Genomic DNA, 804,764 nt, shown 5'->3' with positions numbered 1-804,764 from the left:
GTAGTCGAAGGTGGTCTGCTGGAGCTGCGGCAATATCTGCGTTGTGCTGAACAGCACCGCGCCGACCGCCATCATCACCAGGAAGGATGTGCCGAACTGGCGGGTGAAAACCAGCCGCATGTCGACGATCGGATCGCGATGGCGAAACTCCCAGGGGATCAGGAAAAAGAACGAGACGGCCGAGATCACGGCGAATGTCGTGATGAAGCCCGACGCAAACCAGTCGTTGCGCTGGCCCTCGTCAAGGAAGATCTCAAGGGATCCGAGCGCCAGCACGACGAAGATGAAGCCGATCCAGTCGATCTTGAGGCCATCCTTCAGCCTCTCCTGGCGCTCGCGCTCCAGCACGTCTGGTTCGACCAGCAGCCATTGCACAAGGGCCAACGACATGATGCCGAAGGGCACGTTGATGAAGAAGATCCAATGCCAGGAGAAATGGTCGGTCAGCCAGCCGCCGATGGTCGGCCCGACCGTCGGTGCAACGATGACGGCGATGCCGTAGAGCGCGAAGGCCTGCGAGCGTTTTTCGGGCGGGAAAGTATCGGCGAGGATCGATTGCTCGCTGGGCGCCATCCCACCGCCGCCCAGCCCCTGAAGGATGCGAAACAGGATCAGCATTTCCAGGTTCGGCGCGAGGCCGCAGAGCAGCGACGCGAGGGTGAAGGTAGCGACGCAGATCATGTAGTAGCGTTTGCGGCCGATCACGCCGGCGAGCCAGCCGCTGATCGGGATGATGACGGAATTGGCGACCAGATAGGTGGTGATGATCCAGGTGCTTTCGTCCATTCCGGCCGCGAGGCTGCCGGCTATGTTGCGCAGCGCCACATTGGCAATGGACGTATCGAGCACCAGCATGAAGGTGGCGATGGAGACGACGATGGCGATAAGCCAGGGATTGCGCCCGCCCGCGGCGGACCGGCTTTCGCCGGCTTGCGCGGTCGCCTGGCCGGTCATCGCACCTTGACCGTCGGCACGACGGACATGCCGGGCCCGAGCAGCAGGCCGGTCTTCTTGTCGAAGACGATCTTCACGGGCACGCGCTGCACCACCTTGACGAAATTGCCGGTCGCGTTCTCTGCGGGCAGCAGGCTGAAAGCGGTTCCGCTGCCGGCCTGGATGCTGTCGACGTGGCCCCTGAAGGTCTGCTCCGGGTAGGCGTCGATATCGATCTCGACGGGCTGGCCAGGCCGCATAAGGTCGAGTTGTGTTTCCTTGAAGTTGGCCTTCACCCACACGTCCTCGGGCACGAACATCATCAGCACTTGCCCCGGTTGGGCATATGCGCCCACGGCGGCGGATATGTTCGTCGCCCGTCCGGCCACCGGAGCGGTGATCGAGGTGCGGGAAAGCGCGGTGCGGGCCTGCTCTTCGCTGGCATGGGCCTGGTCGAGTTTTGCCGCCACGCTTTTGCGCTGGGCCTCGAGGACGGCGACTTGTCTCTGGGCCGCCACGACGTTCGCCTGCGAGCTGTCGAGCGTCGCCTGGGCCTGGCGAAGCGTCGAGGCAGCCTGTTGCGCCTGCTGCAGCGTTCCGGTTCCCTTGGCAAGCAATTCGCTGTTGCGCTGATTTTCGGCTTTCGCGAAATCAAGCGCTGCCCGGCCTTGCGACACCTGCTTCTGGGCTTGGTCCACCTTGGCCTGCTGCGCTTCGATCTGGGCTGCGATGTCAGCGGTTTCGGCGTCGGCCTGCGCCACCTGCGCCTGAACCTGCTTGAGGGATGCCTGATAATCCCTGTCATCGATGCGCAGCAGGACATCGCCGGCCTTTACGCTCTGATTGTCGGTCACCGCCACATCGGTGATGCGGCCGGCGATTTCGGCACCTATGGTTACGGTACGGGCGTCGATGAAGGCATCGTCGGTCCATTCATACTGTCGCGCCTGGAGCCACCAGATTATCGCTGCGGCCGATGCCAGCAGCAGAACAAGGATGACCGCCGCGGTGACGTAGGGGTGCCGCCTGAGCGAGCCGAACAGGCCCTCTTTGTTCCCGGCGGAAGCATCGAGGTCCTGTTTCGGTTGTGGGCGCGACGAGGCGCGCTTCGGTCGTGCATCGGGGCGACGTTTTGTTTGAGGTCTTTCGTCGACCGGTGCGACGTCTGGAGAATTCGTGTCCACGTTAGCGGTCCGCGGTAGGGTTGGTGCGGCAAAAGCCGCGTACTGGAAGGACGTAATCAACGGACCCGCGTCCGAAAAAGTTCCTGTTTCAGATTGAGGGTTTGTGGCCGGCCGCGCTAGGCGAAGTGCAGCAGCATCATCACCAGCACGATGCCGACAAGTCCCGCAATGAAGATGATACGGCGCGTTCGCGTTCGCAGGATAATCTCGCCTTGCCGCGCATCCTCTGCGGAAAAACAGGCCCCTCCTTGTCGGGATCGTTGCTCATGAGCTGCTCCTTCCGACGAATTTGGAGTGTCTCAGGCAGCTAAACCTGCTCATCCCGGCAAGGTTCCCCAGAAATCACGGGAGCTGACGGCCGGGGTCACGCTTTGCCAGCCGACAAGCGCAAGCCAGTCCGGGCCACGCCGGGCGCGCCATCAGTCGGCCGGCAACGCATAGGCGATCACGTCGTCGCCGACCTTCGTCTCCATGAAATGATGACCGCCGGGCGCGATGACGACATATTGCCGGCCGCCGACCTCATAGGTCATCGGGGTGGTCTGGCCGCCAGCGGGCAGATCCGTCTGCCAGACCACCTTGCCGGTCTTGATGTCGATGGCGCGCAGCTTGTCGTCCGTCGCCGCCGCGATGAAGATCAGGCCGCCGGCGGTCACGAGCGGCCCGCCATTGTTTGGCGTGCCGATATCCAGCGGCAGCATGGACGGGATGCGCCAGGGGCCATTCTCGACCGCCTCGCCGAGCGGCTTGTCCCAGAGCGTCTTGCCTGTCTTCAACTCGATGGCACGGATATGGCCGTAAGGCGGCTCGGAACAAAGCAGCCCCGTCGAGAGGCGCCAGCCCGCGTTGACGGCAATGGCGTACGGCGAACCCATCTGCGGGTCACCCATGTCCTTGGCCCTTTTCGAAGCGCCGCCCTGTTCGATCGACCTGAAGCCTATCTGGTCCGCCTTTTGGCGCGGTATCAACTGATCATAGTTGGGCATGTCGTTGTAATTGGCGACCAGGATGCCGGCATCGGTGTCGACGGCGACGCTTCCCCAGTCGGAGCCGCCATTGTAGCCGGGATATTCGATGAAAGGCTTGTCCACCGTGGGGGGCGTATATTCGCCCTGGTAGGAAGCCTGCCGGAACTGGATGCGGCAGTAGAGCTGGTCGAGCGGGCTCATGCCCCACATATCCTTCTCGGTCAGCACAGGCTGGTCGAGATGCGCATAACCGGAATAAGGCTGCGTCCTGGACAATTTCTCTGGTTCGACGCCGCCCGACGGCACCGGCCGTTCTTCGACCGGGAACAGCGATTTTCCGGTCTTGCGGTCGAGCACATAGATCTGGCCCTGCTTGCTGGGCACGATGATTGCGGGAACCTTTCCATTGACTGACGGAAAATCGACGAGTGTCGGCTGCGAACCGAGGTCATAGTCCCAAAGGTCGTGATGGACGGTCTGAAAATGCCAGACCGGCTTGCCCGTCGTGACATCGATGGCGACGATTGAGGAATTGTATTGGTTTTCGAAGTCCTTGCGATCGACGCCGTAATAGTCGACGGCGGCGTTGCCGAGCGGCAGGAAGACATAGCCGAGCTGCGGATCGGCGGCGGCTACGGTCCACATGTTCGGCGTGCCGCGCGTGTAGGTATCGCCCTGGGGCGGTGCGCCCGTGCGGTCCGGATGGCCCATGTCCCAAGCCCAGACCAGTCTCCCCGACATCACGTCATAGCCGCGCACGACGCCTGACGGCGCATCCTCGGCCTGGCCGTCCTGCACCTGGGCGCCAAGCACGGCAATGCCGCGCACGACGGTCGGAGGCGCCGTCACCGAATACCAGCCGGGCACGGTCTTGCCGAGCCCCTGGGTGAGATCGACGACGCCCTGCTGGCCGAAATCGCCACATGCCTTCCCGGTCCTGGCGTCGATGGCAATCAGCCTTGCATCGAGCGTGCCCCACAAGATGCGTGTTGCGCATGGTCGATCGGCGCTTGCGCCTGGAACGGCGTAGTAGGCGACGCCCCGGCAACTGGCGCCGTATGGGATGGCGGCGTCGGATACCTTCGGATCATAGCGCCACTCCTCCTTGCCGGTTGCCGCGTTGGCCGAGATGACGATGCCCTTGGCCGAACATGCAAACAGGTGCCCGTCCACTTCGAGGGGGGTGTTTTCCGGGGAGTATTTGTCGGTCGCCGCCTTGCTTGGCATATCGCCCGTGTGGAAATCCCAAACTTTGGTCAGCTTCGCGACGTTGTCGGCGGTGATCTGTTTGAGAGGCGAATAGCGGGTGGCAAGTTCCGAGCCGCCATAGACGGGCCAATTCGGTCCAGCCTGGTGTATCGCGACATCGGGCTGAGGGCTGACCGGAGACTGACCAGATGCGCTTCCTGCGGCGGGTGGCGTGACCGGGGTAACCGGGGATGCCTCCTGGGATTGTGCCGAGGGCGTGAAATGCTGAAGCCCGATCGCGCAGCCGACAATGAAAAGGGCAGCGGATGCGGTTGCGCAGCCGCGGTCGCGAACCCGTTTCGCGTGCCCGGCGCGAAAGGCAGGCAAGGTCAAAAGAACGAAGATCAGGATGACCGTCGGCGCGAGCACCCGGGGCATCAACCCCCAGCCGTCCATGCCAACTTCCCAATAAGCCCAGGCGAGCGTCGCGATCCAGGTCAGGACGTAGAGCCAGACTCCGGCGGCATTGCCGCTCAAAAGCAAAACACCCGCCGCCAGGAGAGCCACTCCGGTGGGCAAATAGTACCAGGAGCCGCCCAGCGCGACGAGCCAGGCGCCGCCTGCGCCGATCAGCAGACCAAGTATTGCCAGCAGCACACCCACGAACATAGTCCACCAGAAGGCGACGCCGGAGCGACGCCTGTCCGCGAGATTCGGATTGGCAGAAGTCATGACAGCATTTCCATTACGACAGGCTCATGATTGTTTCGAACGCTGGCCGTCCCGCATGGTTGCGATCGGCCGCGGTTTTCGAGGGTGCTCCCAACTCACCATTTTGTGAGCATTCCGCGCCGACGGAACCTTTGTCGCTTTGCCGCCGTTAGGCGCTCGATCCAAAAGCTTGTTCCAAGCGAAAAATCGGCGAGGATGCCGCAGGTCTTTTCCAGCAACGCCAATGGGATTGCCCGCTTCTTTCTGTGGGGTGTTTGCTGTTTCGCGCTTCTGGCGGCCGTCGGCGGCACGGCGTTTTTGCGTTCAGGGTTCGTTACCGGCGTGGGGCAACCGGTGGCCCAGGCCGTTCCGTTCAGCCACAAGCATCATGTCGGCGATATCGGACTGGACTGTCGTTATTGCCACAACGGGGTCGAGACATCAGCCTCGGCGGGGCTGCCGGCGACAGAAGTGTGCATGACCTGTCATTCGCAGCTCTTCACCAATGCCGAGATGTTGGCGCCGGTGCGCGCAAGTCTCGCCTCGGGACAGCCGCTGCAATGGCAGCGGGTCAATTCGGTGCCGGATTTCGTTTACTTCAACCACTCCATCCATATCGCCAAGGGCATCACCTGCGAGACCTGCCATGGCGCGGTCGACGAGATGCCGCTGACGCGACGGGCGCATTCATTGTCGATGGAATGGTGCCTTGGCTGCCACCGCGACCCCGGTCCCAACCTTCGCCCGCCGCAAGCCGTTTTCCTGATGCACTGGAAGCCGCCTGACGACATCGAGCAGATCCGGCGTTCCCTGATCAGCGTGCTCGACATTCATCCCGAGACCATGACGGATTGCTATGTCTGCCACCGTTGACCGAAATCCGGCTTTCGATCTTGCGGCATTGCGGGTCGCCGCGGCGGGGCGCGAGCCATGGCGAAGCATGGACGAACTGGCTGACACGGCGGAGTTCCAGCGCTTTGTGGAGGCGGAATTCCCCGCGATGGCCGATCCCCTTCAGCCTGGCTTCGACCGGCGCACCGTCCTGAAACTGATGGGTGCATCGCTGTCGCTGGCCGGACTGGCCGCCTGCAGCGAGGCCGAGAGCATCGTGCCTTATGTCCGCCAGCCGGAGAACATCATTCCCGGCCGGCCGCTCTACTACGCGACAGCCCTCTCCAGCGACGGCTACGGCATCGGAGCCGTGATCGAGAGCCATGAAGGCCGGCCGACAAAGGTCGAGGGCAACCCGGATCATCCGGCATCGCGCGGCGCCACCGATGCCGTCATGCAGGCGGCGGTGTTGTCGCTGTTCGATCCCGAGCGATCTCGCACGCCGCTCAAGCTGGGCGAGCCCGCAAGTTACGATGAGTTCCTGAAAGATATCGCCGAACTGGCTGGTGGATTCCTCGCTTCAGGCGGGCAAGGGCTGGCATTGCTGCTCGAGGCGACGACATCGCCGACGACGAAGGCGCAGATCGCGGCGCTGAGGGTGCGCTATCCCAGACTTCGCGTCTTCCGCCACGATCCGCTTGCGGCCAATTCCGGTGAACAGGGAACGGGTACATTGTTCGGCAGGCCGTTGACGGCGATCTACCGTTTCGACCGCGCCGATGTGATCGTCAGCCTGGATGCCGATTTCCTGGGCGATGGTCCGGGGCGCCTGGCCTATGCTCGTGATTTCGCGCAGCGGCGGCGGGTGCGCAAATCTACGGACACGATGAGCCGCCTCTATGTCGTCGAGACGACTCCCACCATCACGGGTGCTGCCGCCGACCATCGCCGAGCTATCAGGCCAAGCGCCGTCGCAAGCGTTGCGGCGGCGATCAAGGCCGCCCTCGATGGCGACAATGCCGCGGCCGGCTTGTCGCCGCTCGGTCCGGAATGGACAAACGCGCTTGCCGACGATCTGCGCGGCGCCGGCCGCAATGCGCTTGTGGTGGCCGGAGCGCACCAGGCACCGTCCGTGCATGCCTTGGCCCTAGCGATGAATGCCAGGCTTGGTGCCCTTGGCAACACGCTGCAATTGATCGAGCCGCCTGATGCCATGCCGGTGGATGGCGATCTTGCAACGCTCTGCGGGGCCATCACGGATGGTTCGATCGACAAGACCGTCGTGCTCGGCGCCAATCCCTTGCACACGGCGCCATCGGACATCGATGCACGGAAGGCTTTTTCGAGCCTGAAGCTTCTTGTCCACTGGGGACTCTACCGCGATGAGACGGCGTTTCTGGCTCGCTGGCATATCCCAGCCGCGCACGAGTTGGAGAGCTGGAGCGATATCCGGGCCTATGACGGTACGGTTTCGATCGTGCAGCCGCTCATAGAGCCTCTGTTCGGTGGCAAGAGCCTGCATCAGTTGCTTGCCGCGCTGGGCGGTGAATTCGGCGCCAATGCGCAGGCACCGGTGCGCCGGACGTGGGCCGCCATGGACGAGGTGGCCTGGCGCAAGGCGCTGCGCGACGGCATCGTGCCGAACACTGCTGCTGGTCCCGCTGCCGTTTCGGCACCGCCGGATAGCGATGGCTCGGCACCCAATGCCGCCACCAAAGGGTTGGAGGTTCGCTTCGTCGCCGATCCCTGGCTTCGCGACGGCCGCCACGCCAATTCATCCTGGCTTCAGGAATTGCCCCGGCCGTTAAGCAAGCTCGTCTGGGGCAATGCGGCGCTGGTCTCGCCAGCCACCGCGCAGCGCCTGAGGCTCGAAAACGGGCAGGTGGTCAACCTGGCGCGGGACGGCAGGACGCTGGACGCACCCGTCTGGATCACGCCGGGACAGCCTGACGACACAGTGACGCTGTCGCTCGGTTTTGGACGCAAGGCCGGCTCGGTAGCGGCACTCGCAGGCGGCTACGATGCCTTCGCGATCCGGACCAGCGATGCGCCATGGTTTGCCGACGATGTCGTCCTGAGCCCGCGCGGCGGTTCGGCGCGTGTAGTCACGACCCAGCATCATCAAGCGATGGAGGGCAGGGCGATCATCCGCCATGCTTCGCTCGATGCGTTCAGGGCAAATCCCCATTTCGTGCGCGACCACGCGCCCCCAGCGCCCATGGAATCGCTCTACCCCGACTGGAGCTACGACCAGGAAGCCTGGGGCATGTCGATAGACCTGTCGGCCTGCATCGGCTGCATGGCCTGCGTGTCGGCCTGTCAGGCTGAGAACAACATCGCAACGGTGGGGCCGGACGAGGCGGCACTCGGACACGAAATGCACTGGCTGCGCGTCGACCGCTACTATGCGGGCGGGCTCGACGATCCGGACATGTTCTTCCAGCCAGTGCCGTGCATGCATTGCGAGAAGGCCCCCTGCGAGGTCGTCTGTCCGGTCAATGCGACCATCCATACGCATGACGGTCTGAACGCGCAGGTCTACAACCGCTGCATCGGCACGCGCTACTGTTCGCAGAACTGTCCCTACAAGGTGCGGCGGTTCAATTTCCTGGAGTACCAGGAGTTCGACAATGACAGCGCGGGACCGGAGCAGGCCGTCCACAATCCCGATGTCACCGTGCGTTCGCGCGGCGTCATGGAAAAATGCAGCTACTGCGTACAGCGCATTTCGCAAAAACGGATCCGCGCCCAGATCGAGAACCGGGAGATCGAGGACGGTGAGATCGTCACCGCCTGCCAGCAGGCGTGCCCGACAAAAGCCATCACCTTCGGCGATCTCAACAGGAAGGATTCGCAGGTCGTCCAGGAAAAGGCCTCGCCACACAATTACGCGCTGCTCGAAGAACTGAACACAAGACCGCGCACCACCTATCTGGGCAAGGTCAGCAACCCTAACGACAGGCTCGCCGCGACATCCGGCTCGGAGGGCGGCGATGGCTGACGTGGCCGCCCGCAGGACGAGCAAAGGCATGACACCTGTGCTGCGCGGGCGTCACGATTTTCCAGAGATCAGCGGCCGTATCAGCGCGGTGGTCCTGCAAGGGAAGTTGCCGCGGTTCTTCTGGTCGGCGTTCTTCGTCTGCTTCGCATTCGTATTGCTGTTCCTCTATTCCATCACCTACCTGGTCTCGGTCGGCGTTGGCGCCTATGGGGTCAACATTCCCGTGGTCTGGGGCACGATGATCTCGAGTTTCGTGTGGTGGATCGGCATTGGCCATGCCGGTACGCTGATCTCGGCGGTGCTGCTGCTGCTGCGCCAGCCCTGGCGCGCCTCGATCAACCGCTTCGCCGAGGCGATGACGCTGTTTGCCGTGGCGATGGCCGGCCTCTACCCTATCCTGCATCTTGGCCGGCCGTGGTTCTTCTATTGGCTCCTGCCCCTGCCCAACACCCACATGCATTGGCCACAATGGCGCAGCCCGCTGGTCTGGGACTTCGCCGCGATTTCCACCTACGCCACCGTCTCGCTGCTGTTCTGGTATACGGGATTGCTGCCTGATCTCGGCGTGCTGCGCGACCGGGCGAAGTCGCGTGGCGGGCAACTTTTCTACGGCGTCCTCGCGCTGGGCTGGCGCGGCTCGGCCTATCATTGGGCGCGATACCGAACGGTCTATTTCCTGATGGCGGCACTCGCAACACCGCTGGTCGTTTCGGTTCATTCGATCGTCGCTCTCGATTTCACCTTCGCCATCACGCCGGGCTTCCATTCGACGATCTTTCCGCCCTATTTCGTCGCCGGCGCGCTCCTCTCCGGCTTCGCCATGGTGCTGACCATAGCCATTCCCTTGCGCTGGGCATTCGCTGTGGAAGACCTGATCACGCCGCGCCACATGGACAACGCCGCCAAACTGATGATCGCGGCCGGCATGGTCGTCATTTACGGCTATACATCGGAAGCGTTCTTCTCCTGGTATTCGGGTGAGCCTTACGAGCGCGCGATGATGGTCCAGCGCGCCGTCGGCCCTTATGCGCCGCTGTTCTGGACCATGCTCTTCTGCAATTGCGCGGTGCTGCAACTGCTTTGGTTTCGCCGTGTGCGATCCAATATGCCGCTGCTGTTTTCGATCGCTCTGGTCATCAACATCGGCATGTGGCTGGAGCGCTACATCATCGTGGTGACCGGCCCGAGCCGCGACTACCTGCCGTCGTCCTGGGGCGAGCAGTCGCTGACCTGGCTCGATTTCGGCATCCTGTTCGGATCGATCGGCACCTTCTTCGCGCTGGTCTTCCTGTTTATCCGCATCCTGCCGGCGATAACCATCTTCGAGGTCGAGGAACTGGCCGAGCAGAAAGGCGGCGCGGCATGAGCGTCCATGGCGTCATCGCGGCTTTCGCCGATCCGGATGCGCTGACCAGGGCGGCGCAAGCGATGCGCGACAAGGGGTACCGGCATATGGATGCGTTCTCGCCGTTCGAGGTGCACGGCCTGACAGACATATTGGGCATGCGAAAGACACGGCTGCCATGGGTCATGCTGGCGGGTGGCGTCGCCGGCGGCGTGCTGGTCTATGCATTGATCCTTTATTCCGTCGAGATCGACTATCCGGTCAATGTCGGCGGCCGGCCGCTGCATTCCTGGCCGCCGTTCACGGTCATCGCCTTCGAAGCCGCGATCCTGGCCAGCGTGTTTGCCGGCTTCTTCGGCATGCTGGCCGAGAACCGGCTGCCGCAATATTATCACCCCGTCTTCAACGCCGAGAGCTTCACCTACGCGAGCGGCGGCAAGTTCTACCTGCTGATCGAGGCCACCGACCCGAAATACCGCAAGGGCGTCACCAAGGGGCAGCTGACACGGCTTGGCGCCGAGACGGTCGAAGAGGTGGCGATATGAACCCGCGGCTGCTTTTGCCGGTTTGCCTGCTCCTCGGCGCCTGCAAGCAGGACATGGCCGACCAGCCTCGCTACGATCCGCTCGAAAACAGCAGAGAGTTCGCCGACGGCATGTCGGCAAGGACACCGGTCGAAGGCACGGTGACGCGTGACGCCGACCTGGCGGCGACGCCGGACAAATTCCCGTACCCGATCACCATGGCACTGCTTCAGCGTGGGCAGCAGCGCTTCGACATATTCTGCTCTCCCTGCCACGGCCGCACCGGCGACGGGCACGGGATGGTGGTCAGGCGTGGTTTCCCGCCGCCTCCGACCTACCATCAAGATGCGCTGCGCAAGGCGCCGGACCGGCATTTCTACGACGTCATCACCGACGGTTACGGTGCAATGTATCCCTATGCCGCGCGTGTCGAGCCGCGGGACCGCTGGGCGATCGTGGCCTATATCCGGGCGCTGCAATATTCGCGACATGCTGCGGCCGGCACGCTGCCCGAGTCCCTTCGCGCGAAACTCGACGCCGAGGCGGCACGATGAAGCGCGCCGCCCGGCCCGACGGCCATCTCGTCCTGCTGCTCGCAGCGGCCGCCGCGGGGCTCTGTCTGTGCGCGGCCGGGCTGCTCGTCGCCGCGCGCGCGACACTGGCCGGCTGGCTGACGATGGTGGTGTTCCTGCTCGGATTGCCGCTTGGCGCAATGACCCTGGTCATGGTGCACGGGCTGACCGGCGGGCGCTGGGGCGACGCGTTGCGGCCGCCGCTGCGCGCGGCCGTCGCGACCTTGCCTGTCGCGCTGCTGTTGATGCTGCCGGTGCTTGCGCGGCTCGATCTGGTCTTTCCCTGGGCAGGGGCCGACCCGGCGGCGCTGACGGAAGCGGTGCGCCAGAAACTGACCTATCTCAACGTACCATTCTTCGTCGTTCGTTTCATCGCCTGTGCTCTCGTCTGGCTGGCGCTGGCCTGGCTTGTACTTGGCTGGACGGCGCCCGGTTCTGCCGCAAGCAGGACCGGCGGCGGCTACGCCATCGGGCTCGTCGCGCACGGCTTTGCCGTGACGGTGTTTGCCATCGATTGGATGATGTCGATAGAGCCGGATTTTTACTCCACCATCTATGCGATGCTCGAAGCGGCGGCCGAGGTCGTCGGCGTGTGCGGGCTGGCGCTGGCGGTGCTTTCGGCGGGCCGTGCGATCGAGTCGGCGCCGGGTGGCGAGGAGGACGTGGCGCTCGGCGAAGACCTCGCCAACATGATGTTCGGCTTCATGCTCATCTGGGCGTATCTGGCATTCATGCAGTGGCTGGTCGTCTGGGGCGGCGACCTGCCCGACGAAATCCATTGGTATGTCATCCGTGGTCGAAATGGCTGGCAGTATCTGCTTTGGCTGCTGATCGCGCTGCAATTTGCCTTGCCCTTCGCCGGTTTCCTGAACCGCTCCGTCAAGCGCAGCCGCGTTGGCCTGATAGGGCTCGGCGCGTTCCTGCTGGCCGGACATTTCGCCGATGTCGCCTGGCGCGTCCGGCCGGCTTTGTCCGCCCTCGGTGCAGGAGTGTCGTGGCCGGACCTCGCGGCAATGGTCGGCGCGGGCGGCGTCTGGTTCGGGTGCTTCGTCTATATCTGGACCAGGCCTGATCGCATCGTCGTCTGGCGCGGGAGACTGGCCCGTGGCTAAGGTCGTGCGTCATCCCGAAACACGCGATGTCTGGCCGAGGGCGCTCGTGCTCATTGGCCTCGGCCTGCTTGTCTTCCTGGCGCTCGCCGCGCTTGGGCTGAGACTGATTTTCGATACGGCCCCGTTCTGGCCACTTGCGGGCACGCAGATGAACGGCAGCGCCGCAGGTCCCGCCTTGCAGGATTTCCCCGGGGCCGATCTTGCCGCGTTCCGTCAGCAGGAAGATCGTGAACTCGGCATGCTTGCATGGGTCGACCGCAATGGTGGCATCGCGCGCATTCCGATCGACGACGCCATGAAGCTGATCGCCGCGCAGGGACTGCCGGAGGCGGTAACGCCCGCTGCGGCCGGTGAGGACTGCGCCTTGCTCGAAGGCCAGGTTCCGCGCGCGCCGCAGGCCGGCATTTGCCGCGCCCGAGCGGACGCGGCGCAGCCAAACGCCAGGGCGCCGCAGCAGGGCCAGGCCGCACCGGCCATGGGGGCGAGGCCATGAGGCGTTTGGTCCTGCCGCTCGTGCTCCTGGCTGCAATGACCGCCAGCGTGCGCGCGCGGCCGGTTTTCGAACCGCAGATCGGCGCGCAGCTCAGCCTCGACACAGTCTTCCGCGAGGCTTCGGGCGGACGGCAGACGCTTTCCGGCATTCTCGGCGGGCGGCCGGCGCTGCTCATCTTCGGTTACGACAAATGCCCCAACCTCTGCGGCGTGACCCAGCAGGCGGTTGCCTCGGATCTGAACAAGACCGGCCTCGATCCCGCGACCTACCACGCTCTCTTCGTCTCGATAGATGCTTCCGAGACCGTCGCGGATGCGGCGTCCATCCAAGCCGAAGTCGGGCGGTCCGCCGGTCAGGCAGGGTTGTCCGCGTGGCGCTTCTTGACCAGCGAGGATGGCGCTGGCGCCGCCCTTGCCGTGGAGGCCGGCATCACATTCGACCGGCGCGACCGGATCTCGCAATATGTCCACCCGATCGCGGTCATCGCGCTGACGCCGCAAGGCCGCATCGCGCAAGTACTTCCGGCGCTGAGTTTCGAGCCGCGAGATCTCAGGCTTGCCCTGGTCGAGGCGTCGGCCGGGCGGCTTGGCTCCATCGCCGATCACGTCTTTCTGCTGTGTGCCGGCTTCGATGCATCAAAGGGCCAGTACACGCCAGCGGTCTGGGCAGTCGTGAAGGTGACTGGCATGGCGACGCTGCTTGGCCTTGGCGCCACCATCCTCGTTCTGTCGCGAAGGAGGCCGATTTGACGTTCGGCATCCCTTTTACGCCGCCGCAGGCCTCCTCGATTGCCGGCAGTGTCGACGCCCTGTTCTACGTGCTGCTTGCCTTCACCGTCGCGCTGGGCGTCTTCCTGACCAGCCTGGTCGTTTTCTACGCCGTCAAATATCGCGCCGGCTCCAAGGTGGAGCGAACGGGGGAGCGTGCGCGCAGCACGCCGCTCGAGGTGACCTGGACAGTCGCCAGCCTGCTGATCGCTTTCACCATCTTCGGATGGGGAGCCGTGCTGTTCCTGCGCCGCGAACACCCGCCCCTTGACGCACTCGAGATCGCCGGCCTTGGCAAGCAATGGATGTGGGAGTTCCGTCATCCTGGCGGCCAGCGTGAAATCAACGAACTGCATGTGCCGGTCGGCAAGGCGGTGATCGTGTCGCTGGCATCGCAGGACGTGATCCACTCATTCTTCGTACCTGCCTTCCGGGTCAAGCAGGACGCGGTGCCGGGGCGCACCACGCATGTCTGGTTCATCGCCAGCGAGCCCGGGCGGTATCATTTGTTCTGCGCGCAATATTGCGGCACCCAGCATTCGGAGATGGGCGGCTGGGTGACCGTGATGCCGCCGCAAGAATATGCGGCGTGGCTGGGCAACCAGGGCCAGGGTGAAACGCTTGCGGCCGACGGCGAAAAACTCTTCCGCGCGCTCGGCTGCTCCGGCTGCCATGGCAATTCCAGCAAGGTGAGGGCGCCGGATCTGGCTGGGGTCTTCGGACGGCCGGTGGTCTTGGACAATCAACAGACCGTCATTGCCGACGACCGCTATTTGCGCGATTCCATCCTCAATCCGAAGAAGGAGATCGCCGCCGGGTATGAACCCGTGATGCCGAGCTTTGACGGCCTTGTCGACGAGCAGGAGCTACAGATGCTGCTGGCGTATCTCAAATCCCTGTCGCCGCGAGCAACCAGGGAAAGCGGGGCGACCCAATGAGCAGGCAAGCCTTGGCGCCTTCGAGCTATCTGCATGGGGAGGCCGGACCTGCCGCCTGGCTCTTGACCACCGACCACAAGCGCGTCGCCTGGCTCTACCTGATGTCGCTGACGGCGTTCTTTTTTCTTGGCGGTGCCTTTGCCGTGATGATCCGGATCGAACTCGCGTCGCCTGCGGGCGATCTGGTATCGGACGATGTCTATAACAGGCTGTTTTCCCTGCATGGCATCATCATGGTGTGGTTCTTCCTGGTGCCGTCGATCCCCGCGACGCTCGGCAATTTCCTGCTGCCGCTGATGATCGGCGCGCGCGATCTCGCTTTTCCGCGGCTCAATCTTGCCAGCTGGTACGTGTTCATCTTCGGCAGCGCCTTTGCCCTGGCCGCGGTGCTCGCCGGCGGTGTCGACACGGGTTGGACCTTCTACACGCCGCTCTCGACGCTCTATGCCAACGGCTTCGTTTCGATGGCCGCGCTGGGTGTCTTCATCGTCGGCTTCTCGACGATCATGACCGGCATCAACTTCATCGTCACCGTCCACACGTTACGCGCGCCGGGGCTGACCTGGTTCAGACTGCCGATCTTCGTCTGGACGATGTATGCGACCGCGCTGGTCATGGTGCTGGCGACACCGGTGCTGGCCGCCTCGCTGATCCTGATCGTGCTGGAGCGTGCCTTCGGTATCGGCATCTTCAATCCCGCTCTGGGCGGCGACCCGCTGCTGTTCCAGCATCTGTTCTGGTTCTACTCACATCCCGCGGTCTACATCATGATCCTGCCCGGCATGGGCGTGGTTTCCGAAGTGCTGCCCTGCTTCAGCAAGCGCCCGCTGTTCGGCTACAAGGCGGTGGCGATGTCTTCGATGGCGATTGCCGTGTTCGGCTTCCTGGTCTGGGGTCACCATATGTTCGTATCAGGCCAGTCGGCCTATGCCGGCATCGTGTTCTCGTTCCTGTCGTTCTGCGTCGCGATCCCCTCGGCGATAAAGGTGTTCAACTGGACGCTGACGCTGCGCAAGGGCGAAATCACTTTCGAGACGCCCATGCTTTATGCGCTGTTTTTCCTGGCGCTGTTCACTTTCGGGGGGCTGGCCGGCCTGTTCCTGGCCGCTCTCGCCGTCGACGTCCACGTTCATGACACCTATTTCGTCGTGGCGCATTTCCATTACATCATGGTCGGCGGCATGGTGACGGCCTACATGGCGGGGTTGCATTTCTGGTGGCCGAAGATCACCGGCCGCGTCTATTCCGAAACCTGGGGCCGTATCGCCGCGACCGTGACCTTCCTCGGCTTCAACCTGACTTTCTTCCCGCAATTCGTGCTCGGTTTTCTCGGCATGCCGCGGCGCTATCACACCTATCCGCCGGAGTTTCAGTTCTGGCACGTATTGTCCTCGGCCGGCGCGGTCGTTCTGGCCGTCGGCTATCTTATGCCGCTGCTCTATCTCGGCTGGTCGCTGTTTCGCGGGACGCGGGCGCCGGCCAACCCGTGGGGCGCGACCGGCCTTGAATGGCAGACGGCTTCGCCGCCGCCCCCGCATAATTTCGACACCATGCCCGTGGTCAGGCGGCAGGCCTATGACTATGCCATGAAAGGCCTGAGGCACGAGACGTTCAGCCCGCACAGGGACGAAGCCTCATGAGCGGGCCGACCGAAAGCATTGCCTTCGATACACGGGCCCGCGAGAAGGCGGCCGATGCGTTCGGCATGTGGATTTTCATCGGCTCCGAGGCGATGCTGTTCGGCGCGATCGTGCTGGTGTTCCTCTACGCCCGATTGAGCTATGGCGCGGCATTCGCCGCGGCGTCGCAACATCTGTCATTGCCGCTCGGCACGCTGAATACGGCGGTTCTGATCACCAGCAGCTTCGCGATGGCGCTTGCCCATATGTTCACGGCTGCCCGGCGTTGGCGGCCCGCCTTCTGGGCCTTGATGTCCACGAGCCTGCTTGGCTGCATCTTTCTGGTGATCAAGGCCGTCGAATACAGCAAGGAATTCAGCGAGGGCCTGGCGCCGGTGCTCGGCGCGCCGTTCCGCTTCGCAGGCCCAGATCCGGCCCATGCCGAATTCTTCTTCGCGCTCTATTTCGCCATGACATCGCTGCACGCGCTGCATCTGATAGGCGGCATCGCGGTGATTGCCGGCATGCTGTTGCTCTGGCCGAGGACCGCGCAGGCGAGCCGGGCGCGCCGCGTGCAGGCGATCGGACTCTACTGGCATTTCGTCGACATCGTCTGGGTGTTCCTGTTCCCGGTCCTCTATCTGATCAACCGGGCCTGACGACGATGAGCGACCTCGCCAAGCTCACATTCGCCTATCTCGCGCTGCTCGCCTTGCTGGCGCTTACCGTCGGCTCTTCGTTTGTCGACCTCGGTGGGTTCAATTCCGCGATCAACCTTGCCGCGGCGGCTGCCAAGACAGTGGTGATCGCGCTGCTGTTCATGCATCTGGCGGGCGAGGGCATCCTCCCCAGGCTCGCGGTCGCGGCGGTGGGCCTGTGGCTGGCCATTCTCTTTGGCCTGACCCTGATCGGGCAATAGCCTGCGGGGCCTAGTGTGGCGCGCGTCATCAACGTTCGCGCGGATTGCCCAGGGCTGGATCACGGCGCCTCGTGTAGCCGTCGACGCGGGGCAAGCCGTCGGCCATGTCGATGAATGGCAGGTGCATATCCCAATAGGCCTGTGCCTGTGGCGGAAACCGCTCCGGCGCGTCCATGAAGCCGATCGAGACATAGAGTTCGTCACGCAGGCCTTCGTCGGCATAGAAGATCGAGGTACCGCCATCGGCGCAAAAGGAGCGGATGACCCCCTTCGTCTTCGAAAAGGTCTTCGGCTTCCCGGCGGTCAGCTCGACCTGGTGCGGGCGATAGCCGATCCAGATGGTCATCGGTCCGCCGGTCGCCCGCCGGCAATCGTCGTCATGATCGAAGCAGATCCAGAAAGGCTCTCCTTCCATCACCGCCATGACGGCACCGCAAAAACAATGTCCGCGCTCGATGCGAGCCATGTTGCTGTCCGTTGTCAGAGACTGTCGGTCGTCAGGACGGCGCTTCCGCTGCGGTCGAGCATGAATTTTCTCCGAAGCTGTTGGGGGATCTGATCCTGCGGGGTCAACGCAGCGCCGCCAAATTGGTTTCCGGCCATAGGAGCGGCGGCGGATTCAAATCTGCGCTTCCGGCCTAGCCGCTGGAACCTGCCGGTCGAAACCAGGTTATGACTGTGCCAAAGGAGGACCGGCCATGACTGGAAGCGAAAATCGCCGCGAGACTGGTGCCACCAAATATCCGGCCAGGAGCGACGGCGATCCCGCCGATTCATTCTCCCAGGACGCCGCAGGCAACAAGCCGCCGGCGTCCGGGCAAGGCCTGACGCGCCCTTCAGGCGAGGTGAATGAGAAAACGCATCAGTCCGAGGGGCAGAATCCATCCCGGCGGGCGCCCCCCGACCAGCCGCCAGAAAAGGCGCCGGCTCAGCCACTTCCGAGCACTCAAAAGACGGCCAAGTGCCGCCCGGAGGCCGGGAGCCTGGTGCGTTCGACAAGGAATGAACGATTCACAATTGACAAGCCGGCGGTGCTTGTGGATTAGTGAGAACGTTCTCAGAGAACGTTCTCACCGCTGCGGCGGACTTACCTTTTGGGAGGAGGTATGGGTACCGACGAGATCCGGCTGGCTGTTCGCATCGCGAATATTGCAAAATCCTACGGACCCACAGTCGCACTCGATTCCGTCTCCATTGATCTGCGGCCAGGGGAAGTCCATGCGCTGTTGGGCGAGAACGGCGCCGGCAAATCGACGCTCGTGAAAATCCTCAGCGGCGTCGTGACGCCTGACGGCGGATCCATGTCGATCTTCGGCAAGCCTTATGCGCCGCATGGCATCATCGATGCGCGGGCGCAGGGCGTGGCGACGGCCTTTCAGGAACTCAGCCTGCTGCCGAATCTCAGCATCGCCGAGAATCTCGTGCTGCCGAAAATGCCGAAGGGCAAGCTAGGTCTCGTCTCGCGCCGCACCGCCAAGGCATCAGCTGGCAAGGTTCTTAACGACTACGCTCTCTCCCACTTTGATCCTGACACGCCCGTCGGCGTGCTTTCGCTTTCGGATCGTCAGCGGCTTGAGATCGTGCGCGCCTTCACCCATGCCTCGAAGCTCTTGATCCTCGATGAGCCGACGGCCGCGCTGGCGGACGTCGAATGGCTGTTTGAGCTCGTGCGCCGGCAGAAGAACCTGCAGACCGCCATCCTCTACATTTCCCACCGCCTCGGCGAGGTGCGCACCCTGTGTTCGCGCGCCACCATCCTGCGCAATGGCCGCAGCATCGGCACCGTCGAGTTGTCCGGCGCTTCGGACGAGAACATTTTCGAGATGATGGTCGGCCGAAGCGCGCGTGAGACGACCGCCTCGCAGCCTTTGGTCGCCGACACCGCGCCCGTCGCGCTCAGCGTTCGGGGCCTCTCCGGCGGCATTTTGCGCGACGTGTCGTTTGATGTCAGGCGAGGTGAGATCGTCGGCATCGCCGCGCTCGAGGGGCAGGGCCAACGCGACCTGTTCAGGACGATGATCGGCCTCTCCAAGGCGAAAAGCGGCGGCATCGAGATCGACGGCGTGCCCGCCCAGATCGCCAGCCCGGGCGCCGCGCTCCATTTCGGCAACGGCCTTGCCTACCTGCCGGAGGACCGCAAGTCGGAAGGGATTTTCGCCGGCCTCAGCACCGCCAGCAACATGGTGTTGCCTATCATTTCGCGTATCGCGCAGGGTGGCGTCGTCTGGCCGGCCAGCGAGCGTCGCATTGCGAAAAAAACCGCTGAGGCGGTCGAACTGCAGGAGCGCTATCTGCAGTTCAAGATCGATGAGCTTTCCGGTGGCAACCAGCAGAAGGCGCTTCTGGCGCGCGTCATGATGACGGGTGCGCGCACTCTACTGCTTTTCGATCCGACGCGTGGAGTCGATGTCGGAACCAAGCAGTCGATCTACGAGGCGATCCGGAAGTTCGCTGCCGATGGCGGCTCGGTGCTCTTTTACTCGTCCGAACTGCCGGAACTCGTCCATCTCGCGCATCGCTGCATGGTGCTCTATGGCGGCCGCGTCTTCGCCGAATATCAGGGCGATGCCATCGATGAGCCAACTATCGTCGGCGCGCTGATCGGCCACGCTGCGGGCGCGGTGAATGGAGTGGCCGCATGACCGCGGTCCAGGCAAATCCCGCGCCCCGCCGCTCCGCGTTATGGAGGGCTGTCATCAGCGGCACCGGCATCGTGGCGATGATCTATGTCCTGCTTTATGCGCTCTACGCGTTCTGGCAACCGGATGCGCTTTCGGTCTACACCTTCACCGATCTCGTCAACAACTCGACGCCATTGGCGCTCGCGGCAGCGGGCGAGACGCTGGTCGTCATCAGCCGCGGCTTCGACTTGTCCGTCGCAGGCGTCGTCTCGCTGACCAATGTGCTGATGGCGGTCTATCCGTTCGGTGGTCCGGGCGGTGCGCTGGCCAGCCTCCTGATGTGCTGTGCGATCGGCGGTGCCGTCGGCGCAATCAACGGCATTCTCGTGGCCAGGCTTGGACTGCAGACCATCGCGGCGACGCTCGGCACGATGATCGTCTGCCAGGGACTTGCGCTGGTTATCCTGGACGCGCCTGGCGGTATGGTTGCCGACTTCGTCACCTATACGCTGACCGACACCCTGTTCGGTATCATCCCGATCGCCGGGCTGTTTCTGGTTGCCGCCATCGCGCTTTGGCTTGCCTTCCGGCGGACCAATACCGGGATCGGCCTCTATGCGATCGGCGCCGACGAGCAGTCGGCTCGCTTCTCCGGCGTGCCCGTGGCAGGGGTACGCATCACGGCCTTTGTCGGCGCCGGCATCCTTTACGGCGTCGCCGGCTTCATGCTGAGCGCCCAGACGGCGACAGGAAATCCGACAGCCGGCACGCCATTCCTGATGCTCACCTTTGCCGCAGTGGCGCTCGGCGGCACGCCGTTGAGTGGCGGCCGGGGCAGCCTCGTTGGCTCGATCCTGGGCGCCGGTACGCTGATGCTTTTGCAGAAGGTGCTTTTCTCGGGTGGGGTCTCGTCCTTCTACACCGGCATATTCCAAGGTTTCGTGCTGGTGCTTGCGATCGTGTTCGGCAGCGCCGTGGCGCGCCTGCTCAAGAAGGAAGAGATCCGGTGAACGCGCATAAGGACGTCGCAACGCGTTTCGAGGCCAATTCCGACCGGCGCGGCAGGCAAAGGCTCGACCGGGAGGTGATCAATACGCTTGTCGTGTTTGGGCTGAGTATCGTGCTTGTGGTGTGCTCGCGCTTCATCAGTCCGGCGCTGGGTTCCTGGGATCAGGTGCTGACGGTTCTCATCCTCGCGTCCTTCCTGATCGTGTTGTCGTTTGGGCAAGGGCTCGTCATCCTGATCGGTGGGCTCGACCTATCGGTCCCCGCCCTCATCACGCTCGGCGGCGTGTTGACGACGACGTGGATTGGTAGCGGCGATGCCGGCATCTGGTACATGCTGCCGGCCATTCTGGTCATTTGCGCGCTGGTCGGCACGATCAGCGGACTGGGAATTGTCTGGCTGAAGGTTCCTCCCTTCATCATGACCATGGCGACCTCGATCGTCGTGGCATCGGTGGCGCTGGGCTACACCAGCGGGACGCCGCGCGGCGGTTCTCCGTCCGCCTTGCTGTGGCTGATGAAGGAATGGTTCCTCGGCGTGCCGCTGGTCATCTACTTCACCGTCGCTTTCATCCTGTTCGGCTGGTTCTTGCAGAATTTCATTGCGCTCGGCCGCCGGCTCTACGCCCTTGGCACCAACAGGAACGCCGCTCTCATCGCCGGCGTCGCTGTCAATCGGCTCGAGCTCGTCCCCTATGCGATCAGTGCCGCTTGCGCAGGCTTCGTCGGCATGATGCTGGTGGGCTATTCGAACGGGGCGACGCTGAGGATGGGCGACAGCTACATGCTGCCTTCCATCGCTGCCGTCGTGGTCGGCGGCTCCTCGATCCTCGGCGGCAGCGGAACTTTCATCGGGACGGTCGGCGGCGCAATTCTTCTGACGACGCTTGGCACCGTTATCTCCGCTATCGGCCTCAACGAAGGATGGCGCACCGTCATAGAGGGCGCAATCATTGTCGCCGCCCTGCTGGTGCTGCGCGGCGAATTCCTAGCCGATCTCGGAAATCGAATGCTGACGCGGAGGAAGTGACCATGCCTGTGCGTGAAATGGGTTTTGTCCAATTGTGAGAACGTTCTCACAAGCTCTGGTCCGGCACCTGCAAGGGCCAAATTCCAACGGGAGGTTGATCGAAATGAGGCTGTTAAAAAGACTGGGACTGGCCGCGTCGCTGACGCTTGCCACCGCCATGGGCGTTGGGGCGGTTGTCGACCATGCCCAAGCGCAGGACAAGAAGTTCAAGATATATCTGTCGCTGAGCTACAGCGGCAATTCGTGGCAGTCGGAGGCCGCGAACATCGTCAAGGCGTTGGCGCAGACGCCGCCCTACGACAAGACGGTGGAGCTGAAGGAAGTCATCTCGGGAACCGACCCCCAGGCTCAGATCTCGGCCTATGAAAGCATGATACAGGCTGGCGCCGACGGCATCATCAGCTTCCCGATCTCGTCGACGGCGCTGAACCGCACGGTCCATCGCGGCTGCCAGAAGGGCGTGCTCTTCTTCATGTACGACGCCACGGTGACCGAGCCTTGCGCCTACAATGTCAGCTATATCACCGCAGGCTTCGGCGAGAACACCGCCCAGGCCTTGGTCAATATCCTGGGAGGCAAGGGCAAGATCTTCCTGAGCCGTGGCGTCCCGGGCAACTCGGTGGATAAGCGCCACACCGACGGCGCGATGCACATTTTCAACCAGTATCCCGGCATCAAGGTCGTCGCGGAATACTACTCCTACTGGGATGACCGCACCACGCAGCAGGAGACAGCCAAGGCTCTCGCGGCGCATCCCGACGTCGACGGCATCTGGGCTCAGGCAGGCGAATATGGCGCCGTACAAGCGCTGCTCGACAAGGGCAACAAACTGGTTCCGATGACCGGCGAGAACTCGGACGGTTTTCGTCTCGGACTGGCAGACCCGAAGATGCAAGGCATGGGTCTCAAGGGTGTATCCGCCGGTTCGCCGCCCGCTACGTCAGGCTATGCCTTCAAGCTGATGATGGAGATCCTGACCAAGAAGCGCGACCTGAAACCGATGAACATCGAGTACCCGTTGCCTTGGGTGCCAGCGGATCAAGTCAAGCCTTGCAAGGGCGATACCTTCGCCGACGGGTGCAACGTTTTCCCGTCCGACAAGGTTCCGAGTTCCTTCGTCACCGAGGTCTTCAATCCCGATTTGCTGCCGGAACTGTCGCTGCAGTCGGCGCTCGAGGGCAAGCCAACACCAGGAGCGACCATTCAGGCATTGCCCGCGGACGTGAAGCAGGCGCCCGATGCCCCTGGCATCAACTGCTCATCGTGCAAGGCTCCGGCCGACGAATACAAGCTCACCAAGATCGAGCCGACGGTAAAACCCTGACGATCAGCAATGCAACAGGTGGACGGCATCCTGCCGCCCACCTGACTCAACATAAGGATGAGAATATGCCGACTTTTCTGAAACGGGGCAGGGATCCCGAAGCTGTCGCCCAGAGCGATGCGGCCGTCCGGACGACCGTCGAGACGATCCTTGCCGACATAGAAAAGCGAGGCGATACCGCTGTCCGGGAGTTGTCGGAGCGTTTCGACAAATGGTCGCCGCCAAGCTTCCGGCTCAGCGACAGCGAGATCGAGCAGGCGATGTCCAAGGTGTCGGCAAGCGACATCGAGGATATTCGCTTCGCCCAGGCCCAGGTTCGCAATTTCGCCGAGAAGCAGCGCGCCTGCCTCCAGGACCTCGAAGTGGAAACGCTTCCCGGCGTTGTCCTCGGCCACAAGAACATTCCCGTGGAAACAGTCGGCTGTTACGTGCCGGGCGGGAAATATCCGATGGTCGCCTCCGCGCATATGAGCGTGGTGACGGCCAAGGTCGCCGGCGTGAAGAAGATCATCGCCTGTGCGCCGCCATTCCAGGGCGGTCCGCATCCGGCTATCGTGGCCGCAATGCACATGGCCGGCGCGGACGAGATCTACGTTCTGGGCGGTGTGCAGGCCGTTGGCGCCATGGCGCTCGGAACCGAAACCATCGGGCGCGTCGACATGCTCGTCGGTCCTGGCAATGCCTTCGTCGCTGAGGCCAAGCGGCAATTGTACGGCCGTATCGGCATCGACCTGTTCGCCGGCCCGACCGAGACGCTGGTCATCGCCGACGACAGTGTCGACGGCGAGATCTGCGCGACCGATCTGCTCGGCCAGGCCGAGCACGGTCCGACCAGTCCCGCCGTGCTTCTGACAAATTCGGAGAAGCTCGCGCGCGACACCCTGACCGAGATCGAGCGGCAGCTGAAGGTCCTGCCGACCGCCGAGATCGCCGCCAAGGCATGGGCGGACTATGGCGAAGTGATCGTCTGCGCTTCCTATGAGGAGATGGTCGCCGAGGCCGACCGGATCGCATCCGAGCACGTCCAGGTCATGACGCGCGATCCGGACTACTTCCTCGACAACATGCACAATTACGGCGCTCTGTTTCTGGGAGCGCGTACGAATGTTGCCTATGGCGACAAGGTCATCGGCACCAACCATACGCTGCCGACCAAGAAGGCGGCCCGTTACACAGGCGGTTTGTGGGTTGGCAAGTTCATCAAGACCTGCACCTATCAGCGCGTCCTGACCGACGAAGCGAGCGCCATGATAGGCGAGTACTGTTCGCGCCTGTGTGTCCTCGAGGGGTTCTATGGGCATGCCGAGCAGGCGAACATCCGGGTCCGCCGCTATGGAGGTCGCAACCAGGCCTAAGCCAGCGCGCCAACGGAGTTTTCATGTCGATCATCGCCCGCAACAAGAACAGCAAGCCCCGCCTGACCGTGAAGGATCTGGCGCGCGATCTCGGCATGTCTGTTTCGACCGTATCCAGGGCCTTTCACGCCGATGCCGTGATCGCCAAGGATACGCGAGACCTGGTGCTGAACCGTGCGAGGGAGATCGGCTATTCGCCGAACCCTTTCGCGCGCAGCCTCATCACCAAGAAGACGCGTATCGTGGGTATCGTCGTCGCGGACATCAAGAACCCGTTCTATCCGGAAGTGCTGACGCGGCTGACCACCGCCCTTCGCGCCATCGACATGAACGTGATGCTCGTCGCCGCCGACCAGTCGGGAGACGTCGACCAGGCGCTGCGTCTGCTGCTCAACTACCAGCCAGATCTTGCCATTATCCTGGCGGCCACCTTGTCTTCGGCGGCCGCGCAGGAATGCCGTAGAGCCGGCACTCCGGTGATCTTTTTCAACCGGCTCTCGGCCGACGACCACGCGTTCGGCATTTCCTGCGACAACATACTCGGCGGCCGCAGCATCGCCGACTATCTCGTCGATACCGGCCACCGGCGCCTGGCCTACATCGCCGCCTTGCCCGATGCCTCCACCAATGTCGCACGCCACAGGGGCTTCAGCGAACGCGCCGTCGAGCGTGGCCTCGCCGCGCCGATAGTTATCGAGGCAGGCCAGTTCAGCTATCACGCCGGCTACGAAGCGGCGCGCAAGCTGCGTGACCTGAAAGAGGTTCCCGACGGTGTCTTCTGCGCCAACGACATTCTCGCCATTGGCTTTCTCGACGGCGTGCGGCGAGAGCTGGCGCTCGGCGTGCCGGACGACATTTCGATCGTCGGCTTCGACGATATCGAGATGGCCCACTGGCCTTCGCACGGGCTGACGACCGTCCGGCAGCCCATTGACCAGATGCTCGAGGCCACGGTCAGCCTGGCGAAGGAATTGAGCACGAATTCCGGCCGGGAGCCGATCGTTCAACTAATCCCGCCCGGCGCGGTGATCGAGCGCGCGACGACGCGAAAAAGGCACCATGGCTGATATCCCGGGAAAGCGCTTCTTCGAGCGGGCGGTAAGCGTCCACCGCTATGACTGCGAGGTCGTCGCGGCGCCCCATGTCTCCGTCACCGGAAGCGAGGAACCCGTCGCCACCGTCAACGATGCCGCGTTGGCCGACGAAGCCATCGTCCGCTACGTCGTGGCAACCCGCCCCGTCTACGAAGGCCTGCGCCGGCTGATCGGCCAACTCGCTGGCCTGCTGGTCCTGGCTCAGGCCGGCGGACGCCGCGACGTGCTCGATCTGCCTGACATTCCGGTGGCCCGCGAACGGTGGACGGAGGTGGAGCAGCGGCTGGGCGCCTTGCAGGCGCCGCATGGGCTCGAAAGCCATTGCGCGCGTCTGGGGGCCGCTCATGCAACGCTGGGCGAGGTCCTGGACGATTTCGGTTCGGCCCGACTGCGGCGCGACTGGCAGCAGGAGCTCGACCGGGCCGGGGAGAGGATCAAACGCGCCTACGCCGGGCTGCAGGCGGCGTCGGAACCGCGGGCCGGTATGACGCCGGTCGATTTCAATCACGCCTGCTGCAGCTGTGCGCAGCGTTGGCGACAACAGGGAGGAAGCAATGAGCCAATATTCGATCTGGGTGCTTGAGTACAGCTACGTCAGCAACTACCACAAGAGCGGCGTGCTCTACGGCGCCCACAACCAGGGTTACGTCAAGCTTCCCTACTGCTACGCGCTGATCAAGGGCAACGGTCGCGTTGCGATGGTCGATGTCGGCTACAACAACAAGGACTACGGCAAGCATCTCGCCGACAAATTTGGCGTCGAGAACTGGCACTCGCCCGAGGCCGTTCTTGGCGAAATCGGCCTCTCGCCAAAGAGCGTCGACACGGTTTTCGTCACGCACGCGCATTTCGACCATTTCGGCAATGTCGAGGACTTCCCGAATGCGACCTTCTACATCCAGGAGAGGGAGATCGCGAAGTGGGTCTGGGCGATGTCGCTGCCGGATCGCATGCGCTGGATGAACGTAGCCGTCGACCCGGGCGACATCGTGCGCGGCGTCGACCTGGCCCGTCAGAAGCGGTTGGTGACGATCGACGGAGCGAAACAGGACGTCCTGCCCGACATCGATCTCCATGCCGCCTTTGACAGCCATACCTACGGATCGATGTGGGTCACCGTGCGCAACGGCAAGGACGACACCTGGGTGCTGGCTGGCGATCTGGTCTACGTCTTCGATAACATCGAGGGCTCGGGAGCTGCCGTCGATATCGAGACGCTCTACGTTCCGGTGGGGCTTGCGGTCGGCAGCCAGACCAATCTCGTTCTCGCTACCGAGGAGATGATGAAGCAGGTGGGCCACGAGGCACGGCGGGTCATTCCCATCCACGAAGAGCGGTTGAAGGACCGGTTCCCATCCCGCATCACTCAGGATGGCCTGCGGATCACCGAAATTTGCCTCGCGGACGGCGAGACGTCACGGGTGCAATGATGGATGCAATCCGCAAAGTCGCCATTGTCGGTGCCGGACTGGTCGGCCGTGGCTGGGCGATCGTCTTCGCCCGGGCCGGCCATGATGTGACCATCTATGACGGCAGCGCCGACATCCGCGCCGCGGTGCTCGACAAGATCCGGGCCAGCCTTGCCGATATGCAAGAGGCCGGGCTGGTAGATGCCGTCGATGCAGTCATGCGGCGGCTGAACGTTGTCGATACGCTGGAGGGTGCGGTAGCGGATGCCGACTACATCCAGGAGTCGGTGCTGGAAGTGCGCGACATCAAGGAGGCGGTCTGTCTGGAGATTGACCGGGCGATGCGGCCCGACGCGGTCGTAGGCAGCTCCAGCTCCGGCATTCCGGCCTCGGCCTTCGCTGGGTCCTGTGCCAACCGCCGGCGTTTTCTTGTCGCTCATCCCGTCAATCCACCGCATTTGATCCCGTTGGTGGAACTGGTCCCGGCGCCCTGGACCGACGCGGAGGCCGTTGCGTGGCTGCGGGTGCAGATGGAGGCCGTAGGGCAGGCTGCCGTGATCGTGCGCAAGGAAGTCGAAGGGTTCGTCCTCAACCGGCTTCAGGGGGCATTGCTGAACGAAGCCTGGGCCCTGCTCGAGGAGGGCGTGGCAAGTGCCGCCGATATCGACCTTACGGTGTCGCATGGGCTCGGCTACCGGTGGTCCTTCATGGGGCCTTTCGAGACGATCGATCTGAATGCGCCCGGCGGGATCGCGGACTACGCGAGACGTCTGGGACCGCTCTACCATTCGATCGCCCTCGCCAGGCGCGATCCGGCCCCCTGGTCGGAAGGGCTGGTTGCCAAGGCCGAGGAAGCGCGCCGCGAAAAGTTGTCAGCATCCCAACTCGCCGAACGCAGCGCCTGGCGCGACCGCAATCTAATGGCGCTGGCCGCCCATAAGCGAAGCACCGGGGTTTGACACTCAGGAGACGGCCATGACAGCCACACTCACAGGCAAGGTTGCCCTGGTCACTGGAGCAACCGGCGGCATCGGCGCGCGGATCGTATCCAGGCTTGCTGCGGAAGGGGCTTCGGTTGTCATCGGCTACAACCGTTCGCGGCAGGCGGCCGACGATCTGGTTTCGTCATTGGCGTACGGCGATCACTTCGTCGCCGAGGCGACCGTGACGGACAGCGATTGCCTCGCGCGCCTCGCTGGTCAGATCGAGAAAAGCTTTGGCCGGCTGGATGTCCTGGTCAATTGCGCCGGGACAACCCGCTTCGTGCCACATCCGGACCTCGACAGCCTGGACGATGAATTGATCGACCGCATCTTCAGCGTCAACGTGCGCGGTGTGATTGCTGCGACGCGGGCCATGCGGCCGCTGCTCGACCGCACCGGCAGCGGGGTTGTTGTCAACATCTCGTCGATCGCAGGGGTCACCGCCATGGGCAGCAACGTCGCCTATTGTGCGTCGAAAGCCGCTGTCGATAATCTGACCAAGTCGCTGGCGCGTGCCCTAGCCCCGAGAATCAGGGTCGTTTCGGTCTCGCCCGGCGTGGTCGACACCGACTTCATCAAGGGCCGTGACGAATCCTGGCGGGACGAACAGGCAAACCGAACGCCGCTGGGGCGGCTGGGCACGCCCGACGATGTCGCCGAGGCGGTTTTGGCGGCTGTGACCCATCTCCGTTTCGTGACCGGCGTTATCATCCCGGTCGACGGTGGTCGGCCCCTGGCCTAGAGCCCGGGACGGATCAGATCGAACGGACTTCCTTTCGCCATCATCGATCTGCGGTCAAGAAGTGCCTGCTGATTGGTCTAATCCTCCAGCAGATAGCCTGTCCGGTGGGCGAGGGGCTTTTGGCCCACCACCTTGGCAATGACCTGATTGGCGGCGACGAGTTTCTTCAGCCTTCGTGTCACCACGAGCCCGTCGGTGCGCGCCCGTACCGTCACGCGCGCCTCGCGGCCCAGCGAAGAAGGCACGATGATGTCCGCGATCGGCTGTCCACAAGTGACGCGTTCACCCAGTTCGGCGCGGTAGACGATGACACCGAAAGCGGGCGTGCGAACCACATCGCACGCATCGAAGCCGGTGATCTCGCAAAGCGCGGCGGGCGGCAGGCCCGCTTGCCCCGCGAGGTAGCCGCGGCGGCGAAGCACGTTGAGCAAGGCGGAAGCGTCAGCCGACGCCATCTCATCACTGATGTCGATGAAGCCGCGCAGTTCCACCGTCGCGGCGAGGCAGCCGATCGGGATCACCTTATCGGGAAGGGCAGCCGCAAGCCTGATCCAGGGCTCGACGCTTGCTTCGGCGAAGGTTGAGCCGCCCGACGAACCCTGTGAGAACACCGCCCGGCAACCGAGTTCCCGCGCAAGGTCGGACAATTCGGCCGAGATCTCGGGCCGCACGAACAGATGCATCAGCCCTTCGTCGTCGCAGTGCAGATCCAGCACAAGATCGGAATCGAAAGCCTCGCGTGCCAAGGCGGTGTAAAGGGAATCGACAGGCTGCCCTGCGCCGCGTTCGTCGAGAATTTCGCGAATCGTGCTGCGGATGAGCACCGTGTTGTCGTCGGCGCTGCTTCCGAGCCGATCGGCAAGTCGGATGGTCAATTCGCCGGCGACATCAGGCCATTTGCGGTTGAAATTCCGGCCGCTGGCCAGATCGTAACGCCCCAGATGATCGCCATTGACGAACTGCGCCAGGCCGAGCGGGTTGGCGTAGGGAACGACGACGATCTGGCCCCGGATTTCGCCGCGCGCGTCGGCGGCGTCAAGCTGCTCGACCAGATGGTGCAATACCAGCAGCCCTGGCGCTTCATCGGCATGCAGCGCGGCATGTATGTAGGCTTTCGGGCGCGCGTCGGCGGCACCATACCGGATGATGCGCACGCTGTGTTGGCTGCCCGGCGTGCCGTTTGCAAGAGGAACATCGAGAATTTCACGAGACATTGGTGGCTCCGGCGAGCGCACGTTCCGATAGCGGGAAGTGGCAATTGAAGACATGGCGGGGATCTTCCCGGTCGGCTGCCCGGGACGGGAAGACGCTTTTGCAGATGCCCTGCGCATAGCGGCAGCGGGTGTGAAACTCGCAGCCGGTTGGGCGCGTCATCAGGCTCGGCACCTCGCCGCTGAGCTCGACCCTGTCGAGCACGGCGTCCGGGTCGGGTTCCGGATTGGCCGACAGCAGCGCCTCCGTATAGGGGTGGCGCGGCTGCGCGAATATCCGCTCGGTCGAGCCGACTTCGATGAAGCGGCCGAGATACATGATCGCCATGCGATCGGTCATGTGGCGCACGACATTGAGATTATGCGTGATGATGAGAATGGCGATGCCGAGTTCGCCCTGCAAACGTCCAAGCAGATTGAGGACTTCACCCTGAACGGACACGTCCAGTCCCGCGGTCGGCTCGTCGGCGATGATAAGATCGGGTTGCAATGCAAGGGCCCGCGCCACGCCGACGCGGCGCGCCTGGCCTCCGGAAAGCTGGTGTGGATATCGCCGCCCGAAGTCGGCGGGCAGGCCGACCATGTTGAGCAGGCGTTCCGCTTCGGCGGCGGGGTCGCGGCCGGTAACGCCGTGAATGCGGAAAGGCTCCATCAGCAGTGAGCGTACAGTGAGTCGCGGCGACAGCGATCCGACCGGATCCTGGAACATCATCGCCATGCGCCGAAGATGCGGCTTGCGCTCCGTCGGGGCGAGGCCGTTCAGCACCTGACCATCGAAGCGTATCGTGCCGCCCGTTGGCGGCCGCAGGCCCATGATGACGCGGGCGATGGTGGATTTTCCCGAACCGCTTTCACCGACGAGGCCGAGCGTTTCGCCCTTGCGGATCTCGAAGGAAACGCCGCAGACGGCGTCCACGAACGGGTTCTTAACGCCGCTGGCGAGCGCCTTCAGCGCGCCCATGGTGCGGAAGCGTACGCGAAGATCCTCGACTGAAAGCAGGGGGCTCATGCCGGCGCCACCAACGTGTCGTCGAGGCGATGGCAGCGTGCGGTGTGCGTTGCGCCGATAACGCACGGGACAGGACTGTCATCCACGCACCGGGTAAAAGCTTGCGGGCAGCGCCGACGGAAGATGCAACCCGCCTGGGTACCGAGGAGGCTCGGCACCTCGCCTGGGATCGTCGGCAACTGGCGGGTGCGTTGCCGGATGCGTCCGGGATCACATTCGAGCAGCGCGCGCGTATAGGGATGCCCCGGTCGGCGGAAGATGTCGCGCACGGTGCCGTATTCGACCACCTCGCCCGCATACATGACCGCCACCCGGTCGCAGAGCTCGGCGACAGCGCCGAGGTGGTGAGAGACGAACAGGATCGAGCAGCCGATCTCCTTTTGCAGCTCTTTCAACAGATGGATGATCTGCACCTCCAGCGTCGCGTCGAGCGCTGTGGTCGGTTCGTCCGCGATGAGCAGCGCCGGCTTCACCAGCAGCGCCATCGCGATGCAGATACGCTGGCGCATGCCGCCGGAAAACTCGTGCGGATAGCCGCCGATGCGGCTCTCCGGGTCCGGAATGCCGACCCGATGAAGCATATCCAGGGCGTGCTGGCGCTTGGTCCGGTGCGAGCCGCCCTCGTGATGCTGGATATCGATCATCTGGCTTTCGATGCTGCGCACCGGGTTCAACGCCGTCATCGGATCCTGGAAGATCATCGACATGCGGTTGCCGAGCAAGCCGCGCCGCTCCGCCGGAGGCATGCCGAGCAGGTCGCGCCCCTCGAACAGGATGGCGCCGTTCACCATCTCCGCATTTTCCGCCAGCAGCCCCATCACGGCATAGGCGAGCGTCGATTTGCCCGAACCGCTTTCGCCGACGATGCCAACCACTTCGCCCGCCGACACGTCGATATGGATATCGCGCAGTGCATGGGCGCGACCGCGCGGCGTGCCGAAATCGAGAGACAGACCGCGGATCGCCAGAAGCGGGTCGCGGTTTGGAGAATGTCTTGCCTGAGCGCCGGTGTTCATAGGTCTTTCCGAAGCTTGGGGTCGAAAATGTCGCGCAGCGCCTCGCCGAGGAAAGTGAAGCCCAGCGTGGTTATGACGATCGGGATGCCGCCGGCGATCACCAGCCACACCGTCTTGTGGATATAGCCATAGCCGTCACTGAGGATGGTTCCCCAGTCCGGCGTCGGCGGACGGACACCCATGCCTAGGAAGCTCATGCCGGCCTCCAGCGTGATGACCAGCGGAACATCCATGCTGACCAGGATCAGCAGCGGCCCGATCACATTGGGCAGCACGTGCACGGCAAGGATGCGCACGATGCCGGCGCCCATGGCGCGCTCCGCAGTGATGAACTCGCTCTCGCGCACTGCGTGGGCCTGCGTGCGCACCACGCGCGCATAGATCGGCACGGACGTAATCGCGACGACGAAGATGACGCTGGCAAGGCTCGGCCCGAGCAGCGTCACCACTGCCAAGGCGAAGATGATGACCGGAAAGGAGCGGATCGTGTCGAAGACCAGCAGCAGCAGATTGTCCAGCCAGCGCGGACCGAAGGCGGCGATGAGGCCGAGCACAAGCCCTGCGCTGAGCGAGGCGCCCAACGAGACGAAGGCGACGAGCAGCGCGATCCTTCCGCCCATGACGACCCGCGAGAAGACATCGCGTCCCAACTGATCGGTGCCGAGAAGAAAATGCAAAGAGGGCGGCGCCAGCCGGGGCCCAACCATGATCTTGATCGGATCGTAAGGCACGATCCAGGTGGCGAAGACCGCAGTCACCACCATCAGCACGACCAGCACGGCGCCCATCATGCCGAGCGGAGACTTGCGCAATTGCCGCAGGAACATGGCGGCCGCGCTCTGCCCGCTGCGTTCATCGACCGCCTCGCGAATGAGTTGAACTTCGGACACGCTACAAATTCTCGCGGATTCTTGGATCGAGCGCCGCGTTTACGAGGTCGGCGAGCGTCGTGGAGATGACGAACAGAACGGTGGTGACGAGGACCGTGCCCATGACGATCGGATAGTTGCGCGAATCCACCGCCTTGACGATCAGAGCGCCGATGCCGGGCCGGGCGAAGACCACCTCGACGAAAACCGCCGCCGAGAGCAGGTGCGCCATGCCGACGCCGATGATCGTCACTGTCGGCAGGATCGCGAGCGGCAGCGCGTAGCGCGCCACGATGCGCCGCTCCGAAAGGCCGAAGGAGCGCGCCATGCGAATGTGGTTCTCGCCAAGAATCTCCAGCATGGAGGCGCGCACGATGCGCGAGATGTAGCCCACCCAGCCGATACCGACGACGAAGGCTGGAAGGATGAGATGGACGAACCCGTCGCGGAAGCCTGAGCCGGCGCCGATGGCCGGCAGCCAACGCAGGCCGACCGAGAAGATCAACAGCGCATAGATCGCCATGACGAAGGACGGGATGGCGATGGTTCCGACCGCGAATACACCCACGACCTTGTCGATCACGGAGTTGCGGCGCAGCGCCGAATAGCAGCCGAGCGGCACGCCGACGATAACGGCCCAGGCGATCGAAACCAGGATGAGTTCGATCGTGTAAGGCAATTGCTCGAAAACGATGGCCGCGACAGGGCGCTGGGTAAAGACATCGGTGCCGAGATTACCGTGCAGCAGCCCCCCGAAGAATGAGACGATCTGCACGGGCAGCGGCTTGTCGAGGCCCATTTCTTCGTGCAATTGCGCCTTCAGTTCCGGCGTCGCACGCGGTCCGAGCAGGACCGCGGCGGGATCGCCGGGAACGGCCTGGATCATCAGGAACAGCAGCGTGACGGCAACGACGACAATTGCCGCCGCCAGCACGATACGCTTGCCAAGATATAACCACATGTTTTGACTCAGCCTGTCCCAGCGACCGCGTCAGAGCGGTTCAGCGGCTGATAGAATCGCCGACCCGCTCTAACCCTTTGTTTTTTCGCAATTCCGGACGGAAAACCGCTACGCACTTTTCCTAGAATGCCCTAGGCCGATTTCGGCTCAAAGCCGAGATAGAGCGGCCGCCCGTCTGGGCGCGTCTCGGCCTCGAGTTGCGTCGTTCGGTACATGATCGGCGAGCCTTCATGGGTGAGGAACCGGTAGGAGCCGGAATCTTCCATGATGTCCTGCATCTCATAATACATCTTGGCCCGTTCCTGCGGGTCTTCGACGGTTACCGCCTTGGCGTTGAGCTCGTCGAAGCGCTCGCTGCGGAAGCGCTCCCAGTTCCACACACCGACCTGGTCGCGCACGAAAAAGGTGGTGGCGTAATAGGGATCCGGCACCATCGAGAAACGCTGCACGATCAACTGCATGTCCTTCCAACGTTCGCCTTCCGATTCCATGCCGATGGTCCAGAACGAACCGGAATCCTGAACATTGACCTCGACCGTGATGCCGATCTGCGACAGCTGCGCCTGGACCATTTCCGCGATCGTGGAGAAGGTGGTCACGTTGAGCGCGTCGATGGTGAGGCTGAGTTCGGTGATGCCGGCCTTCTCAAGATACTGCTTCGCCTTTTCGAGATCGCCCTCCGGCGGTATCAGCGCTTTTTCCCGGTGTCCCACCAAGCCCGGAGCGATAAGGCCGGTGGCGACCTGGGCCTGGCCTGAATAGGCCGCGTCCATGATCTGCGGCACATTGATGGCCCATTGAATCGCCTTGCGGACATTGACGTCCTTCAGCTTCGGATGGTCCGAGTTCATGCCGATATAGACATAGTAGAGCGAAGGCTTTTCTTCGATCTTGGTGTTTTCGGGCGGGCTGTCCTTCAACGTGGCCAGCGAATCGAGGCTGAAATCGGTGAAATCGATGTCGCCGGCCTGATAGGCGCGCTCGGCGGTCTTGATATCGCTCATCGGCAGGATATGAATTTCGTCGAAGCCCGGCCTGGGGCCTTTCCATTCGGGATTTCGGGTCAACAGGACGAGCTGGTTCGGCTTCCAGTCCGACAACACGTAGGGACCTGAATAGCAGGGCGGCTTCATGCCGAAATCGCCGCCGTCGGCAACTGCCTTCGTCACCGCTTTTTTCGAGACGATGTGGCCGCAACCATAGGGAAGAGTGATGTTCCAGAGCGGCACGAAAGGCGTCTTGAGCACGATCACGCCAGTATGGTCGTCCTCGATCTCGATGCGGTCGAGCGGACCCCAGTCGCCCTTGACCGGAGAATTGTGCTGGATGACGCGCTCGAACGAGAACTTCACGTCCTCGGCGGTCATTTCGCCAAATCCGCCAGTGAAATTGATGCCCTTCTTCAGGCGGAAGCGGATGTGCGTCGGATCGATCTGCTCGACGGATTCGGCGGCCTCGAGTTCCCAGCCCCACTCCGAACCCGGTTTATAGCGCGTAAGCTTGGTGTAGATGCAGTTCATGACGTCAACATTGTACGCGTTCTGGTAGAAGCCAGGATCGAGCTTGTCGATATCGGAATAGGCGCGGGCCTTGAGTACCTTGCCTTCGGCCGCCCATACGGCCTGCGACAAGGGCAGGCCGGAGGCGATGATCCCCGCACCGAGGCCGGCGCCTGCCTGCAGGAAATGCCTGCGATTCAATTTCATTCCATTCACGGTTTCGTTCCCCTTTCAACTGAGCGGGTTTCCCGGCGATTGCCGGGATCCCTCCTTTTTGGTACCGCGCCGCCTGATGGGGCCGCGAGTTCGGACGGCGCATTCTTCAATTCAGCCGGCAAGCCGGTCAATTTCGCTGCCGACGCAGATGTGAGCGAGATTAGCGTCAGTTCGCGAATGTCACAGCAGGCGACGCTCTATCGCCTCGGTCCATTTCTGTTCGTGGACAAGCTCGTCGCCTTCCCATGCCTCGAGATGCGCCTCGACGTGGAAGTGCGATGGCGTCGCGGTCATGGTCGTTTCGGTCAGAGAACGCATGCGCCAATCAGCGCGCGAAAACTCGAACTCCCATTTCGCCTCGGCCCTGGCCGACCCGAAATCGTCGCCGCGGAAGGAATAGCGTTCGCGGCCGAGCGAGGTGATGGTTAGGTCGTTTTCGACGATGCGATAGGTGCCGGCGCCTTCGCCGATCTCAACGACAGTCGAAGCGTCTGCCAGATTCTCCGTGATCGCCCAATCCTTTTGCGGCTTCGAGATCGTCTCCACCCGTAAGGGCGACGCCCCTTCGGGTTCGGCAAAAGGTGCCGGTGCCGGATCTCCGGCGCCTCCGACGCGGACCGGAAGTTCAAGGCGGCAATCCGTCGGATGGACGGTGAGCGTGACCGGCTCGGGCGAAGGCCAAGCGATCGGGAAGTAATTTGTCGAGATGGCAAGGCGTATGCGGTGCCCCGCGCTGAAGCGCTGTGCTACGTGCTTGAAGGGGACAGAGGCGCGGTAGCGCCTTGCCGGTTCGAGCGGTTCGGGCCTCTCATGGCTATCGCGATGCGTCAGGTTCAAAAGGCCGTAGCTGACGCGCGTCGTCGCGCCATCGGGGGCGACATCCGAAAGACGGACGGCCACCATGGCGACGGGCCTGTCGCTTTCGAAGACAAGATCGAGCATTGCGTCGCCCGCGATCTCAACATCGTGCGCCAGCTCTTGCGTCTCATAGACCAGACTGCCGGCATCGTCGCCGCGCTGGTCAGCCGGCTGGTCGCCGGGCACGGCATAGGAGCACCATTTGCCGCCGCGCAGGCCAACCGACAAGGGCGAGCGGACCGTCTGCATTCCGGCCGCATCGTCTGCCCGACGCAGGGACAGGCGCCCATTGCCGGAAAGGAAGAAGGACTGCCGCTCGATGTTCGGCGATGGCCATGCCGGCTCCGTGACCCAGCGTCCGGCGCGCGTCTCGTAGGAAGTTTGCGGCGGGGCGCTATCCTGCATGAACAGGCGCAGCATCGGCTCGTCCATGATGCCGGTGTCACGGCCCTTCAGCCATTGATCCCACCAGCGGACGCATTCCTGCAGAAAGCCGATGGCAGGACCAGGCTTGCCGATATGGGGATAAGTGTGCGCCCATGGCCCGACCAGCCCCTTGCGCGGGCCCTGCAGCTTTTCCATCAGGCGGAAGACCGAGCGGCAATAACCATCGGCCCAGCCGCTGACGGCGTAGACCGGGCAGGTGATTGCACCGAAATCCTCGCAGACCGAACCGTGTTTCCAGAACTTGTCGCGGTGCTGGTGCTCCAGCCAGTTCTTCAGCCATAGCCCGCTTTCCTTCAATCGACTGTGCCACAAAGCGCGCCAATTGTGCGGCTTGTTGCGTGGGTCGGGCGGCAGCGTGTTGCGCCCGAACATGATCGCCGCCCAGGAGAGATTGTCGATGAGCAGCGTGCCACCCATGTGGTGGACATCGTCGGCGTAGCGGTCGTCGGTCGAGGCGCAACTGATCACCGCCTTCAGCGCAGGCGGCCGCATGGCCGCGATCTGCAATCCGTTGAAGCCGCCCCAGGAGATGCCGATCATGCCGACGTTGCCGTCGCACCAGGGCTGGGAGGCCAGCCATTCGATGACCGAGCAGCCATCGTCAAGCTCCTGCTGAAGGTACTCGTCGAGCATCAGCCCTTCGGAATCGCCGGTTCCGCGCAGGTCGACGCGCACCACTGCGTAGCCGTGGCCGGCCACGTAGGGGTGCATGACGACATCACGCGCGGCGGTCAGATCGTTCTTGCGATAGGGGATGTATTCCAGGATAGCCGGCACCGGCTTTTGTTCGGCACCCTCGGGAAGCCACATGCGCGCCGCAAGCCGGCAGCCGTCCGGCATCGGAATCTCGAAATGGTCGACCGAGCGGATCGGATGGGGGAAGTTGGACACTGTGCGCATGACGAGGCCTCTGTTGGAGAACGCCACCTTGGGCAAATCGGCGGTGCCGCACAATTTCGCGACCCTTCGCGACTTGACACTGTTCTGGCGTCAGTATGCATTAGGTCATGCAGACCGAACCGCTTCCCCAGAACCTCGCCTTCCTGTGCAGCTATTATCCGTCGATTGCCGCCGTGTGCCGGCGCCTGCAGATCAACCGCCAGCAGTTCAACAAGTATCTGAGCGGCCAGACCTGGCCGTCCCGCCGCAACATGCGCAAGATCTGCGATTTCTTCGGCGTGAGCGAAGGCGAGCTTTTGATGGACCAGCAGCGCTTTGCCGAGATCGTCGGCCTGCGCCGCCGCCCGCTCGGCGTCCATGCGCCATCGGACATGCTGGTGCATATGGAGCAGCTCTATCAGCGTTCCGGCGATCTCGGGCGCTATGTCGGCTACTATTTCCGCTATTTCTACTCGTTCGGCTATGCCGGCAAGATCATCAAATGCCTGGTCGTAATCTATGAAAAAGAAGGCCGCTATTTCTGGAAATGCATGGAAAGGCTCGTCCATTTCGGCAAATATGGCGTAAAGACCTCGAAATATTCGGCCGCCCTGCTGCTGCTCGGCGATCGCATATTCGCGCTCGAATCCGAAACCCTGCTCAAGACCAGCATCACCCAGGTGATCCTCTATCCGACCTACCAGACGAGCGTCGCCTATCTGGTCGGCATCCAGACGGGCATGCCCCTTTTACGAGGGCGGAGACCCGCAGCCTCGGTCGTGCTTCTGGAATATCTCGGCCGCTCCGTCGACCAGCGCAAGGCGCTGCAGGCCTGCGGCCTATTCGATGAAACTGACCCCGCCATCGATGTCGGCATCCGCGCCATGATCACCAACCGCATCCCCACCGGGACGTTCGTGCTCGAGACGGAAGAGGTGTAGACGTTCCTCCCAACGCGACCCGCATCGGCGCGGGCCTGTCCAACCCGTTCAGCACGAGGTTGTCACCCATGTCCCCGGGCTGTACAGGTGAGAGGTGGTAGCGGGAGAGCGCTACATCGCGAGACCCACTATCGAAGAAGCACTCTTCTGCTATCGGAGGCACGCGGCTTAGTCCGAAACTTTCCAATTTGGAGGCAGAGGTTAGTCATTGCCCTCCGAAAGCAGAGGCCACATGTTCGAATCATGTCGGGTGCGCCACTAAACTCATGTAATCTTTGAGCTTAATCACCGGATGGCGATTAATTTGCCTCGCATGCGAATGTCGGGGTAACACCAGGGTAACACCTAGCAGGCTGTTGAAGAAGTGCTGGCGCGGCTGTTTGGGTCGTGATTCACTGATTTGGGGATTTTTGGATGCGCGGCTCAGACGAACGGACAGGTTCGCTGTTTTCGTATGTCGACCTTGAAGCGCGAGTTCGCCGCGACCATCCACTGCGAGTGATACAGGAGATCGTGAACGCGGCTCTCATTGCGATGGATCGAGATTTTGCTGGGTTCTGTCGGCCTGGGCTCGGCCGCCCGTCGATCGCGCCGGAACGGTTGCTGCGTGCGATTCTATTGCAGGCGTTCTACGTCATCCGCTCGGAGCGTCAATTGATGGAGCGGATGGAGTTTGATCTTCTATTCCGCTGGTTCGTGGGGCTTGGTGTTGACGAACCGGCCTGGGATCATTCGAGCTTCACCAAGAACCGGGATCGGCTGTTTGCACAGCCGAGGGTGAAGCGGCTGTTGTCGTCGGATCACTTCTCGGTGGATGGGACGCTGATTGAAGCCTGGGCTTCGATCAAGAGCTTCCGCCGCAAGGACGGGGGCGACAACGACCCGGATGGAGCGGGTCGCAACGCCGAGCGCGGCTTTCATAAGGAGAAGCGCTCCAACGACACCACCAGAGCACGAGCGACCCGCAGGCACGGCTTTACAAGAAGGGCGACGGGCAGCCGGCGAAGCTCTGCTACATGGGGCATGCGCTGATGGAGAACCGTCATGGGCTGGCTGTCGACGGCGGCATTACCCATGCGACAGGTACGGCCGAGCGGGAGGCCGCGCTCGCCATGTTGGACCGCAGACCGTCGCGGCGGCGCATCACACTGGGGGCCGACAAGGCCTATGATGTGCGCCAATTCGTCAAGGACCTGCGCGAGCGCAAGGTCACACCGCACATCGCCGTCGACGGCCATCTGAGCAAAACCGGCAAGCCTCGCGTAACAGCGATCGATGGCCGCACGCGCTGCCACGCCGGCTATGCGGTCAGTCAGCGCTGCCGCAAGCGGATCGAGGAGGTGTTCGGCTGGATCAAGGCCTCGGCCGGCATGGCCAAGGTCAAGCTGCGAGGATGCGCCCGTGTGGGCGCGGCCTTCACCTTGAACCTGGCGGCCTAAAATCTGATCCGCTTGCCCAAGCTTTTGGCAGCACCGGCATGAGCGTCATCGGTCGCTGGCGAATCGTTGCGATGCCCGACTATGTCGGGGACTATCGCGACATGATGGAGCCCGCCTACATTGAGTTCGCGGACGATGGCTCCGGCGAATTCGCCTTCGGATGCGTCACCGGCCAGATCTTCGGCTCGGGTGACGGCAACAATGTCGCCTTCTCCTGGCAAGGCAATGACGAAATGGACGAAGCCCAGGGCAATGGATGGGCTGAAATCCAACCAGACGGCTCTATCAACGGACAAATCTGCTTTCGTCGCGGCGACGAAGCAGACTTCGTCGCTCACAAATGGACTTCTTCAACAGCCTGCTAGCCTAAGTTTTGGCGTCGGCGCACCCAACTGTAGTTTTGCGGTTCCACCAGCCAGAAAACTAGCGACCAGCACTTGGTCTCGCCCCGGGGACGCCTTTACGGGACCGAGGCAACCGCTGCACCGTTTCCTTCTTTCTGATGAGGGAGCAGACCGTCTCATTGTTGGATCAGCTCGATCAGGTCGGTGCGGCCCTCATCGTGGCAACTAGGGAATCACGGATGCGCAGGGCGAATTTCATTTGGCGAAATTGTTGGAAACATCGATTGATCGGCCGATCGCTGCTGCTAGCGTTACGCGGCGTTCTAGGAGCGCTGTGCTTGTCCCGGAAAGACGCAAATCCGACGGTGCTGCAACGCGCTTGAAAAGCGTCCCATAAATCTCCGGTGATGAGCGCTGAATGTATAATGACATAATACTTTCGGCTCGGGGACTTGGAAAAGACTTTGCTGGTTTCCGCGCTGTCGATCAGGTGGATCTCGATATCCGCCGCGGCTCTGTTCACGCATTGATCGGGCCGAATGGCGCGGGCAAGACAACCCTTTTCAATCTTCTTACAAAATTCCTGCAACCTTCGCGTGGCACGATTTCCTACCGCGGGCGCGATATCACCCGGATGCGCCCCGCAGATGTCGCGCGTTTGGGCCTGGTTCGTTCATTTCAAATCTCGGCCGTTTTCGGCCATATGACGGTCCTCGAGAATGTCCGAGTCGCGCTGCAACGCAAACGTGGCGATAACTTCGATTTCTGGCGGCCGCAGAAGGCGCTCCATGCGCTTGACGCAAGAGCCGTGGAACTGCTGGAGGCGGTCAATCTGGCCGACGTCGCAGACAGAGCGGCGGCCGAACTGCCCTATGGGCGAAAGCGCGCGCTGGAGATTGCGACCACGCTGGCGCTCGATCCCGAATTGATGCTGCTGGACGAACCGATGGCCGGGGTCAGCCAAGGGGACATCAAACTAATCGAGGACCTGATCAGGACATCTTCGGCAAATCGGACAATTCTGATGGTCGAGCATAATCTCTCGGTGGTTGCTGCGCTGTCGGACACCATCACGGTTCTGGCGCGCGGCGCAATCCTGTCGCATGGCGACTATGCCACGGTGTCGGCCGATCCGCGTGTGATCGAGGCATATATCGGGGCCGGTCATGTTTGATATGGCAGCAGATTCAGCTTCCCTGCCACCTGCTCTTTTGCAGGTAAGGGGCCTTGAGGGGGGCTATGGCGATGGCTCAGTCCTGCATGGTGTGAACTTCGATGTTCATGCAGGTGAAGTCGTTACCCTACTTGGACGCAACGGCGCCGGCAAATCCACTATCATGCGCGCGCTGATGGGTATTCTTGCCCATTCTAAAGGGTCGGCCATGTTTGGCGGGGTGGAGATGATTGGGCTTGCCTCGCGCAAGATTGCCTGTTTGGGCATCGGATATGTGCCCGAGGAACGGGGAATATTCTCAAGCCTTTCTACCGAGGAAAACCTCCTTCTGCCACCGCAAGTGAAACGTGGCGGCCTGACCGTCGAGCAGATCTACGAGTTGTTTCCCAATCTTGAGGAAAGAAAAAAAAGCCGCGGGACGAAGCTGTCTGGGGGCGAACAACAGATGCTTGCACTTGGGCGCATTCTGCGCACCGGCGCAAAGCTGCTTCTTCTGGATGAGCCGACCGAAGGGCTAGCTCCGTCATCGTGCAGCAGATCGGCAAGACCATCGAGTGGTTGAAGCAGGATGGCTTCACCATCCTTTTAGTCGAGCAGAATTTTAGGTTCGCGCAGACGGTCGCCGACCGGCACTACATCGTGCACGAGGGGTTGATCGTCGAGACGCTCGTCAACGATGAAATAGAGGACAATCTGGCCAAGCTCCATTCCTATCTTGGAGTTTAGCATGGATGGAGGCCGTATGGCCGGTCCAGGGCCAGCGGAAGACTGACAGCAAAGGGAGGGAAGATAATGAAACTCATGTTACGATCGTTGATCGTCGCATCGTTTATCGTGGGAAGCGCTTTAGCCGCTTCGCCAGCAATGGCGGCCGGCGGGCCTATTCGGATTGGAGTTCTGGGAGATCAGTCCAGCAACTTCGCTGACTCCGGTGGGCCCGGTTCGGTAACCGCCACGCGCATGGCGGTAGAGGATTTCGGAGGAAGTGTTCTCGGCCGCCCGATCGAGGTGCTCGTGGCCGATCACCAGAACAAGGTCGATGTCGGTGTCGCCATCGCACGCGAATGGTATGAGAAAGAGGGCGTCAACGTCATTGTCGATTTCGCCTCCTCCGCAATCGCTTTGGGCGTGCAGGATATCGCGCGTGAGCTCGACAAGATAGCGCTTTACACAACGGCAAGCTCGTCCGATATCATCGGCAAGGCCTGTTCTCCGAACGGCCAGCAATGGGGCGCCGAAAACTGGTCGAACAGCGCGTCGCTGATGACCGCCCTTGCATCCGACAAGCCGGGAACCACCTTCTTCTTCATTACGGTGGACTACAATTTCGGGCATCAGCTTGAAGACGTGTCGCGCGCGGCGATCAAGGCGGCGGGTGGCGAAGTCGTCGGCAGCGTATTGGTGCCACTTAACACCATGGACATGTCGTCTTATCTGCTTTCGGCGCGGGCCTCTGGCGCCGATGTGATCGTGTTGGCTCAGTCGGGGACAGACCTCGTCACGTCGATGAAACAGGCGACGGAGTTCGGCATCGCCGCCAAGCAGAAAATCGCGGCGCCAATCCTGTTCCTGACCGATATCAAGGCTATCGGGCTGAAAAATCTGGCCGGATTGCAGTTTATCCAGACTTGGTACTGGGACCAGGACGAGTCCAGCCGTGCTTGGGCTCATCGATATTTCGACCGCATGAAGAAGATGCCGAACGAAAGCCACGCGGCGCTTTACGCGGCGGTCACTCATTATCTAGAGGCGGTGAAGGCTGCGGGCACCGACGAAACCCAGGCGGTCCTGAAGCAGATGAAGGAAGCTCCGATTGACGGTCTGATCTCTGAAAACGGTCACATCCTTGAAAACGGCAGGGCGGCCTTTGATCGCTATCTCGTCCAAGTGAAGACCGAGGACGAGTCGAAATACGATTGGGATTTGCTCAAGGTGGTGTCGCGCATTCCCGCCGACAAGGCTTTTCGTAGCGCCACCGACGCTGGCTGTGTGATCAAGTAGCCCTTTTATTGAAACCGATCCAGGCGACGGCCATCGGGGTGTTCCATGCCTCGATGGCCCCTTGCCCGTAAGGACAAAGCAAATGGATGCTCTCCTCGCTCAATTGACCGTCGGTCTGATCAACGGAGCATTCTATGCTATGCTGAGCCTTGGGCTCGCGATCATCTTCGGTATGCTCAACATCGTTAACTTCGCCCACGGGGCGCAGTACATGTTGGGCGCGTATATTTCCTGGATGCTGCTGAACTATCTTGGGCTCGGCTACTGGTGGTCGCTGCTTCTTGCGCCGCTGCTGGCCGGTGCCTTCGGCATCGGGCTTGAAAGGATACTTATCCGACACCTCTACGATAAGGCCCATCTCTACGGGCTTTTGCTGACCTTCGGGCTGGCGTTCATCATTCAGGGCCTGGCCCGCGTTTATTTTGGCAGCGCCGGCCTTCGGTACGAAATTCCCGCGGAATTTTCCGGTATCTGGGATTTCGGTTTCATGATTCTGCCCATCTATCGCGGCTGGGTCATCGCATTTTCTCTGGCGGTCTGCTTCCTCGTGTGGCTTGCGATCGAGAAAACCAAGCTCGGTTCCTATTTGCGGGCGGCGACAGAAAATCCGGTTCTTGTTGGCACGTTCGGTGTGAATGTGCCACTGCTGATCACACTGACTTATGGCGGAGGAGTGGCGCTTGCGGCACTTGCAGGCGTTTTGGCAGCGCCCATTTTCTCGGTTAGCCCGAATATGGGCGTTGAGATCATCTTGGTCGTGTTTGCCGTCGTAGTCATCGGCGGCATGGGCTCGATCGGCGGCGCGGCGATAACCGGCCTGTCGCTTGGTCTCATCGAGGGACTTACCAAGTACCTCTACCCGCAGGCAGCATATGTCGTCATTTTCGTCGTGATGATCGTGGTGCTGGTGGCGCGTCCGGAAGGACTGTTCGGCAAGATGGGGGGCATGAAGATCGATGCACATCTGGAGCGCCCAGATGGCGAGCGTTGGTGGCGCGAACTTTCAGCCTCGACCAAGAGATTGTCTTGGTATGGTCTTGCCATCATCGCGGTGATTGCTCCATTCTTTGTCTATCCCATATTCGCGATGAAGATTCTTTGCTTCGCGCTATTTGCGTGCGCCTATAACCTTCTGCTCGGTTATGGAGGACTTCTTTCATTTGGTCATGCGGCCTATTTCGGGGCTGCGGCCTATGTTGCCGGTTACCTCCTAAAAGAATGGGGGCTTACGCCCGAACTGGCAGTTCTGGCGGCGACTGCATCCGCGGCGCTGCTTGGGCTTGCGTTCGGGGCCTTGGCAGTCCGGCGTCTCGGCGTCTATTTTGCAATGATCACGCTGGCATTGTCCGAGCTTGTGTATTTCATCTGCAATCAGCTTAAAGCTACAGGTGGCGAAGACGGCTTGCAGGGCCTGCCGCGCAACAAGCTATTCGGTTTGATCCCGCTTGAGAACGACCTTCTTCTCTACTTTATCGTCCTGGCCGTTGTCACGGCGGCCATTTTCGCCACCTACCGGATCGTGCATTCGCCGTTCGGTCAAGTTGTCAAGGCGATACGAGAGAACGAGGATCGCGCGGTGTCGCTTGGCTATCGCGTCAATCATTACAAGATCCTTCTCTTTACCCTGTCGGCCGCGCTTTCGGGCTTGGCGGGCAGTCTCAAATCGGTGGTCTTTCAGGTGGTGTCCCTGGTCGATGTTGTCGGCACCACCTCGGCCGAAGTTGTCATGATGACGCTGGTCGGCGGCATCGGAACAATGTTCGGTCCGATCATCGGTGCGACGGTCGTGACGACCATGGAATACTACCTCGCCCCGTTCGGCGCCTGGGTGACGATCATCCAAGGCATGATCTTCGTGGTCTGTGTCATGAGCTTCCGCGAAGGCATCATCGGTATTATCGGTTCATTGACGACGGCGTTTCGCCGGTCGTCCCGGCCGCTGCGGCGCAATCGTGAATCATAAGGCAAAGGCTTTTGCCGGGTCTATCGGTCTCGGATCGTCGACGCGCTGTTACGACAACTCTAGGGTGCGCCTTATGACGCCGTCGAATATGCAAGACGGTCATGCGGCCGCTGCAACGCTATATGCGGTCTTTATCCGAGAACCGACGGCGCCAGGTGTTCATCGGCCAAAGGCCGGCCGGCGGTTGCGGCCATTTCCGCTACTTTCGCGACACGCTCCGCATTGCTGACAGCCAGCTTGCCATGAGCGTCGACTATCGCATTCTCGAATCCCACACGGACATGCCCTCCCATTTCGATCACGGCTTCCAGGCAAGCCATTTCCCCGCGACCGAAAGCACAAGCCATCCATTTGCCCTGGGCTGCGAGACCTTCCGCGCTCAAAACGCGGTAGAGGTCGTCGACCATATCCACGGTGGCGTCGTCGATGACACCGTACCGACCGGCGACAAGCAGGGTACTGGGCTGCCGATCGTCATCGAAGAGCCGCCCGCGCAGGCCGGAGAGGGTGCGAATGTCTTCGGCCGAATAAAGAATGTACTGGATAGAGATTTCGGAAGCGATGGCGCGCTGGACGATTTCGATCGCCCTTTCTTCACCGTCACGCAAGATCTCCGCTATGGAAACCGATGCATAATGCGGTTTGAGCTCCGAAAGGACCCGCTGTTGATCGCACACCGTGCAAATGGACGCCGCTTCTGTCGTGACCTGTACCGTAAGGTGGGGGACCGCCGTCGAAACCATCCGCACGGCCTCGGCGTATCCGGAGACGTCGAGACTATGCCTGCCGAACGGGTCTCGTATATGAAGGTGCATGGCTGCGGCGCCTGCCGCACGGCATTCGACGGCAGTGCTTGCCAGTTCATCGGCTGAAATCGGGAGCGCCGGGTGGTCGGCCTTGGTCCGGCGCGCACCGTTCGGCGCCACCATCACGAACAACGGCTTTACTAATATCTGAACCAATATCTGGCTCCCGACAACCGTTCGTCTCCTGCCTTTCCTGCGATCCAGCAGGCGTCGCAAAAGGCGCGACTACTCATCGATGATCCGGGCATTGCGCCTTTTCAGGATCAGCGCCGATGCGCCGCCGCGCATCGAAAGGGCAACAATCATAAGGCTCAGAACGATGAACGTGCCGCTGATCGGCTCCTGCAGGAAGACGAAATAATCTCCATCCGAAATCAGCAGGGCGCGTCGGAAATGCTCCTCCAGGATGGGGGACAATATGACCCCCAGTATGAGAAGCGCCGGCGAATACCCGAAGGAAGAGCATATGTAGCCCAGGATTCCGAATATCATCATCGTGTAGATGTCGAAGACGTTGTTGTTGACGCTGTAGACACCGATACACATCACCAGCAGAACGATGGGGCTCAGGATGTGCGAAGGCACCGAAAGCAGTCTAACCCATATGCCGATGAGCGGAATGTTCAGGACCAGCAGCATCACGTTTCCAACCCACATGCTGGCGACCACCCCCCAGAAAATATCCGCATGCTGCACCATCATCAGCGGTCCGGGCTGGATTCCATGAATCATCATCGCGCCCATCAGCACCGCCATGACCGCGCCGCTCGGGATTCCGATGCCGAGCATGGGGATGAACGAGGCCTGGACCGTCGCATTGTTGCAGGCCTCGGGCGAAGCGATCCCTTCGATCGCGCCGGTGCCGAATTTAGACGGATCGCGGGAAATGCGCTTCTCGATCGAGTAGGCGATGAAGGTTCCCAAAGTGGCGCCCATGCCAGGCAGCAGTCCGATCACGGAACCCAGAACCGAACCCCGCAGGGTCGGCATCGTCGCCTCCCGCACCTCCTGGCGTGTCGGGATGAGTGAGCGGAGCGTTACCCGCTCGGGCTTTGAAGCGCCGTCCTCGTGCAGGTAGGTAGAAATGATCTCCGACACCCCGAACAGCCCCATCATCATTGCTACGAGATCGACACCGTCGATCAAGGACGGAATGCCCAGCGTGAAGCGTGCCTGCCCTGTGGTGACATCCGTCCCGACCATGCCGAGCAGCAGTCCTACCGCGACCATGGAGAAGCCTTTCACCGGCGACCCAAGCCCGAGCATCGACGCCCCAATCAGGCAGAAGAGAATGAGCGCAAAGTAGTCGGCCGAGGAAAAGCGCAGCGCGATGCTCGCCAGAAACGGCGTGAAGCAAACCAGCAGGATGAGCGCAAGCGTCCCACCCACGAAAGAAGCGCCAGCCGTAATGAACAGGGCGGCTCCCGCGCGACCTTTCTTGGCCATCGGATGCGCATCAAGGCAAGTGATCGCGGTTGACGGCTCACCGGGGAGGTTGAGCAGGATCGCCGTGATCGACCCGCCATACTGGGTTCCATAGAAAATGCCGGACAACATGATGAGCGCGAGCAGCGGATCGACATAATACGTCAACGGCAGACTCAGCGAGATTGCGGCTAGCGCGCCGATGCCGGGCAGAACGCCCACAAGCGTGCCGATCGTTACACCGATCAGGCAGAATAGAAGAGCCTCAGGAGTCAGGGCGTGCCCGAAGCCATGCATAAGATTTACAAGGGAATTCGTCATCGCATCACCAGGCAATAGCGCGCAGGGGAAGCTCGAACCCCTCGATGAAAATCACCACGGAGGCAGCCGAGGCGATGAGCGCGGTGAGGATCATGGCTCGCATCCTGACCTTGTTGCGCCCTAGCGACCCGAGAATTACGAGCAGCATAGAACTTGGAAACAGCCCGATGTGCTCGACCAGGAGAGCCCAGGTCAGGAGCGCCGAGAAAACGCAGATGAAGGCCCGCCAGGGAATTTCGGGCGCTGGACTGTCCGAGTGCCGGACCTCAAGCAAGACCACGATGCCGGCAACCGCAGTGATAATGCCAAGGAGGACCGGGAAATACCCGGCCCCCATATTTTCAAGAGAGCCAACGCCATAGAAGCTCCCGAAACATGCCATGGCGATGCCAAAAATAACAATGGAGGCAGCTACGGCGCATTCCGGTTTATTCAGTTTCATTTTCGAAACTCTCTGGAATCATGGACGATGTCATGCGATTTTTGGATGTCAGAATATTTTCTTGTAAACTTCTTCTTGCTTCGCGAGATACGCTGTCAGATCGGGGGAGTTCATATATTCGACGCTGGCACCGATCTTTTTCATTGAATCAAGGAAGTTTTCGCTTTTCACGGCGCTTGCAACCGCGTCGGAGACCTTGGAAACAATTTCGGCAGGCGTGTCCTTCGGCATTCCCACACCTCGCCAGGTGGCGATATCGAGTGGATAGCCCAGTTCGGCCGACGTCGCCACGTCGGGAAGCTCAGGGTATCGCTTCGTTCCCGCCACCGCGAGCATGCGTAGCTGTCCCGATTGGATATAGGGCAACGTCTCGGTGACGCCGTTGACGGTGCTGTCGATATGTCCGCCAAGCAACTGAACGATGGCTGCCGGTCCTCCGTCGAACGGCACGTGCTTGAACTTCACGCCCGCGGCTTCCTCCAGATTGCGGGCAAGCATATGGAAGCTGCCGCCCTGGCTGCCGTTGCCAACCGTTATCGAGCCTGGATCGGCCTTTGCGGCGTCCAGAAACTCGGGCAGCGTCTTCCACTTGGAACTGGTCTGGACACTCAGGCCGGCATAGTCAATCGTCAGCATCGCCACGGGCGCGAGGTCCTTGTAGGACGTTTTCATCACGCCACGCAGGTTCGCCGTGATCAACTGCGCCGTGAGAATGCCGAGCGTATAGCCATCGGGTTTTGCCGCCTTGATGTCCTCGAAGCCGACAACGCCGCCACCGCCCGCGCGATTGACGACTTGCACGGGCACTTCAAACTGCTTTGAAAGTTCATCCGCCAGCGCCCGCGCCAGAAGATCGGTGCCGCCTCCCGGCGCAAACGGAACGACCAGTTCGATCGGCCGGGACGGCCATTGCTCGGCAAGCGCGCCTGCCGAGGAAAAGAGCGCCAGCGCCGCCGCCGATCCAAGTATCACGCTACGCCGGGTTGGCCGGCTGCGGTTGATCGCGTCGATTTCAGTCTTGTCGTTCGTGCCCATAGTCTCCCTCCACTCTTGAACGTTTTCTGCTTCCGGGCTGGACTGCCCTTCCCACGTTTCTGCTCTTTACTTCCGTGGTCGATGCGTCGGTGATGGCGACGGCGCGCCATTTCGCTGTGGTCCGACGAGCAGCGCGGGCGCGCCTGGTCCACCTGAACCCCCTCAGGTTCGATAAGCGGTGAAACTCGCGGTAGTGGACTGCGCACGCCAGTCAGTCACGACGTTGATGACGGCGGTTTGCCCCTTCGAGACTGCCGCGGCGCCACGTTCGAGAGCCGGCCTGATGTCTTCTGGACGCTCCACATATTCGCCATAGCAACCAAGGGATTCGGCCATCTTGTCGAAACGCGTGTAACCGAGATCCCGGCCAGGCTTGACCTTTGTAGGATCGGCTGTCCACCCTCCGTTCAGGCTGATGACGATGAGGAGCGGCAGGCCATGCCGGGCCGCTGTGTCGAGTTCCATCGCATTGAGGCCAAACGAGCCGTCGCCGTGCAGCACCACGACTTGAGCGTCGGGTCGCGCCGCCTTGGCGCCCACGCCGAAGGGCATACCCACGCCCATGGTGCCGAACGGCCCCGAGTTTAGCCTGTGGCCTGGCCGGTAGGTTGGAATTGTCTGACGGCCGAAATTGAGAATCTCCTGGCCGTCCACAACCAGTATGGCGTCCCGGTCGACGAAATCGCGAACCTCCTTGCAAAGCCGGAGGGGATGAACAGGCGTCTGGTCGGTAGCGATGGCGTCCTCGTGCTTCGGCGCCCGCTTGCGCTCCACCGTGGCAAGTTGCTCCCGCCATTCTGCGAACCCGTCCGGCGTGAGCGACGACTTCACGGCATCGCGGAGTTGTTCCAGCACTGCGGCGGCATCCGCCACGATGCCGATATCGACCCGGTCGCTTGCTCCGACGGCATCGGCGTCCGTGTCGATCTGAACGATCGTCGCGGTTCCCGAGAAACGTGGCGGGCGGGCGTGAGAAATGACGTAGTTGAGGCGAGTACCGACAACCAGCACGAGGTCGGCTTCTTTGAAGGCTGTGGAACGCGCGTGAGCGTAGAAATAAGGATGGTCTTCAGGGATCACGCCGCGGCCCTGAGGCGTGGTGTAGAATGGAATGCCGGTCGCATCGACGAAGGCGCCAAGCTGCTCGGAAGCCTGCGACCACAGGATGCCGCTGCCTGTCACGATGACAGGGCGTTTTGCCTTTGCAAGCGCGTCGGCGACCTTGGATAACGTAGCCGCGTCGGCAGCCGGTCTGCTGCGTGCCGCACTTGCCGGCGTCTTGGGCCATACAACTTCGGCCTCGTCCACTTCGGCATAAAGCACGTCTCCGGGTAGATCGATATAAACCGGGCCTGGCTTGCCGGCCATGGCGCGCCGGAGGGCAATGTTGACGTACTCCGGAATGCGTCGAGCGTCATAGACACGTTCGGCCCATTTCGTGACCGGCCGCATGATTGCCAACTGATCTACCTCCTGAAACGAGCCCTGCAGATACTGCCCAACTGGGCTTGCTCCTCCGAAGGCGACGACGGGCGCACAGTCAACCAGTGCATTGGCGAGGCCCAGGGTAAGATTGATCGTTCCCGGCCCGGATGCGCCCATGCATAAGCCAGGCTTGCATTTTACTCGCGCGTAGGCCTGCGCGGCCATTGCAGCCGCCTGCTCGTGCCGGGTATCCACCATGCGCACACCGCCGCTGATGGCAGCCTTGACCGCATCGTTTATCGGTCCTCCCATGATGTAGAAGCCAGTTTCTACACCCTCTCTCGCGAGAGCTTCGCCAAACAACGTATATCCACGGACCATTTTCGTCTTCTTCTGTTCAGGGGCAGGAAGTGGTTAGATCAAGCTGTCTAGATCGCGCCAGCTTCCTGCAGGCGCGAGATTTCATCTTCGGGAACGCCAAGCAGATCCCGATAGATCTCGATATTGTCGGCGCCGAGCAAAGGTGCGGGTTTCACCGGCACGTGGCTGGCCGATAGCTTGATCATGGCTCCGGGGAGAACAAATTCGCCACGCACTGGATGATCGACCGTAACGAACGTGCCTCGCTCGCGCAGGTCTGGATCCTGCGAAAGCTCGACAGTGTCGAAGGTGGCACTGACCGGGATTCCGGCGTCGCCGATAAGCTGCATGACGGTGTGTTTGTCATGCTGGACGGTCCAGGCCGATATGACTTCGTCCACGCTGCGGAAATTGGCCGCACGGGATTTGGCGTCGATGAAACGCGGATCGTCCAGGAGATCATTGCGGTTCACGACCTCCAGCAGGCGATGCCAATGGGCATTGCTGGCGCGAGTCGTGTAGACATAGCAGTAATCGTTGGGCCCGCCGCCCTTGCAGGGATAAACCTCGCTCGGCGACGTACCGGCGATGATGCTCTGGTTGCCGCACCGTGGCGCGGGGGCGCCGAACATATATTGCGCCGCATAGGCGATGCGGCCGAAATTGATGACGGCGTCCTGCATCGTGACTTCGATGCGCTGGCCCTTGTTGGTTGTGTGACGTTGATGCAGCGCGGCCAGAATGCCGATCGCGCAGTGAAGCCCCGCTCCGGTATCACCGATGTTCGGCCCTGGCTTCAAAGGGCGGCCGCCGTCTTCACCCGTGATCGACAATGCCCCACCCGCGGCCTGGGCTATCGGATCGAATGCGAGGAAGTTCCTGAACCGACCCGTCGGTGCAAACCCCTTGATCTGCGCATAGATGATACGCGGGTTTATCGAGCGCACGTGTTCATAGTCGAAGCCAAGCCGCTCGATCGCGCCGGGCGCGAAATTCTCGATGAAGATGTCGGCCTGCGCGATCAGCTTCTCGATCAGCTTACGGCCTTCTTCCGTCTTCAAATTGCATGTCACGCTACGCTTGTTTGCATTGAGCAGAAGGAAATAGGGAGAGTCGGAGCCGAGCTTGTCGGTGGTCGCGCCGCGACCCTGTTCTCCGCGCTTCGGCGGCTCCACCTTGATGACGTCCGCGCCAAGCCAGGCCAGGGTTTCGGTGCAAGACGTTCCCGCCTCAAATTGCGTCAGATCCACGATCCTGATGCCGGCCAACGCCGGTTTGCCGGTGCCTGCTTCTTCCGGGTTGGACGCATTGTTGCTCGAACTCATTACCCCTCCCAAGGCATTAGAATATTAAGGAATGACGAGTCTCAGCCGAACGAACTCGAGACAGATCAGCCGCTTGAGGCTAGGTTCCAGTAGCCCGCCTGTCCGCGTACCCGGCCGCTGCTTGCAGGATCGAATACTTCCTCGCAGGGCCGGATAGCAATGCGGACTGTCTATAATTTCAGCAAGTGAAATTATATCGGCGATCGGTGGCAACGATTTTGGCGGCCACGCCGCAGTGGCCTCGTCATGGTTGTCGATCGTCAATGGCTGCCGAAAGTGCGGCGGGCCGACCTTTCACGATCAATCCACCGAGAAGATGCTGCGGGCTATGTAGCGCACGCCGCCCGCACCCCAAAGAGTGTCGACCGGCTTTACCTGGATGGGATCGTTAACATCGTTGTAGTGGTAAACCGTTCCAACCCTGCCCGGCTCAACCTCCCAAGCGCGCGGATAGCCGATATCCCAACTGCCGCCATCGCCACGGATGATGATTTCCGGACCCCATGTCTCTCCCTCGTCCTCGCTGACAATGGCGCGCATGCCATAGGGCGGCAGCCGATAGGTGTAGACGACCACCAGGCGCCCGTCGTTCAGCAGCACAGGGGAGCCTGGCGCCCCGAAATCGTTGACTCGCGAAAGGAACTGCCAGGTCTGCCCGCCATCGTCGCTCTTGAAAGCTTCGGTCCACATGTCGCCTGACCAGTTCCGATCGACACGCAACGTGCAGAAGATTCTGCCGCTCGGCAACATGATGCCGCGCGGATACATTCGCTGCATTCCGCTGAAATCGGGATCGTCTCGCGGGGTTATGAAGGAGAGAAAGCGGAATTCGGCGCCATCTTCAGTACTGCGGTAGACAAGTGGCCGGTTGGGCGCGCCGTGTTCGGGCCCGGCAGGGAACCGGTTGTGCTGTCCTTCGCTGGTCTCGCCGCCCGTCAGGAAGAGCAGACATCGTCCATCGGGTCGGACCAATGAGGATTCCACGGCACTTAGCGAATAGAGGCCGTCGAGCGGCAGCATCGCCGAGCGCGACCATGTCTGGCCAGCGTCTTTTGAAATGCGGAAAAAGACTTGGTTGTCCGGGGGGCCGAAAGCGGTGGTCAGGGTCGGCACGAAATCCCTGATTTGTGGATCTTCCTGTGTGTACTGGTAATAAAAATTCGAGACGAGGACATCCCTGTCGGTGAAGTCGATCGGCCCGATTTCCGCCAAGCCGCCGGGCTTCCCGTCTATCCCCGGCTGCGGGCATCTAACGTCCATCCCGGGGCGGTTCCTGTCCTCGTTCCAAATATGCCATGTCCGGCCCCGATCCTCCGATCGAATCGTGACGCCACGCCTGCCGCCCGGATTCTTGATCAGATTGTGGTGGGCGAGGCCGCGGGGGTCTCCGGAATAATCGGCGGCGGCAACCGAAAAATTGCAGATGAGATGGCCCGCCGCGGTTTCCCAGAAGCCGCGGGAAAAGGGGTGGCTCGCAAACTCGTTTTCACGCCGGTAAACGACGGCGTGCTCGGTATCCGTGGCGAAGCGTGGAGGAAGCAATTTCTTGATCATCGGTATTCCCGGAAGACGCGTGGCTCGGCTCTTGAATCGAACAAGGCGTTCGAGCCAGACGGAAATTATCGATGGAGGCAATAAGCACTATCGTCACTTTCAGCGAATGAAACTGGAGCATCCGAGGCTCCGGTCATCCACCGGAGCACCAGCCGCGTTGAGCATTCGGCGGTTCAGCCCCAGTGTGCAGGTAAGACACGGAATGCGTTCGATCGGTCTTTCGGAAAGGCTACATTCTGCGCCTTATCGCGTCGGCGGCGGATGAAGCTTCCGCACGAAGCGCATCGGCCATGACCGTGATCTGCGAACGTTTAACGACCCTTCGAAAGTAGGTTACACCGATAGTGGCAACGACGTGCCCGGGCTCGACTACGATTGGCACCGCCAATGAATTCGTGAAAGGATCGGCCCTCGAAAGTCGACTTGCATATCCTGTCTTGCGCGTCATTCGCAGCGCTTTGCGCCACTGATAGTTGGTGCTGACGATCTTGTCTTCTTCGAAGTCGCGCTCCAGTGCGAGCCTCAGGAGCAGGGTTCTTTCGCGGCTGCTGCAGAATGCCATATAGGCGAGCCCGTGAGCCCGACTGATCAGGGAGGCGCGCTTGTGCAGCGTGCTTCGCACATGTGCCAGCGGACTAAGCGGAATCGAGGAGTATTGGACAACCATCGCATTGTGCTCGAGCGTCGCCGCGGCAAAGGGCCAGAGATATTCCTTCGTCAGGGCGTCCACGGCAGGCTTCACGACCTCGACGATCAGTGATTTGCTGTGATAGCCGGCGCTGAGCGCCTTGACCTTGGAGGTGAGCGAATATCCGCCCCGCCGCGAAACATGTTCAAAATAACCTTCCGCGCAAAGCGTTTCGAGGATGCGTACGACGCTGCTGGGCGGGATCGCGCATTCGTCGCTGATCCGTTGCACCGTGATCAATTCAAGCCGGTTGGCGCATTCCAGCACCGCCAGCGTTCGCTGCACCAGGCTCACATCCGCGTAGCTGCGCCGCTTCGAAGAGCTGGGAGACTCTTCGTCGGTTTCCTGTGGCTGTGGGGTTACCAGTGGCATGGGAAAACAGCTTATGTGGCCTGCCATTTTTCAACAATCCTCATATCCGGGTCACAACCCAGTCCTGGGCCGGCGGGAACAACCGTATGTCCGTGAGCGACCACGGGCATCATGGGGAAGGGAGATTCCTCCAGCTCGACATAGAGGCGTTCCACCGGAATTTCCGGCTGTAGCGATGCGACGATGTGCAGGTTGGCGAGATAACCGGAACCCATGTATCCGCAATGGGGGATCGCTTCGACGCCATACTTATCCGCCATCGTCAGTATTTTGAGCATTTCGGTGATGCCGCCAACCTTGCAGACGCTGGGTTGCAGGATATCCACCGCTTTGGCGGCGAGGAGCCGTTCAAAATCGTCGATGGATGCCGTGTTCTCTCCGGCGGAAATCGGCGTCCCGGCCCCGCGCAGGCGCGCAAGCCCGGCATAGTCGTCCGGCGGCCATACGGGTTCCTCTATCCATCGCAGGTTCAGGTCGCGGACCGCCGCAAGCACTTCCTTCGACTGTTCGACGCTCCACGGGCAGTTCGTATCGACCGCCAACGCGGTCGGTTCGCCGAGGCTGCGCCGAGCCAGCCGTATCCGTTCAAGGGTGATCTCATGCAGCTTGACGGTTCCATAGCCTTCGCCCAGCGCGCTGGAACAGGTTTTCTCCAAGGCCTCGTCCGACGAACACCGCAGGAAACTTGCATAGACCGGCAATTCATGCCGCCTCTTCCCGAGAAGGTCGGACACTGATTTGCCCTCTCGTTTACCGCGGAGGTCCCACAGGGCGATGTCGATGCCTGAAATGGCGTAGACCGCCGGTCCGCTGAGCCCAAACAAATGGATCTTGCGGCGGACGCTCTCCATCAGTGTGCCGATGTCGCGCGCGTCTTCGCCCACCAGCAGCGGCGCCACCAAACTGTCGATCATGGATTTTGTCGCGACCGCGCCGGCGTGGCCAAAGGCTTCGCCCCATCCCGTCAACCCATCCGTGGTCCTGATTCGGACCAGCAGCATCGCAAGCGCATTCGACGGCCGGCCGGCAATATAGTGAAAACCTCCGCTCGTCCGGTACGGCAGGGAAAGCATGAAACTGTCGACGGTTTCGATCTTCAAGTCGTCCTCCTCATGGTTCCGCTTCCTTCTATCACGGGCGTGCGCGGCGGATCGGATTGCCGATTTGAGTTTCAGTGGTCGAAATTGGAGTGCAAGTCGTTTGCGTCTGGAGGGTCTCTTTGCTGAATTCGGGCACCAATAACCTCCAAGCGGGCGTTTGCCCGGCAAATCATCGGCGGGCATCAGGCAGATTCAACGCGGCCAATATTCGTGGCGCGCCGTCAATAACGAGAAAGGTGCGGGATTTGAAAATCGCAAGTGTGAAAGCAGCGGGAGCCGATATCCTGGTTACCGAGGGCCCTGACGGTCGGATTGCAAGTCTCGCGGACGCCCTGAAGGCTTTCACGGGCGCTTCGCCGGCCTGGAGCGGCGACATGGTGTCGTTGATCGAGGCAGGCCCGGCTGCTCTGCAAGACCTGGCAAAGGTCCACGACGCCTTCTCGGCCAATCCCAATGCGATACCGGCGATAGCTCCGGAGGCCATTCAGTGGCACCCGCCAGTCCGCAGGCCGTCAAAAATCTGTTGCCTCGCGCTCAACAACAGCGCCAATTCGGAGCGGATCCTCTCGGGTCCGAACCATCCGGCGATCTTCGTGAAAGGCGCGAACGCTTTGGTAGGGCACGGCGAATCGATTCTGGTCAAGGAGCATTACGGACGTGTCCACCCCGAGCCGGAACTGGCGCTGGTTATTGGCAAGACGGCAAAGGACATTCGCGCCGCCGAGGCAATGGATTATATCTTCGGCTATACAATCCACAACGACATCACATCTCCCACCATGCGGGCCGAGGATACGTTTCACTATCGTGCGATCCATCCGCGCAAGGACGACGATACGGTGATCGAATATGTCGACACCTTCGTATCCTATTCGGGACGCTACAAATGCAGCGACACGTTCTCCCCCATGGGGCCTTGGATCGTCTTGCGAACCCAGGTGCCTGATCCGCATGCGCTTTCGGTTAGATGCGACCATAAGGGCGAGCTCGTCACGGAAGACAGCACCCGCAATCTTACCCACAAAATCCCCGAAGTCCTGGAGTTCATCTCCGGCTACATGACGATGGTGCCGGGTGACATCGTCTCAATGGGAACCGCACTACAGCGCGCGAACGGAACCGGTAGGGCTGTGCAGAATGTCGATCTGCGCACACTGGGGGGGCCGGTTTCCGTCTCCATCGAAAAAATCGGGACTCTCTCTAACACCGTAATAGCGATCGGCTAGAATGACTGCCATGGACTTTCGCAACCTGCTCTTGCTGCGGCTCGAAATCGAGGCCCTGAACGCGGAGTTCGCCTACCGGATCGACCACGATCAGTCCGAACGGGTCGCGGACCTGTTTACCGTCGATGGCGTCTATGGCCGTTCGACGGGAGGCCGCAGCGTTGGCAGAGAGGCAATCCGCAACAGCTACAGTCGCCGCAAGGACAATGGGCCGCGCACGGCGAGACACATCTTTAGCAATCTGCGCTTGACGCCTCTCGATGATGGCCGCGTGGGTGGATCATGCGTCCTGACGCTCTTTGCCAAAGACGGCCTGCCGCCGCATCCCGCCGACCCGATGGTCGTGGCCGACTACGACGACATTTACGAGTGCGGGGACGACGGGCGCTGGCGTTTCAAGGAGCGCATTATAACCTGGATTTTCGTGCGCGAGGGCGCGTCGTCTCCACTCGCCTTGGGTGCCGGGCAGGAGAAACGCTGATGTCCCCTCGCAGCCATCCCGCCGCGCCCGGCGAAACTTGCGACTACCTGATCATCGGTGGCGGTTCTGCCGGTTGTACCTTGGCTTCCCGGCTCTCCGAGGATCCGAACGTCTCGGTCGTGCTGGTGGAGGCCGGCAAGAACGTGACCAGTGAGACCGCGTCCGACGACGTGCTTTCCAACTATCCGGGCAAAGCATATTTCAATCCGGACTACACATGGCCCGGATTGAAGGCGCGCCTGGGCGGCGGCCGGCGAAACGATCCCGAAGCCGGGCGCATCGCCCGCTACGAGCAGTCGCGGCTTTTGGGTGGCGGCTCGACGATCAACGGTCTCTGCGCCAACAGGGGCGCGCCATCCGACTATGATGAATGGGAGCGCCTCGGGGCGGGCGGATGGGATTGGGAGTCCGTTCTGCCCTATTTCCGCAAGCTCGAACGCGACCTGAATTTCCACGACGACCTGCACGGTGCCGATGGCCCGGTGGCGATCAGCCGCTTTCCCACGGATGACTGGACAGGCTTCGTCCGGGCGGTGACGGGCGAACTCGGCCGGCAAGGCTACGGGCTGGTCGACGACCAGAACGGCGCCTGGCGCGATGGCTACATGCCGGTGGCGACTTCAGTCGATGAAAACGGGCAGCGCGTTTCCTGCGCCTATGCGTATCTGACGCCGAGCGTGCGTGCGCGATCCAATTTGTCGGTGCTGACGGAGACGATGGTCGAACGGATCGTGTTCGACGGCAAGGAAGCCACGGGCGCCGTCCTGCGGGACGGCCAAGGCCGGCATCACACCGTTGCCGCGCGCGAAACCGTGTTGAGTTGCGGAACCATACACAGCCCCGCAATGCTTTTGCGTAGCGGCATCGGGCCGGCGAGCGAAGTTGCCGCGCTGGGCTTGAAGGGCATCGCCGATCGTCGTGGCGTCGGGCGCAACCTGATTGAGCACCCGGTCATCTCGGTGTCGTGCCTGCTCGACCGCTCCGCCCGCATGCACAATCCCTTTCGCCATCATACCCAAGCCCATCTCAGATACTCGTCCGGGCTGGAGGATTGTCCCGACGGCGATATGAGCCTCGCCATAATTGCCCGCTCCGGCTGGCACGCGATGGGATATCGGATCGGCACGCTCTATGTATGGGTCAACAAATCCTATTCCCAGGGAAGCGTGCGATTGGCCAGCGGCAGCGTCGACGCTGAGCCGATCGTTGATTTCAGGATGCTTTCTGACGATCGCGACATGCAAAGGTTGAGAAAGGCATTCCGCTTCGTGGCGGCGCTGGCACAATCCGAAACCGTCTCGGGCATTTCCAGCATAGCTTTCCCCGCCAATTATTCCGATCGGGTCCGGCACTTCTCCGTGCCCGGTATGCGCAACCAGGCGGTGATGCAGATCTTTGCCTCGATGCTTGACGCCCTTCCGGCCATGCGGCCGTGGCTTGTCAGGAAATTCGTGACCGAGGGGGCAACGCTTGCGGAAATCCTTTCCGACGACACGGTCCTCGACAACTATTTGACCGAGTGCGTGACGGGGGTCTGGCATCCGGTGGGTACCTGCCGGATGGGCAGGCAGGACGATCCGCTGGCAGTGACGGACAACGGTGGCCGTGTCTACGGCGTTGGAAGGCTGCGCGTATGTGATGCATCTGTGATGCCGTCCATTCCCCGCGCCAACACGAATATACCGACGATCATGGTCGCCGAACGCATGGCGGATCTGATCAAGAAGGAACGCGCCGCCAATACGGTTCATGGCGAAGCTTCGGCCGCCTGATATGAGGAAACGATGATGCTTGTGGAAGCCACGACCGCATTCCTGCTGGTCATTGACGTCCAGGAGCGGCTGCTTCCGGCGGTCGCAAACAATGTCGCGGTGGAATGCAACTGCGCCGTGCTCTTGAAGGCTGCAAGCGAAATGGAGGTTCCCGCGGTCGTTTCGGAGCAGTATCCCAGAGGGCTTGGAAAGACGGTTCCGGCTCTCGCGGAGCTTGTCGGTGACGATGCCATCTTTGCCAAGGTGGAATTCTCCTGTGCGCGCGACCTGGGCCTCATGGCGCATATCGAGGGTTTGGGGCGGAAGCAGGCGATCCTGTGCGGCCTGGAAGCTCACATCTGCGTTCTCCAGACCGCGCTGGAACTCAAACGTCGAGGCTTCGAGGTGTTCGTTGCGCTGGACGCCATCGGCTCACGCGCCGATTCCAGCAGGGAGATCGCCCGCGACAGAATGAATGCTGCGGGTATAGCGATTGTCACGGCCGAAATGGTCGTGTTCGAGATGATGAAGACGGCCGCCGCGCCCCAATTCAAGCTCCTCAGCAAACTGATCCAGTAGTGCTGGGGAAGCGCTGCGCCGCAAACCAAGGACTGACAGATTATGGGTGAAACGGTTCAACTTTATATCGACGGCATGTGGCGCGACGGCGCGACGCGCGAGACTACCGATTTCTGGGATCCGGCAACCGGGGCCACGGCGGGAGCGGTGGCCGTGGCGACCTCCAAGGATCTCGAAGAAGCTTGCAGCGCCGCCGACAGAGGCTTCCGGCTGTGGCGGGCGAAATCGGCCGTCGAACGCAGCGGCCTTCTTCGAAAGGCATCGGCGCTGATCCGTGAGCGAAGCGCCGTCATAGCGCCTCTTCTGACCCGAGAGCAGGGCAAGCCCCTCGTACAAGCAAGGCAGGAGGTGGAATCTTCCGCCGACATCTTCGAATGGTTCGCGGAGGAGGGGCGCAGGGTCTATGGCAGGATCATTCCGTCTCGGGCTCCGGATGTAAGGCTGTCCGTCACGCGCGAGCCGGTCGGTCCGGTGGCATCGTTCAGCCCGTGGAACTTTCCTCTCGCACAGGCTGCCCGCAAGATCGGCGCAGCGCTTGCCAGCGGCTGTTCCGTGATCCTGAAGGGACCGGAAGAAGCCCCCGAAGCGCTTGCCCGGATCGTCGGCGCCCTGCATGACGCGGGTATTCCCGCCGGCGTCCTCAATCTGGTCTATGGCGTGCCGAGCGAAATATCGTCGTTTCTCATCCCCCATCCAGCCATCCGTAAGATTTCCTTCACGGGATCGACCGTCGTCGGCAAGCAACTCGCCGCCATGGCCGGTGCGCACATGAAACGCGCCACGATGGAACTCGGCGGACATTCGCCCACGCTCGTGTTCGAGGACGCCAATCTCGAGCGTGCCGCCGACCTGCTCACGGCGTTCAAGTTCCGGAATGCCGGCCAGGTCTGCACCTCGCCCGCGCGCATCCTGATCCAGGACAAGGTTTACGGTGAGTTCAAGTCCAAGCTCGTCGAGCGAGCGGCCCGGCTGAAGACCGGCAATGGCTCCGACCCCGGCACGGACATGGGGCCTCTGGCCAATCCCCGGCGCGTGCAGGCGATGGAGGCTTTCGTGCAGGATGCCACGGACCGTAATGCTTCCGTCGCCACAGGCGGCCGCCGAATCGGCAACCAGGGAAATTTCTTCGAGCCGACGATCCTGGAGGACGTTCCGCAGCCGGCAAGGATCATGAACGAGGAGCCCTTTGGTCCGATCATGACGCTGCAGCGCTTCGCCGATTTCGACAGCATGGTCGAAGAGGCGAACAGGCTTCCCTATGGGCTGGCCGCCTATGCCTACACGCGTTCCGCACGCACGGCAGCCATGGTGAGCGATGCGGTGGAGAGCGGGATGGTTTCGATCAACCATCATGGCCTAGGTCTTCCGGAGACGCCGTTCGGCGGCGTGAAGGACAGCGGCTACGGGTCCGAGGGCGGCTCGGAAGCGATGGAGCCATATCTGGTTTCCAAATTCGTTACCCACTCCTTGGTGGACTGACCACCCGATGGTGATCACAGGCTTCGAGGTTCTGCTGCTCGGCCTACCGGTCGATGAGCCTCTCGCGGGCGGACCATCCAGACCGAACGCGAGCAGGCCCACGGTGCTGCTTCTGCTGCGTACCGACGAAGGCGTGGAGGGTATCGGTTTCACCTTCCTTGGCGCGGGTCTTTCTCGCGCATTGAAAGTGGCCGTGGAAGACATGGCGGAAATGTGCCTCGGGCATGACCCGCTTGATCCTGCGCCACTATTCGAAAAGATCAGCGCCCTCGCGGGCGGCTCTGGCCCAGCGGGTATTTTCACGCTTGCTCAGGCGGCTCTCGATATCGCTTTGTGGGATATCAAGGGCAAGGTGGCGGGACAGCCGCTATGGCGATTGCTTGGGGCGAAGGGCACACCGGTGCCGGCTTATGCCAGCGGAGCCATGATGCGGGATTTCGATCTCGACATAGTCCTGCGGGCATGCCGTCGCCTGACCGACGACGGCCACCGGCAGGTCAAGATGCAGCTTGCCCTGCCTGGCGCTTACGATCGGGACAGGGAGGTGGATCGAATTCGTCGGGTTCGAGAGGCGCTCGGCGAGGATGTCGAACTGATGTGCGACGTCAACCAGCGCTGGACTGTCCAGCAGGCGATCGAAATGGGCCGTGCGATGGCTGAATTCAACCTTTGCTGGCTCGAGGATCCGATCGCCCATGGCGACCTGCGCGGGCAGGTGGCGGTGAACGGCGGGCAGCCCGTCCCGGTCGCGACCGGCGAATTCATCTATCGGCTCAACGGCTTCGACCAACTCTTGAATGCCGCGCCGCCGGACTACGTGATGATCGATCCGTTTCGCGCAGGGGGAATAACGCCGTGGCTCGCCATCGCGGAACTGGCGCAGGTTCACGGCAAGCCGGTCGTAAGCCACCTCGCGCCCGAGGTGCAACTTCATCTCGTCGCCGCGATTCCAAACGGCCGGACGGTGGAATACATGCCATGGTCCATCGCCATGTTCCGGGAAGTCCCCTGGCCGCGAGATGGATATCTGCACCTGGGAGAAGCGCCCGGGCTCGGTCTGGACATCGATGTCACCGCTGTCAAACGATATCGTTTGTAAGGTCGCGACGGATATGTGCGTGAGCTTGTTCTTTCCCCTCGGGTTCGAGTATGCGGAGGAAACATGCGTATTTGGCTCGTAACGGGGGCCAGCAAGGGGCTTGGCTCAGCTATCGCCCGTGCCGCGCTCGCTCGTGGAGACCGGGTGGCGCTGGCGGGACGCACAATGTCCCCGGCAGACCCGGTATTTGCTGAATTTCCAGACACGGCATTGCCTGTGGCGCTTGATGTCAGCAACTCCGAAAGCATTCGTGCAGCCGTTCGCAAGGTGGAACAATGGGCGGGCCGCATCGACATATTGGTGAACAATGCGGGGCAGCGAATTCACGGCGCGATCGAGGAGACGTCCGACACGAGCCTGCGCGCCCTATTCGACGTCAATTTCTTCGGAGTCGCTACGCTGATACGCGAAGTGCTGCCTTCGATGCGCGAGCGCGGCAGTGGGTTCATCATCAACATTGGCTCTGTGGCCGGATTTGTCTCAAATCCCGGAACTGGCGCGTATTGCGCCACCAAGTTTGCGCTGGAAGGCTTAACGGAAGCACTCCGCAAGGAGGTCGCCAGCATGGGCATCAGGGTGTCTATGGTCGCGCCGGGCGGAATGCGCACCGGTTTCAACGGTCCTTCGATCTGGCAGGCGGATGTCCGGATGGAGGCCTATCAGGCGACCGCCGGCGCACGCACGGACGAACTTGGGCGCAATGCCGCTCGCAGGGGCAGCGACGTACGCGCCGTGGCAGCGGCCGTATGGAACCTGGCGAGCGAGGCGGATCCGCCCTTGCACCTTATCCTCGGCGCGGATGCCATCGAGCGGATCGACGAGAAGCTGTCGCTCCTGCGATCGCAACTGGCGAAGGCCAACCCCCTGACGGAAGATTTCAGTGACAACAGCAGCAACGCGTCCTCTTGTGGCACGGTCGATCCCGGAGTTGAAAATGAGCACACTTGACGTCCTGTTGGCAAAGGATGCCATCCGCGAAGCGATGGCGAAATACTGCCATAACCTCGATGCCTGCAATTTCGCTGGAGTCGCCTCCCTGTTCGCCGAGGATGGCTTATGGGAAACCGATTATGGCGCCGCGACGGGGCGAGGCGAGATCGAAGCCTTCCTGGCGACGGTCGTTCCAACGAAGGGAAACGGTCCCCAGCGCAAGCACTACATCTGCAACACCGCGATCGAGGTGGCGGGCAAGGAGGCATCCGCCGTTTCCGATTACCTCATCGTCAGGGAATCGGAAGCTGGACTGATCCCGGTGATGGGCGGCACCTACAAAGACAGCTTCAAGGAAGTCGGCGGCCAATGGCTGTTCAGCAGGAAATTCCTCATCCACGACATTGCAGGCGACATGGGGCTGCTGAACAAGCGCTGACCTCAATTGGGTCGGTCGCCCGGGCGCAGAAGTCGCGAGGCCATTTGAGCCGTGCCTGTCTTGCGCCTGCCGTCGGCGCGTAGGCATAGAGCAATGGCGAGCACGTTTGTGCCCGAAGATGCGCTGGAGCGCATCGGCGCCGTGCAAATCGCGCCAGATCCGAAACTCCCTCACTCGGTCCTAGACATCTGGCCGGCCCAGGCGATGGCCGAATTCATATCCGTGCAAAGTGAGCGACGTGATCTTTTCTGAACCGGGGCAAGGACGCCGCGCCGGGGCCGGTGGGCTATTTCCAAATCTGGTTGAATGCAGGCCAATTTCATTGTCCGGAATTCGGCGGATTCAAGCGCGCAGGCAAAGGCCGCTGCTTGGTATGATTTTCACATCAGACTGAAGAGCGCCTTGGCGCACTTTCACCATCGGGAGGGGGTGTAATGTCGATGATATCCAAGAATTCGATCCACAAAACCGTGACGCGCCGACAGTTTTTGAGAAACTCGGCAGCGGTGGGCATCGGTTTGGCCGCGCCAAGTCTACTGACGACCCGCTCTCGGGCCGCTGAATCTCTTGTCTATATCGGATATGGCGGTTCGACGCAGGACGTAATCAACAAGGTATTCATCGAATCGTTCACCAAGGAAACCGGCATCGAGATCATCTCCAATCCCGGCGCAGACCTGGCCAAGTTGAAGGCGCAGGTGCAGACCGGAAATATCGAATGGGACCTTGTCAATCTTATCGGGCCGCAAGCGTCGGCAGCTGGCAATGATGGGCTGCTGGAGGAGATTGATTATGCGGTTGTCCACAAGAACGGGCCGCTTGAGCGGGGCCAGTCCAAATTCTTCAACACCTATTATTTTTCCCGGGGCGGCATAGGCTTCAATCCCGAGAAATTCCCCGCCGGCAAGCATCCGACCGGTTGGGCGGAATTCTGGGACATCGAACGTTTTCCCGGCAGGCGGGGACTGCGCTCGCGGCCCGAAGACAATTTGGAGATGGCCTTGATAGCAGATGGCGTCGCTCCGCGGGATGTCTATCCCATCGATGTCGGTCGCGCGTTCGCGTCGCTCGACAAGATCAAGCAGAGCGTTGCGCACTGGATCGCGGAAACGCCCCAGACCGTGTCACTCCTGCAGAACAATGAGGTGGATTTCGTATTCACCTACAGTTCACGCATCGAGGCCGCGCAGAAGCAGGGGTCTTCGGTCGATTTTGCCTACGGGCCGAACTTCCTGACGCCGGGAACGCACGTAATCCCCAAGGGGACAAAGAAGCGCGACATCGCCATGCAGCTTATGGGGCATTTCCTGCGGCCCGACCTGCAAGCCGAATTCTGCAATCAGACCGGTTCCACTCCTATACATCCGGGCGCGGTTCCGCTCATGAAGGCGGAGGTTCAAGCCAATCAGCCGAAATTCGACGATCCAGAAGTCATGTTCGTGGATGTCGACTGGTGGGCCCAGAATTACGTCGAGACGAGCCGTCGCTTTCTCGAGTGGCGCTTGACGTGACGTTCACATCCACCCGGTCGGTGACGGCGTTCGCGTGAGTGCGGCCGAATGATCATATTTGTCCTTCCCATCGCGGCATTCTTTGTCGTTTTCTTCCTGCTGCCGCTCGGGATGGTCGTTCTGGCCAGTCTGTTCGATCCGGTCCTGACCGGGTCGAACTACCAGGAACTGTTCACATCGCTGCTCTACGTGCGAGTTCTGCGTTCGACCCTTGAGATCAGCGGCCTGTCGACGATCGTGACGCTTCTGATCGCCTACCCGGTGGCCTATCATCTCTACAAGCAGCCGCCGCGGCGACGTACAATGCTGATGACGTTGGTCCTGCTGCCGTTCTGGACCAGCATTCTCGTCAAGAGCTTCGCCTTCACCGTGCTGCTAGGGCAGGACGGCGTCATCAATACCATTGCCCGCGCCCTGTTCGGCCCCGAGACCGGATTGAAGCTGCTCTTCAACCGACCGGGGGTTATCATAGGTATGGCTCACTACCTGCTGCCCTTCATGATCTTCGCCATACTGACCAGCCTGATGGCCCAGAATCCGGATTTACGAAGAGCGGCCGAAGTGATGGGAGCGGGCCGGCTGAAGATATTTCGCAGCATCACGCTGCCGCTCAGCCTGCCGGGCGTCGGCGCCGGCTGTCTCATCTGTGTCGTCCTGTCGCTGGGGATGTTTGTGACGCCGGCGCTGCTTGGCGGGCCGAAAGACATGATGCTGGCCAATCTGGTGGAGATGCATATCCGGCAGACGCTGGACTGGGGCTTGGCTGCCGCCCTTACGGTGATGCTGATCGTCATGACGGCGGCATTGAGCGCTCTCATTTCGCGTATCAGGGGCGGGGGGCTGGGAAATCATGGCTGAACGACTTCCCGGCGCCGCATCACTCGCGGAACGCTTCCTTCCACGTATCGGAATCGCGGCGGCCATTTTCGGCTACGTGTTTCTCGTCCTGCCGAGCCTGATCGTCATTCCGATGTCGTTCGGCACAGGAAGCGAACTCGTATTCCCGCCCCGTTCGTATTCGCTCGAACTCTACCGGCAGTATTTCCAGGAATCGACCTGGATGGCTGTCACCGCGCAAAGCGTGAAGGTAGGCCTGGCGACCATGGCCGCGTCGCTAGTATTGGGATTTTCCGCCGCGTACGGGATCACCAGGGCCGATTTCACAGGCAAGGGACCGCTGACGATCCTGCTGCTCAGCCCGATGTTCATGCCCCACATCGCCATTGCGCTCGCGATGTATCTCTACCTGTCACAGCTCGGCTTGGTCGGCACCACTTTCGGACTTGTCGCGGCCCATACCGTGGTTACGGTTCCCTTCGTCATAGTCACCGCCTTCACCGGCCTTCGCTACGTGGACCGCAACCTTGAACTGGCCGCGCAAACGATGGGAGCGGGCAGACTGCGCATCATCTGGAAAGTCGTGCTGCCGCTGGTCGTGCCTTCGCTTGTCGTGGCAGGCCTGTTCGCCTTCCTTCTGTCGTTCGATGAGGTCGTTATTTCCTACTTCATCTCGAGCGTTCAATCGGAAACGCTGCCGGTGAAGATGTACAGCAGCATCCATTGGGAGATTTCTCCGGTTCTCGCGGCGATTTCGAGTCTGCTGACTGTCCTGTCGTTCGGCGCGTGCGTCGCGATGTCCTTGCTGCAAAGGAATGACCGATGACGGAAGCGATGGTCCGGCTGGACGCCGTCGGGAAAGACTATGGCGCCGTGCGGGCGCTGTCTCCCACGTCCCTGGAGATTGCCAAGGGTGAATTCCTGACGCTGCTCGGACCGAGCGGTTCCGGCAAGACCACAATCCTCAACCTGATATCGGGATCGATCGCCGCTTCAGCGGGGACGATCTGGATAGGAGGGCGCAACGTCACCGGATTGCGGCCCAACCAGCGCGAACTTGGCATGGTGTTCCAGAACTATGCGCTGATGCCGCATATGACCGTGTTCGAGAATATCGCCTTTCCTCTCAGGGTGAGGAAATGCTCCGAGACGGAAATAAGGAAAAAGGTGGACGAAGTTCTCGATGTGATCCGGTTGGGCGGCTACGGGGCGCGCAAGCCGAAGGAACTGTCCGGTGGTCAGCAGCAGCGCATCGCCATTGCCAGGTGCCTCGTCTACAATCCGGATCTGATCCTGATGGACGAGCCGCTCGGCGCGCTCGACAAGAAGCTTCGCGATCAGTTGCAGCTCGAAGTTAAGCGCATCCACCGGACACTGGGCGTCACTCTGCTCTATGTCACGCATGACCAGAGCGAGGCGTTGGTCCTGTCCGACCGCATCTGTCTGATGAACGGGGGCCAGGTGGAGCAGATCGGGACCCCTGATGATCTGTATTTCAGGCCGCGGACCGTCTTCGCCGCCGATTTCCTCGGAGAATCCAACATTCTCGACGTTTCTGTCGTCTCCAGTGGAACAGAGGCGAAGCTGTCTACCCGGAGCGGCTTCCAGATAGCGGGCGTTGCGACGTCCTTGTCCGCGCCCACGGCCAAGATCATGATCCGCCCGGAATCCTTCGCCCTCGCAACGGATGGCGAACAGGGGCCGAATACCGTTACCGGTGCGGTGGAAGATGTTACCCTTACGGGTGGTGTCGTCGATATCCAGGTTCGCCTGGGCGATGCCGAGACGGTCAATGTGCGGCGACTGACGACCAGGGATTTCCGTGCGATGGAGCGTGGCCGGCCTATCACGCTCAGCGTCAAGCCAAGCGACGTGATGGTGCTGGAGTGATCGACCGGAATCTCCGGCACGTATTGTGCGACGAGCAATGCCCGTCGCACAATTTTTCGGCAAGGTAAGACTATCTATGGAGAGCTCGCGGCGAGCGCGGCCGCTACCCGCCCTGATGTTTCCGCCCCACGAAACTGGGACTGTATTCAGAAGAACCTGTGCACCTGAACGGCGAAGGTCGCGACTTCGGGAGCTTCCTGTTCGAGCCGGGCCGCATTCGCGACGACTGACCTATCGTCGCGAACCCATAGCTCCGCCAGGGCGCTCACCCCGAAGCCGATGAATGGGACGGCACTACTGGGGGCCGCTCCCTGCTCGAGGATAGTATGCGAGATCGAGCCAAGGACGCCATCGAGCTCGGCGATGACGTCCGGCAGGGCGAAGACTCCCCTGTCCCCCGGGACCAGAAGAAGCTGCTTGATCGCGGTTTCGGGTCCGGCCGGCGCCTGCGCCCCACCATCGTCGCTGATCACCCGTGCGACGGCGCCGATGAAAAAAAGGGAATCCTTGTTGCAAGCCGCCATTTCGGGCGAGCCATGCGACAAGCGACGGCTTTCCGGGCTGTCGAAGGCAAGCACGGGAAATCCATCGACGCGGAGCCGGCGTGCCACGTCATTCGTTCCGGGCGCGTCGGCAACTACATGGTTCTGGTCGTATTTGCGCGCGCCGGGCAATTTCGCCGTCAATGGCCCATGAGGATCGAGCCAATGGCTTTTAAATGCGGCGGGCGAAATGTCCTCCCGGCGGCGGATCAGGCTGGTGGATATAATCATTTCGAGGTTTTCGGAAGATTTCTCAACGGCTTGCGGTGGATTTCAGTTAACTGGCAGCCGCCGCCAGGTCGTCGAAGAACGGGTCCGCCGCCACCGCCGGTACTTTCAGGAACTCATCGTGCCAATCGGCCAGTGCCTGACGCCCCGTGCGCCAGTCGAGCGTGCCAAAACGAAAATTCGAGTAGGACAGGGCCGTGCCGATGGCTGCGTGGCCGATCGAGAACGGCGTCGCGATCAGGTCGGGTACTTCGTCGTTCATCCGGTCCAGGACGTTTTGATGTTTGGTCTCCAGCGCGGCGACGAATTCAGGTGACTTCAAGGCGCCCGGCCGGTTCCGCTCCGTGAACCAGGCCAGAAGCAAGTCGATCGTGCCGTGGCCCAGCGCCAAGCGGCGCAACGCCTCCACGCGCGCCTTTCCTTGCTCGGGAAAGAGACGCGGCCCTTGATGGCAGCCGTCGAGATATTCGCAGATGACACGTGAATCATAGATCGCGCTGCCATCGTCGAGAACCAGTGTCGGAATCTTGGTCAGCGGGTTGTCCCGCATCAGATCCGGCAACGGTCGGTAGATGTCGACGACCGTGTTCATCAATTTGATGCGCTGAGCCAGACCCGCCCAATGGATCGCAACCATGACAAGACGCACATATGGAGAGCGGTGGGAATAATAGAGTTTCATCGGTCGCATCCTTCGATCGGGCTAGGCTTGGCTCAACACGCGACGCTTTAAGAAGCCGTCGATCGCGTCGGCGATTTCCTCAGGTGTCTCGACCGTCTGGTGATGGCTCGTCTCGATGGTGACGAACTCGACGTCCGGGATGGAACGCATGACGTTGCGCACATATTCGGGGGAGCGGAACACATCTAGCGTGCCGCCGATACCAAGTGCCGGGCATCGCACGGCCTCGACGTAGTGGGCGATGTCCATGTCGATCAACAATTCGTAGTGAGCGACGAAGCTGTGAGGGTCATTGCCGAGCCAGCGCGCCCGGAAGGCGCGGAATCGTTCGGGATCGCGCTCGCGCAACACTGGCGGGTATCCGCTTGCCATCGCACCGTCGACGATGGATTGCATCCCGTCACGCAATACGTTCTGGAGCATGGCGCGCCGGCTGGGCCGATCTTCCGGCTTCATGTCGATCGCCGGACTCATCACGACGACTGCCGACGTCCGTTCCGGAAAACGCGCGGCGAACGCGAAGGCCGTCGCCGCGCCCAGGGCGCATGCCGCGAGCGCCACCGGCTCCCTCAAGCCGAGCGCATCGAGGAGCGCCAGGAGATCGTCGCTCAGCAATTCGACCGACAGTTCGCCGCCTACCTTCGCCGACAGGCCGCAGCCACGCGTATCGTAGCGGAGAACCCTGAACCTCTGCGCAAACCGTGGCGCGACCATATCCCAGTTCTCGATCATGCCTCCCATCTCATGGATCATCACCAGGATGGGGCCGCTCGCGCCATGCAGGTCGTAGCGCAGCGATGTGCCATTGACCTCGATATAGTCCATTTCCGTCCTCCCAGGCTGTGAAGCCCCATAATCACTATTCCGCGGGATGCGGCTTTGTCCGTGCGAGCGGCGCGGTACGCTCGATCGGAAGGCAGAGCAGGATGACGATCGCGACGCAGCCGAGCCCGGCCAAAGCCAGCAGCCCGCCTTCGAAACTCCCGGTCAGCGTCTTGACGTAGCCTACGATGTAAGGCCCGGTGAACCCGGCTACGTTAGCGATGGAATTGATGGCCGCTATGCCCGCGGCGAGGGCCGGTCCGCGCAGGAAGGTGTTCGGTATGGCCCAGAACGGGCCGAGATAGGCAAACATGCCGAAGCCGGCGATCGATATGGCGGTGATCTTTAGAACGGGATCCGACAGCATAGTGGAAACGATCAGGCTGATGACGGCCACCGCGATGGCGATCGCAGTGTGTATCTTACGCTCGCCGCGAGTATCCGAACGCCGTCCCCACCAGATCATGCCAACGGCGCCCACGACATAGGGCAGGGCTGCGACGAAGCCGGTCGCAAAGGCGGACAGGCCGAAGCCGGATATGATCTGCGGCAGAAAAAAGCTGACGCCGTAATTCGTGATGACTGCTCCGAAGCACACGAGACCGAGGGCCAGGACCCTGGGGCTTTTGAGAGCCGCGGCGATGCTGTGGTGGCCGCCCGCGTCCTCCTTGTTCTCGGCATCCATGCGGGCCTGCAGCCAGTTGCGCTGGTCCGGTTCAAGCCATCCCGCTTCCGCGGGCCTGTCGGTCAGATACCAGAAGACAATCACCGACAGCACGATCGCGGGCACCGCTTCGATGATGAACAGCCATTGCCAGCCGGTAAATCCGAGCATGCCGTCCATTCCAAGAATTATCCCAGAGAGAGGGGCTCCAATCACTGTCGAGAGCGGAATGGCTACCATGAAATAGCTGGAGATGCGCCCACGATATCCGGCAGGGAACCAGAGAGACAGATAGAAGACGACCCCCGGGAAAAAGCCGGCTTCGGCAATGCCGAGCAAAGCCCGCAGGATGTAGAAACTGGTCTCGCCGGTCACGAATGCCATGGCGCCCGAGACCAGGCCCCAGGTCAGCATGATCCGCGCGATCCAGCGCCTCGCGCCCACCTTTTCCAGTATGATGTTAGAAGGCACCTCGAACAGGGTGTAGGTGATGAAGAATATCCCGGCGCCGAAACCATAGGCCGCTGCCGAGAGGCCGAGGTCAGCGTTCATTCTTATCGCGGCGAAACTGACATTGACGCGATCGAGATATGCGATGAGATAAGCTGCGATCAGCAGCGGAACCAGGCGCCACGTCACACGCGCCATCGTGGCTTGTTCCTGTTCCATGCCTTCCTCTCGGTGTCGCAACCGTTCATCCCGCCGGCTACGTGATCTTCGCGGAGTCAAGCCATGCCACCGCCACGATCGCAGCGTTGGGCTTCTGCCCTGAAGCACGGCCAGCTTGTTTGAAGTGCCGGGGCGAATGCTTGCACGGCTGTCTTGAGCGGACAATAAATCTTGCCGGTAATTTCAATGGATGAAAGGGCGCGAGCATAAGCGATCCCTGTCGCCGCAAACGGCAAGCGCGGTTTGCTTTAATCCACGTCCCTCAATCGCCGAACAGTTCGAAATCTGGTTCTGTTGCAACGTTTTGAATACCGGCACTGCGGCAAGGATTTTTGATGCCTACTCTGCCGGTCGAACCCCACGAGACCTAGCTGGTGATCTCAACGCGATGGGATAGCGCCGCCACGAGGAACACGCTGGAACGGCTCCACCATCAATGGAAATGCCCAACGCGGGGTGGGTCTGCTCTTTAACGAACTCTACGTTGGTCGAATTATTTGGAACAAGATCCGAATGGTGAAAAACCCCGATACTGGCAAGCGCGTCTCCAGGCCAAATCCGAAGGACCAGTGGCAGACGAAAGAGGTTCCGCATCTTCGCATTGTCAACGACGACGTCTGGCAAAAGGCACAGGCACTCAAAGTCGCGAGGGTGAACGCATCCTTTCATTTCAAGCGTCGCTCGGCTCACCTGTTATCCGGCCTACTTCGCTGCGGCATCTGCGGATCGGGCATGTCGGTTCATGATCGTGACAAGACGGGCAAAACGCGCATCAGGTGCTCCGCCGTTCGTGAAAGCGGAGCTGCTCCAATCGGCGCATTATTTACCTGCCCGAGATCGAGAGGGCAGTCCTTGATGGCATGCGCGAGCAGCTGAAAGCCCGGGACCTGATTGAGGCATACATCCGCAAATATAACCAGGAGCGCCGAGAATTGGCGGCTCGGGCGAACTCGATGCGCTCAGCGCTAGAAGGCAAGCGCGATCGGGTAAAAGGCGAACTTCAGCGGACGATCGACCTTGTGATCAGGGGCGTGATTGCTGAAGAGGATGCCAAGCAGCGGATCGCAGGACTCAAGACACAGCTTTCTCGGATCGAAGGGCAATTCGGTGGTCTTGATGAGCCACCACCAACCGTGGCTCTCCACCCGGCGACCTTGCAGCGGTATGTCAAAACCGTCGACGATCTTTCGACCGCGTTGGCCGACCACGCGACTGCTCCAGATGATCGTGGCCCGCTCATCCAAAATTTTCGGCAACTTGTTCACAGCGTCACGTTGCACCCAAAACCTGCACGTGAAGGCTTCGAGATCGAGATCGAGATCGAGATCGAGATCGAGATCGAGATCAAGGGCAAGCTTGCCGCCCTTGTTGGCGGAGCAGCGTTCCCTACAGCACGGTATATCGGAAAGCCCATCCCAATAGCCGGCCGCTGTGATGCGGCGGTCGGACACGATAGTGGGTGAGCGACCCGAGACATAGGTGACGTTTTGTACCGGACACATGGGTAACACTTTTGGCTTTTGGCCGGAGGTGTTGATGCCGTGGAGAGAGTGTTCGGTGATGGAGGAACGTCTATGCTTCGTGGCCCGTCTTCTGGACGGGGAAGGCATGAGCGATGTGTGCCGGGAGTTCGGCATCTCGCGCAAGACGGGCTACAAGATCTTCAATCGCTACAAGGATGAGGGCCTTGAGGCACTGACGGACCGCTCTCGGCGGCCGGTGCGTTATGCCAACCAACTGCCGGTCCAGATCGAGCGGATGATTGTGGAAAACAAGCAAGAGAAGCCGCACTGGGGCGCCAGGAAGATCAGGGAGTTGCTGATCAGGAAACTGGCCGGCGACGTGCGCATTCCGGCCAAGAGCACGGTTCATGCCGTGCTCGACCGCCACGGCCTTGTGAGCCAGGCCCGCAAGAGGAACCGGGCGAACAAGGCCGCGGGCACGCAACTGTCACAGGCGATGCAGCCCAACGATCTCTGGTGCGCCGATTTCAAGGGCGAGTTCAAGCGCGGCAACGGCCGCTACTGTTACCCCCTGACCGTCACCGACCAGGCTTCGCGCTATCTGCTGGCCTGCGAAGCCCTTGAAGCGACAAAGGAGGTTCCAGTCATCGAGGCTTTCGTCCGGCTCTTCAAGGAACGTGGCCTGCCGGAAGCGATTAGAAGCGACAATGGCCTTCCCTTCGCAAGCCCCAACGGCCTCTACAATCTATCGAGGCTGTCGGTGTTCTGGCTGAGGCTCGGCATCGCCATCGAGCGCATCCGGCCTGGCAACCCGCACGAGAACGCTCGCCACGAGCGCATGCACCGCACGCTCAAGGCCGAAACGACCCGGCCGCCGGGCATGAACACCCTCCAGCAGCAGGCCAGGTTCGATGCTTTCATGAGCGAATTCAATGACGAGAGGCCCCACGAGGCCATCGGCATGAAAGTGCCAGCCGAGCTCTACAGAGGCTCTTCAAGAGCCTATCAAGGCCTCCCCGGGCTGGAATATCCCTTCCATGACAAGGACATTCTCGTCACCGCCTGCGGCCGCATCTGCATGCACAGGAAGAAGATAAACATCTCCACCGTGCTCGCCGGCCAGAGGCTCGGCATCAGCGAAGTCGACGACGGCATTTGGCTCGTCTCCTTCATGCACTATGATCTGGGATATATCGACCTGGAACAGAGGACCTTGCAGACCATCGACAACCCGTTCGGCACGAGGTTGTCACCCATGTCTTAGGTACATTCTGTTACCTATGTCTTCGGGCCGTCCAATCGTAATTTTCTTGGTTGCCAGACTAGGCTGAACTCGCCACCATTGAAATGATTGATGATTTTCATGCGTTCGCCATCCGGATTGCAACTGTCGCCACATAAGTCTCGATTCCCGATGGCCGTCGCCACATGAGTTTCCACTCATTGCCGGAGCAGTTACCAGAACACAACTGCAAGGTTGTATTGGCTATGCTGATCGATAGCGTGGTTCGTAGTTCGAAGTCGCTGACTGACATTGTGCTGGTCGAGATGTCAGCGTGCGGCTATTAGCCGTCAGAGTTCGTCACCACACCAAGGCAAGAAATCAATGGCTCAGGAATTCCTCGGGAGCACTATCCGTTCGTTCGCGGTCGCCGGATTTACAGGGTCACCCGCTGCAGTGGGTGTCGTGTTGGTCGACTATCAGGACAGCCGTCACACATGGCTGTTTGACAAGGCCTCAGCTCGAATCTTCAGTGATAACTTGCTGAAACATCTCGGTCGGCATTTCACAGATATTCGCGGGCAGCTTCAACAACTCGACCACGATTCCCTTGAGCGGCTAAATGCCATTGCCGAGGATTACGCCAGGTTCAAACCGACCGTCGAAGCGTCGGTTTTGACGGTCGCGAACAGAGGCACCTACAAAAAGTTCAGCTCATTCGATGCAGTGAACGACGGCATTGTAGTCGATATCACTGGCCTAGATGACGCCACGGAGCGCTTTTCCATCCTTCCGCATCTTGCTTTCAAGTTGGCGGATGAGGTTCGAGCCGCGGAATCCAGAATCTGAAATCCTGCCGTCGAATCCCGGAGAGATCGAGACCTGGAACGTCACGCTCCCAAGTTCGGCCGCCAGCCCTGGATCGATGGATTTCGCGGGTGAGATGATGTCGACATGACTGTCGAGCAGCCTGCGAATGTTGCTGGCAAGATCGGCTCGTCCCGTGACGTTATTTGCAAGCATCTGTCGCCTCCACATCCCTGAGTAGGATGTTCTCGATTTTCGGTCGGCGCAATCAGGAACGGATATCTGCGTCGACACCTTCGGATTGATACCTGCGGATCGGTGCCTTGATTGCGTTGGCTAGCGCCCAGCCGGGCGACTACTCCTAAGAGCGGCATCTACCTTTTCAGCGAGGGTAGCAAGCATCTCTACGTAGGACGCTCAAACCGGATTGCCGAGCGGTACCGACTCCATTGTGGGCCATCGGCCAAAGAAAATCAGGCTTCCTTCGCGTGGAAGCTCACCGCCGAAGTTATGGAACACAAAGCCACCTATCGGAAGGGCGAAGGGCGCAAGGACAAAATCGTCATCCCGGAATTTGCGGATGCATTCCGGCTCGCCAAGGAGCGCATACGCGCTATGGAATACAGGTTTGTCGAGGAAGCCGACCAGACCAGACAAGCCTTGCTTGAAGCCTATCTGCGTCGACGGCCGATCCCTCGAAAAGTGCCTCGAATTCCTTCCTGGCAAGAAGGCCCGCCGCGCTTGACTGAGGAGACGGTGCAGCCGCCTTGGGAAAACGTCGCCTTGAGGCTGTGAAAAGCGGGCATGACAAAAGGTTTCGCAACCGCAGCCCCCTCTAGCGTCGTAAGATTCATGGCGATCTTCAATTAAGGAACGGATTCATGGATCGAGAACCCGCCGACATTCAGCAGGCGCACCGCGTTTACATCACCGCTGTTGAACGGCTGCAACTTGTCGCACATTATCTCGACCGCGCTCATATGGGGCGATCGGCGACCGATTCGGAGTTGGCAGACCTTCATGGTCGGCGCAAAGCGAAAGAGACGGCGCTCCGCAAGATTTGCACGTGGCCTTGTCCAGACTTTGCAACGCTGCGCAGCAAGGCAAAGATCCTGCACGGAATACTGGCGAGCGGCGAGACGTTGGGAGGGAACGAACAGAAGGCCTTGGTGCAGTCGATCTTGCAGATGGATACGCAAGGGTCGACTCCGGCCATTCGGGACAGTTCAGTGGGCCGTGAAATCCAAGGCCGAAGTGCTCGAATTAATGTGGCACAACGTCAAGATAGGCGACCCGCCAGATATTAGGCAGATCTAAACAATTGCACGGGTGGTAAGCCGACACTGCTCTGCGCAAGGCCCATCATAAGGGTCGGCAGACAACGCACATGCCCTAGTTCCCGAAAACTCCTCGCAGAAAGGCACGGACATCGTTTTCGGATTGATCGGCCGCAGCCGCATTGTACTCCACCCGGTGACCATACTCCTCAGTGCCGGTCTTCAATCCTCGGGATGTAAATGCGTGACGAGCGCCCTTGAAGACCTCAAGCTGCACGGCGCTTCCCTTGGCGTAGCTATAGTCAGCCGAGCAGGCCGGGACCTCGATCGTGGTCTTGCGGTAGGGATCCCAGAGCCATGCGCGCCCGAGATCGCCAGGATCGCGCACCACCCTGTATTTGGTGCCCCTGTGCCGACCCTCGCCATCCTTGTGGGCAGGATTCGCGGTAACAGCCAGAAGCTCGTCCGACTGATAGAAAATGTGGTCGAGCCGGATACCAAGTGACTGGATGGTGCAGTAGTTTACGTCGCCCGCGAGGCGGACGAAGATTCCTCAAGCTGTCGGGCCTGGCGGATCCGGACAAGGTTGCCGACTTCTACCACACGTCGGAGGGCAAGATTGGCCGTGTCATGAACCGCATCATCGACGCTGCCCTGACGCTCTTGTCACTCCAGTGATCATCCAGGTGATCGACAAAGTCCTTAATCCACGGTCGGAAATGCCACCCCTTGATGTCGCGATAACACTTCGCAGAAAGTACCACGAAGGGGTTCGCCTTCTCGAATTCGAAGCGCCCTTCCCTGACAACATGCACGGTGTGAAATCCGTCGGTCTCGTCGAGGGCGGAAAGGACGAGGACCAACTCGCGTCCAAGCACCGTCTTCGCGAACTTGTGGAGCGCCGTTTCGCCGGAGGAGATGCAGGTGCGGCCTTCGATGCGCGCCTCGTGCTGGAAATGCTGTCGGCGACTGCCGCGGTGAGCCACCATTCTCCGCTCGCAGCCTGGACAGATGCAGTTGCAGGCCAGACCTGACAAGGCATTGTAAATATGGACGGGTTCGCCAGTATCGGCGGCGTGGGCGACCAAGCGCTTGCCGTCGGACGTGCAACTCATCAATTCGCTGAGGGTCGTCCGGTGCATCGGCATCCCTGTTCACGGGACGGCGATGATCCGTGATTTGGCTGCGCCAGGCAAGCATGCCCCCTGACGGTGTCAGCCCTGCCGACTTGGGAACTTCGCCAGCAATCTTTCCAAGATCGTTGTTTCCAACGCTCCTGGCGGTCACAACATCAGCCTAAATGACCCGCCAGACCTTAGTGAGTTCTAAATGGCTGTAGTTGGTGGAAAGCGGCCATACCCGTGCTACACCCCAGCGTGATAACCGCGCGAACCAAGCGGAGTGTTGCGATGGCCCAGGTCATTTTTCTTCATGGTGCATCAAGGGATCCGCCGTTCACGGCAGACCGGGTTCTCTGCTGCCCTCATTTCGCGCGAGGTGTTTATTTAGCGAGGCGACGGCCCCAGCGACGACGATATGTCGGCACTGCTAGAGCGCTATGGAAATTGAATACGCTGAGCGAGCCTGACCGGTCTTTGCTGGTGCTGTGTCTCGGCCCGGTTCGCCTGCCGAAGGGCGAGTTGAAGCAGAAGGATGTCGAGCGGCTTTGGATATCTGACCGGAAGGCGCTGATTGAGTGCGGCTCGCGGCTGAAGGTACTGCGCGATTTCTACCATGATCGCGATGCTTCCTTGCGCGGCGGGAAGCAGAAATGATTGGCGCCGCCGTGATTCAGGAGCGCGTGACCACTGGCGTAGCCGCCGCCGCGACCACCAACATTCTTTGGCTTCCATACTTTCAGGACGGAGCGTCGCTCACGCTGACCGTGCTTGGTATCGTCTGGCTTGCTGTCCAAATCTATTACAAAGTCTGGCGCGGCAAGTAGCGCCTTCAATTAGCCCCTCGTGCTTCGGCATGGGGAGCTTTTTTTGCGTACTCCGGCGAAGTCACTTCATGGGGGGAGGCTTGAAGCGCAAGGCGACCGCATGCCGGCTTCACCTTTGACACCTGAACTCCGCGCAACCGCGCTAGCTTCCGCAGTTGTCCAATTAACGACCTTGAGCGATAGCAACCAACCCGTGCTTAAAGGCTTTACTCCCTGCGCTTCTCAATTCTTAGTTCAGTTCTTCAGTTTCCTTGAAATATGCATGGCCATCATAGAAATTAACCAGATTCTTGTACATTGGCACGCCAGGCTTTGCGTCGGGATAGACATAAAACTCCTGCGGCCGCTGTTCGAGATTTTGACACGGCCCGATCAGGCATTTCTTCAACGATACGCCTGCCACCGATACACCAGGCGTGTGTCCGATCAGGTCCATAATCGTCGGATACACATCTATGAGTTGGGTCTTGATTTTGGAAAGAGTAAGATTGATCGGCGAATTGACCGGCTTGATCATTAGCGACGCCATCGATCGCGCCTCAAAGGCGCTAAGCCGGCCACCAAAAGCCGTGACGCCTTTAAAGGCCGGATCGCCATCGCGATACGGATGTTTATGCTCCCTTGTCATGGGGTCGACTGTTTCGTATCCTACCCACCCCGAGCCATGATCCGAGAGCACCACAACAAGCGAGTTGTCGTAACGCCCAAGCGCTTTGAGCTCTCTCAAAAACTCCCCCATCAGGCTGACGGCGCACAGCGTGTGCGCCTTGTAAGCTTTCTTGAGAGAGCCAACCTCGACCCGACGGAATTTGCAGTGATTGTCCAACGTATAGGGCGCATGGGGAAGCAGCGCCTGCATCAGGACATACCTGCCCGTCGCGCTTTGTTGTGGTTCTTCCTTCATCATCTGCTTGAAAGAAATAACGGATTGGAACGGACTAAGTCCCTGATCTATGGTTTGCGGAATGTCAGCCGGCACATATTGCTCGAACACGCTGCTTACCTTGACACCAAGCGACTGCCCCCAACGCAATGCCTCGTTGGTGACTAGGTTTGGCATCGTCTTTGCCAGCCAAAGCCCCATGAAATCGGCCAATGTCGGATGCTTCAGCAAGGACACTTCCTTGTAGATATCTTCCGGCGAGCGGAAAGAATCCGCTTGATTGGTCTGCAACTGGTAAGGCAGGCCAACGATCTCTACAAAGTATCCAAGAGCCTTAAGGTCTTTGATCTGACCTTGGTCGAACGATCTGGTCCATTCGATAAAATCACCGCCTTGGTAAATAGAACTGGTCAAATAACTCGGAATGGAGGCCTGCGTGTAGGGATAATTGGAGATGTTGTCCGAAAAGAAGGTGAAGCCCTGAAATTCGGGTTCAAGGCCAAGCTCTCGTATAGCCGCAAGCGCATAATCGGACTGCATCTCATCGAGGTGAAACTGATAAATGTTTGGAAGGTCGCTCCGTGGAGGCGCCGCTATCTCAACTTTAATATCAGCAGGCTTCACAGCTTGTTGACTGTGCGGGGGTGGCCCCGGCGCATAAATATAAATCCCGACAACAGCGAAAAACAGCGCAGCACTGAGCGCAGCAAATAGATTTATTATGCCCGCGCGATGCCTAACGGCCACCAGCAGCACCACGATGGCGACCGCAATGGCAAGCTCGATCAGCGTGTTGATTAGTGGCTCGGCACTTCCTGCGCTGGTTCCGTCCAGTTTTGTCAACTGGAGGGGCGAAAACACATCGGCCAGAAGCACGAATGCGCCTAAGCCCCAGAAAAAACTGACCGTCCCCCGCGAAATGCGAACAAAAGCGCTGAGGGCGAAAATGAGCAGGCAAATTGTCGCTCCACTCATGAAAAACAGATGCACCAACCAGACGTCCAACTCCAGCGCCTGAGCATTTTTGCTGTACAGATCGACCGGAAAAAAACCCATGACGACAAAAACAGGAAAGCAAAGAGCCAGCGCTAAGAGTAGTTTGTGCTTCATCGTATTTGTTTGCCCGGCTTTGTGTGGCCGACCGCAGCCGACAATTTCCCGCTATTTACGCTCGAATTGGAACAAGGTTCGGCCCGAGCTTGACACTTGTTGCTTTTGCGTAATCCGCGCCACCGTTTCCAACGAGGCCACGAACAACTCTTCCCCGTAACTCGCGAAAACGTCCTCGCGTAGCGCGAGCATCTGCTGAACGGTCGGATCTGATTTAGGGACGAATTCGATTATGCCCACCGGCGCGATGGCAACGATCCACGCCACCGCCTGGCTCATCGGAATATTGCGACCGATTACCAGGTGATGTTCGAAAGCCAGCGCTACGACAGCATCCGCCTTGACGCGGGAAGCAAAGCCCTTGCGTTCGGCCTGTCGCCAGCCCTGATCCGGACTGGGATTGGCGGCGTCCAACCACAGCGGCAAGAAATTGAGGCCGTTCTCCGACGCTCTCGAAAAGGCCAGGTCCACGGCGCGATGATCGAAATCAAATCCTACGACCGAAGTTGCGCCCCCGACGAGGGCTGCCACCGAAAAGTCTCCCGAATTGCAGCCCAGATCGACGAAGGTTGTCGGCTTTACGGCAGCTGCGAAATCCTGAACGATTTTTCTTTTCAGAGAAGATTCGTCATCAGAATAGGTGTTTGAGCCTGCGTAGTCTCCCCAGATGGTCTTGCCCGTATCCGCCGGTTGCAACTTGGCGATCCAGTTGCGCAACTGCGTAAGTATGCCGTTGTAACCGGCACGCGAAAGCCGCCGCGCCCCCTTCACGCGCTGAACTGCGTCCTTGGGACTGTTGAGGGAGCCCTGCTCTAAATTGCTTTGCAAGACGACGTGGATCAGCGTCCTCCAGGAGAATTTATTGCGGAGCGAAATGATCCGGGAGAGATCGCGCGTCGAAATTCCCTCCAGGCCGCCCCGGAACCAAACGTTGTGGGGAACACCCTTCAGCGCCCTGAGAAGAAGCGGATTCAAAAACTGTTCGCAAAACTGTCTGTGCCCCAGCCAGTATTCGCCGGGTTGATACGGCCTGACGGAGAGAGTATCGATAAAGATCGGCTTAGGCCCGATGAACTGAATATTGTACGCACTCGCATCCGAGAGTGTGAACCCCTCGGCAAGCAGTTCGATTTGAAGATCCAGATGGTGAAGCGCAGCAGCTTGTAGAGCGAGAAAAGACCACTCATACGGGTATGTAACGATGGGCACCCGGCTGTGTTCAAGCACATAGGCGGCCGCGTTGACGGCCCTTGGCCATTCAGACCGCGGCAGCTCTTTTACCGAGATGGTTTTCCCGCTGGTCTGATAGCGCGTGTATATGCCGGCATCTCGGGCAGCCTCATAGTTGGCTCGCCCGGCTTCCGTCACTTGCCGAAAAATCCTGCCGCCAGATTCAAACACTTGACCCGAAGGATCGCGAAACGAACCTTGGTCCAACAACACTGCCTTGTTCACTGGTTGTCAGCGCTTGTTGCGAGCCAACAAATTGAAGATGAACGTCTTAAGACGTTGATAGTACACCGTCAGGATAGTCGTGGCCGTTGCGATACCAGCAATGAGCCCTTGCAGCAGCATGCTGCCTGTACCCGGATCCAAGTATGCATAGGCCGGCACAGCAAGTGAAATGAAGTACGCACACGAAAGTGCTAGTGTAAGCTTCATGCGATTCATCGAGGCCCCCTCTATATGCTAAGCCGCATAACGGATGCCGCAGCCCTCTGCAAGGCCAAATCGGACAAATTCGCTGGGTCAAAAGGCGAAAAAATATTCTGCGTTCGGGCCATCCATTAACTGAACGCAAGTATAAAAAACGAGTTTCCAATTATATGAATGAGCTGATGCCACAAATTTCCTCAAGGACGCCATGTCTCCGGAAAATGATTGGAAGTACGGCCTCGTCAATCGCGTTTGGTGCATCGGTAGGCATCTGCTAAACCCGCGATTTCGTGGGATAGTCCTCATAGCCGATCTACCACCCACTACCACCGCTTTCTTCCCTGCAGCCAGGCAATCTGCTGTGGCCCGCCGGCGCAGAAATGAACCCAGTGCGTCAACTTATTGCCTCGTGAGTACTCGTGGCATCAATTTCCTGCACAACTGGATCAACAACAACGTACCCGTAACAGTCGGTGCCGACGCCACCTCCGTGGGCGAACTGACCCAGAAACTGTTGAGGCCGGTCTACCCGGACCCGGCACAACATGCTCGTCAAGGCGGAATGCATCTGCGGGAATGTCCGCTACTGCCGTTCAGCCGACTTGATGATGGTCTACGGCGGCGGCGTCGACCCGATGGCACTGAAGTTCGATTGCAGCCGGTGCAACCCCCAAGTGACGATCACCCTGCTTGAAGTGCATCCCGAGCACCTGCCGAAGCGCCTGATGATCCACAAGCCGATGAAAGTCGATGGCAAGATCACCTGGCACACCGAGCGGTTTCGGGGATGACAAGGGCCAGCCCTGATCCAGCCCGGATGGAACATTAGCTATTGCTAATAGTTGACGTGCGCGGCAGGTGGTGCCCCCCATCGCCTGCCGAAGATCGGCCCCCCGATCGGGCCCGTGTCCTCCGCCAGAGGCGCGGGCTTTCGCTTGCCCAAGCGAAGCGCCCTAAGCGCTCCCGTCCGTTTCGCTGTCCTCATCGATTTGGCGAACCGGCAGATACGCGTTGGTTTCCAGCCACTCGCGCAACACAATCTGAATGAGATCCGACCGGCTGATCTTCATATCAGCCGCAATCGAGTTGAGCGTATCGTAGGTCGCAGGCTCCAGCGGGACGCCAGCTACGTTTCTGAGCATCAGGGCAGCGCGACGAAGGATGATTTGAAGATCCGGCCGCGACATGTCCGCAATGCGGTCGGCTGCACTTTCTAGCTCTTCGGCGAAGGATGCTCGGGTCATAGGTTCGAAGGGCAGGGGTCAGTTTCGCCTCAGGCGGCTTTGGCCTTCCGTTTCGCAGGAGCCTTCTTCTGAGGGGTCGGCTTCCGCCCAAGACCCGAGGCCTTCGCCAACGCTGATCGCGTCGCGGCATAGTTCGGCGCCACCATCGGATAGTCGGCCGGCAGCTTCCACTTAGCGCGATACTCATCCGGCGTCATGCCGAGCCCTGCGAGGTGACGCTTCAGCGATTTGAACTTCTTGGCAATTCGCCGGCTGGCACCGGGTTGTTGCTAACATATGCGGCGACAACGTCCGCCGTTAGCTCGGTAAGTGCCGCTGCGCGGTGATCTGTTTCTTCGGTCATTGCTTGTGCATCTTCCCATGTTTTTTGGCAGTTGCGGTCGTGGTCGCTTCGATGCGGCAACCAATGCGATGCAAAATGCGATCAAAGTTGTGTATGTGTAAAGCCGACCGTTGATTACCGTCAACTTTGTAACCAGTGTGGTGACACCGAAACGGGAGGTGGCGCTAACCACCTCCCGTCTGCCCGTGCCAACTGGCACTCGGGGTTTGCGGCCATGTCATTTCCAAGGTGACACCGCAAACCCCATCCAGCGTTTTCAATGTACAGGCAAACCGAATCCCGCGTCCGTCGTGGCTGGCTTTTCCCACAAGGTTTTTGTTCCCTGTGCGTTCTGGATCGGTGCTGCCGCTTTAACCGGCTAACGCCTCATGTGTCGCACGCCTACGACGTTTTCGGCTTCGGCTTCGCGAGAGGAACCGGCGCCACTGTCGTGGCCGCACCCGCCGGGGCCGCGGAGCAATCATATTGTACCTCAAACTGCGGCTGGACGATCAGGAAGGCCTTCTTTGACACGCACGTTCTGCCCGTCGATGCTAGATACTCGACCGCGGCTTGCTCGAACAGAATTTCAGGTGGCGTCGTATCCATCAAGGTCAAGCCTTTCAGTGCCCCTTGCCCCATCGCATTTCCAATGGACGACGTGATCATCAGGCGATTTTCTGCTGGCTTGTCGAAGATGCGATATCCGGTTTTCTGGCTCGGACTCGTAAAAGAGACGACTTTAACATTCGTGTAGTTGTCCATCGCGTATTGCATGCCGGCGCAGCCCGACAACGATAGCGACAACGCTAGACTTATAAATCTTTTCATCCCCAGCCCCCCAAGGCAAAATCCAGCATCACTCGATATTTGGAGTTGCGCAAGGTTTTGATGCCGCCTTCTTGACGCGGAAATCCTCTAGGGCTTTCCGTTTCTTCTCCTTCCAGGCATCCGCATTGGCTTTAGATCGAGCCTTCTTCTCGGCTCGCTCCCGCTGATAATCCTCCCATCTTTTCTCCGTCTCCCGACGGTTCTCCTCGCTGCGCACGGCAGCGACACGGTATTGAACCGCGTCGGCTTGTGGCACATGAAGGGCGGTATAGAAAAGCTTTATGAGGTGGACCGATCGGCCAAAGTGCGCGTGGTCAAAACGTGGAAAACCATGGGCTTCAAGCGCCGGAAGCATGGTCTTCTTCCAGTGCGAGGCGTGCTGTTTACCGACGATCGCCACCGCGATCTCCAGATCGCTGGCGAACAACGGAAGTCTGTCGAGAGCCGCGTTAGTTACAAGGTGGGCTGTGTCGGTCATTCGGCGTCCCCGTTCAATCGTGCGAGCCGCTCTAGCCGCAAGCGTTTCTTCCGCTGATCTTTCCAATAAGCCGGATCGCGATTGTTGACGTCGAGAGGTTCGGAATCCGCCGCAGCGTGCTGTGCCGCCTTGGCCTCTACCGCAGCTGTCCGTTTGGCTACTCTCGCGGCGAGTTTGTCTCGTGATGCCTGTCGCTTTACCTCCAGGCGACGCTCGCGTTCGGCCGCCTCGCGTTCCTTGCGCAAACGTCGTTTCTCATCTCGTTTTCGTTGGTCAGTACGGAGGAGATCCTTGTAGGAAGCGTCCGATGTATAGAATGCAATAGCGCTGGCCGTGACACGCTTAGTAGCCGTAGCCGGCGCGCGCATAATCTGCCAGATGTCGAGCAGATCCTGCTCTGAAAACAGCGCGTTTCGACCATTGATAGAGCAGCAGCCATACCGTTTGCCGATCGTTATCACGCCTCGCTGCGTCATCTTCAGCCGGCCGGCAGCTTCCTTCGCGGTGTAGATGGTGCTGAGTTGAGTTGGCTTCGGAAAATCGTTCATTCACAATGGAGTCCACAAAATGGTCCTGGAGTCCATATGGAAAAAGTATTATTCGACAGGTTACGACGGTGGAAATGCCTATTTGCATTTTACTTGCTACAAGAAAGGCAAACGTGCATTTGACGAAACCTAGGTTGCCAACCCCAAATTTGGCAATATACTCTGCGCTTGGTATGGCGGATCTGGCATGCTGGTACGGGGAAACGTTCTTATTCGGCGGCGCCTTTTGGCAGGAAGCCCTTCGCTTCCAGGTCCGCGATTAGGATGATTTCCACATAGGAGGCAACAGTACGGCGGTCAGCCTTGGCCGCGCGCTCGAGCGCTTCTTTCACTGCGGGTTCAATTCTCAGTCCGAGAGGTGCCGTGCGCGCCATGCCCATTTACTCCCTGTCTGCGATTGTTAGCAGATGCTAGTTGACAGTCATCTAGCATCGTTATACCAATGCTAACATCAACTAGCAATGAGGAGGCGGACCATGGATATCCATACGGTTAATGAGGCATGGCAGTTCGAAATCGGTGCCTGGATCACCCACAAAGACCGAGCGATGCCTTCGCTTGTCCTGAGCAGGGTCCGCACTACCAAGGGCGTTGAAATCTACGGCGTCCGTTCGTTCGCCGAAGTGGATCCGAACCGAGATCGGATGATGTTGGGCGAGGTGCTAAAGCCGCTTGACGATGCAGCCAAGGCGATCAGTCTGGCGCATCAGGCTGGTATCGCCTAGACATGGGCAAGGGCTCATATCGCCCTGAGTTGCGGGCTGTCCTGCGGAAAAAGCAGGACAGCCGCTGCTGCTACTGTGGTGTGCGGATGCGCGTCACGTTCAAGACCAAGATGCGGCCCGACTCCGAAACACTGGAGCATCTAGACCGGCGAGCCGATCGAGGCACCAACAACCGCGGCAACATCGCGCTAGCTTGCTACCGCTGCAACAGCGGGCGAGGGGATGTCGACTGGCTGACGTACACGACGATCAAGCGTGGTGAGCACTACGAAATTGGCAAATGGTGATTCGCTTCGCTTTGGCGTCAACTCTTTTATTTTCGAAATGTCAAATAAATTCGTGGCACTGGAAGGCGAATGAGCATATTATGGGGGTATTGGCATATCCCGCCTAAGTGAACGGCGGCCCTAACCGATTTCCCATTCATCATGGTCTGAATAGCACTGGCGCAGTCGCGCGAGTGTGGTCGTGTGCGCCGTCGGCGCTTTGGAGGAGGGATACATGAGCATCTATCGTTCTGCTGCACATACGGGGAAACGCCTGAAAGGCTTGTACGCCATAACAAGCCCATCGAATGAGGTGCTGGCGAGCGGGCTTACCGGCGAGGAGGCTGGACTTATTGTTCAAACGCTCAACGGCCATGGTAATGTCGCTGAGTTGAAAGAATGGTCACGCACTGAGAGGGCCGACAGATTCGCTCACCGTGTGGTGGAGATCGTCCGTGAACTCGACGTCGCCCCATGAGCAGCGTCTCGTCAACCGCATCTCAGCCCAATACGGCGGCGACAGCGCTTCGTGAGTTCGTCTGCGCCTTGGCACGTCGTCAAGCGCGTATCGACTGCAAGCTAGTTGCTGCAAATGACAACAGGCTGTCTGCACAATGAGGCGGGCAGCCATCTACTCCCGCTTTTCGACAGACCTGCAGAATGATCAGTCAGTGGAGGATCAGGAAACAATTTGCCTGGCCTATGCCGCGCGGATTGGCTGCACGGTCGTGTCGAAGTTCCACGACAGGGCGCGCTCCGGCGCCTCTCTGTTTCTTCGCGACGGGCTAGCGAACCTGATAGCATCAGCGGATGCTGGCGGCTTCGACGTTCTAATTTCTGAAGCGCCCGATCGTATCAGTCGCGATATGGCTGATCTAGCCGGACTCCATAAGCGCCTCGAGTTTCGTGGCATCGAAATCAATTGCGTGAACAGCGGCAAGATGGATTCTTTGCAAATCGGCGTTCACGGTCTCGTGGGCCAGATGCAGAGAGAAGAAGGCGCCAAGAAAGTAAGGCGCGGGCTTATTGGAGTTGTGAACGATGGCCGCCATGCTGGCGGGCGGGCCTTTGGATATCGCCCTGTGCTCGGCAGGCCAGGGGAGTTGGAAATCGTCCCTGAAGAGGCCGAAGTGGTTCGAGGCATCTTCAGGGACTATGCTTCCGGTGCTTCGCCGCGAACGATAGCGGCCGGGTTGAATAGCGAGGGAGTGGCGCCGCCACGTGGCTCGCGCTGGAACGCCTCAACGATCAACGGAAATGGTAGCCGCGGCTACGGGATATTATTGAACCCGCTCTATGCGGGCCGCAATGTCTGGAACCGAGTTCGGATGATGAAGGACCCGGCCACTGGCAAGCGAGTTTCACGGTCAAATCCTGAATCGGAGTGGCACACAAAAGAGCTTCCGCACCTTCGCATCGTGGAGCAATCAACCTTTGATGCCGTTCAAGTTCGGAAGGATAGCAGGGGAGGACCGCACGGCAAGCACTTGCCAAGGGCCAAGCGGCCCCTGTCTGGCCTTTTGAAATGCGGTTGTTGCGGTGGAGGCATGACCATAATCGGGAGCGACCGCAGCGGCCGACGCATTCAGTGCAGTACCTATAGAGAGAGCCGCTCGTGCACCAACGCCGCGCGCTACTATGTCGAAAAGCTGGAGCGCTTGGTCGTTGACTCTCTTAGGCATCAGTTGGCCAGCCCTGAACTCATTAGCGAGTACGTCGCGGCCTACCGAGATGAGCGGAGGAAAATTGAGGGCGAAGCCAGGCGCGGTCGTGCTCAGGCGCAAACCAAACTGGCGGGCGTCGAAGATCGCATAAGGCGTCTCATTTCAATGGTCGGTAAAGGGTTGGTTTCTGAGGACGAGGTCGCGGCGGAGATCGGACCTTTGCGGATCGAGAAGACCCGCTGGCAGGGCGTACTCGACGCGGCGGGCGACGACACTAACGTGGTCGAATTGCATCCGCCGGCAATTGAGAAATTCCGAGCCAATCTAGAAGAGTTGGCAGTCCTAATTGCCGATAAGAATTCTCTACTAGACATTGATGTGACAGGGACATTCCATCAACTGGTGGAAAGCGTCATTGTCAACCCACGCAAGGCTGGTGAAGAATACGAGGTGACCATCCGTGGTCACCTCTCAAGTCTGCTTGGCGCCGAAGTGTCGGCTATTGTGATGGTAGCGGGAGAGGGACTTGAACCCCCGACCCCAGGATTATGATTCCCGTGCTCTAACCAACTGAGCTACCCCGCCAGGGCGGCGAAAGGCCCGAAATCCGCCTTAAATCGCAAGGCATTTCGAGGCGTTCGCCAAGGTCGCGCGGATATAAGGTTGGGAGGGTGAGCCTGTCAAGCTTCGAACCGCTCGGCAGGGGCGCTTATTCTCGCTGCCGAAAAGCTTTGCCGCGCCGATAATTGGTTGCAGCCGCCGGGGTTGAGTTCGAAGAGGCACGTCGCTATGTCTCGGCCACGAGTTTTTAGAGTTTGAGAACAGATGAAGCCGCGCATTGCAGTCCTCGGTTGCGGATACTGGGGCTCCAACCACATCCGCACCCTCAAGGCGCTCGGCGCGCTGCACGCGGTCTCCGACGCCAACCGTGCCCGCGCCGAAGGCTTTGCCAGCGAACAGGACTGCCTCGCGATCGAACCGGACCAGTTGTTCGTCCGCAATGACATCGACGCCATCGTCATGGCGCTGCCGCCGCAATTTCATGCCGAGATGGCGGTGCGCGCCACCGAAAGCGGCAAGGACGTGCTGGTGGAGAAGCCGATCGCGTTGACGGTTGCCGATGCCGAGCGCTCGGTGCAGGCGGCAAAGGACAAGGGCCGCGTCTTCATGGTCGGCCACGTCTTGCGCTTCCATCCCGCGTTCGAGACGCTGAAGGCGCTCATCGACAAGGGCGAGCTCGGCGATGTCCGCTACATCCATTCGCACCGGCTCGGCCTCGGCAAATTCCACACCGAGAACGATGCGCTATGGGACCTGGCGCCGCATGACCTGTCGATGATCCTGGCCATCACCGGCACCGAACCGATCGAGGTGCGCGGCGAAGGGGCGGCGCTGCTCGACAATCTCAGCGACTTCGCGCATCTGCACATGCGCTTTCCCAACGGTTTGCGCAGCCATCTCTTCGCCTCGCGGCTGAACCCTTACCGCGAACGGCGGCTGACCGTGGTCGGCACCAAGGCGATGGCTGTCTTCGACGATGTCGAACCATGGGAGCGCAAGCTCGCCGTCTATCGCCACGCGGTCTGGCAGGACAGCGGCCAATGGGCGTTCACCACCAATGAGCCCTCCTATGTCGCGGTTGGCCAAGGCATGCCGCTGACGCGCGAACTCGAGCACTTCATCCATTGCATCGAAACGCGGGCCGAACCGCGCACCAGCGGCGAGGAGGCAATCCGGGTGCTGCGCATCCTGACCGCGGGTACGGTCACGCACACCAAATCCAATCCCTGAAGAAGATCGGGCCGCGTCGCGGCGGAGAGATCGTTGCCTACTCGGCGGGAACCTGCGCCGGTGACGCGGCAAGTCGGCTCAACATCGCCTCGGCCTCGGCGCCGCGCTCGGAGCGTTCGATGAAGCCGCCGCCGAACACGCGGGCCTCGTTGCCGTCGTCGGAATAGAGCACGCAAGCCTGTCCAGGCGCGATACCGGACTCGCCATCGGCCAATTCGACCGATGTGACGCCCGCCTCGTGACGCAGCATCGCCGGGCGTGGCGGCCTGGTCGAGCGGACCTTGGCGAACAGTTCCAGCCCGCCCGCGGGCATGTCGGCCAGCGCGCCGTCACCAAGCCAGTTCATGTTGCGCAGGTAGATCTTGTGCGTCTCCAGCGCCTCGCGCGGCCCGACCACGACACGGGCGCGCTCGGCGTCGAGATGGACGACATAGAGCGGCTCGCCGGAGGCCACGCCGATGCCGCGGCGCTGGCCGATGGTGTAGCGCAGAATGCCTTCATGGCGGCCGAGCACACGGCCATCGATATGAACGATGTCACCCGGATTGGCGGCGGTCGGCTTCAGCTTGGCAATGATGTCGGAATATTTGCCCTGGGGCACGAAGCAGATGTCCTGGCTGTCCTGCTTGGCGGCTACCGTCAGGCCCATCTCCTCGGCAATGGCGCGAACCTGCGGCTTCGGCAGGCCGCCGAGCGGAAAGCGCAGATAATCGATCTGCGCCTGCGTGGTGGCGAAGAGGAAATAGCTCTGGTCGCGATCGGCGTCGACCGGCCTATAGAGCGCGCGATGGGCGCCATTGGCGCCGGAGCGAATGTAGTGGCCCGTGGCCAGCGCGTCGGCGCCGAGATCCTTGGCGGTGGCCAGCAGATCAGCGAACTTCACCGTCTGGTTGCAGGAAACGCAAGGGATCGGCGTCTCGCCGGCGACATAGCTCTCAGCGAAGGGATCGATGACCGCCTTGCGGAAGCGCTCTTCGTAGTCGAGCACATAATGCGGAATGCCGAGCGTCTCGGAAACGCGGCGGGCGTCATCGATATCCTGCCCGGCACAGCAGGACCCGGCCCGGTGCGTCGCGGCGCCATGATCGTAAAGCTGCAAGGTGACGCCGACGACATCATAACCCTCGCGCTTCAAGAGACCCGCGACGACGGACGAATCGACGCCGCCCGACATGGCGACGACGATACGGGTGTTTTCGGGACGTCCGGGAAGATCGAGGCTGTTCATGGTTCTTTCGTTCTGCGCGGCGCTTGCATGCCAATGACGCGAATATAGGTCAAGCTTGGCGGCTGCGCCAGCTTGCGGGACCGATCGGCGGGCAACTGCCGGCCCGGTGACCGCGCAGATTTTTCGAGCGAATCCGGAACTTCCCGGCAGATATTTCAAATGTTTGCGAAAAGACTAACGCGGCGTTCATGATCATTACCTAGCTGTTAGGGTCTGCTTAGGCAATTTTTAAAGCTGTGGCGGTAACGTGGTGGGGATTGGGTCTTTGAGTTTTTTGTAGAGAGTACGATGACCGATCTGGTTAGACCGCGAGTCAAATATGTTATCGGGCCTGACGGCAGCCCTCTCACAATTGCCGATCTGCCGCCGACGAATACACGTCGCTGGGTTATCCGGCGCAAGGCGGAAGTGGTTGCAGCGGTGCGCGGCGGGCTTTTGAGCCTCGAGGAGGCATGCCAGCGCTACAAGCTGACCACCGAGGAGTTCCTGTCCTGGCAGGCCTCGATCGACGAATACGGCCTCGCCGGGCTGCGCACGACGCGCATCCAGCAATACCGGCACTGACGCTCAAGAATCTGCAAAAGGGCGCGAAGTTCGCGCCCTTTTGGGTTCTTGACAGCATTTGCGCGTTTCAGACCGTCAGCACCACCTTGCCGACCGGCTTGCTGGCGAGGAAAGCGTGCGCGGCGCCGGCCTGTTCTAGCGGGAAGGTCTTTGCCACATGCACGGTAAGCTTTCCCGCATCGACGAGCCTGCCAAGTTCCAGCAGGCCTTCGCGGTCGGGAACAACGGACATGCGTTCGACGCGGATGCTTCGCGCCTTGGCATCCGCCCTGGTCTTGTCGCTGATGTCGAGCAGTGACACCAGCACGCCGCCGTCCCTGAGCACCTTCAACGATTGATGGGCGTGCTCGCCGCCCACCGTCTCGAGCACCAGGTCGATGTCCTTCGCCTTGTCGGTAAAATCATCCTTGGTGTAGTCGATGACCTCGTCGGCGCCGAGCTTGTGGACGAAATCCAATTTTTTCCGTGCAGGCGGTGGCGGCAACCCAGGCGCCGCCCGCCTTGGCGACCTGCACCGCCAGATGGCCGACGCCGCCGGCCCCGGCGTGCACCAGCACGCGCTGGCCGGCTTTTATCGCGCCATGACGCACGAGGCCTTGCCAGGCGGTGAGGCCGGCCAGCGGCAATGCGCCTGCCTGGACGTAATCGGCGTGCGCGGGCTTGCGCGCGGTTTCATCGGCGGGCACCGCGGCCAGTTCGGCATAGGCTGCCGCCTGCTTTGGGAAGCGCGGCATGCCGAACACCGCGTCACCTGGATTCAGGCCGCTGACACCAGGCCCCAGCGCCTCGACGGTTCCCGAAAGGTCCCAGCCGAGGATGAAGGGTGGTTCGCCGAGCAGCGGGTAATAGCCGGCGCGCACGGCGCCATCGACCGGATTGATCCCGGCCGCCTTGATGCGGACCAGCACTTCGCCGGCGTTGGGCGAGGGCGCCGGGCGCTCGGCGATGACAAGGACATCGGGTCCGCCGACGGAATTCTGGATAATGGCACGCATAAGATTTCTCCTGATTGACCGGTCCCACTATCATTTGGAGAGTAATAGTCTCTTGTCCAGTATATACCGTTTTGATATATAGGCACCGTATGGATAGTGATCTCGACTCCCCCTACGGCTTTGATGCGTTCCGGCGGACCTGTCCCTCGCACACGGTGCTGGAGACGCTGGCCAGCAAGTGGGTTTACCTGGTTGTTTGTGCGCTGCGCCAAGGCCGGCAGCGCAATGGCGAGCTTGCCCGCAAGCTCGAAGGCATTACGCCGAAGATGCTGACGCAGACGTTGCGCGTGCTCGAGCGCGACGGCCTGGTGCGGCGCGAGGTGTTCGCGGTCGTCCCGCCTCGGGTCGAATATGAATTGACCGAACTTGGCCAGAATCTGGCGGGATTGCTCAACCAGATCAGATCCTGGTCGGAACAACACGTTCCCGACATCAAGGAGGCCCGGGCGCGAGCTGCGGCCGTGAATGAAGGGGAGTGGGCCGTTTAGCGCTCGCCCAATGCGTTGCGCGCCCGCTTGGACGTGCTCAAAGACGCGGATATCGGGCGGTTCAGCCGATCATCGCGCTACGACCGCCAGTTTCGGCCTCGCGAATCTTGGTGTCGCGCGATTCGAGCATTTCCGCCTTGGAAAGCTCCGCTTCAGCTTCGCCGAGTAATGATTCGGCGGCGCTTCGCTGCTGGGCGAGGTCGCCTTGCGAATTTCTGAGGTTGTCGCGGCGCAAACGGGCCGCCTTGGCGAAGGTCGGATAGGCGAAATGATTGATGTCGGTGATACCGGCCTTCTTTTCCTCGGCGCTGATCTGAAGCTCCAGCTCGGCGGCCATGCGTTCGAATTCGGCGATCATCATGTCGAGCTGCAGCAGCTGCCGCCGCTTCTCATTCACCTGAAACTGTTTCAGCCGAACGAGGTTTTCACGTGACTTCATGATTCGGTACTCCCGGAAACGCACACCTGCACATATCGTCCAAACCACTTGGAAAGGCCCAAGCGCTGCCCGTGTCCACCGGCTTTCCCCGCACTATGGGAAACAAAACCCTAAAGTTTTTTGCCGACGGTAACCATTCGTTTACGGGCATTGTTAATCATACGGGTCAGGACTTAAGGCCGGGTAAAAATCCGGCTGGCGACATGGAAGCGATGTCGATGAGTCCCTGGAGTCACTTAGTCCAGGTTTTTAATGTGTTGCATTAGCGGTTTGGCCCTGTGATTCGTTATTAAATTCAAGAGGGTGTAGAAAGTGGTTAAAAAATCTGGTACCGTCATCGACGCGGAATTAGGTTTTGTTAACCATTCCATGGCAGCCTCTGCACCAGGCAATCACTGCTCCGGTCCCGGATGGGTCGCAAGATGGTCCGGCAGCAGAAAAGGGGAATGAAATGCGTGTTCTGCTGATAGAAGATGACAGTGCAACCGCACAAAGCATCGAGCTGATGCTGAAATCGGAAAGCTTCAACGTCTATACGACCGACCTCGGCGAAGAGGGTGTCGATCTGGGCAAGCTCTACGACTACGACATCATCCTTCTCGACCTCAACCTACCCGATATGTCCGGCTACGAGGTCTTGAGAACGCTTCGTCTCTCCAAGGTGAAGACGCCGATCCTCATCCTTTCCGGCATGGCTGGCATCGAGGACAAGGTGCGCGGCCTCGGCTTCGGCGCAGACGATTACATGACCAAGCCTTTCCACAAGGACGAGCTGGTGGCGCGCATCCATGCCATCGTGCGCCGTTCGAAGGGACATGCCCAATCGGTCATCACCACCGGCGACCTGGTGGTCAATCTCGATGCCAAGACCGTCGAAGTCGGCGGTCAGCGCGTGCACCTTACCGGCAAGGAATACCAGATGCTGGAGCTGCTCTCGCTGCGCAAGGGCACCACGCTCACCAAGGAAATGTTCCTTAACCACCTCTATGGCGGCATGGACGAGCCGGAACTGAAGATCATCGACGTCTTCATCTGCAAGCTGCGCAAGAAGCTCGATGCTGCGTCCGGCGGCCAGAATTATATCGAGACGGTCTGGGGCCGCGGCTATGTGCTGCGCGAACCTGAAGACATCCGCGTCAGCGCCTGAGCGACGGCCGATCGAAATTCCAGACAAAAACCCGGCGGCAGCCGGGTTTTTGCGTCATAGACCGGTGGTAACCGCGATCCGACGGATCAGGCAGCGATCTTCAGGGTGCGAAAGCGCTCGAGTAGCTGCGGGCGGTTGAACGGCTTCAACAGATAGCCTTGGGCGCCGGCGCGTTTGGCTCGCATGATCGAGGCGATGTCCAGTTCGACCAGCGAGATCAGGATCTGCGGCTTGGTCGGGCTTTCCATGGCGCGCACGCGCCGGATCAGGTCGACCGCCTGTACATCCGGCAGTGCACCGTCGACGACGATGATATCAGGCATATCGGCGGCGCACATCTCCAGCGCGTCAAGCCCGCTGGCGGCTTCGATGACCATCATGTCGGAACCGCCCAGGATGCGCTTCGCAACTTTCCTGATGACGCTAGAATCGTCGACGAACATGCAGCGTTTCATTTCCGGGTCCTCTTTGCCTTGTGGCAATCCGGTCGCGTCGGGGTATCTGCGGCACAGCATAGGCCGATCTGGTAAAGAAGCCGAAAAGCCATTAGGTAAAATTTTTGCAAAGATGCCAGTTTGCAAGGTTTTTCTTGCAGATGCTTTGACCCGCGCTGTCAGACGAAGTTCATCTTTCGTCCGCAGGTCCATTCAACCAATATTACAGCGCTGAAATACTTTGCTGCTGGTCTGCGCGGATCTCAGGCCGCCGAAAGCACGATCTCTTCCGCGGTCGCATGGATCGATATCGTCATGTTGGCCTCCCGCGCCAGAAGCAGCGTATAGTAAGGCTGCACCGAATGCGCGTCGATCGGTTCTTCCGGCTTGTGGCCGGAATGCAGTTCGAGGAATTTCGGCGGCACCCGCAACATGGGGCCGCTCGCCGAAAGCGCGAAGCGAGGCTCGGTCTCGAGATTCTCCAGCGTCACCGAAAGCTTGCCGCCGCGTGGAATGGCGGCGTTGGCGACCAGGATCAGGTTGAGCAGCAGCTTGACCTTGTTCTTGGGCAACAGTGCACGGGTTCCATTCCAGATGAGTTCCGGCTTCTCGTTCTTGAGGAAGGCGATAGCGACGGCTTCGGCATCGCCGGTGTCGATCAGCATGCCGGCGGAACCAGCCGCGCCGAAGGCGATGCGGGCGAACTGCAGGCGCGCCGAGGCGTTGCGGGCGCTCTGGCGGATCAGCTTCATGGCGTCCTCGTCGGCGCCGCCTTCATCGAGCAGTTCAAGCCCGTTGTTGATCGCGCCAACAGGCGAGATGATGTCGTGGCAGACCCGGCTGCACAAAAGTGCCGCCAGATCGGGTGCGGAAAGGGTGAAAAGATCGGACATCGGCGAAAATCCCTGCAAAAATCCCATAAATCATGGCCGCGCGATCGATCGACGCCTGCCCACGCGAATCACGCTCTCTTCCCGAGCTTTCTGAATACACAGCGCCCGTGCGTGCAGCAACAAACCCTAAATCGCCGTTGGGGCCTATGGCGCGTTCACGCAGGCTGCTTGCCTGTATGAACGACCCCAACAGCCTTCGAACCGCCATCTTCATGTGCGAGTTTAATGGTTGAAAAAGGATTACGGCATAGTTTGCCCCTAACAGCCATCCTTAACGGCCGCCTAAAGAGCCGTACGGGTGCGAGGCGTCGGCGAAAGTGCTCCCTGACGGAGATTGGAAGCATGTTTTCCCGATTCTACGGCCGGAGTTTTCTCCGTGTCCTCTCAATGGCGATCACGCTCATGGGCGTTCTCGTCTTCTCGACATCGGCCCTGCGGGCCCAGGAGTACACCGCTCAGGAGATTGTCGATTCCGGTCACAAGTTCTTCGGCGCGACATCGGGCGGCCTTGCCACAGTCGTGGAGAAGATTTTTGCTTCCTATGGCTTGCCCAATGGCTATCTGCTTGGCGAGGAGGGATCCGGCGCGCTGATCGGCGGCCTGACCTATGGCGAAGGCACACTCTACACCAAGAATGCCGGCGACCATAAAGTGTTCTGGCAAGGCCCGTCGCTCGGCTGGGATTTCGGCGGCGAGGGATCGCGGGTGATGATGCTCGTCTATAATCTCGATGACGTCGGCAATCTCTACAACCGTTATGGCGGCGTCGCCGGCTCGGCTTATGTGGTGGCGGGCGTCGGATTCAATGTGCTGAAGAACAACAATGTGCTGCTGGTGCCGATCCGCACCGGCGTCGGCGCCCGGCTCGGCGTCAATCTCGGCTACCTGAAGCTTACCGAACGGGCGACGTGGAATCCGTTCTGACCCGAGGTCACGACCGGAATGTGTATACGCTTCGATAAGAATCCAGATCCGATGACCCATATGCGCCGCGGCGAGCCCTTGCCGCAGCGCCTGATTTCCGTCATGCCAACAGAGTAACGGTCAAAAGTCGCGACGGCTTTTGATCCTCGTATTGTTGCATGTCGGCGCGCGATAACGGATAGTCACTTGGTTCAGTCGGTCCTGTTCTTTGCTCTCGGCTTTCTCTGCGCCGGCTTTCTGGCGCTGATGGTGGCTCCGGCCATCTGGCGGCGGGCGGTCGCTCTGACGCGCAAACGCATCGAAGCCTCGATCCCGCTGACGCAAGCCGAAATTGGGGCCGACAAGGACCGGATCCGGGCGGAGTTCGCCATGGCGACGCGCCGCCTCGAGATGAACGTCAAGGCGCTGCGCGAGAAGTCGACCGAGCAGCTCATCGAGATCAATCGCGGCCGCGAGGCCCTGAAGGGGCTGGCGATGGAGCGCATGGACAAGAACCAGGTGCTCGATGAACTGGCTGCCAAGAACGCGGCGCTGCACCAGCGCGAGGATGAACTGCACCGGTTGTCCGAGCGACTCAAGGAGACCGAACGCAAACTGGAGAAACGCGCGCTTGAGCTTGAGAAGCTGGAACGCATGTATGACGACGCCAGCTTCTCCTCCAGCAGCCGCCAGATCGAACTTGTGGCGCGCGAATCCGAGTTGCAGAAGCTCGCCAGCGATATCGCGCTGCTGCGCGGCCAGCGCAAGGAGGCGGACAGGCGCAATCAGGAGATCGCGGCCGAAAGCAAGGCCGCGCGTGAGGCGCTGAAGGCCGAGAGGAAAAAAACCGCCGAACTGGACAAGAAAGTCGAACGGTTGCTCGCCGCGCTTGCCGACCGAGAGGAGAAGCTCGAACGCCGCGAGAAAGATCTGGCGCGGCAGCGCGAAAAAGCGAAGGCCGAGGACGGCGCGTCGGCCTTGCGGTTGATCAGCGGGCAGGTACAGGCGGACAGGCGCGACGACGTCGAAAAGGCGATCGCCAGGCTCGATGCCGACCGTGAGCGGCTGGAGGCCAGACTGACGGCACTGGCACGCGAGAACAAGCGGCTGAAGGCGGATCTGTCCGCCGCCGAGGCCGCCGGCCCGCAGGGCGATACACGCCACGCAAGTTCCATGCTGCGCGAACAGATGAATGACCTGGCGGCGGAAGTCGTCAACTTGACAGCCAAGCTCGAAGGGCCGGGGTCGCCGATCGCCAAGGCGCTGGAGGCGCAGCAGGATGCGCGGCCGAACAGCGGCGGCCGCAGCCTTGCCGACCGCGTGCGGGCGTTGCAGAAGGCGGCTGCGGCAGATTGAAGTCAGGCACCACCGGCGCAGAAATGATGCAGGGCGATGGCGGATGCGGCCGCGACGTTCAGGCTGTCGAAGCCTTCCGACATGTTGATCCGAACAGTATTGAGACGGGTGAGCAAGCTTTCGGGCAGGCCTTGACCCTCGGTCCCGAGGTAGAGTGCCAGGCGTTCGGCCGGCTTTGCATCGCGTATGTCTGATGTCCCGCGCGGCGACAGCGCAAATTGGGTAAAGCCACGCCGGTCGAGCGTCGCGGCGAACCGCGCGGTGTCGCTGAACGAGGCGAACGGGACCTTCAAGGCCGCGCCGACCGAAACGCGGATCGCCTTGCGATAGAGCGGATCGCAGCAGGTCGCATCCAAAAGGATCGCATTGGCGCCGAACGCGGCGGCGTTGCGGAAAATCGAGCCCATGTTGTCATGATTGGCGATGCCGACGAGCACCACGATCAATGCTCGGGCAGGCAAGCCGTCCAGCAGGGCCTCGGCCGGCTGGGGCGTCTCCTTGCGACCAATGGCAAGGATGCCGCGATGCATGTGAAACCCGGCAATGGCATCCATCACAGCTCCGGCGGTGACATAGACCGGCAGGTCAGGAGACGCCTTGTGCAGGATTTCTTCGAGGCCGGCCAAGCGGTTCTCCAGAACCAGCACCGATTCGGCGCGGAAGCGCGCGGCCGACAGTAGCATGTCGAGCACGACCTTGCCCTCGGCAATGAAGCGGCCCTGTCGACCGGCGAGATCACGCTCGCGGATGTCGAGATAGGCGGCGACGCGCGGATCCCGCGGATCGTCGATGTGGACAAGGGTCATCTGAGCCTCGGCTGACAATCGGAATCGGTTGCCAAGAACATGATGCGCGGATGCAGTGTCAAAGTGTATTTGCGCGCCCAGGATGGACGCACATTGCCGAATGCCGCTGGTGGCGTAAACGTTTACGCGACCAGCCGTTCAAGTTCCGGCGCGGCGCAGCCTTTGTGCCATCTGGGACAGATCATCCTTGCCGCTGCCGAAAATGCCGTCGAGCGTGGCAAGCAGTTCGCGCACGGCGTCGGATTTGCAGGAATAGTAGATCATCTGGCGATCGCGGCGGGTGTCCACAAGGTCCAGCGCCCGCAACTTTGCCAAATGCTGCGACAGGGCGGACTGGCTGAGCATCACCTTCTCGGCGATGGCTCCGACCGACATTTCACCGTCGATCAGATAACTCATGATCAAAAGCCGTTTTTCATTGCCCATCAGCATCAGAAATTCGGCCGCCGATCCGGCGTTGGCGATTAGCTTTGTCGAGATCATCGATCCCCCATGCTCTTTGCTCATCGAGGCACCATGGGGGCAATGGTGCCTGAATCCATAAACTCAGTTGTGAATGGTCGCCAACGAGTCAGCGCCACAGCCAAAGGGTAGAACATTTCATTCAAATCTCAAGCGTTGCTTTTGATCAAACGTAATTTAAGTGCGGTTATTTGGCGACGTTGCCGCCCGGCCGCTCTTGGCCATGTCGACCAAGACGTGCCTCAACTCATGCGCTGTGACCAAGGGCTGCGGAAAGAAGACCCTGCCGGCATCGTCGCCAGAGGCCAGATCCATGCCGTCGGCATCGAATCCGGCGATGACCCAGCCGTCGCCGGATGCCCGGGCAAAATGATGCGCGTAGAGGGCGACGGCGTCGAGATGGTCCGCATTCATGTGGTCGATCGCGGATTGCTCGCTGGCTGCCAGTTCCTCGACGATCGGCCCGTCGGTGATGAGATCGGTGCGGTCAAGCAGGTAGGCCTTGCCGAAGCCGCCGTTCAGGCTGGCGCGCTGCGGTTCGAGACGAAAGATCGAAAAGTCGCCGAGGCCGGCATAGAGGCTGGCCTTCGGATTGTGGTTGAGATAGCGGCGTTCGGCGCGTGCATGCGCGTCCGATCCGCGCTCGATCCGCGCTGCCCGGCAAATCAGCGTCAACCGGGGATGCGCGAGCGGGTCGCCCTTGCCCGGCTCGCCGAGCAGTAGCGAACAGCGCGGGTCCGCAAGTATGGCGGGCGTATGGGCCGAAAGCTGCGACACCAGGATCAGCGGCGTGCCGTCGATGTCGGTGGCGACGCCGACCCGACTCGCCAGCGGCGAACCCGTTTGCGGCTCCAACACCGCCAAGGCGCCGAAGCGGGCGCGACGCATGAGTGTCTTGGCCTGCCGGATCGCCTCGGCGTCGGTCTCGCGGATCACGTCCTTCGTTCGATCGGCCAAATGCTCGCCCTGCTAAGTTGATTTGGCTATTCCACTTATCAGACGATGGCGCCAGGCTGGCAAGTGCTACTTCGGAGCCATGCGAATGGCGCCATCGAGACGAATGGTCTCGCCGTTGAGCATCTGGTTCTCGATGATGTGCAAGGCAAGGGCCGCATATTCCGACGGCTCGCCGAGGCGCGAGGGGAAGGGCACCGCGGCGCCCAGCGAATCCTGCACCTCCTGCGGCATGCCGGCCATCATCGGCGTCCTGAATATGCCGGGTGCGATGGTGCAGACCCGGATGCCGGAACGGGCAAGATCGCGCGCCACCGGCAGCGTCATGCCGACGACCCCGCCCTTTGATGCCGAATAGGCGGCCTGGCCGATCTGGCCGTCATAGGCGGCGACGGATGCGGTGTTGACGACGACGCCGCGCTCGCCGCCCTGCAGCGGGTCGAGCTTTGCGGCGCGGTCGGCGACGAGGCGGATCATGTTGAAAGTGCCGATCAGATTGACTTCGATCACCTTGCGGTACTGATCGAGCGAATGGGGACCATCCTTGCCGATCGTCTTCACGCCGATGGCAATGCCGGCGCAATTGACCAGGATGCGCGGTTCGCCCAGCTTGGCCGCGACCTCGGCAAGCGCGGCAACACCGCTGTCGGCGCTGCCGACATCGCATTGGACGGCGATGCCGCCGATCTCGGCCGCCACCTTGGCCGCCCGATCGACGCCGATATCCAAGATGGCGACGCGGGCGCCCCTGGCGGCCAGCGCGCGCGCCGTCGCCTCGCCAAGGCCGGAGCCGCCGCCGGTAACAACCGCGACCTCGCCGTTTGGATTCATGGCGTCATCCTTTCACATGAGAGTCAGGCGTGGATCAGGCGCGCAATCGGCGCGAATGGTCAAGCCATCGCGGCAAAGTGCTCGGCGACCCTGGCCTGGTCGGCATGGCAGACCTCGCCCGTGAGCCTTGCAACCGCGCCCGGCATGATCTCGTGCGACAGCAGCCTGTCGAGATCGACGGGGCGTGGCATCGATATCTGGCCGCGCGGGATACGCTTGAAGCCGAGCGGTCCATAATAGGGCTCGTCGCCGACCAGCATGACGGCGGGCGCTCGGGCCTTGGCGGCCGCTTCCAGCGCGATCGCCACCAGCCGGCGGCCGATGCCGAGATTCTTGAAGGCCGGCCGCACCGCGAGCGGCCCGAGCATCAGCGCGCGTCCGGCGCCTGCGGCGATGCGGGTCATGCGAACTGATGCGACCACGAGATCGCCGTCCATGGCGACGAAGGACAGCGCGCGTTCATGCCCGCCGGCCTCGCGGATCTTGTAGGCGGCCAGCACAAAACGGCCGGGCCCGAAGGCTTCGTCATTGATGGCTTCGATCTGAGGGTCGTGCGCCGGAGTTTCCGGCAGGTATTCTACGTCGGCAAGGCTCATGGTCTTTGCGTTCCGGTACAGGAGGAAAGGTTTGCTGCAAACGGCAGCATTCGCCAATCAGCGCTTTATCAAGCGTGGGCGCCCTTTCGTCGTCGGTCGAACCGGATCAAAGCAAAATCGAACATGCGGAGTGTCCGCTAGCATCAATTTCCCGCCGCTGCAATCGGCGGTTTTGCAGGTAGAGAGCAACGGGCGCCGCGACGTGCTTGACGATCTGTTCAGCGCCCGGCGATTCCATGCAACGACTTGGAGCCCTACATGATGTACTAGACAGGAAAGGACAAGCGATGGGATTGCTGGTCGAAGGCAAATGGCAGGACCGCTGGTACGACACCAAAGGCAGCGGCGGCAAATTCGTGCGGGCGCAGTCGCAATGGCGCGACTGGATCACTCGTGACGGGGCGCCTGCCGAAGGCCGCGGCCGCGGCCGCGGCTTCAAGGCGGAGCCCGGTCGCTATCACCTCTATGTCTCGCTTGCTTGTCCCTGGGCGCACCGAACGCTGATCTTCCGGGCGCTGAAGAAGCTTGAAGGCATCATCTCCGTGTCGGTCGTCCATCATTTCATGGGCGCCGATGGCTGGACGTTCCTGGCGCAGGACGGAGCCACAGGTGACACGCTCTATGGCCTGGACTTCCTGCACCAGATCTACACCAAGGCCGACCCTAACTATTCCGGCCGGGTCACGGTGCCGGTGCTGTGGGATAAAAGGGATGAGACCATCGTCTCCAACGAATCCTCCGAAATCATCCGGATGCTGAATTCAGTTTTCGACGCTTGGGGTGACGCCAACCTCGACTTCTATCCGCAGGCGCTACGCGGCGAGATCGACGCGGTCAATGCACTGGTCTATCCTGCCATCAACAACGGCGTCTATCGCGCTGGCTTCGCCACCACGCAGGCCGCCTACGAGCAAGCGTTCGGGGAGTTGTTCGCCGCGCTCGACACGCTGGAGCATCGGCTGTCGAATCAGCGCTATCTCGTCGGCGAGCGGATCACCGAAGCCGACTGGCGGCTGTTCACCACGCTGGTGCGCTTCGACCCGGTCTATGTCGGCCATTTCAAATGCAATCAGCGCCGCATCGCCGACTATCCCAACCTGTCGAACTATCTGCGCGATCTTTACCAGGTGCCTGGCGTAGCCGGCACGGTGAACCTCAATCATATCAAGTCGCACTATTACGGCAGCCACGAAACGATCAACCCGACGCGTATAGTGCCTGTGGGGCCGGAAATTGACTACGGCGCGGGGCATGACAGGGCACGGTTCGCCAAGGCGGCTGCCTGAACTACCAATAGGGTGACGGCGGCTTCCCGCCAAAAACCTCGGCGATGCGCCGCAGCGTTGCCGGGGTCGTACCCTGGGGCAAACGGTCGAGCGGAAAGAAACCGGCCTCGGCGATCTCGCGGTCCGGCAGTTTCGGGGCCGCCTGGCTGAATTTTTCGATCAGGTACAGGCCGACATGGTCGCGGCGGCTGGCGCGGCGGTTGAAATGCATCGAGCGCAGCACCGGCGGAGCGGTCAGCGTGATATTGCCCTCTTCCGCCAGTTCGCGCGCCAGCGCTTCGGCCATCGTCTCGCCGATCTCGACCCCGCCACCGGGAAGCTGCCAGCCCGGCACATAGGTGTGGCGGATGAGGAAGAGGGAGTTGGATGCCGTTTCGTGGATGAGCCCGCGCACGCCAAGCGTCATTGGCCGCCGCAGCACAAAGTAGAGATGGAACAGCCTGGCTCGCAGCCCCGGCCAGCCGGTCTGGCGCAAAGTGCTCTCGGGATCGGTCGTCATCAGTCGCGAAACCGTGGGTGGAAAGCCGCGTGCGCGTCGCCTATGAAAGAGAAATGTTCAGGCTCGCACATATTTCCGATATCCATTTGGGGCCACTCCCTGAAGTAACCTATCGCGATCTCGCCTCCAAGCGGGTGCTGGGCTACGTCAACTGGCAGCGCAACCGCCGCCGGCACATGCACGATGCGGTGATCGACACCATCGTGGCCGATATCAAGGCCAGCGCGCCCGATCACCTCGCGGTTACCGGGGATCTCGTCAACCTGGCGCTCGATGGCGAGATCGAGATGGCCAAGCACTGGCTGGAGACGCTCGGCTCGCCGCATGACGTGTCGGTGGTGCCGGGAAATCATGACGCCTATGTGCCTGGCGCCTTCGACAAGGTGTGCCGGTCCTGGGCGGCATGGATGACGGGCGACGGCGTCAACAGTCCGGTCGATCGCAATTCGTTTCCCTATCTGCGCGTGCGCGGCAATGTCGCGTTGATCGGCATCACCACGGCGCGTGCCACGGCACCCTTCATGGCCAACGGCTTCTTCATGGAAGGCCAGGCCGAGCGGCTGCGCAAAATACTCGATGCGACGGCGAAGCAAGGATTGTTCCGTGCGATCATGATCCATCATCCGCCGGTGCGGGGCGCCGTCCCGCAGCACAAGCGGCTGTTCGGCATCGCCCGCTTCCACAAAATCATTCGCCGGCACGGTGCCGAGCTCGTCCTGCATGGCCATTCACATCTGCCGTCGCTGTTTCAGATCGGCCCGCGCGACGCCAAGGTCCCGGTGGTTGGCGTCGCCGCGGCCGGCCAGGCTCCCGGCGGCAAGCCTCCGGCGGCGCAGTACAATCTGTTCGACATAGACGGTGAAAAAGGCGATTGGCGCATCCGCCTGACGCGGCGCGGCTTGACGGGGCCGGCGATACCGCCTTCGGATCTGCAGACGCTCGAGCTCGGGGCGCAACCGGCTATGGCCGCAAGCTGAGCCCCAGCGCCACGATACGGTCCCAGAACAGCACGATCGAAACCGCCAGTCCCACCAGCGCGCCTGCGGCGATCAGGCCAAGGCCGGACAGGACGGCCGACCAGCCCTTGCTGCGCGGCGGCGATCGCAAAGGCGGCTCGGCTTCCGGCACCACGTGCCGCTTCATCCCGGGAACGGCAGCCTCGACGCCACCCTCCATCATTCTCTGACGTTCGACGATCCGCTCGGCGACATAGCGCGTCACGGAATCGGCAACCGGCTTCATCTCGCTCGATTCGGCCAGCACCACACGGCCGATGCGGGTGTCCTTCAGGAAACGGTAGGTGCGGCGGTCGCGCCCCATGGCGACATGGCTGACGGCGTCGATCCACAGGCGCGGCTGCAGACCGGACGAGACGACGAAGTCGAAACTGTCCATGTCGGCGGGAACGTCGGCAAAAACGGGCGCGAGTTCGGTGGCAAGAAGGTCGAGCCGCATGCGATGCGCCTCGCGCATGTCGACGACGACGTCGTCGCGATCGGCAAAGGCATTCTTTACATCGCGAATGGCATCGGACAATTTTCTCGACGGGTCGATGATCTTTTCGCCTGCATCCTTCATGGGCGTGGCCTCGCGGGTTTGGTTAACATGGAGTTAACACAGCCGCCGGCAAAATGCACTGGCGAGATCAATGCATCAAGGGTCGCCGTTGGCGGCGCAGACGGAAGAAGTCAGCTGGCCGCGGCGGACAGTTTCACCCGTTGCGGCCCGACGCGGCGATTGCTGTTGCGGCGAATGATCTCGGCGATCAGGTCGGGCGCTTCCTCGGCCAGCATATGGCCGGCCTCCAGCACATGGTGCACATGGAAGCGCTCCGGCGGGTCATCCACTTGGGTAAAGGGTAGAACGGCGTCATCCGATCCCCACGCCACCATCACCGGCATGTTCAGCGCATCGAGCCGCTCGCGCGGGATGACGCCCTGTCGATCGCTCCTGGTCATGGCGGCCGCGATCTCGACGAGCTTTTCGGTTTGTCCGGGGCGGCCGCGCATTTCGCACAGCAATTCGGCCATGCGACGCGAGGGCGCGGCTCGAGGGCCGGACATTTCGGCGAGGCAGGCCTGGACTTCGGCCAGGTCCTGCGCGCGGGCAAAGCGGCGCAACAACGGTCCATTGATTTCGGGGCCAAAACCGCCCGGCGCCAGGAGCGTCAGCGAGGCGACTTTTGCCGGCTCCGCCAACGCCATCAGCGCTGCAACCGCGCCGCCCATCGAATGGCCGACGAGGTGGACGCGCTTGATCGCGCGTGCGGAGAGGTCGGCAAGGATGGCGTTTGCCGCGACCTTGGCCGGTCCGGCCGACGGAAAGTCGAGCGACAGGCCGTGTCCCGGCAGATCATAGGCCAATGTGCGTACGGAAGGCGGCAGCAAGGAGATCACCTCGCGCCAGACATCGTGGCTGCCGCCAAAACCATGCAGCAGGACGATGGTCTTCGAACCCACACCCCGTTCGTCGGCATAAAGTGATGAAGTCATGAAAGATTGAGGCTTTATTCGAGAAGGCGCGATGGAAATGTGGCTGAATTGCTCCTAGTCCAGAGCATTCGCCAGTAAAATTTTCGCGATTAGGCGATTGGCCGAACAGCGAGCCGGCTGCTGGTGGATGCCGCTCCCAAAAGCGACCTCGATTTGGGCGAACGACACGCACGAGCAAAAAGACCTAAGGCGTGTCGCATGAATCCGTTTCGACGCGAAACGCTTTTGGGCCTTTCATTATTCGATGGACTCGCTGTCCGCTTGAAGTCCTCATTTTCACGCAACTCCGGAAGGGAACCCGACACTAGCTGCCCTGGAATGGCTCACATCTAGCTCGCGTTGAAGAGCCCGGCGGCACGCAAGGCGTCGACCAGCCGCTCGGTCAGATCGGCGGGATATTTTCTGTCGATAAAGGTTGCGCGCGGATTGGCGGCGAATTTCGGAAATTCGGTTATCAGCTCATCAAGCAGCCTGCGTGCCTGGTTGTCCCGACCGGCGATCTTGGCGCCGATCAGACGGGCGGCGAGATAGTGCGATTTCGCCGCAGTGGTTCTCAGAGCGCTGCTGGCTATCGCTGCCTTGCTGGTATCGCCCAGCATTAATTCTCCGGCGAAAAGCCCAAAGTCCCACCAGGTCGGGTGGCCGCTCGAGGCATCCACGGCATGCGCCAGAAGAGGTGTTCCTTCGGCGTACCGGCCGGCGAAAACCAGCCCGTAGCCATAGGCGGCGGCCATGGCGAGATCGTAGGGGTTAAGATCATGGGCCTTCCGCATCCATCGCAGGGCCTCGTCGGCATTGCCGAGGCGCGAATTGATGTAGCCGTAGGAGCGATGTGCGTACGGGCTGGTCGGCCCCATCTGCACGGCGCGATGGGCAAACGTCATCGCCTTCTCGATCGTTGCGTCCGGCGGGTAGGCGTAGTGGTCGGTCACGGCCTCCAAATGCAATGAGGCGAGTTCCGAATAAACCAGTGACGATTTCGCGCCACTGTTGGCAAGGGCTTCGAGGCAACGATAGGCGGTCTCGTGAGTCCTGGCGTTCTGGTCGAGATAGTATTTGTCGTTGAGCAGCAGGCACTGCGTCAGGCCGGTCTCCGCGCCGGACTGCTCGATGTAATTGTAGATGGTGCCAGAAGCGGGAAGTGCCGCACTGAGAATGCTGGATATGCGATCCTCGACTACGGTTGGTGCGCTGTCGGCGGCGGTCAGGTTGCGCGACAACAGCACCCGTCCGGACGCCAAGCTTTGCAGTTCGATGGTAACGTCGCCCGCGTCTGGTCCAGGCAGGATATCGAAAATGAAACTCGTCGCATCGGCGACCGGATCGGCTTTGTTGACGGTGTTGCGACCGATGAAGTCGATCGTATCAAAGCCGCTCAGGCCGGCACGCAGCGATGCGGCGACGCGACTGGCATTGGGAGTGTTGGCCCTGAGGGCGATGTAGACGAGCGGCAGCGCTTCGACCATGGGAGACGGCGTGATGCTGCCGGTTTCGCCGGCGGTCTCGAACGTTGCCGGGATGTCGCCTCCCGCCAGCAAGGCACCGCCGCCCTGGCGCAGGATCAGAACGCCCAACATGGCGATAACCACGGCGATCGCGATCCAGAAGAACCTGAGATGGCGCGTCACCGAGAGGCCCGCCGCAGGAACCTGGCCGAGCAAGGCCGCCATGGGTGCGGCATCATCGGCGGCACCGGACTGTTCGGGCAGGCTGGCTGTCGGCTCTGCGTGACTGGCGGCTTCCGCTGCTTGCGGCAGGCGGATGGCATTGAGTTCGTAGGCCGGGACGTAACCGCCGCGCGGAATGGCTATGCGGACCGGCTCGGCAATGCCTTCATTGGCGAAATAATGTTGCAGCAGTTCGCGCAGGCGGCCCGCCTGCACCCGCACGACGGCATCGGTGGACGGATCGAAATCGCCGTCCTTGCCGAAAACATCCATAGCGATGGAAAAGCCCTTGAGCCTGTCGGCTTCCCCGGCCTGCTCGCGCTCGACGAGATAGCGAAGCAATTTGCGCGCGCGCTCGGATCTCCCGAACGTTTCGCTGGCAAGCAGTCGCTCCAGTGTCTCGCGCACTGCGGGGGCGGCAGGCGTGGCATGCTGCAAGTGTCGATCCTCTCGAAGTCGGCACAGGTTGAGGCGCGATCATATCGTTACCGCACCACCGTACAAGCATACACGTATTATGCGATCGCGTACCACACCGGATAATTTCCCGGTGGTTAATGACACAAAAGTCGGGACCAATCGCTAAACGACGATGGTCCCGAATTCGTTCCAGGCCTGTATCAACCGGCTCTTTTGCCGATAATCCGGTTGGCGGCGGACACCACGGCCTCCAGCGAGGCAGCGACGATGTTGGTGTTGATGCCTGCGCCGAACAGCTTGCCGTCAGGATGTTCCATCTCGACATAGGAAATGGCCGAGGCGTTCGAACCGCGCTGCATCGAGTGCTCGGAATAGTCGAGCACCGACATATCGACGCCGACATGGCGCGACAGCGCATCGACGAAGCCGTCGATCGGGCCTGTGCCTGTGCCTGATATCGTCATCTCCTTGCCGTCGTCGATAATGACCGCCTCGACAACGCGCCGGCCCTTTACCTCGGTGTCCGGATAGGTGTGGTGATCGAGGAATTTCAGCCTGGCGCCCGGCTGGTCGACATAGGTATCGAGGAAGCGCTCATAGATGCGCCTGGCCGGCACTTCCTTGCCTTCGGCATCGGTGATCGCCTGGATTGCCTGGCTAAACTCGATCTGCAGGTTGCGCGGCAGGTTGAGCCCGTAATCCGCCTGCAGCACATAGGCGATGCCGCCCTTGCCGGACTGCGAGTTGATGCGGATGATGGCTTCGTAGCTGCGGCCGACATCGGCCGGGTCGATCGGCAGGTAGGGAACCTCCCACACTGGCGTGTTGGCCTTCTTCAGCGCCTTCATACCCTTGTTGATGGCATCCTGGTGCGAGCCGGAAAAGGCGGTGTAGACGAGTTCGCCCACATAGGGATGGCGCTCGGGAATCTTCAGCTGGTTCGAATATTCGTAGACATCCTTCATCCGGTTGATGTCGGAGCAGTCCAGCTTCGGATCGACGCCTTGCGTGTACATGTTGAGCGCCAGCGTGACGATGTCGACATTGCCGGTGCGCTCGCCATTGCCGAACAGCGTGCCTTCGACGCGATCGGCGCCGGCCATCAGGCCGAGCTCGGTGGTGGCGATGCCGGTGCCACGGTCATTATGCGGGTGCAGCGAAATGATCAGGTTCTCGCGCCTGTCGAGATTGCGGCACATCCACTCGATGCGGTCGGCATAGATATTGGGCGTCGACATCTCGACGGTCGACGGCAGGTTGATGATGAGCTTGTTGTCAGGCGTCGGCTTCACGATCTCGGTGACCGCGTTGCAGATCTCCAGCGCCACCTCGAGCTCGGTGCCGGTGAAGCTTTCGGGCGAGTATTCGAAACGGTAGCCGCCGCCGGCACCCGCTGCCATGTCGGTGATCATCTTGGCGGCATCGGTGGCGATGCGCTTGATGCCGGCGACGTCCTTCTCGAAGACGACGCGGCGCTGCAACTCGCTGGTCGAATTGTAGAAATGCACGATCGGGTTGGTGGCGCCCCTGAGCGCTTCGAAGGTGCGGGTGATCAGTTCGGGCCGGCACTGCACCAGCACCTGCAGCGAAACGTCGGCCGGTACGCTGCCCTCTTCGATGCACCAGCGGGCGAAGTCGAAATCGGTCTGCGAGGCCGAAGGAAAACCGATCTCGATCTCCTTGAAACCCATGTCGAGCAGCAGCGCGAACATGCGCGCCTTGCGTTCGTGGCCCATCGGGTCGATCAGCGCCTGGTTGCCGTCGCGCAGGTCGACCGAGCACCAGATTGGCGCCTTGTCGATCACTTTCGAGGGCCAGGTCCGGTCGGTGAGGCCGACGATTGGGTAGGGTTGGTACTTGCGGGCGGCGTCCGGCATGCCGCCGTTCTGCTGGCCCGCCGGGGCCTCGCTTACGCGGATTTCTTCTCGTGCGTTCATCGTCGTTTCTCCCGGCGACCCTCGAATCCGCCTTCAGGCGGATGGGTGGCGAGTGGCGCCTTTACCAGATTTTCGTTCGCTTGATGTGACTGCCAAGGAGCATGCGCTTGCGCGGCGGCTCGACCGCCGGGCGCTCCTTCAGCGAACCCGGCGATCGCCGATAAGGCCGAGAAGAAGCAGCGTCGAGGCAAGCGCGCGCACGGTCTCGCCGGCAAAGCCGGTCTGACGGGAAGCGGTGGTGGCGCGCGTGTTCATGGCGGTTTTCATACAGGAGCGGCCAGCCGGAGGCAAGCCGTACCGAAAGCCATGCCGACAGCCGGGCGCGTGCCGGGCCACGTTCCGTCTGACGTCGCCGACGTGCGTGCCCTTCCAACAGGCCGAGGCCGGACCTGGCCGCCAACGGGACGTAGCGGTTCAATATATAAGATGACTTATGTATTCAAGTTTCTGTGGAAACTTCGGAACGTCTATGGCATGCCGCTGCCGGCGCGGCCCTCCTGCGGCCGATTGCTTCAAACCGTTTCGAAAGACGCGAACGATGGACCAACTGCGAGCGCAAACCCGGATCAGCGATGCGGCGATCAGGTCGGTGATGGACCGGCTGCGCACCGAGCACAGCGAATTCGAGGTCGAGACCGGTGTTGCCGATCGATGGGAACTTCGCCTGTACTACGGTTCGCTGAGCGCGGCACTCGAGGGCGACTCCATGCTGATCCGCGTCTCGGCCGTAGACGAAACCTGCCTGTCCTACATGAAGATGACGGTCGCCGGCCACGTCGCGCAGCACCTTGGAACGACGAGCGGACTGCGCTGGCAAGGCGACGGCAGCGACACCGGCACCCCAATCTTCTTCCGCGAAATCACGGTTGTGTCGTCAACGCGGATTTCTCCGCATATGCAGCGCCTGCGCTTTGCAGGCGATGATCTTGGCCGGTTTACTCATGGCGGCCTGCACATCCGGCTGCTGCTGCCGCCGCGGGGCAGGCCGCCCGTTTGGCCCTCGATGGGCGCCGACGGCCTGCTTGTGTGGCCTGCCGGTGAGGATGCGCTCACCGTCCGCATCTACACGATCCGGGCGGTGGATCCGATAAGCGGTTGGCTCGATGTCGATTTCGTGCTGCACCCCGACCATGACACGCCCGCTGCCACATTCGCGCAGAACGCGGTGGCGGGAGACGTGATCGGCATGATCGGGCCAAGCGGCGGCGAGACGCCGACGGCGCCGACCCTGCTGCTGGTCGGCGACGACACAGCGCTGCCGGCAATTGGCCGGATTCTGGGGGAACTGCGGCCGTCAACCCGCGTCGAGGCGCTCATCGAGGTCGATGGCCCGGACGACCGCATCGCGCTGGCGCAAGGCGACAACATCGAAATCACCTGGCTTTACCGGCACGACCGCGCGGCCGGCACCGCCGGCCTGCTGGCGGCCGCCCTGCGCGAGCGCAGCCACATGGCGCTTGCCGATAACCTCTACGTCTGGGCCGGATGCGAGTTCACGGACTTCCGCGAGATCCGCAAGATCGTGCGCAAGGAGTGGGGCCTGGGCCGCGACCGGCACCTGGTAACGGCCTATTGGCGTCGCGACGCGCAGGCCGAGGGCGACGACGAGGGTTAGGATCGATCCATAAGTATGCCGGCAGCCGGGGCGGAGCAGCCTATTCCTTCACCGCGCGCGCTACCAGCCGCGCGATGCTCGGGCCGACAAGCAGCACGATCAGGAAACGCGCCGACTGGAGCGCCATGATGAAGGAGATGTCGACGTTCTGGGCGGCGGCGGCGATGATGGCGACGCTGTCCATGCCGCCGGGGCTGGTCGCGAGATAGGCGGTCAGCGGATCGATGCCGAGCAGATGGCTGATCATGAAGGCGAGGCCGCCGCAAAAGGCGATCAGAGCCACGATCGAAGCGACGATCTGCGGCAGGGCCCGTGTCGCATGGCGCAGGATCGGCCTGGTGAAGTTCAGCCCGATCGACCATCCGACCATGGCGTAACTGACAGCCAGCAGCCAGGGCGGCAATTGCATCGGCACGCCGAGGCCAAGTTGGATCAACGCGCCGAAGATGAAGGTGCCCAGAAAGGAGGGCGAAGGCAGCCGGCAAAGCTTTCCCGCCAGCCCGCCGACCAGCGCGATGCCAATGGTTGCTGCTAAGGCTTGAGCATCGATCGGCGGAAACCAGATAATCGGCGGGATTTCGACGCCTGACGTTTCGACCCACATCTTGGCGACAATGGCCGCCGTCATCGAGACGAAGATGACACGCAGATACTGCATGAAGGCGACGAGGCGCTGGTCGGCGCCAAAGGCGCCGGCCATCAGCACCATTGCGGTGGCCGCGCCTGGGGAGGATCCCCAGACGGCGGTCGTGCCGGGCAAGATGCGCCACCGGCTGATCAGCCAGCCGAGCAGGCTGGACGCCGCGACGGTGGCTGTCACTGCGCCGAGGAACAGCGGCCATTCGGCGTAGAAGACGCGAAAAATGTCGGCCGAGATCGAAGCGGCGATGAGGCAGCCGACGATCGCCTGGGCGGAGCCGAACAGAAGCCGCGGCACGCGCACGGTGGCGCCGTTGGTGCCGGCGACGATGGCCGCCAGCATCGGCCCGATGAGCAGCGCCGCCGGCAGCGCGGCCAGTTCGAGCGCACCGGCAAACAGCACGGAAATGACGAGGAGGGCCAGCCATTGCCAAGGCTTGCGCATGCGCGCCATGCGCTCGACGGCCGGCTGGCCAGGAGACGGCTGCTTGGGCGAGGAATCCATGTTCTGGTCTTAGACTGAGCGGTAAGGGATGCGAACCCCCGCTGCATCGAAAAGCGGTCGCCTCAGATGTCTGTGCCGAACAGTTGCTCGATTTCTCCACCGCTCATGCGATCGAAACGGTCGGACACCGAAAACTGACCAGCCATAAAGCCAACCCGTCGCGATTATACCGGCTCCGATTGATCCATAGGAATGACCTTGACCAATGACTTGCCAGCCTTGGCGATCATGAAAGGTTCGCCGTTGGCGGCTCGCTGAACGAGACGTGAAAGATTGGCCTTCGCATCGCTAATGTTTACGATCTGCGTCGAGTCGTCCACCCGGATCAGCCCGTCTTGTCGTCAGCCAATCCAAAGCCGCCGACGGGGTTGGTTTCCACCTGGAACTCGAAGCCGGCGATGAAGGGCCTCGCTTTGGCGATGGCCGCCTGGACTTCGGGAAGCTGCAGCGAGGCTTTGTGGCTTGCCTGGTCAGTCCACACTTCTGTGACCCAGATGGCATCGGCATCGGCCGGGTCGGTGGCAACGATATAGCTCAGGCAGCCGGGCAGGGCGCCGGTGCTGGCGCGCAGGACGTCCATGACAGCGTCGCGCTGGCCGCGGGCCGCCCGCATCTTGCCGATCAGACCGTACATCCCTTCGTCTCCCTTCAGCGTTTTCGACAAGAGTATACCGTTCGTCAGTATGCAGGTCGCGGCTCAAGGCATCAACTGGCCACCATTCACCTCGATCACCTGGCCGGTGATGTAGCCGCTCAACAGATCGGAGGAGAGGAACAGATAAGCACCGACGCAATCTTCAGCCGTGCCGGCGCGCCCCTGCGGAATGGTGGCAACCATGCCCCTGATCTGCTCTTCGGTCGAGTAGCGTTCGTGGAACGGCGTGAGAATGGTGCCGGGTGCCACCGCGTTGACGCGAATGCCGAAGCCGATCAGTTCCTTGGCCATGCCGCGCGTGACGTTGGAGACGAAAGCCTTGGCCGAGCCGTAAAGCCCGGCGCCACCGCCGGCGCCGTTGCGGGCGGCGATCGAGGAGGTGTTGACGATGAAGCCGCCTTGTCTCTTCAACCACGGCATCGCCTTGCGCGAGGCGGTCAGCACCGAACGCGCGTTGAGATCCATCACCGCGTCGTAATGCGCCTCTGTCTGCTCGGCGTAGGGCACGCGGCCGAGCATCCCGCCGGCATTGTTGACCAGCCCGTCGAGGCGGCCGAAATGCTGCGCGCTGTCCTCGACGACGCGTTCGACGTCGGCGGCCAGGGAAAAATCGCCCTGGACGAGAAGCACCTCGCCGCCATTGTCGCGAATGGCCTTGCCAAGTTTCTCGGCGGCGTCACGGCTGGAATTGTAGTGCAGTGCGACCAGACATTTCTGCGCCGCATAAGCCAAGGCGAGCGCCGCGCCGATGCCGGTCGAGGCGCCGGTGACCAGCACCGCCTTGCCGGCGAGATCGGGAATGACAAGCCCGAGGGGAGTGGTTGTCGCTGGCACTGTCGTTTCTCCGGGATTTCGCGGTTCTTAGCTGGTCTTGCTACCCTTGCATTCAGTCCATGCAGCTTCAAGGCCTGAGATAGGCATAGCCCTGGCTTTGCAGTTCGGCGAGCTTGACGACGCCGCCACTGTCGGCCGCATGAAAACCGTCGAGCAGGTCGGCGAGCGAAATATCCATGCCGTGCATGGTGTTGGCGCAGGCATGCGGATCGAGCCCTTGCTGGACGAGACCGGTGAAACGACCGGAGATCGCCGCCGATATGCCCTTCGACTTGAAACCGGCAAGAGCCGGACCATGGACGACCAGCGCGATATCGACATTGCCGCCGGTGCCTTCGTAATGGTTCTTGATGTTGCCCAGCACGAAATTGACCTTGTCGAGGTCACTGAGATGATAGGCGACCTTCAATCTCGTGGCCTCGGTGGCCGCGGCTTGCGCCACCCGCAGTCCAATCAGCGTGCCGGCTCCGACGAGAATCGCGCGGAACATGTCGCGTCGACGCATGGCGATGGTTCCCCCCGGGTTGACAGATGGCCGCGAATTGCGTGGCCGCGACGCCGAGTGTAGCATAAATCGGCGTCGCGTCCTGCCGATGCGGAGGGTCACATGGCGTTCGAACAGAGACTGGCAAGCGTCCTGTCCGGAGCGGCCTTGTTGAGCCTGCTGGGCGCGACGGCTTTCGCCGACGAGGCGGCCAAGCTCACCGAACTCAGTCCCAACGGTCAGGACGCCTGTTTCGGCCGCATCTACGATGCCAACCACCTCAAGGCGCATCCGGAGCAGAAGGTGGCCCGGATCTTCTTCTACTACGGCCATGATCCGGTCAGCAGGCCGAACGAGGAACCGGCCGCGAATGCCGGCACGTCCTACAATGGCTTCGTCACCACCACGGTGCGTGGCGCCAAGGCTCCGGAATGGGCCGGCGGCTGGTGTAGTCACCAATCCGAGGATGGCGCATCAAACCCGATCCATTGCGGCATGGAATGCGACCGCACGCTGGCGTCGCTGAAAGTCGACCACAAGGGCCGGCTGATCCTTTCGGACCTGCAGCCCGATGTCTATCTCGATGCCGGTTCCGAGGAGGAACTCGGCACGACTGAATACAACAGGCAGGCGCTGGGGTCGCGGGACGACAATTTCCGTCTCGACCCGATGCCGGCAGCGACCTGCAAGGCGGAGTTCGCCCGCATCGACCCGATCGACCCAGCGATGGGTCCGCCGCTGCGCGACCGGCTGAAGCCCGACCAGGCCTTCTGCTACGGACGCGACTACGATGCCGCGCATTTCGGTTCGCATCCCGACCAACTGACGCAGTCGATCCGCGTGTTCCGTGGGCCGGTCGAACTGGCTTCATTCGCGGCGGGCGGCGACCTTGCCAATTGGCCTGACGGCGCCGACATCGCCGTTTCGGTCACGACGCGGCAACAGTCGGGCAAGGTCACGCAGGTCTATTCCTGCCAGGGCGAGGCCGACCAGTGGCGCTGCGCGGCGAGTTCGAAGATGAGCGATTTCTCCTGCGATATCACGCAGAAGGAGATTTTCCTCAAGCGCGGCGCCAATGGCATGATGATGCTGGCCAATCCCAACAACAGCCTGGCGATCGTCGATTTCTGTTCACAGGCAGCCGACGGCAAGACGAAGTCGGACGATAAGATCTACCGGCTGGAACCGATGCCGCAATCGGCTTGCGCGCCTTGAGCGGAGCCCTGTTTAGGTCAGCGCGAAGGGATATATCTTTGCTATATCTCATTTGAGGATAGCACGATGGACAAAGCAAAAGTGTTCTGGTCAGGCAGGTCCCAAGCCGTGCGCCTGCCGAAGGAGTTCCGTTTCGACACAGAGGAGGTCTCGATACGCCGTCACGGGCAAACCGTCATCTTGGAACCGCTTGCGCAGGACTGGGCGTGGCTCGACCAAGTGATTGGACCGCTTGATAATGATTTCGCAGAGGCAGCGCTGGAACGTCAGGACGGGCAGGATCGAGCTGCCTTGGGCGACGTCTTCAAGTGATCTACCTGCTCGACACCAATGCCGTCATCGCGGTCATGAAGGGCGATGAGGGTCTGCTTGCCTGCTGAAACGGCATAGGCCGCAGGACTTTGCCGTCTCGCCTATCGTCGTGCACGAACTGTACTATGGTGCTGAAAAGAGCTAGCGACGGGTCGAAAATTTGGCGCGTATCGAGGCTCTGCAGTTTCCTGTGCTCGAATTCGATCGGGAAGACGCGAGACATGCCGGAGAAATTCGGGCAACGCTTGCCACATTGGGAACTCCAATTGGTCCCTACGATGCGTTGATTGGTGGGCAGGCGCGCGCGCGATCTTACGCTGATGACCCGCAATATCCGGGACTTCGAGCGGATCAAAGCTCTGTCAGTCGAGACGTGGTGAACTGCCTCACGCGAACGGCACCGCCGTCGTGCCCTTCGGCAGCTTGGCCTCATCATCGGGCTCGACATGGATGGTGACGCGCACGGAAGGGATTTCCGCCTGCAGCGCATCCTCGATGCGGTCGCAGATGACATGGCTGGCGCCGACCGACATGTCGGCATCGACGACGAGATGGAATTCGATGAAGGTGGCGCGGCCGGCGATGCGTGTCTTGAGGTCGTGCACTTCGAGCGCGCCTTTGCAATTGGCCGAAATGATGTCGCGGATGCGCATATGCTCCTGGGTGTCGACTGCGCGGTCCATCAGCCCGTTCATCGACGAGCCGATAACATGCCAGCCCTGCCAAAGAATGTTGAGCGCGACGATCACGGCCAGCGCCGGATCGAGGATCTGCCATCCGGTCAGCACCGCGCCGACAAGGCCGGCGAAGACGCCGACCGAGGTCACGACGTCGGTCATGATGTGTTGGCCGTCGGCGACCAGTGCCGGCGATCTTGCGTTGCGCCCTGTACGGATCAGCGCCCAGGCCCAGAAGGCGTTTATGACCGTCGCCACACCGTTGACGGCAAGCCCTTCCCAAGGCTGCTGGAGCGGGACGGGGTGGAGCCAGGATTGCCAGACCTCGTTCAGGATCAGGAGTGCCGCGACCACGATCAGCACGCCTTCCAGGACGGCCGAGAAATACTCGGCCTTGTGGTGGCCGAACGGATGGTCCTGGTCGGCAGGCTTGTAGCTGACCTGGATCGCCCAGAACGCGGCGGCCGAGGCGATGACGTTGACGATCGATTCCAGCGCGTCCGAATAGAGTGCGACGGAACCGGTGATGTACCAGGCGGCAAGCTTGAGTGCGAGCACCACACAAGCGACGACGATCGACCAGAAGGCAAGCCTTGCGACCTTGCGCCTGGTCGCCGCCTTCGCCGCGACCGCCATCGTGTCCCGCGTTTCGACCATCGTCTCTAGGCGGCCTTGTCCTTGGCCTTGCGCGGCAGGTGGGCGACGATGTTCTCGATGATGCGCATGCCGGCATTGTGGCCGAGCGTCATGATCGATTCCGGATGGAATTGCACCGCGGCGATCGGCTCCTTGCGGTGCTCGAAGGCCATGATGACGCCGTCTTCGGTCTCGGCGGTGACCACGAAATCGTCGGGTAGCCGCACCGGATCGGCGAAGATCGAATGGTAACGGCCGACGGTGACTTCCTTGGGCAGGCCGGAGAAGATGATGCCGGGCTTGGAGACGCGAATGCGCGACGGCTTGCCGTGCATCGGCACATGCAGCTGCCGCAATTCGCCGCCATAGGCCTCGGCCAGCGCCTGCAGGCCGAGGCAGACGCCGAAGATCGGCAGCTCGCGGGCGCGCGCTCGTCCGATGGTGGCGGCGCAGTCGAAATCCTTGGGCGTGCCGGGACCAGGCGACAGCACGACGAGATCCGGCTTCAGCCGGTCGAAAACTTCTTCCGGCACGGGGGTGCGCACGGTCGAGACATTGGCGCCGGTCTGACGGAAGTAATTGGCCAGCGTGTGGACGAAGCTGTCTTCATGGTCGACGAGCAGGATGTTGACGCCGTCGCCGACGCGCGCGGTGGTGCGCTCGGTGCTGGCGGCATTGCCCGTCTTGGCGTCGCGGATGGCGGAGAGCATGGCGGAGGCCTTCAGTTCGGTTTCGGCTTCTTCTTCCTCGGGAATGCTGTCGAACAGTAATGTGGCGCCGGCACGCACCTCGGCAATGCCGTCCTTGATGCGGATGGTGCGCAGTGTCAGGCCGGTGTTCATATCACCGTTGAAATTGACCATGCCGATGGCGCCGCCATACCAGGCGCGCGGGCTCTTCTCGTTCTGCTCGATGAAGCGCATGGCCCATAGTTTCGGCGCGCCGGTGACGGTCACCGCCCAGGCGTGCGAGAGAAACGCGTCGAAGGCGTCCATGCCTTCGCGCAGCCTGCCCTCGATATGGTCAACCGTGTGGATAAGCCGCGAATACATCTCGATCTGGCGGCGGCCGATGACGCGCACCGAACCCGGCTCGCAGACGCGCGACTTGTCGTTGCGGTCGACATCCGAGCACATTGTGAGCTCGGATTCGTCCTTCTTGGAATTGAGCAGCTTCAGGATCTGCTCTGAGTCGGAAATGGCGTCGTCGCCACGCTTGATCGTGCCCGAGATCGGGCAGGTCTCGACACGGCGGCCGTTGACGCGCACGAACATTTCGGGCGAAGCGCCGATCAGGTATTCGCCTTCACCCAGATTGATGAAGAAGGAATAGGGCGAGGGGTTGATTGACTTCAGCTTGCGCGAAATCTCGGAGGGTTGGGTCTCGCAGCGTTCGTAGAACATCTGCCCGGGTACGACCTCGAACAGGTCACCGCGCTTGAAGCTGTCCATCGCGCGGCGCACAAGATTGGCGTATTCGCCGGGTTCATGGTCGCCGCGCGGCGGGATACGGTCGGCAGTCTTGAACGGCTCGGCGATCTCGTCGCGCGGCAGGCCTTCGGTCGAAAAACCCTTGCCGGCGTAGTCATATCGATCGGTCCAGGCCTTGGCCGAATAATGATCGACGACCAGGATCTCGTCGGGCAGGAACAGCACGAGATCGCGCTGGCTTGGCTTGCGTTCGAGCTTGTAGTCGACCGGATCGAACTGGAAGGCGAGGTCGTAGCCGAAGGCGCCGTAAAGGCCGAGATTGGCGTCTTCGGCGGTCTTGAACAAGGCGGTGATGGCGCGCAGAACCGTGAAGACGGAAGGAACGCGGCTGCGTTCTTCTTCGGTGAAGACACGGCCCGGCTTGGCGACGTCGAGGCGGATCAGCTTTTTCGACGCCTCGGCGATCGTGATCTCGGCGATATCGCCGAGCGTCTTGACGATGACCGGCAGAAGCACCTCGCCCCGCCGGTTCAGCGCCTCGATGCGCATGGACCGGCCACGCGCCGAGATCACCAAAGGCGGGTCGATGATGGCGGTGTCCCAACGCGTATAGCGGCCGGGATATTCATAGTTCGAAGAGAACACCGCGCCCCGGCGCGCATTCAGCCCGTCGACATAGGCGTCGATGGCGCCTTCATAGGGCCGGTCGTGGCGCTCGCGGGTGATGGTGATGCCACCCCCGGTCACAAAACTCTCTGCGCCGTTGTCCAGAACCTTCATCGTCATTGCCGTCTCCATCAGCTTCTTGGGCAACGGACCCGGGAATGGCTTGGAAAAAACAAATGGCCGCCCGGACATTCCGCTGCGGCCACCCTCTCTTTTCACGCGCACGCGTTCGAACAGGCCGCTGTCAGCAGGCCCACCACCAAACGGTCTTGATCGAACGCATGTTCATGGCGATTCCCATAGCGGCGATTGAGCGACCGCGCAACTGGATTCGGTGGAGGCTCAATCTTCCAGTGTGCCGGACCTTGCGTCGGCGCTCTTCCTGTCGCCCACCAGTTTCAACAGATCCTCGCCGGCGCGGATGATACGGCGCGAGCGCCGGGTCAGGACGATGCCGGCCTGCGGCGCGAACACCTCGGTGCGGCCATCGGCTTCGCCCGGTGCGTGGACGATGACGGCAAGCCGCGTATCCTTGGCCACGCGGTCGCCGGGCTCCACGTCGTAAAGCACGGCACCTGCCCGGGGCGCCGGCATCATGTCGATGTTTTCGAGCGGTGCGACAACCCCGGTGAAGGCACCGGGTGAGGGCAGGGCCGGGTCGGCGACCACGCCGCGCGCCACCAGCAGCCGGTAGAGCCCCGCGGCGTCCGACGCCGCGAACGCGCCATCGACATCGAGGATGCCGCGATATTCGACCGTCGTGACGACGCGCCGGCCGAGCTTCGCCACATCGGCGGGAACGTTCTGATAGGGCATGATCGAGGCGCCCTCGAAAGTGCCGTCCGTGTCTTCACTCCACAGCACCACCGCCTCGACGCCCATGGCGGCGGCGCAGTCGGCCATTGCCGGCCACAGGCTGGTGTGGACATACAGGTAGGAAAGACCCTCGTCGTCGCAATGCAGGTCGAGCACGATGTCGTGGCCGAGTGAAAGCTGCACCAGTCTCGTCTTCAGCCGCTGGTCGGGCGTGCCGTGCGCGGTGTCGGGCAGGAGTGCCGTGTCGGGCGCGGCGAGCAGCGGAAAACCGCGGTTGAAGTTGGTGCGCGTGCCCAGATGAAAACGGCCCTGATGTTCGCCGAAATGATACTGGGCGCGGCCGATCGGATTGGCCCAGGGCACGATGGTGATGTCGCCCTTGATGCGCCCCTCCGCCTCGGCCCTGGCCAGCATCGGCATCAGTGCATCAATGGCGACGACTCCGGGCAGTTCGCCGGCATGGAGTGCTGCCTGCAGATAGGCCGAAGGCGCGGATTTGTCGGTTCCAGCGAAGCGAAACAGCGGGAATTCATAGGAAACGCCCTCGCTGTCGCCGGCTATGCGTTCGATCGATTTCTGCATGGTCTTTTCTCCGTCGAGAGGCGAGAAGGACATGCCTCTTCGATCGTGCGCTTGTCGATTGGTCCAGGCTGTCGCGCTATGGGCGCAAGCAGCTACTACGCGGCAGGCTGAAGAGCGACGGCCGGAGCGCGCCGGTCCAGTGCCTGCGAGGCAACGGCCACGGCGACCGCCAGCAGAGCGAGTGCCGCGCCCACCAGCGGCAGGTTGGCATAGGAAACGCCCCAGGAGAGCGCCACGCCGCCGATCCAGGCGCCGCTGGCGTTGCCGACATTGAAGGCGCCCTGGTTCAGCGTGGCGGCAAGGTTCGGTCCCTCGGAAGCGGCTTCCACGACACGGATCTGCAACGGCGGCACGACGACGAAGACGAGCATGCCCCACAGGAAGACGATGCCTATGGCGACACTGGCGATAGCGCCGAACTGCATGAAGCCGACAAACAGGACCGCCAGCAGCAGCAGCGTGCCGATGACCGTCGGCATCAGCTTCCAGTCGGCCAGCCGGCCGCCGATGATGTTGCCGATGGTCATGCCGGCGCCGAACAGCAAGAGCACCCAGGTGACCGCTGAAGTCGAGAGGCCGGACACGTCGGTGAGATAGGGTTTGATGTAGGTGAAGACGGCAAACAGGCTGGCTGAGGCGAGCGCCGCGATCAGCATGGCCAGCCACACCTGCAGCTTGCCGAGCACGCGCAATTCGCCGCGCAAGCCGTCGCCGCTTGGTTCAGTGACATCCGGCGGCACTAGCCAAGCGATCGCCGCGACCGAGATCAGCCCGATGCCGACCACCGCCAGGAAGGTGGCGCGCCAGCCGAAGGCTTCGCCAAGCGCCGTTCCGGCGGGAACGCCGAGGATGTTAGCCAGCGTCAGGCCGGCGAACATCAGCGCGATGGCGCTGGCACGCTTGTTGCGGGGCACCAGGCTGGCGGCGACGACCGAACCGATGCCGAAGAAGGCGCCGTGGCCGAAGGCGGTGAAGACGCGCGCGCCCATCAGCATCCAGTAATTGGGCGCGATGGCGCAGAGCAGGTTGCCGACGACGAACAGTGCGGCCAGTCCGACCAGCACCGGCTTGCGCGGCAGATGCGCGGTGGCCATCGCCACGATTGGCGCGCCGAAGACCACGCCCAGCGCATAGCCCGTGACCAGCAGCCCGGCCGCGGGAATGGTCACGCTAAGGTCGGCGGCGACCTCCGGCAGCAGACCCATGATGACGAATTCGGTGGTGCCGATGCAGAAGGACGCAATGGCAAGCGCAAGGATCGGCAAAGGCATGGGAGGTCCAGGCTGAATCGGTTCAAATGGAAACTGCGCGAGCGCCCCATGGCGCACAAGCGCCATTGCCGCAATGCAGCAATGCAGAAAGCGGAGAGCAAAGAGGCACTGGCAGCGGTGCTTGTGCCGTGCCCTGCCGGGCTAGACGACCCTGACCGAACCCGCCCGAGCGGCCGAACCGACCGGCTGAGCCGGAGTTCAGACCAGCGGCTTCAACTCCTGGGCGATGGTAGGCAGCAGTTCCGAGACATTGGGGTGGATGTGCATGGCGCGCGCCAGCGTGTCCACAGGTGCCTTGGCGTACATCAGGTCAAGCACGCAATGCACGGCTTCATCGCCGCCGGGGCCAAGCACGCAGCAGCCGAGGATTTCCCTTGTGTCGGCGTCGACGAGGATCTTCATGAAGCCTTGCGTCTCGCCTTTCTCGACGGCGCGGCCGACGCGGGTCATCGGTCGCTGGCCGACCAGCGCGCGGCGTCCCGACTTCTTCACTGACGCCTCGGTCATGCCGCAGCGGCCGAGCGGCGGGTCGATGTAGAGAGCGTAGGCCTCGATGCGGTCGCTGACCTTGCGCGGATCATTGTCGAGCAAATTGGCCGCGACGATCTCGTAATCGTTGTAGGACGTGTGGGTGAAGGCGCCCTTGCCATTGCAGTCGCCCATCGCCCAGATGCCGGGCACGCTGGTGCGCAACTGGTCGTCGACGGTGATGAAGCCGCGTTTGTCGACTTCGATGCCGGCCTTGTCGAGGCCGAGATCGTCGGTATTGGGCGTTCGCCCCAGAGCCAGGAGCACATGCGAGCCGACGGCCGGCGGCTTGCCGGCGGAGAAGGCAACGGCAATATCCTCGCCCTGCCTAGCAAAGCTTATGGCGTCGGCGCCGAGATGGACCGCGATGCCTTCGTTTTCGAGGATCGACAGGATGGCGTCGGACACATCCTCGTCTTCGCGGCCGATCAGCCGCGAGCCCTTTTCGACAATCGTGACCTCCGCGCCGAAGCGGCGGAACATCTGCGCGAATTCGAGCGAGATGTAGCTGCCGCCGACCACCACGAGGTGGCGCGGCAACACGTCGAGGTCCATCATCGAAGAGTTGGTGAGAAAGTCGATGTCGTGAATGCCGGGCAGATCCGGTACCGATGCGCGGCCGCCGGTGTTGAGAAAGATCTTGCCGGCGGTCAGGAGATCATCGCCGACGCGCACCATGTTGGCGGATTCGAAACGCGCATGGCCGCGATAGAGCGTGCATTTATCCATGTCGGCGATCCAGGTTTCCAGATTGCCGCGGGCGTCGTTCGACACCTTGTCCTTGCGCGCCTTGACCTTGGCATAGTCGACGCCGACCGGGCCGGAGAGGGTCACGCCATAGTCCGCGGCGCGCCGCGCCAGATGCGCGGCATAGGCGCTGGCGACCATGGTCTTGGTCGGCATGCAGCCGGTGTTGACGCAGGTGCCGCCGACCAGCTTGCGCTCGATCAGCGCCACGCTCGTGCCGGCCGCGGTCAGCCGGCCGGCCAGCGAAGGGCCGGCCTGGCCGGCACCGATGACGATGGCATCGAAGGTTTTCGCCGTCATGCCACCGCCGCCACGATCAAGAGGCCGCCAACGATCGCGACCGCGTCCTCGATGAAGGCCGCGGGCTGGTCCTTGCCGAAGGCGGCCGCCAGCCGGCCGCGCGCCTCCGCGCCGCCGAGCGTGCCGATAACGGCCCCTATGGCGCCGGCGATCAGGCAGACGATGGTGGCGCCGCCAGTGGCGCCGATCACGGCGCCGCTGAAGGCACCGAGCAGGATGCGGGCGCCGAATTGCTGCGGCACCTTGCGGCTCGGCGTCGACGGCAACTGATCGGTGACCAGCTCGACGATGGCCAGGATAGTGAAAATGCCGACAGCGGCCCAGTGGCTCATGAAGCTTGCCCAGGTGCCGGCAACCGGCAGCCAGCCGAGCCAGGCGCCCCAGGCGACGGCGGCCGGCGCGGTCATGGCGCGCAGGCCGGCAATGACCCCGATCAGAAGTGCAAGAATGTAAAGCATGTTGATCCCCCTCGATCCCGGGCCGGGACAGCCCTGAAAAGGCAGGCTACCATAGGTCCGGTATTTGGCCAGTACTTGCATAGGCGCTCTCTTACGCCGCAACCGTGCGTGGCAATGATGACGGAGGCACCGCATGGCTGAGAGCGAACGCGCAAAAATGGCGGCGGGCGAGTGGTATACGTGCATGGATGACGAACTGGAGGCGCTGCGCGGCGTGGCTGCGGGCGCCGTATTCGAGCACAATTCGCTTGCGCCCCGTCAGCGCGGCAACATCGGGCCGACCTTGCGGGATCTGCTCGGCGGCGCGGGCGAGGGCGCCCGCATCGAGGCGCCGTTCCACTGTGCCTATGGCTTCAACGTCTTCCTCGGCGACGGCGTCTTTCTCAATGCCGGCTGCATCATTCTCGACACGGCAAGCGTGCGCATCGGCAAGGGAACGCTGCTCGGCCCCAATGTGCAGATCTATTGCGCCGAGCATCACAGGGAGGTCGCCGGGCGGCAAGCCGGACTCGAAGTCGCGCGGCCTGTCGAGATCGGCGCCAACGCCTGGATCGGCGGCAGTGCCGTCATCCTCGGCGGCGTCAGCATCGGCGAGGGCGCCATCGTCGGCGCCGGCGCCGTGGTGACGCGCGACGTGCCCGCGAACATGACGGTGGTCGGCAATCCGGCGCGGGCGGTCAAACGCGGTTGAGTGCCCGGCGGGCGCTCAGTGCGAAAGCGCGTGCGGCGACCGGTCGCCCTGGTCGGCCCGCCTGGAAAATTCACGCCGGTATTGCGCCGGGGAGGTCCTGAGACGCGCCGAAAAATGCTGGCGTAGCGAAGCGGCGCTGCCGAAGCCGGCCTCGAAGGCCACGACGTCCATCGATTTTTCCGTCGCCTCGAGCAGACGCTGCGCCAGTTCAAGCCGTTGCTCGATCAGCCAATCGCCGAAACTGGTGCCGATCGATTTCTGGAAGCGGCGGGTGAAGGTGCGCCGGGTCAGGCCGGCGGCTTCGGCGACGCGGTCCAGGCTGTGCGCTTCGCCGAGTGTCGCACGCACGGTGTCGAGTGCTTGTGTGAACCTGTCGGTATCGGCGCTCCTCGCCAGCGGACGCTCGATGAACTGCGCCTGTCCGCCTTGCCGGTGCGGGGAGAGCACGATCTGCCGCGCGAGCCGCAGTGCTGCCTCGGCGCCGTAGCGGGCGCGAACGATATGGAGGCAGCAGTCGAGCCCGGCCGCGACGCCGGCCGACGTCACCACGTCGCCATTGTCGACATAGAGCACCTCGGCATCCACCGCGATGTCGGGATGAAGCTTCTGAAGCCGCTCGGCATAGGCCCAATGCGTGGCCGCACGCCGACCGCCAAGCAGTCCGGCAGCAGCGACTGCGAATGTTCCCAGGCAAAGGCCGACGATCAGGGCACCATTGCGGTGGGCCCGCCGCAATGCTTGGCTCAGCGGTTCCGGCAGCGGATCTTCGAGATCCCGCCAGCTCGGCACGATGACGATGTCGGCGCCATCGAGGCCCTCTAGCCCATGGGGCGCGGCGACGCTCAGCCCGGCCTCGGTGTGGACGGGCCCGGCCTCGATCGCGCAGATGCGGAAGTCGAAGCGCGGCAGGCCGAACGATGTGCGATCCTCGCCGAACACCAGGCAAGGGACGGAGAGATGGAACGGGCTGATGCCGTCGAAGGCGAGGACGGCGACGATCGGGTGGGTCATGTCTGTGCCAGGGATTTCTGCGCGGGTTATGGCGGATTGTCCCAATTCTTTCGAATGATGTCAATCGGGCCACTTTCGTCCGATGGTGGCGGACCTATGCTCGGGCATCACATCAAGCCTCAAAGGAATGCATCATGTCCGAACCAGCCAGCAAGACGCCGCGCCGCGCGCTCGTCGTCGTGGACGTCCAGAATGACTATGACGGCGGCAATCTCGCCATCCAGCATCCGCCGTTCCGCGACAGCGTCGTCAACGTGGCGCGCGCCATGGACGCGGCAGCCGCGGCCGGCATCAAGGTGGTGGTCGTCAAGCAGATGGCGCCGGAGACGTCACCAATCTTCGCCAAGGGCAGCCATGGCGCGGAATTGCATCCCGAGATATCGAGGCGGCCACGCGACCACTATGTCGAGAAGACGCTGCCTTCCGCCTTCACCGGCACCGATCTCGAAGAGTGGCTGCGCGCCAACGCTGTCGATACGATCGTGGTGGTCGGCTACATGACGCATAATTGCGACCTGTCGACCATCATCCATGCCGTGCATATGGGCTTTGCCGTCGAGTTCCTGTCCGACGCGACCGGCTCGGTGCCTTACGCCAACAGCGCCGGCTATGCCTCGGCCGAGGAGATCCACCGCGTGGTGACAATCATCCTGCAGTCGCGCTTCGCCGCCGTGCTCAAGACCGCCGAATGGATCGAGTGCCTGAAGACCGGCACCTTGCCGGAACGCGATACGATCTTCGGCTCCAACCAGCGGGCGCTGTCGCGCAACGCTGCGTAGGAATTTCCGGAAACAGAAAGGGCGCCGCATCGCTGCGGCGCCCTTAGCACTTTTTGGAATTGAGGATTTCTAGAACAGGCCTTCGATCTGGCCGGCTTCGTTGAGGAAGATCTTTTCCGACGACGGCGCCCTGGGCAGGCCGGGCATGGTCATGACCTCGCCGCAGATGATGACGACGAAACCCGCGCCCGCCGAAAGCCTGACCTCGCGCACCGGTACGGTGTGGCCGGTCGGCGCGCCGCGCAGGTTCGGGTCGGTCGAGAAGGAATACTGCGTCTTGGCCATGCAGACCGGCAAGTGGCCGTAGCCGGCCTGCTCCCAGGCGTGCAACTGGTCGCGCACCGACTTGTCGGCGATCGCTTCCGAGCCGCGATAGATGCGCTGGACAATGGTGTTGATCTTCTCGAACAGCGGCATGGCGTCGGGATAGAGCGGCGCGAACTGCGAGGCACCGGATTCGGCCAGCGCCACCACTTTCTTGGCGAGATCCTCGATGCCGGCCGAGCCGTTGGCCCAGTGCTTGCACAGGATCGCCTCTTCGCCCATCGAGGCGACATAATCCTTCATCGCCTGGATTTCGCCATCCGTGTCGGAGTAGAAGTGGTTGATGGCAACTACCGCCGGCACGCCGAACTGCCTGATGTTCTCGATGTGGCGGCCAAGATTGGCGCAGCCCTTCTTCACCGCCTCGATGTTTTCCTTGCCGAGGTCTTCCTTCTTGACGCCGCCATTCATTTTCATGGCGCGTACGGTGGCGACGATGACCGCCGCCGCCGGCTTCAGCCCGGCCTTGCGGCACTTGATGTCGAAGAATTTTTCCGCGCCGAGGTCGGCGCCGAAGCCGGCTTCCGTCACGACGTAGTCGGCAAGCTTGAGCGCCGTCGTGGTGGCGACCACCGAGTTGCAGCCATGCGCGATGTTGGCGAACGGGCCGCCATGCACGAAGGCCGGATTGTTCTCCAGCGTCTGCACCAGATTCGGCTGCATGGCGTCCTTGAGCAGCACGGCCATGGCGCCGTCGGCCTTGAGGTCACGGGCATAGACAGGCGACTTGTCGCGGCGATAGGCGACGATGATGTCGCCCAGGCGCTTCTCCAGGTCCTTCAGGTCGGTGGCGAGGCACAGGATGGCCATGACCTCCGAAGCGACGGTGATGTCGAACCCGGCCTCGCGCGGATAGCCGTTGGCGACGCCGCCGAGCGAGCAGATGATCTCGCGCAGCGCCCGGTCGTTCATGTCCATGACGCGGCGCCAGGCAACGCGGCGGGTGTCGATGCCGAGCTCATTGCCCCAATAGATGTGGTTGTCGATCAACGCCGACAGGAGGTTGTGCGCCGTGGTGATGGCATGAAAGTCGCCGGTGAAATGGAGGTTCATATCCTCCATCGGCACGACCTGCGCGTAGCCGCCGCCGGCCGCACCGCCCTTGACGCCGAAATTCGGACCGAGCGAGGCTTCGCGGATGCAGATGATCGCTTTCTTGCCGATGCGGTTCAGGCCGTCGCCGAGGCCGACGGTGGTGGTCGTCTTGCCTTCGCCGGCCGGGGTCGGGTTGATGGCGGTGACCAGGATCAGCTTGCCGTCCTTGTTGCCCTTCACCGATTTGATGAATTCGGCGGAGACCTTCGCCTTGTCATGGCCATAGGGCAAAAGGTGTTCGGTCGGGATGCCGATCTTGGCGCCGATCTCCTGGATCTGTTTTTTCTTCGCACCGCGGGCGATCTCGATGTCGGACTTCACTTCTGCCATGACGGCTTTCCTCTGGATTGGACGGTGGAGGGGACGGGTTGATCACTGGTGCATGTTCGATACGCCGCGCGGGCAAGGGCATGTTCTAGCCCTCTCGCTGCCGTGGCGTCAACTTTCATGCAACTATGTTTCCTATGAAGAAAATTCCTCTGCGGCGGGCCGACCTGCCTCCGGTTCTTTCTGGCTCCGCTTGCCGCGCCGTATAGAAGCCAGAGCGGGGACGCGTCCGCCGTCTCAAAACAGCCGCGCAATGCACGGAATGCGACAGACACGGCGGCGCAAATCCGCCATCGCCGGCCTAAAGCGCATCGCGCTTCAGGCATTTGTTTCCATGCATATCGTTCTTCCCAGGCCGGACCACTTTTGGGTGACATGCATTGGGCCGACCGGCCCTACTGCGTCAGCACGTTGCTGATTTCGACCATGTTGGAACGCACCCTGAGCACATAGAAACCCATGGTCGTCAGATGCGTGGGCAGCAGCCAGCCGTCCTCGCGGCCATTGGCGATGATGAAGGGCTGGATGCGCAGCGCCGAGACGAACTGCGCGTCCATCGTATCCCACAGGCTCTGCAGGTGCTTTTCCTTGATGACGTCCTCGAAGTCGGCCTGCGCGCCCTTCATCAGTCCGTAATAGGCGTAGAGCTGGCCATAGGCGAACCAGTAGCGGTCGTCGGCGCGGAAATCGAACCAGCCATTGTTATGGTTTTCGGCACGTTCCTTGAGGATGGCCGAGGTCGAGCCGATATCGCTGGCGATACGGTCGATATATTGCTTCAGATTGTCGGCACGGGCATCAAAGGTGGCCTGGCAGGTGGCGAGGCGGGCGTTGAAGGAGCGCAGCTTGCGCACGGCGTCGCGATAATAGCTCGGGGTCGGCGTCTTCGGGCCGAACGGGCTTACACCGAAATACCAGGTGTACTCGTCGAACTGCAGATTGCCGCGCGCATCCTGCAGGTCGGCGTCGATCTGCGATGTCGTGCGCACACGGCCGAGATTGTCGGCGAGCTCGGTCGCGGTGCGGCGCACCGCCTGGTTGATGCCGCGCTGGAACGAGGCCTTGTTGTCCATCCACGGCGTGTTGTCCCAGCTGATGCCGAACAGGCCGAGCTTGTAGAGGATCATCGACGAGATCCAGGCATTCTGGTTAACGTTGAAGTCGGTCAAATCGGCGGCAATCTGGGCGATGCCGGAGTTGCCGCAGGTCCTGGCAGTGTCGGCACCGGCACCGGCGGCTACCTGTTCGCCCGCCGAGATATTGCGCTTCTCGAACGTGTAGGTGTCGGGATAGCTCGGGTTGAAATTGTTCCACCACTGTGTGGCGTAGAAGAAATTGGCATAGAGGCCGAGCAGCACGAGCAAGGCGAGGCCGAGCACGGCCTTGAGGATCCAACCGCGCTGCGTATACCAGCGCCCGGCCCAGATGAACGGCCACAAGATGACGCCGATCAGAAGCCCGATGCCGCGGCCGATCCATTGGAAAATCCTGACGAAGAAGTTCACGATCGGATCGAGCATGGCTGTGTCACCCCTCAAGGCATAATGTCAAAAAGTTGCGGACCTTTTGGATAACATCATGCGCCAAAACAACCAGTTAGAACGAAATGACGGCCGGTTTCGTTCTAGTCAGTCAGGCCGTAGAGGCGCGTACGGAACGCCACCTTGTCCTTCAGATATGTGGTTTTCAGAATGTCCACAACATGCGATCGCCAAGCGTCGCTGAAGTCCTCATAGTCCTTGTAGAAGCCCTGTTTGTTGAAGACGTAGCGCGAGACGAAGTCCGACGGCACGAAATCCGAGATCAGCCGGTTGGTCAGCCAGGCGTCGGGATGGTCGGGCTTGGCGCGGACCACCAGGAAGCGCTGCTGCGGGAACACATCCTCGATCTTGAGATGGCCGAGCTGGGCAATCTCGCGCTTGGCGGCATTGAGGAAGGGGAAGTTGCCGTCCTTGGCGATCACGTCGGCATGGCTCTGGATCCAGGTCTGCAGCCAGACCTTGTCGACATCGGTCAGATTGCGATCCGGCTCGGCGTCGCGGATCAGCGCACGCACCACCATCTCGGCGCGGTGCTCGAGATAGCCCGAGGCTTCGATCCAGGAGGCGCGCGGCAGTTCGATGCGGCCGGTGGCGGCGAGAAACTTGAACACCTTGTCGGCGTCCTTGATCGAGAGATAGCTTACCTGCCACGGCCGCGAGCGGCGGAAACCGGGGGCCGCCGGATCGCTGATGACGGTCGTCATGTCGGGGTCGACGAACACGTAAAGCCCGCCAAAATGACTGGTCCAGTAGGCGTTGTGGCGGAAGATTACCTGGTCGGGCACCAGCGCGTTCTCGCGGATGTCGCCGCAGATCTTGGCCAGTTCCACCATGCGGGTGAGCATGGCGTTGTCGCGCCAGGCGTCAGGCTCCTGTTTCAGGCGATCGACGAGCTTGCCGAGCTCGGCGGCCTTGCCCAGCACATCCTCGGCCGACAGCACCTTGAACTCGACCTGGTTGATCGACAGCAGATCCTCGATGTCGTTGACCTTGGGAATGGAATCCTCGATCTCGCCGTAGATGACGTCCTTGATGGTCAGCGCGTCTATGGCGCGCTGGTTCCTGGACATGAACTCGAACATCAGCTGCGAGGTGTTGGAGAAGGCGGTGTGCACCACCGGCAGATCGATCTGCGACGGCGTCAGGATGATGAAGCGGCGGTTGACCTCATTGGGATCGAGGTAGCCGTAGTCGCCGCATTCCTCCGCCACTTCCGGCGAAAAACCGGTGCGGTCGATCTGGAAGCTCTTCAGCTTGGTGGGCTCGAGGCCAAAGGCGGCAAGCGCCTTGTTGTAGCGCTCGATGAGATGCGGCTCGTCGACGACGAGCAGCCGGCCGTAAATGAGCTCGTTGTCGCGCAGGAGATCGGGTTTGCGGGCGTTCATGTCGAAGAGCCCAAGAGGCTTTGCTTGGTAAGGCGAAGCGCCAACGCTGACGCCCCCCTCTCCCCGTCCTTCACGGGGAGAGGGTAAGGGTGAGGGGCGGCGCTGACGGTCAAGGACATGTCTCCCCATAGCCTTTGGCGGCGATAAATCGAAGATTGTTCGTCTCGATATGGCGATCGAGGCGCCGTTCGATAGCCGCCAATATGGTCTCGAGCACCGCGTCTCGTTCCTTTAATACTTCCGCGTTCCAAAAGCGGAGTACAGACCAATCATTTGAAACCATGAATTGGTCACGGACCCGATCATATTTGTTGTCAGCGTGTTGACTGCCGTCCACTTCGACAACCAGCTGGCATTCTCTGCAGGCAAAATCAGCAAAGTAGCTGCCTATCGGAAACTGTCGCACGAATTTGTACCCGTTCAGTCTGCGGTCGCGCAATTCCATCCAAAGCGCATCTTCGGCGTCATTGTCCGACTGACGCAATCGTCTTGCTCGCTTCGTCGTCTCGATTAATGGTCCACGCATGCGCTGCCCCTCACCCTTACCCTCTCCCCGTGAAGGACGGGGAGAGGGGGGCGTCAGCGTTAGCGCCAAACCTTTCAGCACCTGCTGGCTTCGAAGGAAGCTCAAGCATTCCACAGCCCCTTTTTCTTCATCTCCTCCATCTCACGCGCTGCCCGTTCGCGCAGCCGCGCGTCACGCAGTAGCTTTTCCACGGCGGAGTCGTCGGACTTGTCGGAGTAGCGGAACTCGCTGTCGGCGTAGCGGTTGATCTCCTGCATGACCATGTCCATCGAGAACGGGCCGCGCAGTTGCTCGATCATCACTTTCTTCTCGTCATAGCTCTTGTGCATGAAAACCTCTGGTTTTTCGAACCAGTCGTCGGGAAGCTCGATGTCCATGGCGCGCATCTTGATGGCGTCGGTGACGTTCTTGATGGCGCGGCCGGTGAAGCGCGGCTCGGCCTGCTTGATCAGGTGCAGATAGGTGCCGATGTCGGCCATGGTCTTGGGCGCGCCATTCTCCTTCATGTAGCGCTCATGGACCCGGATCAGCCCGTCCTCCTGCGGCTTCTTGTGCTCCTCATAGGCTTCGGCCACGGCGCGCTGGATCTCCTGCGCGGCGTAGAGTTCGTGGTCGCCGAGCGGGATCTTGTGGTTCTTGCCGGCGAGCAGCACGAAAATGTCGATGTAATCGTCACGGGTCTGCGGCCCGTCGACCAGCCAGCGGGCGCCGGCGCGCTGGCGCAGCGCATCGTCGACATTTTCGGGATAGTTGGAGAACATGCCGAACGAGCAGTTGCCGCGCACCACTGTGGCGGCACCGGCGAAGGCGTCCATCAGCACGCCGGTGATCTCCTGCTGGCCGGCCGAGGCGCGGTCGTCGGAACGGCGCGCCGCCACCTGGTCGATGTCGTCGATGGTGCCGAAGCCGATGACGCGCGGGTTCAACACATTGTTGATGAACTGGCGGCAGTTCTGGCCGGACTTGCCCTGATAGGACGAGATCTGGTCGACGCCGAAGTTCTCGTAGGCGAAGGGATATCCGGCGACCTGGCAGTAACCATTGACGAGACCGGCAATCATCTGGATCAGCGTCGTCTTGCCGGTGCCCGGCGCGCCGTCGCCGATGAAGGTGAACAGGAAGCCGCCGAGCTCGACGAACGGGTTCAGCTCGCGCCCGAAATCATAGGCCATCAACATCTTGGCGAGCTTGACCGACTGATATTTGGCGATGTGGTTGCCGACGACCTCTTCCGGCTTCTTGAAGGTCATCACCAGCGGCTTGGAACGCTTGCCCGGCGCGACGTCGAAGCCGTCGAGCGTGAAATCGTCGGCATCGATGCGGATATGCGCGTTCTCGAACGGGCCGATGCCGTCGAAGCGGCCTTTTCGTGCCAGGAGGCCGTCGATGGCGACACGGGCGAAGGCGCGCGCCCTGGTCATCAGGTCGGCATCGTCGGATGCACCCGAAATCGCCCCGTCTAGGCCGGCCAGGATCGACTTCACCGCGTCCTGCGGCGTGTGGAAGAGGAAATCCGGCTCGGGAATGTCGTTGGGCGCCTCGCCGTCGCTGTCGATGAGCTGGAACAGATAGGAGGACAGGCTGAAGGCGGCAATGTAAGCCGAGGCCGACAGAAGCTTCTTGAACGTGGCGGCCTCGTCGCCTTCGAGCGGAGCGCGGGTGTTCCTGGCCTGCAGGCTTTCGAGATCGGAGCCTTCGGCGAAAACATCCGATATGGCGAGCGCGAGCGCCGTGCCGCGCCGGGCGCGAAACAAAAGTGTGTGCTGCGGGATGGTCAGCAACTGGTCGTCGGGGTGAACGGCGCCGACGGTCTTCGCCAGCTCGACCTCGCGCGTGCGGCGCACCGAACCGACAGAGACGGTGGAGACGAAGCGGCGATTGGTGCCGGCAAGCGCGGTGCCGGAGGAGCTGGACGGGTCTTCCAGCACGACGATGCGGGTGATGAAGCTCTGCGCGGTGGCGCGGTGCTTCTCGATCGCCGCTTCCGGGATGGTGGTCAGGCCGGTATCCATGAAGGTTGCTCCGTGGTGTGACGGTCAGACGTCCGAGATGACCTGCCCATTCGACAGGATGTGAACCTTGTAGCCGGAAAAGATCTTCTGCGCTTCGCCGGCGGCATAGAGCGCCTGGTAGGCCTCGTGCGGGATCAATGCGTGGTTCTCATAGCTCGACACGCCCTGGCGCGCGGCCTCGAGGTCGTCGGTGTTGATGAAGAACTCCTGCGTCGTCTTCTCGCTCGAAAACAGCCCCCTGCGGCCGGGTTTTTCGCCCTTGGAGTAGACCTCCTGGATGGTCCAGGTCAGCAGCCAGGCGTTCTCCGGCTTGCGCACCTTGGCCAGAACCTCGGTCACCGTAGAATTGTTGTCGGTGATCCCGGCCGAATAGAAGGGGCCAAGCACCACGCGGCGCAACTGCTTGGGGTGGAGCGGTTCGAAATCCTTGTCGAGGTTGACCGCGATCGTTGCCGGCGACAGCGTATAGGCCGAGTTCTTTTCGGTGAAATCGTCGAAGCGATGGGCAAGCTCGGGATTGAGCAGGCCATCGACTGGCAATGGAATGTCGATCTGGTCGTTGAGCTTGCCATTGCGGTCGACGAGCTGGCGGATCATGTCTTCGGAGGAATCTTCCACCGTCACCATGTAGACCAGCGGCAGGTTGGCGCTGCCGTCGAAGGTCGCCCAATGGACCAGGTAGTAGGGCCGCGCCGTCTTCGGATTGACGGAAACCTTGGCCGTCTGCGCCAGGGTGAAGGGGCCGAAGGTCTGCTCGCTCTTGACGTCCTCGAGATAAAGCCTCTCGGCCATCGACTTCTGCAGCGCTTGGGGGAATTCCTTGTGGCGCAGGATGAAGTCGGCCATCTCCTCGCGCAATTCGTCGGCCAGCGGGATGTTGGCGAGCCGCGTGTCAGCCTGGCGGCGGTCATTTTCGAGCTCAAGCAGGTTCTGGAACACCGGGAATCCGCTTTCGGCGCGCGAAATGCGGAACGTGTCCATGAAGCCCAGCCGGTTGCGCCAGCAGGAGAACGACTTGTCGAGCCGGGCGATGTATTCGGCGACGATCTTGGCGACGATGCCGTGCCGGTAGAGCGGCGAGCGATCGTCGCGCATGAACACTTCCAGCCCGCTGAGCGCTGCCGTGATTGCCGAGAAATACCGCGCCGCCGCGTCGTTTTCGGAGGTCATGCTATTGGCCATGGCATTGTCGCACCGGTGCGGGCGGCAATTACGACTGCACGTAATTGGCCGAATTGTGCTTCTTCAGCACTTCGTCGAAACGGCGGGCGAAGGCGTCGTCGGCCAGCTTCTTGCGGCGCTGGATGTCGGCGGTGGCCACCATGTTCTTCTCGTGCATCTCGAGCAGGTCGCCAATGTGCTTCTGCGAGGCGGCACCAATGCCGGCCATGGTCTCCTCGGCGGTGTTGTCGACCTGGCTGCCCAGCGTGTTGATCTTGTGGGCGACGTCCTGCTGAGCCGCGGTTTTCAGCGAATCCTCCAGCGCCTTGTAGAGAACGATGCGCTGCTCGGTGTCGATGGTCAGCTTGTTGATCAGGGTCGACTGTGCGGCGATCTGGTTGTTGAGCGAATCGACGAAGGTCTGGAACATCGAGGTGTAGCGCTCCAGCGTCTGGCTCTCGGCCAGCAACTCCTGTTCCTTGGCCTGCTTCTCATTGTATTCCGTGGCGAGCTTGGAACGTTCGCCTTCGAGCTGCGTGCGTTCCTTCTGGCTGGTGGAGGCCGCGATCTTGTTTTCGATGTCGAGCAGCATCGGATTGAGCTCCTCGATGCGCTTCTGCACGGTTTCCAGGTTGGACATGGTGGCCTTGCGGCGCTCGATAACCTGCGACAGGCTGGTCTCGGAGGTCTTGTAGCGCTGGTCGAGGACTTCTTTCTGCGCCTTCAATATGCCGACGATGGTGTCGGACTTGGCCAGCAATTCCTGCAGGTTGCCCGCCAGTGACATGTTGCGGACGCGGTCGGTGCGCAGACGCTGCTTGCGCTGGCTGGAGAAGATGCCGATGAAGTTTTCCCAGCCGGTGTAGTTCTTCATGCTCTCGAACTCGGCGCCGAAAACGTTGGTGGCGTCCTCCAGCCCGATGATCAGGTCGGCAATATTGCCTTCCATCACCTTCTGTTGCTTCAGCACGTCTTCGATGCGGGCGTTCTCGATATCGAAATTGGCGTCGCCGATCTTCTTGTCGGCGGTGGCAAGTTTGTCGAGCACGGCGCCGGACTGGTCTATCTTGGTGCGCATGTCCTGGACGACCTGCTTGGTCCTGGCAATTTCGGCATCGAAATTCTGCAATGTCGCCATAAGGGCCTCCCGCTCCGGCATCAGGTCGCTGATTGCGAACAGCGGCGAATATATGTGGGGCTTCAGGGGATTGAAAGACGTGAAGACAGGGGCGCTTCGAAAACAAAAACCTTGCCCACGCCCTTGAAACGCAATCGATCCGCGATCATGGCGAAAGGATCGTTTGGAATACGCGTGGTTCAACTGTCATTGAACTTCAACGTCGGCGGATGTCGGCCAGGCATTCAGTCCCCCCGCTGCCACGAATGCCTGAAATCCGACGGAGCATTGAGCGCGGTGAGGACGGTGGCAGCTCGGCGTCCATCGCGGGGACGGAATAATCCTGGCTCAGGGCTTGGGATCGGCCTTCAGATAAGCGATGACATTGGCGATGTCCTCGTCGTTGTTCAGGCCGGCAAAGGCCATCTTGTTACCGGGCACTTTTTGCCGCGGCGCCTTCAGATACTCGGCGAGGTTGGCCTCGTCCCAGACGAGACCGGCGGCGCCTGCACTCTTCATCGCTTCGGAGTAATGGCCGAGGAAGCTCTCGGCACTGCCGGCGGCGCGGCCGACGACACCCATCAGATGCGGGCCGACCTTGTCGCGGTCGCTCGCTGCTTCATGGCAGGCCATGCATCGGTTGAAGACCCTCTTGCCCAGTGCCGGATCGCCGCCGGCATGGGCGGCAAGGACGCCGGCAAGCAGAAAGGCTGCGGCAGACGAAGCGGCTCGAAACATGGCTATCCCCGACGAGTTCTGGCTGGAACGAGAGGACGCAGAATAGGACCGGGGCCTTAACAAACGCTGCATCGTGGCGGGATCGCGAAAGCCGATCGATGGCGGCAAGTGTGGCGGCCGTGATGCCACAGCCCGGTCAAGGCGCGACAAAGCCGATGAAATCGTCGGGGGCGGCGCGACCCATTTCTTCTTCCCAATGGCGACGGCAGAGCGAGACATAGACGTCCTTGCCGATCGCCACCTGTTCGCCCTGCCGAGCGACCTTGCCGTCGGGGCCGAGGCGCACCACCATCGTCGCCTTGCGGCCGCAGCGGCAGATGGTGCGCACTTCGCGCAGCTCATCGGCTATGGCCAGCAACGCGCGCGAGCCGGAAAACAGCTTGCCCTGGAAATCCGTGCGCAGGCCATAGCACATGACCGGAATGTCGAGCCGGTCGGCGATCCGGGCGAGCTGCCAGACCTGCTCCTCCTCGAGGAACTGCGCCTCGTCGACGAAGACGCAATGCACGGCACCGTGCTGATGATGTTCGGCGACGCGGGCGAACAGGTCGTCGCCGTCACGAAACATCTCGGCTTCCGTTTCCAGTCCGATGCGTGACGAAATCAGGCCGGTGTCGCCCTTGCGGTAGTGGCCGGCGACGAACAGCATCGTCGTCATGCCGCGCTCGCGGTAATTGTACGACGCCTGCAGGAGCATCGTCGTCTTGCCCGCATTCATCGTCGCGTAGTGGAAATACAGTTTGGCCATGGCGCCCTTTTAAGCCCACTTGGCCGGGCCCGGGGAAGGCCCCTGGCAGGCCTTCCACCAAAAAAGCCGGCTCGCATGGAAAAAGCGGCTGACGTGTCGCTGATCGGCCAGCCAGCGCCGTTGATCGTGATTGCCTTAATGCTTGAAACCGCACGAGAATGGTGTTTGGCTGACGAAACAAGGCGGGCACAAAAACCGTGACTTCGCCTCGCCAAAGAATCGAAATGGGAGAAAGTTCATGTCGCGTATGAATTCCTTCGTCGCAGGCCTCGGCCTTGCGGCTTTCTTGTCGACGAGCGCTGCCTTCGCCGGGGATCCGGCTAGCTGCAAGGCGGTACGCCTTTCCGATGTCGGATGGACCGATATCCAGGCGACGACCGGCATCGCCTCGGTGCTGCTCACGGCGCTCGGCTACGAGCCGCAGGTAATCCAGCTGTCGGTGCCGGTGACGATGGCGTCGCTGAAGAACAAGGACCTCGATGTCTTCCTGGGCAACTGGATGCCGTCGATGACCAACGACATCAAGGACTACACGGCCGACGGTTCGGTGGAGACCATCAGCACGAACCTGACCGGCGCCGGCTACGGCATCGTCGTGCCGACCTATGTGGCGGATGCCGGCGTCAAGACACTGACCGACCTCGGCAAGTTCAAGGACAAGTTCGACGGCAAGATCTACGGCATCGAGGCCGGCAATGACGGCAACCGCATCATCCTCGACATGATCAAGAACCCGAAGGACAATCTCGAAGGCTTCGAACTGGTCGAATCCTCGGAGGCCGGCATGCTGACGCAGGCCGAGCAGTCGATGAAGAACAATGAGTGGATCGCCTTCCTCGGCTGGACGCCGCACCCGGTGATGGGCGCCATGAAGATCACCTATCTCGACGGCATGGGCGACAGCGGCTTCGGTGCCGCCACCGTCCACACCAATGTGCGCAAGGGCTACACCACCGAATGCCCGAACGCCGGCAAGCTCATTGCCAACCTCAAGTTCAACCTGGACATGGAAGGCCAGTTGATGGACGCCATCCTCAAGGGCGGCGACGCCCAGACTGTCGCCACCGACTGGCTGAAGAAAAATCCGGATGCCGTGACACCCTGGATCGCCGGCGTGACCACCTTCGACGGCGGCGATGCGGCAGCGGCCATCAAGACCGCACTGGGGAGCTGAGCCGACTGACTTCGGCATGCACGCGTGAGAACAAAAGGGCAGCCACTGGAAAAGGCTGCCCTTTTTCATATGCTGTGAGAAGATGACGTGACGACAGCGGACACCGCGGCAAAGCGATGCCGGTAGGAGAGGGGGCAAGATGGATCCGATTTCCAAATTCCTGGTCAGCTACAAGATTCCCATCGGCCCATGGGGCAAGGCGTTCTTCGGGTTCCTCACCGACAATTTCGACACCGTCTTCAGGGCCTTTTCCAACGGCCTGAACTTCATTCTCGACAGCCTGGTCGACCTCCTGCTGGTCGTGCCGCCGGTGCTGCTGGCGCTCATCATCGCCATCATCGCCTGGTTGCTGCAGCGTTCGCGCCCGCTCGCCATCGGCGTCTTCCTCGGCCTGATCTTCATCATCAACCAGAACCTGTGGAAGCAGACGGTGCAGACGCTGGTGCTGGTCGTGGCCGCCGCCGCCATGGCGATGGCCATCGGCGTGCCGCTCGGCATCTGGGCGGCGCACAAGCCGAAGGTCTACCGCTTCATGCTGCCGGTGCTCGACCTGATGCAGACGCTGCCGACCTTCGTCTACCTGATCCCGGTGCTGACCCTGTTCGGCCTTGGCAACGCGCCCGGCCTCATCGTCACCATCATCTTCGTCATCCCGACCGCGGTCCGGCTCACGCATCTCGGCGTCGTCTCCGTGCCCAAATCGATCATCGAGGCCGGCGAGGCGTTCGGCGCCACCAGGAGCCAGCTGCTGTGGAAGGTCGAACTGCCCTCGGCGCTGCCCACCATCATGGCGGGCCTGACCCAGTCGATCATGCTGTCGCTGTCGATGGTGGTGTTCGCAGCGCTGATCGGCGCCGGCGGGCTCGGCACCGAGATCAACCGCGCGCTCGGTTCGCGCCGCATCGATCTCGGCCTCGAGGCCGGGCTCGCCATTGTCGTGCTCGCCATCGTGCTCGACCGCATGACCCGCATTGGCGTTGGAGGCAAGAAATGACCGTCGCCGTCGATTTCAGGAACGTCGATATCGTCTTCGGCGCCGACCAGGCGGGTTCGCTGGCGCTGATCGACAAGGGCGCGACGCGCGCCGAGATCCTCGAGCAGACCGGCAATGTGCTCGGTTGTGCCGGCGCCAGCCTTACCGTGCATGAGGGCGAGATTTCCGTCCTCATGGGTCTGTCCGGCTCGGGCAAGTCGACACTGCTGAGAGCGGTCAATCGCCTGAACGTCGTCTCGCGCGGCCAGGTTCTGGTCAAGGATGGCGACCGCACCGTCGATGTCGTCACCTGCGACGAGGCTACCTTGCGGCGCCTGCGGCAGAAGCAGGTTGCGATGGTGTTCCAGCAGTTCGGCCTGCTGCCGTGGCGGACGGTGGAAGAGAATGTCGGGCTTGGCCTCGAACTTGCCGGCGTGCCGGATGCCGAGCGCAAGGAGCGCGTCCACAGGCAGCTCAAGCTGGTCAATCTCGAGCAGTGGTCGAAGAAATACGCGCATGAGCTTTCGGGTGGCATGCAGCAGCGCGTCGGGTTGGCGCGCGCCTTCGCCACCGAGGCGCCGATCCTTCTGATGGACGAGCCGTTCTCGGCGCTCGACCCGCTGATCCGCACCAAGCTGCAAGACGAGTTGCTGCAGCTGCAGGCCGAACTGAAGAAGACCATCATCTTCGTCAGCCACGACCTCGAGGAAGCGCTGAAGATCGGCAGCCACATCACAATCATGGAGGGTGGACGCATCGTGCAGACCGGCGCGGCGGAGGACATCGTGCTCAAGCCCGCCAACGATTATGTCCGCGACTTCATCGCCAATGTGAATCCGCTGTCGGTGCTGACCGCCTGGAACGTGATGCGCGATCGCCGCGATCTCGAACAGGGCAAGGACGGCTGGGTGTGGCTCGACCGGCGCAAGACGACGCGCTTCAAGATCGACGACCATGGCCTTGTGGCGGCGGCTGAGCGTGACGGCAAGCCGGCGGTATGGGTGTCCTGCGCCGACGTCGAAGGCCAGCCCGAGGAAGCGGCCCAGGTGTTCTGGGCCAATCCCGGAACGTCGCTGAAGACCGTGATGCTGGCCATGCACCGGTCGCAGACTGCGCCCGTGGCGCTGTTCGATGACCAGTCGCGCTTCGTCGGCGCGATCGGCATCAGGGACGTGCTGAGCGCGGTGCTGCGGCGGTAATCCCTCAGTCGCGTCTCAAGTCGCCAGCGGCAGGCGCAGCTCCGTCAGCAGGCCGCCGTCCGGATGGTTGGACAGGCGGATCTCGCCGCCGGCGGCACGCGCGATGTTGCGGGCGATGGTGAGGCCGAGGCCGAGGCCGCCGGTCTGGCGGTTGCGGGACTGTTCCAGGCGCACGAAAGATCCGAACACGGCGTCGATCTGGGCTTGCGGAATACCCGGCCCCTCGTCGCGTATGGCCAGCGTGATCATGTCGCCCGACCGGTACAGGCTGAGATGCGCCTTCTTGCCGTAGGTAACTGCATTTTGCACAAGATTGGTGACGCAGCGCTTGAGCGCGACCGGTCGCGCCATGCAGATCAGGCCGCGCGAGCGCGTATCATCATTGTCGAAGGAGACCTCGGCGTAGCCGTCGGCGATCGATTCCACCAGCGACCAAAAGTCAATGCGCTCGCTCTTTTCCTCGTTCACCTCGAAAGTGGCGAAGTCGATGACCGAACTGGCGATGCTCTCGACATCGGCGAGATCGTGCGCCAGCGCCTCGCGAACCGCCGACTTGCGCAACAGTTCCAGGCGCAGCCGCATCCTGGTCATCGGCGTGCGCAGGTCGTGCGCCAGCGCGGCGGCCAGGTGCTCACGGTCCTCGACATATTCACGCAATCTCGCCTGCATGGCGTTGATCGCCTTGGCGGCGGCGCGCACCTCGCGGCTGCCGCTTTCGGCGATCGGCGGGCTCTTGAGGTCATTGCCGATCCGGTTCACGGCGGTTTCCATCATCCGGTAGGGCGCGGTCAGCCGGCGCAGCGACCAGATCGACATGATCACCACCAGCCCCGCTATCAGCGAATAGAGCGGCAGGCTGTCGAAGCTCAGGATCGGGCCGACCGGCGTGATCGGCTCGGTGAAGTTCAGCCATTGGCCGTCGGCGAAGCGCAGCGAGGCGGTCAGCTTGTCACTCTGGGCGAAATTCGCCGCCAGCACCAGGAGATCGCGTTCCACCTGGCCGACGTCCCTGTTCATGACCTCGCCACCGGGGCTGTCGGATTCCTGCGTCGCCGGATCGCGCCGGACGCGCGCGTCGGTGACGCCGAACTTCGACAGCCGTCCAACGAGAATGTCTTCCAGCTCGGCGAGTTCATCGTCGCCGGCGATCGACGAGGTGACCGCGGGGGTGTCTGAAACCGTGAGAGCGTAGGTGGCGTTGAACAGGCCGGATGCGGTCGCCTTGCGCTCCTCGGGCGTGGCGGCATGCATCAGCTGCACCAGCGAATAGGCGCGGTCGTTGAGGCGGTAGAGATCGACCACGTCATTGGCGGCCGCGCGGTCGCGCGACACGATGTAGAGCGTCGCGACCTGACTGATCAACAGGCCGGCAATGACGATCAGCAGCACCCACACAGGCAGGGTCTGCGGCAGGAAACGTCTCATTCGGAAGTCGTTTCGGGGAGGAACTGATAGCCGCCGCTGCGCACCGTCAGGATCAGCTTGGGCGTCTTGGGGTCATCTTCCATCTTGCGCCGCAGCCGGCTGACCAGGATGTCGATGCTGCGGTCGAAGGAATAATCGCTATCGCCGCCGGAGAGTTCGATGAGCTGGTCGCGGGTCAGCACGCGCTGTGCGCTCTTGACGAAGGTCTGCAACAGATTGAACTCCGCCATGGTCAGTTCGACCCTGACATCGTCGGGCGCGGTCAGCCGGCGCCGCGAACAATCCATCGTCCAGCCGGCGAAGCGGTAGATCTGCTTCGATGTGACGCGTTTGGGCTCGGGGGCACCGTTGCGCCGCAGCACGGCGCGTATGCGGGCCAGCAATTCGCGGGGGTCGAAAGGTTTGGGCACATAGTCGTCGGCGCCCATCTCGAGGCCAACCACGCGGTCTGTCGTCTCGGTGACGGCGGTCAACATGATGATCGGCGTCGAATACTGGGCCCGGATGTCACGGCACAGTTCCAGCCCGCTCCTGCCGGGCAGCATGACGTCGAGCACGATGAGATCGACCTGTGCACGGCGCAGGATCGTTTCCATCTCGGTGCCGTCGGCGGCAACCGATGTGTGCAGGCCGCGCTTCTGGAAGAACTCCTGCAGCAGGTCGCGAATGCCCTTGTCGTCGTCGACGATCAGTATGTGTGCGTCGGATTTCACGGGGATCCTGTCTTCGTTGACCTGCCAAGCCGGCAGGCGGCCACCCACACGATAGAATTCGGGCCATATGTTGGCCAGTGCCTTGGATTTCAAGGCAAGGTAAATCTGGCAATCTCCACACCGAATGCGCTGGAGGCCTCCCGCCGGGGCGCACAGACACAATCCAGAAACAAAATTCTATAATCGGGAAAAACTCCTGAAAAACTAGGCCGGCATAACGGTGCCGTGGCGGTCAGGTCATTTGGCCGCGACGCAAGTCTCCGGGTTCACGGATTAACCGATGCCAAGGTTGTCGATCAGTTTGTTGGGTGCGTTGATGGGCATTTCGCTCGTCACAGCCGCTGCTGGACAATCGGATGCAAAAGTGACGCCCACCACCCGGACCGAGCGGTGTGCCAATCTCAGCCACCAATTCGATGAAGCCCTCGAAACCCATGCCACGGCAACGCAGGTCACCGCGGCAAAGGCACTTCAGAGAAAGGGCAACCGGTACTGCGCCGCCAAGAAACAGGCACAGGGTATCCGGATGCTCGCCAACGCTTTGAAGTTGCTGGGGGTGACACCGAACGACCCGGTTCAGTGACACTCGAAACCCGACCCGCATGAAAAGGAAATGAAGCCATGAAAAAGTCCATCCTCTCCGCCACCGGTCTCGCCGTTGCTCTCGCCTTCGCCATGCCGGCTCTCGGCAACGCCGCTGCCACCACGACCGCCGCTCCGGCTGCTTCCTCGACGACCACCGCTCCGGCGACCACGACCGCCAAGCCTCCGGTGAAGAAGGTCGTTGCCAAGAAGCACAAGAAGGCGAAGAAGACTGTCAAGAAGACCGACAAGAAGGTCGCTCCGAAGGCTTAATCCAGGTCGGGCACACTGCCTGCCTTATGACAAGGCCGCTCCAGTCGCGTTTTGCTGGAGCGGCCTTCTTCCTGTCCGAAAAAGCCGAAGGCCGTGTATCGGCAGTGAAGCGAACGGACAGGTCCGAACGATGTGGCCGAAGCCGGCGCCGGCGGCTTTGTCTCGATCGGCCTTAACCCGATTGCAAGGCCGGCGCCGTAGGACAATCCGCATGAAGAGGCGGCTTTCGTCCATTCTGCGCTCGATCGTGTTCGGCAGCCTGGTCGCCACCGGCGCCGCCCGGCTTATGATCCTGTTCACCGCCAGTCCCGTGCCGGATCCGGCCAGCGGCCGCACCGAGCCGTCACTGTTCGCGCCTGTGATTTCCACCGACTGGGATTACATCACGCCCGCGCAGACCTGGCTGCTCATCGCACTTGCCAGCGTGACGCTGATCTGCGTCGTCGCCTGGCCGGTCGCATCCTGGATGGAACGCCGGTCGGATGCTGCCGGAAACTTGCCCTCCCGGAGCGGCTTCGGCCGCCAGGGCCGTTGAACCGCGGGCCGCACTTCCCACATAGCTCTGTGATTGGACGCTCGCTTTCGCCCGTGCGAAAATAGGGGCGTAGCCGAGGCTCGCGCAATTGCCGGTTCCCATGCCTGAAATCACGACAAAACCCCGTACGCAGACCCTACCCAAGACCGAGCGGCCGAAGCTCTACAAGGTCATCCTGCTCAATGACGATTTCACGCCGCGTGAATTCGTGGTGACGGTGCTGAAGGGCGAGTTCAAGCTCAGCGAAGACCAGGCGCATCGGGTGATGATCACGGCGCATCGGCGCGGCGTCTGCGTCGTCGCCGTCTTCACCAAGGACGTCGCCGAGACAAAGGCGACACGGGCCACCGACGCCGGCAAGGCCAAGGGCTATCCGCTGATGTTCACGACGGAGCCGGAGGAGTAGAGCAGGGCTCCTTCATAGCCTTGGCTCCCTTCGCAACGCCGATAATTGGCGAAACCATCCGCGACAGCGTCTTTCTCCCCGTATAGTGACGGGGAGAAGGAAGCTACCGCCCTTCGCGGTACCACATCGAACCCATCGCCAGCAGCAGCAGGCCGAGACCGAGGAAGCCGCCGAACAGCGGCACGCGCGAGACCGCCTTGAGTACGCTGTCGTCGGTGGTGCGCAGGCCGATCCAGTCGGCGCCGGACGCTTCGCCCGAGGACCGTACGGGGACGATCGAGGGCAAGGTCACGTCGCCGCCTCCAAGGGTCGATCCCGCAAGCCTGCGAACGCTGCCGCCGGTGGCTTCGGCGGGAGCCTTCAGCCGGTCCTGCGTGGAAACGACGTCGGCGAATTCGGGTGCGTTGACCGGCCCGACATGGGCGAGCGCGGTAAGGTCGCCATTGCCGACCTGGTAAAGGCCGATCTCGGAGGTCTGGGCGCTGCCCAGGAAGACACCGGGTTCGGATTTCTCGAGCTTGACGGTAATGGTCTTGCCGGAGGGCGTAATGATCTGGGCCGGGCCGGGGTCGTCGGCCATGGTCTGGCGGCGGATTTCCAGCACCATGCCGCGCCCGTCGGCGGTCAGCCGTTCCTCCTCGAGCTCTGGCTCCTTCATCAGCCAGTGGGCGATGCGGCGGTAGAGCTGGACATGCGGGCCGCCGCCTTCGAAGCCGCGCGCCCACAGCCAGCCCTGGTCGGACAGAAGCATGCCGACGCGGCCTTCTCCCTTGCGGTCGAGCAGGAGCAGCGGCCGGTTGTCGGCCCCCTTCATCACCACCTCGCCTTCGGGATTCTGCACGCCTATGGTGCGGAACCAGCGGCTCCAGTGCGGCGGCTCGCTGGCAGAACCGTCGAGACCGCGCGTCACCGGATGGCGCTGGCCGATGTCGGTGAGGCGTGGGTAGAACGCCTTGTCGACGACCTCGCCGGTCGGCATCGCCGGCAGCGCCGACATCAGCGGCGTGCGCGCGATCGAGCTTTCACCGGCATATTCGGGTCCGGCCGCAATCAGCAGCGCGCCGCCTTTTTCGACATATTCGGAGATGTAGTCGTAATAGAGGATCGGCAGCACGTCGCGGTGCTGGTAGCGGTCGAAGATGATCAGGTCGAAATCCTTGATCTTCTCGACGAACAGTTCCCGCGTCGGGAAGGCGATCAGCGACAATTCGTTGATCGGCGTGCCGTCCTGCTTCTCCGGTGGCCGCAGGATGGTGAAATGGACGAGATCGACCGAGGCGTCGGATTTCAACAGATTGCGCCAGGTGCGCTCGCCCGCATGCGGCTCGCCAGAGACGAGCAGCACGCGCAGGTTCTCGCGAATGCCGTCGACCAGCGCGATGGCGCGGTTGTTGGTGTCGGTGAGCTCGCCCGGCTCGCGATCGATGGCGAGTTCGATGATGTTGCGCCCAGCGCCGGGAATGGTCACGTGCAGCGGCATGGCCTGGCCGACGGTGGCATGCTCGACAGCGACCTGCTCGCCATTGACCGAAACGCGCACATCGACCGGCCCGGTTTCGTTGCTGGTTGAAATGACGCGATAGGTCATATCGAGCGGCTTGCCGACGAGGGCGAAGCGGGGCGCGTTCTCGAAACGTATGCGGCGATCCTTCTCGTGGTCGTTGCCGGTGATCAAGGCGTGCAGCGGGGCATTGAAATCAGGCGCGCCGGCGGGTGCGTCATGCACTTCGCCATCGGTTATCATGACGGCGCCGCCGATGCGCGAGGGCGGCACGTCGCGGAAGGCGTTTTCGAGCGCGCCGAACAGCCGCGTTTCCGTGCGTTCCTCGGCGGCTTCCGACTTGCCGGCCTCGACGACGCGGACGTCGAACTGCTTGAAGCGGCCGAGGCGCTGCTCAAGCCCGGCCAGCGCCTCGTCGGTCTGTTTGGTCCGTTCACCGATGTCCTGGCTCTGGCTCCGGTCGACGATCAGGGCAACCACGCTTTGCTGCGGCTCGCGCTCCTCGTTGAGGAACACCGGATTGAAGAGAGCGGCGGCGAGCGCCAGCAATGCGACGAGGCGCAGGACCGCGCCGCGCTGGCGAAACCACAGGCCGACGGCCGCGAGCAGGGCCAGCGGCACCAGCACCAGGGCCAGCAGCGGCCAGGAGATCAGCGGTTCGAAGGAGATCGACCAGTTCACGTCTTACCCTCCCCCTTGCAGGGAGGGCCGATCCGCGGGGCGGGCGCAAGAAGGAGCGTCATCTTACTGGCCCAACCGTTCAAGCAATATGGGCACGTGCACCTGGTCGGATTTGTAGTTGCCGGTCAGCATGTACATCATGATGTTGACCCCGGCGCGCAGCGCATAGATGCGCTGCATCGGATCGTTGGGCACGGTCGGCAGCAGCGGGTCGCCATTCTCGTCGACGGCCCAGGCGCCAGCAAAATCATTGGCGGTGATCATGATCGGCGAGACGCCGTCACCGGTACGCACCGGCCGGTTTTCGGCATTGCTGGCGTCGAGCGATGCCTCGACCCAGAGCGGGCTGCCGGCGAAGCGGCCAGGGAATTCGGGCAGAATGAAGAAGGATTTGGTCAGAACATGATCCGACGGCACCGGCTCCAGCGGCGGCACGTTGAGGTTGCCGAGGATGTCGCGCAGCCGCTCGGTGGCGGGGCTGGTCGAGTCGGCGCCGATGCCGTTGGCGAACTGGTCGCGCGTGTCGAACAGCACGGTGCCGCCCTGCTGCATATAGGCATCGATACGGGCAATCGCGGCCTGGCTGGGCATGGCTGCGGCCGGATCGATCGGCCAATAGATGAGGGGAAAGAACGAAAGCTCGTCCTTGGAGATGTCGACGCCGGCCGGCGCGCCCGGCTCGAGCGCGGTCTTCTCGATGAGGAAGCGGGTCAGGCCCTCGAGCCCGGCGCGACTGATCGAATCGTCGCCGGGCACGCCAGTCAGCACATAGGCTATCCGGGTCTTGGAGATGTCCTCTATCGCGGCGGTGTCGCCAGGCTTGGCATCGTCGGCGCGCGCGGGGCCGACATGGCCGAACAGCGCGCCGAGCCCGATCAGAATGGCCGCCATGGTGGTTACGGCCGCAGCGCGGCGCGGCCTGCGCGTCAACAGGCCGCCCATCCAGAACACCGCCAGCGTATCGAGCACCATCAGCGCCAGCGCGGCGGCCACCAGCGCGCCCTTCAAATTACGCGATTCGTCAAAGGCATACTGAATTGTGGTGACCGGGACAGTGATTTGCGGGCGCGCCAGCGGCGCAAGCGTGCTTGTCGCATCGAGCAAATTGTGGGCGAAAACGCCGGCTTCCGAGCCATAGAGGCCGGGCGGGTTTTCGAAGGTCACCGGCAGTGTACCGGCGCCCGGCACCAGCGGGCGCGCATCCGGCGTCGGCGGCACCAGCATTCCGTCGGCCGCTATCATGCGGTAGGGCGCCAGCGAGGTGGCGGCGGCTTCGGCATTGGCGATGGCGGCTCCCTGGTTGCGCGACAGCTGCACGATGCGGCGCAGCATCTCGACGAAGCTGCCTGAGATCGGCAGGTTCGACCAGGTTGCTTCGGGCGTGACGTGGAACAGCACGAGCGTGCCCTTGCCCTTCTTCAGGCCGGTGACCAGAGGCGTGCCGTCGGCAAGCGCTGCCCAGGTGCGCTCGACGATATCGGGCGTCGGTTCGGCCAGCACCTGCCTGGAAACGGTCACCTCGGTCGGCGGCGCCAGATCGGCGAAGGGGCCAGCCTTGGGGAATTCGGTGACCGGCTGCGGCGTGGTCCATGACAATGCGCCGCCGAGCGAGCGTTCGCCGGTGCGCAGACGCACCGGCAGCAGGTCGTCGTCATTGCCGGCGGCGGCCAGCCGCGACCCGGCGAAACGCACCAGGGTGCCGCCCTTTTCAACCCAGTCGACGAGCCTTGGCCTGATCTGTGCGGGAATGGTACCAATATCGGCCATGACGATCATCGCCGGCTTCTGGTCGAGGATCTGCGGAATGGCGTCGGCCAGGTCGGCGCTGGAAGGTTCGACCAGGTCGGCGAAGGGCTGGAGCGCGCGCCTGATATAGTAGAGCGGCGATAGCAGCGGCTGCGCCTGGTCGGCCTCGGCCTGCGACAGGAGCCCGACACGGCGGCGCTTGGAGCTTTCGTCCAGCACGCGCACCGCGCCCGCCTGACGCTCGCCATCGAGCGCGATCGAGGCGAAATCGTTGCGCAGCTCGAACGGCACCGCCATGGTGCCGGTGGCGGTGGATTGGCCGGGTGCGAAAGTCAGCGTCGCATCGGCGATGCGGCGGCCCTTGTCGTCGAAGGCGCCAGCGGTGACTTGCGCCGGGGCCGCATCGCCGGGCGCGCGGATGGCGGTGAGGGCAAAACCGTCGACGTCGTTCTCGGCGCCTGTCAGGCCGGTCAGCGACATCCGGTCGGCAACGGCCCACACGGCGCGGGCGGCGTTTTTGGACAGGAGCGTGTTGAAGGCGGCCTCGTCGCCCTTCGCCGCCAGTCCGTCGGCCAGCACGGCGACGCTGGCGCCCGGCAGGCGCTCCAGGGCGGCGGCGACGCGGGCGTAGACCGCCGGCCGGTCGGTCGGGATCGGCCGCGGCTTTGCCGCGCGCAGGCGGTCGAGCGCCGCGGCCGCATCGAAGGGGCCGATCTCGGCATTGGGTTTTTCGGCGGTGAAGGCGATGATGACCGGCACGCCGTTCGAACCGGCGTCGGCGATCAGCCGCTCGGCGGTTGCGATGCGCTTGTTCCAGTCGGCGGCGCTTGCCCAGCCATTGTCGACGACCAGCGCCAGGGCCGCGCCCTCGGCCGGCAGTTTCTCGCGCGGATTGAAGACCGGTTCGGCAAGGGCGGCGACGATGAGCGCCGCCATCAGCAGCCTGAGCAGCGTCAGCCACCAGGGGCTCTGCTGCGGGGTTTCCTCGCGCTTCAGCACGCGCGCCAGGATCTTCAGCGGCGGAAACACCTCGGTCTGCGGCCTGGGCGGGGTCAGCCTGAGCAGCCACCAGATCACCGGCAGCGCCAAAAGACCCCACAGCAGCATGGGCGCGCCAAAGGAAAGCGGCAGCCAGCTCATGCGACGGCCTTTCCTGGCTGATCGCCACCAGCGATCATGCCGCCACGATCGCCAGCGATCGGCCTGGGCTGATCGCCACCGGCGATCATGCCGACGTGGCCAATAGCGGTCAGCCCGGGCTGACCGCCATCCGTCATCGCCATGTGCAGGCGTACCAGGGCGTCGGAAGCCAGCCGATCGGTGTGGTTGACGGTGAAGCTCCAGCCGAGCCGTTTGCACCAGCTGGCCAGTTCCTGGCGTCGGGCGCCATAGAGCAGGCGATACTCATCGGCCAGCATCTCGGCGCGGCCGGCGGTCAGCTTCTCGCCGCTCTCCGGGTCGGTGAATTCGGTGCGGCCGGCATAGGGGAATGTCTCCTCGGCCGGGTCGGCGACCTCGATCAGATGCGCGCGCACGCCATGGCGGGCGAGCACGTCGAGCCAGGCCATGGTTTCCTCGACCGGGTCGAGGAAATCACTGGCGATGACGATGTCGCAGAAGCGGCGGATGCCGGAGAGATCGGGCTTGGCCGGCAAGTCGCCGGCATGCATGAGCTGGGCGGCGATGCGCTCGGCGCCGTTGCGGGCGGTGAACGGATCGGTAAGGCCGGGCCAGGCGATGCGCTCTCCGCTGCGCGACAGCAGCTCGGCCATGGCCAGCGCCAGCACCAGGCCGCGCGATTGCTTGGAAACGGCGGCACCGGTCGATTTGTAGAGCATGGACGGTGAGGGGTCGGCCCACAGCCACACCGTATGGGCAGCTTCCCATTCGCGGTCGCGCACATAGGTGTGGTCGTCGCGAGCCGAGCGGCGCCAGTCGATGCGCGAGGAATCGCCTTCGACATAGGGCCGGAACTGCCAGAAATTCTCGCCGATGCCGCGCTTGCGGCGGCCATGCCAGCCGGCGATCACGGTGTTGACGATGCGGCGCGCCTCGACCAGCAAGTCGGGCACGAGCGAAGCCCGCAACCGGCCGCGGGCGAGCGCGTCGCGCGTCGCTGCCGGAGCCTGGAGCTCGCCGATGCGCGCCATCAAATCCCTTTCACGAGCTTGGCCACCACATCGCGCACGCTGGTGCCTTCGGCGCGGGCGGCGAAGGTCAGCGCCATGCGGTGCTGGAGCACCGGCTCGGCCAGAGCACGCACATCGTCGACCGACGGCGCCAGCCGCCCATCATAGAGCGCGCGCGCCCTCGTGCACAGCATCAGTGCCTGGCTGGCGCGGGGACCCGGGCCCCAGGCGACATGCCTGTCGGTTTCGGCATTGCCCTGGCCGGGGCGCGCCGAGCGCACCAGGGCCAGGATTGCCTCGACCACGCTTTCAGGCACCGGCATGCGGCGGATCAGCGTCTGAATATCCCTCAGCCGCGCCGGCTGCAGCACATTCTGTGCCTTCGCGTCCTCGACCCCAGTGGTTTCCAAAAGGATGCGGCGCTCGGCCTCGAGTTCGGGATAGAGGATGTCGACCTGCATCAAAAAACGGTCGAGCTGTGCCTCGGGCAGCGGATAGGTGCCTTCCTGTTCCAGCGGGTTTTGCGTCGCGAGCACATGGAAAGGCGAGGGCAGGTCGTGGCGGGCACCGGCAATGGTGACGTGATACTCCTGCATGGCCTGCAGCAGCGCCGACTGGGTGCGCGGCGAGGCGCGGTTGATCTCGTCGGCCATCAGCAACTGCGCGAAGATCGGCCCGGAAATGAAGCGGAAGGAGCGCTTGCCGAATTCGTCCTGCTCCATCACCTCGGAGCCGAGAATGTCCGAGGGCATCAGGTCGGGGGTGAATTGGATGCGGCGCGAATCGAGGCCGAGCACGATGCCCAGCGTCTCGACCAGCTTGGTCTTGGCGAGGCCCGGCACGCCGACCAGCAGCGCGTGGCCGCCGGCCAGAAGCGCCACCAGAGCGCGTTCGACGACACTTTCCTGGCCGAAGATGATGCGACCGACCCCGTCGCGGACCCTAGAAATGTCGGCCAGCGCCTTCTCGGCCTCGGCGATCATGTCTTTTTCGCTGATCGGGCTTTCCTTGACCATCACGCTCATGCAGCATCGATCCTTGTGGTTGGAAATACCAGCTTGACGCAGAATGCCGCGATTCGGCTCCGTCTGGCGCCTGCCTTCAAATTTAAATCACAGAGTTAGGCTGACAAGCGCAACAACAGTGACTATTTCGTGACGATGGCAGAGGGCTCCGAACAAAGACAGCAAAGCCTGGCGGCCGCGACCGAGGCGCGCGGCCTGGAGGCGCTGATCTCGCGTGCGGCCCGCGCCGGCAAGGGGCCGGCCCCGGTGGAGCGCTGGAATCCCGACTTCTGCGGCGATTTGGATATGGAAATCAAAGCTGACGGCACCTGGTTCTATCTCGGCACGCCGATCGGCCGCATGCCGCTGGTGCAGCTTTTTTCCTCGGTGCTGCGCAAGGACGCGGACGGCAGGACCTATCTGGTGACGCCGGTGGAAAAGGTCGGCATCCGCGTCGCCGACGCACCCTTCATCGCCGTCGAGATGGATGTCTCGGGCAGCGGCGAGGGCCAGATCATCACGTTTCGCACCAATGTCGGCGACGTCGTCGAGGCCGGACCGGAGCGGCCGCTGCGCTTCGTCGACGAGCACGAGACCGGCGGGCTGAAGCCTTATGTGCTGGTGCGCGGGCGGCTGGAGGCGCTGGTGGCGCGGCCGGTGATGTACGAACTGGTCGAGCATGGCGAGGAGATCGAGATCGGCGGCAGGTTGATGTTTGCCGTTCGTTCGAAAGGCCAGGCCTATCCGATCATGCCGGCCGACAGGCTGAGGCAGCTGAGCGCGTGACGGACAGTTCATGATGGACCAGGTGACGCCGACGCCCTTTTCCATTGCCGATCTGCGCGCGCGCTTTGCCGCGCAGCCGCAGGCGCATGCCGGCGAGGACTATGGCGATCATCGCTTCAATCCAGGCCATCCGCGCCTCCACCGGGCGAAACCGCTGCGCGAAGCGGCGGTGCTGATCCCGATCGTCGATCACCAGGACGATGCCACGGTTCTTTTGACCAAGCGGGCCGAGACGCTGCGCAACCATTCCGGGCAGGTGGCCTTTCCCGGCGGGACGATCGATCCGACCGACGCCAGTCCGGAAGCGGCGGCGCTGCGCGAGGCTTTCGAGGAAATCGGCCTTGGCCGGGACCATATCGAGGTCATCGGCCGCATGCCCGATTACGTCGCGGGCAGCGGTTACAGGATCGCGCCGGTGCTGGGCATCGTGCGGCCGCCTTTCCAGTTGACACTCAATGCCGAGGAGGTCGACTTGGCCTTCGAAGTGCCGCTGCGCTTCCTCATGGATCCGGCCAACCACATCAGGGACAGCCGCATTTGGAACGATCTCGAATGGTTCTTCTACGATATGCCCTATGGCGACCGGCGCATCTGGGGCGTCACCGCCGGCATCATCCGCACGCTCTATGAAAGGCTCTATGGGTGAAGGTCTCGATCGCTGACAGGGCCGACTGGCTCGGCGACAAGCATCTGCAGCGCCTGCTTGCCATTCTGGCGAGCGGCGGCGAGGCAGCGCGGGTCGCCGGCGGCGCGGTGCGCAACACGCTGATCGGCCAGCCCGTCGCCGACATCGACATCGCCACCACCTGCCTACCGCAGGAGACAATCCGCCGCGCCGAGGCGGCGAGGTTCAAGACGGTTCCGACCGGCATCGAGCACGGCACGATCACCGTGATTGCCGGCGGCAAGCCTTATGAAATCACCACGCTGCGCGCGGATATCGAGACCGACGGCCGCCGCGCCAAGGTGTCGTTCGGGCGAGACTGGAAGCTTGATGCCGAACGGCGCGACTTCACCATCAATGCGCTCTACGCGGAAGCCGACGGCACGGTCGTCGATCTGGTCGGCGGCGTCGCCGACATAGAGGGGCGCCGGCTGCGCTTCATCGGCGATCCGGAAGCGCGTATCCGCGAGGACTATCTGCGTATCCTGCGCTTTTTCCGCTTCTTCGCCTGGTATGGCGAAGGCCGGCCGGACGCCGAGGGGCTGAAGGCTTGCGCCCGGCTGAAGGGAGGGCTCGTGCAGCTCTCGGCCGAGCGCGTCTGGTCCGAACTCAAGAAATTGTTGTCGGCGGCCGATCCGTCCCGCGCGCTGTTGTGGATGCGGCAGGCGAGCGTTTTGACCAGCGTGCTGCCGGAAAGCGAGAAATGGGGCATCGACGCGATCCACGGCCTGGCCAAAGCCGAGAAGGATCTGGGCTGGACCGCAGAGCCGCTGCTCAGGCTGGAGGCGATCGTGCCGCCGGATGCGGCGCGCATGAAGACGCTGGCCGAGCGGCTGAGACTGTCGACGGCGGAAGCAAACCGTTTGCGCGACTGGGCGCTTACGCCGGGGATCGCGCCGAAAACGACCGAAGGCGAACTGGCCAAGACGCTCTACCGCGGCGACCGGCAGGGGGTCGTCGACCGGCTTCGCCTGTCACTCGCAGCGGCACGGGTGCGCGCGGTGGACCAGACCAATGCGCTCATCGAGGCAGGCGGCTTTTCCCGACTTCTCGCCTTCGCATTGAGATGGGAAAGGCCCGTGTTTCCGCTCAAGGGCGCCGATCTGACGGCGATTGGGGGGATGCCCGGGCCAAAACTCGGCGCGATCCTCAGGAATCTCGAAGTGGAATGGGTCGATGCCGGGTTTGGGCCCGATCGCGACGCGCTGCTCAAGCGCGCCGCGCAGGCCCTGAAGGCCGGATAGAGCATTCGTCAACGCAATCCGGGCGGAAATCGCCGCGATTTCCGGAACTTGCTCCAAATCAGGCGGCGTCGCGGACCTTCTCGATGCGCGAGCGGATCGCTTCGATCATCGTTTCGCGGATGATCGTCTCGCCATGCGTCTCGCGCATATGTTCGACGGCACGGCGCATGACCTCGGCTTCCTCCTCGGCGCGCGTGTGCCATTCACAACCTGGAACGAGCGAGCCGCAGTGGAATTCCTTCATGGGATTTCTCCTTTTCCTCCATGGAGTCCGGTCGACCGTCCTGCAAAAGGCGGCAGGGACTCCGCATCTTCTTGGCACGTTGTCCGACCTTGAGACCGGTTGGACCGCAAGCGGGTGAAACCATAACACAGATGGGGTGGCATTGATTGCCGTCAACGGCAAAAAAGGCGGAGCAGCGCTGCTCCGCCCTCTTACGCCAGCCCTATGGGCAGGTCATCACTTCATGATCTTGACTGCCTCGGCAACCTTATCCTTGCCGCTCATGTCCCATGAAACTCTGACCTTCTCGCCGACCTTCAGGCCAGGATCCTTGAAGGTCCGGGGGAGCGTAAAAGACGATCCATTGTCGAGAACCAGGCTATTGGCCGCCGTATCAAAGGTCTTGATCGTGCCGGTGGTGTGCTTGACGGCGGCGAATGCCACCGAACCGGAAGCAAGAAGGGCAGCCGCTGCGGCCGAAACAATAATCTTGCGCATTGCGAAGTACTCCTGGAAAGCGCGGGCACCCTTTTGGCAGAGGTGTCCCGCATCGTCCTGGGCCGTCCGGTTGCGTCGAGTCGCGATCCGCTTCGTTCTGACGCAATTCCGAACGGAGCACCGCTCTGCACTCCTGGAATTGCGCAGGCGAACCGCCGGCGCTTCCCGACCCGTCCCGACAAATAGCCCAGTCTTTTCCGAAGCCTATTAGACGAAAAAGAAACTTTGCGACGGCTCCCGCGCCACATTCGATGCCCATTTCGAAGCGAATGGGACATCAATGCGGCTCACGGCGCGCTCACCATCTTTTTACGGCCAGCGGGCCTCCGGCGGCAGGCTGGAGAGGATCGAGGCGACATTGCCGCCGGTTTTCAGGCCGAAAATGGTGCCGCGATCATGAAGCAGGTTGAACTCGACATAACGGCCGCGGCGGATGAGCTGTTCGTCGCGGTCGCCATCGGTCCAGTTCTCGTTAAAATTACCCCGCACCAGATGGCCGTAGACCACGAGAAAAGCGCGCCCGACATCCTGGACGAAGTTGAAATCGGCATTCCAGCCGCCTTTGTCCTCGCCCGAATGCAGCCAGTCGAAAAAGATGCCGCCGGTGCCGCGCGGCTCGTTGCGATGCGGAAGGAAGAAATACTCGTCGCACCAGGCCTTGAATTTCGCATGGTCGGCGACGCCGGCATTCTTCTCGCAGGCGAACTGCATGGCGCGGTGGAAGGCCATTGTGTCGGGGTCGTCCTGCATGCGGCGCCGGTCGAGCACCGGGGTGAGGTCGGCGCCGCCGCCGAACCAATGGCGTGAGGTGACGACCATGCGCGTATTCATGTGCACGGCCGGAACGTTGGGGTTCCAAGGGTGCGCGATCAGCGAAATGCCGGATGCCCAGAAGCGCGGGTCCTCCTCGGCGCCGGGCATCTGCTTCCTGAATTCGGGCGAGAACTCGCCGTAAACCGTCGAGGTGTGGACGCCAACCTTCTCGAAGACTCGGCCGTGCATCATCGACATGGTTCCGCCACCACCCTTGCCGGAATCACGCTCCCACGGCGTCCTTTCGAACCGGCCCGGCGACCACGAAGCGAGCGGGCCCTGGAGATCCTGCTCGATCTGCTCGAAGGCGCCGCAGATGCGTTCGCGCAATGCCTCGAACCACAGCCGTGCCTTCATCTTCTTTTCTTCGATGTCGGCGGGCAAGCCAGCCGGTATTTCAGGTCGTTCCAAGTGCTGTCTCCGGTTTCGGGGCGGCCGGCCCCTACAAATGACTCGTCTTTTGCCGGCGCGATCCCTAATCTCTTAGGGGAAAGGGTCAAGTCTGATCTGATCGGAGCAAGGAGACCTTCGTGCGCACCCCGGCAAGACCGCCGCTGGATGGCCTGAAGAAAAGGCTCGATCAAAGCCGGGCTGAACGCGCGCGCATGCCGCGCGACGGATTTTTGCGCGAAACCTTCGTCCTGCCGCGTTCGGACGCTCGCCTCAAGGCAAAGGAATGGTTCGAGCGCTTCCCCAAGCAGGCTTACTGGACCGAGATCGAAAGCTGGTTCGAACGGCCGGGCGATTTGATCGAATTCACCATAAGGCGCCTGCCGGCGGCGGATTAGGATTTCCTCGCCCTGTTTACGGGGACAACCCAATACAGGCGCCGCCCCTCGTATCCGCCTTCACTACGCTCAGGCACCGTCTCTCCGTGAATGGGCAGAAGGAAGAACCAGCCTTCTCGCCCCTGTTCCTTCCCTGGCCAGCCGGTCATCCTTGTTGCGGAGCGGACATTTGTCGATCGACATGCAGCCGCAGCCGATGCAGTCGGTCAGCCCGTCGCGCAATTTCTTCAATTGACCGATCTTGCGGTCGAGCCCGTCGCGCCAGGCGGTCGACAGCAGGCTCCAGTCGTCGCGCGTCGGGGTGCGGCCCTCGGGCAGGGATTGAAGCGCCGTCGCTATCTCGGCCAGCGAAATGCCGACCTCCTGCGCGATCTTGATGATGGCAACGCGCCTTAGCACGTCGCGGCCGTAGCGGCGCTGGTTGCCTGACGTGCGGTGGCTGCGGATCAGGCCGCGAGCTTCGTAGAAATGCAGCGCCGACACCGCGACACCGCTGCGCGCGGCCACTTGGCCAACCGTTAATTCCGCTGCTGGCGCCATCTCGCACTTTTCCGCTTGACCTCAAGTTAAGTTGAGCTTGTAGCGAAGAAGCCATCGACATGCAAACGACAGGAGATGGCGATGTGCGCCTGGGTGAGGATGACGGGCGAGGGCCGTGTCGCGGGCGCCGGCGGGACCGTGGCCGCCGCTTCAGCGGATGGCATTCTGGCCCAGTTGTCGCGTGGCTTCGCCGGCCACCATGGCGGCGGAGAGCGCCACATTGATGCTGCGCGCACCGGCCTGCATCGGGATCGTCAGCCGCGCGTCCGCCGCCTCATGGACCGGATCCGGCACGCCTGCGGATTCACGGCCGAACAAAAGGATGTCGCCAGTGGCGAAGTTGAAGCTGGTGTATGGGGTCGCGGCCTTGGTCGACAGCAGCACCAGCCGGTGCGCGCGGGCCTTGCGCCACTCCTCGAAGGCGTGCCAGTCGACATGCCGGGTCAGGGCAGCCATTTCGAGGTAGTCCATGCCGGCGCGCCTGAGCGCTTTATCGGAGAGCGGAAAGCCGGCCGGTTCGATGATGTCGACGCCGATCCCGAGGCAGGCGGCGAAGCGCAGGATTGTGCCGGTGTTGCCGGCGATGTCAGGCTGGTAGAGGGCGATGCGGAGACGGTCGTTCATTTCCGCATCCTTCTATTAAGTGGCAAATCGGCCACAGCGGCTTCGCGGTTTTGGAAATTGCTGGACCTGCGGGTGGCCATTTTCTGCGAAGTCGGGTATACAGCGTACATTGTCAACCCGAACCGAAGGAGGGGTAATTCATGATGACCATGCACATCCAGCACCCTCTCCGTGGGCTTACATGCCCGGTGGCGGTTTCGGTACGACGGTTCTCCTGATCTCTTAGACGCTTCCGCACCGATTTCCGCCGAAACCATTCCCTGGTCTTCGAAGGAATCCTGCGATGTTTTTCAAGCTGCCGAAGGGGCCGATGGCCCCGCCCCAACGCGTCTCGACTGATCAGCCGCCGATCCCGCGGCAGGACGTCGAGCACCCTTTTTATCTCTATTTTCACACGGAGGACGGACCGATGTTCGATCCCTACAGAATACCGGGCTCGAGGAGCCTGCATATCCACCGGCTGCCGACCTGGGCGCTGCTGATCGGCGAAACCTATTCGTCGGCGGTCCACGCCGAGGTTCGCCGGCGTCCGCATCGCGGCATGCTGCCCGATGTCGATTTCTCGCGCGCGGTTCCCGACCCGAGCCGGCCCTCGTTGGTGCGCCGTATCATCCGGGCGATCCGGCCGGGCGCGAAGATTCGCCTTGTCGACACCGCACCGTCAGGATCAACAAAAGAGCCTGTCGGCGAAAAGCCCGCGAACCCCTATATAGCGCGAAGCAGGGCCGACGGTCCGGATGATTCCGGACCGTCGGCCCTCGGCGCCATGCGGTCCGAGGACTTCGTACGTTCACGCGCCGCGTGAGCGGAAACAGATTTCATGAGCATGACCTATGTTGTTGTTTAGCTGGTTTGAAAAAAGGCTCGATCCGTTCCCGGGCGCGGAGCCGGTCGAGCCGCCCAAGACGCTGGTTGCCTTCTGCCTGCATTACACGCGCGGCGCATGGCCCTATATCCTGGTCGATGCGGTGCTGGTGGCGGCAATCGCCATCGCGGAAGTGTGGATGTTCGGCTTCCTCGGCCGCATCGTCGACTGGCTTTCGGCGCAGAACCGCGAAACCTTCCTGCAGACGGAGGGCTGGAAGCTCGCCAGCATGGCCTTTATCGTGCTGTTCGCGCTGCCTGGCACGGTATGGCTGCATTCGCTGCTCAACCAGCAGACGCTGATGGGCAACTATCCCATGCGTATCCGCTGGCAGGTGCATCGCTATCTGCTCAAGCAGTCGATGAGCTTCTACCAGGACGAATTCGCAGGCCGCATCGCCACCAAGCTGATGCAGACGGCACTCGCCGTGCGCGAATGCGTGATCAAGGTGATCGACGTCCTGAACTACGTCATCGTCTATTTCCTCGGCATGCTGCTCATCGTCGGCTCGGCCGACTGGCGGCTGGCCGCACCGCTCGGCGTCTGGATGGTCGGCTACATCCTTCTGCTGCGCTATTTCATTCCTCGGCTGGGCAAGGTCGGCGAGGAACAGGCCAATGCGCGCTCGGTCATGACCGGCCGCGTTGTCGACAGCTACTCCAACATCCAGACGGTCAAGCTGTTCAGCCATGCCCGCCGCGAGGCCTCCTTCGCCAAGGAGGGCATGATGGGCTTCCTCGACACGGTCTACCGGTCGATGCGGCTGGTGACGGTGCTGTTCGGCTCGCTCTACATCCTGAATGCGCTTCTCCTGTTCTCGGTTACCGCCATCTCGTTGTGGCTGTGGCTGGGCCAGGCGGTGACGATCGGCGCGGTCGCCGTGGTCATCGGCCTGGTTCTGCGGATGTGGGGCATGTCGCAGTGGATCATGTGGGAAATGTCGGGCCTGTTCGAGAATATCGGCACGGTGCAGGACGGCATCGCCTCGATTTCGCTGCCGCGCCTTGTCGAGGACAGGCCCGGTGCGAAGGAGATCACGGTCTCCAAAGGCGAGATACGCTTCGAGGACATCCGCTTCCACTATGGCAAGCAGAAGGGCGTCATCGAGAACCTGTCGCTGGTGGTGAAACCGGGCGAGAAGGTCGGCATTGTCGGCCGCTCCGGCGCCGGCAAGTCGACGCTGGTCAACCTTTTGCTGCGATTCTACGACCTCGAAGCCGGCCGTATCCTGATCGACGGCCAGGAGATCGCAGCGGTGAAACAGGATTCGCTGCGCGCCCAGATCGGCATGGTCACGCAGGACACCTCGCTGCTGCATCGTTCGGTGCGCGAAAACATCCTCTATGGCCGGCCCGACGCCAGCGACGACATGCTTGTCGAGGCTGCGCGGCGCGCCGAGGCGCTGGACTTCATCGGCGGGCTTTCGGACCATAGCGGCCGCAAGGGATTCGACGCCTATGTCGGCGACCGCGGCGTCAAACTGTCCGGCGGCCAGCGGCAACGCATCGCCATTGCTCGCGTTATGTTGAAGGACGCGCCCATACTTATCCTTGACGAGGCGACGTCGGCGCTGGATTCCGAGGCGGAAGCGGCCATCCAGGAGAACCTCTACAAGCTCATGCAAGGCAAGACCGTCATCGCCATCGCCCACCGGCTGTCGACCATCGCGGCGATGGACAGGCTTGTGGTGATGGACCAGGGCCGTGTCATCGAGGAAGGTTCGCACGAGGAATTGGTGGCCAAGGGCGGGCTCTACGCGCAGCTCTGGCAGCGCCAGTCGGGCGGTTTCCTGCTGGATGACGGCCCGATCGGTGCCGCAAACGACGTTGTTGCCAATGACGTTGGCGCAAAGGGACAAGCCGCTGAATGATGGCCGCCGCCGCATGATGACAGCCGTCTATCGCTGGTTCGAGAACTGGGTCTATCCGTTCAGGGAGCCCACGAATCTTCGGCCGCCGTCCGGCGTCGCCGGCTTTCTCTGGCACTATGTCGGCCAGGCCAAGTTCGCCTTCTTTGCCATGCTGGTCATCGGCGGCATCGCGCCGCTGGTCGAGGCCGGGCTGTTCTACTTTGTCGGGCGGCTGGTCGACATCCTCGACCAGCTTCCCGGCGAACGCAGCTGGCATGCGCTGTGGACGGCCGCCGGGCCGGAACTTGTGTTCATGATCGTCGTGGTGCTGGTCGTCCGCACCATCGTCGTCGGCCTGTCGGCCCTGGTCGACGAGCAGACGATCACGCCCGGCTTCTACAATCTGGTGCGTTGGCAGGCGCACCGGCACGTGTCGCGCCAGTCCTACTCCTTCTTCCAGAACGATTTCGCCGGCCGCATCGCGACAAAAGTCTGGCAGGCCGGGCAAGCGACCGGCGACCTGATGGAAAGCTTCATCGAGGTCGTCTGGTTCATGATCGTCTATACGGTGACGACGCTGGCGCTGGTCGCGGGGCTCGATATCAGGCTCGCAGTGCTGGTGGTGATCTGGATCGCGGCCTTCGCCTGGCTGGCCAGGCTCTATCTGCCGGCAATCCGCAAACATGCCGAGGCGACCGCCGAGGCGGGGTCGATGATCACCGGCCGCATCGTCGATTCCTACTCCAACGTACAGACGCTGAAACTGTTCTCCGCCGATGGCGACGACCGCTACATCAGGAGCGGCTTCGACATCTATCTCGACGCGTTGCGCCCGTTCACGCGCCGGCTGACCGGCGTGCGCATGGCGCTGACGACGCTGTCGGGCATCATGATCACGGCGATCGGCTGCTTTGCCGTCTATCTCTGGGTCGAGGGCTCGATCACCGTCGGGGCGGTCGCCTTCACGCTATCGCTGGTGCTGCGGCTCAACATGCTGCTTGGCCGGCTGATGATGCAGCTCAACAGCATCCTGCGCAATCTCGGCGTGCTGGAGAATTCCAAGGCGCTGATCTCGCAGCCGCTCGGTCTGGTCGACGCACCCGACGCCCGGGAACTGGTCGTGGCCGGCGGGCGCATCGAGGTGAAGAATGTCGAGTTCCACTACGGCAAGGGGTTCGGCGTGCTCAACGGCATCGATCTCGTGGTGCGGCCGGGCGAGAAGGTCGGGCTGGTCGGGCCGTCCGGCGCCGGCAAGACCACGCTCGCCAACCTTATCCTGCGGCTGTACGAACTCGAAGGCGGAAAGATCGCCATCGACGGCCAGGATGTCTCGCAGGTGACGCAAAATTCGCTGCGCGCCAATATCGGCGTCGTCAGTCAGGACACAGCACTTTTCCACCGTTCGCTGCGCGACAATATCAAACTCGGCATGCCCAACGCCACCGACGCGCAGGTGATCGCGGCGGCCAGGAAAGCCGAGGCGCATGATTTCATCCTGACCTTGCGCGACAATCGCGACCGACAGGGCTACGAGGCCTATGTCGGCGAGCGCGGCGTCAAACTGTCGGGCGGCCAGCGCCAGCGCGTGGCGATCGCGCGTGTCTTCCTCAAGGATGCGCCGATCCTGATATTGGACGAGGCGACCTCGGCACTTGATTCCGACATCGAGGCGGCGATCCAGGAAAACCTGACGCGGCTGATGGAAGGCAAGACGGTCATAGCCATCGCCCACCGGCTGTCGACGATCGCCGCGCTTGACCGCCTCGTCGTGCTCGACGGCGGCCGCATTGTCGAACAAGGCACGCATGACGAACTGGTGGCGCTCGACGGGCTCTACGCGCGGCTGTGGAAGCGTCAGTCCGGCGGCTTCCTCTATCACGAGGAAGCCGTGCTGGAAGAGACGCGGCCGGCGGAGTAGCGGCATGGGCGCGACGCATGAGACCGACTATCTGCTGAAACGGCTGCGGCCGACGACACCGGCCTTCGATGCGCTGATGGAAGAGAGCCGGCGGGAAGGCTACTGGATGCTGGTGCGGCTCCGCGACGGCTGGACAAGCGGCCGCAACAAGTTCCTGAAACACGGCGAGGCACTGTTCGGGGCATGGCACGGCGGCGAACTCGCCGGCGTGTGCGGGCTGAACATCGATCCCTATTTCGAGGGCAGGAACCATGGCCGGGTCCGGCATTTGTTCGTCGGCGCGCGCCATCGGCGCACGGGCCTTGGCCGCATGCTGGTCGAGACCGTTGTCGACAGGGCACGCCACTATTTCGCCGTGCTCAACACCCGTGCGCCGCAGGAAGCCTTCGGCTTCTATGAGCGGCTTGGCTTCGCGCCGGTGGCGGGCGAAGAATTCGTCACGCACCGGATGATCTTCGAGAAAGGAGGTTGAAAATGTCCCTGCGCCCGCCGTCCCGTCTGACCAGCGCCTCGGCCGCCGAAGCCGCCTTCGACGCGCTCGGCCATGAAGTCCTCGCCGAGAAGGCGGCGGCACTCGGCCGCGCCGGACAACGCGTCGAAGAAACGCTGGCCCGGCTGCGCAACAATGGCGACGAGCAGTTGCGTCCCCGGCTGCTCAAGGAGGCGGCGGTGGCGGTGCATGGCTACTTCATCCAGCGCGAACTGTGCGGCCTTCGGAAGCACGATGCCGTCATCCGCGAATACAACATCCCGAAGGCCGTTCTGGTCAGGCTTGGCGCGATGTAAGGCTGGCGCTTGCTGCACCGATCTCTCTGTGGAATCTCGCCAGGCGGGCGGCGAGCGCCTCCGGGTTCTCATCGGCGATGAAGTGCCCGCTGTCGGCAATGATGTCGCCCTCGATATTCGAAAGCCCGGCGGCCCTGAGGCCCTCGACATAGTCGCCGACATCGCCGGACTCGGCCGAGCCCCTGAGATACAGCACCGGAATCGCTGTCGGCGTCGCGGGCCGCGCGGCATTGGCTTTGGCATCTTCGGGGAAGGCGCGATACCAATCGAAACCGGCCTGGAGGCTTTCAGGCCGGGAATAGGCTCTCGCATAGATTTCCCTGGCCTGCGCCGGGATCGATGTCCGATCCTTCGAAAGCACATTGAAGAAGAAGTCGAAATAGGTGCTTTGGTGGCCGCTCACCAGCGTTTCCGGCAGCGCCGGGACGGCATGGAAGGCAAAGTGCCAGATCCGCGGATTGCGAATGACCTCTTCCCATGGCGCGACACCCGGAACAGCGACATCCATGATCGCCGCGCCGGAAAGGATCTCGGGATGGTCGCGCAGCAGGGCGAACACGATCTGGCCCCCGACATCATGACCGGCCGCCAAGAGGTGCCGCAGCCCGCAGGCCTCGGCAACGCCTCTCATCAGCCTCGCCAGAGTTCTCTTGTCGCCGGCCTCAGGCATGCCTTGCGAGCCGCCGATGCACGGCAGGTCAGGTGCGACGACACGGTACTCGGCAGCCAGCCGGCCGATCACCCCTTCGAACGCATAGGAGCTTTGCGGCCAGCCGTGCAGCAGCAGGAATGCAGGCGCTTCAGCCGGGCCCGCCTCGCGGATCGCTATGCTAAGCCCTTCGATTTCGATGTTCGAGGTTTGCATGTCCTGACCCTGCCGGCTGCCTATGCCATAGATCTAGGCGGCGATCGGAAGACCGACAGGGCTGGATTGTTTGACCCGTTTGCGGACGGAAACCGTTTCATACTTTTCCAGGAATTGCGCTTTTCCAGGAATCACCTGATCCTGGATCACTCCAGCCACTGGGTAATGAAAGTGCCGTTCTCGTGGATGTCGGTCGTCTCCAGCGGGCCGGGGCCGAGATTGGTGAATTTGTGCGGCGTGCCGGGCGGCACGATGACGATCTGGCCGGCGGAGGCCTCGATCTCCTCACCGCCGACCGTGAACAGGCCGATGCCCTGGCGGATGATGAAGATCTCGGCGTAGGGATGGGAATGCAGGCGCGGTCCGCCGCCGGTCTCCGGCAGGTAGTTGAAGATCAGGCAGGAGTTGGAACCGTAGGGGGCACATTGCAACTCGCCCTTCCAGCGGTCGGGGCGAACAGCCCATTCCTCGCGGTCTATGACATGCGACATGGGGGCAGGATAGACCCCCCGGAGCCAGGTGTCGAGGCGAAGGTGGCCCCCGGATTCGCTACTGTTTCCCGGCTGTTTGGCGGTGTTTCACGGTCATCCGCCGTCTTGTCGCGCGGTGCCGGATTTCGTCCCCGCGACAATCTGCCCTTGTGCCTTCACCCGTCTGGACAAAAACGGGCTTCACGCATAAACCGAAGTCCAAATGCCGGAGGAGTTCGCTAGCCTGTTCGCCATGCGCTGTCGGGTTGGCGTGAATGAGCGGGGAACAAGGCTCGCCCACCGGCACGGAAGAGGCGAAAGGATCAGGCACCCGTGAGCGCAACCGACACCCAGGATCCCAACCGTCGAGATTTTCTCTACGTCGCCACCGGCATGGCCGCCGTGGTCGGCGCCGGCGCCGTCGCGTGGCCGTTCATCGACCAGATGCGCCCCGATGCCTCGACGCTGGCGCTCGCCTCGGTCGAGGTCGACGTCTCCTCGCTGACGCCGGGCATGTCGCTGATCGTCAAGTGGCGCGGCAAGCCGGTCGTGGTGCGCAACCGCACCGAAAAGGAGATGAAGGACGGCGAGGCCGTCAATCTCGCCGATCTCAAGGATCCGATCGCCCGCAACGCCAACCTGCCGGCCGACGCGCCGGCGACCGACGCCAACCGCACCACGCCCGGCAAGGAAGCCTGGATGGTGATGGTTCAGGTCTGCACGCATCTGGGCTGCATTCCGCTCGGCCAGGAAGGCGATTTCGGCGGCTGGTTCTGCCCGTGCCACGGTTCGCAATACGATACCGCCGGCCGCATCCGCAAAGGCCCGGCGCCCGAGAACATGGCTGTGCCGGTATTCAAGTTCATTTCCGATACCAAGATCCTTATCGGTTGAGGCAGGGGATATTTCGATGAGCGAGGGACACTCGACCTATACGCCCAAGACCGGTATCGAGCGCTGGTTCGATGCGCGCATGCCTCTGCCGCGGCTGATCTATGACAGCTTCGTCGCCTATCCGGTGCCGCGCAACCTCAACTATGCCTGGACCTTCGGCGGCATCCTGTCGATCATGCTGGTGGCGCAGATCCTGACCGGGATCGTGCTGGCCATGCACTACACGTCCGACACCAATCTCGCTTTCGATTCAGTCGAAAAGATCATGCGCGACGTGAATTCCGGCTGGCTGCTGCGCTACATGCATGCCAACGGCGCGTCGTTCTTCTTCGTCGCGGTTTACATCCATATCTTCCGCGGGCTCTATTACGGCTCCTACAAGGCGCCGCGCGAGCTGCTGTGGATCCTCGGCTGCATCATCTACCTCCTGATGATGGCGACCGGCTTCATGGGCTACGTGCTGCCGTGGGGCCAGATGAGTTTCTGGGGCGCCACCGTCATCACCGGCTTCTTCAGCGCCATTCCACTGGTCGGCGACTGGATCCAGCAGCTTCTGCTCGGCGGTTTCGCGGTCGACAATCCGACCCTCAATCGCTTCTTCGCGCTGCATTACCTGCTGCCGTTCATGATCGCCGGCGTGGTCGTGCTGCACATCTGGGCGCTGCACGTGGTGGGCCAGTCGAACCCGACCGGCATCGAGGTGAAGTCGAAGACCGACACCGTCGCCTTCACCCCTTACGCGACCATCAAGGACGCGTTCGGCATGATCGTGTTCCTGTTCTTCTTCGCCTATTTCGTCTTCTACCTGCCGAACTATCTCGGCCACCCCGACAACTACACGGTCGCCAACCCGCTGAAGACGCCGGCCCACATCGTTCCGGAATGGTACTTCCTGCCGTTCTACGCGATCCTGCGCGCCATCACCTTCAACATCGGGCCGATCAACTCCAAGCTCGGCGGCGTGCTGTGCATGTTCGGCGCCATCGCCATGCTGTTCCTGGTGCCGTGGCTCGACACCTCCAAGGTGCGCTCGGCGGTCTACCGGCCCTGGTACAAGCTGTTCTTCTGGCTGTTCGTGGCCGATGCCATCCTGCTTGGCTGGCTGGGCTCGCAGCCGGCGGAAGGCAGCTACGTGTTCATGGCGCAGATGGCGACGCTGTTCTACTTCGCCTTCTTCCTGATCATCATGCCGGTGCTCGGCCTGATCGAGACGCCACGCAGGCTGCCGAACTCGATCACCGAGGCGGTGCTCGAGAAGAACAAGGGCGGCAGCGGGCATCCGGCGGGCGCCACGGCCGCACCTGAGACCAAGGGCTGAGCGGTAGAGAATCTAAGGGGATTTGGCATGAAAAAGATTCTCACCTCGTTTGCGCTGATCGGCCTTGTGGCCGCCGGCCTTGGGGCCACGGGCACCTGGGCGACCGCGGCCGAAGAGGCGCATAACGCGGCGGCGCCGACGCATTTCCCGATCAACGAACCGAAGGAAATGGACTGGAGCTTCACCGGCCCGTTCGGCACCTACGACAAGGCGCAGCTGCAGCGCGGCCTCAAGGTCTACAAGGAAGTCTGCTCGGCCTGCCATTCGATGAACCTGGTGGCATTCCGCACGCTTTCGGACCTCGGCTATTCCGACGCACAGATCAAGACGCTGGCGGCCGAGTACACCATCCATGACGGCCCCAACGACGCCGGCGACATGTTCGACCGTCCCGGCAAGCCGTCGGACCATTTCCCGGCGCCGTTCGCCAATGAGGAAGCCGCGGCAGCCTCGAATGGCGGCGCAGCCCCGCCCGACATGTCGCTGCTGGCCAAGGCGCGGGGCGTGGAGCGCGGCTTTCCGCAGTTCGTCTTCGACATCTTCACCCAGTATGATGCCGGCGGCCCTGACTACATCCACTCGCTGCTGACCGGCTACGACCAGACGCCTCCGGCTGGAATGGTCATCCCGGAAGGCACGCACTACAATCCGTACTTCATGTCCGGCGTGTCGCTGAAGATGCCCAAGCCGCTTTCCGACGGCCAGGTGACTTATGACGACGGCGCGCCGCAGACCGTCGACCAGTACTCCCGCGACGTCGCCGCTTTCCTGGCGTGGGCGGCTGAGCCGCATATGGAAGCCCGCAAGAAAACCGGCTTCCGGGTGCTGGTGTTCCTGCTCCTGTTCGGCGCACTGGTCTACATGACCAAGCGCAAGGTTTGGGAAGCAGTCGCGCACTAAGCCGCGCGGCCGGAGATTGAAGAAAGGGCGCCCGCGAAGCGCCCTTTTTGCTTGCCGAAGAGGCTGGCGCGTGAGGTGATCGCTTTGTTGTCGAACAAGCCGGTTGGCAGCGCGGCAGGCGATTGCTATTCGACGCCCCGACGGCGGCGAAAGCTTTGCCGCCTATAGGGCGTTTGGGGTTCCATGATGCGGCTCAGCGACTGCCACAACTTCTCCGATTTCCGCCGCATGGCGCAGCGGCGGCTGCCGGGGCCGATCTTCAACTACATCGACGGCGCGGCGGACGACGAGATCACCTATCGCCGCAACACCGAGAGCTTCGAAACCTGCGATCTCGTTCCCAACGTGCTGCGCGGGGTGAACGAGATCGACATGTCGGTGACCGTCATGGGCCAGAAGCTGGCGATGCCGTTCTACTGTTCGCCGACCGCTCTCCAGCGGCTGTTCCACCATCAGGGCGAACGGGCGGTCGCCAGGGCCGCTGCAAAATACGGCACCATGTTCGGCGTTTCCTCGCTCGGCACGGTCAGCCTTGAGGAAGTGCGAAAAATCAGCAGCGGCCCGCAGGTCTATCAGTTCTACTTCCATCGCGATCGCGGCCTCAACCGGGCGATGATGCAGCGGGCACGGGAGATCGGCGTCGAAGTGATGATGCTGACCGTCGACAGCATCACCGGGGGGAACCGCGAGCGTGACAAGCGCACCGGTTTTGCGATTCCCTTCAAGCTCAACATGGCGGGAATGGCGCAGTTCGCGATGAAGCCTGCCTGGGCGATCAACTATTTCACGCATGAGGCGTTCAAGCTGCCGCAACTGGACGAGCATGTCGACATGGGCGGCGGCACGATGTCGATCAGCCGCTACTTCACCGAAATGCTCGATCCGTCGATGACGTGGGACGACGTCGCCGAGATGGTGAGGCTTTGGCCGGGACGGTTCTGCCTCAAGGGCGTCATGTCGGTGGAGGATGCCAGACGCGCCGTCGAGATCGGCTGCAAGGGCATCGTGCTGTCGAACCATGGCGGCCGGCAACTGGACGGTTCGCGCGCGGCTTTCGACCAGCTCGCCGAGATCGTCGATGCGGTCGGCGACCAGATCGACGTCATCATGGATGGCGGCGTGCAGCGCGGCACGCATGTGCTCAAGGCGCTGTCGCTCGGCGCCAAGGCCGTCGGCGTCGGACGCTACTATCTGTTTCCGCTGGCGGCGGCGGGCCAGCCGGGCGTCGAACGCGCACTCGAGCAGATGCGCATCGAGATCGAACGCGGCATGAAGCTGATGGGGTGCAGCTCGATCGAACAGTTGACCCGCCGGAATTTGCGTTTTCGGTGATGGCCATTGCTTCGATGCGAAAGATCGCAGCGCAGGCAGAGGCAAGCCTTTGGATGTATGCGCTCCTTTTGCCGGATGCGCTTGTCTCGGCCGCCACATCGCGCTAGCCGTTGTCGGTCGCGCCGGGATAGGATTTGGCGCTGCGCCATTTCACGCCTTTCCGCCGAAACTGGACCACCCGGAGCCGCCTCATGAAACCTTCGCTCGAAGACACGCTGCTGGCGGCGATCCGCACTATCCCGGACTATCCCAAGCCCGGCATATTGTTCCGCGACATCACCACGCTGCTCGGCAATGCGCGCGCTTTCCGCCGCGCCATCGATGAGCTGGTGCATCCCTATGCCGGCGAGAAGATCGACAAGATCGCCGGCATCGAAGCGCGCGGCTTCATCCTCGGCGGCGCCGTCGCCCATCAGCTCTCGGCCGGCTTCGTGCCGATCCGCAAGAAGGGCAAGCTGCCTTACGAGACGGTGCGCGTCGCCTACAGCCTGGAATACGGGCTGGACGAGATGGAGATGCACAAGGACGGCGTGTCGCCGGGCGAGAAAGTAATTCTGGTCGACGACCTGATCGCCACCGGCGGCACGGCGGAGGCGGCGGTGAATCTCCTGCGCCAGATCGGCGCCGATATCCTTGCCGCCTGCTTCGTCATCGACCTGCCGGATCTCGGCGGCCGCGCCAAGCTGGAAGCGCTCGGCGTGCCGGTGCGGACGCTGATCGGGTTCGAGGGGCATTGAGAGAACAGTTCTTCCTGGGGAGAAGGAAGAGGCGCCTACTCCACCTTGACCAGCACGGCGCTCTCGAACTCCAGTACCTTGTCGCCGGTCGAATCGAAGGCTTCCGAGCGCAAGGTCAGCACCCGCCAGCCCGGACGTGAGGCGATCGGGCGGTGGGAAAGGGCGGTGCGGGTGAAGGTCACGGTCTGCCCGGCATAGACCGGCTTCAGCCATTTCAGGTTCTTGAAGCCAGGCGAGGGGCCGAATTCGGGCGTCGGGCCAGGGCCGGTCCACTCGGCGTCCATGCGGGTTTCGAGGTTGAGCTTCATCCAGGTGGCGGCGGTATGCCAGCCGGACGCACACAGCCCGCCCAGCACGCTCTTCTTCGCGGCATCCTCATCGACGTGGAAGACCTGGGGGTCGTATTTGCGGGCGAAGGCCTTGATCGCCTCGGCTTCGAACGTATGCGAGCCCAGCGTGACGGTGGTGCCGACGCGGAAGAATTCGTCCAGCATCATGCAAGGCTCCCTGCGGCATTGCGCGTGAGGAACATGACGGAATTCTCGAGCTCGAAGACGCTTTCGCCGCGCTGGTTGAGCAGCTCGCTGCGCATGGTCACGAAGCCGAGCTGCGGCTTCGATTTCGAAGGACGCTTGGCCAGGACGACGAGGCTGCCGTTGAGCGTGTCGCCGGCCAGCACCGGCTTCTTCCATTTGACCTGATCGACGCCGGGTGCGCCCTGGCAGGTCGAGTCCAGCAGGAAGGCATCGCATAGCATGCGCATGAACATGGCGCAGGTATGCCAGCCCGAGGCCGAGAGGCCGCCCAGGATGCTTGCCTTGCCGGCCTCCTCGTCGAGATGCATCGGCTGGGCATCGAATTCGCTGGCGAACTCGATGATCTCGGCCGCGCTCACCTGTTTGGTGCCGAGGTCGAACGAGGCTCCTTCGACGAAGTCCTCATAGGCCCATGTCTTTCCAGTCATGGCGTGGAATCCGGTTGCAGAACGCGCGATCCACATGGATCGGCAAACCCGGATGCAGGCCGGACGGCGTTTGGTCAAGCCCTTTCTGGTGAGCCAGCCGCGGGCGCCCGGCCGGCCGTTGCGATCACAGCCAGCCGCGGCGGCGGAAATACCAGAAGGGCAGGATCGCCGAGAGGACCATCATGGCGATCGCGAACGGATAGCCGAACTCCCATTTGAGCTCGGGGATGACGTCGAAATTCATGCCGTAGATCGAGGCGACCAGCGTTGGCGGCAGGAAGATGACGGCGGCGACCGAGAAGATCTTGATGATGGCGTTCTGCTCGATCGAGATCATGCCGAGCGTGGCGTCAAGCAGGAAGGAGATCTTCTGCGACAGGAAGGTGGCGTGGTCGGCAAGAGAAAGCACGTCGCGCGACAAGGTCTTGATACGGGCGCGGACGTCCTTGCTCATCTTGGCCTGGGTCGCGACATGGGCGAGGAAGCCGGCCAGCCGCTGCAAGGAGATCAGGCTGTCGCGCACGGAGGAAGCGATGTCCTCCTTGCGGCCGATGCCCTTCAAGAGTTCCTGGAAATCACGGTTGCGCTTCGACACCTTGGTCGATCGCGCCTCGAAAATGTCGCGCGAGATCGCTTCGACGTCGCGGCCGGCGCGCTCGAGGATGTCGGCGAGCCGGTCGACGATCGCTTCCAGCAGGCCGATCAGGATGGTGTCGCCGCTGGTGCAGCCAGTCGCCACCTTCTCGGCGCGCAAAGGGAAGGTCTTGAACGCTTTCGGTTCGTGATAGCGCACGGTGACCAGCCTATTGCCGGCGAGCGCGAAGGTGACCGGCGAGATCAGGGGATCGTCGACGTCGGTCTGGGCGGGCAAGGTGGCGGTCATGAAGTAGGCGCCGTCCTCGATATAGAGGCGGCTGGAAATCTCGATCTCCTCCATCTCCTCGCGGGTCGGAATGGCGATGCCGAGCCAATTCTCGATTGTAGCCTCTTCGTCCTTGGTCGGATTGAAGAGATCGGCCCAGACGACCTTGTCGCCATTGGCCAGGAGATCGTCCGTGAGACGCAGGCGATCATTGTCCACGACGAAAGCCTTGATCATCGCCAGATCTCCTTGCCGGAAAGCGCGTTCGGATTGCTGCGTCGTATCGGATCGCACTAGCCTTCGTGCGCCGAGCCTGTGCCCGCCGCTTAGACTTGCGGCATGACAAAATCAAGACAAGCCGGACTTGGGGCCGACACCAGGGGCGCTCAGAAAAATTCGTCGAGCAGCCGGCAGCATGAAAGCTTCGACGGGTCGGGTCATCGACCGCGCTTCGGGCTTATCGAGGAGAGCAGGCCGGACCCGCGGGGGCCGGCCTGCGAATGCCCCTATCGGGCGCTCGGCAGGATCTGGTGCAGCACGATGGCCCAGACGGCGCCAAAGGCGATGGACGAGCCCAGAATGTACTGCACGATATCGGGAAGCGTCTTGACGAAATCCGGCGGCGCAAGCGTAGCAAACAGGGCCATCAGGATCGGCAGGCCGACGACCAGCATGTTCCTTTCCGTCAGCGGCGTGCCGCGCACGACGCGGAACCCGTTCATGGCGATGACGACGCAGAGCACGCCGAACACGCCGCCGATGACCGGGCCCGGGATCGAGGCGATCACCGCCGACAGTTTGCCGATCAGTCCGAACAGGATCAGGAAGATGCCTGCCGCGGCGAAGGCGGCGCGGCTGGCGATACCGGTGATGGCGATGATGCCGGCATTCGACGAATAGCCGGTGACCGGCGTGCTGCAAAGCAGTGCGCTGACCAGGCAGCCGAGGCCTTCGCCGGTGGCGCCCCTGTCGAGCTGTTCGTTCGACAGGGGCTTGTCGATGACGGCGCCGACCGCGAACCAGGTGCCGGTGGTTTCGGCGAGGACCACGATATAGACGATGAGCATCGTGAGCGTCGCCGAGAGCGAGAACGTCACGTCAAGATTGAGGAAGGAGATGCGCGGCATCGAAAACCAGGTCGCCTCGGAGACCGCTCCCATGTTGAGTTGGCTCATGGAGGCGGCGGCCACGCAGCCGGCCACAAGTGCGATGATTACGGAGAGCAGGCGCAGCCAGGCGCCCTTTGCGCCGAGTGCCATGCCGGTCAGCATGCAGCCGACGAGCACCGCCGCCGCAACAAAGGCAAGGATGATATTGCCGCCGACGGTGGCCGTGCCGTGGACCGCGAACACGCTTTCGCGGAGTGCGACCGGCATCAGCGCGATGCCGACGACGATGATGATGGCGCCGCCGACGATGGGCGGAACAAAGCGGTCCACCAAGCGATGGAAGATTCCCGTGGGCGAACCGAGCAGCATGACCAGTATGGCGCCGGGAATGAGCGCTCCGATCACCGCGGAAAGACCGGCAATGCCGCCGCCGGCGCCGAAGGCGATAGCCAGCACCGCGCCGATCGGCACAAAAGACGGCCCCTGCACCACCGGCAGGCGCATCAGAAGCTGCGACTGGATCAGGGTGGCGATGCCCGCCGCGACGAAGGCCGACTGGATGAAGGCGCCGGCATCGCCCGCGCTGAAGGCCAGGACCGATGCGATGATGAACGGCACGATGTAAACATCCATCGCCAGCACGTGCTGGAGGCCGAGCAGGGCGGCCTTGCCCAGTGGCAGCGGATCGTCCGGCTGAGCAATCAAAGTGATTTCCGGTGCAGTGCGTTCCATGATGTCCCCTCTGGAATTTCCCGGCCGATCATGGGATCAGTCGGCGCCAAAGGACAGCGGCGCAAAGGTTTGCCAACTGTTTTCTTGCGCGCCATGCAATAACGGCCACACGCGCCAGCGCAACCGGAGCGATCCATGACAAGAGAGGCCTTCACGCTGCTTGGCACCGCCTTCCACACGCCGGAGCGCGGCCGGCTGGAGGTGCTGAAGGACCATCTGATCAGCATCGATGCACAGGGACGGATCGCGGAGATTCTCGCACCCGGCCATCCCGAATACGCGGCGAGGAAGACCGATGCCCGCCAGGCGGGCAGCCTAGTGGAGCTCGGCGAAGGCCAGTTCCTGCTGCCCGGCCTGATCGACCTGCACATCCACGCGCCGCAATGGCCCCAAATGGGCAAGGCACTGGACGTGCCGCTCGAGGTCTGGCTGCAAAAATATACGTTTCCGCTCGAGGCGCGCTATGCCGACACCGGCTACGCCCGCGAGGTCTATGCCGACCTGGTCGACAATCTTCTCGCCAACGGCACCACCACGGCGCTCTATTTTGCCACCGTCCATGTCGAGGCCAGCTTGGCGCTTGCCGAGATATGCCTCGAAAAGGGCCAGCGCGCTTTGGTCGGCAAGGTGGCGATGGACGATCCCGAGCAGTGCCCGTCTTTCTATCGCGATGCCGACGCGGCAAGCGCCATTTCCGACACCAGACGCTTCATCGAGGCGGTCAGATCGTTGGATACCGGCGAAAGACCGCTGGTCCGGCCGGTGATCACGCCGCGCTTCATCCCAAGCTGCACGGATGCGGCGCTGCAAGGCCTGGGCGAACTCGCAACGGAATTTAGCTGCCACGTGCAGACACATTGCTCGGAGAGCGATTGGGCAAGGCAATTCGTCGAGACGCGCTTTGGCTGCACCGACGCGGCGAGCCTCGACGGTTTTGGCCTGCTGACGCGCCACACCATCCTGGCGCATTCGAACTTCATCGACGGGCGGGATATGGACCTCATCAAGGGGAAGGGGGCTGGGGTCGCGCATTGCCCGCTGTCCAACTTCTATTTCGCCAATGCGGTGTTTCCGCTGCGCGACGCACTTGACCGGCACATGCATGTCGGGCTCGGGACGGACATTTCCGGCGGCTACAGCCCGTCGCTCTTCGACGGCTGCCGGCATGCGCTGTCAGCCTCGAGGACGCTGCAGAGCGGCGTCCATGCCGGCATGGACGCAGCGCAGCGCGGCGCGCCCGGCGCGCCGATCACGCATCAGGAGGCGTTCTGGCTGGCCACCGCCGGCGGTGCCGAAGCGCTCGACCTGCCGACGGGCAGCTTTCGCGTCGGCCATGAATTCGACGCGCTGCTGATCGACACGACGGCGAAGGCCTCGAACATCCACATCATCCCGGCGGACGACACGCTCGACGATGTCTTCCAGAAGATCGTGCTCAACGCGGCACGCGCCAACATCGCCACGGTGTGGGTGAGCGGAAGGACGGGGGCCGGGCAGTAGCCACGTCGCAGTCGCAGATCTGGCCCTATGCGCGCGATGGTTCCTCGGTAAGAGATTGTTTTTGCACCTTCAGCAACATGTCCTTGGCAGCGATCACCGCGCCGACCGTGATCAGGACGCAAGCGAGCGCAACAGACCAGTGAAAGATACCGAATCCGGCCAGCAGCAGCACGATCACCGAGAACAGCGGCGCGGCATAGGAAAGCGCGCCCAGGATCATGATGTCTCCATGCTTGCAGCCATAGTCCCATGCGTAGAAGCCGGCGCCGAGCGGTATCACGCCTAGAATGACGATAGCGCTCCATTGCGTCATTGTCTGCGGCCAGACAGTGATCTCGAGCGCGAGATGGAGAGTGAAGGCCACGGCCGCGGTGATCAGGCAGTACACCGCCACCACATCGGTCGGCACCTGGCCGAAACGGCGCGACAGGACGGAATAACCGGACCAGACGAAGGCGCAGAACAGGGCAATGACGTGGCCCGGCTTCACGCCGTCAGCAAGGCCCACGCTGCCGCCTTTGGTGATGACGACGATGGCACCCGCCAGGCCGAGCATCACACCGGCTATGTGGTGAGACCTCAGCCGCTCTCCCGGCAGGAAAGCGGCGAAGACGACGATCAGCAATGGCCAGAGATAAGCAATCAGGCTCACCTCGACCGGCGGGGCGGACTGGATGGCGAAAAAGTACGCGCAGTGATAGATGCACAGCCCTGCCGTGCCGATTGCCCAGACCTGCCATGGCTGCCGCAGCGACTTGAGCGCCGACGGGCGGACAATCCAGCTGGCCGCCCCGACTGAGCCTCCCAGCAGAAACGTCATTGCCGCCAATTGAAAGGGCGGGATCGGCCCCGCGGCGGTCGAAAGCAGCGCGAGGAACGACCAGGTCAGAATGGCCGAGAAACCGATCAGGGTCGGGATGGTCCTTTTCATATGGTCCCCTTCCGCGTTCACTGAGCCAATAGCGGAAAGGCCTAGCGAGGGCAGCCCGTGCACGGCCTTACCCTGTCGGGAATGCGACCCGGCCTGGTCTGTTCACGCTCCGGTCTGTGGTCCCTGCGGAGATGACCGAAGGATCACGTATTAAACTTGAACAGCATGATGTCGCCGTCCTGGACGACATACTCCTTGCCTTCGTCGCGCGCCTTGCCGGCTTCCTTGGCCGCTACTTCGCCGCCCAGCGTGACGAAATCATTGTAGGCGATGGTCTGGGCGCGGATGAAGCCGCGCTCGAAATCGGTGTGGATGACGCCGGCGGCCTGCGGCGCCTTGGCGCCCTTGTGCACAGTCCAGGCGCGCGTCTCCTTCGGCCCGACGGTGAAATAGGTGATGAGCTGCAACAATTCGTAGCCGGCGCGGATCACCTTGTTCAGGCCGGGCTCGTCGAGGCCGAGCGAGGACAGGAATTCCATCTCTTCCTCGTCGGAGAGCTGCGCAACCTCGGCTTCGATCGCGGCCGAAATAACGACGGTGCGTGCGCCCTGCGCGGCGGCCATCTGCTCCACGGCCCTGGTGTGCTCGTTGCCGGTGGCCGCGTCAGCCTCGGCGACGTTGCAGACGTAGAGCACGGGATGCGAGGTCAGAAGGTTCAAGCCTTGCAGAATGCGCAGGTCTTCCGCCGAGATGCCGTTGAGCAGGATGCGGGTCGGCTTGCCTGCCTGCAGAAGCTCAAGCGCTGCCTCCATCATCGGCAGCACGGTCAAGGCTTCCTTGTCCTTGCCGGACGCGCGCTTGCGGAATTGCGCGATGCGGCGTTCGAGGCTCTCGAGGTCGGCGAGCATCAGCTCGGTCTCGACCGTCTCGGCGTCGGCGACCGGGTCGATGCGGCCCTCGACATGGGTGATGTCGTCATCCTCGAAGCAGCGCAGCACATGCACGATGGCATCGACCTCGCGGATGTTGGCGAGGAACTGGTTGCCCAGGCCTTCGCCCTTCGAGGCGCCGCGCACCAGGCCGGCGATGTCGACAAAGGAGATGCGGGTCGGGATGATCTCCTTCGACTTGCCGATCGCGGCGATCTTCTGCAGGCGCGGATCGGGCACCGCCACCTCGCCGGTGTTCGGTTCGATGGTGCAGAACGGGTAGTTGGCGGCCTGCGCGGCGGCCGTCCTCGTCAGCGCGTTGAAAAGCGTCGACTTGCCGACATTGGGCAAGCCAACGATGCCGCATTTGAAACCCATTTTGTCCGGTCCTATCGGGAATTTGAGATTTGGTGAGGGCTATGGGCGATAGGGGTGATGAACGTCAAGCCCTGTAACGCCGTATGGACCCGAGCTCAGTCCTTGTTGCCGAACAGCTTCTTCAGCATGGCGGCCATCGGGCCGCTCTCCGGCAGCTTGGCGGGCGCCTGTTGCGGCCGTGCCTGGCGGATGTGGCTTTGCTGCTTGGGCGCCGGCTTTTCCGGTTCCACGCCGGCCTTGCCCTGAAGGGCGAGGGCGGCCTTGTTCATGAAGCCGGATTCGTCGCCCTTGACGATCATCGCCGCGTTGTCGGCGACCGCGTCGAGCAGCGGGTCCAGCCAGTCGCGGTCGGTCTTGCCGAAATCGCCGAGTACATGATGCTGCACCATCTCCTTGACGCCGGGATGGCCGACACCGATGCGCACACGCCGATACGCGTTGCCGACATGGCCGTCGATCGAGCGGATGCCGTTGTGGCCGCCGGCGCCGCCGCCGGTCTTGATGCGCAGCTTACCTTCGGCAAGGTCGATCTCGTCGTAGAAGACGGTCAGCGCCCCGGGGCCGAGCTTGTAGAAGCGCAGCGCTTCGCCGACCGACTGGCCGGACAGGTTCATGAAGGTCTGCGGCTTGATCAGGATGATCTTTTCACCGCCGAGCGTGCCCTCGGCGATCAATCCCTGTAATTTCTTAGACCAGGGCGAAAAGGAGTGGCGGCGGGCGATCGCGTCCACCGCCATGAAGCCGACATTGTGCCGGTTGGCGGCATATTTCGCGCCCGGATTGCCGAGGCCTGCAAAGACAAGCGGCATCGTCAGCTCCGGGCGTGAAAAAGTTACTTCTCTTCGGCGGCGGGAGCCGCCTCAGGTGCAGCCTCGACCGTCTCTTCCGTCTCCGGCTTCATCGCCGACGAACCGGCGACGGTCGCGATGGTGAAGTCGCGGTCGGAGATGACGGGCTTGACGCCGGCCGGCAGCTTGACCGACGAGATATGGATCGAATCGCCTATGTCGGCGCCGGTGAGATCGACGGTAATGAATTCCGGGATCGCATTGGCCGGGCAGTGGAACTCGACCTCGTGACGCACGATGTTGAGCACGCCGCCGCGCTTGATGCCGGGCGACTTGTCCTCGTTGATGAAGTGGACAGGCACGTCGACATTGACCTCGGTGTCCTTGCCGATGCGCAAGAAGTCGACATGGACAGGGAAATCCTTGACGGGGTCGAGTTGGAAGTCCTTCGGCAGGACCTGGATCTTCTTGCCGTCGACATCGATCGTGGCGATCGTGGTCAGGAACCCGCCGCCGTGGATCTTGTAGTAGATGTCCTTGTAGGTGAGAGCGATCGCCAGGGGAGGCTGCTTGTCACCGTAAATTACTGCAGGCACTTTACCGTTGCGGCGAACTGCACGGGCGGACCCCTTACCGACCTGTTCGCGCGCTTCGGCCTTGAGCTCGTAAGTATCGTGGCTCATGGCACTTCCTTTCGCGTTGTTCTGGAGCGTTTGCGGTTGGCAATGGGCCTGGACCGTAAACGTCGAAAGCCGCCGGGTGAGGCGGCCTTCCGCCGCGTTGCCTCCAAGGGTGTCTACGCGGGTGGCGGCTCTATAGCGGAAGGCGGCCGGAGGTGCAAGCCAAAGGCAGTCATCCAAAGGCAATGGTCCGGGACGGGACGCCTCGCCCGGCCGAAAGCGCTCGAGGCTTCACGCCGGCGCCGGTCCAAGGTTGTCACTGGAGCGGTTCAGCGTCGATAGGATCGCCGACCCGCTCCAGTTCTTTGTCTTAGGCAATTGCCCGGGAAGGCGCTACGCACTTTCTCCGGGAAAACCGCTGCACATTTTTCCTGGAATTGCCCTATCCGCGCTTTTCGATGACGCCATACAGCACGTTGCGGTTTTCGCCAAAGAACACCTGCGCCTCGACGGTGTTGCGGTCGACGCTGGCATTGATGATGTTCCACATGTCGGCCTCGGAGCGCAGCAGCAACACCCAGTCCATGAACGTTTCCCTATAGCCGGCGTCGGGATTGCCCTCGGCGTAGTTGGCAAAAAGGAACCTGCCGTTCGGCTTCAGCATCTGCAGGCAAGTCTTCGTGAGTTTCACGGCGACGTTGTGCTGGAGGTAGTCGTAAAGACCGGAGGCGTAGATGAGGTCGAACTTGCCCAGCTTGTGGCCCCTGGTGAGCACAGTCCGCACCGAGCCGTCGACGGCCTCGACCGCGGTGCCCTGGAAGTCTCGCGCGATCAATCCAACGCTCTGGGGATCCTGATCGAGCGCAACCCAACGCTTGAGGCGGCCCTCAGCCAAGGCGGTCGAACGATTGGCCTCGCGCAAATGACCGGCGGCGATCGCCAGGACCTCGGCTTGCGGTCCGCTCTTGTCCGCCGTCTCGTCGACATACCGGGTCAAGAGATCGCGCCGTTCCCGCGCCGCCACGCAGGACGGTACGTCCTTGGTATGGCTGTAGAGTGCCTTCCCTGTGTCCGAGGCGCTCGCCACGCTTTCGGCCACGTGCGGATCACAATAGATGTAGTCAAGCAACTGCGCGTCGCCGGAATAGCCCCTGGGCTTGGTGAATGACCACCGGGTGAGCGGGTCCTGGAGAAAGTAGTCAAGGATCGGATGGTTCTGCGCCACCGGGATCAACGACTGCCAAACGTCGGGGTGAACCTTGGCCCGCAGGGCGTTAAGATAGGACAGCAGGCGACGAACGATCTCGGCAGGGTCTTTCTCTTCCTCGACCTGCTGGTGTGTCGCATGGAGAATGAGCGCGAGTTCCGCGCGGGCGGTTTCGAACGCCTCGCCGTGATGCTCCGGCTTTCTTCGAGGAAAACTGCCGGCAATCATCTCGGCAGTAATCAGGCTTTTGCCATCAAAGACACTTTGCACTCGAGCACTCCATAGTTAACAGTCAGTTAACTTATTGCGTACAATGCTCGATTTGCCAATGTCGTCCCGAACGCATTTTAACGGTATGCTTAATTTCCCGCCAACCATGTTCGCGCGTTAAAACCTGCCGCATTGGATTCCCGGCCTGAATTAACCGAAATTTGTTTCGCGCCGTTGCATTGTCGTGCGAGGTGCGCAGTCGCCGTCGCGTCCAAGGAGTTGGCCCGCGTGGGGGCAGAAGCCAAAAAAGAACTTGGAACGCAAAATCCCCTTCAACCAGGATTTGTCGAGAGCGAACGCGTGTCATCCAGACTGGCCGACATGGCGCATGTAGAGCCGTACGAAGCCCGCTACGAGCCGGGGCCCGACGAGCTCCGCGTCCTTTACCGAAGGGAAGCCCAGGCGAAGCGAAGACTGGAAGCCCGGCCTGGGCTTTGGATCGCCGTGGCCATCTATCTCCTGTTTTCGGCAACGGATCTGCTGCTGATCCCGGACGTGGCGGCCTATACGATCATGGCGCGCTTCGCCGTCGGCGTGACCGCACTGTCGATCCTGGAGGCGCAACTTCGCCGGGGAGTGGCCACGGAATGGCTCGACGTGACTTGCGCCGGGGCCATCATTTTCGGCTATATCGGCTGGTTGTTCCCGGCCTTTATGAGCGCGGACAAGGAAAGCGTCGCCTACTATATGGTATTCGGCACCATCTTCATGATGAGTGCAAATCTATTCTTCACATTCAGTTTCAATCTATCGATCGTGACATCAACCATCATCATGTGTGTCTTGTATGCCGTGAATTATTTTGTGCCCGCCACGGTAACATACAAGATGGTATTTGGCGCCTTCTACGTTTCGTGTTTCACATTCACGTCCTATGTGAACTGGAAGCTGAACGAGGAGCGCTACAACGTCTTCCTGAACGCGCTGGAAGCCAAAATCCAGCACAAGGAAGCCACCGAACGCGGCAAGGCCCTGCTGCGGCTGTCGCGGACCGATCCGCTTACGGGTCTGGAGAATCGACGGGCGATCGATGAAAAGCTCAGGGACTACTGGGGGGAGTGGCAAAGGGTCGGTACCAGTTTCGTGGCGATGCTCATCGACGTGGACTTCTTCAAGAAGTTCAATGACTGCTACGGCCACCAGGAAGGCGACCGTTGCCTTATCCATGTCGCCAATGCCCTCCGGGATATGATCAGGGAATACAATGGCTCGATCGGCCGCTACGGCGGTGAAGAATTCATCGTCCTGGCCCGCATGGAGAACAAGGATCAGATCATAGATATCGCGGAAGCCATTTGCCGCACCGTCGAGAACCTGGCGCTTACCCACGAATTGCGGCGCGACGGTATCTCGGTTGTGACGGTAAGCGTTGGCGCTGCATTCACCAGGACGCAGACCGGTGCCAAGCTGGAGAAGATCATCCACGAGGCCGATCGCGCACTCTATCTGGCAAAGGCAGGCGGTCGAAACTGTGCCCGGCTGTTCGACCCAACCGATCCCCAGAGCAGCGACGAGAGCGAGAACATTGCGGCTTTGCTGAAGATCGCGATCGGCCAGGATCTCGTTTCACTCGTTTATCAACCTATCCAGGATGTCGCGACGGACCGGGTTGAAGCGGTGGAGGCCCTGATGCGCCTCAAAATGCTGGACGGCACATCGGTTCCGCCGAGCCTGTTCATTCCCGTAGCGGAGCGAACCGGCGCCATCCTGGAACTCGGGCGCTGGGCCATCAGGACTGTTTGCGCCGAGCTCCTGGCGCACGATCATGTGCGCGTCGTCAGCGTCAACGTCTCTCCGATTCAGCTCAAGACCCCCGGCTTCGCGGCGTCGGTCGCGACCATCCTGGGCGAGACCGGCGTAACCGGCAACAGGCTGGCCTTCGAGATCACCGAGGGGCTGGAGATGGAGATGCACTCGGACATTCTTCGCTGCATCAGCGACCTGAAGCTGCTGGGGATCAAGATCTGGCTTGATGATTTCGGCACCGGCTTCGCTGGCCTCTCGTGGCTTCGCCTGATCGATTTCGATACGGTGAAGATCGACCGCTCCTTCCTTCACGACTGCGCCACCCCGAACGGCAAGGCAATGCTCCAGGACATTGTCGCCCTGGTCCGAAACCGCGGCCACAAAATCCTGGTCGAAGGGGTGGAAACGGACGAGCAGATGGCTCTCATGCGCGAATTCGGCATCGACAAGGTCCAGGGTTTTCATGTCGGCCGTCCCGCTCCGGCCGGGAGTTTCCAGGTTAAACGGACCGTCAAGCGCCCATTCACCGTGCTGAAATCCGCCTGATCAGTCTTGGCTCAGGTCCCGCCGACCCGCACGGCGGGTCGTCGATTTGATCCTCGCCCCGCACAATTCACCGTCGGAACGGCTGCCAGGCGCGGGTGTGGCCAACGATCGCTCGTCAACGCCGCGCACAGCGCCTGGATCTCTCGGTTCAGGCATCGAGTTCGGCCAGCGTCATGCCCGAGCGTTCGGTCGGGGTCTCATTCGGGCGTTGCAGTGGACGGGCAGCTTGCGGCGGCGGTCGGGTCGACCTGTATCTGTCGCTCGTCGGCCTGGCGTCCGAGAATGGCGACGCCCTTGGCCGAAACCGCGCATCTGCCGAACCACTGAAGGGCGCCGCGGCGCAAACTCAATCTCTCTATTCCGCCAGTTTTGAAATCTTCTCGCTCATTTAATTCTACAAAATCGGTAGTCTTAATGAATAAGGACCGCGAGGAGAGCCCGATGACGAACAAGCTGGTGGTGGGAATATCCGGCAACCTGACCCGCCCATCGAAGACCAAGGCCTTTATCAGCCATATCGCCGGCGAGACGGCGAACCGCATCGGGGCGACCTCGGCTATATACGACATTGAAAATCTCGGTCCGTCGCTGCCCGCGGCTCGGCGCCTCGGCGATCTCGATCCGGCGGCCCGCGCCATCATCGAACAACTGGTCGGCGCCGACGTGCTGGTCGCGGGGTCGCCGACCTTCAAAGGCAGCTATACCGGGCTCTTCAAGCATTTGTTCGATCTGCTCGATCCGTCGTCGCTGCGCGGAAAACCGGTCATCCTTGCCGCGACGGGCGGCGGCGAACGCCACTCGCTGATCGTCGAACATCAGCTGCGGCCGCTGTTCGGTTTTTTCGAGGCGCTGACCGTGCCGACCGCGATCTACGCATCGGACAAGGATTTCGCCGACGGCGTCCTGGTGTCGGAGGCCATCCATGCCCGCGCCCGGCAGGCGGTTGCCGAGGTTTCCCGCGTCGTCGGGACGGCACGCAGCGTCGGCCTCGCCGCCTGAACTCCAAATGGTTTTCGAACAGAGGGACCCAGCCATGACCATCAAATCAAGACAGATCAAGCTCGGCGCCTTTCTACCCGGTGGCGGCCAGCATGTCGCCGCGTGGCGCCATCCCGACGCTCCGGCCGACGGCGCGACCAATTTCGAGTTTCACAAGCAGCTCGCGCTGACCGCCGAACGGGGCCTGTTCGATGCCTATTTCCTCGCCGACAACCTGACGGTCGGGCTTGGCGCCCGCGAAGGCGGCAACGCCAAGATCGCGGGTTTCGAACCAGTGACGTTGTTTGCGGCGCTGGCGCCGCTGACGACGCATCTCGGATTCATCGCCACGGCCTCGACCACCTATGAGGAGCCCTACACGCTTGCCCGTAAATTCGCCTCGCTCGACCTCTTGTCGAATGGCCGGGCCGGCTGGAACGTCGTCACCTCGGCGGGCGACGACACGGCGCGCAACTTCAACCGCGACATCCAGCCCAACCATGCCGAGCGCTACGCACGAGCGCATGAGCATGTCGAGACGGTCAAGGCGCTGTGGGACAGCTGGGAGGACGACGCCTTTATCCGCGACAAGAAAACGGGCCGCTTCTACGACAAGGACAAGCTTCACGACATCGACCACAAGGGTGAGCATTTCAGTGTCAAAGGGCCGCTCAACGTGCCCCGCCCGGTGCAGGGCCACCCCGTGGTCGTGCAGGCGGGCCAGTCCGAGGATGGGCGCAAGCTCGCGGCCGCCTCGGCCGAGGTCATCTTCACCGCGCATCAGAACCTTGCCTCCGCGCAGGAATTCTATCGCGACATCAAGGCCCGCGTGGCGGCGGCCGGGCGCGATCCCGAACAGGTGCTGATCATGCCGGGCGTGGCGCCCTTTGTCGGCCGCACCGAAGAAGAGGCGCGAGCCAAGTATCAGCAATTGAACGACCTGATCCTGCCCGAGGACGGCGTCGCGCTGCTTAACGGACTTGCCGGGCAGACGCTCGATCTCAGGGGCTATCCGCTCGACGGACCGCTGCCGCCGAGCCGCGAAACCGAAGGCATGAAGAGCCGCCAGGCGCTGATCCGCCAGATCGCCGACGAGCACAACTTCTCCATCCGCCAGCTCTATCAATGGGTCGCGACCGCACGAGGCCACTACACCGTGATCGGCAGCGCCATTCAGGTCGCCGACCAGCTGGAGGAATGGTTCAGCAACGAAGCCGCCGACGGGTTCAACATCCTGCCGCCATGGCTGCCCGGCGCGCTAGACGATTTCGTCGACCTGGTGGTCCCCGAATTACAGCGGCGCGGCCTGTTTCGTACCGCTTACGAGGGCAGGACGCTGCGCGAGAATCTTGGCCTCAAGCGGCCGCAGAACCCCTGGACGGTTGCCCGTTCGACCGTGCTCGCCGCCGAATGATGCGTTGAAGCGAAAGGCATGACGATGACTTTGCAGCACATTGAACGGCCGACCGGCATCGGCGCGCATGAAAACGGCAACGGGCTCGGCGCCGATATTCTGAGCCTGGCTGGCCGAACCCTCACGCGTCTGCTGTCGCGCTATGGCGTGCTTTTGGGGTTCCTGGCGCTCTGGCAGGCGGCGGCGAGTGGCGGCTGGGTCAATGCCGCGGTATTGCCGCCGATCGACATGATCGTCGTAGCGCTCTGGAAGGGCCTCGCCGGGGGCAGCCTGCTCGGCGACATCGCCATCAGCCTGCAGCGCGCCGGCCTCGCCTTCGCCGCGGCGGCTACGGTCGCCATCCCGCTCGGCCTCGTCATGGGTCAGACCCGCAGCGTCGAGACGGCGCTCGATCCGATCCTGCAACTGTTCCGGCAGACCTCGGCCCTGGCGCTCTATCCCGTCTTCATCCTGCTTCTGGGGCTAGGCGAAGCCTCCAAAGTGTTCGTCATCTTCTGGGCAACGCTGTTTCCGCTGCTGCTCAACACGATCAGCGGCGTCAAGGAGGTCGATCCGAAGCTGCTCGAAATGGCGCGCGTCTACGGCGCCCGGCGGCTGACCATATTCCGGCGCGTCGTGCTGCCGGGCGCCGTGCCTTCGATCTTCGTCGGGTTGAGGCTCGGCGCGACCACCGCGCTGCTGCTGCTGATTGCCTCGGAAATGATCGGCGCCAACAAAGGCATCGGCTTCCAGGTGATGAACGCGCAGTACAATTTCCAGATCCCGCTGATGTTCGCGTCGATCGTCATCCTGGCCGCGCTCGGCCTGATCGCGAACCAGGTGCTGGTCAGCCTGCAGCGGCGGCTTTGCCGCTGGAGCAGTTCCGCCGGCTGAACAGCCGCCCCCATCATCGTCATTTTTGAAAAGTGAAAGGCCGGATCATGACCATCACACGCCGCTCGCTGCTTCTGCGCGCCCCTCTTGCCGCCGGCATCATCGCCGTCGGGCTACCATCGATCGCGCGCTCGCAGGCCGCTTCCGTCAAGATACGCTATCTCGCCAGCCGCGGCAGCATCTCGCCGCATGAGCTTGCCGACCAACTCGGCTACTTCAAGGGCCTCGGCATCGAGCTCGAGAATGTCGGCTATGCCGGCGGCGGCCCGGAATCGCTGTTTGCGCTCGCCTCCGGCAGCGTCGACCTGGGTTCGGCCGCCACGCCGGCCGTGATCAACTCGATCGCCGGCGGCAACGACTTCGTCGCCGCCTATCCGAGCAACGGCATCAACAGCCAGGTCAAAAGTGTTTTCTATGTGCTGGAGGACAGCCCGATCAGGTCGATCGCGGACGTCGCCGGCAAGACGATCTCGGTCAACACGCTCGGCGCCCATCTCGACTACGCGGTGCGTGAAGCGCTGCACAGCGTCGGCCTGCCGCCGGACGCCGCCAAGCTCGTCGTGGTGCCCGGGCCGCAACTCGAGCAGACGTTGCGCTCGCATCAGGTCGATGTCGCCGGGCTCGGCTACTGGCAGGCGACTTTCGCCGGTGCCCTGGTGGCCAATGGCGGTGTGCGCGGCGTGTTCAACGACGCCGACGTGCTGGGCGAGATCGCTGGCGGCTTCGTCGTGCTGCGGCGGGATTTCATCGTCGCCAATCGCGACGCCGCCAAGAACTTCGTCGAACAGTCCGCGCGTGCGGCCGACTGGTCGCGACAGAATCCCGACGAGGCGCGCAAGGTGCTGGCCGAAATCCTCGACAAACGCGGCGAGAACGGCGAACTGGCGCGCTACTGGACGGGTTTCGGCCTGCGTGAGAAGGCGGTGGCGACCGACCGCGACATCGACTTCTGGGTGGCTGTGCTCGAGCGCGACGGCCGCCTGCCGAAAGGCAAGCTCAAGGCTGCCGACATCCTCTACCGACCAGGCGAAAGCAAGACCAATTGAGCAAGGAGGCACCCAGCATGGCCACCGCACGCGGCGAGGTCACGATCCGCGACCTGTCGAAGTCCTTTGCGCTCGGCGGGCGCTCGCTCGCCGTGCTGCGTTCGCTCAATCTCGACATCCGCTCCGGCGAGTGCCTGGTCATTGTCGGCGCCAGCGGATCGGGCAAGACGACATTGCTGCGCATCCTTGCCGGGTTGGAAACCGCCGACGAAGGCGCCGTTGCGATCGACGGCAAGCAAATAAAAGGCGTCGGCGCGGAGCGGGCGGTGATCTTTCAGGAACCGCGCTTGCTGCCCTGGCTGAGCGTGCTTGGCAATGTCGCCTTCGGCCTCGAAGTTCGCGGCGTGCCCAAGGCGCAGGCCGAGCAGAGGGCGCGCTTCTACATAGCGCTGGTCGGTCTTGCCGAGTTCAGCGATGCTTACCCGCGGCAGCTTTCGGGCGGCATGGCGCAACGCGTCGGCATCGCCCGGGCGCTGACGGTGCAGCCCGAGATCCTGCTGCTCGATGAGCCGCTCGGCGCCCTCGACGCCATGACCAAGATCTCCATGCAGGAGGAACTGGCGCGCATCTGGAGCGAGGAAAACGTCACCATGGTCATGGTCACCCACGACCTGGAGGAGGCGATCTATCTCGCCGACAGAGTGCTGATCCTGCCCAAGGAGAAAGGCGGCGCGGCGCGTCTGATCACCGTCGACCTGCCGCGCCCCCGTGATCGCAGCGAAAGCCGCTTCGTGCGCCACCGTGAAGAGTTGCTGCGCGAATTCGGCCTGCACTGAGGCCTCGACGCGCTCGCACGTGTCGAGGCGCTTTCCCAGGCTAGGCCTTCCGTGCTTCCTTCATATTGGGCAGGAACACCGTCAACAGGCCCAGGAACGGCAAATACGAGCAGATCTGGAAGACGAAGTCGATGCCCTTCATGTCGGCCACGATGCCGAGCACGGCTGCCGCTATGCCGCCGACGCCGAAGGCGAAGCCGAAGAAGATGCCGGCGATCATGCCGACGCGGCCCGGCACCAGTTCCTGCGCGAAGACGACGATGTTGGAGAAGGCCGACGACAGGATCAGGCCGATCAGCACCGTCAGCACCATCGTCCATTCCATGTTGGCGTAGGGCAGCGCCAGCGTGAAGGGCAGCACGCCGACGATGGAGAACCAGATCATCGCCTTCTGTCCGTAGCGGTCGCCGAAGGGACCGCCGAGCAGGATGCCCAGCGCCGAGGCGCCGAGGAACAGGAACAGCATGACCTGCGACATCTGCACCGAAACGCCGAACTTATGGATGGCGTAGAAGGTGTAGTAGCTGGATAGGCTGGCGATGTAGGCGTTCTTGGTCAGCACCAGCAGCGTCAGCACGGCCAGGGCCCCCATCACCTTGCGGCGCGGGAAGGGCGAGACGAAACTGGACGTCTTGCGGTTCGCCTGCGTGGCGCGCAAGCGGCTGTACCAGCCGCCGACCTGCCACAACACGACGATGCCGATCAGCGAGCCGACGGCGAACCATGAAATGCTGGTCTGGCCGAAAGGCACGACGATGAATGCCGCCAGCAGCGGTCCCATGGACTGGCCGAAATTGCCGCCGACCTGGAACAGCGACTGCGCCAGGCCGAAGCGGCCGCCTGAGGCGAAGCGGGCGATGCGCGAGGATTCCGGATGGAAGATCGCCGAGCCGATGCCGATCAGCGAAGCGCCGATCAGGAGCAGCGTGTAGTGGCCGGCATAGGCAAGCACGATCAGGCCGATCAGCGAAGAGGCCATGCCGTAGGGCAGGGAATAGGGCATTGGCCGCTTGTCTGTGATCATGCCGATCACCGGCTGCAGCAGCGACGCGGTCACCTGGAAGGTGAAGGTGAGAAGGCCGATCTGCCAGAAATCGAGGCCGTAATTCTCCTTCAACAGGGGATAGATGGCCGATAGCAGCGACTGCATGATGTCGTTGATGCAATGGCAAAAACTCACCGCCAGGATGACGGTGAAGGCCGTCGCCTGGGCTGAAGCATGGCTGGCGGTCGCGGGAGGGGCGACGGCTGTCGTATCGGTCAAGGCAGCTCCGTAGTCTTTTTGGCGGGCATACCCGCGGGCAAGCTGGCGGACGCTCCTGCGGCCGCCTTGGGAACGGATGGCTTATAGGCCGCTTGCGGGACGACTTCTTTCGTGGTTTGGTCCAATAGTTTCGCAAGTGGGCCATAGCTTATGCCGCACGGCAGGGAAATTTTTCACGCTGGTAGTGCCGACCTCGAGCAGTTGCACGAGCGTCGCTGGCTATGGCTGGAGCAAGTGGCCGGGCCGGCGGTGGCGTTACCGACCGAATATCCCGACGGCTACCATGTGCCGCGGCACCGCCACAGCCGCAGCCAGTTGCTGCATGCGCTGGTCGGTGTCGTGCTGGTGACGACGCGGCACGGGCGCTGGATGGTGCCGCCCGATCACGCCATGTGGATTCCCGCGGGCACCGAGCATTCCGTCGAGATGCTGGGCGATGTCTCGATGCGCTCGGTCTATGTCATGCCGGGAGCGATCCCCGGACTGCCGGAAGGCCTGCGCGTCGTCGGCGTCACCGACCTGATGCACAGCCTGATCGTGGAATCGGAAAAACTGCCGCAAGGCGGCGTGCTGGAAGGGCGCGGCGGGCTGATCATGAATCTTCTGCTGCACGAAATCCCGACTTTGCCGGAGCGGCCGCTTGGCCTGCCGTTTCCGTCCGATCCCAGGCTGGCCGCGCTGTGCCGGCGTTTTGTGGCGGCACCGTCGCCGCGCGCGACGATCGACGAGTGGGCGGATGCCGCCGGCATGAGCCGACGCTCCTTCACGCGCGCCTTTCATCGCCAGACCGGACTGTCGCTATCGACATGGCGCCAGCAAGCATGCCTGTTCGCGGCGCTGCCAAGGCTCGCCGATGGCGAGCCGATCACCCGGGTGGCGCTCGATCTCGGCTATGACAGCGTGCCGGCCTTCATCACCATGTTCAAGCGCATGCTGGGTGCCTCGCCGCGCGGCTATATGCGCGGCGCGCGAGATGCCGGCGAAAACCCGCGGCGCATAGGCGGTCCGATCGCCGCTTGAGGCATGCCGATGGCATCAAGCTGATGCGGCAACCCTCGGTCTAAGGTCCATTGCAGGAGCACTGATTGCACGTTGTAATCTGTTTTGCTGCGCTACGCGCCCGCCGGGATCGACAATTAGTCGAACAGGCTCGACACCGATTCCTCGGTTGCCGTGCGCGAGATGGCTTCGCCCATCAGATCGGCGATCGAGATGACGCGGATATTGGGGGCGTCGAGCACGCCCTGGGTCGGCTGGATGGAGTCGGTGATCACCAGTTCCTGCAGCTTGGAGCCGCTGATGCGGGCGACCGCGCCGCCCGACAGCACGCCATGAGTGATATAGGCGGTGACGCTGGTGGCGCCGTTGGCCAGCAGCGCATCGGCGGCGTTGCACAGCGTGCCGCCGGAATCGACGATGTCGTCGATCAGCAGGCAGTCCTTGCCGGCGACCGCGCCGATGATGTTCATGACCTCCGATTCGCCGGGACGCTCGCGGCGTTTGTCGACGATGGCGAGCTGTGCGTCGAAGCGCTTGGCCAGCGCGCGTGCACGCACCACGCCACCAATGTCGGGCGACACCACGACGACGTTGCCGAGCTGCTTGTATTTCGCCTTCACATCGCGGGCCATGACCGGCACCGAGAACAGATTGTCGGTCGGAATATCGAAGAAGCCCTGGATCTGGCCGGCGTGGAGGTCGAGCGTGAGCACGCGGTCGACCCCGGCGCGGGTGATCATGTTGGCGACCAGCTTGGCCGAGATCGGCGTGCGGCCGGAGGCGCGGCGGTCCTGCCTGGCATAGCCGAAATAGGGGATCACCGCCGTGATGCGCTTGGCCGACGAGCGCATGAAGGCGTCGATCATGATGAGCAGTTCCATCAGGTGATCGTTGGTCGGAAAGGAAGTCGACTGCAGGATGAAGACATCCTCGCCGCGCACGTTTTCCTGGATCTCGACGAAGATTTCCTGGTCGGCGAAGCGCCTGACGCTGGCCTTGCCCAGCGGGATGTTGAGATAGCGGGCGACCGCCTCGGCCAGCACCCTGTTGGAATTGCCCGCGAAGAGTTTCATGCACCGTTCCTGGTGGAGGATGGAGAGCCCCAACAGACTCGCCTACGCCCTTTAACCGGGCTTTTAGCGGCCCGCGCGGCTATTGCAAGCACCGTGATTGGAAATCCGCCGGCTAATCCTGGGAAATGTTCGCGCCATCGCGTATGGGCAACACCGGGCAGCGGACCCGGCGCCGCTGCTCCTTCCCCGTGTTCAAGCATCGGATTTCCCCGCGGCCGTTTCCATTCGGGTCCGATGGTCTAGCCCGCCTTGCCGCCAAGCCATGCCGCGAACTGGTCGATGGTCTGGTCGGCGATCGCCTGCATGGTGGCTGGCGCCACCGCTTTCCAACTGTCGCCGCCCGCGCTGGCGCCGGAATTGGCCGAAGCCGCCTTCTGCTGGCCGTTGATGCGATGCAGGCGGTTGCCCGAGGGATCGTAGACGTCCCACACATAGATGACGGTGGTGTCCTTGCCTTCGGAGATCACCGAGAAATAGCCTTTGAGCACATGGGTCGCGGTCTGGTCGGCGCTGCCGGCCAGCGTGATGCCGCGCTGCCTAGCGCGCGTCTGCAACTCCGCCGTCAGCGGCGTCGCCGCTTCCACCGAAGCGCCGACGATCGGCGCGATCTGCAGGCGCGTCCTGGCAAGGATTGCGGCTGTCTGTGCGGGCGTGGCTGACGTCGTGGTCGTTGCTGGAGCGCCCGCCGTGGTCGTGGCAGGGCCAGCGGGCGCCGGGGTGGCGGCGCTGCCCTGGGCTGCCGGCGTGGCCGGCGCCGCGGCCGTGGGCGGGGTGATGGCGGAGGGTTCGAGGACGTCTTTTGCGTTGGTGCAGGCGGCGAGCGCCAGGACCACGAGCAATGACACGGTCGTCAGCTGCGATCGTCTCATTTGCCTTCTAACTCCTTGGCGAAGAACGCCTCCCATCGTGGATTCACTGTACGATCAAGTCGAGATCATGGCGGGAAAGCGGCTTCGGCTGTGATTCGGTCGTGAGATAGGTGCGGCCAAGCGTCATCGCCGTCTCGGTTTCGGAATCCATGATGATCATGTGGGCGAACAACGTCATGTTCGGCGCGATCGGCTCGGGATTGCCCTGGTAGAACATCGGCATGTCCATCCAGGACGGGGTGAAGCGGGCGCCGACCGAGTAGCCGCAGGCATTCAGCCGATGCTTGGTCAGTCCACGTGCCTCCATGACACGGGCATGCGCGTCGAACACATCGCCGAAACTGTTGCCCGGCGTCATCGCCTTCTCGACCGCCAGCAGCGCGGCACGGGCCGCGTCGAACAAGTCCTGGTGACGCTTCGAGGCCTTGCCGGTCAGCACCGTGCGCATCATCGGCGCATGATAGTGATGAAAGACTCCCGCCCATTCGAGCGTCAACTGGTCGTTCTTGGTGAGCTTGCGGCGACCGGCCTTGTAGCGGCACAGCAGCGCGTCGACGCCGGAGCCGATGATGAATTCGTTGGCCGGATAGTCGCCGCCACCGGCAAAGATCGCGCCTTGCATGGCGGCAAGGATCAGCGCCTCGTCACCGCCCTGCTTGATCAGCGGCAAGGCCGCATCCAGCGCGTCGTCGGCCAGGTTCGCCGCCTTCTCGGCCTTGGCGATCTCGGCCGGGCTCTTGAACAGGCGCAGCCGACCGACGATGCCGGATGCATCGGCGATCTGGCCGAAGGTCTGCAGCTGCTCGTCGAGGCGGCGGCCATTATAGGCGGTCAGCCCATGAGTGTCGTATTCGACCCCGATGCGGGCGCCGAGCAGGTCGAGCTCGTTCAGCAGATTGCGCAGGTCGACGGCCGGATTGGCGCCATCGCGATCGGTCCACAGCACGATGTTGTCGATGATCGAGGTGTGGCGCGCCTGACGCAGGTCGGCCGAGCGGGTCAGCAACACCATGGACCCGTCGGCTTTCACCACCAGGCACTGGAAGAAGCAGAAACCGAACGTGTCGTAGCCGGTCAGCCAATACATGCTTTCCTGCGCGAAGAGCAGGATGGCGTCGAGCTTCTTCTCGGCCATCTCGATCACCAGCCGGTCGCGGCGCGCGTCGAATTCGGATCGTTCAAAATGCAGCGCCATTATTCACTCTCCAAAACGATTGCCGATATCTGCCGGCCGTAATCGGGTTCCTTGCGGTGCGTCGTGCGCCGGTAGGAGTAAAACAGATCTTCCTCGGCATAGGTGCAGCGGCCGAGACCTTGCGCGGTCACACCCGCCCTGTCGAGCCGGTCCACCGTGTAGCGGTTGAGGTCGAACATCGAATGACCGGGATTCGCCGAAGGCGCGAAATATCTGTCATTTTCGCCATCAGCCTCGACGAAGCGGGCGACGAATTCAGGCCCGACCTCGTAGTTTTCCGGGCCGATCGAGGGGCCGAGCACGGCGACGATGTTTTCACGCCTGGCGCCGAGACTTTCCATGGCGGCAATGGTGTTCTCGAGCACCCCCGTGAAGGCGCCTTTCCAGCCGGCATGCGCCGCGCCGATGATACGCGCCGCGGCATCCGCGAACAGCACAGGGCCGCAATCGGCGGTCGAGGCGCCGATGGCGATGCCCGGCCGGTCGGTGACGATGGCGTCGGCCTTGGGACGCTCGCCTGCAAAGGGTCCCCTGGCGACGACGACATCAGGCGAATGGATTTGCCAGGCGGTCAGGAGATGGTCCGCCGGCACGCCCATCCAGGCGGCGACACGGCGGCGGTTCTCGGCGACCAGCGCCTGGTCGTCATCCGAGCCGGTGCCGATGTTGAGGCCCTGATAGATGCCGGTCGAGACGCCGCCGACGCGGGTGAAATAACCGTGGCGGATGCCTTGTGCCTGCGCCAGGTCCAGCAGCGGCGACCGCACGGGATCCAGTTTGGTCTGATTCAGCATGTGGGCGTTGTTGTCCGTGTGGGCGGTTTCGTCAAGAAAAAGTCCGAAGCGAGACGGCCGGCGTTCAGCCGCTCTTTTACCGGACGGGAGATTGGGAGGGGTGACGATGAAAAGTCAATCCGGCGTGGCGAAGGGGCAACGCAACGAATCCGGGGTAACGGTTCCTTCGCCGCTGCGCGGTGAGGGAGCATTGAACGGAAAAACCCGCCTGTGCGGCGGGTCCCTGGCGCAACTCAGCACCATAACCAAATATCTACCATAGTTGCCTTCACCCTGTCAAGAAAAAATTCCTATCATGAGAAGTTGCCGGCCATGAAAAGCTACCGACACAACCGGACTGGCCGTCGTCACGCCTTGTCAATCCGAGCTCGGAGCCTGGGCAAAGGGGCGAACGGCAACGCCGCGCGGCACTATGGCAAGCACCTTGAACAGGTCGCCCATGGCCTGCGGCCCGGCGAGGCGTTCGACATCGCCAGCGATCTTGTCGCGTGCCGCCTGGCTGGCGTCGGCGCCAAGCCGGCCGGCGCGCTCCAGAATGCCCAGGCCGAGCAGGAAATCGCCCTGCGTCGATAGATGGGCGTCCAGACCATGCGCGCGCACCACCCCGGCAAGGGCGGCGAAATCGACATGGGAGGTGAGGTCGGCTTCGCCGGGATTGGCCAGCACATCTTCGTGATCATGACGGCGCAGGGCCTGCAACGTGTCGCCGACACCCGGCCGCAGATGGCCATAGTCGACAAACAAGCCGGAGCCGCCATGAGCGGCTATGCGCTCGGCGATGGTCGCCATCAGGGCGCTGCGCGCCGGCGCCACTTCGACGATCGCGCCTTGCGGTGCCTCGCCGGCATCGGCGGGCAGCAGCGTCGGGTCGAGCGAGCCGGCGCCGGCGAAGAAGGTAAGATTGTCAGCGCCGTCGAGGCCGACCACGCGCTCGCGCCAGCCAGTGCCGACGCGGACGAACTGGCGGATGGGGATGGCGTCGAACAATTCGTTGCCGACGATGAAGAGCGGCTGTGGCAGCAGCGTATCGATGGTCTCGTGCCAGCGAATCGAGAACGGTGTGGCGCCGAGCGTCTGTTTCTGCACCTCGGTCAGGCGCGGGCTGGTCTCGATCATGGCGAAAGCGGCGTCGTTGGCCAGTGCCGGTTCAAGCCGCGACAGGGTGCGAAGCATGTCCTTCATCAGCGTGCCGCGGCCAGGGCCGATCTCGCCGATGGTGACCGGCGTCGGCCGGCCGACCGCCAGCCAGGCCTGGTAGAGCCAAACGGCGACGAGCTCGCCGAACATCTGGCTGATCTCCGGCGCGGTGACGAAATCCCCGGCGGCGCCGAACGGTTCGCGCGTGGTGTAGTAGCCCGCCTCGGGATCGAACAGGCACAATGCCATGTATTCGTTGACCGGGATCGGCCCCGTCGCCTCGATCAGATCGACGATGCGTGCCTTCAGCCGCGTCATGTCGCCTGCGGCCGTGACTGCGGCACCGGCTTGGCTGTCGTCATCGCCCAAATGCCGGCCAGCACCATCGGCGAGGACAGGATCATGCCCATGGTCAGCCAGTTGGTGCCAAGGAGATAGCCGAGCTGCTGGTCGGGCTCGCGGAAGAATTCGACTGCTATGCGCGACAGGCCATAGCCGCAGATGAAGGCGCCGCCGACGAAGCGCGGCGTTTTCAGCTTGAGGCGAGAATGGGTGAGGAAGCGCAGCACGAGAAAGAGCACCAGGCCTTCAAGCAGGGCCTCGTAAAGCTGGCTCGGATGGCGGGTAAACGGCCCGCCATTGGGAAACTCGATCGCCCATGGCACGTCGGTTGGCCGGCCCCAGAGCTCGGAGTTGATGAAGTTGGCGACGCGCACGAGGCCAAGACCGACCGGCACGCCAGCGGCCACGACGTCGAACAGCGACCAGGTGCGGATGCCGCGCTTGATCGAAAACAGCGTCATGGCGAGGATGACGCCGAGCAGGCCGCCATGGAACGACATGCCGCCCTGCCAGACGGCGAAGATGTCGAGCGGATGCGCGATATAGCGCGGCAGGTCATAGAACAGCACGTAGCCGGTGCGCCCGCCCAGCACGACGCCGATGGCCGCCCAGATGATGAAATCATCGAGGTCCTCCGGCTTCATCGGCAGGATGCCGTCGGGCCAGAGTTTCGGATTGGCGGCGAGCCGCTTGGCGTACCACCAGGCGAACAGGATGCCGACGATGTAGCCGACGCCGTACCAGTGCACCGCCAGCGGCCCGATCTGAATCAGCACCGGGTCGATGTTGGGAAAGGGCAACGAGGCCAGCGGCAGCAGGAAATATTCGTTCAACGGGGAGCTCTCGGTTGCGTTTGGCGCGGACCATGCGGCAGGGTTTTGGCGGGGTCAAGGCAAGGTGGTCGGCGTCAAAGATCGGATCGGATCACCGCTTGCAGGCCCATCGCGCCGTGCGGGCGGTGAGCTCAATCCCTTGGCTTGGCGGCCACCAACTGCCGCAACGCGTCGTTGATCCTGTCCTGCCAGCCGGGGCCATCTTCCTGGAAATGATCGAGCACGGCCCGGTCGATCCGGATCGAAACAAGCTCGCGGACGTTCGGCGCGGCCGAAGCTTCGCGAATTGGCGGTGCCGGCTTCTTCACCGGTTTGAAGGCAGCTTCGGCGGCTGCCATCGGATTGGTCGGTCGGCGCGGAGGGGTTGCCATTGGTGACCTGACTGAAGTGTGCTTGAGGCAATACGAGACGAGAACACAATAGGCGAGCTTGCGCCCTCAAGTACAGCTCTGGCGCCGTTCGGGAGCTTCTTACAGGAATGGCACTGCCATGCGCCACAGCAACGCAGATGGAACGGCAACCCTCAACGTTCTTGCATTCGGCGCGCGGCACTACTAACTCAATTTCAGCAACCGAGGATTTGCCATGTCGACCGGACCGAACCGCATTCTCGACGAATTCGCCAAGCTGATGACCGATGCCGCGGGCGCCGCGCAGGGCGTGCGGCGCGAGGTGGAGACCGCCTTCAAGGGACAGGCCGAACGCATCCTGAATTCGATGGACGTGGTGCAGCGCGAGGAGTTCGAGGCCGCGCGCGAGATGGCCGCCAAGGCCAGGGAAGAGAATGCTCGCCTTGCCGACCGCATCGAGGCGCTTGAGGCCAGGCTTGCCGAACTGACCGGGCAGGCCACACCTGCGGCTTCCGCAAAGCCCAGGCCGAAAAAATAATTCGTTAAACTTTTCCACAAAGCACCAGCCTGAAAAGCGCTTTGCCGTGAATCGCTTACCGGCATTGCGTGACTCTGTGTGACAGCGCCTTTCCACATGCGAATGACGCAGCGCGAAAAATTGGGCTGTTCACGCGACTCCCGATCAATAGACTGAATTTGTTGCATGATTCGGAGCAGGGTCATGCGCCGGGCGGTGGGGTCCGGTCTGGGGTCTTTGCGTCGAGAAGTCCTGGCCGTCCGAGTTCTAGATCAGATTGTTCGTCGTGTGTGCCCCGCGGAGCGTGTGGCGCTCCCCTGAACACAGGAAGCATTCCATGGAACTTCTCGAACTCGAATTCTCCCGCGAAATCCATCCGGTGGATGTCATTGAGCAGGTGGCCCACAACAATGATTGGTCCTTCGAACGGGCCGGCGACGACGAAATCTCGATCTCGGTCGCCGGAAGCTGGACCGATTATCACGTCTCCTTCTCCTGGATGGAGGATTTCGAGGCGCTGCATCTGGCCTGCGCCTTCGACATCAAGGTGCCGGAGGCCCGCGCGCTGGAAGTGATGCGGCTGTTGTCGCTGATCAACGAACAGATGCTGTTCGGCCATTTCGACCTGTGGGAGCAGGAAGGCGCTATCATGTTCCGCCAGTCGCTGCTTCTGGCGGGCGGGGTCGAGCCATCGAGCCAGCAGGTCGAGGTGCTGCTGTCGTCGGCGCTGGAGGCCTGCGAATGCTACTTCCAGGCGTTCCAGTTCGTCGTCTGGTCCGGCACATCGGCCAAGGACGCGCTGGCGGGGGTGCTGTTCGAGACTTTCGGCAACGCCTGACCAAGATGTTTTCGACATGAGTTCAAGCAGCGAGCGCAAGCCCGAGATCAGTTTCGCCGATTTCGATCGTGTCGACATCCGCGCCGGCACGATCCTCGAGGCCGAACCGTTTCCGCAGGCACGCAAGCCGGCGTTCAAGCTCAAGATCGATTTCGGGCCCGAGATCGGGGTGAAGAAATCGTCGGCGCAGATCACCAAATATTATACGCCCGAGACGCTGATCGGCCGGCAGGTGTTCGCGGTGGTCAATTTTCCGCCGCGCCAGATCGGGCCATTCATGTCGGAAGTGCTGACGCTCGGCTTTCCCGACGAAGAGGGCGCCGTGGTGCTCGGCGCCATCGAGCGCAAGGTGCCGGACGGCGGGCGGCTGTTTTAGCCGAGAGGTAGCGTCAGGCCGCCAGTTTCCGCGTCGTGCCCAGCGCCTCCTGGACCGTATCGAGAAACATTTCCGCGCAGGCTTTCCAGCTGTAGCGCATAGCGCGTTCTCGCGCCTGGGCGCGGTCGACATCGAGGGCGGCGAGCGATGCCGCGCGCAGGTCGTTGGAGACCGCGCCGCCGAAGCCGTCGCCGACGATGTCGATCGGTCCCGTGACCGGAAAGGCGGCGACCGGCGTGCCGCTGGCCAGCGCTTCGATGATGACGTTGCCGAAGGTGTCGGTGCGGCTCGGAAAGACGAAAACGTCGGCCGAGGCGTAGATTTCGGCCAGTTCATCGTTGGGGCGGTGGCCAAGAAAATGCGCGGCGGGGTAGCGCGCCTTGAGCTTCGCCAGTTCCGGGCCCTCGCCGACAATCACCTTGCTGCCGGGCAGGTCGAGATCGAGGAAGGCGGAGAGGTTCTTCTCGATGGCGACGCGGCCGACACAGAGGAACAACGGGCCGGGGAAGCCGAGATCCTTCCTCTTGTCGGGCCGGAAATGATCGGTGTCGACGCCGCGCGTCCATGGCCTCAGCTTGTTGAAGCCGCGCGCTGCAAGATCATCCGCCAGCGACTGCGTCGCGACCAGCGTGCCTTGGCCGGAATTGTGGAAATCGCGCAGCCAGCGATAGGCCCAGCTTTCCGGCACCGGCAGCCGGGCGCTGAGATATTCAGGAAAGCGTGTGTGGTAGCTGGTGGTAAACGGCCGGCCGGCATTGCGGCAGTAGCGCCGCGCCATGATGCCGAGCGGACCTTCGGTGACGATGTGGATGTGGTCTGCCTTGTAGGCCTCGATCAGGCGCGCGACATGACCTGGCGTGGTCAGCGCCAGGCGGATATCGGGATAGGTCGGCAAGGGCAAAGTGTGAAAGATGTTGGGTGTCAGGAAATCCACCGCGACGTCGAACGATTTCAGCGTCTCGGTGAGCCGCTCCAGCGTGTGGACGACGCCATTGACCTGCGGGCGCCAGGCGTCGGTGACCATCAATATGCGCATGGCGGGCCTTTGCTCGAAAGGTCGGCGGTTGCCTCGATACGATGCCGGGACGGCGACCAGCCTGCGGCCCTCGCTTCGCTCCAGCGCACCCGGGCGGGCACGGGATCGAAGTGAGACGGCGGGCTCGAATCAAGTGAGGTCGCGCGCTTCATGCGCGCTCTTCAGCATGGTTTCATGACGCGCCAATGAAATCGGCCGAACATGACCTCGTCCGGAAACGGTTTCCGCTTCCCGCGATTAAGTCCCTGTCAGGCCGGAACCTTGATCACGGCGCGCAAGCCGCCGAGCGGGCTGACATCGAGCGTGATGTCGCCGCCATGGCTGCGGGCGATGTCGCGGGCGATCGACAGGCCGAGGCCAGTGCCGCTGGCATCGAGATTGCGGGCCTCGTCGAGCCGCATGAAGGGTTTGAACACCTCTTCGCGCTTTTCGGCCGGAATGCCCGGACCGTCATCGTCGATGGTGACCACAAGCGAGCCGCGGCCATGATTGGCGGCCACCTCCACCGTCTTGGCGTAGCGGAAGGCGTTGCCGATGACATTCGACATCAGCCTGGCGAAGGCGTTCGGCCGCACATGCACGGTCGGATCGCCGGAAAGCGTCGTCGACAATTTGCATTTGCGCAACCGAGCTTCCTCGCTCAGCTTCTGGAAATAGGCTTCGAGATCGAAGCGCCCGGTGTCTTCCGAGGCCTCGCCGCGGGCGAAGGCAAGATAGCCTTCGAGCATCGACTGCATGTCGTCGATGTCCTGGTTGAGCGCGGCCTTCGTCTCGGCCTTGCCGCCCGCCAGCGCCAGCTGCAGCTTGAAGCGGGTGAGGATGGTTCTGAGGTCATGGCTGACGCCGGTGAGCATGGCGGTGCGCTGTTCGATCTGGCGCTCGATGCGCTCGCGCATCTGGATGAAGGCAAAGCCGGCGCGGCGGACCTCCTCCGCGCCGCGCGGGCGGAAATCACGCGGCATCGGCCGGCCCTTGCCGAAGCTTTCGGCGGCTTCGGCCAGCGTCAGGATCGGCCGGATCTGGTTGCGCAGGAAGGGAATGGCGATCATCAGCAGCACCAGCGAGGTACCGACCATCCAGATCAGGAAGATGTGCGTGTTCGAAGCATAGGCCTGACTGCGGCGCACGAAGACGCGCAACACCTTGCCTTCGAGCTGGACGCGCACCTCGATGATGTTGGAATTGCCGACCGTGTCGATCCAGAACGGCCGGTTGATCTGGCGGGTGATCTCGGCGGAGAGAACGTCGTCGAGGATGGAGAAGAACGGCTTTGGCCCAGGCGGCGGCAGCGGGTCGGGCGGCAGGAGGTCGACCTTCAACTGCATACGGTCCTGGGCGATGCGGATGATGTTGGCGTAGTCGGCGTCGTGCGGATAGGTCTCGATAAGGTCGATGATGGCGGCGATGTCGCGCACAGTCGCCTGCGACAGGCGCTGCGTCACGGTCGCCCAATGCCGCTCCATGAAGACGAAAGCGACCACCGATTGCAGCAGGATCATCGGCGCGATGACGATGATCAGCGAGCGCGCGTAGAGGCGCTTGGGCATATAGAGCGAAACGAGGCGCCAGAACCGGTTCCAGACGCGCGGAACCCTCTTGAGCAGCCGGGCGGAGCGCGTGCTCAAGCCGTCAGATTCCGGCTGTTCCAGTTCCGTGGTCGCCATTCACCTTTCGCTCGCTCCGTGGCCGTCAGGCAGGCCGAAGGCGGTAGTCTATTCGACGCTGAGCCGATACCCAATACCGCGGACCGTCTGCAGCCAGACCGGATTGGAGGGATCGCGCTCGATCTTGCGGCGCAGCCGATTGATCTGGACGTCGATGGTGCGCTCGCCGACATCCGATTCGTCGCCGACCAGTTCGTGGCGCGGGATGGTTTCGCCGGCGCGCGCGGCGAATATCGCCAGGATCTCCTGCTCGCGATCGGTCAGCTTCAGCGCCTCGCCGCCACGCTTCAATTCGCGCCTGGCGATCTGGAACGTGTAGGGGCCGAAGACGAGCTGCTCCACCTTGGGCGTGGTCGCAGGGCCGCCGCGGCGCAGGATGTTGTTTATGCGCAGGATCAATTCGCGCGGATCGAAAGGCTTTGGCAGGTAATCGTCGGCGCCGGCCTCCAGGCCGGTGATGCGGCTGTCGGTTTCCGATAGCGCCGTCAGCATCAGGATCGGCACGTTCTTCTCGGCCCGCAGCGCCTTGGTCAGGTCGACGCCGTTTTCGCCGGGCATCATCACATCCAGCACAAGAAGATCGAAGTCGAGGCCGGCGAGCTTGCGCCGGGCCTCGCCCGAATTGCCGGCGACGGTGACGCGAAAACCGTTTTCGGTCAGATATTGCTTGAGCAGGTTGCGGATGCGGGTGTCGTCATCGACCACAAGCAAATGCGGCGCATCGTCGTCCGGTGCGGCCGCGTGATCAGCGCGTTCAGTGCTCTCCATGGCTTTTCCCTGACATTTTTGCGGACCCAACGTCGATCTGGGCTCTCAGTTCCGGATTGACCATTGCTTCGAGGAAGCGTTCCACCTGGGTCCGTTCGGCGGCTCCGGAATCTTCCAATGCAGCATGGATGCGGCGCGACTGTGGCCGTGCCAGCGCCAGCGCCAGCGCGCGGCCCTTGGCGGTCGGATACAGTTCGCGCTGGCGACGATCGCGCGGCCCTTGCAACTGCACGACATGGTCGGTGTCGATCAGCTGCTTCAGCACGCGCGCCAGGCTCTGCTTGGTGATCTTCAAGACATCGAGCAGTTCGGCGACCGTCAGGCCCGGCCTGCGGTTGACGAAATGCAGCACCCTATGGTGGGCGCGGCCGAAGCCATAGTCGGCCAGGATCTGATCGGGATCCGAGGTGAAATCGCGATAGGCGAAGAAAAACAGCTCGATGAGGGCGAAATCAATGCCATCCTCGATTGACATCGCGGTCCTGATCGGTGTCCCGGCTGCTCGGCTTCGATCCGTCATCTTTTCTCCATGAGTAGGGAAGATTATGTCAGTACTATTGACGTAATTTCCCTGCAATGGTAATTTTTGACAAGGTTTTGGGCGGATTGCGAACGAAAAGGCAAGACAGGCCGGGTTTTCCGGAACTTCCTGAGTTTGCCAGAGCACGATTATCCGCCTACCTTTCCAGACAGCGGCAGGCGCCCCAACCAGTTGGCGCGGCCGACAAGAGCACGCAACGAACAACGATATGCGGGCTGCCGCCCGCGGGAGGTTACCATGGCATCCGTTCCCTTTGATCAACTGGACGGCTTCATCTGGATGAATGGCGAGTTCGTGCAATGGGGCGAGGCCAAGATCCATGTGCTGACCCACGGCCTGCACTATGCCAGCGCGGTGTTCGAGGGCGAGCGGGCCTATGGCGGCGAGATCTTCAAGCTCAACGAGCATACCGAGCGCCTGCATGAATCGGCGCGGCTGCTCGGCTTCAAGATCCCCTATTCGGTGGCCGAGCTCAACGACGCCTCCAGCACCCTGCTGAAGAAGCAGGGCTTCAAGGATGCCTATGTCAGGCCGATCGCCTGGCGCGGCAGCGAGCAGATGGGCGTTTCGGCGCAGAACAACCGCATCAATTGCGCCATCGCCATCTGGCAGTGGCCTAGCTACTTCGATCCGGCGCAGAAGCTGAAAGGCATACGTCTCGATATGGCTGAGTGGCGCCGGCCCGACCCGCGCACGGCGCCGTCCAAATCGAAGGCTGCAGGCCTCTATATGATCTGCACCATGTCCAAGCATGCCGCCGAGGCCAAGGGCTATGCCGACGCCATGATGCTCGACTGGCGCGGCCAGGTCGCGGAAGCCACCGGCGCCAACATCTTCTTCGTCAAGGACGGCAGGATCCACACGCCAAAGCCGGACTGCTTCCTCGACGGCATCACCCGCCGCACGGTCATCGGCCTCGCCAAGGACCGCGGCCTGGAGGTGGTGGAGCGCGCCATCATGCCGGAAGAACTCGAGGGCTTCGAGCAGTGCTTCCTGACTGGAACGGCAGCGGAAGTGACCCCGGTTTCGGAGATCGGGCCGTACCGATTCGAGGTCGGCGAGATCGCCAAGACTCTGATGAATGACTATTCTGCGGCCGTTCAGCCGAAGCACGCGATCGCCGCAGAATAACGAAAGTCACAGCTTTTCACGCAAGCAGGGGCGGTTTTCGGGCCGCCCCTTTTATTTCAGCGTTTCTGCATTTGACTTTCGCCGAATTCAGCGTCTCCATGATGGTGTCGGCCCGGGAGGCTGGCAGCTATGGAGGGACTGGTAAGATGGACATGAATACGCTTCTTCCGATCATCGTTCAGATCATTACAGGCATCATCGGTGGTCAGGCGGTCGGCGCGGCGATCAAGACGGCGGCGCTGGGGCAGCTTCCCAAGATCCTGGGCGGCGCCATTGGCGGCGTCGGCGGCGCGGCGATCCTCGGCAGCCTGCTCGGCGGCACAGTCGATCCGGCAGCGGCTGCGGCAGCAACGAGTGGTCTGGGCAGCGCGCTCAACCTGCAGAACATCGTCGGCGGCGCCGGCGGCGGCGCGATCCTGACCGGCATTATCGGCGCGGTCATGGGCGCCATGAAGAAGTAAGCCTGCGATCTCGGGCTGGCCAAATGGGCGGCTTCGGCCGCCCATTTCTGTTTCCAGAGCGCGCCGCATGAATGCGTTTCGACGCGACGCGCTTTGGAACGACCGATCCCAAGGGTGGACGCCCTTCGCTCGCGCCTCTACATCACGGCGTGAACATCGAAAGGACGATCATGGGTCAGCTCAATGCCGGCATCGTGCCGGTCACGCCTTTCCAGCAGAATTGCACGATCCTGTTCGACATGGACGACAAGCACGGTGTCGTCGTCGATCCGGGCGGCGATATCGACAAGGTGCTGGCGGCGCTGAAGGACAATGCGATATCGGCCGGCGCGATCTGGATCACGCATGGTCATATCGACCATGCCGGCGGCGCGATGGAGTTGAAGGAAGCGCTCGGCGTCGAGATCATCGGCCCGCACGAGGCCGACAGGATGTTGCTCGACAATCTTGAGAACCAGGGCGAGCGCTATGGCATTGCCGGCGTGCGCAACTGCGTGCCCGACCGGTTTCTCACCGAAGGCGAGACGGTCTCGTTCGGCTCGCATCTCTTCGAGGTGCTGCATTGCCCCGGCCACGCGCCCGGCCATGTCGTCTACTACAATCGCGCGGCCAAATTCGCCCATGTCGGGGACGTGCTGTTTCGCGGCTCGGTCGGGCGCACCGACCTGCCGGGCGGCGATCATGCGGCACTCATCGCCTCGATCAAGGACAAGCTTTTGCCGCTCGGCGACGACATCGGCTTCATCTGCGGCCACGGTCCGGGCGGGCGTTTCGGCGAGGAGCGGCGGAGCAATCCGTTTTTGACGTGAAGCGCGTCGCGCCGAAGCCGGTGCCGGCTTGACAAAAAAAGCGCCGGCCTTGCGGTCAGCGCTTTTTGTTGAGGCAGGGAAGCCCTTGATCAGTTAGCGGTGCAGAAATGCTGCTCGCCGTCATTGCCGGTGAAGGTGCCGGTGCGGGCGTTGAAGGTGCGGTACCGGTCGGAGCAATAGTCGTACCAGCCGCGCGTCCACGGTTCGGCATAGCGGTCGGCGTAGACCACTTGCGGTTCGGCATAGTAGCGGCGGACCGGCGCCGGGCGAATCCGCACATCGCGATCGTAATAGCCATCATCGTAGTAGTCGCGGGGCGGCGGCTGCTGGTTGGCCAACGCACCGCCGATCAGCGCGCCGGCCGCGAGGCCGAGGACGCCGGCGGCAATGGCATCGCCATGGTCATGATGGTGGCGGTGACGCCAATCGCCCGCATTGGCCGCGGGCAAGGCCGCGAACGTGGTGGCAACCACTGCGGCGGACAGCACGGCTGTCTTGAAAATTCGGTTCATGTCGATCTCCTTCGTGCCGGCCCGTAAGAATTCCGGGGATGCGGTCCGGCTTTACGAAAGATTAATATGAGACCGTGGCTGAACGGGGGCTGAACGAATTTTTGCCTGACCGGAGGGCACGGGCATCAACTATCGAACGCTCCAGGGAGCGAAGCTGTCCTGCCAGAACAGCCGCCGTTCCGGAGCAGGCTCAGCCGATCGACAGGTTGACGGCCTTGGGACCCTTGCCGCGCTTGTCAGGCTCGGTGTCGAATGTCACTTTCTGCCCATCCTCAAGACCGGGAAGACCCGACGCCTGCACGGCCGAAATATGAACGAAGACATCCTTCGCGCCATCATCCGGTGTGATGAAGCCGAACCCTTTGGCATGGTTGAAGAATTTGACGGTGCCGGTCTGCGGCATGGGAAGCTCCTTTGATCCCATAAACTCCAGTCTCGGGCCGGCAAATGCCCGAATGGAAATTTGTCCTTTATTTTAGCGTCATCGGCAAGAGAAAGTTTTGCGGGCACTTAAAGCGCGTCGCGCTTTAAGTTTTCATTATGATGCATGTCGTTGACCCGACACCGGATCCACTTTGGGGCGACAGCATTTTTGCTGCGCTGCGACATGAAAAAGGCGCGACGAAAATCGCCGCGCCTTCAAAATTCGTTTGCCTCTTCCGAAGTCATTCAAGCTTCGGAGCCTCAGTCGCACGGCCAGGAAGGGCGTGCTGCTGGCCGATGGCTCAGGCGGCGCGGAGGTTGACGGCCTTGGGGCCTTTGCCCATCCGATCCGGCTCGACGTCGAAGGTGACCTTCTGGCCGTCGACGAGCGTGCGCAGGCCCGAGGCCTCGATCGCGGAAATGTGGACGAATACGTCCTTGGCGCCACCGTCGGGCGTGATGAAACCGAAGCCTTTGGTCGCGTTGAAGAATTTAACGGTGCCGGTCTGGGCCATTGGGGAAACTCCTTCACCCGTTCAGTCTTGATGGTCCTGCCCGCCACCTCGCGTCGAGGGCAGTTCCCGGTGGTAGCTTTCGGCAGTCATGCATTGGCGCATGGTCAAACCCCCCGCCGAAAAACGGGGCCGTCAGAGATTCACAGTATCGGGGAAAGGTCGTCCAAAACGTTCCGCTCTCCGGGTCGCAAATGCCCGAACACGGAATTTATCGCACGGAAAAGTGAAGGTTGCAAGATAGCGCCGCGGGCCGCCCCCGATGGGCGCGTCCCGACGCATGAATCGACCAATCCGAGCATCGACGCGCCGCAAATAGGCCTCGTTGCCTGAGGGGTCATCGGCCACAGCCCCGTCACGCATGGGCCAGCGGCGGCGACGGCTGGCGGTGCGAGGCGCCGGGATAATCCAGGCGACGTTCTTTTTAGCAGCCGGCTGCAAACGAGGGTTGCAATCGGCGATGGAATGCGGAGGATCGCAACAGCGCGACTGGTTTGAGCCTTTGCTTCGTGAATATCATTGTCCCGAACAGCTGCGTACTTGGAGCGGCACGCAGCGAGGCGAGGATCGAGGGAGAGACGATCATGAGGTTTCTTGCGGCAATCTTCTCGCGACAGGGTTTTGTCGTCCTGTTCCTGTCGGCTGTTCTTGCCGCCTGTACAGTGGTCGTCGACGACGGCCCGGGACCGCGGCCACGGCCGCCGCGGCCGGGACCGCAATTCTGCACCAAGCAGTACGAGCCCGTCTGCGCCAGGCGCGGTGACGACCGCCAGACCTTCGCCAATGCCTGTCTTGCCGACCGGGCGGGTTATGGCATCGTGCGCGACGGTCCCTGCCGTGACGGCGGCGAGGGTGGCGGCGAGCAGACTTTCTGCACCCGCGAATACGCGCCGGTCTGCGCCCGGCGCGGCGGAGAGTTGCGAACCTTCCCCAACGCCTGCGAGGCACGCGCCGCCGACTACCGCATCGTTGGCGGGGGCCGCTGCTGAAAGGCCGGGTGTTCGTCTTTTCCGCACCTTGGGAAAACGCGGATGCCGTCTAAAACAAATTTCGGGGACGTGTGACGGTCACAACGCGGATGGATAGGCGCCGTCGGCCGGCCCGGAGTAAAGCTCGCTGCCGTGCTCATCGCAGATGCGCACGCGATCGGGGATTTGCGGCATTGCGAGCGTATGGAAGAGCGCGGTGGCGCCCTGCCAGGCTGCGCGCAGGGTAGGGGCTTCCAGCGACACCTTGTCGAGCGTCGCTTCCTCGGCTTCGCGCGATCGGTAAAACTCGATGACGAAATTCAAGGACGCCTCCATGATGCGTTGTTCCGCCAGGGAGATTCTCCGGCAGGAGATTCTGCGGCAGGGATGGGCGCGGAAGAAGTCGTCCGCGATCAGCTCTTCGATTTCGGCTTCAGGCCGCTCTCGGCCTGCTTGACCGACGAGCCGAACGGGGAGGCGGGCTTGGCCACCACCTTGTCCTTCTTGGGCTTTCGTGTTTCGCGGTTGCTGCGCTGTTGACCCTTGGCCATCTTGTCTGCTCCTCGTGCTGGTGGTCTGGCGGCGCCGGGGTCTCAGACCGCCGGATTGTTGCCAACAGTCGGATTGTCACCAATCGGATTGTCGGCTGGTTCGAGATTGTCTTCCGTGGTGACCCGCTCGTGGGTCTCCTGCTCGCTGCGGATGCGGTACTGCGGGGAGCCGTCCTTGACCGGCAGCCTGCTCTTGATCTCGAACAGTTCCGTTGTCTTGTTGAGGAGCCCTGTGCGGCTCTTCATGCGCACGGTCTGGCCGACGGCGAAGAGATGCGAGGGCGTGTCGGTGCGCGGACGCGCATTCTGCTGGAAACGGATCATGCTGCATTCTCCCTGTCGCGCTTCAGCGCTGTTTCGAGGTCCAGGTAATCGATGGCGACGAGTTGACTGGTGGTCGGGTTTTTCACCGCCCTTGCCGGCAAATGGATGAAGGTGGCGACGCGGCGCCAGGCAAGCCGCGACATGCCCTCGATCAGCTCTTCGTCGTGATCGATGTCGTAGTCGCCCGCCGGCAGTTGCCCTTCCAGCCCGCCGAGTACGAAAGGAGCCATGAAATGTGCGACGGAATGGGTCGTGCGGTCCGGCATTGTCCTGCCTTGATGTTTTAAGCCCTGTGGCGACATGCGAGGCGGAGAGCCTCAAAGCAAAAAAGCGGGGACGAGCCCCGCTTTCCTATTTCCGGCAATCGCTGGAAATAAGCCATTTTCGAGAGCTGCCAGTACATCCGTGGTCAGCGGTCATCGAATTCGGCCGGATCAGATCAGTTGCAAATTGGCGGCCGACTCGCGGCCCTTGGCATCACGCTCCAACTCGAATTGCAGCTTCTGGCCTTCGGCGAGGCCAGGAAAGCCCGCGCGTTCCAATGCGCTGACGTGGACGAAAACGTCCTTGCCGCCGTCGGTTGGTTGAATGAAGCCAAAACCCTTCTGGCCATTGTAGAATTTCACGGTTCCGGTGTTCATGGGTGTCTTTCGAAGAATGAGAACGGTCGCGGAGCAAATGCGCCGCGCTGCCGATATCGATGATTTGGAGTGAGATTGGCGGGTCGAGAACCTCTGACGCCGCGAAATGCCAATTCTGGCCCAAACGCTCGTATATATGTAGCTCGACTTTGCATGATTTTCAAGAAGATTTGGAAAAATAAGTAAGCCAAAGGAAAAAGATTGCTGCGTTCATTTGAAAAACTCTGCTATGGTTTGATGATATTTTCCAAAAATTCTCAAAAAATCATTTTGGGGTCCACTCCCGAAATTTGCGTTTTATTTCTCCAAAAAGGACAAAAACCATGGTTTCTGCGAGAAGCTCAAGAGGTAATACCACAGCGATCAACCCGCCCATCAGGCCGGCCACCGCATATGCCGTCGCCATCGGGCGTACCGGCAAACCTATGATCGTCAAGTCGGCGCGGCTGACCGTCAGGAGCGACGAGGCTGAAAGGCGGACGATCGCCGATACTGACGGAACGGTTCGGCGCGCCAGGCAGACGGCCGAGACCAACCGGCTGATTTGATCTTGTCCGCGCCGATGGCAAGCGCAAGAAACCAAGCAAAGCCTTGAACCCGCCGCGCCAATGGCCTAGATCGCGGCAGGCGGACAAACACGGCAGGTTTCCCATTAACAGAGATCAGAGACGAGCGGCGGGTGCTGGCGCCAACTCCGGCTCGGGCGGACAGCCGCCGTCGAGTCTCGACCAGCATGTGCAGAGGGCGCTGCAACTGCATCAGGCGGGGCGGCGGCAAGAGGCCGAGGCGCTCTATCGGCAAGTGCTGACGCACAAGGTCAACCATGCGGCGGCTGCGCATTTTCTCGGTCTTTTGCTGCACCAGACCGGGCGCAGCGCCGAGGGGCTCGGTCTCCTCGAGCAATCGGTGCGCTTGCAGCCGAAGAATCCGGATTTCCTCAACAACCTCGGCACGGTGATGCGCGATCTCGGCCGTGTCGCGGCGGCCGCCGACTTCTTCCGCGGCGCGGTGGCGCTGCGGCCGGACCAGCTAGCGGCGCGCGACAATCTCGGCTCGTCACTGAAACAGCTTGGGCAGTTCGAGGGCGCCGAGGAGATCTATCGCGGCACGGTCGCGCGCAATCCCTTCCATTTCCGCGCCCGCATCGGGCTTGCCGAAACCTTGCAGGAAGCGGGGCGCCTGGACGAGGCGCTGGCCGTCTTTCGCGAGGCGCTGTCGATCCGTCCGAAGGACGCCGAACTGCTGCACGGGCTGGGCGTCGGGTTGATGGAAAAAGGCGAGCTCGACGAGGCGGCCGAGCTGTTCCGGCAGGCGCTGGCGGCCGATCCCGGCATGGCGCGCGCCTGGCTGATGCTGACGCAGGTCAAGCGTCAGAAGGAGCGCGATGCCGAATTGACCGGGATGGAGGCCCAGCACGCCAAGGCGCTGCCGGACAGCCTGGCGCGCATGCAGCTTGCCTTCGGCCTCGGCAAGGTCAATGACGATCTGAAGGATTATAACAGAGCCTTCGACTATTTCGCCGAAGGCAATGCCATCCGCCGCAAGGGCATCGACTACGACGCGGAAAGGACACGCGCCGAATTCGAGGCTATGAAAACGGTGTTCGACAGGGATTTCTTCCAGAAGCACAGGCCCAGCGCGATCTCCGACGATACGCCGATCTTCGTCGTCGGCATGCCTCGTTCGGGCACGACCCTGGTCGAGCAGATCATCGCCAGCCATCCGCAGGTCTACGGGGCCGGCGAGCTCGGTATCCTGAAAACGGCGGTCGGCAGGCAGTTCCCGGCGACCATGCCCGGCGGCTTCCCCTGGGGCGTTTCGGATGCGCCCGATACGGATTTTGCCGAGGCGGGACGCGCCTATCTCGACATGCTGCATGCCCGCTATCCGCACATGCGCCACGTCACCGACAAGATGCCGGGCAACTTCCTGCTTGTCGGCTTCATCCACATGATGATGCCAAAGGCCAGGATCATCCATTGCGCCCGCGATGCGGCGGCAACCTGCCTTTCGATCTACAAGGTGCATTTCCGCGGCGACAGCCACCGCTACGGCTATGATCTGGGCGAACTCGCCGATTTCCACAATCTCTACACGGACATCATGGCGCATTGGCACAAGGTGCTGCCCGGCGTCGTGCACGATGTGCGCTACGAGGATTTCGTCGCCGACCAGGAAGGCCAGAGCCGGGCGCTGATCAACTATCTCGGGCTGCCATGGGACGATGCCGTGCTGTCGTTCCACCAGACCGACCGGCCGGTGCGCACGGCTTCCGCCGCGCAGGTGCGCCAGCCGATGTATCAAGGCTCGGTCGACCTGTGGAAGCGCTACGGCGACAGGCTGAAGCCCCTGCTGGACAGACTGGCTTAATGCGGCTCGGCATTTCCGGCGGAGCGCTCCCGCTCCGCCCAAGTGCGTTGCCTACAATTCCATGAACGTCTGGAATCCGCCGAAGATCATGCGCTTGCCGTCGAACGGCATTGTCGACATATCCGGCTGCAATCGTGGATCGGCCATCACCTTGGCCATGACCGCGTCGCGGTCCTGCCTGGATTTGTAGACGATCCAGGAAAAGATGACGACTTCGTCGTCCTTGGCCTGCACGGCGCGTGGAAACGACGTGACCTCGCCATAAGGCACATCGTCGCCGACGCACTCGACATAGGCGAGCGCGCCGTGTTCCTTCCAGACGGCGCCGGCGGTGTTGGCCAGCTTCTTGTAATCGTCGAGTTTTGCCTTTGGCACGGCAAGCACGAAACCGTCGACATAGGACATGGCAATCTCCTTGTTTGCTGCATCCGGCGCCGGGCCGGCAGGGATGCGACCCGGGGCAAGTGGGCGCGCACTTCTCGCCGAGAGTGCTGACGCCCGCTATCGAATTGCGACGGTTATTGCTCCACTGGAGCGTTCATCGCCCATGCGACTCCGAAAGGGTCCTTCACCTGGCCCCAGCGGTCGCCCCAGAACATCACCTGCAGCGGCGTCACGATCTCGCAGCCGGCGTCGACCGCGCGCTGCCACCAGCCGTCGATCTCGTCGCTGCCGAGATGAAGCTGGAGCGTATAGCCCTGCGGCGCCTGGTGCGGGTGGCCGTGCTCGGGATAGGCGTCGCCCAACATCAGCGTCGAGCCGTTGATGTGGAGGTGGACATGCATCGTGCGGCCTTTTTCGTCTGCGGGGTAGGCAAAGGCCTGTTCGGCGCCGAACGCCTTCTGGTAGAATTCGGCAGCCTTGAAGGCGCCGTCCACCTGCAGATAGGGGGTCAATCCGCCGAGCACTTTCGCCTTGGGCTGAACAGGGGTCTGGTCGGTCATTGCGTGTTCCTCTTCACGTTTGATTTGGCCTTGCGGACATAGGACGCGTGAGGTGACGGCGGTCCTACATGGGCTTGAAATTTTTCTCGTGGGCCGGGCCCGGACTGGCCGGGCGACCGGCGAACTCCAGCAATAGACGCATGGCTCGGCCGTTCATATGACCCTGGCCGGGACGGCGGCTGAGCGGCGGCTGTTCTGCGCGTCGAAGAGTTCCGGAAAGCCGATGTCCTTGCGCAGTTCGACGGGCAGCGAAAGCAGGATGCGCTCGCTGCGATGGCGGGCACGCGCCGCCGCATATCGGGTTGCGATGCGGCCGATGGAGGAAAGGACGGACATGATGCATTCTCCCTGGGTTGGCGCCGGCATCATCGTGTCGGCATCCCAAGGACGAGGCAGGTTCAGGCGATCCGACAGGTCGTCGTTTTTTTTCTCGCAGCGTTTAATTTCTCATTCGAGCGCCACGGCCTACGCAACCTTGAGCGTCGGAATAGCCGAAACATCCACCTCACGTTCGGCATGCCAGGCATCGAAAGCTGCCTGCATGCGAAGCCAGATCGCGGTCCCGTCGCCGAACAGCTTCCCAAGGCGGGCGGCTACAGCCGGTGAAACCGGCTTCTTTTCGCGGATGATGTCATAGAGCTGCTGCCGGGAGATGCCGAGCAGGTTTGCAATTTCCACCTTGGTCTTTCCAGTTGCCGGGATAATGTCCTCAAGCAGCGCTCCCGGGTGGGAGGGACAGCGCTCGATAGGACGCGTCGGCTCGTGCACGCTCATAGGTCGAACTTCTCCAATCTGGCCGCCTCAGTGGTATTGCTCGAAATCGACGCGGGCGGCGTCCTTGCCGTCGAATTCAAACGTGATGCACCACGGGACGTTGACGTGGACCGTGTAACGGATGGGATCGAAGCCTCTCAGCGCATGGAAGGCAAAGCCAGGAAGGTTCATCTCCTCCGGCTTTTCTGAAGCTTCCAGGCGGTCAAGCCGGACAAGAATGCGCTTGTGCATCTTGGCGTCGATCTTGCCGGTTTTCCCGGTTTGAAAGAGCTCTGACAGGGCCTTGTTCCTGAAAGACTTGATCATGACGTATGTAAACAGATCGCTTACAAGATTCAAGGACCTGTAAGCGGATAATTTACAATCCGATCTATCCCGCCCCTTCAGCCACTGAGCGGAAGAACTCCTTGGGATCGTCGACTTCGGTCAGCCGCCGCCTCTCGATCAGCCAGAAGCGGTTGCCGATGGCACGGATGAAGGAGCGATCGTGCGAGGCGAGCACGCAACTTGCCTGGTGCTTGAGCAATTCCTCCTCCAGCGCTTCCTGGCCGTCGATGTCGAGATGGTTGGTCGGCTCGTCGAGCAGATAAAAATTCGGATTGGCGAGCCTCAGCGCCAGCATCATCAGCCGCGCCTTCTGGCCGCCGGACAGCACACCGATCCTGCGCTCCTGCATCTCGATGCCGACGCCGGCGCCGGCAAGCAGAGAGCGGGCGCGCTGTTCGCCGACATCGTAACGGCGCGACACCATCGCCAGTGGCGTATCGTCGCCGCCGATGCCGGACAGCGCCTGGTCGCTGTAGCCGAGCACCGTCGACGGCGTCACCTTCACGTTCTGAACCGTGTCGGGTTCGATAATGGCGTTGCGGATCAGGGTGACGAAGCGCGACTTGCCGACGCCGTTGCGGCCAAGCAGCACGATGCGGTCGCCCTGGCAGATGTGGCGCTTGCCGGTCCTGAACAAGAGCGTGCCGTCGGGCGTTTCCACCGCCGCGTCGTCGAGCGTGATCAGCACCTTGGCGTGCGTGCCGCGATTGGCCAGCCGGATCGCCCCCGCCGATTTCTCGTGATGCGCCGGGGCCGCCGCGTCCTCAAGTCGCTCCGCGCGCTGCTTGAGCTGCTTGGTCTTGACCGTGAGAAGGTCGCTGCCCGAATTGATGCCGATATTGTTGAGCTTGGCGGCCTGGCGTCGCAATTGCTGCGCCACCTTCATGTCGCGCTGGAATTTTCGCTCCGTCGAGGCATCGACCTCATCGAGGGCCTGCCGGGCGCGGGAGTAGGGAAGGGAAAACACCGGCGACTGGTCCGGGCGCAGGAACAACGTGCGGTTGGTGGCGGCGTCGAGAAAGGCGCGGTCGTGGCTGGCGATCACCACCGGCACCTCTCGCGGTAGCGCGTTCAGCCAAGTTTCGAGCTGGCTGATGCGGGCAAGGTCGAGATGGTTGGTCGGTTCGTCGAGCAGCAGCATGTCGGGATCGGTGACCCAGACACGCGCGATCAGTGCCAGCCTCTGCCAGCCGCCGCTCAGCGCCTGCATCTCTCGCTCGCGCATCGCCTCAGGAACGTCGAGCGAATCCAGCACCACATTGACACGCCATAGTTCGCTTTCGGCTTGCTCGGGCGGCAAAGCGTCAGCCACCACCTGATGAAAGCTGCGGCCAAGCAGGGCAGCAGGAACGGACTGCTCGACATGGCCGACGCGCAAGCCGCGCGTGCGGGTAATGTCGCCGGAGGTCGGCTCCATCTCGCCGGCCAGGCATTTGAGCAAGGTCGACTTGCCGCGACCGTTGGCGGCAACGATGCCGAGCCGGTCGCCGCTGCCGATGGTGAGGTCGAGATTGGAAAAGAGCGGCGCACTCATCGTGACGCCGAGGGATTTGAGGCTGATCAGGGCCATGTCGATTTCTCTGGTCTATCCGGAAAGTCCGGCTCAATGCACTTTGTCAGTGCGCAAGCGGCCATCAGGCTCGGCAATGCGCACCACGAAGGGCAGACCAAAAAATCGAAGCGGGAAAAACCCGGACCGTCCCTGGTCAGCCCTGCAAGCAAGCTCGCAGGGCGGAAATCGGGCCACGCTGACGATGGTGATCGATAAACACGCAGCCCTCCTTTCAAGACGTTTGAGTGTGGGGACTGAGTACACCAAAGGTCATGCGCTGGGCAAGAGGAGGGTAGTGTCGAGCGGGGCGCTGAAGCTGCCAATCTCCCCACTCGTGGGGGAGATGTCCGGTCCACCCTCCGCAGCTGCAGCGCAGCTGCTGCGGAGGACGGGCAGGACAGAGGGGGCGCCGTCCAGCCGGCATTTCGAACGAACTACTTTCCGGGCCTTCCTGTCTTTGCGGGCCGGCGCTTTTCGCGGCGGGCGTCGCCGGGGTCTTCATAAGAACCAATGCCGGCGCGTTGGCGCACGACGGGTTTGTCCTCGCGTTCCTTCGCGCCCCCGTCTGTCCTGCCGGCCCCAACAACGGGGGAGATCGGCTGAGGCTTCGCCGGCACTTTTCCCTCGACCGGTTTCTCGGTGCGGCGCACGGTCATCTCGTCGAGAGAGTTTTTCTTGAACAGCGGTTTGGTCGGCTCGCCGGGAATGCCGAAATCCGAGCCGTGTGCTTCGGACGCCGATTGTTTCTTGAACAGCGAGCGCGACACCGCACCGGCCGGCGTCGGCATGTCGGTGCCGGGACCCATATCGTCGATCGACGGTTTGGCGAACAGCGGCTTCTTCACCGGCACCGCGCCATCGGCACCCATCTCGTCGAGATCGGGCTTGCGGAAGAGATTGGGCCGGGCAGCCTTGGCTGCCTCTTCGGCGGCGCGTGCTTCGTCGAGCTTGCGGAAACGCTCCTGTTCCTCCGATGTACGATGCCTGGCCACGCCCTTGTTGTGCTTGCCTTTTTCGCGGCCCGAGACCGGACTTTCCATATCGGCGTATTTGGCCAGCGGATCGTCGGAGATCGACATCTCCATCTCACGCAGCCGCTTGATCTCGTCGCGAATGCGGGCCGCCTTCTCGAAATCGAGGTTGGCGGCGGCGTCGCGCATCTGCTTCTCCAGCGCGTCCAGATGGGCCTTGAGGTTGTTGCCCATCATGGCGCCGGCGCTGTCGGTGAACTGTGAGATGTCGGCGCGGACATGGTCCTTCTCGTAGACCGAATCCAGAATGTCGGAGATGCGCGACTTGACCGATTCCGGCGTGATGCCGTTGGCGGCGTTCCACTCCATCTGCTTTTCGCGACGGCGATTGGTCTCGGCCATGGCGCGTTCCATCGAGCCGGTGACCTGGTCGGCATAGAGGATGACCTTGCCATCGACATTGCGAGCGGCGCGGCCGATGGTCTGGATCAGCGACGTCTCCGAGCGCAAAAAGCCTTCCTTGTCGGCGTCGAGTATGGCGACGAAGCCGCATTCGGGGATGTCGAGGCCTTCGCGCAAAAGGTTGATGCCGACCAGCACGTCGAAGGCGCCGAGGCGCAAATCGCGCAGGATTTCGATACGCTCCAGCGTGTCGATGTCGGAGTGCATGTAGCGCACGCGCACGCCTTGCTCGTGCAGATATTCGGTGAGGTCCTCGGCCATGCGCTTGGTCAGCACGGTGACCAGCGTGCGGTAGCCGGCCTTGGTCGTCTCCCGGATCTCCCCGACGACGTCGTCGACCTGGGTCTTGGCCGGGCGCACCTCGACCGGCGGGTCGATGAGGCCGGTCGGTCGGATGACCTGCTCGGCGAACACGCCGCCGGACTGCTCCATCTCCCAGCCGCCGGGGGTTGCCGAGACAGCGACCGAGAGCGGGCGCATGGCGTCCCATTCCTCGAAGCGCAGGGGCCGGTTGTCCATGCAGGAAGGCAGGCGGAAGCCGTATTCGGCAAGCGTCGCCTTGCGCCTGAAGTCGCCGCGATACATGCCGCCGATCTGCGGCACGGTGACGTGGCTTTCGTCGATGAAGACCAGTGCGTTGTCGGGGATATATTCGAACAGTGTCGGCGGCGGATCGCCCGGCTGACGTCCGGTGAGATAGCGCGAATAGTTCTCGATGCCGGCGCAGGAGCCGGTGGCTTCCAGCATTTCCAGGTCGAAGCGGGTGCGCTGCTCCAGCCGCTGCGCCTCCAGCAGGCGGCCGGCGCGCTCGAGCTCGACCAGACGGTGCTTGAGCTCTTCCTTGATCGACTTGATGGCCTGGTTCAGCGTCGGGCGCGGCGTCACATAGTGCGAATTGGCGTAGATCTTGACGCTTTTCAGCTCGCCCGTCTTCTGGCCGGTCAGCGGGTCGAATTCGGTGATCGCCTCGATTTCGTCGCCGAACATGGAGATGCGCCAGGCGCGATCCTCAAGGTGGGCCGGGAAGATCTCGATCGTGTCGCCGCGCACGCGGAACGAGCCGCGCACGAAATTGATGTCCTGGCGCTTGTATTGCTGGGCGACGAGGTCGGCGAGCAGAGCGCGCTGGTCGAGCCGGTCGCCGATCTGCATCTGGAAGGTCATAGCCGTATAGGTCTCGACCGAGCCGATACCGTAGATGCAGGAGACCGAAGCGACGATGATGACGTCGTCGCGTTCGAGCAGCGAGCGCGTCGCCGAGTGGCGCATGCGGTCGATCTGCTCGTTGATGGAGGATTCCTTCTCGATGAAGGTGTCGGTGCGCGGAACGTAGGCTTCCGGCTGGTAATAGTCGTAGTAGGAGACGAAATACTCCACCGCATTGTCCGGGAAGAATTTCTTGAACTCGGAATAAAGCTGCGCCGCCAGCGTCTTGTTCGGCGCCAGGATCAAGGCGGGACGCTGCGTCTCCTCGATCACCTTGGCCATGGTGAAGGTCTTGCCCGAGCCGGTGACGCCGAGCAGCACCTGCGTGCGGTCGTTGTTTTGGACGCCCTCGACCAAGTCCTTGATGGCGGTCGGCTGGTCGCCGGCCGGCTCGAAATCCGACACCATCTTGATGATGATCCCGCCCTCGGACTTTTCCGGCCGGGCAGGCCGGTGCGGCGTCCACAGCACGCCGTCCTTGTGCAGCGGATTGCCGGATTCAATCAATGCCGAGAGAGCCGCCACCGTCGCGGTGACGCCGCTCGACGTCATCGTCTCGGCTTCCTCGAGCGAGACGTCGAGGCCGGCGACGGGATTGAGGCCGGCCGCCGCGCGCTCGCGGGCTGTCGCCGCGCCGCCCATCGAGGTGCCACGCGCCGTGCGCCCGGGCGCTGCGGAGCGCTCGGGGATCTTCTTCGACGGCTTCGGCGACTTGCCGCCGTCCTTGCCGGCCTGGCGCCCTTCGCGTTCGGCTTCCTGCTCGATCTGCTCGGCCCAGTCCGCGACCGAACCGGTGAGCGGCGTGCCCGACAGTTCGGGCTGCGGCATCTCGGCGAAGCCGCCTTTGTGCAGCGGTTCCGAGGCGTCGAGGAAATCGGTCAGCGGGCTGCGCCGCTTGGGCGCGGCGCGGTCGTCATTCGCCGTCGACGGCGTTCTCTTTTCGGTGGATTTGACCATGGCCGGAATATGGGAGGTCTTGGCGAAAATGGAAAGAGCGCGATCAGCCGAGGCGCATCTCCAGATGCAGCTCCTGACAGAAGGCTGTCAGGAGGAGGCAAGTGCCGGTGATGCCTGCCTATTGCGGTCAGGCGCCGCGTGCGTTGTCCGCCACGCGTGTCGGCGATCCGTTCAGGCGCGGCACCACGACGAGGCGCTTGATTTTGCCCTTCTTGAAGGCGGCGAGGAAGCGCGCATAGTCCTTGAAGGCGACGCATCCACTGGACTGTGCGTAGCGGCCCCGAAGCAGGTAGGTGTGGGCCAGCAGCCCGTCGCGGTTGTATTTATTGCGGCCATCGACGGGTGTCAGACGCAAAGCCTCGACACCATGAAAGCGCGACTCGCGCAAGGACAGATTGTAGGTGTTGGGCGGTGTCGGTCCGCGGTTCTTCTGATCGGCATAGCGCGGCTGGTCCGCCATGGCGCCGATGCCCGAATGCGCTTCGAGCCTCGAACCGTCGGGCATGTAGACGGTCTTGGCGCTGATGTCATAGATGGCGACACCGCTGCCGGCTCCGCTCCTGGAGCCGCCCGGCGCGTTGAACAGGTTCCTGAACGCCTGGCCGAGGCCGCCCGAAGGCGTGTCTGGCTTTGCATAGGCCAACGCGTCGCCGCCATCCGCCGGCCGGCCCTGCCGGGCCGGCTTTGCCGGCTGGGCTTGCTGGATCGGCTTTGCCGGCTGGGCTTGCTGGACCGGCTTTGTCTGAGGTGCCGGCTTCTGCTGCACGACCTTGGGCTGTTGAGTCGGCTTTTCCTGCTCCACGGACTTCAACGGCTCCGGCGCGTCGAATTGCGGCCGACGGGTCGGCAGCGGCACGTCATCGGTGAGCGCGTCGGGCAAGGCCGCGGCATCGCCCGGCTGTTCCTGCTGGGTTTCGACAGGCGAAACCGCGACATCGGCCGAAGAGTCCGTCATCGGCAATGGCGAGGCGAATGCCTCGTCCTCGACAGGCAGCGAGCGGGCAAGCGCGAGGGCCAGTTGCGAATTGTCCGGCGTGCCGGCATCCGGCTGGGCAAAATGCATCGGCTGCGGCGCTGTCTGGACAACCACCGAGCCGGTGTCGATCCGGGCGAAGCGCTCCGCCGCGGGTGCCGGCAAGTCTTCAGACAGGCTGGCGACGAGCTTGGCGCCCGGCACCAGCGATGCCTCGGCGACCTGTGGAGCGGAGGTCGAGATGATAGGACGGGCGGGTGCGCCGGCCGTGGCCACGGGCTTGGCCGCGTTGGCGAAGGCGGCGGCGAGCTTGCTTGGCGAGAGAGATGCTTCCATGCGCTCGAAGCGCTCCTGCGAGGTCGTCTTGGCGACCGGGACCGGGTGTGCCGTGGACGCGGCCACGAGGCGCGCCGACTTTTCCGCTCGAGGAGCGAGCGCGGCCAGCCTGAAGCATCCGGAGCCGCATTGCACGGCGTGGTTCTGCAGCGCCTGCGTGCCGCCATCGGCGTTGGCCAGTGCGAATGGCGCAGCGGGCATCAGAAAATGCTGTTTCAGCGGATCGGCAAGAGCGAGCGAGCCCGGCATGGCCAGCCTCTGTGGCAGGACGCTCGACGTCGACGACAGCGAAGCGCCGACGGAGCTCAGACCAGCCATTGTCCCGACCAGCCACAGGCCAACGGCAGCGCTGACGCCGGGCACGGCGACCCAGCGGACGATCCGCTTAGAGTTGAAGGATGAGGCACGTGACGCGTTGTCGGCAGCTTCGCCGTCCCAACGCCTGTCCCCGACAATTTTCTTACTCAAGAACGCCATTCAACCAATCTTGCTCCAATCGGCTCCCACGTCCGCGGCTGTGATAGCCGCGACGACCATTCTGTGAGTGATCCCAGGTGGTCCCCGACGCGTTTGCCGCGCCTGTCTTTGGTTGCCGATTGCTTCAAAATATGGACAAAGTTGGTTAACCAATCCCTCTCAAAACCAACCGAGAGACGTGGACTTTGTGCCAAAAAAGGCTCGTCCACGACCATGAACGCGGTATTGCAGCCCTTCCAAGAGTATTTTGCTGCCTGCTTTTAACGGCCGAGTCAAGCAAAACAGCTCTTGCTAATTGAAGCGAATGGCCGCTTCAGCGGGGCCGCGACGGTGGCGCGTGTCATTCCGTACTCCCGAGAAGGCCCAGCGCGTCGCCCCAAAACTGCTATCCGCCCGCAGCAGATAACCGGCCAGTACCGCGGTTTCGCGGCGACCATTGATCGGCCACCGTGTTGGCGCGGCGGTTCGCGCCGGAGGAGGCGGAAGCGGTGCTGTACCAGGGCGCGATTTTCTAGGGTTTGCAATGGAGCTTCTACCTCCCCCTTGTGGGGAGGTCGGAGCGCAGGTCCGGGTGGGGGGCTGGCGCCGACCGCCCAGGAACGCAGCCCTGTTAGGCCGTCAATTGAACCACAGCGCAAACGTCAGGAAACCACCGCCGCCGAATTCGCTCTGGATCTGGTCGAAATCGTCGCTGGTCAGGATTGTGCCGCTTTCGAGATACGGCGCGATGGCCGGGCCGGTGATCGACAGCACCAGGTCGAACGGTTTCGGCTCGTCGAAGAAGCGCTTCATATTAATGCCCTTGCCGGTGATGCGGAAATGCGGCAGCAGCACGCGGCCTTGGAGCAGGTCCTCGGCCATGGTCAAGGTGGCGAGCCAGGCCGCGACCTGCTGCTCTCCGACTTCGAGGCCGGTGAGCGGGTTTTCGCCCTTCTGTTGCGGTCCCGGCAGCCATTCGCGGTCATTGTCGGTCTCGGCGCGGATCGCCTTCCAGTCCTCGCGCGACAGCCGGATCATCTCCAGCAGGGGACGGCGCGCCGCCTGCCGCCGCTCGGGCTCGACCACCGGCCAGTTGACGAGATGCACCAGCGAGATGAAATCGGCGATGCGCCATTCCGAGGAGAAGATGCTGCTGCCCATGTCGCCAGCCGGCGGAACGAGGATGTCCTGCAACGGCAGTTTTGCGCGCGGGAAGAGCATGTGGAAGGAACCGTCGAACGTGCTCCTGAAATCGTGCGCCAGCCAGAAATCGGCCTGCGCCATCAGGAACTCGGCATAGCCCTGCAGCCAATAACCGTCGGCGCGGTCGAAGCGGAAGGTGAGCGCAGGCGCGGCATCGTCGGGAGCCACGCCGCCGCGCGACAGCGAGGCCATTATGGCGGCCATGCTTTCGTCCGGCGCGATCGTGCCGTCCTCGTCGAGGTCGATACCGACCTGGGTGAGGTCGATGACAATGCCGATATCGGCATCGGCAGGCACCGAGCCCAGCGTGGCTGCGGATTTCTCGAGCCGGTTGCGGAAGGCGACCAATATGGCGCGGAACTGTTCGTAGGTCAGCGGTTCGGGGTTCGGGTTTTCCGGCACAGGCAGCCGCATCAGCGGCAGCATGAAGGATCGCGGGCTCTCGAAGCCGTGGCGGTGCAGGCCGCTGGCCAGCAATTCCAGCGCGGTGAAGAATTCGCCGGCGCCGGCGGCATAGGCGGATGCCGGGTCGGTGGATGCGGCTGCCTCCAGCGTCGAGAGCGCCGTGTCGCGCGCGACCACGGTTTTGGCCTCGAACAGAGCGGCCGCGGTTTCGGGCATGGCGGCCTGCGCCGAAGACATCGGCAGAACCAGAGCAAGTGCCAATGCCAGCAGACTTGCCAGTGGTGTCATTTTCCCCCTCCCATGCGCGTCGTGCCGGCAATCATACACGCATTTGCAATGCCGCGTCTGCCGGGCGCTGATGCATGATTGCCATTGGCTGGCTTCAACGCGCCCGGCAGACGGTCTACACAGGGCAAACGATTGGACATCGCGTGTCGAACTATCCGCTCTCCTACAAACTGTCGTGGCTGCCGCGATTCCTGAAACCGTCGCTGTCCGGTGGTGTGCAAGGCTTCGCGCCCGTGGCCGGAACGATGGTGGATCGGGCGCCGAAACGGACGGTGCGGCTCGCCTTCGTCGGCGACATTTCGGCGGTGGCCAACCGCAGCGCGCCCGACTGTGATCCGGTGATCAAAACGCTGCTTGGCGCGGCCGACCTGGTGATCGGCAATTGCGAAAGCCCGATCGTGGACAAGCCAAGCGCCGTGCTCGGCACCAGGCTCGGCACCCATCACGCGATGAGCGAGCGCTTTCTCGGCGACGCGTTGGCGGCAGTCGGCATCTCGCGTGAAAGACTGGTGCTGTCGCTGGCCAACAACCATGTGCTCGACCAGGGCGTCGCCGGTTTCGATGAGACCGTGGCGGCGCTGAAGCGGCTCGGTATCGGCACTATTGGCCTCGCCGGCAACAGCCCGGTGCAGCCTGTCGAAGTCGGGCCGCTGACTGTCGGGTTCGCCGCCTTCACGCTGTGGCGCAATGCGGGCGAGGACCTGTTCGCCGACCGCGTTTCGATGGCCGGCGATATTGCCCACCTGCGAGGTGACGGGTTCGATCTCCTCTGCGCCGTGCCGCATTGGGATTGGGAGTTCCGCCACTTTCCGCGCGCCGAAACGCGGAGACTGGCGAGGCGCCTGGCAGGGCAGGGCGTCGGGCTGATCGCCGGCCACCACGCCCATGTCGTGCAGCCGGTGGAGTGGATCGGCGATACGATTGTCGCCTATGGACTTGGCGATTTCCTCGGAACCGCCCTTATCCGCCAGCCTTGGCCGGGACGCATTGGCGGGATTCTTGTCGCCGACGTCAGCGCCGATGCGGGAACGCGGGGGTCAGTCATTTCCTACCGGATGCATCCCTTTGTGCGGCTGCGCGCCGGGGATCATGAGCGGCTGGCGCCGGTGGAAGGATTGGAGGGCCGCATGCGTGACAAGGTGGAGAGGCGGTTGAGCGCGGTCTTTCCGTAACTACAGGTGGTGGACATTGGCCAAGATCGCCATGTCGGCGCTTTTCCAAGCGCTGATGATTGGCGAATGAAGAGGCGGCGCAAGCATCTGTTGAAGAGGCGCTACAGTCGATACTTCAGACAAAACCGGCTATCATGAACCGGTCCAGGCAAGCGGGGGTGGCGGTGGAAACAGCGGATTTCATACCTGGCGACGCCGTGGTTGCCGGCATCCGGAAAAACATCGAGGCTTATGAAGCGGCGCGGGCCTCCGTGGTGCGGCAGGTACGCTGGCGGGTGCCGCTGTTCGTCGGTTTGGTGCTGGCGACGGTGGTGCTGATCGCCTGGCTGTTCAACAAGGTCGCCGATCCCAACGAGCAATGGTTCTCGACGCCGCATGTGTTCCTCTATGTCGTCGGTTTCGCAGCTTCGATCCTGCTTTATTTCCAGGCGATGAAGCCGGCGACGCGGCTGCAGCAATCATTTCGCCAAACACTGCTGCCCATCATCTTCGGCTTCATCCGCGACGTGCGCTACGCGCATGGCGGGCGGCCAAATTCCTTCGACCGGCTGCCGCGCGAGGCGGTCGGGCCGTTCAACCGGGAGTCGTTCGACGATGTCGTTTCCGGCCGCTACGAAGAGTTTTCGTTCGAGCTCTACGAAGCGGAACTGCGGGAAGGGACAGGCAAGGGCTCATCGACGGCTTTCAAAGGCGTGATCGTCGCCTTCGAAGCCATCGAACCGTTGCCGGGAATCCTGGTGGCGACGCGGCGGACCAATGCCGTCGTCGGCTTCTTCCGTGGCATGTTCGCCAGCAAGATGCAGGAACTGTCATCCGGCGTGCCGGAACTCGATGCCGCCTATGAGTTCCGCACCGACAATGCCGAGGCGGCGCAGCCATTGGTGAGCGGCCGGTTGGCGCAAGCGCTGAAATGGCTGGGCGAAACCTGGCCGGAGGAACCGGCGCGCGTGGCCCTCAACGGCAGCGACGGTTTTCTGCTCCTGCCGCAGGCGAAGAATTTCTTCGAATTGCCCGCCATTTCGGTGCCACTGGACTACCAGACCCATGTCGCGCCGATGATATCGGATATGGGCGCGATGCTGGCGACGGCAGCGCTGGTGCGCAAGATCGGCGCCAGGGACGAAGCGGCTTGATCAGCCGGCGTTCCCGTCAGCAATCGAAGCCGTACTTTTCGCGCATGTTGTCCGCCTCTTCTTTCGACATTCGCTTGAACATCACGCAGATCGTGAAGCTGCCGACCTGATGGCCGTCCCGCGTATATCCCCAGTCGGAAATGTCGTCCCTGGTGAATTCTATGTTCTGGCCGAGCACGACGTTGTGCACTGCCTCCGGCTCATTGGCCAATATGCCGACAAACCCTGTCCCGGCACGGCGGAACGGTATGACCCAGAAGTGCTCGGTGACATGCCCATCCCGCACCTTGACCTTCAACTTGAACCTACCTGTGCCGGAGGGAGGCATTTCGGACAGTGCCAGGAATTCATCGAGGCCGGCGAGCGCCTGCGCGGTCGCCGCCGCCATGTCGGGATCGCCCGGAGCGAAGATGATCCCCTTGTCGTCACCCGGATCCACGCCTTGCGCGCCGACCGATCCCGGAGCAAGCGCCAGCATCAAGGCTGCCGCAGTTCGAACCGCTGGTTTCATGGAAGGCCCCCCTTCATCGTTGCGGTCGACACAATGCTGCATCCCCATCCGGTTTGCAACCTTTGCGCGAGTCTTGTCTCTTCAGGTCCAAGGTGGCGGCGACCGTTGATGACAGACCGGGATGGTGACGCCGGTGAAGAAAGTTTCGTCCCTACAGCTTGCTCGGCACCAGGCCAGCCAGCCAGTTGGCTGACCGCTTGGCCATGTCGGCGGTCGCCGATACAGCGCGGCCAAGATCGGTCTTGACGACGGCATAGCCGTTTTTCGTACGATAGAGCACGCCGGTGCCGCCATCGACCACCTGTTCATAGGCGACCGGCCGCGCGGCGGCCGCTTCCATCGCCGTCGTCGGCGAGCCGACCGGGACCGTCGGCCTGTGGCTCAGCTCGGGCGGCAGCGTCGGTTCAACGGCGCGGCTGGCGGGCCTCAGCTCCGGGCGCGAAGCGGTCGCGGCCAGTTGCGAGGAGGACGCGGAACCTTTCGCGCGGCAGATGCCAGAGACGAGCGGATAGTTGAAATTGCGCTCGTGCAGCATCTGGCTCTTCATCGCCGCTTCGCACTCGGCGATGGTCGACCACTTGGCCGGCGTCTCGCCGATATATTCGCAAAGCTTGGCGTCGCAGTCGCAGCCGACGATGGTCATGGCGACAAGGGCGGTCTTGATCACGGTCTCGTCCCCTCGATGTGCCCCTCGGCAGCCCATTCAGGTGCATGTCGCTGTCCAAACCGGTCCCTGAGCGGAGCCCGCGGGCACGCTTTGGGCGACATGCGACAGTCCATCGCGCGCGAACAAGGCGGGATTTGGCCGCGATTGTGAAATGAGCGTGGCGTGGCGCTCGACACGGCCGTTCTCCGCGCAGCGTGGCCGAAAGGCCTCAGTAGTCGTAGACGTGCTCCAGCCTGGCGCCTGACTTGATCAGCGCCGGCAATACCAGATGCAGCCTGGGTACGGCTACGACCATGCCGGTGCGGCGTGTCGATGGATCGGCCGGCAGCGGATAGCTGAACAGGATGCGCATGCCTTCGGGGACGGCGATCGAATCCGTGGAGAGCACGGTGATCATGATCTCGTCGTTGCCGCCGATCTCGACGAATGAGACGCCCTTGTCGATCAGGCGCGGAATCATGTCGGTGAACATCTGGTAGCGCTTGGTGACGAAAACGGTGCCGTCGGGGCCGTAGTCGCGTTCGAGCAAGGTGTCGGCTTCGTTGCGCGTCGCTTCGCCGACCGGTCCCTTGGCCCAGACGTGGATGTCGAGCAAGGCCGGATCGGACGTTGCCGCGAGTGCCTGCCTGATCAGGCTGGCATAGAACTGCTTGATCGTGTCGGCGAGGCCGAAGGCAAGCTTTCGTTCGCTGGAGCGCACGGCGCTGTCGCCCGGCGCCGGCTGGACCGCGAAAAGCCCGGCGCGCTTCTCGGCATAGGGAAACTGGTACCACGGCCCCTGGTCGAGGAAGGCGGCGTATTCGGCCGCCACCTTGCCCTGGTAGATGTCAGTCGCCGTGCGCCTGCCCGCAATCGCCTCGGTGATGCGGCCGACCGTGTTTTCATAAGCCCATTGCACGGCATGCTCGATCGTGTGGCTGGTGCCGATGACGACCGGCATCTGGTGGTTGGCGTAGTTGAACTTGTAGGCGGAGCTGGCGCGGATCACCATGGCGTAGTCCTGCCAGAAGCGGCCGACATAGGCGAAATAGGGAAAGCCGCTCGGCTGGTCCTTGGCGACGAAGCCGGCATATTCGCGCGCGGCATAGACGATGGCCCATTCCGGGTAGGTGAGGAAGGTCGATTCCTCAGGTCGCTGGTAGCCGGGGATTTCGGCGCGCACCCTGGCGGCGAGCGCCGGCTGCGGTGCACCTTCGGCGATACCCGGCAACGGTGTCTTGTCCAGCGACGGCGTCGTCAGGAAACCGTAGGCCAGCCCGGCGATCGGGATCAGGACAATGATGACGATCAGCCAGAGGATCGTCCTGATGATACGCTTCATGAAGCGAAACAGGACCATGGCCGGTCAGGCCGTGGCGGCGGCAAGCTTCTGGATCAATGTCATGAAGTATCCCCCTTCAGCGAATCCGCCAGCGCAAACGGACTCTAACAGGGCAATACTAACCGATTTTGGCGCGCGGTGAAGCGGCGCCCGCAACTTCGCCGGGAAGGCGCTTGAGCGGCAGGGAAAAAGACAGTCGGCGCCGGGATTTCTCCCAGCGCCTCCCTGTCAGACCAGGACACGGTCACGGCAGCAACTCCCCTAAAGTCGTCGCACCAAGCCGGCCTTGATTTTGACGGTCCTGCCAGTCGCCGCCCGAAGGCCGCGCCCGTTCCAGACCACGCCGGTCTCCACCCTTGCGGGCTTTGCCCTGCGGCCATCGAAGGTTTTTGCCGTCCTTCATGGCAGCATCGGTCCGCCGTCGGCGTTGGCACGCTTTCCGCGGCCCCGTAGGTCTCGGCTTCCGTCCCTCGAAGCAGGCGAGCCTGCTCTCGCTTCGGGCCGTACGGGCCTCAGGAAATCCGCCTTTCACCTTCGCCTTTCGGCTGGGCGATCGGTAGCCGCCTGAGATGGGTTAAACTTACGCCGGCCAAGGATGTTGGGGAATGCCCGCGGGCCTGTGGATAGCGGGATTATCGGGGACCATTGCCACAAGCCTCGGAATTTCAGGCACCAAGGCCTTAGACAGCCTGCCCTGCTTTTTCGGCACGCGAACCGAGAGCGCCTATTGCTCCGCCAACGGGCGCGGGCTTCAATGCCGGCAAAGGATCGGGCAGTGCGTGCCCGGCGCCTTGCGGGGAGGGATGCGCATTGAAGGTCGGGGTGGTGCTCAATCCGATTGCCGGCGGCGGCTGGCTGAAACGGCACTGGTCCGAGGTCGCCGCCTCGTTGAAAAATCACTTCGGCGATTTCGAACTGCGCGAAACGCAGGCCGAAGGCGATGCCGAAAGGCTGGCGCTCGACCTCGCGGCAAACGGGTTCGACCTGGTGATCGCGGCCGGTGGCGACGGCACGGCCAGCGAGGCGGCCGACGGCCTGTTGCAGGCGTCCAAGGAAAACGGCCGCGCGCCCGAACTCGGTCTGCTGCCGTGCGGCACGGGTATCGATTTCGCGCGCGGGCTCGGCCTGCCGAAGGAGGTGGACGCGACGCTGAAGCGGATCGCCGGGGCCAAGGGCAGGGCGGTCGATGCAGGGCGCATCTGCTATATCGACGACCATGGCGCGCTGGCCAGCCGGCACTTCGTCAACATTGCGAGCCTGGGGCTCTCGGGCGCTACCGATCGCGCCGTCAACGCCGACAAGCGCAAGGGCAAGGTTGCGGCCAAGACGTTGTTCCTGTGTCGCACCGTGGTCGAATTCGCCCGCTACCGGTTCCAGGATGTAACGATTTCAGTCGATGACGGCGCGCCGGTCGAGGCGCGCATGGCGCTGGTCGCGGTGGCCAATGGCAAATTCTTCGGCGGCGGCATGATGATCGCGCCGGACGCCGAACTGACCGACGGCCAATTCGACATCGTCATCCTGCGCGCGGCCAGCAAGCTGAAGCTGATCTGGGATATCCGCCTGCTCTATGGCGGCAGGCATCGCAACCATCCGGCCATCACCATCCTGCGCGGCAAGAAAGTGGTTGTCGAACCGCTCGGCGACGTGGAAAAGAACGGCGCGCTGGTCGACATCGACGGCGAGTCGCCCGGGCGCATACCAGCGACCTTCGAGATCCTGCCCGGCGCTCTGACGCTCAGATATTGAATCAAGACGTTGCGGCTTTGATTCAGGTCGCTCCGGTCCTGATTCCAGATGAGCGCTCAACCTTTTGAAACCGCTTCAAGTTTCCCGGATTCAGATTTCCAGTTTGGACGGAAAACCGGGCGCGCGCAGGTCGGCGCCGACAGCGTCCTCGAGCAATTTGACGATCTGGGTCGACCAGGCGCCGCCGCCGTAAGCCGCCTTGCCCTGCTCGAAAATCGCATTGACGCGCGATGCCAGTTCCACCGGCACACCGAAATCCCGACCCATGCCCAGCGCGAAGCCGAGGTCCTTCAGCGCCAGGTCCATGGTGAAGCCGATGTCGTAGGAGCCGTTCAGGATGAGTTGGCTTTCGGTTTCGTGGACGAAGCTGTTGCCGGAGGAGGCAACGATGGCGTGATAGGCTTGGGCGAGGTCGAGCCCGCCTTGCCTAGCCAGCATCAGCGCCTCACCGGCGGCGACGAGATGGATGAAGGCCAGCATGTTGGTGATGACCTTGATCACCGCCGCCGAGCCGATCGGGCCCATCAGGAACGACTTCGCGCACATCGCATCGATGGCAGGGCGATGACGCTCGTAGAGGGCGGCATCGCCACCGACCAGCGCGGTGATTTTCCCGGCCGCCGCCAGATGCACGCCACCGGTGACCGGGCATTCCAAGGTCTCGATTCCCCTGGCCGAGGCGAGGCCCGCGAGGCGCACGATCTCGTCGCGGCCATTGGTCGACATCTCAATCCAGGTGCCGCCGGCGGGGAGGCCGTTGAGCAGTCCAACAGGCCCGGCGAGAACCGCCTCGCTGGCCTTCGGCGACGGCAGGCAAGTTATGGCATTGCCCGCCCGCTCAGCCGCCTCGGCGGGGCTGCCGGCAGCAATAGCGCCGAGCGCCACGAGGCGCTGGACGGCGGTGGGCTCCCGGTCGAACACGGTGACGGCAAAACCGTTGCGCACCAGGCTGGCGGCAAGCTTGCCGCCGAGATGGCCAAGGCCGATGAAGGCGTAGCGTTCGCTCACGGCATCAGCGGCGTTTGCATCATCTGCAAATGCAGGTCCTTGCCGGTGTAGGGATAGGCGTCGCAGACGTCTTCATTCAGTTCGACGCCGAGGCCGGGCTCCTTTGACGGGATGACATTGCCGTCCTGCCACTCGATCTTCTTCTTGAGCAGCGTCGCGTGAAAACCGTCCCACTGCTTCAGCGATTCCAGGATCAGGAAGTTGGGTAGCGTTACCGCCAACTGGATGTTGGCGGCGCCGACGATCGGGCCGCAATAGCAGTGCGGCGCGATCTGGATGTGGTAGGCCTCGGCCATGGCGGCAATCTTCTTGGTTTCCAGAATCCCGCCCGAACGGCCGAGGTCCGGCTGCAATATGGTCGCGGCGCGGTTCTCGATGACGCGGGCGAATTCGAACTTGGTCGTCAGCCGTTCGCCGGTGGCGATCGGGATGGAGGTCGCGCGGGCGACCTGCGCCATGACTTCGGGCATATCGGGCGGCACCGGCTCCTCGAACCACAAGGGGTCATAAGGCTCGATGGCGCGCGCCAGGCGCAGGGCGCCGGAGGCGGTGAACTGACCGTGCGTGCCGAACAATATGTCGGCACGCGTGCCGACCGCCTCGCGGATCGCCTTGATCATGCGGGTCGAGACATCAATGTCGAGCAGGCGCGGCTGGTGGCCGTCAAAGGCGGTGTAGGGGCCGGCCGGGTCGAGCTTGACGGCATTGAAACCCTGCTCGACATATTCGAGCGCGCAGGCCGCCGCCATTTCGGGGTCGTTGTAGACATTCCTGCCGTCCGGGGCGTCCTCGGAATGGACGCTGCCGGTATGCGGATAGAGATAGGTGTAGGAGCGCAGCGTCTCGTGCACCTGGCCGCCGAGCAGCTTGTAGACGGGTTTGTCCGCTTCCTTGCCAATAATGTCCCAGCAGGCCATTTCCAGCGCCGAGAAGCAGCCCATGCCGGACACGTCGGGCCGCTGCGTGAAGCCGGAGGAATAGGCGCGGCGAAAGAAATTCTCGATGTCGTGCGGATCGCGGCCGAGGAGATAGCGCTCGGCCATGTCCTCGACCATCCTGGCCGTGACATGGGCGGAGAAGGTGGCGTTGTAGGCCTCGCCGTAACCCACCACGCCGCCATCGGTGGTAAGCTTGACGAAGATGAAATACTTGCCGCCGATGCCGGGCGGCGGATTGCCGACAACCCAGGTCTTGACGTCGGTGATCTTCATTCTTGGTCCTCCAGAACCAGTTCGGCGCCTTTCCATCCGGTCAGGATCGAGGCGGCGTTGGTGTTGCCGGTGATGTTGTCGGGAAAGATCGAGGCGTCGATCACGCGCAAGCCTTCTAGCCCATGTACCTTGAGCCGCGGATCGACCACGGCGCGCGCGGGATCGGGTCCCATGCGGCAGGTCGAAACCGGATGATAGACGGTGCCGGAGCGTTTCCTGAAATCCGTGATCAGGTCGGCGTCCGAAGTGATTGATGGGCCTGGCAAAACCTCCTCCGCGATGATCTCGGCCATAGCCGGCATCGAGGCGATCTTGCGCACGAATTTCACCGCCGCCAGCATCTCCTCGACATCGGCATTGGTCGAATAGGCGTTGGCGACGATCTTGGGATGGTCCAACGGATTGCTGGAGCGGATCATGATCTCGCCGCGGCTCGACGGGCGGCAGTTGGACAAGCCGATGGAGAAGCCAGGCCAAGGGTCCGGCGTCAGGATCGGGCGCTCGCCACTCTTCGGGATGACGGTCGAAAACGCCTGGAAATAGAGCTGCATGTTGGGGCGCGAAAAGGCCGGGTCGGTGCGGAAGAAGCCACCGCCGTGGTTCATCGACAGCGACAGCGGGCCAGAACGCGTCAGGATGTATTGCATGCCGACCATGAGCTTGCCCCACCAGGGACGCAGGATCTGGTTGAGCGTCGGCAGCCTGCCCTTGAAGGTGTAGTTGATGCCGACATGGTCCTGCAGATTGGCGCCGACATTCTCGTTGGCGTGAATGACCGGGATGCCAAACCCGTTGAGCAGCGCCGCCGGGCCAATGCCGGAGAGCTGCAAAAGCTGCGGCGAGTTGATCGAGCCGGCGGACAGGATGATTTCGCGGCCGGCGCGGGCCGTCTTCGTCTGGCCCTTCTGCAGATATTCGATGCCGACCGCACGCTTGCCTTCGAAAAGGATGCGGCTTGCCAGCGCGTTGGTCTCGACACGGACGTTTGCGCGCTTCATCGCCGGGCGCAGGAAGGCGCGCGCGGCCGACATGCGGCGGCCGTTGCGGGTCGAGATCTGGTAGACGCCGACGCCTTCCTGGGCAGCGCCATTGAAATCGGAGTTGAACGGCAGTCCGGCCTGCTGGCCGGCGGCGAGGTAGCGCTTCGCCAGCGGGTGGACGGCATCAGACGTATCGCTGATGTGCAGCGGGCCACCTCTGCCACGCCATCTATCGGCCCCGGCTTCATTGTCCTCCAGCGCCTTGAAGGCCGGCAGCAGGTCGTCATAGCCCCAGCCGGGATTGCCCGCGTCGCGCCAGTCGTCGAAATCCTCGCGCGCGCCGCGGATCCACACCATGGCGTTGATCGAGCTGGACCCGCCAAGCAACTTGCCGCGCGGCCAGTGGTCGACATTGCCGCCAAGACCGGGATCCGGCTCGGTCTTGTAGTTCCAGTTGACCGTGGGATCGAAGAAGGTCTTGCCGTAGCCGAGCGGCATCTGCACGTAGAAGCGGCGGTCGCTGCCGCCGGCTTCGAGCACAAGCACCGAAAAGCGGCCCGAGGCCGACAATTTATCGGCGAGCACCGAACCGGCCGAGCCGGAGCCGACGATGATGAAGTCGTAGGTCTGCATGATGGGTATGGCCGGCTCCGGAAATCTGGCCGCAGCCTAGACGGGGCGGGCTTGCCGCGTCGCTGGGCCTTCCGGCATGCGTTGTGAAAAAAGCGACCGCGATGCCGGATCCAGTTGCGGGGAACCCTTAACAATCCCGCTTGATACGCATGGGGTCGACAGCTTATGCGAGGACATCGGCCAATCTGCGCAAGGCAGGAGATCCCATGCGTGTCCTGTCGGATGCTTTCATTCCCGAACTGCCGGGTCACTACAAGGGCAAGGTCCGCGAGAATTACGACCTCCCGGACGGGAGGCGCATCATCATCGCCACAGACCGCCTCAGCGCCTTCGACACCATCCTGACCTCGATCCCGTTCAAGGGCGAGGTCCTGACGCAGACGGCGCGGTACTGGTTCGAGGAAACCGCCGATATCTGCCCGAACCATGTTCTCGAATATCCCGACCCGAATGTCGTCGTCGGCACCAGGCTCGACATCCTGCCGGTCGAGGTCGTCGTGCGCGGCTATCTGGCGGGCACCACCAGCACCTCGATCCTGACCCGCTATCGTCGCGGCGAACGGGACATGTATGGCATGCGGCTGCCGGACGGCCTGCGCGACAATGAGAAGCTGGCCGAACCGATCATCACGCCGACCAGCAAGGCCGCGCATGGCGACCATGACGAGCCGCTGTCCAGGACCGAGATCATCGAACAGGGCCTGCTCACCCAGGCGCAGTGGGACACCGTCTCGGATTACGCCTTGAACCTGTTCGCCCGCGGCCAGGCGCGTGCCGCCGAACGCGGCCTGATCCTCGCCGACACGAAATACGAATTCGGCATCGACCAAAACAGGACGATCATCCTGGCCGACGAAATCCACACGCCCGACAGCAGCCGGTACTGGATCGCCGGGAGTTACGAACAGGCCCTGGCGAACGGCACTCGGCCGGAAAGTTTCGACAAGGATTTCATCCGATCGTGGGTGACGGCGCGCTGCGATCCCTACAGGGAGCCTATTCCGGAAATCCCGGATGAGATCGTCGAACAGGCCTCCAAAGTCTATGCGCAGGCTTACGAGGCCATCACCGGCAAGACGTTCGTCCCCGACGTTTCCGGGCATACTGTTCTGGATCGCATTCGAGCGAACCTCGAGCGCTATTTCTAGAAGGCCGCGAGCCCTTGCGGGGGGACTCGAAATGAAGGTCCGAGCCGTGGATCGCGATCGTCTCGCGTTGACGCGTTGGCGCCTTGACGATACGGGATCAGGGCAGTCAATCTCTGGGGATAACTCGCATGGCGCATTACGCGGACGGGCGGCCGGTCGGCGATCTGACGCTGCGCACGCTGGCCATGCCTTCGGATGCCAATGCCGCCGGCGACATTTTCGGCGGCTGGGTGATGGCGCAGATGGACCTGGCCTGCGGCATCCGCGCCGCCGAGCGCGCCAAGGGCCGCGTGGTGACGGCGGCGGTCAAGGAGATGTCCTTCGCCAAGCCGATGAAGATCGGCGATACGCTGTGCATCTACACCCATGTCGAGCGCGTCGGCCGCACCTCGATGACGCTCAAGGTCGAGGCCTGGGCGCAGCGCTATCTCTCCGACCTGATGGAAAAGGTCACGCACGCCGATTTCGTCATGGTGGCGCTGGACGGCGAGGGCAAGCCGAAGGCCGTTCCGGCCGAAAGCTAAAGCCTGGGACCGCTGTGAAACTGTCTTTCAGCCCTGCGGCGGCGGTGCGGACACGAAGACAATCAGTCAATGATTGCTGAACGACTGTAGAATTTCAGCCATGCAGGCCATCGAATTTCGCACGCGCGGCCCGCACGCGCGTGGTGTTCCTGCGCGCCCATTCGCCGAGCGCGCTGACGGGGACCAGCAGTTCATGGCCGAGTTCGGTCAGCTCGTAGTCGACGCGCGGCGGAATGGTCGGGAACACGGTGCGGGTGACGAAACCGTCGCGTTCCAGCCCTCGCAAGGTGGTGGTCAGCATCTTCTGCGAGATGCCGCCGACAGCCGCGCGCAGCTCATTGAAGCGCAGCGGTCCGTCGCCGAGCTTGCCGACGACGAGCACGGTCCACTTGTCGCCGACGCGCTGCAGGATTTCCGAAACGGCACGGCAGTCTTCGGTGTTGTGCGGGTTCCTCAGTAACAAAAAGGTGCCTCCTTGCGCATGAAGTTGACAGGAACTCATATAGCCCCGGTATCCAAACGATACCAGTCTTACCTGCCCAGGAATTGCTTACCAGGAGAGCCCCTATGTCCAAACCCAAGATCGCCATCATCGTCGGTTCGACACGCGCCGCGCGCTTCGCCGACGTGCCCACCCAATGGATCGCTAAGATCGCCAAATCGCATGCCGATATCGAGGTCGATGTCGTTGACCTGCGCGATTTCCCGATGCCCTTCTTCGACGAGGTCGCATCCTCCGCCTGGGTGCCATCGACCAACGAGGTGGCGCAGCGCTGGCAGAAGAAGGTCGCCGAATATGACGGTTTCATCTTCACCGCCGCCGAGTACAATCACGGCCCGACGGCCGTGCTGAAGAACGCCATCGACTACGCCGCCAATGAATGGAACAAGAAGCCGGCCGGCTTCGTCGGCTATGGCAGCGTCGGCGGTGCCCGCGCTGTCGAGCAGCTGCGCCTCCACGCGGTCGAATTGCAGATGGCGCCGGTCAAGTCGGCCGTCCATATCGCCTGGGGCGATTTCCTCGCGGTGCGCCAGGGCGAGAAGAAGCTCGAGGAGATCGAGCACCTGAACCAGGCCGCGACCGCGCTCGTCAACGACGTCGCCTGGTGGGCCAAGGCGCTCAAGACCGCGCGCCAGGCCGACGCCATAGACGAGGAAATCAAGGCGGCCTGACCGCCTCGAAATCATCCTCCCAAGGATGTGGGGCGGCGCTTGCGCCGCCCTTTTCAATTGCGAAAGGCTGCTTGCTCGTCCCGCCCTGGCCGTGGCCGGATGACGCAGTCGGCAAGGCGATGCTTTTCGTTCAGTTCGTCGGCGTGGTGCTGGCCCCATTGGCACAGCGCCAGCAGGATGGGCTCGAGACTGAGGCCGAGCGGCGTGGCGGAATATTCGACGCGCGACGGCACTTCGGCGAAGATTTCGCGGCTGACGAGACCGTGCTCCTCCATTTCGCGGAGCTGCTGGATCAGCACTTTCTGGGTGATGCCCGGCATCAGCGCCTTGAGTGCGGTCAGCCGCCTTGGGCCGTCGAAGAGATGGTAGAGGATGACCGCCTTCCAGCGCCCTGCGATCACTTTCAGGGCACGCTCCGCCGGCAGCAACGGCAGTCTCTTGGTTATTCCGGCCATGGTCACCACCTGGTCAGCAGGGGACAAATAAGTGTGTAGTCGAGGTCTCGCAGATAGTGGCAAACTGCGGCCGATGCCATAGCGATCGGAGTTTGCCATGAAAGCCGCACAATTCAGCCGTTTCGGCGGCCCCGAGGTGCTGGAGACTGTCGACCTGCCGACACCGGAGCCGCAGGCCGGCGAGGTGCTGATCCGCGTTCATGCCGCCGGCATCAACTTCTTCGAGGTGCTGATGCGCGCGGATCGTTATGCGGTGACGCCGCAATTGCCGATGGTTCCCGGCGTCGAGGCGGCGGGGGTCGTGGAGGCCGTCGGGCAAGGGGCGGACGATACGCTGATCGGGACCCGGATCGCCGCGCCTTTGTTTGCCTCGACACGCTCTTTTGGCGGCTATGCCGAGTATGTGACGATCGACGCAGGCTTGGCAGTGCCCCTGCCGGATCCGCTTTCGTTCGAGGAGGCGACGGCGTTGATGGTGCAGGGGCTGACCGCCTTTCATCTGTTGCGGCAAAGTCCGCCGGCGAACAGGACGGTTTTGGTTCCCGCCGCCGTGGGCGGGGTCGGTTCGCTGCTCGTCCAGTTGGCGAAGCGCCAAGGCGCGCGCCGGGTCATTGGGCTCGCCGGCGGCAAGGCCAAGCTCGACGTCGCCATGTCGCATGGTGCCGACATCGCCATCGATCGTCATTCCGGAGACTGGGTGGCCGAAACCAGAGACGCGGCGCAGGGTGGTCTCGATACGATCTATGACACCGTCGGCGGAGCGATGACCGGGGACTTCCTCGATATCCTGGCGCCCGGTGGCGAGCTCGTGTTTGCAGCACTTGGCCGCTATGCGCTTGGCGTTGCCCGGCTTGAGGCGATGATCGGCAGGAATCAGTCGTTGAAGGGCTTCGCGCTGCTCCCGCTGCTGTCCCCTGGAGTGCTGAGAGCGAGCCTTTCGGAGCTTTTCGATCTGGCTGCCAGCGGCGACATTGTCGTCACGACTGGCGGGCGCTTTCCGCTCGACCAAGCCGGCGAGGCGCATCGCCTGCTCGAAGAGCACCGCTCGATCGGCAAGGTCGTGCTGATGCCTTAGTGTCGGGCTGCAGGGCAATCCGCTGGGGATGGAAATAGCCTTCGGCCCAAAATCGTGCGTGTCAAACGCCGGCGATCGCGAACAGCCAGGCGAGGATATCGAACAACAAAAGAACCAGCGCGATCTGCAATGCTACCCGAAGCCGCTGGATGATGCGCCAGTTGCTGGCCATGTCGGCCTTGATGCGAAGGGCAAGCGCGCGCTGCATGGCCGATATCTTCAGCGGCCTGTCGCCATCGACATATTGATGGAGCAGCTCTTCCGGATCGAAGCGGAACGTGTATTTGTGATAGGGCCAAAGCAGGAAGACGATCAGTCCGCCGATGCCGAACAGCAGGGCCACTGCGATCCAATCCCAGAGCCCGAGCCCGTCGGAAAGCGCCCTTGCGCCAAGCAACGAGTTTACAAACGCGGTGGCGAAGATGAGGCTGCCCGCGCGCGTGTTCATGTTCTCGACGAGATTCTGCTGATGATTGAGGCCTCGCACCGCCTCCTGATAGATAAATGCCAGGCGAGGATCGTCGTCGGCAGGATCGCTTGCGACTGCCGTGTTGCTGTCTCCGGCGCCGGTACGTTCAGTCATGAGAATGCTCTATGCCGCATCGGTGATGCGTCACCTTAGCTCAAAATCCCTTGGCGCTAAAACGTGCCGGAGCATCAGTGGCGAGGTGAAACCACTTGGCGTCGCAGAAAAGCCGAACCAGGCGGGAAACGCCATGCACGTTTCCTGGAGTTGTTCTAGCCACCCCATGAAAGCGCGAAGCGCCGATCATTGTAGTCTTTGAGATATCGGGAGTGGATCGGCGCGGCGAGATGCCGGGATTTCATGTAGACATATGCCGAGACAGGCGGCCCGCCATCGACAGGCTCTGCTTCGATCAGCACGCGCAAATTTCCGGGCTTGCCAACGGATTCGATCCTGTCGAGGTTTGCCAAGGCGCGATCGTCCACGGCGTATAGTTCGCCGCCGACCTGGAAGCCGACGCCTGGTTCATTGAACATCATCGGAGCGAAGCGAGGTCCAGCGATCAGCATCGGGAAGCGCTCTCGCGTCCTGTAGGCGCCCAGAAATGCGGCTTATCCGGGCTGAGGCGTGGAGCTGTGAAGGTTGCTTTCGCGCGATGCCGGACCGATACGGGTTGGCCCTCCATATGGGCGGAGCTGCCATCTGGCTCGGCCGTTCTGCCCTGATATATCCGGCCGCGATCCAGCACATGAGCAAAGCCCCGTGAAGTCATCCAGCCTGGCAGGCGTCGTTTCCCCCATGATCCCGGTGCTGGTGTGCGCGCTCGGCATCTTCCTTCTGTCGGGGATGGATGCAGCGATGAAGGTTCTGGTCATTGCCGTGGGCGTCTACAACACGGTGCTATGGCGCAGCATGCTGGCAACCGTGGTCGCGGGCGCCGGCTGGTCGGCAGGGTCGCGTTCATTTCCCGCCCTTTCCGTGTTGAGGCTGCATGCGCTGCGTGCCGTTGTTGTCGGCATTGTCTTGCTGTCGTTCTTCTGGGGGCTTGCCAGGCTGCCGCTGGCGGAGGCGATCGGCCTCAGTTTCGTGGCGCCGCTGTTTGCGCTCCTGCTGGCCGCACTGTTGCTGGGCGAACGGATACAGCGACAGGCGATCTGGGCATCGCTGGCCGGCATTGCCGGCGTCGCAATCATAATAGCCGGACAGTTCGGGCATGCGACCTATGCCGAGGATGCCCTGCTCGGCACGGCCGCCGTGCTGGTATCGACGGTGTTCTACGCCTACAATCTGATCCTCGCGCGGCAACAGGCGCTGCTGGCCAAGCCGATCGAAATCATGCTGTTCCAGAACCTTTGCGTTGCCGTCATCCTCGGTCTCGCGGCACCCTGGCTTGCCATTGCGCTGCCAAGCGAGCTCTGGCTTCCTCTCGCCGGGGTGACGGCGCTTTCGCTCGCCGGCCAATTCCTGATGAGCTGGGCCTACGCGCGCGCCGAAGCGCAATATCTGATCCCGACCGAATACTCCGCCTTCATCTGGGCGATTGCGCTTGGGTGGTTCTTCTTCGACGAGGCGGTGACCTGGACCACGCTGGCGGGAGCGGGCCTCATCGTGGCCAGTTGCCTGATCGCCTCGCGCTCGAACCCGAAGCTTTCCGAACCGATCGAAGCCGCGGTTTGACGGTGTTCCCCTGCGACAAATAGCAGGCACTGCGCCGCCGGCCCGAGGCCTGTTCCCTCGCTCGATGCGCCAGCCCTCGAATTCGCCCATCGCTCCAGAGCGGCAATGTTACGGCCCGCCAGAAAGCCGGAATCGCTTTTTTGTGACCTACGCCAGGCGTGGCAGCAAGTATATCGCCGTTTTCTCGGTATAAGCGAAAATTTTATTAAAAGTTTTACTGACTTCATTACGATTTATAGACCATTTCTTGGCCTCTAGTGCTTTCGTTTCGAAAAATGTCACCCAACAGTCGATGTAATGCTGAACTGTGTGGCAAGCTCCTGGAACGACATCGTGCATGGCAACGTTGCTCCGTAAGCGGTTGCCGTTTCGAATGACCTGAACAGGCGCGAGGAAAGGATTTCCTGATGAGCACCGTCGTGAACGCCAAAGGCATCCCTCTCCCCTACACGGGCACGTCCACCCATTGGTTCTCGGCGACCGGATCCGGGCCGGAATTGCACGGCACCTCCGGCAACGACTCCTTCTGGGGGGACGCCAGCGTCAACGTCACCATCTATGGCGGCGCGGGCGACGACTACTATCACCTCTATTCCACCAACAACAAGGTGGTGGAGGATCCCGGGGCTGGCATCGACACGATCGACACATGGATGAGCTACAAGCTCCCCGACAATTTCGAGAATCTCGTCGTCACCGGCAACAATCGCTATGCGTTCGGAAATGCGTTGGACAACATCATCAAGGGTGGCTCGGGCCATCAGACGCTGGATGGCGGTCAGGGCAACGACGTGCTGATCGGCGGCAGCGGCGCCGACACTTTCATCATCACCAAGGGCAATGGAAGCGACCTGATCACCGATTTCGGCGCGGACGACACGGTCCGCCTCAATGGCTACGACTTCATGTCTTTCGACGACGTCAAGGCACATATGACCCAGGCAGGAGCGAACCTTCTGCTGAACCTCGGATCCGACGAGGTGCTGGTCTTCAACAACACGACGGTGGACAAGCTGGCGCCCAGCCAGTTCGAACTGCCGATCGACAAGTCCGGAATGACGCTGTCCTTTTCCGACGACTTCAACACGCTCAGCCTTTGGAACGGCCATGATGGCACCTGGAATTCCAACTTCTGGTGGGGAGCGCCGAACGGAAGCACGTTGAGCAGCAATGGGGAGCTGCAATGGTACATCGACGCCAATTACGGCCCGACCAGCTCAGTCCACCCGTTCAGCGTGGAAAACGGGGTGCTCACCATCACCGCGGCGCAAGCGCCCGAAGACATCAAGCCACTGATCAACAATTACGAATACACCTCGGGCATCCTGACGACCCACGAAAGCTTCTCGCAAACCTACGGCTATTTCGAAATGCGGGCGGACCTGCCCGAAACGGCCGGAGCCTGGCCGGCCTTCTGGCTGCTGCCGGAAGACGGCTCGTGGCCGCCGGAACTGGACGTCCTGGAAGCGCGCGGGCAGGATCCGAACACGCTCATCATGACGGCGCACACGAACGAGACGGGACAGCACACCAAGGTCTCTTCCTCGGTGAATGTTTCGGACACCGACGGCTTCCATACCTATGGCCTGCTGTGGACACCGGATACGCTCGTCTGGACCTATGACGGCGTAAAGGTCGCCGAAGCCGCGACGCCGTCCGACATGCACACGCCCATGTACATGCTGGCCGATCTAGCCGTCGGCGGTTTTGCCGGCGCGCCTCCCGACCATCTCGCCACGCCGGCGGAGATGAAGATCGACTATATCCGCGCCTATACGCTGGATGACCTGCAGCACCACCCCCTGGACGTTGCGGGCGACCACTCGGTCTGAGCGCCGATGTCTCGGGACATGAGCCGCCAAGGGAGCGCGGGAACGATGGGACAGTCAGGTCTGCGGGCGGTCTTGTGGCGCGCCATCGCCGATGTCGGCGTTTTCTCGTTGCTGATCAACGTCCTGCTGCTGGTGATCCCGCTCTATCTGTTGCAGGTGTATGATCGGGTCCTGCCTTCCTCCAATGTCGAGACGCTTGTCTACCTGTCGGTCATCGCGGTTCTCGCGCTGGTCTTTCTGGGCTTTCTGGACGCGGTGCGCTCCATTTACACGCAGCGCGTCGCGGCCAGCATCGACAGCAAGCTCGGGGCGGAGACGTTCGCCGCTTCGCTTGGCGCCGACCACGCCTCCGCAGGTCTGTCGCCATTGCGTGATCTCGCCTCGGTATGCGCCTTCATCAGGTCGCGCGGCGTGGCGGTCCTGTTCGACCTGCCGTTTGCTCCGTTCTTCCTCGGACTGCTCTACCTGATCCATCCCGTCCTGTTCTGGCTCACCCTGGCTGGCGTGGCGATGCTGCTTGCACTGGTCCTGGCAACCCAGCTTGCCATCGGCAGGAACGACGCTTTGTTTTCACGACGTTCGGCGGTCGCCAGCCAGTCGGAGCAGGCCTTTGCCCGCGACGCCGAGACGCTGCGCGCCATGGGCATGGTCCAGAACGCCGCGCGGGCTTGGGGAAAGCACGTCGCCGAAGCGCTGATCGTTCACGACCGCGCGTCGACGGCTAATGCGATCTTCAGCGGAACGTCGCGGGCGGTGCGGATGATGCTGCAGCTGGCGATACTGGGCGTGGGTGCGTGGCTGGTCCTGCAAGGCAAGATGACGGCCGGGATGATATTCGCGTCTTCCCTGGTATCGTCGCGCGCGCTGCAGCCGCTCGACCAACTGATCGGCTCGTGGCGGCAGATCGTCGACGCCAGACGATCGTGGAAACGGCTGGAGGCAACCCTTTCGGCACGTCCGTCCGCGGTGCAAAAACTGGCCTTGCCTGATCCGTCAGGCGCGATTTCGGCGCAGGATCTGATCTACGTCGCGCCGAATACGCCCGGCGGTCCGCCCATCGTCAAGAGGCTGAATTTCCACATCGGGGCCGGCGAGGCGGTGGCGATCGTCGGCCCGAGCGGAGCCGGCAAATCGACGCTCGCCAGATTGCTTGTCGGTGCGCTCCAACCGGTCAGCGGCTCGGTCAGGATCGACGGTGCCGATCTCAGGACCTGGGACGAAAAGCAGCTTGGAAGGCATATCGGCTATCTCGCGCAGGAGGTGGAACTGTTCCCGGGATCGATCGCGGAGAACGTCGGCCGCTTCGACCCCGACGCGGATGACGCCTCGATCGTCGAGGCGGCAAAGCGTGCCCAGGCCCATGAACTGATTTTGACGCAGCGCGACGGCTACCAGACGATGATCGGTCTCTCTGACAGGGCGCTGTCGGGCGGCGAGCGCCAAAGGATCGGGCTGGCGCGCGCCCTGTACGGCAACCCCAGAATTCTCGTCCTGGACGAGCCCAACGCTCATCTCGACGGCGCCGGCGAAGCGGCGCTCGAAGCGGTGCTCTCGGATGCGCGGTCGGCGGGGATTACCTTGATCGTGATCACGCACCGCCCTTCGATCGCAGCGGCCTGCGACCGCGTGATGCTGCTGCGCGACGGCGCGATCGAAGCCTTCGGCCCGAGCAGCGATTTGCTGCGGCAGCCGCTCGCCGGCAATTCTTCCCGGCAGAATACAGTGGTGACGGGGTCGTTCGCCACGACCCTCCGCAGCGCCCCGCAAAAAACCCGCTTTGGATCGTAGATGATGGCAGTGCACAGCCTCGCCGGGGAACGCAATCCACGCACCGACACAGGGCGCGTGGCATTCGGCGGCTATGCGGCGATAGCGATATTTGCAGGTTGCTTCGGCTATTGGGCGGCCTATGCCCCCTTGTCCGGCGCGGTGATCACGCAAGGCACGATCTCGGCGATGGGCGGGAACATCCTCATCCAGCACCCCGAGGGCGGCATCGTCCAAGAGTTGCTGGTCCACGAAGGCGATCGCGTGCGGCAGGCGCAGGATCTGATCGTGCTGGATCCAACCGCCGCGCAGGCCGAGCTCAACCGGCTGACGAGGCAGTCGATCGCGCTCAGGGCAAGTGCGGCGCGGCTAGAGGCGGAGCGGGACGGGCTGGACAGGCTGGCGCCGATCACAACAGCGGCGCCGGCGCCGCTTCAGCACGATTTCGAAATGCTGGTTCGCGAACAGCAGAAGGAATTCGACGCCAGGCTCGCCCGGTTCCGGTCGGAACGATCCATCCTCGCGCAGCGGGTCGCCATGCATCGCCAGTCCGTGGTGGGATTGAACGCCCAGAAACAAGCCATCCAGCAGCAGGTAGACGTGGTGAAAAAGGAGCTCGGCATCAAGACCAGCCTTTTGGACAAAGGCCTGACCAACCGCACCGAATACTCCCAGCTTCTGCGCAGCGAAGCCGACCTCGTCGGCCAGGCGGGAGCGCTGGAGGCCAGTCTTGCATCGGCCAGCACCCAGATCGTCGAGGCGCAGGAGCAGACCGAGCGCTTGACCACGCAACGGGTGGAGGAGGCGCTGACGAAGTTGGACGAGGTTCGCTCCAACCTGGCCGACGTCGAGGAACAGATCAGGGCGGCCGCGGCGGTGCTGCGGCGCACGACAATCAAGGCGCCGGCAGCGGGCATCGTGGTGTCGTCGACCTACAATTCCAAGGGCAGCGTAATTGCCCCGGGCGAAAAGATCATGGAAATCCTGCCGACGGCATCGGGGTTGGTCGTGGACACGAAGCTGCGGCCGAAGGACATCGATCAGGTACGCGTCGGCCAGCCGGCGAAACTGCGATTGTCCGCCTTGAACGCGCGGCTCACGCCCGAGGTTCCAGCCACCGTGACACAGGTTTCCGCGGATCGGCTGATCGACGAGGCTACGCGTGAACCCTATTTCCGGGCGAAGCTGAAGATCGACGCCCTGCCATCCCGCGTGAAGCCCGAGCAGCTCTATCCCGGGACGCCGGTCGAGGCGTTCATCAGCACCGGCGACCGGACTTTCCTGGAATATCTCGCGCGGCCGATGCTCGATTCGTTCGCCCGCGCCTTCACGGAGCAGTAGGCGCGGACGGACGGCCAATGACCGCTTGACTCGAGGCAACGTTCGAACAGTCAGCGCACCACTTCGCGGTGGCCGCTGGGCAGGCGCGTGGCGATCAGCTTGTCGATGCGGCGGCCGTCGAGATCGACCACCTCGAAACGCCAGCCTTGCGCGTCGACGCATTCGCCGGTCGCCGGCAGATGGTGCATGTGCGACAGCACATAGCCGGCGACGGTCTCGTAGTCGCGGTTTTCCGGCAAGTCGATGCCCAGCACCTCGGCCATCTCGTCGGCCTGCATATAGCCGGCAAGCAGCCATGAGCCGTCGTCGCGCTTGACGGCATTCTCTTCCTCGCCGGCTTCGAGGTCCGAACGGAAGACGCCGGTGATGGCCTCCAGGATGTCGGCGGGTGTGACGATGCCTTCGAAATGGCCGTATTCGTCATGCACCAGCGCCATCGGCACGTCGGATTCCTTCAGCGTCTGCAGCACGTCGAGCGCGTCGGCCTGATCGTGCACGATGGGCGCGGTGCGCACGTGCCGACGCGGGTCGAGCGCGCGGCCGCCCAGCAATGCCGCGAGCACGTCGCGCGTCTGGACGACGCCGATCATGGCGTCGACGCCGCCGTCGCCGGCGGGCAGGCGCGAATGCTGCGTGTCCATCAGGAGCTTGCGGATGGTCGCATCGTCGGACTGGAGGTTGATCCAGTCGACCTCGGTGCGCGGCGTCATGACGGCGCGCACGGCGCGGTCGCCAAGCCGCATGACGCCGGCGATCATGCGGCGCTCGTCGGATTCGATGGTGCCGTGATGCTCGGCCTCGGCGACCAGCATCTTGATCTCCTCGTCGGTAACCTTCTCCTCGCTCTCGCCGCGCTGGCCGAGCAGCCAAAGCACGGCGCGGCCCGAAATATCGAGCAGGAAGACCAGCGGCGCCGAGACGGTGGCGAGGACGGTCATGGCCGGGGCGGCGCGCACGGCGACCCGCTCGGGGTCGCGCAGCGCGATCTGCTTGGGCACGAGCTCACCGATGATCAGCGAGGCATAGGTGATGATGGCCACGACGATGCCGACGCCGAGCGGATCGGCGATGTTTTCGCGGATGCCGTTCGAGGCCAGGAACTGCGCCAGCCTTTCACCGAGCGTGGCGCCGGAAAAGGCGCCGGACAGCACGCCGACCAGGGTGATGCCGATCTGTACCGAGGACAGGAACTTGCCGGGGTTGGAGCCAAGCGCAAGCGCCCGGCCGGCGCCCTTAACCTCGCGATCGATCATTGCCTTGAGGCGGGCCGGCCGCGACGAGACGATGGCAAGCTCGGACATTGCCAGAAGGCCGTTCACGCAGATGAGGACGACCACGGTGGCGATTTCAACATATAGCATCAGGGGTCAATAGCATTGCCGTGCTGGATTGGAAAATAGTCAGCAGCCGTTTTCAGGAAGATGACAGCGCATGCGGCCCCGTCAGGCGGCATCCCAGGGCGGCGCCGAAAAATGCTCGACCAGCGCATCGACTACGACGCGGACCTTCGGCGTCACTGCTCGCGTCACCGGCCAAACGGCGTGGACGGCAATGTTTTCGACGAGGCGGTCCGACAGCACCATTTCGAGCGCACCGCTCCTGAGGCTGTCCGCCGCCAACCATGTCGGCAGGAAGGTGATGCCGCAGCCGGCAAGGGCGGCGTCGAGCATCGGCTCGCCATTGTCGAGGACCAGCCTTGCCCGCGGTGTGAACTTTCCGATTTGGCCGTCGGCGTGCCTTATGGTCCAGGGATGGGCGACGCCGTTACGGGTGTAGCCGATCAGCTTATGAGCGGCGAGCTCCTCGATCGTTCGCGGCCTGCCGTGCTCCTCGAGGTAGGCGGGGGCGGCCAATACGCACGAGCGTTGGACATAGAGCCGCCGCGCCGCGAGCGACAGGCTGTCATCGAGCTCGCCCATGCGAACTGCCAGGTCGATGCCTTCTTCGATGAGATCGACGCGACGGTCGTTGAAGGAGATCTCCATCGCCAGATCGGGGAAGCGCTTGGAAATGTCGAACAAAACTGGGGTAACGCAGCGCTGGCCGAAGGCCGACGGCAAATCGACCCGAAGCCGGCCCGAGGGCACTTGCCGGTGCGCGGCAAGCAGCGACTGGGCGGCTTCGATTTCGGACAGCGCCCTGACGCAGGCTTCGTAATAGCTGAGGCCTTCGCTTGTCGGGCTCAGGCTGCGGGTGGTGCGATTGAGCAGACGCACGCCAAGCCGATGCTCCAGCTGTGCGATCGATTTGCCGACCGCCGATTTCGTCACGCGCAGCCGTTCTCCCGCACTGGTGAAGCTGCCGGCTTCGATCGTTTGAACGAAGGCGACAATGCCCTGCAGATCGGCGGATTCCATGGCTGTGCTATTGTAGAATAATGATCTTCAATTCGTTTCCAATTATGCCACATAGAAGCACTTTTTTCCATAGTGGAATGACGTAAAGATCTCGCCAGCAACTCAATCCGGAGCAGACGAGATGAACAGGGACATCAACAGATCCTGGCAAATGACCGGTTTTGGCCTGTCCAAGCTGCAACCGGCGCAGGGAAAGGTACCCGCACCCGGGCCTCGTGAGCTGCTGGTGCGGATCAAGGCCATATCGCTGAATTACAAGGATCGAATGATCCTAGACGGGGTGCTGATCCCGGACCTCGTCTTTCCCTTCGTGCCGACATCGGATGCGGTGGGCGAGGTCGTGGCGGTCGGCGGCGGCGTCAGCCGCTTCCAGGCCGGGCAACGCGTGCTGGGCCAAGTGATCGCCGACTGGCCTGACGGCGATGCGCCGCCGGTGCTTCACCAGCACACGCTGGGATTGTCACTGCCCGGCACCTTGTCCGACTACGTGCTGCTTCACGAGGATGCCGTCGTGCTGGCGCCGCCTTCGCTCAGCGACGCCGAGGCCTCGACGCTGCCGATCGCGGCGCTGACGGCGTGGTTTGCGTTGGCGGAGGCGACGAAGCCGGTGCCCGGCCAGACCGTTCTCATCCAGGGCACCGGCGGCGTGTCGCTGTTTGCACTGCAATTCGCGGCTGCTTTCGGCGTGCGCGCCATCGTTACCTCGAGCAGCGACGACAAGCTTGAGCGGGCCAGGAAACTCGGCGCCTGGCAAGTGATCAACTACCGCACCCAGCCGGCATGGGACGAAGCCGCGCGTGACCTGACGGGTGGAACCGGCGTCAACCATATCCTGGAGATGGTCGGCGGCGACAATGCGCGGCGATCGCTCGATGCCCTGGCCGCCGACGGCCGCCTGTCGGTCATCGGCCTGCTGGGCTCGATGGAACTCAGCTTTCCGATCGTGCCGTTCCTGCGCAATCGCATCGTCGTGCAGGGCATATCGATCGGCCATCGCCGCGCCTTCGAGCGGATGAACCAGGCGATCGAGGTGCTCGGCATCCGGCCGGTGGTCGACAAGGTCTTCGGTTTCGAGGAGGTGGCGCAGGCCTTCCAGCATCTGGAGAAGGGACCGTTCGGCAAGGTCGTGATCGCCACGAGCTGACTTCAGGCATCATGGCAGTTGCTTCAACACGCCGAGCACGGCCTTGCCGTCGGTGAAATAGGGGTCGCCGCCGCCATTGCGCCCGTGCGTGGTGGCGCCGATGCCTTCCAGGTCGCTGGTTGAGATCAGCATTCCGGCGGCAGTCAAATCCTGGATAAGAAAGTCGCGTTCGGCATCGATGTCGGGGCCGATATGATGGGTGATGGCGCCGGTGTCGTGGCTCAGGCCCACGCCACGGTCGAAACTGGCCGAGCCCAGCCATAGCGGACGGCCATCGTCGCCCGTGGCATCGGTCTGCCAGAAGCGCACATGATGACGGCGGTCGGCGCTGCCGCCGACCGGCTTCTCGAAAGCAAGATCCTGGGCGCGGCCTTCGAACAGCAGCCGGCTGACGGGCGCATCGGGGTAGGGGCGCGAGAACAGCACGCTTTCGCCGATGTCGATCGCTGTCCTCAATGTAATGGCGTCGGCCGTATCCCAGCCGGCGACGGCGAAGGCGTGGACAACCTCTTTTTGCGTGCCGATCAGGCCGATATTGATGGGGTCGCCCGGAATGCCTTGCGGCGTGTGCGTCACCATCTCGAAGCTTTGGCTGCGAAAGCCGCGATCGTGAAACGTCCAGAATTCCGGCGCGGCGACATAGGCGAGCCCCAGATAGGTCGCCATGAGCAACACCAGCCAGGTCGCAGCGCGTCGTCGGAAGCTTCGTTGGCTCATCGATGCCGCTCGAGTTCTACGACGTCACTGTACGCCGCGAAGCCGCCGCCAGGCAAAGGGATCAGCGGCAGGCGCGATAGCCGCTCTTGCGGTTCTTGATGTCGAAGTGGAAATGGTTGCGGTGGTCGTAGTTGTAGCCGGGGCCGAGCACGGTGGTGAAATACTGGCAGCCGTCGGCGCGCACATTGTTGAGGAAGCCGCGGGTGCGGAAGGCGAACAGGCCGGGCTTGCGCACGTCGATGTCGTCGCCATTGTTGAGTTCGATGCTCATCACGTCGAGCGCGTTGCCCTTGCCGTGTTCCGACAGCACGCCTTCGCCGGCGATGTTGCGGCAGGAATAGCTGGAACCCTGGTGGATGGTCCTGACGCCGGAGAAGTAGCGCCAGCGGGCGGAAGGAACGAGCTCGTTCTTCGTCCACGCGGCGAAGCTGGCGGCCATGTCGCAGGTCAGCGTCGCGGCGGGGTTCATCTCGACGCTGCCGATGGCCGAAACCTTCACCGGATAGTCGATGCCGCACTGGCCTTCATGGATCGGCGCCAGGTCGGTGAAGGTGACGCCGAGGCGCCTCAGCTGCTGACGGCAGTCGGTCTCGCTGGCCGGCATCTGCTCGACCGGCGACATCGGCTCGTCCATGCGTGGATAGGCGGCCTGCGTCATGTAGGGATTGGAAGGAACCAGCCGCTGCATGCCTGAATATTGCGGCACGGCCGCGGTCTGCGCGCCGACATCGACGGCCGGCTCCAGTGCCAGCACGTTGCCGGTGTTGCAGGCCGACACCGCGGCCAGCGCAAGCAGGGCGGCCACCCCGCCGGCAGCGGCGCGCGCGCGTTTCGATTGCCGCGCAAGCGCCAGCGCGGCACGAAATATCCCGTCCATAGGCAGTCCCTTTCCCGATAGGCGGGATTTTAACGATCAACGGTAAAGGAAAAATCAGCGCCGGCGTTCATGCCTGCGGCCGAATTGCGGCATCGCTTCTGAGCCGGCCCTACTGGCAGAAGGTACCGCCGTGGCGGCGCGGCTCGAGGTCGAGGTGCAAATGCAGCGAATGATCGGCATCGCTGCCCGGGCCCAGCACGGTCTTGAACGGCCCGCAGGCGGCCTTGCGCACCGCGTCGAGGAATTTGGCGTCCTTGTCCGGTGGCGCCGGGCCGACCTCGATCGTCCTGCCGTCCGCAAGTGTGAAGCTGGCAATATCGAGCGCATTGCCGAAGGCATGTTCGGACAGTTTGCGCGTGCCGTTGCGTGGCCGGCACACAAAGGCCGATGCCTGGCCGATCGATTTCAGGTCGGTGCCGAATTCGGCTTTCGCCGCCGGCTGGATGACGTTGCCGGCAAAGCGTGCCGCCGCCTCGGCCATTGCGCAATTGAGCTCGGCGCCCGGGGCAATGGCGATCGACTTGCCAAGGCTCTTCAGCACCAGGGGATAGGGGATCGAACAGCCGATATCGCGATCGCTTTCAGCCTTGTGCTCCTCGAATTCGACACCGAGACCCCTCAGCCGCTCGCGGCAGGCGACTTCCTCGGCAGGCATTTTCGCGTCTGGCAGGTCAGCCGAACGCGGATCGGGAAGCATCTCCTTTTTGTCCGCGTCCGCCGGCTTTGGCGGCGGTGGCGGGGCGAGGGCCGGCGGCTCAACCTCCGGTTCCGCAGTCTCAGGCCTTTGTGTCGGCGTCGGCGCCACGGCTGGCGGCTCCGGTTCGCCTTTCGCATCGGCTGGCGGCTCGGGCCGGGCTTGTTGCTTCCGAGGGGATCCTTCCTCCTGAAACCGGTCGGATGTTGCGGCTGGATTTTGCGTGTTCGGTTCTGGCGCGTCAGCGGGGCGCGGTTCAGGCACGGGGACATCCGCACGTACCGGCTTCGGATTTTGCGTCCTCTGCCGTGCCGGCTTCGGCTTGCGATGCCTTTCGCCGCGCGGTTTCAGCTGCCGGTCAACCCGCGGCGTCAGCGGCTGTTCCACCCGTGGTGAAAGCGGCTCGTGATGCCTGTGACGATGCCTGGCATCGGCCGGCGTCACCAGCAGTGCTGTCACGACCATGACCAATGCAATCCTGTATTTTCGGGAAAAGCTCAGTGTTGCCATCGCCTCGAAACGGTGCCGGGATGCTCGAAGTTGCCTGGAAGGCGCTTAGGCCCGATCACAATCGATTACCGGCGCGTTACGCACCGATCGCTTCCAGCCCTTCCTCCAGCCAATCGGCGAGCAACGGCAAGCCGAGCAGGTATTTGGCCGTGTGCTTGTTGGCGCGCTCGCGCGCGGCGGCGACGGCGTCGGCCCATTCCGAGGCATCGTAGTCGCCACGGCCGACCCAAGCGAGTGCGACGAGCTCGGCCGCCTCGTCGACATTGAGGTCGTTGATCAGCTCGCGCAGTTCCTCTTCGGTCAGGTTTTCCGAGCTTTCCTCGGCGAGTCCGTCATGATGATGATTGTCACGGGTGTTTCCATCGAACTCGATTTCGTGTTCGGCGCCGTCGGCATAGTCTTCATTGATCGCGGCGCTCAACGCCTTGCATTTGAGGATGAACAGCCGCACGGTGTCGGGCCCGATCGTCAAATCCCAGTTCTTTTCAAGCCGTCGCTGCACTGGCGGTCTCCGCTGGCTCAGCTTTCATCGCCGCCGATGATAGCGGATTTCGAGCATCCGTCACCTCATGTTAGCCCCTTGCTTTTTTCCGGGATGAAACCGCCGACACGCTGCGTTAGTGTTGCATTCTCACCCCTCCAGGAGGCTCCGATGCATAAAAGAGTGCTGATCCAGGCGGCGAGCGCGCTTCTCGCTCTGCAGTTCCTTGCCGTTCCGGTGTTTGCCGCAGGCAGCGGTGACGACACCAGTACGACCACCAAATGCAAGAAAGGCATGGTCTGGGACAAGAAGAAGAACAAGTGCGTCGCACCCCAGGAAGGCATGCTGGACGACGACAGCATCTATGATGCCGGGCATGACCTGGCGATGGCCGGCCGCTATGACGAGGCGATCGCCGTGCTCAGCCTCGCCGCCAACAAGCAGGACCCGCGCATCCTCAACTATCTCGGCTATTCGCACCGCCATTCCGGCCGCGTCGCCGTTGGCCTCGGCTATTACGAGGAAGCGCTGCGCATCGATCCCAACTACACGCTGGTGCGCGAATATCTCGGCGAAGCCCATCTCCAGATCGGCGACCTGGCCGGCGCCCAGCAACAGCTGATGGAGATCGAAAAGCGAACCGGCAAGGGTTCACGCGAATACGGCATGCTGGCCGAACAGATCGACCATTTCATGAGGAGCTGACCCCCCTCAATGCCTTTTCGAACCGGCCGCGAGCAATCACGGCCGGTTTTTTGTTGCCATGCCGGCTCCTGCGACGGCGCGCGCGAAAACGGTGATGATTTCTTCAGAAACCGATTTTTGCGCGTGAAAAGCCCGCAAAGATTGCTATATTCAGGGAAATTGCGGTGAACGGTTCCGTTAGCCCGAGGCTGCCGGACCGTTTTCTTTTTGCACCATCGATAAGGCTTTCCCCGAAATGCGGGGGTGGCGGCAGGAAAGGTCAGGTATCATGAACAAGGTCCCGATGACAGGCGAGGGGTTCGCGTCATTGAAGGAAGAACTGCGCTGGCGCCAGCAGGAGGAGCGGCCGCGCATCATCGAGGCGATCTCCGAAGCGCGCTCGCACGGCGACCTATCCGAAAATGCCGAATACCATGCCGCCAAAGAGGCGCAGAGCCTCAATGAGGGCCGTGTCAACGAGCTCGAGGATCTCATCGCCCGGGCCGAAGTCATCGATGTCACCAAGCTCAGCGGCGACAAGGTCAAGTTCGGCGCCACCGTGGTGCTGGTCGACGAGGACACCGAGGAGAAGAAGACCTACCAGATCGTCGGCGATCAGGAGGCGGACGTGAAGTCCGGCCGCATCTCGATCTCCTCGCCGATCGCGCGGGCGCTCATCGGCAAGGAAGTCGGCGACGCCATCGAGGTCAACGCGCCGGGTGGTGCAAGGGGATACGAGATCGTCCAGGTGCAGTTTATCTAAGGGGTTCGAGGGGCGCTGATCTGCGCGTTTTTAGCCAAGGTTGGCGCCGCCCCTCATCCGCCTGCCGGCACCTTCTCCCCGTATAGTGACGGGGAGAAGACGGCTGAACGCGAAGTCGGCGTCTATTCTGCAAACGCTTAAAATTGGCGCAGTCATCGGTGAAGGTGTCCTTCTCCCCGGCAGGGCGATGAGGGGCAGCGCCAGCTTTCCGATTGAATAGATCAGTTCTTGCCAGCGCCGGCCTGACCATGCGTCTGGTGCTCCAGCAGCCTCTCAGCCTCAGCCACCACCCTCGCGGGCGACACTCGCTCACCGGGCGCGGCCTGCAGCGTCGATGCATAGGGGCCGCGCGGGCCGGTCAAACCCGGCTCCGTGGCTAAAAACACCGCGACCGTCGGCAGGCCGAAGGCGCTGGCGAGATGCGTGAGCCCCGTATCGGCGCCGATTACCAGCCTCGAGCTGCCCAGGATCGCCGCGATGTCGGCCAATGGTGATTTTGGCACGATGCTCGTCGATGGAACTGCCCGGGCGATCGCTTCAGCCACCGCCTGTTCGCGCTCGTCCGACCAGGTCGTGACCGGCGTCATGCCGCGCTCAACCAGCAGGCGGCCGGTTTCGATCCAGTCTTCAACAGGCCACTTCTTGTCCTCGCGGCTGGTGCCGTGCAGCAGGAAGGCCGTGTTGCCGGCTATGCCGGTCAGATTGCCGGGCGGCGGCACAATGCCCGAATCCAGTATCGAAAGATCGGGCCGGTAGCCCAACGCCTGCCCGAAAAGCCGTCGCGTCCGCTCGATGGCGTGCAGGTTGCGGGGGACGGCGTGGCCGACGTCGTAAAGCAGCGTTGCCGAAGGCTCGCGCGCGCTTGAGCGGTCGAAGCCGGCGATCGGCGCCTTCGCCTGCCTGGCCACCAGCGCCGATTTCAACAGGCCTTGCGCATCGATGACCAGATCATAGCGGCACGCACGCAAGGCGCGTCGCAAGGCGGTCGCCTCGCGCCAGGTGGCCTTGTCGAAGAGATGTTTTCGCCAACGCCGGATGGCGACCGTGTGGATGGTTCCGACTGCGGGGTGCAGCGCGACGATGCCGGCGAAAGCCTCCTCGACGCACCAGTCGAAGGCAATATCGGGCCGTGCGCGGCGCGCATCCTGGAGCGCCGGAAAAGTGTGGATGACATCGCCCATCGACGAGGTCTTGACGATCAGCACCTTCATGCGGAGGCCGGGATGTCCAGCAGGCGGTCCGCCGCCGCCATGACCCGTGCGACCTCGAGCGTCTTCAGGCAATTGAGGTGGCCGAGCGGACAGATCTTGCGGTGGCAAGGCGAGCAGGAGAGGCCGAGCCAGACCAGTTCGCGCCGTTCGGCCAGCGGCGGCGTATTCTGTGGCGAGGTCGAACCATAGACGGCGACAACCGGCGTGCCGACCGCCGCCGCAACATGCATCAGCCCGCTGTCGTTGGAGACCGCCAGCCGCGCGGCCGCGATCAGGTCGATGGCGTCCTCCAGCCGCGTCTGGCCGGCCAGGTCGACCACGCCAGGAGCGAGGGCTGCGATCTCCGCGGTCACGTCGCGGTCGTTCTTCGACCCGAACAGCGCGACCTTGAACCTTCTGGCCATGAACTCCCGGGCAAGCCCGGCATAGTGTTCGCTCGGCCAGCGCTTGGCCGGGCCGAACTCGGCACCTGGCATCAGCGCCACGAATTTCTGCGGCCCCAGGCCGAAAAGGTCGAGCAGGGTGGCCTGGTTATTGGCGTCCACCGTCAGATGAGGTGCCCGGAAATCGCCACCCTGTGCAAGGCCGAAATAGGCCTGCGCCGTGCGCCGTTTCACGGCCTCCGGCAGCGGAACGATGTCGGTCAACAGGCCGTAGCGCATTTCCCTGAGATGGCCGAAACGCCGCGGAATGCGGGCAAAGAACGGGATCAGCGCCGACTTCCAACTGCCCGGCAGGATATAGGCGCTGTCGTAACGGCCGCGCAGCAGGCGGCCGAAGCGGCGCCGATGTGCGAATTCGAGCGCGCCGGGTTTCAGCGGGAAATCGATCTGCTGGCGGACCTCAGGCATGCGCTTGACCAAAGGGGCCGCCCAGGCCGGCGCCAGCACGTCGATGGCTGCATTTGGATGAAGCTCCTTCAGCGCCGAGAACAGGCACTGCGCCATCACCATATCGCCCACCCAGCGTGGGCCGATCACGAGGATCGCTGGGCTTTCAGCCATTCGACATAGTCTCTGACGCCGGTTTCGACGCTGCGGAATTGCCCGTTGTAACCGGCGGCGCGCAGACGCGACATATCAGCTTGCGTGAAGCTCTGGTAGCTGCCCTTGAGGTGGTCGGGAAAGGGGATGTACTCGATCTCGCCCTTGCCCAGCGCGTCGATGACGGTTTCGGCAATGGCGCGGAAGGGTTGCGCCCGGCCGGTGCCGCAGTTGAAGATGCCGCTCGCGCCGCGCTTCCACAGCCACAGATTGACATCGGCGACATCGCCGACATGGATGAAGTCGCGGCTTTGCTCGCCCGGACCAAAGCCGTCATGGGCGCCGAACAGCTTTGGATTCTCGCCACGCCCGACCTGGTTGAACAGATGAAAGGCGACCGAGGCCATGGCGTCCTTGTGCGCCTCGCGCGGCCCATAGACGTTGAAGTAGCGCAGGCCCGCGACCTGCGAATGATCGGTATCGAAGACATTGCGCCTGACATAGTCATCGAACAGCTTTTTTGAATAGGCGTAGACGTTGAGCGGCCGCTCAAGCTCCGCGTCCTCGCGGAACTCGGAGCCGCCGCCATAGACCGATGCCGAGGAGGCGTAGAGGAAGGGCACGCGCAGCGCCAGGCAGGCATGCAGCAGCCGCTTCGAATAGGCGTAGTTCACCTCCATCATGAACTTGCCGTTCCATTCGGTGGTGGTCGAGCAGGCGCCCTGATGGAAGACGGCCTCGATGCGGCCGAGCCCGCCGTCCTCGAGGCGGGCCAGGAAATCGTCCTTGTCGAGATAATCGGCGATCCGCAAGTCAGCAAGGTTGGCGATCTTGTGGCCATCGCTCAGGTCGTCGACGACCAAAATGTCGTCGTGGCCCTCCGAATTGAGCGCGGCGACGATGTTGGAGCCGATCATGCCGGCGCCGCCCGTGACGATGATCATGAACGCCTCTGGTTGCTTGCGATTCCGGCCCTTATAAGGGAGGCTTGCGAAGCTGTCGACAAAGCAGCGTTGCCGGGCGGCACTGGGATCCGCAAGAACAATCGAGGGGTGGACCCGCCCGCGATTGTCCTGCACGGCACAGCGCGCCACAGTGGCGCCGCAAAGCTGACGCTTCAGTCGGCTCGCGCCGCCGGACGCGATCATGAGGGCCAGGAATGCCATCGACAGAGCTGCTCGTCGCGTTTTTCGCCACCACGGCGATCTTCGCCTATATTCCAGGCCCGGCCATGCTCTATGCCGCCGCGCAGACGATGGCGCGCGGCCGCTGGTCCGGCCTGACGGCGGCGCTCGGCATTCATCTGGGCGGCTATGTTCACGTCTTTGCCGCCGCCGCCGGCCTGTCCGTGCTTTTCCACGCCGTGCCGCCGCTCTACATGGCGGTCAAGCTCGTCGGCGCGCTCTACCTGATCTGGCTCGGTGTGGCGCTGTTCCGCAAGCGCGCGGAAGGCGACATGGCACTGCCGGCGATCGAGCGGAAATCGGCTTACCGCGCCTTTTTCGAGAGCATCGCCGTCGAGGTGCTCAATCCGAAGACCGCGATCTTCTTCATGGCCTTCCTGCCCCAGTTCATCGATGCCTCTGCCGCATTCCCGGTCTGGCTGCAATTCGTCGTGCTGGGCACGACAGTCAACCTGATGTTCTCCTCGGCCGATATCGTCTGCGTGTTCCTGGCTGGTGCCGTGATCGGCAGGCTGCGCCGCTCCAGCAGCGCCCAGCGCATGATGCAGCGAGCCGGCGGCGCGGTGCTGGTCGGGCTTGGCGTCCATGTCGCCTTGCAGAAGAGTTGACGAGGCCAGCCGGCGTTGCGCTGGCTCGAATTGCGGTATATCGGCATCGCCATGAACGACCGATCCCGGCCAATTTGTCCTCCATGCATCTTCAAAACCGGTTTTTGCGCGTTGCCAGTGACATGACCAAGCACGACCCACTTTCCCCCGAGCCCTTGCACCGCGCCATCGCGCACTTCGGCCAGGCCACCGTGCTGGTGGTCGGCGATCTCATCCTTGACCGGTTCGTCAACGGCATCATCGAGCGGATTTCGCCTGAAGCGCCGATCCCGGTGCTCCATGGGCGCGGCGAGAGCCTGGCGATGGGCGGCGCCGGCAATGTCGTGGCCAACATCATCTCGCTCGGCGCCGCCGCCATTCCGGTCTCGGTGATCGGCTCTGATACGGCAGGCGACAGCCTGGTGCGCATGCTCGGCGAGCTTGGCGCCGACACGACAGGCCTGGCGCGGGAGCGCGGCCGCATGACGTCGTCCAAGAGCCGCTTCAGCGCGCTCAACCAGCAGGTGCTGCGCTTCGACGAGGAAGAGATCAAGCCGCTCGGCGCGGCGGAGCGCGCGGCGCTGGTCCGGCATTTCCGCGCCGCGCTGGCGCACGCCGACATCGTCATCCTGTCGGATTACGGCAAGGGCATCCTGCTCGACGGCGTCGCCGGCGAATTGATCGCGATCTGCCGCGAGGCGGGAAAGCCGGTGCTGGTCGATCCGAAGGGCCGGGATTATGCACGCTATGCCGGCGCGACCGCCATCACGCCCAACCGCAAGGAACTCGGCGAAGCGGTCGAACGGCCGGTGTTCAGCGATGACGAGATCGTGGCCGCTGCGCGCGAGCTGCTTGCGGCGCATGGCTTCGACTTCGTCGTCGCCACGCGCAGCGAAAAGGGCATGAGCGTCGTCAGTCCGACGGAGGCGCGCCACATCGCCACGCAGGCGCGCGAAGTGTTCGATGTGTCGGGCGCCGGCGATACGGTGATCGCGACCTTCGCGCTGGCGCTTGCCGCCGGCGCCGATCCGGCCGCGGCCGCCTCGATCGCCAATGCAGCCGGCGGCGTTGTGGTGGGCAAGCGAGGCACGGCGCGGCTGACGGTCGAGGAACTCAACGGCGCGCTGTTTCGATCGCACGGTCCGAGCGTCCACAGGGATGCCATCCTCGACGCCAAATCGGCCGCACGGCTGGTGGCGGCGTGGAAGGAGGAAGGCCTCAGCGTCGGCTTCACCAATGGCTGTTTCGACATCCTGCATGCCGGCCATGTCAGCCTGCTGCACGCGGCGCGCAGCCAGTGCGACCGGCTGGTGCTCGGCCTCAACAGCGATGCCTCGGTGCGCCGGCTGAAGGGGCCGGAACGGCCCGTCAACGACCAGCACGACCGCGCCTGCGTGCTGGCGGCGCTCGCGTCGGTCGACGCGGTGGTGGTCTTCGACGAGGACACGCCGCTGGCGCTGATCGAGGCGCTTCTGCCCGACATACTCGTCAAGGGCGCTGACTACACGGTCGACACCGTGGTCGGCGCGGACGTGGTGCAGAAAGCGGGCGGGCGCGTGGTCCTGGTCGATCTCGTCGCCGGCAAGAGCACGACCGGCACCATCGGCAGGCTGCGCTCGGCCGGCAACAAGAATTGAGGGTTTCATGTCCGAACTGAACGATTACCTGGTCCGCTCGGCGGCCGCGATCACGGCGCTGGTCGAGCGCGATCTAACAGGCGCGATGGAACGTGCGGCGAGCGCGATCGTCGCCGCCCTTTCGTCGGGCAAGGCGCTGCTGATCTGCGGCAACGGCGGTTCGGCCAGCGACGCCATTCACATCGCCGGCGAACTGGTCGGGCGCTTTCTCAAGGAGCGCAAGGGCTACAATGTCATCGCGCTGCCGGCCAATGCCGCGGTGCTGACCGCCTGGGGTAATGATTACGGCTTCGACACCGTTTTTTCGCGCCAGGTCGAGGCGCATGGCGCGGCCGGCGGCGTGCTTCTGGCGATCTCGACCAGCGGCAATTCGCCGAGCATCCTGGCGGCCGCCGAACAGGCACGGACCATGGGCATGACGGTGATCAGCCTGACAGGCGACACAGGCGGCAAGCTCGCGCCGCTCACCGACATCCTGCTCAACGTGCCCTCGACCTCGACGCCGATCATCCAGCAGGGGCATCTGTGCCTCTACCATCACCTGTGCGAGGTGGTGGAAGCGCGCCTCAGCAATGGCTGACAAGGCGCCGCACCCGTTGGCCGAGCCGGGCCTGTGGGTGGAGCGGATAGGCGGCAGGGTTTTTCCCGCCGGCCAGCCGGCGCTGTTCCTCGATCGCGACGGCACCATCAATGTCGATACCGACTATCCCAGCGATCCGGCCGAGATCGAGCTCCGGCCGCAGATGCTGCCGGCGATCGCCGCCGCCAACAATGCCGGCATCCCGGTCGTGGTGGTGACCAACCAGTCCGGCATCGCGCGCGGCTATTTCGGCTGGAGTGCCTTCGCCGATGTGAACCGCCGCGTGCTCGAGCTGTTGCGCGATCAGGGCGTTGTCGTGGACATGGTGCTGGCCTGCGCCTACCACGAGGCTGGCGTGGGGCCGCTGGGCATATCGGATCACCCGATGCGCAAACCCAATCCCGGCATGCTCTTCGAGGCGGCGAAACGCCTCGATCTCGATCTCCGGCGGTCGGTGATCGTCGGCGACAAGCTGGCCGACATGGAGGCAGGCCTGGGCGCCGGCCTGCCGCAGGGCTGGCTCGTCGACGGCGAGGCGCAGCTTCGCTCCGGCTTCGTCATCAGGCCCTTGCGGGACAGCAGCGACCTCGACGGTCTCATCGCCGCCATAGGGCGGCTCGATGGCCGGGATAAGCGGTCTTGATCCGGACCTGACCGCTCACGCCGGTTCGCTGCCTTGCGAGGCCTCATACAGTTTGGCCTCGGTGGCGAAGGAATAGATCATCACCGACATCGAATAGACGAAGCCGTGCCGGCCGCACAGGAAGTAGCGCTTGGCCAGATAGAATTTCAGGAAGTTGCCGAGCGGCGAAAGCACCAGCCGCACCAGGCCCGGCTTCTTGCCTTTCTCGACCAGGGTGGCCGCCTTGAGGCTGGAATAGGCATTTGCCCGGGCCAGATCCTCCTCGACCGATATTTCGCGGCGATGCAGCAGCACGCCGCTTTCGATCGTGCTGGTCTCGCCGGAAACGCCGAAGGATTCATGGACCCGCGCGGTCACGTCCATGGTCGCACCTTCCCGGCGGAAAAGCCGCAACAGCCTGTTGTGCAGCACCCAGCGATGGGCATAGCCGTAGCCCTTCAGCCAGTCGCGGCGGCGGATGTACCATCCGCTGATGCCGGCATTCGCCGTCTCGACCGCCGCCACGATCGACTGCCGCAGCCGGTCGTCGACGCGTTCGTCCGGGTCGATCGAAAGACACCAGGGCTGCGTGGCGTGGTCGAGCGCGAATTGCCGCTGATGCGGAAAACCCGGCCAGCCATTGTGCAGCAGCTTTATCGGATAGCCCTCAGCGACAAACTGCCGAACGATGTCCAACGTGGCGTCGGTGGAGCCTGAATCGACGATGACGATCTCGGCGCAAAAATCGATGCTTTCGAGGCACGGGCCGATCATATCGGCCTCGTTCATGCAGATGATGAGCGCCGAAATCGGGCTTGCAAACCTGGTCATGGTCCCTTCCACGGCGGATTGTCCTTGGAACTTACGCTGCTTGGGCAAGGAAACCAATCAGGCGCCAAATCGCACAAGACGATCCGGCTGCCTGCGCCTGTCCGTTATCAACGCGGCGGCGATGTGGCGAAATTCCGGAATTCGCTTTGGCCGGGCGCCGCAATCGATCGGCGTCACGGCCGCTCGAACGAGACCAACCCTTCATCCTTGACCCGGCGGATGGTGAGGGCTGTGCGCACCGTGTCGACGTTCGGCGTGGAGGTCAGTTCCTCGATGACAAAGGTCTGGAAGGCGCCGAGGTCGCTTGCCACGCAGTGCAGGAGGAAATCGGATTCGCCCGACACCATCCAGGCATCGCGTACGACCGGCCAGCCGCGCGTGCGCTCAGCGAAGATGCGAAGCTCGGCATCGGCCTGATGGTGCAGGCCGACCAGGCAGAAGGCGACCACGTCGAGACCGAGCGCCGGCGCGTTGAGCAGCGCCCGATAGCCGCGAATGATGCCGGCTTCCTCCAGTCGCTTGACGCGGCGCAGGCAAGGCGGTGCCGAAATGCCGACGCGGTTCGACAGTTCGACATTGGTCATGCGCCCATCTGCCTGCAATTCGCGAAGGATCTTCCAGTCGATTGCGTCGAGGTCGGCCTTGAGCGGCATTTCGGGGCTTTCGATGATTACGGGTGGCGAAAGAATCTTGCGGGATTTTGTAATTAAACGACTTTGCTGTCCACGCCATCCCCCACGCGGAAATCCACGCAGCACCAGAGCGGTTCGCCCGGTGCGACAAAGCTTTCCGGGGACGAGCGCCAACTTGCCTTGCTGGTGTCGTGGGCAACACTTACATTACGCGCGACATCGACGAGTTTTCCATGCCGCAAACGCCGGCAGCCCTCCGCAGAGGCTTTTCATGACCACCAAGCACGCGCCTGTCCTCATCATCGGTTCCGGCCCGGCCGGTTATACCGCGGCGATCTATGCCGCCCGCGCCATGCTGAAGCCGATGCTGGTCGCCGGCCTGCAGCAGGGGGGCCAGCTGATGATCACCACCGACGTCGAGAACTATCCCGGTTTCGGCGAACCCATCCAGGGTCCGTGGTTGATGAGCGAGATGCTCAGGCAGGCAGAACATGTCGGCACCGACATCATCGCCGACATCATCACCGAGGTCGATCTCAACGTGCGGCCGTTCCGCGCAACGGGCGATTCCGGCACCGTCTACACGGCCGATGCCCTGATCATCGCCACCGGCGCGCAGGCCAAATGGCTTGGCATTCCGACCGAACAGGCGTTCATGGGCTTCGGCGTATCGGCTTGCGCCACATGCGACGGCTTCTTCTACCGCGGCAAGGATGTCGCGGTGGTCGGCGGCGGCAATTCGGCAGTGGAAGAAGCACTCTATCTGTCGAACCTCGCCAAGAGCGTGACGGTCATCCACAGGCGCTCGGACTTCCGCGCCGAACGCATCCTGCGCGAGCGGCTCTTGAAGAAGGACAATGTCCGCGTCATCTGGGACACGGTTGTCGACGAGATCACCGGCCGTCCGGGCAAGACGCCACTGCCGCCTTCGGTCGAAGGGTTGAAGCTGCGCAACGTGGTGACGGGTGTCGAGACGCAGCTCGAGGTCGACGGCGTGTTCGTCGCGATCGGCCATGCGCCGGCGGTCGAGCTGTTCGTCGGCAAGCTGAAGCAGAAGCCGAACGGCTATCTGTGGACGGCGCCGGATTCGACCCGCACCGACGTGCCCGGCGTGTTCGCCGCCGGCGACGTGACCGACGATATATACCGCCAGGCGGTGACTGCGGCGGGGCTGGGCTGCATGGCGGCGCTCGAGGCGGAGAAGTACCTGGCCGGCATCGAGGTGCATCGCGAGGCGGCCGAATAGCGGTTCGCAAACTGTTGAAAGAACGGCTTAGAAATGCCGTGTAAAAGCCTGATTTTTCATTCAGACGCCAAACAGGAACGAGGGGAATCATGGCGTTGGACTGGGACAAGCTACGCGTGTTTCACGCTGCGGCGGAAGCGGGGTCGTTTACACATGCGGCCGAGACGCTGCACCTGTCGCAATCGGCGATTTCGCGCCAGGTCAGCGCGCTCGAGCACGATGTCGGCGTGCCGCTGTTCAACCGTCACGCCCGCGGCCTGGTGCTGACCGAACAGGGCGAGATGCTGTTCCGCACGGCGCATGACGTGCTGATGAAGCTCGAGACCATCAAGTCGCGGCTGACCGAGACCAAGGACCGCCCCTCCGGCGTGCTCAGGGTCACGACCACGGTCGGGCTCGGCGCCGGCTGGCTGACCGAGCGCGTGCAGGAGTTCATCGAGCTCTATCCTGAAATCAGCCTGCAACTGATCCTCGCCAACGAGGAGCTCGACCTCACCATGCGCCAGGCCGATTGCGCCATCCGGCTGCGCCAGCCGCAGCAGCCGGACCTTATCCAGCGCCGCCTGTTCACGGTGCATTTCCACCTCTATGCGTCGCCAGGCTATATCGCCAAGCATGGCAGGCCGGCTTCGGTGGCCGAGCTCAAGGCGCACCGCATCGTCACTTTCGGCGTGCCGGTGCCGGCGCATCTGTCGGAGCTGAACTGGCTGGAGACGGTCGGCGATTTCGAGGGCGGCCAGCGCGTGCCGACGCTGCAGATCAACGATATATTGTCGATCAAGCGCGCGGTGCAGGGCGGCGCCGGCATCGCCATGCTGCCCGACTATGTCATCTCCAAGGATTCCGGCCTGGTGCAGCTCCTGCCGGAAACGGAGGTGCCTTCCTTCGACACCTATTTCGCCTACCCGGACGCGATGAAGAACCAGGCGAAGCTGCACGTATTTCGCGACTTCATCATCGCCAAGGCGCGGAGCTGGTCGTATTGACCCCGGAGATCGCGCAGACTCTCACCCCCGCCAGCGCGTCAGGCGGGGCAGCCAGGCGGGCACGTTGCGGCGGTAGGTTTCGTATTCATCGCCATAGCGGCGTGCGAGCGTCGGCTCCTCGTACAGCTTGACGAAGGTGGCCATGGCCGCGGCTGCCATGGCGGCGTAGGCGACAAGCGTCCAGCTTGAAAACAGCAGTGCCTGGCCGATGATGATCGACAGCACCGCCACATACATCGGATTGCGGACATGGCGGTAGAGCCCGCCGACCACCAGTCTCTCGGTCGGAGCGACCGGAGCAGGCGTGCCGAGGCCTTCAAGCGCAAAGCAGGCGAATGCATGCAGCAGCGCCGCCACGGCGACGGCGATGAGGATCCAGCCGAGCGGGGCAAGACCCGGCAGGCTCGACCATGGCCGGTCCCAGCGATCCGTCAGCAGCCACGGCACGAGGCCGGCGACGATACAGGGTGCCGCGATGAAGAACGCAGCACTGCCGGCGATCGCCGAAATGGTCCGCATTGCTTGTCTCCCGCCTGAAGCATGTCACGCCCAAACCGATTCCCGCGACGCGCTCAAGTCTTTGTTGTTCACGTCGCTGCCGAACCGAGGACACTTTGCGCGACATGCATTAGTTGCCTCGGAAATAAACGCCTGCTGCCTCATTCCACGCCATTGCGCGTTTTTGACATTTCGGGATGAAAACCGAGCGTGATTCGCGATTCCGCCGTGACAATTGTCTCATTGCGGGTTCCGCTTCGGTGATTCTGCTGGTCCTATTGGGTCCAGAAATGGCTTAGACCACAGCCTGCGTCTTTTTGCATGCGTGTGTTGCAAAATAGATGCTTGTTTCTTGGGCATGATGAGCACATATATAGTTCATCTCCTGGGCGCGTTCTCCTCCCATTAGCGCCCTCGAGTGTTCCCCTCTGGAGGTTAGCCTTAACAGGCACTTCCAATCAAACTCAGCCGGATCTTCATTGATCCGGCTTTTTTGTTGCCCGGACGCTGCCGGAAGGGCGGGAAAATCCACCGAAATAGCCACGTAACAGTGACATGTAACCTCTGGTAACATGTCAAAGGCGCTCGGCTCCTGCTAAGCAGATCATAGGACGCGGTGTGGTCGGACGGGAGATGGGGGCATCACTCGGACGATCCGGGCTCAGGCGGCTACCGCGTCCGAACCTTCTTCCGCCGAAGCGGCGACTTCAAGATGCGGCGGACCTGCCGTTTCTCCTCCCAAGAAAACGGTCCGCAAACAAAACGGCGTCCGGCCCCCCCCGGGCGTCGTTTTTTGTTTTTGTTTGCGCCCTCTCGAACAAGATTCGAGAGGGCACTCACCCAAATCTTTGTGGATGTCGATGTCCCAAAGCCGAGATCACTTTAGACGACATGCATCAGTATCAGGCTGCCTTGCCGTTGGCATTCATCGCTTCGTCGGCGAGCCGGCCGGTGAGTTCGGCCATGTGGTCGAAGACGGCGCGGTAGCTGGCGACGCCCGAGGTGGCCGAGCGCAGCTCGATGATCAGATCGCCGATCTCGGATTGCGGCATGGTCGCCTCGACGACATCCCATCCTGGCCAGCCGGGCCGCGCGTCGTAGCCGAGGATCTGGCCGCGCCGCTGCGGGATCAGCGCGATGATCTTCGAGGTCGCATCGGAGGGCGTCACGATCTCGACCTTCATCACTGGCTCCAGGAGCACGGGCGAACAGCCCGCCATGCCTTCCTTCATGGCAAGCTTGGCCGCCATCTGGAAGGCCATGTCGGAGGAATCGACCGCGTGGTAGGAGCCGTCCGACAGGTTGACGGCGACGTCGACGACGGGAAAGCCGAGCGGGCCCGACTTCAGGTAATCGCGTATACCGCTTTCGACCGACTGGATGTAGGTCTTGGGCACCACGCCGCCGGTGATGGTATCGGTGAACTGGAAACCTGCGCCGCGCGGCAGCGGCTTTATCTCGATCACCACATCGCCGAACTGGCCGTGGCCGCCGGACTGCTTCTTGTGGCGGCCGCGTTGCTGCGCCGATTTGCGGATAGTCTCGCGGTAGGGCACCGCCGGCGGATGGCCTTCGACCGGAATCTGGTTCTTGCCCTCGAGCCGTTCGCGTACGACGCGCAGGTGCATTTCTCCATGGCCCGACAGCACGGTCTCGGCCGAGTCCTGGTTATGATGCAGGCTGAGCGAGGGATCTTCTTCGGCCAGCCGTTGGATGGCGGCCGACATCTTCACCTCGTCCTTGCGCTCCTTCGGCCGCAAGGCGAAAGCGAAGACAGGCTGCGGCGGCTCGAACTGGAGCAGCGGCTTCATGCCGCCCTTGGCCGAGGTCAGCGTCTGGCCGGTCTTGACCGCGTCCAGCTTGCCGAGCGCGACCGTGTCGCCGGTCTTCGCCGCGGTGAGCTTCGACTGGTCCTTGCCAAGCATCCTGTAGATGCCGGACACCTTTGCCATGTCGCCGCCGGGCAGCCAGAGCTCGGAGCCATCGGCGACCTGTCCCGAAAGGATGCGCGACACCGACAATTTGCCTCCGTGCGGCGTATGGATGGTCTTCATCACCTGAACCACGGTCGCGTTGCCTTCGGGAGCGCCGAGCCGTTTGCGGGTCGCGTCGATGTCGGGCGCATCATGGCGGATCGCCTTCAGGAGACGCAGCACGCCATTGCCTTTCTCCGCGGTGCCGATCAGCACCGGCGTGACGGCGCCGTCGCGCAGGTCGGCGGCAAGATCATCGAAGACCGCGTCCTTGGGCGGCTCGATCTCCTCGAGCAACTGTTCCATCAGCTGGTCGTCATGGTCGGCCAGCCGTTCCAGCATCGAAAAACGGGCTTCCAGCTCGCGCGCCTTTTCGTCGCCAGGGATCTGGGCCACCTCGCTCTCGGCATATTCGCGGTAGATGTAGGCGCGTTCCAGCGCCAGGTCGATCGAGCCAATGACGACGCCGTCCTTGCGCAGCGGTATCTGGCGCAGAAGCAACGGCACCGCACTTGCAGGCTGCAGCATCTTCAACGTGTCGCGCACGCCCGCAATCGCCTTGTCGACCTTGTTGAGAAACAGGATGCGCGGCACGCCGAGATCGTCGAGCTTGCGCATGATGAGCTGGAGGGCGGGGATCTTCTTCTCGTCGGCCTCGGCGACGACCACCGCGAGGTCGCAGGCGGCCAGCACCGGTTCGGCCTCGAAGGAGAATTCGATCGATCCGGGACAGTCGACGAAGGTGAACTGCTCGCCCATGAATTCCGTGGTGGCGAAGGTCGCCTCGACGCTCATGGCGTGCGCGCGCGCCTCGGGCGAATGATCTGAAACGGTGTTTCCCGAGGAAACCGGGTTCTGGCGGGGAATGGCGCCCGTGCGGGCCAATATGGCTTCGAGAAGTGTCGTCTTACCGCTTGCGAAGGGACCGACTATGGCAATGCATTTCGGTCCCGTGCGTCGTCCTCCGGCGCGATTACCCATGACTGACCTCCACTCAGGCGTTTCCCTGGAGACCGACTGGCATTCATGGTTCAGGCCAAGGTCAGTCGGTCCTGAGCGGCGGCCGGCCTGTTCGACCGTCGCGGGCGGGCTTGTCTTCAACCGGCCCAAAGGTATCGTCCCACTTGTTTGCCGGCAGGGCAAGGAAAATAGGTAGCCTCAGGGGCTGAGCGCGCGGGGCGGTCACCGCTGCCTTGCAAGCCGAACAGACCCGGTTGCGTCGCCGGCCATATCGGCCGAAACTAGGGTCTCGAAAGAGGAGCGGCGTCGCCGCCGCCCGCATCGCCACCAGTTCCAGGGATCGAACGATGAAGATCATTGCCTGCGGCAGCACGCCGACCGTCATCGCACCGGAAAAGTACTTCACCGGCCGGGTGCTGCAGACGCCGATCATCGAGAAGGAGGCTCCGGCACGGCTGCGGGCGACATTGGTCAGCTTCGAGCCGGGCGCGCGGACCCACTGGCACACGCATCCGCTTGGCCAGACGCTGTACGTCACGTCGGGCGCCGGCCTCGCCCAGACCTGGGGCGGTCTCATCCAGGAGATCAGGGCAGGGGACGTCATCTCGTTCGCGCCAGGCGAAAAGCACTGGCATGGCGCCGGGCCGAAAACGGCCATGACGCATATAGCCATGCAGGAAGCGCTCGAGGGCGTGCATGCCGACTGGCTGGAAGCGGTGACGCCGGCCCAATATGGCGGCTGAGTACCGTGTCGAGCCGATCTAAAAACCCGGCGTTTGGCCGGGTTTTTGTTTTCACGATCAGGTCAGTGATGCCGTAAAGCGCTGGATGCGCGTGCACGCCTCCTCCAGCAGCGTCTCCGACGTGGCGTAGGAGATGCGGAAGTTCGGACCGAGGCCGAAGGCCGAACCGAATACCACCGCCACGCCCTCGGCCTCGAGCAGCTCCGAGCAGAAGGCCTCGTCAGTGTCGATCACCTTGCCGGCCTTGGTCTTCTTGCCGATCAGCTGGGCGCAGGACGGATAGACGTAGAAGGCGCCTTCCGGCGACGGACAAGAGATGCCGCGCGCCTGGTTGAGCATCGAGACGACGAGATCGCGGCGCCCCTGGAAGATCGCCTTGTTCTTGGCGATGAAGTCCTGCGGGCCGTTCAGCGCTTCGACCGAGGCCCATTGCGCGATGGTGCAGGCGCCCGACGTCTGCTGGCCCTGGATCATGTCCATCGCCTTGATCAGCTGGACGGGACCCGCGGCGTAGCCAATGCGCCAGCCGGTCATGGCATAGGCTTTCGACACGCCGTTCATGGTCAGCGTGCGCTCATAGAGTTTCGGCTCGACCTCGGCGATGGTCTTGAAAACGAAGTCACCATAGGTCAGATGCTCGTACATGTCGTCGGTCAGCGTCCAGACATGCGGATGCCTGAGCAGCACGTCGGCGAGCGACCGAAGCTCGGCCTCGGTGTAGGCGGCACCCGACGGGTTCGACGGCGAGTTCATCAGCAGCCACTTTGTGCGCGGCGTGATGGCCTTTTCCAGTACTTCTGCCGTCAGCTTGAAGCCGTTGTCGATCGAAGTGTCGGCAAACACCGAGGTGCCGCCGCAGATCGCCACCATCTCGGGATAGCTGACCCAATAGGGGCGTGGGATGATGACCTCGTCGCCGGGATTCAGCGTCGCCATGAAGGCGTTGAACAGGATCTGCTTGCCGCCAGTGCCGACGATGGTCTGCTCCGGCTTGTAGTCGAGATTGTTCTCGCGCTTGAATTTCTTCGCGATCGCTTCGCGCAGCGGCGCGATGCCCGACACCGGCGGATATTTGGTCTCACCACGGCGGATGGCCTCGATCGCCGCATTCTTGATGTTGTCGGGCGTATCGAAATCCGGTTCGCCGGCACCCAAGCCAATGACGTCGCGGCCGGCATTTTTCAGCTCGCGGGCTTTCTGCGTCACTGCGATGGTGGCGGAAGGCTTCACGCGGGAAAGGGTGCCGGCAAGGAAGGCCATGACCTTTTTTCTCTCCAGAAAGGATCAGCGCGGCCAGGAGCGGCCGCGGCGCTTCTCATGTCGCATCATTCCCGTGAGTGCAAGCATTGTCGGCTGGGCCAGTGCCGCAAGGAGGTCAATGAGCCGTGATCGGCAACAGAAAGTTCATTAACGGGCGGTAGAGGCTTGCGTGGCAGGATCGTAACCCAATTGCGCCAGTTCGCGGAGCGAGGAACCTTGTCGCGCAGCATCGGGCTTGCCCATATCATCCGTCATGATGACGGCACCTCGTCAGGTGTCTGGGGCATTTATACGTTGCAAAGCGCCTTCCAGCCGATCTTCGCCTTCAGGGAAGGCAAGCTGTCGGTTGCCGCCTTCGAGGGCTTGATCCGGCCGTTCCGCGACGGCGAGCCGCAATCGCCAATGAGCTTCTTCAGCACCTGCCCGGCCGCCGACCGGCTTCATGTCGAGGCGCTGACCAGGACGCTGCATCTGCTGAATGCCGGCGCCTGCCTGCCGCAGGAAGCGTCGATCTTTGTCAATTTCGATCCGTCGGTGTTCACCGAGCGCGCCGTTGCCGACAATGCCTTGCGCGAAATGCGCCTGGTGCTGCACGAGGCCGGCATCGATCCGGGCCGTGTCGTGTGCGAGGTGACCGAGCAGCGTCCAGCCTCGCAGGAGACCCTGCACGGTTTCGTCGCGGCGTTGAAGGGCAACGGCTTTCGCATTGCCGTCGATGACTATGGCGCCGACGATTCCGACATCAACCGCATCAAGGAGTTGAAACCCGACATCGTCAAGTTCGATGCCCACTGGATCACGCAGTTGATGGAGTCCGGCGCCGGCTTCGCGCTGCTGACGTCCATGGTGAAAAGCTTCGAGGCACAAGGCATCCGCACCGTGTTCGAGGGCATCGAGGAAGGCTGGCAGCTGGAGCTGGCCGAGAAATCCGGGGCTTCGATGGTCCAGGGTTTCGTGCTGGCACGGCCGGAACTGGCGCCGACCAGCTTCCGCGTCTTCGGCGAGGACGGGCCATCGCCTGCCGCCGACAGTGCATCTTCCGTCCCGGCAGCCGCGCCGCATACCGCGCGGGCGGCGAAAGCCTTTGGGCGCAGGGGCACACGATGAGGCCCGAGCGACGGCGCGATGTCGGCGATGCGATCTTCATGGACGAGGTCGGTATCGAATATGGCGTTTATGGCGACTTCCGCCTGCGCAGCGCCTACCAGCCGATCTTCGCGCCGCGCGGCCGCTTCCTGCACGCAATCGCGGTCGAGGGCCTGATAGAGCCGCATCGCGCCGGCCGGCCGGGCGCCGCACGGGCGTTCTTCGAAGGCGTCGCGGCCGAGGACCGGCTGTTCGTCGAAACCATGTGCCGCGTGCTGCATCTCAGGAACTTCCGCAACATCGGCGTCGACGGGCTCGATCTGTTCTTCAACTACAATCCATTGGTCAACGCCCATCGGGGCCGGGCCTTGGCCGAAATCCGGCTGATGAGCAGGCATCTCGGCGAGCTCGGCCTGGCCCCCGGCATGCTGGTCTGCGAAATCACCGAACAGGCGGCCGACGACACGCTGCTGGCCAGGCTGGTGCGCGAGATGCGCCGCGACGGCATCCGCATCGCCATCGACGATTTCGGCACCGGCCACTCGACCGAGGAGCGGGTCAGCCTGCTCAAGCCCGATATCGTCAAGATCGACGGTGGCTGGTTCGCGCAATTCTGCCGCCACGCCGCCGCCGAGCGGTTCTTCCGCCCGCTGGTCTCCAGCCTGCACGACCGCGGCGCCAAGGTCCTGGTCGAGGGCATCGAACAGCCCACCCATCTGCGCGTCGCGCTCGATGGCGGCGTCGACCTGCTGCAAGGTTTTCTACTCGCCCGGCCGGCGCTGGCCGGGGTGATCGTCGACGAGCGACCGCTCGCCATCGACGCGCTGCTGGGCAGGGACAGCAAGGTGGTGCCGCTGTTCGGGTAGCGCCGTGTGCTACACATCAGCGGCGCTGATCGTCGCGCCAAAACTAATCATTGGTGAGGACGGCGCGGCTACGATAATCGCGTCTGCACATGGCAGCGCTCGGGGACCAGCGATGATACTTTACAGCATGATCGATAGCGGCAACTGCTACAAGCCGCGCCTGCTGATGGCCAAGCTCGGCCTCCCTTTCACCACTGTCGAGGTGAGTTCGCACACGGGCGATACGCGAAAAGCGGATTTCGTCGCCAAGAATCCGAACGCCATGGTGCCGCTGCTGGAGCTCGACGACGGAAGGCGGATCGCTGAATCCAACGCCATCCTGCTCTACCTCGCCGAGGGCACGCGCTTCCTGCCCGCGGACAAGTATGAGCGCGGGCTCGCCTATCAATGGCTGTTCTTCGAACAGTACAGCCACGAGCCCTATATCGCCGTGCGCAAGGCGCTGCTGACCTTTCCCGAAAGGGCCAAGGACGCGACGCCGGAGCGGCTGGCGGTGACACTGGAGCGCGGCAACAAGGCGCTCGGTGTCATGAATAAATACCTGGAGAACAACGCGTTCTTCGCCGGAAGCGCCTACAGCGTCGCCGACATTGCGCTCTACGCTTATACGCATACGGCGGAGCAGGGCGGCTTCCAGCTCGACGCCTACCCGGCGGTGGCTGCGTGGCTAAAACGAGTGGAAGCGGATCCGGGGCATGTGCCGATGGAGTGGGTGGGGTAGCTTTATCCTCAACCTCGTCGCCGCCTCGCGGCTCTTTGGGGGCGGGGCACGCGTCAACAGGCGCGAGGCCCGGCCGCCCATCGTCCGGGAAGCTGCGCGGGAGCTATTTCAACAGATGGTCGTAGTCGGCATAGGGTGCCGATCCAGAACCAGATCACATCTTCATTGTTGCGTATGGCAACAGCCGGTAGTTTCGTCGACCCGCGCCGACCAATAGCAACCGACCTGCTTGAAATGTAAGGAGGGATGAAAAGGATCGGAACGCAGTCTGAGAAAACTCCCTGTCCGCCTTTGCTTTGATCGACGATGACAGTTTTTCATAAGCCTTCCAGAATGATGGAGAGGCGCCGTGATTCACAGAGGGCGAGTCCGGCCGGCGCGATGGTCAGCCAATGCCTGTTCGGCAAGCTTGTCCAATCGCCCCGCCCTCACGTCGGTCTCGATCTGCCGATCCCACAGGTCCGCCTGGAGCGCCTCGAACCATGCGGCAAACGCCTTCAGCTCCTCGGGGCTCAGTTCGGTGATGGACTTTTCGATTTGCTCAAGCTTGGTCATGGCCGGATAATACCACTCTAGTGGTACCACAGGTGGGACTCCAGGTTCGGCTTTACATGCCTGGAATCCAGGCAAATAAAAAGGCGGGACAATGCCCGCCTTCCCATTTCGGTAGCCTGATCGGGAGCGTCCGGTCCGGGCTGGCAGCTATCTGCTGATCCGGCTTGTCGGGTCTTTCCGCTCCGGCGCGCTTCTCGCGCGACCGTCAGTACATCCGTGACTTGCCGCGCGCCCCGGGCTGTCGCCCGGCGCGCGCCATTTTCAAAATCAGGCTGCCTTGCTCAGAGATCCAGCGGACGACTTGCCAGTGCGGCGGTCCTGCTCGATCTCGAAGTTGATCTTCTGGCCTTCGACCAGGGTCGACAGCCCAGCGCGCTCGACAGCGGAGATGTGGACGAAAACGTCCGCGCCGCCCGCGTCAGGCTGGATGAAGCCGAAGCCCTTGGTGGCGTTGAACCACTTGACCGTTCCAGTTGCCATAAAAATAGTCCTTCACATTTGCTTTGGTTTGACCGAACCGAGGTCCAGCCGGTGTGCATCGAGATTTTGGAGATAGACGTCAGCAAACGCGAAGATCGCGAGGCCCGGATCGATCGGCCGAAATATCAATGGGGCTGATATAGGCTGCTTTCGCACGAAATACAAGACTGCGTGAGAAAGCCGTGATCGAGGGACCGCCCAATGGCCGCCCCAATCCGGTGAAACCGTTGCGTCAGATGGCGCTGTCCGTGAGCCGCGCATCAGGGGAGAGGACCATGAAGACCATTCTGCTGGCAGCATGCCTGACGCTGATTGCCGCCGAGGCGCAGGCGATCTCGCGCTACGATCCGACGCGGATGGAGTGTGGCCGCGTGCAGGCGACGATCGCGCGGCAGGGCGCCGTCATCCTGCGTTACCAGTCGAGGCGGGTACCGGGACTGCCACTCTACGACCGCTATGTGCAGAGCCAGCAATTCTGCACAACGGGCGAGGTGAGGACACGCGCCTATGTGCCGAGCGCCGATACGAAATCCTGCCCGGTCTATAATTGCAAGCGCCCGGACAACGATCGGCATTTCCGCCGGCGGTTTTTTCATAACGACTAGGCCATAGCCTGGCGCGGCGGCTATCGTTTCAAAATCCGAATGAGACCTGCGCGGGCGGCGGCGGGCCGACGCGCACGCCTTCCATGGCCAGCATCTTTTCCTTGGTGGTCGAACCGCCGGGCGCCGAAAAGCCGCCGATCTTGCCGCCGGCCGCGAGGATACGGTGGCAGGGAATGACCAGCGGCACCGGATTGGCGCCAAGCGCGGCACCGGTTTCGCGCGGCAGGCCGGCATGGCCGGCGCGCTTGGCCAGTTCTCCATAGGTGGTGGTTTCGCCATAGGCTAGCTTTCGCGCCGCGCCATAGATGGCGAGGCGGAAATCGTCGATGCCGTCGAGATCGACCGGCACGCCGGAGAAATCGATATCCTCGCCCGCCGCATAGGCCTTGATCGAGGCGATCAGCTCGACCACCCACGGCGGCTGCACGGTAGCGGCCGAAACGCCGGCGTGGCGCATCAGCCGCCGCTCGACCGCCTCGCGGCTGCGTTCGGGCAGGCAGAGCCGGATCAGGCCCTTTTCGCTCCAGGCAATACCCATGAAGCCGATCACTGTTTCTAACACTGCGTGGCCGGCTGTGATCTGCGACGGCGTTTGCATGGCGTGCTCCTTTCGCAAAATAGCCAGAAACCGGCATTCGTGCCGGTACATATCAGGAACAATATGGCATTTCGGCCCGAGTCTCGCCACCCGAAAACCACCTGAGCGCCCCGATTGCTCGCCAGGAATCGCTGGTGTAAGGGATTTCTTAACATCCGACGAACCGGACCCGAACGCGGCTTGCCAGCAAAACAAACCCTTATCGCGCTCGGCGTGATCGCGGCCATGGCCTGCGTCAGCGGTTGCACGTCGACATCGCAGATGAAATCCGCGTCTTCCCTCACCGAAACAGCGACCGTCGCCGGCACCGATGCCGGCTTCACCATACCGTTGCCGGAGACGGTTTCGGTGCTGCCGGAACCGTCGGGGATTACGCCCGTTCAAACCGCTGAATTGCCCGCCGGCCCGACCACACAGGCGGCCGTGGCAACCGCGGCCTTTGCCGGAGCGACCCCAACCGCGCCGGCCGTGATGACCGCCAATGCGTGGCAGGCGCCGCCGCCGGCTGGCGCCGGCGCACCAATCAAGGCGGCAGCCACCTACGCCACCGCCGGGCTCATCGTGCCGGCGATCGCCAGGAACGATCAGAAAGCCATGCCCGGCGTGCAGCAGGCGGCCTATGTTGTGCCGCAGAATCCAGCTGCCCTCGTCCAGTTTCCTGCCGCTCCGGTGCAGGAAGAGCATGCGACCGGCGTGCGCGGCGATATCGACCGGCTGATCGTAAAGTACGCCGCGTTCTATCAGGTGCCGGTCGACCTTGTGCGCCATGTCGTCAACCGCGAAAGCACCTTCAATCCCAAGGCCTACAACAACGGCCATTGGGGGCTGATGCAGATCAAGCACGCGACGGCGCGCGGCATGGGCTATGACGGACCGGCCAGGGGCCTGTTCGATGCCGAAACCAACCTGAAATACGCCGTCAAATACCTGCGTGGCGCCTGGCTGGTGTCGGACGGTAACGCCAAGCGCGCCGACTGGCTCTATCAGACCGGCTACTATTTCGACGCCAAGCGCAAAGGCCTGCTCGAGGCGACCGGCCTCGGCGTCGACCGCAAGCGGCGCCGCCTGCTGCCCGACGCCTGAGCGAAATGCCCGAACCGCGCCCGCCGGCTCCGAACGACATCCGGCTGCGCAAGATCCTCAACGAGACGCTGGTTCCCGCGCACTGGTCGGATGGCTTTGTCATGCGCACCCTCGAGCCCGGCGATGCGCCGGCCTTGCATGCGCTGCTGACCGAAGTGTTCGACGATGGCGCCGACGGCCCGTTCGACGAATGGTGGCCACGCATCTCAGGCGACCCCGAATTCGATTCTGCGCTCTGTTTCCTCGTCATCGACGCCAAGGGCCTGCTGGTGGCGGCGGCGCTGTGCTGGACGAGCGCCTTCGTCAGGGATCTCGCCGTGCATCCGCAGGCGCGCGGCAGGGGCATCGGCGAGGCGCTGATGTGGCACGCCTTCGCCGTCTTTCGCGAACGCGGCGCAGACCATGTCGACCTCAAGACCAACACGGTGGAAAACGCCGCCGCTGTCAGGCTCTATCAGCGGCTTGGGATGAGCCCTGTCGCCTGGGAAGGCTGAAGCCGCGGCCCGGCCCACCGCCGCTCGCGGGCATCGCTCGGGAACCCAGAGCGCCGCTCCGCATTCAAAGAATGGTGGAGGGGTCCGACGAGCTTCCGGAGCCTCGAAGGCTTGCGTCGCCGTTCCGAAAGGAGATCCTCCGCCGCCATGAGGCTCTTTCACGCATTTGCCACGTTGGTCGCTGCAGCGATGATTGCGGCTGTGCCTGCGCGAGCCGTCGAATTGTCGATCGTATCGGGCGACACAGGAATCGGCATCAAGGTGCTGCGTGAAATCCTCGACCGCTATGAGAAGGACAGCGGCAACAAGGTCAGCATCGTCGTCATGCCGGCATCCGGGACCGACCAGTTCGGCCAGTACAGGCTGTGGCTTGCCGCCGGCAATAGCGATATCGACGTCTACCAGACCGATGTGATCTGGGCGCCGCAGCTCGCCAGCCAGCTTGTCGACCTGACCGCGGCGACCAAGGATGTCGTCGGCGCCCATTTCCCCTCGATCATCCAGTCGCAGACCGTCAACGGAAGGCTGGTGGCGCTGCCGATCTTCACCGATGCGCCGGCGCTCTATTACCGCAAGGACCTGCTCGACAAATACGGCGCCCAGGTGCCTGCCACCTGGAAGCAGCTGGCCGACACCGCCAGGCTGGTCATGGACAAGGAACGGGCTGCCGGCAACAAGGATATGTGGGGCTTCGTCTTCCAGGGCAATGCCTATGAGGGGCTGACCTGCGACGCGCTGGAATGGGTGATGTCGAACGGCGGTGGCCAGATCATCGAGCCGGACGGCACCATCTCGATCAATAATCCAAAAGCGGCGGCAGCGCTCGACACGGCCAAAGGCTGGGTCGGAACCATCGCGCCACCCGGCGTGCTGGCCTATCAGGAAGAGGAATCGCGCGGCGTGTGGCAGACCGGCAATGCGGTCTTCATGCGCAACTGGCCCTACGCCTATGCACTCGGCAATTCCGAAGGCTCGCCGATCAAGGGCAAGTTCGACGTAGCGCCGCTGCCGGCCGGCACCGGCGAAGGCGCGCGTCCGGCGGCGGTGCTGGGTGGCTGGAATCTTGCCGTGTCCAAATATTCCAAGCACCCGGACGCGGCGATCGGGCTCGTCAAATTCATCGCCTCGCCCGCGATGCAGAAATACCGCGCGCTGAGGAACTCCAGCCTGCCGACCATCCAGGCGCTCTATGACGATACCGACATCGCCAGACAACAGCCGATCGTTCCGCGCTGGAAGCAGATCTTCCTCAATGCGGTGCCGCGTCCCTCGGCCGCGGCCAGGATCAAGTACAACGAGGCGTCGAGCCAATTCTGGAACGCCGTCCACAAGACGCTGTCGGGCGATGGCGCCGCGGGCGACAATCTGGCCGACCTCGAAGCCATGCTGACCAGGCTGAAGGGGCGTGGCTGGTGACGCCACAACGCGCCTCCATGTCCCGCCCGGCGCGAGGGATGACAGAAGCGGAGCCGAGGACTGAAGCCGTCGCGACCCGCCGCCCGCGCTCGCGGCTGATGCGCCAGCGCGTGCGTTCGGCCTGGCTGTTCCTGGCGCCGATGCTCCTGGTGCTCGCCGCCGCTGCCGGCTGGCCGCTCGCCCGCACCATCTATTTCAGTTTCACCGACGCTTCGCTGGCCGATCTCGACGCCCGCCAGTGGGCAGGTTTCGCCAATTACTTCTCGGTGCTGCGCATGCCGAGCGGCCGGGTGCTCTATGATGGCGTGCTGGCCGATCCGGTCTGGTGGAGCGCCGTCTGGAACACGGTGCGCTTCGCGGTGATTTCGGTGACTTGCGAGACGATCCTCGGCATGGTCGTCGCGCTGGTGCTCAATGCCGAATTCCCGGGCCGCGGCATCGTCAGGGCGGCGATCCTCATCCCCTGGGCGATCCCGACCATCGTCTCGGCCAAGATGTGGCAGTGGATGCTCAACGACCAGTTCGGCATCATCAATGTGGTTCTGCTCAATCTCGGCCTGATCGACACCAAGATCGCCTGGACGGCCAACGCCGACACGGCGATGGCGGCCGTGCTGGTCGTCGACATCTGGAAGACGACGCCGTTCATGGCGCTGCTCATCCTTGCCGCGCTGCAGATGCTGCCGCGCGAGATCATCGAGGTCGCCAGGCTCGACGGCGCCAATCCGTGGCAGATCTTCTGGCGGGTGACCTTGCCGCTGATCCGGCCTGCGGTGATGGTGGCGGTGATCTTCCGCGCGCTCGACGCGCTGCGCATCTTCGACCTAATCTATGTGCTGACGCCCAACAATGTGCACACCAAGTCGATGTCGGTGTTCACCCGCGAGAACCTGTTCGAGTTCGACAAGTTCGCCTACGGCTCGGCCGCCTCGACGCTGCTGTTCCTCATTCTTGCCCTTCTCACCATGGCCTATATCCGGATCGGCCGGATCAGCCTCGAGGGGGGCCGCTGAGATGTGGATCCTGAAGCGGACGGCTCTCTACCTGCTGGTCGGGATCATCGTGCTGGTCGCGGTATTCCCCTTCTATTACGCCATCGTCACCAGCCTGAAATCGGGGACCGAACTGTTCCAGGCCGACCTCTGGCCGAAGACGTTCAGCCTCGGCAATTACAGGAATGTGCTGACAGAAGGCGCTTTCGTGCGCAATCTCATCAACTCGCTGGTGGTCTCCGGCGCGGTCGTCGCGCTCTCGCTGTTGCTCGGTGTCACCGCGGCTTACGCGCTGGCGCGCGTGCGCTTCCGTGGCCGCTCGGCACTGATGCTCGCCATCCTGTCGGTGTCGATGTTTCCGCAGGTGGCGGTGCTGGCCGGGCTGTTCGAACTGGTGCGGATGTTCGGCCTCTACAATTCGCTTCTCGCGCTGATCTTCTCCTACATGATCTTCACCTTGCCGTTCACCGTCTGGGTGCTCACCGCCTCCGTGCGCGACCTGCCGGTCGAGGTCGAGGAGGCGGCGATCCTTGACGGCGCGACGCCGTGGATCATCATCACGCGCATCTTCCTGCCGCTGATGTGGCCGGCGCTGGCGACCACCGGGCTTTTGGCGTTCATCGGCGCGTGGAACGAGTTCCTGTTTGCGCTCACCTTCACCTCCAACAACGCCCAGCGCACCGTGCCGGTGGCGATCGCGCTGCTGTCGGGCAATTCGCAGTTCGAGATCCCGTGGGGCAACATCATGGCCGCATCGGTGATCGTCACCGTGCCGCTGGTGCTGCTGGTGCTGATCTTCCAGCGCAAGATCGTCTCCGGCCTCACCGCCGGCGGCGTGAAGGGGTGAGGAGAAAATGTCGGAACCGGCCGCAGCGGCGCGTCCTTAGGTCTTAGAGCAACCGCGCCGGGACGCCGGCGCTGTGACCAAGGAGCCGATCATGATCACCTTCCCCAACGAATCCGCCAGATACCGCGCCGCCCGCGAAAAGCTGCTGAAGAAGGAAATCGAGCTGCGCCGTGCCATGGAGGATGTGGCCGTGGCGCGCCGCGCGTTGCCGCCGGGCGGGCTGGTGCCACAGGATTACGTGTTTGATGGGCTGGATGCCGAGGGCAGGGCGGCTGAGATAAAGCTGTCGCAACTGTTCGCACCCGGCAAGGACACGCTGATCCTCTACCAGATGATGTTTCCGCGCCATCCGCAGGAGACGCGCGACGTGGCAATGACGGGCGGCACGGCGAAGCTGGCTCGGCCGGACCAGCCATGCCCGTCCTGCACGGCGCTGCTCGACCAGTTCGACGGCGCCGTCGGCCATCTCCAGGCGGCCGGCTTCAACTTCGCCGTGGTGGCGAAAACGGCGCTCGAAAACCTCGTCACGCTCGGCCGCGACCGTGGCTGGAAGAACATGCGGCTGGTGTCGTCGGCCTCCAACAGCTTCAAGCGCGACTACAACGCCGAGGATGCCGACGGTGCGCAGATCCCGCTGCTCTCGGTGTTCCACCGCGACGCTGACGGCATCAGGCATTTCTGGTCGTCCGAACTCGGCTTCGCGCCGCCCGAACCCGGCCAGGACCCGCGCGCCATCGGCACCTGCGAGATCCTGTGGAACCTGATGGATTTCACCCCGGAGGGCCGGTCGAACTGGCACGAGCAGCTGCAATATGGCGAGGCATGCTGCCATTGACGGCAAGGCGCCCGGCGCAACTTCCGTGCATCTGCGGCGTTGGAATCCCGAGGGAACCATTCCGATCGGAGATTGCAGATGAAAACGCTTCTGACCATGACCGCCGCGGCCTTGCTCGCCGCCGCGCCCGCCGCGCTTGCCCAATCCACCGCCCAAACGACGCCGCTGGCGGCCGACAGCAAGGTCGACACGCAGACCTTCATCAAGACGGTGCCCGGCGCCAACGAGTTCGAGATCCAGTCGAGCAAGCTCGCCGAGCAGAAATCGGCGTCGGCCGACGTCAAGGCCTTCGCCAAACAGATGATCAAGGACCACACCAAGGCCGGCGAGGACTTCAAGGCGGCGCTCGCGCAGGGCCAGACCACCGCCTCGACCAAGCCGGCCGGCCCGGCGCTTCAGCCGAAAGAACAGGGCCAGCTCGACGAACTCAAGGCCGCCAGCGGCAAGGACTTCGATACCAAATACATCATGATGCAGACAGCAGCTCACAAGGACGCCGTCGCGCTCTTCAGCACCTACGCCCAATCGGGCGATGATCCGGCGATGAAGGAATTCGCCAAGAAGACGCTGCCGACGCTGAAGATGCACGAGAAGCATGTGAAGGAACTGGGCGCGGCGCATCAGGGGTGAGGGTGTTTCGACAGGAGCTGAACGGCAGACGATAGCATTCTACGGCGCCCCCCTTTGTCCTGCAGGACATCTCCCCCTCAAGGGGGGAGATTGGCTGTTGCGAATGCTTTCGCCAAATTTTCGGCGTGGGCAGAAAGAGCGCCGGGGCCGAAGCTGCCAATCTCCCCCCTTGAGGGGGAGATGTCCGGCAGGACAGAGGGGGGCGCCGTAGGGCGCGACGGCTCACATATCGCAACAGGGTTCTTCCCAGGCATGCGTGGCACTACACTGCCGCACCACCACCCCGAGAGCACCCATGCCCAAACTCGGCCTCGCATCCCTGCCCATCCGCAAGGGCTCGGGCTACCCCGCGCCCTTCGATGCCCCTTGCGTCGATCGCACGCGCCGCCGGCTTGGCGATGCCGGCGGGCTCACCGATTTCGGCGTCAACCTGATGACGCTGCCGCCCGGCGGCTGGTCCAGCCAGCGCCACTGGCACAGCCACGAGGACGAGTTCGTCTACGTTTTGGAAGGCGAGCTGACGCAGGTCGAGGATGGCGGCGAGACGCTGCTCAAGCCCGGCGACTGTGCCACCTTCGCCAAGAACAGCGGCAACGGCCACCATCTCATCAACCGGTCATCCACGACGGCGCGCTACCTTGAGGTCGGATCGCGGAACCCGGACGATGTCATCACCTGCTCCGACATCGACATGATTAGTCCGAGTTCGGATGGACGCTTCCTGCACAAGGACGGCACGCCTTATCCGGGGCAAGGGTGAAGGCTGGACAACGCGTCGGCGCCAGCCCCCCTCCGTCCCGGCTTCGCCGGGCCACCTCTCCCCCACCTTGTGGGGGCGAGGAACCCAAGCGTTCCGGTGTCGCGACCTCAGTGATTGGCTTTTCCTCGCCCCCATGAAATGGGGGAGAGGTGGCCCGGCGAAGCCGGGACGGAGAGGGGGAGCGCCCGACGAGATTTCGCAGGCGAGGGACGAGTTCCGGCTCTGGACTGCGGGTCGGCGCTGGCGTTCCCCGGCCGGCACTATAAGCTCCCCCAAACCCAGGGAGCACCACCATGAAGAAAGAACTCATCGAAGTGCCCGTCATGTCGGCCAAGGTGCGGGCGCTCGGCCTGCCCTGTTCGACAGCGGTCAAGGCCAACGGCTTCGTGTTCATCTCGGCGACCCCGCCGGTGGACATGGTGACCGGCGAGATGGTGCGCGGCGACATCGAGACGCAGACCGAGGCATCGCTCAAGGCGCTGAAGCACTGCCTGGAGGCGGCCGGCACCTCGCTCGAAAATGTGGTGATGGTGCGCATCTACGCCGTCAATTCCGGCTTCTACAACGCGATCAACCGGGTCTATGCGAAGTACTTCAGCGTGAACCCGCCAGCGCGGAGTTTCGTGCCGGTGGCTTCTTGGCCGATGGAGTTTGACATCGAGATTGAGTGTGTGGCGGTGGGGTGAGGGGAAATTTTTCTGTCGGGTGCAGGCTGTGAGTGAATAGGATTACCCTCGTTCTGCCTTGTCAACCCGCGCCATAGCCTAAATGGTTGGCAGAAAAGCTTGCCGGTGGACGAGCTTGCCTTCTTTCAACCGAGATTGCGGCGCTTCGGTCCCCTCGCTATGGTGACTTGCAGCAGAGCAGAGACGTTGCGCAAATGGGGGCGGATAGTAAATCTTGATGTATTTGGTCTGAATTCTCAAATGAGCCCAGATGAGAATAGGCTTATTAAGAAAAGAGATCTAAGAAATCTATTGACTTCGTACGCGGATGAGGCAGACGTTTTTACAGAAATAATTCAAAACGCTATGGACGCGATAAGGACAGCTTACGATACAGGTCTTTATCAAAATAGGTCGCCTAATCTTACGATATTTCTTGGGCGAAGGAGTAACGAGTCTCATTATTTTGCAGTCCAAGATAATGGGATCGGCATGAGTCCCGAGACTGCGGCGAAATTCACAGCTCCCGGTTTTTCATCCTTGAAAAAGATGGGCAAAACCGTTGGCTACAAGGGAGTCGGGGCCTCTTTTTTCTTCGCGGCGTCCAATCGAATAAGTTTTCGTACAGTCGATCCTACAGGGACCGCCAGTGCTGCTGGCATTATCGGTTCGCTCCAATGGGTCCTTAACGATACCGCCCCGTTGCCAATAGTGAATGGGGAGTTCGATGCTCCCCAAGCCGTTGTCAATCGAAATTCGGCGGAGCATGGCACTGCAGTTGTCTATTATTTTGACCCAGCATGGAAACCTTCAAGCCTAACTTACGTCGTTCGGAAAGAGGATGACGCCAATCTAGAAATAGAGCACTGGGCTTTTTTCCTTTGCTGTCGAACATCTCTAGGGCGCACCCGCTCGGCCGGTGGTGTAGAGGTAGAGATTGAAGTTGAGTTTGTGCTGGATCGCGGAGACGGAGATGTGCATTCTGCGACGTGGCGTACAGGAGAATGGAATCCGCAGGAAAAAAAGCTAGGATATCCGTTCCCTCACAAGGTTTTAAAGGTTGCTCATTCCATAAAAGATATCGAAAATACACCGGATCATTCTAAAACAAGACATAATAGAAAGTATCAGGCTGTACATGAGGTTCTGGCAAAAGATCAGATACTTAACATAGAACCTAAAATTGATTTTTCAGATGATGAAGTAAATTTCATAGAGGATCACCTGGATTTCGTTGAGATATTCTTTGCGTACTCGACGGACGTCCTAAAGGAGATCAATAATAGAAGCGGCTGTCGGGCCGCGCCTATAAGATATGGATTAGGCTATCTGTAGACGGTGTTCCTCAGGGCCGTTCCTTGGATTTTGACCTCACATCCAATCAAGGACTTGGACGCCAAGCCCATTGTGTTATTGGATTTTCGAGGTTGGAGCTGGATGTTGGTCGAAAGATACCTGCCAATGAGTCCGTTGCCGAAGTCGTGAGAAAAATTGGCGTTCGTATGATGACTGTCGTCAGCGAGTTCCGATGGGCTATGCGAATTAAGGATCGCCCGGACATCGCGACCGATCTATCCGCATGGCTGTCGAGTGTCGAAAACCGTTCCAAGCAATCCATTGTGCGCCATTTATTCAAGCTTGCGGATTCGCCTTCACCCCTTGAAGTGGATCCGGATAGCGAAAATGACGTTATTTATTTGTTTGGCGCGATGATAGCTAAGCAGTTCTTGAAAGGTTATCGGGTCAGGGCACTATCGGGCTCTGCGCGATATGACGGTTTGCTCGACGTTAATCATGGAGACGGCACGGATTCATACAGTGATCCGCTTTCACGGAGAGATACGGAAAACACCGTTGATGGCGTGGGCAAGGTGCTCGAGTTCAAATATGCATTTTCGGCATTAATTGATGATTTTGAGAGTAAGAAGAAAAACCCCAGAGAGATAGACATTGCAGTAGTATGGACGCTTCCAATACTTGGTGTTAACCGTGGATCCATAGAGTATTGCTATGGTGACAAGGAAGATGTTCGGCCAATTTATGGCGGAACACATATCTGGCGAGATGAAAACGATACCTCAAGAATTCCGATAATCTGCCTCCAGCATGTTTGTGCTCTCTTGTCGAAGATTTTGGAATCGAAGGACCGAAAACCGGGGTTTGGAACGAGTGTGTACGAGAAGTTCTTGGAAGAGGATCGAGATCAATCGATATGAGCGCTTGAAGTAAGCGACGTAACGTAGGTTGGGTGGATAAGTTAGCGCCCAGTCTGGGCCTTGATGGCTCCTCACTCGGATTTTTTAAGCCAGCTAATCCTCAAGCAAAATACTCCTGCAGCGGCCGCACCTCCAGGCTCCCCGCCTTCAACGCCGCAATCGCTTCCGCCACCGCGGCGGCACCCGACAGCGTGGTATAATACGGCACCTTCTGCATCAGCGTTGCCCTGCGCAGCGACTTGGAGTCCGACACCGCCTTCTGGCCATCGGTCGTGTTGAAGACGATCTGGACCTGGCGGTTGCGGATGGCGTCTTCGATGTGGGGGCGGCCTTCCAGCACCTTGTTGATCTTCTCGGCGACGACGCCGTTTTCGGCGAGGAAGCGGGCGGTGCCTGAGGTGGCCATCACCTTGAAGCCGAGGCCGGCGAGGCGCTTGACCGCCGGTAGGATGCCTTTCTTGTCCTCGTCGCGCACCGAGACGAACAGCGTGCCGGAGCGGGGCAGATCAACACCCGCCCCGAGCTGGCTCTTGGCGAAGGCCAGGGCAAAATCACGGTCGAGGCCCATGACCTCGCCGGTCGAGCGCATTTCCGGACCGAGCAGGATGTCGACTCCGGGGAAGCGGGCGAAGGGGAAGACGGCTTCCTTGACCGCGATGTGGCCAGGATTGCGCGGGTCGGGCATGGCGCCATAATGGGCGAAGGCGTCTTCCAGGCTCTCGCCGGCCATGATGCGGGCGGCGATTTTCGCTATGGGACGTCCGATGGTCTTGGCGACGAAGGGCACGGTGCGCGACGCGCGCGGGTTGACCTCCAGCACATAGACCGTGCCGTCCTTGATCGCGTATTGCACGTTCATCAGACCGCCGACATTGAGCGCGCGGGCAAGGGCCGCCGTCTGCCGCTCCAACTCGTCGACCAGCTCCGAAGGCAGCGAGTGAACGGGGAGCGAACAGGCCGAGTCGCCCGAATGGATGCCGGCCTCCTCGATATGCTCGAGAATGCCAGAGACAAAGGTCGCCTTGCCGTCGCAGAGGCAGTCGACATCGACCTCGATGGCGCCACTGAGATAGGTGTCGAACAGCAGCGGGTTCTTGCCCAGCAGCGTGTTGATCTGGCCGGTCTTGTCGTTGGGGTATTTCTGCTTGATGTCCTCCGGCACCAGGCCGGGCACGGTGTCGAGCAGGTAGGATTGCAGCATGCCCTCGTCATGGATGATCTGCATGGCGCGGCCGCCCAGCACATAGGAGGGGCGCACCACCAGGGGGAAGCCGAGCTCGCCGGCGACGAGGCGGGCCTGCTCGACCGAATAGGCAATGCCGTTCTTCGGCTGGCTGAGGTTGAGCTTGTGCAGCAGCTTCTGGAAGCGGTCGCGGTCCTCCGCCAGATCGATCATGTCGGGCGAGGTGCCGAGGATCGGGATGCCGGCCTTCTCCAGTGCGTCGGCGAGCTTCAGCGGCGTCTGGCCGCCGAACTGGACGATGACGCCGACCAGCTCGCCCGACGCCTGCTCGGCGCGCAGGATCTCCAGCACGTCCTCCGCCGTCAGCGGATCGAAATAGAGCCGGTCCGAGGTGTCGTAGTCGGTCGACACCGTCTCCGGGTTGCAGTTGATCATGATCGCTTCGTAGCCGGCGTCGCGCAGCGCAAACGCGGCGTGGCAGCAGCAATAGTCGAATTCGATGCCCTGGCCGATGCGGTTCGGACCGCCGCCGAGGATGACCACCTTCTTGCGCGACGACACCTGCGCCTCGTTGGCGAGCGCGCCGGCGAAGGGCACTTCATAAGTGGAGTACATGTAGGCGGTCGGCGACGCGAACTCGGCCGCGCAGGTGTCGATGCGCTTATAAACCGGATGAACGTCGAGCTTTTCACGAATCTTCTGAACGACTTCCACGTCGCTCTTCGTCAATGAGGCGAGGCGGGCGTCCGAAAAACCCATGGCCTTCAGCATGCGCAGATTGGCGGCGTCCTCAGGCAGGCCGTGCTCCCGGATGCGGGCTTCCATGGCGAGGATGCCTGCGATCTGCTCGAGGAACCACGGATCGATCTTGCACATAGCGTGCACGTCTTCCAGCGAGGTGCCCATGCGGATCGCCTGCGCCACCATGCGCAGCCGGTCGGGCGTCGGCGTGCCCAAGGCGGCGCGGATCGCGTTGCGGTCGTCGGCGCTGTTGGCGGAGCCAAGGCCGGGGATCTCGATCTCGTCGAGACCGGTGAGGCCGGTCTCCAATCCACGCAAAGCCTTCTGCAGGGATTCCTGGAAGGTGCGGCCGATGGCCATCACTTCGCCCACCGACTTCATGGCGGTGGTCAGCACCGGCTCGGCGCCGGGGAATTTTTCGAAGGCAAAGCGCGGGATTTTCGTGACGACGTAATCGATGCTCGGTTCGAACGAGGCGGGTGTGGCGCCGCCGGTGATGTCATTCTCCAACTCGTCCAGCGTGTAGCCGACGGCTAGCTTGGCGGCGATCTTGGCGATGGGGAAGCCGGTCGCCTTGGAGGCCAGCGCCGAGGAGCGGGAGACGCGCGGGTTCATCTCGATGACGACGAGCCGGCCATCGGCCGGATTGACGGCGAACTGCACGTTGGAGCCGCCGGTCTCGACGCCGATCTCGCGCAGCACCGCGATCGAGGCGTTGCGCATCATCTGGTATTCCTTGTCGGTCAGGGTCAGCGCCGGGGCGACGGTGATCGAATCGCCCGTGTGCACGCCCATCGGATCGATGTTCTCGATGGAGCAGACGATGATGCAATTGTCCGCTCTGTCGCGGACGACCTCCATCTCGTACTCCTTCCAGCCGAGCACGCTCTCCTCGATCAGCACTTCGGTGGTCGGCGAGGCGTCGAGGCCGGACTGGACGATGTCGAAGAATTCGGCCCTGTTGTAGGCGATGCCGCCGCCGGTCCCGCCCATGGTGAAGGAGGGGCGGATGATGGCGGGCAGGCCGACATGGTCGAGCGCCTGGGCGGCGATCGCCATGGCGTGGCTGATGTAGCGCTGCTTGCGGTCGCCTTCGCCGAGGTTCCAGCTTGTCTCCAGCGCGTCGAGCGCGGCGTCGAGATTGTCGGGCTTTTCGGCCTTCAGCGCCGCGCGCTCGGCCTCATGCGTCTTGCGGTCGGCATTCTTGACGTCGGTGGCGTTGGCCAGCATCGACTTCGGCGTTTCCAGGCCGATCTTCTTCATCGCCTCGCGGAACAGCGCCCGGTCCTCGGCCTTGTCGATGGCCGTGGCGTCGGCGCCGATCATCTCGACATTGTAGCGCTCCAGCACGCCCATGCGGCGCAGCGACAGCGCGGTGTTGAGCGCGGTCTGGCCGCCCATGGTCGGCAGCAGCGCATCCGGGCGCTCCTTGGCGATGATCTTGGCCACGACCTCGGGGGTGATCGGCTCGATATAGGTGGCGTCGGCCAGTTCCGGGTCGGTCATGATGGTGGCCGGGTTGGAATTGACCAGGATGACGCGGAAACCCTCTTCCTTCAGCGCCTTGCAGGCCTGGGTGCCGGAATAGTCGAATTCGCAGGCCTGGCCGATGACGATGGGGCCGGCCCCGATGATCAGGATCGACTTGATGTCGGTGCGTCTTGGCATCTTTATGAATTCCGTTCGGCGAGCGGCTTGCACGAAAAACCGGGACGGGAGACCCGGCCGGTTGTGCTTGCGATTCTGGTATCAGGCTAGGAGGGCCTTATAGGGAAGAGTTTTGCGGGATGTAACCCCGAAAATGAGGGCAGTAGGGCAGTAGGGCAGTAGGGCAGTAGGGCAGTAGGGCAGTAGGGCAGTAGGGCAGTAGGGCAGTCACTCCAGGCACTTCACATATTGCCTTACTGCCCCACTGCCCTATTGCCTTCCAAACTAATCCCCAAACGCCACCGCGTCCGTAATCTCGAATCGCTCCGAGATGCCGACGCGGATCATGCTGAGGCTGCCTTCGCGGGTGAAGCGGAAATCGCTGTCGCCGTCGGAACCTGCGGGCAGGCCGCCGTAGAAGGAGATGACGCGGCTGCCGCCGTCCGGCCAGGTCACGGTGACGTCGGCCTTGTCGCTGCCCTTGTGCTCGACGCTTGCCGCGCAAAGGGTCATCGGCTGGCCAACATTGCGCGCACAGGGAATTTCAATGGCGGCGCCTCCGGCGCTGGCCTCCGCCTGAGGCGGATTCTCCCCAGTGGGCGGCGGTTCATTCGCCACCAGCGCCAGGCCGTAAGCATCCTGCATGGCAACTGCCGCCGCGGATTTCGGCGTGGTTGCAGCCGCGTTGTCGGCTCCGCCCAGCCTCGCCGTCAGGTCGGGCGGCAACGCGGGCGGCGGAGCGGCCGTCGGGCCGGCCGTTGCGTCGAGCGCCTGGCCTCCATCCGCCTGATCCGGATCGGGCGGCGAAGCCGGATTGACGGGGTTCAGGTAGCGGGCAGGGGTCCAGCCGCTGATTTTCGGGTTCTCGGCCTCGACCTTGCACCATTGCCGGCCGTCTACGTCGATGCAGCCGAGATTGTTCACGCTGGCGCCATTGGCCAGCCGCGCCTCGGTCTTGCCGATCGGCGACGGATGGGCGCGGACGTTGAGGAGATCGTCGGGAGCGAGGCCGGTGACGATGGAGATGAACGGCCCATCTTCGGCATGGGCCACCGTCAGAAGCACAGGAGCGGCGATCAGCGCGAAGAGCGTCGTTCGGAACGTAGACCGGCGTTTCATCGCTTCGCCGTGGCCGATAGATTGCATTGCCAAAGGCACCGCCAGATACGAAAACGCCGCCACACGCGAAGCCGATTTTATAGGCGACGACGCTGCGCCATGTCCAGAAGCGAGATTTTCTTCCGGCAGGGACGGATCTGCGTGAAGGCGATCATCGGAGGAGCGGGGAGAGAGCAGCCTGGCGGCATGAATGCGAAGAGCATTCAGCCGGGCATGAAGCCGGTTCGCAGCGCATGGGCCCATTCGGGCCGTCCCGCCTGTTCGGCCTGGCCGGCGGCCGCCTCGTGATCATAGTCGACGGCGATGGCCTCGAAACGGTCGGGCCGGCCGGGCTCGCCTGAAGTGACGATGCCGTAGCGCGCATGCGGCGCGCCCTGCTCGGAGGAATGCGCCGGCGGCGTCGAGTCTTCATAGGCGGGACAGCCGACGCTGCCCGGGTTGAAGATCACCGGACCGCCTGGCAAGCGGATCAGTTCGGCCCGGTGGCTATGGCCGCACAGGGCCAGGCGGCAGGCCGGATCGAGCGCCTTCAACCGCCGCCGGATCGCCGCCAGCGGCGCACGCACCAGCCGGCCATCGGTGATCGCATCGAGCAGGTATTTCTCGTCATGATCGGGCCTGGCATGGAAAGCGATCACGCCGGGCGCGATCTCCAGCGTCAGAGGCTGCGCGAACAGCACCTCGCGCTGCGCTCCGGTCAACCGTTCCCGCGCGTAGATGTCGGAGGCCCACATGGTCTCATCGGCCGGATCGGCGGCGATGCGGCGGTCATGATTGCCGCGCACGGTCGGCAGGTTCAGCGCTTCCAGCCGCGCAAACGTCTCGCGCGGCCAGAGCGGACCCGAAACGCTGTCGCCGAGATTGACTGTGAGGTCGGCACCGCCGCGCCGCTCGAGGTCGGCGAGCACGGCGTCAAGCGCCAGCACATTGCCGTGGATATCGGCGAGGACAGCGATGCGCATGGGGAGCTCCGGTTGTGAGGCAGCGTTTCCTCTCCCCACTACCGTGGGGGCGATAACCCAGATCCCGCGAGTCAGGCCGTCACTTCGATATCATGGCCGCCGACCGCCGGCAGCGCCGGATCGTCGCCTGCGGCGGCAATAATGCTGTCGAGCAGGCCGGGGAAGCGGGCATCGAGATCGGCGCGGCGCAGCGTGATCATGCGGTTGGTGCCGGCCACTTCTGCGCGGGTCACGCCGGCCTCGCGCAGCTTTGCCAGGTGGTAGCTCAGATTGGTCTTCGAGGCGAGATCGAGGAATTTGCTGCAGTTCAGCGGCACGCCTTCCTTGCTGGCGAGATAACGCACGATCGCCAGCCGCGTCGGGTCGCCGAGCACGGCGAGCACGATCGGCAGGCTGATCTGGTCCGTATTGGGATGTGGCAGGCTCATGGCTGCAACCTAAGCACAGTTCCGGCCGATTTCAACGCACCCGCTCCGCGTCTGCCGTGCACACCGCTCTCCCTTTCACGACCGTGCTGACACAGGGCTGTCAGGATGGTTGTGCTATTTTTTCCTGGCTTCATTGACATCCTGCCGGGTTATGTCCAATTGTTCAATAACCTTTGAACTAAGGACACATCGCCATGGACAAGCGGATCTTCTGGCTTGCGCTCGGATCGTTTGCGATCTCGACCGAAGGCTTCGTCATCTCCAGCCTTCTGCCCGACATCGCCAGGGATGCCGGCATCTCCGTTCCGCTCGCCGGCACGCTGATCACCGCCTTCGCGCTCGCCTATGCGGTCGGCACGCCGATCCTGGCGACGCTGACCGGCGAATGGGACCGGCGCCGCGTCATCCTGTGGACGCTGGTGTTCTTCGTCATCGGCAACGTTGCCGCGGCCTTGAGCTCCTCCTTCGAAGTGCTGCTCGCCGCGCGCATCATCATGGCGCTGTCGTCTGGCCTGTTCGCGGCGACCGCGCAAGGCACGGCGGTGGCGCTGGTCGATGACCATCACCGGGCCCGCGCCATTGCCGTCGTCGTCGGCGGCACCACGGTGGCGGTAGCGGTGGGCGCCCCACTCGGCGCGCTGGTCGCGGCGATAGCCGGCTGGCGCGGCACGTTCTATGCCATCGCAGGCCTTGGTGCGCTCGCCGGTGCCATCCTCTGGTATCGGCTGCCGCGCGGCATCATCGGCACCAAGCTGCCGCTGAAGCGCCGGCTGGCGGCGGCAATGCGTCCCGGCGTGATGCCGATCCTGGTGACGACCACACTTGCCCTCATCGGCGCCTTCACCGTGTTCAGCTTCATCGCGCCGCTGGCCATCGAAGCCAGCGGGCTCTCCCCGATAGCGCTGCCCGGCATGCTGCTCGCCTTCGGCGTCGGCGCCGTCATCGGCAACATCGCCGGCGGCCAGGCCGCGGACCGCTTCGGCGCTACGCGCACCGTCGGCTGGTCGCTGGCGCTGAGCGCTGCCATGCTCGTCACCTTCTCGCTGATCCCGGCCTTTCTGCCGCATCATCTCGCCGGGCCGGCGCTGATGGGCATGATGGTGCCATGGGGCATCGTTGGCTGGGCCTTCCCGCCGGCGCAGGCGAGCCGCATCATCAAGCTCGCCCCCGACGCTGCCCCGATCGTGCTGTCGCTCAACGCCTCGGCGCTCTATCTCGGCGTGGCACTCGGCGCGGTGGTTGGCGGCGCCGTGCTGCGCTATGGCGGTCCGGCCGATCTCGGCCTCATCGCGGCCGTCTTCCCCGTCGTCGGGCTCGGCATCGTGCTGGCCGGCCGGATGCTGGCGCGGCCGGTCGCCATGCCGGCGGAGTAGAGGGCGCCGAGCTTTTCGTCACTGGTTCTTTCGCGGCCGCTTCAGCTTGAGGGAGCGGCCGCCGGCGTTTCGAGATCCAGAGAGGCCACATCATCCAGCGTCGCACGCAGCTTCGCGGCTTGCTCCGCGCCGATCATCTCCTCGAAGCGCTGCTGGGCGACACTCCACAGCCTGATCGCCTCTTCGAGCTTGGCCTGGCCGTGCGGCGTCAGCCGGACGCGCTTGACGCGGCGATCGTCCTTATCGGGGAAGGTTTCGACATAGCCGTCGCGGACCAGCGGCTTCAGCGTATGGCCGAGCGCCGAGAGATCCATGATCAGCGCCTCGGCAACGGTCCCCATCGCCGGTTCGCTGCTGGCACTGATCTGAAAGAGCAGGCCAAATTGCGTGCCTTTCAGCCCGGAAGGCGCAAGCGCGTCGTCGTAGAAGCGGCCGAGCCTGCGCGCGGTGCGCCGCAAGGTGGCATTGTTGCACCGGCTGAATCCCGGTTGCTGAAGATCGGTCATGTCAACTCCTCGCTGGCAAAGCCTGTGCCAGCCTGCCGCAGAAATAGTTTTCGCGGCCGCCGTTGACAAGATAGTGGCATATACCTACTTCGCCGAAAGTGGCATATGCCACCAATTGACGATCGAGAAGCTCGGCAGCCGGCGCATCCGTCGAAGCCGAACCAGAGCGAAGAGCGCGAAAGGAACAGGACAATGAGCAAGAATGAGAACAAGGGCACCGCCGTCATCACCGGCGCTTCCTCCGGCATCGGCGCTGTCTATGCCGACCGGCTGGCGGGGCAGGGCTATGACCTGGTGCTGGTGGCGCGCCGCGCGGACCGGCTCGAGGAATTGGCTGAAAGGCTGCGATATGCCTACAGCCGCAAGGTCAGCGTGATCAGTGCCGATCTGGCCGACGACGATGATGTGCGGCGGGTGGAGCGGGCGGTATCGACGGATGACAGCGTCACGCTGTTGGTCAACAATGCCGGGCTTGGTGGTGCACAGGTGGTTGCGACGGCGGACGCCGATGCGGCTGAACGCATGATCAAGGTCAATGTCATCGCTTTGACGCGCCTGACCCGCGCGGTGCTGCCGGGATTTCTGGCGCGCAACCGCGGCGCTATCGTCAACATCGCCTCGGTGCTGGCCTTCGACACCTCGTTCGGCGGCATCTACAGCGGCACCAAGGCCTATGTCGTCAACTTCACCGAAGCCCTGCAGCGCGAGGTCGCCGGCACCGACGTCCAGGCGCAGGTGGTGCTGCCGGGGGCGACCCGGACCGATTTCTGGGAAGTCGCGGGAAGCGATATCGACCAGCTTCCGAAGGAAATCATCATGACCGCCGACGATATGGTCGATGCTGCCCTTGTCGGCCTGGCCAGGGGCGAAGCCGTCACCGTGCCCGCGCTTGCCGATACGGCCAAGCTGGACGCCTTCCTTGGCGCCCGGCAGACCTTCTACGGCAGCCTGCACGCCGACAAGCCAGCCGCACGCTACGCGGCTTGACAGGATTCGGGTTCCTCGCCTCGCCTTGCGGGGGCGAGGAACCCAGGTTCTGCAGGCCCATCTTACGCCTGCCGCCACATCGGAATGATCGATGCCGCCAGCACCAGGCCGAGCAGGATATTGAGCGCGCGCCATTGCTGCTCGGTCTTCAGCAGCCGGGCGAGCAGCATGCCGGCCACACACCATAGCGACAGCGAGAAGGCGGCGGTGAGGCCGAAGGTGGAGCCGAGCAGCAGGGCCAGCCGCGCCGGCCCGTCGGCGAGTGCGGCGAAGGATGCCGCGGCTCCAAGCCCCATCGCCCAGCCCTTGGGGTTCAGCCACTGAATGCCGGCACCGCCGAGAAAACTGTTCGGTTTGATCATCGTCACATCGAGCTTGGGCGCCCCCGCACGGCCGATCTTGAGCGCCAGCCAGACGAGGTAGAGCGAGCCGGCGATCTTCATGGCAAGCTGCAAGGACGGCATGGCGAGAAGCAGGCCGGCCAGCCCGGCGGCCGCCGCCCCAGTGACTGTGGCTAGGCCGGCCGCGCTGCCGACCACCAGCGGGATGGAGCGGCGAAAGCCGAACTGCGCGCCCGACGCCGTCGACAAGGTGGTGGCGATGCCGGGCGTGCTGGTCGCCACCAGGGCGAACAGGATCAGCGGGATGACGGGTTGGAGCATGCGGCGTCCTCTGTCGAAGGCCCCATGTTAGATGCAGCCGCATATCAGTAAATGCAATGTTTACGATGACAGGCATTAGCATCTATAATGCAGGACATGATCCGCAACCTCGATACGACGCTCATGCGCACCTTCGTAACCGTCGCCGACAAGGCCAGCATGACGGCGGCGGCCAATGCGCTGCACCTGACGCAAGGCGCCGTCAGCCAGCAAGTCCGGCGGCTGGAGGAGGCGCTCGGCCGCAGCCTGTTCGAGCGCGACCGGCGCGGCTTGCGGCTGACCTCTGCCGGCGAGCGGCTGTTCGGCAAGGCAAAGCTGCTGCTCAGCCTCAACGACGAGATCTGGGCCGAAATGGCTGCCAATGTCGTTGCCGGCCAGGTGCGGTTCGGCGTGCCTTACGACCTTGTCGGCACGACGCTGGCGCCGGTGCTGAAGGCCTATGCGCAAACCTATCCGCAGGTCGAGATATCGCTGGTCTGCGCCTCCTCGCCGGAATTGGCCGCGGCGCTCGCGGCCGGCACCATCGACCTGGCGGTCATCGAGGAACGGGTAGGGGCATCGGATGGCGAGTGCCTCGCCATCGATCGGCTGGTGTGGGTCGGCGCCAAGGGCGGTGTCGCGCGTGCCAAGCGCCCCTTGCCGGTCTCGATGGTCGCCGACAGCTGCGCCTTCCGGCCGGTGGTGCTTTCGGCGCTCCACGAGCATGGGCTGGAATGGCGCACCGTGTTCGAGAACGGCAATATCGACGCGACGACGGCTACGGTGCGTTCCGACCTGGCCGTCACCACCTGGCTGGCCTCCGCGGTGCCGGCCGATCTCGACATATTGCCGTCCGGGTCCGGCCTGCCGCCGCTGCCGAATTTCTCGATCAACCTGCATCTGCCGAGGCACGGCGTCGGCCCGGCGGCGCAAGCGTTCGCACGGCACATACGCGACGGGCTGGCGCGCCGGCCGCAGGCGGCTTGAGGGACTTCTCAGAACCTGGTTCCTCTCCTCCACGTTCGTGGAGGAGAGGAAAAGAAGCGTTTACTTCCAGGTCCTGCGCCGCTCGAGCTCGGCGTCGGATGGCTCCCCCGTGACAAAGGAACCGGTCTTGATTTCGCCGGCGCGCTCGTAGATCGCCATGATGACGCCGGTGCTGGAAGTCTGCGAGCGGGTCAGCTTGAAGGCAGCCGGCATCGCGTCATCGCCGAACAGCCGCTTGCCCTTGCCCAGTAACAGCGGGAAAATCATCAGCCGAATTTCGTCGATCAGCCCATTGGCGAGCAGGGTCTGGATCAGATTGGCCGATCCCTGGATGAGCAGATCAGGTCCCTCTTCCTGTTTGAGGCGGCGCAACGCCGGGACGATATCAGGCCCAAGCGATTGCGTGTTCTGCCAGGTGAGCGAACCCGGATGATGCGTCGCTACGTATTTGGTCGCAGGATTGAAGGCATCCGCGATCGGATCTTTCTGGTACGGCCAGTACGCGGCGAATATGTCGTAGGTTCTGCGGCCGAGCAAGAGGGCGAAGGGCTTGGAGAATAGTTCATCCATCGCCGCGCCCGCCACTTCGTCAAAATAGTGGAACGTCCAGCCGCCGAACTTGAAGCCGCCGACGGGATCCTCCTCCGGGCCGCCCGGCGCCTGCATGACGCCGTCGAGGCTGACGAATGTCGCCGCTATGATCTTTCTCATGGGATGCTCCTCCTGTTTCGATCCATGCCGTCAGGGCCGGACTTCAGTCCAAGGACGGATGACTGGCTGGCCGTCCGACAGGGCGTGCCGAATTTCGGTTCGTCAGACCCGAGGCCGCGCATCGAGGCTGCGTGACGAAAACCAGACATGCTCAAAGATCGCGGTGGCGGTGCGGTCCGGCAACTTGTCCGCCGTCAGCCAGATCGAGCGACTGCGCGCGGCCTGGTCGCGCGTCGGGATTTTTGCCGCGAGACTTGCAACCGATGCACCGGAGCAAGGGATGAACCAGGAGCGCATGAAAGGGTCGCAGGCAAAACCTTTTTCGGTGCGGGTCACCAGAGCGGCCAAGGGAACGCGCTCGGCCGGGCGCCACGGGAAGATCATGCGGCCGTCCGGCTTCAGCGCCTTGAGCCAGCCGGGTGGAGGTGCCGCGACGCCGGCATTGACATAGATGGCATCCGATGGCGGCAAATCCGATGTGACGGCATCGCCAGGAATGACAGTGACGTTCTCGTAGCCCGCAAGGTTTGCCTTTGCCCGCGAGGCAAGATCGGCGTCCAGTTCGAAGGCGGCAACGGTGCCGCCAGGTGAAACCAACCTGGCCAGCAAAGCCGTGTAGTAGCCGGTGCCGGCGCCGATGTGAGTGACAGCCTCGCCGGGCCTGGGCGCGAGTTTCCCGATCCACATGGCGTGCAGGAACGGCTCGCCATTGTTGATGCCCTTGTCGGCATCGAGCACCACCAGCACGTTCTGATAGATGAAGCGCGGGTCGGCGCTCGGGGTCTCGACCGCGCCTTGGCCGGCGACGATCATCCATGGGCCAGGACCGAGAAACGCCTCGCGCGGCACGGCCGCGAACACCTCTTCAAGACGCGGATCGGCGGAACGCGCCTGCGCAGCCATCAGCTTGGCATAGAAGCTTCGAGATTGGGCTATCGTGGTCATGATCGACCGAGAAATAGCGCGGGCCGCGTCTTTGTCGCGGCCGATCTCAGCCGATCCCGAACAGCGTGTCGTAGAGCAGCTTGAAGTTGAGCACCAGGATGATGGCGGCGACCACCCAGGCGAGCGCCGCAACGCCGCGCGGGATGGCAAGGCTGCCCATCTTCTTCCTGTCAGAGACGAACTGGACCAGCGGGATTACCGCGAAGGGCAGTTGCATCGACAGGATCACCTGGCTGAACACCAGCAACTGGCCGGTGCCCTTTTCGCCGTAGAGCGCGGTGACGACCACCACGGGGATGATGGCGAGGCCGCGCGTCAGCAGGCGCCGCGCCCATTGCGGAATGCGCAGGCGCAGGAAGCCTTCCATGACGATCTGGCCGGCAAGCGTGGCGGTCACCGTCGAGTTCAGGCCGGAGGCGAGCAGCGCCACGGCAAACAGGATCGAGGCGATGCTCAGGCCGAGCAGCGGCGACAGCAGTTCGAAAGCCTGGCCAATCTCGGCGACGTCCTGGTGGCCGGTGTTGTGGAAGGCGACCGCCGACACGATCAGGATCGAGGCGTTGACGAACAGGGCCAGCATCAGGGCGATGGTCGAGTCCGTCGTTGCCCATTTGATGGCGTCGCGCTTGCCCTCGTCGGTGCGTTCATAGGCGCGGGTCTGCACGATTGAGGAGTGCAGATAGAGATTGTGCGGCATGACGGTGGCGCCGATGATGCCGATGGCGATGTAGAGCATCGCCGGATTGGTGACGATTTCGGATGACGGCACGAACATCGAATGCAGGATCGTGCCGGCCGGTGGCGCGGCGACGAAGATCTGGATGGCAAAGCAGCTGAAGATGATGACCAGAAGCGCGACGACGAAGGCTTCGAGATAGCGGAAGCCCTTGTTCATCAACAAAAGCACCAGGAAGGCGTCGAGCGCGGTGAGCATGGCGCCGCCGATCAGCGGAATGCCGAACAGGAGCTGCAGCGCGATCGCGGTGCCGATCACTTCGGCGAGGTCGCAGGCGATGATGGCGAGCTCGCAGGCGATCCACAGCACGAAGTTCACCGGACGCGGGTAGTAGGCGCGACAGGCCTGGGCGAGGTCGCGGTCGGTGGCGATGCCGAGACGCGCGGCCAGCGCCTGCAGCAGAATCGCCATCAGGTTGGACAGCATGATGATGAACAGCAGCGTGTAGCCGAACTGGGCGCCGCCGGCGAGGTCTGTCGCCCAGTTGCCCGGGTCCATATAGCCGACCGAGACCATATAGCCCGGCCCCATGAAGGCAAACAGGCGACGGAACCAGACGCCCGAATTCGGTACGGCGATCGAGGAGTTGACCTCGCGCAGGCTCGGCTGCTCATCGCCTGGCCTGTCGAACCGCCACGCTGGTCTGGCTATGGCGGTGGCGTCGGTCTCGGACATGGCGAATTCCGCGTGATGCAATGGATGATGTGTCCTATCTATGCCACGGCTCAACATTATGCAATATGCTATATTTCATTGATCATGCTTTTGCGATGCGATCGATCGTGCTCCGACGCGGCGGCGATGCGGTTGCGCCTGGGCCCGAATGCAAATAAACGCCAGGATTGTCGGGGCCCGTGCTATGAATGCGGGCCGATTCAATCTTCGGGCAGCCAAGGAGGAGCGCATATTGGCGCTGAAGAACAGACCGGTCCCGCGTGAGCCGCTGCCCGATGCCGATGTCCATTCGGAAGGGTTCCGGCAGACGCGCGAAGCGCGCCGCAGCGCGCTGGTCGAGGACTATGTCGAGTTGATCGCCGACCTGATCGAGGACGGCAACGAGGCCCGCCAGGTCGACATCGCAGCCAGGCTGGGGGTCGCTCAACCGACAGTGGCCAAGATGCTGACCAGGCTGTGTGCCGACGGGCTGGTCTCCAGAAAGCCCTATCGCGGCGTGTTCCTCACCGAAGCCGGTCGCAAGGTCGCGGAAGAGAGCCGCATTCGCCACCAGACGGTGGAGGCTTTTTTGCGTTCGCTCGGCGTCAGCGCCGAGACGGCGCGCATCGATGCCGAGGGCATAGAGCACCATGTCAGCGCCGAGACGCTGGAAGCGTTCCGCAAGGCGATGACGGCGGGCTAGGGACTTTGCCAAGACGCCGGCCCCGTTTCGCCGGCGATACCATAGACATTCCACAGTCGCGGCCAGAGCAGTGGAGCCATCATGCCAGCACGGCCACGGCCGCGAAAAATGCTGTGACTTGGCGCAACCATTGAGATAATTGTTCATGAGGTGGAGCCGGCCTCGCGCCGGATCGACCAGTAAATTCGCAGCGCGGGGAGTTGCCATGCTCTGGAGAGGCCGTCGTCAGAGTGACAATGTCGAGGACCAGCGCAGCAGCGGCGGCGGCGGATTTGGTGGCGGCGGACCCGGCCAGTTCCGCATTCCGATCGGCGGCAGAAGCGGCGGCGGCATGTCGATCTCGACCATCATCATCCTCGTCGTGCTCTATTTCGGCCTGAAAGCCTTCGGCATCGATCCGATCCAGGTGCTGAGCGGCGGCGGTGGAGGCCTGCTGCCTGGCGGCGGCGAGATAACGGACAACAGCGGCGGCCAGGACGGCGGCACCGGTGCGCCGGCTTCCGACGAGATGAAGCAGTTCGTGGCAACCGTGCTGGCCGAGACCGAGGACACATGGACCGGCATTTTCAAGGCCAACGGACTGACCTATGAGGACCCTAAGCTAGTGCTGTTCAGCGGGCAGATCCGCTCGGCCTGCGGCTTCGCCTCGTCGGCGGCCGGACCCTTCTATTGTCCCGGCGACCACAAGGTGTATCTCGACATGACATTCTTCCAGCAGCTGGACCAGCAGTTCGGCGCCTCGGGCGAGTTCGCGCGGGCCTATGTGATCGCGCATGAGGTCGGCCATCACGTGCAGAATCTGACCGGCATCATGTCCAAATTCAACCAGATGCGGCAAAGCATGGGCGAGGCCGAAGCCAACCAAATGTCGGTGCGCGTCGAGCTTCAGGCCGACTGCTTCGCCGGCGTCTGGGCGCATTACACGGCGCAGAAGGGCATATTGGAGCAAGGCGATATGGAAAGCGCGCTCAATGCCGCCAGGCAGATCGGCGACGATACGCTGCAGAAGAAAATGCAGGGCTATGTGGTGCCGGAAAGCTTCAACCACGGCACGTCGGCGCAGCGGCAGACCTGGCTGGCGCGCGGCTACAAGAGCGGTAAGCTTTCCGACTGCGACACGTTCAACAACCCGATCTGAGCGTCCGGTTCTTTCACGGGTGACCTGACGGCAAGGATATCGTCAGGGGATGTCAGGATGCGAACGTCCTGCTTGTTCCCTCATTGTTCCTGACGGCGGGCTCGCCTATAAGTGCCTCCGCCTGCGCGCCAGGCGCCGGGAAGGAGCAGACGAGCCCATGATGGATCCCAAAACCGCCAAGCGGGGCCTTGCGCTCGTCTTCACGACGCTGCTCCTCGACATCATCGGATTCGGCATCATCATGCCGGTGCTGCCGGCCTATCTGCAAGAGTTGACCGGCGTCGGCGTCTCGCAGGCTGCGATCGAAGGCGGCTGGCTGTTCTTCGTCTATGCGGCCATGCAGTTCTTCTTCGCGCCCATCATGGGCGGGTTGAGCGACCGGTTCGGCCGGCGGCCGATCCTTCTCGCCTCCGTGCTGACGTTTTCCATCGACAATCTGATCTGCGCCATAGCCTGGTCCTACCCGATGCTGTTCATCGGGCGCGTGCTGGCCGGCATTTCAGGCGCCAGCTATTCGACCACATCAGCCTTCATCGCCGACATCTCGAACGATGAGAACCGGGCCAAGAATTTCGGCCTGCTCGGCATCGCCTTCGGCGTCGGCTTTGTCATCGGGCCGGTCCTTGGCGGGCTGCTCGGCACCTTCGGGCCGCGCGTGCCGTTTTATTTCGCCGCCGGACTTGCCTTTGTGAACTTCCTGATCGCGCTGTTCCTGCTGCCCGAAACGCTCGATGAAAAGCACCGCCGGCGCTTCGAGTGGAAGCGCGCCAACCCAGTCGGCACGCTTCTGCAGATGCGCCAATATCAAGGCATTGGCTGGATCGGGCTGGTCTTCTTCCTGATGACGCTCGGCCACATGATGTATCCGGCGGTCTGGTCGTTCGTCTCCAACTATCGCTATGGCTGGAACGAGCAGCAGATCGGCCTTTCTCTCGGCGCTTTCGGCCTGTGCGGCGCCGTCGTCATGGCAACGGTGCTGCCACGCATCATTCCCAGGCTTGGCGAGTGGAGGACGGCGGTGATCGGTCTTGCGTTCACGGCGCTCAGTGCTTTCGGCTACGCCTTCGCGACGCAGGGTTGGATGATTTATGCGGTGATCGTCGTCGGCTGCCTGGAAGCGCTGGCCGACCCGCCGCTCAGGAGCCTCGCCGCCGCCAAGGTGCCGCCTTCGGCGCAGGGTGAATTACAAGGCGCGATGACGTCGATCTTCTCGATCACATCGATCGTCACGCCGCTGCTCTATACCGCGATCTTTTCCTGGTTCACCGGGCCAAGCGCGCCAGTGACCTTCGGCGGCGCGCCTTACCTGGTTGGCGCGGTTTTCCTAGTGCTGGCGCTCGTTGTCTTCGTTACGAAAGTGGCGAGGCCCGCGGCACTCGGAACCGTCACCAAAGGCGTCGCGGGAGATGGGGCACGAGTATGAGGATCTGTCGGAACTAAGCCCGTTCGGCCAGCAGTTCCTCGCCGCGCTTTTCGCGGATCAGGTTGACGAAGCGGCGGAACAGATAATGCGAATCCTGCGGGCCGGGCGAGGCCTCGGGGTGGTGCTGGACCGAGAACACCGGCCGGCCTGTCAGCGCGATGCCGCAATTCGAGCCGTCGAACAGCGAGACATGGGTTTCCTCGACGCCTGACGGCAGCGAGTCGGCGTCGACGGCAAAGCCGTGGTTCATCGAGACGATCTCGACCTTGCCTGTGGTGTGGTCCTTGACCGGATGGTTGGCGCCGTGATGGCCCTGATGCATCTTGGCGGTCTTGCCGCCCAGCGCCAGCGCCAGCATCTGGTGGCCGAGGCAGATGCCGAACACCGGAATCTCGGTCCTGAGCAGGTCCTGGATGACCGGCACGGCATAGGCGCCGGTGGCTTCAGGGTCGCCGGGGCCGTTGGACAGGAAGATGCCGTCCGGCTGCATGGCGAGGATTTCCTCGGCGCCGGTCTTGGCCGGAACCACGGTCACCTTGGCACCAAGCCCCGCAAGCAGGCGCAGGATGTTGCGCTTGACGCCATAGTCGATGGCGACGACATGCATGGAGGGCTCGTCCTGTTCGCCAAAGCCCTCGTCCCACACCCAAGGCGTCTCGCGCCACACCGAGGACTGGCCTGACGTGACCTCCTTGGCGAGGTCGAGGCCGATCAGGCCGGACCACGCGGCGGCGCGGCGTTTCAGGTCGTCGAGATCGAAGACGCCGTCGGTCGCATGCGCGATAACGGCGTTGGGCATGCCCTTTTCGCGGATCAACGCGGTCAACGCGCGGGTGTCGATGCCCGAGAGGGCGACGATGCCGCGCTTCTTCAGCCATTGATCGAGATGGCCGGCAGCGCGGTAGTTGGAGGGATTGGTGACATCGGCCTTGAACACGGCGCCGACGGCACCGGCGCGAGCAGCCGGATTGAGGTCCTCGATGTCTTCGCCGTTGGTGCCGATATTACCGACATGCGGGAAGGTGAAGGTGACGATCTGGCCGGCATAGGACGGATCGGTCAGGATCTCCTGATAGCCGGTAAGCGCGGTGTTGAAGCAGACCTCGGCGACCGCCGAACCCGTTGCGCCGAGACCGCGACCCTCAATGACGGTGCCGTCGGCCAGCACCAGCAATGCCGTCGGTTTCTCGGTGGCCCAAGCGGGGGTGGACGCGGTGTCGGCCATGGCGGCACTCCTATCAGGCCGCGCGCTTCAAACAGGCCCGGCGGGCTATTTGCGCGGCAAACGGCGCGAGCGGCGAATTCGCGGCCTCCACGCACTCAAGCTTCAGTTCATGCAAGGCCCAGTACATAGGGGAAGGGGGCAGGTCGGTCAATGATGATGGGAAATGCCGCTGCGATTTATTTCATTGAGCAATATCATAGGCTTGCCTCGACATATCAGGGTTTGCGTTGGCCTGCACCCGGCGCTATTGTCCGCGCCGACCGAAGGAGAGAGCACGATGCGCGCAAAAATCGCCGAATCCCTGAAGAGCGCGATGAAGGCGCAGGACAAGCACCGGCTGCCGACATTGCGGCTGATACAGGCCGCCATCCACGACCGCGACATCGCCAATCGCGGCGCCGGCAAGGAGCCGGCCAGCGACGAGGAGATCCTGCAGATCCTGGCCAAGATGGTGAAGCAGCGCGAAGAATCGGCCAACGCGTTCGAGGACGGCAAGCGGCCGGAACTGGCCGCGCAGGAGCGCGGCGAGATGGAGATCATCCGCGATTTCCTGCCGACGCAACTGGACGATGCCGCCATCACCGCTGCGGCACGCGAGGCGATCGCGGCGACCGGTGCCGCCAGCCAGAAGGACATGGGCAAGGTGATCGCGGCACTGAAGCAGAAATATGCCGGCCAGATGGATTTCGGCAAGGCAAGCGGCATCATCAAGGGACTGCTGCAGTAGCCGGCGCGACCGTCGGTGCTTGCCTGCCCTATGGAACAACCTTCTGGGGCTCCAACGCGCGGCGCAATGCCGGCGCCTCCTGCTGGACATGATCCCACAAACGGTTGGCGACCGGCCCGTGGGGACGGTCGCGGCGGCGCGCCACCACCAGTTCGTCGGTGCGGCCCGGCATATGAGGGCCGGCGATGGACCGCAGGCGTCCATCACGCAGCTCCTCCTCGATCAGGAAGCGTGGCAGGTGGCCCCAGCCGAGGCCCTGCAGGATGATCTCCTTCTTCATGCCCTGGTCGGCGACCAGGCATTGCGGCGCGCCTTCGACCATGAAGTAATCTTGTTGCGGTGAATGGCGGGCAGTGTCGCGCATCACGCATTGGGTGAGCGCCTGCATCTGGTCGGGTGTGATCGGCGGCTCGATGCGCTCCGGCAGAAAGCCCGGTGCCACCACGGGAATGAACGGCACCTTGCACAAGTCGATCCATTCCACCCGCGCATCGCCTTTGTCGATCCAGTGCAGGACCAGATCGGCCTCGTCGTCGAAAAGACGCTCCCAAGGGCCGCCGACGGCCTCGAAGTGCAGGTGCAGACGCGTGCCGGGACATTGCGCGAAGAACCGCCCGAGCAGGCCCAGCACCTGCGGTCGTGGGCAGAGGTCGCCGATCACCACATGGATTTCGCTTTCTTCGCCGATCGAGAGCTGGGCGGCATGCACGCGCAGGCCTTCCAGTTCGCGCAGCAGCGATTGCGCCCGGCGGTGGAACGACAGCCCGGCCTCGGTCGGGCGCACGCGATAGCCGCTGCGGTCCAGGAGAACGAGGTCGAGCTGCCGTTCCAGCTTGGCGACAGCGGCGAATACAGCCGGGTGTGAACGATGCAACAGGGCCGCCGCCGGCTGAAAGCCGCCGGTGCGGATCACGGCGTCGAAGCACTGCAGGTCGTGCAAGGTGAAGTCAGCCATGTCAGCTTTGATTACAGAGATTGTCCTGACTTTGTAATATCAACAAAACAACGACATGGCTACGCTCTGTCTCATTCAACCCTTCCAGAAGGATCTTTCATCATGAATGAGCTGAATTTCGTAACTGTTGGCGATGGCACGCGCATCGCCTACCGCTTCGACGGCGATGCGGCAAAGCCGGTGCTGATGCTGTCGAACTCCATCGCCACCACGCTGCATATGTGGAATGGACAGGTCGGCGAGTTGTCCAGGCATTTCCATCTTCTGCGCTATGATTTTCGCGGCCATGGCGGATCGAGCGTGCCGGCCGGCGCCTATTCGCTCGATCGGCTCGGCGGCGACGTGATCGAACTGCTCGACGCGCTCGGCCTTGGCCGCGTGCATTTCCTCGGCCTGTCGCTGGGCGGCTTCGTCGGGCAATGGCTCGGCATCCACGCGCCGGAGCGGATCGACCGGCTGATCCTGAGCAACACCTCGTCCCATCTCGGACCGGCAAGCTATTTCGACGAGCGCATTGCCGCCGTCCGGCAGGCGCCCGACATGGCCGAAACCGCCGAAACGTTCCTCAACAATTGGTTCCCGGCAAAAATGGTGGCGGCCAACGAGCCCGTCATCGAGGAATTTCGCGCCATGCTGCTCGCCATCGACCGGCAAGGCCTGGCGGGCCTCTTTGCGGCGGTGCGCGACGCCGACCTTCGCCGCACCGTGGCGCTGATCTCGCGGCCGACGCTGGTGATCGCCGGCGAGCACGACACGGTGACGGCGGCCAGCCACAGCGAACTGATCGCCGCGGCGGTGCCCGGCGCGAAGCTGGTCGTCCTGCCGGCGGTTCACCTGTCGAATGTCGAATATCCATCCGGTTTCATGCAGGCGGTGTTCGATTTTCTGCGCTGAGGGATGCGATCCCGTAGACCCCGCATCCCCGGAGCCGGGACGGACCTCAAGGCTCCTTGCAGATCGGCACCGGCTGCGGCGGCGGTGCCGGGTGGTCCTTCCTGTATTGGGCGATGATCGGCTCGAGCGTCTTTCGCGGCCAGAATTTCGGAGAGCCGATTTCCTTCAGGCAGGATGCGTTCCAATAGGGCCCAGCGTCCGACGGCGAACGACCCGCCGCCACGATTTGCGCGACGGCGGCGATGTCGCGCGATTCAGGGTAGATGTAGAGCGTCGTCGGATTGTCCTTCACCATCGGGATGATCTGCCGCGCATCTGCCGCCGACCAACTGGTGCAGCCATTGCTGCGGCCGCCGGCATAATCCACCAGTTTGCCGAACGGCACGTAGCCGTCATGGTCGGCATGCGAGCTGGCCGGGTCTTTGCGAAGACACATTCCCTTCAGCACTTCCGCCGGATGCCCGCCGATCACGCGCTGCCTGGCGTTCGCGGCCTCGCCCTCGCCATCGAACTGCACGAAGGTACGCATGAAAGCCACGTCCTGCTTCGCCGCGGTACGATAATAGCCCTTGAACGAGGTTTTCGCCTCGCCGGTCATATAGGCGCCGCCGGCGGTCAGTGACGAATCCAGCGCATTGCCGAAGTTCTTCGCGCAGCGCTTGCCATTGGCGAAATCAGCGACGCCCTTCAGATTCCGGCCGCTGCCGTGGCCCGCCGAAACGGCGCGAAACGCCTGGCTGGCCTCGCAGATGATGTAATAACGGTGACCCAGTTTGTTGTTGCCCAGATCGCTAGGGCGCGTCGCATCCATGGCGAAGTAGCAGGGATTGTTAACGGCTCCTGCGCCGACTTTCTTCAGGTAAAGCGCTCGGGCCCGCTCCAGGACCACAGCTGAGATCTGGCCATCACCTTCGCCGACATGGGCCTGCAGCCAGGCCGGAATGGCCGAGGGCGCTGCAAAGGACCGTGCCGTCAAAGCGACGACAACGAGGAAGAGGCTGGCGACGACACCCAGCGGGATAGATATCAACCGCACCAGACCCGTTCTCCTGTCGAAGCGTTTGTGTTTTGGCGGTGAATCACCCCCGGCACGATCATAAATCGGCTTATGCCGGCCGGCGAAACACATCTTGTTCAGCATTCCCGGCACGTATGCGCGTTTTCGACCCGTCAGCATTGGGGTATTGTCTGATTCCGGCGCGCCCACGCCTCCTCCCTCCGTCGGGAAAGCATCATTCATGCGGGGCAATCCGATCATCGAACCGACTGTTCGAGCACCAGGCATAAGGAGGGGTTGCGAAGACTGCTCGCACCAGGAGGTTTGCGATGATTGCGCCCATTTACCATCTGAAGCGTCAAGCCAGGCTGTTGTCGCGCGAGGAGAAGATTCCGCTCCATCAGGCGCTCGACCGTATTGCAGCACGCGAAGGTTTTGCGAGTTGGAGTCTGCTTGCGGCGAAGGTGGTCGAGAACAAATCCCCCGGCAGGCTGTTCTCGCGGCTGGAGCCTGGCGACCTGGTTCTGGTCGGTGCGCGACCAGGCCACGGTAAGACGCTGATGAGCCTCGAACTCGCGGTCGAAGCCATGAAGCGTGGCCATCGCAGCGTGTTCTTCTCGTTGGAATACACGCATCGCGATGTGCTGGACCGGTTTCGCGCCATCGGGGCGGACCCCGCCCAGTTCGACCGATTGTTCGCGTTCGACACTTCCGATGGCATCAGCGCCGACTACATCGTCGAGGTGTTGGGATCGGCGGCGCGCGGGACGCTCGCTATCATCGACTATCTGCAACTGCTCGACCAGAAACGGGACAATCCGGAGCTGATGGATCAGGTGCGCACGCTGAAGGCTTTTGCGCGTGACACGGGCGTGATCCTGGTCTTCATCTCGCAGATCGACCGCTCCTACGATCCGTCGACGAAGCCGTTTCCCGATATCAGCGACGTTCGGCTACCGAACCCGCTGGATCTGTCGCTGTTCAGCAAAGCGTGTTTCCTCAACAAGGGCGCGATCCGCTTCCAGCCCGCTTGAGCGTTCCAGTGGCCATCGCTATGCCTGCTTGGCCTGCGAAGGAGCATGGATCATGATCGAAATTGTCAAGCCCGGGCTCAAGCATCTGGCGTCCTACAAGGCTGCGCTCGAGCGCGGCTGGTCGCCCGACAATGTACGGCTCATGGAGGCAGCTCGCGAGCAGCTTGCCGCAATCGAGGAGGATCCGGCGGCGTTCCTGGCCGGCCTCGATGATCCCGAGGCCAAGGGGCCGCCGATCACCTTGCCTGACGGCAGACAGGTCCCGCGCCTGCCGGGGTTCAGGCGCTGGATGTGGGACGGCGAGACGTCAGGCTCGATCGGCCTGCGCTGGCAGAAGGGCACGTCGGCGCTGCCGCCGCACGTGCTTGGCCATATCGGCTACGCCGTGGTGCCGTGGAAACAGCGACGCGGCTACGCGACGGAAGCGCTGCGGCTTATGCTGGATGAGGCGAGGGCGGTCGGCCTGGCTCATGTCGACATCACCGCAAAACCTGGCAATCCGGCCTCGCACAAAGTGATCCTGGCCAATGGCGGCAGACTGGTCGAACGTTTCTTCGAGGATGCCGCCTATGGCGGAGCGGAGAGCCTGCGGTTCCGCATCGATCTGTAATGCGTTGGAGCTGCGCAGCCGCCAGGCGAGACATGACTGTTCATCGCGTCGTGCTTGCGCCGGTGGACGCCCGGATCAGGCATGATCGGTGGTGGATGTCGTGGCGCGGGTAATCTACTCCGCCGCTGCCGTCAGTGGTGGCGTGGCGTTGCTGCGCCACTCCCAGATGTGCGAGGCGAGCGCCACCGCGACGGCGATCAGCATCGCCAAGGCGCCAAGCAGTGGCAGGCTGCGATAACCGTAACCGCCATTGAGCATGGCGGCACCGAGCGATGCCGCGAGCGCTATACCGACATTGAAGCCGGATGGGATCAGCGAGGAGGCCAGGTTCGAGGCATCCGCAGTCCAGGACAGGATGCGGGTCTGGATCGGCGTACCGATGGCAAAGTTGAGGCCGCCCCAGATGACGATCGCCACGACCATCGGCACGGGATAGGGGCTGACGGCATAGATCACCGCAAGCGTCACCGCCTGCAGGGCCAGCATGGTGATCAGCGAGGGCATCAGCTTCCAGTCGGCTAGCCTGCCGCCGAGGAAGACGCCAAGCGTGGCGCCGACACCGTTGAGCAAGAGCACCCAGGGCACCAGGTTCTCGTCGAGGCCGGTGATATCGAGCAGTGTCGGGGTGATGTAGGTGAACAGGCCGAACTGGCCGATCATCAGCATCAGCATCAGGATCAGCGAGGTCCAGACCTGCTGGCGGGCAAGCACGCGGACCTCGCGGGCGAGGCCGGCGGGTTTGGCCTGATAGCCTGCGGTGCGCGGCAAAAGGGCTGCCATGGCAAGCGTGGCCGCCACGCCCAATGCGCACATAACCCAGAAGGTCGCGCGCCAGCCCCAGATGTTGCCGATGGCAGTGCCCGCTGGCACGCCGATCACGTTGGAGACAGTGAGGCCCGACAGGATGACGGCCACCGCCATGCCGCGCTGGTCCCCGCGCACCAGCCCGACCGCAACCACCATGGCGACGCCGAAATAAGCGCCATGCGCGACTGCGACGGCAATGCGCAGAAGCAGCATCGAGGTGAAGTCGGGCGCCAGCGCGCAGGCCGCCTGACCGATGGTGAAGGCGACCGCGAGGCCGAGCAGCAAGGTCTTGCGCGGCAAGGACTTGGTGGCAAGTGCCAGAAGCGGACCGCCGATGGCGATGCCGCAGGCATAGCCGGAGACGAGATAGCCCGATGTCGGAACCGAAACGCCAAGCCCTTGCGCCACCTGCGGCAGCACGCCGGCGATGACGAATTCGGTGGTGCCGAAAGCGAAGGCAGCGATGAACAGGGCGATGAGCGGAAGCGACATGGCGGGAATTAATCCTCGAATGCAGGCCTCAAACCACGGATGCGCGCTGCCGGCAATCCAGAAATTTTTGTCGCCGCTTTAGCTTTTCTTGATCTCCGGGTTCAAAATCTTGACCCCGGGTTCAGAACGGGGTCTTGCGTCCATAAGGAACCTTCAGCCATGCCCGCTCATGAAAATAATAGAGCAGCGACTTGGTGAAGACTTCTGTCACGCCGATGGCGGCCGCCAGCTTGACGCTTCCGGTCACCACCAGCGAGATGATCATCGTATCGATGGTGCCGGTCACGCGCCACGAAAGCGCCTTGGCGAAACTGCGCGAATGGGTGTCCATCGATCTCCTCCGAAAGCTTTGGCTGATATGCCTAGCCCGAGCGATGGAAACGCGGCAATGGCAATTTGCCGCCGAAGGACCGACGCCATGCAATTCTGCCGCAATACAATTTTTTCGACAGAGTGCGGCGCTCTTCCTTCTGCCCTTGTTTGTTGGGAGGTGGCGTCGCAAAGCGAGGTGGGATGAGGTGTCTCAAAGAAGGGAGAGATGTCGTTGATCAGCTCGCCTTCAACCTGGATCCACCGAGGAGGCCGCGTTCTTCCAGCACGGGATAGGCCATCGATGCCAGCAGCGAGTTGATCTGTTTGAGATCGCGGATGGTGTCGAGGTGGATCGAACTGGTCTCGACGCTTTTGGCAGTGCCTTCGCGCAGCCGCAGGAAATGGCTGGCGCTGGTCTCTTTTTCGGCGTCGCGCAGCCGTTCCTTCTCCAGCACCAATTGGCGAGCCGTCTCGGCATCGCGCGACACCAGCACGTTGAAGGCAAGCCGCGCATTGGCGAGCACCGAAGCGTGGAAGGCGCACAGCTCGCTCCAACCCTCGTCGGTGAATTCCAGTCCACGGTCGAACTTCTTCTTCACATGTACCAACATGTTGCGCACGATGATGTCGCCGACCTGCTCCAGCTTGACGCAGGCGCCGATCAGTTCCTGGCAGCGCAACGCCTCGTCCTCGGTCAGCGGGTTCTTGGTGACCTTGGCGAGGTAGAGCTTGATCGCCGCGTGCTTGCGGTCGACGCGGTCGTCAAGGGCGGCCAGCGCCTTGATCTTGTCGGCATCGGCGCTCTCGTAGAGCTCGATGATGCGCTTGAGCATGATCTCGACCGTCTCGCAGACCCGCACCACCTCGCGGGTGGCATTGGCCAGCGCCTGGCTCGGCACGTCGAGCGCGCTTTCGTTGAGCGCCGAGAGTTCGACGACGTCGAGCGTGGCGGCTGGCGTCTTGGTGCCGAGCGCGACGATCTTCTCCGAGGCGCGGTAGACGAGACCCGCCAGCGGCAGGCCGGCGAGCAGGATCAGCACATTGAACAGGATGTGGGCATTGACGATCTGGTCCGCTGCCGTCGCGCCAAGGAACGCGAAATGCGGCCTGAAGATCATGACCAGGATCAGCATGACCAGCGAGCCAAGCCCGCGCATCAAGAGGTTGCCGATCGGCACGACGCGCACTTCGGGGCCGGAGGAGCGGGTCAGCATGGGCGCGATGATCGACGAACCGAGATTGACGCCCAGGATGAGGACGACGCCGAGTTCGGGCGTGATCAGGCCGCGGCCCGCCAGCGTCGCCATCAACAGGACCGCGGCGATGCTCGATTGGAACAGCCAGGTGATCAGCGCCGCCAGCAGATAGGCGGTGATGGAATCGCCGGAGAAGTAATTGATGATGACCGGCATCAACTGGCTGTTGCGCAGCGGCTCGGATGCCTGACCGATCATTTCCAGCGACAGGATCAAAAGGCCGATGCCGACCAGGATGCGACCGGTCTGGCGCCAGTCGCGCCGCTCGGTGGCCATGAACATGACCGTGCCGGTGATCAGGCAAAGCGGCACCAGCAGCGTGAGATCGAAGGTGAGCAGCTTGACCACCAGAGCCGAACCGATCTCGGCGCCGCGCACGGCCAGTTGCCCGGCCGCGCCCGAGACGATGCCGGAGCCCGCGAAGGAGCCGACCAGCAGCGTGACGGCGGTGGAGCTCTGCAGCGCTATAGCGAGGCCGGTGCCGGCCAGCACCGCCATGACAGGATTGCGCATGGTGGCGCGCAGCTTGTGGCGCAGCACGTCGCCATAGGCGCGCTCGACGCCGGTCTTCACCATGCGCGTGGCAAACAGCATCAGCGCCACGGCGCCGGCCAGATGCAGGAGAACCACGGAGCCGCTCATTGCGGCGCACCGATACGGACAAAGCCGGCGACACGGGCAGCGCGGCGGCCGGGGGAAGGACGAGGGGTGCGAATCATGATCATGGCGTTGGCCGATAATAGCTCGAATATTTTAGCCGGATAATAAAAATTTGTCGATTTCAAGGGCTGCCGGCGCGCGACGGGGCGTGTCGGAGAATGGACGGATGCCGAAATGGTTGCATGAGCCCCGCCGCCCTGACGCAGCGGATCGGCCGATGTTGCCCCCCGCCCTTCGCCCGGAATTTGCGAGGATGTTCAACCAATCGGCCTAAAGCTTCGGATTTATTACGGAATTGTAATGCTCATGTTCAGTTTCGGTTCATTCTTCGACGGCTATTTCTGCGGCATTGACAACCAAGGAGATTCCTTCATGAAGCGCATTGTTCTTTCCGGTCTTGCTTTCTCGATGCTGGCCGCCACGTCCCTGACGGGCCAGGCCGCACCGCTCAATGCGCCGGTCGCGCCGCAGTCGAACTATACCAATGTCGATTGGCAGAAGCCCACCAACCGGGATGTGAGGAAGCGCGTCATCCAGAAGCGCGTTATCCAGAAGCGTATCATTCAAAAGAAGGTCGTCGTGAAGCGGAACAACTGGCGCAATGGCCAGAAATATTCCGGCTGGCGGCAGCATCACCCGGTCCGCGATTATGGTCGCTACGGCCTGCATCGTCCTGGCCGTGGCCAGGAATGGATCCGCGTCGGCAACGACTATGTGCTGGTCGGCGCCCTCTCCGGCATCATCTTTGGCGCCATCGCCGCGCAGTAAAGTCCCGATAGTGCCAGACTGGAGGAAGGGCGGCCCGCAACGGCCGCCTTTCCTTTTGCCCTGTGGAAACCGGGCATCGTCAGCATTAGGGGTCGCCGGACTTCGCGGGCATGATTATATGGGGGATAAACGAGTTCCCCGATGCGCTTTCCGCCCGCCTTCCTCGACGAGATACGCGACCACGTGCCGATTTCGCAGGTCATCGGCCAGCGCGTCGCCTGGGATCGCAAGAAGACCAATGCGTCGCGCGGCGATTATTGGGCCTGTTGCCCGTTTCATGGCGAGAAGAGCCCGTCCTTCCATTGCGAGGACAAGAAGGGCCGCTATCATTGTTTCGGCTGCTCGGTCTCGGGCGATCACTTCAAGTTCCTGACCGAACTTGACGGACTGAGCTTTCCCGAGGCGGTCGAGAAGATCGCAGACATGGCCGGCGTGCCGATGCCGGTTCGCGACGTGCAGGAGGAGCGGCGCGAGAAGGAACGCGCCAGCCTTACCGACGTCATGGAAATGGCGACTGCTTTTTTCCAGGAGCGGCTACAGGGCGCGGAGGGCGCCAAGGCCCGTGCGTATCTGCGCGACCGCGGACTGACGCCCGCGACGCAGCATGCGTTCCGGCTGGGCTATGCGCCCGACAGCCGCAATGCGCTGAAGGAGCATCTGGCCGCAAAGGGCGTGCCGAAGGCCGATATCGAGGCCTGTGGGCTGGTGCGCCATGGGGATGACATTCCGGTCTCCTATGACTGGTTCCGCGACCGCATCATGTTCCCGATTCCGGATTCGCGCGGCAAGATCATCGCTTTCGGCGGGCGAGCGCTGGCGCCGGATGCGCTCGCCAAATATATGAACTCGCCCGATACCGAGCTCTTCCACAAGGGCAACGTACTCTACAATTTCGCCCGCGCGCGAAAAGCGCTGGCCAAGGGCGGCACGGTCATCGCCGTCGAAGGCTATATGGATGTCATCGCATTGGCGCAGGCCGGCTTCGAGAATGTCGTGGCGCCACTCGGCACGGCGCTTACCGAAAACCAACTCGAACTGTTGTGGCGTATGGCCGCCGAGCCGGTGCTGTGCTTCGACGGCGACAAGGCCGGGCTGAAGGCCGCATGGCGGGCCGCCGACATGGTGCTGCCCGTAGTCCAAGCCGGGCGCACGGCGCGTTTCGCGCTGCTGCCGGAAGGCAAGGATCCCGACGACCTGGTCAAGGCGGAGGGGCCGGATGCCTTCCGCGCCGTGCTGGCGGAAGCGCGTCCTCTTGCCGATCTGTTATGGATGCGCGAGACGGCGGGCGGCGTCTTCGACACGCCGGAGCGGCGGGCCGAACTGGAGAAGCGGCTGCGCGAACTGACCAGCCGCATCCGTGATGAAAGCCTGCGATATCACTACCAGCAGGAGATGCGCGAGCGCGTGCTGAGCTTCTTCGGTTCTCAGCGCGCAACGCGGCAAGGTCGTCCGGACTGGAAACCGGGGCAGGGCAAGGCGCCCGCTCCCGGCGGACAATTCGCTAAAGCCGGCGGTGGTCGCATCGCCATCACGGAAAGTCTCGGCCAGTCGGCACTGGTCAAGCGCGGCAACGAAGGAATGTCGGTGCGCGAAGCGACGATCATCGTGGCACTGGTCAACCACCCGGCGCTGATCGACGAGAATTTCGCCCATGTCGAGTTCCTTGATCTCGCCAACCCCGAGCTGAGGCGGCTGCACGGTGCCATCCTCGACGCGATGGCACATGACATGGCCAATGACCGCCACGCCGTGGTGGCGACGATCGAGCGCGCCGGCTGCGCCGAGATCTGGGAGCGTGCCGTCAGCCTGATCAGGCGGGCGCGGCAGTGGCCGGCGCTGGAGACGGCGGCGCTCGAGGATGCCCGCGACGCTCTGAACCAGGCGCTGCACTTGCAGCGTAGCGCGCGCACCTTACATAAGGAGCTGAAACAGGCGGAAGCGGCGATGGATGCGGATCCTTCGGACGAGAATTTCCGCCATCTGATCGAAATTCAAGCGCAATTTCGGGATGTACAAGCGACGGAAGCGCTGATCGAAGGTTTCGGTGTTTCGTCGGGCAGGGCTGGTCGGGCCTGAAGCATGGTTCCGAAAAGCGGGACCCGGTTTTCGGGAACGATCATACTCCAGCAGAAGAAAGGCGGAGCTCATTTCGGCCCGAGGGTTGGGACGGGCTCATGCCAGCAAGTGCAGGAATGACGGCGTTGTCATGGATCTTCTAGAGCCGGACCGCGCTAAGTCGGGTAATTGATTCGCTTTTTTCATGCGAATCATGCGAGAGGCGCTTGACCTTCCGGCAGAATGGCGGAATCAGGACGATTCGAAACGTTAACCCGCACCCGCGTCGACGGGAAAAGCAGCGATGTGAGGTCTTGGTCACTGGACAGGCAGCCAGCCTGCCACAGATATCAGGGTTAATCTGGACTTAATGCATGTCGCCCAAAAATGGAAACCGGTTTTGGGCGACGACAGGGCACCAACAAAGAGATGATGCAGTTATTGGCCCGGTGAAGCGCGTTGCAAAAGCGAGCCCAGCCGATTTGACCGGTCCGACAGCTTGCGCGGCCTCGATGTCGGGCCGCTAGGAGAAGATAAAGACTATGGCGACAAAGGAAAAGGAAGAGGTCGAGACCGAACGCGAAGGCGCCACCGATGGCCCTCTGCTCGACCTTTCCGATGATGCTGTCAAGAAGATGATCAAGGCCGCCAAGAAGCGCGGCTATGTCACCATGGACGAGCTGAATTCGGTGCTGCCCTCCGAGGAAGTGACCTCCGAGCAGATCGAGGACACGATGGCGATGCTGTCCGACATGGGCATCAACGTCGTCGAGGACGACGAGCAGGGCGAAGAGGCCGAGGCCGGCGACACCGCGGCGGATGCCGAGGAAGACGCCAACGAGCTGGCCGAGCAGACCGGCACCGCCGTCGCCGCCACAACCACGAAGAAAGAGCCGACCGACCGCACCGACGATCCGGTGCGCATGTACCTGCGCGAAATGGGTTCGGTCGAGTTGTTGTCGCGCGAGGGCGAAATCGCCATCGCCAAGCGCATCGAGGCCGGCCGCGAGACGATGATCGCGGGCCTGTGCGAAAGCCCGCTGACCTTCCAGGCCATCATCATCTGGCGCGACGAGCTCAACGAATCCAAGATCCTGCTGCGTGAGATCATCGACCTCGAAGCCACCTATGCCGGCCCCGAGGCCAAGCAGGCGCCGGTGGTGGAGCGCGTCGAGGAAGCGCCCAAGGTCGAGGAAAAGCCGCGCCGCGGACGCGACGATGAAGACGACATCACCAATGTCGGCGCCGACACGCGCGGCATCGGAGATGACGACGAGGAGGACGAGGACGAGGCCAGCCTGTCGCTGGCGGCAATGGAAGCCGAGCTGCGCCCGCAGGTCATGGAAACGCTCGACGTCATCGCCGACACCTACAAGAAGCTGCGCAAGCTGCAGGATCAGCAGGTCGAGAACCGGCTGGCCGCGGCCGGCACGCTGTCGCCCAGTCAGGACCGCCGCTTGAAGGAGCTGAAGGATCAGCTCATCAAGGCGGTGAAGTCGCTGTCGCTCAACACGGCGCGCATCGAGGCGCTCGTCGAGCAGCTCTACGACATCAACAAGCGCCTGGTGCAGAACGAGGGCAAGCTTCTGCGTCTCGCCGAAAGCTATGGCGTGCGCCGCGAGGAGTTCCTGAAGGAATATCAGGGCTCCGAGCTCGACCCGAACTGGACGCGCTCAATTGCCAATCTGACCTCGCGCGGCTGGAAGGAGTTCACCAAGAACGAGAAGGACGCGATCAGGGATCTGCGCGCCGAGATCCAGAATCTGGCCACGGAAACGGCCATCTCGATCCTGGAATTCCGCAAGATCGTCAACCAGGTGCAGAAGGGCGAGCGCGAAGCGGCTATCGCCAAGAAGGAAATGGTCGAGGCCAATCTGCGCCTCGTCATCTCCATCGCCAAGAAATACACCAATCGCGGCCTGCAGTTCCTCGACCTGATCCAGGAAGGCAATATCGGCCTTATGAAGGCCGTCGACAAATTCGAGTATCGCCGCGGCTACAAGTTCTCGACCTACGCGACATGGTGGATCAGGCAGGCGATCACGCGTTCGATCGCCGACCAGGCGCGCACCATCCGCATTCCGGTGCACATGATCGAGACGATCAACAAGATCGTGCGCACCTCGCGCCAGATGCTGCACGAGATCGGCCGCGAGCCGACGCCGGAGGAACTGGCCGAGAAGCTCGCAATGCCGCTCGAAAAAGTGCGCAAGGTGCTGAAGATCGCCAAGGAGCCGATCTCGCTCGAAACGCCGGTCGGCGACGAGGAGGATTCGCATCTGGGCGACTTCATCGAGGACAAGATGGCGATCCTGCCGATCGACGCGGCGATCCAGGCCAATCTGCGCGAGACCACCACGCGCGTGCTCGCCTCGCTGACGCCGCGCGAGGAGCGTGTGCTGCGCATGCGCTTCGGCATCGGCATGAACACCGACCATACGCTCGAGGAAGTCGGCCAGCAGTTCTCGGTCACCCGCGAGCGTATCCGCCAGATCGAAGCCAAGGCGTTGCGCAAGCTCAAGCACCCGAGCCGCTCGCGCAAGCTTAGAAGCTTCCTGGATAGCTGAGGCCTACCGATTGTGAAGAGATCAAGGGCGCCCATCGTGGCGCCCTTTTTCTTTGGCGCTCGCCATTGCGGCACGCGCCCTTAGGGAGGATAATTTCGTGTCGGATGCATTTTTCTGGGCGACAGCCCGGGAAGCCCGCCCCGGTCGAGGCCGTGTCGACATCGCCATGGCCTGAGCACCGTGCTCCGTGGCCCCGGAGGAGGCGTGCCATGACGACTTACATCATGCTGATGAACTGGACCGAGCAGGGCGCGAAGAACGTGCGCGAATCCCCCAAGCGCCTCGATGCCGCCAAGACGCAGCTGGGCGAGATGGGGGGATCGTTCAAGTCGTTCTACCTGACCATGGGCGAATTCGACATGGTGGCGGTGGTCGAAGCGCCCGACGATGCGGTGCTGGCGCGTTTCGCGCTGATGCTGGCCGCGGGCGGCAACGTCAAGTCACGGACCCTGAAGGCTTTCCCGGAGCTTGCTTACCGCGAGATCATCTCGTCGCTTGGATGATGCAAATCGGGACGTTCCGGAGCCGATGAGCAGGTGCCGGCTCGACGGCGCCTTGCGGCAAGACGGTGCGCTCCATCGTGATAGAGTGCAGCCAGCGGAGATCGCGATGAAGAAAGTTTCGATATTGGCTATCAGCCTTGCCGCGTGGTCGTCGATGCCGATCGATGCCCACACTGCCCCGCAAAAACCGGTCGGCATGTCCAATCCCGCATCGGTCCATTGCGGAGAGATCGGCGGGCGCCTGATGATCAAGAAGGACAAGGCTGGCAATGAATATGGATTTTGCCGCTTGCCCAATCGGCGGCTGTGCGAAGAGTGGGCGCTGTTTCGCGACAACAAATGCGTCGGGTCGAAGACGGCGATGGGCCTGAAGTGATCGATAGCAGAACCAGGCCATTGCTGACCGTCTGGTACAACACGCGCTGCCCGGTCTGCGATGCCGGCATTGCCAGGCAGAAGCGGCGGTTGATCGAGGCGGTCAAGGCCGGGCGGATCGAATTTCGCGACATCAATCATGAACCGGCAGCCTTGGCCGGATTTGGCGCTTCGCTGGAAGACATCCGCCGCCGGCTGCACGCGACCGATGCTCAGGGCAGGCTGCTGGTCGGCGCCGATGTCGCCATCGCCGTGTGGGCGCTGACGCCGGGCGAGGGCTGGCTGGCAAAGCTGCTCGGCAACGCCCTTACGCTACCGCTCGCTCGCTTCGGCTACGACCGCTTCGCCGACCTGCTCTATGCCTGGAACCGGCGCAACGGCCGCTGGTAGCGCCGGCTACTCCAATCATGATGAACGCATGTTCGAGCGCGACCGACGGATCGGCGTCCGACAGATGCTGTTCGCTTCCGGCCCGATACATCGTAAGATATATCTTGACTCCACGCTGACGTGTGCCTAGCTAAGATATGTCGTAAGATATAACTCAAGGAGCAATCAATGCACGGACACAATCATTTTGGCGATCGCGCCGAGCGCGTCTTCATGCACATGGCCGGCAAATTTGGCGGCAGAGGCGGGGGCGGCGGCTTTGGCCCGTTCGGCCATGGCAGGGGCGGCGGACGCGGCGGCCCGGGCGACATGTTCCGCGCCGGGCGCATGCTGGCCGACGGCGACCTCAAGCTGATCACGCTGTCGCTGCTGGCCGAGGCGCCACGCCATGGCTATGACATCATCAAGGCCTTGGAGGAGCGCACCAGCGGCATCTACAGCCCGAGCCCGGGCGTGGTCTACCCGACGCTGACCTTCCTGGAAGAGGCAGGCTATGCCGTGTCCTCGAGCGAAGGCAACAAGAAGGTGTTTTCGATCACCGAGGCCGGGCAGGCGCATCTTGCCGACAACCGTGAGATGATCGACGGCGTGCTAGACCATCTCGAGCGCTTCGGCCGCAAGATGGCCAAGGCGCGCGACTGGTTCGGCTGGAACGACGATAGCGAGGATCGGCGCGACGGCCGAGGCGGCCGTTCGGAAAAGCGCGACGAATTCCGTGCGCTGCGCCACCGGCTGCGCGCCGCGCTGAGCGACATCGTCGATGCGCCGGCGGACAAGCAGGCCGAGGCGATGAGCATCCTCGAAGACGCCGCCGCGGCGCTCGAAGCGCTGTCGCGCAAATAACCCGGCTTCGGTCCAACCGGCACGGCCCTTGCCCGTTCAGGCAAGGAGCGATAGTGAAATTCATCCCGCGCCAGATTATGTGGTGCGGGATGAATGCTGTTGGAGGAAGTCCGATGTCTTTTCTGAAGCGTCTTTTCGGCGGTGGCGGTGATGAAGCGGCCGAGCCAAAGAGCGCCGCACCGGCCAAGCAGGTCGAGCACAAGGGTTTCACGATCAGCGCCACGCCCTACAAGGCCGATGGCCAGTACCAGACCTGCGGCGTCGTCTCCAAGGATGTCGACGGCGTCCTGAAGGAACACAGATTCATCCGCGCCGACCGCTTCGCCGGGTTGGACGATGCCGTCGACATCTCGATCAAGAAGGGCATCCAGCTCGTCGACGAGCAGGGCGAGCGGATGTTCGGGTAGGCGCCGACGAACAGCTCAAGAATTCGACAGACCCGAGGGCCGGCCCAGATCCTGGGCCGGCCCTTTCGTTTGCTCCGCTATGCCGGCTGCAACGCTCTGCGCGGCAGTGGCGGGAAGGCGATGGCGATGCCTGCCGCACCCAGCCCGATGAGGGCCGAACCGATGAACAGCCAATGGTAGTTGGCGTAGGCGTCGAACACCATGCCGCCGGCCAGCGGGCCGAGCGCCATGCCGAGGCTGGACAGCATGGTCGCGGCGCCGAACACGGTGCCCAGGATGCGCTGGCCGAAATATTCGCGCGCCAGCACCGCGTAGAGGGGCATGACGCCGCCATAGGTGGCGCCGAAGATGACGGCCAGCATGTAGAACTGGTCGAGCTGGCTGACCGAGAGATAGGCGGCGATCACCACGGCCTGGATCAACAAGCCGGCGATCAGCACCGGCTTGACGCCAAGCCTGTCGGCGAGCACGCCATAGAGCAGACGCCCGCCAAGCCCGGCAAGGCCCTCGACGCTGTAGATCGAGACGGCGGCCATGGGCGCCACGCCGCACAGCATGGCATAGCTGACCATGTGGAAAATCGGCCCCGAATGCGCCGCGCAGCAGGCGAAGAAGGTCAGCCCCAGCACGATGAATTGCGGCGAGCGCAGCGCTTGGCCGACGCTCAGGCCGGCGCCCTCGGCAACCGGCGAGGAGCCGGTGTCGGTCACGACAGGCTTCGGTGGCTGGCGCACCAGAAGCACCGCCGGCAGGAGCAGCACCCAAGCCATGATGCCGATGTCGAACATGGCGGTGCGCCATTCATAGGCCGAGATCAGCCAGCGGGCGAAGGGCGAGATCGTCATCGGCGCGACGCCCATGCCGGCCGAGACCAGCGACACGGCAAGGCCGCGATTGGTGTCGAACCAGCCTGTTGTAAGCGCGATCATCGGTGCGAAGAAGGCGCTGGCCGCGAGCCCGACGAGCACGCCAAAGGTGATCTGGAAGGTGACAAGCGAGCCCGCGCGGCTGGCCAGCACCAAGGCCAGGCCGAGAAGCAACGCGCCGATCGTGACGACGATGCGGGCGCCGAAGCGGTCCGACAGCGCGCCCCAGGCGAAGCCGCCAAGGCCCATGACCAGGAAATTGAGCGTCATCGCGCTCGATATGCCGGCGCGTGACCAACCGGTATCGAGCGCCATCGGCTCGAGGAAGATCGCCAGCGAAAACATGGTGCCGATGGCGACACAGGACATCAGCGCGCCGGCCGCGACAATGACCCAACGATAGGAAAGGTTCATGGTTTTCTCCCATGCCGTAAGGCATTTGTTGTGCGGCACGGCCTGACTTGGCCTGCCGCTTGCGTCCGAAGGACGCCGGCGCCGGCACCAATCCTACAATCCGGTTGCATTTTTTATCCAGTCCGGGATGGGCCATTCCCCGGCGCCTAGATCGGCAGTTCCGATGTGTATTTGATGGTCTGGCTGGGAACGTCGGTCTTGACGTTCTGCACGCCCCTGATGCGGCTGAGATGTTCCGACTGGAAACGGCGGTAGTCGTCGATGCCGGCCGCCACCACGCGCACCATGGCGTCGCAGTCGCCGAGCATCAGATAACATTCCATCACCTGCGGCAGCTTGGCCACTTCGGTGGCGAAATGCTCGATCGTGTCTTCGTCCTGCGCTTTCAGCCAGATGCGGGTGAAGAAGGTCAGGCCCTTGCCGATGCGGGCCGGATTGAGCACTGCGACGTAGCGGTCGATGACGCCGGCCTCCTCCAGGAGCTTGACGCGACGCAGGCACGGCGACGGCGACAGGCCGACTTCAGCGGCCAGTTCATTGTTGGCCATGCGCCCGTCGCGCTGCAGTGCCCGCAGGATGCGCCTGTCGATCTCGTCAAGTTTCATGGCTCTAAATTCCGTTTATCTGTTGATTCATGGCATAAGATGCCAAAATCTGGTAAAAGACAACAATCTTCGCAACCAAATTGCGAGGCCTGGCGGCTATGGTTGCCCTGACATCAGCGGCATCCAACGGAACCGGCAGAGGCGGCCGCGCGGCGCGGCCGGAGGAAGATCATGAGCATTGCAGAGACCAGATCGGCGGCGGGCGGCGGACTGAACTCCGAGTTCCGGCGCGGCGTGGCCTCCTGCGCGCCCGTGCTGTTCGGCACCATCCCTTATGCGCTGGTGCTTGGTGCACAGGCCACACAAAGGGGGCTCAGCACCGCAGAACTGTCGCTGCTGACGGGACTGAACTTCGCCGGCGGCTCGGAATTCGCGGCGATCCAACTGTGGACGTCGCCGCCGCATGTCCTGCTCATCGTCGCCATTACCTTCCTGGTCAACAGCCGCCATCTCCTGATGGGGGCGGCACTGGCGCCGTTCCTGCGCGACCTGCCGCGGCGCAAGGCGTTTTCCGCGCTGTTCTTCATGTGCGACGAAAGCTGGGCGCTCGGCCTGGCCGACGCCAAACGGCGCGCCGCCGACGGCGTCGCGCCAGCCTTCAGCCCGCGCTACTATATGGGCGCGGCAGTGGCGATGTACCTGACCTGGGTGGCCTTCACCACAATTGGCGCCTTGCTCGGGCCGGTGCTGGGCGAAGCCGAGACCTACGGCTTCGACATGGCGTTCGCGGCCGTCTTCCTGGTACTGCTGCGCGGCATGTGGAAGGATGTTGCCGCTGCGCGGCCGTGGCTGGTCAGTCTGATCATCGCGGCGCTGACCTACCTTTTCGTTCCCGGCGCCTGGTATGTAGCGGCGGGCGCGCTGGCGGGGCTGGTCTCGGCCTGGCTGTTGTGGAGGGATGAGGCATGATCGACGCGCAGACGCTTCTCACCATCGTGCTGATGGCCGGTGTCACGTACCTCAGCCGCGTCGGCGGCTATGTCGTGCTGCGCAATCGGGTGCTCAGCGCGCGGGCAACGGCCGTGATGCAGGCGGCGCCCGGCTGCGTGCTGATCTCGGTGATCGCGCCTGCCTTCGTCTCGAAAAACCCGGCCGATCTTCTGGCTCTGGCCGTCACGCTGATTGCCGCCACGCGATTTTCGATGCTGCCGACCGTGCTGATCGGGGTCGCTTCGGCGGGACTGCTGCGGCACATCATTGGATAGGCCAAAAAAGGCAGGCGCGGGCGCCTGCCTTCGATCTGGTTGGCAATCAGAGCTTTTACGCGGCTGCCGCGACATCCCGGCTGGCAGCCACCACGGCGTCGACCTTGGCGGTTGCCTTGGCGAGCGCTTCGCTGACTGCGTCAGGACCCTTGGCGACGCCTTCGATGCGGATGACGTCGACGTCGGTCATGCCGATGAAGCCGAGCACCGAGCGCAAATAAGGAACGGCGTGATCGAACTGCACAGCCGCGCCTTCCGAGTAGATGCCGCCGGATGCCAGCACGATATAGACCTTCTTGCCGGTGACGAGGCCTTTGGGTCCATTTTCGCCGTAAGCAAAGGTTTTGCCGGAGCGGGCGACATGGTCGACCCAGGACTTCAGCGTCGAGGAGATGTTGAAGTTGATGAAGCCTGTCGCCAGGATCACCGTGTCGGCGGCAAACAGTTCGTCGAGCACGGCATCCGAGACTCCGACCACTTCGGCCTGACGCGGCGTGCGGGCTTCGGCAGGCGTATATATGCCGGTCGCATAGTCGGTATCGATATGCGGCAGCGGATTGGCGACGAGGTCGCGCACGACAAGCGTGTTCGACGGGTCGGCGGCGAGCAGCTTCTGAGCGAATTCGGTGGCGATACGGGTCGAGTGCGAGGCAGCGCCGCGCGGGCTCGACGTGACGAGAAGAATGGACATGTTGGGTCTCTCCAGTGGAATTGGATTGTCCCGCTACATATGGGCCTTCAACCCATCAGATAAACTGGTATATTTTCTATATGATCCATCCATTAATTAGATAGAATGATGCAGCCTAACCCAACACTCGACCAGCTTCAGATCCTCTTGGCCGTTGCCGACACCGGAAGTTTTTCCGCCGCCGGCCGCAAGCTCAACCGGGCGCAATCCGTCATCAGCTACGGCATCGCCAATCTCGAGGCGCAACTCGGGCTGAAGCTGTTCGAGCGCGAGGGCACGCGAGAGCCGCAGCTGACCGAGATCGGTCGGGCGATGCTGGAAGACGCGCGGCGGATGATCAGCGTGCTGCACCGCATACGCTCGCGCGTCGATGGTCACCATCGGGGGCTGGAGGCGGAAGTCGCGCTGTCGGTGGATGCGGCGCTGCCTTCGCCAGTGCTGGTGCGGGTGCTCAAAGCGTTCGAGGCGCAATTTCCGACCGTGATGCTGCGCCTGCACATCGGCACACTCGGCCTGATCCCCGACCATGTTGTCGGTGGCCAGGCCGATCTCGGCATTGGCGGCCTGCTAGGCGATGTCGACGTCCACTTGGTGGGCATAGGCTTCATGTCGATAGTGCTGGCGGCCGCGCCCAGTCACCCGCTGGCGCTGCTGCCCAAACCGGTAGCGATCGAGGACGCGCGCGAACACACGCAACTCGTCGTCACCGACCAGTCGGAGCGTACCAAGGGGCGCGATTTTGGCGTTTTCGCCTACCGAACCTGGCGACTGACGGACCTGCGCACCAAACATATGTTGATGCGTGAGGGGCTGGGCTGGGGCGGGCTGCCGCGTTGGCTGATCGCTGACGATCTGGCTACCGGCCGTCTCGTGGAACTCGACCTCGAGCCTTTCAGGGAGGTGCGTTCGCCGCTCTATGCCATGCACCGCGCCGACCGCAGCCCGAAGCCGGCGGCGGCCTGGCTGATCGACCAGTTCAAGCGCCAACTTGGCTGCTTCAACGAGTTCGAGCCGGGCGAGGTGCCCGACGAAGAGCCGGAAATTTCCAGCGCACAGATTTGATTCCAACCTTTGCCCTGGATCTCATCGGCGGGAAGCCTCGGATCACGCGCGGGACAACCCATCGATCAGTGCCGTGAGAACGGTGCGGTAGTCTTCGGCCGAACCGCCCGCCTCAATGGCAAGTGCCGCGCGGTCGAAGGCGGCGGCGAGCAGGGCGGTCGTCGCTTCGGCCGGAAGCTTCTTTATGGTCCGCGCCCGCATCGCCGCGACCAGCCCTTCGCGCAGCGAGCGATTGCCATGGCGGTTGTCGATGGCGTCCATTTCGGCGCGGCCGAGCACGGCCGGGCCGTCGAGCAGCAGTAGCCGCGTGCGGCCGGGCGCGCGCATGGCGGCAAGATAGGCGTCGGAGCCGGCAATGAGCGCGTCGCGGGCATTGAGCGAAGGCGGCGCTGCGCCCTCGATCTCCCGCGCCACGGCCTCTGCCTCCTGCTCGACGACGGCGCCGAACAGCGCCTGCTTGTCGGAGAAGTGGTGGTAGAGCGCGCCGCGCGTCACGCCGGCCGCGGCGACGATCTCTGGTGTGCCGGTCTCGGCGTAGGATTTTTCGATGAACAGTTTTCGCGCCGCGGCGATCAGATCGGCGCGTGTCGCCTCGGTGCGGTCACGGTTGGAACGGCGCGCTGATCTCTGTTGCATACATGCAGCCTGTATGTTAATTCAATTTACATGCAGACTGTATGTTGCTTGACGGGAGAAGGAAAGTTGAAGACGACCAGCTATTATCCGGTGCTGATGACCGGGGACGTTGCCGGCACAGCGGCGTTCTATGTCGAACATTTCGCCTTCCGGCCGCTGTTTACGAGCGACTGGTACGTGCATCTGCAATCGGTGGAGAGCAAGCGCGTCAATCTCGGTATCGTGCAAGGCGACCATGAGACGATCCCGGAAGAGGGACGGGGTCGGAGCTCGGGCCTGCTGATCAACTTCGAAGTCCGTGATCCCGATGCGGTCTATGAGCGGATCACAGCCGCCGGCCTGTCCATCCTTCGGTCCCTGCGCGACGAGCCTTTTGGCCAGCGCCATTTCATCACCAGGGATCCCAACGGCGTCCTGATCGATGTCATCAAGCCGATCCCGCCAAGCGAGGAATTCCTGGCACAGTATGCGCAGGGTGCAGTGAGCGCCTGAGTGGAAACTCAACCAGCCCTTGCCACTGGCGTCACTGTCACCTGGCTGACACCGGTGCGGCGCACCACCGTGCACCGCGTCTCGCGGCCGATCCGCTCGGCGTCGAGCAAACGCACCAGGTCGTCGACGCCGGTGACCGGTCGGCCGTCTATCGCGGCGACGATATCGCCTTCCCTGAGGCCGGCCCTGGCCGCAGGGCCCTCCTTCTCGACGCCGCGCAGCCGAACCGCGGTCTTGCTCGACACTTGCGACAGAAGGGCCGCGCGACGGGGCAGGTTCACGGTGTCGGCCGACACCCCGATGAAGGCGCGGCGTACGCGGCCGAAACGGATGATCTCCGAAATGACGAAGTTGGCGGTGTTGGAGGCGACGGCAAAGGCAATGCCTTGCGCGCCATGGATCATGGCTGTGTTGACGCCGATCACCTCGCCCGCCGAGGATACCAACGGTCCGCCGGAATTGCCGGGGTTGAGCGCGGCGTCGGTCTGGATGACGTCGTCGATCAGCCGCCCGGTGGAAGCGCGCATCGAGCGGCCGAGCGCCGAGACGACGCCCGAGGTGACGGTCCATTCGAAGCCGAGCGGGTTGCCGATGGCTATGGCGATCTGGCCGCGCCGCAGGCGCTTGGAATCGCCCAGCGGAGCGACATCGGCAAAGCTGCCGTCGGCGCGCACCAGCGCTATGTCGGTGTCGGCGTCGCGGCCGAGCACGCGGCCTTCGCTGGAGGCGCCGTCGGGCATCGACACGCGCACCGTTCTGGCATCGCCGACGACGTGGAAGTTGGTGACGACGAGCCCATCATGCGCAATGACGAAGCCCGACCCATGCCCGCCCTGGCCACCGATGCGCTCGATGCGGCAGACAGCCGGGCCGATGCGGTCGACAGCATCGGCCACCGTCGTCGAGTAGGCGTCGAGCAGCGCGTCGTCGGATTGGAATTTGGCGGCAGCAACGGCCATTGGCAGGCTCCATGTTTTCAGGCGCAACGATGACTATATGTGCGGAGCGGCTTCATCCGCCGCGACCTGACCAGATGGCCAGTCGCCCGGCCGACTAGCCGTCAGGCGAGTATCTCCAAGCGCGCTGCCGCGCGATATCTGGGGCATGGATGAACCCAGGAGACTGCTATGAGCGAATTCAATCTAAGTGCCTTTTCGGAAGCCATTGCCGATCTGGCAGCCAAGGCGGCGCCGGCGACCGCGAGCTTCACCACCCACAATCATCGCACAGCGAGCGCTTTCCATTGGCGCGACGGCTACTTCGTTGCCGCCGAGGAAGCCGTCGAGGCCGGCGAGGAGATCGAGCTGACGCTGGCTTCGGGCGAGACGGTGAAGGCCGATCTTGTCGGCCGCGATCCCTCGACCGGCGTCGCCCTGCTCAAGCCGGCCGGTGCTACCAATGCCGAGCCGTTGGCCAGGGCGGATGCGGTGCGGCCCGGCAACATTGCCGTCGCCATCGGCAACAGCCGGGGTTCGGCGTTGGCAGTTTCAGGCTCGGTCGGCGAAGTCGGCCCGGCCTGGCGCTCAATGCGCGGCGGCACCATCGACCGGCGCATCAACCTGGCGGTGGGCGCCGGCGGCCGTTTCGAGGGCGGCCCGGTGCTCGATGCCAAGGGCGCGCTGATCGGTATGCTGTTGTTCGGGCCGCGCGGCCGCGCGCTGGTCATGCCTTACGAGACGATCGAGCGGGCGGTCGCGACGCTGCGCGAAAAAGGCCATGTCGCCCGCGGCTATCTCGGCGCCGGCTTGCATCCGATCCGCGACGGCGAGGCCCGCGGCGCCATCGTCATGAGCCTTGATGACAACGGTCCGGCCAAGGCCGCCGGCCTTTCCCTCGGCGACATCATCGTCGCCTGGAACGGCGAGGCGGTGAGCGGCCCGCGCGAGCTGATCCGCAGGCTCGGGCCCGACAGCGCCGGAGCTTCGGTTACGCTCGGTGTCGTGCGCGGCGGAGAACAGCGCGACGTGGCGCTGACGGTCGGCGAAAAGCCGCTCAGCTGAGAGGATTAATGGACGCGATCGCGACAGGCGAGATGACGCAAAGCGGCACCGGCGAGCGGCAGCTGGTCGTGCTGGTCGCGCTCGGTGATGCCGCGCGCGCCGAGCGGCTGTCCGCGTCGCTTGCCGCGACCGAGGATCTGCTGCCGGTCACAGCCGGCAGCAGCGAGGCGGCCGACGTCGCCATCGTCGATGACACGGCCGGCCCCACGGGTGCGGGAACAGGGAAGGGCGACGCCGTTCCCGCCGCGACCGCGCGGGTGCTGTTGTCTTCGCAGGCCGGCCTGGCACGGCCGCAGGGGCAGGTGTTCGCCGTGCTGCCGACGACGGCGGATGCAATGCTGATTGCGGCCGCCGCCAGGCTGGCGGCGGCCGGCTACCGCGTCTTTGGCGACAGCGGATCCGTTCCTGGCCGCCGCGATGATTTCCAAGGCGGCGATATTGGCGGCGACGGCCTTTTCGACGAGGAGCATCCCGACGAGCATGCCGCCCGCCCGGCGCTGTCGCCGCGAGAAGCGGAAGTGCTGGCGCTGCTGGCCGAAGGCGCGCCCAACAAGGTGATCGCGCGGCGGCTTGACATTTCCGTTCATACAGCGAAGTTCCATGTCGCCGCGATTCTGATCAAATTGGGCGCTGCCAACCGCACCGATGCCATCGCCATTGCGATGCGGCAGGGGCTGGTGCTGGTCTAGGATGACGTCTCAGCCAGGATTTGACGATCATCGTCAAAGTGAGCGCTGCCCCTATAGCTCCAGATCATTTGCAGCGGCAAGGAACGGACCCTCCGCAACGTCACCATCAGCCGTTGCCGCAAGCTCTTGTATCCGGGACCGCCACAGGCAAGGATCGCGCTACGAGACAAGCAAGCGGAGGAAAAATGTCGCTCAAGGGAAAGACGCTGTTCATCTCCGGCGGGTCGCGCGGCATCGGGCTCGCGATCGCTTTGCGCGCCGCGCGCGACGGCGCCAATGTGACGATCGCGGCCAAGACCGCCGAGCCGCATCCGAAGCTGCCGGGCACGATCTACACCGCCGCTGAAGAGATCGAGCAAGCCGGCGGCAAGGCGTTGCCGGTCCTGTGCGACATTCGCGAGGAGGCGCAAGTGGCCGAAGCGGTGTCCAAGACGGTCGAAAAATTCGGCGGCATCGACATTTGTGTCAACAATGCCAGCGCCATCCAGCTCACCGGCACGCTGGAAACCGACATGAAGCGTTACGACCTGATGCACCAGATCAACACGCGCGGCACGTTCCTCGTTTCCAAAATGTGCATTCCGCACCTGAGGTTGGCCGGGAATCCTCATATCCTGAATCTGGCGCCGCCGCTCGACATGAAGCCCAAATGGTTCAAGAATCACGTCGCCTACACCATGGCCAAGTTCGGCATGTCCATGTGCACGCTGGGCATGAGCGCGGAGTTCGCCAAAGACGGCATCGCGGTCAATTCGCTGTGGCCGATCTCAACTATCGATACCGCGGCGGTGCGCAATCTTCTGGGCGGCGCGACGGTGGCCGCGATGAGCCGTTCCCCCGACATCATGGCCGATGCCGCGCATGCAATCTTCATGCGGCCATCGCGCGAAGCGACCGGCAATTTCTACATCGACGAGGAAGTGCTGCGCGCCGAGGGGACCAGCGATTTTTCGGTCTATGCGCCGGATGCGGCCGGGCCGTTGGCCGGCGACTTTTTTGTCCCGGACGAGGTGTTTGCCAATTCCGGCACGAAGATCAGGACGGCTTTCTAAGCTGTCTCGAGGCGCAATTCCGGATGAAACTCGGTTTCAGATTTTCCTGGAGTTGCTCTGAGCAAAAAGCCCCGCCGGAGAGGGCCGGCGGGGCTCAGTGCGTCCCGCTGGAGTCGGGACGGGGCAGGGAACGCCCGATCCTGAATCTGGGGTAGGCCACCTCGCGATTCAATGAGCGGGATCTAACGCCAGGACAATTCTTGTTGAACTTGGGGCCGTTGCCCGCGATCTCGCCCATCCCGGTTTAGCCGGGATGGGCCTTTTACCGATCCGATTCCAGAAGCCTGCTCAAGCGTCTGGAAATGCAGACATTTGATGGATCATGATCTTTTCCGAAAGCCGGTTTCCAGCTTTCCCGACCATGGTCAGTTGTTGCTCGCCACCGGCGCCACCAGCGAGGTGATGCGGCGGATGGCGACACGCCGGTTCTCGCGGTTGGGGCCTGAGGTGTCGACCTTCAGATATTCCTCGCCATAGCCCTGCGTGGTCAGGTTTTCAGGCGGTATGCCGAAGGCGTTGGTCAGCGCTTCGGCCACCGCTTCGGCGCGGCGGTCCGACAGAGCGAGGTTCGCCTCCGGTGTGCCGACAGCGTCGGTGTGGCCTTCGATCAGGAAAGTCTCGGCCGGGTTTTTCTTCAACAGCTTCTCCATGGCCGTGGCGACACCCTCGAGCTTCTGCACCTCGGCATCGGAGATCGAGGAAGAGCCGAATTCGAAGTTCAGCGTGTCAAGATCGATGCGCCGGGCAATGTCGCGCACCCGTGCGGAACGCTTGACCTCGTTGATCGAATAGAGGCGCTGCACCTTCTCCACCGGCGGTTGCTCGAGGAAGGTGTAGTAGTCGTCCGGGCTTTCGACCTCTTCGGAGTCAAGGATGTAGTCCCGGCGCGGAATGGTCAGCCGCATCGGTGGTAGGTCGTCGCCCGGATCGCGCCAATCGTTATCGTCGTCGTAGCTTCGTTCGTCGACATAGCTCAACACATACTCATGACCGTCGGGCATGATGCGCGACCGCTGGATGATGTCGCCGTAGCGGTTGCGGATGGTGACGATCTGCACGCCGTTGTCGCGCTCGACTGTCTCGCGCGTGCGGCCTTGCGACAGATCCTCATAGTAGACATCCTTGGCGCCGCGGGTCAGGCGCGGCCGGTCACTGCTCTGAACGTATGTCTGATCGTTGAGCTGAATGATGACGCGATCGCCGATCTCCTTGAGCACGTCGACACCCTTGGGGCGGCGGCGGTCGCGGATGTTCTCGTCCGGTGCGCGCTCGAGGCGTTTGCCCTTCTCCTCGGTAACCGGGACGATTTTTTCCGGTTTGATCTCCTGCTGAGCAGCTCTATCGTCGGTCGGGGGCGGACCCTGGTCGACGGGAGCGACCGCGGGTTGGCGGCCCTGAGCACCGCCCTGCCGGGCGTTTTGCCCACCATTCTGCTGCTCGCCATTTTGCTGCTCGCCATTCTGGTTGGCGGGGTTCCTGCTGGCCTGGCCGTTCTCGCCGCGGCCGCGGCGTCTGGCATCCTTCTGGCTGTCGAGAATGGGGGCAGCGTTCTTGTCGGCGGACGTCTCGGCCTGCTCGGGGTTTTGCCCCTGGACAGGCGCGGCCTTGCCGGCACTGGGCTGTTCACCCGTGGCCGGCTGCTCGCCCGTTGCAGGCTGCCTGCCGGTTTGCTGTTGTTCGCCATTGGCCGGCTGCTGTTCGCCATTGGCCGGCTGCTCGCTAGCCGGTTGTCTGGCGTTCTTTTTCCTCTTGTCCTGGGGTTGTTCGCCCTGGGCTGCCGGCCTCTCGCCTGAGGGTGCCGGTTCTGCCTTGGGTGCTTCTGCGGCAGGTGCTTCCTTCGGTGTCGGCACGGCGCTGGGCTCGGCCTGCTGCTCCTGTTTGCGCTTCTTGCGCTGGTTGTCGTTGGCAGGTTCCGTTTGGCCCGCCGGTGCCTGTTCGGTCTGCTGTTGTTGGTCGCGCTTCTTCCTGCGCGGCTGCTGTTCCTCGGTGGCGGGTGCTGCCTCACCGGCTGGCGCCTGCTCGGTCTGCTGCTGCTGGTCGCGCTTCTTCCTGCGCGGCTGCTGTTCCTCGACAGCGGGCGCGGCTTCACCGGCGGGCGCCTGCTCGACCTGCTGCTGGTCGCGCTTCTTCCTGCGTGGCTGTTGTTCCTCGGCAGCTGGTGCGGCCTGCTGCGCGGGGGCTTGTTCGGTCTGCTGTTGCTGATCGCGCTTCTTCCTGCGCGGTTGTTGTTCCTCGACGGCGGGCGCGGCTTCACCAGCGGGCGCCTGCTCGACCTGCTGCTGATCGCGCTTCTTCCTGCGTGGCTGTTGTTCCTCGGCGGCTGGCGCGGGCTGCTGTGCGGGTGCCTGTTCGGTCTGCTGTTGTTGCTGATCGCGCTTCTTCTTGCGTAGCAGTTCCTGATCGCTCTGCTGTGCATCGTCAGTCTGGGTGTCCTGGGCCAGGACCAGCGGCATTGCGCTGTCTCGCATGGGGCCGAACGCGGCACTTCCCTGAAGCGGGGATGCGCCCAACGGCGCGGATGCCATCAGCAGGCCGAGTGCGGTGCCTGCCAGAATCCGTGGTTGGCGTTTCATCGAAATTCTCCTTGTGGGGTCCCATCCTTGCCGAAACCGATTTTAACGAAATTGGTTCCGGCGGCTCATGGTTAGGGACCGTACGGGGCGATTGGCCGGCCTTTTGAAGGCAACTTCATGTCTTTCGACGGGGGTGCCGCCCCATTCCAGCCTTTGCCCTGCTTGACCTTCGCGGCGGCTGGGGCCACATGCCGGAGATGGAAACGCCGTTCTGGAAAACAAAGACGCTGGAAGCAATGAGCCCGGCCGAGTGGGAATCGCTCTGCGACGGCTGCGGCAAATGCTGCCTGTCGAAGCTCGAGGACGAGGATACTGGCGACATCTACTGGACCAGCGTCGGCTGCCGCCTGTTCGACGCGCAGACATGCCGCTGTTCGGACTATCACAACCGGCTGGCGCGCGTTCCCGATTGCGTCGGGCTGACGCCGCAAAATGTACGCACCATCAGTTGGCTGCCCAGCACCTGCGCCTACCGGCTGGTCGCGGAGGGGCACGATCTCTACTGGTGGCACCGTCTGGTGTCGGGCAGTGCCGAGACGGTGCATGAGGCCGGCATGTCGATGCGCGGCCGGGTCAAGGCCAACGAGACGGATCTGGCCGAGCCGGAGGATTATTTCGACTATATGCTTGACGACGAGCCATAAGCTCGCATCGGGATGGCGAGCCATGGCTCGCATCGGGATGCGGAGCCTGGCTCGCATCGGTATGCCGAGCCCTGAGGCCGGTGTCCGCAAGGGCGCGCAGGAACCAGGAACCATGCGAGACGTTTGGGGCACATTGTTGGAAAACCGGCAGAAGCTTCCTTTTTCCGCCACATGAACCGCGGATGAACGGCGGGTTCGTAAATAGTTCAGACAGGCGGGTGCATTCTCCCATCATCGATTTCAAGAGGACGGGCGAGAGCCCGCAACAAGGAGAGAAGACCATGTTCAACACGGTGAAAACGGCAGCCCTTTCGGCCCTCGTCGGCCTCGGTACGCTGGCGGCCGTTCCCGCCCATGCCGACAGCCTTTACCTGGGCTTCGGCAACAACAACGATCCGCGCTTCGGCGTCTATGCCGGGGATGACGGCTATCGCCACCGCCGTGATGAACGCCGCGACGACTGGCGCCGCGGCTGTTCGCCCGACTGGGCCCTGAACAAGGCCGAACGCATGGGGCTGCACCGTGCCCGCGTCGTCGACGTCAGCCGCCGCACGGTCAAGGTGATGGGCCGCCAGTATGGCGACCGCGTCGTCATCGTGTTCGCCAATGAGCGTGGTTGCCCGATCATCAACCGCTGAGCCTCTTAAGGCGCGACCTTCTGCGAGGGTTGGTAGCGGCATGATCCTCTGCGGGGTCAGTCGCAGACACCACCCTCTGCGAAGATCCGTCTGGAGACATGATCCTTTCAGGATCAGTCTGGAGACACGACCTTCTGCGAAGGTCGGTCTGGAGTAGTGGAGCCGCTTTCCTTCGGGAAGAATGCGGCTCAAAAAACCCGCGGGAGCGATCCCGCGGGTTTTTCATGCACCACGGCGGACGGTTCAGGGTCGGGCTCGGCCATGGACCATCGAAGACGCTTATTTCAGTTCGAAGGTAACGGTGACCTGGACATTGTAGGCGTTCTCGCCGGCCTGCACCGGAGCAGCACCGACGGCCGCGTCGAAGGCCTTGGCGTTGATCGGTATCGGTGGCGGCGCGATGTTCTGGTCAGTGATTTCGATCACCCGGCCTATGCTGACGCCGGCGGCTTCCGCCAGCGTCTTGGCCTTGGCCATGGCATCGGCCACCGCCTTTTTGCGCGCTTCGGTGACGGTGGCAGCCGGATTGTCGTTGGTGAAGACGATGCCGCCGCCCTGGTTGACGCCCAGCGATACCGCCTTGTCGAGTATCTCGCCGGTCTTGTCGACGTCGCGCACGCGCACCGACAGCGTGTTGGTTACCTGGTAGGCAATCAATTCGGCCTCCTGGCCGCCGTCGGGCTTGTTTGTGTAGTTATAGCGCGGATTGATCTGGATGCCCGCGGTCTGGAGGTCGCGGTCCTTGATGCCGGCCGACTTCATCGCGGCGATCACGGCCGCCATGGCGTCGTTGTTGGCATCCAGTGCGGCGCGCGCCGTCTTGGCTTCGCGCATGACGCTGAGCGTCAGGACCGCCAGGTCGGGCGCTACGGTCGCCGCCCCTTCGCCCGAAACCACGATACGGGGCGGTGTCGGCGACTCAGCGGCCGCGGCCAGCGCCGGAAAGGCGATGGCGGCGGCGAGTGCGAGGGGCAAAAGAGGTCTGGTCATGAAATCTCCTCGGGTAAGCATATCCGCGCCCAGCGGGCGCACGCGGCTCCTTATGGCGCGATTATGGGCTGATTTGGACGATTGTGACCAGCGGTCCCGGAAAGCCTTGTGCCGCGATGCGAAAAACATTAATCCAGCCCGCGTGGGGCCTGTAGCTCAATGGTTAGAGCCGGCGGCTCATAACCGCTTGGTTGGGGGTTCGAGTCCCTCCGGGCCCACCATTATCGTTATTGTACGGCCCGGAGACATAGGTAACAGAATGTACCTAAGACATGGGTGACAACCTCGTGCCGAACGGGTTGTCGATGGTCTGCAAGGTCCTCTGTTCCAAGTCGATATATCCCAGATCATAGTGCATGAAGGAGACGAGCCAAATGCCGTCGTCGACTTCGCTGATGCCGAGCCTTTGGCCGGCGAGCACGGTGGAGATGTTTATCTTCTTCCTGTGCATGCAGATGCGGCCGCAGGCGGTGACGAGAATGTCCTTGTCATGGAAGGGATATTCCAGCCCGGGGAGGCCTTGATAGGCTCTTGAAGAGCCTCTGTAGAGCTCGGCTGGCACCTTCATGCCGATGGCCTCGTGGGGCCTCTCGTCATTGAATTCGCTCATGAAAGCATCGAACCTGGCCTGCTGCTGGAGGGTGTTCATGCCCGGCGGCCGGGTCGTTTCGGCCTTGAGCGTGCGGTGCATACGCCCATGGCGAGCGTTCTCGTGCGGGTTGCCAGGCCGGATGCGCTCGATGGCGATGCCGAGCCTCAGCCAGAACACCGACAGCCTCGATAGATTGTAGAGGCCGTTGGGGCTTGCGAAGGGAAGGCCATTGTCGCTTCTAATCGCTTCCGGCAGGCCACGTTCCTTGAAGAGCCGGACGAAAGCCTCGATGACTGGAACTCCTTTGTCGCTTCAAGGGCTTCGCAGGCCAGCAGATAGCGCGAAGCCTGGTCGGTGACGGTCAGGGGGTAACAGTAGCGGCCGTTGCCGAGCTTGAACTCGCCCTTGAAATCGGCGCACCAGAGATCGTTGGGCTGCATCGCCTGTGACAGTTGCGTGCCCGCGGCCTTGTTCGCCCGGTTCCTCTTGCGGGCCTGGCTCACAAGGCCGTGGCGGTCGAGCACGGCATGAACTGTGCTCTTGGCCGGAATGCGCACGTCGCCGGCCAGTTTCCTGATCAGCAACTCCCTGATCTTCCTGGCGCCCCAGTGCGGCTTCTCTTGCTTGTTTTCCACAATCATCCGCTCGATCTGGACCGGCAGTTGGTTGGCATAGCGCACCGGCCGCCGAGAGCGGTCCGTCAGTGCCTCAAGGCCCTCATCCTTGTAGCGATTGAAGATCTTGTAGCCCGTCTTGCGCGAGATGCCGAACTCCCGGCACACATCGCTCATGCCTTCCCCGTCCAGAAGACGGGCCACGAAGCGTAGACGTTCCTCCATCACCGAACACTCTCTCCACGGCATCAACACCTCCGGCCAAAAGCCAAAAGTGTTACCCATGTGTCCGGTACAAAACGTCACCTATGTCTCGGGTCGCTCATAACTAGGTTACTGGTTTTTTTCATCTATTATTTCTTTGCCCACGTCATGGACTCGAACCTCCGATAAAAGTTAGATCGGATTGCGTTCGAGAGCGATTTCGGGCCCTGTCGCGAAGTTCACTTTCAAGCCGTTCCGGATCACTGGATCGGATTGTGATTTGCGGGTCTGACTTGGAGCCAACCTACCCTAGCCCCCAAGAGGCGTCTCGGCTTCGTGCAGGACTTCGACCCCAGGAATACGGCAACCATTCCCTGCGTCGCACCAAGGCTTCGATTATCTACAAAGCGGTGGGAAATCTGGGAGCCATCCAGACTTGCTCGGTCATAGCAAGATCGTGAACACGGTCCGCTACCTGGGAGTCGATGTAGAAGATGCTCTCGAACTTGCCGAGGCAACTGAGGTGTGATCAAGAGCGGCTCCACTTCACGAGTGGAGCCGTGAACAATTTGCGCGTGCATCTCGGCCATTTGGTGAACGCTGCCAGTGGCTGAAAGCTGGCATTCGACGCATGCAGAGAAGGCTTTCTGCTCATCGTTCGTCATGTGATAGGGTGATTTCAATTCGATAGGAAGATCATCCTTATGGCTGCGTCGCCGCTCGTGAGGTCCCGCCGTAGCCGGTGAACAGACATGCACGCTTTCAACTATCCGAGCTGGAACAGGATCGTCTTCGACCGCAGCCGTGGCACGCCGTTGAACGAGCAACTTTTCGAGCAGTTACGCCGCTGGATACGGGATGGCATCGTGGCGCCAGGAGCGCGCCTGCCGCCAAGCCGCGTCATGGCCGAGGAACTCGGGCTCTCGCGCAACACCGTTGTCCTCGCCTATGAGCGACTTGCCACGGAGGGCTATGTCGCACGTCGGATCGGCGCCGGCACCTTCGTCGAAACCATGCTGCCGGAAGACAATCACCCCCGAGCCGAGACGGCGGTCATACCGGTGTCAGGTCCAAATGCGCTCCCGGCACCCTCGCGCCGCGGCCAGGCGCTGCTCGACATGAACCTGCCAGCCGAACGCATCGAGACCTACGATCTCAGCGCCGGCGTGCCGGCGCTGAACGAGTTCCCCTATGACGAGTTCGCTCAGATCGCTAGCCGCCGCTGGCGCGAGCACGCCAGCGCCCACACCGGCTATGACTATTCGCGCGGCGCGCCACTGCTGGCCACCCGCATCGCGGGCTATCTGGCGGAGGCTAAAGCGATCAACTGTCGTCCCGAACAGATCATCGTCATCGGCAATACGCTGCAAGCGGCCGCTCTCGCGTCTCATGTTCTGCTCGACCGCGGCGACACCGTTCTGGTCGAGGATCCTTGCCACATGCCCGAGATCGCCACGCTGGAAGCCTTCGGCCTTGTCACCGTTCCCGCCCCGCTCGACAGGCAAGGCTTCGATACAGAAGCCGCCGGCGTGATGGTCCGAGAGGCGCGTATGGCCGTTGTCTCCCCGACCGAGCAATGGCCGTTCGGCTGCACGATGACATCGGATCGCCGGCAAAAGCTGCTTGATTGGGCGGCGGACCGGCCCGGCTGGATATTCGAGGATGATTCCAATAGCGAGATCCGCTGGTCGGGCGAAGCGCAGACGACGCTCTACGCGCGCGATCCGCGGCGGGTCATCTATGCCGGCTCGTTCAACCGCATGCTGGCGCCCGGCCTGCGGCTCGCCTATTTGATCGCGCCGATGCCGCTGGTCGAGGCGTTCGCCCTCGCCCAGCGTATTTTCTCCTTCTACGCACCGCTACCGGACCAGGCGCTGGTCGCCGACTTCATGGACCAGGGGCGACTCGCCTCGCACCTTCGGCGTATGCGCACCATCTACCGCGATCGCGCCGCCTGCCTGACACAATGCCTGCGCGCAAAGCTGCGAGACGGCTTCGACGTTCCCGACGTTCACGCCGGCCTGCACCTGACCGTCCACGCACGCGAACCGTTTGACGACGTGGCCGTGTCGCGAACACTGCTCCAGAAGGGGCTGGACTGCCCACCACTCTCGCGCTACGCACGCCGGGAAACCAAGCCGAGGGGTCTTGTGCTGGGCTTCGGCAACACGTCGGTCCGCCGCATCCCGCGTTGCGTCGACATCCTCGCGCAGACTATCCTCGAACACGGTTGACGACGCATTCACAGCCCACGGGACTGGAATTGGTCCGCTGCCCGTCGGCGAAATTGGCTCTTTGGGCAGCCGCGCTTCCGGGACAATCTCCGTGTCCAGCCGATCGGGAGGCAAGGGCACCAAGTGGACATGGACCAAAACACCGTCCTGCGGGCAAATAACATCCGTAAGAGCTTCGGCGCTCTGGAAGTCTTGAAAGGCGTCGACCTGGTCGCCCATGCCCATGACGTGATCACCATGATCGGCGCCAGCGGGTCGGGCAAGAGCACCTTCCTGCGCTGCATGAATCTTCTGGAAATTCCCGACGCCGGCACGATCGCGGTGGAAGGCGAGGAATTGACGCTGGATCGCAGTTCGGGGCGCGCGAAGCTGAATGCGCGCCAGATCAATCGCATCCGCAGCCGCATCGGCATGGTCTTCCAGAGCTTCAATCTGTGGAGCCAGCGCACCGTGCTCGACAACGTGATGCTTGCACCGATGAAGGTGCTCGGCCTGTCCAAACAGGAGGCCCGGCAGCGAGCCGGGGCCTATCTCGCCAAGGTCGGGCTGTTCGAGAAGCGCGACCACTACCCCGCGCATATTTCCGGCGGCCAGCAGCAGCGCGTCGGCATCGCCCGCGCGCTGGCGATGGAGCCGAAGCTGATGCTGTTCGACGAGCCGACCTCCGCGCTCGACCCGGAACTGGTCGGCGAGGTGCTCTCGGTCATGCGCACGCTCGCCGAAGAAGGACGCACGATGATCGTCGTCACCCATGAAATAGGTTTCGCGCGCGAGATCTCGCGCGAGGTGCTCTTTCTCCACCAGGGCATGGTGGAGGAGCGTGGCCCGCCGGGACAGGTTCTCGGCGATCCGCAATCGGCGCGCTGCCGGGCCTTCCTGCAGCGCGTTCTTTGAACAGGACAAACAACAGGGGAACATGATGAAAAAACTTGTCTTGATGCTTGCGGCCGGCCTCGCCGCCTTCGCCACGCAGGTCTCGGCGCGCGACCTGCGCGTCGGCAGTGAATGCACATACCCGCCGTTCAACTACAAGGACGCGAACGGCGAGTTGCGCGGCTTCGACATCGATGTCGCGAAGGAAGTTGTCAAGCGCCTCGGCGCCGACGCCTCCTTTGTCTGCATGCCTTTCGATTCGCTTATTCCGGGCCTTGTCGCCGGCAAGTTCGATCTTCTCGCCGCGTCGATGTCGATCACCGACGAGCGCAAGAAGAGCATCGACTTTTCGATCCCGTACCGCTCCTCCACCGCCCGGTTCGTCGGTCCGGACGGAAGCGATGCCAAGCCGCTGACGGACGACGGCAAGCCCAACCCCGATGGTCTCAAGGGCAAGACCATCGGGATCGAGCGTGCCTCAACTTACGAGAACTACATGCGAGACAACTTTCCTGAGGCCACGATCCAGCTCTACGACACGGCCGACAACATGCTGCTCGACCTGACCTCGAAGCGGACCGATCTCGTCTTCGCCGGCCCGATCAAGCTCGCCAACGACTTCCTCAACAAGGACCGAGGCAAGGGTTACAAATTCATCGGTCCGGAGATCAAGGACGTGAAGTATTTCGGGCCAGGCGTGGGCATCGGCATGCGCAAGGACGATGCCGGCCTTCGCGACGAGCTCGACAAGGCGATGAAGGCCATGATCGACGACGGCACGTTCAAGACCATCAACGACAAGTACTGGTCGTTCAGCGTGCTGCCGGCATCGAACTAGGCCGAGCCGTACGGTTCATCGCCGGCCATTTCACCCGATGGCCGGCGTCTTTCTTCTTGCCACCGCAGGAGCGGCAGATGGACATTTTCCAGGGATGGGGTTTGGAGGTCGCGCGCGGGCTCATGACCACCGTCGAGGTCGCGCTGCTGTCGCTGGCGGTCGGCCTCGTTTGGGGCATTCTCGGCGCGCTGGCACAGCTCTCCTCGAACTGTGTGCTGCGCGCCATCGGCCGGGGCTTCACTCTGGTCGTGCGCGGCACGCCCGAACTCCTCATCATCCTCATCGCCTATTTCGGCGGCACGGTGGCCCTGACCGGCTTGGCGAAGATGATTGACCCCAGCATCCGCTTTCTCGAAGTGCCGGCGATGCCGGCCGGCGTCTTCGCGCTCAGCCTGGTCTTCGGCGGCTACGCGGCCGAGGTGCTGCGCGGCGCCTATCTCGCCATTCCCAAGGGCGAGATCGAGGCGGCAGATGCCTTCGGCATGTCGGCCGCGACCAGCTTCATCCACATCCGCCTGCCGCTGATGTGGCGCTACGCGCTGCCCGGCCTCGGCAACAACTGGATCTCGCTCATCAAGGACACGTCGCTTATCTCCATCGTCGGGCTGGAGGAGCTGATGCGCATCTCCACCATGGCGACGCAGGTCAATGGCGAACCCTTCCGCTTCTACCTCGCCGCGGCGCTGATCTACCTCCTGCTCACCATACTGAACACCTCGATTGTCGACGCGCTGGAACGGCGTGCGACGCGCGGCGAGAGGAAGCTGGCGCGATGAACTTCGAGCTTATGGTCGAGAGCCTGCCGGCGCTGCTGTCGGCCACCGTCACGACGATCGAACTGCTCGTCGCCTCACTCTTCTGCGGCATGGCGGTGGCACTTCCCGTCGCCATCCTGCGCGTCAGCGGCCCGGCGCCGGTGCGCCTCCTGCTGCACTGGTACATCTACTTCTTCCGCGGCACGCCGCTCCTGGTCCAGATCTTCCTTGTCTATTACGGTCTCGCCCAGCTCGAGGTCGTTCGCGACAGCTTTCTGTGGCCATATCTGCGCCAGGCCTGGGTGTGCGCCATTCTGACCTTCAGCCTGAACACGGCCGCCTACACCGCCTACATCCTGCGCGGCGCCATCGAGGCGGTGCCAGCCGGTGAGATCGAGGCGGCGCGTGCCTGCGGCATGTCGACGGCGTTGACCTACCGCACGATCATCCTGCCGGGCGCCTTCCGCATCGCCCTGCCGGCTTACGGCAACGAGGTGGTCAGCATGCTGAAATCCACATCACTCGCCTCGACCATCACCGTCATGGAGCTGACCGGCGCCGCCAACACGATCGTCGCCCGCACCTTCGCGCCCTATGAGCTCTTCATCACCGCGGCGCTTATCTACCTCACCATTACCTACGTGCTCACCACGGCGTTGCGCGCCCTCGAATACAGGCTTTCACGACACACGCGTCCTCTGGACGAACCCGCAACCCCACTCATAGAGGGAGCCGACAATGCCGGCATCTGACCCCAAGACCTTTACGGCTTTCGCCGGTTCGCTGGCAGACGTCAGCCGGGCGACAATCCAGGAAGCGCTCAGCGAGCAACACGGCTTCGTTTCCAAGGGCGATGCAAGCCCTGTCACCGCGGTAGACCGGGAGGTCGAGGAGAGGCTGCGCGCGCGCATCCAGGAGGCGTATCCCGACCACGGCATCCTCGGCGAGGAATTTGGGTCCGTCGGCCTCGACGCGGAATGGGTCTGGGTCATCGATCCGATCGACGGCACCAAAGCCTTCATCACCGGCATTCCGACCTTCGGCACGCTGATCGCGCTGGCCCGCAACGGCGTTCCCATGCTCGGGGTCATCGACAATCCCGTCACCAACGAGCGCTGGCTGGGCGCCGACGGTTCGCCGACCACCCTCAACGGCAAGCCCGTACGCACGCGCGCCTGCCAGGACCTTAGCGAGGCCCTTGTCGGCAACGGCAACCCGGAATCCTTCGACGACAAGGATACGGCCGCCTACAAGAGGCTGCGCCGCCAGGTGCGCTGGAGCGTCTATGGCGGCGGTTGCCATGCCTATGGCCGCGTCGCCGACGGCGCGCTGGACATCAATGTGGACGGGGGGCTGGACGCCTTCGATTATTGCGCGCTGATCCCGATCGTGCGTAACGCCGGTGGCGTCATGACCGACTGGCAGGGCGGCGAGCTGACGATCCGTTCCGGCCGCCGTTCCGTCGTGGCCAGCGCCACACCTGAGTTGCACAGAACTGTGCTAGGCATCCTGGCCAACGCGACCTCACCGGCCCGCGCGGCTTCCTGAAGAAGAGGAATCGTACACACATGCAGATCGAAGAATTCACCCTCGAACGCATCCAGTCGCTCTACGAGAACATCGTCGAGTACAACCTCTCCGATAGCGGGGTACACCCCTATTCGCTCAACGAACTGCTGAGCCCGGAGGAACGCGAAAAGGTGCTTGCCGCCGAACTCGGTTACGGCTGGACGAACGGTGCCGTCGTCCTTCGCGAGGCGATCGCGGCCACATACAAGAATCGTACGGTCGACGAGGTGATGGTCACCAACGGCTCGGCCGAAGCCAATTTTCTGATGGCGATGACGCTGCTGGAGCCGGGCGACGAGATCATCGTCGTCGTCCCCAACTACCTGCAGATCAGGGGATGGGCGAAGGCGCTCGGCGCGGTGGTACGTGATGTGCCGCTGCGCGAGGAACTGGGCTGGCTGCCCGATCCGGCCGACATCCGCGCGGCGATTTCGCCCCGCACCAAGGTCATCACGCTCTGCACGCCCAACAATCCGACCGGACGCGTGGTGCCGGCGGACCTGCTCGGGGAAATTGTGGCCATCGCACGCACCAACGGCATCTGGCTACATACGGACGAGGTCTACAAGGGAGCCGAATACGGTACCCTCGAGCCGCCGAGCAGCGTCGACCTTTATGAGAAAGCCATCGTCACCAGCGGCTTGTCGAAGGCGATGGCGATGCCGGGCCTGCGCATCGGCTGGCTGGTCGGCCCCGCTGCCGAGATCTATGCCTCCTGGCAGCGCAAGGACTATACCTCCATCACTACCGGCGCGGTCAGCGAACTGGTCGCGTCGATGGTGTTGCAGCCGGCGCGCCGCAAGGCGATCCTCGACCGCAGCCGGGACCTCCTGTCACGCAATGTCGACATGATGGTGCGCTGGGTCCGCGCCAACGAGGGGCTGGTCTCGCTGGCGCCGCCGCAGGCAGGCGGCATGGCATTCGTGCGCTATCACTTGCCGATAAATTCGACCGAGCTGGCGCATCGCGTCAAGGACGAGCAGGGCGTGCTTGTCGCGCCGGGCGACGTCTACGGCATGGACGGCTATTTCCGCGTCGGCATCGGCGCGCCGGCGCATGTCCTGGAAGGCGGGTTGGAACGTGTGCAGCTCTTCCTGCGCGGCCTTGCCCGCTCGGCGGCCTGAACGGAACGACCATGGCTAGGCCAGCCGCAAACATGCCGCTCATCCTCGACCGAGCGGAGATCCTGCGGCGGCTCGACCACGCCGCCGGTATTGCGGCCGTTCGCGAAAGCCTCGTCGCCTACAGCGCCGGGGCAGTCCAGCAGCCGCCCGTCGTCCACATGGGATTCGCGGCGGCGAACGGCGATTGCCATGTGAAATGCGCCCATGTATCGGGCGCGTCGATCTTCGTCGTCAAAGTCGCGACTGGGTTCTACGACAATCCGACCAAGGGCCTTCCAAGCGGCAACGGCATGATGGTGGCGCTGTCGGCCACGACAGGCGAACCGGTAGCGCTGCTGTTCGACCAAGGCATGCTGACCGACTGGCGCACTGGCTATGCCGGCGCGCTGGCGACCCGGCTGTGCTGGCCCAAGGGCGCGACGCGCCTCGGCATCGTCGGCACCGGAACCCAGGCACGCATGCAGTTACGCGCGCTGCGAGCGCTGGCTCACGGCGAGCCGCTTTCGGTCGCGGTATGGGGCCGCTCCCCAGCGGCGGCGGGACGCTTCGCCGCCGACGTGGCCGACCTTGGCCTCCAGGTATCGCCAGTCGGCTCGCTCGCCGGCCTTTGTTCCGATTCACAAGTGATTGTCACCACGACGCCCGCGACCGCGCCGCTGGTGCGCGCTGAATGGATCGCGCCCGGCACGCACATTACAGCCGTCGGAGCCGATGCGCCCGGCAAACAGGAATTGGAGAATACGTTGGTCGCGCGCGCCGACACGTTGCTCGCCGATTCGGCCCTGCAGAGCATCGACCATGGCGAGTTCGCTCATGCCATCGCGGCCGGCCTCGTCGAGCCAGAGCGGATCGGTGAGATCGGCGTATCGCTGCGGACTGGCTCATTGACGCGCAAGCCTGGCGACATCAGCATCGCCGACCTGACCGGCCTCGGCGCAGAGGACGCGGCAATCGCCAGCGCCATCCTCGCGAGCGCCGGCACAGCCGCAAACTCTTGACCCAGGACAGAACCATGTCGAACGAAGGTGACATCGCCGCCGCTGCCGCGCGTTCCGTGCGGGCGCATGCCCGCATCCGCGGTCATATCGCGAAGACGTCGCTGCTGGGCGCGTCCGCCGTCGGCGACGCGATCGGTAGCACCGTTTTGTTCAAATGCGAAAATTTCCAGTTCACCAACTCCTTCAAGGCGCGAGGCGCCTTCTCGAAGCTGACCGCGATGGACGATGCGACCGGGGGCCGGCCGTTCGTCACCGCCTCGTCCGGCAACCACGGCATAGCCTCCAGCTTCGCGGCGTCGCGCCTGTTCCGAAAATTGTCGGTCGTGCTTCCGCACAATGTCACGAAGGCCAAACTGGCGCGCATACGGTCCTTTGGCGTCGACGTGATCCTGCATGGCGACGAAAGCGGCCAGTCCGAGGCGCACGCGCGCCGCCTGGGCGAGGAGAAGGGACTCGTCTACGTATCTCCGTACAACGATCCCGATGTTGTTGCTGGCCAGGGCACGATCGGGCTCGAACTGCTGGAAGAGCATTCGCATATCGACAATGTCTTCATCGCCATGGGCGGCGGCGGGTTGATCGGCGGCATCGGCGCCGTGATGAAGGCCTTCAGTCCGCGCACGCGGATCATCGGCTGCGCGGCCGCCAACAGCATGGCGCTGGCAGCGTCGATGGAAGCGGGCAAGGTGATCGATGTCGAGCACTTGCCGACGTTGGCCGACGGCGTCGCCGGCGGCATGGATGAGGATTCAGTCACGCTCGGCCTCGCCCGGTCGGTCGTCGACGATGTGGTCATCTGTTCCGAAGCCGAGATCGCCGGCGCGCTCGCCCGTCTCGCGATCGAAGAGCATCTATTGGTCGAGGGTGCAGCCGGCCTAGCGCTGGCAGGGCTGATGAAGCACCCGGAACGGTACCGCGGCCAAGTCAATGCGATCGTGCTGTGCGGCGGGAATTTCGACTACGACGAACTGACGGCCGCGATCGCGGCGGTGCGACCGACCTGAAAGGGAATTCCATGACGACTGGACGATGGGACATCGAGGCGGTGCGCGGGGCCTTCCCGGCGCTGGCGATCACCGACGACGGCAAGCCACGTATCTATCTCGACGCGCCGGGCGGCTCGCAAGTACCGGCACGCGTGGTCGAGCGCATGAGCGAGGTGATGCTGCGAAGCTGCGCCAACGAGGGCGGTGCCTTCCACACCTCGCGTGATAGCGACCGCATCTTGGTGGGAGCGCATGCAGCGGCGGCCGCCTTGCTCGGCGCACAGCCGGACGAGATCGTCTTCGGCCTCAACAGCACCTCGCTGATCTTCCATTTTTCGCGCATGGTGGCACGCGACTGGAAACCGGGCGACGAGATCGTGCTTACCCGCATGGACCATGATGGCAATGTCGGCCCGTGGATCATCGCAGCCGAGGAACGTGGCGTCACCGTCCGCTGGCTCGAGTTCGATACTGAAACCTTCGAATATCGCTACGACATGCTGGACGAACTGATCGGCCCACGCACGCGTCTGATTGCCTGCAATCACGCGAGCAACATCTTCGGCACCGTCAACGACGTTGCCCGTATCGTGGCTGCTGGTAAAGCTGCCGGCGCCGTCACCATGGTCGATGCCGTGCAGTCGGCGCCGCATTTGGCCCTCGACGTGTCGGCGATCGGCTGCGACCTGCTCGCATGCTCTGCCTACAAGTTCTTCGGTCCGCACGCCGGGGTCATGTATATACGGCCGGAGCTGCGCGACCGGCTCACGCCGCTCAAGGTGCGGCCCGCCTCCTTCGACATGCCGTGGCGCCACACCCCCGGCACTCCCTCCTTCGAGGCGCAGGCCGGCACGCAGGCGGCGATCGAGCACATCGCTTGGCTCGGCGAGCAGTGCGCCGGCGTCGACGTTGCCGCGCCGCTGCGCCAGCGCATCGTGGCGGGATTGGAGGCGGCGACCGACTACGAAGCCGGACTGATGGACCGGTTCCTGGCGGGTGTTGCCGGCATTCCCGGTTTCAAGCTCTGCGGCATCGCCAGCCGCAACCGGCTGGACGCCCGTGTGCCCACCTTCAGCTTCCGGCTGGCCAAGAGGTCGCCGCAGGAGATCGCAGCCGCGCTGGCGGGCGAAAACATCTTCGGCTGGGCCGGCGATTTCTACGCTTATGAAGCCTCCGGCCTGCTCGGTCTGCGCGAGCAAGGCGGAGTCGCTCGGCTCGGCCTATCGCATTACACCACAGCAGACGAGGTCGACCAGGCCGTTTTGGCCGTCGCCCGGCTGGCAGCCTGACGGGGGAAAGCATGGACTACGCACGCATGGTGATCGAGAAGGAATCACCGGAGGAATACGGCTATGACCGCATTCGCTTCAACCTGTCGGAAAGCTCCGTACGAGACCGTAAGCTGTCCGATTTCCATCTCTCCGTCCCTGACCTGCTGCTGCCCTATGGTGAGCATCGCGGCGACCCTGAGCTTCGGGCGTTGGTAGCCGCGCAGGGCAAGGGCCTCGGTCCCAACGACGTTTTGGTGGCCGCCGGCGCGGCCGGCGCGCTGTTCATCATCGCCACCACGCTTCTATCGCGCGACGACCATCTTGTCGTGGTGCGGCCGAACTATGCCACTAATATCGAGACGCCGCGCGCCATCGGCTGCGGCATCACTTTTATCGACCTCAATTTCGACAATCGGTTCGGCCTCGACATCGATGCCGTCGCGAGCGCGCTGCGCCCGAACACCCGCTATGTCAGCATCACCTGCCCGCATAACCCGACCGGTACGATGATCGGCCGCCCTCAACTTGATGCGCTGATCGCCTTGGTCGAAAAGGCGGGATGCAGGCTACTGGTGGACGAAACCTACCGCGACCTGACCCATGGCGAGATGCTGCCCCCCGCCGCCTCGCTCAGCCCCGCCGCGATCAGTGTGGCTTCGCTGTCCAAGGCTTACGGCGCGCCGGGCATCCGCGTGGGCTGGATCATGACGCGCGACGTGCACTTGATGGAGCGCTTCCTGGCGGCGAAGGAGCAGATCGGCATCTGCGGCAGCGTCGTCGACGAGTGGATCGGCGCCCGCATCCTGGAAGGCCGCGACGCCTTCCTCGCCGCGCAGGCGCCAGTGCTGGCCGGACGCCTTGCCATCATGCGCGATTGGATTGAGAGCGACGAGCTGATCGAATGGGTCGAGCCCCAGGGCGGCGTGGTCTGCTTCCCCCGTTTCCGTCATGGTCCGGGATTCGATTTCGACGACTTTTACGCCGACCTGCTGGAAAGCTATGGCACCTATGTCGGTCCGGGCCACTGGTTCGAGATGCCGCGCAACCACATGCGTATCGGCTTCCTCTATCCTCTTGAGGACGAACTGCGGGGTGGCCTGGCGGCGATCTCAGCAGCGATTCGCAAGCATTCTTCCCGGCAAAGGTCGTGACATATACGGCGAGGTCCTGCCGCCGAAGGCAGATGTAGTCCCGCCTCTGGGACGTGGCACGCTTTTCAGAGCCCTTTGGAAACTCGATCCAAGGCTTGTCGGCCTACCAGCCGCTCCAAGGCTGCGATCCGCGCTCATACGTCTGCATCGTGTCAGCCGCCGCCACGTCTCGTCGAAGGAGCCGGCCTCGTAATTCAGGACCCAGATGCGGATCAGGTTTACGCGGCAGTTCGTGCCGCCTGGCGAGACCATGCAGCGTCTCGCCAGAGAGGAACTCCTGCACTACTTGACGTTTGAACTCGATGCTGTGCGTGCGATAAGTCACCATCGCTTCCATCCTTCGAAAGCCCGGCTTCCAAGTCAATTCTGCTGTTCAATTTGTCCGGTCCCAGGGGCGAACTCCAGATGGAACGCGAATTTCCGCAGCCTTGGGTGCGATTCAGTCAGCTCGTGACATTCGTGAACGCGCTCAGCAAAGAGACCGTTTATTCTCGGGGCATCCCGAAACGGTCGCGAATTGTCCTTAACGGGTACCGCTTTTGACGATCTATCTACTCGCCATCCAGGAGCATAGATTGCAGGAACGGCAGATACTCTCGGATCCGCCACTCTGCGTGTGCAGCTCTACGCACGGGCGAGATCATTTCGGGTCACTTAGGCAGGGGGCGGCGTGGCTATTGCGTGAGTTTTCGAACACCAAGTCCGCCAGGGGCGAAAGGAAAATACGCTATGGGCTGTCGCACAAGGAGAATGGATCGGCCACCTAAGAAGGCCGCGCGAGGGCCGTCCAGTGTGCGTGGCCCCAAATGTTAGTGAGCCGGACAGCGGCCGTTTAGCAGTACATGCAGGGCTCAGAGGCCGGGTGACAGTGAAGGGAAGTGGCCGCACCAAGGGGAGTTGTTCTACGAGCAACTCACAATGTCCTACTCACGCATTTGTGGCTGTCATTATCCCTGCCTACAACGCAGAACAATTTATCGAACGCACCTTGGCGTCGGTGATAAACCAGACCTACAGAAACATCGAAATAATAGTCGTTGATGACGGTTCGACTGATGAAACTGCATCAATCGTCCGCCGACTATCCAATGACGACCCGCGTATCAAGCTGCTCCAACAGAAGAACAGTGGCGTCGCGTCGGCGCGGAATACGGGGATACGTGCAAGCAAGGGTATCTATATAGCACCTATAGACGCCGACGATCTCTGGCACCCAACCAAACTCGAAAAGCAGCTGCGTGTTTTCGCTGCAGCAGGCAATGATGTTGGGCTTGTCTATACGCTTTACCGGACGATTGATGCCGATGATAAGGCGATCATTACGCCTAAGCGCATGCACCCGCACGGATGGGTATTCATGCAGCATCTCGGACAGAACTTTATCGGTCACGGAAGTTCGGCAATGTTCCGGCGCGATGTCTTACTCGAAATGGGTGGCTATTCCTCGCGACTGCGCGAAAACGGTGCGGAGGGTTGTGAGGACTTCTTCCTCCAATTGAGTATCGCCTCGAAATACCGATTCGATGTCGTCAAGGAGCACTTGGTCGGATACCGCCGAACGCCAGGAGCCATGTCGCAAGATTTCGTCCGAATGCTCATCTCGCGTCGGATGGTGCTCGAGAGCCTCTTTGCTCGCTGCAGCGAGATGGTGAGCCCGATCCTATCGGATGTGATGTTCCGTAACGATGTCGAGATCGCCAGGCTCGGGCTTAAAAGGCGCCGCTTTGCTGCCGTCGGCATGAACTTCGCCAGAGTGCTCTGGCGATCGCCCTCGCAGTTCGCGAAAGTCGTCGGTGCGACGCTTGCCATTTTCCGGCGCAAGGCGAAACAAGGAACCAAACTGGAACGCGAAGGCCGCAGCTCGGGGATCGGGAAACCGTTCTGGGACTACGCTGTCGATGAGCTTTTCGATCGCGGCGAGAATACCGATTACCGTGCCTTGCTCAACAATCTGGCTGCAATGGACAGCAAACTTGGACCCTGCGGAGGCTATTTGGCGCAGCATCCCGAACGAGGAACCTTTGCAATGCCCCAAGAGGGCAGCGGCTCAGACAGCCCGTTTCTCCTTAGAGGCTTGGAATGAAGAAGCTGCTGCTGTCGGAAGAGCAGATGTCGTCGGGCCGCAATTTGGCTCAGACGGCAGAATGCACTTTTGAGCGGACAGTGAATGAACCGACGGTCAGTGTGACCGTGCTCATTGTCACCTACAATCACGCTCGCTACGTAGCGGCAGCGATCGACAGCGTTCTCATGCAAGATACGGAATCCGGTGTCGAGATCCTGATCAGCGAAGATTTTTCGACGGACGGTACCCGGGAGATCGTGGAGCGGTATGTATCCGATTATCCCGAAAGACTATCGGCGATCTATTCTGGCAGCAATTTGAGATCCAACGAGGTCGTTGCGAGAGGACTCCGGGTTGCGCGCGGGCGCTATGTCTCGATCCTTGATGGCGACGACCTGTGGACATCCAAGACCAAGCTGCGAGATCAGGTGGCCCATCTTGACGCGCATCCTGAGCTCTCGGCCATATTTTACAATGCGCTCGTGGCGCACGGCGACGAGATCACGTCGCGGCGGTGGACGCCACGGGATCAGAAGCCCTTAATCACACAAAGGGAAATTTGGGAAGGCAATCCCTTCGCCACTTGCGGCGGTATGATGCGAACCGCGTGCGTTCGGGATGTACCGTCTTGGTATGCAGATTTCTTTCCGATTACTGATTGGCCGCTGTATGTGCATTGCGCAAAGACAGCAGACCTCGCCTTTGTCGACGAGGTGGCGGGTATCTATCGTCTGCACCCGGGTGGGCTTGTATCGGCGCTGCCAAGCCCGCTCAGGCTTGATGCGATCGAGGGATTCTACCGGCGAATGGCGAATGTCATGGATGCCCGTGGGGCACAGTTTGCCCGTGGCGGCTGTTCCCGCTACTTTTACGAATGGTCGAAGCAGTATCTGAACGGAGGTGACTTGCCGTCGGCCAGATCGTGCTTCCTACGATTGCTGCGAAGCGGCACTGGCGGAAACAACGTGCCGAAACGCGATATCGCGCGGTTGGCACTGCTCCTGCTGAAATCCTCGGTGCTCGGGAGATGACGGCTTTCCGCAACTTCGAGAATCGCGATCCGGTCCCGTCATTGCCACAGGCGGCTGTTCGTCCGAAGTGGTCGGTGATGATCCCCGTCTATAATAGCGCCCGCTTTCTTGCCTCAACGCTGCAAAGCGTGCTCGCGCAAGCCCCTGACCCGGCTCATATGCAGATCGAAGTGGTTGACGATTGTTCGTCCGACGATCCGGAAAAAGTCGTGAACGAAATCGGGGGAAGGCGTGTCGGCTTTTTCCGCCAGCCGCAAAACCTCGGCCACATCGGCAACTTCCATACCTGTCTGAGCCGAGCCCAGGGGGAACTTGTCCATCTCCTGCACGGCGACGATGCCGTCCGACCAGAATTTTACGAATTGCTCGGTCGGGGTTTCGATGCGGATCCGAGAGTAGGAGCGGCGTTCTGCCGGACGGTCTTCATGGACGCCCACGGACAGCAGTTGTCGATCGAACCTGCAATGCAGTCAATCTCCGGAAGGCTTGAGAATGCGGTGGTCCGATTGGCGCTCGAACAGCGCATCATGACGCCGTCCATCGCGGTCCGACGCGCGGTCTACGAAGAACTCGGCGGCTTCGACCGGCGGCTGAAATGCAGCGAAGACTGGGAGATGTGGATACGCATCGCTTCTCGTTTTCCTGTCTGGTACGAACCGCAAGCCCTTGCGCTTTATCGGATGCACCCGCAATCGAACACAGGGCGCCATATCCGGAATGCCGCGGACATGGCCTACACGCGAATGGCGATTGATATTTTCAAGAGCTATCTTCCAAGCGAACTCGCGGACGATGTCGCCGCATCGGCTCGGCGGACTTATTCGCAAAGCGCTCTCGAAACCGGACGGCGACTGCTTGGCTCTGGTGATTGGGCTGGATGCCTCGCGCAAATGAGTGAAGCCTTCCACCTCGATCCGTCGCTCAAGACAATTGGACGTATGCTGCGGCTCGTTGCGAAGCAGGGAGGCGAGATTGTCCGCCCAAATTGAAACTGTGCAACGGCAGCCGGCACGGCTGCGGCAAGGTGAGCCTGTCCGTCTCGTTTTGGCCGGATGTGGCGCCGTCACGAAGCTCTACTATGCGGAAGCGCTGTCGCGCCTTCAAGGCAGAGGCCAGATCGCAGTCGCAGCCATCTTTGATCCCGAAGCGAAATCCGCCGCGGTCGTACAGGCGCGGCTGCCCGGAGCGAAGGTTGCAGCCAGTTTCGACGGCCTTCTGGCTGTGGGCGCCGATGTGGCGATCATCGCTTCCCCGCCTCGATACCATCTTGATCAGTCGATGCAGGCGTTGCGGGCCGGCATGCATGTTCTATGCGAGAAGCCGATGGCCACGAGCAGCTCCGACGCGGACCTTATCCTCGCGGTAGCGGCAGCCAACAATCTGCATGTGGCAACAGGCCTCGTCAGAAGGCAGTTCCCTGCCACCCGATCGATAAAGGCCATGGTCGAGGGCGGATTGATCGGAAAAATTCAAGGTGTCTGTTGTTTTGAGGGTGGCCCTTTCCAGTGGCCTGTCGCTTCGACGAGCTATTTCAGCCGCGCGGAATCCGGCGGTGGCGTGCTTCAGGACATAGGCACGCATTGCCTTGACCTCCTGACCTGGTGGTTCGGAGAGCCCCATGAAATCCACTACGCCGATGACGCAATGGGCGGCGTCGAGGCGAACTGCCTTGTCCGGTTAGGTTTTGGCGGCTTCGAGGCAACGGTCCGGCTGAGCCGTGATTGGGCTCGTCCCAACCTTTACCGTCTTGAGGGCGAACGTGGCTCGATTTCTTGGGCAGTCAATGAGACTGAGCTTGTAGAGATCGCCTTGAAAGGATGCCGCACGGCAGCCACCGCCTCCTTCACCGACACCGACGACCGGTCGCGCGATTTCGTCGACGCGTTCTGCGATCAGATTTCGGACTTGGTCGACACGGTCCGAAATGGAACCCTCCTTTCCGGGTCAGCCACAGCGGGGCGCAACGTGCTCAAGCGAATCGAGGAATGCTATGCCAGACGGAAACGGCTGGACATGCCTTGGCTCGGAGCAGAAGACTTTCGCCACGTCATTGCTTCCGCCGAGACCAGACAATGACCGGCACTGTTGCCGTGCTTGGCGCCAACGGCTTCATAGGTTGCCGGACAGTGGAGTTGCTGCATCTTTCCGGCTGGGCTGAGGTGAGGCCGATCGTTCGCAGGCCAAGTGCTTTCGCCAGCCTGTCCCGCTTTGCGATCGATGGAAGGGTGGCGGACGCGCATGACGTTCCGGCTCTTACTGCGGCCCTTCTTGGCTGTCAGTCCGTTGTTCATGCAGTTGCCGGTGATAGTCGCACGATCGTCGATGCCGTCGAGCCTGTCTATCGTGCCGCCGCCGCTGCGGGCGTCGTTCGCCTGGTCTACCTCAGCAGCGCATCCGTTCATGGCCAATCGCCGCCGCCCGGAACGGACGAAACGAGCGCGCTGCACGACGGCCAGACGGTCGAGTACAACAATGCCAAGGTTCGTGCTGAACGTCGTCTCGGGGAATTGTCACGGGACGGTGCAGTCCAGGTGGTGGTGCTGCGGCCCGGAATTGTCTTTGGCCCGCGCTCCAGCTGGACGGGGGGCTTCGCCAACGATCTCCTCGACGGCTCTGCCTATCTGGTGGATGGCGGCCATGGCATCTGCAACAGCGCTTATGTCGACAATGTCGTTCATGCGATCAAGCTTGCCATCGAAGTGCCCGAGGCGGCTGGGCGAACCTATCTGGTCGGGGACCGCGAAAGGATAAGTTGGGCAGATCTTTGCCGCCCGATCGCCGAGGCATTGGGCTTCGACCTGGCTGCGATTTCGGTTTCCGCGCCATTGTCATTCGCGCCGAACTGGACACAATGGCTGAGAGATGGCGACCTTTACCGGCGGCTTGTCCGAAGCCTCCCGAGACCCGTTCGTAGCGGACTAAAGGTAGGCTATGCCGAGTGGCGGAAATCAGGGCTCGATCAGAGGCCACCTATGGCTCCAAAGATCAAGGTATCTGAAGAACGTGCGCTGTTGCACCGGTGTCGGGTGAAACTCCCGTCGGCCAAGGCCGAGCGCGAGCTCGGATACCAGCCGGTGGTCGGCTTCGAGGAGGCATGTCGGCGCTCAGTCGCATGGCTAACCTTTGCCGGCTACCCGACTGCGCAGAGCCAAGTGGGCGAAAGATGACCGCCAGACCCGCCCCAGCCTGTGTCTCGGTTGTCATTACGACCTATAACCATGCTCGATTTCTCGCGGAAGCGATCGACAGTGTCCGGAACCAGAGCGTGCGGCCCGATGAGATCATCGTTGTGGACGATGGTTCGTTCGACAATCCCGAAAATGTTGTTCGCCGGTATGTCGACGTCCACTACATCCGCCAAGAAAACCAGGGTTTAGCCGCTGCCCGCAATACGGGAATGAAGGCAGCACGTGGCGAATTCATCGCGTTCCTGGATGCCGATGACAGGCTGCGCCCGACGGCGCTCGCTACCAATCTTGCTTTGTTCCATGACAGTCCGGATTGCGCCTTGGTCTATGGAGCCTATTGCTACATCGATGAGGCCGGCGCAGTCAGGAATTCAGTTCCGCTGAGGCCGGTGGGAGAGGACCCGTATGCCGGATTCTTGACCGGCAACCTGATTGGAATGCATGCGACAGTGCTCTATCGGCGTAGCACATTGGATGCCGCTGGCGGATTTGACCGATCCCTGCGGGCTTGCGAGGACTACGACGTCTACCTTCGCCTGTCTCGGGCAAACAAGGCCGCATGCACCCCGGAGTGTCTCGCAGATTACCGCAGGCACGCAACGAATATGTCCAACAGCAATCCGATGATGTTGCGCGCGGCGCTCAAAGTCCTTGGCCGGCAGAGGAATCTTGCGCGGACCAATCCAGACTGGACGGCCGCCTACCATCAGGGCGTCGAAAATTGGAAACGCTATTATGCGCACATGCAACTGGGACAGCTTAGTACAGCGGTTCGATCCCGTTCTTCGCTCGGCGGTCAGCTCCTGAACACCATTGCCGTTTCGCTCGCAGCGCCATTGCAGACCACCATGATGCTGCGGCAGCGTTTCAAGGGCTGGTCAAGTCGGCGCCGATCGGGCGTCCGGTTCGGTGACCTCAGCCGCCCGCTGCCCTTCAGTACAAATTTCGGTTTTGATCGCGGCAAGCCAGTGGACCGCCGCTATGTCGAGACTTTCCTCGCATCATGTTCGCTGAACATATCCGGCAGGGTTCTGGAGATCGGGGACAACGCCTATACGACCCGCTTCGGAGGCAGTCGAGTTGCCAGGAGCGACGTTCTAAACCGATATGAAGGCCACCCGCTGACGACCTTCGTTGGCGATCTGGCCAACGGCGACGACCTGCCGCTCGAGACATTTGACTGCATCGTGCTCACCCAGACCCTGCACCTCCTTTTCAACATGCCTGTCGCGGTTGCAACCCTATGGCGGATGCTGAAACCGGGAGGCGTGCTTCTGGTCACGGTCCCTTGGGTAAGCCCGATTGACCGAGGAGAATGGGGCGAGAGCTGGTTCTGGTCGATAACCCCGGCGGCGCTGGGCCGGCTTCTCTCAGACAGGTTCGGGGTGGAGAATGTCGAAGTCCGCCACTATGGAAACGCCTATTCGGCTACCGGGTTTCTCTATGGCTTGGCGGAGCATGAGCTGAATTCGGCAATGCTCGATGTGCATGACCCATGTTGCCCGGTGATTGTCGCCGCGCGCGCTTTCAGGCGACGAGCGGCGTGACAGTGCGTGAAGCTCTTAGCAAGCTCCTGCGACGGGGCCGATTGCTTGCCGGTTACAACCGGCCGCTCGTGCTGATGTATCATCGCGTCGGAGAACCACGCGTCGATCCTTGGGAACTCTCGGTCTCGCCACAAAATTTCGCACGCCAAATCGAAATCCTGACAAAGGCGCGCGATATTGTTCCCCTGCAATGGCTGGCACAACGGCTTCGGGACGGAAAGCCAGCGAGAAATGCCGCGGCAGTTACCTTTGACGACGGTTATGCGGATGTCGTGCAAAATGCCGTGCCGGTCATGCTACGCATGAACGCTCCTGTGACCGTCTTCGTCACTACCCACGCGCTCAGCGACCCCTCAGTGTTCTGGTGGGATATTCTGTCGCGCATCACTTTGGAAACGCCTGCTCTCCCGGAGAGGCTCGCGATCCAGATCGCAGGCCGAAACTATGATTGGCTCGTGACGGAGGACGCCACGCGCGCGAAATCGAATCTCGTCATCAGCCGCACGGCGCTCCATTTCGGCTTGCACGCACTGCTGAAGCCGTTGAGAGTTCACGAACGGAGGAGGGCGCTGCAGCAGCTGGCAAGATGGGCAGGAACCGACGCCAGCCCCCGAAGGCGTGACCGCGCCATGACTCATTCGGAGCTGCGGCATCTCGCCGACACCGATGGCGTTTCGATCGGTGCCCACACCTGCACGCATCCATCCCTGCCGTTGCTGAAACGGGACAGTCTTGAACGCGAGATCTCTGCTAGCCGCCAACAATGCGAAGAGATTACAGGGCGGAGGGTGGCGGGATTCGCATACCCCTTCGGAGACTTCGACGACAGCACCGCCGAAGCGGTAAGATCTGCTGGCATGGACTATGCAGTAACCACCCTGCCGCGTGAAGCTGGGCTCAGGGTCGACCCTTTCCGACTGCCGCGGGTCACGGTCGCTGATTGGGGTGAGATAGAGTTCCGGCGCTCGGTCCTTTGCCATGGCTGACCATGCATGCCGAGAACCGCGCGTCACGGGAATCATCGTCGTGTTCAACGGCGAGAAATATCTCCGAGAAGCTATTGACAGCGTTGTAGGTCAAAGCTTCACCGACTGGGAACTCCTCGTCGTCGACGATGGCTCGACGGACCGGTCATCTGTCATCGTGCGCGACTATGCGCAGCGCTTGCCAGGCAAGGTGCGACTACTCTCCCATCCCGACAAGGGCAATCATGGTATTAGCGCGTCGCGCAACCGCGGGCTGGCCGAGGCGCGGGGCGCCTATGTCGCGTTTCTCGATGCAGACGATACATGGCTGCCCGAAAAGCTGTCCGAACAAGTCTCCATCATGGAAAACGATCCGACGCTCGGTCTAATCTACGGCCGGACGTTGATCTGGCATAGCTGGGCAAAGCTTGCTGGTCGTGCGGACTACTATTACCCGCTCGGAGTCGAACCGAACGCCCGATACGATCCGCCCGTGCTGCTGGAACTGCTGCTGCAGAACCAAGCCCAGACGCCGACAACTTGCAACGCCCTGATGCGTTCAAGTTTGTTGGCAACGCTCGGGGGATTCGAGAACAGCTTCCGCCTGATGTTCGAAGACCAGACCTTCTTTGCGAAGGCGCTCGCATTCGCGCCCGTCTACGTGTCCGGCCAGACCTGGGCGAGATACCGCCAGCACGTCGAAAGCTGCTCTGCCGCTTCTGCCAGGGCAGGCGCTGACGAAGCCGCGCGTATCACGTTTCTCAGATGGCTGAATGGGGTGATGGCGGATCAGGGCGCCTCCTTCCGCATTCGTTCCGCAATCTGGAAAGTGCTCGCGCGCGAAACCTGGAAGACGAGCAAGCGAAGCATCGTAAGACGGCTGCAGCGATGACTTCCGTGCCGCGGGTGACGATCATAACCCCCTTCCTCAATGCGGCGTCAAATCTGGGTGAAGCGATCGCCAGCGTCCGGGCCCAGACGATTGCAGATTGGGAGCTCTTGCTGGTTGACGACAATTCGACGGACGACAGTATCAGGATCGCCAATGATGCCGCGGCAATCGATCCTCGAATTAAGGTGCTGCGCAGGCCTCCCGGATCCAAGCGTGGCGCCGCGGCAGCGAGAAACGCCGGAATAGCGGCCAGCTGCGGCGATTTGCTTGCCTTCCTGGATGCAGATGATTTGTACGAGCCGCATATGCTGCAGACGGTCCTGGCGGCAGCCGATGCCAACCCGGATGCCGCAATGATTTTCGGGCCGACCAAATGGTGGTACCCGGATGGAGCGCGCTCCGACTGGGTCGAGCCGACGGATGGACTTGCCGCACGCTTACATCAGCCTCCCCGGCTTTTGGGTCGGCTGCTGCTGATGCAGGACGGCCACGTGCCGTGCACCTGTTCCGTGCTCTTGCGGAGAAGCGCGATTAGCACGGTTGGTGGCTTTGAGGAGCACTTTGAGCTCTATGAAGACCAGGCTCTGTGGGCGAAGCTATTCCTGCGATTCCCAGCCTTTATCACTCCTGTAACTCTCGCACGTTACCGGCAGCATTCCTGTTCGGCCTCGGCGATTGCCACTCAGCGAGGGCTCTACGATCGGATGGGGAAACACCCCGCCCGCGCCGCTTTTCTGGACTGGATCGCGGAGCATATGATGGAAAGTGGAACGCGGGATTTCCGCCTCCAATTGGCGCTGCGGCTGGCACGCGCGCCCTATGTCACGCCTGCAACGATCGGAAGCAAAGCCGAACGGCTTGCCCTGAAGATCATGATGTGGACAGCAAAGCAGCGGCGCAGGGTTTGGCGACAGCTTGCGCACGTGGCCAGGTGAAAACAGGCGTCACTTCCTGACCACCCATCGATGCGGGAAGCTGACATTGCCAAAGCCAGGCTGGGCGCTGACCGGTCGATCGTCGAGCAAACCGGGCATGACATCGAACACAGCGGCCGTCTCGACATGGTCTTCGACCACCCTGTCGTCCGCCACCAGCGCTACGTCAATCCTGTAGCGCCCTGGTCTCAGCATAAGGCTGTCCACATGTACCGTGTAGACTTCGCCGTGACGGTCATGCAGGGAATGCTCCCGGCTATCAAAGGAGGTCACAGGATCCCCCAGATCATCAATGATAGTCACAAGGCACTGCAATGTTTCGCGCGGCCCATCAACCTGAAGCCGAAAAGTTGCCGGCTGCCCGGACGCGACGGGACCCATTTCATTGAAAACTTCGATGCCGACCACACGGAGGCGGCCGCGCCCGGTGCGCGTGGATCGCACACTCAGATCGGTTCCTGCGCGGGCCTCAAGCGTCTGGAGATAATCCCGGACCACGTCCTGAGTCGGACCGTCCGCCTGGATCGTCCCGCCGTCGATAAGGATTGCGCGGGTGCAAAGTCGCTGCAGAACCGGCATCTGGTGACTGACGATCAGCACGGTGCGGCCTGTCCCGGCGATGCTCGCTGCCTTGGCGATGCATTTCTTCTGGAACGTGGCATCGCCGACGGCCAAGACCTCATCGACCACCAGAATGTCGGGATTGACGTGGGCGGCAATCGCGAAGGCCAGACGCAAGTACATGCCGCTTGAGTATCGTTTGACAGGCGTATCGAGAAACGGCTCGACCCCGGAGAAATCCACGATCTCGTCAAGCTTGGAATTGATCTCGATGCGCCGCATGCCGAGTATGGCCCCGTTGAGATAAATGTTCTCACGGCCGGTCAGTTCGGCATGGAACCCCGTGCCGACCTCCAGCAAAGCTCCCAGCCGTCCATGTATCGTCGCGCGGCCGGAAGTCGGCTCCACGATCTTCGCCAGTATCTTGAGAATGGTGCTCTTTCCTGCACCGTTGGGACCGATCACGGCAAGGACTTCGCCTGCGTGCACCTCGAAGGAGACGTTTTTCAACGCCCAGAACGGCTCGTCCGCACCTTTGCGGTGGCTTGTATCGGCCTCCCCGCGAAGACCCCGCCTTTTGCTGGCGAGCGCGTCTCGCAGCGTGGGGAAGCTGTTGTTCGCCACACCAAGTCTATACGCCTTGGAGAGATTGGCAGCCTGGATCACGATGTCGGTCATCACTCAGATCAGGTCCGGAAACGCGCGTTCGGATTTTGAGAAGATAGTCAGTCCGGCAACGAGAAGGGCTAGCGAGGAGAGCGTTGATATCGAGATCATGAGCCAGTCCGCAGGCGTGCCCAGCACGCTCCAGCGGATGGCCTCGACTGTCCCAACCATTGGGTTCAGACTATAAAGCGGCCGCCACAATTGAGGGACGAGATTGGCTGGATAGACGATCGGGGTCATGAACAGAAGTATCTGAAGGCTGAACGGCAACAGATAGCCCACATCGCGAAAGCGAACGTTGATCGCCGACAATGCCACGCCCACTCCAGTCGCTGACGCAGCCATTACGAGCACGAACAGCGGCAAGAAGACTGCTTGTGGTGCCGGCCAGTTTCCGAATGCCAGCATGGCGGCGAACAAAAGAGCGAAGCCGACGAGCATATCGGTCAGGCATGAGGCCATCGTGGAGATGGGAATGATCAGACGCGGGAAATAGACGCGTTTCACCAGTTCCTGGTTTCTGACGAGGCTGCCCGTCATGCTGGCGACGGCTCGCGAAAAAAAACTCCATGGCACAAGCCCACACAGAACAAATAGCGGGTATGGCGCGCCGTTGGACGAAATGCCTGCGAGCTTGCCGAAGAAGATGCTGAAGACCGACATAGCAACGAGCGGCTGCAGCATTGCCCAAAGGATGCCCAGATAAGTCTGCCGGTATTTGACCTTGAAATCACGCCAGGCCAGGAAGAACACAACTTCCCGATATCGCCAAAGCTCGGAAGGTTCGAACAGTCCTCGCTTGCGGGACGGATCGATGATTGTCACGACAGCTGATTGCGCGCCTGTCCGATCTGACACGATGATGGCGTCCGCCTCCCTTGACAGCCCCATTGAGGCCTACATTTCCGCGCAGTGCAATCAGCACTTTTGATGGTGCCTGCCGTTCCACGAACCTCACCATTCGAGAGCGCAAGCAGCCGCCCTTAATGCTCGACCAGATCCTCCGGGGGCGCGAGATCGCGCCACATATCCCCGTTGTTCGATAAGAAGGAGGGCATTTCTCGCACACGGACTTTACGTTCGATCCGGATGCGAACGAACACCTGCCCGGGCCGTCTGAGTTTCTACCGCTACTCTCCCACCTGTGCTGGGTTTGTCGAGGATACATTTCCCATTGAACTTGTGGTGATGTTATGCCCATCGAAGATAGTCAGGCTACAGAAATCTGTCGTTTTTACAGTGTAGTGTATGCACTGCACCGCTGGTGACAGGGTCCTTAAGATGTGCCATTGTCCAATGGGGTGGTACTATTTGCGCGGATTAGGGTTGTTCGGGCGATGCGCGTTGCGCGAACCATCATTGCGTGGAGGGAGTGACATCTCATTGGAAATTCAGACGGCTTGACGAGTCAGCGTTCATAGCTCCTGAGCAAGCTGCAAAGCTTTGGGTCGGAAATGAAAAGTGTTCTTGTCGCGGGAGCAGCCGGGTTCATCGGATCCCACCTGGTTGATCGACTGTTGTTAAGGCAAGAAATCAATCGAATTGTTGCTGTTGACAATTTCTGGACTGGTACGCGTGCCAATCTGGATCATATCGCCGACCCTCGCTTGGTCGTGATAGATGTGGCTGTTGAAGATTTTCAGCAGGGGAGCCTTTTTGACGAGATCTATCATCTCGCCTCGCCTGCTTCGCCTCCCTGGTATATGCAAGATCCGGTACGAACCATCTCGGCCAACGTAATAGGAACTATGCGGCTTCTGACCCTTCTTCGCGCCGGGGGCCGCTTCTGTTTCACGTCCACGTCTGAGGTTTACGGCGATCCGCTGGTAACGCCGCAACCGGAAACTTATAGGGGCTCCGTTGATTGCACCGGGCCGCGTTCATCGTATGACGAAGGTAAGCGTTGCGCCGAGGCCCTGCTTTTTGAGAGTAACCGATTGAGCGGGCTCGACATTCGAGTTGCAAGATTGTTCAACGTCTACGGACCTAGGACACGACCTGACGATGGACGTGCAGTATCAAATTTCATCACGAATGCGCTGTTCGGCAAACCTATAATCGTTTTTGGCGACGGCTTGCAGTCGCGGAGTTGGGGATACGTCAGCGATATCGTGGACGGCCTAGAACAATTCTTCTGGGGGAAGGAGCATGGTTATATTGGTCCCCTGAACATCGGAAACGATCGTGAGATTTCCGTTGTCGATGTTGCCCGTTACGTCGCTGGCTTGGTGCCAGGCACCAAAATCGTGCATGTTGATCCGATTCCCCAAGATCCGACGAACCGCTGTCCGGACTTAACCCTAGCGCGGAGGATCATCCCCGGCTGGGCCTGTCAAATACCTCTTGAAGAGGGTGTGCGCCTCACCCTGGACTGGTTTCGCCGCCAGCAACAGAACGACTTGTCCAGTGTCTCCTCGGACTCGATGGTTGCCGCATCGGTGTGAGTGGGATCCGCCCCGATAAAATGTGACCGAAAAAGGGGAGAAATGTGCTCGCCGCAATCCGGATTCTTCGACCAACGTCGCGGTATGCTCAACCGGCCAGTTCGATGCTGTGAACGCGCGCTTCCGCGCATCGTTCAGGGCCACCGAAGGCGACATACAAGTGCGGAAGGCTCCTCCCGCGGCAATGCATGCTTCCCCAGCAACTCCTCCAACGCGTGGTCGGCAACCTTATGGGTGTTCGAGCGGCGCGGATGGTCTCGGCGACGATCCCAGTTCGTGATGGTCACTCACATCTTGCGCTGGCAGGTAATAAAGCCCGTACGATCGGAAGGCTGGGCGATCAGAGGCAGTGGCATGTCTTGATCAGGAAGATTACTCCCACGGAGTAAGGCAGGGCTAAAAGCCCCAAGGCGATCCAGAAGCCGGATTCGGCCATTGCGGCGAGATCTGACAGAAGTTGCTTCATGTCGCCTCAGTCCTCGCCCCTGATCGCTCCGCATCCGATCCACAAGGAAAGAGCCCGCTCTTGAGGGAGGGGGAAGCGGGCTCTTGGCTGGGGCTTATGACCCAGCAGCACGGCGGACTTGAATTTGTACTGTGCCGGCTGCTGTCCAAACCATAATCGGGCAGCTTTGTTCCCCGGTCGTCGGCTATGGTCCTGGGCACAGCCCGTGATCCCGCCGAGGCGGCGGTCTATCTCAAAGCATAGAGATAGGCGGCGATGTCACGCGCTTGCTGCTCGGTGATGCCGGTGGAGGGCATGGCGGTGTGCGGATTAACGTCCCTTGCTGATCGTATCCAGCGGATCATGTTCTCCGGATTGTTAGCCAGCACGCCGCCAACATAGATCCTGTCAGATAGACTGGCGTCTAAGCGCGGGCCGACGTGGCCTACCGCACCGGGTACACCGGTGATGGTGTGGCAGCCGGCGCAGCCATTCGCCAGCATGATCGGTACCGCACGTGCGCCGACGCCGCCGGTAGCGGCGTCCGCCTCTTGCTGCACCCGATGGGCTCGGTCGGCCCACAATGCGAGCGCGCCGCCCGCGACGACCAGCAGAATGCACACGGCGATGATCAATTTAGATGGGCCAGGGCGCATGCGCGACCTTCCTGGTTCCGCTCGTCGTTATCCAGAGGCCGGCCAGCAATAGCGCTGCCCCGCCATAGATAAGGCCGGCCGGGACCCACATAACGAGCCCGGCAAGCTGCTGGTCTTCGATCGGGCTTAAATTCCACACTGCCGCCCCGGCAGCATTCTCCGGGTACCAGAGCTTCGGCGATAGAAGAAGCAGGACGCCGAGCAGGCCGGTGTGCAGGGAGGTGAAGAAAAGATGCATCACGGCACTTCCATAGGCCTGCTGTTGGCCTTGGCGCGGCAGCAACGCCCACCAGAAGAGCAGGCCGGTGCCGAGGAAGCTCGCATGTTGCGCATAATGCAGCACGCCATGCTCGAGCGCTGCCTCAAACAGGACCGGAATGTGCCACACCCATATCGCGATCCCGTGAACAATCGTTGCGGTGACAGGCCGGCTCGCAAAGGTCCAGAGCGTTCGCAGCGATTTGCCATGCCCGACCGTGCCCAGGGCGCGCCGGAACGTTACGGGAAATGCCCACAGCAGAGCAGGGGCGGGGCAGGCGATGACCAGCAACGGCGCCGCCACTGCCATCAGCAACTCGTGCTCGATCATGTGCGCGACAAACAGCCGCTCGCCGAGAGCATGGATCGGACTGACCAACGCTGCCGTCAGTACGCTCCAGCCGGCGGCAAACAGCAGCGCCTGACGCATCCGTAGCGGACGGCCGCGAGTGCTGCGGCGCCACAGCCGCATCGCACCGGCCATGTAGATGAGCGCGACGGCCGTCAGCGGGGCCGTGATGGGAAGCGCAAGTGTCCATCCGGCCTCGGGCGCGCCGGAGCCATAGCAGATCGAGGTGGAGAAGAGAGTGGCCAGGTTCATCGCAGACACTCGTCCAGGATAAGTGCGGCGCTTCCCTGCATGATGATGACCAGTGCAAACAGGAGAGCCGCCAGCATGCCGAGATCGGCGACGAAATGCTCGGTACCGCGCGTGCGTTCTGCTTTGAAAGCAGCGCCGCCTTGCCGCTTTGCCTGCCAGGACAGAGCACCGCCCAGAAGCGAGAACAAGGCCAGCAGCAACGCTAAGGGAAGCACGACCGGCACCTGGTGATTGCATTGCCAGGGAACCAGCGAGTAGTTCAGTTGCGTCGAGACCGCCCAAGCCAACGGGCCCGACAAAAGCCCACCCCAGGAAGTTCCCAACCGGACCGCGCGCATGTCAGCCGAGCCTCGGTACCCAGTAGATCAGCAGATAGATCGGAAGCCAGGTTGCGACCACGAAATCCCAATAGAAAACATTGTCGCCGACGTCGCCGAAGCGTCGCCCGCTATAGCCATGGCGCGTGAACATCAGCACCGTCAGCACGATCGTATCGCCGACATCTGTTATCAGATGCGTGGTGTGGAGCCCGAGCAGCACCCAAAGCATCGAGCCGTAGGCGTTCGTATCCCAGTAAACGTTCAAGGCCGGAAACTCGAACCAGCGCACAAGGAGCGGGGCGAGGCCGAGCAGCGACATGACAACCAGTCCGATCCGCACCGGCACGATGGCGCATTGCTTGGCATAGCGATCGAGGATGTGGTTCGGCACCAGGCTGGCGATCAGCAGCAGCGTGACGATCGTTCCTGGCCAATGGTTCGGCTGCGGTGCACTCAACGGCCATTCAGGCCAAGAGACCGCCAGGTAGAGATAGGCGGCTGCGGCGAGCGCAAAGCCGGTGCCCTCCAGAGCCATGAAAGCGAGCGTGCCCCACCAGGTCGGGCTGCGCGAACCATGCCCAAAGGTGGGGAGACCGGAAACATCTGTGACGGGACGCTCGTTCATTCCTCGTCCTCCAGATCACCTTTTGGCCAGAACCAGCCGATCAAGGTGACGGCGATTGGCAGGGCGCCCCACACGATGGCCCAGGGGGTGAAGATCGAATAGAGAAACGTGCCGCCTACGGCGAACGCTGCAAAGAGCGGCCAGATCGACGGTGTCGCCGATTTCTCGCGAATGTCGGGATGCGCTTCAGCGACTGTCGAGACCAGCAGCTCGCGCGCGTCGACGCGAAGCCCGGTCGCTACGGGAAGAGCGTCGCGCTCGGCCCAGAGTGGCTCCGCGTTGGTGACGACCGGAATGCGCGCGAAATTATAGCTCGGCGGCGGCGAGGGCGTTGCCCATTCCAGGGTGCCGGCCTCCCAGGGATTGTTGCCTGCCGCTGCGCCTTTCAACGCGCCATGCACAAGATTGAAGGTGAACAGGACGAAACTCAGGAAGAAGACCACCGCACCTGCTGTTATGAACAGGTTGATGTTCCCCCAGCCAAGCTCGGCCGGATAGGTGTAGACCCGTCGCGGCATGCCCCACAGCCCCACGATGTGCATCGGGAAAAAGGCGGCGTTGAAGCCAATGAAGGCCAGCCAGAAATGCAAGCGGCCCAGGCGCTCGCTCATCATGCGGCCGGTGATTTTAGGAAACCAGAAATAGGCCGCACCCAGCAGCGGGAATACCGATCCGCCGATCAGCACATAGTGGAAATGCGCGACGACGAAGTAGGTGTCGTGCACCTGCAGATCCAGCGGCACGGAGGCCAGCATGACGCCGGTGAGACCGCCGATGACGAAGATGAAGAAGAAGCCGAACACGAACAACATTGGCGCGCGGATCACCGGTCTGCCGTCCCACATCGTTGCCAGCCAGCAGAAGATCTGTACGCCGTTGGGAATAGCGATCATCATGCTGGAAGCGGTGAAGAAGCTGGCGCCGAGCTTGGGCAGGCCTGTCGCGAACATATGGTGGACCCACAGGCCAAAGGACAGGAAGCCGACCGCGATCAACGACAGAACCATGCCGAGATGGCCGAACACCGGTCGGCGGGCGAAAGCCGGGATGATCGAGGAGACCATGCCGGTCGCCGGCAGGAAGATGATGTAGACCTCGGGGTGACCGAAGAACCAGAACAGATGCTGGAACAGCAAGGCATCACCGCCTTCGGCCGGGTTGAAGATGTGTGTGCCGACCAGCCTGTCGAGGATCAGGAATGTCGAGGTGATCATCACCGCCGGCATTGCGAAGACGACGACAAAGGAGGTGACCAGCATCGCCCAGACGTATAGCGGGATCTTGTCCAGCGACATGCCGGGAGCACGCTGCTTCAAGATCGTGACGATCGTCGCCACTGCCACAGCCAGTGAAGACACCTCGGTATAGGTAATCATCTGCGCCCAGACGTCGGCGCGCTTGCCAGGGGCGAATTCGGGACCGGACAGCGGCACATAGGCGAACCAGCCGACGTCCGGCGCCATGTTGAGAGCGAAAGACACCCAGGCGAACAGGCCGCCCGAAACATAGACCCAGTAACTGAACGCATTCAGCCGCGGAAACGCAATGTTGCGGGTGCCGACCATCAGCGGCACGAGATAAATGCCGGTCGCCTGCACGATCGGTACCGCGAACAGGAACATCATCGTGACGCCGTGCATGGTAAACAGCTGGTTGTAGAGGTCCGGCCCGATCAGCCCACGCTGTGGTCCCGAGAGCTGAACACGCATAGCCACTGCGTTGAGCCCGCCCAGACACAGAAAGATAAAGGCAGTGATCAGATAGCGCCTGGCGATCACCTTGTGGTCGACGCTCGAAAGCGCGCCGACGATGCCGGGGGGCGTACGCCAGGTGCGCTCCAGCCGCCGCTGGAGATCGGCTTGCTCCATGCCGGTATCGCGCGGTCCGTCATGCTCGGGAGCGAGATCTCCCTTTGCTTGGGCTTCCGCCCGCAGGTCGCGTCCGCTCGTCAGGTCGGCGCTGGTCATTTCAGCCCCTCGAGGTAAGCGACGATGGCATTGAGCTCGTCGCCATTGAGAGCCATTACAGGCATGTGGGAGCCGGGCTTGATGCCTTGCGGATCGGCGATCCAAGCGGCGAGATTGCCGCGGCTCATCGTCAGCGTTCCGGCTGCGAGAGTTTGCCGGCTGGCTATATGGGTAAGATCGGGCGCTACCGTGCCGCCTGCGGGTGTGCCGCCGATCCTGTGGCACATCACGCAGGGCCGCTGGAGGAAAAGATCCGCGCCGGCCTTGGCTTCGGCATTGGTCGGAGCGGCGGCAGGCCGCAACTGGTCGTCCAGCCAGGCATCGAACTGCGGCCGCGGCTCGGCAATGATGAAGGTGCCCATGTTGGCGTGCTGCGCGCCGCAGAACTCAGCACATTGACCACGATAGACGCCTGGCTTGTCAGCCCTGATGTCCAACACATTCATATGTCCGGGGATGAGGTCGAGCTTGCCGGCAAGGCTCGGCACCCAGAAGGAGTGGATTACGTCTGTTGAACTCAAAAGAAGCCGAACCGGCTCGCCGGCCGGAATATGGATCTCGTTCGCCGTCGTCAGGATGCGGCTTGGCTGAGCATTCTCGTAGCGCACTTCCCACCACCATTGGTGGCCGGTCACGCGGACCGTCAGCGCCTCGTCCGATCCGATCCCGGCAAGGGTCCGGTTGGCGAAGAAGCTCAGCAGGGTCAGCCCAATTAGGATCGCCGCAGTCACCCCAACCGCGGTCAAGACCACGCGCATTTTGCGATGTTCGGAAGCGAGGTCGAGCACGAGCGGATCTTTTCCTGTTCGAACTCGCTGGAACAGGGTGGCGACCAGCACGACCATCACCAGCATCCACACGGCCGCGCACAGGGCAGTGAAAAACCAGATCAACCAGGCGAGCTCGCCCGCGGCCGGGCCTTTCGGATCGAGAGCGGACTGCCAGCCGCTGCAACCTGAAAGCGCCAGGAGAGCGGCTGCGCAACTCGCTTTGGGAAAAAATCGTTTCACGGCGATTTCCCCAGCGTCGCGGCATCGGGGAGGCGATTTTCCGACGGATGGACCATCATGTCGTCGTTACGCTGCGGTGCGGCGGAGGAGGGGGCGTTGCCGCTCAGCGAACGTACGAAGGCTGCAAGCTCCCAAATCTGATCATCGGGTATCTTGTTTCGGAAGCTAGGCATGCCGTTAGGCCGCCCGTCCCGGATCGTTGCGTGGATACTCTCGATCGAGCTGCCGTAAACCCACTTCTCATCCATCAGCGCCGGTCCCATGCCGCCGCCGCCATTGGCATGGCACCCCGAGCAATTGAACCAGCTGAACAGGCGCTTGCCCTCGCTGAGATGAAAGGCGTTGGCCTCGAAGCTGGCAGCCTTGTTGTCGCTCGGGAGCGGCCTTTGGCCGCCTGGCTCCAGTGCAGTCACCGGCGTTGGCTGTTGGCCGGACCCAAGGGCCGATTGCGGACGTGTGTCGCGCTCTTCCCGCTGGCAAGCGGCAAGGGCCAGCATCGCCGACAAGAGCACGGTGAGGTTCCGCCTCATCGGTCCGCGCTCCCGCCGATATCAAGGCGCGGCACACCGTATCGGGCCAGGGTCGCGTCGATCTCAGCCTTGTGCTTGGCAAGGGCTGCATCCACTTCGTCGCGCAGCGCGTCGTCCCCGCGTCGGACGCCCATGGAGATGTCGTAGACCATTGGCAATTGAGGCCCGTCGATTCGAGGTGTCACGGGCGTGATGCGCAGCGGTGTCTTCTGCTTGGCGGCGAAATAACCGGCGAGCGGGCCCCAGACGACGGCAACATCGATCTCGCCGCTGGCCACCGCCTCGACAATGCGCGCGGGCGGGTTGGGAGCCGAATAGTCGCCATAGACTGGATAGCCGACGAGATGACCGACAATGCCGCGGCGGCCGAGTGCCTGGGCCGGTGGGGAGTTGGCCCCGTCATCGCCGATGAGCTGCACGCCGATGCGCAGAGTGCGCAGGCGTGGATCGTTGAAAGACGTGATCTCGGGACTGTCCCGCCGCGTCACGAAGACATAGGTCGAGCGGTAATAGGGAGCGGTGGCGCGGAGAATTTCGAGATTGGCGGGAGTGCCAGGTATGAGATCGCACAGGCCTGCCTTGAGCGTGTTGCGAACGAAACCGCGGCGTTGGGCCCACCAGGTATAGGAAAGTCTTGCATCCAGCTCTTTGGCGATGATCTGGGCAATCTTGTTTTCGAAGCCCTGTCCAGCGGCGTTGGAAAACGGCATGTTGTTAGGGTCGGCACATACCTTGAGTTCACGTGCGTCGGCGGCAACCGCGAAGAGCAGCGAGGCAAACGCTACCACCGCGACCACAAGACGCCCGTTCGCCTCGCGTCTTCGAACTGCCTTCAACTCGAAAGCATCAGGGGAGCCGGAACACATAGAGCGTGCCTCCCGCCGTGGTCGCGTTCTTCAGGTCTTTCATCGCATTGACGAAGCCGAGCGCGGCGGTAGCGTCGCGCGGGTCGAGGTCGCCCGATACGATCGCGCCGGCCCAACCGCCGACGCCCGACAGGATCGCGACGTATTGGTGCCCGTCGGGGCCGCGATAGGTGACCGGCTGGCCGATGATCCCGGACGAGGTCTTGAACTGCCAAAGCAATTCCCCTGTCCTTGCGCTCACAGCTTTGAACCAGCCCTCCATTGTGCCGTAGAACACGACGTTGCCGGCGGTGGCGACCGCGCCACTCCACACCGGAAAATTCTCTTTAAGGTTCCAAGCTGGCTTTGCGGCCGCGATGTCCCAGGCGGTGAAGGCACCGCGGTTGCCACCCGGGCCCGGGATCATGCGCACATTCATGCCGACATAGGGGGTGCCGGCGATGTAGTTCACCTCGAGGCCTTCTTCGTCCATGCACAGATTGTTGTGTGGGATGTAGAGCAGTCCTGTCTTCGGCGAGAACGCAGATGGCTGCCAATCCTTGAGCCCGGATGCTGTCGGGCAGATATCCCGGATCACCCTGCCGGTGCCGGTTTTCTTGTCCGGGTTTTCGATCAGGCGCCCGGTTTTCAGATCGACGCCCTTGCTGGAATTGACGACCCCATAGGGTGTCGCTGACAGGACTTCCCCGGTGGTCCGATCCAGAATGTAGAGATAGCCGTTGCGCTCCGGGCGGACGAGCACTTTGCGCGGCTTACCCTGCCAATTCATATCGAGCAGGATCTGCTCGTTGATGCCGTCGTAGTCGTGCAGGTCGTGCGGGCTCCATTGGTAGAACCATTTCGCGGCTCCGGTATCGGGATCGCGCGCGAAAATCCCGGAGGTCCATTTGTTGTCGCCGGGCCGAAGGTCCGGATTCCACGGCCCTGGATTGCCGGTCCCGTGATAGATCAAGTTGAGGTCCGGATCGTAAGAGATCCAGCCCCACATGTTGCCGCCGCCGATCTTCCAGGCTTCCGGCGGCCATGTGGTCACGCCAAGGTCCTTGCCCTTGTCCATGTCGTAATGCGGCTTGAAATCCGGCCCGATCAGCACGTCCTTGTCCGGTCCGGTGCCGTAAGCCGTCCAGACGACATGTCCGTCCCCCGCGTCCAGCGCCTTGACCCAGCCGCGCACACCCATCTCGCCGCCGGAATTGCCGACCAGCACTTTGCCCTTCACCACAAGCGGCGCCATGGTTATGGTCTCGCCGATATTGATGTTGCCGACATGCGCGTTCCAGACCGGTTGGCCAGTGGCGGCATCCAGCGCGATCGTGTGACCATCCAGCGTGTTGAAGAAGAGGCGCCCGTCGGCGAAGACCGCACCGCGGTTGACCACGTCGCAGCAGGCAACGCCCTGCGCGGCAGGCTCAGGATTTGGCTCGTACTTCCATTTCATCGGCCCGCCCGGTTTGGAAAGATCGAGCGCGTAGACGATGTTTGGAAAAGGTGTCACGATATACATCGTGTTGCCGACGACGAGTGGCGCCGCTTCCTGACCCTTGTTCACTCCGGTCGAAAAAGTGAAGGCAACTTGAAGGTTCTTGACATTGTCCTCGTTAATGTCCGCCAGTTCGCTGTAGCGCGTCGAGGCATAATTCTTAGCCGGCATTGTCCATTGGCCGTCATCAGGTGGCGCGGCCGCGGCGGGCGGTGTGATGGCAGGTGTCACCGCGGACTGCGCGGCCGCGGCGTTCAGCAATGAGCAGCCTGCGGCCAGCACCAGCCACTTCAACGGCCTAAAGCCGAAACCGCGGCCCCTTTCCGCTCCTCGGCCGTCTGGTGTCGCAGATGCGTATTTCCCCGCCACTTTCAGAGATCCCCTCATTTGCGGATCGAACCTCCCACTCCGGCGCCGAGTTCGGCCGCGACGTCCGCCTCGGTTCCCGCGCACAACGGATGACCCCAGCCGGAGGCGCTCTTTCCGCCAGGATCGAGATCGTAGACGATGGCGTCCTTGGCGTTGGGGTTGACGCCCGCCGGAACCTTGTCCAGGCCCAGGGCCGCACGCAGGCGCCAAGCGACATTGTGATCGGCGCAGGAGGAGTCGCCGCTGATGCCAAGCCCGCCGACAATCGTTTTGCCGTCGTAGAGAGCAAGGCCGCCGCCAAATGCCACGACGCCGCCGATCGGCTTGCCAATCAGCGGATCGCTCGCACTCCCAAAGGTCTTGCTGTCGCCGGCATAAGCGGCTGCCTGGTTGACAGGATTGGTAAGCTGCAAGCCGAACAAGGGGCCACCCGGCTGAACAGAAGCATATAGATTCGCCGTCGAGAGAGCCATCTGGGCAACGCTGAGCCCGTTGGCCGTGCTGGCCTTTTCGGCTGCGATCAGCCGGCTGCCGGGCCACTGCGCATCGCTGGTGGGGCCGCTGAAAGCAACGGCGCAAACTGTCCCGTCACGCGTAACGATCGCCGCCCATTCATTGGTCTCGAAGCCGCCATTGGCGGGGCCTCCGCTTGCTTTGACGTTTGCCTTGAGGGCAGCCAGGAGCTTGGCGTGGTCGGCGGGGCAGGGTAGCTGTGCCCAGGCCCTGCTTTGCAGCAATGCACAATTAACGAGTACCAGGAGGCTGAAAGCCAGGGAGGAAAGCTGTGGGCGACCCATGATCCGGAGCATTCGTTGAACACAATGTGGAAAGTGGGAGCGCTCACAGAGCAACGAATCCTCGCCCGATCCCTTGGCAAACTGAGCTATGTTCCCACACTTTCAATGGAACTCGGACGAGGCCCCTATGTTCCTAGTTCCTGAAATTATGATGGAAGGCACAGACGTTGCGACCATGGGCAGCAGCTCATTCTGCCGCCGACCGTGAGCGGGCCGATATAGACATTGCCGGGCCAAACAGCTCGCCAGCTCCTCACCGCTCTCCGCACCTATGGATTTTCGACGCCTGAAAGTGCAGACGCTATGCGCAAGGTAACCGAACCGACGGACAGGCGGTTTTGCGCCCAGGCCACAGACCTGGAACCGCGTTATGGCATCATGTGAGCCTGGTGCGCATCCATCGCTCCCATGTTCTGGCTGAGATGATTCATGATCCACACCGAGCCCAAAACGACCAAGGTCACGATCAGCACACCGAAAGCGAGCGCGAGCACGTTGTTGGTGTTGTCAGGTCCTGTCGTCAGGTGCAGGAAGAAGACGAGATGGACGCCCATTTGTGCGATGGCAAGCACCGTCAGGGCCGAGATCACGGCCGGCTGGTAAATTAGATCGGTTTGTGCCGCAATGAAGGACGCCACTGACAACAGGATTGCCAGGCCAAAGCCCAGCAGATAGCCGGAAAGGCCTCCCGCCACCTCGTGTTCCTCGCTGCGTTCTTCGCCTGGTGCGGAATCGCGGCGGTCAAGCATGTCCTCGTTCCGGCTGTCCATTTCGCTCATGATGACGCTCCCAGCAGATAGACCAGGGTGAAGATGGCGATCCAGATGATGTCGAGCGCGTGCCAGAACAGGCTGAAGCAGTGAAGCCGGCGCAATATGTCGGGACGAAAGCCTTTTATCCAGAGCTGCGCCATCATGGTGCCGAGCCAAAGCAGGCCAAGTCCAACATGGGTTCCGTGGCAGCCCACAAGGGCGAAGAACGCGGACAGGAAGGCGCTGCGTGATGGGCCCGCCTGCTCATTCACCATGGCCGCGAATTCCTGCACCTCCAGGAACAGGAAGGCCGCACCAAGCAGGCCGGTCACCAGCAACCAGAACTGGGCGGCGGCCATTGACCGGCGGTGGGTCGCGAGCATCGCAAGGCCGCCAGTGAAGCTCGAGGTGAGCAGCAGCGCCGTCTGTGCCGCGACGCGCGTCAACTCAAACAGCTCCTTGCCTGTTGGCCCGCCCGCCGCCGAATTGGACAGGACGGCATACGCGGCGAAGAAAGCCGAGAACATTATGATGTCCGACAACAGGAAGATCCAAAAGCCGTAGGCAACCGTGACGAACTTCGAGGCCGGGCCACCCTCGCCGTGGCCGGTCGCCGAGAATACGTGGTGGCCATGCCCTGCGGTGCGACCCAGCCGGTAGGGATCGCGCGTTGCGGTGCCGGCGGGGATGTCGCTCATGCCACACGCTCGCGTCTGCGCATCCAGGCACGCTGGGCTGCCTTTCGGTCAAGATCGATGCGGCCGACCTCGTCGGCAGGGATCTCGTAATCGCCATGCTCGCGCCAGGCGAATACAACGAAGGTGGCATAGGCCCCGATGAAGCCGACAACCGCCAACCACCAGATGTGCCAGATGAGCGCGAAGCCAATCAGAGTGCTGAAGAAGGCGGTGACGAAGCCTGTGGGGCTATTGCGCGGCATCTCGATCGCCTCGTAGTCCTCTTCGGTCTCCTGACTCTGCTCGTCCATTGCCCTTTGCTTGATGGTCCAGTAGGGCTCCTCGTTTTCGACATGCGGCAGCCGCGCGTAGTTGAAGACGGGCGGCGGCGAGGATGTCGACCATTCCAGCGAGCGCCCGTCCCAAGGGTCGCCGGTCTCGTCGCGCAACTCGTCGCGATGCCTGATCGAGACGACGAGCTGCGTGATCTGGCATGCGGCGCCGACGATCATCACCACGATTCCGAAGGCCGCCACGACAAGCCACGGCGCCCACATATCCATGTCGATATGCTGAAGGCGGCGGGTCATGCCGAGAAGGCCGACGATATAGAGCGGCACGAACACCAGAATGTAGCCGGCAAGCGTGACCCAGAACGCCGCCTTGCCCCAACCCTCATGCAGCCGGAACCCGAAGGCTTTCGGGAACCAGTAGGTGAAGCCGGCAAAGGCCGCGAACAGCACGCCCGAGATGATGACGTTGTGAAAATGCGCCACGAGAAAGAGCGAATTGTGCAGCATGAAATCGGCCGGCGGAACGGCGAGCAGCACGCCGGTCATGCCGCCGATGATGAAAGTGGTGACAAAGCCTAGCGCCCACAGCATTGGCGTTTCGAAGCGCACGCGCCCGCCATACATGGTGAAGAGCCAGTTGTAGATCTTGACCCCGGTGCCGACGGCGATAACCGAGGTGGCGATGCCGAAAGCCGCATTGACATCAGCGCCGGCGCCCATGGTGAAGAAGTGGTGCAGCCAGACCATGAAGGAGACGATGCAGATGAACATCGTCGCCGCAACCATCGAACGATAGCCGAACAGCGGTTTCGACGAGAAGGTCGAGAAGATCTCCGAATAGATCCCGAAGGCGGGAAGCACGAGGATGTAGACCTCGGGGTGACCCCAGGCCCAGATGAGATTGACGAACATCATCTGGTTACCGCCGGCTTCGTTGGTGAAAAAATGGAAGCCGAGATAACGGTCGAGGGTTAGCATGGCCAGGGTTGCGGTAAGGATAGGGAATGCGGCGACGATGAGCATGTTGGAGGCAAGCGAGGTCCAGCAGAACATCGGCATGCGCAGATAGCCCATGCCTGGCGCACGCATCTTGAGGATGGTGGTCGCCAGGTTGACGCCCGTGAGCAGGGTGCCGACGCCGGAGATCTGGATCGACCATAAATAGTAGTCGACGCCGACGCCTGGCGAGTAGGTCGTCTCCGACAGCGGCGCATAAGGCAGCCACCCGGTGCGCGCGAACTCGCCGACGACGAGCGAAATGTTGACAAGCAGCGCGCCGGTCGCGGTCAGCCAGAAGCTGACTGAGTTCAGCGTCGGGAAGGCGACGTCGCGGATGCCGAGCTGCAGCGGGATGACGAAATTCATCAGCCCAATGACAAAGGGCATCGCGGCGAAGAAGATCATGATCGTGCCGTGGGCCGAAAAGACCTGGTCGTAGTGCTCCGGCGGCAGGTATCCCGGCCCGTGGATGGCGAGCACCTGCTGGGTGCGCATCATGACGGCGTCAACGAAGCCGCGCAGAAGCATCAGCGCCGCCAGCACGATATACATGACGCCGATCCGCTTGTGGTCGACGGAGGTTATCCACTCATGCCAAAGATAAGGCCAGTAGCCTTTGATCGTTACCCAGATCAGAACGGCGGCGGCGGCCAGGAAGACGATCAGGGCCGCGCCGAGCGGAATAGGCTGGTCAAAGGGAACGGCCGACCAGTCGAGCTTGCCGAGCATCGTCATCCTCCTTCATCGTGCTGGTGAGCCATGGGCGGCGCTCCCGCCTTGGGCTCAGCTTTCGGGCTCACCTGCGGCTCTCCGGCGGCGGTTCCAGCAGGTCCCGGCCCCGGAGGTAGCGTCTGGTGCACGACCGCATCGAACAAGCCCGGCTGCACATGGCCGAACGAGGATGCCGGCGCGTTGATGCTTTGCCTGGCAAGCTGGCGATAGGCGCTGGCGTTGAGCACGCCGCCTCCGCCATGCAAGGAGGAGGCCCAACTGGCGAAGGCGTCAGCCGAGACTGCCCTGACACGGAAATTCATGTCCGAAAAGCCATCGCCACTGAAATGCGCCGACAGGCCGAAATACTCGCCCTCGCGATCAGCCTGCAGGTTGACCTCGGTCTGCATGCCGTTCATGGCATAGACCATGCTGCCGAGCTGGGGCACAAAGAAGGTGTTCATGACGCTGGCCGAGGTCAATCTGAAACGCACCGGCATGCCGGTTGGAATAACCAGCTGGTTGACCGTTCCGACACCTTGATCGGGATAGAGGAACAGCCACTTCCAGTCGAGCGCCACCACTTGGATTTCGAGTGGCGGCCGGCTGGAGTCGATCGGCTTGCGAGGATCGAGATGGTACGATCCATAATAGATCAAGCCACCGAGGAAGAGGATGGTCAGCGTCGGAATCGACCAGACGATGAGCTCGATCCGGCCGGAATAGGTGAACTCTGGATCATACCGAGCCCTGCGGTTCGAGGCACGGAATATCCAGGCGAAGGCAAGCAGCGCGACCAGCGTCGGAATGACGATGACCAGCATGACGGCCAGTGAGTTCAGGAGGATCGTGCGGTTCCCCGCGCCGACCGGTCCCTGCGGGTCGAGCACGCCCCCCGCGCAACCCGACAGGGTTACCGCCGCGAAAATCCAGAGAAGCGATAGGCCTCGACTACAACGGTGTAACACTGGAAAACATCTTAGCCAGCCGCCGTCCCGGGGATGAGTACCTGCATAACTGAGGCGCGGGCTGCTTGTTCCGCAAAGATGCGCTTTTGTCTCCAACGGCGAAGGGCGCTGCATCGAGATGACGGAGCGTCTCGCGCGCCCCATGCTCCGATCTCAACTTGTTCTACGTCAGCGTTACGGCAAGCTGGCGCCCGTGTGGTCGGCCTGCCTTGTCGGCCACGCAATTCGCCTCAACATTTCGCGAAAAGAGACTGCGCCTAACGTGCTGCAGGCTGGATGCTTCTCCTGCGGAAACGGACAGCAAATGTCCAACTCGGGGGTACCGCCGGTGCTACGGCGAACGCGAGCCCTACAAGATGCAACCCAACCTCGGGCGAGACGCCGTTGCGCGCTGGGACGTTTCGCGATCACGCAATATCGGTTGGCTTGGCTCTTAAAGGTTCCGCCCCCGTGTGCTCCTCCCCGGCGAGCTGTTGAGCCCGCGGCTCGCGATCCGCGTCGGCACGTCTCCGATTGCCTGCTATGTAGGTGCGATTTCAGGCAACCAACTCAAGCTGCCAGCATTGATTTGGGATAGTCTCGGGAGAAATGCCATGCTGCAATTCAACCTGCCTCGAGAAGTTGCAATCGGTGATGAAGTTGCCCTGACGAGTACGGTCATGGACATGCTTCCCAGTGGACGCGCCAGGGTGAGCATCCCCTCCTATGATCGTCCTTATGCGATCGATGCGCCCCCCAGAACTCACGTCGGAGACAAAGTCGTTCTTGTTGGGGACGTCACTCGGGTCGATCCCGCAACCAACAAGCTGAGCGTACGGATTGACTGTGGCGGTGTGGTTACCGTCCACAAGTCGGCGATCATAAGGCTCAAGAAGAATTGCGCGGCCCGAAATGGCTGACGCACCACCCTGCGACGTAAAGCTCGCCAACGAGGCCGAGCTCGCGGGATGGGATTATCCACGCCATCTCACCGCGCCAGCCTTACCGACGGGCTGCGCTCGATGAAGCTTGACCCCAACCCGCGCGCTGTATCGGCTACGGGAAGCCCTGTGCGACGAGCCGTGACAGGCATGATCGAGATAGGTCGCGACGCTCCGCGTCCCATATGGCGTGACTGGTGAGGGGAGATGCCACACTGGGTTCGCGGTACCTGGATTCTCTTGAAGGACGCCGTCACCGGCTTCATCGACGATAATGCGTTGAGCCACGGGGCGGCGGTGGCTTTCTACGCCACGACATCGCTGGCGCCGATCCTTCTGATCGTCGTGGCGATCGCCGGTCTGGCCGTGGGCAAGGATGCGGCCCAGCTCGCCCTGTCAGCGGAGATATCCGGCGCGATGGGCGCGCAGAGTGCCGATCTGCTCAAGGCGACGATCGAGACGGCTTCGCACAGATGGTCCGGGACGCTTGCCACGCTCATCGGATTGGTGACGCTCTTCTTCACTGCCTCCGGTGTTTTCGGTGAGATGCAACAGTCGTTGAACGAGATCTGGAAGGTAAAAGCCGACGGCCTGTCGCTTTCGCGCCTGGTGCGGGCGCGGGCGGCAAGCCTCGGCCTGGTTGCCGCGTTGGGCTTCATGCTGCTGGTATCGCTGGCGGCAAGCGCAGCGATCACCGCGCTGAGCGATGTCATCAATCACCACCTGCCGTTCGGCGAACTGGTGCTCGGCACCGTCAACACCGTTGTCTCTTTCTTGCTAATTGGGCTGCTCTTCGCCGCGATCTACAAGGTCTTGCCGGATCGCACGCTCAAATGGCGCGATGTTGCCGTCGGTTCGGTGGTTACTGCGTTGCTGTTCACCATCGGCAAGTCGCTGATCGGCTGGTATATCGGCACCAGCGCGATAGCGACTTCCTACGGAGCGGCAGGCGCGCTTATGGTGGTGCTGCTTTGGGTCTACTATTCAGCGCAGATATTCCTCTTCGGTGCAGAAATTACGCGCGCTTACTCGGTCAGGCGCGGAAGCCGGCCAGACCTTGCGCCGGTAGTGGCGTTGAGCGGCGACAAGATAGACACGCCGCGCCGGCCTGAGGTGCATGACGGCGAGATCGGCGCATGGATTGTGGTAAGCAGCCTGATCACCGCGCTGCTCTCGCATTTGTCCCGGCGAAAGCAGGATTGACGCCGCGCGGGGGCACCGTTGGCATGGAAAGCCGCACCATCCGTGATGCGATCGCGTGCGTCGATGCTGATCAGGCGGGCGGAACGGAACGATCGGGCTGACGTTTGTGCCAAGGATCGGCGCGACAGGAGGACTGCATGGCGGCCCCACGAGCAGTTTGGAAAGGGTTTCTGAAAGTCGGGTCCGTGTCGTGCGGAGTGAAGCTTGTGGGTGCAACCAGTGAGGCATCGAAAATCCACTTCAAGATTTTGAATCGGAAAGATGGATTGCCCGTCAAGGCTGCCTATGTTGACGAAGAGACGGGCGATGTCGTCGATAGCGAAAACCAAGTCAAAGGCTACGAGGCAGACGCGGGCGATTTCATCAAGGTCGAACCGGACGAGATCAAAAAGCTAAAGATGACGTCTGAGCACACGCTTGAGGTCGACGAGTTTGTCGCCATCAAGGATATCGATACTCGCTACCTGGAAAAGCCTTATTACCTGATCCCTGCCGACGGTGCTTCCACCGAGGCCTTCTCCGTGCTGCGCGAAGCGATGGCCAAGAAGGGCGTGGCGGCGCGGTCCTGCGTGGTGCTGTACCAACGCGGGCGCGAAGTCGTGATACAGCCATATGGCAAGGGAATGCTGCTTACCGAGTTGCGGACCCATGACGAGATGATCTCGGAAGAGACCGTATTCAAAGACCTGGAAAGCCATGAATATGACCAGGAACTGCTCGAAATCGCAGGCCTGCTGATCGACAAAAAAGTGACCAAGTTTGATCCGTCGAAATTTGAAGACACCTACGAGGATGCGCTCATCGCGTTGATCGACGCAAAACGCAAGGGCAAGCAGCCGCCCAAACCGGTGCTCCCGCCCAAGGAGAACGTTATCGATCTGGCGTCGGTTCTCCGCAAGAGTCTCGCCAAGGAAGGGATCAAGGACCGCCCCAAAGCCAAAGCCGGACGCAAATCGGCATAGTCGCGGATCTGGTTGTCTGCTTTCTTCGAATTATGACCGAAAACGATCCTGTGCCGGGATCAGAAAAGATCGATTGGTCGCTCGGGCTCGGGGCTTCCGCCCGAGTCATTCGCGCGGTGCAGGGGCGCGTCGCCTTTAACCCCAAGATGCACGTCCCATCGACTGCGAAAAGGCGGGCTTTGCAGACAGGCGGTGACGGCTGCCGCCCCTCCAGTCAATAATGTGCTTCTTTTCACATGGAGATACTCACCGAAAGATACATTGATCAAATCATATTGTTCGATTTTGGGGTCGAAAGGGGAATCGCCAACATATGCACGTCGCAATAAGGAGAATTGGACGAGATGCAATTCATTGGGATAAATTGCATCGACCCCTTTGCGGGATAAGACAGAGATACCACGCGCATTAAAAACTAGTGCTCCTCCCGGTCCTTAGGTTCGCCAGACCATACCAGAGAATATGAAGGAAACGGGTTGCCGAACCGTCCGCTAACGTGTTGACTTCCAGTAGAAAACGTCGACCCTCCGGGCCGACCATTGTCGTTGCTTCGCGCTTCGACTGGCGAAGGTCCCTAGGGAAGAGATTGTCTCGAGGGTCAAGGCGGCGGCCGAAATCCTTGGCCTGCAGGATCTGCTTGGCCGCATGCCGCGGCAGTTGTCCGGCGGCCAGCGCCAACGTGTCGCCATGGGCCGCGCCATCGTGCGCGATCCAGCCGCTTTCCTGTTTGATGAGCCGCTCAGCAACCTCGATGCCAAGTTGCGTGTCAAGATGCGCGCCGAAATCAAGAAGCTTCACCAACGGCTCGGCCGAACAAGCATCTATGTCACGCATGACCAGACCGAGGCGATGACGCTCGCCGACCGCATCGTGGTGTTGAACAAAGGCCGGATCGAACAGATCGGCAGCCCCTCCGAGCTCTACGAGAACCCAGCCAATCTGTTCGTCGCAAGCTTTATCGGCTCGCCGGAAATGAACCTGATCGAGGGCCGCATCGACAACGGCGCATTTGTCGCCGATCAGGGCTTGCGCTTACCCTTGCCGGCGGATGCTCGGATGGGCGACAGAGATGGGGTAGTCTACGGGATTCGTCCGCAGCACATTTCGGTTGGTGGCAACCACTCTCAGGCGAGGGTGCAAGTGGTCGAACCGACCGGTGAGGCCCAGGAGCTTACATTAAGTGCAGGTGGAGTCGACCTCGTGGCCGAGGTGCGGGATCAGCCGCCCTTCAAACTTGATCAAGAGGTTGGGTTGGAGATCATCGTATCCAAGGTGCATCTGTTCGATGCTCGTAGTGGCACCAGGATTGCTTAGGGCGCGCTGACGGGCGAAAAAGCAGCCCATTCCATCGCGAAACCACCGGTGATCGCCGTTTACCCATCGGCCGTCACGGCAATCGCCCGCGGCGCTCCGGCATGACCAGGGATCTCGGCACCACGCGTTGTTAGGCCACAGAGGAACGGACCGCGTCAGACATAGTGCGGGCGTCGTCCTCGTTGCACCCCGGGCCATTCCGTGCTCCGTTAGCGCAGCGCCGCCGTTGCGGGCACCAAGCTTGCCGGACCGGCCATATCGTCCACACCGTTCGAGGCAATCATATGACCCAGAATATGGAAACCGATCCCTTCAACGTCTCCATGCGCAAGTTCCTGAAGCAGGTCGGCGTGACTTCGCAGCAGGCAATCGAGAAAGCCGTCGCGGAGAAGGGCCTGAAAGGACAGGGCCGACTGACCGTGAGGGCCGTCATCACCTCGGAGCCGGCAGGCTTGCGCCATGTCGTCGAGGGCGAGATCGATCTTGGATGAGAGCTGCGGCTTGATCGGGGTCGGCGGCTATTTGAAGAACCGTATCTGCCCGGCCGGCGATGGATCGTATCCGCAAAGCTCGGCGGCGCGGCTGGCGAAGATTTCCTGCCGCAGGAAACGCAGGAGCGCCTGGATCGGTTGCTGGAAGTAGGTCCGCTGCCGCATCAGGAGATCGAAACTTTCCCAGGCCAATGGAACGAAATCGAGGCCAGCGGCGCGTGCGGCCGCGCGCGTGGCAATTCCGCAATCGGCCCTGCCAATGCGCACGGCAGCCGCGAGATCGGGTCCGGTCAGGCAGGGCGGCTCCAACCGGTTGACGTCGTCTTGTTTCGCGCCGGAGTCCGCCAGCAATTGCGTGAGCAGCATGTCCGCGCCTGCGCCGCGTTGACGAACCGCGATGCGTGCGCCGGTCGCAAGGACGTCGGTCAGGTTGTTGAGCGATTTTGGATTGCCTGGCGCGAGCAGCAGGCCTTGCTCGCGGCGGGCGAATCCGACCAGCACCGCATCGTAAAGCCGCGGTCTGGCCGCAATCGCGGCGACATTCGGGTCCGGGTCGGGGCTGTGGAAATGGATCGCGGCGACAGACACCTCGCCGCGCAGCAGGCGTGTCACGCCGGCTTCCGTGCCTTCCGTCAGAAAGGCCAGGCCGGAGCCTGATTGGCGGAGAGCCCATTCGAGCAGGTCGTCCTGGCTGCCACCGACGATCGGCGGCGGCTCGGATTGCGTCATTCCTGCGGGCCGGACCAACCCCGACATGACCCAACGGTCGAGTTCATGCCGTGGAAACAGCCACTTGCCCGCCACCTTGCTGCACGGGACACGCTCCTCCGCAATCAGCTCATAAAGCTTGCGCTCACCAATGCGCAGATAGTCGGCGGCTTCGGACGTCGTCAGCAAATCCATCCTGCATTGATATGCATATTCCTGTTCAGGTTCAAGGATTTGACAGTGACGGAGGAGTTGCAGGACATTGACACGGGACAGGACTGCGAGGAGCAATGTCGGAAGGGCTGGGCGCATGGCAACTGATCGCGAGCGGCGACGCCACGCTGTTTGCCATCGTGCGCCTGTCGCTCGCCGTGAGCCTTTCGGCTGTCGCGATCGCCATGATCGCCGGCCTTCCGCTGGGCGCAATTATCGCGCTGGCGCGCTTTCCCGGTCGTTCGGCGATCGTCGTGCTGCTGAACGGTTTCATGGGCCTGCCGCCGGTGGTGGTCGGGCTGACGGTCTATCTGCTGCTATCGCGATCCGGGCCGCTGGGTGAATTCGGCCTCTTGTTCACACCCGCCGCGATGGTCATCGCGCAGGCGCTACTGGTGCTGCCCATCATTGCCGCGCTGACTCGCCAGACGGTCGAGGATCTGTGGCGCGAGTATCGTGAGGAACTGACTGCGATGCAGGTCGGGCCGGCGGGCCTGGTCGCCACGCTTTTGTGGGACGGCCGCTTCAGCCTCGTCACGGCTCTGCTCGCGGGCTTCGGCAGGGCGGCGGCCGAGGTCGGCACCGTGATGATCGTCGGCGGCAACATAGATGGCTTCACCCGCACCATGACGACGGCAATCGCACTTGAAACCTCGAAGGGAAACCTGCCGCTCGCCATGGGGCTCGGCCTGATGCTGATTTTCCTCATCTTGCTGATCAACGCCGCCGCCTGGGGCGTGCGAGTTTGGTCCGAGCAACGGGCTGGCTAGGGATGCGGGCTGCTCAGAGCGATCTTCCACTTGTCCTCGATGACGTGTCGCTGGTCGCCGGTGCGACGACCATCCTGGACCGGGTGAACCTGACGATCGGGCCGCGCGCGCCGACTCTGGTCGTCGGCCCGAACGGGTCGGGCAAAACCTCCCTGCTGCGGCTCTGCATGGGGCTTGTTGCACCTTCTGCTGGAACCCTGACTTGGGGGGGACGAACGTTTTCCCCGCCGACACGGCGTGCAATCCTGTTCCAGAAGCCGGTGATGCTGCGTCGCTCGGCGGCCGCGAATGTCGCCTATGCACTGGCTCAAGCGGGCTGTCCGCGTCGGCTCCGGGCCCCGCGCGTGGAGGAACTGCTCGAGCGCGTCGGTCTTCTCGATCTCGCGGCACGTCCGGCACGGCATCTCTCCTGTGGCGAGCAGCAGCGGCTGGCCCTCGCCCGGGCCCTGGCGCGCCAGCCCGAAATCCTGCTGCTCGACGAGCCGACAGCCAGCCTCGATCCGGCGGCGACGCGTTTTGTCGAGCAGATCATCATCACGGCTGCCCAATCGGGCACGAAAATCATCATGGCGTCGCACCATCTCGGCCAAGTGCGCAGGATCGCGGCAGACGTCGTCTTTCTGCTCCGGGGGCGCGTTTGCGAGCATGCCGACGCCGACGACTTCCTTGACCGCCCCGCGACCCCGCAAGCCGCTGCCTTCGTGCGCGGCGAGCTCGTGCTTTGATCAACTGGACCGAGATTGAGATGCTGACCCGCCGAATATTCTCTGCGCTTGTGGTGCTTCTGATGCTAGCAGGCGGCGCGCCTGCCCAGGACCAGTCGATAGTCGTGGCGTCGACGACCTCGACGCAGGATTCCGGCCTGTTCGATCACATCCTGCCGCTGTTCGAGAAGAAAACCGGCATCGGCGTGAAGATTGTCGCTCAGGGCACCGGTCAGGCGCTCGACACCGGTCGGCGCGGCGATGCCGACGTGGTCTTCGTCCACGCCAAGGCGCAGGAGGAGAAGTTCATCGAGGAGGGCTTCGGGGTGAAGCGCTTCGACGTGATGTACAACGACTTCGTCCTCGTTGGCCCCAAGAGCGACCCGGCGGGCGTCAGCGGGACCAAGGACATCGCAGCCGCGCTGATTGCCATCAAAGCCAAGAAAGCGGCCTTCGTGTCGCGTGGTGACAGGTCCGGCACCCATTCGGCCGAATTGGGTCTGTGGAAGACGGCCGGCATCGACATCGAGGCGGCCAGGGGCCCGTGGTACAAGGAGATCGGGCAGGGCATGGGGGCGGCGCTCAACGCCGCGGCAGCCATGAACGCCTATACGCTTTCCGATCGTGGCACCTGGCTGTCGTTCAAGAATCGTGGCGAGTTGGACATCGCTGTCGAGGGCGACAAGCGGCTGTTCAATCAGTATGGCGTGATGCTGGTGAATCCTCACAAGCATCCAAGCGTCAAAGTGGAGGCCGGCCAGCGCTTCATCGATTGGCTGATTTCTCCGGAAGGCCAGAAGGCGATCGGAGAGTACAAGATCGACGGCCAGCAGCTCTTCTTCCCGAACGCGCAGCGCGGGCGTTCCTGAAGCTGGTTGCAAACAGGCTCGCGTCTGCTTCAATATCGCGCCATGACGAGAACGTTTTCTTCGACGGGCCCGCTGACTCTCCTGGAAGCGGCGCTCGACGCGCTGCTCGATGGTGTAATGCCCGTCACCCCCCGCTTGGTGCCGCTTGAACAAGCCTTGGGCTATGTCGCTGCCGGGATGCCGGCTGTCGTGCCGGCTCAGCCTGCGCGAGACATCGCTGCCATCGACGGCTGGGCGTGTCGCTCCCTCGACCTCGTGGGGGCATCAGCCTATTCGCCCTTAGTTTTGCCGGTCGCGCCGATCTGGGTCGAGACGGGTGAGGCCATGCCTGAAGATCGCGACTGTGTGCTGCAGGCCGGCCTCGTCGATTGCAGTGGACCGATGATCCAAGCAGCAGCTGAAGCCGTGCCCGGTCAGGGTGTGCGCCGGGCGGGCGAGGATATGGCGGCGGCCCGCCCGCCAATGCTTGAGGGAAAGGCGATCGGCGTCGCCGACCTGCTGGTCGCCCGCAAAGTGGGACTGAGCCAGCTTGCCATACGGAGCCCGCGAGTGCGCGCAATCGATGTCGCTGCCGACAGCCACGAGACATTCTCCATGCGGCTCGTGGTCGAGAGCCTGAGTGCCTCGGGCGTTTCGATTGCCGGTATAGAGACCGTAGAGCGCGACGCGGCATCGATCATTGCCGCTCTTGATGGCGAGGCCTGCGATTTTCTGCTCCTGATCGGCGGTACTGGTGACGGCCACGCCGACGTGACCGCCGAGGCTCTTGTGCGGCGCGGGGTGTTGATTGGGCACGGCATTGCCTTACGGCCCGGAGGGACAACGGCAATAGGCCGGCTCGGCAAGACACCGGTGGTCGCATTGGCCGGATCGCCGCACCAAGCCTTCGCTGGGTTCCTTGCGCTTGTCCAGCCAGTCCTGGACCGCCTGTCGGGCAGATCTGAACGGTCAGGCATCATCTTGCCGCTCTCGCGGAAAATCTCATCCGCGGTCGGACTTTACGAGCTCGTTCTGCTCGGGAAGGAACGGGATATGTGGACGCCGCTCGCCGTCGGCGACTTTTCGCTGGACGCCATGCGGCTTGCCGACGCCTGGCTTGCGGTCCCGGGCGATAGCGAGGGGTATGCCGCCGGCACGCCTGTCTCCGCCTTTCCGCTCCGCAACTTTTGATCGAGTGAGCCGCTATGACGAATTCTCCATCATCGGCCCGGCAGAACAGCGGGCAGGAGCAGTTCCTGACGATATTGTCGCGCGAAGCTGCGCTGGCGCGCTTCGAGGCAGCGCTGTTTCCCCGCCCGTTGCCGACCGAGACGCGGACGCTGGCCGACGCGCTCGGGCTGGTTCTTGCCGAGGACGTGGCGGCGCCGGTCGACGTGCCGCCCTTCGACCGCTCCAATGTCGATGGCTTCGCGGTACGTGCGGCCGATCTGGCTGCCGCCTCTGAAACCCGTCCCGTTCGGCTTGAGCTGAATGCGGAAGCGATTGCCTGCGGCACGGTTCCGCAACTCCCCGTTCTGACCGGAACCGCCACGCCCATCGCAACCGGCGGGCCGCTGCCGCGTGGCGCGGACGCCATCATCATGGTGGAGCATACGCATCCGGTGGGATTGAGTGCCATCGAGGTGGGGCGCGGCATCTCGCCCGGCCAGTTTGTCTCCAATGCAGGATCCGACATGGCGGGAGGAGAGGTCGTGCTGCGCACCGGAACGCAAATCGGCTCGCGCGAAATCGGCATGCTCGCCGCGTGCGGAATCGCGCAAGTGGCCGTGGCGCGCAGGCCAAGCGTGGCTGTGCTCTCCACTGGCGATGAACTCGTTCAGCCAGGCGAGCCGCTGCGGGCGGCCGGCATCTATGATGCCAACGGGCCGATCATCGCTGCGGCTGTCACTGAAAATGGCGGCGAAGCGCATTTTCTCGGCGCCTTCCCGGACGACGAGGCAACGCTTGAGACGGCTATGCGCGAGGCGCTCGCCGCCCACGACGTAATGATCCTGTCGGGCGGCACGTCCAAAGGGGCAGGGGATGTCACGCATCGCATTATCGGCCGACTGGGCAAACCCGGCATCATCGCCCACGGCGTGGCGCTGAAGCCCGGAAAGCCGCTTTGCCTGGCGGTGTGCGGGGGCAAGCCGGTCATCGTCCTGCCGGGATTTCCGACCTCGGCCATGTTCACCTTCCATGACATGGTGGTACCCGCCCTGCGGCGCATGGCGGGGCTGCCGCCGCGCGTCGATGCTCAGATCACCGCAAGCCTTCCGTTGCGGGTTCCTTCAGAACTCGGACGGACCGAATTCGCGATGGTCTCCCTTGTGCAAGGGCAGGGAGGATTGACGGCCTATCCGACTGGTAAGGGCTCGGGAGCGATAACATCCTTTACCCAGGCGGATGGCTTCATCCGCATCGAGGCCCTGGCCGATCACGTGCCTGCCGGTGCCGACGTAGCGGTGACGCTGTTCACGCCGCGGGTCCGCGTTCCCGACCTCGTCGTCATCGGCAGTCATTGCGTCGGCCTCGATCTGGTCGTTGGCGAACTTTCGCGTCGCGGGATTTCGGTGCGCTCGCTGTCTGTGGGAAGCCTGGGCGGTCTTGCGGCGGCCAAGCGCGGCGAGTGCGATCTCGCTCCCATCCATCTCTTCGACCCGAAGACGCGGAACTACAACGCGCCCTTCCTCGGTGACGGTCTCGAACTCGTGCTAGGCTGGCGGCGCATGCAAGGTTTGGTGTTCCGCCGAGGGGACGAGCGCTTCGAGGGCCTCGGCGCGGAGGACGCGGTCCGTGCCGCGCTCGCCGATCCCGATTGCATGATGGTCAACCGCAACCAAGGCTCGGGAACGCGTATCCTGATCGACCAACTCCTCGGCGCGGAACGCCCGGACGGCTACTGGAACCAGCCGCGCACACACAATGCCGTGGCCGCGGCGGTAGCGCAGAAGCGCGCTGACTGGGGCGTCACCATTGCGCCGGTCGCGCGTGCGGCCGGGCTCGGTCTTATCCCGTTGACCGAAGAGCACTACGACTTCGCGCTGGTTTGCGCGCGAAAGGATCGGCCCGCGGTGCACGCGTTTCTCGAAGTCCTCCAGACCGACGAGGTGCATTCGGCGCTGGAGCATGCGGGGTTCAGCCGGCCGGGTTAGCGGCAAGCAACGCGGCCAGCCGCTCGGCTTCGGCGAGGTCCTCGACTGTGTTGGCGTTGAAGAACGGGTCCACCGGCTCTGCCGGCCAGGATACGGTGGCAAGGCCGTAGCGACTGGTCCACCGGTCGATCTTGCGCAGGCCCTCGTTGGTCAACGCATGCCGCAATTCGCCCCGCAGGGCGACTTTCCAGAGACCTATGACCGGATGCGCCTGACCGCCAGATGCCGCCACCGCCAAATCCGCCCCCTCGGTCATGCGCGCCCGCTGGAGGCGTGCAACGAGGTCGCGCGGCAGGAAAGGACAATCACCGGCGGCGCTGACCACCCACTCGACGTCGGGCCTGTTGTCCGCCGTCCAATCGAGCGCGGCGAGCATGCCGGCGAGCGGCCCAGGATAATCCTCGATCGTGTCGGCAACGACTGGCAGGCCAAAACGGGCAAAGCGAACGGGGTCGCCATTGGCATTAAGCACGAGCCCCTCGCATTGAGGTCCTAGCCGTTCGATGACATGCTCGAGCATCGTGCGTCCGCCGATCACGCGCGTCGGCTTGTCCCCGCCGCCCATGCGCCGACCCAGACCGCCGGCGAGCACGACGCCCAGCGTCATGGGCCGCTCAGTCGTCATGCTCGGCACCCTTGCGGCGGTGGCGCGGCGCTTCCTCATCGACCGAAGCGATATCCTGGTCGAAGACGATCCGCTCCTGGCCCGAAAGTGCGGTGAAGCGCTTGCCGCGCGCCCGGCCGACCAGCGTCAGCCCCACTTGGCGGGCCAGCGCCACGCCCCAGGCGGTGAAGCCGGAACGCGAAACCAGGATGGGAATGCCCATCCGAACCGTCTTGATCGTCATCTCGGAGGTCAGCCGCCCGGTCGTGTACATGATCTTATCCCCCGGATCGATGGCGTGGCGGTACATCCAGCCGGCGATCTTGTCGACAGCGTTATGGCGGCCGACGTCTTCCATATAGCAGATTGGCGTGCCCTCTCCGCAAAGGACGCAGCCATGGATCGCGCCTGCCTCCAGATAGAGCGACGGCATGGTGTTGATTTTGTGCGTCAGCTCGTAGAGCCAGGAGGTGCGAAGCTCAGCGGGCGGGAGCGTGATGTCTTCGATCGCCTCCAGCACGTCGCCGAAGGCAGTGCCTTGGGCGCAACCCGAAGTCTGCGTTCGCTTTCTGAGCTTCTGCTCGTAGTCGGTGTTGCGCTCGGTGCGAACGACCACGACCTGGAGGTCCTCGTCATACTCGACGTCCGTCACCACATCGGTGGGCAGAAGCATGTTCTGGTTCAGCAGATAGCCGAGCGCAAGATATTCAGGGTAGTCGTTGACGGTCATCATCGTGACGATCTCCTGAGCGTTGAGATAGAGCGTCAGGGCACGTTCGATCGGTACGCGGACCTCTACCGTCGCGCCTGTTTGGTCGATGCCCGCAACCAGCTCCGTCAGCCGTTGGTCTTGCGGATCGGGTGTGATGATGGCGTGTTCCGGTTGGCGTAGCATCAAAGGCATGGCAGTCTCCTGACGTCGTATTCTGGCTCGCGCCTGCGCTAGCTTGCCGTATCTTACAGGCTGTTCAACCGAAGCTGATTAAAAAAAGCCGGATTGATGCGATTACGAAGAAGCCGACACGCTCGTAGAGTGGGAATATAAATGGCGCAAATCTCGGATGACTGCTTCGCTTTCGGCGGACAGATGCGGCCCATCGACGAGACTGCCGCGCTGATCGCCTCGAAACTCAGCGCCGTAGAGGAGGTCGAGACGGTCCCGCTCTTGCTGGCGGATGGGCGCGTCCTGGCAAAAAAGATGGTGGCATCGCTGCCGCTGCCGCCCTTCACCAATTCCGCGGTCGACGGCTACGCCGTGCGAGGGGCAGACCTGCCGCAGACTGTCGAGACGGCGTTCGCCGTTGCCGGGAGGGTTCAGGCCGGCATGGCGGCGAATGAACCTGTGCGGCCGGGCCAGACGGTACGCATCTTCACTGGCGCTCCAATGCCCGACGGGGTCGACACGGTGTTCATGCAGGAAGACGTGAGCATCGACGGCTCCGGCAGGATCCTTCTCCCGCCCGGCCTGAAAAAGGGTGCCAATGTACGCCCTGCGGGGGAAGATGTCGCATTGGGCGAGGCCGTCCTTCCGGCGGGCCACCGGATGCGGCCGCAAGATATCGCGCTCGCCGCCGCATTGGGGTTCACCGAACTACAGGTCAGGCGCAGGATACGCGTCGCAGTGTTCTCGACCGGGGACGAAATCGTCGCGCCGGGAGACATGCGCGGACCGGCGCAGCTTTTCGACTCCAACCGTTTCATGCTGACGGCGATGCTCGCTCGACTCTGCTGCGACATCACCGATCTCGGTATCCTCGTGGATGACAGCAGACTGATCGCTGAAAGGCTGAGCGAAGCGGCATTGAGCCATGACCTGATCCTGACTTCGGGCGGTGTGTCGACGGGCGAGGCAGATTGCGTGAAGGCCGCCGTCGAGAGTGCCGGAACCCTGGTGTTCTGGCGCGTCGCGATCAAGCCGGGCCGGCCGGTCGCCATGGGGGTGATCGATGGAACCCCGCTGATCGGACTTCCTGGCAATCCGGTGGCGAGCTTCGTCACCTTCGCGCATATTGCCCGCCCGGCAATCCTCGCCCTTGCGGGGGCCCTCCAGCAACCACCGACCCCGATCGCTATGCGGGCCGCCTTTTCCTATAGCAAAAAGCAGGGACGGCGCGAGTATGTGCGAGCAAGCGTACGCGCGGCCGCGGATGGATGCTACGAAGCGACGAAGTTTCCCAGGGAAGGCGCAGGACTGTTATCATCCCTGGTCGCGACCGACGGTCTCGTCGAGTTGGGAGAGGAGATAGTCCGTGTCGAGCCAGGTCACACGGTCCAGTTCCTCCCCTATTCCAGTCTTATGTGAGCGCCGTCGGATCGCGTCCTCGAAACGAGAGCCGCAACCCAGGCTCGATTGACGCGGCCAGGTCCCGTCGGGCATCATGCCGACCATGATAACCACGACGAAGTTGGATCTGACCGGGCTTAAGTGCCCTTTGCCAGCATTGAAGACTCGTAAGGCGCTGAAAGCCTTGAAGCCAGGCGAGCGGCTCGAGGTTCACTGCACGGACCCGCTGGCGGTCATCGATATCCCCAATCTGCTCAACGAGATGGGCGAGCGACTTGAAGCGACGGAACGCGACGGCGATCGCGTCGTGTTCATGATCGAAAAGACGCAGCCCGCGACGATGTGACGAGTTGCACCCCGTCGGCGGCGGTCCCAAGATTTGCGAGGCAATGCTTGCGCTGGTCGTGCAGGGGACATGTCGTGCCTCATAGTCGACATCCTGGTCCGCGGGGTATCGTTAAGAGGTAAGGGCGTTTCACTCGGGGAGGTGAGCACATGACGATCCAGGAACGACGGCCGCGTGATCGCGGACCAAAGGGCAGGGCGCTGGATGACGCCGCGCTCGCCGAGGTCCAGGCGCTCCTGGGCGCGCGCCAGCGACGGCGCGACTTGCTGATCGAATTCCTTCATCTGATCCAGGACCGATATGGCTGCCTGTCGGCGCGGCATTTGCGGGCGCTGGCGCAAGATATGCGCTTGTCGCAGGCCGAGGTCTACGAGGTGGCGACCTTCTACGACCATTTCGACGTTGTGAAGGAAGGCGAGATGCCGCCGGCGCCGTTGACAATCCGCGTGTGCGATTCAGTGAGTTGCATGCTGGCGGGCGCCGACACGCTCCTGGCTGAATTGCAAGCGGGCGCCGATCCAGCGGCGATCAGGGTCATGCGCGCGCCCTGCATGGGCCGTTGCGCTGGCGCGCCTGCCGCGCGTATCGGTGATCGCGAGGTCGACCAGGCAACCGCCGAGGGCCTGAGGCGCATGGCCGCGGCAGCGGAGACCGGTGTAAGCGTGCCCGATTATGTCGGGCTGGAGGCGTATCGGCAGGCGGGCGGCTACCAGCTTTTGCAGCGGGTACGGATTGGGGCGCTGACCACGGACGAGCTCATCGCCACCGTGGGCGATGCGGGCTTGAGGGGTCTGGGCGGTGCGGGTTTTCCCGCTGGCAAGAAGTGGCAGTTCGTGCGCTCCTATCCGGGCCCGCGTCTGATGTCGATCAATGGCGACGAGGGTGAGCCCGGCACCTTCAAGGACCGCATCTATCTCGAGCGAGATCCGCACCGTGCCTTTGAGGGTGCATTGATCGCGGCGCACGCCGTCGAGGCGGAACGGATCTATCTTTACATGCGTGACGAATACCCTGCGGTGCTCGCCATTCTTCGTCAGGAGATCGCCGCGCTCGAGGCCACCGGCATCGTCAAGCCGGGCTTCATCGAGCTCCGCCGCGGCGCTGGTGCGTATATCTGCGGCGAGGAGAGTGCGATGCTGGAAAGCATCGAGGGCAAGCGCGGCATGCCGCGCCACCGCCCCCCCTACATCGCCGAGGTCGGCCTGTTCGGACGACCGACGCTCAACCATAATGTCGAGACGCTCTGGTGGATCCGCGACATCGTCGAAAAGGGCGCGCAATGGTTCGCTGCGCAGGGCAGGCCCGGCCACCCCGGCATCCGCTCATGGTCCGTATCCGGCCGGGTGAAAAATCCCGGCGTCAAGCTGGCGCCGGCCGGCGTCACGGTGCGCGAATTGATCGACGACTATTGCGGCGGCATGGCGGACGGTCATGAGTTCAAGGCCTATTTGCCGGGCGGCGCCTCAGGCGGCATCCTGCCAGCAGCACTGGGGGACATTCCGCTCGATTTCGGCGGCGATCTGGCCAAGCAGGGCGCCTTCGTCGGCTCCCATGCTATAGTCGTGTTCTCGCAGGCCGACAATATAAAGCAGGTCACGCTCAACCTCATGAAATTCTTCAAACATGAGAGCTGCGGGAAGTGCACGCCTTGTCGCGAGGGAACCGAAAAGTTGGTGGCCATCTTGCAGGAACAGGGCCCGATGCCGGAAGATAAGATTCGCGACCTCGAAGCCGTGATGCGCGATTCGTCGATCTGCGGCCTGGGCCAGGCGGCGCCCAATCCGATCAACCATCTGCTGACGCATTTCCGGAGTGACCTCTGATGGCCGAGAGCGTGGTATTCACCCTCAATGGGCAAACCGTGAGCGCCGCCCCTGGCGAGACTATCTGGGATGTCGCCAAGCGCCAGGGAACAAAGATTCCGCACCTGTGCCATGTCGACATGCCGGGCTATCGTCCCGACGGCAATTGCCGCGCCTGCATGGTCGACATCGAAGGCGAGCGCGTGCTGGCTGCCTCCTGCGTTCGCCAGCCTTCCGCCGGCATGGTCGTGAAAACCGATACCGAACGCGCCCGCAAATCGCGCGAGATGGTATTCGAGCTCCTCGCAAGCAACATGCGACCGGCGAGCGACGGTCCAGACAACCAGTCGGCATTCTGGCAATGGGCCGGTTCGATGGGGATTTCGGGCAGCCGATACCGTTCCAAGTTCACCGAGGAGGGGCTAGCGCCAGAATTCGACATCACCAATCCGGCCATTGCCGTCAATCTCGACGCGTGCATCACCTGCGGCGCTTGCGTGCGCGCCTGCCGCGAGGTGCAGGTCAACGACGTGATCGGCATGGCCGAGCGCGGCAATCACTCGATTCCTGTCTTCGATATGCACGATCCGATGGGCCTGTCGACCTGCGTCACCTGTGGCGAATGCGTCCAGGCTTGCCCGACTGGTGCGCTCTACGAGAAATCGCTGATGGACGAGACCGGCAAGACACGTGTCGTTCAGGCGTTCGACAAGGTCGTCGACACGGTCTGCCCGTTTTGCGGTGTTGGCTGCCAGACGCAGGTCGCCGTCAAGGACAATAAAATCGTCCAGGTCGACGGCCGCAACGGTCCGGCGAACGAGAACCGGCTCTGCGTCAAGGGCCGCTTTGGCTTCGACTATGTGATGTCGCCCGAACGGCTGACGAAGCCGCTGATCCGGCGCGACGACGCGCCGAAGGCCGGCGACATTGATCTGCGCAATGTCGACCCGCTGACAGTGTTCCGCGAGGCCAGCTGGGAAGAGGCGCTGGAGCGCGCTGCCAGCGGGTTGAAACGCATCCGCGACCAGCATGGTGGCAAGGCGCTGGCTGGCTTCGGCTCGGCAAAGGGGTCGAATGAGGAGGCCTATCTCTTCCAGAAATTCGTCCGGCAGGGTTTCGGCACCAACAATATCGACCACTGCACCCGGCTCTGCCACGCCTCTTCCGTGGCCGCTCTGATGGAGGGCGTCGGCTCTGGCGCGGTCTCGGCGCCTTTCATGGACGCCATGAAGGCCGAATGCGTGATCATCATCGGGGCGCGGCCGGCGACAAACCATCCAGTGGCCGCTACCTATTTCAAGCAAGCGGCAAAGCGCGGCACCAAGCTGATCGTGATGGATCCGCGCGGCCAGGAACTGATGCGCCACGCCAGCTATGCGCTGCGCTTCAAGCCGGGCAGCGACGTGGCGATGCTCAACGCGCTGCTGCACGTCATCATAGAAGAGAGGCTCTATGACGAGCAGTACATCCAGGCCAATGTCTCCGGCTTCGAGGCATTGAAGGCCAAGGTGAAGGATTTTTCGCCCGAGGCGATGGCTCCCGTCTGCGGCATCGAGGCCGGTGTACTGCGCGAGGTGGCGCGCACCTATGCCAAGGCGGAGCGCTCGATGATTTTTTGGGGCATGGGCATTTCGCAGCACACCCACGGCACGGACAATTCGCGCTGCCTGATCGCGCTGGCGCTGATCACGGGGCATGTCGGGCGCGCCGGCACAGGCCTGCATCCGCTGCGCGGCCAGAACAATGTCCAGGGCGCCTCGGACGCGGGCCTCATCCCGATGTATTTCCCCGACTACAAATCGGTGGAGAATGCCGATATCCGCGGCCAGTACGAGAATTTCTGGGGCCAGACGCTCGACCCCAAACGCGGCTTGACCGTCGTCGAGATCGTCGACGCGATCCATGACGGCGAGATCCGGGGCATGTACATCATGGGCGAGAACCCGGCCATGTCCGATCCGGACCAGAGCCATGCGCGCGCCGCACTCGCCAAGCTAGAGCATCTGGTTGTTCAGGACATCTTCCTGACCGAAACAGCGTGGCATGCCGACGTGGTGCTCCCTGCCTCCGCGCATGCTGAGAAGCTCGGCACTTACACCAATACCAATCGGCAGGTGCAGATCGGCCGGCCGGCCGTCAACCTGCCGGGCGAGGCGCGGCAGGATCTCGATCTCATCATCGAGCTTGCCAGACGCATGGGGCTGGACTGGAACTACGGGCACGTTTCGGACGTCTTCGGCGAAATGGCGCAAGTAATGCCGTCGCTGAAGCACATTTCCTGGGAGCGCATCGAACGCGAGGAGTCCGTCGTCTATCCTGCCGATGGTCCTGATGTTCCTGGCAACGAGATCGTCTTCACCACCGGGTTTCCGACCGCGGATGGCCGCGGGCGCATCGTGCCCGCCGACCTCCTGCCTCCCGACGAGGTGCCCGACGACGAATATCCTCTGGTGCTAACCACCGGGCGCCTGCTGGAGCACTGGCACACGGGCGCCATGACACGCCGCGCCGGGGTGCTCAACGCGATCGAGCCCTACGGCATTGCTGCAATGAATCCCTACGAGATCAAGCGCCGCGGCCTGGCGCAGGGAGACGTGATCAACGTGGAGACGCGGCGCGGCATTGTCGAAGCCATTCTGCGGGCCGATCGAGAGGTCGCCGATGGCATGGTGTTCATGCCGTTCTGCTTTAATGAGAGCCCGGCCAACATGCTTACCAATCCTATGCTCGATCCTTACGGCAAGATCCCCGAGTTCAAATATTGTGCCGCGCGGATCGTGGCGGCATCGAGATCGGTCGAAGCTGCCGAATGACGTTTGGAACCTGCCCGCGGAGGTAGTGTTGGGAGACGGCTGACTTGAGGAAGTCCATTGCTCGACGGCCGCCGGAATAGTCGGGCAGGCCGTCGCGAAGGCTCGCGACAGGTGGGAGGGGCTCTGTCGGCGGCCAGATGTCAGCCATAGTTGTGCGGAACGCCCTCAATTCGGCGTTCTTCTCGCGAGGTTTGATTTGGCTGAAGGCGACGCGAAATGCCATCACCGGCCGACCAGCAGCAGCCTTCTGACGAGTGCTGCTGTTAGAGTGTTTCGTTAGGATAGACGCCCCAAAGGCGGGTTTGCCTGACGAAACCTGCCAGCGACTTGACCGCGACCCTGCACCATTGCCCGTCGCAGCGCACCAGTTCGACAATTACTTCCGGCGCCAGCCAGGCGGTGACGAGGCTGGAAACCGAAGGCTTCCCGCGCAGCGCGATCTTGTCCTTGCTCCATGGGGCGGTTACAGCGGTCCTTCGCCCCGAAAGAAGCGGACCGAAGACCCAGCCGGATGTTCCCTGCCAGTCTCGCACGCGCCGCCAGTTTCCATATTCCTGGTAGATTTCAAGCGGAATCCTGGGCCGGACATAAACCCATTCGACGTCATATTGGGTGCCCGGTCCGACCCGCATATTCACAGGAGAACTCTTCAACGACGCGAAGCGGGGCAAGGCAATCCCATTGGCGGCAGCTTGAGGGCCGGCCTTTGTGACAGTTGCAACACATAGTGCAGCGATGAGGCAACAACGAAGGACGCTACCCGTGACGAAAAAGCCGCAACCGGTGTCTTGATAAGTCGACGAGACGACGTTGCTCCGAGGCGCACAACCGCGGCGTCTCACAGCGAAGCCCCATGCGAAGGATTGAAGAGGGCTCGAGGACATCTTTCGATATTGCCGCGTGGTCCTGGTGAGACAACGTCGGGAGAGGCGAGTTGCAGCGTTCGCATGGGCGTTCGATCCCACCTACCGAGTGAGCGCGTAGCAATCGATTTTTTTGAGCGCCAGTCGCCCGCAAGCGCGCCACGCTTCCGACTTGTTATCGAAGCCGGCATATCGGGCGCGGTAGTACACATCGCCATCTTTTTCGAAGGCCTCGGTAAAAGCAGAAGTGTTCGAAAGCAGTTTTGGCGCTTTGCGAGCCGCGAGTGAAAGGATTTCACGAGCTGCGGCCTTGCTTGGCATCGATCCAATCTGGATGATCCATTGACCTTCTTGGGTGGAAGCGGTGCTGATCGGATCGATGGCATTGGCAGACAAGGCCTGCTCCCTGGACACATCGCCCATCGCCTCAGCGGCGAAAGCGGCTCGGGAATCGGCCACCCGGGCTGGCTTCCACGTCGGAGTGGGCACCGATGCGTTCGAAGCCGCGGAGGCGACCAATGCGCTTTCTCCGCCACGATCGATCCTGAACCGGTCCGGACCGTTGGAAGCCTTAGCCAGATAGCGGCTGATGAGACGCTTCATGCGTGCATCTCGGCTCCTGACCGTATGTCCGCCCATCACCACCGCGACGATGCTGCGGCCCTGCGCCTCGACGGAAGAAACCAGGTTGAAGCCCGAGGCATTCGTGTATCCCGTTTTGATCCCATCCACGCCCTTCACCCGGCCGAGCAGATGGTTGTGATTGCCGAAGCGCCGACCTTTGTATTTGAAGGATCGGGTGTTGAAGTAGGAATAATAGCCAGGGTGATGATCCCTGAGCGCCAGGCCAAGGCGTGCCATGTCGCGCGCCGTGGTCTTCTGGGCTGTGTCGGGCAGTCCGTTAGCGTTCCTGAACGTGGTGGAGGTCATTCCTAACTGTCGTGCTTTTTGCGTCATGAGACGTGCGAAGCCGGCCTCCGACCCGCCGAGGAACTCGCCAATGGCCGTCGCGGCATCGTTGGCGGACTTCGTTACCAGGGCCAATATGACCTGTTCGACGGTGATCGTTTGACCCTGCTTCAGTCCGAGCTTGGAGGGCGCCTCGTTGGCAGCATTGGCCGATACCGGTATTGCCGTGCCTTTCGAGATCCTGCCGCTCTCGAGGGCGTCGAAGATGAGGTAGAGCGTCATCATCTTGGTGAGAGATGCTGGATAGCGCGGAGCATCCGCATGATCCCTGTAGAGGGTCTTGCCGGTCTTGGCATCGATGACAATGGCTGAAAATCTGGAATTGGCCTGCACGGCGGAAGCAAAGGCGGCGCAAAACACGATGACGACCGAGATCCTCAAGGCGAATTTCAACAATGACGCCGGCAAGGCGACAAGCTTCTCCAATATCAGATACATCCGCCCGCCCGTCGCCGCTCCGTGTAAAATGTGGCCGGGCGAGCCGGCCATCGGATCACGAAGCTAGGCAGGCACCGTTACCAATTGGTTATCGCATTCTTAACGAGAGGCCTCAAATTGTCTCGGCTCTATCCCTCGATTCCGCACCAGATAAGGTCGGCCGCCGTGACGGTTCGCGGAACGCCGCACGGCTCGAGGCGCGCATCGATTGCGGCGCCGACTACCAGGATGCTTCCGCGGAAGACAAGCCGATCTTGCTAGAAGATTCTATTCTACATCCTCAGGTCCGTACCCTAAGCGCTTGCTCCAGCCTGTCGGCGATTTGTGTGACGATATAGGCAATCACCATGTAGATCACGACGGCAATTACGAAGGCTTCGAGATAGTAGAAATTCAACGCGGCGGTCAGCTGTGACTGCGCGAAGATATCGACAACCTCGATGGCGAATCCGAGTGAAAGCGCCTTCATGATAACCATCATCGAGGTTGTCAGATCGGGAATTGCTGTCAGGGCGACCTGGGGAAATAGCACTCGTCGGAACAGTTGGCCCCTTGTATAGCCAAGCGAATAGGCTGCATCTGCCTGACCGGTGTCAAAGGCGTTGAGGGCTCCCTTGATAATCTCGGCCTGGAACGCCGCGACACAGCCGGTCACCGCAATGACAAGGATAACCCAATTGGGCGTTTGGTGGGCGTTGAAGTCTATGCCAACCAATGAAAACAGAAACTGAAGCGCGGGGGGAAGACCGAAATAGGCGAGGAAGATCACGATCACCATCGGAACGCCCTTGAAGACGACCTTGTAGGCCATGACGAGCTCTCGCAGTGCGGGAATCCGTCTATATTCCACGAGCGCAAACAGGCTGCCGACCATCGTCGAGAGCACGAAGATCGTGAGGGCCATTGCAAGCGTTACGGGTACGGCGCCCAGAATTTCCCGCGAGTCTTGGAGCAGGATATCGGTCTCAAACATGGTCAAATACCCTTGTTAGGTCACACGCTCGCGATCAGTGTGTTCTTGATCTGAGCAGGTGACGTAGCCTCTGGTGCCTGCATCGGGGAACGAAGCTCGAAGAAGCGGACGATGAGCCATGCGATCAGGCACATCACCGAATAGATGACCGCCAGCACGAGATAGGTTTCGAACTGGTACTGATTATAGTCGCGCTCCATGATCAAATGCGCGGTCGCCATGACATCCGCCGCCCCGATGTACATCACCAGCGCAACGTTATGGATCAGGTAGATGACGGAGTTCCCGTAGCCCGGCAATGCGAAGTGCACTGCTTGTGGCCCGATGACCCGCGTGATTTTCTGGCGAAAGGTATATCCAAGACTGTCTGCCGCATCATGCTGGCCGCGATCGACGGCCAGATATGCAGGTCGCAGGACTTCTGACAGGTAGCCGCCGTGATAAAAGCTCAATGCCACCATCGCAGCGATCGTCGGCGAGAAAAAATCTTCGGAGCCGAACAGGATTACCAGCAAGGGAAGCCCGTAAAACGCAACGAACAATTGGAGGACGACGGGAACACTCCGGGCATAGGATACGTAGAGATCCGCCAGGTGACTGATCACTGGCACCCTGCGGACCCGGAGTGTTGTCGCAAGGAGAGCTAGGCAGAACCCAGCAATGAGGGCCGTAAAAGTGATGGCCAGCGTCAGCGGCAACGCCGAGAGCAACTCGGGAATCATAGCAGAAACGTCCACTTGGAACACTCCTTCTTGCAGTTCTGCCTCAACGCCGGCTGTCCAGATGCAGCTGAGGACGCCTTGTTACTTCATGTATTTCACGATGTCCTCGCCGAACCACTTCTGCGAGAGCTTGTCGATCGTGCCGTCGTCCTTCAGTTCCTTGAGCACCTTGTTGACCTCCTCGGCCAGGATCTTGTTTTCCGCTGACCGGTGAATCAGCATGTACGTGTTGTTGCTGTAGACCGGATCGGATGCGACGATATCGAGCTTCTTGTTGTCGATGACCGCCTGCTCACCGAGGTTAGACGGTAGAACCAATGCGTCGAACTTGCCGTTCTGAACTTCATCCAGGCGGTTCGGGTAGGGGATCCCGGCGCTCGATGCCGTGACGTCGAGCTTATATTGCGGATTCTCTTTCTGCCAGTTCATGATGAACTTGTAGGTTCCGCCACCTGCCGTGGTCGGAACGATCCTCTTGCCGACCAGGTCCTTCATTTCCTTTATGCCGCTGTCTTTCTTGCTGTAGATTTTCATCAGACTGGCGCCCATCGGGTTCTCTGGAATGATGAATTGCTTCTCTCGCTCGGGCGACTTGTAGTAGCCACCTACGGCGATGTCGTACTTCCCGGTGGCAAGGCCGGTTTCCTGGGCGATGTCAGAGACACCTTCCATTTCGAACTTGTACTGCGGCAGCTTCGCATTGATCGCCCTCAGAAGATCGGGCTCATAGCCTTGCGGTTCGACGCCGATCGCGCCCCAGGCCAGCGGCTTGGACTCGGCAGACGTCGCGATCTTGACCGTCCGGACGGCCTGACCATAGCTGATCCCAGCGGTTGCGAGGGTAATTGCGATGCCACCAGCGACGGCCAGGACATAGCGGCGGGAAAAACCGGATGTGATTGCAGACATTTCTTGGGTTCCCTACTTGTTGAGCTATTGAAAAGCGAGTTCTGACTGCAGGAATTGAGCCAGTCGTGGACTGGAAGGCGCGTCGAAGATTTCAGCCGGACTGCCGTCGGCGGCAACCACGCCACGGTCCATAAAGACGATCCGGTTCGAGATGTTCTTTGCGAATTGCATCTCGTGGGTCACAAGCAGCGACGTGATCCCTGACGACGTGACATCCTTGATCACCTTCAAAACTTCACCGACAAGTTCAGGGTCCAGCGATGACGTAGGCTCATCGAAGAGGATGACGTCAGGACGCACCGCCAGCGCGCGTGCGATGCCGGTGCGCTGGAGCTGGCCGCCCGAGAGCTGGGATGGATAGCTGTCTCGCTTCGACGAGAGACCGACCCGATCGAGCTCTCTGAGCGCGATTTCCTGCGCCTCTTCCCTGGATTTGCGCTGCACCACAACGAGCGGATCCATCACGTTCTGGAGGACCGTCATGTTCTTGAAGACGTTGAACTGCTGAAAGACCATCGCGGTCCTCAACCGGATCGCCTGGACAGCGGCCTTGTCGGCACGCTGGTAATCCATCCGAATCTGATCGAACGCGATGGTTCCTGACGACGGCTTGGCCAGATAGTTGATGCATTTCAGCAGCGTGGTCTTGCCGGTGCCGCTGGGGCCGATGATCGACACCACGTCACCCCGCTTTACCGAGAGATTGACGCCGTTCAGGACCTGCGTGCTTCCGTAAGACAGCTTTATATCTTTGAGTTCAAGCATTGCTGGTTGCCCTTCGGAAAGTGTGGGACGGACTGGCTTGACCGTATGCGACGTCATCACTCGCTCTCCGCATGGCCCAGGACATGCATCAGCCGGTTTGCCCAGCCGAAGATCGCTATGGCGTGGACGAGGTCGATGATCTCGGCATCATTCATGCCGACTGATCGCAGCGAGGCGACGTCGTCTGCCGTCGCTTCCGACGGCGCCGTCGACAGGCGGCGGGCAAAGTTGTAGATTGCCGCATCGCGCGACCCGAGCTTTTCAGGTTTGTCGAGATACAGCGCCGTGACCACTTCATCGCTCTTGGTCAGCTCTGCATGCCGGCGGGCGTGAACAACGGCACAGAATTTGCAGCCATTGACGATCGAGGCACCCAATGCGCCAAGCTCGCGGTCGGGACGGGCAAGCCCGCCCTCGACGTACATGATCGCGTTGAACAACACCGTGCGGGCAAGATAGCTCTCGGGATCATGCACAAGGGTGCGCACATATTCCGAAACTTTCTTGGCCGACGGCGTAACCTTCATCGCTTCGAGCTGTTCCGGCGTTGCCTCCGATAGCTCGACCGGTGCGATATAGGGATGCCAATTCAGCGGCTTCAGGCGCACCGAGGAAATCATGCCCGCCTCATCAATCGCAAGCCGGTTGCGACCCGGGTCTGGAAGTTGATGAAGGCAATCAATTCGGAGAGCGCAACGATCTGGGGATTGTTCAATCCGGCTTGGGCGAGCAGAGCAATGTGGCTCGCCTCCGCCTTTTTCGGCGTCAGGGTGATCAGGTCAACATGTCGGGCGATGGTCGCCAGAGGTTCATTCAAATCCGTTTCCCCCCGGGCCAAGGACAGAAGCTGCTCCGTGGGACCAAGCTGAGCCAGTTGCACCTCATATTCGGCCATCAGGACGGGATCGGCGTTCAGAGCTGCCATGCGACGGGCCAGAGCGACCCGCAAATTCGGCGCCAGCCCCTGGTCGTTTGCCGGCTGCAGGACGGAGAGGCGACATTCCTCGGCCCCTCGCACGAATTCGGGCCGAAACCGCCGTGCAGCAAAAAGGGCATCGTCCGGTGAAAGACCTGCAGCCTTGTCCATTGCGTCGATCACAGTGCGGCCTCCTTATGCAACAAGGGTGTTGAATCGACCCATTCGTCGCCCAGAAGTTCCGGGGTGTCATAGGCGATCAGATTGGCGAAGTGGGTTTCGACGTCTTCGGCGAACAGCGACGCGGCAATGCCGCGGACCAGACGGTCGGCACCGGCGCTGACGGCCGGGATATCGCCGGAGACCTTACCATGGGTCAGCATGGCGGCGTCGTTGAAGCAGTGGACATGCGCCAGCATCGGGCAGGAACCGGGGACGCGCTCGCGAAATTCGAAAGCGGGGCCGAGATCCGGTGCCTCCAACATGCCTGCGCGCGGCGGCCCCATGTCCGGCGTATATCGATCATCCGACCAGGTGCGAATGTGTGGGGCGAGGGCAGCGAATTCCGGGCGACCACTGAAGTCATTTGAAAAGCCGGTCGCAGCGATCATGAAATCGTAGCGCATCGGCCCTTGCGTGGTTTCGACCAGAAGGCCTCCGGCATCTTCCTTTACCGCGACTACGCCACAGTCGAGAAAGAAGCGGGCATTCGCATGACGAGACACGCGAAGCGTCGATGAACGCGGCGGCGGCGTCTGGGTCGAGGCGGTGTAGTCGAAGAATCTCCACTTCCAGGCGTCAGGCAAATGATACATGCCGAGGATGACACCCTGGCTGCCGATCCCGGTCAGCTTGTTGATCCGCGGCATTTCCTTGCGCCGGATCAACATGTCGACTGAACCGGCGCCCGCCTCGAGCGCCGTCGCGGCATTGTCCATCGAAGAGGCGCCGGCGCCGATAACCGCAACACGCTTGCCCTTCAGTGCATCAAAATCGATGTCGTCGGCAGAATGGGCCCAATAGGAGCGATCGATGCCCCTGAGGAAATCGGGCACGGCAAAACCGCCGAGACCGGACCGACCGGTGGCTAGAACGAGACGACGGGTGAGAACCCGGCCGGTTTCCGCGCCCTCGACATCGATCGCAATCAGATCGCCAACGGCTGCAACGCCTGTCATGCGCACGCTGTTGCGCACCGGCAGACCAAGAACGTTCCGATACCAGACCAGGTAGTCCATCCACTGGCCTTTGGGGATTTTGTCCAGCGACCGCCATGCCTCAACGCCCCATTGTGCCGTGAACCAGGCGCGGAATGTCAGCTGCGGCAGGCCGAGCGACGGACCGTGCAGCGTTTTCGGCGACCGGAGCGTTTGCATGCGGGCAAACGTTATCCATGGCCCTTCGAAGCCGGCCGGAGCCGCGTCATAGGCGACGACATTGGTTATCCCCGTCAGCACCAGCTTTGCGGTGGCAGCAAGTCCGCACATGCCGGCGCCGATCACAACGACGTCACGAACCGGCACGCCATCGCGCGAACGCGCGGGAACCCATGGCTTGGCAGGCAGTTCGAGAAAATCGAGGTCCTGAGCAAGTTGTGCTTCAAGCGCGGCTAGACCTCTCAGGGGGAGCGAACTGGGGGTGTGCTTCATATTCCCGTTCCGTGATTTGTGCCGGAGGCAGGATCGGTCACCAATTGGCCGGCCAGGGTCGGATCGAGTTTCTTGAAGCCAACGATCGACCGTTCAGCCACCGCCTCGACCGCATCCACCAACGCCTGCGCGACTGGACGAAGGGGGCGTTTTTCGGCAGCCACAACACCCCAATAAAAGAGGACGGTTACGTCGATCGGGCGGATGACGACCCCAGGCAAGCCCACGCCATAGGCGGTGAGGGGATCGATGACAGCCGCAACACCAGTCCGGCGTACGATCTGCAACGCGCCATAGGCGGTATTCGTGCGGATTACTGGCCCGGTGTCGATGCCCCTGGCCGCCAACGCCTTGGAGACATGCAACTGGAAACGCAGCGGGTTGAGCAACGTGGCGACGCGGCGGCCGGCAAAAGCGGAAAGCGGTATGACATCTAGTTCGGCCAGCGGGTCATTCTCCCGCACGGCAGCAACATCAGGCGCCGAATAGAGCCGCAGGACATCCAGACCGGGCGTATCGAGCGGCAGGCTTGAAAACCCGACCTCGGCACGTCCGCTGCGCACTTCCTGAGCGACGGTCGAGGGAAGAAACTGCCCGAGATGCGTCTCGTGCGGAAGCTCGGCACCTTGGAGTTCAGCCAAGGCCGTCGGGATCAAGCCGGTGCCGATCGCGGAGGTGGTGACGATCTGCAGGATTCGCCCTCTGCCGGCGGCGATCATCTTGGCCCGCGCTGCGAGTTCGGTGAAGGACATCAGCAGGCGTCGTGCTTCCTCCTCGAACGCGACTCCTTCTTCAGACAACTGCACCCGTCGACCGATCCGATGCAGCAATTCGAAGCCGAGTTCGGCCTCGAGCTCCTGAATGGTGCGCGTCACCGCAGGCTGGGAACGTCCGAGCATGTCAGCCGCCCTGGTGATGCTGCCGCTGGCAGCAACCGCAAGGAAGGTCTGAAGGTCCCGGGTTTCCATGTTTCTCCTACATGCGTAATCCGTATGATTGACATCGTCTCATTCGTTTTTGATATATGTCAAGCGGAAACGAATGTTCGTTACGGGCTTTGTGCATATGCCGGCTTCAGCGCCAGAATCCGGGTCGGAGGCGGACAGGGACGTCAGACGCCGCTCCAGCTTGCGAAGCCTCCTGAAGAAAGAATTCAGGTGACGGCGGCAAGGATTCTCGAACCACAAGGCCTGCGACAGGAGGAATATTATGCGCGTGAGTATTCTGGGCGCCGGAGCAATTGCTTATGGCCTTGCCGCCTATTTGGCAGGATCGGGGCATTCGCCAATGCTTTGGTCACCGTCGGGGCAGCGCACCAAGGGGTTGGCTACCGGCGAATTGTTGAAAGCGACGGGGGACATCGCGGCGACGGTACCGGTGCGCATCGCCAAGGATTGCAAGGATGCCATCGCCAACGCGGACGTGGTGGTGATTGCACTTCCGGCTTACGGCCACAGGATGGTGATGGATGCTGCTGTCCCCCATCTGATCGATGGAATTCCGGTCATCATCAGTTCGCATTGTTCGTTCGGGGCACTGTATCTCTCCAGGCGGTTGGCGGAGCGCAAGGTCAGCTTGCCAATCGTTCTTTGGGGCACAACACTGTTGACCGGGCGGCAACTCGGGCCAACCGAGGTCCATGTCACCACCATTCGCCAGAAGCTTGATGTCGCGACGCTGCCTTTCAAAGCTCAGGATGAAGGATACGGATTTTGCACGAGCCTATTTGGTGATCGTTTCGTCAAGCGCGACGGCATGCTTGCGATCGCGCTCAGCAACCTCAATCCGCAAAACCACTTGGGAATTGCCCTCCTCAACCTGACACGCATGGAAAAAGCCGAGCAATGGAGCCAGGGGGGAAACGTCACCCCTGCCGCTGGTCGCCTTATCGAGGCTCTGGATGCCGAACGGCTAGCCATCGCGGCCCATTTTGGTATCGCGGTTCGCACCGTCCAGGAGCATTTTTCATTGTCGTTTCATGTTCCGAAGGGAACCGTTTCGGAGATGAACCAGGAGATGGATCGTCAAGGCCGTGGCGGCTTTGGTCCGACAACAATCGAAAGCCGCTACATTCTCGAGGATGTTCCGTTTGGACTGCTGCCGACCGTATTGTTGGGTAAGATCACCGAGAAACCGGCGACGCTCCACGAGTCTGGAGTTTCGATATTATCGGCGGCTTACGGTCGCGATCTCAAGGGGGATAACGATATTCTTCCCGCGCTCGGCCTCGAGGGAATAGCAAAGGCGGATCTTGAAAACCTTTGCCGCACGGGGTTTTGAGTGCGCCCGCAGCCGATACGGCATGATCACATTTAGGGGCGCCGCGCTACGTCATCGCGTCGGTGCATTTTAACAGTGGTGCGCAGCGTCAGGGCGATGTCGCTGGCGCCGCGATCGCCAGAACCAGCCATGCAACCGTCGAAAGTAGCGTTCGGGACGCCGCGGGGAATCGAGCATCCTGAATTGACAATATCCCCTCCGGGGGGATAGCACTTCAGAATGAAAGAGCGTCCCCACATTCACGAGACCCATCCCGACATCGTCAAACGGCTGAAGCGGGCCGACGGTCATCTGAGGGGCGTTATTGAGATGATCGAAGCAGGCCGGCCTTGCCTTGACATTGCCCAGCAGCTTCATGCCGTCGAAAGGGCTGTTTCCCAGGCCAAGAAGACGCTCATCCAGGATCACCTAAACCACTGCCTGGAAGATGTCGTGGGGCCGCTGCCGCGTGAGCAGCGCCGCTCGATCGATGAATTCAAGGACATCACCAAATACTTGTGAGACACGCTCCATGATGGACGGCATTCGCGGCTGGTTCGGCTTCGGCCCGGCAGCTCAAGGCTTCGGCGGGCATGGCCATGACCATGGCGAGGGCGGACACGGCCACACGCATGGCGTGGTCGATCCCACAATCGCGACGACCACACGCGGCATCTGGGCGATCAAATGGTCGTTCGTGCTGCTAGCCCTCACAGCGGTGCTGCAACTGGTCATCGTATTCCTCTCGGGCAGCGTGGCGCTGCTTGCCGACACCATCCACAATGTCGGCGACGCGGTCACCGCCATCCCGCTGTGGATCGCCTTCATGCTGGCGCGGCGCAAGCCCAGCAAGACCTTCACCTACGGCCTTGGCCGGGTCGAGGACCTGGCCGGCATCATCATCGTCCTGATTATCCTCTTCAGTGCCATCGTCGCCGGCTATGAGGCGATCGACAGGTTGATCCATCCCCAAGCCATCAGCTTCCTCGGCTGGGTTGCCGCCGCCGGCCTCGTCGGTTTCCTGGGCAATGAGGCTGTCGCGGTATTCCGCATCCGCGTCGGCCGCGAGATAAACAGCGCGGCCCTGATCGCCGACGGCTATCACGCCCGCACCGATGGCTTCACCAGCCTTGCGGTGGTGCTTGGCGCGGCCGGCGTCTGGCTAGGCTTCCCGCTCGCGGACCCGATCATCGGCCTTTTGATCACTGTGGCTATCCTCGCCATCGTCTGGCAGTCCTCAAAGGCGGTGCTGACACGCATGCTGGATGGCGTCGAGCCGGGCATCGTCGAGGAAATCCATCATGCGGCTGAACATGTGAGGGGCATCCAACGGGTCGCCCAGGTGCGGGCGCGCTGGATCGGCCACAGGCTGCATGCGGATATCGCCATCAAGGTGGCCGAGACAGCGAGCGCAAAGGATGTGGTCGGCATCGCGGAGGCTTTGAGAGGGGAGCTGTTCGACCACCTGCCGGCGCTCTCGGAGGCGAACATCCGTCTGGAAGGCGAAGGCGGATCCGTGGCGGGCGGTTCGGCCCACGCCGATCATGCGCCGGAGCCTTTCAAGGTCGTCAGCGACCTGGCAACGGGAACGCTCGAAATCGTCGATACGCCCGCTGGCGAGCGCTTGCGTCTCACCATCGACAGCCATGCCGACGATCTGGGGGCGACCGTGATCATCGACCGGTCCGAAGGTCCCGAGACGCTTTCGCTCGGGCCTGTCGCCGGCAATCACCACCGCCGTGAAAGCAGCGTCGCCCCCGCCGAGCCGCACGAGTTCGAGGCGAGGCTGATCCTGACCTCTAAGGGCAAGCAACAGGTCCTGCCGTTCAAGATGGTTGAGCCGGAAGGCCACCAACACTAGGACGGGGCAGACTTGCGCGACTTGACGCGTTCGCTCAATCGGTGTCGCGTGACGCGGGTCGATGACAGATCTCGCCGCTCACGCAGCTCTGTTCTTCTCAGCAAGGTCCGCCCCCGCTGGAGGTTGCCACAGGTTGGCCAAGTCCGAGCTCATTTAGGGTTGCGCCGCACAACGGTGCAGGAGCAGCACTGCCGGTTTGGCCAGCTAGGCTATTCGCAGACAGCGATCAAAGCCGCGCCTTGGTGCTCCGGGGTGTCGCCAACAACAGGCTGGTCTCGCTGCCGGTGATGCCGGGGATCAGGCGGATGCGCCGCAGCACGGCGTCGAATTCGGTCAGTGTCTGCGTCCCCAGCTCTATCACCAGGTCCCAGCGGCCGTTGGTGGTATGGATCGTCGAAACCTCCGAGAAGCCGCCAAGAGCGCGGATCACACGATCGGCGGCATGCCCTTCGATTTCCACCATCATGATGCCGCGTACACGCTGGTCGACGGCATCGGCTCGCAGGATGACGGTATAACCGATGATCGCACCGGCTTTTTCAAGGCGCTCTATGCGAGACCTGACCGTTGCCCGCGAGACGCTGACATCCATGGCAAGGTCCGAGATGCTGCGCCGCGCGTCATGCCGCAAAAGCGTGATGAGCTGTTCGTCAAGCTGATCCATGGCTCAGAATGCAATCAAATCATTCCATTTTGATAGCTCATTTCGACAAATTTGCCAATTTGATATGTTCATCCTGCCAGTTATCCGCGCTCCAATGACGCCTAGAAAACGCGCGGGGAAATACGGATGCATTGTACGATCGTCGGGGCACCGATCCAGGTCGGCTCGGGCCGGATGGGTTGCGAGATGGGGCCTAGTGCGCTGCGTACCGCAGGCCTGGCGGCCGCGCTCACTGAACTCGGACATACGCTGGCCGACCTTGGCACCGTCGCCTCTGCCGATATGCGCCCGATCAGCCACGGCAATGCCGCCTTGAAGGCGCTGCCGGAAATCGTCGCATGGACGGCGGCGATCACCGAGGCGGCCTATGCAGCCAGCGCCGGCGCCCTGCCGATCTTCCTTGGTGGCGACCACAGCATTTCCGCCGGCACGCTGGCCGGTATCGCCCGCCGGGCGGCGGAAGCCGGCCGCCCGCTGTTCGTGCTGTGGCTCGACGCACATCCTGATTTTCACACGCTCGACACCACGACCAGCGGGAATTTGCATGGCGTGCCGCTGGCTTATGCCAGCGGGCAACCCGGCTTCGAAGGCTACTTCCCCAGCCTGGCGGCTTGCGTGGATCCGGCCCGTATCTGCACACTGGGCATCCGCAGCGTCGATCCGGCGGAGCGCGAAGCGCTACGCAAGGCGGGCGTCACCGTGCACGACATGCGGATGATTGACGAATACGGCATGGCCCCGCTGCTTCGCGCCTTTCTCGAGCGGGTCAGTGCCGAAAACGGCATGCTGCATGTCAGCCTCGATGTCGATTTTCTCGACCCTTCGATCGCGCCTGCCGTCGGCACCACCGTGCCGGGCGGCGCCACCTTCCGCGAGGCTCATCTGGTGATGGAGATGTTGCACGACAGCCATCTCGTCACCAGCCTCGATCTGGTCGAGCTCAATCCCGCACTCGACGAACGCAACCGCACCGCAACCCTTCTCGTGGACCTGACCGCGAGCCTGATGGGCCGGCGGATCATGGACCGTCCCACACGGAGTTATTGAACTGTGACCCCCCGTCTGAACATCGTGCCCTTCGTCAGCGTCGATCACATGATGAAGCTGGTTCTTGCCGTCGGCATCGATCGCTTTCTCATCGATCTCGCTGCCTATATCGAAGAGGATTTCCGACGCTGGGAATTGTTCGACAAGACCCCGCGCATCGCTTCGCACAGCATCGACGGCGTCATCGAACTGATGCCTACGAGCGACGGACAGCTCTACGGCTTCAAGTATGTCAACGGTCATCCAAAAAACACGCGCGACGGGCGCCAGACCGTGACGGCGTTCGGCGTGATGGCCGATGTCGGCAATGGCTATCCGATGCTGCTTTCGGAAATGACCATCCTGACCGCGTTGCGCACGGCGGCGACGTCGGCCGTCGCGGCCAAATACCTTGCTCCCAATGCGGCGGACTGCATGGCAATCATCGGCAATGGCGCCCAGTCGGAATTCCAGGCCATCGCCTTCAAGGCCCTGCTCGGCATCGACAGGCTTCGCCTCTATGACATCGATCGGTCGGCATCCTTGAAGTGCGCGAAAAACCTTGCGGGGTTCGATTTCGACATCGCGATCTGCGCTTCGGCGCAGGAGGCGGTGGAAGGGGCTCACATCATCACGACGGTCACCGCCGACAAACGCTCCGCGACCATCCTGACGGACAACATGGTCGGATCGGGCGTGCACATAAATGCCGTCGGCGGCGATTGCCCCGGCAAGACGGAATTGCATCGCGATATTCTGCTGCGCTCCGACATATTCGTCGAATACCCGCCGCAGTCGCGCATCGAGGGTGAAGTCCAGCAACTCGAGCCGGACCATCCCGTGACGGAGTTGTGGCAAGTGATGACCGGCAAGGCCGCCGGCCGCCGGGATGCCAGCCAGATCACCTTGTTCGATTCCGTCGGCTTTGCGATCGAGGACTTTTCCGCGCTGCGCTACGTCCGCGACCAGCTTCAGCGCACCGGCCTCTACGAGGAGCTCGATCTGCTGGCGGACCCGGATGAGCCACGCGACCTCTTCGGCATGCTGCTGCGCGCCGACAAGGCCGCCCAGATCACGGCCGTATCCAGCTGAGTTTTCGCAGAACCTGCCGACAAGGCCGCCCAGATCACGGCCGTATCCAGCTGAGTTTTCGCAGAACCTGCGGCCGAATGTCCGCCTCGCAATAGCTGCGGCGCCGAGCGGCGCGCGGCTCGATATCCTAAAGCGGTTCATCGTTCGATGGAAATGACGAAGCGCTCTATCACTTTTATGCAATTCTCCAGGGAAAGCGCTACACGCTTTTCCGGGAAGACCGCTCTACACTTTTCCTGGAATTGTTTTAGCTCTTCGGGCTCAAGCCCACTTCAAACCACTTCTTCGACATCTGCGCGAGCGTACCGTCCGCGGCCATCTCGCCGAGCGCCTTGTTGAGGATCGCCTGAAGCTCGGGCTCCTGCTTGCGGATGCCCAGGCAAACATTTGACGCCATGATGGCGCCGACGAGACGCGGACCGCTTGTGATCAGCGTGCCGTTGCTCTTTGCCGCGCGGTCCCTCGCGAAGACGACATTGTCGGTCAAGGCAGGCTGTTTCGTGGCTTGCGCGCCATTAGCAAGGCGGCGGGCGCTGGTGTGCGCCAGACGACTTGATAGGCTTCTACTACATTGCTGGCCGTGACACTGAGCCCGGGAAGCGCGATCCAGGCCGGCGGCTGGCGTTCGAGCAGGCCGAGAATTGTGGCAATGCCCGTAGCAACGCCCTGATCGTGAGGCAGTTGCGCGGCGATGCCCTTGATCAGGCCTCCACCAACGAGGTCCGTGGCGACGTCGTTGCCGAGGTCGACTGTCGTCACCGGAATAGCCTTGCCCGCATCGCGGATCGCCGCGACGGCAGCGATTGCCGGCACGTCCCAGACGGCAAACAGTCCGGCGAGCTCCGGATTGGCCTGCAGCAAGTCGGCGGTCGCGGCTCTCGCTTGCGACACGTCGGCAAACTTGCCGCGAACCAGCGTCAGGTCGGGACGTCGAGCAGCCATCCATTTTCGGAAAGCAATCTCGCGCTCATGCGTCGCGAAGAAATCGATGCCATAGGCCAGAACGCCGACCTTTCCGCCCTGTGGTATATGTGGCGCCAGGAGTTCTGCGCCGATCTGACCGAGACCGAAATTGTCGCTGGAAACAACGCTGACGTAATCCTTGCCGGGCAGCATGCCGGTTGGGGCATTGTCGAGCAGCAACAGCTTCTTTCCGGCCGCCGATATTGCACGATGCGCGTCGGCGGCACGGTTGCTGCCGATTGGAATGGAGACCACCGCATCCACGGCTTCGCCGGCCAGCCGTTTCAGTTCCGAAATTTGCCGCTCGATGTCGAAGCCGCAGTCGACGACCTCGACCACCGCCGCTCCGTAGCGGCCAAGCGTGGTGACGATCCCGGCCAATTCCTCCTTAGCCCAGTCGCTCTTGGTGGTGTGGAGAACGATGGCGACCGAGAAGCGCCGGTTGCGGGCGAGATCGGCGTCGGCATTCGACAACCCGACCTGGTCGGCTGGAACCGCCCGTTCGCCATGCGGCCCAAGGCCGGTGATCGCCATTCCTCAACCCTCCCCAGGTTCACGCGGCCCGGCCGACTTGGCGATGCTATGCAAGCGCTCCTCCCGGTGGCCGTGGCTTTGCCGGGCGAGCGCTGGTTCCGAGTGCGGCCCGCGCGAGAAAATCCTTGAATTCCGGATGCTCACGCGGTGAACCGAGCGTAATCCACCCCTGCAGAAATTTCGCATCGAACAGTGCTTCCGCAACGACTTGGGCGGCGCCGACCAGTCCGGCCGAGCCGCCCATCTGCGAACGGACGATGCGCAGGTCGCGGGTGACGATCGGATGCGACTGGCGATAGACCGCCTCGCGTACGGCTGCCAACAGTATGTCCCCGGTCTGGGCCACGCTGCCGCCGAGTACGATCAATGACGGGTTCAGCAGATTGGCCAATGGCGCCAGTACCTCGCCGACCGCACGGCCGCAACGCCCGAGAAGGTCGATACAGAACGGATCGCCCAATTGGGCGCCGTGGCCAGCGTCGGTGACCGTCACTTCGCCGGCGCGCGCAAGCATCTCGGCCAGATAGGGGCTGCTCCCGCTCTCGGCCGCCTGGCGGGCCTCGCGTCCGAGCGCTTCGCTGCCGGCAACAGCTTCGAGATTTCTGCCCTCGATGAAAGTATGACCGATCATGCCGGCAGCGCCCTGCGCGCCACGGTGCAACGCTCCCTCCGAAACCACGCCGGCGCTGATCGAGCGGCCGAGCTTGACGAAGATCATGTCGGCGAGGCCGCTGCCGGACTTCAGTTCGCCCATCGTCATCGTCTGGACGCCGCTTCGCACCCATACCGGCGCGCCGACAAGCGTGGCCAACTGCTCGACGAAAGGGAATCCATCCCAGTTCTGGAACGCATTCAGCGCCGGCGCGAACAGCCGCTGATCATCGCATTTCTCAACGGCTCCGGGCACCGCCAGCCCGATGCCCCAGATGCTGGCCTCACTGCCATGCTCTTCCAGCATCCAGGCAAACAGCGTTGCTAGCCGCTGGACCACCGGCTCGGGACCTGCGGCCAGTTCCACCGCTTCGTGATGTTCGGCCAGCAGGCGGCCGGACAGGTCTGATACACCGACTGCCAGCGAGGAATGATCGAGCACGGCGGCCAGGATCATGCCAATGCGCGGCCGGAAGCGGACATGGCGTGGTGCGCGTCCGCCGATCGCCGGGCCGAGTTCGCCTTCTTCTATCAGCCCTAGCCGAAGCAGCGTGGCGAGACGATCCGTGACGACGGCGCGCCCCAGTTCCGACTGGTTCTCTAGCTCCTGGCGGGTCGTTGCCGCCTCGGTCCGTATAAGGTTGAGCAGCGTGGCCAGGCTGCCATGCGCGGATTCGCTGGCACGCGGCCGGCCGGCGGCGCGGCGCGGTTGGTCCGACTGTACGGGGTCTGTGGCGCTGCGCTCGTCCATAGTCTTGCCGAGGCTCATCTCCCGATCTCTATCGCTGCCGGCTCAGGGTCATCACGCCGTTAGCCATGGGTACCGTGGCCTCATTTACGGATCAAGCAGGAACTTATGTATTTTACAAACAAAAGTATGCCGACTTTTGCATTTTAATGATTGACGAGCGGCGAAAGGCGGGCATAAGTATCAGCCAGGCTCGGAGGAGGGCTCCTAACGTCGACAGCCCTCGCGAAGGCGAAGGATGTCGCACGTCCGTTGTCCGAATTCTTCTCCAGCCAAAGATGCCGGCCCGCGCTGCGCGCGGTGATGCATCGGCTACAGGCAGGGAGGATACGAGATGCCGGTGAAACTGGCCTATCACGCCAATTGCTGGGGTGCGCTCGGTGGCAACGCCGTCGGCGTCACTTCGATCACCCAGCTTACCTATCGCACCTTCGGTGACATGGAGCAGGCGATCCGCGACATTGGATCGGCCGGATATACCGGAACAGAACTCTTCGACGGCAATCTCCTCGACTATCAAGGACGCAATGGCGCGCTGCGCGCTGCCTTGGACCAGTCCGGCGTCGTGCTCGTGGCCGGCTACTCCGGTGCCAACTTTATCTTCGACGATATCCTTGGCGAGGAGTTGGCGCGGATCGAACGCGGAGCGGCTGCCGTGGCCGAACTCGGCGGCGAGCATCTGGTCGTCGGCGGTGGCGCCAAGCGAGCCAAAGGCCGGCAGCCAGATGATTTCAAGCGCCTCGGCGCGGCGCTCGACAAGGTCATCGACATCGCAGCCAAGGCGGGCTTGCGCGCGCACTATCACCCGCATCTGTCGACCATCGTCGAAGGTCCCGACGAAGTTCGCGAGATTTTCAAACATACCGCGATCGATTTCTGTCCGGACACCGCGCATCTGGCAGCCGCTGGCGGTGATCCGGCCGCGCAGATTCGCGAATTCAGCAAGCGCATCAGCTATGTGCATTTGAAGGGCTGGCAGCGCGATCCCTTCGCCTTCACGCCGCTCGACCGCGGCGACCTTGATATGGAGCCGATCATCCAGGCGCTCGAGGACACCGGATTTTCCGGCTGGATCGCAACCGAGCTGGATGCCTGGCCAGACCCCAAGCAAGGGGCGGAACTCAGCATGAAATATCTGAAGAGCGCTTTGAAGCAGAGTTGAACCGACAGGTACCAAGCCTGTCATCAGGGAGGAGACCCAAATGACACGTTTCAACACAATAGCCGGGACGTTCACGGCGGCATTGCTGGCCGCCAGCCTCTATACCGCAGCTCCCGCTTTCGCCGACCCCGATTCAGCACTCGCCGAACTGCAGAAGACAGTGCTCTCCAAGGGGCCGAACGGCGAAGCTCCAGCGTCGGCGGCGTCCGTCAATCTGACGCAGGAGGAACTGGCCAAGATCAAGGACATGAAGGCGACGGCGGCGATCGTCATGCACTATGGCGGCAATGACTGGTCACGCGCGCAGATCGCCGGCCTCAAAGACCAGTTTGGCAAGATGGGCATCGAGGTGATCGCCACGACCGATGCCGGATTCAAGCCGGAAAAGCAGGTCGCCGACCTCGAAACTGTGATGGCCCAGAACCCCAAGATCATCGTTTCGATCCCCACCGACCCGTCGGCGACGGCGTCCGCGTACAGGGCAGTTGCCGATAAGGGCGTGAAGCTGGTGTTCATGGACAACGTGCCGGCCGGCTTCGTCGCGGGCAAGGATTACGTCTCCGTAGTCTCGGCCGACAATTATGGCAACGGCGTCGCCGCAGCGCATCTGATGGCCAAGGCGCTGGGGGGCAAGGGCGACATTGGTCTGGTCTTCCACGCCGCCGACTTCTTTGTCACCAAACAGCGTTATGATGGCTTTAAGAAGACGATCGCCGACAACTACCCCGATATCAAGATTGTCGCCGAACAAGGCATTGGCGGCCCGGACTTCACCGGCGACGCCGAAAAGGCGGCATCGGCCATCCTCACTTCCAACCCTGCCATCAACGGCATCTGGGCGGTGTGGGACGTGCCGGCCGAAGGCGTCATCTCGGCGGCCCGCACCGCTGGTCGCGACGACCTTGTCATCACCACCTGCGACCTCGGCGAGAACGTCGCAATCAATATGGCGGGCGGGGGCTTCGTGAAGGGCCTGGGCGCCCAGCGTCCGTTTGACCAGGGCGTCACCGAAGCCCTGCTCGCAGGCTACGGTCTGCTCGGCAAGGAGGCTCCGGCCTTCGTCGCCTTGCCGGCGCTGCCCGTCACCAAGGACACGCTGCTCGAGGGTTGGAAAGCCGTCTATCACGCCGAGGCGACCGACAAGATCAAGGGCAGCATGTAGCGCGCCCTGCGGCCGGCGCACTCCCAGCCGGCCGCACCTCTTCTCAATTCGACAGGAGACCATCATGACCAAGACGCTCAACGTGGCGATGATCGGCGGCGGCTTTATGGGTAAAGCCCATGCGCTCGCTTATGCGACGATGCCGATGTTCTTCTGGCCCGCCCCCGCCATCCCCGTGCGCAAGGTGGTGGTCGACATCACCGAGGCACTGGCCGACGAAGGCCGCCGTCGCTACGGATTCGAGGAATCATCCGCTGACTGGCGTTCGGTGGTGACGCGATCCGACATCGACGTCATTGACATCGTCACCCCGAACGACAGCCATGCCGCGATCGCGATCGCGGCCGCTGAAGCCGGCAAGCACATCATCTGCGAAAAGCCGCTGGCGCGCGGCGGCGACGAGGCAAAGACCATGCTCGACGCGGTGAACAAAGCCGGCGTCATCCACATGGTTGCCTTCAACTATCGTCGCACGCCGGCAGTGGCGCTTGCCCGCCAGTACATAGAGGAAGGCCGCATCGGTAAGATTCTCAACTTCCGCGGCACCTATCTGCAGGACTGGTCGGCCGATCCGGATTCGCCTCTGTCCTGGCGCTTTCAGAGGAAGATCGCCGGGTCCGGCTCGATCGGCGACATCGGCACCCATGTCGTCGACCTTGCCCGTTATCTGGTCGGCGAGATCGCCGAGGTCAGCGCGTTGGTGCGCACCTACAACAAAACGCGACCGATCCAACGCGGCAATCTCGACAGGCTCGGCGCGGCAGAGAGGAATACCGATACCGAGCGGGCTGAGGTCGACGTCGACGACGAGGTGATGACGCTGCTGAAATTCGCCGACGGCGCGATCGGTTCGCTGGAGGCGACCCGCAACGCCTATGGCCGCAACAATTTCATCACTTTCGAGATCCACGGCACCAAAGGCTCCATTGCTTTCAACTACGAACGGCGCGACGAATTGCAGGTGATGTTTGCCGATGATCCTGCGGATGCACGCGGCTTCAGGTCCGTCTATTCCGGTCCGGCGCACCCCTATGGGTCGGGTCTGTGGCCAATCCCGGCGCTCGGCATCGGCTATTCCGAAACCAAGATCGTGGAGTGTTTCGATTTCTTCTCGGCTATTGTTTCGGGCAAGCAGCCCTTGCCCAATTTCGAGGATGGCTACAAGACCGAGCGGGTGGCCGACGCGCTGATCGAATCCGGCCAATCCGGCCAGTGGACCAAGGTCCGACCATGACAATCGCGGCGCCTGTTCATGCGGTGGAAATGAAAGGCGTCACCAAATCCTTCGGCGGCGTCAAGGCGCTGGTCGATGTCGACCTGCGGGTAGAGAAAGGCGAAATCCACGCATTGCTCGGTGGCAATGGTGCCGGTAAGTCGACCATCCTGAAAGTGTTGAACGGCGTTCATGTGCCGGACACCGGTACCATTCTAGTCGATGGCAAGCCACTCGCCGAAATCTCGCCCGAAGCTTCAAGGCGGGCGGGCATCGCCATGATCTTCCAGGAAATGAGCCTCATCCCCACGCTGACCGTGGCGCAGAATGTTTTCCTGACCCGCGAAGCCAAGGTCGCGTTCGGCCTGATCGACGATCGCACCGCCGAAAAGCGCGCCAAGGACCTGTTCGACATGCTGCAGGTCGAGGTCGATCCGAAAGCGACGGTCGGCAATCTCGGCGCCGGCCAACGGCAGTTGACGGAGATCGTCAAGGCGATCTCGCAGAATGCGAAAGTGCTGGTCCTGGATGAACCGTCGACGGCGCTGGCGGTATCCGATGTCGAGCGGCTGTTTGCCTTCCTGCGCAAACTGAGATCGGAAGGCGTCGCCATCATCTATGTCTCGCACCGCATGGACGAGATAGCCCGCATCGCCGACCGCGCCACGATCTTGCGCGATGGCCGCAACGTCATCACCGCGCCGATGTCGGAACTGCCGATCGAAACGATGATTGAGCATATTGTCGGCAAACGCTCGCGTGGTCTGTCCGACGTGGTACGCGGCGAATCGAATGTCGGGGCGCCGCTGCTTGAGCTCGACGGTGTTTCAGGGGTGGAGAAACCGAAGAACGTCAGCTTCGTCGTCCACAGCGGCGAAGTGGTCGGCCTAGCCGGGCTGCTGGGCTCCGGGCGGTCGGCGATCGCGCGCGTCATCGCCGGCATAGATCCGATCGTCGAAGGCGAGATCCGCATTGCCGGCGAGCCGGTGGCGATCGCCAGACCAAGTGACGCCATCGAGGCCGGTGTGGCGCTGGTGCCGGAGGATCGGCTACGGCAGGGCGTCATCGCGGAGCATTCGGTCGCCTCCAACATGACGCTCGCCGTGCTCGACCAGTTGAGCAGCAAGGCCTTTGTGTCGACGAAAAAGATGCGCGAGCTGACTGATCGCCAGATCGCCCAGCTGCGGATCAAGACTGCATCGCGCGACAGCCCGGTGCGCACACTTTCGGGCGGCAACCAGCAGAAGGTCGTCATCGGCAAATGGCTTTCGAGGAATCCGGAGATCCTGGTCCTCGACGAGCCGACCTCCGGCATCGATATCGGTTCGAAGTCGGAAATCATCCTGCTGGTTCGCCAGCTCGCCAACGCCGGCAAGGCAATCATCATGATCTCGTCGGAGCTGTCCGAGATGCTGTCGGCCTGCGACCGTATCATCGTCGTCTCCGAGGGGCGCGTCGTGAACGATGTCAGCCGCGCCGATCTCGACGATCCCTCGGCGCCAAAGAACGATCCGGTTGCGCGACTCCAGGCGGCCGAGCGCAAGCTGCAGATCGTCATCCAGAAAGCGCTGAGCAAGAGCCAGGGAGGAATACATGTCCACTAGTCAGGCTGCCGCGTCCCAGTCCTCGCTGGCAGCGAGGCTTGGGCTCACCAACTGGCGGCAGAACATCATCTACATCGGTTTCGTCGTCATCTTCATCATTTTCGCGATAACGTTGTTCGACAAGGGCTTCCTCAACCTCAACAACCTGCTCAACATCGTGCGGCAGACGGCGATGATCGCGGTGATGGCGATCGCCATGACCTATGTTCTGTCGGCAGGCGAGATCGACCTGTCCGTTGGTGCCGTCGCGGGTCTCGCCTCGGTGACGACGGCGATGGCGATCGACGCCGGCGGACCGATCACCGGTGTGATGGCGGGGCTCGCCACAGGCGTCGTCGTCGGCACCTTCAACGGCCTGTTGACGACGCGGGTCGGAATTCCATCCTTCCTTACCACGTTGGCTATGATGGGCATCGCTACCGGCACCGCAATGTGGATCAGCGATACGGCTGCGGTGCCGATCATCTCGAAGAGCTACTCCTGGATCTTCGGCGGCGGCAATGTCGGGCCGGTGCCGGTGCTGCTGATCTGGATGCTGGTGCTGGGAGCCGTCGGCCACGTCGTTTTGAGGCGAACGAGCTTTGGCCGCCGCGTGCTGGCCACCGGCGGCGGCGAGATCGCGGCGCGTTATTCCGGCATCGACACCAAGTCGGTCAAGTTCCGCGTGCTTACCATCTCGGCCATGGCGGCGGCGCTGGCCGGAATGCTTTACGCCGGCCGGCTGCAATCGGGGCGCTTCCAACTCGGCCAAGGCGACGAACTGTCGGTGATAGCCGCGGCGGTGCTTGGCGGCACCAGCCTGTTCGGCGGCTCCGGCACGGTGATCGGGACAATTGTCGGCGCGCTGATGATCGGCCTCATCAATAACGGCCTGATTCTGATGGGGTTGGAGTTCAGCCAGCAGCTAATCGCGCGCGGCGCCATCATCATCCTTGCCGTTGCACTCAGCCAGGGGAGGAAATGAGATGACGGTTCCCTATACGGTCATCGGCACCGTGGTTGCCAAACCCGAAACCCGCGATGAACTGCAAAGAATCCTGTCGGGCCTCGTCGAACCGACACGTGCCGAGGAGGGCTGCATCAACTACGACTTCCATGTCGACCCGGCTGACCCCTGCGTATTCATGTTTTACGAGAACTGGCGTTCGAAGGACGATCTCGACAGGCACCTCTCCATGCCACATCTGATGCCGCTGTTCGGGAAGCTCGACGACCTCGTTGCGCGGCCGGTGGATGTCCGTCAATTCGTCATGCTCAGCCAGCTGGCGCTGGCATCGCATGAGCGATCGTTTCCAACCCCGCGCGGTGAGAGCAGATCCGATGGAGACAGGTAAAGCGCTCGGGACGCGGGTGACAGCTGAAAGTGCCAGCTTTTGACGGAACGCCAATGGCCTCAGCCGGAAACCAGGTTTGTCAGCATGGTTGCCGCCTCGGTGCCGGCCAAGCCGAGGTCGAGAACGCTGCTCATGTGATTGGCTCCAGGAAGGGCGGTCTGCGAGACCTGTAGTCCCTGCTCCTTCAGATGCCGCGTAAACGCCTCGGCCTGGCTGTGGAATGGCGGCGTTTCATCGGTGCCGACAGCGATCTCGACCGACACCGACGGATCGAAACGGCGGGTGAGCGGCGAGAACCTGGCTGCGTCCTCGTCCGTTATCGCGATCTCGGCGGCAAGGAAAGAGGTCTGAAGGGGCTTCAGGTCGTAGAGACCGCCAAGCAGCAACGCGCCTTTGATTGTCGAAGTCCGGCCGTCGTCATTGAAAAGCATCGTCGCAAGTTGGGCGCCGGCTGAATGTCCGCTCACGGTCAGGCGCTCGGTATCGCCGCCGTGATCGCCGATATGGTCGAGCACCCAGCTTTTGGCGCGCCGCACCTGGTCGACGATCGTGGCCATCCTCACAGCCGGCATCAGCGCATAATCGACGATGACCGCGATTGCGCCGGCGCGCGTCACCGTCTCGGCGACATAGGAATAGTCGCGCTTGGAGAACATGCGCCAGTAGCCGCCATGGATGAACACATGGACCGGCAGGCGGTCGCGTTTGCCCTCCGGAAAGAACAGGTCGATGGTCTCGGTGGCATCCGCTCCATAGGCGATGTCGGCAACCATCGGTATTGTTGCGCGCACCTCCGTGCTGCGACGAACGATCTCGGCGACGATGTCGTCGAACTCGGCGACGTGGTCGCGGATGCGGAAAGGATCATTCTGCATGGGGTGCCCGTTCACATGGTCACGGCGATGTACTTCGCCTCCATGAACTCGGCAATGCCGTGCTTCTGTCCGCCTTCGCGGCCAAGGCCGCTCTGCTTGACGCCGCCGAAAGGTGCCGCCGGATCCGACATCAGGCCGCGATTGAGCGCGACCATGCCCGTTTCGATCTTCGATGCCACGTGCATGCCCCTGGCCAGATCACGCGTGTAGATGTAGGCGGCAAGGCCGTATTCCGTGTCGTTGGCGCGCGCGATGACTTCGTCCTCGTTCTCGAAGCGGCTGATCGGGGCCACCGGACCGAATATCTCCTCCTGCGCCATCTCGGCATTGGCGGGCACGTCCCGAAGGACGGTCGGCGGATAGAAATAGCCCTTGTCGTCGGCGACCGCGCCGCCGCACAGGATCCTGGCCCCACGGGCGACCGCGTCCTTGACCAGCCGATCGATCTTGTCGACGGCCTTCCTGGTAATCATCGGACCGCATTCGGTGTCCGGGTCGGTGCCTGAACCGAGCTTGAGCGCGGCCATGCGTTGGCGCAGACCTTCGGCAAAAGCGTCATGGATGCCGGCCTGCGCGTAGATGCGGTTGGCTGCCGTGCAGGCCTCGCCGGCGTTTCGCATCTTGGCGACCATCGCGCCGTCGAGGGCCGCGTCCAAATCGGCGTCATCGAAGACGATGAACGGGGCGTTGCCGCCGAGTTCCATCGAGCATGAGATGACGTGCTTGGCGGCTTCGGCCAGCAGAACACGACCCACGCCGGTCGAACCGGTGAAGGATAGCTTCCGGACGCGCGGGTCGGCGAGCATGGCGGAGGTCACTGGTCCGGGGTTCGAAGTGGTGAGCACATTGACGACGCCGGGAGGCACACCCGCCTCCTCGTACAGCGCGGCGAGCGCGTAGGCGGTCAGGGGCGTCTCGCTGGCGGGCTTCAGAATGACGGTGCAGCCGGCGGCCAGCGCCGGCGCGATCTTGCGTGTCGCCATGGCGGCGGGGAAATTCCAGGGCGTTATGAGCACGCAGATGCCGATCGGATGATAATCAACGACGATCCGGTTGGCGCCTGACGGCGCCAGGCCGAACTCGCCGCTGATGCGCACCGCTTCCTCGGCATTCCAGCGGAAGAATTCAGCCGCATAGGCGACCTCGCCGCGCGCGTCGCGCAGCGCCTTGCCGTTCTCCAGCGAGATCAGCGCCGCCAGCGTATCGGACCGTTCGACCATCAATTCGAAACAACGCCGCAGTATTTCCGAACGCTTGCGCGGCGCGGTTGCGCGCCAGCCTGCCGCCGCCTTCGCAGCCGCCTCGACGGCAGCGGCGGCATCGGCAATCGTGGCGTCCGGGACAGCCGCAATCACGGCCTCCGTGGAAGGATCGATCACCTCAATGAGACGACCGTCGGAAGACCGTCGCCAGTGTCCGTCGATATAGAGGCCGTGCGAGAATGTGGTGTAGTCGAACATGTCCGGATCTTCGTTGAATTGCCCTTGGGGTATATTCATCTCATCACCTCTGGTCAGACTGAGCTTGCGGCCATGTCGCCGTCATAGGCAGCCCTCACCAGCCGCCGCATCGCGGCGATGTCGAAAGGACGAGGGTTGTTCTTGATCAGCCGATCGATGCCGAGCGCCTGCTCGGCGGTCCAGTCGATCTTGTCGTGTGGAAGACCCAGATCGGCCAGCGTGCGGGTGATGCCGATCGCCGCGAACAGCCGGGCCACCTCATCGATGGTGGCGCGCGCGGTCGCCTCGGCGCTCTTTGTCTCCGTCACCCCCAGAGCGGCGCCGACCGCCGCTATTTCGTCGGTCGCGGCGGGCAGATTGTAGCTCATCACGTAGGGAAGCATCGTCGCCACGCCCAATCCGTGCGGCGTGTGGGTAAGCGCGCCGACGGGATATTGCACGGCGTGGGCAGCCGCCGTTCCGGCCGTGCCGAAAGCGCAGCCGGCCGCCAGCGCTCCCATCATGACATCGGCGCGTGCGTCTTCGTCCGAGCCGTCCCTGTACGCCTTTTCGAGACTGCGGCCCAGGAGCTGGATGGCCAGCAGCGCGAAATGATCGGTCAGGGCGCTCTTGCCGACGAAGACATGCCGCTGCGGCAAGTGCGGATCGGCGCCGCGTTTGGCGGACGTAAAGGCTTCGATCGCGTGGGTGAGCGCGTCGGCTCCGGCGATTGCCGTGAGGGAGGGCGGGCATGTCGCGGTGAGTTCCGGATCGCAGAGCGCGACCGCGGCAATGAGATGGGGACTGGAAATGCCGACCTTAAGCGTCCGCTCCGGATCGGAGATCACCGCCACCGGCGTCACTTCCGAACCGGTGCCGGCGGTGGTCGGGACCGCGATTACCGGAAGCGTGGGGCCGGGCACCTTGAACTCCCCGTAGTAGTCCTGAAGCGACCCGCCGTGACTGATCAGCAGCGCGGCGCTTTTGGCCATGTCCAGGCAACTGCCCCCACCGATCCCGATCACCATGTCCGGCTTGAAGTCCTTCGCATGGGCGGCACAGACGGCAACGCTGTCACGAGGAACATCCGGGAGGATGCGATCGTACACGAGCGTTTCGATCGAGCCTGCTCTCAGTGCCGCGCTGATCTGCGCGAACATTGGCGTCCCGGCGAAACGCTCATCCGTGCAGATGAATGCGCGCCGGCCATATTTGGCGGCAATATCAGGCAGCGCGTGGCGCTGGCCTTTGCCGAAAAGAATCTCATGCGGCAACCGGGCTGCTGCAAATAGCGTCATGAACTGTGTCCTTCGAATATGGATTGGCGAGCGGGGGATCGGAGATCATCGCTTGCCCAGCGTGCGTGGCGTGGTTCGGGCAAGGCACGGGCCGGAGCCGTCGAGTTTTCCTGCCTCATTAAATATCCTCTATAAAATCGTATAGGATATAGGATTGAATTGCGCGGAGCATCGTGTTAGAGGTCGCTCCTGTCAAGAGGCAAAACATGCAGAATCCAGACCTTACCGTCGACAATGACGCTCGGTTGGCGGGCCGCATCCAGCGCGCCAACAGCCTGTCGGGCGACGTCTACGAGGCGATCTTCCAGCAGCTGATGTCGCTGAAGATAGCTCCGGGATCGCGGATCACCGTCGATAACCTCGTCAAGGAGTTCAACGTCTCGCATACGCCCATCCGCGAAGCTCTTGGGCGGCTGGAAGGCGAGGGCCTGGTGGTGAAAACCCATCTTATCGGGTACCGGGCCGCGCCCCAGATCACACGGCGCCGTTTCGACGAACTCTATGAACTGCGCCTGCTGCTCGAACCCGCAGCCGCCGCCAAGACAGCCGCTGCGCTCGATGAAGCCCGGCTGATGATTTTGCAGGAGGCGGCTGGCGTGATGGCCAGGCGGGTGGGCAAGGACGAACGCCTGCGTTATTCGAACTTCGCCCGCCAGGATGCTATCTTCCACGACAAGGTCATGGAGTTCGCGCAGAACGAGCTCATCCGCGAAACGCTGAACCACCAGCACACCCACTTCCACATTTTCCGCCTGATGTATCACTCGCGGGTCACCGAGGAGGCGCTCGACGAGCACGAAGCCATCCTCGCCGCTTTCGCGGCCAGCGATCCGGTTGCCGCCGAAAAGGCGATGCGCGTGCACATAGAGAATTCGCGGGACAGGCTCCTGCCTGCATTCGAGTAGGCCGCGATGTCAGTTGCCACTCGCATCGACGGAAGCGTCACCGCTTTGCCGCCGGAGCCCACACCGGCTGTGGCTCCGGTGCTGCGCGCGGAAGGGCTTTGCAAACAATACGGCCCGGTGACCGTGTTGTCGGACATCACGCTGGATATTTTCCCTGGCGAGATCCATGCCGTCATCGGCGAGAATGGCGCCGGCAAGTCGACGTTCATGCGCTTGCTTTCCGGTTACATCGAGCCAACCGCCGGCAGCCTGTCCATGGCCGGTGACCGCGTGAGTTTCAGGACACCTCACCAGGCGCAGGCGGCAGGCATCGCGCTGGTGCATCAGGAAATCCTCCTGGCCGAAGCGCTCACGGTGACTGACAATCTCTTTCTCGGCCGCGAGCTCTCCAGGCGCGGAATCGTCGATGATGGCGCCATGCGCCGCATAGCGGCCGCGAAACTGGCCGAGATCGGTTGCGAGGTGTCGCCGACCGCGCTGGTCCGAGACATTTCGCTGGCGGATCGCCAGCTCGTGCAAATCGCCCGCGCGTTGCTCGACGACCACAGGGTCGTCATCTTCGATGAGCCGACAGCGGTGCTGACCGGTGGGGAGGTCGAGCGTTTGCTCGCCATCATCTTCGGGCTCAGGGCGCGGGGCATCGCCGTTCTCTACATCAGCCACCGCCTCGACGAGGTGCAGCGGCTGGCGGACAAGGTCACGGTCCTGCGCGACGGCAAGATGATCGGCACCTATCCCGGCCATGCGTTGAGCCAGGCCGACATGGCGCAGCTTATGGTCGGGCGCGAACTCGCCGCGCTTTATCCTCACAAGCGCGAGGTCCAGACGAGCCGGCCCATGCTGACCGTCAGAAACGCGACTGTTCCGGGTTATGCACGGGACGTGTCCTTTACCGTTCACAAAGGCGAGATTCTTGGCTTCGCCGGAATGATCGGGGCGGGGCGAACCGAGTTGTTCGAAGGCATTGTGGGGCTTAGGCCGGCGACGGCTACGATCGAGCTCAACGGGTCGCCGATACAGATACGTTCGCAGCGCGAGGCCATAGAGGCGGGCATCGGCTATCTGACGGAAGATCGCAAGGGCAAGGGCCTGCTTTTGCAGGAGCGGCTGGCGCCGAACCTGACTCTCTCGTCGCTTGACCTTCTGCATCCGGGACTGCTGGTTCTGCGCGGTCGCGAATCCGAGGCGCTCGCCCGGGCCGTCTCCAGCTACGACATCCGGGTGAAGAGCCACAACGCCAGGGCAGGGCAGCTTTCGGGCGGAAACCAGCAGAAACTTCTGCTGGCCAAGGTGCTCCTGACCAATCCTTCGGTCGTGATCATCGATGAGCCGACGCGCGGGATCGACATCGCCAACAAGGCGCAGATCTACGCCTTCATCCAGGAACTCGTGGGCCAAGGCAAAGCCTGCATCGTCATCTCGTCGGAGATGCAGGAACTGGTCGGCATCTGCGACCGCGTCCTGGTCATGCGCGAAGGCAGGATCAGCGGCGAGGTCTCGGGCGAAACGATGATCGAAAGCAACATCGCGCTGCTGGCGACCAGTGACAAAGGCCATGGCACGGCCCAAGGAGGAAGACAGTGACGGCGCTTACCCATTCCATGTCTGCCCGAAGCGACAGGCAGCACCATTTCTCGTGGACGGATGCCGGCCCTTTCCTCGCATTGTTCGCACTGCTGGTGGCGGGATTCCTCATCAATCCGGATTTTCTTTCCGCGACAAACCTAGGCAACGTGATCACGCGCAGCGCTTATGTCGCCATCATAGCCGTCGGCGCCACATTCGTGATCTCATCAGGCGGGCTCGACCTTTCGGTCGGCTCGATGGTCGCCTTCATCGCCGGCGTCACGATCATGTTCATGAACATGATGGCCCCCAGCCTCGGCCTTTGGGCCATCCCGGCAGGCATGGTGATAGCAGTCGTCGCGGGGCTTCTATGCGGCCTCGCGAACGGTCTCATCGTCACGGTCGGAAGGATCGAGCCGTTCATCGCCACGCTCGGCACAATGGGTATCTTCCGCGCACTGATCACCTACATGACCGACGGCGGCACGATCCCGATCGATCGCTCGCTGCGGGACGCGTACCGGCCGGTCTATTTCGGCGCCGTCGCGGGCATTCCGGTGCCGATCCTTCTGTCGGCGCTCGTTGCGGTGGTCGGCGCATTTGTCCTCTACAAGACCAAATATGGCCGCAAATGCGCGGCGGTGGGCGCGAACGAGGACGTCGCCCGCTATTCGGGCATCTCGGTCGTCAAGACGCGCACCATTGCCTATGTCATCCAGGGTGCATGCGTGGCGGTCGCCGCCATCTGTTACGTGCCTCGTCTGGGAGCCGCCACCCCGACCACCGGACAGCTTTGGGAGCTGCAGGTGATAACGGCCGTTGTCATTGGCGGAACGGCGCTGCGGGGCGGCAAGGGCCGCATCTGGGGCACCATCGCCGGTGCGGTGATCCTGGAGCTGATCGCCAACCTGATGGTGTTGTCGGATTTCGTTTCCGAATACCTCGTCGCCGCGGTGCAGGGCGTCATCATCATCATCGCCATGCTCGTGCAAAGATTTTCGAAATAGCTCGTCTTCGGACCGGACGGGCGCCTGTTGTGTGGTCCATATCTCTGGGAGGTATTTATGTTTAGCAGGAAATGGGTTGCCGTTGCGGCAGTCGGCGCACTGATGGTGGCCGGCCAGGCGCTTGCAGCCGACAAGAAGGTGGTCGCGGTGTCGATCCCGGCGGCGGATCATGGCTGGACGGCCGGCATCGTCTATCACGCGCAGGCCGCCGCAAAGGAAATCAACGCGGCCTTCCCGGATGTCGAAGTCGTCGTGAAGACGTCGCCCTCGGCGGCCGACCAGGTAAGCGCGCTGGAGGATCTGTCGGCCAGCCGCAAGCTGGATGCGCTGGTGATACTGCCCTACACCTCCGAGGAACTGACCCAGCCGGTGAAAGCCATCAAGGAGATGGGTACGTTCATCACCGTCGTCGACAGGGGATTGACCGACCCTTCCATCCAGGACCTGTATCTTGCCGGCGACAACATCGCGGTTGGCACCAACACGGCGAAGTTCATGATCGACAAACTGGGCGGCAAAGGTGACGTCGTCGTGCTGCGCGGCATTCCCACCGTCATCGACGACGAGCGCATCAAGGGCTTCGAGGATACCATCAAGGGCACCGGCCTGAAGGTGCTCGACATGCAGTATGCCCACTGGAACAGCGACGAGGCCTTCAAGCTCATGCAGGATTACCTGGCCAAGCACCCGCACATCGATGCGGTCTGGGCCAATGACGACGACATGCTTCTCGGTGTGCTCGAGGCCGTCAAGCAGTCCGGCCGAACCGATATCAAGCTAGCGCTCGGCGGCAACGGCATGAAGGACATCGTGAAGAAGGTGATAGACGGGGATGCGATGACACCGGTCGAGACGCCGTATCCGCCGGCGATGATCAAGACCGCTATCTACATGACCGTGGCCAACTTGATCGGCCAGGCTCCGGTTCGCGGTGCCGTCAAACTCGACGCCCCGCTCATAACCCAGGCCAACGCCAAGGAATATTACTTCCCCGACTCCCCATTCTGAGGCCCGCATCCGAATGAGGCAAGGCGCGTGATGCGCCTTGCATGCCAACAACAGAGAGGAAGAGCTATGCCAGGCAAGAAGATATTGATGCTGACCGGTGAGTTCACCGAGGAATACGAGATTTTCGTTTACCAGCAAGCGATGGAAGCCGTTGGTCACACGGTCCATGTCGTCTGCCCCGACAAGAATGCGGGCGACCTGATCAAGACCTCGCTGCACGATTTCGAAGGGGACCAGACCTACACCGAAAAGCTCGGGCACTACGCGCTGATCAACAAGACGTTCTCGGATGCGGAAAAGCAGCTCGACCAGTACCACGCGGTCTACTGCGCGGGCGGACGCGGACCGGAATACATCCGCACCGACAAGCGGGTGCAGACGATCGTTCGACACTTTCACGAGACCAAGAAGCCGATCTTCACGATCTGCCATGGCGTGCAGATCCTGATTGCGGTCGACGGCGTCGTGCGCGGCAAGAAGGTCGGGGCGCTGGGCGCCTGCGAGCCGGAAGTCACTCTCGCGGGCGGTACCTATATCGACCTCTCGCCGACGGAAGCCTATGTCGATGGTACGATGGTGTCGGCCAAGGGATGGACGGCGCTGGCCGCCTTCATCCGTGAGTGCCTGAAAGTGCTCGGCACGGAAATCCGCCACAACTGAGCCGCTAACCAAGGCGGAGGCCGGCGCGCTGCCGTGGCGTGTCGGCCTCCACCAGTGATGCCGAGACCTTCGCCGATGCGGACGACTGTATCGAGCGTCGTGCAAAAGGTATGCGCGCGGTGAGTCCTGCCGGTTTAGCGGCCGACAGGATCGCCGGACAGGTCCAGCTTTTTCCTTACGCAATCGCGAGCGGAAAAACGTTACGCACTTTTCCTGGGGTTGCTTTAACGCGCGGCGGCAATCCAGTCGGCAAGGCTGCGGGCGAAGCTTCGCGGCACGATCAGGTCGCAGCTGCTCTCGCCCGTTCGCAGATAGAGCGCCGGCACGTGATGGACGGACGTCTGTACGGCACGGCCGGGAGCCGAAGCGGCGGACGACCAGTCGACCGGCATGCAGGCAGAGAGAATGTCCTGAAGACGCGCACCCTCCATCCTGAATCGCACCCGGCCTTCGCCGAGCAGAACCGAGCAGCCCAATTCAGGATCGATCGCAATGGCCGGCGGTTCCGCACCTGTCTCGACGATCAGCCAAAGACGGCGGGGCGCGATCCTGACGATGAGGGCGCCAGCATGCCGAACCGTCTCGCCGACGTCGGCAGGAAGCGTCGCGCCCAAGGCCTGCGAGACGCTCGTTTCGAATCTTGTCAGCGTTTCTTCCCAGCCCTCGATCTGAACGATCGGGCAATCGGAGGCCCACAGGTTGAAGTCCTTCGACAGCACAGGTTCAACCATGCATGCGCTCTCCCTTGGGATCGAGGAAGACGGAGGGCACGACGCGGGCGCGAACCGTCTCTGTCCGCATCGGGTAGACCGCGGTGATCTCGTCTCCTTCGGCCGGGGCATTGCCGGCGAACAGCGCCAGTCCGACATAGTGGCCGAGTTCCGGGCTGAAGGTGACCGACGTGATCCGGCCGCGCCCGTGGCCGGTGACGGCATCGCCAGGCAGGAACAATATGGCGCCTCCGCGCAGCCGCTTGCCGTCCTCGATGCATTCCAGCCCGATGAGGCGCTGGCGGTCGGGCGCCTGAAACGCCGGGCGGCGTCGGAGGACGTCGCCGACGAATCCGCTGCGTTTGCCAACCATGCGGCCGAGGCCGAGATCGTCGAGCGTGGTGCGGCCATCGATCTCGGGCCCGGCGACATGGCCCTTTTCGACGCGCAGCGCACCAAGCGCCTCGACGCCATAGGGCTTGAGGCCGAACGGCGCGCCTGCTTCGATGAGACGGCTCCAGGCCTGTTTGCCGGCGCTGGCGCCGACATAGATCTCGTAGGCGCGCTCGCCGGAATAGCTGAGGCGAATAACGCGCAGGGCCCGTCCGTCGAACCCGGCTTCGATGACGCCCATATGCGGCAGCGTCTCGTTGGAGACATCGAGCGCGGGAAAGGCGGCGGCAAGGACATCGCGGCTTCGTGGCCCGGCGATCGACATCGCCGCCCACTCGTCGCTTACCGATGAGACCGCGACACGCAAATCCGGCCAGGCGGTGTCGAGCAGAAATTCCAGCCGCGACAAGACGTCGGCGGCCTTGGCGGTAGAGGTGGTCATGAAGAAGCGATTTTGCGACAAGCGCGTGGTGGTGCCGTCGTCGAAGACGATGCCGTCGTCGCGCAGCATGACGCCGTAGCGCGCGCGGCCAACGGGAAGCTTGGCGAAACCATTGGCGTAGACGCGGTCGAGGAAGATGGCCGCGTCCGGTCCCTGCACGTCGATCTTGCCGAGGGTGGAAATGTCCATCAGCCCGGCGCCGCCGCGTACGGCCCGCATCTCCGCGACATAGGCTTCATTCACGTCGCGTCCGGCATCGCGATAGAAATACGGACGCATCCAGAGGCCGACCTCGAGCATCTCGGCACCGTTTGCCAGGTGCCAGTCGTGCATCGGCGTGCGGCGGACCGGCTTGAAATGATGACCGACGGCACGGCCGGCCAGCGCGCCGATCGCGAGCGCCGCGTAGGGCGGGCGGAAGGTCGTGGTTCCGGTTTGCGGGATCGTTGCCCGGCGCAGCGCCGCCATGGCGGAAAGTGCTGCGAAATTGCTGGTTTTGCCCTGGTCGGTCCCCATGCCGAGCGTGGTGTAGCGCTTCAGGTGTTCGACCGATTCATAGCCCTCGCGATGGGCGAGCTCGATGTCCTTGGTGGTCACATCCATCTGTAGATCGACGAAGGCCTTGCTGCGCCCCGCGGAAGAGATCGCACGAAAGGGAGCGGCCGGGGCCCCTTCGAGATCGAGTTCATCCGGCGCCGGCATGGCCGCCGGTTTTCCACAGAAGCATGCCGCTTCGACGCCGGCGCGGTGGCCGTCCTCGATCGCGTCGGCGGTCGAGAAGCGCCCCATCATCGCGCCGGCGCCGAACTGGCCTGCCGGAAAGCCGCCCGGAACGAAGCCGTCGATGTCGTCGCGATAGACGGGCCTGACGCCAAGATGCGAGGTGAGATGCACCGTCGGCGACCAGCCGCCGGAGACGCAGACGAAATCGCAGGCGATTTCCGATTTGGCGCTCGGGCCGGCAAGCCGTACGGCCTTCACCGCATGGCTGCCGCGCAGATCGGCGATCCGGGTTCCGGAGCGGATCTCTACGTTCAGGCGTCCGGCTTCCGCCGCCAGACCGGCGGGCGGAGCGCCGCGCTGATCCGCGACCGTCACCTGCGCGCCGGCGGCGGCGAGGTCGAAAGCAGCGCGATAGGCGCCGTCGTTCATCGTGGCCACGAGGATATTCTTCCCCGGCAGCACGGCGAAGCGGTTGAGATAGGTCCGGGCGGCGGACGCCAGCATGATGCCTGGCCGGTCGTTGTTGGAGAACACCAGCGGCCGTTCGATAGCACCGGCGGCAAAGATGATCGAGCCGGCGCGAAGCACGATGAAAACCTGCCGAGCAGCGCCTTGCGCGACCTGGCCGTCATGCCTCTCGATCAGCCCCAGCGTGTTGCCATCATAGGTACCGAACGCCATTGTCTTGCGCATCAGGGTGACGTTGGGCTGGCCTGCAAGCTCCGCCTCGATCTTTGTCAGCCAGGCTGCCGCCTTGCCATCGGTGCGCTCGGCAAGAAGTTGGCCACCGAGCAGAAAGTCCTGTTCGACGAGGACGACCCTGGCGCCGCTGGCTGCCGCGGCGCGCGCCGCCGACAGGCCGGCAGGGCCGCCGCCGACGACTGCAACATCGGCAAATGCATGCCGGGTCTCGTAACGGTCGGGATCGGGTTCGGTGCCGGCCCGGCCCAATCCCGCGGCTTTACGGATGAAATGCTCGTAGAACATCCAGGCGCGGCGGGTCGGACCCATGAAGGTCTTGTAGTAGAAGCCGGCGGAAAGAAGGGGCGCAAACAGGCCGTTGACGCTCTGCACGTCGAAGGCAAGGGACGGCCAGCGATTCTGGCTTTCGGCAGTCATACCTTCAGCCAGTTCCAGTGTCGTGGCCGGAAGGTTCGGTTCGCGCCGTCCACCGCTTCCGAGCGTAACCAGCGCGTTGGGTTCTTCCGGGCCGGCCGAGAAGATGCCGCGCGGCCGATGGTATTTGAAGCTGCGGCCTGTCAGCATGAGCCGATTGGCAAGCAGCGCGGAAGCAAGCGTATCGCCTCGATAGCCGCCCAGCTCGCGGCCGTCGAATGTGAAGCGGAGCGGCTGCGTGCGGTCGATGCGGCCGCCGGCGGCCAGACGATTTCCAATCATTTTCATGCTGGCATTTTCCTGGCGAAGCCGACCGATGCGATAGCGTGGTTCCTCGTGTCGCGCTCGATGACCAGCCATTGCCGGCAGCCGGTCACGTGCTGCCAGAATTCACGGTGCGGTCCCGCCGGGTTCTTGCGCACGTAGACATAGCGATACCACGCCTCCGGATCGGGATCGTCATGCGCCGGACGCACCGCGGAAGCGTCGCCGCCATAGCGGAACTCGTCATGGTCGCGCGGGCCGCAGCATGGGCAATCGATGCGAAGCATTTCTCTCGTTCTCTATTGCAGCCAGGCCGAGGGGCCTGCGCCGGCCTCGTCGAGCGTGTGGCCGGTCCGGAAACGGTCGAGCGTGTAGGCGGCGGTCAGCGGATGCGGCTTGCCGGTGGCCAGCATATGGGCAAAGCACCAGCCGGAGGCCGGCGTCGCCTTGAAGCCGCCATAGCACCAGCCGCCATTGAGATAGAGCCCTTCTATCGGGGTCGGGCAGATGATCGGACTGGCGTCCGGCGTCATGTCCATGACGCCGCCCCAATGGCGCAGCAGCCTGACACGCGAGATGCAGGGCATCAGGGCTATCGCCGCCTCCGCCACTTCGCGCACGACGCCGAGATTGCCGCGCTGGGCGTAGGAATTGTAGCCGTCGAGATTGCCGCCGAAGACCAGCCCGCCCTTGTCGGACTGGCTGACATAGAAATGGTCTGCGCCATAAGCGACGACGTGATCTACCAGCGGCTTGAGCGGCTCGGTGACGAAAGCCTGGAGCACGTGGCTTTCGATCGGCAGTTCCAGGCCGGCCTTGGCGGCAAGGAGCGAAGTATGGCCTGCGACGGCGAGGCCGACCTTGCCGGCGTCGATGCGGCCCTTGCTGGTCTCGACGCCGACGATCCTTTCGCCGTTGCGGACAAAGCCGGTCACCTCGCAATTCTGGATGATGTCGACCCCGTGGCCGTCGGCAGCGCGCGCATAGCCCCAGGCGACGGCATCATGGCGGGCGGTGCCTGCGCGGCCTTGCAAGATCGCACCATGGATCGGAAATCGCGCGGTTTCGGAGAAATCGAGATAGGGTACCAGCCGGCGCACAGCGTCGCGGTCGAGTATGTCGGCGTCGATGCCGTTCAGACGCATGATGTTGGTGCGATGGCTGAATGTGTCGAGTTGATCGGCCGAATGGGCAGTGACGATCTGGCCGCGCTGCGAAAACATCACGTTGAAGTTCAGCGCCCGCGACAAGCCTTCCCACAGCTTGACCGAGAATTCGTAGAACTGGGTGTTGCCGTCAAGCAGGTAGTTGGAGCGGATGACGGTGGTGTTGCGGCCGACATTGCCGCCGCCGACATAGCCCTTTTCCAGAACGGCGACATTGCGGATGCCGTGGTTCTCGGCGAGGTAGAAAGCCGTCGCAAGGCCATGCCCGCCGCCACCGACGACGATCACGTCATAGGCGGGCTTCGGCTCGGCCGCGCGCCAGGCGCGCCGCCAGTTCTTCTGGCCGGAAAGGGCATTGCGGAAAATCGAAAACGCCGAATAGCGCGCCATGTTCATGGTCTAGCGGACGATCGGGCCGGCCGGGGTGCGGGTCAGCACTTCGGCCCCCGCATCGGTCAGCAGCACGGTGTTGGAGATGAAATGGTCGCCGCGGCCGGTGCCCATCAGCCAGGACAGGATGTGGAAGCTCATCCCGGTCTCGATTTCGAGATCGGAATCGTGCCTGAGGCCCGTCACCGAATTGCCGCCGGTCCATGAGGGCGGCTGGCCGATGCCGACGAGATAGCCGCAATGATGGCGGCGATAATGCGACAGGCCGGCCTCGTCGGCGACGCCTTGCCAGGCGGCGTAGACATCGCGCGCCCTGGCGCCTGGCTCGAGCGCCCTGACGACGGCCTCGAATGCCTTGGCCGTGACCTCGGCCATGGCGGCATCTTCGTCCTTGATGTTGCCGATGCGGATCAGCCGGCCAAGCGGCGCGTGATAGCGCGAGACACAGCCCGACAGTTCGACGAAGACCGGCTCGCCGCTGCGATAGATGCCGTCGCCCCAGGTCGTGTGCTCCTCGCCGAGCCGGGCGGCGGGCCGGATGAACGGGCCGAAGCCCGGCGCGTGGCCGCCGGCGCGCACCATCGCCGCCACGCATTGGGCGGCAACCTCCTGCTCGGCGGCGCCGTCGGAGATGGCAGCGATCGCGGCACCTGCCGCAGCATCCGTGACCTTGGCGGCGCGGCGCATCAGCACCTGTTCCTCGGCGCTCTTCACCAACCGCATCTTGTCGACCAGTCCCGAGACGTCGCTCCACTTGGCGTCGGCCTGCGCCTCAAGCTTCAGGGCGAGGCCGTGGCTGAGGCCGGAGGTCCAGTTTTCGATGCCGATCCGTTTGCCGGCCAGGCCGAGTTCGGAAATGACGCGCGCGGCGAGGTCGGCCGCCGTCTCGCTGTCAGAGTGACCGCGGAATTCTGCTGCCTTCACCTGATTCTCGATCGTCACCTTCTCCATCGACCGGGTGACCAGGATAGGGCGCCGGTCGAGCGTGACGATCAGGAGGTGCGGCGCGAAATAACCCCAATGGTCGAGGCCGGTGAGGTAGAAAACAGTCTCCGGCGAGGCGAAGACGGCGGCGTCGAGCTTGCGCTCTGCCAATGCCGTGCGAACTTTCGACAAGCGGCCGGCGATCTCGGCTTCGGAAAAGGGATTGCGGTCCATTGAGGTGTCCTTGAGTTGCCGGTCCTGGGCTGATGGTCAGTCGATGAAGATGGGATCGCGGGTCACGTCGCAGAGCCGCTCGCCGCCGCCTTCGCTGGCGCTGGGATCCTGGCAGATGATGAGATCGAAGCCGGCCTTTGCCATGCGTTGCTTCACGTCGGCCAGGCGCCGCGCGTATTCCGCCTTGGTGGGCCCGCCCGACGCGTCCAAAGCCGTTTTCCTTCCTGCCCTCATCCAAAGGCGGTTCGTATCCGCATCGAGAAAGCACACCTTAATTGTGCACAACTTGCGCATCACAAAGCCGCACAATCAACCCCAATGGCGATTTTTCCAGATTCGTACAGTGCGTCTTGCGATATGTCCAGATGAGTTGTATACGTCTTAGTGCGCTTGACGCGATGGTGGAGAAACATCGTTCGAGCCCGATAATTATCGAAGAAGAAAAGGGGAAAGCATGTTCACGTCACAGATATCCCGCCGCGCGCTCGTGAAGGCCGCCGCCTGTCTTGCGCTCGCCGCGACCGCATTCACGTCACTGCCGGCCCATGCCGAAACGACGCTCGAACGCGCCAAGAAGGACGGCTATATCCGCGTCGGCTTCGCCAATGAGGCGCCGTTCGGTTTCGCCACGCCTGACGGCAAATTGACCGGCGAAGCGCCGGAAGTCGCCAAGGCGGTGCTCGCCAAGATGGGCATTGCGCAGGTCGACGGCGTGCTGACCGAATTCGGCTCGCTCATTCCGGGTCTCAAGGCCGGCCGCTTCGACATCATCGCCGCCGGCATGTTCATCAATCCCAAGCGCTGCGCCGAGATCAATTTTTCCGAACCGTCCTATGGCATCGGCCAGGCCATGCTGGTCGCGAAGGGCAATCCGAAAGGCGTGAAGGACTATTCGAGCATCAAGGACAATCCCGATCTCAAGCTCGCCGTGATGGCGGGCGCCGTCGAGGGGGGATATGCGAAGGACGCCGGCGTTGCCCAAGGACAAGTCGTTTCCTTGCCCGACCAATCCAGCCTGGTCGCGGCGGTCCAGTCTGGCCGTGCCGATGCTGCCGCGCTAACCGCGCTCTCGATCGCCGACATGGCCAAGAAGGCCGATGGCGTCGAATCGACCAAGCCCTTCGGTGAAGTTGCCGGCAAGTCGGTGAAGGGCCATGGCGGCTTCGGCTTCCGCAAGGAGGACACCGATCTGCAGGAAGCGTTCAACGCCGAACTGAAGAAGTTCCTCGGTACGCCGGAGCATATCGCGCTGGTCGAGCCGCTCGGCTTCGGCAAGGACTATCTGCCGAACAAGACGACTGCAGAGCTCTGCAAGGGCGAATAAATTCCCAACTGCTGGGCGGCGTGAAAACGCCGCCCTCTTTTTTCCTCGGAGAAGCAGATGGGGATCCGCACGCTCGTTGCCATGCTGGTCGTTTCGCTGGCCGTGATCGCGGCGCTTGCGACGCAGGAGACGTACAGGCTGTTCCTACCGGGACTATTGCAGGGCGCCGTCCTGACGATCGAGATCGCTGTTCTCGGCAGCCTGCTGGCGGTCGTCATGGGCGTGCTCGCCGCGCTAGCGCGCATGTATGGTCCAGCGCCGCTCAGATGGCTGGCGACTGTCTATGTCGAAGTCTTTCGCGGCACCTCGGCGCTCGTGCAATTGTTCTGGCTGTTTTTCGTGCTGCCGCAATTCGGTGTCACGCTCGACGCGTTTCCCGTCGCGGTGCTGGCGCTTGGTCTGAATGTCGGCGCCTATGGATCCGAATGCGTGCGCGGTGCAATCCAGTCGGTCGCGCGCGGCCAATGGGAGGCGGGAACGGCGCTCAACATGAGCCGCGCGCAAATGCTGCGCCGGATCATCCTGCCGCAGGCCTTCGTCGCCATGATCCCGCCCTGGGGCAATCTTTTCATCGAGCTTTTGAAATCGACGGCGCTGGTTTCGCTGATCACGCTCACGGACCTCGCCTTCAAGGCGCAGCAGATGAACCAGAACACCTTCAAGACCATTCCCATCTTCACGCTGGTGCTGCTGATGTACCTCGCCATGTCGCTCACCGTTTCCATCGGCATGCGGCTTCTCGAAAGGCGGGCCTCGCTCGGCCTGGCGCGGGGGAGGGCGGCATGATCTGGGATTGGAGTTTTGCCGCGGAGATCCTGCCGGTGCTGGCACGCGCCGCCGTCGTCTCGATCGAGGCGACGCTGCTCGGCTTCGTCATCGCGGCTTTGCTCGGCCTGGTACTTGCGGTAATCCGTATCGCGGTGCCCTGGACCGGCTGGACGATCTCGGTGCTGGTCGAACTGATCCGCTCGACGCCGCTGCTCATCCAGATCTTCTTTCTCTATTTCGTCTTTCCGAAATTCGGCGTCGTGCTCGACGCATTCACGGCCGGTGTTCTGGCCATCGGCATCCACTACGCCGCCTATTGCTCGGAGGTCTACCGCGCGGGCTTCGACAACATCCATCGCGGCCAGTGGGAAGCCTCGATCGCACTCAACCTCTCCTCCTGGACGACCTTTCGCGACATCATCATCCCGCAGGCGATACCGCCCATCGTGCCGGCGCTCGGCAACTATCTCGTCGCGCTGTTCAAGGAGACGCCGCTGCTGTCGGCCATCGCCGTGCTGGAACTCATGCAGACGGCCAAGATCATCGGCTCCGAAACCTTCCGCTACACCGAACCGATCACGCTGGTCGGCCTGTTCTTCCTGGCCATGAGCCTGGTTTCGGCCGCGCTCATCCGTGCCCTCGAACGCCTGCTCAACCGAAGGACCGCGCGATGACCGAACAACCGATGGTCCGTTTCGACAATGTCTCGAAGCGTTACGGCGCGCTCACCGTGCTCGACGGGCTGAACCTCGAAATCGCGCGCGGCGAGAAGGTTTCCGTCATCGGACCGTCCGGTTCCGGCAAGACCACGGTCCTGCGCATGCTGATGACGCTGGAGACGATCAACGACGGCGTCATCTGGGTCGAAGGCGAGCCACTGACCCATATGAAGCAAGGCGGAAAGCTGGTGCCCGCCAATCTCGCCCACATCCGCCGCATCCGGGCGAAGATCGGCATGGTGTTCCAGTCTTTCAACCTGTTTCCACACATGACGGCGATGGCCAATTGCATCGAGGCGCCGATGACCGTGCTTGGCATGAAGCGGGCCGATGCCGAGGCACGGGCGGCCGAGCTTCTCGACATGGTCGGGCTGTCGCAGAAGAAGGATCATTATCCTTCACAGCTTTCCGGCGGCCAGCAACAGCGCGTCGCCATTGCAAGGGCGCTGGCGATGCGGCCCAAGATAATGCTGTTCGACGAGGTGACGTCCGCGCTCGATCCGGAACTTGTCGGCGAAGTGCTGCAAGTGATAAGGCAAATCGGCCGCGAGCATGATCTGACGATGCTCATGGTCACCCACCAGATGGGCTTCGCCAAGGAATTTTCCGATCGCGTCTGCTTCTTCTATCAGGGCAAAATTTGCGAGCAGGGGCCGCCGGCAGAGCTTTTCGGCGCACCCAAGAATGAGCGGACGCGACAGTTCCTGCACGCTGTCCTGGAGGCTGGATGACGCTTGATACGGATGCCTCGGCCAAGACCGTGCCGCCTTCGCGTCCGCTTTCGGCGCGCGAACGGTTCGAACGCATCTACCTGATCCTGCGCGACCGTATCTGCCTTCTCGATTATCCGCCGGGGAGCCGGCTCTCCGAGGAAGAACTCGCCCAGGAATTCGAGATCAGCCGCACACCGGTCCGACGCGTGCTGGCGCGGCTCGAGGCCGAAGGGCTTGTGCAATCGATCCACGGCGTCGGTACGATCGTTACCGACGTCGACATCGAGGAGTTGCAGCAGGTCTATCATCTGCGACTGGAACTCGCGCTGCTTGTCGGCAAGCTTTCGCCAATTCCCCGAACGGCGGTCGACCTCGATCGCATCCGAGCGCTCATCGCGCGCTGCGATTCCGATATGCTCAACCCGGATCAGCGTGCCTTTCTGCAGCTGAACATGGACTTCTTCACTGAACTGTCCGGCATGACCGGGAACCAGCCCCTGCGCGAAATAAGCGAAAGATTGTATTTTCAGGTTGCGCGCGTAGTCCTCAAGATGATGCCGCAACTCGGCCTTGTGGAGGAGTTCACGGCCTTCCGGCGCGAAATGGAGGAAGTGCTGGCCGCGGCGGAAATCGGGGATTGGGAATCGATCGGGCACATCAGGCGAGCCCATATCTCGATGAGCTTTCGGCGCATGGTGCGCCATGCCGGCCGACATGATGAATTTGACGGCAAGACCTGACGGTCGTCCTTTGGCACGGTGACGCAGCTTGTCATCCCGGCGCCGAGAAGCGCTGCTGCTCCGTCCTCTTATTTAGGGTGCCGCCGTTCAGCCACGGCATCAGGCACCACCACCAGCTTGCCGACGAAATCCTTGGCGATGAAATCGGCTTGGGCGCGGTGGAAATCGGAAAGTCTGTAGACGCCGCCGACCAGCGGCCGGATCTTGTCTTCCTCGATACAGCGCACGATACGGCGGAAATCCGCGCGTGTGCCCTGGCTCGAGCCGTGGAGCTGAAGCTGCTTGAGATACATGGTCCTGAGATCGAGCTGGACGACCGGGCCGGCGATCGCGCCTGCGGTGGTGTAGCGGCCCTCGGGCCTCAGGATGCGCAACAGATCGTTGAAGATCGCGCCGCCGACAAGGTCGGCCACGACGTCGATGGGCTGGCCGCCGGTCGCCTTGATCACGGCTTGCGGCAGGTCGGCCACGCCACGGGTGATCACGGCTTCGGCGCCGATGTCGAGCACTGCCTGCTCCTTGCCCTTGCCGACGACGGCATAGGGAATGGCTCCGCGCGCCCGCGCCAATTGCACGATGCCGGAGCCGACGCCGCCCGAGGCGCCGGTGACCAGCACGCGTTCGCCGGCCTTGAGCCCTGCACGTTCCAGCATCTGCTCGCCGGTGAGATAGGCGCAGCAGAAGGTGGCGAGTTCGACATCGCTCAAGTCAGTGTCGACGACATGGGCGTTCTCGGCCGGTACAGCCTGGTATTCGGCGTAACCGCCGTCGCGGCCGTGACCCATATAGTCAATGTCGGCGAGCGAATCGTCGTCGCGATTGTAGATCGAGAAATCGACCATCACTCGTTCGCCGATGCGTTCCGGCGAGACCCCTGCGCCAACGGCAGCGACGGTGCCGACCGTGTCGGTGCCCTGGATACGCGGAAAGGTCAGGGTGTTGCCCTGGCGCCGCCATGTCGACACGGCCCCTGCGTCCTCCTCCGTGCCATAGGCGCCCTGGCGAACCCAGACGTCGGTGTTGTTCATGCCGCAGGCGCTGACCTTGACCAGCACTTCGCCGGCGGCGGGCACAGGCACTTTCACGTCGGTGCGGTAGACGAGCTTTTCCGGGCCGCCGTGGCCGGTAAGCTGCACGGCCGCCATGGTGGCGGGGAGGGTGGGATGAGAGGTCATCGCGTTCACTTCCGAATACTTGTAGGTGGCGCTGCCCCTCACCTTTACCCTCTCTCCGTGAACGACGAGAAGGTGCCGGCAGGCGGATGAGGGGCAGCGCCGATCTCGGCAATTAGAGATTGGCGAACACGCTCTTCACGGCATCGGCGGTCTTGGCCACCACGGTGTCAGCCTCCTCGCGCGTCAGGCAAAGCGGCGGGGCGAAGCCCAAAATGTCGCCCTGCGGCATGGCGCGGCCGATGACCCCGCTTGCGGCGAGGGTCGTGGCGATCTGCGGTCCGATCTTCTGCGCCGGATCGAAGAACACACGGTCGTCCTTGTCGGCGACGAACTCGACCGCCGCCAGCATGCCGTCGCCGCGCACCTCGCCGACGTTTTTGTGGCCGCCGACGGCCTTGGTCAATTCGGCGCGGAAATAGGCGCCGGTCTCGCCGGCATTCCTCACCAGATCCATCTCATCGATCAGTTCGAGGTTGGCCACACCCGCGGCGACGCAGATCGGATGCGCCGAATAGGTCCAGCCGTGCCCCAGCGAGCCGAGCTTGTCGGAGCCCTGCACCAGAACCTGCCACATCTTGTCGGCGACGATGACGCCCGACAGCGGCGCGTAGGCGGAGGTCAGGCCCTTGGCGATGGTGATCAGGTCCGGCTTGATGCCGTAATGGTCGGAGCCGAACATGGTGCCCAGCCGGCCGAAGCCCGTCACCACTTCGTCGGCGACCAGGAGCACGTCGTACTTCTTCAGCACCGCCTGGATTTTCTCCCAGTAGCCGGCGGGCGGCGGCACGATGCCGCCAGTGCCGAGGATCGGCTCGCCGATAAAGGCGGCGACGGTCTCGGGGCCCTCGGCCAGGATCATCTCCTCGAGCTTGTCGGCGCAATGCTGCGAAAATTGCTCCTCGCTCATCGAACGGTCGGCGCGGCGGAAATAGTAGGGCGCCTCGGTGTGCAGGATCGGCGCGCGCGGCAGGTCGAAGGCATTGTGGAAGAGATCGAGCCCGGTCAGCGACCCCGTCATGATGCCGGAGCCGTGATAGCCGCGCCAGCGCGAGATGATCTTCTTCTTCTCCGGGCGGCCAAGCACGTTGTTGTAGTACCAGATCAGCTTGATGTTGGTTTCGTTGGCATCCGAACCGGAGAGGCCGAAATAGACCCTCGACATGCCCTTCGGCGCACGGTCGATGATCATCTTCGACAGCGTGATCGAGGCCTCGGTGCCGTGGCCGACATAGGCGTGGTAATAGGCGAGGTTCGTGGCCTGGGCGGCGATGGCGTCAGCGATCTTCTGGCGGCCATAGCCGACATTGACGCAGTAGAGGCCGGCGAAGGCATCGATACTTTTTCTGCCGTTGCTGTCCCAGACGGTGACGCCTTCACCGCCGGCCATGATGCGCGTCGGCGATTCACCGCGCGCGTGGGTGCCCATATGCGTCGAGGGATGGAAGAAGTGATCACGATCCCAGGCGGCGAGTTCGTTGGACTGGTCGAGCATTCTTTTGACTCCTTGAGGAACGTGGACGCGGCTTAAGCGACGTCCAGGCAAAGATATTTGAGATCGGTGAAAGCTTCGAGCCCCTGACGCGAACCCTCGCGGCCAATGCCCGACTGCTTGACGCCGCCGAACGGGATCGGCGCACCGGTGATCTTGACGCGGTTGATGGCGACCATGCCGTAGTCCAGCGCCCTGCCCAGGCGCTGCTGGCGGGCGCCGTTCTCGGTGACGACATAGGCGACCAGACCATATTCAGTGGCGTTGGCGCGCGCGGTCACCTCGTCCTCGCTGTCGAACGGCGTCACGGCTGCGACCGGACCAAACGTTTCTTCGCGCATGATCAGTGCCTCGTCAGATACGTCAGCCAGCAGCGTCGGCTGGTAAAACAACGGGCCGGCCTGGTGCCTTATGCCGCCAACGAGGCAGCGGGCGCCATGGGCGAGCGCGTCGGTGACCTGCTCCTCGACCTTCGTGACGGCGCGCTCATGCATCAGCGGGCCGATGTCGCTTTCGTCGGCAAGGCCATTGCCGGTCCGCAGCGCCTCGATGCGCTTGGCGAAGGCGGCACAGAAACGATCATAGATCGGCCGCTGGACATAGATGCGGTTGGCCGCGAGGCAGTCCTGGCCGGACGTGGCGAATTTGGCGTCGACGGCGATGCGCACGGCCTTGTCGAGATCGGCGTCGGCAAAGACGATCAGCGGCGCGTGGCCGCCAAGTTCCATAACCAGCCGCTTCATCGTCGGCGCGCTCTGGGCCGCGATCAGCCTGCCGATCTCGGTCGAACCGGTGAAGCTCATGGCGCGCACGCGCGGGTCCTCGCACATTCGCCCGACAATGATCGACGCCTTGCCTGTGACGACATTGAAGACGCCGGCGGGCAGGCCGGCGCGCTCGCCGAGTTCGGCCAGCGCCAGCGCCGAGAGCGGCGTTTCCGAAGAAGGGTGGGCGACGATGGTGCAACCGGCGGCAAGGGCCGCAGCCGCCTTGCGGGTCAGCATGGCGGACGGGAAGTTCCACGGCGTCACGACGCCGACGACGCCGAGCGGCTCGCGCCGCACCGTCATTTCCGCGTTCGCCAGATGGCTGGTTACGCTTTCGGCGTTGAGGCGCTTTGCTTCCTCGGCATACCATTCGACGAAGGAGGCGGCATAATCGATCTCGCCGAGCGATTCCTTCAAGGGCTTGCCCTGTTCCAGCGTCATCAGCAGAGCGAGGTCATCCTTCGCGGCGATGATGAGGTCGAACCATTTGCGCAGGATTTTCGAGCGCTCCTGCGGCAACAGAGCCCGCCAGGCAGGGAAAGCGCGCGCCGCCGCGTCGATCGCACTTGCCGTCTGGCGGCCATCGAGCGCGGCGACGAAGGCCACCGTGGCGCCGGTCGCGGGATCGGTGACCTCGAAGCTCTCCGCCGCCTCGCTTGCCGTCCAGTGCCCGTCGACATAGGCAAGCTCGCGCAGCAGCCGGCGGTCGGCGAGGCGGTCGAGCGCCTCATGGCGGTGCGAACGGGCAAAGTGCGCGGACATCATCGATTGCTCCCGATTGGGGTGACGCCGCAAGACTAGGGGCGTCGGCGCGAAGGATGAGGCTGTTTAGGTGCAGCTATATAGAGAGATTCTCTCTATTCGGCCGGAGAGCAGGACGATCTGTCTAGCCGCAGGGGTGGGGCGGGTGCTTTCGCGCGTTCTCCGAGCGTACGGTGCCAGATGAACGCTGGTTTCGATCTCAGGACTGCACCGGCAACAGATCGGCAAGCGGTAGCACGGTCTCGTCCTTCACCGTCTTGATGACGATGTAGGTGAAGTAGCGATCGATGCCGATTTCGCGTTCGAGCAAGGCATCGACCAGCCGCTGATAGGTATCGATATCGCGCGCCATCACCTTCAGAACGTAGTCGACGCCGCCGCCCACCGACCAGCAGGCTACAATCTCAGGTATGTCGCGGATGACACGCTCGAAGCGGTCGAAATCGGCCTGGCGATGGCTGGCCAGCGTCACCTCCATCAGCACGGTGGCGACGGGTGCGACGACGCGCATGGCAATCGAGGCATGATAGCCGGAGACGATGCCGGCCTTTTCCAGCTTGCGCAGCCGCATCCAGCACGGCGTCGGTGACAGGCCGACCTTGTCGGCCAGCGCCAGCTTGGTGATGCGCCCGTCACGCTGGATCGCGTCGAGGATTCTGAGGTCGATCGGGTCGAGTTTCGCGGCGGCCATCTGTATCCACTTTTTGGTCCCGCCGTACCATGACGGCGCATTATTTCGATTGTCAATTGCATTGATTTCGATCTCTAATAAGTCATGACATTATGGCAACCTGATCCCGCGCTCATCCGGCGGCCCGCCTACCAGTCGCTGGCCGACCAGTTCGCACGCGCCATTCATGATGGGCGGCTCGCCAACGGCGCGCGGCTGCCGACGCATCGCCGGCTGGCCGACGAGTTGAAACTATCGGTGCAGACGGTCAGTCGCGCCTATGAGGAACTGATTCGCCGCGGCCTGATCTCGGGCGAGATCGGCCGCGGCAGCTTCGTCCAGACGCAGCGGCGCGAGCCTGAGCCGCCCTATCTGCCGGAGCGGCTGGGCGAAGTGATCGATCTCTCGATCCTGAAGCCGGTCTGCGAGCCGATGCATCTGGAGCGGCTGAAGGAGGCGCTGGGCTGGCTGGCCGACAACCTGCCGTCGAGTTCGGCGCTGTCGTTCCGGCCCAACATGGTGTTTCCCCGTCACCGCGCCGTGGCGGTCGAGTGGCTGAAGCTGTGCGGTCTCGATGCCTCGCCGCAGAATATCAGCCTGACCAATGGCGCTACCGCCGGCATGACGGTGGCGCTGATGAGCGTGGCGCCGCCCGGCTCGACCGTCGCCACCGAGGCGATCGGCCACCATACGCTGGTGCCGCTCGCCCGCTATCTCGGCTTCAACCTCGAAGGCCTGCCGATAGACGGCAATGGCCTTATCCCGGAAGCGCTGGACGAGGCCTGCCGGATCTCCGACATCCGCGCCGTGTTCGTGCAGCCTTCGGTGATCAACCCGACGGCGACGCTGATGGATGCGGCGCGGCGCGAGCAGATTGCGGCGGTTGCGCGCAGGCACGACATAGCCATCATCGAGAACGATGTGTTGGGGCCGCTGGTCGAGGACCGGCCGCCGCCGGTCGCCGCCTTCGCGCCTGAACGCACGCTCTACGTCACGTCCTTCACCAAGATCGTGGTGCCGGGCCTGCGCATCGGCTATCTCGCCGCCCCCGACCGCTATGTCGCCGCGGTCGCCAACCGGCATCTGGTTTCCAACTGGATGGCGACGCCGCTGGTGGCGGAGATCGCCACCAAATGGGTGACCGACGGCACCGCGATGGAACTGGTGCGCTGGCAGCGCACAGCATTGCGGCGACGCCAGGACATCGTCGCCGAGGTGCTGGCCGGCGTCGACTATCGCACCCGGCGCGACGGACTGCATGTCTGGTTGCAGCTGCCCGCCGACCGTGCCGAGGAGAGCTTCGTCGCCCAGGCGCGCCTGCAAGGCGTGGCGATCGCGCCCGGCGCCTCCTTCCGCATCTCGCAAGCGCCCTGGCAACCGGCGGTGCGCATCTCGCTGGGCTCGACCACCGAGGGGGAACTGCGCGCCGGCCTCGGCGTTGTCACCAAGCTGCTGCTAGGCGACCCCGAGCATCTGCTGCTCGCAATCTAGCGAGATGTGCCGCTATCCAGACGATGCCGACCGCCAAAGGCGTCCCCGGTGCTGTCATTTTCGGTTCGACTTGATTTCGATCTCGGCACATTGCTAGGCACTGAATGTCTAAGAATTGTGCGGGATCAGAATAATTGTCATGATATTATTTTCCCAATTGACATGATTTGGCGGGTTCCGCATCGTTAAGGGCATAGGCTTCTCCAGCACGGGAAATTCGTTTGTCCGCATCCGCGCCTATCATCAAGGTCGATGGCATTTCGAAAAGCTTCGGCACTTTCAAGGTGCTGGACGGCCTGTCCATGCAGGTCATGCCCGGCGAGAAGCTGGCGCTGATTGGCCCGTCCGGCTCGGGCAAGACGACGATCCTGCGCATCCTGATGACGCTGGAGCGCATCGATGGCGGCCACATCCAGATCGACGGCGAGCATCTTTATCACATGGAGCGAAACGGCCAGCTGCTGGCTGCCGACGAGCGGCATCTGGCCAGGATGCGCCAGAAGATCGGCATGGTCTTCCAGCTGTTCAATCTGTTCCCGCACAAATGCGTCATCGACAATGTCACGCTGGCGCCGATGCTGACCAAGGGCACGCCGCGCGCTGCCGCCGAGAAGCGGGCGATGGAATTGCTCGACATGGTCGGCATGGCCGACAAGGCCAAGGCCATGCCGGCACAGCTTTCGGGCGGCCAGAAGCAGCGCGTCGCGATTGCCCGCGCGCTGGCACTGTCGCCCCGGATCATGCTGTTCGACGAGGTCACCTCGGCGCTCGATCCCGAACTGGTCGAGGAGGTGCTCAACGTGATGCGCAAGCTCGCGGCCGAAACCGACATGACGATGCTGCTCGTCACCCATGAAATGGGCTTTGCCCACGACTTCGCCGACCGGGTGCTGTTCTTCGACCGCGGCCGCATCGTCGAGGAGGGCAAACCCGATGAGATTTTCCGCCATCCCAAACAGGAGCGCACGCAAGGTTTCCTGAAGAAGATCATCGCGGCCGGACATCGCGTCTGACCGCCATGCCAGAGGCGGCGACACCGTCCGCAAGGGCGGCATTGCCGTCCTGAAATGACTGCAACCAAGAACACAAACATGGAGTTGGGAACAATGAAAAAACTTGGCATTCTGGCCGGCGTCGCCGGTCTTGCGCTGACCGCGGTGCTCGCGGCCTCGAACATCGGATCGGCCGACGACAGCAAGCTCGAGCAGCTGAAGGCGCAAGGCTTCGCCCGCCTCGCCATCGCCAACGAGCCGCCCTACACGGCGGTCGCCGCCGACGGCAAGGTTTCGGGCGCCGCGCCCGACGTGGCGCGGGAAATCTTCAAGCGGCTGGGCGTCGCCGACGTCGCCGCCTCGATCTCGGAATATGGTGCCATGATCCCCGGCCTGCAGGCCGGCCGCTTCGACGTCGTCACCGCCGGCCTGTTCATGAAGCCGGAGCGTTGTGCGGCGGTTGCCTATTCCGAGCCGGTGCTGTGCGACGCCGAGGCGATGCTGGTGAAGAAGGGCAATCCGAAGGGCTTCAAGAGCTATGAGGATGTCGCCAAGGACACCTCCGCTACCATCGGCGCGCCCGGCGGCGGCACTGAGGAGAAGCTCGCGCTCAACGCCGGCGTGCCGCGTGACCGCGTCATCGTCGTGCCCGACGGCCAGAGCGGGCTGAAGATGGTGCAGGACGGCCGCATCGACGCCTATTCGCTCCCCGTCCTGTCGATCAACGATCTGATGAAGAAGGCCAATGACCCGAGCCTCGAAGTCATAGCACCCGTGCAGGGCGCGCCCGTCTATTGCGACGGCGCCGCTTTCAAGAAGGGTGACGAGGCGCTGCGCGACGCCTTCGACGTCGAGCTCGCCAAGATGAAGAAGTCGGGCGAGTTCGCCAAGATCATCGAGCCCTACGGCTTCTCGGCGGCGGCGGCGATGTCGACGACGCGCGACAAGCTCTGCGCGGCGAAATAAGCGCTTTTCCCTTCTCCCCGTCCACGGAGAGAAGGTGGCTGAAGGGCCGGATGAGGGGCAGCGCGCGTTTTTGCGAGCTTGGAGCCGCGCCTCATCCGCCTGCCCGTCCTTCGCGGCAGCTGCGCTGCAGCTAAGGAGGGTGAACCGGCAACTTCTCCCCGTGAGAGAGGAGAAGTTGCTAAAACCAAACGTTGGAAGCCTCTGATACATGACCCAATGGTCCGGCTATCTCGGCCTGATATTGCAGGGAGCGCTTGTCACCATCGAGCTGACGCTGATGGGGTCGGTGCTGGCCCTCGTGATGGCCTTCCTGGCCGGCATGGGGCGGCTGTCGCGCTTCTTCGCGTTGCGGGCGCTCGCCACCGCTTATATCGAGTTCTTCCGCGGCACATCGATTTTCGTACAGCTGTTCTGGGCCTATTTCGTGTTGCCCCTGGCGGGCGTCGAACTCACTCCGCTGCAAGCCGGCGTGCTGGCGCTGGGCCTCAATGTCGGCGCCTATGCGGCGGAAGTGGTACGCGGTGCCATCCAGTCGGTCGGCGCCGAGCAGTACGAGGCCTGCACGGCTCTCAATCTCGGCCGCTGGCAGGGCATGCGCCATGTCATCCTGCCGCAGGCGCTTCTTGTGATGCTGCCGACCTTCGGCAACAACGCCATCGAACTGCTCAAGGCGACATCCGTCGTCTCGCTGATTTCGCTCGCCGATCTCACCTTCCAGGCGCAGGTGGTGCGCTCGCAGACCGGCAGCACGCTGATGCCGTTCACCACCATCCTGGTGATCTATTTCGCGCTCGCGCTCGTCATCTCCTGGGGCGTGCGGTCGCTGGAGCGGCGCATGGCGCGCGGCCTCGACGGAGTGCGCGTCTGATGGATTGGGCCCTGTAATGGATTGGGACTGGGATTTCGTCCGGCAGATCCTGCCGACGCTGATCGAGGGGGTGAAGATCACCATCCTGGCGACGGTGCTCGGCTCGGTGCTGGCGGCAATCGTCGGGCTGGGCATCGCACTGGCCCGCCGCTCGCCGAACAAGATGATGTCGCGCACGGTCGGCTGGGCGGCCGAATTCATCCGCGGCACGCCGCTGCTGGTGCAGCTCTACTTCATTTTCTACGTGCTGCCCGATTTCGGCATCCTGCTGCCGCCGCTGGTGGCCGGCGTCATCGGTCTTGGGCTGCACTACGGCACCTATACGGCGGAGGTCTATCGCGCCGGCATCGAGAACGTGCCGCGCGGCCAGTGGGAGGCGGCCAAAGCCTGCAATCTCAGCGCTCGCCAGACCTGGACCCACATCGTCATACCGCAGGCAATCCCGCCGATGATCCCGGCGCTGGCCAATTATTTCATCGCCATGTTCAAGGAGACGCCGCTGCTGTCGGCGATCACCGTGCTGGAGCTGATGAACCAGGCCAAGAGCGTCGCCAACACCTATTACCGCTATGTCGAGCCGATGACGCTGGTCGGCGCCTTCTTCCTGATCATCAGCCTTTTCTCGGTTATGCTGCTGCGCTGGCTGGAACATCGCTACGGCAAGATCGAAAGGTAGTTCCCATGAAGCCGCTTCCCGAAATCAGGCTGATGCCGACAAGGCCCGCACTCGAGGTGCGCCCGTTGGAAAAGCGCGTCGGCCTGATCATCCTGGCCACCGACCACACCAGCGAGCCGGACTTCCGTCGCATGGTGGCGAGTGAGAGGATCGGCATCTATGTCGCCCGCATCCCCTATAAGAATCCGACCACACCTCAGAATCTGCGCAAGATGCAGCCCGAACTGACGGCTGGCGCGGCGCTGATCCTGCCGGACGAACCGCTCGATGCCATCTGCTACTCCTGCACGTCGGCCTCCGTGGTGATCGGCGATGCCGAGATCGAGGCGGCGATCCAGGCGGCCAAGCCTGGCGTGCCCGTGGTCACGCCGCCGATGGCGGGCGTGCGCGGACTGAGGGCTCTGGGCGCGAAGAGGATCAGTATTCTCACCCCCTACACCGTCGAGACGAGCCGGCCGATGGCGGCCTATTTCGCCGAACGCGGCTTCGAGATCGCCAGCTTCACCTGTCTCGGCTTCGAGGATGACCGCGAGATGGCGCGCATTGCGCCGGCAGCCCTCGTCGATCTGGCGTGCGAGGCGACTGACCCGCAGGCCGAGGCGTTGTTCGTGTCCTGCACGGCGCTGCGCTCGGCGCTGGCGGTTGCCGCGATGGAACAGGCTATCGGCCGCCCGGTCGTCACCAGCAACCAGGCGAGCGCGTGGAATTGCCTGCGACTGTGTGGCGATGATGTGCCGCGTCCGGAGTTCGGGCGGCTGACGACCTTGCCGCTTGGACAGTAAGGTCATGTCCTGCATGCACGAGCGACCCATGACGCACGCCGTCGCCCTTTCAGACATCCGCGCCGCGCGCCAACGCATCACCAGCAAGGTCGAGCCGACACCGGTCGTGCCATCCGAGAGCCTGTCGGAGCGGCTCGGCCTTCCCGTTCACCTCAAGCTGGAGCACCGCCAGATCACGGGCAGCTTTAAGCTGCGTGGCGCCTCGAACGCCATTGCTTCGCTCAATGCCGAGCAGCGGGCACGCGGTGTTGTCGCGGCTTCGACCGGCAATCACGGCCGCGCACTCGCCCATGCCGCCAGGCTCGAAGGCATGCGCGCGGTTGTCTGCATGTCGCGGCTGGTGCCTCGGAACAAGCTCGATGCCATCCGCTGCCTCGGCGCGGAAATCCGCATTGTCGGCGACAGCCAGGACGACGCGCAGCAGGAGGTCGAGCGGCTGGTGGCGCAAGAGGGTCTCGTGATGCTGCCACCCTTCGACCATCCCGACATCATCGCCGGGCAGGGCACGCTCGGGCTGGAGATCATGGAGCAGGTTCCTGACGCCGCTCTGGTGCTGGTGCAGCTCTCCGGCGGCGGGTTGGCCTCCGGGATTGCCGCAGCGGTCAAGGGCGTCAGGCCGAGCACAAAGGTCGTCGGCATCTCGATGGCGCGCGGCGCGGCGATGAAAGCCAGCCTCGATGCGGGGCGCCCGGTGCAGGTGGAGGAGCTGCCGACGCTGGCGGATTCGCTCGGCGGCGGCATTGGCCTCGACAACCGGCTGACCTTTTCCATGTGCCGAGACCTGCTCGACGACGTCGTGCTGCTTTCCGAAGACGAGATCGCCGCCGGCATCCGCCATGCCTATGAACAGGAGCGCGAGATCGTCGAGGGCGCCGGCGCGGTCGGTATCGCTGCGCTGCTTGCCGGCAAGGTGAAGCCAAACGGACCGGTGGTCGTTCTGCTTTCCGGTCGTAATATCGATATGAGCCTGCACAGAAAGATCGTTTGCGGCGAAGTAGTTGCGGAGCGCGCCTGATGAACCGGATGACCATCCTTACCGAGAAAGAACTACGCGAGATCGTAGCTCTCGATCTCGACGCCGTCGCTTGCGTCGAAAACGCCTTCCGGGCGCTCGCTACCCTGCCGGTGGCGATGCCGCCGATCCTGCGGCTCGACATCCCCGAGCATCGCGGCGAGGTCGACGTGAAGACCGCCTATGTGCCTGGCATCGATGGCTTCGCCATCAAGATCAGCCCCGGCTTCTTCGACAATCCCAAGCTCGGCCTGCCCAGCGTCAACGGCATGATGGTGCTGCTGTCGGCAAAAACCGGTCTGGTCGAGGCGTTGCTGCTCGACAATGGCTATCTCACCGACGTCCGCACCGCAGCCGCGGGGGCGGTCGCCGCAAAACATCTGTCGCGGCCGGATTCATCCATTGCCGCGATCTTCGGCGCCGGCGTGCAGGCCGGATTGCAGCTCGAGGCGCTGCGCCTGGTGCGGCCGATCGAAGAAGCTCGCATCTGGGCGCGCGACGCGGCCAAGGCGCAAGCCGCGGCCGGCGCCTTGAGCGAAAAACTGGGCATCGTGGTGCGCGCAGAACCGGATGCGGCCAAGGCGGCCGCCGGCGCCGACATCATCGTCACCACCACGCCCTCGACAGAACCATTGATCAAGGCCGGCTTCGTCTCGGCCGGCCAGCACATCACCGCCATGGGCTCGGACGCCGAGCACAAGAACGAGATCGCACCGGCAATCCTGCGCATGGCCGATCTCTATGTCGCCGACAGCGCAAGGCAGACGCGCCGGCTCGGTGAATTGCACCATGCCATCTCCGCCGGCGTGATGGCGGCGGACGCGGAGGTGGCCGAACTCGGTCAGATCATCGCCGGCGAACGGCATGGCCGGCGTGCGGCGGACGACATCACCATCGCCGACCTGACCGGCACCGGCGTGCAGGACACCGCGATCGCCACGCTAGCCCGTGACCGGGCCCGGGTCGCGAAAGCCGGAACCATTTTTGAAAGTTGATGCTGGCCGCAAGAGCATGATCCGGAAAAGTGGGAACCGGTTTTCCGAGGAGATCATGCTCAAACAAAAAATTACCTGGAGCCAGATTCAACGGAAGTTGAAGCGGGTTCCAGGGCCCAACAAACGAGGACCAACAAAATGCAACCGAATTTGAAATTCTCGCGAAGCGAGTATGCGGATCGCCTCGCCAAAACGCGGAAAGCCATGGCGGCGAAAGGCGTCGATCTGCTTATTGTCAGCGACCCCTCCAACATGGCCTGGCTCACCGGCTATGACGGCTGGTCCTTCTACGTGCATCAGGCCGTCATCGTGCCGCCGTCGGGCGAGCCGGTCTGGTATGGCCGCGGTCAGGACGCCAACGGCGCCAAGCGCACCGCCTATCTCGCGCATGACAACATCGTCGGCTATGCCGATCACTATGTGCAGTCGACCGAGCGCCATCCGATGGATTTCCTGTCGAGCGTGCTTGCCGATCGCGGCTGGGGCAAGCTGACCGTCGGCGTCGAGATGGACAATTACTGGTTCTCGGCCGCCGCCTTCGCCTCTTTGCAGAAGCACCTGCCCAATGCCCGTTTCGTCGACGCCACCGCGCTGGTCAACTGGCAGCGCGCGGTGAAGAGCCCGACCGAGATCGACTTTATGCGCAAGGCCGCCCGCATCGTCGAGGCGATGCACCAGCGCATCGTCGACAAGATAGAGGTCGGCATGCGCAAATGCGATCTCGTCGCCGAGATCTATGATGCCGGCACGCGTGGCGTCGACGGCATCGGCGGCGACTATCCAGCGATCGTGCCGCTGCTGCCGTCGGGCGCCGACGCCTCGGCGCCGCACCTGACCTGGGATGACAAGCCGATGAAGTCGGGCGAGGGCACGTTTTTCGAAATCGCCGGGTGCTACAACAGGTACCACTGCCCGTTGTCGCGAACAGTGTTCCTCGGCAAGCCGACACAGGAATTCCTCGATGCGGAGAAGGCGACGCTCGAAGGCATGGACGCGGGGCTCGCGGCAGCCAAGCCCGGCAACACGTGCGAAGACATCGCCAACGCCTTCTTCGCGGTGTTGAAGAAATATGGCATCGTCAAGGACAACCGCACCGGCTATCCGATCGGCCTTTCCTATCCGCCGGACTGGGGCGAACGCACGATGAGCCTGCGCCCCGGAGACCGCACCGAGCTGAAGCCCGGCATGACCTTCCATTTTATGACCGGCCTGTGGCTGGAGACGATGGGGCTGGAAATCACCGAATCCATCCTGATCACTGAGACGGGCGTCGAGTGCCTGGCCAATGTGCCGCGCAAGCTGGTGGTGAAGAATTGAAACCGATGTCCGACCTTCGTCCGTCGCCGGTCTCGCCCTCGGTCGATTTCGATCGCGACGGCGCACAGCACGGTTTCCTGCGCCTGCCCTACAGCCGCGACGATTCGGCGTGGGGCTCGGTGATGATCCCGATCTGCGTCCTGCGCAACGGCAAGGGGCCGACGGCCCTTCTGACCGGCGGCAATCATGGCGACGAATATGAAGGGCCGCTGGCGCTCTATGATCTGGCGCGCACGCTCGATCCCGCCCAAGTCAGCGGCACGGTCATCATCGTGCCGGCGATGAACTATCCGGCCTTCCGCGCCGGCACGCGCACCTCGCCGATCGACAAGGGCAACATGAACCGCAGCTTTCCAGGCCGGCCAGACGGTACGGTGACGGAAAAGATCGCCGATTATTTCCAGCGGGAGCTGCTTCCCCGCGCGGATATCGTGTTCGACTTCCATTCCGGCGGCAAGACGCTGGACTTCGTGCCGTTCTGCGCCGCCCATGCGCTGCCGGACAAGGCCCTGGAACAAAGGGCCTTCGCGGCGGTCGAAGCCTTCGCGGCGCCGTTCTCGATGCGCATGATCGAGATCGATGCCGTCGGCATGTACGATACCGCCGCCGAGGACATGGGCAAGGTGTTCGTCACGACCGAGCTCGGCGGTGGAGGCACGTCGAGAGCCGAGACGGTGCGGATCGCCCGGCGCGGCATGCTCAACGTGCTGAGGCATGCCGGCATCGTTGCCGGTGAGGTCGAAAAGACGCCAACCCAATGGCTCGACATGCCGTCCGGCGATTGCTTTGCCTTCGCGGAGGAAGACGGCATGGTCGAGACGATGGTCGATCTCGGCGAGCCCGTCGAGAAGGGCGCGGTGCTGGCACGCATCCATTCCACCGGCCGAACCGGCATCGCCCCTCAAGAGATCCGGGCAAAAATGTCGGGCATGTTGGCGGCGCGGCACTTCCCCGGCCTGGTCAAGGCCGGCGACTGCGTCTCGGTGGTTGCCGCATTGGTCGATTGACGGAAGCCCCCCGCCTTCAGGCAAGTTCGGGCCTATCCCGCATTTTTCCATCCTGGATCCAGATAGCGGCCGGCGAGCCAGCCGGCCGCGCTCACGGCTCCGGCCGGCGCGCTGCGGAGGCGCGTGCCTTGCCAGGGCCTCAGACATCCAAAGCCACCGTCATCGAAGAGGCGATGGCGCGACGACTTGTTCCGGCGCGAACTCGGGTATCAAAGAGTATGACTTTGCTGCCATACTCGCGATAAAGAGGGTGTCGGAATGCAACAAAAATGGGATTTCTGGATCGACCGCGGCGGCACGTTCACCGATGTTATCGGCCGTGATCCCGAGGGCGGCCTGCATCCGCGCAAGCTTCTGTCCGAAAATCCCGAGGCCTATGCCGACGCAGCCATCCAGGGCATTCGCGACCTTCTCGGGCTGCGCCCCGGCGAGCCTATCCCCGCCGGGCTGATAGGCGACCTAAAGATGGGCACCACGGTCGCCACCAACGCGCTGCTGGAGCGCAAGGGCGACCGCGTGCTTTTGCTCATCACCAAGGGATTTCGCGATTCGTTGAGGATCGCCTATCAGGCGCGGCCTGACATCTTCGCCAAGGAGATCGTCCTCCCCGAACAGCTCTACGAGCGCGTCATCGAGGTCAACGAACGCGTGCTTGCCGACGGCTGCGTCGAACGGCTGCTCGACATCGCTGCCTGTCGCCCGGCAATCGAACAGGCAAAGGCGGACGGCATTGATGCGGTCGCCATTGTCTTCATGCACGCCTGGAAATATCCCGATCACGAAAAGGCCGTCGCAAAGGTCTGCCGCAAGCTCGGTTTCGGCCAGGTTTCGGTCAGCCACGAGGTGTCGCCGCTGATCAAGCTGGTCGGCCGCGGGGACACCACCGTGGTCGACGCCTATCTGTCTCCGATCCTGTCGAGATATGTGCAAAGGGTAGGCCAGGAACTCGGCGTTCTCTCCCCCCTCGAGGGGGAGATGTCGGCGAAGCCGGCAGAGGGGATCGCCGCAGAAGGCACCACCAAGACGTCGAACCCCGTCGACCCGACCCGACCCGGCAGCTTCGCCGCCACTCTCCCCTCGAGGGGAAGGGAAAATCCCCGCCTGATGTTCATGATGTCCTCTGGCGGGCTCACCGCCGCGGACCTGTTCCAGGGCAAGGATGCGCTGCTGTCTGGCCCGGCCGGCGGGGTCGTCGGCATGGTCGAGACGGCCAGGCTCGCCGGCTTCGAAAAGGTGATCGGTTTCGACATGGGCGGCACCTCCACCGATGTCGCCCATTATGACGGCGAATATGAGCGCGCCTTCGATACCGAGGTCGCAGGCGTGCGCGTGCGCGCGCCGATGATGCGCATCCACACCGTCGCGGCCGGCGGCGGCTCGGTCCTGCACTACGAAGCAGGCCGCTTTCGCACCGGCCCGGACTCCGCCGGCGCCAATCCAGGCCCCGCCGCCTACAGGCGCGGCGGCCCGCTCGCCGTCACCGACGCCAACGTCATGCTCGGCAAGCTGCAGCCGGATTTTTTCCCGGCCATCTTCGGCCCCGGCCAGAACGAGCCGCTCGACGCGGAGATCGTGCGCCAGAAATTCACCGCGCTCGCCGCTAAAATCGGCGACGGCCGCTCGGCCGAAGCGGTGGCCGAAGGGTTCGTCACAATCGCGGTGGAAAACATGGCCAACGCCATCAAGAAGATCTCGGTGCAGCGCGGCTACGACGTCACCGAATATCTTCTGAACTGTTTTGGCGGCGCAGGCGGCCAGCACGCCTGCCTGGTCGCCGACGCACTCGGCATGGAGGCGGTGCTGATCCATCCGTTTTCCGGCTTGCTGTCGGCCTACGGCATCGGCCTGTCTTCGGTCTTTGCCTCACGCCAGCAGGCCTTGCTTGCACCGCTCGCGGAAGAATCGAGGCCGGCAATCGAAGGCCTGATCGCGGCCTTGCAAACCGCCGTTGTCGCGGAACTCGCCGCACAAGGCATCGCCGAGGACGCGGTGACCGCCAGACCGGCGTTGCAGATCCGTTATGACGGCACCGACACCGCACTTCCGGTGCATTTCGACCATGGCTCGATGTTGCGGGCGAGGGCCGATTTCGAGGCTGCCCACAAGGCGCAATTCGGTTTCGTCTATGAGGACAAGCCGATGATCGTCGAAGCTGTGAGCGTCGAGGGGACGGAGGCGGGCGGCGAGCAGAATACCGAAGTCTATGCGCAGGCGGGGCAGCCATCAAAAGCCAGAGCCGAGGAGGTCCGGCGGATCTATACGGAAGGAAAATGGCACGAAGCCGACGTCTGTCGGCGCGAGGCGTTGCGGCCGTCCGATCGGGTCGCTGGCCCCGCACTGATCATCGAGCCCAACCAGACTATCGTCGTCGAGCCGGGCTGGCAGGCCGAGATCACGGCCAGGAACCATGTGTTGATGCGGCGTACCAGCAAGAAACGCCGGCAGGCGGCACTTGGCACCGAGGCCGATCCGGTGATGCTGGAAGTGTTCAACAATTTGTTCATGTCGATCGCCGAGCAGATGGGCGTGACGCTGCAAAACACCGCCTATTCCGTCAACATCAAGGAAAGGCTGGATTTCTCCTGCGCCGTTTTCGACCGGAACGGCGCGCTGGTCGCCAACGCGCCGCATATGCCGGTGCATCTGGGCTCGATGGACCGCTCGGTCGAGACCATCATCCGGCTGAATTCCGGCGACATTCATCCCGGCGACGTCTTTGCCCTCAATGCCCCCTATAATGGCGGCACGCATCTGCCCGATATCACGGTGGTAACGCCGGTTTTCGAGGAAGAGCGGCCGATTTCCCCCACAAGAGGGGAGATTGGCCAATCGCCCAAGATCCTCTTCTGGGTGGCGTCGCGCGGCCACCACGCAGATATCGGCGGTACCGCGCCGGGCTCGATGACGCCACTTGCCACCACGGTCGACGAGGAAGGCGTGCTGTTCGACAATTTCCGTATCGTCGATCGCGGAAAGTTCCGCGAGAATGAGCTGCAGACGCTGCTCACCGATCACCGCTATCCGGCCCGCAATCCGCACCAGAATATCGCCGATCTCAAGGCGCAACTCGCTGCCAACGAAAAGGGCGTGGCGGAGCTGCGCAAGATGGTGGCGCATTTCGGGCTCGATGTCGTCGAGGCCTATATGGGCCATGTGCAGGACAATGCGGCCGAAAGCGTGCGGCGCGTGATCGAGCGGTTGCCGGATACATCGGCCTATGAATATCCCACCGACACCGGCCAGGTGATCAAGGTGAAGATATCGGTCGACCGGCAAAAGCGTGAGGCGACGGTCGACTTCACCGGCACGTCGCCGATGATGAAGAACAATTTCAACGCGCCAGAGCCTGTCGCCCGGGCCGCGGTGCTCTATGCCTTCCGCGTCATGGTCGAGGACATGATCCCGATGAATGCCGGTTGCCTGAGGCCTATCAACATCATCATCCCGGATGGCTCGATGCTGAAACCCGCTTATCCCGCCGCCGTCGTCGCGGGCAATGTCGAGACCTCGCAGCACGTCACCAACGCCCTGTTCGGCGCCATGGGCGCCATGGCCAATGCGCAAGGCACCATGAACAATCTGACCTTTGGCAACAGCAAGTACCAGTATTACGAAACGATCTGTTCGGGTTCGCCCGCCGGCCAGATGAATTCCGGCCGCGGCTTTGCCGGCACGTCGGGCGTTCACACCCATATGACCAATTCGCGTCTTACCGATCCGGAAATACTGGAGCTGCGCTTTCCGGTGATGCTGGAGGATTTCCACGTCCGCGAAGGCTCCGGTGGCAAGGGCAGGTGGAATGCCGGCGACGGCACGAAGCGCACCATCCGCTTCCTGGAGAAGATGGAATGCGCCATCCTGTCCTCGCATCGCAACCGGCCGCCGCAAGGGCTGGACGGCGGTGGCGATGGCGAGGCCGGCTCGACCAAGGTGCGCCGCAAGGACGGCACGGTCGAGGTGCTGAAAGCCTGCGACCAGACGGTGCTTCAGGCCGGCGACGCCGTCATCGTGACGACGCCGACGCCCGGGGCGTTCGGAAGGCCGGAGCCAGGGCCGTCCAACGTTTGATAGAATCGCGGAACCGCTCTATCCGTTTTTTGGAATCCGCATTTCCCTTGCCTTTCACACGGGGCCTTCGCCATGCCAAGCAAATCCCCATTGAAGACACTGGCGCCCGATGGACTCGGGCCGACCGTCACCGTGGGCGAGATCCTGGTGGAGATCATGGCCACCAGCCGTGGCAACGGCTTTCTCGAGCCCATCGCGCTGACCGGACCCTATCCGAGCGGGGCGCCGGCGATCTTCGTCGACCAATGCGCCAGGCTTGGCGGGCGGGCCGGCATCATCGCCTGCGTCGGCGACGATGATTTCGGCAGGATCAATGTCGAGCGCCTGCGCCGGGACGGTGCGGATGTCTCGGCCATCGCCGTCAGCCCAGACTATCCGACGGGCAGCGCCTTCGTGCGCTACCGTGAGGACGGTTCGCGCGACTTCGTCTACAATATCGGCAAATCGGCCGCGGCGCGGGTCGGCTTGACCCCTGAGGCCAGGGCGCTGCTGGCGCGTTCGGGCCATTTGCACGTCATGGGCACCGCACTCAGCATTCCCGTCATTTGGGAGGTGCTCGACCATGCCATCGATGTGGTCAAGGGACGTGGCGGAAGCATCTCGCTCGATCCCAATCTTCGCAAGGAACTGCTCGGCCATGGCCAGACGCGCGAGCGCTTCGCGCGGCTTCTCGACATTGCGGATCTGATCCTGCCGTCGGGTGAGGAACTCCACACCGCTTCGGGCAACGACAATGAAGCCGACGCGCTCGCCTCGCTGTTTGCCCGCGGCGCCGGCGAGGTCGTCGTCAAGCGCGGCGCGTTGGGCGCGTCCCTGTTCGGCGCCGACGGCAGCCGCGTCGAGTCGCCCGGCTTCCTGGTCGAGGAGATCGATCCGACCGGCGCGGGCGACTGTTTTGGCGGCGCCTACATCGCCTGCCGCAGGCTCGGCATGCCTGCCGTGACCGCGCTCGATTACGCGAATGCGGCAGGCGCGCGCAACGTCACGCGGCAAGGCCCGATGGAAGGAGCCGGTACGCGCGCTGAACTCGATCTGTTCATTGCCAACACGCCGAGGCGACGCCCGTGACCGATCCATTGCTGAAACTTGCAAATTCCCGGCGGCGGGGCGCGGCGGAAGGCATCACCTCCGTCTGCTCGTCCCATCCGGTCGTGATCCGGGCCGCAGTGCGCGACGCCGCGCTGTTCTCGCGGCCGCTGCTGATCGAGGCGACCTGCAACCAGGTCAACCAGTTCGGCGGCTATACCGGCATGCAGCCCGCCGACTTCGTCGCGGCGGTGACCGCTATTGCCGGCTCCGAAGGCCTTGCGCCCGAGCGGGTCATCTTCGGCGGGGATCATCTCGGTCCCAATCCATGGCGAAAGGAAGATGCCGGCGCGGCCATGGCGAAGGCCGAGGACATGGTGTCCGCCTATGTCCGGGCCGGTTTCCGCAAGATCCATCTCGATGCCTCCATGGGATGCGCGGGCGAGCCGGCGGCGCTGGATGACGCTACGATTGCCAGGCGCGCCGCCCGCCTGGCGCGCAAGGCCGAGGACGCCGCCAGCGGGACCGACCGGCCACTCTACGTGATCGGCACCGAGGTTCCGCCGCCGGGCGGAGCGGATCATCTCATCGGCGAAATCAGCCCCACAAGCCTGTCCGCGGTCCAGCACACACTGGCGGTGCATCGGCAGATCTTCCACGAGAACGGCCTCGCAGACGCCTTCTCGCGGGTCATCGCCGTGGTGGTGCAGCCGGGCGTGGAGTTCGGCAACGAGAACGTGGTCTTCTACGATCGCGCCAAGGCGCTGCATCTGCGCGAATTGCTCGACCAGGAAGCGGGCCTGGTCTACGAAGCCCATTCCACCGACTATCAGACGCAAGCGGCCCTACGCGAACTGGTCGAGGACGGCTTTGCCATCCTCAAGGTGGGGCCGCAGCTGACTTTCGAACTGCGCCAAGCGCTCTATGGGCTGGACCTGATCGCCTCCGACCTGTTGCCTGGCTACGGCGCGCGCCCGCTTTATCAGACCATGGAAGCGCTGATGACGGCCGATGCCAAGGACTGGCACAGCCACTACCACGGCTCTGCGGCGCAACAGCGCGTGCAGCGGCACTATTCGCTGTCGGACCGCATACGTTACTACTGGAACCATCAGGAGGCGATGGAAGCTGTCCAGCGATTGACGGCCGCCTTGTCGGGCAAGGCCGTGCCGGTGACGCTGTTCCATCAGCATCTGCCTGCGCTCGACCGCTTCGCCGGGCAGCCGCTCGATCCGGAGGCGGTGTTGGTGGCCGCGGTTCAGCAGGCGCTGGAGGGCTACCGCTTCGCCTGCAGCGGGTGAGGCGGACGATATCCGGGCGCGTGCAAACGGGGTCTCCGTCCGATCGTTCCGACGACTTGTCGGCTTCCTGCTTGAGGTGTGCCGGCGCCGGAGTAATAGTCGCGGCGGAATTGCGAGGAGGAGAAGATGACGCTGAACTTCGACCCGAGGGCGAAGGCCGCGACGCTCTACCATGGCGAATTCCGGCCGATGTTCATCGGCGGCAAGTGGGTCGCGGCGCAGTCCGGACAGGAGATGCAGGCGCTGAACCCGGCGACAGGGCAGGTGTTGGCGACGGTACCTCGCGGAGGCGTCGCCGACATCGACGCGGCGGTGGCGGCTGCGCGCACCGCTTTCGAAGGCCCGTGGTCGGGATTTTCTCCTTACGAGCGGCAGTGCGTGCTGCTCAGGATTGCCGATCTCTTCGAGAAGAACTGGGAGGAGCTCTGCGTCTCCGACACGCTCGACATGGGCCTGCCGATCACGCGCACGCTTGCCAACCGGCGCCGCGTCATCGGCATGCTGCGCTTCTATGCCGGGATGGCGACCGTGCTGCATGGCGAATCAATCGACAATTCGATCCCGGGCGAGATCGTCACCTTCACAAGGCGCGAACCGGTGGGCGTGGTCGGCGCCATCATTCCCTGGAACGCGCCGACCGCCGCCTCGATCTGGAAGATCGCGCCGGCCCTCGCCACCGGCTGCACCATCGTGCTGAAGCCCTCGGAAGATGCGTCGCTGACGCCGCTCTTGATCGCGCGGCTGATGCAGGAAGCGGGCGTTCCCGACGGGGTCGTCAACATCGTCACCGGAACCGGGGCCGAAGCCGGCGCGCGGCTGGCCGAACATCCCGACGTCAACAAGATCGTCTTCACCGGCTCGACGCTCACCGGCCAGGTCATCGCCCGGGCGGGTGTGGCCAATCTCAAGCGCGTTTCGTTGGAGCTCGGCGGCAAGTCGCCGTTCATCGTGTGCCGCGACGCCGAGATCGACAAGGCCGTTCCGATCGCGGCGATGGCCGTCTTCGTGCATTCGGGCCAGGTCTGCATCGCCGGTTCGCGACTGTTCGTGGCACGCGAAATCCATGACGAGTTCGTGCGCCGGCTCGCCGATTTCGCCGGCAGGCTGCGCATCGGCCACGGCATCGAGGCCGAAACCGAAATAGGGCCGCTTATCAATGCCAGGCAGGCCGGCAAGGTGGAGGGCTACATCAAGGCCGGCAGCGAGGAGGGCGCGGAACTGGTTGCCGGCGGATCGCGGCTGACCGGTGATCTCTATGACGGCGGCAACTTCATCGCGCCGACCGTCTTCGGCGCAGTGTCCGACCAAATGACCATCGCGCGCGAAGAGATCTTCGGGCCGGTTATCTCGGCAATGCCCTTCGATACGCTTGACGAAGCCGTCGCCCGCGCCAATGCGACGCCTTATGGGCTGGCCGCCGGCATCTTCACCAGCCATCTCGGAACCGCACACAAGCTCGCCCGCCGCGTCAAGGCGGGTTCGGTCTGGGTCAACATGTACCACGCCATCGACCCCGCCGTGCCGTTCGGCGGCATGAAAATGTCGGGCTACGGCCGCGAGGGCGGCATCGAACATCTGCACGAGTATCTGGAGACCAAGTCGGTATGGATCCAGACCGACTAAGGCCTTTGTCGGTTGTCAGGCGAGCCGGCCTGCGCCGCCGGTTCCCAGGCTGCCGCTCATGCACGCCGGCTGCAAATCAACCGGCGCCCGTTCTCAAGAACTTTTCTTTATCCGGCGATTTTTGGATATAAGATGAAATCCGGTTGGCCAGGAAGGTGTTGTCGATGACGACGAAACGCTTCGCGATCTGCGCTCTCGCCCTTGTGATGGGCTGCGGCATCGTCTCTTCGGCGTCCGCCGGGGCCAGGCACCGCCACCACCAGGGCGAACCCGAACGCTATGTTCCCGCTGACGGCGATATTATCGACATACTGTTCGGCGGCCCGCGCTACTATGACCGGCAGCTTGTCACGACGGCCGCCGGCGCCTGTTCCTACCACCGGGTGGGGCCGGATGCGAATGCGCTGAACAAGATCAACGATCACCATTGCGGAAAATAGCGGGCCGACCGCTCCGCAAGCAGGCTCATGACGCTTCCCATCCGGGAAAGCGGTCCGGCCGCAGCCATGTCTGGGCTGGGCTGCCATTGCCGGAAAACACGGCGTCAACCAGCCAGCGCGCGGTGGCGGGGGCGGCATGCATGCCGATGGAACCCATGCCGCCATGCACGAACAGGCCCTCGACGGCCGTCCTGCCAGCGACCGGCAAGCCATCGGACAGCATCGGGCGGTTGCCGGGATAGACGTTCCTGACCTGCGGCGCGCCGAGGCCCGGCAGCATGCGCAGCGTGCGGCTGGCGATCCGGCTCGCCATGTCGGTGTTGCGGACGAGATCGCGGAAGGCCGGCTGGACGGAGGCGCCAAGCCTGGCATCGCCGCCGCCCATGGGGTTGAGGCAGATGGCTTCCACCGCCGGCTGGTCGTCGCGCTGCGCGGCGACATCGGCTAGGCCGTCGAGCCTCATGCGCCGGCCGAGCTCTTCCTGATCCGGCCAGGTCAATTCCTCGACGATCCAGGGCAGCTCGAAGTCGAGTTTTCCCAACTGGATCAACCAGCCGCGGCCGGCGGTGAAGGGCAGGCCGGGCAGCGGTCCGTCGCCGACGGTGCGGCGCAGAAGGTCCGACATCCACAATCCGTTGGCGATGAAGACGAGATCGGCGGGAACGATCCCCTGGTCGGTCAAGATACCCTGGACCTTGCCGCCCCTGGAGAAGATCTGGGCGACGCGCAGGCCAGTACGGATCGTCGCGCCGGCCTCACGGGCGGCGTGGGCGAAGGCATGTGTCCCGCCCATGGGTTCCAGCGTCCATGCACGGCCGACGGAATAGGCGCCTGCCACGTTGAAGCCGACACGCGGGTGGTCGCGCGCCAGTTCCTTGCCCGTGATCTTTTCCATCGCCACGCCGGCTTCCCTGTAGCGGTCGGCCACGGCGGCAGCCGCCTCGAAACTCGCCTCGTCTTCGGAAATCAGCAGATGTGCGATGGCGGCGAATTCGAAGGGAACGGGTCCGTCGGCAAGCTCGGCATAGATCGCGACGCTGGCGTCCAGCAGTTCGACGACCTCTTTCTGCGGGCCGGTGAGCAAGGTGCCGGTGTTTCGTCCTGAGGACTCGGCGGCGATCATGCTCTGCTCGAGGATCGTCGTCTTGAGACCGTGGCGGGCCAGTTCATAGGCGAGCGTGCAGCCGGCGATGCCGCCGCCGATGACCACGGCATCCATTGGTGTCTGGACGCGAGTCGAGTTGAAGGACATGGAGCGCAGCCTCCTCCCAATGAAAGTATCTCGTATACTCGTATACGAGATACTTTTCAAGTATGCCGTCCACGACTGCCGCAAGTGCCGCCACGATATCGTCTTCGGTCCGAGCCGGGCGCAGGCCAGCCGGCGATTTCCTCAGCCAAAGGCGGGTAGCCGAAAGCTGCCTTTTCAACGACTTGCGGTTGGATCCGCAAGTTCGGCACGAATCTCCGCACCATGTTCGTCGTGTGCCGGACTTTTCGCCGGTGCCTTTGCCGTCCGTTTGGAAAAACGGGGGGCAGAGGCAGCTTGGAGGGCGCCATTCTCGACCAACCAGGAGCCGCGTGCGGCCATGTGCGGATGCAGCGCCGCCTCATGCGGGCTGAGCACAGGCCCGACGCAGGCATCCGTTCCCTCGAACAATTTCATCCACTCGTCTCGGGATTTTTCGGCAAAGATCGCTTCCAGCCGGCTGCCGAGCTCAGGCCAGAGGCCGCGGTCGAACTGAGCGGCGAACTGCGGATCGCCGCCCAGGCCAAGCCTGTCGAGGAACAGCGCATAGAATTTCGGCTCGACGCACTGGACGCTGATAAAGCCGCCATCTGCCGTGCGGTACACGCGGCACCAATGCGGTCCGTCCAGAAGACTCCGGCCACGCTCGGCGGCAAGCACGCCGGATTGTGCGAGGGACATCAAAAGATTCATCATGTGGGCCGAGCCGTCGACGATCGCCGCGTCGACGACCGTGCCTTCGCCACAGGCGCGGGCGTTCATGATGGCGGCCAGCATGCCGATCACCAGATAGAGCGCGCCGCCGCCTATGTCGCCGACCAGCGTCGGCGGCGCCATTGGCGGCTCGCCCGGCAGGGAAGCATACCAGAGTGCGCCCGACACGCCGGTATAGTTCATGTCGTGGCCGGCGGTGCGGGCGAGCGGGCCTTCCTGCCCCCAGCCGGTCATGCGGCCATAGGCCAGGCGAGGGTTGGCGGCCAGACACACATCTGGACCAAGCCCGAGACGCTCCATCACGCCCGGCCGGAAGCCCTCGATCAGGCCGTCGGCGGTGGCGATCAGGCGCATCAGCACGGCAACGTCCCCGGCATCCCTGAGGTCGAGCGCGATAGAGCGCTTGCCGCGATCGAGCAGCGAGCGCTCGGGAAGGCCCGGCACGGATGCATGCTTGCGGTGGACGACGATCACGTCGGCGCCGAGATCGGCGAGCAGCATGCCGGCAAAGGGCGCCGGCCCCAACGCCTCGATCTCGACGATGCGGATTCCCCTGAGCATCCCACCCTCCACGGCATTCAAACTTTCGGTAAGGCGCACTTGGTGTCACGCAGGGGCGACGGTGTGTAACCCTGCTCTTTTGGCATTGAAGCACGTGTCGCCGGTATATACGTCAGGGCCATGAAAAAAATCGGTTTCCTGTCATTCGGGCACTGGACGCCCTCGTCGCAGTCGCAGGTGCGCTCGGCGTCGGACGCGCTGTTGCAATCCATTGATCTCGCCGTCGCGGCCGAGCAACTCGGCGCTGACGGCGCGTATTTCCGCGTCCACCATTTTGCCCGACAGCTCGCCTCGCCATTTCCGCTGCTGGCGGCGGTCGGCGCCAAGACCAGCCGCATCGAGATCGGCACGGCGGTCATCGACATGCGCTACGAGAATCCGCTCTACATGGCGGAGGACGCGGGTGCCGCCGACATCATCGCAGGCGGGCGCCTGCAGCTCGGCATCAGCCGGGGCTCGCCCGAACAGGTGATCGATGGCTGGCGCTATTTCGGCTACGCGCCGCAGGAAGGCAAAAGCGACGCCGACATGGCGCGGCATCACGCCGAGGTCTTCCTCGACACGCTGCGCGGCGAGGGCTTCGCCCAGCCCAATCCGCGGCCGATGTTTCCCAACCCGCCCGGCTTGCTGCGCCTGGAGCCGCATTCTGAAGGCCTGCGCGAGCGCATCTGGTGGGGTGCCGCCACCAACGCCACTTCGGAGTGGGCGGCGAAGCTGGGCATGAATTTGCAGAGCTCGACCCTCAAATTCGACGAAAGCGGAAAGCCCTTCCATATCCAGCAGGCCGAGCAGATCCGGATCTATCGCGAGGCCTGGAAGGCGGCCGGCCATGAACGCGAACCGCGCGTCTCGGTCAGCCGCAGCATTTTCGCGCTGGTCGACGACCGGGACCGCGCCTATTTCGGGCGCGGCAATGAGGGCCGCGACCAGATCGGCTTCATCGAGGAAAACACGCGGGCGATCTTCGGGCGCAGCTATGCCGCCGAGCCGGACGTGCTGATCAAGGAGTTGGCCGAGGACGAGGCGATCGCCGAGGCCGACACGCTGCTGCTCACCGTGCCCAACCAACTCGGCGTCGACTACAACGCCCATGCCATCGAGGCGATCCTGACCCATGTCGCGCCGGCGCTGGGTTGGCGCTGACAGCCGAGCCGTGTAACCATCGCTGCTGCGGACAGTTCAGGAGGTTCACTGCATGGCAAAGAAGGCCTTGATTGCCTGGGGTGGGTGGGAAGGCCATACGCCCCAGCGCAGCGCCACTGTGGTGCGCGACATGCTGGAGCGCAATGGATACACGGTCACGCTCGGCGAGGGCACGGGGATGTTTGCCGATCCGGAGCTGAACTCATTCGATCTCATCGTGCCCGTCATCACCATGTCGAAGATCGAAAAGTCCGAGCTGCAGAATCTGACGCGCGCGGTTCGACAGGGAACGGGACTCGGCGGTTTCCACGGCACGATGGGCGACAGTTTCCGCAACGAGCCGGACTATCAGTTCATGACCGGTGGCCAATGGGTCGCGCATCCCGGCGACATCATCGACTATCGCGTGGTCATCACCAAACCGGACGATCCGATCACGAGAGGCATTAGCGACTTCGCCTACCGGTCGGAGCAGTACTACATGCATGTCGACCCGAGCAACGAGGTGCTGGCGACGACCACCTTCACCGACGAGCATTTCCCGGGCATCGGCGGCGTCGACATGCCGGTTGTCTGGAAGCGAAGATATGGCGCAGGCAAGGTCTTCTACAGTTCGCTCGGACACACGGCGGATGAGTTCGCGATGCCGGAAATGGCTGTCATCGTCGAGCGTGGTTTGCTCTGGGCCGCGCGGGGGTAGCTGCCCACTGAAACCGCGACAGCCTACCAATCGGCGACGCGATCGCCGCCTGTGAATTGCGCGCTCTTGCCGGTGTATTCGAACAGTTCGATCTTCACGCCGTCGGGGTCGCGCAGCCAAGCCTGATAGGTGTCGTCGCAGGCGAGTTTTTTCGCGGTGACCTCCACGCCCCTGGACGCGATATGCGTGATCGCGGCGTCGATATCCTCCACCTCCAGGCAGAAATGGTTGATCTGGTTCGTCTCGCTGAACCGCGCACCCTCTTTGTGAAAAACCTCGATATGGCTGCGGCCGCCGCAATTAAGGTAGAAACCGAAAATCTTTCCGTCGCGCAGGAAATTGAACTGGATATCCATGCCCAGGACATCCTCGTAGAAGCGCCGTGTCTCGTCCAGATCATTGGCGAAGATGCAGACATGGGCGAGTTGTTTGACCTTGATCATGGCTGGCTCCTCATAATTTCGCAGGTTCACATAGCCCGGCGCGAAATTGGCCCGCGTGGGCTCATCGTCATTCAATCCCGCCGGTGACCACATAGGCGCCCGCGCTGCGTCCATCCCGCAGCCGCATCACCGCCGTGACGATCGAGCCGTAGGGGCCGCGCCAGACGCTGTGGATCCGTTGATGCTCCGCGGCCGGGACAAACGCCCGGCCGGTCAGACACGCGCCGGCTCGGCGCATCGCGACGGCATCTCCGTTGACGTGCACCTTGATGCTGGCGTGCTCCGTCTCGGTTGCGTCGACGGGGAGGTCGAGCGTGATGACGATCTCGTCCTGATCGCCGCTGTCGCGCGTCTCGGCCGCAAGCTTGATCGCGAGCGCAGGCGCCTTGCCATTGCCGGCTTGATTGGCCCGGCGCGAAAATACATCGTCGGCGAGTTCCGGCGTGCGCGGCGGCTGGGTGCGGCGCTGCGTGGAGCGTTCGAAGTCGCCGGCCATGCGCAACAGCCTTTCATCGTCATAGGCCTTGCCGGCGAAGGTCAGGCCGACCGGCATGCCGATGTCGGCCATGGTGCCCATCGGCACGGTAACGGTCGGGATGCCGAAATGCCGCCACACCAGATTGCCGTTGGCGACCCAGGTGCCGTTGCGCCAGGCAAGCGCCGCGGAGGCCTCAGTGATGTCGGCATCGGCGGGCCCGACATCGGCGACGGCAGGCAGCACGACGGCATCAAGCCTGTTCGCGTCCAGCCAGTCCTCGAAATCGAGCCGCCGCGTCGCTTCCAGCCCTTTCAGCCCGTCCTCCATCGTCGGAATGGCCCGGAACGGCGTGACGCCTGATTTCGCGCGCTCGACATACTGTGCCAAGTCGAAACCGCCTTCATAACGGTCGGGCAGCGTGCCCGGTGGCTGCGGAAAGATTTTCGGGCCGTCGACCGAAACGAGATCGGGAATGTTCAGATCATCGTTCGCGCGCAAAAAATCATCCCAGGCTGAGATGCAGAGGTCCCAGATCTCGCGATCGGCGAAGTCCGGCGGCACCAGAGCGCGGTCGACCATGGTGCGCGCGCCGGGGCGATCGCGCTCGTAGTTGGAGACGACAGGAAAATCGACCTCCATCACCTCGGCTCCAAGCCGTCTCAGGTCCGCCGCCGCTTGCTCCCAGAGATCAAGCACGGAGGCGCGGGTTTCGATCCGCCGGTCGGCGCCGCTGTCGCGGCCGATATACATTCTGGGTACGCCAAGCCGCATGCCTTTCAGCGACCCCGCTAGCGCCAGATCGGTATAGCGCGGCGGTCGGATTTCGGAACTCTTCGGCAGCGCGATCCAGGGCTGCGCGCGCCAGAAATCGCCCCGCGTCTCGGGATCGTCGGCGACGATCACATCCAGCAATTCGAGCATGTCGGGCACGCTGCGCGTGTGCGGCACGACGACATCCATGGTCGGCACCAGGGGCCAGTTGCCGCGCACCGAAATGACACCGCGCGACGGCGTGTAGGCTACCAGCGCGTTATTGGTGGCCGGCGCACGGCCGGACGACCAGGTCTCCTCCCCAAGCCCGAAGGCGCAGAAGCTCGCCGCCGTAGCGGTGCCAGAGCCGTTCGAGGAGCCGGACGCGAAGGCGGCGGTCAGGTAATCGGCATTGTAAGGGCTTTCGGCGCGGCCATAGACGCCGCGCTGCATGCCGCCATTGGCCATGGGCGGCATGTTGGTGAGGCCGATCAGCACCGCGCCGCCGGCGCGCAGCCGGGCGATGGTGAAGGCGTCCTCGTTGGCGATGAGATGCTCGAAGGCCGGCGAGCCGGCGGCAACAGTCAAGCCGGACACCTTGTAACTGTCCTTGGCGGTGTAGGGAATGCCATCGAGCGGGCCGAGCGTCTTGCCCTGGCTGCGGCGCCGGTCCGAAGCCGCGGCGTCCTCGAACATATCAGGATTGAGAACCGGGACCGCATTGAGGCTGATGCCGTGCCGGTCGAAATGCGCGATGCGCCTGAGATAAGCGCCGACAAGTTCGACGCTGCTCACCGTGCCGTCGTCGAGCGCGCGCCGCAACTGTTCGATCGTCGCTTCGACGATGTGAAGGCTGGCATCGGTCATCTTCTGGCCCCTGGCGATCGTTTCCAGGCATGGATGAGCGAGGCCGCCGGCTTCGGCAAGGGCCAATCGCGATTGACGGTGGTCCTGGCGCGGGTCAGGCACGGTGCCGCGGTTGCATATCCCGACTGGCAAAAAGCGGCTGACCGATGCAACCTCTAATAGAGACGGCGCGTCAGGTGCCTTCTGGAGCGGCGAGGTCCGGATCCGGCAACGAGGAGTTGCGCCTCTGGTGCAGTCCGTGGGCAACTATTCGCCAAATAGTGAATATCAGTCCCTCAAAACGACTTGCAAGCGTAAGCTGAAGCTCGCAGAAGTTGCGGCAGAAGCATGCATTGAAGAAAACTCATGCCGCCACCCCAGCATGAAAGGGGGATCATGCCTGACCAGAATGCCCTAATCCGCGCTGCCATAGGGCGGCTGCTCGCCGAAAAAACCGGGGTTGCCGCCATTTCGATGAAGGAAAGCATCGAGGAATTGCTGGAGCGAACCGGCGAGACGGTGACCGAGGACAGCCTGCAGGATCTGCTGCTCGAGATGGCCGAGGTCCGTGGAATGACGGTTGTTCTCGACGTTTAGCGAAGCCGTTCCGCCACAGCCCGGGCGTGGCGTGCCGGCTCGCCCCGATCGGCCATCCGGCCTATTTCACCCCAGCAAGTTGCGCGCCGTGCGCATGAAGATCTTCGACCCGATCGGGATCAAATCGTCGGGGAAATCATAGTCGGGATTGTGCAGGGCAGGGTGGCGCTCGCCGGCGCCGAGGAAGAACATGGCCGACGTCGCGCTGTGGCCGAACAAGCCGAAATCCTCCGAGGCGCGCATCGGCAGGGCTTCTTGCGTGTGCGCGACGCCCTCTTCGTCGAGGGCGCGTTGCAGATGCTCCACCGCGTCCGGCGCGTTGACGCTGGCGACGAAGATCTCGTGGTAGTCCCAGCTTGCGGACAGGCGATGCTGGCCCGCGATCTTCGTGACCAGCGCTTCCGCGGCGGCGCACAGATCCGCCATGCGCTCGTCGCGCCTGGTGCGCAGCGTCGCCCATACCTCGGCATGGGCGGGCGCGATGCCGAACACGGCCGCGCCCATCTCGGCGTGGGTCACGGTGACCATGCCGAAATCGTCGTCGGCGAAAGTTCCGCGCCCGAGCGCGGGCAGGGCAGGCATCAACGCGCTGATCGCCGGCATCGGCGAAATTCCGGTCTCGGGCATGGAGGAATGCGCGGTCTTGCCCTCCAGCACGATGCGCATGCCGCGCGAGGCACAGTTGACCACGCCGGGCTTGAGCCGCACCTCGCCGAACGGCACGCCGGGCAGATTGTGCAGCGAAAAGGCGAAATCGGGCGCGATCTCGCCGAAGCGGGGATCGGCCACCACCCCGGCGGCGCCATTGCCGGTTTCTTCCGCCGGCTGGAACATCAGCACGACGCGACCGCTTGCAGGCCGCTCGCGCCCGAGCTGGCGTCCGAGCGCCGCCAGGATCGCGGTGTGTCCGTCATGGCCGCACATATGCGACTTGCCCGGCACGCGCGAGGCATGCGGCACGCCGGACAGTTCCTCGATGGGCAAGGCGTCGAGTTCCGAACGAAACAGGACGGTTGGTCCGTTTTTGCCGCTGTCGTAGACGGCCGCGACACCATGTCCGCCCAATCCGGTCAGCACCTTGTCGGGATTGGTATCGGCGAGGAAGTCGACGACGGCTTTCGCCGTCTTTTCCTCCTCGTTCGAGATTTCCGGCTGCTGGTGCAGCTTGCGCCGCCACTCGGTCAGCTCGACGATGTCCCGGTTGGTGAGAGTCATGATTTTGGCCTCCGCTGTATCGCTCACGACGCGCCTGATCGACCGGGCGCGTCGGAAGGATAGCTAGCGGCAAATGGCTGAGACCGCCACCGTCTTGACCTATTGATTGATCTCGGGTTCGACGAGTTTTGCCAGGTTGCGGAGCGATTCCTGCCAGCCGAGATAGCAGGCCTCGACCGGGATGACGTCGAGAATGCCGGCCTGGGTGATGTCGATCTCGGTGCCGACAGACACTTTTTTCAGGGTGACGGTCACCTGGATCTCGCCCGGCAGATTGGGGTCGTCGAACCTGTCGGTGTAGCGCAGGCGCTCACCGGGAACGAGTTCGAGATACTCGCCGCCGAAGGCATGGCTGTCGCCGGTGGTGAAGTTGCGGAACGACATCTTGAACGTGCCGCCCACCTTGCCCTCGAAGTGATGAACCGTGCAGGTGAAGCCGTTCGGCGGCAGCCACTTCGCCAGCGCGTCGGCCTCGACGAAGGCGCGATAGACTTTTTCCGGGCTGGTGGTGAGAACACGGTGCAAACGTACGGTGTCGGGCATATCATATCCTTTCATAATGCCTGTTCGATGCCCCAAGGACGAGCGGGGCCCGGCCAGTCCGACACCGGCTCCTGGAATTTTTTCAGAGCCTCGGCCGCGGCCTGCGCGACTGGCCTACGCCAGTTCAGCCCGCTTTGGGACTCGATTTTGCGGCGGCTGGCCCAATCGTCGAAAATGACGAACCGGATAGCCATTATGAGGAGACTGTTTATAACGGTCGCTGAAATCGCTGTGACCAAGGGGAGACGATGCGCTACATACGTCCACTTTCAATCGAAGATGCCGTTGGCCAGTTGGCCGGATCGGCCGGAACGGCGGCCATTCTCGCCGGAGGCAGCGACCTGCTGGTGAGGATGAAGGGCGGCTTCATCGAACCCGAACTGATCGTCGACATCAAGGCGATCGCGGCCTTGAGCGAAATCAGGGAAACGGCCGACGGCTTCAGCATCGGTGCGGCGGTGCCCTGCGCGGTGCTGGGAGAGAACGCGGCCCTGAAGAAGGCCTGGCCCGGCGTCGTCGAGGCGGCCAAGCTGATCGGCTCGAAGCAGGTGCAGGGACGCTGCACCATCGTTGGCAATCTGTGCAACGCCTCGCCGGCGGCCGACAGCGTGCCGGCGCTGGTGGCGGCCGGCGCCAGGGCGGTGATCGTCGGGCCCGCGGGCCGGCGCACCATTGCGGTGGAGGCGGTGCCGACCGGACCGGGCAAGACGTCGCTCGCCAAGGGCGAGATCATCGAGGCGATTCTGCTCGACAGCCAAGCGCCGCGCTCGGGCGACGCGTATCTCAGGTTCATTCCCCGCACCGAGATGGATATCGCGGTGGTCAGCGCCGGCGTGAACCTGACGCTCGACGAGCAAGGTGTCGTCAAGGCGGCCCGCGTGGCGCTGGGCGCCGCCGCGCCCACGGTGCTTCTGGTGCAGGAGGCCGCCGAGGCCCTCATCGGCAGGACGCTGGACGAAGCAGCCCTCGAGCGGCTCGCCAAGGTCTGCTCCGGGGCCTGTCGGCCCATCGACGACAAGCGGGGCACGATCGAGTTCAGACGGAAAGTCGCGGGCGTGCTGGCCAGGCGGGCCGCCACGTCAGCCTACAAGCGTGCAGGAGGCAAGTGATGGCCGGTGTAGCAGTTTCAACCACGATCAACGGCGACAGCGTCGAGTATCTCTGCCAGCCCGACGAGACGCTGCTCGACGTGCTGCGCGACCGGCTCGGGCTGACCGGCGCCAAGGAAGGCTGCGGCACCGGCGATTGCGGCGCCTGCAGCATCATCCTCGACGACCGGCTGGTGTGCTCGTGCCTGGTGCTGGGCGCGGAGGCGCAAGGGCGCCGCGTGGAGACCGTCGAGGGCATGGCGCATGGCGAGCGGTTGCATCCGCTCCAGCAGAAGTTCCTCGAGCACGCCGCGCTGCAATGCGGCGTCTGCACGCCGGGCTTCCTGATCGCGGCGAAGGATCTTTTGGCCAAGAACCCCGACCCGACCGAGGAGGAGATCCGCTTCGGCCTCGCCGGGAATCTCTGCCGCTGCACCGGCTATGACAAGATCGTGCGCGCCGTCCAGGACGCGGCAAGCGTGATGAAGGGAGCCTGACGATGAATTTCGATCCGCGTTTTTCCAATCGCAATTTCGCTTCGGTCGGCACGCGTCCCATCCGTCCCGACGGCGTCGACAAGGTGACCGGCCGCGCCCGCTACGGCGCCGACTTCAACATGGCCGGCCAGTTGGTCGGGCGTGTGCTGCGCAGCCCGCACGCGCACGCCAAAATCAGGAAGATCGACACTTCGAAGGCGGAAAAGCTCGCCGGCGTGAAGGCGGTGATCACCGCGGCCGACCTGCCGGACCTCACCGACGGCGATGCCGCCATGTACGACATCCTCGACAATTGCATGGCGCGCACCAAGGCGCTCTATGACGGCCATGCGGTGGCCGCTGTCGCCGCGATCGACGCCCGCACCGCCAGGCAGGCGCTGAAGCTGATCGAGGTCGACTACGAGGTGCTGCCGCATGTCACCGATGTCGACGAGGCGATGCAGCACCATGCGCCGCTGATCAACGACGCCGTCTTCACCGAGGGGCTGGAGGAAAAGCCGGTCAAGCCGTCCAACGTCACCAAGCGCAGCCAGTTCGGCCATGGCGACGTCCATCAGGGCTTTGGCCAGGCCGACTTCATCGTCGAGCGCTCCTTCAAGACCGAGCAGACGCACCAGGGCTATATCGAGCCGCATGCCTGCGTGGCCAATGTCAGCTCCGACGGCACGGCGGACCTGTGGGTCTGCACTCAAGGCCATTTCGTCTACCGCCAGCACTGCGCCCAGCTGCTGGGCATGGAGGCCTCGAAGCTGCGCGTCACCTCCTCCGAGATCGGCGGCGGCTTCGGCGGCAAGACCCATGTCTGGGCCGAGCCGGTGGCGCTCGCTCTGTCGCGCAAGGCCGGCCGGCCGGTGAAGCTGGTGATGACCCGCGACGAGGTGTTCCGCGCCTCGGGCCCGACCAGCGCCACCTCGATCGACGTCAAGATCGGCGCCCGCAAGGACGGCACGATCACCGCCGCGGAAGCGACGCTGCGCTACACCAGCGGCCCCTATGCCGGCACCTGGGCCGAGATCGGCGCCATGACGGCGTTCGCCTGCTACCGGCTGGAGAACGTCAAGACCGTCGGCTTCGAAGTGCTGGTCAACCGGCCGAAGACCGCGGCTTACCGCGCGCCGTCGGCGCCGATGGCGGCCTTCGCGGTGGAAAGCGCCGTCGACGAGCTCGCCAAGGAGATCGGCATGGACCCGGTCGACTTCCGCATCAGGAACGCGGCGCAGGAAGGCACGCGATCGTCCTACGGCCCGGTCTATGGCCCGATCGGCATCGGCCCGACGCTGGAGGCGGTGAAGAACCATGCCCACATGAAGGCGCCGCTGGGTAAGAACCAGGGGCGCGGCATGGCCTGCGGCTTCTGGTTCAATTTCGGCGGTCAGACCTGCACCGACCTCAACATCGGCATGGACGGCTCGGTCTCGCTTGCCGTCGGAACCGTTGACGTGGGCGGTTCGCGCGCCTCTCTGTCGCTGGTGGCGGCGGAGGAGCTCGGCATCGATTATTCGCAGGTCAAGGCCGTCGTCGCCGACACCTCCAGTCTCGGCTACAACGACATGACGGACGGCAGCCGCGGCACCTTCTCCTCCTCCATGGCGACCATCTCGGCCGCCCGCAACGCCATCAAGGTGCTGCGCGAGCGCGCCGCGCAGATGTGGGACATTTCCGTCGACGACGTGGTCTGGGAACAGGGCCATGCGGTGGCCAAGGGCGAGAAGCACGGCAATCTCGGCAAGCTGTCGCTGAAGGAGATCGCGGCGCAATCTGGCAAGACCGGCGGGCCGATCGCCGGCCATAGCGAACTCGTTGCGGACGGCGCCGGCGTCTCCTTCGCCACCCATATATGCGACATCGAGGTCGACCCCGACACCGGCTCGACCAGGGTGATCCGCTATACCGTGGTGCAGGATGCCGGCAAGGCGGTGCACCCGACCTATGTCGAGGGCCAGTACCAGGGCGGTGCCGCGCAAGGCATCGGCTGGGCGCTCAACGAGGAGTATATTTACGGCAAGGACGGGCGGCTGCAGAACGCCGGCTTCCTCGACTACCGCATCCCGGTCTGCTCCGACCTGCCGATGATCGACACGCAGATCCTGGAAATTCCCAACCCCAACCACCCCTATGGCGTGCGCGGCGTCGGCGAAACCTCGATCGTGCCGCCGCTGGCGGCGATCGCCAATGCGGTCTCGAACGCCGCCGGCGTGCGCATGACCCACATCCCGATGTCGCCGCCGCGCATCCTGGCGGCGATCGAGGCGGAACGGGAAGGCTGATGGTCCAAGTGACGCTCTGGGGGGCGCTTGCCGCGACCGCCGGAGGCCAGAGCAAGGTCGAGGTCGAGGCCAAGGACATCAGGGAGCTGTTCAGGAAACTGGCTGAACAGTATCCCGGCCTCGAGCCGTTGATCGATAGGGGGATCGCGGTGGCGATCGACGGGGTGATTTATCGGGATACGTGGGGGAAGAAGCTGCCGCCGGGGGCGGAGATTTTTTTGTTGCCGCGGTTGGCTGGGGGGTGAGGAGAAAAAGATCCGCAGCCTCGATGTCAGCGAGCTGGCCGGGGCGCAGAGTTGGGGACGGCGCCAAATCAGCACTTGTCCTCTGCGATGTCCGCTTCTAACCCACAGTCGGGATTGCTACCCAGTCGTCACCACCTGGGCCACTTGTCACTGCTGGATTTCCGGGAAGCGGGCTCCTGTCGGTTGCCGGCATCTTCCCACAAACTGCTTGGTCTCGCGGGCTGGCTTCAGCCCTTTTTAGCATAGCCTGCAGTGGCGATCGACCGGACGAGCTATCGGCATACATGGTCACGCTACACCTGGACGCGGCTACGAGGCTTTACAGCCACCCGGCTGAGAATCTCGTCATAGATCGCCGGATTATCCTCCATCGTGACTGTGACAGCCAAACCATAGGAAATGGCGTCATCGAGAGCAGGACCCTGATCCTTCTCTCTCTGGATTTGGAACGAGATTGAACTGCCTGCAGCTAGGTGCCCGAATGCTTGGCCAGACCACCGGCGATGGATTAAGGTTCCAGCCTCGGTTTGCGTCCACGGTGGTTCGACGGCTGGTGCTACGCCCACTGCGCTTTTCACATTATCCGAAAGTGGGATTACTCGGAGCTTGGACGCCCTGTAGGATTGATGGCCTGGTCGCGTTGGCGAGAACCACGCAAGTGTTGCCCTGACAGCCCGAAGCGCAGCGGTTCCACTAAAGTCGTTAGGCACTGGTAATCGATACTCGACTGCTCCCTGGGGCAATAGACGGCCAGCCGCCCATAGCGTTGCCCGATCAGCGGCGCAACTCAACGCGTCGGGTGGCCATACGAACCCGTAACCGAGATGACGGGACACCTCTCTACGCATTTGGTTCCAGTTCACCTGAACTGGAAACTTTGTTGCGATGATGAACTCGTCAGAGGTGTTCCACGTCGCGGGATGGGCAAGAAGGGCTTTAAGCAGCACGGCCTTTTGCGAGTTGGGCAAAGCCGTGAACGTATCGCCATACTCTCGCTCAAGGACCTCATAGATCAAATGAGCAGTGTGGGTTGCGTATGCAGCTGAGGCGCTCGATCCAAGTGTCCACGCGCTATAGTCTTGAGCTTGGCCCGGAAGGCTCGGTGCAGCGACACGAATGCCGCCGAAGCGTGTACCTCGTGCGTTAGGACTTACATTCACGGGCTGATTGGCGGGAGCCAAAATGAGATGCTCGCGCCCTCCCGGAAACAGTACATCGGGCTTAACTGCGCTCTTGTGCCCATGCCCCAGCGCTGATGACACGTTCGGCATATCGCACTCAGGAAACCCGATGTAGCGCCCGTTTGGCAACGGCAGCGCATCGAGGCTGTCTCGGTGCCATGCTCCAACCGACAAAGCGTTCACACTCTCAGCGGGTGCGAGCAAACGCCGATCTGCCTTCACCCCGTCCAGAGCTCGAAGCAACGCAGACCTGCGTGAAGCGTCGGTCGATGCACGGAAATTGTCAGCATGCTGATAGTCGTGAAGCTGTAACGACCTCCCAACATTCCCGCTCGAGATAATGAACAAGACACCATATCTAAATGAAAGGTAATCAATCGCCCGCGCCCACGCTGAAACTCGACCACTGTACTGCTTATTTGGATCGCCAAGCGATAAGTTCACGACCACGATTTGATCGTGGCCCTCTTCCCGCATGGTCCTGACCGCCTCAACCATAAGATCGATCACCAGTCGGTCATCGACGAAGCGCTCCCGCGAGTTACCCAATGGGTCCGGCGCTGGCCCATACATAACGGCGCGGAAGTACAGTTTTCGGCCTATAGGCTGGGAGACGACATTACGATCACCATGAACAACGATAGAGGCCATAGCAGTACCATGGACCCGAGGCCCAACTGCTAAAGCCTCAAGATCCTGCGGATCGGAAACGCTCAGCCAATTGGCAATCCAAGGGTGAGATTGCAGGGGAACAGCGTCGAAAATTGCCACAACAGGCTGCTCATTCAGCTCCGGCTGCTCAAAAGCATCGGCCTGTTCTCCTTCACCCGGCTCGATAGTCGTGCTGCTGCTCTGGGGCATGATGGACAGTACTGGATCCAGTCCGGCCAAGCTGTTGTCTTGCAGCGCCGCAATTCGAGCTACCTCATCACGGGGTAGATCGATTAGGAGCGCGTGATAGTCGAAGTCTACGTGTCTGGCCTCACTCACAACTTCACCGCCAGCTTCCGCAATGGCGGTTCGGACAGTCGCAACTGCCATTTGAGCGGTCTCAGTCGCCCGCCTAAAGACTAACTCGCATTCCAATCTAATCAGTTCGCCGGGCAAGGCTGCTTCGGCAGCGTCCGCAAGCAGAGACTGATCGATGGGTCGGACTCGATCTCGGGGACCCCACGGTCGGATGTCTCTCAGACGCAAAAACAGCTGCCTCCACGGAGCAAACCCGTAGGGTAAAACTGCCCCGCGCTGCCAAATTTGCCAAAGTGAAACTATCTGGCGCAACGCGGCGAGATCCGGCACCAATAGATAGACCTGCGGGTCTTCATCTAGCTCGTCGGGGTCGAGAAGGTCCTCACCCGCAAACGTCAGGCCTTCGATCTTGCCAACAGCCTTCACGAAATCGGTTACGGAACCCGTGACTTCAAAAACAAGTAGACGCTCGGGAGCAAGACCGTCGGGCTGACCTTGGACGGGCTGCGGCGCACCGTCTAAGAAGTCCCGCAGGCGTTGGAACTTCGGTCCTAGCCGCTCACCTTGCGCATCTGCCTCGATTGTGCGCGACGGCTTAGCGTTTCCGTGACCCGGTTGCCTGACGCTTTCCTCTGGATTGTCGAGCTTGAGGATCGGCTTTGTTGGATCGGCCTGCACTTGTTGTTTGCCCCACCCGTTCCGACCAGTGCTGTGTCTCCTGTCGGATTATTGTTTCCAGTGACCTCGATCCAGCAGATAAAATGTGTCCGCGCCGGACTGTCTGGCAGAACTCCACTATCTCAGCAAAGCTCGCCGGTTCAAGTTGTTTAGCCAACGCCTCAGGCGAAATTGACAGCTTTTCGTCCCAGGTATCGAAGTATCTGGCGATCAGAACTGCGACCTGTCGCCAGTCGGGCTGCGGAACATGTAGTCGCATTTGAAATCTGCGCCAAACCGCGCTGTCCAATAATGCATGGTGATTAGTGGCAGCTACAGCGACGACGTAGCTCGGAAGCTGATCAATCTGCATTAGAAGAAAAGACACGACGCGCTTGATTTCACCGGTCTCGTGGGTATCGCCTCTTTCTTTGCCGATGGCGTCGAACTCGTCAAAAAACAGTACGCAGGCCGTTGTCCTGACGTAATCAAACAGCTTGCGTAGTCTTGTGTTTGTTTCGCCGAGATATGACCCGACCAATGCATCGTATCTGACAGTGAACAATGGAAGGGCGAGAGCTTCGGCGATAGCCTCAGCAACCGAGGTCTTTCCGTTGCCGGGAGGACCAGAGAGGAGCATTGTGTGACGTGGCTGTACGCCGTGCGACCTCAGAAGGTCCGCTCTGCTCTGCTCCTCAACTAAGTTTCGCACCTGTTGGGTGACAGGGAGCGGCAAGATGAGTTCAGATAGTTGACGCTGCGGAATGGTCTCGAGAATGATGTCGCGACCGGGCGCGAGGGGCTGCCGGGCTTCCAATTTACCAACGGCAGGGACCGAGTTTATTACACGCTGAAGGCGGTCGGCCAGAATGTTGTGCTGCTTGGATTTTTCCTCGGCAACCAACGCTTCCACTGACGCACGCAGGGTTGCCTGATCGCCCTCAGCGCCTGCCCGGACAATGGAAAGTAGTAGGTCGCTTCGCGCCATCAGCTCAACTTTCGGCCGTACTGAGCCTCTCAAAAATTGGTAAACGAAGCCCTGCATAACATGGCGTTCGTCCTGCCGGTCGCAACGCGAATTGGAACGCAAACTCCGGAAAGAGGACTGGTGCCGACAGCCTAAGGGGATTTGCGCCGGATTGCCATGCGATATTTCGTCAAACTCACAGCTCCTGACACGACGGCTTTTTGACACGCGAGGAAGCAGTCTTTCCGCTCCCGGCCAAATCAGACAGTTGTCTTCAGCTAAGTCGGGTCACTATCAGACTTAATTTATTCAACCACCACTCGTTCGTCCCTACACCCCCAGCGTCGGCTCCGTATTCACCTCCAGCGCCTCCTCCGCCTCGTCCTCCTCGCCAAGCACCTCGCCATGCACGCCCAGCGCCCGCCCGATCCAGATTGGGTCGACCAAGTGGTCGCGTTTGGGGTTGGTCGTGTTGGGGTGGATGAGGATGCTCAGGCCGCCATGGTTCAGCATCAGCCAGGGAACCAGCGTAGCGAAAATTTCTGTGGCGAAGGAGATTTGGTACATGGCCTGCTGATGCGGGCCGACCGGATCGTCGCGCCAGTTGCCCAGGCGCACGCGGAAGCGTTCGCCGATGCGCTGGCGCAGCCATTCGGCGTGCTGTCGCTGCGCCTCTCCGTCATAGTAGATGTGGGCGTGATAGCTGGCGATCTCGGCGAGCGGCCTCGGCTGCCCGGCCGGCGTTGAACTGGCTTTGCTCATTCCGGTGCTCCCTTCGCCTGTTGCCTGGCGAAACTCTAACCGAAGCACGGACGCCTTGTCTGTAGCCGTGATCAGCCGGCGCGTTTCCAGCAGGCGATGACAAGGCCCGGTCCGACCTTCTCGTTGGCCACAGGTCCGCCGCATGGCGGTGGATGCCAGGCCGTGCGAGTTGGCGGTCCAGACTGCGGTCGCTTGCAGCGCCTACAACGCCATGCCGCATTCAGATGTCTGCTTTTGGGTAAGCGCAATCAACGTCGTGCGGCCGGCTTGCAGCGCATCTTGTCCATCCGGCCGTCAACTGACGAGGGCAATGACCGGCGCTAGCTGCATTTAGCTTCGCAGCCATTGCGTGATCCCCCTCGGTGCGCTTCTATCCGTGCCGGGCCATCGGGGGTAATCATTTGTCTGCCAGGAACCAAACGTCGACCGGTCACGAAGCGAGCGAGGCCGGGTGGCTCGATCTTCATTTTGAATCGTCGCGGCCCGAATATGAGGCGGCCTTGCTCGACGCCGGCATCCGCCCGGGCTGGCGCGTGCTCGATGCCGGTTGCGGCAGCGGCGGCTTCCTGCCGCTCATCGCCAGCGCCGTCGGCCCTTCCGGCTTCATTGCCGCGCTCGACCTCGCGCCCGAAAACATCGCCCGGGTCGAGGCGCTCGCGGGCACGCTGTCCGAGCCGCCGGACATTGCCACGCATGTCGGCAGCATCCTGTCGCTGCCGTTCGCCGACGCATCGTTCGATTGCGTCTGGTCCGGCAATGTCATGCAGTATCTGACGCCGGCCGAGTTCGAGCTTGCCGTCGGCGAGGCCAGGCGCGTGCTGAAGCCGGGCGGCATCTTCGCGGTCAAGGATTTCGATTCGACCATCCTGCAGATCCTGCCCATGGACCGGGCGCTGCTGGCGCGCTTCATGGCAGCCAGGCTCCAGGGTTTCCGCGACCGGGGCGTGCTCGGCACCGATTGCGGTTCGACGCTTCCGGCGCGGCTGCGCCAGGCGGGCCTGGAGGTCGTCAGCCGCAAGGGCTGGCTGGTCGAGCGCTGGGCGCCCGCGCCTCGCTTCACGCGAAACTATGTTCGCGACCTGCTGGCCTATTTTGCAAGCGTCGCGCCGGGCTATGCCCTGCCTGATGCCGACCAGGCCTACTGGCAGGAGCTGAAGCAGCGGCCGGATCGCCTGCTCGACGATCCGGACTTCTGCTACCGCGAGTTCTTCGTCATGGCGGTTTGCCGGACATAGCGCTCCGCCGCGACGGCCGAAGCCGCGGCGCTGCGCGAGGGTGCAGGCAAACCCGTTTCCGAGATCGAGGCCAAGCCAAGCCGCATTCGCCAGCCCTCCGCTCAAATGGCCGGCTTTCGAGCGAATTTCTTCGCGAACCGTTAATTCGGCCGTGCTGTTAATAAGCATCTGCTAATGAACTGGTTCGCGCGGGGGTACGCAATGACCAAGAATCTCGGCAATGCACGCTATGTGCCGCCAAAGGAGCAGCAAGGCTCGGTCCTCGGCAAGGTCGCGCCGGCCTTGTTCCCGCTGGCCGTGGTGGCGCTGGGTTATATGATCGGCAGGCAGTTCTTCGGCCTATAGGCTCCGCCATCAGGCGCCGGTTTCGGCCGCGGCCTCAGGCCTTGCTTCGGCGCGGATGCGGTCGCTTGCCACGAGCACGACCGGGCAGGGGACGGCGGCCAGCACCGCCATTGCGGTGTCGCCGAAGAACAGTTCCTCGCCCGGCCGCTGCGTGACGCCCATCACCACCATCGCCGCCCCCTTGGCCACTTCCCTGGCGATCGCCTTGTCGGGCGTGGCGCGGGCGCGGATGGCGGTGTCGACGGCGACGCCGTAGCGGTCGGCGAGATCGACGACATCCTTGAGCACCGCCTCCTCGCGACGATGCGAAACGGTGCCTTGCCGGGCGCCTTTGCGCGCCTGCGAGACATAGAGCACCTTGACCCGCGCCCGGTGCGGCCTTGCCAGCGCCAGGGCGAAATCGGCGGCGCGGCGCGACACTTCCGTGCCGTTGACGGGCACCAGGATGGTGGTTCCGGCGCGCAGCACCGGCATCTTGCCCCCGGCGCCGGCACCGTTCAGCACCAGGCAGAGCGGACCGTCGAAGCCGCTGGTCATGTCGTTGAGTGCTTCGGTGAAAGATCCCTTCTCGGTCAGCATGGCCTCGAGCCCGACCAGCAGCAGGCCGTAGCCCTTGCGCGCCTCCTCGGCGATCGTTCGTGCGGTGGCTTCGCGTTCGCTGCGGGCGGTGAGATGCACCTTCTCGACCGGCGTGTCCTCGGCCTTGCTCACCGCCTTGGCGCTTCTGGCGGCGCCCTTCTTGACCTCCTTCAAAGCACGCTCCGGGCCCTTGTCGCGGGCCGGGCCGGCAAGCCTGCCGTCCTTGAGGTGGAGAAGCGTGGTCGGCATGCCGCTGCCGCCGCCGACCAGGCCCGCGAGATAGGCGGTGAACTTGCCGACCGGGCTGTCGTCGACCAGCAGCAGCAGCCGCTCCAGCTTGGAGACGAAGCCGCGCTCGTCGAGCAGCTCGCGGTCGACGCGCTGCTTCTCGGCGTCTTCGACGGGCAGCCGGCCGAGCGCCCAGCGCAGCATGGGCGGCATGGCGAGCGTGGTGATGACAGCCATGGTCACGATCATGGTGAACAGATTGTGGGACAGGATGTTCATCGACAGGCCGATCGAGGCGACGATGACCTCGGTCGAGCCGCGCGCGTTCATGGCGCTGCCGACGGCGGTCGCCTCCTTCAGCGTCATGCCGGCGAAGCGGCCGCCGATGAAGGCGCCGCCGAACTTGCCGATGCTGGCGATGAGCACCAGCGCCAGCGTCAGCAGCGCCAGCGTCGGGTCGGCAAGCACGGTGAGGTCGGCCGAAAGCCCGGCCATGCCGAAGAAGATCGGCATGAAGAGCGCGGTGATGACGCCGCGCAGCTGGCTCTCGATGTGGCTGGACAGGATCGGGGATTCGCCGACCAGTATGCCGGCGACGAAGGCGCCAAGCACGGTATGGACGCCGATCAGGTTGGTGATCAGCGCCATCACGCCCATGATGATCAGGATGACCGATATGACGGCGTATTCGCTGCGGAAGGAGTCGTTGCTCCAGCGGATCAGCGTGAACACCAGCCGGCGCCCGATGGTGAAGGAGAACACCATGAACAGCGCCACTTCGGCCACCGTTACCACCAGCGGCACGATTTGGAGGCTGCCATTGGTGGCGATGCCGAAGGTGACGGCGATGATCAGCCAGCCGATCGTGTCCTCGATGATGGCCGAGGAGATGATGACCTGGCCGAGATTGCGGCGCATGAAGTTCATCTCGCGCACCACCATGGCGACGATCTTGACCGAGGAGATCGACAGGGCCGTGCCAACGAAAAGCCCGGCGACGATGCGCTCGCCGGGGTCGGGCAGCAGCGTGTCTGGCAGGAACTGCGCCAGCGCGAAACCGCAGGCAAAGGGCACGACGACGCCGGTGACCGAGATCGAAAAACACGCCGCGCCCACCCGGCGCACCAGGCGCAGGTCCGTCTCCATGCCGGTGAGCAGCAGGAGCAGCAGGACGCCGAGCTGGGAGACCGCCTCGATCATGCTCTTCTGCGCGGGGTCGGTCGAGAAGATCAGCTGCTGCGCGCCGGGCCAGAGCCAGCCGAACAGCGAAGGCCCGAGCAGGATGCCGCCGATCAGCTGGCCCATGATCGCCGGCTGGCCGTAGCGCTGGAAGATTTCGCCCAGGCCGCGCCCGACCAGAAGCAGAAGCACGATCTCGGCGACGAAAACGCCCTCCGCCGAGCCGCCCATGCCCGCGGCGTGGCTGCTTGCCTGGGCTGCCCAGGCCGGGCCTGCTAAGGCAAGGACGGCGGAAGGGATGAGAATGGCAGGAAGAAATCTCGTTTGCGGCCAGTGCCTAGTCATCCAACCCCTCAACGCGGATCAAGTCCGCTGCGCATAAACGTGCAATGCCGCGCAAGGTTGCGGCAGGTCGGGCCAATCTGTTCCGGCCGATCTGTTGGGGTAAGTGCCGACATAAAAGACAGCCCTCTTCTCCCCGTCTCTATACGGGGAGAAGGTGCCGGCAGGCGGATGAGGGGCAGCGCCGACATGGGAAAAATACAGGATCCAGATGGTATTTGCCGAAACCTTGGCGCCGCCCCTCATTGTCCTGCCGGACATTTCTCCCCGTATAGGACGGGGAGAAAGGCCCATCTACCGGCTGGACGCCTCCGCAGATTGCTTCGCCAATTGTCGGCGTAGCGGCCGCGATCGGCGATCTAGCCCGACTTCTTGGCGCCCTCCGGCAAAGCACCCTCAGGCAGCGGCTCCGGGCCGAAGACGCTGCGGCCGCCGAGCAGATGCGACTGGTCGAACTCGCCGGCGACGATCTCCTTCAGGCTCGGGCCGGTGACGTAGCGCTCCAGTCGCCGCGCCTGGCCGTCGAGCCGCTGCAAGGCGGCTAGCTCCTCCTCGCGGCCGAGCTTGGCCTTGGCGACTGCCGACTTCATGACGGCGATGGTTTCGTCATAGACCTTCAGCGGCACCGGAAAGGGATGCCGGTCCTTGCCGCCATGGGCCAGCGAGAAGCGCGCCGGGTCGGAAAAGCGGCAGGGCGCGCCATGCACCACCTCCGCCACCATGGCCAGCGCCCGCACCGTGCGGGCGCCGACGCCCGGCACCAGCAGCAATTCGGGAAAGTCCGTCGGACCGCTCTCGATGGCGGCGGAGATGTTGCCGTGCAACCGGCGCATGACGATGTCGCTTTCGCGCACGTCATGATGCGCCGGCATGACCAGATTGGGCAGCATCGGCTGTGCATTGTCGCGCTTTGCCGAAGCCGTCGCCGGCTCGATGGCGGCGAATTCGTGCACGATCCGGTCGGGACCAAGCTGGCGCAGAAGATCGAGCTGGCCGCTGCGCGAGGCCTCGGCGCGATGGTCGGTGAGGTTGACGATCTCGCCCTGCCGCTCGCCCTCGATGGCCGCGTGCGGCTGGTCGACGAAACTCTTCAACCCTTCCGACAACCAGTGGTAACGGCGCGCCTGCCTTCTGTCGCCGTTCATGCCTTGCTGGACGACCACCCAGCGGCTGTCGTCGGTGACGATGAAGCCGTGCAGATAGAGGTCGAAACCGTCCTGAACGGCGGCGCTGTCGACCTTGGCGACCAGGCGGCTGGCGGTGGCAAGGGCCGCGCCGTCGAAGCCGACGCGTTCGCCGATCATCTCCAGCTCATGCGGCGTCTTGCGCGAATGAGCGCCGCGGCCGCCGCAGACATGGATGCCGAGCTCGCCCGACAGCGGCGTCAGCCCGCGCTTCAGCGCGCCGATGACGCTGGTGGTGATTCCGGACGAATGCCAGTCCATGCCCATCACCGCACCGAAGGACTGGAACCAGAAGGGATGCGCCAGGCGGCGCAGCAGCTCGTCGCGGCCATAGTGGTGGACGATCGCCTGGCACAGCACCGCGCCGAGCCGCGTCATGCGGTCGCCCAGCCATTTCGGGACCCGTCCGCCATGCAGCGGCAGGTCGGCGCTGCCGCTTCGCTGCGTCACTTGTTTCGATGCTCCGTGGCCGGCCGCCCAGAGGCCGGCTCTGTCCCTCTAGATGGCATCCATGCGGCTATTCTCCAAGCCGGCACACAGGCGCTCATTCGCGGTTTGATTCAGGATGGCGTCTCACCCGGTTGTTCGCAAAGCGTTTTTGTCCATCGCGGACTAGACATGCACGTCGCCGAAGGAGAGTTCGCCGTTGTCGTCGGGCGTCAGTAAGGCCGCGGCCAGCAGGCCGGCAAAGAGGACCGCGACCAGCGTGACGATGACCAGGCCGGGCACGGGACCCAGGGCGGCGGCGCTGACGGCCTCGCGCAATGTGCCGACGAAACCCACCGGCGCGGCCCGATCGAGCAGGCTCGGCGTCGATAGTTTGAGGATCCAGGCGAGCAGCAGGATCAGCATCATATGGATGTAGTTGCGGCGCAAACGGCGCGCCAGCGCCACCCGCTGCGAGACCAGGAATTTCGGCGTGCGCAGGCTTTCGCCGACGATCAGCAGCCAGTCCGAGGCGAAGTCCGGCTGCGGCGAGAAGATCTGCGCGAAATAGTGGCGCTCGAACTGGCGCACGCGGGCGCGGTAGACGTCGAAGAAGCGGTAGCGCCGTGCCTCGATCCACAGCAACAGCAGCACCAGCAGCATGGCGAACAGCAGCACGCCGTGATGGGCACTGGCCGTCGACAGCGACACCGACAGCATCGCGGCCACGACGGTGATCGCCCAGTTGCTGGTCCTGTCGATACGGTCGCGCCATCCCGCCATGCGGGCAATCTCGGCGCGATGGAAATGCGACATCACGGTGACCATTTCGCTGGGCGAAAGCGTCCTGCCGATGGGCGTTGCCGGCGCATCGTTCATAGTTCCCTCCCAACCCAATGAAACGCGTGGAAGGCGATCTCGTTCCGCGGACGGCGGATGGCGCCGACCCAGGTGGACTCGCGGCCAATTCTATCGCGACGGCGGTGCGCCGAGGCTTTTCAAACGCTTGGGCAGGTTCGCTCAGCTTCTGAGTCCGCGTCCGAGTGGCCCTGGCTCTTGAGAATCCCTTTGCCTTGGGCAACATGGCGGCAAGGCTGGAGTACGAAGATGAACAGTCCGATATCCGCCGCACGTTCACAGTCCACGTCGCGAACCGTGGCGATGGCGCTGACGGAGGCGCTGGTCGCCCGCACCTTGCGCGCGGTCGAGGATGCCGGGCCGACGCCGGGTATGGTCTACATGACCGATGCCGACTATGCGCGTTTCAGCGACGAAATCCTGGCCGATGCGCCGGCCGGGCCGCTGAAACTGTTCGCCTATGGCTCGCTGCTGTGGAAGCCGGCGGGCGAGGTAAGGGGCGGCGAGCGCGCGGTGGCGACCGGCTGGCACCGCTCCTTCTGCTTCACCGTGCAGCGGTTTCGCGGCACGATCGAGCAGCCCGGCCTGATGATGGCGCTCGACCGTGGTGGCCAATGCCAGGGCATGGTGTTCGAGATCGCGGAGCCGGTTGCCGACAATCTCGAGGCGCTGCTGCGCCGCGAGATGACCATCCTGCCCGCCGTCAACGTGCCGCGCTGGCTGCGGGTCAGGACCGAGGGCGGCATGTGCCGCGCGCTCGGCTTCGTCGTCGATCCCGCCAATGCGCGCTATGTCGGCAGGCTGGACAAACGGGCGATCGCGGCGACGCTGGCCCGGGCCGCTGGCCATTGGGGCTCGGGCGCGCAATATCTGTTCGAGACCATCCGCCACCTCGACGCCTGCGGCATTCGCGATCGCAACCTGTGGCAGTTGCAGGCGCTGGTGGCCGAGGAGATCAACCGCGTCCACGCCACGGCTTAGCGATCGGCGTCCCAGCGCAACGCGATCCGGAAGTTTCCAGACGCTTTCCCGCCCCTCCAAATCTTCCGCTTGACGAATACATATCCCGACGGTTATACGTCCATCAATAGCCAACGGGTTATCGATTAAATGCCGGATGCTCATGATGCGCTCTTCAGGACGCTCGCCGACCCGACGCGGCGCGCCATCTTCGAACGGCTGTGCCGCCAGGGAGAGCAGACGGTGGGAGCGCTGACGATCCAGTCGGGGGTCTCGCAGCCGGCCGTGTCGAAGCATCTTGGCGTGCTGAAGCAGGCCGGGCTGGTGCGCGACCGCCATGAGGGCCGCCAGACGCATTACAGCGCGCAGCTCGGCGCACTGGCGCCGCTGATGGACTGGACGCGTGAGATGGCCGGGTTCTGGGAAAGCCGGTTCGACGATCTCGAGGATCTGCTCAAAAGGATGGACCAGTGAACGACAGTGCCGCCGAGACCCGCACTGTCGTCGTCGAGCGGCAGATTTCGCATCCGCCGGAAAAACTCTGGCGCGCACTGACGCAACCGCATCTGATTGAGGAGTGGCTGATGAAGAACGATTTAAATCCGGTCGTGGGCCATCGCTTCAATCTCAGCACCGCCTGGGGCGGCGTGCTGGATTGCGAGGTGCTTGCCGTCGAGCCGCACAAGACGCTGTCCTACACCTGGAACCTCGCGCACCAGGACCCGGCCTTCGATCTCAGGAGCGTGGTGACCTTCACGCTCACCCCGACGCCTGCCGGGACCCATCTGCGCATGGAGCAGTCCGGTTTCCGGCCCGAGCAGAGGCGGGCCTATGGCGGCGCCAAGATGGGATGGCCGAAATTCCTGGAGAAGCTGGAAGAGCTCCTGGCACGGACGGACTGAAGTCCGCCGGCCGGGGTTCATGGCAAGGCTGTTCGAAGGCGGCCGCCGCAACAAAACCTATGGAGGACATGCGATGAAGATCAAATTGACCCGCGTCTATGTGGACGACCAGGAGAAGGCACTTGCCTTCTACACCGACGTGCTGGGCTTCACCAAGAAGGCCGATTTCAGCAACGGTCCGTTTCGCTGGCTGACAGTGGCCTCGCCGGACGAGCCTGAGGGAACCGAGCTGCAGCTTGCGCTGTACGACAACCCGGCGGCCAAGGCCTACCAGCAGGCCTTGTTCAAGCAGGGCCAGCCGGCGCTGATGCTCTTCACCGACGACATCAAGGCCGATCACGAGCGCATCAAGGCGCGGGGCGCGGCCTTCGCCATGGCGCCGACCGAAGTGACCGGCTCGACCATTGCGCAGCTCAACGACAGCTGCGGCAACCTCATCCAGATCACCCAGCTGGCGCGCTGGTAAGCGGCCTTTCGTTCATTTCCAGGAGGAGGTAGCATGGATTGGAACAAATGGGTCCGGCAAACGCATCGCTGGCTGTCGATCATTTTCACGGGGACCGTCCTCGCCAACTTCGTCGCCATGGGCTTGGGGCAGCCGCCTGCCTGGGTGGTCTATTCGCCGCTGCTGCCGCTGTTCCTGCTGCTGTTCAGCGGCCTCTACATGTTCGTGCTGCCATACGCCGCCAAGCGGCTTAACGGGCGGCAGCCCGCGAGCCAGTAAGGACGGGATGGATGGCGAAGAGGCAGGGGCGATCAGCCAAAGGCGCCGCCAGGCCAGCAACCGCCGGTCCGGTCCTGCTTTCTGGCGGCAACCCGCAGATCGCCAAGGGCGAAGGCAACGCCCCCGTGCAGGCCTATATCGCAGCCATGCCGGACTGGAAGAGCGAGGTCGGCGGCCGTCTCGATGCGCTCATCGAGCGTGCCGTGCCTGATGTGCGCAAGGCCGTCAAATGGAACTCGCCCTTCTATGGCGTGGAAGGCGAGGGCTGGTTCCTCAGCTTTCATTGCTTCACGAAATACATAAAGGTGGCCTTCTTCCGCGGCATGTCGCTGGACCCGGTGCCGCCTGGCCAGTCCAAAAGCAAGGACACGCGTTACCTTGACATTCATGAGGACGACGAGTTCGACGAGGCCCAGTTCACCGAGTGGGTGAAGCAGGCGAGCCGACTGCCCGGCGAACGGATGTGAGATTTGCGCGCCGGGCCCGGATTTGCCGCGCGCAACAGAGCGCCTATGATCGGGCGGACGGGCGGTGACCGCCCTCAAGGCTGAAGGAGAACGGACATGACGAAGAGCGGGTCGCCAGAAGGCAGATCTCCTTCGCAGCTCATAGACGGCAGGATCGAGGAACTCGGCGACTGGCGGGGCGAGATGCTGAGCCGGCTGCGCGGCCTGATCCGGCAAGCCGACCCCGAGATCGTCGAGGAGTGGAAATGGCGCGGGGTCCCGGTGTGGGAGCATGCCGGAATGATCTGCACCGGCGAGACCTACAAGAACGTCGTCAAGCTGACCTTTGCCAAGGGTGCGGCGCTGCCCGATCCGTCGCGCCTGTTCAACTCCAGCCTGGAAGGAAACACCAGGCGCGCCATCGATTTCCAAGAGGGCGAGGAGGTCGACGAGGAAGCGTTCAAGGCGCTTATCCACGCCGCCGTCGCTCTGAACAAGTCAAAGGCCCGGCGATAGGCTCCGTGTAACTGGCACCGAAGAACGCGGCGGGCAGAACGAAGCCTGTCGCGCTCCTTCGCGCCCTTCTGGCCTCATCCGTCCCTCAGCCATACCAGCATCTCGCCGGGCTCGCGGTTGGCGGCCAGCCGCATCGCCACGCTGGCTGGCGTTCGGCGCGCTGGTCAGAGGCTGTTCGCCGCAAGCGACAATTTAATGAGTTGAAAGTAGTTCTGGTCCAACGATGACTTGAACACCGGCGAAGACGCGGTGGAGCGTGGGCCAACTATGAGATCTTCCACCGGAGAACATTATCCAGCACTGGACCATGTCCGCTGCCTGGCGGCTTTTTTGGTCTTCACCTGGCACTTCCTTCATCAGTCCCCTGAGGGTCCGGTATCGTATGGTTTCGTGCCGACTCTGCCCATATTTAGTGTTCTGGATGAAGGGCATACCGGTGTTTCATTGTTCATGGCGCTCTCCGGCTATCTGTTCGCCAAGCTTCTCGACGGAAAAAAGATCAAGTATCTGCCCTTCTTCGCCAACCGGGCGTTAAGGCTGCTTCCGCTTCTGCTGGCCGTGATAAGCATCGAGGCGTGCCGCAGATATCTGGCTGGCCAGTCCCTGCACGAGTATTTCACCGACATCGGCAAGGGCCTTGTCTTTCCAACCCTTCCGAATGGCGGCTGGTCGATAACCGTTGAAGCTCATTTCTATGCATTGCTGCCGTTTTTGCTGCTGGCATCCAAGCGGTTCCTATTCGCCCCCTTGCTGTTCATTGCAGCGGCTATATTGCTGCGGATTGGCCTCTATGAGCAGCTCGGCGAGGTGCAGTCGGCAGCGTACCGGTCCATCATAGGACATCTGGATCAGTTTCTGGCCGGCATTCTTGCTTTCCATCTTCGTGGTCACACGAAGAACCGGCACTGGCTGGCGCTGGCCGTGCTGGCGGCATTTTCAACCTTCTTCTGGTGGTTCGATGCCGCGGGCGGAATGTATCAGCTGGAGCGCTATCCATCACCACATTGGATATGGATCATCTTGCCGACCCTGGAAGCGGCAGCCTATTCTTTCGGCATCGCATACTACGATACGAGCTTTTCCAGCAGGCGAACTAGTCTACCTTTCAAGATCATCGAAAAGGCAGGGTCCTATAGTTATTCGATCTACCTTCTGCATCTGTTCTTCGTCATGCAGTTGGCTGCATTCATAGACACGAACGTCATGGACATCAGCAATTTCTATGTCGCATGCCTCTGGTCCTTGCTGTGCTTCCTGGCAACGATCCCAATCGGCCATCTCAGCTATGCGTGTATCGAAGCGCCATTTTTGCGCCTGCGCCTACGTTATTTGAACAGCAAGCCGGATGCGGTGGATTCGATCTCCCCCGGCATGCGATCGGCAGTTGCCACCGTCGACACACGCTGAACGGCCTCATCCGTCCCTCAGCCACACCAGCATCTCGCCGGGCTCGCGGTTGTCCCAGGCGAAATAGGGAATGGCGGTCAGCCGCGTCTGTCTGGCAGCGGGCGGATCGGTGCGGTAAAGCCCGTTTTGCCAGCCCTCATCGGTATCGGCCAGCGCTGTGGTCGAAAGCGCCACCACGCCGCCCAGCAGGTCCGGCTCGTCATGCGCCTCAATGCTTGCGGTGCGCGGCAATGCGATGCGGTGCAGGCTGCCGTCATTGTCGGTCGCCTCGACGCAGTAGATCAGCGGGCCGCGCGAGAGCGCCACGCGGCCGGCGTCCTGGCGCACCTGCGGGTTGGCGTAGAGCCGTTCGATCGGCATTTCGAGATCGAGGCGGACGCTATCGCCCTTCTTCCATGTGCGCCGGATCGCCGCGTAGCCATCGCTGGTGACGTCCTCGAGCTTCACCGTCTCGCCATTGACCTTGAGCGCCGCGCCGGCGCTCCATGCCGGCACGCGCAGATGCAGGGTGAACGCGACCGGCGCCTGCGGCTCGATGGTGATGGCGACCGCCCCGTCCCAGGGGTAGCGGCTCGCCTGCGTCAGTGCTACCGGCACGCCCGCTATGTCGAAACGAGCGGTGGAATCGCCATAGAGATGGACGGCAAGCGCGTCGTCCGCCAGGCTGTAGAAATAGCTGCCGATGGAGGCCACCATGCGCCCGATATTGGGCGGGCAGCACGGGCAGCGGTGCCATTTCCATCTGTTGTGCCGGCCCCGGCTTTCCAGCGGGTTTTCGTAGAAGAACAACGAGCCATCGAGCGACAGGCCCGAGATCGAGCCGTTGTAGAGCGCCCGCTCCATGATATCGGCATAGCGGGCGTTCGGCCCCATGCCGAGCATGCGGCTGGCCCAGAACACCAGGCCGACGGCGGCACAGGTCTCGGCGTAGGCGCTCTCATTGGGCAGGTCGAAATCGCTGGTGAAGCCCTCATTGTGCGCCGACGGCCCGAGCCCGCCGGTGATGTAGAGGTTCTTGCTGGTGAGATCGTCCCACAGCCGGTCGAGCGCCACCCGCAAGCTGTCGTCGCCATATTCGGTGGCGATGTCGGCCATGCCGGAATAGAGATACATCGCCCTGACCGCATGACCGACGACCTTGTCCTGCTCGCGCACCGGAATGTGCGACTGGCTGTATTCATACGTCTTGAAATGATAGGCCTTGGGATCGGTGCCGCGGGCGCGCGCCTCCTCGTCGAAATAATGCGGTTGCTGGCCGCGCTGGTCGATGAAGTATTTCGCCAGCTCCATGTATTTGTTCTCGCCAGTCACGCGCGCCAGCTTCACCAGCGCCAGCTCGATCTCCTCATGGCCGCAATAGCCTTTCTTCTTGCCCGGCTCGGGCCCGAGCACCGAGGCGATATGGTCGGCATAGCGGCACATGACGTCGAGCAGCTTGCGCTTGCCGGTCGCCTGGTAATAGGCGACGGCGCCCTCGATCAGGTGGCCGGCGCAATAGAGCTCGTGGCAATCGCGCAGATTGGTCCAGCGCAGGCCGGGTTGGATGCGCTGGTACCAGCTCGAGAGATAGCCGTCCGGCTGCTGCAGCTTTTCGTAGAGGTCGATGGCGGCGTCGATCTTCTTCTCCAGCTCCGGGTTCTTGGCGCGGTAGAGCGAATAGGCCGCCGTCTCGATCGTCTTGCCCCAGTCGGAGTCCCAGAACATCTGCGTCGTCACCGTCGAGCCGGTGAAGCCGGGGGAAGCCGCCTCGTCGGGCGAAGGGGAATGGAACGGGATGACGACGCCGGGCGAGGGCCGGTCCGGATCGATCTGCTCCAGCATGCCCGCCTCGACGCAGCGGTCGTAGAGGATATCGGCGGTGCGCGCGGCGACTGCATCGGCACGGTCGCCCCAGAAGCCGTGCACGTCGACCTGCGGCACCGGTAGCGGCCGGAAGGCGAGTTTGGGCCTGGAGGCGCTGGCAGGCCTGGCAGAAGACGATGCGGTCATGAACTTACTCCATTCGATCGATCACTTGACGGCCCCGGCCATCAGGCCGCGGATGTAGAAGCGCTGCAAAGCCAGGAACAGGATCAGGCACGGCACCATCATCACGGTGACGCCCGCCTGCACCGCGCCCCAGTCGATGGCGCCGAAGCGGCCGGACTGGAGTGCGGTCATCATCACCGGCAGCGTGAACTTGGACTGGTCGGTCATCAGCACCAAAGCGGCGAGGAACTCGTTCCAGGCGCCGAGAAAGGCGAACAGCGCGATGGTGACGACGCCCGGCCAGACCAGCGGCAGCATCACCTTCAACAGCATGGTGGCGTTTCCGGCGCCGTCCATGCGCGCGGCCTCCTCGATCTCGCGCGGCACCGCGTCGAAGGCGTTGCGCATCATGAAGATCGAGAACGGCAGTTGCAGCGTCACATAGACGCCGACCAGCCCGGTCAGCGTGTTGTGCAGGCCGAGCTTGGTGAGCACCAGGAAGATCGGCGTCAGGATCGACTGGAACGGGATCATGATCGTCGACAGGATGAGGACGAAGAACAGGTCCTTGAGCGGAAATCGGAAACGCGAGAAACCGTAGCCGGCGAGCACGGAGACGACGACCGAGACCAGCACCGTCATGACAGAGACGTAGATGCTGTTCTGCGCCGAGACCCAGAGCCCGTCGCCGAAGGTGTTGAGCGTGGCGTAGTTCTGCAGCGAGAAGCCTGTCGTCGGCCAGGGCGGCAACGGCGGCTGGCGCGCCTCCTGCGCCGGCTTGAAGGCCGACAGCGCGGCCCACACGATCGGTGCCACGAACAGCACCGAGGCGACGATGCCGGTCGAGTGCCTGACGACGCTGGCGGCGAGCTTGCCTTGAGCGGACATTGCCTGCGCCATCAGTCGAGGCCCTCGGGCTTCCTCAGCAGCCAGAGCTGCACGAGGCTGAGCGCCACCAGGATCACCAGCAGCACCATGGAGAGCGCCGCGCCATAGCCGAGCTTGAACGACACGAAGGACTGGTTGAAAATCCAGTACACCGCCGTCAGCGTCTGGTTGCGCGGGCCGCCGCGCAGGATGATGTAGAACTGGTCGAAGGCGAGGACCGAGCCGGCCACCGACAGGATCAGCGCCAGCGCCAGCGTGCGGCGCATCAGCGGCAAGGTGATGGCCCGGAACCTCGCGAACGGGCCGGCGCCGTCGATGACGGCGGCCTCCTGCAAATCCTGCGGGATCGATTGCAGGCCGGTCATCAGGATGATCATGGTGAAGCCGGCGACCTTCCACACCACCATGGCGATGATCGACCAGAAGGCCGGCTGGAAGGTGGCCAGAAGGTTGAATTTCCTGTCGATCAGGCCGAGGTTGTAGGCGGCCGGGCTGAACAGGCCGGAATCGACGTTGAGCAGCCATGACCAGAGCAGGCTCGCCGAGGCGAAACCGACCACCGCCGGCATGAAGAAGGCGGTGCGATAGAGATTGGTCAGCGGGCGCGGCCGCTCGATGAAGATGGCCAGCGGGAAGGCGACGGCGAAGATCGCGATGGTGACGATCACAGTGTAGTAGCCGGTGAATTTCAGTGCGTTCCAGAACCTGGTGTCGCGCAGGATCGCGGCATAGTTGTCGAGGCCGATGAAGGAGTGCCCGCCCATCAGCGGCCAGTTGTGCAGCGACATCCACGCCGTCATGCCGAGCGGGATGACGAAGAACACCATGACCAGCGCCACGGCCGGCGCGACGTAGATGAGACCGATCCATTGCCGTCGCCCGGCGCCGACGAGTTTTCGGGCGCGGGGCGGGGCGGTGGTTGCTGTGATGGTGGTCATGGCTGGCCCGCTTTTCCTTCTCCCCTTGTGGGGTGAGCGGCCGGTTCGCCGGAGGCGAATTCATCGTGCCAGTGGCACGATGAAAGGCCGGCGAACACCGGGACGCTGCGAAGCAGCGGGGACCCGGCAGAGTGGATCGGCCACCACCCGGCCCTTCGCAGGCTCAGGGCGTTCGAAGCTCGAAAAGCCAAGCAGTTGGCTTTTCGTCCGCTGCGCGGACCGCTTCTCACCCCACAAGGGGAGAAGGGGAGGCGAAGTGCGCTAGGTCCCAAGCTGTCGATGCTAGTGAGTCTTCTCAACGCGATAGCCCTGTATCTGAACCAAACAATATCCGGCCACCCGCTCAGGGAGACAGGCGGGCGGCCGGCAGGCGCCTATTTCTGCGGCGCCTGGTCGATGATCGACTGCATAGTCTCCTGCGCATTGGCGATGGCGCCGTCGACGTCGTCGCCGAAGAACACCTCGTTGACCATCTGCGTCCACGGGCCGTTGGCGGAGTTGATCAGGTCGTTGAAGACCACCGAATAGGGCGTCTTGCCCTTGGCCATGGCCTCGGCTGCGACCTGGTAGCGCGGGTCGAGGTCCTTCAGCGCGTCCTTGGCGATGTCGCCGCGCACCGGCAGGCTGCCATATTTGGCCAGGATCGTCTGGCCTTCCAGCGAATAGGCGAAGTCGAGGAACTCCTTCACCACATCGATCTTCTTGGTGCCCTTGGTGACGACGAAATTGTCGCCGCCGGCAAAGGACGACCAGCCGCCATCCTTGCCCGGCAGGAAGGTGATGCCGTAGTCGATATCGGGATACTGGGTGTTGAGCGCGCCGATAGCGAAGGCACCCGACGGCGAGATGCCGATGTTGCCGCCGGCGAAGGCGGCGAAGAAATTGGCGCCGGTGTCGGTCTGGGCGCCTTCCGGCACCAGGCCCTTCTTGACCATCGAACGATAGAGATCGATGGCGCCGCGCAGCTGCGGGCTGTCCAGCGTCGCCTTGGAGCCGTCCTGCGAGAGGATGTCGCCGCCCGAGGCCCAGACCAGCGGCGTGAAGGTGAAGATGTTGCAGCCGCCGCAATTGCCGGAGAAGTAGAAGCCCTTGATGTTGCCGCCGAGCGCGTTGACTTTTTCGGCGTCGGCTTCGATCTCGGCCCAATTGGCTGGGCCCTTTTCGGGGTCGAGGCCGGCCTGCTTGAACAGCTTCTTGTTCCAGATCAGCACCGAGGCGTCGGCGGAGAAGGGCAGGCCGTAGATGCGGTCCTTGTACGTGCCGGTCTTCACATGAGCCGGCGACAGGCTGGCGAAATAGGGGAGCGACTTGGCCCAGTCGGTGATGTCCTCCAACTGACCGGCGGCAGCAAAGGAGGGCGTGTAGATCAGGTCGAGCGATAGCGCGTCGGGCGCCGTGCCGCCGGCGGCGGCAGCACCGTATTTCGGAATGATCTCGGCGTTGGGGATGATGTCGAGCTTGATCTGGTTGGTGTGGCTTTTATTGTAGGCATCGACGATGCGCGGCATGAAGTTCGAGCCGTCGGCGCGCACCCAGATGTTGGCGGTCTCGGCGGCGGCAAATTGCAGCCCGCAGCCGAATACGGCGGCCGTCAAGGCCAGCCTGGCAATCAAAGTCCTCATATTCTCCTCCTCCACGTTTTGGCCGCGACGCGCGGCTTGCCGCCGATTGCGGCGTTTGGTTCTTCAGCCGTCCGGCAGGCGGCCGCAGGACTGACGCACCACCAGCCGGCACGGCAGTTTCCGGATGCCTGGCGCGGCGGGCTTGCCGCCGACCAGGGAAAGCAAGGTCAGCCCCGCTTCGCGGCCGAGCGCAGCTAGGTTCATGTCGACCGAGGTCAGCGGCGGGCGCGTCGCTTCGGCCACGATCTCCCAATTGTCGAAACCGATGACGCCGACATCGCCGGGCACGTCGAGACCGCGTTCGCGCAAGGCATCGATGACGCCGCGCGCGATCTGGTCGTTGCCGCAGAAGACGGCGTCCGGTCTTTCGCTTGCGTCCTCGGCCGCGCTGTCGAACAGCCTCGCCACGGCTTCGTGTCCCCAGGCCTCCGACCACGAGCCGAGCAGCGGCTCGGTGACCGACAGGCCGTTCTCGGTCAGAACATCGCGATAGGCCTGGGCCCTGGCGTGCACCACGGCAAAGCTCGCCGGTCCCGAGACATGGGCGATGCGCCTGCGGCCGAGCCGACAGAAATGCTCCACTGCCAGCCGCGCGCCGCCAGCGTCGTCGGAGACGAAGGCGACGGCGTCGGGATCGGGCTGGGTGAAGGCATAGATCACCGGAATGCGCAGATTGGACAGATCGACCGGCAGAAGACGGTCGATGCGCTTGCCGGTGGCGATGATGCCGTCGACGCGCTTGTCGAGCATGGCCTCGACATGGAGCTGGCCGAGACGCGGATCCTCCTCGACATTGCACAGGAACACCGAAACGCCGGCGTCGACCAGCGCGTCGGAAATGCCCGACATCAGCGGCAGCGAGAAGCGGCCATAGGTATCGTTGGTGAGCAGGCCGACGGTGAAGGAGCGTCGCCGCAGCAGGCTCTGTGCCAGGCTGTTGGGCCGGAAGCCGAGGCGCTGCGCGGTCTCGCGGATGCGCTCGCGGGTCTCGGCGGTCATGCGGCCCTGGTCGTTGAGCGCCTTCGAGGCGGTGGCGACGCTGACGCCAGCCTCGGCCGCCACGTCACGCAAGGTGACGGGCTTGGGAAAGGCTGGCTGATCGTCCAATGCCATTGCGGCGAAAATCCCGATTGGGAAAAGGTTTTCTCTTACAGGCCGGAATGACCCGGCCAATGGCCGAGCCCGCTCGGAAATGTTTGGAAAAACCTTTTCTCAACCCAAACTAGGCCAGATCCAGAGGCTGTTCAAGAGGAAAAGTGGCTGGTCCTCCGGTGGTGCGAAGTGGCCGCCGGAGGGCGGGCTCACGGGCTCGGCGCCCGGCGAGTTCATCAGGCGAATTCCTGATCGGCAGCCGTCAGTGCTGCCCACGGCGCGAGCCGGCCAAAGCAGCAATCGGCGACATGTCTACAAACGACTCTTCGGTCTTAACGCTTGCGCAAATATTATCGGTTAGTTCGCTAGTCATGGCCTCGTGGCGGAGCGGCTACGCTGGAGACGGCAAATCTCTGAAGCCTCGGTTCGATCCCGAGGCGAGGCCTCCAAAAATCATATGACGTAGAGCCTGCGTCGGACCATCAAGGGCGATGGGTCTTGCCAGCTTGCATTTGCGGCCTGGGCCGGACAGGTCCTCGTCTTCGTTGTGACGCTGACGCGCCGGCAAGAAGACTGCTACCCAGCCGACTTGCGCGCTTTCAGCATCTGACGATCGGGGTCACGTGGCATGCGGCCGGCGTTAAAGCAGCCTATTTGCATTTGGCATGCAGGGCACTCGCCAAAAGAGTGCTATGGAAGGGCGAGAGCTTGCCCGCTCCGACTTTCCCCGACATTCGAGGCCATTTTCGTGCGTGAACCGTCGCTGTTGCCCGTCTTTGGAAAACTTGGCGCCAAGGGACCCCGTGTCGTCGCGGTGGAACCGGTCCCGTCGGCAGGTATCGCCCCACGGCTGCGGGAGGCCCTGGCCGCCCATGGCGGCATGGTGCTGAAGCTGTCGGTCGTCGCCTGGACGATATCGGTCCTGGGCATGGTCTTCTTCATGTTGCAGGGCTGAGGCAAATGGCCAACCGCTACGCACTGCGCATGGACTTGCCCCAAAGCTGGGCCATCATCGACGTCTTCACCGGCCAGCCCGTCGTCGTCAGGCAAAGGGCGATGGTCGGCATGAGCCCGCGCGACGCCAACGCCATGGTCGATCAGATGAATGTCCGGGACGTCAAGCGCCGGGAGAAGGCGGAGCGTAAATCCTGATCCAGCGCCGTTCGCCTGTCGTCTCAGCGGAAGTCGTCGGCCGTCAGCACATACATGCTCTTGCGCGTGCGGTCATAGGCCTTTGACGCTACGTCCCGGATGACACTGCTCTCGGTGTCGAAGGTGGCGAGATAGCCGGCTTCATTGGCTGCCGTCGCCGGCTGCATCCTGGTCATGGCATCGGCGGCGACCGAGAAGGAAATCTGGAACATGCCGTCATAGCCGACGAACCGGATGCGCTTGCCGGCTTCGTCGTAGCTGCGGCTGCGGTTGGGGAAGGTCAGGCTCATGATTTTGCCTCCGTCGTTTTCTTCACCGCGCGTTTCTTCTTCGGCGTCGGGTTCAGGGCCTCGGCCACGCGGTCGGCTTCTTCCTTGGCCAGCCGCAATTGCCTCAGCCTTGCCGTCTTGATCTCCCTGGCCCTCGCTTCGGACATATATTCGGCGGTTGCCTTGTTGCGCTCCGCCGTCTTCTTCTGCTTGTCGACAAAGCGCGCTTCAGCTTTTTCCATGATCGTCTGGTTGCCGTCGGCCATCGAGGAAATCTCCCTTGCGTCTGAAATCGTGAAAATGAACTTGTCCGATAAATAGGCACTCTGCCGGGAAAATTCAAATTTTTGAAATATTTGGTCGTTTTCCGACCCGATGAAACCGGGCGCCGAAATAATACTATGGTTATTCAATATCCGCTCGGAATAAATTTTGGCACTCCTATCTATCGAGTGCCAAAGAGCCTATAGAAGGGGGCGGCCGCCTATGCCGGCCCCAGAAAGAAGTTCTCATGAAATTTCGGCCACTCCACGACCGCGTCGTCATCCGGCGCGCCGAAGGCGATATCAAATCCAAGGGCGGCATCATCATTCCCGACAATGCCAAGGAAAAGCCGCAGGAAGGCGAAGTGATCGCGGTTGGTCCCGGCGCCCGCGACGAAAACGGCGCACTTGTTCCGCTCGACGTCAAGGCCGGCGACTTGATCCTGTTCGGCAAATGGTCGGGCACGGAGGTCAAGATCGACGGCGAGGATCTTCTGATCATGAAGGAAGCCGACATCATGGGCGTTATCGAAAAGAGCATCGAAGCCAAGAAGGCCGCCTGACTGAAGCGCCGCGCCTCTGCGCGGTGACGGCTCCACTCCAAATGCGAACTGGATAAAATCATGTCTGCCAAGGAAATCAAATTCTCCACCGATGCGCGCGACCGTATGCTGCGCGGCGTCGAGATCCTCACCAATGCGGTCAAGGTCACGCTCGGCCCCAAGGGCCGCAACGTCATCATCGACAAGGCCTATGGGGCGCCGCGCATCACCAAGGACGGCGTCACCGTCGCCAAGGAAATCGAGCTTGCCGACAAGTTCGAGAACATGGGCGCGCAGATGGTGCGCGAAGTGGCCTCGAAGACCAACGACCTCGCCGGCGACGGCACCACCACTGCCACGGTGCTGGCCGCCTCGATCCTGCGCGAAGGCGCCAAGCTGGTTGCCGCCGGCATGAACCCGATGGACCTCAAGCGCGGCATCGACCAGGCCGTCGCGGCCGTCGTCGTGGAAATCAAGGCGAAGGCCAAGAAGGTCAAATCGTCGGCCGAGATCGCGCAGGTCGGCACAATCGCCGCCAATGGCGATGCCAGCGTCGGCGAGATGATCGCCAAGGCGATGGACAAGGTCGGAAATGACGGCGTCATCACCGTCGAGGAAGCCAAGACCGCGAACACCGAACTCGACGTCGTCGAAGGCATGCAGTTCGACCGCGGCTATCTCTCGCCCTATTTCGTCACCAATGCCGACAAGATGCGCGCGGAGCTGGAAGAGCCCTATATTCTAATCCACGAGAAGAAGCTCGGCAATCTGCAGGCAATGCTGCCGATCCTCGAAGCGGTGGTGCAGAGCGGCAGGCCGCTGCTGATCATCTCCGAGGACGTCGAAGGCGAGGCTCTGGCGACGCTGGTCGTCAACAAGCTGCGCGGCGGCCTCAAGGTCGCGGCCGTCAAGGCGCCGGGCTTCGGCGACCGCCGCAAGGCGATGCTGGAAGACATCGCGGTGCTCACATCCGGCCAGATGATCTCCGAGGATCTCGGCATCAAGCTGGAGAACGTCACCATCGAGATGCTCGGCCGCGCCAAGCGCGTGCTGATCGAAAAGGACACCACCACGATCATCGACGGCGCCGGCACCAAGGCGACCATTCAGGCGCGTGTCGCCCAGATCAAGGGCCAGATCGAGGAAACCACCTCCGACTATGACAAGGAGAAGCTGCAGGAGCGGCTGGCCAAGCTCTCCGGCGGCGTTGCCGTCATCCGCGTCGGCGGCGCCACCGAGTCGGAAGTCAAGGAAAAGAAGGATCGCATCGACGACGCGCTGAACGCCACGCGCGCGGCGGTCGAGGAAGGCATCGTGCCGGGCGGCGGCGTGGCCCTGCTGCGTGCCAGGACGGCGCTTGCCGGCCTGAACGGCGCCAATGCCGATGTCACCGCCGGCATCTCGATCGTGCTCAGGGCACTCGAAGCGCCGCTCCGCCAGATCGCCGAGAATTCGGGCGTTGAAGGCTCCGTTGTCGTCGGCAAGCTCTCCGACAGCAAGGATCACAACCAGGGTTTCGATGCCCAGAACGAGGCGTATGTCGACATGATCAAGGCGGGCATCGTCGATCCGGCGAAAGTGGTGCGCACCGCGTTGCAGGATGCCGGCTCGATCGCCGCGCTTTTGATCACCGCCGAAGCGATGATCTCGGACATTCCGGCCAAGGATGCCGCGCCTGCGGGCGGCGGTGGCGGCATGGGCGGCTACTAGGATTCGGCCGGCTCGCGAAGGTGGTTTCATAAAAGCCGTCTTTCAGACCTGATCCGTATCTCGCCGAACCGGCCTTTGCCGCAGGCGAGACGACTATCGCCGGGGGATTCTCCCCCGGCGCGCAAGCCTCTGGCCCAGGAGATCGATCCATGATCGTGTTCGTGCAGAAGCCACAGACGGTCGTCACGACCGAAACGACAGAGGAAAGCCGCTTCGACCGCATCCGCAGGATTGCCGCCGACAAGCACAAGAAATCCGAGCCCGACCCGGCAACGCCACAAAAGGGCGACCCCAAGCGTCCGATGTAATAGCGGCGCCGCCGCCGCTACATTCCGCTCAACCTCAGCACCACATCGCGCGTCAGCGGCGCAAGTTCGACGGAATTGGTCGAGCCGGGCTCCAGCCAGATGATCTCCTCGATCTCGGCGGCGGCTATCGGCTGGCCGTCGATGGAGAGCGCGAACAATTCCGCCTCGACCGTGCTGTCCGGCTCGTTGGCGGCCGTGGCCGAGAACAGGCCGAGCCAGGAGGTGGTGGCGGGGTCGACCGCCAATCCGAGTTCCTCGCGCAGTTCGCGCACCAGGGTGTCGAGCGGGGCCTCGCGCGGCTCGATCTTGCCGCCGGGCTGCATGAAGGCGCTGGTGCCGCGCTTGCGCACCAAAAGCAGCCGGCCCGACGCATCCGCGATGACGCCGGCAGCGATCCTGATCTTGCGGCTTTCGTGGCGGGTAGGATTCACGGTAGACTGTTCCGGTGGTCGTTTGGTGCAGAGCGCCTGCGGAAAACGGAACCGCGATTCTCAGTTCGGAGACAAGCCATGTTCGCAGCCAAAGCCATCGACACTTCGGACAAGGCCGCGTTCTACCGCGATCTTGCCGCGCAACTGAAGGCGCTGCTCGAGGGCGAGGGCGACTCGATCGCCAATGCCGCCAACACCGCGGCGCTGATCTTCCAGATGGTGCCCGATCTCAACTGGGCGGGCTTCTATTTCCTGGCCTCGGACGAGGAATTGGTGCTGGGTCCGTTCCAGGGCAAGCCGGCCTGCGTGCGCATTGCCGTAGGCAAGGGCGTATGCGGCACGGCGGTCGAACTCGGCACCTCGATGCTTATCAAGGACGTGCACGATTTCCCCGGCCACATCGCCTGCGACGCCGATTCGCGTTCGGAACTGGTCGTGCTTCTCGAAGACGATGAAGGCGTCTTCGGCGTGCTCGATCTCGACAGCCCGCTGCCCGGCCGCTTCGACAAGGCGGACCAGGCCGGCATCGAAACACTGGCCGCGATCTATGTGGCGGCGAGTTCGTTCGAGGATTAGGCGCTTTCCTGCCGGACAGAAGGGGCGCCGTAGAGCGCTACCTTTGGGGCCTAGGCCAACTTCACCAGCATCAGACTGAAGCCGCCGATGAATAGGAAGGCCGAGAAGGCGAGCGCCAGCGGGCGCAGGCCGCGCGAGCGCAGCTGCGAGATATCGGCCTGCAGGCCCATGGCGGCCAGCCCCATGGTCAGCATGATGGTGGTGGCGAGCGCCATCGCCGATTTCACTTCGGCGGGTATCGCGACAAGGCTGTTCAGAGCCACGACGGCGACGAAGGCGGCGACGAACCATGGCATGGGCGGGCGCGCCGCCTGCTGGTCGCTGCTGCTCTTGCGGCGCGCCATCAGGCCCAGCGCGATGACCATCGGCGCCAGCATGGCGACGCGGGTGAGCTTGGCGACGGTGGCGATCTCGCCCGATTGGGTGCCGTTCTGGAAGCCGGCGCCGATGACCTGCGCCACCTCATGGATCGAGGCGCCCGCCCACAGGCCGAAAGCATGCTGGTCGAGGCCGAGCAGCGGCGCCAGCAGCGGGAAGCCGAGCATGGCGACGGTGCCGAACAAGGTGATCGAGGCGACGGCGTAGGTGACGTCCTCGTCGCGCGCGTCGGTGACGATGTTGGTGGCCACGATTGCCGAGGCACCGCAGATCGAGGTGCCGGCGGCGATCAGCTGCGCCAGTTTCGCGTCGACGCCAATCAGCCGGCCGAGCGTGATGGTGAAGACGAAGGTGGCACCAAGGGTGGCTGCCACGATGCCGACACCGCCGGCGCCGATCGACACCACCTGGCCGAGCGTCAGCTGGAAACCGAGCAGCACTATGGCGAAGCGCAGCAGCCGGCGCTGCGAAAACGCGATGCCGGCCTTGGCGTGCGTCGGCGTGCCGAGCACGTTGGAGTAGATCATGCCGGCGACGACGGCTATTATCATCGGGCTGAACAGGGCAAAGCCGGAGACGTTGCGAGCCGAGAAGGCCACCGCAGTGATCATCGCGACCAATATCATACCGGGCACGGGTCCGGCCTTGGTCGAGTCGAGCGCCTTGCGGCGCTGCGCGGGTTCGGCGGAAGTCAGGCTTTTTGGAATATCGTTCGCAATGTGGGATAAGGAAGACAACGTCATGCTCCAGGCGACTTCGCCCGGGGAATGCCATTCCCCAACTAATCTTTCCAATGAATTATTTTCGTTAGAATGATCGATTTTTCAGGACGGTTTTCCGGCTTACGTGACCAAAATGCGGTCGTCGGCCAGGGCCGATACGGCATGCCTCTAATCAGGGTTGGTGAGGCAGCGCGGTAAAGAGGCTGGGGCACCGCCAGAAGGTGGCTTGGCGTTACCTTGACGGGCCACTCATGCTGCGCCAGCTTGGCGCCATGTTCGTTCTTCCCCGCGCCAATGTCATGCGACGCCGAACCTGTACACTGCGAGGCGGCATGATTGCGCGACGACGAGGAGTGGCCCGTTAATTCCGGTTCGTTCTTCCCAGCCCCGCCCGCGAAACCGCCGGCGGGCTTTTCATGTCTGGAGCCTCTCGATGAGCATCAATCCTTCCATCCAGTTCCGGCAGGCCGGGCCGGCGGACGCCACCGCCATCCGGGACATCGTGCGCTTGGCCTATGTCAAATGGGTGCCGCTGATCGGCCGCGAACCGCTGCCCATGCGTGCCGACTATGACATAGCCGTTGCCGAGCATGAGTTCGACCTTGCGATCGAGCAGGGCGAAATCGTCGGCGTGATCGAAACCATGCCGGCCGACGATCATGTCTGGATCGAGAATGTCTGCGTGGCACCGCATGCGCAGGGAAGGGGGATCGGCCGGCTGTTGCTGGAGCGGGCTGAACGCAAGGCGGCCGAAGCGGGCCGCAACGAACTTCGCCTGCTGACCAATGGCGCCTTCGCGGCCAATGTGTCGCTTTACAAGAGGCACGGCTATAGGATCGACCGGGAGGAGCCGTTCATGAACGGTACGACTGTTTATATGAGCAAGAGGCTCGCTGGATAGACCGCAATCGGAGTTCGACAATGGCTGCCAAAATCAGGCTGAAGCAACTGCCCGGGCTGTACGCGATTTCGCGGCTCGAGCCTGGAGCGAGCATTCCCGGTTGGGCGGACGGGCCAGGCTTCGTCAGCATCACCAGAACCGAGGATGAACTTTCGATCGTCTGTCTGCAGGATCGCGTTCCAGATGCCGTCAAACGGGATGACGAGTGGGTCGCCTTCAAGCTCCAAGGACCTTTCGCTTTCGATGAAACCGGCATCGTGTTGTCGATCATCAGGCCACTGTCGGAAAACGAGCTGGGCATTTTCGTGGTGTCGACTTTCGACGGCGATCACCTGCTGGTGAAAGCCGCCGATCGGGTCGCGGCGACACGGCTTCTGGGCGAAGCCGGGCATACTCTGCTTTAACTCGTTCTATTCCAGCTATCGCCCGCCCGGCTGGTTCAACCGCTCGCGGCTCGCTCACCAGTTCGGGGTTGCGTTTGACACCGCCATTCGCGCATCGTTATTTCTAACCAGATATCACGCCGGACGGCTGTGCGGCGCCCCTCAGGAGAAATCATGTCACACAATCTGCAGTTCTACATCGATGGCGCGTGGGTCGATCCTGTCGTGCCCAACACGATCGATGTCATCGATCCGTCGAACGAAGATAGCTTCGCGCAGATTTCGCTTGGTTCCAAGGCCGACGTCGACAAGGCGGTGGTCGCCGCGAAGCGGGCCTTCGGCACATTCGGCTTCACCTCGGTCGAGGAACGGCTCGACATCCTCAACCGCGTCATCGAGGTCTACAAGAAGCGCAGCCAGGACCTTGCGCTCGCCGTGTCACGCGAGATGGGCGCGCCGCGCCGGATGGCGCTCGACAGCCAGGTCGGCATCGGGCTCGCGCATCTGGCCAAGATGGCGGAAGTGCTGAAGAGCTTCCAGTTCCGGCAGGTCAAGGGCTCCTCGCTGATCGTCAAGGAGCCGATCGGCGTCGTCGGCCTGATCACGCCATGGAACTGGCCGCTGAACCAGATCACCTGCAAGGTGGGTCCGGCGCTTGCCGCCGGTTGCACCATGGTGCTGAAGCCATCCGAGATCGCGCCGCTCGACGCCATCATCTTCGCCGAGATCTTCGACGAGGCCGGCGTGCCGAAGGGCGTGTTCAACCTCGTCAATGGCGACGGCCCCGGCGTCGGCCAGGCGCTGTCCAGCCATCCCGATATCGACATGATGTCGTTCACCGGCTCCACCCGGGCCGGCATATTGGTGGCCAAGGCCGCCGCCGACACCGTCAAGCGCGTGCACCAGGAACTTGGCGGCAAGTCGGCCAACATCCTGTTCCCGGATGTCGACCTCGCCACCGCCGTGACCAAGGGCGTCGCCGGCTGCTTCAGCAACAGCGGCCAGTCCTGCAACGCGCCAACCCGTATGTTCGTGCCACGCGACCGTCATGACGAGGCGGCTTCCTACGCCAAGGCGGCGGCGGAAAAGTTCGTGGTCGGTCCGGCCGACGCTCCCGGCACCAAGCTCGGCCCTGTCGTCAGCCAGGCCCAGTTCGACAAGATCCAGGACATGATCCAGAGCGGCATAGACGAGGGCGCCACGCTGGTCGCGGGCGGCCCCGGCCGTCCGGCCGAACTCAACCGTGGCTACTATGTCAGGCCGACCGTGTTCGCCGATGTCACCCACGACATGCGCATCGCGCGCGAGGAGATTTTCGGGCCGGTGCTGGCCATCATGCCCTACGACACGGTCGAGCAGGCGGTCGAGCAGGCCAACGACACCGTCTACGGCCTTGCCTCCTATATCCAGGCCAAGGATATCCAGAAGGCGCGCGACGTCGCGGCGCGCATGCGCTCCGGCAACGTCTACATCAACTATCCCCAATGGGACGCCGGCCTGCCCTTCGGCGGCTACAAGCAATCCGGCAACGGCCGCGAATACGCCGAATACGGGCTGGAGGATTTTCTGGAGATCAAGGGTATCGCGGGGTATGAGGCGGCGGAGTAGGCGGACAAGAGCCGCCCTCACAGAACGTGGGTTCCTCGGCCCCGCAAAGCGGGGGAGAGGTGGCGGCGAAGCGGTCGGAGAGGGGGCTGCGGCGCTGGAAGGTTTTCACGGCATATCCACGCCGCGCCATTCCCCCGCTCCGTCTCGGCTTCGCCGAGCCACCTCTCCCCCACCTTTGTGGGGGCGAGGAACCCTGGTCTGTTATGCCGCGCCACCTTTTTAGGTGGCCGCTCTGGTCCTGTTTCCTTGCCAATTGGCAAATACATGCTATATGTCTGCCAATAGCGGGAGCAGAAAATGCAGCTTCAGTCCATCGTCACCACGCCGGCCGCGGTCGGCAGCGCCATCTCGGATGAAGAGGCGGGCGCCCTGGCGCGCACCACGGTCAACCTGTTCAAGGCGTGGGGCCTCACCGACCTCGAGGCCTGCATCCTGCTCGGCGGCATGTCGGCGCGGACCTGGGCGCGCTGGAAGGAAGGCGGCATCGGTCGGATCGACCGCGATCTGCGCACCCGCATGGCGCATCTGATGGGCATCCACAAGGGCTTGCGCTATCTCTTCACCGAGCCGGCGCGCGGCTATGCCTGGATCCGAAAACCCAACGCCACGTTCGGCGGCCAGTCGGCGCTCGACCTGATGCTGCGCGGCGAAATCTCCGACCTTGCCGCGATGCGCGAATGGCTCGACGCGGAGCGTGGTGCATGGTGAGTGGGCTCGCGGTCCGGCGCCGCGTCCACTGGCCCCAGACCTTCCGCATCATCCGCTCCATCCATCCGCCGATCGACCTCTTCGAGGACATTGCCGACCCACGCGATTGGGAAGCGCTGGCCGCCGTCGAGGAGAAGACCAATCCGCGCATCCGGCTGGAACTCGGCGACCTCGGCAAGGTTCCTGCCGAAAGGCGGGTGTCCGGACCCGGCGCAAGTTTCGTGATGGCGCCCTTCGTGCATTGCTCGACCTTGCGGCCCGGGCGGTTTTCCGATGGCAGCTACGGCATCTACTATGCCGGCGACAGCGAGGAGGTGGCGCTGGCCGAAACCATCCACCACCACCAGAATTTTATGCGCGCCACCAAGGAGGAGCCGGGCTGGACCGCGGATTTCCGCGTGCTGATCGGCAGCGTCGATCGCGACCTCGATGACGTCAACGCGGTGCCCGGCGCGCTTGACCCGGACGACTACACCGCCTCGCAGGCCGAAGGCCGCGCCTTGCGCGCGGCCGGCAGCGACGGGCTGGTGTGGAACAGCGTGCGCATGCCAAGCGGGCAGTGCATCGGCATCTTCTGGCCGGATGTGATCACCGTTCCCGTCCAGGGGAGGCACTACAGCTACCACTGGGACGGCCGCCGCGTGGATTTCGTGCGCCAGCACGATACGGGCAAGGTGCTGGCGGTCACTTGAAGGCGGCGGCGCCGGTCAGTGCCGCAGGATCTTGCTCAGGAAGGCGCGGCTGCGATCGGTCCTGGGGTGCGAGAAGAACTCGTCGGGCGTGCCGCTTTCGACGATGGCGCCGGCATCCATGAACACCACGCGCTGGGCGACCTTGCGGGCAAAGCCCATCTCATGCGTCACCACCATCATGGTCATGCCTTCCTCGGCAACCGCGACCATGACGTCGAGCACTTCCGAAATCATCTCGGGGTCGAGCGCGGATGTCGGCTCGTCGAACAGCATGATCTTGGGGCGCATGCCGAGACAGCGGGCGATCGCCACGCGCTGCTGCTGTCCGCCTGAAAGCTGCGCAGGATAGGCGTTGACCTTGTCGGCAAGCCCAACCTTGGCCAGCAGTTCGCGGCCGGCCTGCTCGGCCTCGGCGCGCGGGATCTTGCGGACATGGATCGGCGCCAGCGTGACGTTTTCGAGCGCGGTCTTGTGCGGGTAGAGGTTGAAGGACTGGAAGACGAAGCCGATCTCGGTGCGCAGCTTCGTCATGTTGGTGGCGGGGTCGCCGAGCCGCTGGCCGTCGACGACAAGGTCGCCGTCCTTGATCGTCTCCAGCCCGTTGATGCAGCGGATAAGCGTGCTCTTGCCCGACCCGCTCGGGCCGCAGACGACGACCACTTCGCGCGGCTCGACGCTGAGCGTGATGTCCCTCAGCACGTTGAGCGGGCCGAACCATTTGTTGACGCCGCGAAAATCGATCATGCCCGTTTTGGTCATGTGGTCAGAACCTTTGGGTTCGATGTCATATCTGCACCTCGCCATGGGCGGCACCCATGCGCCGTTCGAGCCGGCGGGCGAGCATGATCAGCGGATAGCAGACGATGAAATAGCCGACGCCGACGAGGAAGAACACCAGCAGGCCGTTCGGCACGCGCTGCACCACCAGCCAGCCGACGCGGGTGAGGTCGGTCAGGCCGATCGCCGACACGACCGAAGAATCCTTGATCAGCAGCACATATTGCCCGACCAGCGGCGGCAGCACGATGCGCATCGCCTGCGGTAGCACCACCTGGCGCATGCGCTGCCAGCGCGACAGGCCGGACGCCAGTGCCGCCTCGACCTGGCCCGTCGGAACCGAACGGATGCCGGCGGCGACGATCTCGCAGATGAAGCAGGCGGCGAGGTTGGTCAGCGCGATGATGCCGGCGGTGAAGGCGTCGAGCTCGATGCCCAGCTCCGGCAAGATGAAGAAGATCAGGAATATCTGCACCAGGAACGGGGTGCCCCGGATGAGGTCTACCCAGGCACCGATCACGCCGGCGATCAACCGGTTGCCGCCAGTCCGCAAGATGCCGAGGCCGAAGCCGAGCAGGGTGCCCAGCACCAGGCTGATCAGCGACAGCACCACGGTCATGCCGAGGCCGCGCAGCGCCAGCGGATAGCTGCCCGCAAGGCTTTGCAACTGCTGCCAGATCATATGCGCGCTCCCGCCGAGCCGAGCCAGCGGCCGGAGAGAACCGCCAGCCCCTTGAGGCCGTAATAGAGCATGAGGTAGAAGGCGGCGATGGTGAGAAATCCTTCCGCCGGCATGAAACGGTCGGAGGCGAGCAACTGGCCGGCGCGCGTCAGCTCGGCAACCGAGATCAGCGACAGGAGCGCCGAATCCTTGACCAGCACGATCGCTTGTCCCAGCAGCGGCGGGATCGTCACCTTGAACGCCTGCGGCAAGACCACCAGGCGCATGCGCTGGACATAGGTCATGCCCGAAGCAACACTGGCCTCAACCTGGCCGCGCGGGATCGACAGGATGCCGGCGCGAATGATTTCAGCGACATAGGCGCCGCTGTTCAGTGACAACGCGAGGATGCCGACGACGAGTTCGGGCAGCACGAAACCGAGGCGCGGGAGGCCGAAATAGAGAAAATAGAGCTGCGCCAGCAAGGGCGTGGCGCGTACGGCGTCGATATAGGCCTTGGCCGGCACCCGAAACAGCCAGCCGCGCTGCAGGTTCATCGCGCACAGCAGGATGCCGACCGCGAGCGCGCCGAAAAAGGACAGCGCCGACAGCCACACGGTCGTGACCAGGCCCTGCCCGAACAGGGGCAGGTATTCGACGATGGTGCGGAAGCTGAAATTCTCGAGCATGGGCGTGAATGGTGGGTAGGGAATAGTGAGTAGTGAGTAGTGAGTAGGCAGGCGGATCCGGAATTCCCTATCCACTACTCACTAATTCGCTACTCACTAATCCCTAATTCCTAATCAGTGATCTTTCTTCCAGTCTTCCGAATTGACCCAGTAGTCGAGGTTCTTCTGCAGGCGGCCGTCGATGGTGACCTGGTTGAGGAACAGGTTCATCCAGATCAGGAGATCCGGCTCGTCATAGCGGGTGGCGAAGGCAAGCGGCTCCTTCGAGAGGAGGTCCGGCATGATTGTGAAGGTGCCGGCCGGATAGGCCGTCGACTGGCCCTTGACCGCCGAGACATCGTTGACGCCGCAATCGGCCTGGCCGTTGTTGACGGCGTCGAGCAGCAGCGGACCGCCGCCCTTGTAGCTCTTGATGTCGGCATCGGGGAAGGCGGCCTTGGCTTCCTTCTCGCCGGTGGCGCCGAGCAGCACGGCGATCTTGGTGCCCTTGGCCTTGCAGTCCTCGGTGGTCTTGAACTTGCCGTCGGCCTTGGTGAAGACGGTGCTGCCCGTATACATGTAAGGCGTGGTGAAGGCGACCTTCATGCCGCGTGCCAGCGTCGGCGTCATGTCGGCGACCAGAAGGTCGGCCTTGCCCGAAAGCAGCGCCGGGATCAGGCCGTCCCAGTCGAAGTCGAGGAAGGTGATCTTGACGCCCATTTCCTTGGCCATCAGTTCGGCCAGTTCCACGGAACTGCCGGTGCGTTCGCCATTGGCGCCGACCAGCGAGAAGGGCGGTCCCTGCGTCTGCACGGCGACACGCAGTTCGCCGCGCTTGGTGATGTCGTCGAGCGATCCGGCGCTGGCGGCGGCGGTGAGACCGGCCAGTGCGAGGCCGGCGATGAAAAGCTTGGCAATCTTCATTGGTTTCATTGGGCATTCCTCCTTTTGTCGTCTTGTTGTCTACCCTACAGGGTGCTTTTTGCGCGGCGGCGCCGTTGCCAGCGGCGGCCACCGTTCGAAAATCCGTCTCCTCAGTGCCGGGCCGCCGTTTCGGCGACCGCGATGCCGCGCCTGGGCAACGCGCCGAAGAAAGGCGCGTCCGGCACATGCAGCAGCGGGTTGAGCAGGCCGAGGCTCTCGAGAACCGCTATCCTCATGCCGGCTCCTTGCGAATGCTGTCGTCCGACCAGCAGCCTTCCGGCAGACTGACCCATTTGTTGCAGGACGCCATGACCACGAAGGTCTCGCTGCGCACGACCTCGCCCGGCTCGCCGGCGCCCGGGATCAACTCGCTGGTGACGCGGTAGAGATCGGCGACGTCGCCGGCCACCGTCACGTCGACGATGATGTCGAAGCGCCCGGTGACGACCGAGGCCGAGTTGACGAAGGGCAGTTCGGAAATGCGCTGCGCCAGCTCGCGGGCGCGGCCGCGCCCTTGCGCGTTGATGCCGACGATGGCCGAGATCAGTTCGGGCCGCTCCGTCAGGTTCAGGAGCCCGACGATCTTGAGCAGGTTGCGGTCGAGCAGGTTGCGCAGCCGCGTGCGCACCGTCGGCACCGAGATCGCCAGAATCTCGGCAAGGCGGTTGATGCCCGGCTGCGCGTCCTGCGACAGCTGTTTGACCAGCCGCCGATCGGTCAGATCGAGATGTTCCCGCAAGTCCCCCGTCTTTCATAAAACGAAAAAAGCTAGGCGACTTTTTTTGCCTATGTGCAAACAAGCTATTTCATGGATTCCTCAAAGGCAAGGCATGATTCCACGCGAATTCAGCATGTGGCGGCGGCTTCACACCAGCGCGGTCACCAACAGCTTGGCCTGCGGCGTCAACGTGTCGAAGCGGCGGGCGCAGAGATTGAGCTGGCGGGTTCCCCAGTCGTCCGTCAGCCGCAGGCTGCGCAGGCTGGGCGCCGAGCGGCGCACCGTGCTTTCCGGCACGATGGCGACGCCCGCGCCCTGCGCCACCAGCCTGCAGACATTGTCGAGGCCGGGCACGCGGATGCGAAAATGCAGATGACCGCCCAGGCGCGCGGCTTGGCGGGAGATGTGCTCCTGCAAGGGATGGCCGGCGCTCAGGCCGACAAAGGTTTCACCGAGAATGTCGGCGAGGCCGGTCGCGCGGCCTTCGAGCCCGGGGCGGTTGCGCGCGGCGATCACCACCAGCCGGTCAACGAAGAACGGTTTCTGTTCGAGATGGGAAAGGCCGGCCCAGGTCGCGGCAATGCCAAGATCGGCGGCGCCGCTCGCCACCGCCTCGGCGATCTCGTGGCTGGGGCGCTCATCGAGCTCTATGTCGATGCCGGGATGGGCGACCAGAAAGGCCGGCAGCCTGTCGCGCAGAAGCTCGCTGGTGGCGGCCGTGTTGGCGAGCAGGCGGACCCGCGCGCGCAGTCCGGTGGCATAGGCGCCGAGCTCGCCGGCCATCGCCTCGATCTGGTTCTGCACCGCGCGCGCGTGGTGCAGCAGTGCCTGGCCGGCGGCGGTCGGCACCACGCCGCGCCGGCGGCGCTCCAGCAGCGGCGCGCCGAGCCTGTCCTCCATGCCCTTGATGCGGGCGCTGGCCGAGGCCAGCGCGAGGCCCGCGAGCTCGGCGCCATGGGTGATGCTGCCGCGCTCGGCGACCAGCAGGAACAGCCGGAGATCGACGAGGTCGAAGCGCATCTTTTTCCTCCCGCAAGACAGCCCGGGCGATGGCCGCTATCACGCGATCGATGGCGCAGCGGGCCGACCGGCTTGCGGCGCCAGCCTTCGCCTCAGCCGAAGGCTGGTGCCGCGATTTCCACATTGCGGGTGACGGCGAATTTCGTCAAACAGTTTCGGTGGAGGTCCAAGATGAGAAAACCAGCATCGAACCGGCAAGGGCTCGGCATCGCTGAAAGCGCGGCGATGCTGCTGGCGGTTGCCGTCGCCCTTCTGGCCGTGGCGCGCTCGGGTTCCGGCATGCCAGGATGCGCCATGACATCCGCCCCTGTCAGCAGCGCCGCCGCCGGACCGGCGGGGCCGGCAGCGGGGATCGAGGCTGCCGACATGCTGCTCCATGATTGAGCCGCTGCCGGACACGCCATCATGCTGAGCGCCGCCGCCGTCGCCTGGATCTGCGCCGTCTTCCTTGCCGCCGGCTTCGTCAAGGGCGTGGTCGGGATGGGCCTGCCGACGGTGGCGATGGGCCTGCTGGCGGTGACCATGGCGCCGGCCGAGGCGGCCACGCTTCTGCTGATCCCGTCGCTGGCTACCAACCTGTGGCAATTATTCACCGGTCCTTCGTTCGGCGGGCTCGTCAGGCGGCTATGGACGATGATGGCCGGCGTGGTGATCGGCACCGTTGCCGGCGCCGGCCTGCTCACCGGCGCGCATACGGCGGCCGCGTCCGGCGCGCTCGGCGTGGCACTGATGCTCTATGCCGTTCTCGGCCTCGCCAAGGCCGGCTTCTCAACGCCGCCACGCCACGAGGCCTTGCTATCGCCGCTGGTCGGGGTGGCAACTGGCCTGGTCACCGGCGCCACCGGCGTCTTCGTCATTCCGGCGGTGCCCTACCTGCAATCGCTGCGGCTGGGCAGGGAAGAGCTGATCCAGGTGCTCGGCCTGTCCTTCACCGTGTCGACGGCGGCGCTGGCCATCGGGCTGTTCAGGGCCGGCGCCCTGGCCTCGCCGACGGCCGGGCTGGCGGGTTCGGTCGCGGTGCTGGCGCCTGCGCTCGCCGGCATGGCTGTCGGCCAGGCGCTGCGCCGGCGCATGAGCGTCGAGACTTTCCGCAAAGTGTTCTTCGCCGGGCTCTTGGCGCTGGGATTTTATCTGGTGGCCGAAGCGGCGTTTTGAGCACCGCTTGCCGAACGCCGACTGGCCGGACCGGCCTACCGCACCACCAGGACCGGGATTTCGCTGTAGGACACGACTTCCGCTGTTTGGCTTCCCAGAAGCAGCCTGCCCAATCCGCGGCGGCCGTGCGAGGCCATGACAATCAGGTCGCAGCGTTCGGTCTGCGACAGCTCCAGGATCGCCTCGGCGGGCCTTCTGTCCTCGATGTGCACGACCTTGGCCGACACGCCCAGCCCCTCGGCGGAAGCCTTGCATTTGTCGAGCACCTCCTTGCCGTATTTGCGGGCTTCTTCCTGATAGGCGGCCAGCCCATCGCCCGCGGCGTAGCCGGCCATGGCGCCGCCCCAGGCGAAGATCGGGAATTGTTCCGAGACGGTGACGAAGGTCACGGTGGCGCCGAGGCCCTTTGCCAGCCCGAGGCCGTGGGCAACGCCCTTGTCGGCCAGTTCCGACCCGTCGGTGGCGATGAGCAGATGTTTGTACATGATGATCGTGACCTATCGTGCTTGGTGAACTATGGACCACACATAGTTATGCCCGGCGCCCAGTCATTGTGCCAATGCGGCGGGGATCAGGGCCAGGGAATGTGGTGGGCATTTCATGGACCGCACCCAAACGTTCCACCCCGGACTTTCGCGCCAGCTGGATTCCCCTTCGCCGCATCGTCCTCTAAGGTGCGGCAACTTCGAAAGGCCCGTCATGAGCAGTGCGTTTCCTCAAATCCATCTGGTCCGACATGGCGAGACGGCGTGGAGCCTGTCGGGCCAGCACACCGGCCGCACCGACATGCCGCTGACGGCAGCCGGCGAGGCGGCCGCGCGGGGTGTGGCGGATCGGCTGAAAGGCCTGCCGTTTTCGGCCGTGTGGTCGAGCCCCTCGCAACGCGCCTACAACACCAGCGTGCTTGCCGGCTTCGGGGCGCAAAGCGTCAAGATGGACGACCTGCAGGAATGGGACTACGGCGCCTATGAGGGGCGTACCACCAGGGAAATCCTGGCCGAACGGCCGGGCTGGAACGTCTTTCGCGACGGCTGCCCGCAAGGCGAGACGGCGGCCGATGTGGGCGCCCGCGCCGACAGGATCATCGATCGCCTGCGCGAGGCCAATGCCGACACGCTGATCTTTTCCAGCGCGCACTTCCTGCGCGTGTTCACCGCCCGCTGGCTCGGCTTGCCGCCGCAGGACGGCGCGCTGTTCGTGCTCGATACGGCCAGCATCAGCGTGCTCGGCTACGAGCATGACCTCGGCGAGCCGGTGGTGCGCAAGTGGAACGGGAAGTAGGGCGGCCTAGCTGTCGAACTTCCGGATCGCCTCGGCGGTTACCGGCGTGAAGAAATTCACCAGATTGCAGTCGGGGTCGCGGAACAGCAGCGAGCGGTTGCCCCAGGGCATGGTGGTAGGCTCCTGGACAATTGCGCCCTTGATTGTTTCCGCCAACTTGGCAAATTCGGCATCGACGTCGCCGACTCGGAATTCGATGATGGCCGTGCGGTTGTCGGCTGGGCGGGCGATGTCGCTGCCGAACAGCATCAGGGTGCGCGTGCTGCCGATCGCCAGCGTGCAGGCTGGCGTCGCCAGTTCGGCGAAGTCCTCCGTGTACATCGTCACCGGCATGCCGGTGATCTCGCCATAGAAGCGCACGAGGCGCTGGACATCGGACGTGATGATGCGGACAGAGACGAAATTCATCGCATTGGCTCCTTGATCGTCGAAGCCGCGGCTGGCTCCCGGCCTTCTATAGGCCGGGGCTCCTGACAGCTTTCCGTCAGGAGCCGGAAGTGCCGGCCGATTTTCAGATCTGCCGAACGACAGTGCCGACCTTGCGCCTATTCATCCCGCCAGCAGCGCCAATTCGTCGGGCGTCAAATGCCTCGCAGTACCCTTGGCGAGGTCGCCGAGCGGCAAGCTGCCAATGGCGACCCGGATCAGGCGCTTGACCTCAATGCCGTGGGCGGCGAGCAGGCGCCGGATGTGGCGATTGCGGCCCTCGTGGAGCACGATCTCCAGCCAGGCGGTGCGGCCGCCGCTGCGCAGCAGCTCGATCGAGTTCGCAGTCAGCATTTCACCCTCGACGGTAGCGCCGGCGCGCAGCGCTTCCAGCACCGCGGCGTCGGGCACCGTGCCGATCTGGACATGGTAGGTCTTGGGCAGGTGCGAGGCCGGGTCCATCAGCCGGTTGGCAAAGCGCGTGTCGTTGGTCATCAGCAGCAGGCCCTCGCTCGCCTTGTCGAGCCGGCCGACGGGGGAGACGAAAGGCAGGTCGAGCCGTTCCAGGCAGGAATAGACGGTGTCGCGCTCAAGCGGGTCGTCGCGGGTGGTGACCAGCCCGCGCGGCTTGTTGAGCATGAGATAGACCTTGCGCTCGGCAACGATTTTTTCGTCGTCGACGGCGATGCGGTCGCGCTTCATATCGACGCGCAGGGAAGCATCGCGCGCGACCTTGCCACCGACGCGCACGCGGCCCTCGGCGATCAGCCGCTCGGCCTGCGTGCGCGAGCACAGGCCGAGCTTCGACAGCGCGCGGTTGAGGCTGACGCCGGGTCGTGGTGGTCGTGGAGCCATGCTGCTTCGGATCGATCCGTTGTACCGGACCAGATGCCATGGCCGGCGACGGCTGCGCAAGCCGCCGCCGAGGTCGGGATCTTGCCGGACAGCGGTGCCGCCCGGCAAGCGCTAGTCGCGCCGGCTCAGGCCGCTTGGTCGGTCTCGTCCGCGATCCCGTTCAGCACGGAAAGCGCGTCGGCTGGCAGCTCCAGCTCCGCCGCCGCGATGTTTTGCCTGAGATGCGCAATGGACGAGGTGCCGGGGATGAGCAGGATGTTGGGCGCGCGACGCAGGAGCCAGGCGAGCGCCACCTGCATGGGCGTGGCGCCGAGTTTTTGCGCGACATCGGCCAGCGTGCTGGATTGCAGCGGCGTGAAGCCGCCGAGCGGGAAGAACGGCACATAGGCGATGCCGGCCGCGGCAAGCTCGTCGATCAGTGCGTCATCCTCGCGATGCGCGATGTTGTACTGGTTCTGTACGCAAACAATGTCGACGATGCCGCGCCCCTGTGCGATCTGGGTTGATGTGACGTTGCTCAAGCCGATATGGCGCACCAGACCCTGACGCTGCAGTTCGGCGAGCGTATTCAGTTGGGGTTCGAGCGAGCCTTCGGCCGGGCCGTGTATGCCGTGCATGGAGCGCAGGTTGACGACCTCCATCGTGTCCAGTCCCAGATTGCGGAGATTGTCGTGCACGGCTTGCGTCAGTTCCTGCGGCGACATTGCGGGGATCCACGATGCATCGGCGCCGCGCCGAGCACTGACCTTGGTGACAATGGTGAGGTTGGCGGGGTAGGGGTGCAGCGCCTCGCGGATGATCAGGTTGGTGACGTGCGGACCGTAGAAATCGCTGGTGTCGATATGGTCGATGCCGCTCGCCATCGCCTCGCGCAGCACGGCGAGTGCACCGTCATGGTCTTTCGGCGGGCCGAACACGCCGGGTCCGGCCAATTGCATGGCGCCGTAGCCCATGCGCTTCACGATGCGGTCGCCAAGCTTGAATGTTCCGGCCTTGCTGATGTCAGTCATGGTCTCAATCTCCTGTGGATCGGCCCAGATATAGACAATGCCCGCTTGCGCGATAATATGGCGCAATCGGCACAGGCTGTGCGAAAAGGCGAACAATGGCGGATCTGGGCGACCTCCAGGCATTCATGGCGGTGGCGCGCGCCGGCGGCTTTCGCGAGGCGGCCAGGGTCAGCGGCGTCAGTGCCTCCAGCCTCAGCGAAACGGTGCGGCGGCTGGAGGCGGGGCTCGGCGTGCGGCTCCTCAACCGCACCACGCGCAGCGTCGCACCGACCGAGGCCGGCGCACGCCTGCTGGAGCGGCTGGGCCCCGCGCTCGGCGAGGTCGAGGCAGCACTCGATGTCGTCAACGGCTTTCGCGGCCGCCCGGCCGGCACGCTGCGGCTCAACGTGCCTGTCGTGGCGGCGAAACTGGTGCTGCCGCGCCTTCTGCCGCCCTTCCTTGCCGCCTATCCCGACATAAGGCTGGAGGTGACCGCCGAGGACAGTTTCGTCGACATACTGGCGAGCGGCTGCGATGCCGGCATCCGCTATGACGAGCGGCTGGAGCAGGACATGATCGCCGTACCGATCGGCCCGCGCCGGCAGCGCTTCGCCACCGCTGCCGCAACGGTCTATCTCGACCGGCGTGGCCGGCCCGACCATCCGCGCGACCTCCTCGATCACGCATGCCTGCGCGGCCGCTTCGCCAGCGGCCTGACGCCGCCCTGGGAGTTCGAGCGCGACGGCGAGATAGTGAGCGTCGAGCCGACCGGGCCGCTGCTGGTCAGCACCGGCACGGCTATGGCGCTTGCGCTCGATGTGGCGGTTGCCGGCGGCGGCATCGTCTCGCTGTTCGAGGACTGGCTGCGCCCCTATTTCGACGATGGCCGGCTCGAGCCGGTACTGGAGCCCTGGTGGCAGGAATTTTCCGGCCCGTTCCTCTATTATCCCGGCCGCCGCCTCATCCCGGCGCCGCTACGGGCATTCATCGACTTTGTCGGCGGGATGCGGTGGTGAGGCGCCGCGATAACGGTTTCAAGGACGCATCGTCGGACGCAACCGGCTGCGCATTTCTGGAATGTTCCAGGAAGGAGCAGGGATCATCGCACCGGCTCCGATGACACCTGCGCTTTGGAGTGCCGGGCCAGTTCGCGAATCTGCTCCGCGACCGCGCTGTCGACCGGATTGTAGACGGTCAGGCTCAGATCCGGGCGGCCGTCGACCGCGAATCCCGAATATTCCAGCTCGATGTCGCCGAGCACCGGGTGCTTCAGCCGCTTGGTTCCGTCGCCGTGGCTGAGCACGTCGTTCTCGCGCCACAGGGCGGCGAATTCGGGGCTGGCGCTGCACAGTTCGTCGACGAGTTCGCGTACCTCGGACACCGCGCCGGCACGCGCCGCGTCGGCGCGGAAGGCGCCCACCACGAAACGGGCGAGGCTTTCCCAGTCGTGCTGCTTTTCGCGGATGGCCGGGCTGCGGAACATGAAGCGCAAAATGTTGCGCTGGTCGGCGGGCAGGGCGCTGTAATCGGTCAGCACGACCTGGGCGGCGCGGTTCCAGGCAACGACATCCCAGGTGGCGGTCCTGACCAAGGCGGGGCTCGCTTCAAGCGTGTCGAGGAGGCGCTGCAGCCGGGGGCTGATGCCTTCCACGCCGATATAGCGGACCTCGGGCGGGCGTCCGAGCCCGAGCATGAAAAGATGCTCGCGCTCGGCCTCGGTCAGCATCAGCCCCTTGGCGATGCGGTTCAGCACATCGGCCGAAGGCGCGCCGCCACGACCCTGCTCCAGCCATGTGTACCAGGTAGGGCTGATGTTGGCGCGCTGGGCCACCTCTTCCCGGCGCAGCCCCGGCGTGCGCCGACGCCCTGAAAATCCGAACGAGGCCGGATCGAGCCGGGTGCGCCGGTCTCTCAGAAACGCCGCGAGCGAACCGGCGGAATTGGTGGGCATCCTGTTAGCCATTATACCACGATAAGATCACTACTTTAATGGAATAATAGACCGGCGATACTGCGCAGGCAATCGTGCAGGAGAATTCGCATGCGTATCTTTTTGACCGGCGCGACCGGTTTCATCGGCTCGGCGCTCGTTGCCGAGCTCATCAAGGCGGGCCATCAGGTGGTCGGCGTCACTCGCTCCGAAGCGGGGGCCGAAGCGCTGACGGCGGCGGGCGCCGAAGTGCATCGGGGAACGCTCGAGGATCCCGAGGGCCTGCGCGACGGCGCGGCGAAGGCGGAAGCGGTGATCCACACGGCCTTCGACCATGATTTCTCGCGCTTTGTCGAGAATTGCGAGAAGGATAGCCGCGTCATCGCGGCACTCGGCCAGGCATTGGCCGGATCCGACCGGCCGCTGGTGATCACTTCCGGCGTCGGCGTGGGCAGCCCCGGACATGGCGAGCTTGCCAGCGAAGACGTCTTCAACGCCAGCCATCCCAATCCGCGCATCGCCTCGGAACTCGCCGGCAATGCCTTGCTGGAAGCCGGCGTCAACGTCTCGGTGGTGCGGCTGCCGCAGGTTCACAACCCGGCCAAGCAAGGGCTCATCACGCCACTCATCGAAATCGTGCGCCAGAAAGGCGTTTCGGCCTATGTCGGCGAGGGCCGCAACCGCTATGCGGCGGGCCATCTCCTGGACGCGGCGCGCCTCTACCGGCTGGCGGTGGAAAAGCGGCAGCCCGGCGCGCGCTATAACGCGGTCGGCGAGGAAGGCGTCGAAGTGCGCGCGATCGCCGAGGTGATCGGGCGGGGCCTCAACGTACCGGTGGTTTCGATCGCTCCGGAACAGGCGGCGGAGCATTTCGGCTGGATGGCAATGTTCGCCCCGATGGATCTACCGGCCTCCAGCGCGCTGACCCAGGCGCGGCTCGGCTGGCATCCGACCGGTCCGACGCTGATCGCCGATCTCGAGGCCATGCGGTACGACGTATGATGCGCCGATAAAGCGTCGTCAGCCGACGGCGTAGCGCAAATGGACGAGCCCGTGGGCGAGGGCTTCGCAGCTTTTGAGCGACAGTTGCATCTTGCCCGCGAGGCCGGTTTCGCCGAATTCGACGAAACCCTGGTTCGCCGCCCGCCCATCAAGAGCGGGAGCAACGAGAAGGCTGAGCTCATCGACAAGGCCGGCCGCGAAGAAGGAGCCGTTGATGCCGGCGCCGCCCTCGAGCAGCAGCCGGCGAATGGCGAATTCGCGGTTGAGAACTTCGAGCATCCGGCCGAGATCCATGTCAGCCGTTTCCGCCACGATATAGGACACGCCGTCGGCAGCGAGCTCGGCCAGGTGGCTGTCGGCGACATCGTGCCCAAGCAGCACCACGACATGGTCGCCGCCAATGTCGGGTTTGGAAAAGTGGAGCTTGCCCGATGGATCGAGCGCCACCGCGTAGCTTCCCGTACCGGTTTGCGCGACATGATAGGGTCGGTCGACCTTGCCCGCATCGGCCGGCGGGTGCGCGCCGGCCTTGCTCATCTCGGCCATGGTGACGCGGCCGACGATCCAGCCGTCGCCCGCAAAATCATTATGGATATACTCGTAGAGGCTCGACCATTCGGCCCGGGTTCCGTCCGGGCTGGCCGTGTAGCGGCTCGGGTGGAGACTGCCGTCCAGCGACGCGATCATATGGCAGATGATGTGCGGTTTCATGCGGGTGTCTCCAGGGAATGGGCTCAGGCGCGGTTCAAACTAGGGCCAGCGCCGGAGAATGGAAGCTGGGCACCCGGCTCATCCAAATTCCGACCATTGCCGACTGGGCCTGTTATATCGATGTTGCACAAATGGTTGAGCCTGGGCTAGCATCCGTTTGCTGGTGCCGACGGGAGGCAGTTTTTGCAACGGCGATCAGCTGGAGCGGCATGCGTTAGCAAACGCAAGGAGGATGCTCCAACACTTTGAACCGACGCATGATCCTTCCTGAAACCGTCCCGGTTTCCGGGGCCGTGCGTTCTTGTGGAGGAGGATCCCATGAACAGACGTGAATTCCTGATGACGTCCGTGGCCGCGGGCGCGATGGTGCTTGCCGCGCCCTCGGTATTTGCGCAGGACAAGCTCACCATTCTCGGCTCGGTGCCCAGTCTCGGCTTTCCGTTCTTCGTGCACATGCTGAACGAGATCAAGGCGGAAGCCGCCACGCAAGGCGTCAACCTGACCGAGAGCGATGGCCAGAACTCGGCCACCAAGCAGACCGCCGACATCGAGGCGGCCCTGGTGCAGAAGGTCAACGCCATCGTGATCTCGCCGCTCGACGTCAACGCGCTGGCGCCGGCCATCGAGGAAGCGGTCAAGGCCGGCGTTCCCGTGGTGACGATCGACCGCCGCGTCGACGGCGTCGAGGGCATCCTCGCCCATGTCGGCGCCGACAACGTCAAGGGCGGCGAGGCGGAAGCGCAGGCCGTGGTGGCGGCGTTCCCCAACGGCGCGAAACTGTTCCACCTCCAGGGCCAACCCGGCGCCGGGCCGGCGATCGACCGCAACAAGGGCGTGCACAATGTGCTCGATCCCTTGAAGGACAAGTACCAGATCGTCTTCGAGCAGACCGCCAATTTCGCCCGCGCCGAGGCGCTGTCGGTGACGGAAGCCGGCCTTGCCGCCAACGGCAAGCCGGACGCGATCGTCTGTGCCAATGACGACATGGCGCTGGGCGCGCTCGAAGCCTGCGCGGCGCGCAACTTCACCGACGTCAAGATCTACGGCTTCGATGCGCTGCCGGAAGCGCTGGTCGCGGTCCGCGACGGCAAGCTCGCCGGCACGGTCGAACAGTTCCCCGGCCAGCAGTCGCGCACCGCCGTGCAGATCGCCGTCGCCTACGCCAGGGACAAGACGGAGCCGAAGGAGAAGCTGGTGCTGTTGACGCCGATCGTCATCGGCAAGGACAATCTCGACAAGGCCGAGAGGCTGAACGAGACGAAGTGAGCGCATGGAGAGGTCGGCGGGGCAGCACCCCCCTCTGGCCTGCCGGCGATCTCCCCCTCAAGGGGGGAGATTGGCAGTGTCGATGTCCGCATTCTCATTGCGGCGTTGAAAATTGGCGAATGCGGAACAGACAGCCAATCTCCCCCCTTGCGGGGGAGATGTCCGGCAGGACAGAGGGGGGTGTTCACGCGCCGACGGGTCCGGAAACTGCATCGAGGGAAGCACCCATTCCATGGCTGAAGCCGCACCCGTCCTGCTCGCCGTCGAGGGCGTCACCAAGCATTTCGCCGGCGTCACCGCGCTTCGCGATGTCTCGCTCGACATCAGGCCCGGCGAAATTCTCGGCCTGCTGGGCGAGAACGGCGCCGGCAAGTCGACGCTGCTCAAGATCCTGTCGGGCGTCATGCCGCCGTCGGGCGGGCGCATCAGCTTCGACGGCGCCGACTACCGGCCGTCGAGCCCGCAGGATGCCAAGCGGCTAGGTATCGTCACCATCTACCAGGAGCTCAGCCTGATCCCGACGCTGACGGTGGCGGAGAACATCTTCATCGGCCGCGCCCCGACCGGTCCGCTCGGCCTCGTCTCCTGGCGCAAGATGGAGCAGGACTCCCGCACCATCATCGCCCGCGTCGGCCTCACGATCGATCCGATGACGCCGGTCTCGGCGCTTTCGGTGGCCGAGCAGCAGCTCGTCGAGATTGCACGGGCGCTGTCGCTGAAGAGCCGGCTGATCATCATGGACGAGCCGACATCAGCGCTGACCGAGACAGAGGTGCAGCGGCTGCTGTCGATCATGGACAGGCTGCGCAAGGACCATGTCGCCATCATGTTCGTCACCCATCGGCTGGAGGAGGCCGCCGCCATCTGCGACCGCATGACGGTGCTCCGGGACGGCAGGTTGGCCGGCAATCTCGACCGCGAAGGCGGGCCGATCCGATTGCCGCGCATCATCGAGAAAATGGTCGGCCGCGCGGCGTCCGAGCTCTATGCGCGGCCGGCGCAGCGCACGGTGGCCGGCGACGTCGTGCTGTCGGTGCGCGGGTTGCGCACGGTGCGCGATCCCGAAGCGCCGCACGCCATCGTGCTCGACGGCGTCGATATCGACCTGAAGGCCGGCGAGATCCTGGGTGTCGCCGGCCTCGTCGGCTCGGGTCGCACGGAGCTGGCGCGCGCCATCTTCGGCGCCGACCGGATCGCGGGCGGCACGATCACGCTCGACGGCAGGCCCATCGCGCCGGCCTCGCCGGCGGATGCCATAGCGCTCGGCATCGGCCTGGTGCCTGAGGATCGCAAGCATCAGGCGATCTTCGCCGCGCTCGGCATCCTGCCGAATTTCTCCGTCGCCTCGCTCGGGCGGTTCAGCAATGGCTTCGGCTTCATGGCCGAGCGGCGCGAGCGCGATGCGCTGGCGGGGTTCCGGAAAATGCTATCGATCCGCATGGCGTCGGCCGAGCAGGCGATCGAGGGCCTGTCAGGCGGCAACCAGCAGAAGGTGATCCTGGCGCGCTGGCTGGCGCGCGACCCCAAGGTGCTGATCGTCGACGAGCCGACGCGCGGCGTCGATGTCGGCGCCAAGGCCGAGGTGCACCAGATCCTGGTGCAATTGGCAGCGCGCGGCATAGCGGTGATGATGATTTCGTCCGAGCTGCCCGAAGTGCTGGCTGTGTCCGACCGGATCGTGACCATGCGCAAGGGACGCATCACCGGGCAGATGCCGGGCATCGAGGCAAGCGAGGAAAAACTGATGGAACTGATGGCGCTCGACCAGCCGGGAGCGGTTGAGGAGGAGGCACGATGAGCGTGGCCGAGGAACAGAGCCGGCGTGGCGGCATCAGCATTGCGCGGCTCTTGATGAATTTCGGGCCGCTGCTATTCCTGGCGGCGCTGGTGGTCGTCTTCACCGTGCTGAAGCCGAGCTTCATCGATCCGATCAATCTGTTCAACATCACCCGCCAGATATCGATCACCGGGCTGATCGCGCTCGGCATGACCTTCGTCATCCTCACCGCCGGCATCGATCTTTCGGTCGGCTCGCTGCTCGCCTTCTGCGGCATGGTGGCGGCCGTGGTCGCCAAGGGCGGCACCGCCAACACGCTGTCGCTGTCGACGTCGGGAACGCAGGGCTATGGCTGGTTCGCGGCGCTGCTCGCTGCCGTGGTGGTGGGGGCGGTGGCCGGCGGTGTTCAGGGCTTTGCCATCACCAGGCTGAAAGTGCCGCCCTTCGTCGTCACGCTTGGCGGGCTCACCGTGTTTCGCGGCCTGACGCTGACCATCTCCAATGGCGGCCCGATCTCGGGCTTCGACGCTTCTATGCGCTGGTTCGGCACCGGGCTGATCGGCCCCGTGCCGGTGCCGGCGATCATCTTCGCGGCGGCCGCCATCCTGTGCCACATCGTGCTGCGCTACACGCGCTATGGACGCGCCGTCTACGCCGTCGGCGGCAATGCCGAGGCCGCACGGCTGTCGGGCTTGCGCGTCGACCGCATCCTGGTCTCGGTCTATGTCATCGTCGGCTTCTTCGCCGGGCTCGCCGCCTTCGTGCTGTCGGCCAGGCTGAATTCGTCCGAAGCGGTGGCCGGCATCGGCTACGAGCTGACGGTCATTTCGGCCGTCGTCATCGGCGGTACCTCGCTGTTCGGCGGCATCGGCTCGGTGGGCGGCACCGTGGTGGGCGCCGCCCTGATCGGCGTGCTGCAGAACGGGCTCCAGTTCAACAACGTCTCGTCCTACACGCAAAGCATCGTCATCGGCCTGATCCTGATCCTGGCGGTGGCGTTCGATCGCTGGCTGAAGTCGCGGGTGAGGCGCTAATTCCTTCTCCCTTGTCGTCGGAGAAGGGGAAATCGCCGCTCTGCCATAGGCAGGAGAGCTCGCTACCTTTCTTGCAAAACAACCCCCCTTTGCTAGAAGGATTTCGGGCGGGTGGCATTCTGAGAGAACCTCATGTTTGCCGATATCATCAGACCGATCAGCTTGAGTTTTTCGCTGCTGCGGCGGTTCTGGCCGCAGCTCGTCGTGCTGGTGCTGGCCGGTGTTCTGGCCGGCGATCTCTTGCTGCAACTGGCGGCCAAGGTGGCGCTCGCAAATCATTTCGCCGGGCTCGCCATGCTGACGCTGGTGGCACTGGCGCAACTGGTGGTGACGGTGGCGATGTTCCATGTGCTGCGTCCCGGCTTGCCCCATGTGCTGGCCGCGCAGCGTGGCGCGGAAAAGGCCACGGTCGCCGAGGGGCAGGGAACCGCGGACCGGCGCGGTTCGCGGCTGGTGCGCATGATCACCATCGCGCTGTTACCCTTCTTCGCCTATTACGCGGCCTGGGGGTTCCTCGGCGACATCGTGCGGCAATATTCGCGCGAAACGCTCGACCGGGCCGGCTTCGGCCAGAGCGCCAATGTTCTGGACGTGCTGGATTCGCGCTGGCTGCTGGTCTCGGTGGCGGTGTCCTGGCTGGTGCGCCGGCTGGCCAAGTTCATGCAGGCGAAAACGGGCGCCGCCTCGTTCTGGCAGATCGTGGTGGTGATCTGCGAGACCAACTGGATCTTCGTCGGCCTCTACGTCATCAGCCGCTGGAAGGACAGCGCGCTGCAATGGCTGATGAGCCGCAATTTCTGGTCGGTTCTGCAGGCGTCGGCCGACGGGCTGGCGAGCCCGGTGCCGGCGGCGACGGCCGCGCCGATGGTGCCGGTCGAGATCACCTCGATCGCGCCCTCGACGATCGCCGTCAACCTGTTCTTCTACATGCTCTTGCCGCTGATCTGGCTGGTGATGGCGGCGCTGATCTATGGCTATGATGTGCGCGACGACACGGCACTGATGCGCGTGCACGGCCGGCTGGAACGCGTCGGCAAGCGCTATGCCGGCCTGCCGAAATTCCTGCGCGATTTCGTCGAGCATTTCGTCGCCGGCTACCGCTCGCGCTATCTGCCGATCGCCAATGGCGTGCGGCTGACGGTGAGTTCCAGCCTCGTATTGCTGTGTACGCTGATCGTCGGCTATCGCCTGCTCGACTGGGGCGCGGCCTGGCTGTGGCTCGGCGCGACGCGGCTGATCGGCCCGCACGAGCTCGACGTCTGGCAGATCCTGTCGCATGGCGTGACGCTGTTGTTCGGCAGCCCGTTCCAGGATTCCTCCACCGGCATCCTGGTCGAGCCGCTGCGCATCTGCTTCCTCGCCGCCGTCCTGGAGACGGCGTTCTCGCTATCGAAGGGGGGCGGTCGTTCCCGGTAGCGACGGGAATGACCGTAGCGTATCCTTGTCGCGCCTTGCCATGTACGTGTGATGGGGCGAAAGTGCGATCTTTCCTGGTCTCGTAAACAGACCGCCTGTTTGCACTCGCAAGATCGAAGAGAATGCCATGACTTACTTCTTCCGCCGTCGAAGTGAGGCAATGACCTTCGGCCTGCCTGTGGTCTGCTGCGCGCTGGCGTTGATATTGCAATCGAACATAGAGCCGATCGAAGATCGGACGGCGATTGTGGTGATCGTTGCCGGCATATCGATCATCCTTACCTTGGCAACCGTCTTTGCCGTGGTGCGACATGCGGAGGCGATAGCCCGACGTGTTGGACAGCCGTACGGCACCCTGGTCCTTACCTTGGCCGTAACGACGATCGAAGTGTCGATCATCGTCTCGATGATGCGACATGGCGCCAACAATCCGACCCTGGCGCGAGAATCCGTGTTCTCCACGGTCATGATCGTTTGCACCGGCATCGTGGGGCTGTGCCTGACACTTGGCGGGTGGCGGCACCGCCACCAGGACATCCGAAGGCAAGGCACAAGTTCCTTTCTTTCGGTGCTGACCGCGATCACGGTGCTGACGATGGTGCTCCCGAACTATACGCTTGCCACCAGCCCCGGGACATTTTCTCCCACGCAACTGGCCTTCGTCGCGCTGCTGTCGCTCTTGCTCTACGGCAGTTTCGTTTTCGCCCAGAGCTACAGCCAGAAAGAGGACTTCCTGGAGGTGCAGGTCCGTGAAAGCGCTCCGGAAAGCCATTCTCCGCAGGTCCACGGCGTGCCAACGCATTTCGTCTTCCTGCTTCTGGGACTGGTCGGGATCGTCCTGCTGACGGAACGGGTCGCGGCTGGCGTTGAAGATGGCCTTACCTACCTGCAGATCCCGCAATCGGATGCGATCGTCGGCGCGATGATTGCGTTTGTCGTGCTGCTCCCCGAGGCGATCTCCGCCATCAAGGCATCGTGGGGGAATGAGCTCCAGCGCGCATTGAACGTCGCTTTGGGCTCGGCGTGCGCGACCATCGGACTGACGATCCCGGCAGTGGCGGCGGCCAGCCTCATCACCGGAAAGTCGCTCAACCTCGGTCTCGGTCCGAGCGACGTGATTTTGCTGGTTCTGGCCCTTGCGGTGAGTGTCGTAAGTTTCAGTACCGGACGCACGACGGTTCTCACCGGACTTGCTCACCTCGTCGTCTTTGTTGCCTACGTCCTGTTGATCGCCGTGCCGTGACTCCGGACTGCCGGCGCTGTCGCTACTTCGGCGGCCGTTGAAACCGCAGGTACCACGGCCGCCCGCTTCCCAGCCCAATGGCGGGACGGATGGTCTTGATGGCATCCTCCGGCACGATGAAGGTGTCGCCGATGGTGATGACGTCGCCTGTCTTGGCGCCGGAGAAGATCGCCGAGGTGCAGTTCATCACGCCGTCCGGCAGTCTGACGCCCGAAATCATGTCGGGGAGCCAGCGGCGGCCGGCGGCATCGGTCAGCATCAGCCTGCAGCCCAGCCATTGCTTCTGCAAGTCGGGATCGCCGACGGTGACGGAGAAGGTGGCGATGACGGCGAAGGCCTGATCGGGCAAGCGGCCGGCCTTGCCGCCGCGCAGGTCCGCCAGCTTCCAGTCGCTGCCGCCGAAGTGCGCGGACTGGCCAAACTCGACATCCCTGGCGATGAGGTCTTCGCCGCCCAGCCATTCGCGCAAGCTGTCATGGCTGGTTTCTGCCAGCGCCAGCGGCAGCAGGATGACAAGCGCCGCCAGGCTGCGCCTGCGCCATTTTTTCTCGACCTGCCGCTCGGCGGCCGGCCCCATGTCGGTCGCGACGGCGCTCATGGCTTGCCCTGCGGTGTCTGGCCCGGAGAAGTCTGGCCCGGTGGTGCATCCAGATCGTATTGCGGCAGGATGCCGGCCGGTTGTCCATCGGCGCCGGCAGACAACCCGTCGAAGCTGATGCGGGCCTGCGCGTCGAGCGCGCCGAATTGGCGTTCCGAGACCAGCAGCCTGGCGCCGCCGATCTGGTCGGGCGGTACTTCGAAGACGAACAGGCCGCGTTTTTGCAAGCCGGGATCGACGCCGTGCGGCGGCATGTCCTGGCGATAGCCCAGCCGCTCCGTCTGGCGGTAGCGCAGACCGGTCGGACCTTGCCAGGTGCCGTCCGCGACCGTGATGGAGGCGTCGGTCGCGGTGAGGCTGGTCGTCACCACCGCCCATACGCCGCTCGTCGTCAAAAGCTTTTGCTGCCCGAACTGGTTGGTCTTCAGCGCGCGGGCAAAGACAACCTCGTCAAGCCGCACGTCAAAGCTGCGTGCCCGCACCGTGTCGTGCATGGCGCCGTCGACCGGGATGGGCGCGGTGAGGTCGGCATAATGCGGCTTGGAAAGCTGCATACCGTAGCTCAGCGCCACGGTGGCGGCGAGAATCGCGAGATTGCCGAGGACCCGCATCCTCATGAGCCGGCTCCCGGCGTGTCCGTTGCCGGCATATCGGCGAGCGGCAAGGTCACGGTGCCGAGACGGTAGGGATTGTACCAGCCGGGCGTGCCGTAGAGATTGTCGCGCGGCTTGAAGATCTCCGCGGTGACGCCGAAGGCGAGCGTCGGCGGCACGGCGGCGTCGCCGGCCAGCGGCCAGACATAGGCCAGGCGCTCGGTCATGCCGGGGTGCAGTTCCGGCGCCAGGGTCGAATCGCGTATCAGGGCGATCATCGGCATCGAGTCCGGCAGGGTGATTCCCTCCGGCTTGAAGACAGCGAAGTAGGCCTTGTTGGATTCGGCCGTGCGGTTGGTCATGTCGGCCTCCAGCACCAGTGCCTTCTGGCCCGGTTTCAGCGGCACGCCATGGATGTCGGCATGGCTGACATAGGCACGCACCGGTTTGATGCGCCAGCGGCCGGCATCGATGGCGGCATCGGACGGCAGTTGCGGCGGAGGGTGAGCGGGCAGGGCGCCAAAGGCGCCCATGAGGCCGGCCGCCAACAGCGCGGCGATGGTTCCCGCGCCTGCCGTCATCCAGGCCTGGACTCTTGAACGGGCAGTCTTGAACATTCCCTGATATGCACGTCGAACGATCAGCCACCCGCAGGCAATCTAGGAAGAAAACGCGCGGATGGGAACCCGCAAATGGCGGCATTGCCCAGTCCTTCTCGTGGCTGCGTCTCTCTCGTGGCGCAGTGTGGTCGCCGACGGCTTAGCGAGCCCGCCTATGCCGCCTGCAAGGCCCAAATGCGGTGGCCGTAGCGGCGAAAGAAGCGCGCCAGCAGGCGTTGTTGCCTCGCCCTGGCGAGGTCCGCCAGGCGCCGTTCCTGGCGCCAGCGCGGCATGTTGCGCCAGAAGGAGATGAAGCGGGCGGCGTCCTCGATGGCTTCCTGTGCCGATAGCGCCGGGCCGATCGCCGCCAGGAAAAGTGCTTCCGATTGTTTCAGCGCGTCGACGACCGCCTTGCGCCTGAAATGGCCGAGGCGCGCCTGGCGGATGCCGTGTTCGCGGATTCTCGCGAAAGCCTCGATGAGGGCGTGACTGTCGCCGTCATAGCCGCAGGCATGAGCGAAATCGGCGGCAAGGGCGTCCATCGTCTCTCCCGGGGTGCTGCACGCGCGCCGACTCGGCTTTGCAAGTCATATAGAAGCATAACTCAAAAATTGGCGAAAGAGAAACTTTTGCGGAGCCCTGAAAGATGCGACTCGACTCTCGTTTCAAAACACAGGAATATGCGAACAAACAAGGAACAAAAAGGCGAGCCGCGATGGCATTGACGGGCAAGGGATCAGTGATTGCGGATGTCGTTTCGATATCGGTCGAATGCGCCGATTGCGGCCGCAACAGGTGGTGGAAGCCCGATCAGCTGCGGCGCTTCGGCGTGACTGGCAATACGCCGCTGGCAGCGCTTTCGGGCCGGCTGGTCTGCTCGGCCTGCCGCGCCGACGGGCTGCCGGGCACGGCGATCCAGATCCGGGCGGCGTTTATCAACGAGCGCCAGCGCGTGCGCAGCGAGGCGCTGATGCTGAGCGAGCGCGAGATGCCGCTGGAGGGATCGGGGCGGGCGTGAGGTGGCATCGACGCTGGGTTTTGCCTGCTCTCCTTGTGGGAGGAAGAATTGCCCCGTCGCCCTCAATAGCCCAGCAATTCCTTCAACGGAATGACCCGCCAGACCTGCTTGATGGCGTAGCGGTTGAAGGTCAACGTCTTCGGCGGATTGTACTGTTCGACCACCAGTTCGGCGGCGGTGCGCTTGACCAATTTCTTGATGAAGGCCTTGCCGTTGCGTTCGTTCTCTTCCGGGAAGGTTTCGATCACCACGTGATCGCCCGGGACGGCATCGCGGCCGCCGCAATAGATCAGGTCTCCGGGCTCGTAACGGGGTACCATGGAATCCGAGAGCACATGCAGCGCGAACACCTTGGCCAGGTTGCGGATGCCGGGTGGGCGCTGGACGTAGCCGGCGGGCTCGCCGTTGAAGGTGAAATCGCCGTCGTCGCCGCCAACGGCGGCGCCCAGCACCTGGATGTCCATCGGCCCGGCGGGGGGCGGCCCGGCGTCGGTGACGATCTCGGCGTCGTTGACCGGTCCGGCATCGTCGAGGAAAACCACCTCGCCCTTGCCGAGCGCGACCGGGTCGACACGCAGAAAGGCGGCAGTCTTCAGGAGGTTTTCCGTCTTGGGCAGGTTGCGACCGGTTTCCCAATTGCCGACGGCGGCGACGTCGGTGTCGTTGTGCTCGGCGATGTGGCGCATGACCAGGCCGCGCTGCTTGCGCGCCTGGCGGATTGCCGCCCCGACCTTGATCGACAGTTGCGTTTTCACCATGGCGCCCATGTGACCAACAAGCGCTGCTTTCGTCCATGAAAGAATGGCTTGCATAAGTTTTTGAGTTATGCTTATATCCGTTCATGCAAAAGCTCAACCCCTTCCGAGTCGAAAGCGCCCTCGCTCATTCCCTTTCGCCCCGGCTGTCCTCCTCCCCGGCCAGGGCGAAGCGTGAGGCTGATTGCCCCGATGCATCAGCCGCACGTCCGGTCCGCCCGTCACCGGCGCGGCCGGAACGGCCGGAGCCGCCGCTCCCCGCGGCTCCGGCCCCCAATTCAGCGCGGCGCGGGTCCGCTCCCTGATACGCACCGAGGACGGCACCGTGATCCTGCTCGACAGGCTGACGGGCAGGGCGGTTTCCGCACCCGACCGGGTGACGGCAGAGGCGCGGCTGGCGCGCCTCGCCGCGCTGGACGGCCGGCCGGGCTGAGGCCGCCAATCCAACGGCCGACAGGCCGGATCGAACCCGACAATGCCCACCGCCTGCGGCGGGCCGACACCGACACTCGCTGGCCGCGTCGCGCGCTGCCGCGGCCGCGCAATGGACGGAGACCAGGACATGGCACTTTACGGCGACAAGGAATTGCAGGCGATCGCCGGCTGGCTGACGGACGGACTTTCCGCCTCGCGCATCGCGGCTCGGTTCAGCGCGTCGCGAGGCAGCCCGGTGTCGCGCGACGCCATCATCGGCATCGTTCACCGCAACGCCATGCTGAGTTCGATCGGCTTTGCCAACAGCAAACGCATCGCGGCAGCCGAGAGGGCGAATGACAAGGCCGCCGACCGCGCCGCCAAGGCCGGACGCAAGCGCGTGCCGAAGGGTGAAGGCGCGGAGCGCCTCGCAGCGCGCGAGGCCGGCGTGCTGATCGCGGACGGGCAAGCCTACCGCCTCGAGGTACCGGTGCCGCGGCGAAGCCCGATCGGCCGCCAGCCGCATGGCGTGGCAATGCGCTTCGTCGACTGCCTGTTCGGCCGCTGCCGCGCTCCGCTTGACCTGACGCTGGAGCAAAATCCGGAAAACGATGCTCCCGGAGGCCGGCCGGGCGTCCACATGCTGTGCTGCGGCATGCGCACAAGGGCGATGAAAAGCTACTGCACCTATCACCAGGCGCGCTTCCACCGGCGTGTCTGCGAGGCGGGGTGAGCTACCTTCCCCCGTTCTCGGGAGATGATGCCGGCAGGAGGCAACGCCGGTCAGGATTGGGAACACATCCGAGAGCTTGGGAGATTGGTTCAGATGCAAGGTATCGAAGCGTTGGCGCCTCTCATTGGCCTGCTAAGCATTTCTCTCCATAAGACGGGGAGAAAGAAGCTTGCTGCAACGCTGGCTTTTCTTTTGCAGTGTTGGCGATCTGGCGAGAACGGCGGCCACGCAACGCTTTTATTTTGGCAGATCGTGGCCCTGCTTTGGCATCCGCACGCTCATTGCATCAGGCATCGCTGGCCGGCCGTCATCGCCGGCCAATATGCGGGTAACCCGCGCGAAGCCGGTGAACGCTTTCATCGCGTCGGCGTGCGAAATCTGCGCCGCGATGGCCGCACTGCACGCGTTGAGCGCACTGCGGTAGACGTGACCACGCCGTTCAACCGGCCAGCGCTGCAGGAAGTCGGCTGCCTCAACGACGCTGTCGATCACCTCGACATGCCCGTCCAGGCATACTTTGAGCGGAGATCCTGTTTTCATGGTACCCACGGCGGTTACCTTGGCGTTGTGCGCGGCTCGGAAGCCAGCCCCTATCAACGTGCAAGGCGGCGGCGCGGTTGCATCACGTTTTCAGCCGCCTCACGGGCCCGCGGCGGCGTCGAGCCATTCATGGGCGCGGCTACGCGGCTTTGCCACCAGCAGCCCCTGCTGCCCGGCCGCCTTGGTGAAAGCCTCGAAGGCGACGCGCTGGCGGCAGCTCCCGTCGATGGCGAGCCTGACCAGCCTTGCCGCATCCAGATAGGCGGTGGCCGTCTTGTCAGGCCATTGCCGGCGAAGCGCGGTCGCCGCCTGGGCGATGGAGCCCACCAGCATGGTCTTGTTGTCGCAGAAGCGCAAGGTCACCGGCATGAAGGCGGTCATGGGCATACCTCCTGTTGGTTTGGTGCGGCACAACGCCCAGCCTCGCCGCTGGTTCCGGCGCACGCAGCCAATTTCGCCAGGGATTGCTGCCCCGCCAGCCAGCACCTCAATCCACTCCCCACAAGGACGCAGCCATGAGCAAGAAAGCCGCCAGATCAGCCAAACCGCAGACGCCGAAGCTGCCGAAGGGCGAGGCCGAGCAGGTGCGCATCCGCCGCGAGGTCGGCCATGATTTCGCGTTGCGGGACGATGAGTTCGGCCGCAAGCGGCTCGCAACCGGCACGTCGGAGGCGCGGCGCGTCTATGAGGTGTCCAATGACGGCCATACCTCCACCGGTGGTATCGTGCGGGTGCGCAGCATCGATCCGCTGCTGGGCATCACCTCGCTGTCGCGCCAGCAGCGCGAAGCCGGTCTGCGCTACCGCGAGGATTTCCGCGCCAGCCAGCAGGCTGATATCAAGCCGATGCGCTGGAGCGAACGCGTCGACGGCGACAGGACAAGCGGCGGCATCACCGACAGCGTGCTCAATGCCGGACGGTCGCACGCCGCAGCGACCCGCGCGCTCGGCCATTGGGAAGTGGTCGACGTGGTGCGGAAGATCGTGTGCCTGGAGCAGTCGGTCAGAGGCGTGGCGGGAGAGATGAGCGAGGGCAGGGACGTGGCGGCAAAGCTGTTGAGAATCGGGCTCGATCTGCTGGCGATGCACTACGGGATGATGATGCGAAAATAGTAGCCGGATGACAGGCGCAGCGCGCACGGCAGTGGCGCCATTCCTGGGCATGGGCTGGGCACGACAATCCGGCCGGCGCGATGCCGGCCGGATTGGTTGTCAGGTCAACGCCTGCAGACGCGGACTCTCTCGATGACCCGATGGTGATGACGCCAGTGTTTGATCACCTCGGTGTGGCAGCGACGATGACCGTAATAACGCGGACGGTAGCTCTCGTCATACATGCTGTAGCGGCGATAGTAGCCGTCATCGTCGGAATAATCGCGATAGTGGTGACGATATCTGGGAACATAATAATCGTCGTCATAGCCGTTGCCGATGCCAAGGGTGATGCTGGCGGCATTTGCCGGGGCGATCACGGCCACCGCCGAAGCGACGGCAATCACGGATGCGAGCAAGAGTTTCTTCATGGCAACCTCCTCTTTAAGGCTCATCTAATAAACGCTGCCCTCGCGGCCCTGTTCCCATAAAGCCGGTAAACCAATGTTTCGTGCCCGCGCGCGCTGTGAGGGGGCGGCGCCTTGGCAGCGCGCCTTTGAAGAAGGGACGCTAACCCCTTCTAAAACAGCGCTTTCTCCAGCGGCTTCTCCAGCGTCTCGGCGAAAGCGGTCGCCAGATGGTGGCGGTCGCGGAAGGCGATCTTGCCGCCGATGAAGACATGGCAGGTGGTCTGGTTGCAGAACTGGTCGGTCATATCGACATAGCGGGCGTTCGGAATGCTGCGCACGACGTCGCGCTCCACCGCGGCCATGGCGTCGTTGGCGGCATAGGCGCGCGTCTGATCACAGAGCGAGGGCGTGTCGCCGCGCCACAGCGCACGCGCCACGCAGGTGTCGACCTGCTCGTCGTTGAAGGGCACGTCGCGAATGAAGGCGACTTTCAGCCCGGCCTTGCTGAACGTCTCCAGTGTTGAACGCAGGCCAGTCTTCCACTCCGCGTCCTGACTGTCGGGCTCATCCTTGCCGGCGGCCATCTTGCGCGAACTGGTCAGGGCTATTTCCGAGATCACCACCAGGGCCGGCCTCAGCGCCAGGATCTCCTTGATCGACTGCTCGCGCCACTGGTCGCATTCGGCGTAGTCGCGCTTCAGCTTGCTCGACCATGTCGACAGCCGGGACGCCCGGCACGAGGATTTGAGCCAGGTAACCACCCGGTAATCGCGCTTTTCGGCCGCCTCGATCAGCGGCGTCGACCAGTGGTCGGCATGTGAATCGCCAAACAGCGCGATCGTGCCTTTCGCATCCTTGGCGCCAAACACGCAGGGCTTCGGGGTGACGGTCTCGTAGTCGAGCACGCAGCCGCCCCTGGCACGCGCGGTGGATGGACGCGCCGCACTTTGGGCGATGACGCGCTGCTCCGGATCGAGTTCGTGAACGGCAAACTTGGCATTGGCGTAGGCCGCGACCACGCCGGCGCCGGTCAGCAGCGCCGCGGGCACGAGCGCGCGGGCGGCGCTTGCCATCAGCCAGCCGTTGCGGCGCACGGGGTTTTCGATGACGTGATAGGTGAAGATGGAGAGCATCAGCGTCAGTGCCAGGCAGGCAAACCTGTCCAGCACGGAAAGCTCCGCGGTGACCATTCCCGCATAGACGATGACCGGCCAGTGCCAGAGATAGAGCGAATAGGAGAGCCTGCCGATCCATTGCATGGGCTGCAGCGACAGGACAGCCGTGGGGCCGCCGGCCAGCTTGCCACCCGTTTGGCGCTCGCCTGCCCCGCCGACCAGCAGCAGCACCGTGCCGACGACCGGCAGCAGCGCCAGCAGGCCGGGGAAGGGCAGCGCCTCGTCCAGCAGCAGATAGGCGGGCACGATCAGCGCCAGGCCGAGCCAGCCTTGCGCGGCGCGCAGCCGCGGGTGGTGCTGGAGGAAATTTGCCGGCACCGTCGTGGCAAGCCCGCCGGCGGCGAACTCCCAGGCCCTCAGCGGCGAGAAATAGAAAGCCCAGGGCGGCGAAACGCTGGTCAGCCAGGCGCAGGCCACGAACGACACCAGGCCGGTGACGCCGATGACCACGATCGCCGCGCGCCGTCCCGGCCGCAGCCATGCGGCGAGAACAAGCAGCGCCGGCCATGCGAGGTAGAACTGCTCCTCCACCGACAGCGACCAGAAATGGATGAACGGGTTGTTGGCGGCATCGGAGGCGAAATAGTCGAACGACCAGCGGATCAGCCACAGATTGATCATATAGGCCGAGGCAAACATCGCGCCCTTCGAATAGAGCGCCTGTTCCTCCGGCGACAGGATGAAGGCGCCGGCCAGCAGCGTGGCGAGGATGACGAACAGCGAGGCCGGCAGCAACCGCCGGGCGCGGCGGGCATAGAAGCGCCACAGGTTCAGCCGGCCGCTCTCGCCGATCTCCTGCAAAAGGTGTCTTGTGATGAGATAACCGGAGATAACGAAGAAGATGTCGACCCCGGCAAAGCCGCCGGGCAGGGCGGCGAGGCCGAAATGATAGGCGACGACGCCTGCTACCGCCAGTGCGCGCATTCCCTCGATATCGGGTCGGAACGATGCTGCCACGACAAATCCTTCGTGCAAGCCCAACCCGCGACCATTGTTAGTCGGGGCGGATCGTATCGCAATGCAACAAATCTTTCGCAACGCAACATGGCAGGAAAAAGGACAGCGGCAGAAACGGAGATGACGGTGACGCGAGGCATGGATGACGCCTGCCGCCGGACGCCTCACATCTTATGTTTCCGGTAAATGGTGCCCGCCCTATTTACGACTAACATGTTAGCGTGATAGCACTACCTGCGAACTGCTCTTTTGGAGGCTCGCTGGTGACATCGCGTTTTGGTCTTTCGGTTGCTCTGGCCACGCCTTTCGATGCGTCGGGGCAAATCCTCATTCCACCCATGGTGACGTGGGCCCGAAGCTGCCTGGCGCAGGGCTGCACCAGTGTGACGCTTTTCGGCACCACCGGGGAGGGCGCTTCGGTCGGCACCGAGGAGCGGCGGGCTGTCACCGAGGCGATGCTGGCGGCCGGCATCGCGCCGCATCAGCTTGTCGCAGGCGTGCTGGTCGATGCGGCCGAGGATGCAGCCGAGCAGGCTCGGCATGCCTTGCAGCGCGGCGCCCGCAACATCCTCCTTGCCCCTCCCAGCTATTTCAAGAATATCGGCGACGATGGCCTTTTCGGCTGGTTTTCCGCTGTCTTTGCCGCTCTCGGTCCGCTGGCCCGCGGCGTGCTGCTCTACAACATTCCCTCGGTCACCACGGTGCAGCTTTCGCTGGGGCTGATCGGCCGGCTGCGCCAGGCGTTTCCGGACGTGGTCGCCGGCGTCAAGGATTCCGGCGGCGACTGGACCTATAGCGAGGCGCTGCTCGGCGCCCATGGCGATCTGGTGATCCTGATCGGTGACGAGCGGCATCTGGCGCGGGCGGTCAGGATCGGTGGCCAGGGCGCGATTTCGGGCATGGCCAATTTCGCCGCCGGCGAGGTCCTCGCCATGGCGCAGATGGGGCAGGACGATGCGCGGGTCGAGCGTTTCGTGCTCGAGCTGCTCAAGCACCCGGTCATTCCGGCGGTCAAGGTGATGGTGGCGCGCAAAACCGGCGACGAGCGCTGGCTGGCGGTGCGGCCGCCGCTCGAGCCGATCGCGGCGCCGGGGCGCCAGCAGCTTGGCGCTGCCTACGACACTCTTTTCGCGGCCGCGGCGGCCTGACGGGAAGGGAAGCGCTGAAATGGCCAATGGCGGCGACCAGACAAATCTGCGGGAGCAGGCCTATGCCAGCTTCACGCGGCATTTGCTGGCACGCGACCTCAAGCCGGGCCAGTTCGTGTCGCAGCGCGAACTCGTCGCCTTCACCGGCCTGCCGCTTGGCGCCATCCGCGAGATCGTGCCGCGCCTGGAAGCCGAGGGGCTGCTGACGACGATCCCGCAGCGCGGCATGCAGATTGCGCATATCGACATCAGCCTGATCCGCGAGGCCTTCCAGTTCCGCCTGTTCATGGAGCGCGAGGCGGTGGCGCTGTTCACCGTCAGCGCCTCCGACGACGAACTCGCGCGCTTGCGCCGCGAGCATGAGGACATGCTTGCGCAGGCGCTGGCGCAGACCCCGACGCCGGAGATGGAGGCCAGGGCTCAGACCATCGACTGGGCCATGCACGATACTTTCATCGATGCGCTCGGCAACGAGATCATTGCCAAGGCCTATCTGGTCAATTCGGTGAAGATCCGCCTGATCCACCAGGAACGGTTCCGCATCGACGGGCGCGTGGTGCCGGTGATGCGCGAGCATCTGAGCGTGATCGAAGCCCTCGAAAGCCGCAATCCACAAAAGGCGGTAGAGGCGATCAGCCAGCATATCGACAATGCGCGCCGGCTGGCGCTCCATATCTGAGGAAGCAGGCCGCGCCGTGCCTGTCGCGGCGCAATCGACAACGACAGCAACCGGGAGGAAGAAATGCCGTCCAATCCATTCAACCCAACCAGAAGGCAGCTCCTTGCGGGCGCCGCCATGCTCGCCGGCGCCGGCCTTGCCGGTATCCGCCCGAGCCTTGCCGCCGGCGTCGACTGGAAGCGCTTCGCGGGCACGACGCTCGACGTCAATCTGGTGAAAAGCCCGCGCAGCGACACGCTGATCAAATATCTCGCCGAGTTCGAGGATCTGACGGGCATCAAGGTCAATGCCGAGGCGACGCCCGAGCAGCAGCAGCGCCAGAAGACGGTGATCGAGCTCAGCTCCGGCAAACCCAGCTTCGACGTCGTGCATCTGAGCTACCATGTGCAGAAGCGGCAGTTCGAGAAGGGCGGCTGGCTGGCCGACATATCGGGCTACCTTGCCGACCCGACGCTGACCGATCCGAGCCTGGTCGAAAAGGACTTTGCCGATGCCGGCATGCTGTTCGCCAAGGACGGCCAGGGCGTGCTGCGCTCGCTGCCGTTCTCGGTCGACTACTGGATAATCTACTGGAACAAGGAGCTGTTCGAGGCCAAGGGCCTCAAATACCCCGAAACCTTCGATCAGCTCGTTTCAGCCGCGGAGGCTCTGACCGACCCGTCGACCAACACCTACGGTTTCGTCGCGCGCGGCCTCAAGAACGCCAACACGCCGGTCTGGACCTCGCTGATGCTCGGCTACGACATGACGCCGCTCGACGACAAGGGCAAGCTGCGCACCACCGCGCCCGAGGCGGTGGAGGCGGCCGCCCTCTACCAGCGGCTGATGACCAAATCCGCGCCGCCCGGCGTCACCGGATTCAACTGGGCCGAAGCGCAATCCGCCTTCCTGCAAGGCAAGATCGGCATGTGGTTCGACGGCGTCGGTTTCGCGCCGCCGATGGAAAATCCGGAGAAGTCGAGGGTGGTCGGCAAGGTCGGCTACGGCGTCATGCCCAAGGGCCCCAAGGCGCATGCCTCGGGTACGTTCGGCGACGGGCTCGGCGTGACAACGGCCAGCGAGAAGAAGGAAGCCGCCTATCTCTTCTGCCAATGGGCGGTGTCGGCCGGCATGGGCGCGCGGCTGCTGCAGGCAGGTGCCGGCGTGCCGTTCCGCAAATCGGTGCTGGAAGACCCCAAGGTGCGCGAAGGCGTGACCATGCCGGCGAGTTGGCTCGATGCCGTGGTCGGCTCCGGCAATGTCAGCCGGCTGGCGCTGCCGGTCATCATCCCGGTCACCGAATTCCGCGACATCTACGGCGTGGCGCTCAGCAACCTGCTCGCCGGGGCCGACCCGGCGGAGGAACTAAAGAAGGCGACGGAACAGTTCCAGCCGGTCCTCGACAGGAGCGAGCAAGGCTGATGTCCGCAACTGCCCCAGAGCGCGCCGAGGCGACGACGAGTCGCGCCGGGGCGACGACGGATCGCGCCGGGGCGACGACCGATCGTACCGGGGTGACGAAACAGGCAAGCGAGGGGGGCCGGCCCGTCAAGCTGGCTCCCAGCTACTGGCCCTTCGTCGTCCCCGCGCTGGTCGTCGTCGGCGCCGTCATCGTCTTTCCCTGGGCCTTCACGCTGTGGATGAGCGTCAACCGCTGGACGCTTGGCCAGTCGCGAAGCTTCGCGGGGATGGAGAACTATCTGCGACTGGTCGGCGATGGGCGGTTCTGGGAATCGCTCGCGCACACTTTGTCCTACACTTTCCTTTCGGTGGCCGCGCCGATGCTGCTCGGCACGGTCGCGGCGCTGATCTTCGATGCCCGGTTCCCGCTGCGCGGCGTGCTGCGCGGTATTTTCGTGATGCCGATGATGGCCACGCCCGTCGCCGTGGCGCTGGTCTGGACGATGATGTTCCATCCGCAACTCGGCGTGCTCAACTACCTTCTGTCGCTGGTCGGCATTCCGGCGCAGGAATGGATATTCAACGCCAGGACGGTCATCCCCTCGCTGGTCGCTGTCGAGACCTGGCAGTGGACGCCGCTGGTGATGCTGATCGTGCTGGGCGGGCTGGCCTCGGTGCCGCGCGAACCCTTCGAGAGCGCCGAGATCGACGGCGCCAATGCTTGGCAGCAGTTCCGGTACCTGACCTTGCCGATGATCGCGCCGTTCCTGATGATCGCGGTGATCATCCGCACGATCGACGCGCTGAAGAGCTTCGACATCATCTATGCGATGACCCAGGGTGGACCGGGCACGGCCTCCGAGACCATCAACATCTATCTCTACAACATCGCCTTCTCCTATTACGACGTCGGCTACGGCTCCGCCATGGCGGTGGTGTTCTTCGTTCTTATCGTAGCGCTGTCCTTCGTCCTGCTGATGCTGCGCCAGCGCAGCCGCTGGACCGACGCGGAGGGCAAATAGATGCGTTCGCGACTGCTCAACCGGATCGGCCTGTTCTTCGCCGCCCTGGTCTTCGTCTCGCCGGCGATCCTGTTCTTCCTCTGGATGATCTCGCTGTCCCTGAAATTCGAGATCGACAACGGCGCCTCGCCGCCGGTCTTCATCCCCGAGCACGTGGCCTGGTCGAACTATGCCAAGGTGTTCGAGGAGAACAATTTCCTGCTCTACTTCTGGAACTCGGTGCTGGTGACCGGCACGGCGACGCTCTTGGCGCTGCTGATCGGCGTGCCTGCCGGCTACGGCATAGCGCGGCTCAAGGCCGAACGGTCGGCGGTCGTCATCATGATCGCGCGCATGACGCCGGGGCTGTCCTATCTCATCCCGCTGTTCCTGCTGTTCCAGTGGGCGGGCATATTGGGCACGCTGTGGCCGCAGATCATCATCCATCTCGTGGTCACGGTGCCGATCGTGGTCTGGGTGATGATCGGCTATTTCGAAACCACGCCGATGGAGCTGGAGGAGGCCGCCAGCATGGACGGCGCCTCCTCATGGCAGGTGTTCCGGCTGGTCGCGTTGCCCATCGCCCGGCCAGGCATCGTGGTGGCCTTCATCCTGTCCATCATCTTCTCCTGGAACAATTTCGTCTTTGGCGTGGTGCTGGCCAGCCGCGAGACGCGGACCTTGCCGGTCGCGGTCTACAACATGCTCTCCTACGAGCAGGTGAGCTGGGGGCCGTTGGCCGCCGCCGCACTGGTGGTGACGCTGCCGGTGCTGGTGCTGACCATGTTCGCGCAAAGGCAGATCGTCGCCGGGCTGACCGCCGGCGCGGTCAAGGGCGGCTGAAGCCGACGACACTCTTTCCAGGTGAGGACATGAAATGGCAGCGGTGACCATCAACAATGTGCAGAAGGCATTCGGAGCGACCAGGATCATTCACGACGTCAGCGTCGACATCGCCGATGGCGAGTTCGTGATCCTGGTCGGACCTTCGGGCTGCGGAAAGTCGACGCTGCTGCGCATGATCGCGGGGCTGGAGACGATCTCGGCCGGCAGGATCGCCATCGGCGAGCGGGTCGTCAACGATCTCAGGGCGCGAGACCGCAACATCGCCATGGTGTTCCAGAACTACGCGCTCTACCCGCATATGACGGTGGCCGACAATATGGGTTTCGCGCTCAAGATCAAGAAAGCCGATCCGGCCGATACCGCCGGCCGCGTCAACAGGGCGGCGAGTATCCTCGGCCTGGAAAAGCTGCTCGACCGCTTCCCGCGCCAGCTTTCGGGCGGCCAGCGCCAGCGTGTCGCCATGGGGCGCGCCATCGTGCGCGACCCGCAAGTCTTCCTGTTCGACGAACCGCTCTCCAACCTGGACGCCAAGCTGCGCGTGCAGATGCGAGGCGAGATCAAGGCGCTGCACCAGCGGCTGGGCACCACCACCATCTATGTCACGCATGACCAGATCGAGGCCATGACCATGGCCGACAAGATCGTGGTGCTGCATGACGGCCTGGTCGAGCAGGTCGGCGCGCCGCTCGACCTCTACGACCAGCCGGCCAATCTCTTCGTCGCCGGCTTCATCGGTTCGCCCGCCATGAATTTCATTCGCGGCCGCATCGAGGAAGGCGTCTTCCGCAGCGCAGGCGGGCTGACCTTGCCGCTGCCGGCGCCGCTTCATCCGGCACAGGTCCCGGGCGGAGAGCTGGTCTACGGCATCCGCCCCGAACACATCCGCGCCAGCAGCCAAGGCATACCTGGCAGCGTCACGCTGCTGGAAGCCACCGGCTCGGAGATCTTCGCCAAGGTCGACTGCGGCGGCGAGGAGATAGACTGCCTTTTCCGCGAGCGGCTGGCGCTCAAGCAGGGCCAGCCGGTGCGCATCGAGGTCGACCGCGCCTGCGCGCATCTGTTCGACGCCGAAACCGGCCGGCGCGTCGGCGCATGACAACAGCCCCGCGGGACGGGGCTGTCTTCAGGGTGCGGGCTACAAAAGCCTGCTTCTAGGCCGGTCTATTTGCTGCCGCCATTCGCCTTGACGCTGCTGCAGAATTCTGGATGGCTGTTGGCGGCGTTGGCGTCCTTGGCCTCGTCGTCGCAGGCCGTCATCATCATCTTCTGGTCTTCCGGAGTGAGCGCTTTCCACGCCTTCGTGAACTCGTCGCTGCTGCGCATCTTCTTCATGCTGGAGTCGGTGTAGAAGGGCTGCATCTTGGCCGGGTCGTCGAGTGCCGACGTGCCCTTGTTCGCGGCGGCGAGGGCCGAGCCCGCGAGCATCGAAAGCGTCATCGCGCCGACGCAGATCATCTTGATGTTCATGATAGGATCCTTCCCTGTTGCTCTTCGACCGTCGAAGCAACGATCTTCAAAGAAACGGAAGGTTTGGAGGAAAGTTCCGGTTCGCCATGTCAGCTGAGGCCCGGTCTGAACAAATATATTGTTCAACGGCGGCGAAACTTTCCGCTTTTTTCTTCGTTTGGCTGCATCGTTAGATTTGCAGCGGGGGCACATCGCACGGGATAGCGCCTTCCTCTTCTCCCTAGCGCGGCTGGACCAGAGTCCGCGCCGCCTCCGCTCCCGCCGTCAGCATGCGATCGGACAATTCAGTTCCCTCCACCGCGCGGGACAGTTGAAGGGCGCCGATGAGCGCCGCGAAAACGCCCAATGCAACGCCCTCCGGATCAGGGATTCCAGGCGGCAACTGCGCCGATAGCTGGCGCACCAGAGTCATCAATCGTTCGGTGTAGAGCGCGCGGGTCTCGGATGGCTGACGCGCGATTTCGGGCAACAGCGCCGCCGAAGCACAGCCGGTCTCCGGATGATCCCGGTGCTCGGGCGACAGATACATCCCCAGGGCCAACTCCAGCCCTCCCGAGGCCAACGCCCCCTGCAATTGCTGCGACTGAGCCTCCAGTGCCGCGACCATGCTCTCGCGGACGAGTTCGGCCTTGGATTGAAAGTGTGGATAGAAGGCGCCGTTCGTCATGCCGGCGTCGCTCATGATGCTTGCCAGCCCGGACGCGGCGATGCCGTCACTGCGAAACCGTTCGGCGGCGACCTCCATGATCCGGCTGCGTGATGCGTCCTTCCGGCCTTTTTCGTAGCGCATGGCGCTCCTTCCGCTTCCCTATTGCATTACACCCGTAATGTGATATTACGATCATAATTCAATCATCGCCGAGAGGCAAGACCTCTCGAGTTCGGAGTCACCAGATGAACCGGAATTCAGGAAAGACGGCGATCGTGACCGGCGCCTCCTCCGGCATCGGCCGCGCCAGCGCGGAGGCTTTGGCGCGGGCGGGTTTCACCGTCTTCGGCACCAGCCGCAAAATATCAGGCCAGGGCTCGGACGGGATATCGATGCTGGTTTGTGACGTGACCGATGACGCGTCGGTCGCAGCTCTGGTTTCAGATGTCCTCGCCAGGACCGGCCGGATAGACCTTCTGGTCAACAATGCCGGCGTCGGGCTGCTGGGAGGCGCGGAGGAATCCTCGGTTTCCCAGTCCAAGGCCCTGTTCGATGTCAATCTGTTCGGCGTCATGCGGATGATCAACGCGGTGCTGCCGTCGATGCGGCGGCGCGGCGAGGGGCGCATCGTCAACATCGGCTCGATCCTGGGATTGGTTCCCGCGCCGTATTCGGCCCACTATTCCGCCGTAAAGCACGCGCTCGAAGGCTATTCGGAATCGCTCGACCACGAGGTTCGCGCTTTCAACATCCGGGTTTCGGTCATCGAACCTGCCTTCGTGCGCACCGTGTTCGACCAGAACGGGCTCGAGCCCGATTCCGTCATGAAGGAATACGATCAGGCCCGCGCCGGTATCGACGCATTGCTTCGCGACGTGATGCCGAAAGCAGACCCTCCGGAAGCGGTGGCGAATGTGGTACTCAGGGCCGCCACCGAGAAGCGTCAGCGCCGACGCTACACCGCCGGCAAGACAGCCCGGCTGGTCAGCACGCTGCGGCGGTTCGCGCCCGCCGCGACGTTCGACAAGACCTTGCGCAAGCAGTTCCGCCTGCCTGCCTGAACGGAGCGTACCAAGTCGGTGCCCGCACAAGCAGTTTCGCTGCCCCGAAAGCCCAGCCTGTCCGATATCGGGATTCATTTCAAGAAAGCGAATATGATGAAAGCCTTTGTCGTCGACAAATATCAGAAGAAGGGCGCCCTGCGGCTTGCAGAGATGCCTGAGCCGGAACCGCGCGACAACGATGTCCTGATCGAGGTCCACGCCGCTGGCGTAAACCTTCTCGATTCCAAACTCCGGGACGGGAAGTTCAAACTCATATTGCCTTACCGCCCGCCATTCATCCTTGGCCATGACGTGGCCGGCATCGTCATTCGCGTCGGGTCGAAAGTACGCAAATTCAAGACCGGCGACGAAGTCTATGCGCGGGCGCGCGACGGACGGATCGGGACATTCGCCGAATTCATCGCCGTCGAAGAAGCCGACGTGGCCTTGAAGCCCGACAGTCTCAGCATGGAGGAGGCGGCCTCCATTCCGCTGGTCGGCCTGACCGCCTGGCAGGTGCTCGTCGACAGGGCAGGGCTGAAGAAAGGGCAGAAGGTGTTCATCCAGGCCGGCTCCGGCGGCGTGGGGACATTCGCCATCCAACTGGCAAAACATCTCGGCGCCACGGTTGCGACGACGGCCAGCGTCGCGAGCGCCGATCTGGTGAGACGTCTCGGAGCCGATGTCGTCATCGACTACAAGAAGGAGGACTTCGAGAAGGTCCTGCATGGCTACGACGTCGTCCTGAACAGCCAGGACGCCAAGACGCTCGAGAAATCCCTGCATGTGCTGAAGCCGGGCGGAAAGCTCATCTCCATCTCCGGTCCACCGGATCCCGAATTTGCCAGGGACAAAGGCCTCAACATTGTCCTGAAACTGGTCCTGCGCCTGCTGAGCCGCGGCATACGCGGCAGGGCCAGACGCGCCGGGGTCGGATATTCGTTCCTGTTCATGTGGGCGCAGGGCGATCAGCTGAACAGGATCACGTCACTTATCCGATCCGGCGTCATACACCCTGTCATGGATCAGGTATTCCCATTCGAAAAGACCAACGAGGCGCTGGCCTATGTCGAGACGGGGCGCGCCAAGGGCAAGGTGGTCGTGAAGGTGAGATAGAAGGCGCCGGCGCCGCTCGGCCTGTTATCAGTCTTGCGCCTTTTAGCCAGGGCGGTCTCAGCCGCTCTCGATCTCCTGGAGATAGAACGCCTTGCTGGGCTGCAAATGGTCGACGCAGAGCTGCGCCAGCACCCAATTGTCCCGGCGCTTCAGCGCCTCGATCATCATCGCGTGGTGCTGGCGCGAGATGTCGAGCTTTTCCCTGTCGGCCAGCGAGTTAGCCCGCACCGGCAGGCTGAGGCGCATGTAATGCTCGATCGAGGCCACCAGATAGGCATTGCCGCAGGCCGAGAACATGGTGAGATGGAAACGATCATTGGCCTCGTGGATGCCGCGCAGGTAGCCGCTCTCGACATGGTCGTTATAGATGCGGAGGATCTGCGTCAGCTCTTCGATCAGCGCATCGCTCGCCGGCAGGCGGATCATCAGCGCCGCCTGGCGCTGCAGCATCTCGCGCACCTCGTAGATCTGCCGTACCTCGTCGGGCGACAGCCGCCGCACCATGGCGCCCTTGTTGCGCTCGCGCGTGACGACGCCTAGCCTTTCGAGCTGATAGAGCGCCTGTCGAATGGTATGGCGCGACACCGGGAAGCGGGCGAGCAGCACGTCCTCGACTAGGCGCGCGCCGGGCGCCAGCCTGCCGAAGATGATGTCTTCCTCCAGCGCGTGGACGATATCGGCTTCCTTGCCGCCATAATCGATCGTGTTGAGCATCGCGCTCCGTCGCGTTTTCGACAGCCTCATGGCAAGGGCCGCTCTTGCCGCCTTGCCATGGCGAAAAAAGAGAACCGGACCGCTTGGCCGGCCGGACCGATTGGCCTTGAGCCCGCCAGCTGCGCCATTACCGCCGACGGTCCCTGCCGCTTGCCGAGCCCCAGATGGGCCGGGCGAGGGTCGTCGCTGGCCATGCTTTTGTCAAGCGACGCGAGGGACGTCGCCGCCCTGTCAGTTCCTGTCCACCGGCTTTGAGCGCATGCGCGAGACCGTTTCGCGCTCGGCGCGCTTGGAGCGCAGCGGCGGCAGGCCGCGGTCGATCAGGTCCATGTCCTCCAGCACCATGTCGCCCATGCGCTTGAAGGCGATGTCGAGCGCGCCGGCGCGGTGGGCCGAGCGCAGGAAGCCAGGCAAGGCGCGCACCGGGTGGTCCCGCGCCAGCGGCTCCTCGGGGAAGACGTCGCTGGCGGCGAGGATGTGGCCGCCCTTCACCGCCGCCATCAAAGCGGGGAAGTCGACCACGCCGGCGCGACTGAGCAGGATGAAGGCCGCGCCTTTGCGCATCCTGGCAAAGGCGTCGGCGCCGAGGAAGCCCTGGTTCTCGCTGGTCACCGAGGCGACGACGAAGACGAAGTCGCTGGCGGATAGCACCTCGTCCATCGAGGCCGGCTCGACGCCATTGTCGATCAGGATCGACGGCGGCAGCCAGGGATCGAAGACTTTTGTCCTGGTGCGGAAACCCGACAGCAGCCGGTTCAGCGCGCGGCCGAGATCGCCGAAGCCGATGATGCCGACATCGGCGCCTGACAACAGCCGCGCCGTCCGGTTGCCGTCGCCGCCCCACAATTCCTCGCCCTTGCGGAAGGCAAGGTCGGCATCGACGATGCCGCGGGCGAGGTTGAGCGCCATGGCAAGGCCGAGCTCGGCCACCGGCTCGGCGAAGACCAGGCCCGTTGTGACGACATGGATGCCGCGCGCGAACAGCGTTTCATAGGGCATGTTGTCGATGAGGTTGCTCTCGACATTGAAGACGCAGCGTAGCGCCTTCATCTTCTCCAGCGTCTCGGCCGCGATCGGCGGCTGGCCGACGATGTAGCGGGCCTCGGCCAGCACATCGGCCGGCAGTTTCGCCACGCCGTCCGGCGTCGTCTCGACGATGCGATATTTCGCCTTGAAGCGCGCCAGCTGCGGCGGCGTGAAGATGAGGTCGAGCGTGCGCGGTTCGGGCGCGCTGATGACCAGCGGCAGGGCGCTGTCGGACATGGCGAATTCCTCCCGGCGCGATCGTTTTGGCGCCCTTCTGGATGCAATCTATCCCGGATTAAACGACTTACAACATGCATACGGAGGAGGAAAATTTCGCGACAAGAAAGGCGGGATTGCGGCTGGGGCGAGGGGCCGTTCTTGCACAAGGGCCCAAAAAAGGGAAAGGGAATGCGCTTCTGGCGCCGCAACCAACCACCGCTCCATACGTTGATCCATGCCGGACCGATTCCGGCTTACTCCAGAGCCTCACCCCGCCGGCCATGACTGGCGGGGGCTTTTTGCCGGAGGGCCGTATCGACCTTATGCGCAGGCCGTCGTCAGCGCCCGCCGCTCGTTTGCTTCCAGCGCGGCGCGATCGCGGAACCGTCGATGAATTCAAGGCCGCCCGCCTCGTTGAGCGTGTGCAGCTTGCGCCCGCTCCATAACGCGCCAGGCGTCAAGATGGTCTCGACAACCTGGCTCATGCCGTCCAAGTCCAGGTAAACAATGCTTGCGATGCCGAGCGCCGCGCCATAGCTCCTGCGGCAGTCCTGCACGGGGCGCAGCAATTGGCCCTCCCGTTCTACCATGCGGCCCGCCGGTCGCGCCGAGGCGATGTCGATCAGGACGGGGTTTTTGGGGTGCGGCGTCCACGGTCCGCGAAAGTCCGGCGCCGACCACAGATGCAGCGCGTCGGAAAAGGCGCCGCCGCCGTCCCTGACGGTGGCGAACAGCCACCATCGTCCGCCATGCTCGACCAGGGTGGCGTCGCTGGCGACGATGTCTGACAGCAGCGTCGCTTCCTTGACCCAGCCGCCAGGGAAGGCGGTGGCGCGGTAGAGGTCGACCGTGCGGTTGGCGCAGCTCTCCGGCACCATCCAGACTTCGCCGTCGCGCTCGAAGACGAACGGATAGGACAGGTGATAGGGCAGGTCGAGCACCGGTTCCGGGCGGCCGATCGGCCCCGACGGGCCGAACGGCACGGCGGAGATGATGGCCCGGCCCAGACGGTGGATATAGTCCTCGACGAACAGGGTCACCTTGCCCTGATGCAGGATCGGGAACGGGTCGGCATAGAAGCGGCTGCCGTCGTCGGGCAGCACCTGCCAGCCCGTTGCCGGATGCGCGCGCAGGTCGAGCAGGTCCTGCCCCTGTGTTTGCCGCCAGCCGACCTTCCAGTGCGGGGCGTTGTAGCAGAGATGATAAATCTTCTGGACGACGCGCCGCGCCAGCGCCTTGCCGGCCCTGACGCCAAGCTTGGCGGCGGACGGCATGGCGGACGCGGCATTGCCGTGCGCCGGCTCCGGCAGGACGGGGAGAGCGTGCCGCGCCGCGCCGGTCATCGCCGCCAGGATCAGGCTCGCGGTGCGCGCCAGCATATCCTGGAACGAGGCAAGCGCGATGCCGCCATATTCGGTGCCCAGGCGACCTTCGGCGACGATCGTGCCGTTTTCCTCTATACGGGCAATCGGCGTTCGCCCATCGAGGATCAGCGTCAGCAGGGCTGCTTCGCCCGCGGCGCCGTCATAGGTCACGCGCCAGACGCGCGTTCCTTCGCGCTGCACGTCGCCGCAGAGGTCGATCACCAGATCGCACGCTGTCGGCGGCCGCGCTTGATAGGGTGCCAGCGCCGAAAGCGGCAGGCGTTTCGCCAGCCCGTTCGCGGACAGGCCATGGATGGCCGTCTCCAGCTGAAACAGCGCCGCGGCGCTGGGTGGTATGCCGCCCTCGGCCGGCCTGAGATCGACGGAGACCTCGACATGCGCCAGCGCCGCCAGGCGCTCCAGTAGCGTCAAGTGAAAGGCACGCGGGCATTCCCTGTCCAGGCGCAGGCTCACCTGCATGTCGCATCCTCATCGTTGTGATGTTCGATATTGGGCAGTGTTTGGACGCGGGAAACGGCCGGACGGATGAAGCTTTGCCCCATTCGATGTCGTTTCCCCGTTGCCTGCGCCGTTCCAACACCCGTGCCTCTTCTAGGCAAACTCCGTGCCAAAAATCACAAGAGCTCTCAATATAATTAACAGTGTTTTAACAGTTGGAAGCATAGCTAAGACAAAGCCGCAATTTTATCTTTGCAGGCGCATGGAGTGTTGTCGGAGCGACCCTTGCAATCATCCCTGCTCTCGTTGCCGCAACAATACGCTCCGGAGGCGATGCAATACGCGCCCGAAGCGGTGCCGTCGGCGCCCTCCTACCCGGCCTCGACCGTCGAGCTGGGCGACGTGAAGCGCATACTGGTGCGCCGCCGTTTCCTCATCTTTGCCATCACCGCGCTGCTGACCCTCGGCGCATTGCTCTATGGGCTTATGACGCCGGCGCTCTACAGCTCGGCGGCGGAAATCATCATCGACCCGCAAGACCTGCAGGTGGTCAGCAACGACGTCAATCCGAGCCAGGTGCCGCCCGACGGCGGCATAACCCGTGTGGAAAGCCAGGTCAGCGTCGTCCAGTCGACGGGGGTGCTGCTCAGGGCCATCAAGGCGACCAACCTGACCGAGGACCCTGAATTCAACGGGCAGGGCATGCTGGGACGCTTACTCGGCGGATTGCTGGGTTCGGAGTCGGGCGAAGCCGACAAGACGGCCAAGACACTCGATGCGTTGCGCGCACGCCTGGCGGTGCGGCGAGCGGACAAAGTGCTGGTCATCGAGGTGATCATCACCACGAAGAATGCCGAGAAGTCGGCGATGCTGGCCAATGCGATCGCGCAGGCCTATTTGGCGGATCAGGCGAGCTCACGCGCGCGGATGGCCAAGGACGCTTCGGACGCCATCGCCGCGCGGCTGGATGAGCAACGCAAGCGCGTCCAGCAGGCCGAGAATGCCGTCGAGGCCTACAGGTCCGCCAACAACATGGTGATGGCGGCGGGCAATCTGGTCAGCGACCAGGAACTGACCGAGCTGAATACGCAGCTTTCGGCGGCGCAAAGCCGCACTGCGGCGCTGAAGGCGCAGGTCGACCAGTTGCGCAGGTCGGGCGGGGCGCCGGACGCGACCTCGGAAGCGATGCGCTCCTCGGTGATTTCGAGCCTCAGGGCGCAGGAGGCGACGCTTGTCGACAAGGTATCGCAGTTCGGCACGGAACTTGGGCCACGCCATCCCTCGATGATCGCGGCGCAGCAGCAGCTGCGCGACACGCGTGCGCTGATCGGGCGAGAGCTCGGCCGCATCGGAGCGGCTGCCGAGACCGACTACGAGCGAGCGCTGGCCAACCAGCAGGCGCTGGAGGCCAAGGTCGCCGGCATGAAGACCAAGTCGCTCGATACGGACCAGGCTTCGGTCAAGCTGCGCGAGTTGCAGCGCGATCTCGAGGCCGTTCGCTCCGTCTATGCCAACTATCTGCAGCGTGTGCAGGAGACGCGCGAGCAGATCAACGTCGACAGCACCAATGCGCGGATCATCTCCAGCGCCATGCCGGCCCTGAAGAAGAGCTGGCCGCCGCTGTCGCTGCTTGTCCTGGGCGCGCTCTTCGGCGGCCTGGGGCTCGGCACCGGCCTGGCGCTGATCGCGGAATATTCCTCGCCCACGGTGCTTTCCAGCGCGCAGATGCAATCGGCCATCGACGCGCCGGTGCTTGGCGTGGTGCCGGCAAAATCGGGCAACACCCGTCGCTGGTGGCCTTTCGGCGGCACGGCCGCCGCGGCGAGCCAGAAGACGGACGCGGTTGTGGGGCTGGCGCTGAGGCGCATGTTCTCGTCGGGCCGGCGCCCGCCGGACTGGCCGCTGGTGCCGTCCATACTGGTGACGTCGCCGCCCGAGGACGCCGCGCATCGCGGCAGGGTGGCGCGCTTGCTGGCCAATGCCGCGGCCGCCCGGGGCGGCCGTATCCTGTTCATCGATACCAATGCCGGCGGCGGCCAGAAAGATCAGCAGCCGGGCGTACTCGACGTGCTGCGCGGCGAATACGGCATCGAGGCGTTGAGCCAGTATACGCCCGGCAGCAATGTCGCGCTTTTGGGCAGGGGCCGGTCAAAGGCCGTCTTCCAGGAAGCGCAGGGCGTCTATTTTGCCCAGCAGATGTTGGCCCAGGCGGGCCGCAACTTCGAACTCGTCGTCATCGATGGCGGCGCGCTGGCCGACAACCTCAATGCCTCGCCGCTGGTAGCGATGGCCGACGAAATCCTGCTCGTCGCCACGCTGAACTCGACGCCGATGCGCGATGTCGCGGCGGCCTCGCAGGCCATTTCCGTCATGGGGCGGTTGCCGACCGGCGCCTTGCTGGTCGACGAGGCGGCCTGACATGGCCGCCGTCCGGCCCGCCAGCCCGGCAGCCGGCTGGGCCGCGCCGGGTCAAGCCGCCGCCGCATCCCGCGCCGGCAATTCCATCGACTGGGTGACCCGCTTCGGCCTGGTCGTCACGGTGGCGGTGCTGTTCGCCGTTTCCGGCGGCATGCTATGGCTGGTGGGCTACAATTACGACGGCCTGCTCGGCAGTCCGGCCACCAAGATCCATCCGTCGACCTATCTCCTGGTGCTGGTGTTTGCCTGGCGTTCATGCACGTTCGGCAATCCGGTCGGCTATATGGCTGCCGTTGCCGACCGGCGGCCGGCCAGCGCGCTGATGGCGGTCATCTCGGTCGTACTCCTGGTGGTGGTCGTCGTCAGGCATCGCCCGGGCATGGCGGGCATGGTCGATACGTTCGTGACGGCGGCGCTGCTGGTGCTGATGCTGGCCGAGGACGACGACCGGACCTTCGCGCGGCTGCAGACGGTCGTTCACGCGGTGATGTCGGCGAATGCGGTGCTGGCGCTGTTCGAGTTCGCGACCAAGACGCTGGTGTTTCCCTACCGGCTCGACGGCGAGGTGTTCACGGACCTGCGCTCGACCGCGCTTCAGGGCCATCCGCTGGCCAATGCCACGATCACCGCGGTCTATGTGCTGGCGCTGCTCTCCGGCTCACGGTCGCTGTCGATGCCGCTGCGGCTTTCGCTGATCGGCCTGCAAACCGCGGCGCTGGTCGCCTTCGGCGGACGTTCGGCGATGGTGATCACGCTCGCGCTCGGCGGCATCTATCTGCTTTTCAGGGGCGTGGCCTATCTGCGGCATGGACGCGTCAGCCTGCTGGGCGCGGCCCTTGCGGTCCTGCTCGCCACGCTGCTGCCGGTGGCGGTCGCCCTTCTCTTTTCCTACGGCTTCTTCGACGCGCTGCTGGAGCGCTTCGTTTCCGACAGCGGCAGCGCCAATGCCCGCGTCGAAATGTTCGACCTCTTCAAGAATCTGGGGCTGGGCGACCTGATCGTGGGGCCTGATATCGATCTGATCGAAAGCATGCGCCGCATCAACGGCCTGGAACAAGGCATCGAGAACCCGATCATACGCATGGTGCTCTATCAGGGCGCCTTCTTTACCCTGCTGATGCTGTTCGGCTTCGTGCTGTTCATGCACGAGGTGGCACGCCGCTGCCATCCCGGCATCTGGCTGCCCATGCTGGGCTGGCTGATCCTGCTCAACACCTCCGAGACCCTCGCCTCCAAGACGACGCTGTTGACCAAATTCGTGGTGCTGGCGCTGGTGCTGTACCGGCCGGCGCGGGCCGTGGCGCGGCAAGAGGCGCAAGCAGTGCGCGCAATTGGAGACGACCGGCGAAGAGCGCAGCCTCTCCGCCGTTAGCGGCTGATCCCCTGTGTTTCGCAAAGACGGATCGCATGTGACATGGGGCTCAGCCATGACGCCGGGAAAGCGCTTCTTAGGACTTTCCACGCCCGAAAGCGGGCACGGTCGTCACCTGCCAATATAGGCAGCCAGTTCGTCGGGCGTCCCGTTTGGGAAGGCCTGTTTTAGAAAGTCCATGAACGCCGACACTCGCGCGCTGAGCAGCCGTCGAGAGGGGTAGAGCGTCCATAGAGCGATCTCGGGGCCGTCGATCTCCCCCCAACTTACCAGTGTGCCGTCAGCCAGGTCGTGGCTCACCAACGAAATGGGAAGACGTGCCGCACCGACGCCGGCCCGCACCGCGTCCCGGACCATGATGAGCGTCGACAAGGCGACGACCGGCTCGATCCTGATCGTTGACCGGCCGCCTTGTGTCTTCACGTGCAATGTCTGCAGATCGCCTGCCCCGCGCGCAACGCCAGGAGCGGCGAGTCCACCGGTCGGGCGAGGAAGGTCGGGGCGAGCCACCACGACCAGGCGATCGCGCAGAAACGCCCGTCCGACCAGGCTTTCGTCGGGATCCGGATTGACCCGGATCACAAGGTCATAGCCTTCCTCGATCATGTCCACGGCCCGGTCCTCGGTCGTGACCTCCAGCCTCACCTCCGGATATTTGAGGGCGAAACCCGCAGCGATCCTTCCCATCGCGGTCTGAGAAAAATGCAAAGGCGCGCTGATCCGCAGCTTCCCCTTCGGTCTCTGACCGCCCGAGGCAATCGCCGAAGCGGTCTCGTCGAGTTCGGCGAGCAACGCTCCCGTCCGCTCGAAGAGCGCCCGTCCTTCTTCGGTGAGCTTGAGGTTACGCGCACCCCGTTCAAACAGGCGCAGATCAAGACTGCTTTCCAGTTCGCCAACGCGCCGGGACAGGGTTGCCTTGGGCCGGCCGGTGGCCCTTGCCGCTTTGCCGAAGCCGCCATGACGGGCAACGAGATTGAAATCGGCGAGGGCAAGGAGGTCCATGTGTGTTCCACCAGTGAGACGACGTGTCTAAAATTTCCGCCTGTTGGGCTATTAGTGAGCCACACATATTGGAGCTGTCAAGCAATCCAACAGGAGAAATTTCATGACCATTCTCGTTACCGGCGCCACGGGCAACATTGGCCGCCAAGTCGTCGAACATCTCGTCAAGCGCGACGCAGATGTGCGTGCTCTCGTCCGCGATCCGTCGAAAGCCAACTTCCCGGCAGGCGTCTCCGTCGTGCAAGGCGACTTTCTCGATGTCGATTCGCTGCGGAAAGCCATGTCCGGAGTCTCTACTCTGTTCCTCTTGAACGCCGTGGTACCGGACGAATTCACCCAAGCTTTGGTCGCGCTCAACGTCGCCCGATCTGCCGGCATCGAGCGGATCGTCTATCTGTCTGTGGTCCACGCTGACGTCTATGTGAACGTACCCCATTTCGCGGGCAAGTTCGGCGTCGAGCGGATGATCGAGGAGATGGACTTCAAGGCTACGATCTTGCGCCCGGCCTACTTCATCCAGAACGATCTGATGATCGAAGACGTCATCACCGGCTACGGCACCTACCCAATGCCGATCGGCGCCAAAGGGCTCGCCATGATCGACGTGCGTGATATCGCCGAGATCGCCGCCCTCGAGCTGCTGCGCCGCGAACAGTCCGCGGAGCCGCTTGTGCTCGACCGGATCAACCTCGTCGGCCCGGAGACACTGACCGGGACGAATATCGCCGCAATCTGGTCAGAGGTGCTTGGCCGCCCGATCAACTACGGCGGCGACAATACCGAAGGCTTCGAGCAAAATCTCAAGCAACTCTTGCCCGCCTGGATGGCCTACGACATGCGCCTGATGGGCGAGCGGTTCTTGACCAACGGGATGCTGCCTGAGGCCGGCGACGTCGAGCGCCTGACTGCCTTGCTCGGACGCCCACTGCGCCCATATCGCGACTTCGCCTCGGCGATCGCTGCCTCCGCTTGACGGAAGCAAGGACAAGCAACGGGGATAGGCCGTCTAGCCCGGCATCTCCAGCCCAAGCGCCTCGATCATCGCCGGGTCCAGGGCGCGCGTGGTGTCGTCCATCATGCCCATGCCGTCGAAGAGGGCCCAGAAGGCCCAGGCAAAGCCGAACGACTCTGCGCTTTGCCTGACGTCGGCGATGTAGCGGGCGCGGTCGGGATCGGGCGCGGCGACATAGCGGGCGTCGGTGCGCAGCGCGCCGAACTCGCCCATGATGATGCGTTCGGGCGCGATGTCATGGCTATCCGCCCAATCGCGCGCCTGGCTAAGGTATTTGTCGATGAACCAGCGGCCGGGCTGGGCGTCAAAATAGACCTTCAGCACGCGCTCGGTTTCCGCGTAGGCGGCTTTCTTGTCCGCTTCGGAGATTTCGGCGCTCTCGGCCATGCGCGCCCGCACCGAAGCCAGCGTCGCCTCGAGCGAACCGGCCGAGGCGGGCCACGGCACGTTGTTGAGCGAACGGTAGACGGGTTCGCTCATCCACGGCGCGCCCTGGTGGCTGAACAGGTAGGGCTCGTAGAAGTGGAAGGTGAACAGGATCGGTTCGAAGGGCGAGAGCGGCGCCGGATCGAGCGCGGTCAGCCCGCTCACCATGGAGCCGCAGCCACCGGTCACGACCAGCGGCAGGGTAACGGACGATGCCCTGGCTTCGGTCAGGAGCGCGAACTGGACCTGCGACCAGACGTTGGACTCGCAGGATTGCTGCGGCTCGTTGACCGGCTCCAGCGCGACCTTGCCCGATGGAAACCGCGCCAGCCGGCCGGCAAGCTCGCCGATCAGCGTCCGATAGAGATCGAAGGCGGGCGCGGCAGTGCTGGAGACCATCCGGTCCGGATTCCAATAGTGGGTCGCGCTATTGGCCTGCACGTTGACGATGATGCCGAGGTCGGCGTCGAGGGCGGCGGTGACGGCCCGATCGAGCATCGCCAGCAAACGGCCGCGCGTGCCGGCATCGCCGGCCAGGAACGGGCCGGGATCGACCGGCAGGCGGATGAAATCGAGACCCGTCGCGCGCAGCCTGCGCAGATCGGCCGCCGTCGGGACCGGCCGCTGCTGGAATGGAGGCCAGTCGTAGTCGGTACGGGGTGCGGGGAATTCGCGCGTCAGCGAAAACCAGGGGAAGGCGTTGACGCCGCGCCGGAAGCGCCATTCGCCGGTGGCGGCCAGGCTGGACGACACGGGAGAAAGCGGCGCGAACAACGCCGCCGTGGACAGCGCCGCTCCGAGAACCCGCCGGCGCGACCACGTCGTCATGCGTGCGAGGGATGGTCGACCGGAACGGCCTCGCCGGCGACGACGCCGAGCAGCCGGAAGGCTTCATTCTCATAGGCCAGCAGCACGTCTTCCCAGCGGAAGGCTTCGCGGGCGCGCGCCCTGGCGGCCTCACCGCAACTCTCGACCAGGGCGTCGTCTTCGATGGCCCGATCGATCCGGCCGGCGCAAGTGCCGGTATCGGTGAAATAGAGGGCGGCGGCGCCCGCGGTCCACCTGTTGTAGGGATTGTCGTGGGCGATCACCATGTTGCCGGCCGCCAGCGCCTCGACCAATGACGGGTTAGTGCCGCCGACCGTGTGGCCATGCATATAGGCGCGCGCGTGGTACCGCAGCGCCTTCACGGTCGCCTGGTCATAGATGGCCCCGGGCAGGACCACCGAGCCGTTCGCGGCCTTGCGGATGGCGGCGTGATAGGGGATTTCATCCGAGAGCGTTCCAAGCACCACCAGCTTCATGTCGCGCTTTTTGCTGCAAAAGGCTTCGACGATCGGCAGGATGTTGTTGTCGGGCTCGATGCGCGCGATCGAGATCAGGTACTTTCCAGGTTCGAGCCCGAGCGCCCTGACCGGTGCCTCCGGCGCCGTCGTCACCGGATCGCCGCCATAGGGGATGGTGACGATCGCGCTGCGCGGCCGGCGTGTCGCTAAATGATCGGCGATGACAGGATGATCGGCGACGAGGCGATGCGAGGTCCAGGCGCCGATCCATTCGTTGAGCCAGAACCAGCTTCGCGCCGACAGGCCCCATTTGGGGCGGCGCCATTCGACGCCGTCCATGTTGGTCATGATCTTGCGCCGCATCAGCCTGAGCCAGGTCAGGAAAAGCGCGCCATTGTAACCCAGCACGAGGCACACGCCCGGCCGCCGCACGGCATCGCGCACGCATTGCCAGTCGAATTCCAGCGTCGCGCGCGGACCTTTCGAGGCGACCTGGATGTGGATGAGTTCGATGCCGCGCCAGGTTTCGCTGCGCACCCTGTGCTCGACACGCTCGACTTCGTCCTGGCAGTAAACGCCGACCCTCCAGCCGCGTCCGGCGAGGAAAAGCGCCAGCTTCTCGGCGAAGGTTTCAAAACCGCCATGGGCCGCGGGTATGCCGCGCGTTCCCAGGATCAGGATGGAGGGCTTTGATGTCATGGCCGACGGGACTTTCCGGAATGTTCATTGCACCAGAACCCACCCTGCGACTTCCAGCCGGGCAAGAGTGGGAGCAACTGTCGCAGAACGTCGTAAAAAATTCTTACCAAACGCCGGAGTTGTTTCATTATCGGTCAACTTTCCGGGCGTATCTGTACCGGAACGAGGCGTTGCCGGGGTTTCCTCGGCCAAACGGCCTGGGAAAGCGGACCGGGCATGATCCTTGCTCCTGGACTTCGGCAGCCATCCGCCTCGCGCGATGCTGGATGGGGTATGAACCTGGCGGGATATTAAGATGCGGATTGCCTGCGTTCATCAGGGCTACGAACTCTATGGCTCCGACCGAAGCTTCGCGGAAAGCGTCGCAGCCTTGCGCGCCGCGTTTCCGTCCGCCGACATCGAAGTCGTGCTACCGCGCAGCGGGCCGATCGTGCAGATCCTCGAACCGCATGCCAGCCGGATCGTCTTCGAGCCGCTCTGGGTGTTGCGGCGCCAAGCCATCCTGCGCCTCGCGACCGTCGAGATGGCGCGCCTGCCGCTGGCCCTATGGCGGGCATGGCGACGTCTGAGGCAATGCGATCTGGTCTATGTCAACACCTCGATCGTGGCCGACTATGCGCTGGCCGCCCGCCTGCTGCCTCACAAGGCTGTCCTGCATATCCACGAGATCCCCGAAGGTTTCATGCGCACGATCCTGGTCGCCTTGATGCGCTGGAGCCATGCCGACCTGATCTTCAATTCACGCGCCACGCGCGCCGCTTTCGGCATTGCCGGACGTTCACGCACGCATGTGGTCTATAATGGCGTTGCCGGCCCGCCTGCGGTCGAGCCGATGCACTATGACGGCAGCCGGCCGTTGCGGGTGCTGCTGCTCGGCCGCATCAACAGGATCAAGGGCCAGGAGGTGCTGCTCGAGGCGGTCGCCTCGATGCCGCCGGAATTGCGCTCGCGCATCGAAGTGCGGCTGGTGGGCGGCGCTTTCGAAAGCACCGAGCGCGAACTGGCCTTGGCCGAGCTGGTGAACACCATGGGATTGGCCGATCGCGTCAGCGTGCTGCCGTTCATACCGGACCCCTCGCAACACTACCACTGGGCCGACATCGTCACCGTTCCGTCGCGGCGCCCGGAATCGCTGGGCCGCGTCGCCATCGAGGCGATGGCCTATGGTCGGCCGCCACTGGTATCGGCGATCGGCGGGCTGGTCGAGGTGGTCAGCGACGGGGAGACCGGCTGGCATGTTCCGCCGAACAACGCCGCCGCCCTTGCCGCGAAATTGCAGGCCATCATCCTGCGGCCCGAGGCCTGGCGCGGTTTTGTTGCTGCCGGCCGCGCGCGCTACGAGACAGTCTTCAGCGAACCGGTCGCAGCGGCCGCGATCGCGGCGATCGCCGCCGACAAGCTGAAAGTGACGATGGCGAGGCCGGGCAGGCCGGCAACCGCCCGCCAGGCCGAGACCCGGCCGTGAAATTCCCGGTCCATCTGGTGCGACGCCTCGTGCTGATGGTCGGCGGCGAGGCGATGCAGAGCGGCTTTCACTTTGCCCTCAACATCGCGCTGCTGCACATGCTGTCGGCGCAAGGTTACGGTCTCTTCGCCATCGGCATGGTGATGGGCGGCGTCGGCCTGTCGTACATCCGATCGCTCACCGCCGTCCCCGCCTCGATATGGATGGGCAAGAGCACCAACAGCGCCGGCGTCGATGCCCATGACGTGGCCTTCGGAACAGCGGCGCTTGTGGTGTCGCTGCTGATGGCGGGCAGCACGGCGATCCTGATGCATCTGCTGGGCGATCCGAGCGGCATCGCCGCCGGCTGCTTCGTCGGCGCATGGTCGCTGCGCAGCCACATGCGCACGGCACTGTTCGCTCGGCGCCAGCAGGTGATCGTCTCCATCAGCGACGCCGCTTTCACGATTACCGGCATCATCCTGACCGGACTGACAATGTGGTTGGCGAAGGACGCGCTGCAAACCGTTTTTTATGCGCTTGCGGCCGCAAATCTGCTCGGCATCGTCGTCCTGGTTCGGCTGGCGCGCCGCACACCTCGCATCAGCTTCCGCATGCCGACGCGCCGCCGCTATACAAGGCTCTGGCCGCAGCTGCGCTGGTCGGCGTTCAGCGCGACCACCACGAACATCCAGGGTCAATGCCTGGCCCTGCTGGTCGCGGGCATTGCCGGACCCGCCGCTTACGCGCCGCTGGCGGCGGTCCTCGTGCTGTTTGCCCCACTGCGCATCATCAGCCTTGCTCTCTTCAACATGACGCAGCCGGAGCTGGCGAAGCTGATGCGCAATAACGAAACAAGCCGTGTCTGGGCGCAAGCGAAGATCTGGTCGCTGGTCATGGGGATCGGTGGCCTCGTCTATGGATGTGCCATCCTATTCGTCCTGCCGATGATAAAATCCCAGGCCCTCCAGGATGCCTCGGTCGGATTCATCGGACTTTTCGTGATCGCGAATTTCATCCCGGTCATGCTTTATGTCATGCCTCGCATCATCCTTGAGATCCTCGGCGATTTCCGGACCGTCGCGTTCATCACGACCGGTGGCGCAATAATCGGGCTGACGCTGATCGCAATCCTGCTGGCAATCGCGCCTCCGCCGTGGTCGCTGTTGGGTTCCGCGGTCTCCGAAATCTTCGTCCTTGCGGCGTCATGGTATTTCGCGCGTCACCGCATATGGAACATCGAGCACCCGGACCAGCAGCGCGACAGCTGGTTGGGCGGGTGGCGGCGGTCGGTCCCGTTCGCCCCGGTAAAACGGTAGCAGAGACCGGTGGCAGGCGAGGCAGTGAGGGTGTAACGGACGCACGCGGCGGGAAGGCCCCGTTTGTCGTCGGCGTGGTCTCACGAATGGCCCCGACGTGGCACGACCGATCGGTGCAATTTCTGATTGTCCATCAACGCACCGTTCATGCTTTGATGCTAGCGATCGACCTGAGCGCAAGTGCCCAACGTCTCACCGGGCCTCATGGCAGGTCGACGAGCTGGGCACGCGGGCAAAGGTTCGACTAGTTCGGCCATCGGCCGGTAGGCGAAAGCAACGAACATAATGGCGCCAAAGGTCTGGTCCTGACCGAACTTTGCCGCGGTTTAGGATGCGTGGGTATCGCAAGCGCTGCCATTGGTCCGCAACCATGGCTTTCGTGCGCTCCAACGCACGGCTGCCCGGGGCGGTCCTGAGTTGGCGGGGTTTACACTGCTTGCGTGGACGATGTTTATGGCCGGCCGGGAGGACAGGAGAAGCATGTGGCAAGCCACGGGAACGGCTCCCAAGACGGATCTATCCGACGGGTTATTGTCCCCGACTGCCGCCAGCGCCGGTACAGCCGCGCGCTTCAAAGCCCGGCTGCACACCAGCCTCGACACTGTAAAGCCGCTCTGGCTGCGATTTCAGGCCGATGGCGTGTGCACCGCGCATCAGCATTATGCGTGGGTCGAGGGGATCGCCAAACGGCTGATGCCCAAAGGCGCGGAACTGCTTGTCGTCGAGGTCAAGGACGCCGCCACGGGCGCGCCGGTCATGCTTTTGCCGCTGATGCGGCGCCGGGCGCTGGGCCACTCCCTGATCGAATGGTTGAGCTGCGGCGTCTGCGATTATTCGGCACCGCTGCTGGCGGATGACAGGGCATGGACCAGGCAAGGCGCCGACGCCGCATGGGCGGCAGTCCGCGCCGTGCTGCCACCGGCGGATCGCATCCATATCTTGGGAATCCCGCAACAGATCCAACGAGTCGCCAATCCTCTGGCGCTGCTTTCGGCGGCGCACGATTCTCTCCAGATCACCTCCGGCCTTGTCCTGCACGGCGAACCGGAAACGCTCATCAAGCGCATCTGCAGGCCCTCCTTCGCCAAGAGCTTTCACAAGCATTGCCGCCGCCTCGAAAAGCTCGGTGGCCTGAGCCTGGTCGAGGCCGACACGCCGGCGCTTACGGAAACGCTCTTTGACACGCTCCTTGAACTGCGACTGAAGCGGTTTCGCGAGCTCGGCCGTTTCGACCTCTTGACGCAGGAACCCGTCGTCGACTTCTACCGAGTTGCCGCGCTGCATGGCCTTTCCGACGGCTCGGTGCGCATCTTCGGATTGCGCGGAGGGGAAGCCTGGCTCGCCGTCATCTATGTGCTGGTCAGGAAAGGCACGCTGCATACCCTGTTGCTCGGGATCGACCAGAATGCCGTTGCCCCGCCGGGACTGACGACATTTGGCAAGCTAATGATGTGGGGGGGCGGGCACGGGTTCGACTATTTCGACCTTTCGGTCGGCAGCCAGGGTTATAAGGAGCACATCGGCGCCACCAGTTCGGTGCTGGCCGAACTGTGCCAGTCGATGACACTGCGGGGATGGGGCGCTACCGCCTACATTTCGCTGCGCTGCCGGATCGAGCTTTTCATTCGCTCCAAACCGCGGCTGCTCAAGGCGGGCCAAGGCCTGGTGCGCGGCCTGCGCCGCTTGCGCTGACAGGCAACCGAGCCGATCCGCAATGAACCGTGAAACGCACAGCATCAATTTGCAGGACCGCTCGAGGGGACGCATCGCAAGGGCGCTGCGGTTCGTCCGGCAGCAAGGAATCCTCGAACCGTTCCGGCTCGTCCGGCGGCATGGCCTCGGTGACAGCGGCCGCTTCGTCGCACGCAACATCCGCCATCTCGTTGCCGACCGGCTGGCGCGCCAGTGGGATCGCGACAATGGCGTCGATACGGCGGGTTCGATCCGGCTCGACGCGCTCGATGTCGTCGGACCGCACCGGGACCAGGGCAATGAATGTGTCTGCACGTCGCCCAGATCCTTCGCCTTCATCATGGACAGGCTGACGGACGATCTTGCAGACTACACCTTCATCGATATCGGTTCGGGCAAGTCGCGCACGCTCCTGCTGGCCTCGCACTACCCGTTCGCCGCGATTGTCGGTGTGGAGTTCGCGCGGGAGCTCGTCGCAATCGCCCGGCGCAACATCGAGCGATACAAGAGCCCGGCCCAGAAATGCCGCCAGATTGCAGTTATCGAAGCGGATGCCGCGACGTATGAGTTCCCGCCGACGCCGCTGCTGGTCTATTTCTACAATCCCTTTTCCAGGGACGTGTTCGAAATCGTGCTGGGCAATCTCATGTCGTCGCTGGAACGGCACCCGCGGCCCTGCCTCGTCGTTTACGGCAGTTCGAGCCACAGGGCCATCGAATGGGCGAAGCCCGCCATCCGCGATGCCGGGTCTTTCCAGCAACGCGTGACGCCGCCCATGCCGCGTTTCCTCGACGCGGTGCGGACCATCGATTACGCGATCTTCGACTACCGGCCATCATAAAGGGCGATTTTGTCAGGGCCGGCGGCCGGCCGGGTTCAGCAGCCGTTTCGTCAGCACCCGCCATGCCGTCAGCGGCAGTTCGATCAGCCCCGGCAGCAGATCGTTTGAGGCGAACGCCGCCCAGGATCGAACCGTCGCGAAGGAGTTGACATAGGCCGCGATGCCAAGCCTGCCGCCCAGCATCAGCGTCACGGATGAAACAGCGTCGCGGGCCAGATACATCCATGCCGTTCCCGGGCGAGCGGTAGCGGCTGCGGTGGCCCGGCCGTTCACTGTCTCCCACAGCATCGCGCCCAGGTCGACGCCGGCAGGCGCGCAAAGTCCGAACCACGACCAGGGGCGCGGATTGACGTCGAGAAGCTTGAGCGTGCCGTCGCGACAATCGTGCTTGAATTCGACCTCGACCAGGCCGCTATGGCCGATCGACGACAGCAATGTGCGCGCGGCAGCGACGGCGCGGGGCTCGTCGACGATCTCGACGAAGGTGCTGGTATAGCCGAAGTCGACCGGATACTGCCGCGAGCGGCGCGCGGTGAACTCCGCGATCGGCTTGCCCTCGTTCCAGAGCGCGGCGTAAGAGAATTGGCTTTCTCCCCCGCCCGGCACGCGCTCCTGCACGACGACGTTTTGGCCGCCGACCTGTTCGGCCGCGTCGCGATAGGCGGCAAGAAACGAGGCCCTGTCGTCGGCCTGGACGACCTTGGCCCTGGCGATGCGGGTGTTGCCGCCGCCCATGTGAGGCTTGAGAACGACCGGAAAAACCATGTCCAGGGATGAGGCCTGCGCCATGGATGCGATGTCATAGGTCCTTGGAATGGACAGCCGCAACTCGGTTGCCCGCCTGTAGAGGAGAGGCTTGTCGCAGACCCACTGCAACGCATCCCAGGAAGGCAGCAAGATCTTATAGATCGCCGACAGGGCGGCGAGGTTTTCCGAGACCAGGCGAACCTCTGGATCGGCGGCCGGGATCAGGAGGCATCCCTCCAGCCGGTGTTTAGGCGCCGCTTCCAGCAGAAACGGCAGTGCCCGCTCATCGTTTGGGCCGGGCCAGCGGATGGTGGCTCCGACAAATCGCGACCAGCCCGGCAGCGGCGAATCATTGGTGATGTAGGTGAGGGGCACTTTTTGCGCGCCGAGGCTGCGCGCCAGGGCAAGCGTGCCGTGCGCGCCCCCAAGAAACACTGCGCCTGACGTCGCCAAGCCTACATCCTCACATGCTGTCCGGCACGGCCGGTTGCCCAGCTCTTCCGCTTTGACAGGCGAGAGCCCCGCCTGATCGCGCTGATACATGGCGGGGCCCGCGATGCTCAACGCGGCTTCGGGCCGGCGGGAACCGAGGCTTCGCCCAGTCTCACGGTGGAGCGCCGTGCGTTCTGCCCCTTGCTTCTGGCAGTGCGTATGAAACGGGTGACGACCTGCGCCGCATACGGGGTGGCGGCGGTGAAACGCATCAACGGGCCAAAACTCGCGACCGCGCTGGCGCCGACAAAATGCAGGCCGGGAATGTTCGATTCCAGTCCCGTGGAAAGGACAGGCGATCCGTCACGGCAGGCTATCGCATCGAGGAAATCGGGGGCGAAGAGCCCGAGCTTGCCGATGTCTATGCGATAGCCGGTCGCGAGAAGGACGTGATCGTAAGCGGTCGAGCCGTTCTCGAACCGCAAGTCTAGTCCGGAGTTGCTGGCGGAGGCGCCGACGATCACGCGGCCGGCCTTGACCTTGATGCCGCCGAAGTCCGGCAGCAGCCAGCCCGACGCGCCGGCCCTGAGGCCACGCGCATTGACCCAGCGTCGCGCCGCCGCCGGCAAACCATGCACGAGACCCGGCGCCTCGATCAGCCAGGACAACGGGAAGGGGCCGACGCGCGAGGGCGACGCCAGGAGTTCCTCGGCGGCGCCTAGCACATTGCGGCCCCGGCTGCTGGACGGCGCGCCCAGCCAATGAATGTCGCCTCGGCAGACGAGTTCGACGTCGGCTCCCGCCTTTCTCAGCAGGACGGCGGATTCGCAGGCGCTTTGTCCGCGCCCGACGACGGCGACATGCTTGCCGGCAAAGGCTTCGAATCCGGTGTGCGCGCTGGTATGGCTGACCAATTCGGAGGGCAGGCCGGTGAAGGCGGCGGGCACCAGTTCCTGGTTCTTCAGGCCCATGGCGACGACGACGCGGCCGGCGCGAACCGCATCGCCATCGGCAAGGATCAGCCGGAATCCCGCATTGGTCCGTTCGACAAGGCTCACCATGCGCGTGTCGAGATCCGGAATCGCCTGAGCCTGAACCCACATTCCATAGTCGACGAAATCTTGCCGCAGCAATGGCTCGCGCAATTCGACGCGCTGGCCGCTGGCGTAGGAATCGAGGGACAGCGAGCCGTTCGGGTTGCCGATAAAGGTTGCGCGCCAGGGCGAGCGAAGCCGCATGCCCCGAGGCATGTTCTCGCGCCAAAAGCCCATCGGGCTGCCAAAGGCAAGCACGTCTACATCAGCTGCCCTGAGCGCCGTGGCGACGCCAAGTCCGAAAGGCCCGGCGCCGACAACAGCCACTTCACAGTCATTGCTTCGCACGGAAGCGGTCATGAACCTTGTTCTCCTGGATGGCCGCGCCATCCCCGCGCCGCTCTGACGCATTGGCGCCGCGGCCGGAGCCCGCCTATTCCTAGGCGCGCCGAGGTTAACAATGCGGAAAGCAGAAGCGCCGAGCCGCCTCGGCGCATATGCCAAACAAGATGTCATACTGTTCCAGCCCACAGGTTCGCGGACATAATCGAGCCGATGCCGTCGGCTATGCTTGCGTCTTGCAGGGAAGCCGCCGCGGCGAGGAAATTGACACCCGCGCCGCTCTCCGCCATCCTTGACGCCAGTCGCCGGACCGCGAAGCGCGGTCGAGTTCCGTGTCAGGGCGACCGAGGGCGAAGCGCATGTCCAGTGCCGTGAACAGCCAGAACTCCAAGCGTGCCGCGGTGCGCAAGGCGCTCGACCGCCACAAGGTCTACATCACCGCGCAGAGTTTTTCAGGCGGCACCTATAGGGCGCGCGTGCTGGTCGATGGCGAGGCCTACTGGGTCGACGAATTCCGCTTGAGCCAGCTGCGGCAGGGCCTGTCGCCCGCTGAGCTCGAACTGACGCCGGCGGCCGACGATTGAGCGTGGTGACTGGTTGGCAGCGACGTTTCGGCTAGTCACCCTGATACATGCCGCATCGGACCGTTCGAGCAGGCATGGCGCTCTGTTGTTGCAATTGGCTGGCTTGCGACGGTCGATGCCATGACGACGCCCTCCAAGCTCAAACCTTACCGCGCCAAACGCGAATTCTCGAAGACGCCGGAACCGGCGGGTGGGTTGATCGCCGAGGAGGGCAACCGCTTCGTCGTCCACAAGCACCATGCCACGGCGGACCACTACGATCTGCGCCTGGAGGTCGGCGGCGTGCTGAAGAGCTGGGCGGTGCCGCGCGGACCCTCGCTCAATCCGGCCGACAAAAGGCTGGCGGTCGAGACCGAGGACCATCCGCTCGAATATATCGACTTCGAGGGCGTCATTCCCGAAGGCGAGTATGGCGGCGGGCCGATGATCGTCTGGGACACGGGCAGCTGGGCGCCGATGGACGATGTCGAGAAGAGCTTGCGCACCGGCGCCTTCAAGTTCCGGCTGGCCGGGAAAAAGCTCAATGGCGGCTGGATGTTGACCAGGCTGAAGCCGAAGCCCGGCGAAGAGGAGGGCAAGAAGAATTGGCTTCTGTTCAAGGAGCGCGATCTCGCTTCCAATCCCACGCTCGACATCCTCGAAGAGCGGCCGGAGAGCGTGAAATCCGGCCGCCGTATCGAGGAGCTGGTGGCGCCGCCGCCGGCCAAGGCTGCGCCAAGGCCCGGTACGCTGAAGCCCGGCGCCTTGCCCGGCGCGGTCAAGACCTCGCCCGCCGCCCGCATAGAGCCGCAACTGGCGACACAGGTGCCGAAACCGCCGGGCGGTGACGATCCTGGCGACCGCACCGGCGAGTCCTGGCTGCACGAGATCAAGTTCGACGGCTACCGCACCATGGCGCATCTGACAGGTGGCGAGGTCAGGCTGATCACCCGCGGCGGCATCGACTGGACCAAGCGTTATGGCGATCTGCCGCATGCCTTCGCCAAGCTGCCGTGCCGGGAGGCCATCATCGACGGCGAGATCGTCGTGCTCGACGGCAAGGGCATTTCCCGCTTCGCGCTTCTGCAGGACGCGCTGGCGGAGGGCGCCGGCAGCAAGCTGCATTTCTACGCCTTCGATCTCCTGCATCTCGACGGCTGGGATTTGCGCAAGGCGCCGCTGGAAAGGCGCAAGGCGCTGCTGGCCGAACTGCTCGCCGGCCTGCGCGCCAACTCCGCGATCCAGTACAGCGATCACGTGGGCGGCGACGGGCAGGGGCTTTACGACCAGGCCTCGGAGCTTGGCCTGGAAGGCGTCGTCTCCAAGCGCGCAACCGCGACTTACCAGAGCGGCCGCACGAAGAGCTGGACCAAGACCAAGGCGCTGCAAACCGGCGATTTTGTCATCGCCGGCTACACGGTTTCGGATGCAGCCGAGGGGCTGGCGGCGCTTGGCCTTGCCGAATTCGAGGACGGCGAGCTTCACTATCGCGGCAAGGTCGGCACCGGCTTCGACGCCGAGACCGCGGCCGATCTTCTGGCCCGGCTGGAGCCGCTCACATCAGGCGCCATGGCGCCCGAAGGCGCGCCGCGCGAAATCATGCGCGAGATGCATTGGGTGAAGCCGCTGTTTTCAGCCCATATCCATTACGCCAACCGCACGGCGGACAATGCTCTGCGCCATGCGGTGTTTCGCGGCCTCAGGGATGTCGGCCTCTCGACGCCGGTTTCGGCCAAGCGCAAGCGGCTGATCGCGGAGGCTGACCTCGCCACGATCTGGGTAACCAACCCGACCAGGCGCCTGTTCGGCAAGACCGGGCCCACCAAGCTCGACATCGCCGTCTACTACGCGCTGGTCGGGGATTTCATGCTGCCGCATATTCTAGGGCGTCCAGTGTCGCTGGTGCGCTGCCCGACCGGCCTGCCGAAGGACTGCTTCTTCCAGCGCCATGCCTTCACCGGCATGCCGCCTTCGGTTGCCACCTTCGAGGCGACCAATTCCGAGGGTGAGACCAAATCCTACCTCTCGGTCGAGGGCGCAAAGGGCTATCTGGCGCTGGCGCAGTTCGGCGTGGTCGAGTTCCACACCTGGGGTACGCATCGCACCAGCCTCGACAGGCCCGACCAGATCGTCTTCGATCTCGATCCGGGCGAAGGGATCTCCTGGCGCGAAGTGGTGGAGGCCGCCGTGCACATCAAGGGCGAACTGGAGGAGCTGGGGCTGGTGCCCTTCGCCAAAACCTCGGGCGGCAAGGGCATCCATATCACCGTTCCGGTGACCGCCAGGCAAAACTGGAAGACGCTGCACCAGGCGACCAGCGCTATTTCCGCGCATCTGGCGGCAAGCGCGCCGGACACCTTCACCACCACAATGGGCAAGGACAACCGCAAGAAGCGCATCTTCATCGACTATCACCGCAACGCGCGCGGCCACACCTCCGCCGCACCCTATTCGCTGCGCGCCCGCACCAACCTGCCGGCCTCGACACCGGTGAGCTGGGCGGATCTGGAGACGATCGACGCGCCGCAGGACCTGAACTATGCGTCGCTGCCGGGACTCTTGGAAACGTCGGGCGATCCGTGGGCTGAGATCGACGAGTTTGCTCGGGATTTGCCTACGTTCAAATAGATTGGTTTCCTCCCCGCTTCGCGAGGGCGAAGAACCCCAAGTCCATCGACGCTTTTGACAATTTGAATTATTCTCTACTCGCGGCCCTTCCGGCGTCCTAAAACATTTCGTCAGGATTTGTCGGTAAGGTGCGGGGTCGGTGTAGGATTTGCGCAGCCTTGTTCGTCCTTCGGACGAAAGCGCTGCGAAAAGTTTCAGTGCATGGCCGCGTAGGAGTTCATCATGGCGCCCAGGGCAAGTTGGAAAGGCTACCTCAAGCTCAGTCTGGTGAGCTGTCCGGTGCGGCTATACCCCGCCACCAGCGCCAGCGAGCGCATCTCGTTCAACCAGTTGCACAAGAAGACCCACAACCGCATCAACATGAAGCCGGTCGATCCGGAACTCGGATTGGTCGAGCGTTCGGACCTGGTCAAGGGCTACGAGTACGAGGACAAGCAGTACATCATCATCGACGATAGCGACCTCGAGGCGGTGCGCATCGAATCCAACCACACGATGAACATCGAGGCCTTCGTCGACGAGGACGAGGTCGACGTCATCTACCAGGACGCGCCCTATTACATGGCGCCGGACGGCGCGATGGCGGAGGAGACTTTCGCCGTGCTGCGCGAAGCCATGCGCAAATCCGGCAAGCTGGCGATCGCCCGGCTGGTCCTGTCCAGCCGCGAGCGCGTGGTGACGATCGGCGCGCGCGAAAACGGCATGTTCGTGTGTACGTTGAGGAACCCGAACGAAGTGCGCGGCACGGCTGAATATTTCGGCAACATCCCTGCGGGCAACCCGGATCCTGAAATGCTGCAACTGGCCGAAGCGCTGATCAAGCAGAAGGAAACCACCTTCGATCCGAAGAACTACGAGGATCGCTACGAGATCGCGCTGATGGCGATGATCCGCGAGAAGCTGAAGGGCCACAAGCCCATCATCGCGGCGGCACCCGAGCGCGGCAACGTCATCAATTTGATGGATGCGCTGAAGGCGAGCCTGTCGCAGTCGCAGTCGAAGCCGCCGGCCAAGTCGAAGAGCAAGGCCGACGAGAAGCCCGCCGCCAAGGCCAAGGCGGCCGCGGGCGGCGCTGCTGAGAATCCGCTGAAAGCCAACCTGCTGAAGGCGGTCGGCAAGAGCAAGAAGTGACGGCATCAGCCGGCGCCATATTCGGCACGATCGGTGCGCTGGCGGCCTTTCCGCTCAGGCTCGCGGCGCGCGAGGTCGCGCGCCAGCATGGCGAACTCAGGCGCGGTGTCGTCCGGCGCACCACGCATGTCGTGTTCGGTCGCGGTCTGCTGGTCAAGGCTGGGCTGGTCAAAACCGGGCTCACGAAGACCGGCGATGCCGAGATCGAACGCCGCGTCGCCGCCGAGCGCGGCGCCGGGCGTGCATTGCTCAGCGAGAACGGTTTTCTGCGCCTGCTCGGACTGATGAAGGCGCCTGAGGCCTCCTCCCTGTCGCGGCAATCGCTGATCGATCAGTCGCGACTGTCCGGCGCCGACCTCGATCTCCTGTCGCTGTTCGATGCCTTCGAACATGACGCGGAACCCTATTCCTTCCGCGACCTGATCCTGGCGCGCAAATATGCCGGGCTGGTCGCCGGTGGCGCGACATGGGGCGCCATCGCGCGCTCGGTGCATCGTTCCGGCCCGGTGGCTTCGCTCACCGCCAAGTCGCTCGCGGTCGGCTCGGCATCCGGACGGCCCGATACGATCTATCTGGATGGCGGCGAGAGCGAGCTCGACGGGCAATTGCTGTTCGATCTCGGCGCCTCCGACGACAATCCGCTGGAAGAGCTGTTCGCCGAGGCCGAAGCGGCGGAGGAGGGCGGCGACCATGATGGTGCCGCCGCGCTCTACCAGCGCTGCCTTGCCATCGATCCAGGCGACGCGATCGCCGCCTTCAACCGCGCCAACTGCCTGCGCGCCGGCGGCCACGCGGCGGAAGCGGCCCACGACTATGCCCGCGCGATCAAACTCGATCCGGCTTTCGTCGAGGCCTGGTTCAATCTCGCCGGGCTGATGAGCGAGGAGGGCAAGACGGCGTCGGCGCGAAGGCACTTGCGAAAGGCGATCGCACTCGACGGCAATTACGCCGATCCGGTTTTCAATCTCGCCCGGCTCGAATTCGACGCCGGCGAACTGCTCGAGGCGCGGCGGCTCTGGGCGCGCTATCTGGAACTCGATGCCGAGTCCGAATGGGCCGGCGTTGCGGCCAGGGGCGTGCAGTTCGTGGACATGCAGCTGGCGAAATCGGCGGGGTAAAGCTCTTTCCTTCTCCCGTTTTGGGAGAAGGTGGATCGGCGCGCAGCGCCGAGACGGTTGAGGGGTGCGTGTCGGAATGAGGCGTTTGCGTTTCCTGGAACACCCGTCATCCGGCCGAGCTTCGCGAGACCACCCCCGGGGCGAGCCAACGGTCTCGCCCGCCCTTCGGGTCCCACAAGGGGAGAAGGGGTCACCAACGCCGAGCCACGGGAGCCCTATTCCATGACCACCTTCCTCTTCGACGGCGACGACACAGCTCCCGTCACCATCCTGCTCGCGCATGGCGCCGGCGCGTCGATGGATTCTCCTTCGATGACCGCCACCGCCAAGGCGCTGGCGGCAGTAGGCTTTCAGGTCGCGCGGTTCGAGTTCCACTATATGGCGTCCCGCCGCTATGGCCACCGCAAGCCGCCGCCGCGCGCCGAGACAGTGAACCCGGAATACATCAAGGCGATCGCCGACCTCAGGGCGAGGGGCGTGACCGGGACGTTGATCATCGGCGGCAAATCGATGGGCGGTCGCGTCGCCTCGATGGTGGCGGACGAGATGTTTGCCAGGGGCGAAATCTCGGGCCTGCTTTGCCTCGGCTATCCCTTCCACCCGCCCGGCAAGCCCGAGCAGTTGCGGACCAAGCATCTGGCCGGGTTGACGATACCGACGCTGATCTTCCAGGGCACGCGCGACGAGTTCGGCACGCCCGACGAGGTTGCCGGCTATGGGCTCTCCGACAGCATCGAGATCGTATGGTTGGAGGATGGCGATCACGATCTGAAGCCGCGCAAGAGCATCTCAGGGTTTTCGACCGCCGATCATCTGAAGACGCTGGCCGAAACGGTGAAGGCTTGGACGGGCAAGCTCGTCTCTTGACCCGCCGATGAAAATCGCCTCCTTCAACATCAATAACGTCAACAGCCGACTGAAGAATCTGCTGACCTGGCTGGCGGCGGCAAGACCCGATGTCGTCTGCCTGCAGGAGTTGAAGGCGCGCGATATGCAGTTTCCGCGCACTGCCCTGGCCGATGCCGGCTACGGCGCGGTGTGGAAGGGGGAGCCGACCTGGAACGGCGTCGCCATACTGGCGCGGGGCGCCGAGCCGGTGCTGACGCGCGATGTGCTGCCCGGCGACGATGCCGACAGGCAGAGCCGCTACATCGAGGCGGCGGTGAACGGAATCGTCATCGGCTGCCTGTACGCGCCGAACGGCAACCCGCAGCCGGGGCCGAAATTCCAGTACAAGCTCGCCTGGCATGACAGGTTCGCCGCGCATGCGGCACAACTGCTCGACACCGGTCTGCCGGTGGTGCTGGCGGGCGACTACAACATCGTGCCCGAGCCGCGCGATATCTATGCCACGCGCTCCTACGACGATAACGCGCTGGTACAGCCGGAAAGCCGGGCAGCCTTTGCCGCGCTCATCGAGCAAGGCTGGACGGACGCACTGCGCAAGGTCTACCCCAAAGAGACGCTCTACACCTTCTGGGATTACCGGCGGAACCGCTGGCCGCGCGATGCGGGCTTGCGGCTCGACCATATCCTCCTGTCGAAGAAGCTCGCCCGCAAGCTCAAGGCTGCCGGCATCGACCGCGACGTGCGCGGTGAGGACGGCGCCAGCGACCACGCGCCGGTGTGGGTGGAGTTGCGGTGAGGGGCGGCGTTTGACGAAGCAGAATGCCCGCTCTCTTTTTCTCCGCCCTTCGGCGACAGCGACCATACAGTATACGGCGCAGAGTAAAATACGGCTCCCTAGCAGTAGACAGTCATTCTGATGGAATTGCCGTGCTTTTGCGTCCGCAAAAGCTCCACTTTCGATTGGGCGAAACTCGTTGAAGAATCCGAAGCTTACCGCTAGCCTCGGTACGGGTGGTCGGAAGAGTGTACGTGGGGTGGAATGTTCGGGTCACTGGAAAAGCTCAAGCAACGGCTGTTGCGGCCGCCGCATGCCTATAGGCCGACGACAGAGTCATTCCCCGACATTGACGTCCAGCGCATTGCAACAGATATGCGGCTTGCGGAGAAAGGCGAGAAGCGGGGCAGGGAGAATCTGCCTCAAAGCGACGACCTACCTTACGATGCCGTTGAAAACGATGTCATCGAATTGGTCGGAGCCGCCCAGAAACAATCCCACGATCATCTTGAGAACCAACTTGCGGGGTTCAGGCAGCGTCTCATCGACCTCGACTTTGAATCGCGCTTTGCCAATATAAAAGCGGCATCCACGGCTGGTCTCTCCGACTTGAAAGCCGAATTGCAGATGGGGATCGATGATCTGCATGGGCTGCGGCGCGATCTGAAGGAGGCAGAGTCCTGGCATCGTGATTTCAAGGATCAGAACGGGCTTCGCCGGCCCTGCAAGAAGACCACCGCCATCGGTACGACGTTGAAATGGCTCTTTGTGGTGGCGCTGGTGATGGCAGAGCTCGTCATCAATGGCGAACTGCTTGCAAAGCGAAACGAGCTCGGGCTGGTCGGCGGCATCGTCGAGGCGCTGATCTTCGCGATTCTCAATGTCGGCGTCGCGCTGATGTTCGCCCTCTATGGCGTGCGCGAGATCGCGCATCGCTCGATTTTCCGTAAGTTTGTCGGCATTCTCGCCATCGCGGCCTATATCGGCGCAGCGATTGCCATCAATCTTGGTCTGGCGCATTACCGCGAGGTTGCCGGAACGATCGCGACCAATGGCGACGAGGTGATGCGACGCTTGCTAAGCGCGCCATTCGCGCTGAACGAATTTCGCTCCTGGATACTCTTCTTCCTCGGTGTGATGTTTTCACTCTTTGCCCTGATCGATGGGCTCAGCATGCGTGACACTTATCCAGGCTACGCCACGGTTGATCACCGGCTTGACGAGGCGCGGGCAAATTATCGAAACAAGCGGCAAGGCCTGATCGGCGAGCTTTCCGATGTTCGCAGTGGTTATGAGGACGAACTCGCCGATGCGCGCGCCGACCTCAGCAAGCAGCGGACAGAACACGATGCGATCGTGGCCCATCGCTCTCGGTTGGTTGGGCTGTTCGACGCCCACCAAGCTCAGCTTGAACGTGCGGCAAACAGCCTGTTCCGAATCTACAGGGACGCCAATATCGCTGTACGCACGACACCCGCGCCGGAGCGCTTTTCGCGGCCATACCAACTCGGCCGCATCGGCGTCCAGTATTTCCGCGACGGGGAATGGAACAGCGACGAATTGCAAGCTTCCATCAAGGATGCGCAAGGCGACCTCGACAAGATGCTGGTCGCCCTGGGTGAACAGTTCGAGGCTGCGTTGAAGCAGTATCGCGAACTGGATGTGCTGGTGCCTGAAGCCCAATGAGCGGTCGACGGTCCCGGCGCTCGCCTTCCAACCTTGTCAACTGGGGCTGGATTATTCTATTCGCGCTCGGCCTCATTGCCGCCGCGATAGGCTTTACCTACGTCTATGTCTCGGCGCGCTCGCAACTCGTCGAACTTGACGATCGGCTTTGCCCGGTCGTCGGAGCTGCGTCGCAAACCATCATCCTGATCGATACCACGGATGCAATCGCTGACGTCACCAAACTGAACATCCAGACCCTGCTGCGCGATACCGCCTCCGGCATCCAGCGCGGTGGCTTGCTCGAGATCAGGGCCCTTACATCAGCGGTACCCTATACGAAAGAACTCTTCTCGCTGTGCAACCCCGGCAATGGCGGCGACCTCAGTGCTTTCACCGGCAATGCGGCGCTGGCGCGAGAGCGTTGGCAAGCGGGATTCGGCCAGCCGCTGCTGGTTGCGCTTGAAAAAGCGGTCGAGGCAAACAAGGCCGACAGCTCGCCGATCATGGCCGGCATTCAGTCGATAGCCGTCAGCCATCTGGTCGCCCAGAAAACGCGTGCGGTCCCCTCGCGGCTGATTGTCGTTTCGGACATGTTCGAGAATACCGAATTCTTCTCTCACTACCGCGGCGCCACAGATTTCGATGCCTTCAAAAAGTCGCCCGCGGCAAACCGCTTCGCTACGGATCTCGCTGGCAGCGATGTGTCGATCTGGCTCATACGCCGGGCGAAGTCGCCCGTCGACAGCGTCGCGTTGATGGCATTCTGGCAGCAGTGGATTGATTACAATCACGGCGTTTTCAGCTCTGCCAAGTCGTTGCAAGGAGTTGAAGGGTGAGGCGGCCGCGCGTGGCCAGCCGGCAGTTGGACGCTGCGGCGCCACTGGTCTTTATCGTTTTTACCGGCCTGGGCGCCGCCTACATAGTCGTGGCCAAATCGCTTTCCGTGTCGGCATTCGTCGTTACCTTCGTGCCGATCGCGCTGATGATGGGCTACGCGGCGATGATCATGATCGCGCGCGGGCTCCGGCTGCGCGACGACCAAACCGGGGACAACTTCTACTATATGGGCTTCATCTTCACGCTCACCAGCCTCGCCGTTTCGCTTTACCAGTATGGAGGCGGTGGCGCAGTCGACGAGATCGTGCGCAATTTCGGCATCGCGGTTGCCTCCACCATCGCCGGCATTGCATTTCGCATCGTCTTCAATCAGCTCCGACGCGACCCCATGGAAGTGGAACGCGTGTCACGTCTCGAGCTCGCAGAAGCATCCCGCAAGGTGCGCCGGGAACTCGATGGCATCCTGAGCGAGATGAACCATTTCCAACGCTCCAACCAGCAGATGCTGCAAGAGGGCTATCACGAGATACGAACGCAAGTGGAAACCTCGGCGAAATCCCTGGTCCAGTCTCTGGACCTGCTCGCCAAGGAAGCTTCCGAGCACATCAGGGCATCCTCGCTGGCGATGCAGAGCGGAATAGACACCAAGGAGCTGCGGGGCGGCATCGACCAGACAGCCAAGGCAGTTCACGATATCAACGCCATCCTGACCAGCGCCAGCACGCAGATTGCGACCGCGACACAGATGATGGCCGACAAGCTCGCTGGCATGTCGACACCCGACAAGGTCATCGAGGTTCGGCTGGAGCCGGTCGTGGCCGGTTTGCAGCGGGCGATCGAAACCGCCATGAGCGATTTCTCTTCCCGTCTTGGCGATGTGGCGGAGCTTCGGCGCGGGCTGGAACAGTCCACGGCGGAAGCGCTTCGGGCCAGCGATGTGCTCGACAAACTTGCGGCGACATTTGAGGGTTATGATCGAGCGCCGACGCGGCAGGGTCTATTCAGACGGCTCTGGCGTGGCGGCTAAAGCGCGTTGCATGGTCAGTGTGGGACGATGTCGATGAAGATGCCTTCCTCGCTTATCGCCGAAGGGGAACGCGGCCATCGCCGAGGCGTGGTGCTTGGGCTCACAATGGCCGAGCTTCTCCTCCTTCTGCTTTTCTGCCTCCTTCTGGTCTCGGCCAGCATCGCACAGCGAAAAGATGAGAGGATCGCCGAGCTGCAGGCCTCCGCGAACCTGGACATCACGGTGGGCCAGCTTGCCGACATGCGTGCCGAACTGGCGCGCCTGCAGGCGCTGTTTCCAAAAGCGGCGCTTCCTTTGCCGCCAGCCAACTGGACCGAGCTCGTTGCGGCCAAAGCGGTGATCGACGGGCTTACGGAAAAGGGCATCGATGCCGCGCCGACGTCAGATCCGACGCTGCGGAAATTGCTGCTCGAAATCAGCGAAGCCAAAGCCGCCGACCCCCGTCTGCTGGACCGACTTGAAAAGACGCTCTCGGCCTCCAACGACAGGAGCGCGGACGCTGAATCGTCGATGCAGTGGCCGCCGATGATAACGTTGAGCGACGACGGCTATACATTTGAACGTGGCAGCGCTGCTCTCACCGACGCGTTCCGGGCTCGTTTGCAGACCAAGGTCACGGACGACGTTCTGTCTTTGCTGACACGCTACAAAGTCGATGTCGTCGAGATCGTCGGTCACACGGATGAGCAGAAAATCAATCCGGCCAAGCCGTCCAACCTCGATGCGGTTGCGATCTCGGCGATGAACGGAGCCAGCGCTATCAGCGATTTGACCCCGGCCGACAATGCGGGGCTGGGGCTCTCGCGCGCTATCGCGGTAGCGAACGCGCTGATCCAGACGGGACGGCTGGGCAGTGTGAAGATCATTCCGTTGTCAGCGGCACAGCTCGTAATGCCGGGAGACATTATCGCCGACGGCAGCCACGTTGGCGATGTTCGGGAACGCCGGCGTATCGAGATTCGGGTACGACGGTCCTCGGACGGCGGCACCAATTAACGCGGTGATCGCGCGATTCAGCCTGCTTGGCGGTATCGACAACGACGCCCTTGTTTTGACCGCAGCGCTTTTTCGCAATCGCGTGGCCTGGATCGCAAAGCCTTCGTCGCTTCGCTCCCGCTGCACCGAGGGATCGACGAACGGCGCCCAACTACCCCAGCCACCACCATAGCGCCGCGATCACCGCGATAACGGCCGCCACGCTTAGCGCCAGCATGATGTAGGAGCCCTTGATGATGTCGGCGATGATCTTCTTGATGGCCTCGCGGTCGTTGAGATTGGGGAAGGGCTCGTTCGGTTGCGCCACGTCGAGGAAGTGGCAGAGCGGGGCCCAGCCTTCGCTGACCTTGAACACCAGCAGCTTTTCCGGCGGCACCGCCGCCTTCACTTCCTCGACATATGCGTTGTAGCGCTCCACGGCCTTGGCGCGGTTGCCCATGACGCCGGCTAGCGTGCGGCCCCAGATCAGCCTGCGTGACATGTCGCCGAATTTCCGGCCGAACGGCGTCAGCCATTCCAGGATCTTGAACTGCCAGACATTCTCGGTGAAGTAGATCGTGTCGATGGTGCTCTCGTACCAGGCTTCCGCGCCGCGCGGGTGCAAGGTGAGCAGCACCTTGGCGTCGGGATAGGCGGCCATCAGTTCGCGCCACACGCAGCAGCCTGGATTGTCGACCGTCGCCTTGTAATTGCCGAATACCCGGCTCCAGTCCTGCTGCGTGCCGGGCGGGCTGTTGGCCACCTTGCGCCAGAAATCGAGATGGCCCTTGTTGGCCTTGTTCAGGATCACTTCCTGCATGTGGTAGCAGGGCAGGCCGAGCCTGTTCAGCGCGACGAAGGTCGACCATGTACCGGTGCGCCCGAAGCCGGCCCCGATCAGCGTGAGCGTCATTTGTTCCCCCGACCAAACCAAGGCCGCGTGCTCGCGCCAAAAAAGGACGCCGCGGCAACCCTAGGCATGCCCTGCGCGACAAGGACGCCGCGCCGCAGGATCGATTTGCTCCCTTGCATCGATCTTCTGGCAACACGTTGCGCCCCGGCCGGCATTTGCGCAACAGATTTCTATGGGGCCTGTGTGAGAGGACCGCTGTTGACGTCGGACGATGATAGAAGAAGACGCATTGCCGTCTTGAACGGCGCGGAGCGGATCGGCGTGATGTCCACGCCTCCAGGTGAGACGTTGCCGTCATCGACGCTTTCGCAAAATCAAACGGAGGGCGGGCAGCGCCGCTGCCCGCCCTCGCAGCTCACTCAGCCGCGAGCTTGTCCTGCGTGTTCGTGTCGAAATCGCTGGCGTCGTGGCGTTCGTGCAGCTGCATCGCGGGTTCGCCGAAGGCGCGGTTGACCATGCGTCCGCGCTTGACCGCGGGGCGCTCGTCGATCGCCTTCGCCCACCGCTGCACGCTCTTGTAATCCTGCACCGAAAGGAACTCGCCGGAATCATTGTACATGCGGCCGAGCGCCAGTCCGCCATACCAGGGCCAGACCGCCATGTCGGCGATCGAGTAGCCGGCGCCGGAAAGATATTCGGTTTCGGCCAGGCGGCGGTCGAGCACGTCGAGCTGGCGCTTGGTTTCCATGGCAAAGCGGTCGATGGCGTATTCGATCTTGGTCGGCGCGTACGCATAGAAATGACCGAAGCCGCCGCCGAGATAAGGGGCAGAGCCCATCTGCCAGAACAGCCAGGACAGGGTCTCGGCGCGCGCCGGCTGGTCGGTCGGCAGGAACTCGCCGAACTTTTCGGCGAGATAGGTGAGGATCGAACCGGACTCGAAGACGCGGATGGGCGTGGCGCCGCTGCGGTCCATCAGTGCGGGGATCTTGGAGTTCGGATTGACCTCGACGAAGCCGCTGCCGAACTGGTCGCCATCGTTGATCCTGATCAGCCAGGCGTCGTATTCGGCGCCCTTGTGGCCAAGCGCCAGCAATTCCTCCAGCATGATCGTCACCTTGACGCCGTTGGGCGTCGCCAGCGAATAGAGCTGCAACGGGTGCTTGCCCACCGGCAGCACCTTGTCATGCGTCGGGCCGGCGATCGGGCGGTTGATGCTGGCGAAGGCGCCGCCGCTCGGCTTGTTCCAGGTCCATACTTTCGGCGGAGTGTATTCGGTCATCGCAGGGCCTCGTATTGTGGGGGAGAGACAGGTTGGAAACGGGACTGGGCAGTTGCACCTACAGCTAGGGCTGCAAACGGGAAAGTTCAACTTGCGTTGAACTATTGTCAATGACCATGCCGCTCATCTTCCCTTCGGGCTTCGAAAGGATGGAGGGGATGCCCCCAACCCCTTGCGCCTTGGTTCGCGTGCCATACCTATAGGAACGTGACCCCCAAGCCCGTCCAGGACAAGAGCATGCCCATCAATCCCAACAGACGCTCCGTCGTGGCGGTGCGCGCCACCATTCCAGACGATGCCTTCACTGCCGGGGCATTGGGCACGCTGCGCGAAGGCAGCGGCGTCGTTATCCGCGACAATGGGCTGGTGCTGACCATCGGCTATCTCATCACCGAGGCGGAAGAGGTGTGGCTTACGACCCATGACGGCCGCGTCGTGCCGGCGCATGCGCTGGCCTACGACCAGGAATCGGGCTTTGGCCTGGTCCAGGCGCTGGCGCCGCTTGGCCTGCCTGCGGTGGCGCTGGGCGACGCCGGCAGGGCCAGGATCGGGGATAGCGTGGTGCTCGCCGATGGCATCGGCCAGTCGGTTCAGGCCAGGATCGTCACCAAGCAGGAATTCGCCGGCTATTGGGAATACCTGCTCGAGGAAGCGATCTTCATCGCGCCGGCGCATCCTTCCTGGGGCGGCGCGGCGCTGTTCGATGCAAAGGGCGCGCTGCTCGGCGTCGGGTCGCTGCGCCTGCAGATGAGCCGCAACGGCGAGGTCGCCGATATCAACATGGTGGTGCCGATCGACCTGTTGCCGCCGATCCTCGACGATCTCCTGACGCGCGGCCAGGTGGCGCGGCCGCCACGGCCATGGCTCGGCGCCCTCTCGGCCGAAAGCGACGGCCGGGTGGTGGTGATGAGCGTGACCGAAGGCGGTCCGGCCGCCAAGGCGGGCCTGCGCGAGGGCGACGTCATCTCCGACATACGAGACGGCGCGGTCGACGGGCTGGCCGATTTCTATCGCAAGCTATGGGAGAGCGGTTCGGCCGGCGCCGAGATCCCGATGCGGGTCCTGCGCGACGGCCGTGAAACCTGGCTGCGCGTCAAATCCGCCGATCGCGACAGTTTCCTGAAGAAGCCGCAGTTGCAGTGAGCGCGTTACCTTCTCGGCAGCAGAGAAGGAAAGCCTTCAGCCCAGTCCGAAAAGAAAAGCCGCCGTCGCTTGCGCGAGGGCGGCTTTTCCCTGGGACGACGTCAGGAAAAAACGATCAAGGGATTCAAGATACCGTTCTATCTCCTTGTTCGGGCTTGAGAAGATCAAGCCGCGGCCTTGTGCTTCCTGACGGCGTGCTTGTGGCTGTGCTTGCGTACAGGCTTCTTCACATGCCTGCTGGCGTGCTTGCGATGCGACCGCATTGATGGCAAACGAAATGCCAAGCAGGGCACTCATCCATCCGGTCGGACGTCGTTGCATTTTCAGGACCATCCCTTTGCGTTGCGCCGCGAGCGGTTCCGGCCGCCGCGGGGGTGGTTATCGCAGCACCGCTTTTCTCCAGTTTTTCCCGGACGTTGAATCTTGTTCTAAAGTGTGTCTGGAGGGCGCTTCTCCCTCCTCCGCTGTGGGAAGACGTAAGAGCGCTGCGCCCGCTGCGGCGCTTCTGCCTCTTTCCCCGCCGCTGTCATTCGCGTATGGGCCGGGGCAACTCCCGCACCCTCACATCAGCCTCCCGGACCACTCATGATCAGACTTGAAAACATCGGCAAGCAGAACGGCCGTCAGCTTGTCTTCATCGAGGCGTCAGCCGCCTTGCAGAAAGGCGAAAAGGTCGGGCTCGTCGGCCCCAACGGCGCTGGCAAGACAACACTGTTTCGCATGATCACCGGGCAGGAACAGCCCGACGAGGGCCAGGTGCAGGTCGATCGCGGCGTCACGATCGGCTATTTCAGCCAGGATGTCGGCGATATGGACGGCCGTAGCGCGGTGGCCGAAGTGATGAACGGCGCCGGGCCGGTGAGCGAAGTGGCGGCCGAGATGGCGGCGCTGGAGGCGGCTATGGCTGATCCCGACCAGGCGGACCGGATGGACGAGATCATCGAACGCTATGGCGAGGCGCAGCACCGCTTCGAGGAACTCGACGGCTATGCGCTCGACGGCCGGGCGCGAGAAGTGCTCGACGGTCTCGGTTTCTCGCAGGAGATGATGGACGGTGACGTCGGAAAACTCTCCGGCGGCTGGAAGATGCGCGTGGCGCTGGCGCGCATTCTGCTGATGCGGCCCGACGCCATGCTGCTCGACGAGCCGAGCAACCATCTCGACCTGGAAAGCCTGATCTGGCTCGAGCAGTTCCTGAAGAATTATGACGGCGCGCTCCTGATGACCTCGCATGACCGCGAGTTCATGAACCGCATCGTCAACAAGGTGGTGGAGATCGATGGCGGTTCGCTCACCGCCTATTCCGGCAATTACGAATTCTACCAGCAGCAGCGCGCGATCGCGGACAAGCAGCAGCAGGCGCAGTTCGAGCGCCAGCAGGCGATGCTGGCCAAGGAGATCGCCTTTATCGAACGGTTCAAGGCGCGCGCGTCGCATGCGGCCCAGGTGCAGAGCCGGGTGAAGAAGCTCGACAAGATCGATCGCGTCGAGCCGCCGAAGCGCCGCCAAACGGTGAATTTCGAGTTCCAGCCGGCGCCGCGCTGCGGCGAGGACGTCGTGACATTGAAGAACGTCCACAAGGCCTATGGCAGCCGTTCGATCTACGAAGGGCTCGACTTCCAGGTCCGCCGCCGCGAGCGCTGGTGCATCATGGGCGTCAATGGCGCGGGCAAGTCGACGTTGTTGAAGTTGGTGGCCGGAGCCTCAGATCCCGACCAGGGTTCGGTGGCGCGCGGGCCTAGCGTGAAAATGGGCTATTTCGCCCAGCATGCCATGGAACTGCTCGACGGCGAGCGCACCGTGTTCCAGACGCTGGAGGACAATTTTCCGCAGGCCGGCCAGGCGCCGCTTCGGGCGCTTGCCGGCTGCTTCGGTTTTTCCGGCGACGAGATCGAGAAGAAGTGCCGGGTGCTTTCGGGCGGCGAAAAGGCGCGGCTGGTGATGGCGCTGATGCTGTTCGACCCGCCCAACCTCCTGGTGCTGGACGAGCCGACCAACCATCTCGACATCGTCACCAAGCAGATGCTGATCGAGGCGCTGTCGCAGTATGAGGGCACCATGTTGTTCGTCTCGCACGACCGCCATTTCCTCGCGGCGCTGTCCAATCGCGTGCTGGAACTGACGCCGGATGGCATCCACACCTATGGCGGCGGCTACACCGAATATGTCGAGCGCACCGGGCAGGAGGCACCGGGGCTGAGGGGATAAGCACAGAGGCTACTCTCCGGAAGCGGCCGTGGAACGCTACGCCGTCATTTCCGAAAAGAGCCAATCGCGAAAAGCCTTCACCTTGCGCCGTCGGACCGCGTCCGGAGGGTAGACCAGGTAGAAGCTGGAAACCGATTTCAGCGCGTGGCCGAAAGGGCGGACAAGCCTTCCGGTGGCGAGGTCGGCCGCCACGAGCATGGTCCGGCCAAGTACCACGCCTTCACCTTGCACGGCCGATTCGACGGCGAAAGTGGCGGAATCGAAGGTAATCCCGCTCCGCGGATCCACGCCTTCCACTCCCGCGCTGGACAGCCAGGCCGCCCAGCCGATCGGGAAACCATCATGGATCAGCGTGTGGTGCCTGAGATCGTCGGGCTTCTCCAGCGGCCAGGCGCCCTGCATGAGCCTCGGGCTACACACTGGAAACACCTCCTCGCCAGTGAGGAATTCCGATGTGAGACCCGGATAGTTTCCGGCGCCATAGCGGATGGCGACGTCGATGCCGTCGCCAAGGAAATTGGTCAACCTGCCCGTCGTCGAAATCCTGACGTCGATGTCGCCATGCGCGCGATGAAAGCGATAGAGCCGCGGCACCAGCCATTTTCCCGCGAAGCCGTCGGAGGTGGAGACGTTCAATGTCGAGCCCGAATGGGCGGCCGTCGCCGATTGGGTGGCGGCCGCAAGCTGGTCGAGCATCTCGTGGACCGCCCTCGCATAGGGCTCGCCCACGGCGGTGAGGCGCACCGAGCGCGTCGCGCGCTCGAACAGAAGCACGCCGAGCTGTTCCTCAAGGTGCTTGATCGCCCGGCTGACGGCGCCGTGCGTGACGTTGAGCTCGTCGGCTGCCCTGGAGAAATTCAAATGCCGCGCGGCGGCCTCGAAGGCCGGCAGCGCGTTGAGTGGGGGAAGTCTGCGGATCATGGCCAATCTGTGAGATTTGATCACAAATCCTTGCCAAAGTTTGGATTGTCTGTCCAGCGCATGCTGGACAGAATGCTCGCAGGATTTGTGATCAAACGTCACGAGAGCAGCATGGCTACCGTTCACCCCTTCCTCTGGTTCAATCTCAACGCCGAAGAGGCGCGCGACTTCTATCTGTCTGTGTTCAAGAATGGCCGGGCGCTTGAGGCGATCGAATTCACCGATTTCGTCGGCGGCACGAATAAAACGGTGCCGCACGCGATCTTCGACTTCGAGCTCGAGGGCCAGCGCTTCACCGCGCTCAATGCCGGCTCGATGCCGCCGTTCAATGAGCGGATCTCGCTCTACATCGAGACCAAGGACCAGGCCGAGACAGATTATTACTGGAACGCGCTGACGGCGGGCGGCGGCGCTGAAAAGCCTTGCGGCTGGCTGAGGGACAAATTCGGCGTCTACTGGCAGGTGATCCCCGAAGCGGCGCTGCGCCTGATGAACGACCCGGACCGCGACAAGGCGGGGCGGGCGCGGCAGGCGATGTACAAGATGAGCAAGATCATTGTCGCCGACATTGAGGCGGCCCACGCCGGCAAGGCGTAATCCAGCAGTCCATCCTGAAGACGGAGGTTCCCATGGCATCGCTCAAGGGCAAGAGAATTATTGTCGTCGGAGGCAGTTCCGGCATAGGGCTCGGCGTAGCGGCAGCCGCGCTGGAGCGCGGCGCGGAGCTGGTGATCGTCGGCCGCTCGGGCGAAAAGCTCAAGGCCGCGGAACGGACGCTCGGCCCAGGCGGTCGCGTGCGAAGCCTTTCGGCTGATATGACGAAGGAAGCGGACATTGCCCGGATGTTCGACGAAACCGGTGCCTTCGACCACCTCGTCTCGACGGCCGGCACGCCGCCGCCCAACGACCCGATCGGCCAGACCGACATGGACTACGTGCGGCGCTTCGTCGACAACAAGCTGATCGGCGCCGTGATGCTCGCCAAACATGGCGTGCGCACGCTGAAAGCCGGAGGGTCGATGACCTTCACATCAGGCATCAACAAGGACCGCCCGCCGGTTCCCGGAGGCTCGGTTGTTTCCGCGATCGCCGGTTCATTCAGCTATTTCGCCCGGGCGCTGGCGCTGGAGCTGGCCCCGACGCGCGTCAATATCGTGTCGCCGGGATGGGTCGACACGCCGATGTGGGACGAACTCGTCGGTGAGGCCAAATCCGGTTTTTTCGCCGGCATAGCCGCCCGCCTGCCCGCGAGAAAGGTCGCTACGCCCGCCGACGTCGCCCCTGCCTATCTCTACCTCATGGAAAGCGAATTCACGACCGGCGAGACGATCCGCATCGATGGCGGACAGAACCTGATCTAGTTGGCATCGCAGGGTCGTCAAACGTCACGCTTCGATGCGGCGCCACCTGGGTTGGAACGATACCGTCCGCAGTCCGGCGTCGCGCACGCGATTGACGAATGCGTCGTTGACGAACACCGGGGACGCGCGCATCGGCAGCTTGAAAATTTCGGCGGTGCCGATCTTGTCCGCATCGAATTCGTATCGCTCGATCGCGAGAATGGCGCCGTCATCAAAATAGACGATTCCAGACCGCTCCTCGTCCAGCGCATCGATCACGGTGGTCACGTTGAAAAGCCAGACCTCTTCCCCGCGCAACGGGATCAGCTGGCCATAGGGCAGCAGATATGCCTTCAGCGCGTCGACGGCAGGCTTGCGCAAAAGCGGCGCATGCTCGCCAAGCCAAGGGAAGTCCGAATAGAGGGGGTCGCCCTCCGACACGCGGCGCATGACCGGTGGGTCCCAGTTCTCGAGGGGTGTTCCGTCAAGGGAGAAGAAGACCTCGTAGTAGGCCTCGTCGACCGGAAGCACCCATTCCTGGCCCTCGACAACCGCGAATTCGTAAATGGTCGTCATGGGCGGCGTTCCCAAGTTCAGTCCTGCTTCCGCTTCTGCGATCCCATCAAACGCTGGCCTGCCTTCAGAAGCATCAAAGCATATCATCTATGGATATTTTGTCGTGGCCGGGGGGCCCGGCTCGCCCGCGAGTTCGTTCGGCAGCGGCAAACTCGAGCACCGCAAATGTATCCTGCGGGCGAATATCTTGCGCTCCTTTTGCTCGTGCTCCTTGATGGCTGCCGCGAGACCCAATCCGTAAGGGCCAAGGAAGACACCGGTCCCCCAACCGGGATGCTCTTTTTCACGCGCATCATAGTTCGAGGCCTCGACCCGGGCCTGTTGGCATTCCGGCGATATCCATTTCGGGTCTTGCGTCGAAAGCGAGGCCCCATAATCCACCGGAGAGCTCACACATCCAGTTGCCACCGTGGCTAGCACCACCAACACCACAAGTTTCATCCCGGGTCTTCTCCGCGGCATTTTCGAGAGCACAGACCCTCCTTGCTACACGGGGAAGGCCGGCGCAAGGCGGTTGACCCGGCAGGCCATCCGGCCGATAGGTCCGCTAAAAACCTCGAGAACCCCATGACCACACAGCTCCACGATGAGACGACGGCCGAAGCTGAGCCCGTTTCCGATGCCGACGCCGCCTGGCAGGACGACATCCGCGCCGGCGTGTGCCATGTGCGCGACCTGGCCGTGCTGCCGCTGTCGCCGGGCGAACGCGCGGCGGCCCAGGAAGCAGCCTCCGGTCACAAGGTGCGCATCCCCAAATCCTATCTCGACCTGATCGACTGGGAAGACCCCGCCGATCCTATCCGGGCGCAGGTCATCCCGTCTCCCGACGAGCTGGTGACCGGCGAAGGCGAGCTCGACGACCCGATCGGCGACCACGCCTTCAGTCCGGTGCCCAGGCTGACGCATCGCCATGCCGACCGGGTGCTGCTGTTTCCCACCTATCAATGCGCGGTCTATTGCCGCTTCTGCTTCCGCAAGGAGTCCCTGACCTCGATCGGACGTGGCTATACGCGCGAAGCCCTGGAGCCGGCGCTCGCCTATATCGCTTCCCACCCCGAGATCCGCGAGGTGATCCTGACTGGCGGCGACCCGCTCTCGCTGCCCGACAAGGCGCTCAGCGAAATCCGCGCCCGCATCGAGGCGATCGCGCATGTGCGGCTGATGCGCATCCACACCCGCGTGCCGGTCGCGCTGCCTTCGCGCATCACGCCAGGGCTGATCACTGCCTTGCAAGGCCGGCTGATGATCACGGTCGTCACCCATTTCAACCATCCGCGCGAGATCACCGATGCGACCGAGGCGGCCTGCCGCGGCTTGCGGCAGGCGGGTTTCGTGCTGCTCAACCAGAGCGTCCTGCTCAAGGGCGTCAACGACACTGTCGAGGTGCAGGAAGAACTCTGCCGCGAGCTGATGTACCGCCTGGGGGTAAAGCCCTACTACCTCCACCATGGCGACCTCGCGCGCGGCATGGCGCACCGCCGCACCACGATCGCCGAAGGCCAGGCGCTGGTGGCCGCGCTGCGCGCGCGCCTGTCCGGCATCTGCAATCCCATCTACGTGCTCGACCTGCCCGACGGTGGCGGCAAGGTGCCGATCGGGCCGGGTTACGTGGAAGACCGCGACGGCGGCAACTGGCGCATTCGTGGGCAGGATGGAAAGGTGAGGGAATATACAGAAGTGGTGAGCCAGCTCTGAGTCCACATTCCCGGCGGCGTCCGTGCGATCAGGCGTTGTCGCGCCCCGGCATAAATGCATATTGTGAGCGGTTCGCGGTTGCGGAGCATGGGCGGTGGCAGCGGCAGGCAGCAGTCAAGGCGTTGTGTCCCAACGGCAATTCGTCGACACCGGGGTTCAGCACTGCGTGCTGGACACGGCAGGCCTGGCGCCTCGGCAAGCCCTTGCGTTGTGGCAGGAGAATATCGGCCTGCTCTACGACGTTCGCCTGCGCAACGCCGGCGATGACCGGTTTCATTTCCACGCCGATGCCTTTCACTTCGGCGAGATCGTTCTCACCTCGTATGGGTGCATCGCGCAAAGCTTCGACCGCTCGCGCGCCCGGATCAGCCGCGACGGCCTCGATCACATCACTGTGCAGGTCTGCCTGCGCGGAAGCCATGGACGGCGCGATGGCGCATCGGATGAAAAGGCCTCGTCGGGGGACCTGATCGTGGCCGACCTGGCACAGGCCCAGTCGACGGGTACGTCCGATTTCGACAGCCTCAACCTGACCATGCCGCGCCGCCTGCTGGCGCCATTCCTAAAGGCGCCGGACGAGCACAATATGCGCGTCATTTCCGGCAACGCGCCGTTGGCAGCGCTGTTGCGTGGGCATCTTGTGGGCCTCTACGGGGCCGCGCCCGCAATGAGCCGTCAGGACGCCGAGGCGGTGATCGGGCCGACGCTGGAACTCGCCGCCGCAGCCGTGAATTCGGCCGTGGCGGAGGAAAACGCCGCCTCGGTCCACCTGGCGCTGACCAGCGAGATCCGTCGCCACATCGACGCGCATATCCGCAGCCGGCACCTCACCGCCGAGGCCATCGCCGCCATGTTCGGCATTTCCATGCGCAAGCTCTATTACCTCTTCGAGCCTCATGGCGGTCTTTCCAGATATATCCAGGAGGAGAGGCTGCGCCGCTGCCGCGCCGAACTCGCCGATCCCGGCCGCCGGCACGAAAGCATTGCCGAGATCGCCGATCGCTATGGTTTCGGTCACCGCAAGAGCTTCGTGCGCGCCTTCCGCCGCTCTTTCGACATGACCCCGCGGGAGATGCGGGCACATGCCGCCCATGGGCGCAGCCAGTCCCTCGGCCATGGCGAGAACCGCACCATGTGGCACTGGATCCGCGAACTGCGATAGAGGCGGCGTGCCAGCCGAAAGGCAAATGAATCAATGGACAAGCGGTGTCCGATCAGCAGGCATGTGAAGAGCCTTCCCGTGCTTTCCGAAGCGATTTCCCCGATCGGTTGCACCAGCGGCCACATTCCCTGCGCCTCATGCCACATTTGCGCGGAGCCCTCACATAGGTCTTGAAATTCTGCCGCAGCCCGCGCGAAAAGCGGCCGAAGGCTCACACCACGTCGAGGGCACTGGAGGGGTTCATGGCACTGTCTAGAGCGGAGAGGCAGCAAACGGCGCCCGCCATCGGCGGCACCCCGTGAGGTTCTGAGCGGGGATCGAACGCAGGTGGCCGACCAGGACACCATCATAGTTCTGTCCACGGACGCGATCGCGGCCCGAGAGCGCGAAGCTGCCGTGCGCGAGTTCTATGGCCGCATCTGCATGCGGCTGGACCTTGCGCCGCTTGAACGCGGCGAGTTGCGGCTAAGCGCCTCCACCACCATCCTGCCAGGGGTGAGCGTGGCCCACGGGCAGGTCGCGCCCATGGCTTGGGAACGCACGGCCGCGCTCCAGCAGGACGCCAATGACGACCTGGTGGTGTCCTGGATCGCGGGCGGGTGGCGTTTCGATACGGCACGGCACGAGGCGGTTGAGACCTCGCCCGGTGCGCCCTGCATCATGCCGATGGACCGGAGCTGGCGAGCGAGGGCGCAGAACGGCGATTGGACGATCTGCGCGCGATTTGCCCGATCGACGCTCACTCCTCTCCTTCGCCATGTCGGCGATCTCAGGCCGGATGCCATCAATCCCGGCACGCCTGAAGCGCGGCTTCTGCTGGCCTATGTCGAGGCGGTGGCGGGTGGGGCGATCGGCCCCGGTCTGGCGCCGCTGGCCGCCCAGCACATTGCCGATCTGTTCGCCGCGGCGGTCGGCGCCAACCGCGAGGTTGACCAGGTGGTCGCCGGCCGCGGCGTTCGTACCGCCCGCATGCATGCCATCAAGCGTTATATCGAGGAGAACCTGCACCGAGCGCGCCTCTCGGCAGAGACGGCGGGCCGGGGGCTGGGGCTCAGCCCGCGCTACATCAGGCGCCTTTTCGCCGAAGAGGGGCAGGGGTTTTCCGACTATGTCATGCAAAGACGGCTGGAGCGGGTCCACCGGCAGCTCGCCAGCCCGCTTTTTTCAGCAAGGCCGATCGCCGACCTCGCTTTCGAGGCGGGGCTGGTCGAACCCTCGACCTTCTACCGGCAGTTCCGGTCCCGCTATGGCATGACCCCATCGGAGGTGCGCGCCGGCCGCGCGCCGTGAGACGCATGCGGCCGCTCACGCTGGCAAACCCGGTCACCTGTTCCGTCAGTGCCACTTGCCTGTGCCGCCAGTGCGATACGCCTTTATCCCCGGTGCGGGCATGGTCGCGCCGGCGGACGCGGGTGCAACGGCATGCGCGGGAGCGGGGGCGAGCGGCCAGGCCTCCGTGACATCGGAAAGCTGGCCCTGGAGATAAAAATGCGTGCGGCGAGAAGCTTGATACTGGGCATTACGGTTTTCTGCGCAATTCTTCCGACCGAGGTCTTCGCGGCCTACAAATGCATGAATCCGGCAATCTGCAGGGCGGTCTGCGGCAGCGAAACATGCGGCAAGATCGCCGCGCGCGATCCCGACATGAAGGCGCTGGACCTGTCCAAAGGCGCGTCCGGGCAGATCGCCGCTTCCAGCAGCGGGTCTTCGTCCGGGACCAGCTCGAGAAAAACCTACACCTGTTCGAACCCGGCGATCTGCATCGCGGTCTGCGGCAAGAAGACCTGTCCGTAACCAGAACGGACTCGGCGTATCATCAGAGGCGCCGGCGCGCTGCGCCGGCGCCTTTCGTGCGTGCACGCGGTCGGCGTGCCGGAACGCGGCGGCATTCCCAGCCTGGTTCCTCTCGCTAATATTCGTGGGCGAGGACTTCAGTCCTGGCCGCCGAGCCCCTGATTTTTCTCCTTCAAAAGAATCTCATCGCGCCCGGGAATAAAGCGCGGGGCTGCAGGGTCTTCACTGTAGCGGGCCAATCTGACGGCCCGCGCCGAGGAAACGAAACAAGGACCTAGCCAAAATGACCAAGCTCGCTCTCAGCGTGGCTGCCATGATGCTTGCCTCGAGCGCTGCCTTCGCCGGCAGCGATCATGGCGCCAATAACGCCAACCAGCCGGTCGCTCCGGTCGACACCAATGCCACCGGCTCGATCGCCTACACCGCACGCCCCAATGGCGCCGACACCAAGATAAAGACGGGGCCGAGCCAGGGGTCGGTGCAGGACATCATCACCAGACACAACAACGACAGCCTCTGGGGTCGCTGAATTCATGGGGCCGGGCCGGCTCCCGACGGGTACCGGCCTCTCCTCGTCATTCCTTCCAGGACTTTGGCCATACGCGACTTTTAGCCACCACCTCGAACAGGAGATCACCATGTTCACCATGACACGCCGCACAGTGCTTGGCACCGCCGCCGCTGCTGCTGCCTTCGGCCTTGCCGGCAAGCTTGAATTCATCCGTCCGGCCTTCGCGCAAGCTCCGGTGGAGCCCACCGTCGGCTTCTACGGATACAAGGTCGGCGATATCGAGATCACCGCCATCTATGACGGCATCTGGCGCAAGCCGCACGACCCGGCCTTCATCAAGGATGTCTCGGTCGAGGACACCAAGGCAGCACTCGCCAAAGCGGGGCTGACCACCGACTTCATGCCCATCCCGCTCACTGTCGTCGTGCTCAAGATGGGCGGCAAGCTGATCATGATGGATGCCGGCTCGGGCGTCGGCCAGTGGCAGGCCAATGCCACGCATCTGCCGGCCAACATGGCCGCGGCCGGCATCGACTACAACGCGATCGACACCGTCATGATCTCGCATTTCCACCCCGATCATGTCTGGGGCCTGATGGAAAAGGGCACCAACGCGCCGGTGTTCCCCAATGCCGAGCTCATCGTCAACGCCACCGAATACAAGTGGTGGACCGACCCAAGCCGGCTGGCCAAGCTGCCCGAGGGCCGCAAGCCGGCGGGCAAGCGCATCGCCGAGAACTTTCCGAAATGGAAGAACTGGAAGCTGGTCGAGGACGGCGCCGAGGTCACGCCCGGCATCCAGATCATCGCCGCGCCCGGCCACACACCAGGCCATTCTGTCTACCTGGCCAACTCCGGCAAGGAGCAGATCATGATCTCGGCCGACACCATGTATGTGCCAGCGCTGCTGGCGCCGCATCCGGAGTGGCAGGGCGCTTACGACCAGGACGGACCGACGGCAATCGCCACGCGCCACAAGATCATCGACCGGGTGATATCGGACAATATCCGCATTTCCGGGTCGCACTTCCCGTTCCCGGGCACCGGCACCTTCGTCAAGGACGGCAAAGCATACGGATTTACCCCGGTCCAGATCTGAGCACGAGCTTCCAACGCAAGCGAGAAAGACAATGAAACGATCCCTTTTGAGCAGAAATGCCCTGTCGGGCAGACATGCCCTGTTCGGCCTGCTCGGCGCCATTGCCGTGCTGACCGTGCTTCCCGTTGCGACAATCATGCCGGCCTATGCGGTCGACGACATAGAAGGCGCCGACGCGCCGGATCTCACCGCCATCAAGGCCAAGATCGATGCCAAGGACTATTCCGGCGCATTGGCCGAGCTGCGCGATCTGGCGCAGGACACGCAGCAGGCGGACGTCTACAACCTGCTCGGCTTCACGCTGCGCAAGACCGGCGACTTCAAGACCGCGCTCACCTACTACACCAAGGCGCTGGAGCTGAAGCCCGACCACAAGGCCGCCCGCGAATATCTGGGCGAGCTCTATGTCGAGACCGGCGATATGGACAAGGCCAAGGAGCAGCTGGCCTCCCTGGAGAAGCTGTGCCCGGCCGGGTGCGACGAGCTTTCCGATCTGCGGCAGGCCATCGACACCAGGGTGACGAAGTAAGACCTTTCCTCCCCCTCCACGGCGAAGCCGAGACGGAAGGGGGCGTTGGCCCCGAGCTCGCCCCTTCGTCCACCACGGCTGGGCGCTCGTGGCTGGCGCGCTTTGCCGGAGCCGGCATCCTCTCCCTCGCGCCGGCTCCGGCCTTTTCAACATCAGGCGCTTGGCGCCTGCCCGTGCCAAAAAGATCGGAGGCTGACCATGACATTGACCGAACGCTCCGCGAAGCTGCAGGGTCTTGCCGCTAAATACCACCTCGGGGACGTGGGCCTGCTTGCCGGCCGCCTGCTTCTGTCTCTCATCTTTTTGCATGAGGGCGCCATGCTGGCCGCCCATTTCAATGCCGCCGCCAGGGCCATGGCAGCGCTTGGTGTCAACCTGCCGCTGTTTGTCGCCACCGTCGCGTTGCAACTGGGGGCAGGGCTCTCCCTCGCGTCAGGCCTGCTGACGCGGCTTGGCGCCATCGCGCTCGGCCTGTTCTGTTTGGCAACGGCCATGCTGTTCCACACAAATTTCGGCAGCCAGAACGAACTGCTGCATTTCGAAAAGGACCTGGCGATATCGGGCGGCATGTTCGTGCTGGCCGTTGCGGGCGCCGGCAGGGTCTCGCTGGACCGGCTGTTGGCGCTCCATCTGCGACAGCGCCAGCGCGGCGAGGACATGCCGGCCGCGTTGCCCACAGCGGAGACCCTATTGCCAGTGGACGTGAAGCAGCTGGTTTGAACGGCGCCGCCTTCGCATTCGCCCAGCGGAGCGCCGCGCCTATTTCCCGCGCTTTGCTGGAACCAGCCTTGACCCCCCGCATTGCTTTAGCAGGGGCTCAAGGAGCGCGGCGTGAAAGCATTGTTGGGACTGGTCTGCGGTTTTGTTTTGACCCTTGCGGTGTTCGGTAGCGGTCTGGCCTTCGCCGTCTGGTTAATCACCGCGAACCCACCGCGCCAGGCACCGGCCACCGTCAGCATGGCGGAGCTTTGGACCAAAACGGCGCGGCCGGTGGACAGAACGGCGCAGAATCTCGAGCGCCTGCCGGCCGAGCAGCCCGCGCCCGCCAATATCGAGCCCAAGCGCCGGGCCGGGGAGACCGACCCCACCGCCACCGGCGCCATCGCGCCCGCCACGGCCGAATTGCCGCAGCCGCATGTCGCCTGGTGCGCGAGCCGCTACCGCTCCTACCGGCCGCAGGACAACAGCTACATGTCCTATAGCGGGCAGCAGCGCCCCTGCATCTCGCCCTATCTCGACGCCGACCGTGTCCCGCCGCCCGCCGCCGAGGCCAGCTACGTCGAGGAAAACGGCACCGGGCCGGGCGCCTATGCGGCCGCCGGGGATGACGACCATGTCGCCTCCTGCTTCAGCCGCTACCGCTCCTACCGCCCGGAAGACAACAGCTATCAGCCCTATTCCGGCGGGCCGAGGCGGCAATGCCAATAGCGGGCGCTGCGCTTTCCGGCTGCATTCCACGCAAAATTCCACTCCGGCAAGGGTTTTTACCACGCCGCCTACCACGCCCGCACAAACACCACGCCCCTATCAAGCCGCCAACAGCGCAACAACGGACCGAGACGGTCGTGCGCTGAACGACCTGTCGCTGCAAGATCCAGTGGGATCGCGGTGGGCCGGTTTCGCCTGAAACAACAAACACGGTCCCATGAACGCGGGCGGGCGGCGCGTTGGGGCCAAATGTCAACTTCAAAAGATGGAAACCGAAATGAAGAAGATCGTATTGACCGTTGCCTCGTTGTTGTTCGCCTCTGGCATGGCTTTTGCCGGCAGCGACCACTTTGGCTCCGACTTCATCCCTGCCGCAAGCAGCTATCCAACCACCCATGCGATGATGTCGGGCGGTGCCAAGACGGCTGTCCCGAGCGTCACAAACAGCATCGCTGACAGCGCAATGGGGGCAAACTCGAACTCCGACATGCCTGCACAGGGCTATGGTCAGGGCATCTGGGGACGCTGACAACAAAGCCGGCCGCCATGGCCGGCATCCAGGCGGCGGGCGGACCCGCCGCCTGGATCATTTCGCGCCATGACCGGCTCTGCCCGGCGCGCCTCGTATCATCCCAATCTCCAACGACCCAGCCCGGCGATCACGCAAATTCTTTGGATCGTTCGGAGGCGGGCGGCGTTCAGATGCTACCCAATGGAGGATTTGAGAAATGGGCGACGACCAACGGCATGGGAAAATCCAGGAGCGCGCCTATCGGATCTGGGAGCGCGAAGGCGGCGGCGACCCCGAGCAGCACTGGCACCGGGCCGAGGCAGAGATCGACAGGGAGCTGTCGATGGCGGCAGGCAACGCGCCGCCGCGCGAGATCGCCAGCACCGACGTGCTTACGGTCGAGGAATTGGCCATGCGCACCGGCATATCAGGCAAGCAGGCACAGGACCTGATCGACAGGCTGGGCAACGACCGCGCCGCGATCGAACAGGCAGCACTCGGGCTGAAGGGCAAGCGGCGGCGAAATCCCGGTCAGGAAGAGGCCAAATGATCCGCAAACTCAAGGACGGAAAATACCGGCTCTATTCGCGCAAGAAGGATGAGAAGACGGGCAAGCGACGGAACCTGGGGACTTTCGATAGCCGCGAGGCGGCGGAGAAGCATGAGCGCGAGGTGCAGTATTTCAAGCGCCATTGAGGAAATCGACTCGTTGGTCCTTTATTCTCGGCGTTGTCCCTGCCGCTCACAAAATCCGACCCACCAATTGTAGGCTGCATTGGATTTTCGAACACGAAGCAGATGCCAATCGTGATGCGAAGATGCGGCCCTTGCCCTCGCCACGAGGACAGATAGGGCATATAGTTGAAGATCGCCGGCTCGGACCTGACAAGCTGGCGATTGAGAGCGGAGACGTCGCTTTAACTACGGCGCGCTTCTAACTCGGGTTGTTTCACACGCTCTCATAATTGCCCGCCGCGGCCGGCCTCTGCTTTGCGCGATCCCGGTCGCTATTGCATCTATCACTGAAGGAGAACTGAGCTTTTCACTGGAGGAGAAGTCGTCATGCATTACCTTCCCAGACGTGAATTCATCGTTCAAGGCGGGGCAGCCCTCGCAGCGTTGGCGTCCTTTCAATCGCGGATTGCCTCTGCCTTTCCAAGCCGGGCCGGCGAGGAAGTCATCAAATGGTTGGATCAGCTGCCGCCGAACCCGGTTCCGGAAGTCATCAAAAATCAGCTGGTGTGGGAGGATCTCGATTCCTGGGTGACGCCCAACGACAAGTTCTTTTCAATCGCGCATTTCGACCGGCCGGTGATCGACGAAAGCACCTGGAAACTCGAAATCGGCGGCTCCGTTAAAAAGCCGACAACCCTGACGCTCGCCGACATCAAGGCTCGACCGCGCCAGGAAGTCACCTTCACGGTCGAATGTTCGGGCAATACCGGTCTGCCGTTTTTCAATGGCGGCATTGGCAATGCGCGCTGGGCGGGCACGCCGCTCGCGCCGATCCTCAAGGAGGCCGGAGTCCTCGACACTGGTATCGAGGTCGTCTTCTGGGGCACCGATAAAGGGGAAATCAAGCGGGCCGACGACGTCAAGTTCACGCAGAATTTTGCGCGCAGCATGTCACTTGCCGACGCCATGGATCCCAAAAACATCCTTTGCTACGAGATGAATGGGTCCCCCTTGCCTTCTGACAACGGCTTCCCGCTGCGGCTGATTGCGCCGGGATGGTACGGGATCGCGAACGTCAAATGGATCAAGCGCATAGACGTGAACGATCAGCGCTTCGAGAACCGGTTCATGGGACGCGATTATGTCACGCTGCGCGAGGAAGACCACAACGGCGAGACAGTATGGGTGGAAACTTCGGTCGGGCGGGCGAGGCTGAAATCGGCACCGGCCCGGGTCACTCATATCGGCGATGACTACCGGATCGTCGGGGCCGCCTGGGGCGCACCGGTCGACCGGGTCGAGGTGAAGATCGATGACGGGCCATGGATGCCGGCGGCCATCGACGAAACCGACAAGGCGGACTTTGCCTGGAAACTATGGTCCGTCGACTGGCCCAAGCCTTCCGCCGGAGAGCACGCCGTCACCTCGCGCGCGGTTGATACGGGAGGGCAGGTCCAACCCGCAATGGACGATCCCATCATTGCCAAGAAGCATACCTATTGGGAAAGCAACGGTCAGGTGACGCGACGTATCAACATTCACTGACTGGCGGGCAGTCGTATCAAACTGTCTGAGAGCGATGTGCCCCCATGTCTTTGGCATGGGGTCACCCACATCCGACCAGGCGCCGGCCTGAAGCTGGCCAGAGACGATGCGATGACGACTCCATCGCAGCGCCAAGAGCGGTGTTTAGTGACCTGCGCGGACGCGGAGAAAACTTGAACGGCTGGCGTTCCTCGCCCTTCGCCGAGCCCGGTGGCCGTCACCGAGCTCGACTTCATGCGCGACGAGGACGGCGCCACGCCGTGACCCAATGGACCAAGGACCAGCTGAAAGGAGTGCCGGAGCACCGCGACTGAAGGGCCCGACCGTGGCCCTTTTCGAAAGGAGAGTGAGATGATCCGAAAGTGCCCGGACAGGGCAATTCGCCGTGCCTGAGGGTGGTAGTGCTTAGTGACTTCGGCCAACCGAGAGTCTAGGCTGGCATCGGTTCTGTCAGCGCGAAGACCGTCACATGCCCCGCTTTCTTGCCGTCTACACCATGAAGCCTGAAGACCTTGCCCGCTTTCGCAGCCTGCCCAAGCCCGAGCAAGATGCGATTGATAGCGTCGGCCTACAGCAGTGGACGGACTGGGAGGAGAGAAATGCCGCATCTTTCCCCGATCGCGGCGGCATGGTCGGGAGGACGACGCGCGTTACCAAGGATGGGGTCGCAGACGCCGTGAACCCTTTCTGCGGCTACATTGTCGTCGAGGCCGATACAATCGATGCCGCCGCCCGCCTGTTCGAAAGCCATCCGCATTTCACCGTCTTCCCGGGAGACGGCGTGGACATCATGCCTTTCGTCACTGACCCTCAATGACTTGAAACTCCGGCTGTCGCTTCTGATGTCGAAGGCTGTCTGTCAGCTCTCGGGGAACTTTTCCCCCGCGGAACCGATCCTGGCGGTTCGCGTCAGATTCAGGTTGAGAGCACGCTGACTTCCTGAAGTCCCCAAAACGTTTCCGGCCCCTTTGAGTTCTCGGGGAGGGATCGTTGGGGCGGCGCTGATCAAGCTGGTCGCGCCTCTTCGACGTTGCGCGCGCTCCAATGGCGCAAGATGACGGGAATGGTTAGAACCAGGCCGAGTAGGGACGAATAGAGTTCGGGCGCCACCAGAAGCAGGGCGGCCAAGACCAGCAACACGTTTTCCCATGGCCGGGTGCGCACGAGCAGGTAGCGCGAGAGGGCGGCCCCCAGGCAGGTGATGCCGAGCACGCAGCCAAAGAAAGCCAGGAAGAAGTTCGGCCAGGTGAAATCTTTCGTCACCAGCAGAAGCGACGGCGAGAAGACAAAGACAAAGGGCACCAGCGCCTTGCCGAGCCCGAGCCGAAAGGCAGTGTTGCCGGTCTTGAATGGATCAGCTCCCGCCATGCCGGCGGCAGCGTAGGCAGCCAGCGCAACCGGCGGCGTGATGTCAGCCAGCAGGCCATAATAGAAGACGAAGAAGTGGGCGACGATCGGCTCGGTGCCGAGCATCACCAGCGCCGGCGCGGCAATCGTCACCATGATGATGTAGTTCGCCGTCGTCGGGATGCCGCAACCCATCAGGATGCAGACCACGCCGGTCATGATCAGCGTGAACAAAAGGGTCAGCCCGTGCGTCGAGAAGATCGCCTCGGGGATAAAGGTGCCGAACAGCAGCGACAGATGGCCTGCCGTCGAAGTGACGATGTAGGACAGCTTGAAGCCGACGCCGGTCAGGGTGACGACGCCGACGACGATGCCGACCGTGGCGGCGGCAGCGCCGACGGCGAGCGCATACTTGGCGCCGTCGCGCAGGCACACCACGATGTCGGCGACAGACATGCGCCGGCGCGGGTTAAACAGGCCGACCAGGATGCACAGGGTAATGCCCCAGAAGGCAGCCATGTAAGGCGTATAACCCGCAAGAAGCACGCCGATCAGGACGACGAGAGGGATGATGGTCGGCCAGTCCCGTTTCAATGCCTCGACCACGTCGGGCATCTCGTCCGGCCGCAGGCCGCGCAAGCCGGTGCGCTTGGCCTCGAAATGCACCTGCATGAACACGCCGAAGAAGTGCATGAAGGCCGGCACTATCGCTGCCAGGATGATGGTCGTGTAGGGCAGTTCGAGGAACTCGATCATCAGGAAGGCGGCGGCTCCCATGATCGGCGGCGTCACCTGCCCGCCGGTGGAGGAAGCCGCCTCCACCGCGGCGGCGAAATGCTTCTTGTAGCCGAGCCGGATCATCGCCGGGATGGTAAGCGAGCCGACGGTGACGGTGTTGGCGACCGACGAGCCAGAGATCATGCCAAACAGGGCCGAGCCGAAGATCGATACCTTGGCCGGACCACCGGCGTAGCGGCCGGCGACCCATGCCGCGCAGTCGAGAAAGAGCTGGCCGAGACCGATGCGGGTGGCGAAGACGCCAAACAGGACGAAGTGGAAAACGTAGGTGGCGACGACGCCGAGCGCGATGCCGTAGATGCCTTGCGTCGTCAGGTAGAGGTGGTCGACGAGCTGGGAGACGGACGCGCCGGGATGCACCAGGATGCTCGGCATATAGGGGCCGAACAGCGCATAAGCCATGAAGAGGATGGCGATGATGGGCAGCGGGATGCCGACGGACCGGCGCGTCGCTTCCAGCAGGAGCAGAATGAGGGTCAGCCCGAGCACCACGTCCGTCGTCGTGGGGTTGCCGACGCGGAAGGCAAGATCGTCGAGCGGGATCATCGGCACGTGCAGGACCGCTATCACCGCGGCAAGCGCCAGCAGCCAGTCGAAAACCGGTATGCCGAGCGGCCGCAGAAAGCTGGATTGGGCGGGCTGGTCGTAGCCCTTCTTCACCAGAGGGAAGACGAGGAAGATCAGCGACAGCACCATCGACAGGTGGATGCCCCGGTGCAGCATCTCCTGCAGCAAGCCGAATCCAGCCGTGTAATAGTGAAACAGCGACAAGGCCACCAGGAGGAAGCCGACCAGCCAGCCGGCGGCCCGGGTCAGCGGCCGGAACCGGATCTCGGAGTCGAATTTCTCCTCCAGTTCGCGAGCCTTTTCCTCGTCGAACTCCATGCCGGAAAGCCTGATTTTGTCGTCGTCGCTCATAGTCGGTTCCGTATCCTGAATCCCCAGACAAACGAGGCGGAAAGCACGCCTTCCGCCTCGTTGTCGCCAGTCTGTTGATGGCCTCTTATTTCAGGGCGCCGACTTCCTTGTAGAATTTCTCCGCGCCCGGATGGAACGGAATGCCGGCGCTGGTGACCGCGTTCTGGAGCGTGATCAGCTTGCCCTTGGCATGACCAGCCTGCAGCGCCTTCTGGGTCTCGTCGCTGTAGAGCGACTTGACGATCTTGTAGATGAGGTCATCGGTCTGCTTGGCGCTGGTCACCCATTGCGCGGCGACCGAAATGGTCTTGGTCTCGCCGACATTCTTGTAGGTGCCCGCGGGCACGATGTCGGTCGAGAAGAACTTCTGTTCGGACAGGAGCTTGTCGGCCTCGGGGCCGGTGATCGGCACCAGCGTGATGTTCTTGGTGCTGGCAAGCTCGACGATGGCGCCGGTCGGATAGCCGCCGACGAAGAAATAGGCGTCCATGGCGCCGTCCTGCAGGCGCTCGCCGGCCGGGCCGGGCTTGAGATATTCGGGCTTTACGTCCTTCTCCGTTAGACCGTAGGCGCCGAGCACCAGGCGCGCATCAACGATGGTGCCGGAACCCGGCTCGTCGAGGGAGACGCGCTTGCCCTTCAGATCCGCCACAGTCTTGATGCCGGCGTCGGCGCGCGCGACCAGATGGATGGTTTCAGGATAGAGCGTCGCAATGAGGCGCAGATCCTCTACCTTGGGCTTGCCCTCGTAGAGGCCGGTGCCCGAATGCGCCCAGTAGGCGACATCGGATTGCGTGAAGCCCGATTCGGAAGCGCCCGACTGGATGGCGCTGATGTTGGCCACCGAACCGTTGGAGGACGTGGCGCTGGCAACCAGGCCCTCGACGCCGGCCGGCCCCGTCGCCGAGATCGCGTTGGCGATCAGCCCGCCCACCGGATAGTAGGTGCCGGACGTGCCGCCGGTGCCGATACGGAAAAAAGCCTGCTGCGCGCGCGCCGGCGAAAACCCTGCCGCGGCCAGCGCCAAAGTGCCCGCGCCGACGGAAAAGACGCGACGGTTGATCGAAACAGTCATACTACCTCCCGGTCAAAGATCGGCAGGATGTTGCATCAACCCAAGGATTGTCAACCTGCGCGCGCCTTTCGGGAGGGGATCTGTCGTCGCTGGCGGTGCCCCCTCCCTGTTGCCGTCATGGCGCATTTTGAGATCTAGCTTGTCGATTGAACGGCGGTAATCCGCTTGCTGACGCGGCGCTATCAACACATTCCGCGTGTTGTCAGCCGGCATCCGCAACTGGCGGTTAGCCGACCCTCCAATTTCTGGCGGCTTCCAAGGTGCCAGCCGTCTTTATTAACCATTTGTTAACCATTCGGCCGGCACCCTTTAACCATTGAGTAAGGATTCGCCAGCCGTGACCTTTGCCGCTCCCCTGGAGACCAAATCCATTCGCTTTCGCGCCCGTTCGTTCGTCGCTTTCACGCTGACGCCGGAGGCGCCGATCGGTGCTTGGCTGGAGGGGCTGGATCATTGGATCGGCAATTCGCCGGGCTATTTCTCAGGGCGGCCGGTGGTGCTCGATCTCAATGCGCTGAAGCCTGCGGCCGACGAGATCGCGGCGCTGGTCGCTTCGCTCGGCACGCGTGGCATCCGGGTCTATGCCATCGAGCTCGAAGGGGCCTCGCTCGGGCCCGAGCTGCCGCCGCTGCTGGCCGGCGCCAAGGAGGCCACTTCAGATGGCCTGCTGGCGCAGCCCGGCCGCAACGGCAAGGCAGGCCTGGCGGAAGAGGCCGGCAAGACGGAAGCGGTGTCTTCGGAACGCGGCAAGGAAACGGGCAAGCCCGACGAGGGCAGGGCCGAGGCTGGAAGGGTCAAGGCGGCCAAGGCGGCCAAGACAGAACAGCAAGCCGGCGCGGCGGAGCCGGCCCTGGCCGGAACGCTGATGGTCAAGTCGCCCCTTCGCTCGGGCCAGTCGATCTTTCATCCGCATGGCGATGTCATCGTGCTTGGATCGGTCGCTTCCGGTTCCGAGATCATTGCGGCGGGCTCGATCCATGTCTACGGCACGCTGCGCGGCCGCGCCATTGCGGGCTCGGAAGGCAATATTTCGGCGCGCATCTTCTGCCGCAGGAACGAGGCCGAGCTGCTCGCCATCGACGGCTGGTACACCACGGCGGAGGACATGGAAGGCGCCTCGCGCGGCAAGCCGGTGCAGGCCTTCCTCGAAGACGGCGTGCTGCGCGTCGTGCCGCTGAACTAGGGCGCCGGGATGAAAACGCCGAACCAGTTCTTGTCTTGTGCGACCGCGAACAGGACGCTCAGGTCCGCAAGGTTGGGACCGGTTTCGCGTGGGATGATGGCAGGTTCCAACAATAGCCGTGCGACGCACGGAGCAATAACAAACGACAACATCAGGCGACGGAGGCTTTTTTCATGGGCAAGGTAGTGGTGGTCACCTCAGGCAAGGGAGGTGTCGGCAAGACGACCTCGACGGCCGCATTGGGGGCCGCGGTCGCCAGGACCGGCAAGAAAGTGGCGCTGGTCGATTTCGACGTCGGCCTGCGCAATCTCGACCTGATCATGGGCGCCGAACGGCGCGTGGTGTTCGACCTCGTCAATGTCATCCAGGGCACGGCCAAGCTGTCGCAGGCGCTGATCCGCGACAAGCGCGTCGATACGCTGTTCCTGCTGCCGGCCTCGCAGACGCGCGACAAGGACGCGCTGACCGAAGAAGGCGTCGGCGAGGTGATCGAGAAGCTGCGCTCGGTGTTCGACTATGTGTTCTGCGACAGCCCGGCCGGCATCGAGCGCGGCGCGCAGCTCGCCATGCGCTTCGCCGACGAGGCGGTCATCGTCACCAATCCGGAAGTGTCGTCGGTGCGCGATTCCGACCGCATCATCGGCCTGCTCGACGCCCGCACCATGCGTGCCGAACAGGGCGAGCAAATCGCCAAGCACGTGCTGGTGACGCGTTACGATGCCGGCCGCGCGGCTCGCGGCGAGATGCTGTCCATCGACGACGTGCTGGAAATCCTGTCGGTGCCGCTGCTTGGCATCATCCCGGAGAGCCAGGATGTGCTCAGGGCCTCCAATCTCGGTTCGCCGGTGACGCTGAGCGATCCGCTGAACGCCGCCGCCAAGGCCTATATCGAAGCGGCGCGGCGGCTGGAAGGCGAAGACCTGCCGGTCGTGGTTCCCTTCGAGCGCAAGGGCTTCCTCGACAGGCTGCTCGGAAGGAGGGCGGCATGAACATTCTCGACCTCTTCAAGCGGCGCTCCAGCGCGCCCGTGGCGCGTGAGCGGCTGCAGGTGCTGCTCGCCTACGAACGGCGCAGCCGTGGCCAGCCCGATCTCGTCTCCGTGCTGCGCGAGGAGATCATGGCCGTCATCGCCAAGCACGTGCAGATCGACCAGGACTATCTGCAAATCTCGATGGACCGCGGCGAGACCATGTCGACGCTGGAAATCGACATCCAGATCCCCAACAAAAGCGCCGTGCCGCTGGCCATGGCGGGCTGACTTTTACCTCCCCTTGTGGGGAGGGTCGCTGCAAGCAGCGAGCGGAGTTGGCGCGGCGCTACAGGACGAGCATCCTCCAGCGCCAGCGCCCTCAGTCCTACCTTCCAACGAGGGAAGTAGGAGCCAGGATTTCCCGCATTCAGATTCCACCCAGAAATTGGGTGCGTCAATTCTGCAAAAAGACGGCCGCGGCACTGGTCGCCCGCCGCATCCCAACCCCAAATGTCCAACTTTACGCTCCCCCTAATGGGGGGCTTCCCCTGCGCAATCAGTGGATGTAAGCATACATATTAGCCAATTATTAAATACTGAATGGGGTATGCGTAAAGGGCATTCGTTATGAATTTCAAGGGTCTGATCAAGCGCGCCGAAGACGTAGATGATGCACTCCAGGAGCTGCAGGCCGATCTGGCGGACGCTCTGGATGCCAGCCTCGATACCGAATACGACGCGCCGCCAGACAGCGGCTATATCCCAGATTCCGCGCCAGGAGCCGAGGCCTCGGCACCCGAGGCCAATGCGGCAGATGCGGATGGTGCGGATAATCCGCACGGCGCGGGCAACGCCGACGCCACCGAAACCGCGCCACGACTGACGCCCCATACGCAGACCCGGATGGCGGCATTGAGTGCCTTCGAAGGGATGTTCCACGACGCCAGGAACTATATGGACGAGATCAACGGCAAATTGTCGGAGATCGCTACCTCACACCATTTGACGCGCGAGTTCCTCAACATCCTCCACACCGATATTCTTCGCGCCAACGAGCTGGAGCTCGCAAATGGCGACCTGATCGCGGAACAAAGAACGCTGTCGGAAAAGCTGCACGACACGGCAAGAAAGCTGCGCGAGCGTGAAAGCGCCTGCGAATTGCTGCAACAGCGCGAGACAAGCCTGGTCCAGGACAGGGAGGCGCTTCGCGCAGCGCTCGCAGCGGCCAGGCTGGAACTTGCCGAGACGGCCAATGCGAGCGCAAAACGCGACGCGGAGTTCGGCGACATCGCCAAGCGGCTGACGGCCAGGGCGGTCGAGGCCAACAGGCGCCTGCGCGAGAGCAAGATGCTGCGGGAAAAACATGTCAGCCTGTCGATCGAGCTCGACAAGGCGCTGAAGCGGGAAACCCAGACGCGCCACAGGCTCGACGAGCTCTCGACGATCCATGCCAGCGAAGCAGCGCGGCTTGCCGAACTGCTGACCGCGCTCGGCAAGAGCGAGAAGGAGGAGATGCGGCTCCAGAAGTCACTCGAGACCGCGCAGGCGAAGCTGTCGGAAATGACCGAAGCGGCCAGCATGATGGAAGGCGACAGGCAAGCTGAACTGGCCCGCAGCCAGACGGAAATGCGCGGATTGCGTTCCGAGATCCAGGACCTGCAATCACGGCTGGAGCGGGCCTCGCACGAGAACAGCGAGGCCACAGCCGAGATCGCCAGGCTCAAGGCCGACTTGAACGACACGCTGGCCGAAAAGAAAATCGCCGATCAAAGGTTGTCCTCGCTCACCGACGAGAACGAAAACGACAAGACGAGCCTTTCGAAAGCGAACGCCAATCTTTCGCAGCTTGCGCTGCAACAAGCATCGGAACAGATACAGCTGGATGTCCAGAGGCAGGAATGCGAGGACCTCAAAGCTGAAATCGCGTCGCTCAACGCGCGGATCAAGGAATTGCTGCCTTACGAGCGGCTTCACAAGGCCACCAACGGCAGATCGCGCGAGGCCGACGTGGTCGACATCGCCGCCGTTGTGGCGGAGAAAGCCCGTGGAACGGGCAGGCGGCGCATCCGCAGGAACCTCCGCGCCACGCCGTAGCTCATTTCGCCGGCATGGCCGCAGGTCCCGCTGCGGGGCAGCGTTCCGCGCCCGCTGCCTCAACGCGATCGCACGCCGCCGCCGCGGCGCAAATCGCTGAACTGAGGGAGCGGAAGGCCGTCCGTCAAGACGGCGCCAAGCCATCTGCTTGGCTGCGAAACGTCAGCCGCAGCAAGGTTCCGGTCCGGCCGAAGGTCCGCAACAGGCCTTGGCTTTCCTCTCTTCCTCCAGCCAGCGGTCACGCGGCTTGCAGCTTGCCGGCCGCGGCGAAAGCTCGACATGCACCGCATCACCGGCGAGCCGGGGAAGCGCGGCGCGGTAGAGCTGCATCGGGCGCACGCCGTCGCTGACTTCGAAAGTAAGCTTGGCGGAATGGTCGAGGCCGACATGCTCCGTCACCTTGCGGATGATCGCCGAGAATTTCCCGGCCGGCATATGCGTGCGGTCCTCCTCGACGTCCCAGAGCTGCACGAAGATCTCGGCCCAGGATTCCGGGTTTGCACCGCAGTCCAGCGCAGCGAACTGGCCGGCCTTCACCTCGGTGACGTGGTAACCAGGCCTCACCGGCCGGCCGTCGTAGAAGAACACCAGGCGCCGGTCCTCGTAGCCCGCCAGAAACTCCAGCAAGCCAGCGATGGTGATGTCGTCGGGATCAACGACGTCAGCGGGTTCAAATTCCCGATTGTCAGAAACGAGCATGTGCGGTAATCCTTGTTTCAACATTTTTAGGATTGTTGAAATATGGATGAACGTCAAGCCCTTTCCGCCTTTGCGGCTCTTTCGCAAGAAACGCGCCTGCGCATCCTGCGGCATCTGGTGATCGCCGGTCCGGACGGGATTGCCGCGGGCGCCATCGCCGAAAAAGTCGAGGTCTCGGCCTCGAATGTGAGCTTCCACCTGAAGGAGCTCGAGCGGGCAGGGCTGATCAGCGTGCGGCGCGATTCGCGCTCCATGGTCTACAGCGCCGAATATGACACGTTGAGCGGCCTCATCCGTTTCCTGATGGAGGATTGCTGCTCCGGCCGGCTGGAGATCCGCGCTTCGGCGTTGGCTCCAGACTGCTGCGCCGCCGATGTGAAGGGACCGGTTCAGTGATCGTCGCGCCGACAGCCCGGGCGATCGTCCCGACCGCGCCGCATCAGCAATCCGAAATCCAACCTCTTGCCGTCGAGGCCAAGCCATGACCGCTACGATCTACCACAATCCCGACTGCGGCACCTCGCGCAACACGCTTGCCATGATCCAGGCGAGCGGCGAGAAGCCTGACATCATCGAGTATCTGAAACATCCGCCCAGCCGGGACCGCTTGCGCCAGCTTGTCGCCGCCATGGGAATTCCGGCGCGCGCCCTGCTGCGCGAAAAGGGTACGCCCTATGCCGAACTCGGCCTGGGTGACGCCAAATGGACCGATGAACAGCTGATCGACGCCATGCTGAGGCATCCGATCCTGATCAACCGGCCGATCGTCGAGACGCCCAAGGGGACGCGGCTGTGCCGTCCGTCCGAGCTCGTGCTCGATCTGCTCGACCATCCGGTGGTCCGCTTCACCAAGGAAGATGGCGAGGTAGTGAACCATGACCGTGGTATCACGTGATCGAAGCCTTTCCGATCTCGAAGTCCCGGAGCGCTCGCCGCTGGCCGCCATTGCCGCCCTCGGCGTCACCCAGATCATCGGCTACGGCACGCTGTACTACAGTTTCAGCATTCTCGCCGCCGATATGGCCAGGGATCTGGGCTGGCCGACCGAATGGATTTTCGGCGCGCTCTCGGCGGCTCTGCTGGTTGGCGGGCTGACGGCGCCCTGGCTCGGAAACTGGATCGACCGCTTCGGCGCCGGCAAGATCATGACCGTCGGCTCGATCCTTGCCGCGGCTGCGCTCGCCGCCTGTGCCTACGCGCCGGCGGCCGGGGCCTTCGTGGCGGCGCTGATCGTGCTGGAAGTGGCATCGAACCTGGTCCAGTACGGCGCCGCTTTCGCGCTGCTTGTGCAGATAAGGCCGCGTGCAGCGCAACGCAGCATCACCTATCTCACCCTCATCGCCGGCTTCGCATCGACCGTGTTCTGGCCGATCACCTCGGCCCTGCACGCGCAGATGTCATGGCGAACCGTCTATCTCGTCTTCGCGGGGCTGAACCTGCTCGTCTGCCTGCCGCTGCACGCCTGGCTCTCGCACGGGCTGGCCAAGAGCAGGCGCTCGGCGACCGAGCCGCCACGGCATGTCCAGGGATCGCTTCCGGCCTCGGCGCGGCCGCTCGGCTTCGCGTTGATGGTCATCGCCTTCTCGCTGCAGAACCTGCTTGGCGCCGCTGTCCTGGTGCATATGGTGCCGCTGCTTTCCGGACTTGGCCTCGGGGCGACCGCCGCCATTGTCGGAACGCTGTTCGGGCCGTCACAAGTGTTGAGCCGCTTCATCAACATGATCTTCGGTATCAACCTGCCGCCATTGACGCTGGCCATCATCTCGGCCGGCCTGATGACGAGCGGGGTCGTCGTGCTGAACTGCACGGCGCCTTCCGTCGCAGGCGCGATGGTTTTCGCCGTCGTCTTCGGCATGGGCAACGGGCTTTTCAGCATCGTCATCGGCGCCCTGCCGCTGACATTGTTCGGCAGTGCGGACTATGGCCGTCTGCAGGGGCGCGTCACATCGGCCCGGCTGCTCGTTTCGGCCGTCGCGCCCTTTGCGCTGGCCTTTGCCATCGTCAATGTCGGCATTGCCTGGTCGCTGGGGGCCATGGCGTTTCTGGGCGGCACCGCGCTGTTGGTCCTGACAGCGATCACGAGACTGCCGAACGCGCGCAACGGCCGCGTCTGAGGGCGGCCGGCTCGTCCGGCCCTTTCTTGCCCCATCGAGATGCCGGTCCTGCCTCACGACGGACGGGCCGGTTCGCCCTATCTCCCATGACGCAGCGTTTGCCTGATGGCGCACGGAGGACGGGATCAAGTGACATCGACGCCGGTTGTCGGTCGCGAAGCGGCGCCTTTGCCCGTGATGGCGCTGTTGGGGGCCATGGTGTCGATCCAGATCGGCGCTACTTTCGCCAAGAGCCTGTTTCCGGTGATCGGCGCGCAGGGCACGACGACGCTGAGGCTGGTCGTCGGCGCGCTGATGCTGATCGCCGTGCTACGGCCCTGGCAGATGCGGCCTTCGCGCGCCACCATGCCGTGGCTGGTCGCTTATGGGGTAACGCTGTGCGCGCTCAACCTCCTGTTCTACGCCGCGCTCGCCACGATTCCGCTCGGCGTTGCGGTGGCGCTGGAGTTTTCGGGACCGCTGCTGGTGGCGACGCTGACCTCGCGGCGCGCCGGCGACTTTGCCTGGATCGCGTTGGCGGTCGCCGGCATCGTGCTGTTGTCGCCCTTCATCCGTTCGTTCCAGCCGCTCGATCCGACTGGGGTGATGCTGGCGCTGGCGGCCGGCGGTTTCTGGGCGCTCTACATCGTGCTGGCGCAGAAGGCGGGCGCGGAGCTCGGCACCCGCACCACCGCCTACGGCATGGCGATCGCCGCCGTGCTGGTGCTTCCTTTCGGCGTGGCGCAGGCGGGAGCTGGCCTTCTCGCGCCGTCGATCCTGGTCAGTGCCTTGCTCGTCGGCCTGTTCTCGAGCGCGCTGCCGTTCTTTCTGGAGATGGTGGCGCTGACCCGGATGCCGGCCCGCATCTACGGCACGCTGACCTGCCTGGAGCCAGGGCTCGGCGCGCTGGCCGGCTTCCTGTTCCTGCATGAGAGCCTGACCGCGCCGCAACTGGCCGGCATCGCCGCCGTCATCGTCGCGGCCGCCGGCACCGCACTGACGTCGAAGCCGCCGGTGCCGTCGCCGGAGTAGGGGCGGGTCAACGTACAGGTTCGTGCTGCAAAGCCGTTTCGTCACCGTCGTTCAGAACTTCACGCCCAGATCGACCTTCGCGCCCTGGTCGACCGTGCCACTGCCGAACTGGCCGGTATAGGACAGGCCGAGCGTCGCATTGGCCGACATGTTGAGATCGAGGCCGGCCTCGATCACCGCGGCATCCCGAGCGATCGGCACGCCGGCGATGGTGAATTGATCGCCGCCGGCGAAGGCGAAGGCGAAGGCGGAGGTCGGTGTGACATCGCCGAAGGCGTGACGCCAGCCGAGCATGCCGCGAGCGGTGGCATCGATGCCGCCAAGCGCGAAGTCGGTCGCGCCGCGAAGGCCGAGCGTGGTGAAGGTGGCGTCGGTTCTTGTGCTGGCGCTGGTCAACGCCGCGGCACCACCCGTTTCGGTGAAGCCGTCGGTGTGCACGCTGACATAGGCGAGGTTGGCGAAGGGCTCGAAATGGAAGCTGCTGCCGGCATCGGCCTTGTAAGCGAGTTCGCCGAACACCTGCGCGGTGCCGGCATCGTAGTCGGCCGACAGTTGATCGGCAAAGCCGTTGAAAGCAACCGAGCGCCTGGTCGAGATGCTGCTCCAGCTATAGGCCGCGCCGCTGCGGAAGGCGATGGCACCCCAGTTGGTGCCGCCATAGAGACCGAGATGATAGCTGTCACCCTTGCCTGATGAATTGCGGTCGTCGGCATCGAAGGAGGAATGGCCGTAGCCGCCGATGAGGCCGACACGCCAGCCGCCGACCAAAGTATCGGCGCCGGTCAGCAGGCCGCCGGTCGAGCGGTCGAAGGCGGCGGCATTGCCGTCGCTATCGGTATTGCTCCACGAACCGAACACCTGGCCCCAGACGGCGAAGCGGTCGGTATCGGCCGCCACCATTTCCGGTCCACCCTCGCCATAGGCCATGACCGGCAGCGCCGCAGCGCCGCCATCGCCAAAGGCAGCAGCAATGCGATTGCTGGCCACGTCGCGGACGAAGCGGCTGTCTTCAAGCAGCATGCCCTTGGCCGAGGCATGGATTTCCCCGGAAAGCTGGTCGAAGGCGTCCTGGGCGGCTGCTTCGCTCGGCAAAGCAAATATCGCATCGAACAGCGGATTACCGCTGCCAAGACTTTCGGCACCACCGCCGGTGGCGATCTGGTTGGGTGTCAGGCCGACCTCGGCGAAGGATTTTGCCTGCGTCGCGTCGAGATAGACATGCGTCGGGTCGTAACTCGCGAAAAGGCCGGTGAACGGGCCTAGGCCGCTGAGCGTGTAGGTGCCGGTGACGCCCATGTCTGCCTGCAGCACGGTGTAATGCGTGCCCGCCACGTAAGGTGCTGCGTCGGTCTTGATCACGTCGAGGACCGCACCGGCGGCGATCGTCGCCGTGCCCGTCGCGTGGATGAGATCGGACTGGCCGGTCGAGGTCAGCTCGACCTGGTAGATCGAGGCCGCCGCCTGGTCGAGATTGCCGGCGACGTGGAGCGTACCGATCGAATTACCGGGTGCGATGATGCCGCCCGACCGCGCCATGACACCGCCCACCGTGCCGTTGCCGCCCAGCGTGCCGCCGAAGATCGTCACCAGCGAGTTGGCCAGCGAACCGTTCACGGCCAGCCGCCCGCCATTCACATTGGTGGCGCCGGTGAAGCCGCTCGAATCGGCGGTAAGGTTCGTCGCGCCGGCGATCTGGTTGATCGTGCCTGCGCCACCGATCGCCGACGCGAAGGTATAGTTCGTATCGGTGTGGTTGAAGTTGATCGCGCCCGCGCCCGGTCCGAACTGGACGCTAGCCGCATTGAGCGTGCCCGCGGCGATCGCTGGCGATCCGCTCGCCGCACCGATGTTGAGCGTGCCGACGGAACCCGCCATGGCGGCGATGTTGACCACGCCGCCGCTCGACACCGCGCCGCCATTGGCAATCGTCAGCGTGCCTGTTCCACTAACGCCGACATCAAGATCTCCGCTGCTGGCCCATGTCGAGCCTGTGCCGCTGACGTTGGCCATGCCAATGGACCCGGCATAAAAGCCCAGATAGCCATCGGTGTTGGCGACCTTGCCACCGTTCGAGACGGTCAATGATCCCGTGCCACCCTGACCGACCTGAAGGAGGTTGCTGCTGGTCCAGCTTGAGCCTGCGCCGCTGACGATTGCCGTGCCCACCGCCCCGGCGTCAAAGCCCAGATAGCCAGCAGCGCTGGTGACGATACCTCCGTTTGAGATCGCCAGCGTGCCGGTGCCGTCTTCGCCGAGATAAAGGGAAGCATTATTGGCCCAAACCGAGCCGACGCCGTCGACTGTCACCGAGCCGATGGCGCCCGCGGCGGAGCCCACGGTGCTCACCAGGTTGACGACGCTGCCGCCGTTCGAGATCGTCAACTTGCCCGTGCCGGAATCGCCGATGCGCAGGTCCGAGAAATTGATCCAGTGCGAACCCGACCCATCAACGGTGGCGATGCCTGTGGAACCCCCAGCCTTGCCCAAATAGCCGGTCTGGTTGCTGGCGGTGCCGCCATTGGTGATCGCCAGCGTGCCCGTACCTTGGTCGCCGACGCTCAGGTTCGAACTGTTTGCCCAAATCGAGCCGGCACCGTCGACCGCTACCGTGCCGAGCGAACCCGCGGCGTAGCCAATCAAGCCCAAGCCATTGCTGACCATGCCGCCGTTCGAAACCGTCACCGTGCCCGTGCCAAAGCCTCCGACATAGAGGTCCCCGCTGTTCGTCCACTTCGATCCCGCGCCGTCAACCGCCGCCATGCCGGTCGAACCGGCAATGTAGCCGATATAGCCCCAGCCATTGCTGACCGTGCCGCTGTTCGAGATCGTCAGAGTACCCGTGCCGAAACCGCCTACGAACAGGTCCGAGCTGTTGTTCCAGGCCGCCCCCCCACCGTCGACCGTTACCGTGCCGGTCGAGCCCGACAATGTGCCCACATAGCCTGTGGTATCGCTGACCTTGCCGCCGTTCGAGATATTCAGCGTGCCGGTACCCTGATCGCCGACGAACAGGTTGGAACTGTTTGTCCAGGTCGATCCCGTGCCGTCGACCGTCACCGTGCCGGCGGAACCCGAATCGAAACCAACGAAGCCCAGGCCACTGCTGACCGCGCCGCCGTTGAGGATGTTCAGTTCGCCGGTGCCGGCGGAACCGACAACAAGAGCTACGCTGGCCCAGGTCGAGCCTATACCGTCGACCGTTGCCGTGCCGGTGGAGCCGGCAACGTTGGCTAAAATGCCGTTCTGATTGCTGACCGCGCCCTTGTTCGAGACCGCCAGCGTACCCGTGCCCTGATCGCCAACGATCAGGTCCGAGCTGTTGGTCCAGGTCGAGCCGGCGTTTTCGACGAACACAGTGCCGGTCGAATCTGCTTTCGCGCCAATGACCGCCGAGCTGTTCTTGACGACCCCGCCGTGGGAGATCGCCAGTGTTCCGGTACCGAAATCGCCCACAGCCAGGTTGGAGCTGTTGGTCCAGGTCGAGCCGGCGCCGTCGACGAACACGAAACCGGTCGAACCTACTTTCGCGCCGATATTCCCCGAGGCGTTGCTGACCACGCCGCCGCTCCCAACCAAGAGCGTGCCGCTGCCGCTATCGCCGACGAATAGATCCGAGCTGTTGGTCCAGGTCGAGCCGGAACCGGTGACCGTCGCGAAGCCGATAGAGTCCGTCAGCGCGCCGATCGTGCCGATGGCGCTGCTGACCGCGCCGCCGCCCAAGATTGTGAGCGCACCCTGGCCTTGGTCGCCGATGAACAGGTTGGAAGTGTTTGTCCAGGACGATCCGTTACCGTCGACCGCCACCGTGCCAGTGGAGCCCGCGGCATAGCCCGCATATCCCACCGAACTGGTGACTTTGCCGCCATTCGTTATCGTCAGCGTGCCGAAACCCCCGTTGCCGACCGCGAGCGCGGCGTTGGCCCAGGTGGAGCCAACGCCATCGACGGTTGCCGTGCCACTGGAACCCGCCAGGTTACCCAAAATGCCGCTCAGGTTGCTGACTTTGCCGCCGTTCGAAACCGTCAGCGTACCGGTGCCCTGATCGCCGATGAACAGGTGGGAAGCGTTGGTCCAGGTCGAGCCCGTGCCGTCGACGATGACCGTACCCGTGGAGTTTGAATTCTTGGCAATTGTGCCTACGCTGTCGGTCACCTTGCCGCCGGCGGAAACGATCATCGCGCCCGTGCCAATCTGTCCAACCGTCAGGTTCCCGCTGTTTGTCCATGTCGACCCCGTGCCGGAGACATTGACCGTGCCGTGAGAGCCGGCATTCGCGGCGACAACGGCGGTCACATCCGTCGCCGTTGCTCCGCTGAAGATGTCCAGAAATCCGGTGCCCTGATCGCCGACAGTTACCTGGGAAGCATTCGTCCAGGCCGAGCCTAGCCCCGTCACCAAAACGGTGCCGGAGGCCGAGAAACTCCCGCCAATATTGGCAAGATCATCCGACAACAGGCCGCCATTTGAAACCGTCACCGATCCGGTGCCGCCGAAACCGACATAGAGATTGCCCGCGCTGTTCCATTGCGACCCGGTGCCGTCGACCGTGGCCGTTCCAACGGAGCCGGAATTATAACCGACAAAACTACTGCCATCATTCATAACACCGCCGCTGGCAACGTTCAGCGTGCCGGTGCCGCCATATCCAAGGGCGAAACTAGCGAAAGTACTCCACGAGGAGCCGACGCCGGTGATCGTTGCCGATGCATTGGCGGTTGCCGAATATGCCAATGTACCGTCTTGGCTGGTCAGAGTGCCGGCATTCGAAATGGTCAGATCACCGGTCGAGGAAGAGCCATTTGCTATGGTGACACCGGCGGCAAAAGCATTTGCGCCGTTGATGACAGTCGGGTTGACGGCGCTTGTGTTGATAGTGACATTATCGGCCGCTGTCGGCACCGACGCTGGGGTCCAGTTTCCGGCCGTGAACCAGTTCGTGGAGGCAGCACCGGTCCAGATCTCGGCTGCCGCCGCGGTGAGCGGCTGACCAAGACCGACCAGCGCGGTCGAAGCCAGCAACAGATACTTCATCCCCGTCGCCTTGCGGCCTGCAAATGTGTTCTGCGGCATCCAAACCCCTGACATGATAGTCATTTCACCCTGAGGCTGACATGTCATTGGAGCTCGGGCTTGTCTTGGGCAGGGCCGCACTGGAATTGGACTGGAGCGAAAAGCCGAGCCTTTTGCGCGCACTGTGGCAGTTCTGCGCCACGATCGCGCAGGTGCCGCTCCACCGGCCTCTCAAAGAGAGAATCGGACGCCGCGCCAGGGCCGGCCACAGAAAATGCCGCAACCTATCTGGCGCTGGTCGGCGTATAGCCGAAACGGCGACGGAAGCAGCGATTGAAATACGATACATCGCTGAACCCGCTCGTCATCGCGATATCGCTGACCCGCATGTCGCTGTGTCTCTGAGAGAGCATCCTATGGGCGCTCTGCAACCGCAGTTCGAGAACGCGCTCGGAGAAGCTCACTCCGGTTTCCTGAAGGAGATCATGGACGTAGCGCGCCGACAGGCCGAGCTGTTGCGCGACACCTTGGGCGGAGATGCCAGGATCGGCAAAATCCTCGGCAATCGTTGCCAGGATCGCCTCCAGCCTGGCGGCGCGCAGGCCGCGAAGGCCGACCAATTCGGCAGCCCGGCCTTTCGCCCCGGTCACCAGGCCGATCAGGTCCACGATCGTGTCCGTCGCATGGGTTATGAGATCGGCCGAGGCGAGCGGGCTGCCGCTTTCAAGAAGCTCGCAATAGCGCTTGAGAAGATCGAGGGCTTCGTTGTCGGCGCCGATCTTCAATCCCAGCCGGTCGTCGATCTGCGGGAAGGCGCGCATGAGGACCGCGCGTGGGACCACCACATTGGTCCAGATATTGCTGTCGGCACCGGTCATTTTCAGCGCCTCCGAGGCCGTGACGAGGACCGCTTCTCCCCGACCGACGGCATATTCGCGGCCGACCTGCACGCCCGACAAGAGGGTGTCGGCCTTGTTGATCAACAGCAAATAGCCGTCATTGTCGTCCTCGGCGATGTTGCTCGCCTTCCTTGTCGCCTGCTTGATCGTTCCGGACATCTGACCGAGAACCAGTGAACCGACAGCCGTGGCTTCGATCGAGGCCTCGAAGGGCAGGTTTTCCGATATGCCGTATTCCACCGACCAGATTTCCGCGACGTGGATGTCCTGCCACAGGGAAAATCGCTCGCGTTCGCCAAGATGCGGCGGCAACTGAGCCGATGAAAACACCGTCTTTCGCGACAATGGAAAACCTCGATAAAGTATCCGCGCTTAAAAAATACCGATCGCCATACTTTCAATCGGCAGAATAACCGGCAACAGTGGCGGCTGGCGTCAAGCAATCGAGTTGAATCCTAATCGAGATCGGCCAGGAGTGGCGTCATCCAAAAGTATGACGCCACAAAATTCTCCGAGGCGAGATCGCAGTGTGTCTGGAGGCGTGGTGGAGAGGCTGAGCAGCGAAGTCCTTGGTTCCATTATCGGCGATATCTACGATTGCGTTTTGAACCCGGAAGGCTGGGCCGGGGTCATGACCCGGATCACGACGGCCATGGACGCGGCCTATACAACCATCGCGCTCGCCAGCACCGCCGACAATCATGGCCGCTTCGCCGCTCAATCGCCCTGGGATCCCGTGCAAATGCGCGTGCTCCAGGACTATGACTTTGATGCAATTCCCGGTCTGAAGACGGCGGTCATCGGCGACGTCGACACGCCCGTCGCGACGCTGTCGCTGATGAGCGAAGCCGAACTCGGGCAGACGGCATTTTTTCAGAATTGGGCCAAACCGCAGGGATTGCGCGAAGCCTGCATCACCAAATTCGTCCACACATCGGACCGGATCGGGCTCATGGGTTGCACCACATGGGCCGACAGGGGGATCATATCAGCCGAGGACCAACATTTCCTGGCGTTGCTCTCGCCGCATCTGCGCCGTGCTTCCCTGATCGGAGACCTGCTCGACCAGGCTCGCGTTACCGCCAGCCTTTACCGCCAGGCGCTCGACAATCTCGCAGTGCCTGTCGTGCTTGCCGGCGCCAACGGGGCCATCCTCCATGCCAATGGCGCTGCCGAACGGATGTTGTCGGCGCAAGGTCCGATTCTTTCCAGGAACGGCCTGCTCCAGGCGCAGAATCCGGCGGTCGCCCGCGCCCTGCTGGAAGCGATCGCCAGCGCCGCGAACGCAGATGCTTCGCTTGGCGCCCGGGGCATAGGACTGCCGGTCTCGGCCGCAGGCCGGCCGGCCGCTGTCGCCTATGTGCTGCCGCTGACCGAAGGAACCGCGCGCGCGGCTTTCCGGCCGGCATGCGCGGCTGTCTTCATATCGACCACGACGTCGGCTTCTCCTCTCCCGGAGGCCGTCCTGACCACGCTGTTCGACCTTACGCCCGCGGAGGCGCGGGTCCTGCTGCGGATCGGCAGCGGATTGTCGGCGTCGAAGAGCGCTTTGGCGCTCGGCATCGGCGAAAACACCTTGAAGACACACCTCAATCGTATCTTCGCCAAAACCGGGACGAGACGCCAAGCCGATCTTGTCAAGCTCGTCTCGGACATAGGCACGCCCCTGGCAGCGCATTCAGGCTGAAGGCGTAGTCCGCAGCGCGAGATCGGCTCACCGCCTCCAGAGCGGCTCCGGCGCGAAGCGCTCGCTCGCCGGGATCGCGCCTGGCCGCCCCCCTCTGGCCTGCCGGCCATCTCCCCCTCAAGGGGGGAGATTACTCGCTTCCACCGCTCAGATCAGCTTCTCCAGCGTGATCGGCAAGTCGCGCACCCTTTTCCCCGTCGCGTGGAACACCGCGTTGGCGATCGCCGGCGCCACGCCGACGATGGGCAGTTCGCCGACGCCCTTGCCGCCGAGCACCGAGGAGTGCGGGTCGGGGATGCCGACCGAAATCACCTCGATGTCGGGAATGTCGGCATTGGTCGGCACCAGATAGTCGGCGAGGTTGTTGTTGACGATGCGGCCGTGGCGGCGGTCGATGATGCCTTCTTCCAGCAACGCTTGGCCGATGCCCATGATGATGCCGCCCTTCCACTGGCTTTCCGCCAGCTTCGGATTGTAGAGCCGTCCCGAATCCAGCGCCGACACGACGCGCGAGACGCGCACCGTGCCGAAATCCTCGTCGACCCGGACCTCGATGAAATGCGCGCACCAGGAATGGCGGGAATAGTCGCCTTCGGTGTGCGGCAGCGCCATGGCGATGGTGGTGTAGTTCCTGTAGCGGTCCTCGGCACTCGAATTGGCCGGCATGGTATCGCCTGTCGCCTCGATGCGATCGCGGCCGACGCTTTTGAGGAGCTCGGCGATCGACACATCGGGGCCGTCGCCACGCGGTGCGGTGATGCGGCCATTGGCGACGACCAGCGTGTTGGCCTGCAGCGCATGGAAGGGCGAGCGCGGGTCGCTGATCGCCAACCCGACCAACTGGTCGAGCGCCGAGGTCGCGGCCTTGTAGACGGCGCCCGTCATGACGCCGGCCAGGCGCGAGCCGCCGGCGACGCCGGCGCGGGGGAAGCGAGAATCGCCCAGCTTCACCACGACGTCGTCGGCCGGCACGCCCACCGTCTCGGCCGCCGTCTGCGCCAGGATGGTGTAGGTGCCCTGGCCCATGTCGATCGAAGAGCTTTCGACCTCCACCGAGCCGTCGGCCAGGATGCGCACGATCGCCTCGCCATAGGCGCGCCGCACCGGATAGGTACCGGCGGCTACGCCCCAGCCGATCAGCTGGTTGCCGTCGCGCATCGAACGCGGCTCCGGTGAGCGCCTGGCCCAGCCGAAGCGCTCGGCGCCCGTGGCAAAAGCCTCGCGCAACTGCCTGGTGGACCAGGCTTTTTTCACTTCCGGGTCCTGCTCGGCATAGTTCCGCAGCCGGATCTCCAGCGGGTCGATGCCAACCTCATAGGCGAGCTCGTCGATGGCGCTTTCGATGCCGAAGGCCGAGGGGTTCTCGCCCGGCGCGCGCATGGCGCCCGGCACCACGGAATTCACCCGCACGACGTTCTGCCGGGACGAAAAGTTCGGCGTCGCGTACATGATCGAGGTAACCGAGGCCAACGGCTCCACCCACATGCCATCGATCGACGTTTCATTGACGCCGCGATGCACGATCGACTGGATTTTTCCTTCCGCATCCGCGCCGAGCGCCACCGTCTGGCGCGTCGCGGCGCGGCCGCCATAGCCGGTGAAGGTCTGCGGGCGCGTCATCACCAGGCGCACCGGCCGGCCGAGCATTTTGGCTGCACTCGCGGCAACCGCGCCGTGGCCGAGCGCCAGCGCCTTGGAGCCGAAGCCGCCGCCAATATAGGGCGAGACCAGCCGCACATTCTCGAACGGCACATCGAACCACTCGGCATAGGTGCGCGCCATGCCATCGAGCCATTGGCTCGGCTCCCACACGGTGAGCCGGTCGCCCTCCCAGCGGGCGATCAGGCCGTGCGGCTCCATCGGCGCCTGGTATTCGCGCGGCGTGTTGTAGGCGGCGCAGATCCGGACCGGGGCGGACGCAAAGGCAGCCTGCGCGTCGCCCCATTCCTTGGTCATGGCCTCGATCGGAATGCCGTCGCCGGCTTTGGCATCGTTGAGGTCGACGATGGCCGGCGTCTCGTCATAGTCGACCTTGACGAGGGCCGCTGCCGCAACCGCCTGCTCGAAGGTTTCGGCGACCACGGCGGCGACATGCTGGCCCGAAAAGCTGATGTCGCGCGCCAGCGGGCAATAAGGCTTGTCGGGCGGGGGCGTGCCGAACCAGTCCGACGCGGTTTTCAGGGCCATGATGGTGTCCGGCGTCAGCACTTGCAGCACGCCGGGCGCCGCCTCAGCCTGCGCCGTATCGATGGCGCGCACCTTGCCGGACGCGATCGTGCTGTCGACCAGCACGGCGTAGGCCAGGTCTTCGAGCTGCTGTTCGACAGCGTATTTGGCCGCACCGGTGATCTTGGCCGGGCCGTCGACGCGCGACAGCCGGCCTCCTACGGCTTGTGCCAGCACGCCGTCGGAGGCGTCGCCATGTCTTGCGATGTGAACGGTCATGCCGCTTCTCCCAGTTTGAGGATCGCTCTGGCCACGACGCGCGGCGCGAGCTCGATCTTGTAGTGGTTGGCGCCATGGTCGACGGCGCCCTCGACGGCGAGCAGGCTGGCCGCGCGGACAGCCTTAGGCTCCAGCACCTTGCCTTTCAGCGCCTCTTCCACGGCGCGCGCCCGCCAGGGCTTCGTGGCAACGCCGCCGAGCGCGACGCGCAGGTCGCGGACGGTGCGCCCGTCGGCCTCGAGTTCGAGGCCGACGGCGGCACTGGCGGCGGCGAACTCATAAGACTGCCGGTCGCGGACCTTCACGTAGGTCGAGCGGCGGGCGGCGGCGGATCCGGGGACTTCGATGGCAGTGATCATCTCGCCCGGTTCGATCGCGTGTTCCTTCTGAGGCGTGGTGCCGGGCAGCAGGAAAAAGTCGTCGACCAAGACCCGGCGTTCGCCGAGATGGACCACCGCATCGAAGGCGACCAGCGCGGTGGCGAGGTCGCCGGGATAGGTGGCGATGCAGGCTTCGCTGGTGCCGAGCACCGCATGGCCCCTGGTGACGCCGCCGATCGCCGAACAGCCGCTGCCGGGCTCGCGCTTGTTGCAGGCGCCAAAATTCGAGGGATCGCGGAAATAGGGGCAGCGTGTGCGCTGCATCAGATTGCCGCCGACGGTCGCCATGTTGCGGAGTTGCGCCGAAGCCGCCTGCCACAGCGCCTCCGAGACAGCGGGAAAGCCGCCCTTGATGCCGGCATGGTCGGCGACATGGCTCATCCTGGCGAGCGCGCCGATGACGGCGCCGCGCTCGTCGATCTCGATGGTGTCCAGCCCCTTGAGATGGGTGATGTCGACCAGGCTGTCGGGCTCGGCGACGCCGCATTTGGCGAGGTCGATCAGCGTCGTGCCGCCGGCCAGCAGCATGGCGCCGGGCAGGGCGGCCGCCTGGCGTGCGGCGTCGACGGAGTTGGCGCGAAGATAGGAAAAATCCCTCATGACGCGGCCTCCAGCGCTGCCTGGCGCACGGCGGCGACGATGTGCGGATAAGCGCCGCAGCGGCAGAGATTGCCGGCCATGTATTCGCGGATCTCGTCATCGGAGCCGGCATGGCCCTCGCGGATGCAGGCGACCGCCGACATGATCTGGCCCGATGTGCAATAGCCGCACTGGAAGGCGTCCTGATCGAGGAAGGCAGCCTGCACGGGATGCAGTGCGCCCTCCCGTGCAAGCCCCTCTATGGTGGTGACGGTGCGGCCTTCGGCCTGTGCCGCGAGCGTCAGGCAAGCCAGCACGCGCTCGCCGTCGACATGCACGGTGCAGGCGCCGCACTGGCCGTGGTCGCAGCCCTTCTTGGTGCCTGTCAGGCCGAGGCGGTCGCGCAAGGCGTCGAGCAGTGTGACGCGCGGTTCGAGGTCCAGCGTATGCGGCTGGCCGTTGATATCGAGATGGACGGGGATTGTGGTGTTCGTCATGGGCGTCTGGCTCCAGTTGCTTGACGCTGAGGGAAATGAAGTGGTGTCGGGGCGGGGAAGGGCAAGGCGCAATGTGGTCAGCTTGGCCGATCTCCCCCCGTGCGGGGGGAGATTACGCTCTTCGGCGCCTTCACCAATCCCTGACGGAAATCGGCTTTGGCTTGCAAGCTTTCAGCACGTGACATACCGGTTCCCCTGATTATATGATAAAGGTGCTCCACTAAAGCGGAGGTGCCTCCGTTTATTACGTGGGGGCTGACCCGATGGGGTTCAAGCCCCATATTTCGACAGTGGAGAAAAAATTGGCCGCAGAGCCGTCCGCCATCCCCGACCAGAAGACCGCAGAGGCCAAGCCGCTGCGCGCCGACGCGCAGCGCAACCGCGACCGGCTGGTCGAGGTGGCGGCGTCGGTCTTCGCCGAGCGCGGGATCGACGCCTCGCTGGAGGAGATCGCGCGCCGCGCGGGCGTCGGCATCGGCACGCTCTACCGGCATTTCCCGACACGCGAGCACCTGGTCGAGGTGGTCTACCGCCGCGAGGTGGAGGGGCTGTGCGCGGCCGCCGGCGAACTGGCGGCAAAGCATCCGTCCGACGTGGCGCTGGAAGAATGGATGCGGCGCTTCGTCGACTATATCGCCACCAAGCGAGGGCTTGCGACCAGCCTGCGGATCCTGTTGACGGCGAATGCCAATCTCTATTCCGACACGTCGGGTCGGGTCTCGGCGGCGTTGCGGCAATTGGTCGAGGCGGCGGTGGCCGAGGGCACCATCCGTGGCGATGTCGACGCGTCCGACGTGCTGCACGCGCTGGGCGGCATCTATTCGGCGCCCGACACCCCGGATTGGCGCGATCGCTCGCGCCGGCTGGTCCGGCTGCTGATGGACGGATTGCGGTTCGGCGCCGCCAAGGCTAGGTGAGGGCGACTGGAGACTGGCCTGCGGCTAGCGGGCACGTCCGCGATTTGGGGGCATCTTATGTATGTGGGCCGTTCCTACAAGGTGATGGATTTCGCGCTCTGGTCGCGGCGCAGCGTCATCTACATGGTGGTGGTGAGCGGACTGGCGGTGGCCGCCTACCGTTTTCCCGGACTTGCCGGGTTCTCGGTGCCGTGGTCTGTCGTGCTGGTGCTCGGCACCACGGTGTCACTGGTTGCGGGCTTCAAGAATTCGCAGGTGTTTACCCGCAGCGGTGAAGCGCTGCAGGCCTTTGCGCAAATCACGGCCAGCAGCCGGTTGTGGTCCAATTTCTGCAGGGACTTCACCGACGCCCCGACAGCGAAGCAACTCATCTATCGCCACATCGCCTGGATGACGGCGCTGCGTTTCGCGCTGCGGCGGCCGATGCCATGGGAATCCATGGCGCGGGCCGCCAATATCGAATACCGGCGGCGTTACCATGTCCAGGAGGATACGGGCTCGATCACCGACGAATTGCGGCCGTTGCTAGCCGAGCAGACCGGGGGCGTCCTGAAATCGCCCCGCCCGGCGATCGCCTTGCTCGAAATGCAATCGGTGCAGGTCAACGGCTTGTTCAAGGACGCCAAAATTCCTCCGCAGATCTATGGCGAACTGACAAAACTCATCCGCGACTTCCACGACCAGCAGGCGCGCTGCGACCGCATCAAGAACAATCCCTATCCCCGCCAATACGCCATCGTCAGTTCCATGTTCGTCATGATCTTCTGCACGCTGTTGCCGTTCGGCGTCGTTCCGGTCTTCGCCGAGATGGGCAAATTCGGCGGCGCGCTGGGCTCGATCGCGATCTGGCTGACGATCCCGTTCAGCACGCTGCTGGGCTGGGCATACATGTCGCTCGACCAGGTCGGCGAGAGCAGCGCCAACCCTTTCGAGGGCAACGCCAACGATGTGCCGATCTCGCAGATCTGCCGCGACATAGAGATCGAAATGCGGACCGGGCTCGGCGAGATCGACCTTCCCGCGCCATTGCTGCCTGTCAACGACATCGCGACGTAAGGCCAGTGCCTTACGGCGATAAGCGCGAACCGCCCGGGCGTCATTGGCGATGTGTTTCGCCCCGGGCGGCGCGTCGGCGCCGCCGTCGAAGCGTCAGGTCTTTTCGGGCGTGCACCAGGGGCAGCCCTTGGCGGGTTGCGACGGCTCGTCGCCGCGCCGTGTCGGCTCCGCCTCGATCGGCTCCCGTGTGTCGGGACCGTGCGTATCACTCGTCCGTGTCATGGTTCTTCTCCTCGACGGGTTGCATCGGCGATTCAAACTGCTTGCGCAATGCTCTGTTTTTGCAGAGTTTTCTCCAAGCGCTTTGCTTTCTCCCGGCCCGCCTGCCTGTTGGAAATCACGCGCAGCCAAGGCGCCAGATGGAAGGCGCTCATCAGCAGGTACATGGCCGGCATGCCGGCGAGCGGCGAAGAGGTGCCCATGCACAGCATCGCCGCATCGCCGCCGAAGATGCCGGCCAGCAGCGCCATCAGGGCGAAGATCGGCGCTGCGGCGAGGCCCAGCCAGTCGGCGATGCCGAGGCGGGCCGCGTCCTGATCGGGACAGCGGCGGGCGTCTGTATGGATGTCGCTCATGTCTTTCTCCTCGGTTGCGCATTGGCGCAAGCCCGGAAAGCAGCAGCAGTCCTGGGAAAGCTGCCGCCTTGCGAAGAGCGTCCGGCCGCGCTTGCGTCGAGCCGGCGCTCTAGCCAGGCTCTACTGGGCGTCCTTGTTGCGGAACGCCGCCTCGCCGGCAGCAGACACTTCGTCCCATTTCCTGTCCGGCGCGGTGTCGGCGTCGTAGTTGTCGCTCCAGTTCCACCATTTGTAGGTCGGGGTCTGCGGATAGCCTTCGGGCGAGTCCTCCCAGACCTCCTGGCGGCCGAGCGGCGTGGCGTCGAGGTAGCTCCAGACGGTGCCCATCGCCTCGTCGCCGCGGTTGTTGATCAGATAGGTGCGGAAGATGCGGTCCCCGTCGCGGATGAAGACGTTGTGGCCGTGCCATTCGTCGACGCCGAAATCTTTGTCGAAGCTGTCGGTGATGGTGTACCAGGGCATTGCCCAGCCCATCCGCTTCTTCAACCGCGCAATGTCGGCCTGCGGCGCGCGCGAGGCGTAGGCTAGCGTGGTGTCGCGGGCGTTGAGATGGGCGAGGTTGGAGACCTGGTCGGCACCCAGCGAGCAGCCGCGGCAGGCGTGATCGGGCCAGCCATACACACCCGGCTCGAAGAAGGCGCGGTAGACGATCAGCTGGCGGCGGCCCTCGAACAGGTCGAGCAGGCTCGCTTTTCCGTTGGGGCCTTCGAACGTGTAATCCTTCTCGACGGCCATCCACGGCATGCGCCGGCGCTCGGCGGCCAGTGCGTCCTTGGCGCGGAGCGTCGCCTTCTCCTTTACGAGCAACTGCTGGCGCGCCGCCTCCCATGCTTGCTGGGAAACGATCGGCGGTGTGTGCATTTGCTTGGTCATGGCTTTTGCCTCGCTGTTCCGGTTTGATGTGACGCGACTGACATAGCGCCGGACAGCGGGATGGTGAGAGTTACAAGTGTGGCGGGATTCGCCGTGGCGGGATTTTTTTGATGGATTCGCTGATCACGGCCGCGGGGCTGTTGCTGGCGGCGGGTGACCCGCTCGGCGCGCTCGACCGCGTGGCGTTGCGCGAGGACGCGCCGGCGCTGGCGCTGCGCGGCATCGCCATGGCGCAGCTCGGCGATCTCGACCGGGCCAGGGCTCTGCTGCGGCGGGCGGGGCGCACCTTCGGGCCGAGGGAAGCGGTGGCGCGCGCCAGATGCGTCATCGCCGAAGCCGAGATCGCGCTGGTTTCGCGCGACCTCGGCTGGCCGGCCAAGGCGCTCGACGCGGCGCGGGCGACGCTGGAAAAGCAAGGCGACCGGCTGAACGCCGCGCATGCGCGGCACCTGGAAGTGCGATTCCTGTTGCTGATCGGCCGTCTCGACGAGGCCGAGCAGGTGCTGGCCGGGCTCGATGCGACGCCGTTTCCGCCGGCTTCGCGGGCCGCGCACGAGCTGGTCGTCGCCGGCATCGCCATGCGGCGCCTCAGGACGAAGACCGCGCGCGCGGCACTCGAGCGGGCCCGCCACGCCGCATGGCGGGCCGGCATTCCCGGACTGATGGCCGAGGTCGACAGCGCGTTCCGGGTGCTGGCAACGCCGGCGGCGCGGCTGATCGCGAACGGCCAGGAGCATCCGCTGCTGCTCGAGGAAGTCGAGACCTTGCAGGCATCGGAAGCGCTGGTGGTCGACGGTCTTCGTTATGCCGTGCGCAGACAGGAGGCGCGGGCCTCTCTGGCGACGCGCCCGGTGCTGTTTGCGCTGGCGCGCGCGTTGGCCGAGGCCTGGCCCGGCGACATGCCGCGTGCGGCGCTCATCGCCAGGGCCTTCGGCGGCAGGCACGCCGATGAATCGCATCGCGCCCGGCTGCGGGTCGAGATCGGCCGGCTGCGCGCCGAGCTGCGCGGGCTGGCCGACATCCAGGCGACGAAGCGCGGTTTTTCGCTGGCGCCGAAACGGGGCGGCGAAGTGGTGGTGCTGGCGCGGCCTCTCGAGGAGCGGCATGCGGCAGTGCTCGCCTTCCTCGCCGACGGCGAAGCCTGGTCGAGCTCGGCACTGGCGCTGGCGCTCGCATCCAGCCAGCGCAGCGTGCAGCGCGCGCTTGAGCAGCTTGCCGAGACCGGCAAGGTGCAATGGTTCGGCCACGGCCGCGCGCGCCGCTGGATGACGCCGCCGGTGGCGGGTTTCACGACCACCTTGTTACTCCCGGCGCCGTTGCCGAACGGCTAGGAATGAAAAAGTCGATCAAAGGCGAGGATGAACGATATGAAACATGCGGCGGCCGAAATCCTGTGCGAATACGGCCCCTTTGCGGGCGTGGACAGCGTGCATGGGGTGAGCTTCGACGGGCAGAACGTCTGGTTTGCTTCGGGCAAGGGGCTCACCGCCTTCAATCCGGAGAGCGGGCAGGCGGTGCGCTCGATCGATGTCGCCGCGCATGCCGGGACCGCCTATGACGGCCGGTATCTCTACCAGCTCGCCAAGGACCGGATCCAAAAGATCGATCCCGACACCGGCGCGGTGCTGTCCACCATTCCTGCGCCCGGCGGCGGCGGCGATTCCGGCCTCACCTGGGCCGAGGGCACGTTGTGGGTGGGGCAGAACCGCCAGCGCAAGATCCACCAGATTGACCCCGAGACCGGGGCGGTCCTGCGCGTCATCGAATCCAACCGCTTCGTCACCGGCGTGACCTGGGTCGATGGCGAGCTGTGGCACGGCACCTGGGAAGGCGATCAGAGCGACCTGCGGCGCGTAGATCCCGAGACCGGAGAGGTGCTGGAACGGCTCGACATGCCGCGCGGCAAGGGCGTGTCGGGGCTCGAATCCGACGGCGGCGACCGCTTCTTCTGCGGCGGCGGCCCGGGCGGCGTGGTGAGAACCGTGCGCCGACCGAAATGAGGGCTGATCTTCGCGGTGAGCTCAAATGCCAACGAAAGCGACAAGAGCATCGTCTGTGTCGATCACAGATTCGGCAATTTGTCCGCCGCCGGCTGGCCGTTGCCCGATGCCGGGCCTAGATAGGCTGGACCATCTTCGCAGAGGACCAGACCATGCCTGAACAGATTTCGTTGAACGACGGCTCGACCATTCCCCGGCTGGGCCTTGGCGTGTGGCAAGTCGATCCCGCTATCACCGCCAAGGTGGTGGGTTGGGGGATCAAGGCCGGCTACAGGCTGATCGACACCGCCGAAGGCTACCAGAACGAGAAGGGCGTCGGGGAGGCGATCCGGGGCGCGGGCGTGCCGAGGGGCGAGCTGTTCATCACCTCGAAGCTGCGCAACGGGGCGCACCAGCGCGATGCCGCATTGCGCGCCTTCGAGGATACGATGGACAAGCTCGGTATCGAACAGATCGACCTGTTCCTCATCCACTGGCCGGTGCCCAGCCAGGACAAATATGTCGAGGCCTGGCAGACATTGGTCGAGCTGCAGAAAGCCGGCCGGATCAAATCGGTCGGCGTGTCGAATTTCAACCGGGATCACCTGGAGCGCATCATCGGCGAAACCGGCGTCACGCCAGCCGTCAACCAGATCGAGCTGCATCCGCGTTTCCAGCAGCGCGAGATCAGGGAGTTCCATGCCCGGCACAACATCCACACCGAAAGCTGGAGCCCGCTCGGCAGCGGCAGGCTGCTCAGCGACGCGACCATAGCAGGCACCGCCGCAAAGCACGGCAAGTCCGCGGCGCAGACGATGATCCGCTGGCACCTCCAGGAAGGGCTGATCGTCATCCCGAAATCGGTCCACCAGGACCGCATATCGGCCAATTTCGACGTCTTCGATTTCGAACTGGACGCGCAGGACCTGAAGGCCATCCGCGGCATGGATTCAGCCGACGGCCGCGTCGGGCCGAACCCTGCGACGGCGGCGTTCTTGTTTTGAGGCCACCAACGTTTTTACTCTACGGCGCCCCCCTCTGTCCTGCCGGACATCTCCCCCACGAGGGGGGAGATCGGCTGTCGTGAATGCTTTCGCCAATTTTCAACTTTGAAAAATGTGGCGCTGGAGCCAAAGCTGCCAATCTCCCCCCTTGTGGGGGAGATGCCCGGCAGGGCAGAGGGGGCGCTGTCCCGCCAGCCTGTCAGGGCGCGTCTGCCAAACCAGCCGCGATAACGATATGCTGGCAGACATTGTCTATGTCGCGGATGACATCGTCATTCCAGAAGCGCAAGACGATCCAGCCATCCTGTTCCAAGCGTTTGGTTCTGGCCTCGTCAGCATTGGCAAGACCCGGGTCGCCATGTTGTGAACCGTCGACCTCTGCAATCAGCTTTTTCTCCGGGCAGGCGAAGTCTACGATGTAGCCGGCGATGGGGAATTGCCTGCGAAAGCCCAGGCCCATCAGCCTATGCGCACGCAGCTCGTTCCAGAGCTTTAGTTCGGCATCGGTCATGATCCTGCGCATCGATTTCGCGTTAGCGCGGTGTCTTGGGGGCAAGGGTGTGTGTGGCATGGTGTGAGAGGCTTGATGCTGAAGTTGGTCACCAACGTTTTTACTCTACGGCGCCCCCCTCTGTCCTGCCGGACATCTCCCCCACGAGGGGGGAGATTGGCAGCTTTGGCTCCGGCGCTACATTCTTCAACGTTGAAGATTGGCGAAAGCATTCGCGACAGCCGATCTCCCCCCTTGTGGGGGAGATGCCCGGCAGGGCAGAGGGGGCTGTCCCGCCGGCGTCTCAGGAGATCAGCAGCTTCAGTGCCTCAAATCCCCGAGCCGTCCAGCTGCTGGGCGTCGTCGCCTTCCCAGGGCGAGGGCATGGAGGCGCGGGCGAGGTTGGCCGAGGGCATCGGCATCCAGCATTTCAGCTCCGGCTCGGCATATTCGACGATGCGGCCGGGCGAGGAGTCCGACGCGCGCCAGCCTTCTTCGCCGAACTGGTCGCCATCCGACCAATAGGCGAGGTCGACTTCCGCCGGCCCCTGCTCGGACGGCCGGACCGTGACGAGGATCCGGCTGCCGTCCTTGGGCGCGCTTGACATGTGGCGCCAGCGGTCGGGCTCATCCATCGCTCATCCTCCTCGAGATCCATTGCCATGCTTCGAGAGGGATAGTCGCCTCGCGTCCGGAAGCGGTCAACCCGGACTTTTCGCAAAACCGGTCCTTGCGGTCGCGACCGCATTGTCGGATTCGATCGGCGCTATCCGTCCTTGGCGTGCATGCCGCAACAAGGAGCGAGGCGATGGCGAGTGACAAGGTCGGGCCGAAACCGCACGGGGCGGACGCGGAGATGAAACTGTTCTTCAGCCGCAACCCCAATCCGCGCCTGGGAGTCGCGGTGGCCCGTCACCTCGGGGCGAAGGTCGCGTTCGAATTCGCTTCGCCTATGGCGCCGGGGCAGGCGGAGCGGTTCCGCCCGCTCAATCCCAATCTTTCCCTGCCCTTGCTGGCCTGGCCTGGAGGGAGCCTCTGGGAAGCGGACGCCATAACCTGCCGGCTTTCGCGCGACATGGGTTCGGATTTCTGGCGCGCGGGCGACGACGAACCCGAGATGATCCGTTGGCTGAGCTGGGGCAAGGAAGAGTTCGTCAGGGCCTGTGACATCGTGCATTTCGAGCGCGGCACCAAGCAGCGCTATGGCATCGGTCCGATCGACGCGGAAAAGGTCGCGGAGGGACTGGAACAGTTCCACAGGACGGCGCTGATCCTCGAGGCGGCACTTGGCCGGCGGCCATGGCTGGCCGGGACTTCGGTTTCCTATGCCGATTTCCGCATGGCGACGTTCCTGCCCTTCAACGACGCCGCCCGCTTGCCGCTCGGCGACTATCCCGAGATCGAGCGCTGGTATCGCCGGCTCGAAGAGATCGAGGCCTGGCGCGATCCGTTCCAGGGGCTGGACGCGCCCGCATTGGCGCCGGTCCCCGGACGGTGATGCCCGCGTGAGACGACGCGGGAGCGGCCGACCAGGCTTCAGGATTTGATTCGCGATTCCGCTTCAACTGCTTGTTTTCACATCCATCCGAAACGATTGCGCGCTTGTCATGCGATCGTTCAGCCGGTCCGAGGTTCGCATCAGGCAGGCAGCATTCGCACAACTGTGCGCAACGCCCAACCGGCGGCCATCGGCGCTCGACGCTTTGCAATCGGATTGATAAGTCCCTCTGCGAAGGAGCGGCTGAGTCTGACATGACCGTTGCGATCGAGATGGGACAGACGACCGCCGGCGCGCCGGCGGCGCTGGACCTTGAGGAACTGCTGGCGACGCGGCTTTTGGTGCAGGGCAATTCGGGCTCCGGCAAATCTCATTTGTTGCGCCGGCTGCTGGAGCAGAGCGCGCCCTGGGTGCAGCAGACCATCATCGACCCCGAAGGCGACTTCGTGTCGCTGGGCGAACGCTTCGGCCATCTGGTGATCGATGCCGAGGAACATACCGAGCGCGGGTTGCAGAGCGCCGGCGAGCGGGCGCGCATCCACCGCGTCTCCACGGTGCTCAATCTCGAAGGGCTCGACGCCGAGAACCAGATGCGGCGCGCCGCCGCCTTCCTCGGCGGGCTGTTCGAGGTGGCGCGCGACCATTGGTATCCCATGCTGGTGGTGGTGGACGAGGCGCAGCTTTTCGCGCCGGCGGTGGCCGGCGAAGTTTCCGACGAAGCGAGAAAGCTTTCGCTCGGCGCCATGACCAATCTGATGTGCCGCGGCCGCAAGCGCGGGCTTGCCGGCATCATCGCCACGCAGCGACTGGCCAAGCTTGCCAAGAACGTCGCGGCCGAGGCGTCCAATTTCCTGATGGGCCGCACCTTCCTCGACATCGACATGGCGCGCGCGGCCGATCTGCTTGGCATGGAGCGGCGGCAGGCGGAGGCTTTTCGCGACCTGGAGCGCGGGCATTTCATGGCGCTGGGCCCGGCGCTGTCGCGCCGCCCGCTCGGCCTGCGCATCGGGCCGACGGATACCAGCCCGCGCAACGGCACGCCGCGCCTGATGCCGTTGCCGGAAGCGGCATTGGAGGATGCCCGCGCGATCATCCTGGCGGCACCGCCGCCGGAGGCCGCGCGGCCGCAGCGGCGGATGACATCGCCGGACCTGCTCGACCAATTGATGGCGGCGAAGTCGGCGGCGCTGGAGATCCGCCCCGAACCGGCCGAGCCGGCGCCCAGCGCCGAGGACCTGGCGGAGCGGCGCGAGCGGATGGACCGCATCCTGCGCGCCATCCTGGCGGAGCCCGATGCGGGCTTCCGCGTCATCGGCGTGCTCTACCAGGAGTTCGTGGTGCGCTGCCGCATCGAGGGACTGGCCTCGGTCGTGCCCGATCTGCAGGAGTTTCGCCGCATGCTGACGCGCGCCCGCGCCGGCGTCGGCTCCGATATGGCCGAGGACGATGCGTGGCGCGACGTCTCCGTGCGCGCTTCGCTGCTACCCGAGGACATGCAGGGCGTGTTCATGATGATCGCCCGCGCGGCCAAGGAAGGCTGGCCTTGCCCGAGCGACGCCGCGATCGCCCGCGCCTATGGCTCGCACTCCATGCGCCGCGCCCGGCGCCTGCTCACCTATATCGAAGAGCAGGGCCTGATCGTGTGCCAGCTCGACGGTACCGGCCGGCGCACCGTCACGCTGGTGGAACTCGCCTGGGCGACGGCGCCGGGCGACCCAAATGCGGCGCCGGGCGATCCCAATGCCGAGGAGGCGGAGCAGGGCAGCCTGGCGCTGTGATGGCGTGGGCGGGACGGTTGCGGTTGTCCACTGGAACATAACGAGAACATGTGATACTCTATCGCATCGGTGAGTCTTGCGCGGTACGGTCGAGGGCGATGGGTAAAATTTCACAGATTCGTGGGTCGAAATTGCCTGCCGTCTTGCGCTCGGCGGCTGATGCATTGCGAGCGGCGCGCGCGGAGCTGTCGAAGGCTCGCCTGCTGGCACGCGCATGGTGCGAGACGATCGACGAATGCGACCGCGAAACCTATGCGGTTTCGCTGACCCGGCGCGCGCTGGAGGCCTTGTCGGCGGCCCTCGGCATTTCTCCGGCGATCTGCCCCTCGCTCGCCTTCGAAACGGAAGCGCTGGACGAGCCGGCCTCCGCGCTTGCGCACAGCATCGGAGAGACCGCCGCGCGGCTGCCGATCCTCGAAGCGCTGCATCTCGTCACCAGCCTCTATCCGGTCCTGCTGCCGACCAGGGAGCGCGGTGAGCGCGGTGCCTTCTACACGCCGCCGGCGCTGGTCAACCGCCTGCTCGACCAGGCCGAGGAAGAGGGCCTGGACTGGCGCAGCGCGCGGGTTCTCGATCCCGCCGCCGGCGGTGGGACGTTTCTGTTTCATGCCGCGCACCGCATGATCGCCGCGCTCGGCGATTGCGAGCCCGCCTTCGCGCTCAGCCATGTCGGCACCAGGCTTGCCGGTTTCGAGCTCGATCCTCTCGCGGCGCGGCTGGCGCAAGGCGCCCTGGAGATCGCGCTCGCCGATATTGCGACCAGGGCCGGGCGCGCCGCCCCGGCCATGGTGACGGCCTGCGACACGCTTGAAGCCGATCCGGAACCCGTCTTCGATCTCGTCGTCGGCAATCCGCCCTATGGGCGGGTCTCGCTGCCGTCGCAATTGCGCGAGCGCTATGCGCGCGGCCTCTACGGGCACGCCAATCTCTACGGCGTTTTCACCGATGCCGCGCTGCGCTGGACCAAGCCTGGCGGCCTCATCGCCTTCCTGACGCCGACAAGCTTTCTCGGCGGCCAATACTACTCGGCGCTGCGCAGCCTTCTGGCCAAGGAGGCGCCGCCCGTCGCGATCGACTTCGTGCATGCGCGGCGCGGCGTTTTCGAGGATGTGTTGCAAGAGACGCTGCTTGCCGTCTACGTCAACGGCGCCGAGCCGCGGCGCGCGCAGATCCACTACCTGACCGTCGCCTCCGAGACCGAGGCCGGGATTGCCCGCAACGGCACGATTGGCTTGCCATCCGACCGCGCCATGCCCTGGCTTGCGCCGCGCACGCCGGAGCACAGCCGGCTCATCGCCCAGGCCGAGACGATGACGCATCGCCTTGCCGACTGGGGCTATGGGGTCTCGACCGGCCCGCTGGTCTGGAACCGCTTCAAGGGTCAATTGCGCGATCGCGCCGGCGGCAAGGGGGTGCATCCGTTGATCTGGGCCGAAGCCGTGACCGCCGACGGCCAGTTCGCCTATCGCGCGCGCAAGAAGAACCACGCTCCCTACTTCAAGCTGGAGGCCGGCGATGGCTGGCTGCTTGTCGAGGAACCCTGCATCCTCGTCCAGCGTACCACCGCCAAGGAACAGGCCCGGCGCCTGATCGCCGCCGAACTTCGCCAGGAATTCATCGATGCGCATGGCGGCGTCGTCGTCGAAAACCATCTCAACATGGTCCGCGCGACCGGCGGCATCAAGGTGCCGGCGGCGGTGGTGGCGGCGCTTTTGAACAGCCGCGTCGTCGATGATCTTTTCCGCTGCATCAGCGGCAGCGTCGCCGTTTCCGCCTTCGAGCTGGAAGCGCTGCCGCTGCCGCCGCCCAGGAGCATCCAGGCATTGGAAAGGCTGGTCATGGCCGGTGCACCGCGCGACAGGATCGAGGCGGAATGCAGCCGCCTCTACGGTGAGCCTGCATGACGGCACGGCCGCCCTATGCGACGCGCGATCTTGTCGCCGGGCGCCTGCCGCTGATCTTTCCGGAGGGCACGCCGAACCGCATCTATTGCATCCGCGAACTTGCCGCCAGCACCGTGTTCGCCGCTCTCTACATCGGCGCCGTCGAGGGTTCGGGGCGATTCCTGGGCCCTGTCCATGTTTATCGCATGACCCGCGAGCAGGCGGCGCTGGCGGACGATGCAGATCGGGATGCCTACGCCGCAACTGTCCTGCGCAAGAACGGCGCCGTCGCGGGATCACGCTGGTACGCGGACAATACGCGCGAGCCCATCCGCGACGAGACGCTGCGGGACGGGCTGGTGGCGATCGGCGCGGTGCTGCGTCGCGAGGATCTGCCGACGACTTCAGGCCAGCCCCGCTATGCGCTGAGGGCGGCATTTGCAGCCCTGTTCGACCCGGCGCTGGAAGGCGAGGCGCTGGAAACCGCCATCGCGGACTTCCAGGAAACGCATCTCAGCAAGGGCGCGCTGGCCCGCGTGACCATCATGCGCGCCGGCGCTGTCGCCAACACCGCCGGCATCCGCGTCACGTTTCCGAACGGCGACACCAGGCTTTTGGCGCCGGGACCGAGTTCGGTCATCGCGCAAGCCGTCATCGAGGTGTTCGCCAAACGGTTTCTCGCCGCCCCTGCCATGTTGTGGCTGAGCGAGAGCGGCAACAAGGTGGTCCTGCGCGACGACGCCATCGCCAGTGCGATCGGCCTCAAGATCGAGGCCGACAGGAACTTGCCCGACATCATCCTCGCCGATCTCGGCCGCAAGGAGCCGTTGATCCTGTTCGTGGAAGTGGTGGCGACCGATGGCGCGATCACGGATCGCCGGCGCGATGCCCTCCATGCTGTCACGGACGCGGCCGGTTTCGACCGAAAACAGATCGCGTTCCTGACCGCCTATCAGGATCGCCAGTCCGCCGGCTTCAAGAAGACCGTCGCGCAGCTTGCCTGGGGCTCGTTCGCCTGGTTCGTCTCCGAACCCGGCCAACTCCTCGTGCTTCATGACGGCGCGGCCGACGGGCGTCCATTCGGCAGCTTGCCTTGGACAGTGATGTAATAACGCTTCCCCAGCGTCACTAGGACAGCCGGTCGATACACGGATTATCCGGTGTTGCGCTCCGTTGGCGGCCTAGCCTGCTATGTTTAATGTTGGAGTTATTGTATAGGAATAAGGTCTGGCGAATAGCACTTCGTTTGTTGGGAACGAGTAGCATTTCGTTTGATGGCGAGGGGAGCGCCAAACGATGAAGTTCAACTTCGATGGACCTCCGGTGGATGAATCCGAGGCTGACATCCCGCTCGCCTGCCAGCGCCAATTGTTGCCTCTCGTGGGCGAAATCGTCGAGGCGGCTGTCGCGGCCGGCTGGGACAAGGATGATGTGCTTCTGGCTTTTGTGGAACTCGCGTGGGATCTTTACGAAAAAGGTCGCGGGGACCCGCAATAGACGGCCGTGAACGACTGGCTCCGCGCCGCGCCGTTGCGTGCCACTGATGCCGAACAACGCTGTCGAACCACAGGGCCGTCACAGCCTCGCATGTGAACTCTTCCTTCGTGACCGATGCGTTGCCGGCTTACGCCCGGGCCGACGAATCCCGAAGCGAAGATCCGTCAAGGCTCTTCGCTATTGACAGATATGCTGCTGAACTTCCTTCGACGGTCAGTTCTTCTTTCTTATCTCGAATAAATAATTTTCTTTGCGCGTGGAAGTTCTTTTCAATTCGAGGCGTGTGCGTTACGTTGATTCCGGGTCAGGGGAAGGGGATACCAAGCGGCGGTAAGCCGGCTGAGGCAACACGTATGAAACATGCGGGCGAGGCTCGGGAAAGCGGCGATTCCCAGGGCGTCGATCAAGAGCGGACAGCTCGATACGTCCTGGATATCATTCCGGAAAGTGCTGGTCCCAGAAGAGCCACCGCCCGCGGAAGCGTCATCTATTCCGTCCGCAGTCCGGGATCGCAGAAATTCCTGGCCAGGGAGCATTCCACGGGGATTGTGCTGAGGCCGGCACGCAAGCTGAGAGCCTCGCTCGGCAGTGACAGGATCACGCAGTACGATGCGCCGGTCGGCTGTCTCGTCGTCAATCCGGCGGGCGTCGACAGCACGCTGGCCTGGTCGCAGACCAGGGAGAACGCCGTCGTTTCGATCTCTCCCGAAGCGCTGTCCGAGCTGGCGGCCCATGAGTTCGACCTCCCGGACGTCAAGCTCGAGCCGCCCGCGTTCGGCACGGTTGACCTGAGGGCGCTCAACATAGCCCAGATGATCACTGCCGAACTGACCGACGGGCTGCCGCCGAACGAGCTCTATCTGGACTCGCTGCTGACGGTGTTCGGGGTGCATCTGCTGCGCGGTTATACGGGTCGCAAGAGGCAGGCCGCGTCGCCCAAAGGCGGGCTCTCCGCCGTTGGCGCCCGACGCGTGCGAGAGTATCTCGACCAGAACTTCGTGCGGAAAGTCATGGTCGCCGAGCTCGCGTCGGTCGCGGGGGTGTCACCAAATCATTTCATAGCAAGGTTCGCCGGGACATTCGGCATGCCGCCGCATCGGTATCTGATCAACTTGCGTCTCGACCTCGCGGAAAAGCTGCTGGCCGGCGGAGAGTTGCCGATTGCCGAAGTCGCCTACCTTGCCGGATTTTCGGATCAGAGCCACCTGGCCGCGACCATGAAGAGATACAGGGGAAGAACGCCAGGCAGACTGGTGACGCTTTCCGCAGGAATTGAAAGCCCGACCATGGCAAAGTAGCAACAGCTGCCGGCCAGCGAGCCAAGACCGGAATTTCCTACAAGGCTTCCGGAGTTTTTCAAAATACGTCCGTCACCACCAGTGCCCCAAGCTTTGCTGGAGTCATTTGGAATGCCATTCGGTTCGCGCATTGCTTGCCATCCGGCCGGATCGATCACATGAGCGGGGCTGGCGATGCGGGCCCGCTTCGATCAATCACGAATTGTTTTTCGGGGGAACGGGGAGGGAGGCCTCGGGTTGAAGTTCATCTTGGAAATATCGGGAGGCCGAAAAATGCCGGGCGCTGATGGTCCCCCCGGATCGGTTTCCGGAGCCAATTCGGCCCGGCAGCCGCTGCTCAACGTGAAGGGCGGGCTTTCCGCCCGCAGTGCGCGCAAGGTGCAGGAGTTCCTGAACGAGAACTTCTCGCGCAAGCTGGCGCTTGCCGAAATGGCCGCCGTCTGCGGATTTTCATCGTACCACTTCGTGCGCGCCTTCTCCAGGACGTTCGGCATGCCGCCGCATCAATATGTTCTCGATCTCAGGCTGGACTTCGCGGAAAGACTTCTTGCCGACAGCCGCATGACCATCGCCGACATCGCCCATCTGAGCGGGTTTTCGAGCCAGAGCCACTTCACCACCATGATGAAGAAATACCGGCAGATGACGCCGATGCAGGCACGGGCGGCCAAGTTTAACGCAAAGATTAGATGAAGCCGCGCTCTCGTCGTTATTTGATTACTTGATTTTAAAGCAGTTGCTAAGGTAACGAGCCGTTAACCTCCGCGTATATGCTCGTATCTTTTCTCACGAGACAGCAATTTCGTGAAATACCGCGAAGGGGAATCATGTCTTCCTGCTGTGGAGTGGAAGTGTCAGACATTTCGTGCCGGCCAGCGGAGAGGGAACCATGACCGACAATCATATTTCGGGCGGCCATATTTCGGGCGGCTCGCTCCTTGTTCAGCGCCGTGCGGCGCATTTCGCCAGTCACTGGATCGCGAATGGCGATCCTCGGTCCCGCTCGGCCCGGCGCCGCTTGATGGCGGTCCTGCGCATGGCGCATCGTGCGCTGGGCATGGGGCGCAAGCGCTTGGGGCTGGGAACGCTGAGCGTCGGCGGGGCGCTCGGGACAGCCGTGACGCTGGGCGCCTTCGCGATCGGCATGGCCGCGACGCCGGCTCAGGCGCAATATCAGGCCGGCGGCGGTTCGGCGACCGCTCCCGAGGCCATCGCGGTCGGAAACGGCTCAAACGCCAGCCTTAACTGGGCCATAGCGCTCGGCTTCCAGGCCCAATCGACGGCGCAATACGGCGTCGCCATTGGTCGCACCGCGTCGGCCACGGGCACCGGCGGCGCAGTGGCGATCGGCTCCGGTACGATTTCAAACAATATCAACACGGTAGCGATTGGCGTCGCCGCGGGTGCCACTGGTGCCGGGGCCAGCGCGCTGGGCACCAACGCCCAAGCTTCGGGAGGGAACTCCACCGCAGTCGGTGTCAGCGCCACGGCCAGCAACAACTATGCGTTCGCCGCTGGCTACGGATCCGTAGCAAGCGGGCTGCGCAGCACTGCGATTGGGCAGTTCGCAGGGGCGTCCGGGCTGGATGCTGTTGCACAAGGCACCAGCACCGTTGCGAACAGCCAAAATGCCGTCGCCGTCGGCTTCCAGTCGACCGCAACCGCGATAAACGCCGTCTATCTCGGCTCGCGCACCGCTGCCGGGACGGGAGCCTTGGCCCAGAGCGCCATTGCTATCGGTACGGACGTGACGGCGTCTCAGGTCGACACCACCGCAATCGGACGCCAAAGCAAGGCAACGGGAACGGGCGCCACGGCGATGGGTAAGAACGCCAGCGCCTGGGGCAACCAGTCCATTGCATTCGGTGTGGGCGCGCAGGCAGGCGTGCAGGCCGACACGGCCGTGCCCAACAGCATCGCCATCGGCACCAGCGCGCTTGCGAATAAGAACAACGCGATGGCGCTCGGCACGCTGGCCAATGCCACGGAGGACGGTGCCATCGCCATGGGCTCCTCTACCAACGCGACAGCCACGCAGGCCGTGGCGCTTGGCGTTTCCGTCAACGCCACTGGCGCCGGCGCCACCGTGGTGGGCAGCGCAGGCTCCACTGCGTCCGGCGCCTACTCCATTGTGGTAGGCGCCACCAGTACCGCGAGCGGAGCCAATTCCATCGCCATCGGCCCCTCGACCAACGCGACGGCGGCTAACACCATCGCCTTGGGCGCCAGCGCCAAGGCGGATTCCGCCGAAGCGGTCGCCATGGGCACCAATGCGGTGGCGACCGGCGGCAAAGCCGTCTCCATCGGCTCCGGCAACACCGCCTATGGCGACGGCGCGGTGTCGATCGGCGATCCGAGCTATGCCAGCGGCACCGGCGCCTTCACCGGCGGCGCCAACAACATCGCCAACAGCGACGGCACGGCGACCGCCACCGCGGCCAACATGGCCAACGGCGCCGTCGCGATCGGCAACAGCAACAAGGCGATCGGGCAAGGTTCCGTGGCGCTGGGCAACGGCTCGACGGCGGGCGCGGCCGGCCTCGCCGGAAATGTCGCGCTCGGCGATGGCGCGACGGCGGCGGCAAGCTCCGGCGACGTGGCGCTCGGCTCGGGCTCGGTGACCACCACGGCGGTCGGCACGGCCAGCGGGGTGGTCAACGGCACCACCTACGCCTTCCAGGGCACCAACCCGACCTCGACGGTCAGCATCGGCGCGGTCGGCGCGGAACGCACCATCACCAACCTGGCGGCTGGGCGGATCAGCGCGCTCTCGACCGACGCCATCAACGGCTCGCAGCTCTTCGCCACCAACCAGGCGGTCGATGCCATCGGCGCCGTCGTCAACAACATCAATGTCGGCGGCGGCATCAAGTATTTCCATGCCAACTCGACGCTGGCGGATTCGCAGGCGCTGGGAGCCGATTCCGTCGCTGTCGGCCCGAATGCGGTCGCCAACAATGCCGGCGATGTCGCGATCGGCCTGAATTCGACGTCGGGCGCCACGACCAATGTCGGCGGCACGACGATCGGCGGCGTCAACTATACCTTCGCCGGCGGCACGCCGGCGGGCGCCTTCTCGGTCGGCTCGGCCGGCGCCGAGCGCCAGATCCAGAACGTCGCGGCCGGACAGTTGAACGGCGGTTCGACCGATGCCGTCAACGGCTCGCAGCTCTTCGCCACCAACCAGCAGGTGACCCAGAACACGACCGACATTGCCAATATCGGCGCTGGCGTGACCAATCTCGGCAACACGATCAACAACATCACCGGCGACACGTCGACCGTCTTCACCGACGCCAATGGCGAAGGCATCCGCTATGCCCGCACCAACGAGTTCGGGCTGGCGCAGACCGATTCCTTCGCCCAAGGCGTCGGTTCCACGGCGGTCGGCTACAATGCGACCGCGACCGGCGTCAGCGCGCTGGCGCTCGGCCGCGACAGCAATGCCAGCATCGACGGCGGCGTGGCGCTCGGCTCGGGTTCGCTCTCCGATCGTCCGATCGCTCCGGCTACCGGGCAACTGCCCGCCGGCCCATCCAACTTCATCCAGTACAACACCACCGACAAGGCGCTGCTCGGCGCCGTTTCGGTCGGCAACGCCACCTCCTACCGGCAGATCACCAATGTCGCCGACGGCACGCAGGACCAGGACGCGGTGACGGTGCGCCAGCTCGCGGGCGCCATCGCCGCCGTGTCGGCCACCTCGACCAAGTATTTCCATGCCAATTCGGTGGCGGCCGACTCGCTGGCGGTCGGCGCGGAATCGGTCGCGGTCGGTCCGACCACGGTCGTCAACGGCGATAACGGCATCGGCATCGGTAACGGCGCCATCGTCGACCAGACGGCGCCCGGCGGAACCGCCATCGGCCAGAACGCCCATGTGATGCTGGCGGACGGCCTGGCCTTCGGCACCAATTCGCTCGCCTCCGGCATCCAGTCGGTGGCGCTCGGCGCCGGCGCGCAAAGCACCTTCATCAACAGCGTGGCGCTGGGCGCGCAGTCCATCACCTCGGTCGGCGCGCAGGCCGGCTACGCGGCCTTTGCCCTGACCGCTCCGCAGACCTCGGTGGGCGAGGTGTCGATCGGCGACGCCGGAGCTGAACGCAAGCTCACCAATGTCGCGGCCGGCTCGGCCGACACCGACGGCGTCAACGTCTCGCAGCTGCGCGGCGTGTCGCAAAACGTGACCAACCTGTTCGGCGGCACCACCACGCTCAACCCCGACGGCTCGATCACCGGGCCGACCTACACCGTCCAGGGCAACACCTACACGACCGTCTATGACGGGCTCACGGCGGTCGACAATGCCTTGACCACCATCAGCAATGGCGGCGGCATCAAGTACTTCCACGCCAATTCGTCGCTGGCCGACAGTATCGCCGGCGGCACCGACGCCGTGGCGATCGGACCCGAAAGCGTGGCGAGCGGCAACGACAGCCTGGCCGCCGGCCATGGCTCTACGGCTACCGGGGCGGGCGCGGTCGCGCTCGGCCAGGGCGCGCAGGCCAACAACGCCAACGATGTGGCGCTCGGCTCCGGCTCGGTGACGCAGAGCGCCGTCGGCACCTCCAGCACCGTCATCAACGGCAAGACCTATGCCTTTGCCGGCACGACGCCGACCGGAACAGTCAGCGTCGGCGATGCCGGCGCGGAGAGGACGATCACCAATGTCGCTGCCGGACGGATCGCCGCCGACAGCACCGACGCGATCAACGGTTCGCAGCTCTTCGCCTCCAACCAGGCGATCGAGGCCCTGCAAACGGGCGTCGGAAATCTCAACCAGAATGCGGTGACCTATGACACGCAGGGCGGCGCCAAGACGAACACCATCACGCTGCAAGGCGGCGACGTCAACGCGCCGGTCGTCATCTCCAATGTCGGACCCGGCGTCGCCGGCACCGACGCGGTCAATGTCAACCAGCTGACCAAGGGCCTGGACACCGCCATCAGCACATCCAACAGCTATACCGACAAGGTGGCGGCCACGACCCTGCAACAGGCCAACGACTATACCGACCAGAAACTCGGCCAGCTGAATTCGGACATCAGCGGCATCCGCGACGAAGCCCGGCAAGCGGCGGCAATCGGCCTCGCCGCCGCCTCGCTGCGCTACGACGACCGTCCCGGAAAGCTGAGCGTCGCGGCGGGCGGCGGCTTCTGGCGGGATGCCAGCGCCTTTGCCTTCGGCGCGGGCTACACCAGCGAGGACGGCCGCATCCGCGGCAATGTCTCGGGCACGGCGGCGGGCGGAAATGTCGGTGTCGGCGCCGGCCTGAGCTTCACGTTAAACTGAGGCGGGAATGAACGGGGCAACCAGCCGTCATGCCCGGCTTTTCCTCCTGACCTGCCTGGCGCTTGCCGGCGGCCTGTCCTTGGCCGCCGGGCCAGCCGCCGCGCAAGCGACCGCGCCCTACAGGATCAAGCCATCCGACGTGGCGGTGCCGCCGGATGTGAAGCTGGGCCAATACCAGCGCACCATCCGGCCCTTCGAGAACTGGACGCTGATCTGCGACGAGAACCTCAAGGCGCGCAAGAAGGTCTGCAATGTCTCGCAGGTGATCGAGGACGGGGCCGGCAGGATGGCCTTCAGCTGGTCGCTCGCGGCCACGCAGGACGGCAAGCCCTACATGATCCTGCGCACCGCGCCGAACGCCAAAAGCGACGGCCTGGTGTCGCTGAAGTTCGACGGGCGCGACCCGATCGACGTCCACTTGAACGGCTGCAACGAAGTGGTCTGCGTCGGCATGCTGCCGGTGGGGCCCGTCATGCGCCAGCAGATAGTGCAGAAAGCGACGCCGGCCATCTCCTACCCGACCGTCGACGGCCAGACGATTACCGTGACCGCAACGCTCAAGGGGCTGTCCGAGGCCCTTGCGCCAATCAAATAACCGAGGCAGCACCGTGAGCCAGCAAGACCCGTTCATCTCCCCAGCGCGCGGCCCGAGCGTGGAGCCGGACCGCAAGAGGATCGTCGAGCCCGATCGCAAGAGGGGCGCCGAGCCGCAGCGGCGGTGGCCGCGCGTCCTAGCCTTCTCGCTGCTGGGGCTGGCCATGATCGGCATCGGCTTCGCTGCCGCCAACTATGCCGCGATCGCCGGTCTCGTCGGCACCCCGACGGCCGCACAGGCCGGGATCGCGCCGCCCGCATTGCCGGACTCGCCCTTCCTCGAACATGTCAAACAGGCCGGGGTGCAGGCCTGCTCGACGATCTTTCCTGTGCTCGGACAGGTGCTGACGACGGGTTCTAAATACAGCGTCAAATCCTTGTGGAACGACCAGGCCGCCGACAAGCACGCCGTGCAGGCCCTCGTCGGCATGGATTATGCGACGGAAAAATACAGCGGACCGGCCGCCGGCGTGGTTTTCGCATCGCCCACCGCTTCCGGCTGCGAAGGCGCGATGGTGCGGGTGGCGCCGTTCGCCAGCCCGTGTTCGGAGATCCCGTCCGTTCTTCCGCAAGGCAGCAAGATCACCGACCATCTCGGCCAGGTCGAAGTGTACGAGCTGGGCGGCAATTCGGGCGAAGCGCTTCTGCTGCCGACCGGCAATAGCTGCGTGGTGATTTCCATCGCGTCGGCGTCGAAGTGAGACAACGGGATAGGCGAATGGGCGAGGGCTCCTGGAAAGGATTGCAGACCATGAAATCGCGACGTCTGGCAGTTTTGTGCATGGCCCTGCTGTGGAGCGGGCAGGTTGTCTCGGCCGACCTTGTGGCGCCGCCGGAGCCGGAGCCGGAGCCGAAGGAGGAAAAGGGCATCTGGGGGGCGATCGCCTATTCCAGCATCGATACCAAGCACGGCTTCTTCTGGGGCGCCGACAAGCGCCAGGAGGCGAAGGACGCCGCGATGAAATATTGCGAGAACGCCGGTGGCAAGGGCTGCACTGTTGTCACGGTGTTCCGCAATCATCGCCATTGGACAGACGACGACGAGACGGGCTTTCCCTACAAGCACTGCGGCGCCCTGGCCGTGGCTAAGGAGAAGCAGAGCGACCGGCTGACGCCCTGGGGCGCCAACTCCGCCGAGACCCGCAAGGACGCGGAAGATCTCGCTCTGCATGCCTGCGAGGCGGCGGGAACCGAATGCAAGATCCGCGAGTGGGTCTGTACCTGAAGCGCACCGCGCCCGACGGCTTCATACGACGCGCTTTGGAATTGCTTTTGCACCCTGCGTGAGGCAGATGACCATGCTCGCGGCCCCGAAAATCCCATCCGGTTTTCGGGTCACGCGCGTGAACCCGAAAGAGAAGGTCGCCATCGTTGTTTGACAGATTTGTTCTTCTGAAGGCGGCCGCAATCTGCGCGGCGGCGCTGCCCGCATCGAGTGCCTGTGCGCAACAGCAGCAGGCGGCCACGCTTCCAAACGGCGCGTCGTCGCTCCAGGAGACCTATCAGGACTGGAGCCTGGCCTGCACCATCCAGGACAATGCACGCGCCTGCTCGGTTTCGCAGGACCAGACGCAGAAGAACGGCCAGAGGCTGCTGGCGGTGGAGTTGCGGGCGGGGCCGAAGGGTGGATTGACCGGAACCCTGCTTCTGCCGTTCGGTATCCTGTTCGACCCAGGCGTGACGATCCAGATCGACGACCAGCCGCCCCTCGGCCAGTTGCGGTTCCGCACCTGCCTGCCGAACGGATGCGTGGCGCAGTTTCCGATCGATCGGGCGCTGGCGCAGAAGCTGAAGGCGGGCGGCGTATTGACGCTCAACGTCATCACCGACGCCGAGACCAAGCTCAACTTCCCCGTCTCCCTGAAAGGCCTCGGCGCCGCCCTCGACCGCGTCGCGGCGCTGAGCGGGCGCTGAGGAGGGGCGAAGTCGGCTTTAGTCCAGCTCGCGCGGCCTTTGGGCCGCAGCGCCGGAGCCCCACAAGGCGCGCCTGAGCAGGTTCCGTCCGCCCTTGCGCGGGACAAGATTGATATCGCTGACAAGCTTTGCGCCGCCCTCGCGCCGCTCCAATGTGATCTTGCGGCTGTGGAAGGCTTCCAGCTCGGCGCGATGCGCGACGCTTATGATGGTCACCTTCGGTAATTCATGGATGACCGTCTCCATCATCTTGTCCTGGCTCTTCTCATCGAGCGCAGACGTCGCTTCGTCCAGAACGACGATATCGGGATGATGCAGCAGGAGGCGCGCGAAGGCGAGCCGCTGCTTTTCGCCACCCGACAGGGTCTGGTCCCAGGGCGCGTCTTCCTCGATCCGGTCCTTGAGATAATCGAGCCCCACCTTGTCGAGGGCGGCGTTGATCTTCTCCAGCGTCCAGTTGTCGGCGGCGGCCGGATAGGCGACCGCGCGGCGCAGCGTTCCGGAGGGGATGTAGGGACGTTGCGGCAACATGAACAGCCGCCTGCCGGGGTGGAAGTCGACGCTGCCGCCACCCCACGGCCAAAGGCCTGCGACGGCCCGCACCAGCGTGCTCTTGCCCGAACCGGATTCGCCGGCCACCAGCACCCGCTCGCCAGGCTCGATCTCGACCTCGGTTTCCTTGACCACGCCGGTGCCGTCGTCGAGCGACACCGAGAGATTGTCCAGGCTGAGCATCGCACCGTCTTCGGTTTCGCCGTGCCTGATGCGGCCCAGCGCGTCGCTGCGTTCGGCGCGCTCCAGCCCGTCAAGCGACATCATCAGCGAGGCAATACGCCGTGCCGAGGCGTTCCAGTCGGCGAGGCGGGGATAGTTGTCGACCAGCCATCCGAACGCGGCCTGCACGATGGCGAAGGCTGAGGCAGCCTGCATGATCTGTCCAAGTGTCATGCTGCCTTCGAGAAATTTTGGCGCGCAAAGCAAGATCGGTACGACCGGTGCAAACAGGCTCGACCCCTGCGACACCAGCGCCGTGCGCATGTGCTGGCCTGTCAGCAGCGCCCATTGCCGGAGCACCGTGCCGAACGTCTTGTCGATGCCGCTGCGCTCCTCCTCCTCGCCGCCGAGCAAGGCGATGCTCTCGCCGTTTTCGCGCACGCGCGTCAGCGTGTAGCGGAAATCGGCTTCCGCCTGGTTCTTCTGCTCGGAGAGCCGCACGAAATGGCGGCCGATGACCACCATCGAAGTGGAGGTGATGGCGGCGTAGATCACCGCGGTCACGACCAGGAAGCCGGGAATGGTGACGCTCCAGCTTCCGATCGGCAAAGTCAGCGCCCCGCCGATCGTCCACAGCACCACGATGAAAGTGGAGGCCGACAAAAACGCGTTGATCACGCCGGAGATGAAATCGACGGGCGATTCCGTGGCGATCCGCAAATCCTCCGCGATGCGTGCCTCGGGGTTCGTGTGGTCGCCGCCCACGAGGTTCAGCTGATAGTAGCGGCCGCTTGCGAGCCAGCGCGCGATGATGGCGGTGGTCGACCAGGAACGCCAGCGGCGCTGGATCGTCATGCGAAGGTAGACTTGCGCGACGACAAGGCTTGCGCTTCCAACCACCAGCGGCGGGAACACGGCGCTGAGCACATAGACGGTGTGGGCGTTGCGCTGCTCGATGGCGTCGAAGATCGAGCGGTTCCAGATGTTGATCCCATACTGGAAGCCGACATTGATGCATATCAGCATCAACAGCCCGAGCGTGAACGGCCAGGCCAGCTTGTCGCCGCGCGTGCTCCAGTAGCCGCGCGCGCTGATCCAGAAGCGCCTCAGCAGGTATCGCTTGCGCGCCTGCTCGGCCTCCTGCGGCGTCAGCTCCGGACCGGGTTCGATGGCCCCGGGCGGTGGCGCAGCCTCGCCCACGACCTCGGACGCAACTTCGACTGTCGAGGCCTTCTCCTGGTGCGACTTCTCTGCCTTGCGCCGCCTGGCGCCGTCGACCGTTTTCGGCATGAGTTCAGCCTCGGATGTAACGGCGACAACGGCCTAAAAATCAAAAAGTTTCACCAGGCCCGCTCCAGACGGCGCCATGGGTCTCCCCGTGCTCCCCTGCTCGACCCGCGATGCCGCCAGCCGCCGCTGGACAATTCGCCAGCCGGCGGGCCCGTTTAGCGACGGTCTCCTCGCAGCCGGAACGAGACCGTGTGCTTGGAACCAATGATGGGCGAGACTGTTTAGCCATGAACTTCGATGCGACGCCGACGTCCCGGCCCGGTCGGGTGAGCAGCGACCTTGAGGAGCCCCTTGTCATGAAGATTTCGTCCAGATTTCGTTCAGTCGCCATCGCCGTGATCACTGCCGCGGGCGTTGGCTTTGCCAGTGTCGCGCACGCCGACACCGGAACGATCCGCTTCTCCATCTACAAGGCGGCCTTCTTCATCGGCGGCGCCGGAGGCGAGGGCACGCTGACCTTCCATGGCCGCCGGTATCCGATCTCGGTCGGCGGCATTTCGGGCGGCCTCGCCTTCGGTGCCTCCAAGACCTATTTCCGGGGCACCGTGCGCCATATCAAGCGCGCCCGGGACGTGACGGGTGTGTACGGCGCGGCGGGCGGCGGCGGCGCGCTCGGCAAGGGCGCCCAGGTGATCGTCATGACCAACGACAAGGGCGCCCAGCTCGAGCTCACGGGCAGGCAGGTAGGGCTGCAAGTCAACGCCGATCTCAGCGGCATGAGCATCACGGTGAAGTGAGGGCGGTCACTGCGTCGGTGTTTCGAGGGATGAGCCGGCGGCCCCTCCCTACCGCTCCTCCACGATCCGCAGATAGGCCGCCGTCACGAACAGCACGATCAGGCCGAACAGGATCCTTCTTGCCCCCTCCGGCATCTGCAAAATCGTCAGCAGCGTCGTCAGCACGGTCAGGATCAAGGCACCGATGATGGTGCCGGTATAGCCGCCGCGGCCGCCGAAGATGGAGGTGCCGCCGATGACGGCGGCGGCCACGGAGGGCAGCACCAGCGGTTCGGCGAGGGACAGGGAAGGGGCCTTGATCAAGCCGATATAGAGCAAGCCGGTGATGCCGGCGAGCAGGCTGGATAGGACGTAGAGCGCGGTGATGACCTGCCAGTAGCGCACGCCGGAAAGGCGGGTCGCGCGCTCATTGTCGCCGACGGCGTAGAGCAGGCGGCCGAAACCGGTGCGGTTGAGGCCGAAGACGATCAGCACCGCGACGGGGACGAACAGAAGCAGCGCGTTGGGAAACCCTGCGGTCACGCCGGTGCCGAGCCAGGCGAGGAAATCGGGGATCTTGGCGCCCGAGGCGATCACCGTGCGTTGATAGACCTGCAGGAAGCCGGTGCCGATCAGGCTGGTGCCCAGCGTCATGATCAGCGGATGGACGCGGAAGACGCCGACGCCGATGCCGTTGACGAGGCCGATCAGCACCGCCGGCATCATCGCCAGGAGGAAGGCCACGGCTGGGTCCTGGTTGACGGCTTGCGTAGCCATGATGAAGGCGCTCATCGTCGCCACCGTGCCGACAGAGAGATCGATGCCGCCGGTCAGCATGGTCATGGTCTGGCAGCCGGCAAGGATCGCCAAGGGAATGGCGAATTTGATGGTGTTGGCGATCCAGCGCTCGTTGACGATGCCGGGGCGCAGGATCTGCAAAATCACAACCAGGATGACCAGCAGGATGACCAGCGGAATCAGCGGCCGGTCGGCCATGAAGCGTTTGACACGGCGGCCGAAGGGGACGGGTTGGGGCGTGATTGCTGACGTGCTCATGGGGTGGCTCTTGTCTGCAAATGTAGCGCCCTACGGCGGCCCCCTCTGTCCTGCCGGACATCTCCCCCTCTAGGGGGGAGATCGGATGGGGTGACGGCTTTCGCAAATTGTCGGCGTTGCAAGAATGAGCGAGACGCCGAAGCTGCCAATCTCCCCCTTTGAGGGGGAGATGTCCGGCAGGACAGAGGGGGGCGCCGTAGAGCGCTATGCGCCAATTCATTCTCCCTCATCATTGCCGACCCCGCATCGTAATGAAAGCCCCGAACATCACCACGGCGACCATGATCAGGCCCTCGATGATGGCGGTGACGTTGGGGTCGATGGCAAGCAGGGTGAGGTCGGTGCGCACCAGGCGCAGCACGAAGACGGCGACGATGGGGCCGAGCAGGCCGCCCTTGCCGCCGCCCAGCGCCACGCCGCCCAGCACCACGGCCGCGACGCTGGCGAGCAGATAGGGGCCGGGAATAGGAGCGCCGATGCCGGTGCTCATGGTCAGCGCCAGGCCGCCCATGGCCGCGAACAGGCCCGACAACGCATAGGCGATGATGCGGGTGCGCTTGACCGGCACGCCGCTGCGGAACGCCGCCAGCTCGCTCGAGCCGATGGCGTAGATGGACAGGCCGAGGCGCGAGCGCCTCAGCGGTATCCAGACGATGCAGAGGCAGATGATCAGCACCAGCAGAGCCTTCGGCAGCCAGGCGTCGATGTTCTGCGGCAGGCCGGGTATCGGGACCGTGCCTGAAATCATCGCCTTCAGCCATTCGGCGGCGGCGCCGCCCGGCGCGCCGAGCACCAGAAGAGCCGCCCCTTGCAACACGAACAGCATGGCGAGCGTCACCACGATGTCGGGGACACGGGTGGCGACAATGAGCAGGCCGTTGAGCGCGCCGAGCACAAAACCCATGGCCAGTACGAAAGGCACCACGAACAGCGCGTATTCTTCCGAGGCGCCGGCCATCATCGAGGCGGCGGTGACGCTGGTCAGCGCCATCATGGCGGCGACCGACAGGTCGATGCCGCCGGCGATGACGACGACGGTCTGCGCGGCCACGGCAAAGGCGTAGGGCAAGACGGCCCGCGCGAGCGAGCCGAAATCGCCGCTGCCATAGCCGGGCTGGATCAGCTTGGTGACGACGAACAGCACGACGAGGAGGGCGAACAGGCCGGCGACCCAGCCCTGGCGGCGCAGGAGATGGCTCATGGCGTCACCTCCGGTGCATCCGGGGTATTTGCTGTGGGGTCCGCCAAAATGCCGACATCGGCCTTGGCGCCGCGCGGCAGGCCGTAGGCGGCGCGCATCAGTGCCGGCTCGTCCGCCTCCTCGACCGGGAAGATATCGACGACGCGGCCGCCGAAGATGACGATGACGCGATCGCAGACGCGCTGCACCTCTTCGAGTTCCGAGGTGTAGAACAGCACCGACTTGCCGTGGCCGGCGAGCTCGCGCAGCAATTTGTAGATCTCCTGTTTGGTGCCGACATCGATGCCGCGCGTCGGGTCGAAGCACAGGATGGTGCGGGCGTCCGCCGCGATCCAGCGTGCGATGGTCACCTTCTGCTGGTTGCCGCCGGACAGGCGCTGCACCTCGCCTTGCGCGCGGGTGTCGATCTGGAGGCGCGCGATGGCGCTCGCCACCGTGGCGCGCTCCTTGCGCATGGCGATCGGCCCCCAGTTGCGCAAGGCGGCGCTGAAGGGCAGCGCGATGTTCTCGCGCACCGAGCGCTGCATGGCGAGGGCCTCGGAGCGGTCGCCCGGCACATAGGCGATGCCGGCGCGGATGGCGTCGATCGGATGGGTGAATTTCGCCGGCTGGGCGTCGACCTCGATCGTGCCGCCGGACGGTTTGATCGAGCCGGCAAGGGCGGCGAACAATTCATCCTGGCCCTGGCCTTCGAGCGCGACGACGCCGGCGACCTCGCCGTCGGCGAGCTCGAAGGAGACGTCGTTGAGCTTGGTGCCGACGCGCAGATTGCGCACGGCGAGACGCCGGCGGGCAGGGGCCGACGTGGCGGCCTGGCCGGCGGCGCGGGCGGTCACCTTGGTCTTCTCGATGCGGGCGCCGAGCATCAGCTCGACGATCTTTTCCTCCACGCCGGGCTCGATGTCGAGAACGCCGACGGTCGCACCGTCGCGCAGCACGGTGGCGCGGTCGCAGAGCGCCGAGATCTCGACGAAGCGGTGCGAGATGAAGATCACGGCGCGGCCGCTGTCGCCCTGGCGACGCACGACTTCCAGCACTTTTTCAGCGAGGTTGGCGGGGAGCGCCGCGGTCATCTCGTCGAGCAGCAGCACGTCGGGCTCGACGGCGAGCGCCCGCGCCAGGTCGAGCACGCGCAGCACCGCCAGCGGAATGTCGCGCGCGGTGTCGCGCAGGTCGAGGTCGGGAATGCCAAGTTCGCGCACCCAGGCGCGGAACGGCTCGACGGGCGTGCCGGTCAGCCGCAGATTGGACAGTATGTCGAGATCGGGGATCAGCGACGGTTCCTGGTAGACGGGCAAAAGGCCAGCGCGACGCGCGGCGGCGGGCGAGCGTATGTCGCGCGCCTCGCCACGGATCAGCACGCGCCCGGCCGAGGCAGGAACCGCGCCGGTCAGGATCTTCACCAGCGTCGACTTGCCGGCGCCATTGGCGCCCATCAGGGCATGCACCTCACCCGGCAGCACGGACAGCGACGCGTCGCGCAGCGCGGCAACCGCACCGTAATTCTTGGCGACGCCGGAGGCGTCGAGGAGGGGACTGGTGGTCAAATTGCTGTCCGTATCAGAAACTCAATTGCTGGCGCTCTACGGCGCCCCCCTCTGTCCTGCCGGACATCTCCCCCACAAGGGGGGATTGGCCGTAACTTCGGCTTTCGCCAATTTTCAACGTGGCAAGACGAGAGCCGGCGCCGAAACTGCCAATCTCCCCCCAAATGGGGGAGATGTCCGGCAGGGCAGAGGGGGGCGCCGTAGAGCGCTAACCTATCAAACCTTTGGTTGGCGGGGACGGCAAACGCCATCCTCGCTAGCCAGTCAAAATAGCCCTTACTCCCCCGGCCCCTTGCACGCTACGATCTGGTCCTTGGTGTAGGTCGTCCAGTCCGGGATCGAGATCGAGACCGGCCATTCCGGGCTGAGCGACGGATCGGCGGCGGCCTTCAGCTTGGCCTTGCCTTCCTCGGTGGCGTTTTCCCAGAGCTGCGGCTCGACCAGAACGGTCTGCTGCGCCGGCTTCTTGCCGTCGAGGATCTGGAGCGCGAGCGTCACGCCGGCGCCGCCGATCGAGCCGGGATTGGTCACGGCGGCCCCGACCAGGTCCTTGACCGAATTCAGCTGGCCGACGAAGCCGGCATTGTCGGCGCCGACCACGGGCACCATCGGCGCCTGCGATTCCACCAGCGCGTCGACGATGACGTTGTCGATGCCCGAGGTCCACACGCCGTTGAACGGTGTGCCGGTGGCGAGGAAGGACAGCATCTGCTGCTTGGCCTGGTCCTGCTGCCAGCCGGTGAACACTTCCTGCGCGACCTTCACGTCGGGGAATTCGGCCAGCGCCTTCTTGAAGCCCTTGTCGCGATCCGAGTCGGCGGAGGCGCCGGCGGCGCCGCGCATGTAAAACACCTCACCCTTGCCGCCCATCTGCTGGAACAGCCATTTGGCGCCGAGATAGGCATATTGTTCCTGGTTGTTGGAGATGATGTAGGCCGAGGGTTCGGTGACCGCCTGGTCGACGGCGACGACAACGATGCCGGCCTTGGTGGCTTCCTCCAGCCCCGCCTTGATGCCGGCGGGATCAGCCGGATTGACGACGATGGCGTCGACCTTGGCGCTGATCAGGTTGCGGATGTCCTCGAGCTGCCCGGCGGCGTCGGTATTGCGGTGGGCGATGTTGAGCTTGGTCACTTCGCCGGAGGCCAGCGCCTGCGCCTTCATGGCGCAGACCATCTCCTCGCGCCAGCCATTGCCCTGCACGGTGTTGGAGATGCCGATCGTGTATTTGCCCTCGGCGGACGAGGCGCCCATCGAGGCCAGCAAGGCAGCGCCGGCAAGGAGCGGCACCATGGTCAGGTATTTCTTCATTTCAGATTTCCTCCACTTTGATTTTCGTTTCGATTCCAAGTCGTTACACCGGGCCGCGCAGAAAGAGATTCAGGCGGCGCCTCGATGTTGTTTTTGCGCCTTCATTTGACGAAGGGACGCAGCACGTCGCGGGCAAGCAGGAAACCGCGCTTGACCTTATCGTCGCTGCCCTCGAACCACCGGTCCTCGTGCTCGATGATGATCGGGCCGTCGTAGCCGGCACGATAGAGGCCGGAGAAGAAGCCGTTCCAGCTGACATCGCCCAGCCCCGGCATGCGCGGCACCTGCCAGCCTATGCCAGACGAAAGGATTCCGCGCTCGTACAAACCATCATGATCAATCATCAGGTCCTTGGCATGGACATGCAGCATGTAGGGGCCGAATTCCCTGATGAAGCGGGCCTGGTCGATCATCTGCCAGACCAGGTGCGAAGGATCGAAATTCATCCCGACATCGCCGCCCCAGGTTTCGAGGATGCGGCGCCAGACCAGCGGCGAATAGGCGATGTTGTGGCCGCCCGGCCATTCGTCATAGCTGAAGATCATCGGGCAGTTCTCGAAAGCGAGCTTGACGCCGTGATCGCGCGCATGGGCGACGATATCGGGCCAGATTTCGAGCGCGTGCTGCCAGTTGACGTCGACGGTCTTCGAGGCATCGCCGCCGCAGAAGGTGTTGACCAGGGGCACGCCCATATTCGCGGCCAGCACGATCACCTGCTTCAGATGGTCGATCACCGTCTTGCGGTGGGCGGCATCGGGATGCAGCGGGTTGGGATAGTAGCCGAGACCGGAAATGGTCAGCCCCTTGCCGGCAAGGTTTGCCGCGATGTCCCTGGCCTGCGCCGGCGAGGTCGCGGCGGTGTCGATGTGGCTGGTACCGGCATAGCGGCGGCTGGCGCCCGAGGCTTTCGGCCAGCAGGCGATTTCCAGCGCCTCGAAGCCGGCCGAGCTTGCCCAGTCGGCGACCGCGTCGAGCGGCGTCTCCGCGAACGGTGCGGTGAGCAGTCCAAGCCTCATAGTGCCTCCCCCGGTCGTGAATTCACGACCGATTCCTACTATGCAGATCGTGCCGGTTGCTTCAACCGCTCATCTGCCGGTTGCGCGCATGCATGCCTGACGGTTGCCATCGGATCGTCCGACAACAGCCCGTCGAGCGCCGATGTGACGGCCTTGCGGAACATGTCGTTGGCGGCGAGGGCGGGATCGAAGATGGCGTCGATCGCCAGGATGCCCGCGGCCAGCGCCGGGATGTCGCGTCCGCTTGCCTCCGCTAAGCCAGCGACCTTGCCGGCATAGGGGTCCGACACCGGCCAGCGCCGGCCGAACCGGGGCGAAGCCTGGATCAGATAGGCCATCCAGCCGGCGACGGATACCGACAGCAGCGCAATGCTTTTTTCCTCGCCCAGCCGATCGCGGATCGGGTTGAGCAGGCGCTGCACGATCTTCTGCGAGCCGTCGGTGGCGATCTGGTGGTTGCGGTGGCGGATCGCGGTATTCTGCAGACGGCCAAGGCTCTGCTCGACATAGGCTGATGGGTCCATGCCGGGCACCGGCTTCAACGTTGGCAGAGTCTCCTCGACGAGCATGCGGCGCACGAAGGCCGACAGCAGCGGGTCCGCCATCGCATCGAAAGTGTGTTCGAGGCCGGCCAGCACGCCGAGATAACTGAGTGTCGTCTGAGCGCCGTTCAGCACACGCATCTTGAGATGCTCGAACGGCGTGACGTCGTCGACGAAGGTTGCCCCCACCAGGTCCCAGCGCGGCACGCGGCCGGCGAATTTCTGCTCGATCACCCATTGCCGGAACGGCTCGCCGGCAACGACGGCTCCATCGCGGTAGCCGAAAAGCTGCTCCACACCGTCGAGATCGGCCTGCGTGCTCGCCGGCACGATGCGGTCGACCATGGCGCTGGGGAAGGCGGCATTGGCCGCGATCCAGCCGGCAAGGCCGTTGCCGCGCCGTTCGGCAAAAGTCCGCACGACATTTTCCAGGATGGTGCCGTTCGCCGGGATGTTGTCGCACGAGAGCAGCGTCAGCGGCCGGCCGTGCGTGGCCATGCGTTGCTCCAGCGCCCGCGCCAGAATGCCGGGCACGCTGCGCGGCGTCAGCGGGTTTGCGAGATCGTGGACGATGTCGAGATGGTCGAGGTCGAGCGCGCCGCTGGCCGGAATATGGCAATAGCCCTTTTCGGTAACGGTCAGCGTCACGAATTCGATGTCCGGGGAGGAGAGCACTTCGAGCGCGGGCATAGCGCTCGCCTGGCTATCGACAACGCGCACGATGCTGCCGATGACGCGGGCCTCGACATGGGAATCCTGGCGGATGAGCCTGGTGTAGAGCCCGTCCTGAGGGCCGAGCGTATCGGCGAGCGCCGGCGGACGGATGTTGATGCCGACCACGCCCCAGCGGCCGAAGCTCCGCGCCAGGAGGTCGTCGGTGTATTCGGCCTGGTGGCAGCGGTGGAAGGCACCGACGCCGAGATGCGCCATGCCTGCCTGGAGCAAGGCACGGTCATAGCCGGGCCTTTGCACCGTCGCCGGCAGGCGGCCGAGCAAGGCCGGACCGAGCGTCTCGGGCGCGGCTGTGCTCACCGGTTGGCTCCGATCACCCACTGTTCCTGGTCGATCAGCGAGCCGGTCATCGGTCCCGCGGCGTCGGAGAGAAGGAAGACGGCGAGCCTGGCCACGTCCTCCGCCGAGAACAGCCGGCCGAAGGGCTGCGCGGCGTTGGCGGCATCGAGCCAGCCGGCGCCGTGGCCGAGCGTCTCGGCCTGCATGACGCGCTCGGCGGGCGTATCGGTCCAGCCGACATTGATGCCGTTGACGCGGATGCGGTCGAAGCGGTGGGCGTTGGCTGCGTTCCTGGTCAGCGTCGCCAGCGCGCCCTTGGTGGCGGAATAGACGGCGAGCTCGGGCGAGCCGCAATGGGCATTGATCGACAGGATGTTGACGATCGCGCCGCCCTGGCCCCGCTTCCGCATGTCGGCAATCGCCGCCTGCATGAGGAAGAAAGGGGCGCGGGCATTGACGGCGAACAGCGAGGCCCAGTCGTCGGGGGTCGCATCGAGGAAGGAGGCCCGGTCGGTCAGGCCGGCGGCATTGACGAGACCGTCGATACGGCCGAAGCGGTCGATGCAGGCTTGCGCCAGGAGGGCAGGGGCTGCCGGGTCAGAAAGCTCGGCGGCGATGAAGTGTGCCGGCGTGCCCGCTTGCGAGAGCTCCGCAGCAACGGCCTCGCCGCGCGTCCCGTCGCGGCCGGTGACCAGCAGGCCGCCGGGGCCGGCACGCGCCAAGGTTTCGGCGACTGCCCGGCCGATGCCTTGCGTCGCGCCGGTGACCAGCACCATCTTGCCGTCGAGCTGAAGCTCCATTCCTCCTCCCGGAACAAAGTTTCTATTTCTGAAGATATGGAATGTCAGTTCCCGTTAGTCAACCGCGCAATCATTCTGCCCGTTGGGCCACGACACCATGGACCAAAGCCATGCCGACGGCGAGCGACGCCGCCAGCGAGCGGAAGCCTGCGAAGTCCTGTTCCACAACTTCCAGCCAGGTGTCCGAGAACTTGACCAGCGGAGAAAAAGTGCTGTCGGTGATGGTGACGATCCGCGCGCGCCGCTCGTGGGCGACCGCGACGAGGTCGGGCGTGATCGAATTGTAGGGACTGAAGGAGACCGCCAGCACCGCGTCGCGTCTGCCGATGCAGCCGACCTGGTCGAGCGCGGTGGAGCCGACATTGTCGACCAGCACATTGCGCACGCCTTGCTGCGACAAGGTCAGCGAGAGATAGCTGGTGACGGGAAAGGCGCGCTTGGAGCCGATGACGTAGATCAGCTCGGCGGCCGAAAGCAACGCCACCATTTTCTCGAAGCTCTCGATATCGAAGCCGGTTTCGATGCGGCCGAGCGAGGCCTGCGAGGCGCCGACCATGCCGCGCAGGAAATGCAGGTCGGCATTGGATACGCGCGGCGTGCGTTCCTGGCCGCGCCCTTCCGGCCAGGACGCCTTGACATGGTCCTTGAACAGGCCCTGGAAATCGGAAAAGCCGGCATAGCCGAAGATCTGGGCGAAGCGCACCAGCGTCGAAGGCTGCACCCCTGCCTGCGCGGCGACCTGTGCGATGGTGCCGAGCGCGACGTCGCTCGGATGCTGCCACAGGAAGATCGCGACCTGGCGCAGCCGCTTGGGGAAATGGACCGTGCCCGACGACAGCACCGCGCGCAGCTCCTCGTAAGTCTGCGGCTTGATATAGCCGAGCGCCGCCAGCGAGCGCCCGCGCTTGCGGGTCGTCGCCTCGTCGGCGCTGGACCGTCCGGATGATTTGCGCGCCCCGCTCATGATTTCAGGCTAGCGCGATACGATCGTTTTACAATATGAAAATTGGAAATCCTGTTCGAGGGTGGTAGCTGTTCTGCAGCGAAGAAGTTCGATCCATTCAACATAGCACCCTGTGGCGCCCCCCTCTGTCCTGCCGGACATCTCCCCCACAGGTGGGGAGATTGGCAGCGTCGACCGCGACGCCTTTCATGCAACGCTGGCAATTTGGCGAAAGCCGGCGTGACATCCGATCTCCCCCCTTGTGGGGGAGATGTCCGGCAGGACAGAGGGGGGCGCTACAGAGCTCGACGGTGGGTGCTGGCTTAACATCCTTAAATCGGAGGAGACAAACATGGTTTATGCGACATCGGACGGATCGGCGGGCAAGCGTTTGCGCGTCGGCATGGTGGGAGGCGGGCAGGGCGCCTTCATCGGCGCGGTGCATCGCCTCGCCATGCGGCTCGACGACCAGATCGCGCTGGTGGCCGGAGCGCTGTCGTCCGACCCCGGGAACGCCGCCGCCTCGGCCGCCGAGATCGGCATCGCGCCGGAGCGCAGCTATGCCGATTACCGCATGATGGCAAAGGCGGAGGCGGCGCGCCCGGATGGCATCGAGGCGGTCGTCATCGTCACGCCCAACCACCTGCACGCGCCGGTCGCGACAGCCTTTCTGGAAGCCGGCATCGATGTGATCTGCGACAAGCCGCTGTCGACGACGCTGGGCGAGGCGCAAGCCCTAGTGGCGCTGACGCGGGAGAAAAATCGCCGCTTCGTCGTCACCCTCAACAACACCGGCTACGCCATGGTGCGCCAGGCGCGCGAGATGGTGGCGGCGGGCGAACTCGGCCGCATCGTCTCCGTGCACGGCGCCTATATCCAGGACTGGCTGACCAGGCCGATCGATGCCGACGGCCAGAAACAGGCGGAATGGCGCACCGACCCGGCGCGCGCGGGCCAGTCGGCGGTGCTGGCCGATATCGGCGTGCATGCCTTCAACCTGGCGAGTTTCATCAGCGGCCGCGAGGCCGAGACGGTGTCGGCCGACCTGTTCACCGCCGTGCCGGGACGGCGGCTCGATGACAACGCGCATGTGCTGGTGCGCTGGGCGGGCGGGGCACGCGGCACGATCCTGGCCAGCCAGACGTCGCCCGGCCACTATAATGATCTCTCCGTGCGCATCTATGGCGACAAGGCGGGGCTTGAATGGTCGGGCACGCGGCCCGAGGAACTGCGCTTCTCCAGATATGGCGAGGAAAGCCGCACGCTCGTGCGCGGCGGCCATGGCTCGACCGAGCAAAGCCGGCGCGTGTCGCGCATGCCGGCCGCTCATCCCGAAGGCTATATCGAGGCCTTCGCCAATTTCTACCGCGACGCCGCCGACATCATCCGCGCGCATCGTTCGGGCGCCGCCGTCGATGCGGCCCGGGCGGCGCAGGTGCCCGATGTGGTCGACGGCGCGCGCGGCGTGAAGTTCGTCGCCGCGGCGGTGGAGTCGAACGCGGCTGACGGGGCGTGGACGGCGGCAAGGTTCGGGTGAGGGTGTGCCATCCAATGTGACATCGCGGCCACGCCCGACGGTGCCGCGCGGTTGACGGCGATCAAGAGTTGGCCGTCCATTCGGGACCGCGCTGTGTTCCGCCATTTTTCAAGCCCGTTGCGAGGCTGGTTTCGAAGGCAACAGCCGGTTGACTGGCTTCCAAATCGTTGCCGCCGACCTTGCGCGAGGTGATTGCGACGCTATGTCAGGCGCATCCGCGTTGCTCCCCGCCCGCGCATTCGGCAATCTGTCGCTTCTTCGGCGTTGAAGGCTTGCTCCGATGGAACTCGGTCTCATTGGATACTACAGCGACTTCGTGGTTTACCCCCTGGCGATCGCCCTGCTGGCTGTGGCCGGGCTTATCGAGGCCGGCGAAGAGAGCGCGCCAGGCTGGCTGGCGACGGCGCTGGCGTGCCTGTGTCTGTGGACGCTGATCGAATACGTCATGCACCGCTTCGTCCTTCACCACATTCCCTGGATCAGGGATCTGCACGCCCGCCATCATGTCGAGGAGCGCAGTCCGGTGGGCACGCCGACCTGGCTCAGCCTCGGCGTGCATGCGCTTGTCGCGTTCTTTCCCGTATGGATGGTCTCGGATTTCGCGGTCGCCAGCGCGGCGAGCTGCGGGCTGATGCTGGGCTACCTATGGTACGTCAGCATCCACCATGTGATCCATCACTGGCATCCCACTCATCCGAGCTATCTCTACACGCTGAAGCGCCGCCACGCGCTGCATCATCATGTCGACGAAAACGTCAATTTCGGCGTGACGTCGCTGTTCTGGGATCGGGTCTTCGGCACGATGCGGCTCTGAAGCCAACTGGTGTGCGCCATTCGGGAAGCGCAGACAGCCATTCCCGCTTACAATTCCTTCTGCGCCAATTCCCTGAACTCGTCGGGCACCGAGCGGGCCGCCTCCAGCGCCACGGTGCCGTAGCCGACGGCCTGTTTGCCGAAACGCTCGCGGATCTTGTCGATGGCGCGGTCGGCGCCGAAGCGTGCGAGGCCCTTCCTGGTGCCGGGGCGGCGCTTTTCGTCGGCGAGGCCGAGCGGCAGTTCGAGCTGCAATTCGGCACTTTCCTCCAGATGCGAGACCGAGATCGCCAGCAGCGAAATCGTCCTGTCATGCGGATGATCGGCAAGCACGCCCCGCACCAGGTCTGTCGCGATCTCGGCCAGCATCACCGTCGCCGAGATCGGCTGGTCGAGCGTGATCGAGCGGGTGACGGCGCTGAGGTCGGCGAAGCGCACGCGCACCGTCACCGTGCGGCCGGGGCGCGCCTTGGCGCGCAGCCGGCTGGCGACCCGGTCGGCCAGATGCAGCAGGACGGGGATGTAGACGCATTCCAGTGCCGGCTTGCGGCCAAGCGCCGACTGGGCACCGGCCGAATGGGCGCGGCGACGTGTTTCCAATTTGCGCGGATCGCGGTTCCACGACAAGGCGGCAAGCTTTTCGCCGGCGGCAGGGCCGAGCAGCCGCGCCAGCGCGCCGCTGTGCGTCCTGGCCAGTTCGCCGATTGTCTGGACGCCGATCTCGGCCAGCCGCGCGCTGGTCGCCGGGCCGACGCCCCACATCAGGGAGACCGGCAGGTCATGCAGGAAGGCGATCTCGGTGCCGGGCTCGACCACCACCAGCCCATCGGGCTTGGCCACCTGCGAGGCGATCTTGGCCAGGTGCTTGGTGCGCGCCACGCCGATCGAGATCGGCAGGCCGAGTTCGCTTCGCACGCGGCGGCGAATGGTCGAGGCGATCTCCCGCGGCTGGCCGAACAGATGCGTGCAACCGGCGACATCGGCGAAGGCCTCGTCGATGGAGATGCGCTCGACCAGCGGCGTGAAATCGTCGAGCACCTTCATCGCGGCGTCGCCGAGCCGCTGGTAGTCGCGGAAATTTCCGCCGACGAAAATCAACTGCGGGCAGAGCTCGCGCGCCTTGCGCCCCGGCATGCCGCCGCGCACGCCGAAGGCGCGGGCTTCGTAGGAGGCGGCGAGCACGACGCCGCCGCCGACCGCGATCGGCTTGCCGCGCAGCGAGGGGTCGAGAAGCTGCTCGACCGAGGCGTAGAAAGCGTCGAGATCGGCATGCAGGATGGTGGGCTCCATCCCCGGTTCCTCGCGACGTTGTAGAGTATGGAACATAAAGAGAACAAACATTGCTCGCTGTCAAGCGAGGTCGCGATCCGCCGGAACATTGTCGCTCACAATCGCGTTGACGGCCGAAGGGCGCCGCGTGCGGAGGCTGGCATGGGCAACTTTGAAATGATCGATCTGGTTTGCGTCGTCAACGCCTGCTCGACCGACCGCGCCGCGGGGCGGCTGGTTTCGATGGCCAAGGCCGTGGAGGAATTGCGGGTGCTGACCGGCGATTTCGTCTCGGCCGACGAAACAGTCGCGAATGCGCTGAGTGAAGTCGCGCTGCAGTGCGGCTGCGCCGTGCTGTTCGATGAGCAGGCGGGCGCCGACATATTGCGCACGCCATAGCTCGTCGCCGGCGTGCTGCAATGCATCACGCAACCGTTCCAATTGCTTGTTTTTGCGCTATTCCGAACAGAGGGCCGTGACGCGCTTTCTGAGGCGCGTTGCCTGTGCGGGTCGTTGTCCCCGAGGCCGCCTTGGCGACATCCATCAACCGAGATGCTCCGCCCGCAGCGCCTGCTTGAGGCGCTCCAGCGCCGGCTCGCCGTCGGCAGCGAGCTTATCGGCGATCCTTGCCAGATCATCGTCGGCCTTGCGGTGCTTGCTGCCCCAGGCGCCGAGCGTGGCCAGCACGGGCACAAGGTCGATGCCGGCCTCGGTCAGGCGATAGATCGCCTTCAGCCCATGCGTGGGATCACCGCTGCGGGTGAGGATACCTTCGTCCTGCAATGTCTGGAGGCGCTCGGCCAGCGTACGCGAGGAAATGCCCTCATCGGATTGCAGGAATTCGCGAAAGTGCTTTTTTCCGGCGAAGACCAGGTCGCGGATGATGAGCAGCGTCCAGCGGTCGCCGAGCAGTTCGAGCGACAGGTTGATGGGGCAGCCAGACCGGTCCTGTGTCGACATGTGTATGGTTCCATTTTTAAATCGCTTTACTATTGACATCGTTTTCATCTCAGGTCAATAGTTCCAAATGTAAACCATCGGCAACCGTGCCGGCCGGACGGGTAAAACGAGCCGCTCGGCCCTTGACTGGGAGAACCATAATGAAAAAGCTGATCCTCCAGATGCAGATGTCGGTCGACGGTTTTGTCGGCGCCGCCGGGGATCATCGCTGGCAGCTCTGGGAATGGGGCGACGACAGCGCCTGGGACGAGGAGCTGAAGCGGGACTTCAACGCCGTCTTCGCCGGCATCGATACCATCCTCTTGAGCCGTAAGATGGCCGAGGAAGGCTACCTCGCCCATTGGGGCAATGCGGCGAAGAGATATCCGCGCGACCCGTTCTATGCTTTCGCCCAGCGCATCGTCGAGGCGAGGAAGGTGGTGCCGAGCGACAGGCTCAAGGCCTCGCGATGGGAGGGCACGACAGTGGTCAGCGGCGACCTGCCGCGGGAGGTCGACTTGCTGAAGAGGGGTGAGGGCGGCGACATCGCGGTGTTCGGCGGCGCCGGCTTCGCCTCGGCGCTGATCGCGGCCAGGCTGGTCGATGAGTTCCAGCTGTTCATCAACCCGGCCGTCCTGGGCGCCGGCCGCCGCATCTTCGACCAAGGCGGGTTCGGCAGGCTGCGGCTGCTCGGCTCGAAGGCCTATGCGAGCGGCATGGTGGTGAGCCGCTACGCGCCGGCCGGCTGACCGAAAGGCATCGCGCAATATTATACCTGCCTTGAGTTTTGGGCATGGTAGTCGGCGATGCAGGACCAAGCGCGAGGCCACTTTCTCCCAGGGGAGAAGGGATGACGCGCCTCAATGTACCCATTGGTCCACGCCTTGACCTCCCAATTCACTTGGCATCGTGAAAAATAATGCCGAGCGTGTGCCGCATGCCCGAGCGCAGGCGGCTGACGCCGTGGCGCAGATTGACGCGGTAATTGCCCTTGGTGCCCTGCACCGGCCGATTGTGGACGGCGAAGGAGACGGCATCGCCCTGGCGCAAGGGCACCACTTCCACCCGGCTCTGCATGCGCGGCCGCTGTTCGGTCAGGGCGAACTCGCCGCCGGTGAAATCCTCGCCGGGTTCTGAAAGCAGAACCGCCACCTGCAACGGAAAGGCGAGGTCGCCATAGAGGTCCTGGTGCAGGCAGTTGAAGTCGCCGGGCACATATTGCAGCAGAAGTGGCGTCGGCCTGACCTGGCCGGCGGCATGGCACTGTTCGAGAAAGGCGGCATGCGTTTCGGGATAGCGCATGGCGATGCCCATGCGCTCGTTCCACCGGTTGGCGACCTCGGCGAGCCTGGGATAGAGCGCCGTGCGCAGCCCGCCGATCAGGTCCGGCAAGGGGTAGCGGAAATAGCGGTATTCGCCCTTGCCGAAGCCGTGCCTGGCCATGTGGATATGGCTGCGGAAATGTTCTTCATGCGGATAGAGCCCGGCGAGTTGTCGGCACTCCTGCGGCGTGAGCAGCTTTTCCATCACCGCACAGCCGAAGCCGTCGAGTTCGGCGGCTAGGGCTGGCCAGTCGTAAGCGGCAACGCGTTCCTCGGCGGCTTTCACCACCGATGCCGCAACCTTGGCATGGGCGTTCATATCGCGGCCTCTTTGTCGAGCAAAGCGTGCTTGCGCTCAGTGCCCCAGCGGTAGCCGGAGGGCGTGCCGTCGGCGCGGACGACGCGGTGGCAGGGAATGCCGAGCGCGATCGCGTTAGCGGCGCAGGCCGTCGCCACGGCGCGGGCGCCGTTCGATTGGCCGAGACGCTGGGCAAGGGCGGCGTAGGTGATGGTTGCGCCGCGGCGGATGCTGCGAAGCTCGCCCCAAACTTTTTGCTGGAACGGCGTGCCGTGGCTGATGTCGAGCGGCAGGTCCAGGCCGGCGGCGGGCGTTTCGATGAAACATGCTATCGCCGCGAGATCGTCATGCAAGGCGGTCTCGTTCTCGACCAGCATCTTGCCGGGAAAGCGGCTGGCGAGGTCCTGCGCCAGCGCCTCTGCGTCGTCGCCGATCAGGATGGCGCAGACGCCGAGGGAACCGCGCGCGGCGAGGATTTTGCCGATCGCGGATTGGGCGATGGCGTAGGTGATGGTGTCGGCGCCGGAGGCTGTCGCCGGCGTGTGGGTTTGCATGAGGTTCATTGCTTCACTCCTTCTGTGTGCCTGAACCCTAGCCGCGTGCCTTCCGTTCCTCACTCCGATGGTTGCTTTCAAATTCAATTTCCGGAACGGTGCGGAGGTAAGTACCCTACGGCGCCCCCCCTCTGTCCTGCCGGACATCTCCCCCACGAGGGGGGAGATTGGCAATTTCGGCGCCCCACTCATTCCTGCAACGTCGTAGATTGGCGAAGGCGGTTGTGACAGCCAATCTCCCCCCAAGTGGGGGAGATGTCCGGCAGGACAGAGGGGGGCGCCGTAGAGCGCTGATTTATGCGATACGAATGACAGCAACCTCGCCAAGCAAAAAAACCTCGCCTGATAACAGCCGCAGTTCGATCTCGCCTGTCGCGCCACGGCTCCACTCGGCCTTGCCGCTCTCGACAAGCTCCCCGAGCGCAGCCATCACCAGCGACCGCGCATCTTTGGCGCGTCTGACGGCGCCGCGATGGGGGATCCCAATGTCCGCATCGGTGGTGGAAGATCTTGCCATCGCGCCCATTGCCGCTCCTCCTCAGGCCTCGCGGCCGAGCAGCGCGCGCTTGCGCTCCGCGCCCCAGGCGTAGCCGGACAGGGCGCCGTCCTTGCGGATCACGCGGTGGCAGGGAATGGCGACCGCGAGCGCGTTGGCGGCGCAGGCGCCGGCAACGGCGCGGGTCGCCTTCGGCGCGCCGATGCGCCCTGCTATCTCGGCATAGGAGACGGTGCGGCCGGCCGGGATGTCCCGCAGGGCCTGCCAGACGCGCTGCCGGAACGCGGTGCCGCGCAGGTCGAGCGGCAGGTCGAGACCAAGCCTTGGAGCCTCGACGAAACCGACGACGCGGGCGACGAGCGCCTCATAATCGCGGTCGGCGCCGATCAGGCGCGCCTTGGGGAAACGGTCCTGCAGGTCGCGCACTAGCGCGTCCGGGTCGTCGCCGAGCAGGATTGCGGCGACGCCCTTCCTGCTCGATGCGACAAGGATGGCGCCGAGCGAGCATTCGCCGACGGCGAAGCGGATCTCCTCGCTGGCGCCGCCGGCGCGGTAGCGCGTCGGCGTCATGCCGAGCATGCCGGCCGACTTCTCATAGAAGCGTCCGCTCGAATTGAAGCCGGCATCGTAGATCGCCGCTGTCACGCTGGCGCCGTCTTCCAGGCCCCGGCGCACCCTTTCGGCGCGCCGGGCGGCCGCGTAGTCCTTCGGCGTCAGGCCGGTAACGGCCTTGAAGGTGCGGTGGAAATAGCCGGCGCTGCGGCCGGCGGCGGCGGCCAGTTCACCGAGCGACGGTTCTTCCTCGCTCTGTTCGATCCTGCGGCAGGCCTCGGCCACCATCGCGGCGTTGCCGGCCTCGAGCGAAGGTCCGTCGGGATTGCAGCGCCGGCAGGCGCGAAAGCCGGTTGCCCTGGCCTCGTCCAGCGTGTCGTGGAGCTGCACGTTCTTCGGGTTGGCGCGCCGCGACGGGCAGGAGGGCCGGCAATAGACGCCGGTCGTCGCCACCGAATACCAGAAGCTGCCATCGGCCGATTTGTCGCGCGCCACGACTTGCGTCCAGCGCGGATCGTCGGCGACCGGCAGCGGCGCGGGTTTGAGATCCTTGGCAAGGGTGATGAACATGGCCGGCATTGAAGCCGCAGACGACCCGCGTCGCCACCCGTTTCCTGCCAATTGAGAGGTGGACGCGAGCGTATTCGTCGGGACACACAAAGGATATGACAAGATTGATCCGGAGAAGGTGTGATGGAAAACATTCGACCCCTTAAGACCGAGGCCGATTACGATCGGGCGATTGCCGAAATTATCCAATATTTCGAGAACGAGCCGGAAATCGGCTCTCTTGGCGATTACCGGTTTGATGTTCTCGCGACCTTGATCGACGCTTATGAGGATAAGCACTACCCTATCGAAGCACCCACATCCCGTTGAAGGTTATTCACTCACACATTCAACCTGTCGCGAAAGGCGAAAGCCGCCGCTCCCGGTGCCCGATCGCTGTTCCCCGAGCCCTCGTTTCTACGCCGCCCGTTTGGGCTCGACCGCGAACGGGCTGAGGCCGAGCCAGGTCTGCATCTTCCTTGCGATGTGCTGATCTCCGGTCAAGGCGACCTTCGCGCCGGCCTTCTCGACGGTGATCAATCCCATCCAGATCGCCGTCATCGTGTGCAGGTCGGTCGAGACGTAGAGGTCGATATCGAAGCCCGGATCGTACCAGCACAGATCGACCTCGCCATGCTTTTCGACGATCAGCCACCACGACCGTTTGGACGCCGGCAGCTCCTGGTACAGGAATTGTATCACGGTGCGCCCGTCGGGCAGCGGCGAGGGGTTCAGATTGCGCCGCATGTCCCACATCAGCAGCGACGGATCGAGGTTCTTGAGGGACAGCCGGGACTCGACCCATTTCTGTCCCCAAAAGCCCATCGCTTCGACGACGGGGCGCAAATCCCGGCCGGCCTCCGTCAGCCGGTATTCGGAGATGCCCTTCTCGCCCGGCACCTCCTTGCGCTCGACGATCCCGGCGAGCTCGAGCTCCTTCAGCCGTTGCGACAGAAGGCTGGGCGACATTTTGGGGACGCCGCGACGCAGGTCGTTGAAACGGGTCGAACCCGCCACCAATTCGCGCATCAGCACCATCGTCCAGCGGGTGCACAGCACCTCGGCGGCCATCGATAGCGGGCAGAACTGCTTGTATCCGTGCTGGGCCATGATCCGACGTCCTCCCTCGAAACTGGGCTGAACATTAGGCCTTCATGAAGGAAGCGGCCAGTACGGAAACTGTACCGGCCCGGTACAGATCGCGGACTGGCCGGCGCCGGCCCTGCCATGCGAGCCCTTTGACCGGCCGCGGGGATCTCCCCTGTGCGCCGTAACAGGGAGAAGACCATGACCACCTACGTAATCGCAGACATCAAGGTGAAGAACCCGCAGTGGATGCCGGCCTACGCCGCATCGGTGCACGACCTCGTCCACAAGCATGGCGGCAAGTATCTGTCGCGCAGCGGCAATGTGAAGACGCTTGAAGGCAAGCCGCTCGACACCACTCTGATCGCGCTGATGGCATTCCCGTCGGAAGCGGCGGCGCGCGCCTTCGCCAACGATCCGGCCTACGCGCCCTTCGTCTCGGCCCGTCAGGACGGTAGCGACAGCCGCTTCCAGATGATCGACAACACCGACCTGGCGGGGACGATCCCGTATCTGCCGAAGGGATGAAGCTTTCCTCCATCCGTCGCATCGCTTTCGGGCTCTCCGAGCAACGACAATCACGGCGCTTGCCTGCCGCGCCTCCGTATTTCCGGCGGCCGGCGCGCTGGGCCTTTTCAAGAAGAATGGAATGAACATGATACGCAAATTCCACAACGGGCTTCTCATGGCGGGGGCCATGCTGGCCGTCTGCGCCACTTTCGCCCAGGCCCATCAGGACGAGGTCGCATTTACATCCGGCGCGAATCCACTGGCCGGTAAGGTGCGGGCGGCGAACGGCCGGTTCCTCGACGTCAAGGTCGCCACGGACGAAGGCTATGCGCCCATTCCCTGCGCCAGCGGCATCACCGGCGGCGCGATGGGCATTCACTATGTCAACGGCCAGTACCTGAAGGACGACAAGATCGACATCGCCCGTCCCGAGGCCGTGATGTACGAGCCGATGGCCGACGGCACACTGAAGCTGGTGGCGGTCGAATACATCACCGCCAAGGGGCCGGCGTCACTGGACGGCCAATTGTTCAACTTCAACAGTGCGCCCAACCGTTACGGCCTGGGCGAATTCTACGAGCTGCATGTCTGGGCCTGGAAGGGCAACCCGACCGGCACCTTCGCCGACATGAACCCGAAAGTGTCGTGCGAACACGCGGTGGCGCCCAGCCAGTAAGCAATGAAGCCAGGCGGTGAAGGCCGCCTGGCTCGACGCTGTCCGCTCCGGCCCGTTATCGCGGCGCGGGATTGGGGGCCGCCGATCCCGTATCGGAAGACTGTTGGGCCACGTCGGAAGCCTGCTGCCCCGATGCCGGTAGAACGAAGCGTCCGGTCAGGTACCAGAGCAGAGAGACCACGATGATCGATAGGTAGCCGTCCACGGCATAGTGCCAGCCGGTATAGACCGAGCCGAACAGGATGAGTGCGGCGAACGACCAGCCTGCAACGGCCCAGCGGCGACCAAAGCCGGTGAGGAAGAAGGCATTGAGCGTGACGATGGCGACATGCATGCTCGGCATTGCTGTGATGCCGCTGCCCAGCGCGGAGCTGCCGCTGTCGTGTGCATCGAGCAGATAGCTGGCGGCGAACCGCACCGGCAAGGCATACGGGTCTGCCATCAGCGCTGCGAGCACCCCGGCAAATCGGCTGCTGCCATAGAACCGGTCGTAGAATATCGGCCCGCTGGATGACAGCATGATTGGAAGAACGGTGCCACACAACATCATGGTGAGCGCGAACGCCCAGAGATAGCGGATGCGCCGGGCGGGACTGTTCCAGAAGGCGACGAAGAGCACGACGCCAAGCCATTGCATGAACCACCAGGACATATAGGCCTTGAAAACCAGCATGGAGGCGGGCTTTGAAACGATGCCGTGCGTCCATACCCAAGGATCGACGCCGTGCAGCCAACGATCGAGGTCGGCCAGCATGGGATCGGCATAGTAAGGCACGATCTCCGGTATGGTGATCCTGAATGTCGTGAAAGCGATGATGCCGAGAAAGAATAGCAAGACGACCCGCGCGGCCGCCGGCCCGCGTTCCTTGAGTATGTGCACCATGAATCTTGTCGGCCTGGGCCCGCCATACACCAATGCCGTTAACCCGAGGCCAACCACCAGCAGCACCGGCAGCAAGCCGAGGAATGTCCCGAAGTACTTTATGGACAGCAGAAGATATCGCTCAGGCCGCAGGCAAAGCGCCGTCGCGACGCAGACCAGGCACAGGCCCGTCAGCAGCCAGCTGCTTCTGGTTGTCGCCACGCCAAGATCAACAGTGGAAACCGATCGGAGATCGCCGCCCTGTGTTCCGGTGTACCCACTCATCAGGGAGGTCCCGCCAGCTTTCGAACTTGTTATGAATGTTCTGGCGGCAACGTATTAATATCTTGTTGCACCCGTAATGGTGTCTGGTTTCCAATGTAATACTCAATAGTGTAGTATTGTATTCAAATACGGGCTGAGGACCATGGCGGTGCTGGCCCTGTGTTGGGTTGCTGCCAAGAGGCCTTTCGTCACGCACGTGCAATCGAGAGGGACCACTGCCTGGACGGCGATGGTCCCTCTCATTCAAGCCGCCTTGATCAGGCCGAGCTGGGTCAACGCCGCGACGCCGTCGTCGAGGCCGATCTCCTCGACGATCCTGCCCTCGATCACCTTCAGCACCGTGGTGCCGGTGAAGCGCATGGTGCGGCCGGTGGCGGCGGGCAGCGAACCGACGAGGAAATCGCTGAAGGCCGGACCGGCATGGGTGCCGCCGCCTTCCCACTGGCCGACGACATAGTCGCCTTCGGCGATGAGGTCGGCGGTGGCCCAGAAGTTGAGGTCCGGGAAGGCAGCGCGGAAATCGGTCATGAAGGCCTTGATGTCCTCGCGGCCGCGGCGCGGTTCATGCAGCGAATATTTGAGCAGCATGTCGGACGCGGCGATGGCGTCGACGACGGAAAGATCGCAGGTTTCACCCCAGAAATCAGTGAACCATCTAGCGACGACGGCCTTGTTGTCTTCCTGTTTGGTCATGGGAAAAGTCCTCTTGTGTTTGCACGAGATCGCCAGGGCGGGCGGCGACCCCGCGCAAACACTAGGAGGATCGGCGGGCGGGCAAACTCCGCTTCTTGCCCGCCAATCGAAAGTCGGGACCGCAAGCGAGGAACGCGGCGGAGCCACCGGCGTGGTAACGCTTTCTTCTCTGGTTTTGCCGCAGATTGCCCCCGGCGGGGTTGGACGAAACGGAAGATGGCGGGTCAGGACAAGAAAAGCCGTAATGGAACGTTCTGGGAGAAGGCCCTGGAGCGCGCCCAACTTGGCGTCTGGGACTGGGACCTTCGGACAGGCGAGTGTTTCTATTCCGCCACCTGGGCGCGGATGCTGGGCTATGACGAAAGCGAGCTTGCCAACAGCAGCGACCTCTGGCTGCGGCTTACCCATCCCGACGATCGCGAGCAGGCGCTGGCCAGCGGCGACCGTCACATCGCCGGCCTGACCGACACCATCGAGACCGAGCTCAGGCTCCGGCACAAGCAAGGCCACTGGGTCTGGGTGCTCGACCGCGGCGGCATCGTCGAACGCGACCGCGACGGCCAACCGATCCGGCTGATGGGCGTGCAGACCGATATTTCGAAACAGAAGGCGGCAGAGGCCGCGCTGGAACAGGTCAACATCCGCTTCCGCCTGGCGCTCGCGGCCAGCGGCACCGGCATCTGGCACTACGACATCGCCAGCAACAAAAGCTATTGGGATTCCCGCACCAGGGAAATATTCGGCCTTGTCGCCGTTACCGACGAGGTGACGGCAGACCTATGGCACAGCTACCTGCATCCCGACGACAAGCAGGCGGCCGAACGCGCCCACAGGGCGCCGCTGGAAACCGACGGCGTCATTGCCGCGCAATATCGCATCATCAGGCGCGACGGCGATATCCGTCATGTCGAATCGCTGGTGCGTTTCGTCGCCGCCGCCGGTGCCGCCGGCCAGATCCTCGGCACGGTGCGCGACATCACCGAAGACAAGCTGCGCGAACAGGAACTGGCCTATGCCGCCCGCCACGACGCGCTGACCGGCCTGTGGAACCGCGCCGCCTTCGACAGGCTGCTTGGCGAGCATATCGCGGTGGGGGCGCCGCTGGCGGTGTTCTATGTCGATCTCGATTACTTCAAGGCGCTCAACGACTTCGCCGGGCATGCCGCCGGCGATCTGGCGCTGAAGAGCGTCGCGGGGGGCATACGCGGCTGCCTGCCGTCGTCGGCGCATGCGGCGCGCCTGGGCGGTGACGAGTTCGCGCTGCTGGTGCCGCATTGCGACGCGGTGCAGGCCGAGCGGATCGCCGGCGCCGTGCTTGGGGCGGTGCGCGAGGCCGATCTCGGTCCGGCCGCGTCATCGCGCCGACTGGCGGCCTCGATCGGCATCGCCTTCATCGATGATGCCACGACCACCGTGGCCGATGCGCTGGCTTGCGCCGACGACGCCTGCTACGCGGCCAAGGCGGCGGGGCGCAACCGCTTCACGGTGTTTTCGGCCGCGGCGCGATCGGGAGCCGCCGGCCTCAATGCGGCGCGCATCGCAGCCGACACCGTCGATGCCATGGACGACGGGCGGCTGAAACTGTTCGGCCAGGAAATCCATCTCCTGGGAAAGCCATGGCAAGAGTGCCGGCACGTCGAAGTGCTGGCGAGGCTCGCCGCGCGCAACGGGCGGCTGGTGCCGCCGGGCGAATTCATCCCGGTGGCCGAGCGTTTCGGCATCGCCTCGAAACTCGACCGCTGGATCATTCGCACGGCGCTGTTGCGGCACGGACCGGCGCTGCGTGCCGGGGCGCTGACGCTGGGCTTCAACCTGTCGGCTCAGACATTGAGCGATCCGGGGCTGTGGGATTTCGTCGACAACACCATCGAGGAAACCGGTGCGCCGCATTCCGGCATCGGATTCGAGATCACCGAAACCGCGGCCGTCACCAATTTCGACGCCGCCGAGGACTTCGTGCGCAAGGCGCGCGAGCGACGCTGCCGGGTCAGCCTCGACGATTTCGGCGCCGGCATGAGCTCGTTCGAGTATCTCAGGCGCTTTCCCGTCGATGCGATCAAGATCGACGGCTCGTTCATCGAACATATCACCGACAGCCGCTTCGATCGCGAGATCGTGCTGGCGATGACCGGCATTGCGAGGAGCCTCGACTTCGCCGTGGTGGGCGAGAAGATCGAACGGCACGATACGCTGGCCATGCTCCAGGACATGGGCGTCGCCTATGGCCAGGGCTTCTTGCTGCATCGTCCCGAGCCGCTGGAGGCGATCGTTTCGCGCGCGACGGCCGGAACGCCCGACAGGCGGCGCGCCTGAAGCGGGCAAGCCGCCCGCCAGAATCGCCGAGCCACTCCAACACTCCATTAGGCAATCCCGAAGAGCTGTATTAGGCAATCCCGAAGAGCTGTTAAGCACGGCCCCTGGAACGTCTCCGGGCGGTCGGCCGGGCGTGGCGGAACGATCACTGGCGGTCGGCGAACCGTGCCGATCGCGGAAACTCCAACACCTCTGCCTCCGATCGCCTGTGCTGCGCCTCCGCGACCGCTTCGATCAGCAGGTCGAGGGCTTCGCATGCCGAGCGGCTTGTCTCGTCATCGCCGCGCAAATAGTGATAGGCGCGTTCGAGATGCACCCGGGCGGCTGAAAAATCGCTGGTCAATGATCCCTCCATTACCTCGCCCTAATATATCTTGGCCGGTCTGGCGGAACACAGGGTAAATATCCACAGGCGGATTTTATTCAAATGCCGGGGGATTCCGGCAAGAAGGGCGAGGCGGTGGCTGTCAGGAGAGACAACGCCCAACCCCTTTGCCATGCCTTGCCACGCGGCTAGAATGCTACTCCCTTGTCCGAGGATGGCAGCCATGATCGTCCAGGCCTGCATCAATGGCGCACGACCGCGCGATTTTCATCCGAAATTGCCGCTGACGGCGCAGGCGATGGCGAGCGATGCGGCCGCCTGCGTCGTCGCGGGCGCAGCCGAGCTGCACATCCATCCGCGCGGCGTGGACGGGCGCGAGAGCCTGGCCGCCGTGGACACGACCGTGCTGGCGGTGCGCCGGGCCTGTCCCGGCACGCTGATCGGCGTGTCGACAGGCGCCTGGATCGAGAATGACGTCGAGCGCACCCGCGCGGCGATCGCCGGCTGGCGCGAACTGCCCGATTATGCCTCGGTCAATCTTTCGGAGGCCGACGCGCCCGCCGTGATGGAGCTTTTGCGCCAGCGCGGCGTCGGCATCGAGGCCGGCCTTGCCACAACGGAAGATGCCGAGCGGTTCGTCAGTCTTGCCGATCACGGCCGGGTGCTGCGCATCCTGATCGAGATCGACATACAGGAATTGCCCGCCGCACTCGCCGAGGCGCACGGCATCGCCGCCGTGCTGGACCGGGCCGGGGTGCGGCGGCCGATCCTGCTGCACGGCGCCGATGCCACGGTCTGGCCGTTCGTGGAACTGGGGCGTCGAAGGCGCTGGTCGACGCGGGTCGGACTGGAAGACGGCAGGACGCTTCCCGATGGAAAGGTGGCGCAGGACAATGCGGAGATCGTTGCGGCGGCGGCGGCGGTGTTTTGGTCGAAAACCTGAAGGGTCTCAAGCGCCTTGGCTGTGCAGCCGGTGCGACAAGCCGACCCGACCTGCTCCGCCATAAATCGTTCTCACTCGAGGCGCAGCTAAATAAAGGCAAATTCGGCCTGGCGCGGGGAGCCTTGTGCAACTGCCGCGGAGTTCCTGCATGTCACTGTCCGGTACCACAACTCGCTACGGAAGCCTTGCCCAGGCATTCCACTGGTTGACGGCACTGCTCGTGCTCATCGCCTTCCTGGTCTCGGCAGGCGGCCCTCCTACGCGCGTTTATTCAGCGCCCAGGGCCTCGATGCTGCTGCTTCATGAATCGCTCGGCTTCGCGGTTTTCTGGCTGCTGGTGATCCGCCTGGCCTGGCGGCTGTTCGATCGCATTCCCGATGCTCCGTCCATGCCCGCCTGGATGTATGTCGGGTCGAAGGCGGTACATTGGGCGCTCTACGCGTTGATGTTCGCTGTGCCGGTGACCGCCATGCTCGGCGCATGGTTTGGCGGCCATCCGGTCACGGTGTACGGCTTCGGTCCGATCGGTCCGCTTTTCGCCCCATGGGACGTCGGCGCTTCGCTGGCGGAAATCCACGGCACGCTTGGCGACATCCTCATGTGGCTGGCCGGCCTGCACGCCGCGGCGGCCGTCTTCCACCACGTTCTTCTGCGAGATCGCGTGCTCAGCCAGATGCTGCCCGGCTTGGCTGCTCCAGAATGATCCGGATCGCCTGATCCACCACGGGATGCAGGCCGCTGGCCTGGAAGGACAGGCGGTTGCCGGAGCCGACATTGCTGGTCATGGCGATGGTAAGACCGGTCGCCGGATCATGCAGCATGACCGCGACATAGCCCGGAATGCTGCCCTGATGGCCGTAGAAGGCGCGGTCGGCATAGGCGCTCTGGAACATGCCGGCGCCGGTCTCGCGCATGCGGGTGCCCGGGAAGCTCGCCGGCACGCGGCGTTCGAACATCTCGGCGAAGAAAGGCGGCGACAAGAGCTTGCCGGAGAACAGGCTGCGCATGAAGCTCACCATGTCGGACGGCGTCGACACCATGTCGCCGCAGCCATAGGCGGCGCCGAATGGGAAGGAATCGGAAGAATCCTGCAATTCGTCGGAGTAGGGCAGCACGCCGTCCATGCGCCACATCTCGCCGCCGGAAGCGATGTCTGTCGGTGCGCCCGGCGCCGGCGGCGGCCGGTGGTAGTAGCCGCGCACCATCGACCTTTCCGGGAATGCTTCGGTGGCTGGCGACCAGGTGTTTTCCAGGGCGAGCGGCCGCAGGACCGCGCTTCTGACATAGGCGCCGAGCGACTGGCCGGTGACGGCCTCGATCACCATGCCGGCCAACACATAGCCGGTGTTGTTGTAGACAGCGGGTCCGCCCGGTGCCTTCTGTTTGTCGGAGGCGAAGGCGATGTCGACCAGCTGCTGCGGCGTCCATTGCCGGCCCGGATCCATCGGTATGTAATATTCGAATTCCGGCAGGCCGCTGCGATGGTTGATCAGCTGGCGCACCGAAATATTCCCTGCGCCCGGCAGATCCGGGAACCAGGAGGAGATCGGCGCGCCGAGCTCGAGCTTGCCGGTCTCGGCGAGCTTGACCAGGGCGGCGGCGACGAAGGTCTTGGTGCAGCTGCCGATCTTGAACAACTGGTCCGGTGTGACTGATGTGCCATGTGCGCGATCGGCTAGGCCCGCGGTGAGGGCGATTGGCGCGGCGCCTGTCGAATAGGCCAGCGAGGCACCCACCGCGCCGTCGGCGAGGTAGCTGTTGAGGAGGGAGGTCAGGTCTTTCGGCATTGATATCGCTTTCTTTTTTCCTTCTCCCCCTGTGGGGAGAAGGTGGCCTCGCGAAGCGAGGTCGGATGAGGGGTGCTCCAGGGAACACCAACGTCTCATTCCGCTGGAACACCCCTCAACCGTCTCGGCGCTGCGCGCCGATCCACCTTCCCCCACAAGGGGGTAAGGACAGGGAGCGCCTGCCCTCACTCAGCCACATCGACCGCCGCGAAATTCTGCCGGCCGAAGGGGTCGAGGATGTAGTTGAGCACGCTCTTGCGGATCGGGATCGCCACCAGCGAATGGGCGATCGGCGCCACCGGCACCTCGGCCTTCAGGATTGCCTGCGCCTTCGCGTAGATCGCGGCGCGTTCTTTCGGGTCGGCGGCGACGCGGCCTTCATCCAGCAGCTTCTCGAAATCCTTGTCGCACCAGCGCGAGCGGTTCGAGCCACCCTTCACGCCGTCGCAGGACAGGAGATAGCTCAGCATGTTGTCGGGATCGCCATTGTCGCTGCTGCCGCCGAGCAGGAAAGCGTCCTGCTCGCCCGCTGCGGTGCGCTTGAGATATTCGCCCCATTCGAAGCTGACGATCTCGGACTGCACGCCGACCTTCGCCCAGTCGGCCTGGATCATCTCGGCCATGCGCTTGGCGTTGGGGTTGTAGGGGCGCGACACCGGCATCGCCCACAGGCTGATCTTGAGACCGCTTTCGTGGCCTGCTTCCTTCAGCAGTTTCTTCGCGCCGTCGGGATCGTAGTCGATGCCGGCATCGGTAATGGCGCCGAGCTGCGCCGGCGGCACGACGCTGCCGGCAACGGTGCCGGCGCCGGCATAGACGGCATCGACGATTGCCTTGCGATCGACGGCCTTGGCAAGCGCGGTGCGCACGCGGACATCGCCCAGCGGCTGATGTTCGACGTTGAAGCCGAGGATGCCGATATTCTGGCCCTTGAGGTCGAGGACCGTAATGTCTGGATCGGCGCGCAATTCGGCGACGGCACTGGGCGGAGGCGGGGCCGCCACCTGGCATTCATTGGCCTTGAGGCGCTCGACGCGGGTGGTCGGCTCGGGCGTGACGGCGAAGACCAGCGTGTCGATCTTCGGCGCGCCGCGCCAGTAATCCTTGTTGGCGGCATAGCGCACCTGGCTGTCGGGCACATAGGCCTCGAGCATGAACGGGCCGGTCCCGACCGGCTGGCTGTCGATTAGCTCCGGCGTGCCGGCGGCCACCATCTTTTCGGTCTGCTCCAGCGACAAGATCGAGAGGTAGTCGAGCGCCAGCCCGGCCAGGAAGGTGACGTTGGGGGCCGTCAGCGTGAAGCGCACGGTGTAATCGTCGACCTTGTGTATTTTGTCGATCAGCGTGCCCATGCCCAGCGCGTTGAAGTATTCGTAAGAGCCGCCGCCGAGCTTGTGGTAGGGATTGTTGGCGTCGCGCTGGCGGTTGAACGTGTAAAGGACGTCGTCCGCGTTGAACTCGCGCGTCGGCGTGAAATGCTCGTCCGACTGGAATTTCACGCCTTGGCGCAGGTGGAATGTGTAGGTCTTGCCGTCCGGCGAGACATCCCAGCTCTCGGCCAGCGCCGGTCCGACTTCGGTCGTGCCCGGCTTGAACTCGACCAGCCGGTTGAAGATCGTCTTGGCGGCCGCATCCATGGTGGAGTCGGCGATGCCGATCGCCGGGTTGAAGGTCTCGGGATTGGCCTCCGAGCAATAGACGAGCGTCTTGGCATGAGCCTGCCCGCCGAGAAGGACGGACGAGGCCAGAAGGGTCGAGCCAAGCACTGTGCGCAGAACGGTGGATTTCATCGCAAACGCTCCTGATGACGCTTTTTCTGGTTGAGGGAAGGGCATGAAATTCATGGGGTCGCCGCCGGCGCCAGGAAGCGGTCTGGCGCCAGCCCCGCGGCGGTGACGCCAAGCGCGGTGACATCGTCGGGCAAGGGGTGGCCGCGCATCAGCGCCGAGCCGAGCCTCGCCAATGTCAGCGACACCTGGAAACCGTAGCCGCCCTGGCCGCCGAGCCAGAAGAAGCCGGGCAGGCGCGGGTCGAAGCCGGCGACCGGCGTGCGGTCTGGCGCGAAGGTGCGCAGGCCGGCCCAGGGCGTCGACGGGCGGCCTATGCGCATGGACGTCGCCTGCTCGATGCGGTCGACGGCGATGGCGACGTCAATGTCTTCCGGCCAGGCGTCGCAAGGCTCGGAATCGGTTTCGTCGGCCAGCGAGCCGATCAGCCTGCCGGCGTCTGGCTTGAAGTAGAATTGTTCGTGCAGATCGACCACCAGCGGCCAGCTGGCAATATCGGCGCCCGCGGGCGGGTCGAACAGGAAGGCGGTGCGCCGCTTGGGCTGGAAGCCGAGGCCGGTGAGCCCCGCCAGGCCGGCCACGACATCGACCCAGGCGCCGGCGGCGTTGACGACGATGTCGGCGGGATAGGCGCCGGCACTGGTGGCGACGCGCAGGCCATTGCCGGCGCGCGCGATCGCGCGCACCTCTTCGCTCGTGCGCATGATGCCGCCCCTGGCCTTCAGTGCCGAAGCGCAGGCCGCAAGCATCTTGCCGGTATCGACGTCCACCGCACCCGGTTCATGGACACCGCCGCATGTGGTTTGCGGATCGATGACGGGAACCAGCGCATGCAGCTCAGTGGCCGACAGGCGGCGTACGCTCGGCACCATGGCCTGCAATTCGCCGGCCAGCCGGTCGACGGCCGCGTCGTCATCGGCGCGGCCGACATGCAGCGCGCCACGTTGATGCGCGACGAAGCCGCCGTCGAAGATCGCCCGGCGGCTCGCCAGCGTCAGCGCGCGCACCAGGCGGTTGCCATAAGTCTCGGTGAACAGGGCGGCCGAGCGGCCGCTGGCATGATAGCCCGGCTGGCTCTCGCGCTCGATGAGGGTGACGTCGGCCCAGTCCGCCACCTCGGCGGCAAGCGAGAGGCCGGCAATGCCGCCGCCGATGACGACGATTTTCGGGAGTGAATTCGACTGCATCGTTCAGTCGTAAAAATAATTTCTTATCCAGTCAATATTTAGCGTATAAGAAAATGTTGGCGTTGTTGATGACGGCGGGAAGTTCAATTACCTAGGATGGAGCGGCGCGATCCCGCGGCATGGAGCTGATATGTCGGAGCAACCGAAGCTGGGTGATTGCCTGCGCGGCTTGAGGAAGACGCATGGCTGGACCCTCCAGGAGGTGAGCAGGCTCACCGGTGTCGCGGTGTCGACGCTGTCCAAGGTCGAGAACGACCAGATGTCGCTGAGTTACGACAAGCTGCTGCAGATCTGCGAAGGGCTCGGCATCCATGTAACGGAACTGCTCAGCGGCGACCGCAAGCAGCCGGCGGCGCGCACCCGCCGCTCCGTGACGTCACCGTCCAACACACTGCGCCAACTGACCCGCAATTACGACTACCGGTACCTGGCCACCGACCTGGTGCGCAAGCGCATGGTGCCGATCCACGCCTATGCGCGCGCCCGCACGCCCGAGGAGTTCGGGCCGCTGACGAAACATGCCGGCGAGGAATTTTTGATCGTGCTCAAGGGCGAGATCGAGCTGCACACCGACCAGTACGCGCCGGTGCGGCTGAAACAGGGCGAGAGCGTCTATATCGATTCCACCATGGGCCACGCCTACCTCTCTGTGGGCGACGGCGACGCCGAAATGCTGTGCGTCTGCTCCGGCGACGAGCCCGACATGGAAGGCACGCTGCTCAGCGTGCTGGAGACGGTGGAAGGCTAGGGCGGTTGGCGCGTCGCATTTTTCTGCAGGTCGGTTCAGCCTTTCTGGTTCGAAGCGGCCGACGAAACCGGCTATATGACCGCTGAGACGAAATTCCCGCCAACCCGAGAAGGAAAACCCAATGAGTTCAGAAAAAGTGGCTGTCATCGTGGCCGGCGGCAGCGGCATGGGGGCGGCGGCTGCGAAGCGGCTGGCGGCGGACGGGTTCAAGGTCGCCATCCTGTCTTCATCCGGCAAGGGCGAGGCGCTGGCCAAGGAGCTGGGCGGCATCGGCGTCACCGGCTCCAACCAGTCGAACGAGGATCTGCGGCGCCTCGCGGACCTGACGCTGGAGCGCTATGGCCGCATCGACGTTCTGGTCAACAGCGGCGGCCACGGGCCGCGCGCGCCGATCCTGGAGATCACGGACGAACAGTGGCACGCCGGCATGGACGTCTACCTGCTCAACGTCATCCGGCCGGTGCGCATCGTGGCGCCGCAGATGGTCAAGCAGAAGGCCGGCGCCATCATCAACATCTCGACCGCCTGGGTGGTGGAGCCGAGCCCGATGTTCCCGACCTCGGCCGTGTTCCGCGCCGGCCTCGCCGCCTACACCAAGATCTTCGCCAACACCTATGCAGCGGACAATGTGCGCATGAACAACGTGCTGCCCGGCTGGATCGACAGCCTGCCGGCGACGGAAGAACGCCGCGACTCGGTGCCGATGCAGCGCTACGGCACGTCGGAGGAGATCGCCGCGACCATCGCCTTCCTGGCCTCGGACGGCGCCGGCTACATCACCGGCCAGAACATCCGCGTCGACGGCGGGATCATTCGCGCTATTTGAGGCGGGTCCGGGAGGGGAGGCCTGTCCGACGCGCGCCGCGGAGGGGATCCGGCATCCCGCCTGACGCGACGACATCTCGCACCAAGGAGGAAAAATGCGGCTTCTGATACTTGGCACCGGCTGGATGGCGCAGGAACATGCACGGCAATTCAGCGCCATCGATGGCGTCGACATTGTCGGGGCCGTCGACCTCGATCCGGCGCGCGTCGGCGAGTTCGCCGACGGCTTCAACATCCCCAACCGCTTCACCGCGCTGGACGAGGCGCTCAAATGGGGCGCCTTCGACGCCGTGGCCAATGTCACGCCGGACCGCATCCACCACCCGACCACCATGCAGCTGATCGCGGCCGGCAAGCCGGTGCTGTGCGAGAAGCCGCTGGCCGAGAATTTCGGCAAGGCGATCGAGATGGCCGAGGCCGCCGAGAAAGCCGGCATCGTCAACATGGTGAACCTCACCTACCGCAATGTGGCGGCGCTGCAGAAGGCCCGCCAGATGGTGCAGGCCGGCGAGATCGGCACGGTCCGGCATGTCGAGGCGTCCTATCTGCAGAGCTGGCTGGTGTCGAAATTCTGGGGCGACTGGCGCAGCGACCCGAAATGGCTCTGGCGGCTGTCGCGCGGCCACGGCTCCAACGGCGTGCTCGGCGATGTCGGCATCCACATCCTCGATTTCGCCAGCTATGGCGCGGCCCTCGGCATCGATCATGTGTTCTGCCGGCTGCGTTCCTTCGACAAGGCGCCGGGCAACCGCATCGGCGACTACGGGCTCGACGCCAATGACAGTTTCGCCATGACGGTGGATTTCTCCAACGGCGCCTTCGGCGTGGTGCATGCCAGCCGCTGGGCGACCGGCCATCTCAACGAATTGCGCCTGCGCATCTATGGCGACAGAGGCGGTCTCGAAGTGGTACACAATCTCGACGGCTCGTCGCTCAAGGCTTGCCTCGGCGAAAATGTCGACGACGGGATATGGGAAGAGCTCGACGCCGGCACGGTGGCCACCAACTACCAGCGTTTCGCCGACGCGGTGCGGACCGGCGTGCAGGCCGAACCGTCCTTCCGCCACGCCGCCGAACTGCAGAAGGTGCTGGATCTGGCCGTGGTGTCGGACGAGAAGCGGGCGGAGCTCGCGGCGAGCGCGCAGACGCGGTGAGGGTGGCGCCTTCCTCTCAGGGACCGGTCACGAGGCCAAAAACCAGTTTTTGCAAATTGCCGCCATTGCCGAATTCGACGCGGTCGAAATCGCGGCTTGCCTGCCGCTGCGCCCGCGACAATTCGGAGAGGCGCCTGGTCATCTCGGTCCGGATCTTGGCGCATTTGGGATCGTCGGCAACCCTGAGGCCGACGGTCGCCGCCTCGATCTTGCGCACCATGGCGATGATATCGGCGCCATGCACCTTCTCATGGGCGGCGACGCCGGCGATGAAGCTGTCCCAGCTCTTCTGCACGGCCGGCGGCAGGGACCCTGACGGCTTCGGCAAGGCATAGGTGATGATGAGTTTCGGGCTGGCCGATGCCAGGACGCAATCGCCGCCTTTGTTCTGGTAGTCCCTGGTCCAGGTCAGCTTGAAATTGGTGTAGGCGATGGTGCGCGTTTTGGCGCTGCGGATCAGCGGTCCGTTCTCGCCGATCGACCGGTAGAGCTCCTGTCCGGTCCGGCCCGAGATGGCGTAGGGCTCGATCGTCTCGACCGGCTTCCATTGTGCATGGGCGGCAAGCGGCAAGGCGAGCACCGCGACCAGCGACAGGCACAGACGAACACACGCTCTCAACACCGCTCTCCGCGAAACCAGGACCGGCGCCGACGCCAATGCCATCTTGTGGCTTTTCCTATATGCTGCCGGCGGGCGCTGCAAATGTGTTGGAGGGAGGCGCTGGCGCCGTGCGGCAAGACCAGGATGGGTATGGGGTTGAAGAAGTTCCCTCGGTTCGTCATCCTAGGGCGGAGCAAGGAGCGAAGCGACGCGGCGCAGACCCTAGGATGACGAAGATAGGGTGAGGCTTCCAAACCAACGGCCTTGCCGGCGCCGGCGCGTCGCCGTAAGTCGTGCTCATGATCACCTTCCGCAAGGCCCTGGCCTCCGACCTGCCTGCCCTCGTGGCCATGCTGGCGGACGATCCGCTTGGCGCGGCCAGAGAGGATGCCTCGCTGCCGCTGGCGCAGGGCTATGTCGATGCCTTCAACGCCATCGATGCCGACCCCAACCAGTTGCTGGCGGTGGCGGTCGATGGCGCCGACGTGGTCGGCACCTTGCAGATCAGCTTCCTTGCCGGGCTGTCGCGGAAGGGCGCCTGGCGCGGTCAGATCGAGGCGGTGCGGGTCGCCGGGCACCGCCGTTCCGAAGGCATAGGCAGGCTGATGATCGAATGGGCTGTTGATCAATGCCGGGCGCGCGGTTGCGGCCTCGTCCAGCTCACCACCGACAAGACCAGAGCGGACGCGCACCGCTTCTATGAAAGCCTCGGCTTCACCGGCACCCATCTCGGCTACAAGAAGACCTTGTAGCGCAGGCGGGGCCGTCGCTTTCCGCTAAGGCGGGCGGCTGGCGCATGCGGGAAGGCTAGCAGGCCCTATTCAATTTGCGGCGAGACCAGATATAGGTCAGCTAAGTTGACCTATATTCGATGCGTCCGGGGAGGCGTGCTTGACCCTTATGAACCTGTTGGCGTCGCGCTCGTCGCGCATGAAGGCCTCGGAAATCCGCGAGCTGCTGAAGCTGCTCGACCAGCCGGACATCATCTCCTTCGCAGGCGGCATTCCCGATCCGGCGCTGTTTCCGGCCGAGGCGATCCGCGACGCCTATGCCGACGTGCTCGGCGGCGGCGAGGCGGGGGCCGCGCTTCAGTACCAGGTGAGCGAGGGCTATCTGCCGCTGCGGCGATGGATCGCCGGGCAGATGGGCAAGCTCGGCGTCGCCTGCGAGGAAGCCAACATCTTCATCACTTCGGGCTCGCAGCAGGCGCTCGATTATATCGGCAAGCTGCTGCTGTCGCCCGGCGACACCGCACTGGTGACGTGGCCGACCTATCTCGGCGCGCTGCAAGCCTTCAACGCCTATGAACCGCGCTACGACCGGCTGCGGCCGGAAGGCGGTAACATGACGCCGGATGCCTATCGCGCGGCGGCGGCGGCGAATGGCGGCCGCGTCAAGTTCGCCTATCTGGTGCCGGATTTCGCCAACCCGACCGGCAACACGCTGGACAGGCAGCAGCGCGCGGCGGTGCTCGACCTTGCCGGCGAGCTCGACATCGCAATCGTCGAGGACGCCGCCTACCGGGCGCTGCGCTATGATGGCGAAAGCGTGCCGCCGATCCTGGCGCTGGACTGCGCGCGCTCCGGCGGCATCGACAAGGCGCGCACGCTCTATTGCGGCTCGTTCTCGAAGATCCTGTCGCCGGGCATGCGCGTCGGCTGGGTCTGCGCGCCGCGTCACGTGGTGGAGAAGCTGGTGCTGATGAAGCAGGCTTCCGACCTGCACAGCCCGTCGATCAACCAGATGGTGATGCACCGGGCGGCCGAAGCGGTGTTCGAGGCCCAGGTCGAAAAGCTGATCGGCGCCTATCGCGAACGCCGCGACGGCCTGCTCGGCGCGCTCGCGGCCAACATGCCGGAAGGCGTGACCTGGAGCCGCCCGGAAGGCGGCATGTTCGTCTGGGTGACGCTGCCGGAAGGCGCTGACGCCACCGCGCTCCTGGCGCGCTCGGTGAAGGAAGCACGTGTCGCCTTCGTGCCCGGCAATGCCTTTTATGCGGACGGCACCGGGCGCAACACGCTGCGGCTGTCCTTCACGCTCGCCGACCGCCGCGCGGTGACCGAGGGCATCCCGCGGCTGGCGGCGCTGCTCAAGGCTTAAGGCGCCGGCCAGACGACGGTGCATCGCTCCAGCGGCGAACAAACCCGGGTTGCCCTGACTTGTTGCGGGTGCAAAATAGCCTTGTGTCCACGAACGCGGGTTCATGCGCCATGACCGACCTTTCCGGTATCTACCGCGACTACATTGCCTGCCTCAACCGGCAGGACTGGCCGAACCTCGGGCAGTTCGTCGACGACGACGTGTCCCACAATGGCAGGCGGATCGGTCTCTCCGGCTACCGTGCGATGCTGGAGAAGGATTTCGACGACATTCCGGATCTTCGTTTCGATATCCGGCTGCTGGTCTGCGATCCGCCTCATGTCGCGAGCCGCCTGATGTTCGACTGCACGCCCAGGGGAAATTTCCTCGGGCTTGCCGTAGACGGCCGGAAAGTGTCCTTCGCCGAGAACGTCTTCTATGAATTTCGCGGCGCGAAGATCCGGCTCGTGTGGTCCATCATCGACAAGGCCGCCATCGAAGCCCAGCTTTGAACCACGAACCTCTCCTGGCGTGCTCGGTGAAGGAAGCGCGTGTCGCCTTCGTGCCCGGCAGCGCCTTCTTCGCCGATGGCACCGGGCGCAACACGCTGCGGCTGTCCTTCACCTTGGCCGACCGCCGCGCTGTGACCGAGGGCATTCCCAGATTGGCCAAGCTGCTGAGGAACTAGCAACCGACCGGATTCCTGGCCCCGGGGCGTCAGGCCGGCTTGTCGGCAGCCCTTGTGCGCCTGGCAAGGCGTGCGGTAAATGCGGGCGTGCCTTTGCCGGTCGAATGAGGATGTCATGGTCTCCGCAACGCCCAGAGTGACGCTGCTTCTCGGCAGCGCGCCCGACGTCGTGCGCTGCGCCGCCTGGCCGAAGGAGACCTTCGCCAGCATCGTCGCCATCAACAATGCCTGGCGCGTGCGCCCCGACTGGGACGTGCTGGTGCATGCCGGCGATTTCCCGTCCAACCGGATGCCGCCTCTGGAACCGCTGCGGCAGGCCGAGATCTTCAGCGCCGCGCATTACGTGCCGGCCCAGAATACTTTCGGCGGCTTCGTCTATGCCGGCGCCACCATGTCGCTGACAGCGGCCTATTGGGCCGTCCACAGCCAGAGGCCGGACGTGCTCGCCTTCCTCGGCTGCGACATGATCTACGACACGGCCGGCGACACCCATTTCTACGGCATCGGCCGCGCCGACCCGCTGCGCGACGATGTCACGCTGCAGAGCCTCGAGGCCAAATCCGCCCGCCTGCTCATTCATGCGCTGCGACGCGGCACGCTCTGCATCAACCTGTCGGACCTGCCGCAAAGCCGCCTGGTCTTCCCAAGGCTGTCCTTCGAGGAATTGCGGTTACTGTCCCCCGAGCGCCTCGCCGGCATGAAGATGGATGCGCGTGCGGGCATCCATCAGCATAGGGTCGAAGTGGCCGAGCAAATCGAGCGCGAGCTCGGCTATTTCTACGAGGATGGCATGTACTGGAACCATCTCGACGAAATCGACCGCGCGCAGCTAGCCGACATCGACCGGCTCTGGATCTCGGCGATCGGTCCGGCTGAGCCGACCGAAGAATGCAGCGCGGCGGAATAGCGCCGTCCGGCAGCTTTTGTTGCAGGGACCAGCAATTCCCGCGGCTCCCACCAGCAGTTTCGCGCCAAATTGCCTAATTTCGGGCCGCTTTTCGGCTAAACTCGTCGGCATCTTGGCTGGAAGTGGAGGAAGCCATGAGCTTGCGCCTCGGTTTCGCCGTGCTGGTGCTGTTCGGCCTCGCCAATCAGGCGGCGGCTTTCGAGATTTCAAGCCCGTCGGTTTCCAACGGCAAATGGGCCGAAAAATATCTCGGCGACAAGGCCGGCGGCTGCAGCGGGCAAAGCGTATCGATCGCCTTGAGATGGAAGGACCCGCCGGCAGGCACCAAGAGCTACGCGCTCACCATGTTCGACCCCGACGCCGGCGGCGGCAAGGGTTTCTGGCACTGGCTGGCCTGGAACATCCCGGCAAGCGCGAAGGGCTTGGCCGAAGGGGCGGGCTCGAAGCGCGGCAAGGGCTTGCCCAAGGGTACGGTGTTCGGCAAGGGCGGCATCGGCCGCGCAGGCTATTTCGGGCCATGCCCGCCGCCCGGCAGCGGCACGCATCACTATGTCTTCACGCTCTATGCGCTCGGCGCGCCGAAGCTGCGCGCGCCGGAGAATCCCTCTCCGGAAATGGTGGCAGTGGCCGCGAAGAGCCAGGCGCTCGGCGAGACCAGCGTGACGTACACCTATGGGCGGTAAGCATGACCGGTTCAGGCAGTCGCCCGGGCCACCAGCGCATTGACGACGCTGTTGGCAAACACGTTCCAAGAGATCGTTTGAATTCCGTTCCGGTGGCCATCTGGCGGCTTTGCGCGCGGCCTCGGCCGGCGCGTCAGCGCGTCCAGAAATCGCGATGCGGCGCGATCAGCTCGTCCTCGATCTCGGGGAAGGGGCCAAAGACCTCGATCTTCTTCTGGCCCGAGGCGAGCACTGTGCGCGAGGGCAGGCTCATCGTCGGATTCTCGGCGTGATCGCCGGTGAGCGCCAGGAGCTTCGTCTCCTCGAAGCCGTAGACCAGGCGGCCGATATTGGCCCAGTAGAGCGTTCCGGCGCACATCGCACAGGGTTCGCCGGTCGAGACCAGCGTGCAGGACCAGAGGAAATCCGGCTCGTAGGCAGCCGCGGCGCGCCGGGCAAGCTCCGTCTCGGCATGGCGCACCGTGTCGAGATTTCCCTGGCGCATAAGCACGCGATCGTCCGGCCCGACCAGCACACAGCCGAACGGATGATGGCCGTGCACGGCCGCCTCGCGAGCGACGGCGTCGGCAGCACGCAGGTGGGCGAGCATCTGGTCGCGGGTCATTGCGCAATCCTAACACGACGGGCGAGGAGAGGAACCGACACCCGGCGACCGGCTTCGTAGGGCTGAGAGTGCGCCGATCGGCGGGCATTGGCAAGCTTCGCCCGGCGGGCAAAACCCGAGCGCGGGCCATCGCCTGATCAGGCGAATGAGGTTTGAAGCACTGTTCTCCGCTCTCGTATCCCTGTATACGAAATTGAAATAATCTGTTTGAGGAATTGATGAGCCCACCGCCTGGAACCGTGCCGTTTTTCAGCCAGTGGGAGACGCCCGATATGACTTCGGCCGTCCTTGCCGATGGCGCCGAGGTGGCGCTGCGGCGCGATCCGCTGTGGGAGAACTCGGGCGCGCGCACACTCGACGAATACGCGCTGTGGGCCGCCAATGTCTGCGGCATGGCGTGCCTCAAGATGATCCTGGCGGCGCGCGGCCAGATCGTGCCGACCATCGAACTGGCCAGGCGCTGCACCGGATATGGCGGTTATGTCGTCACCGAACGATCGATCAAGGGCCTGATCTACGCCCCCTTTGTCAGCTTCGTGAAGGCGGAATTCGGCCTGGAAGCGAAGGTGATGACCAGTGTCGCTACATCGGATATTCCGGCGATCCTCGGGCAGTCGCGCTTCTTCATCGCCTCGGTCAGCAGTTCGATCCGCTGGCCCGAGCGCGAGCCGCCGTCCAAGGGCGGCCATCTGGTGCTGGTCATGTCGGCATCGGATGAAGGTTTTCGCTTTCACAATCCGTCCGGCCATACCGGCGCCACACAGGCGAACGCAGTGTTGGCGGCCGCCGATTTCGATCGCTTCTTTGCCAATCGCGGCATTGCCGTCAGCATTTGATCTTGTGGGATTTCGATGAAGGACAAGGCTTTTCAATGAAGAACAAGATTAGGGTCGCCGTCCTCTATGGCGGACGTTCGGCCGAGCATGACGTATCGCGCCTTTCGGCCGCCAATGTGCTGAAGGCCATCGACCGGACGCTTTACGAGGTGGTCCCGATCGCCATTTCCAGGGACGGAAGATGGCTGCTGCAACCATCCTCCGAGGCTGGCGACGACAGAGCCGGGGCACCGGTGTCTGAGGACGGCGTGGAGGTCGCATTGTTGCCCGGTGGTAGAGGCAGGCTGGTGGCCGCACGGGGCGGCGGAGCACAGCCCGACCTGCCGCCGGTCGACGTCGTCTTTCCCGTGCTGCACGGTCCTTTCGGCGAGGACGGCTCGGTGCAGGGCTATGCCGAGGTCGCCGACGTCGCCTATGTCGGCTGCGGCATTCTCGCCTCGGCCGCCGCCATGGACAAGGATGTCGCCAAGCGGCTGCTGCGCGAGGCCGGGCTGCCGGTTGCCCGTTCCGTCACCGTGCATCGAAACGATGTCGGGCCGTTCCAGGAGATCGCCGGCGCGCTCGGCCTGCCTTTCTTCGCCAAGCCGGCGCGCCAGGGCTCGTCCTTCGGCGTCAGCAAGGTGAACGACCGGGACGGCTTCGAACGGGCCGTCGAGACGGCTTTCCGCTACGACGGCAAGGTCCTGATCGAAGAGTTCGTCGACGGCCGCGAGATCGAATGCTCGGTGCTGGAGCGGGCCGACGGAACGCTGACCGTATCGCTGCCCGGCGAGATCATCCCGGCCGGCAAGCACGGCTTCTACACCTATGAAGCCAAATATCTCGACGCCGACGGCGCCGTGGTGAACGTGCCCGCCGATGTCCCGGCCGCCGTCGCCGACAAGGCAAGGGAGATGGCCGCGCGGGCTTTCCAGGCGCTCGGCTGCGAGGCGATGGCCCGCGTCGACTTCTTCCTGCGCGCCGACGGCTCGCTGCTGGTCAACGAGGTCAACACGCTGCCAGGCTTCACCGACATCTCGATGTATGCCAAGGCGCTGGCGGCGATCGGCATCGGCTACAGCAAGGTCATCGACGTGCTGATCGAGCACGCACTGGCGCGGCATGCCGCGCGAAAGTCCTGACGTTCGGCGCGGCATTGACGGCGGATCACGCGAAGCTAGTTAGATTTGAGCCCTTGGCGAGAGGAGAGCTTGCATGGAAGAACTGCATCGCGGCCGGCTCATCGATCATATCCAACTGGTGGTCAGGGACATCGCCGCCAGCCGCCGCTTTTACGAAGCAGTATTTCGAGTGCTCGATATTCCGATCGGCGGCAGCGCCGCCGATTATTTCTGGGCCGACGAGCTTTTCATTTCAACCGCCGACAGCCGCGCGGCTCGGGGAGAGTTGACCGGTCGCCATCACCTGGCATTCCAGGCGAAAGACCGCGCCATGGTCGATGCGTTCTATAAGGCCGGGCTGGACGGCGGCGGCAGGGACAATGGCGGGCCGGGTGAACGCCGGTACCACCCCGGCTACTACGCCGCTTTCCTTCTCGACCCGGACGGCAACAACATCGAAGCGGTGCATCACGGGGCGGCCAACCGCAGTGCCGCCTCGGTGAAGATCACGTTCTAGAATGCGCCGACAAGAGGCGGGTGGTTTTGCTTTGATGTGGCCGGTCTCGTTGATCCCGATCGGGTGGAGGGAGCTCGATCCACGCGGAGGCGACCCGTCCGTGGGGCAGGCCTTGAAGGCCATGTGAGGCATAGTTACATCAACCATTAAGCGTGCGTTTGCACGCGAATACAACGCTTTGGCCAAGCTTCATCTATGGAGGTTGTCATGGCAAATACACTCATGGAAGGAAAGAAAGGCCAGGACTGGCTCAATCTGGTCCTTGCCGTCTGCCTGTTCATCTCACCCTGGATAATCGGCTTCGCTGCTGAAACCGCTCCCGCATGGAACGCCTGGATTGTCGGCGTCGTGCTGGGCGCGGTGGCCGTGGCGGCGCTTGCCGCCTTCGCCGAGTGGGAGGAATGGGTAGGTGTCGTTCTCGGGCTCTGGCTGATCGTGTCGCCCTGGCTGCTCAAATTCATGGCGAACACGAATGCGATGGCCACCCACGTCATTCTCGGCGTGCTGGTGGTTGCCGTATCGGGTTGGGCCGTCTGGGACGTCCGTCACCCGCACGCACATGCGTGACCGCTGACCAAGGACGGGGCCGGCGCGCGAGCGGGGCCCCTTCCGGCTTTGAACGTCTGCCCATTGCGTTTGCCGCCGGCTGCGAAGGGCAGGGTCGCCGGCTTGCAATCTGAGGCCAGGCCATGGATTTCGACGGACCCAACGCCATATCCTGCACAGCATATCCTGTGTAATCCAGGGAGTTTTGAGCGTGACCCTCGCGCGGATGGCGGTTCTGGCAGCGGCTTTCATGGCCGCCGCGGCCGCCAGTCACTCTTCCGTGACCGCGGAGGCTACGGAGAAGGTCGCGTTGCGCGTCGTGATCGACGGCGCCATCGGCCCGGCGAGCGCCAGGCAGCTCAACGAAGCGCTGGCCAAAGCCGCCGAGCGGCACGCCGAAGCCGTTGTCCTCGAGATCGACACACCGGGCGGGCTGGTCACCTCGATGCGCGAAATGATCGCCGATATCCTTGCCTCGCCGGTTCCCGTCATCGGCTATGTCGCGCCGGCCGGCGCGCATGCGGCAAGTGCCGGAACCTATATCCTTTATGCCACCCATGTCGCGGCGATGGCGCCCGGCACCAATCTGGGCGCCGCCACGCCGGTCGAGCTTGGCGGGTTGCCGCCACTTCCCGGTGGCGACCAAAAGGACAAGGGCGACCAGAAGAATGCCACCGGGCCTCCGGCCGGCGACCCGATGATGACAAAGGTGACGAACGACGCGGTCGCCTTGATCCGTTCGCTCGCCGAACTGCGCGGCCGCAATGCCGACTGGGGCGAAAAGGCGGTGCGCGAGGCAGCCAGCCTTTCCGCCAATGCGGCACTTCAGGCACATGTAGTCGACCTCGTCGCCCGCGACACCGCCGAGCTGCTCCAGCTTGCCGACGGCCGCACGGTCGAGGTGGCCGGCAAGCAACAGGTGCTGGCGACCAAGGGCGTGGCGGTCGAGACGCTCGATCCCGGCTGGCTGATCCGGCTTCTCGCCGTCATCACCGATCCCAACATCGCCGTCGTCCTGATGCTTGCCGGCGTCTACGGCCTCGTCTTCGAGTTCACCAGCCCAGGCGCAGTGGCGCCCGGCGTGATCGGGACCATCTGCCTGCTGCTCGGGCTCTATGCCCTCAATCTGCTGCCGATCAGCTATACCGGCCTCGCCCTGATGCTGCTTGGCATCGCCTTCCTCGTCATTGAGGCCTTCAACCCGACCGTGGTGCTCGGGCTTGGAGGCGTGGCCGCCTTCCTGCTCGGCGCCGCCATGCTGCTCAAGGTCGAGGGCCCGGGCTTCGAGATGTCGTGGGCGCTCATCGGCACCGCCGCGGCGCTGACGCTTGGCCTGGCGCTGCTGGCCGGCAGCTATCTGTGGAGGGCGCGCAAGAGCCTGCCGCGTGTCGGCGCGCAGGCCATGCACGGGCTGCCGGCCAGGATCCTCGACTGGTCGGGCAGCGAGGGCCATGTGCTCGCGCAGGGCGAGCGCTGGCGGGCGAAAGCCGATGAACCGCTCGCCCCCGGCGACAGCGTCGAGGTGGCCGACGTCAGGGATCTCGTGCTGACGGTCCGGCGCAGGAACAATGGAGCAAGGCAATGATCATCGGTTACGTCGCCTATCTGGTGCTCGCCCTCATCGTGCTGATCTTCCTGTCCGCCGCCATTCGCATCCTGCGGGAATATGAGCGCGGCGTGGTCTTCACGCTCGGCCGCTTCACCGGGGTGAAGGGCCCCGGCCTCATCCTCCTCGTCCCCTTCGTCCAGCAGATGGTGCGGGTCGACCTGCGCGTGGTGGTCCAGGACGTGCCGCCGCAGGACGTGATCTCGCGCGACAATGTCTCGGTGAAGGTGAACGCGGTGCTGTATTTCCGCATCGTCGACGCCGAGCGGGCCGTTATCCAGGTCGAGGACTTCATGGCCGCGACAAACCAGCTCGCGCAGACCACGTTGCGCTCGGTTCTCGGCAAGCACGAGCTCGACGAGATGCTGGCCGAGCGCGACAAGTTGAACAGCGACATCCAGGAGATCCTGGACCAGCGGACCGACGCATGGGGCATCAAGGTGTCCAATGTCGAGATCAAGCATGTCGACCTCAACGAGAACATGGTCCGCGCCATCGCCAAGCAGGCCGAGGCTGAAAGGCTGCGGCGCGCGAAGGTGATCAACGCCGATGGCGAGCAGCAGGCGGCGGCAAAGCTGGTCGAGGCCGGCAAGATGCTGGCGCAGGAGCCGCAGGCCATGCAACTGCGCTATTTCGAGGCGCTGCACGACATCGCCGGCGAGCGCTCGTCGACGGTGGTGTTTCCGCTGCCGATGGACCTGCTAGCGATCTTCAACAAGCAGCCGGGCGCCGGGAAATAAGTTGGGAGGGGTTTGGCAGCCCGGCCGCGGGCCGGCGAGCTCGGGACCGGCACGATCACCCGGCGATTCCCCGAAGTTGCGATCTCCACGCCAAGCGCTGCCGGTCCTTTGCTGTCAATTTTAGGAGTTTTATTCAGAATTCGGCAATATATAGCGGGCTTTTTAGCGGATTCATTGTTTTTAATTAGCTTAAGCTTTCGCTATGGATTCTCGACTAGGGTGACGGCGAAATGATCGAGAGCCCTGACGGCGTGGCGGCTTGCCCGGCCAGTCAGGTCAATCGCCTCCTGCAAGTCAAGCTTCGGTTGCATAAATGAGTGGGCCCATGTCGATTGCCGGCATCATCGAAAGGATCCTGGACAAGTTGTCCGGCTCCAGCCTGCTTGCGGCCGGCCTTTTGCTGCTGACCGCGCTGGGCAGCGCCCTGATCGCCTATTGGCGGACGGCGGAGCGCAAGAGCTTCAGGGAATTCTTCGATTTCGTCTTTCCCAACGAGATCGTCACGCACCCCTCGGCGCGGGCGGACCTGCTTTTCTGGATCACCCGCAAGGCGATTATGCCCTTCCTGATGCTGCCCGCGGGCGTGACCTTCGTCGTCGCCGTCGGTTACGCGACGAATCGGACGCTGGTGGCACTCCTGCAAATCGAGCCGCCGCTGCTGCCGGGACCGCCGGGGGCGGTGACGATCGTCATCTTCACGGTGACGATGCTGATCGCCTACGACATATCCTATTACCTCTACCATGTGGCCCAGCACCGCTTCCCGTTCCTGTGGGAGCTGCACAAGGTGCATCACTCGGCGGAGGTGATGGTCGGGATCACCAAGGACAGGGTTCATCCGCTCGACGAGCTCATGAACCGCGCCTGGGACGGCGTCATACCCGGGATCTGCTTCGGCATCTGGACCCTTTTGTCGCTTAACCTCGTCGAAGTGACGATCTTCGGCGTCAACGTCTACGTCATGCGCAATATCCTGATGATGGATTTCGTCAGGCACACCCATTTCAAGATATCGTTCGGGCCGCTCAACAACATCGTGCTGTGCCCGCATTGGCACCAACTGCACCACAGCGTCGATCCAAGGCACTACGACAAGAATTTCGGCTTGCTGTTCTCGTTCTGGGACCGGCTATTCGGAACGTTGTGCGTGCCCAAGCCCGATGAGGATTTCAGGTTCGGATTGATGGAACGCGGCGCGCGCGACTATCAATCCCTGTCGGGGCTTTACGTGCTGCCGCTCAAGAAGATGTGGGGGCACATCGCCCGGCGGTTTCGCCGCCGCGCTTCGTCCGAGCCGACACGGAGCCCGCAGCCATGAACGCTCACGCCGCGATCGAGGGCCCGAAGGCCGGCGCTTTGGAGATCGTCACCTCCGAGGAGCGCCTCGCGTCGGTCGGGCCGGCCTGGACGGAGCTGTGGCGCCGGGCGGAGGGGCTGATCTTTCAAAGCCACGCCTGGGTCACGGCGTGGTGGCAGACGGCCCCGGACCGGGAGCTGCGTGGTCTCAGGATCGGCCTCGTCTGGAACGGTGACCGGATCGACGCCGTCATCCCGCTGGCGACGGTGCGGCGCAAGGGCGTCAACGTCCTGGAATGGGCTGCCAAGGACCACAGCGACTATGGCGACGTGCTGGTCGCGCCGGACTGCGATCCGGCGGCGGTCGCGGCGCTATGGCACGAAATTTCGGCCGCGGGCGGCTTCGATCTCGTCTATCTGAACCGCCTGCTGCCGGACGCCGCGATGCGCACGCTGCTTGCTCCCGCTTCGGCGCCCAAGATGGGGCTGCGCCCGAACCGCCGCAGCGAAACCAGCTTCCGGGTCGCCGGGCCATGGCGTACGGGCGCGGACTGGTTCGGGGAACAAACGAAGAAGATGCGCCAGAATTATCGCCGTGGCCGCAAATTCCTCGAGGAAGGCGGCGAAGTGCGGTTCCGCCTCATGTCGCCGGACGAGCCGATGCAGCCCGTCCTCGACAGGCTCGCCGAGTTCAAGCGCAAATGGCTCGCCGCGCGCGGACACGAATCCAACCTGTTCGATGAGGGGTCGCCGGCCCTGGCCGCGCTGGTCGCGGTGCTGGCCAGGGAAGGGCTCCTGCATGTCTTCGTGCTGGAATGCGCCGGGATGGTGGTGGCGGTCTCGATCAATTTCGTCCAGCGCAACACGATGATGGCCTTCGTCACGACCTACGATCCGGATGTCGAACGGGCGTCTCCCGGCATGGTGCTGATGATGGACTACATCCAGTGGTCGATCGACAGAGGGCTGACGATGGTCGACTTCCTGTGCGGCGGCGAGGACTTCAAGCGGCGCTTCGCGACCCAGTCGGTGACGCTGGATTCGGTGCTGGGAACAAGGACCTTGCGCGGAACACTCGCCGCGCTGGCGGACCGGACCCTGCACGCCGGCAGGGAACTTCACCAGCGGTTGCGGCCCGATCCTCGGCAAAAGCCCGCACCGGTGGAATAGGCCCGATTCACCGGCGACGTGCGAACCTATCGGTCGATCATCATCATGGTGCGGTCGCCGTAACGCGGGCCGGAGACCTTCCCCGGGGCCAGCGCGTCGTCGAGCGCCGCCATCTCGGCGGCCTCCAGTTTCAGCGACGCAGCGGCGACATTTTCTTCCAGATATTTGATCCGCTTGGTGCCGGGGATCGGCACGATGTCGACACCGAAGACGTTGCCCTTCTCCAGGAGCCAGGCCAGCGCGATCTGCCCTGGCTTGACGCCTTTGGCGGCGGCGATGTCGCGGACCTTTGCGGCGGCCTCGACATTGGCGTCATAGTTCGCACCCTGGTAGCGCGGGTCGCCGCGGCGGTAATCGCCTTCCGGATAGTCCTCGGCGCGCTTGGCGCCGCCGGTCAGGAAGCCGCGGCCGAGCGGTGAGAACGGCACCAGGCCGATGCCGGTTTGCCGCAGCAGGGGAATGATTTCCGGCTCGAGATTGCGCTCCCACAGCGAGTACTCGCTCTGCAGCGCCGAGACCGGAAACACGGCGTGCGCCCGCTGGATGTTCGCGGCTCCCGCCTCCGACAGGCCGAAGAAGCGGACCTTGCCCTGTTTGACCAGTTCGCCGACCGTGCCGGCGACATCCTCGGCCGGCACGGCTGGATCGACACGGTGCTGGTAGAGAAGGTCGATATGGTCGGTGGCGAGCCGCTTCAACGACCCTTCAACCGCCGCCCTGATGGTTTGCGGCCTGCTGTCGCGTTCGGTGCCGACCTGCCGGCCATTTTCGATGCGAAAGCCGAATTTGGTGGCGATGGTCACCTGGTCGCGCTTGCCCTTCAAGGCGCGGCCGAGCAGCGCCTCATTGGCGTAAGGGCCATACACCTCGGCGGTGTCGAGGAAGGTGCAGCCGAGTTCGATGGCGCGGTGCAGCGTGGCGATGGATTCGGCTTCGTCGGCCGGGCCGTAGGACTGGCTCATGCCCATGCAGCCGAGGCCGATGGCCGAGACCCGCAGCCCCTGGCTGCCGAGCTTGCGTGTGTCGAGCGTCATGGCGTGTTCTCCAGAGGGGGGAATTCAAACACCATATAGCGCGCGCGCTCAATTTCCACAGGTAGGCGGCGTCCAGCGGGTTCGCCCGGCCACCGGAGCCCTGATGCAGGTCGCCCGAAATGACTTAGCGCGTCGCCTCAAATCCGTTCAGACGAGGCGCTTCAGGGCAGGGGCCGGTCCGCCGGGACGGCCGTTGACATGAGCGTCCGGCAGGCGGTCGATCATGGTCAGGCCCTCGAATTCGATGGCGGCGCCAAGCAGTTGGGCGGCCGCCAGGACCAGGTGCTCGACGTCCTCGAGAGCAACGTTTTCGTCGAGGTTCCTGAGCCTGATCCGTTCGGCCACCGCGGTGATGTTGACGATGCCGTACGTCCTGAAAGCCGTGGTGACCGCGGATTGAACGTCATCGCGCAACCGCGTCGAGTAGTCATACCGCATGGAAACCTCCTGGACTGGTTTTGCCTTTGTAGCATGCGCCTCGCATCGGTGTGTGGCAAGCGGAAATCTGAAAATGCTCGATATATATCAGTTAGTTAGCATGGTTACGCAAAGGCGCGCCCGACGCTTTATAGTCATCATGAGCAGGATGGGGAGGTCGCGTATTTGCCGACCTTGACGTGTTAGGATTGCTATCCTAATTATTAGTGGAATGAGACAGATACTCATTCACGTATTCGGTTGTGCGAGGAAGTGCCGTGACTGAACTGGAACGTCCTGAACGCTTGCAGGTCATGCTGACCGCCGACGAACTGGCGGCACTGGAGAACTGGCGCTTCGACAAGCGCATGCCGAGCCGCTCGGCCGCGGTCAGGGAGCTCTTGCGGCGTGGCCTCGCCTCGGACGGATTCCTGGCGGCGGAGCAGGGCGTCAAGTCCCAGGACTTCGGACTGCTGTCCACCCCAGGCGGCAACGGCAATGTGGGCGACGGCCATTCTGACTGAGGCGCGGTGACATTCAGGTGATGCCGGCCCGCAAGGACGGGTTCCGCGCTTCCGGTGCCCATGGACTTGAATGTCCGCTCTGTCCTGGTGCTCGAAAACCATTTTGTATGGTCGCTGGCGTCTCCGATGCCGGCCGCCCTGATCTGCGGAACGACCTTCCCCTCGATCACTCCAGCCGGCGAGGCGATTTCGATGAAGTTGAAGCAGCAGGCCGCTTCAAGGTGATTGCCTTGTCCGGCGCACGCGTTATCTAGTGGCTATAGGCTGACACCTGGCGGGGCAATGGCTGACATAGCAAGCGGTGAAAAACAGGACGCAACGGCCGATGCGCAGCTGGCGGCGATCGTCGATTCCTCCTTCGACGCCATCATCAGCAAGGACCTGAACAGCATCATCAAAAGCTGGAACCAGGCGGCCGAACGCATGTTCGGCTACAGCGCGGAGGAAGCGTTGGGGCAGTCGATCCTGATGCTCATCCCCGACCACCTCAAGAACGAGGAAACCGAGATCATCGCCAAGGTCCGCCGCGGCGAACGCCTCGCGAGCTACGAGACGACGCGAAAGCGCAAGGACGGCACCTTCATTGCCGTTTCGCTGACGGTGTCGCCGATCAGGAACGCCAGCGGCGAGATCGTCGGCGCCTCGAAGATCGCCCGCGACATCAGCGCCAGCAGGGAGAACGAGCGCCGGATCAAGATGCTGATGCGCGAGGTCAACCATCGCGTCAAGAACCAGTTTGCGGTGATCCTGTCGATGGTCAGGGAAACCAGCAAGCGCTCGCAGGACCCGCGCGAGTTCGAGGAGATGATCCGCGCCCGCATCATGGCGCTGTCACGCTCGCACGATCTACTGGTCACCTCGAACTGGGCGGGAGCCAGCCTGTTCGACCTGGTCCAGGAACATCTCAAACCGTTCGGCCGCGAGGAGCAGATACTGCTTTCGGGACCGCTGCTGACCTTGCAGTCGAATGCGGTGCAGAATCTCGGCATGGCTTTCCACGAGCTCGGCACCAATTCGTCCAAGTATGGAGCGCTCGCCAGCGATTCCGGCCGGGTCGAGGTGACCTGGAGCATGAGCGACGACGCTCTGGCCGAACGCGAATTCCAACTTGTCTGGGAGGAGCGGTCGCCCCCCTATAGCGGCGGCGACGAGCGCGACGACACCACGCGCAAGGGGTTCGGCACCGTTGTCCTGCAAAGGGTGGCGCCGCAGTCGCTCGGCGGGTCCGCCGTGATCGAGCGCTCGCCCGGCTATTTCAGATGGACGCTGAACGCGCCGCTGGCGTCGATCATCGTGCCGCAGCACCCTATGGAAGACGCCGGCCAGACGATCGGCTTAGGCATCTGAAAGCCGCCGCCGTGGCCAAGGCGCGCCGCATTTGCGGATTCAGGGGGCTAGAGGATGTTGGCCGTCACCTCGACGATGATCGCAGCTCCTTCGAGCGAGCCGTCGGGCACATGCACGACACGCGAAACGCGCAGGTCCTGGGCGTTTCCGTCGACGGACAGCGAAACGCTCTCGCCGATCCGGGGCACGGCCTGGAAAACGGCCTCGATCGATTGAGGCCGGTTGTCGATCGATACGCGGCAGTTGACGGTCATGGGCATCTCCTGTGGCGGCCACCCCACGCGTCAACGCCGGCCCCTCGGAATGGTTTCAGGCAGGGATGCGGCAATCCCCGAACGTCGATGCCGGCGCCTGACCGACCGGTCAATTCGGGAAATTGTTGACCGGCTCCTCGCAGCGGTAGACCGGACAGTGCCCGTCACGGGCCGGGATATAGGCCGACATCGGCACTTCGGGCCAATCGCATTCATTGCCGAACTGCCTGACATAGCGGTCATAGGTGTTGGGGCCGGTGGTCAGCACGACGGCGCGGTGGCTCTGGATCATGGCGCGGATCTGCGCGCAGCTCATGGCGCGGCTGTCGGGCCGGGCTTCGGCCAGGCCGGTGGCGGCAAGCATGGCAGCCACGGTCGGCAACAGTATTCGAACGGACATGGCGGTCTCTCCAAGGCATGATCCGCAACGCCGGGCGATTAAGCTTGGTTGCGGCATGCCGGGGAGATTCGCACTTTGTCTGGCGGTTGCGCAACAGCCGGCGTGTTCGCTTGCGAGGGACGGCGCGGGCGCGCAACCAAATCGCGCCTCGCGCATTGCTGGGCATGCTCGGCAGGAAGCCTTACCAGACCCCGCGATGGCCGCCCGGGAACAGGGATCGCGAAGCCATGTGCTGTTCGTTCTGCGGCGGCCGCGACCACGGCTACGAGGACTGTCCGCAAAGACCGCCGTCCGACAATCCGGCCGAGCCGAACTTCGATGATCCGCCGGGCGACGATCTGATCAAGAGCGGCCCGGGCGAGGGCAGGCAAGGCGCATAAGAATTTCGCGATCCGGTCGCCCCGCGCATCAATGGGCGTGCGCTTCGTTGCGCTTGCGGGTCGCGGCTGCCTTCCTGGCCGATGCCGACCGGCTCGCGGCCGAACGCGAGGCGGAAGCCTTGCCGCCCTTTTCGCCGCCCTTGTGCGCGGCGGGATGGCCGGTGTGCTTGCCGCGGCCGGAGCCGCCCTCCTTCTTGCCGCCGCCATCATCCTTGTTGACGGTGGCCCAGGCGCGGCGCTCGGCTTCCTTCTCGGACACGCCGCGATGCTCGTAGCCCTCGGCGATGTGGTCTGCCTTGCGCTCCTGCTTGTCGGTGTATTTGGATTTTTCTCCGCGTGGCATGGTTCTGCTCCCGGGTTCATTCGATGCCCCTGCAACTGCGCAGCCAAGGATGTGGTTCCAATTCCCTTGGTCGCGGCCGGCTGGGGAGGTTCCCGCTGAACCGCTCCAGACGTTTCGACGCGATTCCCCAGGGAAAGTGGTAGGTGGGAAACCGCTAGGCACTTTTCCTGACATTGCCCTCTCGGGCGGTGGTTTCGGGGCCGGCGAAGAAAGCGCTCAATTCGGCGGCCGTTTGCGCGGGTGCTTCTTCGGGAAAGAAATGCCCGCCCTGGACCGCATGGCCGCGCAGATCGCCGGCCCAGCCGCGCCACAAGGCCAGTGGTCCGCCTTCGCCGGCATACCATTCAGCGAGCGCGCCTTGCCCGCTCCACAGCGCCAGCACCGCGCAGGCTATGCGCCGGCCGGCGGCGCGATCGGCATGGTCGTGCTCGCGGTCGAGCCTCGCGGCCGCCCGGTACTCCTCGCAGATCGCATGGGCATGGGCGGGATCGCGCAGGGCCTCGACATAGGCCTGGCGCACGCCGGCGGAAAATGTCTCTGGCGACGAGCCCCAGCCGCCCAGGGCATCATCGACGATCGCGTCGGCCGCGCCCGCCAGGAGCTTTTCCGGCAGCGGCTCCGGCTGCGCCAGCAACGACCACGGCCAATAGCCGAGCGCCAGCCTGGCGTCGGCCCGGTCCCAGGCGTCGGCGGTGGGCACGATGTCGAGCACGGCAAGCCTTTCGACGCGGTCGGGATGGTCGAGCGCGAGGCGGTAGGCGACACGTCCGCCGCGATCATGGCCGGCGACCATAAAGCTGGAAAAGCCGAGCTCGGCCATCAGCGCCACCATGTCGCGGGCCATGGCGCGCTTGGCGTAAGGGGCGTGATCGGCGCTCGACGCCGGGCATGAGCTGGCGCCGTAGCCGCGCAGGTCGGCGCATATGACGGTGAACCGGTCCGCTAGGCGTGGCGCCACGTCGCGCCACATCAGATGCGTCTGCGGAAAGCCGTGCAGCAGAAGAACGGCGGGCCCGTCGCCGGCGCGCCGGGCGAAGATGCGGGCATCCCCGCAGTCGACCTTGAGGGCCTGAAAACCTTCGAACATGATTGCCTCCGGCAGGCGAAACGGCGGCAGGATGCGAGGGTTGCAATGTGCGCCTGCGAAAGCCGCCAACTTTTTCCGCCGACATGCGTTGTCCCTGCGAGCAAAACGTTTGGACCGAAGACATCGCGAACAGTTCCGCGCGTTGCGCGAGGAGGTTCGGGATGTCTCCGGTCCAAACACAGAGGAGACGACCATGCCGACCAGCACCCAGAGCGACAGTTCGAAAGCAACCAGCAAGCAGCGCAGCATCCAGCGCAAGGTCGACGCCAAGGACCGCGCCAAGGCCAAGCCCAAAGGCGACGGCGCCATGCAGGCCGGCGCGCGAAAATATCCCGCGCCGCCTTTTCCCGCCCAGCATCATCCCAAACCCGGCGAGGAATGGGCCATCGAGCCGGCGCCGCTCTATGACGCGCCGTTCTGGCGCGGTTCGGGAAAGCTGGAAGGCAAGGCGGCGTTGATCACCGGCGGCGATTCTGGGATCGGCCGTGCGGTGGCCGTGCTGTTCGCGCGCGAGGGTGCCGATATCGCCATCGTCTATCTCAGCGAGGACCGTGACGCGGAGGCGACCAAGCAAGCGGTCGAAGCGGAGGGCCGCCGCTGCCTCGCCTTGCGCGGCGACGTCGGCAATCGCGCCTTCTGCGCCAAGGCCGTGGCAAGGGTCGTCAAGGAACTGGGGCGGCTCGACGTGCTGGTCAACAATGCCGCCTTCCAGATCCATTCCACCGATTTCGCCGACCTGACCGAGGAGCATTTCGACACCACGCTGAAGACCAACCTCTACGGCTACTTCCATATGGCGCAGGAGGCGGTGGCGCATATGAAGCCGGGTTCGGCCATCATCAACACCGGTTCGGTCACCGGCATCGAGGGATCGAAGGACCTGGTCGACTACTCCATGACCAAGGGCGGCATCCATGCCTTCACCCGGGCGCTGTCGGGCAACCTCGTCGGCAAGGGCATCCGTGTCAACGCGGTGGCGCCGGGGCCGGTGTGGACGCCGCTCAATCCGTCGGAGAAGGAGGCGCAGGACGTATCGCAGTTCGGCGCCAAGACGCCGATGAAGCGGCCCGCCCAGCCGGAGGAAATCGCGCCGGCCTATGTGTTCCTGGCCTCGCCGCAATGCTCCAGCTACATCACCGGCGAAATCCTGCCGATCGTCGGCGGTTATTGAGGCAAGCCATCGAAGGCACGCCATCGACTATTGGGCGGCCGGTGAGGGCGGCCCAACCCGGAAAGGAGGCCGAGATGAGACTTCTCGCCATCATGTCCGTCAGCCTGATGCTCGCCGCGCCCGCCGCGGCGCTGGCACAGGCCGAGCAGCAGAACCCCGACAAGCAGGCGCCCAGCGAAAAATGCCGGGCCAAGCCCGACGGCAACCAGCAGCCGACCGACAAGACGCTGACCGAGACGCTGAACGATTGCGGCGGCGTGCTGAAGCCGCCGCCGACAGGCGACCAGGGCATGGCCGCGCCGGCGCCCAACGAAGGCAAGACGCCGGTGATCAAACCGGGTGAAGTGCCGCCGCAGCCGCCGAAACAGTAGCCGGCGGCTTGCCGCGATGCAGCTATCGGGTTCCGGACCGCCCCTTGAGGCGGCAGGCTTTCAGGATTTGCCGTTGCCGGGCAGAAATTCCGCCTCGCGCCCGGCATCGATCATGGCCCGCATCGCCTTCTCGGCCGGGGTCCAGCCATCGAGGGCATCGCGGCAGCTGCGCCATGCGGCGCGGTAGCGCCGGCCGTGCTTGCCGGGCCAGTCGCGCAGGCATTCCAGGCCTTCCCAGGCGCTGCGCACCACGCGCTCGCGGGCCGGTCCGACCTTCAGCCTGACCGGACGGGGAAAGAACTTGTCGTTCACGGCGATCTCCATTGAAACTGAGGCGCCCGATAACGCCGGCCGCCGTTCCGGGGTTCCGTCGCGGCCGCTAAACTTTTCGACTAATTTTCAGCCGCCGGGAGCCGCGTCCGACAGCGGCCTCGGCGGCGGGCCGGGAGCCTGCGCGGCGGGCCGGTCGTGCTCGAACTGCCGCGTATCGGGCAAGGCATGCAGCCAGGATTCGCGCCGGCCGATCCACAATTCGTACTCCGGCATGAGATCGGTCGGCGCCACGTCCAGGCTGCCGATCATCACCTCGGCTTCGTCGTCGCTGAGCGAGGCGACACGGCTGCCGCAGGTCGGGCAGAAGCCGCGGCCGGCATAGGTGCCGAGGATGCCCGATGTCTCGAAGGCCTGGCGCGGCCAGATGGCGAAGGCGGCAAAGGCGGAGCCGCTGGTCTTGCGGCAATCCTTGCAATGGCAGAGACCCACCCGCAGGGGCGGACCGCTGACGGTGAACTGCACGCCGCCGCAAAGGCAGCTGCCGGTTCTGCGCGCGGTGTCGGGCATGGCCGTGGCCTCCAACCATTCGGTGCCGCAATGCGCCCGGGGTCCTGCCCCGGGCAAGGCTTCCAACGCCGGTCGCGCCGAGCTATCCGCGCGCGGCCATGTGGTTGTCGAGCTTCTTCCTCGAGGGCCCGTAGCGCTTGATGATGGTCTGGGCCTCGCTCTGCGGGATGCCGTATTTGCGGGCGAAAGCGGCAACCTCATAGGTTTCCTCGCTCGAAACCAGCTTGCGATCCTGCTTGATCTTCGATTTGTCGTCCGCCATGCCGAGCCTCACTTTCCACCCCCGGCGCGCCGCCGTCGCGGCGCGACCCTGCGGTCATACATAACAGCATTTGACGCCGCTGGTTCCATAGCGGCTTTTGCAGGCTTTGGCGAACACCGACCGGAATATCGGCTCCGCCGCCTCAGGCCGGCTCCAGGCGCATGGCGGCGAGATACATCAGGGACGATGCGGCCCCCTCTATCCAGGAGCCGGCAAACCGGAATCCGGTTTTGCGACAGCGGGCCCGATCGAGCGGCGCCGATCGCGACATCCGGAAAAAACTTCGGCAGACATGTCGGATGCGCGGCGCGTGGCGCGTCCTAGGAGCAATTCCAGGAAAGTTCGGTTTCCATCCGGAATTGGGTAAGACAAGCAAACGAAACGGGAGAACAACCATGCCGTCGCCAACCGTCCAATCGCCGTGGCAGACCGCCGCCTTGCTCATCGCCCGCCTGATCTTCGCGGCCGTCTTGCTGATGGCGGTGACGTTCAAGTTCATGGGCATGGGCGCCACCGCCGGCTATATCGCCGCCGCCGGCTTTCCGTTTCCGCTGTTCCTGGCCTGGTGCGCGGCGATACTGGAGGTGCTGCTGGTGATCGCTTTCCTCACCGGCGCCTTCTTCACGCCGGCCGCGCTGGTCGCGGCGGTCTACGTGCTGTTCCTCGGCTTCGCCTTCCACGGACCGAGCCACTGGGCCGGCAACCAGGCGGAATTCGGCTTCTTCGTCGATCATTTTTCCTTCCTGGCCGGGCTGCTGTTCGCCGCCGTGCACGGGCCGGGCCGCGTGCTTTCGCTCAATCCGGGATGGCCGGGCAGGGCGTAGCTACATCTGGTCGTTGTAGGGTTCCTTCATCTGGCCGACCATGCGCGCCAGTTTCGAAAAGGACGGCATGTCAGCTTCGGGCTGGCACTGGTTGGCGAGCTCCAGCAGCCGGATCGGGAAATTGACGGCGTCGCGGCTCGACGCCGACATGCCCTCGGACCGCTCCTCGCTGGTTTCGCCGGCTTCGGCCTTGCGCAGGGCGATGTCGATCTCCTCTGATGTCAGCACGCCCTTCCTGACCAGGACGTGGTTGATCGATGCGACGGCCATCAGCAGGCCCTCGAGTTGCAGGTTGGCGACGTTCATGGCGGTTGCTCCCATCGGTGAGGCGCGTCACGCTGAACAGGGCCCGTGCGACGCACTTGCAGGTATCGGCCTACGCATGTCGCCCAAAACCGAGGTCACTTTGAGGCGGCGTGCATAGGCGTTCAGAACGCGCGGACATCCATTCGCGATCCGCGCTCGGCAAGGAAAATAGTTCAAGACCGATGTCGGGCTGCAGCGCAGGCTTGTTCGTCATCGCCAGGAAGCCCAGGAAACAGGCAAGGAAGCGGATGCAATGACAATCACCATTACGGCGTTCAAACGGTCGCCCGACGGCGGCAAGGGACTGGCGCGCGACACGCGCGTTCGCTGGGCGCTCGAGGAAGTGGGCCAGCCCTATGAGGTTCGTCTTGTTTCCCATGCCGAGATGAAGGCGCCCGACCATCTGGCCATCCAGCCCTTCGGCCAGATCCCCACCTACGAGGACGGTTCGCTCTGCCTGTTCGAGACCGGCTCGATCGTCTTCCACCTTGCCGAGCGGTATCCGGGGCTGCTGCCGGAGGATCGCGATGCCCGCGCCCGCGCCATCACCTGGATGTTTGCCGCGCTCAACACCGTCGAGCTGCCGATCCTCGAACTGACGACGGCAAAAATATTCGAGGCCGACAAGCCCTGGAGCGAGGAGCGCCTGCCATTGGTGAAGGATCGCGTTCGCGCCCGGCTGGACAGGCTCTCGGCCCATCTGGGCGGCGCCGACTGGCTCGACGGCGCGTTCAGCGCGGGCGATCTGTTGATGGTATCTGTGCTGCTGCGGCTCAGAATGTCGGGCATTCTGGACGAATATCAAAACCTGGCTGCCTATGTGGCCCGCGGCGAAGCCCGGCCCGCCTATGGCAGGGCGTTCGCCGCGCAATTCGCGGTCAATGCCCCAGCACCCGACTAATAAAGCCCGGCGGGCCGGGGAGAACCACGCTGGGACGGGCGAGATAGGATTTTTTTCTTAAAAGCTGTTGACGGGGTGAAGGCAACTATGCTATGTTTTTATCTATGGTGCTGAGTTGCGCCGATGACCCGCCGCCGAGGCGGGTTTTTGATTCTGACGGGTACTGTGCTCCAGGCCTGTCTTCTGATCAATTCTCTGCCAACGCGCTTAGCGATTTCCACAGCGAGGCTCCGGTTCGTAAGTTCGGCTGATCCTGTCTGCCCATTGCCGTGACGGCGGCGTTCGCTGCGCGGGGCAGTGCTGAAAGTTTTGAGGAATTTTTTCCTAATTATATACTTGAGAGAGTATGGGAATATGTCCTATGATTCGAGCCGACAGGCCGGCACAGAAATCAAAGCGAAAATTGAGGTGATCCTCAGAGATGCGGAATTAGAAGGTGATGTCTTCGCGGACGCCGCGCAACGCATCCTCGACCTCGTCCTTGCTGAAAATGCCGAACTTCCTGAAGGCGAACACAGCCAAGGCTAGCGTTAGTTTGGCGCAAGCCTCGCTGGTCTTGCCGACGAAATCCATTGTTACCGTTTTGTTTTCGATGAACTCCATGCCCGGTCGCTCAAAGCGAGAGAGATTGAACGGCTGGTCAAAAAGCGTGCCGCCGATCATTGATGTGGTCCCATGGATACACCAGTTTCTATCATCGAGGATTTTGAAGGCGGCGTTCGCAAGTTCCTCTGCACGAGGGAAGGCATCAGCAAGCTCTGGTATGGCCTTCACGGCCTTCTGGAAGAATTTGACTTTTGCTCTAGCGTTAAGGGGCAGAACGGTAGTTAGCGAACTGGCGCCTTTCTCGTAAAATAGGATAGAAAGGCAGTGGTCAAATGCGTGTTCGGCGGCAGCCCAATTTATGGCTAGCTTGCCGATGGCACGCTCAAAATCTTCTCGCTGGATAGGGTCCAATGAAAGAATCACCCGGCAATGACGACCAAGCCGACGATACACGCTTCAACGAGACATTGAAGCGGATGCTCAAGACGCCGCCGAGGCCAAAATCAAAGCCATCCCCAGAAAAGCCTGCAATCGGTAAACTATCGCAGGAGAAATCGTCAAAGGCCGAATAGACAATGGATCCTCCCTCTGCAATCTTGCAGCCTGGGGGATTCGTATGGACAAGAAGGTCACTGTTAAATTCTGGCAGTTGTTTCCGGCGCTTGAAGATGGCGTTGAATTTGATGTCTCGCTACAAGCAGCCTTCGCATTGAAGGGCGGGGATTTAGTCAAGGAAATAGACGAAGTCCGCTACCAGTTAGACACTCGGGGTGACGCCAAGGTTTCACCAATATGCGGCGACGTTATTCGACTGCAATCGGATGCGCTACCCAGTCGCCTGAAGGCAGGAGAGAAGGCCAAAAAGCTTACTCTTGGGGATGGCGAATACCTGGGCTATCACACGGCATTTATCTACGACGTAGAGAAAAAGCTCCTCGGTTTCGAGGTGAAACCAGCGGCGGCGGGCTTGTTAAAGCTGACTGGGCTAGTTGCAGAACTCGCTGGCCACCAGCCTTGCATCGCGCTTCCCATCCTTTCTGAGAGCGATATTAATAAGCTTGCTGGTACGAAGAATGGCGCGGTCATTTTCAAGATTGCCGATCCCGCCTCGCTCAATACGGTAGATCCGGATTTGGGAGAAGTTAGAGACAACATAGCCTTCCTAAAGGACATGGTGGACGGTGCTTACGTAACCGTATCCATTGGCGTCGGCCCCCGCCGAGAGGGTCTTGCTGTCCCCAAGATTAGGAAGTTGGTGGGATGGCTGGTAGGCGAAAAGGAGGCTAAAAGAGGCAAGGTTCGCGATATCAAGGTGAGCCAGCCGCATGAAGCCGAGCCGATCCTTGACTTCGTAAAGGCGCATTTCAGGACTAGTCAGATTTTGGAACTGTCGGGCGATCCGGAGCTTGACTGGCCAAAGCGGGAGCAATTCCTGCGCTCATCATTGGCAAAGGCAAAAGTCCATGTTGGCAATGGGAACGGTTAGGCCAGGCACCCTTCTAGGTGAGGGGCGAGTGCGCCTGATTTTTATCCTTTTTCTTGCTGCAATTGTCGCCGCCGTATTTGTGACGACTAAATTTGACGTCGGACACGAGGTAGCTGCTTCCATGAACAAGCGGGGAGAGGCCGTGTTCTCTTCTCTCTTTACGTTTTTAAGCGTTTTTTGGGCGGCTGTTTTGACGATATGGAGCCTGCTAAAATCTCGCGCGACAAGATATGTCGAGAGACTTGCTGACAACGTAGTGTTTAAGGACTTTATGAGCGACCTTGAAATCAGGCTGGTTTTGGCTTTCGGCGTGGTTATATTTTCTTTCGCTATTTACATTGTTAACCCGGCCCTAGCGATCCCGTACGACAACGGCACAATTGCAATTGCGATCTGGTTGATCGGCTACGGTGGGGCCGTGCTGTTACTTATCGACAGCCTACTAACCGCGCGACTGGTCTTAGCGTGAAAGCTTTCGTTTTCGGAGCAGCTTTCTCAACTTCTGCTTAGGCGAGATCGCCTTCGTTAATCCGCCGATAGGTAAGGCGCTTGCCTTCGATCATGGCAAGCAACTGGTCGTGGCGCTCGGTATCGGTCACCTTGAGCGCCGTGCGGCGATTGTAGCGGAAATCAAACTCGGCAAGGTAGCGGTGCAAGTGAGCCTCGCCGCAATGCTGATAAACGCCAACCATGCCGCGCTTGAACACTGAAAACACGTTCTCAATCGTATTGGAATGGATCGACACGCCGTCTTCATAGCGGACGTATTCGCCAGCGGAATGATTAGTCGTCTTGTGTGAGGCGTATTCCTCGCCGGTCACGGTGTAGAGCTTGGACTGGTCCGTGTAGAGCGTCGATTTGCGGTCGGCATTGCGCACCAGGATATCGCGTACAACGTTTTTGGTGGCGTGCTGGACGTGAACCATGCGGGCTTTGCCGCCACGCTCGACAAGGCCGATAACGGTGCGCTTCGGCTTCATCTTGCGCTTCAAACGCGGCTGGCCCTTACGCTGGGGCGAAAGGTAATCGCGATCCACGCGCCCAATGTAGGTTTCGTCGGCTTCAACGGTCTTGCCTTCGCCGCCAAGCGGACCAGCGGACTTAACGTCTTCTGCCATCGCTTCGCGGATGCGGTGAGCCATGAACCAAGCGGTTTTGTAGGTCACGCCGAGCATACGGTGCAGCTGGTGCGCGCTCATGCCTTTCTTGGACGAAGCCATGAGGAACGTCGCCAGCAGCCACTTGTTCAAGGCGATCTTGGAGCGCTCGAATACGGTACCGACAGTGATGGTGAACTGTTCGCGGCATTCCATGCAGTTGTACAGGCCGGGGCGGTGCGCCTTGCCTTCCATCTTGGTGATGCGGTCGGGATTGGCATTGCCGCAGTGGGGACAGTTAGGGCCATGCGGCCAACGCTGCGCTTCCAAATGGATGCGGGCGGCGTCGGCGTCTTGGAAGATTGGGCTGTCGAGTTTCATGGCTAGGTGCTCCCTGCCATCTTTGTAGCAGATCGCCCGTGCTTTGTCACGTATATAATTAGGAATTTTGTCCTAAAAGCTGTTGACGGGGTGAAGGCAACTATGCTATGTTTTTATCTATGGTGCTGAGTTGCGCCGATGACCCGCCGCCGAGGCGGGTTTTGTGTTTTTGGTTTTGCTTTTCTCCTCGAATGATGGCGCTCTACGGCGCCCCCCTCTGGCCTGCCGGCCATCTCCCCCACGGGTGGGGAGATCGGCTGTTGTCCCGGCTTTCGCCAATCGCCAACGTTGTAGAAAAAAGCGAGGCGCCGAAGCTGCGATCTTCCCCCTCGTGGGGGAGATGTCCGGCAGGACAGAGGGGGCGCGAAGGAATGCGACGTTTCGAACCTGACGATTATCCGCGAGAAATCCCATGCCACGCTATGCCACCATCATCACCGGGGATGACGGCCTTGAGGTCGTCAGCGCCATTGGCGAATTCGAGGGTGCGGCGCCGCAGACGCGGCTCGGCCGGATCGAGCAGGTCGCAACCGGCGTGCTGATCGGCATGGTGCGGGACGCGGCCGGCGGCTTCGCTTTCCCGCAGGCGACAATTCATAGCGGCGCCATCGGCCTCGCCATGGCGGGCCTGAAGGATCTGCCGGGCGTCGCAAAACCTGCCCGGCGGCCGAAGGGCGCCAGGAACGTCAGGAAGAAATCCACCCGCTCGAAGAAGAAGCGGGTCCGGTCGGTCAAGTCCGCGCCGTCGAAGGCCAAGGCCGGCGATGCCGAGGCGGTGACGGGCCATGGCTGACGAAACCGCCGCAGTGCCGGCGCGCGGCAAAGGGCGCAAGCCGGCCGCCAGCCGGAGCGCAAGCCCGGAGGCCGCGCCGGAGACCCGCCGCAAACGCCCGAAGAAAACGCTGGGCGACGACTTTCTCGCCGCCGTGCGCGCCGATTTCCGCGCCCATGGCGCCGGCGTCATCGCCGAAGTGCGGGCCGACAAGCCTGACCAGTATTTGAAGATCGTGCTTTCGGTGCTGCCCAAGGATTTCGATGTCGCCGTCAACCATCTGGATGCCCTGAGCGATGAAGAGATCCGCAGCCGCATCCGCGCGCTCGAAGCCGCGGTCAAACCGTTCCTCGAAGACATCGCCGGTGGCGGCGAGGACGGAATATCTGGCGCTGCTGGCGGAGCTTGACCGCAGGCGTCGTACCAACCAGCTTGCCGCCTACCGGCCCTACGCCAGGCAGGCGGCGTTTCACGCGGCAGGCGCCGCCAACCGCGAGCGGCTGTTCATGGCCGGCAACCAGCTCGGCAAGACCCGCGCCGGCGGCGCCGAATGGGCCATGCACCTGACGGGCCGCTATCCCGCGTGGTGGCAAGGCAAGATTTTCGATGCGCCGGTGCGGCTGTGGGCCGCCGGCGTCACCGGCGAGGGCACGCGCGACAATCCGCAGCGCGTGCTGGTCGGCCCGCCGCAGCAGCAGGCGCAATGGGGCACCGGCATGATCCCGGCCGATGCCATCGTCGACACCATGATGGGCCGCGGCGCGCCGGGCGCGCTCGACAGCGTCGTGGTGCGCCATGGCGGCGGCGGCGATGTTCAGGCCGGCGAGAGCGTGCTGTCGTTCAAGAGTTTCGAGAAAGGCCGCGAGAAATGGCAGGGCGAAACGCTGCACGGCGTCTGGTTCGACGAGGAACCGCCGCTCGACATCTATTCCGAGGGCCTGACCCGCACCAACGCCACCGGCGGCATAACCATCGTCACCTTCACGCCGCTGCTCGGCATGTCCGATGTGGTGCTGCTGTTTTTGTCGGCGGCGGAGGTGGAGGGGATGGGGAAGGGGTGATGGAGAAGAAACTGATTGGGGACGAGCGGCATCGCACTTGGCGCTTGCTCGCCTTCGTCGGCGCTGCCCCTCATCCGGCTGCCGCCACCTTCTCCCCGTAATGACGGGGAGAAGGGAGCTGGCCGCAATCTCGGCGCCGATTCTTGAACGTTCGCGATTGGCGAAACCGTCGACAACAGCACCCCTCTCCCCGTCACTATACGGGGAGAGGATGCCGGCAGGCAGGTGAGGGGCGGCGCGACGTTGGTCCGAAAAACGTAGCCTTCACAAGACGCTACATCGATTATCTCGAAAGTGATTCAGGATCCCCCATGTCCCGTCACGTCACCTTCATGACCATAGACGACGCCGAGCATTATTCGCCCGAGGAGCGCGCGGCGATCGTTGCCGCCTATCCCGCGCATGAGCGCGAGGCTCGCGCCCGGGGCATTCCCGTGCTGGGGTCCGGCCGCATCTTTCCGGTGGCGGAGGAGTTGATTGCCTGCGCGCCGTTCCGGCTGCCGCGCTACTGGCCGCGCATCGGGGCGCTCGATTTCGGCTGGGACCACCCTTCCGCCGCGGTCGAGCTCGCCTGGGATACGGAGGCCGACGTCGTCTATGTCGCCAAGGCCGCGCGCGCCTCGCACCAGACTCCCGCCATGCAGGCGCTGACCCTGAAGCCTTGGGGCGAATGGCTGCCCTGGGCGTGGCCGCGCGACGGCCGCCGCGAAACGCTGGAAGGGGCGGGCACCGCGCTCGCCAAGCAATATGCCGCGCACGGGCTGAACATGCTGTCGCGCCACGCGCAATTCCCCGACGGTTCGGTCTCGGTCGAGGCCGGGCTGATGGAGATGCTCGACCGCATGCAGTCCGGCCGGTTCAAGGTGTTTTCGACGCTTGTCCCCTGGTTCGAGGAGTTCCGGCTCTATCATCGCAAGGACGGCCAGGTGGTCAAACTTCGCGACGATTTGATGGCGGCGACGCGTTATGGCGTGATGATGCTCAGGGAAGCGGTGGTCGATCCGGCGGAGTTCAGGACTGCGAGACGGGCGAAGGGGCAGAGCGATCCGCTGGGGGCGTTCAGGTGAGGGCGGAGGGCTCTTCGGAGCGTCGCGGCAGCGCAATTCCCGCTGGAGGAAACGGGCGCTCCGGCGCCGGCCCGATAGCCCGCGCTGCGATGTCCCTGCGGGGCCTACTCCACGATTTTCCAATATGAATCCTTGCGGATCACCTTGCCGTCGCGAAACGTGTAGAAGTCGCAACCCCTGACCTCCTTTTTCTCCCCCTCGCGGGTGGTACCTGTGAGGATCCATTTCGAGATGCCGGTATTGGCGGTCGAATCCACAAAATGCTCGGCGTTGCCGTAGTGGACATCGGGCAAGCCTTCAAAGCGTGTCGCCAGTGCTTGCCGTACGTTTTCCTTGCCCTCGAAACGAGAGCCCCAAGGATTGCCTCCCCTCGGCATCTCCAGGATGCAGTCGTCGGAAAAGAACGCCATGATGCGATCGAGATCGTGCGCGTTGAAGGCCTCAGATATCTGCGTCAGCGCCGATCGAATGTCCATTCGCCCGTCTCCCTTCAATTGGATGACCGATGTTTTGCTCCCGCATTCTATGGTCGAAGTAGGTCACCGGAGAGGAGACCGGTCAAGGGCGTGAATTTTTCACGCGGCACTCACACAGATGAACCTTATCCCCCGGGCTCTGGCATCCGCATGACCCTCCGCATCATCCCCGCGACCCTGCGCGATCTCTCCTATATCGCCGCCAATTTGCGGCCCGAGGATCGCGCCGAGATCGATTGCCAGCTCGACTACTGGTCGCCGGCGCTGCTGGCGCTCACCGCGCTGCAAGGGTTTGCCTATGTGGCCGAGCTCGGCGGCAATCCGGAGGTCGGCTTCGGCGCGGCCGAACAGCGGAGCGGGCTTTGGATCGCCTGGAGCTGGGGCACGCGCCGCATGAAGCGTTGCGTGCCCGGGATCACGGAGTTCTTTCACGCGGTGCTCGGTCCGCAAGTTTCCGCTCGCGGTGCCTGGCGGGTCGAGGCGCGGGCGCTGGCCGGCAATGAACTGGCGCTGCGCTGGCTTGCGCGGCTGGGCGCCACGCAACGTTGCCTGCTGCCCGGATATGGCCGGAACGGCGAAGATTTTTTCCTCTGCGACTGGACAAGAGAAGGCTGGAACCATGTGTCTGTTTCAAAAACCACCGGAACTGAAGCCGCTGCCGGCAGTGCCGACGGCCGGGGATAAGGACGTGCAGGCGCGCGAAGCAGCACTTCGGGCTGAGCTCGAACAACGCCAGGGCACGGCCAGCACCATCAAGACCGATCTGGCGCCCGGTAGCCTCGCCGGCCAGCGCCGCGTGCTTTTGGGGGTGTAACCATGACCGCGATGAAGCGCAGTTTTCGCCGGCGCGTGCTGGACTGGTGGTATTGGAGACGGCATGCAAGGTTGGTGAAGCGGCGTGGCGGGTGAACGCTGCCAATCTCCCCCACGAGGGGGGAGATTGGCAGCTTCCACCGCTCATCCCTTCTTCGCGAATGCCCAGACCATCATCGGGTATTCCTCGTCGTTGCTGAGGTCCCGCCACAGGCCGTAGGCGCGGACCGGGCCGCCTATGTGGGCGCGGGCGCAGGCCTTGTTGCCCCAGCCGAACGCCTGGACGTTGTCCTCGGCGAAGCCGCCATCGACCATCAGCTGCTTCAGGCCGGCCGGCGTCCACCTGTTGTAGTCGTGCGGCCTGGCGTGTACGCGAAACAGGAAGGGCGTCGCCACCATCGCCCAGCCGCCCTCGCGGGTCATGGCGTGGATGTTCCGCGCCGCCGCCTGCGGCCGCTGTACATGCTCCAGCACCTGGTCGGCGATGACGATGGAATATTGCTCGTCGGTGCGATCCTTGCAGATGTCGAAATCGGGGAAGTCGACCGAGCGATAGTTGGGGCACATCGCCTTCCAGTAGCGATTCCAGCCGGGCGAGATCTCGATCACGTCGCGCGATTTGCGGTTGGCAGCCGTCAGGAAAGTGGTGAAGGCTTCGATCTGGCGGATGCGCAGCCAGTTGCGGGAATCATAGCCGATGAGCCGTTTAACGGTACGTTTGCTCTGGTTCTTCAGGGCGGCAAGGCTTGTCGTCGTCACATCGACCTCCTGCAAAACCCCGCCGCGAGACGTTCCTAGACCAAGAACCGCGCAAAAGAATGACATCGTCGGCTGAAGCTGCCGATCTCCCCCCTTGAGGGGGAGATGTCGCCGGAGGCGACAGAGGGGGTCGCCTCGCATGAAGCGCTAACCTCCTTCTGTTGCAGAAGGCCGAACCCGGTCGATCCGACCCCCTCTGGCCGCTTTGCGGCCATCTCCCCCTCAAGGGGGGAGATCCCCCAGTTTTAACGAGGCCCCCATGACCAGCGATTCCCGTGCCCGCGATATTCTTTCCCGCCAGTCCGAGCTCGAGAGCGAGCGCGCCGCCTACGAGCCCGTGTGGGAGGCGGTGGCGGAGTTCTGCGATCCCGATGCGCCCGATATCCTGTCCGGGCGCGGCGCCCGCCGCGGCGACAGCCAGACCGAGCGGCAGGAGCGGCGCGGCGCCCGTGTCTACGCCAACACCATCAACTCGGCCGCCAACCGGCTGGCCGCCGGGCTGGAAAGCCTGATCATCCCGCAGTCGGAGAAATGGCACGGGCTGACCACCGCCGAGATGGACGACGAGGAGACCGACGAGGAAAAGGAATGGGCGGAAAACCTGCGCGACTTCCTGTTTTCGCTGCGCTACTCCGCCAATTCCAATTTCGTGCCGGCGACGCAAGCCTGCCTGCGCAATGTCGTGCGCTACGGTCCGGCCTATCTCTATGCCGAGGAAGGGTTCGGTTCGACGCTGATCCGCTACGCCTCGATCCCGGTGGTGGAAGGCTATCTCTCGCGCAACCGCTGGGGCCAGGTCGACATCTTCCACCGCCGCTACGAACGCACCGCGCGCCAGGCGGCGCAGCTGCTCGGCTACGAAAAACTGCCGGCGCGCATCAGGACGCTGGTCGACGATCCCGCCAAATGCGAGGAGAAGATCGCGCTCATCCAGTGCATCCAGCCGCGTGACGAGCGCCGCATGTACCGCTCGGGCGGAAGCTACCGCTATCTCGACGCCGCCTTTGCCTCCTACCATGTCATCGAGGACGAGGAGGAGATCGTGCGCGAGAGCGGGTTTCGCACCTTCCCGGTATCGGCCTTCAACTGGCGCCGTTACGAGGGCGACGCCTATGGCATCTCGCCGACCATCGAAGCCTTGACGACCGTGCGCGAGGAAAACGCGGTACGCCGCTCGGGCCTGCGCGCGCTCCAGCAGATCACCGATCCGCCGACGGCGTCGAAGGCCAGGCTCGACTACGTGCCGGTGCTCGATCCGGGCGAGAATTATCCGGGCCTCATCGACGACAATGGCAGGCCGCTGATCGCGCCGATCACCACCGGGCAGAACCCGAGCTACGCCTTCGACTATGCGGCGAGCCGGGCTGAGGAAATCCGCGACATGATGTTCGTCAACCTGTTCCAGACCCTGGTGGAGAACCCGCAGATGACCGCCACCGAGGCGCTGATCCGCCAGGAGGAGAAGGGCGCGCTGCTGGGGCCGTCGGGCTCGGTCATCCAGGCGGGCTTTGCCACCAATCTCGACCGCGAGCTCGGCATATTGGAGGACAAGGGTCTCTATGACGAGGACAGCCGCTTCCTGCCGCCGGCGAGCCTGGCGGGCAAGGCGGTGTGCGCGTGTTTTCCGGCGAGGACGGCGAAATGGTGCTGGCCGATCTCGCGGCGACGGTCGGCTATTTCAGGCGCCCGTCATACGGCGAGTGGATGGCGCGGACCAGAACCCCCAATGGCTTCGAGCTGCACAGCGCGCTCAGCAACGCGCGCGCCGAAGTGGTGCAGCACATTATGGGGTTCCTGACGATGGACGAGGCGCAGCTCGTGGCGCTGGAAAAGGCGGCAAGGATGGAGGAGAGGTGAGGCGCTGAAGCGCCGATCTCCCCCCTTGTGGGGGAGATGCCCGGCAGGGCAGAGGGGGGCGCTGTCCCGCCGGCCTTGCCGTGTTCATCGCACGGCGATCAAATCACGAGCGGTCGCTCAAGCCGGGCCCTAGACGACAAACATATGGCCATGTTCAAAGTTCGGCAGCGACCGAGGTCGGCGCTCTACGGCGCCCCCCTCTGTCCTGCCGGACATCTCCCCCACGAGGGGGGAGATCGGCCGTCGTGCATGCCGCGCCCCACTATTTGCCCCTTGGCTCCCGCGCCGCCGCCCCGGCAACGGCGGTCTGTCGAACATCCCGCACGAGCCGCGTCGCGATCCTTCCGCATCCGGATTCCCGCCGAATCTCCACCGTCCGCACTGCCGATCCCGCTGCCATGTCCGGCGGTCCGTCGCCGCGTGCGCTCCTTTCAAAACCAGCCGGCAGGAAACAGCACATGGTCAGCATCATTCCTGTCTCCATTGCCCAGCGCCGGCTCGATACCGGCAGCGCCCCGGAATATCCGCACCGATCGCCCGTTGGCGCCGCCATGCAAGGGCCGGGCGAGCACCTTTCGGCTGTCGCCGAGCGCCACCAGCAAATGAAGAACCAGCAGGAAGCGTTCGACGCCGAGCTGGCGCGCCGCCGGTTCAACAGCCAGATCGCGCAGGCGGAAGACGAAGGTGACGGCAAATGCGCCGGCCGATGGCAGCGGCCTGTATGAGGCGATGTACGGCCAGGTCGATCCGCGCACCGTAATACATGAGATGCGATTGGACCCGACCTTGTATCCGGGCTCGTCGCGCCCAGTACACGTCCAAGCTGCAAACGAATCCCTATTGCAAACGATGGAGGGAGAAATTGCTTTCGCTCAGGATTTGCTGAATCAGGGTCTCAATCTTCAGCGAACGCCGACAGGGCTAGCCCCGCGCTGCACCTCCCGGCTTCAGCTGGCACCACGCAGATGAACCCGGTGTAATGCAACTCGTCCCTAGATCTCAACATGATCGAGGGAGTATCTTCCAGAAAACACTGCATCCGAATGGCCGAGGAGGATTTTCCCTATGGGGAAAAATGAAGTTGCTGGATATCGTTGGGCGGTTGTCGGAATTTGACGAGGAGGACCGGTCTACGCAGCGGAGCCCACAATCTACGCGGCGGAGCCTTGCATCGCAAGAAGAAAAGCCAAGCATTTCCGCCATCTGCGAACGCGTTATTTATTATGCCACCTATGAAGCGTGAGAGGTTAAATGTCGACTAACCCACGTTATGACGGACAGCCGCTGCTTAGACTGCTGGATGTTTATGTGCTCTGGGCGATCGGAGAGCTTTCTCAAGAGTCGGAGGAGGGCTTGAAAAGAATGGCCCCCAAACTGCAATCTCTGTTTGGTGGTGATGGACAATGGCATGATGCAGTCGCCCAATCCATGCACATGCCCGAGGGAATGCCGGCAGCAATCCGGGATATGTGGCGGAGGAATGTCGAAATCGCTCGCGTCAACGGCACGACCCTCCCGCCCGAGAGATTTGCCGAGATGTTCGTGGACGAGAATTTCAAAAGTTGATTTATCGGAATTCCGGTGACAGTGCACTTTTATCGGCCGCATCACCTAGCTGGCTTGAACCACCGGACTGAAGCATGGAAGTAGCGCACTGTCACCGTATTCCCAACAAAATCGTTCTGCCTCGCGAAGTGCATCGACAATAGGCTATGCCGTGGTGGAATCAGTTGCTGAAAGACCTGGGAGGATAGCAGTGAGATATAGTCTAACTGAGGGACAGTTCGACGCCCCGGCTGAAGCCGCAGTTGTCGATGGCCTGTCCGCAAAGTTGGGAGTGATGCTGCCCAAGGATTATACCGACTTCCTCAAAGAGCATAATGGAGGCGAAAGCTTCATTTGGCGATAACTATATTAGTTTTTTAAAGCCGAAGGGTTGGCTGACGTCAATCGAGAATATGAAGTTGAAAAATATGCGCCAGGCATCCTCCTGTTCGCATCGAACGGAGGACGTGAAGGCTACGGTTTCGACACTGAAGATGCGGTGCGCATCCCGTTCATAGGTATGGATCGAACGTATGGGTATGTTCAAAGTTCGGCGACGATCGAGGTTGGCGCCCTACGGCGCCCCCCTCTGGCCTGCCGGCCATCTCCCCCACGAGGGGGGAGATCGGCTGTGTCGCTGTTCGGCGCCTCAATAATTGCCGCTGTAATAGCGGTCGTCGCAAGGCGCGGTGTAGATGCGGCCGTAGCGGTCCTGGTAGCGGCAGAGCTGGTCGCCGCGGCGCTGCGGGGTGGTGGCTGAGCCGACGACGGCGCCGAGCAGCGCGCCGCTGGCCGCGCCGATCACCGTGCTCTTGGTGTTGCCGCCGATGGCCTGGCCGACGAGGGCGCCGCCGGCGCCGCCGATCAGCGCACCGGTTCCGGCCCGCTGCTGGCCTTCCGTTTGCGCGCAGCCTGCCAGCGCGGCGGTCATCAAAACGGCGGCTATGGCTTTGTGAAGGTTCATGTGACGTCTCCCTTGAAGATCTGAGATCCCTATCGATCGCCACGTGCGGCCGCATTGCGGCGGAACGGCGGCACAGGCTCTCACGATATAAGACATGGTTTCTCGGGTGTTGATGGACCGAGGGCGCGAAAACACCTCTTTCGAACAAGGCGCTAGCACCGCTTCCTGGCAAAATGATTCAGCCGGCCTATGCCGCCTCGATGATCTTCCTGACGGCGGCGGTCAGAAATCCGAACGGCTATAGCCGTGTCGTTTTGCATAGTCGTCGATCTCGCCGAGGATATCTTCGGGGATGGTGACATTGACCTGTACCACCTTCGTTGTCTCGATCTTCAGGGGGATCAGAACGGCCACACCGGTAAGATTATCCTTGTCCGCCATCACTTGCTCGAGCGACGAGGGCTCGGGAATGGCCTCGCCATCCTCGACCAGACCATCGACATGAAAGGCGAGCGCTTCCTGCGCCATGGCACGGGCGTCGTCCAGTGTCGTGCCGGCAGTCACCACGCCGGGAAAATCGGGGAAAGAGACGCCGAATCGCTGTCTGCTTCCCATCGCAGAAGCGCGAACGGGACTAACGCAACGACCATTCTGAAAGGTGCGCTCAATCACCCCGTATCGCGTGTTTGGCGGGGTATTGGCAGCGATCCATGTGACATTTACGCACTTTCGCAGCCATTGAAACGCGTGTAAGAGCGATTACCTAATGATAAACAGTGAAACCATTCACGGACTGTTCATCCCAATTGGCGCATTGAATCAGCAACCTGTCATCGCGAGACGCGTTGATTGGGCTAAGGATACGTGCTTATGTACAACATGGAACTAGTGGAGCGGACAATGGCATCGCCGATGAGAAAGACCGTGGACACGTCCGCGTCGTCATCGAACGGCGGCCGGCATTTCCCGCCGGAGTCGTATGCGTACGATGACGATGTGACACCTGAGGCAGTGGAAGCTATGCGGCAGAAAGCTGCAAAGATCATTGACGCGCAGGAGTGGGAAGTCGTTGATGGCTTCAAATACTCCGCCTAATTGGCTTACGCAGCCACCAACCGCATTCGATTTGGTGGCTGCTAGATTCCCTGAGACAAAACCCAAGGGCGAGCTCCGGCTTCGCCCTTGTTTAGTTTTGAACGTTCTTAGAGGTAAGAGCGACGGCGCAATTGCGTGCAGATTGGCTTACGGGACCAAGCATCTAAAATTCATTCAACGCAAAACGCTTGATATCATCGTCCAAAACCATGACGACCTAGACGCTATGGGGCTATCCATGGCGACGCGGTTCGATCTCGACCCCAAGAACGTTGTGATTTTGCCATGGAATGAGGAAAATTTTGGATGTTGGAGTGGCTACCCACATCCTAAGATTGGGGCTCTTACCGAAGATTACATTAAGACCTATGCCTACATCATGGCATTGAGGCAGGCTAACAAGGTAGGCTAGCCAAGCTTTTTGCGGCCTTCTGCCGCCGCCAAGCTCTTCGCCGTCTTGATGTTATTCATGAGCGCCTTCACGAGCGCGGCATCCCATCCCTTCGCCTGCACGATTCGCGTTGCGGTCTCACGGTTTGACACGCTCCCTTCCGCCTCAGAATCACCCAGTAAGCTTGCCTTTGCGAAATCGGCTAGGGGTGCGCCGGAGCGGCACGATTTGCGTAGGGTCGCCCCTGTAGCCAAGGATCAGTAGCACCGCGTCTATGTGCTCTCGCTGGTGAGCTAGGTCCGCGCCTTTGAACTGGATCGCGCCGGGAATCTCGGATCGTTTCGCCACCGGCGTATTGATGGCGTGTCGTATCGGGCCGAGCGAACTATGGGGCAACTCTCGGTACCGCCAGCCTCTCCGTCAAAGCCAGCGCGGATCGATGAAGTCGGCGCCTTGCAGGTAAACGCGAGCGCCGAATTCTTTCACGCCCTCTCTGGCCCGCCGGCCTGCCACCAGCTCACTTCCAACCTAACCCTCAAAAGGAACATCACATGACAGATCTGGCAGATGCCGGGTCCGTGGCTGCCTCGTCGCAGCCGGCGGGCAACCCGGAACGGCCTCCGGCAGGCGCGGATAACGGGTCCGCCGTGCTTGCCGGCAAAAGTTGGTTTGACGGTCTTTCCGAAGGCAACCGCAAGCTTGCTGAAGCCAAGGGCTGGACCAAGCCTGAAAGCCTCGATCGGGTTTTCACATCCTATGCGGAGCTGGAGCGGCGGCAGGGCGAAAGCCTGCGCGTTCCAGCCAGGGACGCGCCTAAGGAAGACTGGGACAAATTCCATGCCCGGCTGCCCGAGGCGATGCGTCCGCTGACATCGCCCGAAAAGGTCGAATACCGGCGGCCCGACGGCCTGCCGGAAACCTTCGCCTATTCGGACGAACTCGCCCAGGCGTCCAAGGCCTGGGCGGTCGAAGCCGGCGCCACGCCGAAGATCGCCCAGGCCTATCATGACAGGTTCGTCGGCTACATGGCCGAGCAGGCGGCGGCCCAGCAGGCAGCGCTCGCCCGCTCGGTCGAAGCCACCCATGACGACCTCGTCAAGGATTGGGGCCCGGCCGACAGCGATGGCTTTCGCCAGAAGCTGGAGGTGGCCAACCGGGCGATGAAGAAGCTCGGCCTGGTCGATGCCTACAAGCAGAAGGGCATCCTTCTGCCCGACGGCGCCCTGACCGATCCGCAGATCGCCAGGGCCTTCCAGGCGATCGGCGAGGCGATGTTCCGCGAAGACACGATCGACGCCGACGCGGCGCCGCGGGGGCAAAACCCCTTCCGGCGCAACGCCGCCGGCGAGCGCAACGTTTCGGCCATTTCAGCCCTTGTCAAAAGCGACCCTCAACGCGCCCGGCGGCTGGCCAGGGAAGCGGGCGAAAACCCGGATCTCTGGATGCCGAACAACCCGCTCTGATCCCGACGCATCAGCCGCCGATCAATCTCTCAAAGGAAAGACAAAATGGCAGACGCCTATACCCGTATCGCGGACGCGATCGTTCCGTCCGTTTATGCCCAATACGCTTTCGAGGAGCACGTCCAGTCGCTCGAAATCTACCAGGCCGGCATCCTGTTTTCCGATCCGGCCATCTCCTCGAAACTGTCGATGGGCGGCCGTTCCGTCGACATGCCCGGCTGGAAGGACCTCGGCAACGATCCGTCCGAGCCGGTCAATGACGACCCGGCCGATTCCATCGAGATGAAGAAGATCGGCTCGCGCCGCGAGGTCGCCGCCCGCAATGTCCGCGCCCAGGCGTGGGGCGTTCCCGACCTGACCTCCATCCTGGCGGGCGACGATCCGCAGAAGCTGATCGTCAAGCGGCAGACCGAGTACTGGCAGCGCGCCAACAAGCTGACCCTCATCGGCATGCTCAAGGGCGTCGTCGCCGACAATCTGGCCAATGACGGCGGCGACCTGGTGCGCGCCACCGGCGCCTCCATCGTCGACACCGACATCATCGAGGCGGCCTACCTGATGGGCGACCGCGCCGACAAGTTCCGCACCCTCTGGATCCATTCCAAGCAGATGAAAGCGCTGAAGCTCGCCGACCTCATCGACTATGTGCCGTCCTCGCAGCAGGGCGGGCCGCTCATCCCCTATTACATGGGGCTGCGCTGCGTGGTCGACGACGACATCCCGCAGGCGGCGGGCGTCTACACCGCGTTCATGTTCAAGGACAAGGCGATCCTGTGGAACGAGCTGCCCGTGAACACCGAAGGCGGGCCGCTCGAGTTCGACCGCAAGCCGCGCCAGGGCCATGGCGGCGGGGTGACGGAAATGGTCGGCCGCCGGCATTTCGTGCCGCATGTGCCGGGCACCCGCTTCCTCGACGCCTCCACCGCCGGCGAATTCGCCACCGACGCGGAGCTGGCGCTGGCGGCGAACTGGGACCGCACCGCGTCGAGCGTCAAGACCATGACGTTCATCGCTCTGAAGACGACCGAGGCATAGGGTTTCGTCTCCCGGGAGGTGGGCCAGGCCCACCTCCTTCCTGCGAGCGCCGGCGCTTGAACATTGACGCCAACCGTCGATGCCGGCGCTGCCCCTCATTGCCCTGCCGGGCATTTCTCCCCGTGAACGGGGAGAAAGACGCACTTCCCCCAATCACAACCCACGGAGGCCTTACCCATGGCCATAACCCCGACCGACATCGCCAATATGGCGCTGGCCGTCCTCGACGAGGCGCCGATCGACAGCCTTGACGAGGACATCAAGGCCGCGCGCTTGCTCAACATGCATTTCGACCTGACCCGCGAGGCCGAGTTGACGAAATACGCCTGGGTGTTCGCCATCCTTTCGGCATCCCTGGCCGGCAGCGATACCGGTTCCGGCGATTGCACGCTGAACTGGGTCTATGAACTCCCCGTCGATTGCCTTCGCCCGCTGCCGCTGACCCACAATGGCGAGCCGGACGGCATCGCGATCTCGTGGCGGCAGGAGGCGGGGCTGGTCTACAGCGACCGGGCGGGACCGCTCACCACCCGCTATGTCGCGAACCTCACCGACCCCAACGACTGGGACGCGCCGTTCACCGAAGTGCTGGTGGCGGCACTCGCCATCAAGATCGCGCATCCGCTGACGCACAAGGCCGGCATGATCGACATTGCCCGTTCGGCCTACGACCGCGCGCTGGACGCCGCCTTCACCGCGCAGGCCATCCAGCGCGGCGGACGGCTTTCGACATCGAGTTGGGCGCGGCAGCGCGGCGACAGCCGGTTTTATGCGGGGGCCATGCGCTGATGGCGACGCTCTATCCTGTCCAGGACGTCTTCACCCGCGGCGAGATCTCGCCGCGCCTGCATGCGCGCGCCTCGCTCGATCTCTACCGCGCGGCGCTGTCGAAATGCGAGAACTTCGTCACCCTGCCGCATGGCGGCATCCGCAAGCGCGGCGGCACCCGTTTCGTCGGCGAAGTCAAGACATCCGCCAGGGCGACGCGGGCGATCCCGTTCATCTTCTCGGCCGACCAGGCCTACATGCTGGAGTTCGGCAATCTTTACATCCGCGTCTACGCCTATGGCGCGCGTGTCGGCACGGTCGAGGTGGCCTCGCCCTATCTTGAAGCCGACCTGTTCGATCTCGACTATGTGCAGTCGGCGGACCAGATGTGGATTTCCCACAGGGACTATCCGCTCAAGGTGCTGACGCGCACCGCCCATACGGCATGGACGCTCGACGACTACGCGATCGACGACGGGCCCTATGACGACATCAACGATACGCCGACCACGCTGAGGCCCGCGGACTATGGGGCGCTGACGCCGAAGATGACGTCGAACACCGCGCCTTCCGGCACGGTCTCAGGCATGGGCGGGGCAGGGGACGCCTTCCAGCTTTTCGACAAGGCGACAGAGACGGACAGCGGCATCGCCGGTGCCACCAACGGCTCGGTCACCTACCAGCTTGCCGGTGGCGCGCAGGCCATCGTCGAAAACTACTATCTGACCGCACGCACCGGCGGAACGGTCGACCGCACGCCGACAATCTGGGTGCTTGAAGGATCGAATGACGGCGCGACATGGGTGACGCTCGACAGCCGCACCGGCGAGACCGGCTGGTCGGGCGGCGAAACCCGCTACTATGAATTCCTGAACAAGCTGGCGTTCGAATATCACCGCTTTACGTGGAAGGCGATCAACGGCGCTTCGGACAGCGCGTTTTCCGAACTGAACCTCAACCGGGCGGCGGCCAGCCAGACCCCGTTCGACCTCACGGCGTCATCGACCGCCGGCATCAATGGCGGCGCCGGCTTCCAGGCTTCTGACGTCGGCCGGGCCATTCGCCTGCTAGCGTCCGATGGCCGCTGGCGCTGGGCCAAGATCACCAGCCGCACCAGCGCCACGGCGGTGAAAGTCCAACTGCATGGATTTGCCCTGCCGGACCTCAGCCCGATATCCCGCTGGCGCCTGGGCACGCTTGTGCCGGGGAAATATGTCGAAAGCGGATCGCTCTACGAGGAGCGCCTGGCCTTCAGCCGCAAGTTTTCCGTCTACGCCTCGGCAACGGGGGATTTCAACAATTTCGCATTGGGCGAGAAGGATGACGACGCGCTGGAATTCCTCCAGGCCGGCGGCGGCCAGGCGAACGACATCACGTGGATCGCGGAATCGGACGGCGCGCTGCTGATCGGGACGCTCGGCGGCATCCGCGCACTCTCCGGCTCCGGCATCGACGAGGCATTGACGCCCTCCTCGTTCAAGAACCGGCGCTCGCGCACGTCGGGCTGTGCCCGCATCCGCCCCGTCGATGCCGGCCAGTCGTTCCTCTATGTCACGCGCTCGCGCCGCTCGATCGCCGAGCTGACGCAGGCTTCGACCGGCCGCTTCACCTCCGACGATATCGGCCAGATCTCCGAACATATCGCCAAGCGTGGCGTGGTCGAGCTGGCGTTCCAGACCGACCCCGACCCGATGCTGTGGTTTCCGCTCGATAATGGCGAGCTCGGCGGCTACACCCACCAGCCCTCGCAGGAGGTGCGCGGCATGCACCGCCACCGCCTCGGCGGTACCGTCGCCGGTTCCGGCTGGGCGGCCGTCGAAAGCGCTGTCGTGACGCCCGGCCAGGATGGCGTCGACGACATCTGGTTGATCGTCAGGCGGACCATCGGCGGCGTGACCAGGCGCTATATCGAGATCATGATGGCGCCGTTCGAGTATGGGGCGTTGGAGGATGCCTTCCAGGTCGATTGCGGCCTGACCTATTCGGGCGCCGCCGTCAACACCGTGTCCGGGCTTGGCCATCTCAACGGCGAAAAGGTCGACGTGCTGGCCGGCGGCAAGGTCTATCGCGGGCTGCCGGTCGCCTCCGGCCAGGTGACGCTGCCCGGCGGCGCCGTCGCGGCCAAATGGCAGGCCGGGCTTGCGTTCCAGTCGCAGGCCGACACGCTGGAGCTCGACGTCGCCGGCCGGGACGGCTCGATCCTCGGGCGGCGCAAGAAGGTGGCGGGTGTCATCCTGTCGCTGCTCGAGACCGACACGACAGGGCTTCAGGTGCAGTCGCTGATCCGCGGCCGCTGGGAAAGCGTGCGCATGCCCTCCATCGTCGCGCCCGACGGCAAGGCGAGCCTGTTCACCGGCAATGTCGAGGTGCCCATCGACGACAGCTGGGAAGGGCAGGGCCGGGTGCGGATCCGCCACGTCAACCCGACGCCCTGCACGATAAGGGCGTTCACGCCGGTGTTCGACGCCGAGCCTTAGGGCGAGCTGGCGTTCCTCGCCCCCGCGAGCGGGGGAGAGGTGGCCGCGAAGCGGTCGGAGAGGGGCCTTCGTAAGGCGCAGGCGCTTCTGCCGGAGAGTCCGGCACAGGTCGGCGCCATCCCCTCTCCGTCTCGGCTTCGCCGAGCCACCTCTCCCCACTTGGGGGGGCGAGGAACCCAGGCTGAATCAACGCCGCGATCCTTCGCGCCTCCCTCTGCCCTGCCAATCTCCCCCACAAGGGGGGAGATCGGCGCTCCACCGCCTCCAGCCCACCACAAGGAACCCATCCCGTGACCACATCCCCCCATGCCGAACAGCTCGGCAGGGCGCGGACGGCTGCCGAATATGCTGCCGTCATCGCCTTGCTCGATGCCGACCTCAATGATGCGATCGCCCGCCGGCGCGGCTGCGAACAGGCCGAGGACCGCGCCGTTTTCGGCGACGGCGATCTTTCCGCCGCGCGCATCGCGCTGGACGACTGCAACGACGTCGTCGCGCTGCTGGAGAAGATTATCGCTGCCGCGGACAAATGCCGTGCCGCGGCCGCCGCGGCAGAGGCGCGCGCGGCCGTCGAGGCGCTGGGCGGGCAAGCGAAAACCAAGGCGGAGGTGCTGACCGAGCGCTGGCGCGCCGTGCGCCGCCTGGTCGAGCTGTTGCGCCAGGACCTGTTCGAGGCCGATGCGCTCGCCCGCGCGCTCGCCACCGCCAACGGCCTCTTCGACGCCGCCGGCATGCCCGACCTGAAGGTGAACCTGGCCGTTGCCCGCCGCGCCGCCATGGCCGGGCCGCGCGCGGCGGCGCCGGCGCGCCTCAGCCGCCCGGCAATCCAGGCCGACAGGCTGCTTCTGTCGTTCACCAACCCCGGCGGCGCGCTCGACCCGCGACCGGCGCTCGGCGCGCGGGCGGCCAGGAAAACTCCCATTGCCGCATCCCAGCGAGGCTGACCATGTGCACATTAGCCCTTCTCGGCACGGCCATCTCGGTGGGTGGCGCATTGATCGAAGGCCGGCAGCAGAGCCAGATGGCCGGCTACCAGGCCAAGGCCTACGGGCAGCAGGCGCAGGCCGATGCGCAAAGTGCCGCCTTCGAACAGAGCCAGGAGCGCCACAGGCAGGATCTCCTGCTTTCGCAGGCGCGAGCCCGGGCGGGCGCCTCCGGCGTCGGCCTATCGGGCTCGCCGGCCGAGGTGCTGGCGGCCAATGCCAGGCAGGGCCAGCTCGACCTGAAGGCGATCCAGTACGGCTCGGCGCTGCGCCGCAACACTCTCGATAGCCAGGCGGCGCTCTCGCGCTTCTCCGGCAGGCAGGCGGCGGCGGCGTCGATCTTCAAGGCCGGCGGCAGCCTCGTGTCCGGTCTCTCCCGCCTCTACGACCCGACCAAAGCCGTGACCTTCGGCAAGGGCGCCTTCCCGCCGGCGCCGGGCGGCGCCTTCACGGGAGGGCTCTACTGATGGCGACGATTCCTCTCCAGCTTGCCCAGCGCCGGCTCGAGGCCGGCAATGGCGTTTCCTATCCCGAGGGGTCGCCGGCCGGCAGGGCGATGCAGGATCTTGGCGACGAGCTCTCGGCCGTCGCCGAGCGCTACCGGCAGATGAAGGAGCGGCAGGAGGCGTTCGACGCGGAGCTGGCGCGCCGCCGGTTCGCCGAGCGCATCGCGCAGGCGGAAGACGAGGTGGCGGCGAATGCGCCGGCCGACGGCGGCGGCCTGCACGATGCGATGTATGGCGAGGTCGACCCGCGCAGCGGGCAGGTGGTCAAGCCCGGCCTGTTCGACAGGCTGTTCGATGAGGCTCTGCCTGACATACCGGAGAGCCAGCGCGCCGCTTTCGCCAGGCAGAAGGAGCCGATGCGCGCGGCCGGCTCGCCGCGCGTGGCACAGCGGCAGCAAGAGCAGCGCGATGAGTATGAGCTGGCGGAGTGGGCGAAGGTCGACACCATGTCCACCAGCTCCATCGCAAAAGGCGACCCGAACGACATCGGAGCTTTCGAGGCGATCCGGCAGAACGGGTCCGATCTGATCGCCAAGATCGGAAACCCGGTTATCAGGCAAGCGGCGGAAGTGGCCTGGCGCAGCAACACGGCCAAGGCACTGGTTCAGGCGATGATCGCCCAGGATCCGAAGCGGGCCGCCGAGATGTTGGGCGGGGCGCCGGCAGACTCTTCCAGCAGCGATGCCTCCGACGTTAGCTGGATCCGTCTTGCCGGCAGTTCAGATACGGCGGCAGCGAAAGGCAATCGTGTTGGCAAGCTCGCGCCGGATGAAATTGTGGCACAAGCATTTGGGGAAGACATTCCACAAGACGACCGGTCGGCGCTGCTCCAACAGGCGCAGGCGGCTCACGCTTCTCAGCAAGTTGAGATGCGCACCCGTATTGGCCTCGCCGAACAGAACGCACCTAGGGCGATCAGGGACACTGGCAGCTATTCGGGCCCGACCTTCACGCCAGAACAGTTCGTGGGGCTCTATGGGGCGACGGAAGGGTTCAGGCGTTTTCAGGCTCTCCATCAAGCGCTTGATGTCAGTCGCCAGTTCCACGGCATGCGCACAATGTCCAATGACGCCGTGCAGGCCATGGTCAAAGAGTCTGCGCCCAAGGCCGATAGTGCGACGCCAGAAGAGGATCGGGCGCGTTATGATGCAATAGCCGCCGCGGCGGACCTGACATTTCAAGCGAGGCGAGGCGATCCGGGCGGTTATGTACGCAAGACATTCGCGGCCCTCGACGCAGCTTGGAATAATCTTTCGAAGCCGGAGGACTATCAGACCGCGATCGTTGGCTCGATTGCCGCCCAACAGCAGTTGGGCCTCAACCCCGTCCAGCCGTTGCCGAATTCTGTGGCAAAAGGCGTTGTAGGGAAATTTAAAGACGAAGCTCACCCGCCCAAATCTCAGCAGACAGAGCTGCGCAATGTGCTTGCCGCTCTGCCGAATCAAGAGGCGCTTGAAGCGGTGCTTGGCCATCTTTTGCAGGCCAGTGCGTCGCAAGCAGACAACGATGCCGCGAACAGCTCGCTTCGGGCAGCAGGCGTCGACCCGATGGGCGTGCTCGATTTGCAGAACACCGTCCAGTCGGGATGGTCGGTACCAACTGGGTACGCAACCAACCGGTACCTGACGGCTCGAGAGCGGTTAGGGAACCTAATAGCTGGCGATAGTGAACCGGGAAGTCTGTGGCGGTTCGCCGCGCAAAAGCTTGTAGGCTCTGAGGGCCTCGGCAATGACGGTATTTCGGTAGCCGACTTCACACCTGTCGTGGGAGCTTCGTTGGCGCTCGACGAAGCCCTGAATGCCGCCCTGGATGGAAACTACAGCGATGCAGTGCTCGACGCCTTAGGTACCTTTCCCGGCGAAAAGTTGGTGGGTGAGGTTTTCCAGGGCGCCAAAAGTATTGCCAAGCCCTGGGTCGAGAGCTCTTCCGTATTTTCGAAGCGATCGGCTGAACTTGCCAAAGGCGGCGAGATACTTGTTCGTGGCGTCGACGCCGAAACCCTTCGATCCCAACAAGCCATTGCTCGGTCGGTCTCTCGGCAGTCTCGACGCCGTAGAACGCGATCCGGTGAGATATCCGAAAGTGCTTTTGAAGCTGCAATGCTGGCTTCTCTGCTTTCTAGGGACGCCTCCATGATTAAATATGCCGGTGCAAAGGTTGGGTGGACGAAATCAAAAAACTACCGAAAAACGTTCTTTAAAGCGAATCCCGCACTCAACGAGGGAGATTATGTTGTTCATCATAGTGTCGAGCAAAACGTTCTTGATAGATACCCAGGGCTTTTTGCAAGTGAAGAGATACATTCACTCGAAAATCTCCGTGGTGTCCGAAAGGAATTCGACGTAAATTTGCATTTAAAAGTGATTCGAGCCGAGTGGGATGAATTCTATAAGACGCACATCACGGCAACCCGGCAGCAAGTGCTTGACTACGCAACTGAGTTAGACAAGAAATATGGGCATCTGTTCGACCCACCGATAGGTGAATAATGCGATATTATGAAGTTAGGCCTGACGTGGCTGGTGGGCTGGGTGAGAACACTGTTATGGACACCAGCGTCCATCCGCCTGCCGTGAGCAAGCTCCACTATCAGGTTGAGGGATGGTTCGGCGACGCGCTTGTCACCACTTTTCCTTGTTTCCTGGTGACGGAAGAAGCCAAGCGCGGATTGCTCGATATTGGCATCTCCGGCGCTACATTCGCTCCTGCCGAAGTGACCAAATCCGAAAATTTTCTGGAGCTGCAGCCCGATGTCGAGCTCCCTCCGTTTGTTTGGCTCAAGGTGGACGGTAGAGCAGGTCACGACGACTTCGGCGTCAATCAGAAACTGAACCTCGTGATATCGGAGCGCGCCTTCGATGTGCTTGATGAACTGGGACTTCCTTCCGCATCCATCCAACGGTTCGACGTCGGCAATAAGTAGTGGGGTCGCCCGCGTCGTTGCCGACGAACGTTAAAGCGCCTCGGATAAGTGTCGAGTTAATCATGACGATCAATGCCAAATCCAATTTTGAGCAGCGTCACACATCTGCCTTCGGTTTAATGTCAGCCGGGCTCGACGAAAAGATCTTATCGTCGCCAATGGTGGGCTAGATCACGTATCAAATATTAAGCCTCGTACCAGGGAAGAGCACATAAGGCTCCACATGGAAGCCGGCGATTTTCAGCGCTGGGCTAGGAGACGATGGCTGCGGACTAAGATAAGTAGTGGAGAGAAACTGTGAGCAAAATTACCCCGGATCTCGGTAAAGTAAGCCGTCTTCCTCTACCAGCAGACGACCCAGGTGCAGATGATGACCTTGACAGCGCCCTTCTGGAAGCTCGTGAATATATCAAATCATACGACTGGGTAAGGAGAATCGAAGGCGAGTATTTCGGATATGGTGCCGAAGGGATAATATACATTTTTCTCTTCGAGATTTCACCCGGGAAACCAGATGTGCCACGATGGATATGGGTGCTCGTCGGTGATGTACCCCCAGCGTACATGCCCGGTGACGATTTGGAGACCCCGTACGAGGCGCTGGACGGATATATCGGTGCAATGGATGAGTGGGTTGAAGCTGCGCGGCAAGGGAAGTCCGTGGCGAAGCTCATTCCCGTTAATGTCCCGGCGAATCCCGCCAACGCCGAGATGTTGAGTGGACGGCTTAAATTCCTCGACGAAAAGATTCTGCCGCTGCTTCAAGAATGATGTCTCGGCAAGCAGAAGAGCCTAAGATAGGGATAAATGGAAGTTCGAAGGTCCAGAAAATTTGGCCGTCATATCGACCCGAAAAATATTTGGTGGTGGCGGCTGGGTTGCCTACGCCTCACATGATGCCGATGATGAGTCGTGGCAATTCTACGGAGATGAAGCTGAAGTTGATCAAGGCGACCTAATTTGGTGGGTTTGGCCGAAGTGGTAGAGCTTGATAATACGGTTGCACAATTGGCAGATTTGCCAGTGGGTTGGCATGCTCGGCGCGATACAAAGACCTCACCATGGAGGCGGAGCAAAATGCCCGACGAATTTCCGGAACTGAAGGAGAGCTAGTTCCGTCATCCAAATTCCTGGTGGGGTGAATTTCTGGCCAGTCGGCGCCCGATGGCCGAAGAATACAATTTTAAGCAAATGTTTCCGGATTGGTCTATTCTGTTACCTGGCGGCAGTTCAGGTGCAATACAGCGGAAACACCCACGGAACACCTTGGCATTAGGGCTGCCAGTGCACTTCGATGGCGCAGCTGGCAGCTCTGCGATGTGTAATATTAGCTAGGCGTAAACTTTGGCATGTTCGTTGCACCTTACCCCTTGAGGGGGCCACAGGGGTTGGAACCGATGTATCGAAATGACACAGAACTGTTCGCGCGGGCGAGCGCGCGGGGCATTACGATCTATCAACGCTCGAAAACGGTGTGGATCGCGGCGGGAAGCTACCGGGACCGCGACTATGCGGTGAAGGGGCGGACACCCGCCCTTGCGCTCGCCTTGTGGAAGGAGGCCACCAGATACAGCGGGTCGGGACTTTAGAGCCTGTCCTTGCCGTCTGGATGAAGCCTCAAAGGCGATCTAGACGCCCGCCACGCGACAGAACATCTGCAAAGCCGTCAGGGCGCGGGCCTCGGTCGGCTCTTCGCCTCCTGCCTGTGAATCCGCCGGCGCCGTCACCGCTCCAACGGATTTGTACCGGGAAGCGAACGGCCTTTCTTCTGCCGTGCGGTTGTCGTTTGCAGCGACGACAATCGCGGATTTTTTCATCGGAAATCACACCTTGTGGAAGCGCTGCGACATTGACGCTCCCATAGCGCAAGCCACCGCAGTGCGCGGGTGTTAACACGGCAGCCAGTCCGGGAGCAAGCCGGCATTGCTGCTTGTTCAGGAAGTGCGTGCCCAAGGACAGAAAACCGACCGCTGAATTGTCTCTCGCCTAGCCGAGCGATCGTGACCAAACTTCTCAAGGAAGAACCTGAATGACCGTGGCGCCGTGGCCGCACGGGCCAGCGCTTATCCCATCCGAACCCGTCGCCACGCCGCCAACCAACCCGAATTCCAAGCCTCGCTTTCGCGGGGCTTTTTTATGGAGCAAGCCTCATGGCCCGACCCGCAACTGCCGCCGTTCGCCTGCTGACGGGCGAGCGCGAACCCGTGCGCCTGGCGACGACGGCAAACCTGGAGACGGTCATCGTCGACGGCGTTGCCTGGATCCTCGGCCTGAAGACGATCGACGGGGTTTTGACCGCCGTCGGCGACCGGGTGCTGGTCAAGAACCAGTCGGACGCCCGGCTGAACGGCATCTATACGGCGAGCGAGGGCTACTGGTACCGCGCGGCCGACGCCCGCACCGCGCGCACGATGCAGAAGGGAACGACCGTTCACGTGCAGGAGGGGGTTGCTTCGGGTGGCTTGGTCTACGCTTTCCAGACCCTCAATCCTGTGATCGGCACGAGCGACATCGTGATCTCCTACTATCTGTCGGATGATCCGCTCGGGGATATCGGCGGGGCGCTGGCGGCAGTCATCCACATCGCGGAACTCGCGCGCGACCTGGCCCAGCAATACGCCGCCGACGCCGCGCAGGTTTCGGGCGTCAACGTGCCGATCTACGCTTCCGTGGCGACGGCATCGGGCTCGACGATCGCTGCCGGCGTCAAGAGCATCAGGACCCAGTTCTACGCCCCGGTCTTCACGACCCCGGCAACCCTGGTGGGCGGCGCCAACTATGCCCGCATGTCGCGCGCGGCGATCACCGCCGGCGGCTACCCGGCGCTGGCCTATTTCCGCTCCGCCGACCGTTTCATGCCGGACGGCACGACCGATGCGGTCAATGGCGGCTTTTGGGTATTGAATGAAAGCGTCGCCACCGCCACGATGTTTGGCGCCCGTGAAGGGCTTGCCGACAACGCGCTTGCGTTAAACGCGCTCGGCTCCTATTGCCGGATTACCAAGGCCGTGCTCGTCCTGCCTGCCGTAGCAACATACTACGCGGTTGGCTCTTCTATCGACTGGCGCGACATCAGCGAGATCAATGGCAAGGGGGCGCTGATACGCGGTGCTTTCGACGGCCTTTCGGCGGTCCGCATCGGTGGGACCGGAACGAATGTTTTGCGCGGCGCAAAGATCTGGTTGGAAGTCCAGAATACACCAGACAAATCTGTTGTCGCCAACACGCGAGGCATTCACTTCGGCGGCATGGCCGAGAGCAAGCTCTGGCTTGCTGCCCGTGGTTACGACGAAGGGCTCTATTTCGACGGCCTGACGGCAAATACAAATTGGGTAAGCAACGAATTCAACATCATCACTCTCTACAACAACGGCTCCCATGTGCATTGCGATCTGGCTGGCGCGAGCTATTTCGCAAACAACCAGTTCCGCGGTGGAACCTGGTACATCGGCACCAACCAGAAGGCGGCGGGTCGCGGGACCTTCAAGCTGACTCTCGCCGGGACCGCTGCCGTTGAAGAGGTGTTGATCGACAGCCCCCAAATCGGCATTGATGGTGGCTCGGCCGGCGTTAGCCATGCAGCTTTCATCTACGCCGCGCTAGGCAGCACCAGCAACCTGACCACCGTGTTTTTCAAGAATGCGCGCATCGAAACTTACAGCGCCTTCACCAACACACTTGCTCTCGTCAACGTGCCATCCGCGACTGGCTTCGCCTCCTTCAACATTGATCTTTTGAGCGCGTCAGGCATCGATGACGCGAACATCCTTTCGCCTGATCTGAAGCGCCTGTTTGTCTCGCTGCGAGATATGTCGAATAGGCCGACTGGAGGGGCCAACTTGGTGAGGCGCTTTCAGGGCGAGCGGTTCTTTCCGGTGCAGGCCGAGGGCCGCATCACGGTACCCGGCGTCGTTTTGTACGACAGCGCGACCGGCGGTTATACAGCTCCATCGCCCTTCCTGACCAACGGTGTCACGGCGCGCACGTCGCGGGCCAACGGCGACGGCCAACTTGTGGTGTCAAGCTCGGGCCAGGCTGTCGGCCACATCTACAAAAAAGCCAACACCACACAGCACGCGTTCCTCAACTTCCTTAACGGTTCGCGCGCCATTACGGTCATCTGTTTCGACGCCTCTGGCACCGTGTTGTCAGGCAATGCCCCGTACTATGCAAAAGGTAGCAACGGCCAGTCAATCGCTCGAACCGGTGCATCGGTTTATGAATTTTCGACCAACTGGCTGTGGATACACCCATCTGTTGCCTCATTCTTCGTTGGGGCGTCCGGATGGATTGGCGCAACGATCATTGAAAGTATCGATTTTGAACAAGGCTTCGCCGCGCCCATACTGCGATTGCGTGATCAAGAGACCGACATCAGCCGGCTTTGCTATAGCTTCCTTATGGAAAGCTATCTTCCCGTTGGAGCGACCATCGAGCGGGCACAATTTGGTGGATATCGAAATACATTCCTACTGAAGACCACCGTCTCCACCGCCGCCATTTCCGGTGCCACCACGATTGGCTTAGCAAGCGTCGCGGGAATCACGGCTGGCGACCGTATTGGAATCGAACTTGACACTGTGATTACCGGAGCAGAGCTCCAATGGCACCACACAACTGTGAACGGCGCACCTTCGGCTAACACGGTGACACTGACCAATGCCTTGCCGGCAGCAGCCGCTGCCGGCCGCGCGGTCAGGCTCAATCGCTGGGTGGTGCGCTAGTTCGGTTTCTTGCAGGATCAGCAATGCTTCGTCGCCATCGGGAAGTACCGCACCTTCAGGTAGTCATCGGCCGCCATGGGGCGGGGTGTCGATGTTCCGGCGCATGCCGAGATAAAGCCTGCGGGCGATATTTCTGAGCAAGGTCTCGCCTCCGATGGTTTATCCGGGCTGTCGTCTCGTCACCGCCTGATGCCCCAGGCATAGGTTCTTTGCTTGGACGCGTTCAGACGGCGCACCTCGTACCGGCCCTGCCGCTCGATCTCGGCGACCGCTTCGACCACGCCATCGAAGGACCCTGGCGTGACGTCGTCGAATACGACCATGTCGCCCTCGCGCTGAACGCCCGAAACGCAGCGATGCTCGGCCAGCACGTTCTTCCTGGTGTGCTGCGCGTCGATGAAGGCGAAGTGGATCCGGTTCACGCCGACCCTGGGCAATTGAAGGAGTGAATCGCCTTGCAGGAAAATGATCCGGTCGGCCAGCGGCTGCCAAGGCCGAAGCAGTTCGGCGCGCGACTTCCTGCCGTCATGGTCGTCGATGCAATTCCAGTAGAAGCGATGATGGTGCGGCAGGACGTCGAGCGTGACGACATGCCCGCAGGCGCCGGCATCGGCGAGTGCCTTGGCCATGCAGATCGCGGAGAAACCACGCGCGGTGCCGGTCTCGACGACGGTGGTGAACGGCCTTGGGCTGTCGGCCAGCTGGCGGCGAAGAAGACTGTAGAGCACCCGCCCGTGCGGGTAGGCGAGCGCGCTGGTCTTGATGGCGATCTGGGTGTGGAGGGCCAGTTCGTCGAGCCAGTCGCGATCGACGGCAAAGCCGGTTTCGGCCTCGAGCCTGTCGATCTCAGCGAATGAGACGCGCCGGGTGGCTTCGAACAGCCTCAGATATTCCTTTTTCGAGGCACGCGGCGCCGAGCCCAGCGGGTCGACGTTCCAGCGGCGATCGATGGCGGCCGACAGCCTGTTGAAGGCCAGGCGCCGCGCGGCGCCAACAAAGTCTCTCATCCCAGACCTGTTCGTCCCAAAATTGTATTTTTTCTAACCATGCGCCGGCCGGCGCGCAAGGCGACCTCCGGTTTTGACGCACTGCAAGTAGGCACCGAGGCGCGCGCAACGGCGACTATCCGCACCCCTGTGCTGCCGGCGATCACCCACTCACCTCATCCACCAAGAAATCGAAAGGGATATCATGGACCGCAATTTTACGCGGGCGCTTGCGCTCGTCCTCAAATCCGAAGGCGGCTGGTCGGACAATCCGGCCGATCCGGGCGGCGCCACCATGAAGGGCGTCACGCTCGCCAATTTCCGCCGCTACGTGAAGGCGGATGCCGCCAAGGCGGATCTCAGGAAGATCAGCGATGCCCAACTCGCCACGGTGTACCGCCGCTTCTACTGGGATGCGGTGGCTGGCGCCGAGTTGCCCGACGGCGTGGATTACGCGGTGTTCGACTATGCCGTGAACAGTGGGCCAAGCAGGGCGGCGAAATATCTTCAAGCAGTGGTCGGCACCGCCCAGGACGGCCGCATCGGGCCCGAGACCCTCGCTGCCGTCGGTTCCAGACCGGCCGCCGTCGTCATCGACAATCTCTGCGATGCCCGCCTGGCTTTCCTGAAGCGGCTTCCGACCTGGCCGACTTTCGGCAAAGGCTGGTCGAGGCGGGTCGGATCCGTCCGCGCACAGGCGCTGCTGCTGACGGCTGTCGGGGCAGGCGAGGCATCGGCCACGCGGCCAGATCCTGCACCGGCCGCTGCTGCGGCGGCGCCGGGCGGCGCTGCTGCCGTAGATGCCGTCGAACCGGTCGCGGCGGCGCCTGCCGGCGCCAACATCCCAGCTGCCACCAAGGCGGGCGGGATCATTGTCGCGTGCCTGCTCGTCGCCTACGCCGCCTGGCACCACATCGCCGCCGCCTTGCAAGGAATGTTCTGATCATGGCCACCACAACCCAGCCGACCATCCGCCCGACCAACAAACTGACGGCCGCGACCATCGCCGCCGCCGCCGTTTCGATTTCCGGCGTCTTCGTGCGCAATGTCTGGCCATCCTGGTCCGATGCCGAGACATGGGCCACGCTGCTGCCGCTAGCCGTCTTTGCCGTCGGCTATCTCGTCAAGGACGCGCCAAACCAATGAGCGCGCTCCTCTCCTTCCTGCTCAGCAATTCGACCGTTCTCGGCATCGGCGCAGCCATCGTCGCTGCGTTTGGCTGGGGTGTTCGCCAGCGGCTTGCCGGCGAGCGCGCCGAACGTAGTCGGCAGGCCGCGGCCGAGGCGGCGGCGCGCGACGTCGCCGACCAGGTTGACAACGACATCGGCGCGCTACCCGCCGCCACTGCCCGAAAGGAGCTCAGGTCATGGGCAAGGGATTGATTGTCGCAGCGGCCGCAGCACTTGTCGCGGTAGCCGGCTGCACCACCGTCACCGGCGGATTTTGCGCGGTCTCGAGCCCGCTGCGCTTGTCCGCATCCGCCGTCGCAGCACTGTCGGATGCGGAAGTCCGGACGCTGCTGGCGCACAACCGCAAGGGCGAGAAACTGTGCGGGTGGAAGCCATGACGATCGTGTTGCCGCTCGATTCGGGCCCTGCTGCTCGGGGACTGCTCATCTTCGGTGCCGGATCGGTCATTCTGTTTCCTGATCGCGAGACAATGAAATGATGCATGATCTTTTCGACCTGCTCGGTATCAAGGTGCCGGTGGTGGTCGCCGGCCTTTCCGGCGGCATATTGCGCGCGCTGTCGCGCCACCGCTACAAACCGCGCGAGATGGTGGCCTCGCCGATCTGCGGCGCGCTAGCCGCCGCCTATCTGACGCTGCCCGTGGTCCAGTATTCCCGCGCCATGGGCCTGCCGATGGCCAATGACGACACCACGACCCTGGCGGCCGCATTCCTCATCGGCGTCTGCGCGATGTGGATATCGGATATCGTATTCGAGGTCGTGGTGCGCAGGTTCAGGCCTGGGGAGTGACGCCGCGCGTCCGTGGTGATCGGCAGCAGGACGCGCCCGTCGACTGGACGAAACCGACGACAATGCCCATCTATGGGAAATCCTGGAGCGGCTGTCATAGCGCTGGGCCTCCAGTTTTATCGTGCGCAATTCCGGACGGAAACGGCTACAACCTTTCCCCGGAGTTGCTTTGGGGAGATTTGATATGGCGACTTCAAGCGAACGCGCGGTGCTTGCCGGCGGCTGTTTCTGGGGCATGCAGGATCTGATCCGACGCATCCCGGGCGTCCTGTCCACGCGCGTCGGCTACAGCGGCGGCGACGTGCCTGATGCCACCTACCGAAACCACGGCACCCATGCCGAAGCCATCGAGATCAATTTCGATCCCGCCAAGCTGAGCTACCGTACGCTGCTGGAGTTCTTCTTCCAGATTCATGATCCGACGACACGCAACCGCCAGGGCAACGATGTGGGGATGAGCTACCGTTCGGCGATCTACTACACCAGCGATGAGCAGAAGCGCGTCGCCGAAGACACCATCGCCGACGTCGACGCCTCGGGCCTGTGGCCCGGCAAGGTGGTCACCGAGGTGGCTCCGGCCGGCGCGTTCTGGGAAGCCGAACCCGAGCATCAGGACTATCTGCAGAAATACCCGAACGGCTACACCTGTCATTTCGTCAGGCCGGGCTGGAAGCTGCCGGTTCGCGAAAAGGCTGTTTCGTAGACGCCCCCGAACCGAGACGAAGGCCGATGGCGGTTTACGTCTCAGGCGCCTGCCTGTTCGGCGAGGGTGAAACATAAAGAGACGGAAACGCCACGGAACAGGCGCCCCGTGGCATTCTCCAGCAGTTTCGGCGAGTGGCTACTTGCCGCAATGCTTGTCGTTGACGGTCGGCGAAGCCGTGCCCGGAGCGGTGTGGCTGGCATCCGGCTGAGCACCTTGTGGGCTGGCCGGACAGTTCCGGTCCGCGTTCGAATTCATGCCGTCGGGCATGACGGTCGTGCTCCCGGTCGTGCCAGGATCCACCGTGTTCGGCGATGCCGGCGTGTTCGGGTCGACCGTGACCGACTGGCCGCTGCCGGGCCCATTATTGGCGCCGTTTCCGCCAGCACTTTGCGCCATCGCCGAAGTCGCGAGACCAATGGTAAGAGCCGAAGCTGCGAGGATTTTCATGAGCATGGTTTGTCTCCATTTCTGTGAAGTCTTCGCTCGTTTCCACGAAGTTCGTCGCGTTTGCGACTATAGGGACAACCACTCGTCGTGGCTAAGGTTCCGGACAAATTTCCCTCAAGACCGGGCCCGACGGAACCGCCCATAAATCAGGCCTGGCGCAATGCATTTCCGGCGATGGTCCTGAAAAAACAGCTTTCATAGCCGCCCGATTGGTGCTTTAACGCGTCCATCCACAGGGGTGCTCCGTACGGTCGGGGCTGAGACGGGGGCGGCAAGCCCACAGACCCTAGAAGCTGATCTGGGTAATACCAGCGGAGCGAGGCGGGCGATGTTTTCAGGCGCACAGATTTCCCTATATCCCATGTCCAGCGATTTTGTCGGCGTCATCCTTGGCGCGCTCGGGGCACTGGACCCTTATCGTGATCGACTGCGGATCGAGACCGACGATATCTCGACCTTGCTGGTCGGACCGCCCGAGGTGCTGTTTCCTGCCATGCGCGACCTGTTCGTGGCGGCAGCGCGCAGCGGCAAGCATTGCGTGCTTTCGGCCGCCATCTCGCGCGGCTGCCCGGGCGAGCCGGACGATCCGATCTGCCGCTCCGACGCGTTTGGCGGACCTGCCGGGCCGCTCGGCCCGCGCAAGGAAGCCGCTATCGCCGCCGTGCGCGGCGTGACCGCCACCGGCCAGCCGGCGGCGGCGCAGTTCTCGCTTTATGTCATGGGCACCGACGACCACATGGACGAGATCTATGGCTGCATCGACTTCCTGAAGCAGTCGGGCGTATATGAGCGCTCCAAGCATTTCTGCACAAAGTTGCGCGGCGACGCAGGCGCCATTTTTACCGCACTCAACGAGGCCTTTTGCCGCTTCGGGCCGGGTGCCGGCCACGTAACGCTCGACGTCACCGTCTCGGCCAACAGCCCCACCGCCGTCTGACGGCGCGCCCCGCGCCATCCGCTCCGGGTACCTGCGTGTCCTCCCCGTCCGCCCCTTCGCGTCCGATCGTGGACCTCATCGCCAGAACCGCTCCGGCGATGCTTTCGGTGGGGCTGCTGCTAGCCGCGTGGGAACTCTATGCGCGCTTTGGTGGCATCAAGCCGACAATCCTCCCGGCGCCATCGCGCGTCTTCGCTCAGGCAATGCTCAACCGGCACGCGCTGGCCGATAACGCCGTGCCAACCCTCCGTGCCACGCTCGCAGGCTTTGCCTGTTCGCTCGGCGGTGCCTTTGCGCTGTCGATATTGATCGACTTCTCCCAGCCATTGCGGCGCGCCCTTTTTCCGGTCTTCGTGGTCAGCCAGACCTTGCCGCTGGTGGCGATTGCACCGCTGGTGGTGCTGTGGTTCGGCTTTGGGCTGATGCCCAAGATTATGCTGGTGGCGCTGGTCACCTTCTTTCCGATGTTGGTGGCTTTGGCCGAAGGATATGAGGCGACGGAGGCTGAGATCGGCCAAATGCTGCGCGCCATGGGGGCAGGGCGCTGGCGTGTCTTCGTCCTGGCGCGGCTGCCCTCGGCGCTGCCCTACTTCTTCGCCGGTGTCAGGATCTCGATCACCTATGCTGTCGTGGGCGCCATCTTCGCCGAATATGCGGGCGCGGCGAAGGGCCTCGGCATCTACATGCTCAACGCCAAGAACAACTTCCGCCCGGACCTGGTGCTGGCCGCCGTCGCCGTCAGCGCCGTGCTGACGCTCGTCCTGTTCGGGCTGACGATGCTGGTCCAGCGCCTTGCCATGCCATGGGAACGGACCGCCGGCGGGCGGGCCGCAGGAAAGGGGCCGTGGCGATGAACCGGCTCGAACTGCGACATGTGCGCAAGGCCTTCGAAGGACTCGACGTGCTTGCCGACATTTCGCTCAGCGTCGGCGCCGGCGAATTCGTCTCCATTCTAGGCCCCTCCGGCGCCGGCAAGTCGACGCTGTTCCAGCTTCTGACCGGCGCGCTTCACGGCGAGGGCGAGATATTCTTCGACGGCAAGCCGCTCGATGACCACGGCCGGCATTTCGCTTTCATGCCGCAGCGCGACGCGTTGATGCCTTGGCGGCGCATTCTCGACAACGCCACGCTCGGGCTTGAGGTGCAAGGCGTCAGGCGCAAGGCTGCCCGCGCTCACGTTGCTCCGCTGTTCGAGGAATTCGGGCTTGCCGGTTTCGAACGGCATTTTCCGGCGCAGCTTTCCGGCGGCATGCGCCAGCGCGCGGCCTTGCTGCGCACCGTGGTGCAGGAACGCGATATGCTGCTGCTCGACGAGCCGTTCGGCGCACTCGATGCGCTGACCCGCGCCGCCATGCAACGCTGGTTGGAACAGATGTGGCGGCGCCACTGCTGGACGGCGCTGCTGATCACCCACGACGTGCGCGAAGCTGTGTTCCTGTCCGACCGCATCTATGTGCTTTCGGCGCGGCCGGCGCGCGTCGTCGCTGAGATCACCGTGCCGCTGCCGCGTCCACGCGAACTGGCCGGCGGCGCTGCACGGCAGGCCGGCACCCTCGAAGCCGAGATCCTCGACATCCTCCTCAACCCGAGCCACCAGAAGGACACGGACCATGACTGACCTGACGCGCCGGCAAGCCTTGCTGCTCACTGCCGCTGCCGGCCTTCCCCTTGTAGCCCGGCCAGGCCGATCTCTTGCCCAGGCGGCCGCCCGGAAAGTAACGGTGGCGCTGGACTGGACGGTCAACACCAACCATATCGGCCTGTTCGTCGCTCGCGACAAAGGGTTTTACAGTGAGGCCGGCCTCGAGGTCGACATCCTGCCCTACAGCGATACCGGTGCAGGCACGCTGGTTGCCAACCGCGTTGCCGATTTCGGCATCAACGGCTCCATCGGCCTCTTCACCCAGAAAACCGCCGGCGCCGATCTCAAGGCGGTCTATGCCGTGGTGCAGTCCGAAACCGGACGGCTGGTGTTCAATGCAGCGCGTGACGAGATCAAAACCCCCAGGGATCTTGACGGCCTGACCTATGGCGGTTTCGGCAGTGCCTGGGAAAACGCGCTGATCTCGACCATCATCCGTCACGACGGCGGCAAGGGGGCTTTCGAAACGGTGACGCTCGGCACGTCCGCCTATGAGGCGCTGGCCAACGGTTCGGTCGACTTCACGTTGGAGGTCTCGACCTGGGAAGGCGTCGAGGCAGAACTGAAAGGCGTCAAACAGCGAAGCTTCGTCTATGCCGACTACGGCGTGCCCGACGAGCACACCACGCTGATCTCCTCTAGCGATGCGTATCTGCGTGCAAATCCGGAATTGGCGTCGGGCTTCATACGGGCAACGCGGCGCGGCTACCAGTTCACCGTCGATCATCCCGAAGAAGCGGCCACACTGCTGATCGCCGCCAACAAGGACGCCCTGACCAATCCGGCATTGATCCACGCCTCGCTGAAGACGCTGATCGACGGGCACTATCTGCGCCGGCGAAACGGCGCCATAGGCAGCATGGACCCGGCCAAGATGGAAGCGATCGGTTCCTATCTCTTCGCCGCCGGCATCCTCCGGAACGGGGACGGCGAGCCCGTTGCCCGGCAACCGGATTTTGGCAACTATTTCAGTAACTTCTATTTGGGGTAGGGATCAAACCGCATCGGGCGCCAGCGCTGCTCAAGCTGATTGCCTTTCGTCAGCCTCGTCAGAGCTGCGCCCAAGGCAAAACCTTTACCGCAATAAAGCACAGAGCGGCGACTGCCATTACGCCCAAACCACTCCAACGCAAAATCCGCGCCCTCCCGAAAAGCCCGTCTAATCTACCCCAAGGCTCAGTGCCTTCTTGCGATCGGCCTGAGCACGCTTGCGGTTGCCCTTGGCTTCCCACGCCCGGCTCCGCGCCTCGTAGGCGGTTGCGAAATCCGGCTTAAGCCTTATCGCCTGGCTGAAATCCGCGATGGCCCCTTCATAGTCCGCTCTGCTGGTTCGGAGCACGCCTCGACCGAAATAGCCAAAGGGGTTCTTGTGATCGAGGCTGATGGCCTTTTCGAAATCGTGCAGCGCGGCGACGTCCTCGTGCCCTCCCATCCATAGGAGGCCTCGATCGGCATAGACCCTTGCGTCCGCGGGGTTGAGATTGATGGCCTTTTCGAAGTCGGCAAACGCCCCGTCGTAGTTTTCCTGGAAACTGAGGTTCTGGCCGCGACTGTAGTAGGTCTCGGCTATATTCGGATTGATCGCGATCGCCTGCGTGTAGTCGGCAACAGCATGAGCATAATCGTTCTTGGCCTCCCAAGCCATGGCCCGGGCCAGATAGGCGTCATGAAATGCCGGGACCAGTGCGATCGCCTTGCCATACAGGGCTATGGCGCCGTCATAGTCATTTTTCTCATACAGCCTCCGACCCTTGGCGAAAAGCGCCTTGGCGGCCGAATCAGTATCGCTCGGTGCGGCCGAACCGGCGGCTGAACTGGCGGTGGCCGCCGCCGAGCTGACGGCGCCGAGCGTGGCGGCGGCCATATCGCCCTGTCCCTTCGCAGCCACAGCCGCCTTGCGGGCGACTGCGTAATCGCGATTGTCGGGATCGAGCTTGATCGCCTGGCCGAAGTCGGCGATTGCCTCGTCATAGTCCTTCCTGTCAGCACGCGCCATGCCGCGCCCGTAATGGCTGGCGTCGTCTTTCGGATCGATCTCGATGGCTACCGAATAGGCGGCAATCGCGCGCCCCGCGTCGCCCTTGGCGTGCCAGGCCATGCCCATGCAGAAGTAGGCGTCGCGCGCTTTTGGATCGAGTGTTGAAGCCCGGCTGCAATCGGCAAGAGCGCCTTCGGCATCGCCTGACGTGATCTTGGCGAGGCCCCGGCGAGAATGAGCCGCAGCAAAATTGGGGGCGAGCTGGATGACCGTGTCGTAATCGGCGATCGCTTGCTCGTAAACGCGTTTGGCGGCCTGGGCCTTGCCGCGGCCGTAATAGGCGAACCGGTTGTTCGGATCGAGCGCAATCGCTTTGTTGTAGGCGCCGATCGCCTGATCGTACTTGCCCATGTCCAGGAAGGCATCGCCGCCAAGGATCGCTTCGAGGGCGCGCGGATCGGTCGCCTCCAGAACCCTTGCGGCCAGCGTGTCTTGGGTAGCAGTGATATCCGGAACGACGGCTCGCTGCTTTTGCTGTTGGGTGTCCGGCAACGGTGCCGGCTTGCTTTGGTCGGCGGCGAGCTGAGCGCCGCAGCTTCCTGCCCGCGTCGGATCAAGCTCGATGGCGCGCAGGCAATCCGCCGCCGCTCCGGCGCTGTCTCCCTTGAGTGTCCTTGCGCGGCTGCGCCCGAGATAGGCGTCCGCATTGTCGGGATCGAGGCTGATCGCCTTGTCGAAATCGAGAAGCGCGCCTTCGAGGCCATATTTCGACAGCCGCATCCCCGCACGCTCGATCAAGGTCTTTGCGGCTGCGCGATTGCTGGTCGTATCCTTGGCGGCGGATAAGTCCTCGCCGGGCGCCTGTTCAGCATCGTCATCGGTGACAGTGGGATCGAACTCACTCTCGGCGGCGCGGGCGATACCGCGTTTGACATTGGCCAATATGTTGTTGGGATCGATACGGACCGCCTCGTCATACTCGGCCAGGGCCTGTTTCGGGTCGCCCATCCTGTCCCAGGCGATGCCCAGGCCCGCATGCGCCTTGCCATTCTGAGGGTCCGCCTCGATTGCCTGTTGGAAATCGATGATGGCCGCGTCGGTCTTGCCCTTGTGCAGGAAGGCGAGGCCACGGTTGCTGTAGGCATCGCTGGAGGACGGCTCCAGGCTGATGGCGATGTTGAAGTCCGCGATCGCACGGTCGTCGTCTCCATTGCTGAACCAGTCGGCGCCGCGGTTGAGATACGCGGAAGCGTCGTTCGGATCGAGCGCGATCGCCTCGCTGTAGTCGGCGATCGATCGGTCGTATTGCTTCTGGTCGCCGAGAGCGACGCCCCTTTGGAAATAGGCTGTGGCGCGGCTGCGCGCTGGCTCTGCGGCGTCCTCCGCAATCGCGGAGCAGGCAACAATGCGCTTGTCCGGCTCGATGTCCTCGCCGAAGCAGGTTGCATAATCCTTCTCGGCTGCGAGCGCAGGCGTGTTCCGGGCGAGAGCGGCGCCAAGCCCGGCTGAGGGCCACCGGTCGGGCGCAAGGCTTGTCAGCGCGATCGCGGCGGCGAGGAGCCCCGCATCCTTCCACCTCATCATATCGCTGGTCCCCCCAAAACTTTAATCCGCCTTGGCAGCTAGGGTTTTCATTGTTCCTTATTTGTTCCTGAAATGCAAGCATAAAGTGCAAACCCGCTCTCGCAACCTGACAATGCACGATCGAAGATAAGTCGACCTGATGTCGATCCGATCTGCGGGTTAACTGCCCGGCAATAGTTGCGTGCAAAGCTCACCCGAGGGGTCACCGGGTATTTGCCTTGCTCATGTCAAAAAGTGAAACGCTTTCACGTGCCGACGAGGACGGGTTTTTCTCCGCCGCGCGCAAGCACGAAATCATGGTCGATCTGCGCGAAGGCTTCTTTCGCGCCTGCGCGCTCGCTTGCGCCGGGTTGTTCGTCTACGGCGGCGTGTATCGGCTGGTGCAAGATCCGACTCGGCTCAATGTCGCGCTCGTGGCGATTTCCGAGATCCTCACCTTTACCTGGCTGCTCCTCTCGCGGCGACCGGTGGTGCGTGACTGGAACCCGCTTATCGTCATCGTCTCCGTGACTGCCAGTTTCGGCGCCGCCCTCATCAGTCTCGAACCGGGCGCGGCTATCATCCCGATCTATGTCGCCGCGCCTTTGCAACTGCTGGCGCTGTCTTTCGTCATCTGGGGCAAGATATCCCTGGGCCGTTCCTTCGCCATCCTGCCTGCCAATCGCGGTGTGATGACCGCTGGCGCCTATCGGCTGGTGCGGCACCCGATCTATGCCGGCTATCTTGCTGGTCACGTCCTGTTTCTGCTGTCGGCTTTTTCCTTCTACAATCTCGCCGTCTACGCCGTGGTCACCTTCCTTCAGCTGTATCGTATTCTGCGCGAAGAGGCATTGTTGGCCACCTTGCCGGAGTATCGCGAGTACATGAATCGCGTACCCTACAGGTTATTCTACGGGATCGCCTGACAATCCCTGGCCGCTGCCGGGCCTATGACCGCGATCGGTGAAGCTCTGCCTGCGGATCGCCCACCGCTGAGATGGCGGCGCCGGATGGACGCGCGGAACCAGCCGTGAAGCTTTGACCGCGCTCTCCCGGCTTCGGCCGATCGGAAAACCCGCAATTGCGGGACGACTGCGGCACGAATTGCGCCGTCAGCATCTCGACGTCATGCATTAGGTGGAACGCGAACGCGTTCAAAGCGTTGTCTGTGAGCAACATTCTCAACCCAGAACTGCCGAACCGGCGCGCAAGTGCCTGCGGGAGTGGAAGCCATGAGTCTTGGAACCATCCTTATCATCATCCTTATCCTCGCCCTGCTCGGCGGCTTCAGCGGCCTCGGCGGCGGTCCGTTCTACGGAACCGGTTATTATGGTGGCGGCGGGCTGGGGCTTGTGTTGCTGATCGTCATTATTCTGGTCGTGCTCGGACGCATCTAAAGCGCGTCGTGCACGTCGTTCTCACAAGGCGAGAGCCGCTTTTGGGCGACATGCATTGTTTGGGCGACATGCATTGGTCGCTGATCGCGATCCCGTGACCAATGTCGATGCCGGTGCGCACCGGATCGTGATGCGGGCAAACAGGCTTGTGATCGGGCCTCTGGCGAAACTCCCGTAAGGTGATTTCGGTCCACACCCCCCCGTGGAAAGCAAGAGGAGAGGTCCCACCCTTGTCCTCCTCCAAGGCCCGCCCCGGTTCCCGGAGCGGGCTTTCCTTCTTCTGCCGCTAGGGTCACCGGAGCAGGATCGCGACACGGTGCGACGCGTCCAGCACTGGGGAAATTCCTTCTTCGTTGCCGCCTGCGGCCGGCTGATCGTCGAAAGCAGTGCATCGGGGCACATGACCCGTCCCATTGACAAGCCCGCTATACGAGGAGATTAAACAAGGTTAGACAGGTTCACTATACAGGTACTTATATGAAGCGGAGCGCGATCAAACTGTCTCCCGGCACGGGCAAGCCCGAGCAGATCGCTACCGTTCTCGAACACGAGATCCGTTCCGGCGTGCTGGGTTTCGGCGACCGTCTGCAAAGCGAAAATGAACTCGTCCAACGCTTTTCCGTCAGCCGCAACACGGTGCGCAAGGGGCTGGAGGAACTGTCCAGCCGCGGGCTGATCACCACAAAGGTCGGCATCGGATCCTTCGTCACCTTTGACGGCAAGCCTGTCGATGATGCGATCGGCTGGTCGCGCGCGCTGGCCAATGCCGGCGCCAACGCCGATACCCGGACGCTGCGACTGGAGGTGATCGAGGACCCCGAGCTTGCCGTGCTGTTAGGCATCGAAAGCCCGCTCTTCATCGCCGTCGACCGGGTTCGCACCAATGCCAGCGACGGCCATGCCATCTCCATCGAACGCAGCCGCCTGCCGCTGTCGCCCGAGCTGGAGGACGTGCCGCTGCGCGGCCTGCGCGAAGGCTCGCTGCACCAGACGCTGCGCGAAGCGGGGCTTGTACCCGACCATGGCGAGGAGTGGGTCGACATCGAGATGTTGAACATCCATGACGCCGCTATCCTCGGCTGCGCGCAAGGCACACCCTTCCTGCGTGGCCGTCGCCTGACGCGCGCGGCCGATGAGCGGCCGGTCGAATATGTCACCAGCCTGCTCAATCCCGCCCATTTCGCGCTGCATATGAGGTTCTGAGCGATGCCGGAGAACGAGCTTGAGATGGACCGCGCCATGGGTGCGCTCGTCGGCGGGGCGCTGGGCGACGCGCTCGGCATGCCGACGCAGCTTCTGTCGCCTCAGCGTATCGCCGAACTCTACGGCCATGTCGAGGATTTCGTCTCGCCCTTTGCCGATCATCCGGTGTCGAAAGGGCTGCCGGCCGGGACTATCACCGACGATACCGAGCAGGCGCTGCTGCTCGGCCGCATCCTGGTTGCCTCAGGCGACCGCTTCGACCATGCGCGCTGGGTCAACGCGCTGCTCGACTGGGAGCGCGAGGTCAAGGCGCGCGGCAGCTACGACCTTTTGGGACCGTCGACCAAGCGCGCCATCGACGCCATCAACAAGGGCGTGCCAGCCGAGGAGGCTGGGCGCGGCGGCGACACCAATGGCGCGGCCATGCGCATCGCGCCGCTCGGCATCATGATGCAGCCGGAGCCGCTGGATGCGCTCGTCGACAAGGTGGCCGAAACCTGCCGGGCGACACACAACACCTCGATCGCCATTGCCTCCGCCGCGGCGGTCGCGGCCGCCGTCAGCCGCGGCATCGCCGGCGGCGACTGGCGCGCCGCGTCCGACAGCGCCGTCGCGGCGGCGAGGCGGGGGGCGACACACGGCCACTGGGTGACCGGCGGCGACATCGCCGCGCGCGTCGCCTGGGCGCAGGATCTGATCCGCGGCAAGGCGCCACGAGACGCGGTCCGGCTGATCACCGATCTGGTCGGCACCGGCGTTGCCAGCCAGGAGTCCGTTCCGGCCGCTTTTGCTGTGCTGGAGGTCGCCGGCGGCGATGCTTGGCAAGCGGCGGTCATCAGCGCCAATCTCGGCGGCGACACCGACACGATCGGCGCCATCGCCGCAGGCATGGCCGGCGCCTGCACCGGCCTTTCACGATTGCCGCAGGACCGCATCGCCCGCCTCAAAGGCTTTGACATGGCGGGCGTTCGTGCGCTCGCCGCCGATCTCGTCGCGGCGCGGACCTCGCACAGTCGCCTGGAGCAGGCCGGCCCCGGCAAGGACGCGGCGGCATGAGCGCGCGTCTCGTCCATATCGGCAGCGCGGTGGTCGACTATGTCTACCGTATCGATGCCTTGCCGGCGCCGGGCACGGAGAAGACGGCTTCGAGCTATGCGCAGGTCGCCGGTGGCGGTTTCAACATGATGGTCGCGGCAATCCGCACCGGGATGAAGGTGGTATTCGCAGGCCAACTCGGCAGCGGACCCAATGGCGACTTCCTGCGCGCCGCCTTCGCCGTCGAAGATATCAACATTCTGACGCAGCCTTCGCCTCTGATGGATAGCGGCAACTGCGTCGCCATGATCTCCAGCGATGCCGAACGCACCTTCGTGTCGTGGCCGGGGGCGGAGAGCGTGCTCAGCCTCGACATGATGGCTCCGGTGCTGGTCTCGACCGAGGATTGGGTGTTCACGTCAGGCTATACGCTGAGCTATCCCGGCAGCCGCGACGCGCTCACCGACTGGATCGAGACGCTGCCGGCGGACATTCCACTTGTCTTCGACCCGACGCCGGTCGTTTCGGACATTTCGCGCGCCACCCTGTCGCGGGTGCTCGCCCGCACGACCTGGCTGAGCTGCAATACGACGGAAGCCGCCGACATTGCCGGCCCGGGCGATGCCGACGCCCTTGCGGCGCGATTGCTTGCCGATCATTGTCCCAAGGCCGACGGCGTCGTCATCCGCTGCGGCGCCAGGGGCTGCCATATCCGACTGGCGGACGGTTCCGCCGGGACCATTCCCGGTTTCAAGGTGGCGGCGGTCGATACCAACGGCGCCGGCGACACTCATATTGGCGCCTTCGTAAGTGCGCTCGCGCGCGGCATGCTGCCTTTCGAGGCGGCGCGCTACGCCAATGCGGCGGCGGCCATTTCGGTCACTCGCCATGGCGGTTCATCCGCGCCCACAGACGCGGAGATCCGGACTTTCCTGAGCCATGCCGACGGTGGCTCGACCGGCGCGCGAGGCCAGAACCGGAAGGCCCATCAGACAGCCTGATTAAGCCCGGGAAGCGGGCAAACAAAAGAGAGGAACGAACATGCGCATGCCTGACTTTACTGCCCTGCTGACGGCGACGGCCGTCTTCACCTCCGCACTTACTTTTGCCGCCAAGGCCGATGAAGTGCACGTGCTCAACTGGAAGGGCTACGGCGCCGACGAGCCATGGGCGATCGCCGCCTTCGAGAAGGCGACCGGCCATAAGGTGGTCAACGACTTCTTCAATTCCGAACAGGAAATGCTGACCAAGATCCGCACCAATCCCGGCCTCTATGACGTCGTCATGATCAACGCCGCCTTCAACGACCAGGCGATGGCTGAAAAGCTGATCCAGCCGATCGACACCTCCAAGCTGCCCAACTATGCCGATATCAGCAAGGACAAGGCGAACTCGCCGATGCTCGACCATGACGGCAAGGTCTATGGCGTGCCGTGGGTGTGGGGCCTGACCGCCCTTGCCATCAACGAAAAGTCCTTCGACAAGCCGCCGACGTCGATCGCCGAAATGTGGAATCCCGCCCACAAGGGCCGCGTCGTCATCCGCGACGACGCCGTCGAGGCGGTGCAGTTCGGCGCCATCGCGACGGGCCAGAACATCAACGACATCAAGGATATGGACGCGGTCAAGACGAAGCTCACCTCGCTGATGCCGCAGATCAAGACCTTCTGGAGCTCGGAGAACGACTGGAACCAGATGGTGGCTTCCAACCAGATCGACATCGGCACCTATTGGAGCGGTTCGGCCGACCGCGCCAAGACGCATTTCAAGCTGCCGGTCTCGCTCGTGATCCCGCAGGAAGGCGCCGTCGCCTGGCTGGACGCCTTCTCCATCCCGGTCGGCTCCAAGAATGTCGCGGGCGCCGAAGCCTTCATCAATTACATGATCGATCCGAAATTCTATGTCGAATGGGTCACCAAGGTCGGTGCACCGGTGTCGGCCAACACCAAGGCGGTGGAAGCGTTGCCCGAGGATTCGTTCAACCGCAAGGTGATGGGTGATCCCACAGTCGCCAAGCGCATCCAGTTCCAGGCTCCGATCACCGATGCGCAGCGCGAAGCTTATCTTACGCTCTGGCAGCAGCTCAAGGTCGACGTGAAGTAAAACCCGCGCCAGGGCCAGCCGGCGTTCGCGCCGGTTGGTCCTTCCAATCCGGGGAGGAGGATAGCATGGCAGCAGAGGGTGCGGTCGCAGTGCGCGGCGGGCTGAGGTCGGCACTGCCGCTGCTGGCGCCCGCCTATCTCTGGCTGACGGTGGCGATCTTCCTGCCGTTGTCGGCCATGGTGTTCTTCTCGTTCATGACCGACCTGCCGCTGACGGGAAAGCCGTGGGCGTTCACGCTTGGCAACTACGCCGCCTTCTTCTCGCAGAACCTTTACCTGACGCTGCTGCTCGCCTCGCTGCGCCTCGGCCTCGAGGTGACCTTGTGGTGCATCGTCATCGGCTATCCCGCGGCTTATGTACTGGCCAAGGTGCTGAAGGGGCGCAGCCGCGAGGCGATCTTCCTGCTCGTCATCCTGCCGTTCTGGTCGAACGGGCTGGTGCGCATCTTCTCCTGGGCGATGGTTTTGCGCGAAGGCGGCATTCTCGACACCGCGCTCAACGCTGTGCTGCCGTTCAAGATCAACATCGACCTCATGTATTCCTATCCGGCGATCATCATCGGACTGGTGCACTCCTATGTGCCCTACATGGTGCTGACCTGCTATCTCACTTTGCAGGCGATCGACGATTCATTGCTCGAGGCCGGACGCTCGCTCGGCGCCTCGCGGCTGCAGGTGCTGAAGCGGGTCATTGTCCCGCTATCGATGCCGGGCCTGGTGGCGGGCGCGGCCCTCATATTCGTGCCCGTCGTCGGCTCCTTCATGGAGCCGCGGATCCTCGGCGGCCGCAGCGGCACCTTTTACGGCACGGTGATCGAGGACCAGTTCGTCGCCGTGTTCAACTGGCCGCTGGGGGCCGCACTCTCCTTCATTCTGCTGGCCGTCGTGCTGATCATTCTGGCGCTGGCCGCACCGGTGCTGCGGAGGGTGGCGTGATGGCGACGACGCGTATCCTGGAGTGGCTCGGCCGCCTCTATATCGCGGTGCTGCTCGCCTTCCTGTATTTGCCCATCATTATCATGGCGCTGATGTCGTTCAACGTCTCGCCATTCTACCAGCTGCCATTCGAGTGGACGACGGAATGGTACGCCTCGCTGTGGCAGAACGACCAGCTCATCGCCGCCACCTGGAACAGCATCGAGATCGCCGTCATCACCACGGTCATCTCGACCGTGCTCGGCTCGGCGGCGTCCCTGGCGCTCTACCGCAATGAATTCCGCTGCAAGAAATTCCTGCAGGCGCTGTTGTTCCCACCGATCGCCATTCCCTGGCTGATCACCGGCACGGCGATGCTGATCTTCTTCTTCGGCATCGGCATTGGACGCGGCCTGTTCGCCATCCTGCTCGGCCATGTCGCGCTGGCGCTGCCCTATGTCATCGTCGTCGTCTCGGCCCGGCTGCAAACCTTCGCGCCGGAGCTGGAAGAGGCGGCACGCTCGCTCGGGGCCAATCAGTGGCAGGTGACGAACCGGGTTACGCTGCCGTGGATCATGCCGGGTGTGATCGCGGGCGGCTTGTTTGCGTTCGCCGTGTCGTTCGACCAGTTCGTGGTGTCCTACTTCCTGGCGACGCCGGGGCAGACGACGCTGCCGGTCGAGATCTACGCCGCGATCCGCAAGGGTTTCACGCCCGAGATCAACGCGGTCTCCACCATCATCATCGTGGTGTCGATGGCGCTGATGCTGCTCACAGCGCGCTTCTTCAAATTCGGCGGAGAGAAATAATGGCGGGCGTCCAGGTATCAAACGTCTCGCGCAGCTTCGGCGCGCACAAGGCGTTGGACGACGTCTCGATCGATTTCGTCGATGGCGGCTTCTACGCGCTGCTTGGGCCATCAGGCAGCGGCAAGACCACGCTGCTCAGGCAAATCGCCGGCTTCGATTTTCCCGACAGCGGCCGCATCGCCATCGGCGGCGAGAGCGTCGAGCGGGTACCGGTCGAGAAGCGGCGCATCGGCATGGTGTTCCAGAACTACGCGCTGTTCCCCAATATGAGCGTCGCCGACAATGTCGCCTTCGGCCTGTCGGTGCGCGGCGAGGCCAAGGCGGTGATTGCCACCGAGGTGCAACGCGCGCTCGACCTCGTTCAGCTCGGCTCGCTCGGCGGTCGCAAGCCGCATCAGCTCTCCGGCGGCCAGCGCCAGCGGGTCGCGCTGGCGCGCGCCATCGTCACCAAGCCACGCGTGCTTTTGCTCGACGAGCCGCTCGGCGCGCTCGACAAGGCGCTGCGCGTCGACATGCAAATCGAGCTCAAGCGCATCCAGCGCGAGATCGGCATCACAACCATTTTCGTCACCCACGACCAGGAAGAGGCGCTGACGATGAGCGACCGCATCGGTATCTTGCGCTATGGCCGGCTGGTGCAGGAAGGGCCGCCGGAGGAGATCTACGACAGGCCGAAAAGCGAATTCGCCGCCATCTTCCTCGGGGATGCCAACATCTTTCGCGGCGATACCACCGGCAACGGCATCCGCTTGGCGGACGGCACGACGATCGCCGCCGGGGCCGGCGCCAGGCTTGCCGCCGGCGCAAAGGCAAGCTGCGCCGTGCGTCCGGAGCGTATTCGGATTGCCTTGGATGCCGGAACTTCGGACGGCGATGCCAACATACTGAAGGGCCAGGTTTGCAAACGCATCTTCGCCGGCAACAACAGCACCTACTTTGTCGAGCGTGCCGGCCAGACGCTGAAGGTCATCGTCCAGAACACCGGCGCTGACAGGCTGGCGGAAGGTCAGCATGTCGTACTACGCTGGTCCCCGCAGAGCACGGTGTTGATCCCTGCGGGGTAGTTCACTGAACTGCTGGCGTTCCTTCGCGCCATAAGATCGAGTAGGGGCCAGAGCGGCAATGACGTTGGAATTGACTGCCGAGGACCAATCCATGCTCGACGGCGAGCAAGGGCCGTCGGCGGCCGCGGCCATGAAGATCCTCGTCGCCTTTTCCAAAGCCGTCGGAGCGGACAGCCTCCTCGACATTGCCGGCGCCCATATCGATGGCTGCCTCTACCATGGCACGGCAGGGCTCGATTTCGTCGAACGGCTGGTCGAGGGCGGCGGCCGCGTGCAGGTGCCGACGACGCTCAATGTCGGCTCATTCGATCTCATCCATCCCGGCATGGTGAAGATGCCGGCGGCGGAGGAAGCGCCGGCGCGGCGGCTGATGAAGGCGCATATCGAGCTCGGCTGCCAGGCGACCTTCACCTGTGCGCCCTACCAGACGCGGTTCCGGCCAGGTTTCGGGCAGCAGATCGCCTGGGGCGAATCCAACGCCATCGTGTTTGCAAATTCGGTGATCGGCGCGCGCACCAACCGCTATGGCGATTTCATCGACCTGTGCTGCGCCATGACGGGCCGCGCGCCGGCCTGGGGCCTGCATCTGAGCGAGAACCGGCGCGGCCGCATCCTGTTCGAGCTGGACTTTGCTGAGCCAGAGCCGAGCGACGCCCTGTTCGTCGGCGTCGGACTGATCATCGGGCAACCCAGCGGCGATCGCGTTCCGGTTGTCACAGGTCTGCCACGGCCGCGCGACGAGGACCAGCTGAAGGCGCTGGGCGCGGCAGCAGCGACTACCGGCGCCGTGGCGCTGTTCCATGCGGTCGGCATCACGCCCGAAGCGGGAACGCTCGACGAGGCGTTCCATGGTCAAGCGCCGGAAGAGACGATCCGCATCACGCGCGCCGATATCGATCATGCACTGGCCAAGCTGTCGCGCGTACCCGACGGGGCGCCGCTGGCGGCCGTGTCGCTGGGCACTCCGCATTTCTCGCATGCGGAATGGATGCGCCTGCTACCTTTGCTGCGTGCCATCGCGCCGGGCAGGGGCATCCCGATCTATGTCAACACCGGTCGCGCGACGCTGACGCGATTGCAGGAGGAGGGCGCGCTTGATGGCACACAGGCGTTCGGCCTGATCCCTGTCGCCGACACCTGCACCTATGTCACTGCGATTCTGGAACGGCTCGACGGCGTGGTGATGACCAATTCCGGCAAATGGGCGCATTACGCTCCGGGCAATATCGGCGTGACGGTTGCGTTCGCGGATATGGCGGATTGCATCCGCTCCGCCGCGGTGGGGCATGTCGTGCGGGGCGCGTCATGACCGCGCCGGTGGAACCGGGCGTCGTCCAGCGATCCGGCACCTTCCAACTGGCCGGGAGTGCCGAGGGTCGGGCGTTGGTATTCTCGCAACCGCTAAGCTTCTGGGGCGGCGTTGATGCCACGACAGGCGACATAACGGATCACTCGCATCCTGGCCTCGGCCAGAACGTCGCCGGGAAAATCCTGATCATGCCGAGCGGGCGCGGCTCCTCGTCCTCATCCTCGGTGCTGGCCGAGGCAATCCGCAGGGGCACGGCGCCGGCCGGCATCCTCCTGGAACGGCCTGACCCGATCCTGGCAGTGGGCGCCATCGTCGCGGAATTTCTCTACGGGATCAGCATGCCGCTGGTGGTCTGCGAGATTGACGGCATTGTTTCCGGCGAGCGGATCGCGATCGATGTCGGCGGGGACAGGGCAATTGTCCGCAAGGAAACCGTTTCCTGACCAAGCTCGACGCGGACGACGAAGGCAGTTGGCGCTTCGCTCCCCGCCAAATCTCATTTCTTTCAAAACGGCCTTCCGTTCGAACAAACTTTTCGCCCGGCCCGAAACATTGGCAGGATATTCCAAGCGGCGCGGTTGACCGGAGGCGGGTTGTCTAGCCTATAATTCTACTAAATTCATAGACTAACTTCGTCCGGCGCTGCACGGCATGGTCCGTCTGAGCGGCAGCAAGAAGGGAGCGCATCAATGCCGAAGACAGAATCCAACTCGATCGAGCTTGGCACCAAAGCGGCCGATTTCCTGCTGCCCGACGCCCAAGGCGTGCCGCACCGGCTCGGCGATTTCGATGCAAAGCCCGCCTTGCTCGTCGCCTTCATCTCCAACCGCTGCCCTTTCGTCGTGCTGATCCGCGAGCAGCTTGCCGCTTTCGCCAGGGAATATGCGGGCAAGGGGCTGCAAGTGGTGGCCATCAATGCCAACGACCATGAGGCGCATCCCGAAGAGACGCTGGCCCGCATCGGCGAGGAAGTGGAGAAATTCGGCTATTCCTTCCCCTATCTCAAGGATGCCTCGCAGCAGACGGCGAAAGCCTATGGCGCGGCCTGTACACCCGACTTCTTCCTGTTCGGCGCCGACCGGCGGCTTGCCTATCATGGCCAGTTCGACGATGCGCGGCCGGGCAATGGCAAGGCGGTGACGGGTAACGACCTGCGCGCGGCGGTCGACGCGGTGCTGGAGGGCGGCAGGCCCGCCGCCGGCCAGGTGCCGTCGATCGGCTGCAACATCAAATGGAGCGCCGGCAATGAGCCGGCGTGGTTCTCGGGCGCTGCGCGCGCTGCTTAGCGCCTCGCACTCCTTCGCAGAGCATCCATGTCCATGCCTCAAAAATCCGCGTCCGACAGGCTGCAACTCCAGACCGACGTGCTCGTGCTGGGCGGAGGCCCGTCCGCAGCCTGGGCGGCGGTCGCCGCTGCCGAAAGCGGCGCGCAGGTGGTGCTGGCCGACAAGGGCTATCTCGGCACCAGCGGCGCCACCGCGCCGTCCAATACGGGTACCTGGTGCGTACCGCCGGGCGACAACAGGCATGCGGTGGTCGAGCGACGCTGGCAGCGCACCGGCGAGCTTGCGGACCAGCGCTGGATGCTGCGCTGCGTAGACACGGCCTATCGCAACCTGCTCAGGCTTTCCGAGTGGGGCTATCCGTTCCCGAGCGAGGATGACGGCCGGCTCTACATCGCCAATCTGCGCGGGCCCGACTACATGCGCTTCATGCGCCGCCGTGTGCTTCTGGCTGGCGTTACCGTGCTCGACCATCATCCGGCGCTGGAACTCCTGTCGGATGGCGATGCCGTCGTAGGCGCGGCCGGTATCGGCCGGCAGGCCGGCCAGGACTGGCGCGTCGACGCCAACGCAGTGGTGCTGGCGACCGGCGGCTGCGCTTTCCGTGAGCGCATCCTCGGCGGGACTGGACTGACCGGCGACGGCTATCTGATGGCGGCGGAGGCCGGCGCCAGCCTGTCGGGCATGGAGTTTACCGGCAAATACACGTTGGCGCCCTTCGGATCTTCGCTGAACAAGGGGCTGCCGTTCCGCTGGGCCTCGTTCCATCGCGAGGATGGATCGCCGATCCTGGGCCCTGCCGGTGAGCCGCTGCGCAACGGCATCGGCGACCGCGAGGACGAGGTGGCGCGCGCATTGATCGGGGGACCGGTCTATGCGCGCCTCGATCAAGCGGAACCAGCGCTGCAAGGCTGGTTGCGCCAAGGGCAGCCGAACTGCTTCGTGCCTTATGACCGCGCCGGTGTCGATCCATTCACCGAGCTGTTCCGCATCACCCTGCGCGCCGAAGGCACGGTACGCGGTACCGGCGGCATCGACATCGTCTCCGACGACTGCGCCACCGGCGTGCCCGGCCTCTATGTCGCAGGCGACGCCGCCAGCCGCGAGATCATGACCGGAGCGGTATCGGGCGGCGGCGCCGTCAATTCCTCCTGGGCGCTGGCCAGCGGCTGGTGGGCGGGCAAGGGCGCCTCGACCCATTCGAAGCGTCGCGGCGGCAGGGCGTTCCGCGACACCGTCGAACCACTCGGCCAGGCCGGCCTGCGCCCGGCGGCCTCGCCGCGTGCCGACATCGCTGCAGGCGAGGTCATCGAGGCGGTGCGCAACGAGGTGACGCCGCTCGACAAAAATTTCTTCCGCAACGGCGAGAGCTTGGAGAAAAGCCGGGGGCGGCTGGAGAGTGTCTGGCGCGACGTGCGCGACCATCTGCGGGGCGAAGGGGTGGACCGGGTCCGCGCGCGCGAGGCGGCGTCGATCGCCGCCGCGGGGCGCTGGTCGGTGGCGGCCGCGCTGCATCGGACAGAAAGCCGCGGCATGCATCGGCGCACCGATCTGCAGGGCAAGAACCCGGCCCTCGCGCATCGGCTGGTCATCACCGGCGTCGACGACTTCCGCATTGCCGGGGCGCCGGAGCGCCTGGCGGAGCTGGCGTCATGATCGAGATCGTCTCGGCCGCGCGCTGCGTCGAATGCGACATCTGCGTCAAGGTGTGCCCGACCAATGTGTTCGACGCTACCAAGGACGGCGCGCCTGTGATCGCCCGTCAGGACGACTGCCAGACCTGCTTTCTCTGTGAAATCTACTGCCCGACCGACGCGCTTTACGTGGCCGAGTTCGCCGAGGGGCCGACCGGCATCACGGAAGCGCAGGTCGAGGCACGTCAACTGTTCGGCGGCTACGCCCGCGCGCTCGGCTGGAAGCGCGGCAAGGCCGGCGGCTCTGAATTCGACCCGACGCACCGCATCCGCGTGGCGCAATAGGAAGCGACAGGACATGGACCGCATCGTCGTCAGCGATATCAAGAAGACCTTTCTGCTCAAGCCGGGGCAGTTCGTCACCGTCGACGGCGAGGAGACCGACCGCGTCACCGTGCTCGACGGCGTCGATCTTTCGATCCGCAAAGGCGAGTTCATCACTTTGGTCGGCCCGAGCGGCTCGGGCAAATCTGTGCTGCTCGACATCATCGGCGGGCTGACGCAGGCGAGCGGCGGCGATGTCCAGCTCGACGGCCGGCGCATCACCAGGCCGGATCCTAAGACCGGCTATGTCTTCCAACAATATGCGCTGTTTCCCTGGCGCACGGCGCTGGCCAACATCGAATACGCGCTGGAGGTGCGTGGCGTCGCCAAGGCCGAGCGCACGGTGACGGCGCGCCATTTGTTATCGTTGTTCGGTCTTGCCGGTTTTGAGGACCGTTTCCCCAACCAGCTCTCCGGGGGCATGCAGCAGCGCGTGGCGATCGCCCGCGCCTTGGCGAGCAACCCGGAAGTGCTTTTGATGGATGAACCCTTCGCCGCACTCGACCAGCAGACGCGCGAGCTCCTGCAGGGCGAGTTGCTGCGGATCTGGGGCAAGATCAAGACAACAGTGATCTTCGTTACCCATTCGATCGACGAGGCAATCTTCCTCGCTGACCGCGTGGTGGTGATGACGGCGCGGCCGGGCGCGGTGAAGGAGATCATAGACATCGACCTGCCACGGCCGCGCGACGGGGACATCCGCGCCAGCGCCGGATTCAACGGATATCGCGGCCGCGTCTGGGACGCGCTGCGCGATGAGGTCAACAAGGCGCAAAAGGACTGGACGCTGTCGCCAGCCTTCAGTCATTGAGGAGGTAGAGCCATGGCTTATCTTACCGAAAAGTTCGGCCCTGCCGGCGCTCTTCATCTGTTTGCCGGCGCCGGCGAGACGGCGGCCGCCGCAAGAGTCCCGGCCATCACCGCCCACAGTGCCAAGGTCCGGCGCAAAGGGACGAGCCACGGGACTTTCCTTTACGGCTTGCCGCTGCTCGGCCTGTTCTTTCTCGTGTGGGAAATCGCGCCACGGCTCGGCTGGTTGAACCGCATCTTCTTTCCGCCGCTGAGCGAGGTGCTGGTCGCTTGGTGGAACCTGCTCGCCTCGGGCGTTCTGGTCGAACATATCGGCATCAGCCTGCAGCGCGCTGTGATCGGCTTCGCTCTCGGCGTGGTGGTGGCCATTCCGCTCGGCCTGCTGATGGGGCGCTACTCGCTGTTCGAGAAGGTCTCTGACCTGCTTGTGCAGACGCTGCGCAACACCTCGCAATTCGCGCTGCTTCCGGTGTTCATCCTTTTGCTCGGCATCGGCGAGGAATCGAAGGTGGCGATCACCTTCTACTCCTCGGTCTTCTTTCTGCTGGTCAACACGATCAGCGGCGTCAAGTCGGTCGATCCGCTGCTGATCAAGGCGGCGCGCTCGATGGGTACGTCCGACTTCGACCTGTTCCGGAAGGTTATCCTGCCGGCCAGCATCCCCTCTGTTGTCGCCGGCGCAAGGCTGGCGGTGAAGTCGTCGCTGTTCGCGGTGATCGGCGCCGAGATGCTGGCGGCCAAATCCGGCCTCGGTTTCCTTATTCAGAACTCGCAGTTGATGATGGAAACGGCGGACATGTATGCCGGCATCCTGACGCTGACCGTCATCGGGCTCACCGTCAACTATTTGCTCGTCTGGTTCGAGCGCTGGGCGACCGCCTGGAAAGGCCAGTCCGAGTCCTCGCTCATCTGAGCCGTTCACTCATTCCAATCAGCAAGGATGTTCCTCATGTCCAACATTGCATTCGACGGATTTCGCCGGCTGTTCCTGAAGGGCGCCATTGCCGTCGTCATCGGCCTTGGCGGCATGCCCGCCTTCGCGCAGGACAAGCCCGAATTCATCCGCATCGGCAGCACCGCGCCGGGGCACCTCAAATTCGTCCTCGCACAGAAGGACGGCTGGTGGGAAAAGGAGTTCGCCAAGGACGGCATCAAGGTCGAACTTGTCACCTTCAATGGCGGCTCCGAGGCGACGACGGCGCTTGCGACAGGTGCCATCGAATTCACCTATACCGGCAACAATCCCGCGTTGCGCGTCGCCGCCTCCGGCGCCGATGTCAAGCTGATTGGCCTGTCGAGCTATGTGCGGTCGGGCGGCTCGTATATCGTGGTCAAATCCGACTCTCCACTGAAGACGCTGCAGGACCTCAAAGGCAAGAAGGTCGCCTATCTCACCGGTACGGTGCGGCACTCGAATTTCAGCAAAGCGCTGAACAGCGTCGGCCTGACGACCGGTGATGTCGAGGGATTGAACCTGCCTTTCGAGGCATCCGGCCCGGCACTGCTGCGCGGCGACATCGACGCCCTCGTCGAAACGGATTCGACCGCGGCCAAGCTGGTCGACACCGGCGAGGCACGGGTGCTCTTCGACACCAGCACCCATCCGGAATGGAACGTGCCGAACGTCATTTCGGTCAACGGCGCCTTCGCGGCGAAATATCCCGACCTGGTCAAGCGGCTGCTGAAGGTCGACATCGAGATTTCGCGCTGGGCCGATGCCCATCCCGACGAGACGATCAAGACATTCGTCGAGGCGACCAAGTCGTCGGAGAAATCGGTACGCAAGACCTATGCGGACGGCGTCTTTCACCAGGATCCGAGGCTGACCGACGATGCGATCGAGGCGCTCAAGGGCGAAGAGAAATTCATGGCCGGTGCCGGGCTTTTGAAGGGCTCGATCGACTACGGCAAATGGATCGACAAGAGCTTTGTCGACGCGGCCGGCGCGGAAGTCGCGGCCGGCCAGTAGCGGGCGTGCTGAACGGGCAGGGGTTCCGGCGCCGCTCCATTTCAGAGAGTGTCAGATCTCCGGGATGTTCTCCTTGAAGATCACCTGGAGCCTCGGCTGGTGCAATTCGTAAGGCAGTCTCCGGACCGCATGGGTCAAGGTGTTGAGCGCTTCGCGCGCTTCGACGCGCGGGTTCTGGTCGATGACCGCGTCGAGCGTGCCGTCGAGCAGAAGCTCCTTGGTGCCTTCGGTTACCTCATGGCCGAGGAAAACCATCGATATCGCACGGCCGCGCTCCTTGAGCGCGCGGGCAATGCCGGTGTTGCCCGCGCCGACATTGTAGATCGCGGCCAGGTCGGGGTGCCGCTCCAGAAGGGCTGATGCCTCCGAATAGGCCTTTTCGCGGTCGTCAAGCATCTCGCGCATTTCGACGATCTCCAGATTGGGCGATTCCTCGGCCAATATGTGCCGGAATCCCATCTCGCGTTCCTCATGGCCGCGATAGGAGAGCGAGCCGGCGAACAGCGCCACCTTGCCAGGACGTTCCGACCCCATGAAACGGTTGAGCAGATAGCCGGCCAGGCGCCCGGCGGCGCGGTTGTCGATGCCGATATACGCGACCCTTGGCACATGCAGGATGTCGGAGGCGATTGTCACCACCTTGACGTCGTTGGCCGACAGCGAGCGGATCGCCTCGCGCACCGTTGGATGGTCGAGCGCGATGACTCCAACGCCCTGCGTCTGGCCGCGCAGATCCTGCAAAAGGCGTGCGAGCCGGTCGGGATTGAAACCCTCAATGGTGGCGATATGGACATCGAGATCCGGCCGCGCCAAGGCTTGGGCTTCGATGTGGCGATGCAGCATCTTGATGAAGGAATTGGTGCCGGCCGGCAGCGCGAAGTCGAGCCGGATGACATCGCCGGACAAGGGCTTGAGAGGTGCCCCGTTCGCGCCTTCGGCGATGTAGCCAAGACGCCGCGCCATTTCGAGCACGATTTCGCGCGTGCGCGCCCGCACACCCGGACGGTTGTTGAGAACACGGTCGACGGTGGCGGCGGAAACGCCGGCTTCCCGGGCTATGTCAGTCAGGGTGGAACGCACCGTCTTTCATCTCCTCAATGCATCAGGATCACGCAATGCCGACCGCCGGCCGGGTGGCGACTGCTCTTCGCCATCCGCGATTCTGATGGGAAATGATGTATCCGGCCTTGGCCGATGCGCAAGCAGCCAGCCTAAATCAGATCGCCCGGCAGGATCGCGTCGGCATGGGAAAATAGATTTCCCATCAAATCGAGGCATCATGAGCGCTAGATGGATCTCCGTATGACGCATTTCCCTGCCTCGTTGCGATGTTGTGAGGTGTTTTGATTATTTATGATGTTGACAGCCTTCCCGTACTGCCGTCAATGTCCCTCATGGGCTGTGGAGGAAACATTGGTCCTGAGGGAGGAATTCCAATGTCTGATCTGATCCGGATGTCGCGACGCCGCTCGGGCCGTCCGGCTGCGGCAAGTCGAGGACCATGAACATGATCGCCGGCATGGAGGAGCCGACCAGCGGCAAGATCCTGTTTGGCGAGCGCGACATGGCCGGCGTGCCGATGGGCCGCCGTGGTGTTGGGTTCGTGTTCCAGAACTACGCCATCTTCACCCATATGACGGTGCGCCGGAATCTCGCCTACGGCCCCAGAATACGGGGGGCGGCGAAGGCCGAGATCGACCGTCGTGACGGCGCCATTGCCGAAATGCCGCAGCTGACCCCACCTCCCGATCGCAAGGCCGACCGGCTGTCTCGGCCAAGGTGAGGGTGCGATGAAGGCGGTGTTCGAGAATGATGTCGGGCTGGCGATCGGGCAGACCGCCGCCGTTGCGCCAGAGGCGGCGTCGGTGAGTGGGTTCGATGCTGCCACCGGTTTTGCCGTCAAGACAGGAGACTGAGTTGTTCGTGCAGATTTCTGCAGGTCGGCGCTACCCCTCACCGCAGCTGAGGGCCCTGTTGCGCGGCCAGCCCGAGATCAGGCCCGATGCGATGGTGGCGATATCCTGCGTGTCGGCCAGAGTGCATTATTTCGCTCAAGGCGGAGGCGCGTTGTGACAGCGGACGCAAGGAAAGAGTTTCGGGAGGAAGACATGGCAGGCAAAGGCTTCGAGCCGGACGTGAAGGTTCGCACCAGGGAATTCAAGATCGGCTGCGTCGGCGCCGGCATGATCATGGCCGAATGCCATCTCGCGGCCTATAGGGAAGCAGGCTTTCCTGTCGTGGCGATCGCTTCGCGTACAAGGGCGAATGCGCAGAAGGTCGCCACGCGCTGGGGCATTCCGACCGTCCACGACACGCCGGAACGACTGATCGAGGATCCGCAAGTCGAGATCATCGACCTGGCTTTCCCGCCGGACCAGCAGCCGGCGCTGATCCGCCACGCGCTGAAGCAGAAGCACATCAAGGCAATCCTGGCGCAGAAGCCGCTGGCGCTGTCGGTCGAGGAAGCGGTGAAGCTGCGCGACGAGGCGGCGAAGGCGGGCAAGATCCTCTCGGTCAACCAGAACATGCGCTACGACCAGTCGATGCGCGTGCTGAAGCAGATCATCGACAGCGGCGCGCTCGGCGACGTCGTCTTCGCGCAGATCGACATGCATGCGATCCCGCACTGGCAAGGCTTCCTCGAGGAGTACGACCGGCTGACGCTTGCCAATATGAGCGTGCATCATCTCGACGTGCTGCGTTTCCTGTTCGGCGATCCCGATGAGATCACCACGCTGACGCGCAAGGATCCGCGCACGACTTTCGAACACACCGACGGCATCACCGTCTCGACGCTGCGCTTCCCGTCCGGCGTGCTTGCCGTGTCGCTCGAGGATGTCTGGTCCGGCCCACGCCAGGAAGGCTACAAGGACGACCAGCACATCAACTGGCGCGTCGACGGGACCAAGGGCGTCGCCAAGGGCACGATCGGCTGGCCGACCGGTGCGGCCTCCACGCTCACCTATGCCTCGGCCGAGACGACGGATGGCGAGTGGGTGAGCCCAAGCTGGGACACGATGTGGTTCCCGCATGCTTTCATCGGCGTGATGGAACAACTCCAGCACGCGGTGAAGACAGGCACGCCACCGGCGCTTTCCGTCGCCGACAACGTCAAGACCATGGCGCTGGTAGAGGCGGGTTACCGCTCGATCGCTTCGGGCCGCACGGTCAAGCTTTCCGAAATCTCGACAAACCCGATCAATTGAAATCACTGGTAACTGAATCGCTTACAGGGAGGAATTCACACCATGATGCAGGCAGGTATTTTCACGGGCTATTTCCCGTACGGCCTCGAAGAGACGGCGAAGAAGATCCGCGGGCTCGGTTTCAACACGGTGCAGCTCGACCTGCATTTCAGGGATATCGACCTGTCGGCCGGGCAGATCACCAAGGACAAGGCCAAGACCGTGCGCGATGTCTTCCGCGACCACAACCTGCCGGTCTGCTGCGTGTCGGGCTACACCAACATCATCCATCCCGACAAGGCAGAGCGCGACAAGCGCGTCGGCTACCTCAAGGAGATCATCCGCAACGCCCGCCATTTCGGCTCGCCCTACGTGATCTCGGAAACCGGCACTTACAACACCGAATCCGACTGGGTGCACCACCCCAAGAACAAGACCGAGGAGGGGTTCGAGGAATGCCGCAAGGTGATCGCTGACCTTGCCCAGACCGCCTATGACCATGGCGCGGTCTTCCTGCTCGAAACCTATGTCAACAACGTCGTCGGCTCGGTCGAGGAGACGGTCAAAATGTTCGCGCAGGTCGACCATCCCGGCCTGGGCCTCTTGATGGACCCGACCAACTACTTCGAGACGCACAACATCGACAGAATGGACCAGATCCTGAACCAGGTGTTCGACACGTTGACGGACAAAATCAAGATAGCGCATGCCAAGGACGTCAAGCGCTCGGGCAGCGACAAGTCGGAAAAGCACGCCGACATCGGCGATGAGGATGCCATGGAAAGCCACACCTTCCGCGGCGTCGGCGAGATCGAACTGCCGGCGCCCGGCCTCGGCTCGCTCAACTACGACCTTTATCTTCAGCGGCTTGCCGAGAAGCACCCGAACATTCCGGTCATCATCGAGCACCTGTCGGAAGACGACGTGCCGCGCGCCAAGACATTCCTCGACGGGAAGTTCCGCGCCAACAGCCTGTGACGGCCGGCCGCGCCGCCTGTGCATGGCGGCACGGCTCCAAACAAGGAGGAAAGCAATGTTGAAATTTGCATTGAAATTGGCGGCCGCCGCGACTGTGCTTGCCGGCATCGCGTTCGGGTCGGCCGCGCAGGCACAGGACGGCCAGAAGACCTTTTATCTACTGTCCCATGGCGGCCCGTCGGATGCGTTCTGGATCGACTGGAACGCCGGCGCCACAAAGGCCTGCGACCAGCTCAAGGTGACCTGCAAGATCTCCTTCAGCGGCGGCGACATGGCGGCGCAGAAGGAAGCCTTCAATTCCGCGCTTGCCGCCAAGCCCGATGGCATCGCCACCACCTCGGCGCAGCCTGGCCTGTGGACCGAGGAGGTCAAGGCGGCGAAGGCCGCCGGCATCCCGATCGTGTTCTTCAACACCGACGATCCGGCGACGGGGCGGCAGGCCTATGTCGGCGCCGACCTGAAGGAGGCCGGCACGATCTGGGCAAAGTATCTTGTCGACCACAAAATGGTGAAGCAGGGTGACAAGGTCTTTCTGCCGGTCGAAGTCCCCGGCGCAAGCTACCAGCAGCTCGAGACCGAAGGCATCGCCAGCGTTTTCGATCCGCTCGGCATCAAATATGACGTGGTCGATTGCGGCACCGATCCGGCCGGCATCATCGCCAAGATGACCGACTATATGGTTGCCAACAATCCGCCGGCGATCATCGCGCTCGGCGATTCCGTGGCGGCCAGCGTCAAGCGGGTCTTCGACGGCGCCGGCGTGCCGGCAGGCAAAATCCCGGTCGTCGGCTGGGGCAATTCGAAGGAGACGGCGCAAGCCGTCAAGGACGGTTTCGTCAACGCTGCGGCCTGGCAGTACCCATCGGCGCAGGGCTTCATGCCGGTAGCACTGCTCGGGCTTGCCGCCTCGGGCGAGCCAATCGGCTACGACATCCACACTTTCGGTCTCTACGACGCGTCGAGCGTCGAGCCGATCCTCAAACTCTACGACAAGAAGTGAAAATGGACGCCCGCCGCGCCGGCGGCGGGCGCCTGCAAACAGCATGGTTCAGAACGTCATGGCAGTCACCGCGGAAGAGGGCGCAGCAAGCGCCAGGAGCAGGTCGAGGCTGATGCGCTCGCCGCAATTTTCCTCGTTCATCATCCTCGTCGTCCTTCTCGTGGTATTCGCGATCGCGGACGGCAATTTCCTGTCGCCGCTCAACATCTCCAACATGATGGCGTTCCTGCCCGAGCTCGGCATCATCGCGCTCGGCATGACGCTGCTTCTGACGGCCGGCGAGTTCGACCTGTCGGTCGGTGCCGTATTCGGCCTGGCGCCAGTGGTCGTGATGCTTCTGGTGCAGAACGGCGGGGTGGATATCGGCGTCGCCCTTCTGGCTGGACTTTTACTGTGCATCGCGATTGGGGCGATCAATGGGGTGATCGTCACCAAGATCGGCATCTCGTCATTCCTGGTGACCCTGTCCATGCTGCTGATCGTGCGCGGCGCGGCCCTCTACATCACGCAGGGTTTCCCGCTGAAGTCGTGGGACCAGCCTGGCTTCTTCGTGACGCTGCTTGCCGGCAGCTTCAATATCGGCTCGTTCCGCTTCTACACCTCGCTGTGGTGGTTCGTCGGCCTGTCGTTGCTGGCAATCTACGTCCTGCGCTATGCCAAGCTCGGCAACTGGATCAGCGCCATCGGTTCCAACCGCAACGCGGCAGTGGCCCGCGGCGTGCCGGCGGACGCCGTCAAGATATGGCTGTTCATCGCCACCTCGGTGCTGGCCGGGCTTGCCGGCATGATCAGCGCCTTTCGTATTTCGGCCGCTTCGCCGGTGGCTGGCACAGGCTATGAGCTCGAAGTGATCGCCATGGTGGTGGTCGGGGGCACGGCGCTGACCGGCGGGCGTGGCACCATCCTGGGCACCATCGTCGGCGCGCTGATGCTGCGCGCCATCCGCAACGGCATCGTGCTCGTCGGCGTGCCCGGCCTCGCCTACAACATCTTCGTCGGCGTGATCATCCTCGCCATGCTCATCCTGCATGCTTTGCTGCAGAAAAACGCGGCAAGGAGCTGACTATGATGCAAGAAGTGCTTCGGCTGCAGAACCTGCAAAAATCCTTCGGCAGCGTGCGCGCGCTGAAGAATGCCTCGCTGACGCTGAGAGAAGGCGAGATAGTGGCCCTGCTCGGCGACAATGGCGCCGGCAAATCGACGCTGATCAAGGCGATCTCCGGCGTCTTCCCGGTCGATCGCGGGGACATCTATGTGCGCGGGCAGAAGGTTTCGATCCGCTCGACGCGCGACGCGATGGATCTCGGCATCGAGACCATCCACCAGGATACGTCGCTGGCGCCGGATCTCAGTATCGCGCGCAACCTCTTCCTCGGCCGCGAACCGGTCAATTTCAAATGGTTGGGCGTGTTTGCGCCGCTCGATCTCGCCAAGCTGCGCGATGCTGCCTCCTCCCTGCTGAAGCGCGTCGGCATCTCGAAGAAACTCGACGCCGACGCGCTGGTCTCAACGCTGTCGGGCGGCGAGCGCCAGTCGATCGCCATTTCGCGGGCCATGCAGTTCGCCGCCAAGGTGATTATCCTCGACGAGCCGACCAACAATCTCGGCGTCGAGGAAACCCATGGCGTGCTGCGCTTCGTCAAGGAGATGCGTCAGGCCGGCCATTCGGTGCTGCTCATCACCCACAACATCCATCACGTGTTCGAGGTTGCCGACCGCATCATCGTCATGCGCCGCGGCGAGATCGTTGCCGAGCAGACGGTCGCCGATACCGATCTGCTGACCGTGGAAAGCATCATCACCGGCGCCGACCTGTCGGCTCTGATGAAGAGGGCGCAGTGACGGCATGGTAGAGCTTTACGGCAAGACGCTCTCGCGCCGGCAGGTCTCGGAACGCTCCGGCATGCTGTCGCAGTTCGCCGGCGTGCGGCTGATGACGCTCGGCGACGGGGTGGAGCGCGGTGTCCGCATGCTGGAGTTCCGCACCGGCTCCGGCCTGCGCTTCACCGCACTCGTCGACCGCGCGCTCGACATCGCCGATTGCGACTTCAAGGGCCAGGCGATCGGCTGGCACTCGCCGGGCGGTTTTCGCAACCCCGGTCTTCACGACTATGAGGGGGAAGGGGGGCTGGCCTGGGCACGCTCCTTTTCCGGTTTGCTGGTCACCTGCGGCCTCGACCATATACTGGGTCGGGAAGAGGTGCCGGCCGAGAACTACAACTATCCCGGCAAGAAGACCGTGATCCATTCGCTGCATGGCCGTGTCGGCACCATCCCGGCACGGCTGACCGGCTACGGTGAGGCGTGGGACGGCGACCGCTGCGTGCTGTGGGCGGAAGGCATCGTGCAGCAATCGGCGGTGTTCGGCGAGGATCTGCATCTGATCCGGCGGATCGAGGCGGATGTCGGCGGCAACGAGATCCGGCTGTCCGACCGCGTCGTGAACCATGGCTTCAATCGCACGCCGCATATGTATTTCTACCATGTGAATGTCAGTCATCCCCTGCTTGACGAGGGCTCGCGCTACCTCGCGCCAATCCGCGACGTGGTTTGGGCCGGCCATGCCGGCGAGCGCTATGAGGCGCAGAAGGTCGGCTACCGCACCGTGCCGGAACCGCGAATGGGGTTCAGCGAACAGGTCTGGCAGCATGAAATGGACGCCGATGGAAAGGGCGAGGTACCAGTGGCGGTGGTCAACGACCGGCTCGGCCTCGGCTTCGAAATGGTGACGCGGAAAGATCAGCTGCCTTGCGCCTATCAATGGCAGAATTTCCAGGCCGGACAGTATGCGCTGGGTATCGAGCCATCGACGCATCATGTGCTCGGCGATCTCGCCGCGCGCGAACGCGGCGAGATGATCTGGCTGGAGCATGACGAAGGCCGCGCCTACGATGCCGTGTTCCGGGTCCTGGACGGCAGGGAAGCTATCGCCGGCGCCGAAGACAGGATTGCGGCAATCGCCCGCCAGCCCGAACAGGATTATCCTCGGCCCTCCGGCAATTTCCGGAGACTGGCGGGCCCGGCATGAGCGCGACATGTATTCAAAGCAAGCCCTCCGGCCGGCGGGCCGGATTGCGAGCGGTGCGAGAAGTTTGGAGGCCCGTGTGAAGACGATGGCAAAAAAGCGGGATTACAGCCTGGTCGGTGAAAGCACCAGGGCCGCGATCGAGACCGGCCTGGCCTCCGCCGAATGGTACCACACCGATGTCCCCCGCAAGGTGATGAAGGAGCTGATGCAGCGTTCCGACGGGCCGGCGATCCGCGACACCATCATCTGGATTGTTGCGATCCTGGGCTCGGCCGCCGGCATTATCTGGTTCTGGGGCTCATGGTGGGTGGTGCCGTTCCTGTTCGTCTACGGCGTGCTATACGGCTCGTCGAGTGACTCGCGCTGGCACGAATGCGGCCATGGCACGGCCTTCCGCACGCGCTGGATGAATGATGTCGTGTACCACATCGCCTCCTTCATGCTGATGCGCAATCCAGTGCAATGGCGCTGGAGCCATGCCCGCCACCACACCGACACCATCATCGTCGGCCGCGACGCCGAGATCGCCGTCATGCGGCCGCCGGACCTGTTGAAGGCGGCGCTGGCCTTCACCGGCATCCTCGATTTCCGCTATTCGCTGCCGACGCTCGTGCGTCAGGCGTTCGGCAAGCTGTCCGACGAGGAGAAGAGCTATGTTCCGGAAATGGAATGGGCAAAGGCCGTGACGGCCGCGCGGTGGCATGTTGCCGTGTACATTGCGACGATCGCTGTCGCGGTCGTCCTCAGGTCATGGATACCGGTGGTGCTGATTGGTTTGCCGCGCCTCTACGGCACCTGGCACATGGTGACCACCGGCCTGCTGCAGCATATCGGGCTGGCCGACAATGTCGTCGACCACCGGCTCAACACGCGCACCGTTTACATGAACCCGATCAGCCGGTTCATCTACTGGAACATGAACTATCATGTGGAGCACCACATGTTCCCGATGGTGCCCTATCATGCGCTGCCCAGGCTGCATGAGCTGATCAAGCACGACCTGCCCGTGCCGAACCCGTCGATGTGGCATGCCTATCGCGAGGTCTGGCCGGTCCTGCTCAGGCAGCTGAAATACGAGGACTACTACCTCAAGCGCGAGCTGCCGCCGACGGCCAGGCCCTATCGCGGCGAATTCCATGAGTTCGACATGTCGGCGGCGGCTGAATAAGGATCGCGAATGGTTGCGGGAGACAGAGATGGTCGATTGGATTGAAGCGTGTGCGGTGGACGATGTCGAGGAAGAGGATGTCATCCGCTTCGACCACGGTGGCCGAACCTTCGCGATCTATCGCTCCCCGGACAATGAATTCTTCGCCACCGACGGTTTCTGCACGCATGAGAAGGCACATCTCGCCGACGCTGGTGATGGACGACATCATCGAATGTCCAAAGCACAATGGCCGCTTCAACTATAAGACCGGCCAGGCCAAGGGCGCGCCGGTCTGCGTCAATCTTGCGACCTATCCGGTGAAGATCGAAGCTGGCAAGGTGATGATCGAGATCTAAAGCGCGGCAAACCGATCCGGCACCGCGGCAAGCAAAAGAGGGACGTTTATGAGCCGAAAGAGACCGACCGTTGCCGACCTGCGCGCCATGAAAGGCAAGCGTCAGCTGACCATGCTGCGCGTGCTGACCCTGGACGAGGCGGAAGCTGCCGAGCGGGCAGGGGTCGATATCGTCTCCGTGCCGCCGGAACTCGTGCTCAACCCGCAATACCGCGATGCGGCACCGAGCCTGTTCACCATGCCGGGAGACAATTTCTACGAAATCGGCACATCGGATGATTTCCTGCGTTGGGCTTTCCGGCTCTACAAGGCCGGCGCCGACGCGGTCTATTGCAGCGCGGGCTACGCCACCATCAAGCGGATGGCGGACGATGCCATCCCCGTCATCGGCCATGTCGGCCTCATTCCATCCCGCGTGACGTGGACCGGCGGCTTCAAGGCGGTGGGCAAGACCGCCGGCGCCGCCATGCAGGTGTTCGAAGCGGTGAAACAGCTCGAGGCCGCCGGCGCCATCGGCGCCGAAATCGAAGTGGTGCCGGTCGAGGTCGCCAAGGCGATCTCCGAGCGTACCTCGCTGATCATGCTGTCGATGGGCGCGGGCACCGGTTGCGACGCGCAATATCTGTTCGCCGAAGATATCCTCGGGCAGAACCGGGGCCACATGCCACGACACTCCAAGGTCTATCGCAACTTCGCCGCTGAATATGATCGGTTGCAGGCGGAGCGGGTGGCCGCATTCTCCGAATATGTCGCCGACGTCAACAGCGGCGTCTATCCCGAGGACAGGCATGTGGTGCACATGGACCCGGCCGAGCTACGTCTGTTCCTCGACAAGGTCGGCCGGGGCTAAGATCGGCTGCCAATTCCCATCGACAAGCGCGGCATGAAGCGCCTCGGCTTCGATGCCGAGCGGCCGATCCTCCTTCAGCGCCGGCACCAGCGCGCGTATCGCCTTATGGATAGCGGCCATGCGCGGCGCCAGCGTCTGCCCGTCGCGCAGGTCGACGGCCTGGGCGGCCGCCATCAGTTCGAAGGCGATCAACCGGCGCCACAGTGCGATCATGGCGGCGCATTTCGAAACGGCCAGCGGCGTCTGCGTGGCATGGTCCTCGACGCCCTCGGAGACGGGCAGGAAATCGAGCATCACCGGATTGGCCTTGTGGCGGATGGCGGCCAGGATCGATGTTACCGCCTTCTGCAGCGGCACGAAGCCGGCCGATGCGCCGCCGACCGGCGACAGGTATTTCGGACCGCGCTCATCGTGCCATAGGGCACGACCAGCGTGCCACGCTTGATCCACTCGGTCTTCAGCAGCGGCTGCGGTTCCGGCAGCCGCGAGGCCTCGACGACGATGTCGGCGCCTCGACGCAACTTTGCCAGTCGGCCACAGCCTTGACCGGGTTGCCGAGATCGGTGGAGAGCCTGGCGGCAAAGCCGTCGCGGCTTTTCCGGCCGGCGCGAATGGACACGGATCTGGACGTCGCCGGCCAAATGCTGTTCAAAGCGGTCCGTCATGACTGCCATCCCCGAGACTGAAGTTTTAGCCGACCCAGCCAGCAATTCGCGGCGTGTGGCGCTGATCGTCGCCATTGCCTTCTTCATGCAGCTCTTGGATTCGACGATCATCTCGACGTCGCTGCCGCAGATGGGTGCCTCCTTCGGCGTGCCGGCGGTGGCGATGAGCATCGGCATCACCATCTACATGCTGACCATGGCGGTGTTCGTGCCGCTGTCGGGCTGGCTCGCCGACCGGTTCGGCGCGCGCAACATCTTCCTGATGGCGATCGCACTGTTCACGCTGGCTTCGCTCGCCTGCGGCTTCTCCGAGAATCTCACCGAGTTCGTCGCGGTGCGCGCCGCGCAAGGGCTGGGCAGCGCATTGATGACGCCGGTCGGCCGCATTCTGGTGCTGCGCAACGCCTCGAAATCGGAACTGCTCAACGCAACCGCGCTCATCACCTGGCCGGCGCTATTCGCGCCTGTCGTTGGTCCGGTGCTTGGCGGTTTCATCACCACCTATCTCTCCTGGCACTGGAATTTCTTCATCAACATCCCGCTTGGGCTGATCGGGCTGGCGCTGGTCGCCCGCTTCATCCCCGGTGACCGTGAAGCCGATCCCAAGCCACTCGACTGGCCGGGTTTCTTCCTGACATCGGCGGGACTTGCTTGCCTTCTCTGCGGCCTCGAGCGTATCGCGCATCCCGACGACGGCGTGCTGCCGACGGTGCTGCTGGTCGCGGCAGGGATCGTCATCGGCTGGTTGGCGGTGCGGCATCTCCGGCGCGCGCCCCATCCGCTGCTCGACCTGTCCTCGTTCAAGGTGCTGACCTTCGCCATCTCGACGCTTGCGGCCGGCACCATATTCCGCGTCGCGATCAACGCCACGCCGTTCCTGCTGCCGCTTTTGTTCCAAGTCGGCTTTGGCATGAGCCCGGTCGATGCCGGCATGATGATCCTGGCCTATTTCCTCGGCAATCTCGGGATGAAGACGGTGACGACGCCGATGCTGCGCCACTTCGGCTTTCGTTCGGTGATGGTCGTCAACGGCGTCATTGCGTCCGCATCGATCATGGCCTGCGCGGCGATCTCGCCGCAGACGCCGCAGGCGCTCGTGGTGGGGCTGATGCTGATCGCCGGCCTGTCGCGTTCCATGCAGTTCACGGCGCTGAACACGCTGGCCTTCGCCGATATCGCCGCGGCGCAGCGCAGCTCGGCGGCGACCCTGTCCTCGATGCTGCAGCAGGTGGCAATGCTGTTCGGTGTGGCGATAGCTGCGGCGATCCTCAACCTGTCGCAGATCGCCAGGGCCCAGCCGGCGCTGGACCTCGTCGATTTTCGAGTCACCTTCCTGGTGATCGGCGTCATCGGGCTGGTGGCGTCGTTCCGTTTCCTGGTGTTGCCGAGGACCGCCGGCGCCGAGGTTTCCGGCCACATGGCCGGGAACTGAAATCGATTTTTCCCATCCACCGCAGGGTTAAATTCCATCTTCGCCTTGCGCCTTGGTGTCGTGCTTGCGCAAGACGCAGGGATGGCGCAAACAATTGCCAAAAGTGCTGAAGTTTCCGGGCATTGCGCCAGCATCAGCAATCAATGCGTCCACATCGCGAGTCTCGTCGGCAGTCCGTGTTTTGAACGCGGATTCATTTGACGAACCGACGTTGAGCCGATTAGCTTTCTTCCCAGGGGCGGCAGCGCTGCCGCCGGGGTGAAGACAGACAATGAACGCGATCGGTCGGCCGAGTTTCAAGAGCCTGAACCAGGAAGGTATTGTCTTTGCCATAGCGGTGATGCTGTTCATTGCCGCGGCCATAGGCCTGCCGGGCTTCATCGCTCCGAACAATCTCGTTGCCATCGTTCGTTCGGTTTCGGTACTGGGCATATTGGCATTGGGCATGGCGGTCGTCATCATTGGCCGTGGCATCGACCTCTCGGCGGTGGCGATCATGGCGATGTCGGTCGCCTGGTATCTGCAGTTGATGAATTCAGGAACGCCTGACGGGCTCGCCTTCGCCTATGTGCTGGCCGGCGTGCTCGCCATCGGCCTGCTCAACGGCTTTCTCGTCGCTTACGCCGACGTGCCGGCGATCTTCGTGACGCTTGCCACCGGCTCCTTCGTCTTCGGCTATGTGCGCTCGCAACTGATCACGCAGGATGCGGTTCCGGTGCCGCAGGGCCATTGGGTGGAACTGCTTGGCGGCCTGCGCTTCCTCGACATTCCCATCGAGGTGTTCGTCTTCGCTGCACTGGCTTTCCTGTTCTTCCTGTTCCTGCGCTACACCAAATGGGGCCGCTACATCTATTTCGCCGGCGATAATCCGGTCGCCGCGCGCAACATCGGTATTCCAGTGCGGCCGATGCTGGTGCTGCGCTATGTGCTTTCCGCCTTCGTCGCGCTGATCGCCGGCCTGCTGACAGCGGCCAGCCTGCATTCGATCAACACCCGCGTCGTCAACTCGACGCTGCTCTACGACATCGTGCTGGTGGCGGTGATCGGCGGCATCGGGCTTTCGGGCGGACGAGGCGGGGTGCGAAACGTGCTGGTCGGAGCGGCGCTGATCGGCATCCTGCTCAATGCGATGACCATCATCGACATTCCGCTGCTCTACCAAAACCTGATCAAGGCGGCGATCCTGCTCGGTGCCATCATCGTCGACGGCATCATCAATCCGCGTGACGAACAGACGGCGCAGCAGGGCGACATCTAGAGCATGATCCCGAAAAGTGGGAACTTTTCGGAAAAGATCATGCTCAAACAGGAAGACTAGACCAAAGCGGACGGTTGGGGCCGGCCGTAAATAACAACGACCAACCAGAGGATGTGACATGAAACTGATCAAAACATTGATGGCCGCCGCGACGGCGCTTGCGGTCACCGCGTTCGTGGCGCCGAGCTTCGCTGCCGACGATCCGGGCCCCGCTGCCTATGCGCAGGCACTCAAGGGCAAACGCGTCATGCTGGTGCCGCTGGCGATGGGCTTCGACCTGGCGCAGGGCTGGGCGCACTATTTGAAGACCGAAGTCGAGGCCTGGGGCGGCACGTTCGAGACGCGCGATCCGAACTGGGTCGTCGATGCCGGCGCGCAGGCGATCACCGATGCCATCTCCTCCGACACCAGGCCTGACGTGCTGATCATCCACGCGCCCGACCTCAATTCCTACTCCAAGCTGATGAAAAAGGCGCAGGCAGCCGGCACCTACGTGATCCTGGTCGACAATCCCGCCAATTTCCCGGCCGATGCCTTTGTCGGCAGCGATTGGGACCGGCTCGGCCAACTCGAGGCGGAAGCCGCGATCAAGGGCTGCGGCGAGAACTCGTCCAAAAAGATCGGCCTTGTGCAGGGCGATCAAGCGAACTCCTCCAGCCTTTATCAGTACGCCGGCATCATGAAGGTACTGGAAAAGCATCCCGAGTTTCAGGTCGTGGCCAAGCCCGACTCCAACTGGGATGCGACCACCTCGCGCAATGTCACGACGACGATGCTGCAGCAGAACCCCGACATCTGCTCGATCATCGACTTCTGGGATGGTGATGCTACCGGCGCGTCGGCCGCGATCCGTGACGCCAAGCTCGACGGCAAGGTTTTCCTGGTCACCACCGGCGGCGGCGAAAAGGCGGCCGACTGCGACAAGCTGCAGGACGGCACTTATGGCGCGGTTGTCATGACCGACCTTGCCCGGCAGTCGGGCGACATGAATGCCATCATAAAGTTCCTGCTGCAGAGCGGCCAGCCGGCCGGCACGTCGCACACCTACATCTACACGCTGGAGAAGGCGACGACCAAGGCCGACCTCAAGCCCGACAGCTGCTGGGACCTGAAGGCGTTGCAAGCGGAAGCCGCGGCGAAGTAGGTCGCGAGTTTACGCCTGATATCAACATGGCGGCCGGGTTGTACGTGGACAATCGCCAACCTCAGCGCTGCCCCTCACCTTACCCTCTCTTCGTGAAAACGGGGAGAGGGGGCGTCTTCACGGGGAGAAGGTGCCGGCAGGCGGATGAGGGGCAGCGGCGAAGTTGAGAATTGCTCCGGAGCGATTACCCGGCCACCTTTTTCTCTTCTCTCGCAATAGCAGTGACCTGATGTCCTTTCGCGAACGCCTCCAGGCCTGGCGCTACAATCTCGTGCCCGACCATCTGGTCGGCGAGATACTGACCAAGCGCTGGACCGACAATGCCATTCCCTTCCTGGCACTGGTGGCAACACTCGGCGTGTTCGGTTCGATCATTCCGGGCTTCTTCAAACTGACCTCGCTGCAGGAATCGACCCGCCAGCTCGGTGAATTCTCGATGGTCGTCACCGGCATGACGGTGGTGATGCTTGGCGGCGGCATCGACCTGTCGGTCGGCTCGATCTTTGCGCTGTCCTGCTTTTCGGCCGTCTATGTCTTCTTCATCCTCGAACAGTCGATCTGGCTGGCGCTGGCCGCTTCGCTTGCCGCCGGCCTCGTCTTCGGCGCCGTCAACGGCTATCTCGTCGGATACCTCAGGCTGCGCGCCTTCCTCACCACGCTGGTGACCTTCATTTTCGGGCGGGCGCTGTTCGACATCCTGGTCACCACCTATGCCGCCGATGTGCAGCTGTCCCAAGCCACCTCCGATGTGCTCGACTTCATCGGCGACGGCACCTTCTGGGGCCTGTCGGTCTCGGTGTGGCTGGCCATTATCCTCGCCATCGTCACTCATATCACGCTGACGCGCTCGCGGCCCGGCTGGCATGTGCTGGCGGTTGGCGGCTCCCGGCGCTCTGCCCACAATGCCGGCATCCGTGTGCGCAGCACCGTGTTCATGACTTATGTCTTCTCAGGCTTCTGCGCCTCGATCGGCGGCTTCCTCATAGCTTGCCGGCTGAGCGGAGCAGGGCCGGGCACCGGCCTCAACCTCGAGATCATGGCGCTGACCGCGGCGGTGGTCGGCGGCGTCAGCCTCGGAGGCGGGCGCGGCTCGGTGATCAAGGGGCTGATGGGCGCCATCATCGTTTTGACCATGACCAACGGCCTGATCAGGCTGGGCTACGGTACCGGCACCAACCAGATGGTGCTGGGCATCATGCTGGCGGTGGCGGTGACGATCGACATCCGCTGGCTGAAGAACCGCCACAAGGTGCTGAACGAGGTCTATGTCGCGCCGGTCTATCTCAGGATGGGCGAGACGCAGTCGGCGGCGCCCGGCTCCGGCACATCATACGAACTCGACGACAGGCTGTCGGGCGCCGACCATATCGGGCTCGGCGAACTGGAGGGACCGGAAGATGTCATCCTCGACCGTGACGACCACCTCTATTGCGGCACGCGCCATGGCGAGATCGTCCGCTTCTTCGCACCGGACTATGTGAAGTCGGAAGTGTTCGCTCATATCGGCGGCTTTCCGCTCGGCCTTGCCTTCGACAAATCAGGCAATCTGATCAGTTGTGTCGGCGCCATGGGGCTCTATTCCGTCTCGCCCGATCGTGAGGTCAAACGCCTGTCGGCCGAAACGTCGCGCTCCTGGACATCGGTCGTCGACGACGCACGGCTGCGCGATCCCAACGACTGCGACATAGCACCGGACGGCCGCATCTATTTCACCGACTCGACCAAGCGCTACGACGCGCATGACTGGGCGCTGGATTCGATCGAGAACCGCGCCACCGGCCGTCTTCTGGTCTATGACCCGAAGGACGCATCGACCAGGACGCTGCTCGACGGCTACCGCTACACCAACGGCGTGTGCATGGCGCATGACGGCAAGTCGCTGTTCTTCGCCGAGAGCTGGGCCTGCCGTATGCATCGCTACTGGCTGGAAGGGCCGAAGGCCGGCACCGCCGAATGCGTCATCCGGGACATGCCGGGCTACCCCGACAACATCAACCGCGCTTCCGACGGCAATTACTGGATGGCGTGGCTCGGCATGCGCACCCCGAGCTTCGACCTGTCGCTGCGCCATCCCGACATGCGCAAGCGCATGACACGCCGGCTGCCGCAGGACGAATGGCTGTTCCCCAACATCAACACCGGGGGCGTGGTGAAATTCACGGAGGAGGGCGACATCGTCGAAGCGATGGGCGACCTCTCGGGCGGCGCGCATCCGATGGTCACCTCGATGCGCGAGCACAAGGGTTTTCTGTTCGTCGGCGGCATCCTCAACAACCGCATCGGCCGCTACAAGATCTCGGGTGCCGATCCGAACTGGACCAGCCCGGCTTCCTATTGGGGAGCAAAGCGATGATCCTCGATCCCATCCTGGATTTATTTCGCGGCAAGGCGGTGACGATCCCGCCGCTGGATGGCGCTTTCCGACCCAACACGCAGCTTGACGATGCGCCGGCGTTTGCCGAACTGACCGAACCGGACAATCTGCTGATCTCTGGCGACAAGCTGCTCGCTTCCAGCGGCAACGCCGTTTATTCGATTGCCGCCGGTACCGCGCCCAAGTTGGTCGAGACCTTTGCGTCCACCGTTACCGCGCTGGCGTTCTCGCCATCGGGTGAGCTGACGGTCGGATTGGAAAGCGGCAAGCTCCTGGTCGGCGGTAGGGATGTTTCGCTACCGGCTGGTGTCAGCTGCATCACCGCGCTCGCCTATGCCGGTGACGGCGCTCTGTGGCTGGCCAATGGTTCGGCCGAATTCGCACCATCACAATGGGCGGCCGACCTGATGAAGAAAGGCGCGTCCGGATCGCTTTGGAAGCAGGATGCGGCAGGCGGGACCTTCCGCAAGGTGGCCGGCGCCATCGCCTTTCCCTATGGGCTCCATCCCATCGGCAGGGATGTGCTGGTGAGCGAGAGCTGGCGCCATCAGCTCATCCGCTTCGAGGCGGCAAGCGGCAGCCGCTCGACGGTGTTGACCCATCTGCCCGGCTATCCCGCGCGGCTGTCGCCGGCAGCCGATGGCGGCGCGTGGCTGACCCTGTTTGCGCCGCGCAACCGGCTGATCGAATTCGTGCTGCAGGAGACGCATTACCGTCAGGACATGATCGAGCAGGTGCCGCCGGCCTATTGGATCGCACCGGCTCTGGCCTCAAGCCGCAGCTTCCTCGAACCGCTGCAATGCGGCGGCATCCGCACGATGGGCATCCACAAGCCCTGGTCGCCGAGCCGCTCCTACGGTCTGGTGGTCAGGCTCGACCAGAACATGCAGCCTCGGTTCAGCCTGCACAGCCGCGCCAACGGCATACGTCACGGCATTTGCAGCGTGGTTGAAAAAGATGGCGAACTGTTCGTCGCCTCGAAGGGCGGCGACTGCGTGTTGGCTGTCGATGCCGGGGGGTTTTGATGGAACCAATCGTGCGCCTGGAGAATGTCACCAAAAATTATCGCGGCGTGCCCGCGGTCAAGAATGTCAGCTTCGAATTGCGCAAGGGCGAGATCCACGCGCTGCTCGGCGAAAACGGCGCCGGCAAGTCGACGCTGACCAAGATCATCGCCGGAGTGGTCGACGCCAGTTCGGGCAAGATGTTCCACAAGGGACGCGAGATCGCTTACGCCTCGCCGCATGCGGCGCTCGAGGCGGGCATCGCAATGGTGTTCCAGGAGACCAGCCTGGTGCCGTCGATGACGGTGGCGCAGAATCTTTATCTCGGCACCGAGAAATTCCTCAACCGGCTGCGCGGCACCTACATTTCCGCGCAGCAGTTCCTGCAGTCGCTGAATTTTCCGGTCGACCCGAACGCCATGGTGGCGACGCTTGGCGCGGCCAAGCGCCAGATGGTCGAGATCGCGCGCGCCGTGCACCACAATGCCGAGATCATCATCTTCGACGAGCCGACCGCGACGTTGACGCCGGAGGAAAAGCGGCACTTCTTCGCGCTGATCCGGCGGCTCAAGGCGCGCGGCGTCTCCATCGTCTTCATCAGCCATGCGCTGGAAGAGGCGCTGCTGATTGCCGACCGCATCACCATCCTGCGCGACGGCGAGTTGGTCATCACCGACGACACGTCGGCCTTCGATCGCGACCGGATCGTTGCCGCCATGGTCGGGCGCATGCTGTCCGGGCAGATCTATCGCCAGCGAGACGAGGCCAGGCTGCGCAAGGCGGGCAAGAAAGTTCTGTCGGTGCAGGACATCTCAATGAGCAATGTCGTGCGCAACAATTCGTTCTCGATCTTCGAAGGCCAGATCACCGGCGTCTTCGGGCTGATCGGCTCCGGCCGTACCGAGACGTTCAAAATCGTGTCCGGCATCTACAAACGCGATTTCCTGCGCGGCGGGGCGATCGAGCTGGACGACAGGCCGGTGCGCTATCTCGTGCCGAGCGAAGCGGTGGCCGACGGCATCGTCTACGTCACGGAGGATCGCAAGAGCGAAGGCATTTTCGAGACGATGGGCATTGCCGAGAACCTGTTCGGCGGGCTGCTGGCGGCCGGCCGCGAAAAAGGCTGGGTGATCAATCAGCAGGAGATGCGCGCGCTCTCCGCCGAATGGACCAAGACGCTGAACATCAGGGCGATCAACGACAATGCGCGCGTGGTCGAGCTTTCCGGCGGCAACCAGCAGAAGGTGGTGATCGGCAAGGGGCTGGTGCAGAAGCCGCGCGTGGTCATCTTCGACGAGCCGACGCGCGGCGTCGATGTCGGCGCCATCGCCGAGATCCACCAGATCATCAACCGGCTGGCCGACGAGGGTCTGGCCGTCGTCGTCATCTCGTCCTACCTGCCGGAGATCATGAACCTGTCCGACCGGATCCTGGTCTGCCGCCAGGGCCGTATCGTCGAGGAGTTTTCGCCGGCCGAGGCGACGGAGGAGAAGATTATGTATGCGGCGGTGCATTAGAGAGTGTGTCGGTATTCAGGTGAGGCCGGCCTGCAAACGCCAGCTTGACTTGAATCTCGACATACCCTCGCGGTGCCGTTTGCGTCGCAAAAGGCGAATAGGCGAATGAAGTGAATGGATTGGCGGCGGCTGTTCAGCGTCCGATTCAAACGTCCGGCATTGAAAAACGAAAGGAAACACCATGGCCACCACCAGACTCCTGAGCGATGCCGAGGTGGAGAAAATCCCGGCCTTAAAGGCGGTGTTCGACGACATCCGCGCGACGCGCAAATCCGATTTCGTCAATAATTTCTGGCGCGGGCTGGCCAATGATCCTGTGGCGCTGAAGCGTATCTGGGAACAGCTCAAGGCGGTGATGGTTGCAGACAGTGCCATCGATCCGTTGACCAAGGAGATGATCTACATCGCGGTGTCGACCGCCAATGGCTGCTCCTATTGCGTCCATTCGCACACCGCGGCGGCGCGCGCCAAGGGCATGACAGACGCACAGCATGGCGAACTGGTGTCGATCATCGGGTTGGCGGGGCAGACCAACCATCTGGTGACGGCAATGCAGATCCCGGTCGATCCACAGTTCGAGGTGAAGTGAGGAAAGACGCGCTACACCGGCCTGTAAACCTTCTCCGCCGCGTTCCAGAAAATGTCGGCTTCCGCCGCCGTGCCATGCTTCTCCACCGCATCGCGGTGCGCCTTGATCAGTTCGGCGTGGCCGGTCCAGAGCTTCTCGATCGGGAAGTTCGAGCCGAACATCAGATGGTCGCTGCCAAGAATATCGATCGCATTGTCGATGATGTAGGCGATCAGCGCCGGGTCGTTGCGGTGAACGAAGGTGCCGAGGCCAGACAGCTTGGCGTAGAGATTGGGCGCCGCCGACAGCGTGCGCAGGCCGGCCTTCCAGGCTTCGGTGGTTTCCGGTTCCATGCCGGTCAGCATGCCGGCGTGGGTCAGGATGAAATTCGTCTCCGGGTTTTCGCCGACCAGCGTCAGCCCGTCCTTCATCTGGGCGGGGAAGAGCTGCAGGTCGAAGGACAGGCCGTAATCCTTCAGCCGCGCGACGTTGGCGCGGACCTTGGGGTCGATCACCTGGTCGGCCGAGGCGGCGAAGCGGAAGGCCGGGGTCTCGTGCCAGTGCAGTTGCATGCGCACGCCGCGCAGCAGCCTGTATTTCATCAACCGGTCGATCTGCGGCCTGACATCGTCCACCGTCATGTCGGCATAGCCGACGATGGCGTGCGGCCAGCCGGTCTCGTCAGCGGTCTTCTGCAGGAAGGCGACCTCCTTCTCGAAATCCTCCTTGGCCCAATTGGTCTGGACATAGACGGCTTTTTCGACGCCCGAACCTTTTTGGTCGGCCAAAAATTCATCGATCGGATAGTCGCGGCGGATCGGTTCGTAAGGGCCGAAGATGCGCGGCACCATCGGGCCGACCAGCCATGGTTGGTCCTTCTGGCGCCAGATGTGGAAATGCGCGTCGATGGCTTTCTGCATCACGATACCCTTTTCCAGATGGTCGCGGCCGCCGGGGCGGGGCGTGCGAGCGACAGGATGAAATCGGTGAGGCCGGCCAGCGACGAGCCGTCGACCAGATCGTCGAGGTCGGGCAGGATGGCGCGCAGCGCCGCTGTCGCCGGCTGGAAGCGCGGATCGCCGGCCAGCGGGGTCGCCAGCGACAGCCGGAAGGCGCGGGCGCTAAGCCTGCGCATGGCAATCTCCAGTTCGGCATGGTCGCCGCGCTCCAGCGCGTCGGAGAGAATGACGACCGCGGCGCCGCGCGTGAACGACGAAAAGCGCGGCACCGAGAGGAATGCCAGCAGGGTCGGTCCCATGCGGGTGCCGCCATCCCAATCGTCGACCTGGGCCGCCGCGCGCGCCAGCGCCTGATCGCGGTCGCGGATACGCAATGCCGAGGTGATGCGGGTGAGCCGCGTGCCGAAGGTAAAGATCTCGGCGCGGTCCGCGCCCTGGACGGCGGCATGCGCCAGCTTGAGATAGTCGGCGGTGTGCAGCTTCATCGAGCCGGAGACATCGATCAAGAGCAGCAGTTTGCGCGGCACGGTCTGGCGGCGGCGCAGCAGCGGCGAGGGGACATCGCCATCTGCGCCGACGATTTCCCTGAGCGAGCGGCGCAGGTCGAGCTTGCCGCGCGAATGGGTACGCACGGTGCGGAAGGAACATCGGGCGGGCAGGGCCGATGACAGCTTTCGGCGAAACGCGGTCAGACTGTCGTCGTCGCGCTGGAAGTCGCGCGAGCTCAACTGCTCCAGGGCGGAAGACAACTCGCCGCCTTCCTGTTTCTGCTCGGCCTCGATCCGTTCGTCGTCGGCACCGCCATCATCCTTGATGCGCGTTTCCTCGTCTGCATCGCCTTCGATCACAGCTGACGCGTTGCCATAGAAATGGCTCTGGAAATGCGCTTCGAATTCGTCGCGGCGGTCAGGCGGCGGCGCTAGTGTGGCCAGGGCCGCCTCACGGATGTCCGCCATCGAGCGCGGCCCCAGCAGGGTCACGGCCTGCATGAAACGGGAGACTTGTTCCGGGGCAATAGCGAAGCCGTAGCGGCGCAGCAGGCGAGCGAAGCTGAGCAAGGGCGTTGCGGCGCGGGGGAGATGTCCGGCAGGACAGAGGGGGGCGCTGTCCCGCCCGCGTTGCTGAATGACGTCGCGGCTCACGCCAGCACCTCGTCGACGATCCGGCCGAGCTCGGGCGCGATGTAGGACAGATCCTCCTCGTCCTTGATCAGCACGCCGATGGCGCGGCGGAAGGCTTCCGGCCATGGACTGCCGCCTTTTTCGAGAATGGTCGCGGCATTGGCCCATTCGACCGCCTCGGCGATGCCGGGCGGTTTGGCGAGTGGACGCGCGCGGATGGTCTGCACGGCTGTGGCCACGGCGCGTGCCGTTGCCTCTGCGACATCGCCGGCGCGCAGCATGATGATGGCCGCCTCACGCTCGGCATCGGGATAGCCAATCCAGTGATAGACGCAACGCCGCCGGAGCGCTTCGGCGAGTTCGCGGGTGCGGTTGGAGGTCAGGATGACGATCGGCTGTGCGGTGGCGCGGATGGTGCCGCGCTCGGGAATGCTGATCTGGAAGTCGGAAAGAAACTCCAACAGCAGCGCCTCGAATTCGTGGTCGGAACGGTCGATCTCGTCGACCAGCAGGATGCGCTGCTCCGGCGCCTTCAGGACCTGCAGCAGCGGGCGGGCGATCAGAAAGCGGTCGTCGTAGATATCGACTTCTTGCTCGCCGGCATGGCGGATGGCGAGCAGCTGGCGCTGGTAGTTCCACTCATAGAGCGCATGCGCGGCGTCTATGCCTTCATAGCATTGCAACCGCACCAGATCGCGGCCGAGCAGCCCGGCGATTGCCTTGGCCGCTTCCGTCTTGCCGACGCCCGGAGCGCCTTCGAGCAGCAGCGGCTTGCCCAGCCGGATCGCCAGGAAGATGGCCGTCGCCAGGCTTTCATCAGCCAGATAATGCGAGGCAGCGAGGCGCTCGGCGACCGCTTCTGGCGAAGTCGCGACCGTTTCGGCGTTTACCTCGGGCATGTCGGTCCTCAGGTCGTCGCTTGCGCCTTGAGCGCACGCAAAATGCGTTCCGGCGTGATCGGTAGCGTGTCGATGCGCACGCCGACAGCGTCGAAAACGGCATTGGCGACCGCCGGAATCTGTGGATTGGCGCACATTTCGCCGGGCCCCTTGGCGCCGTAAGGACCATCTGCCGAGGGCCGCTCCAGCACGATGACCTCGGTTTCGGCCAGATCGCCGGGACCTGGCATCAGATACTGATTGAAGTCGGTGCCGCCGTGGTCACGGCTGGGATAATAGGGCTCGGTCGTTTCGTAGAGCGCGTGGCTGATGCCCATCCAGGAGCCGCCGACCAGCTGCTGCTCGACCATTTTGGGGTTCAGCGCACGGCCGATCTCGAAGACGTTCTTCACTGTCAGCACCGTCACCTCGCCAGTCTCGTCATCGACCTCGACCTCGGCCACCGTGCAGGCATGCGCGTAGCAGGTCGATGGCTTCATCGCGCCGGTCTCCTTCTCCGGATAGGAGCGCGGGATGAGGAACATGCCGCGTCCCGAGATCGAGCGGCCGCGCTTGAAATGCGCCGACAGAGCGACGTCGAAGATCGAGATCGATTTCTGCGGCGCGCCCTTCACCAATATGTTGCCCTGACCGTCGGTCTCGAGGTCGGAGGCGTTGACCTCCAACTCCTCCGCGGCCACTTCCAGCATCACCTGGCGGGCTTCCCTCGCCGCCTGGATGACGGCGTTGCCGGCGCGGTGCGTGCCGCGCGAGGCGAAAGTGCCCATGCAGTGCGGGCCGGTGTCGGTGTCGGCGGTGTCGACGACGACGCGGTCGGTCGGCACGCCGATTGTCTCGGCGCAGATCTGCGCCATGATCTGCTTCATGCCCTGGCCGAGATCGACCGATGATAGGGTCACCATGAAATTGCCGGTTGGGGTCGAATGCACCAGCGCCTGGGTGGGATCGCCGCCAAGGTTCATGCCCGTGGGATAATTGATCGCGGCAACGCCGCGTCCACGCCTGATCGCCATTTCAAGCTCCCTTCGCGTAGGAGGACATTGCCATGTATTTCTCAGCCACGGGCCAGTTGGCCGCGCGCGAGGCCTCCTGCATGCACTCTATGAGGGCCGCCCCTTCGGTCGGCTGGCGATGCGCCTTCATATCGCCGTCGCGATAGGCGTTGATGAAGCGGAATTCGAGCGGATCCATGCCGATCAGCCGCGCCAGCTTGTCCATCTGCACCTCCAGCGCGAAGTCACCGATGGTGACGCCGAAGCCGCGCATGGCGGAGGAGGGGGTGCGGTTGGTGTAGACGCAGTACGTGTCGATCCAAACATTGGGGATGGTGTAGGGGCCGGGATAGTGCCCCGCGCCCTTCTGGGCGCCATAGGGCGAATGGCGGGAGTAGGCGCCGGCGTCGGTGTAGCCGGTGACTTTGCGCGCGACGATGCGGCCGTCCTTCATCACGCCGTCCTTGATGACGACCTTTTCGGCCGCGCGAGGTGACGAGATCTGCATCTCCTCCTCGCGGCTGTAGGTAAAACAGACCGGTCGCCCTGTTAGCTTGGCGCCGAGGATCGCGATCGGTTCGACGATGACATCGACCTTGCCGCCAAAGCCGCCGCCGACCGTGCCGCCGACGAAATGCAGCTTGCTGCCCGGCATCTGCAAAATGATCGACGTGTTGTCGAGGGTGAAGAACATCGCCTGCGTGTTGGTATAGCAGGTGAAGCGGTCATTGCCCTCCGGTGCCACGATACAGCCGGTGGTCTCGGTCGGCGCATGCTCTATCGGCGAGGACTGGTAGCTTTGTTCGAGGACGTAGTCGGCCTCGGCAAACCCCGCCTCGACATCGCCGAAGCGCACCTTGCGGCACTCGCCGCTGTCATAGAGATAGTAGTTCTGGCCGTGATACTCGTTGACGAGGGGCGCGCCGGGCTTCAGCGCTTCCTCCATGTCGAAGACGGCCGGCAGCACCTCGTAGTCGACCTTGACCTTGGCCGCGGCTTCCTGGGCGGCGCGCTCCGTCTCGGCCAGCACCGCCACCACGGCCTCGCCCTTCCAGCGCACCTTGCCGTCGGCCAGAACCGCCTCGTCCTCCGGCCCGATCTGGATCAGGATCAGGATGGTGTAGACATTGTGCGGGACGTCCCTGGCGGTGAGAATTTTCACCACGCCCGGATGTTTTTCCGCTTCGGACGTATCGATCGATCGGATGCGGGCATGATGGTGCGGGCTGCGCACCATCTTCAGATGCAACATGCCGGGAAAGTTGCGGTCGGCGAAATAGGCGGTTTTGCCGGTGACATGGCCGGGCGAATCCGAGCGGGGCCTCGGCTGGCCGATCTCGTTGAGGTCATCCTTGCGGACGTCCGAAAAATAGCTTTTGCGCAGTTCCATCTTGCTTCCCTCAGGCCGCGTTCTGCGAGTTGGCGCGAGCGGCGGTGAGCACCGCCTGGATGATAGGCTCGTAGCCTGTACAGCGGCATATGTTGCCCGACAGCGCTTCGACGACATCGTCGCGGCTGGGATCGGGCGTGTGGTCGAGCAACACCTTGGCCGCCATGAGCATGCCCGGCGTGCAGAAGCCGCATTGGGTGGCGAAGGCGTCGAGGAAGGCGCGCTGCAGCGGATGCAGGACGCCGCCTTCCGCAAGACCCGACGTGGTGGTGATGGCAGCGCCGTTGCAGGTCTCGGCGAGCGTCAGACAGGACAGCCGGAGCTCACCGTCGACGATCACCGAGCAGGCGCCACAGGTGCCTTGATGGCAGCCGCCCTTCGGCGAAGTGTCGCCGATCTTGTCGCGCAAGGCGTTGAGCAGCGTTGTGCCGCTTTCGACGAATTCGGCCTTCTCAGAACCGTTGAGCGTGAACTGGACGGGAACCTTTGCCATTCTTCCTCCTTGCGCGCCTGCCCCGCAGGGCAAGCGCGCGCCCCGAATGTGACTAGCTGAGCAGCAGCCGACCGAGATGAACCGGCAGCACTTGCGCGCGATACCAGGCGCTGGCGATCGGGTCGGTGATTGGTGCGGTGCCGTCGCCCGCGGCGGCCAGTGCCGAAGCGATGCCGTCCGCGTCCAGTGTCCTGCCGAGCAGCGCTTTTTCGGCTGTCTTGGCTCGCATCGGCCGGTCGGCCATACAACCGAGCGCGATGCGCGCCGAGGATATCGTGCCGTCGCCGGCTTGTTCCAGGATAGCGGCGATACTGAGCACCGAGACGCCCTTGGGCTTTACCCGCGAGACCTTCACGAATCGAAAGCTTCCCTGCGCCGGCCGCGTGAAGCTGACCGAGGTGACGATCGCGCGGCTCCCGCCCCGCTTGGCCAGAAACGCTTCCATCGGCATTTCGCCGTCATTGGTGCTCACCATGGCGTCCAGCGCCAGCAGGGCGACTGCGAAATCGCCATAGGGGCTTGGCGCAAACAGATTGCCGCCGACGGTCGCCATGTTGCGGATCGCCGGACCGCCAACGGCACGCGCGGCCTTGGCAAGCTGGCCGAGCTCGGGATGGCGGGCGATCGCCGCCATGGTCACCGAAGCGCCGATGCGGATCGTGCCGCCGGAGACCGTGATGACCGACAAGGCCGGGTCGGTCGACCTGACAAGGCCGGAGACCGAAACGTCGCCCTCATTGGCGGCGCGCAAGACGAGCGTGCCACCGCCGAGATAGCGCGTGCCGGCGGCTTTCAGCGCCGCGCTGGCGTCTTTCACCGTTGCAAAACTCTGCAATGCCAGCGCCATGGCCCGCTCCTCAACCCTGGCCGGTGAAATGGCTCTTCAGGGCGTTGAAGCCGCCCTGGAAGACATTGGCGCCCATGCCCTCGGCCAGCTTGTCGGCTTCTTCGGGTGCTGCGTCGAAGCTGGCGGTCCATTCGGCATAGGTGCGGTCGCCGTCGGTGACGCGCCGCAATTGCAGCGTAGCCCTGTGGTTGGTGAGCGGCTGCGGCGTTTCCAGGATCGAATAGCTGACGAGGAAATTCTCATCGGAGAAATCGAGCAGCTTTTCGCGCAGCCGCGCGCCGCTGGCCAGCTGGAAGTTGCGCACGCAGCCGATCGTGGTGGCGTCCTTGCCGTCCTCGATATGGCTTTCGACCATGCGCGGATGCCAATTCGGCAGTCCGTTGAAGTCGCGGATGCGCGCCCAGACCTTTTCGACCGGCGTGTCGATGACGGTGGAGATGGTGACATCAGCCATATGCTCTTTCCCCTGCAAACGTTCTGCTTGGGACGGTAGGCCGATCGTGGTCGCGGTGCTTATCAATGCGTCTTGGGCACGTATCAATCAGTCTGAAAATAGCCGCTTTCCGGCCCGTCAGGACACTGCTCGCGCCGCTTCGCGATAGAGCGTCGGCGGCACGCCGACATGGTCGCGGAAGAAACGCGAGAAATTGCCCTGGGTGGTGAAGCCGAGATTGCAGGCGACCGATATCAGCGGCTCATGCGACCACTGGAGCTGGCGCACCGCTTCCTCCATGCGCAGCGTGTTCCAGTAGACGTTGGGCGTCAAACTGGTCTGTTCTTTGAACAGGGCGAAGAAATGCGGCCGCGACAGGCCGACGCTGCGCGCCACGTCATCGAAGGAGATACGCTCGCAGACATTGGCTTTCATCAGCTGGATCGCCTTGCGGACGCGGAAATCCTGCATGGTGTTCACGCGGCCGCGCGGCTCCTGCGGAGCTGAAGCGTCGGCGGCATCCAGCACCGAATCGATGAAGCGCTCGATCTCGTAATTGGCGACATCGTCAATGCTCTCATTGTCGGTCAGATGATCGAGCAGGCCGGCAGCGGCCTGGTGCAGCCAGGGTTCGAGCGTGATTGCCGCCTGCGCGAAAAGCGGCGCGGACGATGGCAGGTCACGGCGCCGCCGTGCCCAATCCGCGTCGATGTAGAAGGCGAGGAACAGGCCCGGTGTGCCGTCCTGCGACAGCACATGGCTGTGCGGCTGCAACGAGTTGATGCCGGCAGCCGTGCCAGGCCCAAGCAGGACCGTCTCACGACCGATGGTCATCTCGCCGGCGGTGCCTTCCAGCCAGATGATGAGATGTGCCTCGACATGGGCATGGGTGACGAAGTCGCTTGCGACATTCAGGACAGAAACATGTCCGAACCGGCCCCAGTAGAGCCTGATCGCTTCCGTCATGGGTATATCCTCCCGCAGGCGACTGGCTCCCTTCGCCTGCTTGGGGATTGTGCGGCCGGTTTTCCGTATCCGTCAAGGCATAGCCGCACGGCCGGTATTCGCGGCAGGCCGCCTCAGCCGATTTTCAGACTGAACGATAGGACGGAAATGAACGGCGGTTCGGCGAAGACAGGCTTTTAATCGCTTCGCCTGAAGTTGCGGATGCGGTCGAACAGCACCGCCAGCAGGATGGCGCCGCCGATGAAGGTGCCCTGCCAAAAGGCGTTAATACCGAGCAGGCCGAGGCTGTTGCGGATCACCTCGATGAGGGCGGCACCCACGATGGCGCCAAAGGCGGTGCCGACGCCGCCGGCGAGATTGGCGCCGCCGATGACGGTGGCGGCGATGACCTGCAGCTCCATGCCGTTGCCGAGATTGGTGGTGACGGCGCCCAGCCAGCCGGTCTGGATAATGCCGGCTATTCCCGCCGACAACGCCGAGATCATGTAGACGGCGACCTTGATCTGGCGCACCGGAACGCCGGTCAACGTCGCAGCATGCTCGTTACCGCCAATGGCGAAGATGTGCCGGCCGAACTTGGTCCAGCGCAGGACGAAGCCGGTGATCAGCGCCAAAAGGATCATGTAGAGCACCGGATTGGCGATCCCAAACAGCCAGGCGCCGCCGCCCAGCGCCAGCAGCTTGTCGTGATCGGGCCCGAACTGGAAGACGACGGTGTTGTTGGAGGCGACCATGGCGAGGCTGCGGGCGATCGACAGCATGCCGAGCGTCACCACGAAGGGCGGAAAACCGAGATAGGCGATCAGAATGCCGTTGAAGCCGCCGATGACGAGTGCGGTGGCGATCGAGGCCAGGATGCCGACTTCGATCGAAAACCCTGCATGCATGGTAACGGCCAGCACCATCGAGCAGAGGCACAGCACCGAACCGACCGAGAGGTCGATGCCGCCGGTGATGATGACGAAGGTCATGCCCAGCGCGACAATGGCGACGAAGGTGACGTTGCGGGTGATGTTGAAGAGGTTCTTCGGGGTGGCGAAGGCATCGGTGGCAAAGGACAGGAAGATACAGGCGAGGATGACGGCGATCACCACCCAGAACGTCTGGCTGGAGAGCAGCCGCGACAGAAAACTGTGCTGTTTCTGCGCGATCGTCTGATCAAGGGTGACTGCCATTATCGACCTTTCCTGCCGGCAGCGAAACGCGCCAGCGCAATGAAATCCGGTTTTGCCGCTCTCACACCACCTGCTCGATGGCGCCGGTGATCAGCCCTGTCACTTCCTCGGGCGAACTCGAGGCGATCGCCTTGTCGGCGACTTTCCTGCCGCGCCGCATGACGATGACGCGGTCGGCGACGTCGAAAACGTCGGGCATGCGGTGGCTGATCAGCACCACGGCGATGCCCTGGTCGCGCAAATGGCGAATCAGGTTGAGGACCTCCGCCACCTGGCGGACCGAAATCGCCGCTGTCGGCTCGTCCATCAGCACGATCTTGGCCTGTGACAGCATGGTGCGGGCGATCGCCACCGCCTGGCGCTGACCGCCGGACATCTGCTTGACGAGGTCGCGCGGGCGCGTCTCGGATTTGAGCTCGGCGAATATCTGGCCGGCGCGCTTGTACATGGCGGCATAGTCGAGGATACGGAAGGGCCCGACGCCGCGGCGCAGTTCGCGGCCGAGATAGACATTGGCCGCCGCCGTCAAATTATTGCACAGCGCCAGATCCTGGTGGACGATCTCGATGCCGTGCTGGCGGGCCTCGACCGGCTTGTGCAGGATCAGATCCTTGCCGTCCATCTGCATGGTGCCGTGGCTCGGGCGGAAATTGCCGGCGATCATCTTGACCAGCGTCGACTTGCCGGCGCCGTTGTCACCCATCAGGCCGACGACCTGGCCGGGCTCGATCGACAGCGACACGTCGTTCACCGCCTGGATGGCGCCGAAATGCTTCGAGATGTTGGTGAGTTCGAGAACCGCCACCAGCCTTTTGCCTCCCATGTCTGGCCGTCTGTCCCGGAAGGGGCGACGGCTTCGGTTCGCTACCCCAGCTCCTCCCGGAAGCAGCGACCCAGTCATTTACGCAAATGCCTGCATGGGCGTCAATTGTCTGACGAATAAGATTTGGGCAATTGTCGGACGAGATCCCGCCTTTCGGGAAAAATCCGTTTTGTAGGACAAATAGCAATTGACGTTGGCGGCAAGCCGTTATTAGTTGAGCGTCGGAGGAAGATATGCCGGCTTTGACGACGTTGTTTGGCGGCGCAACCGGTAGAGGATTATCGACCGTGCCGGCATCGTTGCCGGGCTGGTCGCATCTGAAAATACTTATCGGCCTGGCCTGACGGCACGAGCGCTTGCTTCTGTCATCTCGCATTCGGCCGATCTGTGTGGCGGGCACGCCGTGTCCGTCTGTTTCCAAGGGAGGACTGACATGAGGAAAACAGTTTTGCTCGCCGCCGTCGCCGCCATGGCGTTGGGCGCCGGGCCGGCTTTGGCCAAGAAGCAGCTCGTCATCGTGGTGAAAGGTCTCGACAATCCGTTCTTCGAGGCGATCCACCAGGGCTGCGAGAAATGGAACAAGGAAAACGCCAGCTCGGAATATGAGTGCTTCTACACCGGTCCGGCGTCGACTTCCGACGAGGCCGGCGAGGCGCAGATCGTGCAGGATATGCTGAGCAAGCCGGATACGGTGGCGATGGCGATTTCGCCGTCCAACGCGCCGCTGATCGCGCAAACGATCAAAAGCGCCAACCCGTCGATCCCGATCATGACCGTCGATGCCGATCTTGCCAAGGAAGACGCAGCACTTCGCAAGACTTATCTCGGCACCGACAACTATCTGATGGGCAAGAAGATCGGCGAATACATAAAGAAGGCCAAGCCGAAGGGCGGCACGATCTGCACCATCGAGGGCAATCCGGCGGCCGACAACATCCTTCGCCGCGCGCAAGGCATGCGTGATGCGCTGTCGGGCAAGGAAGGACTTGCAGCCCTGGCCGGCGAAGGCGGCTGGACGGAAGTGGCGGGCTGTCCGGTGTTCACCAATGACGACGGCGCCAAGGGCGTGCAGGCGATGACCGACATCCTTGCCGCCAACCCCAAGCTCGATGCGTTCGGCATCATGGGCGGCTGGCCGCTGTTCGGCGCGCCGCAGCCCTATCGCGATCTGGTCGGACCGCTGAAGGACAAGCTGGCCAGCAACGACTTCGTCATCGGCGCCGCCGACACGATCGGCGACGAGGTGGCGATCGCGCGGGATGGCCTTGTCACGGCGCTGGTCGGCCAGCGGCCGTTCGAGATGGGCTACAAGGCGCCGTCTGTGATGATCGACCTGGTCGAAGGCAAGAAGGTCGACGATCCGGTGTTCACCGGCCTCGACGAATGCACCAAGGATACGGTCGACACCTGTATCCAGAAGTAGGCGTCTCGATCGGGGCGCTCGCCAACGGGCGCCCCGCCACCTCTGCTGACGAACAGGGACACGCATTTCAGGGGCAGCGGCTCCGGCTTTGGCGCGCCCGAGGTTCGAATTTTTCGGCAATGGCATCGGCGGACCGACAGTTCCTGACCGGAACAGGTACGGCCGACGCATTGGAACGTGGATGCCGGACGAAAAGTCAAACAAGCGAGCCATTCGGACCAAGGCACAGGCCGGCCGCCGTCCGGTCGCCATGCGCCGGCCCGATGCGGCGCACTTTCCCGGTGCCAGCGTGCACGCCTCGCTGGCCAGCGAGATCGGGCTCAGGATCGTGCGCGGCGACTATCCGCCAGGCACCATCCTGCCCAACGAAGCCCAATGGTCGCAAACGTTCAACGTCAGCCGCTCGGCGGTGCGCGAGGCGATCAAGATGCTGATGGCCAAAAGCCTGCTCGCTTCGCGCCCCAAGATCGGCAGCTGGGTCGAACCGAAGGAGCGCTGGAACCTGCTCGACCGCGACGTGCTCGCCTGGTACGCGACCGCGCCGGACCGTGAGGTGTTCCTGCGGACGGTACAGGAGTTCCGCCATATCATCGAGCCGGAAGCGAGCGCCTTTGCCGCGGTGCGGCGGACCGACGAGCAGATGGCCGAGATCAGCCAGGCCTGCCGCGAGATGGGCGAGGCGGCAAGCCTTCAGGAGCGCATCCGGGCCGACACGCGCTTTCATCTCGCCATCCTGCGGGCCTCCGGCAACGACCTGCTGGTGCCGCTCGGCGTGCTCATCGAGTCGGCGCTTGACCATCTCTTCGTCTTCACGACTCAGCAGGTCGGCGACCAACGGCGGGCCCAGAGGCTGCACGAGGCGATCGAGAAGAATATTCGTTTGCAGCGCCCCTCAGCGGCGCGCAACGCCGTGCACAAGCTACTCGCCGATACCGATGAAGGGATCGGAAGAGGGCGAGGGTGATCGACGCTCGCGCTTGGTGATCACCTTTCTATGGACGATGCGTAGCCTTCTGCGGCCTTTCGCAGGCTCCCGGCGTTCGAAGCTCGAAAAGCCAAGCTATTGGCTTTCATCCGGTGCGCGGACCGCTTCTCACCCTTAAATCGTCTGTTTCTTTCCATCTTTCATCGGCATCAGATCGACACCGTTGACCTTGCCGATATGGGTGGCCAGCATCGGCACGTACTGCTCGGCCGGTCCGGTGGCGTGTGCTCCGGCGAAAGCGTTCTTGGTGGCGTTGCCGAGGGGGTTGGCAATGCCGGCAGAACCCGCCATCGATTCGAGGTAGGTCAAGTCCTTGAAGGCGTTGGCAATAGTGAATTTGTGGGCGTCGCGGTCGCCCTCCAACGTCCAGCGCATGAAGGTCTGGTAGAAGCCGCAATCCATGCGGCCGTTGCGGATGACGCTGTCGAAGCGCTGCGGCGAGATGCCGACCTTCTCGGCCAAGGCCAATGCCTCGGAATAGATCGCCGCATAGCCCAGCGAGACGAAATTGTTGAGCAATTTCATGCGGTGGCCGTCGCCGGTGTCGCCGATATGGACGATACGGCCGGCCCAGGTTTCGATCACCGGTTTGACCCTGGCAAAGACGGCGTCGGGTGCGCCGACCATGGCGTCGAGCGTGCCTTCCCAAGCCTCCTTCGGCGTGCGGCTGAGCGGTGCATCGACATAGTTGACGCCGAGCGCCTTGAGTTCGGCGGCCAGCGCAGCGGTCGAGACCGGGTCGGAGGTCGAGCAGTCGACGACTACCGAGCCTTTTCTCAATCCTTCCTTGAGACCGCCGGGGCCTCGAATGATGGCTTCGACCTCACGCGAACCGGTGACGCAGATGAAGACGATCGTCGATGCCGCCGCCAAGTCGCGGGAGGTCGAGGCTTCGTGGGCGCCGCGATTAGCCATATCCTCCGCCGGCTTGCGATTCTTGCGGCCGAGGAAGGTCAGGTGATAGCCTTTATCGACGATGTTCTTAGCGATGCCATGACCCATCAGGCCAAGGCCGATGAAGCCGATCTTCTCGCTCGCGGCGGTCGTGTTCATGCTGTCTGTCCTGTGTTGCGATTATCGATAATGTCGCCGCTCTTTTAGCCGCAAGCGGTTGCAGAAAGCAATATTGTCTGACAATACACATAATTCCTGAGCTTTCGTGGAGACCAGAATAATGAAGCGGATCATGTTCACCGGCGGCAGCGGCAAGGCTGGGCGCCACGTCGTGCAATATCTGGTGGAGCAGGGCTGCCAGGTGCTCAACATCGACACCAAGCCGCTCGACAATCCCAAGGTGCGCACGCTGATCACCGACATCACCGACAGCGGGCAGGTGTTCAACGCGCTGTCGAGCTATGCGGGCTTGCATGAATTCGACCCGTCGCTGCGCCCCCAGCCCGTCGACGCCGTGGTGCATTTCGCCGCGATCCCGCGCATCATGATCACGCCCGACAACGAAGTGTTCCGCATCAACGCGCTCGGTACCTACAATGTCATCGAGGCGGCGGTGAAGCTCGGCATCCGCAAGGTGATAATCGCCTCCAGCGAGACCACCTACGGGCTGGTCTTCGCCAACGAGCCGCGCACGCCGAAATATTTCCCGCTCGACGAAGAATACGACGTCGATCCGATGGACAGCTATGCCCTTTCCAAGGTGGTCAACGAGAAGACGGCACGGGCCTTTGCGCAGCGCGACGGTGCCGACATCTATGCATTGCGCATCGGCAACGTCATCGAACCGCACGAATACTCCCTGTTTCCGAAATGGTTCGCCGATCCCGGTTTCCGCAAGCGCATCGCCTGGAGCTATGTCGATGCGCGCGACCTCGGCCAGATCACGCTGCGCGCCATCGAGAAGGATGGGCTCGGCTACCAGGTGTTCAACGCTGCCAATGACGACACGTCGTCGGACCTGCCGACCGCGGAACTGCTGAAGCGCTTCTATCCCGGTGTGCCGGTCAAGGGTGAGCTCGGCGAATTCGAGACGCTGCTGTCCAATCGCAAGGCGCGCGACATGTTGGGCTTTCGGCCGGAACACAGCTGGCGCAAATACGTGAGGATCTCTTGAAAACAGGCCCCGCCGGGGGTTGAGCTGTGCACAGAAGCCGGCTTTGCGGGTGAACCCGCTTGCCGTGCTTGACAGCTTGCTCAATCCGGACTTTCTGGAGCCTATGCGGGACGCGAAGCCGAACAAGGAAAAATCGCCGGCAAAAGCGGCATCGGCCGAGCGTCAGGCCGGCGTTCGCCGCACCGATGCGGCGCGCATTCCGGGTTCCAGCGTGCACACCTCGCTGGCCAGCGAAATCGGGCTCAGGATCGTGCGCGGCGACTATCCGCCCGGCACCATCCTGCCCAACGAAGCCAAATGGTCGGAGACCTTCAGCGTCAGCCGCTCGGCGGTACGCGAGGCGATCAAGATGCTGATGGCCAAAAGCCTGCTCGCCTCGCGCCCGAAGATCGGCAGCTGGGTCGAGCCGAAAGAGCGTTGGAATCTGCTCGACCGCGACGTGCTTGCCTGGTACGCGACCTCGCCGGACCGCGAGGTATTTCTGAAGACCGTGCAGGAATTCCGCCACATCATCGAGCCGGAGGCATCGGCTTTTGCCGCCATGCGGCGGACCGACGAGCAGATGGCCGAAATCAGCCAGGCCTGCCGCGAGATGGGCGAGGCACCAAGCCTGCAGGAGCGCACCCGCGCCGACACGCGCTTTCATCTCGCGATCCTGCGGGCGTCTGGCAACGACCTGCTGGTGCCGCTCGGGGTGCTGATCGAATCCGCCTTCGACCATCTCTTCACCTATACGACGCGGGAACTCGACGATTTGCAGCACGCACAGAAGATGCATGAGGCGATCGAGAAGAACATCCGCCTGCAGCGGCCCGACGCGGCGCGTGCCGCGGTGCGCAGGCTGCTCGCCAACACAGACGGCGTGATCAGGTCACGATAAGCCGTTCCAGGAACCCGTCACGCGGCTTTCTGCCTACTCTTCCTTCTCACGTCCGAACGCCGCGCGCAGTTCGTCCTTGGCGTCCTCGAGCACCTTCTTCTGCTTCGCCGGCAGGTTCTTGCCGGCACGGTTGATGTAGAAGTTCAGCATCGACATGGCGGACTGGAACGGTTCGGCCTTGCGCCGGTCGCTGTGTTCGGCCGACCGCTTGAGCGAAGCCGCGATCTTCTTCGGGTCGTGGGATTCGAAGACATGGTCTTCGAGATCCATGGCATTGCTGTGCTCGGTCACCTCAGCCGACCATTTCCGTTTCGCGGTCATGGCAATCTCCTTCGCGTTGAGCCGATTGCAAAACGTCCTTCATCGTCGCACGTTCCGGTGAGCCCGGAACCGGCGAACCCTGGAACCATGGAATTACCCACGTGGCGCTGCTCGGCGCCGCGAATGCGCCGATAGTGGTGGAAGGACCGTCGGCCGCTAGGCCGCATGACCGCGACAATGGTCAATGTCGATGACGGAATGGGAAACAGCTTGGCCTCGATCTTCTCCTCACCAGCAGCCGGCAATGCGGTCGTCGACAGCTCGCATGCATGGATACGGCTGGCGGTGTCGATGCTTTTGTCGACAGTCGGCGGCGTCGGCATGTGGGCCGTGGTCGTGGTGCTGCCGGCCGTGCAGGCCGAGTTCGGCGTCGACAGGGCCGACGCCGCTCTGCCCTATACCGCGACCATGGTCGGCTTTGCCGCCGGAAACGTTCTGGTCGGGCGCGCCATCGACCGTGTCGGCTACTGGGTCCCGGCGCTTGTTGCCTCGATGGCGCTGGTTGCCGGCTTCCTGCTGGCGGCGCTGTCGACCTCGATCCTGCAATTCACGCTCGCCCAGGGCCTGCTGATCGGGGTCGGTACATCGGCGATCTTCGGGCCGCTGATCGCTGACATCTCGCACTGGTTCAACCGCCGGCGCGGCGTCGCCGTGGCGGCGGCCGCGGCCGGCAGCTATCTCGCCGGAACGATCTGGCCTACCGTCATGCCGCCCCTGATGAAGGCGGAAGGCTGGCGCTTCACCTATGTGGCCATCGGCATCTTCTGCCTGGCGACCATGGTGCCGCTGGTGCTGATGCTGCGGCGCGGCGCCCCGATCGCGGCCGCCGGTTCCGCGGGCAGCCGGCTGGTGCAGCCGATCTCGTTGTCGCCGACGGCACTCCAGGTGCTGCTTGTCATTGCTGGTCTTGGCTGCTGCGTGGCGATGTCGATGCCGCAGGTGCATATCGTGGCCTACTGCATGGATCTCGGCTACGGCGTCGCGCATGGCGCCGACATGCTGTCGATCATGATGGCGGCCGGCGTGGTCAGCCGCGTGGCTTCGGGCTTCGTTGCCGACCGCATCGGCGGAGTGAAGACCCTGCTTATCGGCTCGGTGCTGCAATGCCTGTCACTGTTCTTTTACATTCCCTTCGACGGGCTTGCCTCGCTCTATGTCGTTTCGCTGGTCTTCGGCCTGTCGCAGGGTGGCATCGTGCCCTGCTATGCGATCATCGTGCGGGAATACATGCCCGCCAGGGAGGCCGGCCAACGCGTCGGCATCGTCATCATGGCGACCATTTTCGGCATGGCGATCGGCGGCTGGATGTCGGGCTGGATCTACGACCTGACCGGCTCCTACGCCGCCGCGTTCCTGAACGGCATCGCCTGGAACCTGCTGAACATCTTGGTGATGGTGCTGGTGCTTTGGAAGGCAAGACGCGGCGCAACGGCGATGGCCTGAGGCAGAGCGGAAGCACTCGCCCGCAAGCGCCTCGGCTTGACAACGGGCCGGGGCTGCGCGACGCCAGAGGCGAGTGGTGCGGCACAGGCTGGTGAAATGGCGACAGCAACGTCGATCGTATTGCGGCAGCGCCTTGGCGGCCACGCACCGCATGGAGCCTGTCCTTGATCAAGCCGCGCTCGCGCCGAGGCGGCGGCCGCCCGACCATATCAGACGTCGCGCGCAAGGCGGGCGTAGGCGCCATCACCGTGTCTCGTGCTTTGCGCGAGCCGGAGCGGGTCTCGCAGGACCTGCGCCGCCAGATCCAGGCCGCCGTCGACGAGCTCGGTTACGTGCCGGATCCCAACGCGCGGGCGCTGGCCTCGGCCCGCGCCGAGGTGTTCGGCGTGCTGGTGCCGTCGCTTACCAACAACGTCTTTGCCGAGGTGGTGCGTGGCATCTATGACAGCCTGTCGGATAGCGCCTTCCGCATCCAGCTCGGCAACACCCACTATTCCGGCCTCGAGGAAGAACGGCTGCTGCAGGTGTTCGGGCCGCAAAGGCCGGCGGCGCTGATCGTGGCCGGCATCGACCAGACTCCGGCCTCGCGAAAACTGCTGGAGAACGCAGGCTGCCCGGTGGTGCAGGTCATGGAAACCGGCCCGGATCCGGTCGATATGATGGTCGGCTTCTCGCATCTGGACGGGGGCAGGGCGGCGACTGAGCATCTGCTCGAAGCGGGTTACCGCCGCATCGGATTCATCGGCGCGCGCATGGATCCGCGCTCGCAGCGGCGCTTGGCCGGATACCGCATGGCAGTGGAGAAAGCCGGCCTGTTCGATCCACGACTGATCACCACCACGCCGGTGCCGTCCAGTGTGACGCTGGGACGCGAACTTTTCCGCGACGCGCTGGCCAAGATGCCGACGCTCGACGGCGTATTCTGCAACAATGACGACATCGCGCTAGGCGCGCTGTTCGAGTGTCATCGCGCTTCGATCGGTGTGCCCAAGAGGATCGGCATCGTCGGCTTCAACGATCTCGACATGATGCAGGTGGCGTTTCCCTCCGTCACCAGCATCCGCACGCCCCGCTACGAGATCGGACGGCGGGCAGTGGCCATGGCGCTGGCGGCGATAGGAGGCGAGCCTCCGCAGCAGCGCGTCGTGGATCTCGGTTTCGAACTCATGCGCCGCGAGAGCACGGCGCGCTGAACACGCTTTCGCGATCAAGAGAAAGGGCGCTTTACACACCGTTCATGGTAGCGCTACCGTCGTCGTCGGACAGGAAAGAGAAATGCAACGGTACGGCGCCTGTCTATTATACATAAGCGACAACTAATTCTTGTTTATTATGTATAATATGCTATTTTCCCAGCAACCTGGGAACGACGGGGGAGGAGGCATCGCATAGACCATTGGCCATCGGAAAGGCAGGTACGGCAAGGCAGGAGGAGCCGGAGCCGACCGTGCGAAATTCACATCGCGAAACGACGTCAGAATTACAAAATGGGAGGATTATCGATGATCAAGTCACTGGTAGGTGGCATCGTTGCCGCCAGCGCATTCGTCATGCTCAACTCGGCCGCCATGGCCGCCGGCCCCGAGATCGTGCCGGGCCCGGCCGCCCAAGCCGACTGCTTCGCGCCTTGGAGCGCGGACACGAAATTCTTCAAATATCCCAAAAAGGAAGGCCCATACCGCATCGCCTTCGCCAATGGCTATATCGCCAACACCTGGCGCATCCAGATGGTGCAGACCGCAAAGGCCTATGCCGCCCAGCCGGACGTCAAAGCCAAGATCAAGGAATTCAAGGTCGTCTCGACCGGCGAGGACGTGCCGGCGCAGATCTCGGCGATCAACAACTTCATCGATTCCGGCTATGACGCGATCGTCACCGACGCGCAGAACCCGACTGCTTTCGGCCCGGTCATCAAGCGCGCCAAGCAGGCTGGCATCGTGCTGGTCGCCTTCGACAACATCCTCGACACCAAGGATGCCATCAACGTCAATGTGGACCAGAAGGGCCTCGGCGAATTGTGGGCCAAATGGCTGGTCGCGAAGGTGCCGAATGGCGGCAAGATTCTCGAAGTGCGCGGCGTTGCCGGCACCTCCGTCGATACCGATCGCCACAACGGCATCCACGAGGTGCTCGACGCTTCCGGCAAGAAATGGGACGTCACCGAAGTCGCCGGCAAGTGGGACGACGGCGTGGCACAGAAGGTCACCGCCGACGCGATCGCTACCAACGGGCCATTCGACGGCATCACCGGCCAGGGCGGCGACACCGGCATCGTGCAGGCGATGATCGACGCCAAGCATCCGTTTGTGCCCTTTGGCGGTGAAACCGAAAACGGCTTCCGTAAGTTCTGCGCGGCGCATTCGGCCGACGGGTTGAAGTGCTCTTCCGCGGGCTCGGGCCCGGCCCAGGTCGCCGTCGCCATCAAGACCGCGATTGCAGCGCTCGAAGGCGAAGTGGTGCCGCAAGAGGTGAAGCTGCCGCTGGCGATCGCCGAAGATCCGAACATGAAGGAAGGCACGGATTACTTCCCGAAAGAGTCGGACAATTTCTTCGTCGGCAACTCCTTCCCGACCTGCGGCATCAACTTCAGCGCCCAGGAAATCATGGGTCAGACCAAGGAAAATCAGTAGTTTCCAGTGGATATCGTTTCGGCGCCGCGGCTAAGCCGCGGCGCCGGTTCTTGAATGTTCGAGCGCCCTGGGAGGGTTGATGGACGGTGCGGCTCCGCTCTTGCGCATGGAAGGCATATCGAAGCGCTATGGCGGCGTGCGGGCGCTGGAGAAGGCCGACCTGTCGGTCGAGGCCGGCAGCATCCACGCCATCCTCGGCGAAAACGGCGCCGGCAAGTCGACGCTGATCAAGATCATGGCGGGCGTCGTTGCGCCCGACGAGGGCCGCATGGTGCTGGACGGGCGAGAGGCGACCTTCGCCTCGCCGGGCGCCGCGAACAAGGCCGGCATAGTTTGCATCTTCCAGGAGTTGTCGCTGATTCCCGAACTCAGCGTCGCCGACAACATCGTCATATCCGATCCGCCGAAACGCTTCGGCATGATCGACCGCAAGGCGCAGCGGCGCATCGCCGAGGACGCGCTGGCGCGTGCGGGAGCATCCGACATTCATCCGCTGGCGCTGGTCAAGGACCTGCCGCTGTCACGCCGGCAGATGGTCGAGATCGCCAAGGCATTGGCCAGGAAGCCACGCATCCTGATCCTCGACGAGGCGACCTCGGCACTGACGGCGGCGGATGTGTCGAAGATCTTCGCTGTGCTGAAGCGGCTGCGTTCGGAAGGGCTGGCGCTGCTCTACATCTCGCACCGCATGAACGAGATCGCCGAATTGGCGGACCAGTGCACGGTGTTCCGCAACGGCCGCAATGTCGCCAGCTATCCCGCCGGCTCGAAGAGCGACAGTGAAGTCGTCGAACTGATGATCGGGCGCGAATACAGCCATATCTTCCCGCCCAAGCCGACATTCGCGCCGGCCGTCACCGCGCCGGTGCTCGAAGCCCGCAAGCTCTCCTGGACGGATCGCCTGCACAACATCTCGCTGTCGGTCAGGGCAGGCGAGGTGGTCGGCCTCGGCGGCCTCGACGGGCAGGGCCAACGCGAATTGCTGCTCGCTTTCTTCGGCGTCCTGCGTGGCCTTTCCGGCCAGATCCTGGTCGACGGTAAGCCGGTCGGCATCGCCAGCCCCGCCGCCGCACGCGAGAACGGCATCGGCATGGCGCTCATTCCCGAGGATCGCAAGACCGAAGGCCTGATGCTGCCGATGACGGTGCGCGAGAACCTGTCCTTCGCCGCGCTCGATCGGCTGTCGAAGGGCGGTATCATCGACCGCGCCGCCGAGCAGCGGCTGATCGACGACATGGTCGGCCTGCTGGCCATCAAGACGGCCGGGCTCGACATTCCGGTCGGCGCGTTGTCGGGCGGCAACCAGCAGAAGGTCGTCATCGCCAAATGGCTGATGCGCCAGCCGCGCATCATCCTGCTCAACGATCCGACGCGCGGCATCGATGTCGGCACCAAGCAGGAGCTGTATCAGCTGATGCGCAAGCTGGCGGACGCGGGGGCGGCAATCCTGTTCTATTCGACCGACTATGACGAGCTGATCGGCTGCTGCGACCGTGTGCTGGTGCTCTATGACGGGGCGGTCAAGCGCGAATTGGTGGGCGCCGAAATCACCGAACGGGCTCTGATATCAAGCGCGCTCAACATGCCTGGCGGGATAGCCCGGTGAACCGGGGAGCGAACGCGTGAAAGGGATTTTGGCGTGAAGGATTGGCGCTACTGGTTGGCGGAGCAGCGCGGAACGCTGCTGGCGCTTGGCATCTTCATCGTCATGTTCGTCATCTACACCGCGAACCATCCGGCCGGCTTCACCGCCAATGTCGTGCAGACGGCGGCCAACAAGGGCGTGCTGCTGGCCTTCGTCGCCATGGCGCAGACGCTGGTGGTGATCACCGCGGGCATCGACCTTTCCGTCGGCATGATCTTCCTGTTGACCAACTGCCTGGCCTCGTGGCTGGTGGTGGGCACGCCGGTGCAGACGGCGCTTGGCGTGTTGGCGGTACTGGCCGTCGGACTGCTGTGCGGGGCGATCAACGGCGCCATCGTCATCTACGGGCGGCTGCAGCCGATCGTCGCCACGATCGCCACCGGCGCGGTCTATTATGGCATCGGGCTTCTACTGCGGCCGTTCCCGGGCGGATCGGTCAACGAGGATCTGGCCGACGCGCTGACGGGCCGTGTGTTTGACGTGGTGCCGGCCAGCATGGTTGTGCTCCTGGCCGTCGTGCTGGTGATCTGGGTGCCGTTCAGCCGCTCGGTGCTTGGCCGCGCGGCCTATGCGGCAGGGTCGTCGGAAATGGCGGCCTACATGTCAGGCGTGCCCATCCGGCGCGGCAAGTTCGCAGCCTATACGCTGGCGGGGCTGCTGGCCTCGATCGGCGGCCTGTTCCTGACGTTCTTCACCTATACGGGCGAAGCGGCCTATGCCAGCGGCAACTCCTACACGTTGTTTTCCATTGCCGCCGTGGTGCTGGGCGGCGTCTCGCTGTTCGGTGGCAAGGGGAGTGCCATCGGCGCGATCTTCGGCGCGCTCGCCTTCCGCACCATCGGCGATCTCTTGTTCGTCTTCGATTTCGATCCGCTGTGGCAGCCGCTGTTCCAGGGCGTTATCCTGCTGATCGCCGTCAGCCTCGGCGCCTTCGCCCTGTTTCGGGTCCGCAACCGGCTGGAGTGGTTCCTGTGAGCGAGACGACATTGGGTGGCCTCGCCGGCCGCATGCCGAAATTCATTCGCCGCGCCGATCCCGCGGTGTTGACGGCCTTTGCCTGCATCGTGGTCCTGCTCCTGCTGGGCAGTCTTTATTCGCGCAGCTTCCTGTCGCCTGAATATCTCTTGCAGCAGCTCAAGGTGGCCTCGTTTCTCGGCGTCATCGCCACCGGCATGATGCTGGTCATCCTGCTCGGCCAGATCGACCTGTCGGTGCCGTGGTCGGTGGCGGCGGGCGCGATGATGGCTTGCGCTGCGGCCGCCTATGGCCCGGCCGGCGTTGCGTTGGCCATTCCATTCGGCATCTTGTGCGGGGTGCTGATCGGCATCGTCAACGGCATCGGCGTCGCCTATTTGCGCATTCCCTCCATGATCATCACGCTCGCCACCAACGCCGTCGCGCAAGGGCTGATGGTGGTCTACACCGGCGGCTTCTCGCCCCAGGATTCGGCCACCGGCGCCATGCGCTACCTGGCTACCGGCTTTGCCATTCCGGGAGTTCCCAACGCGGTCATCATCTGGGCGCTGATCGGCGCCGCGATGGTGTTCGTTCTGACCCGCACCGGCTTTGGCCGCACCGTCTACGGCATCGGCAACCGCGAGCGTGCCGCCTACCTCTCCGGCATCGACACAAGGCGCGTGGTGATGATCGCCTTTGCCGTCTCCGGCGGGCTCTCCGCCTTCGGCGGGGTGCTGCTTGCCGGCTACGCCTCCAAGGCGGCGCAGTCGATGGGCGACGCCTATCTCCTGCCGTCGATCGCGGCCGTCGTGCTGGGCGGCACCTCGATCCTTGGCGGGCGCGGCTCCTATCTCGGCACTGTCGCCGGCGTCATCCTGATCACGCTCCTGCAATCCATACTGTCGGTCATGCAGATGCCGGAGGCGGGTAGGCAGATCATCTACGGCGTCGTCATCGTCGCCATGCTGCTGCTCTACGGCCGCGCGCCGGCAAGCCGCTAGACCATCGTGGCGGAAAGGACAGTTCAATCGCCGACAGGCACCAACGGGCCGGCGCCGGTCATCGTGGCAATGGGCGTCGCCGGCTGCGGCAAGTCGGCCGTCGGCATGGCGCTCGCGGAGAGACTGGGCGCCGTCTTCATCGAAGGCGACCGGCTGCATCCATCGGAAAACGTCGCACGCATGGCCAGAGGCGAGCCGCTGACAGACACTTTGCGCGAGGGATGGCTCGATGCGATCGGCGAGCGCATCGCGGCCTCGGCCGGCAAAGGGCAGGGCGTTGTCGCCGCCTGCTCGGCGCTGAAGCGAAGCTATCGTGAACGACTGCGCGGCTTCCGCCGTGACATCGTCTTCCTTTACCTGGAGATCGATCCGGCCATGGCGAGGCTGCGGGTCGCCAGCCGCAAGGGCCATTTCATGCCGGCAAGCCTGGTCGACAGCCAATTCGCCATTCTCGAGCCACCGGCGGCGGATGAGCGGGCGCTGACGCTCGATGCGACGCGCCCGATCGCCGACCTCGTCGCCGAGGCGGTGCGCATGACGCGGCGGTTCTGAACCTTGATCGGCGCCATACCGGCATGCGACTTACGCCGGCAAGTGCGGCGCATGCGCAGGATCTAGATCTGCGACGTCAACTCGACCGGAAAATCATCATTGTCGGCATCGCGCATGGCGGCAAGGCTGCGGTTGTCCAGCACCTCGGCGATTGCCTGGCGCACCTCGAGCATCATGTGCCGGACCTGGCACGTCGCTTCGTCGCAATCCTCGCAGCGCTGATACTGCGTGCGGCTGGCGCATGGGATCGGCGCCAGCGGCCCGTCCAGCACACGCACCACATGGCCGATCTTGATCTCCGAGGCCGGGCGGGCGAGGCGATAGCCGCCTTCCTTGCCTTTGCGGCTCTGGACGAAGCCGGCATTGCGCAGCTCGCCCAGAATGGCATCGAGGAATTTTTTCGGGATGTTGTTGGCGACCGCGATGTCGTTGACGAAGGCCAATTGGCCAGCCGGCAAGCCGGACAGATGCACGAGGGCCTTGAGGCCGTATTTGCCTTTTTTAGTCAGCATGCCCGAGTCAACCCATGAAGCCCCAACAATCCGCATCTGGCGGCTGTTTGTGTGCAAATGATGACGGGGCTTGTGGAGCGCTGCCGTTTCGCGAACAAGCCGATTTGTCGGCACGTTAGGCGCAAACGCGTTGATTCTTCGTAACCTTTTGCGCGGCTGGCGTCGTATTTGCCATATTTTGCCGCAAACGGCGAAAGCCGGCAAAGCGCCGGCTTTCCTGATTTGCTTATCGTAACGTGCTATCGCGCCGCGAAAACCTTATCGGCTGCCATAGGCCTGGTCGAGCAGGCCGCCGGCGGCGAAATGCTCTTTCTGGATGTTGTCCCAGCCGCCGAAGACGTTTTCCACCGTCAGCAGGCGCACGTCCGGGAAGTCGGCCTTGTGTTTGGCGGCGACGGCCGTGTCGCGGGCGCGCAGGCCATTGTCAGCGGCGATGTCCTGCCCTTCGGGCGTATAGAGGAAATCGAGATAGCTTTTGGCCAGATCACGCGTGCCATGTTCGTCGGCGACCTTGTCGACGATCGCCACCGGGAATTCTGCCAGCAGGCTGACGGAAGGCGTGACCTGCTCGAATTTGTCGTCGCCATACTCCTTGCGGATGCCGCGGGTTTCGGATTCGAACGTGATCAGCACGTCACCGATCTCGCGCTGCACGAAAGTGGTGGTGGCTGCGCGCCCGCCCGTGTCGAAGATCGGCACGTTGTTGAACAACTTGGTGATGAATTCCTTCACCTTGGCGTCGTCGCCCTTGAAGGCCTCCTTGGCGTAGGCGGTCGCCGCCAGATAGGTGTAGCGCGCATTGCCCGAGGTTTTCGGGTTGGGGAAGATCACCTGCACGTCGTCGCGCACCAGGTCGTTCCAATCCTTGATGTGCTTGGGGTTGCCCGCCCGCACCAGGAAGGACGGCAGCGAATAGAAGGGCGAGGCGTTGTCGGGAAAATCCTTCTGCCAGTCGGCCGAGACGAGGCCCTTCTTGACCAGGAAGTCGATGTCGGTGACCTGGTTGAAGGTGACGACATCAGCGCCGAGCCCTTCGGCGATGGCGCGTGCCTGAGCCGAGGTGCCGGCATGCGACTGGTCGATGCTCACGCCCGGGTGCTTCTCGATGAATGCCTTGTTGACCTGGACGAACAGTTCGCGGCCGACGTCATAGGAGGCGTTGAGCAGCTTGTCGGCAGACCAGGCTTGGGAAGATGCGAGGAACAGGCCGGCGACGGTGGCGACGCCGAGGAGAAATCGCTTCATGAAATAAGGCTCCGTGTAGTGCTTAATCACCTCACCATAGTCCTGCGCCACTTGCCCGACGAGGCACGTGCAATAGTTTCGCGGTGCCACCGTAAGAAAAAATGTCGTCATGAACGCTGTCATTAGAATTTTGTTCCGCCCAATATGCATATACAAAGGAGGCAACCATGCGCCAACACCGCCATTCAACAACGCGGCCGTCGAAGGAGGCGAAGCTGTTTCGCAATAACCGCAGCCAGGCGGTGCGCATTCCTGTCGAGTTCGAGCTCCCCGGCGAGAAGGTCCTGATCAGCCGTGAAGGCGACCGCCTTGTCATTGAGCCGATCCGCAAAGCTGGGCTCGGCGCGTTGCTCGCCCAATGGGCAAACGAGCCGCCGCTCGGCTCCGAGGACGATCTTCCCGAAATCAATGATGCGCCAGTCGAATCCGAGGACATTTTTTGATGCGGTTTATGCTGGACACCAACATCATCAGTGACATGATTCGAAATCCGGCTGGCAAAGCCGCCAATGCAGTGGAGCGCGAGGGAGACCACGCCATTTGCACAAGTATCGTGGTGGCCTCGGAATTGCGATATGGCTGTGCCAGGAAGGGATCAACCAAGCTGCTCAAAAAAGTCGAGCAATTGCTGGCTGAGATTCCGGTCTTGCCGCTCGATGTGCCGGCGGATGCAGAGTATGTCGCCCTTCGTGCAGAGCTGGAGGCCGCCGGCCAACCCATTGGCCATAACGACCTTTTTATTGCTGCGCACGCCTGCGCTATTGGCATCACTTTGGTAACGGCCAATACGGGCGAGTTCATGCGAATCCGCAACCTGAAGATCGAGAACTGGCTGGAGTAGTGCTCGGTCTAATATCAAGCCGCCGGAAACAGCTTCCAGCGGCCCGGGCGGAACGCTACCCGGCTCTTCTGTGCCGCGGGATGGTCGACGGGCAGCTCGATCTCGACGCGCTGGCGTTCGCCGCCGATCTCGAGTTCCACCCGGCGGGT

811 protein-coding genes, 2 tRNA genes, 15 pseudogenes and 1 riboswitch are annotated in these 804,764 nt (G+C 63.4%); of the genes and pseudogenes, 472 read left to right on the top strand and 356 right to left on the bottom strand.

Going from position 1 to position 804,764, the window contains the following annotated elements; genetic code table 11:
* The 3 genes from FJ428_RS08300 to FJ428_RS08285 form a co-directional block, all read right to left on the bottom strand.
* Positions 1-954: DHA2 family efflux MFS transporter permease subunit (locus tag FJ428_RS08300; RefSeq protein WP_140527986.1), on the bottom strand; the 954-nt coding region annotated here is incomplete at its 3' end.
* Positions 951-2,117, bottom strand: coding sequence for an HlyD family secretion protein (locus FJ428_RS08295; protein WP_140556194.1), 1,167 nt, complete (start codon positions 2,115-2,117; stop codon positions 951-953). The genes FJ428_RS08295 and FJ428_RS08300, both read right to left, overlap by 4 nt.
* 419 nt (positions 2,118-2,536) lie before the next feature.
* Entirely contained in the window at positions 2,537-5,005 is a 2,469-nt protein-coding gene (locus FJ428_RS08285) for a membrane-bound PQQ-dependent dehydrogenase, glucose/quinate/shikimate family (RefSeq protein ID WP_140675671.1), read from the bottom strand.
* A gap of 195 nt (positions 5,006-5,200) precedes the next feature.
* Between FJ428_RS08285 and FJ428_RS08280 the strand changes: the two genes are divergently transcribed.
* The 12 genes from FJ428_RS08280 to FJ428_RS08225 are packed head-to-tail and all read left to right on the top strand — an operon-like array spanning position 5,201 to position 17,105.
* Positions 5,201-5,857 (top strand): cytochrome c3 family protein, encoded by a 657-nt coding sequence (locus FJ428_RS08280; protein ID WP_140879251.1) that lies wholly within the window; start codon positions 5,201-5,203, stop codon positions 5,855-5,857.
* The gene (locus FJ428_RS08275) at positions 5,841-8,816 is read left to right on the top strand and encodes a TAT-variant-translocated molybdopterin oxidoreductase (protein ID WP_140879250.1); all 2,976 of its coding nucleotides are present in this window, start codon (positions 5,841-5,843) and stop codon (positions 8,814-8,816) included. The genes FJ428_RS08280 and FJ428_RS08275 overlap by 17 nt, the downstream gene beginning before the upstream one ends.
* Complete coding sequence (gene nrfD, locus FJ428_RS08270) at positions 8,809-10,182, top strand: NrfD/PsrC family molybdoenzyme membrane anchor subunit (protein WP_140879249.1); 1,374 nt, start codon at positions 8,809-8,811, stop codon at positions 10,180-10,182. The genes FJ428_RS08275 and nrfD overlap by 8 nt, the downstream gene beginning before the upstream one ends.
* Positions 10,179-10,706 (top strand): DUF3341 domain-containing protein, encoded by a 528-nt coding sequence (locus FJ428_RS08265; RefSeq protein ID WP_140518005.1) that lies wholly within the window; start codon positions 10,179-10,181, stop codon positions 10,704-10,706. Before nrfD ends, FJ428_RS08265 begins: the two co-directional genes overlap by 4 nt.
* Positions 10,703-11,239 carry a cytochrome c gene (locus tag FJ428_RS08260; RefSeq protein ID WP_140556188.1) on the top strand — a complete coding sequence of 179 codons (537 nt, stop codon included), beginning with the start codon at positions 10,703-10,705 and terminating at the stop codon, positions 11,237-11,239. The genes FJ428_RS08265 and FJ428_RS08260 overlap by 4 nt, the downstream gene beginning before the upstream one ends.
* Positions 11,236-12,369, top strand: coding sequence for a hypothetical protein (locus FJ428_RS08255; RefSeq protein ID WP_140879248.1), 1,134 nt, complete (start codon positions 11,236-11,238; stop codon positions 12,367-12,369). Before FJ428_RS08260 ends, FJ428_RS08255 begins: the two co-directional genes overlap by 4 nt.
* Entirely contained in the window at positions 12,362-12,862 is a 501-nt protein-coding gene (locus FJ428_RS08250; protein WP_140496129.1) for a hypothetical protein, read from the top strand. Before FJ428_RS08255 ends, FJ428_RS08250 begins: the two co-directional genes overlap by 8 nt.
* Positions 12,859-13,611 (top strand): SCO family protein, encoded by a 753-nt coding sequence (locus FJ428_RS08245; RefSeq protein ID WP_140518008.1) that lies wholly within the window; start codon positions 12,859-12,861, stop codon positions 13,609-13,611. The genes FJ428_RS08250 and FJ428_RS08245 overlap by 4 nt, the downstream gene beginning before the upstream one ends.
* Complete coding sequence (coxB, locus tag FJ428_RS08240) at positions 13,608-14,567, top strand: cytochrome c oxidase subunit II (RefSeq protein WP_140657032.1); 960 nt, start codon at positions 13,608-13,610, stop codon at positions 14,565-14,567. Before FJ428_RS08245 ends, coxB (FJ428_RS08240) begins: the two co-directional genes overlap by 4 nt.
* Entirely contained in the window at positions 14,564-16,207 is a 1,644-nt protein-coding gene (ctaD, locus tag FJ428_RS08235) for a cytochrome c oxidase subunit I (RefSeq protein ID WP_140879247.1), read from the top strand. The genes coxB (FJ428_RS08240) and ctaD (FJ428_RS08235) overlap by 4 nt, the downstream gene beginning before the upstream one ends.
* The gene (locus FJ428_RS08230) at positions 16,204-16,845 is read left to right on the top strand and encodes a cytochrome c oxidase subunit 3 (RefSeq protein WP_140522225.1); all 642 of its coding nucleotides are present in this window, start codon (positions 16,204-16,206) and stop codon (positions 16,843-16,845) included. Before ctaD (FJ428_RS08235) ends, FJ428_RS08230 begins: the two co-directional genes overlap by 4 nt.
* A 5-nt stretch (positions 16,846-16,850) precedes the next feature.
* Positions 16,851-17,105 (top strand): cytochrome C oxidase subunit IV family protein, encoded by a 255-nt coding sequence (locus FJ428_RS08225; protein WP_140522223.1) that lies wholly within the window; start codon positions 16,851-16,853, stop codon positions 17,103-17,105.
* Positions 17,106-17,133: 28 nt separating this feature from the next.
* On the opposite strand, the gene FJ428_RS08220 is transcribed toward FJ428_RS08225, so the two are convergent.
* Entirely contained in the window at positions 17,134-17,571 is a 438-nt protein-coding gene (locus tag FJ428_RS08220) for a GFA family protein (protein WP_140879246.1), read from the bottom strand.
* 640 nt (positions 17,572-18,211) lie between these two features.
* On the opposite strand from FJ428_RS08220, the gene FJ428_RS08210 reads away from it, so the two are divergent.
* The 10 genes from FJ428_RS08210 (at position 18,212) to FJ428_RS08165 (ending at position 28,668) form a co-directional block, all read left to right on the top strand.
* Positions 18,212-19,747, top strand: coding sequence for a sugar ABC transporter ATP-binding protein (locus FJ428_RS08210; protein WP_140522217.1), 1,536 nt, complete (start codon positions 18,212-18,214; stop codon positions 19,745-19,747).
* Positions 19,744-20,736, top strand: coding sequence for an ABC transporter permease (locus tag FJ428_RS08205; protein ID WP_140522215.1), 993 nt, complete (start codon positions 19,744-19,746; stop codon positions 20,734-20,736). The genes FJ428_RS08210 and FJ428_RS08205 overlap by 4 nt, the downstream gene beginning before the upstream one ends.
* A complete protein-coding gene (locus FJ428_RS08200; protein WP_181167241.1) occupies positions 20,733-21,761 on the top strand; it encodes an ABC transporter permease in 1,029 nt (342 codons plus the stop codon). The genes FJ428_RS08205 and FJ428_RS08200 overlap by 4 nt, the downstream gene beginning before the upstream one ends.
* 103 nt (positions 21,762-21,864) lie before the next feature.
* The gene (locus FJ428_RS08195; protein WP_224518896.1) at positions 21,865-23,085 is read left to right on the top strand and encodes a sugar ABC transporter substrate-binding protein; all 1,221 of its coding nucleotides are present in this window, start codon (positions 21,865-21,867) and stop codon (positions 23,083-23,085) included.
* Between the two features lie 65 nt (positions 23,086-23,150).
* On the top strand, positions 23,151-24,440 hold the full coding sequence (gene hisD, locus FJ428_RS08190; protein WP_140563985.1) for a histidinol dehydrogenase: 1,290 nt from the start codon (positions 23,151-23,153) through the stop codon (positions 24,438-24,440).
* 23 nt (positions 24,441-24,463) lie between these two features.
* On the top strand, positions 24,464-25,507 hold the full coding sequence (locus FJ428_RS08185; RefSeq protein ID WP_140728522.1) for a LacI family DNA-binding transcriptional regulator: 1,044 nt from the start codon (positions 24,464-24,466) through the stop codon (positions 25,505-25,507).
* The gene (locus FJ428_RS08180) at positions 25,500-26,117 is read left to right on the top strand and encodes a hypothetical protein (RefSeq protein WP_140879244.1); all 618 of its coding nucleotides are present in this window, start codon (positions 25,500-25,502) and stop codon (positions 26,115-26,117) included. The genes FJ428_RS08185 and FJ428_RS08180 overlap by 8 nt, the downstream gene beginning before the upstream one ends.
* Positions 26,089-26,964 (top strand): N-acyl homoserine lactonase family protein, encoded by an 876-nt coding sequence (locus FJ428_RS08175; RefSeq protein WP_140496115.1) that lies wholly within the window; start codon positions 26,089-26,091, stop codon positions 26,962-26,964. Before FJ428_RS08180 ends, FJ428_RS08175 begins: the two co-directional genes overlap by 29 nt.
* Positions 26,964-27,902, top strand: a complete 939-nt coding sequence (locus FJ428_RS08170; RefSeq protein WP_224680317.1) for a 3-hydroxyacyl-CoA dehydrogenase — start codon at positions 26,964-26,966, stop codon at positions 27,900-27,902. Before FJ428_RS08175 ends, FJ428_RS08170 begins: the two co-directional genes overlap by 1 nt.
* A gap of 16 nt (positions 27,903-27,918) precedes the next feature.
* On the top strand, positions 27,919-28,668 hold the full coding sequence (locus FJ428_RS08165) for an SDR family oxidoreductase (RefSeq protein ID WP_140879243.1): 750 nt from the start codon (positions 27,919-27,921) through the stop codon (positions 28,666-28,668).
* A gap of 77 nt (positions 28,669-28,745) precedes the next feature.
* On the opposite strand, the gene FJ428_RS08160 is transcribed toward FJ428_RS08165, so the two are convergent.
* From FJ428_RS08160 to FJ428_RS08130, 7 genes are all read right to left on the bottom strand, one after another.
* Complete coding sequence (locus FJ428_RS08160; RefSeq protein WP_181167240.1) at positions 28,746-29,882, bottom strand: succinylglutamate desuccinylase/aspartoacylase family protein; 1,137 nt, start codon at positions 29,880-29,882, stop codon at positions 28,746-28,748.
* On the bottom strand, positions 29,872-30,888 hold the full coding sequence (locus FJ428_RS08155) for an ABC transporter ATP-binding protein (RefSeq protein WP_140879241.1): 1,017 nt from the start codon (positions 30,886-30,888) through the stop codon (positions 29,872-29,874). The genes FJ428_RS08160 and FJ428_RS08155 overlap by 11 nt, the downstream gene beginning before the upstream one ends.
* A complete protein-coding gene (locus FJ428_RS08150; RefSeq protein ID WP_140879240.1) occupies positions 30,885-31,904 on the bottom strand; it encodes an ABC transporter ATP-binding protein in 1,020 nt (339 codons plus the stop codon). Before FJ428_RS08150 ends, FJ428_RS08155 begins: the two co-directional genes overlap by 4 nt.
* The gene (locus FJ428_RS08145; protein ID WP_224518894.1) at positions 31,901-32,794 is read right to left on the bottom strand and encodes an ABC transporter permease; all 894 of its coding nucleotides are present in this window, start codon (positions 32,792-32,794) and stop codon (positions 31,901-31,903) included. Before FJ428_RS08145 ends, FJ428_RS08150 begins: the two co-directional genes overlap by 4 nt.
* Before the next feature lies 1 nt (position 32,795).
* On the bottom strand, positions 32,796-33,734 hold the full coding sequence (locus FJ428_RS08140) for an ABC transporter permease (RefSeq protein ID WP_140496109.1): 939 nt from the start codon (positions 33,732-33,734) through the stop codon (positions 32,796-32,798).
* A 131-nt stretch (positions 33,735-33,865) separates the two neighbouring features.
* Positions 33,866-35,440 (bottom strand): ABC transporter substrate-binding protein, encoded by a 1,575-nt coding sequence (locus tag FJ428_RS08135; RefSeq protein WP_140496108.1) that lies wholly within the window; start codon positions 35,438-35,440, stop codon positions 33,866-33,868.
* A gap of 189 nt (positions 35,441-35,629) precedes the next feature.
* Positions 35,630-37,708, bottom strand: a complete 2,079-nt coding sequence (locus FJ428_RS08130) for a CocE/NonD family hydrolase (protein WP_210242245.1) — start codon at positions 37,706-37,708, stop codon at positions 35,630-35,632.
* Between the two features lie 53 nt (positions 37,709-37,761).
* On the opposite strand from FJ428_RS08130, the gene FJ428_RS08125 reads away from it, so the two are divergent.
* The 8 genes and pseudogenes from FJ428_RS08125 (at position 37,762) to FJ428_RS30925 (ending at position 45,495) form a co-directional block, all read left to right on the top strand.
* Complete coding sequence (locus tag FJ428_RS08125) at positions 37,762-38,574, top strand: helix-turn-helix transcriptional regulator (protein ID WP_140879238.1); 813 nt, start codon at positions 37,762-37,764, stop codon at positions 38,572-38,574.
* A gap of 414 nt (positions 38,575-38,988) precedes the next feature.
* Positions 38,989-40,013: pseudogene (locus tag FJ428_RS08120) on the top strand (IS5 family transposase).
* A gap of 71 nt (positions 40,014-40,084) precedes the next feature.
* Complete coding sequence (locus FJ428_RS08115) at positions 40,085-40,378, top strand: hypothetical protein (protein ID WP_224718642.1); 294 nt, start codon at positions 40,085-40,087, stop codon at positions 40,376-40,378.
* A 397-nt stretch (positions 40,379-40,775) separates the two neighbouring features.
* The gene (locus FJ428_RS08110; protein ID WP_140879236.1) at positions 40,776-41,531 is read left to right on the top strand and encodes an ABC transporter ATP-binding protein; all 756 of its coding nucleotides are present in this window, start codon (positions 40,776-40,778) and stop codon (positions 41,529-41,531) included.
* A pseudogene (locus tag FJ428_RS08105) lies at positions 41,524-42,257 on the top strand (ABC transporter ATP-binding protein). Before FJ428_RS08110 ends, FJ428_RS08105 begins: the two are co-directional and overlap by 8 nt.
* A gap of 66 nt (positions 42,258-42,323) precedes the next feature.
* Positions 42,324-43,532 carry an ABC transporter substrate-binding protein gene (locus FJ428_RS08100; protein WP_140879235.1) on the top strand — a complete coding sequence of 403 codons (1,209 nt, stop codon included), beginning with the start codon at positions 42,324-42,326 and terminating at the stop codon, positions 43,530-43,532.
* Positions 43,533-43,614: 82 nt separating this feature from the next.
* Positions 43,615-44,469 (top strand): annotated as a pseudogene (locus FJ428_RS30930) (branched-chain amino acid ABC transporter permease); the annotation flags it as partial.
* Positions 44,470-45,495, top strand: coding sequence for a branched-chain amino acid ABC transporter permease (locus FJ428_RS30925; protein ID WP_318012460.1), 1,026 nt, complete (start codon positions 44,470-44,472; stop codon positions 45,493-45,495).
* 131 nt (positions 45,496-45,626) lie between these two features.
* Here the strand turns inward: FJ428_RS30925 and FJ428_RS08090 are convergent, their stop codons facing one another.
* From FJ428_RS08090 to FJ428_RS08050, 9 genes are all read right to left on the bottom strand, one after another.
* Positions 45,627-46,457 (bottom strand): 3-keto-5-aminohexanoate cleavage protein, encoded by an 831-nt coding sequence (locus FJ428_RS08090; protein ID WP_140879233.1) that lies wholly within the window; start codon positions 46,455-46,457, stop codon positions 45,627-45,629.
* Positions 46,458-46,526: 69 nt separating this feature from the next.
* Complete coding sequence (locus FJ428_RS08085; protein ID WP_210242244.1) at positions 46,527-48,047, bottom strand: tripartite tricarboxylate transporter permease; 1,521 nt, start codon at positions 48,045-48,047, stop codon at positions 46,527-46,529.
* 4 nt (positions 48,048-48,051) lie between these two features.
* Positions 48,052-48,489, bottom strand: coding sequence for a tripartite tricarboxylate transporter TctB family protein (locus FJ428_RS08080; RefSeq protein WP_140879232.1), 438 nt, complete (start codon positions 48,487-48,489; stop codon positions 48,052-48,054).
* Positions 48,490-48,537: 48 nt separating this feature from the next.
* Entirely contained in the window at positions 48,538-49,524 is a 987-nt protein-coding gene (locus FJ428_RS08075) for a tripartite tricarboxylate transporter substrate binding protein (protein ID WP_140879231.1), read from the bottom strand.
* A gap of 162 nt (positions 49,525-49,686) precedes the next feature.
* On the bottom strand, positions 49,687-51,330 hold the full coding sequence (locus FJ428_RS08070) for a thiamine pyrophosphate-binding protein (RefSeq protein WP_140879230.1): 1,644 nt from the start codon (positions 51,328-51,330) through the stop codon (positions 49,687-49,689).
* Positions 51,331-51,377: 47 nt separating this feature from the next.
* Positions 51,378-52,634 (bottom strand): CoA transferase, encoded by a 1,257-nt coding sequence (locus FJ428_RS08065; protein ID WP_140879229.1) that lies wholly within the window; start codon positions 52,632-52,634, stop codon positions 51,378-51,380.
* 300 nt (positions 52,635-52,934) lie between these two features.
* Entirely contained in the window at positions 52,935-54,188 is a 1,254-nt protein-coding gene (locus FJ428_RS08060) for a sialidase family protein (protein ID WP_140879228.1), read from the bottom strand.
* 229 nt (positions 54,189-54,417) lie between these two features.
* On the bottom strand, positions 54,418-55,275 hold the full coding sequence (locus FJ428_RS08055; protein WP_140518035.1) for a helix-turn-helix domain-containing protein: 858 nt from the start codon (positions 55,273-55,275) through the stop codon (positions 54,418-54,420).
* Positions 55,260-56,348 (bottom strand): mandelate racemase/muconate lactonizing enzyme family protein, encoded by a 1,089-nt coding sequence (locus tag FJ428_RS08050; RefSeq protein WP_140518036.1) that lies wholly within the window; start codon positions 56,346-56,348, stop codon positions 55,260-55,262. The genes FJ428_RS08055 and FJ428_RS08050 overlap by 16 nt, the downstream gene beginning before the upstream one ends.
* Positions 56,349-56,467: 119 nt before the next feature.
* On the opposite strand from FJ428_RS08050, the gene FJ428_RS08045 reads away from it, so the two are divergent.
* From FJ428_RS08045 to FJ428_RS07990, 12 genes are all read left to right on the top strand, one after another.
* Positions 56,468-57,574, top strand: a complete 1,107-nt coding sequence (locus FJ428_RS08045; protein ID WP_210242243.1) for a fumarylacetoacetate hydrolase family protein — start codon at positions 56,468-56,470, stop codon at positions 57,572-57,574.
* A 10-nt stretch (positions 57,575-57,584) separates the two neighbouring features.
* A complete protein-coding gene (locus FJ428_RS08040) occupies positions 57,585-58,055 on the top strand; it encodes a nuclear transport factor 2 family protein (RefSeq protein WP_140879225.1) in 471 nt (156 codons plus the stop codon).
* On the top strand, positions 58,055-59,827 hold the full coding sequence (locus tag FJ428_RS08035; RefSeq protein WP_140879224.1) for a GMC family oxidoreductase N-terminal domain-containing protein: 1,773 nt from the start codon (positions 58,055-58,057) through the stop codon (positions 59,825-59,827). Before FJ428_RS08040 ends, FJ428_RS08035 begins: the two co-directional genes overlap by 1 nt.
* A 15-nt stretch (positions 59,828-59,842) precedes the next feature.
* Positions 59,843-60,385 (top strand): isochorismatase family protein, encoded by a 543-nt coding sequence (locus FJ428_RS08030; RefSeq protein ID WP_181167239.1) that lies wholly within the window; start codon positions 59,843-59,845, stop codon positions 60,383-60,385.
* Between the two features lie 42 nt (positions 60,386-60,427).
* Positions 60,428-61,864 (top strand): NAD-dependent succinate-semialdehyde dehydrogenase, encoded by a 1,437-nt coding sequence (locus tag FJ428_RS08025; protein ID WP_140518040.1) that lies wholly within the window; start codon positions 60,428-60,430, stop codon positions 61,862-61,864.
* A gap of 7 nt (positions 61,865-61,871) precedes the next feature.
* Complete coding sequence (locus tag FJ428_RS08020; protein ID WP_140879222.1) at positions 61,872-62,963, top strand: mandelate racemase/muconate lactonizing enzyme family protein; 1,092 nt, start codon at positions 61,872-61,874, stop codon at positions 62,961-62,963.
* Positions 62,964-63,026: 63 nt separating this feature from the next.
* Complete coding sequence (locus FJ428_RS08015; protein ID WP_140879221.1) at positions 63,027-63,911, top strand: SDR family NAD(P)-dependent oxidoreductase; 885 nt, start codon at positions 63,027-63,029, stop codon at positions 63,909-63,911.
* A complete protein-coding gene (locus tag FJ428_RS08010) occupies positions 63,898-64,332 on the top strand; it encodes a nuclear transport factor 2 family protein (protein WP_140518043.1) in 435 nt (144 codons plus the stop codon). The genes FJ428_RS08015 and FJ428_RS08010 overlap by 14 nt, the downstream gene beginning before the upstream one ends.
* 434 nt (positions 64,333-64,766) lie before the next feature.
* On the top strand, positions 64,767-65,843 hold the full coding sequence (locus tag FJ428_RS08005; RefSeq protein WP_140879220.1) for an ABC transporter substrate-binding protein: 1,077 nt from the start codon (positions 64,767-64,769) through the stop codon (positions 65,841-65,843).
* A 48-nt stretch (positions 65,844-65,891) separates the two neighbouring features.
* A complete protein-coding gene (locus tag FJ428_RS08000) occupies positions 65,892-66,701 on the top strand; it encodes an ABC transporter permease (RefSeq protein ID WP_140518045.1) in 810 nt (269 codons plus the stop codon).
* Entirely contained in the window at positions 66,694-67,506 is an 813-nt protein-coding gene (locus FJ428_RS07995) for an ABC transporter permease (RefSeq protein WP_140518046.1), read from the top strand. The genes FJ428_RS08000 and FJ428_RS07995 overlap by 8 nt, the downstream gene beginning before the upstream one ends.
* A complete protein-coding gene (locus FJ428_RS07990) occupies positions 67,503-68,570 on the top strand; it encodes an ABC transporter ATP-binding protein (RefSeq protein ID WP_140666714.1) in 1,068 nt (355 codons plus the stop codon). Before FJ428_RS07995 ends, FJ428_RS07990 begins: the two co-directional genes overlap by 4 nt.
* 146 nt (positions 68,571-68,716) lie before the next feature.
* Here the strand turns inward: FJ428_RS07990 and FJ428_RS07985 are convergent, their stop codons facing one another.
* From FJ428_RS07985 to FJ428_RS07970, 4 genes are read right to left on the bottom strand one after another with little or no spacing between them, the layout of a single operon-like run.
* Positions 68,717-69,343, bottom strand: a complete 627-nt coding sequence (locus FJ428_RS07985; RefSeq protein WP_140518048.1) for an EthD family reductase — start codon at positions 69,341-69,343, stop codon at positions 68,717-68,719.
* A 46-nt stretch (positions 69,344-69,389) separates the two neighbouring features.
* Complete coding sequence (locus FJ428_RS07980; protein WP_140518049.1) at positions 69,390-70,022, bottom strand: glutathione S-transferase; 633 nt, start codon at positions 70,020-70,022, stop codon at positions 69,390-69,392.
* 21 nt (positions 70,023-70,043) lie between these two features.
* Positions 70,044-70,847 carry an alpha/beta hydrolase gene (locus FJ428_RS07975; protein WP_140879219.1) on the bottom strand — a complete coding sequence of 268 codons (804 nt, stop codon included), beginning with the start codon at positions 70,845-70,847 and terminating at the stop codon, positions 70,044-70,046.
* A gap of 34 nt (positions 70,848-70,881) precedes the next feature.
* Complete coding sequence (locus tag FJ428_RS07970; protein WP_140879218.1) at positions 70,882-72,177, bottom strand: MFS transporter; 1,296 nt, start codon at positions 72,175-72,177, stop codon at positions 70,882-70,884.
* Between the two features lie 393 nt (positions 72,178-72,570).
* Between FJ428_RS07970 and FJ428_RS07965 the strand changes: the two genes are divergently transcribed.
* From FJ428_RS07965 to FJ428_RS07940, 6 genes are all read left to right on the top strand, one after another.
* Positions 72,571-73,053, top strand: coding sequence for a recombinase family protein (locus FJ428_RS07965; protein WP_224518911.1), 483 nt, complete (start codon positions 72,571-72,573; stop codon positions 73,051-73,053).
* Positions 73,038-73,640 carry a hypothetical protein gene (locus tag FJ428_RS07960; RefSeq protein ID WP_140879216.1) on the top strand — a complete coding sequence of 201 codons (603 nt, stop codon included), beginning with the start codon at positions 73,038-73,040 and terminating at the stop codon, positions 73,638-73,640. Before FJ428_RS07965 ends, FJ428_RS07960 begins: the two co-directional genes overlap by 16 nt.
* Before the next feature lie 73 nt (positions 73,641-73,713).
* Positions 73,714-74,904, top strand: coding sequence for a helix-turn-helix domain-containing protein (locus tag FJ428_RS07955; RefSeq protein ID WP_140879215.1), 1,191 nt, complete (start codon positions 73,714-73,716; stop codon positions 74,902-74,904).
* 342 nt (positions 74,905-75,246) lie between these two features.
* On the top strand, positions 75,247-75,711 hold the full coding sequence (locus FJ428_RS07950; RefSeq protein ID WP_140879214.1) for a hypothetical protein: 465 nt from the start codon (positions 75,247-75,249) through the stop codon (positions 75,709-75,711).
* 285 nt (positions 75,712-75,996) lie between these two features.
* Positions 75,997-76,464, top strand: coding sequence for a hypothetical protein (locus FJ428_RS07945; RefSeq protein WP_140879213.1), 468 nt, complete (start codon positions 75,997-75,999; stop codon positions 76,462-76,464).
* Between the two features lie 86 nt (positions 76,465-76,550).
* Positions 76,551-76,976, top strand: a complete 426-nt coding sequence (locus tag FJ428_RS07940) for a hypothetical protein (protein WP_140879212.1) — start codon at positions 76,551-76,553, stop codon at positions 76,974-76,976.
* A 566-nt stretch (positions 76,977-77,542) separates the two neighbouring features.
* Here FJ428_RS07940 and FJ428_RS07930 read toward each other — a convergent pair.
* A complete protein-coding gene (locus FJ428_RS07930) occupies positions 77,543-78,088 on the bottom strand; it encodes a hypothetical protein (RefSeq protein WP_140879210.1) in 546 nt (181 codons plus the stop codon).
* Positions 78,089-78,355: 267 nt separating this feature from the next.
* On the opposite strand from FJ428_RS07930, the gene FJ428_RS30635 reads away from it, so the two are divergent.
* Positions 78,356-78,721, top strand: coding sequence for a hypothetical protein (locus tag FJ428_RS30635; RefSeq protein WP_224518889.1), 366 nt, complete (start codon positions 78,356-78,358; stop codon positions 78,719-78,721).
* A complete protein-coding gene (locus tag FJ428_RS30235; RefSeq protein WP_181167238.1) occupies positions 78,718-78,891 on the top strand; it encodes a hypothetical protein in 174 nt (57 codons plus the stop codon). Before FJ428_RS30635 ends, FJ428_RS30235 begins: the two co-directional genes overlap by 4 nt.
* A 229-nt stretch (positions 78,892-79,120) precedes the next feature.
* On the opposite strand, the gene FJ428_RS07920 is transcribed toward FJ428_RS30235, so the two are convergent.
* The 3 genes from FJ428_RS07920 to FJ428_RS07910 are packed head-to-tail and all read right to left on the bottom strand — an operon-like array spanning position 79,121 to position 82,555.
* A complete protein-coding gene (locus FJ428_RS07920; protein WP_140879209.1) occupies positions 79,121-80,884 on the bottom strand; it encodes a hypothetical protein in 1,764 nt (587 codons plus the stop codon).
* A gap of 51 nt (positions 80,885-80,935) precedes the next feature.
* Positions 80,936-82,339, bottom strand: coding sequence for a class I SAM-dependent methyltransferase (locus FJ428_RS07915; protein WP_224518888.1), 1,404 nt, complete (start codon positions 82,337-82,339; stop codon positions 80,936-80,938).
* A gap of 6 nt (positions 82,340-82,345) precedes the next feature.
* Positions 82,346-82,555, bottom strand: a complete 210-nt coding sequence (locus tag FJ428_RS07910) for a hypothetical protein (protein ID WP_224518887.1) — start codon at positions 82,553-82,555, stop codon at positions 82,346-82,348.
* Positions 82,556-83,085: 530 nt separating this feature from the next.
* Here FJ428_RS07910 and FJ428_RS07900 point away from each other — a divergent pair.
* Positions 83,086-83,331: a hypothetical protein gene (locus tag FJ428_RS07900; protein ID WP_140879208.1), complete on the top strand. Its 246-nt coding sequence runs from the start codon at positions 83,086-83,088 to the stop codon at positions 83,329-83,331.
* A 162-nt stretch (positions 83,332-83,493) separates the two neighbouring features.
* Here the strand turns inward: FJ428_RS07900 and FJ428_RS07895 are convergent, their stop codons facing one another.
* The 6 genes and pseudogenes from FJ428_RS07895 to FJ428_RS30230 form a co-directional block, all read right to left on the bottom strand.
* Entirely contained in the window at positions 83,494-83,784 is a 291-nt protein-coding gene (locus FJ428_RS07895; protein ID WP_140781680.1) for a ribbon-helix-helix protein, CopG family, read from the bottom strand.
* Between the two features lie 29 nt (positions 83,785-83,813).
* Positions 83,814-84,127, bottom strand: a pseudogene (locus tag FJ428_RS07890) (MucR family transcriptional regulator).
* 381 nt (positions 84,128-84,508) lie between these two features.
* A complete protein-coding gene (locus FJ428_RS07885) occupies positions 84,509-84,871 on the bottom strand; it encodes a hypothetical protein (RefSeq protein ID WP_140879207.1) in 363 nt (120 codons plus the stop codon).
* Between the two features lie 94 nt (positions 84,872-84,965).
* The gene (locus FJ428_RS07880) at positions 84,966-85,415 is read right to left on the bottom strand and encodes a hypothetical protein (RefSeq protein WP_140879206.1); all 450 of its coding nucleotides are present in this window, start codon (positions 85,413-85,415) and stop codon (positions 84,966-84,968) included.
* A complete protein-coding gene (locus FJ428_RS07875) occupies positions 85,412-85,963 on the bottom strand; it encodes a hypothetical protein (protein ID WP_140879205.1) in 552 nt (183 codons plus the stop codon). Before FJ428_RS07875 ends, FJ428_RS07880 begins: the two co-directional genes overlap by 4 nt.
* 209 nt (positions 85,964-86,172) lie before the next feature.
* Entirely contained in the window at positions 86,173-86,337 is a 165-nt protein-coding gene (locus FJ428_RS30230; RefSeq protein WP_181167237.1) for a hypothetical protein, read from the bottom strand.
* A 102-nt stretch (positions 86,338-86,439) separates the two neighbouring features.
* Between FJ428_RS30230 and FJ428_RS07870 the strand changes: the two genes are divergently transcribed.
* The 4 genes from FJ428_RS07870 (at position 86,440) to FJ428_RS07855 (ending at position 89,170) form a co-directional block, all read left to right on the top strand.
* Positions 86,440-86,688 (top strand): hypothetical protein, encoded by a 249-nt coding sequence (locus tag FJ428_RS07870; protein WP_140879204.1) that lies wholly within the window; start codon positions 86,440-86,442, stop codon positions 86,686-86,688.
* Positions 86,689-86,690: 2 nt separating this feature from the next.
* Positions 86,691-86,975: an HNH endonuclease gene (locus tag FJ428_RS07865; protein ID WP_140879203.1), complete on the top strand. Its 285-nt coding sequence runs from the start codon at positions 86,691-86,693 to the stop codon at positions 86,973-86,975.
* A gap of 214 nt (positions 86,976-87,189) precedes the next feature.
* Entirely contained in the window at positions 87,190-87,432 is a 243-nt protein-coding gene (locus FJ428_RS07860; protein WP_140879202.1) for a hypothetical protein, read from the top strand.
* Positions 87,433-87,568: 136 nt separating this feature from the next.
* The gene (locus FJ428_RS07855) at positions 87,569-89,170 is read left to right on the top strand and encodes a recombinase family protein (protein WP_140879268.1); all 1,602 of its coding nucleotides are present in this window, start codon (positions 87,569-87,571) and stop codon (positions 89,168-89,170) included.
* Here the strand turns inward: FJ428_RS07855 and FJ428_RS07850 are convergent.
* Positions 89,127-89,203: transfer RNA gene (locus FJ428_RS07850), tRNA-Met, on the bottom strand. The two genes, FJ428_RS07855 and FJ428_RS07850, sit on opposite strands and share 44 nt — an antisense overlap.
* 240 nt (positions 89,204-89,443) lie before the next feature.
* Between FJ428_RS07850 and FJ428_RS07845 the strand changes: the two genes are divergently transcribed.
* Entirely contained in the window at positions 89,444-90,409 is a 966-nt protein-coding gene (locus FJ428_RS07845) for a Gfo/Idh/MocA family oxidoreductase (protein WP_140879200.1), read from the top strand.
* A 37-nt stretch (positions 90,410-90,446) separates the two neighbouring features.
* Here FJ428_RS07845 and mnmA read toward each other — a convergent pair whose 3' ends face one another.
* A complete protein-coding gene (gene mnmA / locus FJ428_RS07840; protein WP_140496104.1) occupies positions 90,447-91,637 on the bottom strand; it encodes a tRNA 2-thiouridine(34) synthase MnmA in 1,191 nt (396 codons plus the stop codon).
* 288 nt (positions 91,638-91,925) lie between these two features.
* Here mnmA and FJ428_RS07835 point away from each other — a divergent pair, with 288 nt between their 5' ends.
* Positions 91,926-92,201 (top strand): DUF1153 domain-containing protein, encoded by a 276-nt coding sequence (locus FJ428_RS07835; RefSeq protein ID WP_006203587.1) that lies wholly within the window; start codon positions 91,926-91,928, stop codon positions 92,199-92,201.
* A 67-nt stretch (positions 92,202-92,268) separates the two neighbouring features.
* Here FJ428_RS07835 and FJ428_RS30630 read toward each other — a convergent pair whose 3' ends face one another.
* Together FJ428_RS30630 and FJ428_RS30625 are read right to left on the bottom strand one after the other, a co-directional pair.
* A complete protein-coding gene (locus FJ428_RS30630; protein ID WP_224518886.1) occupies positions 92,269-92,658 on the bottom strand; it encodes a zinc-binding dehydrogenase in 390 nt (129 codons plus the stop codon).
* A complete protein-coding gene (locus FJ428_RS30625) occupies positions 92,603-93,196 on the bottom strand; it encodes an NADP-dependent oxidoreductase (RefSeq protein ID WP_224518885.1) in 594 nt (197 codons plus the stop codon). The genes FJ428_RS30630 and FJ428_RS30625 overlap by 56 nt, the downstream gene beginning before the upstream one ends.
* Before the next feature lie 89 nt (positions 93,197-93,285).
* Here FJ428_RS30625 and FJ428_RS07825 point away from each other — a divergent pair, with 89 nt between their 5' ends.
* Positions 93,286-93,684: a helix-turn-helix domain-containing protein gene (locus FJ428_RS07825; RefSeq protein ID WP_140518299.1), complete on the top strand. Its 399-nt coding sequence runs from the start codon at positions 93,286-93,288 to the stop codon at positions 93,682-93,684.
* Between the two features lie 61 nt (positions 93,685-93,745).
* Here the strand turns inward: FJ428_RS07825 and FJ428_RS07820 are convergent, their stop codons facing one another.
* Positions 93,746-94,123: a flagellar export protein FliJ gene (locus FJ428_RS07820; RefSeq protein ID WP_140496101.1), complete on the bottom strand. Its 378-nt coding sequence runs from the start codon at positions 94,121-94,123 to the stop codon at positions 93,746-93,748.
* Between the two features lie 451 nt (positions 94,124-94,574).
* On the opposite strand from FJ428_RS07820, the gene ctrA reads away from it, so the two are divergent.
* The gene (gene ctrA / locus FJ428_RS07815; protein ID WP_006203583.1) at positions 94,575-95,270 is read left to right on the top strand and encodes a cell cycle two-component system response regulator CtrA; all 696 of its coding nucleotides are present in this window, start codon (positions 94,575-94,577) and stop codon (positions 95,268-95,270) included.
* An 86-nt stretch (positions 95,271-95,356) separates the two neighbouring features.
* Here ctrA and FJ428_RS07810 read toward each other — a convergent pair whose 3' ends face one another.
* Both FJ428_RS07810 and FJ428_RS07805 read right to left on the bottom strand, forming a co-directional pair.
* Entirely contained in the window at positions 95,357-95,725 is a 369-nt protein-coding gene (locus FJ428_RS07810; RefSeq protein WP_140496100.1) for a response regulator, read from the bottom strand.
* Between the two features lie 242 nt (positions 95,726-95,967).
* On the bottom strand, positions 95,968-96,597 hold the full coding sequence (locus FJ428_RS07805; RefSeq protein ID WP_140564027.1) for a histidine phosphotransferase family protein: 630 nt from the start codon (positions 96,595-96,597) through the stop codon (positions 95,968-95,970).
* A 387-nt stretch (positions 96,598-96,984) separates the two neighbouring features.
* Between FJ428_RS07805 and FJ428_RS07800 the strand changes: the two genes are divergently transcribed.
* Positions 96,985-97,521 (top strand): EipA family protein, encoded by a 537-nt coding sequence (locus tag FJ428_RS07800; RefSeq protein ID WP_224518884.1) that lies wholly within the window; start codon positions 96,985-96,987, stop codon positions 97,519-97,521.
* Between the two features lie 186 nt (positions 97,522-97,707).
* Positions 97,708-98,856 carry a hypothetical protein gene (locus FJ428_RS07795; RefSeq protein WP_140879199.1) on the top strand — a complete coding sequence of 383 codons (1,149 nt, stop codon included), beginning with the start codon at positions 97,708-97,710 and terminating at the stop codon, positions 98,854-98,856.
* A gap of 2 nt (positions 98,857-98,858) precedes the next feature.
* Here the strand turns inward: FJ428_RS07795 and FJ428_RS07790 are convergent, their stop codons facing one another.
* The 5 genes from FJ428_RS07790 to FJ428_RS07770 form a co-directional block, all read right to left on the bottom strand.
* Entirely contained in the window at positions 98,859-99,662 is an 804-nt protein-coding gene (locus tag FJ428_RS07790; RefSeq protein ID WP_140879197.1) for an RNA methyltransferase, read from the bottom strand.
* 138 nt (positions 99,663-99,800) lie between these two features.
* Positions 99,801-100,145 carry a metalloregulator ArsR/SmtB family transcription factor gene (locus FJ428_RS07785; RefSeq protein WP_140496438.1) on the bottom strand — a complete coding sequence of 115 codons (345 nt, stop codon included), beginning with the start codon at positions 100,143-100,145 and terminating at the stop codon, positions 99,801-99,803.
* Between the two features lie 156 nt (positions 100,146-100,301).
* Complete coding sequence (locus tag FJ428_RS07780; protein WP_140582207.1) at positions 100,302-101,081, bottom strand: HugZ family protein; 780 nt, start codon at positions 101,079-101,081, stop codon at positions 100,302-100,304.
* A 66-nt stretch (positions 101,082-101,147) separates the two neighbouring features.
* Positions 101,148-101,909 (bottom strand): 3-hydroxyacyl-CoA dehydrogenase, encoded by a 762-nt coding sequence (locus FJ428_RS07775; RefSeq protein ID WP_140518304.1) that lies wholly within the window; start codon positions 101,907-101,909, stop codon positions 101,148-101,150.
* Between the two features lie 59 nt (positions 101,910-101,968).
* Positions 101,969-102,505, bottom strand: coding sequence for an N-acetyltransferase (locus FJ428_RS07770; protein ID WP_140496094.1), 537 nt, complete (start codon positions 102,503-102,505; stop codon positions 101,969-101,971).
* 287 nt (positions 102,506-102,792) lie between these two features.
* On the opposite strand from FJ428_RS07770, the gene FJ428_RS07765 reads away from it, so the two are divergent.
* Positions 102,793-103,791, top strand: a complete 999-nt coding sequence (locus tag FJ428_RS07765; protein WP_140879195.1) for a glutathione S-transferase family protein — start codon at positions 102,793-102,795, stop codon at positions 103,789-103,791.
* 1 nt (position 103,792) lies between these two features.
* On the opposite strand, the gene FJ428_RS07760 is transcribed toward FJ428_RS07765, so the two are convergent.
* Complete coding sequence (locus FJ428_RS07760) at positions 103,793-104,290, bottom strand: NUDIX domain-containing protein (protein ID WP_140556147.1); 498 nt, start codon at positions 104,288-104,290, stop codon at positions 103,793-103,795.
* 53 nt (positions 104,291-104,343) lie between these two features.
* Here FJ428_RS07760 and FJ428_RS07755 point away from each other — a divergent pair, with 53 nt between their 5' ends.
* On the top strand, positions 104,344-105,267 hold the full coding sequence (locus FJ428_RS07755) for a metallophosphoesterase (protein ID WP_140496091.1): 924 nt from the start codon (positions 104,344-104,346) through the stop codon (positions 105,265-105,267).
* Here the strand turns inward: FJ428_RS07755 and FJ428_RS07750 are convergent.
* From FJ428_RS07750 to leuA, 4 genes are all read right to left on the bottom strand, one after another.
* On the bottom strand, positions 105,251-105,868 hold the full coding sequence (locus FJ428_RS07750) for a hypothetical protein (RefSeq protein WP_140496090.1): 618 nt from the start codon (positions 105,866-105,868) through the stop codon (positions 105,251-105,253). The two genes, FJ428_RS07755 and FJ428_RS07750, sit on opposite strands and share 17 nt — an antisense overlap.
* 110 nt (positions 105,869-105,978) lie before the next feature.
* The gene (locus FJ428_RS07745; protein ID WP_140518309.1) at positions 105,979-106,782 is read right to left on the bottom strand and encodes an alpha/beta fold hydrolase; all 804 of its coding nucleotides are present in this window, start codon (positions 106,780-106,782) and stop codon (positions 105,979-105,981) included.
* 329 nt (positions 106,783-107,111) lie between these two features.
* Positions 107,112-108,887 carry a hypothetical protein gene (locus tag FJ428_RS07740; protein ID WP_140879194.1) on the bottom strand — a complete coding sequence of 592 codons (1,776 nt, stop codon included), beginning with the start codon at positions 108,885-108,887 and terminating at the stop codon, positions 107,112-107,114.
* Between the two features lie 182 nt (positions 108,888-109,069).
* Positions 109,070-110,806: a 2-isopropylmalate synthase gene (gene leuA, locus FJ428_RS07735; RefSeq protein ID WP_140657050.1), complete on the bottom strand. Its 1,737-nt coding sequence runs from the start codon at positions 110,804-110,806 to the stop codon at positions 109,070-109,072.
* Positions 110,807-111,398: 592 nt separating this feature from the next.
* Here leuA and FJ428_RS07725 point away from each other — a divergent pair.
* Positions 111,399-112,421, top strand: a complete 1,023-nt coding sequence (locus FJ428_RS07725; protein WP_224518883.1) for a siderophore-interacting protein — start codon at positions 111,399-111,401, stop codon at positions 112,419-112,421.
* A gap of 40 nt (positions 112,422-112,461) precedes the next feature.
* Here FJ428_RS07725 and FJ428_RS07720 read toward each other — a convergent pair whose 3' ends face one another.
* From FJ428_RS07720 to FJ428_RS07700, 5 genes and pseudogenes are all read right to left on the bottom strand, one after another.
* Positions 112,462-113,565, bottom strand: a complete 1,104-nt coding sequence (locus FJ428_RS07720; protein ID WP_140879193.1) for an AbrB family transcriptional regulator — start codon at positions 113,563-113,565, stop codon at positions 112,462-112,464.
* A 62-nt stretch (positions 113,566-113,627) separates the two neighbouring features.
* A pseudogene (locus FJ428_RS07715) lies at positions 113,628-113,885 on the bottom strand (type II toxin-antitoxin system prevent-host-death family antitoxin).
* Positions 113,886-113,890: 5 nt separating this feature from the next.
* Positions 113,891-114,199, bottom strand: a complete 309-nt coding sequence (locus FJ428_RS07710) for a putative quinol monooxygenase (RefSeq protein ID WP_140496083.1) — start codon at positions 114,197-114,199, stop codon at positions 113,891-113,893.
* A 63-nt stretch (positions 114,200-114,262) separates the two neighbouring features.
* Positions 114,263-115,054: an SDR family oxidoreductase gene (locus FJ428_RS07705; RefSeq protein WP_140879191.1), complete on the bottom strand. Its 792-nt coding sequence runs from the start codon at positions 115,052-115,054 to the stop codon at positions 114,263-114,265.
* Between the two features lie 67 nt (positions 115,055-115,121).
* A complete protein-coding gene (locus FJ428_RS07700; protein WP_140524937.1) occupies positions 115,122-115,559 on the bottom strand; it encodes a DsrE family protein in 438 nt (145 codons plus the stop codon).
* Positions 115,560-115,661: 102 nt separating this feature from the next.
* Here FJ428_RS07700 and FJ428_RS07695 point away from each other — a divergent pair, with 102 nt between their 5' ends.
* The 3 genes and pseudogenes from FJ428_RS07695 to FJ428_RS30620 all read left to right on the top strand — a co-directional run bounded on the left by FJ428_RS07695 (position 115,662) and on the right by FJ428_RS30620 (position 117,445).
* Positions 115,662-116,753: a hypothetical protein gene (locus FJ428_RS07695; RefSeq protein ID WP_140567143.1), complete on the top strand. Its 1,092-nt coding sequence runs from the start codon at positions 115,662-115,664 to the stop codon at positions 116,751-116,753.
* A gap of 66 nt (positions 116,754-116,819) precedes the next feature.
* On the top strand, positions 116,820-117,065 hold the full coding sequence (gene vapB / locus FJ428_RS07690; RefSeq protein WP_140561430.1) for a type II toxin-antitoxin system VapB family antitoxin: 246 nt from the start codon (positions 116,820-116,822) through the stop codon (positions 117,063-117,065).
* Positions 117,062-117,445, top strand: a pseudogene (locus tag FJ428_RS30620) (type II toxin-antitoxin system VapC family toxin). The gene vapB and the pseudogene FJ428_RS30620 overlap by 4 nt, the downstream one beginning before the upstream one ends.
* 6 nt (positions 117,446-117,451) lie before the next feature.
* Here FJ428_RS30620 and FJ428_RS07680 read toward each other — a convergent pair.
* The 6 genes from FJ428_RS07680 to FJ428_RS07655 all read right to left on the bottom strand — a co-directional run bounded on the left by FJ428_RS07680 (position 117,452) and on the right by FJ428_RS07655 (position 125,176).
* Positions 117,452-118,399, bottom strand: a complete 948-nt coding sequence (locus FJ428_RS07680) for a cation diffusion facilitator family transporter (RefSeq protein WP_140561428.1) — start codon at positions 118,397-118,399, stop codon at positions 117,452-117,454.
* A gap of 5 nt (positions 118,400-118,404) precedes the next feature.
* A complete protein-coding gene (locus FJ428_RS07675) occupies positions 118,405-120,594 on the bottom strand; it encodes an anthranilate synthase (protein WP_140624198.1) in 2,190 nt (729 codons plus the stop codon).
* Positions 120,595-120,816: 222 nt separating this feature from the next.
* The gene (locus FJ428_RS07670; protein WP_140657054.1) at positions 120,817-121,872 is read right to left on the bottom strand and encodes a succinylglutamate desuccinylase/aspartoacylase family protein; all 1,056 of its coding nucleotides are present in this window, start codon (positions 121,870-121,872) and stop codon (positions 120,817-120,819) included.
* A 95-nt stretch (positions 121,873-121,967) separates the two neighbouring features.
* Positions 121,968-123,143 (bottom strand): MFS transporter, encoded by a 1,176-nt coding sequence (locus FJ428_RS07665; protein WP_140879190.1) that lies wholly within the window; start codon positions 123,141-123,143, stop codon positions 121,968-121,970.
* A 198-nt stretch (positions 123,144-123,341) separates the two neighbouring features.
* Positions 123,342-124,718 (bottom strand): FAD-containing oxidoreductase, encoded by a 1,377-nt coding sequence (locus tag FJ428_RS07660; protein WP_140582183.1) that lies wholly within the window; start codon positions 124,716-124,718, stop codon positions 123,342-123,344.
* The gene (locus tag FJ428_RS07655) at positions 124,715-125,176 is read right to left on the bottom strand and encodes a DUF4126 domain-containing protein (protein ID WP_140516958.1); all 462 of its coding nucleotides are present in this window, start codon (positions 125,174-125,176) and stop codon (positions 124,715-124,717) included. The genes FJ428_RS07660 and FJ428_RS07655 overlap by 4 nt, the downstream gene beginning before the upstream one ends.
* 133 nt (positions 125,177-125,309) lie before the next feature.
* Here FJ428_RS07655 and FJ428_RS07650 point away from each other — a divergent pair, with 133 nt between their 5' ends.
* The gene (locus tag FJ428_RS07650; protein WP_140582180.1) at positions 125,310-125,867 is read left to right on the top strand and encodes a sugar O-acetyltransferase; all 558 of its coding nucleotides are present in this window, start codon (positions 125,310-125,312) and stop codon (positions 125,865-125,867) included.
* A 15-nt stretch (positions 125,868-125,882) separates the two neighbouring features.
* On the opposite strand, the gene FJ428_RS07645 is transcribed toward FJ428_RS07650, so the two are convergent.
* Positions 125,883-126,878 (bottom strand): helix-turn-helix domain-containing protein, encoded by a 996-nt coding sequence (locus FJ428_RS07645; RefSeq protein ID WP_140879188.1) that lies wholly within the window; start codon positions 126,876-126,878, stop codon positions 125,883-125,885.
* A gap of 134 nt (positions 126,879-127,012) precedes the next feature.
* On the opposite strand from FJ428_RS07645, the gene FJ428_RS07640 reads away from it, so the two are divergent.
* Entirely contained in the window at positions 127,013-127,657 is a 645-nt protein-coding gene (locus tag FJ428_RS07640) for a cysteine hydrolase family protein (RefSeq protein WP_140496070.1), read from the top strand.
* A 69-nt stretch (positions 127,658-127,726) separates the two neighbouring features.
* Here FJ428_RS07640 and FJ428_RS07635 read toward each other — a convergent pair whose 3' ends face one another.
* The 9 genes from FJ428_RS07635 to FJ428_RS07595 all read right to left on the bottom strand — a co-directional run bounded on the left by FJ428_RS07635 (position 127,727) and on the right by FJ428_RS07595 (position 138,631).
* Positions 127,727-129,406, bottom strand: a complete 1,680-nt coding sequence (locus FJ428_RS07635; RefSeq protein ID WP_140496069.1) for a formate--tetrahydrofolate ligase — start codon at positions 129,404-129,406, stop codon at positions 127,727-127,729.
* A gap of 392 nt (positions 129,407-129,798) precedes the next feature.
* Positions 129,799-130,923 (bottom strand): DUF2333 family protein, encoded by a 1,125-nt coding sequence (locus FJ428_RS07630; protein WP_140666048.1) that lies wholly within the window; start codon positions 130,921-130,923, stop codon positions 129,799-129,801.
* A gap of 104 nt (positions 130,924-131,027) precedes the next feature.
* Positions 131,028-132,329, bottom strand: a complete 1,302-nt coding sequence (locus tag FJ428_RS07625) for a DUF6638 family protein (RefSeq protein WP_140879186.1) — start codon at positions 132,327-132,329, stop codon at positions 131,028-131,030.
* Between the two features lie 109 nt (positions 132,330-132,438).
* Positions 132,439-132,855, bottom strand: a complete 417-nt coding sequence (locus FJ428_RS07620; protein WP_140879185.1) for an endonuclease domain-containing protein — start codon at positions 132,853-132,855, stop codon at positions 132,439-132,441.
* A gap of 101 nt (positions 132,856-132,956) precedes the next feature.
* A complete protein-coding gene (locus tag FJ428_RS07615) occupies positions 132,957-134,867 on the bottom strand; it encodes an ATP-binding protein (RefSeq protein ID WP_140879183.1) in 1,911 nt (636 codons plus the stop codon).
* Positions 134,868-134,891: 24 nt separating this feature from the next.
* Positions 134,892-136,037 carry a hypothetical protein gene (locus tag FJ428_RS07610; protein ID WP_140496065.1) on the bottom strand — a complete coding sequence of 382 codons (1,146 nt, stop codon included), beginning with the start codon at positions 136,035-136,037 and terminating at the stop codon, positions 134,892-134,894.
* A gap of 40 nt (positions 136,038-136,077) precedes the next feature.
* Entirely contained in the window at positions 136,078-137,166 is a 1,089-nt protein-coding gene (locus FJ428_RS07605; RefSeq protein ID WP_140496064.1) for a hypothetical protein, read from the bottom strand.
* A gap of 327 nt (positions 137,167-137,493) precedes the next feature.
* Complete coding sequence (locus tag FJ428_RS07600; RefSeq protein ID WP_140496063.1) at positions 137,494-137,883, bottom strand: cytochrome c family protein; 390 nt, start codon at positions 137,881-137,883, stop codon at positions 137,494-137,496.
* A 136-nt stretch (positions 137,884-138,019) separates the two neighbouring features.
* Positions 138,020-138,631 carry a thymidine kinase gene (locus FJ428_RS07595; protein ID WP_140516940.1) on the bottom strand — a complete coding sequence of 204 codons (612 nt, stop codon included), beginning with the start codon at positions 138,629-138,631 and terminating at the stop codon, positions 138,020-138,022.
* A gap of 75 nt (positions 138,632-138,706) precedes the next feature.
* On the opposite strand from FJ428_RS07595, the gene FJ428_RS30870 reads away from it, so the two are divergent.
* From FJ428_RS30870 to choV, 4 genes are all read left to right on the top strand, one after another.
* Positions 138,707-138,832, top strand: a complete 126-nt coding sequence (locus FJ428_RS30870; protein ID WP_263483040.1) for a hypothetical protein — start codon at positions 138,707-138,709, stop codon at positions 138,830-138,832.
* Positions 138,833-138,869: 37 nt separating this feature from the next.
* Positions 138,870-139,805: a choline ABC transporter substrate-binding protein gene (locus FJ428_RS07590; RefSeq protein ID WP_140496061.1), complete on the top strand. Its 936-nt coding sequence runs from the start codon at positions 138,870-138,872 to the stop codon at positions 139,803-139,805.
* Between the two features lie 139 nt (positions 139,806-139,944).
* Positions 139,945-140,799, top strand: a complete 855-nt coding sequence (gene choW, locus FJ428_RS07585; RefSeq protein WP_140567114.1) for a choline ABC transporter permease subunit — start codon at positions 139,945-139,947, stop codon at positions 140,797-140,799.
* A complete protein-coding gene (choV, locus tag FJ428_RS07580) occupies positions 140,796-141,977 on the top strand; it encodes a choline ABC transporter ATP-binding protein (RefSeq protein WP_140631799.1) in 1,182 nt (393 codons plus the stop codon). Before choW ends, choV begins: the two co-directional genes overlap by 4 nt.
* Positions 141,978-141,992: 15 nt before the next feature.
* On the opposite strand, the gene FJ428_RS07575 is transcribed toward choV, so the two are convergent.
* Both FJ428_RS07575 and FJ428_RS07570 read right to left on the bottom strand, forming a co-directional pair.
* The gene (locus FJ428_RS07575) at positions 141,993-143,402 is read right to left on the bottom strand and encodes an ATP-binding protein (protein ID WP_140496058.1); all 1,410 of its coding nucleotides are present in this window, start codon (positions 143,400-143,402) and stop codon (positions 141,993-141,995) included.
* Complete coding sequence (locus FJ428_RS07570) at positions 143,399-144,115, bottom strand: response regulator transcription factor (protein WP_140561408.1); 717 nt, start codon at positions 144,113-144,115, stop codon at positions 143,399-143,401. Before FJ428_RS07570 ends, FJ428_RS07575 begins: the two co-directional genes overlap by 4 nt.
* A 280-nt stretch (positions 144,116-144,395) precedes the next feature.
* Between FJ428_RS07570 and FJ428_RS07565 the strand changes: the two genes are divergently transcribed.
* From FJ428_RS07565 to clpS, 4 genes are all read left to right on the top strand, one after another.
* Entirely contained in the window at positions 144,396-144,698 is a 303-nt protein-coding gene (locus tag FJ428_RS07565; RefSeq protein ID WP_140556114.1) for a hypothetical protein, read from the top strand.
* A gap of 38 nt (positions 144,699-144,736) precedes the next feature.
* Positions 144,737-144,970: a hypothetical protein gene (locus FJ428_RS07560; RefSeq protein WP_140496055.1), complete on the top strand. Its 234-nt coding sequence runs from the start codon at positions 144,737-144,739 to the stop codon at positions 144,968-144,970.
* 211 nt (positions 144,971-145,181) lie between these two features.
* The gene (locus FJ428_RS07555) at positions 145,182-145,505 is read left to right on the top strand and encodes a hypothetical protein (protein ID WP_140496054.1); all 324 of its coding nucleotides are present in this window, start codon (positions 145,182-145,184) and stop codon (positions 145,503-145,505) included.
* Positions 145,506-145,605: 100 nt separating this feature from the next.
* Complete coding sequence (gene clpS, locus FJ428_RS07550) at positions 145,606-145,911, top strand: ATP-dependent Clp protease adapter ClpS (protein WP_140496053.1); 306 nt, start codon at positions 145,606-145,608, stop codon at positions 145,909-145,911.
* A gap of 103 nt (positions 145,912-146,014) precedes the next feature.
* On the opposite strand, the gene FJ428_RS07545 is transcribed toward clpS, so the two are convergent.
* From FJ428_RS07545 to FJ428_RS07530, 4 genes are all read right to left on the bottom strand, one after another.
* Positions 146,015-148,093: a hypothetical protein gene (locus FJ428_RS07545; RefSeq protein WP_140496052.1), complete on the bottom strand. Its 2,079-nt coding sequence runs from the start codon at positions 148,091-148,093 to the stop codon at positions 146,015-146,017.
* A 63-nt stretch (positions 148,094-148,156) separates the two neighbouring features.
* Entirely contained in the window at positions 148,157-150,979 is a 2,823-nt protein-coding gene (locus FJ428_RS07540; RefSeq protein ID WP_140879181.1) for a DUF4159 domain-containing protein, read from the bottom strand.
* Complete coding sequence (locus FJ428_RS07535; RefSeq protein WP_140657067.1) at positions 150,976-151,989, bottom strand: DUF58 domain-containing protein; 1,014 nt, start codon at positions 151,987-151,989, stop codon at positions 150,976-150,978. Before FJ428_RS07535 ends, FJ428_RS07540 begins: the two co-directional genes overlap by 4 nt.
* A complete protein-coding gene (locus tag FJ428_RS07530; protein ID WP_140496049.1) occupies positions 151,989-152,993 on the bottom strand; it encodes a MoxR family ATPase in 1,005 nt (334 codons plus the stop codon). The genes FJ428_RS07535 and FJ428_RS07530 overlap by 1 nt, the downstream gene beginning before the upstream one ends.
* A gap of 135 nt (positions 152,994-153,128) precedes the next feature.
* On the opposite strand from FJ428_RS07530, the gene FJ428_RS07525 reads away from it, so the two are divergent.
* From FJ428_RS07525 to FJ428_RS07515, 3 genes are read left to right on the top strand one after another with little or no spacing between them, the layout of a single operon-like run.
* Complete coding sequence (locus FJ428_RS07525) at positions 153,129-153,758, top strand: DUF1285 domain-containing protein (protein WP_140517010.1); 630 nt, start codon at positions 153,129-153,131, stop codon at positions 153,756-153,758.
* A 13-nt stretch (positions 153,759-153,771) separates the two neighbouring features.
* Positions 153,772-154,404 (top strand): CoA pyrophosphatase, encoded by a 633-nt coding sequence (locus FJ428_RS07520; protein ID WP_140671361.1) that lies wholly within the window; start codon positions 153,772-153,774, stop codon positions 154,402-154,404.
* Positions 154,401-155,666, top strand: a complete 1,266-nt coding sequence (locus tag FJ428_RS07515; RefSeq protein ID WP_140879179.1) for a CCA tRNA nucleotidyltransferase — start codon at positions 154,401-154,403, stop codon at positions 155,664-155,666. The genes FJ428_RS07520 and FJ428_RS07515 overlap by 4 nt, the downstream gene beginning before the upstream one ends.
* A 58-nt stretch (positions 155,667-155,724) precedes the next feature.
* Here FJ428_RS07515 and FJ428_RS07510 read toward each other — a convergent pair whose 3' ends face one another.
* The 3 genes from FJ428_RS07510 to hemF all read right to left on the bottom strand — a co-directional run bounded on the left by FJ428_RS07510 (position 155,725) and on the right by hemF (position 157,611).
* Positions 155,725-155,910, bottom strand: a complete 186-nt coding sequence (locus tag FJ428_RS07510; RefSeq protein WP_140496047.1) for a DUF1059 domain-containing protein — start codon at positions 155,908-155,910, stop codon at positions 155,725-155,727.
* 216 nt (positions 155,911-156,126) lie between these two features.
* Complete coding sequence (locus FJ428_RS07505; RefSeq protein WP_140879177.1) at positions 156,127-156,387, bottom strand: DUF1344 domain-containing protein; 261 nt, start codon at positions 156,385-156,387, stop codon at positions 156,127-156,129.
* Between the two features lie 309 nt (positions 156,388-156,696).
* The gene (gene hemF, locus FJ428_RS07500; protein ID WP_140879175.1) at positions 156,697-157,611 is read right to left on the bottom strand and encodes an oxygen-dependent coproporphyrinogen oxidase; all 915 of its coding nucleotides are present in this window, start codon (positions 157,609-157,611) and stop codon (positions 156,697-156,699) included.
* A gap of 119 nt (positions 157,612-157,730) precedes the next feature.
* Between hemF and FJ428_RS07495 the strand changes: the two genes are divergently transcribed.
* A complete protein-coding gene (locus FJ428_RS07495) occupies positions 157,731-157,988 on the top strand; it encodes a hypothetical protein (protein WP_023770299.1) in 258 nt (85 codons plus the stop codon).
* A gap of 69 nt (positions 157,989-158,057) precedes the next feature.
* Here the strand turns inward: FJ428_RS07495 and soxR are convergent, their stop codons facing one another.
* Together soxR and FJ428_RS07485 are read right to left on the bottom strand one after the other, a co-directional pair.
* Entirely contained in the window at positions 158,058-158,528 is a 471-nt protein-coding gene (gene soxR, locus FJ428_RS07490; protein ID WP_140624173.1) for a redox-sensitive transcriptional activator SoxR, read from the bottom strand.
* 150 nt (positions 158,529-158,678) lie between these two features.
* The gene (locus FJ428_RS07485) at positions 158,679-159,152 is read right to left on the bottom strand and encodes a tRNA (cytidine(34)-2'-O)-methyltransferase (protein WP_140624171.1); all 474 of its coding nucleotides are present in this window, start codon (positions 159,150-159,152) and stop codon (positions 158,679-158,681) included.
* Between the two features lie 283 nt (positions 159,153-159,435).
* Here FJ428_RS07485 and FJ428_RS07480 point away from each other — a divergent pair, with 283 nt between their 5' ends.
* Genes FJ428_RS07480 through FJ428_RS07460 form a run of 5 tightly spaced genes read left to right on the top strand, consistent with a single transcriptional unit; the run spans position 159,436 to position 164,570 of the window.
* Positions 159,436-159,957, top strand: coding sequence for a hypothetical protein (locus tag FJ428_RS07480; protein ID WP_181167235.1), 522 nt, complete (start codon positions 159,436-159,438; stop codon positions 159,955-159,957).
* Positions 159,958-159,985: 28 nt separating this feature from the next.
* Entirely contained in the window at positions 159,986-161,887 is a 1,902-nt protein-coding gene (locus FJ428_RS07475; protein WP_140631809.1) for an ABC transporter ATP-binding protein, read from the top strand.
* Positions 161,888-161,900: 13 nt separating this feature from the next.
* Positions 161,901-163,784 carry an ABC transporter ATP-binding protein gene (locus FJ428_RS07470; protein WP_140624168.1) on the top strand — a complete coding sequence of 628 codons (1,884 nt, stop codon included), beginning with the start codon at positions 161,901-161,903 and terminating at the stop codon, positions 163,782-163,784.
* A gap of 4 nt (positions 163,785-163,788) precedes the next feature.
* Positions 163,789-164,256, top strand: coding sequence for a GNAT family N-acetyltransferase (locus tag FJ428_RS07465; protein WP_140666062.1), 468 nt, complete (start codon positions 163,789-163,791; stop codon positions 164,254-164,256).
* A 2-nt stretch (positions 164,257-164,258) separates the two neighbouring features.
* Positions 164,259-164,570, top strand: a complete 312-nt coding sequence (locus FJ428_RS07460) for a DUF6665 family protein (RefSeq protein WP_140496039.1) — start codon at positions 164,259-164,261, stop codon at positions 164,568-164,570.
* Here the strand turns inward: FJ428_RS07460 and FJ428_RS07455 are convergent.
* Complete coding sequence (locus tag FJ428_RS07455; RefSeq protein ID WP_140516916.1) at positions 164,551-165,435, bottom strand: alpha/beta hydrolase; 885 nt, start codon at positions 165,433-165,435, stop codon at positions 164,551-164,553. The genes FJ428_RS07460 and FJ428_RS07455 overlap by 20 nt on opposite strands.
* A 146-nt stretch (positions 165,436-165,581) precedes the next feature.
* Positions 165,582-165,926: a cupin domain-containing protein gene (locus FJ428_RS07450; protein WP_140631815.1), complete on the bottom strand. Its 345-nt coding sequence runs from the start codon at positions 165,924-165,926 to the stop codon at positions 165,582-165,584.
* A 312-nt stretch (positions 165,927-166,238) separates the two neighbouring features.
* Here FJ428_RS07450 and petA point away from each other — a divergent pair, with 312 nt between their 5' ends.
* The 5 genes from petA to FJ428_RS07425 all read left to right on the top strand — a co-directional run bounded on the left by petA (position 166,239) and on the right by FJ428_RS07425 (position 171,086).
* Complete coding sequence (gene petA, locus FJ428_RS07445) at positions 166,239-166,799, top strand: ubiquinol-cytochrome c reductase iron-sulfur subunit (protein WP_140496036.1); 561 nt, start codon at positions 166,239-166,241, stop codon at positions 166,797-166,799.
* 16 nt (positions 166,800-166,815) lie between these two features.
* Positions 166,816-168,117: a cytochrome b N-terminal domain-containing protein gene (locus FJ428_RS07440; RefSeq protein ID WP_140496035.1), complete on the top strand. Its 1,302-nt coding sequence runs from the start codon at positions 166,816-166,818 to the stop codon at positions 168,115-168,117.
* 27 nt (positions 168,118-168,144) lie between these two features.
* The gene (locus tag FJ428_RS07435) at positions 168,145-169,017 is read left to right on the top strand and encodes a cytochrome c1 (protein ID WP_140516912.1); all 873 of its coding nucleotides are present in this window, start codon (positions 168,145-168,147) and stop codon (positions 169,015-169,017) included.
* 186 nt (positions 169,018-169,203) lie between these two features.
* Positions 169,204-170,349, top strand: a complete 1,146-nt coding sequence (locus FJ428_RS07430) for an alpha-hydroxy acid oxidase (RefSeq protein WP_181167253.1) — start codon at positions 169,204-169,206, stop codon at positions 170,347-170,349.
* Between the two features lie 191 nt (positions 170,350-170,540).
* Positions 170,541-171,086, top strand: a complete 546-nt coding sequence (locus FJ428_RS07425) for an adenine phosphoribosyltransferase (protein WP_140496033.1) — start codon at positions 170,541-170,543, stop codon at positions 171,084-171,086.
* A 35-nt stretch (positions 171,087-171,121) separates the two neighbouring features.
* On the opposite strand, the gene FJ428_RS07420 is transcribed toward FJ428_RS07425, so the two are convergent.
* The 4 genes from FJ428_RS07420 to FJ428_RS07405 form a co-directional block, all read right to left on the bottom strand.
* Positions 171,122-171,583, bottom strand: a complete 462-nt coding sequence (locus FJ428_RS07420) for a MaoC family dehydratase (RefSeq protein WP_140516910.1) — start codon at positions 171,581-171,583, stop codon at positions 171,122-171,124.
* Positions 171,580-172,050, bottom strand: a complete 471-nt coding sequence (locus FJ428_RS07415) for a MaoC family dehydratase (RefSeq protein WP_140879171.1) — start codon at positions 172,048-172,050, stop codon at positions 171,580-171,582. Before FJ428_RS07415 ends, FJ428_RS07420 begins: the two co-directional genes overlap by 4 nt.
* A gap of 124 nt (positions 172,051-172,174) precedes the next feature.
* Positions 172,175-173,149, bottom strand: a complete 975-nt coding sequence (gene corA / locus FJ428_RS07410) for a magnesium/cobalt transporter CorA (RefSeq protein ID WP_140496030.1) — start codon at positions 173,147-173,149, stop codon at positions 172,175-172,177.
* Between the two features lie 269 nt (positions 173,150-173,418).
* Positions 173,419-174,753 (bottom strand): solute carrier family 23 protein, encoded by a 1,335-nt coding sequence (locus FJ428_RS07405; protein WP_140879169.1) that lies wholly within the window; start codon positions 174,751-174,753, stop codon positions 173,419-173,421.
* Positions 174,754-174,888: 135 nt separating this feature from the next.
* Between FJ428_RS07405 and guaD the strand changes: the two genes are divergently transcribed.
* Positions 174,889-176,253: a guanine deaminase gene (guaD, locus tag FJ428_RS07400; RefSeq protein WP_140879167.1), complete on the top strand. Its 1,365-nt coding sequence runs from the start codon at positions 174,889-174,891 to the stop codon at positions 176,251-176,253.
* Between the two features lie 25 nt (positions 176,254-176,278).
* Here the strand turns inward: guaD and FJ428_RS07395 are convergent, their stop codons facing one another.
* The 5 genes from FJ428_RS07395 to FJ428_RS07375 form a co-directional block, all read right to left on the bottom strand.
* Positions 176,279-177,184, bottom strand: coding sequence for an EamA family transporter (locus tag FJ428_RS07395; protein WP_140524960.1), 906 nt, complete (start codon positions 177,182-177,184; stop codon positions 176,279-176,281).
* Positions 177,185-177,327: 143 nt separating this feature from the next.
* A complete protein-coding gene (ychF, locus tag FJ428_RS07390) occupies positions 177,328-178,431 on the bottom strand; it encodes a redox-regulated ATPase YchF (RefSeq protein WP_140496027.1) in 1,104 nt (367 codons plus the stop codon).
* A 95-nt stretch (positions 178,432-178,526) separates the two neighbouring features.
* Complete coding sequence (gene pth, locus FJ428_RS07385; RefSeq protein ID WP_140879165.1) at positions 178,527-179,240, bottom strand: aminoacyl-tRNA hydrolase; 714 nt, start codon at positions 179,238-179,240, stop codon at positions 178,527-178,529.
* 23 nt (positions 179,241-179,263) lie between these two features.
* Entirely contained in the window at positions 179,264-179,902 is a 639-nt protein-coding gene (locus FJ428_RS07380; protein ID WP_140496025.1) for a 50S ribosomal protein L25/general stress protein Ctc, read from the bottom strand.
* Between the two features lie 379 nt (positions 179,903-180,281).
* Positions 180,282-181,316, bottom strand: coding sequence for a class I SAM-dependent methyltransferase (locus tag FJ428_RS07375; RefSeq protein ID WP_140496024.1), 1,035 nt, complete (start codon positions 181,314-181,316; stop codon positions 180,282-180,284).
* 321 nt (positions 181,317-181,637) lie between these two features.
* On the opposite strand from FJ428_RS07375, the gene FJ428_RS07370 reads away from it, so the two are divergent.
* Positions 181,638-183,608: an EAL domain-containing protein gene (locus FJ428_RS07370; protein WP_140517000.1), complete on the top strand. Its 1,971-nt coding sequence runs from the start codon at positions 181,638-181,640 to the stop codon at positions 183,606-183,608.
* A 197-nt stretch (positions 183,609-183,805) separates the two neighbouring features.
* Here FJ428_RS07370 and FJ428_RS30490 read toward each other — a convergent pair whose 3' ends face one another.
* On the bottom strand, positions 183,806-183,958 hold the full coding sequence (locus FJ428_RS30490) for a hypothetical protein (protein WP_181167704.1): 153 nt from the start codon (positions 183,956-183,958) through the stop codon (positions 183,806-183,808).
* Positions 183,959-184,049: 91 nt separating this feature from the next.
* Between FJ428_RS30490 and msuE the strand changes: the two genes are divergently transcribed.
* Genes msuE through FJ428_RS07340 form a run of 5 tightly spaced genes read left to right on the top strand, consistent with a single transcriptional unit; the run spans position 184,050 to position 188,695 of the window.
* The gene (gene msuE / locus FJ428_RS07360; protein WP_140556085.1) at positions 184,050-184,607 is read left to right on the top strand and encodes an FMN reductase; all 558 of its coding nucleotides are present in this window, start codon (positions 184,050-184,052) and stop codon (positions 184,605-184,607) included.
* Positions 184,608-184,641: 34 nt separating this feature from the next.
* Positions 184,642-186,000, top strand: a complete 1,359-nt coding sequence (locus FJ428_RS07355; RefSeq protein WP_140649715.1) for an LLM class flavin-dependent oxidoreductase — start codon at positions 184,642-184,644, stop codon at positions 185,998-186,000.
* Between the two features lie 24 nt (positions 186,001-186,024).
* The gene (locus tag FJ428_RS07350) at positions 186,025-186,873 is read left to right on the top strand and encodes an ABC transporter permease (RefSeq protein WP_140496422.1); all 849 of its coding nucleotides are present in this window, start codon (positions 186,025-186,027) and stop codon (positions 186,871-186,873) included.
* A gap of 47 nt (positions 186,874-186,920) precedes the next feature.
* Positions 186,921-187,919 carry an ABC transporter substrate-binding protein gene (locus FJ428_RS07345; RefSeq protein ID WP_140879161.1) on the top strand — a complete coding sequence of 333 codons (999 nt, stop codon included), beginning with the start codon at positions 186,921-186,923 and terminating at the stop codon, positions 187,917-187,919.
* A 17-nt stretch (positions 187,920-187,936) separates the two neighbouring features.
* Positions 187,937-188,695: an ABC transporter ATP-binding protein gene (locus tag FJ428_RS07340; protein WP_140639724.1), complete on the top strand. Its 759-nt coding sequence runs from the start codon at positions 187,937-187,939 to the stop codon at positions 188,693-188,695.
* Between the two features lie 40 nt (positions 188,696-188,735).
* Here the strand turns inward: FJ428_RS07340 and FJ428_RS07335 are convergent, their stop codons facing one another.
* Positions 188,736-189,959: an MFS transporter gene (locus FJ428_RS07335; RefSeq protein ID WP_140666080.1), complete on the bottom strand. Its 1,224-nt coding sequence runs from the start codon at positions 189,957-189,959 to the stop codon at positions 188,736-188,738.
* 150 nt (positions 189,960-190,109) lie between these two features.
* On the opposite strand from FJ428_RS07335, the gene FJ428_RS07330 reads away from it, so the two are divergent.
* Positions 190,110-190,979 (top strand): helix-turn-helix transcriptional regulator, encoded by an 870-nt coding sequence (locus FJ428_RS07330; protein ID WP_140556082.1) that lies wholly within the window; start codon positions 190,110-190,112, stop codon positions 190,977-190,979.
* Between the two features lie 116 nt (positions 190,980-191,095).
* Here the strand turns inward: FJ428_RS07330 and FJ428_RS07325 are convergent, their stop codons facing one another.
* The 7 genes from FJ428_RS07325 to FJ428_RS07295 form a co-directional block, all read right to left on the bottom strand.
* Positions 191,096-192,031 carry a ribose-phosphate pyrophosphokinase gene (locus tag FJ428_RS07325; protein ID WP_019860650.1) on the bottom strand — a complete coding sequence of 312 codons (936 nt, stop codon included), beginning with the start codon at positions 192,029-192,031 and terminating at the stop codon, positions 191,096-191,098.
* A 239-nt stretch (positions 192,032-192,270) separates the two neighbouring features.
* Positions 192,271-192,900, bottom strand: coding sequence for a hypothetical protein (locus FJ428_RS07320; protein ID WP_140624150.1), 630 nt, complete (start codon positions 192,898-192,900; stop codon positions 192,271-192,273).
* Positions 192,901-192,943: 43 nt separating this feature from the next.
* On the bottom strand, positions 192,944-194,095 hold the full coding sequence (locus tag FJ428_RS07315) for a Xaa-Pro peptidase family protein (RefSeq protein WP_140516886.1): 1,152 nt from the start codon (positions 194,093-194,095) through the stop codon (positions 192,944-192,946).
* Entirely contained in the window at positions 194,095-194,889 is a 795-nt protein-coding gene (pgeF, locus tag FJ428_RS07310) for a peptidoglycan editing factor PgeF (RefSeq protein ID WP_140496014.1), read from the bottom strand. Before pgeF ends, FJ428_RS07315 begins: the two co-directional genes overlap by 1 nt.
* Positions 194,890-195,246: 357 nt before the next feature.
* Positions 195,247-196,344 (bottom strand): class I SAM-dependent methyltransferase, encoded by a 1,098-nt coding sequence (locus FJ428_RS07305; RefSeq protein WP_140516882.1) that lies wholly within the window; start codon positions 196,342-196,344, stop codon positions 195,247-195,249.
* Positions 196,341-197,201 (bottom strand): prolipoprotein diacylglyceryl transferase, encoded by an 861-nt coding sequence (gene lgt, locus FJ428_RS07300; protein WP_140496012.1) that lies wholly within the window; start codon positions 197,199-197,201, stop codon positions 196,341-196,343. The genes FJ428_RS07305 and lgt overlap by 4 nt, the downstream gene beginning before the upstream one ends.
* Before the next feature lie 131 nt (positions 197,202-197,332).
* On the bottom strand, positions 197,333-197,572 hold the full coding sequence (locus FJ428_RS07295) for a BrnA antitoxin family protein (protein ID WP_031250360.1): 240 nt from the start codon (positions 197,570-197,572) through the stop codon (positions 197,333-197,335).
* Between the two features lie 214 nt (positions 197,573-197,786).
* On the opposite strand from FJ428_RS07295, the gene FJ428_RS07290 reads away from it, so the two are divergent.
* The 3 genes from FJ428_RS07290 (at position 197,787) to FJ428_RS07280 (ending at position 199,282) form a co-directional block, all read left to right on the top strand.
* On the top strand, positions 197,787-198,089 hold the full coding sequence (locus tag FJ428_RS07290) for an accessory factor UbiK family protein (RefSeq protein ID WP_140496011.1): 303 nt from the start codon (positions 197,787-197,789) through the stop codon (positions 198,087-198,089).
* Between the two features lie 316 nt (positions 198,090-198,405).
* On the top strand, positions 198,406-198,906 hold the full coding sequence (locus FJ428_RS07285) for a YbjN domain-containing protein (RefSeq protein WP_127855850.1): 501 nt from the start codon (positions 198,406-198,408) through the stop codon (positions 198,904-198,906).
* A gap of 16 nt (positions 198,907-198,922) precedes the next feature.
* Positions 198,923-199,282: a tRNA-binding protein gene (locus FJ428_RS07280; RefSeq protein ID WP_140567062.1), complete on the top strand. Its 360-nt coding sequence runs from the start codon at positions 198,923-198,925 to the stop codon at positions 199,280-199,282.
* Positions 199,283-199,295: 13 nt separating this feature from the next.
* On the opposite strand, the gene FJ428_RS07275 is transcribed toward FJ428_RS07280, so the two are convergent.
* The 4 genes from FJ428_RS07275 to FJ428_RS07260 all read right to left on the bottom strand — a co-directional run bounded on the left by FJ428_RS07275 (position 199,296) and on the right by FJ428_RS07260 (position 203,270).
* Positions 199,296-200,318, bottom strand: a complete 1,023-nt coding sequence (locus tag FJ428_RS07275; protein ID WP_140649725.1) for a glycosyltransferase family 1 protein — start codon at positions 200,316-200,318, stop codon at positions 199,296-199,298.
* A 248-nt stretch (positions 200,319-200,566) separates the two neighbouring features.
* Entirely contained in the window at positions 200,567-201,982 is a 1,416-nt protein-coding gene (locus FJ428_RS07270) for an ATP-binding protein (RefSeq protein WP_140879159.1), read from the bottom strand.
* Between the two features lie 48 nt (positions 201,983-202,030).
* Entirely contained in the window at positions 202,031-202,750 is a 720-nt protein-coding gene (locus FJ428_RS07265) for a response regulator transcription factor (protein ID WP_140496007.1), read from the bottom strand.
* Entirely contained in the window at positions 202,737-203,270 is a 534-nt protein-coding gene (locus tag FJ428_RS07260; protein WP_181165219.1) for a MarR family transcriptional regulator, read from the bottom strand. Before FJ428_RS07260 ends, FJ428_RS07265 begins: the two co-directional genes overlap by 14 nt.
* Before the next feature lie 258 nt (positions 203,271-203,528).
* Between FJ428_RS07260 and FJ428_RS07255 the strand changes: the two genes are divergently transcribed.
* The 3 genes from FJ428_RS07255 to FJ428_RS07245 all read left to right on the top strand — a co-directional run bounded on the left by FJ428_RS07255 (position 203,529) and on the right by FJ428_RS07245 (position 205,692).
* Positions 203,529-204,422, top strand: a complete 894-nt coding sequence (locus FJ428_RS07255) for a branched-chain amino acid aminotransferase (RefSeq protein WP_140496006.1) — start codon at positions 203,529-203,531, stop codon at positions 204,420-204,422.
* A gap of 146 nt (positions 204,423-204,568) precedes the next feature.
* A complete protein-coding gene (locus tag FJ428_RS07250; RefSeq protein WP_140496005.1) occupies positions 204,569-204,883 on the top strand; it encodes a hypothetical protein in 315 nt (104 codons plus the stop codon).
* Positions 204,884-205,053: 170 nt separating this feature from the next.
* Positions 205,054-205,692: an MBL fold metallo-hydrolase gene (locus tag FJ428_RS07245; protein ID WP_140879158.1), complete on the top strand. Its 639-nt coding sequence runs from the start codon at positions 205,054-205,056 to the stop codon at positions 205,690-205,692.
* A gap of 89 nt (positions 205,693-205,781) precedes the next feature.
* Here FJ428_RS07245 and FJ428_RS07240 read toward each other — a convergent pair whose 3' ends face one another.
* The 3 genes from FJ428_RS07240 to FJ428_RS07230 form a co-directional block, all read right to left on the bottom strand.
* On the bottom strand, positions 205,782-206,204 hold the full coding sequence (locus FJ428_RS07240) for a BA14K family protein (RefSeq protein WP_140516874.1): 423 nt from the start codon (positions 206,202-206,204) through the stop codon (positions 205,782-205,784).
* A 190-nt stretch (positions 206,205-206,394) separates the two neighbouring features.
* Positions 206,395-206,607, bottom strand: coding sequence for a cold-shock protein (locus tag FJ428_RS07235; RefSeq protein ID WP_006202521.1), 213 nt, complete (start codon positions 206,605-206,607; stop codon positions 206,395-206,397).
* Positions 206,608-206,929: 322 nt separating this feature from the next.
* Positions 206,930-207,142, bottom strand: a complete 213-nt coding sequence (locus tag FJ428_RS07230) for a cold-shock protein (protein WP_006202520.1) — start codon at positions 207,140-207,142, stop codon at positions 206,930-206,932.
* A gap of 581 nt (positions 207,143-207,723) precedes the next feature.
* On the opposite strand from FJ428_RS07230, the gene FJ428_RS07225 reads away from it, so the two are divergent.
* The gene (locus FJ428_RS07225) at positions 207,724-208,128 is read left to right on the top strand and encodes a Kazal-type serine protease inhibitor (RefSeq protein WP_140631846.1); all 405 of its coding nucleotides are present in this window, start codon (positions 207,724-207,726) and stop codon (positions 208,126-208,128) included.
* Between the two features lie 78 nt (positions 208,129-208,206).
* Here FJ428_RS07225 and FJ428_RS07220 read toward each other — a convergent pair whose 3' ends face one another.
* From FJ428_RS07220 to FJ428_RS07205, 5 genes are all read right to left on the bottom strand, one after another.
* Positions 208,207-208,431, bottom strand: a complete 225-nt coding sequence (locus tag FJ428_RS07220) for a hypothetical protein (protein ID WP_140496001.1) — start codon at positions 208,429-208,431, stop codon at positions 208,207-208,209.
* 89 nt (positions 208,432-208,520) lie between these two features.
* Entirely contained in the window at positions 208,521-208,658 is a 138-nt protein-coding gene (locus FJ428_RS30225; RefSeq protein WP_181165218.1) for a hypothetical protein, read from the bottom strand.
* Between the two features lie 42 nt (positions 208,659-208,700).
* A complete protein-coding gene (locus tag FJ428_RS07215) occupies positions 208,701-208,982 on the bottom strand; it encodes a hypothetical protein (RefSeq protein ID WP_140496000.1) in 282 nt (93 codons plus the stop codon).
* Positions 208,979-209,248 (bottom strand): hypothetical protein, encoded by a 270-nt coding sequence (locus FJ428_RS07210; RefSeq protein ID WP_140516870.1) that lies wholly within the window; start codon positions 209,246-209,248, stop codon positions 208,979-208,981. The genes FJ428_RS07215 and FJ428_RS07210 overlap by 4 nt, the downstream gene beginning before the upstream one ends.
* Positions 209,249-209,416: 168 nt before the next feature.
* Complete coding sequence (locus FJ428_RS07205) at positions 209,417-209,623, bottom strand: cold-shock protein (RefSeq protein ID WP_140495998.1); 207 nt, start codon at positions 209,621-209,623, stop codon at positions 209,417-209,419.
* Between the two features lie 323 nt (positions 209,624-209,946).
* Between FJ428_RS07205 and FJ428_RS07200 the strand changes: the two genes are divergently transcribed.
* Entirely contained in the window at positions 209,947-210,171 is a 225-nt protein-coding gene (locus tag FJ428_RS07200; protein WP_140516868.1) for a hypothetical protein, read from the top strand.
* Between the two features lie 187 nt (positions 210,172-210,358).
* Positions 210,359-211,993, top strand: a complete 1,635-nt coding sequence (locus FJ428_RS07195) for a sulfotransferase (RefSeq protein ID WP_140516866.1) — start codon at positions 210,359-210,361, stop codon at positions 211,991-211,993.
* A gap of 51 nt (positions 211,994-212,044) precedes the next feature.
* On the opposite strand, the gene FJ428_RS07190 is transcribed toward FJ428_RS07195, so the two are convergent.
* The 9 genes from FJ428_RS07190 to FJ428_RS07150 all read right to left on the bottom strand — a co-directional run bounded on the left by FJ428_RS07190 (position 212,045) and on the right by FJ428_RS07150 (position 222,847).
* Positions 212,045-212,398, bottom strand: a complete 354-nt coding sequence (locus tag FJ428_RS07190) for a DUF1428 domain-containing protein (RefSeq protein WP_140495995.1) — start codon at positions 212,396-212,398, stop codon at positions 212,045-212,047.
* A gap of 113 nt (positions 212,399-212,511) precedes the next feature.
* Complete coding sequence (locus FJ428_RS07185; protein WP_140879156.1) at positions 212,512-212,937, bottom strand: glyoxalase/bleomycin resistance/extradiol dioxygenase family protein; 426 nt, start codon at positions 212,935-212,937, stop codon at positions 212,512-212,514.
* Positions 212,938-213,090: 153 nt separating this feature from the next.
* Positions 213,091-213,273: a hypothetical protein gene (locus tag FJ428_RS07180; RefSeq protein ID WP_140495993.1), complete on the bottom strand. Its 183-nt coding sequence runs from the start codon at positions 213,271-213,273 to the stop codon at positions 213,091-213,093.
* Between the two features lie 129 nt (positions 213,274-213,402).
* Positions 213,403-213,711: a HigA family addiction module antitoxin gene (locus FJ428_RS07175; protein ID WP_140879154.1), complete on the bottom strand. Its 309-nt coding sequence runs from the start codon at positions 213,709-213,711 to the stop codon at positions 213,403-213,405.
* A gap of 27 nt (positions 213,712-213,738) precedes the next feature.
* Positions 213,739-214,017 carry a type II toxin-antitoxin system RelE/ParE family toxin gene (locus tag FJ428_RS07170; protein ID WP_140879143.1) on the bottom strand — a complete coding sequence of 93 codons (279 nt, stop codon included), beginning with the start codon at positions 214,015-214,017 and terminating at the stop codon, positions 213,739-213,741.
* A 64-nt stretch (positions 214,018-214,081) separates the two neighbouring features.
* Positions 214,082-215,608 carry an ABC-F family ATP-binding cassette domain-containing protein gene (locus FJ428_RS07165; RefSeq protein ID WP_140879141.1) on the bottom strand — a complete coding sequence of 509 codons (1,527 nt, stop codon included), beginning with the start codon at positions 215,606-215,608 and terminating at the stop codon, positions 214,082-214,084.
* 416 nt (positions 215,609-216,024) lie between these two features.
* Positions 216,025-219,186 carry an excinuclease ABC subunit UvrB gene (gene uvrB, locus FJ428_RS07160; RefSeq protein WP_140524897.1) on the bottom strand — a complete coding sequence of 1,054 codons (3,162 nt, stop codon included), beginning with the start codon at positions 219,184-219,186 and terminating at the stop codon, positions 216,025-216,027.
* A 127-nt stretch (positions 219,187-219,313) separates the two neighbouring features.
* Positions 219,314-220,972 carry a DUF2778 domain-containing protein gene (locus FJ428_RS07155; protein ID WP_140495989.1) on the bottom strand — a complete coding sequence of 553 codons (1,659 nt, stop codon included), beginning with the start codon at positions 220,970-220,972 and terminating at the stop codon, positions 219,314-219,316.
* A gap of 618 nt (positions 220,973-221,590) precedes the next feature.
* Complete coding sequence (locus FJ428_RS07150) at positions 221,591-222,847, bottom strand: hypothetical protein (protein WP_140879140.1); 1,257 nt, start codon at positions 222,845-222,847, stop codon at positions 221,591-221,593.
* Between the two features lie 143 nt (positions 222,848-222,990).
* On the opposite strand from FJ428_RS07150, the gene FJ428_RS07145 reads away from it, so the two are divergent.
* Entirely contained in the window at positions 222,991-224,019 is a 1,029-nt protein-coding gene (locus FJ428_RS07145) for a CapA family protein (protein WP_140879139.1), read from the top strand.
* A gap of 164 nt (positions 224,020-224,183) precedes the next feature.
* A complete protein-coding gene (locus FJ428_RS07140) occupies positions 224,184-225,152 on the top strand; it encodes a DUF3137 domain-containing protein (protein ID WP_140879267.1) in 969 nt (322 codons plus the stop codon).
* Positions 225,153-225,168: 16 nt separating this feature from the next.
* On the opposite strand, the gene FJ428_RS07135 is transcribed toward FJ428_RS07140, so the two are convergent.
* From FJ428_RS07135 to FJ428_RS07125, 3 genes are all read right to left on the bottom strand, one after another.
* Positions 225,169-225,663 (bottom strand): DUF2314 domain-containing protein, encoded by a 495-nt coding sequence (locus tag FJ428_RS07135; protein WP_140495986.1) that lies wholly within the window; start codon positions 225,661-225,663, stop codon positions 225,169-225,171.
* Positions 225,664-225,814: 151 nt separating this feature from the next.
* On the bottom strand, positions 225,815-226,330 hold the full coding sequence (locus tag FJ428_RS07130; RefSeq protein ID WP_140495985.1) for a hypothetical protein: 516 nt from the start codon (positions 226,328-226,330) through the stop codon (positions 225,815-225,817).
* Positions 226,331-226,538: 208 nt separating this feature from the next.
* Positions 226,539-227,669 (bottom strand): hypothetical protein, encoded by a 1,131-nt coding sequence (locus FJ428_RS07125; protein WP_140582113.1) that lies wholly within the window; start codon positions 227,667-227,669, stop codon positions 226,539-226,541.
* 792 nt (positions 227,670-228,461) lie between these two features.
* Between FJ428_RS07125 and FJ428_RS07120 the strand changes: the two genes are divergently transcribed.
* Positions 228,462-229,400 carry a diacylglycerol kinase family protein gene (locus FJ428_RS07120; RefSeq protein ID WP_140879137.1) on the top strand — a complete coding sequence of 313 codons (939 nt, stop codon included), beginning with the start codon at positions 228,462-228,464 and terminating at the stop codon, positions 229,398-229,400.
* Between the two features lie 90 nt (positions 229,401-229,490).
* On the opposite strand, the gene FJ428_RS07115 is transcribed toward FJ428_RS07120, so the two are convergent.
* The 3 genes from FJ428_RS07115 to FJ428_RS07105 are packed head-to-tail and all read right to left on the bottom strand — an operon-like array spanning position 229,491 to position 233,232.
* Positions 229,491-230,408, bottom strand: coding sequence for an NAD(P)-dependent oxidoreductase (locus FJ428_RS07115; protein WP_140495982.1), 918 nt, complete (start codon positions 230,406-230,408; stop codon positions 229,491-229,493).
* The gene (locus FJ428_RS07110; protein WP_140556051.1) at positions 230,405-231,619 is read right to left on the bottom strand and encodes a mandelate racemase/muconate lactonizing enzyme family protein; all 1,215 of its coding nucleotides are present in this window, start codon (positions 231,617-231,619) and stop codon (positions 230,405-230,407) included. The genes FJ428_RS07115 and FJ428_RS07110 overlap by 4 nt, the downstream gene beginning before the upstream one ends.
* Positions 231,616-233,232: a GMC family oxidoreductase N-terminal domain-containing protein gene (locus FJ428_RS07105; RefSeq protein ID WP_140879136.1), complete on the bottom strand. Its 1,617-nt coding sequence runs from the start codon at positions 233,230-233,232 to the stop codon at positions 231,616-231,618. The genes FJ428_RS07110 and FJ428_RS07105 overlap by 4 nt, the downstream gene beginning before the upstream one ends.
* 206 nt (positions 233,233-233,438) lie before the next feature.
* Between FJ428_RS07105 and FJ428_RS07100 the strand changes: the two genes are divergently transcribed.
* Positions 233,439-234,380 carry a phosphoribosylaminoimidazolesuccinocarboxamide synthase gene (locus tag FJ428_RS07100; RefSeq protein ID WP_140879135.1) on the top strand — a complete coding sequence of 314 codons (942 nt, stop codon included), beginning with the start codon at positions 233,439-233,441 and terminating at the stop codon, positions 234,378-234,380.
* 128 nt (positions 234,381-234,508) lie between these two features.
* Positions 234,509-234,904 carry an acyl-CoA thioesterase gene (locus tag FJ428_RS07095; RefSeq protein ID WP_140879134.1) on the top strand — a complete coding sequence of 132 codons (396 nt, stop codon included), beginning with the start codon at positions 234,509-234,511 and terminating at the stop codon, positions 234,902-234,904.
* A gap of 94 nt (positions 234,905-234,998) precedes the next feature.
* On the opposite strand, the gene FJ428_RS07090 is transcribed toward FJ428_RS07095, so the two are convergent.
* Positions 234,999-235,367 carry a helix-turn-helix domain-containing protein gene (locus tag FJ428_RS07090; protein WP_181165214.1) on the bottom strand — a complete coding sequence of 123 codons (369 nt, stop codon included), beginning with the start codon at positions 235,365-235,367 and terminating at the stop codon, positions 234,999-235,001.
* Between the two features lie 104 nt (positions 235,368-235,471).
* Here FJ428_RS07090 and FJ428_RS07085 point away from each other — a divergent pair, with 104 nt between their 5' ends.
* Positions 235,472-236,077 (top strand): NADPH-dependent FMN reductase, encoded by a 606-nt coding sequence (locus tag FJ428_RS07085; protein ID WP_140495977.1) that lies wholly within the window; start codon positions 235,472-235,474, stop codon positions 236,075-236,077.
* 53 nt (positions 236,078-236,130) lie between these two features.
* On the opposite strand, the gene FJ428_RS07080 is transcribed toward FJ428_RS07085, so the two are convergent.
* Positions 236,131-236,532 carry a helix-turn-helix domain-containing protein gene (locus tag FJ428_RS07080; RefSeq protein WP_140560633.1) on the bottom strand — a complete coding sequence of 134 codons (402 nt, stop codon included), beginning with the start codon at positions 236,530-236,532 and terminating at the stop codon, positions 236,131-236,133.
* Positions 236,533-236,629: 97 nt separating this feature from the next.
* Between FJ428_RS07080 and FJ428_RS07075 the strand changes: the two genes are divergently transcribed.
* Complete coding sequence (locus FJ428_RS07075) at positions 236,630-237,607, top strand: zinc-binding dehydrogenase (RefSeq protein WP_140879132.1); 978 nt, start codon at positions 236,630-236,632, stop codon at positions 237,605-237,607.
* Positions 237,608-237,668: 61 nt separating this feature from the next.
* On the opposite strand, the gene FJ428_RS07070 is transcribed toward FJ428_RS07075, so the two are convergent.
* Both FJ428_RS07070 and FJ428_RS07065 read right to left on the bottom strand, forming a co-directional pair.
* On the bottom strand, positions 237,669-238,190 hold the full coding sequence (locus FJ428_RS07070) for a hypothetical protein (protein ID WP_181167232.1): 522 nt from the start codon (positions 238,188-238,190) through the stop codon (positions 237,669-237,671).
* Between the two features lie 155 nt (positions 238,191-238,345).
* Entirely contained in the window at positions 238,346-238,675 is a 330-nt protein-coding gene (locus FJ428_RS07065) for a gamma-glutamylcyclotransferase family protein (protein ID WP_224518910.1), read from the bottom strand.
* A gap of 196 nt (positions 238,676-238,871) precedes the next feature.
* On the opposite strand from FJ428_RS07065, the gene FJ428_RS07060 reads away from it, so the two are divergent.
* The 4 genes from FJ428_RS07060 (at position 238,872) to FJ428_RS07045 (ending at position 244,690) form a co-directional block, all read left to right on the top strand.
* Positions 238,872-239,750: a DMT family transporter gene (locus tag FJ428_RS07060; RefSeq protein WP_140516990.1), complete on the top strand. Its 879-nt coding sequence runs from the start codon at positions 238,872-238,874 to the stop codon at positions 239,748-239,750.
* A 407-nt stretch (positions 239,751-240,157) separates the two neighbouring features.
* Positions 240,158-241,582, top strand: coding sequence for a family 16 glycosylhydrolase (locus FJ428_RS07055; protein ID WP_140624111.1), 1,425 nt, complete (start codon positions 240,158-240,160; stop codon positions 241,580-241,582).
* A gap of 45 nt (positions 241,583-241,627) precedes the next feature.
* Positions 241,628-243,370: a type I secretion system permease/ATPase gene (locus tag FJ428_RS07050; RefSeq protein WP_140495973.1), complete on the top strand. Its 1,743-nt coding sequence runs from the start codon at positions 241,628-241,630 to the stop codon at positions 243,368-243,370.
* 3 nt (positions 243,371-243,373) lie between these two features.
* Positions 243,374-244,690 carry an HlyD family type I secretion periplasmic adaptor subunit gene (locus tag FJ428_RS07045; protein WP_140879129.1) on the top strand — a complete coding sequence of 439 codons (1,317 nt, stop codon included), beginning with the start codon at positions 243,374-243,376 and terminating at the stop codon, positions 244,688-244,690.
* Between the two features lie 50 nt (positions 244,691-244,740).
* Here the strand turns inward: FJ428_RS07045 and FJ428_RS07040 are convergent, their stop codons facing one another.
* Both FJ428_RS07040 and FJ428_RS07035 read right to left on the bottom strand, forming a co-directional pair.
* Positions 244,741-246,051 (bottom strand): hemolysin family protein, encoded by a 1,311-nt coding sequence (locus tag FJ428_RS07040; RefSeq protein WP_140516828.1) that lies wholly within the window; start codon positions 246,049-246,051, stop codon positions 244,741-244,743.
* An 81-nt stretch (positions 246,052-246,132) separates the two neighbouring features.
* Positions 246,133-247,047 (bottom strand): LysR family transcriptional regulator, encoded by a 915-nt coding sequence (locus tag FJ428_RS07035; RefSeq protein ID WP_140879128.1) that lies wholly within the window; start codon positions 247,045-247,047, stop codon positions 246,133-246,135.
* Positions 247,048-247,168: 121 nt separating this feature from the next.
* Here FJ428_RS07035 and FJ428_RS07030 point away from each other — a divergent pair, with 121 nt between their 5' ends.
* Positions 247,169-248,191, top strand: a complete 1,023-nt coding sequence (locus FJ428_RS07030; RefSeq protein ID WP_140879127.1) for an NAD(P)-dependent alcohol dehydrogenase — start codon at positions 247,169-247,171, stop codon at positions 248,189-248,191.
* 9 nt (positions 248,192-248,200) lie between these two features.
* On the opposite strand, the gene FJ428_RS07025 is transcribed toward FJ428_RS07030, so the two are convergent.
* The 4 genes from FJ428_RS07025 to FJ428_RS07010 all read right to left on the bottom strand — a co-directional run bounded on the left by FJ428_RS07025 (position 248,201) and on the right by FJ428_RS07010 (position 251,491).
* A complete protein-coding gene (locus tag FJ428_RS07025) occupies positions 248,201-248,908 on the bottom strand; it encodes an LssY C-terminal domain-containing protein (RefSeq protein WP_140666121.1) in 708 nt (235 codons plus the stop codon).
* A 61-nt stretch (positions 248,909-248,969) separates the two neighbouring features.
* Positions 248,970-249,785 (bottom strand): extensin family protein, encoded by an 816-nt coding sequence (locus FJ428_RS07020; RefSeq protein ID WP_140879126.1) that lies wholly within the window; start codon positions 249,783-249,785, stop codon positions 248,970-248,972.
* 109 nt (positions 249,786-249,894) lie between these two features.
* The gene (locus tag FJ428_RS30615) at positions 249,895-250,440 is read right to left on the bottom strand and encodes an extensin family protein (protein ID WP_224518879.1); all 546 of its coding nucleotides are present in this window, start codon (positions 250,438-250,440) and stop codon (positions 249,895-249,897) included.
* A gap of 625 nt (positions 250,441-251,065) precedes the next feature.
* Positions 251,066-251,491, bottom strand: coding sequence for a DUF3775 domain-containing protein (locus tag FJ428_RS07010; RefSeq protein WP_140524880.1), 426 nt, complete (start codon positions 251,489-251,491; stop codon positions 251,066-251,068).
* Positions 251,492-251,641: 150 nt separating this feature from the next.
* On the opposite strand from FJ428_RS07010, the gene FJ428_RS07005 reads away from it, so the two are divergent.
* Complete coding sequence (locus tag FJ428_RS07005; RefSeq protein ID WP_140495965.1) at positions 251,642-252,175, top strand: tetratricopeptide repeat protein; 534 nt, start codon at positions 251,642-251,644, stop codon at positions 252,173-252,175.
* A gap of 268 nt (positions 252,176-252,443) precedes the next feature.
* Complete coding sequence (greA, locus tag FJ428_RS07000) at positions 252,444-252,917, top strand: transcription elongation factor GreA (protein WP_008877613.1); 474 nt, start codon at positions 252,444-252,446, stop codon at positions 252,915-252,917.
* A gap of 221 nt (positions 252,918-253,138) precedes the next feature.
* Here the strand turns inward: greA and waaC are convergent, their stop codons facing one another.
* Genes waaC through rfaD form a run of 3 tightly spaced genes read right to left on the bottom strand, consistent with a single transcriptional unit; the run spans position 253,139 to position 256,055 of the window.
* Positions 253,139-254,128, bottom strand: a complete 990-nt coding sequence (gene waaC, locus FJ428_RS06995; protein ID WP_140495964.1) for a lipopolysaccharide heptosyltransferase I — start codon at positions 254,126-254,128, stop codon at positions 253,139-253,141.
* Positions 254,125-255,132, bottom strand: a complete 1,008-nt coding sequence (waaF, locus tag FJ428_RS06990; protein ID WP_140879125.1) for a lipopolysaccharide heptosyltransferase II — start codon at positions 255,130-255,132, stop codon at positions 254,125-254,127. Before waaF ends, waaC begins: the two co-directional genes overlap by 4 nt.
* Positions 255,105-256,055: an ADP-glyceromanno-heptose 6-epimerase gene (gene rfaD / locus FJ428_RS06985; protein ID WP_140524877.1), complete on the bottom strand. Its 951-nt coding sequence runs from the start codon at positions 256,053-256,055 to the stop codon at positions 255,105-255,107. Before rfaD ends, waaF begins: the two co-directional genes overlap by 28 nt.
* A 215-nt stretch (positions 256,056-256,270) precedes the next feature.
* Here rfaD and FJ428_RS06980 point away from each other — a divergent pair, with 215 nt between their 5' ends.
* The 4 genes from FJ428_RS06980 (at position 256,271) to gmhB (ending at position 259,742) form a co-directional block, all read left to right on the top strand.
* Entirely contained in the window at positions 256,271-256,903 is a 633-nt protein-coding gene (locus tag FJ428_RS06980; RefSeq protein ID WP_140495961.1) for a LysE family translocator, read from the top strand.
* Positions 256,904-257,025: 122 nt separating this feature from the next.
* On the top strand, positions 257,026-258,519 hold the full coding sequence (gene rfaE1, locus FJ428_RS06975; RefSeq protein ID WP_140879124.1) for a D-glycero-beta-D-manno-heptose-7-phosphate kinase: 1,494 nt from the start codon (positions 257,026-257,028) through the stop codon (positions 258,517-258,519).
* Positions 258,520-258,526: 7 nt separating this feature from the next.
* Complete coding sequence (locus FJ428_RS06970) at positions 258,527-259,099, top strand: SIS domain-containing protein (protein WP_140556028.1); 573 nt, start codon at positions 258,527-258,529, stop codon at positions 259,097-259,099.
* A complete protein-coding gene (gene gmhB / locus FJ428_RS06965) occupies positions 259,092-259,742 on the top strand; it encodes a D-glycero-beta-D-manno-heptose 1,7-bisphosphate 7-phosphatase (RefSeq protein WP_140879123.1) in 651 nt (216 codons plus the stop codon). Before FJ428_RS06970 ends, gmhB begins: the two co-directional genes overlap by 8 nt.
* Positions 259,743-259,757: 15 nt before the next feature.
* Here the strand turns inward: gmhB and FJ428_RS06960 are convergent, their stop codons facing one another.
* Positions 259,758-260,552, bottom strand: a complete 795-nt coding sequence (locus FJ428_RS06960) for a glycosyltransferase family 2 protein (protein WP_140556025.1) — start codon at positions 260,550-260,552, stop codon at positions 259,758-259,760.
* Between the two features lie 173 nt (positions 260,553-260,725).
* Positions 260,726-261,205: an Lrp/AsnC family transcriptional regulator gene (locus FJ428_RS06955; protein ID WP_140495956.1), complete on the bottom strand. Its 480-nt coding sequence runs from the start codon at positions 261,203-261,205 to the stop codon at positions 260,726-260,728.
* Positions 261,206-261,455: 250 nt separating this feature from the next.
* On the opposite strand from FJ428_RS06955, the gene trxB reads away from it, so the two are divergent.
* Both trxB and FJ428_RS06945 read left to right on the top strand, forming a co-directional pair.
* Positions 261,456-262,430, top strand: a complete 975-nt coding sequence (gene trxB, locus FJ428_RS06950; RefSeq protein ID WP_140516807.1) for a thioredoxin-disulfide reductase — start codon at positions 261,456-261,458, stop codon at positions 262,428-262,430.
* A gap of 89 nt (positions 262,431-262,519) precedes the next feature.
* Positions 262,520-263,416, top strand: coding sequence for a LysR family transcriptional regulator (locus FJ428_RS06945; RefSeq protein WP_140495954.1), 897 nt, complete (start codon positions 262,520-262,522; stop codon positions 263,414-263,416).
* Positions 263,417-263,437: 21 nt separating this feature from the next.
* Here the strand turns inward: FJ428_RS06945 and FJ428_RS06940 are convergent, their stop codons facing one another.
* Both FJ428_RS06940 and FJ428_RS06935 read right to left on the bottom strand, forming a co-directional pair.
* The gene (locus tag FJ428_RS06940) at positions 263,438-263,935 is read right to left on the bottom strand and encodes an isoprenylcysteine carboxylmethyltransferase family protein (RefSeq protein ID WP_140879122.1); all 498 of its coding nucleotides are present in this window, start codon (positions 263,933-263,935) and stop codon (positions 263,438-263,440) included.
* A gap of 881 nt (positions 263,936-264,816) precedes the next feature.
* Positions 264,817-266,868: an elongation factor G gene (locus FJ428_RS06935; RefSeq protein ID WP_140495952.1), complete on the bottom strand. Its 2,052-nt coding sequence runs from the start codon at positions 266,866-266,868 to the stop codon at positions 264,817-264,819.
* Between the two features lie 326 nt (positions 266,869-267,194).
* Here FJ428_RS06935 and FJ428_RS06930 point away from each other — a divergent pair, with 326 nt between their 5' ends.
* Entirely contained in the window at positions 267,195-267,590 is a 396-nt protein-coding gene (locus FJ428_RS06930; protein ID WP_140495951.1) for a cupin domain-containing protein, read from the top strand.
* A 57-nt stretch (positions 267,591-267,647) separates the two neighbouring features.
* Here the strand turns inward: FJ428_RS06930 and FJ428_RS06925 are convergent, their stop codons facing one another.
* A complete protein-coding gene (locus FJ428_RS06925) occupies positions 267,648-268,850 on the bottom strand; it encodes a pyridoxal phosphate-dependent aminotransferase (protein ID WP_140560645.1) in 1,203 nt (400 codons plus the stop codon).
* A gap of 216 nt (positions 268,851-269,066) precedes the next feature.
* On the opposite strand from FJ428_RS06925, the gene FJ428_RS06920 reads away from it, so the two are divergent.
* From FJ428_RS06920 to FJ428_RS06910, 3 genes are all read left to right on the top strand, one after another.
* Entirely contained in the window at positions 269,067-269,957 is an 891-nt protein-coding gene (locus tag FJ428_RS06920; RefSeq protein ID WP_140556021.1) for an EAL domain-containing protein, read from the top strand.
* The gene (locus FJ428_RS06915) at positions 269,954-270,802 is read left to right on the top strand and encodes an EAL domain-containing protein (RefSeq protein ID WP_140556019.1); all 849 of its coding nucleotides are present in this window, start codon (positions 269,954-269,956) and stop codon (positions 270,800-270,802) included. The genes FJ428_RS06920 and FJ428_RS06915 overlap by 4 nt, the downstream gene beginning before the upstream one ends.
* A gap of 112 nt (positions 270,803-270,914) precedes the next feature.
* Positions 270,915-271,523, top strand: a complete 609-nt coding sequence (locus FJ428_RS06910) for a glutathione S-transferase family protein (protein ID WP_140556017.1) — start codon at positions 270,915-270,917, stop codon at positions 271,521-271,523.
* Positions 271,524-271,877: 354 nt separating this feature from the next.
* Here FJ428_RS06910 and FJ428_RS06900 read toward each other — a convergent pair whose 3' ends face one another.
* Both FJ428_RS06900 and FJ428_RS06895 read right to left on the bottom strand, forming a co-directional pair.
* Positions 271,878-272,078 (bottom strand): iron-containing alcohol dehydrogenase, encoded by a 201-nt coding sequence (locus FJ428_RS06900; RefSeq protein ID WP_140556015.1) that lies wholly within the window; start codon positions 272,076-272,078, stop codon positions 271,878-271,880.
* 267 nt (positions 272,079-272,345) lie between these two features.
* Complete coding sequence (locus FJ428_RS06895; protein WP_010910991.1) at positions 272,346-272,558, bottom strand: cold-shock protein; 213 nt, start codon at positions 272,556-272,558, stop codon at positions 272,346-272,348.
* Positions 272,559-272,833: 275 nt separating this feature from the next.
* Between FJ428_RS06895 and FJ428_RS06890 the strand changes: the two genes are divergently transcribed.
* Positions 272,834-273,163: a hypothetical protein gene (locus FJ428_RS06890; protein WP_140516797.1), complete on the top strand. Its 330-nt coding sequence runs from the start codon at positions 272,834-272,836 to the stop codon at positions 273,161-273,163.
* Positions 273,164-273,191: 28 nt separating this feature from the next.
* On the opposite strand, the gene FJ428_RS06885 is transcribed toward FJ428_RS06890, so the two are convergent.
* Entirely contained in the window at positions 273,192-273,761 is a 570-nt protein-coding gene (locus FJ428_RS06885) for a methylated-DNA--[protein]-cysteine S-methyltransferase (RefSeq protein WP_140495944.1), read from the bottom strand.
* Between the two features lie 180 nt (positions 273,762-273,941).
* On the opposite strand from FJ428_RS06885, the gene FJ428_RS06880 reads away from it, so the two are divergent.
* The 11 genes from FJ428_RS06880 to FJ428_RS06830 all read left to right on the top strand — a co-directional run bounded on the left by FJ428_RS06880 (position 273,942) and on the right by FJ428_RS06830 (position 283,699).
* On the top strand, positions 273,942-274,844 hold the full coding sequence (locus FJ428_RS06880; protein WP_140556014.1) for a lytic transglycosylase domain-containing protein: 903 nt from the start codon (positions 273,942-273,944) through the stop codon (positions 274,842-274,844).
* A 5-nt stretch (positions 274,845-274,849) separates the two neighbouring features.
* Complete coding sequence (locus FJ428_RS06875) at positions 274,850-275,338, top strand: GNAT family N-acetyltransferase (RefSeq protein WP_140556012.1); 489 nt, start codon at positions 274,850-274,852, stop codon at positions 275,336-275,338.
* A gap of 147 nt (positions 275,339-275,485) precedes the next feature.
* Complete coding sequence (locus tag FJ428_RS06870; protein WP_140879121.1) at positions 275,486-276,754, top strand: ABC transporter substrate-binding protein; 1,269 nt, start codon at positions 275,486-275,488, stop codon at positions 276,752-276,754.
* Between the two features lie 98 nt (positions 276,755-276,852).
* The gene (locus FJ428_RS06865) at positions 276,853-277,767 is read left to right on the top strand and encodes a sugar ABC transporter permease (protein ID WP_181167250.1); all 915 of its coding nucleotides are present in this window, start codon (positions 276,853-276,855) and stop codon (positions 277,765-277,767) included.
* Position 277,768: 1 nt separating this feature from the next.
* Positions 277,769-278,593 carry a carbohydrate ABC transporter permease gene (locus FJ428_RS06860; protein WP_140556006.1) on the top strand — a complete coding sequence of 275 codons (825 nt, stop codon included), beginning with the start codon at positions 277,769-277,771 and terminating at the stop codon, positions 278,591-278,593.
* 91 nt (positions 278,594-278,684) lie between these two features.
* Complete coding sequence (locus FJ428_RS06855) at positions 278,685-279,428, top strand: DUF899 family protein (protein ID WP_140556004.1); 744 nt, start codon at positions 278,685-278,687, stop codon at positions 279,426-279,428.
* Between the two features lie 78 nt (positions 279,429-279,506).
* On the top strand, positions 279,507-280,058 hold the full coding sequence (locus tag FJ428_RS06850; protein WP_140495937.1) for a DUF4142 domain-containing protein: 552 nt from the start codon (positions 279,507-279,509) through the stop codon (positions 280,056-280,058).
* A gap of 295 nt (positions 280,059-280,353) precedes the next feature.
* Positions 280,354-280,818 (top strand): cupin domain-containing protein, encoded by a 465-nt coding sequence (locus tag FJ428_RS06845; RefSeq protein WP_140879120.1) that lies wholly within the window; start codon positions 280,354-280,356, stop codon positions 280,816-280,818.
* Between the two features lie 293 nt (positions 280,819-281,111).
* Positions 281,112-281,504, top strand: a complete 393-nt coding sequence (locus tag FJ428_RS06840) for a RidA family protein (RefSeq protein ID WP_140516779.1) — start codon at positions 281,112-281,114, stop codon at positions 281,502-281,504.
* A 105-nt stretch (positions 281,505-281,609) separates the two neighbouring features.
* Positions 281,610-282,818: an ATP-binding protein gene (locus FJ428_RS06835; protein ID WP_140879119.1), complete on the top strand. Its 1,209-nt coding sequence runs from the start codon at positions 281,610-281,612 to the stop codon at positions 282,816-282,818.
* 23 nt (positions 282,819-282,841) lie between these two features.
* Entirely contained in the window at positions 282,842-283,699 is an 858-nt protein-coding gene (locus FJ428_RS06830) for a hypothetical protein (RefSeq protein ID WP_140879118.1), read from the top strand.
* Between the two features lie 100 nt (positions 283,700-283,799).
* Here the strand turns inward: FJ428_RS06830 and carB are convergent, their stop codons facing one another.
* From carB to FJ428_RS06810, 4 genes are all read right to left on the bottom strand, one after another.
* Complete coding sequence (gene carB / locus FJ428_RS06825) at positions 283,800-287,291, bottom strand: carbamoyl-phosphate synthase large subunit (protein WP_140686115.1); 3,492 nt, start codon at positions 287,289-287,291, stop codon at positions 283,800-283,802.
* 264 nt (positions 287,292-287,555) lie between these two features.
* Entirely contained in the window at positions 287,556-288,389 is an 834-nt protein-coding gene (locus FJ428_RS06820; protein WP_140879117.1) for an SH3 domain-containing protein, read from the bottom strand.
* Positions 288,390-288,592: 203 nt separating this feature from the next.
* On the bottom strand, positions 288,593-289,351 hold the full coding sequence (locus FJ428_RS06815) for a metallophosphoesterase family protein (RefSeq protein WP_140879116.1): 759 nt from the start codon (positions 289,349-289,351) through the stop codon (positions 288,593-288,595).
* A gap of 71 nt (positions 289,352-289,422) precedes the next feature.
* Positions 289,423-289,779, bottom strand: coding sequence for a helix-turn-helix transcriptional regulator (locus FJ428_RS06810; protein WP_140495932.1), 357 nt, complete (start codon positions 289,777-289,779; stop codon positions 289,423-289,425).
* A gap of 194 nt (positions 289,780-289,973) precedes the next feature.
* On the opposite strand from FJ428_RS06810, the gene FJ428_RS06805 reads away from it, so the two are divergent.
* Positions 289,974-291,152, top strand: coding sequence for an MFS transporter (locus FJ428_RS06805; protein ID WP_140516769.1), 1,179 nt, complete (start codon positions 289,974-289,976; stop codon positions 291,150-291,152).
* Positions 291,153-291,193: 41 nt separating this feature from the next.
* Here the strand turns inward: FJ428_RS06805 and FJ428_RS06800 are convergent, their stop codons facing one another.
* Positions 291,194-291,658, bottom strand: a complete 465-nt coding sequence (locus tag FJ428_RS06800) for a MarR family winged helix-turn-helix transcriptional regulator (protein WP_140495930.1) — start codon at positions 291,656-291,658, stop codon at positions 291,194-291,196.
* A 192-nt stretch (positions 291,659-291,850) separates the two neighbouring features.
* Between FJ428_RS06800 and FJ428_RS06795 the strand changes: the two genes are divergently transcribed.
* Complete coding sequence (locus FJ428_RS06795; protein ID WP_140879115.1) at positions 291,851-292,645, top strand: SDR family oxidoreductase; 795 nt, start codon at positions 291,851-291,853, stop codon at positions 292,643-292,645.
* Between the two features lie 62 nt (positions 292,646-292,707).
* On the opposite strand, the gene FJ428_RS06790 is transcribed toward FJ428_RS06795, so the two are convergent.
* Positions 292,708-293,307, bottom strand: coding sequence for a LysE family translocator (locus tag FJ428_RS06790; protein ID WP_140495928.1), 600 nt, complete (start codon positions 293,305-293,307; stop codon positions 292,708-292,710).
* Between the two features lie 87 nt (positions 293,308-293,394).
* On the opposite strand from FJ428_RS06790, the gene FJ428_RS06785 reads away from it, so the two are divergent.
* Positions 293,395-294,273, top strand: coding sequence for a LysR substrate-binding domain-containing protein (locus FJ428_RS06785; protein WP_263486603.1), 879 nt, complete (start codon positions 293,395-293,397; stop codon positions 294,271-294,273).
* Between the two features lie 60 nt (positions 294,274-294,333).
* Here FJ428_RS06785 and FJ428_RS06780 read toward each other — a convergent pair whose 3' ends face one another.
* The 3 genes from FJ428_RS06780 to FJ428_RS06770 form a co-directional block, all read right to left on the bottom strand.
* Positions 294,334-294,984: a dihydrofolate reductase family protein gene (locus tag FJ428_RS06780; RefSeq protein WP_140879114.1), complete on the bottom strand. Its 651-nt coding sequence runs from the start codon at positions 294,982-294,984 to the stop codon at positions 294,334-294,336.
* Between the two features lie 102 nt (positions 294,985-295,086).
* Complete coding sequence (locus tag FJ428_RS06775) at positions 295,087-295,929, bottom strand: protein-L-isoaspartate O-methyltransferase (protein ID WP_181167230.1); 843 nt, start codon at positions 295,927-295,929, stop codon at positions 295,087-295,089.
* Between the two features lie 46 nt (positions 295,930-295,975).
* Positions 295,976-297,340 (bottom strand): Nramp family divalent metal transporter, encoded by a 1,365-nt coding sequence (locus tag FJ428_RS06770; RefSeq protein WP_140879113.1) that lies wholly within the window; start codon positions 297,338-297,340, stop codon positions 295,976-295,978.
* Between the two features lie 232 nt (positions 297,341-297,572).
* On the opposite strand from FJ428_RS06770, the gene mntR reads away from it, so the two are divergent.
* The 3 genes from mntR (at position 297,573) to FJ428_RS06755 (ending at position 300,583) form a co-directional block, all read left to right on the top strand.
* Complete coding sequence (gene mntR / locus FJ428_RS06765; RefSeq protein WP_181165236.1) at positions 297,573-298,022, top strand: manganese-binding transcriptional regulator MntR; 450 nt, start codon at positions 297,573-297,575, stop codon at positions 298,020-298,022.
* Between the two features lie 205 nt (positions 298,023-298,227).
* A complete protein-coding gene (locus tag FJ428_RS06760) occupies positions 298,228-299,160 on the top strand; it encodes a neutral zinc metallopeptidase (RefSeq protein WP_140879112.1) in 933 nt (310 codons plus the stop codon).
* Between the two features lie 49 nt (positions 299,161-299,209).
* Positions 299,210-300,583, top strand: coding sequence for a TCR/Tet family MFS transporter (locus tag FJ428_RS06755; protein WP_263486602.1), 1,374 nt, complete (start codon positions 299,210-299,212; stop codon positions 300,581-300,583).
* Between the two features lie 13 nt (positions 300,584-300,596).
* On the opposite strand, the gene carA is transcribed toward FJ428_RS06755, so the two are convergent.
* Entirely contained in the window at positions 300,597-301,808 is a 1,212-nt protein-coding gene (gene carA, locus FJ428_RS06750) for a glutamine-hydrolyzing carbamoyl-phosphate synthase small subunit (protein WP_140818126.1), read from the bottom strand.
* Between the two features lie 277 nt (positions 301,809-302,085).
* Here carA and FJ428_RS06745 point away from each other — a divergent pair, with 277 nt between their 5' ends.
* A complete protein-coding gene (locus FJ428_RS06745) occupies positions 302,086-302,535 on the top strand; it encodes a GatB/YqeY domain-containing protein (protein WP_140879111.1) in 450 nt (149 codons plus the stop codon).
* A 28-nt stretch (positions 302,536-302,563) separates the two neighbouring features.
* Here FJ428_RS06745 and FJ428_RS06740 read toward each other — a convergent pair whose 3' ends face one another.
* Positions 302,564-303,490 (bottom strand): LysR family transcriptional regulator, encoded by a 927-nt coding sequence (locus FJ428_RS06740; RefSeq protein ID WP_140879110.1) that lies wholly within the window; start codon positions 303,488-303,490, stop codon positions 302,564-302,566.
* Between the two features lie 102 nt (positions 303,491-303,592).
* Here FJ428_RS06740 and FJ428_RS06735 point away from each other — a divergent pair, with 102 nt between their 5' ends.
* Positions 303,593-304,384 (top strand): alpha/beta fold hydrolase, encoded by a 792-nt coding sequence (locus FJ428_RS06735; RefSeq protein WP_140879109.1) that lies wholly within the window; start codon positions 303,593-303,595, stop codon positions 304,382-304,384.
* Between the two features lie 46 nt (positions 304,385-304,430).
* Here the strand turns inward: FJ428_RS06735 and FJ428_RS06730 are convergent, their stop codons facing one another.
* Positions 304,431-305,420: a hypothetical protein gene (locus FJ428_RS06730; RefSeq protein ID WP_140879263.1), complete on the bottom strand. Its 990-nt coding sequence runs from the start codon at positions 305,418-305,420 to the stop codon at positions 304,431-304,433.
* Between the two features lie 290 nt (positions 305,421-305,710).
* Between FJ428_RS06730 and FJ428_RS06725 the strand changes: the two genes are divergently transcribed.
* Both FJ428_RS06725 and FJ428_RS06720 read left to right on the top strand, forming a co-directional pair.
* Positions 305,711-306,415, top strand: a complete 705-nt coding sequence (locus tag FJ428_RS06725) for a DNA helicase (RefSeq protein ID WP_140879108.1) — start codon at positions 305,711-305,713, stop codon at positions 306,413-306,415.
* A gap of 52 nt (positions 306,416-306,467) precedes the next feature.
* Positions 306,468-307,025, top strand: a complete 558-nt coding sequence (locus FJ428_RS06720) for a GNAT family N-acetyltransferase (RefSeq protein ID WP_140879107.1) — start codon at positions 306,468-306,470, stop codon at positions 307,023-307,025.
* Between the two features lie 114 nt (positions 307,026-307,139).
* On the opposite strand, the gene FJ428_RS06715 is transcribed toward FJ428_RS06720, so the two are convergent.
* The 3 genes from FJ428_RS06715 to FJ428_RS06705 form a co-directional block, all read right to left on the bottom strand.
* Complete coding sequence (locus tag FJ428_RS06715) at positions 307,140-308,324, bottom strand: MFS transporter (protein ID WP_140879106.1); 1,185 nt, start codon at positions 308,322-308,324, stop codon at positions 307,140-307,142.
* Between the two features lie 121 nt (positions 308,325-308,445).
* A complete protein-coding gene (locus FJ428_RS06710; RefSeq protein ID WP_140495915.1) occupies positions 308,446-308,655 on the bottom strand; it encodes a DUF2061 domain-containing protein in 210 nt (69 codons plus the stop codon).
* 217 nt (positions 308,656-308,872) lie between these two features.
* Entirely contained in the window at positions 308,873-310,534 is a 1,662-nt protein-coding gene (locus FJ428_RS06705; protein ID WP_140495914.1) for a Na/Pi cotransporter family protein, read from the bottom strand.
* Between the two features lie 390 nt (positions 310,535-310,924).
* Here FJ428_RS06705 and FJ428_RS06700 point away from each other — a divergent pair, with 390 nt between their 5' ends.
* The 8 genes from FJ428_RS06700 to FJ428_RS06665 all read left to right on the top strand — a co-directional run bounded on the left by FJ428_RS06700 (position 310,925) and on the right by FJ428_RS06665 (position 318,460).
* Positions 310,925-311,320, top strand: a complete 396-nt coding sequence (locus tag FJ428_RS06700; RefSeq protein ID WP_140555983.1) for an RcnB family protein — start codon at positions 310,925-310,927, stop codon at positions 311,318-311,320.
* A 141-nt stretch (positions 311,321-311,461) separates the two neighbouring features.
* Positions 311,462-313,396: a DNA primase gene (gene dnaG, locus FJ428_RS06695; protein WP_140879105.1), complete on the top strand. Its 1,935-nt coding sequence runs from the start codon at positions 311,462-311,464 to the stop codon at positions 313,394-313,396.
* Positions 313,397-313,917: 521 nt separating this feature from the next.
* Positions 313,918-315,942 carry an RNA polymerase sigma factor RpoD gene (gene rpoD / locus FJ428_RS06690; RefSeq protein WP_140495911.1) on the top strand — a complete coding sequence of 675 codons (2,025 nt, stop codon included), beginning with the start codon at positions 313,918-313,920 and terminating at the stop codon, positions 315,940-315,942.
* Between the two features lie 209 nt (positions 315,943-316,151).
* Complete coding sequence (locus FJ428_RS06685; protein ID WP_140495910.1) at positions 316,152-316,445, top strand: GYD domain-containing protein; 294 nt, start codon at positions 316,152-316,154, stop codon at positions 316,443-316,445.
* 106 nt (positions 316,446-316,551) lie between these two features.
* On the top strand, positions 316,552-316,821 hold the full coding sequence (locus FJ428_RS06680) for a DUF333 domain-containing protein (protein WP_140666149.1): 270 nt from the start codon (positions 316,552-316,554) through the stop codon (positions 316,819-316,821).
* A gap of 20 nt (positions 316,822-316,841) precedes the next feature.
* The gene (locus tag FJ428_RS06675; RefSeq protein WP_140524950.1) at positions 316,842-317,210 is read left to right on the top strand and encodes a DCC1-like thiol-disulfide oxidoreductase family protein; all 369 of its coding nucleotides are present in this window, start codon (positions 316,842-316,844) and stop codon (positions 317,208-317,210) included.
* Positions 317,211-317,378: 168 nt separating this feature from the next.
* Complete coding sequence (locus FJ428_RS06670) at positions 317,379-318,053, top strand: PadR family transcriptional regulator (protein WP_140516739.1); 675 nt, start codon at positions 317,379-317,381, stop codon at positions 318,051-318,053.
* A 113-nt stretch (positions 318,054-318,166) separates the two neighbouring features.
* Positions 318,167-318,460, top strand: a complete 294-nt coding sequence (locus FJ428_RS06665; protein ID WP_140495907.1) for an HlyU family transcriptional regulator — start codon at positions 318,167-318,169, stop codon at positions 318,458-318,460.
* A gap of 77 nt (positions 318,461-318,537) precedes the next feature.
* Here FJ428_RS06665 and FJ428_RS06660 read toward each other — a convergent pair whose 3' ends face one another.
* Together FJ428_RS06660 and FJ428_RS06655 are read right to left on the bottom strand one after the other, a co-directional pair.
* Entirely contained in the window at positions 318,538-319,740 is a 1,203-nt protein-coding gene (locus FJ428_RS06660) for an MFS transporter (protein WP_140879104.1), read from the bottom strand.
* Between the two features lie 146 nt (positions 319,741-319,886).
* Entirely contained in the window at positions 319,887-320,345 is a 459-nt protein-coding gene (locus FJ428_RS06655; protein ID WP_140524836.1) for an Lrp/AsnC family transcriptional regulator, read from the bottom strand.
* Positions 320,346-320,516: 171 nt separating this feature from the next.
* On the opposite strand from FJ428_RS06655, the gene FJ428_RS06650 reads away from it, so the two are divergent.
* Positions 320,517-321,254, top strand: coding sequence for an AzlC family ABC transporter permease (locus tag FJ428_RS06650; RefSeq protein WP_140555975.1), 738 nt, complete (start codon positions 320,517-320,519; stop codon positions 321,252-321,254).
* Entirely contained in the window at positions 321,251-321,550 is a 300-nt protein-coding gene (locus FJ428_RS06645) for an AzlD family protein (protein WP_140879103.1), read from the top strand. The genes FJ428_RS06650 and FJ428_RS06645 overlap by 4 nt, the downstream gene beginning before the upstream one ends.
* A 55-nt stretch (positions 321,551-321,605) precedes the next feature.
* On the opposite strand, the gene FJ428_RS06640 is transcribed toward FJ428_RS06645, so the two are convergent.
* Positions 321,606-322,241 (bottom strand): FMN-dependent NADH-azoreductase, encoded by a 636-nt coding sequence (locus FJ428_RS06640; protein WP_140495902.1) that lies wholly within the window; start codon positions 322,239-322,241, stop codon positions 321,606-321,608.
* Between the two features lie 108 nt (positions 322,242-322,349).
* Here FJ428_RS06640 and FJ428_RS06635 point away from each other — a divergent pair, with 108 nt between their 5' ends.
* On the top strand, positions 322,350-323,303 hold the full coding sequence (locus FJ428_RS06635) for a LysR family transcriptional regulator (RefSeq protein WP_140728594.1): 954 nt from the start codon (positions 322,350-322,352) through the stop codon (positions 323,301-323,303).
* 42 nt (positions 323,304-323,345) lie between these two features.
* Here the strand turns inward: FJ428_RS06635 and FJ428_RS06630 are convergent, their stop codons facing one another.
* Positions 323,346-323,939, bottom strand: coding sequence for a TetR/AcrR family transcriptional regulator (locus FJ428_RS06630; protein ID WP_140555972.1), 594 nt, complete (start codon positions 323,937-323,939; stop codon positions 323,346-323,348).
* Positions 323,940-324,005: 66 nt separating this feature from the next.
* On the opposite strand from FJ428_RS06630, the gene FJ428_RS06625 reads away from it, so the two are divergent.
* A complete protein-coding gene (locus FJ428_RS06625; RefSeq protein WP_140555970.1) occupies positions 324,006-324,431 on the top strand; it encodes a VOC family protein in 426 nt (141 codons plus the stop codon).
* Between the two features lie 8 nt (positions 324,432-324,439).
* Here the strand turns inward: FJ428_RS06625 and FJ428_RS06620 are convergent, their stop codons facing one another.
* Positions 324,440-325,390 (bottom strand): trypsin-like peptidase domain-containing protein, encoded by a 951-nt coding sequence (locus FJ428_RS06620; protein WP_140675495.1) that lies wholly within the window; start codon positions 325,388-325,390, stop codon positions 324,440-324,442.
* A gap of 168 nt (positions 325,391-325,558) precedes the next feature.
* On the opposite strand from FJ428_RS06620, the gene FJ428_RS06615 reads away from it, so the two are divergent.
* The 3 genes from FJ428_RS06615 to FJ428_RS06605 all read left to right on the top strand — a co-directional run bounded on the left by FJ428_RS06615 (position 325,559) and on the right by FJ428_RS06605 (position 328,172).
* Entirely contained in the window at positions 325,559-326,431 is an 873-nt protein-coding gene (locus FJ428_RS06615; protein WP_140495897.1) for a S1C family serine protease, read from the top strand.
* An 8-nt stretch (positions 326,432-326,439) separates the two neighbouring features.
* The gene (locus FJ428_RS06610) at positions 326,440-327,120 is read left to right on the top strand and encodes a helix-turn-helix transcriptional regulator (protein ID WP_140879102.1); all 681 of its coding nucleotides are present in this window, start codon (positions 326,440-326,442) and stop codon (positions 327,118-327,120) included.
* Positions 327,121-327,305: 185 nt separating this feature from the next.
* A complete protein-coding gene (locus FJ428_RS06605) occupies positions 327,306-328,172 on the top strand; it encodes an NAD(P)-dependent oxidoreductase (protein WP_140879101.1) in 867 nt (288 codons plus the stop codon).
* 365 nt (positions 328,173-328,537) lie between these two features.
* On the opposite strand, the gene FJ428_RS06600 is transcribed toward FJ428_RS06605, so the two are convergent.
* Positions 328,538-330,745: an OmpA family protein gene (locus FJ428_RS06600; protein ID WP_140495894.1), complete on the bottom strand. Its 2,208-nt coding sequence runs from the start codon at positions 330,743-330,745 to the stop codon at positions 328,538-328,540.
* A 197-nt stretch (positions 330,746-330,942) separates the two neighbouring features.
* On the opposite strand from FJ428_RS06600, the gene FJ428_RS06595 reads away from it, so the two are divergent.
* Together FJ428_RS06595 and FJ428_RS06590 are read left to right on the top strand one after the other, a co-directional pair.
* Positions 330,943-331,389: a YcgN family cysteine cluster protein gene (locus FJ428_RS06595; protein ID WP_140524949.1), complete on the top strand. Its 447-nt coding sequence runs from the start codon at positions 330,943-330,945 to the stop codon at positions 331,387-331,389.
* A gap of 281 nt (positions 331,390-331,670) precedes the next feature.
* A complete protein-coding gene (locus FJ428_RS06590; protein ID WP_140671247.1) occupies positions 331,671-332,027 on the top strand; it encodes a hypothetical protein in 357 nt (118 codons plus the stop codon).
* 279 nt (positions 332,028-332,306) lie between these two features.
* Here the strand turns inward: FJ428_RS06590 and FJ428_RS06585 are convergent, their stop codons facing one another.
* A complete protein-coding gene (locus tag FJ428_RS06585) occupies positions 332,307-333,017 on the bottom strand; it encodes an SIMPL domain-containing protein (RefSeq protein ID WP_140879100.1) in 711 nt (236 codons plus the stop codon).
* Positions 333,018-333,162: 145 nt separating this feature from the next.
* On the opposite strand from FJ428_RS06585, the gene FJ428_RS06580 reads away from it, so the two are divergent.
* A tRNA-Ile gene (locus FJ428_RS06580) sits at positions 333,163-333,238 on the top strand.
* 44 nt (positions 333,239-333,282) lie between these two features.
* On the opposite strand, the pseudogene FJ428_RS06575 reads toward FJ428_RS06580, so the two are convergent.
* Positions 333,283-334,472, bottom strand: a pseudogene (locus FJ428_RS06575) (helix-turn-helix domain-containing protein).
* Between the two features lie 296 nt (positions 334,473-334,768).
* On the opposite strand from FJ428_RS06575, the pseudogene FJ428_RS30605 reads away from it, so the two are divergent.
* The 12 genes and pseudogenes from FJ428_RS30605 to FJ428_RS06515 all read left to right on the top strand — a co-directional run.
* Positions 334,769-334,956, top strand: a pseudogene (locus FJ428_RS30605) (tyrosine-type recombinase/integrase); the annotation flags it as partial.
* Positions 334,957-335,179: 223 nt separating this feature from the next.
* The gene (locus FJ428_RS06565) at positions 335,180-336,661 is read left to right on the top strand and encodes a PLP-dependent aminotransferase family protein (RefSeq protein WP_140500681.1); all 1,482 of its coding nucleotides are present in this window, start codon (positions 335,180-335,182) and stop codon (positions 336,659-336,661) included.
* Positions 336,662-336,790: 129 nt separating this feature from the next.
* Entirely contained in the window at positions 336,791-337,555 is a 765-nt protein-coding gene (locus FJ428_RS06560; protein WP_140500680.1) for an ATP-binding cassette domain-containing protein, read from the top strand.
* 25 nt (positions 337,556-337,580) lie between these two features.
* Positions 337,581-338,372: a transporter substrate-binding domain-containing protein gene (locus FJ428_RS06555; protein ID WP_140558734.1), complete on the top strand. Its 792-nt coding sequence runs from the start codon at positions 337,581-337,583 to the stop codon at positions 338,370-338,372.
* A gap of 77 nt (positions 338,373-338,449) precedes the next feature.
* Complete coding sequence (locus FJ428_RS06550) at positions 338,450-339,148, top strand: ABC transporter permease subunit (protein ID WP_140500678.1); 699 nt, start codon at positions 338,450-338,452, stop codon at positions 339,146-339,148.
* A complete protein-coding gene (locus FJ428_RS06545; RefSeq protein ID WP_140500677.1) occupies positions 339,145-339,879 on the top strand; it encodes an ABC transporter permease in 735 nt (244 codons plus the stop codon). Before FJ428_RS06550 ends, FJ428_RS06545 begins: the two co-directional genes overlap by 4 nt.
* The gene (gene hisN / locus FJ428_RS06540) at positions 339,866-340,675 is read left to right on the top strand and encodes a histidinol-phosphatase (protein WP_140500676.1); all 810 of its coding nucleotides are present in this window, start codon (positions 339,866-339,868) and stop codon (positions 340,673-340,675) included. The genes FJ428_RS06545 and hisN overlap by 14 nt, the downstream gene beginning before the upstream one ends.
* A 20-nt stretch (positions 340,676-340,695) precedes the next feature.
* Complete coding sequence (locus FJ428_RS06535; protein ID WP_140521279.1) at positions 340,696-341,820, top strand: aminotransferase class I/II-fold pyridoxal phosphate-dependent enzyme; 1,125 nt, start codon at positions 340,696-340,698, stop codon at positions 341,818-341,820.
* A gap of 11 nt (positions 341,821-341,831) precedes the next feature.
* Positions 341,832-342,818 carry an ornithine cyclodeaminase family protein gene (locus tag FJ428_RS06530; protein ID WP_140521280.1) on the top strand — a complete coding sequence of 329 codons (987 nt, stop codon included), beginning with the start codon at positions 341,832-341,834 and terminating at the stop codon, positions 342,816-342,818.
* Between the two features lie 14 nt (positions 342,819-342,832).
* Positions 342,833-343,822 carry a pyridoxal-phosphate dependent enzyme gene (locus tag FJ428_RS06525; protein ID WP_140521281.1) on the top strand — a complete coding sequence of 330 codons (990 nt, stop codon included), beginning with the start codon at positions 342,833-342,835 and terminating at the stop codon, positions 343,820-343,822.
* Positions 343,823-343,833: 11 nt separating this feature from the next.
* Positions 343,834-345,093 (top strand): cysteine desulfurase-like protein, encoded by a 1,260-nt coding sequence (locus FJ428_RS06520; protein ID WP_140879099.1) that lies wholly within the window; start codon positions 343,834-343,836, stop codon positions 345,091-345,093.
* Positions 345,094-345,119: 26 nt separating this feature from the next.
* Complete coding sequence (locus tag FJ428_RS06515) at positions 345,120-346,226, top strand: aminotransferase class I/II-fold pyridoxal phosphate-dependent enzyme (RefSeq protein ID WP_224519047.1); 1,107 nt, start codon at positions 345,120-345,122, stop codon at positions 346,224-346,226.
* Positions 346,227-346,329: 103 nt separating this feature from the next.
* Here FJ428_RS06515 and FJ428_RS30600 read toward each other — a convergent pair whose 3' ends face one another.
* Complete coding sequence (locus tag FJ428_RS30600; RefSeq protein WP_224519046.1) at positions 346,330-346,554, bottom strand: hypothetical protein; 225 nt, start codon at positions 346,552-346,554, stop codon at positions 346,330-346,332.
* 609 nt (positions 346,555-347,163) lie between these two features.
* Between FJ428_RS30600 and FJ428_RS06505 the strand changes: the two genes are divergently transcribed.
* Genes FJ428_RS06505 through FJ428_RS06465 form a run of 9 tightly spaced genes read left to right on the top strand, consistent with a single transcriptional unit; the run spans position 347,164 to position 356,849 of the window.
* On the top strand, positions 347,164-348,309 hold the full coding sequence (locus tag FJ428_RS06505) for a glycosyltransferase family A protein (protein WP_181165248.1): 1,146 nt from the start codon (positions 347,164-347,166) through the stop codon (positions 348,307-348,309).
* Positions 348,306-349,322 carry a glycosyltransferase family 2 protein gene (locus FJ428_RS06500; protein ID WP_140521285.1) on the top strand — a complete coding sequence of 339 codons (1,017 nt, stop codon included), beginning with the start codon at positions 348,306-348,308 and terminating at the stop codon, positions 349,320-349,322. Before FJ428_RS06505 ends, FJ428_RS06500 begins: the two co-directional genes overlap by 4 nt.
* Entirely contained in the window at positions 349,319-350,311 is a 993-nt protein-coding gene (locus tag FJ428_RS06495; protein WP_140879097.1) for a glycosyltransferase, read from the top strand. Before FJ428_RS06500 ends, FJ428_RS06495 begins: the two co-directional genes overlap by 4 nt.
* The gene (locus FJ428_RS06490; protein ID WP_181167229.1) at positions 350,295-351,398 is read left to right on the top strand and encodes a Gfo/Idh/MocA family oxidoreductase; all 1,104 of its coding nucleotides are present in this window, start codon (positions 350,295-350,297) and stop codon (positions 351,396-351,398) included. The genes FJ428_RS06495 and FJ428_RS06490 overlap by 17 nt, the downstream gene beginning before the upstream one ends.
* Positions 351,308-352,489: an NAD-dependent epimerase/dehydratase family protein gene (locus tag FJ428_RS06485; RefSeq protein ID WP_318012487.1), complete on the top strand. Its 1,182-nt coding sequence runs from the start codon at positions 351,308-351,310 to the stop codon at positions 352,487-352,489. Before FJ428_RS06490 ends, FJ428_RS06485 begins: the two co-directional genes overlap by 91 nt.
* Positions 352,486-354,057 carry a glycosyltransferase gene (locus FJ428_RS06480; RefSeq protein WP_140879096.1) on the top strand — a complete coding sequence of 524 codons (1,572 nt, stop codon included), beginning with the start codon at positions 352,486-352,488 and terminating at the stop codon, positions 354,055-354,057. The genes FJ428_RS06485 and FJ428_RS06480 overlap by 4 nt, the downstream gene beginning before the upstream one ends.
* A complete protein-coding gene (locus tag FJ428_RS06475; RefSeq protein ID WP_181167227.1) occupies positions 354,054-355,043 on the top strand; it encodes a polysaccharide deacetylase family protein in 990 nt (329 codons plus the stop codon). Before FJ428_RS06480 ends, FJ428_RS06475 begins: the two co-directional genes overlap by 4 nt.
* Complete coding sequence (locus FJ428_RS06470) at positions 355,036-355,914, top strand: glycosyltransferase (RefSeq protein WP_140879094.1); 879 nt, start codon at positions 355,036-355,038, stop codon at positions 355,912-355,914. The genes FJ428_RS06475 and FJ428_RS06470 overlap by 8 nt, the downstream gene beginning before the upstream one ends.
* Complete coding sequence (locus FJ428_RS06465) at positions 355,911-356,849, top strand: glycosyltransferase (protein WP_181165252.1); 939 nt, start codon at positions 355,911-355,913, stop codon at positions 356,847-356,849. Before FJ428_RS06470 ends, FJ428_RS06465 begins: the two co-directional genes overlap by 4 nt.
* A gap of 9 nt (positions 356,850-356,858) precedes the next feature.
* On the opposite strand, the gene FJ428_RS06460 is transcribed toward FJ428_RS06465, so the two are convergent.
* Positions 356,859-358,088, bottom strand: coding sequence for an ABC transporter ATP-binding protein (locus FJ428_RS06460; RefSeq protein WP_140559934.1), 1,230 nt, complete (start codon positions 358,086-358,088; stop codon positions 356,859-356,861).
* Positions 358,089-358,091: 3 nt separating this feature from the next.
* Positions 358,092-358,967: an ABC transporter permease gene (locus FJ428_RS06455; RefSeq protein ID WP_140559933.1), complete on the bottom strand. Its 876-nt coding sequence runs from the start codon at positions 358,965-358,967 to the stop codon at positions 358,092-358,094.
* 563 nt (positions 358,968-359,530) lie between these two features.
* Between FJ428_RS06455 and FJ428_RS06450 the strand changes: the two genes are divergently transcribed.
* Positions 359,531-360,520, top strand: coding sequence for an NAD-dependent epimerase/dehydratase family protein (locus tag FJ428_RS06450; RefSeq protein ID WP_140558719.1), 990 nt, complete (start codon positions 359,531-359,533; stop codon positions 360,518-360,520).
* A gap of 340 nt (positions 360,521-360,860) precedes the next feature.
* Here the strand turns inward: FJ428_RS06450 and FJ428_RS30865 are convergent, their stop codons facing one another.
* From FJ428_RS30865 to cyoA, 15 genes are all read right to left on the bottom strand, one after another.
* Positions 360,861-360,986, bottom strand: coding sequence for a hypothetical protein (locus FJ428_RS30865; protein WP_263490097.1), 126 nt, complete (start codon positions 360,984-360,986; stop codon positions 360,861-360,863).
* 227 nt (positions 360,987-361,213) lie between these two features.
* Positions 361,214-361,600: a c-type cytochrome gene (locus FJ428_RS06445; protein ID WP_224519045.1), complete on the bottom strand. Its 387-nt coding sequence runs from the start codon at positions 361,598-361,600 to the stop codon at positions 361,214-361,216.
* 1 nt (position 361,601) lies between these two features.
* A complete protein-coding gene (locus FJ428_RS06440) occupies positions 361,602-362,480 on the bottom strand; it encodes a cytochrome c oxidase assembly protein (RefSeq protein WP_140559931.1) in 879 nt (292 codons plus the stop codon).
* On the bottom strand, positions 362,477-362,818 hold the full coding sequence (locus tag FJ428_RS06435) for a hypothetical protein (protein WP_140500656.1): 342 nt from the start codon (positions 362,816-362,818) through the stop codon (positions 362,477-362,479). The genes FJ428_RS06440 and FJ428_RS06435 overlap by 4 nt, the downstream gene beginning before the upstream one ends.
* 1 nt (position 362,819) lies before the next feature.
* On the bottom strand, positions 362,820-363,425 hold the full coding sequence (locus FJ428_RS06430; RefSeq protein WP_140559930.1) for a cytochrome c oxidase subunit 3: 606 nt from the start codon (positions 363,423-363,425) through the stop codon (positions 362,820-362,822).
* Positions 363,422-365,392: a cytochrome c oxidase subunit I gene (gene ctaD, locus FJ428_RS06425; RefSeq protein ID WP_140559929.1), complete on the bottom strand. Its 1,971-nt coding sequence runs from the start codon at positions 365,390-365,392 to the stop codon at positions 363,422-363,424. Before ctaD (FJ428_RS06425) ends, FJ428_RS06430 begins: the two co-directional genes overlap by 4 nt.
* Entirely contained in the window at positions 365,389-366,402 is a 1,014-nt protein-coding gene (gene coxB / locus FJ428_RS06420; RefSeq protein ID WP_140559928.1) for a cytochrome c oxidase subunit II, read from the bottom strand. The genes ctaD (FJ428_RS06425) and coxB (FJ428_RS06420) overlap by 4 nt, the downstream gene beginning before the upstream one ends.
* Entirely contained in the window at positions 366,399-366,932 is a 534-nt protein-coding gene (locus tag FJ428_RS06415) for a c-type cytochrome (RefSeq protein WP_140500652.1), read from the bottom strand. The genes coxB (FJ428_RS06420) and FJ428_RS06415 overlap by 4 nt, the downstream gene beginning before the upstream one ends.
* Complete coding sequence (locus FJ428_RS06410) at positions 366,929-367,798, bottom strand: substrate-binding domain-containing protein (RefSeq protein WP_140517461.1); 870 nt, start codon at positions 367,796-367,798, stop codon at positions 366,929-366,931. The genes FJ428_RS06415 and FJ428_RS06410 overlap by 4 nt, the downstream gene beginning before the upstream one ends.
* Complete coding sequence (locus tag FJ428_RS06405; protein WP_263486650.1) at positions 367,779-369,539, bottom strand: methanol/ethanol family PQQ-dependent dehydrogenase; 1,761 nt, start codon at positions 369,537-369,539, stop codon at positions 367,779-367,781. The genes FJ428_RS06410 and FJ428_RS06405 overlap by 20 nt, the downstream gene beginning before the upstream one ends.
* Positions 369,540-369,661: 122 nt before the next feature.
* Positions 369,662-370,498: a heme-binding protein gene (locus FJ428_RS06400; protein ID WP_224718639.1), complete on the bottom strand. Its 837-nt coding sequence runs from the start codon at positions 370,496-370,498 to the stop codon at positions 369,662-369,664.
* Between the two features lie 314 nt (positions 370,499-370,812).
* Positions 370,813-371,223 (bottom strand): cytochrome o ubiquinol oxidase subunit IV, encoded by a 411-nt coding sequence (gene cyoD / locus FJ428_RS06395; RefSeq protein WP_140517457.1) that lies wholly within the window; start codon positions 371,221-371,223, stop codon positions 370,813-370,815.
* On the bottom strand, positions 371,220-371,894 hold the full coding sequence (gene cyoC / locus FJ428_RS06390) for a cytochrome o ubiquinol oxidase subunit III (protein WP_140521305.1): 675 nt from the start codon (positions 371,892-371,894) through the stop codon (positions 371,220-371,222). Before cyoC ends, cyoD begins: the two co-directional genes overlap by 4 nt.
* Entirely contained in the window at positions 371,891-373,894 is a 2,004-nt protein-coding gene (gene cyoB / locus FJ428_RS06385; RefSeq protein WP_181167226.1) for a cytochrome o ubiquinol oxidase subunit I, read from the bottom strand. Before cyoB ends, cyoC begins: the two co-directional genes overlap by 4 nt.
* Before the next feature lie 2 nt (positions 373,895-373,896).
* Positions 373,897-374,958 (bottom strand): ubiquinol oxidase subunit II, encoded by a 1,062-nt coding sequence (gene cyoA, locus FJ428_RS06380; protein ID WP_140565781.1) that lies wholly within the window; start codon positions 374,956-374,958, stop codon positions 373,897-373,899.
* Positions 374,959-375,437: 479 nt separating this feature from the next.
* Here cyoA and FJ428_RS06375 point away from each other — a divergent pair, with 479 nt between their 5' ends.
* From FJ428_RS06375 to FJ428_RS06355, 5 genes are all read left to right on the top strand, one after another.
* A complete protein-coding gene (locus FJ428_RS06375) occupies positions 375,438-375,743 on the top strand; it encodes a preprotein translocase subunit YajC (protein ID WP_140521307.1) in 306 nt (101 codons plus the stop codon).
* Positions 375,744-375,971: 228 nt separating this feature from the next.
* Complete coding sequence (locus FJ428_RS06370) at positions 375,972-376,967, top strand: YihY/virulence factor BrkB family protein (protein ID WP_140584243.1); 996 nt, start codon at positions 375,972-375,974, stop codon at positions 376,965-376,967.
* A gap of 137 nt (positions 376,968-377,104) precedes the next feature.
* The gene (locus tag FJ428_RS06365; RefSeq protein ID WP_140584244.1) at positions 377,105-377,929 is read left to right on the top strand and encodes a Ku protein; all 825 of its coding nucleotides are present in this window, start codon (positions 377,105-377,107) and stop codon (positions 377,927-377,929) included.
* A 561-nt stretch (positions 377,930-378,490) separates the two neighbouring features.
* The gene (locus FJ428_RS06360; protein WP_318012488.1) at positions 378,491-379,243 is read left to right on the top strand and encodes an ATP-binding cassette domain-containing protein; all 753 of its coding nucleotides are present in this window, start codon (positions 378,491-378,493) and stop codon (positions 379,241-379,243) included.
* A gap of 284 nt (positions 379,244-379,527) precedes the next feature.
* Entirely contained in the window at positions 379,528-379,734 is a 207-nt protein-coding gene (locus FJ428_RS06355; RefSeq protein ID WP_140499366.1) for a DUF6494 family protein, read from the top strand.
* A gap of 27 nt (positions 379,735-379,761) precedes the next feature.
* Here FJ428_RS06355 and FJ428_RS06350 read toward each other — a convergent pair whose 3' ends face one another.
* Positions 379,762-380,637: a helix-turn-helix transcriptional regulator gene (locus tag FJ428_RS06350; protein WP_140879091.1), complete on the bottom strand. Its 876-nt coding sequence runs from the start codon at positions 380,635-380,637 to the stop codon at positions 379,762-379,764.
* 95 nt (positions 380,638-380,732) lie between these two features.
* Here FJ428_RS06350 and FJ428_RS06345 point away from each other — a divergent pair, with 95 nt between their 5' ends.
* The 5 genes from FJ428_RS06345 (at position 380,733) to FJ428_RS06325 (ending at position 386,132) form a co-directional block, all read left to right on the top strand.
* A complete protein-coding gene (locus FJ428_RS06345) occupies positions 380,733-381,425 on the top strand; it encodes an ABC transporter permease (RefSeq protein WP_140521329.1) in 693 nt (230 codons plus the stop codon).
* Between the two features lie 2 nt (positions 381,426-381,427).
* On the top strand, positions 381,428-382,150 hold the full coding sequence (locus FJ428_RS06340) for an ATP-binding cassette domain-containing protein (RefSeq protein ID WP_140630405.1): 723 nt from the start codon (positions 381,428-381,430) through the stop codon (positions 382,148-382,150).
* A gap of 62 nt (positions 382,151-382,212) precedes the next feature.
* Positions 382,213-382,998, top strand: a complete 786-nt coding sequence (locus tag FJ428_RS06335; protein ID WP_224519050.1) for an extracellular solute-binding protein — start codon at positions 382,213-382,215, stop codon at positions 382,996-382,998.
* A gap of 42 nt (positions 382,999-383,040) precedes the next feature.
* The gene (locus tag FJ428_RS06330) at positions 383,041-384,168 is read left to right on the top strand and encodes a molybdopterin-binding protein (RefSeq protein ID WP_140630406.1); all 1,128 of its coding nucleotides are present in this window, start codon (positions 383,041-383,043) and stop codon (positions 384,166-384,168) included.
* 14 nt (positions 384,169-384,182) lie between these two features.
* Positions 384,183-386,132 (top strand): molybdopterin biosynthesis protein, encoded by a 1,950-nt coding sequence (locus FJ428_RS06325; RefSeq protein ID WP_140879090.1) that lies wholly within the window; start codon positions 384,183-384,185, stop codon positions 386,130-386,132.
* On the opposite strand, the gene mobA is transcribed toward FJ428_RS06325, so the two are convergent.
* Positions 386,116-386,757, bottom strand: a complete 642-nt coding sequence (mobA, locus tag FJ428_RS06320; RefSeq protein ID WP_181167225.1) for a molybdenum cofactor guanylyltransferase MobA — start codon at positions 386,755-386,757, stop codon at positions 386,116-386,118. The two genes, FJ428_RS06325 and mobA, sit on opposite strands and share 17 nt — an antisense overlap.
* Entirely contained in the window at positions 386,747-387,631 is an 885-nt protein-coding gene (locus FJ428_RS06315; protein ID WP_140879262.1) for a formate dehydrogenase accessory sulfurtransferase FdhD, read from the bottom strand. The genes mobA and FJ428_RS06315 overlap by 11 nt, the downstream gene beginning before the upstream one ends.
* A gap of 150 nt (positions 387,632-387,781) precedes the next feature.
* Between FJ428_RS06315 and glp the strand changes: the two genes are divergently transcribed.
* The 4 genes from glp (at position 387,782) to fdhF (ending at position 393,981) form a co-directional block, all read left to right on the top strand.
* A complete protein-coding gene (gene glp, locus FJ428_RS06310; RefSeq protein ID WP_140879089.1) occupies positions 387,782-389,038 on the top strand; it encodes a gephyrin-like molybdotransferase Glp in 1,257 nt (418 codons plus the stop codon).
* An 85-nt stretch (positions 389,039-389,123) separates the two neighbouring features.
* Positions 389,124-389,366, top strand: coding sequence for a sulfurtransferase TusA family protein (locus FJ428_RS06305; protein WP_140517500.1), 243 nt, complete (start codon positions 389,124-389,126; stop codon positions 389,364-389,366).
* A gap of 149 nt (positions 389,367-389,515) precedes the next feature.
* A complete protein-coding gene (locus FJ428_RS06300) occupies positions 389,516-391,189 on the top strand; it encodes an NAD(P)H-dependent oxidoreductase subunit E (protein WP_140879088.1) in 1,674 nt (557 codons plus the stop codon).
* Entirely contained in the window at positions 391,189-393,981 is a 2,793-nt protein-coding gene (fdhF, locus tag FJ428_RS06295) for a formate dehydrogenase subunit alpha (protein WP_140879087.1), read from the top strand. Before FJ428_RS06300 ends, fdhF begins: the two co-directional genes overlap by 1 nt.
* A gap of 263 nt (positions 393,982-394,244) precedes the next feature.
* Here the strand turns inward: fdhF and FJ428_RS30595 are convergent, their stop codons facing one another.
* From FJ428_RS30595 to FJ428_RS06245, 10 genes are all read right to left on the bottom strand, one after another.
* Entirely contained in the window at positions 394,245-394,619 is a 375-nt protein-coding gene (locus FJ428_RS30595) for an SH3 domain-containing protein (protein WP_281405845.1), read from the bottom strand.
* A 327-nt stretch (positions 394,620-394,946) separates the two neighbouring features.
* On the bottom strand, positions 394,947-396,302 hold the full coding sequence (locus tag FJ428_RS06285; RefSeq protein ID WP_246675768.1) for a D-alanyl-D-alanine carboxypeptidase family protein: 1,356 nt from the start codon (positions 396,300-396,302) through the stop codon (positions 394,947-394,949).
* Between the two features lie 229 nt (positions 396,303-396,531).
* Complete coding sequence (locus tag FJ428_RS06280; protein ID WP_140559903.1) at positions 396,532-397,224, bottom strand: amino acid ABC transporter permease; 693 nt, start codon at positions 397,222-397,224, stop codon at positions 396,532-396,534.
* Between the two features lie 20 nt (positions 397,225-397,244).
* Entirely contained in the window at positions 397,245-397,961 is a 717-nt protein-coding gene (locus tag FJ428_RS06275; RefSeq protein WP_140559902.1) for an amino acid ABC transporter permease, read from the bottom strand.
* Between the two features lie 66 nt (positions 397,962-398,027).
* On the bottom strand, positions 398,028-398,855 hold the full coding sequence (locus tag FJ428_RS06270) for a transporter substrate-binding domain-containing protein (RefSeq protein ID WP_140879085.1): 828 nt from the start codon (positions 398,853-398,855) through the stop codon (positions 398,028-398,030).
* Positions 398,856-398,879: 24 nt separating this feature from the next.
* Positions 398,880-399,620, bottom strand: a complete 741-nt coding sequence (locus FJ428_RS06265) for an amino acid ABC transporter ATP-binding protein (RefSeq protein ID WP_140559957.1) — start codon at positions 399,618-399,620, stop codon at positions 398,880-398,882.
* A gap of 56 nt (positions 399,621-399,676) precedes the next feature.
* Positions 399,677-400,240, bottom strand: a complete 564-nt coding sequence (locus FJ428_RS06260; protein ID WP_140879084.1) for a peroxidase-related enzyme — start codon at positions 400,238-400,240, stop codon at positions 399,677-399,679.
* Positions 400,237-400,719: a hypothetical protein gene (locus FJ428_RS06255; RefSeq protein WP_140499332.1), complete on the bottom strand. Its 483-nt coding sequence runs from the start codon at positions 400,717-400,719 to the stop codon at positions 400,237-400,239. The genes FJ428_RS06260 and FJ428_RS06255 overlap by 4 nt, the downstream gene beginning before the upstream one ends.
* A complete protein-coding gene (locus FJ428_RS06250) occupies positions 400,716-402,185 on the bottom strand; it encodes an NAD(P)/FAD-dependent oxidoreductase (RefSeq protein WP_140879083.1) in 1,470 nt (489 codons plus the stop codon). The genes FJ428_RS06255 and FJ428_RS06250 overlap by 4 nt, the downstream gene beginning before the upstream one ends.
* Positions 402,182-403,153, bottom strand: coding sequence for a LysR family transcriptional regulator (locus tag FJ428_RS06245; protein WP_140686153.1), 972 nt, complete (start codon positions 403,151-403,153; stop codon positions 402,182-402,184). Before FJ428_RS06245 ends, FJ428_RS06250 begins: the two co-directional genes overlap by 4 nt.
* Positions 403,154-403,394: 241 nt before the next feature.
* Here FJ428_RS06245 and FJ428_RS06240 point away from each other — a divergent pair, with 241 nt between their 5' ends.
* The 3 genes from FJ428_RS06240 (at position 403,395) to FJ428_RS06230 (ending at position 406,305) form a co-directional block, all read left to right on the top strand.
* A complete protein-coding gene (locus FJ428_RS06240) occupies positions 403,395-404,465 on the top strand; it encodes an NAD/NADP-dependent octopine/nopaline dehydrogenase family protein (RefSeq protein ID WP_140879082.1) in 1,071 nt (356 codons plus the stop codon).
* A 219-nt stretch (positions 404,466-404,684) separates the two neighbouring features.
* On the top strand, positions 404,685-404,966 hold the full coding sequence (locus FJ428_RS06235) for a metal-sensing transcriptional repressor (protein WP_140499324.1): 282 nt from the start codon (positions 404,685-404,687) through the stop codon (positions 404,964-404,966).
* Between the two features lie 10 nt (positions 404,967-404,976).
* The gene (locus FJ428_RS06230) at positions 404,977-406,305 is read left to right on the top strand and encodes a cation diffusion facilitator family transporter (protein WP_140584262.1); all 1,329 of its coding nucleotides are present in this window, start codon (positions 404,977-404,979) and stop codon (positions 406,303-406,305) included.
* A gap of 226 nt (positions 406,306-406,531) precedes the next feature.
* Here FJ428_RS06230 and FJ428_RS06225 read toward each other — a convergent pair whose 3' ends face one another.
* Positions 406,532-406,969, bottom strand: coding sequence for an Lrp/AsnC family transcriptional regulator (locus FJ428_RS06225; RefSeq protein WP_140499320.1), 438 nt, complete (start codon positions 406,967-406,969; stop codon positions 406,532-406,534).
* A gap of 126 nt (positions 406,970-407,095) precedes the next feature.
* Here FJ428_RS06225 and rocF point away from each other — a divergent pair, with 126 nt between their 5' ends.
* Both rocF and FJ428_RS06215 read left to right on the top strand, forming a co-directional pair.
* Positions 407,096-408,016: an arginase gene (gene rocF, locus FJ428_RS06220; RefSeq protein ID WP_140521344.1), complete on the top strand. Its 921-nt coding sequence runs from the start codon at positions 407,096-407,098 to the stop codon at positions 408,014-408,016.
* 3 nt (positions 408,017-408,019) lie between these two features.
* A complete protein-coding gene (locus FJ428_RS06215; RefSeq protein ID WP_140521345.1) occupies positions 408,020-409,087 on the top strand; it encodes an ornithine cyclodeaminase in 1,068 nt (355 codons plus the stop codon).
* 247 nt (positions 409,088-409,334) lie between these two features.
* Here FJ428_RS06215 and FJ428_RS06210 read toward each other — a convergent pair whose 3' ends face one another.
* The 3 genes from FJ428_RS06210 to FJ428_RS06200 are packed head-to-tail and all read right to left on the bottom strand — an operon-like array spanning position 409,335 to position 412,004.
* Positions 409,335-409,574 (bottom strand): transporter substrate-binding domain-containing protein, encoded by a 240-nt coding sequence (locus FJ428_RS06210; protein ID WP_181167255.1) that lies wholly within the window; start codon positions 409,572-409,574, stop codon positions 409,335-409,337.
* Positions 409,571-410,584: a substrate-binding domain-containing protein gene (locus tag FJ428_RS06205; RefSeq protein WP_140499314.1), complete on the bottom strand. Its 1,014-nt coding sequence runs from the start codon at positions 410,582-410,584 to the stop codon at positions 409,571-409,573. Before FJ428_RS06205 ends, FJ428_RS06210 begins: the two co-directional genes overlap by 4 nt.
* 46 nt (positions 410,585-410,630) lie before the next feature.
* Positions 410,631-412,004, bottom strand: a complete 1,374-nt coding sequence (locus FJ428_RS06200; protein WP_224519041.1) for an ROK family protein — start codon at positions 412,002-412,004, stop codon at positions 410,631-410,633.
* Between the two features lie 313 nt (positions 412,005-412,317).
* Here FJ428_RS06200 and FJ428_RS06195 point away from each other — a divergent pair, with 313 nt between their 5' ends.
* The 6 genes from FJ428_RS06195 (at position 412,318) to FJ428_RS06170 (ending at position 418,458) form a co-directional block, all read left to right on the top strand.
* On the top strand, positions 412,318-413,145 hold the full coding sequence (locus FJ428_RS06195; protein ID WP_140499312.1) for a sugar phosphate isomerase/epimerase family protein: 828 nt from the start codon (positions 412,318-412,320) through the stop codon (positions 413,143-413,145).
* Between the two features lie 40 nt (positions 413,146-413,185).
* Complete coding sequence (locus tag FJ428_RS06190; protein ID WP_140499310.1) at positions 413,186-414,307, top strand: substrate-binding domain-containing protein; 1,122 nt, start codon at positions 413,186-413,188, stop codon at positions 414,305-414,307.
* Positions 414,308-414,371: 64 nt separating this feature from the next.
* Complete coding sequence (locus FJ428_RS06185) at positions 414,372-415,541, top strand: Gfo/Idh/MocA family oxidoreductase (protein WP_140556250.1); 1,170 nt, start codon at positions 414,372-414,374, stop codon at positions 415,539-415,541.
* Positions 415,538-417,124: a sugar ABC transporter ATP-binding protein gene (locus FJ428_RS06180; protein WP_224519040.1), complete on the top strand. Its 1,587-nt coding sequence runs from the start codon at positions 415,538-415,540 to the stop codon at positions 417,122-417,124. Before FJ428_RS06185 ends, FJ428_RS06180 begins: the two co-directional genes overlap by 4 nt.
* Positions 417,114-418,088: an ABC transporter permease gene (locus FJ428_RS06175; protein WP_140879081.1), complete on the top strand. Its 975-nt coding sequence runs from the start codon at positions 417,114-417,116 to the stop codon at positions 418,086-418,088. The genes FJ428_RS06180 and FJ428_RS06175 overlap by 11 nt, the downstream gene beginning before the upstream one ends.
* Position 418,089: 1 nt before the next feature.
* The gene (locus FJ428_RS06170) at positions 418,090-418,458 is read left to right on the top strand and encodes a putative quinol monooxygenase (protein ID WP_140499304.1); all 369 of its coding nucleotides are present in this window, start codon (positions 418,090-418,092) and stop codon (positions 418,456-418,458) included.
* A 59-nt stretch (positions 418,459-418,517) separates the two neighbouring features.
* Here the strand turns inward: FJ428_RS06170 and FJ428_RS06165 are convergent, their stop codons facing one another.
* The 3 genes from FJ428_RS06165 to FJ428_RS06155 are packed head-to-tail and all read right to left on the bottom strand — an operon-like array spanning position 418,518 to position 422,070.
* Positions 418,518-419,333: an alpha/beta hydrolase gene (locus FJ428_RS06165; protein WP_140499302.1), complete on the bottom strand. Its 816-nt coding sequence runs from the start codon at positions 419,331-419,333 to the stop codon at positions 418,518-418,520.
* Positions 419,334-419,344: 11 nt separating this feature from the next.
* Positions 419,345-420,832 (bottom strand): NAD-dependent succinate-semialdehyde dehydrogenase, encoded by a 1,488-nt coding sequence (locus FJ428_RS06160; RefSeq protein WP_140879080.1) that lies wholly within the window; start codon positions 420,830-420,832, stop codon positions 419,345-419,347.
* A gap of 14 nt (positions 420,833-420,846) precedes the next feature.
* Positions 420,847-422,070 carry an iron-containing alcohol dehydrogenase gene (locus tag FJ428_RS06155; RefSeq protein WP_140663512.1) on the bottom strand — a complete coding sequence of 408 codons (1,224 nt, stop codon included), beginning with the start codon at positions 422,068-422,070 and terminating at the stop codon, positions 420,847-420,849.
* A gap of 206 nt (positions 422,071-422,276) precedes the next feature.
* Here FJ428_RS06155 and FJ428_RS06150 point away from each other — a divergent pair, with 206 nt between their 5' ends.
* From FJ428_RS06150 to FJ428_RS06130, 5 genes are all read left to right on the top strand, one after another.
* On the top strand, positions 422,277-422,975 hold the full coding sequence (locus FJ428_RS06150; RefSeq protein ID WP_140663514.1) for a GntR family transcriptional regulator: 699 nt from the start codon (positions 422,277-422,279) through the stop codon (positions 422,973-422,975).
* A 6-nt stretch (positions 422,976-422,981) separates the two neighbouring features.
* A complete protein-coding gene (locus FJ428_RS06145) occupies positions 422,982-424,559 on the top strand; it encodes a sugar ABC transporter ATP-binding protein (protein ID WP_140517367.1) in 1,578 nt (525 codons plus the stop codon).
* A 17-nt stretch (positions 424,560-424,576) separates the two neighbouring features.
* Positions 424,577-425,548: an ABC transporter permease gene (locus FJ428_RS06140; protein WP_140499447.1), complete on the top strand. Its 972-nt coding sequence runs from the start codon at positions 424,577-424,579 to the stop codon at positions 425,546-425,548.
* A 57-nt stretch (positions 425,549-425,605) separates the two neighbouring features.
* On the top strand, positions 425,606-426,556 hold the full coding sequence (locus FJ428_RS06135) for a substrate-binding domain-containing protein (protein ID WP_140499292.1): 951 nt from the start codon (positions 425,606-425,608) through the stop codon (positions 426,554-426,556).
* Between the two features lie 66 nt (positions 426,557-426,622).
* Positions 426,623-427,216 carry a DJ-1/PfpI family protein gene (locus FJ428_RS06130; protein ID WP_140499290.1) on the top strand — a complete coding sequence of 198 codons (594 nt, stop codon included), beginning with the start codon at positions 426,623-426,625 and terminating at the stop codon, positions 427,214-427,216.
* Between the two features lie 224 nt (positions 427,217-427,440).
* Here FJ428_RS06130 and FJ428_RS06125 read toward each other — a convergent pair whose 3' ends face one another.
* From FJ428_RS06125 to FJ428_RS30220, 6 genes are read right to left on the bottom strand one after another with little or no spacing between them, the layout of a single operon-like run.
* Positions 427,441-427,947 (bottom strand): sarcosine oxidase subunit gamma family protein, encoded by a 507-nt coding sequence (locus FJ428_RS06125; RefSeq protein WP_224519039.1) that lies wholly within the window; start codon positions 427,945-427,947, stop codon positions 427,441-427,443.
* Positions 427,940-430,888 (bottom strand): sarcosine oxidase subunit alpha family protein, encoded by a 2,949-nt coding sequence (locus FJ428_RS06120; protein WP_318012485.1) that lies wholly within the window; start codon positions 430,886-430,888, stop codon positions 427,940-427,942. The genes FJ428_RS06125 and FJ428_RS06120 overlap by 8 nt, the downstream gene beginning before the upstream one ends.
* Positions 430,885-431,151 carry a sarcosine oxidase subunit delta gene (locus tag FJ428_RS06115; protein WP_140565575.1) on the bottom strand — a complete coding sequence of 89 codons (267 nt, stop codon included), beginning with the start codon at positions 431,149-431,151 and terminating at the stop codon, positions 430,885-430,887. The genes FJ428_RS06120 and FJ428_RS06115 overlap by 4 nt, the downstream gene beginning before the upstream one ends.
* A gap of 12 nt (positions 431,152-431,163) precedes the next feature.
* Positions 431,164-432,420 (bottom strand): sarcosine oxidase subunit beta family protein, encoded by a 1,257-nt coding sequence (locus FJ428_RS06110; protein ID WP_140879079.1) that lies wholly within the window; start codon positions 432,418-432,420, stop codon positions 431,164-431,166.
* 9 nt (positions 432,421-432,429) lie between these two features.
* Entirely contained in the window at positions 432,430-433,578 is a 1,149-nt protein-coding gene (locus FJ428_RS06105; protein WP_140499284.1) for a Xaa-Pro peptidase family protein, read from the bottom strand.
* A 36-nt stretch (positions 433,579-433,614) separates the two neighbouring features.
* Positions 433,615-433,788 (bottom strand): hypothetical protein, encoded by a 174-nt coding sequence (locus tag FJ428_RS30220; protein ID WP_181167224.1) that lies wholly within the window; start codon positions 433,786-433,788, stop codon positions 433,615-433,617.
* Between the two features lie 244 nt (positions 433,789-434,032).
* Between FJ428_RS30220 and ehuB (FJ428_RS06100) the strand changes: the two genes are divergently transcribed.
* From ehuB (FJ428_RS06100) to FJ428_RS06080, 5 genes are read left to right on the top strand one after another with little or no spacing between them, the layout of a single operon-like run.
* Positions 434,033-434,902 (top strand): ectoine/hydroxyectoine ABC transporter substrate-binding protein EhuB, encoded by an 870-nt coding sequence (gene ehuB / locus FJ428_RS06100; RefSeq protein WP_140499283.1) that lies wholly within the window; start codon positions 434,033-434,035, stop codon positions 434,900-434,902.
* 57 nt (positions 434,903-434,959) lie between these two features.
* The gene (ehuC, locus tag FJ428_RS06095; protein ID WP_140556261.1) at positions 434,960-435,688 is read left to right on the top strand and encodes an ectoine/hydroxyectoine ABC transporter permease subunit EhuC; all 729 of its coding nucleotides are present in this window, start codon (positions 434,960-434,962) and stop codon (positions 435,686-435,688) included.
* Positions 435,685-436,344: an ectoine/hydroxyectoine ABC transporter permease subunit EhuD gene (ehuD, locus tag FJ428_RS06090; RefSeq protein WP_140499281.1), complete on the top strand. Its 660-nt coding sequence runs from the start codon at positions 435,685-435,687 to the stop codon at positions 436,342-436,344. The genes ehuC (FJ428_RS06095) and ehuD (FJ428_RS06090) overlap by 4 nt, the downstream gene beginning before the upstream one ends.
* Positions 436,341-437,120 (top strand): ectoine/hydroxyectoine ABC transporter ATP-binding protein EhuA, encoded by a 780-nt coding sequence (ehuA, locus tag FJ428_RS06085; protein WP_140499280.1) that lies wholly within the window; start codon positions 436,341-436,343, stop codon positions 437,118-437,120. Before ehuD (FJ428_RS06090) ends, ehuA (FJ428_RS06085) begins: the two co-directional genes overlap by 4 nt.
* Positions 437,117-437,842, top strand: a complete 726-nt coding sequence (locus FJ428_RS06080; RefSeq protein WP_140517353.1) for a GntR family transcriptional regulator — start codon at positions 437,117-437,119, stop codon at positions 437,840-437,842. The genes ehuA (FJ428_RS06085) and FJ428_RS06080 overlap by 4 nt, the downstream gene beginning before the upstream one ends.
* 68 nt (positions 437,843-437,910) lie before the next feature.
* Here FJ428_RS06080 and FJ428_RS06075 read toward each other — a convergent pair whose 3' ends face one another.
* From FJ428_RS06075 to FJ428_RS06060, 4 genes are all read right to left on the bottom strand, one after another.
* The gene (locus FJ428_RS06075) at positions 437,911-439,017 is read right to left on the bottom strand and encodes an alcohol dehydrogenase family protein (protein WP_224519038.1); all 1,107 of its coding nucleotides are present in this window, start codon (positions 439,015-439,017) and stop codon (positions 437,911-437,913) included.
* A gap of 112 nt (positions 439,018-439,129) precedes the next feature.
* Positions 439,130-440,509, bottom strand: a complete 1,380-nt coding sequence (locus FJ428_RS06070; RefSeq protein WP_140499277.1) for an aspartate aminotransferase family protein — start codon at positions 440,507-440,509, stop codon at positions 439,130-439,132.
* 32 nt (positions 440,510-440,541) lie between these two features.
* A complete protein-coding gene (locus FJ428_RS06065; RefSeq protein WP_140879258.1) occupies positions 440,542-442,035 on the bottom strand; it encodes an NAD-dependent succinate-semialdehyde dehydrogenase in 1,494 nt (497 codons plus the stop codon).
* 199 nt (positions 442,036-442,234) lie between these two features.
* Positions 442,235-442,726, bottom strand: a complete 492-nt coding sequence (locus FJ428_RS06060) for an Lrp/AsnC family transcriptional regulator (protein ID WP_140517347.1) — start codon at positions 442,724-442,726, stop codon at positions 442,235-442,237.
* A gap of 84 nt (positions 442,727-442,810) precedes the next feature.
* Here FJ428_RS06060 and FJ428_RS06055 point away from each other — a divergent pair, with 84 nt between their 5' ends.
* From FJ428_RS06055 to FJ428_RS05985, 15 genes are all read left to right on the top strand, one after another.
* A complete protein-coding gene (locus FJ428_RS06055) occupies positions 442,811-444,196 on the top strand; it encodes a PLP-dependent aminotransferase family protein (protein WP_140879078.1) in 1,386 nt (461 codons plus the stop codon).
* A 221-nt stretch (positions 444,197-444,417) separates the two neighbouring features.
* Positions 444,418-445,209, top strand: coding sequence for an ectoine/hydroxyectoine ABC transporter ATP-binding protein EhuA (gene ehuA / locus FJ428_RS06050; protein WP_140499274.1), 792 nt, complete (start codon positions 444,418-444,420; stop codon positions 445,207-445,209).
* A 93-nt stretch (positions 445,210-445,302) separates the two neighbouring features.
* Positions 445,303-446,154: an ectoine/hydroxyectoine ABC transporter substrate-binding protein EhuB gene (gene ehuB, locus FJ428_RS06045; RefSeq protein WP_140499273.1), complete on the top strand. Its 852-nt coding sequence runs from the start codon at positions 445,303-445,305 to the stop codon at positions 446,152-446,154.
* Between the two features lie 208 nt (positions 446,155-446,362).
* On the top strand, positions 446,363-447,022 hold the full coding sequence (gene ehuC / locus FJ428_RS06040) for an ectoine/hydroxyectoine ABC transporter permease subunit EhuC (RefSeq protein ID WP_140499272.1): 660 nt from the start codon (positions 446,363-446,365) through the stop codon (positions 447,020-447,022).
* A gap of 16 nt (positions 447,023-447,038) precedes the next feature.
* Entirely contained in the window at positions 447,039-447,698 is a 660-nt protein-coding gene (gene ehuD / locus FJ428_RS06035) for an ectoine/hydroxyectoine ABC transporter permease subunit EhuD (RefSeq protein ID WP_140521357.1), read from the top strand.
* Positions 447,699-447,703: 5 nt separating this feature from the next.
* Entirely contained in the window at positions 447,704-448,480 is a 777-nt protein-coding gene (gene eutA / locus FJ428_RS06030) for an ectoine utilization protein EutA (RefSeq protein WP_140521358.1), read from the top strand.
* A gap of 28 nt (positions 448,481-448,508) precedes the next feature.
* On the top strand, positions 448,509-449,495 hold the full coding sequence (gene eutB / locus FJ428_RS06025; protein WP_140521359.1) for a hydroxyectoine utilization dehydratase EutB: 987 nt from the start codon (positions 448,509-448,511) through the stop codon (positions 449,493-449,495).
* Positions 449,495-450,487, top strand: a complete 993-nt coding sequence (gene eutC, locus FJ428_RS06020; protein ID WP_140674408.1) for an ectoine utilization protein EutC — start codon at positions 449,495-449,497, stop codon at positions 450,485-450,487. Before eutB ends, eutC begins: the two co-directional genes overlap by 1 nt.
* A gap of 138 nt (positions 450,488-450,625) precedes the next feature.
* Complete coding sequence (gene doeA / locus FJ428_RS06015) at positions 450,626-451,804, top strand: ectoine hydrolase DoeA (protein WP_140671112.1); 1,179 nt, start codon at positions 450,626-450,628, stop codon at positions 451,802-451,804.
* 5 nt (positions 451,805-451,809) lie between these two features.
* Positions 451,810-452,811 (top strand): N(2)-acetyl-L-2,4-diaminobutanoate deacetylase DoeB, encoded by a 1,002-nt coding sequence (gene doeB, locus FJ428_RS06010; protein WP_140879077.1) that lies wholly within the window; start codon positions 451,810-451,812, stop codon positions 452,809-452,811.
* A 258-nt stretch (positions 452,812-453,069) separates the two neighbouring features.
* Positions 453,070-456,879 carry a hydantoinase B/oxoprolinase family protein gene (locus tag FJ428_RS06005; RefSeq protein WP_140879076.1) on the top strand — a complete coding sequence of 1,270 codons (3,810 nt, stop codon included), beginning with the start codon at positions 453,070-453,072 and terminating at the stop codon, positions 456,877-456,879.
* Positions 456,880-456,951: 72 nt separating this feature from the next.
* Positions 456,952-457,947, top strand: coding sequence for a sugar kinase (locus FJ428_RS06000; protein ID WP_140686140.1), 996 nt, complete (start codon positions 456,952-456,954; stop codon positions 457,945-457,947).
* Complete coding sequence (locus tag FJ428_RS05995) at positions 457,944-459,206, top strand: D-tagatose-bisphosphate aldolase, class II, non-catalytic subunit (protein ID WP_140879075.1); 1,263 nt, start codon at positions 457,944-457,946, stop codon at positions 459,204-459,206. The genes FJ428_RS06000 and FJ428_RS05995 overlap by 4 nt, the downstream gene beginning before the upstream one ends.
* 126 nt (positions 459,207-459,332) lie before the next feature.
* Positions 459,333-460,829: an aldehyde dehydrogenase family protein gene (locus FJ428_RS05990; RefSeq protein ID WP_140879074.1), complete on the top strand. Its 1,497-nt coding sequence runs from the start codon at positions 459,333-459,335 to the stop codon at positions 460,827-460,829.
* 164 nt (positions 460,830-460,993) lie between these two features.
* Complete coding sequence (locus FJ428_RS05985; protein WP_140517323.1) at positions 460,994-461,269, top strand: hypothetical protein; 276 nt, start codon at positions 460,994-460,996, stop codon at positions 461,267-461,269.
* 25 nt (positions 461,270-461,294) lie between these two features.
* Here FJ428_RS05985 and FJ428_RS05980 read toward each other — a convergent pair whose 3' ends face one another.
* Positions 461,295-462,521, bottom strand: coding sequence for an FAD-dependent oxidoreductase (locus FJ428_RS05980; protein ID WP_140879073.1), 1,227 nt, complete (start codon positions 462,519-462,521; stop codon positions 461,295-461,297).
* A 174-nt stretch (positions 462,522-462,695) separates the two neighbouring features.
* Positions 462,696-463,793 carry a CaiB/BaiF CoA-transferase family protein gene (locus tag FJ428_RS05975; RefSeq protein ID WP_140879072.1) on the bottom strand — a complete coding sequence of 366 codons (1,098 nt, stop codon included), beginning with the start codon at positions 463,791-463,793 and terminating at the stop codon, positions 462,696-462,698.
* Between the two features lie 120 nt (positions 463,794-463,913).
* Between FJ428_RS05975 and FJ428_RS05970 the strand changes: the two genes are divergently transcribed.
* Both FJ428_RS05970 and FJ428_RS05965 read left to right on the top strand, forming a co-directional pair.
* Positions 463,914-464,936: an LLM class flavin-dependent oxidoreductase gene (locus tag FJ428_RS05970; RefSeq protein ID WP_140879071.1), complete on the top strand. Its 1,023-nt coding sequence runs from the start codon at positions 463,914-463,916 to the stop codon at positions 464,934-464,936.
* A gap of 52 nt (positions 464,937-464,988) precedes the next feature.
* Positions 464,989-465,636 carry a ThuA domain-containing protein gene (locus FJ428_RS05965; protein ID WP_140499244.1) on the top strand — a complete coding sequence of 216 codons (648 nt, stop codon included), beginning with the start codon at positions 464,989-464,991 and terminating at the stop codon, positions 465,634-465,636.
* A gap of 23 nt (positions 465,637-465,659) precedes the next feature.
* Here FJ428_RS05965 and FJ428_RS05960 read toward each other — a convergent pair whose 3' ends face one another.
* Both FJ428_RS05960 and FJ428_RS05955 read right to left on the bottom strand, forming a co-directional pair.
* A complete protein-coding gene (locus FJ428_RS05960; protein ID WP_140879070.1) occupies positions 465,660-466,079 on the bottom strand; it encodes a VOC family protein in 420 nt (139 codons plus the stop codon).
* A gap of 67 nt (positions 466,080-466,146) precedes the next feature.
* On the bottom strand, positions 466,147-468,174 hold the full coding sequence (locus tag FJ428_RS05955) for an amidase (protein WP_140879069.1): 2,028 nt from the start codon (positions 468,172-468,174) through the stop codon (positions 466,147-466,149).
* Positions 468,175-468,549: 375 nt separating this feature from the next.
* On the opposite strand from FJ428_RS05955, the gene FJ428_RS05950 reads away from it, so the two are divergent.
* On the top strand, positions 468,550-468,750 hold the full coding sequence (locus tag FJ428_RS05950) for a hypothetical protein (RefSeq protein ID WP_140622808.1): 201 nt from the start codon (positions 468,550-468,552) through the stop codon (positions 468,748-468,750).
* Positions 468,751-468,816: 66 nt separating this feature from the next.
* Here FJ428_RS05950 and FJ428_RS05945 read toward each other — a convergent pair whose 3' ends face one another.
* Positions 468,817-469,965 carry an amidohydrolase gene (locus tag FJ428_RS05945; protein ID WP_140879068.1) on the bottom strand — a complete coding sequence of 383 codons (1,149 nt, stop codon included), beginning with the start codon at positions 469,963-469,965 and terminating at the stop codon, positions 468,817-468,819.
* A 99-nt stretch (positions 469,966-470,064) separates the two neighbouring features.
* Entirely contained in the window at positions 470,065-470,508 is a 444-nt protein-coding gene (locus FJ428_RS05940; RefSeq protein ID WP_140879067.1) for an SRPBCC family protein, read from the bottom strand.
* Between the two features lie 248 nt (positions 470,509-470,756).
* Between FJ428_RS05940 and FJ428_RS05935 the strand changes: the two genes are divergently transcribed.
* Genes FJ428_RS05935 through FJ428_RS05920 form a run of 4 tightly spaced genes read left to right on the top strand, consistent with a single transcriptional unit; the run spans position 470,757 to position 474,605 of the window.
* The gene (locus FJ428_RS05935; RefSeq protein ID WP_140582646.1) at positions 470,757-471,617 is read left to right on the top strand and encodes a xanthine dehydrogenase family protein subunit M; all 861 of its coding nucleotides are present in this window, start codon (positions 470,757-470,759) and stop codon (positions 471,615-471,617) included.
* Entirely contained in the window at positions 471,617-472,093 is a 477-nt protein-coding gene (locus FJ428_RS05930) for a (2Fe-2S)-binding protein (RefSeq protein WP_140521372.1), read from the top strand. The genes FJ428_RS05935 and FJ428_RS05930 overlap by 1 nt, the downstream gene beginning before the upstream one ends.
* A 2-nt stretch (positions 472,094-472,095) precedes the next feature.
* Complete coding sequence (locus tag FJ428_RS05925; RefSeq protein WP_140825176.1) at positions 472,096-474,360, top strand: xanthine dehydrogenase family protein molybdopterin-binding subunit; 2,265 nt, start codon at positions 472,096-472,098, stop codon at positions 474,358-474,360.
* Positions 474,360-474,605 (top strand): MoaD/ThiS family protein, encoded by a 246-nt coding sequence (locus tag FJ428_RS05920; RefSeq protein WP_140552045.1) that lies wholly within the window; start codon positions 474,360-474,362, stop codon positions 474,603-474,605. Before FJ428_RS05925 ends, FJ428_RS05920 begins: the two co-directional genes overlap by 1 nt.
* A 293-nt stretch (positions 474,606-474,898) precedes the next feature.
* Here the strand turns inward: FJ428_RS05920 and FJ428_RS05915 are convergent, their stop codons facing one another.
* The 3 genes from FJ428_RS05915 to FJ428_RS05905 form a co-directional block, all read right to left on the bottom strand.
* Positions 474,899-477,433: a S8 family peptidase gene (locus FJ428_RS05915; protein WP_140559874.1), complete on the bottom strand. Its 2,535-nt coding sequence runs from the start codon at positions 477,431-477,433 to the stop codon at positions 474,899-474,901.
* Positions 477,351-478,457 carry an ATP-binding protein gene (locus FJ428_RS05910; protein ID WP_224519037.1) on the bottom strand — a complete coding sequence of 369 codons (1,107 nt, stop codon included), beginning with the start codon at positions 478,455-478,457 and terminating at the stop codon, positions 477,351-477,353. The genes FJ428_RS05915 and FJ428_RS05910 overlap by 83 nt, the downstream gene beginning before the upstream one ends.
* Before the next feature lie 252 nt (positions 478,458-478,709).
* Positions 478,710-479,141 (bottom strand): DOPA 4,5-dioxygenase family protein, encoded by a 432-nt coding sequence (locus tag FJ428_RS05905; RefSeq protein WP_140559873.1) that lies wholly within the window; start codon positions 479,139-479,141, stop codon positions 478,710-478,712.
* A gap of 401 nt (positions 479,142-479,542) precedes the next feature.
* On the opposite strand from FJ428_RS05905, the gene FJ428_RS05900 reads away from it, so the two are divergent.
* Together FJ428_RS05900 and FJ428_RS30215 are read left to right on the top strand one after the other, a co-directional pair.
* The gene (locus tag FJ428_RS05900; RefSeq protein ID WP_224519036.1) at positions 479,543-480,376 is read left to right on the top strand and encodes a class I SAM-dependent methyltransferase; all 834 of its coding nucleotides are present in this window, start codon (positions 479,543-479,545) and stop codon (positions 480,374-480,376) included.
* A 201-nt stretch (positions 480,377-480,577) separates the two neighbouring features.
* A complete protein-coding gene (locus tag FJ428_RS30215; protein ID WP_181165259.1) occupies positions 480,578-480,721 on the top strand; it encodes a hypothetical protein in 144 nt (47 codons plus the stop codon).
* A 9-nt stretch (positions 480,722-480,730) separates the two neighbouring features.
* On the opposite strand, the gene FJ428_RS05895 is transcribed toward FJ428_RS30215, so the two are convergent.
* The 3 genes from FJ428_RS05895 to FJ428_RS05885 form a co-directional block, all read right to left on the bottom strand.
* Entirely contained in the window at positions 480,731-482,938 is a 2,208-nt protein-coding gene (locus FJ428_RS05895) for a cation:proton antiporter (RefSeq protein ID WP_224718644.1), read from the bottom strand.
* A 470-nt stretch (positions 482,939-483,408) separates the two neighbouring features.
* On the bottom strand, positions 483,409-484,683 hold the full coding sequence (locus FJ428_RS05890) for a DUF763 domain-containing protein (RefSeq protein ID WP_140559871.1): 1,275 nt from the start codon (positions 484,681-484,683) through the stop codon (positions 483,409-483,411).
* 162 nt (positions 484,684-484,845) lie between these two features.
* On the bottom strand, positions 484,846-485,538 hold the full coding sequence (locus FJ428_RS05885) for a DUF2270 domain-containing protein (protein ID WP_140559870.1): 693 nt from the start codon (positions 485,536-485,538) through the stop codon (positions 484,846-484,848).
* A gap of 228 nt (positions 485,539-485,766) precedes the next feature.
* Between FJ428_RS05885 and FJ428_RS05880 the strand changes: the two genes are divergently transcribed.
* The 8 genes from FJ428_RS05880 to FJ428_RS05845 all read left to right on the top strand — a co-directional run bounded on the left by FJ428_RS05880 (position 485,767) and on the right by FJ428_RS05845 (position 490,472).
* Positions 485,767-486,498: a gamma-glutamylcyclotransferase gene (locus FJ428_RS05880; RefSeq protein ID WP_140879066.1), complete on the top strand. Its 732-nt coding sequence runs from the start codon at positions 485,767-485,769 to the stop codon at positions 486,496-486,498.
* A 129-nt stretch (positions 486,499-486,627) separates the two neighbouring features.
* The gene (locus tag FJ428_RS05875; protein ID WP_140499215.1) at positions 486,628-486,951 is read left to right on the top strand and encodes a metalloregulator ArsR/SmtB family transcription factor; all 324 of its coding nucleotides are present in this window, start codon (positions 486,628-486,630) and stop codon (positions 486,949-486,951) included.
* The gene (locus FJ428_RS05870) at positions 486,948-487,379 is read left to right on the top strand and encodes an SRPBCC domain-containing protein (RefSeq protein WP_140516269.1); all 432 of its coding nucleotides are present in this window, start codon (positions 486,948-486,950) and stop codon (positions 487,377-487,379) included. The genes FJ428_RS05875 and FJ428_RS05870 overlap by 4 nt, the downstream gene beginning before the upstream one ends.
* A gap of 73 nt (positions 487,380-487,452) precedes the next feature.
* Entirely contained in the window at positions 487,453-487,845 is a 393-nt protein-coding gene (locus FJ428_RS05865; protein WP_140879065.1) for a VOC family protein, read from the top strand.
* A gap of 33 nt (positions 487,846-487,878) precedes the next feature.
* On the top strand, positions 487,879-488,103 hold the full coding sequence (locus tag FJ428_RS05860; protein WP_140674389.1) for a hypothetical protein: 225 nt from the start codon (positions 487,879-487,881) through the stop codon (positions 488,101-488,103).
* 11 nt (positions 488,104-488,114) lie between these two features.
* Positions 488,115-488,570 carry a DUF1801 domain-containing protein gene (locus FJ428_RS05855; protein ID WP_140879064.1) on the top strand — a complete coding sequence of 152 codons (456 nt, stop codon included), beginning with the start codon at positions 488,115-488,117 and terminating at the stop codon, positions 488,568-488,570.
* 96 nt (positions 488,571-488,666) lie between these two features.
* Complete coding sequence (locus FJ428_RS05850) at positions 488,667-489,065, top strand: DUF1801 domain-containing protein (RefSeq protein ID WP_140499206.1); 399 nt, start codon at positions 488,667-488,669, stop codon at positions 489,063-489,065.
* A gap of 267 nt (positions 489,066-489,332) precedes the next feature.
* A complete protein-coding gene (locus FJ428_RS05845; protein ID WP_140879063.1) occupies positions 489,333-490,472 on the top strand; it encodes an acyltransferase in 1,140 nt (379 codons plus the stop codon).
* Positions 490,473-490,478: 6 nt separating this feature from the next.
* Here the strand turns inward: FJ428_RS05845 and FJ428_RS05840 are convergent, their stop codons facing one another.
* The 5 genes from FJ428_RS05840 to FJ428_RS05820 form a co-directional block, all read right to left on the bottom strand.
* On the bottom strand, positions 490,479-492,461 hold the full coding sequence (locus FJ428_RS05840; RefSeq protein WP_140879062.1) for a glycoside hydrolase family 127 protein: 1,983 nt from the start codon (positions 492,459-492,461) through the stop codon (positions 490,479-490,481).
* 21 nt (positions 492,462-492,482) lie between these two features.
* The gene (locus FJ428_RS05835) at positions 492,483-493,340 is read right to left on the bottom strand and encodes a carbohydrate ABC transporter permease (RefSeq protein ID WP_140879061.1); all 858 of its coding nucleotides are present in this window, start codon (positions 493,338-493,340) and stop codon (positions 492,483-492,485) included.
* Complete coding sequence (locus FJ428_RS05830; protein WP_140521387.1) at positions 493,340-494,266, bottom strand: sugar ABC transporter permease; 927 nt, start codon at positions 494,264-494,266, stop codon at positions 493,340-493,342. The genes FJ428_RS05835 and FJ428_RS05830 overlap by 1 nt, the downstream gene beginning before the upstream one ends.
* 374 nt (positions 494,267-494,640) lie before the next feature.
* Positions 494,641-495,888, bottom strand: a complete 1,248-nt coding sequence (locus tag FJ428_RS05825; RefSeq protein ID WP_140879060.1) for a sugar ABC transporter substrate-binding protein — start codon at positions 495,886-495,888, stop codon at positions 494,641-494,643.
* A gap of 63 nt (positions 495,889-495,951) precedes the next feature.
* A complete protein-coding gene (locus tag FJ428_RS05820; protein ID WP_140879059.1) occupies positions 495,952-497,001 on the bottom strand; it encodes a LacI family DNA-binding transcriptional regulator in 1,050 nt (349 codons plus the stop codon).
* Between the two features lie 727 nt (positions 497,002-497,728).
* On the opposite strand from FJ428_RS05820, the gene FJ428_RS05815 reads away from it, so the two are divergent.
* Both FJ428_RS05815 and FJ428_RS05810 read left to right on the top strand, forming a co-directional pair.
* On the top strand, positions 497,729-497,935 hold the full coding sequence (locus FJ428_RS05815) for a hypothetical protein (protein ID WP_140499194.1): 207 nt from the start codon (positions 497,729-497,731) through the stop codon (positions 497,933-497,935).
* Between the two features lie 5 nt (positions 497,936-497,940).
* On the top strand, positions 497,941-498,132 hold the full coding sequence (locus tag FJ428_RS05810) for a hypothetical protein (protein ID WP_140521391.1): 192 nt from the start codon (positions 497,941-497,943) through the stop codon (positions 498,130-498,132).
* Between the two features lie 23 nt (positions 498,133-498,155).
* On the opposite strand, the gene FJ428_RS05805 is transcribed toward FJ428_RS05810, so the two are convergent.
* Positions 498,156-498,422: a DUF1488 domain-containing protein gene (locus FJ428_RS05805; protein ID WP_140499190.1), complete on the bottom strand. Its 267-nt coding sequence runs from the start codon at positions 498,420-498,422 to the stop codon at positions 498,156-498,158.
* The gene (locus FJ428_RS05800) at positions 498,419-498,667 is read right to left on the bottom strand and encodes a hypothetical protein (RefSeq protein WP_140499188.1); all 249 of its coding nucleotides are present in this window, start codon (positions 498,665-498,667) and stop codon (positions 498,419-498,421) included. The genes FJ428_RS05805 and FJ428_RS05800 overlap by 4 nt, the downstream gene beginning before the upstream one ends.
* A 245-nt stretch (positions 498,668-498,912) precedes the next feature.
* Between FJ428_RS05800 and FJ428_RS05795 the strand changes: the two genes are divergently transcribed.
* The 3 genes from FJ428_RS05795 (at position 498,913) to FJ428_RS30210 (ending at position 501,224) form a co-directional block, all read left to right on the top strand.
* Positions 498,913-499,227 (top strand): co-chaperone GroES, encoded by a 315-nt coding sequence (locus FJ428_RS05795; protein WP_140499186.1) that lies wholly within the window; start codon positions 498,913-498,915, stop codon positions 499,225-499,227.
* Positions 499,228-499,287: 60 nt separating this feature from the next.
* Complete coding sequence (groL, locus tag FJ428_RS05790) at positions 499,288-500,916, top strand: chaperonin GroEL (protein ID WP_140582610.1); 1,629 nt, start codon at positions 499,288-499,290, stop codon at positions 500,914-500,916.
* 149 nt (positions 500,917-501,065) lie between these two features.
* On the top strand, positions 501,066-501,224 hold the full coding sequence (locus FJ428_RS30210; protein ID WP_181167223.1) for a hypothetical protein: 159 nt from the start codon (positions 501,066-501,068) through the stop codon (positions 501,222-501,224).
* A 17-nt stretch (positions 501,225-501,241) separates the two neighbouring features.
* Here FJ428_RS30210 and FJ428_RS05785 read toward each other — a convergent pair whose 3' ends face one another.
* Positions 501,242-501,655, bottom strand: a complete 414-nt coding sequence (locus tag FJ428_RS05785; RefSeq protein ID WP_140622843.1) for an NUDIX domain-containing protein — start codon at positions 501,653-501,655, stop codon at positions 501,242-501,244.
* A 78-nt stretch (positions 501,656-501,733) separates the two neighbouring features.
* Between FJ428_RS05785 and FJ428_RS05780 the strand changes: the two genes are divergently transcribed.
* Complete coding sequence (locus FJ428_RS05780) at positions 501,734-502,231, top strand: GAF domain-containing protein (protein ID WP_140499180.1); 498 nt, start codon at positions 501,734-501,736, stop codon at positions 502,229-502,231.
* Positions 502,232-502,281: 50 nt separating this feature from the next.
* Here FJ428_RS05780 and FJ428_RS05775 read toward each other — a convergent pair whose 3' ends face one another.
* Positions 502,282-503,346 (bottom strand): YeiH family protein, encoded by a 1,065-nt coding sequence (locus tag FJ428_RS05775; protein WP_140879058.1) that lies wholly within the window; start codon positions 503,344-503,346, stop codon positions 502,282-502,284.
* A gap of 418 nt (positions 503,347-503,764) precedes the next feature.
* On the opposite strand from FJ428_RS05775, the gene FJ428_RS05770 reads away from it, so the two are divergent.
* The 5 genes from FJ428_RS05770 (at position 503,765) to FJ428_RS05750 (ending at position 507,623) form a co-directional block, all read left to right on the top strand.
* On the top strand, positions 503,765-504,232 hold the full coding sequence (locus FJ428_RS05770) for a GNAT family N-acetyltransferase (protein ID WP_140879057.1): 468 nt from the start codon (positions 503,765-503,767) through the stop codon (positions 504,230-504,232).
* A gap of 20 nt (positions 504,233-504,252) precedes the next feature.
* Positions 504,253-504,636, top strand: coding sequence for an ACT domain-containing protein (locus FJ428_RS05765; RefSeq protein ID WP_140879056.1), 384 nt, complete (start codon positions 504,253-504,255; stop codon positions 504,634-504,636).
* Positions 504,637-504,789: 153 nt separating this feature from the next.
* Positions 504,790-506,223, top strand: a complete 1,434-nt coding sequence (locus tag FJ428_RS05760) for an aldehyde dehydrogenase family protein (protein ID WP_140499172.1) — start codon at positions 504,790-504,792, stop codon at positions 506,221-506,223.
* Between the two features lie 297 nt (positions 506,224-506,520).
* Positions 506,521-506,931 (top strand): MbcA/ParS/Xre antitoxin family protein, encoded by a 411-nt coding sequence (locus FJ428_RS05755; protein ID WP_140499170.1) that lies wholly within the window; start codon positions 506,521-506,523, stop codon positions 506,929-506,931.
* The gene (locus tag FJ428_RS05750; protein WP_140879055.1) at positions 506,925-507,623 is read left to right on the top strand and encodes an RES family NAD+ phosphorylase; all 699 of its coding nucleotides are present in this window, start codon (positions 506,925-506,927) and stop codon (positions 507,621-507,623) included. Before FJ428_RS05755 ends, FJ428_RS05750 begins: the two co-directional genes overlap by 7 nt.
* A gap of 15 nt (positions 507,624-507,638) precedes the next feature.
* Here the strand turns inward: FJ428_RS05750 and FJ428_RS05745 are convergent, their stop codons facing one another.
* The 7 genes from FJ428_RS05745 to FJ428_RS05720 all read right to left on the bottom strand — a co-directional run bounded on the left by FJ428_RS05745 (position 507,639) and on the right by FJ428_RS05720 (position 512,391).
* Complete coding sequence (locus FJ428_RS05745) at positions 507,639-508,382, bottom strand: amino acid ABC transporter ATP-binding protein (protein ID WP_140499166.1); 744 nt, start codon at positions 508,380-508,382, stop codon at positions 507,639-507,641.
* Between the two features lie 25 nt (positions 508,383-508,407).
* The gene (locus FJ428_RS05740) at positions 508,408-509,082 is read right to left on the bottom strand and encodes an amino acid ABC transporter permease (protein ID WP_140499164.1); all 675 of its coding nucleotides are present in this window, start codon (positions 509,080-509,082) and stop codon (positions 508,408-508,410) included.
* Positions 509,079-509,750 (bottom strand): amino acid ABC transporter permease, encoded by a 672-nt coding sequence (locus FJ428_RS05735; RefSeq protein ID WP_140499162.1) that lies wholly within the window; start codon positions 509,748-509,750, stop codon positions 509,079-509,081. The genes FJ428_RS05740 and FJ428_RS05735 overlap by 4 nt, the downstream gene beginning before the upstream one ends.
* A 114-nt stretch (positions 509,751-509,864) precedes the next feature.
* Complete coding sequence (locus tag FJ428_RS05730; protein WP_140781857.1) at positions 509,865-510,653, bottom strand: ABC transporter substrate-binding protein; 789 nt, start codon at positions 510,651-510,653, stop codon at positions 509,865-509,867.
* A 110-nt stretch (positions 510,654-510,763) separates the two neighbouring features.
* Complete coding sequence (locus FJ428_RS30860) at positions 510,764-510,889, bottom strand: hypothetical protein (protein WP_263486587.1); 126 nt, start codon at positions 510,887-510,889, stop codon at positions 510,764-510,766.
* The gene (locus tag FJ428_RS05725; RefSeq protein ID WP_140499160.1) at positions 510,886-511,392 is read right to left on the bottom strand and encodes an Lrp/AsnC family transcriptional regulator; all 507 of its coding nucleotides are present in this window, start codon (positions 511,390-511,392) and stop codon (positions 510,886-510,888) included. The genes FJ428_RS30860 and FJ428_RS05725 overlap by 4 nt, the downstream gene beginning before the upstream one ends.
* Before the next feature lie 126 nt (positions 511,393-511,518).
* Positions 511,519-512,391 carry a LysR substrate-binding domain-containing protein gene (locus FJ428_RS05720; protein WP_140879054.1) on the bottom strand — a complete coding sequence of 291 codons (873 nt, stop codon included), beginning with the start codon at positions 512,389-512,391 and terminating at the stop codon, positions 511,519-511,521.
* 171 nt (positions 512,392-512,562) lie between these two features.
* Here FJ428_RS05720 and FJ428_RS05715 point away from each other — a divergent pair, with 171 nt between their 5' ends.
* Both FJ428_RS05715 and FJ428_RS05710 read left to right on the top strand, forming a co-directional pair.
* Positions 512,563-512,775: a hypothetical protein gene (locus tag FJ428_RS05715; protein WP_140671071.1), complete on the top strand. Its 213-nt coding sequence runs from the start codon at positions 512,563-512,565 to the stop codon at positions 512,773-512,775.
* A 21-nt stretch (positions 512,776-512,796) separates the two neighbouring features.
* Positions 512,797-513,546, top strand: coding sequence for a sulfite exporter TauE/SafE family protein (locus FJ428_RS05710; RefSeq protein ID WP_140671069.1), 750 nt, complete (start codon positions 512,797-512,799; stop codon positions 513,544-513,546).
* Between the two features lie 35 nt (positions 513,547-513,581).
* On the opposite strand, the gene FJ428_RS05705 is transcribed toward FJ428_RS05710, so the two are convergent.
* Positions 513,582-514,031 carry a universal stress protein gene (locus FJ428_RS05705; protein ID WP_140556341.1) on the bottom strand — a complete coding sequence of 150 codons (450 nt, stop codon included), beginning with the start codon at positions 514,029-514,031 and terminating at the stop codon, positions 513,582-513,584.
* A 214-nt stretch (positions 514,032-514,245) separates the two neighbouring features.
* Between FJ428_RS05705 and FJ428_RS05700 the strand changes: the two genes are divergently transcribed.
* Entirely contained in the window at positions 514,246-514,827 is a 582-nt protein-coding gene (locus FJ428_RS05700) for a histidine phosphatase family protein (protein WP_140879053.1), read from the top strand.
* Between the two features lie 6 nt (positions 514,828-514,833).
* Here the strand turns inward: FJ428_RS05700 and FJ428_RS05695 are convergent, their stop codons facing one another.
* From FJ428_RS05695 to FJ428_RS05685, 3 genes are all read right to left on the bottom strand, one after another.
* On the bottom strand, positions 514,834-515,235 hold the full coding sequence (locus FJ428_RS05695) for a VOC family protein (protein WP_140516217.1): 402 nt from the start codon (positions 515,233-515,235) through the stop codon (positions 514,834-514,836).
* A gap of 141 nt (positions 515,236-515,376) precedes the next feature.
* Entirely contained in the window at positions 515,377-516,108 is a 732-nt protein-coding gene (locus tag FJ428_RS05690) for a pseudouridine synthase (protein ID WP_140671066.1), read from the bottom strand.
* Positions 516,109-516,233: 125 nt separating this feature from the next.
* Complete coding sequence (locus FJ428_RS05685) at positions 516,234-517,118, bottom strand: aldo/keto reductase family oxidoreductase (RefSeq protein ID WP_140671064.1); 885 nt, start codon at positions 517,116-517,118, stop codon at positions 516,234-516,236.
* Positions 517,119-517,213: 95 nt separating this feature from the next.
* Here FJ428_RS05685 and FJ428_RS05680 point away from each other — a divergent pair, with 95 nt between their 5' ends.
* Positions 517,214-518,113, top strand: coding sequence for a LysR family transcriptional regulator (locus FJ428_RS05680; RefSeq protein WP_140516211.1), 900 nt, complete (start codon positions 517,214-517,216; stop codon positions 518,111-518,113).
* Positions 518,114-518,196: 83 nt separating this feature from the next.
* Here the strand turns inward: FJ428_RS05680 and FJ428_RS05675 are convergent, their stop codons facing one another.
* Positions 518,197-519,048 carry a helix-turn-helix transcriptional regulator gene (locus tag FJ428_RS05675; RefSeq protein ID WP_181167222.1) on the bottom strand — a complete coding sequence of 284 codons (852 nt, stop codon included), beginning with the start codon at positions 519,046-519,048 and terminating at the stop codon, positions 518,197-518,199.
* A gap of 90 nt (positions 519,049-519,138) precedes the next feature.
* On the opposite strand from FJ428_RS05675, the gene FJ428_RS05670 reads away from it, so the two are divergent.
* Complete coding sequence (locus FJ428_RS05670) at positions 519,139-520,029, top strand: SDR family oxidoreductase (protein ID WP_140671060.1); 891 nt, start codon at positions 519,139-519,141, stop codon at positions 520,027-520,029.
* Between the two features lie 18 nt (positions 520,030-520,047).
* On the opposite strand, the gene FJ428_RS05665 is transcribed toward FJ428_RS05670, so the two are convergent.
* Complete coding sequence (locus FJ428_RS05665; protein ID WP_140499138.1) at positions 520,048-520,740, bottom strand: RibD family protein; 693 nt, start codon at positions 520,738-520,740, stop codon at positions 520,048-520,050.
* Positions 520,741-521,058: 318 nt separating this feature from the next.
* On the opposite strand from FJ428_RS05665, the gene FJ428_RS05660 reads away from it, so the two are divergent.
* From FJ428_RS05660 to FJ428_RS05635, 5 genes are all read left to right on the top strand, one after another.
* Positions 521,059-522,006: a substrate-binding domain-containing protein gene (locus tag FJ428_RS05660; RefSeq protein WP_140499137.1), complete on the top strand. Its 948-nt coding sequence runs from the start codon at positions 521,059-521,061 to the stop codon at positions 522,004-522,006.
* A gap of 232 nt (positions 522,007-522,238) precedes the next feature.
* Entirely contained in the window at positions 522,239-523,804 is a 1,566-nt protein-coding gene (locus tag FJ428_RS05650; protein ID WP_140516201.1) for a sugar ABC transporter ATP-binding protein, read from the top strand.
* Positions 523,801-524,817, top strand: coding sequence for an ABC transporter permease (locus FJ428_RS05645; RefSeq protein ID WP_140516199.1), 1,017 nt, complete (start codon positions 523,801-523,803; stop codon positions 524,815-524,817). Before FJ428_RS05650 ends, FJ428_RS05645 begins: the two co-directional genes overlap by 4 nt.
* A gap of 132 nt (positions 524,818-524,949) precedes the next feature.
* On the top strand, positions 524,950-526,233 hold the full coding sequence (locus FJ428_RS05640; RefSeq protein WP_140499131.1) for a hypothetical protein: 1,284 nt from the start codon (positions 524,950-524,952) through the stop codon (positions 526,231-526,233).
* Positions 526,234-526,360: 127 nt separating this feature from the next.
* Positions 526,361-527,476 carry an ionic transporter gene (locus tag FJ428_RS05635; protein WP_140516195.1) on the top strand — a complete coding sequence of 372 codons (1,116 nt, stop codon included), beginning with the start codon at positions 526,361-526,363 and terminating at the stop codon, positions 527,474-527,476.
* Positions 527,477-527,498: 22 nt separating this feature from the next.
* On the opposite strand, the gene FJ428_RS05630 is transcribed toward FJ428_RS05635, so the two are convergent.
* From FJ428_RS05630 to FJ428_RS05615, 4 genes are all read right to left on the bottom strand, one after another.
* Positions 527,499-528,074: a hypothetical protein gene (locus FJ428_RS05630; protein ID WP_140516193.1), complete on the bottom strand. Its 576-nt coding sequence runs from the start codon at positions 528,072-528,074 to the stop codon at positions 527,499-527,501.
* A complete protein-coding gene (locus FJ428_RS05625) occupies positions 528,071-528,691 on the bottom strand; it encodes a hypothetical protein (RefSeq protein WP_140516191.1) in 621 nt (206 codons plus the stop codon). Before FJ428_RS05625 ends, FJ428_RS05630 begins: the two co-directional genes overlap by 4 nt.
* Entirely contained in the window at positions 528,688-529,248 is a 561-nt protein-coding gene (locus FJ428_RS05620) for a hypothetical protein (protein WP_224519033.1), read from the bottom strand. Before FJ428_RS05620 ends, FJ428_RS05625 begins: the two co-directional genes overlap by 4 nt.
* A gap of 191 nt (positions 529,249-529,439) precedes the next feature.
* Positions 529,440-529,808, bottom strand: coding sequence for a hypothetical protein (locus FJ428_RS05615; RefSeq protein WP_140565410.1), 369 nt, complete (start codon positions 529,806-529,808; stop codon positions 529,440-529,442).
* Positions 529,809-529,981: 173 nt separating this feature from the next.
* Between FJ428_RS05615 and FJ428_RS05610 the strand changes: the two genes are divergently transcribed.
* Entirely contained in the window at positions 529,982-530,284 is a 303-nt protein-coding gene (locus tag FJ428_RS05610) for a hypothetical protein (RefSeq protein WP_140556357.1), read from the top strand.
* 62 nt (positions 530,285-530,346) lie between these two features.
* On the opposite strand, the gene FJ428_RS05605 is transcribed toward FJ428_RS05610, so the two are convergent.
* Entirely contained in the window at positions 530,347-531,051 is a 705-nt protein-coding gene (locus FJ428_RS05605) for a helix-turn-helix transcriptional regulator (RefSeq protein WP_140499435.1), read from the bottom strand.
* A gap of 550 nt (positions 531,052-531,601) precedes the next feature.
* Here FJ428_RS05605 and FJ428_RS05595 point away from each other — a divergent pair.
* Positions 531,602-532,186 (top strand): GcrA cell cycle regulator, encoded by a 585-nt coding sequence (locus FJ428_RS05595; RefSeq protein ID WP_140582546.1) that lies wholly within the window; start codon positions 531,602-531,604, stop codon positions 532,184-532,186.
* Between the two features lie 237 nt (positions 532,187-532,423).
* On the opposite strand, the gene FJ428_RS05590 is transcribed toward FJ428_RS05595, so the two are convergent.
* Both FJ428_RS05590 and FJ428_RS05585 read right to left on the bottom strand, forming a co-directional pair.
* Positions 532,424-532,726, bottom strand: coding sequence for a DUF982 domain-containing protein (locus FJ428_RS05590; protein ID WP_181167247.1), 303 nt, complete (start codon positions 532,724-532,726; stop codon positions 532,424-532,426).
* A 99-nt stretch (positions 532,727-532,825) separates the two neighbouring features.
* Positions 532,826-533,107 carry a DUF982 domain-containing protein gene (locus FJ428_RS05585; RefSeq protein WP_140499114.1) on the bottom strand — a complete coding sequence of 94 codons (282 nt, stop codon included), beginning with the start codon at positions 533,105-533,107 and terminating at the stop codon, positions 532,826-532,828.
* 134 nt (positions 533,108-533,241) lie between these two features.
* Here FJ428_RS05585 and FJ428_RS05580 point away from each other — a divergent pair, with 134 nt between their 5' ends.
* Complete coding sequence (locus tag FJ428_RS05580) at positions 533,242-533,838, top strand: DUF6456 domain-containing protein (RefSeq protein ID WP_140499112.1); 597 nt, start codon at positions 533,242-533,244, stop codon at positions 533,836-533,838.
* A 104-nt stretch (positions 533,839-533,942) separates the two neighbouring features.
* Here the strand turns inward: FJ428_RS05580 and FJ428_RS05575 are convergent, their stop codons facing one another.
* Complete coding sequence (locus FJ428_RS05575) at positions 533,943-534,248, bottom strand: hypothetical protein (RefSeq protein WP_140499110.1); 306 nt, start codon at positions 534,246-534,248, stop codon at positions 533,943-533,945.
* 149 nt (positions 534,249-534,397) lie between these two features.
* Positions 534,398-536,359, bottom strand: coding sequence for an acyltransferase family protein (locus FJ428_RS05570; RefSeq protein WP_140879052.1), 1,962 nt, complete (start codon positions 536,357-536,359; stop codon positions 534,398-534,400).
* Positions 536,360-536,622: 263 nt separating this feature from the next.
* Here FJ428_RS05570 and FJ428_RS05565 point away from each other — a divergent pair, with 263 nt between their 5' ends.
* The 6 genes from FJ428_RS05565 (at position 536,623) to ugpC (ending at position 542,509) form a co-directional block, all read left to right on the top strand.
* Positions 536,623-537,507 (top strand): dihydrodipicolinate synthase family protein, encoded by an 885-nt coding sequence (locus FJ428_RS05565; RefSeq protein ID WP_140516179.1) that lies wholly within the window; start codon positions 536,623-536,625, stop codon positions 537,505-537,507.
* 19 nt (positions 537,508-537,526) lie between these two features.
* A complete protein-coding gene (locus FJ428_RS05560; protein WP_140499104.1) occupies positions 537,527-538,186 on the top strand; it encodes a GntR family transcriptional regulator in 660 nt (219 codons plus the stop codon).
* A gap of 63 nt (positions 538,187-538,249) precedes the next feature.
* Positions 538,250-539,587: a sugar ABC transporter substrate-binding protein gene (locus FJ428_RS05555; RefSeq protein ID WP_140516177.1), complete on the top strand. Its 1,338-nt coding sequence runs from the start codon at positions 538,250-538,252 to the stop codon at positions 539,585-539,587.
* Positions 539,587-540,588, top strand: a complete 1,002-nt coding sequence (locus FJ428_RS05550; RefSeq protein ID WP_224519032.1) for a sugar ABC transporter permease — start codon at positions 539,587-539,589, stop codon at positions 540,586-540,588. The genes FJ428_RS05555 and FJ428_RS05550 overlap by 1 nt, the downstream gene beginning before the upstream one ends.
* The gene (locus tag FJ428_RS05545) at positions 540,589-541,410 is read left to right on the top strand and encodes a carbohydrate ABC transporter permease (RefSeq protein ID WP_140499101.1); all 822 of its coding nucleotides are present in this window, start codon (positions 540,589-540,591) and stop codon (positions 541,408-541,410) included.
* 34 nt (positions 541,411-541,444) lie between these two features.
* On the top strand, positions 541,445-542,509 hold the full coding sequence (gene ugpC, locus FJ428_RS05540) for a sn-glycerol-3-phosphate ABC transporter ATP-binding protein UgpC (RefSeq protein ID WP_140499099.1): 1,065 nt from the start codon (positions 541,445-541,447) through the stop codon (positions 542,507-542,509).
* Between the two features lie 65 nt (positions 542,510-542,574).
* Here ugpC and FJ428_RS05535 read toward each other — a convergent pair whose 3' ends face one another.
* Both FJ428_RS05535 and FJ428_RS05530 read right to left on the bottom strand, forming a co-directional pair.
* The gene (locus FJ428_RS05535; protein ID WP_140499097.1) at positions 542,575-542,880 is read right to left on the bottom strand and encodes a hypothetical protein; all 306 of its coding nucleotides are present in this window, start codon (positions 542,878-542,880) and stop codon (positions 542,575-542,577) included.
* A 220-nt stretch (positions 542,881-543,100) separates the two neighbouring features.
* Positions 543,101-543,670 (bottom strand): TetR/AcrR family transcriptional regulator, encoded by a 570-nt coding sequence (locus FJ428_RS05530; RefSeq protein WP_140499095.1) that lies wholly within the window; start codon positions 543,668-543,670, stop codon positions 543,101-543,103.
* A 104-nt stretch (positions 543,671-543,774) separates the two neighbouring features.
* Between FJ428_RS05530 and FJ428_RS05525 the strand changes: the two genes are divergently transcribed.
* The gene (locus FJ428_RS05525) at positions 543,775-544,590 is read left to right on the top strand and encodes an oxidoreductase (protein ID WP_140516171.1); all 816 of its coding nucleotides are present in this window, start codon (positions 543,775-543,777) and stop codon (positions 544,588-544,590) included.
* A gap of 96 nt (positions 544,591-544,686) precedes the next feature.
* Positions 544,687-545,688: an NADP-dependent oxidoreductase gene (locus FJ428_RS05520; protein WP_140879256.1), complete on the top strand. Its 1,002-nt coding sequence runs from the start codon at positions 544,687-544,689 to the stop codon at positions 545,686-545,688.
* A 57-nt stretch (positions 545,689-545,745) separates the two neighbouring features.
* On the opposite strand, the gene FJ428_RS05515 is transcribed toward FJ428_RS05520, so the two are convergent.
* The 3 genes from FJ428_RS05515 to FJ428_RS05505 form a co-directional block, all read right to left on the bottom strand.
* Complete coding sequence (locus tag FJ428_RS05515) at positions 545,746-546,402, bottom strand: GntR family transcriptional regulator (protein ID WP_140499090.1); 657 nt, start codon at positions 546,400-546,402, stop codon at positions 545,746-545,748.
* Positions 546,403-546,633: 231 nt separating this feature from the next.
* Positions 546,634-547,665, bottom strand: coding sequence for a hydroxyacid dehydrogenase (locus tag FJ428_RS05510; protein ID WP_140516167.1), 1,032 nt, complete (start codon positions 547,663-547,665; stop codon positions 546,634-546,636).
* Between the two features lie 320 nt (positions 547,666-547,985).
* Positions 547,986-549,491: a formyl transferase gene (locus FJ428_RS05505; protein WP_140879051.1), complete on the bottom strand. Its 1,506-nt coding sequence runs from the start codon at positions 549,489-549,491 to the stop codon at positions 547,986-547,988.
* A gap of 264 nt (positions 549,492-549,755) precedes the next feature.
* Between FJ428_RS05505 and FJ428_RS05500 the strand changes: the two genes are divergently transcribed.
* Both FJ428_RS05500 and FJ428_RS05495 read left to right on the top strand, forming a co-directional pair.
* Positions 549,756-551,888, top strand: coding sequence for an exopolysaccharide transport family protein (locus FJ428_RS05500; protein ID WP_140879050.1), 2,133 nt, complete (start codon positions 549,756-549,758; stop codon positions 551,886-551,888).
* 1 nt (position 551,889) lies between these two features.
* Entirely contained in the window at positions 551,890-553,260 is a 1,371-nt protein-coding gene (locus FJ428_RS05495; protein WP_210239746.1) for a VpsF family polysaccharide biosynthesis protein, read from the top strand.
* A 111-nt stretch (positions 553,261-553,371) separates the two neighbouring features.
* Here the strand turns inward: FJ428_RS05495 and FJ428_RS05490 are convergent, their stop codons facing one another.
* Positions 553,372-554,262, bottom strand: a complete 891-nt coding sequence (locus FJ428_RS05490; protein WP_140879049.1) for a LysR family transcriptional regulator — start codon at positions 554,260-554,262, stop codon at positions 553,372-553,374.
* Between the two features lie 103 nt (positions 554,263-554,365).
* Here FJ428_RS05490 and FJ428_RS05485 point away from each other — a divergent pair, with 103 nt between their 5' ends.
* Positions 554,366-555,235 (top strand): NmrA/HSCARG family protein, encoded by an 870-nt coding sequence (locus tag FJ428_RS05485; protein WP_140879048.1) that lies wholly within the window; start codon positions 554,366-554,368, stop codon positions 555,233-555,235.
* 33 nt (positions 555,236-555,268) lie between these two features.
* On the opposite strand, the gene FJ428_RS05480 is transcribed toward FJ428_RS05485, so the two are convergent.
* Both FJ428_RS05480 and FJ428_RS05475 read right to left on the bottom strand, forming a co-directional pair.
* Positions 555,269-556,528, bottom strand: a complete 1,260-nt coding sequence (locus FJ428_RS05480) for a cellulase family glycosylhydrolase (RefSeq protein ID WP_140879047.1) — start codon at positions 556,526-556,528, stop codon at positions 555,269-555,271.
* On the bottom strand, positions 556,525-557,685 hold the full coding sequence (locus FJ428_RS05475; RefSeq protein WP_140879046.1) for a DUF1972 domain-containing protein: 1,161 nt from the start codon (positions 557,683-557,685) through the stop codon (positions 556,525-556,527). Before FJ428_RS05475 ends, FJ428_RS05480 begins: the two co-directional genes overlap by 4 nt.
* A gap of 295 nt (positions 557,686-557,980) precedes the next feature.
* Between FJ428_RS05475 and FJ428_RS05470 the strand changes: the two genes are divergently transcribed.
* The 4 genes from FJ428_RS05470 (at position 557,981) to FJ428_RS05455 (ending at position 562,981) form a co-directional block, all read left to right on the top strand.
* Entirely contained in the window at positions 557,981-559,150 is a 1,170-nt protein-coding gene (locus FJ428_RS05470; RefSeq protein ID WP_140622894.1) for a glycosyltransferase family 4 protein, read from the top strand.
* A complete protein-coding gene (locus FJ428_RS05465; protein WP_181167221.1) occupies positions 559,147-560,448 on the top strand; it encodes a hypothetical protein in 1,302 nt (433 codons plus the stop codon). The genes FJ428_RS05470 and FJ428_RS05465 overlap by 4 nt, the downstream gene beginning before the upstream one ends.
* A gap of 480 nt (positions 560,449-560,928) precedes the next feature.
* Positions 560,929-562,140, top strand: coding sequence for a GNAT family N-acetyltransferase (locus tag FJ428_RS05460; protein WP_140759690.1), 1,212 nt, complete (start codon positions 560,929-560,931; stop codon positions 562,138-562,140).
* 22 nt (positions 562,141-562,162) lie between these two features.
* Positions 562,163-562,981, top strand: a complete 819-nt coding sequence (locus tag FJ428_RS05455; RefSeq protein WP_140759693.1) for a class I SAM-dependent methyltransferase — start codon at positions 562,163-562,165, stop codon at positions 562,979-562,981.
* 12 nt (positions 562,982-562,993) lie between these two features.
* Here FJ428_RS05455 and FJ428_RS05450 read toward each other — a convergent pair whose 3' ends face one another.
* Complete coding sequence (locus FJ428_RS05450; protein WP_140582519.1) at positions 562,994-564,181, bottom strand: ATP-grasp domain-containing protein; 1,188 nt, start codon at positions 564,179-564,181, stop codon at positions 562,994-562,996.
* Positions 564,182-564,288: 107 nt separating this feature from the next.
* Positions 564,289-565,554, bottom strand: a complete 1,266-nt coding sequence (locus FJ428_RS05445) for an NAD(P)/FAD-dependent oxidoreductase (RefSeq protein ID WP_140759696.1) — start codon at positions 565,552-565,554, stop codon at positions 564,289-564,291.
* Positions 565,555-565,895: 341 nt separating this feature from the next.
* On the opposite strand from FJ428_RS05445, the gene FJ428_RS05440 reads away from it, so the two are divergent.
* The 10 genes from FJ428_RS05440 (at position 565,896) to FJ428_RS05395 (ending at position 577,128) form a co-directional block, all read left to right on the top strand.
* Positions 565,896-566,120, top strand: a complete 225-nt coding sequence (locus tag FJ428_RS05440; RefSeq protein WP_140499061.1) for a hypothetical protein — start codon at positions 565,896-565,898, stop codon at positions 566,118-566,120.
* 120 nt (positions 566,121-566,240) lie between these two features.
* A complete protein-coding gene (ligD, locus tag FJ428_RS05435) occupies positions 566,241-568,727 on the top strand; it encodes a DNA ligase D (RefSeq protein ID WP_140879045.1) in 2,487 nt (828 codons plus the stop codon).
* A gap of 222 nt (positions 568,728-568,949) precedes the next feature.
* On the top strand, positions 568,950-569,858 hold the full coding sequence (locus FJ428_RS05430) for a Ku protein (RefSeq protein WP_140879044.1): 909 nt from the start codon (positions 568,950-568,952) through the stop codon (positions 569,856-569,858).
* Positions 569,855-570,976 (top strand): tetratricopeptide repeat protein, encoded by a 1,122-nt coding sequence (locus tag FJ428_RS05425; RefSeq protein WP_140879043.1) that lies wholly within the window; start codon positions 569,855-569,857, stop codon positions 570,974-570,976. Before FJ428_RS05430 ends, FJ428_RS05425 begins: the two co-directional genes overlap by 4 nt.
* 222 nt (positions 570,977-571,198) lie before the next feature.
* The gene (locus tag FJ428_RS05420; RefSeq protein WP_140565353.1) at positions 571,199-571,843 is read left to right on the top strand and encodes an alpha/beta family hydrolase; all 645 of its coding nucleotides are present in this window, start codon (positions 571,199-571,201) and stop codon (positions 571,841-571,843) included.
* 7 nt (positions 571,844-571,850) lie between these two features.
* Complete coding sequence (locus tag FJ428_RS05415; RefSeq protein WP_140622913.1) at positions 571,851-572,621, top strand: exodeoxyribonuclease III; 771 nt, start codon at positions 571,851-571,853, stop codon at positions 572,619-572,621.
* Positions 572,622-572,864: 243 nt separating this feature from the next.
* Positions 572,865-574,286, top strand: a complete 1,422-nt coding sequence (locus FJ428_RS05410) for a hypothetical protein (RefSeq protein ID WP_140671033.1) — start codon at positions 572,865-572,867, stop codon at positions 574,284-574,286.
* Positions 574,283-575,104 carry a hypothetical protein gene (locus tag FJ428_RS05405; protein ID WP_140499048.1) on the top strand — a complete coding sequence of 274 codons (822 nt, stop codon included), beginning with the start codon at positions 574,283-574,285 and terminating at the stop codon, positions 575,102-575,104. The genes FJ428_RS05410 and FJ428_RS05405 overlap by 4 nt, the downstream gene beginning before the upstream one ends.
* Entirely contained in the window at positions 575,101-576,132 is a 1,032-nt protein-coding gene (locus FJ428_RS05400; protein WP_140499046.1) for a hypothetical protein, read from the top strand. Before FJ428_RS05405 ends, FJ428_RS05400 begins: the two co-directional genes overlap by 4 nt.
* Positions 576,133-576,165: 33 nt before the next feature.
* The gene (locus tag FJ428_RS05395; RefSeq protein WP_181167220.1) at positions 576,166-577,128 is read left to right on the top strand and encodes a hypothetical protein; all 963 of its coding nucleotides are present in this window, start codon (positions 576,166-576,168) and stop codon (positions 577,126-577,128) included.
* A gap of 151 nt (positions 577,129-577,279) precedes the next feature.
* Here the strand turns inward: FJ428_RS05395 and FJ428_RS05390 are convergent, their stop codons facing one another.
* Entirely contained in the window at positions 577,280-578,020 is a 741-nt protein-coding gene (locus FJ428_RS05390) for a sulfotransferase family protein (protein ID WP_140499042.1), read from the bottom strand.
* A 355-nt stretch (positions 578,021-578,375) separates the two neighbouring features.
* Positions 578,376-579,242, bottom strand: a complete 867-nt coding sequence (gene yghU / locus FJ428_RS05385; RefSeq protein ID WP_140879042.1) for a glutathione-dependent disulfide-bond oxidoreductase — start codon at positions 579,240-579,242, stop codon at positions 578,376-578,378.
* A gap of 237 nt (positions 579,243-579,479) precedes the next feature.
* Between yghU and FJ428_RS05380 the strand changes: the two genes are divergently transcribed.
* Positions 579,480-580,385 carry a S1C family serine protease gene (locus tag FJ428_RS05380; RefSeq protein WP_140663648.1) on the top strand — a complete coding sequence of 302 codons (906 nt, stop codon included), beginning with the start codon at positions 579,480-579,482 and terminating at the stop codon, positions 580,383-580,385.
* Positions 580,386-580,421: 36 nt separating this feature from the next.
* Here the strand turns inward: FJ428_RS05380 and FJ428_RS05375 are convergent, their stop codons facing one another.
* A complete protein-coding gene (locus tag FJ428_RS05375; RefSeq protein WP_140879041.1) occupies positions 580,422-580,682 on the bottom strand; it encodes a hypothetical protein in 261 nt (86 codons plus the stop codon).
* A 288-nt stretch (positions 580,683-580,970) separates the two neighbouring features.
* Between FJ428_RS05375 and FJ428_RS05370 the strand changes: the two genes are divergently transcribed.
* Positions 580,971-582,593: an ABC-F family ATP-binding cassette domain-containing protein gene (locus FJ428_RS05370; protein ID WP_140499032.1), complete on the top strand. Its 1,623-nt coding sequence runs from the start codon at positions 580,971-580,973 to the stop codon at positions 582,591-582,593.
* A gap of 36 nt (positions 582,594-582,629) precedes the next feature.
* Here the strand turns inward: FJ428_RS05370 and gcvA are convergent, their stop codons facing one another.
* Entirely contained in the window at positions 582,630-583,514 is an 885-nt protein-coding gene (gene gcvA, locus FJ428_RS05365; RefSeq protein ID WP_140499030.1) for a transcriptional regulator GcvA, read from the bottom strand.
* 111 nt (positions 583,515-583,625) lie between these two features.
* On the opposite strand from gcvA, the gene FJ428_RS05360 reads away from it, so the two are divergent.
* Both FJ428_RS05360 and FJ428_RS05355 read left to right on the top strand, forming a co-directional pair.
* Positions 583,626-584,111, top strand: coding sequence for a VOC family protein (locus FJ428_RS05360; RefSeq protein ID WP_140499028.1), 486 nt, complete (start codon positions 583,626-583,628; stop codon positions 584,109-584,111).
* A gap of 32 nt (positions 584,112-584,143) precedes the next feature.
* Positions 584,144-584,875, top strand: a complete 732-nt coding sequence (locus FJ428_RS05355) for an SDR family oxidoreductase (RefSeq protein WP_140499026.1) — start codon at positions 584,144-584,146, stop codon at positions 584,873-584,875.
* Positions 584,876-584,899: 24 nt separating this feature from the next.
* Here FJ428_RS05355 and FJ428_RS05350 read toward each other — a convergent pair whose 3' ends face one another.
* Both FJ428_RS05350 and FJ428_RS05345 read right to left on the bottom strand, forming a co-directional pair.
* A complete protein-coding gene (locus tag FJ428_RS05350) occupies positions 584,900-585,430 on the bottom strand; it encodes a DUF1629 domain-containing protein (RefSeq protein ID WP_140499024.1) in 531 nt (176 codons plus the stop codon).
* Between the two features lie 87 nt (positions 585,431-585,517).
* Complete coding sequence (locus FJ428_RS05345; protein ID WP_140499023.1) at positions 585,518-585,871, bottom strand: hypothetical protein; 354 nt, start codon at positions 585,869-585,871, stop codon at positions 585,518-585,520.
* 126 nt (positions 585,872-585,997) lie between these two features.
* Here FJ428_RS05345 and FJ428_RS05340 point away from each other — a divergent pair, with 126 nt between their 5' ends.
* The 15 genes and pseudogenes from FJ428_RS05340 (at position 585,998) to FJ428_RS05270 (ending at position 597,196) form a co-directional block, all read left to right on the top strand.
* Positions 585,998-587,125, top strand: a complete 1,128-nt coding sequence (locus FJ428_RS05340; protein WP_140685671.1) for a KamA family radical SAM protein — start codon at positions 585,998-586,000, stop codon at positions 587,123-587,125.
* A gap of 166 nt (positions 587,126-587,291) precedes the next feature.
* Positions 587,292-588,287 carry a helix-turn-helix domain-containing protein gene (locus tag FJ428_RS05335; RefSeq protein WP_181167219.1) on the top strand — a complete coding sequence of 332 codons (996 nt, stop codon included), beginning with the start codon at positions 587,292-587,294 and terminating at the stop codon, positions 588,285-588,287.
* Positions 588,288-588,614: 327 nt separating this feature from the next.
* The gene (locus FJ428_RS05330) at positions 588,615-589,577 is read left to right on the top strand and encodes an AraC family transcriptional regulator (protein ID WP_140499017.1); all 963 of its coding nucleotides are present in this window, start codon (positions 588,615-588,617) and stop codon (positions 589,575-589,577) included.
* A 198-nt stretch (positions 589,578-589,775) separates the two neighbouring features.
* Positions 589,776-590,081: a hypothetical protein gene (locus FJ428_RS05325; protein ID WP_140499015.1), complete on the top strand. Its 306-nt coding sequence runs from the start codon at positions 589,776-589,778 to the stop codon at positions 590,079-590,081.
* 283 nt (positions 590,082-590,364) lie between these two features.
* Positions 590,365-590,610, top strand: a complete 246-nt coding sequence (locus FJ428_RS05320; protein WP_140499012.1) for a DUF680 domain-containing protein — start codon at positions 590,365-590,367, stop codon at positions 590,608-590,610.
* Between the two features lie 109 nt (positions 590,611-590,719).
* Positions 590,720-591,691, top strand: a complete 972-nt coding sequence (locus tag FJ428_RS05315) for an MBL fold metallo-hydrolase (RefSeq protein ID WP_140499010.1) — start codon at positions 590,720-590,722, stop codon at positions 591,689-591,691.
* Positions 591,692-591,722: 31 nt separating this feature from the next.
* Positions 591,723-592,220 carry a tetratricopeptide repeat protein gene (locus tag FJ428_RS05310; protein ID WP_140582480.1) on the top strand — a complete coding sequence of 166 codons (498 nt, stop codon included), beginning with the start codon at positions 591,723-591,725 and terminating at the stop codon, positions 592,218-592,220.
* A gap of 198 nt (positions 592,221-592,418) precedes the next feature.
* Positions 592,419-592,940: a DoxX family protein gene (locus FJ428_RS05305; protein WP_140685672.1), complete on the top strand. Its 522-nt coding sequence runs from the start codon at positions 592,419-592,421 to the stop codon at positions 592,938-592,940.
* A gap of 111 nt (positions 592,941-593,051) precedes the next feature.
* Positions 593,052-593,648 (top strand): BA14K family protein, encoded by a 597-nt coding sequence (locus FJ428_RS05300; protein WP_140879040.1) that lies wholly within the window; start codon positions 593,052-593,054, stop codon positions 593,646-593,648.
* A gap of 277 nt (positions 593,649-593,925) precedes the next feature.
* The gene (locus tag FJ428_RS05295; protein WP_140499001.1) at positions 593,926-594,177 is read left to right on the top strand and encodes a hypothetical protein; all 252 of its coding nucleotides are present in this window, start codon (positions 593,926-593,928) and stop codon (positions 594,175-594,177) included.
* A 199-nt stretch (positions 594,178-594,376) separates the two neighbouring features.
* Positions 594,377-594,709: a DUF2934 domain-containing protein gene (locus tag FJ428_RS05290; protein WP_140498999.1), complete on the top strand. Its 333-nt coding sequence runs from the start codon at positions 594,377-594,379 to the stop codon at positions 594,707-594,709.
* Positions 594,706-594,855, top strand: coding sequence for a hypothetical protein (locus FJ428_RS05285; protein ID WP_127204769.1), 150 nt, complete (start codon positions 594,706-594,708; stop codon positions 594,853-594,855). Before FJ428_RS05290 ends, FJ428_RS05285 begins: the two co-directional genes overlap by 4 nt.
* A 366-nt stretch (positions 594,856-595,221) precedes the next feature.
* Positions 595,222-596,379: a sulfite oxidase gene (locus FJ428_RS05280; protein ID WP_140674317.1), complete on the top strand. Its 1,158-nt coding sequence runs from the start codon at positions 595,222-595,224 to the stop codon at positions 596,377-596,379.
* Positions 596,380-596,589: 210 nt separating this feature from the next.
* Positions 596,590-596,693, top strand: a pseudogene (locus tag FJ428_RS30590) (PRC-barrel domain containing protein); the annotation flags it as partial.
* Positions 596,694-596,848: 155 nt separating this feature from the next.
* On the top strand, positions 596,849-597,196 hold the full coding sequence (locus tag FJ428_RS05270) for a hypothetical protein (protein ID WP_140500147.1): 348 nt from the start codon (positions 596,849-596,851) through the stop codon (positions 597,194-597,196).
* 188 nt (positions 597,197-597,384) lie between these two features.
* Here FJ428_RS05270 and FJ428_RS05265 read toward each other — a convergent pair whose 3' ends face one another.
* Together FJ428_RS05265 and FJ428_RS05260 are read right to left on the bottom strand one after the other, a co-directional pair.
* Entirely contained in the window at positions 597,385-599,442 is a 2,058-nt protein-coding gene (locus FJ428_RS05265) for a TRAP transporter permease (protein WP_140879039.1), read from the bottom strand.
* An 85-nt stretch (positions 599,443-599,527) separates the two neighbouring features.
* Positions 599,528-600,517, bottom strand: a complete 990-nt coding sequence (locus tag FJ428_RS05260; RefSeq protein WP_140516103.1) for a TAXI family TRAP transporter solute-binding subunit — start codon at positions 600,515-600,517, stop codon at positions 599,528-599,530.
* 337 nt (positions 600,518-600,854) lie between these two features.
* On the opposite strand from FJ428_RS05260, the gene minC reads away from it, so the two are divergent.
* The 4 genes from minC to FJ428_RS05240 all read left to right on the top strand — a co-directional run bounded on the left by minC (position 600,855) and on the right by FJ428_RS05240 (position 604,764).
* Entirely contained in the window at positions 600,855-601,700 is an 846-nt protein-coding gene (gene minC / locus FJ428_RS05255; RefSeq protein WP_140500141.1) for a septum site-determining protein MinC, read from the top strand.
* Between the two features lie 173 nt (positions 601,701-601,873).
* Positions 601,874-602,689 (top strand): septum site-determining protein MinD, encoded by an 816-nt coding sequence (minD, locus tag FJ428_RS05250; protein ID WP_140500139.1) that lies wholly within the window; start codon positions 601,874-601,876, stop codon positions 602,687-602,689.
* Positions 602,686-602,958 carry a cell division topological specificity factor MinE gene (gene minE, locus FJ428_RS05245; RefSeq protein ID WP_140500137.1) on the top strand — a complete coding sequence of 91 codons (273 nt, stop codon included), beginning with the start codon at positions 602,686-602,688 and terminating at the stop codon, positions 602,956-602,958. The genes minD and minE overlap by 4 nt, the downstream gene beginning before the upstream one ends.
* A gap of 339 nt (positions 602,959-603,297) precedes the next feature.
* The gene (locus FJ428_RS05240; protein ID WP_140879038.1) at positions 603,298-604,764 is read left to right on the top strand and encodes a hypothetical protein; all 1,467 of its coding nucleotides are present in this window, start codon (positions 603,298-603,300) and stop codon (positions 604,762-604,764) included.
* Positions 604,765-604,926: 162 nt separating this feature from the next.
* On the opposite strand, the gene FJ428_RS05235 is transcribed toward FJ428_RS05240, so the two are convergent.
* Positions 604,927-605,463 (bottom strand): DUF6428 family protein, encoded by a 537-nt coding sequence (locus FJ428_RS05235; protein WP_140565315.1) that lies wholly within the window; start codon positions 605,461-605,463, stop codon positions 604,927-604,929.
* 42 nt (positions 605,464-605,505) lie between these two features.
* Between FJ428_RS05235 and FJ428_RS05230 the strand changes: the two genes are divergently transcribed.
* The 4 genes from FJ428_RS05230 (at position 605,506) to FJ428_RS05215 (ending at position 608,588) form a co-directional block, all read left to right on the top strand.
* Positions 605,506-605,859: a metalloregulator ArsR/SmtB family transcription factor gene (locus FJ428_RS05230; RefSeq protein WP_140663668.1), complete on the top strand. Its 354-nt coding sequence runs from the start codon at positions 605,506-605,508 to the stop codon at positions 605,857-605,859.
* Positions 605,860-605,944: 85 nt separating this feature from the next.
* Entirely contained in the window at positions 605,945-606,358 is a 414-nt protein-coding gene (gene arsC, locus FJ428_RS05225) for an arsenate reductase (glutaredoxin) (protein WP_140663670.1), read from the top strand.
* Positions 606,339-607,577: an arsenite efflux MFS transporter ArsK gene (gene arsK / locus FJ428_RS05220; protein ID WP_140516093.1), complete on the top strand. Its 1,239-nt coding sequence runs from the start codon at positions 606,339-606,341 to the stop codon at positions 607,575-607,577. The genes arsC and arsK overlap by 20 nt, the downstream gene beginning before the upstream one ends.
* A gap of 129 nt (positions 607,578-607,706) precedes the next feature.
* Positions 607,707-608,588 carry a DMT family transporter gene (locus FJ428_RS05215; protein ID WP_140516091.1) on the top strand — a complete coding sequence of 294 codons (882 nt, stop codon included), beginning with the start codon at positions 607,707-607,709 and terminating at the stop codon, positions 608,586-608,588.
* 51 nt (positions 608,589-608,639) lie between these two features.
* Here the strand turns inward: FJ428_RS05215 and FJ428_RS05210 are convergent, their stop codons facing one another.
* Together FJ428_RS05210 and FJ428_RS05205 are read right to left on the bottom strand one after the other, a co-directional pair.
* Positions 608,640-613,619: an autotransporter domain-containing protein gene (locus tag FJ428_RS05210; protein ID WP_181167218.1), complete on the bottom strand. Its 4,980-nt coding sequence runs from the start codon at positions 613,617-613,619 to the stop codon at positions 608,640-608,642.
* A 263-nt stretch (positions 613,620-613,882) separates the two neighbouring features.
* The gene (locus FJ428_RS05205) at positions 613,883-614,842 is read right to left on the bottom strand and encodes an AraC family transcriptional regulator (RefSeq protein ID WP_140516087.1); all 960 of its coding nucleotides are present in this window, start codon (positions 614,840-614,842) and stop codon (positions 613,883-613,885) included.
* 199 nt (positions 614,843-615,041) lie between these two features.
* Here FJ428_RS05205 and FJ428_RS05200 point away from each other — a divergent pair, with 199 nt between their 5' ends.
* Positions 615,042-616,184 carry a helix-turn-helix transcriptional regulator gene (locus FJ428_RS05200; protein WP_140879036.1) on the top strand — a complete coding sequence of 381 codons (1,143 nt, stop codon included), beginning with the start codon at positions 615,042-615,044 and terminating at the stop codon, positions 616,182-616,184.
* A gap of 147 nt (positions 616,185-616,331) precedes the next feature.
* Here the strand turns inward: FJ428_RS05200 and FJ428_RS05195 are convergent, their stop codons facing one another.
* Genes FJ428_RS05195 through FJ428_RS05185 form a run of 3 tightly spaced genes read right to left on the bottom strand, consistent with a single transcriptional unit; the run spans position 616,332 to position 620,085 of the window.
* On the bottom strand, positions 616,332-618,629 hold the full coding sequence (locus FJ428_RS05195; RefSeq protein WP_140622943.1) for a xanthine dehydrogenase family protein molybdopterin-binding subunit: 2,298 nt from the start codon (positions 618,627-618,629) through the stop codon (positions 616,332-616,334).
* On the bottom strand, positions 618,626-619,609 hold the full coding sequence (locus FJ428_RS05190; RefSeq protein ID WP_140879035.1) for a xanthine dehydrogenase family protein subunit M: 984 nt from the start codon (positions 619,607-619,609) through the stop codon (positions 618,626-618,628). Before FJ428_RS05190 ends, FJ428_RS05195 begins: the two co-directional genes overlap by 4 nt.
* Positions 619,606-620,085: a (2Fe-2S)-binding protein gene (locus FJ428_RS05185; RefSeq protein WP_140500117.1), complete on the bottom strand. Its 480-nt coding sequence runs from the start codon at positions 620,083-620,085 to the stop codon at positions 619,606-619,608. Before FJ428_RS05185 ends, FJ428_RS05190 begins: the two co-directional genes overlap by 4 nt.
* A 302-nt stretch (positions 620,086-620,387) precedes the next feature.
* Between FJ428_RS05185 and FJ428_RS05180 the strand changes: the two genes are divergently transcribed.
* Positions 620,388-621,002 (top strand): TetR/AcrR family transcriptional regulator, encoded by a 615-nt coding sequence (locus FJ428_RS05180; protein WP_140500115.1) that lies wholly within the window; start codon positions 620,388-620,390, stop codon positions 621,000-621,002.
* Between the two features lie 57 nt (positions 621,003-621,059).
* Positions 621,060-622,058 carry a bestrophin family ion channel gene (locus FJ428_RS05175; RefSeq protein WP_140500113.1) on the top strand — a complete coding sequence of 333 codons (999 nt, stop codon included), beginning with the start codon at positions 621,060-621,062 and terminating at the stop codon, positions 622,056-622,058.
* Between the two features lie 93 nt (positions 622,059-622,151).
* Here the strand turns inward: FJ428_RS05175 and FJ428_RS30855 are convergent, their stop codons facing one another.
* The 3 genes from FJ428_RS30855 to FJ428_RS05165 form a co-directional block, all read right to left on the bottom strand.
* A complete protein-coding gene (locus FJ428_RS30855; protein WP_263486928.1) occupies positions 622,152-622,280 on the bottom strand; it encodes a hypothetical protein in 129 nt (42 codons plus the stop codon).
* A 32-nt stretch (positions 622,281-622,312) separates the two neighbouring features.
* A complete protein-coding gene (locus tag FJ428_RS05170) occupies positions 622,313-622,633 on the bottom strand; it encodes a hypothetical protein (protein WP_140630624.1) in 321 nt (106 codons plus the stop codon).
* Between the two features lie 120 nt (positions 622,634-622,753).
* A complete protein-coding gene (locus FJ428_RS05165) occupies positions 622,754-623,506 on the bottom strand; it encodes a DUF899 domain-containing protein (RefSeq protein ID WP_140521469.1) in 753 nt (250 codons plus the stop codon).
* Positions 623,507-623,616: 110 nt separating this feature from the next.
* Between FJ428_RS05165 and FJ428_RS05160 the strand changes: the two genes are divergently transcribed.
* From FJ428_RS05160 to FJ428_RS05150, 3 genes are all read left to right on the top strand, one after another.
* Positions 623,617-624,837 carry a helix-turn-helix domain-containing protein gene (locus FJ428_RS05160; protein ID WP_140521470.1) on the top strand — a complete coding sequence of 407 codons (1,221 nt, stop codon included), beginning with the start codon at positions 623,617-623,619 and terminating at the stop codon, positions 624,835-624,837.
* A gap of 36 nt (positions 624,838-624,873) precedes the next feature.
* Positions 624,874-625,506, top strand: a complete 633-nt coding sequence (locus FJ428_RS05155) for a PQQ-binding-like beta-propeller repeat protein (protein ID WP_140879034.1) — start codon at positions 624,874-624,876, stop codon at positions 625,504-625,506.
* Positions 625,507-625,658: 152 nt separating this feature from the next.
* A complete protein-coding gene (locus FJ428_RS05150; RefSeq protein WP_140879033.1) occupies positions 625,659-626,489 on the top strand; it encodes an aldo/keto reductase in 831 nt (276 codons plus the stop codon).
* 199 nt (positions 626,490-626,688) lie between these two features.
* Here the strand turns inward: FJ428_RS05150 and FJ428_RS05140 are convergent, their stop codons facing one another.
* Positions 626,689-627,060: an endonuclease domain-containing protein gene (locus FJ428_RS05140; RefSeq protein ID WP_140521473.1), complete on the bottom strand. Its 372-nt coding sequence runs from the start codon at positions 627,058-627,060 to the stop codon at positions 626,689-626,691.
* Positions 627,061-627,308: 248 nt separating this feature from the next.
* The gene (locus FJ428_RS05130; RefSeq protein ID WP_140500102.1) at positions 627,309-627,614 is read right to left on the bottom strand and encodes a hypothetical protein; all 306 of its coding nucleotides are present in this window, start codon (positions 627,612-627,614) and stop codon (positions 627,309-627,311) included.
* Between the two features lie 221 nt (positions 627,615-627,835).
* Here FJ428_RS05130 and FJ428_RS05125 point away from each other — a divergent pair, with 221 nt between their 5' ends.
* The 12 genes from FJ428_RS05125 to FJ428_RS05070 all read left to right on the top strand — a co-directional run bounded on the left by FJ428_RS05125 (position 627,836) and on the right by FJ428_RS05070 (position 642,734).
* Positions 627,836-628,477 carry a glutathione S-transferase family protein gene (locus tag FJ428_RS05125; protein WP_140879254.1) on the top strand — a complete coding sequence of 214 codons (642 nt, stop codon included), beginning with the start codon at positions 627,836-627,838 and terminating at the stop codon, positions 628,475-628,477.
* A 254-nt stretch (positions 628,478-628,731) separates the two neighbouring features.
* On the top strand, positions 628,732-630,255 hold the full coding sequence (locus tag FJ428_RS05120; protein ID WP_140879032.1) for an ATP-binding protein: 1,524 nt from the start codon (positions 628,732-628,734) through the stop codon (positions 630,253-630,255).
* A gap of 131 nt (positions 630,256-630,386) precedes the next feature.
* Positions 630,387-632,159: an N-6 DNA methylase gene (locus tag FJ428_RS05115; protein ID WP_224519121.1), complete on the top strand. Its 1,773-nt coding sequence runs from the start codon at positions 630,387-630,389 to the stop codon at positions 632,157-632,159.
* Positions 632,156-633,247 (top strand): BsuBI/PstI family type II restriction endonuclease, encoded by a 1,092-nt coding sequence (locus FJ428_RS05110; RefSeq protein ID WP_140500097.1) that lies wholly within the window; start codon positions 632,156-632,158, stop codon positions 633,245-633,247. The genes FJ428_RS05115 and FJ428_RS05110 overlap by 4 nt, the downstream gene beginning before the upstream one ends.
* A gap of 187 nt (positions 633,248-633,434) precedes the next feature.
* Positions 633,435-633,635 carry a hypothetical protein gene (locus FJ428_RS05105; RefSeq protein ID WP_140500096.1) on the top strand — a complete coding sequence of 67 codons (201 nt, stop codon included), beginning with the start codon at positions 633,435-633,437 and terminating at the stop codon, positions 633,633-633,635.
* Between the two features lie 107 nt (positions 633,636-633,742).
* Positions 633,743-634,933, top strand: coding sequence for an AraC family transcriptional regulator (locus FJ428_RS05100; RefSeq protein ID WP_224519120.1), 1,191 nt, complete (start codon positions 633,743-633,745; stop codon positions 634,931-634,933).
* Positions 634,934-635,206: 273 nt separating this feature from the next.
* Positions 635,207-635,626, top strand: coding sequence for an AraC family transcriptional regulator (locus tag FJ428_RS05095; RefSeq protein WP_224519119.1), 420 nt, complete (start codon positions 635,207-635,209; stop codon positions 635,624-635,626).
* A 196-nt stretch (positions 635,627-635,822) separates the two neighbouring features.
* Positions 635,823-640,226, top strand: coding sequence for a YadA-like family protein (locus FJ428_RS05090; RefSeq protein ID WP_140879030.1), 4,404 nt, complete (start codon positions 635,823-635,825; stop codon positions 640,224-640,226).
* Positions 640,227-640,233: 7 nt separating this feature from the next.
* Positions 640,234-640,821 (top strand): invasion associated locus B family protein, encoded by a 588-nt coding sequence (locus tag FJ428_RS05085; RefSeq protein ID WP_140500091.1) that lies wholly within the window; start codon positions 640,234-640,236, stop codon positions 640,819-640,821.
* Positions 640,822-640,834: 13 nt separating this feature from the next.
* Positions 640,835-641,521 carry a hypothetical protein gene (locus FJ428_RS05080; protein WP_140759751.1) on the top strand — a complete coding sequence of 229 codons (687 nt, stop codon included), beginning with the start codon at positions 640,835-640,837 and terminating at the stop codon, positions 641,519-641,521.
* Positions 641,522-641,571: 50 nt separating this feature from the next.
* The gene (locus FJ428_RS05075; RefSeq protein WP_140879029.1) at positions 641,572-642,045 is read left to right on the top strand and encodes a DUF4189 domain-containing protein; all 474 of its coding nucleotides are present in this window, start codon (positions 641,572-641,574) and stop codon (positions 642,043-642,045) included.
* A gap of 182 nt (positions 642,046-642,227) precedes the next feature.
* Positions 642,228-642,734 carry an invasion associated locus B family protein gene (locus tag FJ428_RS05070; RefSeq protein ID WP_224519123.1) on the top strand — a complete coding sequence of 169 codons (507 nt, stop codon included), beginning with the start codon at positions 642,228-642,230 and terminating at the stop codon, positions 642,732-642,734.
* An 18-nt stretch (positions 642,735-642,752) separates the two neighbouring features.
* Here the strand turns inward: FJ428_RS05070 and FJ428_RS05065 are convergent, their stop codons facing one another.
* Entirely contained in the window at positions 642,753-644,738 is a 1,986-nt protein-coding gene (locus tag FJ428_RS05065) for an ABC transporter ATP-binding protein/permease (protein WP_140630638.1), read from the bottom strand.
* Between the two features lie 296 nt (positions 644,739-645,034).
* Here FJ428_RS05065 and FJ428_RS05060 point away from each other — a divergent pair, with 296 nt between their 5' ends.
* Entirely contained in the window at positions 645,035-645,475 is a 441-nt protein-coding gene (locus tag FJ428_RS05060) for a hypothetical protein (RefSeq protein ID WP_140500175.1), read from the top strand.
* A 48-nt stretch (positions 645,476-645,523) separates the two neighbouring features.
* Here the strand turns inward: FJ428_RS05060 and FJ428_RS05055 are convergent, their stop codons facing one another.
* From FJ428_RS05055 to FJ428_RS05020, 8 genes are all read right to left on the bottom strand, one after another.
* Entirely contained in the window at positions 645,524-646,510 is a 987-nt protein-coding gene (locus FJ428_RS05055) for an ABC transporter permease (protein WP_140516049.1), read from the bottom strand.
* Between the two features lie 229 nt (positions 646,511-646,739).
* A complete protein-coding gene (locus FJ428_RS05050) occupies positions 646,740-647,711 on the bottom strand; it encodes an ABC transporter permease (RefSeq protein ID WP_140561105.1) in 972 nt (323 codons plus the stop codon).
* A complete protein-coding gene (locus tag FJ428_RS05045) occupies positions 647,708-649,258 on the bottom strand; it encodes a sugar ABC transporter ATP-binding protein (protein WP_140630641.1) in 1,551 nt (516 codons plus the stop codon). Before FJ428_RS05045 ends, FJ428_RS05050 begins: the two co-directional genes overlap by 4 nt.
* A 276-nt stretch (positions 649,259-649,534) precedes the next feature.
* Positions 649,535-650,569, bottom strand: a complete 1,035-nt coding sequence (locus FJ428_RS05040; RefSeq protein WP_140582418.1) for an ABC transporter substrate-binding protein — start codon at positions 650,567-650,569, stop codon at positions 649,535-649,537.
* 101 nt (positions 650,570-650,670) lie between these two features.
* Complete coding sequence (locus FJ428_RS05035) at positions 650,671-651,585, bottom strand: sugar phosphate isomerase/epimerase (RefSeq protein WP_140879028.1); 915 nt, start codon at positions 651,583-651,585, stop codon at positions 650,671-650,673.
* 38 nt (positions 651,586-651,623) lie between these two features.
* A complete protein-coding gene (locus FJ428_RS05030; RefSeq protein WP_140879027.1) occupies positions 651,624-653,159 on the bottom strand; it encodes a mannitol dehydrogenase family protein in 1,536 nt (511 codons plus the stop codon).
* Positions 653,156-653,938, bottom strand: coding sequence for an SDR family oxidoreductase (locus tag FJ428_RS05025; RefSeq protein WP_140879026.1), 783 nt, complete (start codon positions 653,936-653,938; stop codon positions 653,156-653,158). Before FJ428_RS05025 ends, FJ428_RS05030 begins: the two co-directional genes overlap by 4 nt.
* 70 nt (positions 653,939-654,008) lie before the next feature.
* Positions 654,009-654,902 (bottom strand): MurR/RpiR family transcriptional regulator, encoded by an 894-nt coding sequence (locus FJ428_RS05020; protein ID WP_140500070.1) that lies wholly within the window; start codon positions 654,900-654,902, stop codon positions 654,009-654,011.
* Between the two features lie 331 nt (positions 654,903-655,233).
* On the opposite strand from FJ428_RS05020, the gene FJ428_RS05010 reads away from it, so the two are divergent.
* Entirely contained in the window at positions 655,234-656,418 is a 1,185-nt protein-coding gene (locus FJ428_RS05010; protein WP_140728506.1) for a Gfo/Idh/MocA family oxidoreductase, read from the top strand.
* Positions 656,419-656,698: 280 nt separating this feature from the next.
* On the top strand, positions 656,699-657,232 hold the full coding sequence (locus FJ428_RS05005) for a sterol desaturase family protein (RefSeq protein WP_140500066.1): 534 nt from the start codon (positions 656,699-656,701) through the stop codon (positions 657,230-657,232).
* A gap of 47 nt (positions 657,233-657,279) precedes the next feature.
* On the opposite strand, the gene dinB is transcribed toward FJ428_RS05005, so the two are convergent.
* Positions 657,280-658,521: a DNA polymerase IV gene (gene dinB / locus FJ428_RS05000; protein WP_140500065.1), complete on the bottom strand. Its 1,242-nt coding sequence runs from the start codon at positions 658,519-658,521 to the stop codon at positions 657,280-657,282.
* Between the two features lie 141 nt (positions 658,522-658,662).
* Here dinB and FJ428_RS04995 point away from each other — a divergent pair, with 141 nt between their 5' ends.
* Positions 658,663-658,899 (top strand): hypothetical protein, encoded by a 237-nt coding sequence (locus FJ428_RS04995; RefSeq protein ID WP_140500063.1) that lies wholly within the window; start codon positions 658,663-658,665, stop codon positions 658,897-658,899.
* A gap of 144 nt (positions 658,900-659,043) precedes the next feature.
* Here FJ428_RS04995 and FJ428_RS04990 read toward each other — a convergent pair whose 3' ends face one another.
* A complete protein-coding gene (locus FJ428_RS04990; protein ID WP_140657689.1) occupies positions 659,044-659,460 on the bottom strand; it encodes a helix-turn-helix domain-containing protein in 417 nt (138 codons plus the stop codon).
* 140 nt (positions 659,461-659,600) lie between these two features.
* Here FJ428_RS04990 and FJ428_RS04985 point away from each other — a divergent pair, with 140 nt between their 5' ends.
* Positions 659,601-660,188, top strand: a complete 588-nt coding sequence (locus FJ428_RS04985; RefSeq protein ID WP_140657691.1) for a dihydrofolate reductase family protein — start codon at positions 659,601-659,603, stop codon at positions 660,186-660,188.
* A 148-nt stretch (positions 660,189-660,336) separates the two neighbouring features.
* On the opposite strand, the gene FJ428_RS04980 is transcribed toward FJ428_RS04985, so the two are convergent.
* The 4 genes from FJ428_RS04980 to ada all read right to left on the bottom strand — a co-directional run bounded on the left by FJ428_RS04980 (position 660,337) and on the right by ada (position 663,231).
* Positions 660,337-661,080: a 2OG-Fe(II) oxygenase gene (locus FJ428_RS04980; protein ID WP_140657692.1), complete on the bottom strand. Its 744-nt coding sequence runs from the start codon at positions 661,078-661,080 to the stop codon at positions 660,337-660,339.
* A complete protein-coding gene (locus tag FJ428_RS04975) occupies positions 661,077-661,622 on the bottom strand; it encodes a methylated-DNA--[protein]-cysteine S-methyltransferase (RefSeq protein WP_140557843.1) in 546 nt (181 codons plus the stop codon). The genes FJ428_RS04980 and FJ428_RS04975 overlap by 4 nt, the downstream gene beginning before the upstream one ends.
* 286 nt (positions 661,623-661,908) lie before the next feature.
* A complete protein-coding gene (locus FJ428_RS04965; protein WP_140500055.1) occupies positions 661,909-662,139 on the bottom strand; it encodes a hypothetical protein in 231 nt (76 codons plus the stop codon).
* A 12-nt stretch (positions 662,140-662,151) separates the two neighbouring features.
* The gene (gene ada / locus FJ428_RS04960; protein ID WP_181167217.1) at positions 662,152-663,231 is read right to left on the bottom strand and encodes a bifunctional DNA-binding transcriptional regulator/O6-methylguanine-DNA methyltransferase Ada; all 1,080 of its coding nucleotides are present in this window, start codon (positions 663,229-663,231) and stop codon (positions 662,152-662,154) included.
* A gap of 123 nt (positions 663,232-663,354) precedes the next feature.
* On the opposite strand from ada, the gene FJ428_RS04955 reads away from it, so the two are divergent.
* Positions 663,355-663,540, top strand: a complete 186-nt coding sequence (locus FJ428_RS04955; protein WP_140500052.1) for a transcriptional regulator — start codon at positions 663,355-663,357, stop codon at positions 663,538-663,540.
* Between the two features lie 87 nt (positions 663,541-663,627).
* Here FJ428_RS04955 and FJ428_RS04950 read toward each other — a convergent pair whose 3' ends face one another.
* Entirely contained in the window at positions 663,628-664,320 is a 693-nt protein-coding gene (locus FJ428_RS04950; protein ID WP_140500050.1) for a helix-turn-helix domain-containing protein, read from the bottom strand.
* 177 nt (positions 664,321-664,497) lie between these two features.
* On the opposite strand from FJ428_RS04950, the gene FJ428_RS04945 reads away from it, so the two are divergent.
* Together FJ428_RS04945 and FJ428_RS04940 are read left to right on the top strand one after the other, a co-directional pair.
* Positions 664,498-664,824 carry a DUF1330 domain-containing protein gene (locus FJ428_RS04945; RefSeq protein WP_140500048.1) on the top strand — a complete coding sequence of 109 codons (327 nt, stop codon included), beginning with the start codon at positions 664,498-664,500 and terminating at the stop codon, positions 664,822-664,824.
* Between the two features lie 121 nt (positions 664,825-664,945).
* The gene (locus tag FJ428_RS04940; RefSeq protein ID WP_181167216.1) at positions 664,946-665,482 is read left to right on the top strand and encodes a hypothetical protein; all 537 of its coding nucleotides are present in this window, start codon (positions 664,946-664,948) and stop codon (positions 665,480-665,482) included.
* A gap of 55 nt (positions 665,483-665,537) precedes the next feature.
* On the opposite strand, the gene FJ428_RS04935 is transcribed toward FJ428_RS04940, so the two are convergent.
* Positions 665,538-666,629, bottom strand: a complete 1,092-nt coding sequence (locus FJ428_RS04935; protein WP_140557844.1) for a phosphatase PAP2 family protein — start codon at positions 666,627-666,629, stop codon at positions 665,538-665,540.
* Between the two features lie 243 nt (positions 666,630-666,872).
* Positions 666,873-667,322 (bottom strand): ester cyclase, encoded by a 450-nt coding sequence (locus FJ428_RS04930; RefSeq protein WP_140521496.1) that lies wholly within the window; start codon positions 667,320-667,322, stop codon positions 666,873-666,875.
* Positions 667,323-667,538: 216 nt separating this feature from the next.
* On the opposite strand from FJ428_RS04930, the gene FJ428_RS04925 reads away from it, so the two are divergent.
* Positions 667,539-669,635, top strand: a complete 2,097-nt coding sequence (locus FJ428_RS04925) for an EAL domain-containing protein (protein WP_140657694.1) — start codon at positions 667,539-667,541, stop codon at positions 669,633-669,635.
* Between the two features lie 145 nt (positions 669,636-669,780).
* Here FJ428_RS04925 and FJ428_RS04920 read toward each other — a convergent pair whose 3' ends face one another.
* Entirely contained in the window at positions 669,781-669,978 is a 198-nt protein-coding gene (locus tag FJ428_RS04920; RefSeq protein ID WP_181165267.1) for a hypothetical protein, read from the bottom strand.
* A gap of 205 nt (positions 669,979-670,183) precedes the next feature.
* Here FJ428_RS04920 and FJ428_RS04915 point away from each other — a divergent pair, with 205 nt between their 5' ends.
* Positions 670,184-670,903, top strand: a complete 720-nt coding sequence (locus FJ428_RS04915) for a 3-keto-5-aminohexanoate cleavage protein (protein WP_140657696.1) — start codon at positions 670,184-670,186, stop codon at positions 670,901-670,903.
* A 148-nt stretch (positions 670,904-671,051) separates the two neighbouring features.
* Positions 671,052-671,606 carry a cytochrome b gene (locus tag FJ428_RS04910; RefSeq protein WP_140500038.1) on the top strand — a complete coding sequence of 185 codons (555 nt, stop codon included), beginning with the start codon at positions 671,052-671,054 and terminating at the stop codon, positions 671,604-671,606.
* Here FJ428_RS04910 and FJ428_RS04905 read toward each other — a convergent pair.
* From FJ428_RS04905 to FJ428_RS04890, 3 genes are all read right to left on the bottom strand, one after another.
* Entirely contained in the window at positions 671,569-672,690 is a 1,122-nt protein-coding gene (locus tag FJ428_RS04905) for a serine hydrolase domain-containing protein (RefSeq protein ID WP_140568045.1), read from the bottom strand. The two genes, FJ428_RS04910 and FJ428_RS04905, sit on opposite strands and share 38 nt — an antisense overlap.
* 185 nt (positions 672,691-672,875) lie before the next feature.
* Positions 672,876-674,480 carry an ABC transporter substrate-binding protein gene (locus tag FJ428_RS04895; protein WP_140879025.1) on the bottom strand — a complete coding sequence of 535 codons (1,605 nt, stop codon included), beginning with the start codon at positions 674,478-674,480 and terminating at the stop codon, positions 672,876-672,878.
* 50 nt (positions 674,481-674,530) lie between these two features.
* Positions 674,531-675,664: an FAD-binding oxidoreductase gene (locus FJ428_RS04890; RefSeq protein WP_140728452.1), complete on the bottom strand. Its 1,134-nt coding sequence runs from the start codon at positions 675,662-675,664 to the stop codon at positions 674,531-674,533.
* A 130-nt stretch (positions 675,665-675,794) separates the two neighbouring features.
* Here FJ428_RS04890 and FJ428_RS04885 point away from each other — a divergent pair, with 130 nt between their 5' ends.
* The 3 genes from FJ428_RS04885 (at position 675,795) to FJ428_RS04875 (ending at position 678,391) form a co-directional block, all read left to right on the top strand.
* The gene (locus FJ428_RS04885) at positions 675,795-676,412 is read left to right on the top strand and encodes an XRE family transcriptional regulator (RefSeq protein ID WP_140516014.1); all 618 of its coding nucleotides are present in this window, start codon (positions 675,795-675,797) and stop codon (positions 676,410-676,412) included.
* Between the two features lie 121 nt (positions 676,413-676,533).
* Positions 676,534-677,238, top strand: coding sequence for an SDR family oxidoreductase (locus tag FJ428_RS04880; protein WP_140516008.1), 705 nt, complete (start codon positions 676,534-676,536; stop codon positions 677,236-677,238).
* 94 nt (positions 677,239-677,332) lie between these two features.
* On the top strand, positions 677,333-678,391 hold the full coding sequence (locus FJ428_RS04875; protein WP_140516006.1) for a Gfo/Idh/MocA family oxidoreductase: 1,059 nt from the start codon (positions 677,333-677,335) through the stop codon (positions 678,389-678,391).
* A 16-nt stretch (positions 678,392-678,407) separates the two neighbouring features.
* Here the strand turns inward: FJ428_RS04875 and FJ428_RS04870 are convergent, their stop codons facing one another.
* On the bottom strand, positions 678,408-679,010 hold the full coding sequence (locus FJ428_RS04870; protein WP_224519118.1) for a DUF922 domain-containing Zn-dependent protease: 603 nt from the start codon (positions 679,008-679,010) through the stop codon (positions 678,408-678,410).
* A gap of 281 nt (positions 679,011-679,291) precedes the next feature.
* Here FJ428_RS04870 and FJ428_RS04865 point away from each other — a divergent pair, with 281 nt between their 5' ends.
* The 6 genes and pseudogenes from FJ428_RS04865 to FJ428_RS04840 all read left to right on the top strand — a co-directional run bounded on the left by FJ428_RS04865 (position 679,292) and on the right by FJ428_RS04840 (position 683,349).
* Complete coding sequence (locus FJ428_RS04865) at positions 679,292-679,744, top strand: GNAT family N-acetyltransferase (protein ID WP_140500024.1); 453 nt, start codon at positions 679,292-679,294, stop codon at positions 679,742-679,744.
* 148 nt (positions 679,745-679,892) lie between these two features.
* Complete coding sequence (locus tag FJ428_RS04860) at positions 679,893-681,092, top strand: PLP-dependent aminotransferase family protein (RefSeq protein WP_181167243.1); 1,200 nt, start codon at positions 679,893-679,895, stop codon at positions 681,090-681,092.
* 110 nt (positions 681,093-681,202) lie between these two features.
* Complete coding sequence (locus FJ428_RS04855) at positions 681,203-681,583, top strand: ester cyclase (RefSeq protein WP_140500021.1); 381 nt, start codon at positions 681,203-681,205, stop codon at positions 681,581-681,583.
* An 11-nt stretch (positions 681,584-681,594) separates the two neighbouring features.
* A pseudogene (locus FJ428_RS04850) lies at positions 681,595-681,759 on the top strand (PLP-dependent aminotransferase family protein); the annotation flags it as partial.
* Positions 681,760-681,874: 115 nt separating this feature from the next.
* Complete coding sequence (locus FJ428_RS04845; RefSeq protein WP_140568029.1) at positions 681,875-682,666, top strand: hypothetical protein; 792 nt, start codon at positions 681,875-681,877, stop codon at positions 682,664-682,666.
* Positions 682,667-682,800: 134 nt separating this feature from the next.
* Positions 682,801-683,349, top strand: coding sequence for a YbhB/YbcL family Raf kinase inhibitor-like protein (locus FJ428_RS04840; protein WP_140879022.1), 549 nt, complete (start codon positions 682,801-682,803; stop codon positions 683,347-683,349).
* Positions 683,350-683,482: 133 nt separating this feature from the next.
* On the opposite strand, the gene FJ428_RS04835 is transcribed toward FJ428_RS04840, so the two are convergent.
* The gene (locus FJ428_RS04835; RefSeq protein WP_140515996.1) at positions 683,483-683,953 is read right to left on the bottom strand and encodes a nucleoside deaminase; all 471 of its coding nucleotides are present in this window, start codon (positions 683,951-683,953) and stop codon (positions 683,483-683,485) included.
* A gap of 218 nt (positions 683,954-684,171) precedes the next feature.
* Here FJ428_RS04835 and FJ428_RS04830 point away from each other — a divergent pair, with 218 nt between their 5' ends.
* The 8 genes from FJ428_RS04830 to FJ428_RS04795 all read left to right on the top strand — a co-directional run bounded on the left by FJ428_RS04830 (position 684,172) and on the right by FJ428_RS04795 (position 691,764).
* Positions 684,172-684,789: a C39 family peptidase gene (locus FJ428_RS04830; RefSeq protein ID WP_140879021.1), complete on the top strand. Its 618-nt coding sequence runs from the start codon at positions 684,172-684,174 to the stop codon at positions 684,787-684,789.
* Positions 684,790-684,824: 35 nt separating this feature from the next.
* Complete coding sequence (locus tag FJ428_RS04825; protein ID WP_140879020.1) at positions 684,825-685,910, top strand: D-alanine--D-alanine ligase family protein; 1,086 nt, start codon at positions 684,825-684,827, stop codon at positions 685,908-685,910.
* Positions 685,911-685,983: 73 nt separating this feature from the next.
* Positions 685,984-686,406: a VOC family protein gene (locus FJ428_RS04820; protein ID WP_140500011.1), complete on the top strand. Its 423-nt coding sequence runs from the start codon at positions 685,984-685,986 to the stop codon at positions 686,404-686,406.
* Between the two features lie 207 nt (positions 686,407-686,613).
* A complete protein-coding gene (locus tag FJ428_RS04815; protein ID WP_140500009.1) occupies positions 686,614-686,973 on the top strand; it encodes an SPW repeat protein in 360 nt (119 codons plus the stop codon).
* Positions 686,974-687,163: 190 nt separating this feature from the next.
* Positions 687,164-688,537 carry a nodulation protein NfeD gene (locus tag FJ428_RS04810; RefSeq protein ID WP_224519117.1) on the top strand — a complete coding sequence of 458 codons (1,374 nt, stop codon included), beginning with the start codon at positions 687,164-687,166 and terminating at the stop codon, positions 688,535-688,537.
* Positions 688,534-689,298 carry a slipin family protein gene (locus FJ428_RS04805; RefSeq protein WP_140515988.1) on the top strand — a complete coding sequence of 255 codons (765 nt, stop codon included), beginning with the start codon at positions 688,534-688,536 and terminating at the stop codon, positions 689,296-689,298. Before FJ428_RS04810 ends, FJ428_RS04805 begins: the two co-directional genes overlap by 4 nt.
* 325 nt (positions 689,299-689,623) lie before the next feature.
* Positions 689,624-690,616 carry a sterol desaturase family protein gene (locus FJ428_RS04800; RefSeq protein ID WP_140879019.1) on the top strand — a complete coding sequence of 331 codons (993 nt, stop codon included), beginning with the start codon at positions 689,624-689,626 and terminating at the stop codon, positions 690,614-690,616.
* A complete protein-coding gene (locus tag FJ428_RS04795; protein ID WP_140879018.1) occupies positions 690,613-691,764 on the top strand; it encodes a GNAT family N-acetyltransferase in 1,152 nt (383 codons plus the stop codon). Before FJ428_RS04800 ends, FJ428_RS04795 begins: the two co-directional genes overlap by 4 nt.
* A gap of 26 nt (positions 691,765-691,790) precedes the next feature.
* Here the strand turns inward: FJ428_RS04795 and FJ428_RS04790 are convergent, their stop codons facing one another.
* Positions 691,791-692,798 (bottom strand): aldo/keto reductase, encoded by a 1,008-nt coding sequence (locus FJ428_RS04790; protein ID WP_140500000.1) that lies wholly within the window; start codon positions 692,796-692,798, stop codon positions 691,791-691,793.
* A gap of 147 nt (positions 692,799-692,945) precedes the next feature.
* Complete coding sequence (locus FJ428_RS04785; RefSeq protein ID WP_224519116.1) at positions 692,946-693,236, bottom strand: hypothetical protein; 291 nt, start codon at positions 693,234-693,236, stop codon at positions 692,946-692,948.
* Between the two features lie 257 nt (positions 693,237-693,493).
* Between FJ428_RS04785 and FJ428_RS04780 the strand changes: the two genes are divergently transcribed.
* Positions 693,494-693,739, top strand: a complete 246-nt coding sequence (locus FJ428_RS04780) for a hypothetical protein (protein ID WP_140499998.1) — start codon at positions 693,494-693,496, stop codon at positions 693,737-693,739.
* A gap of 282 nt (positions 693,740-694,021) precedes the next feature.
* Positions 694,022-695,086, top strand: coding sequence for a PAS domain S-box protein (locus tag FJ428_RS04775; protein WP_140499996.1), 1,065 nt, complete (start codon positions 694,022-694,024; stop codon positions 695,084-695,086).
* 47 nt (positions 695,087-695,133) lie between these two features.
* Here the strand turns inward: FJ428_RS04775 and FJ428_RS04770 are convergent, their stop codons facing one another.
* Both FJ428_RS04770 and FJ428_RS04765 read right to left on the bottom strand, forming a co-directional pair.
* Entirely contained in the window at positions 695,134-695,340 is a 207-nt protein-coding gene (locus FJ428_RS04770) for a hypothetical protein (RefSeq protein WP_140499995.1), read from the bottom strand.
* 109 nt (positions 695,341-695,449) lie between these two features.
* Positions 695,450-695,740: a hypothetical protein gene (locus tag FJ428_RS04765; protein ID WP_140521515.1), complete on the bottom strand. Its 291-nt coding sequence runs from the start codon at positions 695,738-695,740 to the stop codon at positions 695,450-695,452.
* Between the two features lie 227 nt (positions 695,741-695,967).
* Between FJ428_RS04765 and FJ428_RS30205 the strand changes: the two genes are divergently transcribed.
* A complete protein-coding gene (locus FJ428_RS30205) occupies positions 695,968-696,120 on the top strand; it encodes a hypothetical protein (RefSeq protein ID WP_181167215.1) in 153 nt (50 codons plus the stop codon).
* Positions 696,121-696,148: 28 nt separating this feature from the next.
* Here FJ428_RS30205 and FJ428_RS04760 read toward each other — a convergent pair whose 3' ends face one another.
* Together FJ428_RS04760 and FJ428_RS04755 are read right to left on the bottom strand one after the other, a co-directional pair.
* Entirely contained in the window at positions 696,149-696,463 is a 315-nt protein-coding gene (locus FJ428_RS04760; protein ID WP_140515975.1) for a plasmid stabilization protein, read from the bottom strand.
* Positions 696,464-696,617: 154 nt separating this feature from the next.
* A complete protein-coding gene (locus FJ428_RS04755; protein WP_140879017.1) occupies positions 696,618-697,550 on the bottom strand; it encodes an alpha/beta hydrolase in 933 nt (310 codons plus the stop codon).
* Between the two features lie 193 nt (positions 697,551-697,743).
* On the opposite strand from FJ428_RS04755, the gene FJ428_RS04750 reads away from it, so the two are divergent.
* Positions 697,744-698,721 (top strand): SDR family oxidoreductase, encoded by a 978-nt coding sequence (locus FJ428_RS04750; protein ID WP_140499988.1) that lies wholly within the window; start codon positions 697,744-697,746, stop codon positions 698,719-698,721.
* A 74-nt stretch (positions 698,722-698,795) separates the two neighbouring features.
* The gene (locus FJ428_RS04745; protein ID WP_140879016.1) at positions 698,796-699,092 is read left to right on the top strand and encodes a hypothetical protein; all 297 of its coding nucleotides are present in this window, start codon (positions 698,796-698,798) and stop codon (positions 699,090-699,092) included.
* Positions 699,093-699,152: 60 nt separating this feature from the next.
* Here FJ428_RS04745 and FJ428_RS04740 read toward each other — a convergent pair whose 3' ends face one another.
* The 3 genes from FJ428_RS04740 to FJ428_RS04730 form a co-directional block, all read right to left on the bottom strand.
* Positions 699,153-699,404 (bottom strand): DUF982 domain-containing protein, encoded by a 252-nt coding sequence (locus tag FJ428_RS04740; RefSeq protein ID WP_140499984.1) that lies wholly within the window; start codon positions 699,402-699,404, stop codon positions 699,153-699,155.
* Between the two features lie 87 nt (positions 699,405-699,491).
* The gene (locus FJ428_RS04735; RefSeq protein WP_140499982.1) at positions 699,492-699,932 is read right to left on the bottom strand and encodes a GFA family protein; all 441 of its coding nucleotides are present in this window, start codon (positions 699,930-699,932) and stop codon (positions 699,492-699,494) included.
* A gap of 82 nt (positions 699,933-700,014) precedes the next feature.
* Positions 700,015-700,194 carry a DUF3606 domain-containing protein gene (locus FJ428_RS04730; protein ID WP_115144153.1) on the bottom strand — a complete coding sequence of 60 codons (180 nt, stop codon included), beginning with the start codon at positions 700,192-700,194 and terminating at the stop codon, positions 700,015-700,017.
* Positions 700,195-700,589: 395 nt separating this feature from the next.
* On the opposite strand from FJ428_RS04730, the gene FJ428_RS04725 reads away from it, so the two are divergent.
* On the top strand, positions 700,590-701,018 hold the full coding sequence (locus FJ428_RS04725; RefSeq protein WP_140879015.1) for a DoxX family protein: 429 nt from the start codon (positions 700,590-700,592) through the stop codon (positions 701,016-701,018).
* Here FJ428_RS04725 and FJ428_RS04720 read toward each other — a convergent pair whose 3' ends face one another.
* The gene (locus tag FJ428_RS04720; RefSeq protein WP_140499979.1) at positions 701,019-701,324 is read right to left on the bottom strand and encodes a hypothetical protein; all 306 of its coding nucleotides are present in this window, start codon (positions 701,322-701,324) and stop codon (positions 701,019-701,021) included. It abuts the gene before it with no gap.
* A gap of 253 nt (positions 701,325-701,577) precedes the next feature.
* Here FJ428_RS04720 and FJ428_RS04715 point away from each other — a divergent pair, with 253 nt between their 5' ends.
* Positions 701,578-702,225 carry a glutathione S-transferase family protein gene (locus FJ428_RS04715; protein ID WP_140879014.1) on the top strand — a complete coding sequence of 216 codons (648 nt, stop codon included), beginning with the start codon at positions 701,578-701,580 and terminating at the stop codon, positions 702,223-702,225.
* A gap of 429 nt (positions 702,226-702,654) precedes the next feature.
* Here the strand turns inward: FJ428_RS04715 and FJ428_RS04710 are convergent, their stop codons facing one another.
* Positions 702,655-703,182 (bottom strand): hypothetical protein, encoded by a 528-nt coding sequence (locus FJ428_RS04710; RefSeq protein ID WP_140879013.1) that lies wholly within the window; start codon positions 703,180-703,182, stop codon positions 702,655-702,657.
* On the opposite strand from FJ428_RS04710, the gene FJ428_RS30200 reads away from it, so the two are divergent.
* The 3 genes from FJ428_RS30200 to FJ428_RS04700 are packed head-to-tail and all read left to right on the top strand — an operon-like array spanning position 703,182 to position 704,726.
* On the top strand, positions 703,182-703,343 hold the full coding sequence (locus tag FJ428_RS30200; RefSeq protein ID WP_181167214.1) for a hypothetical protein: 162 nt from the start codon (positions 703,182-703,184) through the stop codon (positions 703,341-703,343). The two genes, FJ428_RS04710 and FJ428_RS30200, sit on opposite strands and share 1 nt — an antisense overlap.
* Positions 703,344-703,387: 44 nt before the next feature.
* A complete protein-coding gene (locus tag FJ428_RS04705; protein WP_140879012.1) occupies positions 703,388-704,257 on the top strand; it encodes a DUF6731 family protein in 870 nt (289 codons plus the stop codon).
* Positions 704,258-704,285: 28 nt separating this feature from the next.
* Positions 704,286-704,726, top strand: coding sequence for a hypothetical protein (locus tag FJ428_RS04700; RefSeq protein WP_140879011.1), 441 nt, complete (start codon positions 704,286-704,288; stop codon positions 704,724-704,726).
* A gap of 37 nt (positions 704,727-704,763) precedes the next feature.
* Here the strand turns inward: FJ428_RS04700 and FJ428_RS04695 are convergent, their stop codons facing one another.
* Entirely contained in the window at positions 704,764-705,735 is a 972-nt protein-coding gene (locus FJ428_RS04695; protein ID WP_140879010.1) for an IS1595 family transposase, read from the bottom strand.
* A 412-nt stretch (positions 705,736-706,147) separates the two neighbouring features.
* On the opposite strand from FJ428_RS04695, the gene FJ428_RS30585 reads away from it, so the two are divergent.
* The 4 genes and pseudogenes from FJ428_RS30585 to FJ428_RS04670 all read left to right on the top strand — a co-directional run bounded on the left by FJ428_RS30585 (position 706,148) and on the right by FJ428_RS04670 (position 708,635).
* Complete coding sequence (locus FJ428_RS30585) at positions 706,148-706,528, top strand: hypothetical protein (RefSeq protein WP_224519115.1); 381 nt, start codon at positions 706,148-706,150, stop codon at positions 706,526-706,528.
* Positions 706,521-706,916 carry a hypothetical protein gene (locus FJ428_RS04680; RefSeq protein WP_140521519.1) on the top strand — a complete coding sequence of 132 codons (396 nt, stop codon included), beginning with the start codon at positions 706,521-706,523 and terminating at the stop codon, positions 706,914-706,916. The genes FJ428_RS30585 and FJ428_RS04680 overlap by 8 nt, the downstream gene beginning before the upstream one ends.
* Positions 706,873-707,532 (top strand): annotated as a pseudogene (locus FJ428_RS04675) (terminase family protein); the annotation flags it as partial. The gene FJ428_RS04680 and the pseudogene FJ428_RS04675, both read left to right, overlap by 44 nt.
* A 347-nt stretch (positions 707,533-707,879) precedes the next feature.
* Positions 707,880-708,635 carry a terminase family protein gene (locus FJ428_RS04670; protein WP_140879009.1) on the top strand — a complete coding sequence of 252 codons (756 nt, stop codon included), beginning with the start codon at positions 707,880-707,882 and terminating at the stop codon, positions 708,633-708,635.
* Positions 708,636-708,739: 104 nt separating this feature from the next.
* Here FJ428_RS04670 and FJ428_RS04665 read toward each other — a convergent pair whose 3' ends face one another.
* Positions 708,740-709,111, bottom strand: coding sequence for a nuclear transport factor 2 family protein (locus tag FJ428_RS04665; protein WP_140521521.1), 372 nt, complete (start codon positions 709,109-709,111; stop codon positions 708,740-708,742).
* 150 nt (positions 709,112-709,261) lie between these two features.
* On the opposite strand from FJ428_RS04665, the gene FJ428_RS04660 reads away from it, so the two are divergent.
* Both FJ428_RS04660 and FJ428_RS30850 read left to right on the top strand, forming a co-directional pair.
* On the top strand, positions 709,262-709,795 hold the full coding sequence (locus FJ428_RS04660; RefSeq protein WP_140879008.1) for a hypothetical protein: 534 nt from the start codon (positions 709,262-709,264) through the stop codon (positions 709,793-709,795).
* A gap of 4 nt (positions 709,796-709,799) precedes the next feature.
* Positions 709,800-709,925 carry a hypothetical protein gene (locus FJ428_RS30850; RefSeq protein WP_263486360.1) on the top strand — a complete coding sequence of 42 codons (126 nt, stop codon included), beginning with the start codon at positions 709,800-709,802 and terminating at the stop codon, positions 709,923-709,925.
* A gap of 143 nt (positions 709,926-710,068) precedes the next feature.
* Here FJ428_RS30850 and FJ428_RS04650 read toward each other — a convergent pair whose 3' ends face one another.
* Positions 710,069-710,683 (bottom strand): methyltransferase domain-containing protein, encoded by a 615-nt coding sequence (locus FJ428_RS04650; protein ID WP_224519113.1) that lies wholly within the window; start codon positions 710,681-710,683, stop codon positions 710,069-710,071.
* 259 nt (positions 710,684-710,942) lie between these two features.
* On the opposite strand from FJ428_RS04650, the gene FJ428_RS04645 reads away from it, so the two are divergent.
* The 3 genes from FJ428_RS04645 to FJ428_RS04620 all read left to right on the top strand — a co-directional run bounded on the left by FJ428_RS04645 (position 710,943) and on the right by FJ428_RS04620 (position 714,106).
* Entirely contained in the window at positions 710,943-712,481 is a 1,539-nt protein-coding gene (locus FJ428_RS04645) for a portal protein (RefSeq protein WP_224519112.1), read from the top strand.
* Positions 712,482-712,998: 517 nt separating this feature from the next.
* The gene (locus FJ428_RS04630; RefSeq protein WP_140879007.1) at positions 712,999-713,265 is read left to right on the top strand and encodes a hypothetical protein; all 267 of its coding nucleotides are present in this window, start codon (positions 712,999-713,001) and stop codon (positions 713,263-713,265) included.
* 526 nt (positions 713,266-713,791) lie between these two features.
* Positions 713,792-714,106: a hypothetical protein gene (locus tag FJ428_RS04620; RefSeq protein ID WP_140879005.1), complete on the top strand. Its 315-nt coding sequence runs from the start codon at positions 713,792-713,794 to the stop codon at positions 714,104-714,106.
* Positions 714,107-714,734: 628 nt separating this feature from the next.
* Here FJ428_RS04620 and FJ428_RS04610 read toward each other — a convergent pair.
* A complete protein-coding gene (locus tag FJ428_RS04610) occupies positions 714,735-715,049 on the bottom strand; it encodes a YMGG-like glycine zipper-containing protein (RefSeq protein ID WP_140879004.1) in 315 nt (104 codons plus the stop codon).
* 222 nt (positions 715,050-715,271) lie between these two features.
* Positions 715,272-715,604 carry a type II toxin-antitoxin system HicB family antitoxin gene (locus FJ428_RS04605; RefSeq protein ID WP_140879003.1) on the bottom strand — a complete coding sequence of 111 codons (333 nt, stop codon included), beginning with the start codon at positions 715,602-715,604 and terminating at the stop codon, positions 715,272-715,274.
* A 255-nt stretch (positions 715,605-715,859) separates the two neighbouring features.
* Here FJ428_RS04605 and FJ428_RS04600 point away from each other — a divergent pair, with 255 nt between their 5' ends.
* The 12 genes from FJ428_RS04600 to FJ428_RS04545 all read left to right on the top strand — a co-directional run bounded on the left by FJ428_RS04600 (position 715,860) and on the right by FJ428_RS04545 (position 731,354).
* Entirely contained in the window at positions 715,860-716,084 is a 225-nt protein-coding gene (locus tag FJ428_RS04600; RefSeq protein ID WP_140879002.1) for a hypothetical protein, read from the top strand.
* Positions 716,085-717,026: 942 nt separating this feature from the next.
* On the top strand, positions 717,027-717,938 hold the full coding sequence (locus FJ428_RS04595) for a hypothetical protein (protein ID WP_140557885.1): 912 nt from the start codon (positions 717,027-717,029) through the stop codon (positions 717,936-717,938).
* Positions 717,939-717,983: 45 nt separating this feature from the next.
* On the top strand, positions 717,984-718,973 hold the full coding sequence (locus tag FJ428_RS04590; RefSeq protein ID WP_140515933.1) for a Coat protein: 990 nt from the start codon (positions 717,984-717,986) through the stop codon (positions 718,971-718,973).
* Positions 718,974-719,150: 177 nt separating this feature from the next.
* A complete protein-coding gene (locus tag FJ428_RS04585; protein WP_140879001.1) occupies positions 719,151-719,762 on the top strand; it encodes a hypothetical protein in 612 nt (203 codons plus the stop codon).
* On the top strand, positions 719,762-722,218 hold the full coding sequence (locus tag FJ428_RS04580; RefSeq protein WP_140879000.1) for a hypothetical protein: 2,457 nt from the start codon (positions 719,762-719,764) through the stop codon (positions 722,216-722,218). Before FJ428_RS04585 ends, FJ428_RS04580 begins: the two co-directional genes overlap by 1 nt.
* Positions 722,219-722,508: 290 nt before the next feature.
* The gene (locus FJ428_RS04575) at positions 722,509-723,162 is read left to right on the top strand and encodes a hypothetical protein (protein WP_140674255.1); all 654 of its coding nucleotides are present in this window, start codon (positions 722,509-722,511) and stop codon (positions 723,160-723,162) included.
* A 2-nt stretch (positions 723,163-723,164) separates the two neighbouring features.
* On the top strand, positions 723,165-723,668 hold the full coding sequence (locus tag FJ428_RS04570) for a hypothetical protein (RefSeq protein ID WP_140674253.1): 504 nt from the start codon (positions 723,165-723,167) through the stop codon (positions 723,666-723,668).
* The gene (locus FJ428_RS30195; protein ID WP_181167213.1) at positions 723,668-726,196 is read left to right on the top strand and encodes a hypothetical protein; all 2,529 of its coding nucleotides are present in this window, start codon (positions 723,668-723,670) and stop codon (positions 726,194-726,196) included. The genes FJ428_RS04570 and FJ428_RS30195 overlap by 1 nt, the downstream gene beginning before the upstream one ends.
* Before the next feature lie 56 nt (positions 726,197-726,252).
* Complete coding sequence (locus FJ428_RS04560; protein ID WP_224519111.1) at positions 726,253-726,630, top strand: hypothetical protein; 378 nt, start codon at positions 726,253-726,255, stop codon at positions 726,628-726,630.
* Positions 726,631-726,927: 297 nt separating this feature from the next.
* Complete coding sequence (locus FJ428_RS04555; RefSeq protein WP_140499943.1) at positions 726,928-727,401, top strand: hypothetical protein; 474 nt, start codon at positions 726,928-726,930, stop codon at positions 727,399-727,401.
* Between the two features lie 626 nt (positions 727,402-728,027).
* Positions 728,028-728,219: a hypothetical protein gene (locus FJ428_RS04550; protein WP_140521536.1), complete on the top strand. Its 192-nt coding sequence runs from the start codon at positions 728,028-728,030 to the stop codon at positions 728,217-728,219.
* A gap of 561 nt (positions 728,220-728,780) precedes the next feature.
* Complete coding sequence (locus tag FJ428_RS04545) at positions 728,781-731,354, top strand: hypothetical protein (protein WP_140878999.1); 2,574 nt, start codon at positions 728,781-728,783, stop codon at positions 731,352-731,354.
* 179 nt (positions 731,355-731,533) lie between these two features.
* Here FJ428_RS04545 and FJ428_RS04540 read toward each other — a convergent pair whose 3' ends face one another.
* Complete coding sequence (locus FJ428_RS04540; RefSeq protein ID WP_140674251.1) at positions 731,534-732,361, bottom strand: class I SAM-dependent methyltransferase; 828 nt, start codon at positions 732,359-732,361, stop codon at positions 731,534-731,536.
* A 184-nt stretch (positions 732,362-732,545) separates the two neighbouring features.
* Between FJ428_RS04540 and FJ428_RS04535 the strand changes: the two genes are divergently transcribed.
* The 6 genes from FJ428_RS04535 to msrA all read left to right on the top strand — a co-directional run bounded on the left by FJ428_RS04535 (position 732,546) and on the right by msrA (position 735,022).
* A complete protein-coding gene (locus tag FJ428_RS04535) occupies positions 732,546-733,283 on the top strand; it encodes a glycosyl hydrolase 108 family protein (RefSeq protein ID WP_140499935.1) in 738 nt (245 codons plus the stop codon).
* A gap of 2 nt (positions 733,284-733,285) precedes the next feature.
* A complete protein-coding gene (locus FJ428_RS04530; protein WP_140878998.1) occupies positions 733,286-733,486 on the top strand; it encodes a hypothetical protein in 201 nt (66 codons plus the stop codon).
* On the top strand, positions 733,483-733,722 hold the full coding sequence (locus FJ428_RS04525) for an ABC transporter permease (RefSeq protein WP_140499931.1): 240 nt from the start codon (positions 733,483-733,485) through the stop codon (positions 733,720-733,722). Before FJ428_RS04530 ends, FJ428_RS04525 begins: the two co-directional genes overlap by 4 nt.
* A complete protein-coding gene (locus tag FJ428_RS04520; protein ID WP_140499930.1) occupies positions 733,707-733,907 on the top strand; it encodes a hypothetical protein in 201 nt (66 codons plus the stop codon). The genes FJ428_RS04525 and FJ428_RS04520 overlap by 16 nt, the downstream gene beginning before the upstream one ends.
* 100 nt (positions 733,908-734,007) lie before the next feature.
* Positions 734,008-734,319 (top strand): hypothetical protein, encoded by a 312-nt coding sequence (locus FJ428_RS04515; RefSeq protein ID WP_140500166.1) that lies wholly within the window; start codon positions 734,008-734,010, stop codon positions 734,317-734,319.
* Between the two features lie 184 nt (positions 734,320-734,503).
* Positions 734,504-735,022, top strand: coding sequence for a peptide-methionine (S)-S-oxide reductase MsrA (msrA, locus tag FJ428_RS04510; protein WP_140878997.1), 519 nt, complete (start codon positions 734,504-734,506; stop codon positions 735,020-735,022).
* 138 nt (positions 735,023-735,160) lie between these two features.
* Here msrA and FJ428_RS04505 read toward each other — a convergent pair whose 3' ends face one another.
* Positions 735,161-735,478 carry a hypothetical protein gene (locus tag FJ428_RS04505; protein ID WP_140515911.1) on the bottom strand — a complete coding sequence of 106 codons (318 nt, stop codon included), beginning with the start codon at positions 735,476-735,478 and terminating at the stop codon, positions 735,161-735,163.
* Between the two features lie 218 nt (positions 735,479-735,696).
* A riboswitch (TPP riboswitch) is annotated at positions 735,697-735,810 on the top strand.
* Here FJ428_RS04505 and FJ428_RS04500 point away from each other — a divergent pair.
* From FJ428_RS04500 to FJ428_RS04485, 4 genes are all read left to right on the top strand, one after another.
* Positions 735,801-736,409, top strand: a complete 609-nt coding sequence (locus tag FJ428_RS04500; RefSeq protein WP_140878996.1) for a YkoF family thiamine/hydroxymethylpyrimidine-binding protein — start codon at positions 735,801-735,803, stop codon at positions 736,407-736,409. (Overlaps the previous riboswitch by 10 nt.)
* 98 nt (positions 736,410-736,507) lie before the next feature.
* The gene (locus FJ428_RS04495; RefSeq protein WP_140500165.1) at positions 736,508-737,263 is read left to right on the top strand and encodes an ABC transporter permease; all 756 of its coding nucleotides are present in this window, start codon (positions 736,508-736,510) and stop codon (positions 737,261-737,263) included.
* Positions 737,260-738,027 (top strand): ABC transporter ATP-binding protein, encoded by a 768-nt coding sequence (locus FJ428_RS04490; RefSeq protein WP_140878995.1) that lies wholly within the window; start codon positions 737,260-737,262, stop codon positions 738,025-738,027. The genes FJ428_RS04495 and FJ428_RS04490 overlap by 4 nt, the downstream gene beginning before the upstream one ends.
* A complete protein-coding gene (locus tag FJ428_RS04485) occupies positions 738,020-739,042 on the top strand; it encodes an ABC transporter substrate-binding protein (RefSeq protein WP_140521542.1) in 1,023 nt (340 codons plus the stop codon). The genes FJ428_RS04490 and FJ428_RS04485 overlap by 8 nt, the downstream gene beginning before the upstream one ends.
* 168 nt (positions 739,043-739,210) lie before the next feature.
* On the opposite strand, the gene FJ428_RS04480 is transcribed toward FJ428_RS04485, so the two are convergent.
* On the bottom strand, positions 739,211-741,613 hold the full coding sequence (locus FJ428_RS04480; protein WP_140878994.1) for a tetratricopeptide repeat protein: 2,403 nt from the start codon (positions 741,611-741,613) through the stop codon (positions 739,211-739,213).
* Positions 741,614-741,909: 296 nt separating this feature from the next.
* On the opposite strand from FJ428_RS04480, the gene FJ428_RS04475 reads away from it, so the two are divergent.
* From FJ428_RS04475 to FJ428_RS04395, 17 genes are all read left to right on the top strand, one after another.
* Positions 741,910-742,518 carry an isoprenylcysteine carboxylmethyltransferase family protein gene (locus FJ428_RS04475; RefSeq protein ID WP_246675767.1) on the top strand — a complete coding sequence of 203 codons (609 nt, stop codon included), beginning with the start codon at positions 741,910-741,912 and terminating at the stop codon, positions 742,516-742,518.
* A gap of 306 nt (positions 742,519-742,824) precedes the next feature.
* Positions 742,825-742,989 (top strand): DUF3309 family protein, encoded by a 165-nt coding sequence (locus FJ428_RS04470; RefSeq protein ID WP_023757858.1) that lies wholly within the window; start codon positions 742,825-742,827, stop codon positions 742,987-742,989.
* 477 nt (positions 742,990-743,466) lie between these two features.
* Entirely contained in the window at positions 743,467-744,192 is a 726-nt protein-coding gene (locus FJ428_RS04465; RefSeq protein WP_140878992.1) for a GntR family transcriptional regulator, read from the top strand.
* Between the two features lie 3 nt (positions 744,193-744,195).
* Positions 744,196-745,248 carry an ADP-ribosylglycohydrolase family protein gene (locus FJ428_RS04460; protein ID WP_140499917.1) on the top strand — a complete coding sequence of 351 codons (1,053 nt, stop codon included), beginning with the start codon at positions 744,196-744,198 and terminating at the stop codon, positions 745,246-745,248.
* Positions 745,245-746,228, top strand: a complete 984-nt coding sequence (locus tag FJ428_RS04455; protein WP_140521544.1) for a PfkB family carbohydrate kinase — start codon at positions 745,245-745,247, stop codon at positions 746,226-746,228. The genes FJ428_RS04460 and FJ428_RS04455 overlap by 4 nt, the downstream gene beginning before the upstream one ends.
* A 40-nt stretch (positions 746,229-746,268) precedes the next feature.
* Positions 746,269-747,330 (top strand): ABC transporter substrate-binding protein, encoded by a 1,062-nt coding sequence (locus FJ428_RS04450; RefSeq protein WP_140499914.1) that lies wholly within the window; start codon positions 746,269-746,271, stop codon positions 747,328-747,330.
* Positions 747,331-747,395: 65 nt separating this feature from the next.
* Entirely contained in the window at positions 747,396-748,265 is an 870-nt protein-coding gene (locus FJ428_RS04445; protein WP_140499913.1) for an ABC transporter permease, read from the top strand.
* Entirely contained in the window at positions 748,265-749,053 is a 789-nt protein-coding gene (locus tag FJ428_RS04440) for an ABC transporter permease (RefSeq protein WP_140878991.1), read from the top strand. Before FJ428_RS04445 ends, FJ428_RS04440 begins: the two co-directional genes overlap by 1 nt.
* Positions 749,053-750,117, top strand: coding sequence for an ABC transporter ATP-binding protein (locus FJ428_RS04435; RefSeq protein ID WP_140582303.1), 1,065 nt, complete (start codon positions 749,053-749,055; stop codon positions 750,115-750,117). Before FJ428_RS04440 ends, FJ428_RS04435 begins: the two co-directional genes overlap by 1 nt.
* Before the next feature lie 58 nt (positions 750,118-750,175).
* Positions 750,176-751,426, top strand: a complete 1,251-nt coding sequence (locus tag FJ428_RS04430; protein WP_140582300.1) for an aconitase X — start codon at positions 750,176-750,178, stop codon at positions 751,424-751,426.
* Positions 751,423-751,869, top strand: a complete 447-nt coding sequence (locus FJ428_RS04425) for a DUF126 domain-containing protein (protein ID WP_140521548.1) — start codon at positions 751,423-751,425, stop codon at positions 751,867-751,869. Before FJ428_RS04430 ends, FJ428_RS04425 begins: the two co-directional genes overlap by 4 nt.
* 246 nt (positions 751,870-752,115) lie before the next feature.
* The gene (locus tag FJ428_RS04420; RefSeq protein WP_140878990.1) at positions 752,116-752,712 is read left to right on the top strand and encodes a thioredoxin family protein; all 597 of its coding nucleotides are present in this window, start codon (positions 752,116-752,118) and stop codon (positions 752,710-752,712) included.
* A 27-nt stretch (positions 752,713-752,739) separates the two neighbouring features.
* A complete protein-coding gene (locus FJ428_RS04415; RefSeq protein WP_140515883.1) occupies positions 752,740-754,365 on the top strand; it encodes an FAD-binding protein in 1,626 nt (541 codons plus the stop codon).
* Positions 754,362-754,688: a ferredoxin family protein gene (locus FJ428_RS04410; RefSeq protein WP_140499901.1), complete on the top strand. Its 327-nt coding sequence runs from the start codon at positions 754,362-754,364 to the stop codon at positions 754,686-754,688. Before FJ428_RS04415 ends, FJ428_RS04410 begins: the two co-directional genes overlap by 4 nt.
* Before the next feature lie 13 nt (positions 754,689-754,701).
* A complete protein-coding gene (locus tag FJ428_RS04405; protein WP_140499899.1) occupies positions 754,702-755,538 on the top strand; it encodes an ABC transporter ATP-binding protein in 837 nt (278 codons plus the stop codon).
* Positions 755,539-755,550: 12 nt separating this feature from the next.
* Entirely contained in the window at positions 755,551-756,450 is a 900-nt protein-coding gene (locus FJ428_RS04400; protein WP_140521551.1) for an ABC transporter permease, read from the top strand.
* A 36-nt stretch (positions 756,451-756,486) separates the two neighbouring features.
* Positions 756,487-757,506, top strand: coding sequence for an aliphatic sulfonate ABC transporter substrate-binding protein (locus FJ428_RS04395; RefSeq protein ID WP_140728480.1), 1,020 nt, complete (start codon positions 756,487-756,489; stop codon positions 757,504-757,506).
* A gap of 51 nt (positions 757,507-757,557) precedes the next feature.
* Here FJ428_RS04395 and FJ428_RS04390 read toward each other — a convergent pair whose 3' ends face one another.
* Entirely contained in the window at positions 757,558-758,586 is a 1,029-nt protein-coding gene (locus tag FJ428_RS04390) for a LacI family DNA-binding transcriptional regulator (RefSeq protein ID WP_140515875.1), read from the bottom strand.
* Between the two features lie 388 nt (positions 758,587-758,974).
* Between FJ428_RS04390 and FJ428_RS04385 the strand changes: the two are divergent.
* From FJ428_RS04385 to FJ428_RS04335, 11 genes and pseudogenes are all read left to right on the top strand, one after another.
* Positions 758,975-759,277: pseudogene (locus FJ428_RS04385) on the top strand (ATP-binding cassette domain-containing protein); the annotation flags it as partial.
* A gap of 19 nt (positions 759,278-759,296) precedes the next feature.
* A complete protein-coding gene (locus FJ428_RS30845; RefSeq protein WP_263486930.1) occupies positions 759,297-759,422 on the top strand; it encodes a hypothetical protein in 126 nt (41 codons plus the stop codon).
* A 192-nt stretch (positions 759,423-759,614) separates the two neighbouring features.
* A complete protein-coding gene (locus FJ428_RS04375; RefSeq protein ID WP_140728481.1) occupies positions 759,615-760,712 on the top strand; it encodes a Gfo/Idh/MocA family oxidoreductase in 1,098 nt (365 codons plus the stop codon).
* 42 nt (positions 760,713-760,754) lie between these two features.
* Positions 760,755-761,669, top strand: coding sequence for a sugar phosphate isomerase/epimerase (locus FJ428_RS04370; RefSeq protein WP_140878989.1), 915 nt, complete (start codon positions 760,755-760,757; stop codon positions 761,667-761,669).
* 55 nt (positions 761,670-761,724) lie between these two features.
* A complete protein-coding gene (locus FJ428_RS04365; protein ID WP_140878988.1) occupies positions 761,725-762,669 on the top strand; it encodes a substrate-binding domain-containing protein in 945 nt (314 codons plus the stop codon).
* A 43-nt stretch (positions 762,670-762,712) separates the two neighbouring features.
* Entirely contained in the window at positions 762,713-763,732 is a 1,020-nt protein-coding gene (locus FJ428_RS04360; protein WP_181165269.1) for an ABC transporter permease, read from the top strand.
* 2 nt (positions 763,733-763,734) lie between these two features.
* Positions 763,735-764,511, top strand: coding sequence for an ATP-binding cassette domain-containing protein (locus tag FJ428_RS04355; RefSeq protein ID WP_140499887.1), 777 nt, complete (start codon positions 763,735-763,737; stop codon positions 764,509-764,511).
* Between the two features lie 4 nt (positions 764,512-764,515).
* On the top strand, positions 764,516-765,697 hold the full coding sequence (locus FJ428_RS04350; RefSeq protein WP_140630778.1) for an aldose 1-epimerase family protein: 1,182 nt from the start codon (positions 764,516-764,518) through the stop codon (positions 765,695-765,697).
* Positions 765,698-765,782: 85 nt separating this feature from the next.
* Positions 765,783-766,865 carry a fatty acid desaturase family protein gene (locus FJ428_RS04345; protein ID WP_140516296.1) on the top strand — a complete coding sequence of 361 codons (1,083 nt, stop codon included), beginning with the start codon at positions 765,783-765,785 and terminating at the stop codon, positions 766,863-766,865.
* A 28-nt stretch (positions 766,866-766,893) separates the two neighbouring features.
* Positions 766,894-767,203 (top strand): annotated as a pseudogene (locus tag FJ428_RS04340) (MocE family 2Fe-2S type ferredoxin).
* 48 nt (positions 767,204-767,251) lie between these two features.
* On the top strand, positions 767,252-768,052 hold the full coding sequence (locus FJ428_RS04335; RefSeq protein ID WP_140878987.1) for a 3-methyl-2-oxobutanoate hydroxymethyltransferase: 801 nt from the start codon (positions 767,252-767,254) through the stop codon (positions 768,050-768,052).
* Here FJ428_RS04335 and FJ428_RS04330 read toward each other — a convergent pair.
* Together FJ428_RS04330 and FJ428_RS30580 are read right to left on the bottom strand one after the other, a co-directional pair.
* Positions 768,017-768,451: pseudogene (locus tag FJ428_RS04330) on the bottom strand (aromatic amino acid lyase); the annotation flags it as partial. The gene FJ428_RS04335 and the pseudogene FJ428_RS04330 overlap by 36 nt on opposite strands.
* Positions 768,451-768,678 (bottom strand): annotated as a pseudogene (locus FJ428_RS30580) (ornithine cyclodeaminase family protein); the annotation flags it as partial. The pseudogenes FJ428_RS04330 and FJ428_RS30580, both read right to left, overlap by 1 nt.
* Before the next feature lie 37 nt (positions 768,679-768,715).
* Between FJ428_RS30580 and FJ428_RS04320 the strand changes: the two are divergent.
* The 7 genes from FJ428_RS04320 to FJ428_RS04290 all read left to right on the top strand — a co-directional run bounded on the left by FJ428_RS04320 (position 768,716) and on the right by FJ428_RS04290 (position 778,035).
* Positions 768,716-770,149: a DHA2 family efflux MFS transporter permease subunit gene (locus FJ428_RS04320; RefSeq protein WP_140878986.1), complete on the top strand. Its 1,434-nt coding sequence runs from the start codon at positions 768,716-768,718 to the stop codon at positions 770,147-770,149.
* A gap of 271 nt (positions 770,150-770,420) precedes the next feature.
* Positions 770,421-771,407 (top strand): ABC transporter permease, encoded by a 987-nt coding sequence (locus tag FJ428_RS04315; RefSeq protein WP_140499878.1) that lies wholly within the window; start codon positions 770,421-770,423, stop codon positions 771,405-771,407.
* Between the two features lie 118 nt (positions 771,408-771,525).
* Positions 771,526-772,551 carry a sugar ABC transporter substrate-binding protein gene (locus FJ428_RS04310; RefSeq protein ID WP_140562376.1) on the top strand — a complete coding sequence of 342 codons (1,026 nt, stop codon included), beginning with the start codon at positions 771,526-771,528 and terminating at the stop codon, positions 772,549-772,551.
* Between the two features lie 229 nt (positions 772,552-772,780).
* Entirely contained in the window at positions 772,781-774,904 is a 2,124-nt protein-coding gene (locus FJ428_RS04305) for an SMP-30/gluconolactonase/LRE family protein (protein WP_140878985.1), read from the top strand.
* On the top strand, positions 774,901-775,950 hold the full coding sequence (locus tag FJ428_RS04300) for a hypothetical protein (protein WP_140878984.1): 1,050 nt from the start codon (positions 774,901-774,903) through the stop codon (positions 775,948-775,950). Before FJ428_RS04305 ends, FJ428_RS04300 begins: the two co-directional genes overlap by 4 nt.
* On the top strand, positions 775,950-777,446 hold the full coding sequence (locus tag FJ428_RS04295; protein WP_140515857.1) for a sugar ABC transporter ATP-binding protein: 1,497 nt from the start codon (positions 775,950-775,952) through the stop codon (positions 777,444-777,446). The genes FJ428_RS04300 and FJ428_RS04295 overlap by 1 nt, the downstream gene beginning before the upstream one ends.
* A gap of 181 nt (positions 777,447-777,627) precedes the next feature.
* On the top strand, positions 777,628-778,035 hold the full coding sequence (locus tag FJ428_RS04290) for a carboxymuconolactone decarboxylase family protein (protein WP_140557944.1): 408 nt from the start codon (positions 777,628-777,630) through the stop codon (positions 778,033-778,035).
* Between the two features lie 11 nt (positions 778,036-778,046).
* On the opposite strand, the gene FJ428_RS04285 is transcribed toward FJ428_RS04290, so the two are convergent.
* The 11 genes from FJ428_RS04285 to FJ428_RS04235 all read right to left on the bottom strand — a co-directional run bounded on the left by FJ428_RS04285 (position 778,047) and on the right by FJ428_RS04235 (position 788,094).
* Positions 778,047-778,934, bottom strand: a complete 888-nt coding sequence (locus tag FJ428_RS04285) for an amidohydrolase (RefSeq protein ID WP_181167212.1) — start codon at positions 778,932-778,934, stop codon at positions 778,047-778,049.
* A complete protein-coding gene (locus FJ428_RS04280) occupies positions 778,934-780,010 on the bottom strand; it encodes a VWA domain-containing protein (RefSeq protein ID WP_181167242.1) in 1,077 nt (358 codons plus the stop codon). The genes FJ428_RS04285 and FJ428_RS04280 overlap by 1 nt, the downstream gene beginning before the upstream one ends.
* Before the next feature lie 101 nt (positions 780,011-780,111).
* Positions 780,112-780,993, bottom strand: coding sequence for a MoxR family ATPase (locus tag FJ428_RS04275; protein ID WP_140515853.1), 882 nt, complete (start codon positions 780,991-780,993; stop codon positions 780,112-780,114).
* An 8-nt stretch (positions 780,994-781,001) separates the two neighbouring features.
* The gene (locus FJ428_RS30840; protein ID WP_140567550.1) at positions 781,002-782,006 is read right to left on the bottom strand and encodes a molybdopterin cofactor-binding domain-containing protein; all 1,005 of its coding nucleotides are present in this window, start codon (positions 782,004-782,006) and stop codon (positions 781,002-781,004) included.
* A gap of 1 nt (position 782,007) precedes the next feature.
* On the bottom strand, positions 782,008-783,375 hold the full coding sequence (locus FJ428_RS30835) for a xanthine dehydrogenase family protein molybdopterin-binding subunit (RefSeq protein WP_140499863.1): 1,368 nt from the start codon (positions 783,373-783,375) through the stop codon (positions 782,008-782,010).
* Positions 783,376-783,385: 10 nt separating this feature from the next.
* On the bottom strand, positions 783,386-783,868 hold the full coding sequence (locus tag FJ428_RS04260; RefSeq protein WP_140499861.1) for a (2Fe-2S)-binding protein: 483 nt from the start codon (positions 783,866-783,868) through the stop codon (positions 783,386-783,388).
* Between the two features lie 52 nt (positions 783,869-783,920).
* Positions 783,921-784,715, bottom strand: a complete 795-nt coding sequence (locus tag FJ428_RS04255; RefSeq protein WP_140499860.1) for an FAD binding domain-containing protein — start codon at positions 784,713-784,715, stop codon at positions 783,921-783,923.
* 10 nt (positions 784,716-784,725) lie between these two features.
* On the bottom strand, positions 784,726-785,169 hold the full coding sequence (locus tag FJ428_RS04250) for an SRPBCC family protein (RefSeq protein ID WP_140878983.1): 444 nt from the start codon (positions 785,167-785,169) through the stop codon (positions 784,726-784,728).
* Positions 785,170-785,286: 117 nt separating this feature from the next.
* Positions 785,287-786,114, bottom strand: coding sequence for an AraC family transcriptional regulator (locus FJ428_RS04245; protein ID WP_140521561.1), 828 nt, complete (start codon positions 786,112-786,114; stop codon positions 785,287-785,289).
* 176 nt (positions 786,115-786,290) lie between these two features.
* Positions 786,291-787,289, bottom strand: coding sequence for an ABC transporter permease (locus FJ428_RS04240; protein WP_140557954.1), 999 nt, complete (start codon positions 787,287-787,289; stop codon positions 786,291-786,293).
* 61 nt (positions 787,290-787,350) lie between these two features.
* A complete protein-coding gene (locus tag FJ428_RS04235) occupies positions 787,351-788,094 on the bottom strand; it encodes an ATP-binding cassette domain-containing protein (protein ID WP_140500157.1) in 744 nt (247 codons plus the stop codon).
* Positions 788,095-788,545: 451 nt separating this feature from the next.
* On the opposite strand from FJ428_RS04235, the gene FJ428_RS04230 reads away from it, so the two are divergent.
* Positions 788,546-789,535 (top strand): sugar-binding protein, encoded by a 990-nt coding sequence (locus FJ428_RS04230; protein ID WP_140499854.1) that lies wholly within the window; start codon positions 788,546-788,548, stop codon positions 789,533-789,535.
* Between the two features lie 181 nt (positions 789,536-789,716).
* Entirely contained in the window at positions 789,717-790,499 is a 783-nt protein-coding gene (locus FJ428_RS04225; protein WP_140557956.1) for a FadR/GntR family transcriptional regulator, read from the top strand.
* A gap of 135 nt (positions 790,500-790,634) precedes the next feature.
* Here the strand turns inward: FJ428_RS04225 and FJ428_RS04220 are convergent, their stop codons facing one another.
* Positions 790,635-791,573: an NAD(P)-dependent oxidoreductase gene (locus FJ428_RS04220; RefSeq protein WP_140878982.1), complete on the bottom strand. Its 939-nt coding sequence runs from the start codon at positions 791,571-791,573 to the stop codon at positions 790,635-790,637.
* Positions 791,574-791,691: 118 nt separating this feature from the next.
* Here FJ428_RS04220 and FJ428_RS04215 point away from each other — a divergent pair, with 118 nt between their 5' ends.
* Together FJ428_RS04215 and FJ428_RS04210 are read left to right on the top strand one after the other, a co-directional pair.
* Positions 791,692-792,588 (top strand): NAD(P)-dependent oxidoreductase, encoded by an 897-nt coding sequence (locus FJ428_RS04215; RefSeq protein WP_140500155.1) that lies wholly within the window; start codon positions 791,692-791,694, stop codon positions 792,586-792,588.
* Between the two features lie 103 nt (positions 792,589-792,691).
* On the top strand, positions 792,692-793,468 hold the full coding sequence (locus tag FJ428_RS04210) for a FadR/GntR family transcriptional regulator (RefSeq protein WP_140516293.1): 777 nt from the start codon (positions 792,692-792,694) through the stop codon (positions 793,466-793,468).
* Between the two features lie 33 nt (positions 793,469-793,501).
* Here the strand turns inward: FJ428_RS04210 and FJ428_RS04205 are convergent, their stop codons facing one another.
* Positions 793,502-793,789 carry a DUF3175 domain-containing protein gene (locus tag FJ428_RS04205; RefSeq protein ID WP_140499848.1) on the bottom strand — a complete coding sequence of 96 codons (288 nt, stop codon included), beginning with the start codon at positions 793,787-793,789 and terminating at the stop codon, positions 793,502-793,504.
* 198 nt (positions 793,790-793,987) lie between these two features.
* Here FJ428_RS04205 and FJ428_RS04200 point away from each other — a divergent pair, with 198 nt between their 5' ends.
* From FJ428_RS04200 to FJ428_RS04170, 7 genes are all read left to right on the top strand, one after another.
* The gene (locus FJ428_RS04200) at positions 793,988-795,232 is read left to right on the top strand and encodes an MFS transporter (RefSeq protein ID WP_140879252.1); all 1,245 of its coding nucleotides are present in this window, start codon (positions 793,988-793,990) and stop codon (positions 795,230-795,232) included.
* 164 nt (positions 795,233-795,396) lie between these two features.
* Positions 795,397-796,425: a LacI family DNA-binding transcriptional regulator gene (locus FJ428_RS04195; protein ID WP_140499846.1), complete on the top strand. Its 1,029-nt coding sequence runs from the start codon at positions 795,397-795,399 to the stop codon at positions 796,423-796,425.
* Between the two features lie 309 nt (positions 796,426-796,734).
* Positions 796,735-797,862: a sugar ABC transporter substrate-binding protein gene (locus FJ428_RS04190; protein WP_140515835.1), complete on the top strand. Its 1,128-nt coding sequence runs from the start codon at positions 796,735-796,737 to the stop codon at positions 797,860-797,862.
* A 79-nt stretch (positions 797,863-797,941) separates the two neighbouring features.
* A complete protein-coding gene (locus FJ428_RS04185; RefSeq protein ID WP_140878981.1) occupies positions 797,942-799,468 on the top strand; it encodes a sugar ABC transporter ATP-binding protein in 1,527 nt (508 codons plus the stop codon).
* Positions 799,469-799,501: 33 nt separating this feature from the next.
* Positions 799,502-800,482: an ABC transporter permease gene (locus FJ428_RS04180; RefSeq protein ID WP_140499841.1), complete on the top strand. Its 981-nt coding sequence runs from the start codon at positions 799,502-799,504 to the stop codon at positions 800,480-800,482.
* Positions 800,479-801,465 carry an ABC transporter permease gene (locus FJ428_RS04175; RefSeq protein WP_140499839.1) on the top strand — a complete coding sequence of 329 codons (987 nt, stop codon included), beginning with the start codon at positions 800,479-800,481 and terminating at the stop codon, positions 801,463-801,465. The genes FJ428_RS04180 and FJ428_RS04175 overlap by 4 nt, the downstream gene beginning before the upstream one ends.
* Before the next feature lie 69 nt (positions 801,466-801,534).
* Positions 801,535-802,017 (top strand): gluconokinase, encoded by a 483-nt coding sequence (locus FJ428_RS04170; RefSeq protein ID WP_140516289.1) that lies wholly within the window; start codon positions 801,535-801,537, stop codon positions 802,015-802,017.
* 62 nt (positions 802,018-802,079) lie between these two features.
* Here the strand turns inward: FJ428_RS04170 and FJ428_RS04165 are convergent, their stop codons facing one another.
* Positions 802,080-802,529, bottom strand: coding sequence for an Rrf2 family transcriptional regulator (locus tag FJ428_RS04165; RefSeq protein ID WP_013530871.1), 450 nt, complete (start codon positions 802,527-802,529; stop codon positions 802,080-802,082).
* Between the two features lie 258 nt (positions 802,530-802,787).
* Positions 802,788-803,774 (bottom strand): sulfate ABC transporter substrate-binding protein, encoded by a 987-nt coding sequence (locus FJ428_RS04160; protein ID WP_140499837.1) that lies wholly within the window; start codon positions 803,772-803,774, stop codon positions 802,788-802,790.
* 167 nt (positions 803,775-803,941) lie between these two features.
* Here FJ428_RS04160 and FJ428_RS04155 point away from each other — a divergent pair, with 167 nt between their 5' ends.
* Positions 803,942-804,217, top strand: a complete 276-nt coding sequence (locus tag FJ428_RS04155; protein WP_140657776.1) for an antitoxin — start codon at positions 803,942-803,944, stop codon at positions 804,215-804,217.
* Positions 804,217-804,615, top strand: coding sequence for a type II toxin-antitoxin system VapC family toxin (locus tag FJ428_RS04150; RefSeq protein ID WP_140878980.1), 399 nt, complete (start codon positions 804,217-804,219; stop codon positions 804,613-804,615). Before FJ428_RS04155 ends, FJ428_RS04150 begins: the two co-directional genes overlap by 1 nt.
* Positions 804,616-804,629: 14 nt before the next feature.
* Here FJ428_RS04150 and FJ428_RS04145 read toward each other — a convergent pair.
* On the bottom strand, positions 804,630-804,764 hold a 135-nt coding region (locus FJ428_RS04145), incomplete at its 5' end, for a TOBE-like domain-containing protein (RefSeq protein ID WP_347439598.1).

It is taken from the genome of Mesorhizobium sp. B2-8-1, from assembly GCF_006440955.1.
Lineage (GTDB): Bacteria > Pseudomonadota > Alphaproteobacteria > Rhizobiales > Rhizobiaceae > Mesorhizobium.
Note: the sequence above shows the minus strand (reverse complement) of the source record. Positions and strands in the feature narration are given on the sequence as shown.

What these genes read in the sequence shown, in the direction of transcription:
- FJ428_RS07805 (WP_140564027.1), bottom strand. Translation starts at nt 96,597, where the DNA reads ATGTCCGATCTTTTCACCCTTTCCGCACCCGATCTGGCGGCACTTTTG.
- FJ428_RS08005 (WP_140879220.1), top strand. Translation starts at nt 64,767, where the DNA reads ATGTCGATGATATCCAAGAATTCGATCCACAAAACCGTGACGCGCCGA.
- ligD (WP_140879045.1), top strand. Translation starts at nt 566,241, where the DNA reads ATGACGACGCCCTCCAAGCTCAAACCTTACCGCGCCAAACGCGAATTC.
- FJ428_RS04415 (WP_140515883.1), top strand. Translation starts at nt 752,740, where the DNA reads ATGTCCATGCCTCAAAAATCCGCGTCCGACAGGCTGCAACTCCAGACC.
- FJ428_RS06970 (WP_140556028.1), top strand. Translation starts at nt 258,527, where the DNA reads ATGTCCGAACTGAACGATTACCTGGTCCGCTCGGCGGCCGCGATCACG.
- FJ428_RS08085 (WP_210242244.1), bottom strand. Translation starts at nt 48,047, where the DNA reads ATGACGAATTCCCTTGTAAATCTTATGCATGGCTTCGGGCACGCCCTG.
- FJ428_RS04670 (WP_140879009.1), top strand. Translation starts at nt 707,880, where the DNA reads ATGTCCCGTCACGTCACCTTCATGACCATAGACGACGCCGAGCATTAT.
- FJ428_RS05230 (WP_140663668.1), top strand. Translation starts at nt 605,506, where the DNA reads ATGGATGAACGTCAAGCCCTTTCCGCCTTTGCGGCTCTTTCGCAAGAA.
- FJ428_RS06885 (WP_140495944.1), bottom strand. Translation starts at nt 273,761, where the DNA reads ATGCAAACGCCGTCGCAGATCACAGCCGGCCACGCAGTGTTAGAAACA.
- FJ428_RS04980 (WP_140657692.1), bottom strand. Translation starts at nt 661,080, where the DNA reads ATGAACGCCCATGCCAAGGTTGCGGCATCGGTGGTGAAAGCCGCCGAG.
- FJ428_RS06485 (WP_318012487.1), top strand. Translation starts at nt 351,308, where the DNA reads ATGCTATGCCAGACGGAAACGGCTGGACATGCCTTGGCTCGGAGCAGA.
- FJ428_RS04705 (WP_140879012.1), top strand. Translation starts at nt 703,388, where the DNA reads ATGGACAAGAAGGTCACTGTTAAATTCTGGCAGTTGTTTCCGGCGCTT.
- FJ428_RS05285 (WP_127204769.1), top strand. Translation starts at nt 594,706, where the DNA reads ATGATCCGCAAACTCAAGGACGGAAAATACCGGCTCTATTCGCGCAAG.
- FJ428_RS04355 (WP_140499887.1), top strand. Translation starts at nt 763,735, where the DNA reads ATGATGCAAGAAGTGCTTCGGCTGCAGAACCTGCAAAAATCCTTCGGC.
- FJ428_RS04895 (WP_140879025.1), bottom strand. Translation starts at nt 674,480, where the DNA reads ATGAAATCCACCGTTCTGCGCACAGTGCTTGGCTCGACCCTTCTGGCC.
- eutC (WP_140674408.1), top strand. Translation starts at nt 449,495, where the DNA reads ATGAACCGGATGACCATCCTTACCGAGAAAGAACTACGCGAGATCGTA.
- FJ428_RS07650 (WP_140582180.1), top strand. Translation starts at nt 125,310, where the DNA reads ATGGCTGAGAGCGAACGCGCAAAAATGGCGGCGGGCGAGTGGTATACG.
- FJ428_RS06450 (WP_140558719.1), top strand. Translation starts at nt 359,531, where the DNA reads ATGAAAAGTGTTCTTGTCGCGGGAGCAGCCGGGTTCATCGGATCCCAC.
- FJ428_RS05690 (WP_140671066.1), bottom strand. Translation starts at nt 516,108, where the DNA reads ATGGCTCCACGACCACCACGACCCGGCGTCAGCCTCAACCGCGCGCTG.
- FJ428_RS04800 (WP_140879019.1), top strand. Translation starts at nt 689,624, where the DNA reads ATGTCGATTGCCGGCATCATCGAAAGGATCCTGGACAAGTTGTCCGGC.
- FJ428_RS07080 (WP_140560633.1), bottom strand. Translation starts at nt 236,532, where the DNA reads ATGGCCGGAATAACCAAGAGACTGCCGTTGCTGCCGGCGGAGCGTGCC.
- cyoB (WP_181167226.1), bottom strand. Translation starts at nt 373,894, where the DNA reads ATGCTCGGCAAGCTCGACTGGTCGGCCGTTCCCTTTGACCAGCCTATT.
- FJ428_RS08080 (WP_140879232.1), bottom strand. Translation starts at nt 48,489, where the DNA reads ATGAAACTGAATAAACCGGAATGCGCCGTAGCTGCCTCCATTGTTATT.
- FJ428_RS06980 (WP_140495961.1), top strand. Translation starts at nt 256,271, where the DNA reads ATGCCATCGACAGAGCTGCTCGTCGCGTTTTTCGCCACCACGGCGATC.
- ehuB (WP_140499283.1), top strand. Translation starts at nt 434,033, where the DNA reads ATGTTCACGTCACAGATATCCCGCCGCGCGCTCGTGAAGGCCGCCGCC.
- FJ428_RS05660 (WP_140499137.1), top strand. Translation starts at nt 521,059, where the DNA reads ATGAACAGACGTGAATTCCTGATGACGTCCGTGGCCGCGGGCGCGATG.
- FJ428_RS07395 (WP_140524960.1), bottom strand. Translation starts at nt 177,184, where the DNA reads ATGAAAAGGACCATCCCGACCCTGATCGGTTTCTCGGCCATTCTGACC.
- FJ428_RS04545 (WP_140878999.1), top strand. Translation starts at nt 728,781, where the DNA reads ATGGCCCGACCCGCAACTGCCGCCGTTCGCCTGCTGACGGGCGAGCGC.
- FJ428_RS30615 (WP_224518879.1), bottom strand. Translation starts at nt 250,440, where the DNA reads ATGCCTGCCGAGGAAGTCGCCTGCCGCGAGCGGCTGAGGGGTCTCGGT.
- FJ428_RS07530 (WP_140496049.1), bottom strand. Translation starts at nt 152,993, where the DNA reads ATGAGCGTGATGGTCAAGGAAAGCCCGATCAGCGAAAAAGACATGATC.
- FJ428_RS07860 (WP_140879202.1), top strand. Translation starts at nt 87,190, where the DNA reads ATGAGCATCTATCGTTCTGCTGCACATACGGGGAAACGCCTGAAAGGC.
- FJ428_RS05840 (WP_140879062.1), bottom strand. Translation starts at nt 492,461, where the DNA reads ATGACCGCATCGTCTTCTGCCAGGCCTGCCAGCGCCTCCAGGCCCAAA.
- FJ428_RS06530 (WP_140521280.1), top strand. Translation starts at nt 341,832, where the DNA reads ATGGCTAGGCCAGCCGCAAACATGCCGCTCATCCTCGACCGAGCGGAG.
- FJ428_RS05605 (WP_140499435.1), bottom strand. Translation starts at nt 531,051, where the DNA reads ATGGGCGCCATGGTGAAAACGCAACTGTCGATCAAGGTCGGGGCGGCA.
- FJ428_RS07955 (WP_140879215.1), top strand. Translation starts at nt 73,714, where the DNA reads ATGCCGTGGAGAGAGTGTTCGGTGATGGAGGAACGTCTATGCTTCGTG.
- leuA (WP_140657050.1), bottom strand. Translation starts at nt 110,806, where the DNA reads ATGAACGCACGAGAAGAAATCCGCGTAAGCGAGGCCCCGGCGGGCCAG.
- FJ428_RS04845 (WP_140568029.1), top strand. Translation starts at nt 681,875, where the DNA reads ATGGTCTCCGCAACGCCCAGAGTGACGCTGCTTCTCGGCAGCGCGCCC.
- FJ428_RS07050 (WP_140495973.1), top strand. Translation starts at nt 241,628, where the DNA reads ATGGGACAGTCAGGTCTGCGGGCGGTCTTGTGGCGCGCCATCGCCGAT.
- FJ428_RS05105 (WP_140500096.1), top strand. Translation starts at nt 633,435, where the DNA reads ATGAAGTTCAACTTCGATGGACCTCCGGTGGATGAATCCGAGGCTGAC.
- FJ428_RS05295 (WP_140499001.1), top strand. Translation starts at nt 593,926, where the DNA reads ATGAAGAAGATCGTATTGACCGTTGCCTCGTTGTTGTTCGCCTCTGGC.
- FJ428_RS07190 (WP_140495995.1), bottom strand. Translation starts at nt 212,398, where the DNA reads ATGTCCTATGTCGACGGTTTCGTGCTTGCCGTGCCAAAGGCAAAACTC.
- FJ428_RS07035 (WP_140879128.1), bottom strand. Translation starts at nt 247,047, where the DNA reads ATGGAATCCGCCGATCTGCAGGGCATTGTCGCCTTCGTTCAAACGATC.
- FJ428_RS08035 (WP_140879224.1), top strand. Translation starts at nt 58,055, where the DNA reads ATGTCCCCTCGCAGCCATCCCGCCGCGCCCGGCGAAACTTGCGACTAC.
- FJ428_RS07485 (WP_140624171.1), bottom strand. Translation starts at nt 159,152, where the DNA reads ATGAACGACCGTCTCCGCATCGCCCTCTACCAGCCTGACATCGCCGGC.
- FJ428_RS04760 (WP_140515975.1), bottom strand. Translation starts at nt 696,463, where the DNA reads ATGCCACGCGGAGAAAAATCCAAATACACCGACAAGCAGGAGCGCAAG.
- FJ428_RS06805 (WP_140516769.1), top strand. Translation starts at nt 289,974, where the DNA reads ATGGACAAGCGGATCTTCTGGCTTGCGCTCGGATCGTTTGCGATCTCG.
- FJ428_RS05990 (WP_140879074.1), top strand. Translation starts at nt 459,333, where the DNA reads ATGACGCTGAACTTCGACCCGAGGGCGAAGGCCGCGACGCTCTACCAT.
- FJ428_RS05920 (WP_140552045.1), top strand. Translation starts at nt 474,360, where the DNA reads ATGGTCCAAGTGACGCTCTGGGGGGCGCTTGCCGCGACCGCCGGAGGC.
- FJ428_RS04750 (WP_140499988.1), top strand. Translation starts at nt 697,744, where the DNA reads ATGCCGACCAGCACCCAGAGCGACAGTTCGAAAGCAACCAGCAAGCAG.
- FJ428_RS07250 (WP_140496005.1), top strand. Translation starts at nt 204,569, where the DNA reads ATGGACATGAATACGCTTCTTCCGATCATCGTTCAGATCATTACAGGC.
- FJ428_RS07235 (WP_006202521.1), bottom strand. Translation starts at nt 206,607, where the DNA reads ATGCCGCAGACCGGCACCGTCAAATTCTTCAACCATGCCAAAGGGTTC.
- FJ428_RS06915 (WP_140556019.1), top strand. Translation starts at nt 269,954, where the DNA reads ATGAGGCCCGAGCGACGGCGCGATGTCGGCGATGCGATCTTCATGGAC.
- FJ428_RS06515 (WP_224519047.1), top strand. Translation starts at nt 345,120, where the DNA reads ATGGTGATCGAGAAGGAATCACCGGAGGAATACGGCTATGACCGCATT.
- FJ428_RS07700 (WP_140524937.1), bottom strand. Translation starts at nt 115,559, where the DNA reads ATGCGTCGACGCGACATGTTCCGCGCGATTCTCGTCGGAGCCGGCACG.
- FJ428_RS30835 (WP_140499863.1), bottom strand. Translation starts at nt 783,375, where the DNA reads ATGGAACTGCGCAAAAGCTATTTTTCGGACGTCCGCAAGGATGACCTC.
- FJ428_RS05120 (WP_140879032.1), top strand. Translation starts at nt 628,732, where the DNA reads ATGACCGTTGCGATCGAGATGGGACAGACGACCGCCGGCGCGCCGGCG.
- FJ428_RS04815 (WP_140500009.1), top strand. Translation starts at nt 686,614, where the DNA reads ATGGCAAATACACTCATGGAAGGAAAGAAAGGCCAGGACTGGCTCAAT.
- FJ428_RS06345 (WP_140521329.1), top strand. Translation starts at nt 380,733, where the DNA reads ATGTCGGAAGGGCTGGGCGCATGGCAACTGATCGCGAGCGGCGACGCC.
- FJ428_RS08010 (WP_140518043.1), top strand. Translation starts at nt 63,898, where the DNA reads ATGAGCACACTTGACGTCCTGTTGGCAAAGGATGCCATCCGCGAAGCG.
- FJ428_RS05935 (WP_140582646.1), top strand. Translation starts at nt 470,757, where the DNA reads ATGCGCTACATACGTCCACTTTCAATCGAAGATGCCGTTGGCCAGTTG.
- FJ428_RS06900 (WP_140556015.1), bottom strand. Translation starts at nt 272,078, where the DNA reads ATGACCAAGCTTGAGCAAATCGAAAAGTCCATCACCGAACTGAGCCCC.
- FJ428_RS06330 (WP_140630406.1), top strand. Translation starts at nt 383,041, where the DNA reads ATGACGAGAACGTTTTCTTCGACGGGCCCGCTGACTCTCCTGGAAGCG.
- FJ428_RS04905 (WP_140568045.1), bottom strand. Translation starts at nt 672,690, where the DNA reads ATGCCGAAAGACCTGACCTCCCTCCTCAACAGCTACCTCGCCGACGGC.
- FJ428_RS07750 (WP_140496090.1), bottom strand. Translation starts at nt 105,868, where the DNA reads ATGAAGGATGCAGGCGAAAAGATCATCGACCCGTCGAGAAAATTGTCC.
- FJ428_RS04460 (WP_140499917.1), top strand. Translation starts at nt 744,196, where the DNA reads ATGCCGGAGAACGAGCTTGAGATGGACCGCGCCATGGGTGCGCTCGTC.
- FJ428_RS04945 (WP_140500048.1), top strand. Translation starts at nt 664,498, where the DNA reads ATGACCACCTACGTAATCGCAGACATCAAGGTGAAGAACCCGCAGTGG.
- glp (WP_140879089.1), top strand. Translation starts at nt 387,782, where the DNA reads ATGGCGCAAATCTCGGATGACTGCTTCGCTTTCGGCGGACAGATGCGG.
- FJ428_RS04620 (WP_140879005.1), top strand. Translation starts at nt 713,792, where the DNA reads ATGTCGACTAACCCACGTTATGACGGACAGCCGCTGCTTAGACTGCTG.
- FJ428_RS08165 (WP_140879243.1), top strand. Translation starts at nt 27,919, where the DNA reads ATGACAGCCACACTCACAGGCAAGGTTGCCCTGGTCACTGGAGCAACC.
- FJ428_RS06415 (WP_140500652.1), bottom strand. Translation starts at nt 366,932, where the DNA reads ATGAGGCGGAACCTCACCGTGCTCTTGTCGGCGATGCTGGCCCTTGCC.
- FJ428_RS05635 (WP_140516195.1), top strand. Translation starts at nt 526,361, where the DNA reads ATGACTTACTTCTTCCGCCGTCGAAGTGAGGCAATGACCTTCGGCCTG.
- FJ428_RS07615 (WP_140879183.1), bottom strand. Translation starts at nt 134,867, where the DNA reads ATGGATACCGGCCTGACCACCATCCCGGAAGCGGCGATCGAGAAGCAC.
- FJ428_RS04975 (WP_140557843.1), bottom strand. Translation starts at nt 661,622, where the DNA reads ATGAACCTCATGCAAACCCACACGCCGGCGACAGCCTCCGGCGCCGAC.
- FJ428_RS04880 (WP_140516008.1), top strand. Translation starts at nt 676,534, where the DNA reads ATGAGTTCAGAAAAAGTGGCTGTCATCGTGGCCGGCGGCAGCGGCATG.
- FJ428_RS04305 (WP_140878985.1), top strand. Translation starts at nt 772,781, where the DNA reads ATGTCCTTTCGCGAACGCCTCCAGGCCTGGCGCTACAATCTCGTGCCC.
- FJ428_RS07095 (WP_140879134.1), top strand. Translation starts at nt 234,509, where the DNA reads ATGGCGCATTACGCGGACGGGCGGCCGGTCGGCGATCTGACGCTGCGC.
- FJ428_RS07670 (WP_140657054.1), bottom strand. Translation starts at nt 121,872, where the DNA reads ATGCAGAAATCGATCGAACGCATAGCCGGCGACAGCGAGGGCGTTTCC.
- FJ428_RS06860 (WP_140556006.1), top strand. Translation starts at nt 277,769, where the DNA reads ATGTGGATCCTGAAGCGGACGGCTCTCTACCTGCTGGTCGGGATCATC.
- FJ428_RS08125 (WP_140879238.1), top strand. Translation starts at nt 37,762, where the DNA reads ATGCAGACCGAACCGCTTCCCCAGAACCTCGCCTTCCTGTGCAGCTAT.
- FJ428_RS04425 (WP_140521548.1), top strand. Translation starts at nt 751,423, where the DNA reads ATGACCGCGCCGGTGGAACCGGGCGTCGTCCAGCGATCCGGCACCTTC.
- FJ428_RS05065 (WP_140630638.1), bottom strand. Translation starts at nt 644,738, where the DNA reads ATGCCGAAAACGGTCGACGGCGCCAGGCGGCGCAAGGCAGAGAAGTCG.
- FJ428_RS05510 (WP_140516167.1), bottom strand. Translation starts at nt 547,665, where the DNA reads ATGTCCGACAGCGCCCTGCCGCTGGTCATCAGCGCGCCCGAACCGCGC.
- FJ428_RS30215 (WP_181165259.1), top strand. Translation starts at nt 480,578, where the DNA reads ATGACCAAGAATCTCGGCAATGCACGCTATGTGCCGCCAAAGGAGCAG.
- FJ428_RS05210 (WP_181167218.1), bottom strand. Translation starts at nt 613,619, where the DNA reads ATGAAGTATCTGTTGCTGGCTTCGACCGCGCTGGTCGGTCTTGGTCAG.
- FJ428_RS07260 (WP_181165219.1), bottom strand. Translation starts at nt 203,270, where the DNA reads ATGACGGATCGAAGCCGAGCAGCCGGGACACCGATCAGGACCGCGATG.
- FJ428_RS07005 (WP_140495965.1), top strand. Translation starts at nt 251,642, where the DNA reads ATGCATAAAAGAGTGCTGATCCAGGCGGCGAGCGCGCTTCTCGCTCTG.
- FJ428_RS04715 (WP_140879014.1), top strand. Translation starts at nt 701,578, where the DNA reads ATGACAATCACCATTACGGCGTTCAAACGGTCGCCCGACGGCGGCAAG.
- FJ428_RS07305 (WP_140516882.1), bottom strand. Translation starts at nt 196,344, where the DNA reads ATGACGCGGCTGAAGGCACGCATCGTCGATCTGATCGAGGCGACGGGG.
- FJ428_RS06270 (WP_140879085.1), bottom strand. Translation starts at nt 398,855, where the DNA reads ATGTCTGCAATCACATCCGGTTTTTCCCGCCGCTATGTCCTGGCCGTC.
- FJ428_RS06845 (WP_140879120.1), top strand. Translation starts at nt 280,354, where the DNA reads ATGCCCAAACTCGGCCTCGCATCCCTGCCCATCCGCAAGGGCTCGGGC.
- FJ428_RS06800 (WP_140495930.1), bottom strand. Translation starts at nt 291,658, where the DNA reads ATGACCGATCTTCAGCAACCGGGATTCAGCCGGTGCAACAATGCCACC.
- FJ428_RS05345 (WP_140499023.1), bottom strand. Translation starts at nt 585,871, where the DNA reads ATGAAACTTGTGGTGTTGGTGGTGCTAGCCACGGTGGCAACTGGATGT.
- FJ428_RS05310 (WP_140582480.1), top strand. Translation starts at nt 591,723, where the DNA reads ATGAAACGATCCCTTTTGAGCAGAAATGCCCTGTCGGGCAGACATGCC.
- FJ428_RS05710 (WP_140671069.1), top strand. Translation starts at nt 512,797, where the DNA reads ATGCTGAGCGCCGCCGCCGTCGCCTGGATCTGCGCCGTCTTCCTTGCC.
- FJ428_RS04260 (WP_140499861.1), bottom strand. Translation starts at nt 783,868, where the DNA reads ATGGCAAAGGTTCCCGTCCAGTTCACGCTCAACGGTTCTGAGAAGGCC.
- FJ428_RS04445 (WP_140499913.1), top strand. Translation starts at nt 747,396, where the DNA reads ATGGCAGCAGAGGGTGCGGTCGCAGTGCGCGGCGGGCTGAGGTCGGCA.
- FJ428_RS30845 (WP_263486930.1), top strand. Translation starts at nt 759,297, where the DNA reads ATGAAGGCGGTGTTCGAGAATGATGTCGGGCTGGCGATCGGGCAGACC.
- FJ428_RS30195 (WP_181167213.1), top strand. Translation starts at nt 723,668, where the DNA reads ATGGCGACGATTCCTCTCCAGCTTGCCCAGCGCCGGCTCGAGGCCGGC.
- FJ428_RS05010 (WP_140728506.1), top strand. Translation starts at nt 655,234, where the DNA reads ATGGTTTATGCGACATCGGACGGATCGGCGGGCAAGCGTTTGCGCGTC.
- FJ428_RS05585 (WP_140499114.1), bottom strand. Translation starts at nt 533,107, where the DNA reads ATGACCGCCTTCATGCCGGTGACCTTGCGCTTCTGCGACAACAAGACC.
- FJ428_RS30855 (WP_263486928.1), bottom strand. Translation starts at nt 622,280, where the DNA reads ATGACACGGACGAGTGATACGCACGGTCCCGACACACGGGAGCCGATC.
- FJ428_RS05740 (WP_140499164.1), bottom strand. Translation starts at nt 509,082, where the DNA reads ATGATCTGGCAGCAGTTGCAAAGCCTTGCGGGCAGCTATCCGCTGGCG.
- FJ428_RS08075 (WP_140879231.1), bottom strand. Translation starts at nt 49,524, where the DNA reads ATGGGCACGAACGACAAGACTGAAATCGACGCGATCAACCGCAGCCGG.
- FJ428_RS05175 (WP_140500113.1), top strand. Translation starts at nt 621,060, where the DNA reads ATGTATGTGGGCCGTTCCTACAAGGTGATGGATTTCGCGCTCTGGTCG.
- FJ428_RS07610 (WP_140496065.1), bottom strand. Translation starts at nt 136,037, where the DNA reads ATGACCTCCGAAAACGACGCGGCGGCGCGGTATTTCTCGGCAATCACG.
- carA (WP_140818126.1), bottom strand. Translation starts at nt 301,808, where the DNA reads ATGGCCGACACCGCGTCCACCCCCGCTTGGGCCACCGAGAAACCGACG.
- FJ428_RS07660 (WP_140582183.1), bottom strand. Translation starts at nt 124,718, where the DNA reads ATGACGGCGAAAACCTTCGATGCCATCGTCATCGGTGCCGGCCAGGCC.
- FJ428_RS05370 (WP_140499032.1), top strand. Translation starts at nt 580,971, where the DNA reads ATGATCAGACTTGAAAACATCGGCAAGCAGAACGGCCGTCAGCTTGTC.
- FJ428_RS06870 (WP_140879121.1), top strand. Translation starts at nt 275,486, where the DNA reads ATGAGGCTCTTTCACGCATTTGCCACGTTGGTCGCTGCAGCGATGATT.
- FJ428_RS06245 (WP_140686153.1), bottom strand. Translation starts at nt 403,153, where the DNA reads ATGGAAACCCGGGACCTTCAGACCTTCCTTGCGGTTGCTGCCAGCGGC.
- FJ428_RS05270 (WP_140500147.1), top strand. Translation starts at nt 596,849, where the DNA reads ATGCCCCGCTTTCTTGCCGTCTACACCATGAAGCCTGAAGACCTTGCC.
- FJ428_RS05960 (WP_140879070.1), bottom strand. Translation starts at nt 466,079, where the DNA reads ATGATCAAGGTCAAACAACTCGCCCATGTCTGCATCTTCGCCAATGAT.
- FJ428_RS05440 (WP_140499061.1), top strand. Translation starts at nt 565,896, where the DNA reads ATGTCCAGTGCCGTGAACAGCCAGAACTCCAAGCGTGCCGCGGTGCGC.
- clpS (WP_140496053.1), top strand. Translation starts at nt 145,606, where the DNA reads ATGCCTGAAATCACGACAAAACCCCGTACGCAGACCCTACCCAAGACC.
- FJ428_RS04310 (WP_140562376.1), top strand. Translation starts at nt 771,526, where the DNA reads ATGAAACTGATCAAAACATTGATGGCCGCCGCGACGGCGCTTGCGGTC.
- FJ428_RS04985 (WP_140657691.1), top strand. Translation starts at nt 659,601, where the DNA reads ATGAAAAAGCTGATCCTCCAGATGCAGATGTCGGTCGACGGTTTTGTC.
- FJ428_RS05475 (WP_140879046.1), bottom strand. Translation starts at nt 557,685, where the DNA reads ATGACATCAAAGCCCTCCATCCTGATCCTGGGAACGCGCGGCATACCC.
- FJ428_RS05290 (WP_140498999.1), top strand. Translation starts at nt 594,377, where the DNA reads ATGGGCGACGACCAACGGCATGGGAAAATCCAGGAGCGCGCCTATCGG.
- FJ428_RS05675 (WP_181167222.1), bottom strand. Translation starts at nt 519,048, where the DNA reads ATGCCCACCAATTCCGCCGGTTCGCTCGCGGCGTTTCTGAGAGACCGG.
- FJ428_RS08115 (WP_224718642.1), top strand. Translation starts at nt 40,085, where the DNA reads ATGCCCGACTATGTCGGGGACTATCGCGACATGATGGAGCCCGCCTAC.
- FJ428_RS04455 (WP_140521544.1), top strand. Translation starts at nt 745,245, where the DNA reads ATGAGCGCGCGTCTCGTCCATATCGGCAGCGCGGTGGTCGACTATGTC.
- FJ428_RS04915 (WP_140657696.1), top strand. Translation starts at nt 670,184, where the DNA reads ATGATCGTCCAGGCCTGCATCAATGGCGCACGACCGCGCGATTTTCAT.
- FJ428_RS07125 (WP_140582113.1), bottom strand. Translation starts at nt 227,669, where the DNA reads ATGGTCCTGTTTCGCTTCATGAAGCGTATCATCAGGACGATCCTCTGG.
- FJ428_RS04770 (WP_140499995.1), bottom strand. Translation starts at nt 695,340, where the DNA reads ATGACCGTCAACTGCCGCGTATCGATCGACAACCGGCCTCAATCGATC.
- FJ428_RS06895 (WP_010910991.1), bottom strand. Translation starts at nt 272,558, where the DNA reads ATGGCAACTGGAACGGTCAAGTGGTTCAACGCCACCAAGGGCTTCGGC.
- FJ428_RS06910 (WP_140556017.1), top strand. Translation starts at nt 270,915, where the DNA reads ATGATACTTTACAGCATGATCGATAGCGGCAACTGCTACAAGCCGCGC.
- FJ428_RS05760 (WP_140499172.1), top strand. Translation starts at nt 504,790, where the DNA reads ATGTCACACAATCTGCAGTTCTACATCGATGGCGCGTGGGTCGATCCT.
- FJ428_RS05280 (WP_140674317.1), top strand. Translation starts at nt 595,222, where the DNA reads ATGCATTACCTTCCCAGACGTGAATTCATCGTTCAAGGCGGGGCAGCC.
- FJ428_RS06700 (WP_140555983.1), top strand. Translation starts at nt 310,925, where the DNA reads ATGAAGCGCATTGTTCTTTCCGGTCTTGCTTTCTCGATGCTGGCCGCC.
- FJ428_RS04805 (WP_140515988.1), top strand. Translation starts at nt 688,534, where the DNA reads ATGATCATCGGTTACGTCGCCTATCTGGTGCTCGCCCTCATCGTGCTG.
- FJ428_RS06355 (WP_140499366.1), top strand. Translation starts at nt 379,528, where the DNA reads ATGACCCAGAATATGGAAACCGATCCCTTCAACGTCTCCATGCGCAAG.
- FJ428_RS06960 (WP_140556025.1), bottom strand. Translation starts at nt 260,552, where the DNA reads ATGACCAGGTTTGCAAGCCCGATTTCGGCGCTCATCATCTGCATGAAC.
- FJ428_RS05650 (WP_140516201.1), top strand. Translation starts at nt 522,239, where the DNA reads ATGGCTGAAGCCGCACCCGTCCTGCTCGCCGTCGAGGGCGTCACCAAG.
- nrfD (WP_140879249.1), top strand. Translation starts at nt 8,809, where the DNA reads ATGGCTGACGTGGCCGCCCGCAGGACGAGCAAAGGCATGACACCTGTG.
- FJ428_RS07535 (WP_140657067.1), bottom strand. Translation starts at nt 151,989, where the DNA reads ATGGCGCGCATCGGCGAGCTCCAGGCTCCGGCAGCGACGCGCGACGCG.
- FJ428_RS04550 (WP_140521536.1), top strand. Translation starts at nt 728,028, where the DNA reads ATGTATCGAAATGACACAGAACTGTTCGCGCGGGCGAGCGCGCGGGGC.
- FJ428_RS05055 (WP_140516049.1), bottom strand. Translation starts at nt 646,510, where the DNA reads ATGAGCACGTCAGCAATCACGCCCCAACCCGTCCCCTTCGGCCGCCGT.
- FJ428_RS07075 (WP_140879132.1), top strand. Translation starts at nt 236,630, where the DNA reads ATGAAAGCCGCACAATTCAGCCGTTTCGGCGGCCCCGAGGTGCTGGAG.
- FJ428_RS07995 (WP_140518046.1), top strand. Translation starts at nt 66,694, where the DNA reads ATGGCTGAACGACTTCCCGGCGCCGCATCACTCGCGGAACGCTTCCTT.
- FJ428_RS04420 (WP_140878990.1), top strand. Translation starts at nt 752,116, where the DNA reads ATGCCGAAGACAGAATCCAACTCGATCGAGCTTGGCACCAAAGCGGCC.
- FJ428_RS07940 (WP_140879212.1), top strand. Translation starts at nt 76,551, where the DNA reads ATGGATCGAGAACCCGCCGACATTCAGCAGGCGCACCGCGTTTACATC.
- FJ428_RS06590 (WP_140671247.1), top strand. Translation starts at nt 331,671, where the DNA reads ATGTTCAACACGGTGAAAACGGCAGCCCTTTCGGCCCTCGTCGGCCTC.
- FJ428_RS07295 (WP_031250360.1), bottom strand. Translation starts at nt 197,572, where the DNA reads ATGGCAACCCCTCCGCGCCGACCGACCAATCCGATGGCAGCCGCCGAA.
- FJ428_RS06795 (WP_140879115.1), top strand. Translation starts at nt 291,851, where the DNA reads ATGAGCAAGAATGAGAACAAGGGCACCGCCGTCATCACCGGCGCTTCC.
- FJ428_RS07620 (WP_140879185.1), bottom strand. Translation starts at nt 132,855, where the DNA reads ATGCGTGGACCATTAATCGAGACGACGAAGCGAGCAAGACGATTGCGT.
- FJ428_RS05505 (WP_140879051.1), bottom strand. Translation starts at nt 549,491, where the DNA reads ATGCAGGTGAGCCTGCGCCTGGACAGGGAATGCCCGCGTGCCTTTCAC.
- FJ428_RS04825 (WP_140879020.1), top strand. Translation starts at nt 684,825, where the DNA reads ATGAAGAACAAGATTAGGGTCGCCGTCCTCTATGGCGGACGTTCGGCC.
- FJ428_RS05160 (WP_140521470.1), top strand. Translation starts at nt 623,617, where the DNA reads ATGGATTCGCTGATCACGGCCGCGGGGCTGTTGCTGGCGGCGGGTGAC.
- FJ428_RS06470 (WP_140879094.1), top strand. Translation starts at nt 355,036, where the DNA reads ATGGCTGACCATGCATGCCGAGAACCGCGCGTCACGGGAATCATCGTC.
- FJ428_RS07590 (WP_140496061.1), top strand. Translation starts at nt 138,870, where the DNA reads ATGTCGCGTATGAATTCCTTCGTCGCAGGCCTCGGCCTTGCGGCTTTC.
- FJ428_RS05430 (WP_140879044.1), top strand. Translation starts at nt 568,950, where the DNA reads ATGGCGCCCAGGGCAAGTTGGAAAGGCTACCTCAAGCTCAGTCTGGTG.
- FJ428_RS05830 (WP_140521387.1), bottom strand. Translation starts at nt 494,266, where the DNA reads ATGACCACCATCACAGCAACCACCGCCCCGCCCCGCGCCCGAAAACTC.
- FJ428_RS07970 (WP_140879218.1), bottom strand. Translation starts at nt 72,177, where the DNA reads ATGGAACAGGAACAAGCCACGATGGCGCGTGTGACGTGGCGCCTGGTT.
- FJ428_RS07405 (WP_140879169.1), bottom strand. Translation starts at nt 174,753, where the DNA reads ATGGAACGCACTGCACCGGAAATCACTTTGATTGCTCAGCCGGACGAT.
- FJ428_RS04925 (WP_140657694.1), top strand. Translation starts at nt 667,539, where the DNA reads ATGGCGGGTCAGGACAAGAAAAGCCGTAATGGAACGTTCTGGGAGAAG.
- FJ428_RS05490 (WP_140879049.1), bottom strand. Translation starts at nt 554,262, where the DNA reads ATGGACCTCCTTGCCCTCGCCGATTTCAATCTCGTTGCCCGTCATGGC.
- FJ428_RS05810 (WP_140521391.1), top strand. Translation starts at nt 497,941, where the DNA reads ATGGCCAACCGCTACGCACTGCGCATGGACTTGCCCCAAAGCTGGGCC.
- FJ428_RS04225 (WP_140557956.1), top strand. Translation starts at nt 789,717, where the DNA reads ATGCCGGACGAAAAGTCAAACAAGCGAGCCATTCGGACCAAGGCACAG.
- FJ428_RS05040 (WP_140582418.1), bottom strand. Translation starts at nt 650,569, where the DNA reads ATGAAGAAATACCTGACCATGGTGCCGCTCCTTGCCGGCGCTGCCTTG.
- FJ428_RS08135 (WP_140496108.1), bottom strand. Translation starts at nt 35,440, where the DNA reads ATGAAATTGAATCGCAGGCATTTCCTGCAGGCAGGCGCCGGCCTCGGT.
- FJ428_RS05955 (WP_140879069.1), bottom strand. Translation starts at nt 468,174, where the DNA reads ATGACCGATGCCAGCCTTCACATCGTCGAAGCGACGATCGAACAGTTG.
- FJ428_RS07785 (WP_140496438.1), bottom strand. Translation starts at nt 100,145, where the DNA reads ATGATCTCGACAAAGCTAATCGCCAACGCCGGATCGGCGGCCGAATTT.
- FJ428_RS07600 (WP_140496063.1), bottom strand. Translation starts at nt 137,883, where the DNA reads ATGTTTCGAGCCGCTTCGTCTGCCGCAGCCTTTCTGCTTGCCGGCGTC.
- FJ428_RS05455 (WP_140759693.1), top strand. Translation starts at nt 562,163, where the DNA reads ATGAACCGTGAAACGCACAGCATCAATTTGCAGGACCGCTCGAGGGGA.
- FJ428_RS07845 (WP_140879200.1), top strand. Translation starts at nt 89,444, where the DNA reads ATGAAGCCGCGCATTGCAGTCCTCGGTTGCGGATACTGGGGCTCCAAC.
- cyoA (WP_140565781.1), bottom strand. Translation starts at nt 374,958, where the DNA reads ATGCAGCGCCCTTCGCCGTTGGAGACAAAAGCGCATCTTTGCGGAACA.
- FJ428_RS06535 (WP_140521279.1), top strand. Translation starts at nt 340,696, where the DNA reads ATGCAGATCGAAGAATTCACCCTCGAACGCATCCAGTCGCTCTACGAG.
- FJ428_RS04400 (WP_140521551.1), top strand. Translation starts at nt 755,551, where the DNA reads ATGGCTTATCTTACCGAAAAGTTCGGCCCTGCCGGCGCTCTTCATCTG.
- FJ428_RS05350 (WP_140499024.1), bottom strand. Translation starts at nt 585,430, where the DNA reads ATGACGACCATTTACGAATTCGCGGTTGTCGAGGGCCAGGAATGGGTG.
- FJ428_RS05390 (WP_140499042.1), bottom strand. Translation starts at nt 578,020, where the DNA reads ATGACGCTCACGCTGATCGGGGCCGGCTTCGGGCGCACCGGTACATGG.
- FJ428_RS05720 (WP_140879054.1), bottom strand. Translation starts at nt 512,391, where the DNA reads ATGCGCTTCGACCTCGTCGATCTCCGGCTGTTCCTGCTGGTCGCCGAG.
- FJ428_RS07625 (WP_140879186.1), bottom strand. Translation starts at nt 132,329, where the DNA reads ATGAACGCCCGCAAACCCGATCTCCTGCGCGACAACGAGCTCATTTAC.
- FJ428_RS05970 (WP_140879071.1), top strand. Translation starts at nt 463,914, where the DNA reads ATGAAAAAAATCGGTTTCCTGTCATTCGGGCACTGGACGCCCTCGTCG.
- FJ428_RS05470 (WP_140622894.1), top strand. Translation starts at nt 557,981, where the DNA reads ATGCGGATTGCCTGCGTTCATCAGGGCTACGAACTCTATGGCTCCGAC.
- FJ428_RS04470 (WP_023757858.1), top strand. Translation starts at nt 742,825, where the DNA reads ATGAGTCTTGGAACCATCCTTATCATCATCCTTATCCTCGCCCTGCTC.
- FJ428_RS07755 (WP_140496091.1), top strand. Translation starts at nt 104,344, where the DNA reads ATGTTCAGGCTCGCACATATTTCCGATATCCATTTGGGGCCACTCCCT.
- FJ428_RS07165 (WP_140879141.1), bottom strand. Translation starts at nt 215,608, where the DNA reads ATGGCCCTGATCAGCCTCAAATCCCTCGGCGTCACGATGAGTGCGCCG.
- FJ428_RS04205 (WP_140499848.1), bottom strand. Translation starts at nt 793,789, where the DNA reads ATGACCGCGAAACGGAAATGGTCGGCTGAGGTGACCGAGCACAGCAAT.
- FJ428_RS06645 (WP_140879103.1), top strand. Translation starts at nt 321,251, where the DNA reads ATGATCGACGCGCAGACGCTTCTCACCATCGTGCTGATGGCCGGTGTC.
- FJ428_RS05525 (WP_140516171.1), top strand. Translation starts at nt 543,775, where the DNA reads ATGAACCGGAATTCAGGAAAGACGGCGATCGTGACCGGCGCCTCCTCC.
- FJ428_RS07330 (WP_140556082.1), top strand. Translation starts at nt 190,110, where the DNA reads ATGCCGCACGGCAGGGAAATTTTTCACGCTGGTAGTGCCGACCTCGAG.
- FJ428_RS06190 (WP_140499310.1), top strand. Translation starts at nt 413,186, where the DNA reads ATGACACGTTTCAACACAATAGCCGGGACGTTCACGGCGGCATTGCTG.
- FJ428_RS05630 (WP_140516193.1), bottom strand. Translation starts at nt 528,074, where the DNA reads ATGAGCGCCGTCGCGACCGACATGGGGCCGGCCGCCGAGCGGCAGGTC.
- rfaE1 (WP_140879124.1), top strand. Translation starts at nt 257,026, where the DNA reads ATGACCAAGCACGACCCACTTTCCCCCGAGCCCTTGCACCGCGCCATC.
- FJ428_RS07045 (WP_140879129.1), top strand. Translation starts at nt 243,374, where the DNA reads ATGGCAGTGCACAGCCTCGCCGGGGAACGCAATCCACGCACCGACACA.
- FJ428_RS06165 (WP_140499302.1), bottom strand. Translation starts at nt 419,333, where the DNA reads ATGCAGAATGATCCTTTCCGCATCCGCGACCACGTCGCCGAGTTCGAC.
- FJ428_RS05860 (WP_140674389.1), top strand. Translation starts at nt 487,879, where the DNA reads ATGGATTGGAACAAATGGGTCCGGCAAACGCATCGCTGGCTGTCGATC.
- FJ428_RS06060 (WP_140517347.1), bottom strand. Translation starts at nt 442,726, where the DNA reads ATGGCCGCCGCGAAACTCGACCCGATCGACCTCAGAATCCTCGACGCG.
- FJ428_RS05755 (WP_140499170.1), top strand. Translation starts at nt 506,521, where the DNA reads ATGCAGCTTCAGTCCATCGTCACCACGCCGGCCGCGGTCGGCAGCGCC.
- waaF (WP_140879125.1), bottom strand. Translation starts at nt 255,132, where the DNA reads ATGGCTGAAAGCCCAGCGATCCTCGTGATCGGCCCACGCTGGGTGGGC.
- FJ428_RS04200 (WP_140879252.1), top strand. Translation starts at nt 793,988, where the DNA reads ATGGGAAACAGCTTGGCCTCGATCTTCTCCTCACCAGCAGCCGGCAAT.
- FJ428_RS04835 (WP_140515996.1), bottom strand. Translation starts at nt 683,953, where the DNA reads ATGACCCGCGACCAGATGCTCGCCCACCTGCGTGCTGCCGACGCCGTC.
- FJ428_RS08225 (WP_140522223.1), top strand. Translation starts at nt 16,851, where the DNA reads ATGAGCGACCTCGCCAAGCTCACATTCGCCTATCTCGCGCTGCTCGCC.
- ehuC (WP_140499272.1), top strand. Translation starts at nt 446,363, where the DNA reads ATGACCCAATGGTCCGGCTATCTCGGCCTGATATTGCAGGGAGCGCTT.
- FJ428_RS04595 (WP_140557885.1), top strand. Translation starts at nt 717,027, where the DNA reads ATGACAGATCTGGCAGATGCCGGGTCCGTGGCTGCCTCGTCGCAGCCG.
- FJ428_RS06365 (WP_140584244.1), top strand. Translation starts at nt 377,105, where the DNA reads ATGGCGGCCCCACGAGCAGTTTGGAAAGGGTTTCTGAAAGTCGGGTCC.
- FJ428_RS04155 (WP_140657776.1), top strand. Translation starts at nt 803,942, where the DNA reads ATGCGCCAACACCGCCATTCAACAACGCGGCCGTCGAAGGAGGCGAAG.
- FJ428_RS04185 (WP_140878981.1), top strand. Translation starts at nt 797,942, where the DNA reads ATGGACGGTGCGGCTCCGCTCTTGCGCATGGAAGGCATATCGAAGCGC.
- FJ428_RS07880 (WP_140879206.1), bottom strand. Translation starts at nt 85,415, where the DNA reads ATGACCGACACAGCCCACCTTGTAACTAACGCGGCTCTCGACAGACTT.
- FJ428_RS07790 (WP_140879197.1), bottom strand. Translation starts at nt 99,662, where the DNA reads ATGACCCTTGTCCACATCGACGATCCGCGGGATCCGCGCGTCGCCGCC.
- FJ428_RS06680 (WP_140666149.1), top strand. Translation starts at nt 316,552, where the DNA reads ATGAAGAAAGTTTCGATATTGGCTATCAGCCTTGCCGCGTGGTCGTCG.
- FJ428_RS04430 (WP_140582300.1), top strand. Translation starts at nt 750,176, where the DNA reads ATGACGTTGGAATTGACTGCCGAGGACCAATCCATGCTCGACGGCGAG.
- FJ428_RS30205 (WP_181167215.1), top strand. Translation starts at nt 695,968, where the DNA reads ATGTGCTGTTCGTTCTGCGGCGGCCGCGACCACGGCTACGAGGACTGT.
- pth (WP_140879165.1), bottom strand. Translation starts at nt 179,240, where the DNA reads ATGCCGCTTGTCTTTGCAGGCCTCGGCAATCCGGGCGCGAAATATGCC.
- FJ428_RS07290 (WP_140496011.1), top strand. Translation starts at nt 197,787, where the DNA reads ATGTCGACCGGACCGAACCGCATTCTCGACGAATTCGCCAAGCTGATG.
- FJ428_RS07185 (WP_140879156.1), bottom strand. Translation starts at nt 212,937, where the DNA reads ATGACCGACCAGACCCCTGTTCAGCCCAAGGCGAAAGTGCTCGGCGGA.
- FJ428_RS07875 (WP_140879205.1), bottom strand. Translation starts at nt 85,963, where the DNA reads ATGAACGATTTTCCGAAGCCAACTCAACTCAGCACCATCTACACCGCG.
- FJ428_RS06105 (WP_140499284.1), bottom strand. Translation starts at nt 433,578, where the DNA reads ATGGACCGCAATCCCTTTTCCGAAGCCGAGATCGCCGGCCGCTTGTCG.
- FJ428_RS07425 (WP_140496033.1), top strand. Translation starts at nt 170,541, where the DNA reads ATGAAACCTTCGCTCGAAGACACGCTGCTGGCGGCGATCCGCACTATC.
- FJ428_RS06280 (WP_140559903.1), bottom strand. Translation starts at nt 397,224, where the DNA reads ATGTTTGAGACCGATATCCTGCTCCAAGACTCGCGGGAAATTCTGGGC.
- minE (WP_140500137.1), top strand. Translation starts at nt 602,686, where the DNA reads ATGAACATTCTCGACCTCTTCAAGCGGCGCTCCAGCGCGCCCGTGGCG.
- FJ428_RS07415 (WP_140879171.1), bottom strand. Translation starts at nt 172,050, where the DNA reads ATGACTGGAAAGACATGGGCCTATGAGGACTTCGTCGAAGGAGCCTCG.
- FJ428_RS08155 (WP_140879241.1), bottom strand. Translation starts at nt 30,888, where the DNA reads ATGAGCCCCCTGCTTTCAGTCGAGGATCTTCGCGTACGCTTCCGCACC.
- FJ428_RS06740 (WP_140879110.1), bottom strand. Translation starts at nt 303,490, where the DNA reads ATGGCTGACTTCACCTTGCACGACCTGCAGTGCTTCGACGCCGTGATC.
- FJ428_RS06480 (WP_140879096.1), top strand. Translation starts at nt 352,486, where the DNA reads ATGACCGCCAGACCCGCCCCAGCCTGTGTCTCGGTTGTCATTACGACC.
- FJ428_RS08230 (WP_140522225.1), top strand. Translation starts at nt 16,204, where the DNA reads ATGAGCGGGCCGACCGAAAGCATTGCCTTCGATACACGGGCCCGCGAG.
- FJ428_RS08055 (WP_140518035.1), bottom strand. Translation starts at nt 55,275, where the DNA reads ATGGCAGGCCACATAAGCTGTTTTCCCATGCCACTGGTAACCCCACAG.
- FJ428_RS07200 (WP_140516868.1), top strand. Translation starts at nt 209,947, where the DNA reads ATGGTTTCTGCGAGAAGCTCAAGAGGTAATACCACAGCGATCAACCCG.
- FJ428_RS06665 (WP_140495907.1), top strand. Translation starts at nt 318,167, where the DNA reads ATGTCTTTTCTGAAGCGTCTTTTCGGCGGTGGCGGTGATGAAGCGGCC.
- FJ428_RS30865 (WP_263490097.1), bottom strand. Translation starts at nt 360,986, where the DNA reads ATGAAGCAACTTCTGTCAGATCTCGCCGCAATGGCCGAATCCGGCTTC.
- FJ428_RS06525 (WP_140521281.1), top strand. Translation starts at nt 342,833, where the DNA reads ATGTCGAACGAAGGTGACATCGCCGCCGCTGCCGCGCGTTCCGTGCGG.
- FJ428_RS07285 (WP_127855850.1), top strand. Translation starts at nt 198,406, where the DNA reads ATGGAACTTCTCGAACTCGAATTCTCCCGCGAAATCCATCCGGTGGAT.
- FJ428_RS06745 (WP_140879111.1), top strand. Translation starts at nt 302,086, where the DNA reads ATGCGCGCAAAAATCGCCGAATCCCTGAAGAGCGCGATGAAGGCGCAG.
- FJ428_RS04370 (WP_140878989.1), top strand. Translation starts at nt 760,755, where the DNA reads ATGATGCAGGCAGGTATTTTCACGGGCTATTTCCCGTACGGCCTCGAA.
- FJ428_RS05155 (WP_140879034.1), top strand. Translation starts at nt 624,874, where the DNA reads ATGAAACATGCGGCGGCCGAAATCCTGTGCGAATACGGCCCCTTTGCG.
- FJ428_RS04210 (WP_140516293.1), top strand. Translation starts at nt 792,692, where the DNA reads ATGCGGGACGCGAAGCCGAACAAGGAAAAATCGCCGGCAAAAGCGGCA.
- FJ428_RS04315 (WP_140499878.1), top strand. Translation starts at nt 770,421, where the DNA reads ATGAACGCGATCGGTCGGCCGAGTTTCAAGAGCCTGAACCAGGAAGGT.
- FJ428_RS08030 (WP_181167239.1), top strand. Translation starts at nt 59,843, where the DNA reads ATGCTTGTGGAAGCCACGACCGCATTCCTGCTGGTCATTGACGTCCAG.
- FJ428_RS05595 (WP_140582546.1), top strand. Translation starts at nt 531,602, where the DNA reads ATGGCACTTTACGGCGACAAGGAATTGCAGGCGATCGCCGGCTGGCTG.
- FJ428_RS08255 (WP_140879248.1), top strand. Translation starts at nt 11,236, where the DNA reads ATGAAGCGCGCCGCCCGGCCCGACGGCCATCTCGTCCTGCTGCTCGCA.
- FJ428_RS04645 (WP_224519112.1), top strand. Translation starts at nt 710,943, where the DNA reads ATGACCAGCGATTCCCGTGCCCGCGATATTCTTTCCCGCCAGTCCGAG.
- FJ428_RS05975 (WP_140879072.1), bottom strand. Translation starts at nt 463,793, where the DNA reads ATGCTCAGGGGAATCCGCATCGTCGAGATCGAGGCGTTGGGGCCGGCG.
- msrA (WP_140878997.1), top strand. Translation starts at nt 734,504, where the DNA reads ATGGCGACTTCAAGCGAACGCGCGGTGCTTGCCGGCGGCTGTTTCTGG.
- FJ428_RS06945 (WP_140495954.1), top strand. Translation starts at nt 262,520, where the DNA reads ATGGCGTTGGACTGGGACAAGCTACGCGTGTTTCACGCTGCGGCGGAA.
- FJ428_RS06440 (WP_140559931.1), bottom strand. Translation starts at nt 362,480, where the DNA reads ATGAACCTGGCCACTCTCTTCTCCACCTCGATCTGCTATGGCTCCGGC.
- FJ428_RS07180 (WP_140495993.1), bottom strand. Translation starts at nt 213,273, where the DNA reads ATGTCCGTCCTTTCCTCCATCGGCCGCATCGCAACCCGATATGCGGCG.
- FJ428_RS05140 (WP_140521473.1), bottom strand. Translation starts at nt 627,060, where the DNA reads ATGCCACACACACCCTTGCCCCCAAGACACCGCGCTAACGCGAAATCG.
- ctrA (WP_006203583.1), top strand. Translation starts at nt 94,575, where the DNA reads ATGCGTGTTCTGCTGATAGAAGATGACAGTGCAACCGCACAAAGCATC.
- FJ428_RS04360 (WP_181165269.1), top strand. Translation starts at nt 762,713, where the DNA reads ATGGTTCAGAACGTCATGGCAGTCACCGCGGAAGAGGGCGCAGCAAGC.
- FJ428_RS04500 (WP_140878996.1), top strand. Translation starts at nt 735,801, where the DNA reads ATGTTTTCAGGCGCACAGATTTCCCTATATCCCATGTCCAGCGATTTT.
- FJ428_RS05985 (WP_140517323.1), top strand. Translation starts at nt 460,994, where the DNA reads ATGACGACGAAACGCTTCGCGATCTGCGCTCTCGCCCTTGTGATGGGC.
- FJ428_RS06790 (WP_140495928.1), bottom strand. Translation starts at nt 293,307, where the DNA reads ATGCTCCAACCCGTCATCCCGCTGATCCTGTTCGCCCTGGTGGCGACC.
- FJ428_RS07980 (WP_140518049.1), bottom strand. Translation starts at nt 70,022, where the DNA reads ATGAAACTCTATTATTCCCACCGCTCTCCATATGTGCGTCTTGTCATG.
- FJ428_RS07320 (WP_140624150.1), bottom strand. Translation starts at nt 192,900, where the DNA reads ATGAGACGATCGCAGCTGACGACCGTGTCATTGCTCGTGGTCCTGGCG.
- FJ428_RS05555 (WP_140516177.1), top strand. Translation starts at nt 538,250, where the DNA reads ATGCCGTCCAATCCATTCAACCCAACCAGAAGGCAGCTCCTTGCGGGC.
- FJ428_RS07595 (WP_140516940.1), bottom strand. Translation starts at nt 138,631, where the DNA reads ATGGCCAAACTGTATTTCCACTACGCGACGATGAATGCGGGCAAGACG.
- FJ428_RS05050 (WP_140561105.1), bottom strand. Translation starts at nt 647,711, where the DNA reads ATGAGCCATCTCCTGCGCCGCCAGGGCTGGGTCGCCGGCCTGTTCGCC.
- FJ428_RS30840 (WP_140567550.1), bottom strand. Translation starts at nt 782,006, where the DNA reads ATGGCGATCAGGCGTGGACGCGGCGTTGCCGCGATCAATTATCCCACG.
- FJ428_RS06715 (WP_140879106.1), bottom strand. Translation starts at nt 308,324, where the DNA reads ATGTCGCTTCCGCTCATCGCCCTGTTCATCGCTGCCTTCGCTTTCGGC.
- FJ428_RS04745 (WP_140879016.1), top strand. Translation starts at nt 698,796, where the DNA reads ATGAGACTTCTCGCCATCATGTCCGTCAGCCTGATGCTCGCCGCGCCC.
- FJ428_RS07505 (WP_140879177.1), bottom strand. Translation starts at nt 156,387, where the DNA reads ATGCGCAAGATTATTGTTTCGGCCGCAGCGGCTGCCCTTCTTGCTTCC.
- FJ428_RS05850 (WP_140499206.1), top strand. Translation starts at nt 488,667, where the DNA reads ATGACGAAGAGCGGGTCGCCAGAAGGCAGATCTCCTTCGCAGCTCATA.
- FJ428_RS07205 (WP_140495998.1), bottom strand. Translation starts at nt 209,623, where the DNA reads ATGAACACCGGAACCGTGAAATTCTACAATGGCCAGAAGGGTTTTGGC.
- FJ428_RS07430 (WP_181167253.1), top strand. Translation starts at nt 169,204, where the DNA reads ATGCGGCTCAGCGACTGCCACAACTTCTCCGATTTCCGCCGCATGGCG.
- FJ428_RS05195 (WP_140622943.1), bottom strand. Translation starts at nt 618,629, where the DNA reads ATGACCGTTCACATCGCAAGACATGGCGACGCCTCCGACGGCGTGCTG.
- FJ428_RS07255 (WP_140496006.1), top strand. Translation starts at nt 203,529, where the DNA reads ATGGCATCCGTTCCCTTTGATCAACTGGACGGCTTCATCTGGATGAAT.
- FJ428_RS30200 (WP_181167214.1), top strand. Translation starts at nt 703,182, where the DNA reads ATGAAAGAATCACCCGGCAATGACGACCAAGCCGACGATACACGCTTC.
- mnmA (WP_140496104.1), bottom strand. Translation starts at nt 91,637, where the DNA reads ATGAACAGCCTCGATCTTCCCGGACGTCCCGAAAACACCCGTATCGTC.
- FJ428_RS04950 (WP_140500050.1), bottom strand. Translation starts at nt 664,320, where the DNA reads ATGGCCCAGCACGGATACAAGCAGTTCTGCCCGCTATCGATGGCCGCC.
- FJ428_RS06940 (WP_140879122.1), bottom strand. Translation starts at nt 263,935, where the DNA reads ATGCGGACCATTTCGGCGATCGCCGGCAGTGCTGCGTTCTTCATCGCG.
- FJ428_RS04515 (WP_140500166.1), top strand. Translation starts at nt 734,008, where the DNA reads ATGCATGATCTTTTCGACCTGCTCGGTATCAAGGTGCCGGTGGTGGTC.
- FJ428_RS04885 (WP_140516014.1), top strand. Translation starts at nt 675,795, where the DNA reads ATGTCGGAGCAACCGAAGCTGGGTGATTGCCTGCGCGGCTTGAGGAAG.
- FJ428_RS07150 (WP_140879140.1), bottom strand. Translation starts at nt 222,847, where the DNA reads ATGACACCACTGGCAAGTCTGCTGGCATTGGCACTTGCTCTGGTTCTG.
- FJ428_RS07950 (WP_140879214.1), top strand. Translation starts at nt 75,247, where the DNA reads ATGGCTCAGGAATTCCTCGGGAGCACTATCCGTTCGTTCGCGGTCGCC.
- FJ428_RS06850 (WP_140495937.1), top strand. Translation starts at nt 279,507, where the DNA reads ATGAAAACGCTTCTGACCATGACCGCCGCGGCCTTGCTCGCCGCCGCG.
- FJ428_RS05410 (WP_140671033.1), top strand. Translation starts at nt 572,865, where the DNA reads ATGTTCGGGTCACTGGAAAAGCTCAAGCAACGGCTGTTGCGGCCGCCG.
- FJ428_RS05075 (WP_140879029.1), top strand. Translation starts at nt 641,572, where the DNA reads ATGAAATCGCGACGTCTGGCAGTTTTGTGCATGGCCCTGCTGTGGAGC.
- FJ428_RS07835 (WP_006203587.1), top strand. Translation starts at nt 91,926, where the DNA reads ATGACCGATCTGGTTAGACCGCGAGTCAAATATGTTATCGGGCCTGAC.
- FJ428_RS07865 (WP_140879203.1), top strand. Translation starts at nt 86,691, where the DNA reads ATGGGCAAGGGCTCATATCGCCCTGAGTTGCGGGCTGTCCTGCGGAAA.
- uvrB (WP_140524897.1), bottom strand. Translation starts at nt 219,186, where the DNA reads ATGGTCAAATCCACCGAAAAGAGAACGCCGTCGACGGCGAATGACGAC.
- FJ428_RS30860 (WP_263486587.1), bottom strand. Translation starts at nt 510,889, where the DNA reads ATGAGGATAGCGGTTCTCGAGAGCCTCGGCCTGCTCAACCCGCTGCTG.
- FJ428_RS06725 (WP_140879108.1), top strand. Translation starts at nt 305,711, where the DNA reads ATGATTGCGCCCATTTACCATCTGAAGCGTCAAGCCAGGCTGTTGTCG.
- FJ428_RS06375 (WP_140521307.1), top strand. Translation starts at nt 375,438, where the DNA reads ATGCTGCAATTCAACCTGCCTCGAGAAGTTGCAATCGGTGATGAAGTT.
- FJ428_RS04785 (WP_224519116.1), bottom strand. Translation starts at nt 693,236, where the DNA reads ATGCGGTATGACTACTCGACGCGGTTGCGCGATGACGTTCAATCCGCG.
- fdhF (WP_140879087.1), top strand. Translation starts at nt 391,189, where the DNA reads ATGGCCGAGAGCGTGGTATTCACCCTCAATGGGCAAACCGTGAGCGCC.
- FJ428_RS05855 (WP_140879064.1), top strand. Translation starts at nt 488,115, where the DNA reads ATGGCGAAGAGGCAGGGGCGATCAGCCAAAGGCGCCGCCAGGCCAGCA.
- FJ428_RS06640 (WP_140495902.1), bottom strand. Translation starts at nt 322,241, where the DNA reads ATGTCCATTCTTCTCGTCACGTCGAGCCCGCGCGGCGCTGCCTCGCAC.
- FJ428_RS07510 (WP_140496047.1), bottom strand. Translation starts at nt 155,910, where the DNA reads ATGAAGGAATTCCACTGCGGCTCGCTCGTTCCAGGTTGTGAATGGCAC.
- FJ428_RS07055 (WP_140624111.1), top strand. Translation starts at nt 240,158, where the DNA reads ATGAGCACCGTCGTGAACGCCAAAGGCATCCCTCTCCCCTACACGGGC.
- FJ428_RS07655 (WP_140516958.1), bottom strand. Translation starts at nt 125,176, where the DNA reads ATGCTTTACATTCTTGCACTTCTGATCGGGGTCATTGCCGGCCTGCGC.
- FJ428_RS07560 (WP_140496055.1), top strand. Translation starts at nt 144,737, where the DNA reads ATGAAAAAGTCCATCCTCTCCGCCACCGGTCTCGCCGTTGCTCTCGCC.
- cyoD (WP_140517457.1), bottom strand. Translation starts at nt 371,223, where the DNA reads ATGAGCGAAATGGACAGCCGGAACGAGGACATGCTTGACCGCCGCGAT.
- FJ428_RS07810 (WP_140496100.1), bottom strand. Translation starts at nt 95,725, where the DNA reads ATGAAACGCTGCATGTTCGTCGACGATTCTAGCGTCATCAGGAAAGTT.
- ehuA (WP_140499280.1), top strand. Translation starts at nt 436,341, where the DNA reads ATGACCGAACAACCGATGGTCCGTTTCGACAATGTCTCGAAGCGTTAC.
- FJ428_RS05945 (WP_140879068.1), bottom strand. Translation starts at nt 469,965, where the DNA reads ATGACTCTCACCAACCGGGACATCGTCGAGCTGACCGAGTGGCGGCGC.
- FJ428_RS06935 (WP_140495952.1), bottom strand. Translation starts at nt 266,868, where the DNA reads ATGGGTAATCGCGCCGGAGGACGACGCACGGGACCGAAATGCATTGCC.
- FJ428_RS07645 (WP_140879188.1), bottom strand. Translation starts at nt 126,878, where the DNA reads ATGACCCACCCGATCGTCGCCGTCCTCGCCTTCGACGGCATCAGCCCG.
- FJ428_RS05535 (WP_140499097.1), bottom strand. Translation starts at nt 542,880, where the DNA reads ATGAACATCAAGATGATCTGCGTCGGCGCGATGACGCTTTCGATGCTC.
- FJ428_RS07475 (WP_140631809.1), top strand. Translation starts at nt 159,986, where the DNA reads ATGTTGTTGTTTAGCTGGTTTGAAAAAAGGCTCGATCCGTTCCCGGGC.
- FJ428_RS04935 (WP_140557844.1), bottom strand. Translation starts at nt 666,629, where the DNA reads ATGAGTGGGTACACCGGAACACAGGGCGGCGATCTCCGATCGGTTTCC.
- FJ428_RS05340 (WP_140685671.1), top strand. Translation starts at nt 585,998, where the DNA reads ATGACCACACAGCTCCACGATGAGACGACGGCCGAAGCTGAGCCCGTT.
- FJ428_RS06350 (WP_140879091.1), bottom strand. Translation starts at nt 380,637, where the DNA reads ATGGATTTGCTGACGACGTCCGAAGCCGCCGACTATCTGCGCATTGGT.
- ehuD (WP_140521357.1), top strand. Translation starts at nt 447,039, where the DNA reads ATGGATTGGGACTGGGATTTCGTCCGGCAGATCCTGCCGACGCTGATC.
- FJ428_RS30585 (WP_224519115.1), top strand. Translation starts at nt 706,148, where the DNA reads ATGCCACGCTATGCCACCATCATCACCGGGGATGACGGCCTTGAGGTC.
- FJ428_RS04480 (WP_140878994.1), bottom strand. Translation starts at nt 741,613, where the DNA reads ATGATGAGGTGGAAGGATGCGGGGCTCCTCGCCGCCGCGATCGCGCTG.
- FJ428_RS06070 (WP_140499277.1), bottom strand. Translation starts at nt 440,509, where the DNA reads ATGCTCGACCAGTCCAACGAACTCGCCGCCTGGGATCGTGATCACTTC.
- FJ428_RS07960 (WP_140879216.1), top strand. Translation starts at nt 73,038, where the DNA reads ATGCGCGAGCAGCTGAAAGCCCGGGACCTGATTGAGGCATACATCCGC.
- trxB (WP_140516807.1), top strand. Translation starts at nt 261,456, where the DNA reads ATGACCACCAAGCACGCGCCTGTCCTCATCATCGGTTCCGGCCCGGCC.
- minD (WP_140500139.1), top strand. Translation starts at nt 601,874, where the DNA reads ATGGGCAAGGTAGTGGTGGTCACCTCAGGCAAGGGAGGTGTCGGCAAG.
- FJ428_RS06550 (WP_140500678.1), top strand. Translation starts at nt 338,450, where the DNA reads ATGGACATTTTCCAGGGATGGGGTTTGGAGGTCGCGCGCGGGCTCATG.
- FJ428_RS04605 (WP_140879003.1), bottom strand. Translation starts at nt 715,604, where the DNA reads ATGGGAAGCAGACAGCGATTCGGCGTCTCTTTCCCCGATTTTCCCGGC.
- FJ428_RS08260 (WP_140556188.1), top strand. Translation starts at nt 10,703, where the DNA reads ATGAACCCGCGGCTGCTTTTGCCGGTTTGCCTGCTCCTCGGCGCCTGC.
- FJ428_RS06635 (WP_140728594.1), top strand. Translation starts at nt 322,350, where the DNA reads ATGCAGCCTAACCCAACACTCGACCAGCTTCAGATCCTCTTGGCCGTT.
- FJ428_RS05360 (WP_140499028.1), top strand. Translation starts at nt 583,626, where the DNA reads ATGGCTACCGTTCACCCCTTCCTCTGGTTCAATCTCAACGCCGAAGAG.
- FJ428_RS04580 (WP_140879000.1), top strand. Translation starts at nt 719,762, where the DNA reads ATGGCGACGCTCTATCCTGTCCAGGACGTCTTCACCCGCGGCGAGATC.
- FJ428_RS06660 (WP_140879104.1), bottom strand. Translation starts at nt 319,740, where the DNA reads ATGAACCTTTCCTATCGTTGGGTCATTGTCGCGGCCGGCGCGCTGATG.
- FJ428_RS06080 (WP_140517353.1), top strand. Translation starts at nt 437,117, where the DNA reads ATGACGCTTGATACGGATGCCTCGGCCAAGACCGTGCCGCCTTCGCGT.
- FJ428_RS07215 (WP_140496000.1), bottom strand. Translation starts at nt 208,982, where the DNA reads ATGATCCGTTTCCAGCAGAATGCGCGTCCGCGCACCGACACGCCCTCG.
- FJ428_RS06705 (WP_140495914.1), bottom strand. Translation starts at nt 310,534, where the DNA reads ATGAGCGGCTCCGTGGTTCTCCTGCATCTGGCCGGCGCCGTGGCGCTG.
- FJ428_RS07605 (WP_140496064.1), bottom strand. Translation starts at nt 137,166, where the DNA reads ATGGCGACATTGCAGAATTTCGATGCCGAAATTGCCAGGACCAAGCAG.
- FJ428_RS06545 (WP_140500677.1), top strand. Translation starts at nt 339,145, where the DNA reads ATGAACTTCGAGCTTATGGTCGAGAGCCTGCCGGCGCTGCTGTCGGCC.
- FJ428_RS07765 (WP_140879195.1), top strand. Translation starts at nt 102,793, where the DNA reads ATGGGATTGCTGGTCGAAGGCAAATGGCAGGACCGCTGGTACGACACC.
- FJ428_RS05670 (WP_140671060.1), top strand. Translation starts at nt 519,139, where the DNA reads ATGCGTATCTTTTTGACCGGCGCGACCGGTTTCATCGGCTCGGCGCTC.
- FJ428_RS05715 (WP_140671071.1), top strand. Translation starts at nt 512,563, where the DNA reads ATGAGAAAACCAGCATCGAACCGGCAAGGGCTCGGCATCGCTGAAAGC.
- FJ428_RS04230 (WP_140499854.1), top strand. Translation starts at nt 788,546, where the DNA reads ATGAGGAAAACAGTTTTGCTCGCCGCCGTCGCCGCCATGGCGTTGGGC.
- FJ428_RS07105 (WP_140879136.1), bottom strand. Translation starts at nt 233,232, where the DNA reads ATGCAGACCTACGACTTCATCATCGTCGGCTCCGGCTCGGCCGGTTCG.
- groL (WP_140582610.1), top strand. Translation starts at nt 499,288, where the DNA reads ATGTCTGCCAAGGAAATCAAATTCTCCACCGATGCGCGCGACCGTATG.
- FJ428_RS05620 (WP_224519033.1), bottom strand. Translation starts at nt 529,248, where the DNA reads ATGACGGCAGGCGCGGGAACCATCGCCGCGCTGTTGGCGGCCGGCCTC.
- FJ428_RS06925 (WP_140560645.1), bottom strand. Translation starts at nt 268,850, where the DNA reads ATGGCCTTCCTTGCCGGCACCCTTTCCCGCGTGAAGCCTTCCGCCACC.
- choW (WP_140567114.1), top strand. Translation starts at nt 139,945, where the DNA reads ATGGATCCGATTTCCAAATTCCTGGTCAGCTACAAGATTCCCATCGGC.
- FJ428_RS05110 (WP_140500097.1), top strand. Translation starts at nt 632,156, where the DNA reads ATGACGGCACGGCCGCCCTATGCGACGCGCGATCTTGTCGCCGGGCGC.
- FJ428_RS04965 (WP_140500055.1), bottom strand. Translation starts at nt 662,139, where the DNA reads ATGGGCGCGATGGCAAGATCTTCCACCACCGATGCGGACATTGGGATC.
- FJ428_RS06840 (WP_140516779.1), top strand. Translation starts at nt 281,112, where the DNA reads ATGAAGAAAGAACTCATCGAAGTGCCCGTCATGTCGGCCAAGGTGCGG.
- FJ428_RS08140 (WP_140496109.1), bottom strand. Translation starts at nt 33,734, where the DNA reads ATGTGGTTATATCTTGGCAAGCGTATCGTGCTGGCGGCGGCAATTGTC.
- FJ428_RS07910 (WP_224518887.1), bottom strand. Translation starts at nt 82,555, where the DNA reads ATGAATCGCATGAAGCTTACACTAGCACTTTCGTGTGCGTACTTCATT.
- FJ428_RS05395 (WP_181167220.1), top strand. Translation starts at nt 576,166, where the DNA reads ATGAAGATGCCTTCCTCGCTTATCGCCGAAGGGGAACGCGGCCATCGC.
- FJ428_RS04720 (WP_140499979.1), bottom strand. Translation starts at nt 701,324, where the DNA reads ATGAACGTCGCCAACCTGCAACTCGAGGGCCTGCTGATGGCCGTCGCA.
- FJ428_RS05005 (WP_140500066.1), top strand. Translation starts at nt 656,699, where the DNA reads ATGGAACTCGGTCTCATTGGATACTACAGCGACTTCGTGGTTTACCCC.
- FJ428_RS07470 (WP_140624168.1), top strand. Translation starts at nt 161,901, where the DNA reads ATGATGACAGCCGTCTATCGCTGGTTCGAGAACTGGGTCTATCCGTTC.
- FJ428_RS04560 (WP_224519111.1), top strand. Translation starts at nt 726,253, where the DNA reads ATGGACACCAGCGTCCATCCGCCTGCCGTGAGCAAGCTCCACTATCAG.
- FJ428_RS06340 (WP_140630405.1), top strand. Translation starts at nt 381,428, where the DNA reads ATGCGGGCTGCTCAGAGCGATCTTCCACTTGTCCTCGATGACGTGTCG.
- FJ428_RS07155 (WP_140495989.1), bottom strand. Translation starts at nt 220,972, where the DNA reads ATGGCGTTCTTGAGTAAGAAAATTGTCGGGGACAGGCGTTGGGACGGC.
- FJ428_RS05685 (WP_140671064.1), bottom strand. Translation starts at nt 517,118, where the DNA reads ATGACTGACATCAGCAAGGCCGGAACATTCAAGCTTGGCGACCGCATC.
- FJ428_RS06250 (WP_140879083.1), bottom strand. Translation starts at nt 402,185, where the DNA reads ATGAAGCACACCCCCAGTTCGCTCCCCCTGAGAGGTCTAGCCGCGCTT.
- FJ428_RS06520 (WP_140879099.1), top strand. Translation starts at nt 343,834, where the DNA reads ATGACGACTGGACGATGGGACATCGAGGCGGTGCGCGGGGCCTTCCCG.
- FJ428_RS06225 (WP_140499320.1), bottom strand. Translation starts at nt 406,969, where the DNA reads ATGGATCAGCTTGACGAACAGCTCATCACGCTTTTGCGGCATGACGCG.
- doeB (WP_140879077.1), top strand. Translation starts at nt 451,810, where the DNA reads ATGTCCGACCTTCGTCCGTCGCCGGTCTCGCCCTCGGTCGATTTCGAT.
- FJ428_RS05185 (WP_140500117.1), bottom strand. Translation starts at nt 620,085, where the DNA reads ATGACGAACACCACAATCCCCGTCCATCTCGATATCAACGGCCAGCCG.
- FJ428_RS07030 (WP_140879127.1), top strand. Translation starts at nt 247,169, where the DNA reads ATGAACAGGGACATCAACAGATCCTGGCAAATGACCGGTTTTGGCCTG.
- FJ428_RS04505 (WP_140515911.1), bottom strand. Translation starts at nt 735,478, where the DNA reads ATGCTCATGAAAATCCTCGCAGCTTCGGCTCTTACCATTGGTCTCGCG.
- FJ428_RS06495 (WP_140879097.1), top strand. Translation starts at nt 349,319, where the DNA reads ATGACGGCTTTCCGCAACTTCGAGAATCGCGATCCGGTCCCGTCATTG.
- FJ428_RS06240 (WP_140879082.1), top strand. Translation starts at nt 403,395, where the DNA reads ATGCGCGTGAGTATTCTGGGCGCCGGAGCAATTGCTTATGGCCTTGCC.
- FJ428_RS04320 (WP_140878986.1), top strand. Translation starts at nt 768,716, where the DNA reads ATGACTGCCATCCCCGAGACTGAAGTTTTAGCCGACCCAGCCAGCAAT.
- FJ428_RS04300 (WP_140878984.1), top strand. Translation starts at nt 774,901, where the DNA reads ATGATCCTCGATCCCATCCTGGATTTATTTCGCGGCAAGGCGGTGACG.
- FJ428_RS08070 (WP_140879230.1), bottom strand. Translation starts at nt 51,330, where the DNA reads ATGGTCCGTGGATATACGTTGTTTGGCGAAGCTCTCGCGAGAGAGGGT.
- FJ428_RS05320 (WP_140499012.1), top strand. Translation starts at nt 590,365, where the DNA reads ATGACCAAGCTCGCTCTCAGCGTGGCTGCCATGATGCTTGCCTCGAGC.
- FJ428_RS06075 (WP_224519038.1), bottom strand. Translation starts at nt 439,017, where the DNA reads ATGACCTCTCATCCCACCCTCCCCGCCACCATGGCGGCCGTGCAGCTT.
- FJ428_RS05625 (WP_140516191.1), bottom strand. Translation starts at nt 528,691, where the DNA reads ATGAGGATGCGGGTCCTCGGCAATCTCGCGATTCTCGCCGCCACCGTG.
- FJ428_RS05375 (WP_140879041.1), bottom strand. Translation starts at nt 580,682, where the DNA reads ATGAGTGCCCTGCTTGGCATTTCGTTTGCCATCAATGCGGTCGCATCG.
- FJ428_RS05980 (WP_140879073.1), bottom strand. Translation starts at nt 462,521, where the DNA reads ATGTCCTTCAACTCGACTCGCGTCCAGACACCAATGGATGCCGTGGTC.
- FJ428_RS04475 (WP_246675767.1), top strand. Translation starts at nt 741,910, where the DNA reads ATGGTCGATCTGCGCGAAGGCTTCTTTCGCGCCTGCGCGCTCGCTTGC.
- FJ428_RS07895 (WP_140781680.1), bottom strand. Translation starts at nt 83,784, where the DNA reads ATGACCCGAGCATCCTTCGCCGAAGAGCTAGAAAGTGCAGCCGACCGC.
- FJ428_RS08015 (WP_140879221.1), top strand. Translation starts at nt 63,027, where the DNA reads ATGCGTATTTGGCTCGTAACGGGGGCCAGCAAGGGGCTTGGCTCAGCT.
- FJ428_RS06205 (WP_140499314.1), bottom strand. Translation starts at nt 410,584, where the DNA reads ATGGCGATCACCGGCCTTGGGCCGCATGGCGAACGGGCGGTTCCAGCC.
- FJ428_RS07315 (WP_140516886.1), bottom strand. Translation starts at nt 194,095, where the DNA reads ATGGCGCTGCATTTTGAACGATCCGAATTCGACGCGCGCCGCGACCGG.
- FJ428_RS07345 (WP_140879161.1), top strand. Translation starts at nt 186,921, where the DNA reads ATGACCATCACACGCCGCTCGCTGCTTCTGCGCGCCCCTCTTGCCGCC.
- FJ428_RS07265 (WP_140496007.1), bottom strand. Translation starts at nt 202,750, where the DNA reads ATGGAGAGCACTGAACGCGCTGATCACGCGGCCGCACCGGACGACGAT.
- FJ428_RS05910 (WP_224519037.1), bottom strand. Translation starts at nt 478,457, where the DNA reads ATGCAGGGCTTCGTTTACCAATTTTTGAGAGGCTCAGTACGGCCGAAA.
- FJ428_RS04465 (WP_140878992.1), top strand. Translation starts at nt 743,467, where the DNA reads ATGAAGCGGAGCGCGATCAAACTGTCTCCCGGCACGGGCAAGCCCGAG.
- FJ428_RS05090 (WP_140879030.1), top strand. Translation starts at nt 635,823, where the DNA reads ATGACCGACAATCATATTTCGGGCGGCCATATTTCGGGCGGCTCGCTC.
- FJ428_RS06315 (WP_140879262.1), bottom strand. Translation starts at nt 387,631, where the DNA reads ATGCTACGCCAACCGGAACACGCCATCATCACACCCGATCCGCAAGAC.
- FJ428_RS04405 (WP_140499899.1), top strand. Translation starts at nt 754,702, where the DNA reads ATGGACCGCATCGTCGTCAGCGATATCAAGAAGACCTTTCTGCTCAAG.
- FJ428_RS06115 (WP_140565575.1), bottom strand. Translation starts at nt 431,151, where the DNA reads ATGCTTCGCATCGATTGCCCATGCTGCGGCCCGCGCGACCATGACGAG.
- FJ428_RS06555 (WP_140558734.1), top strand. Translation starts at nt 337,581, where the DNA reads ATGAAAAAACTTGTCTTGATGCTTGCGGCCGGCCTCGCCGCCTTCGCC.
- FJ428_RS06810 (WP_140495932.1), bottom strand. Translation starts at nt 289,779, where the DNA reads ATGAGCCTGCCACATCCCAATACGGACCAGATCAGCCTGCCGATCGTG.
- FJ428_RS07380 (WP_140496025.1), bottom strand. Translation starts at nt 179,902, where the DNA reads ATGAGCCACGATACTTACGAGCTCAAGGCCGAAGCGCGCGAACAGGTC.
- FJ428_RS04910 (WP_140500038.1), top strand. Translation starts at nt 671,052, where the DNA reads ATGTCACTGTCCGGTACCACAACTCGCTACGGAAGCCTTGCCCAGGCA.
- FJ428_RS04375 (WP_140728481.1), top strand. Translation starts at nt 759,615, where the DNA reads ATGGCAGGCAAAGGCTTCGAGCCGGACGTGAAGGTTCGCACCAGGGAA.
- FJ428_RS04240 (WP_140557954.1), bottom strand. Translation starts at nt 787,289, where the DNA reads ATGGCAGTCACCCTTGATCAGACGATCGCGCAGAAACAGCACAGTTTT.
- FJ428_RS07680 (WP_140561428.1), bottom strand. Translation starts at nt 118,399, where the DNA reads ATGGTCGAAACGCGGGACACGATGGCGGTCGCGGCGAAGGCGGCGACC.
- FJ428_RS08065 (WP_140879229.1), bottom strand. Translation starts at nt 52,634, where the DNA reads ATGAGTTCGAGCAACAATGCGTCCAACCCGGAAGAAGCAGGCACCGGC.
- FJ428_RS04485 (WP_140521542.1), top strand. Translation starts at nt 738,020, where the DNA reads ATGACTGACCTGACGCGCCGGCAAGCCTTGCTGCTCACTGCCGCTGCC.
- FJ428_RS07695 (WP_140567143.1), top strand. Translation starts at nt 115,662, where the DNA reads ATGGCGTTCGAACAGAGACTGGCAAGCGTCCTGTCCGGAGCGGCCTTG.
- FJ428_RS30225 (WP_181165218.1), bottom strand. Translation starts at nt 208,658, where the DNA reads ATGGCCAAGGGTCAACAGCGCAGCAACCGCGAAACACGAAAGCCCAAG.
- ehuC (WP_140556261.1), top strand. Translation starts at nt 434,960, where the DNA reads ATGGGGATCCGCACGCTCGTTGCCATGCTGGTCGTTTCGCTGGCCGTG.
- FJ428_RS04765 (WP_140521515.1), bottom strand. Translation starts at nt 695,740, where the DNA reads ATGTCCGTTCGAATACTGTTGCCGACCGTGGCTGCCATGCTTGCCGCC.
- FJ428_RS06955 (WP_140495956.1), bottom strand. Translation starts at nt 261,205, where the DNA reads ATGCCGCTCAAGGCCGACCTCGACGCAATCGACTGGAAGATCCTTCGC.
- greA (WP_008877613.1), top strand. Translation starts at nt 252,444, where the DNA reads ATGAACAAGGTCCCGATGACAGGCGAGGGGTTCGCGTCATTGAAGGAA.
- FJ428_RS04855 (WP_140500021.1), top strand. Translation starts at nt 681,203, where the DNA reads ATGACCGACCTTTCCGGTATCTACCGCGACTACATTGCCTGCCTCAAC.
- FJ428_RS06605 (WP_140879101.1), top strand. Translation starts at nt 327,306, where the DNA reads ATGTCGCTCAAGGGAAAGACGCTGTTCATCTCCGGCGGGTCGCGCGGC.
- FJ428_RS05930 (WP_140521372.1), top strand. Translation starts at nt 471,617, where the DNA reads ATGGCCGGTGTAGCAGTTTCAACCACGATCAACGGCGACAGCGTCGAG.
- FJ428_RS04680 (WP_140521519.1), top strand. Translation starts at nt 706,521, where the DNA reads ATGGCTGACGAAACCGCCGCAGTGCCGGCGCGCGGCAAAGGGCGCAAG.
- FJ428_RS05445 (WP_140759696.1), bottom strand. Translation starts at nt 565,554, where the DNA reads ATGACCGCTTCCGTGCGAAGCAATGACTGTGAAGTGGCTGTTGTCGGC.
- FJ428_RS06140 (WP_140499447.1), top strand. Translation starts at nt 424,577, where the DNA reads ATGTCTGCCCGAAGCGACAGGCAGCACCATTTCTCGTGGACGGATGCC.
- FJ428_RS04410 (WP_140499901.1), top strand. Translation starts at nt 754,362, where the DNA reads ATGATCGAGATCGTCTCGGCCGCGCGCTGCGTCGAATGCGACATCTGC.
- FJ428_RS06565 (WP_140500681.1), top strand. Translation starts at nt 335,180, where the DNA reads ATGCACGCTTTCAACTATCCGAGCTGGAACAGGATCGTCTTCGACCGC.
- FJ428_RS05420 (WP_140565353.1), top strand. Translation starts at nt 571,199, where the DNA reads ATGACCACCTTCCTCTTCGACGGCGACGACACAGCTCCCGTCACCATC.
- FJ428_RS04295 (WP_140515857.1), top strand. Translation starts at nt 775,950, where the DNA reads ATGGAACCAATCGTGCGCCTGGAGAATGTCACCAAAAATTATCGCGGC.
- FJ428_RS07240 (WP_140516874.1), bottom strand. Translation starts at nt 206,204, where the DNA reads ATGAACCGAATTTTCAAGACAGCCGTGCTGTCCGCCGCAGTGGTTGCC.
- FJ428_RS04790 (WP_140500000.1), bottom strand. Translation starts at nt 692,798, where the DNA reads ATGACGCTCGACACACGCAAGCTCGGCAGCCAGGGGCTGCGGGTCTCG.
- FJ428_RS05575 (WP_140499110.1), bottom strand. Translation starts at nt 534,248, where the DNA reads ATGAAGAAACTCTTGCTCGCATCCGTGATTGCCGTCGCTTCGGCGGTG.
- FJ428_RS05530 (WP_140499095.1), bottom strand. Translation starts at nt 543,670, where the DNA reads ATGCGCTACGAAAAAGGCCGGAAGGACGCATCACGCAGCCGGATCATG.
- FJ428_RS05130 (WP_140500102.1), bottom strand. Translation starts at nt 627,614, where the DNA reads ATGGATGAGCCCGACCGCTGGCGCCACATGTCAAGCGCGCCCAAGGAC.
- hisN (WP_140500676.1), top strand. Translation starts at nt 339,866, where the DNA reads ATGCCGGCATCTGACCCCAAGACCTTTACGGCTTTCGCCGGTTCGCTG.
- FJ428_RS08060 (WP_140879228.1), bottom strand. Translation starts at nt 54,188, where the DNA reads ATGATCAAGAAATTGCTTCCTCCACGCTTCGCCACGGATACCGAGCAC.
- FJ428_RS07070 (WP_181167232.1), bottom strand. Translation starts at nt 238,190, where the DNA reads ATGACTGAACGTACCGGCGCCGGAGACAGCAACACGGCAGTCGCAAGC.
- FJ428_RS07340 (WP_140639724.1), top strand. Translation starts at nt 187,937, where the DNA reads ATGGCCACCGCACGCGGCGAGGTCACGATCCGCGACCTGTCGAAGTCC.
- FJ428_RS08170 (WP_224680317.1), top strand. Translation starts at nt 26,964, where the DNA reads ATGGATGCAATCCGCAAAGTCGCCATTGTCGGTGCCGGACTGGTCGGC.
- FJ428_RS05800 (WP_140499188.1), bottom strand. Translation starts at nt 498,667, where the DNA reads ATGGCCGACGGCAACCAGACGATCATGGAAAAAGCTGAAGCGCGCTTT.
- FJ428_RS05560 (WP_140499104.1), top strand. Translation starts at nt 537,527, where the DNA reads ATGGCCAATGGCGGCGACCAGACAAATCTGCGGGAGCAGGCCTATGCC.
- FJ428_RS05700 (WP_140879053.1), top strand. Translation starts at nt 514,246, where the DNA reads ATGAGCAGTGCGTTTCCTCAAATCCATCTGGTCCGACATGGCGAGACG.
- FJ428_RS07040 (WP_140516828.1), bottom strand. Translation starts at nt 246,051, where the DNA reads ATGCTATATGTTGAAATCGCCACCGTGGTCGTCCTCATCTGCGTGAAC.
- FJ428_RS04450 (WP_140499914.1), top strand. Translation starts at nt 746,269, where the DNA reads ATGCGCATGCCTGACTTTACTGCCCTGCTGACGGCGACGGCCGTCTTC.
- FJ428_RS06195 (WP_140499312.1), top strand. Translation starts at nt 412,318, where the DNA reads ATGCCGGTGAAACTGGCCTATCACGCCAATTGCTGGGGTGCGCTCGGT.
- FJ428_RS04730 (WP_115144153.1), bottom strand. Translation starts at nt 700,194, where the DNA reads ATGGCGGACGACAAATCGAAGATCAAGCAGGATCGCAAGCTGGTTTCG.
- FJ428_RS06410 (WP_140517461.1), bottom strand. Translation starts at nt 367,798, where the DNA reads ATGTGTTCCGGCTCCCCTGATGCTTTCGAGTTGAAGGCAGTTCGAAGA.
- doeA (WP_140671112.1), top strand. Translation starts at nt 450,626, where the DNA reads ATGCAACCGAATTTGAAATTCTCGCGAAGCGAGTATGCGGATCGCCTC.
- FJ428_RS06655 (WP_140524836.1), bottom strand. Translation starts at nt 320,345, where the DNA reads ATGAAACTTGACGAGATCGACAGGCGCATCCTGCGGGCACTGCAGCGC.
- FJ428_RS05355 (WP_140499026.1), top strand. Translation starts at nt 584,144, where the DNA reads ATGGCATCGCTCAAGGGCAAGAGAATTATTGTCGTCGGAGGCAGTTCC.
- FJ428_RS30600 (WP_224519046.1), bottom strand. Translation starts at nt 346,554, where the DNA reads ATGGTGACTTATCGCACGCACAGCATCGAGTTCAAACGTCAAGTAGTG.
- FJ428_RS07230 (WP_006202520.1), bottom strand. Translation starts at nt 207,142, where the DNA reads ATGGCCCAGACCGGCACCGTTAAATTCTTCAACGCGACCAAAGGCTTC.
- FJ428_RS07460 (WP_140496039.1), top strand. Translation starts at nt 164,259, where the DNA reads ATGTCCCTGCGCCCGCCGTCCCGTCTGACCAGCGCCTCGGCCGCCGAA.
- FJ428_RS05545 (WP_140499101.1), top strand. Translation starts at nt 540,589, where the DNA reads ATGCGTTCGCGACTGCTCAACCGGATCGGCCTGTTCTTCGCCGCCCTG.
- FJ428_RS06130 (WP_140499290.1), top strand. Translation starts at nt 426,623, where the DNA reads ATGCCAGGCAAGAAGATATTGATGCTGACCGGTGAGTTCACCGAGGAA.
- FJ428_RS05835 (WP_140879061.1), bottom strand. Translation starts at nt 493,340, where the DNA reads ATGGCGCAGGCAATGTCCGCTCAAGGCAAGCTCGCCGCCAGCGTCGTC.
- FJ428_RS08275 (WP_140879250.1), top strand. Translation starts at nt 5,841, where the DNA reads ATGTCTGCCACCGTTGACCGAAATCCGGCTTTCGATCTTGCGGCATTG.
- FJ428_RS06055 (WP_140879078.1), top strand. Translation starts at nt 442,811, where the DNA reads ATGACATTATGGCAACCTGATCCCGCGCTCATCCGGCGGCCCGCCTAC.
- FJ428_RS04495 (WP_140500165.1), top strand. Translation starts at nt 736,508, where the DNA reads ATGCTTTCGGTGGGGCTGCTGCTAGCCGCGTGGGAACTCTATGCGCGC.
- FJ428_RS04290 (WP_140557944.1), top strand. Translation starts at nt 777,628, where the DNA reads ATGGCCACCACCAGACTCCTGAGCGATGCCGAGGTGGAGAAAATCCCG.
- FJ428_RS06170 (WP_140499304.1), top strand. Translation starts at nt 418,090, where the DNA reads ATGACGGTTCCCTATACGGTCATCGGCACCGTGGTTGCCAAACCCGAA.
- FJ428_RS06455 (WP_140559933.1), bottom strand. Translation starts at nt 358,967, where the DNA reads ATGGGGCTGTCAAGGGAGGCGGACGCCATCATCGTGTCAGATCGGACA.
- FJ428_RS05095 (WP_224519119.1), top strand. Translation starts at nt 635,207, where the DNA reads ATGCCGGGCGCTGATGGTCCCCCCGGATCGGTTTCCGGAGCCAATTCG.
- FJ428_RS05680 (WP_140516211.1), top strand. Translation starts at nt 517,214, where the DNA reads ATGGCGGATCTGGGCGACCTCCAGGCATTCATGGCGGTGGCGCGCGCC.
- FJ428_RS06185 (WP_140556250.1), top strand. Translation starts at nt 414,372, where the DNA reads ATGACCAAGACGCTCAACGTGGCGATGATCGGCGGCGGCTTTATGGGT.
- FJ428_RS07435 (WP_140516912.1), top strand. Translation starts at nt 168,145, where the DNA reads ATGAAAAAGATTCTCACCTCGTTTGCGCTGATCGGCCTTGTGGCCGCC.
- FJ428_RS07350 (WP_140496422.1), top strand. Translation starts at nt 186,025, where the DNA reads ATGACTTTGCAGCACATTGAACGGCCGACCGGCATCGGCGCGCATGAA.
- FJ428_RS05405 (WP_140499048.1), top strand. Translation starts at nt 574,283, where the DNA reads ATGAGCGGTCGACGGTCCCGGCGCTCGCCTTCCAACCTTGTCAACTGG.
- FJ428_RS07985 (WP_140518048.1), bottom strand. Translation starts at nt 69,343, where the DNA reads ATGATTATATCCACCAGCCTGATCCGCCGCCGGGAGGACATTTCGCCC.
- FJ428_RS07085 (WP_140495977.1), top strand. Translation starts at nt 235,472, where the DNA reads ATGTCCAAACCCAAGATCGCCATCATCGTCGGTTCGACACGCGCCGCG.
- FJ428_RS07025 (WP_140666121.1), bottom strand. Translation starts at nt 248,908, where the DNA reads ATGAGCCAACGAAGCTTCCGACGACGCGCTGCGACCTGGCTGGTGTTG.
- FJ428_RS04335 (WP_140878987.1), top strand. Translation starts at nt 767,252, where the DNA reads ATGAGCCGAAAGAGACCGACCGTTGCCGACCTGCGCGCCATGAAAGGC.
- FJ428_RS07135 (WP_140495986.1), bottom strand. Translation starts at nt 225,663, where the DNA reads ATGAAACCAGCGGTTCGAACTGCGGCAGCCTTGATGCTGGCGCTTGCT.
- FJ428_RS04955 (WP_140500052.1), top strand. Translation starts at nt 663,355, where the DNA reads ATGGAAAACATTCGACCCCTTAAGACCGAGGCCGATTACGATCGGGCG.
- FJ428_RS06865 (WP_181167250.1), top strand. Translation starts at nt 276,853, where the DNA reads ATGCGCCAGCGCGTGCGTTCGGCCTGGCTGTTCCTGGCGCCGATGCTC.
- carB (WP_140686115.1), bottom strand. Translation starts at nt 287,291, where the DNA reads ATGCCAAGACGCACCGACATCAAGTCGATCCTGATCATCGGGGCCGGC.
- FJ428_RS04345 (WP_140516296.1), top strand. Translation starts at nt 765,783, where the DNA reads ATGGCAAAAAAGCGGGATTACAGCCTGGTCGGTGAAAGCACCAGGGCC.
- eutA (WP_140521358.1), top strand. Translation starts at nt 447,704, where the DNA reads ATGAAGCCGCTTCCCGAAATCAGGCTGATGCCGACAAGGCCCGCACTC.
- eutB (WP_140521359.1), top strand. Translation starts at nt 448,509, where the DNA reads ATGACGCACGCCGTCGCCCTTTCAGACATCCGCGCCGCGCGCCAACGC.
- FJ428_RS06735 (WP_140879109.1), top strand. Translation starts at nt 303,593, where the DNA reads ATGAATGAGCTGAATTTCGTAACTGTTGGCGATGGCACGCGCATCGCC.
- FJ428_RS05240 (WP_140879038.1), top strand. Translation starts at nt 603,298, where the DNA reads ATGAATTTCAAGGGTCTGATCAAGCGCGCCGAAGACGTAGATGATGCA.
- FJ428_RS05875 (WP_140499215.1), top strand. Translation starts at nt 486,628, where the DNA reads ATGCCGGATGCTCATGATGCGCTCTTCAGGACGCTCGCCGACCCGACG.
- FJ428_RS06855 (WP_140556004.1), top strand. Translation starts at nt 278,685, where the DNA reads ATGATCACCTTCCCCAACGAATCCGCCAGATACCGCGCCGCCCGCGAA.
- FJ428_RS08265 (WP_140518005.1), top strand. Translation starts at nt 10,179, where the DNA reads ATGAGCGTCCATGGCGTCATCGCGGCTTTCGCCGATCCGGATGCGCTG.
- FJ428_RS05765 (WP_140879056.1), top strand. Translation starts at nt 504,253, where the DNA reads ATGGCTGCCAAAATCAGGCTGAAGCAACTGCCCGGGCTGTACGCGATT.
- FJ428_RS05520 (WP_140879256.1), top strand. Translation starts at nt 544,687, where the DNA reads ATGAAAGCCTTTGTCGTCGACAAATATCAGAAGAAGGGCGCCCTGCGG.
- dnaG (WP_140879105.1), top strand. Translation starts at nt 311,462, where the DNA reads ATGCGCTTTCCGCCCGCCTTCCTCGACGAGATACGCGACCACGTGCCG.
- FJ428_RS05190 (WP_140879035.1), bottom strand. Translation starts at nt 619,609, where the DNA reads ATGAGGGATTTTTCCTATCTTCGCGCCAACTCCGTCGACGCCGCACGC.
- FJ428_RS07175 (WP_140879154.1), bottom strand. Translation starts at nt 213,711, where the DNA reads ATGAGCGTGCACGAGCCGACGCGTCCTATCGAGCGCTGTCCCTCCCAC.
- FJ428_RS08180 (WP_140879244.1), top strand. Translation starts at nt 25,500, where the DNA reads ATGGCTGATATCCCGGGAAAGCGCTTCTTCGAGCGGGCGGTAAGCGTC.
- FJ428_RS05795 (WP_140499186.1), top strand. Translation starts at nt 498,913, where the DNA reads ATGAAATTTCGGCCACTCCACGACCGCGTCGTCATCCGGCGCGCCGAA.
- FJ428_RS04570 (WP_140674253.1), top strand. Translation starts at nt 723,165, where the DNA reads ATGTGCACATTAGCCCTTCTCGGCACGGCCATCTCGGTGGGTGGCGCA.
- FJ428_RS06465 (WP_181165252.1), top strand. Translation starts at nt 355,911, where the DNA reads ATGACTTCCGTGCCGCGGGTGACGATCATAACCCCCTTCCTCAATGCG.
- FJ428_RS07675 (WP_140624198.1), bottom strand. Translation starts at nt 120,594, where the DNA reads ATGACGATGAAGGTTCTGGACAACGGCGCAGAGAGTTTTGTGACCGGG.
- FJ428_RS04725 (WP_140879015.1), top strand. Translation starts at nt 700,590, where the DNA reads ATGCCGTCGCCAACCGTCCAATCGCCGTGGCAGACCGCCGCCTTGCTC.
- FJ428_RS08150 (WP_140879240.1), bottom strand. Translation starts at nt 31,904, where the DNA reads ATGAACACCGGCGCTCAGGCAAGACATTCTCCAAACCGCGACCCGCTT.
- FJ428_RS08025 (WP_140518040.1), top strand. Translation starts at nt 60,428, where the DNA reads ATGGGTGAAACGGTTCAACTTTATATCGACGGCATGTGGCGCGACGGC.
- FJ428_RS04245 (WP_140521561.1), bottom strand. Translation starts at nt 786,114, where the DNA reads ATGACGGAAGCGATCAGGCTCTACTGGGGCCGGTTCGGACATGTTTCT.
- FJ428_RS08220 (WP_140879246.1), bottom strand. Translation starts at nt 17,571, where the DNA reads ATGGCTCGCATCGAGCGCGGACATTGTTTTTGCGGTGCCGTCATGGCG.
- FJ428_RS07275 (WP_140649725.1), bottom strand. Translation starts at nt 200,318, where the DNA reads ATGCGCATATTGATGGTCACCGACGCCTGGCGCCCGCAGGTCAATGGC.
- FJ428_RS05845 (WP_140879063.1), top strand. Translation starts at nt 489,333, where the DNA reads ATGAGATCTTCCACCGGAGAACATTATCCAGCACTGGACCATGTCCGC.
- FJ428_RS06710 (WP_140495915.1), bottom strand. Translation starts at nt 308,655, where the DNA reads ATGGACACCCATTCGCGCAGTTTCGCCAAGGCGCTTTCGTGGCGCGTG.
- ugpC (WP_140499099.1), top strand. Translation starts at nt 541,445, where the DNA reads ATGGCAGCGGTGACCATCAACAATGTGCAGAAGGCATTCGGAGCGACC.
- FJ428_RS08280 (WP_140879251.1), top strand. Translation starts at nt 5,201, where the DNA reads ATGCCGCAGGTCTTTTCCAGCAACGCCAATGGGATTGCCCGCTTCTTT.
- FJ428_RS06000 (WP_140686140.1), top strand. Translation starts at nt 456,952, where the DNA reads ATGCCAAGCAAATCCCCATTGAAGACACTGGCGCCCGATGGACTCGGG.
- FJ428_RS04865 (WP_140500024.1), top strand. Translation starts at nt 679,292, where the DNA reads ATGATCACCTTCCGCAAGGCCCTGGCCTCCGACCTGCCTGCCCTCGTG.
- FJ428_RS05480 (WP_140879047.1), bottom strand. Translation starts at nt 556,528, where the DNA reads ATGACGACGTGGTCGCGCCGGCGGGTTCTCGGAGCGGCGCTGTCCACG.
- FJ428_RS07820 (WP_140496101.1), bottom strand. Translation starts at nt 94,123, where the DNA reads ATGAAGTCACGTGAAAACCTCGTTCGGCTGAAACAGTTTCAGGTGAAT.
- FJ428_RS06890 (WP_140516797.1), top strand. Translation starts at nt 272,834, where the DNA reads ATGAAGACCATTCTGCTGGCAGCATGCCTGACGCTGATTGCCGCCGAG.
- FJ428_RS06650 (WP_140555975.1), top strand. Translation starts at nt 320,517, where the DNA reads ATGAGCATTGCAGAGACCAGATCGGCGGCGGGCGGCGGACTGAACTCC.
- FJ428_RS06560 (WP_140500680.1), top strand. Translation starts at nt 336,791, where the DNA reads ATGGACCAAAACACCGTCCTGCGGGCAAATAACATCCGTAAGAGCTTC.
- FJ428_RS06150 (WP_140663514.1), top strand. Translation starts at nt 422,277, where the DNA reads ATGCAGAATCCAGACCTTACCGTCGACAATGACGCTCGGTTGGCGGGC.
- choV (WP_140631799.1), top strand. Translation starts at nt 140,796, where the DNA reads ATGACCGTCGCCGTCGATTTCAGGAACGTCGATATCGTCTTCGGCGCC.
- FJ428_RS05460 (WP_140759690.1), top strand. Translation starts at nt 560,929, where the DNA reads ATGTGGCAAGCCACGGGAACGGCTCCCAAGACGGATCTATCCGACGGG.
- msuE (WP_140556085.1), top strand. Translation starts at nt 184,050, where the DNA reads ATGACGAACAAGCTGGTGGTGGGAATATCCGGCAACCTGACCCGCCCA.
- FJ428_RS07760 (WP_140556147.1), bottom strand. Translation starts at nt 104,290, where the DNA reads ATGACGACCGATCCCGAGAGCACTTTGCGCCAGACCGGCTGGCCGGGG.
- soxR (WP_140624173.1), bottom strand. Translation starts at nt 158,528, where the DNA reads ATGGCGCCAGCAGCGGAATTAACGGTTGGCCAAGTGGCCGCGCGCAGC.
- FJ428_RS05550 (WP_224519032.1), top strand. Translation starts at nt 539,587, where the DNA reads ATGTCCGCAACTGCCCCAGAGCGCGCCGAGGCGACGACGAGTCGCGCC.
- FJ428_RS06720 (WP_140879107.1), top strand. Translation starts at nt 306,468, where the DNA reads ATGATCGAAATTGTCAAGCCCGGGCTCAAGCATCTGGCGTCCTACAAG.
- FJ428_RS05415 (WP_140622913.1), top strand. Translation starts at nt 571,851, where the DNA reads ATGAAAATCGCCTCCTTCAACATCAATAACGTCAACAGCCGACTGAAG.
- FJ428_RS04435 (WP_140582303.1), top strand. Translation starts at nt 749,053, where the DNA reads ATGGCGGGCGTCCAGGTATCAAACGTCTCGCGCAGCTTCGGCGCGCAC.
- FJ428_RS07455 (WP_140516916.1), bottom strand. Translation starts at nt 165,435, where the DNA reads ATGCAAACCTCGAACATCGAAATCGAAGGGCTTAGCATAGCGATCCGC.
- FJ428_RS07270 (WP_140879159.1), bottom strand. Translation starts at nt 201,982, where the DNA reads ATGGCGACCACGGAACTGGAACAGCCGGAATCTGACGGCTTGAGCACG.
- FJ428_RS05705 (WP_140556341.1), bottom strand. Translation starts at nt 514,031, where the DNA reads ATGTACAAACATCTGCTCATCGCCACCGACGGGTCGGAACTGGCCGAC.
- FJ428_RS07710 (WP_140496083.1), bottom strand. Translation starts at nt 114,199, where the DNA reads ATGTACGGTCTGATCGGCAAGATGCGGGCGGCCCGCGGCCAGCGCGAC.
- FJ428_RS06135 (WP_140499292.1), top strand. Translation starts at nt 425,606, where the DNA reads ATGTTTAGCAGGAAATGGGTTGCCGTTGCGGCAGTCGGCGCACTGATG.
- FJ428_RS04830 (WP_140879021.1), top strand. Translation starts at nt 684,172, where the DNA reads ATGAGCCCACCGCCTGGAACCGTGCCGTTTTTCAGCCAGTGGGAGACG.
- FJ428_RS04940 (WP_181167216.1), top strand. Translation starts at nt 664,946, where the DNA reads ATGAACATGATACGCAAATTCCACAACGGGCTTCTCATGGCGGGGGCC.
- FJ428_RS06325 (WP_140879090.1), top strand. Translation starts at nt 384,183, where the DNA reads ATGACGAATTCTCCATCATCGGCCCGGCAGAACAGCGGGCAGGAGCAG.
- FJ428_RS30235 (WP_181167238.1), top strand. Translation starts at nt 78,718, where the DNA reads ATGATTGGCGCCGCCGTGATTCAGGAGCGCGTGACCACTGGCGTAGCC.
- FJ428_RS08160 (WP_181167240.1), bottom strand. Translation starts at nt 29,882, where the DNA reads ATGTCTCGTGAAATTCTCGATGTTCCTCTTGCAAACGGCACGCCGGGC.
- FJ428_RS06615 (WP_140495897.1), top strand. Translation starts at nt 325,559, where the DNA reads ATGAGCGAATTCAATCTAAGTGCCTTTTCGGAAGCCATTGCCGATCTG.
- FJ428_RS06775 (WP_181167230.1), bottom strand. Translation starts at nt 295,929, where the DNA reads ATGACCACGATAGCCCAATCTCGAAGCTTCTATGCCAAGCTGATGGCT.
- FJ428_RS07920 (WP_140879209.1), bottom strand. Translation starts at nt 80,884, where the DNA reads ATGAAGCACAAACTACTCTTAGCGCTGGCTCTTTGCTTTCCTGTTTTT.
- FJ428_RS04695 (WP_140879010.1), bottom strand. Translation starts at nt 705,735, where the DNA reads ATGAAACTCGACAGCCCAATCTTCCAAGACGCCGACGCCGCCCGCATC.
- FJ428_RS05125 (WP_140879254.1), top strand. Translation starts at nt 627,836, where the DNA reads ATGAAACTGTTCTTCAGCCGCAACCCCAATCCGCGCCTGGGAGTCGCG.
- gcvA (WP_140499030.1), bottom strand. Translation starts at nt 583,514, where the DNA reads ATGATCCGCAGACTTCCCCCACTCAACGCGCTGCCGGCCTTCGAGGCC.
- FJ428_RS07420 (WP_140516910.1), bottom strand. Translation starts at nt 171,583, where the DNA reads ATGATGCTGGACGAATTCTTCCGCGTCGGCACCACCGTCACGCTGGGC.
- FJ428_RS07060 (WP_140516990.1), top strand. Translation starts at nt 238,872, where the DNA reads ATGATCCCGGTGCTGGTGTGCGCGCTCGGCATCTTCCTTCTGTCGGGG.
- ychF (WP_140496027.1), bottom strand. Translation starts at nt 178,431, where the DNA reads ATGGGTTTCAAATGCGGCATCGTTGGCTTGCCCAATGTCGGCAAGTCG.
- FJ428_RS06155 (WP_140663512.1), bottom strand. Translation starts at nt 422,070, where the DNA reads ATGACGCTATTTGCAGCAGCCCGGTTGCCGCATGAGATTCTTTTCGGC.
- arsC (WP_140663670.1), top strand. Translation starts at nt 605,945, where the DNA reads ATGACCGCTACGATCTACCACAATCCCGACTGCGGCACCTCGCGCAAC.
- FJ428_RS08020 (WP_140879222.1), top strand. Translation starts at nt 61,872, where the DNA reads ATGGTGATCACAGGCTTCGAGGTTCTGCTGCTCGGCCTACCGGTCGAT.
- FJ428_RS30870 (WP_263483040.1), top strand. Translation starts at nt 138,707, where the DNA reads ATGGAAAAAGCGGCTGACGTGTCGCTGATCGGCCAGCCAGCGCCGTTG.
- FJ428_RS05645 (WP_140516199.1), top strand. Translation starts at nt 523,801, where the DNA reads ATGAGCGTGGCCGAGGAACAGAGCCGGCGTGGCGGCATCAGCATTGCG.
- FJ428_RS04220 (WP_140878982.1), bottom strand. Translation starts at nt 791,573, where the DNA reads ATGAACACGACCGCCGCGAGCGAGAAGATCGGCTTCATCGGCCTTGGC.
- FJ428_RS04440 (WP_140878991.1), top strand. Translation starts at nt 748,265, where the DNA reads ATGGCGACGACGCGTATCCTGGAGTGGCTCGGCCGCCTCTATATCGCG.
- FJ428_RS30925 (WP_318012460.1), top strand. Translation starts at nt 44,470, where the DNA reads ATGGGGGGCATGAAGATCGATGCACATCTGGAGCGCCCAGATGGCGAG.
- FJ428_RS05950 (WP_140622808.1), top strand. Translation starts at nt 468,550, where the DNA reads ATGCCTGACCAGAATGCCCTAATCCGCGCTGCCATAGGGCGGCTGCTC.
- FJ428_RS05820 (WP_140879059.1), bottom strand. Translation starts at nt 497,001, where the DNA reads ATGGCATTGGACGATCAGCCAGCCTTTCCCAAGCCCGTCACCTTGCGT.
- FJ428_RS07525 (WP_140517010.1), top strand. Translation starts at nt 153,129, where the DNA reads ATGGCAGAGGGCTCCGAACAAAGACAGCAAAGCCTGGCGGCCGCGACC.
- FJ428_RS06875 (WP_140556012.1), top strand. Translation starts at nt 274,850, where the DNA reads ATGCCCGAACCGCGCCCGCCGGCTCCGAACGACATCCGGCTGCGCAAG.
- FJ428_RS07720 (WP_140879193.1), bottom strand. Translation starts at nt 113,565, where the DNA reads ATGGATTCCTCGCCCAAGCAGCCGTCTCCTGGCCAGCCGGCCGTCGAG.
- rpoD (WP_140495911.1), top strand. Translation starts at nt 313,918, where the DNA reads ATGGCGACAAAGGAAAAGGAAGAGGTCGAGACCGAACGCGAAGGCGCC.
- hisD (WP_140563985.1), top strand. Translation starts at nt 23,151, where the DNA reads ATGCCGACTTTTCTGAAACGGGGCAGGGATCCCGAAGCTGTCGCCCAG.
- FJ428_RS05880 (WP_140879066.1), top strand. Translation starts at nt 485,767, where the DNA reads ATGAACAGTCCGATATCCGCCGCACGTTCACAGTCCACGTCGCGAACC.
- FJ428_RS07630 (WP_140666048.1), bottom strand. Translation starts at nt 130,923, where the DNA reads ATGCTCGATCCGATCGTGAACTTCTTCGTCAGGATTTTCCAATGGATC.
- FJ428_RS06120 (WP_318012485.1), bottom strand. Translation starts at nt 430,888, where the DNA reads ATGAAAATGATTGGAAATCGTCTGGCCGCCGGCGGCCGCATCGACCGC.
- FJ428_RS07975 (WP_140879219.1), bottom strand. Translation starts at nt 70,847, where the DNA reads ATGGACTATATCGAGGTCAATGGCACATCGCTGCGCTACGACCTGCAT.
- FJ428_RS04250 (WP_140878983.1), bottom strand. Translation starts at nt 785,169, where the DNA reads ATGGCTGATGTCACCATCTCCACCGTCATCGACACGCCGGTCGAAAAG.
- FJ428_RS05305 (WP_140685672.1), top strand. Translation starts at nt 592,419, where the DNA reads ATGACATTGACCGAACGCTCCGCGAAGCTGCAGGGTCTTGCCGCTAAA.
- FJ428_RS05895 (WP_224718644.1), bottom strand. Translation starts at nt 482,938, where the DNA reads ATGGGCGGCTCGGCGGAGGGCGTTTTCGTCGCCGAGATCGTGCTTCTG.
- FJ428_RS05025 (WP_140879026.1), bottom strand. Translation starts at nt 653,938, where the DNA reads ATGGAGCTTCAGCTCGACGGCAAGATGGTGCTGGTCACCGGCGCGACG.
- FJ428_RS06600 (WP_140495894.1), bottom strand. Translation starts at nt 330,745, where the DNA reads ATGAAACGCCAACCACGGATTCTGGCAGGCACCGCACTCGGCCTGCTG.
- FJ428_RS05235 (WP_140565315.1), bottom strand. Translation starts at nt 605,463, where the DNA reads ATGCTCGTTTCTGACAATCGGGAATTTGAACCCGCTGACGTCGTTGAT.
- FJ428_RS04535 (WP_140499935.1), top strand. Translation starts at nt 732,546, where the DNA reads ATGGACCGCAATTTTACGCGGGCGCTTGCGCTCGTCCTCAAATCCGAA.
- FJ428_RS06145 (WP_140517367.1), top strand. Translation starts at nt 422,982, where the DNA reads ATGTCAGTTGCCACTCGCATCGACGGAAGCGTCACCGCTTTGCCGCCG.
- FJ428_RS08210 (WP_140522217.1), top strand. Translation starts at nt 18,212, where the DNA reads ATGGGTACCGACGAGATCCGGCTGGCTGTTCGCATCGCGAATATTGCA.
- FJ428_RS08000 (WP_140518045.1), top strand. Translation starts at nt 65,892, where the DNA reads ATGATCATATTTGTCCTTCCCATCGCGGCATTCTTTGTCGTTTTCTTC.
- rocF (WP_140521344.1), top strand. Translation starts at nt 407,096, where the DNA reads ATGCATTGTACGATCGTCGGGGCACCGATCCAGGTCGGCTCGGGCCGG.
- FJ428_RS07325 (WP_019860650.1), bottom strand. Translation starts at nt 192,031, where the DNA reads ATGAAACTCTTCGCGGGCAATTCCAACAGGGTGCTGGCCGAGGCGGTC.
- FJ428_RS04525 (WP_140499931.1), top strand. Translation starts at nt 733,483, where the DNA reads ATGAGCGCGCTCCTCTCCTTCCTGCTCAGCAATTCGACCGTTCTCGGC.
- FJ428_RS06785 (WP_263486603.1), top strand. Translation starts at nt 293,395, where the DNA reads ATGCAGGACATGATCCGCAACCTCGATACGACGCTCATGCGCACCTTC.
- FJ428_RS06175 (WP_140879081.1), top strand. Translation starts at nt 417,114, where the DNA reads ATGTCCACTAGTCAGGCTGCCGCGTCCCAGTCCTCGCTGGCAGCGAGG.
- FJ428_RS07870 (WP_140879204.1), top strand. Translation starts at nt 86,440, where the DNA reads ATGGATATCCATACGGTTAATGAGGCATGGCAGTTCGAAATCGGTGCC.
- FJ428_RS04275 (WP_140515853.1), bottom strand. Translation starts at nt 780,993, where the DNA reads ATGCCCGAGGTAAACGCCGAAACGGTCGCGACTTCGCCAGAAGCGGTC.
- FJ428_RS30230 (WP_181167237.1), bottom strand. Translation starts at nt 86,337, where the DNA reads ATGGCGCGCACGGCACCTCTCGGACTGAGAATTGAACCCGCAGTGAAA.
- FJ428_RS05165 (WP_140521469.1), bottom strand. Translation starts at nt 623,506, where the DNA reads ATGACCAAGCAAATGCACACACCGCCGATCGTTTCCCAGCAAGCATGG.
- yghU (WP_140879042.1), bottom strand. Translation starts at nt 579,242, where the DNA reads ATGACCGAATACACTCCGCCGAAAGTATGGACCTGGAACAAGCCGAGC.
- FJ428_RS06435 (WP_140500656.1), bottom strand. Translation starts at nt 362,818, where the DNA reads ATGCGCGCGGTCCGGTTGGGAACTTCCTGGGGTGGGCTTTTGTCGGGC.
- FJ428_RS07990 (WP_140666714.1), top strand. Translation starts at nt 67,503, where the DNA reads ATGACGGAAGCGATGGTCCGGCTGGACGCCGTCGGGAAAGACTATGGC.
- FJ428_RS06285 (WP_246675768.1), bottom strand. Translation starts at nt 396,302, where the DNA reads ATGGCCGGCTCGCCCGGCCACATTTTACACGGAGCGGCGACGGGCGGG.
- FJ428_RS06110 (WP_140879079.1), bottom strand. Translation starts at nt 432,420, where the DNA reads ATGGCGCGCTATTCGGCGTTTTCGATTTTCCGCAATGCCCTTTCCGGC.
- FJ428_RS05260 (WP_140516103.1), bottom strand. Translation starts at nt 600,517, where the DNA reads ATGACTGTTTCGATCAACCGTCGCGTCTTTTCCGTCGGCGCGGGCACT.
- FJ428_RS05825 (WP_140879060.1), bottom strand. Translation starts at nt 495,888, where the DNA reads ATGAGGACTTTGATTGCCAGGCTGGCCTTGACGGCCGCCGTATTCGGC.
- FJ428_RS06460 (WP_140559934.1), bottom strand. Translation starts at nt 358,088, where the DNA reads ATGACCGACATCGTGATCCAGGCTGCCAATCTCTCCAAGGCGTATAGA.
- FJ428_RS05615 (WP_140565410.1), bottom strand. Translation starts at nt 529,808, where the DNA reads ATGGACGCCCTTGCCGCCGATTTCGCTCATGCCTGCGGCTATGACGGC.
- FJ428_RS07520 (WP_140671361.1), top strand. Translation starts at nt 153,772, where the DNA reads ATGGACCAGGTGACGCCGACGCCCTTTTCCATTGCCGATCTGCGCGCG.
- FJ428_RS05735 (WP_140499162.1), bottom strand. Translation starts at nt 509,750, where the DNA reads ATGCTCGAGAATTTCAGCTTCCGCACCATCGTCGAATACCTGCCCCTG.
- FJ428_RS07635 (WP_140496069.1), bottom strand. Translation starts at nt 129,406, where the DNA reads ATGGCAGAAGTGAAGTCCGACATCGAGATCGCCCGCGGTGCGAAGAAA.
- FJ428_RS08185 (WP_140728522.1), top strand. Translation starts at nt 24,464, where the DNA reads ATGTCGATCATCGCCCGCAACAAGAACAGCAAGCCCCGCCTGACCGTG.
- FJ428_RS06620 (WP_140675495.1), bottom strand. Translation starts at nt 325,390, where the DNA reads ATGGCCGTTGCTGCCGCCAAATTCCAATCCGACGACGCGCTGCTCGAC.
- FJ428_RS06685 (WP_140495910.1), top strand. Translation starts at nt 316,152, where the DNA reads ATGACGACTTACATCATGCTGATGAACTGGACCGAGCAGGGCGCGAAG.
- FJ428_RS06300 (WP_140879088.1), top strand. Translation starts at nt 389,516, where the DNA reads ATGACGATCCAGGAACGACGGCCGCGTGATCGCGGACCAAAGGGCAGG.
- FJ428_RS06630 (WP_140555972.1), bottom strand. Translation starts at nt 323,939, where the DNA reads ATGCAACAGAGATCAGCGCGCCGTTCCAACCGTGACCGCACCGAGGCG.
- waaC (WP_140495964.1), bottom strand. Translation starts at nt 254,128, where the DNA reads ATGAAGGTGCTGATCGTCAAGACCTCGTCGATGGGCGATGTCATCCAC.
- FJ428_RS07020 (WP_140879126.1), bottom strand. Translation starts at nt 249,785, where the DNA reads ATGGACGGGATATTTCGTGCCGCGCTGGCGCTTGCGCGGCAATCGAAA.
- FJ428_RS04150 (WP_140878980.1), top strand. Translation starts at nt 804,217, where the DNA reads ATGCGGTTTATGCTGGACACCAACATCATCAGTGACATGATTCGAAAT.
- FJ428_RS06585 (WP_140879100.1), bottom strand. Translation starts at nt 333,017, where the DNA reads ATGACCAGACCTCTTTTGCCCCTCGCACTCGCCGCCGCCATCGCCTTT.
- FJ428_RS04775 (WP_140499996.1), top strand. Translation starts at nt 694,022, where the DNA reads ATGGCTGACATAGCAAGCGGTGAAAAACAGGACGCAACGGCCGATGCG.
- FJ428_RS05865 (WP_140879065.1), top strand. Translation starts at nt 487,453, where the DNA reads ATGAAGATCAAATTGACCCGCGTCTATGTGGACGACCAGGAGAAGGCA.
- FJ428_RS05315 (WP_140499010.1), top strand. Translation starts at nt 590,720, where the DNA reads ATGTTCACCATGACACGCCGCACAGTGCTTGGCACCGCCGCCGCTGCT.
- FJ428_RS06930 (WP_140495951.1), top strand. Translation starts at nt 267,195, where the DNA reads ATGAAGATCATTGCCTGCGGCAGCACGCCGACCGTCATCGCACCGGAA.
- FJ428_RS04165 (WP_013530871.1), bottom strand. Translation starts at nt 802,529, where the DNA reads ATGCTGACTAAAAAAGGCAAATACGGCCTCAAGGCCCTCGTGCATCTG.
- FJ428_RS06235 (WP_140499324.1), top strand. Translation starts at nt 404,685, where the DNA reads ATGAAAGAGCGTCCCCACATTCACGAGACCCATCCCGACATCGTCAAA.
- FJ428_RS05695 (WP_140516217.1), bottom strand. Translation starts at nt 515,235, where the DNA reads ATGAATTTCGTCTCTGTCCGCATCATCACGTCCGATGTCCAGCGCCTC.
- FJ428_RS07355 (WP_140649715.1), top strand. Translation starts at nt 184,642, where the DNA reads ATGACCATCAAATCAAGACAGATCAAGCTCGGCGCCTTTCTACCCGGT.
- ctaD (WP_140879247.1), top strand. Translation starts at nt 14,564, where the DNA reads ATGAGCAGGCAAGCCTTGGCGCCTTCGAGCTATCTGCATGGGGAGGCC.
- mobA (WP_181167225.1), bottom strand. Translation starts at nt 386,757, where the DNA reads ATGACGACTGAGCGGCCCATGACGCTGGGCGTCGTGCTCGCCGGCGGT.
- FJ428_RS07480 (WP_181167235.1), top strand. Translation starts at nt 159,436, where the DNA reads ATGTTTTTCAAGCTGCCGAAGGGGCCGATGGCCCCGCCCCAACGCGTC.
- ehuB (WP_140499273.1), top strand. Translation starts at nt 445,303, where the DNA reads ATGAAAAAACTTGGCATTCTGGCCGGCGTCGCCGGTCTTGCGCTGACC.
- FJ428_RS05035 (WP_140879028.1), bottom strand. Translation starts at nt 651,585, where the DNA reads ATGAGGCTTGGACTGCTCACCGCACCGTTCGCGGAGACGCCGCTCGAC.
- FJ428_RS06065 (WP_140879258.1), bottom strand. Translation starts at nt 442,035, where the DNA reads ATGTCCGCGCACTTTGCCCGTTCGCACCGCCATGAGGCGCTCGACCGC.
- FJ428_RS04630 (WP_140879007.1), top strand. Translation starts at nt 712,999, where the DNA reads ATGGTCAGCATCATTCCTGTCTCCATTGCCCAGCGCCGGCTCGATACC.
- FJ428_RS04890 (WP_140728452.1), bottom strand. Translation starts at nt 675,664, where the DNA reads ATGCAGTCGAATTCACTCCCGAAAATCGTCGTCATCGGCGGCGGCATT.
- FJ428_RS30635 (WP_224518889.1), top strand. Translation starts at nt 78,356, where the DNA reads ATGGCCCAGGTCATTTTTCTTCATGGTGCATCAAGGGATCCGCCGTTC.
- FJ428_RS05495 (WP_210239746.1), top strand. Translation starts at nt 551,890, where the DNA reads ATGGCCGCCGTCCGGCCCGCCAGCCCGGCAGCCGGCTGGGCCGCGCCG.
- FJ428_RS05085 (WP_140500091.1), top strand. Translation starts at nt 640,234, where the DNA reads ATGAACGGGGCAACCAGCCGTCATGCCCGGCTTTTCCTCCTGACCTGC.
- FJ428_RS05060 (WP_140500175.1), top strand. Translation starts at nt 645,035, where the DNA reads ATGAAGATTTCGTCCAGATTTCGTTCAGTCGCCATCGCCGTGATCACT.
- gmhB (WP_140879123.1), top strand. Translation starts at nt 259,092, where the DNA reads ATGGCTGACAAGGCGCCGCACCCGTTGGCCGAGCCGGGCCTGTGGGTG.
- FJ428_RS04395 (WP_140728480.1), top strand. Translation starts at nt 756,487, where the DNA reads ATGTCCAACATTGCATTCGACGGATTTCGCCGGCTGTTCCTGAAGGGC.
- FJ428_RS07775 (WP_140518304.1), bottom strand. Translation starts at nt 101,909, where the DNA reads ATGAATCCAAACGGCGAGGTCGCGGTTGTTACCGGCGGCGGCTCCGGC.
- FJ428_RS04735 (WP_140499982.1), bottom strand. Translation starts at nt 699,932, where the DNA reads ATGCCCGACACCGCGCGCAGAACCGGCAGCTGCCTTTGCGGCGGCGTG.
- FJ428_RS07100 (WP_140879135.1), top strand. Translation starts at nt 233,439, where the DNA reads ATGCGTGTCCTGTCGGATGCTTTCATTCCCGAACTGCCGGGTCACTAC.
- FJ428_RS05485 (WP_140879048.1), top strand. Translation starts at nt 554,366, where the DNA reads ATGACCATTCTCGTTACCGGCGCCACGGGCAACATTGGCCGCCAAGTC.
- FJ428_RS08195 (WP_224518896.1), top strand. Translation starts at nt 21,865, where the DNA reads ATGAGGCTGTTAAAAAGACTGGGACTGGCCGCGTCGCTGACGCTTGCC.
- FJ428_RS07640 (WP_140496070.1), top strand. Translation starts at nt 127,013, where the DNA reads ATGTCCGAACCAGCCAGCAAGACGCCGCGCCGCGCGCTCGTCGTCGTG.
- FJ428_RS05665 (WP_140499138.1), bottom strand. Translation starts at nt 520,740, where the DNA reads ATGAAACCGCACATCATCTGCCATATGATCGCGTCGCTGGACGGCAGT.
- FJ428_RS07565 (WP_140556114.1), top strand. Translation starts at nt 144,396, where the DNA reads ATGCCAAGGTTGTCGATCAGTTTGTTGGGTGCGTTGATGGGCATTTCG.
- FJ428_RS04990 (WP_140657689.1), bottom strand. Translation starts at nt 659,460, where the DNA reads ATGTCGACACAGGACCGGTCTGGCTGCCCCATCAACCTGTCGCTCGAA.
- ctaD (WP_140559929.1), bottom strand. Translation starts at nt 365,392, where the DNA reads ATGACCAGCGCCGACCTGACGAGCGGACGCGACCTGCGGGCGGAAGCC.
- FJ428_RS04170 (WP_140516289.1), top strand. Translation starts at nt 801,535, where the DNA reads ATGGGCGTCGCCGGCTGCGGCAAGTCGGCCGTCGGCATGGCGCTCGCG.
- FJ428_RS07725 (WP_224518883.1), top strand. Translation starts at nt 111,399, where the DNA reads ATGGACCGGCTGCGCACCGAGCACAGCGAATTCGAGGTCGAGACCGGT.
- FJ428_RS04540 (WP_140674251.1), bottom strand. Translation starts at nt 732,361, where the DNA reads ATGAGAGACTTTGTTGGCGCCGCGCGGCGCCTGGCCTTCAACAGGCTG.
- FJ428_RS05610 (WP_140556357.1), top strand. Translation starts at nt 529,982, where the DNA reads ATGGCATTGACGGGCAAGGGATCAGTGATTGCGGATGTCGTTTCGATA.
- FJ428_RS04930 (WP_140521496.1), bottom strand. Translation starts at nt 667,322, where the DNA reads ATGACCAAACAGGAAGACAACAAGGCCGTCGTCGCTAGATGGTTCACT.
- FJ428_RS06820 (WP_140879117.1), bottom strand. Translation starts at nt 288,389, where the DNA reads ATGAAACGCCGGTCTACGTTCCGAACGACGCTCTTCGCGCTGATCGCC.
- FJ428_RS05640 (WP_140499131.1), top strand. Translation starts at nt 524,950, where the DNA reads ATGTTTGCCGATATCATCAGACCGATCAGCTTGAGTTTTTCGCTGCTG.
- FJ428_RS06780 (WP_140879114.1), bottom strand. Translation starts at nt 294,984, where the DNA reads ATGAGAAAGATCATAGCGGCGACATTCGTCAGCCTCGACGGCGTCATG.
- FJ428_RS07555 (WP_140496054.1), top strand. Translation starts at nt 145,182, where the DNA reads ATGAAGAGGCGGCTTTCGTCCATTCTGCGCTCGATCGTGTTCGGCAGC.
- FJ428_RS06670 (WP_140516739.1), top strand. Translation starts at nt 317,379, where the DNA reads ATGCACGGACACAATCATTTTGGCGATCGCGCCGAGCGCGTCTTCATG.
- FJ428_RS08110 (WP_140879236.1), top strand. Translation starts at nt 40,776, where the DNA reads ATGTATAATGACATAATACTTTCGGCTCGGGGACTTGGAAAAGACTTT.
- arsK (WP_140516093.1), top strand. Translation starts at nt 606,339, where the DNA reads ATGACCGTGGTATCACGTGATCGAAGCCTTTCCGATCTCGAAGTCCCG.
- FJ428_RS05730 (WP_140781857.1), bottom strand. Translation starts at nt 510,653, where the DNA reads ATGAAGATTGCCAAGCTTTTCATCGCCGGCCTCGCACTGGCCGGTCTC.
- FJ428_RS04995 (WP_140500063.1), top strand. Translation starts at nt 658,663, where the DNA reads ATGGGCAACTTTGAAATGATCGATCTGGTTTGCGTCGTCAACGCCTGC.
- FJ428_RS04160 (WP_140499837.1), bottom strand. Translation starts at nt 803,774, where the DNA reads ATGAAGCGATTTCTCCTCGGCGTCGCCACCGTCGCCGGCCTGTTCCTC.
- FJ428_RS04350 (WP_140630778.1), top strand. Translation starts at nt 764,516, where the DNA reads ATGGTAGAGCTTTACGGCAAGACGCTCTCGCGCCGGCAGGTCTCGGAA.
- FJ428_RS08285 (WP_140675671.1), bottom strand. Translation starts at nt 5,005, where the DNA reads ATGACTTCTGCCAATCCGAATCTCGCGGACAGGCGTCGCTCCGGCGTC.
- FJ428_RS05150 (WP_140879033.1), top strand. Translation starts at nt 625,659, where the DNA reads ATGCCTGAACAGATTTCGTTGAACGACGGCTCGACCATTCCCCGGCTG.
- FJ428_RS05805 (WP_140499190.1), bottom strand. Translation starts at nt 498,422, where the DNA reads ATGAGCCTGACCTTCCCCAACCGCAGCCGCAGCTACGACGAAGCCGGC.
- FJ428_RS08040 (WP_140879225.1), top strand. Translation starts at nt 57,585, where the DNA reads ATGGACTTTCGCAACCTGCTCTTGCTGCGGCTCGAAATCGAGGCCCTG.
- FJ428_RS04875 (WP_140516006.1), top strand. Translation starts at nt 677,333, where the DNA reads ATGCGGCTTCTGATACTTGGCACCGGCTGGATGGCGCAGGAACATGCA.
- FJ428_RS07900 (WP_140879208.1), top strand. Translation starts at nt 83,086, where the DNA reads ATGCTCGTCAAGGCGGAATGCATCTGCGGGAATGTCCGCTACTGCCGT.
- FJ428_RS04490 (WP_140878995.1), top strand. Translation starts at nt 737,260, where the DNA reads ATGAACCGGCTCGAACTGCGACATGTGCGCAAGGCCTTCGAAGGACTC.
- FJ428_RS05515 (WP_140499090.1), bottom strand. Translation starts at nt 546,402, where the DNA reads ATGCTCAACACGATCGATTATGGCGGCAAGGAAGCCGATATCGTCCAC.
- FJ428_RS07575 (WP_140496058.1), bottom strand. Translation starts at nt 143,402, where the DNA reads ATGAGACGTTTCCTGCCGCAGACCCTGCCTGTGTGGGTGCTGCTGATC.
- FJ428_RS05770 (WP_140879057.1), top strand. Translation starts at nt 503,765, where the DNA reads ATGAGCATCAATCCTTCCATCCAGTTCCGGCAGGCCGGGCCGGCGGAC.
- FJ428_RS04255 (WP_140499860.1), bottom strand. Translation starts at nt 784,715, where the DNA reads ATGGCGCTGGCATTGCAGAGTTTTGCAACGGTGAAAGACGCCAGCGCG.
- cyoC (WP_140521305.1), bottom strand. Translation starts at nt 371,894, where the DNA reads ATGAGCGACATCCCCGCCGGCACCGCAACGCGCGATCCCTACCGGCTG.
- FJ428_RS07280 (WP_140567062.1), top strand. Translation starts at nt 198,923, where the DNA reads ATGAGTTCAAGCAGCGAGCGCAAGCCCGAGATCAGTTTCGCCGATTTC.
- FJ428_RS04660 (WP_140879008.1), top strand. Translation starts at nt 709,262, where the DNA reads ATGACCCTCCGCATCATCCCCGCGACCCTGCGCGATCTCTCCTATATC.
- FJ428_RS04840 (WP_140879022.1), top strand. Translation starts at nt 682,801, where the DNA reads ATGAGCTTGCGCCTCGGTTTCGCCGTGCTGGTGCTGTTCGGCCTCGCC.
- FJ428_RS06160 (WP_140879080.1), bottom strand. Translation starts at nt 420,832, where the DNA reads ATGAATATACCCCAAGGGCAATTCAACGAAGATCCGGACATGTTCGAC.
- FJ428_RS07665 (WP_140879190.1), bottom strand. Translation starts at nt 123,143, where the DNA reads ATGCCTTTGCCGATCCTTGCGCTTGCCATTGCGTCCTTCTGCATCGGC.
- FJ428_RS05750 (WP_140879055.1), top strand. Translation starts at nt 506,925, where the DNA reads ATGGTGAGTGGGCTCGCGGTCCGGCGCCGCGTCCACTGGCCCCAGACC.
- FJ428_RS05940 (WP_140879067.1), bottom strand. Translation starts at nt 470,508, where the DNA reads ATGCCCGACACCGTACGTTTGCACCGTGTTCTCACCACCAGCCCGGAA.
- FJ428_RS06200 (WP_224519041.1), bottom strand. Translation starts at nt 412,004, where the DNA reads ATGAGCCTCGGCAAGACTATGGACGAGCGCAGCGCCACAGACCCCGTA.
- FJ428_RS04755 (WP_140879017.1), bottom strand. Translation starts at nt 697,550, where the DNA reads ATGTTCGAAGGTTTTCAGGCCCTCAAGGTCGACTGCGGGGATGCCCGC.
- FJ428_RS07450 (WP_140631815.1), bottom strand. Translation starts at nt 165,926, where the DNA reads ATGTCGCATGTCATAGACCGCGAGGAATGGGCTGTTCGCCCCGACCGC.
- FJ428_RS07210 (WP_140516870.1), bottom strand. Translation starts at nt 209,248, where the DNA reads ATGCCGGACCGCACGACCCATTCCGTCGCACATTTCATGGCTCCTTTC.
- FJ428_RS05965 (WP_140499244.1), top strand. Translation starts at nt 464,989, where the DNA reads ATGGCAAAGAAGGCCTTGATTGCCTGGGGTGGGTGGGAAGGCCATACG.
- FJ428_RS05590 (WP_181167247.1), bottom strand. Translation starts at nt 532,726, where the DNA reads ATGAAAACAGGATCTCCGCTCAAAGTATGCCTGGACGGGCATGTCGAG.
- FJ428_RS04190 (WP_140515835.1), top strand. Translation starts at nt 796,735, where the DNA reads ATGATCAAGTCACTGGTAGGTGGCATCGTTGCCGCCAGCGCATTCGTC.
- FJ428_RS04600 (WP_140879002.1), top strand. Translation starts at nt 715,860, where the DNA reads ATGTACAACATGGAACTAGTGGAGCGGACAATGGCATCGCCGATGAGA.
- FJ428_RS07110 (WP_140556051.1), bottom strand. Translation starts at nt 231,619, where the DNA reads ATGAAGATCACCGACGTCAAGACCTGGGTTGTCGGCAATCCGCCGCCC.
- FJ428_RS06815 (WP_140879116.1), bottom strand. Translation starts at nt 289,351, where the DNA reads ATGCGCATCGCTGTCCTCGCCGATATCCACGGCAATGTGCTGGCGCTT.
- FJ428_RS06755 (WP_263486602.1), top strand. Translation starts at nt 299,210, where the DNA reads ATGTCAGGATGCGAACGTCCTGCTTGTTCCCTCATTGTTCCTGACGGC.
- FJ428_RS04530 (WP_140878998.1), top strand. Translation starts at nt 733,286, where the DNA reads ATGGCCACCACAACCCAGCCGACCATCCGCCCGACCAACAAACTGACG.
- FJ428_RS06005 (WP_140879076.1), top strand. Translation starts at nt 453,070, where the DNA reads ATGCAACAAAAATGGGATTTCTGGATCGACCGCGGCGGCACGTTCACC.
- FJ428_RS06430 (WP_140559930.1), bottom strand. Translation starts at nt 363,425, where the DNA reads ATGAACGAGCGTCCCGTCACAGATGTTTCCGGTCTCCCCACCTTTGGG.
- corA (WP_140496030.1), bottom strand. Translation starts at nt 173,149, where the DNA reads ATGATCAAGGCTTTCGTCGTGGACAATGATCGCCTGCGTCTCACGGAC.
- FJ428_RS06595 (WP_140524949.1), top strand. Translation starts at nt 330,943, where the DNA reads ATGGAAACGCCGTTCTGGAAAACAAAGACGCTGGAAGCAATGAGCCCG.
- FJ428_RS07745 (WP_140518309.1), bottom strand. Translation starts at nt 106,782, where the DNA reads ATGACTTCATCACTTTATGCCGACGAACGGGGTGTGGGTTCGAAGACC.
- FJ428_RS08175 (WP_140496115.1), top strand. Translation starts at nt 26,089, where the DNA reads ATGAGCCAATATTCGATCTGGGTGCTTGAGTACAGCTACGTCAGCAAC.
- FJ428_RS07855 (WP_140879268.1), top strand. Translation starts at nt 87,569, where the DNA reads ATGAGGCGGGCAGCCATCTACTCCCGCTTTTCGACAGACCTGCAGAAT.
- FJ428_RS30625 (WP_224518885.1), bottom strand. Translation starts at nt 93,196, where the DNA reads ATGCGTGCCATTATCCAGAATTCCGTCGGCGGACCCGATGTCCTTGTC.
- FJ428_RS06335 (WP_224519050.1), top strand. Translation starts at nt 382,213, where the DNA reads ATGCTAGCAGGCGGCGCGCCTGCCCAGGACCAGTCGATAGTCGTGGCG.
- FJ428_RS05265 (WP_140879039.1), bottom strand. Translation starts at nt 599,442, where the DNA reads ATGAGCGACGACGACAAAATCAGGCTTTCCGGCATGGAGTTCGACGAG.
- FJ428_RS04365 (WP_140878988.1), top strand. Translation starts at nt 761,725, where the DNA reads ATGTTGAAATTTGCATTGAAATTGGCGGCCGCCGCGACTGTGCTTGCC.
- FJ428_RS07770 (WP_140496094.1), bottom strand. Translation starts at nt 102,505, where the DNA reads ATGAGCCTTGCCGACGTAGAATACCTGCCGGAAACTCCGGCGCACGAC.
- FJ428_RS07825 (WP_140518299.1), top strand. Translation starts at nt 93,286, where the DNA reads ATGGATAGTGATCTCGACTCCCCCTACGGCTTTGATGCGTTCCGGCGG.
- dinB (WP_140500065.1), bottom strand. Translation starts at nt 658,521, where the DNA reads ATGGAGCCCACCATCCTGCATGCCGATCTCGACGCTTTCTACGCCTCG.
- FJ428_RS07370 (WP_140517000.1), top strand. Translation starts at nt 181,638, where the DNA reads ATGGCGCATGTAGAGCCGTACGAAGCCCGCTACGAGCCGGGGCCCGAC.
- FJ428_RS05380 (WP_140663648.1), top strand. Translation starts at nt 579,480, where the DNA reads ATGCCCATCAATCCCAACAGACGCTCCGTCGTGGCGGTGCGCGCCACC.
- guaD (WP_140879167.1), top strand. Translation starts at nt 174,889, where the DNA reads ATGACAAGAGAGGCCTTCACGCTGCTTGGCACCGCCTTCCACACGCCG.
- FJ428_RS04610 (WP_140879004.1), bottom strand. Translation starts at nt 715,049, where the DNA reads ATGAACCTTCACAAAGCCATAGCCGCCGTTTTGATGACCGCCGCGCTG.
- FJ428_RS08245 (WP_140518008.1), top strand. Translation starts at nt 12,859, where the DNA reads ATGAGGCGTTTGGTCCTGCCGCTCGTGCTCCTGGCTGCAATGACCGCC.
- FJ428_RS07930 (WP_140879210.1), bottom strand. Translation starts at nt 78,088, where the DNA reads ATGCACCGGACGACCCTCAGCGAATTGATGAGTTGCACGTCCGACGGC.
- FJ428_RS05925 (WP_140825176.1), top strand. Translation starts at nt 472,096, where the DNA reads ATGAATTTCGATCCGCGTTTTTCCAATCGCAATTTCGCTTCGGTCGGC.
- FJ428_RS04795 (WP_140879018.1), top strand. Translation starts at nt 690,613, where the DNA reads ATGAACGCTCACGCCGCGATCGAGGGCCCGAAGGCCGGCGCTTTGGAG.
- FJ428_RS06370 (WP_140584243.1), top strand. Translation starts at nt 375,972, where the DNA reads ATGCCACACTGGGTTCGCGGTACCTGGATTCTCTTGAAGGACGCCGTC.
- FJ428_RS04665 (WP_140521521.1), bottom strand. Translation starts at nt 709,111, where the DNA reads ATGGACATTCGATCGGCGCTGACGCAGATATCTGAGGCCTTCAACGCG.
- FJ428_RS04590 (WP_140515933.1), top strand. Translation starts at nt 717,984, where the DNA reads ATGGCAGACGCCTATACCCGTATCGCGGACGCGATCGTTCCGTCCGTT.
- FJ428_RS05885 (WP_140559870.1), bottom strand. Translation starts at nt 485,538, where the DNA reads ATGAACGATGCGCCGGCAACGCCCATCGGCAGGACGCTTTCGCCCAGC.
- FJ428_RS05020 (WP_140500070.1), bottom strand. Translation starts at nt 654,902, where the DNA reads ATGAGCGGGGCGCGCAAATCATCCGGACGGTCCAGCGCCGACGAGGCG.
- ada (WP_181167217.1), bottom strand. Translation starts at nt 663,231, where the DNA reads ATGTTCATCACCCTTGCCAAGGATCTCAAACCCGCGCCGCTGCCGGTC.
- FJ428_RS06230 (WP_140584262.1), top strand. Translation starts at nt 404,977, where the DNA reads ATGATGGACGGCATTCGCGGCTGGTTCGGCTTCGGCCCGGCAGCTCAA.
- FJ428_RS06500 (WP_140521285.1), top strand. Translation starts at nt 348,306, where the DNA reads ATGAAGAAGCTGCTGCTGTCGGAAGAGCAGATGTCGTCGGGCCGCAAT.
- FJ428_RS05325 (WP_140499015.1), top strand. Translation starts at nt 589,776, where the DNA reads ATGCGTGCGGCGAGAAGCTTGATACTGGGCATTACGGTTTTCTGCGCA.
- FJ428_RS04860 (WP_181167243.1), top strand. Translation starts at nt 679,893, where the DNA reads ATGAACCTGTTGGCGTCGCGCTCGTCGCGCATGAAGGCCTCGGAAATC.
- rfaD (WP_140524877.1), bottom strand. Translation starts at nt 256,055, where the DNA reads ATGATCATCGTCACGGGCGGCGCCGGCATGATCGGCTCCAACATCGTC.
- vapB (WP_140561430.1), top strand. Translation starts at nt 116,820, where the DNA reads ATGGACAAAGCAAAAGTGTTCTGGTCAGGCAGGTCCCAAGCCGTGCGC.
- FJ428_RS07800 (WP_224518884.1), top strand. Translation starts at nt 96,985, where the DNA reads ATGGCGATCACGCTCATGGGCGTTCTCGTCTTCTCGACATCGGCCCTG.
- FJ428_RS06770 (WP_140879113.1), bottom strand. Translation starts at nt 297,340, where the DNA reads ATGTCCGAGACCGACGCCACCGCCATAGCCAGACCAGCGTGGCGGTTC.
- FJ428_RS08205 (WP_140522215.1), top strand. Translation starts at nt 19,744, where the DNA reads ATGACCGCGGTCCAGGCAAATCCCGCGCCCCGCCGCTCCGCGTTATGG.
- FJ428_RS04520 (WP_140499930.1), top strand. Translation starts at nt 733,707, where the DNA reads ATGGGCAAGGGATTGATTGTCGCAGCGGCCGCAGCACTTGTCGCGGTA.
- FJ428_RS07540 (WP_140879181.1), bottom strand. Translation starts at nt 150,979, where the DNA reads ATGAGCTGGCTGCCGCTTTCCTTTGGCGCGCCCATGCTGCTGTGGGGT.
- FJ428_RS30210 (WP_181167223.1), top strand. Translation starts at nt 501,066, where the DNA reads ATGATCGTGTTCGTGCAGAAGCCACAGACGGTCGTCACGACCGAAACG.
- FJ428_RS05580 (WP_140499112.1), top strand. Translation starts at nt 533,242, where the DNA reads ATGAGCAAGAAAGCCGCCAGATCAGCCAAACCGCAGACGCCGAAGCTG.
- FJ428_RS04285 (WP_181167212.1), bottom strand. Translation starts at nt 778,934, where the DNA reads ATGCAGAAAGCCATCGACGCGCATTTCCACATCTGGCGCCAGAAGGAC.
- FJ428_RS06180 (WP_224519040.1), top strand. Translation starts at nt 415,538, where the DNA reads ATGACAATCGCGGCGCCTGTTCATGCGGTGGAAATGAAAGGCGTCACC.
- FJ428_RS08100 (WP_140879235.1), top strand. Translation starts at nt 42,324, where the DNA reads ATGAAACTCATGTTACGATCGTTGATCGTCGCATCGTTTATCGTGGGA.
- FJ428_RS06265 (WP_140559957.1), bottom strand. Translation starts at nt 399,620, where the DNA reads ATGCTTGAACTCAAAGATATAAAGCTGTCTTACGGAAGCACGCAGGTC.
- FJ428_RS05745 (WP_140499166.1), bottom strand. Translation starts at nt 508,382, where the DNA reads ATGACCAAAACGGGCATGATCGATTTTCGCGGCGTCAACAAATGGTTC.
- FJ428_RS07225 (WP_140631846.1), top strand. Translation starts at nt 207,724, where the DNA reads ATGAGGTTTCTTGCGGCAATCTTCTCGCGACAGGGTTTTGTCGTCCTG.
- FJ428_RS07245 (WP_140879158.1), top strand. Translation starts at nt 205,054, where the DNA reads ATGGGTCAGCTCAATGCCGGCATCGTGCCGGTCACGCCTTTCCAGCAG.
- FJ428_RS06760 (WP_140879112.1), top strand. Translation starts at nt 298,228, where the DNA reads ATGCTCTGGAGAGGCCGTCGTCAGAGTGACAATGTCGAGGACCAGCGC.
- FJ428_RS07170 (WP_140879143.1), bottom strand. Translation starts at nt 214,017, where the DNA reads ATGATCAAGTCTTTCAGGAACAAGGCCCTGTCAGAGCTCTTTCAAACC.
- FJ428_RS06125 (WP_224519039.1), bottom strand. Translation starts at nt 427,947, where the DNA reads ATGGTTGAACCTGTGCTGTCGAAGGACTTCAACCTGTGGGCCTCCGAT.
- FJ428_RS06260 (WP_140879084.1), bottom strand. Translation starts at nt 400,240, where the DNA reads ATGATTTCCTCGGTGCGCCTGAAGCCGCTGAATTGGCATCCCTATATC.
- FJ428_RS07465 (WP_140666062.1), top strand. Translation starts at nt 163,789, where the DNA reads ATGGGCGCGACGCATGAGACCGACTATCTGCTGAAACGGCTGCGGCCG.
- FJ428_RS05780 (WP_140499180.1), top strand. Translation starts at nt 501,734, where the DNA reads ATGTTCGCAGCCAAAGCCATCGACACTTCGGACAAGGCCGCGTTCTAC.
- pgeF (WP_140496014.1), bottom strand. Translation starts at nt 194,889, where the DNA reads ATGCTGAATCAGACCAAACTGGATCCCGTGCGGTCGCCGCTGCTGGAC.
- FJ428_RS05170 (WP_140630624.1), bottom strand. Translation starts at nt 622,633, where the DNA reads ATGAGCGACATCCATACAGACGCCCGCCGCTGTCCCGATCAGGACGCG.
- FJ428_RS06305 (WP_140517500.1), top strand. Translation starts at nt 389,124, where the DNA reads ATGATAACCACGACGAAGTTGGATCTGACCGGGCTTAAGTGCCCTTTG.
- FJ428_RS05905 (WP_140559873.1), bottom strand. Translation starts at nt 479,141, where the DNA reads ATGAGCAAAGCCAGTTCAACGCCGGCCGGGCAGCCGAGGCCGCTCGCC.
- FJ428_RS04820 (WP_140500011.1), top strand. Translation starts at nt 685,984, where the DNA reads ATGGAAGAACTGCATCGCGGCCGGCTCATCGATCATATCCAACTGGTG.
- FJ428_RS07440 (WP_140496035.1), top strand. Translation starts at nt 166,816, where the DNA reads ATGAGCGAGGGACACTCGACCTATACGCCCAAGACCGGTATCGAGCGC.
- FJ428_RS06610 (WP_140879102.1), top strand. Translation starts at nt 326,440, where the DNA reads ATGGACGCGATCGCGACAGGCGAGATGACGCAAAGCGGCACCGGCGAG.
- FJ428_RS04585 (WP_140879001.1), top strand. Translation starts at nt 719,151, where the DNA reads ATGGCCATAACCCCGACCGACATCGCCAATATGGCGCTGGCCGTCCTC.
- FJ428_RS07885 (WP_140879207.1), bottom strand. Translation starts at nt 84,871, where the DNA reads ATGGACAACTACACGAATGTTAAAGTCGTCTCTTTTACGAGTCCGAGC.
- ehuD (WP_140499281.1), top strand. Translation starts at nt 435,685, where the DNA reads ATGATCTGGGATTGGAGTTTTGCCGCGGAGATCCTGCCGGTGCTGGCA.